987 protein-coding genes, 24 tRNA genes, 3 rRNA genes, 1 other RNA gene, 7 pseudogenes, 7 riboswitches and 10 other annotated features (2 of these 1039 cut by a window edge) are annotated in these 922,746 nt (G+C 41.5%); of the genes and pseudogenes, 801 read left to right on the top strand and 221 right to left on the bottom strand.

Annotated elements, in window-relative coordinates:
• The 3 genes in view from MHH65_RS15580 to pdxA are tightly spaced (at most 25 nt apart) and all read left to right on the top strand, a layout consistent with a single transcriptional unit that may run on beyond the window.
• Positions 1–178, top strand: partial view of a sigma-54-dependent transcriptional regulator gene (locus MHH65_RS15580; protein WP_254001439.1) — the 3' end only. The gene continues 1,604 nt to the left of window position 1, outside the view; the window shows 178 of its 1,782 coding nt (coding positions 1,605–1,782); its start codon lies beyond the left edge, outside the window; it ends in the stop codon at positions 176–178.
• A gap of 25 nt (positions 179–203) precedes the next feature.
• Entirely contained in the window at positions 204–1,547 is a 1,344-nt protein-coding gene (locus MHH65_RS15575) for a four-carbon acid sugar kinase family protein (protein ID WP_254001438.1), read from the top strand.
• The gene (gene pdxA / locus MHH65_RS15570) at positions 1,523–2,548 is read left to right on the top strand and encodes a 4-hydroxythreonine-4-phosphate dehydrogenase PdxA (protein WP_268412643.1); all 1,026 of its coding nucleotides are present in this window, start codon (positions 1,523–1,525) and stop codon (positions 2,546–2,548) included. The genes MHH65_RS15575 and pdxA overlap by 25 nt, the downstream gene beginning before the upstream one ends.
• A 17-nt stretch (positions 2,549–2,565) precedes the next feature.
• Here pdxA and MHH65_RS15565 read toward each other — a convergent pair whose 3' ends face one another.
• The gene (locus MHH65_RS15565; RefSeq protein ID WP_254001437.1) at positions 2,566–3,312 is read right to left on the bottom strand and encodes a 3-oxoacyl-ACP reductase family protein; all 747 of its coding nucleotides are present in this window, start codon (positions 3,310–3,312) and stop codon (positions 2,566–2,568) included.
• Between the two features lie 187 nt (positions 3,313–3,499).
• Here MHH65_RS15565 and MHH65_RS15560 point away from each other — a divergent pair, with 187 nt between their 5' ends.
• From MHH65_RS15560 to MHH65_RS15530, 7 genes are all read left to right on the top strand, one after another.
• Complete coding sequence (locus MHH65_RS15560; protein WP_254001436.1) at positions 3,500–4,069, top strand: cob(I)yrinic acid a,c-diamide adenosyltransferase; 570 nt, start codon at positions 3,500–3,502, stop codon at positions 4,067–4,069.
• 162 nt (positions 4,070–4,231) lie between these two features.
• Positions 4,232–4,624 (top strand): membrane protein, encoded by a 393-nt coding sequence (locus MHH65_RS15555; protein WP_041115718.1) that lies wholly within the window; start codon positions 4,232–4,234, stop codon positions 4,622–4,624.
• 15 nt (positions 4,625–4,639) lie between these two features.
• Entirely contained in the window at positions 4,640–5,308 is a 669-nt protein-coding gene (locus MHH65_RS15550; protein WP_024423427.1) for a PspA/IM30 family protein, read from the top strand.
• Positions 5,309–5,412: 104 nt separating this feature from the next.
• The gene (locus MHH65_RS15545; protein ID WP_268412644.1) at positions 5,413–6,282 is read left to right on the top strand and encodes a DUF4097 domain-containing protein; all 870 of its coding nucleotides are present in this window, start codon (positions 5,413–5,415) and stop codon (positions 6,280–6,282) included.
• Positions 6,283–6,312: 30 nt separating this feature from the next.
• Entirely contained in the window at positions 6,313–7,077 is a 765-nt protein-coding gene (gene liaF / locus MHH65_RS15540) for a cell wall-active antibiotics response protein LiaF (protein ID WP_034281438.1), read from the top strand.
• The gene (liaS, locus tag MHH65_RS15535) at positions 7,074–8,138 is read left to right on the top strand and encodes a two-component system sensor histidine kinase LiaS (RefSeq protein ID WP_034280874.1); all 1,065 of its coding nucleotides are present in this window, start codon (positions 7,074–7,076) and stop codon (positions 8,136–8,138) included. The genes liaF and liaS overlap by 4 nt, the downstream gene beginning before the upstream one ends.
• Positions 8,135–8,770, top strand: coding sequence for a response regulator transcription factor (locus tag MHH65_RS15530; protein ID WP_024423423.1), 636 nt, complete (start codon positions 8,135–8,137; stop codon positions 8,768–8,770). Before liaS ends, MHH65_RS15530 begins: the two co-directional genes overlap by 4 nt.
• A gap of 42 nt (positions 8,771–8,812) precedes the next feature.
• On the opposite strand, the gene MHH65_RS15525 is transcribed toward MHH65_RS15530, so the two are convergent.
• From MHH65_RS15525 to MHH65_RS15510, 4 genes are read right to left on the bottom strand one after another with little or no spacing between them, the layout of a single operon-like run.
• On the bottom strand, positions 8,813–9,181 hold the full coding sequence (locus MHH65_RS15525) for a hypothetical protein (protein ID WP_024423422.1): 369 nt from the start codon (positions 9,179–9,181) through the stop codon (positions 8,813–8,815).
• A gap of 37 nt (positions 9,182–9,218) precedes the next feature.
• Positions 9,219–10,340 (bottom strand): Ger(x)C family spore germination protein, encoded by a 1,122-nt coding sequence (locus tag MHH65_RS15520; protein WP_268412645.1) that lies wholly within the window; start codon positions 10,338–10,340, stop codon positions 9,219–9,221.
• Positions 10,337–11,431 (bottom strand): endospore germination permease, encoded by a 1,095-nt coding sequence (locus MHH65_RS15515; RefSeq protein WP_098677572.1) that lies wholly within the window; start codon positions 11,429–11,431, stop codon positions 10,337–10,339. Before MHH65_RS15515 ends, MHH65_RS15520 begins: the two co-directional genes overlap by 4 nt.
• Positions 11,418–12,842 carry a spore germination protein gene (locus MHH65_RS15510; protein ID WP_268412647.1) on the bottom strand — a complete coding sequence of 475 codons (1,425 nt, stop codon included), beginning with the start codon at positions 12,840–12,842 and terminating at the stop codon, positions 11,418–11,420. The genes MHH65_RS15515 and MHH65_RS15510 overlap by 14 nt, the downstream gene beginning before the upstream one ends.
• 112 nt (positions 12,843–12,954) lie before the next feature.
• Here MHH65_RS15510 and MHH65_RS15505 point away from each other — a divergent pair, with 112 nt between their 5' ends.
• The 3 genes from MHH65_RS15505 to MHH65_RS15495 all read left to right on the top strand — a co-directional run bounded on the left by MHH65_RS15505 (position 12,955) and on the right by MHH65_RS15495 (position 15,068).
• Positions 12,955–13,122 (top strand): YvzF family protein, encoded by a 168-nt coding sequence (locus MHH65_RS15505; protein WP_003213147.1) that lies wholly within the window; start codon positions 12,955–12,957, stop codon positions 13,120–13,122.
• An 89-nt stretch (positions 13,123–13,211) separates the two neighbouring features.
• On the top strand, positions 13,212–14,606 hold the full coding sequence (gene fumC, locus MHH65_RS15500; RefSeq protein ID WP_024423418.1) for a class II fumarate hydratase: 1,395 nt from the start codon (positions 13,212–13,214) through the stop codon (positions 14,604–14,606).
• A gap of 156 nt (positions 14,607–14,762) precedes the next feature.
• Entirely contained in the window at positions 14,763–15,068 is a 306-nt protein-coding gene (locus MHH65_RS15495) for a hypothetical protein (RefSeq protein WP_254001435.1), read from the top strand.
• A 21-nt stretch (positions 15,069–15,089) separates the two neighbouring features.
• Here the strand turns inward: MHH65_RS15495 and MHH65_RS15490 are convergent, their stop codons facing one another.
• Entirely contained in the window at positions 15,090–15,968 is an 879-nt protein-coding gene (locus tag MHH65_RS15490; protein ID WP_024423417.1) for a TetR/AcrR family transcriptional regulator, read from the bottom strand.
• A gap of 192 nt (positions 15,969–16,160) precedes the next feature.
• Here MHH65_RS15490 and spxO point away from each other — a divergent pair, with 192 nt between their 5' ends.
• Positions 16,161–16,325 carry an anti-adapter protein SpxO gene (spxO, locus tag MHH65_RS15485; protein ID WP_003212782.1) on the top strand — a complete coding sequence of 55 codons (165 nt, stop codon included), beginning with the start codon at positions 16,161–16,163 and terminating at the stop codon, positions 16,323–16,325.
• Positions 16,326–16,345: 20 nt separating this feature from the next.
• Here the strand turns inward: spxO and MHH65_RS15480 are convergent, their stop codons facing one another.
• The gene (locus tag MHH65_RS15480) at positions 16,346–17,677 is read right to left on the bottom strand and encodes a HAMP domain-containing sensor histidine kinase (protein ID WP_149126300.1); all 1,332 of its coding nucleotides are present in this window, start codon (positions 17,675–17,677) and stop codon (positions 16,346–16,348) included.
• Positions 17,674–18,351 carry a response regulator transcription factor gene (locus MHH65_RS15475; RefSeq protein WP_024423415.1) on the bottom strand — a complete coding sequence of 226 codons (678 nt, stop codon included), beginning with the start codon at positions 18,349–18,351 and terminating at the stop codon, positions 17,674–17,676. The genes MHH65_RS15480 and MHH65_RS15475 overlap by 4 nt, the downstream gene beginning before the upstream one ends.
• Positions 18,352–18,677: 326 nt before the next feature.
• On the opposite strand from MHH65_RS15475, the gene MHH65_RS15470 reads away from it, so the two are divergent.
• On the top strand, positions 18,678–20,078 hold the full coding sequence (locus tag MHH65_RS15470) for a trypsin-like peptidase domain-containing protein (RefSeq protein WP_024423414.1): 1,401 nt from the start codon (positions 18,678–18,680) through the stop codon (positions 20,076–20,078).
• A gap of 46 nt (positions 20,079–20,124) precedes the next feature.
• Here the strand turns inward: MHH65_RS15470 and MHH65_RS15465 are convergent, their stop codons facing one another.
• Entirely contained in the window at positions 20,125–20,964 is an 840-nt protein-coding gene (locus tag MHH65_RS15465; protein WP_268412649.1) for an oxidoreductase, read from the bottom strand.
• A 113-nt stretch (positions 20,965–21,077) separates the two neighbouring features.
• On the opposite strand from MHH65_RS15465, the gene MHH65_RS15460 reads away from it, so the two are divergent.
• From MHH65_RS15460 to MHH65_RS15450, 3 genes are all read left to right on the top strand, one after another.
• Positions 21,078–21,524, top strand: coding sequence for a YusW family protein (locus tag MHH65_RS15460; protein ID WP_176544474.1), 447 nt, complete (start codon positions 21,078–21,080; stop codon positions 21,522–21,524).
• A gap of 146 nt (positions 21,525–21,670) precedes the next feature.
• Positions 21,671–22,501, top strand: coding sequence for an ABC transporter ATP-binding protein (locus MHH65_RS15455; RefSeq protein ID WP_008347057.1), 831 nt, complete (start codon positions 21,671–21,673; stop codon positions 22,499–22,501).
• Positions 22,502–22,572: 71 nt separating this feature from the next.
• Complete coding sequence (locus MHH65_RS15450) at positions 22,573–22,824, top strand: YusU family protein (RefSeq protein WP_024423411.1); 252 nt, start codon at positions 22,573–22,575, stop codon at positions 22,822–22,824.
• Between the two features lie 33 nt (positions 22,825–22,857).
• On the opposite strand, the gene MHH65_RS15445 is transcribed toward MHH65_RS15450, so the two are convergent.
• From MHH65_RS15445 to MHH65_RS15435, 3 genes are read right to left on the bottom strand one after another with little or no spacing between them, the layout of a single operon-like run.
• Complete coding sequence (locus tag MHH65_RS15445) at positions 22,858–23,205, bottom strand: spore coat protein (protein ID WP_041088340.1); 348 nt, start codon at positions 23,203–23,205, stop codon at positions 22,858–22,860.
• Between the two features lie 11 nt (positions 23,206–23,216).
• The gene (locus MHH65_RS15440; RefSeq protein ID WP_048237393.1) at positions 23,217–23,468 is read right to left on the bottom strand and encodes a hypothetical protein; all 252 of its coding nucleotides are present in this window, start codon (positions 23,466–23,468) and stop codon (positions 23,217–23,219) included.
• Between the two features lie 26 nt (positions 23,469–23,494).
• Positions 23,495–23,632: a YuzL family protein gene (locus MHH65_RS15435; protein ID WP_003212904.1), complete on the bottom strand. Its 138-nt coding sequence runs from the start codon at positions 23,630–23,632 to the stop codon at positions 23,495–23,497.
• Positions 23,633–23,831: 199 nt separating this feature from the next.
• Between MHH65_RS15435 and MHH65_RS15430 the strand changes: the two genes are divergently transcribed.
• The 21 genes from MHH65_RS15430 (at position 23,832) to MHH65_RS15330 (ending at position 43,765) form a co-directional block, all read left to right on the top strand.
• Positions 23,832–26,219 (top strand): 3-hydroxyacyl-CoA dehydrogenase/enoyl-CoA hydratase family protein, encoded by a 2,388-nt coding sequence (locus MHH65_RS15430; RefSeq protein ID WP_268412651.1) that lies wholly within the window; start codon positions 23,832–23,834, stop codon positions 26,217–26,219.
• A 12-nt stretch (positions 26,220–26,231) separates the two neighbouring features.
• Positions 26,232–27,407: an acetyl-CoA C-acetyltransferase gene (locus MHH65_RS15425; RefSeq protein WP_268412652.1), complete on the top strand. Its 1,176-nt coding sequence runs from the start codon at positions 26,232–26,234 to the stop codon at positions 27,405–27,407.
• A gap of 14 nt (positions 27,408–27,421) precedes the next feature.
• Positions 27,422–29,203 (top strand): acyl-CoA dehydrogenase family protein, encoded by a 1,782-nt coding sequence (locus MHH65_RS15420; RefSeq protein ID WP_025094137.1) that lies wholly within the window; start codon positions 27,422–27,424, stop codon positions 29,201–29,203.
• Positions 29,204–29,314: 111 nt separating this feature from the next.
• Positions 29,315–29,671, top strand: coding sequence for an arsenate reductase family protein (locus tag MHH65_RS15415; RefSeq protein WP_024423406.1), 357 nt, complete (start codon positions 29,315–29,317; stop codon positions 29,669–29,671).
• Between the two features lie 66 nt (positions 29,672–29,737).
• Positions 29,738–30,121 carry a glycine cleavage system protein GcvH gene (gcvH, locus tag MHH65_RS15410; protein ID WP_008347039.1) on the top strand — a complete coding sequence of 128 codons (384 nt, stop codon included), beginning with the start codon at positions 29,738–29,740 and terminating at the stop codon, positions 30,119–30,121.
• A gap of 44 nt (positions 30,122–30,165) precedes the next feature.
• Entirely contained in the window at positions 30,166–30,402 is a 237-nt protein-coding gene (locus tag MHH65_RS15405; RefSeq protein WP_024423405.1) for a YusG family protein, read from the top strand.
• Between the two features lie 131 nt (positions 30,403–30,533).
• A complete protein-coding gene (locus MHH65_RS15400; RefSeq protein ID WP_024423404.1) occupies positions 30,534–30,878 on the top strand; it encodes a toprim domain-containing protein in 345 nt (114 codons plus the stop codon).
• A gap of 12 nt (positions 30,879–30,890) precedes the next feature.
• Positions 30,891–31,193 (top strand): thioredoxin family protein, encoded by a 303-nt coding sequence (locus MHH65_RS15395; RefSeq protein WP_024426005.1) that lies wholly within the window; start codon positions 30,891–30,893, stop codon positions 31,191–31,193.
• Positions 31,194–31,313: 120 nt separating this feature from the next.
• A complete protein-coding gene (locus tag MHH65_RS15390; protein WP_024423403.1) occupies positions 31,314–31,655 on the top strand; it encodes an SCP2 sterol-binding domain-containing protein in 342 nt (113 codons plus the stop codon).
• Positions 31,656–31,757: 102 nt separating this feature from the next.
• A riboswitch (SAM riboswitch) is annotated at positions 31,758–31,866 on the top strand.
• A 153-nt stretch (positions 31,867–32,019) separates the two neighbouring features.
• Positions 32,020–33,045, top strand: a complete 1,026-nt coding sequence (locus MHH65_RS15385; RefSeq protein WP_024423402.1) for a methionine ABC transporter ATP-binding protein — start codon at positions 32,020–32,022, stop codon at positions 33,043–33,045.
• A complete protein-coding gene (locus MHH65_RS15380) occupies positions 33,038–33,706 on the top strand; it encodes a methionine ABC transporter permease (RefSeq protein ID WP_024423401.1) in 669 nt (222 codons plus the stop codon). Before MHH65_RS15385 ends, MHH65_RS15380 begins: the two co-directional genes overlap by 8 nt.
• Positions 33,707–33,720: 14 nt before the next feature.
• Positions 33,721–34,542 carry a methionine ABC transporter substrate-binding lipoprotein MetQ gene (metQ, locus tag MHH65_RS15375; RefSeq protein ID WP_024423400.1) on the top strand — a complete coding sequence of 274 codons (822 nt, stop codon included), beginning with the start codon at positions 33,721–33,723 and terminating at the stop codon, positions 34,540–34,542.
• Between the two features lie 296 nt (positions 34,543–34,838).
• A complete protein-coding gene (locus tag MHH65_RS15370; protein WP_003212803.1) occupies positions 34,839–35,207 on the top strand; it encodes a carboxymuconolactone decarboxylase family protein in 369 nt (122 codons plus the stop codon).
• Between the two features lie 215 nt (positions 35,208–35,422).
• Positions 35,423–35,557 (top strand): hypothetical protein, encoded by a 135-nt coding sequence (locus tag MHH65_RS15365; RefSeq protein ID WP_254965641.1) that lies wholly within the window; start codon positions 35,423–35,425, stop codon positions 35,555–35,557.
• A 213-nt stretch (positions 35,558–35,770) separates the two neighbouring features.
• Positions 35,771–36,556 carry a Fe-S cluster assembly ATPase SufC gene (gene sufC, locus MHH65_RS15360; protein WP_007500355.1) on the top strand — a complete coding sequence of 262 codons (786 nt, stop codon included), beginning with the start codon at positions 35,771–35,773 and terminating at the stop codon, positions 36,554–36,556.
• A gap of 18 nt (positions 36,557–36,574) precedes the next feature.
• Entirely contained in the window at positions 36,575–37,888 is a 1,314-nt protein-coding gene (gene sufD / locus MHH65_RS15355) for a Fe-S cluster assembly protein SufD (RefSeq protein WP_034280840.1), read from the top strand.
• Positions 37,888–39,108, top strand: coding sequence for a cysteine desulfurase (locus MHH65_RS15350; RefSeq protein ID WP_046313268.1), 1,221 nt, complete (start codon positions 37,888–37,890; stop codon positions 39,106–39,108). The genes sufD and MHH65_RS15350 overlap by 1 nt, the downstream gene beginning before the upstream one ends.
• Positions 39,098–39,544: a Fe-S cluster assembly sulfur transfer protein SufU gene (gene sufU / locus MHH65_RS15345; protein WP_041115744.1), complete on the top strand. Its 447-nt coding sequence runs from the start codon at positions 39,098–39,100 to the stop codon at positions 39,542–39,544. Before MHH65_RS15350 ends, sufU begins: the two co-directional genes overlap by 11 nt.
• Positions 39,545–39,561: 17 nt before the next feature.
• Positions 39,562–40,959 carry a Fe-S cluster assembly protein SufB gene (sufB, locus tag MHH65_RS15340; protein ID WP_007500362.1) on the top strand — a complete coding sequence of 466 codons (1,398 nt, stop codon included), beginning with the start codon at positions 39,562–39,564 and terminating at the stop codon, positions 40,957–40,959.
• A 326-nt stretch (positions 40,960–41,285) separates the two neighbouring features.
• Positions 41,286–41,852 (top strand): TetR/AcrR family transcriptional regulator, encoded by a 567-nt coding sequence (locus MHH65_RS15335; protein WP_268412698.1) that lies wholly within the window; start codon positions 41,286–41,288, stop codon positions 41,850–41,852.
• Between the two features lie 56 nt (positions 41,853–41,908).
• Entirely contained in the window at positions 41,909–43,765 is a 1,857-nt protein-coding gene (locus tag MHH65_RS15330) for an alpha/beta fold hydrolase (protein ID WP_268412699.1), read from the top strand.
• A gap of 167 nt (positions 43,766–43,932) precedes the next feature.
• Here MHH65_RS15330 and MHH65_RS15325 read toward each other — a convergent pair whose 3' ends face one another.
• The gene (locus tag MHH65_RS15325; RefSeq protein ID WP_025094143.1) at positions 43,933–44,574 is read right to left on the bottom strand and encodes an NAD(P)H-dependent oxidoreductase; all 642 of its coding nucleotides are present in this window, start codon (positions 44,572–44,574) and stop codon (positions 43,933–43,935) included.
• 82 nt (positions 44,575–44,656) lie between these two features.
• Between MHH65_RS15325 and MHH65_RS15320 the strand changes: the two genes are divergently transcribed.
• Positions 44,657–45,589, top strand: a complete 933-nt coding sequence (locus tag MHH65_RS15320; RefSeq protein WP_268412700.1) for a WYL domain-containing protein — start codon at positions 44,657–44,659, stop codon at positions 45,587–45,589.
• A gap of 83 nt (positions 45,590–45,672) precedes the next feature.
• Here MHH65_RS15320 and MHH65_RS15315 read toward each other — a convergent pair whose 3' ends face one another.
• On the bottom strand, positions 45,673–46,878 hold the full coding sequence (locus MHH65_RS15315; protein ID WP_268412701.1) for a DUF418 domain-containing protein: 1,206 nt from the start codon (positions 46,876–46,878) through the stop codon (positions 45,673–45,675).
• Between the two features lie 249 nt (positions 46,879–47,127).
• Between MHH65_RS15315 and MHH65_RS15310 the strand changes: the two genes are divergently transcribed.
• The 9 genes from MHH65_RS15310 to MHH65_RS15270 all read left to right on the top strand — a co-directional run bounded on the left by MHH65_RS15310 (position 47,128) and on the right by MHH65_RS15270 (position 55,959).
• Positions 47,128–47,829 carry a response regulator transcription factor gene (locus MHH65_RS15310; RefSeq protein WP_133744601.1) on the top strand — a complete coding sequence of 234 codons (702 nt, stop codon included), beginning with the start codon at positions 47,128–47,130 and terminating at the stop codon, positions 47,827–47,829.
• Positions 47,810–49,123, top strand: a complete 1,314-nt coding sequence (locus MHH65_RS15305) for a HAMP domain-containing sensor histidine kinase (RefSeq protein ID WP_268412703.1) — start codon at positions 47,810–47,812, stop codon at positions 49,121–49,123. The genes MHH65_RS15310 and MHH65_RS15305 overlap by 20 nt, the downstream gene beginning before the upstream one ends.
• Positions 49,124–49,160: 37 nt before the next feature.
• A complete protein-coding gene (gene psiE / locus MHH65_RS15300) occupies positions 49,161–49,589 on the top strand; it encodes a phosphate-starvation-inducible protein PsiE (RefSeq protein WP_024423385.1) in 429 nt (142 codons plus the stop codon).
• Between the two features lie 191 nt (positions 49,590–49,780).
• Positions 49,781–50,581 (top strand): HAD family hydrolase, encoded by an 801-nt coding sequence (locus MHH65_RS15295; protein ID WP_034623831.1) that lies wholly within the window; start codon positions 49,781–49,783, stop codon positions 50,579–50,581.
• A 318-nt stretch (positions 50,582–50,899) separates the two neighbouring features.
• Positions 50,900–51,811, top strand: a complete 912-nt coding sequence (locus MHH65_RS15290) for an alpha/beta hydrolase (protein ID WP_034623830.1) — start codon at positions 50,900–50,902, stop codon at positions 51,809–51,811.
• Between the two features lie 309 nt (positions 51,812–52,120).
• Entirely contained in the window at positions 52,121–53,074 is a 954-nt protein-coding gene (locus MHH65_RS15285) for an iron-siderophore ABC transporter substrate-binding protein (RefSeq protein WP_268412707.1), read from the top strand.
• A 73-nt stretch (positions 53,075–53,147) separates the two neighbouring features.
• Complete coding sequence (locus MHH65_RS15280; RefSeq protein ID WP_024423381.1) at positions 53,148–54,164, top strand: iron ABC transporter permease; 1,017 nt, start codon at positions 53,148–53,150, stop codon at positions 54,162–54,164.
• Positions 54,157–55,194 (top strand): iron ABC transporter permease, encoded by a 1,038-nt coding sequence (locus tag MHH65_RS15275; protein WP_024425988.1) that lies wholly within the window; start codon positions 54,157–54,159, stop codon positions 55,192–55,194. Before MHH65_RS15280 ends, MHH65_RS15275 begins: the two co-directional genes overlap by 8 nt.
• 21 nt (positions 55,195–55,215) lie before the next feature.
• Positions 55,216–55,959, top strand: coding sequence for an IucA/IucC family C-terminal-domain containing protein (locus tag MHH65_RS15270; protein WP_098677588.1), 744 nt, complete (start codon positions 55,216–55,218; stop codon positions 55,957–55,959).
• A 13-nt stretch (positions 55,960–55,972) separates the two neighbouring features.
• On the opposite strand, the gene MHH65_RS15265 is transcribed toward MHH65_RS15270, so the two are convergent.
• Positions 55,973–56,851 (bottom strand): endonuclease, encoded by an 879-nt coding sequence (locus MHH65_RS15265; protein ID WP_098677589.1) that lies wholly within the window; start codon positions 56,849–56,851, stop codon positions 55,973–55,975.
• A 171-nt stretch (positions 56,852–57,022) separates the two neighbouring features.
• On the opposite strand from MHH65_RS15265, the gene MHH65_RS15260 reads away from it, so the two are divergent.
• The 3 genes from MHH65_RS15260 to MHH65_RS15250 all read left to right on the top strand — a co-directional run bounded on the left by MHH65_RS15260 (position 57,023) and on the right by MHH65_RS15250 (position 60,602).
• Positions 57,023–58,249, top strand: a complete 1,227-nt coding sequence (locus MHH65_RS15260; protein ID WP_098677590.1) for an alanine--glyoxylate aminotransferase family protein — start codon at positions 57,023–57,025, stop codon at positions 58,247–58,249.
• A 167-nt stretch (positions 58,250–58,416) separates the two neighbouring features.
• Positions 58,417–59,616 (top strand): MFS transporter, encoded by a 1,200-nt coding sequence (locus MHH65_RS15255; protein ID WP_098677591.1) that lies wholly within the window; start codon positions 58,417–58,419, stop codon positions 59,614–59,616.
• A gap of 257 nt (positions 59,617–59,873) precedes the next feature.
• Positions 59,874–60,602, top strand: a complete 729-nt coding sequence (locus tag MHH65_RS15250) for an NPP1 family protein (RefSeq protein WP_098677592.1) — start codon at positions 59,874–59,876, stop codon at positions 60,600–60,602.
• Positions 60,603–60,666: 64 nt separating this feature from the next.
• Here MHH65_RS15250 and MHH65_RS15245 read toward each other — a convergent pair whose 3' ends face one another.
• On the bottom strand, positions 60,667–61,824 hold the full coding sequence (locus MHH65_RS15245) for an oxalate decarboxylase family bicupin (protein WP_268412709.1): 1,158 nt from the start codon (positions 61,822–61,824) through the stop codon (positions 60,667–60,669).
• Positions 61,825–61,888: 64 nt separating this feature from the next.
• Positions 61,889–63,058 (bottom strand): helix-turn-helix domain-containing protein, encoded by a 1,170-nt coding sequence (locus tag MHH65_RS15240; RefSeq protein ID WP_268412711.1) that lies wholly within the window; start codon positions 63,056–63,058, stop codon positions 61,889–61,891.
• Positions 63,059–63,362: 304 nt separating this feature from the next.
• Here MHH65_RS15240 and MHH65_RS15235 point away from each other — a divergent pair, with 304 nt between their 5' ends.
• The 4 genes from MHH65_RS15235 (at position 63,363) to yunB (ending at position 66,867) form a co-directional block, all read left to right on the top strand.
• Positions 63,363–64,214: a DUF72 domain-containing protein gene (locus MHH65_RS15235; protein ID WP_073207291.1), complete on the top strand. Its 852-nt coding sequence runs from the start codon at positions 63,363–63,365 to the stop codon at positions 64,212–64,214.
• Between the two features lie 66 nt (positions 64,215–64,280).
• Positions 64,281–65,654 (top strand): bifunctional UDP-sugar hydrolase/5'-nucleotidase, encoded by a 1,374-nt coding sequence (locus MHH65_RS15230; RefSeq protein ID WP_024423373.1) that lies wholly within the window; start codon positions 64,281–64,283, stop codon positions 65,652–65,654.
• A gap of 67 nt (positions 65,655–65,721) precedes the next feature.
• Positions 65,722–66,027 carry a DUF1805 domain-containing protein gene (locus MHH65_RS15225; RefSeq protein ID WP_024425980.1) on the top strand — a complete coding sequence of 102 codons (306 nt, stop codon included), beginning with the start codon at positions 65,722–65,724 and terminating at the stop codon, positions 66,025–66,027.
• Positions 66,028–66,096: 69 nt separating this feature from the next.
• The gene (yunB, locus tag MHH65_RS15220) at positions 66,097–66,867 is read left to right on the top strand and encodes a sporulation protein YunB (protein ID WP_024423371.1); all 771 of its coding nucleotides are present in this window, start codon (positions 66,097–66,099) and stop codon (positions 66,865–66,867) included.
• Positions 66,868–66,893: 26 nt separating this feature from the next.
• Here yunB and MHH65_RS15215 read toward each other — a convergent pair whose 3' ends face one another.
• A complete protein-coding gene (locus MHH65_RS15215) occupies positions 66,894–67,838 on the bottom strand; it encodes a M23 family metallopeptidase (RefSeq protein WP_224426661.1) in 945 nt (314 codons plus the stop codon).
• Between the two features lie 326 nt (positions 67,839–68,164).
• On the opposite strand from MHH65_RS15215, the gene lipA reads away from it, so the two are divergent.
• Entirely contained in the window at positions 68,165–69,061 is an 897-nt protein-coding gene (gene lipA, locus MHH65_RS15210) for a lipoyl synthase (RefSeq protein WP_008360456.1), read from the top strand.
• Between the two features lie 39 nt (positions 69,062–69,100).
• On the opposite strand, the gene MHH65_RS15205 is transcribed toward lipA, so the two are convergent.
• Positions 69,101–69,736 carry a YhcN/YlaJ family sporulation lipoprotein gene (locus MHH65_RS15205; protein ID WP_098677595.1) on the bottom strand — a complete coding sequence of 212 codons (636 nt, stop codon included), beginning with the start codon at positions 69,734–69,736 and terminating at the stop codon, positions 69,101–69,103.
• Positions 69,737–69,856: 120 nt separating this feature from the next.
• Between MHH65_RS15205 and MHH65_RS15200 the strand changes: the two genes are divergently transcribed.
• The 3 genes from MHH65_RS15200 to MHH65_RS15190 are packed head-to-tail and all read left to right on the top strand — an operon-like array spanning position 69,857 to position 71,378.
• Positions 69,857–70,132: a YutD family protein gene (locus MHH65_RS15200; RefSeq protein WP_024423368.1), complete on the top strand. Its 276-nt coding sequence runs from the start codon at positions 69,857–69,859 to the stop codon at positions 70,130–70,132.
• A 19-nt stretch (positions 70,133–70,151) separates the two neighbouring features.
• A complete protein-coding gene (locus MHH65_RS15195) occupies positions 70,152–70,586 on the top strand; it encodes a DUF86 domain-containing protein (RefSeq protein ID WP_024425977.1) in 435 nt (144 codons plus the stop codon).
• An 18-nt stretch (positions 70,587–70,604) separates the two neighbouring features.
• The gene (locus tag MHH65_RS15190; RefSeq protein WP_098677645.1) at positions 70,605–71,378 is read left to right on the top strand and encodes a TIGR01457 family HAD-type hydrolase; all 774 of its coding nucleotides are present in this window, start codon (positions 70,605–70,607) and stop codon (positions 71,376–71,378) included.
• Between the two features lie 40 nt (positions 71,379–71,418).
• Here MHH65_RS15190 and MHH65_RS15185 read toward each other — a convergent pair whose 3' ends face one another.
• The gene (locus MHH65_RS15185; RefSeq protein WP_025094161.1) at positions 71,419–71,919 is read right to left on the bottom strand and encodes a phosphatidylglycerophosphatase A; all 501 of its coding nucleotides are present in this window, start codon (positions 71,917–71,919) and stop codon (positions 71,419–71,421) included.
• Positions 71,920–72,051: 132 nt separating this feature from the next.
• Here MHH65_RS15185 and yutH point away from each other — a divergent pair, with 132 nt between their 5' ends.
• From yutH to MHH65_RS15155, 6 genes are all read left to right on the top strand, one after another.
• Positions 72,052–73,074: a spore coat putative kinase YutH gene (gene yutH / locus MHH65_RS15180; RefSeq protein ID WP_024425974.1), complete on the top strand. Its 1,023-nt coding sequence runs from the start codon at positions 72,052–72,054 to the stop codon at positions 73,072–73,074.
• A 74-nt stretch (positions 73,075–73,148) separates the two neighbouring features.
• Positions 73,149–74,117 (top strand): D-glycerate dehydrogenase, encoded by a 969-nt coding sequence (locus tag MHH65_RS15175; RefSeq protein WP_024425973.1) that lies wholly within the window; start codon positions 73,149–73,151, stop codon positions 74,115–74,117.
• A 223-nt stretch (positions 74,118–74,340) separates the two neighbouring features.
• A complete protein-coding gene (locus MHH65_RS15170; RefSeq protein ID WP_024423362.1) occupies positions 74,341–75,642 on the top strand; it encodes a homoserine dehydrogenase in 1,302 nt (433 codons plus the stop codon).
• The gene (thrC, locus tag MHH65_RS15165; protein WP_024423361.1) at positions 75,642–76,703 is read left to right on the top strand and encodes a threonine synthase; all 1,062 of its coding nucleotides are present in this window, start codon (positions 75,642–75,644) and stop codon (positions 76,701–76,703) included. Before MHH65_RS15170 ends, thrC begins: the two co-directional genes overlap by 1 nt.
• Entirely contained in the window at positions 76,700–77,632 is a 933-nt protein-coding gene (gene thrB, locus MHH65_RS15160; protein ID WP_024423360.1) for a homoserine kinase, read from the top strand. Before thrC ends, thrB begins: the two co-directional genes overlap by 4 nt.
• Positions 77,633–77,733: 101 nt before the next feature.
• Positions 77,734–79,704 (top strand): S9 family peptidase, encoded by a 1,971-nt coding sequence (locus MHH65_RS15155; RefSeq protein ID WP_262089596.1) that lies wholly within the window; start codon positions 77,734–77,736, stop codon positions 79,702–79,704.
• A 229-nt stretch (positions 79,705–79,933) separates the two neighbouring features.
• On the opposite strand, the pseudogene MHH65_RS15150 reads toward MHH65_RS15155, so the two are convergent.
• A pseudogene (locus tag MHH65_RS15150) lies at positions 79,934–80,233 on the bottom strand (NifU family protein).
• 121 nt (positions 80,234–80,354) lie between these two features.
• On the opposite strand from MHH65_RS15150, the gene MHH65_RS15145 reads away from it, so the two are divergent.
• Positions 80,355–80,684 carry a YuzD family protein gene (locus tag MHH65_RS15145; RefSeq protein WP_034282615.1) on the top strand — a complete coding sequence of 110 codons (330 nt, stop codon included), beginning with the start codon at positions 80,355–80,357 and terminating at the stop codon, positions 80,682–80,684.
• Between the two features lie 100 nt (positions 80,685–80,784).
• Positions 80,785–81,015, top strand: a complete 231-nt coding sequence (locus MHH65_RS15140) for a hypothetical protein (protein ID WP_041107660.1) — start codon at positions 80,785–80,787, stop codon at positions 81,013–81,015.
• 50 nt (positions 81,016–81,065) lie between these two features.
• Here the strand turns inward: MHH65_RS15140 and MHH65_RS15135 are convergent, their stop codons facing one another.
• Entirely contained in the window at positions 81,066–82,133 is a 1,068-nt protein-coding gene (locus MHH65_RS15135; RefSeq protein WP_268412713.1) for an NAD(P)/FAD-dependent oxidoreductase, read from the bottom strand.
• A 255-nt stretch (positions 82,134–82,388) separates the two neighbouring features.
• Between MHH65_RS15135 and MHH65_RS15130 the strand changes: the two genes are divergently transcribed.
• The 6 genes and pseudogenes from MHH65_RS15130 to MHH65_RS15105 form a co-directional block, all read left to right on the top strand.
• The gene (locus MHH65_RS15130; RefSeq protein WP_342497876.1) at positions 82,389–82,625 is read left to right on the top strand and encodes a YuzB family protein; all 237 of its coding nucleotides are present in this window, start codon (positions 82,389–82,391) and stop codon (positions 82,623–82,625) included.
• A gap of 270 nt (positions 82,626–82,895) precedes the next feature.
• Positions 82,896–83,750 carry a diaminopimelate epimerase gene (dapF, locus tag MHH65_RS15125; RefSeq protein WP_268412714.1) on the top strand — a complete coding sequence of 285 codons (855 nt, stop codon included), beginning with the start codon at positions 82,896–82,898 and terminating at the stop codon, positions 83,748–83,750.
• 73 nt (positions 83,751–83,823) lie between these two features.
• Positions 83,824–84,186, top strand: a complete 363-nt coding sequence (locus tag MHH65_RS15120; protein ID WP_025094167.1) for an iron-sulfur cluster assembly accessory protein — start codon at positions 83,824–83,826, stop codon at positions 84,184–84,186.
• A gap of 457 nt (positions 84,187–84,643) precedes the next feature.
• The gene (locus tag MHH65_RS15115) at positions 84,644–85,762 is read left to right on the top strand and encodes a DUF262 domain-containing protein (protein WP_268412717.1); all 1,119 of its coding nucleotides are present in this window, start codon (positions 84,644–84,646) and stop codon (positions 85,760–85,762) included.
• Entirely contained in the window at positions 85,749–86,765 is a 1,017-nt protein-coding gene (locus MHH65_RS15110; RefSeq protein WP_339240228.1) for an MAE_28990/MAE_18760 family HEPN-like nuclease, read from the top strand. Before MHH65_RS15115 ends, MHH65_RS15110 begins: the two co-directional genes overlap by 14 nt.
• A 179-nt stretch (positions 86,766–86,944) precedes the next feature.
• Positions 86,945–87,061: pseudogene (locus tag MHH65_RS15105) on the top strand (iron-sulfur cluster assembly accessory protein); the annotation flags it as partial.
• Positions 87,062–87,358: 297 nt separating this feature from the next.
• Here the strand turns inward: MHH65_RS15105 and MHH65_RS15100 are convergent.
• A complete protein-coding gene (locus MHH65_RS15100; RefSeq protein WP_200874129.1) occupies positions 87,359–88,126 on the bottom strand; it encodes a MerR family transcriptional regulator in 768 nt (255 codons plus the stop codon).
• Positions 88,127–88,365: 239 nt separating this feature from the next.
• On the opposite strand from MHH65_RS15100, the gene MHH65_RS15095 reads away from it, so the two are divergent.
• Positions 88,366–88,572 (top strand): hypothetical protein, encoded by a 207-nt coding sequence (locus MHH65_RS15095; protein WP_024425965.1) that lies wholly within the window; start codon positions 88,366–88,368, stop codon positions 88,570–88,572.
• A gap of 46 nt (positions 88,573–88,618) precedes the next feature.
• Here MHH65_RS15095 and yumC read toward each other — a convergent pair whose 3' ends face one another.
• Positions 88,619–89,617 carry a ferredoxin--NADP reductase 2 gene (gene yumC, locus MHH65_RS15090; protein WP_024423351.1) on the bottom strand — a complete coding sequence of 333 codons (999 nt, stop codon included), beginning with the start codon at positions 89,615–89,617 and terminating at the stop codon, positions 88,619–88,621.
• A gap of 391 nt (positions 89,618–90,008) precedes the next feature.
• Here yumC and MHH65_RS15085 point away from each other — a divergent pair, with 391 nt between their 5' ends.
• The 4 genes from MHH65_RS15085 to MHH65_RS15070 all read left to right on the top strand — a co-directional run bounded on the left by MHH65_RS15085 (position 90,009) and on the right by MHH65_RS15070 (position 92,633).
• On the top strand, positions 90,009–91,226 hold the full coding sequence (locus tag MHH65_RS15085) for an NAD(P)/FAD-dependent oxidoreductase (protein ID WP_024423350.1): 1,218 nt from the start codon (positions 90,009–90,011) through the stop codon (positions 91,224–91,226).
• A 135-nt stretch (positions 91,227–91,361) separates the two neighbouring features.
• Positions 91,362–91,487: a YuiA family protein gene (locus MHH65_RS15080; RefSeq protein WP_157834354.1), complete on the top strand. Its 126-nt coding sequence runs from the start codon at positions 91,362–91,364 to the stop codon at positions 91,485–91,487.
• An 81-nt stretch (positions 91,488–91,568) separates the two neighbouring features.
• Positions 91,569–91,889 carry a YuiB family protein gene (locus tag MHH65_RS15075; protein ID WP_024423349.1) on the top strand — a complete coding sequence of 107 codons (321 nt, stop codon included), beginning with the start codon at positions 91,569–91,571 and terminating at the stop codon, positions 91,887–91,889.
• A gap of 99 nt (positions 91,890–91,988) precedes the next feature.
• A complete protein-coding gene (locus MHH65_RS15070; RefSeq protein ID WP_024423348.1) occupies positions 91,989–92,633 on the top strand; it encodes a 3D domain-containing protein in 645 nt (214 codons plus the stop codon).
• Positions 92,634–92,673: 40 nt separating this feature from the next.
• On the opposite strand, the gene MHH65_RS15065 is transcribed toward MHH65_RS15070, so the two are convergent.
• Positions 92,674–93,150: a divergent PAP2 family protein gene (locus MHH65_RS15065; RefSeq protein WP_024423347.1), complete on the bottom strand. Its 477-nt coding sequence runs from the start codon at positions 93,148–93,150 to the stop codon at positions 92,674–92,676.
• Between the two features lie 316 nt (positions 93,151–93,466).
• Here MHH65_RS15065 and MHH65_RS15060 point away from each other — a divergent pair, with 316 nt between their 5' ends.
• The gene (locus MHH65_RS15060; protein ID WP_161781913.1) at positions 93,467–93,622 is read left to right on the top strand and encodes a hypothetical protein; all 156 of its coding nucleotides are present in this window, start codon (positions 93,467–93,469) and stop codon (positions 93,620–93,622) included.
• Between the two features lie 304 nt (positions 93,623–93,926).
• Here MHH65_RS15060 and MHH65_RS15055 read toward each other — a convergent pair whose 3' ends face one another.
• The 4 genes from MHH65_RS15055 to MHH65_RS15040 all read right to left on the bottom strand — a co-directional run bounded on the left by MHH65_RS15055 (position 93,927) and on the right by MHH65_RS15040 (position 97,011).
• Positions 93,927–94,241, bottom strand: a complete 315-nt coding sequence (locus tag MHH65_RS15055) for a hypothetical protein (RefSeq protein WP_034623814.1) — start codon at positions 94,239–94,241, stop codon at positions 93,927–93,929.
• Between the two features lie 675 nt (positions 94,242–94,916).
• A complete protein-coding gene (locus MHH65_RS15050; RefSeq protein WP_034623811.1) occupies positions 94,917–95,519 on the bottom strand; it encodes a hypothetical protein in 603 nt (200 codons plus the stop codon).
• Between the two features lie 189 nt (positions 95,520–95,708).
• Positions 95,709–95,858: a hypothetical protein gene (locus MHH65_RS15045; RefSeq protein WP_161781912.1), complete on the bottom strand. Its 150-nt coding sequence runs from the start codon at positions 95,856–95,858 to the stop codon at positions 95,709–95,711.
• On the bottom strand, positions 95,845–97,011 hold the full coding sequence (locus MHH65_RS15040; RefSeq protein WP_034623810.1) for a Rap family tetratricopeptide repeat protein: 1,167 nt from the start codon (positions 97,009–97,011) through the stop codon (positions 95,845–95,847). Before MHH65_RS15040 ends, MHH65_RS15045 begins: the two co-directional genes overlap by 14 nt.
• A gap of 431 nt (positions 97,012–97,442) precedes the next feature.
• On the opposite strand from MHH65_RS15040, the gene MHH65_RS15035 reads away from it, so the two are divergent.
• Positions 97,443–97,646, top strand: coding sequence for a hypothetical protein (locus MHH65_RS15035; protein WP_268412723.1), 204 nt, complete (start codon positions 97,443–97,445; stop codon positions 97,644–97,646).
• A gap of 466 nt (positions 97,647–98,112) precedes the next feature.
• On the opposite strand, the pseudogene MHH65_RS15030 reads toward MHH65_RS15035, so the two are convergent.
• Positions 98,113–98,409: pseudogene (locus MHH65_RS15030) on the bottom strand (YolD-like family protein); the annotation flags it as partial.
• 327 nt (positions 98,410–98,736) lie between these two features.
• Between MHH65_RS15030 and MHH65_RS15025 the strand changes: the two are divergent.
• Positions 98,737–99,417, top strand: a complete 681-nt coding sequence (locus tag MHH65_RS15025; RefSeq protein ID WP_034622149.1) for a hypothetical protein — start codon at positions 98,737–98,739, stop codon at positions 99,415–99,417.
• 272 nt (positions 99,418–99,689) lie between these two features.
• Here MHH65_RS15025 and MHH65_RS15020 read toward each other — a convergent pair whose 3' ends face one another.
• On the bottom strand, positions 99,690–99,845 hold the full coding sequence (locus MHH65_RS15020; protein WP_268412882.1) for an AbrB/MazE/SpoVT family DNA-binding domain-containing protein: 156 nt from the start codon (positions 99,843–99,845) through the stop codon (positions 99,690–99,692).
• 319 nt (positions 99,846–100,164) lie between these two features.
• On the opposite strand from MHH65_RS15020, the gene MHH65_RS15015 reads away from it, so the two are divergent.
• The 3 genes from MHH65_RS15015 to MHH65_RS15005 all read left to right on the top strand — a co-directional run bounded on the left by MHH65_RS15015 (position 100,165) and on the right by MHH65_RS15005 (position 104,261).
• A complete protein-coding gene (locus tag MHH65_RS15015; RefSeq protein WP_024423346.1) occupies positions 100,165–101,655 on the top strand; it encodes a leucyl aminopeptidase in 1,491 nt (496 codons plus the stop codon).
• Positions 101,656–101,996: 341 nt separating this feature from the next.
• On the top strand, positions 101,997–103,325 hold the full coding sequence (locus MHH65_RS15010) for a Na+/H+ antiporter family protein (protein ID WP_024425962.1): 1,329 nt from the start codon (positions 101,997–101,999) through the stop codon (positions 103,323–103,325).
• A 159-nt stretch (positions 103,326–103,484) separates the two neighbouring features.
• Positions 103,485–104,261, top strand: coding sequence for a sporulation protein (locus MHH65_RS15005; RefSeq protein WP_268412726.1), 777 nt, complete (start codon positions 103,485–103,487; stop codon positions 104,259–104,261).
• A 38-nt stretch (positions 104,262–104,299) separates the two neighbouring features.
• Here MHH65_RS15005 and MHH65_RS15000 read toward each other — a convergent pair whose 3' ends face one another.
• From MHH65_RS15000 to MHH65_RS14990, 3 genes are all read right to left on the bottom strand, one after another.
• Complete coding sequence (locus tag MHH65_RS15000; RefSeq protein WP_034282595.1) at positions 104,300–104,896, bottom strand: biotin transporter BioY; 597 nt, start codon at positions 104,894–104,896, stop codon at positions 104,300–104,302.
• Between the two features lie 116 nt (positions 104,897–105,012).
• Positions 105,013–106,149, bottom strand: a complete 1,137-nt coding sequence (ald, locus tag MHH65_RS14995) for an alanine dehydrogenase (RefSeq protein ID WP_034282594.1) — start codon at positions 106,147–106,149, stop codon at positions 105,013–105,015.
• A 110-nt stretch (positions 106,150–106,259) separates the two neighbouring features.
• Positions 106,260–107,489: a PucR family transcriptional regulator gene (locus tag MHH65_RS14990; RefSeq protein ID WP_024423341.1), complete on the bottom strand. Its 1,230-nt coding sequence runs from the start codon at positions 107,487–107,489 to the stop codon at positions 106,260–106,262.
• Between the two features lie 406 nt (positions 107,490–107,895).
• Between MHH65_RS14990 and MHH65_RS14985 the strand changes: the two genes are divergently transcribed.
• The 8 genes from MHH65_RS14985 to MHH65_RS14950 all read left to right on the top strand — a co-directional run bounded on the left by MHH65_RS14985 (position 107,896) and on the right by MHH65_RS14950 (position 119,421).
• A complete protein-coding gene (locus MHH65_RS14985; protein ID WP_003213769.1) occupies positions 107,896–108,189 on the top strand; it encodes a WXG100 family type VII secretion target in 294 nt (97 codons plus the stop codon).
• 95 nt (positions 108,190–108,284) lie between these two features.
• Complete coding sequence (locus MHH65_RS14980) at positions 108,285–108,524, top strand: EsaB/YukD family protein (RefSeq protein ID WP_003213579.1); 240 nt, start codon at positions 108,285–108,287, stop codon at positions 108,522–108,524.
• Between the two features lie 14 nt (positions 108,525–108,538).
• Positions 108,539–109,852: a type VII secretion protein EssB gene (gene essB / locus MHH65_RS14975; RefSeq protein WP_268412727.1), complete on the top strand. Its 1,314-nt coding sequence runs from the start codon at positions 108,539–108,541 to the stop codon at positions 109,850–109,852.
• Between the two features lie 51 nt (positions 109,853–109,903).
• Positions 109,904–114,379 carry a type VII secretion protein EssC gene (essC, locus tag MHH65_RS14970; protein WP_268412729.1) on the top strand — a complete coding sequence of 1,492 codons (4,476 nt, stop codon included), beginning with the start codon at positions 109,904–109,906 and terminating at the stop codon, positions 114,377–114,379.
• The gene (esaA, locus tag MHH65_RS14965) at positions 114,376–117,270 is read left to right on the top strand and encodes a type VII secretion protein EsaA (protein WP_268412730.1); all 2,895 of its coding nucleotides are present in this window, start codon (positions 114,376–114,378) and stop codon (positions 117,268–117,270) included. Before essC ends, esaA begins: the two co-directional genes overlap by 4 nt.
• Positions 117,260–117,745, top strand: coding sequence for a type VII secretion protein EssA (essA, locus tag MHH65_RS14960; protein ID WP_251232461.1), 486 nt, complete (start codon positions 117,260–117,262; stop codon positions 117,743–117,745). The genes esaA and essA overlap by 11 nt, the downstream gene beginning before the upstream one ends.
• A 99-nt stretch (positions 117,746–117,844) precedes the next feature.
• Entirely contained in the window at positions 117,845–118,588 is a 744-nt protein-coding gene (locus MHH65_RS14955) for a (S)-benzoin forming benzil reductase (RefSeq protein WP_268412884.1), read from the top strand.
• A 299-nt stretch (positions 118,589–118,887) separates the two neighbouring features.
• Entirely contained in the window at positions 118,888–119,421 is a 534-nt protein-coding gene (locus MHH65_RS14950) for an HD domain-containing protein (protein WP_024423336.1), read from the top strand.
• Here MHH65_RS14950 and MHH65_RS14945 read toward each other — a convergent pair.
• Positions 119,418–120,905 (bottom strand): alpha/beta hydrolase, encoded by a 1,488-nt coding sequence (locus tag MHH65_RS14945; protein WP_255290996.1) that lies wholly within the window; start codon positions 120,903–120,905, stop codon positions 119,418–119,420. The two genes, MHH65_RS14950 and MHH65_RS14945, sit on opposite strands and share 4 nt — an antisense overlap.
• Before the next feature lie 176 nt (positions 120,906–121,081).
• Here MHH65_RS14945 and MHH65_RS14940 point away from each other — a divergent pair, with 176 nt between their 5' ends.
• From MHH65_RS14940 to MHH65_RS14900, 9 genes are all read left to right on the top strand, one after another.
• Positions 121,082–121,318, top strand: a complete 237-nt coding sequence (locus MHH65_RS14940) for a YuzF family protein (RefSeq protein ID WP_034282580.1) — start codon at positions 121,082–121,084, stop codon at positions 121,316–121,318.
• A gap of 183 nt (positions 121,319–121,501) precedes the next feature.
• On the top strand, positions 121,502–122,605 hold the full coding sequence (locus MHH65_RS14935; RefSeq protein ID WP_024423333.1) for an AI-2E family transporter: 1,104 nt from the start codon (positions 121,502–121,504) through the stop codon (positions 122,603–122,605).
• 66 nt (positions 122,606–122,671) lie between these two features.
• Positions 122,672–122,893, top strand: coding sequence for a spore germination protein (locus tag MHH65_RS14930; protein WP_003213446.1), 222 nt, complete (start codon positions 122,672–122,674; stop codon positions 122,891–122,893).
• A 98-nt stretch (positions 122,894–122,991) separates the two neighbouring features.
• Positions 122,992–123,213 carry a spore germination protein gene (locus tag MHH65_RS14925; RefSeq protein ID WP_024425952.1) on the top strand — a complete coding sequence of 74 codons (222 nt, stop codon included), beginning with the start codon at positions 122,992–122,994 and terminating at the stop codon, positions 123,211–123,213.
• A gap of 96 nt (positions 123,214–123,309) precedes the next feature.
• Complete coding sequence (locus MHH65_RS14920; protein ID WP_024423330.1) at positions 123,310–123,558, top strand: YueH family protein; 249 nt, start codon at positions 123,310–123,312, stop codon at positions 123,556–123,558.
• A 27-nt stretch (positions 123,559–123,585) separates the two neighbouring features.
• The gene (locus MHH65_RS14915; RefSeq protein ID WP_034282575.1) at positions 123,586–123,993 is read left to right on the top strand and encodes a YueI family protein; all 408 of its coding nucleotides are present in this window, start codon (positions 123,586–123,588) and stop codon (positions 123,991–123,993) included.
• 60 nt (positions 123,994–124,053) lie between these two features.
• Complete coding sequence (locus tag MHH65_RS14910; protein WP_065215227.1) at positions 124,054–124,605, top strand: isochorismatase family cysteine hydrolase; 552 nt, start codon at positions 124,054–124,056, stop codon at positions 124,603–124,605.
• 17 nt (positions 124,606–124,622) lie between these two features.
• Positions 124,623–126,095 (top strand): nicotinate phosphoribosyltransferase, encoded by a 1,473-nt coding sequence (locus MHH65_RS14905; RefSeq protein ID WP_041115814.1) that lies wholly within the window; start codon positions 124,623–124,625, stop codon positions 126,093–126,095.
• A gap of 137 nt (positions 126,096–126,232) precedes the next feature.
• Positions 126,233–127,459: an HDOD domain-containing protein gene (locus MHH65_RS14900; protein WP_024423326.1), complete on the top strand. Its 1,227-nt coding sequence runs from the start codon at positions 126,233–126,235 to the stop codon at positions 127,457–127,459.
• Between the two features lie 35 nt (positions 127,460–127,494).
• Here the strand turns inward: MHH65_RS14900 and MHH65_RS14895 are convergent, their stop codons facing one another.
• Complete coding sequence (locus MHH65_RS14895) at positions 127,495–127,851, bottom strand: hypothetical protein (RefSeq protein WP_041115816.1); 357 nt, start codon at positions 127,849–127,851, stop codon at positions 127,495–127,497.
• A gap of 505 nt (positions 127,852–128,356) precedes the next feature.
• Here MHH65_RS14895 and degQ point away from each other — a divergent pair.
• From degQ to MHH65_RS14865, 6 genes are all read left to right on the top strand, one after another.
• On the top strand, positions 128,357–128,497 hold the full coding sequence (gene degQ / locus MHH65_RS14890) for a degradation enzyme regulation protein DegQ (RefSeq protein WP_003213123.1): 141 nt from the start codon (positions 128,357–128,359) through the stop codon (positions 128,495–128,497).
• Between the two features lie 151 nt (positions 128,498–128,648).
• Entirely contained in the window at positions 128,649–129,563 is a 915-nt protein-coding gene (locus MHH65_RS14885) for a polyprenyl synthetase family protein (protein ID WP_176967247.1), read from the top strand.
• Positions 129,560–129,730, top strand: coding sequence for a competence pheromone ComX (gene comX / locus MHH65_RS14880; protein WP_073207246.1), 171 nt, complete (start codon positions 129,560–129,562; stop codon positions 129,728–129,730). The genes MHH65_RS14885 and comX overlap by 4 nt, the downstream gene beginning before the upstream one ends.
• Positions 129,731–129,783: 53 nt before the next feature.
• Positions 129,784–132,096, top strand: a complete 2,313-nt coding sequence (locus MHH65_RS14875) for an ATP-binding protein (RefSeq protein WP_034282568.1) — start codon at positions 129,784–129,786, stop codon at positions 132,094–132,096.
• An 80-nt stretch (positions 132,097–132,176) separates the two neighbouring features.
• On the top strand, positions 132,177–132,818 hold the full coding sequence (locus tag MHH65_RS14870; protein WP_034282566.1) for a response regulator transcription factor: 642 nt from the start codon (positions 132,177–132,179) through the stop codon (positions 132,816–132,818).
• A 23-nt stretch (positions 132,819–132,841) separates the two neighbouring features.
• The gene (locus tag MHH65_RS14865) at positions 132,842–133,231 is read left to right on the top strand and encodes a hotdog fold thioesterase (protein WP_024423321.1); all 390 of its coding nucleotides are present in this window, start codon (positions 132,842–132,844) and stop codon (positions 133,229–133,231) included.
• Between the two features lie 92 nt (positions 133,232–133,323).
• Here the strand turns inward: MHH65_RS14865 and mnhG are convergent, their stop codons facing one another.
• The 7 genes from mnhG to MHH65_RS14830 are packed head-to-tail and all read right to left on the bottom strand — an operon-like array spanning position 133,324 to position 139,094.
• Complete coding sequence (gene mnhG / locus MHH65_RS14860; RefSeq protein WP_024423320.1) at positions 133,324–133,698, bottom strand: monovalent cation/H(+) antiporter subunit G; 375 nt, start codon at positions 133,696–133,698, stop codon at positions 133,324–133,326.
• Positions 133,682–133,963, bottom strand: coding sequence for a Na(+)/H(+) antiporter subunit F1 (locus MHH65_RS14855; RefSeq protein ID WP_024425942.1), 282 nt, complete (start codon positions 133,961–133,963; stop codon positions 133,682–133,684). The genes mnhG and MHH65_RS14855 overlap by 17 nt, the downstream gene beginning before the upstream one ends.
• Positions 133,963–134,442: a Na+/H+ antiporter subunit E gene (locus MHH65_RS14850; RefSeq protein ID WP_024425941.1), complete on the bottom strand. Its 480-nt coding sequence runs from the start codon at positions 134,440–134,442 to the stop codon at positions 133,963–133,965. Before MHH65_RS14850 ends, MHH65_RS14855 begins: the two co-directional genes overlap by 1 nt.
• A gap of 6 nt (positions 134,443–134,448) precedes the next feature.
• Positions 134,449–135,927: a Na+/H+ antiporter subunit D gene (locus MHH65_RS14845; protein ID WP_070325967.1), complete on the bottom strand. Its 1,479-nt coding sequence runs from the start codon at positions 135,925–135,927 to the stop codon at positions 134,449–134,451.
• A complete protein-coding gene (locus MHH65_RS14840) occupies positions 135,920–136,261 on the bottom strand; it encodes a Na(+)/H(+) antiporter subunit C (protein WP_024423316.1) in 342 nt (113 codons plus the stop codon). The genes MHH65_RS14845 and MHH65_RS14840 overlap by 8 nt, the downstream gene beginning before the upstream one ends.
• Positions 136,261–136,692 carry a Na(+)/H(+) antiporter subunit B gene (locus MHH65_RS14835; RefSeq protein WP_024423315.1) on the bottom strand — a complete coding sequence of 144 codons (432 nt, stop codon included), beginning with the start codon at positions 136,690–136,692 and terminating at the stop codon, positions 136,261–136,263. Before MHH65_RS14835 ends, MHH65_RS14840 begins: the two co-directional genes overlap by 1 nt.
• Entirely contained in the window at positions 136,689–139,094 is a 2,406-nt protein-coding gene (locus MHH65_RS14830; protein ID WP_268412735.1) for a Na+/H+ antiporter subunit A, read from the bottom strand. The genes MHH65_RS14835 and MHH65_RS14830 overlap by 4 nt, the downstream gene beginning before the upstream one ends.
• Before the next feature lie 219 nt (positions 139,095–139,313).
• Between MHH65_RS14830 and MHH65_RS14825 the strand changes: the two genes are divergently transcribed.
• Positions 139,314–139,523: a hypothetical protein gene (locus tag MHH65_RS14825; protein ID WP_024425938.1), complete on the top strand. Its 210-nt coding sequence runs from the start codon at positions 139,314–139,316 to the stop codon at positions 139,521–139,523.
• Between the two features lie 74 nt (positions 139,524–139,597).
• Here the strand turns inward: MHH65_RS14825 and MHH65_RS14820 are convergent, their stop codons facing one another.
• The 7 genes from MHH65_RS14820 to malK all read right to left on the bottom strand — a co-directional run bounded on the left by MHH65_RS14820 (position 139,598) and on the right by malK (position 148,580).
• A complete protein-coding gene (locus tag MHH65_RS14820; RefSeq protein WP_024425937.1) occupies positions 139,598–140,935 on the bottom strand; it encodes a 2-hydroxycarboxylate transporter family protein in 1,338 nt (445 codons plus the stop codon).
• 176 nt (positions 140,936–141,111) lie between these two features.
• Positions 141,112–142,071, bottom strand: coding sequence for an ABC transporter permease (locus MHH65_RS14815; protein ID WP_024423311.1), 960 nt, complete (start codon positions 142,069–142,071; stop codon positions 141,112–141,114).
• The gene (locus MHH65_RS14810) at positions 142,072–143,118 is read right to left on the bottom strand and encodes an ABC transporter permease (RefSeq protein ID WP_024423310.1); all 1,047 of its coding nucleotides are present in this window, start codon (positions 143,116–143,118) and stop codon (positions 142,072–142,074) included.
• Positions 143,111–144,646: an ABC transporter ATP-binding protein gene (locus MHH65_RS14805; protein ID WP_024425936.1), complete on the bottom strand. Its 1,536-nt coding sequence runs from the start codon at positions 144,644–144,646 to the stop codon at positions 143,111–143,113. Before MHH65_RS14805 ends, MHH65_RS14810 begins: the two co-directional genes overlap by 8 nt.
• A 158-nt stretch (positions 144,647–144,804) precedes the next feature.
• Positions 144,805–145,887, bottom strand: a complete 1,083-nt coding sequence (locus MHH65_RS14800) for a BMP family protein (protein WP_024425935.1) — start codon at positions 145,885–145,887, stop codon at positions 144,805–144,807.
• Positions 145,888–146,281: 394 nt separating this feature from the next.
• Positions 146,282–146,989, bottom strand: a complete 708-nt coding sequence (locus MHH65_RS14795) for a response regulator (RefSeq protein WP_024423307.1) — start codon at positions 146,987–146,989, stop codon at positions 146,282–146,284.
• Positions 146,982–148,580 carry a malate sensor histidine kinase MalK gene (gene malK / locus MHH65_RS14790; RefSeq protein ID WP_024425933.1) on the bottom strand — a complete coding sequence of 533 codons (1,599 nt, stop codon included), beginning with the start codon at positions 148,578–148,580 and terminating at the stop codon, positions 146,982–146,984. Before malK ends, MHH65_RS14795 begins: the two co-directional genes overlap by 8 nt.
• Before the next feature lie 186 nt (positions 148,581–148,766).
• On the opposite strand from malK, the gene MHH65_RS14785 reads away from it, so the two are divergent.
• Entirely contained in the window at positions 148,767–149,324 is a 558-nt protein-coding gene (locus MHH65_RS14785; protein WP_024423305.1) for a YufK family protein, read from the top strand.
• A gap of 41 nt (positions 149,325–149,365) precedes the next feature.
• Here MHH65_RS14785 and MHH65_RS14780 read toward each other — a convergent pair whose 3' ends face one another.
• From MHH65_RS14780 to MHH65_RS14770, 3 genes are all read right to left on the bottom strand, one after another.
• The gene (locus tag MHH65_RS14780; RefSeq protein WP_024425932.1) at positions 149,366–149,776 is read right to left on the bottom strand and encodes a thiol-disulfide oxidoreductase DCC family protein; all 411 of its coding nucleotides are present in this window, start codon (positions 149,774–149,776) and stop codon (positions 149,366–149,368) included.
• Positions 149,777–149,794: 18 nt separating this feature from the next.
• Positions 149,795–151,696 carry a transglycosylase domain-containing protein gene (locus MHH65_RS14775; RefSeq protein ID WP_268412738.1) on the bottom strand — a complete coding sequence of 634 codons (1,902 nt, stop codon included), beginning with the start codon at positions 151,694–151,696 and terminating at the stop codon, positions 149,795–149,797.
• Positions 151,697–151,803: 107 nt separating this feature from the next.
• The gene (locus tag MHH65_RS14770; RefSeq protein WP_029707381.1) at positions 151,804–152,982 is read right to left on the bottom strand and encodes an MFS transporter; all 1,179 of its coding nucleotides are present in this window, start codon (positions 152,980–152,982) and stop codon (positions 151,804–151,806) included.
• 218 nt (positions 152,983–153,200) lie between these two features.
• Here MHH65_RS14770 and kapD point away from each other — a divergent pair, with 218 nt between their 5' ends.
• Positions 153,201–153,818, top strand: a complete 618-nt coding sequence (kapD, locus tag MHH65_RS14765; protein WP_101676433.1) for a 3'-5' exonuclease KapD — start codon at positions 153,201–153,203, stop codon at positions 153,816–153,818.
• Here the strand turns inward: kapD and MHH65_RS14760 are convergent.
• The gene (locus MHH65_RS14760) at positions 153,815–154,207 is read right to left on the bottom strand and encodes a kinase-associated lipoprotein B (RefSeq protein WP_101676432.1); all 393 of its coding nucleotides are present in this window, start codon (positions 154,205–154,207) and stop codon (positions 153,815–153,817) included. The genes kapD and MHH65_RS14760 overlap by 4 nt on opposite strands.
• Before the next feature lie 92 nt (positions 154,208–154,299).
• On the opposite strand from MHH65_RS14760, the gene MHH65_RS14755 reads away from it, so the two are divergent.
• The gene (locus MHH65_RS14755; RefSeq protein WP_034282549.1) at positions 154,300–154,479 is read left to right on the top strand and encodes a hypothetical protein; all 180 of its coding nucleotides are present in this window, start codon (positions 154,300–154,302) and stop codon (positions 154,477–154,479) included.
• Here MHH65_RS14755 and MHH65_RS14750 read toward each other — a convergent pair whose 3' ends face one another.
• Together MHH65_RS14750 and MHH65_RS14745 are read right to left on the bottom strand one after the other, a co-directional pair.
• Entirely contained in the window at positions 154,480–155,772 is a 1,293-nt protein-coding gene (locus MHH65_RS14750; RefSeq protein ID WP_034282546.1) for a HAMP domain-containing sensor histidine kinase, read from the bottom strand.
• Between the two features lie 330 nt (positions 155,773–156,102).
• Positions 156,103–157,278: a MalY/PatB family protein gene (locus MHH65_RS14745; RefSeq protein ID WP_268412742.1), complete on the bottom strand. Its 1,176-nt coding sequence runs from the start codon at positions 157,276–157,278 to the stop codon at positions 156,103–156,105.
• 83 nt (positions 157,279–157,361) lie between these two features.
• On the opposite strand from MHH65_RS14745, the gene MHH65_RS14740 reads away from it, so the two are divergent.
• The gene (locus tag MHH65_RS14740; protein WP_024423298.1) at positions 157,362–157,622 is read left to right on the top strand and encodes a YugE family protein; all 261 of its coding nucleotides are present in this window, start codon (positions 157,362–157,364) and stop codon (positions 157,620–157,622) included.
• On the opposite strand, the gene MHH65_RS14735 is transcribed toward MHH65_RS14740, so the two are convergent.
• Positions 157,619–158,443 carry an alpha/beta hydrolase gene (locus MHH65_RS14735; protein WP_024425926.1) on the bottom strand — a complete coding sequence of 275 codons (825 nt, stop codon included), beginning with the start codon at positions 158,441–158,443 and terminating at the stop codon, positions 157,619–157,621. The genes MHH65_RS14740 and MHH65_RS14735 overlap by 4 nt on opposite strands.
• Before the next feature lie 175 nt (positions 158,444–158,618).
• On the opposite strand from MHH65_RS14735, the gene MHH65_RS14730 reads away from it, so the two are divergent.
• The 3 genes from MHH65_RS14730 (at position 158,619) to yugI (ending at position 160,904) form a co-directional block, all read left to right on the top strand.
• Positions 158,619–159,119, top strand: a complete 501-nt coding sequence (locus MHH65_RS14730) for an Lrp/AsnC family transcriptional regulator (protein WP_003213765.1) — start codon at positions 158,619–158,621, stop codon at positions 159,117–159,119.
• Positions 159,120–160,313 (top strand): aminotransferase, encoded by a 1,194-nt coding sequence (locus MHH65_RS14725; protein WP_024423296.1) that lies wholly within the window; start codon positions 159,120–159,122, stop codon positions 160,311–160,313.
• Between the two features lie 198 nt (positions 160,314–160,511).
• Positions 160,512–160,904: a S1 domain-containing post-transcriptional regulator GSP13 gene (gene yugI, locus MHH65_RS14720; protein WP_008345795.1), complete on the top strand. Its 393-nt coding sequence runs from the start codon at positions 160,512–160,514 to the stop codon at positions 160,902–160,904.
• A 245-nt stretch (positions 160,905–161,149) separates the two neighbouring features.
• Here yugI and MHH65_RS14715 read toward each other — a convergent pair whose 3' ends face one another.
• The gene (locus tag MHH65_RS14715; RefSeq protein ID WP_003212952.1) at positions 161,150–161,386 is read right to left on the bottom strand and encodes a DUF378 domain-containing protein; all 237 of its coding nucleotides are present in this window, start codon (positions 161,384–161,386) and stop codon (positions 161,150–161,152) included.
• A 144-nt stretch (positions 161,387–161,530) separates the two neighbouring features.
• Here MHH65_RS14715 and MHH65_RS14710 point away from each other — a divergent pair, with 144 nt between their 5' ends.
• The 5 genes from MHH65_RS14710 (at position 161,531) to MHH65_RS14690 (ending at position 166,231) form a co-directional block, all read left to right on the top strand.
• A complete protein-coding gene (locus MHH65_RS14710) occupies positions 161,531–162,694 on the top strand; it encodes an iron-containing alcohol dehydrogenase (protein ID WP_034282535.1) in 1,164 nt (387 codons plus the stop codon).
• A 121-nt stretch (positions 162,695–162,815) separates the two neighbouring features.
• Positions 162,816–163,988: an iron-containing alcohol dehydrogenase gene (locus MHH65_RS14705; protein ID WP_065215235.1), complete on the top strand. Its 1,173-nt coding sequence runs from the start codon at positions 162,816–162,818 to the stop codon at positions 163,986–163,988.
• Positions 163,989–164,114: 126 nt separating this feature from the next.
• Complete coding sequence (locus tag MHH65_RS14700) at positions 164,115–165,470, top strand: glucose-6-phosphate isomerase (protein WP_041107612.1); 1,356 nt, start codon at positions 164,115–164,117, stop codon at positions 165,468–165,470.
• Between the two features lie 111 nt (positions 165,471–165,581).
• Positions 165,582–165,800, top strand: a complete 219-nt coding sequence (locus MHH65_RS14695) for a spore germination protein (protein WP_046313371.1) — start codon at positions 165,582–165,584, stop codon at positions 165,798–165,800.
• 29 nt (positions 165,801–165,829) lie between these two features.
• Positions 165,830–166,231 (top strand): YugN-like family protein, encoded by a 402-nt coding sequence (locus MHH65_RS14690; RefSeq protein ID WP_024423291.1) that lies wholly within the window; start codon positions 165,830–165,832, stop codon positions 166,229–166,231.
• Here MHH65_RS14690 and MHH65_RS14685 read toward each other — a convergent pair.
• Positions 166,228–167,214 (bottom strand): potassium channel family protein, encoded by a 987-nt coding sequence (locus MHH65_RS14685; protein WP_034282528.1) that lies wholly within the window; start codon positions 167,212–167,214, stop codon positions 166,228–166,230. The genes MHH65_RS14690 and MHH65_RS14685 overlap by 4 nt on opposite strands.
• Before the next feature lie 126 nt (positions 167,215–167,340).
• Here MHH65_RS14685 and MHH65_RS14680 point away from each other — a divergent pair, with 126 nt between their 5' ends.
• The 6 genes from MHH65_RS14680 to MHH65_RS14655 all read left to right on the top strand — a co-directional run bounded on the left by MHH65_RS14680 (position 167,341) and on the right by MHH65_RS14655 (position 171,497).
• Positions 167,341–167,565 carry a hypothetical protein gene (locus MHH65_RS14680; RefSeq protein ID WP_070325959.1) on the top strand — a complete coding sequence of 75 codons (225 nt, stop codon included), beginning with the start codon at positions 167,341–167,343 and terminating at the stop codon, positions 167,563–167,565.
• 80 nt (positions 167,566–167,645) lie between these two features.
• The gene (locus MHH65_RS14675) at positions 167,646–168,320 is read left to right on the top strand and encodes a zinc metallopeptidase (RefSeq protein WP_342497908.1); all 675 of its coding nucleotides are present in this window, start codon (positions 167,646–167,648) and stop codon (positions 168,318–168,320) included.
• Positions 168,321–168,368: 48 nt separating this feature from the next.
• Positions 168,369–169,661: a hemolysin family protein gene (locus MHH65_RS14670; RefSeq protein WP_024423287.1), complete on the top strand. Its 1,293-nt coding sequence runs from the start codon at positions 168,369–168,371 to the stop codon at positions 169,659–169,661.
• Positions 169,662–169,774: 113 nt separating this feature from the next.
• The gene (locus MHH65_RS14665; RefSeq protein ID WP_034282527.1) at positions 169,775–170,176 is read left to right on the top strand and encodes a secondary thiamine-phosphate synthase enzyme YjbQ; all 402 of its coding nucleotides are present in this window, start codon (positions 169,775–169,777) and stop codon (positions 170,174–170,176) included.
• 16 nt (positions 170,177–170,192) lie between these two features.
• The gene (locus MHH65_RS14660) at positions 170,193–171,224 is read left to right on the top strand and encodes a nitronate monooxygenase (RefSeq protein WP_254001422.1); all 1,032 of its coding nucleotides are present in this window, start codon (positions 170,193–170,195) and stop codon (positions 171,222–171,224) included.
• A gap of 24 nt (positions 171,225–171,248) precedes the next feature.
• Complete coding sequence (locus MHH65_RS14655; RefSeq protein WP_034282525.1) at positions 171,249–171,497, top strand: hypothetical protein; 249 nt, start codon at positions 171,249–171,251, stop codon at positions 171,495–171,497.
• 21 nt (positions 171,498–171,518) lie between these two features.
• On the opposite strand, the gene MHH65_RS14650 is transcribed toward MHH65_RS14655, so the two are convergent.
• Complete coding sequence (locus tag MHH65_RS14650; RefSeq protein ID WP_041115839.1) at positions 171,519–172,259, bottom strand: protein-glutamine gamma-glutamyltransferase; 741 nt, start codon at positions 172,257–172,259, stop codon at positions 171,519–171,521.
• Between the two features lie 156 nt (positions 172,260–172,415).
• Here MHH65_RS14650 and MHH65_RS14645 point away from each other — a divergent pair, with 156 nt between their 5' ends.
• The 5 genes from MHH65_RS14645 (at position 172,416) to MHH65_RS14625 (ending at position 181,643) form a co-directional block, all read left to right on the top strand.
• Positions 172,416–174,407: a methyl-accepting chemotaxis protein gene (locus MHH65_RS14645; RefSeq protein WP_268412744.1), complete on the top strand. Its 1,992-nt coding sequence runs from the start codon at positions 172,416–172,418 to the stop codon at positions 174,405–174,407.
• A gap of 125 nt (positions 174,408–174,532) precedes the next feature.
• A complete protein-coding gene (locus MHH65_RS14640) occupies positions 174,533–176,524 on the top strand; it encodes a methyl-accepting chemotaxis protein (protein WP_041115843.1) in 1,992 nt (663 codons plus the stop codon).
• Positions 176,525–176,697: 173 nt separating this feature from the next.
• Positions 176,698–178,674, top strand: coding sequence for a methyl-accepting chemotaxis protein (locus tag MHH65_RS14635; protein ID WP_268412746.1), 1,977 nt, complete (start codon positions 176,698–176,700; stop codon positions 178,672–178,674).
• Between the two features lie 365 nt (positions 178,675–179,039).
• Positions 179,040–181,028: a methyl-accepting chemotaxis protein gene (locus tag MHH65_RS14630; RefSeq protein WP_046313385.1), complete on the top strand. Its 1,989-nt coding sequence runs from the start codon at positions 179,040–179,042 to the stop codon at positions 181,026–181,028.
• A gap of 90 nt (positions 181,029–181,118) precedes the next feature.
• On the top strand, positions 181,119–181,643 hold the full coding sequence (locus tag MHH65_RS14625; RefSeq protein ID WP_073979098.1) for a type 1 glutamine amidotransferase domain-containing protein: 525 nt from the start codon (positions 181,119–181,121) through the stop codon (positions 181,641–181,643).
• A gap of 72 nt (positions 181,644–181,715) precedes the next feature.
• On the opposite strand, the gene MHH65_RS14620 is transcribed toward MHH65_RS14625, so the two are convergent.
• On the bottom strand, positions 181,716–182,708 hold the full coding sequence (locus tag MHH65_RS14620) for a Gfo/Idh/MocA family oxidoreductase (RefSeq protein ID WP_268412750.1): 993 nt from the start codon (positions 182,706–182,708) through the stop codon (positions 181,716–181,718).
• A gap of 197 nt (positions 182,709–182,905) precedes the next feature.
• Here MHH65_RS14620 and MHH65_RS14615 point away from each other — a divergent pair, with 197 nt between their 5' ends.
• From MHH65_RS14615 to MHH65_RS14600, 4 genes are all read left to right on the top strand, one after another.
• Complete coding sequence (locus MHH65_RS14615; protein ID WP_034282508.1) at positions 182,906–183,298, top strand: DoxX family protein; 393 nt, start codon at positions 182,906–182,908, stop codon at positions 183,296–183,298.
• A gap of 66 nt (positions 183,299–183,364) precedes the next feature.
• Positions 183,365–184,507: an AI-2E family transporter gene (locus MHH65_RS14610; RefSeq protein ID WP_024423275.1), complete on the top strand. Its 1,143-nt coding sequence runs from the start codon at positions 183,365–183,367 to the stop codon at positions 184,505–184,507.
• Between the two features lie 127 nt (positions 184,508–184,634).
• Positions 184,635–185,468, top strand: a complete 834-nt coding sequence (locus MHH65_RS14605; protein ID WP_025094210.1) for an undecaprenyl-diphosphate phosphatase — start codon at positions 184,635–184,637, stop codon at positions 185,466–185,468.
• A gap of 170 nt (positions 185,469–185,638) precedes the next feature.
• Complete coding sequence (locus MHH65_RS14600) at positions 185,639–186,112, top strand: hypothetical protein (protein WP_024423274.1); 474 nt, start codon at positions 185,639–185,641, stop codon at positions 186,110–186,112.
• Between the two features lie 35 nt (positions 186,113–186,147).
• On the opposite strand, the gene bioB is transcribed toward MHH65_RS14600, so the two are convergent.
• The 3 genes from bioB to MHH65_RS14585 all read right to left on the bottom strand — a co-directional run bounded on the left by bioB (position 186,148) and on the right by MHH65_RS14585 (position 188,242).
• Complete coding sequence (gene bioB / locus MHH65_RS14595) at positions 186,148–187,143, bottom strand: biotin synthase BioB (RefSeq protein ID WP_098677624.1); 996 nt, start codon at positions 187,141–187,143, stop codon at positions 186,148–186,150.
• Positions 187,144–187,294: 151 nt separating this feature from the next.
• Positions 187,295–187,645: a hypothetical protein gene (locus MHH65_RS14590; RefSeq protein ID WP_024425911.1), complete on the bottom strand. Its 351-nt coding sequence runs from the start codon at positions 187,643–187,645 to the stop codon at positions 187,295–187,297.
• 219 nt (positions 187,646–187,864) lie between these two features.
• Complete coding sequence (locus tag MHH65_RS14585) at positions 187,865–188,242, bottom strand: helix-turn-helix transcriptional regulator (RefSeq protein ID WP_070325952.1); 378 nt, start codon at positions 188,240–188,242, stop codon at positions 187,865–187,867.
• 159 nt (positions 188,243–188,401) lie between these two features.
• Here MHH65_RS14585 and MHH65_RS14580 point away from each other — a divergent pair, with 159 nt between their 5' ends.
• The 36 genes and pseudogenes from MHH65_RS14580 to MHH65_RS14405 all read left to right on the top strand — a co-directional run bounded on the left by MHH65_RS14580 (position 188,402) and on the right by MHH65_RS14405 (position 214,468).
• Positions 188,402–188,665 (top strand): helix-turn-helix transcriptional regulator, encoded by a 264-nt coding sequence (locus tag MHH65_RS14580; RefSeq protein ID WP_098677625.1) that lies wholly within the window; start codon positions 188,402–188,404, stop codon positions 188,663–188,665.
• Entirely contained in the window at positions 188,662–188,814 is a 153-nt protein-coding gene (locus tag MHH65_RS14575) for a hypothetical protein (protein WP_268412755.1), read from the top strand. Before MHH65_RS14580 ends, MHH65_RS14575 begins: the two co-directional genes overlap by 4 nt.
• Positions 188,792–189,034: a hypothetical protein gene (locus MHH65_RS14570; RefSeq protein WP_080701215.1), complete on the top strand. Its 243-nt coding sequence runs from the start codon at positions 188,792–188,794 to the stop codon at positions 189,032–189,034. Before MHH65_RS14575 ends, MHH65_RS14570 begins: the two co-directional genes overlap by 23 nt.
• A 50-nt stretch (positions 189,035–189,084) precedes the next feature.
• A complete protein-coding gene (locus MHH65_RS14565; protein WP_034282500.1) occupies positions 189,085–189,486 on the top strand; it encodes a hypothetical protein in 402 nt (133 codons plus the stop codon).
• Positions 189,483–189,689 carry an XtrA/YqaO family protein gene (locus MHH65_RS14560; RefSeq protein ID WP_024423268.1) on the top strand — a complete coding sequence of 69 codons (207 nt, stop codon included), beginning with the start codon at positions 189,483–189,485 and terminating at the stop codon, positions 189,687–189,689. The genes MHH65_RS14565 and MHH65_RS14560 overlap by 4 nt, the downstream gene beginning before the upstream one ends.
• A 127-nt stretch (positions 189,690–189,816) precedes the next feature.
• The gene (locus MHH65_RS14555; protein WP_034282498.1) at positions 189,817–190,335 is read left to right on the top strand and encodes a sigma-70 family RNA polymerase sigma factor; all 519 of its coding nucleotides are present in this window, start codon (positions 189,817–189,819) and stop codon (positions 190,333–190,335) included.
• A 152-nt stretch (positions 190,336–190,487) separates the two neighbouring features.
• On the top strand, positions 190,488–191,132 hold the full coding sequence (gene terS, locus MHH65_RS14550; protein WP_098677627.1) for a phage terminase small subunit: 645 nt from the start codon (positions 190,488–190,490) through the stop codon (positions 191,130–191,132).
• Positions 191,133–191,140: 8 nt separating this feature from the next.
• The gene (locus MHH65_RS14545; RefSeq protein WP_176544479.1) at positions 191,141–192,442 is read left to right on the top strand and encodes a PBSX family phage terminase large subunit; all 1,302 of its coding nucleotides are present in this window, start codon (positions 191,141–191,143) and stop codon (positions 192,440–192,442) included.
• Positions 192,439–193,896, top strand: a complete 1,458-nt coding sequence (locus tag MHH65_RS14540) for a phage portal protein (RefSeq protein ID WP_024425905.1) — start codon at positions 192,439–192,441, stop codon at positions 193,894–193,896. The genes MHH65_RS14545 and MHH65_RS14540 overlap by 4 nt, the downstream gene beginning before the upstream one ends.
• Positions 193,897–193,934: 38 nt before the next feature.
• Positions 193,935–195,023: an XkdF-like putative serine protease domain-containing protein gene (locus tag MHH65_RS14535; RefSeq protein ID WP_098677629.1), complete on the top strand. Its 1,089-nt coding sequence runs from the start codon at positions 193,935–193,937 to the stop codon at positions 195,021–195,023.
• Between the two features lie 22 nt (positions 195,024–195,045).
• Positions 195,046–195,969, top strand: a complete 924-nt coding sequence (locus MHH65_RS14530; RefSeq protein ID WP_340719335.1) for a phage major capsid protein — start codon at positions 195,046–195,048, stop codon at positions 195,967–195,969.
• A gap of 13 nt (positions 195,970–195,982) precedes the next feature.
• Entirely contained in the window at positions 195,983–196,366 is a 384-nt protein-coding gene (locus MHH65_RS14525) for a DUF3199 family protein (RefSeq protein ID WP_024423261.1), read from the top strand.
• The gene (locus MHH65_RS14520) at positions 196,363–196,719 is read left to right on the top strand and encodes a YqbH/XkdH family protein (protein ID WP_268412767.1); all 357 of its coding nucleotides are present in this window, start codon (positions 196,363–196,365) and stop codon (positions 196,717–196,719) included. The genes MHH65_RS14525 and MHH65_RS14520 overlap by 4 nt, the downstream gene beginning before the upstream one ends.
• Complete coding sequence (locus MHH65_RS14515; protein ID WP_070325947.1) at positions 196,716–197,213, top strand: HK97 gp10 family phage protein; 498 nt, start codon at positions 196,716–196,718, stop codon at positions 197,211–197,213. The genes MHH65_RS14520 and MHH65_RS14515 overlap by 4 nt, the downstream gene beginning before the upstream one ends.
• 4 nt (positions 197,214–197,217) lie before the next feature.
• Positions 197,218–197,673 (top strand): phage portal protein, encoded by a 456-nt coding sequence (locus MHH65_RS14510; protein ID WP_268412768.1) that lies wholly within the window; start codon positions 197,218–197,220, stop codon positions 197,671–197,673.
• Positions 197,660–197,872 (top strand): hypothetical protein, encoded by a 213-nt coding sequence (locus MHH65_RS14505; RefSeq protein WP_034282476.1) that lies wholly within the window; start codon positions 197,660–197,662, stop codon positions 197,870–197,872. The genes MHH65_RS14510 and MHH65_RS14505 overlap by 14 nt, the downstream gene beginning before the upstream one ends.
• Before the next feature lie 3 nt (positions 197,873–197,875).
• Complete coding sequence (locus MHH65_RS14500; RefSeq protein WP_034282473.1) at positions 197,876–199,222, top strand: phage tail sheath family protein; 1,347 nt, start codon at positions 197,876–197,878, stop codon at positions 199,220–199,222.
• Position 199,223: 1 nt separating this feature from the next.
• Positions 199,224–199,667 carry a phage tail tube protein gene (locus MHH65_RS14495; RefSeq protein ID WP_024423257.1) on the top strand — a complete coding sequence of 148 codons (444 nt, stop codon included), beginning with the start codon at positions 199,224–199,226 and terminating at the stop codon, positions 199,665–199,667.
• Between the two features lie 525 nt (positions 199,668–200,192).
• Positions 200,193–200,633 (top strand): phage portal protein, encoded by a 441-nt coding sequence (locus MHH65_RS14490; RefSeq protein WP_012011040.1) that lies wholly within the window; start codon positions 200,193–200,195, stop codon positions 200,631–200,633.
• Between the two features lie 41 nt (positions 200,634–200,674).
• Positions 200,675–200,812: a hypothetical protein gene (locus tag MHH65_RS14485; protein ID WP_095357030.1), complete on the top strand. Its 138-nt coding sequence runs from the start codon at positions 200,675–200,677 to the stop codon at positions 200,810–200,812.
• Complete coding sequence (locus MHH65_RS14480) at positions 200,813–205,081, top strand: transglycosylase SLT domain-containing protein (protein ID WP_260983457.1); 4,269 nt, start codon at positions 200,813–200,815, stop codon at positions 205,079–205,081.
• Positions 205,074–205,742, top strand: a complete 669-nt coding sequence (locus tag MHH65_RS14475; protein ID WP_034282467.1) for a LysM peptidoglycan-binding domain-containing protein — start codon at positions 205,074–205,076, stop codon at positions 205,740–205,742. Before MHH65_RS14480 ends, MHH65_RS14475 begins: the two co-directional genes overlap by 8 nt.
• Positions 205,743–205,753: 11 nt before the next feature.
• Entirely contained in the window at positions 205,754–206,764 is a 1,011-nt protein-coding gene (locus MHH65_RS14470) for a phage portal protein (protein ID WP_101676420.1), read from the top strand.
• The gene (locus MHH65_RS14465; protein ID WP_024423253.1) at positions 206,761–207,027 is read left to right on the top strand and encodes a DUF2577 family protein; all 267 of its coding nucleotides are present in this window, start codon (positions 206,761–206,763) and stop codon (positions 207,025–207,027) included. The genes MHH65_RS14470 and MHH65_RS14465 overlap by 4 nt, the downstream gene beginning before the upstream one ends.
• A gap of 14 nt (positions 207,028–207,041) precedes the next feature.
• On the top strand, positions 207,042–207,464 hold the full coding sequence (locus tag MHH65_RS14460) for a DUF2634 domain-containing protein (RefSeq protein ID WP_041115871.1): 423 nt from the start codon (positions 207,042–207,044) through the stop codon (positions 207,462–207,464).
• Entirely contained in the window at positions 207,457–208,506 is a 1,050-nt protein-coding gene (locus tag MHH65_RS14455; RefSeq protein WP_268412771.1) for a baseplate J/gp47 family protein, read from the top strand. Before MHH65_RS14460 ends, MHH65_RS14455 begins: the two co-directional genes overlap by 8 nt.
• The gene (locus MHH65_RS14450; RefSeq protein WP_268412772.1) at positions 208,490–209,413 is read left to right on the top strand and encodes a YmfQ family protein; all 924 of its coding nucleotides are present in this window, start codon (positions 208,490–208,492) and stop codon (positions 209,411–209,413) included. The genes MHH65_RS14455 and MHH65_RS14450 overlap by 17 nt, the downstream gene beginning before the upstream one ends.
• An 11-nt stretch (positions 209,414–209,424) precedes the next feature.
• Positions 209,425–209,808: a phage tail protein gene (locus tag MHH65_RS14445; RefSeq protein ID WP_024423249.1), complete on the top strand. Its 384-nt coding sequence runs from the start codon at positions 209,425–209,427 to the stop codon at positions 209,806–209,808.
• A 13-nt stretch (positions 209,809–209,821) separates the two neighbouring features.
• Entirely contained in the window at positions 209,822–211,033 is a 1,212-nt protein-coding gene (locus MHH65_RS14440) for a hypothetical protein (RefSeq protein ID WP_144496346.1), read from the top strand.
• A 22-nt stretch (positions 211,034–211,055) separates the two neighbouring features.
• A pseudogene (locus tag MHH65_RS14435) lies at positions 211,056–211,166 on the top strand (BhlA/UviB family holin-like peptide); the annotation flags it as partial.
• A gap of 123 nt (positions 211,167–211,289) precedes the next feature.
• A complete protein-coding gene (locus MHH65_RS14430; RefSeq protein WP_252049752.1) occupies positions 211,290–212,606 on the top strand; it encodes a hypothetical protein in 1,317 nt (438 codons plus the stop codon).
• A 15-nt stretch (positions 212,607–212,621) separates the two neighbouring features.
• Complete coding sequence (locus tag MHH65_RS14425; protein ID WP_101676415.1) at positions 212,622–212,942, top strand: hypothetical protein; 321 nt, start codon at positions 212,622–212,624, stop codon at positions 212,940–212,942.
• Complete coding sequence (locus MHH65_RS14420) at positions 212,939–213,082, top strand: XkdX family protein (protein WP_180951396.1); 144 nt, start codon at positions 212,939–212,941, stop codon at positions 213,080–213,082. Before MHH65_RS14425 ends, MHH65_RS14420 begins: the two co-directional genes overlap by 4 nt.
• A 36-nt stretch (positions 213,083–213,118) precedes the next feature.
• The gene (locus MHH65_RS14415) at positions 213,119–213,331 is read left to right on the top strand and encodes a BhlA/UviB family holin-like peptide (RefSeq protein ID WP_034317366.1); all 213 of its coding nucleotides are present in this window, start codon (positions 213,119–213,121) and stop codon (positions 213,329–213,331) included.
• Positions 213,332–213,343: 12 nt separating this feature from the next.
• A complete protein-coding gene (locus MHH65_RS14410) occupies positions 213,344–213,607 on the top strand; it encodes a phage holin (RefSeq protein ID WP_101676414.1) in 264 nt (87 codons plus the stop codon).
• A 54-nt stretch (positions 213,608–213,661) separates the two neighbouring features.
• Positions 213,662–214,468 (top strand): N-acetylmuramoyl-L-alanine amidase, encoded by an 807-nt coding sequence (locus MHH65_RS14405; protein WP_101676413.1) that lies wholly within the window; start codon positions 213,662–213,664, stop codon positions 214,466–214,468.
• A 39-nt stretch (positions 214,469–214,507) separates the two neighbouring features.
• Here MHH65_RS14405 and MHH65_RS14400 read toward each other — a convergent pair whose 3' ends face one another.
• Positions 214,508–214,966, bottom strand: coding sequence for a GNAT family N-acetyltransferase (locus MHH65_RS14400; RefSeq protein WP_098676710.1), 459 nt, complete (start codon positions 214,964–214,966; stop codon positions 214,508–214,510).
• Between the two features lie 118 nt (positions 214,967–215,084).
• On the opposite strand from MHH65_RS14400, the gene MHH65_RS14395 reads away from it, so the two are divergent.
• Positions 215,085–215,906, top strand: a complete 822-nt coding sequence (locus tag MHH65_RS14395; protein ID WP_098676709.1) for a GyrI-like domain-containing protein — start codon at positions 215,085–215,087, stop codon at positions 215,904–215,906.
• Between the two features lie 232 nt (positions 215,907–216,138).
• Positions 216,139–216,603 (top strand): hypothetical protein, encoded by a 465-nt coding sequence (locus tag MHH65_RS14390; protein ID WP_101676411.1) that lies wholly within the window; start codon positions 216,139–216,141, stop codon positions 216,601–216,603.
• 171 nt (positions 216,604–216,774) lie between these two features.
• On the opposite strand, the gene MHH65_RS14385 is transcribed toward MHH65_RS14390, so the two are convergent.
• From MHH65_RS14385 to MHH65_RS14375, 3 genes are all read right to left on the bottom strand, one after another.
• Positions 216,775–217,110, bottom strand: coding sequence for a YolD-like family protein (locus tag MHH65_RS14385; RefSeq protein ID WP_101676410.1), 336 nt, complete (start codon positions 217,108–217,110; stop codon positions 216,775–216,777).
• A gap of 292 nt (positions 217,111–217,402) precedes the next feature.
• Positions 217,403–217,475: transfer RNA gene (locus MHH65_RS14380), tRNA-Ala, on the bottom strand.
• 72 nt (positions 217,476–217,547) lie between these two features.
• Positions 217,548–218,105, bottom strand: a complete 558-nt coding sequence (locus MHH65_RS14375; protein ID WP_034284303.1) for a GbsR/MarR family transcriptional regulator — start codon at positions 218,103–218,105, stop codon at positions 217,548–217,550.
• A 206-nt stretch (positions 218,106–218,311) separates the two neighbouring features.
• Here MHH65_RS14375 and betB point away from each other — a divergent pair, with 206 nt between their 5' ends.
• Together betB and MHH65_RS14365 are read left to right on the top strand one after the other, a co-directional pair.
• On the top strand, positions 218,312–219,781 hold the full coding sequence (gene betB / locus MHH65_RS14370; RefSeq protein WP_144496345.1) for a betaine-aldehyde dehydrogenase: 1,470 nt from the start codon (positions 218,312–218,314) through the stop codon (positions 219,779–219,781).
• 27 nt (positions 219,782–219,808) lie between these two features.
• On the top strand, positions 219,809–221,017 hold the full coding sequence (locus MHH65_RS14365) for an iron-containing alcohol dehydrogenase (RefSeq protein ID WP_025094230.1): 1,209 nt from the start codon (positions 219,809–219,811) through the stop codon (positions 221,015–221,017).
• 39 nt (positions 221,018–221,056) lie between these two features.
• On the opposite strand, the gene MHH65_RS14360 is transcribed toward MHH65_RS14365, so the two are convergent.
• Positions 221,057–221,536, bottom strand: coding sequence for a DinB family protein (locus MHH65_RS14360; RefSeq protein ID WP_024425883.1), 480 nt, complete (start codon positions 221,534–221,536; stop codon positions 221,057–221,059).
• 206 nt (positions 221,537–221,742) lie between these two features.
• Here MHH65_RS14360 and MHH65_RS14355 point away from each other — a divergent pair, with 206 nt between their 5' ends.
• The 3 genes from MHH65_RS14355 (at position 221,743) to MHH65_RS14345 (ending at position 224,529) form a co-directional block, all read left to right on the top strand.
• Complete coding sequence (locus tag MHH65_RS14355; RefSeq protein WP_024423235.1) at positions 221,743–222,273, top strand: hypothetical protein; 531 nt, start codon at positions 221,743–221,745, stop codon at positions 222,271–222,273.
• A gap of 11 nt (positions 222,274–222,284) precedes the next feature.
• Positions 222,285–223,832: a flotillin family protein gene (locus MHH65_RS14350; protein ID WP_034284308.1), complete on the top strand. Its 1,548-nt coding sequence runs from the start codon at positions 222,285–222,287 to the stop codon at positions 223,830–223,832.
• 142 nt (positions 223,833–223,974) lie between these two features.
• Positions 223,975–224,529 (top strand): GNAT family N-acetyltransferase, encoded by a 555-nt coding sequence (locus MHH65_RS14345; RefSeq protein ID WP_098677640.1) that lies wholly within the window; start codon positions 223,975–223,977, stop codon positions 224,527–224,529.
• Here the strand turns inward: MHH65_RS14345 and MHH65_RS14340 are convergent.
• Both MHH65_RS14340 and thiT read right to left on the bottom strand, forming a co-directional pair.
• Positions 224,489–224,677, bottom strand: a complete 189-nt coding sequence (locus MHH65_RS14340; RefSeq protein ID WP_024423229.1) for a hypothetical protein — start codon at positions 224,675–224,677, stop codon at positions 224,489–224,491. The two genes, MHH65_RS14345 and MHH65_RS14340, sit on opposite strands and share 41 nt — an antisense overlap.
• A 92-nt stretch (positions 224,678–224,769) precedes the next feature.
• On the bottom strand, positions 224,770–225,345 hold the full coding sequence (gene thiT / locus MHH65_RS14335) for an energy-coupled thiamine transporter ThiT (protein ID WP_098677641.1): 576 nt from the start codon (positions 225,343–225,345) through the stop codon (positions 224,770–224,772).
• A gap of 98 nt (positions 225,346–225,443) precedes the next feature.
• Positions 225,444–225,545, bottom strand: a riboswitch (TPP riboswitch).
• 433 nt (positions 225,546–225,978) lie between these two features.
• On the opposite strand from thiT, the gene MHH65_RS14330 reads away from it, so the two are divergent.
• From MHH65_RS14330 to MHH65_RS14215, 24 genes are all read left to right on the top strand, one after another.
• Positions 225,979–227,527: ribosomal RNA gene (locus tag MHH65_RS14330) — 16S ribosomal RNA — on the top strand.
• Between the two features lie 182 nt (positions 227,528–227,709).
• A 23S ribosomal RNA gene (locus MHH65_RS14325) occupies positions 227,710–230,640 on the top strand.
• Between the two features lie 61 nt (positions 230,641–230,701).
• A 5S ribosomal RNA gene (gene rrf / locus MHH65_RS14320) occupies positions 230,702–230,817 on the top strand.
• The 16S, 23S and 5S rRNA genes sit together here, the layout of an rRNA operon.
• Positions 230,818–231,335: 518 nt before the next feature.
• Positions 231,336–231,411, top strand: a tRNA-Val gene (locus MHH65_RS14315).
• Between the two features lie 33 nt (positions 231,412–231,444).
• Positions 231,445–231,520 (top strand) — tRNA-Thr (locus MHH65_RS14310).
• A gap of 37 nt (positions 231,521–231,557) precedes the next feature.
• A tRNA-Lys gene (locus MHH65_RS14305) sits at positions 231,558–231,633 on the top strand.
• 8 nt (positions 231,634–231,641) lie between these two features.
• Positions 231,642–231,724 (top strand) — tRNA-Leu (locus MHH65_RS14300).
• 30 nt (positions 231,725–231,754) lie between these two features.
• Positions 231,755–231,826: transfer RNA gene (locus MHH65_RS14295), tRNA-Gly, on the top strand.
• Between the two features lie 12 nt (positions 231,827–231,838).
• Positions 231,839–231,924, top strand: a tRNA-Leu gene (locus MHH65_RS14290).
• A 10-nt stretch (positions 231,925–231,934) separates the two neighbouring features.
• Positions 231,935–232,011 (top strand) — tRNA-Arg (locus MHH65_RS14285).
• A gap of 7 nt (positions 232,012–232,018) precedes the next feature.
• Positions 232,019–232,095 (top strand) — tRNA-Pro (locus tag MHH65_RS14280).
• Positions 232,096–232,103: 8 nt separating this feature from the next.
• Positions 232,104–232,176: transfer RNA gene (locus tag MHH65_RS14275), tRNA-Ala, on the top strand.
• 25 nt (positions 232,177–232,201) lie between these two features.
• Positions 232,202–232,275 (top strand) — tRNA-Met (locus MHH65_RS14270).
• Between the two features lie 4 nt (positions 232,276–232,279).
• Positions 232,280–232,356: transfer RNA gene (locus MHH65_RS14265), tRNA-Ile, on the top strand.
• 7 nt (positions 232,357–232,363) lie between these two features.
• Positions 232,364–232,456: transfer RNA gene (locus MHH65_RS14260), tRNA-Ser, on the top strand.
• Positions 232,457–232,478: 22 nt separating this feature from the next.
• A tRNA-Met gene (locus tag MHH65_RS14255) sits at positions 232,479–232,555 on the top strand.
• 4 nt (positions 232,556–232,559) lie between these two features.
• Positions 232,560–232,636 (top strand) — tRNA-Asp (locus tag MHH65_RS14250).
• 18 nt (positions 232,637–232,654) lie between these two features.
• Positions 232,655–232,727, top strand: a tRNA-Phe gene (locus MHH65_RS14245).
• A gap of 25 nt (positions 232,728–232,752) precedes the next feature.
• Positions 232,753–232,828: transfer RNA gene (locus tag MHH65_RS14240), tRNA-His, on the top strand.
• Between the two features lie 11 nt (positions 232,829–232,839).
• Positions 232,840–232,913: transfer RNA gene (locus MHH65_RS14235), tRNA-Gly, on the top strand.
• A 17-nt stretch (positions 232,914–232,930) separates the two neighbouring features.
• Positions 232,931–233,007: transfer RNA gene (locus MHH65_RS14230), tRNA-Ile, on the top strand.
• 6 nt (positions 233,008–233,013) lie between these two features.
• Positions 233,014–233,088, top strand: a tRNA-Asn gene (locus MHH65_RS14225).
• A gap of 3 nt (positions 233,089–233,091) precedes the next feature.
• Positions 233,092–233,182: transfer RNA gene (locus MHH65_RS14220), tRNA-Ser, on the top strand.
• Between the two features lie 7 nt (positions 233,183–233,189).
• Positions 233,190–233,261, top strand: a tRNA-Glu gene (locus tag MHH65_RS14215).
• A gap of 76 nt (positions 233,262–233,337) precedes the next feature.
• Here the strand turns inward: MHH65_RS14215 and MHH65_RS14210 are convergent.
• From MHH65_RS14210 to MHH65_RS14200, 3 genes are all read right to left on the bottom strand, one after another.
• Positions 233,338–233,814, bottom strand: a complete 477-nt coding sequence (locus MHH65_RS14210; RefSeq protein ID WP_081124711.1) for a tryptophan-rich sensory protein — start codon at positions 233,812–233,814, stop codon at positions 233,338–233,340.
• An 86-nt stretch (positions 233,815–233,900) separates the two neighbouring features.
• Positions 233,901–234,635, bottom strand: a complete 735-nt coding sequence (locus tag MHH65_RS14205) for a TraR/DksA C4-type zinc finger protein (protein ID WP_098677203.1) — start codon at positions 234,633–234,635, stop codon at positions 233,901–233,903.
• A 118-nt stretch (positions 234,636–234,753) separates the two neighbouring features.
• The gene (locus MHH65_RS14200; RefSeq protein ID WP_041117205.1) at positions 234,754–235,692 is read right to left on the bottom strand and encodes a 1,4-dihydroxy-2-naphthoate polyprenyltransferase; all 939 of its coding nucleotides are present in this window, start codon (positions 235,690–235,692) and stop codon (positions 234,754–234,756) included.
• Positions 235,693–236,075: 383 nt separating this feature from the next.
• Between MHH65_RS14200 and MHH65_RS14195 the strand changes: the two genes are divergently transcribed.
• From MHH65_RS14195 to menC, 6 genes are all read left to right on the top strand, one after another.
• Positions 236,076–237,494, top strand: a complete 1,419-nt coding sequence (locus MHH65_RS14195) for an isochorismate synthase (RefSeq protein ID WP_098677204.1) — start codon at positions 236,076–236,078, stop codon at positions 237,492–237,494.
• Positions 237,487–239,232 (top strand): 2-succinyl-5-enolpyruvyl-6-hydroxy-3-cyclohexene-1-carboxylic-acid synthase, encoded by a 1,746-nt coding sequence (gene menD, locus MHH65_RS14190; RefSeq protein ID WP_098677205.1) that lies wholly within the window; start codon positions 237,487–237,489, stop codon positions 239,230–239,232. The genes MHH65_RS14195 and menD overlap by 8 nt, the downstream gene beginning before the upstream one ends.
• On the top strand, positions 239,214–240,041 hold the full coding sequence (gene menH, locus MHH65_RS14185) for a 2-succinyl-6-hydroxy-2,4-cyclohexadiene-1-carboxylate synthase (RefSeq protein ID WP_034279373.1): 828 nt from the start codon (positions 239,214–239,216) through the stop codon (positions 240,039–240,041). Before menD ends, menH begins: the two co-directional genes overlap by 19 nt.
• 14 nt (positions 240,042–240,055) lie before the next feature.
• Positions 240,056–240,874 (top strand): 1,4-dihydroxy-2-naphthoyl-CoA synthase, encoded by an 819-nt coding sequence (menB, locus tag MHH65_RS14180; RefSeq protein WP_024424937.1) that lies wholly within the window; start codon positions 240,056–240,058, stop codon positions 240,872–240,874.
• Positions 240,875–240,945: 71 nt separating this feature from the next.
• Positions 240,946–242,406, top strand: coding sequence for an o-succinylbenzoate--CoA ligase (locus MHH65_RS14175; RefSeq protein WP_268414276.1), 1,461 nt, complete (start codon positions 240,946–240,948; stop codon positions 242,404–242,406).
• Complete coding sequence (gene menC / locus MHH65_RS14170; RefSeq protein WP_058838180.1) at positions 242,393–243,517, top strand: o-succinylbenzoate synthase; 1,125 nt, start codon at positions 242,393–242,395, stop codon at positions 243,515–243,517. The genes MHH65_RS14175 and menC overlap by 14 nt, the downstream gene beginning before the upstream one ends.
• Before the next feature lie 106 nt (positions 243,518–243,623).
• On the opposite strand, the gene MHH65_RS14165 is transcribed toward menC, so the two are convergent.
• The 4 genes from MHH65_RS14165 to MHH65_RS14150 form a co-directional block, all read right to left on the bottom strand.
• Positions 243,624–243,815 (bottom strand): hypothetical protein, encoded by a 192-nt coding sequence (locus MHH65_RS14165; protein ID WP_034279382.1) that lies wholly within the window; start codon positions 243,813–243,815, stop codon positions 243,624–243,626.
• A 25-nt stretch (positions 243,816–243,840) separates the two neighbouring features.
• A complete protein-coding gene (locus MHH65_RS14160; protein ID WP_008360682.1) occupies positions 243,841–243,999 on the bottom strand; it encodes a DUF1540 domain-containing protein in 159 nt (52 codons plus the stop codon).
• Between the two features lie 68 nt (positions 244,000–244,067).
• A complete protein-coding gene (locus MHH65_RS14155) occupies positions 244,068–245,114 on the bottom strand; it encodes a cytochrome d ubiquinol oxidase subunit II (protein WP_170825870.1) in 1,047 nt (348 codons plus the stop codon).
• Positions 245,115–245,136: 22 nt separating this feature from the next.
• Entirely contained in the window at positions 245,137–246,468 is a 1,332-nt protein-coding gene (locus tag MHH65_RS14150; RefSeq protein ID WP_041116879.1) for a cytochrome ubiquinol oxidase subunit I, read from the bottom strand.
• Between the two features lie 176 nt (positions 246,469–246,644).
• Here MHH65_RS14150 and MHH65_RS14145 point away from each other — a divergent pair, with 176 nt between their 5' ends.
• A complete protein-coding gene (locus MHH65_RS14145; RefSeq protein WP_024424931.1) occupies positions 246,645–246,887 on the top strand; it encodes a type B 50S ribosomal protein L31 in 243 nt (80 codons plus the stop codon).
• A 77-nt stretch (positions 246,888–246,964) separates the two neighbouring features.
• Here MHH65_RS14145 and MHH65_RS14140 read toward each other — a convergent pair whose 3' ends face one another.
• A complete protein-coding gene (locus MHH65_RS14140) occupies positions 246,965–247,948 on the bottom strand; it encodes a zinc ABC transporter substrate-binding protein (RefSeq protein WP_081124706.1) in 984 nt (327 codons plus the stop codon).
• A gap of 215 nt (positions 247,949–248,163) precedes the next feature.
• Here MHH65_RS14140 and MHH65_RS14135 point away from each other — a divergent pair, with 215 nt between their 5' ends.
• The gene (locus MHH65_RS14135) at positions 248,164–248,730 is read left to right on the top strand and encodes a carbonic anhydrase (protein ID WP_024424929.1); all 567 of its coding nucleotides are present in this window, start codon (positions 248,164–248,166) and stop codon (positions 248,728–248,730) included.
• Between the two features lies 1 nt (position 248,731).
• On the opposite strand, the gene yidD is transcribed toward MHH65_RS14135, so the two are convergent.
• Complete coding sequence (gene yidD, locus MHH65_RS14130) at positions 248,732–248,956, bottom strand: membrane protein insertion efficiency factor YidD (protein ID WP_024425785.1); 225 nt, start codon at positions 248,954–248,956, stop codon at positions 248,732–248,734.
• A gap of 126 nt (positions 248,957–249,082) precedes the next feature.
• On the opposite strand from yidD, the gene MHH65_RS14125 reads away from it, so the two are divergent.
• Both MHH65_RS14125 and MHH65_RS14120 read left to right on the top strand, forming a co-directional pair.
• The gene (locus MHH65_RS14125; RefSeq protein WP_003217624.1) at positions 249,083–249,556 is read left to right on the top strand and encodes an S-ribosylhomocysteine lyase; all 474 of its coding nucleotides are present in this window, start codon (positions 249,083–249,085) and stop codon (positions 249,554–249,556) included.
• Positions 249,557–249,674: 118 nt separating this feature from the next.
• Positions 249,675–250,112 (top strand): FixH family protein, encoded by a 438-nt coding sequence (locus MHH65_RS14120; RefSeq protein WP_034279393.1) that lies wholly within the window; start codon positions 249,675–249,677, stop codon positions 250,110–250,112.
• An 8-nt stretch (positions 250,113–250,120) separates the two neighbouring features.
• Here the strand turns inward: MHH65_RS14120 and ytzI are convergent, their stop codons facing one another.
• A complete protein-coding gene (gene ytzI / locus MHH65_RS14115; RefSeq protein WP_003217544.1) occupies positions 250,121–250,267 on the bottom strand; it encodes a YtzI protein in 147 nt (48 codons plus the stop codon).
• 131 nt (positions 250,268–250,398) lie between these two features.
• Between ytzI and MHH65_RS14110 the strand changes: the two genes are divergently transcribed.
• The 4 genes from MHH65_RS14110 to MHH65_RS14095 all read left to right on the top strand — a co-directional run bounded on the left by MHH65_RS14110 (position 250,399) and on the right by MHH65_RS14095 (position 252,066).
• Positions 250,399–250,836: a Dps family protein gene (locus MHH65_RS14110; protein WP_024424926.1), complete on the top strand. Its 438-nt coding sequence runs from the start codon at positions 250,399–250,401 to the stop codon at positions 250,834–250,836.
• 126 nt (positions 250,837–250,962) lie between these two features.
• Entirely contained in the window at positions 250,963–251,154 is a 192-nt protein-coding gene (locus MHH65_RS14105; RefSeq protein ID WP_024424925.1) for a hypothetical protein, read from the top strand.
• A 155-nt stretch (positions 251,155–251,309) separates the two neighbouring features.
• Positions 251,310–251,714: a phage holin family protein gene (locus tag MHH65_RS14100; RefSeq protein WP_034279395.1), complete on the top strand. Its 405-nt coding sequence runs from the start codon at positions 251,310–251,312 to the stop codon at positions 251,712–251,714.
• Positions 251,715–251,757: 43 nt separating this feature from the next.
• A complete protein-coding gene (locus MHH65_RS14095; protein WP_024425787.1) occupies positions 251,758–252,066 on the top strand; it encodes a hypothetical protein in 309 nt (102 codons plus the stop codon).
• 28 nt (positions 252,067–252,094) lie between these two features.
• Here the strand turns inward: MHH65_RS14095 and MHH65_RS14090 are convergent, their stop codons facing one another.
• Both MHH65_RS14090 and MHH65_RS14085 read right to left on the bottom strand, forming a co-directional pair.
• Complete coding sequence (locus tag MHH65_RS14090) at positions 252,095–252,880, bottom strand: AIM24 family protein (RefSeq protein WP_024424922.1); 786 nt, start codon at positions 252,878–252,880, stop codon at positions 252,095–252,097.
• Between the two features lie 22 nt (positions 252,881–252,902).
• Positions 252,903–253,514, bottom strand: coding sequence for a TerD family protein (locus MHH65_RS14085; protein ID WP_268414269.1), 612 nt, complete (start codon positions 253,512–253,514; stop codon positions 252,903–252,905).
• 248 nt (positions 253,515–253,762) lie between these two features.
• On the opposite strand from MHH65_RS14085, the gene ytkD reads away from it, so the two are divergent.
• On the top strand, positions 253,763–254,239 hold the full coding sequence (ytkD, locus tag MHH65_RS14080; protein WP_025093666.1) for an RNA deprotection pyrophosphohydrolase: 477 nt from the start codon (positions 253,763–253,765) through the stop codon (positions 254,237–254,239).
• A 31-nt stretch (positions 254,240–254,270) separates the two neighbouring features.
• Here the strand turns inward: ytkD and MHH65_RS14075 are convergent, their stop codons facing one another.
• Genes MHH65_RS14075 through MHH65_RS14065 form a run of 3 tightly spaced genes read right to left on the bottom strand, consistent with a single transcriptional unit; the run spans position 254,271 to position 256,839 of the window.
• Positions 254,271–255,065, bottom strand: a complete 795-nt coding sequence (locus tag MHH65_RS14075) for an ABC transporter permease (RefSeq protein WP_039180873.1) — start codon at positions 255,063–255,065, stop codon at positions 254,271–254,273.
• Positions 255,052–255,822 (bottom strand): ABC transporter ATP-binding protein, encoded by a 771-nt coding sequence (locus MHH65_RS14070; protein WP_046312169.1) that lies wholly within the window; start codon positions 255,820–255,822, stop codon positions 255,052–255,054. The genes MHH65_RS14075 and MHH65_RS14070 overlap by 14 nt, the downstream gene beginning before the upstream one ends.
• A gap of 15 nt (positions 255,823–255,837) precedes the next feature.
• Entirely contained in the window at positions 255,838–256,839 is a 1,002-nt protein-coding gene (locus tag MHH65_RS14065; protein WP_251231931.1) for an ABC transporter substrate-binding protein, read from the bottom strand.
• 174 nt (positions 256,840–257,013) lie between these two features.
• Here MHH65_RS14065 and MHH65_RS14060 point away from each other — a divergent pair, with 174 nt between their 5' ends.
• The 6 genes from MHH65_RS14060 to MHH65_RS14035 are packed head-to-tail and all read left to right on the top strand — an operon-like array spanning position 257,014 to position 262,150.
• A complete protein-coding gene (locus MHH65_RS14060; protein ID WP_065214486.1) occupies positions 257,014–257,742 on the top strand; it encodes a carotenoid biosynthesis protein in 729 nt (242 codons plus the stop codon).
• Positions 257,711–258,457, top strand: a complete 747-nt coding sequence (locus MHH65_RS14055; protein ID WP_065214487.1) for a lysophospholipid acyltransferase family protein — start codon at positions 257,711–257,713, stop codon at positions 258,455–258,457. The genes MHH65_RS14060 and MHH65_RS14055 overlap by 32 nt, the downstream gene beginning before the upstream one ends.
• On the top strand, positions 258,442–259,569 hold the full coding sequence (locus MHH65_RS14050) for a glycosyltransferase (protein WP_268414264.1): 1,128 nt from the start codon (positions 258,442–258,444) through the stop codon (positions 259,567–259,569). Before MHH65_RS14055 ends, MHH65_RS14050 begins: the two co-directional genes overlap by 16 nt.
• Positions 259,566–261,047 carry a phytoene desaturase family protein gene (crtI, locus tag MHH65_RS14045; protein ID WP_098677211.1) on the top strand — a complete coding sequence of 494 codons (1,482 nt, stop codon included), beginning with the start codon at positions 259,566–259,568 and terminating at the stop codon, positions 261,045–261,047. Before MHH65_RS14050 ends, crtI begins: the two co-directional genes overlap by 4 nt.
• A 26-nt stretch (positions 261,048–261,073) precedes the next feature.
• A complete protein-coding gene (locus MHH65_RS14040) occupies positions 261,074–261,868 on the top strand; it encodes a prolyl oligopeptidase family serine peptidase (RefSeq protein ID WP_041107366.1) in 795 nt (264 codons plus the stop codon).
• 39 nt (positions 261,869–261,907) lie between these two features.
• On the top strand, positions 261,908–262,150 hold the full coding sequence (locus MHH65_RS14035) for a DUF2584 domain-containing protein (protein ID WP_025092385.1): 243 nt from the start codon (positions 261,908–261,910) through the stop codon (positions 262,148–262,150).
• Between the two features lie 42 nt (positions 262,151–262,192).
• On the opposite strand, the gene pckA is transcribed toward MHH65_RS14035, so the two are convergent.
• The gene (gene pckA, locus MHH65_RS14030) at positions 262,193–263,779 is read right to left on the bottom strand and encodes a phosphoenolpyruvate carboxykinase (ATP) (protein WP_024424910.1); all 1,587 of its coding nucleotides are present in this window, start codon (positions 263,777–263,779) and stop codon (positions 262,193–262,195) included.
• A 226-nt stretch (positions 263,780–264,005) separates the two neighbouring features.
• Positions 264,006–264,140: riboswitch (SAM riboswitch) on the top strand.
• A gap of 195 nt (positions 264,141–264,335) precedes the next feature.
• Here pckA and metK point away from each other — a divergent pair.
• The gene (metK, locus tag MHH65_RS14025) at positions 264,336–265,538 is read left to right on the top strand and encodes a methionine adenosyltransferase (RefSeq protein WP_034279424.1); all 1,203 of its coding nucleotides are present in this window, start codon (positions 264,336–264,338) and stop codon (positions 265,536–265,538) included.
• A gap of 148 nt (positions 265,539–265,686) precedes the next feature.
• Positions 265,687–267,585: an asparagine synthase (glutamine-hydrolyzing) gene (asnB, locus tag MHH65_RS14020; protein WP_046312154.1), complete on the top strand. Its 1,899-nt coding sequence runs from the start codon at positions 265,687–265,689 to the stop codon at positions 267,583–267,585.
• A gap of 142 nt (positions 267,586–267,727) precedes the next feature.
• Here the strand turns inward: asnB and MHH65_RS14015 are convergent, their stop codons facing one another.
• A complete protein-coding gene (locus MHH65_RS14015; RefSeq protein ID WP_024426216.1) occupies positions 267,728–268,243 on the bottom strand; it encodes a gamma carbonic anhydrase family protein in 516 nt (171 codons plus the stop codon).
• 45 nt (positions 268,244–268,288) lie between these two features.
• Between MHH65_RS14015 and MHH65_RS14010 the strand changes: the two genes are divergently transcribed.
• Both MHH65_RS14010 and MHH65_RS14005 read left to right on the top strand, forming a co-directional pair.
• Positions 268,289–269,068, top strand: coding sequence for an alpha/beta hydrolase (locus tag MHH65_RS14010; RefSeq protein ID WP_024424906.1), 780 nt, complete (start codon positions 268,289–268,291; stop codon positions 269,066–269,068).
• A 30-nt stretch (positions 269,069–269,098) separates the two neighbouring features.
• The gene (locus MHH65_RS14005) at positions 269,099–270,178 is read left to right on the top strand and encodes a tetraprenyl-beta-curcumene synthase family protein (protein WP_024424905.1); all 1,080 of its coding nucleotides are present in this window, start codon (positions 269,099–269,101) and stop codon (positions 270,176–270,178) included.
• A gap of 178 nt (positions 270,179–270,356) precedes the next feature.
• On the opposite strand, the gene MHH65_RS14000 is transcribed toward MHH65_RS14005, so the two are convergent.
• Positions 270,357–270,929, bottom strand: a complete 573-nt coding sequence (locus MHH65_RS14000) for a class I SAM-dependent methyltransferase (RefSeq protein WP_024426215.1) — start codon at positions 270,927–270,929, stop codon at positions 270,357–270,359.
• The gene (locus tag MHH65_RS13995) at positions 270,926–271,891 is read right to left on the bottom strand and encodes a TIGR01212 family radical SAM protein (RefSeq protein WP_017358356.1); all 966 of its coding nucleotides are present in this window, start codon (positions 271,889–271,891) and stop codon (positions 270,926–270,928) included. Before MHH65_RS13995 ends, MHH65_RS14000 begins: the two co-directional genes overlap by 4 nt.
• Positions 271,892–272,043: 152 nt before the next feature.
• On the opposite strand from MHH65_RS13995, the gene MHH65_RS13990 reads away from it, so the two are divergent.
• From MHH65_RS13990 to MHH65_RS13960, 7 genes are all read left to right on the top strand, one after another.
• On the top strand, positions 272,044–272,319 hold the full coding sequence (locus tag MHH65_RS13990; RefSeq protein WP_024426214.1) for a YtzC family protein: 276 nt from the start codon (positions 272,044–272,046) through the stop codon (positions 272,317–272,319).
• Positions 272,320–272,460: 141 nt separating this feature from the next.
• Positions 272,461–272,640: a hypothetical protein gene (locus MHH65_RS13985; RefSeq protein WP_024426213.1), complete on the top strand. Its 180-nt coding sequence runs from the start codon at positions 272,461–272,463 to the stop codon at positions 272,638–272,640.
• 17 nt (positions 272,641–272,657) lie between these two features.
• A complete protein-coding gene (locus MHH65_RS13980) occupies positions 272,658–273,050 on the top strand; it encodes a GntR family transcriptional regulator (protein ID WP_024426212.1) in 393 nt (130 codons plus the stop codon).
• The gene (locus MHH65_RS13975; RefSeq protein WP_024426211.1) at positions 273,043–273,921 is read left to right on the top strand and encodes an ABC transporter ATP-binding protein; all 879 of its coding nucleotides are present in this window, start codon (positions 273,043–273,045) and stop codon (positions 273,919–273,921) included. Before MHH65_RS13980 ends, MHH65_RS13975 begins: the two co-directional genes overlap by 8 nt.
• Positions 273,915–274,901 carry an ABC transporter permease subunit gene (locus MHH65_RS13970; protein WP_024426210.1) on the top strand — a complete coding sequence of 329 codons (987 nt, stop codon included), beginning with the start codon at positions 273,915–273,917 and terminating at the stop codon, positions 274,899–274,901. Before MHH65_RS13975 ends, MHH65_RS13970 begins: the two co-directional genes overlap by 7 nt.
• A 21-nt stretch (positions 274,902–274,922) precedes the next feature.
• Complete coding sequence (locus tag MHH65_RS13965) at positions 274,923–275,621, top strand: ABC transporter ATP-binding protein (RefSeq protein WP_024424897.1); 699 nt, start codon at positions 274,923–274,925, stop codon at positions 275,619–275,621.
• Positions 275,611–276,921 carry an FtsX-like permease family protein gene (locus MHH65_RS13960; protein WP_335350898.1) on the top strand — a complete coding sequence of 437 codons (1,311 nt, stop codon included), beginning with the start codon at positions 275,611–275,613 and terminating at the stop codon, positions 276,919–276,921. The genes MHH65_RS13965 and MHH65_RS13960 overlap by 11 nt, the downstream gene beginning before the upstream one ends.
• Before the next feature lie 65 nt (positions 276,922–276,986).
• Here MHH65_RS13960 and MHH65_RS13955 read toward each other — a convergent pair whose 3' ends face one another.
• Complete coding sequence (locus MHH65_RS13955) at positions 276,987–277,685, bottom strand: hypothetical protein (protein ID WP_024426209.1); 699 nt, start codon at positions 277,683–277,685, stop codon at positions 276,987–276,989.
• Between the two features lie 288 nt (positions 277,686–277,973).
• Positions 277,974–278,777 (bottom strand): STAS domain-containing protein, encoded by an 804-nt coding sequence (locus MHH65_RS13950; protein WP_024426208.1) that lies wholly within the window; start codon positions 278,775–278,777, stop codon positions 277,974–277,976.
• Positions 278,778–279,199: 422 nt separating this feature from the next.
• Between MHH65_RS13950 and MHH65_RS13945 the strand changes: the two genes are divergently transcribed.
• The 6 genes from MHH65_RS13945 (at position 279,200) to MHH65_RS13920 (ending at position 286,803) form a co-directional block, all read left to right on the top strand.
• On the top strand, positions 279,200–279,529 hold the full coding sequence (locus MHH65_RS13945; RefSeq protein WP_008343006.1) for a DUF4257 domain-containing protein: 330 nt from the start codon (positions 279,200–279,202) through the stop codon (positions 279,527–279,529).
• A 103-nt stretch (positions 279,530–279,632) separates the two neighbouring features.
• Positions 279,633–279,854, top strand: a binding site (T-box leader).
• A gap of 97 nt (positions 279,855–279,951) precedes the next feature.
• Positions 279,952–282,366 (top strand): leucine--tRNA ligase, encoded by a 2,415-nt coding sequence (leuS, locus tag MHH65_RS13940; RefSeq protein WP_268414249.1) that lies wholly within the window; start codon positions 279,952–279,954, stop codon positions 282,364–282,366.
• A gap of 130 nt (positions 282,367–282,496) precedes the next feature.
• On the top strand, positions 282,497–283,399 hold the full coding sequence (locus MHH65_RS13935; RefSeq protein ID WP_268414246.1) for a dienelactone hydrolase family protein: 903 nt from the start codon (positions 282,497–282,499) through the stop codon (positions 283,397–283,399).
• Between the two features lie 46 nt (positions 283,400–283,445).
• Entirely contained in the window at positions 283,446–284,198 is a 753-nt protein-coding gene (locus MHH65_RS13930) for an NAD(P)-dependent oxidoreductase (protein ID WP_268414244.1), read from the top strand.
• 219 nt (positions 284,199–284,417) lie between these two features.
• Positions 284,418–285,278: a carbohydrate ABC transporter permease gene (locus MHH65_RS13925; protein ID WP_087976618.1), complete on the top strand. Its 861-nt coding sequence runs from the start codon at positions 284,418–284,420 to the stop codon at positions 285,276–285,278.
• A 25-nt stretch (positions 285,279–285,303) separates the two neighbouring features.
• Positions 285,304–286,803, top strand: a complete 1,500-nt coding sequence (locus MHH65_RS13920) for an extracellular solute-binding protein (RefSeq protein ID WP_041114932.1) — start codon at positions 285,304–285,306, stop codon at positions 286,801–286,803.
• Positions 286,804–286,848: 45 nt separating this feature from the next.
• On the opposite strand, the gene MHH65_RS13915 is transcribed toward MHH65_RS13920, so the two are convergent.
• Entirely contained in the window at positions 286,849–287,691 is an 843-nt protein-coding gene (locus tag MHH65_RS13915) for an aldo/keto reductase (RefSeq protein ID WP_034279459.1), read from the bottom strand.
• Positions 287,692–287,701: 10 nt separating this feature from the next.
• Positions 287,702–288,889 (bottom strand): MFS transporter, encoded by a 1,188-nt coding sequence (locus MHH65_RS13910; protein WP_046312130.1) that lies wholly within the window; start codon positions 288,887–288,889, stop codon positions 287,702–287,704.
• Positions 288,890–289,044: 155 nt separating this feature from the next.
• Between MHH65_RS13910 and MHH65_RS13905 the strand changes: the two genes are divergently transcribed.
• Entirely contained in the window at positions 289,045–289,416 is a 372-nt protein-coding gene (locus MHH65_RS13905; protein ID WP_003217763.1) for a winged helix-turn-helix transcriptional regulator, read from the top strand.
• A gap of 38 nt (positions 289,417–289,454) precedes the next feature.
• On the opposite strand, the gene MHH65_RS13900 is transcribed toward MHH65_RS13905, so the two are convergent.
• Complete coding sequence (locus MHH65_RS13900; protein ID WP_034280716.1) at positions 289,455–291,755, bottom strand: helix-turn-helix domain-containing protein; 2,301 nt, start codon at positions 291,753–291,755, stop codon at positions 289,455–289,457.
• A 231-nt stretch (positions 291,756–291,986) separates the two neighbouring features.
• On the opposite strand from MHH65_RS13900, the gene MHH65_RS13895 reads away from it, so the two are divergent.
• From MHH65_RS13895 to MHH65_RS13865, 7 genes are all read left to right on the top strand, one after another.
• On the top strand, positions 291,987–292,952 hold the full coding sequence (locus MHH65_RS13895) for a sugar ABC transporter permease (RefSeq protein WP_024424886.1): 966 nt from the start codon (positions 291,987–291,989) through the stop codon (positions 292,950–292,952).
• An 18-nt stretch (positions 292,953–292,970) separates the two neighbouring features.
• The gene (locus tag MHH65_RS13890; protein ID WP_268414239.1) at positions 292,971–294,083 is read left to right on the top strand and encodes a glycoside hydrolase family 105 protein; all 1,113 of its coding nucleotides are present in this window, start codon (positions 292,971–292,973) and stop codon (positions 294,081–294,083) included.
• Entirely contained in the window at positions 294,080–294,604 is a 525-nt protein-coding gene (locus MHH65_RS13885; protein ID WP_024426200.1) for a hypothetical protein, read from the top strand. Before MHH65_RS13890 ends, MHH65_RS13885 begins: the two co-directional genes overlap by 4 nt.
• 17 nt (positions 294,605–294,621) lie before the next feature.
• The gene (locus MHH65_RS13880; RefSeq protein WP_268414238.1) at positions 294,622–295,911 is read left to right on the top strand and encodes a Gfo/Idh/MocA family oxidoreductase; all 1,290 of its coding nucleotides are present in this window, start codon (positions 294,622–294,624) and stop codon (positions 295,909–295,911) included.
• A gap of 24 nt (positions 295,912–295,935) precedes the next feature.
• Positions 295,936–296,619 (top strand): YesL family protein, encoded by a 684-nt coding sequence (locus tag MHH65_RS13875; protein ID WP_061109497.1) that lies wholly within the window; start codon positions 295,936–295,938, stop codon positions 296,617–296,619.
• Between the two features lie 54 nt (positions 296,620–296,673).
• Complete coding sequence (locus MHH65_RS13870) at positions 296,674–296,985, top strand: rhodanese-like domain-containing protein (protein ID WP_061109496.1); 312 nt, start codon at positions 296,674–296,676, stop codon at positions 296,983–296,985.
• A 100-nt stretch (positions 296,986–297,085) separates the two neighbouring features.
• Positions 297,086–297,268: a sporulation protein Cse60 gene (locus tag MHH65_RS13865; protein ID WP_024424881.1), complete on the top strand. Its 183-nt coding sequence runs from the start codon at positions 297,086–297,088 to the stop codon at positions 297,266–297,268.
• Between the two features lie 44 nt (positions 297,269–297,312).
• Here MHH65_RS13865 and MHH65_RS13860 read toward each other — a convergent pair whose 3' ends face one another.
• The 4 genes from MHH65_RS13860 to MHH65_RS13845 form a co-directional block, all read right to left on the bottom strand.
• Positions 297,313–297,420: a CbrC family protein gene (locus tag MHH65_RS13860; protein ID WP_242025934.1), complete on the bottom strand. Its 108-nt coding sequence runs from the start codon at positions 297,418–297,420 to the stop codon at positions 297,313–297,315.
• Between the two features lie 130 nt (positions 297,421–297,550).
• On the bottom strand, positions 297,551–299,083 hold the full coding sequence (locus tag MHH65_RS13855; RefSeq protein WP_034279475.1) for a BCCT family transporter: 1,533 nt from the start codon (positions 299,081–299,083) through the stop codon (positions 297,551–297,553).
• A gap of 140 nt (positions 299,084–299,223) precedes the next feature.
• The gene (locus tag MHH65_RS13850; protein ID WP_024424878.1) at positions 299,224–299,421 is read right to left on the bottom strand and encodes a hypothetical protein; all 198 of its coding nucleotides are present in this window, start codon (positions 299,419–299,421) and stop codon (positions 299,224–299,226) included.
• On the bottom strand, positions 299,418–300,689 hold the full coding sequence (locus MHH65_RS13845; protein ID WP_024426195.1) for an NAD(P)/FAD-dependent oxidoreductase: 1,272 nt from the start codon (positions 300,687–300,689) through the stop codon (positions 299,418–299,420). Before MHH65_RS13845 ends, MHH65_RS13850 begins: the two co-directional genes overlap by 4 nt.
• A 175-nt stretch (positions 300,690–300,864) precedes the next feature.
• On the opposite strand from MHH65_RS13845, the gene MHH65_RS13840 reads away from it, so the two are divergent.
• Both MHH65_RS13840 and MHH65_RS13835 read left to right on the top strand, forming a co-directional pair.
• Positions 300,865–302,487 carry a polysaccharide biosynthesis protein gene (locus tag MHH65_RS13840; protein WP_176966865.1) on the top strand — a complete coding sequence of 541 codons (1,623 nt, stop codon included), beginning with the start codon at positions 300,865–300,867 and terminating at the stop codon, positions 302,485–302,487.
• Between the two features lie 16 nt (positions 302,488–302,503).
• Entirely contained in the window at positions 302,504–303,220 is a 717-nt protein-coding gene (locus MHH65_RS13835; protein WP_046312109.1) for a pseudouridine synthase, read from the top strand.
• A gap of 277 nt (positions 303,221–303,497) precedes the next feature.
• On the opposite strand, the gene MHH65_RS13830 is transcribed toward MHH65_RS13835, so the two are convergent.
• Together MHH65_RS13830 and MHH65_RS13825 are read right to left on the bottom strand one after the other, a co-directional pair.
• A complete protein-coding gene (locus tag MHH65_RS13830; RefSeq protein ID WP_008356419.1) occupies positions 303,498–303,719 on the bottom strand; it encodes a DeoR family transcriptional regulator in 222 nt (73 codons plus the stop codon).
• A gap of 372 nt (positions 303,720–304,091) precedes the next feature.
• Positions 304,092–305,390 (bottom strand): NCS2 family permease, encoded by a 1,299-nt coding sequence (locus tag MHH65_RS13825; protein ID WP_034279487.1) that lies wholly within the window; start codon positions 305,388–305,390, stop codon positions 304,092–304,094.
• A gap of 94 nt (positions 305,391–305,484) precedes the next feature.
• Between MHH65_RS13825 and pepV the strand changes: the two genes are divergently transcribed.
• Positions 305,485–306,885, top strand: coding sequence for a dipeptidase PepV (pepV, locus tag MHH65_RS13820; protein WP_268414234.1), 1,401 nt, complete (start codon positions 305,485–305,487; stop codon positions 306,883–306,885).
• A 28-nt stretch (positions 306,886–306,913) separates the two neighbouring features.
• Positions 306,914–307,540, top strand: a complete 627-nt coding sequence (locus MHH65_RS13815; protein WP_098677221.1) for a Type 1 glutamine amidotransferase-like domain-containing protein — start codon at positions 306,914–306,916, stop codon at positions 307,538–307,540.
• 48 nt (positions 307,541–307,588) lie between these two features.
• Here the strand turns inward: MHH65_RS13815 and cysK are convergent, their stop codons facing one another.
• Positions 307,589–308,521 (bottom strand): cysteine synthase A, encoded by a 933-nt coding sequence (gene cysK / locus MHH65_RS13810; RefSeq protein ID WP_183002042.1) that lies wholly within the window; start codon positions 308,519–308,521, stop codon positions 307,589–307,591.
• A 91-nt stretch (positions 308,522–308,612) separates the two neighbouring features.
• Here cysK and thpR point away from each other — a divergent pair, with 91 nt between their 5' ends.
• From thpR to MHH65_RS13790, 4 genes are all read left to right on the top strand, one after another.
• Positions 308,613–309,164 carry an RNA 2',3'-cyclic phosphodiesterase gene (thpR, locus tag MHH65_RS13805; protein ID WP_268414231.1) on the top strand — a complete coding sequence of 184 codons (552 nt, stop codon included), beginning with the start codon at positions 308,613–308,615 and terminating at the stop codon, positions 309,162–309,164.
• A 25-nt stretch (positions 309,165–309,189) separates the two neighbouring features.
• The gene (locus MHH65_RS13800) at positions 309,190–310,125 is read left to right on the top strand and encodes a hypothetical protein (protein WP_024424870.1); all 936 of its coding nucleotides are present in this window, start codon (positions 309,190–309,192) and stop codon (positions 310,123–310,125) included.
• Between the two features lie 48 nt (positions 310,126–310,173).
• Positions 310,174–311,103, top strand: a complete 930-nt coding sequence (locus tag MHH65_RS13795; RefSeq protein WP_034279500.1) for a YegS/Rv2252/BmrU family lipid kinase — start codon at positions 310,174–310,176, stop codon at positions 311,101–311,103.
• A 284-nt stretch (positions 311,104–311,387) separates the two neighbouring features.
• Positions 311,388–312,188 (top strand): phosphotransferase family protein, encoded by an 801-nt coding sequence (locus tag MHH65_RS13790; RefSeq protein WP_024424868.1) that lies wholly within the window; start codon positions 311,388–311,390, stop codon positions 312,186–312,188.
• Here the strand turns inward: MHH65_RS13790 and MHH65_RS13785 are convergent.
• Entirely contained in the window at positions 312,185–312,460 is a 276-nt protein-coding gene (locus MHH65_RS13785) for a YtzH-like family protein (RefSeq protein ID WP_024424867.1), read from the bottom strand. The genes MHH65_RS13790 and MHH65_RS13785 overlap by 4 nt on opposite strands.
• 188 nt (positions 312,461–312,648) lie before the next feature.
• Between MHH65_RS13785 and trmB the strand changes: the two genes are divergently transcribed.
• The 3 genes from trmB to MHH65_RS13770 all read left to right on the top strand — a co-directional run bounded on the left by trmB (position 312,649) and on the right by MHH65_RS13770 (position 316,028).
• Positions 312,649–313,290, top strand: a complete 642-nt coding sequence (gene trmB / locus MHH65_RS13780) for a tRNA (guanosine(46)-N7)-methyltransferase TrmB (protein ID WP_268414229.1) — start codon at positions 312,649–312,651, stop codon at positions 313,288–313,290.
• 117 nt (positions 313,291–313,407) lie between these two features.
• Positions 313,408–314,256 (top strand): MBL fold metallo-hydrolase, encoded by an 849-nt coding sequence (locus tag MHH65_RS13775; RefSeq protein WP_024426185.1) that lies wholly within the window; start codon positions 313,408–313,410, stop codon positions 314,254–314,256.
• Positions 314,257–314,330: 74 nt separating this feature from the next.
• Positions 314,331–316,028 carry an NAD-dependent malic enzyme gene (locus tag MHH65_RS13770; protein ID WP_034279508.1) on the top strand — a complete coding sequence of 566 codons (1,698 nt, stop codon included), beginning with the start codon at positions 314,331–314,333 and terminating at the stop codon, positions 316,026–316,028.
• A 41-nt stretch (positions 316,029–316,069) separates the two neighbouring features.
• Here MHH65_RS13770 and MHH65_RS13765 read toward each other — a convergent pair whose 3' ends face one another.
• Positions 316,070–316,384, bottom strand: coding sequence for a PepSY domain-containing protein (locus MHH65_RS13765; protein WP_003217759.1), 315 nt, complete (start codon positions 316,382–316,384; stop codon positions 316,070–316,072).
• A 199-nt stretch (positions 316,385–316,583) separates the two neighbouring features.
• On the opposite strand from MHH65_RS13765, the gene MHH65_RS13760 reads away from it, so the two are divergent.
• Complete coding sequence (locus MHH65_RS13760; protein WP_034279511.1) at positions 316,584–317,657, top strand: M42 family metallopeptidase; 1,074 nt, start codon at positions 316,584–316,586, stop codon at positions 317,655–317,657.
• Positions 317,658–317,703: 46 nt separating this feature from the next.
• On the opposite strand, the gene MHH65_RS13755 is transcribed toward MHH65_RS13760, so the two are convergent.
• Positions 317,704–318,150, bottom strand: coding sequence for a YtoQ family protein (locus MHH65_RS13755; protein WP_024426182.1), 447 nt, complete (start codon positions 318,148–318,150; stop codon positions 317,704–317,706).
• 200 nt (positions 318,151–318,350) lie between these two features.
• Here MHH65_RS13755 and MHH65_RS13750 point away from each other — a divergent pair, with 200 nt between their 5' ends.
• The 11 genes from MHH65_RS13750 (at position 318,351) to ccpA (ending at position 329,917) form a co-directional block, all read left to right on the top strand.
• Positions 318,351–319,379, top strand: coding sequence for a PTS sugar transporter subunit IIC (locus MHH65_RS13750; protein ID WP_268414226.1), 1,029 nt, complete (start codon positions 318,351–318,353; stop codon positions 319,377–319,379).
• Entirely contained in the window at positions 319,366–319,686 is a 321-nt protein-coding gene (locus MHH65_RS13745; RefSeq protein WP_024424860.1) for a thioredoxin family protein, read from the top strand. The genes MHH65_RS13750 and MHH65_RS13745 overlap by 14 nt, the downstream gene beginning before the upstream one ends.
• Before the next feature lie 20 nt (positions 319,687–319,706).
• A complete protein-coding gene (locus MHH65_RS13740) occupies positions 319,707–320,519 on the top strand; it encodes a DUF1444 domain-containing protein (RefSeq protein WP_034279516.1) in 813 nt (270 codons plus the stop codon).
• Positions 320,520–320,535: 16 nt separating this feature from the next.
• Positions 320,536–321,141, top strand: a complete 606-nt coding sequence (ytpR, locus tag MHH65_RS13735; RefSeq protein ID WP_024424858.1) for a YtpR family tRNA-binding protein — start codon at positions 320,536–320,538, stop codon at positions 321,139–321,141.
• A 195-nt stretch (positions 321,142–321,336) separates the two neighbouring features.
• Complete coding sequence (locus MHH65_RS13730) at positions 321,337–324,069, top strand: DNA translocase FtsK (RefSeq protein WP_326848844.1); 2,733 nt, start codon at positions 321,337–321,339, stop codon at positions 324,067–324,069.
• A gap of 301 nt (positions 324,070–324,370) precedes the next feature.
• The gene (murC, locus tag MHH65_RS13725) at positions 324,371–325,669 is read left to right on the top strand and encodes a UDP-N-acetylmuramate--L-alanine ligase (RefSeq protein ID WP_025092288.1); all 1,299 of its coding nucleotides are present in this window, start codon (positions 324,371–324,373) and stop codon (positions 325,667–325,669) included.
• Between the two features lie 223 nt (positions 325,670–325,892).
• Positions 325,893–326,312 carry a DUF948 domain-containing protein gene (locus MHH65_RS13720; protein ID WP_024424855.1) on the top strand — a complete coding sequence of 140 codons (420 nt, stop codon included), beginning with the start codon at positions 325,893–325,895 and terminating at the stop codon, positions 326,310–326,312.
• A 26-nt stretch (positions 326,313–326,338) separates the two neighbouring features.
• Positions 326,339–326,809 carry a YtxH domain-containing protein gene (locus tag MHH65_RS13715; RefSeq protein WP_034279523.1) on the top strand — a complete coding sequence of 157 codons (471 nt, stop codon included), beginning with the start codon at positions 326,339–326,341 and terminating at the stop codon, positions 326,807–326,809.
• Positions 326,810–326,842: 33 nt separating this feature from the next.
• Positions 326,843–327,166 (top strand): bacillithiol system redox-active protein YtxJ, encoded by a 324-nt coding sequence (ytxJ, locus tag MHH65_RS13710; RefSeq protein ID WP_268414223.1) that lies wholly within the window; start codon positions 326,843–326,845, stop codon positions 327,164–327,166.
• A 221-nt stretch (positions 327,167–327,387) separates the two neighbouring features.
• Positions 327,388–328,464 (top strand): bifunctional 3-deoxy-7-phosphoheptulonate synthase/chorismate mutase, encoded by a 1,077-nt coding sequence (locus MHH65_RS13705; RefSeq protein ID WP_034279528.1) that lies wholly within the window; start codon positions 327,388–327,390, stop codon positions 328,462–328,464.
• Positions 328,465–328,915: 451 nt separating this feature from the next.
• Positions 328,916–329,917, top strand: coding sequence for a catabolite control protein A (gene ccpA / locus MHH65_RS13700; RefSeq protein ID WP_034279529.1), 1,002 nt, complete (start codon positions 328,916–328,918; stop codon positions 329,915–329,917).
• Between the two features lie 44 nt (positions 329,918–329,961).
• Here ccpA and MHH65_RS13695 read toward each other — a convergent pair whose 3' ends face one another.
• Genes MHH65_RS13695 through MHH65_RS13685 form a run of 3 tightly spaced genes read right to left on the bottom strand, consistent with a single transcriptional unit; the run spans position 329,962 to position 332,432 of the window.
• Positions 329,962–331,122, bottom strand: coding sequence for an acetoin utilization protein AcuC (locus MHH65_RS13695; RefSeq protein WP_024424850.1), 1,161 nt, complete (start codon positions 331,120–331,122; stop codon positions 329,962–329,964).
• A complete protein-coding gene (locus tag MHH65_RS13690) occupies positions 331,119–331,760 on the bottom strand; it encodes a CBS and ACT domain-containing protein (RefSeq protein ID WP_034279532.1) in 642 nt (213 codons plus the stop codon). Before MHH65_RS13690 ends, MHH65_RS13695 begins: the two co-directional genes overlap by 4 nt.
• Positions 331,761–331,799: 39 nt before the next feature.
• Entirely contained in the window at positions 331,800–332,432 is a 633-nt protein-coding gene (locus MHH65_RS13685; protein WP_034279534.1) for a GNAT family N-acetyltransferase, read from the bottom strand.
• 155 nt (positions 332,433–332,587) lie between these two features.
• Between MHH65_RS13685 and acsA the strand changes: the two genes are divergently transcribed.
• Complete coding sequence (gene acsA, locus MHH65_RS13680; protein ID WP_034279536.1) at positions 332,588–334,312, top strand: acetate--CoA ligase; 1,725 nt, start codon at positions 332,588–332,590, stop codon at positions 334,310–334,312.
• A 59-nt stretch (positions 334,313–334,371) separates the two neighbouring features.
• Positions 334,372–334,603, top strand: a binding site (T-box leader).
• A 52-nt stretch (positions 334,604–334,655) separates the two neighbouring features.
• Positions 334,656–335,924 (top strand): tyrosine--tRNA ligase, encoded by a 1,269-nt coding sequence (gene tyrS / locus MHH65_RS13675; protein ID WP_268414222.1) that lies wholly within the window; start codon positions 334,656–334,658, stop codon positions 335,922–335,924.
• 83 nt (positions 335,925–336,007) lie between these two features.
• Here the strand turns inward: tyrS and MHH65_RS13670 are convergent, their stop codons facing one another.
• A complete protein-coding gene (locus MHH65_RS13670) occupies positions 336,008–336,361 on the bottom strand; it encodes an antibiotic biosynthesis monooxygenase (RefSeq protein WP_268414220.1) in 354 nt (117 codons plus the stop codon).
• 207 nt (positions 336,362–336,568) lie between these two features.
• Between MHH65_RS13670 and MHH65_RS13665 the strand changes: the two genes are divergently transcribed.
• Both MHH65_RS13665 and MHH65_RS13660 read left to right on the top strand, forming a co-directional pair.
• Positions 336,569–337,210, top strand: coding sequence for a triacylglycerol lipase (locus MHH65_RS13665; protein ID WP_152031913.1), 642 nt, complete (start codon positions 336,569–336,571; stop codon positions 337,208–337,210).
• A gap of 196 nt (positions 337,211–337,406) precedes the next feature.
• On the top strand, positions 337,407–337,973 hold the full coding sequence (locus tag MHH65_RS13660; RefSeq protein WP_335350897.1) for a cysteine hydrolase family protein: 567 nt from the start codon (positions 337,407–337,409) through the stop codon (positions 337,971–337,973).
• 44 nt (positions 337,974–338,017) lie between these two features.
• Here MHH65_RS13660 and MHH65_RS13655 read toward each other — a convergent pair whose 3' ends face one another.
• From MHH65_RS13655 to MHH65_RS13645, 3 genes are all read right to left on the bottom strand, one after another.
• Positions 338,018–338,572 (bottom strand): hypothetical protein, encoded by a 555-nt coding sequence (locus tag MHH65_RS13655; protein WP_034279547.1) that lies wholly within the window; start codon positions 338,570–338,572, stop codon positions 338,018–338,020.
• 296 nt (positions 338,573–338,868) lie between these two features.
• Positions 338,869–339,471 carry a 30S ribosomal protein S4 gene (gene rpsD / locus MHH65_RS13650; RefSeq protein WP_024424838.1) on the bottom strand — a complete coding sequence of 201 codons (603 nt, stop codon included), beginning with the start codon at positions 339,469–339,471 and terminating at the stop codon, positions 338,869–338,871.
• 303 nt (positions 339,472–339,774) lie between these two features.
• Positions 339,775–340,272 carry a GAF domain-containing protein gene (locus MHH65_RS13645; RefSeq protein WP_061109481.1) on the bottom strand — a complete coding sequence of 166 codons (498 nt, stop codon included), beginning with the start codon at positions 340,270–340,272 and terminating at the stop codon, positions 339,775–339,777.
• 126 nt (positions 340,273–340,398) lie between these two features.
• Between MHH65_RS13645 and refZ the strand changes: the two genes are divergently transcribed.
• Positions 340,399–341,064, top strand: coding sequence for a forespore capture DNA-binding protein RefZ (gene refZ / locus MHH65_RS13640; protein WP_024426169.1), 666 nt, complete (start codon positions 340,399–340,401; stop codon positions 341,062–341,064).
• On the opposite strand, the gene hisJ is transcribed toward refZ, so the two are convergent.
• Positions 341,034–341,849 (bottom strand): histidinol-phosphatase HisJ, encoded by an 816-nt coding sequence (gene hisJ / locus MHH65_RS13635; protein ID WP_111926307.1) that lies wholly within the window; start codon positions 341,847–341,849, stop codon positions 341,034–341,036. The two genes, refZ and hisJ, sit on opposite strands and share 31 nt — an antisense overlap.
• A gap of 341 nt (positions 341,850–342,190) precedes the next feature.
• Here hisJ and ezrA point away from each other — a divergent pair, with 341 nt between their 5' ends.
• Positions 342,191–343,894 (top strand): septation ring formation regulator EzrA, encoded by a 1,704-nt coding sequence (ezrA, locus tag MHH65_RS13630; RefSeq protein ID WP_268414217.1) that lies wholly within the window; start codon positions 342,191–342,193, stop codon positions 343,892–343,894.
• Positions 343,895–343,935: 41 nt separating this feature from the next.
• Here ezrA and brnQ (MHH65_RS13625) read toward each other — a convergent pair whose 3' ends face one another.
• Together brnQ (MHH65_RS13625) and brnQ (MHH65_RS13620) are read right to left on the bottom strand one after the other, a co-directional pair.
• On the bottom strand, positions 343,936–345,279 hold the full coding sequence (gene brnQ / locus MHH65_RS13625; RefSeq protein ID WP_268414216.1) for a branched-chain amino acid transport system II carrier protein: 1,344 nt from the start codon (positions 345,277–345,279) through the stop codon (positions 343,936–343,938).
• A gap of 215 nt (positions 345,280–345,494) precedes the next feature.
• Positions 345,495–346,835, bottom strand: coding sequence for a branched-chain amino acid transport system II carrier protein (gene brnQ / locus MHH65_RS13620; protein ID WP_268414215.1), 1,341 nt, complete (start codon positions 346,833–346,835; stop codon positions 345,495–345,497).
• Positions 346,836–347,021: 186 nt separating this feature from the next.
• Between brnQ (MHH65_RS13620) and MHH65_RS13615 the strand changes: the two genes are divergently transcribed.
• The 6 genes from MHH65_RS13615 to MHH65_RS13590 all read left to right on the top strand — a co-directional run bounded on the left by MHH65_RS13615 (position 347,022) and on the right by MHH65_RS13590 (position 353,845).
• Entirely contained in the window at positions 347,022–348,164 is a 1,143-nt protein-coding gene (locus MHH65_RS13615; protein ID WP_268414214.1) for a cysteine desulfurase family protein, read from the top strand.
• Positions 348,165–348,168: 4 nt separating this feature from the next.
• Positions 348,169–349,374 (top strand): tRNA uracil 4-sulfurtransferase ThiI, encoded by a 1,206-nt coding sequence (thiI, locus tag MHH65_RS13610; RefSeq protein WP_061109476.1) that lies wholly within the window; start codon positions 348,169–348,171, stop codon positions 349,372–349,374.
• 89 nt (positions 349,375–349,463) lie between these two features.
• Positions 349,464–349,676, top strand: coding sequence for an alpha/beta-type small acid-soluble spore protein (locus MHH65_RS13605; protein WP_024424829.1), 213 nt, complete (start codon positions 349,464–349,466; stop codon positions 349,674–349,676).
• A gap of 226 nt (positions 349,677–349,902) precedes the next feature.
• A complete protein-coding gene (locus MHH65_RS13600; RefSeq protein ID WP_211043089.1) occupies positions 349,903–351,486 on the top strand; it encodes an acyl--CoA ligase in 1,584 nt (527 codons plus the stop codon).
• A gap of 128 nt (positions 351,487–351,614) precedes the next feature.
• Positions 351,615–352,229, top strand: a complete 615-nt coding sequence (locus MHH65_RS13595; protein ID WP_252049705.1) for a LysE/ArgO family amino acid transporter — start codon at positions 351,615–351,617, stop codon at positions 352,227–352,229.
• Positions 352,230–352,492: 263 nt separating this feature from the next.
• Positions 352,493–353,845 carry an amidohydrolase family protein gene (locus MHH65_RS13590; protein WP_041114996.1) on the top strand — a complete coding sequence of 451 codons (1,353 nt, stop codon included), beginning with the start codon at positions 352,493–352,495 and terminating at the stop codon, positions 353,843–353,845.
• A 38-nt stretch (positions 353,846–353,883) separates the two neighbouring features.
• Here MHH65_RS13590 and MHH65_RS13585 read toward each other — a convergent pair whose 3' ends face one another.
• The 10 genes from MHH65_RS13585 to MHH65_RS13540 all read right to left on the bottom strand — a co-directional run bounded on the left by MHH65_RS13585 (position 353,884) and on the right by MHH65_RS13540 (position 365,052).
• Positions 353,884–355,821 (bottom strand): ABC transporter permease, encoded by a 1,938-nt coding sequence (locus MHH65_RS13585; RefSeq protein ID WP_268414208.1) that lies wholly within the window; start codon positions 355,819–355,821, stop codon positions 353,884–353,886.
• Positions 355,811–356,572, bottom strand: coding sequence for an ABC transporter ATP-binding protein (locus MHH65_RS13580; protein WP_024426158.1), 762 nt, complete (start codon positions 356,570–356,572; stop codon positions 355,811–355,813). The genes MHH65_RS13585 and MHH65_RS13580 overlap by 11 nt, the downstream gene beginning before the upstream one ends.
• 105 nt (positions 356,573–356,677) lie before the next feature.
• Entirely contained in the window at positions 356,678–357,682 is a 1,005-nt protein-coding gene (locus tag MHH65_RS13575) for a sensor histidine kinase (RefSeq protein ID WP_081124664.1), read from the bottom strand.
• Positions 357,682–358,371 carry a response regulator transcription factor gene (locus MHH65_RS13570; RefSeq protein ID WP_111926327.1) on the bottom strand — a complete coding sequence of 230 codons (690 nt, stop codon included), beginning with the start codon at positions 358,369–358,371 and terminating at the stop codon, positions 357,682–357,684. The genes MHH65_RS13575 and MHH65_RS13570 overlap by 1 nt, the downstream gene beginning before the upstream one ends.
• A 109-nt stretch (positions 358,372–358,480) precedes the next feature.
• On the bottom strand, positions 358,481–359,401 hold the full coding sequence (locus MHH65_RS13565) for an iron-hydroxamate ABC transporter substrate-binding protein (RefSeq protein WP_034279589.1): 921 nt from the start codon (positions 359,399–359,401) through the stop codon (positions 358,481–358,483).
• A 197-nt stretch (positions 359,402–359,598) separates the two neighbouring features.
• Positions 359,599–360,198 carry a response regulator transcription factor gene (locus MHH65_RS13560; protein WP_041115006.1) on the bottom strand — a complete coding sequence of 200 codons (600 nt, stop codon included), beginning with the start codon at positions 360,196–360,198 and terminating at the stop codon, positions 359,599–359,601.
• A complete protein-coding gene (locus MHH65_RS13555) occupies positions 360,195–361,331 on the bottom strand; it encodes a sensor histidine kinase (protein ID WP_034279595.1) in 1,137 nt (378 codons plus the stop codon). The genes MHH65_RS13560 and MHH65_RS13555 overlap by 4 nt, the downstream gene beginning before the upstream one ends.
• Positions 361,332–361,447: 116 nt before the next feature.
• Positions 361,448–362,503: a fatty acid desaturase gene (locus MHH65_RS13550; RefSeq protein ID WP_098677038.1), complete on the bottom strand. Its 1,056-nt coding sequence runs from the start codon at positions 362,501–362,503 to the stop codon at positions 361,448–361,450.
• Between the two features lie 189 nt (positions 362,504–362,692).
• Positions 362,693–364,135 carry a DEAD/DEAH box helicase gene (locus MHH65_RS13545; protein WP_224426968.1) on the bottom strand — a complete coding sequence of 481 codons (1,443 nt, stop codon included), beginning with the start codon at positions 364,133–364,135 and terminating at the stop codon, positions 362,693–362,695.
• 113 nt (positions 364,136–364,248) lie between these two features.
• On the bottom strand, positions 364,249–365,052 hold the full coding sequence (locus MHH65_RS13540; RefSeq protein WP_025092268.1) for an NAD kinase: 804 nt from the start codon (positions 365,050–365,052) through the stop codon (positions 364,249–364,251).
• 445 nt (positions 365,053–365,497) lie between these two features.
• Here MHH65_RS13540 and sppA point away from each other — a divergent pair, with 445 nt between their 5' ends.
• The 15 genes from sppA (at position 365,498) to MHH65_RS13465 (ending at position 378,866) form a co-directional block, all read left to right on the top strand.
• The gene (sppA, locus tag MHH65_RS13535) at positions 365,498–366,499 is read left to right on the top strand and encodes a signal peptide peptidase SppA (RefSeq protein ID WP_024424813.1); all 1,002 of its coding nucleotides are present in this window, start codon (positions 365,498–365,500) and stop codon (positions 366,497–366,499) included.
• A 14-nt stretch (positions 366,500–366,513) separates the two neighbouring features.
• Entirely contained in the window at positions 366,514–367,038 is a 525-nt protein-coding gene (locus MHH65_RS13530) for an RDD family protein (RefSeq protein WP_024424812.1), read from the top strand.
• Positions 367,039–367,135: 97 nt separating this feature from the next.
• Entirely contained in the window at positions 367,136–367,843 is a 708-nt protein-coding gene (locus tag MHH65_RS13525; protein ID WP_041115010.1) for a DUF2953 domain-containing protein, read from the top strand.
• A 14-nt stretch (positions 367,844–367,857) separates the two neighbouring features.
• The gene (gene ytfJ, locus MHH65_RS13520) at positions 367,858–368,310 is read left to right on the top strand and encodes a GerW family sporulation protein (RefSeq protein WP_007501733.1); all 453 of its coding nucleotides are present in this window, start codon (positions 367,858–367,860) and stop codon (positions 368,308–368,310) included.
• 112 nt (positions 368,311–368,422) lie between these two features.
• Positions 368,423–368,923: a thiol peroxidase gene (tpx, locus tag MHH65_RS13515; protein WP_024424810.1), complete on the top strand. Its 501-nt coding sequence runs from the start codon at positions 368,423–368,425 to the stop codon at positions 368,921–368,923.
• 88 nt (positions 368,924–369,011) lie between these two features.
• Positions 369,012–369,986: a class I SAM-dependent methyltransferase gene (locus MHH65_RS13510; protein WP_034279615.1), complete on the top strand. Its 975-nt coding sequence runs from the start codon at positions 369,012–369,014 to the stop codon at positions 369,984–369,986.
• A 229-nt stretch (positions 369,987–370,215) separates the two neighbouring features.
• The gene (locus MHH65_RS13505; RefSeq protein ID WP_024424808.1) at positions 370,216–371,400 is read left to right on the top strand and encodes an acetate kinase; all 1,185 of its coding nucleotides are present in this window, start codon (positions 370,216–370,218) and stop codon (positions 371,398–371,400) included.
• A gap of 105 nt (positions 371,401–371,505) precedes the next feature.
• Complete coding sequence (locus tag MHH65_RS13500; RefSeq protein ID WP_024426150.1) at positions 371,506–372,021, top strand: MogA/MoaB family molybdenum cofactor biosynthesis protein; 516 nt, start codon at positions 371,506–371,508, stop codon at positions 372,019–372,021.
• A gap of 172 nt (positions 372,022–372,193) precedes the next feature.
• On the top strand, positions 372,194–373,405 hold the full coding sequence (locus MHH65_RS13495) for an argininosuccinate synthase (protein WP_024424806.1): 1,212 nt from the start codon (positions 372,194–372,196) through the stop codon (positions 373,403–373,405).
• On the top strand, positions 373,402–374,775 hold the full coding sequence (gene argH / locus MHH65_RS13490; RefSeq protein ID WP_024424805.1) for an argininosuccinate lyase: 1,374 nt from the start codon (positions 373,402–373,404) through the stop codon (positions 374,773–374,775). Before MHH65_RS13495 ends, argH begins: the two co-directional genes overlap by 4 nt.
• A gap of 118 nt (positions 374,776–374,893) precedes the next feature.
• Positions 374,894–375,310, top strand: coding sequence for a phosphotransferase (locus tag MHH65_RS13485; RefSeq protein WP_251231959.1), 417 nt, complete (start codon positions 374,894–374,896; stop codon positions 375,308–375,310).
• Positions 375,311–375,347: 37 nt separating this feature from the next.
• Positions 375,348–375,794, top strand: coding sequence for a hypothetical protein (locus tag MHH65_RS13480; protein ID WP_251231960.1), 447 nt, complete (start codon positions 375,348–375,350; stop codon positions 375,792–375,794).
• Between the two features lie 95 nt (positions 375,795–375,889).
• Positions 375,890–376,645, top strand: coding sequence for an SDR family oxidoreductase (locus MHH65_RS13475; RefSeq protein ID WP_034279624.1), 756 nt, complete (start codon positions 375,890–375,892; stop codon positions 376,643–376,645).
• A gap of 67 nt (positions 376,646–376,712) precedes the next feature.
• On the top strand, positions 376,713–377,396 hold the full coding sequence (locus MHH65_RS13470; protein WP_251231961.1) for a metal-dependent hydrolase: 684 nt from the start codon (positions 376,713–376,715) through the stop codon (positions 377,394–377,396).
• A 147-nt stretch (positions 377,397–377,543) separates the two neighbouring features.
• Positions 377,544–378,866 carry a CBS domain-containing protein gene (locus MHH65_RS13465; RefSeq protein ID WP_024424801.1) on the top strand — a complete coding sequence of 441 codons (1,323 nt, stop codon included), beginning with the start codon at positions 377,544–377,546 and terminating at the stop codon, positions 378,864–378,866.
• Positions 378,867–378,903: 37 nt separating this feature from the next.
• Here MHH65_RS13465 and MHH65_RS13460 read toward each other — a convergent pair whose 3' ends face one another.
• The gene (locus MHH65_RS13460) at positions 378,904–379,206 is read right to left on the bottom strand and encodes a YtpI family protein (RefSeq protein ID WP_003216665.1); all 303 of its coding nucleotides are present in this window, start codon (positions 379,204–379,206) and stop codon (positions 378,904–378,906) included.
• A gap of 147 nt (positions 379,207–379,353) precedes the next feature.
• On the opposite strand from MHH65_RS13460, the gene MHH65_RS13455 reads away from it, so the two are divergent.
• Positions 379,354–380,295, top strand: coding sequence for a bifunctional oligoribonuclease/PAP phosphatase NrnA (locus MHH65_RS13455; RefSeq protein WP_024424800.1), 942 nt, complete (start codon positions 379,354–379,356; stop codon positions 380,293–380,295).
• Between the two features lie 52 nt (positions 380,296–380,347).
• On the opposite strand, the gene MHH65_RS13450 is transcribed toward MHH65_RS13455, so the two are convergent.
• From MHH65_RS13450 to MHH65_RS13440, 3 genes are all read right to left on the bottom strand, one after another.
• On the bottom strand, positions 380,348–380,533 hold the full coding sequence (locus tag MHH65_RS13450; protein WP_003216400.1) for a hypothetical protein: 186 nt from the start codon (positions 380,531–380,533) through the stop codon (positions 380,348–380,350).
• A 108-nt stretch (positions 380,534–380,641) separates the two neighbouring features.
• Positions 380,642–381,145, bottom strand: coding sequence for a sporulation membrane protein YtrI (ytrI, locus tag MHH65_RS13445; protein ID WP_003216226.1), 504 nt, complete (start codon positions 381,143–381,145; stop codon positions 380,642–380,644).
• Positions 381,142–381,483: a YtrH family sporulation protein gene (locus tag MHH65_RS13440; protein WP_024424798.1), complete on the bottom strand. Its 342-nt coding sequence runs from the start codon at positions 381,481–381,483 to the stop codon at positions 381,142–381,144. The genes ytrI and MHH65_RS13440 overlap by 4 nt, the downstream gene beginning before the upstream one ends.
• Positions 381,484–381,620: 137 nt before the next feature.
• Here MHH65_RS13440 and dnaE point away from each other — a divergent pair, with 137 nt between their 5' ends.
• The 7 genes from dnaE to MHH65_RS13405 all read left to right on the top strand — a co-directional run bounded on the left by dnaE (position 381,621) and on the right by MHH65_RS13405 (position 392,050).
• Entirely contained in the window at positions 381,621–384,956 is a 3,336-nt protein-coding gene (gene dnaE / locus MHH65_RS13435; RefSeq protein ID WP_268414179.1) for a DNA polymerase III subunit alpha, read from the top strand.
• Positions 384,957–385,097: 141 nt separating this feature from the next.
• Positions 385,098–386,330: a malic enzyme-like NAD(P)-binding protein gene (locus MHH65_RS13430; protein WP_025092260.1), complete on the top strand. Its 1,233-nt coding sequence runs from the start codon at positions 385,098–385,100 to the stop codon at positions 386,328–386,330.
• Between the two features lie 304 nt (positions 386,331–386,634).
• Positions 386,635–387,510 (top strand): acetyl-CoA carboxylase, carboxyltransferase subunit beta, encoded by an 876-nt coding sequence (accD, locus tag MHH65_RS13425; protein ID WP_034279640.1) that lies wholly within the window; start codon positions 386,635–386,637, stop codon positions 387,508–387,510.
• A complete protein-coding gene (gene accA / locus MHH65_RS13420; RefSeq protein ID WP_024424795.1) occupies positions 387,495–388,472 on the top strand; it encodes an acetyl-CoA carboxylase carboxyl transferase subunit alpha in 978 nt (325 codons plus the stop codon). The genes accD and accA overlap by 16 nt, the downstream gene beginning before the upstream one ends.
• Positions 388,473–388,813: 341 nt before the next feature.
• Complete coding sequence (pfkA, locus tag MHH65_RS13415; RefSeq protein ID WP_024424794.1) at positions 388,814–389,773, top strand: 6-phosphofructokinase; 960 nt, start codon at positions 388,814–388,816, stop codon at positions 389,771–389,773.
• Positions 389,774–389,800: 27 nt separating this feature from the next.
• A complete protein-coding gene (pyk, locus tag MHH65_RS13410; RefSeq protein WP_024426143.1) occupies positions 389,801–391,561 on the top strand; it encodes a pyruvate kinase in 1,761 nt (586 codons plus the stop codon).
• 99 nt (positions 391,562–391,660) lie between these two features.
• Entirely contained in the window at positions 391,661–392,050 is a 390-nt protein-coding gene (locus tag MHH65_RS13405) for an FxsA family protein (RefSeq protein ID WP_024424793.1), read from the top strand.
• Between the two features lie 25 nt (positions 392,051–392,075).
• Here MHH65_RS13405 and ytvI read toward each other — a convergent pair whose 3' ends face one another.
• The gene (ytvI, locus tag MHH65_RS13400) at positions 392,076–393,194 is read right to left on the bottom strand and encodes a sporulation integral membrane protein YtvI (RefSeq protein WP_034279643.1); all 1,119 of its coding nucleotides are present in this window, start codon (positions 393,192–393,194) and stop codon (positions 392,076–392,078) included.
• 100 nt (positions 393,195–393,294) lie between these two features.
• Between ytvI and MHH65_RS13395 the strand changes: the two genes are divergently transcribed.
• The 20 genes from MHH65_RS13395 (at position 393,295) to MHH65_RS13300 (ending at position 415,749) form a co-directional block, all read left to right on the top strand.
• Complete coding sequence (locus tag MHH65_RS13395) at positions 393,295–393,759, top strand: DUF441 domain-containing protein (RefSeq protein WP_024424791.1); 465 nt, start codon at positions 393,295–393,297, stop codon at positions 393,757–393,759.
• Between the two features lie 376 nt (positions 393,760–394,135).
• Positions 394,136–395,254 carry a citrate synthase gene (gene citZ / locus MHH65_RS13390; protein ID WP_065214539.1) on the top strand — a complete coding sequence of 373 codons (1,119 nt, stop codon included), beginning with the start codon at positions 394,136–394,138 and terminating at the stop codon, positions 395,252–395,254.
• Positions 395,255–395,402: 148 nt separating this feature from the next.
• Complete coding sequence (gene icd / locus MHH65_RS13385; RefSeq protein ID WP_024424789.1) at positions 395,403–396,674, top strand: NADP-dependent isocitrate dehydrogenase; 1,272 nt, start codon at positions 395,403–395,405, stop codon at positions 396,672–396,674.
• Between the two features lie 34 nt (positions 396,675–396,708).
• Positions 396,709–397,647, top strand: a complete 939-nt coding sequence (gene mdh / locus MHH65_RS13380) for a malate dehydrogenase (RefSeq protein WP_008356047.1) — start codon at positions 396,709–396,711, stop codon at positions 397,645–397,647.
• Between the two features lie 185 nt (positions 397,648–397,832).
• Positions 397,833–398,561 carry a response regulator transcription factor gene (locus tag MHH65_RS13375; protein ID WP_268414170.1) on the top strand — a complete coding sequence of 243 codons (729 nt, stop codon included), beginning with the start codon at positions 397,833–397,835 and terminating at the stop codon, positions 398,559–398,561.
• Positions 398,554–400,296: an ATP-binding protein gene (locus MHH65_RS13370; protein ID WP_065214541.1), complete on the top strand. Its 1,743-nt coding sequence runs from the start codon at positions 398,554–398,556 to the stop codon at positions 400,294–400,296. Before MHH65_RS13375 ends, MHH65_RS13370 begins: the two co-directional genes overlap by 8 nt.
• Positions 400,297–400,551: 255 nt before the next feature.
• Positions 400,552–403,191, top strand: a complete 2,640-nt coding sequence (polA, locus tag MHH65_RS13365; RefSeq protein ID WP_046312038.1) for a DNA polymerase I — start codon at positions 400,552–400,554, stop codon at positions 403,189–403,191.
• A 26-nt stretch (positions 403,192–403,217) separates the two neighbouring features.
• Positions 403,218–404,051 (top strand): DNA-formamidopyrimidine glycosylase, encoded by an 834-nt coding sequence (gene mutM / locus MHH65_RS13360; RefSeq protein WP_065214542.1) that lies wholly within the window; start codon positions 403,218–403,220, stop codon positions 404,049–404,051.
• Between the two features lie 174 nt (positions 404,052–404,225).
• The gene (gene ytaF, locus MHH65_RS13355; RefSeq protein WP_268414167.1) at positions 404,226–404,858 is read left to right on the top strand and encodes a sporulation membrane protein YtaF; all 633 of its coding nucleotides are present in this window, start codon (positions 404,226–404,228) and stop codon (positions 404,856–404,858) included.
• Between the two features lie 13 nt (positions 404,859–404,871).
• Positions 404,872–405,477, top strand: coding sequence for a dephospho-CoA kinase (coaE, locus tag MHH65_RS13350; RefSeq protein WP_034279663.1), 606 nt, complete (start codon positions 404,872–404,874; stop codon positions 405,475–405,477).
• A 172-nt stretch (positions 405,478–405,649) separates the two neighbouring features.
• Positions 405,650–406,672 (top strand): glyceraldehyde-3-phosphate dehydrogenase, encoded by a 1,023-nt coding sequence (locus MHH65_RS13345; protein ID WP_024425707.1) that lies wholly within the window; start codon positions 405,650–405,652, stop codon positions 406,670–406,672.
• A 235-nt stretch (positions 406,673–406,907) separates the two neighbouring features.
• The gene (gene speD / locus MHH65_RS13340; protein WP_003216492.1) at positions 406,908–407,288 is read left to right on the top strand and encodes an adenosylmethionine decarboxylase; all 381 of its coding nucleotides are present in this window, start codon (positions 406,908–406,910) and stop codon (positions 407,286–407,288) included.
• Positions 407,289–407,471: 183 nt separating this feature from the next.
• Positions 407,472–407,858, top strand: coding sequence for a hypothetical protein (locus MHH65_RS13335; protein ID WP_061109456.1), 387 nt, complete (start codon positions 407,472–407,474; stop codon positions 407,856–407,858).
• Between the two features lie 4 nt (positions 407,859–407,862).
• Complete coding sequence (nrdR, locus tag MHH65_RS13330; protein WP_003216720.1) at positions 407,863–408,321, top strand: transcriptional regulator NrdR; 459 nt, start codon at positions 407,863–407,865, stop codon at positions 408,319–408,321.
• A 101-nt stretch (positions 408,322–408,422) separates the two neighbouring features.
• Entirely contained in the window at positions 408,423–409,847 is a 1,425-nt protein-coding gene (locus MHH65_RS13325; protein WP_268414283.1) for a replication initiation and membrane attachment family protein, read from the top strand.
• A 16-nt stretch (positions 409,848–409,863) separates the two neighbouring features.
• Positions 409,864–410,793: a primosomal protein DnaI gene (gene dnaI, locus MHH65_RS13320; protein ID WP_024425710.1), complete on the top strand. Its 930-nt coding sequence runs from the start codon at positions 409,864–409,866 to the stop codon at positions 410,791–410,793.
• 33 nt (positions 410,794–410,826) lie between these two features.
• Positions 410,827–411,465: a TVP38/TMEM64 family protein gene (locus tag MHH65_RS13315; RefSeq protein WP_025092250.1), complete on the top strand. Its 639-nt coding sequence runs from the start codon at positions 410,827–410,829 to the stop codon at positions 411,463–411,465.
• A 60-nt stretch (positions 411,466–411,525) separates the two neighbouring features.
• Positions 411,526–412,395 (top strand): putative sporulation protein YtxC, encoded by an 870-nt coding sequence (gene ytxC, locus MHH65_RS13310; protein ID WP_268414163.1) that lies wholly within the window; start codon positions 411,526–411,528, stop codon positions 412,393–412,395.
• 43 nt (positions 412,396–412,438) lie between these two features.
• Positions 412,439–412,685 (top strand) — a binding site (T-box leader).
• A 46-nt stretch (positions 412,686–412,731) separates the two neighbouring features.
• Entirely contained in the window at positions 412,732–414,672 is a 1,941-nt protein-coding gene (gene thrS / locus MHH65_RS13305) for a threonine--tRNA ligase (protein WP_024426134.1), read from the top strand.
• Between the two features lie 156 nt (positions 414,673–414,828).
• On the top strand, positions 414,829–415,749 hold the full coding sequence (locus MHH65_RS13300) for a methyl-accepting chemotaxis protein (RefSeq protein ID WP_342497875.1): 921 nt from the start codon (positions 414,829–414,831) through the stop codon (positions 415,747–415,749).
• Positions 415,750–415,802: 53 nt separating this feature from the next.
• Here MHH65_RS13300 and MHH65_RS13295 read toward each other — a convergent pair whose 3' ends face one another.
• Entirely contained in the window at positions 415,803–416,582 is a 780-nt protein-coding gene (locus MHH65_RS13295) for an HAD family hydrolase (RefSeq protein WP_024426132.1), read from the bottom strand.
• A 176-nt stretch (positions 416,583–416,758) separates the two neighbouring features.
• Here MHH65_RS13295 and MHH65_RS13290 point away from each other — a divergent pair, with 176 nt between their 5' ends.
• The 8 genes from MHH65_RS13290 to MHH65_RS13255 all read left to right on the top strand — a co-directional run bounded on the left by MHH65_RS13290 (position 416,759) and on the right by MHH65_RS13255 (position 422,333).
• Entirely contained in the window at positions 416,759–418,516 is a 1,758-nt protein-coding gene (locus MHH65_RS13290) for a sensor histidine kinase (RefSeq protein WP_342497874.1), read from the top strand.
• Entirely contained in the window at positions 418,513–419,250 is a 738-nt protein-coding gene (locus MHH65_RS13285; RefSeq protein WP_268414155.1) for a LytTR family transcriptional regulator DNA-binding domain-containing protein, read from the top strand. Before MHH65_RS13290 ends, MHH65_RS13285 begins: the two co-directional genes overlap by 4 nt.
• A 137-nt stretch (positions 419,251–419,387) precedes the next feature.
• A complete protein-coding gene (lrgA, locus tag MHH65_RS13280) occupies positions 419,388–419,831 on the top strand; it encodes an antiholin-like murein hydrolase modulator LrgA (RefSeq protein ID WP_024425718.1) in 444 nt (147 codons plus the stop codon).
• A gap of 14 nt (positions 419,832–419,845) precedes the next feature.
• Complete coding sequence (gene lrgB, locus MHH65_RS13275) at positions 419,846–420,541, top strand: antiholin-like protein LrgB (protein WP_024425719.1); 696 nt, start codon at positions 419,846–419,848, stop codon at positions 420,539–420,541.
• 128 nt (positions 420,542–420,669) lie between these two features.
• Positions 420,670–420,801, top strand: a sequence feature (ribosomal protein L20 leader region).
• A gap of 70 nt (positions 420,802–420,871) precedes the next feature.
• Positions 420,872–421,387 carry a translation initiation factor IF-3 gene (gene infC / locus MHH65_RS13270; RefSeq protein WP_024718649.1) on the top strand — a complete coding sequence of 172 codons (516 nt, stop codon included), beginning with the start codon at positions 420,872–420,874 and terminating at the stop codon, positions 421,385–421,387.
• 24 nt (positions 421,388–421,411) lie between these two features.
• The gene (gene rpmI / locus MHH65_RS13265; RefSeq protein ID WP_003216324.1) at positions 421,412–421,612 is read left to right on the top strand and encodes a 50S ribosomal protein L35; all 201 of its coding nucleotides are present in this window, start codon (positions 421,412–421,414) and stop codon (positions 421,610–421,612) included.
• Positions 421,613–421,643: 31 nt separating this feature from the next.
• Positions 421,644–422,003, top strand: coding sequence for a 50S ribosomal protein L20 (rplT, locus tag MHH65_RS13260; protein ID WP_007501659.1), 360 nt, complete (start codon positions 421,644–421,646; stop codon positions 422,001–422,003).
• A 63-nt stretch (positions 422,004–422,066) separates the two neighbouring features.
• Positions 422,067–422,333 (top strand): DUF1294 domain-containing protein, encoded by a 267-nt coding sequence (locus MHH65_RS13255; protein ID WP_024426128.1) that lies wholly within the window; start codon positions 422,067–422,069, stop codon positions 422,331–422,333.
• Positions 422,334–422,350: 17 nt separating this feature from the next.
• Here the strand turns inward: MHH65_RS13255 and MHH65_RS13250 are convergent, their stop codons facing one another.
• On the bottom strand, positions 422,351–422,755 hold the full coding sequence (locus MHH65_RS13250) for a hypothetical protein (protein WP_024426127.1): 405 nt from the start codon (positions 422,753–422,755) through the stop codon (positions 422,351–422,353).
• Positions 422,756–422,933: 178 nt separating this feature from the next.
• On the opposite strand from MHH65_RS13250, the gene MHH65_RS13245 reads away from it, so the two are divergent.
• A complete protein-coding gene (locus MHH65_RS13245; RefSeq protein WP_024425723.1) occupies positions 422,934–424,022 on the top strand; it encodes a M42 family metallopeptidase in 1,089 nt (362 codons plus the stop codon).
• A gap of 345 nt (positions 424,023–424,367) precedes the next feature.
• Positions 424,368–426,164, top strand: a complete 1,797-nt coding sequence (cstA, locus tag MHH65_RS13240) for a carbon starvation protein CstA (protein WP_046312019.1) — start codon at positions 424,368–424,370, stop codon at positions 426,162–426,164.
• 42 nt (positions 426,165–426,206) lie between these two features.
• Here cstA and sspI read toward each other — a convergent pair whose 3' ends face one another.
• A complete protein-coding gene (gene sspI, locus MHH65_RS13235; RefSeq protein WP_024425725.1) occupies positions 426,207–426,428 on the bottom strand; it encodes a small acid-soluble spore protein SspI in 222 nt (73 codons plus the stop codon).
• Between the two features lie 113 nt (positions 426,429–426,541).
• Here sspI and MHH65_RS13230 point away from each other — a divergent pair, with 113 nt between their 5' ends.
• The 3 genes from MHH65_RS13230 (at position 426,542) to pheT (ending at position 431,125) form a co-directional block, all read left to right on the top strand.
• Positions 426,542–427,285 (top strand): RNA methyltransferase, encoded by a 744-nt coding sequence (locus tag MHH65_RS13230; RefSeq protein WP_046312017.1) that lies wholly within the window; start codon positions 426,542–426,544, stop codon positions 427,283–427,285.
• A 375-nt stretch (positions 427,286–427,660) separates the two neighbouring features.
• Positions 427,661–428,695: a phenylalanine--tRNA ligase subunit alpha gene (gene pheS, locus MHH65_RS13225; protein ID WP_034624184.1), complete on the top strand. Its 1,035-nt coding sequence runs from the start codon at positions 427,661–427,663 to the stop codon at positions 428,693–428,695.
• A gap of 15 nt (positions 428,696–428,710) precedes the next feature.
• On the top strand, positions 428,711–431,125 hold the full coding sequence (gene pheT, locus MHH65_RS13220) for a phenylalanine--tRNA ligase subunit beta (RefSeq protein WP_268414147.1): 2,415 nt from the start codon (positions 428,711–428,713) through the stop codon (positions 431,123–431,125).
• Between the two features lie 36 nt (positions 431,126–431,161).
• Here pheT and rnhC read toward each other — a convergent pair whose 3' ends face one another.
• A complete protein-coding gene (gene rnhC, locus MHH65_RS13215; protein WP_101676782.1) occupies positions 431,162–432,085 on the bottom strand; it encodes a ribonuclease HIII in 924 nt (307 codons plus the stop codon).
• A gap of 134 nt (positions 432,086–432,219) precedes the next feature.
• Between rnhC and zapA the strand changes: the two genes are divergently transcribed.
• From zapA to MHH65_RS13140, 15 genes are all read left to right on the top strand, one after another.
• The gene (zapA, locus tag MHH65_RS13210) at positions 432,220–432,477 is read left to right on the top strand and encodes a cell division protein ZapA (protein WP_012010831.1); all 258 of its coding nucleotides are present in this window, start codon (positions 432,220–432,222) and stop codon (positions 432,475–432,477) included.
• Between the two features lie 7 nt (positions 432,478–432,484).
• Positions 432,485–433,018, top strand: coding sequence for a CvpA family protein (locus MHH65_RS13205; protein WP_046312011.1), 534 nt, complete (start codon positions 432,485–432,487; stop codon positions 433,016–433,018).
• Between the two features lie 114 nt (positions 433,019–433,132).
• Positions 433,133–434,845, top strand: coding sequence for a DNA polymerase/3'-5' exonuclease PolX (gene polX / locus MHH65_RS13200; protein ID WP_268414145.1), 1,713 nt, complete (start codon positions 433,133–433,135; stop codon positions 434,843–434,845).
• A gap of 21 nt (positions 434,846–434,866) precedes the next feature.
• Positions 434,867–437,224 carry an endonuclease MutS2 gene (locus MHH65_RS13195; protein WP_061109532.1) on the top strand — a complete coding sequence of 786 codons (2,358 nt, stop codon included), beginning with the start codon at positions 434,867–434,869 and terminating at the stop codon, positions 437,222–437,224.
• Between the two features lie 14 nt (positions 437,225–437,238).
• A complete protein-coding gene (locus MHH65_RS13190) occupies positions 437,239–437,643 on the top strand; it encodes a DUF350 domain-containing protein (RefSeq protein ID WP_008345990.1) in 405 nt (134 codons plus the stop codon).
• A 162-nt stretch (positions 437,644–437,805) separates the two neighbouring features.
• Positions 437,806–438,261 (top strand): immunity 63 family protein, encoded by a 456-nt coding sequence (locus MHH65_RS13185; RefSeq protein WP_034280732.1) that lies wholly within the window; start codon positions 437,806–437,808, stop codon positions 438,259–438,261.
• A 99-nt stretch (positions 438,262–438,360) separates the two neighbouring features.
• Positions 438,361–440,079 (top strand): AMP-binding protein, encoded by a 1,719-nt coding sequence (locus MHH65_RS13180; RefSeq protein WP_268414143.1) that lies wholly within the window; start codon positions 438,361–438,363, stop codon positions 440,077–440,079.
• Between the two features lie 168 nt (positions 440,080–440,247).
• Positions 440,248–440,832, top strand: a complete 585-nt coding sequence (locus MHH65_RS13175) for a TetR/AcrR family transcriptional regulator (protein WP_024423221.1) — start codon at positions 440,248–440,250, stop codon at positions 440,830–440,832.
• 26 nt (positions 440,833–440,858) lie between these two features.
• Complete coding sequence (locus MHH65_RS13170; RefSeq protein WP_039180497.1) at positions 440,859–441,638, top strand: enoyl-CoA hydratase; 780 nt, start codon at positions 440,859–440,861, stop codon at positions 441,636–441,638.
• Between the two features lie 35 nt (positions 441,639–441,673).
• Positions 441,674–442,447 carry an electron transfer flavoprotein subunit beta/FixA family protein gene (locus tag MHH65_RS13165; protein WP_048239049.1) on the top strand — a complete coding sequence of 258 codons (774 nt, stop codon included), beginning with the start codon at positions 441,674–441,676 and terminating at the stop codon, positions 442,445–442,447.
• Positions 442,448–442,490: 43 nt separating this feature from the next.
• Entirely contained in the window at positions 442,491–443,468 is a 978-nt protein-coding gene (locus tag MHH65_RS13160; RefSeq protein WP_024427172.1) for an electron transfer flavoprotein subunit alpha/FixB family protein, read from the top strand.
• Positions 443,469–443,543: 75 nt separating this feature from the next.
• Positions 443,544–445,022: an alpha-N-arabinofuranosidase gene (locus MHH65_RS13155; RefSeq protein ID WP_197198338.1), complete on the top strand. Its 1,479-nt coding sequence runs from the start codon at positions 443,544–443,546 to the stop codon at positions 445,020–445,022.
• Positions 445,023–445,268: 246 nt separating this feature from the next.
• A complete protein-coding gene (gene trxA, locus MHH65_RS13150; protein WP_007501629.1) occupies positions 445,269–445,583 on the top strand; it encodes a thioredoxin in 315 nt (104 codons plus the stop codon).
• 139 nt (positions 445,584–445,722) lie between these two features.
• Positions 445,723–447,495, top strand: coding sequence for an excinuclease ABC subunit UvrC (gene uvrC, locus MHH65_RS13145; protein WP_098677025.1), 1,773 nt, complete (start codon positions 445,723–445,725; stop codon positions 447,493–447,495).
• Positions 447,496–447,556: 61 nt separating this feature from the next.
• Positions 447,557–447,734: riboswitch (Lysine riboswitch) on the top strand.
• 133 nt (positions 447,735–447,867) lie between these two features.
• Positions 447,868–449,103 carry an aspartate kinase gene (locus MHH65_RS13140; RefSeq protein ID WP_268414140.1) on the top strand — a complete coding sequence of 412 codons (1,236 nt, stop codon included), beginning with the start codon at positions 447,868–447,870 and terminating at the stop codon, positions 449,101–449,103.
• A gap of 154 nt (positions 449,104–449,257) precedes the next feature.
• Here the strand turns inward: MHH65_RS13140 and MHH65_RS13135 are convergent, their stop codons facing one another.
• Positions 449,258–449,701, bottom strand: a complete 444-nt coding sequence (locus tag MHH65_RS13135) for a YslB family protein (RefSeq protein ID WP_024423214.1) — start codon at positions 449,699–449,701, stop codon at positions 449,258–449,260.
• Positions 449,702–449,984: 283 nt separating this feature from the next.
• Here MHH65_RS13135 and MHH65_RS13130 point away from each other — a divergent pair, with 283 nt between their 5' ends.
• The 5 genes from MHH65_RS13130 (at position 449,985) to MHH65_RS13110 (ending at position 454,537) form a co-directional block, all read left to right on the top strand.
• On the top strand, positions 449,985–450,593 hold the full coding sequence (locus MHH65_RS13130) for a succinate dehydrogenase cytochrome b558 subunit (protein ID WP_024423213.1): 609 nt from the start codon (positions 449,985–449,987) through the stop codon (positions 450,591–450,593).
• Between the two features lie 37 nt (positions 450,594–450,630).
• Positions 450,631–452,391 (top strand): succinate dehydrogenase flavoprotein subunit, encoded by a 1,761-nt coding sequence (gene sdhA / locus MHH65_RS13125; protein ID WP_024423212.1) that lies wholly within the window; start codon positions 450,631–450,633, stop codon positions 452,389–452,391.
• Between the two features lies 1 nt (position 452,392).
• Positions 452,393–453,157, top strand: a complete 765-nt coding sequence (gene sdhB / locus MHH65_RS13120) for a succinate dehydrogenase iron-sulfur subunit (RefSeq protein WP_060596956.1) — start codon at positions 452,393–452,395, stop codon at positions 453,155–453,157.
• A gap of 121 nt (positions 453,158–453,278) precedes the next feature.
• Positions 453,279–453,740 carry a thioesterase family protein gene (locus MHH65_RS13115; RefSeq protein ID WP_024423210.1) on the top strand — a complete coding sequence of 154 codons (462 nt, stop codon included), beginning with the start codon at positions 453,279–453,281 and terminating at the stop codon, positions 453,738–453,740.
• Between the two features lie 77 nt (positions 453,741–453,817).
• On the top strand, positions 453,818–454,537 hold the full coding sequence (locus tag MHH65_RS13110; protein ID WP_268414137.1) for a biotin--[acetyl-CoA-carboxylase] ligase: 720 nt from the start codon (positions 453,818–453,820) through the stop codon (positions 454,535–454,537).
• 27 nt (positions 454,538–454,564) lie between these two features.
• Here MHH65_RS13110 and MHH65_RS13105 read toward each other — a convergent pair whose 3' ends face one another.
• Entirely contained in the window at positions 454,565–455,695 is a 1,131-nt protein-coding gene (locus MHH65_RS13105) for a PrpF domain-containing protein (RefSeq protein WP_024427166.1), read from the bottom strand.
• A gap of 135 nt (positions 455,696–455,830) precedes the next feature.
• Here MHH65_RS13105 and MHH65_RS13100 point away from each other — a divergent pair, with 135 nt between their 5' ends.
• The 10 genes from MHH65_RS13100 (at position 455,831) to MHH65_RS13055 (ending at position 463,397) form a co-directional block, all read left to right on the top strand.
• Positions 455,831–456,691 carry a LysR family transcriptional regulator gene (locus MHH65_RS13100; protein ID WP_024423208.1) on the top strand — a complete coding sequence of 287 codons (861 nt, stop codon included), beginning with the start codon at positions 455,831–455,833 and terminating at the stop codon, positions 456,689–456,691.
• A 153-nt stretch (positions 456,692–456,844) separates the two neighbouring features.
• Positions 456,845–458,161 carry a citrate:proton symporter gene (locus MHH65_RS13095; RefSeq protein ID WP_024423207.1) on the top strand — a complete coding sequence of 439 codons (1,317 nt, stop codon included), beginning with the start codon at positions 456,845–456,847 and terminating at the stop codon, positions 458,159–458,161.
• A gap of 205 nt (positions 458,162–458,366) precedes the next feature.
• Positions 458,367–458,591, top strand: a complete 225-nt coding sequence (gene gerE / locus MHH65_RS13090) for a spore germination transcription factor GerE (protein WP_003184172.1) — start codon at positions 458,367–458,369, stop codon at positions 458,589–458,591.
• Between the two features lie 149 nt (positions 458,592–458,740).
• The gene (locus MHH65_RS13085; RefSeq protein ID WP_024423206.1) at positions 458,741–459,181 is read left to right on the top strand and encodes a MarR family transcriptional regulator; all 441 of its coding nucleotides are present in this window, start codon (positions 458,741–458,743) and stop codon (positions 459,179–459,181) included.
• A gap of 10 nt (positions 459,182–459,191) precedes the next feature.
• Positions 459,192–460,007, top strand: coding sequence for a glutamate racemase (gene racE, locus MHH65_RS13080; RefSeq protein ID WP_326355684.1), 816 nt, complete (start codon positions 459,192–459,194; stop codon positions 460,005–460,007).
• Positions 460,008–460,109: 102 nt separating this feature from the next.
• Positions 460,110–461,171, top strand: a complete 1,062-nt coding sequence (locus tag MHH65_RS13075) for a GerMN domain-containing protein (protein ID WP_268414135.1) — start codon at positions 460,110–460,112, stop codon at positions 461,169–461,171.
• Positions 461,172–461,322: 151 nt separating this feature from the next.
• Positions 461,323–462,051 (top strand): ribonuclease PH, encoded by a 729-nt coding sequence (gene rph, locus MHH65_RS13070; RefSeq protein WP_065214560.1) that lies wholly within the window; start codon positions 461,323–461,325, stop codon positions 462,049–462,051.
• A gap of 10 nt (positions 462,052–462,061) precedes the next feature.
• Complete coding sequence (locus MHH65_RS13065) at positions 462,062–462,664, top strand: XTP/dITP diphosphatase (RefSeq protein ID WP_155889690.1); 603 nt, start codon at positions 462,062–462,064, stop codon at positions 462,662–462,664.
• A gap of 14 nt (positions 462,665–462,678) precedes the next feature.
• Complete coding sequence (locus MHH65_RS13060; protein WP_024427164.1) at positions 462,679–463,203, top strand: metallophosphoesterase; 525 nt, start codon at positions 462,679–462,681, stop codon at positions 463,201–463,203.
• A gap of 120 nt (positions 463,204–463,323) precedes the next feature.
• Positions 463,324–463,397, top strand: a tRNA-Arg gene (locus tag MHH65_RS13055).
• A gap of 326 nt (positions 463,398–463,723) precedes the next feature.
• On the opposite strand, the gene MHH65_RS13050 is transcribed toward MHH65_RS13055, so the two are convergent.
• The 3 genes and pseudogenes from MHH65_RS13050 to MHH65_RS13040 all read right to left on the bottom strand — a co-directional run bounded on the left by MHH65_RS13050 (position 463,724) and on the right by MHH65_RS13040 (position 464,853).
• Positions 463,724–464,062 (bottom strand): hypothetical protein, encoded by a 339-nt coding sequence (locus tag MHH65_RS13050; protein WP_268414133.1) that lies wholly within the window; start codon positions 464,060–464,062, stop codon positions 463,724–463,726.
• 21 nt (positions 464,063–464,083) lie between these two features.
• Positions 464,084–464,773 (bottom strand): annotated as a pseudogene (locus MHH65_RS13045) (polymorphic toxin type 50 domain-containing protein); the annotation flags it as partial.
• A complete protein-coding gene (locus tag MHH65_RS13040; RefSeq protein ID WP_080769767.1) occupies positions 464,713–464,853 on the bottom strand; it encodes a hypothetical protein in 141 nt (46 codons plus the stop codon). The gene MHH65_RS13040 and the pseudogene MHH65_RS13045, both read right to left, overlap by 61 nt.
• Before the next feature lie 225 nt (positions 464,854–465,078).
• Between MHH65_RS13040 and MHH65_RS13035 the strand changes: the two genes are divergently transcribed.
• The 7 genes from MHH65_RS13035 to MHH65_RS13005 all read left to right on the top strand — a co-directional run bounded on the left by MHH65_RS13035 (position 465,079) and on the right by MHH65_RS13005 (position 471,344).
• On the top strand, positions 465,079–466,302 hold the full coding sequence (locus MHH65_RS13035) for a DUF1668 domain-containing protein (RefSeq protein WP_268414130.1): 1,224 nt from the start codon (positions 465,079–465,081) through the stop codon (positions 466,300–466,302).
• 252 nt (positions 466,303–466,554) lie between these two features.
• Positions 466,555–466,704, top strand: coding sequence for a teichoic acid D-Ala incorporation-associated protein DltX (locus MHH65_RS13030; RefSeq protein WP_024427820.1), 150 nt, complete (start codon positions 466,555–466,557; stop codon positions 466,702–466,704).
• A gap of 14 nt (positions 466,705–466,718) precedes the next feature.
• Positions 466,719–468,224: a D-alanine--poly(phosphoribitol) ligase subunit DltA gene (gene dltA, locus MHH65_RS13025; protein ID WP_268414129.1), complete on the top strand. Its 1,506-nt coding sequence runs from the start codon at positions 466,719–466,721 to the stop codon at positions 468,222–468,224.
• Positions 468,221–469,405 (top strand): D-alanyl-lipoteichoic acid biosynthesis protein DltB, encoded by a 1,185-nt coding sequence (dltB, locus tag MHH65_RS13020; protein ID WP_046311973.1) that lies wholly within the window; start codon positions 468,221–468,223, stop codon positions 469,403–469,405. Before dltA ends, dltB begins: the two co-directional genes overlap by 4 nt.
• Positions 469,406–469,426: 21 nt before the next feature.
• A complete protein-coding gene (gene dltC / locus MHH65_RS13015; protein WP_024423191.1) occupies positions 469,427–469,663 on the top strand; it encodes a D-alanine--poly(phosphoribitol) ligase subunit 2 in 237 nt (78 codons plus the stop codon).
• Positions 469,663–470,829 (top strand): D-alanyl-lipoteichoic acid biosynthesis protein DltD, encoded by a 1,167-nt coding sequence (dltD, locus tag MHH65_RS13010; RefSeq protein ID WP_268414128.1) that lies wholly within the window; start codon positions 469,663–469,665, stop codon positions 470,827–470,829. Before dltC ends, dltD begins: the two co-directional genes overlap by 1 nt.
• A gap of 95 nt (positions 470,830–470,924) precedes the next feature.
• A complete protein-coding gene (locus MHH65_RS13005) occupies positions 470,925–471,344 on the top strand; it encodes a YkvA family protein (RefSeq protein ID WP_024423190.1) in 420 nt (139 codons plus the stop codon).
• Positions 471,345–471,572: 228 nt separating this feature from the next.
• Here MHH65_RS13005 and MHH65_RS13000 read toward each other — a convergent pair whose 3' ends face one another.
• Complete coding sequence (locus MHH65_RS13000) at positions 471,573–472,616, bottom strand: lactonase family protein (protein WP_268414572.1); 1,044 nt, start codon at positions 472,614–472,616, stop codon at positions 471,573–471,575.
• Between the two features lie 433 nt (positions 472,617–473,049).
• On the opposite strand from MHH65_RS13000, the gene ilvE reads away from it, so the two are divergent.
• The 14 genes from ilvE to yihA all read left to right on the top strand — a co-directional run bounded on the left by ilvE (position 473,050) and on the right by yihA (position 491,396).
• A complete protein-coding gene (ilvE, locus tag MHH65_RS12995; RefSeq protein WP_024427825.1) occupies positions 473,050–473,964 on the top strand; it encodes a branched-chain-amino-acid transaminase in 915 nt (304 codons plus the stop codon).
• 8 nt (positions 473,965–473,972) lie between these two features.
• Positions 473,973–474,219: a binding site (T-box leader), on the top strand.
• A gap of 122 nt (positions 474,220–474,341) precedes the next feature.
• A complete protein-coding gene (ilvB, locus tag MHH65_RS12990; protein ID WP_268414571.1) occupies positions 474,342–476,066 on the top strand; it encodes an acetolactate synthase large subunit in 1,725 nt (574 codons plus the stop codon).
• The gene (gene ilvN / locus MHH65_RS12985) at positions 476,063–476,581 is read left to right on the top strand and encodes an acetolactate synthase small subunit (RefSeq protein WP_007501584.1); all 519 of its coding nucleotides are present in this window, start codon (positions 476,063–476,065) and stop codon (positions 476,579–476,581) included. Before ilvB ends, ilvN begins: the two co-directional genes overlap by 4 nt.
• Positions 476,582–476,599: 18 nt before the next feature.
• The gene (gene ilvC / locus MHH65_RS12980) at positions 476,600–477,628 is read left to right on the top strand and encodes a ketol-acid reductoisomerase (protein WP_024423187.1); all 1,029 of its coding nucleotides are present in this window, start codon (positions 476,600–476,602) and stop codon (positions 477,626–477,628) included.
• Positions 477,615–479,168, top strand: a complete 1,554-nt coding sequence (locus MHH65_RS12975) for a 2-isopropylmalate synthase (protein WP_070326431.1) — start codon at positions 477,615–477,617, stop codon at positions 479,166–479,168. Before ilvC ends, MHH65_RS12975 begins: the two co-directional genes overlap by 14 nt.
• An 18-nt stretch (positions 479,169–479,186) precedes the next feature.
• On the top strand, positions 479,187–480,284 hold the full coding sequence (gene leuB / locus MHH65_RS12970; RefSeq protein ID WP_268414570.1) for a 3-isopropylmalate dehydrogenase: 1,098 nt from the start codon (positions 479,187–479,189) through the stop codon (positions 480,282–480,284).
• A gap of 40 nt (positions 480,285–480,324) precedes the next feature.
• Positions 480,325–481,740: a 3-isopropylmalate dehydratase large subunit gene (gene leuC, locus MHH65_RS12965; RefSeq protein ID WP_024423184.1), complete on the top strand. Its 1,416-nt coding sequence runs from the start codon at positions 480,325–480,327 to the stop codon at positions 481,738–481,740.
• Positions 481,741–481,753: 13 nt separating this feature from the next.
• The gene (gene leuD / locus MHH65_RS12960; protein WP_024423183.1) at positions 481,754–482,353 is read left to right on the top strand and encodes a 3-isopropylmalate dehydratase small subunit; all 600 of its coding nucleotides are present in this window, start codon (positions 481,754–481,756) and stop codon (positions 482,351–482,353) included.
• 125 nt (positions 482,354–482,478) lie between these two features.
• A complete protein-coding gene (gene ddcA, locus MHH65_RS12955) occupies positions 482,479–483,486 on the top strand; it encodes a DNA damage checkpoint antagonist DdcA (RefSeq protein WP_024423182.1) in 1,008 nt (335 codons plus the stop codon).
• A 240-nt stretch (positions 483,487–483,726) separates the two neighbouring features.
• Complete coding sequence (tig, locus tag MHH65_RS12950) at positions 483,727–485,001, top strand: trigger factor (RefSeq protein ID WP_034279803.1); 1,275 nt, start codon at positions 483,727–483,729, stop codon at positions 484,999–485,001.
• Between the two features lie 251 nt (positions 485,002–485,252).
• The gene (gene clpX, locus MHH65_RS12945) at positions 485,253–486,518 is read left to right on the top strand and encodes an ATP-dependent protease ATP-binding subunit ClpX (RefSeq protein WP_024423180.1); all 1,266 of its coding nucleotides are present in this window, start codon (positions 485,253–485,255) and stop codon (positions 486,516–486,518) included.
• Between the two features lie 136 nt (positions 486,519–486,654).
• Positions 486,655–488,316 (top strand): ATP-dependent protease LonB, encoded by a 1,662-nt coding sequence (gene lonB / locus MHH65_RS12940; protein WP_061109431.1) that lies wholly within the window; start codon positions 486,655–486,657, stop codon positions 488,314–488,316.
• A 171-nt stretch (positions 488,317–488,487) separates the two neighbouring features.
• Positions 488,488–490,812: an endopeptidase La gene (gene lon, locus MHH65_RS12935; protein WP_024423178.1), complete on the top strand. Its 2,325-nt coding sequence runs from the start codon at positions 488,488–488,490 to the stop codon at positions 490,810–490,812.
• A complete protein-coding gene (gene yihA, locus MHH65_RS12930; RefSeq protein ID WP_024423177.1) occupies positions 490,809–491,396 on the top strand; it encodes a ribosome biogenesis GTP-binding protein YihA/YsxC in 588 nt (195 codons plus the stop codon). Before lon ends, yihA begins: the two co-directional genes overlap by 4 nt.
• A gap of 212 nt (positions 491,397–491,608) precedes the next feature.
• Here yihA and MHH65_RS12925 read toward each other — a convergent pair whose 3' ends face one another.
• Positions 491,609–492,094 (bottom strand): hypothetical protein, encoded by a 486-nt coding sequence (locus MHH65_RS12925; RefSeq protein ID WP_024423176.1) that lies wholly within the window; start codon positions 492,092–492,094, stop codon positions 491,609–491,611.
• Between the two features lie 242 nt (positions 492,095–492,336).
• Between MHH65_RS12925 and hemA the strand changes: the two genes are divergently transcribed.
• The 8 genes from hemA (at position 492,337) to ysxE (ending at position 501,117) form a co-directional block, all read left to right on the top strand.
• Positions 492,337–493,704, top strand: a complete 1,368-nt coding sequence (hemA, locus tag MHH65_RS12920) for a glutamyl-tRNA reductase (protein WP_034621145.1) — start codon at positions 492,337–492,339, stop codon at positions 493,702–493,704.
• A 7-nt stretch (positions 493,705–493,711) separates the two neighbouring features.
• On the top strand, positions 493,712–494,542 hold the full coding sequence (locus tag MHH65_RS12915; RefSeq protein WP_025092450.1) for a cytochrome c biogenesis protein: 831 nt from the start codon (positions 493,712–493,714) through the stop codon (positions 494,540–494,542).
• 37 nt (positions 494,543–494,579) lie between these two features.
• On the top strand, positions 494,580–495,512 hold the full coding sequence (gene hemC / locus MHH65_RS12910; protein WP_268414569.1) for a hydroxymethylbilane synthase: 933 nt from the start codon (positions 494,580–494,582) through the stop codon (positions 495,510–495,512).
• Complete coding sequence (locus MHH65_RS12905; RefSeq protein ID WP_268414567.1) at positions 495,509–496,300, top strand: uroporphyrinogen-III synthase; 792 nt, start codon at positions 495,509–495,511, stop codon at positions 496,298–496,300. Before hemC ends, MHH65_RS12905 begins: the two co-directional genes overlap by 4 nt.
• Positions 496,300–497,268, top strand: coding sequence for a porphobilinogen synthase (gene hemB, locus MHH65_RS12900; protein ID WP_029706177.1), 969 nt, complete (start codon positions 496,300–496,302; stop codon positions 497,266–497,268). Before MHH65_RS12905 ends, hemB begins: the two co-directional genes overlap by 1 nt.
• Positions 497,269–497,295: 27 nt before the next feature.
• Positions 497,296–498,588, top strand: a complete 1,293-nt coding sequence (gene hemL / locus MHH65_RS12895; RefSeq protein ID WP_024427834.1) for a glutamate-1-semialdehyde 2,1-aminomutase — start codon at positions 497,296–497,298, stop codon at positions 498,586–498,588.
• A 137-nt stretch (positions 498,589–498,725) separates the two neighbouring features.
• Entirely contained in the window at positions 498,726–500,048 is a 1,323-nt protein-coding gene (locus MHH65_RS12890) for a LysM peptidoglycan-binding domain-containing protein (RefSeq protein WP_025092447.1), read from the top strand.
• Positions 500,049–500,085: 37 nt separating this feature from the next.
• Positions 500,086–501,117: a spore coat protein YsxE gene (gene ysxE, locus MHH65_RS12885; protein ID WP_034621137.1), complete on the top strand. Its 1,032-nt coding sequence runs from the start codon at positions 500,086–500,088 to the stop codon at positions 501,115–501,117.
• Between the two features lie 51 nt (positions 501,118–501,168).
• Here ysxE and MHH65_RS12880 read toward each other — a convergent pair whose 3' ends face one another.
• Complete coding sequence (locus MHH65_RS12880) at positions 501,169–501,357, bottom strand: hypothetical protein (RefSeq protein ID WP_003216497.1); 189 nt, start codon at positions 501,355–501,357, stop codon at positions 501,169–501,171.
• Positions 501,358–501,525: 168 nt separating this feature from the next.
• Positions 501,526–501,755: a binding site (T-box leader), on the top strand.
• 59 nt (positions 501,756–501,814) lie between these two features.
• Between MHH65_RS12880 and MHH65_RS12875 the strand changes: the two genes are divergently transcribed.
• The 20 genes from MHH65_RS12875 (at position 501,815) to pheA (ending at position 519,980) form a co-directional block, all read left to right on the top strand.
• On the top strand, positions 501,815–504,457 hold the full coding sequence (locus tag MHH65_RS12875) for a valine--tRNA ligase (protein WP_025092445.1): 2,643 nt from the start codon (positions 501,815–501,817) through the stop codon (positions 504,455–504,457).
• Positions 504,458–504,522: 65 nt separating this feature from the next.
• Entirely contained in the window at positions 504,523–505,827 is a 1,305-nt protein-coding gene (locus tag MHH65_RS12870; RefSeq protein WP_268414565.1) for a folylpolyglutamate synthase/dihydrofolate synthase family protein, read from the top strand.
• Between the two features lie 147 nt (positions 505,828–505,974).
• Positions 505,975–506,706 carry an A24 family peptidase gene (locus tag MHH65_RS12865; RefSeq protein WP_098677007.1) on the top strand — a complete coding sequence of 244 codons (732 nt, stop codon included), beginning with the start codon at positions 505,975–505,977 and terminating at the stop codon, positions 506,704–506,706.
• A gap of 157 nt (positions 506,707–506,863) precedes the next feature.
• Positions 506,864–507,880: an SPOR domain-containing protein gene (locus MHH65_RS12860; protein ID WP_255290963.1), complete on the top strand. Its 1,017-nt coding sequence runs from the start codon at positions 506,864–506,866 to the stop codon at positions 507,878–507,880.
• A 177-nt stretch (positions 507,881–508,057) separates the two neighbouring features.
• On the top strand, positions 508,058–508,627 hold the full coding sequence (locus tag MHH65_RS12855; protein WP_024423165.1) for a Maf family protein: 570 nt from the start codon (positions 508,058–508,060) through the stop codon (positions 508,625–508,627).
• Between the two features lie 47 nt (positions 508,628–508,674).
• Positions 508,675–509,349: a DNA repair protein RadC gene (radC, locus tag MHH65_RS12850; protein WP_335351051.1), complete on the top strand. Its 675-nt coding sequence runs from the start codon at positions 508,675–508,677 to the stop codon at positions 509,347–509,349.
• Between the two features lie 89 nt (positions 509,350–509,438).
• Entirely contained in the window at positions 509,439–510,458 is a 1,020-nt protein-coding gene (locus MHH65_RS12845) for a rod shape-determining protein (protein ID WP_007501538.1), read from the top strand.
• 27 nt (positions 510,459–510,485) lie between these two features.
• Positions 510,486–511,385, top strand: coding sequence for a rod shape-determining protein MreC (mreC, locus tag MHH65_RS12840; protein WP_048239013.1), 900 nt, complete (start codon positions 510,486–510,488; stop codon positions 511,383–511,385).
• Entirely contained in the window at positions 511,382–511,900 is a 519-nt protein-coding gene (mreD, locus tag MHH65_RS12835) for a rod shape-determining protein MreD (RefSeq protein ID WP_061109422.1), read from the top strand. Before mreC ends, mreD begins: the two co-directional genes overlap by 4 nt.
• 54 nt (positions 511,901–511,954) lie before the next feature.
• Entirely contained in the window at positions 511,955–512,638 is a 684-nt protein-coding gene (gene minC / locus MHH65_RS12830) for a septum site-determining protein MinC (protein ID WP_046311942.1), read from the top strand.
• A 2-nt stretch (positions 512,639–512,640) separates the two neighbouring features.
• Positions 512,641–513,444, top strand: a complete 804-nt coding sequence (gene minD, locus MHH65_RS12825; RefSeq protein ID WP_017358134.1) for a septum site-determining protein MinD — start codon at positions 512,641–512,643, stop codon at positions 513,442–513,444.
• A gap of 217 nt (positions 513,445–513,661) precedes the next feature.
• A complete protein-coding gene (locus MHH65_RS12820; protein WP_046311940.1) occupies positions 513,662–514,453 on the top strand; it encodes a M23 family metallopeptidase in 792 nt (263 codons plus the stop codon).
• Positions 514,446–515,315 (top strand): M50 family metallopeptidase, encoded by an 870-nt coding sequence (locus MHH65_RS12815; RefSeq protein WP_046311937.1) that lies wholly within the window; start codon positions 514,446–514,448, stop codon positions 515,313–515,315. Before MHH65_RS12820 ends, MHH65_RS12815 begins: the two co-directional genes overlap by 8 nt.
• A gap of 66 nt (positions 515,316–515,381) precedes the next feature.
• Positions 515,382–515,454, top strand: a sequence feature (ribosomal protein L21 leader region).
• Between the two features lie 12 nt (positions 515,455–515,466).
• On the top strand, positions 515,467–515,775 hold the full coding sequence (gene rplU, locus MHH65_RS12810; RefSeq protein WP_003216781.1) for a 50S ribosomal protein L21: 309 nt from the start codon (positions 515,467–515,469) through the stop codon (positions 515,773–515,775).
• A gap of 14 nt (positions 515,776–515,789) precedes the next feature.
• Positions 515,790–516,128: a ribosomal-processing cysteine protease Prp gene (locus tag MHH65_RS12805; RefSeq protein ID WP_034279847.1), complete on the top strand. Its 339-nt coding sequence runs from the start codon at positions 515,790–515,792 to the stop codon at positions 516,126–516,128.
• Positions 516,129–516,140: 12 nt separating this feature from the next.
• Positions 516,141–516,425 carry a 50S ribosomal protein L27 gene (rpmA, locus tag MHH65_RS12800; protein WP_003216586.1) on the top strand — a complete coding sequence of 95 codons (285 nt, stop codon included), beginning with the start codon at positions 516,141–516,143 and terminating at the stop codon, positions 516,423–516,425.
• Positions 516,426–516,682: 257 nt separating this feature from the next.
• Entirely contained in the window at positions 516,683–517,276 is a 594-nt protein-coding gene (locus MHH65_RS12795) for a sporulation initiation phosphotransferase B (protein WP_034279849.1), read from the top strand.
• A 21-nt stretch (positions 517,277–517,297) separates the two neighbouring features.
• Positions 517,298–518,584 carry a GTPase ObgE gene (obgE, locus tag MHH65_RS12790; protein ID WP_024423156.1) on the top strand — a complete coding sequence of 429 codons (1,287 nt, stop codon included), beginning with the start codon at positions 517,298–517,300 and terminating at the stop codon, positions 518,582–518,584.
• Positions 518,585–518,639: 55 nt separating this feature from the next.
• Positions 518,640–519,083: an ACT domain-containing protein gene (locus MHH65_RS12785; protein WP_008342790.1), complete on the top strand. Its 444-nt coding sequence runs from the start codon at positions 518,640–518,642 to the stop codon at positions 519,081–519,083.
• A gap of 18 nt (positions 519,084–519,101) precedes the next feature.
• On the top strand, positions 519,102–519,980 hold the full coding sequence (gene pheA / locus MHH65_RS12780; RefSeq protein WP_268414561.1) for a prephenate dehydratase: 879 nt from the start codon (positions 519,102–519,104) through the stop codon (positions 519,978–519,980).
• A gap of 24 nt (positions 519,981–520,004) precedes the next feature.
• Here the strand turns inward: pheA and MHH65_RS12775 are convergent, their stop codons facing one another.
• Both MHH65_RS12775 and MHH65_RS12770 read right to left on the bottom strand, forming a co-directional pair.
• Positions 520,005–520,547: a transcription repressor NadR gene (locus tag MHH65_RS12775; protein ID WP_024423154.1), complete on the bottom strand. Its 543-nt coding sequence runs from the start codon at positions 520,545–520,547 to the stop codon at positions 520,005–520,007.
• A gap of 3 nt (positions 520,548–520,550) precedes the next feature.
• The gene (locus MHH65_RS12770; RefSeq protein WP_120208298.1) at positions 520,551–521,702 is read right to left on the bottom strand and encodes an IscS subfamily cysteine desulfurase; all 1,152 of its coding nucleotides are present in this window, start codon (positions 521,700–521,702) and stop codon (positions 520,551–520,553) included.
• A gap of 85 nt (positions 521,703–521,787) precedes the next feature.
• On the opposite strand from MHH65_RS12770, the gene nadB reads away from it, so the two are divergent.
• From nadB to MHH65_RS12745, 5 genes are all read left to right on the top strand, one after another.
• Entirely contained in the window at positions 521,788–523,362 is a 1,575-nt protein-coding gene (gene nadB / locus MHH65_RS12765; protein ID WP_212051560.1) for an L-aspartate oxidase, read from the top strand.
• On the top strand, positions 523,344–524,207 hold the full coding sequence (nadC, locus tag MHH65_RS12760; RefSeq protein ID WP_125586684.1) for a carboxylating nicotinate-nucleotide diphosphorylase: 864 nt from the start codon (positions 523,344–523,346) through the stop codon (positions 524,205–524,207). The genes nadB and nadC overlap by 19 nt, the downstream gene beginning before the upstream one ends.
• Positions 524,194–525,303: a quinolinate synthase NadA gene (gene nadA, locus MHH65_RS12755; protein ID WP_268414556.1), complete on the top strand. Its 1,110-nt coding sequence runs from the start codon at positions 524,194–524,196 to the stop codon at positions 525,301–525,303. Before nadC ends, nadA begins: the two co-directional genes overlap by 14 nt.
• 131 nt (positions 525,304–525,434) lie before the next feature.
• On the top strand, positions 525,435–526,706 hold the full coding sequence (gene safA, locus MHH65_RS12750; protein WP_185853728.1) for a SafA/ExsA family spore coat assembly protein: 1,272 nt from the start codon (positions 525,435–525,437) through the stop codon (positions 526,704–526,706).
• Positions 526,707–527,039: 333 nt separating this feature from the next.
• On the top strand, positions 527,040–527,657 hold the full coding sequence (locus MHH65_RS12745; RefSeq protein WP_267587206.1) for a YhcN/YlaJ family sporulation lipoprotein: 618 nt from the start codon (positions 527,040–527,042) through the stop codon (positions 527,655–527,657).
• 45 nt (positions 527,658–527,702) lie between these two features.
• Here the strand turns inward: MHH65_RS12745 and MHH65_RS12740 are convergent, their stop codons facing one another.
• Positions 527,703–528,335, bottom strand: coding sequence for a LysE family transporter (locus MHH65_RS12740; RefSeq protein WP_024423148.1), 633 nt, complete (start codon positions 528,333–528,335; stop codon positions 527,703–527,705).
• A gap of 226 nt (positions 528,336–528,561) precedes the next feature.
• Positions 528,562–528,670: riboswitch (TPP riboswitch) on the top strand.
• A gap of 125 nt (positions 528,671–528,795) precedes the next feature.
• Between MHH65_RS12740 and thiC the strand changes: the two genes are divergently transcribed.
• A complete protein-coding gene (thiC, locus tag MHH65_RS12735; protein ID WP_224426930.1) occupies positions 528,796–530,556 on the top strand; it encodes a phosphomethylpyrimidine synthase ThiC in 1,761 nt (586 codons plus the stop codon).
• A 35-nt stretch (positions 530,557–530,591) separates the two neighbouring features.
• Here thiC and MHH65_RS12730 read toward each other — a convergent pair whose 3' ends face one another.
• Positions 530,592–530,738, bottom strand: coding sequence for a hypothetical protein (locus tag MHH65_RS12730; RefSeq protein WP_172643422.1), 147 nt, complete (start codon positions 530,736–530,738; stop codon positions 530,592–530,594).
• 190 nt (positions 530,739–530,928) lie between these two features.
• Here MHH65_RS12730 and MHH65_RS12725 point away from each other — a divergent pair, with 190 nt between their 5' ends.
• Positions 530,929–531,111: a hypothetical protein gene (locus MHH65_RS12725; protein ID WP_008342761.1), complete on the top strand. Its 183-nt coding sequence runs from the start codon at positions 530,929–530,931 to the stop codon at positions 531,109–531,111.
• A gap of 32 nt (positions 531,112–531,143) precedes the next feature.
• Here MHH65_RS12725 and MHH65_RS12720 read toward each other — a convergent pair whose 3' ends face one another.
• Complete coding sequence (locus MHH65_RS12720) at positions 531,144–531,788, bottom strand: serine/threonine protein kinase (RefSeq protein ID WP_024427853.1); 645 nt, start codon at positions 531,786–531,788, stop codon at positions 531,144–531,146.
• 239 nt (positions 531,789–532,027) lie between these two features.
• On the opposite strand from MHH65_RS12720, the gene MHH65_RS12715 reads away from it, so the two are divergent.
• From MHH65_RS12715 to yajC, 7 genes are all read left to right on the top strand, one after another.
• Positions 532,028–532,528 (top strand): intercompartmental signaling factor BofC, encoded by a 501-nt coding sequence (locus MHH65_RS12715; RefSeq protein WP_073979823.1) that lies wholly within the window; start codon positions 532,028–532,030, stop codon positions 532,526–532,528.
• Between the two features lie 148 nt (positions 532,529–532,676).
• The gene (ruvA, locus tag MHH65_RS12710) at positions 532,677–533,282 is read left to right on the top strand and encodes a Holliday junction branch migration protein RuvA (RefSeq protein WP_024423144.1); all 606 of its coding nucleotides are present in this window, start codon (positions 532,677–532,679) and stop codon (positions 533,280–533,282) included.
• A gap of 11 nt (positions 533,283–533,293) precedes the next feature.
• On the top strand, positions 533,294–534,298 hold the full coding sequence (gene ruvB / locus MHH65_RS12705) for a Holliday junction branch migration DNA helicase RuvB (RefSeq protein ID WP_024423143.1): 1,005 nt from the start codon (positions 533,294–533,296) through the stop codon (positions 534,296–534,298).
• Entirely contained in the window at positions 534,291–534,491 is a 201-nt protein-coding gene (locus MHH65_RS12700; RefSeq protein WP_012010741.1) for a DUF2905 domain-containing protein, read from the top strand. Before ruvB ends, MHH65_RS12700 begins: the two co-directional genes overlap by 8 nt.
• A gap of 34 nt (positions 534,492–534,525) precedes the next feature.
• Entirely contained in the window at positions 534,526–535,554 is a 1,029-nt protein-coding gene (gene queA, locus MHH65_RS12695; protein ID WP_098676996.1) for a tRNA preQ1(34) S-adenosylmethionine ribosyltransferase-isomerase QueA, read from the top strand.
• Positions 535,555–535,585: 31 nt separating this feature from the next.
• Positions 535,586–536,731 (top strand): tRNA guanosine(34) transglycosylase Tgt, encoded by a 1,146-nt coding sequence (gene tgt / locus MHH65_RS12690; protein ID WP_342497873.1) that lies wholly within the window; start codon positions 535,586–535,588, stop codon positions 536,729–536,731.
• A gap of 47 nt (positions 536,732–536,778) precedes the next feature.
• Positions 536,779–537,045 (top strand): preprotein translocase subunit YajC, encoded by a 267-nt coding sequence (gene yajC / locus MHH65_RS12685; RefSeq protein WP_008360993.1) that lies wholly within the window; start codon positions 536,779–536,781, stop codon positions 537,043–537,045.
• Between the two features lie 48 nt (positions 537,046–537,093).
• Here the strand turns inward: yajC and MHH65_RS12680 are convergent, their stop codons facing one another.
• Complete coding sequence (locus tag MHH65_RS12680) at positions 537,094–537,471, bottom strand: TIGR04086 family membrane protein (protein WP_024423140.1); 378 nt, start codon at positions 537,469–537,471, stop codon at positions 537,094–537,096.
• A gap of 152 nt (positions 537,472–537,623) precedes the next feature.
• Between MHH65_RS12680 and MHH65_RS12675 the strand changes: the two genes are divergently transcribed.
• Entirely contained in the window at positions 537,624–538,286 is a 663-nt protein-coding gene (locus MHH65_RS12675; protein ID WP_024423139.1) for a DUF421 domain-containing protein, read from the top strand.
• Between the two features lies 1 nt (position 538,287).
• Here MHH65_RS12675 and spoVB read toward each other — a convergent pair whose 3' ends face one another.
• Positions 538,288–539,838: a stage V sporulation protein B gene (spoVB, locus tag MHH65_RS12670; protein WP_268414553.1), complete on the bottom strand. Its 1,551-nt coding sequence runs from the start codon at positions 539,836–539,838 to the stop codon at positions 538,288–538,290.
• A gap of 116 nt (positions 539,839–539,954) precedes the next feature.
• Between spoVB and MHH65_RS12665 the strand changes: the two genes are divergently transcribed.
• From MHH65_RS12665 to dtd, 8 genes are all read left to right on the top strand, one after another.
• The gene (locus MHH65_RS12665; RefSeq protein WP_003216788.1) at positions 539,955–540,251 is read left to right on the top strand and encodes a post-transcriptional regulator; all 297 of its coding nucleotides are present in this window, start codon (positions 539,955–539,957) and stop codon (positions 540,249–540,251) included.
• A gap of 41 nt (positions 540,252–540,292) precedes the next feature.
• A complete protein-coding gene (secDF, locus tag MHH65_RS12660; protein ID WP_268414552.1) occupies positions 540,293–542,521 on the top strand; it encodes a protein translocase subunit SecDF in 2,229 nt (742 codons plus the stop codon).
• 186 nt (positions 542,522–542,707) lie between these two features.
• Positions 542,708–543,196: a cation:proton antiporter regulatory subunit gene (locus MHH65_RS12655; RefSeq protein WP_034279894.1), complete on the top strand. Its 489-nt coding sequence runs from the start codon at positions 542,708–542,710 to the stop codon at positions 543,194–543,196.
• Positions 543,197–543,297: 101 nt separating this feature from the next.
• Positions 543,298–543,648 carry a lipopolysaccharide assembly protein LapA domain-containing protein gene (locus tag MHH65_RS12650; protein WP_024423135.1) on the top strand — a complete coding sequence of 117 codons (351 nt, stop codon included), beginning with the start codon at positions 543,298–543,300 and terminating at the stop codon, positions 543,646–543,648.
• A gap of 81 nt (positions 543,649–543,729) precedes the next feature.
• Positions 543,730–546,054, top strand: coding sequence for a single-stranded-DNA-specific exonuclease RecJ (gene recJ, locus MHH65_RS12645; RefSeq protein WP_268414551.1), 2,325 nt, complete (start codon positions 543,730–543,732; stop codon positions 546,052–546,054).
• Positions 546,055–546,077: 23 nt separating this feature from the next.
• Positions 546,078–546,590 carry an adenine phosphoribosyltransferase gene (locus MHH65_RS12640; protein WP_267587217.1) on the top strand — a complete coding sequence of 171 codons (513 nt, stop codon included), beginning with the start codon at positions 546,078–546,080 and terminating at the stop codon, positions 546,588–546,590.
• Between the two features lie 141 nt (positions 546,591–546,731).
• Positions 546,732–548,942, top strand: a complete 2,211-nt coding sequence (locus MHH65_RS12635; RefSeq protein ID WP_034279902.1) for a bifunctional (p)ppGpp synthetase/guanosine-3',5'-bis(diphosphate) 3'-pyrophosphohydrolase — start codon at positions 546,732–546,734, stop codon at positions 548,940–548,942.
• 18 nt (positions 548,943–548,960) lie between these two features.
• Positions 548,961–549,404, top strand: a complete 444-nt coding sequence (gene dtd, locus MHH65_RS12630; RefSeq protein WP_098676994.1) for a D-aminoacyl-tRNA deacylase — start codon at positions 548,961–548,963, stop codon at positions 549,402–549,404.
• A 97-nt stretch (positions 549,405–549,501) separates the two neighbouring features.
• On the opposite strand, the gene MHH65_RS12625 is transcribed toward dtd, so the two are convergent.
• The gene (locus MHH65_RS12625; RefSeq protein WP_268414550.1) at positions 549,502–551,082 is read right to left on the bottom strand and encodes an SH3 domain-containing protein; all 1,581 of its coding nucleotides are present in this window, start codon (positions 551,080–551,082) and stop codon (positions 549,502–549,504) included.
• Positions 551,083–551,219: 137 nt separating this feature from the next.
• Between MHH65_RS12625 and MHH65_RS12620 the strand changes: the two genes are divergently transcribed.
• The 5 genes from MHH65_RS12620 to MHH65_RS12600 all read left to right on the top strand — a co-directional run bounded on the left by MHH65_RS12620 (position 551,220) and on the right by MHH65_RS12600 (position 555,947).
• Positions 551,220–551,390 (top strand): YrzK family protein, encoded by a 171-nt coding sequence (locus tag MHH65_RS12620; protein ID WP_003216250.1) that lies wholly within the window; start codon positions 551,220–551,222, stop codon positions 551,388–551,390.
• A 58-nt stretch (positions 551,391–551,448) separates the two neighbouring features.
• Positions 551,449–551,688: a binding site (T-box leader), on the top strand.
• A gap of 73 nt (positions 551,689–551,761) precedes the next feature.
• The gene (hisS, locus tag MHH65_RS12615; protein ID WP_268414549.1) at positions 551,762–553,036 is read left to right on the top strand and encodes a histidine--tRNA ligase; all 1,275 of its coding nucleotides are present in this window, start codon (positions 551,762–551,764) and stop codon (positions 553,034–553,036) included.
• A gap of 18 nt (positions 553,037–553,054) precedes the next feature.
• Positions 553,055–554,833: an aspartate--tRNA ligase gene (aspS, locus tag MHH65_RS12610; RefSeq protein WP_098677049.1), complete on the top strand. Its 1,779-nt coding sequence runs from the start codon at positions 553,055–553,057 to the stop codon at positions 554,831–554,833.
• 76 nt (positions 554,834–554,909) lie between these two features.
• Positions 554,910–555,090, top strand: a non-coding RNA gene (ssrS, locus tag MHH65_RS12605) — 6S RNA.
• A gap of 92 nt (positions 555,091–555,182) precedes the next feature.
• Positions 555,183–555,947 carry a tRNA threonylcarbamoyladenosine dehydratase gene (locus MHH65_RS12600; protein WP_046311906.1) on the top strand — a complete coding sequence of 255 codons (765 nt, stop codon included), beginning with the start codon at positions 555,183–555,185 and terminating at the stop codon, positions 555,945–555,947.
• Between the two features lie 33 nt (positions 555,948–555,980).
• Here the strand turns inward: MHH65_RS12600 and MHH65_RS12595 are convergent, their stop codons facing one another.
• Complete coding sequence (locus tag MHH65_RS12595; RefSeq protein WP_024427862.1) at positions 555,981–557,246, bottom strand: replication-associated recombination protein A; 1,266 nt, start codon at positions 557,244–557,246, stop codon at positions 555,981–555,983.
• 208 nt (positions 557,247–557,454) lie between these two features.
• Here MHH65_RS12595 and MHH65_RS12590 point away from each other — a divergent pair, with 208 nt between their 5' ends.
• From MHH65_RS12590 to MHH65_RS12555, 8 genes are all read left to right on the top strand, one after another.
• Complete coding sequence (locus MHH65_RS12590; RefSeq protein WP_024423125.1) at positions 557,455–557,874, top strand: Rrf2 family transcriptional regulator; 420 nt, start codon at positions 557,455–557,457, stop codon at positions 557,872–557,874.
• 18 nt (positions 557,875–557,892) lie between these two features.
• Complete coding sequence (locus tag MHH65_RS12585; RefSeq protein ID WP_098676991.1) at positions 557,893–559,035, top strand: cysteine desulfurase family protein; 1,143 nt, start codon at positions 557,893–557,895, stop codon at positions 559,033–559,035.
• 94 nt (positions 559,036–559,129) lie between these two features.
• The gene (gene mnmA, locus MHH65_RS12580) at positions 559,130–560,248 is read left to right on the top strand and encodes a tRNA 2-thiouridine(34) synthase MnmA (protein WP_024423123.1); all 1,119 of its coding nucleotides are present in this window, start codon (positions 559,130–559,132) and stop codon (positions 560,246–560,248) included.
• A 59-nt stretch (positions 560,249–560,307) separates the two neighbouring features.
• Positions 560,308–560,961 carry a tetratricopeptide repeat protein gene (locus MHH65_RS12575; RefSeq protein ID WP_025092425.1) on the top strand — a complete coding sequence of 218 codons (654 nt, stop codon included), beginning with the start codon at positions 560,308–560,310 and terminating at the stop codon, positions 560,959–560,961.
• A gap of 19 nt (positions 560,962–560,980) precedes the next feature.
• On the top strand, positions 560,981–563,365 hold the full coding sequence (locus MHH65_RS12570) for an ATP-dependent RecD-like DNA helicase (RefSeq protein WP_024423121.1): 2,385 nt from the start codon (positions 560,981–560,983) through the stop codon (positions 563,363–563,365).
• A gap of 111 nt (positions 563,366–563,476) precedes the next feature.
• Positions 563,477–563,995: a PRC-barrel domain-containing protein gene (locus MHH65_RS12565; protein ID WP_051582016.1), complete on the top strand. Its 519-nt coding sequence runs from the start codon at positions 563,477–563,479 to the stop codon at positions 563,993–563,995.
• Between the two features lie 13 nt (positions 563,996–564,008).
• Complete coding sequence (locus MHH65_RS12560) at positions 564,009–564,200, top strand: hypothetical protein (protein ID WP_003216308.1); 192 nt, start codon at positions 564,009–564,011, stop codon at positions 564,198–564,200.
• Between the two features lie 20 nt (positions 564,201–564,220).
• Complete coding sequence (locus MHH65_RS12555; RefSeq protein WP_003216198.1) at positions 564,221–564,352, top strand: YrzQ family protein; 132 nt, start codon at positions 564,221–564,223, stop codon at positions 564,350–564,352.
• 102 nt (positions 564,353–564,454) lie between these two features.
• On the opposite strand, the gene MHH65_RS12550 is transcribed toward MHH65_RS12555, so the two are convergent.
• From MHH65_RS12550 to MHH65_RS12535, 4 genes are all read right to left on the bottom strand, one after another.
• The gene (locus MHH65_RS12550; protein ID WP_024427867.1) at positions 564,455–565,105 is read right to left on the bottom strand and encodes an amino acid ABC transporter permease; all 651 of its coding nucleotides are present in this window, start codon (positions 565,103–565,105) and stop codon (positions 564,455–564,457) included.
• 15 nt (positions 565,106–565,120) lie between these two features.
• Positions 565,121–565,774, bottom strand: a complete 654-nt coding sequence (locus MHH65_RS12545; protein WP_268414539.1) for an amino acid ABC transporter permease — start codon at positions 565,772–565,774, stop codon at positions 565,121–565,123.
• Positions 565,775–565,851: 77 nt separating this feature from the next.
• Positions 565,852–566,661 carry a transporter substrate-binding domain-containing protein gene (locus tag MHH65_RS12540; protein ID WP_025092422.1) on the bottom strand — a complete coding sequence of 270 codons (810 nt, stop codon included), beginning with the start codon at positions 566,659–566,661 and terminating at the stop codon, positions 565,852–565,854.
• Between the two features lie 13 nt (positions 566,662–566,674).
• Positions 566,675–567,403, bottom strand: coding sequence for an amino acid ABC transporter ATP-binding protein (locus MHH65_RS12535; RefSeq protein ID WP_024423116.1), 729 nt, complete (start codon positions 567,401–567,403; stop codon positions 566,675–566,677).
• A 230-nt stretch (positions 567,404–567,633) separates the two neighbouring features.
• Between MHH65_RS12535 and MHH65_RS12530 the strand changes: the two genes are divergently transcribed.
• The 13 genes from MHH65_RS12530 (at position 567,634) to udk (ending at position 580,885) form a co-directional block, all read left to right on the top strand.
• The gene (locus MHH65_RS12530; protein WP_034622424.1) at positions 567,634–568,698 is read left to right on the top strand and encodes an AI-2E family transporter; all 1,065 of its coding nucleotides are present in this window, start codon (positions 567,634–567,636) and stop codon (positions 568,696–568,698) included.
• Positions 568,699–568,742: 44 nt separating this feature from the next.
• Positions 568,743–568,950 (top strand) — a binding site (T-box leader).
• 80 nt (positions 568,951–569,030) lie between these two features.
• Positions 569,031–571,667, top strand: a complete 2,637-nt coding sequence (alaS, locus tag MHH65_RS12525; RefSeq protein ID WP_268416843.1) for an alanine--tRNA ligase — start codon at positions 569,031–569,033, stop codon at positions 571,665–571,667.
• Between the two features lie 89 nt (positions 571,668–571,756).
• Positions 571,757–572,023: an IreB family regulatory phosphoprotein gene (locus MHH65_RS12520; RefSeq protein ID WP_008358522.1), complete on the top strand. Its 267-nt coding sequence runs from the start codon at positions 571,757–571,759 to the stop codon at positions 572,021–572,023.
• Positions 572,024–572,026: 3 nt separating this feature from the next.
• On the top strand, positions 572,027–572,443 hold the full coding sequence (gene ruvX, locus MHH65_RS12515; RefSeq protein ID WP_024423113.1) for a Holliday junction resolvase RuvX: 417 nt from the start codon (positions 572,027–572,029) through the stop codon (positions 572,441–572,443).
• A gap of 15 nt (positions 572,444–572,458) precedes the next feature.
• Entirely contained in the window at positions 572,459–572,740 is a 282-nt protein-coding gene (locus tag MHH65_RS12510; protein ID WP_024423112.1) for a DUF1292 domain-containing protein, read from the top strand.
• Positions 572,741–572,894: 154 nt separating this feature from the next.
• Positions 572,895–573,461: a biotin transporter BioY gene (locus MHH65_RS12505; RefSeq protein ID WP_041107025.1), complete on the top strand. Its 567-nt coding sequence runs from the start codon at positions 572,895–572,897 to the stop codon at positions 573,459–573,461.
• Complete coding sequence (locus MHH65_RS12500) at positions 573,458–574,921, top strand: acyl-CoA synthetase (protein WP_268416841.1); 1,464 nt, start codon at positions 573,458–573,460, stop codon at positions 574,919–574,921. The genes MHH65_RS12505 and MHH65_RS12500 overlap by 4 nt, the downstream gene beginning before the upstream one ends.
• On the top strand, positions 574,909–575,997 hold the full coding sequence (locus tag MHH65_RS12495; protein ID WP_268416839.1) for an acetyl-CoA C-acyltransferase: 1,089 nt from the start codon (positions 574,909–574,911) through the stop codon (positions 575,995–575,997). The genes MHH65_RS12500 and MHH65_RS12495 overlap by 13 nt, the downstream gene beginning before the upstream one ends.
• Positions 575,998–576,070: 73 nt before the next feature.
• Positions 576,071–577,153, top strand: a complete 1,083-nt coding sequence (gene mltG, locus MHH65_RS12490; protein WP_268416837.1) for an endolytic transglycosylase MltG — start codon at positions 576,071–576,073, stop codon at positions 577,151–577,153.
• Between the two features lie 211 nt (positions 577,154–577,364).
• Positions 577,365–578,030, top strand: coding sequence for an O-methyltransferase (locus MHH65_RS12485; RefSeq protein ID WP_039180249.1), 666 nt, complete (start codon positions 577,365–577,367; stop codon positions 578,028–578,030).
• Positions 578,027–578,956, top strand: a complete 930-nt coding sequence (locus MHH65_RS12480; protein WP_041118091.1) for a peptidase U32 family protein — start codon at positions 578,027–578,029, stop codon at positions 578,954–578,956. The genes MHH65_RS12485 and MHH65_RS12480 overlap by 4 nt, the downstream gene beginning before the upstream one ends.
• Before the next feature lie 20 nt (positions 578,957–578,976).
• Entirely contained in the window at positions 578,977–580,245 is a 1,269-nt protein-coding gene (locus MHH65_RS12475; RefSeq protein ID WP_098676983.1) for a U32 family peptidase, read from the top strand.
• Between the two features lie 7 nt (positions 580,246–580,252).
• The gene (gene udk / locus MHH65_RS12470) at positions 580,253–580,885 is read left to right on the top strand and encodes a uridine kinase (protein ID WP_024423106.1); all 633 of its coding nucleotides are present in this window, start codon (positions 580,253–580,255) and stop codon (positions 580,883–580,885) included.
• A 52-nt stretch (positions 580,886–580,937) separates the two neighbouring features.
• On the opposite strand, the gene MHH65_RS12465 is transcribed toward udk, so the two are convergent.
• A complete protein-coding gene (locus tag MHH65_RS12465) occupies positions 580,938–581,120 on the bottom strand; it encodes an Ig-like domain-containing protein (RefSeq protein ID WP_255290962.1) in 183 nt (60 codons plus the stop codon).
• Positions 581,121–581,908: 788 nt separating this feature from the next.
• On the opposite strand from MHH65_RS12465, the gene greA reads away from it, so the two are divergent.
• The 3 genes from greA to MHH65_RS12450 all read left to right on the top strand — a co-directional run bounded on the left by greA (position 581,909) and on the right by MHH65_RS12450 (position 584,908).
• Positions 581,909–582,382 carry a transcription elongation factor GreA gene (gene greA, locus MHH65_RS12460; protein WP_008358505.1) on the top strand — a complete coding sequence of 158 codons (474 nt, stop codon included), beginning with the start codon at positions 581,909–581,911 and terminating at the stop codon, positions 582,380–582,382.
• Positions 582,383–582,432: 50 nt separating this feature from the next.
• Complete coding sequence (locus MHH65_RS12455) at positions 582,433–584,175, top strand: penicillin-binding protein 2 (protein WP_268416835.1); 1,743 nt, start codon at positions 582,433–582,435, stop codon at positions 584,173–584,175.
• Positions 584,176–584,242: 67 nt separating this feature from the next.
• Complete coding sequence (locus MHH65_RS12450; protein WP_268416834.1) at positions 584,243–584,908, top strand: YrrS family protein; 666 nt, start codon at positions 584,243–584,245, stop codon at positions 584,906–584,908.
• 218 nt (positions 584,909–585,126) lie between these two features.
• Here the strand turns inward: MHH65_RS12450 and MHH65_RS12445 are convergent, their stop codons facing one another.
• Positions 585,127–585,330 carry a YrzA family protein gene (locus MHH65_RS12445; protein ID WP_024423103.1) on the bottom strand — a complete coding sequence of 68 codons (204 nt, stop codon included), beginning with the start codon at positions 585,328–585,330 and terminating at the stop codon, positions 585,127–585,129.
• A 186-nt stretch (positions 585,331–585,516) separates the two neighbouring features.
• Between MHH65_RS12445 and MHH65_RS12440 the strand changes: the two genes are divergently transcribed.
• The 7 genes from MHH65_RS12440 (at position 585,517) to MHH65_RS12410 (ending at position 590,197) form a co-directional block, all read left to right on the top strand.
• Positions 585,517–586,158, top strand: a complete 642-nt coding sequence (locus tag MHH65_RS12440; protein WP_268416832.1) for a class I SAM-dependent methyltransferase — start codon at positions 585,517–585,519, stop codon at positions 586,156–586,158.
• A gap of 15 nt (positions 586,159–586,173) precedes the next feature.
• The gene (mtnN, locus tag MHH65_RS12435) at positions 586,174–586,869 is read left to right on the top strand and encodes a 5'-methylthioadenosine/S-adenosylhomocysteine nucleosidase (protein WP_024423101.1); all 696 of its coding nucleotides are present in this window, start codon (positions 586,174–586,176) and stop codon (positions 586,867–586,869) included.
• Positions 586,870–586,915: 46 nt separating this feature from the next.
• Complete coding sequence (locus MHH65_RS12430; protein ID WP_098676980.1) at positions 586,916–587,839, top strand: cysteine synthase family protein; 924 nt, start codon at positions 586,916–586,918, stop codon at positions 587,837–587,839.
• A 1-nt stretch (position 587,840) separates the two neighbouring features.
• Positions 587,841–588,989 carry a bifunctional cystathionine gamma-lyase/homocysteine desulfhydrase gene (locus tag MHH65_RS12425; RefSeq protein WP_098676979.1) on the top strand — a complete coding sequence of 383 codons (1,149 nt, stop codon included), beginning with the start codon at positions 587,841–587,843 and terminating at the stop codon, positions 588,987–588,989.
• 72 nt (positions 588,990–589,061) lie between these two features.
• Entirely contained in the window at positions 589,062–589,292 is a 231-nt protein-coding gene (locus MHH65_RS12420) for a YrhC family protein (protein WP_058839017.1), read from the top strand.
• 449 nt (positions 589,293–589,741) lie between these two features.
• Positions 589,742–589,876, top strand: coding sequence for a YrzI family small protein (locus MHH65_RS12415; protein WP_065214597.1), 135 nt, complete (start codon positions 589,742–589,744; stop codon positions 589,874–589,876).
• Positions 589,877–590,041: 165 nt separating this feature from the next.
• A complete protein-coding gene (locus tag MHH65_RS12410; protein WP_223251019.1) occupies positions 590,042–590,197 on the top strand; it encodes a hypothetical protein in 156 nt (51 codons plus the stop codon).
• A gap of 43 nt (positions 590,198–590,240) precedes the next feature.
• Here MHH65_RS12410 and MHH65_RS12405 read toward each other — a convergent pair.
• A pseudogene (locus MHH65_RS12405) lies at positions 590,241–590,315 on the bottom strand (YjcZ family sporulation protein); the annotation flags it as partial.
• Positions 590,316–590,634: 319 nt separating this feature from the next.
• Here MHH65_RS12405 and MHH65_RS12400 point away from each other — a divergent pair.
• The 7 genes from MHH65_RS12400 to MHH65_RS12370 all read left to right on the top strand — a co-directional run bounded on the left by MHH65_RS12400 (position 590,635) and on the right by MHH65_RS12370 (position 598,165).
• Complete coding sequence (locus MHH65_RS12400) at positions 590,635–591,237, top strand: methyltransferase domain-containing protein (RefSeq protein ID WP_024427897.1); 603 nt, start codon at positions 590,635–590,637, stop codon at positions 591,235–591,237.
• Between the two features lie 401 nt (positions 591,238–591,638).
• Entirely contained in the window at positions 591,639–592,853 is a 1,215-nt protein-coding gene (fdhA, locus tag MHH65_RS12395; protein WP_081124612.1) for a formaldehyde dehydrogenase, glutathione-independent, read from the top strand.
• Positions 592,854–592,938: 85 nt separating this feature from the next.
• Positions 592,939–593,712, top strand: coding sequence for a class I SAM-dependent methyltransferase (locus MHH65_RS12390; RefSeq protein WP_098677048.1), 774 nt, complete (start codon positions 592,939–592,941; stop codon positions 593,710–593,712).
• A gap of 41 nt (positions 593,713–593,753) precedes the next feature.
• A complete protein-coding gene (locus tag MHH65_RS12385; RefSeq protein WP_061109396.1) occupies positions 593,754–594,506 on the top strand; it encodes a glucose 1-dehydrogenase in 753 nt (250 codons plus the stop codon).
• 371 nt (positions 594,507–594,877) lie between these two features.
• Positions 594,878–596,098, top strand: a complete 1,221-nt coding sequence (locus MHH65_RS12380) for an MFS transporter (RefSeq protein WP_024427902.1) — start codon at positions 594,878–594,880, stop codon at positions 596,096–596,098.
• A 70-nt stretch (positions 596,099–596,168) separates the two neighbouring features.
• Entirely contained in the window at positions 596,169–597,209 is a 1,041-nt protein-coding gene (locus MHH65_RS12375; protein WP_024427903.1) for a 2,3-butanediol dehydrogenase, read from the top strand.
• A 125-nt stretch (positions 597,210–597,334) separates the two neighbouring features.
• Positions 597,335–598,165 (top strand): manganese catalase family protein, encoded by an 831-nt coding sequence (locus tag MHH65_RS12370; RefSeq protein WP_024427904.1) that lies wholly within the window; start codon positions 597,335–597,337, stop codon positions 598,163–598,165.
• Positions 598,166–598,200: 35 nt separating this feature from the next.
• On the opposite strand, the gene MHH65_RS12365 is transcribed toward MHH65_RS12370, so the two are convergent.
• The 4 genes from MHH65_RS12365 to MHH65_RS12350 are packed head-to-tail and all read right to left on the bottom strand — an operon-like array spanning position 598,201 to position 601,243.
• On the bottom strand, positions 598,201–598,914 hold the full coding sequence (locus MHH65_RS12365; protein ID WP_024427905.1) for an amino acid ABC transporter permease: 714 nt from the start codon (positions 598,912–598,914) through the stop codon (positions 598,201–598,203).
• Positions 598,915–598,926: 12 nt separating this feature from the next.
• Positions 598,927–599,625: an amino acid ABC transporter permease gene (locus MHH65_RS12360; protein ID WP_024427906.1), complete on the bottom strand. Its 699-nt coding sequence runs from the start codon at positions 599,623–599,625 to the stop codon at positions 598,927–598,929.
• Positions 599,622–600,482 carry an amino acid ABC transporter substrate-binding protein gene (locus MHH65_RS12355; protein WP_024427907.1) on the bottom strand — a complete coding sequence of 287 codons (861 nt, stop codon included), beginning with the start codon at positions 600,480–600,482 and terminating at the stop codon, positions 599,622–599,624. Before MHH65_RS12355 ends, MHH65_RS12360 begins: the two co-directional genes overlap by 4 nt.
• The gene (locus MHH65_RS12350; RefSeq protein ID WP_024427908.1) at positions 600,479–601,243 is read right to left on the bottom strand and encodes an amino acid ABC transporter ATP-binding protein; all 765 of its coding nucleotides are present in this window, start codon (positions 601,241–601,243) and stop codon (positions 600,479–600,481) included. Before MHH65_RS12350 ends, MHH65_RS12355 begins: the two co-directional genes overlap by 4 nt.
• A gap of 144 nt (positions 601,244–601,387) precedes the next feature.
• On the opposite strand from MHH65_RS12350, the gene MHH65_RS12345 reads away from it, so the two are divergent.
• The 22 genes from MHH65_RS12345 to MHH65_RS12240 all read left to right on the top strand — a co-directional run bounded on the left by MHH65_RS12345 (position 601,388) and on the right by MHH65_RS12240 (position 622,822).
• On the top strand, positions 601,388–602,551 hold the full coding sequence (locus MHH65_RS12345) for an acyl-CoA dehydrogenase family protein (RefSeq protein ID WP_034280002.1): 1,164 nt from the start codon (positions 601,388–601,390) through the stop codon (positions 602,549–602,551).
• A 125-nt stretch (positions 602,552–602,676) separates the two neighbouring features.
• Positions 602,677–603,465 (top strand): BPU family class D beta-lactamase, encoded by a 789-nt coding sequence (gene blaBPU / locus MHH65_RS12340; RefSeq protein ID WP_098677047.1) that lies wholly within the window; start codon positions 602,677–602,679, stop codon positions 603,463–603,465.
• 167 nt (positions 603,466–603,632) lie between these two features.
• Positions 603,633–610,637, top strand: a complete 7,005-nt coding sequence (locus MHH65_RS12335) for a DNRLRE domain-containing protein (RefSeq protein WP_098676978.1) — start codon at positions 603,633–603,635, stop codon at positions 610,635–610,637.
• A gap of 12 nt (positions 610,638–610,649) precedes the next feature.
• A complete protein-coding gene (locus MHH65_RS12330) occupies positions 610,650–611,498 on the top strand; it encodes a hypothetical protein (RefSeq protein WP_098676977.1) in 849 nt (282 codons plus the stop codon).
• An 84-nt stretch (positions 611,499–611,582) separates the two neighbouring features.
• Complete coding sequence (locus tag MHH65_RS12325) at positions 611,583–612,026, top strand: hypothetical protein (protein ID WP_255290961.1); 444 nt, start codon at positions 611,583–611,585, stop codon at positions 612,024–612,026.
• Between the two features lie 162 nt (positions 612,027–612,188).
• The gene (locus MHH65_RS12320) at positions 612,189–612,848 is read left to right on the top strand and encodes a hypothetical protein (protein WP_098676976.1); all 660 of its coding nucleotides are present in this window, start codon (positions 612,189–612,191) and stop codon (positions 612,846–612,848) included.
• Between the two features lie 69 nt (positions 612,849–612,917).
• Positions 612,918–613,274, top strand: coding sequence for a hypothetical protein (locus MHH65_RS12315; protein ID WP_255290960.1), 357 nt, complete (start codon positions 612,918–612,920; stop codon positions 613,272–613,274).
• Positions 613,267–613,677, top strand: coding sequence for a hypothetical protein (locus MHH65_RS12310; RefSeq protein WP_255290959.1), 411 nt, complete (start codon positions 613,267–613,269; stop codon positions 613,675–613,677). Before MHH65_RS12315 ends, MHH65_RS12310 begins: the two co-directional genes overlap by 8 nt.
• 57 nt (positions 613,678–613,734) lie before the next feature.
• A complete protein-coding gene (locus MHH65_RS12305; protein ID WP_255290958.1) occupies positions 613,735–613,911 on the top strand; it encodes a DNA-binding protein in 177 nt (58 codons plus the stop codon).
• Positions 613,912–614,267: 356 nt separating this feature from the next.
• On the top strand, positions 614,268–614,726 hold the full coding sequence (locus MHH65_RS12300; protein WP_098676975.1) for a hypothetical protein: 459 nt from the start codon (positions 614,268–614,270) through the stop codon (positions 614,724–614,726).
• A 35-nt stretch (positions 614,727–614,761) separates the two neighbouring features.
• Complete coding sequence (locus tag MHH65_RS12295; RefSeq protein ID WP_098676974.1) at positions 614,762–615,391, top strand: hypothetical protein; 630 nt, start codon at positions 614,762–614,764, stop codon at positions 615,389–615,391.
• Between the two features lie 43 nt (positions 615,392–615,434).
• Positions 615,435–616,040, top strand: a complete 606-nt coding sequence (locus tag MHH65_RS12290; RefSeq protein WP_098676973.1) for a hypothetical protein — start codon at positions 615,435–615,437, stop codon at positions 616,038–616,040.
• A gap of 162 nt (positions 616,041–616,202) precedes the next feature.
• The gene (locus MHH65_RS12285; protein ID WP_098676972.1) at positions 616,203–616,679 is read left to right on the top strand and encodes a hypothetical protein; all 477 of its coding nucleotides are present in this window, start codon (positions 616,203–616,205) and stop codon (positions 616,677–616,679) included.
• A gap of 191 nt (positions 616,680–616,870) precedes the next feature.
• Positions 616,871–617,218 (top strand): YxiJ family protein, encoded by a 348-nt coding sequence (locus MHH65_RS12280; RefSeq protein WP_098676971.1) that lies wholly within the window; start codon positions 616,871–616,873, stop codon positions 617,216–617,218.
• 18 nt (positions 617,219–617,236) lie between these two features.
• Positions 617,237–617,611 (top strand): hypothetical protein, encoded by a 375-nt coding sequence (locus tag MHH65_RS12275; RefSeq protein WP_098676970.1) that lies wholly within the window; start codon positions 617,237–617,239, stop codon positions 617,609–617,611.
• A gap of 55 nt (positions 617,612–617,666) precedes the next feature.
• The gene (locus MHH65_RS12270; protein ID WP_098676969.1) at positions 617,667–618,536 is read left to right on the top strand and encodes an alpha/beta hydrolase; all 870 of its coding nucleotides are present in this window, start codon (positions 617,667–617,669) and stop codon (positions 618,534–618,536) included.
• Positions 618,537–618,612: 76 nt separating this feature from the next.
• Positions 618,613–618,969 carry a winged helix-turn-helix transcriptional regulator gene (locus MHH65_RS12265; RefSeq protein ID WP_029708013.1) on the top strand — a complete coding sequence of 119 codons (357 nt, stop codon included), beginning with the start codon at positions 618,613–618,615 and terminating at the stop codon, positions 618,967–618,969.
• 238 nt (positions 618,970–619,207) lie between these two features.
• A complete protein-coding gene (gene hxlA, locus MHH65_RS12260) occupies positions 619,208–619,840 on the top strand; it encodes a 3-hexulose-6-phosphate synthase (protein WP_098676968.1) in 633 nt (210 codons plus the stop codon).
• Positions 619,837–620,394, top strand: a complete 558-nt coding sequence (gene hxlB, locus MHH65_RS12255; RefSeq protein ID WP_098676967.1) for a 6-phospho-3-hexuloisomerase — start codon at positions 619,837–619,839, stop codon at positions 620,392–620,394. The genes hxlA and hxlB overlap by 4 nt, the downstream gene beginning before the upstream one ends.
• A gap of 140 nt (positions 620,395–620,534) precedes the next feature.
• Positions 620,535–621,260 (top strand): DsbA family oxidoreductase, encoded by a 726-nt coding sequence (locus tag MHH65_RS12250; RefSeq protein ID WP_081124601.1) that lies wholly within the window; start codon positions 620,535–620,537, stop codon positions 621,258–621,260.
• A gap of 99 nt (positions 621,261–621,359) precedes the next feature.
• Positions 621,360–621,809: a MarR family transcriptional regulator gene (locus MHH65_RS12245; RefSeq protein ID WP_052470354.1), complete on the top strand. Its 450-nt coding sequence runs from the start codon at positions 621,360–621,362 to the stop codon at positions 621,807–621,809.
• 2 nt (positions 621,810–621,811) lie between these two features.
• Positions 621,812–622,822: a serine hydrolase gene (locus tag MHH65_RS12240; protein ID WP_268414508.1), complete on the top strand. Its 1,011-nt coding sequence runs from the start codon at positions 621,812–621,814 to the stop codon at positions 622,820–622,822.
• Between the two features lie 18 nt (positions 622,823–622,840).
• Here the strand turns inward: MHH65_RS12240 and MHH65_RS12235 are convergent, their stop codons facing one another.
• The gene (locus tag MHH65_RS12235) at positions 622,841–623,929 is read right to left on the bottom strand and encodes a GntR family transcriptional regulator (protein ID WP_025092855.1); all 1,089 of its coding nucleotides are present in this window, start codon (positions 623,927–623,929) and stop codon (positions 622,841–622,843) included.
• 273 nt (positions 623,930–624,202) lie between these two features.
• Between MHH65_RS12235 and MHH65_RS12230 the strand changes: the two genes are divergently transcribed.
• From MHH65_RS12230 to MHH65_RS12215, 4 genes are all read left to right on the top strand, one after another.
• Positions 624,203–625,828 (top strand): FGGY-family carbohydrate kinase, encoded by a 1,626-nt coding sequence (locus MHH65_RS12230; protein WP_098676965.1) that lies wholly within the window; start codon positions 624,203–624,205, stop codon positions 625,826–625,828.
• Positions 625,822–626,526 carry an L-ribulose-5-phosphate 4-epimerase gene (locus tag MHH65_RS12225; RefSeq protein ID WP_034280028.1) on the top strand — a complete coding sequence of 235 codons (705 nt, stop codon included), beginning with the start codon at positions 625,822–625,824 and terminating at the stop codon, positions 626,524–626,526. The genes MHH65_RS12230 and MHH65_RS12225 overlap by 7 nt, the downstream gene beginning before the upstream one ends.
• Positions 626,527–626,543: 17 nt before the next feature.
• The gene (araA, locus tag MHH65_RS12220) at positions 626,544–627,965 is read left to right on the top strand and encodes an L-arabinose isomerase (RefSeq protein WP_098676964.1); all 1,422 of its coding nucleotides are present in this window, start codon (positions 626,544–626,546) and stop codon (positions 627,963–627,965) included.
• 82 nt (positions 627,966–628,047) lie between these two features.
• Positions 628,048–629,388 (top strand): sugar porter family MFS transporter, encoded by a 1,341-nt coding sequence (locus MHH65_RS12215; protein ID WP_034280034.1) that lies wholly within the window; start codon positions 628,048–628,050, stop codon positions 629,386–629,388.
• Positions 629,389–629,428: 40 nt separating this feature from the next.
• Here MHH65_RS12215 and MHH65_RS12210 read toward each other — a convergent pair whose 3' ends face one another.
• Positions 629,429–629,641, bottom strand: a complete 213-nt coding sequence (locus tag MHH65_RS12210; RefSeq protein WP_098676963.1) for a hypothetical protein — start codon at positions 629,639–629,641, stop codon at positions 629,429–629,431.
• Positions 629,642–629,891: 250 nt separating this feature from the next.
• On the opposite strand from MHH65_RS12210, the gene MHH65_RS12205 reads away from it, so the two are divergent.
• From MHH65_RS12205 to MHH65_RS12185, 5 genes are all read left to right on the top strand, one after another.
• Positions 629,892–630,185, top strand: coding sequence for a spore coat protein (locus tag MHH65_RS12205; protein ID WP_024423071.1), 294 nt, complete (start codon positions 629,892–629,894; stop codon positions 630,183–630,185).
• A gap of 18 nt (positions 630,186–630,203) precedes the next feature.
• Positions 630,204–630,803: a GNAT family N-acetyltransferase gene (locus tag MHH65_RS12200; protein WP_098676962.1), complete on the top strand. Its 600-nt coding sequence runs from the start codon at positions 630,204–630,206 to the stop codon at positions 630,801–630,803.
• 16 nt (positions 630,804–630,819) lie between these two features.
• Entirely contained in the window at positions 630,820–631,374 is a 555-nt protein-coding gene (locus MHH65_RS12195; RefSeq protein ID WP_034280049.1) for a hypothetical protein, read from the top strand.
• A gap of 159 nt (positions 631,375–631,533) precedes the next feature.
• On the top strand, positions 631,534–632,937 hold the full coding sequence (locus MHH65_RS12190; protein WP_141545651.1) for a polysaccharide deacetylase family protein: 1,404 nt from the start codon (positions 631,534–631,536) through the stop codon (positions 632,935–632,937).
• Between the two features lie 107 nt (positions 632,938–633,044).
• Positions 633,045–633,236, top strand: a complete 192-nt coding sequence (locus MHH65_RS12185; RefSeq protein WP_098676961.1) for a hypothetical protein — start codon at positions 633,045–633,047, stop codon at positions 633,234–633,236.
• A gap of 44 nt (positions 633,237–633,280) precedes the next feature.
• On the opposite strand, the gene MHH65_RS12180 is transcribed toward MHH65_RS12185, so the two are convergent.
• Positions 633,281–633,412, bottom strand: a complete 132-nt coding sequence (locus MHH65_RS12180) for a hypothetical protein (RefSeq protein ID WP_255290957.1) — start codon at positions 633,410–633,412, stop codon at positions 633,281–633,283.
• A 110-nt stretch (positions 633,413–633,522) separates the two neighbouring features.
• Here MHH65_RS12180 and MHH65_RS12175 point away from each other — a divergent pair, with 110 nt between their 5' ends.
• Positions 633,523–633,948 (top strand): NUDIX hydrolase, encoded by a 426-nt coding sequence (locus MHH65_RS12175; protein WP_098676960.1) that lies wholly within the window; start codon positions 633,523–633,525, stop codon positions 633,946–633,948.
• Between the two features lie 35 nt (positions 633,949–633,983).
• The gene (locus tag MHH65_RS12170) at positions 633,984–634,400 is read left to right on the top strand and encodes a hypothetical protein (RefSeq protein ID WP_098676959.1); all 417 of its coding nucleotides are present in this window, start codon (positions 633,984–633,986) and stop codon (positions 634,398–634,400) included.
• Positions 634,401–634,690: 290 nt separating this feature from the next.
• On the opposite strand, the gene MHH65_RS12165 is transcribed toward MHH65_RS12170, so the two are convergent.
• The 5 genes and pseudogenes from MHH65_RS12165 to MHH65_RS12145 all read right to left on the bottom strand — a co-directional run bounded on the left by MHH65_RS12165 (position 634,691) and on the right by MHH65_RS12145 (position 638,028).
• Positions 634,691–635,173 (bottom strand): DinB family protein, encoded by a 483-nt coding sequence (locus MHH65_RS12165; RefSeq protein ID WP_098676958.1) that lies wholly within the window; start codon positions 635,171–635,173, stop codon positions 634,691–634,693.
• 663 nt (positions 635,174–635,836) lie between these two features.
• Positions 635,837–636,229: pseudogene (locus tag MHH65_RS12160) on the bottom strand (sigma-70 family RNA polymerase sigma factor); the annotation flags it as partial.
• Between the two features lie 99 nt (positions 636,230–636,328).
• Entirely contained in the window at positions 636,329–636,955 is a 627-nt protein-coding gene (locus tag MHH65_RS12155; RefSeq protein ID WP_282833842.1) for a DUF4352 domain-containing protein, read from the bottom strand.
• Positions 636,956–637,113: 158 nt separating this feature from the next.
• Positions 637,114–637,584: an ImmA/IrrE family metallo-endopeptidase gene (locus MHH65_RS12150; protein ID WP_282833843.1), complete on the bottom strand. Its 471-nt coding sequence runs from the start codon at positions 637,582–637,584 to the stop codon at positions 637,114–637,116.
• Positions 637,585–637,680: 96 nt separating this feature from the next.
• Positions 637,681–638,028: a helix-turn-helix transcriptional regulator gene (locus MHH65_RS12145; protein WP_047947373.1), complete on the bottom strand. Its 348-nt coding sequence runs from the start codon at positions 638,026–638,028 to the stop codon at positions 637,681–637,683.
• A gap of 173 nt (positions 638,029–638,201) precedes the next feature.
• Between MHH65_RS12145 and MHH65_RS12140 the strand changes: the two genes are divergently transcribed.
• The 56 genes from MHH65_RS12140 (at position 638,202) to MHH65_RS11865 (ending at position 679,160) form a co-directional block, all read left to right on the top strand.
• Positions 638,202–638,420 carry a helix-turn-helix transcriptional regulator gene (locus MHH65_RS12140; RefSeq protein WP_041506867.1) on the top strand — a complete coding sequence of 73 codons (219 nt, stop codon included), beginning with the start codon at positions 638,202–638,204 and terminating at the stop codon, positions 638,418–638,420.
• A gap of 13 nt (positions 638,421–638,433) precedes the next feature.
• Positions 638,434–638,583 carry a hypothetical protein gene (locus tag MHH65_RS12135; protein WP_342497872.1) on the top strand — a complete coding sequence of 50 codons (150 nt, stop codon included), beginning with the start codon at positions 638,434–638,436 and terminating at the stop codon, positions 638,581–638,583.
• A 63-nt stretch (positions 638,584–638,646) separates the two neighbouring features.
• Positions 638,647–638,913 (top strand): helix-turn-helix transcriptional regulator, encoded by a 267-nt coding sequence (locus MHH65_RS12130; protein ID WP_223254150.1) that lies wholly within the window; start codon positions 638,647–638,649, stop codon positions 638,911–638,913.
• Between the two features lie 2 nt (positions 638,914–638,915).
• Positions 638,916–639,185 (top strand): hypothetical protein, encoded by a 270-nt coding sequence (locus MHH65_RS12125; protein WP_326241655.1) that lies wholly within the window; start codon positions 638,916–638,918, stop codon positions 639,183–639,185.
• Positions 639,186–639,233: 48 nt separating this feature from the next.
• Positions 639,234–639,356 carry a hypothetical protein gene (locus tag MHH65_RS12120; RefSeq protein ID WP_257787570.1) on the top strand — a complete coding sequence of 41 codons (123 nt, stop codon included), beginning with the start codon at positions 639,234–639,236 and terminating at the stop codon, positions 639,354–639,356.
• Positions 639,357–639,545: 189 nt separating this feature from the next.
• On the top strand, positions 639,546–639,737 hold the full coding sequence (locus MHH65_RS12115) for a hypothetical protein (protein ID WP_025092874.1): 192 nt from the start codon (positions 639,546–639,548) through the stop codon (positions 639,735–639,737).
• 32 nt (positions 639,738–639,769) lie between these two features.
• The gene (locus MHH65_RS12110; protein ID WP_342497871.1) at positions 639,770–639,991 is read left to right on the top strand and encodes a hypothetical protein; all 222 of its coding nucleotides are present in this window, start codon (positions 639,770–639,772) and stop codon (positions 639,989–639,991) included.
• 110 nt (positions 639,992–640,101) lie between these two features.
• The gene (locus MHH65_RS12105) at positions 640,102–641,013 is read left to right on the top strand and encodes a hypothetical protein (RefSeq protein ID WP_342497870.1); all 912 of its coding nucleotides are present in this window, start codon (positions 640,102–640,104) and stop codon (positions 641,011–641,013) included.
• Positions 640,973–641,773: a PD-(D/E)XK nuclease-like domain-containing protein gene (locus tag MHH65_RS12100; protein ID WP_326847825.1), complete on the top strand. Its 801-nt coding sequence runs from the start codon at positions 640,973–640,975 to the stop codon at positions 641,771–641,773. Before MHH65_RS12105 ends, MHH65_RS12100 begins: the two co-directional genes overlap by 41 nt.
• A gap of 213 nt (positions 641,774–641,986) precedes the next feature.
• A complete protein-coding gene (locus MHH65_RS12095; protein WP_342497869.1) occupies positions 641,987–642,847 on the top strand; it encodes a hypothetical protein in 861 nt (286 codons plus the stop codon).
• Between the two features lie 5 nt (positions 642,848–642,852).
• On the top strand, positions 642,853–643,140 hold the full coding sequence (locus MHH65_RS12090; protein ID WP_025092879.1) for a replicative helicase loader/inhibitor: 288 nt from the start codon (positions 642,853–642,855) through the stop codon (positions 643,138–643,140).
• A complete protein-coding gene (gene dnaB, locus MHH65_RS12085) occupies positions 643,112–644,404 on the top strand; it encodes a replicative DNA helicase (RefSeq protein WP_025092880.1) in 1,293 nt (430 codons plus the stop codon). The genes MHH65_RS12090 and dnaB overlap by 29 nt, the downstream gene beginning before the upstream one ends.
• A gap of 14 nt (positions 644,405–644,418) precedes the next feature.
• Positions 644,419–644,613, top strand: coding sequence for a hypothetical protein (locus tag MHH65_RS12080; RefSeq protein WP_034667616.1), 195 nt, complete (start codon positions 644,419–644,421; stop codon positions 644,611–644,613).
• A complete protein-coding gene (locus MHH65_RS12075) occupies positions 644,610–645,059 on the top strand; it encodes a RusA family crossover junction endodeoxyribonuclease (RefSeq protein WP_342497868.1) in 450 nt (149 codons plus the stop codon). Before MHH65_RS12080 ends, MHH65_RS12075 begins: the two co-directional genes overlap by 4 nt.
• Positions 645,047–645,736 carry a hypothetical protein gene (locus tag MHH65_RS12070; protein ID WP_342497867.1) on the top strand — a complete coding sequence of 230 codons (690 nt, stop codon included), beginning with the start codon at positions 645,047–645,049 and terminating at the stop codon, positions 645,734–645,736. Before MHH65_RS12075 ends, MHH65_RS12070 begins: the two co-directional genes overlap by 13 nt.
• A gap of 134 nt (positions 645,737–645,870) precedes the next feature.
• Positions 645,871–646,155: a hypothetical protein gene (locus MHH65_RS12065; protein WP_342497866.1), complete on the top strand. Its 285-nt coding sequence runs from the start codon at positions 645,871–645,873 to the stop codon at positions 646,153–646,155.
• 71 nt (positions 646,156–646,226) lie between these two features.
• Positions 646,227–646,424 carry an XtrA/YqaO family protein gene (locus MHH65_RS12060; RefSeq protein WP_342497865.1) on the top strand — a complete coding sequence of 66 codons (198 nt, stop codon included), beginning with the start codon at positions 646,227–646,229 and terminating at the stop codon, positions 646,422–646,424.
• A 65-nt stretch (positions 646,425–646,489) separates the two neighbouring features.
• Entirely contained in the window at positions 646,490–647,707 is a 1,218-nt protein-coding gene (locus MHH65_RS12055) for a putative phage abortive infection protein (RefSeq protein ID WP_342497864.1), read from the top strand.
• Between the two features lie 46 nt (positions 647,708–647,753).
• Complete coding sequence (locus tag MHH65_RS12050; RefSeq protein WP_342497863.1) at positions 647,754–648,137, top strand: ArpU family phage packaging/lysis transcriptional regulator; 384 nt, start codon at positions 647,754–647,756, stop codon at positions 648,135–648,137.
• A gap of 87 nt (positions 648,138–648,224) precedes the next feature.
• The gene (locus MHH65_RS12045) at positions 648,225–649,862 is read left to right on the top strand and encodes a T7SS effector LXG polymorphic toxin (RefSeq protein WP_342497907.1); all 1,638 of its coding nucleotides are present in this window, start codon (positions 648,225–648,227) and stop codon (positions 649,860–649,862) included.
• 21 nt (positions 649,863–649,883) lie between these two features.
• Positions 649,884–650,345, top strand: coding sequence for an Imm30 family immunity protein (locus MHH65_RS12040; protein WP_342497862.1), 462 nt, complete (start codon positions 649,884–649,886; stop codon positions 650,343–650,345).
• 491 nt (positions 650,346–650,836) lie between these two features.
• The gene (locus MHH65_RS12035; RefSeq protein WP_342497861.1) at positions 650,837–651,016 is read left to right on the top strand and encodes a hypothetical protein; all 180 of its coding nucleotides are present in this window, start codon (positions 650,837–650,839) and stop codon (positions 651,014–651,016) included.
• Between the two features lie 111 nt (positions 651,017–651,127).
• Positions 651,128–651,493 carry a hypothetical protein gene (locus MHH65_RS12030; RefSeq protein ID WP_342497860.1) on the top strand — a complete coding sequence of 122 codons (366 nt, stop codon included), beginning with the start codon at positions 651,128–651,130 and terminating at the stop codon, positions 651,491–651,493.
• Positions 651,494–651,567: 74 nt separating this feature from the next.
• Entirely contained in the window at positions 651,568–652,065 is a 498-nt protein-coding gene (locus tag MHH65_RS12025; RefSeq protein ID WP_342497859.1) for a hypothetical protein, read from the top strand.
• A gap of 148 nt (positions 652,066–652,213) precedes the next feature.
• Complete coding sequence (locus tag MHH65_RS12020; RefSeq protein ID WP_342497858.1) at positions 652,214–652,543, top strand: hypothetical protein; 330 nt, start codon at positions 652,214–652,216, stop codon at positions 652,541–652,543.
• Positions 652,544–652,617: 74 nt separating this feature from the next.
• Positions 652,618–653,712, top strand: coding sequence for a hypothetical protein (locus MHH65_RS12015; RefSeq protein ID WP_342497857.1), 1,095 nt, complete (start codon positions 652,618–652,620; stop codon positions 653,710–653,712).
• Between the two features lie 116 nt (positions 653,713–653,828).
• A complete protein-coding gene (gene terS / locus MHH65_RS12010; RefSeq protein ID WP_342497856.1) occupies positions 653,829–654,704 on the top strand; it encodes a phage terminase small subunit in 876 nt (291 codons plus the stop codon).
• An 8-nt stretch (positions 654,705–654,712) separates the two neighbouring features.
• A complete protein-coding gene (locus tag MHH65_RS12005; RefSeq protein ID WP_342497906.1) occupies positions 654,713–656,008 on the top strand; it encodes a PBSX family phage terminase large subunit in 1,296 nt (431 codons plus the stop codon).
• Positions 656,008–657,528 carry a phage portal protein gene (locus tag MHH65_RS12000; protein WP_342497855.1) on the top strand — a complete coding sequence of 507 codons (1,521 nt, stop codon included), beginning with the start codon at positions 656,008–656,010 and terminating at the stop codon, positions 657,526–657,528. Before MHH65_RS12005 ends, MHH65_RS12000 begins: the two co-directional genes overlap by 1 nt.
• Positions 657,525–658,442 carry a phage minor head protein gene (locus MHH65_RS11995; protein ID WP_342497854.1) on the top strand — a complete coding sequence of 306 codons (918 nt, stop codon included), beginning with the start codon at positions 657,525–657,527 and terminating at the stop codon, positions 658,440–658,442. Before MHH65_RS12000 ends, MHH65_RS11995 begins: the two co-directional genes overlap by 4 nt.
• Before the next feature lie 42 nt (positions 658,443–658,484).
• Complete coding sequence (locus tag MHH65_RS11990) at positions 658,485–659,069, top strand: hypothetical protein (RefSeq protein ID WP_342497853.1); 585 nt, start codon at positions 658,485–658,487, stop codon at positions 659,067–659,069.
• A gap of 47 nt (positions 659,070–659,116) precedes the next feature.
• Positions 659,117–660,280: an XkdF-like putative serine protease domain-containing protein gene (locus tag MHH65_RS11985; RefSeq protein ID WP_342497852.1), complete on the top strand. Its 1,164-nt coding sequence runs from the start codon at positions 659,117–659,119 to the stop codon at positions 660,278–660,280.
• Between the two features lie 23 nt (positions 660,281–660,303).
• Positions 660,304–661,227 carry a phage major capsid protein gene (locus tag MHH65_RS11980; RefSeq protein ID WP_342497851.1) on the top strand — a complete coding sequence of 308 codons (924 nt, stop codon included), beginning with the start codon at positions 660,304–660,306 and terminating at the stop codon, positions 661,225–661,227.
• A 5-nt stretch (positions 661,228–661,232) separates the two neighbouring features.
• The gene (locus MHH65_RS11975) at positions 661,233–661,628 is read left to right on the top strand and encodes a YqbF domain-containing protein (protein ID WP_342497850.1); all 396 of its coding nucleotides are present in this window, start codon (positions 661,233–661,235) and stop codon (positions 661,626–661,628) included.
• A gap of 5 nt (positions 661,629–661,633) precedes the next feature.
• Complete coding sequence (locus tag MHH65_RS11970; protein WP_342497849.1) at positions 661,634–662,026, top strand: DUF3199 family protein; 393 nt, start codon at positions 661,634–661,636, stop codon at positions 662,024–662,026.
• Complete coding sequence (locus tag MHH65_RS11965; RefSeq protein WP_342497848.1) at positions 662,023–662,379, top strand: DUF3599 family protein; 357 nt, start codon at positions 662,023–662,025, stop codon at positions 662,377–662,379. Before MHH65_RS11970 ends, MHH65_RS11965 begins: the two co-directional genes overlap by 4 nt.
• A complete protein-coding gene (locus MHH65_RS11960) occupies positions 662,376–662,882 on the top strand; it encodes an HK97 gp10 family phage protein (protein WP_342497847.1) in 507 nt (168 codons plus the stop codon). Before MHH65_RS11965 ends, MHH65_RS11960 begins: the two co-directional genes overlap by 4 nt.
• A gap of 4 nt (positions 662,883–662,886) precedes the next feature.
• Positions 662,887–663,342, top strand: coding sequence for a DUF6838 family protein (locus MHH65_RS11955; RefSeq protein WP_342497846.1), 456 nt, complete (start codon positions 662,887–662,889; stop codon positions 663,340–663,342).
• Between the two features lie 13 nt (positions 663,343–663,355).
• The gene (locus MHH65_RS11950; RefSeq protein WP_342497905.1) at positions 663,356–663,553 is read left to right on the top strand and encodes a hypothetical protein; all 198 of its coding nucleotides are present in this window, start codon (positions 663,356–663,358) and stop codon (positions 663,551–663,553) included.
• A gap of 2 nt (positions 663,554–663,555) precedes the next feature.
• Positions 663,556–664,902 (top strand): phage tail sheath family protein, encoded by a 1,347-nt coding sequence (locus tag MHH65_RS11945; protein WP_342497845.1) that lies wholly within the window; start codon positions 663,556–663,558, stop codon positions 664,900–664,902.
• Between the two features lies 1 nt (position 664,903).
• A complete protein-coding gene (locus MHH65_RS11940) occupies positions 664,904–665,347 on the top strand; it encodes a phage tail tube protein (RefSeq protein ID WP_044139480.1) in 444 nt (147 codons plus the stop codon).
• A gap of 552 nt (positions 665,348–665,899) precedes the next feature.
• Positions 665,900–666,349 carry a phage portal protein gene (locus tag MHH65_RS11935; protein WP_342497844.1) on the top strand — a complete coding sequence of 150 codons (450 nt, stop codon included), beginning with the start codon at positions 665,900–665,902 and terminating at the stop codon, positions 666,347–666,349.
• A 179-nt stretch (positions 666,350–666,528) separates the two neighbouring features.
• Complete coding sequence (locus tag MHH65_RS11930; RefSeq protein WP_342497843.1) at positions 666,529–671,493, top strand: transglycosylase SLT domain-containing protein; 4,965 nt, start codon at positions 666,529–666,531, stop codon at positions 671,491–671,493.
• Positions 671,486–672,148, top strand: coding sequence for a LysM peptidoglycan-binding domain-containing protein (locus tag MHH65_RS11925; RefSeq protein ID WP_340959376.1), 663 nt, complete (start codon positions 671,486–671,488; stop codon positions 672,146–672,148). The genes MHH65_RS11930 and MHH65_RS11925 overlap by 8 nt, the downstream gene beginning before the upstream one ends.
• Positions 672,149–672,159: 11 nt before the next feature.
• Entirely contained in the window at positions 672,160–673,257 is a 1,098-nt protein-coding gene (locus tag MHH65_RS11920; RefSeq protein ID WP_342497842.1) for a phage portal protein, read from the top strand.
• On the top strand, positions 673,254–673,535 hold the full coding sequence (locus MHH65_RS11915; protein ID WP_203144010.1) for a DUF2577 family protein: 282 nt from the start codon (positions 673,254–673,256) through the stop codon (positions 673,533–673,535). Before MHH65_RS11920 ends, MHH65_RS11915 begins: the two co-directional genes overlap by 4 nt.
• A complete protein-coding gene (locus MHH65_RS11910; RefSeq protein WP_041506904.1) occupies positions 673,535–673,963 on the top strand; it encodes a DUF2634 domain-containing protein in 429 nt (142 codons plus the stop codon). Before MHH65_RS11915 ends, MHH65_RS11910 begins: the two co-directional genes overlap by 1 nt.
• On the top strand, positions 673,956–675,002 hold the full coding sequence (locus MHH65_RS11905; protein WP_340959382.1) for a baseplate J/gp47 family protein: 1,047 nt from the start codon (positions 673,956–673,958) through the stop codon (positions 675,000–675,002). The genes MHH65_RS11910 and MHH65_RS11905 overlap by 8 nt, the downstream gene beginning before the upstream one ends.
• A complete protein-coding gene (locus tag MHH65_RS11900) occupies positions 674,989–675,912 on the top strand; it encodes a YmfQ family protein (protein ID WP_340959383.1) in 924 nt (307 codons plus the stop codon). The genes MHH65_RS11905 and MHH65_RS11900 overlap by 14 nt, the downstream gene beginning before the upstream one ends.
• Before the next feature lie 12 nt (positions 675,913–675,924).
• A complete protein-coding gene (locus tag MHH65_RS11895) occupies positions 675,925–676,308 on the top strand; it encodes a phage tail protein (RefSeq protein ID WP_008361274.1) in 384 nt (127 codons plus the stop codon).
• Between the two features lie 17 nt (positions 676,309–676,325).
• The gene (locus MHH65_RS11890) at positions 676,326–677,210 is read left to right on the top strand and encodes a hypothetical protein (protein ID WP_340959385.1); all 885 of its coding nucleotides are present in this window, start codon (positions 676,326–676,328) and stop codon (positions 677,208–677,210) included.
• A gap of 10 nt (positions 677,211–677,220) precedes the next feature.
• Positions 677,221–677,568: an XkdW family protein gene (locus MHH65_RS11885; protein ID WP_340959386.1), complete on the top strand. Its 348-nt coding sequence runs from the start codon at positions 677,221–677,223 to the stop codon at positions 677,566–677,568.
• The gene (locus tag MHH65_RS11880; RefSeq protein ID WP_191098110.1) at positions 677,558–677,746 is read left to right on the top strand and encodes an XkdX family protein; all 189 of its coding nucleotides are present in this window, start codon (positions 677,558–677,560) and stop codon (positions 677,744–677,746) included. Before MHH65_RS11885 ends, MHH65_RS11880 begins: the two co-directional genes overlap by 11 nt.
• 61 nt (positions 677,747–677,807) lie before the next feature.
• Positions 677,808–678,020 carry a BhlA/UviB family holin-like peptide gene (locus MHH65_RS11875; RefSeq protein WP_034620157.1) on the top strand — a complete coding sequence of 71 codons (213 nt, stop codon included), beginning with the start codon at positions 677,808–677,810 and terminating at the stop codon, positions 678,018–678,020.
• A gap of 11 nt (positions 678,021–678,031) precedes the next feature.
• Positions 678,032–678,295, top strand: coding sequence for a phage holin (locus MHH65_RS11870; RefSeq protein WP_340959387.1), 264 nt, complete (start codon positions 678,032–678,034; stop codon positions 678,293–678,295).
• A gap of 52 nt (positions 678,296–678,347) precedes the next feature.
• Entirely contained in the window at positions 678,348–679,160 is an 813-nt protein-coding gene (locus MHH65_RS11865; protein ID WP_340959389.1) for an N-acetylmuramoyl-L-alanine amidase, read from the top strand.
• 39 nt (positions 679,161–679,199) lie between these two features.
• Here the strand turns inward: MHH65_RS11865 and MHH65_RS11860 are convergent, their stop codons facing one another.
• The 3 genes from MHH65_RS11860 to MHH65_RS11850 all read right to left on the bottom strand — a co-directional run bounded on the left by MHH65_RS11860 (position 679,200) and on the right by MHH65_RS11850 (position 681,963).
• A complete protein-coding gene (locus MHH65_RS11860) occupies positions 679,200–679,448 on the bottom strand; it encodes a hypothetical protein (RefSeq protein WP_342497841.1) in 249 nt (82 codons plus the stop codon).
• A gap of 268 nt (positions 679,449–679,716) precedes the next feature.
• Positions 679,717–681,093 carry a M6 family metalloprotease domain-containing protein gene (locus MHH65_RS11855; protein WP_180309164.1) on the bottom strand — a complete coding sequence of 459 codons (1,377 nt, stop codon included), beginning with the start codon at positions 681,091–681,093 and terminating at the stop codon, positions 679,717–679,719.
• Positions 681,094–681,258: 165 nt separating this feature from the next.
• The gene (locus MHH65_RS11850; protein WP_342497840.1) at positions 681,259–681,963 is read right to left on the bottom strand and encodes an endonuclease; all 705 of its coding nucleotides are present in this window, start codon (positions 681,961–681,963) and stop codon (positions 681,259–681,261) included.
• 494 nt (positions 681,964–682,457) lie between these two features.
• On the opposite strand from MHH65_RS11850, the gene MHH65_RS11845 reads away from it, so the two are divergent.
• The 3 genes from MHH65_RS11845 (at position 682,458) to MHH65_RS11835 (ending at position 684,171) form a co-directional block, all read left to right on the top strand.
• Positions 682,458–683,048 carry a hypothetical protein gene (locus MHH65_RS11845; protein ID WP_342497839.1) on the top strand — a complete coding sequence of 197 codons (591 nt, stop codon included), beginning with the start codon at positions 682,458–682,460 and terminating at the stop codon, positions 683,046–683,048.
• 54 nt (positions 683,049–683,102) lie between these two features.
• On the top strand, positions 683,103–683,297 hold the full coding sequence (locus MHH65_RS11840; protein ID WP_135009268.1) for a hypothetical protein: 195 nt from the start codon (positions 683,103–683,105) through the stop codon (positions 683,295–683,297).
• A 187-nt stretch (positions 683,298–683,484) separates the two neighbouring features.
• A complete protein-coding gene (locus MHH65_RS11835; RefSeq protein ID WP_106071846.1) occupies positions 683,485–684,171 on the top strand; it encodes a hypothetical protein in 687 nt (228 codons plus the stop codon).
• A gap of 507 nt (positions 684,172–684,678) precedes the next feature.
• On the opposite strand, the gene MHH65_RS11830 is transcribed toward MHH65_RS11835, so the two are convergent.
• Positions 684,679–685,269, bottom strand: coding sequence for a hypothetical protein (locus tag MHH65_RS11830; protein ID WP_340959396.1), 591 nt, complete (start codon positions 685,267–685,269; stop codon positions 684,679–684,681).
• 252 nt (positions 685,270–685,521) lie between these two features.
• On the opposite strand from MHH65_RS11830, the gene MHH65_RS11825 reads away from it, so the two are divergent.
• Together MHH65_RS11825 and MHH65_RS11820 are read left to right on the top strand one after the other, a co-directional pair.
• Positions 685,522–685,689, top strand: coding sequence for a hypothetical protein (locus MHH65_RS11825; protein ID WP_186319931.1), 168 nt, complete (start codon positions 685,522–685,524; stop codon positions 685,687–685,689).
• Positions 685,616–687,118 (top strand): recombinase family protein, encoded by a 1,503-nt coding sequence (locus MHH65_RS11820; protein WP_342497838.1) that lies wholly within the window; start codon positions 685,616–685,618, stop codon positions 687,116–687,118. The genes MHH65_RS11825 and MHH65_RS11820 overlap by 74 nt, the downstream gene beginning before the upstream one ends.
• 37 nt (positions 687,119–687,155) lie before the next feature.
• Here the strand turns inward: MHH65_RS11820 and MHH65_RS11815 are convergent, their stop codons facing one another.
• Positions 687,156–688,658, bottom strand: coding sequence for a reverse transcriptase domain-containing protein (locus MHH65_RS11815; protein ID WP_025092932.1), 1,503 nt, complete (start codon positions 688,656–688,658; stop codon positions 687,156–687,158).
• A 145-nt stretch (positions 688,659–688,803) separates the two neighbouring features.
• The gene (locus MHH65_RS11810; protein WP_342497837.1) at positions 688,804–689,250 is read right to left on the bottom strand and encodes a sigma-70 family RNA polymerase sigma factor; all 447 of its coding nucleotides are present in this window, start codon (positions 689,248–689,250) and stop codon (positions 688,804–688,806) included.
• Between the two features lie 224 nt (positions 689,251–689,474).
• On the opposite strand from MHH65_RS11810, the gene MHH65_RS11805 reads away from it, so the two are divergent.
• The 4 genes from MHH65_RS11805 (at position 689,475) to MHH65_RS11790 (ending at position 692,534) form a co-directional block, all read left to right on the top strand.
• The gene (locus MHH65_RS11805) at positions 689,475–690,596 is read left to right on the top strand and encodes a tetratricopeptide repeat protein (RefSeq protein ID WP_024427938.1); all 1,122 of its coding nucleotides are present in this window, start codon (positions 689,475–689,477) and stop codon (positions 690,594–690,596) included.
• Between the two features lie 156 nt (positions 690,597–690,752).
• Positions 690,753–691,493: a polysaccharide deacetylase family protein gene (locus MHH65_RS11800; RefSeq protein ID WP_070326483.1), complete on the top strand. Its 741-nt coding sequence runs from the start codon at positions 690,753–690,755 to the stop codon at positions 691,491–691,493.
• Between the two features lie 84 nt (positions 691,494–691,577).
• Positions 691,578–692,306: a GDSL-type esterase/lipase family protein gene (locus MHH65_RS11795; protein ID WP_240491071.1), complete on the top strand. Its 729-nt coding sequence runs from the start codon at positions 691,578–691,580 to the stop codon at positions 692,304–692,306.
• Positions 692,307–692,384: 78 nt separating this feature from the next.
• Positions 692,385–692,534 (top strand): hypothetical protein, encoded by a 150-nt coding sequence (locus MHH65_RS11790; protein WP_162842499.1) that lies wholly within the window; start codon positions 692,385–692,387, stop codon positions 692,532–692,534.
• Between the two features lie 135 nt (positions 692,535–692,669).
• On the opposite strand, the gene MHH65_RS11785 is transcribed toward MHH65_RS11790, so the two are convergent.
• The gene (locus MHH65_RS11785; protein WP_003217327.1) at positions 692,670–692,810 is read right to left on the bottom strand and encodes a sporulation histidine kinase inhibitor Sda; all 141 of its coding nucleotides are present in this window, start codon (positions 692,808–692,810) and stop codon (positions 692,670–692,672) included.
• 361 nt (positions 692,811–693,171) lie between these two features.
• On the opposite strand from MHH65_RS11785, the gene MHH65_RS11780 reads away from it, so the two are divergent.
• The 8 genes from MHH65_RS11780 to MHH65_RS11745 are packed head-to-tail and all read left to right on the top strand — an operon-like array spanning position 693,172 to position 698,190.
• On the top strand, positions 693,172–693,693 hold the full coding sequence (locus MHH65_RS11780; RefSeq protein ID WP_008356191.1) for a YqeG family HAD IIIA-type phosphatase: 522 nt from the start codon (positions 693,172–693,174) through the stop codon (positions 693,691–693,693).
• Between the two features lie 2 nt (positions 693,694–693,695).
• On the top strand, positions 693,696–694,796 hold the full coding sequence (yqeH, locus tag MHH65_RS11775) for a ribosome biogenesis GTPase YqeH (protein ID WP_034661381.1): 1,101 nt from the start codon (positions 693,696–693,698) through the stop codon (positions 694,794–694,796).
• 21 nt (positions 694,797–694,817) lie between these two features.
• A complete protein-coding gene (aroE, locus tag MHH65_RS11770) occupies positions 694,818–695,660 on the top strand; it encodes a shikimate dehydrogenase (RefSeq protein ID WP_046311834.1) in 843 nt (280 codons plus the stop codon).
• Positions 695,654–695,944 carry a ribosome assembly RNA-binding protein YhbY gene (yhbY, locus tag MHH65_RS11765; RefSeq protein WP_008342507.1) on the top strand — a complete coding sequence of 97 codons (291 nt, stop codon included), beginning with the start codon at positions 695,654–695,656 and terminating at the stop codon, positions 695,942–695,944. Before aroE ends, yhbY begins: the two co-directional genes overlap by 7 nt.
• A 13-nt stretch (positions 695,945–695,957) precedes the next feature.
• Positions 695,958–696,527 (top strand): nicotinate-nucleotide adenylyltransferase, encoded by a 570-nt coding sequence (locus tag MHH65_RS11760; RefSeq protein WP_098676957.1) that lies wholly within the window; start codon positions 695,958–695,960, stop codon positions 696,525–696,527.
• Complete coding sequence (gene yqeK / locus MHH65_RS11755; protein WP_034280084.1) at positions 696,517–697,080, top strand: bis(5'-nucleosyl)-tetraphosphatase (symmetrical) YqeK; 564 nt, start codon at positions 696,517–696,519, stop codon at positions 697,078–697,080. The genes MHH65_RS11760 and yqeK overlap by 11 nt, the downstream gene beginning before the upstream one ends.
• A gap of 13 nt (positions 697,081–697,093) precedes the next feature.
• Positions 697,094–697,450 carry a ribosome silencing factor gene (gene rsfS / locus MHH65_RS11750; RefSeq protein ID WP_003217467.1) on the top strand — a complete coding sequence of 119 codons (357 nt, stop codon included), beginning with the start codon at positions 697,094–697,096 and terminating at the stop codon, positions 697,448–697,450.
• Positions 697,447–698,190, top strand: coding sequence for a class I SAM-dependent methyltransferase (locus tag MHH65_RS11745; protein WP_098676956.1), 744 nt, complete (start codon positions 697,447–697,449; stop codon positions 698,188–698,190). The genes rsfS and MHH65_RS11745 overlap by 4 nt, the downstream gene beginning before the upstream one ends.
• 48 nt (positions 698,191–698,238) lie before the next feature.
• On the opposite strand, the gene comER is transcribed toward MHH65_RS11745, so the two are convergent.
• The gene (gene comER / locus MHH65_RS11740) at positions 698,239–699,087 is read right to left on the bottom strand and encodes a late competence protein ComER (RefSeq protein WP_024423047.1); all 849 of its coding nucleotides are present in this window, start codon (positions 699,085–699,087) and stop codon (positions 698,239–698,241) included.
• A 90-nt stretch (positions 699,088–699,177) separates the two neighbouring features.
• Here comER and MHH65_RS11735 point away from each other — a divergent pair, with 90 nt between their 5' ends.
• The 3 genes from MHH65_RS11735 (at position 699,178) to MHH65_RS11725 (ending at position 702,762) form a co-directional block, all read left to right on the top strand.
• Positions 699,178–699,807, top strand: coding sequence for a helix-hairpin-helix domain-containing protein (locus tag MHH65_RS11735; protein ID WP_061109375.1), 630 nt, complete (start codon positions 699,178–699,180; stop codon positions 699,805–699,807).
• 65 nt (positions 699,808–699,872) lie between these two features.
• Positions 699,873–700,442, top strand: a complete 570-nt coding sequence (locus MHH65_RS11730; RefSeq protein WP_061109374.1) for a ComE operon protein 2 — start codon at positions 699,873–699,875, stop codon at positions 700,440–700,442.
• Positions 700,435–702,762: a DNA internalization-related competence protein ComEC/Rec2 gene (locus tag MHH65_RS11725; RefSeq protein ID WP_335351028.1), complete on the top strand. Its 2,328-nt coding sequence runs from the start codon at positions 700,435–700,437 to the stop codon at positions 702,760–702,762. Before MHH65_RS11730 ends, MHH65_RS11725 begins: the two co-directional genes overlap by 8 nt.
• A gap of 39 nt (positions 702,763–702,801) precedes the next feature.
• Here MHH65_RS11725 and MHH65_RS11720 read toward each other — a convergent pair whose 3' ends face one another.
• Positions 702,802–702,936: a YqzM family protein gene (locus tag MHH65_RS11720; protein ID WP_012010638.1), complete on the bottom strand. Its 135-nt coding sequence runs from the start codon at positions 702,934–702,936 to the stop codon at positions 702,802–702,804.
• Positions 702,937–703,172: 236 nt separating this feature from the next.
• Here MHH65_RS11720 and holA point away from each other — a divergent pair, with 236 nt between their 5' ends.
• Positions 703,173–704,192, top strand: a complete 1,020-nt coding sequence (holA, locus tag MHH65_RS11715; protein WP_335351027.1) for a DNA polymerase III subunit delta — start codon at positions 703,173–703,175, stop codon at positions 704,190–704,192.
• A 134-nt stretch (positions 704,193–704,326) separates the two neighbouring features.
• On the opposite strand, the gene rpsT is transcribed toward holA, so the two are convergent.
• Positions 704,327–704,593 carry a 30S ribosomal protein S20 gene (gene rpsT, locus MHH65_RS11710; protein ID WP_024423042.1) on the bottom strand — a complete coding sequence of 89 codons (267 nt, stop codon included), beginning with the start codon at positions 704,591–704,593 and terminating at the stop codon, positions 704,327–704,329.
• A 198-nt stretch (positions 704,594–704,791) separates the two neighbouring features.
• Between rpsT and gpr the strand changes: the two genes are divergently transcribed.
• The 12 genes from gpr (at position 704,792) to mtaB (ending at position 718,768) form a co-directional block, all read left to right on the top strand.
• A complete protein-coding gene (gene gpr, locus MHH65_RS11705) occupies positions 704,792–705,907 on the top strand; it encodes a GPR endopeptidase (RefSeq protein WP_024423041.1) in 1,116 nt (371 codons plus the stop codon).
• Between the two features lie 66 nt (positions 705,908–705,973).
• Entirely contained in the window at positions 705,974–707,182 is a 1,209-nt protein-coding gene (locus MHH65_RS11700; RefSeq protein ID WP_025092944.1) for a stage II sporulation protein P, read from the top strand.
• A gap of 13 nt (positions 707,183–707,195) precedes the next feature.
• The gene (locus MHH65_RS11695) at positions 707,196–707,528 is read left to right on the top strand and encodes a YqxA family protein (RefSeq protein ID WP_024427951.1); all 333 of its coding nucleotides are present in this window, start codon (positions 707,196–707,198) and stop codon (positions 707,526–707,528) included.
• Positions 707,529–707,669: 141 nt separating this feature from the next.
• Positions 707,670–709,508, top strand: a complete 1,839-nt coding sequence (gene lepA, locus MHH65_RS11690; RefSeq protein WP_024423038.1) for a translation elongation factor 4 — start codon at positions 707,670–707,672, stop codon at positions 709,506–709,508.
• Positions 709,509–709,622: 114 nt separating this feature from the next.
• A complete protein-coding gene (hemW, locus tag MHH65_RS11685; protein ID WP_098676954.1) occupies positions 709,623–710,762 on the top strand; it encodes a radical SAM family heme chaperone HemW in 1,140 nt (379 codons plus the stop codon).
• Between the two features lie 81 nt (positions 710,763–710,843).
• Entirely contained in the window at positions 710,844–711,875 is a 1,032-nt protein-coding gene (gene hrcA, locus MHH65_RS11680; RefSeq protein ID WP_003217350.1) for a heat-inducible transcriptional repressor HrcA, read from the top strand.
• Between the two features lie 63 nt (positions 711,876–711,938).
• Positions 711,939–712,496 carry a nucleotide exchange factor GrpE gene (gene grpE, locus MHH65_RS11675; protein ID WP_024423035.1) on the top strand — a complete coding sequence of 186 codons (558 nt, stop codon included), beginning with the start codon at positions 711,939–711,941 and terminating at the stop codon, positions 712,494–712,496.
• A 24-nt stretch (positions 712,497–712,520) separates the two neighbouring features.
• Complete coding sequence (dnaK, locus tag MHH65_RS11670; RefSeq protein ID WP_024423034.1) at positions 712,521–714,359, top strand: molecular chaperone DnaK; 1,839 nt, start codon at positions 712,521–712,523, stop codon at positions 714,357–714,359.
• Positions 714,360–714,524: 165 nt separating this feature from the next.
• Positions 714,525–715,658, top strand: coding sequence for a molecular chaperone DnaJ (gene dnaJ / locus MHH65_RS11665; protein ID WP_024427952.1), 1,134 nt, complete (start codon positions 714,525–714,527; stop codon positions 715,656–715,658).
• Between the two features lie 22 nt (positions 715,659–715,680).
• Positions 715,681–716,616 (top strand): 50S ribosomal protein L11 methyltransferase, encoded by a 936-nt coding sequence (gene prmA, locus MHH65_RS11660; RefSeq protein ID WP_024423032.1) that lies wholly within the window; start codon positions 715,681–715,683, stop codon positions 716,614–716,616.
• A 23-nt stretch (positions 716,617–716,639) separates the two neighbouring features.
• Complete coding sequence (locus tag MHH65_RS11655; protein WP_024427953.1) at positions 716,640–717,410, top strand: 16S rRNA (uracil(1498)-N(3))-methyltransferase; 771 nt, start codon at positions 716,640–716,642, stop codon at positions 717,408–717,410.
• Positions 717,410–718,768 carry a tRNA (N(6)-L-threonylcarbamoyladenosine(37)-C(2))-methylthiotransferase MtaB gene (gene mtaB, locus MHH65_RS11650; protein WP_073206350.1) on the top strand — a complete coding sequence of 453 codons (1,359 nt, stop codon included), beginning with the start codon at positions 717,410–717,412 and terminating at the stop codon, positions 718,766–718,768. Before MHH65_RS11655 ends, mtaB begins: the two co-directional genes overlap by 1 nt.
• A gap of 42 nt (positions 718,769–718,810) precedes the next feature.
• On the opposite strand, the gene MHH65_RS11645 is transcribed toward mtaB, so the two are convergent.
• Positions 718,811–719,740: a Na/Pi symporter gene (locus tag MHH65_RS11645; RefSeq protein ID WP_076840451.1), complete on the bottom strand. Its 930-nt coding sequence runs from the start codon at positions 719,738–719,740 to the stop codon at positions 718,811–718,813.
• 182 nt (positions 719,741–719,922) lie between these two features.
• Here MHH65_RS11645 and rpsU point away from each other — a divergent pair, with 182 nt between their 5' ends.
• The 25 genes from rpsU to MHH65_RS11520 all read left to right on the top strand — a co-directional run bounded on the left by rpsU (position 719,923) and on the right by MHH65_RS11520 (position 743,273).
• The gene (rpsU, locus tag MHH65_RS11640; protein ID WP_003152957.1) at positions 719,923–720,096 is read left to right on the top strand and encodes a 30S ribosomal protein S21; all 174 of its coding nucleotides are present in this window, start codon (positions 719,923–719,925) and stop codon (positions 720,094–720,096) included.
• Between the two features lie 14 nt (positions 720,097–720,110).
• Positions 720,111–720,560: a GatB/YqeY domain-containing protein gene (locus MHH65_RS11635; RefSeq protein ID WP_034280115.1), complete on the top strand. Its 450-nt coding sequence runs from the start codon at positions 720,111–720,113 to the stop codon at positions 720,558–720,560.
• Positions 720,561–720,701: 141 nt separating this feature from the next.
• Positions 720,702–722,015: a nodulation protein NfeD gene (locus MHH65_RS11630; RefSeq protein WP_070326492.1), complete on the top strand. Its 1,314-nt coding sequence runs from the start codon at positions 720,702–720,704 to the stop codon at positions 722,013–722,015.
• A gap of 27 nt (positions 722,016–722,042) precedes the next feature.
• Positions 722,043–723,035, top strand: a complete 993-nt coding sequence (gene floA, locus MHH65_RS11625) for a flotillin-like protein FloA (protein ID WP_024423026.1) — start codon at positions 722,043–722,045, stop codon at positions 723,033–723,035.
• A 31-nt stretch (positions 723,036–723,066) separates the two neighbouring features.
• Positions 723,067–723,564 carry a hypothetical protein gene (locus MHH65_RS11620; RefSeq protein WP_070326493.1) on the top strand — a complete coding sequence of 166 codons (498 nt, stop codon included), beginning with the start codon at positions 723,067–723,069 and terminating at the stop codon, positions 723,562–723,564.
• Between the two features lie 206 nt (positions 723,565–723,770).
• The gene (gene yqfC / locus MHH65_RS11615; RefSeq protein WP_012010618.1) at positions 723,771–724,052 is read left to right on the top strand and encodes a sporulation protein YqfC; all 282 of its coding nucleotides are present in this window, start codon (positions 723,771–723,773) and stop codon (positions 724,050–724,052) included.
• An 18-nt stretch (positions 724,053–724,070) separates the two neighbouring features.
• Entirely contained in the window at positions 724,071–725,261 is a 1,191-nt protein-coding gene (gene yqfD, locus MHH65_RS11610; RefSeq protein WP_041118008.1) for a sporulation protein YqfD, read from the top strand.
• A 3-nt stretch (positions 725,262–725,264) separates the two neighbouring features.
• Positions 725,265–726,224 (top strand): PhoH family protein, encoded by a 960-nt coding sequence (locus tag MHH65_RS11605; RefSeq protein ID WP_034280122.1) that lies wholly within the window; start codon positions 725,265–725,267, stop codon positions 726,222–726,224.
• A 138-nt stretch (positions 726,225–726,362) separates the two neighbouring features.
• The gene (locus MHH65_RS11600) at positions 726,363–728,450 is read left to right on the top strand and encodes an HD family phosphohydrolase (RefSeq protein WP_193510700.1); all 2,088 of its coding nucleotides are present in this window, start codon (positions 726,363–726,365) and stop codon (positions 728,448–728,450) included.
• Positions 728,451–728,930 carry an rRNA maturation RNase YbeY gene (gene ybeY / locus MHH65_RS11595; protein WP_024423021.1) on the top strand — a complete coding sequence of 160 codons (480 nt, stop codon included), beginning with the start codon at positions 728,451–728,453 and terminating at the stop codon, positions 728,928–728,930.
• Entirely contained in the window at positions 728,908–729,294 is a 387-nt protein-coding gene (locus MHH65_RS11590) for a diacylglycerol kinase family protein (protein ID WP_034280126.1), read from the top strand. The genes ybeY and MHH65_RS11590 overlap by 23 nt, the downstream gene beginning before the upstream one ends.
• 113 nt (positions 729,295–729,407) lie before the next feature.
• The gene (locus MHH65_RS11585) at positions 729,408–729,806 is read left to right on the top strand and encodes a cytidine deaminase (RefSeq protein WP_008356263.1); all 399 of its coding nucleotides are present in this window, start codon (positions 729,408–729,410) and stop codon (positions 729,804–729,806) included.
• On the top strand, positions 729,799–730,704 hold the full coding sequence (era, locus tag MHH65_RS11580; RefSeq protein ID WP_007501305.1) for a GTPase Era: 906 nt from the start codon (positions 729,799–729,801) through the stop codon (positions 730,702–730,704). The genes MHH65_RS11585 and era overlap by 8 nt, the downstream gene beginning before the upstream one ends.
• A 148-nt stretch (positions 730,705–730,852) precedes the next feature.
• A complete protein-coding gene (locus MHH65_RS11575; protein WP_003217288.1) occupies positions 730,853–730,996 on the top strand; it encodes a YqzL family protein in 144 nt (47 codons plus the stop codon).
• A gap of 34 nt (positions 730,997–731,030) precedes the next feature.
• Positions 731,031–731,801, top strand: coding sequence for a DNA repair protein RecO (gene recO / locus MHH65_RS11570; protein WP_268413827.1), 771 nt, complete (start codon positions 731,031–731,033; stop codon positions 731,799–731,801).
• Between the two features lie 328 nt (positions 731,802–732,129).
• Positions 732,130–733,017: a glycine--tRNA ligase subunit alpha gene (glyQ, locus tag MHH65_RS11565; RefSeq protein ID WP_012010611.1), complete on the top strand. Its 888-nt coding sequence runs from the start codon at positions 732,130–732,132 to the stop codon at positions 733,015–733,017.
• Complete coding sequence (gene glyS, locus MHH65_RS11560; RefSeq protein ID WP_120208221.1) at positions 733,010–735,055, top strand: glycine--tRNA ligase subunit beta; 2,046 nt, start codon at positions 733,010–733,012, stop codon at positions 735,053–735,055. The genes glyQ and glyS overlap by 8 nt, the downstream gene beginning before the upstream one ends.
• Before the next feature lie 167 nt (positions 735,056–735,222).
• The gene (locus MHH65_RS11555) at positions 735,223–735,861 is read left to right on the top strand and encodes a helix-turn-helix transcriptional regulator (protein ID WP_024423017.1); all 639 of its coding nucleotides are present in this window, start codon (positions 735,223–735,225) and stop codon (positions 735,859–735,861) included.
• Positions 735,862–735,886: 25 nt separating this feature from the next.
• Complete coding sequence (locus tag MHH65_RS11550) at positions 735,887–736,708, top strand: pyruvate, water dikinase regulatory protein (protein ID WP_008342399.1); 822 nt, start codon at positions 735,887–735,889, stop codon at positions 736,706–736,708.
• 261 nt (positions 736,709–736,969) lie between these two features.
• Positions 736,970–737,470, top strand: coding sequence for a YaiI/YqxD family protein (locus tag MHH65_RS11545; RefSeq protein ID WP_024423016.1), 501 nt, complete (start codon positions 736,970–736,972; stop codon positions 737,468–737,470).
• 33 nt (positions 737,471–737,503) lie between these two features.
• Entirely contained in the window at positions 737,504–739,333 is a 1,830-nt protein-coding gene (gene dnaG / locus MHH65_RS11540) for a DNA primase (protein ID WP_024423015.1), read from the top strand.
• A 206-nt stretch (positions 739,334–739,539) separates the two neighbouring features.
• Positions 739,540–740,661, top strand: a complete 1,122-nt coding sequence (gene rpoD, locus MHH65_RS11535; RefSeq protein WP_008342392.1) for an RNA polymerase sigma factor RpoD — start codon at positions 739,540–739,542, stop codon at positions 740,659–740,661.
• A 301-nt stretch (positions 740,662–740,962) separates the two neighbouring features.
• Positions 740,963–741,322, top strand: coding sequence for a cytochrome c550 (gene cccA / locus MHH65_RS11530; RefSeq protein ID WP_034280134.1), 360 nt, complete (start codon positions 740,963–740,965; stop codon positions 741,320–741,322).
• A gap of 120 nt (positions 741,323–741,442) precedes the next feature.
• Positions 741,443–742,159 carry a tRNA (adenine(22)-N(1))-methyltransferase TrmK gene (locus tag MHH65_RS11525; RefSeq protein ID WP_268413833.1) on the top strand — a complete coding sequence of 239 codons (717 nt, stop codon included), beginning with the start codon at positions 741,443–741,445 and terminating at the stop codon, positions 742,157–742,159.
• On the top strand, positions 742,152–743,273 hold the full coding sequence (locus MHH65_RS11520) for a Nif3-like dinuclear metal center hexameric protein (protein WP_041117999.1): 1,122 nt from the start codon (positions 742,152–742,154) through the stop codon (positions 743,271–743,273). Before MHH65_RS11525 ends, MHH65_RS11520 begins: the two co-directional genes overlap by 8 nt.
• A 37-nt stretch (positions 743,274–743,310) precedes the next feature.
• Here the strand turns inward: MHH65_RS11520 and MHH65_RS11515 are convergent, their stop codons facing one another.
• Positions 743,311–744,255 carry a 4-hydroxy-3-methylbut-2-enyl diphosphate reductase gene (locus MHH65_RS11515; protein WP_034280141.1) on the bottom strand — a complete coding sequence of 315 codons (945 nt, stop codon included), beginning with the start codon at positions 744,253–744,255 and terminating at the stop codon, positions 743,311–743,313.
• 157 nt (positions 744,256–744,412) lie between these two features.
• On the bottom strand, positions 744,413–745,117 hold the full coding sequence (gene vrrA, locus MHH65_RS11510; protein ID WP_041117998.1) for a VrrA/YqfQ family protein: 705 nt from the start codon (positions 745,115–745,117) through the stop codon (positions 744,413–744,415).
• Between the two features lie 155 nt (positions 745,118–745,272).
• On the opposite strand from vrrA, the gene MHH65_RS11505 reads away from it, so the two are divergent.
• Entirely contained in the window at positions 745,273–746,592 is a 1,320-nt protein-coding gene (locus tag MHH65_RS11505; protein WP_024423009.1) for a DEAD/DEAH box helicase, read from the top strand.
• A 9-nt stretch (positions 746,593–746,601) separates the two neighbouring features.
• Positions 746,602–747,495, top strand: coding sequence for a deoxyribonuclease IV (locus MHH65_RS11500; protein ID WP_041117997.1), 894 nt, complete (start codon positions 746,602–746,604; stop codon positions 747,493–747,495).
• A 48-nt stretch (positions 747,496–747,543) separates the two neighbouring features.
• Here MHH65_RS11500 and MHH65_RS11495 read toward each other — a convergent pair whose 3' ends face one another.
• On the bottom strand, positions 747,544–747,798 hold the full coding sequence (locus MHH65_RS11495) for a DUF2624 domain-containing protein (protein ID WP_024423008.1): 255 nt from the start codon (positions 747,796–747,798) through the stop codon (positions 747,544–747,546).
• 140 nt (positions 747,799–747,938) lie between these two features.
• On the opposite strand from MHH65_RS11495, the gene MHH65_RS11490 reads away from it, so the two are divergent.
• The 5 genes from MHH65_RS11490 to MHH65_RS11470 all read left to right on the top strand — a co-directional run bounded on the left by MHH65_RS11490 (position 747,939) and on the right by MHH65_RS11470 (position 752,035).
• Positions 747,939–748,820 carry a YitT family protein gene (locus MHH65_RS11490; protein ID WP_024427967.1) on the top strand — a complete coding sequence of 294 codons (882 nt, stop codon included), beginning with the start codon at positions 747,939–747,941 and terminating at the stop codon, positions 748,818–748,820.
• A 135-nt stretch (positions 748,821–748,955) separates the two neighbouring features.
• A complete protein-coding gene (locus tag MHH65_RS11485) occupies positions 748,956–749,732 on the top strand; it encodes a metal ABC transporter ATP-binding protein (protein WP_024423006.1) in 777 nt (258 codons plus the stop codon).
• Positions 749,732–750,592, top strand: coding sequence for a metal ABC transporter permease (locus MHH65_RS11480; protein ID WP_034280150.1), 861 nt, complete (start codon positions 749,732–749,734; stop codon positions 750,590–750,592). Before MHH65_RS11485 ends, MHH65_RS11480 begins: the two co-directional genes overlap by 1 nt.
• Complete coding sequence (locus tag MHH65_RS11475; protein WP_003217433.1) at positions 750,570–750,998, top strand: Fur family transcriptional regulator; 429 nt, start codon at positions 750,570–750,572, stop codon at positions 750,996–750,998. The genes MHH65_RS11480 and MHH65_RS11475 overlap by 23 nt, the downstream gene beginning before the upstream one ends.
• Before the next feature lie 119 nt (positions 750,999–751,117).
• Positions 751,118–752,035: an ROK family protein gene (locus tag MHH65_RS11470; RefSeq protein ID WP_098676952.1), complete on the top strand. Its 918-nt coding sequence runs from the start codon at positions 751,118–751,120 to the stop codon at positions 752,033–752,035.
• A 66-nt stretch (positions 752,036–752,101) separates the two neighbouring features.
• Here MHH65_RS11470 and MHH65_RS11465 read toward each other — a convergent pair whose 3' ends face one another.
• Complete coding sequence (locus tag MHH65_RS11465; protein ID WP_034280154.1) at positions 752,102–752,680, bottom strand: nucleotidase; 579 nt, start codon at positions 752,678–752,680, stop codon at positions 752,102–752,104.
• Positions 752,681–752,819: 139 nt separating this feature from the next.
• On the opposite strand from MHH65_RS11465, the gene MHH65_RS11460 reads away from it, so the two are divergent.
• Entirely contained in the window at positions 752,820–753,182 is a 363-nt protein-coding gene (locus MHH65_RS11460; protein WP_024423002.1) for a DUF308 domain-containing protein, read from the top strand.
• Between the two features lie 43 nt (positions 753,183–753,225).
• Here MHH65_RS11460 and ispG read toward each other — a convergent pair whose 3' ends face one another.
• Together ispG and MHH65_RS11450 are read right to left on the bottom strand one after the other, a co-directional pair.
• A complete protein-coding gene (gene ispG / locus MHH65_RS11455; RefSeq protein ID WP_024423001.1) occupies positions 753,226–754,341 on the bottom strand; it encodes a flavodoxin-dependent (E)-4-hydroxy-3-methylbut-2-enyl-diphosphate synthase in 1,116 nt (371 codons plus the stop codon).
• Between the two features lie 105 nt (positions 754,342–754,446).
• On the bottom strand, positions 754,447–754,749 hold the full coding sequence (locus tag MHH65_RS11450) for a hypothetical protein (RefSeq protein WP_039180007.1): 303 nt from the start codon (positions 754,747–754,749) through the stop codon (positions 754,447–754,449).
• 200 nt (positions 754,750–754,949) lie between these two features.
• On the opposite strand from MHH65_RS11450, the gene MHH65_RS11445 reads away from it, so the two are divergent.
• Positions 754,950–755,495: a GNAT family protein gene (locus MHH65_RS11445; RefSeq protein ID WP_098677416.1), complete on the top strand. Its 546-nt coding sequence runs from the start codon at positions 754,950–754,952 to the stop codon at positions 755,493–755,495.
• Between the two features lie 72 nt (positions 755,496–755,567).
• Here MHH65_RS11445 and MHH65_RS11440 read toward each other — a convergent pair whose 3' ends face one another.
• Positions 755,568–756,326, bottom strand: a complete 759-nt coding sequence (locus MHH65_RS11440; RefSeq protein ID WP_041117993.1) for a DUF1189 domain-containing protein — start codon at positions 756,324–756,326, stop codon at positions 755,568–755,570.
• Positions 756,327–756,470: 144 nt separating this feature from the next.
• Between MHH65_RS11440 and MHH65_RS11435 the strand changes: the two genes are divergently transcribed.
• The 9 genes from MHH65_RS11435 to pstB (MHH65_RS11395) all read left to right on the top strand — a co-directional run bounded on the left by MHH65_RS11435 (position 756,471) and on the right by pstB (MHH65_RS11395) (position 766,070).
• Positions 756,471–756,956 carry a DUF456 domain-containing protein gene (locus tag MHH65_RS11435; protein ID WP_024427974.1) on the top strand — a complete coding sequence of 162 codons (486 nt, stop codon included), beginning with the start codon at positions 756,471–756,473 and terminating at the stop codon, positions 756,954–756,956.
• A 182-nt stretch (positions 756,957–757,138) separates the two neighbouring features.
• The gene (sodA, locus tag MHH65_RS11430) at positions 757,139–757,747 is read left to right on the top strand and encodes a superoxide dismutase SodA (protein WP_098677417.1); all 609 of its coding nucleotides are present in this window, start codon (positions 757,139–757,141) and stop codon (positions 757,745–757,747) included.
• A 122-nt stretch (positions 757,748–757,869) separates the two neighbouring features.
• Entirely contained in the window at positions 757,870–759,156 is a 1,287-nt protein-coding gene (locus tag MHH65_RS11425) for an MFS transporter (RefSeq protein WP_034280166.1), read from the top strand.
• 122 nt (positions 759,157–759,278) lie between these two features.
• Entirely contained in the window at positions 759,279–761,414 is a 2,136-nt protein-coding gene (locus tag MHH65_RS11420) for a penicillin-binding protein 2 (RefSeq protein ID WP_081124582.1), read from the top strand.
• Between the two features lie 214 nt (positions 761,415–761,628).
• On the top strand, positions 761,629–762,546 hold the full coding sequence (locus MHH65_RS11415) for a phosphate ABC transporter substrate-binding protein (protein ID WP_075623509.1): 918 nt from the start codon (positions 761,629–761,631) through the stop codon (positions 762,544–762,546).
• A gap of 79 nt (positions 762,547–762,625) precedes the next feature.
• On the top strand, positions 762,626–763,552 hold the full coding sequence (pstC, locus tag MHH65_RS11410) for a phosphate ABC transporter permease subunit PstC (protein WP_024422994.1): 927 nt from the start codon (positions 762,626–762,628) through the stop codon (positions 763,550–763,552).
• A complete protein-coding gene (pstA, locus tag MHH65_RS11405; protein WP_025092964.1) occupies positions 763,552–764,436 on the top strand; it encodes a phosphate ABC transporter permease PstA in 885 nt (294 codons plus the stop codon). The genes pstC and pstA overlap by 1 nt, the downstream gene beginning before the upstream one ends.
• A 32-nt stretch (positions 764,437–764,468) precedes the next feature.
• A complete protein-coding gene (gene pstB, locus MHH65_RS11400; protein ID WP_169510668.1) occupies positions 764,469–765,272 on the top strand; it encodes a phosphate ABC transporter ATP-binding protein PstB in 804 nt (267 codons plus the stop codon).
• Positions 765,273–765,287: 15 nt separating this feature from the next.
• Positions 765,288–766,070 (top strand): phosphate ABC transporter ATP-binding protein PstB, encoded by a 783-nt coding sequence (gene pstB, locus MHH65_RS11395; RefSeq protein ID WP_034280173.1) that lies wholly within the window; start codon positions 765,288–765,290, stop codon positions 766,068–766,070.
• Positions 766,071–766,113: 43 nt separating this feature from the next.
• Here pstB (MHH65_RS11395) and MHH65_RS11390 read toward each other — a convergent pair whose 3' ends face one another.
• Both MHH65_RS11390 and MHH65_RS11385 read right to left on the bottom strand, forming a co-directional pair.
• Entirely contained in the window at positions 766,114–766,614 is a 501-nt protein-coding gene (locus MHH65_RS11390) for an endolytic transglycosylase MltG (RefSeq protein WP_268413857.1), read from the bottom strand.
• Positions 766,611–766,958 carry a hypothetical protein gene (locus MHH65_RS11385; protein ID WP_024422989.1) on the bottom strand — a complete coding sequence of 116 codons (348 nt, stop codon included), beginning with the start codon at positions 766,956–766,958 and terminating at the stop codon, positions 766,611–766,613. The genes MHH65_RS11390 and MHH65_RS11385 overlap by 4 nt, the downstream gene beginning before the upstream one ends.
• A 413-nt stretch (positions 766,959–767,371) precedes the next feature.
• Between MHH65_RS11385 and rpmG the strand changes: the two genes are divergently transcribed.
• The 11 genes from rpmG (at position 767,372) to MHH65_RS11330 (ending at position 776,978) form a co-directional block, all read left to right on the top strand.
• On the top strand, positions 767,372–767,521 hold the full coding sequence (rpmG, locus tag MHH65_RS11380; protein WP_008360061.1) for a 50S ribosomal protein L33: 150 nt from the start codon (positions 767,372–767,374) through the stop codon (positions 767,519–767,521).
• 48 nt (positions 767,522–767,569) lie between these two features.
• Positions 767,570–768,130, top strand: coding sequence for a 5-formyltetrahydrofolate cyclo-ligase (locus tag MHH65_RS11375; RefSeq protein WP_034280180.1), 561 nt, complete (start codon positions 767,570–767,572; stop codon positions 768,128–768,130).
• 57 nt (positions 768,131–768,187) lie between these two features.
• Positions 768,188–768,505 (top strand): hypothetical protein, encoded by a 318-nt coding sequence (locus MHH65_RS11370; RefSeq protein ID WP_268413860.1) that lies wholly within the window; start codon positions 768,188–768,190, stop codon positions 768,503–768,505.
• A gap of 291 nt (positions 768,506–768,796) precedes the next feature.
• Positions 768,797–768,970, top strand: coding sequence for a hypothetical protein (locus MHH65_RS11365; RefSeq protein ID WP_162176177.1), 174 nt, complete (start codon positions 768,797–768,799; stop codon positions 768,968–768,970).
• 86 nt (positions 768,971–769,056) lie between these two features.
• Positions 769,057–770,595: a rhomboid family intramembrane serine protease gene (locus MHH65_RS11360; RefSeq protein WP_120208217.1), complete on the top strand. Its 1,539-nt coding sequence runs from the start codon at positions 769,057–769,059 to the stop codon at positions 770,593–770,595.
• A gap of 70 nt (positions 770,596–770,665) precedes the next feature.
• On the top strand, positions 770,666–770,869 hold the full coding sequence (locus tag MHH65_RS11355) for a YqgQ family protein (protein ID WP_008342322.1): 204 nt from the start codon (positions 770,666–770,668) through the stop codon (positions 770,867–770,869).
• Between the two features lie 13 nt (positions 770,870–770,882).
• Positions 770,883–771,836, top strand: a complete 954-nt coding sequence (locus MHH65_RS11350; RefSeq protein WP_025092968.1) for an ROK family glucokinase — start codon at positions 770,883–770,885, stop codon at positions 771,834–771,836.
• Positions 771,837–772,049: 213 nt separating this feature from the next.
• Positions 772,050–773,969, top strand: a complete 1,920-nt coding sequence (locus MHH65_RS11345; protein WP_025092969.1) for an LTA synthase family protein — start codon at positions 772,050–772,052, stop codon at positions 773,967–773,969.
• A gap of 85 nt (positions 773,970–774,054) precedes the next feature.
• Complete coding sequence (locus tag MHH65_RS11340; protein ID WP_120208215.1) at positions 774,055–775,179, top strand: M14 family metallocarboxypeptidase; 1,125 nt, start codon at positions 774,055–774,057, stop codon at positions 775,177–775,179.
• A gap of 154 nt (positions 775,180–775,333) precedes the next feature.
• Positions 775,334–776,587 carry an MFS transporter gene (locus MHH65_RS11335; protein WP_056767338.1) on the top strand — a complete coding sequence of 418 codons (1,254 nt, stop codon included), beginning with the start codon at positions 775,334–775,336 and terminating at the stop codon, positions 776,585–776,587.
• A gap of 76 nt (positions 776,588–776,663) precedes the next feature.
• Positions 776,664–776,978: an MTH1187 family thiamine-binding protein gene (locus MHH65_RS11330; protein WP_024427984.1), complete on the top strand. Its 315-nt coding sequence runs from the start codon at positions 776,664–776,666 to the stop codon at positions 776,976–776,978.
• A 224-nt stretch (positions 776,979–777,202) separates the two neighbouring features.
• Here MHH65_RS11330 and MHH65_RS11325 read toward each other — a convergent pair whose 3' ends face one another.
• Positions 777,203–777,376 carry a DUF2759 domain-containing protein gene (locus tag MHH65_RS11325; RefSeq protein ID WP_003217333.1) on the bottom strand — a complete coding sequence of 58 codons (174 nt, stop codon included), beginning with the start codon at positions 777,374–777,376 and terminating at the stop codon, positions 777,203–777,205.
• 157 nt (positions 777,377–777,533) lie between these two features.
• Here MHH65_RS11325 and MHH65_RS11320 point away from each other — a divergent pair, with 157 nt between their 5' ends.
• Entirely contained in the window at positions 777,534–778,172 is a 639-nt protein-coding gene (locus tag MHH65_RS11320; protein WP_034280195.1) for an MBL fold metallo-hydrolase, read from the top strand.
• Between the two features lie 45 nt (positions 778,173–778,217).
• On the opposite strand, the gene MHH65_RS11315 is transcribed toward MHH65_RS11320, so the two are convergent.
• Positions 778,218–778,460, bottom strand: a complete 243-nt coding sequence (locus MHH65_RS11315; protein ID WP_003217440.1) for a DUF2626 domain-containing protein — start codon at positions 778,458–778,460, stop codon at positions 778,218–778,220.
• A gap of 212 nt (positions 778,461–778,672) precedes the next feature.
• Here MHH65_RS11315 and MHH65_RS11310 point away from each other — a divergent pair, with 212 nt between their 5' ends.
• Positions 778,673–779,053 (top strand): Spx/MgsR family RNA polymerase-binding regulatory protein, encoded by a 381-nt coding sequence (locus MHH65_RS11310; RefSeq protein WP_007501232.1) that lies wholly within the window; start codon positions 778,673–778,675, stop codon positions 779,051–779,053.
• Between the two features lie 55 nt (positions 779,054–779,108).
• On the opposite strand, the gene MHH65_RS11305 is transcribed toward MHH65_RS11310, so the two are convergent.
• Positions 779,109–779,179: transfer RNA gene (locus MHH65_RS11305), tRNA-Gln, on the bottom strand.
• A gap of 97 nt (positions 779,180–779,276) precedes the next feature.
• Here MHH65_RS11305 and MHH65_RS11300 point away from each other — a divergent pair.
• From MHH65_RS11300 to MHH65_RS11260, 9 genes are all read left to right on the top strand, one after another.
• Positions 779,277–780,152 (top strand): STAS domain-containing protein, encoded by an 876-nt coding sequence (locus MHH65_RS11300; RefSeq protein WP_024422979.1) that lies wholly within the window; start codon positions 779,277–779,279, stop codon positions 780,150–780,152.
• Positions 780,153–780,332: 180 nt separating this feature from the next.
• A complete protein-coding gene (gene comGA / locus MHH65_RS11295; RefSeq protein ID WP_041117979.1) occupies positions 780,333–781,403 on the top strand; it encodes a competence type IV pilus ATPase ComGA in 1,071 nt (356 codons plus the stop codon).
• Entirely contained in the window at positions 781,384–782,424 is a 1,041-nt protein-coding gene (gene comGB, locus MHH65_RS11290; protein WP_024422978.1) for a competence type IV pilus assembly protein ComGB, read from the top strand. The genes comGA and comGB overlap by 20 nt, the downstream gene beginning before the upstream one ends.
• A 16-nt stretch (positions 782,425–782,440) precedes the next feature.
• The gene (gene comGC / locus MHH65_RS11285; protein WP_024422977.1) at positions 782,441–782,734 is read left to right on the top strand and encodes a competence type IV pilus major pilin ComGC; all 294 of its coding nucleotides are present in this window, start codon (positions 782,441–782,443) and stop codon (positions 782,732–782,734) included.
• Positions 782,727–783,173: a competence type IV pilus minor pilin ComGD gene (gene comGD / locus MHH65_RS11280; RefSeq protein ID WP_034621605.1), complete on the top strand. Its 447-nt coding sequence runs from the start codon at positions 782,727–782,729 to the stop codon at positions 783,171–783,173. Before comGC ends, comGD begins: the two co-directional genes overlap by 8 nt.
• Positions 783,157–783,471, top strand: coding sequence for a competence type IV pilus minor pilin ComGE (gene comGE, locus MHH65_RS11275; protein ID WP_264315972.1), 315 nt, complete (start codon positions 783,157–783,159; stop codon positions 783,469–783,471). Before comGD ends, comGE begins: the two co-directional genes overlap by 17 nt.
• Positions 783,383–783,910 carry a competence type IV pilus minor pilin ComGF gene (gene comGF / locus MHH65_RS11270; protein ID WP_264315971.1) on the top strand — a complete coding sequence of 176 codons (528 nt, stop codon included), beginning with the start codon at positions 783,383–783,385 and terminating at the stop codon, positions 783,908–783,910. Before comGE ends, comGF begins: the two co-directional genes overlap by 89 nt.
• Complete coding sequence (gene comGG / locus MHH65_RS11265) at positions 783,907–784,290, top strand: competence type IV pilus minor pilin ComGG (RefSeq protein WP_041117969.1); 384 nt, start codon at positions 783,907–783,909, stop codon at positions 784,288–784,290. The genes comGF and comGG overlap by 4 nt, the downstream gene beginning before the upstream one ends.
• Positions 784,291–784,349: 59 nt before the next feature.
• Positions 784,350–784,544, top strand: a complete 195-nt coding sequence (locus MHH65_RS11260) for a YqzE family protein (protein WP_024422974.1) — start codon at positions 784,350–784,352, stop codon at positions 784,542–784,544.
• A 34-nt stretch (positions 784,545–784,578) separates the two neighbouring features.
• Here MHH65_RS11260 and MHH65_RS11255 read toward each other — a convergent pair whose 3' ends face one another.
• On the bottom strand, positions 784,579–784,857 hold the full coding sequence (locus tag MHH65_RS11255) for a DUF3889 domain-containing protein (RefSeq protein WP_061109527.1): 279 nt from the start codon (positions 784,855–784,857) through the stop codon (positions 784,579–784,581).
• Positions 784,858–785,156: 299 nt separating this feature from the next.
• Between MHH65_RS11255 and tapA the strand changes: the two genes are divergently transcribed.
• The 3 genes from tapA to MHH65_RS11240 are packed head-to-tail and all read left to right on the top strand — an operon-like array spanning position 785,157 to position 787,167.
• Positions 785,157–785,684 (top strand): amyloid fiber anchoring/assembly protein TapA, encoded by a 528-nt coding sequence (tapA, locus tag MHH65_RS11250; RefSeq protein ID WP_041117967.1) that lies wholly within the window; start codon positions 785,157–785,159, stop codon positions 785,682–785,684.
• A gap of 52 nt (positions 785,685–785,736) precedes the next feature.
• Positions 785,737–786,309: a signal peptidase I gene (locus MHH65_RS11245; protein ID WP_034280218.1), complete on the top strand. Its 573-nt coding sequence runs from the start codon at positions 785,737–785,739 to the stop codon at positions 786,307–786,309.
• A gap of 57 nt (positions 786,310–786,366) precedes the next feature.
• A complete protein-coding gene (locus MHH65_RS11240) occupies positions 786,367–787,167 on the top strand; it encodes a TasA family protein (RefSeq protein WP_176966992.1) in 801 nt (266 codons plus the stop codon).
• Positions 787,168–787,234: 67 nt separating this feature from the next.
• Here MHH65_RS11240 and sinR read toward each other — a convergent pair whose 3' ends face one another.
• The 4 genes from sinR to MHH65_RS11220 form a co-directional block, all read right to left on the bottom strand.
• A complete protein-coding gene (gene sinR, locus MHH65_RS11235) occupies positions 787,235–787,570 on the bottom strand; it encodes a transcriptional regulator SinR (RefSeq protein WP_024422969.1) in 336 nt (111 codons plus the stop codon).
• A 33-nt stretch (positions 787,571–787,603) separates the two neighbouring features.
• Positions 787,604–787,768, bottom strand: coding sequence for an anti-repressor SinI family protein (locus tag MHH65_RS11230; protein WP_075623492.1), 165 nt, complete (start codon positions 787,766–787,768; stop codon positions 787,604–787,606).
• 183 nt (positions 787,769–787,951) lie between these two features.
• Positions 787,952–788,749, bottom strand: coding sequence for a YqhG family protein (locus MHH65_RS11225; protein WP_268418254.1), 798 nt, complete (start codon positions 788,747–788,749; stop codon positions 787,952–787,954).
• A 14-nt stretch (positions 788,750–788,763) separates the two neighbouring features.
• Positions 788,764–790,434 carry an SNF2-related protein gene (locus MHH65_RS11220; RefSeq protein ID WP_034280230.1) on the bottom strand — a complete coding sequence of 557 codons (1,671 nt, stop codon included), beginning with the start codon at positions 790,432–790,434 and terminating at the stop codon, positions 788,764–788,766.
• A 253-nt stretch (positions 790,435–790,687) separates the two neighbouring features.
• Positions 790,688–790,794: riboswitch (glycine riboswitch) on the top strand.
• Between the two features lie 201 nt (positions 790,795–790,995).
• Here MHH65_RS11220 and gcvT point away from each other — a divergent pair.
• From gcvT to gcvPB, 3 genes are read left to right on the top strand one after another with little or no spacing between them, the layout of a single operon-like run.
• Complete coding sequence (gene gcvT / locus MHH65_RS11215; RefSeq protein WP_024427995.1) at positions 790,996–792,093, top strand: glycine cleavage system aminomethyltransferase GcvT; 1,098 nt, start codon at positions 790,996–790,998, stop codon at positions 792,091–792,093.
• 16 nt (positions 792,094–792,109) lie between these two features.
• Positions 792,110–793,456: an aminomethyl-transferring glycine dehydrogenase subunit GcvPA gene (gene gcvPA / locus MHH65_RS11210; protein ID WP_268413886.1), complete on the top strand. Its 1,347-nt coding sequence runs from the start codon at positions 792,110–792,112 to the stop codon at positions 793,454–793,456.
• On the top strand, positions 793,449–794,909 hold the full coding sequence (gene gcvPB / locus MHH65_RS11205; RefSeq protein ID WP_335350900.1) for an aminomethyl-transferring glycine dehydrogenase subunit GcvPB: 1,461 nt from the start codon (positions 793,449–793,451) through the stop codon (positions 794,907–794,909). The genes gcvPA and gcvPB overlap by 8 nt, the downstream gene beginning before the upstream one ends.
• Positions 794,910–794,953: 44 nt before the next feature.
• Here gcvPB and MHH65_RS11200 read toward each other — a convergent pair whose 3' ends face one another.
• Entirely contained in the window at positions 794,954–795,334 is a 381-nt protein-coding gene (locus MHH65_RS11200) for a rhodanese-like domain-containing protein (protein WP_087978357.1), read from the bottom strand.
• A gap of 219 nt (positions 795,335–795,553) precedes the next feature.
• On the opposite strand from MHH65_RS11200, the gene MHH65_RS11195 reads away from it, so the two are divergent.
• The 3 genes from MHH65_RS11195 (at position 795,554) to MHH65_RS11185 (ending at position 797,890) form a co-directional block, all read left to right on the top strand.
• Complete coding sequence (locus tag MHH65_RS11195) at positions 795,554–796,390, top strand: biotin/lipoate A/B protein ligase family protein (RefSeq protein ID WP_024422962.1); 837 nt, start codon at positions 795,554–795,556, stop codon at positions 796,388–796,390.
• Positions 796,391–796,475: 85 nt separating this feature from the next.
• The gene (mntR, locus tag MHH65_RS11190; RefSeq protein WP_024422961.1) at positions 796,476–796,910 is read left to right on the top strand and encodes a transcriptional regulator MntR; all 435 of its coding nucleotides are present in this window, start codon (positions 796,476–796,478) and stop codon (positions 796,908–796,910) included.
• 104 nt (positions 796,911–797,014) lie between these two features.
• Positions 797,015–797,890 (top strand): patatin-like phospholipase family protein, encoded by an 876-nt coding sequence (locus MHH65_RS11185; RefSeq protein ID WP_024422960.1) that lies wholly within the window; start codon positions 797,015–797,017, stop codon positions 797,888–797,890.
• Here MHH65_RS11185 and MHH65_RS11180 read toward each other — a convergent pair.
• Positions 797,887–798,282, bottom strand: coding sequence for an SA1362 family protein (locus MHH65_RS11180; RefSeq protein ID WP_034280242.1), 396 nt, complete (start codon positions 798,280–798,282; stop codon positions 797,887–797,889). The two genes, MHH65_RS11185 and MHH65_RS11180, sit on opposite strands and share 4 nt — an antisense overlap.
• A 38-nt stretch (positions 798,283–798,320) precedes the next feature.
• Positions 798,321–799,277 (bottom strand): DUF1385 domain-containing protein, encoded by a 957-nt coding sequence (locus MHH65_RS11175; RefSeq protein ID WP_335350901.1) that lies wholly within the window; start codon positions 799,275–799,277, stop codon positions 798,321–798,323.
• 224 nt (positions 799,278–799,501) lie between these two features.
• On the opposite strand from MHH65_RS11175, the gene MHH65_RS11170 reads away from it, so the two are divergent.
• From MHH65_RS11170 to MHH65_RS11025, 30 genes are all read left to right on the top strand, one after another.
• On the top strand, positions 799,502–800,029 hold the full coding sequence (locus MHH65_RS11170; RefSeq protein WP_268413892.1) for a YqhR family membrane protein: 528 nt from the start codon (positions 799,502–799,504) through the stop codon (positions 800,027–800,029).
• A 108-nt stretch (positions 800,030–800,137) separates the two neighbouring features.
• Positions 800,138–800,581 carry a type II 3-dehydroquinate dehydratase gene (aroQ, locus tag MHH65_RS11165; protein ID WP_034621618.1) on the top strand — a complete coding sequence of 148 codons (444 nt, stop codon included), beginning with the start codon at positions 800,138–800,140 and terminating at the stop codon, positions 800,579–800,581.
• Positions 800,578–801,639, top strand: a complete 1,062-nt coding sequence (locus MHH65_RS11160; RefSeq protein ID WP_024428001.1) for a Xaa-Pro peptidase family protein — start codon at positions 800,578–800,580, stop codon at positions 801,637–801,639. The genes aroQ and MHH65_RS11160 overlap by 4 nt, the downstream gene beginning before the upstream one ends.
• A gap of 25 nt (positions 801,640–801,664) precedes the next feature.
• Positions 801,665–802,222, top strand: a complete 558-nt coding sequence (efp, locus tag MHH65_RS11155; RefSeq protein WP_007501192.1) for an elongation factor P — start codon at positions 801,665–801,667, stop codon at positions 802,220–802,222.
• 170 nt (positions 802,223–802,392) lie between these two features.
• Positions 802,393–802,674, top strand: coding sequence for a YqhV family protein (locus tag MHH65_RS11150; protein ID WP_024422953.1), 282 nt, complete (start codon positions 802,393–802,395; stop codon positions 802,672–802,674).
• Between the two features lie 66 nt (positions 802,675–802,740).
• Positions 802,741–803,664, top strand: coding sequence for a stage III sporulation protein AA (gene spoIIIAA, locus MHH65_RS11145; RefSeq protein WP_268413897.1), 924 nt, complete (start codon positions 802,741–802,743; stop codon positions 803,662–803,664).
• Positions 803,658–804,173 (top strand): stage III sporulation protein SpoIIIAB, encoded by a 516-nt coding sequence (spoIIIAB, locus tag MHH65_RS11140; RefSeq protein WP_024428003.1) that lies wholly within the window; start codon positions 803,658–803,660, stop codon positions 804,171–804,173. The genes spoIIIAA and spoIIIAB overlap by 7 nt, the downstream gene beginning before the upstream one ends.
• 19 nt (positions 804,174–804,192) lie before the next feature.
• Positions 804,193–804,399 (top strand): stage III sporulation protein AC, encoded by a 207-nt coding sequence (spoIIIAC, locus tag MHH65_RS11135; protein ID WP_003153142.1) that lies wholly within the window; start codon positions 804,193–804,195, stop codon positions 804,397–804,399.
• Positions 804,396–804,809: a stage III sporulation protein AD gene (spoIIIAD, locus tag MHH65_RS11130; protein WP_087978339.1), complete on the top strand. Its 414-nt coding sequence runs from the start codon at positions 804,396–804,398 to the stop codon at positions 804,807–804,809. Before spoIIIAC ends, spoIIIAD begins: the two co-directional genes overlap by 4 nt.
• A 19-nt stretch (positions 804,810–804,828) precedes the next feature.
• A complete protein-coding gene (gene spoIIIAE / locus MHH65_RS11125; RefSeq protein ID WP_268413901.1) occupies positions 804,829–806,022 on the top strand; it encodes a stage III sporulation protein AE in 1,194 nt (397 codons plus the stop codon).
• A 14-nt stretch (positions 806,023–806,036) separates the two neighbouring features.
• Positions 806,037–806,669, top strand: coding sequence for a stage III sporulation protein AF (gene spoIIIAF, locus MHH65_RS11120; protein WP_024422949.1), 633 nt, complete (start codon positions 806,037–806,039; stop codon positions 806,667–806,669).
• Positions 806,662–807,333, top strand: a complete 672-nt coding sequence (gene spoIIIAG / locus MHH65_RS11115) for a stage III sporulation protein AG (RefSeq protein ID WP_024428005.1) — start codon at positions 806,662–806,664, stop codon at positions 807,331–807,333. The genes spoIIIAF and spoIIIAG overlap by 8 nt, the downstream gene beginning before the upstream one ends.
• Positions 807,333–807,953, top strand: a complete 621-nt coding sequence (locus MHH65_RS11110) for a SpoIIIAH-like family protein (protein ID WP_268414028.1) — start codon at positions 807,333–807,335, stop codon at positions 807,951–807,953. The genes spoIIIAG and MHH65_RS11110 overlap by 1 nt, the downstream gene beginning before the upstream one ends.
• 194 nt (positions 807,954–808,147) lie before the next feature.
• Positions 808,148–808,630, top strand: coding sequence for an acetyl-CoA carboxylase biotin carboxyl carrier protein (gene accB / locus MHH65_RS11105; RefSeq protein WP_024428007.1), 483 nt, complete (start codon positions 808,148–808,150; stop codon positions 808,628–808,630).
• A gap of 11 nt (positions 808,631–808,641) precedes the next feature.
• On the top strand, positions 808,642–809,991 hold the full coding sequence (gene accC / locus MHH65_RS11100; RefSeq protein ID WP_024422945.1) for an acetyl-CoA carboxylase biotin carboxylase subunit: 1,350 nt from the start codon (positions 808,642–808,644) through the stop codon (positions 809,989–809,991).
• Positions 809,992–810,016: 25 nt separating this feature from the next.
• Positions 810,017–810,424, top strand: a complete 408-nt coding sequence (locus MHH65_RS11095; RefSeq protein ID WP_024422944.1) for an Asp23/Gls24 family envelope stress response protein — start codon at positions 810,017–810,019, stop codon at positions 810,422–810,424.
• 210 nt (positions 810,425–810,634) lie between these two features.
• Positions 810,635–811,030 (top strand): transcription antitermination factor NusB, encoded by a 396-nt coding sequence (nusB, locus tag MHH65_RS11090; RefSeq protein ID WP_012010530.1) that lies wholly within the window; start codon positions 810,635–810,637, stop codon positions 811,028–811,030.
• Between the two features lie 11 nt (positions 811,031–811,041).
• The gene (gene folD, locus MHH65_RS11085; RefSeq protein WP_024422943.1) at positions 811,042–811,893 is read left to right on the top strand and encodes a bifunctional methylenetetrahydrofolate dehydrogenase/methenyltetrahydrofolate cyclohydrolase FolD; all 852 of its coding nucleotides are present in this window, start codon (positions 811,042–811,044) and stop codon (positions 811,891–811,893) included.
• A gap of 70 nt (positions 811,894–811,963) precedes the next feature.
• Positions 811,964–813,310 (top strand): exodeoxyribonuclease VII large subunit, encoded by a 1,347-nt coding sequence (gene xseA / locus MHH65_RS11080; RefSeq protein WP_061109342.1) that lies wholly within the window; start codon positions 811,964–811,966, stop codon positions 813,308–813,310.
• Positions 813,307–813,567, top strand: coding sequence for an exodeoxyribonuclease VII small subunit (locus tag MHH65_RS11075; RefSeq protein ID WP_003215880.1), 261 nt, complete (start codon positions 813,307–813,309; stop codon positions 813,565–813,567). The genes xseA and MHH65_RS11075 overlap by 4 nt, the downstream gene beginning before the upstream one ends.
• A complete protein-coding gene (locus MHH65_RS11070) occupies positions 813,557–814,447 on the top strand; it encodes a polyprenyl synthetase family protein (protein ID WP_061109341.1) in 891 nt (296 codons plus the stop codon). Before MHH65_RS11075 ends, MHH65_RS11070 begins: the two co-directional genes overlap by 11 nt.
• 150 nt (positions 814,448–814,597) lie before the next feature.
• On the top strand, positions 814,598–816,499 hold the full coding sequence (dxs, locus tag MHH65_RS11065) for a 1-deoxy-D-xylulose-5-phosphate synthase (RefSeq protein ID WP_335350902.1): 1,902 nt from the start codon (positions 814,598–814,600) through the stop codon (positions 816,497–816,499).
• Positions 816,496–817,350, top strand: a complete 855-nt coding sequence (locus MHH65_RS11060) for a TlyA family RNA methyltransferase (protein ID WP_252049573.1) — start codon at positions 816,496–816,498, stop codon at positions 817,348–817,350. The genes dxs and MHH65_RS11060 overlap by 4 nt, the downstream gene beginning before the upstream one ends.
• Positions 817,351–817,513: 163 nt before the next feature.
• Positions 817,514–817,963 carry a transcriptional regulator ArgR gene (gene argR, locus MHH65_RS11055; RefSeq protein WP_024422938.1) on the top strand — a complete coding sequence of 150 codons (450 nt, stop codon included), beginning with the start codon at positions 817,514–817,516 and terminating at the stop codon, positions 817,961–817,963.
• Positions 817,964–817,996: 33 nt separating this feature from the next.
• Positions 817,997–819,730 (top strand): DNA repair protein RecN, encoded by a 1,734-nt coding sequence (recN, locus tag MHH65_RS11050; RefSeq protein ID WP_024428012.1) that lies wholly within the window; start codon positions 817,997–817,999, stop codon positions 819,728–819,730.
• Between the two features lie 200 nt (positions 819,731–819,930).
• Positions 819,931–821,208: a SpoIVB peptidase gene (spoIVB, locus tag MHH65_RS11045; RefSeq protein ID WP_268413912.1), complete on the top strand. Its 1,278-nt coding sequence runs from the start codon at positions 819,931–819,933 to the stop codon at positions 821,206–821,208.
• A 285-nt stretch (positions 821,209–821,493) separates the two neighbouring features.
• Positions 821,494–822,297 (top strand): sporulation transcription factor Spo0A, encoded by an 804-nt coding sequence (gene spo0A / locus MHH65_RS11040; RefSeq protein ID WP_024422935.1) that lies wholly within the window; start codon positions 821,494–821,496, stop codon positions 822,295–822,297.
• 271 nt (positions 822,298–822,568) lie between these two features.
• Positions 822,569–822,766: a hypothetical protein gene (locus MHH65_RS11035; protein WP_024422934.1), complete on the top strand. Its 198-nt coding sequence runs from the start codon at positions 822,569–822,571 to the stop codon at positions 822,764–822,766.
• A complete protein-coding gene (locus tag MHH65_RS11030) occupies positions 822,754–823,854 on the top strand; it encodes a Rap family tetratricopeptide repeat protein (RefSeq protein ID WP_024422933.1) in 1,101 nt (366 codons plus the stop codon). The genes MHH65_RS11035 and MHH65_RS11030 overlap by 13 nt, the downstream gene beginning before the upstream one ends.
• 227 nt (positions 823,855–824,081) lie before the next feature.
• The gene (locus MHH65_RS11025; protein WP_041117937.1) at positions 824,082–824,819 is read left to right on the top strand and encodes a glycerophosphodiester phosphodiesterase; all 738 of its coding nucleotides are present in this window, start codon (positions 824,082–824,084) and stop codon (positions 824,817–824,819) included.
• A gap of 36 nt (positions 824,820–824,855) precedes the next feature.
• Here MHH65_RS11025 and MHH65_RS11020 read toward each other — a convergent pair whose 3' ends face one another.
• Positions 824,856–825,092: a DUF2627 domain-containing protein gene (locus tag MHH65_RS11020; RefSeq protein WP_024422931.1), complete on the bottom strand. Its 237-nt coding sequence runs from the start codon at positions 825,090–825,092 to the stop codon at positions 824,856–824,858.
• 149 nt (positions 825,093–825,241) lie between these two features.
• Between MHH65_RS11020 and MHH65_RS11015 the strand changes: the two genes are divergently transcribed.
• The 9 genes from MHH65_RS11015 to MHH65_RS10975 all read left to right on the top strand — a co-directional run bounded on the left by MHH65_RS11015 (position 825,242) and on the right by MHH65_RS10975 (position 835,664).
• Positions 825,242–827,314, top strand: a complete 2,073-nt coding sequence (locus tag MHH65_RS11015) for a sigma-54-dependent Fis family transcriptional regulator (protein WP_268413918.1) — start codon at positions 825,242–825,244, stop codon at positions 827,312–827,314.
• Positions 827,315–827,438: 124 nt separating this feature from the next.
• Positions 827,439–828,332: a phosphate butyryltransferase gene (gene yqiS, locus MHH65_RS11010; protein ID WP_268413920.1), complete on the top strand. Its 894-nt coding sequence runs from the start codon at positions 827,439–827,441 to the stop codon at positions 828,330–828,332.
• Between the two features lie 26 nt (positions 828,333–828,358).
• Positions 828,359–829,453, top strand: a complete 1,095-nt coding sequence (gene bcd / locus MHH65_RS11005) for a branched-chain amino acid dehydrogenase (RefSeq protein WP_003215658.1) — start codon at positions 828,359–828,361, stop codon at positions 829,451–829,453.
• A 27-nt stretch (positions 829,454–829,480) separates the two neighbouring features.
• Positions 829,481–830,608, top strand: a complete 1,128-nt coding sequence (buk, locus tag MHH65_RS11000) for a butyrate kinase (RefSeq protein WP_029708028.1) — start codon at positions 829,481–829,483, stop codon at positions 830,606–830,608.
• Complete coding sequence (gene lpdA / locus MHH65_RS10995) at positions 830,598–832,022, top strand: dihydrolipoyl dehydrogenase (RefSeq protein WP_041117933.1); 1,425 nt, start codon at positions 830,598–830,600, stop codon at positions 832,020–832,022. The genes buk and lpdA overlap by 11 nt, the downstream gene beginning before the upstream one ends.
• A gap of 17 nt (positions 832,023–832,039) precedes the next feature.
• Positions 832,040–833,032, top strand: coding sequence for a thiamine pyrophosphate-dependent dehydrogenase E1 component subunit alpha (locus MHH65_RS10990; RefSeq protein ID WP_208946651.1), 993 nt, complete (start codon positions 832,040–832,042; stop codon positions 833,030–833,032).
• Between the two features lie 12 nt (positions 833,033–833,044).
• Complete coding sequence (locus MHH65_RS10985) at positions 833,045–834,028, top strand: alpha-ketoacid dehydrogenase subunit beta (protein ID WP_024422925.1); 984 nt, start codon at positions 833,045–833,047, stop codon at positions 834,026–834,028.
• 19 nt (positions 834,029–834,047) lie between these two features.
• Positions 834,048–835,304, top strand: coding sequence for a dihydrolipoamide acetyltransferase family protein (locus tag MHH65_RS10980; RefSeq protein WP_025093000.1), 1,257 nt, complete (start codon positions 834,048–834,050; stop codon positions 835,302–835,304).
• 66 nt (positions 835,305–835,370) lie between these two features.
• Complete coding sequence (locus MHH65_RS10975) at positions 835,371–835,664, top strand: YesK-like family protein (protein WP_024428019.1); 294 nt, start codon at positions 835,371–835,373, stop codon at positions 835,662–835,664.
• A 14-nt stretch (positions 835,665–835,678) separates the two neighbouring features.
• On the opposite strand, the gene MHH65_RS10970 is transcribed toward MHH65_RS10975, so the two are convergent.
• The gene (locus tag MHH65_RS10970; RefSeq protein WP_268413929.1) at positions 835,679–836,572 is read right to left on the bottom strand and encodes a YegS/Rv2252/BmrU family lipid kinase; all 894 of its coding nucleotides are present in this window, start codon (positions 836,570–836,572) and stop codon (positions 835,679–835,681) included.
• Between the two features lie 169 nt (positions 836,573–836,741).
• Between MHH65_RS10970 and MHH65_RS10965 the strand changes: the two genes are divergently transcribed.
• The 6 genes from MHH65_RS10965 (at position 836,742) to MHH65_RS10940 (ending at position 841,261) form a co-directional block, all read left to right on the top strand.
• Positions 836,742–837,179, top strand: coding sequence for a BrxA/BrxB family bacilliredoxin (locus MHH65_RS10965; protein ID WP_024428021.1), 438 nt, complete (start codon positions 836,742–836,744; stop codon positions 837,177–837,179).
• A 195-nt stretch (positions 837,180–837,374) separates the two neighbouring features.
• Positions 837,375–838,139: a transporter substrate-binding domain-containing protein gene (locus MHH65_RS10960; protein WP_024422920.1), complete on the top strand. Its 765-nt coding sequence runs from the start codon at positions 837,375–837,377 to the stop codon at positions 838,137–838,139.
• A gap of 114 nt (positions 838,140–838,253) precedes the next feature.
• Positions 838,254–838,910, top strand: coding sequence for an amino acid ABC transporter permease (locus tag MHH65_RS10955; RefSeq protein ID WP_024422919.1), 657 nt, complete (start codon positions 838,254–838,256; stop codon positions 838,908–838,910).
• On the top strand, positions 838,903–839,625 hold the full coding sequence (locus tag MHH65_RS10950; protein WP_024428022.1) for an amino acid ABC transporter ATP-binding protein: 723 nt from the start codon (positions 838,903–838,905) through the stop codon (positions 839,623–839,625). The genes MHH65_RS10955 and MHH65_RS10950 overlap by 8 nt, the downstream gene beginning before the upstream one ends.
• Positions 839,626–839,745: 120 nt before the next feature.
• Positions 839,746–840,699 (top strand): aromatic acid exporter family protein, encoded by a 954-nt coding sequence (locus tag MHH65_RS10945; RefSeq protein WP_075623462.1) that lies wholly within the window; start codon positions 839,746–839,748, stop codon positions 840,697–840,699.
• Between the two features lie 52 nt (positions 840,700–840,751).
• Entirely contained in the window at positions 840,752–841,261 is a 510-nt protein-coding gene (locus MHH65_RS10940) for a L,D-transpeptidase (RefSeq protein ID WP_268413934.1), read from the top strand.
• A gap of 38 nt (positions 841,262–841,299) precedes the next feature.
• Here MHH65_RS10940 and prli42 read toward each other — a convergent pair whose 3' ends face one another.
• Positions 841,300–841,392 carry a stressosome-associated protein Prli42 gene (prli42, locus tag MHH65_RS10935; RefSeq protein WP_149126490.1) on the bottom strand — a complete coding sequence of 31 codons (93 nt, stop codon included), beginning with the start codon at positions 841,390–841,392 and terminating at the stop codon, positions 841,300–841,302.
• 101 nt (positions 841,393–841,493) lie between these two features.
• On the opposite strand from prli42, the gene mce reads away from it, so the two are divergent.
• Genes mce through MHH65_RS10915 form a run of 4 tightly spaced genes read left to right on the top strand, consistent with a single transcriptional unit; the run spans position 841,494 to position 844,989 of the window.
• Entirely contained in the window at positions 841,494–841,916 is a 423-nt protein-coding gene (gene mce / locus MHH65_RS10930) for a methylmalonyl-CoA epimerase (protein ID WP_098677440.1), read from the top strand.
• A complete protein-coding gene (locus MHH65_RS10925) occupies positions 841,909–843,372 on the top strand; it encodes an acyl-CoA carboxylase subunit beta (RefSeq protein ID WP_268413941.1) in 1,464 nt (487 codons plus the stop codon). Before mce ends, MHH65_RS10925 begins: the two co-directional genes overlap by 8 nt.
• Positions 843,373–843,388: 16 nt before the next feature.
• Positions 843,389–844,510: a tripeptidase T gene (locus MHH65_RS10920; RefSeq protein WP_268413943.1), complete on the top strand. Its 1,122-nt coding sequence runs from the start codon at positions 843,389–843,391 to the stop codon at positions 844,508–844,510.
• A 14-nt stretch (positions 844,511–844,524) separates the two neighbouring features.
• Positions 844,525–844,989, top strand: coding sequence for a chemotaxis protein CheW (locus MHH65_RS10915; RefSeq protein ID WP_024422912.1), 465 nt, complete (start codon positions 844,525–844,527; stop codon positions 844,987–844,989).
• Positions 844,990–845,025: 36 nt separating this feature from the next.
• Here the strand turns inward: MHH65_RS10915 and MHH65_RS10910 are convergent, their stop codons facing one another.
• The gene (locus MHH65_RS10910) at positions 845,026–845,805 is read right to left on the bottom strand and encodes a membrane protein insertase YidC (RefSeq protein WP_046312291.1); all 780 of its coding nucleotides are present in this window, start codon (positions 845,803–845,805) and stop codon (positions 845,026–845,028) included.
• A 67-nt stretch (positions 845,806–845,872) separates the two neighbouring features.
• A complete protein-coding gene (locus MHH65_RS10905; RefSeq protein WP_024422910.1) occupies positions 845,873–846,154 on the bottom strand; it encodes a hypothetical protein in 282 nt (93 codons plus the stop codon).
• A gap of 162 nt (positions 846,155–846,316) precedes the next feature.
• On the opposite strand from MHH65_RS10905, the gene MHH65_RS10900 reads away from it, so the two are divergent.
• The 10 genes from MHH65_RS10900 (at position 846,317) to MHH65_RS10855 (ending at position 856,415) form a co-directional block, all read left to right on the top strand.
• Positions 846,317–847,324: a carbon-nitrogen hydrolase family protein gene (locus MHH65_RS10900; protein WP_029706059.1), complete on the top strand. Its 1,008-nt coding sequence runs from the start codon at positions 846,317–846,319 to the stop codon at positions 847,322–847,324.
• 114 nt (positions 847,325–847,438) lie between these two features.
• Positions 847,439–848,683 carry a DNA polymerase IV gene (locus MHH65_RS10895; protein ID WP_024422908.1) on the top strand — a complete coding sequence of 415 codons (1,245 nt, stop codon included), beginning with the start codon at positions 847,439–847,441 and terminating at the stop codon, positions 848,681–848,683.
• Between the two features lie 98 nt (positions 848,684–848,781).
• Complete coding sequence (gene gndA / locus MHH65_RS10890) at positions 848,782–850,191, top strand: NADP-dependent phosphogluconate dehydrogenase (RefSeq protein WP_024428028.1); 1,410 nt, start codon at positions 848,782–848,784, stop codon at positions 850,189–850,191.
• Positions 850,192–850,306: 115 nt separating this feature from the next.
• A complete protein-coding gene (locus MHH65_RS10885) occupies positions 850,307–851,155 on the top strand; it encodes a GRP family sugar transporter (protein ID WP_025093008.1) in 849 nt (282 codons plus the stop codon).
• A gap of 12 nt (positions 851,156–851,167) precedes the next feature.
• Positions 851,168–851,953, top strand: coding sequence for an SDR family oxidoreductase (locus MHH65_RS10880; protein ID WP_034622353.1), 786 nt, complete (start codon positions 851,168–851,170; stop codon positions 851,951–851,953).
• Between the two features lie 140 nt (positions 851,954–852,093).
• Positions 852,094–852,405, top strand: coding sequence for a PTS sugar transporter subunit IIB (locus MHH65_RS10875; RefSeq protein WP_024422905.1), 312 nt, complete (start codon positions 852,094–852,096; stop codon positions 852,403–852,405).
• Positions 852,406–852,408: 3 nt separating this feature from the next.
• Entirely contained in the window at positions 852,409–852,741 is a 333-nt protein-coding gene (locus MHH65_RS10870; RefSeq protein WP_024422904.1) for a PTS lactose/cellobiose transporter subunit IIA, read from the top strand.
• A 25-nt stretch (positions 852,742–852,766) separates the two neighbouring features.
• On the top strand, positions 852,767–854,113 hold the full coding sequence (gene celB, locus MHH65_RS10865) for a PTS cellobiose transporter subunit IIC (protein WP_034622356.1): 1,347 nt from the start codon (positions 852,767–852,769) through the stop codon (positions 854,111–854,113).
• Positions 854,097–855,503, top strand: a complete 1,407-nt coding sequence (locus MHH65_RS10860) for a glycoside hydrolase family 1 protein (protein ID WP_029706057.1) — start codon at positions 854,097–854,099, stop codon at positions 855,501–855,503. The genes celB and MHH65_RS10860 overlap by 17 nt, the downstream gene beginning before the upstream one ends.
• A 189-nt stretch (positions 855,504–855,692) precedes the next feature.
• Positions 855,693–856,415: a GntR family transcriptional regulator gene (locus MHH65_RS10855; protein ID WP_024428032.1), complete on the top strand. Its 723-nt coding sequence runs from the start codon at positions 855,693–855,695 to the stop codon at positions 856,413–856,415.
• Between the two features lie 47 nt (positions 856,416–856,462).
• On the opposite strand, the gene zwf is transcribed toward MHH65_RS10855, so the two are convergent.
• Entirely contained in the window at positions 856,463–857,938 is a 1,476-nt protein-coding gene (zwf, locus tag MHH65_RS10850) for a glucose-6-phosphate dehydrogenase (protein WP_268413949.1), read from the bottom strand.
• Positions 857,939–858,159: 221 nt separating this feature from the next.
• Here zwf and rnz point away from each other — a divergent pair, with 221 nt between their 5' ends.
• The gene (rnz, locus tag MHH65_RS10845; protein WP_034280306.1) at positions 858,160–859,089 is read left to right on the top strand and encodes a ribonuclease Z; all 930 of its coding nucleotides are present in this window, start codon (positions 858,160–858,162) and stop codon (positions 859,087–859,089) included.
• 139 nt (positions 859,090–859,228) lie between these two features.
• Entirely contained in the window at positions 859,229–860,536 is a 1,308-nt protein-coding gene (locus MHH65_RS10840; RefSeq protein WP_098677445.1) for an aminotransferase class I/II-fold pyridoxal phosphate-dependent enzyme, read from the top strand.
• 46 nt (positions 860,537–860,582) lie between these two features.
• Here the strand turns inward: MHH65_RS10840 and MHH65_RS10835 are convergent, their stop codons facing one another.
• Both MHH65_RS10835 and namA read right to left on the bottom strand, forming a co-directional pair.
• Positions 860,583–861,347 carry an alpha/beta hydrolase gene (locus MHH65_RS10835; protein WP_061109326.1) on the bottom strand — a complete coding sequence of 255 codons (765 nt, stop codon included), beginning with the start codon at positions 861,345–861,347 and terminating at the stop codon, positions 860,583–860,585.
• A gap of 121 nt (positions 861,348–861,468) precedes the next feature.
• Positions 861,469–862,485, bottom strand: a complete 1,017-nt coding sequence (gene namA / locus MHH65_RS10830; RefSeq protein WP_081124558.1) for an NADPH dehydrogenase NamA — start codon at positions 862,483–862,485, stop codon at positions 861,469–861,471.
• Between the two features lie 140 nt (positions 862,486–862,625).
• Between namA and MHH65_RS10825 the strand changes: the two genes are divergently transcribed.
• The 5 genes from MHH65_RS10825 to MHH65_RS10805 all read left to right on the top strand — a co-directional run bounded on the left by MHH65_RS10825 (position 862,626) and on the right by MHH65_RS10805 (position 867,876).
• The gene (locus MHH65_RS10825) at positions 862,626–864,242 is read left to right on the top strand and encodes a M20/M25/M40 family metallo-hydrolase (protein WP_098677446.1); all 1,617 of its coding nucleotides are present in this window, start codon (positions 862,626–862,628) and stop codon (positions 864,240–864,242) included.
• Between the two features lie 364 nt (positions 864,243–864,606).
• On the top strand, positions 864,607–865,956 hold the full coding sequence (locus tag MHH65_RS10820; RefSeq protein ID WP_098677447.1) for a radical SAM protein: 1,350 nt from the start codon (positions 864,607–864,609) through the stop codon (positions 865,954–865,956).
• The gene (locus MHH65_RS10815; protein ID WP_065214655.1) at positions 865,956–867,212 is read left to right on the top strand and encodes an MFS transporter; all 1,257 of its coding nucleotides are present in this window, start codon (positions 865,956–865,958) and stop codon (positions 867,210–867,212) included. The genes MHH65_RS10820 and MHH65_RS10815 overlap by 1 nt, the downstream gene beginning before the upstream one ends.
• A gap of 19 nt (positions 867,213–867,231) precedes the next feature.
• The gene (locus MHH65_RS10810) at positions 867,232–867,720 is read left to right on the top strand and encodes a DinB family protein (RefSeq protein WP_098677448.1); all 489 of its coding nucleotides are present in this window, start codon (positions 867,232–867,234) and stop codon (positions 867,718–867,720) included.
• 12 nt (positions 867,721–867,732) lie between these two features.
• The gene (locus tag MHH65_RS10805) at positions 867,733–867,876 is read left to right on the top strand and encodes a hypothetical protein (protein WP_176544468.1); all 144 of its coding nucleotides are present in this window, start codon (positions 867,733–867,735) and stop codon (positions 867,874–867,876) included.
• Positions 867,877–867,926: 50 nt separating this feature from the next.
• On the opposite strand, the gene proC is transcribed toward MHH65_RS10805, so the two are convergent.
• Positions 867,927–868,754 (bottom strand): pyrroline-5-carboxylate reductase, encoded by an 828-nt coding sequence (proC, locus tag MHH65_RS10800; RefSeq protein WP_098677449.1) that lies wholly within the window; start codon positions 868,752–868,754, stop codon positions 867,927–867,929.
• A gap of 41 nt (positions 868,755–868,795) precedes the next feature.
• Positions 868,796–869,007: a binding site (T-box leader), on the bottom strand.
• 168 nt (positions 869,008–869,175) lie between these two features.
• On the opposite strand from proC, the gene MHH65_RS10795 reads away from it, so the two are divergent.
• Both MHH65_RS10795 and MHH65_RS10790 read left to right on the top strand, forming a co-directional pair.
• Positions 869,176–870,126, top strand: coding sequence for an MBL fold metallo-hydrolase (locus MHH65_RS10795; protein ID WP_098677450.1), 951 nt, complete (start codon positions 869,176–869,178; stop codon positions 870,124–870,126).
• A gap of 12 nt (positions 870,127–870,138) precedes the next feature.
• Positions 870,139–870,915 carry an SDR family oxidoreductase gene (locus tag MHH65_RS10790; protein ID WP_034280324.1) on the top strand — a complete coding sequence of 259 codons (777 nt, stop codon included), beginning with the start codon at positions 870,139–870,141 and terminating at the stop codon, positions 870,913–870,915.
• Positions 870,916–870,978: 63 nt separating this feature from the next.
• Here the strand turns inward: MHH65_RS10790 and MHH65_RS10785 are convergent, their stop codons facing one another.
• Positions 870,979–872,307, bottom strand: coding sequence for a CoA-disulfide reductase (locus tag MHH65_RS10785; protein WP_098677451.1), 1,329 nt, complete (start codon positions 872,305–872,307; stop codon positions 870,979–870,981).
• Positions 872,308–872,495: 188 nt separating this feature from the next.
• Between MHH65_RS10785 and coaA the strand changes: the two genes are divergently transcribed.
• Positions 872,496–873,455, top strand: coding sequence for a type I pantothenate kinase (coaA, locus tag MHH65_RS10780; protein ID WP_024428044.1), 960 nt, complete (start codon positions 872,496–872,498; stop codon positions 873,453–873,455).
• A gap of 33 nt (positions 873,456–873,488) precedes the next feature.
• On the opposite strand, the gene MHH65_RS10775 is transcribed toward coaA, so the two are convergent.
• The 4 genes from MHH65_RS10775 to MHH65_RS10760 form a co-directional block, all read right to left on the bottom strand.
• On the bottom strand, positions 873,489–874,724 hold the full coding sequence (locus MHH65_RS10775; RefSeq protein ID WP_024428045.1) for an MFS transporter: 1,236 nt from the start codon (positions 874,722–874,724) through the stop codon (positions 873,489–873,491).
• 199 nt (positions 874,725–874,923) lie between these two features.
• On the bottom strand, positions 874,924–875,268 hold the full coding sequence (locus tag MHH65_RS10770; protein WP_034280328.1) for a YolD-like family protein: 345 nt from the start codon (positions 875,266–875,268) through the stop codon (positions 874,924–874,926).
• A gap of 15 nt (positions 875,269–875,283) precedes the next feature.
• Positions 875,284–876,516, bottom strand: a complete 1,233-nt coding sequence (locus MHH65_RS10765; protein WP_034280330.1) for a DNA polymerase IV — start codon at positions 876,514–876,516, stop codon at positions 875,284–875,286.
• A 155-nt stretch (positions 876,517–876,671) separates the two neighbouring features.
• Positions 876,672–877,121 (bottom strand): YfmQ family protein, encoded by a 450-nt coding sequence (locus tag MHH65_RS10760; RefSeq protein ID WP_024422888.1) that lies wholly within the window; start codon positions 877,119–877,121, stop codon positions 876,672–876,674.
• 279 nt (positions 877,122–877,400) lie between these two features.
• Between MHH65_RS10760 and MHH65_RS10755 the strand changes: the two genes are divergently transcribed.
• The 5 genes from MHH65_RS10755 to MHH65_RS10735 all read left to right on the top strand — a co-directional run bounded on the left by MHH65_RS10755 (position 877,401) and on the right by MHH65_RS10735 (position 881,074).
• A complete protein-coding gene (locus MHH65_RS10755) occupies positions 877,401–877,880 on the top strand; it encodes a GNAT family N-acetyltransferase (protein ID WP_024428048.1) in 480 nt (159 codons plus the stop codon).
• Entirely contained in the window at positions 877,877–878,851 is a 975-nt protein-coding gene (locus tag MHH65_RS10750) for a GNAT family N-acetyltransferase (protein ID WP_034280332.1), read from the top strand. The genes MHH65_RS10755 and MHH65_RS10750 overlap by 4 nt, the downstream gene beginning before the upstream one ends.
• Before the next feature lie 79 nt (positions 878,852–878,930).
• Complete coding sequence (locus tag MHH65_RS10745; protein ID WP_024428050.1) at positions 878,931–879,257, top strand: iron-sulfur cluster biosynthesis family protein; 327 nt, start codon at positions 878,931–878,933, stop codon at positions 879,255–879,257.
• Between the two features lie 12 nt (positions 879,258–879,269).
• Positions 879,270–879,509 (top strand): YqkC family protein, encoded by a 240-nt coding sequence (locus MHH65_RS10740; protein WP_061109315.1) that lies wholly within the window; start codon positions 879,270–879,272, stop codon positions 879,507–879,509.
• Positions 879,510–879,811: 302 nt separating this feature from the next.
• Positions 879,812–881,074, top strand: coding sequence for a tetratricopeptide repeat protein (locus tag MHH65_RS10735; protein ID WP_046311682.1), 1,263 nt, complete (start codon positions 879,812–879,814; stop codon positions 881,072–881,074).
• Between the two features lie 26 nt (positions 881,075–881,100).
• Here the strand turns inward: MHH65_RS10735 and MHH65_RS10730 are convergent, their stop codons facing one another.
• Positions 881,101–882,027, bottom strand: a complete 927-nt coding sequence (locus MHH65_RS10730) for an alpha/beta hydrolase (protein WP_098677453.1) — start codon at positions 882,025–882,027, stop codon at positions 881,101–881,103.
• A gap of 123 nt (positions 882,028–882,150) precedes the next feature.
• Between MHH65_RS10730 and MHH65_RS10725 the strand changes: the two genes are divergently transcribed.
• Together MHH65_RS10725 and MHH65_RS10720 are read left to right on the top strand one after the other, a co-directional pair.
• Positions 882,151–882,375 carry a YqkE family protein gene (locus MHH65_RS10725; protein ID WP_024422881.1) on the top strand — a complete coding sequence of 75 codons (225 nt, stop codon included), beginning with the start codon at positions 882,151–882,153 and terminating at the stop codon, positions 882,373–882,375.
• Between the two features lie 184 nt (positions 882,376–882,559).
• Positions 882,560–882,964, top strand: a complete 405-nt coding sequence (locus tag MHH65_RS10720) for an antimicrobial peptide LCI (RefSeq protein ID WP_224426704.1) — start codon at positions 882,560–882,562, stop codon at positions 882,962–882,964.
• Positions 882,965–883,099: 135 nt separating this feature from the next.
• Here the strand turns inward: MHH65_RS10720 and MHH65_RS10715 are convergent, their stop codons facing one another.
• The gene (locus tag MHH65_RS10715) at positions 883,100–884,023 is read right to left on the bottom strand and encodes an aldo/keto reductase (RefSeq protein ID WP_024422879.1); all 924 of its coding nucleotides are present in this window, start codon (positions 884,021–884,023) and stop codon (positions 883,100–883,102) included.
• Positions 884,024–884,191: 168 nt separating this feature from the next.
• Here MHH65_RS10715 and MHH65_RS10710 point away from each other — a divergent pair, with 168 nt between their 5' ends.
• From MHH65_RS10710 to lysA, 23 genes are all read left to right on the top strand, one after another.
• Positions 884,192–884,749 (top strand): NUDIX hydrolase, encoded by a 558-nt coding sequence (locus MHH65_RS10710; RefSeq protein WP_024422878.1) that lies wholly within the window; start codon positions 884,192–884,194, stop codon positions 884,747–884,749.
• Complete coding sequence (locus MHH65_RS10705; RefSeq protein WP_041117879.1) at positions 884,746–885,927, top strand: TIGR00375 family protein; 1,182 nt, start codon at positions 884,746–884,748, stop codon at positions 885,925–885,927. Before MHH65_RS10710 ends, MHH65_RS10705 begins: the two co-directional genes overlap by 4 nt.
• The gene (locus MHH65_RS10700; RefSeq protein ID WP_024428055.1) at positions 885,914–886,366 is read left to right on the top strand and encodes a GNAT family N-acetyltransferase; all 453 of its coding nucleotides are present in this window, start codon (positions 885,914–885,916) and stop codon (positions 886,364–886,366) included. Before MHH65_RS10705 ends, MHH65_RS10700 begins: the two co-directional genes overlap by 14 nt.
• 68 nt (positions 886,367–886,434) lie before the next feature.
• The gene (locus tag MHH65_RS10695; RefSeq protein ID WP_024428056.1) at positions 886,435–886,656 is read left to right on the top strand and encodes a hypothetical protein; all 222 of its coding nucleotides are present in this window, start codon (positions 886,435–886,437) and stop codon (positions 886,654–886,656) included.
• 111 nt (positions 886,657–886,767) lie between these two features.
• Complete coding sequence (locus MHH65_RS10690; RefSeq protein WP_080708052.1) at positions 886,768–887,898, top strand: S8 family peptidase; 1,131 nt, start codon at positions 886,768–886,770, stop codon at positions 887,896–887,898.
• Positions 887,899–888,014: 116 nt separating this feature from the next.
• Positions 888,015–888,659, top strand: coding sequence for a stage II sporulation protein M (spoIIM, locus tag MHH65_RS10685; RefSeq protein WP_024422873.1), 645 nt, complete (start codon positions 888,015–888,017; stop codon positions 888,657–888,659).
• Positions 888,660–888,769: 110 nt separating this feature from the next.
• Complete coding sequence (gene fur, locus MHH65_RS10680; protein WP_003215577.1) at positions 888,770–889,222, top strand: ferric iron uptake transcriptional regulator; 453 nt, start codon at positions 888,770–888,772, stop codon at positions 889,220–889,222.
• 117 nt (positions 889,223–889,339) lie between these two features.
• Positions 889,340–889,567, top strand: coding sequence for a YqzK family protein (locus tag MHH65_RS10675; protein ID WP_024428058.1), 228 nt, complete (start codon positions 889,340–889,342; stop codon positions 889,565–889,567).
• A gap of 6 nt (positions 889,568–889,573) precedes the next feature.
• A complete protein-coding gene (gene xerD, locus MHH65_RS10670; protein ID WP_098677454.1) occupies positions 889,574–890,464 on the top strand; it encodes a site-specific tyrosine recombinase XerD in 891 nt (296 codons plus the stop codon).
• A gap of 153 nt (positions 890,465–890,617) precedes the next feature.
• Entirely contained in the window at positions 890,618–891,802 is a 1,185-nt protein-coding gene (gene deoB, locus MHH65_RS10665; protein ID WP_024422869.1) for a phosphopentomutase, read from the top strand.
• Positions 891,803–891,813: 11 nt separating this feature from the next.
• On the top strand, positions 891,814–892,626 hold the full coding sequence (locus MHH65_RS10660; protein ID WP_024428059.1) for a purine-nucleoside phosphorylase: 813 nt from the start codon (positions 891,814–891,816) through the stop codon (positions 892,624–892,626).
• 125 nt (positions 892,627–892,751) lie between these two features.
• Positions 892,752–893,939: a D-alanyl-D-alanine carboxypeptidase family protein gene (locus MHH65_RS10655; protein WP_335350904.1), complete on the top strand. Its 1,188-nt coding sequence runs from the start codon at positions 892,752–892,754 to the stop codon at positions 893,937–893,939.
• 161 nt (positions 893,940–894,100) lie between these two features.
• The gene (gene spoIIAA / locus MHH65_RS10650; protein WP_024422866.1) at positions 894,101–894,454 is read left to right on the top strand and encodes an anti-sigma F factor antagonist; all 354 of its coding nucleotides are present in this window, start codon (positions 894,101–894,103) and stop codon (positions 894,452–894,454) included.
• Positions 894,451–894,891 (top strand): anti-sigma F factor, encoded by a 441-nt coding sequence (spoIIAB, locus tag MHH65_RS10645; RefSeq protein ID WP_024422865.1) that lies wholly within the window; start codon positions 894,451–894,453, stop codon positions 894,889–894,891. The genes spoIIAA and spoIIAB overlap by 4 nt, the downstream gene beginning before the upstream one ends.
• A 13-nt stretch (positions 894,892–894,904) precedes the next feature.
• Positions 894,905–895,672 (top strand): RNA polymerase sporulation sigma factor SigF, encoded by a 768-nt coding sequence (sigF, locus tag MHH65_RS10640; RefSeq protein ID WP_024422864.1) that lies wholly within the window; start codon positions 894,905–894,907, stop codon positions 895,670–895,672.
• A gap of 114 nt (positions 895,673–895,786) precedes the next feature.
• Complete coding sequence (locus MHH65_RS10635) at positions 895,787–896,407, top strand: stage V sporulation protein AA (RefSeq protein WP_024422863.1); 621 nt, start codon at positions 895,787–895,789, stop codon at positions 896,405–896,407.
• A complete protein-coding gene (locus MHH65_RS10630; RefSeq protein WP_024422862.1) occupies positions 896,397–896,813 on the top strand; it encodes a stage V sporulation protein AB in 417 nt (138 codons plus the stop codon). The genes MHH65_RS10635 and MHH65_RS10630 overlap by 11 nt, the downstream gene beginning before the upstream one ends.
• Before the next feature lie 20 nt (positions 896,814–896,833).
• Positions 896,834–897,286, top strand: coding sequence for a stage V sporulation protein AC (gene spoVAC / locus MHH65_RS10625; RefSeq protein WP_024422861.1), 453 nt, complete (start codon positions 896,834–896,836; stop codon positions 897,284–897,286).
• A 12-nt stretch (positions 897,287–897,298) separates the two neighbouring features.
• The gene (spoVAD, locus tag MHH65_RS10620) at positions 897,299–898,315 is read left to right on the top strand and encodes a stage V sporulation protein AD (protein WP_024428061.1); all 1,017 of its coding nucleotides are present in this window, start codon (positions 897,299–897,301) and stop codon (positions 898,313–898,315) included.
• Positions 898,315–898,665: a stage V sporulation protein AE gene (gene spoVAE, locus MHH65_RS10615; RefSeq protein ID WP_007501045.1), complete on the top strand. Its 351-nt coding sequence runs from the start codon at positions 898,315–898,317 to the stop codon at positions 898,663–898,665. The genes spoVAD and spoVAE overlap by 1 nt, the downstream gene beginning before the upstream one ends.
• 6 nt (positions 898,666–898,671) lie before the next feature.
• The gene (locus MHH65_RS10610; protein WP_024422859.1) at positions 898,672–899,280 is read left to right on the top strand and encodes a stage V sporulation protein AE; all 609 of its coding nucleotides are present in this window, start codon (positions 898,672–898,674) and stop codon (positions 899,278–899,280) included.
• Complete coding sequence (locus MHH65_RS10605; protein WP_024428063.1) at positions 899,225–900,706, top strand: spore germination protein; 1,482 nt, start codon at positions 899,225–899,227, stop codon at positions 900,704–900,706. The genes MHH65_RS10610 and MHH65_RS10605 overlap by 56 nt, the downstream gene beginning before the upstream one ends.
• 115 nt (positions 900,707–900,821) lie before the next feature.
• Complete coding sequence (lysA, locus tag MHH65_RS10600; protein ID WP_024428064.1) at positions 900,822–902,147, top strand: diaminopimelate decarboxylase; 1,326 nt, start codon at positions 900,822–900,824, stop codon at positions 902,145–902,147.
• A gap of 38 nt (positions 902,148–902,185) precedes the next feature.
• Here lysA and MHH65_RS10595 read toward each other — a convergent pair whose 3' ends face one another.
• Positions 902,186–903,070, bottom strand: coding sequence for a DUF1002 domain-containing protein (locus tag MHH65_RS10595; protein ID WP_024428065.1), 885 nt, complete (start codon positions 903,068–903,070; stop codon positions 902,186–902,188).
• Between the two features lie 322 nt (positions 903,071–903,392).
• Between MHH65_RS10595 and MHH65_RS10590 the strand changes: the two genes are divergently transcribed.
• Positions 903,393–903,830 carry a peptidylprolyl isomerase gene (locus MHH65_RS10590; protein WP_008359679.1) on the top strand — a complete coding sequence of 146 codons (438 nt, stop codon included), beginning with the start codon at positions 903,393–903,395 and terminating at the stop codon, positions 903,828–903,830.
• A gap of 229 nt (positions 903,831–904,059) precedes the next feature.
• On the opposite strand, the gene MHH65_RS10585 is transcribed toward MHH65_RS10590, so the two are convergent.
• Complete coding sequence (locus MHH65_RS10585) at positions 904,060–905,283, bottom strand: MFS transporter (protein ID WP_255290991.1); 1,224 nt, start codon at positions 905,281–905,283, stop codon at positions 904,060–904,062.
• Between the two features lie 276 nt (positions 905,284–905,559).
• Here MHH65_RS10585 and MHH65_RS10580 point away from each other — a divergent pair, with 276 nt between their 5' ends.
• The 7 genes from MHH65_RS10580 to MHH65_RS10550 all read left to right on the top strand — a co-directional run bounded on the left by MHH65_RS10580 (position 905,560) and on the right by MHH65_RS10550 (position 909,913).
• Positions 905,560–906,141 (top strand): TetR/AcrR family transcriptional regulator, encoded by a 582-nt coding sequence (locus MHH65_RS10580; protein ID WP_034280371.1) that lies wholly within the window; start codon positions 905,560–905,562, stop codon positions 906,139–906,141.
• Between the two features lie 212 nt (positions 906,142–906,353).
• Positions 906,354–906,590, top strand: a complete 237-nt coding sequence (locus MHH65_RS10575; protein ID WP_024422853.1) for a DUF2164 domain-containing protein — start codon at positions 906,354–906,356, stop codon at positions 906,588–906,590.
• Between the two features lie 229 nt (positions 906,591–906,819).
• On the top strand, positions 906,820–907,164 hold the full coding sequence (locus MHH65_RS10570; RefSeq protein ID WP_008344451.1) for a hypothetical protein: 345 nt from the start codon (positions 906,820–906,822) through the stop codon (positions 907,162–907,164).
• A gap of 107 nt (positions 907,165–907,271) precedes the next feature.
• Positions 907,272–907,413: riboswitch (FMN riboswitch) on the top strand.
• Between the two features lie 253 nt (positions 907,414–907,666).
• On the top strand, positions 907,667–908,317 hold the full coding sequence (gene ribE / locus MHH65_RS10565; RefSeq protein WP_098677459.1) for a riboflavin synthase: 651 nt from the start codon (positions 907,667–907,669) through the stop codon (positions 908,315–908,317).
• Positions 908,318–908,328: 11 nt separating this feature from the next.
• A complete protein-coding gene (gene ribB, locus MHH65_RS10560; protein WP_080652974.1) occupies positions 908,329–908,955 on the top strand; it encodes a 3,4-dihydroxy-2-butanone-4-phosphate synthase in 627 nt (208 codons plus the stop codon).
• A 26-nt stretch (positions 908,956–908,981) separates the two neighbouring features.
• A complete protein-coding gene (gene ribE, locus MHH65_RS10555; protein WP_029706184.1) occupies positions 908,982–909,446 on the top strand; it encodes a 6,7-dimethyl-8-ribityllumazine synthase in 465 nt (154 codons plus the stop codon).
• A gap of 113 nt (positions 909,447–909,559) precedes the next feature.
• Positions 909,560–909,913: a GNAT family N-acetyltransferase gene (locus MHH65_RS10550; protein WP_024422850.1), complete on the top strand. Its 354-nt coding sequence runs from the start codon at positions 909,560–909,562 to the stop codon at positions 909,911–909,913.
• A 24-nt stretch (positions 909,914–909,937) separates the two neighbouring features.
• Here the strand turns inward: MHH65_RS10550 and MHH65_RS10545 are convergent, their stop codons facing one another.
• Positions 909,938–910,462, bottom strand: a complete 525-nt coding sequence (locus MHH65_RS10545; protein WP_024422849.1) for a DUF309 domain-containing protein — start codon at positions 910,460–910,462, stop codon at positions 909,938–909,940.
• 90 nt (positions 910,463–910,552) lie between these two features.
• Positions 910,553–910,645, bottom strand: coding sequence for a YjcZ family sporulation protein (locus MHH65_RS10540; RefSeq protein ID WP_012010430.1), 93 nt, complete (start codon positions 910,643–910,645; stop codon positions 910,553–910,555).
• Positions 910,646–910,854: 209 nt separating this feature from the next.
• Between MHH65_RS10540 and MHH65_RS10535 the strand changes: the two genes are divergently transcribed.
• The 13 genes from MHH65_RS10535 to sigX all read left to right on the top strand — a co-directional run.
• On the top strand, positions 910,855–911,613 hold the full coding sequence (locus MHH65_RS10535; protein WP_024422848.1) for a segregation/condensation protein A: 759 nt from the start codon (positions 910,855–910,857) through the stop codon (positions 911,611–911,613).
• A complete protein-coding gene (gene scpB, locus MHH65_RS10530; protein ID WP_024422847.1) occupies positions 911,603–912,196 on the top strand; it encodes an SMC-Scp complex subunit ScpB in 594 nt (197 codons plus the stop codon). Before MHH65_RS10535 ends, scpB begins: the two co-directional genes overlap by 11 nt.
• Positions 912,197–912,309: 113 nt before the next feature.
• Positions 912,310–912,789 (top strand): YpuI family protein, encoded by a 480-nt coding sequence (locus tag MHH65_RS10525; RefSeq protein ID WP_024422846.1) that lies wholly within the window; start codon positions 912,310–912,312, stop codon positions 912,787–912,789.
• A 113-nt stretch (positions 912,790–912,902) separates the two neighbouring features.
• Positions 912,903–914,054: a D-alanyl-D-alanine carboxypeptidase family protein gene (locus MHH65_RS10520; protein WP_024428069.1), complete on the top strand. Its 1,152-nt coding sequence runs from the start codon at positions 912,903–912,905 to the stop codon at positions 914,052–914,054.
• Entirely contained in the window at positions 914,042–914,629 is a 588-nt protein-coding gene (locus tag MHH65_RS10515) for a nucleoside recognition domain-containing protein (protein ID WP_024428070.1), read from the top strand. The genes MHH65_RS10520 and MHH65_RS10515 overlap by 13 nt, the downstream gene beginning before the upstream one ends.
• Positions 914,630–914,633: 4 nt before the next feature.
• Positions 914,634–915,170, top strand: coding sequence for a spore maturation protein (locus MHH65_RS10510; protein ID WP_024422843.1), 537 nt, complete (start codon positions 914,634–914,636; stop codon positions 915,168–915,170).
• Between the two features lie 135 nt (positions 915,171–915,305).
• A complete protein-coding gene (gene rluB, locus MHH65_RS10505) occupies positions 915,306–916,040 on the top strand; it encodes a 23S rRNA pseudouridine(2605) synthase RluB (RefSeq protein WP_024422842.1) in 735 nt (244 codons plus the stop codon).
• 90 nt (positions 916,041–916,130) lie between these two features.
• The gene (locus MHH65_RS10500) at positions 916,131–916,661 is read left to right on the top strand and encodes a thiol-disulfide oxidoreductase ResA (RefSeq protein ID WP_024422841.1); all 531 of its coding nucleotides are present in this window, start codon (positions 916,131–916,133) and stop codon (positions 916,659–916,661) included.
• Position 916,662: 1 nt separating this feature from the next.
• The gene (locus MHH65_RS10495; RefSeq protein ID WP_024422840.1) at positions 916,663–918,342 is read left to right on the top strand and encodes a cytochrome c biogenesis protein ResB; all 1,680 of its coding nucleotides are present in this window, start codon (positions 916,663–916,665) and stop codon (positions 918,340–918,342) included.
• Entirely contained in the window at positions 918,326–919,501 is a 1,176-nt protein-coding gene (gene ccsB / locus MHH65_RS10490; RefSeq protein ID WP_044332831.1) for a c-type cytochrome biogenesis protein CcsB, read from the top strand. The genes MHH65_RS10495 and ccsB overlap by 17 nt, the downstream gene beginning before the upstream one ends.
• Positions 919,502–919,586: 85 nt before the next feature.
• Entirely contained in the window at positions 919,587–920,309 is a 723-nt protein-coding gene (locus tag MHH65_RS10485) for a response regulator transcription factor (protein WP_003215596.1), read from the top strand.
• Entirely contained in the window at positions 920,306–922,087 is a 1,782-nt protein-coding gene (locus tag MHH65_RS10480) for an ATP-binding protein (protein ID WP_335350943.1), read from the top strand. The genes MHH65_RS10485 and MHH65_RS10480 overlap by 4 nt, the downstream gene beginning before the upstream one ends.
• Positions 922,088–922,290: 203 nt before the next feature.
• A protein-coding gene (sigX, locus tag MHH65_RS10475; RefSeq protein WP_024422837.1) for an RNA polymerase sigma factor SigX crosses the window boundary here: on the top strand, positions 922,291–922,746 show its 5' portion. Its footprint extends 153 nt past the window's final position; 456 of the gene's 609 nt are visible here — the first part of the coding sequence; its start codon is at positions 922,291–922,293; its stop codon lies beyond the right edge, outside the window.

Genomic DNA, 922,746 nt, shown 5'->3' with positions numbered 1-922,746 from the left:
TCAGCTTGCCTTTGAAAATGAAGAAAAACAGCTGTCCAGCTATTTGAATGGAACGCTTGATGAGATTGAAAGACGGATTATCAAAACGGTGCTGGAAGAAGAAAATATGAATCAATCAAAGGCGGCAAAGCGGTTGAATATCAACCGTACGACGCTATGGAGAAAGCTAAAGGAATAATATGTAATGAGGCCGAGGTGTCTAAATGACAAACGATCTATTAAAAAAAGGAGCGAAATTAGAGCAAAAGGTAATCATTGTGGCGGATGATTTGACAGGTGCCAACGATACAGGTGTTCAATTTGTCAAAGCGGGCTTAACAGCCTCTGTTCTGTTTCAGCCGTCATTTGAAGGCATTGACAGGTATAAAGAGGATGTGCTGATTGTGGATACCGATTCACGAAGTATGTCTTCAGTGAACGCCTACCATGAGGTCAGCCAAATGGTGCAGCCATTTCTCCAAGATGAATCGCACCTTTTCTTAAAAAAAATAGATTCAACGTTAAGAGGCAATATAGGAATTGAACTGCAAGCACTAATGGATATTGGCCCATTTGATGCGGCGGTTATCGCACCTGCCTACCCAGATGCACAAAGAGCAACCAATAATGGCATACATTATGTGGAAGGAGTGCCTGTTCATCTGTCAGAGGCAGCAAAGGATCCGAAAACACCAGTTTTGACATCCAGCATATCAGGTTTAATTGAGGAGCAGACGAACGTCAGACCAAAAAACCTTTCTCAACAAACAATCGGCGAAGAGCTCAAAGGAATGAATGATGAGGTATCATCGTTATTGAAGCATGGTCATCAATGGTTTGTGTGTGATGCAGAAACAAGTGATGATTTAGGGCGGATTGTGGAAGTGTTTATGAAGATGGATAAAAGAATACTATGGGTCGGTTCAGCGGGACTAGCTGGTGCATTATCTGCATATGTCGCTAAAAATAGAAATACTTCTCGTCTTAAAAAACAGAGACCTGTCCTCATCGTATCTGGAAGTGCCTCTCAAAAAACAAATGAGCAGTTTGCTTATTTAAGAGAAACTCACGATTGTTTTGAGATAAAAGTGAACCCGCTGAATGTATTAAACGGCCGTGAAGCATGGGAACGAAAATCAGTTCTCGATCAACTGCGTAAGCGTCAGAACGAAGATATTCTCCTTTACACAGATGCACGGCCAGAGATGGTTGAAAAGATGCTGATTTACGGAGAAAAGAAAGGGCTGTCAAGACAAGAGGTTGGAAGTGCTTTGTCCGTCTTTCTTGGAATGATCACAAAAGACATTGTCACATTATCAGGAATGAGACGACTTTTCCTAACTGGCGGAGATACAGCGCGGGCGATTTGCCAGGAGCTTGGAGCAGGAGGTATTCGGCTGCTGAAAGAAATTGAACCTGGCATCCCGCTCGGCCAGCTCGTTGATACGAATTTATATGCGGTTACGAAAGCAGGAGCTTACGGTCAAAAAAATTCAGTACTCCACGCGGTAGAAGTGCTGAAAAAGATAGAGGGGGAAGTCGAATGTCAAAACCAATCATTGCTGTAACGATGGGAGATGCGGCTGGCGTTGGTCCTGAAATTATTTTAAAAGCTTTTCAGCAAACGCGTTTACATGAAGAAGCCGTTCTATTTGTGATCGGAGACACCAGTATATTAAATAAGGCGAAAGACTTTGTGAATACAGATGTGGAGATTGTAAGTATCATAGAACCAGAGGAAGCGGAGCAGGTTAAAGCCGGAGCTGTTCCCTGCTTAGACCTCAAGCTCTTAACGAACGAGATGCCGATTGGGGACATATCAAAAGAAGCAGGAAATGCTGCTTTCCGATATCTTGAAAAAGCCATTAGTCTTGCAAATGACCGTAGAATTGACGGCATTTGCACAGCGCCGCTAAACAAAGAGGCACTTCATAAGGCAGGTCATATGTATCCAGGACATACAGAAATTTTAGCTGACCTGACGGGTACAGAAGATTATGCGATGATGCTGGCGGCCCCTAACTTAAAGGTAGTTCATGTCACCACACATATTGGATTAATGGATGCCATTTTAAAAATTAATCCCGAGCGTGTATACACGACGATTAAGCTGGCACATGATACACTCGTCCGTTCTGGAATCTCTGCCCCTAAAATTGCTGTATGCGGGATTAACCCGCATGCTGGGGAGAATGGGTTGTTTGGGAACGGAGAAGAAGAGGAGAAGATCATCCCAGCGGTTGAACTAGCGCAGGAAGAAGGGATTCAAGTATTTGGGCCGCTGCCTGCTGATACCTTGTTCTTTAGGGCAGCAAGAGGTGACTTTGATATCGTTGTGGCGATGTATCATGATCAAGGGCACGGACCGATTAAGGTGCTTGGCTTAGAATCGGGTGTAAACATTACAGTTGGGCTGCCGATTATTCGTACAAGTGTCGATCATGGGACGGCATTTGATATCGCAGGAACAGGAAAAGCCGATTCTGCGAGCATGGAAGAAGCTATTAGACAGGCCATCATGCTTTCTGGTACGAGAGAAAATCAATATGAGAAGAAAAAGAGCCTTTAAGAAGAGGCTCTTTTTTTCTAGTTCATATACGTTCCGCCATTCATATTGATGGTTTCTCCTGTGATAAAATCCGACTGGTCAGAAGCTAAAAATGTCACAACATTTGCGACTTGTTCTGGTGTTCCAATCGTTTTCAAAGGAATTCTATCTAAAACCGAACGCCGGTATTCATCGCTCCACTGTTTGCTCATGTCTGTTTCAATTGGACCAGGGCAGACAGCATTCACATGAATGTGGTGCTCTGCTAATTCTTTGGCAAGATGCATGGTTAAATAATTGATGCCTGCCTTTGATGCACCGTATGCAGGTGATGCATTGTGGTGAGGGGTTTTGCCAGTTGTAGAACTCATATTGATAATCTTTCCGCCTTGTTGTTTGATCATGTCAGGAATGACCGCTTGGCACATGAGGAATGTGCCGGTCAAATTAATATCAATCAATCGTTTCCACTCATCAAGGGATGTCTCGACTGTGGATTTTCGTAAATTGATCCCAGCATTGTTGACCAGCAGATCAATCTGTCCAAAATGTGTTTTCGCTTGCTCCACGAGTGAAGAGGCTGTCTCTGGTAAACTAGCATCACCAGCAACATAAACGGCTCGTTTCTCTTTTTTATTCAGTGAGGAGCAAACCTCTTGCAGCAGCATGTCGTTCGTTCCATTGAGAACGACGTGCGCTCCTTCGCAGACAAGTGCCTCCGCAATGGCGCGGCCAATCCCTCTGCTTGCACCTGTAATGATCGCTACTTTATTTTGTAAACTCACGTACATCCCACCCATCTCTCATTTTAAAAAGCGCTTTCATTCATTATAAAACGGTATGTTTCATCATTCAACATATATAAGGGGATTAGGGTAATTTTCAGTTAATGTGTTTCATAATTAAACAAATACTTCCTTTCAACTTCAGGTTATACTAAAAGGACAAAGCAGTAGAAAAGGGGGCAAACCGTTGAAACTTTATACGAAAACCGGGGATCAGGGTCAAACAGGTTTGATCGGCGGAAGAGCTGATAAAGATGATGTGAGAGTAGAGGCGTATGGAACGCTAGATGAGGCGAATAGCTTTATTGGACTCGCGCATGCAAATTTACGGCAGCATGGCGAATTGTTTCAGGATCTTTTGTCAGAGCTGATTGTTATTCAGCACGAGCTGTTTGACTGCGGCGGTGATTTGGCAGCAGTCAAACCACGTAAAGAAGGCAAATTAACAGAAGCCTCTGTGACAGCCCTTGAGAAAAGGATGGATGTCTATGTAGAAGAGGCCGCGCCGCTCACCAAGTTTATTTTACCAGGCGGTCAGGAAGGCGCTGCTCTCTTACATGTGGCGCGGACAGTCGTCAGAAGAGCCGAGAGGCATATTGTGACGCTTGCAAAACAGGAGGAGATTCCCGCCGTTGCGCTCTCATACGTAAACCGTCTATCCGATTATTTATTTGCAGCCGCTCGAATCGTGAATTATCGGCTTGGTGAAGCTGATGTTGAATATGAACGAAGTGCCGATGTGTTTCGTTCTAAATAAGGAAAGCACTCTTCATAGAAGAGTGCTTTTTTATTAGGTTCTGCCGCTCAGTCTGAGCATTGTTACGACTCTAGTCGCAATCAAAGATCAATCTGTGACACGTTTTGCCGGCTTTCTTTTTTGACTATAGTTAAAGCAAGGAGCAAGAAAGGAGGCATGAAGATGAAAATAACAAGTAAAACCATTATCGGTTCAATTTTATTGTTTGTCGGTTTATCCATCTTCTTTGGTGGTTCATTTGGTGGACTGATCCCGGTTTTGATTGGGGCAGGCCTCATCTATGTAGGTGTTAAAAAATACGAAAAAGGCAGTAAAACCTTAGGTGTCATTCTAGCAGTCATTGGTGTATTGATCGTCGTGCAATTTTTGCCGTTTATACTTGGCATCGCATTTGCAGGGGTACTTCTTTATTTTGGCTGGTCGATGATCAATGGTGAATCTACCAAAAAATCATCAAGCAGAGCATATATGGAGCCAAACACGGCACCTAATACGGAAGAACCGCTTCACACGTCTTTTGATCAAGAATGGGAAGACTTTTTAAAGAAAAAATAAAAGGAGGAACATCAAATGGTATTAAGAAGAGTAAGAGATATGTTTGTTGCAACTGTCAATGAAGGCTTAGATAAATTGGAGAATCCGCGTGTCATGCTGAATCAATACGTTCGTGATATGGAGGATGATGTTGCGAAAGCGAAACATGCCATCATCAAACAGCAAACGATTCAGCAAGGCTTCCTGCGCAAAGCAGAAGAGACGGAAGCATTTGCTGAAAAGCGAAAGAAGCAGGCCGAGCTGGCATATCATGCGGGAGAAGAGGAGCTTGCACGAAAAGCGCTCACAGAAATGAAGTATTTTGAAGAAAAGCACAACGAATATCAGGAAGCCTACCAGCAATCTGTGAAACAATTGAAAGAGCTGAAAGAGCAATTGCAGCACTTAGAAACGAAGCTGCGTGATATAAAAGACAAGAAGCAGGCACTGATTGCAAGAGCCAATGCCGCACAGGCAAAGCAGCATATGAATGATTCCATCAATAAAGTAGACAGTGAAAGTGCATATAAAGAGTTTCTCCGAATGGAGAACCGTATTGAAGAAATGGAAACAAAAGCAGGCAGCTATGCACAATTTGCGGATCAAGGTGCATATGCTCATTTAGATTATGCCGACGAGGTTGAAAAAGAATGGCAGAAGCTGAAGCTCGAGAAAAAGCCTGAACAACAGCAAGCAAACGTATAGAGGTCAAATCGGAAGAAAAGCAGGCTTTTTCTTCCGATATTTGATTTCTTTCTGTTTCGCTTTTCCTTATAATGAAAAGGTCAGAAGATAAAGGGATGGTATAAATGAAGCGATTAATCGGTCTAATTTGTATACTTGTAGGTATCTTTTTAATGATTGGCATGCTTTTCAAAAATGAAAATCTCTTTCATTTAAGTTTTTCCCGTGAAAAACCAGTGACAAAAGCTTCAGCGAAAAAAGAGGAGATTGATCAATTAGATATTTCTCTTTCTGGGTTTCGCGTGAAGGTAAAACCTGAAAATCGTTCCGATATTTCCGTGACTGCTCTCAATGGAAAAGGGAAAATGTATGCGGAGCAAACAGGCGGTACCTTTAAAATTCGCGCTGAAAATAAAAGCTTCTTGTTTTTCACTCAATTTGAAAAAGGAGAGCTTTTAGTTAAAATTCCAACAGATTATCATAAAAATGTGAAGATTACGGGTGGAAGCGGAGTCAGCGAGATGAACGGAGAAGGAAAGCTGTCCCTTCAAGATGTGATACTCAAATCAACGAGCGGAAACCTCACAGCTCAGAATTTCTCAGCCAAAAATGTGGAAATCAAAGCAACCTCTGGCAGGCTGGCAGTGTCGCACATCGATGCGAAGGATAGTGATATTGGGGCAACTTCAGGGCGTGCTGATATTAATGATGTCAAAGGCGAGCTGCAATTGGGCATGACAAGCGGCCGATTGACAGCAAGTTTTGATACAATTGAGTCACCTGTCTCCTTTCATATGACATCAGGGAGCGCGAAATTTAATTTGCCAGATGACGGAGATTTCAACGTTCAGGTGAAAAAAACAAGTGGAAGCGTCGATCACTCGTATGACTTTGATCAAGTGGATAGTGAAGGTCGAGGCTTTACAGGTACGCGGGGGAAAGGGACACATTTAGTCGATATTGAAATGACAAGTGGTAACCTCAAGCTGCGGTAATGATTGAAAGAAAGGAAGGAGGCGAGTCAACTGCGTTTTACAAGGAATCAAATTTTAGGCATCATTGTCGTGATATTTGGTATTAATTTATTTCTCAAAATTATTGGGATCGGAGCAGATTTGTTTTGGCCTGTGTTTTTTGCGCTGGCGGGTTATTGGCTGCACTCACGATCCAAACGTTGGCTCGGTTCAGTTTCCTATATTTTTGCCGGCTTTCTCTTCTTAAAATTTCTGCTCAATATTACATTTAGTTTAACAGGTTACTTATTTGCGGCCTTTTTGATTTATGCCGGCTATCGCTTATTGAAAAATAAACCTGTTTTTGATGTCGATAAAAAGGAAACATCAGACGACGGGAAGCCTTCACTGAAAGTCAATCTTGAAAAAAAGGACGATCAGAAGAAAACAAAAAGCCAGACAAAGCCGCGCAAAGAGCATGACTTTTTTATCGGTGAAGTCAGGCTGATGAAAAAGCCGTTTCAATTAAGTGATTTGACGATTTCAGGTTTTATTGGCGATGTGAAAATCGATTTATCAAAGGCGATCATCGCAGAAGAAGAGAGTACGATCGTGATTAGCGGGCTGATCGGAGATGTGGATATTTACGTACCGCAGGATATTGAAGTATGTGTGAGTGCTTCCGCCGCGATTGGTGATATGAAAATCATAGATGAAAAAAGGAGCGGGTTCGGCAGTAAAGTGTACGTGATGACCAACGATTACGATGAGAGCAAACGAAAAGTGAAAATCTCCATCTCTCTATTGATCGGAGATGTGGATGTGAGATACTTATGAGGAAATTCCATTTAGGCCTCCAGTGGCAATCTGTTCGTCTTGGCGTCGGTATCTCGCTCGGTGTTGTGACGATGACGACACTGCCGATGTTTTTTTATTATCAGCTTGATCCGATGATCCTGCTTTCTACCCGCTGGTTTGGCATACCGTTTTTTTGTATTTTACTCATCGTTAGTCTTGCGATTGGGATTTCTGCCGGGAGTGTATTTGGCTATCAGCATAAGAAGCGCCTCGATCAGCTTGTAGAGTCGATTTTGAAATTTGAAAATGGAAACTTTGCATACAGACTGCCGTCTCTTGGCGACGATGAAATTGGCTTAGCCGCCGATCAATTAAATGAAATGGCGAAGCGGGTGGAAGGGCAAGTAGCCTCTTTGCAAAAGCTTTCAAATGAACGGGCTGAATGGCAGGTTCAAATGAAGAAATCGGTCGTCTCAGAAGAGCGGCAGCGGCTTGCACGAGAGCTCCATGATGCGGTCAGCCAGCAGTTATTTGCGATTTCGATGATGACTTCAGCTATTCTTGAAGGCATGAAGGAAAAGGACGAAAAGATATTAAAGCAAATGCAGCTTGTCGAACGAATGGCTGGCGATGCACAAAATGAGATGCGTGCTCTTCTGCTTCACCTAAGACCGATCACGCTAGAAGGAAAAGACCTGAAAAAAGGCTTAATTGAGCTGCTAAATGAATTTCAAGCAAAGCAGCCGATTGATATTGATTGGGAAATCGAAGATGACGTTCCGTTATCTAAAGGAGTAGAGGACCACCTCTTCCGAATTGTGCAAGAAGCCCTGTCTAATGTATTTAGGCATGCAAAGGCGACAAAGGTAACTGTGCGCCTGCTCATAAGAAACCGGCAAGTGCAGCTAAAGATTATTGATAATGGTATCGGCTTTCAAACAGACCATGTGAAGACAGCCTCCTACGGACTTGAATCGATTCGAGAGAGAACAAGTGAAGTAGGCGGTGTCGCAGAGATTATGTCATTTGAGGGAAAAGGCACACAAATTGATGTGAAGGTTCCCATTTTTGATGAAGGAAAAGGAGAGAACGTTCGATGATTCGAGTGCTTTTAATCGACGATCACGAAATGGTGAGAATGGGTCTTGCGGCCTTTTTAGAGGCGCAGGCTGATATTGAAGTCATTGGTGAAGCGTCAGATGGACAAAAAGGTGTAGAGCTAGCCGTTGAATTAAAGCCAGATGTGATTTTAATGGATCTTGTCATGGAGGGGATGGATGGCATCGAAGCAACGAAAAGAATTTGTCAGGAAATTGAAGATGCCAAGATTATCGTTCTGACGAGCTTTATTGACGATGATAAAGTCTATCCAGTGATTGAGGCGGGTGCTTTAAGCTATTTATTAAAAACATCCAAGGCAGGAGAAATTGCTGATGCCATCAGATCTGCAAGTATCGGCGAACCAAGACTTGAATCAAAAGTGGCTGGAAAGGTCATGAATAAGCTCCGTCATTCATCAAATGGGTCCATCCTTCACGATTCATTAACGGCAAGAGAAATGGAGATCTTGAAGCTGATTGCGGATGGGAAATCGAATAAGGTCATTGCCGAGGAATTATTTATTACAATTAAAACGGTGAAGACCCATATTACCAACATTCTTTCCAAACTTGATGTGGAAGATCGAACGCAGGCGGCTGTGTATGCGCACCGTCATAAGCTGATTCAATAAAAAAACAGCTTTCAAGTGAAAGCTGCTAGAACATGCGTAAAATTAGTCCTTCTGTCCTGTGATCGGACGTTCGGATAGTTGATGGAGCTCAGGAACTGGAAAAGCCTCCTGCTCCTTGGCCGATTTTTCTTCCAGGGTTTTCTTCATTTCGGATAAAAGCTTTACGCTCTCCGTTGCTGCTGCCGCTTTTTTTTCCTGCAAATCAATGATCTGTGAAAGTCCGACGAATAATCCGCCTCCCAACAGAAGGAGCGCAGGGGTTTGTCCATAATAAACCACGATCAAAAATGTGCTTGAAAAGCTGTCGGCTTCAATGAAGAAATCTTCTTTTGATTGCGTGAATACAACGATTAACAGAAGTATCCCTAGAATCAAAAATAGAATGCCGGCCGAAAGTAAAGCTCGTTTCATGATTGACACCCTTTTTTTCTTACCATTTTAACATACTCTATAAAGATTGTGTTGCGCCCTTAGTCCCGAAGTCACGGATTTTCACATTTGCCTTGTAACGAATGTCCGATTCACTAAAAATTTCATCCCAATGCTTCGCTTCTTTTCGAAAGTCCTTCGGATACGCAATACTCGCTTTTTGAGAAAACCCGCAAATATCTGCTTTGATCTCATGCTGTAATTCCCCAATGAAATCTTTTACGTTTTTCTCTAATCGACGCTCCACAACACCTTCAATCTCTTGGAGATACTTTTCATTAAATGCATTTTCCCGCTCATTCCAATCCTCAGATAATCTTCCTTCAAGCGCCACTGACACATTAAATTGATATTTTCCGCTGGCTGTTTTATTCGTTTCAATGTTGTGTTTCAGTTTAAAAATCTCAAAAGAATAGATGCTGTGATCATATTCAAATTCAATGACTCCGCCTTCTCCGTCTCCGGTCAACAGGTTATACGACTGCACGGCTAACGGAGAGATGTTGGTGAGAAATCGTCTGTTCTTTATAATAGAGGCTCCGTCCAGCATTAATTTCCCTTGATCCACACCGACTTTCGGAACAGCAAAAGATACGTTGTTTTGCATAGCAGAAGAAATATCTCCTAATGAAGCGGGCTTGAGCATACGTATAGTCGATTTAGTATTCCTAGAAATATCATATAATGTAGAAGAAGCTGGCTGTCCATCGTCATTGATTTTCAGCAAGTCCCCAGGCTTCTCAGAAGTCATAAAGACAAGGCTTCCTCTCCGTGTTTCATTGTCGCGAATAAATTGATTAATGACGAGGTCGAAATTATTCTCATTGATGAGCTCCTCAGAAAATAAATACACCCTCAGCTGCTGGGCGAAAATCCGGTGACTCTTGAGCGTTGTTGTTCGGAATATTTGATGTACGGAATCACCACTAGTTTCAATAATCTTTGTTGGGTCTTTTACGCTGGATTCTTGCTCAATTTTTTGAGGAACAAGGACTTGCATAGATATTTTAAGCTTATGACCGTCATCTCCTTTATCTAAGCCAAAACCAATCGCCATGTTGAGCTCCTCAATATTGGTACTATCCCAGCATCCACTTAATAGAACAAGGGCCAGGTATGCAAAGGCCGCCTTTTTTTTCATGCTGCTTTCCGCCTCCTTTTAAAAAACACGATGATAAATAAGAGAAACGGGAGGATGCCGAATAAAAGGAAAAATAAATGGTTCACATAGGTTAAATAATCGCGCACTGTATCAACATCCTTTGGGAAAACGGCGGCAAAGTAGATGACAATTCCCATCAACGCGAGCACGATCTTTTTTGGTAATTTTGTTAGTTTGGATACCCCCATTGCAGCAAAAAACGTATATCCTACAAAGCTCGTATAAAGCTGAACAAGCCAAACGATAAGCAAAAAAGATTCAATTCGCTCAATAAAAATCCCCTGTATATCGAACGATTGAAATAAAGCAATCGTCGGCCAAGTCAACGTCGCAGTTTCTTTCACGGTGAACGCACCAACGACAAGAATATAGGTGAAAATATAGATGATCGCAGGAATCAAAAAGCCGATTGCGCCATAAGCAAAGGTGTGTTTTTGCGTGTTCATATAGACAGGCATAAACAGCATCATTTCAATGCCGACAAACGAAATGGCTGATGCGTTAAGGGATTTGAAGACAGGGGAGAATCCCTCTCCTAAAACAGGCCGGAGGTTATCTAACTTAAATTCTTGAACACTGAGTCCATATGCAACAAATAAGATAATCAAGGTCACAATGAGGAAAAAAGGGCAGAGTCTGGCAAAATCACCAATCCCGCCGACTACGAGATAAAGACCAACCAAAATAAAGCTGATCATTGTCACCGCTACAGGTGTGTTTTGAAGCAGAAAGAACTTCACCATTTCTGACATAGCCCGTACTTCATAGCTGGCAACGCCAAGAAAATAAACAATAATGAGCAGGTTAGCAAGAGCACCAATCCACTTTCCAAGCCCCTCATTTGTATAATCATAGTAAGAGGAGAAGGGGACTTTTTTCATCATAAGGACATTCACAAAAATAAATACAATGTAAATGACGCTCATGAGTAAGAGTGCAATCCAGCCATCAGGTGTAGTTGCAGCCTGTGCCATTGCTCTGGGCAGAATCATCATACTTGCACCTAATGTTGTATTGGCAATAATGGCACTTGCCTGATAGCTGGAAATCGACTCTTTATGATTGACCATATCGTTCTCCTTTCTTTTGATTTTTCAAAGGCAATCGAATGATGGAATTGTCTTCATTTTTATAGCTGAACACAAAGTCTGGCGAAAAATAAGGCGTACCAAAACTTTTTTGCCGTGTTAAATGGGTAAGGAGAACGAGCATGAACAGCACAATCCCATATAAACCCAAAGTAGCTGCCGTAAACATGGACACAAAGCGGAGCACGCGGAACGACATGCCCATCCCGTATTGAGGCACAGTAAAGGAAGCAAGGGCAATCACACTGACGATAATCACCATAATCGAGCTCACAATATGAGCCTGAACGGCCGCCTGCCCAATGACGACTCCGCCTACAAGTCCAATCGTTTGACCGAGCGGATTTGGCAGCCTTAAACCAGCTTCCCGCAGCAGCTCAATCGTTATCTCCATGATGAGTGCCTCCACAATAGGCGGAAAGGGGACATTTTCTCTTGTACTTGAGATCGAAATAGCCAGTGTTGTTGGTAAAAGTCCTTGATGGAAGGACACAAGCGCAATATAAATGGCTGATAAAAATAATGTCAGAAAGATAGAGGTAAACCGCAGCATACGAATGAGAGAGGCGGCGATCCACCTTTCATAATAATCATCAGGTGATTGCATAATCGTCGCGAGAGAAGCAGGTACAATTAACACAAAAGGTGAATGATCAACAAAAATGGCGACACGTCCATTATTTAAAGCAGAGGCCACTTTATCCGGCCGTTCTGTGTTTTGGATTTGCGGGAAAGGCGAGTACACATTGTCCTCAATCAGTTCCTCAAGAACACCGGAGTCTTGTATATCATCAATCGTGACTTGTTTGAGCCTTTTTTTCACTTCTTTTAAAACAGACGATTGAGCCATACCGTCAATGTACATGATGGTCACTTGGGTGTACTTTTTTTGACCAATTTTCATGTCGACGGTTTTAAGATTGGGGTTTTTCAAGCGCTGCCTCACAAGAGCTAAGTTCGTATCTAAGTCTTCAATAAAGCCAATTTTCGGGCCTCTCACAATTGTTTCAGAGGTAGCATCACCTATACTGCGTTTCTTCGTTCCATGCGTTTCTAAAATATACGCATGCTGAAATCCGTTAATCAGAACAACACAATGCCCATCAAAAATCGCATCGACCAATTCTTCGGTGGTCTTCACCGAACGGGTGGTCATCATCGATAAATTGGATTCCAGCTTCTCTTTTGTGAGTGACGTATGATCTTGGAGAAGCAGCTTTAAAAAGGTTTGAATCTCCATCTTTTCGTTCATTTCTTTTATGTATAAATAGTAAACCACCTGTCCGTGAGGCAGCGTTTTTTTCTCATGGACCAAATCGTCCATTTCCTTTAATTGTGGAAGGAGGACGGAGAGATTATCGTATAAGTGCTCTTTTAATGGAGTTTGATTCATTCGGATCACCCGCCTCAAATCTTTTTCTTAGCATTACCTGCTTGAAAAAACAATATTCTGTGTTACATTATTTTGTGGTAAAAGAAAGAATGAGGGTTTTGGAGGAAACAAGATGGCACAGATTCGTTTAGCAGGAACAAAAGAGGAGATCGACCGTATTCTACAGTCGTTTGACAAGCATTATGAGGTGACATATACATCAAAGGATTACGGAAAAACGAACCCAAAATACAAATATTCGAAGGATGTTCGCGTTTATATTGAACTAAAATTAAAATAAAGATAAAATTTTAATTGAAAACGCTTAAAGGATTTTCGTTTTTTGTATAGAATAGAGTTGAGTGATGAGAAGCTATGGAGGGATACATAATGACGGAATTTAGAATCGAAAAAGACACAATGGGCGAAATCAAAGTGCCGAAGGACAAGTTCTGGGGTGCACAAACACAACGAAGCAAAGAAAATTTCAAAATCGGTTCTGAGAAAATGCCAAAGGAAGTTGTGAATGCGTTTGCAATTTTGAAACGTAGCACAGCGATTGCGAACGAACGTCTTGGCAACCTTGAAAGCGAAAAAGCAGAAGCTATTGCTGCTGTATGTGATGACATCATCAGCGGAAAGTATGACGAGCATTTCCCGCTTGTTGTTTGGCAGACAGGCAGTGGAACACAAAGTAACATGAACATGAACGAAGTCGTTGCAAACAGAGCAACTGCTTACTTGAAAGATAAAAATAGCGAGTTCAGCATTCACCCGAATGATGACGTTAACCGCAGCCAAAGCTCAAATGATACATTCCCAACGGCTATGCACGTGGCAGCTGTTTTAGCTGTGTACAAAAAATTGCTGCCTGCTATTGACCAGTTAAGAACAACTCTTGATGAGAAAGCAAAAGCGTATCAAGAGATTGTGAAAATCGGCCGTACGCACTTGCAGGATGCAACACCGCTGACAGTTGGTCAAGAGATTAGCGGCTGGGTATACATGCTGGATCGTTCAAAAGAAATGATTCTAGAATCAACTGAAAAAATGAGAGAATTAGCCATTGGCGGAACTGCTGTTGGTACAGGAATTAACGCACATCCTGAGTTCGGTCAATATGTTGCTGAGGAAATCAGCCAGCTGACAGGTCAAACTTTCAATTCTTCACCAAACAAATTCCATGCGCTGACAAGCCATGATGAAATTACGTATGCACACGGTGCCTTAAAAGCACTTGCAGCTGATTTAATGAAAATTGCCAATGATGTAAGATGGCTTGCAAGTGGTCCTCGCTGCGGAATTGGCGAATTGATCATTCCTGAAAATGAGCCGGGAAGCTCCATTATGCCAGGAAAAGTTAACCCAACCCAAAGTGAAGCATTAACTATGATTGCAGCGCAAATCATGGGTAATGATGCCACAATCGGTTTTGCGGCAAGCCAAGGAAACTTTGAGCTGAACGTATTTAAGCCAGTCATCATTTATAACTTCCTGCAATCAGTTGAACTACTTGCTGACGGCATGAACTCATTCCATGACAAGTGTGCAGTTGGAATCGAACCAAACCTTGAAACGATTGAGAAAAACTTGAACAATTCATTGATGCTTGTGACGGCACTAAACCCGCACATCGGATATGAAAATGCAGCGAAAATTGCGAAGCTTGCGCACAAAGAAGGATTAACACTAAAAGAAGCAGCACTTCAATTAGAGCTGTTAACTGAAGAGCAGTTCGAGCAATTTGTGAAACCAGAGGAAATGGTGACACCGAAAGCAAAATAAAAAACCAGGGGCAGCTGCCCCTGGTTTTTATGTGGGAAGATATATTTGAGGTAAATAGTTGTGAGAACAATAAAGACAAGATTTATTAGATGGCTGCGGACACGTGATGTTGAATTCTTTCAAGTAATGTCCCCAGATACGGAGGAGTCAGCTTTTTTGTTATATATTGATCAAAGACGGCCCGAGGGTGGGAATCATATTGATATATTTTTGATCTCTCATTTTGAGCTGTCAGAAGAGTCGTATGAAGATGTTCTAAGTTTCAATAACGATATGCTAGGCTTTAAACCAACCTGTTCGTATTGTATGGACACACTGTCGATAGAGGAAGAATTTGAATTTGATTTTCCTTGTGACATGCTTGCTGTTCAAAAATATGTAGATGACTTACTAAATAGAGTTCAAGCCAGCAAACTTCCTGAACTGACACATAAGGATTTTGATTTTTTATCACAACAATAAACCCAGGGCATCCCCTGGGTTTTACAAATGATCCTCTTTCAAAATGCGCAAAAGAGATTCGGAGTTGGTTTGAAGCGGTGCGTATAATTTCAATTGGTACAGCATGCCTTTCACGATGACTTGTCTTGGTTTTTGTTTGTTTAATTCATTTTCTAGGATGCCAAGCGCTTCAAATAATTCAGGCTCGTCTTTCACTTCATAGTGTGCTTCAGCCATCTCTCTTAATTCCTGTAAAAGAGATTCTGTGAGCGGATCGAATGACCGTTCATAAATCGGACCAAACCAATCGCTCGCTTGATCTACAGAAATGAGAGGAAGATCATTTCGCTTCATCATACCGCCCATCAAATCATCGATTCGGTGAATCATGGTTGTGGCAAGCTCTTCTGCTTCCAGCTGAAAATCATATAAAATCGCAAGCTCGAAATAAACGTGGCTCATGCCCTCAATCGTCAAACATAAATCAGCCATATAAGGAATGGCAGCGTCTCCATACACTTGTTTAATATTATCGATATGAAGCTGAATCGTCGCAAGCCTAATTTGTTTTGCGAGCTGCTGCGTTTCTTGAGTCATAGGAAGCGCTCGATCGCTCAGCTGCATTTTAATAAAATCCTTTTGCTGCAAAATATTATCGTAATAGACAGTGAGCTGTTTGCGGTAGGCTTCTTTTGGTGTGCCGCCCTCTGTTTGAACCTCATGAATCCGGGTAAATACCTTATCGTAATAGTAATGAAGGATCGAAATGAGCAATGCTTCCTTTGATTTAAAATAAAGATAAAAAGCACCCTTTGACATGTGGCATTCATCCGCAATTTCCTGAACAGACGTTGTGTTGTAGCCTTTGCTGGCAAATAATTTCATGCCAGCCTCAATGATCATTTTTTCTTTCTTTTTCAATATGAATGTCATCCTTTCTTACCAAGAGACAAATGTCTTAGGAAACGTGCGCAAAGAGATGTGACTTATTGGTCATAAACGACGAAAGTTTTCAAAAATTAATCAGATTGTAACTTGTTTTTTACAGTGTAATTCTTTATATTATAAAGTAAGGTGACCAACTGGTCAAAATATGTGAAAGGATGATGTTCCATGAGAGAAATCGATGATATGATTAGACGCTTGCGAACAAAAGGGATTCAAGTAGAAAAAGTCAAAATGCCGAAAGAGACAACCATTGAAAAGAAATGGATGTATCAAGCTGGCAAAAAGATCAAAGCCACATACCGTGATTTCAATGGGTATTCATTCATTTAAAAAAGACTGCGGTCAAAAACCTACAGTCTCTTCTTAGGAACCATGATTGTATAACGTACACCTAGATCATCATTTTCAATAGATATGGACGCTTGATGCATTGAAAGAATTCTTTTGACAATGCTTAATCCAATACCGAATTCGCCCTTTTTTCCCTTACTAAAAGGTTCGTATAGGTTGGACAGCATATGTTCTTCAATTGGAGGACCGTCATTACGAATGATAATGCGGATTTGATCCTCTTCTTGTTTCATCTGAATATCAATCTTACTTTTTGCGTAGCGAAGTTGATTTTCTAGTACATTCTCAAATAATTTGCTCCATTGTTCTGGATCGCCTTCAAGAGCAGCCTCATCATCTAAGTCCACGTTCCACTGCAATTCATTTTTCGACCAGCGTATTCGGTCGACCACTTCCAGCATCGTATTACTGAGTAGGAAGGAAGAATGTGCGGGATGTTGTTTAGATAAATAATCAAGCTTTGTTAAGTACAGCAGATCCTTGATTTTCTTCTCAAGCTTTTCCGCTTCACCTTCAATGACTTCCACCGTTTGTTCAAGATCTCCTTTAGGAAAAATACCATCTTTAATGGACTGCGTGTAGCCGCGGATGACCATGACAGGTGTTTTTAAGTCATGTGAAATATTCTGCAAAAGTGTCCGTTCTGTTTCATCTTTTTGAATGAGTTTTTTTCTCATTTCTTCAATGGTATGACCAAGTTTGCCAATTTCATCTTGCCGGTCAACGATGACAGGATCGTCCCAGTCCTCTTGTGCAATGCGTTTGACGTGCTTTTCAAACGCAACGATTGGTCGGGATAGATAGCGGGCAAGCCAAATCGATGGAATCCAGCTTAGTAAAATAACAGTGCCTAAGATAAAGATCAGCTGTTTAAACAGCGTAAAGGACAGGTCATCTCGATAAGAGTCTGGTGCATAGGACAGAAGAATATATTGTGTATTGCCTGATGATACTTTTTTGATGACAAAAAAGATATGCTGGCCGTTCACCTCTTCAGAATACCGTTTCGTTGCGCTTTTTTGTTTTTTCACAAACGATTGGATTTTCTCAATAAAAGCATGCGGAAAAAACTGCGCCATTTGATCTAATTCATCTGACGGGATCAAAATGTGCTGCACGGAGCGGTTTTCCGGTGTCGACTTTGGCGAGCCGTCTCGGTTCAATGGATATTCTGTCAGCACTTGCTGTTCATTTTCGATATTTTTATAAATTTCATTTGTAAAGAAGTCACGTAATGTATTGGAAAATAGAATAATCAGGACAATGGAAATGGTGAGCAAAATGCCAGAGATCACAGCCCAAATTTGAAAAGCGAGCGGTTTGTTCTTCATCCTTTCAGCATCCTATAGCCAAATCCATAGATGGTCTCGACCTTTAAGTCGGGCATTTTTTTACGCAGCCGTCTAACAAGGTCATCCACCACACGATCTGTCCCGAAGTAATCGTGTCCCCAAATCTTGACGAGGATATCTTCACGAGAAAAAGCATGTCCCTGGTGATGTGTAAATAAAAGCAGCAAGTCAAATTCCTTAGAAGTTAAGTTAATGAGCTGCCCCTCTTCATAGACCTCTCTTACATCCTCATGAATGACATAAGAAGAAACTGAAGTGACGCTTTGCTGCTGCGGGGTATCGCTGTTTTTATACACAAGCTCCAGCAGCTTTTGAACCCGAATGATCAGCTCACGAGGAAGAAACGGCTTCGCAATATAATCACTGCTTCCCAGCTCTAAACCGAGGACACGGTCGATATCTGCATCACGTGCTGAAATGAAAATGACCGGTACGTCAGGTGATGCGGCTTTAATTTCTTTTATGAGGGTATAGCCGTCTGTATCAGGCAGCATGATATCTAAAATCCATAGATGCGGCGGCTTGTTTATGGCCTCGCGTGCCGCTTCTCCGGTTAAAAAAGAGGAGACATTCCAATCTTCACTCTCTAAATATTTGGTTAACAGTTCATTTAAATTTTGTTCATCTTCAACTAAATAAATGGTGTACGACAAAGTCTTCCACATCCTCTCAACGTCATTATAACGGGATACGAAGGCGGCATGTCAACAATCACACGCTTTTTTCACAATTTCACATATTCTTCTCATCATTATCCCATAATGTTTGATTATGATAAGGTCAAGGGAAAAAAGGGCATAGACAAAAGGCGGATGAATAGGTGCTTTTCATCAATGTGCGCACCTTGCTTTTTTTCTATGAATAAGTATTATATAATTTGACATATTGCCATAAAGTATTTTTCAATGATCTTTCCATTAAGAGGACCTGAGTCCTATCTAGACATATGAATGAAACATGATGTAAAGGAGTGCAAGCGATGGATTTCCGAAGAGAAGATGAAGAGAATAAGATGAATCATCCAGAAAATCAAGACAATGAAATGAATCATCAAAAAGATACCCAACAAGAGAATGAGAAACAAATAGACGCACCAGAAAAAGAGAAGGAACTCGTTTTTCACCAGCATGAAAACGAAGCATCTGCCTCGCAGGAGAGTGTGACAAAGCATTCTCCTCAAATGGTGGATGACCGTGCGTCGAAAAAAGAGAAAAAGCGGAAGGCGGCATGGCTCAGTCCAATTCTTGGAGGGATTATTGGCGGGGGTCTTGTACTTGGCATTACACCGCTTTTGCCGCAGTCACAGGATACAGCTGCCAACACGCAAACGCAGACCGCATCAAGCGAGCCGGCAGCCTCAGATAATTTCTCGACAAAACAAATCACCAATGCCACAAATGTGGCTGATATGGTAGAAGATTTAGAGCCCACTATTGTAGGGGTCTCAAACTATCAATCTACACAAAATTCGTTTGGCTTGAGCGGTGATCAAACAGAAGCTGAAGCTGGAACAGGCTCTGGTGTCATCTTCAAAAAAGATGGCAAAAAAGCGTACATTATTACAAATAACCACGTTGTCGAAGGGGCCAATAAAATCAAGGTCACCCTTTATGATGGAAAAACAAAAGACGCAAAGCTTGTCGGCAGTGATGTCATGACCGACTTGGCCGTTGTTGAAATGAACGCAGACGGCATTGATAAAGTGGCAAGCTTTGGTGATTCTTCTAAGCTTCGTGCTGGAGATAAAGTCATTGCCATTGGGAATCCGCTCGGTGCACAGTTCTCAGGTACTGTGACAGAAGGAATCATTAGTGGTCTTGATCGTACCGTAGAAGCAAATACGTCATCTGGTACGGTGGAGATGAATGTACTGCAAACAGATGCAGCCATTAACCCAGGAAACAGCGGGGGGCCACTGATCAATACAGATGGTCAAGTCATTGGCATTAACAGCTTGAAAATCAGCGAAAGCGGTGTGGAATCACTCGGATTTGCGATCCCAAGTAACGATGTCAAACCGATTGTAGATGAGCTGTTGAAAAATGGAAAAGTCGAACGTCCATACCTTGGCGTACAAATGATTGACCTTGAGCAAGTGCCTGAGACGTATCAGGAAAATACGCTCGGCTTATTTGATAAACAAATCGGCAAAGGCATTTATGTAAAGGATGTTTCAAAAGGTTCACCTGCTCAAAAAGCAGGCTTGAAATCTGGAGATGTCATCATTAAGTTCAAAGGAAAAGACGTAGTGAACAGCTCTCAGCTGAAAGAAATTCTTTACAAAGAAACAAAAGTCGGCGATAAAACCACAATGACTGTCATCCGTGAAGGAAAGAATAAAAATCTAGATATTACCCTTGGACAGTCAGATAGCGAATAAATGAAAAAACAGGTGGATGTCAACATGTCCGCCTGTTTTTTTGTGCTTATTTTTTTGAAAGTGTACGTAGTATGATCTGTTCCCACATGTTCCACGGCAGAAGCTGCTTTGCTGTGAATGAAAGTCGTACACCTTTTCCAACAAGATATCTCAGCCGTTTCAGCCGTCTCTTTTCTGCTAAACGTACAACAAGCTCTGCTACTTCACGAGGATCTCCATAGTTGGATTTCTGGGCATCAATATGGGCCATCATCTTTTGATAGAGTTTTGTGTATTTCGATCCTTCTGCTGGCTGAATCATTTGTTCGTTCATGGAAGTGTTCCAAATATTCGTCTGGAAAGAGCCCGGCTCGATCAAGGCCGCCTGTATACCGAACGAAGCCAGTTCAATCCGCAAGCTTTCTGTATAGCCTTCCAACGCAAACTTAGATGATACATATGGAGAAAGTGCAGGCATTCCCATTAATCCGCTGATACTGCTCATATTGAAAATCTTTGCACCACTCGTCATAAACGGCAGCACGGCTTGGGTCATTTCCATCACACCGAAGACATTCACTTCAAATTGCTGGCGGTATGTATCGACAGGAACCTCCTCCGCAAAACCAGCAAAGGCTGTTCCCGCATTGTTCACAAGCAGTGTAATGGGTGCATAAGCATGAAGCTTCTTCTGAAATGCTTGAATCGACTGCGTATCGGTCACATCTAACGCTTCAATATGTATCATGCCAGATAAAGAGTCTTGATCAATTTCTTCAGCGAGCTTTTTGGCATTGGTTTCCTGTCTGACGCCGGCAATCACTGTATAGCCCCGCTTGGCGAGACGCATCGTGATGAGCTTGCCAAAGCCGCTATTGGCACCAGTTACAATGGCTGTTCTTTTCATCATCCCATTCTCCTTTTTGTTTCAATTTATCATAGTGCGATGTTTTATTGAATAACGAAAAGGAGCTTGGAGAAGAATAAAAAGCGATGCTGTGAAATAGGAGGAAACACATGATGTGTTGGAAGAAGGCGGGACGAATAGGAGTGCTGCTCTTTATGCTGTCCGGCTGTCAATCAGTTGAACCGTTACAACAAACACATGAAGCAGAAGCAGAAAGTCTGTCAGCTGTTCAAATGAAGGAACTGCCATTTCAGCATGTGCATCTGCATGTACAATATGGACAGAAAAACGAATTATACGAAGCGACTTATCGTCAGGCAAGAGGCAAAGAGGAAGCGATCATCCGTGATCATATGAATGGGGTCCGCTATGAAGGAGAAGAAGCCTTGCGCGAAATGAAGATGAAGCTGAATGATATGTCGATTCCTAGTGAAAAGATCAATGAAGTGTATGTAAAGGAACTATTAGCTGCTTTTAATTTAGATGATGATTATCAGCGGATACAGATCGATCTGAAGCTAGAAGATGGGACCAAACGTACATTCCAAAGGAAGAAATAAACGAGAGTTTCTCATTTTTTAATTGAAAATGATTTTCAAGATCACTTAAATCTGATACACTAAATTGAGATAAGTGATCTTTTACGTCTGTACATAGACGATATTTCATATAAAAATTTGGATGAGAAAAGGAGCGTTTGAGCGGAATGAGTGCCATTTCTACTGAAGGTTTAAGCTTAGGCTACGGAGAAACAATGATCATCGATGAACTAAATGTATCAATCCCTAAGGGTGAAATCACAGTATTTATTGGCAGTAATGGATGCGGTAAATCCACGCTACTTCGCTCTTTGGCCCGTCTCATGAAGCCAATGGGTGGTTCTGTCCTGCTTGAAGGTCATTCCATTGCAAAATTACCTACAAAAGAAGTAGCAAAACAACTCGCCATTCTTCCACAAGGACCAGAAGCGCCAGAAGGATTAACCGTGCATCAGTTAGTGAAGCAAGGCAGATATCCTTATCAAAATTGGCTGAAGCAGTGGTCGAAGCAAGATGAAGAAGCAGTGAACCGCGCATTAAAGTCAACAAAGATGGAAGACCTTGCTGATCGGACCGTTGATTCATTATCAGGTGGACAAAGGCAGCGTGCATGGATTGCGATGACGCTGGCCCAAGAGACCGATATTATTTTGTTAGATGAGCCGACGACATATTTAGACATGACACATCAAATCGAAATTTTGGACCTTCTGTTTGATTTAAATGAGAAAGAGCAGCGCACAATTGTGATGGTTCTTCATGACCTCAATCTTGCATGCAGATATGCTCATCATCTTGTGGCGATTAAAGACAAGTCAATCTATGCAGAAGGCAGACCAGAAACAGTGATTAATTGTGATCTCGTGAAAAATGTCTTTGATATGAATTGCCAAGTGACAACAGATCCTTTATTTGGAACACCATTATGTATTCCGCACGGTAGAGGACGCTGTATTGTGCAGCAAGCGCAAGCTGAAACATTTCTTGCTGCAAGATAATCGTATGTCAAAAGCCTGACATCTGTATCTCACAGAGTCAGGCTTTTTTCTGAAAAAGGAGCGGAATATCAATGGGAAATGAATTAGATGAAAAGCTGGAAGGCTTGCTTGATAAATATACAGAGCTGCTGCTCGGTGAATCAACAGACGAGCTGAAACAAGATGTGAAACAGTGGGTGATCTACTCTCATATTGCAAAAAGCATGCCGCCGCTAGCAAAGCATTTCAATGAAACGTATCCAGAAGCAAAAGAAGAAATCAAACACACGATTCAACGGATCAAACAGTTGAACGAAGCTCATCGCGCCAATAAAGACCGTTAAAAAACTGCCAGCACTAGACTGGCAGTTTTTTTCTTATGACATTTGTGATGAACCGTACGGCGATTGATCTGTCAGTGTTTGCTGGAATTTCTGGTGTGCCTGCTGGAGCTTTTGCTGATCAGCGGCTTCAACAGAATACCAGCCATATCGGAACATGACATCATATAAATGTCTTTGTGTTTTCTGTGTTTCCAGTGCAATTCGCTGAATATCCTGATAAAGAGATTCATGACTGAATTCATTGAGCGCTGTGTTGTATCCGTTTGTCATATATTTTTCAGTCGACAAGAGATCTGTGACAAAATCACGATCGTTCATGTTGGTTGTTGTGGGAACCGGAGTTTGTGGATTCCCGATTTTTTGTTGGTTTTGCTGTTCCATGTTTTTTCCTCCTATTGCATAAAGCCAGTAGACTGGCCTTGCCCTGAGCTGCCTAAATGCTGAAGAATTTGTGTGTAATGCTGATGATGCATTTGGCCAACTTGATTTAATTCTTGTTTCAATGTTTGGTCCTGGCAATGCTCGGCCATAAAATGAGCCTTTTTCATGGCGATCAAGTTCCAGTTGAGCATATCCTCTAAGTACAAGGAATCCTTCACTGAAATGACTTCTGGGGGCATATTCATTTGCTGATTATTCAACATGTGTTCCTCCTTACGAATTTGTTTCCTTACTGATTCTTTTTATATTGCTGATTTTGACTGGTTTTTTTCCCGCCAAGGTCTGCTTCCTGTGATGGACCTGCGTTTCCTTTTACACTTGCAGCACTTACGCCTGCTTTCGATGGGTTTTTCTTCAAACGAGACATGTGGACATCACCTCCATTCTTACAATTCCCTCTCATCTGTAATTCATACGCCGCAAACGGAGGCACACGAGAATGTGTAAATTTTTGAAATCTGCTATTGAACTGTTTCGGAAAATCTTTTAAGATAAAGAAAGAGGCATTGCTTTTTTTTGGACAAAAAATGAATGACTGTTCATTCAAAATGTTTAGGGGGATATTTATGGGCAAACATATTCGCAAGGCGGCTGTCATTGGTTCAGGTGTCATGGGCTCAGGCATTGCTGCACATTTAGCCAATATTGGGATACCAGTTACACTGCTAGATATTGTGCCAAATGAACTGACAAAGGAAGAAACGGCGAAAAAGCGGACGCTTGATCACCCTAGTGTTCGGAATCGATTAAGTCAAGAAGCGATGAAAAAATTATTAAAGCAAAAGCCAGCACCTCTTACTTCAGCAAAAAACCTATCATACATCACACCGGGAAATCTCACAGACCACCTTTCCTTATTACACGATGCTGACTGGATCATTGAAGTCGTCACTGAAAAGCTCAGCATCAAACAACACGTATTCTCTCTCATCGACGAACACCGCAAAGAAGGAAGCATCGTATCAAGCAATACATCCGGTATTTCAGTTGAAAAAATGGCAGAAGGCCGATCAGATGATTTTAAACGCCATTTTTTAGGCACACATTTTTTTAACCCAGCTCGTTATTTAAAGCTCTTAGAAATCATTCCTATTCAAGAAACCGATCCAGAAGTACTGTCATTTATGAAAACATTTGGCGAGGATGTACTCGGCAAAGGTGTGGTTGAAGCAAAGGACACACCGAACTTTATTGCAAACCGCATTGGCACTTATGGACTTCTTGTCACAGTGCGTGAAATGCTTGAGAACAAATACACCATCGGAGAAGTGGATTCTGTCACAGGACCTCTCATTGGAAGACCGAAAAGTGCGACCTTCCGTACACTGGATGTAGTGGGACTCGACACGTTTTCTCATGTGGCACGAAACGTATATGAACAGGTAGAAGGAAAGGAAAAAGAGATTTTTCAGCTGCCTGAGTTTATTGAAAGAATGCTCGAAAAAGGATGGATTGGCAGCAAGGCAGGCCAAGGTTTTTATCAAAAAAATGGGAAGGTCATTTTAGAGCTTGACCCAGTGACGCTCACATATGGTGAACGCACAAAGCTAAAAGATCCAGGCATTGAAATGGCGAAACAGCAAAAGGGTGCAAAAGCAAAGTTGAAAGCGCTTATTTATCAGGATGGCCGTGCAGGGCAACTACTTTGGAATATGACAGCGCCCGTACTTCTTTATTCAGCTCATCTAAAAGGTGAAATTGCGGATGATATTCAGTCTATCGATAACGCCATGAAATGGGGATTCGGCTGGCAGCATGGCCCATTTGAGCTGTGGGATGCAATAGGTGTCAAAAAAGCTGCCGAACGCATGGAAGCAGAAGGCCACAGTATTCCAGCATGGGTGCAAGACATGCTGTCAAAAGGACACGAGACATTCTATCAAGAGAATGCTGATGGAGAGCGTGCGTTTTATCATAACGGGGCTTATGAACAGGAAAAAGGAAACGACAAACATATATCTTTAGCTAGATTGAAAAAGAAACACGACGTCATCTTCAAAAATTCTGGTGCGAGCCTGATCGATATTGGTGATGATGTCGCCTTGCTCGAATTTCATTCTAAAAGTAATGCCATTGGACTAGATGTCATTGATATGATCAATCGCGCTGTTGATGAGACGGAAAAGAATTATAAAGGGCTTGTCATCGGAAACCAAGGGAAGAACTTCTGTGTTGGCGCAAACCTTGCCCTGATTTTAATGGAAGCACAGGACGACAATTTCTTTGAAATTGACTTTGTGATCAGACGCTTCCAGCAGGCAATGATGAAGGTGAAATATAGCAATCGCCCAGTCGTAGCCGCCCCATTTGGGATGACATTAGGAGGCGGAACAGAAGTTTGTCTGCCGGCAGCAGCTATTCAGGCGTCCAGCGAAACTTACATGGGGCTTGTGGAAGCGGGAGTTGGACTGATTCCAGGAGGCGGCGGAAACAAAGAGTTATATCTTCGTCACCTGCAAGGATCAGCGAAGCCGTCGCAGACGGCTATACAGGATGCCACGCTGAAAACATTTGAAACAATTGCAATGGCAAAAGTATCGACTTCAGCTGAGGATGCGCGGGATATGAACATGCTCCGCGTGAGTGACCGGATCAGTATGAACGGGGATCACCTGATCTATGATGCAAAACAACTGGTGCTCTCTCTTGATGAAGCCGGTTATCGTGCGCCGCTCAAGCAAAAGGTGCCGGTCATGGGAGAAACAGGCTATGCAGCGATGATTTTGGCTGCTGAAAATATGAGACTGTCAGGATACATTTCAGAGCATGACATGACCATTGTAAAAAAATTAGCTCATGTCATTTCCGGCGGGAAACTGCCATTTGGAACCGAGGTAGAGGAGCAATACTTATTAGAGCTTGAAAGAGAAGCCTTTTTAAGTCTTGTAGGAGAAGTGAAATCACAGGCACGTATGCAGCACATGCTCGTCAAAGGAAAACCTTTACGTAACTAAGGGGGAGTCAAAATGAGAGAAGCAGTCATTGTCGCTGGCGCAAGAACACCAGTAGGGAAGGCGAAAAAAGGATCGTTAAAACATGTCCGGCCTGATGATATGGGCGCATTATGTGTAAAAGAAACGTTAAAGCGTGCCGGTGAATACGACGGTCAAATAGATGATTTGATCATTGGCTGTGCAACGCCGGAAGCAGAGCAGGGGTTAAATGTGGCCCGGAATATTGGAGCATTAGCGGGACTGCCTTATGCAGTACCTGCCATCACCATAAACCGTTACTGCTCGTCTGGTCTTCAATCTATCGCTTATGCGGGTGAACGTATTATGCTCGGGCAGGCAGACACGATTTTAGCCGGAGGAGTCGAATCGATGTCGCAGGTGCCGATGATGGGGCATTCCATTCGTCCAAATGCTCTCTTGGCAGAGCAAGCACCTGAATACTACATGAGCATGGGGCACACGGCAGAGCAAGTGGCGCAAAAGTATCAGGTCACACGTCAAGATCAAGACGCCTTTGCGGTGAGGAGTCATCAAAAGGCAGCAAAGGCACTTCAAGAAGGGAAATTTTCAGATGAAATTGTGCCTGTTGATGTAACAGAGCGACGGGTAGGAGAGCAATATCAATTAGAAGAGCATCAATTCACGTTCTCACAGGATGAAGGTGTGAGAGCAGGCACAACGGAGGAGATTCTTTCCACATTGCGTCCAGCCTTCTCAACAAAAGGCACGGTGACCGCAGGGAACTCGTCTCAAACAAGTGACGGGGCTGCATGTGTGATGATGATGGACCGCGAGAAAGCATCCTCACTTTCTCTTCAGCCGCTCGCTAAATTCAGAGCATTTGCTGTTGGCGGTGTACCGCCTGAAGTGATGGGGATCGGTCCGGTTGAAGCCATTCCGCGTGCGCTGAAAATCGCTGGACTTGAGCTGAAGGATATTGGCCTGTTTGAATTGAATGAAGCGTTTGCTTCTCAGGCAATTCAAGTCATTCGTCATTTAGGAATTGATGAGGAAAAGGTGAATGTCAATGGCGGGGCAATTGCGCTCGGACATCCGCTCGGCTGTACAGGAACGAAACTAACGCTGTCACTGATTCATGAAATGAAACGGCGAAACGAGCAATTTGGCATTGTCACAATGTGTATCGGCGGGGGCATGGGAGCAGCAGGCATTTTTGAATTGATCTAAAGGGGGAAATCAGGATGAAAGCATTGGAAGATGTAAAAAAGGGTGGAAGCTTTTTAATTGATGAGACGAATTATGAGCATATTTTTACACCGGAGGATTTCTCTGATGAACATCAAATGATTGGAAAAACAACAGAGGATTATATTTTACAAGATGTGGTTCCGCATATTGATCAAATTGAAAACCATGAGTTCGAGCATTCGGTCAGGCTTCTCAAAAAAGCTGGTGAGCTTGGGCTGCTTGGAGCTGATGTGCCTGAGGAATTCGGCGGGCTTGGATTAGATAAAATCAGTTCAGCTATCATTACTGAAAAATTCGCTAGAGCAGGAAGTTTCTCACTTTCCTATGGTGCTCATGTCGGTATTGGTTCTCTGCCGATCGTGCTCTTCGGGAATCAAGCGCAAAAGGAAGCGTACCTGCCTGGACTCGCCTCTGGTGAAACCATTGCAGCGTACGCACTCACTGAGCCGGGATCAGGTTCTGACGCTCTTGGAGCAAAAACAACGGCAGTTCTGAATGAAGCAGGTACCCATTATGTCCTCAATGGAGAAAAGCAGTGGATCACAAACTCCGCATTTGCCGATGTCTTTGTTGTGTATGCGAAGATTGATGGTGAACACTTCTCTGCTTTTATCGTCGAAAAGGATTTTCCAGGTGTCAAAACGGGGCCTGAAGAGAAAAAGATGGGTATTAAAGGATCATCGACAAGAACATTGATTCTTGAAGATGCCCAAGTACCGAAGGAGAATTTGCTCGGTGAAGCTGGCAGAGGTCATGTGATTGCGTTTAACATTTTGAATATTGGGCGCTATAAGCTGGCAGTCGGCACAATCGGTGCATCAAAGCGCGTCATTCAATTGTCGGCAGAATATGCGAACCAGCGTAAGCAGTTCAAAACACCAATTTCTCGATTCAGCTTAATTGGTGAAAAAGCAGCCAATATGTCAGCAAAGCTCTATGCGATGGAAAGTGCTGTTTACCGTACGGTTGGATTATTTGAACAGCGGATGGGGCTCTTAAGTGATGAAGAGCAAAAAGACGGCAAACAAATTGCCCAATCCATTGCGGAATATGCGATTGAATGTTCTCTCTGTAAAGTGCTTGGCTCTGAAACGTTAGATTATATTGTGGATGAAGGCGTGCAGATTCACGGCGGATATGGATTCATGCAAGAATACGAGGTCGAAAGAGCCTATCGCGACTCGCGGATTAACCGGATTTTTGAAGGGACAAACGAAATCAACCGTTTGCTTGTACCAGGTACATTCTTGAAGAAAGCGATGAAAGGAGAGCTTCCGCTACTTCAAAAAGCGCAAACCTTACAGGAAGAGCTAATGATGATGATGCCGGAAGAGCCAGGCGATCAGCCGCTCGATCAAGAAAAATATTTGCTCGCCCATGCGAAAAAGATCGCCTTAATGGTGGCTGGTATGGCAGCGATGAAATACGGGAAAGCCTTAGACAAAGAGCAAGAAATTCTTGTGAACATAGCCGATATCGTCAATGAAATTTTTGCTGCTGAATCAGCGATTCTGCGTACAGAAAAGGCAATCGCTGCAACAGGGGCAGAAAAGAATGAACAAAAGCTTGCTTACACACAAATTTTCACGCAGGAAGCTTTCTTAAAGATTGAAGCCCATGCAAAAGAATCCTTGATTGCGATGGAGGAAGGAGATTCACTCCGTATGAGCCTGTCAGCCCTTCGCAAGCTGACACGATTTACGCCGATCAATGTCATCGCCAAAAAGCGCGAAGTGGCAAAACGAATCTTTGAAGCAGAGAAATATATCGTATAAGGACGGCTTAAAAGGTGCGGATACTACTCCGCACCTTTTTGTAAGCATACATTTAGGTTTTTAAAATATTTTGTGATAAAATGTTGTCACAATTTGCAGGAGGTGAAAATGGTGGCTTTAGATTTTTACGAATACCCATCTTGCGGTACATGCCGAAAAGCAAAAAAGTGGCTGGAAGCACACAATAAAGACATCAACAGCATACATATCGTCGAAGAGACGCCTGATAAAGAAACATTAAAAGCCCTTTACGAAAAAAGCGGTTTAGAGCTGAAGAAATTCTTTAATACAAGCGGACAAAAATACCGGGAGCTGCAGCTAAAAGATCAACTTCCTGCAATGTCAGAGGACGAGCAGCTAGAATTACTCGCGTCTAACGGAATGCTGATTAAGCGCCCGATTACAACAGACGGAAAACGAGTCACGGTAGGATTTAATGAAGATACATTTAAAAGCGTCTGGAAATGATGTAACTTTCATTCAGATTGTGGTATCTTCAATATAGATTGTAAGAAAAGACTGGAGGGGTATTGAATGAGCACACCAAAAGATTTACGTTATTCAGAAGAACATGAATGGGTCAAAGTAGAAGGAGATAAGGTGCGTATCGGTATTACGCATTTTGCTCAATCTGAGCTGGGCGATATCGTGTTCGTTGAGCTTCCTGAAGTAGGAGACAAAATCACAGCGGACGAGCCTTTCGGAAGTGTAGAATCAGTGAAAACCGTTTCTGAACTTTATGCACCGATCAATGGCACAATCGTTGAAGTGAACGATGAGCTGGATGACAGCCCAGAATTCGTCAACGACTCTCCATACGAAAAAGCATGGATGATCGTTGTAGAACCAGCTGATGCTTCTGAAATTGAGAACTTAATGACGGCTGAGCAATATGAAGAAATGACAAAAGAAGACTAATTCATGAGAAATTGGACACTCTACCTTTATGGGGGGTGTCCAATTTGTCTTTTCAAAAAGAACACGTGGATATAACAGAGCATGTCACTGGACGATTCAAAGAAAGCGGCATGGTGCTTTATCATCAAAATGAAGAGATTGGCACGATGATTAGTGAAAACCAATATGAGCTGAAATCGGGATATTCCTATGATCAAAATCGTTTTTATCGTTTAACGGACACATTAACCGATGGGACAGAAAAATATGTTGACTGTGACGATGAAAATGGCTGGTGCTAATCACAGATGAGACTGCAGTGAACAGAAGCTGCAGTCTTTTTGATGACGAGGCGCTCAATCTTTACAACCTGAATGAAAGATTGTAATCTAAGGAAGAAGTGAATCAACGTCAAAAGGGCCGGGTGATCGTGATGAATGTCGAGATAGAAAAGGTCATCATTGTAGAAGGTAAAACAGACAAACAAAAGCTAAAAGAAGTCATAAGTGAACCTGTTACCATCATTTGCACCAATGGCACGATCAGTACATCGAAGCTGGATCAGCTTGTGGACGATTTAGTGGGGAAAGACGTTTACATATTAGCTGACAGTGACGATGCAGGCGACAAACTGCGGAAGCAATTTCGAAAAGAATTCCCTGAAGCACTTCATCTTTTTGTCGACAGAACGTACCGCGAAGTGGCCGCTTCACCGTCAGCCCACATTGCATCTATCCTATTAGCTGCAAACATTGATGTTCATTCGAAATATTTATGAGGGTGGACGTATATGAAAGAGATTGAAGAACACGAATTCAAGGAGATAGAGGACGATTTATTTCTTTTATACTTATATACACCGTTTTGCGGAACATGCCAGCTGGCTAAGAAAATGCTGGCAGTTGTAGACGCCATGCAGCCGGATGTACCATTTTACGAAAACAATTTAAACTATTCACCAGGCTTTGCGAAAGCATTTGAAATTGAGAGTGTTCCTTGCTTTCTCCTGTTTAAAAAAGGTGAATTGGTGCAAAAAGGCTATGCCTTTCACTCAGTTCCATATCTTCATGAAATGATCGAAACCGCTAAATAAAGCGGTTTTTTGTCATATTTCAAGAAATTCATTTGAAAATTTGTCGAGTTATTTATAAAGGACAAGCCGATGTTTGTAGAGAAATGTTATGTATAACCAAATGACAGGGAGGTTATACATGTGGAAAATGTGAAAGCCCATGGTAACACAGGGCAGCGTTTATTATTAAAGCCGCTGCTCTCATCATCATCCTTGAAGATTACATTTGAGGCGGAAACTGACTCTTGTACATTGATTGTGGATGAACGTGGTGAAGTGAAGAAACTACCTGCAATTGAGTTATCGGATCTCATCTTTTATGGTGAGAGGAAAGAAATTCTTCAATTATTAGATGGAGATATGTCCTTACAGCAGTTAATCAGCAGAGGACAAGTCAAAGTGAAAGGGTCATTCCGTGCGCTCCTTAGACTAGAGGCAGTGCTTTGGCTGACGAACGGTTTTTTTCGAAAAATGATAACGTAGTTGTTTACTTGGAAATTAGCGATTTACAGCGTTGACATATCTCGGGTAGCATGATATTCTACGTTAGTAAAAACATGAACATCACATAAAACAACATATTTTCTCTTATTAAGAGAGGTGGAGGGACGTGCCCTATGAAACCCGGCAACCGTCAGCATAGCTGAAATTGGTGCCAATTCACTCAAAGCCGCAGCGCTTTGAAAGATGAGAGAAAGGCGTAATTGACATAAAAGGCCTTTCTGCTTGCGTTGCAGTTAGGTCTTTTTTACTGACCTGGCGCCAGGCTAGAGTCATGACAGAAAGAAGAATAAATAACGTATGTGATGGAAACCTATAGTTCAGCAAGAAAGCAGGTGATCAGACTGTGATCCATTTACAGAATGTATCAAAAACGTACCATTCAAAAAGCGGAAATGTTGATGCCGTGAAAGACGTCAACTTGGATATTGATAAAGGTGAAATATTCGGAATTATCGGGTATAGCGGTGCAGGGAAAAGCTCGCTTATTCGCCTATTAAACGGTCTGGAGCTGCCAACAGAAGGAATTGTTGAAGTGGCAGGCAACCGGATCAATGAAGTATCAAATGCGAAACTTCGGAAAGCAAGACAAGAAATCAGCATGATCTTCCAGCACTTTAACTTGCTTTGGTCAAGAACGGTGAGACAAAACATTATGTTCCCGCTTGAGATCGCAGGTGTACCGACATCGAAACGGAGAGAGCGTGCGAATGAACTGATTAAATTGGTCGGTTTAGAAGGAAAAGAAAATGCATACCCGTCTCAGCTGAGCGGCGGGCAAAAACAGCGTGTCGGCATTGCGAGAGCATTAGCGAATGATCCAAAGGTTCTTCTATGTGACGAAGCGACATCTGCGCTAGATCCGCAAACGACTGATTCGATCCTTGAGCTTTTGGCGGATATCAATAAACGGTTAGGGCTCACGATTGTGCTCATTACACATGAAATGCACGTCATTCGCAAAATTTGTCATCGCGTCGCGGTCATGGAAAATGGACGCATTGTCGAAGAAGGCGAAGTATTACGCGTCTTCAGACAGCCAAAGGAAGAAATGACGAAACGATTTGTGAAACAGCTTGCAGAACCAGAGGAAGCAAAAGAAACAATCGAGCACGTCTTAGAACGTGTAAAAGAAGGTCAGGTCGTACGGTTGTCCTTTATTGGAGACTCTGCCGAGCAGCCGCTGATCACTGAAATCATTCGATCCTTCAATGTCGATGTGAATATCCTTCAAGGGAAGATTTCTCAAACGCAGGAAGGCGCGTTTGGAACACTCTTTATCCACATTAATGGAGAAGAGACTGAGGTAGAAAAAGCCATCGCCTATATCCAAAGCAAACAGGTTGAAATCGAGGTGATGACACATGTTTGAGAAATGGTTTCCGAACGTTGATTTAGACGTCATCTGGAGTGCAACAGGTGAAACGGTGTATATGACACTGATTTCATTGGCATTTGCCTTTGCAATCGGGATTATCTTAGGGCTCCTGCTCTTCCTTACAGGAAAAGGCGGTCTTTGGGAAAATAAACCGATAAATGCTGTCATCGGCGCTGTCGTCAATATTTTCAGATCGATTCCTTTTATCATTTTAATTATTTTATTACTAGGGTTTACGAAATTCTTAATGCATACGATTCTTGGCCCAAATGCAGCACTCCCTGCCCTTGTCATAGGGTCAGCTCCATTCTATGCACGTCTTGTCGAAATTGCACTGCGTGAGGTAGACAAAGGAGTCATTGAAGCAGCACGATCAATGGGAGCAAAAACGTCGACAATCATTTTCAAAGTATTGCTGCCAGAATCATTGCCAGCCCTTATTTCAGGTATTACCGTAACAGCGATTGCTCTAATTGGCTCTACTGCGATTGCAGGTGCAATTGGAGCAGGCGGACTTGGTGACCTCGCCTATGTGGAAGGATACCAATCTGGTAATACAGATGTCACACTTGTAGCTACTGTGTTTATTCTGATCATCGTCTTTATTATTCAAATAATCGGTGATTTGATTACAAATAAAATTGATAAACGTTAAGGGAGGATTTATTGATGAAGAAATTGATTTTAAGTGCACTCTTTCTAGCATTTGCAGGTATTTTAGCTGCGTGCGGTTCATCTAATAACGCAAGTGAAAGCAAAACCATTACGGTTGCCGCTTCAAAAACGCCGCATGCCGAAATTCTTGAAGAAGCAAAACCACTTCTAAAAGAAAAAGGCTACGATTTAAAAGTGAAAGTGCTTAGCGATTATAAAATGTACAACAAAGCGTTAGCTGAAAAAGAAGTGGATGCGAACTTTTTCCAACATATCCCTTACTTAAACGAAGAAAATAAATCAAACAAAGATTATAACCTAGTGAGTGCTGGTGCGGTTCACCTTGAGCCTTTCGGTATCTACTCTAAGAAATACAAATCAGTAAAAGATATTCCAAACGGCGGCACAATCATCATGACAAACAACGTAGCTGAACAAGGCCGTATGCTTGCCCTGCTGCAAAATGCTGGTGTCATCAAGCTTGATCCGAAGGTTGATACAATTAACGCAACAGTAAAGAACATTAAAGAAAACCCAAAGAACCTAAAATTCAAAAAAATCGCGCCTGAATTAACTGCGAAAGCTTATGAAAACAGTGAAGGCGATGCTGTATTTATCAACGTCAACTATGCGATCCAAAATAAATTGAATCCTAAAAAAGATTCAATTGAACTTGAGCAAACAAAGAACAACCCATATGCAAACATCGTTGCGGTTCGCAAAGGTGACGAAAAATCAGATAAGATCAAGGCATTAATGGAAGTTCTTCACTCTGATAAAATCAAAGAATTCATCGACAAAAAATATGACGGTGCAGTATTGCCTGTATCTGAGTAACAACATTTCAACCTCGCTTTCATCAAAGCGAGGTTTCAGCATGTAGACAAACCCTCGCATTCTTTGTCAGTTCTGCGCTCCGGTGCTCACGAATGTCAAATTCGCTCCGCTCCGGCCTAGGGCTGCAAAGGTTTTCTATCACGCTGAAAGGAAGATGAAGGGCTAAAATAAAGATCATTTTAGCCCTTAATCAACAATCTGCAACCTCGCTTCTATCAAAGCGAGGTTTTTTGTGTATTTTTTCAAATCTCGCTCATAATAAAAACGTACAAAAGACCTGAAGGGATGGAATCAAGATGAATGAACAGCATATGAGCGGATCCATGCAGCAATCACTGACTGATTATAAAACCGCAATGGGTGAATTCCAGAAGAAAATGCCGGTGTTTGGAAAGAAATTCAATGAATTTACGGAGCAGTGCTTCCAAAGCGATTCATTAACGCAAAAGGAAAAACAAATGATTGCCCTCGGTATCAGTATTCATGCGCAGGATGAATACTGCATGATTTATCATACAAAAGGAGCGCTCGATCAAGGGGCGACAGAAGAGAATTTGCTGGAGGTTGTCAGCGTGGCGGCAGCTTTTGGCGGCGGGGCAGCACTAAGCCAAGGAATCACTGTCGTTCAGCAATGTATTGATGAATTTGGAGGACAGACGCATTAAGGGAAGCAAAACACGGTATTTTTCCATCTCAGGGAGTTGAACGCTTCTCATCCGATTGTGTGAGAAAATATGCCAGCATAAGGTGTCATATCCCTTTTGAGTGAAGCCGCATACGTTTGCTACAATAAAGCTACACTCAAGGAAGGGAATGGTTTATTATTTGTTCGGACCATAGTACACTGGGATTGGATTATACCGCCGAGATGGAAAAGGCCATGCATCAAGCTCATGGCATGAGCTATGCAGAGTACGAAAGAGACCATGACTTAAGGATGAAAGTGGAATATAAACGAGAGCAGTCCTATCGAGATGAGAAAAGACAGCTCGCAAAAATGAATATACGAGGCTAATAATAGCTGAGGGGCGGGGAGAACAGTTTCCCGCCCCTTCTTTATGAAAACAGTCTTTTCGACATAAATCCTTTTATCTACCTGCTTTTTTTGTTAGAATTTTGAGAGCATCCTCTCACGCTTATCGTGAATGTGTTGTATTCAGTTTTAATTTGTTATAAAATTAGAATGAGAATAAATTGAGAATAATGATTATTTTGGAGGTATCGATATATGACTGCTTCGACATTAACAATTAAGGACTTGCACGTTGAGATTGAAGGGAAAGAAATCTTAAAGGGTGTAAACCTCGAGATAAAAGGTGGAGAATTCCACGCAGTAATGGGACCAAACGGAACAGGTAAATCTACTTTATCTGCTGCCATTATGGGTCACCCTAAATATGAAGTAACAAAAGGCAGCATCTTGCTTGATGGCGAAGATGTCCTTGAAATGGAAGTAGATGAGCGCGCTCAAGCTGGTCTTTTCCTTGCGATGCAATACCCATCTGAAATCAGCGGTGTTACAAATGCTGACTTCCTTCGTTCTGCAATTAACGCACGCAGAGAAGAAGGCGATGAAATCTCTCTTATGAAATTCATCCGCAAAATGGACGAAAACATGGAGTTCCTTGAAATGGACCCAGATATGGCACAGCGCTACCTAAACGAAGGTTTCTCAGGCGGGGAGAAAAAACGCAACGAAATTCTTCAATTAATGATGATTGAACCAAAGATCGCCATCCTTGACGAAATCGATTCTGGTCTTGATATCGATGCCTTGAAAGTTGTTTCTAAAGGAATTAACAAAATGCGCGGCGAAAGCTTCGGCTGCTTAATGATCACTCACTATCAGCGTCTGCTGAACTACATCACACCAGATCACGTTCATGTCATGATGCAAGGCCGTATCGTGAAATCTGGCGGACCAGAACTCGCGCAGCGTCTAGAAGCAGAAGGCTATGACTGGATTAAAAAAGAGTTAGGAATTGAAGACGAAACTGTTGGTCAAGAAGCGTAAGCGTTAGGAGGATTATTGATGACATTAGAAACGAAATTATCAGTAGATCAAGATTATGTCAAAAGCTTCTCCGAGAAGCATCAGGAACCGGCATGGATGAGCTCCCTTCGCTTACAGGCTCTTGAAAAAGCAGAAGACCTCCCAATGCCAAAGCCTGACAAAACGAATATTTCAAAATGGAATTTAACGAATTTCAAACAGCATACAGTCGAAAGTGCGCCATTTGGATCATTAGAAGAGCTTCCAGAAGAAGTGAAATCTCTGATTGATTTAGAGGACACAGATAAGACAGTTTACATTCAGCGTGATCAAACGCCGGCCTATTTGTCTCTTTCAGCTGAAGCAAAAGACAAAGGTGTGATCTTCACTGATCTTCATACAGCGATTCGTGAGCATGGAGATTTAGTGAAACAATACTTCATGACAGATGCAGTGAAAGTGGATGAGCATAAACTAACAGCTTTACATGCTGCTTTAGTGAATGGCGGAGCTTTCCTCTATGTACCGAAAAACGTAGAGCTTGAAGCACCAATTCAAGCTGTTTATCTTCATGAAAATGACGAAACGACTTTGTTCAACCATGTCATCGTTGTAGCAGACGATCATAGTGCTGTGACATATGTAGAAAACTACATCAGTACAGCAAAACCGGAAGAAGCGATCTTCAATATCGTTTCTGAAGTGTTCACAGGCGCTAACGCCCGCGTCACATACGGTGCTGTAGATAACCTTGCAGAAGGAGTCACAGTATATGTAAACAGACGCGGTATGGCAAATGGCCGTGACAGTAAAATCGAATGGGCGCTTGGCCTGATGAATGATGGAGACGTCGTATCTGAAAACATCACAAAACTGATGGGCGACGGTACATTCGGTGATACGAAATCAGTTGTTGTCGGCCGAGGAAACCAAACAGAAAACTTCACAACAAGCATCATTCACTTCGGTAAAAATTCTGAAGGATATATCTTGAAGCATGGTGTGATGAAGGATCAAGCATCCTCTATCTTTAACGGAATTGGCAAAATCGAGCATGGCGCAACGAAGTCAAATGCAGAGCAGGAATCACGTGTCCTCATGCTGAGTGAGAAAGCACGCGGTGACGCAAACCCAATTCTTTTAATTGATGAAGATGATGTGACAGCAGGGCACGCCGCTTCTGTTGGACGTGTCGATCCAATTCAATTGTACTACCTCATGAGCCGCGGGATTTCCAAAGAAGATGCAGAAAGACTTGTGATTTACGGCTTCTTAAATCCAGTTGTAAAAGAACTGCCGATTGAAGGAGTTAAAAAGCAGCTTGTTTCTGTGATTGAAAGGAAAGTAAAATAATGAATATCAAAGACGTTCGTGAGCAATTTCCAATCCTTCATCAGCAAGTGAACGGACATGATTTGGTGTATTTGGACAGTGCAGCGACTTCTCAAAAACCAAGAGTGGTCATTGATGCAATGAATGAGTATTACCGGTCTTACAACTCGAACGTCCACAGGGGTGTTCATACCCTTGGCACAAGAGCAACGGACGCATACGAGGGTGCGAGAGAGAAAGTTCGTGCATTCATCCGTGCTTCATCTGTTCAGGAGATTATTTTTACTAGAGGTACAACAACTGCGCTAAACACAGTGGCGATCAGCTATGCTAGAGCCAACCTCAAAGAAGGCGATGAGATTGTCATTACGCATATGGAGCATCATGCGAATATCATCCCTTGGCAGCAAGCAGCAAAAGCAACTGGCGCCACATTGAAATACATTCCGTTACAGGAAGACGGCACGCTATCGCTTGAAGATGTGAAGCAAACGATCACACATCAAACGAAAATCGTCGCTGTCACACATGTCTCAAACGTATTAGGAACCATCAACCCGATTAAAGAAATCGCCAAAATCGCCCACGATCATGGGGCAATCATTGTCGTCGACGGTGCGCAAAGCACTCCGCACATGCAAATTGATGTTCAGGATCTAGATTGTGACTTTTTCGCATTCTCTGGGCATAAAATGTGTGGACCGACTGGCATCGGTGTGCTTTACGGGAAGAAGGACCTTTTGAATAATATGGAGCCTGCTGAGTTTGGCGGTGAAATGATCGACTTTGTGGATCTATATGATTCTACATGGAAAGAGCTGCCGTGGAAATTTGAAGCGGGAACACCGATTATTGCTGGAGCAGTTGGACTAGGAAAAGCAATTGACTTCTTGAATGACATTGGTATGGAGGAAGTCAGCCGTTACGAGCATCAGCTTGCGACTTACGCGCTTGAGCGCTTTAAGGAGCTTGACGGTGCGACTGTTTATGGACCGCAGCACCGAGCTGGGCTTGTGACGTTTAACTTAGACGATGTCCATCCGCATGATGCATCAACTGTTCTGGATACGGAAGGTGTCGCCATTCGTGCTGGACACCACTGTGCACAGCCGCTCATGAAATGGCTTGGTGTATCAGCGACTGCAAGAGCAAGCTTTTATCTGTATAATACAGAAGAAGAGATTGACCGGCTCATTGCAGCGCTCCGTAAGACAAAGGAGTATTTTACGAATGTCTTTTAATGTAAACTTAGACACACTGTACAGACAAGTGATTATGGATCATTATAAAAATCCGAGAAACAAAGGTGTGCTAAACGACAGCATTGTCGTCGATATGAACAACCCAACGTGTGGTGACCGCATTCGTCTTACGATGAAAATCGAAGACGATAAAGTCACGGATGCGAAATTTGAAGGAGAAGGATGCTCGATTTCGATGGCATCTGCCTCGATGATGACGCAGGCGATTAAAGGGAAAGATATTGAAACAGCTTTGAAAATGTCTCAGATTTTCTCCGATATGATGCTAGGAAAAGAATACGACGATTCCATTGATCTTGGTGACATTGAGGCGCTACAGGGAGTGGCAAAATTCCCTGCCCGCATCAAATGTGCAACATTATCATGGAAGGCGCTTGAAAAAGGCGCATCTGCCGAAGATAACGGCAAATCATAAGATTGGAGTGAAAATGGATGGCTAAAAAAATGCCAGATGTTGGTGAATATAAATACGGCTTTTCTGATAAAGACGTTTCCATTTTCCGTTCAGAGCGCGGACTGACAAAAGAGATCGTTGAAGAAATTTCTCGTATGAAAGAAGAGCCTCAGTGGATGCTCGACTTCCGTTTGAAATCTCTTGAGCACTTTTACAACATGCCGATGCCACAATGGGGCGGAGATTTAAATGCATTAAACTTTGATGAAATTACGTACTACGTAAAGCCATCAGAGCGCTCTGAGCGTTCTTGGGATGAAGTACCAGAAGAAATCAAACAAACCTTTGATAAGCTTGGTATCCCAGAAGCAGAGCAAAAATATTTAGCTGGTGTATCTGCTCAGTATGAATCTGAAGTTGTGTATCACAACATGAAGCAGGATCTTGAAGATCTAGGAATTGTGTTTAAAGATACAGACAGCGCATTAAAAGAGAACGAAGACATCTTCCGTGAGCACTGGGCAAAAGTCATTCCTCCGACTGACAACAAATTTGCTGCGCTTAACTCGGCTGTATGGTCTGGTGGTTCATTTATCTACGTACCAAAAGGCGTAAAAGTAGATACTCCACTTCAAGCATACTTCCGTATCAACTCTGAAAACATGGGTCAGTTCGAGCGTACACTGATCATCGTTGATGAAGGCGCACATGTGCATTACGTAGAAGGCTGTACAGCTCCAGTTTACACAACAAACTCACTTCACAGTGCGGTTGTTGAAATCATCGTCAAAAAAGGCGGCTACTGCCGTTATACAACGATTCAAAACTGGGCAAACAACGTCTTCAACCTTGTGACAAAACGTACAGTATGTGAAGAGAATGCAACAATGGAATGGATTGATGGAAACATCGGTTCTAAGCTGACAATGAAATACCCAGCAGTCATCCTAAAAGGTGAAGGCGCTCGTGGTATGACATTAAGTATTGCTCTAGCAGGTAAAGGTCAGCACCAAGATGCAGGTGCGAAGATGATTCACCTTGCACCAAACACATCTTCAACAATCGTATCGAAATCGATTTCCAAACAAGGCGGTAAAGTCACATACCGCGGAATCGTTCACTTCGGACGCAAAGCAGAGGGTGCACGCTCAAACATCGAGTGTGATACACTTATCATGGATAACAAATCAACATCTGATACGATCCCTTACAATGAAATCTTAAACGACAACATTTCATTAGAGCACGAAGCAAAAGTATCAAAAGTATCAGAAGAACAGCTCTTCTACTTGATGAGCCGCGGAATTTCTGAAGAAGAAGCAACAGAAATGATCGTCATGGGCTTCATCGAGCCATTCACAAAAGAACTGCCAATGGAATACGCCGTTGAAATGAACCGCTTGATTAAATTCGAGATGGAAGGTTCTATTGGTTAATAAAAAACATTGATACACAACGCTTTTTGAAGGCATTTAATTTCGAGTGATACCACTTGTTAATTAAGCCTTCATGGCGTTGTGTTTTTTTATGTGAATGTGGAGAAGTATACAGTGTTCATCATCCTCAACAAATAGCTCTTACTCACATTCATGATGAAACGACAGATGTATTTAATTCGTGAAGCCAGGTCCACCCCTCCAATATCATCATCATTAAAGCCATCATATTTTTCTGTGGAATTAACTTTTCTCTAAAAGAACATAAATACTTGCAACATTAAAATTAGTACTGTATAGTTCTAATTATGACAAAGGCAAAATTAATGAATCAAAAACGTGTACTTGAAGTAGCTGCAACATTATTTTTGGAAAAAGGGTTTGCTTATACAAGTATGGATGAATTGGTACGTGTAAGCAAAGTATCAAAGTCGAATGTGTATTATCACTTTTCTAATAAGGAGGAATTATTAGAAGGGGTCGTTGATTATTGGATTGATATGTATCAAGCTGCAATAGACGACGTAATGTCTCAGACCCAATTTTCAGTTGAAGATCGTATCCAAATGTTTTTAAAGCAATTATCACAAGGCGTTCAGTCGAGAGAGTATCAGGGAGGCTGTCCATTTATTACTCTTTATATTCAAAGTCCTGCACAGGCCACGCAAATAAAAGAAAAAATAGGTCTTTTTTTTACAGGATTACAAAAGAAAGTTTCTCTATTACTGAAACAAGGTGTAGAGAACGGGGAATTCAGAAATACGATTCAGATTGATGAGGTGGCATCACTTTTTATTACAAATCTTGAAGGAGCGTTATTTATTTCAGAAACATTGAAGGATGCCACTGTCATCACAAAAACAGCAGATCATTTATTTAACTTGCTTCGATAAAGAAGCAATTTTTTTACATTAAATTAGTACTGAATAGTACTAAAAGGAGATTTTATATGAAAACAGTATTTTTAACAGGTGGAACAGGCTTTATTGGAAAGCAATTAGTCGAAGAATTAGCCAAAGAGGATGTGAACATTCTTCTTTTAGTGAGGTCGAAAAGTAAAGCGACACGCATTTTTCAAGAAAGAGGTATTTTAAAAGAGTCAGTGATGCACTTTGTTGAAGGTGATTTGACGAAAATAGATTTAGGTCTAAGTCCTGAAGATAAAGAGAGCGTATTGAAGACGGATGTGATGATTCACGCAGGAGGCCCTATGGATATTCAAGCGACAAGTAAAGAGGCAGCTTCCGTCTTTTTAAATGGCGCCAAATATATTGGTGAATTAGCTAAAAATATTCATCAATTGAAGGGCTTGCAGCATTTTATTCATGTTGTCGGTTATATGAGCCCCTTTGATGATCAAAATAGCAAGATTGCAATTGATGTGTTTAAAGAAGGAAATGATTACCTGAAAATAAAGAATCCTTATGAGAGAACAAAATTTTTAGCAGATCTTTATATCCGTCAACAAGCATCAGCTGTCGGTTATCCGCTGTCTGTCATTAATCCGCCAACTGTGGTCGGCAGTAGTAAAACAGGGAGTACAGAGCAGTTAGCAGGATTAGGATTGCTTGTGACAAGTATGCGAAGAGGGCTTATGCCAGTGATTCCTGGAGGTAAAGGATATAGGCTGCCACTGATTTCAAACGATGAGTTTGCGAAGTTTATTGTGCAGGTTTTCAGGATGGAGCAGCCGGCTATTCAAACATATACACTTGTTGAAGACAAAGAGCATGATCAGAACATTGCTGAATTATTAAGTGTGATGTCGGAAAGTATGAATATGAGGGCACCAAAAATCTCTGTCCCAATGCCGTTTATGAAAGCAATAATGAAAAGTGGAGTAAGTAAAATAACAAACATTCCTTCTGATGGACTCAATTTTATGACAAAACGAACATTTTCAAATGCTTCAGTGAAAAACATAATGGGAGGGGATTGGTTTAAGAAGACGAGTGTCATGAACTTTTTCCCTGCTGTAGTAGCTGATCTGGATTATCGCATGATGGATCAACATGGTGAGCATTATCATGTATTTGAGCGAACATTATGTGATAACAACAGCCTTTACCAATTACAAGGAGAAGGGAAACCGTTTATTTTATTACATGGTTTATTGAGTGATGGAAAGGATTTATTTCCTTTAGCACAAGAGCTTCATGAAAAAACGGGTCAGCCTGTATGGATCTTGGATCTTCCAGGTTTGGGGCGTTCCCCATTTAAACGAGAGAAACATCTTCTAGATATCTATTTGAATGTAGTGAAAAAGGTATTGGAGAAAGCGGCTCATGGTGCACATCTAATTGGCCATTCATTCGGTGCGTTTATTCTATTGAAAGCATTGGGACAAGGGTACATAGATAAGAAGTATTCAATCACTTTACTTCAGCCGCCTGTTGCTAAAAAAAATGCTAAATCGCTAAATGTTCCTCAATGGATGAACAAATGGTCTTTAAAATTAGCAACTCCTAAAATGATAAAGCGTTATTTATTAAGTAATGGTTTGTTTGAAAGGGCGGAGAGCATCCCTGAACATTATATTGAAAAAACCAGAAACAGTTTTACGTCTCCTAGAATTTTAAATACGACGGTTCAGCTTAATCATTTACTACTGAAAACCGATCAAGGTGAATTCAATGAATTAACAAAGGATAATCCTCATATTATCTGGGGGGAGTATGACAAAGGCTATTCTGCTCCGTTGCATCTTGGAAATGTTGATGTTGTTCCATACGGCCATCATTTTCCTCTTAGCCATCCGAGTGAAACGGCAGCATTGGTTATAAAAAATAGTCTTACTAGCAGTTGAGAATGTGGGATAAATAAAGAATGTCGTAATTGAAATGAAATCGCAGTGCTTGTGATCCCGCCGATGCACACCAACTGAAAGATTTTATAGCACCCTAAAACGAAAAAGGTGATTTTTATTAAAAAAAGCACGATTTTTCGTTTTGGGTCTTTTTGATTAAATAGAGATTAATTCGGTTCATAAAACTCCTCTAAGGTTTTCGTCATATCATCAGATGCAGATTGTAAGATCGCATCTTGTTCTAAAATCGCTGTTCCTTGTGCTCGGACAATATGAAATTGATGAAATCCCATCAAGTTTTGGAATATTTCTTTTAGGTAATGATGTGAGAATTCCAGAGGTGTGTAGCGATCGTTATTTGTGAAAATTGAGCCGCTTGCTTGAAGCAAAAGTACACGATAATCATCAGTCATCAGACCAACAGAACCATTTTCTGTATATTTGAACGTTTCTCTCGCAATAAAGATATTATCTATATAATCTTTCATTCGTGAAGTCACATTGAAATTATGAACAGGTGACACGATCACAATTCGATGATGTGCTTTGAATTGAGCCAATAAAGCAGATGAAGCAGCGGCGATTTTTTCCTCGGCAGCCGTTAATGCTTGTTTGGATGCTTGCTTATCCCAAATTCCTAGCAGCTGTTCTTTTTCGATACGAGGAATTTCAGTTCCATATAAATGTAAAATGGTTGGTTCCTCATGAGGAAACCTTTCTTTAAATTGTGTTAAAAATAGTGTTTGCAGTTTGTTTGAATAACTTTCTCGAGTGAAATCTGGGTGCGCGTTAATGATTAATGTTTGCATGTACATGCTCCTTTTCTTTTGATAAGCTGAGTATAAATGATAAAGGTGACAAAAGAAGGCACCTTTTTAAGAGGGAAAACAAATGAAAAAATCAGAACGATTAAACCAAGAACTTATTTTTTTAAGCGATAAACACTCTTTTCAGTTAAAGGACTTACAATCCGAATTTGACATTTCTAAAAGGACGGCTTTAAGAGATATAGAAGAGCTAGAGTCCATGGGCTTAGCTTTTTACGTTGAACCTGGCAGACACGGAGGATATCGACTGGTGAAACAATCTCCATTGGTTCCTATTTATTTCAATATAGAAGAAGTCCAAGCTATTTTTTTTGCTCTTAAAGCGCTAGACCTGGTGTCAGCAACACCATTTAAAAAATCTTACTCACAAATTCGGCAAAAGTTGTTTGCCACAATGTCTGATGAGAAAAAGCAAATGATTACGGAGACTTTGGATGTGATTCATTACTATAATGTCGCACCAGTTAGTGAACAAAATCATTTGGAATTGATTTTACAGGCAATGATGAAAGATCAAATCGTGAAGATGACGTACACTCAATATGAAAATAAATGGATCAGGCTGCAATTTCTTGAGTTGTTTTATCGAAATGGCATTTGGTTTTCTCAAGCATATGATGTTCAAAATAAAAAGTGGGGCATCTATAGATGTGACTTTATGAAGGACATGGTGATTGAAGAAGAAATCAGAGACACATTTACAAAGGAAGAATTAAAAGAACTGCAGCTCGAATACGAAAAAACTTATCATGATATCTCATTTAAATGTCGATTAACGGAACAAGGAAAAGAAAAGTTTTTAAAGCATCATTACCCAAATATGAGATTGGAGATCATTGATCAGATCCCTTATATTGTGGGTGGATACAACCAAGAAGAATTATCGTATATGACTCATTATTTGATGTCATTTGGGAAACATGTGAAAATTGAATACCCAGATGAATTGAAAGAAAGTTATTTGAATCAATTACGAGAAGTGATTGACAAGTATTGAATCAAAAAAAATGAATATACTACAGAAAAGGCGAACCACTAAAGTTCGCCTTTTCCCACTCTTTTTAACTACTATTATTTCAGTTACTTCGCCATATCCATTGTATTTGTTTTCGGTTGATCATCAACCTTCCCATATGTCAGCTGACGCCAAATAAACTCCATCGGGCCATATTTGAACCGCTTTAACCATAATGTACTAAAGAGCACGAGGAAGACATAAACCCCGAGTCCAATCATGAACGTGCCAGCAGGCTGAAGATAATCAGCAAGTCCGGCTCCGTATTTCAGAAATAGCATTGTGCCAATGATGGAGTGAAGCAAATAGCAGGTCAGTGACATGCGTCCGACTTTGGTAAAGACCATCAAAGCACCTCGCAGCTGAGGGACGTGAAGAAACAGCATCGCAAGTGTACTCATATAAAACATACTGCCAGTTAATCCCCCGTTTTGTTCCAGAGCAGTGGCAATGTTCATCCAGAGTGTATTTTCAAAAGGATTGACCGCTGCTATGATCGTACTGCCTTGGGTGATGAGAAAAGCGATGGCAAAAATGATCCAAATGCGATTCCAAATCGTTTTTTTCGTCTCCATGTTTTTGAAAAACTCCATTTTCACAAAATACACGCCAAGTAAAAACATGAAGAACATGGAGTAGACAGTAGAAAAAGAGCCGGAAGCCATTGTCACCATATCTGTCCACCGATCACCAATAGATGCTAAATAAGTCAGACTGTTGTGGCTGATTAATTCAAAATCAGCAAAGTCCGGCTTGCCTGATGATCCTGAACTGAAGGTATTGAGCAGCATCGTGAAAAAAGGCGTGAGCAATTGAATCACAAAAAGTGTGATGAGCCAGTATCCGATGGTTTTGGCTGTGCGTTTGTAAAAGAAAAGCAATAAAAAGCCAGCGACTGCATAATAGGCCAAAATGTCACCAATCCAAACAAAAGTTAAATGCAGAAGGCCAAATCCTAAGAGAATGGTTAATCTGCGGGTAAACAGCTTGTTCGGACTGTCCACCTTCTGAGCAGCTCGATCCATAAAAATCATAAAACCAACCCCGAATAGAAAGGAGAACAACGTAATGAATTTCCCTGAGGCAAACCAATTCACCACATTGTGAAAGACATCATTTGACTCCATGTCAAATCCCTTGGCCGAATCCACGATCAAAAAGTAATTGACTAGAATAATCCCCATTAAGGCGAACCCTCGTACAATGTCCAAGAAATGAACCCGTTCCCGCAGACTCATCGGTTGTCCGTGTGCTACTTTGTTTGCATTCATATCCATGCTCCTTTTCTTGTTATGATAATGTGATTCGGATCAATTCATCGATCCTTACAATGAATCAATATACGGCCCAATTCTTAACAATTTATGAAGATCCATTTTTTTGAAAATAAATGTGACAAATTGATGGCAGATGGTCAAATTCATAAACTGTTAAGGTTTATGCTGTATCTTTTCACATAACTAGATGATATATAGTAAAGACATAAAAGAAAGAGCAACACATTACATGAGGTGAGAGGCATGACCCATCGAATATTAGTCGTAGAAGATGATCAGGATATTGGGGACCTTCTGCAGGAATCCCTTTCACGTGCAGGATATGAGGTGCTAAAAGCGATGAATGGCGAGCAAGCATTGAAGTTTGTGGACGATTCGCTCGATTTGGTGATTTTGGATGTGATGATGCCGGGGCTCTCAGGCATCGAAACGTGCCAGCAGATAAGAGCCTCTTCCAATGTCCCGATTCTATTTCTAACAGCCAAATCAAGTACATTCGATAAAACCGAAGGCTTACTTGCCGGCGGGGATGATTATATGACAAAACCTTTTTCACAAGAGGAGCTTCATGCTAGAGTGATTGCACAATTACGCAGGTATACTGTCTATCAGGAAAAGAAGGAACAGGAAGAGACCTTTCTTGTTGGGGGCAAACTGAAGGTAAGTGAAGAATTTAATGAAGTATGGAAAGAAAACCAGCAAATTAAGCTGTCTGATCTAGAATATCGGATGTTAAAACTGCTTATGAGCAGGCGAAACAAAATCTTTTCAGCCCAAAATATTTATGAAAGCGTGTGGGGACAGCCTTATTTCTATTGTTCCAACAATACGGTGATGGTGCATATTCGAAAGCTGCGTGCCAAAATTGAGGATGATCCGGCGCGTCCTGTATATATCAAAACTGAATGGGGAAGAGGATATCGATTTGGCACATCCACATCGTAAATATACACTGGCCAAAAAGCTTGCACTGCTGATTTTGGCGGCTGCAATTGTGAGTGGTCTTGTCTTTTTGACGCTGCAAAAGATCACCAATGATTTGATCGATGGATATTTGAGTTCGGACGAGTATTACGATCAGGAGTCAGCCAAGTACATTCAAAAATTCAGCCGCTATGTGTCTGAGAATGAGCTGTCTTCAACGGATCGAAAAGCGTTTGGCGAGTGGGTGAAAAAAGAGAATTACATTAATTTGACTATCTTCAAGGATGAGGTGCTGCAATATGACTCCATCTATTCGGCTGCGGATGAATCGGCGTACGGAAAAGAAAGGATGACTCAGTACGCTGAGCAACATTCGTATCCGGTTCAGTTTAGCGACGGTAAAGGCCGCGTCATGGTGGACGGGTTCTATTCATCTCGCTACCACGATCTTGCCTTTACACTCGAGCTGCTCGGAGCAACGCTTATTTTTCTCCTCATGGTTCTTCTCGGGATTCGCAAAAGTCTGCGCTACCTGCAAACGATTCACCAAGAGATACATATTCTTGAAGGCGGAGAGCTGGACTATGAGATGACGGTGAAAGGGCATGACGAATTAGCGATGATTGCCAAAAGTATTGAGGATCTTCGTAAAGCTTTTTTGGACAAGCTTCAAGCCATTGATGAGCTGCAAGAAGAGAGCCGCAGCTTGGTCACCGAAATGTCCCATGATATGAGGACACCGCTGACATCGCTGATGATGAATTTGGAGTTTGCGAAAAAAGAGGAGGCTGGAGCGGATACCCGTAAGGATCAATATATAGCAAGTGCTTATGAAAAAGCACTGCAATTGAAAAATCTATCTGATAATCTGTTCGCCTATTTTCTACTTGATAAAGAACATGAACCTGAGCTTGAGACAGTTGCAGTCAAAGAGGTCATTTACGATCTCTTATCAGATCAGGTGGCGATTTTGCAGCAAGAGACATTTAAGGTTCATCTTTTAGGAGAGCTGCCAGACAGCTATATCAATGTGAATGTCGAGGAGCTTGGCCGAGTGTTTGATAATCTGATGTCGAACATACTGAAATACGCTGACCCGAAAAAAGATATCAATCTCACGTTTCTATCCGACCAAGAAATCTTTGAGATCCATATCAGCAATGCGATAAACGAGACAAATGACACCCAGGAAAGCACTGGACTTGGTGAACGAAGCATAAAACGAATGATGTCCCGCATGCACGGGCAGTTTGAAAGGATGGAAAAGAACGGCGTTTACTACATCGTGCTGCGATTCTGGCACATCAAAATATAGGTAGCAAATGAATAACATGGAATGGAGAGACAATCTAATGAAACGATTCAACAACTTCCAAAAGGTACCGGATCTCTTGCAAGGCCTTCTGAATATTTGTTTATTCTTTCTGGCCATTGCTTTAAGCGTCCTCTTAATTAGTGAAACTTGGTATATTGTCCAATTCGTTTACAAGAATTTGCTCAGCAAAGAAGACAGTTATTATGAAATGCTTGGTGAGTTGCTGATCTTCTTTATGTACTTTGAGTTTATTGCCTTAATTATTAAGTACTTTAAATCAAACTTTCATTTTCCGCTTCGCTATTTTATTTATATTGGCATCACGGCCGTCATCCGTTTGATTATTATCGATCATAAGGAGGCTGTATCGACGTTCTGGTGGGCGTTGACTATCTTAGCCATGACGGTTGCACTCTTTATCGCTAGTAAACGACATGCGGTTCAGGAGCATGAAGAAGTGAAGTGAGGGAAGAAGACGAACGATGACCGTTCGTCTATTTTTTTATATGTTGATTCATGAAACGCCTTGTGACGTACCTGTAACAAGTGCCTTTATGTGTGATGACAAACAACATGTTCCTGGCTTATTTACTTTCTGGCATTTACACATATACAATTTTCATAGTGTTTGTTCAGCTAAGGAATTGGAGGAAGAACATGATTAAATTAATTATTACGGATTTAGACGGCACTTTTTTAAATCGCCAAGGATCATTTGATCAAGCTTTATTTCAGAAAATAAAAGCATTAATGGAAGAGAAAAATGTAGCGTTCGCTCCTTGTACGGGAAAGCAGTGTGAACGAGTGGAGGCATTGTTTGGTGAGCATGCAAAGGATTTTTGGATTTTAGGGGATAGCGCAACGCGGATTAAAAAGAATGGACAATTTGTTTATGAATCTTTAATAAAAAATGATCTGGGTTTATCGATCATCCATAAGCTGGAGGAGATAAGTAAAGTGCAGACGATCATTGCATGTACGAAAGATGGTGCAGTGGTCAATGAGCATTTATCTGAGAGTGAAATGAGATTTGTGACGGGCTCTTATACAAATGTCCTCAAGGTTTCAAACTTTGCTGACATACAAGATGACTTTGTGAAAATCACCGTTCATGATCCTGAGGCAAATTGCGTACAGACGAGAGAAATGTTAAGTGAATTCTTTGAACAAGTATATGTTGTCGCTTCAGAAGATACGTGGATTGATATTTCCAATATTGGTGTTCATAAAGGAACCACCGTGAAGCAGCTGCAGAACATTTTGGGGGTAACAGAAGAGGAAACGATGGTATTTGGTGATGGACGTAATGATCTAGAACTGATGGAATCCGCTCAGTACAGCTTTGCTGTAAGAAATGCCGTCCAAGAGGTAAAAGATGCTGCGCATTTTATTACGCTCTCAAATGAAGAGAGCGGGGTCATGCATACGATTCAAAAAATCCTAAGCTTGCAGCCTTAATCGTAATCAATCAAAAAGACGAACTTGTCCAGTTCGTCTTTTTTCATGTCTGGACATTGACGAGATGAACACTTAGTCGATATCTGTCTATTAATGAACGGTTAGGGTCAGATTGACAATTGATTGTCATGCATCTAAAAAGTAGAATATGAGTAACAGTAAATAAACAGTTGTTCATTAATGGATAGGTGTTTGTTGTGGTGAGTGATCAGCTGGATAAAAAGGTTTTTTCCTGATGTACGTCTTCATATGGTATGCTTTAGAAGCCTTATCTTTCCATCGAAATCGATCATGATTCTATGAGTAGGGGTTGATCATATGCGAAGTATTCAAAGTTTTTTAGTAGAACAGCTACTTGCTTTGACGAAAAAGAAACTCAATGTAAATGATTATCTAGAAGAACGAAGAAAGGCAAATCAACTACCTTATGAATTACCTGAAAAAATCAAGAATAAGTACAAAATTACTAAAAATGACTCGTTTCCAGTCGATACGTATATGCTGAAATCAAATGACCAGCCAGATGACCATCAGGTGTTGTTTATACCAGGTGGTGGCTATATCGAACAGCCTTTAACTTGGCATTGGCGTTTTTTAGATCGATTGACGAAGCAATTAAATAGTACGGTGTATGTGCCGGTGTATCCAAAAGCACCGAACCATCAGTATATGGATGCGATCGAGAGTGTCCTCCCTGTGTACCAAGGTCTTTTAGAGAAAGGAACACCTGAAAATATCGTCATCATGGGCGATTCTGCTGGCGGCGGTTTATCGTTAGCTTTTGCTCAATACTTGGCAGAAAAGGGCTTGCCGCAGCCAGGAAATATCATTCTTTTATCACCATGGCTAGATGTCACATTAAGCAACCCAGATATCGCTGCTATGGTTCCAAAAGAGCCAATGCTCAATCTAGCCTTATTAATTGAATCAGGAAAAAGATATGCGGGTGAAATGGATGAAACACACCACTTAGTCAGTCCAATTTATGGAGAGATCAAATCATTGGGACGAATTTCTGTTTTTATAGGCACTCACGAATTCTTTCTCCCAGATGCTCGTAAATTCAAAGAGATGGCAGATAAGCAGGGGGTTCCAATAAACTATATAGAATATCCTAAAATGAATCACGTGTTTCCTGTCTTCCCTATACCAGAAGCAAAAAAAGCGTTAAATCAAATTGTCGCGATTATTGAAAGTAATACCTTCCCTTTGAAAGAATTCAATGAATAAGATATAAGAATGAGGATGACTAGCGCGGCTGGCCATTCTCGTTTCTGTTTGAAGGAGCAAAAAAACAATCAGTCTATCAAGTGCTTGAAGGACATACCCATTTGTCAGTTTTACTAGAAGCAGGAAAACAGATTGGCAGGACCATCCAGATGTGGAATCCTTCTATTTAGTATGAATAACTAGTCAATACTCTCCCATTTTCTTAAAAATTTACATTGACACCATCCTTTTCTATGATAAAATCATAGTGTGATAATGAGAATCGTTATCAAACGATATGACTACATATAGAATGGATAGGTGAGGTACATGTTCAAGAAATCTTTTTGGTCGCTATTAGTTGTGCTCTCCATCGTTTTACTTGCAGCTTGCGGCAGCAATAGCAGTAACGGCAAGTCAGATAGTAAAGAGAAAACAAGAAACGTTGAAAGCGCTATCGGTTCAACTGAAATTAAAGGATCGCCTAAACGTGTGGTGACACTGTACCAAGGAGCAACGGATGCAGCAGTCGCTATGGGCATTAAACCAGTAGGTGTTGTTGAATCATGGCTTGAAGCACCTACGTATAAATATTTAAGCAACGACTTAAAGGATGTTAAAATTGTTGGGCAGGAAACACAGCCAAACTTAGAGGAAATTGAAAAGCTCAAGCCTGATTTGATCATTGCATCGAAAATCCGTCACGAGCAAATTTTTGATCAGCTGAAAGAAATCGCTCCAACTGTTGCAACTGAAACTGTGTTCACATTTAAAGATACAGTGAAGTTGATGGGTGAAGCGTTAAACCAGGAAGACAAATCAAAAGAATTGCTGACAAAGTGGGATGACCGCGTCGCTGATTTCAAAGAAAAAGCGAAAAAAGACATCAAAAACTGGCCAATGAGTGTATCTGTGGTGAACTTCCGTGCAGATCATGCTAGAATCTATCAAACTGGTTTCGCAGGGTCCATTTTAACAGAGCTGGGCTTTGAAGGACCTAAGAATGTCAAAGATAAAAAGCAAGACATCATTACACTGACAGACAAAGAGAGCATTCCGCAAATGGATGCAGATGTGATCTATTACTTTATGGATGAAAAGGATAAAGCGGTTGAAAAAGCATATAAAGAGTGGACAAGTCATCCTTTATGGAAGCAGCTTGACGCAGTGAAAGCGAAACAGGTGCATAAAGTAGATGAAATCACTTGGAACATGGGCGGCGGTATTATCGCTGCAAACATGATGCTTGATGATATTTACGATCGTTTAGGAATTGATAAATAAGTCGTAACAGAGGAGAAAATGTGAATATACCATTTTCTCCTTTTTTCCATAACAGATTGAAAGCGGGAATCAGATGAGAAGTTTAATAAAAAAGGATTCAAGCAAGGCACTGCTTTTTGCTGGATTCATTGTGTTGATGTTGGTCTTTTTTATGCTCAGTATTTCCCTTGGGCAAACCTCCATTTCCCTCAAAGCCACCATCCATGCTTTTCTTCAATTTGATGAATCGGATCCAAACAGTGTCATTGTCATGACATCCAGATTATCAAGAGCTTTAATTGCAACGGTCGTTGGCTCAAGCCTGGCGATTTCAGGTGCACTCATGCAGGCATTGACGAGAAATCCGCTTGCGGCGCCTGATTTATTAGGAATTAATGCAGGTGGACTATTTTTTATCGTGATTTCGATTGTTTTCTTTTCAACAGAGTCGTTAACAAGCTATATGTGGACAGCCTTTCTAGGCGCAGCGATTGCAGGGATGCTCGTTTTTCTATTAGGTTCTATTGGAAGAGATGGATTGACGCCGGTCAAAATAGTCCTTGCAGGTGCGGCGATATCTGCACTGTTTGCGTCTTTTACACAAGGTCTTTTAATCGTGAATGAACAGTCGATTCAAAGCATTTTGTTCTGGATGGCTGGGTCAGTGTCTGGAAGAAGCATTGATATGTTAATCCCTGTTTTGCCTTATATTTTAGGTGCGACTGTAGTGGCGCTGCTTCTTGGACGTTCTATTAATGTTCTTTTGTCGGGAGATGATATTGCCAAAGGACTTGGCCAGCGTACACTGCTGCTGAAAATCACGATGGGTGTCCTCGTTGTCTTTTTAGCAGGTGGTTCCGTCGCTGTTGCTGGTTCAATTGGTTTTGTTGGTTTTCTTGTGCCGCATATTGTGAAAAAGCTCGTCGGGCCTGACCACCGCTGGGTACTGCCGTATTGTGCCGTTGTGGGGGCGTCGCTTTTACTTGCCGCGGATCTGGCGGCTCGTTTTCTGATCATGCCGCAGGAAGTGCCGATTGGTGTCATGACGGCGGTAGCAGGAGCGCCTCTATTTGTTTATCTCGTGCGCAAGGGGTTGAAGACAGGTGGCTAAAACATATACAGTGCGTTCTAAAGGCGGGCGCATTTCATTTCAATTTTCAAAGCGGACGTTTTTGATTTTACTTTTATTGACGGCCATTGCCTTTGGCTTATTTATTCTCAGTCTCAGTATGGGAAGCCGGTTCATTCAGCCGGTCGATGTGCTGCTTCATTTAATCGGTCAGGGAGAGGGGAATTCCTTTGTGTTAAATACACTGAGGATTCCACGAACGCTGCTGGCTGTTTTAGTTGGATCTGCACTTGCGGTATCAGGGCTTATTTTGCAAGGGTTGATCCGCAACCCGCTGGCATCACCTGATATCATTGGAATTACAAGTGGTGCTTCGTTTGGTGCGATTATGTTTATCGTCTTTTGGATGGGCACTGTGCCTATTGCTTATCAATCCTTATGGGCGATTGCAGGTGCTTTTGCGGTATCGAGTCTGATCTATTTGCTTTCATGGAAAAAAGGGGTCAAGCCGATCACACTTGTTCTAATGGGAATTGGGATTTCTGCCATTATGAAGGCATGTGTGACGTTTACGCTTGTTCTTAGTGATACGATGACAACGACCAAGTCTTACATCTGGCTGACGGGGAGCTTATATGGTTCTACGATGAAAGACGTCACTGCGATGCTTCCTTGGGTGATGATCATTTTACCGATTGTCATGGTGTTAGCAAGAACGATGAATGTAAAAGAACTTGGCGATGATCTTGCAACAGGTCTCGGGGTAAAAGTGCAGGCGAAACGATTATTCTTTCTCCTGATGAGTGTGACATTGGCTGGTGTTGCAGTCGCATTTGCAGGCGGCATTGAATTTGTTGGACTCATGGCGCCGCACGTTGCGCGGATGATCATTGGACGTTCATTCATAGCGCTTGTCCCAGCATCTGCGCTAGTTGGAAGTATTCTCGTGATGCTTGCTGATCTTGTGGCTAGAACCGCATTTCTACCGTTAGATGTTCCAGCAGGTGTATTTACGGCAGCTATTGGTGCACCGTTCTTTATTTATTTGTTATATCAACAGCGTAATCGATAAACAGAAGATGGGGGTTTTGATATGAGGCCGGAGTGGGTTGAGAGAGAATTACTTGATTTCGGGGTACACATCACAAATGGACCTATGACATCTGATCGCACACTTGCTGCGCTTTTTTCAGAAGCAGCCGTCATACGTTTATTAGAAGCTGAAAAGGAAGCGATGCATGCACCGAATCTTGCGGTAGCAGCCTCTATGTTTTCAAAGCGGTACGGCTACTTAGCTGTCAGTTCCTCTTTATACTTGATGACGCTGTATGAGGGTGTCTATCAGTTTCCACCAGCAGCATGTGCATTTAGAGAGGATCGAAAAATTGAAATAGATGAGGCGTCGTGTTCGTTTGTTCCACTAGAAGGAGACAGGCATGAATGGAGAGAGAAGGTCGTGCGTGAATTGTTTACGGAGTGTGTCACGCCTCTTTTAGACGTGCTGAACCGCACATCAAAACTCTCTTATCGTATTTTATGGGAAAATGTAGCGGTTCGAATTAACTCTCTTTATCGAAGCATGATGCGGGAAGCGGAAGAGCCTGCGGTGAAGCAGCGCATGCGGGGGGATTATCTGTATCTGAAGCAGGCGGCTGGAGATGTTTTTGGAGCTCAGCAAAATCCATTTCAGCACAGCCTAAACCTAGACGACAGTTTACTTGAAACATCCAACCGGAAAACCTGCTGTATGTATTATAAGCTTGAGAAAAAATCGGAGAGTCTCGATTATTGTCTTGTTTGTCCTCTTGAAAAAAAGAAAGGCACTGCTTGCTCGTAGCAGTGCCCTTTTTTTATTCCCAAATCTCACTTGCCCATTCAGGGTGATCAATAAAAGGGTTGCGGTTGTGCTGATACGTTTGATATATGATCTCATTGCGGTTCCGTTCGATTTGATCGACTGGGTCTTGCTTGTGCCATTTGAGAAGTACAGACATTTTTCCGTGAAGAGGGGAGCTTCCATTATTTACTTTGTCGTTTAATTCTAAATCTGGAAAGCGGTCATCACCCTCGTAGCGAACCGCCATATAAAAGAGCATTCTCGCAACATCTCCTTTGACCCGGCTGTGAGGTTCGAATGAGTCGCTGTCGTAGAAATTGCCCGGCGCCCCTTTGTATTCATTACCGCCTGTATCAAAATCTAAATTTCCGCGTGTGCTGTTCGTTTGCACATCTGTCGCACGAAGGTGGTGGAGATCTGTCCCAGGCCCCTGGCTTGTCCCAAAATTGCCATGAGACTTGGCCCAGACATGCTCTCTGTTCCACTGGCCCACATTCCCGCCATTCGCTTGCTTTGAACGGGAGGCACCACTATAAAGCAGCAGCACATTGTTTGGGTTATTGGGGTCTTCATCTGTTTTCTTTAATGCATCCCACACCTGGCTGTAGGATAGCTGCGTATGATCATCAATGATATCGTGTAAAGCCTTTTTAAGAGCGGGTCCTGATTTGCCAGCAGCAGATTGGTAATAGGAATCGATTTGACTTGTGGCGGCAGTTTGCGTTTGTTGTGCAGATGTTTCGTTTTGAAGCTGTAACGGGGAAAAGGTGATCGTTTGACTAGGTTCACTCAGATTGAAACCTTGAGCATTTGCAGCTGGAGGCAGCGGGGCGGCGAATGTGCCGAATATCATGATTCCGGCGGCCACAGTTCCAAATAAAGTTCTTTTCATTCGATTTCCTCCTTGATAGGGAATGTATTCTCTTTATTTCTATCATATTGCCATGGAGAAATAAATGGATTTCTCGTAAATTTTATGTAATAAGTTCATAGGAAAAGAGATTGCTATTTTAGGCGCATTCCTGTATAAGTGGGCTTATAAGGATGGACAGCAAGGGAGAGGATGGATCACGTGAAAGAACTGCAAACACCTTCAAGAACGATTATGACACCGGGACCCGTTGAAGTAGATCCGAGAGTGCTCCGTGTGATGAGCACGCCAATTCTCGGTCAATTTGATCCAGCATTTACACACATTATGAATGAAACAATGACCTTATTGCGGTCACTTTTTCAAACAGAAAACAGATGGGCTTATCCAATTGACGGTACGTCCCGTTCAGGGCTTGAAGCTGTGCTCGCCAGTGTGATTGAGCCGGGAGATTCAATGCTTGTGCCTGTCTTTGGCCGCTTCGGTCACCTGCTCATTGAAATAGGACAGCGCTACGGTGCTGAGGTACATACAATGGAGTGTGAATGGGGGACGGTTTTTGATCCTGACGACATCATCAAAGAAATAAAGCAGGTCAAGCCTAAAATCGTTGCCATGGTTCATGGTGAAACATCCACCGGACGATTACAGCCGCTCAAGCAAATCGGGCAAGCATGCCGGGCTCTTGATGCGCTGTTTATTGTAGACGCTGTGGCAACCATTGGCGGTGTCGAGGTAAAAGTGGACGAATGGAAAATAGATGCGGCGATTGGCGGCACGCAGAAATGTTTATCTGTTCCATCAGGTATGTCACCTATTACGTATAATGACCGAGTCGCAGCTGTCATTGAATCGAGAAAGAAAGTAGAAAAAGGCATTGCGACACAGGATGAATTACAAAAACAAATTGACATTTCTCCAATCAAAAGCAATTATTTTGATTTAAGCCAGCTTCAGGATTATTGGAGCCCAAGACGATTAAATCATCATACAGAAGCGACAACGATGCTTTATGCACTGCGAGAAGGGGTTCGTCTTGTGCTGGAAGAAGGGTTGTCTGAACGTTTTCAAAGGCACTCATATCATGAGAAAGCCTTGATGAAAGGTCTTGAAGCAATGGGGCTTGAATTGTTTGGTGATCCAGATTGTAAAATGCCGGTTGTGACCTGTATTGTCATTCCAAGTGGTATTGACGGAGAAGCGGTCCGTGCCGACCTGCTTCATCATTTTGGGATTGAGATTGCAAGCTCCTTTGGACCGCTTGCCGGCCGTATTTGGAGAATTGGGACAATGGGCTACAGCTGCCGAAAGGAAAATGTGCTGTTTGTGTTAGCAGGGCTGGAAGCGATTCTCATCAAACACGGTGCGTCTATCCATTGCGGAGCAGGACTTCAGGCGGCTCTTTCTATCTATGAATAAGCTGAATAACGAGCTCCAACATACTCGCCATTGGCGGGTATTTTTTATTTGGAAAAGAACGCTAATTTTTGAAAAACTAGACTTATAGACGAGGTTATCGCTATACTGGAGAGGTTCTCATCATTTTTTGTCATCATTTTCATTTATATGCAGAAAGAGGTTTTTATATGAAGAAGATGGGCAGATTATACATTTTGATGCTCAATATTTTTATTGCCATGCTTGGTTTTGGCCTCATTGTACCTGTTATGCCGAGTTATATTGAAGCCTTTGGTGCAACAGGAAAAACACTCGGTTTTCTTGTCGCTGCAACAGGTTTTACACAATTTGCGTTATCGCCGGTTGCCGGGGCACTGACCGATCGATTTGGACGAAGAAAATTGATCATTGCCGGGATTGCCGGCTTTACGATTGCTCAGTTTATTTTTGCTTTTGCTGATCAGCTTTGGATGCTATTTGTGTCACGGTTTTTAGGCGGTGCTGCCGGGGCTTTGCTTATGCCGGCCATGTTTGCATACATCGCTGATATTACAAGTGAAAAGGACCGAGGGAAAGGAATGGGTCTATTCAGTGCAGCGATGACACTAGGTTTTGTCATCGGGCCGGGCGTAGGCGGCTATTTGGTTGAGTACGGGATCGCATTTCCATTTCTTATGGCCGGTTCCTTTGCTGCTCTTTCTACTTTGTTATCCATCCTCTTCTTACCTGAAACATTAACAAAGGAAAAACAGGAAGAGGCACGGCTCAACAAGGATATTCATTTCAATCCTTTTGTACAAATGATCAAGGCTCTAAAGACATCGTACGGCTTTTTGTTTATATTGGCCTTTGTCCTCAATTTCGGAATCATTCATTTTGAATCGATTTTCGGCTTATATGTAGACCAAAAACACGGATTTTCACCGAAGGATATTGCGTTTGTGATTACGGTTGCGGGTCTTGCCGGGGTGCTTGTTCAAGGGGCGTTAGTGAATGCCTGCGTGAAACGATTTGGAGAGATGAGGGTCGTCCGTTATGCGCTGTTAGGTGCGGCTTTCATGCTGATCGCCTGCCGTTATGCGCCGTCCTTTTGGTTAATTTTTACGGGTTCGATTTTATTTTTATCGGCTACGTCATTTGTCCGACCAGCCCTCAATACATTGCTGTCCAAGATGGCAGGCAATCAGCAAGGGGTAGCAGGCGGTCTCAATACATCCTTTATGAGCCTTGCCAATATCGTCGGACCGAGTCTTGCGGGTATATTATTTGATGTGAATATTGAGTTTCCTTTTATGTTTGGAACACTAGTGCTTTGCGTAAGCTTCGCTGCATCCATCGTGTGGGGGAAAAAAGTGCAGCATGCTCATGCAGCGCAAGGAAGATTGTAGTTGATCTACAGTCTTTTTTTATTGAATGAAATGTATTTAGAAAAATTTCAATTAGAAATAGTCTATGTTTTATATTTTATCTAAATGAATAGTAGAGTTTATCAATATTTAAATCTTTTTCTGAGAGGGAATCCATTAATAAAATACTAAATTATACATTTTATGTAAAAAGTGATTGATTGGTTTTTTCCGCAATGGTAACATCAATCTCGACAGCATGAGGTAACTGAGATAATCAAGAGAAAAGGGGATAGAAAATGAAGAAGTTTATTTTTGCCATTCTATTTTTTATCGTCACCATGTTTAGTACAGCAGTGCCTTCAGCAGTTCATGCGGCAGAAATTGATCATGACAAGGTAGTTGGTTTTAGAGAAGTCAACCCAACAACTGTTACACAAAAAGCGGCGAAAAAATTTCAGCCTTATTTGAAAGTATGGCATGGATGTGTACCATTCCCAGCTGTAGATGCTGCTGGAAACACAAGCAGAGGGTTAAAAACGAGCGGTTCACATAATGGTGGATGCAGCAGTAATATCGGTCAAGTATATTCACGTTCAGATTGGTACAATGGCAGCTGGGCGATTATGTATGCTTGGTATTTCCCAAAAGATAATCCTTCACCAGGCTTAGGTCATCGTCATGATTGGGAATCCATTGTCGTTTGGATTGACAATCCAGCTGTAGTCAATCCGCGTGTTCAATCGATTGCTTACTCAGGTCATGGACAATATAAGAAAGTAGCACCGAGTGCAGCAAGTATTTTAGGGACAAATCCTTTAGTAGGTTATGATAGCAACTGGCCATTAAATCATGAGTTGAATGTAAGCGGCAATGTGAGCGGAAAAGGAATGCAGCCTTTAATTGGCTGGGATGATCTAACGCCGGCTGCAAGACATGCACTGAATACAACAGACTTTGGTAGTGCAAACGTACCTTTCAAAGATAGTAACTTTAAAAACAATTTAGCAAAAGCGTGGTATCGATAAGGGTTAACCATGATTAAAAACCGATCATCTAAAAATGATCGGTTTTTTTATAAACAAAATCGCATCATCTCTCATATTTCACGACAGGTGACTTTTCTTTATGAAGCGCACGAATCATCGCTTCATCTACGTGTAAATGCTCTTTCACTAATTGAGGCGGGGTTAAGGCCATCCACTGATTCAACGAAATATCTGCAAACCGGTCACTTTTAAAAATCTCTAAAAACCAAAGGCTCGTTTGGCCGATATTTTGGATGTAATGCCCCATGCCAAAAGGAACATATCCAACATCACCTGCTCTGTAATTAAAGGTGCGGGCAGTACCCCCTGCTCCAAAGACCGTCATTTTAGCTGTACCTGTTAAATAGTATTGCCACTCATCATTATTAGGGTGCCAGTGCATTTCTCTCATGCCGCCAGGTTTTACTTCAACAAGTGCAGCCGCAATAGTTTTTGAAATCGGGAAATTCCGTGAATCGACAATTCGGACGGTTCCGCCAGAGGTCGTTATCGGTTTTTGACGAAGAAGCTGGTGCGTAAATGGCGGCTTAATGCTGCCGTATGGGTCAGATACCATTTGGCTTTCTAAGGATGACGGCGGCGAGCCTAGAAACATATAGCGCTGCTTTTTCGGAATATGGTCAAACAATTTCTTAGGAACACCAAAATTGGCGGAGAGAATCTCTTTCGGTGTATGGGCAAACCAGTCTGTGATCGTGAATGTATCAAATTCAGAAAAATCGCCATCATCAAATACAAGAAGGAACTCACAACCATCCTCAAGTCCTTGAATAGAGTGCGGGATACCAGGTGGAAAATACCACAAATCACCTTCTTCTATATCAGCGATCATATTTCGCCCTTCTGCATCTACAGATGTGATGCGGGCTTTGCCTAAAATCATATACGCCCATTCCGCCTGCTTATGCCAATGAAGCTCACGAACACCTCCGCGTGTGAGCCGCATGTTGACACCTGCAATCGTTGTTGAAACCGGCAGCTCCCGCTTTGTAATTTCCCTCGACCAGCCGCCGTGATTCAAATGCATGTGTGTATCAGAAAATGAAAATTTTAAATTGGGGATTGTTCCGGCATCGGTTTTAGGGGGAACGAGCATATCTGGGTTCTCAATATCTCGAAGGACATCGCGCGGGCCTAAGTCGGTGGCACCCGCGCCATCCTTTCGAATGGGCTGCGGGATGTGACGGAGCTCATCATCCATTTATCATCCCTCCTTGAGTCTCATTTTTCTCCTCCAAACTATATGAAGTTTCAGAAGAAAAAATTCAATCAGGATGGGATGAGAGAAACATTTGAATACGGAATGCTAAGCGCAGCCGCAATGTTGCGTCAGAATCTTTTAAGCTGATTCGAAGCAATTCTTCACACTTCTCGAGGCGATAAATGACCGTGTTGCGATGAATGGACAATCGTTTGGCTGTTTCTGAAATGTGGCAATGGGTTTCTAAATAGACAGATAAGGTGTGAAGAAGGCTTTGATCGACTTGTGATGGTTCAGATAACGGGTGAAGGTGCAGCTGGTGAAACGTGATCATATCCTTTCTTGGAATGAGCCTTAGTAAATCTGGCACATCCTTCGCTTGATAAAATTGAATATATTCAGTACGCGATGAGAGATATCCTGTTTGAAGAGCCTCTAATGCTTCATTGTAGCCTTCAGACAGATGGGAGATGAGGCAGCCCGTCAAGCTCACCCCAAAAGAAATAGTATGATTCACTTGCAGTTTAACAAGCATCTGCAACTGTTTTAAAAAAGAGCTGAGCCTGCCGCTAACCTCTGGCCAACTGCCAGTCTCCTCCATCAATACAACACCCATATCACCTTTGACAAACAGAAAGGCAGGAAATGGGCAGCTTGGAAGTGCACTTTCGAGCAGATCAGCCACTTGATCCAAAACCATTTGCTGCTTCATAAAACATGTGGTATCACTGCGCTCGTCAAGCTGACAGATCATACATAGATAGAGGCATTCGGCGTTTAATCCAAACGCCTGAGCGAAATGTAAGGAATCTTGCTGGGAAGACGATGCCCTCTCTATCCATTTGCGAAAGCCCTCATTTCTAGCACGCTTGGCCGTTTGCAGGGCGGCATATTGTCTCATGCGTGCAATCGACATTTCGTTTACTGCTTTTGCAATGATCCCATGCAAAGTTTTATTCTGCGGGTGAATGAAAGCAAGGATGACCAGATAATCACATGTTTGTTCGTTTAGATCAATTGGAAAGATGGAAAAGGTTTGTTTTGCATGTATCATTGAAAAAGAATGAGTTGTCCTGCTTTGAAAAAAGGGGAGAATGTGTATCCATTCTGAGCTTGTGATCATGGGGTGCGAGGTAAAGAGAATACGTCCATGCTGGTTAAACAAATAGATGGGCTTGTGAATCTTTTTGGCCATTTTTTGTAAAATTTCAAACTGGTTATCGTCTATGTTCATATCCACTGGGTCTCCTTTATTGGTGAAGATGAATAAAAAAATGGACAATCACTGTCAGCATCTCTGATATGCATTTTATGTTATCAGCTAAAATCATTTTAGATAGAAAGTTGTCAATTAATATAACAAACAAACAGAGCGCCAGGACAAAATCACGTGCCGCCAGTCATCTTCATTCAGAATTACGAGCAAATATGATATGTTGTAGACAGAAGAATTTCTTTCAGAAAATATGGTATCACAAGAAACAAAGGCTTCGAATGAGGAAGCCGTCTATACATGAGAGTGGCAAGAGGTGAGAAACATGATTTATATCGGATTAACTGGCTGGGGAGATCATGACAGTCTTTATCCGCCGAGAATCGGCAGCGCGCAAAAGCTGTTTCACTACGCGTCAACGTTTCCGATTGTGGAACTGGATGCCAGCTTTTATGCGGTTCAGCCTGAGCGTAATCATGAAAAGTGGATAAAGGATACGCCAGATGACTTTCAATTTGTTGTGAAAGCATACCAAGGAATGACTGGACATCAAAGGGGCGAGATTCCGTTTGCTTCAAAGGAAGAAATGTTTGATGCATTTATTCTTTCGCTGACTCCGCTTATTCGTGAAGGGAAACTAGCCATGGTGCTCTTTCAATTTCCACCTTGGTTTGATTGCAAAAAAGAGCACGTCCACTATTTAAGATGGTGTAAGGAGAAGATGGGGGACATTCCATGTGCCCTCGAATTCCGAAACCGTACATGGTTTTCAGATGAATTTTATGAGCAGACTTTGTCCTTTATGGAAAAGGAAGGATGGATTCATTCCGTCTGTGATGAACCGCAAGTCGGAGAAGGCTCCATTCCGCCGGTCATACAAGCTACAAACCGTGATAAAACATTGGTACGATTTCATGGAAGGAATAAACAGGGCTGGCTTCACCCGGCAGACCATGAGAATTGGCGTGAAGTGAGATACTTATATTTATATAATGAAGCTGAATTAAAAGAGTGGAAAAAGAATCTCGACATCCTGCATCAGCAATCGAAAGATGTCTATGTCGTGTTTAATAATAACTCCGGCGGAGATGCAGCAGCAAATGGCCAGCAGATGATTGATTTGCTGGATATCACCTATTCAAACCTGTCTCCGAAGCAGTTAGATTTATTTAGTTAACCGAGAGCTGACTGAAGCTTTCAACCTGAATGAGACGGTCAGTGACAACTTGAGGGAGAGATCAACATGCTGCAGAAGCTATGGTTATATCATACAAACGACTTGCACAGCCACTTTGAGAACTGGCCAAAAATTGCAGCTTATATTGAAGAAAAGCGTCAAGTTCACGATCAGATGCTCTTGTTTGATATTGGCGACCATATGGATCGAGTGAATCTCGTATCCGAAGCGGATTATGGAAAGGTAAACGTCAAGCTCCTCAATCAGCTTGGCTATGATGGAGTCACAATCGGGAATAATGAAGGCATTACGCTGCCCCATGATCAGCTGGATCACTTGTATGAGAATGCACAATTTCCAGTGGTGCTGTCTAATTTATTTGAGAAAGGCAAAAGGCCTTCGTGGGCAAAGCCCTATCATATGATCACAATGGAAAACGGACTGAAGCTCTGTCTCTTAGGTGTGACCATTGCGTATACACCCGTATATGAAAAGCTGGGCTGGAACATTACTGATCCGTTTGACAGCATACGGGACATGCTGCAGGAAGTGAAGGGACAGGCAGATGTCATTGTGCTTTTATCCCATCTCGGAATCATCCATGATCGAGAGGTCGCCCGTGATTTCCCTGAAATTGACATCATCCTAGGTTCACACACGCATCATCTGTTAGAAGAAGGTGAAATGGACAATGGTGTGCTGCTTGCATGCGCTGAAAAGTACGGGCATTATATTGGCTGCGTTGAGCTGACGATCGATACAGCGCGCAAAGAGCTGATAGAGAAAAAAGCGACAGTACAGTCAGTGGATCAGCTCATTAGTGAATCAGATGAAGCCATCACCACCTTGCAGCAGGCAGAAAGAAGAGCGAAAGCACTCATGCAGGAAAAAGTGACAACGATTGAGTCGAAGCTAGAAACGAAGTGGTTCGACGATTCTCCGCTTCCGCAGCTCTTAACAGATGCCATTAAAGATTGGTGCGGAGCAGATATTGGCATGATGAATGCAGGTATGGTGCTTGATTCATTAGAGGCAGGGATCGTCACAAGAGAAGAAATCCACCGGATATGTCCGCATCCCATTAATCCTATTCGGGTGACGCTTACCGGTCAACAGCTCATCGAAACAGTTCAGCGAGGCTGTGAAGAAAAAATGGAACAGCTGCGCATTAAAGGCTTCGGCTTTAGAGGTGAGCTGATGGGGAAAATGCTATATAGCGGCCTCAGCTATACATTAGAAGAAGGCGAGGCAAAACGGGTGAAGGATGTCTTTGTACATGGTCAATTGATCAAAAAAGACGCCTCCTATACTGTTGGCACAGTCGATATGTATACATTAGGCTCTCTTTTTCCTCATATCCGTGATCACGAACACATTGAATATTTTATGCCTGAATTTTTACGTGATGTTTTGACATGGCGCTTGAAGGAAGCAACATGAAATCCGCTTCAGCCTAACAACACGCGCCCTCTTTTCACATAGATTGTGATGAGAGGAGTGAAGGGATTTGGTGAATTTAACACCTATTACAATTGATGGCCATTCCTTTACAGCGGTCACCGTCAAGCTGCCGAAGACAAATTTCATGGCAGTAACAAATGAACACGGGTATATCATGTGCGGTGCACTGGATGTCGGGCTCTTGAATGAAAAGCTTGCAGATAGAGGAATTATTGCAGGAAGAGCAGTTGGTGTAAGAACCATTGAGCAATTGCTCGATGCTCCTTTAGAATCTGTGACATACGCCGCAGAAGCGCTGGGCATCTCAGCTGGAACAATTGGAAGAGATGCATTATTAAAAATGGTGAAATAAAATAGAGAGTTGATTCCTATCCCCCCGCCTGTCTGCATACACATGTAATGGAGAAGGGGGGATTTTTTATTGAGAATGAACCGCCGTTATCGCCCCTACAAGAAGGGCCCTTTGCCATTTCGTTACGTTATGCTGCTTGCGATTTTATTCTTTGTGCTCTCAACCGTAATTAGTTTATTTTTTATCAACCGATCCATTAAACCAACCCTTATTCACATTGCTGAACTAGAAACAGAGCGCATCGCCAATCACCTCATACAATATTCAGTTCAAGACTTTGCAGATGATCAGGAGAATATGAAGGATATGGTGGTCATGAATACAAGTGAGAACGGAAAAGTGACGACCATCGATTTTAATGCGCAAGCAACATCGAAAGCAATGGCTGACCTCTCGCGTCATCTTCAAAAAAATTTAGAGGACATTGAAAAGGGGAACTTTCAAAAAGAGGCAAAAGAAGCATTAAAGGATCAAACAGATGGACATGACGGCATTATATATAACATTCCGCTTGGGCAAGCATCCGGAAATGCACTCATTGCCAACCTCGGACCCAAAGTGCCTGTACGTTTTAGTGTGATTGGTGATCCGCATACGGACGTTGAAAAAAATATTAAGCCTTATGGCATCAACAATGCCTTGATTGATATTAGTGTTCTGATCGAGGTCAAGGTAAGAGTCATTATCCCATTTGCTTCTGAAACAATCGTAGTGAAAAACTCTGTTCCTGTCTCCATACAAGCCGTTCAAGGAGACGTGCCAGATTATTATAATGGCAGCGGAACAAACTCAGGTGCTCCATCAATTGTTCTTCCAGAAAAAAAGAAGAAAAAGGAATAACAGCCCAACAATGATTGGGCTGTTCTTTACTTTCGTTTCCGTTCAGCTCTTTCCCACGCCCTCAAATGAGGATATGGATCAAATGACCATTCCGTTCTGCCGTTGTCTTTGTACATGCCATAGTGAAGATGCGGCGGAAACTTTCCTGCGGTGCCTGGAGGACCGTAACCGGAGCTTCCGACAGATCCAATCACCTGGCCAGGTTCAACAATTTGACCTGTCTTGAGTCCTTTCGCAAAGCCATTTAAGTGAGCAAAGTAATGATAATGATTATGAATATCTCGAATGCCTATCCGCCAGCCGCCAAAGCGGTTCCAGCCTTTCATTTCAATCACGCCATACGATGTCGCACGAACGGGAAGTCCATAATGGGCAAATAAATCGGTTCCCTCATGAATTCTCCTTCCTCCAAACCCTCTCGCATCTCCCCATGTACTTCGGTAGCTGTAGTCAGCTCCAACCGGAAGAGGAAAAGCATGCTTTCCAAGATCAAGATGGCCGTAGTGCTTATATAGCTTCATAAAAGATGAAATGATTCCAACGGTTTGATCACGTCCATAATAGTCCCATAAGCCAATTTTTAATTGATCAATATTGCTGCCGTAGTGAAGCAAGTATTGTGCAAAAGTGAATAATACATCCTCATCGTCATCGCTGCTTGCTTTGCCATCCCCATTCCCATCAAGACCAATTCCATCAAACACTTTAATGCTTAAAGGAGAGGTATCCTGTTTATTCGGGTTTTCTGGTCCAATCCACATTTCCCGGGGAATGTAGATGCCAATGACGCCTTTTTGTTTCGGTAAATCTCTTCTGCTTTTTCGAATATTGTGTTCATACTGATCAACTGCAGCAAGTACATACCATGGAACTTGAGTTGTGATGGAGACTTTTTCATATAGGGCCATTCTTTGCTTCAATTCATCTGGCTGCTTGCCCGTCCCTTTTGCATGAACAGGTAAAGGGAGCATTGAAAGAGCAATCATGATGGCTAAAACCACTTTCACAAACGTCCATCTCCTTTCATCGAGCATCATCTTCTACCGTTTAGTGTGGTTAGAACACTCTATTTCATAAGAAGAAAATGTTAGTAATTTTCTTCTGTTTTTTTAGGAGGCTTTTGGGTATTTTTGCAGCTCATTCCCTTGTTGTTCAATCTGTACTATGTTAAAGTGTCTAAAGAAAAGGCTTTAGGCCGAAGATTCAATTTTTTGCAGCTTCTTGGCTGCATCCATCGTATATAGCAGGAAGATTTTTGTAGATGCACCTTTAACGAATTCATATGGAGATGATGGAATTGGCAAAGAAGGAAGAGCACGTAAGAAAACCGGACTGGCTTAAAATTAAGCTGAATACGAATGAAAACTATACCGGTTTAAAGAAAATGATGCGGGAAAACAACCTGCATACCGTTTGTGAGGAAGCAAAATGTCCGAATATTCATGAATGCTGGGCAGTGAGAAGAACCGCTACATTTATGATCCTTGGATCTGTTTGTACGCGCGCATGCCGTTTCTGTGCGGTGAAAACTGGACTTCCAACTGAGCTTGATCTGCAAGAGCCAGAACGCGTGGCAGATTCAGTAGCCTTAATGAACTTAAAGCACGCTGTTATAACAGCGGTTGCAAGGGATGATCAAAAGGATGGCGGCGCAGGTGTGTTCGCTGAAACCGTTCGTGCGATTAGAAGAAAAAGCCCATTCACGACCATTGAAGTTCTCCCTTCAGACATGGGCGGCAATTATGATAACTTGAAGACGTTAATGGACACTCGTCCTGACATTTTAAATCACAACATTGAAACAGTTCGCAGATTAACGCCAAGAGTTCGTGCGCGTGCTACATATGATCGTTCATTAGAATTCTTGCGTCGTGCAAAAGAAATGCAGCCCGATATTCCAACAAAATCAAGCATTATGATTGGACTTGGTGAAACGAAGGAAGAAATCATTGAAGTCATGGATGATCTTCTTGCCAATAACGTGGATATTATGGCGATTGGCCAGTACTTACAGCCTTCGAAAAAGCATTTGAAAGTTCAAAAATACTACCATCCGGATGAGTTTGCAGAGCTGAAGGAAATTGCGATGTCAAAAGGCTTTAGCCACTGTGAAGCTGGGCCGCTTGTGCGCTCTTCCTACCATGCAGATGAACAAGTAAACGAAGCGTCTAAAAAGCGTCAGGCGCAAGCGTAACAAAGAAAACGCCAGAGCTCTCTGGCGTTTTTTCTCGTATTAATTTTGGCCGTAAGGGGCGTTTCTTCTCATTGTACGGTCTGAATTCGTCATCCCATTTGCATCTTCTTGATTCGATATGTTCCCGCCTTGAGGGGAATACTTCATTTGCTGAATCGTTTTGGTTAAAATTTGGTCAAAATCACGTGAATTGGTTTGAAGACGTGAAAAATTGGCAATGGATTGAAAGTGCTCTGGATTATCAGAGACGTATACATGATAATAACGAGGGAGAACAGAAACTGCCGTTTTCTTTACTTGATCGGCAGATTCATCACGGTTTTTGTTTCCTGTTCGATACACGATGAGTGCATCCTCATCTGTCACAAGTGTGGCTGCATCTTTGATGTTTGGCAGCTGCACCGTTAGACTTGTAATCACGTGGGCAAGATGCTCACGATTTAAAGCAGGGGTTCTTTCTTTCTGATCCGTTACTTGCTGGCGCTGATAACGAACATATCCTGCTCTGTTTGTATCTGCTTCTGGCATATTGGAATTATTTCCTTCATGACGATCCGACAGACGGATGGTTTTACTTGAAGAATCTTCATCCACTTGCCGGTTCATACCTGATTGAAAGCCGCACCCGCCTAAAAGCATGCTGAGGAGAATCGCGGCTGTCAGTTTTTTCTTCATAAATGTGACCTCCTTTTTCCTTTAGCTTCGGCTAAATCGGAAAAAACATGCTTTAGCAATTGATGGAGTTCTTCCAATGAATTATCATTAAAGATGGATCGTTTAAAAAGAGGTGAGAAGATGATCGTCGTTCAGAATGCTACCTTTGATCTTGTAAGAGATATCAAAGACGGCTTTAATGAAGAAGCGTTTAAAGCAAGGTACTCAGATATTTTAAATAAGTATGATTATATTGTGGGGGACTGGGGCTATAATCAGCTCAGGCTGAAAGGGTTCTTTGATGACCAAAACCAAAAGGCCACATTTGATACTAAAATCAGCACACTCGATGAATACATTTATGAATACTGTAATTTTGGCTGTGCCTATTTTGTCTTAAAGCGAATTAGAAAATAACGCAAAGGGGAGCGTCATAATGTATTTCGTAGACAGAAAAAAGATTGAAGAGACATTACGTTTTTTCGAGGAGCAATATGAGTTGATGCAGAGTCATCAAACATGGACAAGTCCTCTAGAGAAAAAAGCGCTGGAACGAATTGTTCATTTGCTCGTCGAATGTATTCTTGATACCGGAAATGACATGATTGATGGCTTTATTATGCGTGACCCAGGAAGCTATGATGACATCATGGATATACTTGTTGATGAAAAGGTTGTACCAGAAGGAGAAGGGAGTCAGCTGAAAAAGCTTGTCTCATCCCGCAAAACACTTGTGCAGCAATATCAGGAAGTAAATCATCATGACTTATTGCAGGTGATCAGCGAAGTAGAGCAGGCGCTAGAGGTCTTTCCAAGCCGCATCCGTACCTACTTGGAACAGGAGCTTGGCCCAGTATCAGCGTTTAAATAAACCATTGGAGTTGTGAGCATCATGAAATACAAAGGCTATTTAATTGATTTAGACGGGACAATGTATAAAGGAACAGAAAAGATCGAAGAAGCAGGTCAATTTGTTCAAAAGTTAAATGAGTTGGACATCCCTTACTTGTTTGTCACGAATAACTCATCACGTACGCCAAAGCAGGTAGCGGAAAAACTCGTTTCATTTGATATCCCAGCAACAGAAGAACAAGTTTTTACAACAAGTATGGCGACGGCCAATTATATTGCTGAGCAAAAGAAAGATGCGTCAGTTTACGTGATCGGTGAAGAAGGAATCAAGCAGGCCATTGAAGAAAAAGGGCTGACGTTTGGTCAGGAAGACGCTGATTTCGTTGTTGTTGGAATTGATCGGGGCATTACATATGAAAAATTAGCAGTAGGTGCGATTGCCATCCGTCAAGGCGCACAATTTGTCTCAACAAATGGAGATATTGCCATTCCAACAGAAAGAGGGCTTTTGCCAGGGAACGGCTCGTTAACATCTGTACTGACCGTGACGACAACGGTTCAGCCGACATTTATCGGAAAGCCGGAATCCATTATTATGGAACAAGCGATGCGTGTACTTGGGACAGATGTGTCTGAGACGCTCATGGTGGGGGATAACTATGATACGGATATTATGGCAGGAATGAATGCAGGAATGGACACATTACTCGTCCATACAGGTGTGACAACAAAAGAGCTGCTTCAGAAGTACGAAAAGCAGCCAACCTATGTCATTGATTCATTATCCGAGTGGATTGAGCAATTATCATAAAAAAAAGAGGACAAGCGTTACGCGCGCGTCCTCTTTTTCTTTATTCCGCATTTCTTGCACTATGTGCCAGCCTGCTTGATGCGGCGGCAGCAATAGCGCCGACAATGTCATCTAAAAAGGTGTGGCATTCGCCCGTGGATTTATCGTTGAGTTTCCCGAGAATTCCTGGTTTTTCTTTATCGATATATCCGTAATTCGTAAAGCCGATCGAACCATAAATATTGACGATTGCAAAGGATAAAATTTCATCAACGCCATACAGGCTCTCGTCCGTTTCAAGTATTGATTGAAGCGGCTCAGTCAGCTTCTTTTGCTCGGCGAGTACGTCTAATTCGACGCCCGTTAAAATCGCATTTTGGACTTCACGTTTTGCGATGACACGCTCCACATTGTGGATGCACTCTGTCATGTCTAAGCCAGGATGATATTTTTCCTGTAAAAAGTAGACAAGGTCTGCTATATCTTGAATGGTTACGCCTCGTTCTTGTAAACGGCGTCTTGCTGTTTTTTCTACTTCGTTCATCTCATGATGATGCGGCATGTATTCCTCACCCAATCCTCGTAATTTGTCCACGACGTGTAAAAAGCTTCGGATAGTAAATAGTATTCATAAATCCCTCAACCTGCGACTACGATATGATAAGAGATTGATCATAGGAACGCAGGTGAAAACATGAAAGAAACCATTTATCACACATTTGGTATTGATGTTCGTCAATTTACGCCATATGGCAGTTATCAGAGCTTTCAAACGGCGGAGGCTCTCTTCCTCATTGTTCCTGTGTCTCATTTGCGAGAAGAAGAACTCTCGGAGTTGTATCATATCAGTCAGTATTTACTGAATGCTGGAGACCCATACGTCGCTGTGTTTGAATTAACAAATGAAGAGAAACCCACCTTTACTCATGGGAAGGAGCAGTATGCTTTATTAAAAGCAGCGCCTCCGCTCTCAAGCCGCTCGTTTCAGCAAGCGTCAGAGCTGGCATCCTTCCATGTCAGGGGAAGAGGATTTCCATATGAAGTATCCGAAACAAAACGTGTCGGTGCCTGGAAGGAATTATGGGCAAAACGATTAGATCAGCTCGAAGGCTTTTGGATGCAGCAAATGCATCAAAAACCGCTGGAACGGTTTGAACAAAAATTCATTGAATCGTTTCCGTATTATCTTGGATTAACGGAGAATGCCATTCAATATTTAGTCGATACTGAACTTGATGATGAACCGAAAGAAGGTGACTCAGGCACTGTCTGTCATCAGCGCTTTTCACGTATGACATGGCCGCATGAGCAGCCGCTGCGTTTACCTGTGGATTGGGTCTTTGATCATCCAACCCGTGATATTGCCGAATACTTAAGAGAGACCTTTGTACAGCATAAGGAAGATTTAATTGAAGAGGGCTTTTCCTTTCTTCAGCAATATGAACAGGTGACACCTCTTTCCTCCTTTTCAAAGCGTTTGTTATACAGCCGCCTGCTGTTCCCGCTTCATTATTTTGAAATTGTGGAAGGCTACTACATGTCGGGAGAAAATGAAAAAGCATATTATGAAGAGCGGTTAGATTACGTCTTAAATGATGCCAATCGTTATGAATACTTTCTGAAGGTCTTTCAAGAAATGAGTGCCATGCGAAGCGGCGGGAGCCCCATTCCGGCTGTTGGCTGGCTTCAGCCTGTAGCTGATTTGAAGTTTCAGTGAACAGACGAAACGTCTCTTTTCTCTTGAGACGTTTTTCGTTATGCTTAAAGAAATCGATAAAAGGAGTGTTCTTCTTGACGAAACCTTACGTCTATATCACAAGAAAACTGGATGAAGCATCACTTACACCATTAAAAGAAGTCGCTCATGTTGAGATGTGGCCAAGAGAGGATGAGCCGTGTCCAAGAGAAGAGTTAGAAACACAAGCTGCTAAAGCGGATGCGCTTCTCACCATGCTGTCAGATCAAATAGATGAGCCGCTTTTATCAAAGGCTCCGAATATCAAGGTGGTTGCAAACCTTGCTGTTGGCTATGACAATATTGATCTTGAAGCAGCCAAAAAGCACGGAATCACCGTATGTCATACACCAGACGTCTTAACAGAATCGACGGCGGATTTAGCCTTTGCTCTTCTGATGGCGTCAGCTAGACGCATTGTCGAGGCGAGTGATTGGATTAAGGATGGAAACTGGACAGGCTGGGGGCCGCTTCTTCTTGCCGGTGCTGATGTTCATCACAAAACACTCGGGATTGTCGGAATGGGCAGCATTGGAACAGCACTAGCCAAGCGGGCCAAAGGCTTTAATATGAATGTCCTTTATCATAATCGTTCAAGAAAACCCGAAGCAGAAGCGCAGCTTGGCGTGACCTATGCGGCTTTTGAGGAACTGCTTAAGCAGTCTGATTTCATCGTCTGTTTGACGCCGTTAACCCCGGAAACGAAAGACATGTTTAATGAAAAAGCATTTGATCTGATGAAGAACTCTGCTTATTTCATTAACGTATCAAGAGGACAGACTGTGGATGAGGATGCTTTATACGAAGCTGTCACAACAGGAAAAATTGCCGGCGCTGGTCTGGATGTATTTAGACAGGAACCTGTCAGCCCGTCTCATCCGTTAACGACATTACCTAATGTCACAGTCCTTCCTCATATTGGAAGTGCTAGTGTTGAAACGAGAAAAACGATGATGCGTTTATGTGCTGAAAATATTGCGCTTGTCTTACAAGACGAGCCAGCCAAAACGCCGGTTCGTTTATAATATAAGGCTTCCCGGTGTTCGGGAGCTTTTCTGACAAAAATATTTTGAAAATATAGAATCTTGATATAAATAGCTGTTAAGCGGTTTCATTCTGACAATCTCTTATTTTATTACCTTGTCAAAATGAGGATACCCCTTTATAATGTGTGTACATTGAATGTCTGTGTAAGGTTAACAAATGTCTTTTTAGAGAGGACATTTACGGAGAAAGGTGGAATTTCAGGTGAAGGCAATTCGAGTTGGGCTATTAGGATTAGGAACAGTGGGAAGCGGTGTCGTAAAAATTATCCAAGACCATCAGGATAAATTAATGCACCAAATCGGCTGTCCGGTATTAATACAAAAAGTGCTTGTGAGCAATCCCGATAAAAAAAGAGATGTGGATGTCGCAAGAGAGGTCTTCACAACTGAAGTATACGATGTGATTAGAGATCCAGAGGTCGATGTTATCATTGAAGTGATGGGCGGCATTGAAGAGACAAAACAATATTTAATAGATGCGTTAAATGAGAAGAAGCATGTCATTACAGCCAATAAAGATTTAATGGCGCTTTACGGTACGGAGCTTTTACATGTAGCGAAAGAAAATAGCTGTGATCTTTATTATGAAGCAAGTGTCGCCGGAGGAATTCCGATTCTGCGCACACTGGAGGAAGGCCTGGCCTCTGACCGAATCACTAAGATGATGGGGATTGTGAACGGTACAACGAATTTTATTTTAACGAAAATGAATGTCGATAAAAGCGCATATGAGGATGTCTTAAAAGAAGCACAGGATCTAGGCTTTGCAGAAGCAGACCCGACAGCCGATGTAGAAGGACTGGATGCAGCAAGGAAAATGGCGATTCTTGCAAGACTCGGCTTTTCTATGAATGTAGATTTAGAGGACGTCAAGGTGAAAGGTATTTCTGATATCTCTGATGAGGATATTAATTTCAGTAAGCGGTTTGGCTATACAATGAAGCTGATTGGAATTGCTCAGAGGGACGGAGAGAAAGTAGAGGTCAGCGTTCAGCCAACTTTACTTCCTGATCATCATCCATTATCATCCGTCAACAATGAATTTAATGCGGTGTATGTCTACGGAAGTGCTGTAGGAGAAACGATGTTTTACGGACCTGGAGCAGGAAGTCTGCCGACAGCAACAGCTGTTGTATCAGACTTAGTGGCAGTAATGAAAAACATGCGCCTTGGCGTGAACGGAAGCGGATTTATCGCACCGCAGTTTGAGAAGAAGATCAAATCCTCATCAGAAATATTTGCTCAGCAATTTTTAAGAATTCATGTTAGAGATCAAGTCGGGGCATTCTCCCGCATTACATCTATTTTTTCTGAAAGAGGCATCAGCTTTGAAAAGATCCTTCAGCTTCCTGTGAAAGGACATGATGAGCTGGCTGAAATTGTGATTATTACACATCAGACCTCAGAAGAAGATTTCTCAAATATCCTGCAAAAATTAAACGACCTCGACGTGGTGGTTCAAGTGAAGAGCACGTACCGAGTAGAAGGGAACGGTTTAAGCTGATGAAATGGAATGGACTCATTGAAGAATTTCAAGAATTCTTACCAGTAAACGAATCTACACCTAAACTAACATTAAATGAAGGGAATACACCGCTGATCCATCTCGCCAAGCTTTCAGAAAAGCTGGGAATCGAGCTTCATGTGAAAACAGAAGGCGTTAATCCAACAGGTTCTTTCAAGGATCGAGGAATGGTCATGGCTGTTGCAAAGGCTAAAGAAGAAGGCAACGATACAATTATGTGCGCTTCAACAGGGAATACCTCTGCAGCAGCAGCGGCTTATGCAGCCCGTGCGGATATGAAATGTATTGTCATCATTCCAGACGGGAAAATTGCCTTCGGTAAGCTTGCACAGGCGGTCATGTACGGAGCAGAGATCATTGCCATTGACGGCAACTTTGATGATGCACTGAAAATCGTCCGCAGCATCTGTGAAAAAGCACCGATTGCCCTTGTTAACTCTGTCAATCCTTATCGAATTGAAGGACAAAAGACAGCAGCATTTGAAATCTGTGAGCAGCTAGGCTCTGCCCCGGACGTACTGGCGATTCCTGTTGGTAATGCCGGGAACATCACGGCCTACTGGAAAGGCTTCAAGGAATATCACGAGAAAAAAGGAACTGGACTGCCTGTCATGCGTGGTTTTGAAGCAGAAGGTGCAGCGGCAATCGTTCGAAATGAAGTGATTGAGCAGCCAGAAACAGTGGCAACGGCTATCCGTATCGGAAATCCAGCGAGCTGGAAACAAGCTGTGGCAGCCGCAGATGAATCAAACGGTAAGATTGATGAAGTAACTGATGAAGAAATTCTTCATGCATATCAATTGATTGCACGTGAGGAAGGTGTGTTTGCAGAGCCGGGGTCATGTGCGTCGATTGCAGGCGTTTTAAAGCAGGTGAAATCTGGAGAAATCAAGCCAGGCAGTAAAGTTGTTGCAGTACTAACAGGCAACGGACTGAAAGATCCAAATACGGCTATCGATATTTCACAAATCAAGCCGGTTACACTTGATGCAGATGAAGATCAAATTCTTGAACACTTAGAAAAGGCCGCACGCGTATGAGTGAAGCCTCCATGCTTTTTTCAATCACAGTACCGGGAAGCACTGCCAATTTAGGACCAGGCTTTGATTCAGTTGGAATGGCGCTCAGCCGCTATTTAAAGCTATCGGTCTATGACCATGATAGCTGGTTGTTTGAAGCAGAAACAGATGTTGTGTCTGGAATTCCATCAGGCACCGACAACCTGATTTATCAAACAGCCAAAAAGGTCGCAGATGACTTTGGAAAAACACTCCCGCCTGTTCATGTCAAAGTGTGGAGTGATATTCCATTGGCACGGGGGCTTGGCAGCAGTGCTGCTGCCATCGTAGCCGCCATTGAACTCGCCAATCAGCTTCTTGAATTAAACATGACAGATGATCAGAAGCTCTTTTATGCAAGTGAGGTAGAAGGTCATCCAGATAATGCGGGAGCCTCTTTATTTGGTGGTTTACTGATTGGTCTCCATGAAGAAGACAAAACACATGCCGTTAAAGTGCAGCATGTGGATGTAGATGTCGTCGTGGTGATTCCTTTTTATGAAGTGCTCACAAAGGATGCCCGTGATGTCCTGCCAGAGGATTTCTCTTATAAACATGCCGTCAGTGCGAGTGCTGTGAGCAACGTCCTAGTTGCCGCCTTAATGACGCAAAACTGGCCGCTTGTTGGAGAAATGATGAATAAGGATTTATTTCATCAGCCTTACCGCACAATGCTCGTGCCAGAGCTGTCGAAGGTAGAGCATGTCGCTTCGCTCAAAGGAGCGTATGGAACGGCTTTGAGCGGTGCTGGGCCGACGATCCTTACCTTAGTGGAAAAAGGGAAGGGAGAAGCGCTGAAAGAGCAGCTAGCCCAAAATTTCCCGCATTGCGAAGTTGATTTGCTGACGGTGCCAGTAGAAGGTGTTGTCGTGCAGCATCATCCTGTTAATCAAGTAAAGAACGTGCTGTGAATCTGCACGTTCTTTTTTAAGCTTGTTTTTATGGGAAGAAGCAGGGATTATTATTTAGAGGATCGAACTATTTTTTAAGCATAAAAGGGGGAGGTACGTTCATGAAGAAATTGATGACGGCAGAAGATTTAACGAAGATTGTTTCTGTTTCTCATCCGGTTTATTCACCAGATGGAAAAAAGGCAGTCTTTACAAAAGTCTCTGTGAATGAGAAAAAGGACGATTACAACATCCATTTATGGGTTCGAGATGAAGAGACAGAGGAGCTGGCACAATGGACATTTGAGGATGGAAAGCATCATCAGCCAGTTTGGTCAAAAGATGGCAGGCAGCTTGCTTTTATTTTACAAAAGCCAAAGGAAGTCCCTCAGCTGGCGCTCATGAAGAGCGAAGGAGGCGGCGTGCGAACCTTAACGACGATTCCTTACGGAGTATCTCATCCTGTTTTTTCCCCAGATGGCGCTTTTCTTTATACGGCTGTGTCATTGAAACAATCAGAATCTGTTCATGATGAAAAAAAGGAAGAGCAAGATGACTTTTCTCCAGCGGTATATGATGATTTGACCTATAAAGCAGATGGAAGAGGCTTTTTAGATGGACGTGTCACGCAGATTGTGAAGGTGGATATCGATTCAGGAAAGATAGAGCCTGTCACGAGCGAGCAGGTTCATCATATGAATCATACGGTTTCTCCTTGCGGCAAATGGCTTGCCTTTATTCAATTAAATCCGCAGATACCTTACATAAGTGACGTGTGTCTTCTGTCATTAGAAGATGGTCAGACAAAAAAGATCACACAAGCAAACGGCGCTTATTCGACCGTATCTTTTTCTCCAAATGGAGAGAGTCTTTTGTATATTGGACATGAGTACGAATTTCAAAATGCCACCTTCCCATCAATATGGCTGTATGATCTGAAGGAAGAAAAGGCGGTTCAACTGTCAGAAATGCTCGATATGTATGTTGGGAACTGTATGGCAGGAGATAGCGTGATGGGAGAGGTCTATCAGCTTCCGCAGTGGACAAAGGATAGCCAAGGGTTTTATGCGCTTGTTTCTGATCAAGGCAGTACAGGGATTTATTATTTCTCTATTGAAGGTTTAGCCTATCCTGTTCGACTAGAGGCGGAACATATCACCAATTTCAGCCTTCATCCAGATGAATCCAAACTGCTGCTCAGCCGGCTTACACCTGTTTCACCAAGCGAGCTGTATGAGATGACATTAGGGGAGACAGAACTAAAGCAAATCACGTTTGAGCATCATGATTTTCTAAAGGAGCATATCGTATCCGAACCTGAACCATTTTCTTTTCAGTCAAAAGATGGCGACGAAGTGCATGGCTGGTTTATGAAGCCTTCCAAGATGGAAGAGGGGAAAAAATATCCGCTCATTCTAGAGGTTCATGGCGGACCGCATGCGATGTATGGTCATACGTATTTTCATGAATTTCAAATGCTCGCTTCTGAAGGCTATGCCATCGTGTATATCAACCCGCATGGCAGTCATGGATATGGACAGATGTTTACTGACCGTGTGAGAGGAAACTATGGTGACGTTGATTATGACGATGTCATGCAGGCTGTTGATCATGTGCTCAAAGCCTATGATTTCCTTGATGAAACAAGACTTGGCGTGACAGGCGGCAGCTATGGGGGTTTTATGACCAACTGGATTGTCGGTCAGACCGACCGCTTTCGCGCAGCTGTCACACAGCGCTCCATTTCAAACTGGATTAGCTTTTATGGCATCAGTGATATCGGTTATTTCTTTACAAGGTGGCAGATTGATGGGGATATTTATGACTCTGTCGATAAGCTATGGGATCGCTCTCCGCTAAAATATGTGAAGCAGATGAACACACCGCTTCTCATCTTGCACAGCGATGAAGATTATCGCTGCCCAGTTGATCAAGCAGAGCAGCTTTTTGTGGCATTGAAGGAGCTTGGGAAAGACACAAGATTGGTCAAATTCCCGAAGGCATCTCATGATTTATCCAGAAGCGGCCACCCGGGACAGCGTATTCAAAGACTGACTTTTATAAAGGAATGGTTTAGAGAAAAGCTAGCCTAATAAAAAGCGACCCAAATCGGGCCGATTCAGCGTGCTGACAAACCCCTCGCATTCGGTGTCAGTCCTGCGTGCTGGTGCTCACGAATAGAAAATTCGCTCCGCGCCAGTACTCGTCCTTCCTAGACTTCAAGGGTTTTCATATCACGCAGAAAAGAAGACAAAGGGCTAAAGCCTTTGTCAATCATGAAAAAAACGACCCTAATCGGGTCGTTTTCATGTCATATATGAATTAGAAAACCTGTTCAACTTCTACAACGCCAGGCACTTCTTCTAATAATGCGCGCTCAATACCGGCTTTCAATGTAATGGTTGAACTTGGGCAGCTGCCGCATGCACCAAGAAGACGTAATTTTACAATGCCATCTTCAATGTCTACAAGCTCACAGTCTCCACCATCACGTAATAGAAATGGACGAAGTTTGTCCAGTACTTCCTGTACTTGGTCTTTCATTTCGACTTCAGTCATTAGATATAATCGCTCCTTTCACAACATATCACCATTATATTCATCTGGACGATAAAAATCTATTGATTGGTTTCAAAGTTTCCTTCTCATTATAGCACAATCTCATCTTGAAACAAAAAGTGATTTTGACTTTTTTCATCCATAAAATTCAGCTAAAATGAAGAAAGAATAGGGGGCTTGTCAAATGAACAAAACCGTCGATCTTTATGTATATGGAAGAGATGTCTTGTGCGCTAGCTGCGTGAATCTGCCTTCTTCAAAAGATACGTTTGAATGGTTAGATGCAGCATTAAAACGAAAATATCCGAATCAGCCATTTCGCATCACATATATTGATATTGAGCACCCGCCAGAAAATGAACAACAAAAGGAATTGTCTGAACGAATTCTTGATGATGAATTCTTTTATCCGCTTGTTTTAGTAGAGGATCAAATCGTTGGAGAGGGCAATCCGAAATTAAAAGACATTTATCAAGAAATGGAGAAGTACGGGTACAAGGAGAGCAGTGAATAAGCTGTTCTTTTTTTGAGAAATATAAACGAACAAGTGTTCCTTTTCGGGTTGAAAAAGAACGTTTGTTCGTTTATAATGAAATGAAAGGAGTGTGAGCATCATGAATTATTTACTAAAACAATCTCTTCATCAGCAAATACCGATTGAGATGATTTATATGAAGAAAAATGGAGACTGCACAAAGAGAAAAATCATTGTACACCGTCAAACGGATCAGCTTATCCAAGCGTATTGTTTATCGAAGAAAACGATGAGAACCTTTCGTAAAGACTGCATTCTTGCTCTTGCTCCGATCAAATGGACCAACTCATCGGCACATGCCGTTTCATAGAAAAAAGCTCCCTCGTCACGAAGGAGCTTTGAGAAAAAATTCACATGATTTTAGCCATTGTGATGCTTGTACATCCAAAGGAGTCCAGATTTCAGGAGTCTTGGCACCCGTCCAACAAGTGGACGATCAGCCACTAAGCCAAAGCCGGCTTTTTTCCCTAAAGAACCTAAAACACCTTTTAGCTTAAACTGTGGATAAGCCTCAGGAAGCGGCTCATTTTTCCAGCGTTTTTGCAGAGATTGGACAATTTGTTCTGCCTGCGCTTCGGCAAGCTGTGCACTTGGGGCATGCGGCAGACTTGCGCAGTCACCTACAACATATACATGCTCATCCCCTGGGAGATTGTGATGAGGAGTTAATATGACGCGGCCTTGTGCGTCTTTTTCAACATCCATTTCTCGTACCACTTTGCTTGGCTGTATTCCTGCTGTCCACACGATGACATCAGCTTCAATTGCGTCCTCATGGTTATAAACAAGACCTTCTTCAACCTTTGTAATATTGGCACAGTTAATGATCTTTACGTCATTTTCTTCAAACCACTTTTGCACATACAAACTTAATCTTTTAGGGAAGCTTGATAGAATCAGCTCTCCGCGGTCAAAAAGAATAATGTTTAAATCAGCACGGCTTTCTCTTAGTTCACTGGCCAGCTCTACCCCGCTAAGTCCAGCACCGACGATGCCAACCGTTGCACCTGCGCTCAAATTGTTTAATTTGTTATACGCATGTCTTGACTGATCAATGGTTTGAATGCTGTATGTATGTTCTTTCGCACCAGGGACATTATGATACTTGTCCTCGCAGCCGAGTCCAATTACCGTATCATCATACGGAATCGGTTCACGGTCGCTGAATAAGATCTGTTTGTTTTCAATATCAATTTTTTCTACTTCCCCGTATTGAATATCCAGCTTCGGATGCTCTGGAAAAGATACTCGAATGTGATGATCAGAGATCGTTCCAGCAGCAAGTGCATAATATTCTGTTTTTAAACAGTGGTAAGGATTTCGATCAATTAATGTGATAGTGACATCATCAGGTAATTGATTTGGCAATAAGCGGTGGAGAACCCGCATATTCCCGTAACCTCCGCCGATCAAGACTAAATTTTTCATGACGATTCTCCTTTTCCCCGTAGACATTGAAAAACACTTATACTAAAAAACTTTAAGTTAAAATACCAAATAAAATTATATCGAATTTACTGTGAAACCACAATAATTGTTTCAAAATAACCTACATATTCATCAGTTAGTCCTAAATAGTAAAACATTTTACGAGGAATAGGCGTAACGATACAGGCGAAGCTCATATTTTGACTAATACAAGGAATTTCGGTAGGATGGTAAGGCAATGTGAGGTGAAGCACAGTGTATCCACTGATCGAATTTTGTGTAAGTAATCTTGCACAAGGGTCTCAAGAAGCAAAAGAGAAGCTTGAAAAAGACCCAAACCTAGACGTAATGGAATACGGCTGTTTAAGCTATTGCGGCAAATGTATGGACTCCCCATTTGCGCTTGTGAATGGAGAATTTGTTTCAGGAGAAAATGCAGAGCAGCTAGTCGAGCGTATTTATGCATTTATAGAGGAAAACGACATGTTTTAAATGCACCACATGGGTCATGAGGTGCATTTTTTTCACATTTTCAGCTTCCATTTTTAAGGAGAATCAATAGAAAGCGCATCCAATATGTTATGCTAATAAAATATCATCAATATGAAGCATCACACGAGAGAAAAAGAGGCATATGCATAATAAAAGCCCTTTGCCATGGCAGCAAAGAGCTTCTATGTATGAAAAACGGGGGATGATAAGATTGTCTCCTGAATCGACTCCTTTTATACTATAAAGAAACAACATTTTTGGAGGAAGCTCATGACATCATTTCAATTCACGAAAATGCACGGATTAGGAAATAATTATATTTACGTCAATCAGATGAAGGAACAGCTTCCGGAAGAGCAGCTATCAGAGATAGCGATTCGCGTTTCTTCTGTTTATACAGGAATCGGTTCTGACGGGATGATCCTGATTTGCCCATCAGATGTTGCAGCTGTGAAGATGCGCATTTTCAACAATGATGGATCAGAGGGCAAAAACTGCGGGAATGGGCTGCGCTGCGTTGCAAAGTATGTGTATGAGCATCAAATTGTGACGGACACAACGTTCCAGATTGAGACATTGTCAGGACTCGTTGAAGCGACCGTTCACGCTCAGGATGGTCACGTTCAGCTAGTCACAGTAGATATGGGAAAACCACGTTTTGAAAAAGAAGCAATGCCGATGCTTGGTGAACCGGCTAGCACAACGGTTAATGAGCCACTTGATTTTGGCACTGCGAAATTAAATGGAACGGCCGTTTCGATGGGAAACCCGCACATCGTTTTTTATTTAGAGGACATTGAAAAAGCACCGCTTCATACACTTGGACCAATCATCGAAAAACACGACATGTTCCCAGAAGGCGTCAATGTAGAATTTGTTGAAGTTGTCAGTGAAACAGAACTGCATTTTCGCGTGTGGGAAAGAGGTTCAGGGATTACTCAGGCTTGCGGAACTGGGGCCTGTGCTGCGGCTGTATCCACAATTATGAATGGTCAGGCAAAAAAAGAAACAGACATGACCGTTCATTTAGCAGGCGGAGACCTCATCATTCGCTGGAAAGACAATGACCACGTGCTTATGACAGGACCTGCTGAAACGATTTGTGACGGCACATTTTATCTCTAAACCATTTATTTGAGAAAAGGCATCATCACGTTTATAATTGAAAAGAAACATCCAGTCAAAAGGAGGGATGATCATGAGTACACCAGTAACCATTACAGAAGCTGCTGCACTGCAGATTAAAGATATGATGAAAGAGCATGAAGAAGAAAATGCGTTCCTTCGAGTGGGCGTAAAAGGCGGCGGCTGCAGCGGTCTCTCATACGGCATGGGCTTTGACCATGAAGTCTCAGAGAAAGACACGCAGTTCGAACAGCACGGCATCAATGTCCTTGTCGATTCCGAAAGCCTTGATATCATGAACGGAACCATCATTGATTTCAAACAATCACTCATGGGCGGCGGTTTCACGATTGACAATCCAAACGCCATCGCGTCATGCGGGTGCGGTTCTTCTTTCAGAACAGCGAAAGTGGCTGGAACACCTGAGGAGTGTTAAGGGTGTAAAAGAAATGTTAAGGGTTATGAATTACAGTGCAATTTTGAGTGTACACAAGCATGAAAATGTATAATAACAAACCTAAAAGAGTCAAATCAGGGTTGTTAATTACATGCCTTTTCGATAGTTAATGTTGAAAAACAAAAACTATTTGAGGAGGCTTTTTTATGTCTTTGAACAAGCGAATTAGGGAAAATCCAGTTGGGAAAATGTCAAATCAAAAGAAATATCCAAAATTAACAAAGGAACGTACTGAGGCTCTTTTTTGATTCTGGTGATAATATAAAGAAATTCTGGAAAGGATAGAGGAGTGATGAGGAAGAAAAGAGAATAATGTTAGTAGATATAATAATTATTATCCTTTATATTCACTTAAATATGATAAATTAGGTTTAGCTATATAATAAACTAATTAAAGTATTCTAACACTATACCTTGAATAGGAAAGAGGATTAATATGAGTGAATTGAAAGTCTCGTTAAGTGAATTACAGCAGATTGCTAAAGAAAGAACTGTGAAAACACAGAATATTGAATATGATTTAGAAACCCTAGTGAAGAAAATTGATAAAAAAGTGATAAAGCTAGATCCAGAATATCAAAGAAAACACCGTTGGTCTGATGAGATGTCATCTAAATTAATAGAAAGCTTAATATTAAATATTCCTGTTCCTACAGTTTATCTTTCTCAAGATTTAGATGTGGATGAAGATGACTATGATGGTGTATCACGCTACTCAGTTATTGATGGACAACAGCGTTTAACAGCAATCTATAATTTTATGAGAAATAATTTGGCTTTAGAAGAGATGGATGTCTTAAATCATCTAAATGGTTGTTATTATCGAGATTTGCCTCCTTTCTTAACTAGAAGATTGGAAGAAAGAACCATTAAGTGCTTGAGAATAGATTCAACTTTAGATCCTCAAGTAAAATATGATATTTTCGAAAGGTTGAATTCTGGTGCAGTTCGTTTAGAAGCTCAAGAGCTTAGAAATGCTATTTATAGAGGACCTTTTAATGATCTGATTAAGATATTGGCAAAGAATCATAGTTTTATGATTCTAAATCAAATTGATCCACTAAAAGTTAAACATAATAAGAAAGTACAGAAGATGGAAGATATAGAGTTGGTTTTGCGTTTTTTTGCATTGCAGAATAATTCTTATAAAAAACTAAAAAAAGGTTTTAAACACTTTTTATCTGAAAGAATGGATGAATTGAATGGAAGTACAATAGAAGAGCTTGAAAACTACGAATACAAGTTTAAAAAAATAATGGCATTAATTATTGAAAATTTTGGTGATGAGGCATTCGCAAAATATAAACCAAATAATCAAACGCTTATTCGCATGTCCAAATTTAATGCTGCAGTCTACGATGCTTTATCTATTGCACTTGCGGATGAACTTAATTTTAATGATCCTAAGTTGCCTACAGATTTTAAAGAAAAGTTTTTATCTCTGTTTCATGATAGTGATTTTTTTGATGCAATTTCAGGTAGTGTTAATGATAGAAAGAAGGTTATCTATAGAATTGATGCTGTTAAGGGGCTGCTTCACAATGAATCGAAATAAGCTTTTGAAATCTATAGAAAATGAAAATGATGAGTTTGAATCAAAATCACATTTTAAAAATTTGACTGAAGCTAAAGTAATAGAGGAAGAGATAAATGAACAAGGCTATGAGGAAGAAGAAGAAGAAGAAGAAGAAGAAGAAGAAGAAGAAGAAGAAGAAGAAGAAGAAGAAGAGGAAGAAGAAGAGGAAGAGGAAATTGAGTCAGCTGCTTTAGAATTCTTAAATCTGTCTGAAGAACGCTGGAACGAAATTGATTTATTAATAGGGCAAATAATAATAAATAAAGAAAATGAGGAAATTTACAATGTGTTATGTAGATCTACTGTTGTTCTCTTAGTAGCTCACCTTGAAGGATATATTAAGGAGGCTGCTTCAGCATTAATAGATGATTTAAATTACAATGTTCATTTTGAAGATTTACCTACCTCCATAAAGAAAACCTATGTATCTTCCTTTCTTAATACTGATGGACTATCTAAATCAGCTCAAAATAATAAAATAAAAAAATTGATGGATGAGTTTGAAAAACTGGATGCTGAAATTACTGTTAATCCTTTTTTATTTGATCAGAATAAGAATCCGTCTCCAAATATAGTAGAAAAGATTATGGTGAATTTTGGAGTTAATAACTTCTTTGGAAACATTCATGAATCTAGGTTAGATGATGTATTTAAGAATGACTTAAGTGAAACAACAAAATTGATTGATGAGTTAAGGGAATATACTTTGAATGTAGTTAAATATTATCCATATACTACTAATCTTGAATTGTTTAAAATTCGTGATAGAAGAGAAAAGTTAAAGAAGAATGATTCTATGTGGATTACCTTTTTAGATGAGCTATTACAAAAAAGACACAGTATTGCTCATGGTTCTATTTTTACAAATGAATTAAGTGATGTTTTGTTAGGTGATTTTAGGAATAAGGCACAAATTTTAAGGTATGCTATTGCGTTAGTGCTTTTTGACTCAGGTATAAAAAAAGATAAAGAACAGTCATGATAATGGCTGTTTTTATATACAGTAACAACGTAAATTAATCTTATTAAAAAAGATGAATCTTCGTTTCAAAAGGTAATATAGTGAAGAATCATAAACAGATACATTTTAATCTCAAACTATACTCATTATGCCATTAGTGAGAGTCCATGATACTAGTCCCTTGATATACCAACATTCTTAAACAATCACTCATGGGCGGCGGTTTCACCATCGACAATCCAAACGCCATCGCGTCATGCGGGTGCGGTTCTTCTTTCAGAACAGCAACGAATACCGGTACGCCGGAAGAGTGTTAAGGGTTAAAACGATTCATTCTGTAAAACCATTTGTATAATGAAGACCTCCTCATATTAATCATTTTCTTGAGGAGGTTTTTTGTGTTGTTTTTAAAGATGCAAAAAAAAGGACATGACTTCAACACTCAGCACGTCCTCTTTATAAAGATATTTAATTAGAAAAAAGCTCGCAGTTTCTTAGTATTTCCTCTGTTCTTCTTCCACATCTTTTCAAAAGGTTTCATCATGGTGTGTCGGGAAAAATGTTCTTTGTTGTGTTTCGTTGAGAATAACGTTTCGTATTAATCGATTGTATTCTCAATCATCATTTTCAAAGCTGTTCCCTCTTTTATGAAGAGTAGTAAAGACTTTCATCGCTTCGCTCATAAATGATGCCAAGCCCTCACCATAACGATCTATATTCTTTGTGAAACGTTCATCTTGAATATAGAGTTGGCCTAAACCGTAAAAAGCATCAAGAGAGTAATAACGAAAGTTTTCGTTTAAAAAGTCGTACCATTGTTTGATGACGATTTGCACCTCTTTGGATTTAGGGGATTGGCTGCGAAGAGAGGCTAGTTTATTCAATATGCTATCCCAGCTATCAGATAATTCAATTTGTTCATCTTTAGACAAATGATTTAGTTTTGAGCTGACTTCATCAACAGCTTGATTTCCCCAACGGTGACGAGCTTCTTCTTCATATTGGCTAAAATTCATATTCATATTCTCAAACCTTTCTTTATAGGTGTATTGAGTTTCTCCCGTTAAATGCTGTAGCGTCTTATCAATATTTCCGATCATTTTATCGAGATTATTTCGTTTCTCTATTAACATTTTTCTTTGTAGCATAAATGCTTCTTTCTTATTAAATGAAGGATTGTGCATCATCTTTTGGATTTCCTTCAATGGAAATCCAAGTTCCCTGAAAAATAATATTTGCTGCAATGTTTCAAGGTTTTCTTCTGAATAGAGCCGATAACGATTATCTGTGACTTCACTTGGGGTCAATAAACCAATCTTGTCGTAATGATGAAGTGTACGAATGCTAATACCAAATAATTCAGCCACTTCTTTTACTTTCATTTCAATTCACCTCTCTTGATATCCACTATAAAATATGACGTTGCGTTAGGGTCAATCATCTTTTTAAAAATTTATATCATTGTTGATCTTGTTTGAAGCAGCGGATTCAAGGAGCTATGTTTTTTTTCGCAAATCGCTCAATTTTGTTACAGCTGGTCCGAACAACTGGCTATTTCCACTCGAAAAGAGTATCATGAGAACCAAACATAAACTGTAGTGAGAAAAGAGGTTGCTGAGGTTTGAGTGAACAAATCAATTGCAGGAACTGTCATGAACTGATTCCGTATCGTTCCAAAACGTGTCCATCTTGCGGGATTGAGAAGCCGCTTCCGAAAAAGGAACGTGTGAAGGATCGGGTGATTTTGGTTGTGGCAGGGATTGTTGTGGTGCTGCTTGCTGCAATGGTACTTGGGATGGCAAATGCCTATATTGGGATTTTTAAATAAACGAAAAAGGAGTTCCGCAAGTGGGAACTCCTTTTTTGATCCGATCTTATTTGTTTTCAAATAAGCTTGTGGAATGGAGAGGCTGTACACGGGCTTTCGGGTCCATGTAAGCTTTCGCATTGTTGACAGCAGTTGGTGCTTCACCAAATCCGCTTGCAATCAATTTGACTTTTCCTTCATACGTACAGATGTCTCCTGCCGCATAGAAGCCTTCAATGTTTGTTTCCATTGTAGATTTCACCACGATGGAGTTCTTTTCGATTTCAAGGCCCCATTGTTTGATTGGTCCAAGGGAGGAAACAAAACCGAAGTTGACGATCACGTCGTCCACATCAAGCACTTGTTTTTTGTCGCCTTTGACTTCTTCGAGCACGATTTGTTCAATGCGGTCTTCACCAATGAGCTCAGTTGGTACAAATGGTGTCAGTACATTGACTTTCGAGTTGTGCAGGTTTTCTACACTGTGCTCATGTGCGCGGAATTTATCGCGGCGGTGAATAATGGATACTTCTTTTGCGATTGGTTCAAGCATAAGTGCCCAGTCCACTGCAGAGTCCCCGCCCCCAAGAACGGCAACACGTCTGCCGGCAAATTGGTTCAAGTCATTAATGAAGTAATGCAAGTTGCTTCCTTCAAATGATTCTGCTGAATCAAGTTCAAGCTTTCTCGGTTGGAATGCACCGTTACCAGCTGTGATGATGATTGTTTTAGAATAATGAATCTCTTGATTTGTCACAAGTTTAAAGATCCCATCTGCTTGCTTCTCAACCGTTTCAACTGCCTGCTCTAAGCAAATGGTTTGATCAAATTTATCCATTTGTTCCTTTAAGTTATCAACTAATTCTTGTGCGCGGATTTTTGGAAATCCAGCCACATCATAAATATATTTTTCAGGGTAAAGAGCGGATAGTTGACCGCCGAGCTGAGGAAGGCTTTCAATGATTTTCACACTTGCCTGTCTCATGCCTCCGTAAAACGCAGTAAACAATCCAACTGGGCCGCCCCCGATAACGGTAATGTCATATACCTTAGAATCTTCTTGCATTCCTTTAATCCTCCCAAATGAAAATTGTTATCACTATATCATATCATACCACATATCGTCGTTTGACTTGTTTTGAAAAACTTGTCGTTTTTTGATGCCGAAGCTTTGAAAAGGAGGAAAAAGTGAGAAAGACCGTTTATCATAAGGATTTTCAGTTTAAAGCCTTGAAAATTGGAGCAGAACTCGCTATTATTGTTAAGGGAACTAAATATTAATTTTTTATGAATTTTTGTCGGATACGGTCAAATGCTTTCGTTTTATGTAGGTGAAAGTTCAGATTTTCACATACTTATTTTTTTGTTTAAATTTCATAAAATGCCGCAAAGCGGTTGAGAATAACGATATGTAATTCTTTATCCGTTTTACAGCAAATTTAAAAAAGGTGGATGTGATTCCAGTGAATAAACCGAAAATCGTTGTATTAGGTGCAGGTTATGGCGGATTAATGACTGTAACAAGATTAACAAAACAGCTTGGCACAAATGATGCGGACATTACTCTTGTGAACAAGCATAATTATCATTACGAAACAACATGGCTTCATGAAGCAAGTGCAGGTACTCTTCATCATGACCGCTGTCGTTATCAAATCAAAGATGTGATTAACAGTTCCCGTGTCAACTTTGTACAAGCAACAGTTGAAAGCATTGATAAGGAAGCGAAGAAAGTTGTGACATCAGATGGCGAACTTTCTTATGACTACCTTGTTGTTGCACTTGGTGCTGTTCCTGAAACATTTGGTATTGCAGGACTGAAAGAATACGCATTCTCAATCTCTAACATCAACTCTGCTCGTCAGCTTCGTGAGCACATTGAGCTTCAATTTGCGACGTATAATACGGATGCTGAAAAACGTCCAGAGCGTTTGACAATCGTTGTCGGCGGCGCAGGATTCACAGGTATTGAGTTCCTTGGTGAGCTTGGAAACCGTGTGCCTGAGCTTTGCAAAGAGTATGACATTGATCAAAAAGACGTGCGTATCATCTGTGTAGAAGCTGCGCCAACAGCTCTTCCTGGATTCGATCCAGAATTGATCGACTATGCGATGAACTACCTTCAAGGTAAAGGTGTTGAGTTCAAAATCGGTACAGCGATCAAAGAATGTACACCTGAGGGGATCATTGTTGGAAAAGACGATGATACAGAAGAAATCAAAGCTGCAACTGTTGTTTGGGCAGCAGGTGTACGCGGTAACCCAATCGTTGAAGAAGCTGGTTTTGAAAACATGCGCGGCCGCGTAAAAGTTTCTCCAGATCTTCGTGTACCAGAAAATGATGATGTCTTCATCATTGGTGACTGTTCATTGATTATCAATGAAGAAATCAACCGTCCATACCCACCAACTGCACAAATCGCTATGCAGCAAGGTGAAACAGTAGCGAAAAACCTTGCAGCACTAGTAAAAGGCGGTTCTCTTGAAAGCTTTAAGCCAGACATCAAAGGAACAGTTGCTTCTCTTGGTGAACACGACGCTGTAGGTGTTGCGTTTGGTAAAAAACTTCAAGGAACAAAAGCTTCTGCAATGAAGAAAATCATCGACAACCGTTCTTTATTCATGGTTGGCGGACCAGGACTTGTTCTGAAAAAAGGAAAATTCAAGTTCTTCTAAACCATCATAGACAAAAACGTGTATCCTCGTGATACACGTTTTTTTATAAGTTGTGGTATATTTTCTCACTTGGTCATTGACGGCAAAATATGTTATGATAAATTATCAGAAAATTTAGATTAAGGAGTGAGCAATATGAATGCACAAACAAAGGAAAAAACATCAATCTGTCAATATTGTTCAGGAAAAGGGTATTTTCAGCTATTGCTCGGCGGATCTGAAACGTGTGAGGAATGTAAAGGGACAGGAAAGAAGCGTTAATCGATCTGCTTTTTCCATTGATTGACTTCATCTCTATTTCCAAGTTAAACTAATGATGGGATATTTGGGGGTGGAGATGAAGTGATCAGTTTACCAGTCGTTATCATTTCAGTTATTTTATTTTTCGTGTTATTCTTCGGCATTGGCTTTTTGCTCAATATGCTACTGAGAATGTCATGGATTATGGCTATTTTATATCCAATTGTATGCCTTTTCATTATTAACAATCAAAAGATGATCGCTTATGTAAGAGAGCCTGGCACTGCTTTTTCAGGAATAGGAGACCGGATCGTCTCACTCGCTGCGGCAGATATCATCATCTTATTAAGCGGCCTGATCGGTGCAATCACATCAGGTTTTGTCATTAATGCACTTCGAAAAAGAGGGTATCAAATGTTTTAACTCACTTGTGGACACGCAAGTGGGTTTTTTTGTTTCTCCTTTGCATAGTTTCCATTTTGTTTGGAAACAAATAGATGGGTAGAGGAGTGACAAATAGAGATGAAAACATGGATGAAACGATTGTTCATGACCGCCCTATTCATGCTTGCACTTTTGACAAGCTTTACGGGCATATCTGGAGTCGAACCAAGTGATTTAGCTGTATGGGTGAAAAAAACCGATGCGGGCAAGCAAGTATCTTCTTTTTTTCAGCAGCAAAAAAGGGAAACGATCGCACTCAAAAGTGAAGATTCGCGGGCTGTTTCTCTCGAAGAAGCCTTTAATTGGAACGATTACCCGAAACAGAAAGTTGTTGCAACCGGCTATACAGCAGGTGTGGAATCAACAGGCAAAACGAAGGAACATCATGCATATGGCATTACATATTCAGGCGTCAAAGTGAAACGTGATTTATACTCAACAGTGGCAGCCGACCCATCTGTTTTTCCGATTGGAACGGTGCTGTTTATCCCAAACTATGGCTACGGTGTGGTTGCAGATACCGGGAAAGCCATTAAAGGTCATAAGCTTGATTTATACTATGAAACCGTTGATGATGTGTATAGAGAATGGGGTAAAAAAGTGCTCGATGTGTATATCATCAAAAAGGGTGAAGGGACGTTAACGGAAAAAGACTTAAATCAGCTTAATGAAGCAGAATCGATGCAAGTATTCCGTCAGCAGTTTCAAGCCAATAAAGAATAAAAAAGCTTTGGGCCGTTTAAGGTCCAAAGCTTTTTCGCTTCTACATGAAGTAATAATCTAAGATGAGTGTCAGCAAGATCCCTGTTAAGCCGCCGAAGAAGACTTCAATCGGCTTATGACCAAGAAGCTCTTTTAATTTCTTTTGCTTTTCTTTTTCTTCCGCATTCGGGAAATTCTTTGCTTCGGAAACAAATCGGTTAAAATCTGTTACGAGCTTGTTGAGAACAGTCGCCTGTTCTCCTGCCTGTCTGCGAACGCCTGTCGCATCAAACATCGTAATAATGGCAAAGATGGCGGAAATGGCAAAGATAGATGTATCTAGCCCGTGCTCTAAAGCCACTGCTGTTGAGAGTGCTGTTACTGCTGCGGAGTGTGAACTTGGCATTCCGCCTGTGCTTGTAATGAGCGACCAATCTAGTCGTCTAGAAATGATAAATTGAATCGGTACTTTTACAAATTGAGCAAAAAAGATGGCTGCAAGGCTGGCAAGCAGCGGAAAATTCGTCAGTACGCTCATGAACAAGAAACATCCTCTCTTTAAGAAAAAATATCGTGCGAAATGGTGGACTAAAAATCCTAGTATGATGAAAAAATGATAGCAGTAAAAAATGCTGCCAAGTCCATGTTCATTATAACATTAAAGAAAGTAGATGTGGAACGAGGAGAACAAGGACAGGCTGCTCTTACAATTGTGGGGAATGTGGTAGTTTTAAAAAAAGAGGGCGGGAATGTTTAGGCTATAGGTGCAGTAGTCGGTATTATGTTTTGTCTAATCTAATCTAATTATTCCCTTCTATGGGTAGGATAAGGGGGGAGTGTGGTGTTAGAGATCAATGAGATTGACGGTAAAACTTGCGGGTATTTTCAAACTTAACTTGGATATACAAAACGAAGAGACGGAAACCGCAGAAGGAATTGGTATCACTCTCAATCCAGGCGTGGAAGCGACAATAGGTATGTATCTTCAAATGATGTATGAGCCCGCGTAAAATATGAGTCAAGCGAGATTTGAAGAGATCAGCAAATATCTAGAAGAATGGGCTTTCCTGAAAAGAATAGGTTGCTGTAGCTACCCTCTAAGTATAAGGTTTAATGTTAATTAAAGCCAATGAGGAACGAAAACGAAAAAGAAGGAGCTAGGCTGCTTTTTCTATTAAATATTTACAAATTATGTTTATCATGGTCAGAAAAAATCCCTTTCCAATTGGATAGGGATTTTTTTGTGAGATTATCTTTAGATTATGTGTTATTTTATTTCCGCAAAAAACAAACCCTAAAGGTCTGTTTGATTCATCAAGTAGATAACCTAGAATCACGTGTTCCAAAACGAATGGCACTTACAGAATCATCAAAAGTCATCGCCCTTGAATCAGTAACATTAAATTCATCGTTGGAAGTTAAGAGAGGAAAATCCTGATTTGATAAAGTGATAAGACGGAAATCATAAGTTGTAAAACTATTCCCTGTAGCATTCCTTACAGTCAGATCAGTGGATTCTGGAGAAGTAGCATTTCTTGAATTCACATCAAAATCGACAGATGATAATGAGATCACACCTAGCAATGCTGAAGCACTCAAAAAGCCAGTAAGAACCGTTTTAAAATTCATATGAACAGTCGCCCCTTTGGATTTGTTTTCGGACGTACATCACTTTTTCATACATTTTTACAGATTCATCCATACGCCCATTCTCATTATAGTACCGAGCCGCTTCGAGCGCTAGGTCTTCCATGTATGGATAACCCCTCTCATTCTCTAATTTTTCCAACGAGCTCAAGACCTCACTTAGGTTTGCTGTTTTTAAAAATTGGAAAAGCATTTAAATCCCGTATAAGTGTTTTTGAGGCAATCCCCTATGAGAGAAACACACGAACATAAATAAAAGTACTCTGAGTCGAATCTGAACGCTCTAGATAGCATTTTGAAATAGACGCCATGTTTTTTATACGTGAAATTAAGAAATAAAAAACAGGCTCTTTAGCCTGTTCATTGTTTCAATATTTTGTTGATGTCCTTGATTTAAAACCACTTCAACACTAAAGTTATTACAACACTTTGAATTACTACTAACAGCGCTAACAATTTCCATTCCTTTTTATTGATGTTTCTTTTTGATAGATATGTCCAAGATATAAGATTAATAATTAATACTATTATTAATACTATAAAAAAAGTAAAAATAAAGGGTGATGTTACTACTACCATATATTCTCCTCCAATTAAAAATTTTAGGTTTTTAAACAAGGAGGTTGAGCATAAAATGCTCAACCTCAACCTTCTTCTTTAGAAACCTATAGTTGCTCTTTCTATTCTGTAATCCCCGCTGCCTAATAATTTAACAGTTAGATAAGTATTGTATTCAAAAAGAAATTTAAAAGCTCTAAATGTACCATGACTTTGTACAACCCAAACACTAGGATCAAGTTTATCTATCCAAGTATTGTGAGATTCACTATACATAGCTCCTGTCAAATTAACATCTTTTGTTGCTCCAGTTACTTTTCCGCCTTTAAATTGAAATTCACCAGCTAGTCTGTGTTGAAAATGAAATCCAGCAGTATTTTTTACATACGCTTTATAAATTTTTTTACCTGAAGGATACTTACTTTTACTTGAAGATGCATCATAAACATTTTCACTTTTGAAAAACAATGATACTGTTTCATTAGTTTTACCAATTTCTTTTTTAAGAGAAATTTCAGTTTGGCCAGTTTCGAGTTTTTTATTTGCTTCAACGACCAATTCATCAAGGGCTTCATTTATTTCTGCAATTTTTTTAGCAGTAGGATATCCCTTTTCTTGGTCTACAGATGACGTTGATTTTGCTGAAGCAAAACTTGGAATTAACAAAAAACACATCAAAGATAAAATCAGAATTTTTTTCAACTGTTCATTCCCCTTTATAGTTTTTTTCAAAGCAGCTTGTAAGAATCTTACCCTTATATCATAAAGGAATTTTTGGTATTTTTGTATATAATCAGGTAATTTTAAGAGGATTTTAAGGAGAAGAACAAGTTGCTAAATCGAATCCAAAGACTATGTGATACCCATTTTCACATAGTCTTTTCATTGATCTTATATTTGATTTCCAGCTTTTTTACCACCTACACTTGATGTAATCACTTTGTCAGCCATTTCATGTGAGACGGTAGCAGAATGAAAAATTGGTAATGCTAATGCTACAGTTACAAGCATGATGGGAACAAAAATTTTACTCTTCAACATATAACAATTCCCCTCCTTGAATTAATGACTTTGCTTCAAGTGCTCTTTCATAAAAAACGACAGCAATTTCCAACTGCCCACTTTTATTATAGTATCGCGCAGCTTCAAAAGCTAGTTGGTACACATCTTCGTAAAGATTTTTGCTTTGTAGATTGTCAAGACAACGTTTTAACTCTGTGACTGTATTTGGTGTCTTAGATTGAAAATAAAGGCAATGTAAAAATTTCATTTCTTCTTCATAAATTTTGTCATTCAGTTGTTGGGCCGCCGAGACACCTTTCTCAAATGTTTCAGCTGCTGGAACAACCTGTCCTAACTTCAAGAGAGTGTATAGCTTGTTAAAATAGGATTTTGGAGCATGTGATGTTTCATTCTTTTCAAAAAGTTCACAAGAAGTATCAAAATGGGACAAGGCTTCTGTATATTTTTCTAAGTGGAAATAGCACTTGCCTAAGTTAAAGATCGTAGAGGATATAAGATATTCGTTTTTCGTCTGCTGTGCAAAAGAATGAGATTTTTCAAAGTAAGTAAGTGCATCAGCGTATTGTAGTTTAGACAGATAATTTCCAGCGATGACTGAATAACACCAGGCTATTTTTTCTTGCATTAATGGTTGCTCTGTAAATAGACTCAATGCTTTATGTGCATACATTACAGAAATTTGATACTGATCTATGTGGTAGTACACTTCTGATAACTTGTAGTAAAATTCAGCCTTTTCAGTAGGGTCTTCAATATCCAGGAGAACTTTTTCAGCAGATTTATAAGAACTGATCGCCTCGTCAAATTGCTTTTTCCTAAATTCGTGCATTCCTTTAAAAAACCAAAAATAAAAATCTAACATCTTTTCAATTTGATCTTTGTCTTCATGAAGCGATTGATCAATCTTATGTTTCTGCTCATTGATCTGAACCATATATTCATCTAACTCTCGGCTAGATAACTTAGGTTTGAGGTAACTTAGCATTAAGTCATGTCGAAAATCCAGCAGACTAAAATATAATAATACGGTTTGATTTTCTTCCATACTGTCAAAGAGTCGTTTAACATCTGCTTTTAAAAATTCTGCATCAGTTATTTGATCTTTTTTGATGGCTGAATACCATTCATTCAGTTTGATCGCCACTTCGTCGTAAGTGATAGAAGCACCCATATATAATCCTCCTTCAAATTCCTATAAAACCATTTTATACAATATTTTAACATGTCTAACTATTCTAAAATCGAACAGATGCGCTCTATATGTAAATTTTCGGTATACCGCAAAATTAAGCCTACTTTAAGAGGAAAATGAGCGATTATTATCACATAAGACATGCTACATATTACTTATTTTTACATAAATGTTGGAAAATGAATTTGCCGTCTGCGATAATAAGTCTAAATTGTGGTGAATAGAAGAGGGGGGGAATTGATGAATCACTTTAAAGTTATGATATTGAGCCTTACTTTATTAATGGGTATCACAACCGTAGTACATATATATTCCTTTCAAACCGCAGAAAACGGATAATTTGGGTAATGTTAAAAAAGTAGACTCTCTACAAGTCTACTTTTTTATTTTCTATAGTGAGGTGAACTATAATGAATGGTATAGATATATTAGAGAACGCTTCAAGACTTGGTCAATTAATTCTTTTCTTCTCTGGATACGCTCTTTATTGGAAACTAGTCAAAACAAAAAAAGAGCGCCCTCTCACAAAGTACGAGAAATTCCTTAAATTTTTTGTAATGTTGGGCATGTTAATTTATTTTCTCTCGTTTTTATCTTTAAACTTGTGGGCGTAATATGTCGATTTATGTCTGATGGGATTAACCTTCTTTTAAAAGTCTTTGTTTTACATAAATGTATGATAAAGTAATTTTTGAATTTGGAAACAGGGGAGTTATTATGAAAAGATTGTTTTTTTAATGTTGCATTAGTTTTAGCTGTGACTGACTTTTCTCCAGCTGCTGCTGCAAAGACGCAAAGCACAAAGGGATTAGAAGGTTTGACAGAAAAGCAAATCGAGAAGTCTTTAAAAGAAGTTGAATATATCTTCACAAAGATTATTGTTTCTGATAAAAAAGCTTCGTCATTAATGAGGAAAGTTTGCAATATCTCCTTATTCGGCTGAGGTGAAAGATGGAATGGTCGCTTTTGCAAAAAAAATGAATCAAGAAGTGGTCACTCAAAGCAACACTGTCACGCGCTGTATTGAAGATGCAGTTGGTATCACTAGAGTGCTTTAAAACATCTGCAAAACGCAATAGATCAGTGAGATTGGATGACAGTGTTAGTATATCTAGGCGGGGCTGGCTTAGCAATTAAGCCTTCCACTTTATTCATATTCATGCTGTTTTGACGTTTAATATAATCCATAAATCGAATGTAATTGGTATCGCCACGATCATCCTTAATCCTGAATTCTTTTCTTAAATGATCCACGTATACAAACTTTCCATTGATCTCACTAGTTAACCCTTGATCAAACAGCTCGAAATGAAACGACAAGTCCTCACTCGTTGCGGTTGCAATGATATATTCAAACTCTTCAAATTGTTCCTGGCTTAATGTAGGTCGTTATATTTTGTGCTTGTTCAGGTGCAACTGTCTTAATGCCTCGTTATGTTCAGGCAAGATAAATTTCATCTGCCATCTATTCTGATCTTTTCTTTCATCCCACACATTATCACCTCAATTTAGATTATATTACTTGTTCGATGTCTAAGTGATAATAATTCCTTGATTCAAAATTTAGTTGATCAGTTGATTAGTTGTCCAGTTGAATAATAAAATGTAATTACCAAGAATATGAAAGATTGTTTTGTTTAATAACTAATGTTACTTCAATTGGTTGATCGTGAGAGTTACTATATCGGGGCAGGAGGAAATTTTATGGCTAGGTTTGCTTTACACCCTAAAACAAATGAAAAAATATCTATTGGGGATTGGGAGTTATATCATAAAGAAGAGACACCTATATGCATTATTTGTGAACACAATTTATATATTAGAGCAAACAGTTCTCCTGGTTCTTCAGCTCACTTTGCTCACTATCCTGGATCTAATTGTCCATCAATTCAATACAATCGAGAAAAATATGATGGTCTCCAGCCGGTTGAAAAAGACTATCAGAATGCTGAAAAGTTAAAAAAGCATTTGATCAATAACATGTGGCAGATATATCAAAAATGCAAGAGCATATTTGGTGAAGGGTTTAGACAAAAAGATTTTAAAAAAATGATTTTCAAAGCATCTGAAAGAAATGTTTGGTTCTATAAAGGTATGACACTAAAATATTTACCGTATGTTCTGTTAGTAAACTATGGTGTTTTTCAAAAAGAGGAACATCGAAAAAATAAAGTCTATTTTGTATTTGATTCTAAACTATCAAACTATGAAGATTTGTGGATTAAGCCTAAAATAAAACAAAAAATGTGGAAGGTATACCCAGATGAAGGTCAAATTCAGGAAGTCGAGATTGATTTTGATACTTCTTCTTTGTCACCTGATTATTTTATTTTTTGGGCCACAGGTTTACAAGGAAAAAAAGAAAATGAATTTTTAGATTGGTAGTTAGATTGAACTAATTGCAGCTTCATTATATGATTCTCTGTTGCTGGTCTTATTTTTGCCAACTATTATCGAGGACTATTGTCCATTTTTGCAAAGGGTGCCTATTTAATAGTAAAATGCAATAATGCTGGTAGTGGTTCCAGAGGTGAAATATATTGAATGAATGACACTTCATGTTCATTAAGATTAAATCAAAAGACCGTTACAATATAACGAAATGAAATATTGCAGGTAGGAAAATAAAAAGAGCGCCCAAAAGTAAACGAACATTCTCACAGAATAAATAAAAAAATGCACGCTTCAGCCTTCTTAAACTGCTGCAAAATAATATTTTCTTGGTTAACGAAAATCTTCATAGGGTCTGACTCGTGAATGTTTAAGTTATCTCTTAATTCTTTAGGAAGAACAACACTTCCAAGCTGACCAATGAGCTTGAAAGTGCATACTCAAATTCTTGGTTTCCGATAATCAACATATAAATAGGGCTGTACCTTTCAAGATTTAGAGCCGTTGGGTGAGCAAATTCGCATACTAACGTCTCTTTTTTGTTGCCGAAATGGAAGTGCAAGCCATGATTGCTGATAGATTGCGGTTTTCGCCGCTTTTTCATGATGCCCTTCCGCATGTGAAAATATAAATGTTCATCAAGTAAAGACAGACTGGCAATGATCGTATAGGCACGCAAATTTTGATATAATAGAAGTTCCAATGTGAAAAATGGAGTTCATTAAGGAGCGTGTGATAAATATGTTTTTCTCGACAAATGAATTGCAGCATAAAGATACACTGGCGATCGGACTTTTTCAAAAGAGCCAATTATCAGGAAAAGCAAAAGAAATGGATGAATTACTTGAAGGAAGAATCACTGAATTATTAAAAGAAGGCGACATTTCATCCAAACGAAATCAGCTTTCGAAATTTTTCCCATCCCCTGAAACAGGCATCAAACGCATTTATTTTGTCGGGCTTGGGAAGGAATCAGATTACACGTTTGAAGAGGCAAAAGAAGTGTTTGCCCATTTATTCAAAAAGCTTCATCAAGATAAAAAGCAAGCGGTTTCTGTCTTGCTGGATACGTTTATTGGAAAGGATCTGCCTGCTCAAGATGCAGCCCATGCCCTTTCTGAAAGCTGCCTTTTAGCTACATATGAATTACAGGATTTTAAACATAAAACAAATGAACCGGATCGTTTTATCGAGTTTGTTTATGCAACGACAGAGCATGATCAAGCTGAAATTCAGGCGAGTTTGAAAGTCGGCGAAGTGTACGGACAGTCAGTTAATTCGGCTCGTACCCTTGTGAATATGCCGCCAAACATGCTCACATCCTCTGATCTGGCTTCGTATGCGGCAGAGCTTGCATATAAATATGAATTTGAGATTGAAATTTTAGATAAAGAACAAATGGAAGAGCTCGGAATGGGCGGTATTTTAGCCGTCAATAGAGGCTCAACAGAACCGCCAAAACTCATCGTATTGAAATATCAAGGCAAGGAAGAATGGACAGACGTCATCGGCCTTGTCGGTAAAGGCATCACGTATGATACTGGCGGCTATTCTTTAAAGCCAAGAGCGAGTATGGTTGGCATGAAAACAGATATGGGCGGCTCAGCCTCTGTTCTAGGCGCAATGGAAATCATCGGCGAACTTCGCCCAGAGCAAAATGTCATTGCGGTCATCGCCTCAACCGATAATATGATCTCGGCAGACGCTATGAAGCCGGACGACGTGATTGTGTCACTAAGCGGTAAAACAATCGAAGTGCTCAATACGGATGCAGAAGGCCGTCTTGTTTTAGCAGATGGGGTGACATATGCGAAGCAGCATGGTGCCTCTGTCCTTGTAGATGTGGCCACATTAACAGGCGGTGTCATTGTGGCGCTTGGAAATGAGACAACAGGCGCGATGACCAATAACGATGAGCTGTACGCTCAGTTTAAAGAAGCATCAGAAGAATGCGGTGAAATGATCTGGCAGCTGCCAATCACGGAAAAAGATAAGAAACGAGTACGAAACAGCAAAATGGCGGATCTCAATAACTCACCAGGCCGTGATGGTCATGCGATCATGGCAGGTGCTTTCATTGGCGAATTCGCAGAGGAGACGCCTTGGGTTCACTTAGATATTGCAGGAACTGCAACAACAGAAAAACCTTCATGCTTTGGACCAACAGGGGCAACAGGTGTGATGGTGAGATCACTCGCAACATTTGTGGAACGATTTGAAGGAACAAAATAAAGGAGAAGGCTCTGCCGAGTGGCAGGGCTTCAGATTGTTGACAAAGAGCTAAAATGAACTTTATTTTAGCTCTTTGTCTTTTTCTTTTCAGCGTGATAGAAAACCTTTGAAGTCTAGGAAGGACGAGTACTGGAGCGGAGCGAATTTGACATTCGTGAGCACCAGCACGCAGGACTGACAAAGAATGCGAGGGTTTGTCTACACGCTGGGCTCTGCCAAGTGGCAGAGCTTTTTTATGTAGGACATACGCCATTTGACGAAGTTTTTTTTCTATGGTAACATACGTTGGTACTTTAATTATCTACTACATTAGTAAACTAAAGGATTTCGGGGGTTTCACCATGAATGCAGTTGTTTTAGCGGTTGTTTTAATGTTGATATTAAGCTTGCTGCGGGTCAATGTCGTGATTGCGCTGGCAATAGGCGCTTTAGCTGGCGGACTTGCAGGTGGATTAGGCTTGGGAGGAACAGTGGACGCCTTTACGGACGGACTCGGAGGAAATGCAACAGTGGCGATTAGTTATGCGTTATTAGGAGCATTTGCTGCGGCACTGACGAAAACAGGTCTGCCAGATGCTATGGTTGAAGGAGCAGTGAAGCTTCTAGGAAAAGAAGGCGATTCAAGACGGAAAACACTATCAAAAGTGCTCATCGTTCTTGTCATTTTGATCGTGTCCTGTTTTTCACAGAACGTCGTTCCTGTTCACATTGCCTTTATCCCAGTCCTCATTCCGCCGTTATTAAAGGTGTTTAACGAGCTTCAGATTGACCGCAGACTGCTAGCGTGTGTCATTACCTTCGGACTCACTGCACCATATATATTACTTCCAGTCGGTTTTGGACAGATTTTCCACGGAATGCTTCGTGACAATATGAAGGAAGCGGGTCTGACTGTAAACTTAGCAGATATTCCATATGCCATGCTGATTCCTGTAGCAGGCATGGTTCTTGGCTTGATCGTTTCCATTTTTGTATATCGAAAGCCGAAGGTATATGAGAATCGTGAAATTACAGATGTAGAGAAATCGGCTTATACGAAAAAAAGCTTATTCTTTGCCGGTCTTGCTATTCTCGTTTCGTTGATTGTCCAGCTTTATCTATCACAAAGCCTTGGTGTGGAAGGAATGATCTTCGGTGCACTCGCAGGACTGCTTGTCTTGTTTGTGACTGGAATGATGAAACGGGATGAAGCAGATGAACTGATTACATCTGGAATGAATATGATGGCATTTATCGGTTTTGTCATGCTTGTTGCGGCTGGGTTTGCCAACGTTTTAACAAAAACAGGAGACATTGAATCTCTTGTCAAAGCATCTTCCCAATTTATCGGAAACAGCCAGAGTCTTGCGGCGATTTTAATGCTGCTCGTTGGTCTGCTTGTGACAATGGGAATCGGATCATCATTTGCAACGATTCCGATTATTACAACCATCTTTGTTCCACTTTGCTTACACTTAGGTTTTAGTCCAATGGCTACCATTGCCATTATTGGCTCTGCTGCGGCTGTTGGAGATGCAGGTTCACCTGCAAGTGACAGTACGCTTGGACCAACATCTGGATTGAATATGGATGGACAGCATCACCACATTTGGGGAACTTGTGTCCCGACTTTTATCTATTATAATATTCCGCTTGTTCTGTTCGGCTGGCTGGCGGCGATTATTCTGTAAAATGAAAAGCTTGTAGAGAAAACGATGATGTTTTTTCTATAAGCTTTTTTGTTGTTCGCAGATGAAAAAATAATTAGGACAAAAGTATGATTTAAATGAATCTTTCTTTCTCTATCTTACGTATATATGCTGATAAAAATGAAAAGGGGAAGATGGGACATGTCATTTTTTAAAAAGCTAGCGGCAAGTGCAGGAATTGGTGCGGCAAAAGTAGATACCATTTTAGAGAAAAACGCTTATTATCCAGGACAAGAAGTAACGGGAACTGTCCATGTAAAGGGCGGAAAAATTGCTCAGGAAATCCGCCATATCAATGTTAAAATTGAAACACAGTATGTGATTGTAAAAGATGATGAAGAGCGTAGAAAATATGCAAACATCCATTCTGTACGGGTGGCGGATTCTTTTACCATCCAGCCTGGAGAAAAGCATGAATTTCCGTTTTCTTTTATTCTTCCTATCGATACCCCGATGACGATCGGAAAAGTTGAAATTGCAGTGGAGACAGACCTTGATATCCAAGGCGGAATCGATAAAACTGACTATGACCGCATTTTCGTTGAAGCGCATCCTTGGGTGAAAAATGTGCTGGAGGTCACTAGAAATCTAGGCTTCCACCTAAATGAAGCAGACTGTGAGCAAGCACCTTACTTTCAGCGGCGCCTGCCATTCGTCCAAGAATTCGAGTTCATTCCGACATCAGACTACTATCGCTATATGCTTGATGAGTTAGAGCTGATTTTTCTGATAGATGAAGGCGGATTAGACATTGTTTTCGAAGTCGACCGTAGAGCAAGAGGCCTGAGAGGCTGGCTTGAGGAGATGTATAATGATGGGGAACAGCTTGTGCGCTACCGCTTCAGTCCATCAGATCTTGAAAATGTAGAAGTGCTTGAAGGAATGCTGGAAGAAATCATAGATCAATACGCTGAGTAATGATGAAAAAGAGCCTGAATGAAGACAGGCTCTTTTTTCTATGATACAGCTTCTTGTTTTCGAAAGGATGTGGCTTTGGATACAGAGCGATAAATTTTAGGTGCCAGCATCGCAAGTAGTATAGTCAATGCGTAGTCTTTTACCATAAACCAGATCATAAAGAACCATGTGGTTTGATAGGAAATCGGTGCATTGAGCCATACATTTAATGCGAGGTATGTATAGGTCGTTCCGATCACATACATCACGGTCGTACCAGCAATGGCTGCAAGCAAAAAGCGCCCAAAACCAGGGTTTTTTCTTTTTTCTAGAATGAATCCGGCAAGCCAGGCAGCAGGGATGTATGATAATACAAAGCCGCCGCTTTTGCCTAAAATGACCCCAAAGCCCGCAGAGAACTGGGCGAATACAGGTGCACCAGCAATTCCAACCAAGGCATAGACAATCATAGCTAATGCGCCAAGCCGTCTGCCGAGTAAGAGACCAGCAAGCACACAAAAAAATGGCTGCATCGTAAGTGGAATTCCGCCAACCTGTAAAAATGGCACAATGGATGTGATATTGGCTCCGATAGCCATGAGTGCAGCAAACATTCCCACTAGAACAAAGTCAGCAGTTCTTGTCTTCTTTTGCATGATGTTTCCCCCTGTCTTATCTGTACAAATAGATTAAGGGGAAGAAGGATTTTTGTCAACTTGTTTTTATTTTAGGTTAACAATAAAACCCGCCCATCAATAGGGCGGGTAGCTGATTAAGCTTCGGTCATAAAAGTGGCATCGATGGCTTTGCTGACAGGTACGTAATCATAGCCGAGATCACGAGCGACCGCTTCGTACGTGATATGTCCGTTCATCACATTGACACCTTCTGCGATGGCATTGTTTTCTCTAATAGCTTTTGCAGCGCCTTTATTCGCAATTTGCAGCGCATATGGAACAGTGACATTCGTTAGAGCAACAGTTGATGTCCGCGGAACCGCGCCTGGCATATTAGCGACAGCATAATGTAAAATGCCGTGTTTTTCATAAGTAGGCTGATCATGGGTTGTGATGTGATCAATGGTTTCGACAATGCCGCCTTGATCAATCGCTACATCCACAATGACAGAACCAGGCTTCATTTGTTTCACCATTTCTTCTGTCACAAGCGTCGGTGCTTTGGCACCAGGAATCAGCACCGCACAAATGAGAAGGTCTGCCTCACTGACTGAATCTGCAATGTTGACAGGATTGGACATTAACGTTTTCATTTGATGGCCAAATTGGTCGTCCAGCTGACGCAGGCGTTCTGCGTTTACATCAATCAGGGTGACATCTGCGCCAAGTCCGATCGCCATTTTCGCTGCGTTTGTTCCAACCACACCGCCCCCAATAATGGTGACCTTTCCTCTTGATACCCCTGGTACACCTGCAAGTAAAATACCCTTTCCGCCTTTTGGCTTTTCTAAAAATTGAGCCCCAATTTGAGCGGCCATTCTGCCTGCTACTTCAGACATTGGTGTGAGAAGAGGGAGTGATTTTCCGTCCGTTACTGTTTCGTAAGCAATGGCTGTAACGCCTTTTTGTTTTAATGCTTCAGCCAAGGAGGGCTCTGCGGCTAGATGCAGGTACGTAAATAAGATGAGTCCTTCTCTGAAATAAGGATATTCCTCAGGTAATGGTTCTTTTACTTTCATGATCATATCAGAAGATGCCCATACATCTTTCGCCTGATCAAGAATCTCTGCACCAACAGATACATAATCGTCATCAGTGAATCCGCTTCCAAAACCAGCGTTTGTTTCAATTAAAATCTGATGTCCAGCTGAAAGCAATTGAGAAGCTGCTCCTGGTGTTAAAGCCACTCGGTTTTCATTGTTCTTAATTTCTTTCGGAATGCCGATGATCATGTTTATTCCTCCTATGCTTATCTATTGATATTGTATGTCTAGTGTATCCGGAAAGTTTAGAAAATTCTTCGGTTGAAATAAAAAATAAAAAAACGCCTCTTTGTGAAATTTCACAAATGGACGTTTTTTAGCTTCATATCAAGGTAGATGGTCATTTTCTCATTCATGTTTTTTAAATCAATTTCTGCGATGTCTGTAATCCGTTTTAATCGATAATTTAAGGTATTGATGTGGATGTTTAATTGCTTTGCGGCAATATTGGCATTGCTGTCACAGTCAATAAACCGCTCAAGGGTTTCGACAAGGTTGGAATGATGCCTCAGGTCGTAATCCTCCAGCTTTGATAAAGAGTAACTGGAGTAAGAAGAGCCCTTTCGCTTCTCAGCAAGCACATCAAGATATTGATAAATGCCTAGTTCAGAAAAGCTGTTTAAACGTTCAGTTTCAACTGGAAAGCGTTCTTTCGTCTTTAATACAGCCAGTGCTTCTTTATAGGAAGGCTGAATTTGAGAGATGTTATCGTAAATTCCTCCAATTGCTGCCTGAACATGCTGAATATGATACCGGTCCGCAAGCTGCTGCAGCATGCCGCTTGTGAATTGCTTAATATCTTGAAGCGGATGTTCTGTTTTTGGTGAGACGAGAATAATGAATTCGTGAAAATCAACAGTCGTTAACAGTACCTGTACTTGCTGTGTTGTTTCAAGCAGATAGGACAGCTTTTTTTCTGTCTCCTCTGTGAGTTCGTCACGAAGACGGAAGATGATGATGGCATATGTGTCTGGACATCTGATGCCAAGCCTTAAAAATAGGTCAAGCATCTCATCCTTTTCATGAATATGACCTGTGAGCATCTTCCAGAAAAGCTCCTGATTACGTTCTTCTGTTTTCGTTTTTCGAATTTGTAAATTGAGTAATTTGTTTTTCACGGCATGCGCTGCCATTTTGAGAAGGTCCATTTCTTCTTCTGAAAAAGGCTGTGCGGATTCAATCGCCCAAATAAATCCGAGCACTTCTTTGTCCTTCCAGATCGAAATGGCGACCCTACTAGATAAACCCACCTCTGCAATTTGAGGGACACGAAGCGGTTCGTCTGTTTTAAGGAGTGTAGGAATGATGCCGTCCTTCCAAAGCCGATTAATGACTTTTTCCGGTACCCGGCGGGAGATAATGGTTGAAGTTCTGGCGGGATCAGTAAAATCATTGTGTGTGCTATATGCCAATAATCGATGATGAGTATCTTCTATAGTAATAGGGCAATTGAGCACATCACTAATTTGGTCTGCCACATCCTCTAAACGATCAAGACTATACTTAAACGGATCTGTCTTTTTTGTCATAAAAAACCCCTGCTTTTTCGAATATTTCACGTACTTACATTATGAAGAGAATGAGGTACGTAAATCAACAAAAAACTGCCATAAACTTAAAAAAACAAAAAGTGTGAGAAGCAAGTAAATGCATGTTGAAGCACGCTGAAAAAGAAATAGTACAATAATAACGTAGTAAAAAATCAATAGGCGGAAAGATCCACCGAAGCAGGTGGATACTTATTATGAATATATGACCAAAAAACTGTTAAATACTAGATAAAAAGCGAAAAAACAGTAATTCTATAGACTCATTTTGTAAAATAAAAACAGATTTGTTTGACTGTGTATCATTTCTGTTTTTATAATAATAACGTCAAAAAATAAGTGGATTAGCCCATTATATGGCGGCTATGCACGGGAGGTAATGAGGAATATGTCAGGAATTATTCGCGTAACCCCAGAAGAACTAAGAGCGACCGCTAAGCAATATGGTGTTGAAAGTCAAGAAGTGTTAAATCAAGTTGATCGTCTAAATAGAATGATCTCTGATTTAAAAGGAATGTGGGAAGGTGCTTCTAGTGAAGCATTTGCTGATCAATACGAACAGCTTAAGCCTTCATTTATCAAAATGTCTGATCTATTAACAGATGTCAGCAATCAGCTTGATCAAACGGCAAATACACTTGAAAGCACTGACCAAGACATCGCAAGCCAAATCCGCGGCTAATCAAAGGGATTTCCTTTCTAAGTGTGAAAAGCAGAAACAGCGCCGAGTCTGTCAATGGATGCCGGCGCTCTTTCTATTTTGTGAGGTGGAAATTTGTGTATATCGATATTACCATCGACTTAAAAAATTATGATGGCAGTGTGTTTGATTTGAGACTATCAAATTATTTACATATTAAACAAGTCATCCATATCGCCTGGCAGGCAAAACAAATCTCACTTCCAAAGCGAGAAGGCGGATGGGTGCGGGTAGTCAATAAGAAAGCTGTGTTTTCAGGCGAATATAAGCTGTCAGACTGTGGAATTACCACAGGAGACAGGCTGGAAATACTATGAAAGGACTTTTGTAAATGGCAGATAAAAAGAGTTCCTATTTAGAAGAACAATTAGAAGCAGTCATGAAAAAAGAGGGAGGCACCTATACCTTTATTTTTCAAAAAGAGACGATTAAACTCTTAGACGGTTTAGAAGCGGCACCGATCAAAGACATCAATCCTTCATTTCAGAAAGAGATTCAATTAACTGAAGATGAGGTCATCATTTCTATACAACCGCCTCCTGCCTATCAGGAATTTCGTTTCATCCATGCAAAGGATGAAAAAAGCAAATGGATTTTTTCATACCAGCTTGTCGATGCAGTTCTTAAACACGACGTGAAGCGGCTGCATCCTATTGTTTCTCCTGAAAACATTGTTTTTCATCAAGGCTTAGCTCCTGCATTTTTGCATTATGGAGTCAAAGAAAGCATCCCGCCATATGAAACCGATGAGCATCGCCTGTTAAAAGAGGTCAAGGCTGTCGTTCTTCGAGTGGTTGACCATGAATATCAATTTCAAGAATATGTGGCTTACAATGAAACGTTGAAATTATCGGAGCTGGCAAAAGAAATTAGTGAAACGAAGTCGCTGGAAGAATTGTTAGCTTTGATTGAGCAAAAGATCAAAGCAATCGATGCAAAAGAAAAAACGCTCTTAACCATTCCTAAAAAGAAATGGAAGATCGAGCGATACATCGGATTAGGTCTGCTTGTCCTGTTAATCCCTGCATTGGTGTACACCATTTACACCTTCTTTTTTGCCATGCCAAAACAAGAAGCGTACGTCGAGGCAAACAAATATTATCTCAACAAACAGTACAGTCAAGTGGTGGATACGTTAGAGAAATATCCAGCCAATCAAATGCCAGTCTCTCTACAATATGAACTGGCCATTTCGTATGTACAAACGAACCAAGGCAGTTTGTTGCTTGATCAGCATAAAAAAGAAATCACAGAAACGTACACATTGCAGACAGATCCGCAATACTTCCTATTCTGGATTCATATTGGACAAGGCAATAGCAAGGAAGCACTTGATATTGCACGGGTGCTTGGAGACGACAGGTACATATTTACGGCACTCGTCGCCTATCGCAATGAAATTCAAAACGATGACAGCCTTTCTGCTGAAGAAAAACAAAAACAGCTAGATCCGATCATTAAGGAAATGGCGAAATATGAAGAAAAAGAAACAACCGAGACAAGCACAGGTGACTCCTCAGACGCAAGCCAAACAGATGAAACAGCTGAACAAAAAGAGCAGTCAAAAGCCGATCAAGAGAAAAAAGAGAAAGAATCTGAAGCGAAAAAGAAAGCCTCTCAGACAAAAAAAGATGAGAAAAAATAATTCTTTCGATACAACTGACAGTTGGTGCTGTCCCATGAGGAGGTGGAGCGTTTGAGTCTTCTTTGGGTTTTTTATGAGGAGGATTATCAAACTGTCCGTTTAGATGAGCAGTTCAATCGAGAAGCTCTGATTGGACCTGAAATAGAGCATACAGTGACAATCCCTTCACTTTCGTTTGATGAAGGGGTCATTCGTTTATCTCCTGATGAACCGAATGATGGTTTTACTATTTATCAGGGAGATGAGAAGAAAGGCAAATTACTTCCACATGAACCATATCAGCTTGGTTCACTCACACTTATTTTAATGGATGCACATCATGATCAACATATTTATTACCTAGGAAATAGAGTGGAGCTGTCTTTTTCACGTGAAGAGAAAGATGAGATTGATGTGTGGAAAGAACAAGCTCATTCCATGTTTCAAGATGCCAGCCAGTTCACTTTAGAGAAAATCGAAGGAACATGGTATGTCATGCCTCAGGACGAGATGATTTACGTGAACGGAAAGAAAATCCATGGTCCAGAGAAGATTTATGCAGGAGATGAGCTGTTCTGGAACTTTCTGACGGTGACATTTAAAGATGATGATCTATTACAGGTGACAGCTTACGAACCCTTTCATACACGTTTGGAAAAAACAAGACCGCCAAGTACAGAAACAAAACAAAAATACCCTTCATACAGACGTACACCGCGTTTGATTTATGATTTGCCAGATGACCGGGTATCCTTTAGCTTTCCTTCGCAGGAGAGTGAAAATAACAGCAGAGGGCTTTGGCTTGTTGTCCTTCCGCCGCTTGTGATGCTCCTTGTGATGGGGATTGTTGCCCTTATCCAGCCGCGTGGAATCTTTATTATCGTGTCAATGGCGATGTTTATCATGACGTTAATTACATCGTCCGTTCAATACTTTAAGGAAAAATCACAGCGCAAAAGACGAGAAGAGAAGCGGCAGCGTGTCTATTCTCTTTATTTAGAAAATAAGCGGAAAGAGCTGCAGGAGCTGTATGACCGCCAGCAATATATTTTAACGTATCATTATCCGTCATTTGAAAAAATGAAGTATTTAACATCAGAAATCAGCGGACGCATTTGGGAAAAGACGCTTGTGAGTGACGATTTCTTGCACCTGCGTCTTGGAACAGGCGCAGTCCCATCAAGCTATGAATTATCGATGAGCGGCGGCGATATGGCCAATCGGGATGTTGATGACTTAATGGAACAAACGCAGCACATGCAAAAAGTATATCGTGAAGTGAAGAATGTCCCGATTACATTCGGTCTTGCGGATGGTCCAACAGGATTAATAGGGAAGCCTGCGATTGTGAAAAATGAGCTTCATCAGCTAGTTGGACAGCTTGCTTTCTCTCACAGCTATCACGATTTGAGATTTGTCTTTATCTTTCATGAGCAGGAGTATGAGAATTGGGAATGGATGAAATGGCTTCCGCACTTCCAGCTGCCTCATACATATGGCAAAGGGTTTATTTACAACGAACAAACACGCGATCAGCTATTGTCCTCTATTTATGAAATTTTACGCGAGCGTGATTTAGAAGAAGAAAAAGAGAAGAAAATCTTTACGCCTCATTTTGTGTTCATCGTGACAAATCATGAGCTCATTGCCGAGCATGTGATTTTAGAATACCTAGAAGGCAGCCGGACAGATCTTGGTATCTCCATCATCTTTGCAGCAGAAACAAAGGAAAGCTTAGCTGAAAATATTTCGACGCTTGTCCGTTATATTAACGAAGAAGAAGGAGATATTCTCATTCAGCACAAGAAGGCAGTACGAATTCCGTTTCAGCTTGATACACATCAGCGCGGGGACAATGAACTGTTTGCCAGAACACTGAGAACATTAGATCATCAAGTCGGTATGACCAATTCGATTCCTGAGACGGTCTCATTCCTTGATCTTTTCCATGCCAAACAGGTAGATGACATTGGCATTCGTGAAAAATGGCTGACTTCAGAAACGGCCAAATCATTATCAGTTCCAATTGGTTATAAAGGGAAAAACGACATTGTCGATCTGAACCTGCATGAAAAAGCACATGGCCCGCACGGACTGTTGGCGGGAACAACGGGATCAGGGAAAAGTGAATTTTTACAGACGTATATTTTATCGCTCGCTGTACATTTTCACCCGCATGAAGTTGCTTTTCTGTTGATTGACTATAAAGGCGGCGGAATGGCGCAGCCGTTTCGAAATATTCCTCATTTACTTGGAACGATCACCAATATTGAAGGCAGCAAGAACTTTAGTGAAAGAGCGCTTGCCTCAATTAAAAGTGAATTGAAGAAAAGGCAGCGGCTGTTTGATCAGTATCATGTGAATCACATCAATGATTATACGAAGCTCTACAAGGAGAAAAAGGCTGAGCAGGCAATGCCTCACTTGTTCTTAATCTCTGATGAGTTTGCTGAATTAAAAAGTGAAGAGCCAGACTTTATTAGGGAGCTTGTCAGCGCTGCACGTATTGGCCGAAGCCTTGGGGTCCATCTCATTTTGGCTACCCAAAAGCCAGGCGGGGTCATTGATGATCAGATTTGGAGTAACTCCCGTTTTAAGGTCGCACTAAAAGTACAAGATGCGTCAGACAGTAAGGAAATTTTGAAAAATAGTGATGCAGCGTCCATTACCGTCACAGGCCGCGGTTATTTACAAGTGGGCAACAATGAAATTTATGAATTGTTCCAATCGGCTTGGAGCGGTGCACCATATATGGAAGATGGCTACGGCTCAGAAGATGACATTGCCATTGTGACAGATACTGGTCTTATTCCGTTATCAGGGGTAAGCACAGAGCCAGCAGTGAAAAAAGAGACAGTGACGGAGATTTCCGCTGTTGTGGATGAAATTGAACGTATGCAGCAAGAGCTTGGAATTGAGAAGCTGCCAAGTCCATGGCTTCCACCGCTTGAGGAACGTATTCCAAAAACACGTTATGCGTCGAGTGAAGAGCATGTCTTCCATTTTGCGCTTGTCGATGAACCAGATCAGCAAAGCCAGCATCCACTTTCTTATCAAATGATGGAAGATGGGAACATTGGCATCTTCGGTTCCTCCGGCTACGGCAAATCACTTGCTGCCACAACACTGCTGATGAGCTTTGCGGAGAGGTATTCACCTGAAGAATGGCACGCATATATTTATGATTTCGGAAACGGAACATTGCTTCCGTTAGCTAAACTGCCGCATACGGCGGATTATTTCTTAATGGATCAGATGAGAAAGATTCAAAAATCAATGAAGCGTCTGCGGGAAGAGGTTGAATATCGCAAGCGCTTATTCAGACAGCAAGAAATGAGTCATATCAAAATGTACAACGCCTTAAATGAGAAAAAGCTTCCATTCATTTTTATCGTGATTGACAACTTTGACATTGTCAAAGACGAAATGCATGAGCTCGAATCTGAATTTATTCAGCTGAGCCGTGACGGACAATCACTAGGTATATACTTCTTGATTACAGCAACCCGGGTAAATGCAGTGCGTCAATCGCTGATGAACAATCTGAAAACAAAGATTGTCCATTACTTAATGGATCAAGGAGAGGCGTACTCGATTATTGGCAGACCGAAATTCAGCTTAGAGCCGATCCCAGGCCGAGTTATTATCAACAAAGAAGAGCTTTATTTTGCTCAAATGTTTCTGCCAGTTGAAGGAGAGAACGATCTCGAATTGTTTGAGCATTTGAAACAAGAGATACAACTTCTTCATGACCGCTTTGAAGCATCCGAAAAACCAAAGCCTGTGCCAATGCTTCCTGATAAGCTGACAGTTTGGGAGCTTGAGAGTCGTTTAGATGAACAAAAACTGACTTATGACATTCCAGTCGGATTAGATGAGGAATCTGTGGCACCTGTTTATTTTGACTTGAAAAAGAATAAACATTGCCTCATTATCGGTCAAACGCAGCGCGGGAAAACAAATGTGACAAAACTGATGCTCGATCAGCTTTTAGTGGCAAAGCCTGAAAAGCTGGCTGTCTTTGATTCAATTGATCGAGGTCTATCCCATTATGCAAAAGAAGAGAACATTGCTTACCTTGAAACAAAAGATGATATCACCGAATGGGCAGAAGAAATGGACCGCATATTTAAGGTGCGGGAAGAAATGTATGTCGAAGCTGTGCGCCAAGGGGAGACCGATCAGTTGTCATTTCCTCAAATTGTGCTTGTGATTGATGGCATTACGCGTTTTCAGCAGACGATCGATCCGCGTCTTCAAGATCAATTGGCTGATTTCATGAAGTCATATGCACACTTAGGCTTCAGCCTGATTGCATCAGGGAATCATACCGAGTTCAGTAAGGGCTATGATGCACTCACAAACGAAATCAAACAAGTTCGTCATGCTATGTTACTCATGAAAAAATCAGAGCAAAACATCATACCGCTTCCGTATGCAAGACAAGAACCAGAGATTCAGCCAGGCTTCGGGTATTTGGTTGAAAACGGAAAAGAGAAGAAAATCCAGGTTCCTTTATGTGCGGTAGAAAGGAAGAGTGTTCAATGACAGAGCAGCAAAAAAGCTCCATCAAAATCGTATCCACCATGATATTGATTCTTGTGCTGCCGGTTTTATTTTTCCACCTGATTGGAGATGACCCGGCAAAACAGAAGAAGAATGCGACACGAAATATTGCGGTGGTCAATGAGGATATGGGAGCGAGCGAGAGTGAAAACACGGCTCGTTTCGGACAGGATGTTGTGGCAGCATTGTCAGAACGTCCTGATTATACATGGACTGTAGTGAATCGCAGTGCGGCGGAAAATGGACTGAAAAACAGAAAATATGACGCTGTCCTTTATATTCCGTCTGATTTCTCTAAAAATGTGCTGAGCTATGATAAAGACCATCCTGAAAAGGCGTCCATTCAATTTTCGATTCAAGACCAGCTCAATGCAGTCAATAAAGAGAAAGTGCAGAGAGAGCTGGAAAATGCACAAAAGAAAATGAATGAACAGATGTCGACGTTATACTGGAGTTTTGTATCACAGGAAATTGGCAATGTGAGAGAAGAATTTGAGCATATTGTCGGCAAAGAAGTCGAATTCCAAAACACGATGTACAACTTCTATAAACCGAACTCAAACAAACTATCAGATGCCGTCCAGCAGCAGAAGAAACAAATAGAAGAATTAAAAAATGCGATGGCCGATTCACAGAAACAATATAAAGACGGCTTGAGTACAACAGAAGAAGCAAAGAACCAATTAAAGGACTTTGTGAAAGCAGTCGATCAATACCAGCAGTATCAAGATAAACAAAAGGATCTCTTGATCAAAGCGCAATCAGCAAGCCAAAAGCAAATCCAGCAAGGGCTCAAACAACTCGCTGACATTCAAAACCAAAATGCCCGCAGTTTTAGTGATCAAATGGGCGGACTCAAAACAGACATCAACGGGGTACAAAGTCAGCTGAAAACAACGGACAGCGCCATCCAATCTGTTCAAAAGTCGAGAGAAGACGTTATTCCTAAGCAATCAACGGGATTAAAGGAACTTGTGATAGCGTCTCAGAAGGAACTGATTAAAAACTATGAAGATCGTTACTTAGAAGATTATCGAAATAAAATATCAGACTTGCAGACAAAGCTATTGGCAAAAAGGCAAGAGTTAATGGACGAGCCTGAACCGCCAGCTGACTCTGATGAAGACGATTCATCAGATCAAGATAATGAAAACCCAGAAGAGATTGGGATTAACCTAGAGGAAGAAACTAATGAGCTCTCACAAATTTCAACAGAAATGAATGATCTTGCGGATCAATTAGCAGATCAGGAGACACCGCCTACTGGAGATAGCAATGATGATAAAACCGGTGATGATCCTGCTCAGCCAGATACCGGCAGCACGAATTCATCGAAGGATGATCTAAAAGCACTCGCTACTCGTCTAGATGAAGTGAAAAAGAAAATTCAAGAAAAAGCGGCCGCTCATAATGACGAATTGAAAGATAAAGTGAGTCAAATGAGTAAAGAGCTTGAGACCCTTACGAAAAAAGTAGATAAACTTGAAAAGATGATTCTACGGTTACAAGATCGATATAACGTCATTCCGAATGAAATCAAAAATCAAGAATCATCCATTGTAAGCAAAGTAAAAGAGCTGAAGCGCAGGAACTCACCGATTAGTAATGCCTTTAGCGATCATCTTTTTGAGAAAAAGTTCGAAACAAAATCAACAAGAACTAAAAAATTAATGGACTATTCAAATCAACTCTCTCAGCTAGAGCTGATGATCGCAAATGTCTATCAACCATCTAATAACTCTTCTCTATATGACGCAAAAGAAGAGAATATCCAATCCATCCTCTCCATCAAAAAAGAAGAAACAGAAAACTGGGATAAGCTCAAAAACCAGATGCTGACATCAAATGATGATGTGTCTACTTTTATTGATGAGATGCAGAAGTTTTCAGATGGTTATGCGGAGTACATTACGACTCAGCAGGCAAGCATGGAACAGGAATTACAGACAATTTCTGAAAGTGCGGACAATGTAGCTGAGCAAATGGCTGATCAAGGAGATGCGGTGTATACAGCAGACCTTGCAGGCAGTTCAATTGTTGTCAGTGCACAGGATTCAATTGGTCAGGAAGTGCTTCGTCTTTCTGAAAATATGAGTTCGTTAACCGACCGCCAAAAAGGGGTGGCGGATTATACGAATAACATTGAAGAGAGTGTCACAACAGTTCAAGAAAAAGCAGATACGCTGAATGAAAACTGGAGCAAGAATGTCGACTCTACAAAGCTTGTTCAGCAAGATTTAAAGGGTATTTTAGGAAATACATTAAGTGATCAAGGCAACAGTAACTATGTGTATAACCATTTAGCCAATCCGCTGAAAATCAGCGGCGATGTGCCGGAAGAAAAAACGCAGACCGTACCGCCGGTCGTCATTTTGGTCATTGTGATGATCAGCAGTTTGTTAATTGGCTTTTTCAGCTCGTATTATGCGTCAGCTCCGATGCTGGTCAAAGGTGCGCTGTTTGGCATCTTGAATCTATTAGTCGGACTCATGATCAGCTTGTTTGGACTGAACATTTACAAACTTGCAGATGATCAAGCCATTCAATGGTCGATCTTCACCATTTTGTTATTAGTGGCGTGCTCTGCCTTTATTCGCACGGCCTTCCTATTCGGTTCTATTGCCGGATGGATGGCAGCAACAGCGCTGATTTTCTTCTTTGTCGCACCGTTAATTGATTTGGTGATGCCGAATTTCCACTTTACCAATCCAGTGACAGACGTGTACCTGTCGATTCAATATGGAAATGGAGACACCTTTGGAATGGGCGTCACAGGGTTAGTGATTTTAACTGTTCTTTTCATGGTCGTACCGCTTGTGAAAAAGCTATGGAAAGATAAAACAGAGGAACGTGATGTGACTCATGAAGCTTAATCTATTCGTGAAAGGGACGGCACTCGCTGCCGTTTCCCTTTTTCTCCTCATCCCTGCTGCTTTCGCTGCTGGTGAAGATACGGATACGAATGTCAAGCCGAATGAATATCAGGAAAAGGAACTCAATATTAACTCGAGTATATTGAGGGATCAAACGAAATACGAACAAAGCAAAACGACATCAAAAATCAAAACAGACATTCATTTTGCTAAACCGCCTAAAGCCCGGGGGGGATCTCTTTCTCCGCAGTTATTTAGTGATTTAAAGGAGAACCCGCCCAAAACACCAGCTCGTATGATGAAAGAGATGAATATCTCTTTTAGTGATTCGGCTGTATCAGCACCTTCTGAGGATGAACATGAGAAGCAGACATCGGCACTGCTTCCGATTATCTTTGGTTTCTTGATAGCCCTTGGTCTCGTTGTGATGATCATCCTGATTCCAAAGGTGAATGTGAAGGCTGAAAAGAAATAGTCTGTCTCTTTTAATAGAGGCAGGCTTTTCTTTATGCAGATTGCTTGCTGTCATACCGTTTCACTACGTAAAATAGTGTTATCAAGGGAGGAGATTGTCATTCGAATTTCAATCGTTACAGGCGGATCAAAAGGTTTTGGCTTAGCACTTGTGAACAGGCTGCTTTCACGCGGGGATCATGTGTACACGGCAGCAAGAAGTGCATCGCCGATATCCCATCCGAAGCTCACACATACCCAGGTTGATCTGACAGATGAAGAAGCAGCGGCCAAATGGCTTCAACATAGTCTCACGCCGCAAACTCTGGCAGATGCTGATGACATCTTACTTGTCAACAATGCAGGAATGGTCACACCTATCAAGCGCGTTGGACAAGGCGGACAGGATACACTTCATCAGCATTACAAGCTGAATCTTGTCATTCCTGTTTTGCTGAGCCATGTGTTTGCCAAGCAGACTCAATCATTTAACGGAAAGAAAACGATCGTTCATCTCTCTTCTGGAGCGGCGAAAAACCCATACAAAGGCTGGAGTGCGTATTGCAGTTCAAAGGCAGGACTCGATATGTTTATGAGGACTTTTCATGAGGAACAACAGGACGAGGCGCATCCGATCAACACGTTTTCCTTTTCACCCGGCACGATCGATACAGATATGCAGGGGGAAATTCGGAAATCATCAAAACAAGACTTTGAACAAATAGACCGTTTTCAGCAATTATATGAAACAGGCACGTTAAAGAGCCCAGATGAAGTCGCACGTATTTTGCTCGATCTTTTAGCGGGTGATCCAGCTGGCGGATGTGTCTACGATGCACGTGAGTATGTGAAAAAGCAGTCATAACGACTGCTGCAGCGTGAAGAAAAACCCTCGCATTCTGTGTCAGGCCTCGGTGCCGGTGCTCACGAATCTCAAATTCGCTCCGCGCCAGTACTCGGTCTTCCTAGACTTCAAGGGTTTTCATATCACGCTAAAAAGGAGAAAAAAAGCAGTCATAGTGACTGCTTTTTTCGTATTGTACAAGCAAAAACAGCTCATTTGACATAAGCTGTTCTTGAGACTCATAGAAAATATAACAGAACATTTGAGTTTCTTTTCAGAATATGTTAGGATGCTAAAAATATAGATAAGGAGGGGTTTCCATGAGAAAGGTTACATTAATGGATGTTTACACCCATCCAGTCGCTCAAAAATATTTAAATCGTTCAGGAAAAGCCCATGCGATTGCTTGTGCTTATCACGCATTCAAACTGGCGGTGCAGGCTGGGATTAATCCAGATCTCGCTGTGAAAGCAGCCCTCTTGCATGACATCGGCCACTATGAATGGTATACAGCTGGCGGAGAATGGGATTACGAGACATATAGACGGAATGATATTCATGCCATTAAAGGCGCAGAGCGGGCTCACAAACTGCTCATACGCCTCGGTGAGGAACCAAAGGCAGCCAAAGATATTGCGCTTGCGATTCTGCTTCATACAGATTCATATTTGCCAGAGGGCGACCTTCATAAGGACACACTTCAGCAAATCGTCAAGAAGGCAGATGAAATGGATGAAGAGCCTGGCGGACATCACCATTACAGACAAATAGACGAATCACTTGCAATGAAAAAAATCACGGAATTGGATCAGAAAGTGCAGCAGGCACTTCAGCCCATGAAACGCTCTGTTTAGTATGGAATGTCTCCATGAATATTTCCATGCTGATCGACATACAATGTGCGAATAACGGTACGGTTAAATGCTGATGTACCTGATGCAGTGAGTCCGGTGTAATGAACCGTGACAGAATAAGCACCTTCTTTTTTCAATTGAACAGCGGATGAAGCAGTTGTTTTGAGTGGATGATCTTTTTGGGCATCCTTAAAGTAAAAGGTTTCGACTTTCTTGCTTAATCGTTTAATCAGACCGCTTGAATGGGTCGATGCATCATCCCCTGATTTCGCTGCCTCTGCTTTGATTTCGTCATTTAATGGTGAATCAAAGGATACGAGCAGCAAATAAGGAGCCTTTTTTCCTGAATTTGATCGAATCGTCCATTTTCCAGGAACGGGTTTATTGATTTGCACATGGTGCGAAAATGCGCCTTCATATGGGAAAGATGCTTCCGATGTCTTCAGATTTGTTAAGACGTCTCCATTTGGGGCGATGATTTCTGGCCGCGCCTCATGCCTTTCATTTAACCACTGAATCGATAAGCCATTCGTTCCTTCCTCTACATAGAACGCTTCTGTTTTATCCTTTTCACTTTCCCCGCCTTTCACATAAACATCTGTATTCAGCTCAGTAGAGTTCGGGCTCTCTATATTTTCTTTTTCAGCGCTTGCGGCATTTGCCAGTAGCTGATGCTGAAACACAGGGAACATGCTTGTGCCGTTTTTAATGGAGTTGTGATCCCATTTCCCTGTTAAAATATTGTTTGCATATGATAGTCTTGTGCTGCTTACCGTGACGGCGCCATCATTTGCACCAAAGCTCTTTAAATACATGCCGCCTAAATACAGCATCCCGCCAAATGTTCCCCATTCCGATCCCGAATACGTGATGTATTTTTGAGGAAACTTCTCCAGCTTGTCGGTTTCACTTCGAAAAGCCGCCATGAGCCCCGTTTGCAAAGAATAGAGCGCGTCGCTTTTTTGTCCAAGAATTTCTGCGAGCCAGCTTCCGCCCTTGCTATACGCTAAATCTGCCAGCGGCGTCCCGTAATGAGGGGAGCCGAGTGTGATGACCTTCTCTACATATGGATGGGCATCGTGATACACGAGTGCGGACTGTGTATCCACCCCGCCTTTACTATGACCAATCACAATAAGTTTTCGACCGAACACATCATAGATTTCTTTTAACTTTTCTGCTAATAGTTTGCCATTCTTTTTCGTATCCTGATCTGGATACAAATCTATGAATGCGCTTTCGTATCCGTTCAGAACAGCTTGCTTTGCCATGTCGTTTCGGTCGAACCATGTGGAGGAGGAGCTGTTAATGCCGTGAACAAAAACAAGTGGTGGTTTTGACTCGTCTTTTTGAACCGGCTCTTCTCCTTTAAACCACTTTCCTGGTGTCCCAGGTTCATCTCCAATTGATCCTGCATACGCATAACTTGCAAAGGAAAAAAAGAGCATGACAGCAGCGAGACAGATGAGTTTTTTCAAGATCATTCACCTCTTCAAATGATTTAAGTTGTTGGCAGCACCAATCTATTATACTTCCAAAAGACGTAAGATTAAATAAAATGTTAAAATATGGTATTTGAGTTGTAGGTTTGCCCTGAGTGACATTCACATGGGTCATTGCATACGATGTGGGTAAATACACAAGTAAAGGGGCAGGTAGGATGGCACAACAAGGAAGTCCGCAGCTTGTTTCATTAGTTGATCCATATGTTTATCAAACATTGCAGAAAGTGATCGGTATGAGATTGATTGTTCAAACAGTGAAAGATACAGTGCGCGGAAAATTGAAGGAAGTCATGCCGGATCATATTGTCATTGAGGCGGGGACAAAATCAGTTTTTTATGTGCGGATCCAGCAAATTGTATCGGTGATGCCTGATCACAGTGAAAGAGTGTAACAAGCAGACGCAAAGGTGTCTGCTTTTTTCACGCTTATAGAATGTATATCTGGAAAAAGTGCATGATATACCAATTGTTCTTTTTTTTACAAAAAATAAGGTTCTAAAACAAGAAGCAGTTGACAGAAGGTGGGTGGAATAGTAGTTTTTTAATAAGATCAATACGTAACAGGAGGAGCATCTTTGTTAAAATCTAAAGTTCATTTTTGGACATTCCAAATATTACTTGTTTTACTCATTGTTTATGTATCAACAAAGGTTTCGTTTTTATTTCAGCCGATTATTTTATTTGCATCCACCTTGTTTGTTCCCATCTTGCTGGCTGGAATTCTCTTTTTCATCTTTAATCCAATTGTTCGATTTTTGTCCAAGAAAATTCCTAGGACACTTGCTATCCTGATCATTTATCTTTTGTTCATCGGACTCATCACGTTCATTGTGAATGCTGCGGGACCGGTTATTGTCACGCAGGTCGGTGGACTTGTCAAAAGCTTCCCTGGTTATGTGACGGATATGCAGAAATTTATCAACGACTTCTCGCATTCTAAAACATTCACTTGGATGATGAACCAAGATTATGTCTCCGTCTCGAAGTTTGAACAGACAATTGTTTCAACATTAAAAGGTTTGCCGGAAAATATTGCTTCAAGTATGTCTGCTGTGTTTGGTGTGATTGCCAATATTGCTTTAGCTGTGATCACAGTTCCGTTCATTTTGTTTTATATGTTGAAAGACGGACATAAGTTTCCGGACAAGCTCGTTCAATTTTTGCCAATGCCTTACCGTAAGGAAGGATTGAAAATCTTTAAAGAATTAAACGATACGCTTGCAGCTTACATACAAGGGCAGATTGTTGTCTGTTTATTTGTTGGAGTGGCTTGTTTTATCGGATACTTATTAATCGGTGTGAAATATGCGCTCATTCTCGGCATTATCATTGCGGTCACAAATGTGATTCCGTACCTTGGGCCATATCTTGGCGCGGCACCAGCTGTGCTTATTGCGTTTCTTGATTCGCCTGGAAAAGCGGTGGTGACAGTCATTGTCATTCTTGTCGTTCAGCAAATTGACGGAAATGTCATTTCTCCATTGATCATTGGGAAACGCCTCAACACACATCCTTTGACCATCATCCTGCTATTAATTGGGGCAGGAAGCTTTGGCGGAATCCTTGGCATGATTTTTGCGGTCCCTGTCTATGCACTGCTCAAAGCCATCACCTTGAATATTGTCAGATTGGTGCAGCTGCGTCAGCGATCTCGCAAAGAACAGCATTTAAACGTCTAGGACAGATGCACACTTTTTCCCTTCTTGCATAAGATGATTGAGATAAGCAGATAGGGGGAGATTCTGATGCCTGCAATCGTTGGACCTATTCATATCGAGTCGTTAGGAGGAAACGGTGCAGCTACTTTCGGTGATGTCCTGGCCATTGCCCCTTTGGCTGTAGACCACTCTACTGGCGGTGCGGGAGCCTTTAATTCAGGTGATTATATGTCACTTACAAGTGATCCGAATGCCACGATGCTTTGGGACTTTACATTGTTTGGCCAGCCTCAATCATTTAACGCATAGAAAGGCAGCTGATGGTCACAGATCAGCTGTCTTTTTTATTTTTCATACACGTATTTTTGAGCTGGGCATATGATGTGGGGAGAAAAGGTGGTGGAAAGATGCCAGCGATTGTTGGGCCTATTCATATTGACCGTGTGATTGGAAATGGTTCTGCACATTTCGGTGATGTTTTTGCCATTTCGCCAAAAAGTGTCGATCACTCCGCCGGTGGATCAGGTACCTATAATGCAGGGGACTTTGTCCAATTTTTTAGCAGTCCAAACGTTACGTTTATGTGGGATATAGACCTGATCAGCCAGCAAAAGAGCTTTAATGCATAGCCAGCTTTGAAAGGGAATTCCTTTTCAGAAGCTGTCTTTTTTTATGGTACAATGGTTATTGATGTAAGAAGAAAAAAGAGGTGTGAACTGAGTCAAATGAAAATTAGAAAAGCACACATCACAAGCGGACAACCAAAGACCTACAATGTATATTTACATGAAAATAAAAAAGAATATAAAACGCTTGTAGCCGTACCTGACATTGAATGGAGTATTTCCATTGCGTATGAGGACGAAAAGGAGCAGCTCATCCATACGCTCGAACAATCCTTAATGGAAAGAGTAGAAACAGACGAAGCCCGTGACCTCGCACTCAAGATTGTGCACTGGGTCACAGAAATGTAAATTTAGAAACCAGGAGTGAACACAGCGATGAAAGAAGAATCCGTAGACTTTTATTTGCAGCAAGGGATATTTGGACATGCTGAAACAAAACCCGATGAACGAAGAATGTTTCTTGGCTCATTAAGGGAACGAGCGCTTCTCGCCCTGACAAAGGGACAGGTATCAAGAAATAAACCGTATCAAGAAGTCGAACAAATATTGAAGGCCAATCGCCAGGCCACAGTTCTATTAAATGGTGAACTTTCCTATGCTTCTTATTCTCAATATGTCAAAATGGCAAATGCCGCTGGATGTTCCTTTAAAGTGGTGAATCATCACGAAGCGCACTCTCCTTTTGGTCTTGTCATAGAGATGCCTGATGCGGTCAATCAGGAGCATATCTATATAGAGGATGAGCTGTTTCAAAAAGCTTTTTCTCATGAATCTGTTGAATAGGTTTCCCTAGTGAAATGAATAAGCTATAATGATTCAAAAGAGCATATGGGAGAGATGCGGATGGGCAAAGCATTGATTTGTATAGATTATACAGTTGATTTTGTTGCAGACGATGGAAAACTGACATGCGGAAAGCCTGGGCAGGCGATTGAGTCTAAGATCACAGAAATCACTTCTTCATTTATTGATGAAGGCCACTTTGTCGTCTTTGCTGTCGATCATCATGAAGAAGAGGACCCTTATCATCCAGAAACAAAGTTATTTCCGCCCCATAATATTCGCGGAACAGAGGGTATTGAACTTTATGGACAACTAAGTTCACTATTTCACACGTCAAAACATTTAAAACATGTCTACTATATGGAAAAAACAAGATACTCTGCTTTTGCAGGCACTCAATTAGAAATGAAACTGCGCGAGCGCGGCATCAAGGAACTTCACTTAGCCGGCGTATGTACCGATATTTGTGTACTTCATACAGCTGTTGATGCGTACAATAAAGGCTTCGAACTTGTGATTCACCAAAATGCTGTGGCGAGTTTTAATGAAGCGGGGCACGAGTGGGCACTTTCTCACTTTGAGCAGTCGCTTGGTGCGAAAGTGGTTAAGTAAGGGAAGGAGAATGGAAGTTGGAGCATCGGTTTAATGACGACAGTTTATCACTACATACAGATCTTTATCAAATTAACATGGCAGAAACGTATTGGAGAGACGGCATTCATGAGAAGAAGGCAGTCTTTGAACTCTTCTTTAGAAAGCTTCCATTTGACAATGGCTTCGCTGTATTTGCTGGCTTAGAGAAAGCGATTGAATATTTATCGGACTTTTCCTTCACCGAAAGCGATCTGGCGTATTTAAAAGATGAACTCGGTTATAAAAGCGATTTCATTGACTATTTAAGCGGATTGTCCTTTACAGGTACACTTCATTCAATGCGAGAAGGGGAAATTGTCTTTGCGAATGAACCGATTATGCGCATCGAAGCAACGCTTGTTGAAGCTCAGTTAATCGAAACGGCATTGCTCAATATCGTGAATTTCCAGACGCTGATTGCAACAAAAGCGGCCCGGATTAAAGGAATCATAGAAGATGAGACAGCATTAGAATTCGGAACAAGACGTGCGCATGAAATGGATGCAGCGATGTGGGGAGCAAGAGCGGCACTCATCGGCGGCTTTCAGGCGACAAGTAATGTTCGTGCTGGGAAACGCTTCAACATACCAGTATCAGGAACACATGCCCACGCACTTGTACAAGCATACCGCGATGAATATACGGCATTTAAAAAATATGCTGAAACACATACAGACTGCGTCTTTTTAGTCGATACGTATGATACCGTCAGATCAGGTATTCCGAATGCGATTAAGGTAGCGAAAGAATTTGGAGATAAAATCAACTTCATTGGTGTCAGACTTGATAGCGGAGACCTTGCATACTTGTCTAAAAAAGCTAGAACAATGCTTGATGAAGCAGGTTTCCATGATGCTAAAGTCATTGCATCAAGCGATCTTGATGAACACACCATTATGAATTTAAAGGCACAGGGCGCCAAAATTGATGTGTGGGGTGTTGGGACAAAACTGATCACAGCATTCGATCAGCCAGCCCTCGGTGCAGTATATAAGCTGGTGTCCATTGAAGAAAACGGCAAAATGAATGATACCATCAAAATTTCATCCAACCCAGAGAAAGTGACAACACCAGGCCGTAAACGTGTGTACCGGATTATCAATCAATTGAATCATCATTCTGAGGGCGACTACATTGCACTTGAAGAGGAAGATGTTCATAGTGAGGACAAACTAAAAATGTTCCATCCTGTGCATACGTTTATTAGTAAATTCGTGACAAACTTTGTGGCGAAAGATCTTCACGTCCCGATTTTTGATCAAGGAAAACTTGTCTATGACAATCCAGATATTCAAACGATTCAAGCCTACGTGCAGGACAGTCTTGGACTCTTCTGGGAGGAATACAAACGAATCAGCAAACCAGAAGAATATCCAGTCGATTTGAGTCAAAAATGCTGGGATAATAAAATGCAGTTTATCCATGATGTGAAAAATAAAATCAAAAAAGAGCTTTATGAAAGCGAATGATTTAAAGAAAGGGAGACCATCAAGCCAGGTGGTCTCTTTTTTTTATTTTGACCGATTGAAATTGAACTAAAAGTGCAATCATTTGGTATACTGAAAGCACATCTTGTTTGTCATGGCATAAAGGAGGATTGGAGCAGTTGAGGGTGTTTGTTGCGAGACAGCCTATTTTTAACAGAAAAGAACAAGTCGTATCATATGAGCTGCTTTATAGAGATAGTGAAACCAATACATATAGCGCTGAAGACGGTGATCAAGCGACAACGGACCTCATTATCAACAGTTTTCTAAATATCGGCATCGAAACACTGACAGAAGGAAAACGATGCTACATTAATTTCACCGAAAGCTTGCTTTCATCTGATCTGCTCACCTATTTTGATCCGCATCAGCTTGTGATCGAGATATTAGAAAATGTACCGATTACCCCGGCACTTATTATGAGATGTAAGCAGTTAAAGAAATGGGGATATACGATTGCACTCGATGATTTCTTCCTAAACGGAACACATTATAGTGACAAGCTGCTTGAGGAACTCCTCTACTGCATAGATATTTTAAAAATTGACTTTCTGAAAACCACAACGCAAGAACGAAGAGATATTCTGCATTCGTATAAAAAGTATCGCCTTCGATTCCTAGCAGAAAAGGTAGAAACGAGAAGAGAATATGAAGAGGCGCTTGAAGCGGGCTTCCACTTGTTTCAAGGGTATTTCTTTAGTGAGCCGCATGTGATATCGGGACGAGCATTATCGACCAGCTTCCATGCGTACCATCAGCTTTTAAATGAGTTAAGCAAGGACCAGCCGAATATCCAGACCGTGACCCATTTTATTGAAAGTGACCTTTCGCTATCATATCAATTATTAAAAATGCTGAATTCAGGCGGCATGAGACGTCTTTATCAAATTAAAAGTATCCGGCAGGCGATTATCCTGCTTGGGTTTAATGAAATTCGGCGCTGGATCTTTATCCTTTCATTTAAAGAACTGAATGTCCAAGCTAATTCAAGCCAAAAAGAAATCATCAAAATGTCATTCATTCGTGCCAAAACGTGTGAACTGATTGCTTCTCGTACTGAACGAGAGCACCCCGCCTCTTATATGCTGACAGGTATGTTTTCTCTGATTGATACGCTTGTCAGGGCAGATATCACAGAACTTGTGAAGGAACTGCCGCTTTCTGATGAAGTTGGTGAGGCACTGCTTGGCTATGAAAATGATTATTCTTTTGTACTAGGTGTGGCCAAACGTATTGAACGAAATGAATGGGATGATGAGATGTTAGATGGAAATCTCCCGAAACAGGAAGCCTATGGCTGTTATATAGAAGCCATTGAATGGTGCCATAAAATGTTTGAATCTTAAGAAAAGCCGCTCGCGTGAGAGCGGCTTTTTCTTTGTCATGCCCACTTTAAAAGAAGGAAAAGTCTGCTGGAGGCAAGAGACAAGTAGATTCGAATCCCTTCTGGACTAAAGCGGATATCAATGCCGCTTTTCACACCGATTTGCTTCAGCATTCGGATGACACTTGTTGAATCAGAGCGCTCAGCAGCCTCCATGATGCGCTGCGCAAACGGAAGGGAGCTGGAAATTTGCTGTGTGATGAGTGAAGCATCAGCAACGAGGCGGGCTGATTCTTTTGCGGCTCGTTGAAATGAGTGGGCATCTACTGGAGGAAAAGTCATTGGCGTGCGCGGCGGGTATGCGCGGCTCATTGCGGGAACCTGCAAAGCAGGATAAGGAACATAGTAAAACACATGGTCACCTCTTCTCTCATTGACGTGAAATTGGACGGATATCTGTTCTAAATGTATGTAGAAAATCAGAATAAAGAATCAAAATGATCTTTCTATCTTTGTAATTCCAGCATAAAAATAGGTACTTTTGCGGTCAATTTCGGTGAATGTCGCCAAAAAATTGCGGTGTCCACAATAGCATCTGTCGTCTGACCTATGACACGCAAAACCGAAGATACAGAGGGGATCGTACGTTCTACCGGGAGAGAAGTGTGACGAATGATGCCTATTCCTGTCGCAAAAATGACGCAATTCCTTTGAAATTGAGATAAAAGTATGATTTGAAAAGTCAGAAAATGATGAAAAAAGACCTATTGAATTTTGCGGTATCGCGCACACGTTTTGTGCATACTTTTCGGTGAAAAAATACTCAATTACATTTACACTGTTAGTAACAGATCAAATACTTATGACCCAATCACCATACACAAATACATTGATCTTCCAAAAAAGGAGAGTGGAATCGATGGAAAAGTATGAAATCGAAGAACTTAAACAATTATTATGGAAACTTGAAAACGAAATCAGAGAAACAACGGCTTCTCTTCATAACATTAACAAAAGCATTGATCAATACGACAAATATGAATATGTGAAAATTTCTTAAAGACTTGATAATCATCAAGTCTTTTTTTTATCCAAATACATACAAAAAAAGGATATATTATTATATAATTGTTAAATAGTGATGTCAGTGGACATTTGCTCATGTCTTTTTAGTAAAATAAAAGGCGGAAGGGTGAGGTACAAGATCGAGTATGCTAAACTATCTAGAGAATACAAAAATCAAGCAGAATATGTCTGATTTTATTCAACATGCAGTCAGGCAGAATGATTTACAAAAGCTGCTTTTGAAATTTACAGATAGAAAAAAAGAATTTCCTCTTGGTCAATTAGCTTATCAGCATTATGAGGCATTTGACGGACAAGACAAGCAAGCGATTACAAAACTGGCAGCAGGGATTGAACTTCTCATCTTATCTGCCGATATATTAGATGATATTGAAGATCAGGACAATGATTCGTATCCTTGGATGAACGTCGACCAAGGAGTGGCCATCAATGCTTCTACGTATTTGTATACGGTGAGTATTCAATTCATCACGTCAATATGTGAAAATAATTCTCAACTAGTAGAGAAACTGTTCCATTTCATCAAAATGTCAATGGAAGGTCAGCACGAGGATTTGCGACATTTGCATGGAACAGAAGAAGAGTGTGTAGAGGTTTTAAGGAAAAAATCAGGATCTTTAACAGCTCTTTCTAGCGTACTGGGTGTTTATTTAGCGACAGGAAAAATAAACGCTACTGTGGAATCTTATTCGATATATTATGGTGTTGCTGAACAGATCAGTAACGATTTTTTTGCGTTATTTTCAAAATCAAACGGAGATTTTCAAAAAAAACAAACACTGGCATTCAGTTATTTACAAAGACGTTTTAACGATGCCAGTCAAGAGCTTCTTTCCTTCTTTTCTAACCGGCTGGAAGAGTCAGAGCAAAAGCCGTTTCAATTGAAGCAGAAGTTACTTGAAGCTGGTTTGACTCAGTACATGGTATCGATGAGAGAGATTATGCTGTTAAAAATGAAGCGTGGAATGGAACAACTTGATTTACCTGGGAAGAAGAAGGAACAATTATGTGCATTTATGACAAAGGAGGGCAATGATTGAACATTCAAAATGTTATTGCATATTTAGTCAAAAATCCTGGTGTTGTGAATGAATTGGACTTAGGGAATGCAAGTTTAATTCACACAGATGAGCAAACCATGCAAGCAATCATTCAGGGGATTAAAAAAGGGCAAATGTCTGCAGATTATATATGGTACTATAAATGATACTATTCATTTAAAAATGATTTAAAAGTTCTCCAGTTAAGGATGTTTTATACATGAAGATAACTTATACGAAACTATCTGCTTTTTTGGTTTTTCTGTCTTTTTTATTTGTGATCTATGTTTCATATATTTATGTATTTGATATTTTTAATGGAGCACGTGTAGCGGAGAACAAGAACGGTCAAGCAGAAGTTGTCAAAGTTGAATATCTTTCTTTAGCCTACACATCAGGATTAGAAGAAGGAGATATTATACTTAAAATCAATGGGGAACCTGCTAACAACAAAGATCATTTGATCAATGGTGAGCTTAGGAATGTGCAAAGAATTGATATTCAAAGAGGCAACCAAATGATCACCCTAAAAAATAAGACATTGATTGGTCAAGAGAGTTTATTTGTCTATATAATTCCTCTCATCCTGTATTCAATTTGTTTATTTTGTATCTTCTTTATCATTCGAATTAACAAAGAGGCTCAACGAAAATCAGCATTTCTTTTAGTTGTATTTTTATTAACGATTTGTATCGGATATCTTAGTGCAGGTACTTCAGGTATTGGTGAGAGATTTAGCCATTATGTGATCGTATTTTGTTTATCAAGTGTATTTATCTTTTATATTCACTTCATTTATCAATATTTCAAAGAGTTTGACCTGCATATTACGACTCAAAAAACGATTCGCTTTTTATATAGTCTTCCTATAATTAATCTAGTAATAGAGTTATTTGTTCCAATTGATTCGGCGTTAGCCAGATACATGCCAAGTTTAAATCTTTTATTCTTTTTCGCTTCTATTATCATGTCATTCAAAGTGATTATCAATGGAATGCGGAAATATAAAGAGACAGAGCAGGGGTCTGTTTTAAAGTTTTTTGTCATGATAAACATCATAGCATTTTGTCCATTTATCTTTTTGTTTGCAATTCCATATGTTTTGTTTCGTATTTATGTGGTAGATCCCTTTTTCTTAACTTCTTTTGTCTTGCTCATTCCTTTTTCACTCGTGTATCAATTTATGACGAACAAGCTTTACAATATGGATTTTTTGATAAGCAGACTGAAATACTATGGGTTTCTTGCCATTACACCGACCGTTTTTGTTGTTGTCACGTTTTACATTCTGCAAAAGCCAGAAGATTTGAAGTACACACTGAAACTCGCATTAATCACCTATACACTCATGCTGGCTGTATTCTATTTCAAAGAAATTCTAGATTTCCGCTTCCGTCTGAAGCGTTTTTCAGAAAAGTATAATTACCAAGACAGCGTGTTTAAATTTACACAGCTTATTCGTGAGGCGTCATCACTTCATCAAGTGCTGTATCATTTGAAATACACCATTTTAGAAGTGCTAGTTGTGAATAAAGCCTTTGTGCTTGAGGTGAAGGCTGATGGACAAATTATTGAAATTGATGAGTCAACAAATGATAGTAAGCTATGGAAAGAATACGTGGATCAATTTCAAGATATTTTAGGTGAAGTTGGTAAAATCATCGAGCTTGATAAAGGGTTTATGATGAAAATTGGCGAGCGGGGCGGTCACTCGTTTATGATTTGCTGCTTATCCAATATACAGACACCGAAATTGACCCGCGATGAAATCTCATGGCTGAAAACATTGGCCTTTTATACAAGTGTCAGTTTAGAAAATGTCGTCAAGATCGAAGAATTGATGGAGCATCTTGACGATTTGAAACAGCGCGAGGCCAATCCTGCCTGGCTGAAGAAAATCATGTTTGCTATGGAAGAAAAGCAGCGCTCAGATTTAGCGAGGGATCTTCATGATTCCGTACTGCAGGACTTGATATCACTAAAAAGGCAGTCGGAGATGTTTTTAACGAATTTCCAAAACAACCAATGCCCGACATCTATTGAAAATTCGCTTATCTCATGGAATGATCAAATGTCCAAAGTGATTCAAACGACGAGAGAAACGTGTCATGAGCTTCGGCCGCAGCTGCTGTATGATTTAGGGTTAGTAAAGGCGATATCGAAGCTGACTTCTCAAATTCAGGAGGAAGCGCCGTTTCATATTAGGCTGAATACGACACGCTTTGATAAAGAATTGGACATTGATATTGATTCACAGCTGAATATTTACCGAATTGTTCAGGAACTGTTATCCAATGCCCTGAAGCATTCAAAAGCCACTCAAGTGTTAGTGATGCTGATTTGTATTAAAGATCAGGTTGTTCTTCACTATGAGGATGATGGAGTCGGTTTTGATGCAAGTCATCTTGATCAGCACACAATGAGCATGGGGCTATCGGGAATTAGAGAACGAGTGAAAGCGTTAAATGGAAAGCTTCAAATTCACACAGCCCCGGAAAAAGGGCTTAAGGTGAAAATTGAAATGGAATTGTAACGATTTATTAAGGATTAAGACTTGGCATCAGCCAAGTCTTTTATATAAAATGGAAGTGAGTGATTTAAAGGGAGGAAGACATGAAGAAGATATTGGTCATTGATGATCATCCGGCTGTCATGGAAGGGACAAAAAGCATATTAGAATCAGACCAGCAGCTATCAGTCGATTGTTTAAGTCCTGATGCAGAAGCCGCCTTTTTAAAGACGCATGACTTTTCCATCTATGATGTGATTTTAATGGATTTAAATCTCGGGGATATCAATGGAATGGACATTGCGAAACAAATTTTAGAAACCAACCATCAAGTGAAAATTATCATTTATACAGGGTATGAAGTAGATGATTATTTTGAAGAGGCTATTCGGGCTGGATTACACGGTGCAATTAGCAAAACAGAGACGAAAGACAAAATTATTGAGTACATACACCGGACATTGCAAGGGGAAGTTGTCATTCAGCTGTCCTATTTAAAGAAATTAATTTCACAGCAGCAAGAAAAGCCAGAACAGGCGCAGCAGACTGATCACGAGCTCTTAACCGAACGGGAGTGTTTGATTCTTAGAGAAGTGGAAAAAGGATACACGAACCAGGAGATTGCCGATGTGCTTCATTTGAGCAAACGGTCAATTGAGTACAGTTTGACATCCATCTTTAATAAACTGAATGTTGGATCTCGTACAGAAGCGGTGTTAATTGCCAAGTCTGAAAGTGTGCTGTAAACGTGTGAAGGGAGAGGGCCTTAATGGATGTGAGCGGATCAAATACACTGCTTGAGGCACTAGGCATTGAGATTGTAGAGTGCAATAAATCACGATGCGTTGCAACAATGCCAGTCGATCACAGAACAAAACAGCCATTTGGACTGCTGCACGGAGGAGCATCTGCTGCTCTAGCAGAAACAGTGGCGAGCATGGGGGCTGCTGCTCATTTGGACTTAACGCAGCAAGTTTGCTCAGGTATTGAAATCAATGCCAATCATTTAAAATCTGTACGCGATGGAGTGGTGACAGCGACAGCTGTTCCAGTACATGTAGGACGGCGTACAATGGTATTTCAAATCGATATAAAAGATGATCGAGACCGGCACATCTGTACGTCAAGATGCACACTTGCTGTCATTGATCGCATATAAAAAAGCTCCCGGTGCAGCGGAAGCTTTTTTTGTATGCTGTTGCGCGATAAAAAAAGAATGGCCCAACATGGCAGGCCATTCTTTTTTGCTTTTTATAAATAAGAATCTTCTTTTCGCTTAATCACAAAGTTACGGAAACCGCCATAATCATCTTGGACACTGCGCTTGTCGAGCTTAACACCAGTATTGTACGCGGCTCTTCCGATCAAGTGCGCGCCGACTGGTGCTGTCAGGAAGATGAATACGATCCCGAGAAGGATTTTTGCAGAAATAACGCCTGCAAGAAACCATTCGTGAAAAAACACACCTACTAAAATCAGAACAACGCCAAGGGTCGATGCTTTTGATGCAGCATGCATACGTGTGTAAACATCCGGCAGGCGAAGGACACCAATGGCTGAAATTAAACAGAGGATAGCGCCTAGCAGGATAAAGAAAATCACGATGGCTTTAGCGATGACGATCATTTTCAATCACTTCCCCTTTCTCAAGGAATTTGGAAAAAGCGACAGTACCGATAAAGGCAAGGATGCCGAGCAGTAAAATAATCTCAAAGAATGCAGTGGTTTTCAGTAAAATTGAAACGATGGCTGTCATCCCAATTAAATTGATTCCTATCGCATCAAGTGCACTCACGCGATCAGGAATAGAGGGACCTTTGATCACTCGTATCACAAAAAGCAAAGTAGACAGCGCAAGAATGCCAAGTGACATTTGCAAAATGAGTTCCATTACTTACCGCTCACCTCCTGAATCGCTTTTTCAAATGAAACCCGGATATCGTGAATGGCTTTTTCAGCATCTTCAATATCCATCGCATGAATGTATAAAATGGACCGATCATCGGAAATATCAATCACTAGTGTACCTGGTGTCAATGTAATCATATTTGCCAGTATGGTGATTTCCCAATCTGTTTTCAAGTCCGTACGAAAGGCGAAAATACCGGGCTTAATCGTGAGCTTTGGAGATAATACGGTCTTTAATACACTTAAATTGGCAAGAAGCAGCTCGCGAATAAAAATGATGATCAGCTTGAAAATCGCATAAAGGGCATAGCCGTAAAAACGCTGCGGGAAAAATCGACGCAGCATAAAAATGGCGATCATCCCTAATGCAAAACCTGATACAAAGTCTGCGGCTCTGTATGTATCATTCATAAACATCCATGTAAAGGCGAGGAGTGCGTTTAGTAATATTTGAAAGGCCATGTTCATCTACTCCTTCAGCACAGCTTGAATATATTTTTCTGGTGTAGAGAGCATTTCCGCTGCTTGATTGATATAAGGGGCAATGAACTCTGTCCCTAACCCAATGGCAAGCGATAAGACGACAAGCAGTACGCCAGGGTACACCATTCCTTTAATTGACGGCTTTCTTCTTCGCATATCCTGTTCCTCGCCCCAAAATGCGGACATGAAAATCTTCATAATAGAGTAGAGGACAAGAAGACTGGACAGTAAGATCAGGATAGAAAACGTCATGTGTCCAGCAGAAAATCCACCTTCCACAATTTTTAGTTTTCCAACAAAGCCACTCAGCGGCGGAATTCCTGCAAGCGATAAAGCCGATATGAAGAACATCCATCCTAATAGAGGCTGGGATTGAATCAGTCCGCCCATTTTTTTCAGTTGATTTGTACCAGCATACACAAAGAGGGCACCTGCCAGCATAAATAAAGCCCCTTTGATCACCATGTCGTGAATGAGATAATAAATGGCACCTTGGAGTGATGCAGGTGTGTTGGCTGCAAATCCAAACAAAATGACCCCAACAGCTGTGACAATGTTATAAATCACGATCTTCTGCACATCAGAATAGGCGATCGAGCCTATCACACCGAATATCACCGTCAGTGCGGCAAGCCACGCCATGAGTGTATGGGTGAAGCCTGTATCGTGTATAAAAATTAATGTAAAGACTCTGGCAATCGCATATAAGCCAACCTTTGTCAGCAAAGCCCCAAATAGAGCTGAAATCGCTGCTGGCGGCGCGTGATACGACCCTGGCAGCCAGAAATAAAGCGGGAAGATCCCAGCTTTTAAGCCGAATACAATGAGGAACAGGATGGAAATAACAGTGATTAGCCCTGTTTGCCCTGATTCAGCTATTTTCACACTTAAATCAGCCATATTGAGCGTACCCGTCACTGCATATAAACAGGCGACTCCGACAATAAATAATGCCGACGAGATGATATTAAACACAATATATTTGAGTGATTCACGAAGCTGAGGCTTTGATCCGCCTAATACAATAAGCATATAAGATGCCATCAGCAGTAATTCAAAGAATACAAACAGGTTGAAAATATCTCCCGTTAAAAAGGCTCCGCTCACGCCAGCTAACAAAAACTGCACGCCAGAATAATAGAAGAGACGCTCTCTTTCTTTCCCAATCGTTTGAAAGGAGAAGAGGACTGTCACAAGCCCGACAACGGAAGCGGTCAGTACAAGGAGTGCAGCAAATTGATCGGCCACAAGGGCAATCCCAAATGGCGCTTTCCAGCCGCCCAAATAAAGGGTTTGTATCCCATTTGTGAAAATCGTTTGAACCAAATATGCATTACATATAATGGCTGAAAGAGATGCCAAAACACTAAAGACTCTTGACAGCATGATGTTTTTATTCATAAAGATCAACAGTGTAGCAGCTAGTAATGGAATTAAAATAGGCAGGATCACGAGATTATTCATGCTGATCATTTCCTCTCATTTGATCCATGTCATCTGTTCGCAGCTCTTGGAAGGCACGGAAGGCCATGACAAGTAATAAGGATGTCACACCAAAAGCAATGACAATGGCTGTTAAAATTAATGCTTGTGGTAATGGATCTACATAGGATGTGAGCCCCTCTTTTAGAACGGGAGGCGCTCCTTTTTTTAAACCGCCCATTGTTAAAAGAAGCAAGTGGACGCCGTGACTCAAAACAGCAGTACCGACGATGACCCGCAGAAGGCTCTTTGACAGCATCAAATAGGTCGCCGCCATAAAAATAATTCCGACGATAATAGACATTAGAAATTCCATTATTCCTTCTCTCCAATCATTTGAATAATGGTCATGGTGACACCGACAACAACCAAATACACACCGATATCAAACAGGACGGCTGTCGCCAGTTCTGTTTTTCCTAAAAACGGTAATTGGAAATAATCAAATGCATGGGATAGAAAAGGTGCACCGAATAGAAAGGATCCCATACCTGTCAGGATCGCAACGAGCAAACCGGCTCCAGTTACATAAATAAAGTCAAATGGCAAAATGCGTCTTACTGTTTTCAGATCATAGGCTAAAAGCAGAAGAACGACAGCCGCAGCACTCATCAGGCCGCCAATGAATCCGCCGCCAGGATTGTTATGTCCTGCAAGAAATAGGTGAAGGGAGAAAAGCAAGATGATGAATGCTGTGATTTTTGTTGTGACTTGCAAAAGCATATCATTCGTATCAATCTTTCTCATCGCCGCACACCTCTCTTCCGTTTTACTTGTGTTTTTAATAACCCATAAATACCAAGTGCCGCAATGGCGAGCACGGTAATTTCAAAAAGGGTATCAAAGCCCCTGAAATCTACAAGAATGACATTGACAATATTGTCACCGCCAGCAAGTTTGTAGCTGTTTTCAATAAAGTAAGTTGAGATGGTGTCAAGTGACTGCTGACTTGTGGAAGCGAAGGCTAGACAAGTGACAACAACCCCAACACCTAAAGAAATGATGAAATTGGTCATTTTGAATCTTCTCGTTTTTTGCTTTAAGCTCAGCTTCGGCAAATGATAGAAGCAAAGCAAAAACAGTGCGACTGAAATCGTTTCAATAATTAACTGCGTCAGCGCAAGGTCAGGTGCTCTGAAAATCACGAAGAATAGTGACAGCGTGTAGCCCATGACACCTAGAGCAATAATAGCTGTTAATCGTGAGCTTGCGAATACTGTGGCAATCGTCGCCGCCACCATCACAAGTGAAAGAATCACCTCATACGTGCCAATTGAGGCAGCCTGATCTGTTTGAAATGAAAAGGCCTGCTGATAAAACATCACGCCGCCAATGACGATAATCATGAACCCAAACACATAGACAAGATAGTCACGAAGAAAACCAGTCATATAACTGTTTGTCAGGCGGTATGAACCTTTTTCCAAACCGATAAGAGAGCGGTCGTATAAAGCGTTAAATGACCATTTTTCCTTAAAGATGTTGTATATTGGACGCCATTTTGAAAGCGTCAAGTAGCCGATTGTGCCGAGTACAACAACACCTATTGTCATATAGAGTTCTGGCTGGAAGCCATGCCATGCTTCAATTTTCACAGAAAACCGGCTTCCTGTTTCAATCGCTTCAGGAATGATCGCCGCAATTGCGGGTTCAATGACAGAATAGGCAAGAATATTAGGGAAAAAGAAGAAGGTGACCACAAGTGCAGCTAGAATGATGGGCGGAATGAGCATGCCGATCGGTGCTTCATGCGGTTTTTTCTCCAATTGGTCTATATTCAGACGGCCTCTAAAAGTTTTAAAGAGGAGCATCATACTATAAATGAACGTAAAGACACTAGCGAGCCAAGCGAGTGCTGGGAAGATGGCACCCCATGTTGAAACGTCCGTAAAGCTGATATCGGAAATCCGTATCATACTTGTGAAAAATAGCTCTTTACTTAAGAAACCGTTAAATGGCGGTAATCCGGCCATTGAAAATGTACCGATTAACGTAATGGTGAAGGTAATCGGCATGATCGTCATTAATCCGCCTAATTTCCGAATGTCACGAGTTCCTGTTTCATGATCGATAATACCAGCTGCCATAAAGAGACTGCCTTTAAACGTAGCATGGTTAATGAGGTGAAAAATAGCTGCAAGAACGGCTGCGCCAAAAAAGGCAGGATTGTTTTCATGAATCGCAGCTGCGCCGACGCCAAGCATGAGCATAATCATGCCGAGCTGACTCACTGTCGAATAGGCCAGAATGGCTTTCAAATCGTTTTGCCGGACGGCGTGGAATGATCCCCAGAATAATGTGACAAGTCCCACGATGGAAATGGTCCAGAACCATACCTCTGATATAGCAAAGATTGGACTGAAGCGGGCAACAAGATAAATACCGGCTTTCACCATCGTAGCAGAATGCAGATAACTGCTCACAGGGGTCGGTGCTTCCATTGCATCAGGCAGCCAGATATAGAATGGGAACTGCGCTGATTTCGTAAAGGCACCTAGTAAGATTAGGATCATGGCAGGGATAAAATAAGGTGATGCCATAATGAGCTGAAGCTGATTCACTGCTTCACGAATACTGAATGAATCAGTAATCAGGTAAATGAGGATGAAGCCACCAAGCATAGCTAATCCGCCAAAAACAGTAATAAGCAGTGATTTAGTTGCTCCATATCTAGAGCGCTCCCGCTTATACCAATACCCAATTAAGAGGAAGGAAGAGATACTCGTTAACTCCCAAAACAAGTATAAAACCACCATGTTGTCAGAAAGAACGACACCCAGCATTGCGGTCATAAACATGAGCAAATACGTGTAGAAAGAGCCAAGCTGTTCTTTTTCCTTTGATAAGTAGAAAATACTGTACAGCACCACTAGTGAGCCGATACCTGTAATTAATAAAGCAAATAACAGGCTGAGACCATCGACATACACAGTGAAATTCATCCCTAAAGATGGAATCCATTCAGCCTGTGAGAAAAGCGTTCGTCCATTCGAAGTGATGTGTAACATTTGGATGAAATAGGTAAATAAAAGAATCGGCAAGATGAGAACAAACCATCCTGTATGTATACGCCTCACATATTTGTAAAGGAAAGGTACAACAAAAGCGAGTAAAAAAGGTGATAGGATGGCGAAGTGAATAAGCTGCAAGAAAATGAACCTCCTTTGATCAATATAAATTCACGTTCTAAAGAACTGGTAATTAAAATTATAGCGTAAATACAGCCATAGTGCATTGGTTTGAAACGATTTCAAGCAAACTGTATTTGTTTTAGGTTCTTTTGACCACAAAAATAATTTTATCAAAAATGATACTCATTGTATATTGTTTTGTTTTTCGTACATGCTTTTCTTAAAGGAGCTGATCAAATGAAACGAAAGATCGTCATCAGCTTAAGCCTATTCTGCACGATTTTGGGAGGAGCATTCTTGATTGACCGAAATGATCAAAAAAGGTGGCAGGCCGGGAGTGAATGGCCGCTGTTTTCTGAGCATCTTCTTCACATGAGCTATCAAGAAACCAAGCTGTATCCTTTTCAGCCCAGGGAATATTTACGAATTGTATTAGCTGATGAATAAGATCCTATAGGAGAAAAGAAATATAAAAAAAGCATGGGCCCATGTGAGAGCCCATGCTTTTTATGTGTGGTAGTTTAACTAAACACTCTGAGTAAGATCGTTGCACAGATAACAGTTGCTGCTCCGCCAAGTCGTGTAGATACTTGTGCGAAAGGCATAAGACCCATTCTTCCAGAAGCTGAAAGAATCGCAACGTCGCCAGTACCGCCAAGTCCGCTGTGACAGCCAGTGACAATAGCAGATTCTACTGGATACATGTTCATTAGTTTTCCAACGAAGTAACCAGAACCAACCATTGCGAGTACAACAGCGATACATACGCATACGAATGGAATGGAGATGACAGTTGCTACATCATCAAGTGGAATGTATAGAATACCAAGACCAACCATTAGCGGCCATGTAAAGCTTTTAGATACAAACTTGTAGAACTGCTGTGAGCCGTTTTGAAGATGCTGAGGCATCACGTTTAAGTATTTGATTAAAGCGGCAAGAACAATCATTAAAATTGGACCTGGAATATGAACAAAGCTTTCTAACAAACCACCAAAGATGAAGGTTGTACAAGCAACGAGTACACCAGCACCCATTAACCCGAAGTCAACTTTTGCATCCAAATCTGGCTGCTCGAAAATTTCGTTTGCTTCTTTAGATTTCACAAGACGGCCATTTCCGTTTAGTTCTGGACGTTTCTCACCAAGCTTCTTCAATGCGCCAGCACAGATAATGGCAATGACGTTCCCGATGACAGCCGCAGGAATTAATTGAGAAATTAATGACTCTGCTGATACATCAAGAATTTGTGAATAAGCGATAGATAATGGCAGAATCCCTTCTCCAACACCACCGGCAATAATCGGTACAATAATAAAGAAGAATGAATGATGCGGTGTGAAGCCAACTAAAAGGCCAACAAGGATACCAGCACTCACAGCTGCAATTGTACCTGCAACGAGAGGAACAAACATACGAATAAGGCCTTGTACTAAAACAGTTCGCTGCATCCCAAGAATACTACCTACTACAAGAGCAGAGATATAGAAGTAAAGGAAGTTCGACGTTTTCATAAGAGACGTAACCGCTTCCAATGAGTTCGGATTCAGAACATTAAAAAAGACCAGGAACGATGGTACGAATAAAGAAAGAATCGCCGGTCCACCAATATCTTTTAAGATTGGAATACGTTGTCCTACATCTCCAAGGAAAATCCCCAAAATCATAATAACAGCGAAACCACCAAGCATATTTGCTGGAATTTTATTAAAATAAGCGGCAGTTAAAATAATCGCTGCAAGTACTAAATACACAGGTAGATCAATAACACCAATTTTCCAAGACATGATCTTACGGAAAACGCTTTTATTATTGTCAGAATCGTCTGTAATCGATTTCAATTGTTGTGCATTAGCCACATAAACACCCCCAAATGCTATTTGTCTCAATTGTAGAAGATTCTGTGACACTCATCTATTTATTAAACTAAAATAAGTGTAATAAAAGTAAAATAAACAGGAGTTTTTGAGTTTTTTATCATACAAAAATCCCCTGAAAGTAGTTTGTCCTTCAGGGGATTGATCATACATCGTATTTATCGTTTTCCTTTTAGATAAGGCGTACCAAGTGCTTTCGGTGCATCGGCACGTCCGATGAAGCCAGTAAGTGCTAAAATGGTGAGCACATATGGTGCTATGAGCATATACACATTCGGTATATCTTGGAACAGCGGCAGGAGAGAGCCAATGATGCTTAAACTTTGAGCAAATCCAAAGAATAAAGCAGCGCCCATTGCGCCAAATGGATGCCATTTACCGAATACAAGCGCAGCTAGTGCGATGAAGCCTTGTCCAGTAATGGTGGCATGTGAGAAATCAAGCGCGATCGTTGAGGCATAAACAGCTCCGCCAAGACCGCCAAACAGTCCACTAATGAAAACAGCAATGTAACGCATCCGGTACACTTTGATACCCATTGTATCAGCTGCCATTGGATGCTCTCCGACTGCACGAAGACGAAGACCAAACGGCATTTTAAATAAAACAAACCAAGCAACAACCGCAAGAGCTAAGGCGAGTATAGACGTATAATAAACATCTTTAAAGAAAATATCACCAATGATCGGAATGTCACTTAAAAGGGGGATATCTCCTTTATAGAAAGGCTCTGTAATTTTATCAGTTTGTGCTTTCCCATAAATCAGTTTGACGACAAACAATGTAGCGCCAAGTGCCAGCATGTTAATCGCCACACCACTGACCGTTTGATCAGCTCGGAAGGTAATGGTCGCCACTGCATGAATCAGTGAGAACAATCCGCCAACGGCCATTCCGACGAGAAGCCCAAGCCACGGGGTCAAGGCTCCAAACGTATCAGCAAAAAATAAGTTAAAGATAATACTGGAAAATGCTCCGACGACCATCAACCCTTCAAGACCGATATTGACAACACCTGATCTTTCTGAAAAGACGCCTCCAAGAGCGGTTAAAATAAGTGGTGCAGCATAAACAAGTGTAGCTGGGACGATGATTTCAAGTATTTGCAGAAATCCCACTTATTTTCCCCCCTTTTTCTTCATTTGTTGAATCACAAGACGGATAATATAGCTTGAGGCGACGAAAAGAATGATGATCGCAATGACAATATCAACAACCTCAGTCGGTACGCCTGATTCAAGCGGCATATTTAATGCACCGACCTTCAATCCACCAAGCAATAATGCAGCAAGGACAACACCAACAGCCGTATTTCCACCTAATAAAGCGACGGCAATTCCATCAAAACCTACGCCTGTAAACGAGCCTTTAATAGAGGCATATTCAAATGTACCAAGACCTTCCATAGCGCCTGCAAGACCTGCAAAAGCACCTGAAATAAGCATCGCATAAATGATATTGCGGCGAACGTTCATACCAGCATAATGTGATGCCTGCTGGTTCATTCCAACTGCTCGTAATTCAAACCCTTTAGACGTTTTTTGAATAATGATCCACATCACGACCGCAGCAATAATGGCAACAAAAATACCGTTATGCATTCGGGAAAAATCAGTGATCTGTTCAAAAAATCCAGAGCGGAGCGAGGCAGTGGCATCGATTTTATCTGTTTTATCTTTATTATCTGTTAAGACATTTGAGATTAAATAGTTTGTGACATGAAGGGCAATGTAGTTCATCATGATAGTAACGATGACCTCATGCACATAAAAACGAGCTTTTAAAAAACCAGGAATAAAGCCCCATAAAGCACCTGCAGCAGCTGCGGTGATGAGTGCAAGCGGCAGATGAATATACATAGGAGCATGGACAGTTGTTCCAATCCATACAGCAGCTACCCAGCCAACAAGCATTTGACCTTCTACACCGATATTAAACAGGCCTGTCCGAAATGCAAAGGCAACAGCAAGACCTGATAATATATAAGGCGTCACTTGCCTGATGGTTTCTCCCATATAATAAGTTTCACCGAAAACGCCATTCCAAAGGGCGCTATAGCCTTCGATGACACTATAACCGCTTGCCAGCATAATAATGGCCCCAACCAAAAGACCAAGTACAATGGCTATAAGCGGAATCAGCAGATTTGTTAAGCGATTAGACATTTGCTTCTTTCCCCACTTCCTGTTGCGTACTTCCAGCCATTAATAGACCAAGCTCTTGCTCTGTTGTTTCTTTTGGATCAACAATGGCGACAATGCTGCCTTCGAAAATAACAGCGATCTTATCACTGACATTGATAATTTCATCAAGCTCAAAGGAGATGAGCAAAACGGCTTTGCCTGCGTCTCTTTGCTCGATTAGACGTTTATGAACAAATTCAATCGCACCAACATCAAGTCCTCGTGTCGGCTGAGCGGCAATTAATAAATCAGGATTGCGGTCAACTTCACGGCCGATAATGGCTTTTTGCTGGTTACCGCCTGACAGAGCGCGCGCTTCTGTATATTCACTCGGTGTTCTGACGTCATATTCCGCAATGATTCGTTTTGCTTTTTGATAAATATTTTTCATATTCAATAAGCCGAATTTTGAATAAGGACGCTGATAATACGTTTGTAAGGAAATGTTTTCTCCAATTGAAAAATCGAGTACAAGTCCATGTTTATGACGATCCTGAGGAATATGTCCAATCCCAGATTCGGTCACTTTACGAGGCGGGAGATTTTGAATGGCTTTCCCGTTTAGCATGATTGTGCCAGATTCTGATTTCTTTAGACCGGTAATGGCTTCAATTAATTCAGACTGGCCATTGCCATCTACCCCAGCAATTCCGACAATTTCGCCAGCCTTCACTGAGAGGTTCAACTGTTTGACCGCTTCAATTCCTCTGGCGTCTTTTACTGTGAGGTCTTGAATTTGAAGAACTTCCTCAGCTGGAGAAGCAGCTTTTTTATCTGTTTTAAATGACACTTCACGACCAACCATGAGGCTTGCAAGTTCATCTTTATTTGTGCTTGCCACATCAAGTGTACGAATGCCTTGGCCTTTTCGGATAATGGTCACGCGATGACAGGCATCCATAATTTCTTTCAGCTTATGGGTGATTAAAATAATGGATTTTCCTTCATTGATTAAGTTTTTCATAATTTGTATGAGTTCTTTGATTTCTTGAGGTGTTAAAACGGCCGTTGGTTCGTCGAAGATCAAAATGTCAGCGCCGCGGTAAAGTGTTTTTAAGATTTCTGCACGCTGCTGCATGCCGACAGAGATGTCAGATACTTTTGCGGCAGGATCTATTTTCAAACCATAGCGGTCAGAAAGCTCTTGTACTTGCTGTATGGCTTGTTCTTTGTCAATCTTTCCAAACTTCTTGGGCTCTTTACCTAAAATGATGTTTTCAGCGACAGTGAAGGTATCGACCAGCATAAAGTGCTGATGCACCATTCCGATGCCTAAATCACTAGCATCATTTGGACTAGAGATGGTCACAGGTTTTCCGTGTACCTTGATTTCACCTTTTTCAGGCTGGTACAGTCCGAAAAGCACGTTCATGAGCGTTGATTTTCCAGCGCCGTTTTCACCAAGCAGCGCATGAATTTCGCCCTTTTTTAGCTGCAGCGTAATGTTGTCGTTTGCTACAATGCCAGGGAATTCTTTGCGTATATTCAACATTTCAATGACATAATCCACAGGTTTAACCGCTCCTTTTTTAGGGTGCTGATGAAGATAAAAACTAGCAAAAGAAAAGCTGCAAAACGAGGCTGCAGCTTTTCTTTTACCACCTTTTACGAATAAAGAGGAGGTAAAGGAGAGGCAGGGGATAAGGCGCGCTTATCCCGCTGCTCAAATTAAGCTTTAAAATCTTTTAGTTCATCACGTGTTGCAGGGATTTTCACTTCACCCTTGATGATTTTTTGTTTCCATTCTTCAACTTTCTTTAATACATCTTTATCAAGGTTTTCCTTAGATGGAGAGATGTCAAGAGCGCCTTCTTTCAGACCGTATGTGATCACTTCGCCGCCAGGGAACTTACCTTCTTTTGCTTTCGTTGTTAAGTCTTGTACCGCTGTGTCTACTTTCTTAACCATAGAAGTGAGGGTGACACTTTGTTTTGTTCCTGGTACTTTTCCTTCGTCATACTGGTCTTTATCTACACCGATAACCCAAACTTTACGGTTAGGATCTGCTTTTTTCAGGTTTTTCGCTTCTGTGAAGACACCAGTTCCAGTGCCGCCAGCAGCATGATAGATGATGTCGACGCCAGATTTGTACATGCTTTCAGCTGTTGCTTTCCCGATGTCAGCCTTATCGAATGCACCGGCATATTTCACTTCAACTTTTGCTTTCGGGTTAGCTGCTTCAACACCTGCGCGGAAGCCAACTTCGAATTTTCTGACTAATTCAGAATCAACGCCGCCGACGAATCCAATTTTGTTTGATTTTGTAGAAAGAGCAGCCGCAACACCCACAAGGAATGATCCTTCGTTTTCGTTAAACACAATGCTGGCCACGTTGTCTTTTTTCACGACTGCATCAACGATCGCAAAGTGGTTTTTCTTACGTTGATCCGCAATTTCAGAAATAGCATCTTCCATTAAGAAACCAATTCCGTAAATCAAGTCGAATTTCTCACGAGCAAGTGTGTTTAAGTTTGTTGTATAGTCAGCATCTGATTTAGATTGTAAGTAATCAAAGCCGTTTTTACCTTTTTTTAGATTGTTGTCTTTCCCAAATGCTTGTAAACCTTCCCAAGCTGATTGGTTAAACGATTTGTCATCGACACCACCGACATCAGTTACCATTGCAACAGTGAATTGATCTTTATCTTTTTTGCTTTCACCGCTGTTTGAGCCAGAGTTGCCGCATGCTCCAAGGATGGTTCCTGCTGCTACGACTAAGGACAATGCTAGTCCAATTTTGCGCTTCTTCAAAACATAACCCCCTATAAAATTTAAAAGTTTCAGAAAAGTCTCGCGAAAAAAGACCGTTCTATCTCTTCTCACCCTTCTGAAGAGGGTATTTTATCCTGCTTTCTCATGAAACTTATGGAGGGCAGGAGAGAAGATGTAAGACATCAGACTTATATCTCGTTGAACTAATCAATCATAATTTATCATTTCCGATCGAATAAATAAATAGAAATTTGTTTTATTTTTAAAAAAATGTTAAATGGCTTTATTTGATGTCTTTTTATCTGCTGAAATATGATATAATGCCGCTTTTGTGATGTGCTCCGCTACAGCAGAACTACTGATATCAAGGGGTTTGTTACATCGTATGCCATAAAAAAACATCTGGCCTTTGTGAAAGGTCAGATGTAGTATTTTAAAGATATTGCTGAATCAAATTCATATTGCTCGTGTTCAGTTTATATTGGAAAACAGGACGTCCAATTGTCCCATATGCCATTTCAACATCCACCACTTCGATATCCTCAAGGAACTTCAAGTATTTTCTAATGGAGACTTGAGAGATTTCTGTATGATTGGCTAGGTCTTCAGTTGTGAAAGCCTGCTGGCCAAATGATTGAATGCTTGTCCAGATGAGTTTAAGTGTGCTTTTGGTCAGTCCTTTTGGCAAGAGGACTTTTTCCGCCTCTGCTTTTTTATGAAAAAGCTTCGCATCTAAATCATTTTGCGAAATGCTGTTCATGGATTGATACAGGGCGTGTTTCCGTTTGTACTCTGCCAGTGCTGATTGGAATCGTTCGAACTCAAAAGGCTTAATTAAATAATCAACTGCTCCGTTTCGCATCGTTTGCTGTACAACATCGACTTCATTTGCAGCCGAAATGACAATGACATCAACGGCATGATTTTGCTGGCGAATTTCTGTTAGTAATGCCAGTCCATTTTGACCAGGCATATAAATATCGAGCAGGACGAGGTGTATGACTTCTGTTTTTAACACTTCAAGTGCCTGCTGAAAGGAGGTGGCAATCCCCTTTAACTCAAAACCGTCGATTTGGGTCAGGTAGCGTTTGTTCAGCTCCCCAACCATTGGATCATCTTCTACTATTAACACATTAATCATGTGAATCCTCCTTTTGTTTATATGGAATGCGGAGACTAAAGGTCGTTCCTTCTCCTTTTTCACTCGTGACAATCATATGTCCGTTCAATTTCTTGATACTTTGGTCAACGAAGTAGAGTCCGAACCCTCGGTCTTCTCCTTTAGTTGAAAAGCCTTGATCAAACATGATGTCTTGTTCTTCTTTCGTGAGACCAACACCTGTGTCCGTGATTTCAATGTGAAGCTGCTCATGGACATATCTGAAGGAGATCGAGATGTTTTTCGTGTCAGTATGTGAAACAGCATCGAGTGCGTTATTTAACAAGTTGCCAATCACGGTAATGAGATCATGCGTCACTGCCGGGTCCTCTGTATTTGGCACTTGTGTGCTGCAAATAACCTCCAAGGCAGCGCCTTGTTCCCTGATATAGCTTTGTTTTCCTAGTAAAAATCCTGCTAAAACAGAGTTTTTCACATGGTTGATGATTTCATTTGTTTCCGTTTGCTGATAGATCGCAATATCTTTGATATAGGTGCCAAGATCATCGTAGTTTTTGAGCTGAACCAATCCTAAAATGACATGCAGCTTGTTCATAAATTCATGTGACTGGGCACGGAGCGCATTCGCATACATTTTGACCCCGCTAAGCTGTTCAGCCAGATGTTTCACTTCTGTTTTGTCACGGAAGGTGGCGATGGCTCCGACAATTTCACCTTTTACCGTAATTGGCACTTCATTAAAGACGAGCTCCAGTCCATTCATTCTCACGTCACGATCAAGCAGCGGCTTGCGTGTTTCAATGACCTGTTTTAAGCCGCTTGAAGGGAGGAGAGTTTGAACATCTTGTTCTCTAGGATCAACCATAATGCCCATATTATGAAAGAGCCGTTTTGCCTCTGCATTGGCCAGTTTGATTTTACCGTGCTGATCGACGGCAAGAATCCCTTCTTTTGTTGATTCTAGCATGGCGCTTCGTTCTTTTAACAATGTGGCGATCTCATCCGGCTCAAGTCCAAACATAATCTTCTTCACTTTTCTTGCCACAATGAGTGCCCCGATGATGCCAGATAGAAGGCTGAGTGATGTGACGAAGTAGAGTGGAAGTAAGCTTTGATGAATAATCAAGTCAATTTCCTTTAACGTAATCCCGACGGCCACAGCCCCAAGCTGCTTTCCATTTTGATCATAAACAGGAACAAAAGCACGCATGGATCTGCCGAGTGTTCCAGAAGCCGTACTAATATGTTCTTTTCCCTGTAATGCTGCTTTTTCATCACCGCCGGCAAACCGCTTTCCAATCTTCTGCGGATTCGGGTGTGTTTTGCGGATACCGTTCATATCCATGACGACAACGAATTCGGTTTTGGTGATTTGCTGAACACTTGTTGTATATTTTCGTAATGCGGAATATGAATGATTTTCTAATGATTGTGCGGTGATCGGTGCCTCTGCGACCATTTTGGCAGTAGAGAGAGCAATGTCACGTTCCTGCTGATGGATGTTCTTGGCTGTTTCCGACCATATCGTAAAGAATGTGATACAAAGGGAGATCAGGACAACGATGCACACAAAGATCGTCAGCCGTGTTTGCAGTCTTAAAGTTTTTTTCACGAGTATACCCCTAACGCACGATTTTTTTCGTAACAGTAATACTTTAACGGGAAAATGTAAGTTTGTGAAGGAATGTACGTGCAAAATCATAAATTTGATTTTGCTGTCAGTTTACTTTGAAAGCATCTTGTCAATCCGTTTTAAGTGAGCCATAATAAATGTGAGCTTATGAGAAAGGATCTATTTATGAAAAATACATATTTGACTGGATATTTTCCGCTGATTTCAATTTTACTATTCAGCTCTGCTTTTTCGATTTTCACAGTAGGTATCACGACTGATTTCTTGACTCAAGCAGGCATTTTAAAAGGAATGCTGGAATTTTTCTCTGAACAGGGCATTCGTCTTGCTCTCTTTGCTGCTTTTGCACTTGTTTATTTTATGATCTTATCTGCCTTAAAACTGATTGCAGATACGGTATTAGAGCTGGCGCTGCTTTTTTTCGCTAAGGACCCTGAAGGGGAGAACTTAAAGAAAATTCGGATTGCATCCGTTGTTTATTTATTTGCCAGCTTGCTAGCATTTCTGTTGACGCAGCAGCTCATTCTGCTTGTTGGACTTTTTGCATTAGCAAGTCTTGTCTATTTTATCTGGGTTGTGGTTCGCATTTATCAATCGCTTTCTATGCTGAATTTGATTGGATTTATGATGTTTATTCTGCTGTTTTGGGCGACGTTTTTGATCGGTATTTTGTACTTATTTATTAAGCTTTATAACAGTGTGATGGCAAGTCTGCCTTCATAACCAGACAAAGAAAGCATCCTCCAATGATGGAGGATGCTTTTTTATGAAAGAAACCGCTTTTGAATATCGGGTGTAGGCATCATACAAGATGTTTTTTGACCAAACCATTTATAGCGATTTTTTGCCATCAGCTGATAAAACCAATCACGGATTGGGCGAGGTATGGCAAGGAGTAAAAAGCTCCATCTGTAGATTCCTTTTAAATGCCGCGCGGCTTTTAAGATGCCTGTCGATTTCGTATAAAGGGTCCCTTTTTCGATATAAATGAATGAATTGAACTCATCTAAAGGCAAACCGTTTTCCTTTAAAATACGCTGCCCTGTATCTGATTGTAATGAAGCGAACATCATCCGTTCATTCGGATCGCGCTTAATCACAAACTGAACAGCGCCGCTGCACACGTTGCAGACACCGTCAAATAAAATTAAATGGGGTGGATGTGTTGAATGCATCGCAATCAAACCTCCTGTTTATCTGGCGTATTGCATCGTATTTTTCCAAATACGTAAGTGCGGGCTTGAATTGTAAATCGATTCGACCGTTCCTCTATCTCTTCCGACCCAGACACCCATTGTGTACTGATCTGTCAGTCCCACAAACCAAATATCTTTGTAGTCATTGGATGTCCCTGTTTTACCACCGATGTAAGGGGAATTGAAATTCGCTTTTTTCCCTGTCCCACTTTTCACAACGGAGGTAAGCAGCTTACGCATCGTTTCATTTGTACGCTGAGAATATACTTGCTTTGGCGACTCTTTCCACTTGTAAAGGGTCTTACCGTTTAAGTCTGTCACTTTTGTGATCGAATGACTTTGTGTGTAGGCTCCTTGGTTGCCAAAGACGGTATATGCATCTGTTATTTCTAGCGGTGAGAAGCCTTTCGTAAATCCGCCAAGTGCAGAAGGAAGGCGGTAATCATCCGCTACAATATGCTCAAATGAGAACTTCTCTAAATAGCTGAAGCCTTTTTTGACACCTACTGTATCCAGCATTCGGATCGCAGGGGTATTGTAAGAATGTTTAAAGGCTGTTTCAAGTGTAACTGTTCCATACGTTTTATGATTATAGTTCTGCGGACAGTATCCGCTGCTGCAAAACTTGCCGGCACTGATGGTGCTTGAAGCCGTTGCGCCGGTTTGATCAATATAAGGTGCATAGTCTAAAAGCGGTTTAATTGCAGAACCAGGCTGTCTTTGCGCTTGATAAGCGTAGTTAAAATCAAATTTCTTATAGTTTTTCCCGCCAGCAAGTGCAACAATTTGATGCGTTTCATGATTAATGACGGCTGATCCGCCTTCCACACCTTGGTAAGGCAATTGAGCATTGAGCTGATAGACGGCTCTTTGCTGTAAGGAAGGATCAAGCGCCGTATAAATTTTCACACCATCCTGGAGCAGGGCACTGACCTTTTCAGATAATTCTTTTTGAATCGCCTTTTTCGCTTCAGTTGTTTTGGCTTTCTTCAATCGTTTTGTAAAGCCCTCCTGATCAGACACAAGATCGGTAAACTCTTCATTGGCATATGTCACATAATCAGGGTATAGGTTTTTCTTTTCACTTAAAGAAAGGCTGATTTTTTCTTTGACGGCTTTTTTGTATTGCTTTTTGGTGATGACGCCATCTTTCTTCAAAATACCAAGCAGTCGTTCTTGGCGTTTCTTTGTGTGCTTGAACTGCTTTAATGGGTCATACAGTGTTGGGTTGTTTGGAATAGCAGAGATAAATGCCATTTGTGCAAGTGTTAAAGAACTAAGCGGCTTATCAAAATAGTAATTAGCCGCAGAACCGACACCGTAAACACCATTACTGAAATAAATCGTATTTAAATAGCTTTCGAGAATTTCATCCTTCGAGAATTTCCGCTCAAGTTCATAGGAATAGAGCAGCTCTGTAAACTTTCGGCTGAATGAACGTTCATGGCTTAAATATAAGTTGCGGGACAGCTGCTGTGTGATCGTACTCGCTCCTTGGCTGATGCCATGGTTTTTGACATTTGCAGCAAGGGCACGAACAACCCCCATAAAGTCAATTCCCTTATGGTCATAAAAGTTGCGGTCCTCTGAACGAAGGAACAGCTCCTTCACAGGTTCAGGGATTTTATCGTATTTCACGAACACCCGGTTCTCATCATTTGAGACGATCTCGGAGATAAGAGAACCATCCCGGTCATACATATAACTGTTTTGGGAAAAATCTATCTTTTCCAGCTTGATTTTTTGATCAAGCACTTCGTTAACAGGCTTTACACTTGCAGCTTCTTCCTTTGATAGATAAAAAGTCAGAACAAATAATGGGATGAGGGCAGCAAGTAATAACCAACCAATAATTGCACGAAACATGAGGTCACTCACTTTCTTCAATTTTCTAGCCATATCGTACCATTCTTTTGCGAATACGAGAAGGTTATTTTTAGAAAAGAATGGGCGTGAAGTCTAGTGAATAAGGCTTTTACGCAAGAAAAAAGAGTATCTGAAGATGATCAGACACTCCTTTCATTCGTCTTCGCATGCGAGCGGACCGCCCATAAAAATAACGCACCAAACAGAAAAATGCCGGCAGTGACATAAAAGACAGCTGGAATCCCGTAATGACTCGCCACAATGCCGCCGATCACCGGACCGACGACATTCCCAAGAAAACGGAAGCTGACATTGTATCCGAGCACTTCTCCTTGCATAGAAGCAGGTGCTTTGATCCGGATATACGCCGTCGTACACGGAATAATTCCGCCAAGTGCCATCCCGTATAGGAAACGGAAAATGACTAACATGACGTATGAATCCGCCATCGCTTGCGGGATGAATAAAATAGAGGAGAGGATGAGAAGGGCAAGCAGCACCTTGTCGTGACCAATTCGATCTCCGAGATCCCCCCATTTTCGCGTGAACAGCAAATTGCCAAGTCCAGTTGCAGAAAAAGCAAGCCCCGCATAAAAAGCGAGATTGACAGGACCATGTAAATCATGAATGTATAAAGCCAAAAGCGGCTGTATGCTAAAGTTCCCTACCTGCGTAATAAACGTTAAAAGCATCGTGACCACAAGCAAAGGCTGTTTGAAAATGTGAATGAGTACATCCTTCCGTGAGTAAGAAACTCGCTTTGCTTCTTTTGACCGGATCGGCTGTTCCTTTACTCCGAAGATAATCACAATAGCTGACACATAAATGACAGCCGCTGTGAGGAAAAACGTATAAATAAATCCGACGCTGTCTGCCATGAATCCGCCCATTAACGGACCAAACAATCCTCCGGCGACATTACTCATCTGCATCGTTCCAAGGGTTTTACCAGCAGTTGCCTTTTCAGTCTGTGCAGAAATCAGTGCCATTGAAGTCGAGATAAAGCCTGTGACAAGCCCCATGAAGAGCCTTAGTGCAAATAGCTGATACACGGTGTGCACAAGCCCCATTAATAGAATACTTGTGGCGATGCCAATACCGTTAATTAATAATATCTTTTTATAGCCATGCCGGTCGCCAATCCGCCCCCAAATCGGAGAAATCAGGAAGGCTGTTAAAAACGTGACCCCAAAGACATATCCGCTCCATCTTTGAACAAATTCATTTGAATAGCTGCTATCAAGAGATTCTATGTAAAGTGATAAAAAAGGGACGATCATTGTAATACTCGCAGATACAAAAAAGTTCACAAACCACATGATGTACAAGTTTTTCTTCCTGTTTGTGATAGAGACCACCTTCTTTATTTATTTCGTGTTCCTTAATAATTATAAAGGAAAATAAACGATCTTTCATCAGATGAATAGGTTGGGCATAGTGAATCTGCATTATTTTCACGAAAATGAAGTGATTTCAAGGTCCGTCTTAATATAATGGTATGAGAATGAAAAGCTGACGAAAAAGTGAGGTGAAACTGGTGGAACAGAAGACGGTGCTTGTGGTCGATTTTGAATTTACGATGCCTGATGGAAAATATCATCCACAAAACTTTTTTCCTGAAATTATTGAAGCTGGGGCAGTGAAAGCAGCAGATGAAACGATCATAGACACATTCTCTAGCTACGTCAAACCGAAAAAGTTCCCGAAGCTGACGAAGCGCTGTAAATCTTTCCTCGGAATTACGCAGGAGGATGTAGAGAGCGGGATTTCATTTGAGGCGTTTATCGAGAAGCTCGCGTCACTTGATGGGGGAGAGAATTGTGAGATTATTACGTGGGGCAACATGGACATGAAGGTACTGAAGCAAAATTGTATGCTCAATCATATTACCTTTCCTTTTAAGGGGAAGCTGAGGGATCTGGCTTTTGAATATAAAACCTTTTTTGGTGACCGCACACTGACAGGGCTTCGAAAAGCGGCAAAGGAATACGGCAGTGAAGGAGCTGGTAAGCATCATAAAGCACTCGATGATGCCATGACGACTTATCAGCTGTTCACCCTTTTTGAAAAAGACAGAGCCTATGTGGAAAATCCGCAAACAACCAAAATTGGTGAGCTGATCGATTTCTCACATTTTTTTGATTCGGCTGATTAGCGGACGTCTTCGGGAAAATAATCTTTTTCAAGAGAAGATAGGCACGCACTTGATTTTTCAGCCCATTTAGAATCATCCGCACGGAGTGCTTGTTTCAATTTATCTACAGCTTCTTTCAGTGACTCTTCATAATCAGGTATATCGCCATCATAAGGCTTCACCATATGATGAGGAATATTTGTTTGTTCTCTATAGGCCAAAGCCCGCCTCTCTTGAAAAAAAGGCACGTCTGCTTCTTTCGGATGATGCAGGTCGCCTTGAGTGGGATGTGTCAGAACGGCTTTTACTTGAACGAGAAAGGTCGATGGTTTCACTGCTGTCACTTCCCCAACGTATACACCTGTTTTATAAAAACCTTTCACAACTTGTCCAATTTGAATGTCTGTCATGTGAAATTCCTCCATTTCCTTCTCATCGGAAGGTATTTCATTTCTTTTAGCCAATATAGTGAAGTAAACGAGCAAAAGGGGGGGAATGGCGAATGATGTCGTTCATCGTACTTTTTCTACTGTATTTTCCTGAAGATAAAAGGGAGTACATCCCAGCGGCTATCACCACGGTGATTTTCTTTATTGCTGCGTTTATTTGTTTTCGGCTCATCGTTCGTGCATCTAAGAAGCAGGAGCGCATAGATGAAAAAAGAACAAAAAAAATGGATTAATCATTTTCTTCTTGTATCTTCAGGAAATTTCACGGTGACGGTTGTTCCAGATTGCAGCGAGCTTTTGAAACGAATGGTTCCATGGTGATTTTCAATAATAGAAAAAGTCACTGTCAGCCCAAGCCCAGTCCCTTTATTTTTCAAGGTGTAATAGGGTTCGCCAAGCTTTTTCATTTGGCTTTCTGTCATACCTACGCCGTTATCAACGAAATAAAGGCAGATCTTATGATTTTCTTTTGAAGCAAAAAGTTCTATTTTCCCTTCATGTTCAGGAGCCGCTTCTATCGCATTTTTGATTAAATTAATCATGACTTGCTTGATCTTCGTTACATCCCCTTGAATGTATAAGTCAGGTTCAATGGATTGATGAATTGTGACCGATTTAAAATTCGCATAGGATGTCATCAGTGATGCACATTCCTCAAGTAATTTAGAGAGATTAAGAGATTCAATTTGATAATAGTTTTGTTTTGCAATGTCAAGATAGCTCGTGATAATGTCCTGCGCACGGTCTAACTCGGACAGAACGAGATTCTTATAATCTTTATTGGCAGGTGGTTCTTTTGTATTATCACTCGAAAAGAGCAATTGAATAAAGCCTCTCACAACTGTCAGCGGATTGCGTACTTCATGGGCAACGCTTGCAGCAAGTTCACTTACAATGGTCAGTTTTTCTGACTGGACAAGCTGTGATCTCATTTCCGCATTTTCTTTCACGAATTCAATGGAATAGATACTGAGCACAAGAAAGAATATGTAGTAAAGAGTTGAGAAAAATAACTCAAGGAGCTTTTGCTGCATAATAAAAGCTGGGCTGTATGCCATTAAGCTGACCGCAAGCAGGCCAATGTAAATAAAGAATCCTTTGGATAAACCGATAAGCACTCCGTAAAACAGCTTATTTGGCTTCGAATATTGATGCCATTTTCGGTAGAACAGGAATGGGATGAAAAAGTAAATTGGGACAACGATGAGCCCAATCCATAAGAAAGAGCCGTACATCACGAATTTGACTATGATGCTTATCAAGATGGCAACGATCCCCGCCATGTATCCTCCGTATAAAATAGCAAGCACAAGGGGAATGGATTGAAGCCCAGTCTGCAAATCTAAAATCGAACCAACTGGATACATAATACATAGTGCTGAAGAGATGGATGCGAATACTGTGATGAGCAGTTTATTCGTTTTTGGGAAATGAGCAGGGGTCCGGCTTAGCCATAGCGCATGATATAAAAAGATTGGAAATAGAATAAAAGATACATGGAGCAGAAAATCCTTGAACATTTCCATTTAAATGCTCTCCTCGTAAATAATTGTAATTCCTCTCATTATATCATTTCATGTACAAAGTAGATATGATAAAAGGAGGGTTTTTTTCTTTAAAAAGAACACCCGTTAGGATGTTCTCAGATTGCTGACAAAGGTCTAAAATGATCTTGATTTTAGCCCTTTGTCTTCTTTTCAGCGTGATAGAAAACCTTTGAAGTCTAGGAAGGACGAGTACTGGCGCGGAGCGAATTTGACATTCGTGAGCATCAGCACGCAGGACTGACAAAGAATGCGAGGGTTTGTCTACACGCTGAGAACACCCGTTAGGATGTTCTTTCTATCGTATAGGTCTTATTCAGCTGATAGCGTGAACGCTTGGTGGAGACGTTTCAGTCCTTCTCTGACTGTTTCAGCAGGACAGCCGAGATTCATCCGAATAAAGCCGTCTCCTTCGTGTCCGTACACGTGGCCAAGCTCTAGGATCACTTTCCCTTTTTTCAGCAGATTCCGTTTCAATTCCGCTTGACTGAATTGATAATCCCGAATGTCCAGCCATAATAAATAAGAAGCATCTGGTTTCATATAACGCATATTTGGAAGATTTTCGTCGATATAGTCCATCGCCGTCTTCATATTGCCTTCGAGATAAAGAACAAGGGCATCAAGCCACTCATCCCCGTGTCGGTATGCTGCTTCCATCGCTGGAATCGCAAAGGCATTCAGTTTGGACAGTCCGTTTCTTTGCACTTCATTGTTGAAAAGGGTTCTTTTTTCTTTATCTGAAATGATAATAGCAGATGCCTGGAGCCCTGCTAGATTAAAGGTTTTACTCGGCGCAATACACGTTACCGTGATATGTGCAATGTCGTCAGAAAGGCTGGCGAAGGGCACATGCTGCTTCCCGTAAAGCATCAAATCCGAGTGAATCTCATCTGAAACGACTGTGACTCCATGCTTTACACATAGGTCTCCGACTCGCTTTAATTCCTCTTTTGACCATGCTCTTCCGGACGGATTATGCGGATGGCAAAGGAACATGAGCTTTGCTTGTGGTCTGCTCAGTTTTTTCTCTAAATCATCAAAATCCATCATATAGCGGTTGTTTTCTATTTTTAAAGGATTGGTTGAGACTGTACGTCCATTTCGCTCAATCATTTGATAAAAAGGTGTATACACTGGTGACTGTATAACTACTTCGTCGTGCGGTGCTGTAAAGGCTTGAACAGCAAAACTAAGTGCCGTTACGATTCCTGGTGTGAAGGTGACGGCATCTGTCTGGATTGTCCATCCATGTCTTCTTTTGAGCCAGCCAGCGACTGCCTGCTGCGTATCCTGATCCTGAAATGCATAGCCAAATACACCGTGATCTAATCGCTCTTTCAATGCATCAAGGACGACCTGCGGTGCTTTAAAATCCATATCGGCCACCCACATCGGAAGGGCATCTGTTGTCAGGAACAAAGACTCTGCCTGATCCCATTTCACTGATTTTGAACCTTTACGTATGATCTGTTCGTCGAAATTCATGAAACCCACCTCTAGCTGTTTTTCAACCATTCTTGGTTGTGCTAAAATAAACATCACAAAATTTATTATAAGCGGTGATACCGATGAAAGATAGTCAAGCTGTAGAAGAGATGATTCAATTCATTAAGGCATGGGACCCTTTTCATTATGGAGAGGATTTTTATGAAACGGAGCCTGCTGACGTCATCAGTGCATTATACGACGCAGAAGACCCGTTATCTTTAGCAAAAGAGATTCAAGCCATCTACCATCACTCATTTGAACAGCTTCTTCCGATAGAGAGCTGTCAGCATATAGCGAATCAGCTTTTTGTCATACGAGACAGCAGCTCCTGTTCACGCTAAGACAGGCTGAAATGTCCGATTTGATCAGACACAAAGACCGGATTTTCCTCAGGGATGAGGTGCCCGGTTTTTTTTAATGCATGTAAGGTCGAATTCGGCAGATCTTTGTGCAGTCTTTCGCCTATTTGAATGGGAACGATTCGATCTTCCTCGCCCCAAATGAGCAGCACGGGTGTTTCCATTTTCTTTAAAACGTCCGAGGTTAAATCTCCTTCCCGGTGCCGAATCAAACGAAATATCCCCCGAAAGATTTGATCATCTGAAAATGGCTTTAAATATCCGTCGACCATCTCTTGATCAATGATGGAATGATCATGTACAACAGCCGTTAAATTTTTCATAATGCCCTGCTTTAAAAGTTTTCTTTTTAGATACAGATAAAAATAAGGAATATAAGTGCTGTAAACAAGTGATCTTTTTGACTTATTCAAATAGCCTGAACTGCACAATAGAACCGCCTTTTCAAATAGATCCGGCCTTTCAGTAGCAGCGTATAAGGCGATTTGTCCGCCCATTGAATGGCCCACTAGAATTGCATGCTGAATCTGTAAATAACCAGCTAGCTCTATAATAATTTTTCCCATGTTGCGATAGCTGTAAATAAACGTATTCGACTTCTCGGACTGTCCAAATGGCGGTAGATCAATCGCAATTAAATTGAAGTCCTGTTTCAGAAGCGGGATGAGCTTTCGATAGCTGAAGGTAGAAGAGAAGAGACCGTGAATTAAGATCAATGTCTTCTTGCCTTCATTTGGATAGTGCTCGTAATAGATATCTAAACCGAATGTACTTTTCATATAAGCTGGCTGAACAATGTCCACATTCTTCACTCCGATACTTGATACTCTCTCTGTTAGGTGACTGTATTGTACCCTAAAAAGTGGATTTTAAGCTATCATTAGAATCTTTTCCCTGCTTAGCATAATGGGAAAAACGTGCTATAATGTTCAGAAGATTTTTTAAAACTAGCTTTTATAATCTGAGGTGTGAAATCAAATGAAACTAACAGAAAAAGAAACTGAAATATTAGAGATTTTAGATGAAAACAGCCGCGCCGATTTAAATACAATTGCAAAAATGGCAGGCGTGACAACAGAAGAAGCCGAAGCCATCATTCAAAAACTTGAAGATCAAAAAGTTATTATTGATTATTCAACCATGATTGACTGGCGAAAAGTGGATGGTCATGAAGGCGTTACAGCAATGATTGATGTAAAAGTGACACCAAAAAGAGGCGTCGGATTTGATGAAATTGCTGAACGGATTTATCGGTTTCAGGAAGTGGAGTCTGTCTATCTCATGTCAGGTGTTTACGATCTTTCCGTTGTGATCCGCGGAAGATCAATGTCTGATATTGCCCGCTTCGTATCTGAAAAATTATCGACACTTGATTCCGTTGTTTCAACAACTACCCACTTTATTTTGAAAAGATATAAACATGATGGGAAAGTGTTTGAAACAGGAGACGATGACAAAAGAATCGTGGTGTCTCCTTAAATGAAAAAGTCTTATTTATCTGAAACGGTACAAAGCATTCAGCCGTCAGGTATTCGGAAATTTTTTGATTTGGCAGCCACAATGGAAGGGGTTATCTCCCTTGGTGTCGGTGAGCCGGATTTCGTGACAGCTTGGAATGTCAGAGAAGCAAGTATTATGTCATTAGAACAGGGACTGACCTCTTATACGGCGAATGCCGGTTTAATTTCTTTGCGAAAAGAACTGAGCCACTATTTATATAAGCGGTTTCACATTGATTACAGTCCAGAAGAAGAACTCATTATCACAGTTGGCGGAAGCCAGGCACTTGATTTGGCCTTTCGTGCGATTTTAAACAGCGGGGATGAAGTAATCATTCCAGAGCCTTGTTTCGTAGCATACGGGGCACTTACGACACTAGCAGGCGGAGTGCCTGTCTATTTAAGTACAACCGCTGAAAAAGATTTCAAAGCAGATTCTGCTGATCTTCGCACAAAGCTGACGCCGAAGACAAAAGCCATTTTGCTTTGCTCGCCATCAAATCCGACTGGGTCTGTTTATTCAAAGGAAGAGCTTGAAGATATTGCTCAATTTGCGAAAGAGCATGACCTGCTCATTATTACGGATGAGATTTATGCAGAGCTGACGTACGATGAAGCTTTTACAAGCGTCGCGGCTATTCAAGATATGAAGGAAAGAACGATCTTGATTTCAGGCTTTTCTAAAGGGTTTGCCATGACGGGCTGGCGTTTAGGATATGTGGCAGCACCACCTGTACTGCGGGATGCCATGCTGAAAATACATCAATATTCTATGATGTGTGCACCGGCGATGGCACAATATGCGGCAGAAGAAGCATTAAAAAATGGGCTTGAAGATGTAGAGAAAATGAAGAAAAGCTACAGAAGACGCCGTAATTTGTTTGTCGGCTCCTTAAACGAACTAGGACTGACATGCCATCAGCCAAACGGAGCGTTTTACGCGTTCCCATCGATTAAAAGCACAGGCATGACTTCAGAACAATTTGCTGAGGAGCTGCTCCTAAGTGAAAAAGTCGCTGTTGTTCCTGGGAATGTATTCGGACCGAGCGGTGAAGGTCATATCCGCTGTTCATATGCTTCGTCACTTGATCATCTTCAGGAATCACTTTCAAGAATTCAGCGCTTTTTGCAGGCTCGACAAGTGAAGGAAGAAGCATCAGCCATTTTAAAATAAAAAAAGGCATCAATCCAAACGGACTCATGCCTCACAAATTAGGGGGGAATACTAGAAAGCATTCTTGTTTTCAGGTATTCCCCCTTTTGTTCTCATCTAAACCCATTTAAAAAATATTTTGCGTAACTGCCCGTTCTGTGATATAGTTTTTAATTGCGTATAAACGAATATTAAAACATTTATTTAGGAGTTGTTATCATGGCGACAAAGTTTGAAGTAGGCAGTGTTTACACTGGTAAAGTAACAGGATTACAAGCGTATGGTGCGTTTGTTGCATTAGATGAAGAAACTCAAGGACTTGTGCATATTTCTGAAGTAACACATGGCTTTGTAAAAGACATCAACGAGCACCTTTCAATTGGTGACGAAGTACAAGTAAAAGTTCTTTCTGTTGATGAAAATGCAGGTAAAATCAGCCTTTCTATCCGTGCGACACAAGAAGCACCTGAAAGAAAAGAAAGCAAACCAAAGAAACAAAGACCACAGCAAGTGAAAGAAGAAGCTGCTGCACCACAAGGTTTCAATACGCTTAAAGATAAACTTGAAGAGTGGATTGAGCAATCAAACCGTAAAGACCTTATCAAGAAATAATAAAAAAGCACCGCTTCAAACGGTGCCTTAGATTGTAGACAAAGGGCTAAAATGATCTTGATTTTAGCCCTTTGTCTTTTTTTTTTCAGCGTGATAGAAAACCTTTGAAGTCAAGGAAGAGCGGCTACTTTTGCGGACGAATTTAGAATTCGTGAGCACCAGCGCGCAGACCTGACAAAGAATGCGAGGGTTTGTCTACATGCTGAGGCTGCCTCATGTAGGCAGCCTTTTTTATGTCTTTTTATTTAACGAACTTCTGGGTTCGGCTCGTCACGGCGAACAGCTTCTTCGCTTGGTTTGAACAACAGACCAAGGTTGACAAGACCTGCAATTCCAACAAGACCATAAATAATACGTGATAATGCAGAACCTTGTCCGCCAAAGATCGCTGCTACTAAGTCAAATTGAAAAAAGCCGATTAGTCCCCAGTTAATAGCACCGATAATCGTGAGCACGAGGGCAATACGCTGAATAGCACTCATCGTGATTCCTCCTTTCGCTACAGCATCAATACATTTATATTTTGCAGATTTTTAGCCAAACTATGCGTAAGAAAATGGATGAAAGCAAATTACTTTACTTTTGGAATGAATGAGGCGCATAATGTAGCGCGAGGAGGAGATCACATGGATCGATTTACTTATTGGAACCCAACGAAATTAATTTTTGGAAAGGGAGAAGTATCAGCCCTTTCAGATGAACTCAAACACTACGGAAAAAACGTATTACTTGTATATGGTGGAGGCAGTATTAAACGAAACGGCCTTTATGACCAAGTTGTCAGCATCCTAAAAGAATCAGGAGCTGCAATCACTGAACTTGCTGGTGTGGAGCCTAACCCGCGCTTAACAACAGTAAGAAAAGGGGTCGAACTTTGCAAAGAGAACGACATTGATTTTATTTTGGCAGTTGGCGGCGGCAGTGTCATTGATGCGACGAAAGCAATCGCAGCTGGTGCGAAGTACGATGGAGATGCTTGGGATATCGTGACACGCAAGCACGTCCCAATGGAAGCTATTCCGTTCGGTACTGTGTTAACACTTGCCGCAACAGGCTCTGAAATGAACTCTGGATCAGTCATCACAAACTGGGAAACAAATGAGAAGTATGGCTGGGGAAGTCCAGCAGTTTTCCCGAAATTCTCTATTCTTGATCCAGTCAACACATTCACTGTGCCTAAAAATCATACGATTTATGGCATGGTTGACATGATGTCACATGTGTTCGAACAATATTTCCATCACACAGAAAATACACCTTACCAAGATCGTATGTGTGAAGGACTTCTTCGCACTGTCATTGAAACGGCACCGAAGTTGATCAACGATCTAGAGAACTATGAGCTCCGTGAAACGATTTTATTCACTGGCACAATTGCGCTTAATGGCATGCTTTCAATGGGGGCACGTGGTGACTGGGCTTCTCATAACATTGAGCATGCAGTATCAGCTGTTTATGATATCCCCCATGCAGGCGGTCTTGCAATCTTGTTCCCGAACTGGATGAAACATGTGATTCAAGAAAACCCAGGCCGTTTTAAACAATTAGCGGTCCGTGTATTCGATGTAGATCCTGCGGGCAAAACAGATGAAGAAGTCGGCTTAGAAGGAATTGACAAGCTGTCAGCTTTCTGGACAAGTCTTGGTGCACCAAGTCGTTTAGCGGATTATGACATCAACGATGAGAAAATTGATTTAATTGCAGACCGTGCAATGGCACGCGGTGAATTTGGTCAATTTAAAAAGCTGAACAAAGAAGATGTTTTAGCCATTTTGAACGCTTCTTTATAATTGAACAATAAAGGGATAGCTGCTTGCGGGCAGTTATCTTTTTTTGAGTTCATCGTGTACATATGTTACAGTAGTCTTTCATGTTTTTGGATATATTCGTTGTAAGGAGATGTTTCAACAGATGGAGAATTTTATTTACTATAATCCAACAAAATTGATGTTTGGAAAAGGACAGCTAGAAGGACTCAAAAGCGAACTCGCTCGTTATGGAAAACGAGTGTTACTTGTATATGGCGGAGGGAGCATTAAGAAAAATGGTCTTTATGACAATGTCATCAGAGCGTTAAATGAAGCAGATGCAGAAGTGTTTGAGCTGTCTGGCGTTGAACCAAACCCGCGCCTCACAACAGTGAAAAAGGGAATCGATATCTGCCAAAAGGAGAACATTGATTTCTTATTAGCCGTTGGCGGCGGAAGTGTGATCGACTGTACAAAAGCAATTGCAGCCGGAGCAGAGTATGACGGTGATGTGTGGGATATTATTTCAAAGAAAACAACCGCTCAAAAAGCACTGCCGTTTGGCACAGTGCTGACACTTGCAGCAACTGGTTCAGAAATGAATCCAGACTCTGTCATCACAAACTGGGAAACGAATGAAAAATATGTGTGGGGCAGCTCTGTCACTCACCCTGCTTTTTCAATTCTAGACCCTGAGCATACGTATTCTGTGCCAGAAAACCAGACGGTGTATGGTATGGTCGATATGATGAGCCACGTTTTTGAGCAATACTTCCATAATGTGAAAAACACGCCTTTACAGGACCGGATGTGTTTTGCTGTTCTTCAAACAGTCATCGAGACAGCACCAAAACTGCTGGAAGACTTACAAAACTATGAGCATCGTGAAACGATTCTATATGCAGGAACGATTGCTTTAAATGGCACGCTGCAAATGGGTTACTTTGGCGACTGGGCGTCCCATACGATTGAGCATGCTGTATCGGCTGTCTATGACATTCCGCATGCAGGCGGGCTTGCTATCCTCTTCCCAAACTGGATGCGCCACACGCTCGATCATAATGTAGAACGTTTTAAAAACCTTATGCTGAACATGTTTGACATCGAAACAGACGGAAAGTCAGATCGTGACATCGCATTAGAAGGGATCGACAAACTGTCAGCGTTCTGGACAAGTCTCGGTGCACCAAGCCGTTTAGCGGATTATGATATTGGTGAAGATCAGCTGGACAAAATTGCCGACATTGCAGCAAAAGAAATGGAATACGGTGGTTTTGGTAACTTTATGAAACTTAACCGTGATGATATTCTATCCATTTTGAAAGCTTCTTTATAATTCAGATTGCCGCTTCTCATCAAGAGAAGCGGCTTTTTGCCATGCCAGTGACGATCACTTGATTTCAAAAGCTAGTTCCGCTAAAGTGAAAGGGACAGAACTAACGTAATGGAGGGCTTACAAGCGATGACACATATTCAATTTGACTACTCGAAAGCGTTACCTTTCTTTCAAGAACATGAGCTTACATATTTAAAAGATTTTGTGAAGGTAGCCCATCATAATATTCATGAACAAACGGGTGCAGGCAGTGACTATTTAGGCTGGGTGGACTTGCCGAAGCAATATGACCGCGAAGAATTTGCCCGCATTAAAAAAAGTGCAGACAAAATTAAATCTGACTCTGACGTCCTGCTCGTTGTCGGAATCGGCGGGTCATATCTAGGGGCACGTGCCGCGATTGAATTTTTGAACCATTCTTTCTATAACACTTTGCCAAAAGGCAAGCGCAAGACACCGCAAATCATTTTTATTGGAAACAACATCAGTTCTTCTTATTTAACAGATGTAATGGATCTATTGGAAGATGCAGATTTCTCCATTAACGTGATTTCAAAATCTGGTACAACAACAGAGCCAGCCATTGCGTTCCGCATCTTTAAAAAGCTCCTCATTGAAAAATACGGTGCTGAAGAAGCGAAAAAACGTATTTATGCGACAACTGACAAGGCACGCGGTGCACTTAAAACATTAGCAACTGAAGAAGGCTACGAATCATTTATCATCCCGGATGATGTTGGTGGACGCTATTCAGTATTAACAGCAGTCGGTCTTTTGCCAATCGCTGTGAGCGGTGCAGATATTGATCAGATGATGGAAGGTGCAGCAAAAGCAAGCGAAGACTTCGCTTCATCGGAGCTTTCTGAAAATGCGGCTTACCAATATGCTGTCGTCCGCAATGTCCTTTACAATAAAGGCAGAACGATTGAAATGCTGATTAACTATGAGCCAGGTCTGCAATATTTCGCAGAATGGTGGAAGCAATTATTCGGTGAAAGTGAAGGGAAAGATGAAAAAGGAATCTATCCTTCATCTGCTAACTTCTCAACAGATCTTCATTCACTTGGTCAATATGTTCAAGAAGGAAGAAGAGACTTGTTTGAAACAATCGTGAGTGTAGACAAGCCTCGACATGAGCTTGTAATTGAAGCAGAAGAACAAGACCTTGATGGCTTGAACTATCTGGCAGGAAAAACGGTTGATTTCGTCAATAAAAAAGCATTTGAAGGAACGATGCTTGCCCATACAGATGGAAAAGTACCGAACCTTATCGTGACAATTCCTGAGATGGATGCTTATACATTCGGATACCTCGTGTACTTCTTTGAGAAAGCATGTGCGATGTCAGGATATTTACTAGGCGTCAATCCATTTGATCAGCCTGGAGTAGAAGCTTATAAAGTGAATATGTTTGCTTTACTAGGAAAACCAGGCTTCGAAGAGAAAAAAGCTGAGCTTGAAAGCCGTTTAAAACAATCATAAGAACAAAAAGCACACCTTTTCATAAAGGTGTGCCTTTTTTGTTTTCTTCAGGTTCCTGTGCAAGCTTTCCTGTGTGCTGTACATAGAATAATGAATGGAGGAGGGTGAAAAATGAGGACGAATCATATATATATTCATGATATTTCTGGGCAGGCGATCGTTAACTTTGGCAATGTCGGACGCATTTGTTCTAAGAGTGCTACGAAGGAAACAGCGGGTTCCGGCAGTGATAACGAGACGAATCAATCATCCAATCAAAGCCTGTTTGATGCCGCGTTTACAAACAATGTACAAATCACGAGGGGGAAATGTATGAATTCCTCTCTTTAACGAACCCTATACAAAAAGGAGGGTTTCGTATGATTCATGTACCATCCAGGCTGCCTGGTGAAAGCTTTTCACTTTACCATTTAGAAGAAACGATGAAGCCGCTCGGTTATGTCATTAATGGCAACTGGGATTATGATCACGGGTATTTTGATTATAAAATTGATAACCGTGATGGCTATACCTTTCTCAGAGTTCCTTTTACAGCCGAGAAAGGCCAGCTCGATCAGCCAGGTGTTGTGGTGAAAATGGGACATCCATTTCTCTTAAAGCATGTCTATCAAGATAAGTTAGATGATCATGCGATGGTTGGAAATGTGGGTGCATCCTTTAATCAATTCCAAGAACCAAAAGAGAAAGATGGGGATGTATCAAAGGCTTATGCTGAGATTGGCTTTTCGCTCGTCAAGGAATTAGAAGACGCACTGCTTTAAAGGCTGATCAATTCATCCTCTGGATGAAGCTCATAGCCAAAGGGAGGATTCATCATGGGTCCTTCTTTTTTTTGTACGCCAACGATAATTACATGATGCTCTAGAAAGTGATGGAGCGCCGTTAAGAATGTTTCTCCAGCCAATGAAGCCGGTACAGGTATGATGGTGACGTGTTTATGCAGCGTCATATGTCGTTTTTTCTTAAACGCCGTAAGCTGTTCCTTTATCAGAAAATGTTCAACCATTAAATGATTGACAGCATCAGAGGTATGAATGACTTGGTTGGCGCCAGCACGCTCGGCATTCTTCACGTAACGATCTGTTAAGATTTCAATTAAACAATATAGAGAAGGGTTTAATCCTTTTGCTGCAAGTAAGGTTAAAACACTCTGCATATCGGCTGTCACTTCATTTTCATGCTGATCCGCGGTAATCATGATTGCATCTGCACCGGTAATGTTGGCTTTACGAAGTGTGACATCTTCGGTCCCATGTCCTTTAATAAAATGAACATTTTCCAAAAGAGGCCCTTCTTTCAAGGAGTCATCAATCAGCACAATCGGCATGGCTGGATCAATCGTTTGAAACGACTGAAGCAGTTTGTTTGTCTTCTCATTCCAGCCGACGATAATGAGGTGTCCATTCCCCTTAAAGGCTACCTTGCCCTCAACATAATGGTGCTGCTTGCTGAATACAGCGGCGGCAAGTGTGGCGAAATAAGCGGTGACAAAGCTGGCTCCGATAAAAATGAGCGCCATACCTGCCACCTGCCCTGGCATGGTTTGCGGCACAAAATCACCGTAACCAACCGTAGAGACTGTAATAAGCGCCCACCAGATCCCATCAAAGATCGTATGATATTGCTTCGGTTCAAGTAAAACGATTAATTGTCCAAAAAAGAGAAGCAAGAAACAGATGATAATGGCAATTCGAAGATAAAGTGGCCACCTTAGCCAAGCGATAAAGATACGGTTTGATTTCATCGGACTCTTCCTTTCAGGAGGCTGCTAATGTCAGTATGCCCGATTGAGGAAACATTTTTTCATCTTCGTCATGTATTGAAATAGAACCCATATCTTAAAATAAGGGAGAAGAAGGAGGGAATTCGAATGTCGTTTGTTCAAAAGACCGTACTTCTTTTTATTGGTGTGCACTTTTTATCATCAGCTGTCATCTTACTCGTGTTTGATTTAAATGCTGTGAATCATTTTATGAATGATTTTTCATGGCTGCACTTTTTTCAAGACCTTTATGGTACGGGAACCTTTTATACAGCTTGCTTAGGTGTGTTCTTCTTTTTCGTTGGTGCGGTTATCCCCCTGAAAAAGACCTAGTGCTTTTTGCTGTACATGGTACATAAAAGTCATTAAAATTGTAAATAAATATATAAAATAAAAGGAAGCTGATGAGCATGCTGTTTTTTTATTTTTTAACATTTTCCGCATTGGGATTATCATTTTGGGCACAATTTAAAGTGAAGAATAATTTTGAAAAGTATTCAAAGGTGGAAGCATCCAGTATGAAAACAGGTGCTGAAACCGCTCGATATATTTTAGATCGCAACGGGTTATATGACGTGCCCGTTGAACCGGTAAGAGGAACTTTGACTGATCATTACGACCCGACGCAGCGTGTGGTTCGTTTATCTGAACCTGTGTACTACGGCCACTCCATTTCGGCCATTTCAGTCGCATCACACGAGGTTGGACATGCCTTGCAGCATCAGGAATCCTATGGTGCGCTTGTTTTGAGACATAAGATCTTTCCTGTCGTGAACTTTGCATCTGGTGTTGCTCCGCTTCTTTTCCTTGGTGGAATTTTGCTCAGCAGCCTTAACTTAATCGGGCTTGGGATCATTTTGTTCTCAGCAGCTGTATTCTTTCAGCTTGTGACATTGCCTGTCGAGTTTAATGCAAGTTCTCGTGCAAAAGATATCATTGTTTCAGAAGGAATCATTAGAAGCAGTGAAGAAAGAGGCGTGAACAAGGTGTTAAATGCTGCAGCTCTGACATACGTAGCAGCGGCCCTTGTCTCCCTGTTTGAATTGCTCCGTTTTGTAATGATCTTCCTAAATGGCCGTAATGATTAATTGATGCCAGAGGAGGTGAGCCCTTACCATTGTTAGGTAAGGGTTTTTTTGTACATTTTAAACGTATTTTTAGTCATATTACTCATTGCTGCGACAGCATTTTTTGTTGTCACTGAATTTGCGATTGTGAAAATTAGAGGCTCTAAAATCAACCAGCTGATCGAAAGCGGGGATAAGAGAGCCATTCATGTTCAAAAGCTGATATCAAATCTTGACGAGTATTTATCCGCCTGCCAACTTGGCATTACCATCACGGCTTTAGGTCTAGGGTGGCTGGGTGAGCCGACGGTGGAGCATTTTCTGCATCCGCTGTTTGAAAAAATCGGGCTTCATTCTGCATTGACTGACATCCTTTCGTTTATCATCGCATTTGTGATCATTACATTTTTACATGTCGTTGTGGGAGAACTCGCGCCTAAAACAATTGCCATTCAAAAGGCAGAGGCGGTCAGCCTTGTGACAGCAAAACCACTCATCTTTTTCTATAAAGTCATGTACCCGTTTATTAAGGCATTAAATGGGGCTGCACGAAGCATCGTGAAATTATTTGGTTATCATTCTGTCAAAGAACATGAAGTGGCGATCAGTGAGGAAGAATTGCGTCTCATTTTATCTGAAAGCTATGAGAAGGGTGAGATTAACCAATCTGAGTACAAATATGTGAATAAAATCTTTGAATTTGATAACCGAGTGGCAAGAGAGATCATGATTCCGCGTACAGAAATTTCAGCTATAGAGATTGAACAGACATTAGAAGACGTGACCCATTATATGCTGAACGAAAGGTACACACGCTACCCTGTTATTAAAGAAGACAAAGATCATGTGATTGGTGTTATTAACAGCAAAGATGTATTTAAGGCCAGCTTTCTAAATCAAGATGTATCGATTGAAGACTTAATGCGTCCGGTGATCCGAGTGATTGAAAGCACCCCTGTTCAAGAATTGCTCATTTTGATGCAAAAGGAACGGATTCATATGTCAGTGCTCGTAGACGAATACGGAGGTACAGCGGGACTTGTCACAGTGGAGGACATATTAGAGGAAATTGTCGGAGAGATTCGAGATGAATATGATCAGGATGAAACACCTCACATCGTTAAAAAAGGTGATTTTCATTATGTGATGGATGGGAAAGCATTGATTGATGAAGTAAATGATTTATTGGATTTAGCCATTGAGAATGATGATGTTGATACAATTGCTGGCTGGATGATGACGCATAAATTTGATTTTGACATTGGGGATACGATTGAAGCAGAAGGCTGTGAATTTACGATCATTGATGCTGAAGACCACCATATTCGAACCATTGAAGTCAAAAAGGTTCACTTTTCTTAAAAACCTCGCATTGCTTGACGAGGTTTTTTTGCTTGGTAAACTTTAGATAAGAAGATTTGTTTCACATAAAAAGGGTAAGGTTTTTATAGAAACGTGAAAAAGGAGCAGCTCATATGAAAAAAATCAATCTACAAACAGACAGACGCGATGATATGATCGACGTCACACATGAGGTTCTCCAATATGTCAGGGAAACAGGCATACAAAACGGAACTGTCATCGTCTATTGTCCACATACGACAGCAGGGATCACCATTAATGAAAATGCGGATCCAGATGTGAAACGAGATATGCTTCGCCGGCTTGATGAAGTTTTTCCGTGGGAACATCCAAAGGATCGCCATATGGAAGGAAATACGGCTGCACATATGAAAGCGAGTTATATGGGGGCGTCTCAGCATGTTCTCATTCATGATGGAGATCTTGTGCTTGGCACGTGGCAGGGAATCTATTTCTGTGAGTTTGACGGGCCGAGGCATCGTCATTTTTATGTACAAGTGTCGTCAAACGAGTAAGAGATGGGGGAAATAAATGGGGGACATCAAAAAGTTACTGCAAATCGAACATGGAATCATCCAAGCACCAATGGCAGGAGGAGCTGTGACACCGCAGCTGGCAGCCGCTGTTTCAAATTACGGAGGGCTTGGCAGCTTGGCAAGTGGATATGTGCAGCCTGACGATTTGAGACAGCAGATTAGACAGGTCAAACAGCTGACATCTCGCCTGTTTCAGGTCAATGTGTTTGTACCAGAGCCAATTCCAGATGTGAAAAAAGAGGATGTGGCGTTTTGGGAGAAGAGACTGCCTGTATGGCCCGAAGCTCATAGGATGCCAAGCGAAGAAGAGTTGTGGGATGATTTTGAACGGAAAATCAACATTCTTCTGGAAGAAGACGTTCCGATCGTTTCCTTTACATTCGCCTGTCCAAATGAACAAACGATTCACCACCTAAAACAAAAGGGAATCTTTTTAATCGGAACGGCGACAACAAAAGAGGAAGCACTGCTTCTAGAGGAAAAAGGAATGGATGCCATTGTGCTGCAAGGAAGTGAAGCAGGGGGACATCGCGGCACATTTTTACATGCAAAAGGAGACGCCTTGGTGGGGCTGATCAGTCTGATCTCTGACGTCAAACCGCTCTGCCGTGTGCCTTTGATAGCAGCAGGAGGCATCACGGACCGATTAGGTATGAAAGCAGCGCTAGCGCTTGGAGCGGATGCGGTTCAAATCGGCACACGATTTTTAGCCAGCCAGGAAAGTGCTGCGGCAGAGGTATACAAGAAAGCCATTTTACAGGCAGAAGGCAGTGAAACGAGGGTGACAAGGCTTTTTTCTGGGAAAAGAGCGAGAGGTATTGTGAATCAGTGGATGGAGGATGAAAGTCTGCATGAAGATAGGGTTCTTCCTTACCCAGTTCAGCATGTATGCACAACACCGATGCGAAAAGCAGCTGCTGCCGGAGGTAACCCTGATCAAATGGCTCTGTGGGCAGGACAGGGCGTTGGACGTATTCACTCGATTTTAAGCGTTGAAGACATCATGCACGAACTGACGCAGACATAAAATCATGATGGGTGGTGTGACAGGATGGACATCTTAAAACATTCCTACCGAAAAAAAGGCCAGATTGAATTTTGGTTTGATGATTTCCCTCATTCTCCTGCTGTCCTTACGCCCATTCGTCATTACTATTTTGTTCGATACGTGAAATGGAGCCGGCACGACTCGCCGGTCACAAGAAAAGATTTAGAAGAAATGGAGGTCCTTGCGAACACGATGCTTGGCACACTCCAAAATTATCGTAAACGCAAGGCATACAGAAGCCCCTTGTCATAACCAATAGACAAGAGGCTTTTTTTAGCTGCCAAACATTTGCCTGAGATAAATTACATCCATCCGGGTAGTCTGCGGTAATAAATAAGCGGATTGAACCGCACCTGGCCGTCTTCTCTTATTCAGTTTGTCGATAATTTCTGCTGCTGTTAAAATTCCAAGTCCATGACCGTAATATTGATCTTCTCCTAAGTAAATCACATTTTCCCCGCGCCATTGCGACTGCTGATAGCTAAACTCTGGATTTTCGAAATATAAACAATCCCCATAGATAAAATCATTCCCGCGCTCTGTATAAATCGACAAAGTATCATAGTGCCAGTCATACAGTGTTAAACTGCGAAGTCTTCGATTAAACTTCTCCTCTCCTACTGTTTGCAAAACTCCCATATAAAACACAATGACAATCGCTGTTGCGCATTCAAATGCATATTTTGAACCATTTTCAAAAATGTCTTGAATGCCTCTTGATGGCTCCACTTGATAGCGCAGCTCTAGTGCTCCTGCTTCCGACACACGCCAAAACGCATCATTTGCACGCGACCTTTGAAAGATGGCGAATGAGGCACCGCTTTTATTCAAATCTCTTGCAGCATTCATAATGTTCGATCTTAAAGTGACCTCAAATAACAAATCAGATGCTTGCCTATAGCGGAACGTATCATTCGAGGCCTGTAACTGCATCAAAATGATCCGCTTTTGTCCCTCTAGCTGAAACGATGCCAGCTGCTCATTTGTCACTGGCTGTCCTGAAAGGATAATCATATGAAAAGCGCCCCCTTTTGTATTAGCGTATGCAGGGTGCTTGGGCAAGGAATCAATTTGTGAAAATAAACAAAATAGCATCCTTTTTATTTGAAAAACATGAAAATACTATGAAGATGTCCGATATAAAACATATCGTTTAAAAGGAGGAAAAACATGAAAAGTGCAATAAAATGGTTGAAAAAACCATCGATTTCCAAAAGACTGATTATTTCATTCACACTTGTTCTCATCTTGCCAATCATTACACTCAGTACGATTTCATATCAGATTGCCAAAGAAGAATTAGATCATGAAATCATGTACGGAGCAAAAGCAAGAGTCAATGATATGAATGACATGATCGAGCAAAAGCTTTTGAATAAAGAAAACGCGGTGAAACTTTTTACTCAAACAACTACTGCTGCAGACTTTAAAAAGAAAAACCAGGACGAACTGTATGAGCATTTTGAAATATACAGCAAAATCAACGAAGATGATGTAGTTGGATTTTATGCAGCAAGTAAAAATCGTGATTTCATTCAGTTTCCTAAAGTAGACATGCCAAAAGGCTATGACCCAACAACACGCGATTGGTATCAGCAAGCGATGCAGGATGAAAAAGGTGAGCCAGTTGTCACCAATCCATACATTTCTGCTACAACAAACGGCATGGTGGTCACGATTGCCCAGCGCCTGAAGGACGGGTCGGGAGCGATCGGAATCGACATTGATGTGCAAGACATTGTTGATAAAATCAAAGAAATTAAAATTGGACGAGAAGGATATCCAATTATTGCAAATAAAGACAAACAAATTGTAGCCCATCCAGAAGAAAAGTCAGGATCTGAGGTCACAGGAAATATTTCATCAATCCTTTACAGCGGCAAAGAAGGAACATCAACTTATGAGAATAAAGGAGAACAAAAACGTATCGTTTTTGTCACAAATGATTTAACAGGTTGGAAAATTGCTGGAACGATGTTTGTATCAGAAACAGAAGAAGCAGCACAGCCAGTTTGGAATTCTGCCATTATTCTTTTAATTTCTTCATTTATCCTTGGCGGTGTCGCTATCTTCTTCATTGTTCGCTCGATTACCATTGGACTGAGAAGGCTTGTTGATTTCTCAGAAAAGGTGAGTGAAGGGGATTTAACAGAAACCCTCGAAACCAAATCGAAGGATGAAATAGGAGATCTCACAAGAAGCTTCAGCAAGATGAGTGAATCTCTTCGTGACGTCATTCGCGCTGTACAGCAATCTGTCGACAACGTGGCTTCGGCTTCAGAGGAGCTGACGGCAAGTGCCAGCCAAACGAGTCAAGCAACAGAGCATATCACGATGTCAATTGAACAATTTTCAAATGGAAATGAAGCACAAAACGAGAAAGTCGAATCTAGTACGAATCAGCTTGTGGCAATGAACGAAGGATTACAAGATATGTCACAAACCTCATCTGAAGTGGCTGCTGTCTCTATTCAATCAACAGAAGCTGCTAGTCAAGGCGGCCGAATTGTTGAAAGCACAGCAAGCCAAATGAAACATATTGATACATCTGTACAAGAAGCAGAGCAGGTCATGAAAGAATTAGAATACAAGTCTAAAGATATTACGAGTATTTTAAATGTCATTAATGGCATCGCGGATCAAACGAATTTACTTGCGCTTAATGCAGCAATTGAAGCAGCAAGAGCAGGTGAATCAGGACGCGGATTCTCCGTCGTTGCAGAAGAAGTGAGAAAACTAGCAGTCCAATCCGCAGATTCAGCGAAAGAAATTGAGAAGCTCATCCAAGAAATTGTGCTAGAAATTGCTAAATCTCAAGATATGTTCAAAGCAGTCAATCGAGAAGTAAACGCAGGACTCGGTATGACAGAGGAAGCAAAAGAAAGTTTCCGGCACATTTATGAGGCGGCAGAAGGAATGTCGAAAAAACTGACGCAATTAAACGATACAGCCATTGACCTATCGAGCGGTTCAAAGCTTGTTTCACAAGCGATGCAGGAGATGCGCCAAGTCTCTAGAGAAAGCGCAGCAAACATTCAGGACATTGCGGCTTCCGCAGAAGAGCAGCTAGCATCTATGGAAGAAATCACATCTTCATCTGTGACACTTGCCAACATGGCAGAGGAACTAAAAGAGCTCACAAGTCAATTTAAAATTAATTAAATGATGATGAAAAGATATCCAGAATTGTCTGGATATTTTTTTTATTTTTAAACCTCCCTTCCAGCCTCTAAAAATACACCTTTCATCCGATAATAACTTTAGAGAAGTAAAGGGGGAAAGTTAAAATGGGAAAAATGATCCAATGGTTCAAAAAACCATCCATTTCAAAGAAATTAATCATTGCCTTTTTGGTAGTCCTTATTCTGCCAACTGTGGCACTGACAATTAGTGCGTTTTTTACATCAAAGACAGAGCTAGACAAACAGATTATGGGCAGTGCGATGAGTCAGGTTAATGCATTTGATACCTTAATCAATGAGAATATTGGCAACAAATCAGATGCTGTGACACTGTTTTCAGACTCGCTCAAAGCGTCTAATCTTCAAGAAAAAAATAGAAATGCGACCATTAAAGAATTACAGCAATTTGGAAAAATTAATGAAAAAGATGTATCCGCAATCTATGCAGGCTCTGAAAAGGGATTGTTTATGCAATATCCAGTTCAAAAGATGCCAGATGGCTACGATCCAAGAGAACGTCCATGGTATCAAGAGGCATTGAAAGCAGAAAACGGCAAACAAGTCATCACAAAACCATATGTAGCAGCATCCACAGGCAAAATGGTTATCACAATTGCCCAAAAAATGAAAGATGGTTCAGGTGTCATTGGTCTTGATATGGAAATTGACAGCCTGCTCCAAAAACTAAAAGAAATCAAAATTGGGCAAAAAGGCTATGCTTTCATCATGGAGAAAGATAAAACAGTTTTAGCAGATCCAACCCAAAAGCCAGGAAGTCAAGTCAATGAAAATCTAGCCAGTATTATTTTTAAAAATAAAGAAGGAAGCGGCAGCTATACCCTCAAAGGAACAGATAAAAAGGTTGCATATGTCACCAATGAATTAACTGGCTGGAAAATTGGTGGAACGATGCTCGTATCTGAAGTAGAAGAAGCGGCAAAGCCCGTTTTCAATACAGCCATTATCGTATTCAGTGTCACACTCATTGTTGCAGGAACCCTCATTTTCTTTATCGTCCGCTCTATTTCAAAAAGATTATCCAATCTTGCCCGCTTCTCGAAAAAAGTCAGCGAAGGTGATTTACGCGATAAGCTTCAGATCCAGTCAGATGACGAAATTGGACAAGTTGGTAAAGGCTTTAATACGATGATTGACTCATTGCGATCTCTCATTGGAGCCGTTCAAACTTCAGTCGAGAATGTCGCATCTTCATCAGAAGAACTGACTGCCAGCGCAGGACAAACAAGTAAAGCAACAGAGCATATTACACTAGCCATTGAACAATTCTCCAGCGGAAATGAAAGCCAAAATGATAAAGTCGAATTGAGCTCAGAAGAGTTAGAGGAAATGAACCGCGGTCTTCAGAATATGAATGAATCGGCTGAATCCATTACTGCTTCATCGATCAAATCAACAGATATCGCAGGGGAAGGCGGCCAGCTTGTTGAAAAAACCGCTTCTCAAATGAATGTCATTGATCAGTCCGTGAAAAAAGCAGAAAATGTCATCAGTGCACTTGAAAGTAAATCGAAAGACATTACCCAAATTCTGGGTGTCATCAATGGAATTGCCGATCAAACGAATTTACTTGCGCTAAATGCAGCGATTGAGGCAGCAAGAGCTGGTGAATCTGGCAGAGGCTTCTCCGTTGTAGCAGAAGAAGTAAGAAAACTGGCGGTTCAATCTGCCAACTCGGCAAAAGAAATTGAGAATTTGATTAAAGAAATCGTGCAAGACATCGACGTATCACAGGAAGTATTCACTGCGGTGAATCGAGAAGTTCAATCAGGCCTAAGCTTCACTGAACAAACGAAAGTAAGCTTCCACAATATTTTCGAAATGACAAAAGAAATTTCTGACCAGCTTCAAACAATGAATCAAACCGTTGTTCAGCTTTCAAAAGGCTCGGCACATGTGTCAGAGGCTGTTCGTGAGATCGCAGACGTATCACGTGAAAGCTCGGCAAATATTCAAGACATTGCTGCTTCAGCAGAAGAACAGCTGGCATCAATGGAAGAAATCAGCTCGTCCTCTGCCACACTCTCTTCTATGGCAGAAGAATTACGCGATTTAATTAGCAAATTTAAGGTTGAATAGACAGGAAGAAAAGAGCCTCCAGATAGAGGCTCTTTTTCATTGAGTAAATCAAAAGAAATGGGTAATTATACTTATTTTTTGGATTTTTTGAACATTATTCCTTGAAAAATAATTCATATTACCTAAGAATAGAAGAGGAAGACCACAAATCATAAATCAAAAGGAGTAGAGTCATGAAAAAAATCAACTTTTTTAAGCACTTTACGATGTCGAAGAAATTAATTACTGCATTCTTAGCGATTCTCCTAGTGCCAATTCTCGTATTGGCTGCATTTTCTTATGAAGTGGCATCAAAGTCTCTTAATGATGAGATTATGTCTAGTGCTGCAAATGGTGTTCAACAATTAAACGAACTCATTAATAAAGATATACAGCCTAAAATTGACATGGTTTCATACTTATCTAAATCGATCAAAAAGGGTGAATTGACTGCTAAAAACAAAGATTTACTCAAAGTGAAATTAGAGCAATTATCGGAAACAGATGACGATGTAGTAGAAGTATTTGTTGCAGATCAAAATGGTAAACTAACTGAATATTCGGAGATTCACAAAGGTAATGCAAAGAGCGCAAAAAATGAAACTTGGTTTCAGAAATCGATGGAAGAGAAGAAACTCATCATTTCAGATCCTTTTGCCGATAAGTCATCAGATGACCTGCTCATCACAATATCAGAACAGCTAGCAGATGGATCTGGTGTGATCGGGGTGAATGTACGCTTAAATACGGTTGTAAAAGATACAAACAGCATCAAAATTGGCCAAGAAGGCTATGCGTTTATCGCCACATCAGATCAGCGTTATGTGGCCCATAAAACCGATAAGGCGGGGACAAAGCTGACTGGTGACTTCATCTCAAAACTATATGATAAAAAAGAAGGCAGCTTTGAATATGAATACAATGGCCAGCCGAAGCAAATGTTTTTTGCCACAAATGAAGCAACCGGCTGGAAGCTAGCTGGAACGATGTATGTGAATGAAGTAAAAGAAGCCGCACAGCCAGTGCTCGACTTAACAATGATTATCCTTGCGGCTGCGATTGCCATTGGCGGAATCGCGATTTATTTTATTATTAAATCGATTCGAAAGCCACTGATAGAGCTCTCTGAATCGGCTGAGAAAATCAGTCAAGGTGATTTGACCCAGCATATTGAAGTTCGTACGCACGATGAAATTGGTAAGCTAGCGCAGAGCTTTAACGACATGTCAGCAAAGCTGAAGCAAGTCATTCAAGCTGTCCAAAATTCCATTGAAAATGTGGCTGCTTCGTCTGAAGAGTTAACGGCAAGTGCAGGACAGACAGCTCAAGCGACTGAGCATATCACATCATCTATTGAACAGTTCTCAAACAGCACTGAACATCAAAATGATATGATCGAAAAAAGCTCAGTCCAGTTAAACGAAATGGATCGGAGCTTATCGCATATGGTCGACACAACCTCTCATATGATGGAATCGTCGATCGAATCGAGCAGAACCGCTCAGGCTGGAGGAGAACTCGTTCAAAAAACAGCAGGTCAAATGCAAACCATAGAGCAGGCAGTAAAAGAAGCAGAGCTTGTCATTGCAGGCTTGGAGCAGAAATCAAAGGATATTACAAACATTCTTGGGGTCATCAACGGTATTGCGGATCAAACGAATCTCCTTGCTTTAAACGCTGCGATCGAAGCCGCACGAGCAGGTGAAGCAGGCAGAGGTTTCTCTGTTGTCGCAGAAGAAGTCCGCAAATTGGCAGAGCAGTCAGGAAGCTCTTCAAAAGAAATTGAAAGCCTGACGAACGAAATTGTGGAGGAAATAGAAAAATCGCAGAAAATGTTTAAACAAGTAGCAGGTGAAGTACAATCTGGATTAAACATTACAGATGAAACGAAAGTGAGTTTTGAGAAAATCACTGATAAAACATCAGAAATGACAGAACAAATGAAACAAATGAACAGATCAGCCGAAGAGCTATCGCATGGCTCAAATGATATTTCTCATGCGGTGAATCAAATCAAAGAGCTCTCAAGAGAAAGCTCAGCAGGCTTCCAAGATATCGCGGCATCAGCAGAAGAACAGCTTGCATCTATGGAAGAGATCAGCTCATCCTCTGCCACTTTATCTCAGATGGCAGAAGAACTAAGGGAGCTTATTAAACAATTTAAAATGTAAGAGAGTAGCGAAACACCTGACGGCAAAACGTCAGGTGTTTCAGCGTGTAGACAAACCTTCAAATTTGGTGTCAGGTCTGCGCGCCGGTGCTCACGAATCTTTTATTCGCTCTGGTACTCGTTCTTCCTAGACTGCAAAGGTTTTCTATCACACTGAAAAAGAAGACAAAGGGCTAAAATCAAGAACATTTTAGCCCTTTGTCAACAATCTTAAGCACCTGACGCCAAAACGTCAGGTGTTTTTCCATTCGATGCATATAAATTGGGTAATTTGGACTTATTTAGACTTTAATAAGTTAAAAAAGTAAAGAACCTAGTAGTACTTCCGATATATATACTATCTTACTAAAAGGAGTTTTCTTTTTTATGAAATTCATACAGTATTTCAGAAAGCCATCTATTTCAAAAAAGCTCGTATTCTCTTTCTTATTTATTCTTTTATGTCCAATCATTGTATTGGCATTCTCTTCATACCATACGGCAAGCACCTCTTTAAATGATCAAATTATGCAAAGTGCAAAGGAAAACGTAGAGCAGCTAGATAAAAATATTACGAAGGTTGTCAAAGTGAAAACAGACGCAGCCGATTTCTTTAGCAAATGGATCACGGAGAAAAAGCTCAAGCAAAAAGGAACGACCGATATTCAAGGACGCTTTGAGCAGTTCATGAGTATGAATGATGACACAGAAGGCATTTTTGTCGCTTCAAGTGACGGCAAAGTGTTTTCAAGATATCCTAATCAAAAAATGCCTGCAGGTTATGTCGCAACTGAGCGGGATTGGTACAAAGACGGCTGGGCGAAAAACGGTGAGCTGTCTGTTTCAGCCCCATATGCAACGGCTTCAACCGGTACACTTGTGGTAACCATTTCTAAAAAACTAGAGGATGGATCAGGCGTCATCGCGATGAACCTAGACATTGCGAATCTAGTTAAAGAGTCCAATAGCATTAACATTGGGAAACAAGGCTATGCCTTTATTGGAAGTCCAGACCGTACATATGTGGCACATCCAACGAAAAAAGCAGGAACAAAATTATCTGGTGAATGGTTAGAAAAAATGTATTCACAAGATAACGGATCTATGAGCTATATGTTTGAAGGAAAAGAAAAGCAAATGGAGTTCACCACAAACAAGGCGACTGGCTGGAAAATTGTCGGGACGATGTTTGTCAGTGAAGTAGAAGAAGCTGCACAGCCAGTCTTTAACATGGCCGCCATCATTTTAGCCGGCGCGCTTATCATTGGCGGGATTCTGATCTTCTTTATCATCCGTTCCATTACAAAACCACTTTCCACTCTTGTCTCTTCTTCGAAGAAGATCAGTCAGGGAGATTTAACAGAAAAAATTGATGTCCGCTCAAAAGATGAAATTGGACAGCTTGGCACAAGCTTTAATGAAATGAGTGAGTCCCTAAGAGATGTCATTCAAGCAGTACAAACATCTGTTGAGAATGTTGCTTCATCATCTGAAGAACTGACGGCAAGCGCAGGTCAAACAACTAAAGCAACCGAACATATCACATCATCTATTGAAACATTCTCAAACGGCAACGAAAATCAAAGCGAAATGGTGGAACAAAGCGCGGTTCATTTAAAACAAATGAATGAAGGACTGAACGAAGTTGCCGAAACGTCTGATGTCATCACAGCGTCATCTGTTCAATCAAAAACAGTCGCAGAAACAGGCGGACAGCTTGTGGAGCAGACTGTTGGCCAAATGAAGACGATTGACCATTCAGTGAAAGAAGCTGAAGGCGTGATCAACGGGCTAGAGCATAAATCAAAAGATATCACAAACATCCTCGGCGTGATTAACGGCATTGCGGATCAAACGAATTTACTTGCACTAAATGCTGCCATAGAAGCAGCACGTGCAGGTGAATCAGGCAGAGGCTTCTCTGTTGTTGCGGAAGAAGTGCGTAAACTAGCGGTTCAATCATCGGATTCAGCAAAAGAGATTGAAAAGCTTGTGAATGAAATCGTTACTGAAATCGAAACATCTCAAAATATGTTCAAAGCAGTGAATGAAGAAGTGAAAAATGGTCTTACTATTACAGATCAAACGAAAGAAAGCTTCTCACAAATAAATGAGCAAACAGCGGAAATCGCAGCAAGAATGAATGAAATGAATACAACGGTGCGCGAGCTGTCGAAAGGATCTGAGCAAATTTCTAAAGCAGTAAATGAAATTGCAGATGTATCAAGAGAGAGTTCAGCAAGCATCCAAGATATCGCAGCATCTGCTGAAGAGCAGCTTGCTTCTATGGAAGAGATTAGTTCTTCATCCACAACTCTTTCCCAAATGGCGGAAGAATTACGTGATTTAATTAAAAAATTCAAGATCAGCGAATAAGGTCAAGTGGTTCTCCTCAAGGGGAACCGCTTTTCTTTTTAACAGGACATCTCGTACAATAGAGGAAATCGAAAGAAGAGGAGAGATAGTATGCGTTTATCAGATAAGAAGGTCATTGCGTTTGTCAGCGATGATTTTGAAGATTTAGAGCTATGGTATCCGGTTCTGCGTTTAAGAGAAGAAGGGGCGACTGTCCATCTTGTAGGTGAAAAAGCAAATCATGAGTACATCGGGAAGTATGGTGTGCCGGCGGTATCTGATGCAGATTTTTATTCCATTCAAGCTGATGATTATGATGCTGTGCTAGTCCCTGGCGGATGGGCGCCTGATAAACTGCGCCGTTATCCAGAAGTATTAGACATCGTCCGTACATTTGATGCGAAGTCAAAACCAATCGGTCAGATTTGTCATGCCGGCTGGGTGCTGATATCAGCAGGAATCCTGAAAGGCAGACAAGTGACAAGTACACCAGGTATTAAAGACGATATGACAAATGCTGGTGCGGATTGGTTCGATGAGGCAGTCGTCACAGATGGCCACCTCATCTCCAGCAGACGCCCGCCGGACCTTCCGCCGTATGTGAAAGCATTTGCGGATGTGTTAGCGGCAAAATAAATGACTGACACGAAACATAAAAAACAAAGGGCGAACAAATCAATCATTCGCCCTTTGTTCACATTTCATGCCCTATACATTTTGTCTGTCGGCAGGATACATCACGCCCATTTGTCTTCTCGCTTCGTCCATGACGGACATGGTTTGAACAGATAGGGCAAATGTATTAACGGGAGACTGCCCCATTCCCTGCTGAATACACTCAATAAAATGATTGATTTCATAAGACATAGCTGGCTGATCATCTTTGAGAGAGATGTCAGTTTGATGTCCGTCACGGTCGTGTATCGTGATTCGTGAAGGACGGTGGAATTGATCAATCACCATGGTGGCATCCTCGCCTTGAATTTCAGCCGATAAATGAGACGTTGAAATTTTAGAATGAAAAAGAAGTGCTTGATGCCCGTCATACTGTAAAAGGACTGAACCGTTCCCATCCACACCAGAAGAAAGCTTATAGCCTCTTGCGGTGATTTGATTCGGCAAACCAAATAAGTATATGACTGGGTAAACGAGGTACACCCCGATATCCATTAAAGAACCGTTGGATAGCTCAGGCTTAAAGGCATTTGGAAGCTCGCCGCTTCGATAGGCATCGTATCTTGAAGAATATTTACAGTAATGCGCGACCACTTGCCTGATAGGTCCAAGCTGATCAAGATGCTGTTTGATTTGAAGGAAATTAGGCAGAAATGTCGTTTTCATCGCTTCCATCAAACACACTTGATGTTTTTTCGCTGCGGCAATCATTTCTTCCACTTCTTTTCGATGAGAGGCGAATGGTTTTTCGCATAAAACATGCTTTTGATGCCCCATCATCAACATGGCTTGCTCTTTATGAAGGGCATTTGGACTCGCAATATACACGGCATCAAACGTATCACTTTCCGCCATTTGTTGTAAGTTCGTAAAAAACGTATCAATCCCATATTTTTCGGCAAAGGCCTGTCCTTTTTCAGCGGACCGTGAATAGACGGCTGTACATGTAAAATCAGCTAGTTCTTCACCAGCTTGTAAGAACCGATCTGTAATCCAGTTCGTTCCGATGACAGCAAATCGAATCATGTGATTCCCTCCTTCTGCTTTTCTCTGATTATACATGCTTTGAAAGCGTTTGTATGAAAGAATATTCTTTTTATTGCAAAGCGGATGAAACCTTTATATAGGCTGATGCGTCTTACATAAAGGATATAAATGTACGAAAAGTGGGTAGTTTCTTCCTTCTTCGGGTAATACTCAGGATAGAAGGGAGAGGAGGAAACATGAAGCGCGTCCTGCATATAGGAAGTACATACATCTTTGCGCTTTTATTCATAGCGGCTGGTATTTTTCATGTGATAGAGCCGAGCGGCTTTGCCCGCATGATGCCAGGCTGGCCATTTCCATATGTAATGGTCTATGCGACTGCATGTCTTGAATGGCTGCTGGCCGTGCTGCTGCTTTTGCCAAATGTCAGGATTGCAGCGGCAAAATCCATTGCTGTTTATCTTGTACTCATTTTCCCTGCAAACTTATTTGCTGCTCGTGAGGGAATACCATTTCCAGGTCAAGAAAATACAGAACAAGCCTTGCTATGGATAAGGCTTATTGGACAGCCGATTCTCATTGTATGGGCAATGTCCATTGCAAAATGGGAAAAAAAGCTCAAACAATGACGACCATAATCATGATCAAGTAGTGTACAATTTACTCATAAAATAGCCCGTGTTTGGAGGAACAATATGAATTCTATGCAAATGTGGAGCAGTCGATTTAGAAAATTTTTTCTTGATAACAAGTTTGTTCTCTTTTTACTCGTCCTGTTATTAATTGGATTGAATATCCTTGTTTTCATGAAAACATCATTTATTTTCACACCGCTCATTGTACTCGTCAAAACCATTGCCTTACCGATTATTTTAACGGGAGTCGTGTATTATTTATTAAATCCAATTGTTAACTTGTTAGAGAAAGCAAGAATCAAGCGGATCTATTCCATTTTGCTTTTATATATTGTCATTATTGGGATTATTACAGTGACCATCGTGTCCATTATTCCTTTTTTACAAGCTCAAACCATGAGTCTATTTCATAATCTTCCGAAATACGTCGATACGGTAGAAGATCAAATTAGACAATTAACAGGAAGTAACTTTATTAATCAAGTGCAAAACTCGATGAACTTTAACGTGTCTGAATTGGTAAGTAAAGCATCCAGTCAAGCGACGAAGATTTTGGAAAGCACCTTTACCGGTGTAGGAACATTCTTAGGGGCACTCACAGAAGTCATCATCTCGATCGTGACTGTGCCGTTTATTCTGTTTTATCTATTAAAAGACGGCAAAAAGCTGCCTGACTATCTATTGAAATTTTTCCCAAGTAAAATGAGGGAACATACACATATCATGCTTCACGAAATGAACCACCGTCTAAGCTCGTATATTCGCGGACAGATCATTGTCAGCTTCTGTATCGGTGTTCTTCTGTTAATCGGTTATATGATTATTGGACTTGACTATGCGCTGCTGCTCGCTATCATTGCAGCATGTACAAGCATAGTGCCTTACCTTGGTCCAACAATTGCGATTACACCAGCGATTGTGATTGCACTTGTGACGTCACCAGTAATGCTGCTAAAACTCATTATAGTCTGGACAGTGGTTCAGCTCGTTGAAGGGAAATTCATTTCTCCTCAGGTGATGGGGAAAAACCTTCATATTCATCCCATTACGATTATTTTTGTTATATTAACAGCTGGTAAATTGTTCAACGTGGTCGGCATCATTGTCGCTATTCCGACGTATGCCGTTCTGAAGGTCATCACGACTCACTTATTTGATTGGTTCAAAATGCGGTCTAATTTGTATAAAGAAGAAAAGGTTTGATGTCATAATCTTTTTTTGAAAAAAATATAGTATCATAAAGACGAGCTTTCGATGAAGGAAGCTTGTCTTTATGTGGACATAGATGTTTGGCGTGTTCAAAAGATCAGAATTGAAAGGAAAGAAAATCATGAATCTATGGGATTTATTCGTGGCACTGGTTTTAGGAATTGTCGAAGGATTAACAGAGTACGCACCTGTTTCATCTACAGGTCACATGATCATTGTCGATGATCTTTGGTTAAAATCAAAGGAAATTATTACGCCAGAAGCGGCCAACACATTTAAAGTCGTGATTCAGTTAGGCTCAATTTTAGCTGTCATGATCGTGTTTAAAGATCGTATTTTAAACTTATTGGGCTTAAAGAAAAATATCACCGAAGAGCAAAAGCGCAGCGGGCATAAACTGACCATCGCCCAAATTGCAGTTGGACTTGTTCCAGCCGTCATTTTAGGATTTCTATTTGAAGATTATATTGATAAATACTTATTTGACGTCAGAACAGTCGCTGTCGGTTTGATTTTAGGGGCAGTTCTGATGCTTGTCGCTGACTGGATCAATAAACGGAAAACAGAAACAAGCTCTGTCGATAACATGACTTACAGACAGGCGCTTTATATTGGACTGTTTCAATGTTTAGCATTATGGCCAGGATTTTCGCGCTCAGGTTCGACGATCGCAGGCGGGGTTATTCTTGGTTTGAATCACCGTGCTGCGGCAGACTTTACATTTATCATGGCGATGCCGATTATGGCAGGAGCAAGCTTGTTAACCCTTGTGAAAAATGCCGAATATTTAACACCGGATATGCTGCCATTCTTTATCGTCGGCTTTGTGAGTGCGTTTGTTGTGGCTCTCTTTGTTGTTCGATTCTTCCTAAAACTGATCAATAAAATCAAACTGGTGCCTTTTGCGATATACCGAATTATCCTAGGTGTGATTTTATTTATCCTGTTCATGTAATACTGTAAACTACTCTTTTATAAGAGTAGTTTTTTTGTTATTCCGCCTAATTAAACAGTAAAAATACCCTCTTAATTGGTAGAATAAGAATTTTTTTCATAAATTAGTGTTTAAGAGACAGATGAAGGGGTAGTACATAAACATACCAATTAAAGGAGGAGTTAGAAATAATGAGAAAAACAAGCAAAATGTTTGTTGGTTCTGTCATCGCTACGTCAATGATTGCTGCCCCTCTATCTCTTACGACTTTTGGTCAAACGGCTGAAGCTGCTACAACAACAGGTGTTGATGGAAGTGTCTCAATTGATCCAGTAGCCATTGCCGATAAAATTGAACAAGCAGTAAAATCATCTCAAAATCGTGATGGATTCGTAAAAAATGCGGCATACAGTGCGTTCTATGAAGCAGGTCAAAACTACAACGTAGTTGTCCAAAACTTAAGCCAAGACCACGACTTTAGCGGTCTGAACAATGTTGTCTACTATGATAGTGTTGAATATGACGGTATTACGTTTGGTATTTGGGTATTTGAAGATGGTACGTTTGTCAACAATGGTGACGGTGGATATATTAACTGGACGTTTGTTGGCAGCTTTGACCGAGAAGATGGAAGCGGAACTGTCGATTTTCATAAAAGATTCTAATCTTAAAAGTCTGCCGGTGAATCGGCAGACTTTTTTTATAACGCACATTCTTCTATTTCAAACCCTAAATCCTCAATGATGTGATGATCCGTTTGGACTTGCTGGCCTTTTGTTGTTAAATAATCACCAACAAAAATGGAATTTGCGGCATACAGTGCGAGCGGCTGGAGTGTCCGTAAATTAAACTCTCTGCCTCCGGATACCCGAATTTCCTTTGTCGGGTTGACAAATCTCATCATTGCCAGCACTTTCAATGCTTTGATCGGGTGTGTTCGTTTTTGATGCTCAAGCGGTGTTCCTTCGATGGCATGAAGAAAGTTGACTGGAATTGAATCCGCATCAAGTGCTCTGAGCGCAAAAGCCATTTCAACAATTTGCTGATTGGTTTCACCCATTCCAATAATGACCCCTGAGCAAGGTGACATGCCAGATTGTTTGACCTGCTCAATGGTCGACACGCGGTCATCGTATGTATGAGTTGTCGTAATGTGAGCATGGTGATCATGATGTGTATTGATATTGTGATTATACCGATGAACACCCGCTTCCTTCAGCCGCTTCGCTTTTTCTTCATTTAATAACCCAAGACAGGCACACACTTTCAAAGGCATCGTTTCAGTGATTTCCTTGACTGCTGCTGTGACTTCATCTAATTCCCTATGAGAAGGCGCTCTCCCGCTTGCCACAATACAATAAGTCCCGGCTTTTCTTTTGAGAGCCTCACGCGCACCAGCTACAATGGTCTTTTGATTCAGCATTGTATATCTTTCAACTGGTGCTTTTGAAATCATCGACTGTGAACAATATCCACAGTTCTCAGGGCAATATCCACTTTTTGCGTTAAAAATCATATTTAATTTCACCTTTTTTTGAAAAAAATGAAATCGCACTTGATAGGCTGCATGCATAATAGGTAACAATTCTCTATCGTCAGCTTCAAGAATGTCTAGACCCTCTTGCACCGTGATCGGTTCATTTTTCATCGCCTTCTCCGCTATTGCTTCCCAAGACAAAGACAGCTGCTCTCTCATCATTAATGCCTCCTTAATATGTTAACTTATTTTTATTAAAAGTTAACATATTGTACGGATGTTGGCAATCATGATTCAGATGAAACCAACACTAAACACCAAAAGGCGATGACTTCATGTCATCGCCTTTAGATATGTAAAGCTAGATTGCTTATCGAACAGTAATATAGTTAATCACAAGCTCGCCTAGTGAATTATAGTAGGAAACTGTCACAGAACCGCGTTGTACAGCGCGAATCCAAGTAAAGTTTGGAGCTGTTTGATCTAATTGAATCGCATACGTTGCACCCGACACAGAAATTTGGCTTGCTGGAAGAGAGACGGCGATTGAAGAACCTACAGAAAGCGTACGGTTCACCGTAATTACTTTATTCATAATAGGAGCTTTTGCTATGACTGGTTCTTTTGGCTGTGCAGCTGCATGAGCACCTTCAGTTTGAGAGAATGTAAGAGCACCTACAGCAGCTAAAGACAATGTACAGATTTTCATGAATTTTTTCATCGGTAACACTCCTTTTTTTGGTATATACATATATTAATAATAATAGAATTATTTGTCAATTAAAATATATGAAAAAAAGAGTAATCATGGCGAAAATTGTCACATATTATGTTGGAAAAGACATGATTTTTTATTCATATGCTATTTCTTTTTTAAGGGAAAAAGAGGTATAAAAAAAAGCTGGGTTCGTCCCAGCGTAAAGCAGATGAAAAGAGATGATCAATGTTCGTCTCGCTTTTTTGGCTGACGACCTTTTTGCTTCTCTTTCTCTCTAATGTAGTTAATAAAATCGATGGTTTGTCTTCGTGCTTCTTCGGAAAAATCTGATGCTGCTTTAAACGCAATTTGCAAATCAGGATCGTCTGCAAGATCGTCATCGGGCCTGCCTTTGTCCTTACCTGTGAGAAGATAATCGGTTGAGACCCCATATAACTCGGCAATTTTCACAATCATTTCACCGTCGGGTTTTCTCAAGCCGTATTCCCAGTTTGCATAAGTGGACATCGCCTTTAATCCGAGTTTTTTAGCAACTGTTGACTTGCTCCATCCATGCTTCTCTCTTAATTCAGTTAGAATCTTCCCAGTCAAATTATCCATCAGAAACACCTTTTTTCATGTTATGAGTAAATTTTATCATGAATTACACGGAAAAGATAAATAAATACACAAAAAGAATAAAAATGTGATTGACTTACTCGTTTTGTGTATATTATCATAATGAATATAACTTACACATATTGAGTAAGAGGTGGGAAGATGAAACTTGAAAATTTACGAGAAGAGCGCATATTGCAAGGAAAAACACAAACCTATATGGCGAAAAAATTGGGATATAAGTACACAAGCGGCTATGCGAATATCGAAATGGGCAGAACGAAGCCTAGCTTAGAAATAGCAAAGCATATTGCAGATCTGCTGAATACCGGGGTTCAAGAGCTTTTTTTTGGCCAAAAGTTACACGAAAAGAGTAATTGTTTAAGAGAAGATCGGTTCTTAGAAAAGGGGAGACGAACAGAATGAATATTGAACATCCAATGGTGACTCAGATGAGTGACTTTGGTTATCCAAAAGGTTATTGGTTATATGACATGAAACGATATGGATACCAAACAGAAATTGAGGACAGCTTGGAGGGAGCTGAAGAAGATGAGACATCAGCTGACGTTTGATGCTAGAAAAGAAGCGCAGCTTTGTTTAGACCAAGCTGGCGGCTGGATCGCCTTTCATCATCAGACACCGATGTTTGTTTTTGCCACATCAGAAGAGAAAGAGACATATATGACCCTCCTGGAAGCTAAGGTTGATGATACAAAAAAGGAGGAATCAGGTCAACGTGAAACGATGGAAGCAAATCATGACATTTTTGAAATGCTTGCTCAAAGCGAGTAAAAACGAACAAGACATCCGCCAGTGGGCAAAGGATGACGGGAGATCATAACATGGTCATCCATTTAATCATTGAACATGAGCATTTGTTAACAAAAGAGACATTGATGAAAAGAATACGATCAGCTGCAAAAGGGCAATGCCCGCAAAAATTAAAAGGCGCATTATCACTTGAAATTCGTTTATTTGATCACATGCCGTTTGATATAGCTGACTGCCAAAAAAAGCGTACATACGCAGAAAAAGGGTTGATACGCCCAGTACACGTCAGCATCTTTCAGCCGAATCTACAGCATATTCAAGAAGCACTTCATTCTATAGCCGATGAAGTCCCTCTGCAGATGGTCGATTTAAGAGTTTCTCAGTTTTATAGTATGTGTCCAAGAGTTGAAATCATTATCAATACGGTAGGTGGTGGCACGAGGCCAACACCAAAAAAGGAGACAAGCAGATGAACGAGCCAAAACAACTATTCATTCAAGAAAACCAAACATTTGTCGGTGAGATGGAAAAAGGAAAAATTCAAGTCATCGTGTTAGATGGGAATGTAGGAACGGCTTATAAAATGGATGTACCTGAACATGGAAAAACCATTATTCAAACGGCAAAAGGTCATTTTGCAAGAGTAGATCACGAGATTGGTTTTAAAATCAGCTAACTGACTGAACACATCAAAGCACAATATGTCCAAGACGGAAAGCCTGCGGACACTGATCAAGACCCTGCTAAAAGGGGACTTGATTGGTGTCCGTTTTTTATTTTCTTAAAAAAGGGAGAGAGCCAATATGCAAGATTTACTCATTGAATATAAAAGAGCTTTAAAGAATGCTAGAAAACAATATGAACCATTTAAAGAAAAAGAAGAACATCAGCTGTCCGTTCAAGACAAGCATGATAAAAAAATGATTGCCAGTATGGTAAGCGATCTGGAATACGTAGTAGAATGGCTTCAAATCGGAAGAGAGCCAGGCGCGCGCAGAGGATTAGACAGACGTTCAGTCTATCAGCGTACCATTCTCGCAAATCCAGAAGTGTTAGAGGCTTTATCACATGAATATACCCTTATTCAAGAGAAAGAAAGAGAAGTCAGTGAGAGAGACAAAAAAAGAATTGATGACGCTTTGTCTGTTTTAACAGATCGAGAAAAGGACGTATTCTTTATGCACACAACACAAGGGTTATCGTTTAGCGAGATTGCGGACATGCTGGATGTCAAAAAAGGAACTGTGCAAAAACATATGGAAAGAGCGCGGACGAAAATGTCCAAAAAAGTACAAGAACGCCTATTCAGAGCTGCTGAATAGGTGTTTTTTCTGTTCAAAAATAAATCAGCTAAAGCTTGTCTTACAGTTGCCACCTATAGTTAGAAAGACCAAACGAATGTTTGCTAGCCCTACACAAATGATTCCTTCAGAGGGAATCTTTCGAATTAAAAGGAGGCGGCAGGTGAATGTAAATGAAAGATAAACGGATAGAGGCCAAGCAGGATTATATGAAGGGGATGACGTACCAGCAAATTGCTGATCATTACAATGTCTCGATCCATACCGTCAAATCGTGGAAAAGACGATACGGATGGCAAAGACAAAAAACTTCGTCAAAGCAAGCACACTCGATTTTCAATCAATTTCTTTCAGATGAAACGATTGAAATCATGGAGAAATTGGATGGACGCACATCGCTTGATTTAATCTGGGACCAAATTCAAATTCAATATGCAGCCATTATTCGGGCGCAGCGAATCATGTATGTAGCAGATCAAGAGGACATGATCAAAGAGCTGAAAAAGGCGGCATACTTGCCTTCTTCATTAGAAGAAACAGGCGAAGGCATTCAGCCAGAACTAGACATCACCTCAGAAGAATACTCGTTTCAGTTTTCATGGGATCGGCATGCCACGTTTTTAAATGCACAATCCCGTGCAATGGGTGAACTCAGGCGTCTAATAAAACAGTTTGAAGAGCTCGCACATGCAAAGGATGAACGAAGATTAAGGCTGAAGCAAATTGAACTGACGATCGAAAAAACAAAAAAGGCAGTGCGTGAAGAAAAAGAGGAAGATCTTCAAATCATGATCAAGCGAAAAGAGGAAGACTCATGACGCCATTGATTGAAAAAGAAGTCAATCCTCACTTTGAACACTTTCTATTCGATTGGAATCAAAAGTTTCAATTTTTAGTAGGAGGCTATGGCTCCTCCAAAAGCTATCACATTGCTTTAAAGCTTGTCTTAAAACTGCTGGAAGAAAAGCGGACAGCACTTGTCATTCGAGAGGTGTATGATACGCACCGCGAATCAACCTTTTCTTTATTACAAGAAATCGTTAGCGACCTCGGCATCGACCACGTGGTGAAGTGCCGAAGTTCGCCGCTTGCACTAACGTTTCGAAACGGCAGCAGCATCTTATTTAAAGGACTGGACAAGCCTGAAAAATTGAAATCGATCAACAACATCTCGATCATTTGGATTGAGGAATGTTCAGAGGTTTCTTATGAAGGTTTTAAAGAGCTGCTTGGAAGGCTGAGGCATCCATCCTTACCGCTTTATATGATGTTATCGACGAATCCCGTTGGTCAGGATAATTGGACGTACAGACATTTTTTTCGAGATGAACAGCTGAAGCGATTTGTTTTAGATGACGAAACATTATACAAAAAGCGAACCGTTGTCATCAAGGATACGTATTACCATCACTCCACGGCGGAAGATAACCTATTCCTTCCTAAAAGCTACGTGAAGCAGCTGGATGAGCTGAAAGAGTATGACCCAGATCTCTATCGTATTGCGAGGAAGGGGTATTTCGGCATTAATGGCACAAAGGTTTTTCCTCAATTTGAGGTGAGAAGCCATTCTGATGTATTAGAAGCCATTCAGCAGATTGACAGACCGCTGAAACGAGCAGGCATGGATTTTGGATTTGTTGAATCATACAATGCGCTCATTCGGTTAGCTGTCGATCATGAAAAAAAGTACTTATATATTTATTGGGAATATTACGACCGCGGGAAAACAGATGATGAAACAGCCACTGACTTGAAAGAGTTCATTGAATCACAGGAACTGATTAAAGCCGATGCAGCCGAACCTAAAACCATTCACTATTTTCGGCAGCGCGGCTTTCAAATGGTAGCGGCACATAAGTTCCAAGGCTCACGTTTGCAGTATACAAAAAAAATCAAACGGTTTAAGAAAATTATTTGTTCTGATGCTTGTCCATATACCATCTATGAACTTCAATCACTAACCTATAAGGCAGATAAGGATGGACGTCTAGAGGAAGATGAATTTCAAATCGATCCGCACACTTTATCAGCCATCTGGTATGCGCTGGATGATTATGAAGTGACAGATTTGAAACAGACCGCCTTAGGGCGTGTCCGTCCAAACAGAGAGAGGAGGTCCATACAATGAAACAATTGAAAGCAACCATTATGAAGGCAAACATGTCTGATCATACAAAACAAATGTATGCAGATGAATTTTCCTACGAAAAAGATGACATTGTTCCCCCGCCTTACAATATCAATGAATTAAAAAGCATGGCAGAATATTCAACCATTCTTCAGCAATGTATTGATGCGTATAAGACCAATATTTTAGGCTTTGGTTTTGGTGTAGAATATGCCTTTGACTTTAATGCAGAAGGTGTGAAACCGGCAAAAAAGAAAGCAGCAGAGAAGGAATGGACAAGACTTGAAGAGTTTACGAAATACATGAACTATGATGAGTCTGCTGATGTGGTGCTTGGCTATGTCATCGAAGACCGGGAGAAAACGGGAAATGGTTTTTTAGAGGTTCTCCGAGATGGTCAGGGAAAGCCGGCAGGAATCGAGTATTTAGATGCGCTCCATATCCGTATTTGCAAGCTTAGTGAGCCAGTTGATGTTGAATTCCGGTATACAGAAAACGGCGAATTGAAAACAATGAATCGAAAGAAACGATTCCGTAAATATGTGCAGGTGATCAATGAAAAGAAAGTCTTCTTCAAGGAGTATGGTGATCCGCGCATTTTACATTGTGAAACAGGCAAATACGATGACACCACCCCAGAACCGCTGCGCGCAACAGAAGTGATTCATTTTAAAATCGGCAGTGGAACGTATGGGATTCCCCGCTGGATTGGCAACATCGTCAATATGTATGGGGCACGCAAGGCAGAAGAGTTGAACTATCTTTATTTTAAACAAGGGCGGCATGTACCTGGTGCCATCATTGTCGAAAATGGAATGCTGTCTGAGTCTTCCTATCAGCAGCTTCAGGATTATATGGACGATATCGAAGGCTCTGATCATGCACATAAATTTCTATTGCTTGAAGTCGAGGGTCTCCCGACGGAAAAAGGATTAACTGGAGAAGAAGATGTCTCAAATGTCAAAGTGAACTTCAAATCTCTAGCAGAGATCTTGCAAGAAGATGCACTCTTTTTAGAATACGATGAAAAAACAAGAAACAAAATCCGCTCTGCTTTTCGCCTGCCGCCTATTTACACAGGTGAGTCTCAAGACTATAACAAAGCGACAGCCGATACGGCGCGAAAAACAACAGAAGAACAGGTATTTCAGCCTGAACGGCATCTCATCACAGGAAAGCTCAATACCCTTTTCTTGCCGGATCTTGATATTTGGCATGTTCGTTTCCTATTAAATGGTCCTGACTTTAGAGATCCATTAGAGATTGCCAAGGTTCTGACACCGTTTATTCAGGCTGGGGCAGTGTCACCAAACGATTTGCGAGATCTAGCAGGACGTATCCTTGGGAAAACGTTAGAGGAATGGCCGGAGGATCTCTATCACAGACCTTTAGAAAGCCGCATGACATCAGCCGAACAAGAGCCTCAACGAGAGGCGAATCAGCTGAAGAAATAAACCGAAGCGCATGCGCTTTTTTGAAAGGGGGTGAACATATGCCAAGAGAATTAAAAAACGCAAAAATTACGCATGTTTCCTATGTGGACAGAGCCGCAAACAAAAAGAAATTCTTTTTGATGAAGGCAAAGAAAAGCCAGCCTGACTTTCAAAAGGAGGTTAGTGTGCTGACAAAGGCAGAAGATGCTCATCGTCTTGTGTATGGTGTCGTGTATGAACCGAATACACCTGATGCACACCAAGACTTTATGTCTGCCAAAGAAATTGAAAGAGCGGCACATGGTTTTATGAAGGATGCCCGCCACATTGACAAGCAGCATGATTTTCAACATGGTGTGGGCGAGGTTGTTGAATCATACATTGCCCCCGCTGATTTTGAGGTAGGCGGTGAGCTGATTCGAAAAGGATCTTGGGTACTTGTAACAAAGGCTTCCCAAGAGATTTGGGATCAAATTCAGAAAGGCCACATTACAGGGTATTCAATGGCTGGAACGGCGGACATCGTAGCAATAGAAGAACAAGATCAGCTCCTATCTCAAAGCACAAATGAGAGAGGGCTTTTTTCTTTGCTGAAAAATTTCTTTTTGAAAGAGGAAGGTGCAAACATGTCACAACAATTTTGGAGCGTTTTAGACCATCTGCTGGAAGCCTTACAGTCAAGTGATGGTGATGAGGCGGGTGTAAGATCAGCGCTTGAGCAATTGCTGCCAATCGTGCAGGACATTTTGAAGACAGAGGATGTGCTTCAAACGATTGGTGAAAGGCCAGCCTCCGTACAAAAACAAGATGCCGCTCTGACAACGGAGCAAGTACAAGAGCTTGAAAAAGCAAAAATGGCCATTGAAAACGTCTTACAGCAGGCAGAACAGCTAGAAACAGATCAAACAGAGGAAGAACCTGTCCAAAAGGTGCTTGAGCAAGTCGTTGCACCGATTCGTCATCAGCTTTCTTCCTTAGAGAAATCAGCCAGCAGAGAAAAAGCAGCGCTTGAGCAAGTGCTTCAGCAGCAGCTTTTGCCTATTTCAGAGCGGATTCACATGCTTGAAAAAGCGCGCGGTATGTCAAAACAAACAATCCACGATACACAAAACGACAGTACAAAGCCCATATGGGATGGCTTACTATAAGCCTAAATAAGGAGGAACCAGTGTGAGAAATCAAGAGTTGATTCGCAAGGCCGAAATGACACTTGCCAGCTTAAAAACCGGCGGTCTCATGAACGCAACCCAATCCAACACATTCATTAGAATGATGCAAAATACACCAACCGTTTTAAATGATGCACGTATCATTCCAATGGAAAGTGATTCACAAAAAATCGAAAAAATCGGCTTTGGCCAGCGTATTTTGCGCCCAGCAGAAGAAGGCAAAGCACTTGATGCGAAAGACCGTGTTGTCCCAGCGACAAGCACTGTCCAGCTAAATGCGAAAGAGGTCATCGCAGAGATTCATATGACCTATGACAGCATTGAAAACAATATTGAGAAAGACGGCATTCAGCAGACGATTATGCAAATGCTAGCTGAACGAGCAGCCGTTGACATTGAAGAGCTCATCGTCAATGGCGATACGACTTCAGCAGATCCATTTTTAGCTCAAATGGATGGCGTGAGAAAACAAGCAGTTTCTCATATCGTAGATGCAAACGGAGCGGAAATCAGCCGCCAAATGTTTAAGCAAGCCTATAAAGCGATGCCGTCAAAATATTTACGTGTACCTCAGGATTTCCGTTTCTACACATCCCCAAGCTTAGAGGTTGAGTGGAAGGATCAAGTAGCAAACCGTCAGACAGGCCTTGGAGATGCGGCCATTCAAGGCGGACTTTCTTCTGCATTTGGTGTGCCGGTCAAAGGTCTTGCCAATATGCAGGCATATGACGAAGCGGGAACAGACGTATCAGATATTTTGCTGACACACCCTAAAAATATTATCGTAGGTTTCTCTCGTAATATTCGAATTGAAGTAGAAAAAGATATTCGCAGCCGTAAATTTATTATTGTCCTCACAGCGAAGCTAGACAGCAAATTTGAGGAAGAGGATGCTGTAGCAAAAGTGATGAAAGTGAAAGAGTAGGTGACGGCAGGCCATGATCATTTCTGCTGAAGAACTGCAAGCCTATTCTGTCTTTGATCGTGTGAAAAATCGATCTGTGGAAAGACTGACAGCAGATATTATCGAAGCAGAAGCTGCGGTATTTCAGATCGTAGGTCACGATTTCTCAAGCGAAAAATATCAGCCCCTCCCTGAAAAAGCAAGAATCGCATTATTAAAAATGGCCCAATATTTTGCCATGCTGAATGATGACGAATCTATGATGAAAGGCTTTACGTCAGAGAAAATGGGCGATTATTCATATGCGAAGGCAGCTGATCAAGTGAAAGGCAGACCCTATGTATATGCCCTGCTTGTAGATTACATTGAACCAACATTGACCGGCGGTAGTGCCAAGTTAAAGGTGAGGTCATTATGAGCTATCAATCTCTATTAACAGATCGCTGTGATCTTTTTCACCTTGAGCATAAGGAGTCTGCCCGCGGGAAATTTGGAATTCCAGCTGATGATTTACAAATAACACTTTCCTATCCCGATGCTCCCAGCCTGACCGATCTTGCTTGTTATGTCATAGAAAAAAACCAGTCACTTGTGCAAGAAGAGCCGAATACAGTCATTTATCAATCCTATCTTGTCCATTTTCCTTTAGCAACTGATATTCGTTTGCATGACAAAATGGTGTGGAATGGCGTGTCACTCAAATTACAGCAGCCTAAAAAAGTGAAAAATCATCACATCGAAGTGATGGCAGTCAGGAAGGAAAATCTATGAAAATTGATGGACTTGACCGGCTGATTTCACAGCTGCAGACAGCGGGTGATGGCGGCTTAAAGGCAGAATATCAAGATTGGCTGAAGGACATGGGCCTGCAGTTTTTAGACATCATTCAGGATGAATTAATCAAGGAGAATGCTGTTGATACAGGCCGGCTTCTTAGATCCTTTACACAAGGCGATAAGGAGAATCATTTTCTCATTTCAAAAGGCGGCCTCACACTTGAAGTGGGAACGCAGCTTGAATATGCCTCCTATGTCAATGACGGACATGCCACTTCTTCAAGTGGAGAGCGAAGATGGGTGCCTGGCAGATGGACTGGCAGCCGCTTTGAATATGATCCGAATGCAAGTACAGGAATGATGCTTGCCTCTCAATGGATTGATGGCAATGGCTACTGGGATCATGCTGTCATGCTCTATGAGCAAATGTTTGACCAGTCGCTGGATCGAAAGCTGCAAAGCTGGTTCGATCGACATTTTGGGAGGTGATGGAATGAATCAAGAAGTCGGGGCAATCATGCATTATATCTACACACACTTTCCTGTGAGAATGTATGATCGTCTTTTGCCAGAACGCTTTCAAGTGCCATCCGTTTACGTGCCGCCTGTGACAGTGATCAGTGGTCCAGATACGGTCTCTACCTTTATGAAATCTTATTCGCTGCAAGTGAAAGTCTTTCATATTGATACAGAAAAAGCACATGATGCGGCAGAATCAATCGTTGATGCATTGCTTGCTGATCGTCAAATCATTCAGATGATGAGTGAAGACGGAGAGGTGCTTGATGATTATGTCCGCATAAAAAGAGTGGAAACAAGAATGATAGATCAAGGCGTAGCAGCGATTGTCCTGACGTGGGATAGCAGCTATTGGTATAACCGTGACAAACAGGCAAGCCTTGAAGATATCAACTTTTCAGATGGGGTGATCAAACGTGAGCAAGACTAAACATGCTCAGCCCGCTCAAACAGCCGGCGAAGAAAAAGAATTTGGCTTTTCATTTGAAGCCTTAAAGGAGCACAGTAAGGATCTTTTTGGGGTCAAACCAGAAATCCTTGAAGGGGCTCTTTTTTATATCAAACATCAACCAATTACAAAAACAGAAGCGAAAAAGCACATTGATGCTTTTTTGTCCAAGGAGGTTTAAAGGATGAACGGAGGCACTTTTACACCAGGTACAGAGAAAAAGCGTCCTGGTATTTACTTTAATTTTAAAACAACAGCAGAGCAGCGAATTACTTTAGGCGATCGAGGTACAGTGGCACTTCCCCTTGTGATGAGCTGGGGAGAACCCAAAACCTTTATTTCCGTTTCAAACATGGAAGATTTAAATAAAAAGGTTGGACTCAACATTGATGATAAGTCACTTCTTCTTTTCCGTGAAGCAAAGAAAAAAGCCCAAACGGTCTTGCTTTACCGCCTAAATGAAGGAGAGCCGGCCAAAGCCGAAATTGCTGAAAATTTTGTCGTCACAGCAAATTATGGCGGCCTAAAAGGAAATGAGATCACAGTACAAGTCGCAGAAAATGTACTTGATAGCACAAAACGCGATGTGATCACTTATCTTGGAACAGATATTGTGGATAAACAGGTCGTCACTGATGTCAAAGACCTTGTGAAAAACAAATACGTTCAATTTTCTGGTGAAGGTGAAGCCGTCATCACAGCAGGTGTGGCACTAAGCGGCGGGAAAAACGGCGTGGCAAGTGTCGCAGATTATACAGCTTTCCTAGAAGCAGCAGAAACAGAATACTTCGATGTCATTGCCCTTCCAGTCGATAATAGTGAGCAATTAAAAGCAACCTTCGCTTCATTTATCGAGCGTCTACGTGATAAGCAAGGACGTAAGGTGCAAGGGGTTGTGGCGAATTATGCAGCGGACCAAGAAGGAATCATCAATGTGACAAGCGGCGTTGTCCTCGAAGATGGAACAGAACTAACACCTGCCCAAACAACAGCATGGGTCGCAGGTGCAAGTGCCGGAGCAAATTTCAATCAGTCATTGACCTTTGTTGAATACGAAGGAGCAGTCGATACATTAGAACGCCTTGACAATGATCAAGTAGAATACCGATTATCACAAGGGGAGTTCCTTTTCACCTTTGATGCGAGAGATCGTACCGTGAGTGTTGAAAAAGATATTAACTCCTTGACTAGCTTTACAGCTGAAAAGAACCAGCAATTGGCGAAAAATAAAATCATTCGTGTGCTTGATGCGATCAACAATGATTTAACATTCGAATTAAAAAATCTGATTAAATTACGTAAAGCCAATGGCAATGACATTCCAGCATCAGATGATGGTGTGCAGCTTGTGAAAACACTGATTACTCAGTATCTTACACAGCTTCAAGATGGCAGCGGCATTACAGGCTTTAATTCAGAAACAGATATCGTGATCGGTCTCAATGAAGATCGTGATGGATTTATCATCGATTTAGCGGTTCAACCAGTAGATGCAGCAGAAAAATTCTATTTCAATGTGGAGGTGAAGTAAGATGGCTTTTAAAGCGCAAAATACAATTTCAGGTAAAGAAGGTCGTCTTTTCTTAGAAGGTGAGGAGCTTGCATTTATCAAAACCTTCGAAGCAAACGTGGAGAAAAACAAATCAGAAGTCAACGTCATGGGCCGCCGAATGACTGGACATAAAACAACTGGAGCAAACGGAACAGGAACGGCAACATTCTATAAAGTTACGTCCCGTTTCGTTCAATTAATGCTCAATTATGTGAAAAAAGGAGAAGATCCATATTTCACTCTTCAAGCTGTCATTGACGATAAATCATCAGGCCGTGGCACTGAGCGTGTGACATTATTTGATGTCAACTTTGATTCTGCTAAAATCGCTGGATTGGATGTTGATTCAGAGGCGCTTGAAGAAGAAGTTCCTTTCACATTCGAGGACTTTGATCTGCCTGAAAAGCTGAAGAATACATTCTAAGAAAAGTGGAGGAAATTAGCTAATTAATTAGCAAAATAATAACTGAATATGCTATAATGCAGTTGTAATACAACCGTCTTGAAGCCGTCTTCATTTCTTCTGGTGACGTCTTGTATTCGATTCATTAAAATATGTTTACATGCAAAGCGATTTGCATAAAATAAAAAGAAGCCAGGATGCTCTAACATCCCGGCAATGTACAATGAGGCCCTTCAAGGGGCTGGCTTTTCGAATAGGTTCTTTAGGTAGACTTCCCTTTAACCTTCCACAGCTCAAGGGGAGTCTATTTTTTGTCTATATACGTCAACAAAGTAAAGATAAACATCCCGAATAAAAGCATAAGGGAAATCGCTTCAAATGTTGACATATGCATCACCCCCTTCCTATCGGGGATGAGCCAGACGCCCTTGAGCAAGCCGTTCAATTGTACAATTTAAATTATACATGAAAAGATTGGAAAGCACATTCAAAAAATGGATGTGCTTTTTTGCATTCAAAAAAACATAACAAAGGGAGTTTTTAAACATGAGTGAAAAACAAACATTTGATCTTTCATTTTTTATGCCAGGACAAACAGTAGAAGCGGAAGAAGTCAAAGTACCGATTTCTAAGCGTTTTGTTGATAAAAAAGGGAATGTCATTCCTTTTGTCTTTAAAGCCATTACAACTGAACGTATTGATGAATTGGAAAAAGAAAACACAACCTTCAAAAATGTCAAAGGCAGAGGACGTGTGAAAGACTTAGACAGCCAGCGCTTCTACGCACGTATTGCGATTGAATCGACGATTTACCCAGATTTCCGCTCAAAGGAATTAAGAGAAGCCTACAGCACACAAGATCCAGTTGAAGTAGCAAAACGGGTCCTGTCAGTCGGCGGTGAATATGCGAACTGGTTAAACAAAGCGATCGAAATCAACGGATTCGAAGATGAAATTGAAGATTTAGAAGAAGCAGCAAAAAACTAATAAAAGATGGGGATAAAGAAGCGGTGTTTTTATATTACGCAATGCACGAGCTTCACTACTCCCCATCTGAACTCCTGGAATTATACGAATCCCCAAGACCGTTCAAAGCATTCCTTTTCGGACTCATCAGCTACAAGCTAGACATGCTAGAAAAAGAAGCAAAGAAAGGAGGTAAATAATTGGCGAAACTTACAGCACGATTTGAATTAGAAGACCGGGTGTCGAAGAAGTTATTACGCATTCAAAAACGATTTCAAACGTTTGAGAAGCAGCTCAAACCATTTAGAAAACCAGTGAAAATAAGTCTGGAAATGGATGAAAAGAAATTAAGAAACCTCACTTTATCGCTGCGGAAAGTTTCAGTATTTTCTATGAGGCTGGATCAAGGAATCTATCGGGATCTAAAAGCATTGAACAATCAGTTAAATATGATTCCAAATCATCTGGTCATATCCTTTCAAGCGAAGGGGCTGAATGTCATTAAATCCAACATAGATCGTTTGAAACAAATGGGGACAAGTTCCATTATGCTGACGTTTAAACTAAACGATCAATTGTCAGCGAAAATGTCATCGATCAAAAAATCAATCCTTCAGCTCATCAACAGAACGTACTATATGAGATTAAACATGGTTGACCAAGCCACGGCTGCAATTCAACGAATCAAAAAGACACTCAAAAGCTTGACGATGTCCAAACACGAAATCAGAGTGTCTGTTCAAGACAATGCAAAAAGTAAGCTGAAAAAACGAGATCAGGCAGAGTCTGTTGTGAAAGAAAAGAAAGTAAAAAAGCAACCTAATGCAACTGCTGCTACAAAAACGAATGAAAACAAACAGAGCTGGTTGGGTAATTTGGGAAATAAGGCACTAAAAGAAATTGAAAAATATGCAGGTGACGTTACCGATAAGCTGAAGGAAAAATTGAGTCCTAGAAAATTTTGGGATGAGAAGGCGCTACCTTGGATTGAAACAAAAATCGACGAATACAAGCAAGAAGTGATCGGACGAATTAGTGAGAAGATTAAAATCAATCCTGAGGATTATTTAGATAAATGGGTTAACAAAGGATTAGATTGGATCCTTGGTCCGAAAAATCAAACGAATGACTCGGGTGGATCTAATAATAATGCTTCATCAGGGCAACCGGGTAACCAGAACTCAGACCAAACGCAAAATGAAAAAGGTTTATTTAGAGTAAGCTGCTGTTCTTGTTGTGCAAAAGGTTTAAATCCAACGGGAACTGCCCGAACAGATAATAGAAATGGACCCAAAAACCAACCGAATAATCCAACGGGAACTTCAAGGGTGGAAAAGAATAGAAAGCTCCCAACTAAATTAGGTGGTCTAACCAAAAAAATACCAGGTGTTATGGCTATCGCAGGGCTCGCTGGGATGCTCAAAGATACCGATAAGCTAAAAGGCTTAGGAGATACATTTAAAAATTTAGGTAAAGGAGCAGGTAAGCTATTAAAAAAGGTACCAATTCTTGGGCCCTTGCTTAGTGCAACAGAATTAATCGGCACAACAAAAGAAAATGTAGGCGAAAAAGTAGGAGGATTCGGCGGGGGCGTCGCTGGTGGTATGGGTGGTGCCGCGATAGGAACAATGATTGCACCAGGTATTGGCACAGCAATTGGCGGAATCTTAGGTAGTATTTTAGGCGAAAGCTTAGGAAAATGGATCGGTAAAATGTTTGATGATGGAACCTTGAAGAAAAAATGGGATGACATTGTCAAAGGTGCTGAAAATGCAGTTAAGTGGATTAAAGAAATCTGGAACAAAGTTTCGAGCTGGATCAATAATAATGTTTTAATTCCTATTACAACGTTCTTCGGTGAGACATGGAATTGGATCACTGAAAAATGGGGACAGCTTTCTTCTTGGTTCATGGAAAAAGTTTGGCTGCCTATTTATAATTTTTCAGTCCCGATTATCAATTTTGTAGTTGGTGTATTTGATGTTGCTTGGACAATTATCAAAAATATTTGGGCAGTAGCATCTAAATGGTTCATGGATTATGTTTGGGAACCATTTGGCCAATATGCGATAGAAGCAATTGGCTGGGTATGGAATAAACTTGTTGACACATGGAATTGGATTCAGGAAACATGGGGTGTATTCTCTGAATGGTTTTTAACAAATGTTTGGGACCCATTTGGTCAATATGCGATAGAAGCAATTGGCTGGGTATGGAATAAACTTGTTGAAACGTGGAACTGGATTCAGGAGACATGGAGTGTATTCGCTGAATGGTTTAATGAATACGTTTGGACGCCTTTTAAAACATATGCAATACCTGCAATTATGTTTATATGGAATCTGTTTCAAAATACATGGAACTGGATTCAAGAAAAATGGGGTGCATTCTCTGAGTGGTTTAATGAATACGTTTGGACACCGTTTAAAACTTATGCCCTGCCAGCCATTACTTTTGTGTGGAATTTGTTTCAAAATACATGGAGCTGGATTAAAACTACCTGGGAGAAAGTTTCAACTTGGTTTGATGAAAATGTATGGCAACCCTATCAAAAATATGCCAAGCCAGCAATTGAATTCGTGTGGGAAAAATTTAATGAAGCATGGGAAACGATCAAGGGTATCTGGAAAAAAGTGAGTTCATGGTTCGAAGAGAAAGTATTTAATCCTTTGAAAGAGCATGCTGAAACTTTAAAGAAAACATGGGAAGGTATCTTTGGCGTTGTAGGAAATGTATTTGATACGGCTAAAAAAATTGGTGGGAAATTTCTTAATATCTTTATTAAAAAAGGTGAAGAAAAAACAGGTTTGAAACCGTCTGAGAAAGCAGCAAATAACGCCACAGGCGGCTATATCACCCAGCCAACCTTATCATGGGTCGGTGAAGCTGGTAACGAATTTGTCATTCCAACTCAAAATAACCGAGGGCGCGGTAAGATGCTGCTTGCACAGGCTGCTTCTCAACTTGGAATGTCTGTTGTCCCGAGCGGAGCGGCAGGAAATCCAGTGTCAAGCTCCCCAGCACCTACAACTCTAACATCTTCTGTAGGTTCAATGAGCGGAGGCGGATCAGTCTCGATGAATGCGAACATTCAAGCCTCTAGCATTGGCGAGCAATTTAATAACGATTTTGAACAAGGGTTAAACCGTAAAGTCATCTCTCTTGATCAATGGAAACAAAAGAATATTCAGCAGCCTTTTGGTCAATTGACATCAGACTCAGGTAAGTATGGTCAGCAAACGGTTTCTGCCTTTGCAAATGGTCAGCAGATGACACCAACAGGAACAGATAGCTTCTTGCAAAGTCGTGTAAAAGCACCATACCAACAAGTGATGACGGCATCACCAACTTGGGGTTCTGGAACGGTTAGTGGTTTTGCGGCAGGGCAAAATGCCACATCAGTTGGTACTAGCCAATACGTAGATCAGCACATCAAACAACCATTCCTGCAAGCAAAACAAGAATCACCAGGCTGGGGTTCTGGAATGATTGACGCCTTTAACAGCGGCATTCGTTCCAAAGGAAGCGAAGTCACGCAAGCAGCCAAAGAAATGGCGAAGAAAGTAGAGCAGGCGTTTAGAGAGGAATTAGACATTCATTCCCCTTCACGCGTCATGATGAGTCTTGGGAAATTTGCGTCAATCGGTGTTGTCAAAGGGCTTGACTCAGTTGATGTGAAAAAATTTGCTGAAAATCAGGCTGGTTCATTAATCGGTGCCTTCAGCGGTATGGGAGCTTCAGGGCTTAATATTAAACAATGGCTCATGGCGGCTATCATGGCAACTGGTACATCAATGAGCTGGCTTCCAGGTCTGATGACCATCGCGCAGCATGAGTCACGTGGAAATCCGAGAGCGATCAACTTATGGGATTCCAACGCCAAAAAGGGAACCCCTTCTAAAGGCTTAATGCAAACCATTGGAACGACGTTTAACGCCAATAAAGGCAAAGGCATGAATGACATTTGGAACCCAATTCATAATGCCGTAGCAGCTATTAACTACATTAAGGGAAGATATGGAACAGTCTTCAACACGCCGGGATTACGAAGTATGAGAAGAGGCGGACCTTATAAAGGCTATGCAAATGGCGGATTGATTACTCAAGAGCAGGTGGCTAGAGTCGGTGAAGGAAATAAACGCGAATGGATCATTCCAGAGGAAAGAGGCATTCGCGGAAGGTATTTATTGACGCAGGCAGCCAAGGCACTTGGGATGCAAGTATATGATCCATCAAATGCATCTGCTCCTTTACCGGAAGCACAGATGCAGCAAGTTACCTCAGCTCAGTCTACTGGCAGTACAACTTCGCCAGGTAATAAACAGATTACGATTCAATTCAATGGAGATCAGCATTTCCATAATGGACAAGATCAGCAATCGCTAGTCGAAAAAATTAAACAAATGCTTGTAGATGAACTAGAAGTAGAGATTCATACAGGAACGAAGGGGGTCGTAATTGATGGGTAAATCAGTGTATCAATTGTGGATTTCCCAAGGAAAGGACAAGTTGCGATTCCCTGTCCTTCCATCCGAACTCGAAATCACAAATAACGTACAAAATGAAACGGTAAAGGTCGCCTCTTTTGGAGAACTGACCTTTATTGACGTACCATCGGCTAAACAAGTATCATTCACCTCATTATTTCCTAAGAAATATTCGCCGATTGCTGAATATAAAAGCATTCCATCACCAGAGAATGCTATCGCGAAAATTGAACGAATGATGCGTTCAAAGAAATCCGTGCGGTTGATTGTAACTGGAACAAAAATCAATATGACGTGCAGCATTGAAAGCTTCACCCACAAGGAAGGGTCATATGATATTGGAGATCGTGAATTTACGATCGAGTTAAAGGAATACAAAACTGCATCTCCTAGGAAAATAAAACGTAAGAAAAAAGCAAAACAAACGAAAAAGAAACGACCTTCAAAAACACCACCAAAAATGTACACCGTCAAAAAAGGGGATACGCTATGGGCCATTTCTGGCAGGTTTTATGGCGACAGTACAAAATGGCGGCGTATTTGGAATGCCAATAAATTAGCGATGATTAAACGTAGCAGACGCAATATTAAGCAGCCGGGGCATTGGATTTTCCCTGGACAAAGGTTGAAAATACCACAATAGGGGGGCTGGCATTGATCGAGCTTTTTGCCATCAGAAGCGGCACCATGTATGAGCTTGTCACAGAGAGTGTGACACTTCAGGGGCAAAGGTATCAAGCCCCTCGCTCAATTCAGGCAAATATTATCACAAAACAAGGCAGTCAAACATATTACCGTGTCTCGGAAGGGGACACGGTTCTTTTTAAATGGAAAGGAAAAGAGCTGTTTAGAGGCATTGTTTTTTCGCGGACGCCGGTTGAAGGAAAGCTGACGTTTACTGCATACGATATGCTCCAATATTTGGTGAAAAACCAAGATGTCTATGTTTTTTCAAATCAAAGAGCAGATCAAATCTTAAGGCGGATTGGAGCCGACTTTCAAATTCCAATGACTTCTATCTCCAATACAGGACATGTCATAAAATCACTAGTCTTTAAAAATGACACGAGCCTGTATGACATGATATTGAAAGCATTGAAAGAAACGAAGCGGCAAACAGGAAGAAACTATCAAATCTTTTCTGCTAAAGGCAAGATGGGGCTGAGAGCCTGGCCTGATCCAGAGGACGTCTGGGTCATTGAATCAGGCGTCAATCTCATCAGTTATCAATACAGCACCTCGATTGAAGAGACAGCCACTCGAGTCAAGATGCGTACGTCTGCTGATGAACAGGGGAAGAATAAGAAAAAAGGCAGTAAATCCGAGATTGTGGTGATTGAACAGGATAAAGCCGGTCAGAATAAATACGGTATTTTACAGCATGTTGAGACAGTCACAGGGCAAATCAACCAGCCGCAGCTGCAAAAAAGAGCCAAAGTACGGCTGGCAGAGAAAAAAGGCGTCAAACAAGAAGTCAAAAGCATACAAGCGTTAGGAATTCCAGAGCTGCAAAGCGGTCTCCCAATCTATTTGAAAATTCCTGAAATCAACGTGAAAAAAACTTACTGGATCGATCAAGACAAACATGAATTCAGTGGGGTGAAACACACCATGACCATTGATGTTGTTGAGAAAAATTCCATGCCAAAGGGTGATCAAGCGTGAGATTAAGTGAAGCGATTAAACGATTGGCAGTGAATGCAGTAGACGCAGAATCTCCAATTGATCTTGTCATCGGAGAAGTCACGGCAGTTTCCCCTCTGAGCATCCGATTAAATGAAAATCATAAGCTGATCATTCCAGAAGAATTACTGATTTGGCCGAAGCGCTTAAATAAGGGTGAGGATGATGAGCTGAAAAGGGGAGACAGTATTATGGTGCTTGCAATGGCAGGAGGCCAGTCCTTTTACATCATCGACAAATTGTAAGGGAGGTGATGAACGTGGCACTTTCACCAGAGGAAGAAATCGAGGAAACAGAAGAAGATGAAGAAGTCGAAACCTCGACGACGTATCGAATAGATTTTGAAACTGGCAGGCTGACAGGCGAAACCATTTCAGGCATCGAGGCAATTCGGCAATTCGTTTATATGACACTTAGGACAGAGCGGTATGCACATCCTATCTACAGCCACGACATTGGTACTGAAATTCAGGAGCTGTTGACGGATACAGAAGCCACGGATGAATACAAAGAAATGGAAATTCCAAGGCTGCTAGAGGAAGCACTGCTCGTTGACGAGCGGATTGACCATATTGAAGAGTTAGAGGTCACAAAGCAAAATGACTCATTTCATGTCAAACTAGCAATTGTCACAGATGAGGGCACATTAGAAATAGAGGAGGTGATGGAGGGCGATGTTTGAGGAACAAACGTACGAAGCATTAATGGAAAGAATGCTGGATAGACTGCCAGATGATATAGATAAAAGAGAAAACAGCGTCATTTGGAATGCCTTGGCACCTGCTGCCGCTGAATTGGCCCAGTCCTATATTTGGCTTGATCAAGTGTTTGAGCTGGTCTTTGCAGATACAGCACAAGGAGAGTTTCTAGATCGGCGGGCTGCTGAAGTAGGAATTGAAAGAAAACCAGCCACTAAAGCAGTTTGGTCAGCGGCCATTCAGCCAGAAAATATCAACATTCCAGCTGGTTCACGTTTTTTTATTGAAGACGTTTATTTCCAGTATTCGAAGGATGGCACGCTAGAATGCGAGACACCTGGTAAAGCCGGCAATGTTCAGTTAACAGATCAGCCGCTGCTGTCACTTGATACAATTCCAGGACTTGAATCGATTAAGATGAAAGAACTGGTGATACCAGGTCAAGAGGAGGAAGATGACGCTTCTTTATATGATCGATATTTAATACGTGCGAGGCGGGAGGCTGTCAGTGCCAACAGGGCGCATTATAAAAAATGGGCTGAAGAAGTGCCCGGTGTTGGCAGAGCGAAAGTGTTCCCGCTTTGGAACGGAGAAGGGACGGTCAAAATTGTCATCACAGATGGCAATCTAGATGTTGCATCAGACCTTCTTGTCAAAAGAGTACAGGAATATATCGACCCAGTGCCGGGTGAAGGAGAAGGACAAGCGCCTATAGGCTCAAAAGCAATCGTTGAAAGCGCCAAATGGCTGGATATCGACATAGAAGTGACTGTCGAACTTCAAATGGACTGGACCCTTGAAGGAGCTCAGAAAGAAATAGAAGAAAAGGTCAAGACGCTGTTAAAATCAATCGCATTTGAAAAGAGTACCATTCGAATGTCTGCCTTAAATGATATTCTGTACCATTCAGAAAGTGTGTCAGATTATGCAGATGTGTTATTGAATGGGGAGTCGAAAAACTTAGTATTACAGGACATTGAGATTCCGCGTCTTAGGCAGGTGAAGGTTATTGAGCAAACAGGATGAAATGAAAAACTACTTGCCGCCATATTTTACAAAGATTTATGAAGTGGATCACCTGCTCAAGACAGAGGCACCGGAATTTGAGCAATTGGACGAATCCATTTTCGACTTAACGGATCAGTTCTTTCCTTTAACTGCGACATGGGGATTAAACAGATGGGAAAGAATGCTGAAGGTGCAGCGGGAATCAGATGATTCAATTGAACTGCGAAGGGCACGCTTACTCAATATGATGTCAAATATTCCGCCAATCACGTATCTTTCATTAGAGAAATCAGTCAATCGCTTTCTCAAGAATCCAAGTGCTGTCATCCGTCTCACAACCAATCGGTATCATTTCGCCTTACGTGTGAACTTAGATGATCTGCAAAACACGAGATATATTGTAGAAATACTTGAAACGTTAAAACCTGCACACTTGGCTTATACGTTCACAGCTTTTCATCATACCGACGTACATGAAAAAAATGATCATCACGGGAGGCTCACACTGCGCAGCAGAGTGGGTTTTTTCGATCATATCCCGATTTTACTCAATGGTGAATTTGTCTTAAATGGTACGTTTTATCTCAGCGGAACACGAGGTACAACGGATGTGCCTGCTCGTTTTCGGCATTCATTAAACATGAGAATGCGGCTTCAACATCAGTCAGAAACAGCATATCGCATGAACTATGTCATGACTGGAGCGGTACATGAAACGAAGCAAGGAGCGGCATTGACTTTACGCACAAAAAATCAGCTCCAGCATCAAACCAAGAAGAAGATGACGTTCCGTCTGCCAGTACATGTCCAAACTGAGCAGGGTGGAAGCTTACTGATCAAAGATCATTACTGGATTCTCGATGGATCTGTTCCGCTGGATGGATCAAAAATGCTAGCAGCAACTTCTAAAAAAATAGATTTATAAGGAGGATCACAATGGCTGATCAATTAACCGTAACAACACTGTATGCACGTCAACAAATGGCAAAGGCAAGAGCTGAAGGAACAAAACTCACAAAAGTCGTCAAAATGGCCTTTGGAAATGGGGGAACGAAGGATGGAAAACCGATCTCACTAGACGGCACTGAACAAAAACTCAAAAAAGAACTAGTCCAAAAAAATATTGATTCGTTTACCTTCATGGAACCAGCAAAAATCCGCTACACCTGCACGATCGCCGAAGGAGAACTGGCAGGAGAAGTGATCAACGAACTAGCACTTGTCGACGAAGACGGCAAATTCACCGCCATTCGCACCATGACAGACAAACAAAAAGACGGCGACATCGAATTTGTTTTTGAGATTGATGATATTTATTAATGGAGGGATTTAAATGGAAATAAATTCACCAAAAACATTTGAAACTAGTGACAAAGCTCATGCTGATTTATTCAATGAAATGGTCCAAACCTTGCTTGAAAACGACAATGGACTGTTAGAACAGCTTACGAGTCACACTCAGGATATGAACCTCCATGCATCTGAAGAAGAAAAGAAAAAATGGAATGACTCACAAATTTATAAAATAACTGCAGACAACGGTATGCAGCTTATCAATGTCTCAGCAGATTCAAAAATATTTGATGCGATTAAGGATAAAGGAACATGTACATTTTACGCAGCTCCTGGAGTAGAAGATTCTCCATCATCGTCAAATATATCACTGAGAGGCATGCAAATAGTAGGCCAAAATAACATAGGGGCAGGCTTTGCGGTAGATATAGCAGGGAAGGCATACAGCTTTTATTACAATCATGGGCATACGACTATTACTTGGACACCTCTTCCGAGTATAAACGATTTAAATAAATGGAATGAAGGGCAACTATCTAAGATAACTGCGGATAATGGAGGGGTGATTCTATCTGTTTCTGATGGTGAAGATTTACTCGAAAAGGTAGTTTCTTTAGGTCCAAGGCATGGAACATTTTATGTTACAGGTAAAGCATTAAACAGCCCAACAACAAGATCGTGTCGTGGTATGTATCATTTTACTTCTCAAGATAGTAATGGAAAAGGTACATTTGGATGGGTCATAGCAATAGATTATAACAATTACATGTATACAAACTATCTTGATTTAAATTTGGGGTGGCAAGGCTGGAAACGTGTTTTAACAAAGGAGGATATGGATAATACTTCTTTTATTGATACGTATGATCTCGATAATTCTTCTGTATCAGCCGTTGAAAACGTTCCAACAAAACTGAATTTTGGTGATACAAGATCAGACGATCTAGGAGAGTATAATCGTTCGCGCGCTGAAATTACACTGAAAAACAATGGTCTGTATTTAATTAGGCTTTATCTTAATAGCAATAACATTCCTGTTGGATCAGATAGTATTTTGTCATGTTATGTGAATGGTACAGAATTTCAACGATTAGGTAACTGGAATCCTGTGGTCTCATCAAGTGTATGTGTATTATACCTTCAACAAAAGTTTAAAGCAGGAGACAAATTAACATTTTATATTACACCCAAAAACACTGGGAGAACCATTACGGTAAATAGAGCTTATGTTACCTTGTCACAGCTAAGATAGGATTATTTGAAAAAGAAAGTGTGTGAACAAATCGGAGGTAGCTGTCGTTCAAGATTTAGTGACACAAGGCCTATTTGCCGTTCACTTTTGCTGGATTCTGTTTTATGTGCTTAATACAACAAAGGAACGAGAACATAAGTTCAATGCATAACATCGCCTAATAATAATGGTTTTTTGAAAGGAGAAAAAGATCATAAAAACACCTCAACCTTTTAGTACGAGCGATAAGGCTCATGCAGATCTTTTTAACAATCTAGTGAAGATTTTGATTGAAAATGACCAAGAACTATTAGAACAATTCAATCTTCATACAGGAGATACAAATCCTCACGTCTCTGATTCAGAAAAGAAGAAATGGAATAAATCGCAGCTATATAAAATGACAAATGATAACGGGTCCCAATTGATTAATATCCCTGCTGGTGGCAGTATCTATGAGGAAATTAAAGCGCTAGGTGCCTGCTCATTCTATGCCCCAGGAGGTTCTGGAGTAGTTGATTCTCCTGCTGTTGGAAATGCTGCATTAAGAGGCTTTCAATTTGTAGGACAAAATAATATTGGAGTAGGAATTGCAATTGACACATCAGGCAATTCATTTTGTTTTTCTTATCATGTGAAAGACATTGGAATTAACTGGGTGCAGATGCCGACTCAAAATGAAAAAAACAAATGGGATGCAGGACAATTATCTAAAATCACTGCTGATGATGGAAAAGCTTTTGAAAGAATTAATGCAGATGATCCTAGCATTTTAGATAAGCTGTTAAAATTGCCGGGAGTTCACTCATGGTACATCCATGAAGCACATCCAGATCTTCCGACAAGAAGTTCCATGAGGGCTTTGTCTGTTTTTAGTGAAAATACCTACGGCTGGGTCATCGGTGCAAACAATACAGGAGATGTCTATATTAACCGTTCAACAACTGATGTAACAGGCACCCAACAAGAGTGGAGCGGTTGGAAGCGTCTCAATGACCATCACCTATTAAACTCAAAGGGATTAAGACTTTCAATGCCAATAGGTACTGATATCTTAACGCTACCATCCGGATTTTACTTTGCTGTTGGATCTAATGTTTTAAATATGCCTGTCGATAATGATTCTTCTTGGTTTAATATCGATATCTTAGAAACTGTAAATGGTAGAAAGACCATTCATGTCATCAGAAGTTTCGACAACACTCATTGGTTCGGGACTGTTCATACTGATGGAGTCTTTAAAGGATGGAAAAAATTAGTCACTGATGCTGATTTTGAAAATGTTAAGTGGCTAAATGTTACCTTAGGCAGCGGTTCTTCTATTGGAGATAGACCAGTTGAATATACTAGATGGGGAAATTTATTATTGTTGAGAGGTCACCTAAAAGCAAATAGAGAAGTTATCTGTGGAAGTATTCCAAGTACGGGCTTACCAGAGAAAGGTCTTGTGGTGTCAGTTCCCGTATCAGGTACAACGGGTCATAGTAAATTACTTATATATAAGACAGGAGAGCTAAAGCTAACTGGTTTACTGGCAGCGAATGAAAGTGCAGTAACTGGCTACTATTTAGACACGGTCGTCCCATTAAATTAAGGAAGAAGTGATAGTATGATACAAGTTTATGAGTACAACCATCAAAATGAATTGGTCAGACCTATCGAAGTGTTTGAGAGGGATGATGAAGGAAATTATATCATTCCAGATCAATGCACAACAATTGCTCCACCCAATAATCCTTCTTTTTATAAAGCAGCTTTTGATGTGGAAAAACAACAATGGTATGAATCAGCGACACAGGAATATATAGATAGCTTAAAACCAGCCCCACTCCCGCCAAGTGTTATAGATATTTTAAAGAAACAAAATGCCTTGTTATCTAAACAATTAACGCAGTTATTGGCTATGCAAGAAGGGGGGACTTCAAAATGATGTTTCCAACTGTAGCAGATATCAAACAATTTTGGGATTGGCAGTGTTACGGCCCAGAGGACATTGCATTTTATGTAAGCATCGGCTGGATCTCGGCAGATGACTATCGAGACATAACAGGAGACAAATACGAAGCCTAATGGCTTTATTTTTTTGTCGGAAAGAAGGTGATTCCAATGGAAGTAGATGTTGTTCAAAACTTAATGACACAAGGCCCATTTGCCGTTCTTTTTTGCTGGATTCTGTTCTATGTTCTCAACACAACAAAGGAAAGAGAAAACAAGCTCAATGAACAAATCGAAGCGCAAAATGAAGTGTTAGCAAAGTTTAGTGAAAAGTATGATGTCGTGATCGACAAGCTCGATAAAATTGAACGGAATTTAAAATAGGAGGGAACATTTATGAAAAACTTCGACAAAGGCACGGTGATCCGCACGGTGCTTCTATTTATGGCATTGATCAACCAAGCGTTAATTCTATTTGGCAAGCCAATATTGCCGATCAGTGAGGATCAAGTCACTTCATTGGCTGAGACATTGTATCTTGCTTTCTCAATGATCTTCACAATCGTAACAACCCTTGTTGCATGGTTCAAAAACAACTATGTGACTGACAAAGGCAAGTTACAAAAAGAAGTCCTGAAACAAAAAGGATTAACAAAATAAAAGCTGCCTTCGGGTGGCTTTTTAAATTCCATTAAACGAATGGGGAGAACACAAATGAATTTTAGACAATTAAGCAAGCTTGTTGATCTTCGAGGAAAAACAAAAAGAAACGGGAGCTATTCAAATGTGGGTGTCAATGCAAAAACGGACATCGCGGTACATCATAGCTTAACAACATCGGGAAACAGCGCAGCTTTTGCAAACTATCATGTAAGCACTAATGGTTGGCCGGGTGTAGCTTATCATTTTGTCATTCTCAAAGACGGTACAATTGAATGGAATCATGATCTAGGAATCAAATCTTATCATGTAGGTAACTCAAACCGCTTTGCTATCGGCATTTGTCTTGTGGGCGATTTCAGAAGTGAAAAGCCGACAGCAGCACAGGAAACGAGTTTCCGAGCTTTAGTAACGGCATTGAAGAAAGATATGCCGAACTACAAAAGAACAAGAGGTCATAATGAGTTTCCGGGCTATTCTTGGAAAGCGTGTCCTGTCTTTGATTATAAGGCAGTTTTAGCTGGTACAGTAAAGCAAACAATTACAAAACCAACGAAGGCATCACCAGCACCATCCAAAAAACCAGCTTCCAAGCCTTCTAAAAAGACATACAACCTGCCTTCTGGCATTTTAAAAGTGACAAAGCCTCTTACAAAGGGATCAGCAGTAAAAGCCGTACAGCAAGCCCTAGCGGCGGTTTACTACTACCCGGACAAAGGAGCGAAAAACAACGGTGTTGATGGCTATTACGGACCGAAAACAGCGGATGCGGTCAAACGGTTCCAATTGATGCATGGACTTGCTGCCGATGGCATCTATGGTCCAAAGACTAAAGCGAAGCTCGAAAAGTTATTAAAATAAAAAGGGCAGGCGGTTATGCCTGCTCATTTCCAAAAAGTTTTATATCTTTTTTACCATTACTTTCTCGCCGTTAAAGTCCAGTTCACCATTAAATTGAAATCCGAATTTTAAATATAGATTTTTAGCAGGTTTATTTTCTTCATATATACTTAAGTAAATTTTATTGCATTTATAAATTTTAGTAAGGTGTCGAATCAGGGCATCAAGCATTTTCTTACCCAAACCTCTTCCTTGAAAACGTTCATCAATAAAGAACCGATCAAGCCAAACTCTCCCATCTTCGTTTGTTTTTGAATCCCCTGGAAATAAACCATACATCGCAAAACCGATTAGATCACCTTGATAGTAAAGTGCTGCTGGTTGATAATATTCACATTTTACAGCATCTTCTAAACAAACTTTTGATGACTCGACATAAGATTTTTGTTGTTCACTTACTTTTAAATCCAATACTGCCGCACGATTATGATCAGTTACTGGCTTTATTTCTATATTCATTACATATTCCTCCAATGTTGTTGTGTTTAGTATCGACTAGCGACTCTTAAAATTTTCTTATCCAAGTACATAAATCATAAAGTATACTGTTACCATATAGTCAAGGAGGGTGTTATTTTTGAATAAAGATTTTAAGAAGTATTTCACAACAGGAGAGTTTTCAAAGCTTTGCGGCATAAAAAAGCAAACTCTTTTTCATTATGATGAGATAGGCTTATTCTCACCAGAAATTAAAAGGGAAAACGGTTACAGATATTATTCATATCATCAATTTGAAATTTTTCAAGTCATTAGTCTATTCAAAGAACTTGGTGTTCCATTAAAAGAAATAAAACGATTAATAAAGCAAAGAACACCAGCTAAGATATTGGAAGTTCTTAAAGAAAAGTCTCTTGATATTGAAAAGAAAATTCATAAATTTAATCAGTTGCAAAAAATTCTAAAAACTAAAATGCAATTAATTGAACAGGCACTTGAAACTGATTTTTCATCGATTTCTTTAAAATTTTTACCCGAAGAAGAATTTATGTTAAGTAGAAAAACATTAAATTTATCTGAAAGAAAATACGTGGCAGCAATTTCAGAGCTCATCCATCTTGCTCAACACTATGAGTTAGATGAAGGATATCCGATAGGAGGTATCCTTTCGCAAGATCAAATTCTAGGACAAGACTTTTATAATTACAGCCATTTCTATATGAAAATAAAGGGTGATTCAGAGAAAATAAATTATTTTATACGCCCAAAAGGTATGTATGCTGTAGGTTATGAGATTGGTGGTGAAATTGAAGATGCGTACCGTAGAATAATGGAATTCGTTGAAAATAAGGGATTAAAGATCGGTAAGAATGCATATGAAGAATATATGTTAGATGAGATGACAGTAGATGGTTACGAAAATACTTATGTTAAAATTCTTCTTCAAATTGAAGAGAGATAAACAAATGCAATTCAAACTCAATACGTCAAACAGATTAATAAATAAGAATTATGCAATGTGAAGTGCATGAAAATATTAAACCCCTTTCCTTAGTGGATTGGGGCTTTTTTATTTGTCTTAAATTACATACTTTACTACTAATACACCATTTGACATTCGGTCATTTGTAACTATGGAAATTACTGTATATTTTAAGTTATGCTTGATGGGATTAAAAAGGGGAGGGTTTGATTTGAATAAAAAATGGATAACAAGAGTTTCATTATCCATTGTAGCTGCGTTGGGTATCTCCTGTACGCTTGGAGAGTTTGCAGATGCAAAAGCTAATCAGCCACAATATGAACAAAAAACACCGTCTGAATCATTTACAAAAAACGATGCTGAATTATATCAAGGCGCGTTAGATCTTGGTCTAACTGACAATGACATCTTCAAAATCGACAGTCTTTTCGACAAAGAAGATAAAGCCACAGTACATAATCCTATACTTGTTGTGATCGGTATAATTACTGGGATGACCGCAATTGTGGGGAGTGGATATGCTGCCGGTCGCTATATCGCCAATCAACTTTATAAGCGCAAGCAGTTAACGAAATCAACTTACAAAAAACACAGATGGGGTTTCAGAGCTGCATTAGTACCGGCAATAGGTATTGCTGCGACATTTGGCTTTGATGACTACTATATGGATATTTAACATGTTTGAGTATATTTTGATTTTACTTATAGTTGCAACTTTGTTATTTACAGTCGTTGAGGTTTCAAAAATAAAGAAAGAAAATAAAATCCTCAAAAATGAAATTGAGGATTTAAAGAAAAACATTAACAAATGAAATTTATTGGCCGCCTAGAAGGACGGCCTTTTTATTTAAAGTATTTTTACATTAAGTATATCTGCAAATTTTATTAAATTTGTATCAGAACGGCTATCTTTTACATGAAACAGTTTCTTTATGTGGTCCACGTATACAACCCGCCCCGATACCTCTCGAACAAACCCATCATCAAATAGCTCGAAATTCAGAGCCAAATCTTCGCTCATAGCAGTCGCTATTGTATACTCTAATTCTTCAATTTGTTCCGGGCTTAAGGCTGGCCGCTCGATCTTATGTTTTGCAAGATGAAGTTGCCTTAATGCTTCGTTGTGCTCAGGCAAGATGAATTTCATCTTCCATCGATTTTGATCTTTTTCCTCATTCCACATTTCATACACCTCATTAGAGATTATAACCGAATATTTGTTCGGTGTCTAAATGTGATGTATAATTAGAGTATACGGTTTTACCCGCGGAAACGGGATTATAAAAATTCGTATATTTCAATGATTAACTTCTTCTTATATTACTCACACTTTTGCTGTCCTTTACGGACAGTTTTTTATTTTGTTTGAGTGTTTTTAATCAAATGGCCCCAAGATGGCCCCAACTTGAAAAAAAGACGCAAAATAAAAATGTTGAAAATAAGAAAAACCCTTACAGCAGTAAGGGTTTTGTGTATGGAGCATAGCGGGATCGAACCGCTGACCTCTACGCTGCCAGCGTAGCGCTCTCCCAGCTGAGCTAATGCCCCGAGGTATGACGACATAATTTATTATAATCAATCCTCCTCTGAAATTCAAGCTGTAAAACGTAAACACATCGTCTATTTTTCCTTCTGCTCAATCGGAATATAGTCAAAAATTTCGCCAGAATGAACAGAATGCGCTAATCGTCTCAGCCAGTCATAATAGGCCTTTGAGCTTTCAAGCTGCTCAATGAGCTGCTGCGCTTCTTCTCTTACATGTTCCTCCAGCTGATCATCACGCGACACCTCTTGAAGCCGCTCTTGCGCTTCTTCAATTGCCGCTAAATTGACCTCGACCTCACGTTCCCATTTTTGCGGAAAGAAGTTCGTGAAAAACTTAAAAAAGTCTTTTTCCGCAACAAAGCTGTGTTTTCTTCGGCCACGGTGAAACGTCTTTTTGACAATATTCATGTCTTGCAGCTTTTTCACACCCGTGCTCATACTCGGTTTACTCATTTGCAGCTCTTCACGCATTTCATCCAGTGTCATTTCCTCATTTAAATACATCGTTCCATATAGAATACCTGCACTTCGTGTAATGCCATAGAGATCCATCGTTTCAGCTATGGAATCAATGACTAGATCTTTAGCAGCTAAAATACGATCTTCTGCTTGCGGTTTTTCCTGCTTTTTCATTTTGTCCCTGCTTTCTATTAAGAAAATTCAATCCGTTCAAAAAAATCTTTATGGACTATATGTTAACGAAAGAATACAAAATGTCAAAATAAATGAAGCATATCTCCCTTTGACAGAAAAATTTGAACATGATAAGTTAATTATGTTCAAAATGTTAAATTTTTATTTAACAAACTTACCAAAGAGAATCAGAGGAGGTCCCTTCTATGAGTCAAACACTATTTATAGACGGACAATGGGTTGGCGCTAAAAGTAGCGACACACGGGATATCATCAATCCGTTCAATCAAGAAGTGATCGCGACAGTCAGCGAAGGATCTAGAAATGACGCGCAGCTAGCCATTAAAGCAGCGAGAAAAGCCTTCGATCAAGGGGACTGGGCAAACCTGCCTGGACTTGAAAGAGGAAATATTGTGTTTAAGATAGCTGAATTGATTAGACGTGATCTTGATGAACTAGCCAAATTGGAATCGCTTGATACAGGCAAAACATTAGAGGAAAGCAAAGCAGATATGGACGATATTGCGAATGTGTTCCAATATTACGCAGGTCTGGCTGATAAAGATGGCGGGGAAATCATTGCATCGCCAATTCCAAACTCGAAAAGTGAATTAGTCAGAGAGCCTGTCGGTGTATGCGGACAAATCACTCCTTGGAACTATCCATTGCTTCAAGCAAGCTGGAAAATCGCACCTGCTCTTGCAGCGGGAAATACAATTGTTCTAAAGCCAAGTGAAATCACACCACTCACCACAATAAAAGTATTTAAACTCATGGAAGAAGCGGGCGTTCCAGCAGGCGTTGCAAACCTAGTGCTTGGACCTGGGGCAACCGTTGGGGATGAGCTTGCTGTAAATGATCAAGTAGATCTGATTTCATTTACAGGCGGTATTGAAACAGGGAAGAAAATTATGCAGGGAGCCAGCGGGAATGTGAAAAAAATAGCCCTTGAGCTTGGCGGAAAGAATCCGAATATTGTGTTTCAAGATGCTGATTTAGACGTAGCGGTTGACCAGGCAATGAATGCTGTGTTTTTCCATGCAGGGCAAGTGTGTTCAGCAGGTTCACGTTTGCTGGTGGAAGAATCCATTCATGATGAATTTTTAGAAGAACTGGTGAAGCGTACGAAAAAAATCAAGCTAGGCAACGGCTTTGATGAAGATACCCAGAGCGGGCCGCTCATCTCAGCTGAGCATCGAGAAAAAGTAGAAAAATACGTCAGCATCGGTTTAGAAGAAGGCGCTAAGTTAGAGACAGGCGGAAAAAGACCTGACGCAGAGGCGCTGCAAAATGGGTTCTTCTACTTGCCGACCATTTTCTCAGGCTGCACGTCAGATATGCGGATTGTACAGGAAGAAGTCTTTGGACCTGTCCTGACAGTCGAATCCTTCCGTACAGAGGAAGAAGTCATCAAGCTGGCAAATGATACGATTTATGGATTAGCAGGAGCTGTGTGGTCTTCTGATATCAGCAAGGCCGAAAGAGTGGCTCGACAATTAAGATTGGGCACGGTTTGGATCAATGACTTCCATCCTTATTTCGCTCAAGCACCTTGGGGTGGCTACAAGCAATCAGGCATTGGGCGCGAATTAGGACGCACGGGGCTTGAAGAATATACCGAACTGAAGCATTTATATCGAAATACAAAACCTGAAGCGGTTCATTGGTTTAAATAAAAATTAAGCATTTGGAGGAGATTCTTTATGACACTAAATATGAAAATTGAAAGCATGCAGAAATTCCACACATTTGAAATTCCAACTGTTATCAAACACGGCATTGGTGCAGTGAAACATGTTGGGGAAGAAGTAAAAGCATACGGCGTTTCAAAGGTATTGCTTGTAACAGACCCTGGTATTTATCAAGCCGGCGTGGTGGACCCAGTAATTGCTTCATTAAAAGAAGCACAAATCGATGTCGTTCTATTTGATAAAGTAGAGCCAAATCCGCCAGTCCGTCTAGTGAACGAAGGATCTGCTTTATATGAAAAAGAAGGCTGTAATGGATTAGTCGCAGTAGGCGGCGGCAGTTCAATGGATACAGCAAAGGCAATCGGAGTAGAGGCGACTCATGAAGGCTCAGTCCTTGATTACGAAGCGGCAGAGGGAAAAAAACCGCTAGAAAACAGAATCCCTCCTTTAACCACTATTCCGACAACAGCTGGTACAGGTTCAGAGGTAACGCAGTGGGCGGTCATTACTGATGAAGAAAGAGAATTCAAATTCAATACTGGTGGACCTCTCATTGCAGCTCATCTAACAGTAATTGATCCAGAGCTTCATGTGTCCATGCCGCCTCATGTGACAGCAATGACTGGAATTGACGCGCTTGCTCACGCGATTGAATGCTATACGATGAAATTTGCTCAGCCGATTACAGATGCGGTAGCGCTCATGGCAATTGAATATGCAGCTCATTATATTCGCCGTGCCTTTGCTGATGGCGAGGACTTAGAAGCCAGATATGGAATGGCACAAGCTGCGATGCTTGCCGGGCTTTCTTATGGAAGTGAATCAGCTGGAGCTGCACATGCGATGAGTCAAACACTCGGAGGTATTATTCCTGTCGCTCACGGTCAGTGTGTTGCAGCGATGATGGGACCAGTGATGGAGTATAACTGGAAAGGGTATCCGGAAAAATTCGCTCGAATTGCGCAAGCGTTTGGGATTGATACAAGCAGAATGACAACAGAGGAAGCAGCCAAAGCAGCTGTGAACTGGATGTATGATTTAGTAGAGGATTTAGAAGTTCCTTCATTAGAAGAACAAGGTGTATCAAAAGATATGATTGATCGTTTATCTAAAGAAGCAATGAAAGATCCGCAAACAGTTGGAAACCCAAGAGATTTAAACGAAAAAGCGTACAAATGGATTTATGCTCGCTGCTTTGAGTTAACACCTAAAACGGTGTAGCAATGAAAAAAGGCTCCCAAAAGGGAGTCTTTTTTATGCCTATAGTTGTTCTTTAATTTCTTTGATTTGATGAATATGGCGTTTTTCGTGTGCGCCGATAAAATCAAGGTATTGCTTAAGGGATAGCTCTTTAAACACAGGGTGTGCAATGACGCGTTTGAAATCTTCCTCAGTAAATGTTGATAAAATTTGATTGAGCTGCTCACGTGCAGTATCGAGCTCATCCTTTAAATGTGTAGGTGTTACATGCTTGCGTTCAGGCTCAACAATACTAGGCGCAGTGGCTTTTTTCGAACGGTCCTCTGCCATTTCTACCGGCTTTGGTTCATATTCTTTAATCGGTGCTTTTTTACCCTCAGCAGCTAGATGTTTTGCTGCAACTAAGTCCATTTTCTTTAAATGATCTGCTACCTCTTGAATACTCCAAGTATCATCAGATAATTTTTGGTTCAATTGCTCTTCGCTCAAACCTTGCAGCTCGTGCCACAATTCTTGTCTCGCTTCATGTAATATACTCATTTTCTCATCACCTCAAGATCAAATTTTAACATAATGGTACATGACAATCATTCTTGAGCTATCCGAAAATCCCTTTGAAGAATTGTGATGAAATATGAAACCTTTACAAAAGTGGTTCGTATTACCTGTTAGAAGGAATACATTGGAGGTGGGTGTGGTCTAAATGAAACAAAAGATGTTCATTTCATGAAGAAAGGATGAGGAAGATGGATGTGTTCGGGCTGCCTCTTCAGACGCTGTATTTATACATATTAATGATATCAGGAATCCTGACACTTGTTTTCGTCTTTTTCGGCGATGTATTTGATGGATTATTTGAAGCGATCCCTGTTCCATTCCTTCAACCAACATTGATCCTCGCATTTCTTACCTTTTTCTCGGCTGGAGGGTTTATCTCTGAAAAAACAGCAATTGTAGGAAGTGGACTTGGCGCAGGATTATCTGCCATCCTCGCAGTGATCCTTGTGACCTGTTTGAATGTATTTGTATTAGTCCCGCTTTCCTCTGCTGAAGAATCTCTCTCTTATACGGAAGCCGATTTAAAAGGAAGAACTGGGGAGATCATTGTATCTGTTCCAAAAGACGGATTTGGAGAAGTGCTGTTAATCAGTAATAGTGGGAAAATCTCAAAGCCAGCTGTCAGTTTCGACCAAGAGGAGATTCCATATGGAACCCGTGTGCTAGTTGTCGAAGTGAACAAAGGCGTCTTATCTGTTATACCAAATGAAGAAATCTAGGAGGGAATGCTATGCCAGGAACAACTATTTTAGTGATCATTGGAATTGTGCTTGTGATTCTTATTGCACTTATTGGTGTATTTGTTTCTAAATACCGGACAGCAGGTCCAGATGAAGCATTAATCGTTACAGGAAGTTACCTAGGAAGTAAAAATGTCCACGTGGATGAAGGTGGAAACAAGATTAAGATTGTAAGAGGCGGCGGTACCTTTGTACTTCCAGTCTTTCAACAAGCAGAGCCGCTCAGCTTACTATCTAGCAAGCTAGACGTTTCAACACCTGAAGTCTATACCGAACAAGGTGTACCAGTCATGGCCGATGGAACGGCCATCATTAAAATTGGCGGATCGATTGAAGAAATCGCGACTGCTGCAGAGCAATTTTTAGGGAAAACAAAAGAAGACCGCGAAAACGAAGCAAGAGAAGTATTAGAAGGCCATCTTCGTTCCATCTTAGGATCAATGACAGTTGAAGAGATTTATAAAAACAGAGAGAAATTCTCTCAAGAAGTACAACGTGTCGCTTCTCAAGATTTAGCGAAAATGGGTCTTGTCATTGTATCGTTTACGATTAAAGATGTTCGTGATAAAAATGGCTATTTAGAATCTCTAGGTAAACCAAGAATTGCCCAAGTAAAACGCGATGCAGATATTGCAACAGCTGAAGCAGATAAAGAAACACGTATCAAACGTGCCGAAGCAGATAAAGATGCGAAGAAATCTGAGCTTGAGCGTGCTACTGAAATCGCTGAAGCAGAAAAGATCAATGAGCTGAAAAGAGCAGAATTTAGACGTGAACAGGATACGGCGAAAGCAAGTGCTGACCAAGCGTACGATCTAGAAACAGCTCGTAACCGTCAGCACGTAACTGAACAAGAAATGCAAGTCAAAATCATTGAGCGTCAGAAACAAATTGAATTAGAAGAAAAAGAGATTCAGCGTCGTGAACGTCAATACGATTCTGAAGTGAAAAAGAAAGCAGATGCGGACCGTTATGCTGTTGAGCAGTCGGCTGCGGCGGAAAAAGCGAAACGCCTTGCTGAAGCAGATGCGAAGAAATACAGCATTGAAGCAATGGCCAAAGCAGAAGCTGAGAAAGTTCGTATTGACGGACTTGCCAAAGCGGAAGCGGATCGTGCAAAAGGGGAAACAGAAGCGGAAGTCATTAGACTAAAAGGACTTGCAGAAGCGGAAGCGAAAGAGAAAATCGCTGAAGCATTCGAACAGTATGGTCAGGCAGCGATCCTTGATATGATTGTGAAAATGCTACCTGAATATGCGAAGCAAGTATCTGCACCACTTTCTAACATTGATAAAATTACTGTTGTGGATACGGGCGGTAACGGGGAAGGCAGCGGTGCCAATAAAGTTACAGGCTATGCCACAAACCTCATGTCCAGTCTGCAAGAAAGCCTGAAAGCATCCTCTGGAATAGATGTGAAAGAAATAATTGAGAACTTTTCCGGCAAAGGAAATGTGAAGCAAAGCATTCAAGAGCTGACAAACGAAATCAAACAGCCAAGAAAAAAAGAGATCGCTGATACTCAAATAGAAGAATAAAATCAATAGACACCTTCCAGCAGAAGGTGTCTATTTTTTATAGAAGAAGTTTTAACCATTGAAATACAGACCATTGAATTCTACGTAATAGGAATTTATGATAATGAAGATAGGGTGTAAAAAACTAAAAGGAGTGGTGCGGATGAAGGTGAGACATGCTGTACATCAAGATATTCCTAAAATCGCCGAAATACATGTGAAGAGCTGGCAAACGACTTATCAAGGCATTATTAATCAGGATTATTTGGATGGTTTAAATATAAAAGGTCGGAAAGAGAGCTGGAGAAAAAGATCGCTTGAAGGCACGTTTGTCGCAGAAGATGCGGATGGCGTATTTGGTTTTGCTTCTTTCGGAAAACAACGTGACGAACGTTATTCTACATATGATGGAGAGCTGTATGCCATCTATTTATTACAACAGAAACAGAAATCAGGTGCGGGTATTGCTTTAATTGCTAAAGGTGTCGATTATTTAATAGAAAAAGGGTATCAGAGGTTGATGCTATGGGTGTTTGAACAAAATTCGGCAAAACAATTTTATCAAAAACTTCAACCTAGTTTTGTCGTTACCAGCCAGTTCGAGCTGGCTGGCGAGAACCATAATGAAATAGGGTATGGATGGGAGCTGTCTATATTGAATAACCGTGTACAGCGGATTAAATCGTCAGCTTCCAGTAATAATGAGAGAAAAAAGTGAAGAGCACAGCAAGCAGCATGTAAGAAATAAACGGTGAAGCTTCTACTTTTCCTTTTACGCCTGCTATTTTTAAAGCTTCATAGAAACCTGCCAAAAAATAAGCAAGACTGAGAATATAGCAGCACAGCATAATGGAGTAAGGGCTCATTGTCGTACCTCCAGCATGAAATCTTCTATTATTAATAGATTCCATAGAGCAGCAAATTATGCATAAAAAAATAACCAGCTGAAATCAGCCGGTTATTTTTGACGAGGGAAAACCAAACGAGATGCACTTGGGATGAGTATACAAAGAACGATACTGCAAATAATAAATGAAGGAACCATATATGTGCTGTTATAAATTAAAGAGTAGACCCATCCTGGTGTTCCTTTCGGTGCATATTGAGAGAAGAAAACGACGCCAGAAATAAAGAACGTCAGCAGCCTGAATAAACTAGCAACAAAAACAGCTAAGGTAATATAGAAGAATTGCTGTTTTCGCTTTTGATCCTGAATGGCTTTTTTGATCAGTCCAGAAAACAGGCCGCTTAAAGAAATGACAACAGATGCAACGAAGTAATCGAGGAATCCTTGAACAGGTGTAGCGATGATCGGGCTATTCATCAGCTGAAGACCTGCGATTAACACACCGATGATAAATCCGGTAGATATCCCCCATCTAATAGACATGAGAATAACGGGAATCATAATCAGCGCAAGAGAACCGCCATTGGGCATTCTTAAAAAGAGACCTGATAAGTAATCTAATACAAGAGCAAGTGAAGTCATAATCGCGATTTCCATCAGTCGTACCAATTGATTTGATTGCTGCATAAAAAAATCTCCTTTTTCATGAATTGAGCAAGGAGAGACCGTGTAAGGATGAGTATGTTATTCATAGAAAAACATATCGATTTGAATACACCGTATGTATTCAAGTGATGCCACATTCCTACTTCAGTATTAACTGACAGGTTCAAAGGGTCAGAACAACGAATGTTCACTCTCAGCACAAAGCTCCCCCTGCGGTTATTTAGTTTCAATCTATTATAAATATACTAAAGACCTGCAGGATCAACAATAGACAATTCCCGAGATAAGCAGCATTTGTATCAATATATAGGAAGAGATAAGGAAAAATAAATTATTTAGAAAAAATACTTGTTTCTTCTTTCAAAAGGTGTTATATTTGTATTCGCCGCTGAAACAGCGCGGTTGATAAATAACATTAAGAAAAAAGTTGTTGACTTTATCTTGATAGAATGTTATATTAATAAAGTCGCCTCTGAGAGACGACGAAGATGATCTTTGAAAACTAAACAAGACAAAACGTACCTGTTAATTCGAGTTTTAAAAAAAATCCTATGATACTTCATAGGTAGTCAGTCAAACTGGCGAGGCAGGAAATGATCACATGCTAAGTTCGCTACATCGTGTAGCAACGCATGTGTGATATGCATCCTGCATACCTCGGAGAGTTTGATCCTGGCTCAGGACGAACGCTGGCGGCGTGCCTAATACATGCAAGTCGAGCGGACAGAAGGGAGCTTGCTCCCGGATGTTAGCGGCGGACGGGTGAGTAACACGTGGGTAACCTGCCTGTAAGACTGGGATAACTCCGGGAAACCGGAGCTAATACCGGATAGTTCCTTGAACCGCATGGTTCAAGGATGAAAGACGGTTTCGGCTGTCACTTACAGATGGACCCGCGGCGCATTAGCTAGTTGGTGGGGTAATGGCTCACCAAGGCGACGATGCGTAGCCGACCTGAGAGGGTGATCGGCCACACTGGGACTGAGACACGGCCCAGACTCCTACGGGAGGCAGCAGTAGGGAATCTTCCGCAATGGACGAAAGTCTGACGGAGCAACGCCGCGTGAGTGATGAAGGTTTTCGGATCGTAAAGCTCTGTTGTTAGGGAAGAACAAGTGCGAGAGTAACTGCTCGCACCTTGACGGTACCTAACCAGAAAGCCACGGCTAACTACGTGCCAGCAGCCGCGGTAATACGTAGGTGGCAAGCGTTGTCCGGAATTATTGGGCGTAAAGGGCTCGCAGGCGGTTTCTTAAGTCTGATGTGAAAGCCCCCGGCTCAACCGGGGAGGGTCATTGGAAACTGGGAAACTTGAGTGCAGAAGAGGAGAGTGGAATTCCACGTGTAGCGGTGAAATGCGTAGAGATGTGGAGGAACACCAGTGGCGAAGGCGACTCTCTGGTCTGTAACTGACGCTGAGGAGCGAAAGCGTGGGGAGCGAACAGGATTAGATACCCTGGTAGTCCACGCCGTAAACGATGAGTGCTAAGTGTTAGGGGGTTTCCGCCCCTTAGTGCTGCAGCTAACGCATTAAGCACTCCGCCTGGGGAGTACGGTCGCAAGACTGAAACTCAAAGGAATTGACGGGGGCCCGCACAAGCGGTGGAGCATGTGGTTTAATTCGAAGCAACGCGAAGAACCTTACCAGGTCTTGACATCCTCTGACAACCCTAGAGATAGGGCTTTCCCTTCGGGGACAGAGTGACAGGTGGTGCATGGTTGTCGTCAGCTCGTGTCGTGAGATGTTGGGTTAAGTCCCGCAACGAGCGCAACCCTTGATCTTAGTTGCCAGCATTCAGTTGGGCACTCTAAGGTGACTGCCGGTGACAAACCGGAGGAAGGTGGGGATGACGTCAAATCATCATGCCCCTTATGACCTGGGCTACACACGTGCTACAATGGACAGAACAAAGGGCTGCAAGACCGCAAGGTTTAGCCAATCCCATAAATCTGTTCTCAGTTCGGATCGCAGTCTGCAACTCGACTGCGTGAAGCTGGAATCGCTAGTAATCGCGGATCAGCATGCCGCGGTGAATACGTTCCCGGGCCTTGTACACACCGCCCGTCACACCACGAGAGTTTGCAACACCCGAAGTCGGTGAGGTAACCTTTATGGAGCCAGCCGCCGAAGGTGGGGCAGATGATTGGGGTGAAGTCGTAACAAGGTAGCCGTATCGGAAGGTGCGGCTGGATCACCTCCTTTCTAAGGATATATGGAGCAGCGTACGTTTTCGTCTTGTTTAGTTTTGAAGGATCATTCCTTCAAAACATGTCTCTAGCGAGACAGGATTGTTCTTTGAAAACTAGATAACAATAAGTAATACATTCACATTGAATGCAATGCAAAGTTCATCACACATAGTGATTCTTTCTAAAGTAAGAAATGGTTAAGTTAGAAAGGGCGCACGGTGGATGCCTTGGCACTAGGAGCCGATGAAGGACGGGACGAACACCGATATGCTTCGGGGAGCTGTAAGCAAGCTTTGATCCGGAGATTTCCGAATGGGGAAACCCACTGCTCGTAATGGAGTAGTATCCATACTTGAATACATAGAGTATGAGAAGGCATACCCGGGGAACTGAAACATCTAAGTACCCGGAGGAAGAGAAAGCAAATGCGATTCCCTGAGTAGCGGCGAGCGAAACGGGAACAGCCCAAACCAAGAGGCTTGCCTCTTGGGGTTGTAGGACACTCTATACGGAGTTACAAAGGAATGATATAAGCGAAGAGGTCTGGAAAGGCCCGCCAAAGAAGGTAACAGCCCTGTAACTGAAATGTTGTTCTCTCCAGAGTGGATCCTGAGTACGGCGGAACACGTGAAATTCCGTCGGAATCCGGGAGGACCATCTCCCAAGGCTAAATACTCCCTAGTGACCGATAGTGAACCAGTACCGTGAGGGAAAGGTGAAAAGCACCCCGGAAGGGGAGTGAAATAGATCCTGAAACCGTGTGCCTACAAGTAGTCAGAGCCCGTTAACGGGTGATGGCGTGCCTTTTGTAGAATGAACCGGCGAGTTACGATCCCGTGCAAGGTTAAGCAGAAGATGCGGAGCCGCAGCGAAAGCGAGTCTGAATAGGGCGCATGAGTACGTGGTCGTAGACCCGAAACCAGGTGATCTACCCATGTCCAGGGTGAAGTTCAGGTAACACTGAATGGAGGCCCGAACCCACGCACGTTGAAAAGTGCGGGGATGAGGTGTGGGTAGGGGTGAAATGCCAATCGAACCTGGAGATAGCTGGTTCTCTCCGAAATAGCTTTAGGGCTAGCCTCAAGGTAAGAGTCTCGGAGGTAGAGCACTGATTGGACTAGGGGCCCCTACCGGGTTACCGAATTCAGTCAAACTCCGAATGCCGATGACTTATCCTTGGGAGTCAGACTGCGAGTGATAAGATCCGTAGTCGAAAGGGAAACAGCCCAGACCGCCAGCTAAGGTCCCAAAGTATACGTTAAGTGGAAAAGGATGTGGAGTTGCTTAGACAACCAGGATGTTGGCTTAGAAGCAGCCACCATTTAAAGAGTGCGTAATAGCTCACTGGTCGAGTGACTCTGCGCCGAAAATGTACCGGGGCTAAACGTATCACCGAAGCTGCGGACTGTTCTTACGAACAGTGGTAGGAGAGCGTTCTAAGGGCTGTGAAGCCAGACCGGAAGGACTGGTGGAGCGCTTAGAAGTGAGAATGCCGGTATGAGTAGCGAAAGACGGGTGAGAATCCCGTCCACCGAATGCCTAAGGTTTCCTGAGGAAGGCTCGTCCGCTCAGGGTTAGTCGGGACCTAAGCCGAGGCCGAAAGGCGTAGGCGATGGACAACAGGTTGATATTCCTGTACCACCTCCTCACCATTTGAGCAATGGGGGGACGCAGGAGGATAGGGTAAGCGCGGTATTGGATATCCGCGTCCAAGCAGTTAGGCTGGGAAATAGGCAAATCCGTTTCCCGTAAAGGCTGAGCTGTGATGGCGAGCGAAATTTAGTAGCGAAGTTCCTGATTCCACACTGCCAAGAAAAGCCTCTAGCGAGGTGAGAGGTGCCCGTACCGCAAACCGACACAGGTAGGCGAGGAGAGAATCCTAAGGTGATCGAGAGAACTCTCGTTAAGGAACTCGGCAAAATGACCCCGTAACTTCGGGAGAAGGGGTGCTTCTTAGGGTGTTAAAGCCCCGAGAAGCCGCAGTGAATAGGCCCAGGCGACTGTTTAGCAAAAACACAGGTCTCTGCGAAGCCGTAAGGCGAAGTATAGGGGCTGACGCCTGCCCGGTGCTGGAAGGTTAAGAGGAGCGCTTAGCGTAAGCGAAGGTGCGAATTGAAGCCCCAGTAAACGGCGGCCGTAACTATAACGGTCCTAAGGTAGCGAAATTCCTTGTCGGGTAAGTTCCGACCCGCACGAAAGGCGCAACGATCTGGGCACTGTCTCAACGAGAGACTCGGTGAAATTATAGTACCTGTGAAGATGCAGGTTACCCGCGACAGGACGGAAAGACCCCGTGGAGCTTTACTGCAGCCTGATATTGAATGTTGGTACAGCTTGTACAGGATAGGTAGGAGCCTTGGAAACCGGAGCGCTAGCTTCGGTGGAGGCATCGGTGGGATACTACCCTGGCTGTATTGACCTTCTAACCCGCTGCCCTTATCGGGCAGGGAGACAGTGTCAGGTGGGCAGTTTGACTGGGGCGGTCGCCTCCTAAAATGTAACGGAGGCGCCCAAAGGTTCCCTCAGAATGGTTGGAAATCATTCGCAGAGTGTAAAGGCACAAGGGAGCTTGACTGCGAGACCTACAAGTCGAGCAGGGACGAAAGTCGGGCTTAGTGATCCGGTGGTTCCGCATGGAAGGGCCATCGCTCAACGGATAAAAGCTACCCCGGGGATAACAGGCTTATCTCCCCCAAGAGTCCACATCGACGGGGAGGTTTGGCACCTCGATGTCGGCTCATCGCATCCTGGGGCTGTAGTCGGTCCCAAGGGTTGGGCTGTTCGCCCATTAAAGCGGTACGCGAGCTGGGTTCAGAACGTCGTGAGACAGTTCGGTCCCTATCCGTCGCGGGCGCAGGAAATTTGAGAGGAGCTGTCCTTAGTACGAGAGGACCGGGATGGACGCACCGCTGGTGTACCAGTTGTTCTGCCAAGGGCATCGCTGGGTAGCTATGTGCGGACGGGATAAGTGCTGAAAGCATCTAAGCATGAAGCCCCCCTCAAGATGAGATTTCCCATTCCGCAAGGAAGTAAGATCCCTGAAAGATGATCAGGTTGATAGGTCTGAGGTGGAAGCGTGGTGACACGTGGAGCTGACAGATACTAATAGATCGAGGACTTAACCTATATTCTAATGTGAAGCATGAACATTGTTATCTAGTTTTGAGAGAACATTCTCTCCATCAGGTTTGGTGGCGATAGCGAAGAGGTCACACCCGTTCCCATACCGAACACGGAAGTTAAGCTCTTCAGCGCCGATGGTAGTTGGGGGTTTCCCCCTGTGAGAGTAGGACGCCGCCAAGCTTCTATTAGGATCAGTTCCAGTCGGAACTGGTCTTTTTTGTGCAAGTTGAGGGTACATACATTCACTTGTTTGATAAAAGATCATGGCTTCATTTTATGTCCACAAGCAGCGTGTAAAATACTTGGATATAAAGAGAAAATGAGCCTATCGCATAAAACATATCTATAAAAAACAATAGAGAGACAGAGTATCAGCTTATATAGGGAAATTAAAGATGTGTAAGCCACTATGATTTTTATAAATGCTTACGGCTAAAGAGATACATATATCATTAAAGTATAAAAATGAGGGACTGCTAATATTTCTGAAGGAATCGAACGTTTTAAAAGAGAATATAGAAGAGAGAAGTTCAGCTGCTGAACGTGGAACAGCAGCTGTTTGAATAGGAGAAATGACGATCATTTGTTAAAAGAAATACGCAATGAAAATTGAAATAAAATTTTTTTAATATAGCCTTTACAAATGATTAAAACCTGTATATAATAATCTTTGTCGGATCGAGAGATTCCTACATAGTGGAGGATTAGCTCAGCTGGGAGAGCATCTGCCTTACAAGCAGAGGGTCGGCGGTTCGAGCCCGTCATCCTCCACCATATTTATTCTTACATAATGTTAGGATAGATAAAGCCGGTGTAGCTCAACTGGTAGAGCAACTGACTTGTAATCAGTAGGTTGGGGGTTCAAGTCCTCTTGCCGGCACCACTTTCATATGGTAAGATAGACAAGTCGCTTTTAAAGCGAGCCATTAGCTCAGTTGGTAGAGCATCTGACTTTTAATCAGAGGGTCGAAGGTTCGAGTCCTTCATGGCTCACCATGTTTCATGCGGGTGTGGCGGAATTGGCAGACGCGCTAGACTTAGGATCTAGTGTCTTTATGACGTGGGGGTTCAAGTCCCTTCACCCGCATTGCCAAATAAAATAAAGAAATCCTGTAATGCGGAAGTAGTTCAGTGGTAGAACACCACCTTGCCAAGGTGGGGGTCGCGGGTTCGAATCCCGTCTTCCGCTTATACCATCCACGCCGGGGTGGTGGAATTGGCAGACACACAGGACTTAAAATCCTGCGGTAGGTGACTACCGTGCCGGTTCAAGTCCGGCCCTCGGCATTATAAATAAGCGCCCGTAGCTCAATTGGATAGAGCGTTTGACTACGGATCAAAAGGTTAGGGGTTCGACTCCTCTCGGGCGCGCCATTAAGATCGGGAAGTAGCTCAGCTTGGTAGAGCACTTGGTTTGGGACCAAGGGGTCGCAGGTTCGAATCCTGTCTTCCCGACCATCTTTTATGGGGCCTTAGCTCAGCTGGGAGAGCGCCTGCCTTGCACGCAGGAGGTCAGCGGTTCGATCCCGCTAGGCTCCACTTTTTAAAAGATTATTTTGATCATGGCGGTGTAGCTCAGCTGGCTAGAGCGTACGGTTCATACCCGTGAGGTCGGGGGTTCGATCCCCTCCGCCGCTATAAAGGACCTTTAGCTCAGTTGGTTAGAGCAGACGGCTCATAACCGTCCGGTCGTAGGTTCGAGTCCTACAAGGTCCACCATCTATACGGAGGAATACCCAAGTCCGGCTGAAGGGATCGGTCTTGAAAACCGACAGGGGTGTCAAAGCCCGCGGGGGTTCGAATCCCTCTTCCTCCGCCATATTTTTTAAAACCCATATCATCGCGGGGTGGAGCAGTTCGGTAGCTCGTCGGGCTCATAACCCGAAGGTCGCAGGTTCAAATCCTGCCCCCGCAACCAAAATGGTCCGGTAGTTCAGTTGGTTAGAATGCCTGCCTGTCACGCAGGAGGTCGCGGGTTCGAGTCCCGTCCGGACCGCCATTTTTCAAAAGAATACTTGGCTCGGTAGCTCAGTTGGTAGAGCAACGGACTGAAAATCCGTGTGTCGGCGGTTCGATTCCGTCCCGAGCCACTTTTATCAAAATATTCATAGTATGGCGGTTGTGGCGAAGTGGTTAACGCACCAGATTGTGGCTCTGGCACTCGTGGGTTCGATTCCCATCAATCGCCCCATACATATTTTTGCGGGTGTAGTTTAGTGGTAAAACCTCAGCCTTCCAAGCTGATGTCGTGGGTTCGATTCCCATCACCCGCTCCATTTGTATATCTGTTCATGGGCCTGTAGCTCAGCTGGTTAGAGCGCACGCCTGATAAGCGTGAGGTCGGTGGTTCGAGTCCACTCAGGCCCACCATGATCTTCCGCAGTAGCTCAGTGGTAGAGCTATCGGCTGTTAACCGATCGGTCGTAGGTTCGAATCCTACCTGCGGAGCCAAATGGAGAAGTACTCAAGTGGCTGAAGAGGCGCCCCTGCTAAGGGTGTAGGTCGCGTAAGCGGCGCGAGGGTTCAAATCCCTCCTTCTCCGCCATTGATCTGGCCCGTTGGTCAAGCGGTTAAGACACCGCCCTTTCACGGCGGTAACACGGGTTCGAATCCCGTACGGGTCATTTTTAAAAGAGATCTTGTCAAAGATCTCTTTTTTATTTTCTCCAAAACGAAAGACCGCATCATGGCGGTCTTTTTTTACATATTCATGGAATAGATCGTATAAGACAAGTATGTGGCAAAGAAGCCCCATAAGACATAAGGAATCAGTAAAATTGGAATGACTTTGCTTAGTTTACGTGAGACGATGACAAGTGCAAGTGCTGTCAGTGCGACGAGCAGGCAGTCGATTGTAGCTGCAAACAAATCCTTTTGTGTAAATTGAAAAAAGCTAAAGGCTTGATTGAAAACATAATTTAAAAGGAAAAGAATCCAAAATGGTAAAGTGATTTTTTGGAACCCATATTTTCCATAAATGATCGCTGCGGACAATGAGATGAGTGCAAATAAGACAGCCCACACAGCAGCAATGACACCGCCACCAGGCGTCCATTCTGGTTTATTCAATGCGTCATACCATTCTCTGTCGATCGGGAACAAGAATCCGGCAATAGAGAATAGTGCGTATGTAATAAAGAAGACGACAATCGCCCAAATGATACTTTTTCTAGCCATCAAGAATCTCCTCCAATCAAATTCACTCTTAAAATGATTTCCCAATAATTACATGATATAAACATAAAGCCCCCAATATGAGGGGACTAATGATTTTCTTCTGTATAAGGTTCTTCCTCGTACGGTTTCAAGTCACCAAATACCGTCATGACACCTTCTTCGTCTAATGCTTCTTCATAGGCCTCGTGTGCTTTGTTCGGATACACCTTGCTGGCTTTTCCTTCAATATCAGCAGCTGCGAATCCTTCGTAGTCCTCCACATAATCTTCATCTTCTGATTGTGTATACACATCATCGTATGTTAGAGGAGGGAATTCCATATCAGACGGGGTCTCAGAGTTTCCGTAGCGTTCTACGTCTTGGTAGGCATCCTCTCCATCGTACGCAGCACTTTCTTCATTTTCAAATTGTCCCGCGGGAGGACTTAATAAATCCTCTTCAATCGGACGGTTTTGTGAAACGGTCTGTCCTTTTGAATGCTCTGTGCATGTGACGGCAGTAGGCAGGGCTTCTAAGCGTTCCTTTGGAATAGGGGCTTTACAGACCTTGCACAGACCATAAGAGCCGTCTGCAATGGCTTGGAGTGCTTCATTGATGTCTAACATATGTTCATGTTCCAAGCTGTTTAAAGCAATATCTTTCCCCCGCTCGAACAGCTCTGTCCCTTGATCACCCGGGTGGTTATCATAGGCAGACAATTCACCGATCGAATCGTAAGGAAAGGATACTTTCTGTTCATCGTCATGGCTTTTGGCTTCAAGTTCTTTCTTTTCATCGAGAAGGCGCTGCTTCAAATGATGTAATTCGTCTTTAGACAACAAAGCGATCATCCTTTCATATCAAACATATTGTTAGTATGAGCAATTTTGTATGTAAGACTAGTTCCAATTTGAAGCAATTCCTTATTAAAAAAACGCCTGCGGCTGCAGGCGTTCTTTGTTACGCGATATAGTATTGTAAGATCAAAGCGATCGTCAGCAGAAAACCAAAAAATGTATTGGTTTGAGCTGTAGATTTCATGGCATTCATTAATTCAATCGGTTTTTCTTTTTGTTTAAACTCTTTAATGGCTGTATAGGCTTTTGGCACACTGAGTAAAACAAGAAGACTCCAAAGGCCGACGATATCTGTGAAGATATAAACAAAAATGAGTACATATGATACCAAAAACATGGAAAGTAAAATGTTCACTGCAGCTTTGCGTCCAGCAAGAATGGCAAGTGTTCTTCGTCCATTTTCCTTGTCCCCGTCTAAATCACGGATATTGTTCGACAGTAAGATGGCACCAACTAAAATAGAAATTGGTAGTGAGACGAGAACAGCTTTAGACGTCAGTGTGCCTGTTTGGATATAGAAACTAATCAGGATGATTCCTAATCCCATAAAAGCACCTGAAACAAGTTCTCCAAACGGTGTATATGCAATTGGTACAGGGCCGCCAGTATAGAAATAGCCTGCTGCCATACAAATAAGACCTATTAGTGCAATCCACCAGCTAGACATCATGCAAATATATACCCCAAGTAATAAAGAAACCGCAAATAGTGCATAAGCGAGGGTGAGGACTGTCTTTGGCTTCACACCGTTTCTTACAATGGCTCCGCCGATGCCGACAGATTTCTCGTTGTCCAGCCCGCGAACATAATCAAAGTACTCATTAAACATGTTTGTTGCGATTTGGATAAACATAGATGCAAACAGCATGGCTAAAAATAGCCCAACATGTATTTGACCACTTGGAAGTGCTAAAACAGTTCCTAAAGTAACGGGAATAAATGCCGCTGTTAGTGTATGCGGTCGTAGTAAATTCCACCAAATTCGCCAGTTTTTATCAGGCTTTATTGGTGAAAGCTGATCTGATATCGATTGATGCTGCATAAAATATACTCCTTTAAATAAAAAAATACGTACACGTCCAAATTCCAGTTTAGCAAAGTTCAAAAAGGTGTCAATATATTGATGCGATGAATCGGGAAAAAGATGTTTGCTAATCGTTGCCATATCGAAGGAAAGCTTGATTTTAGAAACAGGTCCTGCCATTTTACCTTAGATGCTCTCGTTTCAATAAGCAGGAGCGAAAAAATCTTGAAAGCGTGATATAATAAGGATTCGAGGTTTTAAAAGCTGTTTTCTTTACTAAGTTCATCTGTTAAGGTTTATAATAGAAAAGCAGGTCATTCGACATATTCGAATGTTCATGTATTTTTTCATTATGGGTTTTATTTTTTTATGTTATTTCATGGATTTTGGAGGAATGTATCATGGTGACAACAGTGCAAAGTACTTTCCGGCAGGAAGCGCTCGCGACATTAGAAGAAGCGAATAACGTCAACCATGCTGTTTTGATAAGCTACTCCAGAAGAGTTGACGATCTGGATCCTCTTGCCTTTTTCCAAAGCGGCGAAGCGGATTTTTTAGGCGAGCGGTTTTTTTGGTCTGATCCAGAAAGCCAAATGATATTTTCTGGACTTGGCAGAGCGGCCGTCATTAAATCATCTGAGCAAGACAAGGAACGATTCGATATAGTCCATCAAGAATGGGAACAGCTAAAGCAGCACATGTTCCATTTTCATGATGAGAAGGAGTTAAAGCAAGCGGCTGTTGGTCCGCTTTTATTTGGAGGATTCTCGTTTGATCCGCACGAAGAGAAGGCGCGTCATTGGGAAGCATTTGGCGAGGCTCATTTTTTTGTGCCATCGATCATGCTGACTGTTTCAAAAGAAGGCAGCTTTCTTACGATCAATGAGTGGAAGCAGGTGGACGGGAATGTTCATCAGCTTATTCAAGAATTAGAACAAAAGGCCTCTCGTTTCGAGACATTACCAGTACGGACTGGTGGACAAGCTGAACTTGTTCATATGGAAGAGCTGGATGTGAACGAATGGATGAAGGCGATCCAAGAAGCGACAGACCACATTCGTGCAAACGAATATGAAAAGGTTGTTTTAGCAAGAGAAGTCTTGCTTCACTATAAAAATCAAATTGAACTTGCTCCACTATTAGCAGAATTATTAAAGCATCAAACAACAAGTTATGTATTTGCGGTTGAACAGGGAAGACAAGCATTTGTCGGAGCAACGCCGGAACGCTTAGTGAAAAAAAGCGGCGGAGAGGTCTTTTCATCCTGTTTAGCAGGTTCCATTGTTCGCGGAAAAGATGAAGCGGAGGATCACGCATTAGGCGAGGAACTGCTGCATGATGAGAAGAATTTGATTGAACATCAAATTGTCGTCAATATGATTGAGCAAGCATTTAAAGCGAATTGCCTTCATGTGCATAAACCAAATCAACCAATTCTTTATAAAACAAAAAACATTCAGCATTTGTTTACACCGATTGTGGGAGAAATTAAAAGCAGCTGTTCCCTTTTTTCATTAATTGAGCAGCTTCATCCGACGCCGGCACTAGGCGGATATCCGAAGGAAAAGGCTATAGAAGTGATTCGTGAAATCGAACCGCTTAAGCGCGGCTGGTATGCAGCGCCGGTAGGCTGGATTGATTCTCAGGATAATGGAGAATTTGCTGTAGCCATTCGGTCAGGTCTTATTGAGGAAGATCATGTTCGTTTATTCGCTGGCTGCGGAATTGTAGAGGATTCCCTTGCAAAGCAGGAGTATGAGGAAACACAAGTGAAGTTAAGACCAATGCTGTCTGCTCTTGGAGGTCATCCTATTGAATAATCACATCATGACAACATATATAGGCAGATTGATGGATGAATTCGTCCAAGGTGGTGTGAAAGAGGCAGTTGTCTGTCCAGGTTCTCGTTCAACTCCGCTTGCGATGCTGGCTCTTGCTCATCAAGACATCCATGTCCATGTTTTAGTGGACGAACGGTCTGCTGCTTTTTATGCGCTTGGTCTTGCAAAAGCAAGTCAATCACCAGTGCTGCTTATTTGTACATCAGGTACAGCAGCTGCTAATTTTTATCCAGCCATTGTAGAGGCGCATTATTCTCGTGTACCTCTTATTGTTTTAACTGCTGATCGGCCGCACGAATTGAGGGAAGTTGGAGCACCTCAAGCGATTGATCAGCAATTCTTATTCGGTAAGTTTGTTAAATGGTTCACAGACTTAGCTCTGCCAGAGGAAAGTCAAACAATGCTGCGATATGTTCAGACAGCAGCTGCGAGAGCAAATCACATGTCGATGCAGGAACCAAAGGGGCCTGTACAGATTAATGTACCTCTGAGAGAACCATTGCTTCCTGATCTGTCTATTGATCCTTTCGCGAGAGAAGAATCAGACACGAAAAAGGTATTAGCATCAGGTCAGACTTTCCCAAATGATCGAGTGATGTCTGAAATCGTAACCGTCATGAACCATTCCAAAAAGGGACTGATTGTGGCTGGTGAACTTCATACACAGGAAGAAAAAGAGGCAGTTTTACGCCTTTCGAAAGCTCTGCATTTACCTATTTTAGCTGACCCGCTGTCTCTTTTGCGCAACGGACATGAAAATGAAGATCTGATTATCGATGCGTATGATTCTTTATTAAAAGATGAAGCATTACAGCAGCACCTCTTGCCGGATATGGTCATTCGCTTTGGACCGATGCCTGTATCTAAGCCCTTATTCAAGTGGCTGGAAAACCATGCGGAAGTGAAGCAGATTGTTGTAGATGCAGCCGGAGGTTTTCGTGATCCTGGGTTAAGTGCTTCATACGTCATTGAAAGTACTGTGTCTGCTTTTGTAGAAGCAGCATTAAATCAAGCAGTACAACGTAAAGAGACAAGCTTCTTAAACTGCTGGCAGAATGCTAATTCTTCATTCAGAACGCATGCAGCCCGCTATTCAGATGAGGATTTGTCCTTTGAAGGGAATGTGTACCGTCAGCTTCAGCACCTCTTGCCAAAGGAGAGTGTCCTTTTTATCGGAAATAGTATGCCGATTCGTGATGTAGATACATTTTTTGAAACTCAGTCCAAGCCTTTTCGAATGATGGCCAATCGCGGAGCAAATGGCATTGACGGCGTTGTGTCCACAGCACTTGGCACGTATGCAGCATTGAAGCAGCCAGTCACTTTAGTCATTGGAGATTTATCATTTTACCATGATATGAACGGTCTGCTTGCAGCTAAGCTGATGGACATTCCGCTGACAGTTGTTTTGATAAACAATGATGGGGGAGGTATCTTTTCTTTCCTTCCGCAGGCGTCTGATGAACCGTATTATGAAAAGCTCTTCGGTACGCCGACAGGACTGAATTTTGAGTATGCATCGAAGTTATATGGGGGAACCTATTCGAAACCGGCAACGAAACAAGAGTTACATGATGTGTACAAGGCGCATATCGATGAACCTGGTCTTCATTTAATTGAAATTGAAACAGATCGTCATTCCCGTGTAGACAAGCATCGTCAAATGATGGATGACATATTGGAAGAAGTGAAAAAAGAATGCCTTCTCTCATCATAAGAATGCGTGATGGGGTAGCGTACGAAGTGGTGGACCAGAACCCTTCGGCAGCAAATGCTACACTATGCTTACACGGATTCACTGGAAGTGCAGCGTCTTGGACGTTCTTGAATGCTTATTTGGAGAATACAAGACTGATTCAGGTCAGCTTGCTCGGACATGGGCGTACGGACTCGCCAGAAAGTGTGAGAAGATATGCAATGTCTCAGCAGCTGGCAGATCTTGTAGAGATTTTAAACCAATTAAAGCTTCACAAAGTGAATATTCTCGGATATTCTATGGGAGGACGTATTGCTTTATCATTTGCCGCTCGTTATCCAGATCGTGTCAATAAATTGATCCTTGAGAGTACGTCTCCTGGGCTTCGCACTTTTAAAGAGCGGATGGCAAGACTAAAGCATGATCATCAGCTTGCTCAAAAGATTAGACATGAAGGCTTAGTGAAGTTTGTGGATTTTTGGGAAAGCATTCCTTTGTTTGCGTCTCAGAAAACTTTATCAGCTGAAAGGCAGACTGAGCTGAGAGAGGGAAGACTCAAAGCCAATCCTCTTGGACTGGCTCGCAGCTTAGAAGGAATTGGAACAGGTTCACAGCCGTCTGTTTGGAAGGCGTTAAAGCATATTCATTTGCCTGCTTTGTTCATTTGCGGAACGCTTGATGAAAAGTTCTGCCATATCGGCAAACGTATGCAGCAGGAGCTGAAAGGAAGTCAATTCATTTTGGCTGAGCATGCCGGGCATACAGTTCATGTGGAACAACCACATTTTTTTGGTAAAATAGTAAGTGAGTTTATTTTAGAGCAAGATTAGAGGAGGAAATATTGATGGCTATTGAATGGCAAACAGAGCGTCAGTATGACGAAATTTTATATGAAACGTACAATGGGATCGCAAAGATTACGATTAATCGTCCACACGTACATAACGCGTTTACCCCAAAGACTGTTAGTGAATTAATTGATGCATTTTCACGGGCTCGTGATAATTCAGAAGTTGGTGTAATTGTTCTTGCAGGTGCTGGCGGAAAAGCATTCTGTTCTGGTGGAGACCAAAAAGTTCGCGGCCATGGCGGTTATGTAGGAGACGATCAAATTCCACGTCTAAATGTATTAGACTTGCAGCGTTTGATTCGTGTCATTCCAAAACCAGTTATCGCAATGGTAGCAGGTTACGCGATTGGCGGAGGACACGTTCTTCACGTTGTGTGTGACCTGACGATTGCAGCAGATAATGCGATTTTTGGACAAACAGGTCCAAAAGTAGGCAGCTTTGATGCTGGTTATGGTTCAGGCTACCTTGCACGTATTGTTGGTCATAAGAAAGCAAGAGAAATCTGGTACTTATGCCGTCAATACAATGCACAAGAAGCGCTTGATATGGGACTTGTTAACACAGTTGTCCCATTAGATCAGCTTGAAGAGGAAACGGTGAAGTGGTGTGAGGAGATGCTAGAAAAGAGCCCGACTGCTCTACGATTCTTGAAGGCTGCATTTAACGCAGATACGGATGGATTAGCTGGAATTCAACAATTTGCAGGAGATGCGACACTTCTTTATTACACAACAGATGAAGCAAAAGAAGGACGCGATTCCTTTAAGGAAAAACGCAAGCCGGACTTCGGCCAGTTCCCGCGTTTCCCTTGATTCAATGATATCAATGAACAACAGCTTAGTGCATCAGACTAAGCTGTTTTCTTTTACAAAAAGGAGGTGTCATGATGAAGCAACCTAATTGGCTGCTGCACCGTGCCTATTTAACGCCAGATCGAGTCGCACTCATTTATCAAGAGAAAGAGTGGACATTTCACGAATTAGCTCAAGAAGCGGAAGTGCTTTCAAATAGACTTGCTCAGGCATCATTGAAAAAAGGGGAAACGGTTGCGCTTTTGATGAACAATCATCCTCATATGGTGATGCTTGTACATGCCTGTTTTTTATTAGGGTTAAAAATTGTGCTATTAAATAATAAGCTGACAAAAGCTGAAAGGCGCTATCAGCTAGAAGATGCAAAAGCCGCGGCGTTATTAACAGAATCTAGTTATGCAAGCGATCATGAGGGTGATTTACCCGTTTATACAATGGAAACTTTACCTGAACCAGGGCAAGGCCATATCAACAAGATCGAGAGTGAATTTGATTTGAATGAAACAGCGACCATCATGTATACATCTGGGACAACAGGACGTCCAAAAGGGGTAGAGCAAACGTATGGCAATCATTTTCATAGTGCTGTTTCCTCTGCACTGAATCTGGGTCTCAGAGAGGATGACCGCTGGCTCATTGCCCTGCCTCTTTTTCATATTAGCGGCTTATCTGCTTTATTTAAGTCTGTGATATATGGAATGACAGTCGTGCTTCATCAGAAGTTTGACGTCGATGAAGTAAAGGATTCTATTGAAAGGCATCGTGTGACGATGATTTCCGTTGTGCAGACGATGTTATCTCGTTTATTAAGCAGATTGGCAGAATGTCCATCTTCTTTGCGCTGTCTTTTATTAGGAGGAGGACCTGCGCCATATGCGATGCTCCAAGAAAGCAAAGCGAAGGGCTTTCCTGTCTTTCAATCGTACGGGATGACGGAAACCTGTTCACAAATTGTGACGCTTGCACCTGAATTTAGTGTAGAGAAGCTTGGGTCAGCGGGAAAACCTCTTTTTGGGTGTGAGCTGAAAATTCAAGATGATGATCGCATTTGCCGTCCTTTTGAGCATGGCGAAATTATGGTGAAAGGTGCAAATGTGATGAAAGGATACCTTTACCGTGAAGAAGCGACCGCGGCTGCCTTTCATGAGGGCTGGCTGAAGACGGGTGATATTGGCTATGTGGATGAGGAAGGGTTCTTATTTGTGCTTGACCGCCGTTCAGATTTGATTATTTCTGGCGGAGAAAATATTTATCCTGCGGAAATTGAAGCGGTGCTGCTAACACATCCGCATGTAAAGGAAGCCGGAGTAACGGGTATGTATGATGATAGATGGGGAGAGGTACCGGCTGCTTTCCTTGTAACAGATGATAAGATACCGGAGAATGAGCTCTATGCTTTATGTGAGTCGCATTTAGCCAAATATAAATGGCCCGCCGCTTTTCACTTTGTGAACGAGCTGCCAAGAAATGCGTCGAATAAATTGCAAAGGCACAGACTCAGATCAAAGGGGTTTTCAAATGATTCAAATTGAACGAGTAATTTTATATCATGTCACGATGAAGCTTAAACAACCATTCACAACAAGTCTTGGAACCATTTCAGAGCGTGAGTTTATTATTGTTGAAGTAAAAGACCAAACAGGACTAACTGGATGGGGAGAGGTATCTGCTTTTTCTTCTCCGTGGTATACAGAAGAAACAATTGAGACTTGCTATCATATGCTGAGGGCTTTCTTTATCCCGAACGTGCTGACACGCACCTTTACACATCCTTCAGAAATACCTGACAGTCTGTATCAATTTAAAGGCAATAGGATGGCCAAAGCAGGCATTGAAGCGGCTGTTTGGGATATTTATGCGAAGCGTGAGAATAAGTCTTTACGCGATGTATTAGGCGGCACAAAAGATAGAATACCATCTGGTGTTGTGGCGGGGTTAGGCCCTATTGACGATATGCTTGAGCAAATTCAGCAATTTGTTGATCAAGGCTATCAGCGGGTGAAGGTAAAAATTAAACCAGGACAAGATATTGGACTTCTTCAAAAGATAAGAGAGTCTTTTCCTGAGCTGCCATTAATGGCAGATGCAAACTCTGCTTATGAATTAAAAGATATTAGCAAGCTTAAGCAGCTCGACGATATTCGTTTATTAATGATTGAACAGCCTTTAGCTGCAGATGATATTGTGGACCATCGCCATTTGCAAAAGCATTTAAAAACGCCGATTTGTTTAGATGAAAGTATTTGTTCTTTAGATGATGCCAGAAAAGCTGTAGAGCTTGGCAGCTGTCAAATTATTAATGTGAAGCCTTCACGAGTTGGCGGACTGACAGAGGCGCTTAAAATTCATACGTTCAGTAAGGAGCATCAAATTCCGTTATGGTGCGGGGGGATGATTGAAACAGGTATTTCCCGCGCGCAGAACGTGGCACTTGCTTCACTTCCTCAATTTACAATTCCCGGTGATATTTCAGCTTCGTCAAAATTTTGGGAGCAGGATATCATTTTTCCTGAAATTAAGGTTGAAAATGGATTTATTGAGGTGCCTCGCTCGCCAGGAATGGGCGTGGAAGTTGATTACCAAGCGCTCCGTTCGTTTTCAGATAAAATCGACGTGTTTACAAAACATGATTTTGTGAGATAAAAACGAAGGAATCACCTTTTGCATCCACAATAGAATCTAGGTATAGTGAGAGAAAGTTTTTCCTTCCTGTCTGAACAAAAAAGAAAGAGCGGTGATCCGCTCTTTCTTACTCTTCAACCAGCTCGCTGTCATAAGCAAGCTGTCCGATATACTGATGAATTTCATTTGGCATGTTTGATGCATGTCCATATTCATAATCCCAAAGATTTAAAAAGGAGTGAGCGGCTTGGTGGAATGCGTCTTCATCCGCGTCATGAATTTCGTCAAAAAACGTTTGAAGCAGCCGATCATGTTTCAAAATGAAGCGCCTCCTTTAATGAGACTTAAAGGTCTTGTGGTTTAAACGTTTTACAATCCGTTTCTTCGCTTTTCTCAGCCGTATTTCCTGTGTGGCTGACGACATAGATTGCATCTGCACCACAGCGGTTTCCAGCATTCCAATAGGAACAGTTATTGACTTCACAAAGGATTTTTTGACTCATACAGATGACCTCCTTTTGAGTATGTCTTTCATCTATAATGTAACCGAAATGAAGCTCGTCCATTCATGTTAATCTTCCTGACGAATATAGCGCTTATCCTTCATAAATAATTTCCAGAAGAAATAAAATCCGGGAAACAAGATGATAAAACCTACAATATAGGTGATAAATAATGCCCTAAATGTGACAGGGTCTGTAAATCCAGACATGATTGTAATATCTGGATAAGCCATGTAAGGCAAATGGGCACGTCCATACACATAGCTTGCTAAGAAATATTGAATGGTAATCGCAATGACGGCAAGGCGTGGTCTTCCTTTCCGGTGCTTAAACCGGCTGTTTGGTAAAAATAGAGCCAGTCCTGCGAGCAGAAACATTAGGAGAGATACAAGAAGAATAGGGATGTTCTGCATCATTTTTGTGAACAGCCAATTGGCCTCGCTTCGTAATGTCAGCATGATAAAAAAGGCCATCATAAGTGAAAGTGGACCCGTAATGAGCGCTCCTCTTCTATAAATGCTGTAAGCTTCATCTTCATCAGCTACATTAGAGAAATCAGCTAAAAGCAAGGACGAAAGGAAAAGGGTGCTGAAAATGGCAAAGCCGACAAAAGAATAGACATTTGCACTTGTAAAGACCAGTCCAAGATCTAATGAGTAGGCGTTGTTCTCCTGAAAGATAAAGCCACCATGGGTGATTGGGAGAACCATGATCAGGATGGACGGAATGATAAAGCCGCTGATCCCTGAAATATACGTCACCGCTTTTCGGTATTTCTTAGGCAGTGAATGAGAAAACACGAGAAACCCGCTTCGCAGTGCAAGAAGTAATAATATGATGCTGCCGGGTATTAATAAAACGGTGCCAAGTACAAAGGTCGCACCTGGAAACAGGCTGAACAATGCGACAACGATGGCGACAATAAAGACGTTTGTCACTTCCCATGTTGGAGAAAGGTACTTATTTGCGATATTAGCGGCTTTTGTTTGTTCTCTATTCATATAAATCATCGACCAAAATCCTGCTCCGAAATCCATTGATGCCATCACTGCATAGATAAAAACGAATCCCCATAAGATGGTGATTGCAATGAGCGCATCAGTTGTAACATCCATTTGCATCAAGATCGCTCCTTTTTTAAGATTCTGTTAACCGTAGGTCTTCTTCAATCGTATTTTTTCTAAAGTAGTACGTCAGCACAATAACGGTTGCTATGCCTAAGATGAGATAGACAATGGCAAAAAGGATAAAAAGTGTTCCGATCGAGCCAGATGATGTGACAACCTCGGAGGTTTTGAGCATTCGATAAATGACCCATGGCTGGCGGCCTGTACAAGCAAAGATCCAGCCAAATTCAATAGCCAAAAGACTAAGAGGCCCGCCGAATAAGTAAAGAAAAAGAAGCCACTTCGGAAATTTGTCCCGTTTTAAAATTTTACGGTAAAGCAGGGCTAATACCGCAAATAGAATGAGCACCGATCCAATAATGACCATGCCGTTAAATAATGTGTGTATAAATAAAGGCGGCCACTCGTCACGAGGAAAATCATTTAAGCCTTTGACCACTGTATCAAAGCTATTTCCTGCCAGAAAACTGAGCGCCCAAGGAATTTCGATCGCACCTTTAATTTCCTGCGAATCAGCATCCGTAAAACCACCTATTGCAAGAGGCGCATGTGATTGCGTTTCAAATAAACCTTCAGCTCCAGCCAGCTTTTCAGGCTGATATTCATACAGAAGCTGAGCGGATTCGTGGCCATTTAAGGCTGTTAGAAAGGAGAAAAGTCCTCCTACAATGAGTCCAAGAAAAAGGGCTTTTCGATGAAATGTATAGAGCTTCTCATTTTTTCTCGTTTTGAGCATTTTAAAAGCTGCAACTGAAGCAATCACAAAAGCACCTGTTGTAAAAGCAGACAGCACAACATGTGTAGCAGTTACAGCAAAGCTTGGATTGAAAAAGGCCTTCCAAGGCTCGATATTTGTGATTTCTCCATTCACCATCTGAAAGCCAGCAGGTGTCCCTTCAAAAGCATGTACGTTTGTAATTAGAATCGCTGATGCAGCTGCACCAATGACGATAAAAATAACGGTAATGATGCGCATTGCATTTGATAGGCGATCCGCTGCGTACACATAAATAGACATAAATAATGCTTCTATAAAGAACGCATAAATTTCAATCTGGAATGGCAGTGACATGACCTTTCCGATAACCTCCATAAAACCTGGCCATAAAAGGGCAAGCTGCGTACCAGCAATTGTACCTGTTGGAATGGCGACCCCTAACAGAACAGCCTGTGCTTTTGTCCACCGCTTGGCCATGATGGCATAATGAGGGTCCTTCGTTTTTTGAAAGATGAGTTCAGCTAACAAAATCATTAGCGGGATGCCAACGCCAAGCGAGGCATAAATAATATGAAAGCCCATGGTTGTGCCGAACAGGCTTCTAGCTAAAACGAGATCAGTCAATTTTTTCTCCGCCTTTCTTATCGCTTCTCTTTTTCATGATGCTTATTATTCTCCACCATTTTTAGATTATTCTTCCTGACTAAGAAAGCTTGTTTTTTGACAAGTTGTAAAAGAGGGAGTAGAATATAAATATAAAACGTAACCATTACGTTTTATTAACGAAAGGAGTTTTGACATTGAAAAGAGATATTCATCCAACCTCACATGAAGTTGTATTTATGGACGTAAACAGCGGTTACCGCTTCTTGAGTAGATCAACAAAGACATCAAACGAGACAGTAGAGTGGGAAGATGGGAAAACGTATCCTGTCATTAAAGTAGAAACAAGCTCTGATACGCATCCTTTTTATACAGGGCGCCAAAAATTCGGAGAAAAAGGTGGAAGAGCCGAGCAGTTTAAGAAAAAATATCAAATGTAATCAAAAAAGCACGCCTGATAACGGTGTGCTTTTTTTGACAGTAAAAAACCCCGGGTGATCAGCCGGGGTTCAAAGCATTAATCATTTAAAGCGGTGTTTAAGGTCTTTAAGTTTTGTTTCATTAAGCTGACGTAGCTTTCGCCGTTTTTGGCATCATCTTCAGTAATGGATTCTAGATTTTTAAGGGTCAAGCTTTTTGCCCCAATTTCACTGCGGATTGTATCTGATACTTTGCTGCTGACGTTGTTTTCAAAAATAACGTATTGAATGTGATGCTTTTCCGCTTTTTGTACAATGTTTTCGAGCTGTTTTTGTGATGGCTCTTCAGAAGCGGATAACCCTAAAACACTGATTTGCTCAATGCCATAGCGCTTTTCCCAATAACCATAAGCTGCGTGAGAAACTAGGATTTCTTTATGTTTCGCTTTAGATAACGTTGTTTTGAATTCTTGATCTAATGATTGTAAATCTTTTTTTAGATGTTCATAGTTTTTTGTGTATTCATCTTTATGATCTGGATCTAATGAGACGAGTGTGTCTTTAATGTTTTTCGCCATTTGCTGCGCATAAACCGGGTCTAACCATGCATGAGGGTCCTTATCTCCGTGATCGTGCCCGTCATGATCATGGTCTTCAGCTTCATGGTCATGATCTTCGCCTTCTTCATGTGCATGTTCTTCATTTGTCGATAACAATTTGATACCTTCGGCTGCTTTGACTGTTTTCACACCTTGGTCTTTTAAAGTGGCAGCAGTTTTGTCTGCGAATGCTTCAGCCCCTGTGCCGCTGTAGATAAAGGCATCACCTTCAGCCATTTCAACCATTGTTTTTGAACTTGGTTCAAAGCTGTGAGCATCTGCATTTGCAGGATACACGCTTTGAGCATGAACGTGAGAGCCGCCAATTTTTTCAGTAAAATCTTGGATTGGGAAGATCGTGGTGTAAATGATTAGTTTCCCGTCTGCCTTACCTTTTGAAGCATTCGTGCCCGCACTGCTTGAGCAAGCGGCAAGACCGATCGCGAATAAAGCAGCTGTTAAAATAAAAAAGATTTTTTTCATGTAGAAAATGTCTCCTCTCAATCTAATAGATAGAAATGATTACGATTTAATGTCCTGAGTTATTGTATCGTAATAATTACGATTTGAAAAGAGGAAAATAAAAAATTTTCGTCAGCAGATGTTTCCTCTAAAAAAAATAAGCTGCAAAACGTGACGAAATTTCTTACATTGTGCTATATTTATTTTTAAAAAAAGATAAAGGAATGGACAAACGTATGAAACTTTTAGATGAAATCATCGAATATAATCAACAATTTATTGAAGAAAAGAAATACGAAGAATTTACAACAACAAAGTTTCCACAGAAAAAAGCTGTCATTCTATCGTGTATGGATACAAGACTTGTTGAACTGCTTCCGCGTGCCATGAACATGAAAAATGGTGATATTAAGATTGTCAAAAGTGCTGGGGCGCTTGTTTCTCATCCATTTGGAAGTATTATGCGAAGCATTTTAGTTGCTGTTTACGAATTAAATGCTGACGAGGTATATGTCATTGGGCATCATGATTGCGGGATGAGTAAAATAGACAGCCAGACACTTTTAAATAAAGCCGTTGAGCGCGGTATTCCAGAAAAACGTATTGAAGTACTGGAATACTCAGGAATTGATTTTAAACAGTGGCTCAAAAGCTTTAGTTCAGTCGAAGAGAGCGTGAAGGACAGTGTGTCTGTAGTGAAAAATCACCCGCTTCTTCCATCAGATGTACCTGTACACGGGCTTGTCATTGATCCTGGAACAGGGAAGCTTGACTTAGTTGTCAACGGATATGAAGAAAAGTAAGTTATTTTTCCTTTTTAGGCGGAACAGGATCGATGCCGCCAGGATGAAGCGGATGACATTTCAAAATCCGTTTTATGGTGAGCCAGCCGCCCTTGACCGCGCCATGCGTTTTGATCGCCTCTAGTCCATAGTTTGAGCATGTTGGATAAAACCGGCAGCTTGGCGGTGTAAGAGGGGAAATACATTTTTGATAAAAGCGTATTATGCCGATAAAAATTTGTTTCATAGAGGTTCCTCCTTGTCTGTCTTCCACAGTATAAGAAAAAAGAACAAGGAAGGAAAGTTTTATAAACTAAACTGGTCGGAGAAATATGTTATAATATAGGAAATTGCAATTATAGGAGTGGTGATTATGCCTTCAGTCGAAAGCTTTGAACTTGATCATAATGCTGTAAAAGCGCCATATGTTCGTCATTGCGGCGTTCATAAAGTGGGATCAGATGGGGAAGTAAATAAATTCGATATTCGTTTTTGTCAGCCCAACAAGCAGGCGATGAAACCTGATACGATTCATACATTAGAGCATTTGCTTGCGTTTAATATTAGAACACACTCAGAGAAATATGATCATTTTGATATCATTGATATTTCTCCAATGGGCTGCCAGACAGGCTACTATTTAGTTGTCAGTGGTGCACCAACTCCAAAAGAGATCGTTGAACTTCTTGATGCAACATTCAAGGATGCGGTTGAAGTAACAGAAATTCCTGCTGCAAACGAAGAGCAATGCGGACAAGCGAAGCTTCATGATCTTGAAGGGGCAAAACGTTTAATGCGTTTCTGGCTTTCTCAGGATCAAGAAGAGCTTTTAAAAGTATTTGGTTAATAGAATGATGAACCGGACATTTAGATGTCCGGTTTTTTATTTGAATTTAAACAGAGATGTCAAAATAGGGGATATTTGTTAAAATGGACATGTCAGTAAAAGAAGGGGGAAACGCAGGATGCGAAAAATGTTGGGAATGATTCTGATGCTCACGTTATTGAGTGCATGTGGAAACTCTGCAGCAAATAGCGGCAAAGGGGAAGTGCCTGAGCTATTAGAAGTAAAGCTCACAGGACCTGAGCAAGTGGAGAAAAATGAAAGCGTTATAGTAAAAGCAGCTGTCACATATGGTGATACGCCTGTTGATGATGCAGATGATGTTCAATTTGAAGTGTGGAAAGATGGCGACAAGGATAACAGCAAGATGATTCAGCCAAAGAAAGAAAACAAGGGTGTATACGAATTGCACACAGCCTTCAAAAAAGATGGCCTTTATATCATACAAGTCCATGTGACAGCTAAACAGCAGCATAATATGCCGAAAACGAACATCCACGTAGGTGAGGTGAAAAAAGAGAGTTCATCTACTGAAGAAGAAGAAACCTCACATCATTAAAAGCGGATTTATTTTGGATTAGGACGTTGATTTGGTTCTGCATCCTGTGGTGAATCGACTTTATGCTTATATTCATAAGCCTTCGATGTCGTCCACAATGATAAAAAGACAACGATTGAGATAATGATAAAGCTGATAATCCCAAGTAACAGCATCTAACTCCCTCCTTATTTCCATATTAACATATATTTCATGCAGTCAAAATAGAAGAAATTGACGGCAGGTTTCAGTATAATAAGAAAAGGGTATTCTCATACTAAACGCAATTACATAAGGAGGAATAAATATGTCTGAACAATTATTAAACGTCGTCAATAAACAAGTAGCTGATTGGACTGTGCTTTACGTGAAATTACATAACTATCATTGGTATGTAAAGGGGAAAGATTTCTTTACACTCCATGAGAAATTTGAGGAACTATATACAGAAACAGCTACATATATTGATGATTTGGCTGAGCGTATGCTTGCTTTAAATGGACAGCCTGTTGCGACAATGAAAGAGTGCTTAGAAATTTCCAGCATTCAAGAAGCAGAGGGCAAAGAATCAGCGGAGCAAATGGTGAAAAATCTATATGATGATTTCTCCAATATCGCTGAGGAATTAAAGCAAGGAATGGAGCTGGCTGCAGAGGTTGGCGATGAAACTACAGGTGATATGCTGCTTGCGATTCATCAATCCATTGAAAAACACAACTGGATGCTTAAAGCATATTTAGGATAATACACGTATGTGAAAAGAATGTCGGTCATAAATAGACCGACATTCTTTTTTATTGGAATCGGGACAGACAGCCCATTGAAATCATAGGGCTTTCAGCCGAAGAGAAAAGAGAAGGGAGGGAAGAAGATGTCTTCTATTGCAGGAATGATGAGTCAGCAAGTAGCGAGCATTCAAAAGACACTCAATATTAGTTTGTTGAATTCACAGCTTGCTACGAATACAGCACAAGCTATGGTGATGCTGGATCAAGTGCAGCAGCAGCCTCAAGCTGTTCAGCCAAAGGATTCAGATGCTTCATTTATTGATGTCAGAGTCTAAAAAGAGAAGCCGCCTCATGGGGCGGCTTTTTTTGGTTTCATTCGTCTCCCTGAGGACATAACAGCGCCTTTATTTTTTGTCGTCCAAGCTATTGCGAGAATTCGGCATATACTATTGAGGTAAGGAGTTCCACTTTGAAAGGATGTTGATGCCAAGTGAGCAAGGATTTAGGCATCTTTTCGTTGGTTACAGTGAGTTTGTCGGCGATGGGCTTTCTGTTTGGTGGAGCAGGATATTTACTGATGATTTTAGTGACGTTGATGGCTATTGAATTAATTTGTTCAAGCCTAAGAGAATCTTTGACTGGGCAGCTCACAATGAAGCGGTTTTTTACGCGGCTTGTTCGAAAGATCGTGACAGTTTCCTTAATATCGATGGCGCATTTCTTCGATGTCATGCTGAAGACAAATGGGACGATTAAGGATTTAGCGATCATCTTTTATATTATTTATGAATCTTACCAAATCGTCTCGACAGCCAGAGCCCTTGGAGTTCCCATTCCACAGTTGTTTATTGATGTATTGGACATGTTGAAAAATAAATTGCGCAAAAAGCCGTAATTTCCTCATATCTGGTCATACTAAAGGAAAAAGGATGATTCAGATGGCGAGACACACGTACTATGTATCCGTACAAGATGGATCGATATCGCAGCATAGAGATGCAGCGGCTTGGCAATTTCAAATAGAAGCAGATGATGATCAAATTTTGCAGCTGAGAGACTATTTCGATGAACAGTATATGACAGATTGGAAAGGCTTCTTTCGGGCGCATGTTCCGTTTCTTGAATATCATTATGATAGTCCAAATGATGAAATGGATAGAAAAAGAAAAGAGATTTACACAATGATTTATGAGCTCGGCAATGAAGAGACAAGGAGCTTTATTGAGACAAATGGTTTGATGAATTGAAAAAGCATGTAGAGAATCTCTACATGCTTTATTTTCGCGGTTGTAAAATGCCTCCGATCAAATCGCTGATCCCGCCGCCTCTATTTTCCTGCTGTGAATTGGTGAACTCATGAGAGGAGCTCTGGCTCTGAGGTTTGTAGCGATTATCATCTAAGCCCACCCGTAACCCAGATGTGCGCTCAGATGGCTGGATAATGACGATTTGATCTTGTTCCTGGAACTCAAATAAGTAGGATTCGCCAGATGTTTGTCCAATGAAAGTCTTCCAGTTCACATCTAGTTTGACCTTCGGTGCTTTGCCTGTCCAAGCAACAATTGCGTCAGGGTCTACACGGCAGGGGGCTTTTAAAATGAGCGGATTTCCATTCGTTTTAATGGCGACCTGCGCTCCGTGCCCTTGATAAGAGAGTTTTGATGTAAACAGTCCTTTCTGTGATAAAATACCAACGCCTACTGGTGTGACGCCGTAATGGCATTCCTCAGTAAAGGCAAGTAAATCTTCACTTTCTACACTTACATGCTGCCAAGGACCGCTTGGCTCAAGGTTAATCACTGTTACATGCTCGCTTGCATCCGCCAAGTAGCAAGTACCTTGTCCACTCACTTCCATCATCTCAAGGTTTTCACCTGTGAATTTCCTGCTGATATGGTTAAATACTTGGCTGACCATATTTCCTTTATTCGTTCCAAGTAATCGCTTGCGGTATTGGAAACTTCCTTGATCCGCAATCATGGCGCCTTTTTTGGCAAAAAAGATTCCGCTGCCTTCTGCTTGTAAGGTAAGTTCTTCTATTGTGTTGAAATGAAATCCCATAGGTGCCGGCTCCTTTCCTGCGTCAAGATGTAAATTTGTAGATGCGGCATAAATCATTTAAATCTAGAGTAGTCCCTTGCCCGGTCGCGGTGATTTTCCATTCCTCCTGATCTCTCGTGAGTTCAGCGCATATAATGGATGTACAATACGAATAATCCTCTGTTAACTGAAAGGTACAAATTTCTTGCTGCGAGATTTGATCCGTAAGTCGCACGTAGGCATTGGTGACTTGTCCAAAATGATGCTGGCGTTCGTGTGCATCATGTATCGTGGCTGTGACGACAATTTTATGAATGTCAGGTGAGACTCTGCTTAATTGCATAATAATCATTTCATTGTCTCGATACCCTCCGCCAAATTGATGATCACCAAGATGACGCACAGCTCCATCTAAGCTTTGCTGCTGGTGATAATAGATCAGATGCTTAGGAGACAACAGCTTGTCCTCTTCATTTAAAAGAAACACTTGCGTATCTAAATCAATTGGCTGACCAGCCAGGTCCCAGCCAAGCCCGATATGAATTTGGTCGACCGCTGGATTGTCTTTTGTTAAATCTAACTTTTGCCCTTTCACGAGGTGTTTCTTGATCACCTCATGGGGTGCGTTTTGTTTTGACCCATTTTTTATACTCATGCTGATTTCCTCCTCGTTGTCATAGGACAAACACTGATTCATTTACGTCATATAGGGATAAAAGGTTTCATGATTAAAATTGGGTGAAGTTGGAGATGATAAAAAGGTTTTAGAAACAATACCTCATTTTAGATAAAGACGAGTTGGAACCACTCGTTTGTTTCACTTTTGATAAAAATTCTTCAGATAAATGTGATCTGTGGTATGATGTTTTACAAGAAGCAAGGACAGGATATGAGGGATTTCACATGCATGTATTTAAAGACTATTATCATAATACGGTCAAGCTCTCTTTTGAGGAGAAGCCTTTTTCAAGTCATCCTAAGCATGTTTGGGCCATCTGCCGCTACCAAGGGAAATGGCTGCTCACTGAACATGAGGATCGGGGCTATGAGTTTCCAGGGGGGAAAGTTGAGCCGGATGAAGAAGCAGATCAAGCCGCTATACGGGAGATTCAAGAAGAGACGGGTGCTGTTGTTCGTGAATTAACGTATATTGGTCAATATCAGGTGCTGGGCAGAGAAAAGGTCATTGTCAAGAATATTTATTTCGCTGATATTGAAAAGCTAGTGAAGCAAGACACGTATTTTGAAACGAAAGGACCCGTTCTTTTCGCAGACTTGCCAAGATCCATCGCAAAAAATAAGAATTTCAGTTTTATTATGAAAGATGATGTGTTAAGACAAAGTCTTGCTTATTTAGAAAAGAACGGTTTGATTCGTTAAAAAAAGCGCAGGGTGACAATCCCTGTGCTTTTTATTTTTGAAGAAAACGGCGTTCGAGCCATTCCACAAGCTGGTACATGATGGTCGCAAATACGGCAATAATGAAAAGACTTAAGAACACGAGTGTAAAGTTGAAGACTTGAAAACCGTAAATGATCATGTAGCCGAGCCCTTTTGAGGAAACAAGAAATTCCCCTACAATAACCCCAACCCAAGAAAGGCCGACATTGACTTTGATCGCAGAAATCATCGTTGGAATACTAGCTGGCAAAATGACCTCGCGAAAGACGACGCTTTTTTTCGCACCAAAGGTTTTCATCACCTTTAAATAATTCTCATCGACCTCTTGAAAGGCTGTATAAATGACGATTGTCGTAATGATCACACTAATGATTGCGCCCATGGCAACGATGCTGATCATGCCAGGCCCAAGGGCAACAATTAAAATCGGGGCGAGGGCAACTTTTGGCATGGCATTTAAAATGACTAAATAAGGATCAAGAACGTTTGCCAGGCGGGTGGACCACCATAAGGCGGCAGCAAGCAAAATGCCGCAAAAGGTACCAAGTAGAAATCCGAGCACCGTTTCAAATAATGTAATACTCATATGATTCACTAAAGACCCATCGGATATTTTTTGTACAAACAATTGGCAGACTGCTGATGGTGAACTAAATATCAGTGGATCGATAAGGCGAAAATGACTGGCAAGCTCCCAAAGCGAAAAGAAGCTGGCGAAAATAATGAACTGATAGATTCGGGTCATGCGTTTTTCCATTCGGTATTTTTTGCGATAGGCTTCATGTAAAAGGTCACTGTGTTTCAACTGTTTTCAGCTCCTTCCAAATCGTTTGAAAGAGCTCTTGGAAACTCTGGGTCTGTCTCGCTTTGAAAGGAGAAAGAGTCTTCAGATCATTTGGAACGGTAAAGATTCGCTGTATCGAGCCAGGATGCTTTGAGAATAAGAAAATGCGATCACTCATCGCAATGGCTTCGCCGATGTCATGTGTCACAAGAACCGCTGTTTTTTGATAGTTTTTGAGTGTATGAAAGACGAGATCCTCTAAAGTGAGTTTGGTTTGGTAGTCTAGAGCTGAAAAGGGCTCATCTAGTAAAAGCAGACCGGGATTCACTGCAAGCGTTCGGGCGAGAGCCGCACGCTGCCTCATACCGCCTGACAGCTCCTTCGGGTATTTTTCCTCTACATCATGAAGGCCAAGCTTAGGCAGTAAGCCAAGAGCGGCGGAGGTGGCTTCATGTGAATCTTGCTTAGTAATTTTTAACCCGAGAATGATATTTTCCTTGATGGTTTTCCAAGGGAACAAATAATCTTGCTGGAGCATGTAGCCGATTTGATGCTCCTTTTGATTCGGCTCTTTTCCTTCGATTAAAATTCGGCCTTCAGAGGGCGGCGTTATTCCTGCAATGATAGACAGCAGGGTGGTTTTTCCGCAGCCGCTGGGACCAATAAATGAGATAAATTCTCCTTGGTCTATCTCCATATTGATATGCTGTATGGCCGTTGTTTTTTCTTTTAAAGAGAAGTACGTGTGGGTCACATGGTCAATTTGAAGGAAAGACATGTGCTACCTCCTATTCTATTTGTGTTCTGTGACCTTCTTTGCAATGGATGAATCGACAAGTTGTTTGTACGGGATAAATTTCGGCAATTCATCGCTCTCCTTCATGATTTCCTGCAATTTGTTCCATTCCTCTTCATTCAGAAGGGGATCTGCTGCATAGGAGTCCTGCTGTTTGTAGCGTTTAATGGCAGTTGATAAAACATCAAGTTCTGTGTCAGGAAAATGAGATTGAATGGTTTTGGCAATCTCCTCAGGCTGCTTGGATTCTACCCATTTCTGCGCTTTGTAAATGGCGCGAGTGAAGGCTTCAGCTGTCTCTTTGTTTTCCTCTAAGTAACTCTTCTTTGCCATGAAGGTGGTATACGGCACCTTTCCGGAAGCCTCTCCAAAGGAGGCGGTAATGTACCCTTTGCCTTCTTTTTCAATTAAGGATGCTGTCGGTTCGAATAACTGCACAAAATCGCCAGTTCCAGAGGAGAAAGCACCTGAAATGTTGGCAAAATCAATATTTTGAATCATGCGGAGATCCTTTTTTACATCAATGCCTTCCTTTTTCAGGACATATTCACCGACCATTTGCGGCATGCCGCCTTTCCGCTGTCCAAGAAAGTCTTTTCCTTTTAATTGATCCCAAGAGAATTCGCTCACTTTCTCCCTTGAAATAAGAAATGTACCGTCTGTTTGTGTCAGCTGTGCAAAGTTGATGACAGAGTCTTTTGTGTCTTGAGCCTCTACATAGATAGAGGATTCAGATCCGGTCAGGGCGATATCTGCACCGCCGGATAAGAGAGCTGTCATCGTTTTATCGCCGCCCCAGGTCGTTTTTAATTCAACCTCTAGCCCTTCTTCTTTGAAGAAATCCTCAGATAAGGCAACATAGAGCGGAGCATAAAAAACCGAATGGGTCACCTCGGCTACTTGTACGGTCTGCTCTTGTTCTTTTTTACAGGCGACAAATGGAATAAAGAGCAGGACAACGACGATGAATGCCAGTCTGACTTTGATGGAACGATTCAAGAGTAATTCGCCTCCTTTGTTCTAGATCACTAATTAAAGTATGTCAAAAGGGATTTTTGGTGAGTGCCTAGATGAAAATAAGAAGCGCATTGTTTATTTATAGAACGTGTCTTTTTTTCTATACTAGAAGCATGAATACTTTCTTGAATTTGGAAGAAATAAAGGGGCGGTTTCGTGTATAGAGTGAGTTGGGTATTTCTTGGATGGTATTTAGTAGGGCTCATATTAATGGTCTCTTTTGAAGTGCCAGCATGGCTTCAGTTTGCAAATGGCATTTTCCTTGTGCTGTATGCCTGCTGTGTGATAGAGATTGGGCGAAATATTTATGGGGCATGGGTTGGTGTGATCAAAAGGGCAGCCATTGTCGGTGTGCTGACATTTACGGTTGAATGGATAGGGATCACAACTGGTTTTCCTTTCGGGGCCTATGACTATTATCCGACGTTAGGTTTTCTAGTGGCAGGAGTGCCTTTAACCATTGCTTTTGCATGGGTTGGTGTGTTTTTAAACAGCCTTTTTTTATCCACTCAGCAGTCGAAATGGAAACGAGCTGTCGAAACGGGGATATGGATTGTCTTGCTTGACCTCATATTAGACCCAGTAGCGGCTGAACGGAAATTTTGGGTGTGGTATGACGGCGGTGGTTTTTATGGTATTCCTTTTGAGAATTTTGTGAGCTGGGGTATGATTGGAGCAGGACTTTCCTTTCTCTTCCCGCTTGTTCATGTTGGTCAAAAGGCCCTCAGCTGGACGAGCCGTATTTATCAGGCAATGGTGTTCTTTTTTGGTGTGCTGGCATTAAAGGGCGGGCTCGATGTCATTTTTTATTTAGCGCTAATCATTGTTATTTTATGTGAAGGAAGGGTTCAATTTGAAAGAAAGCGACAAAAGCCGATCGTTTAGACGTATATTTTCTCTTTATCTTGAGCGGTATTTACTTCATAAACATTTCCGCTGCGTGATGATGAAAGGCGCTGTGGACCCAAACGAGAAGCTGCCTGTTCTTTATCTCGCTAATCATAGCTCCTGGTGGGATGGACTGATCATCTTTCTTTTAACAGAAAAAGCGTCCGAACTCGATCACTATATGATGATGGAGGAGAAACAGCTGAAGCAATATGCCTTTTTCCGAAAGCTTGGTGCCTTTCCGGTTCAGAAAGAGAATCTGAAAAGTGTGAAGCAAGCATTAATGATGGCAAAAGAGAACATGCAGGCTGGCAGGGCTGTATGGCTTTTTCCACAGGGGAAAATCATGCATCAGGATGTGCGGCCGCTTGAATTGGAGGGCGGGGCTTCTTTTTTAGTGAGACAATTTGAGCAAGTCGTGGTGAAGCCTGTGACCTTGCATTATACATTTAATCAATTTCAAAAGCCGACAGTATCTGCTGTGTTTGGTGAAGATACCTTTGTATCTGGCGGAGAACTTCGAAGCAAGGACGTGACGCATCTGCTTAGGGATCTCCTTGAAACGCAGTTAAACGCACATCAAGCACAGGTCATCGCTGACCCTGATTTTTCAACCAATCAAGAATTTAGACAGATGACAAGGACAAGTCAATCAACAAGTGATGCGTTTGATTCCTTTAAAAAGTGGGTGAAAACATGGCGGTCTTCTTAATCGTGATCAGTGTACTCTTGCTCTGTCAGTTTATTTTCACCATATGGAATATGAGGCAGCTTCCTGTTTTAAAGCCAGCATCCTTTTCGCCGGGTGAACCTATTTCGTTATCGATTCTGATTCCAGCGAGAAATGAGGAAAAAAGGATAAAAGCCTGTCTTCAGTCGATCGTTGATCAACGTCTTTACCCGAAAGAGCTTATCGTACTTGATGACCATTCGACAGATCAGACAAGAGCGATGGTGGAGCGGTTCGCAGAAACATATCCGTGGATCCGTGTCCAGTCAGGTCAGCCATTACAGCGGGGCTGGCTTGGTAAATCATATGCCTGCTCTCAGCTCGCAGAGGCAGCAGCTTCTGACTGGCTGCTATTTTTAGATGCGGATGTCCGGTTAAAAAAAGGGGCAGTTGAATCAGTATACAAGCAGTTATGTATGCAAAAAACGGGCCTGCTGTCAGGTTTTCCAGAACAAAAAACAGGCACATTGTTTGAGCATCTTGTGGTTCCTATGATGATGTTTACCATTGGCTGTCATCTGCCAGTGAAATGGATAAGAAAATCTAAGAACCCCGCTTTTGCCGCAGCACATGGCGGTTTTATTGCCATTGAAAAGAATTGTTATCACGACATTGGCGGGCATAAAGCGATCAAGGATTCACTCGTTGATGATATGGCTTTGGCTAAACGGGTGAAGGAAAAAGGTTTTCCGTTCACACTTGCAAGCATTCATCCATTTGTGTATATGAGAATGTATGAAAGTGGACAAGAGGTTTGGGAAGGTTACCGGAAAAATTTGTTCCCGGGTGTGAATCGAAGCATTCCTCTGTTAAGCACTGTCTTTTGTTTATACACCCTCCTTTATTTGGTTCCTGTCATTTGTTTCATGATCGCATTGTTTCAGCTGGATGTTTTGAGCATATGCTTAGCCATTCTTTGCTATGGGCTGGGTGTGTCGATTAAAGCGGCAATTGATATTGAAAACGGGCGGACATCTGCGATGGCTTTTTTATTGCCGGTCAGTATTTTAAGTCTGATCGCCATTGGCTTTGCTTCTATGAAAATCGGGCTGAAAAAAGAAGGGTATGAATGGAAAGGGAGAAGGTACGAATGAAAAAAGTGATCATCATCGGCGGCGGATTTGGCGGATTATCAGCCGCGATCCGTCTACAGTCACGCGGGGTTCAGGTCACCATTTTAGAAAAAGAAGCGACTTTAGGCGGGAAATTGCAGCGCCATCACGGAGCAGGCTACTCTTTTGATTTAGGACCGAGTACCATTACAATGAAGACATATTTTGAAGAAGTGTTTACAGCCTGTCATAGACGGATGGAGGATTATGTGACCTTTTATCCGATTTCTCCGCTTACCAAAAATTTTTTTCCAGATGGACATACGGTCGAGTTTACGCCGAATATGGAGCAAATGGAATCACAAATTGCTGCATTCAGTCCTGAAGATGCGAAGCAATACCGTGCATTTTTGCAGGAATCAAAGGCGCTTTTTCAAAAGGCAGAGGAGCAGTTTTTAAATCGTCTGTTATTGAGCTGGAAGGATAAGGCGGATTTAAAGCTGATGAAAGCACTTCTCGCTGTCAAACCGTTCACATCCGTTCAGCGCCTGCTGCGTCAATATTTCCGTCACCCCCATACATTGGCGATGTTTGGACGGTATGCTACTTATATTGGCTCCTCTCCCTACGAGGCACCGGCTATTTTTAATATGATGGCGTATTTAGAAGGGGAGAAAGGGATTTATGGAATACAGGGCGGTACATATCGTTTAGTTGAGGCATTTGAGATACTGGCAAAAGAATTAGGTGTTCAGATTCACCTCAATGAACAAGTGAACAAGATTCATGTGAAGGATCGGCAGGTCAAAGGAGTGGAAACGGATCAGCAGATGTATGAGGCAGATCAAGTCATTGCAGGAGCAGATGCGCTGACTGTATACCGTCATCTCATAGATGAAAAAAACCGTCCTCGTTATTTAAATCAAAAACTGTCTGGCATTGAACCGTCGTTGTCGGGCTTTGTTCTCTTATTAGGTGTACCTAAAGTCTATGAACAGCTGGCCCATCACAATGTGTTTTTCCCTGAGGATTATGAGCAAGAATTCAAGGATATTTTTCAGAAAAAACAGCTGCCTCAAGACCCAGCGCTTTACATATGCTATTCAGGTTATTCAGAACCAGCTTTAAGCGGAGGACCGGGAAGAAGCAACCTGTTTGTACTGGCCAATGCACCTTATATGACAAAAGAGCAAGATTGGGACATGCTAAAGGAGACATATCGTCAGCATGTAAAAAACAAATTAATGGAAAAAGGTCTTTTTGATTTGGATGAGCTTATCGAATATGAAGCGGTTCAAACCCCGCTCGATCTGCAGCAGAAAACGGGGGCATATCGTGGAGCCATTTATGGCATGTCTTCAAACTCGTTCAAACAGGCGTTCTTTCGCATCAATAATCAGTCAAAGGATATTGAAGGACTTTGGTTTGTTGGGGGAACAAGTCATCCTGGCGGCGGCACGCCGATGGTGACAAAATCAGGCCAGCTTGTCGCAGAAGCGATGCTGAAGCAATGGACGTAATCAAAGATGAAAAGGAGAGAAATCGAGTGATTGTGGAAAAAAGAAGGTTTCCGTCGCCCCATCCGCATATTCACTTATATACAGTGACCTATGAGGCAGATGGACTTCGGATGAAAGGGCTGCTCGCTGAACCGGCCGGAGAAGGTTTCTACGACGGCTTTTTGTATTTACGAGGCGGCATTAAAAATGTGGGGATGGTCAGACCAGGCCGGATTGTGCAATTTGCCGCGCAGGGCTTTGTCGTCTTTGCTCCCTTTTACCGGGGAAACCAAGGAGGCGAAGGGAACGAAGATTTTGCCGGAGAAGATCGAAAAGATGCGTTCGCTGCCTTTCAGCTTTTAAAACAGCACAAAAAAGTGAAGAAGGACCGCATTCATATCTTTGGTTTTTCGCGAGGCGGTATTATGGGCATCTGGACCGCTGTTGAAATGAAACAAGAGGCAGCTTCCTTTGTCACATGGGGAGGCGTCAGTGATATGAAACTGACTTATGAAGAGCGTGTGGATATGAGACGGATGATGAAGCGTGTGATTGGCGGCCCGCCGCATAAGGTGCCAGAGGCATATGAGAACAGAACCCCTTTAAATGATGTGGACAAAATTGAAGCACCTGTCCTTATCATCCACGGAGAAGAGGATCAAAATGTATCGATTGAGCATGCGTATTTGTTAGAAGATGCGCTGCGCCAGCACGGGAAATCCGTGGAAACATGGTATTTCCACGGATACAACCACTATTTCCCGCCGCAGCATAATCGAGAAATTGTGAGAAGGCTGACCACATGGATGCACAGCCGAAAAAGCGGAAATGTGGTAAAATAAGCAGTATAACGAAATATAGAAAGTAGGGGGATTTTCATTATGGGAATGCCTGTTGAATTTAATACAATGATTGTCACAAAGGGAAAAGAGACAAGAATTGAAGAAAATGTATTTGAACTCATGAAGGATGGATACCGCATTTATCCATTAAATATTCCACTTGAGGTGCGCAAAACGAAAGACGGAGAAAAAACAGGGACTGCACATGTTGAAAAGCTGGAGCTGACAGACAATGTCACGAAGGTGACGTACCGTCTTGTGTCCCTGCATTCAACAAACTAAAAAAGCTGAGGGATTTTATTCTCCTCAGCTTTTTTCATTTGGTTATACGAGTGGACCGCCTTTGGCTTCAATGTCACTTGCCGCGTGGCTGAATTTTTGGAAGTTCTTTTTAAATTCATTGGCAAGGAAGTGTGCTTTTTCTTGATAAGCCTCTTGGTCATCCCATGTTTTAGCAGGTTGAAGCACTTCATCTGGTACACCAGGAATATGAAGCGGGATGTGTAAGCCAAAGATGTCATCAGTAATCATCTCGGCATTGTCAAGGTCACCTTCGATTGCTGCCTGCACCATTGCTCTTGTATGAGCGAGATTCATTCGTTTGCCTGTACCGTAGCCTCCGCCAGTCCAGCCTGTATTCACAAGGAATACTTTTGCACCGTGCTCATCAATCTTTTTGCCAAGCATTTCAGCATAGACGTGAGCTGGAAGCGGAAGGAATGGTGAACCGAAGCAAGTAGAGAATGTCGTTTCTGGTGATGTGACACCGCGCTCAGTTCCAGCTAATTTACTTGTGTACCCGCTCAAGAAATGGTACATTGCCTGCTCTTTTGTTAAACGGCTGATTGGAGGTAAGACGCCAAACGCATCCGCTGTTAAAAAGACAATGGCAGATGGATGTCCTGCGATACTTGGTTTCACGATGTTATCAATCATTTCGATTGGGTAAGCAGCGCGTGTATTTTCAGTAAAGAAAGTATCATCATAATCCGCTTCACGTGTTTCTTCATCAAGCACAACGTTCTCAAGAACTGATCCGAAGCTGATCGCTTTGTAGATCTGAGGTTCTTTTTCTTCACTTAAGTTCACACATTTCGCATAGCATCCGCCCTCGATATTGAAGACCCCTGTGCCAGACCAGCCGTGTTCATCGTCTCCGATCAGCTTGCGGCTTGCGCTTGCAGAAAGCGTCGTTTTCCCCGTACCTGAAAGTCCGAAGAATAGGGCCACATCGCCTTCTTGACCTACGTTTGCTGAGCAGTGCATGGATAAAATATCTTGCTCAGGAAGCAGGTAGTTCATCACAGAGAAAATGGACTTTTTCATTTCTCCTGCATATTCTGTTCCACCGATAAGAATCGTGCGTTTTTCAAAAGAAACGATGATAAACGTTTCAGAGTTTGTGCCATCTGTTGCAGGATCTGCTTTAAAGTGCGGTGCAGATAAGATGGTGAAAGGTTTTTCGTTTGAAGAAGGTGTTGACCCGTCAGGTCTGATAAATAGCTGCTTGGCAAAAAGATTGTGCCATGCGAATTCGTTTACAACTGTAATCGGCATACGATATCTTTCGTCAGCGCCTGCAAACCCTTCAAAGACGAATAGTTCATCACGTTCTTTTAAGTATGACACAACCTTTGTATATAAACGGTCAAATGCTTCTTTGGAGATCGGCTGGTTTACTTGACCCCAATCGATTTTATGTTCAGAGCTTTCTTCTTTGACGATAAATTTATCTTTAGGCGAACGTCCTGTGTAGGCTCCAGTTGTAGCGCGGACAGCTCCAGTTGATGTTAAAACGCCTTCATTACGTGCCAAAATCTTTTCAACAAGTTTCGGAACAGATAAATTTTGGTGCGTATTTTCTAATGAGAGCAATGACTGCAAATCTTCTTTTAAATCCACTGAGTTCATAAAAAAACCCTTCCTTTACCGTTGAATTTGTTTGTTTCGATTAGTATAACACATTAATAATAATAGTCTATACTATTTAAAAATTTTTGTGTGTGTTTTTTCATTTCTGCTATGAAAATATGCTTTTTGGTGATGCTAATGGTGAGGAGAAAAAAGAGGGAGATAATTCTTATGAAGCATTGACATGACGCAAGGGTTTAAGATAAGATATCTTATTGAACGGATACTCTTATCCCGAGTTGGTGGAGGGACAGGCCCGATGAAGCCCAGCAACCGGTTTCTTATTTAAAAGGCATGAAAATGCTGAGAAACCAAGGTGCTAACCTGATGCAAGGTACAAGAACACCTTGAGCGATAAGAGTGAAAGGCATGCGATCTCAGACCCTTTCCTCGCAATGAAGGAAATGGTTTTTTTATTTTTGGGATATCATATGAACAAATTGCCAATAACATCTCTAATATAAACGTTTTCAAATATAAGAGGGAACGAGTTCCGTATCATATTGGAGGCCTCATCTTGGGATGATGTGGTCTTGTACAGGAGGAAATAGCCATTATGAGTCAAAATCGTCGTTTATTTACTTCAGAATCAGTGACAGAAGGACATCCGGATAAAATCTGTGATCAAATTTCAGACAGCATTTTGGATGAAATTTTAAAGAAAGATCCAAATGCACGTGTTGCCTGTGAAACTTCTGTTACAACCGGTCTCGTATTAGTAAGCGGTGAAATTACAACGTCTACTTATGTCGATATTCCAAAGACGGTGCGTGACACAATTAAGGAAATTGGCTACACACGTGCGAAATATGGTTTTGATGCGGAAACATGTGCTGTACTTACATCAATTGATGAACAGTCTGCTGATATTGCGCAAGGTGTAGACAAAGCGCTTGAAGCACGTGAAGGAACAATGACGGAAGAAGAAATTGATGCGATTGGTGCAGGTGACCAAGGATTGATGTTTGGTTTTGCCAACAACGAAACCGAAGAGCTCATGCCGCTGCCGATTTCACTAGCGCATAAATTATCTCGCCGTTTAACAGAAGTACGTAAAGATGAAACACTTGCATACCTTCGTCCAGACGGAAAAACACAAGTCACAGTTGAATATGATGAGCAAAACAAACCAGTTCGTATTGACACAGTGGTTATTTCTACGCAGCATGCACCAGAAGTGACGCTTGAACAAATTCAAAGTGACTTAAAAGAGCATGTCATCAGTCCTGTCGTTCCAAGTGAACTGATTGATGAACAGACAAAATACTTCATTAACCCAACTGGCCGTTTCGTGATCGGAGGACCTCAAGGGGATGCTGGTTTAACTGGACGTAAAATCATCGTTGATACGTATGGCGGATACGCTCGTCATGGAGGCGGTGCTTTCTCAGGTAAGGATGCAACGAAGGTTGACCGTTCTGCGGCATACGCTGCTCGTTACGTAGCGAAAAACATCGTAGCTGCCGGCCTTGCAGATTCTTGTGAAGTACAGCTTGCTTATGCAATTGGGGTTGCACAGCCTGTATCGATTTCAATTGATACATTCGGGACAGGAAAAGCTTCAGAAGAAAAATTAATTGAAGTGGTTCGTGCAAACTTTGATCTTCGTCCAGCTGGCATTATTAAAATGCTAGACCTGCGCCGTCCGATCTACAAACAAACAGCTGCATACGGACATTTCGGCCGTCACGACTTAGATCTTCCGTGGGAAAAAACGGATAAAGCCGATACACTTCGCAAAGAAGCATTGGGACAATAACAACATAAAAAACCGCTTATTTTAAGCGGTTTTCCTTTTGATTAAAAAAAAATCTTCAAAAAGCGAAAAAATGTGAAACAAAATCGGACAAAATACTGTCTAATTATAGGTCTACTTTTAAGAAATAACATAACGTGGAGGCAATAATATGTGTGGGTTTGTTGGTGTATTTAATCACCGTCCATTGTCCGAAACTACTGAACAGGAAGAGCTAATTAAACAAATGAATCGTCTCATCGTTCATCGTGGTCCGGATGATGAGGGTTACTTTCATGATGAGCATGTAGGATTTGGATTTAGACGTTTAAGTATTATAGATGTTGAGCACGGAAAGCAGCCGCTTTCTTATGAAGATGAAAAGTATTGGATTATTTTCAACGGAGAAATTTATAACTATGTGGAGCTGAAGGAAGAGCTTGTGAAAAAAGGCTATACGTTCAGCACAGATTCTGATACGGAAGTACTTCTTGCTACATACCGTCATTATAAAGAAGAAGCGGCTTCTAAGCTTCGCGGCATGTTTGCATTTTTAATTTGGGATAAAGAAGCGCAATTATTATATGGCGCAAGAGATCCTTTCGGCATCAAACCGCTTTATTTTACACAAATGGATGAGCAAGTGTACTTTGCATCTGAACGCAAAAGCTTGATGGCAGTGAACGAGAACATTTTATTTGATGAGACTGCTTTGCAGCAATACATGTCATTCCAGTTCGTACCTGAGCCAAATACACTTGATCAAAAGGTGCACAAAGTAGAGCCAGGTCATCAGTTTACTTTACGCCCAGGACAGGAGATTGAATTTAAGACTTACTGGAAAGTTCAATTCAAGCCTGAGCAAACACAAGAACAAAAGCTGATTGAAGAAGTCCGCGATGCAATCTATGATTCTGTGAAAGTTCATATGAGAAGTGATGTTCCTGTTGGTTCATTCCTATCAGGTGGTATCGATTCTTCTTTCATCGTATCTGTCGCAAAGGAATTTCATCCTGAGCTGAAGACGTTTTCTGTTGGTTTCCAGCAGGATGGCTTTAGTGAAGTTGATGTAGCGAAGGAAACGGCTGATAAGCTGGGCTTACAAAACTTCAGCGCGGTAATTTCTCCTGAAGAATATATGAATGAGCTTCCGAAAATTGTTTGGCATTTAGATGATCCTTTAGCTGATCCGGCGGCGATTCCATTGTATTTCGTGGCAAAGGAAGCGAAGAAACAAGTGACGGTCGTTCTTTCTGGTGAGGGAGCAGACGAGCTGTTCGGTGGATATAATATTTACCGTGAGCCGCTTTCTCTTAAACCATTTGAATCTGTTCCATCTATGCTGAAAAAGCTTCTTCTTCGTCTGGCGCGCTTAATGCCAGAAGGAATGAAAGGAAAAAGCTTTATCGTCCGCGGCTGTACACCATTAGAGGAACGTTATATCGGTAATGCGAAAATCTTTGAAGAGCCAGTAAAGAAAAACCTCTTAAAGCAGTATGATCCGAACATTACGTATCGTGATGTGACGAAGACATACTTCGAGGAAAGTGCAGGCTACAGTGATATTAACAAAATGCAATATGTTGATATTCATACGTGGATGCGCGGGGACATCTTACTGAAAGCAGATAAGATGACAATGGCGAATTCTCTTGAGCTTCGCGTTCCTTTCCTTGATAAGGTCGTATTTGAAGCGGCTTCTAAAATTCCAGAAGAGCTGAAAACAAAAGATGGCACAACGAAATATTTATTGCGTAAAGCAGCAGAAGGCATTGTGCCTGATCATGTGTTAAACCGCAAGAAGCTTGGCTTCCCTGTTCCAATTCGTCATTGGCTGAAAAATGAGATGAACGCTTGGGCGAAAGACATCATTAAAAACAGTCAAACTGACGAATATATTAACAAAGCGTATGTGCTTGATTTATTAAATGAACATTGTGCTGGTAAAGCAGATCATAGCCGTAAGATTTGGACCGTCCTGATTTTTATGATTTGGCACAGCATTTATGTCGAGCGCAGTATTGATCCAGAGCAATTGAATCATCAACCGAAAGAAGTCATCTTCAGTTAATGAAAAAAGGTTTTCAGCTTTGTGCTGAAAACCTTTTTTGTCATGATAGAAAGTGGCGGAAAAGGGTAAAATAACAAGCGGTTCATAGTTATTGCTTAATATCCTGAAAAAAACATGATAAAGTGAAGATACACGTATGATGTTAACGAGATAAAAGGGAACGATAGTATTGTCCTTTTTCTACATATTCTCTGCGGATTCGGTCCATGTCTTGGATATCTTCATCTGTTAACAGCCGAACGACTTTGGCTGGACGGCCAAAAGCGAGTGATCCTTTTGGGATGACCTTTCCTTGAGGGACAAGACTTCCTGCACCGATAAAGGCGCCTTCGCCAATCTCCGCACCATCGAGAATGATAGACCCCATGCCAATGAGGGCATTTTTTCGAATGATTGAGCTATGTAATGTGACTTGGTGTCCAATGGTAGCACCATCTTCAATAAGAAGTGTTTTTCCAGGACTTTGATGCAGGCACGATAAATCTTGAATGTTGACGTTCTTTCCAATTCTCACAGGTGCAACATCGCCTCTGATGACGGTTTGGAACCACACGCTCGAATATTCTCCAATTGTGACATCACCGGTAATGGTGGCGTTATCTGCGACAAAGACCGATTCATGAATCTCAGGTGTAAACTGATGATATGGATAAATCACTTTTTCGACTTCCTTTCTTAATACAACATTTGTGAGGTGTTTACTTTGTGGACTTGGCATGCTGAAAGACCAGTTGGTACAATTGTCATTGTACATGGTGCGAGTGAATATCACGGCCGATATAAATGGCTGATTGAAATGTGGCGGAATGCAGGCTATCACGTCGTTATGGGTGATTTGCCTGGGCAAGGCACATCGACACGTGCGCGAGGCCACATTCGTTCGTTTCAAGAATACATTGATACAGTCGATGAATGGATCGAGCATGCGAAATCATTCAGGCTTCCTACTTTTTTACTTGGACACAGTATGGGTGGACTCATTTCAATTGAGTGGATGAAGCAGTATACCCATACGAAGTTGAATGGCCTTATTTTATCATCACCTTGTTTAGGTCTGCAATTTAAACCGAAGAAGCTGATGGATTTTGCGTCAAAAGGTCTAAATGTGCTGGCACCGTCTTTTAAAGTGGAGTCAGGGCTGTCGATTGAACTAGCCACACGAAATCAGGCGGTCATTGAGGCAGATTCAAATGATTCTCTTTACGTGACAAAGGTGTCGGTTCGCTGGTATCGAGAGCTGATCAAAAATATCGATGCGGCGATGCAGCCGACGAATGTCTTTAAATCGATCCCGCTCCTTTTAATGCAGGCGGGAGATGATAAGATCGTCGATAAAACGAGGGTGATTAAATGGTTCAATGGCATAGAATCAACCAATAAATCATACCGTGAATGGGAAGAGCTGTATCACGAAATTTTTAATGAACCAGAAAGAGAAGATGTGTTTAAGGCGGCAAGAGCCTTTACAGATCAATATATTTGATTGTGAGCTTTAAGTTGGGGGTGGAGTGATTTGTCAGTACCAGAGCGTCCTTTTGCACTGATGACAAAAGTGTATAAAGATATTTTTCCGCTTGTTCATCAGGAGCTGAAAAAGTGGCGGGCTCATGCCGAAATGATTGAAAATGAAGAACTGAGAACGCAGGCACTAGCGAGCATATCGAGTAAAACGTTTCACTGTGAAGGCGGAGGTATTTTATCTCTTCTGGCAGGTGAAGAGAAAGAAACGTGCATTGAATTCATTGTGGCGTATCAAACCATCAGTGATTACTTAGATAACCTTTGTGACCGCAGCACGTCGCTTGATCCAAAGGATTTCCATATGCTGCATCAAGCGATGAGAGATGCGCTTGATATTCATGCTGAGCTCAAGCCATACTATCAATTCCGTGATGATCAAGAGGATCATGGATATTTACATGCGCTTGTCCGCACATGTCAAGACGTGCTTACACGCGTTCGGCATTATCCGATCATTCAGCCATATTTACACACGCTGTGTGATTACTATAGTGACCTGCAAGTACATAAGCACGTTGTTCCCCATGAGCGTGTACCACGGCTAGAGTCATGGTTCCGCCAGTATGAAAAAGATTTGCCGAAGATGGAATGGTATGAGTTTTCAGCTTGTGCGGGATCAACGTTAGGGATATTCTGTCTTGTGGCGTATGCGCTGCAGCCTGATTTTACAGAAAAGCAGGCGAAGCAAATTTACGAAAGCTATTTCCCTTATATTCAAGGTCTGCACATTTTACTCGATTATTTAATAGACCAAGAAGAGGACAGGCTTGGGGGAGATCTGAACTTTTGCTCATACTATGATTCTCATCATGAGATGATGGATAGACTTCAGCATTTTATTGAAAAAGCGGATGAGCAGCTGAAAGGCATTCCGCATGAAAACTTTCACAAATTGATTAACAGAGGATTACTGGCGGTCTATTTGTCCGATGAAAAAGTGACAGCCCAAAAAGAGATGAACAAGCTGGCAAAAAGGCTGATCAAATCAAGCGGGAAAACATCGTTCTTTTTCTATATTAACGGAAGAGCCTATCGGACTTATCAGAAAATGCCTTGGATGAAATCATCATAAAAAAGCTCAAATCCATTAGGATTTGAGCTTCAGCGTGTAGACAAACCCTCGCATTCGGTGTCAGGTCTGCGCGCCGGTACTCACGAATGTCGAATTCGCTCCGTTCCGGTGCTCGCCCGTTCCTAGACTGCAAAGGTTTTCTATCACGCTGAAAAGAAGAAAAAAGCTAAAATGCACATCATTTTAGCTTTTTTTCAATGGCGACCACAAAAGGCGGGTCGTTTTGAATATTCATGTATTGATATGATAAAACTTGTACCTCTTCATGAGGGAGTGATCTGCAATAGTCGAGAAGCACTTCTTTTTCTCTTTTACCTTCGGGATGTCCATGGTAGATCACAAGGACGATCAGTCCTCCGGGTTTGAGCCATTCGAGGAGCTGCTTGATGGCTTCAATGGTTGTATGAGCCTGAGTGGTGACGGCTTTATCGCCTCCTGGCAGATACCCAAGGTTAAACACTGCACCAGATATATGTCCATAAACATCCTTCGGAAGATGATCCGCCAGTTTTTCATGTCCATCATGGATCAGGTGAACGTAAGGATATTGACCGCCAAGCCTTTTGCTTGTCTGCTGCAAGGCTTCCTCTTGCACGTCGAATGCAAACACTTGTCCTTCAGTTCCTACAAGGTCCGCTAAATAGAGTGTATCATGGCCGTTTCCCATTGTTGCATCTATGACGATGTCGCCTTTTTGACAAGCGCGTTCTAACAGCTCTTTACTAAAAGGAAGCATGCGTTTCAAAATCATTTAGCTGCTTCTTCCAATCTGACGAAACGTTTCCCTTGGTAGCTGTTACGTCTTTCGAGCTCAGCATTAATGGCATTGAGCACTTCCCACTTGTTAACACTCCACATTGGACCAACCATTAATTCAATTGGGCCGTCCCCTGTAATACGGTGAATAATCATTTCTGGCGGCAGAATCTCCAGCTGATCACAAACAAGCTGAACATATTCCTCCTGGCTTAAAAACTCAAGCTTTCCTTTTTCATATTGCTTGACCATTGGAGTCCCTTTTAAAAGGTGAAGCAAATGAATTTTAATTCCCTGCACATCTAAATCCGCAACAGCTTTTGCTGTTTCCATCATCATGTCTCGGTTTTCAAGAGGCAATCCATTGATGATATGTGAGCAGACACGAATTCCGTGTTTTCTCAGTTTTTCTACACCTTCAACGTAGCATTCATAATCATGAGCACGGTTAATGAGCATAGCTGTCCGTTCGTGTACCGTTTGAAGACCAAGCTCTACCCATAGGTAAGTGCGTTCGTTTAATTCGGCTAAATACTCCACTACGTCATCCGGCAGACAGTCAGGTCTTGTTGCAATGGATAGACCTACGACACCATCCAGATTCATGACGGTTTCATATTTTTCTTTTAGGACAGGAAGCGGCGCGTGTGTGTTTGTATACGCCTGGAAATACGCCATGTATTTTCCGTCTTTCCATTTTGTATGCATCCGGTCTTTGATTTCGTTAAATTGAGTGATGAGATCATCAGCCCGGTTTCCTGCAAAATCACCAGATCCAGCGGCACTGCAAAATGTACAGCCGCCGTGGGCTACAGTACCATCACGGTTTGGGCAGTCAAAGCCGCCGTCTAAGGCTACTTTAAATACTTTATGACCAAAGTGTTCACGCAAATGGTAGTTCCATGTGTGATAACGTTTTTCGCTGTTTGAATATAAAAAAGGGTTATGCTGATCCAAGTCAGTAACCTCCTTGCATAATAATAGGCATCCTTAAAGTTTAACAAAAATCACGAAGGAGGACAATTGAATCTGTCCAACATTTTCTTTAGTGAAAAAGCTTTACATGGGCAAAATAGGCGGGAGCGATGATGAAATGGAGGGAATGTAAGATGGCAACAAGGCAGTCGATCGATGAATTTATTCAAAAAAGTACGGAAACCCTTGAGTTTGCAAGTGAACAATTTGATTTGAGCTCACGTCAGGAACATTATAATGAGGAAGAGTTTTCTAAAGCACAGCTCATGCTTGAGAATACGGTCAACGAATTAGAAAAATTAAAAGATGTCGCCAATGACCAGCAAAGAGAACGATTAGACAGGGCGCGTGTTCAAATTCAGAGCTTACAAAATCAAATGATTTTAGGGATTTCCTACGATAATGAATGATGAACAGATCCTTCTTTTAAGGGTCTGTTTTTTATTTTCTTAATTAGTTATTGACTTTTATGCTGGGTGTCTATATTGTATTAAGTGTACTATATCAACTAATACACTATAGACACTTAAAGTGAAGAAAGGTGTTCAACCATGAAAAAAGAAAAAAACCCAATTAATTTGAAGTGGATGGTGCTGGCTGTTGCGTTAGCATGTACATTTTTTTTCGTTCTTGTTTTCATTGGTTTTGAAGTTCAAAAAGATTTGATACCCAATTCAGTTCCTTTAATGCAAGGACATGAACAAGCGATAGGACTGCAAAAGCATGAATGAGGAAAGAGGGAGTCATCATGATTCAAATAGATCCAAGAAGCGCTGCGCCAATATATGAACAAATCATTGAGCAGCTCAAAATTTTATGTTTAAAAGGCGTGATGAAGCCAGGTGACAAACTGCCCTCTGTCAGAGAGCTCGCCACCATTATCATTGCCAACCCAAACACCGTCAGTAAAGCGTATAAAGAGCTAGAGCGGGAAGGGATTATTGAAACTCTGCGGGGCCGCGGTACGTATGTAACAGAAGGTGCTCAGTTAAAGCTGAATGAAGGGAAGGTGCTCCAGATGAAAGAACAGTTAAGACAACTCATCATAGAAGCTCATCATGCTGGTATTGATATTCATCAGCTCAAGGAATGGCTGGAAGAGATCGGCTCAAGTCTAAAAGGAGGAAAACAAGTTGATTGAGGTTAGAAATGTATCAAAGAAATTAAATGGACGCGAAGTACTCAGCGACGTTTCCTTCAAAATAGGCGAAGGTGAGATCTTCGGTCTGCTTGGCCGGAATGGCTCTGGGAAAACAACACTTCTCAGGTTGATTCAGCAAATTCTTCTTCCAGATGAAGGAGAGATTTATTTTAAAGACGTACTGGTGAAAGACCACCCTTTAGTAAAGCAAAATATTGTATTCATGCCGGTCGTGAATCCCTACTTTGACAGATACAATTACGGACAGCTTGTCCAGCTGTTAAAGCATATATATCCAAAGTTTGATGTGACCTATGCCAATGAGCTTGTGAACCGCTATGAAATTCCGGAAAAAGTAAAGTATCGTGAATTGTCGACAGGGTTAAAGAAACAGCTGTCATTAATTTTAAGCTTTGCCATCAAACCAGCTGTCATTTTATTAGATGAGCCGACTGATGGAATTGATGCCGTCACAAGAAATGACGTTCTTCAGCTGATGATTGACGAGGTGGCAGAACGACAAACAACGATTTTAATTACATCTCACCGCTTAGAGGACATTGAACGCATGTGTAATCGAATTGGATTTTTAGAAGGAAATCAGCTCACAAGTGTCATGGATTTAGATGAATTAAAGAATGACTATGTCAAAATCCAAATGGCCTTTGAAGAAGATATGAACTTAAGTATTCGAAAAAATGGCGTGGCGATTTTGGATCAAGCGGGCGTTTTCTATACAGCGCTTGTTCTAAAAACCGACGAAGAAGCTAAAGAGTACTTGAAGTCACTGAAGCCAAAAGTATGGCATGAACTGCCTGTGAATTTAGAAGAAGTATTCATTGCAAAGTTTGGAGGGAAACGCAGATGGTAAAGCGGCAATTATTATATAAGGAGTGGAAGCAATCTGAGCTGACATTCATTTTAGTGATGCTTGTTGCTGCGCTTGCGACGCCCTTCGCATTCTTAATGGAATATTCGTCTTTTCAAACGTGCCTAAACGATACAGAGTGTATTACGGATGCACCACGTTTTTCTTATATCTTTAAGACGGATCCATTCCTCTCTCTTTCATGGCTAATGGGAATTTTCTTTGCTGTCATGCAGCTTGGATTTGAGAGAAATAAAGGGCAGATGGATTTTACCTTATCCTTACCATTTAGCAGGAGTACAATCTATCACACAAAGTTTTTCTTAGGTGCTGGAATCATTGCAGTCGCTCATGCCGTTTCTTATGTTCTTACTTATTTACTTATTTTAGGACTTAACCCACTAGAGACACCTGGCTTTCATAGCGTTTATATCATTTCGCTTGTGTCCTCCTTGATGTTTTATAGTTTATTTTTTGCAGCGGGTACTTTAACCGGAAGTTCCATTGCGCAAGCAATCGTTGGGTTCAGCACAGCTATTTTACCCTTTTTAGTGATCGGATTACCGCTTGTTCATGTAGATTTTATCATCAAGACAAGTGGGAGTTGGTTAGATAAGAGCTTCGCTTATTTGATATCGCCTATATCTCCAATCAACTATATTATAGATGAACCTTTCCGATCTGATTATCCTCTTTGGTTCTCAGGCGAAAAAATCATTATACCTATTGTCATGGTGGTTCTGTTTTATCTAATTGGCTTAATTAGCTTTATAAAACATCCAATTGAAAGAAATGGCCGCTTCTTCCTTTACTCAAGTATGGATAGACCTATTCAGATTATGGTCATTGTCTTCGGTGTTCTAGGGTTTGGATGGTTTGGTTTTTCTTCAGATAATTCCATATTTGGTTATATCGTTGGCATGCTCATCGGTGGAGTCGTAGGCGCCTTAACGAGTTATTTCTTAATCTATAGAAAAAGATAAACAGAGAGCAGGGGAGTAGAGATGATTCAGATTCAAGCATTAGATCATGTATTTAAAATTGGTAAAAAGGGCAGGGAAAATGAAATTCCTGTGCTGAAAGGGATTGACCTGTCCATCAAAAGAGGCGATATTGCTTGTATTGTTGGACGAAGTGGTTCGGGGAAATCGACTTTATTGAACTTAATATCAGGCTATATTACGCCAACGAGCGGAAAAATTGTCATTGATGGCACCGATGTGACCGGCTTTAATGAAAAAGAATGGGCAGACTTTCGCTTAGATCACTTTGGCTTTATCTTTCAAAGCTTTCAGTTGATCGGGAGCTTAACAACGTATGAGAATGTTGAACTTCCGCTTACTTTAAAAGGGGTGAAGCCGTCTGAACGAAAGGCGAAAGTAAAAGAAATGCTGAAGCGAGTAGGACTCGAACATCATGCAGGACATTACCCAAATGAGCTGTCAGGCGGACAGCAGCAGCGTGTGAGTATTGCAAGAGCCTTGATTTTAAATCCATCTATTATTTTAGCGGATGAACCAACAGGTAGTCTGGATTCAGAAACTGAAGGAGAAATTTTAGCCTTTATCCAGCAGCTCAATCGCGAAAAAGGAATTACATTTGTCATCATTACACATGACGATGAAGTCGCTTCAATCGCAGACACAACGTTCCAGCTTCACGATGGTGTATTAAAGAAAGGGGAACAATCCATTGAAATTTAGAGATCAGGTCAAATTCATTAGAAGAAATATGAAGAAAAATAGATTGCGTGTGTTTATGACCATTCTTGCGACGACAATGGCATGCTCTTTCTTAATCGTTCTAGCGTCTGTCGGTTTTGGTTTGCAAAAATCAGCTCAAGATGAAATTATGAAACAGCAAATCATCACAGAAATTAAAGTGTTAGGAAAAGAAAAAGGAGACGTTAAGATTGATGATTTAAAGAAATATGATCATGTGAAATCTGTCGTCTCAAGAACGGCGATCAATCCATCGGTTAACGTCGAGCTCGATAACCGTTCAAGTGAAACGCAGGCTGCTTTGACTGATATGAAAGAAGAAAAAGAAGCAGGACTTGAGCTAGACCGAGGAAAAGTCCCAACATCAGCGAACGAAATTGTGGTTGGGTATCATATGGCGCAGCAACTGTGGACAAAAAAAGAACGCGAAGACTATGAAAAAGAATTAAACCAGACGTCAAATGGGGAAGAAACACCGAAGGAGCCAAAAGGCTACACGAAGGATATTTTAAATAAAGTGATTCAAATCAAAGTGCCAAAACTAAATGAAGAAGGGGAAGTCGTTAAAGAAAAAACATTTGATTTCCGTGTAGTAGGTGTTTTGAAAAAGCCGAATTTAGAGTGGCAGGAGGATCATAAAATTCTGATACCGAATGCTTATGAAAAAGAATTTGGTCAAATACTCGACCTGTCTCCTGAAGCAGGAAATGTCGAGAAAATGACTTCTGTTTATGCAGATAAATTCGACAATGTCGGTACGCTCACGAATAAACTGACAGATGAGGGCTATCAAGTCATCTCTGTAACGAACCAGCTTGAAGGAATGGATATGTTCTTTACGGTCTTCAAAATTGGACTCATTTTTGTCGGATGTATTGCAGTCATTATTTCTGCCATCGGAATTTTCAATACGATGACCATGGCGGTAACAGAGCGAACACAAGAGATTGGGATTATGAAAGCCATTGGCGCGAATCCATCCATTATCAAGCGGATGTTCCTAATGGAAAGTGCTTATATTGGAGTCATCGGATCAATCATCGGTATTATCATCTCATATTTGATTAGTTTCGCCGTTAATTTAATCATCCCAGCCATTTTGTCGTCCATGTCTGAGGGAGGATCAAGCGATCAATTCTCGATTACTTTTTCCTATATTCCACTCAGCCTTGTCATTACAGCGACTGTGATCAGCGCAGGGGTAGCGATCATTTCAGGGCTTAACCCGGCACGTAAGGCAACAAAAACGAATGTATTAGCAGCTTTAAGAAGAGAAATCTAAAAAAGAACCTCCTGTAAACCCGATTGGGCGCTCAGGAGGTTCTTTTTTATCTTAATTAAACATCGCTATTGCTTAGGTGCCCTGTATCCGGCACGCTCTGCTTCTTCTACTGAGCAGAACATTTTGGTTACATTCTTTGTTCTAGAGTAGTATCTGCTGCTTGGTGTGTGGTAAATACCATTGACACTCCCTTTAATGTTACAGGCAGCCGATTCTTTTTTTGTTTCCTTTTGTGATTCATGACCGCCTGTGCTTTTTCCTTCATCTTTAGGTGCGGAGCGCTGGACGGTGGAAGACTTCGTATCGCTGCTGCTATTCTTGATTTCTTGTTTGAGTGTTTCATTGCTGGAGGTGAGCTTGTCTATTTTCTCTTCAAGCGATTGAATGGTCTTCTCTTGCTGCTTGACCGTTTCTTTTTCTGAGGTGATGGTTTCTAGCTTCTTTTCCAGCTTTTCTTTTTCCTTCTCCGCATCTTCTAAAGAGGAGGTAAGCGACTCTTTATCAGCTTTTAAGCGCGAAATGTCAGATGAGAGTTCCTTTTGATCCTTTAACAGCTGTTCGGAAGATGGATCGGCTTGTGCCTTTGGCGCATTTCCAGCAGTAAGCGGTAATGACATAATGGAAAAGAAGAGACCAATGATCAAAAATGGATAAAAAAGTTTCTTTGAAAAAATCAGCTCGTTCTTGCGTTTGAGTAAGAAGAAATTGACAGCATACCCGATGGCAAAACAAACACATAAAAGACCTAATATGAGTAAAAACATATCTAACAGCCCCCCCTAAATTGCTATTTACACCTATCATACCTCATTTTTCCATTTTGGGGAGCGGTTCAATTAAAAAAAACCTGTTTACACAGGGTTTTCCAGCGTGTAGACAAACCCTCGCATTGGTTGTCAGGTCTGCGCTCCGGTGCTCACGAATGTCGAATTCGCTCCGCTCCGGTGCTCGCCCTTCCTAGACTGCAAAGGTTTTCTATCACGCTGAATAGAAGACAAAGGGCTAAAATAAAGATCATTTTAGCCCTTTGTCAACCATCTGAAAAACCCTGTTTACACAGGGTTTTCAGCTAATGGTAATCCTTTTATGGCTTCTTTTACTGTCAAATAAGTGATTGTATTCTGGAAATCTGTATCGAGGTCTTTCATTTTCAGCGCAAGCTGCGGCTTAATCCCAGTGATGATCAGTTCGGTTCCAGTTAGATTGAGAAGATGATGCAGTTTGAAAATACGTGCTGCGACGGAATCATCGACCTCGATTAAACCAGAAAGGTCGACAATTAAATAATCATCCTTTGAATCATCTAATATACAGGTTAACTTAGCGACAATGGCATCAAAGCGTTCTTCAGATAATTTTCCGATAAGCGGAAGAGCAGATACACCATTTTTGATTGGGACGATTGGCGTCGAAAGAGAGGTGACTTCCTGTAAGGAATCTTCTAGGAGCTGTTCATATTCTTTCTGTTTCGTAATATCCTTTTGAAAACCAATGAAAAATGTTTTGTCATCTTGTTCAATGTATAGAGGATCTATATTGAGTTCATTCCAAAAAAAAGTGCCGTCTTTTTTATAATTTTTTAGCTGTGTGGTAATAGGTGTTTTGTTTTGAATTCCATGACGAATTAAAGCTAGCTGCTTTTGATCCGTGTCTTTTCCTTGAAGGAATCGACAATTACGACCAAGAATCTCATCTGGTTTGTATCCAGTCATTTGTGTAAAGCCGTGATTCACATAAACGATAGGGTTATCCTCTAAGGAAGGGTCTGTAATGACAACACCGATCCGCGCATGATCCAGCGCTTTTTTGATGAGTTCAAGCTGTTTTTGCAAGCCGAAAATGTTCGAGCTGACCATATTACCCTCCTTTGCTGCTATAAGACATATCAAATGGTTGTCTTTTCAACCAAATGAATCCTTTTAAACGTAACATAACATATGTTCTGTTTCAACGATTGCAAACGCTTTGTTAAATTTGTCATCATAGTTTGTCCTCCATTAGAATAGAGTAAGTAAGGAGACTTTTCATTAGAAAAAGAAGGAATCAATTACTCATCATTCATAAAATGACAAAAATAGTTAATATGGATTAGGTAAAAATGATTCCAATGCATCAAGATTGTTTTTGGGTCATTCACATATAATGGAAGAAACAAGCTTTTTTTCTTCGTTAGAGAGAATAGACCTTTTACATGGATTATGACGGAACAGCAGAATGGCATTACAGGGGGCTGGACAGCCTGAAGTCGCTTTACTATTCTAAGGGCTTTAGGAAGGTGATGAAAATGCTGCAACAAGTCATTATTGCTTGCGCCATTGGAGGGGTCATGGGCATTCTCGGTCACGTAAAGAAAAAAGGCAGGCTAGAGAAGCCCAGAATGACAAAAAAGTTTATTTACTTAGGGTTTATTGAAGATTGGCTCGTTGGGATGATTGCCGCTACACTGCTTGTCTTATCCTCAAATCCCGAATCTAGTCTGCACTTGATCATCTTATCCATTATTTCAGGTTACGGAGGAGAAGCAGTTCTGCGAAGCTTCGATTTTGTGAGAGAAGAACGTTCACAGGATGCAGGCTCCAACCGTCATAACCGATCTCCACACGAATAATATCCTCTACTTTACCCTAGTCTAGGGTACATTCCCATTGTATACAAACCTGCTTGCACTTATGATCATAATTCTATAAAATACTACTTAGATGACGGTTACGATAAGAACAGTGAAGAGGAGTAGTAGGAAAGCAGTATTTGTCTTTAGAGAATTGACGGCTGGTGAAAGTCAATCAAATCTGCTTCTGAACTCGCCTCAGAGTTGCAGTTGCGTTAAAGCTTCTGTCGCATGTCTGCGTTAAAGATATTAAGTGAGCGTACGAACAGCATGTTACGCTAACAAGGGTGGTACCGCGGGAACCAAAAAATCTCTCGTCCCTTTCCAGGGATGAGGGTTTTTTGTTGATTTTAGAAAAATCTGAATTCTTGCAGTGGTCATCTAAGCAGATAAAGCCGTACATATTAAAGGAGGTTTTCACATTGAGTTTTCAGCATCGGGAAATTGAAAAGAAGTGGCAGGATTATTGGCTGACACATAAAACATTCGCCACATCTGACTCGGAAGATAAACCGAAGTTTTATGCACTTGATATGTTTCCATATCCATCAGGAGCAGGGCTTCATGTCGGGCACCCTGAGGGCTATACAGCAACGGATATTCTATCACGCATGAAACGTATGCAGGGATATGATGTTCTTCATCCAATGGGGTGGGACGCATTTGGGCTCCCGGCAGAACAGTATGCACTTGATACAGGAAATGATCCGGCGGCCTTTACAGAAGAGAACATCAATAACTTCCGCCGCCAAATTCAATCACTAGGGTTCTCGTATGATTGGGATCGAGAAATCAACACGACAGATCCGAATTACTACAAATGGACACAATGGATTTTCTTAAAATTGTACGAAAAAGGATTGGCCTATATCGATGAAGTACCAGTGAACTGGTGCCCAGCGCTTGGCACAGTGCTTGCAAATGAAGAAGTCATTGATGGAAAAAGTGAACGCGGAGGCCATCCTGTTGAAAGACGTCCTATGAAGCAGTGGATGCTAAAGATTACAGCATATGCGGACAGGCTGTTAGAAGATTTAGAGGACATTGATTGGCCTGAAAGCATCAAAGATATGCAGCGTAACTGGATCGGACGCTCTGAAGGAGCGCACGTTCATTTTGAAGTAGAAGGACATGACGAACAGTTTACGGTTTTCACAACGCGTCCTGATACACTATTTGGCGCAACATATGCAGTGCTTGCACCAGAGCATGCACTTGTTGAAAAAATTACATCAGATGCTCAAAAAGAAGTTGTTAAAGCGTATATCAAAGAGATTCAATCAAAGAGTGACTTAGAGCGGACAGATCTTGCTAAAACGAAGACAGGTATTTTCACAGGAGCGTATGCCATCAATCCTTTAAATGGTGAAAAGATGCCGATCTGGATTGCCGATTACGTGCTGGCGACTTATGGAACTGGAGCCATTATGGCAGTTCCTGCCCATGATGAACGTGACTATGAATTCGCCAAAACCTTTGATCTTCCAATTAAAGAAGTTGTAGAAGGCGGAGACATTGAAAAAGAAGCCTACACAGGTGATGGAAAGCACATTAACTCTGATTTCCTAAATGGGTTAGGAAAAGAAGAAGCGATTGAAAAAGCGATTGCATGGCTTGAAGAACATCAAAAAGGTGAAAAGAAAGTCACATATCGTTTAAGAGACTGGCTGTTCAGCCGTCAGCGCTACTGGGGTGAGCCGATTCCAATCATTCATTGGGAGGACGGAACATCTTCAGCTGTTTCAGAAGAAGAGCTTCCACTGATCTTGCCTAAGACGACAGAGATTAAGCCAAGTGGTACAGGTGAATCACCATTAGCCAATATTAAAGACTGGGTTGAGGTTGTAGATCCTGTTACAGGTAAAAAAGGCCGCCGCGAAACGAATACAATGCCGCAATGGGCAGGCAGCTGCTGGTATTTCTTACGTTATATTGATCCTCATAACACAGAAGAGCTTGCCTCTCCTGAAAAGCTGAAGAAATGGCTTCCAGTTGATGTGTATATCGGCGGAGCAGAACACGCTGTACTGCATCTTCTATATGCACGCTTCTGGCATAAATTCTTGTATGATATCGGTGTTGTTCCAACAAAAGAACCTTTCATGAAATTGTTCAACCAAGGTATGATTCTTGGGGAAAACAATGAAAAAATGAGTAAGTCAAAAGGAAATGTGGTCAACCCAGATGATATCGTAGAATCTCATGGTGCGGATACATTACGACTTTATGAAATGTTCATGGGACCTTTAGATGCATCAATTGCTTGGTCTGAAACAGGACTTGATGGCGCTCGTCGTTTCCTTGATCGTGTATGGCGTCTCTTTACAAATGAAGATGGTTCACTCAGTGATAAAGTGACAGAGCAATCTGGCGGCGCATTAGAACGCAGCTATCATGAAACAGTTATGAAGGTAACGGATCATTATGAAGGCTTGCGTTTCAATACAGGAATTTCACAATTAATGGTGTTTATCAACGATGCCTATAAGGCGGATACACTGCCGAAAGAATATGCAGAAGGCTTTGTAAAGCTTCTTTCTCCAATTGCACCGCATTTAGCAGAAGAGCTTTGGAATAAACTTGGTCATGAAGGATCTATTTCTTATGAAGCATGGCCTCAATATGATGAGTCAAAGCTTGTCGACGATGAAGTAGAAATTGTTGTACAGCTTAACGGTAAAGTAAAAGCAAAATTAACCGTTCCTGCTGATGCAACAAGGGAGCAGTTAGAAGAGCTTGCGAAAAATGATGCACGTGTAAAAGAACAGCTTGAAGGGAAAACCATTCGTAAAGTGATTGCAGTTCCTGGGAAGCTTGTCAATATTGTTGCGAACTAATGATGACACCCATCGGTATGAACCGGTGGGTGTTCTTTATTTCCCGGGACATAATTTTGTCGAAAACAAGGTGATTCCCGCATTGGTCTCGTATTTTAACAGGTGATCAAGAAAATGAGGAGTGACGTCAATGGAAAAGGAAAGCAAACGTGAACAACTGCTCAGTCTGTTAGGAGAAATGCCAGAACGTCATCGCGTGGAGGCTTATACGTTAAAAATGGAAGAACGTGAATCATATGTAGTGGAAACTCTCATTCTCTCTATGAATGGTGTAGAGGAAGTCCCTGCTTATTTTGTGAAACCGAAAGATACGGTGAAAAAAAGACCCGTTGTGCTGTTCCAGCATTCACATGGCGGGAATTACGTGAATGGGAAGGAAGAGCTGTTAAAAGGTGCTCATTATTTGCAAACGCCTTCATATGCAAAAGAGTTTACGTCTAAAGGATATAGTGTACTGGCCATTGATCATGCAGGGTTTGGTGAGAGAAGAGGAAGAACAGAAAGTGAAATTTTTAAGGAAATGCTTTTAACAGGAAAAGTGATGTGGGGCATGATGCTGTATGAAAGTATGTGTGCGATTGATTATTTGCTGTCTCGATCTGATGTGCTGGCGGACAGGTTAGCTGTCTTTGGGATGTCAATGGGCGGTCTTCTTTCCTGGTGGACGGCTGCACTTGATGAGAGGGTCAGTGTGTGTATTGATCTTTGTGCACAGGTGGACCATCATACATTAATTGAAACGAACAATTTGGACAGACATGGCTTTTATTACTATGTACCGAGCTTGGCGAAGCATTTTACAGCAGCGGACATTCAAGAAATGATTTTTCCAAGACCGCATTTAAGCTTAGTTGGAAAACTTGATCAGCTCACGCCTGCTGAAGGCGTTGGAAGGATTCAAAAGGTATTGAGTCAAACCTATGAAGCTGCTTCATTGAAAGAACGATATCAGCTTACCCGTCTTCATGCAGGTCATTTTGAAACAGCCACTATGCGTCACGAGGCGACACGATTTTTGAAAAAGTGGCTGTAATCAAGAAACGCTTGGACATACTACGTCAAAAGAAAGGAGGAGACAGATGAAAAAAATCACCATCATTGGCGGATGCGGTGTGATTGGACGTCTTTTAACAAAAGCGCTCTCTGATGAGTACAGCGTCACGATTATTGATCTAACAAGCTGTGTAGAAGGAGTCATTTTAGCCGATGCAGCGAATGAACAGAATGTATATGAGGCAATTCCGCGGGATACAGATGTCATCTTGCATCTTCTAAACATGGACATGACGCATGATGTGATGGATCATGAAGAATTTGCAAAAATGACTGATATTTTTTGGAGGAGTACCTATTATATGTTTCGTTCAGCCGCGCGGCTTGGAATTCGAAAAGTCATTTTTGCAAGCAGCAACCATGTGACAGATCGTTATGAAGAGGATGGACGCTCCTTACTTGGGCGGCAGATTACAACTGACGATGTGCCTGCGACTAAAAATGTCTATGGCATTTTAAAATTTGCTTCCGAACAGCTAGGGCGTTTGTTCCACGATCAAACGGGAATGTCTGTCATCAATTTAAGAATTGGAACAGTGGTGACAGATGAGATGACGGCATTACACAAAAAACAAAGAACAAAAAGAACACTGCTGTCACATGAAGATCTTGCAGGTATGATAAAGGCAGCGATTGAAACGAATATCTCCTTTGGGACCTATTATGCTGTATCAGAGAATGAAGAAAAGCCGTGGTCTATTGAGAAAACGAAGCAGGAGTTAGGCTATGAACCAGATGTCAATACGACGGAAATCCTCGAAGAAAATGATCGAGCATAAGGCATAATCATGTCATGAGCTAATGATCTTATTCTTTTGTTTCATGAGCATAAAAGCACGGCTGATATGATCTATCCAGTTGGTCTGTCAAAATGATTATAGACGCTTTCTTACCCCGTTTGTTACATTTTAATCACGATATCGTCACAGGCTGCAGCTTACTTTCAGATGAAATGATAACGCTTTCAAAGAAAGGGCGTGATGAACATAGATCGTTCTATTAAAGGCCGATTGTTCAATTTATTTAATTACTCTTTTCTACTCATGTTCGCATTAATATGTGTGCTTCCGTTCATCCATGTCATTGCCGCCTCTTTTGCAACAGTAGAAGAGGTCATCACCAAGAAGTTTATCTTGTTCCCGACGACGTTTTCTCTAGAGGCATATCGATATATTTTTTCTACAGATATTGTGTATCGCAGCCTCATTGTGTCCATTCTTGTGACGCTCGTTGGAACAGCTGTCAGTATGTTTTTGTCCTCGCTTATGGCATACGGGCTGTCTCGTCAGGAGCTAAAAGGCCGGAGAACACTGATGTTTCTCGTTGTTTTCACGATGCTGTTTAGCGGAGGGATGATTCCGACGTTTATTGTGGTGAAAACACTTGGTCTGCTTGATACGTATTGGTCACTTATTCTACCGGTTGCAATCAATGCGTTCAATTTAATCATTTTGAAAAACTTTTTTCAAAACATACCGGCAAGTCTTGAGGAATCAGCGAAGATGGACGGCTGTAACGATTTAGGGATTTTCTTTAAAATTGTGCTGCCACTTTCTTTGCCAGCCATTGCAACCATTTCACTTTTTTATGCCGTGACGTATTGGAATACGTATATGACTGCCATTCTGTATTTAAATGATTCAGTGAAGTGGCCGATTCAGGTGCTGCTGAGACAGATTGTCATTGTCTCAAGCGGAATGCAGGGAGATATGTCGGATATGGGCTCATCCACACCACCGCCAGACCAGACGATTAAAATGGCTGTGATCGTTGTGGCAACCATTCCGGTTCTGCTTGTCTATCCATTTATTCAAAAGCATTTCAACAAAGGGGCATTACTAGGTTCTGTAAAGGGTTAAAAAGATGGAACAACGGAGGGATTTTATGGGGAGAAAGAAATTATGGCTGCTTGCGTTTGTCCTGTTATTTGCAGCAAGCGGTATTCTGTCAGCGTGTTCAAGTAAAGGGGCAAACTCATCAGATGAGAAGGTTGATTTAGACAAAAAGGTAAAGCTGACATGGATGGCGATTTTATATCATCAGCAGCCGCCGAAGGATTCCGTTTTAAAAGAGATTGAGAAGCTCACAAATACAGAGCTTGATATTACATGGGTGCCTGATGCTGTGAAGGAAGATCGTTTAAATTCCGCACTTGCAGCAGGGAATTTGCCGCAAATTGTGACGATTCAAGACATTAAAAATTCGTCTGCGATTAATGCGTTCAGATCAGGCATGTTTTGGGAAGTCGGTCCGTATTTAAAGGATTATCCAAATTTAAGTAAGATGAACGAACTGATTAATAAAAACGCTTCTATAGACGGCAAGCTTTATGGCATCTATAGAGAAAGACCACTTTCAAGACAAGGGATTGTCATTCGAAAGGATTGGCTTGAAAATTTAAATTTGGATACACCAAAAACATTGGATGATCTATATGAAGTAGCCAAAGCCTTTACTGAAAAAGACCCGAATCAAAATGGAAAAGCGGATACAATTGGCTTTACGGATCGGAACGATTTAATTTATGGCGCATTTAAAACACTTGGTTCATATGAAGGAATGCCCACAGACTGGAAAGAAGAAAACGGGAAATTCACGCCAGACTTTATGACAGATGAGTACATGAATACAATGAAATACATGAAAAAGCTGCGCGACAATGGCTATATTAACAAAGACTTCCCAGTGACAAGCAAAACACAGCAGCAGGAATTATTCTCACAAGGAAAAGCAGGCATCTATGTTGGAAATATGGTAGATGCCGTGAACCTGAGAGATGATGCGACAGATAAAAACATGAAAGTAGATATTATCAACCGAATCAAAGGCCCAGATGGCAAAGAACGTGTGTGGGCATCAGGGGGGCATAATGGCATCTTCGCATTCCCTAAAACAAGCGTGAAATCAGAGGCAGAATTAAAGCGGATTTTGGCCTTCTTTGACCGCATTGCCGAAGAAGATGTATATGGTCTCATGACGTACGGTATAGATGGCCAGCATTATAAGAAAGAAGAAGGAAATACATTTGTCAGGGAAGAAAGCCAAGTGAAAAGCTGGCAGACAGATGTACAGCCGCTTGTCAGTCTTGTAGGAATTGATAAACGTTACTTGAAAAATAAAGGGGATGCAGTTCGTTCTAAATATGAAGAGCTAGAAGAAGACAATCAAAACATCATCGTTGCCAATCCTGCTGAAAGCCTGTATTCAGAAACAGCATCAGAGCGTGGAAACGAATTGAAGAAAATCATCGATGATGCGACGTATAAGTTCATTCTTGGAGATATCAGTGAAGATCAATTTCAGAAGGATGTAGAGAAGTGGAAATCCAATGGTGGGAATAAAATCATAGAAGAATATGAAGCTTCCTTTAAAAAATCAAAATGACCAATAGGAACACCCCCGCAAAGCAAAAAAGCGGGGGTGTTTTCATTAAAAGTCGAAGTTATCTGGATCTGGACCTATACGTTTGTTTTCATTTAAGTCAGAAAGACGTTTCATATCTTCATCAGATAAGACAAAATCAAATATATCAGCGTTTTCCTTTAAACGATGTGCTTTCGTTGATTTTGGGATGGTGATGACACCTTTTTGTACATCCCAGCGCAAAATAATTTGAGCAGGTGTTTTACCGTATGTGTCTGCGAGCTCTGTGATCAGCGGGTGATGCAGCAGTTCACCCTGCATCAGCGGTGACCAAGCTTCCATTTGAATGCCATGAGAGTTCAAATACGTAGAGAGTGTTTCCTGCGTTAGTTTTGGATGAAATTCTACTTGGTTGATCGCTGGTTTGATGTCTGCATCTTTTAATAGTTCGTCTAGGTGATGCGGCTGGAAGTTGCTCACTCCGATGGCTCTGACCTTTCCTTCACGATACAAGGTTTCCAGTGCACGCCAAGCTTCTTTGTATTTTCCTTCAACCGGCCAATGGATTAAATACAGATCAAGGTAGTCAAGCTGAAGCTTTTTTAAGCTTTCTTCGTATGCATTTAGGGTAGATTCATATCCTAAATCGGCATTCCACACTTTTGATGTGACAAAGATATCCTCGCGGCGCAGTCCTGTTTCTGCTAAACCAAGCTGTATGCCTCGTCCAACACCTTCTTCATTTCCATAAATAGCCGCTGTATCAATACTGCGATAGCCTAATTGAATGGCTGTTTTGACAGCATCAACTAATTCTGCTCCATCTTCCACCTTGAATACACCAAGGCCAAAGCCTGGCATGAGGACCCCATTGTTTAATGTTTTTGTACTTTGTAAATGTTCCATCATAAAAACTCCTTTAAATGGTTTGTGTTTGTTCTTTTTGTTCCATTTGATAACTGATCATCGTAAGAATGGCTGCGATGAGGACCATGATGCCGCCGACCCAGCCTGTATGCACAAGACCAAGTGTATCTGTCACGATGCCTCCTAAAAATGAGCCGATGGCAATACCGGCATTAAAGGCAGCGATATTCATAGCAGATGCGACGTCGACCGCTCCGGGTGTGTATCTTTCTGCAAAGTCAACGACGGCTACTTGCAGCCCAGGTACATTCATGAAAGCAAACAGTCCCATCAGAATGACGGTTCCAATGCCTAACACTGTGAATCCAGCAGTGAAGCTAAGGATAAACAAGATAATGCTTTGGATGATAAACATATAGATCAGTGCTTTCATTGGCTGTTCATTAGCAGCTTTTCCGCCAATGACATTTCCGGCTGCGATCGTGATTCCGTATAAAAGCAGGATTAAGGCCACAGCCCCAGGCGCAAGACCTGTCACATGCTGCAAGAGAGGAGATAAATACGTGAAGACGACAAAGGTTCCTCCATACCCTGTGGCTGTAATGACGAATAAAAGCAAAATTCTTTTTGTTTTTAATAGGACAGCTTGATCTTTAAAAGATGTTTTCACCCCCTGCTTTAATTGAGACGGCACAAGAAAATAGTTGGATATCAGTGCGATCAGACCAATGATCACAATCACACCAAATGATGTCCGCCAGCCGAGCTCATGACCAAGAAATGTCCCGAATGGCACACCTGTCACAGTCGCTACTGTTAAACCAGTGAACATAAAGGCAATGGCGCTTGCCCGTTTTTCTTTAACGACAAGGCTTGCAGCAATCGTAGAGCCGATGGACATGAAGATTCCATGGGACAAGGCTGAAATCACCCGGCCGATTAACAGCACTGAAAAAGTCGGGGCAATGGTGGCAAGTGTATTACCAATCAAAAAGACGAGCATAATGAGCAAAAGCAATGTCTTTCTTTTCATCGTGGAAGTAAGGGAAGTCAATATAGGCGCGCCAAATGTCACACCAAGTGCATATAAAGAGACAGTCCAGCCTGCCTGACTGACGCTCACTCCAAAGTCCTCTGAGATCATTGGCAAAAGACCGACACTAATGAACTCAGTTGTTCCTATAGCAAAAGCACTAATCGCTAGTGCGAGAAGAGCAAAATGGTTTTGCTTTTTCTTCATAAGTAAGTTCACATCCTTCTGTGATGACATTTTGATAGACGAAGCCGATCGGCAAGAGTTATTATCTAACATAGATGACGAAAAAAAAAGTACGTACTTTTTTGTAATATAGGTACTAAAAAGTGCCTGTTCGTACAAAGAGGAGTGAACATTCGATGGAAAAGAAAAAATATAATATCTCTGTAGAAGCAACGCTTGAGGTCATAGGCGGAAAGTGGAAGTGTGTGATTTTATGTCATTTGACACACGGGAAAAAACGGACGAGCGAATTGAAGCGGCTCATGCCAAACATCACACAAAAAATGCTCACGCAGCAGCTGAGAGAGCTTGAAAGTGATGGGGTCATTAACCGGATCGTCTATGAACAGGTGCCGCCTAAAGTGGAATATGAATTAAGTGAATACGGACAGTCGCTCGAAAGAATTCTCAATGCGCTATGCGATTGGGGAGCAGCTCATATTGAACGTGTGTATGGAGAGCCGCTTTCCGTGCTGGAAGACAGCATCTTAAATGAACAGTTTAAATAAAAGAGTCCCGCTTTCTTGTGAGAGCGGGACTCTTTGTCTTACATGCCTTTTTTCTGGTCGCGGTATTTCCCAGGAGTTGTACCTTCCAGCTTTTTAAAGGATCGGATGAAATTTTGCGGGTTTTTATATTTCAGTTTTTCCGAAATTTCTTTGACGGACATATCGGTTTCTACAAGCCAGTTTTTAGCGACATGGTGTCTGTAGGAAGAGAGATATTCACTAAAGGAGATATCCATTTCCTTTCTGAAAATGCTGCTTAAATAATTGGGATTGTAATGCAGGCGTGTGGCGATTTCATCCAATGTGAGATCTGAGTCGAATTCTTGATGAATGATATGAATGATTTTTTCTGAGATGTTTTTGTATTGTGAGTCTTCACGTGCAGCAAGCTGGTCAATAATTGGCCGAATGATTTCATGTTTCAGCCATGCTTCCGTATCTTCAAAGGTTTTAAATTCAAAAATCGTATCATAGAGCATTTTGTTATCTTCAACCTCAAATAATTCAATGCCCAGCAAATGCATCAGCTCAATTAAATTGTTTAAGAAACGAGCGAGGGCGATATGGTATTCGTGCGGTCCTGCATTTTTAGAAAAAATGGATTGCAGGAGCACATGTAAATAGTGATCCGCTTTGCCTTGATCGCCAGCTTTCATCGCATCAAATAAATCATGCTGCAGCTGCTTTGGAAAATGGGTTTTGAACGTCTTTCCTTGCTGGATATGCTCATATAAGATAATGGACTTTTTCTCTGCTTTGAGTCTGTATTTTAAGGCTTCTTTTCCTTCAATGTAAGCATGTTTTGCCATCGTGAGTTCCTTAAACTGGCGGCTGATCCCAATGCTGATCGATAAACCGAGCTCTTCTTCAATACGCTGCTGTATGCTTTCTGCTAATTGATTTAAATATTCAGTAAACTCTTCATCTGACTTTGAGTGGTTGAGGATAATCGTTGTTTGATGCTGATTGACAACGGTTGGCTGAAGGTGCTCCTCTTGCGGAATAATCTGCTCGATCAGTCCATTGATCGCAAATAAAAGCAAGTCAGCATCTTTTTTTTCATAAGGTGTTCCTTTTAACGTATCGATTTGGGTCACAAGCATAGACAAATGAGACCAGCCCTGAGGAAAGCCTAAGCTTTGGAACCGGTTGTTAACTTCTTCATCTGTCAGCTTTCCAAGCAGCAGCCGTACCATAAAGTATTGCTGTAAGTGTGTCACTTGCTGCTCAATCCGTTCCTCTAAATCATTGTTTTGATCCTTCATTTGTTTAATACTCGATTCAATCAACTCAAATTCATTTTGAAAAGGCTGTTTTTGCAAAAATGATTCATTACGTGCAAATGACTCGTATAATAAGCGGATTGGTTTATAAAAGTGTCTGGAACCAAACCATGAAAATAGTAATGAAAGCGCTAACAAAATGGTGCAGATAATAAAGGTAATCCACCCAATTGATTTCGTTTGCTGTTTAAGCTCTGGAATAGAAACGAAGGATAGGTACGTCCATTCATTATAATCTGATTTTTGAAATGTGATTTGATAGTTGAGTTCGTCGATCTTCATATCAAATTGCCCTGATCGTTTTTCAAGTGAGAGCACATGCTTGACGAAATCCTGATGTTTCAGCGATTCACCAATTTGTTCTTTGCGATTATGTAGCAGCACTTTTCCGTTTGTATCGATCACAAACATACTATCCGATTGAGAGAAGTCAGGCATGTTATCAGCAATGACGCAGCTTGGAATGCTGGCGACAGCGATTCCCTTTTTTTGAACGCTGTTCATAGGCAGTTGTTTGATTAAATTCACATTGTACTTACAAAAGGATGCTTTTCCTTCTTTTGTCGCAACAAGTGGATTATTCTCTTCAAGTGCCCAGCTTGAGTGACTTGGTATATTGAGGTAAGAGGTCAGCGCTTTTTCTTGGTCTTCGCTTGTGACATGATAAAGCCCCGAATTGTTCATGTACCAGTCTTCCATTTTACTGACGAGTGTAATATTGGAAAGATCGGTGTCAAAGGTTTGCAGGTAGTTCAGTTCCTGCTGTACTTGATTATAAAGCTGGAATTGGTCTGGATTTAAAGGTTCTGCCAGTGTTTGAAGGAGAGGCGGCGAACTGACATAGTGAGTGAGAGAATGATCAACAGTTTTTAAAATATGCTCAATATTGGATTGCGTTTGTTTAACGCTGTCGAGCTTTTCATTTGAGATATTTTCAAGTGCTGTTTTTTGTGAATGCTGATAAGAAAAAATGCCGACAATGATAACAGGAATCGTACTAAGTATGAAAAAAAACGTCACTAGCTTGTAATAAAATTTGTACTGCCTTCTTTTCATAAAACCCCCCATTTCAAACAAAACAATCTTTTCCCCTTAATTTATTAATCCAAAAATCTGGTAGGTTTGTCAATAATCATTTTCTGAGATTAGGATCATTTTCTTATGTTTTATGTAACGTTTTGAGTAGCATCACCTATGAAAATATGATCTGTTGATATGATTGTAGACGGATTTTTCATCCTTAAGATACAGTTAACACATGCATTAGCATGAGGGGAGGCTTTATCAATGAAAACAGAGGATGTCACTGCCAAGGGTGTGCCTGCGGCAGCTTTGAAAAGCGAAAAAAGAAAGCGCTTACTTAATCAATTGCTTAGTCAAAAGTTTTTGTATTTAATGATTTTGCCGGGGCTCATTTATTTTATTGTTTTTAAATATGTGCCAATGTGGGGGCTCATCATTGCCTTTCAAGATTACCAGCCGTTTCTCGGCATTCTTGGCAGTGAATGGGTTGGATTCAAACACTTTATTCGATTGTTTACAGAACCAACATTTTTCATCTTATTAAAAAATACACTGATTTTATTTGCCATGAATGTCGTGATTTTCTTTCCAATTCCGATCTTATTAGCCCTTCTTTTAAATGAAGTGAGATTGGCATTGTTTAAGAAATTTGTACAGACGATGATTTATATCCCTCACTTCATGTCATGGGTGATTGTCGTGTCCTTATCTTTTGTTTTGTTAACAGTAGATGGCGGGTTAATGAATGAATTGATTGCTTTCTTTGGAGGAGAAAAGATTAACTTCCTTCTTAGTCAGGAATGGTTTAGACCGATGTACATTTTACAGGTCATCTGGCGGGAAGCAGGATGGTCAACAATCATTTACCTTGCGGCGATTACAGCGGTAGATCCGCAGCTATATGAAGCAGCAAAAATGGATGGGGCCGGGAGACTGAGACAAATGTGGCACATCACACTCCCTGCCATTAAAAGTGTTATTGTGGTTCTGCTTATTTTAAAAATCGGTGATACGCTTGAGCTTGGCTTTGAGCATGTCTATCTATTACTGAACGCAACGAACCGGGAAGTAGCAGAGATTTTTGATACGTACGTTTATACAGCAGGTCTTAAGCAAGGACAATTCAGCTATAGTACCGCTGTTGGTTTATTTAAAGCAGCCGTTGGACTTATTTTGGTCATGCTGGCAAACCGTTTAGCGAAGAAATTCGGGGAAGAAGGTATTTATTAAAAAGGGAGATGAGGAAGAATGACTTTATCGATTGAAAAGGGATCACCGCTTGAGCATGCAGAGAAATTAGCACAAACCATTATGAGAGCGTATACACCGATTGAGCTGCCTCCAGCTGGAAGATGGCATTATCATCAAGGGGTTTTCCTTTGCGGCGTCATGAAGCTATATGAGGCAACTGGGAACGAGGCGTATTTCGATTATGTGAAAAACTATGCGGACTCACTCATTGATGAGTACGGAAATTTATTATTTCGCAGGGATGAGCTTGATGCCATTCAAGCAGGACTCATTTTATTCCCTCTTTATGAACGAACGAAAGAGAAGCGGTATGTGCTGGCGGCGGAGAAGCTGCGCGGACTTTATCGTACGCTAAACCGCACGTCTGAGGGCGGATTTTGGCATAAAGACAATTATGCTTATCAAATGTGGCTCGATGGTCTCTACATGGGCGGTCCTTTTGCCTTAAAATATGCTCAGCTTAAAGGTGAAGAGTCACTAGTGGATATGGTCATCCATCAAGAGCATCTCATGAGAAAGCATACGAAAGATGAACAAACAGGTCTGTATTATCACGCGTGGGATGAACGGAAAACGATGCCATGGGCTGATCAAAAGACCGGCTGTTCCCCAGAATTTTGGGCAAGATCGTTTGGCTGGTATGTCCTTGCATTAGCAGATATGATCGAGGATCTGCCCAAGCATCATGAAAGGCGGAAGGTGTGGAAGGAAACGCTGACAGACATGCTGGAAAGTGTGGCAAAGTACCAGGATCAAAAGACAGGTCTCTGGCATCAAATCATTGATAAAGGAAATCACAGTGACAATTGGCTTGAAAGCTCAGGGTCGTGTTTATTCATGTACGCCATGGCAAAGGCCATGAATGAAGGGTATGTAGGTCTCAGTTATATTGATCATGTGGTCAGAGCATATCAAGGCTTGATTCAGCATAAGACGGCTGAGAAAGAAAATGGTGATTTTACCATCAATGATATTTGTATCGGAACATCTGCGGGATTTTATGATTACTACGTTGGAAGAGAGCGGAGCACAAATGACTTGCACGGGGCAGGCGCTTTTATTATGGCGTTAACTGAGCTAGAAAAGCTGTCTGTTTTTCAAAAGGCATGAGGAGGCGAAAAAGAGCCGCTGTATGGCTCATCAGTTTTATCGCTGCCATTTGTTTATCTGCCTGTCAGGGGAAAACAAACGGGATCGATGTCCTGATTTTTTCTGATATGTCAAAGGGAATGAAGGATCAACTAGTGGAGAAGGCTTTTCAGCCGGAACAAGAGACTTATAGCGTCCACATCTTTCCGGCGATTCCTGAAAAGCTTCTTGTTGAAATTACCTCAAAAGAGGGGGACGTGATGCTTGTTCCAGAAGAAATGTTTAGAACGTATGATGATCCTGAAAGCTTTCAGCTGCTGGAAGAGATGAAAATAGGCGATCAAGCAGCAGGACCATATACGGTCGAGGACAAAAAGACAGGGAAAACGGTCGATTATGCGGTTCAAATTAATAAAGGAAAGAAAAAACTCAACGGCTATACCTTTCAATTACACCGAGATATGGTCGCCTTCATTCCCGTGTATGCTGATAAGTCGGAAGAGGCGCTGTCTCTTATGAAACAGCTTCGTGAAAACCAATAGAAAATGGGGTGGGGAATGTGAAACGGGTCGTGATTTGCGGGCTGAGCCATCGTGCGTTCAATATGTTTATTAAACCACTCACAGAGGATTTCAATGAGCATTATCGGATTACAGGGCTCCTCGATATAGATCATCAGCGGTATATACTTTGTCAGGAGCGTTTTCCGTCACTCCGGGGCGTTTCGTTTTTTCATGAAGATGCATTTGATCAGATGGTCAAAGAAACAAAACCAGATATCGTCATTGTGGCAGGCAGGGATGACACACATGTCACATATATCATGCAGGCACTTGACCATGATCTAGATGTCATCACCGAAAAGCCGATGGTGACAACAGCAAAAGACGCCAAAAAAGTGATGGAAAAAGAGGCGGAAAGTAAAGGGAAGGTCACGGTCACCTTTAATTATCGCTACAATCCTTTCCATCGAAAGGTAAAAGAACTGATTCTAGACGGGAAAATTGGAAGGGTCACTTCTGTTGAACTGAGCTGGCTTATTGATACGTATCATGGTGCTAGTTATTTCAAAAGGTGGAACCGTACACGTCAATTTTCTGGCGGACTGTCCATTCATAAGTCGACACATCATTTTGATCTGGTCAACTGGTGGATTGATCAAAAGCCGAAGCAAGTATTTGCCTACGGGGCGCTGAACTATTACGGCAGCAAAAGCCCTTGGAATCCCTTGCAGGGGGAGGAAAATAGATTTTGCGGAACATGTCATGTGAAGGATATATGTCACTATGAAGCAAGGTGGAATCCGCGGGTTGAGCGCTCGAAGGTGGAGGACGACCATATTGAATCCGGTCAGGAGCAAACGCAGCAGTACTCAAACTATCGCCCGGATGCGTGCATTTTTGATCAGGAAATTGATATTGAGGATACATATGTGGCGTCAGTCGCTTATGATCAAGGGGCTCTGCTTAGTTATTCGATTCAATTCTCAGCCCCATATGAAGGCTATCGTCTGGCTATTAATGGGACGAAGGGGCGTATTGAAACAAATGAGTTTCATGTGCCATCAAGAATTCCATTTCAATTTCCAGAACAAACAATTTCTTATTACCCGATGTTTGGATCAAAGGAGACGATTGAAGTCGTAAAGCAGCCAGGCGGACATGGCGGAGGAGATCCTCTGCTTTTGGCTGATTTATTTATAGGAAAAGATCCCTTGATTCACTATGACATCTTAGCAGGAGCAGAGGCTGGTGCTTATTCGATTGCTCTTGGGGAAGGCATGTGGCGCTCTGTCGCAGAAAAGCGCCCAATTGAAATCGATGAATTGTTTCATAAAGAGACGGTGTAAAGAGAAAGAGAGGAGGGGAAAGAGATGGATCATGATGGTTCAATGAGCAGAATGCTGAGGATGTGTGAGTGGGTGATGAGGCTCGCCTATACGAATTTGTTATGGCTTTTGTTCACCATCCTGGGGCTTGGCGTATTTGGCTTGATGCCTGCGACCACTGCGTTATTTTCCGTGATGAGAAAGTGGATTCAAGGGCATGAGCAGGTCAATGTATTCCGCACTTTTTGGAAGGTATTCAGGGAGGAGTTTATACGCTCTAACATCATTGGAGTGGTGCTATGCATCATTGGAACGATTATTTATGTCGACCTTGCTTATATCTATCCGGCGAGCTGGCTCTTACATGTGCTTCGCTTTGCTATATATATTTTCGGTTTTCTGTTTATTGTGAGCTTATTTTATATTTTTCCGCTGCTTGCGCATTACGATTGGAAAAAACGTCTCTATCTGAAATTCTCTCTTCTGCTTGGTATCTCATATTTGCAATATACACTCTCTATGCTTGTTTTCTCGGCTGTGCTGTTTGTTCTGTTTGCTTATTTACCGGGAATCGTGCCGTTTTTTAGTGTGAGCATAATCGCCTATGGTCATATGTGGCTGGCCTATCAAGTCTTTAAAAAGGTAGAGTTTGAAATTGAGTACGAGACAGCCGAAGTAAAGAAGCGGCTGCCGTCTTTCCTTCAATCAAAGCGGGTGAATACGCAGTGAAGTGAATCATTTGCTATAATGGTGTCACCGTAATGAAAAGGAGAGATGAGAGTCGTGTCAGTGAAAGAAATTTCAATAGAAGAATTAAAACAAAAGCTGGAGCAGGAAGACGCCATTCAGCTTATCGATGTACGTGAGGATGAAGAGGTAGCAGAAGGGATGATCCCGGAAGCCATCCACATTCGAATGGGCGATATCCCTGAGAAGCTGGATGCATTCAATCAAACGCAGGAATATTATATTATTTGCCGTTCTGGTAAACGTAGTGAAAATGTCTGCTATTACCTAGAAGATCAAGGCTACCAAGCGACAAATGTCGTTGGCGGGATGCTTGCTTGGACAGGAGAAACAAAACCGAAGCTGTAAATAGAAGGCCTTTCATCTTAACGATGAAAGGTTTTTTTGTTCATATGCCTCTTTCTATTTGCATAAAGATAGAGTAGCGAGAGAAGGGAGAGTGGCATAGGTGCTAAAGGTAGCTGTATTTGATGAAGAGCATGAGAAAGATTTGCAGAGTGAAATCAATCATTTTTTAAAAGGAATGGATGACGACCAAATCATTGACATCAAGTACAATGTAGCGGTGATCTGTGAGCAGGGAGGGGAACAGCTCTACTGTTTTTCTGCACTCATTTTATATAAAAAATAGACGGCTTCAAAAAAGGACCTGCTTGAAGGGTCCTTTTTCTTTGGTTAGCTGGCGTCTCTTTCTTTCTCACAAACAGGACATGTTGTATGCTCTTTTTTGATCACGTTTAACGAAACTGGATCTGGGTTGTACTTGAACGTAGGTAACGTCATATAAACCTCCATTATGTAGAAAGTGATGATTCATCACTATTTTAAAGGAAGCCTCAAGCTCGCGACAATCTTAAATTGTATATATAGAAAAAAGCCGTTCGGATAAGGAACGGCTTTTTCTCGCTTGCGATTATGCTTTTTTTACTCTTGGACTTCTTGGTTTATTGACTTGATTGGTTTGTTTGATGATTCTTCGTTCATCATTTAGTGATTTATACAGCGAGACAATCATCAATATGATGACAACGGAGAACGGCAAGGCTGCGAGCTTGGCTGTATTTTGCAGGGCTTCAAGTCCCCCTGAAAATAAAAGCACAGCAGCAACAGCCGATTGGATAATGCCCCAGCTGACTTTGACACTGCCAGAAGGGTTCAATGATCCGTAGGTTGTCTGCATTCCAAGCACAAATGTAGCTGAATCAGCCGATGTAATAAAGAATACGGCGATTAAAATGAGTGCCAGTATCGATGTAATCATCGCCAGCGGATATTCATTCAGTACACCGAAGAGCATCGTTTCAGTTGAAAGACCTGCAACATCGACAATATTCTTTTGCTGTAAGTCCATTGCAGATACACCGAAAATCGAGAACCATAGGAAGACTAGGATGGAAGGTGCGACTAAGACACCCACTAAAAATTCGCGAATTGTTCGCCCGCGTGACACTCTAGCGATAAAGATCCCGACAAATGGAGCCCAAGAAATCCACCATGCCCAATAAAAGATTGTCCATCCATTAATCCATTCTCTCTTTTCAGGATCATTTGGAGATAGACGGAAGCTCATTTGAACGATATTTGATAAGTATTGTCCAATCGAGTCAGTAAATGAATTTAAGATAAAAACAGTTGGACCTACCAAAAGTAAGAAAAACATCAGAACAGCTGCTAATACCATATTGATATTACTTAAGTATTTAATGCCTTTTCCAATCCCGCTTAAAGCAGATGCAAGGAAAAGCACCGTCACAATGATAATAATGATCAATTGTGTGCTAAAGGCAATTGGAATATGAAAAAGATAATTCAATCCACCATTTATTTGTGCCGCACCTAATCCTAGGCTTGTTGCAACACCAACCACAGTTGCAAATACCGCAATACAATCGATGGTTTTACCGATCCATCCGTGAATTTTATTTCCTAAAACGGGCTGGAGTGTTGCACTGATTAAACCAGGTGCATCTTTTCTAAATTTAAAGTAAGCAATGCAAAGTGCAACAATGGCATAAATAGCCCATGCATGAAGCCCCCAGTGGAAAAAAGTATAGCGAAGGGAATCGCGGAAGGCCTGCGCAGTTTCAGTCTCCCCTGTTGGTGACTGAATAGCATAGTGGCTGATCGGTTCAGCTGCTCCGTAAAAAACAAGACCAATTCCCATACCGGCACTAAATAGCATAGCAAACCAAGAAAATAAACCAAATTCAGGCTCTTCCCCGGGTTTTCCTAGCGTAATCTTACCGATTGGGCTAAAGATAAAGAATAGACAAAAGCCGACAAGCAGTGATACCACTAACAAGTAATACCAGCCAAAGTCATTTGTAATGTATGTTTGAATTTGATCTGTGACATTTTGCAATGTGTCTGGAGAAAACGCTCCCCACATCACGGCAACAAATGTGATCGCAATCACAATCCAAAATACACTTGATACGTTTTTCACACCATCTCACTCTCCTGTTGTTCTACACGTTTAAGCAGAGGACTTCGCTTAATATCCCCTAACTCAACTTATTTCAAACAAAAAGAGGCGAGCTTCTCACTCGACCTCTACTTTACCGTAACATGTTTTGCTTTCATTTATCAACTATCGATATGGGAAGACGATTTTTCCTCAATTCGTTTACGAAGACGGTAGACATATTCTTTTAAACATACTGCGAAAATGGTAAACGCCAAAACAATGGCGACTTTTAACGGGGTAATGGACAGCTTCAAGAAAACAGCAGCTGTCAAACTGATAACGACCGCAAGAACAATCGGTAATGCACGTCTGATCATTGATCTCTCTCCTTTGCTTCTAGTGCAGCATTCATGCCGGCAAGCCTGCCTGTCACAAGTGCTGATGTGATATTGTAGCCGCCTGTGTAGCCATGGATGTCTAAAATTTCTCCGCAGAAATAAAGACCGGGCATTTTTTTAGACGCCATTTTCTTCGGTTCAATTTCCTTCACAGAAACGCCGCCTCCTGTCACAAACGCTTTGTCCAAGGATAGCGTACCATTTGCATGCACAATAAAATGTTTACAATCATGGGCAAATGCACGCAGTTTATCCTTGGCTAGACCAGAGAATGTGTCTTGTGGATCAATCCCGTTCCGTTCTAACAGAAACAATAAATAGCGTTCTTGCATCCAAGACTTGAGGACATTTTTAATGGCTTTCTTCGGTTCATCTTTAAGGTCACGATGAAGCTTCTGGAACAGCTCCTCGTCATTCAGCTTCGGATATAAGTCTATTTGCAGGCGGACTGTCGGTTGTTTTTTCAATTCCTTCACAACAAATCCGCTGCATCTAAGAACAGCTGGACCTGATAAACCAAAGTGAGTAAAAATCATATCCATGACATGTGTGACGACGGGTTTTCCTTTTTTATTTAAAACACTGACAGCCACACTTCTTAAAGAAAGACCTTGAAGCACTTTTTCTTTAATAAATCGTTCATCGGATGTGACCGGTACCTCTGTTGGGAAGAGCTCTGTAATGGTATGACCGGCTGCTTCTGCCCATGCATAGCCGTCACCAGTAGAGCCGGTATGCGGCACACTTTTTCCGCCGACAGCAATGACGACAGACTTACTTGAAATTTTTTCATCATTATTTGTAACAATTCCAGCTGCTTGTCCGTCTTGATACAGAACTGTTTTAATTTTTTCGTTCGTTCGAATGGTGACATTGAGGGCTCGGAGCCTGTCTAGAAGGGCATCCACAACAGATTGTGCTTTGTTTGAGACAGGGAACATACGTCCATGGTCTTCTTCTTTTAGTTCAATGCCAAGGTTTTCAAAAAACGAAATAATATCCTCGTTGTTGAACTCAGAAAATGCACTATATAGAAAACGGCCGTTTCCGGGAATATGTTTGATGATTTCTTCTACTGGAAGGCGATTGGTGACGTTACAGCGTCCGCCGCCAGAAATGGCCAGCTTTCTGCCAAGTTTGTTTCCTTTGTCAATTAACAGAACAGTCGCACCGTGCTCTGCTGATGCAATCGCGGCCATCAGCCCAGAAGGTCCGCCGCCAATGACAATGACATCATAATGTTTCATGTTACATTCCTCTTTCTACTTTCAGTCATTTTTCTATTATAACGAAGATTAGGGAAGGCTGAAATATGAATTGATTGGTTTTGTGACTTCCGTATTGGATTTGTTACCTGTGTATTGAATTGATGTGGTAAAATAGTTAAGTTGAATATTCATTAGAAAAATGGTGGTTAAGCGCATGTCTAATAAACTGCTTCGTGGTACGTTGGTTTTAACGATAGGGACGTATCTCTCTCGTATTCTTGGTATGATTTATTTAATTCCATTTAGCGCAATGGTTGGAGCTACTGGTGGTGCGCTATTCCAATATGGATACAATCAGTATACGATCTTTTTAAGTATCGCTACGCTTGGTTTTCCAACAGCGGTATCAAAATTTGTTTCCAAATATAATGCGATCGGCGATTATGAGACAACAAGAAAAATGTTCAGGGCGGGTATGTCGGTCATGCTTGTCACCGGGATGATCGCCTTTTCTATTTTATATTTGTCCGCACCGATTTTTGCCAAGATTCAGCTTGGCGGATCAAATGAAACAGGCGGTTTGACTGTCGATCAAGTAGTATATGTGATTCGAATGGTCAGCTTAGGTCTTTTGGTTGTACCGATCATGAGTCTTGTACGCGGGTTCTTCCAAGGACACTCCATGATGGGACCGACAGCTGTTTCCCAAGTGATTGAACAGCTTGTCAGAATCATCTTCCTATTAACGGCGACGTTTATTATTTTAAAGGTGCTTGACGGCGGGCTTGTCATTGCTGTCGGATATGCAACATTTGCGGCTCTGATCGGTGCATTTGGCGGTTTATTCACGCTTTATTTATATTGGCTGAAGCGGAAGGACAGGCTCTTAGCCATGCAGCCGAATACAGGCGCTCACTCTGATTTATCTTATAAGCAAATGTTTACAGAGCTGTTTAGCTATGCGGCGCCGTATGTGTTTGTTGGACTTGCGATTCCAATTTATTCTTATATCGATACAAACACAATTAACAGAGCCATGATTGCATCCGGACATCAGGATATTAGTACAGCGGTATTGTCCATTGTGACGTTATATTTACCGAAGGTCGTGATGATTCCTGTGTCACTTGCCACAGCGTTTGGCTTAACATTGATTCCGACGATTACAGAATTATTTACAGCACGTAATTACAAGCTGCTCAATAGACAAATTGATCAGACGATGCAAGTCATTTTATTTTTCGTGCTGCCTGCTTCATTTGGTATCTCGGCATTGGCTGGACCGGCTTATTGGTTTTTCTATCCGTCTGTTCATCCTGAGATTGGGATTTCCATTTTGTTCTGGTATGCACCTGTTGCATTATTGTTTTCTTTATTCACCATTAATGCAGCGATTCTGCAAGGGATCAACAAACAAAAATTTGCGATCGTCAGTCTTTTGTTAGGGATCATTATTAAAACGGTTCTGAACATCCCGCTAATCAGCTGGCTGCAAGGAAATGGTTCTGTATTGGCAACAGCATTAGGCTACAGTGCGTCCATCTTGTATATGTTTATCATGATTAAACGCCATGCCGGCTATTCGTTCCGCAGAATTTTCAAACGTTTTATTCTCATTGGTATTTTAACGGCGATCATGGCTGTCGTGGCATATTTGACAAGTCAGCTTGTGAGCCAAGTGATTTCTTATGAAGGCGGAATTGTACAAGCGGGTATCGTCATTTTGATTTCCATGATCACTGGCGGCGGTGTGTATATGTTCTTGTCTTATAAGGTGGGATTACTAGAGCGTGTACTTGGCAGCCGTATGCCGAAATTTTTAAGAAAAAAGAGTTAAGAAGAGGTAGATATTCATGAGGCTTGATAAATTACTTGCTAACAGCGGCTTTGGTTCAAGAAAAGATGTGAAAAAGCTTGTCAAGGCCCGGGCGGTCACAGTGAATGGAGAAGTGGCAAAGCAGGTGAAAGATCATGTTGATCCATCAAATGATGAAGTGCTCGTACACGGAGAGCGTGTAGAATATAAAGAATTCATTTACTTAATGATGAACAAGCCAGACGGGGTGATCTCAGCAACTGAAGATCTGCGGGATGAAACGGTTGTCGATTTACTTGAGCCGGAGGATATCGCAAGGGAGCCATTCCCTGTGGGGAGACTGGATAAGGATACGGTCGGTCTCCTTCTCCTCACAAATGATGGACAGCTTGCTCATCAATTACTTTCTCCAAAAAAGCATGTGCCAAAAACGTATGAGGTTCATTTGAAATATCCTTTAGGAGATCAAGACATTAAGCGTCTTGAAGAGGGCGTTGTCATCTTAGATGATTATCACACGAAGCCGGCGAAGGTGGAAGTAGATGCGAATGAAGACGAAGATACACGCATCCGTTTAACGATTACTGAAGGGAAGTACCATCAAGTGAAGCTGATGGCGCAAGCGGTGGGAAATGAAGTGATCTTTTTAAAAAGGCTCTCGATGGGGGCTGTCTCTTTAGATGAAGATCTAGCACCTGGAGAGTACCGTGAATTGACGGATGAAGAATTAGACAGCTTAATGAATCGCGAATAACATAAGAACAAAAGAAAAGAACCGGCATATCGCCGGTTCTTCAGCGTGTAGACAAACCCTCGCATTCTTTGTCAGTCCTGCGCGCTGGTGCTCACGAATGTTAAATTCGCTCCGCGCCAGTGCTCGTTCTTCCTAGACTTCAAAGGTTTTCTATCACGCTGTAAAGAAGACAAAGGGCTAAAATAAAAATCATTTTAGCCCTTCGTCAACAATTTGTAAAAGAAAAGAACCGGCATATCGCCGGTTCTTTTTGTTATATGGACAATTCATTATACGCTTAAGATGATATTTTTACTTTTTTTCTCGTTGTTTCCCATTTGCCTCTGCTTGGACTATGAACAAGATCGTTATAGGCAAGCACGTTTAAGTCTCTTTGAATGGTTCTAGGTGTGATCCCGAATTCATCAACCAGCTCTTGTGTCGTCACAAGACCTTTCTCTTGAATGAACATATAGACTGATTTGATTCGAGTCATCATACGGTTTGTTGAAGGTTTCAAAAAACCACTCCCTATCAATAAGATCGGATGGACTTGACTAACCACAACTTACTACACTAAAACTGCGAAATAAGGACATGCAACAATGGTAAATGTTCGTGTTTGTTAATGTTTTATTCTATTATACACGTTATTATGCATCTAGTTCCACCAAAAAGTCAACTTTACGTGTTTTTAAACTTGTCTTCATGAAATGAAATATGGTATATATCATGATTTGAATCCGGTTACAACCCAATAATGATAAGGGATGCGATTGGAGCTGACATTTTCAAATGTCCAAAAAATAAACACAGAAAATTTACAAAATAAAAAATTCAGTGAAAAGCAAAAAGACACATTCCATGTGAGGATGTGCCTTTTTTGTTTCTGTTATCCTTCTAAGAAAAAGAGCTGAATGAAAAATAAGACCGCAAAGATGAGAACAAGCACATGTACTTCTCTCCATTTCCCTTTCGCCAATTTCACAAGCGGATATGAAATAAATCCAAGTGAAATCCCTGTAGAAATACTAGAAGTCAGCGGCATCGAAAGAATGACAAGAAAAGCAGGGAATGCTTCGTCTAGTTCGTTCCAGCGAATGCGTGACACTGAGTTCATCATCAAACAGCCAACAATGATTAAAACAGGTGATGTGATGGATGGTAAAGAAGAAATCGCTTGAACGAGCGGGCCAAAAAATAATGCCACAATAAACAGTGCAGCGACCGTTAGAGACGTCAGCCCAGTTCTTCCGCCAGCAGCAACACCTGATGATGATTCAATATAAGCAGTGGTTGGGCTTGTACCAAACATAGAACCAACCGTCGTTGCAGCCGAGTCAGCGAGCAGGGCTCTGCGCACTTTTGGCAGCTGGCCATTTTTCATTAATCCGGCTTGTTCTGCAACGCCGATCATCGTGCCTGTTGTATCAAAAATCGTCACCAGTAAGAAGGAGAAGACGACGGCATACAAATGATGAGAGAACACGTCACCAAAGGCAGAGATTGGATTTGTAATCAGCATGCCTTCAGGCAGTGCAGGGATGTCCATCAGTGTTTTAGGGAAATGAAGCTGGCCAGTTGCGAGCGCAATCAATGTGGTCGCTAACATACCGATAAACAGTGCACCATTTATTTGCAGAACCATTAAAATAACCGAAATCATTAAGCCGACAAGCGTTAAAATGACAACAGGCGAGCTTAAATTGCCAAGCTTCACAAGGTTTTCTGGATCAGCAGCGATGATCCCAGACTGACGGAGGCCGATGAATGCAATGAAAAGCCCAATTCCTGCTGTAATGCCGTACTTTAAATTGTCTGGAATGGCTTGAATCAGTTGTTTTCTAAGGGATGTTAACGATAAAATAATAAAGAGTATACCAGCAACAAATACCGCACTAAACGCTGTTTGATAGCTGATGCCGCCACCGCCGACAACGGTAAAGGTGAAATAGACATTCAGTCCCATGCCTGGTGCAATGGCAATCGGATAGTTTGCAAATAGTGCCATCCAGAGCGTACCGACAACAGCAGCGATGATTGTTGCAGTAAAGACTTGGTCAAAAGGAATACCTGCTTTTGAAAGAATTCCCGGGTTGACGGCAACAATATAGACCATAGTAAAGAATGTCGTCATACCAGCGATTATTTCTTTCTTTATGTTGGTTTGATTTTCTTTTAACTGAAACATAAAATCCTCCATTTACGAACATTATTACAAAACAATTAATATAATATTCGTTTTAAGGGTGGATTGCAACCTTTTTTCAAGGAGGAATGGAAAAATGAATTGGGAAGCTGAAGTAATACGAAAAAAAGACGATTTGATCAAGGACACACAATCTTTTTTACAAATTGAAAGTGTCCTTGATGAAGAAGGCGGCAAAGAAGGAAAGCCATTTGGTGAAAAAGTCGATGATGCCCTGCAGTATATGCTGAAAAAAGGGGAAAACGAAGGTTTCACAGTCAAGAATGTCGACGGCTATGCGGGTCATATTGAATATGGGGAAGGCGATGACATTGTAGGTGTGCTTTGCCATGTGGACGTGGTGCCTGCTGGTGACGGCTGGACAACCCCGCCATTTTCAGCTGACATCAGAGAAAATAAAATCTTTGCACGCGGGGCTATTGATGACAAAGGCCCAACCATGGCGGCATTTTATGCGCTGAAGATCTTAAAAGATTCTGGTCTGCAGCTGTCGAAAAAAATCCGCATGATCATTGGAACAGATGAAGAAAGTGATTGGCGCTGTGTGGATCATTATTTCAAGCATGAGCCAATGCCGCAAATTGGATTTGCACCAGATGCCGATTTTCCGATTATTCATGCGGAAAAAGGGATCATTGATGCGGTTGTGTCATTTACATATCAACAAACAGCGAATCATCAGCGCTATACGCTGAAGCAATTTACATCGGGTATGAGGCTCAATATGGTACCGGATGAGGCAGCTGCTACTGTGACTGCTGCACAGGAACACGATGCTGAATCATTAAAAACAGCCTTCGAAGCCTATCTTGCTGATCATCAATTATCTGGCGAGGTAAAAAGCGCAGCAGATGGACTGCATTTTACATTAAAAGGGGTGTCCGTTCATGCCATGGAGCCGGCGCATGGGACAAATGCGGGCATTTATATGGCGAATTTCTTATGCGGACACGATTTAGATGAGCAGGGACTTGCCTTTACTTCCCAAATCAACGCTTTATTTGATCAAGATACAAGAGGACAAAAGCTGGGAATTGCTTGCAAAGATGAGATTAGTGGAGATTTGACGTTGAATGTTGGGACAATCCGCTTTAAACAGAATGAGGAAGCAAAGCTAGGGTTAAATGTCCGCTATCCAGTAACAGCAGACGGCAAGGACGTCAAAAAAGGAATTGAAAGCATCAAAGGGGCAGCCCTGCTAAAATTCGAAGACAGCCCTCCGCATCACGTCTCAAAAGATCATCCGCTTGTGAAAACCTTGCAGCGGGTATATGAGGAACAAACGGGAGATCCTGCAACCCTTATTGCCATTGGGGGAGGAACGTATGCGAGATCTTTAGAAGCAGGCGTTGCCTTTGGACCTTTATTTCCTGGCAGACCAGACTGCGCCCATCAAAAGGATGAATATATTGAAATTGATGACTTACTGAGAGCAGCTGCTCTTTACGCACAAGCTATGTATGAATTAGCAAAATAGAAATGGAAAAGAGAAGAGGGGATTCATAGTGAAAAAAATGTTCTTATGCTCTTCATTCAAAGACAGCTATTCTCTCTTATCTGACTTTGCGGGGGAATCATTAAAAGGAAAGCACGTGACTTTCTTTCCAACGGCAAGTGCTGTAGAAGAAGTCACGCACTATGTAGAGGCAGCGAAGGAAGCCTTTCAGCGATTAGGGATGCAGCTTGAGACTGTGCAGATAGATGAACAGTCCGCTGAAGAGATCTCGCAGATGATCAAACAAAATGATGTGATCTACGTGTCAGGAGGCAACACGTTTTATTTATTGCAGGAGTTAAGAAAGCATCGTCTCGATGACGTGTTGAAAGAAGAAATCAACAACGGCAAGCTGTACATCGGAGAATCTGCGGGGAGTATCATCATGGCGCCAAGCATTGAATATATCTCTCTGATGGATGATCAAAAGAAGGCGCCGGAGCTTTCATCATATCAAGGTGTCAATGAAATAAGCTGCTATCCAGTACCTCATATGCATAATGCCTATTTAGGCGAGGCTGCGCAGCAAATCACAGAGAAGCATCAGCAGACGCTTGATTTATGTCCGCTTACTGATGAACAGGCTTTACTTATCAGAGGGGAACAGGCTGAAGTAAAATCTGTCAAAACATCTTAACCGTGAAATGAAGAAAAAGGAACAGGGATTCATCGCCCTGTTCCTTTTTTAATCTTGAAAAACATCACTTGATAAGTATCGTTCGCCCGTATCTGCTGTCATACAGATCACAATTTGATCTGCCGGCAATTGCTTGGCTGTTTCAATGGCTGCATAGCAAGCCGCCCCAGAGGATGGGCCCACTAAAATTCCTTCAAGCTGAGCGAGCTGCCGTGTGATGTGATAAGCATCTTCGTCACTTACCTGAACGATGTCATCATAGACGTGCTCGTTTAAAATATGGGGGATAAATCCTGGGCTTGTGCCAACGAGTTTATGCTTCCCAGGTTTCCCGCCAGATAAGACAGGGGAACCCTTAGGCTCTGCCACACGGATGGTTAAATGAGGGAATGCCTTTTTTAATTCCTCTCCAGTTCCTGTAATAGTACCGCCAGTTCCAGCTGTTGCGACAAAGGCTCCAAGTGGCTGTCCAAGTTGTTTCACAGCTTCCATAATTTCGACTGCTGTTGTGCCTCTATGTGCATCTGGGTTCGCTCTGTTGTCAAATTGCATGGGAATAAAGCTGTGAGGAATTTGAGCAGCCAGTTCCTCAGCCTTGCGGATGCAGCCTGGCATTTTTTCTTCTCCTGGGGTTAAGACGACCTGCGCCCCGTATGCCTTCAAAATATTGATTCTTTCCTTTGTCATCGTATCAGGCATGACAAGGATGGCTTTGTAGCCTCTTGCGGCGGCATTCATGGCTAAACCAATCCCTGTATTCCCGCTCGTAGGCTCAATAATGGTTGCTCCTTTTGTGAGCTTCCCTTGTTTTTCTGCCTCGACGATCATATTGTAAGCCGCGCGGTCTTTTACACTTCCGCTCGGATTAAATGATTCCAGCTTTAAGTAAACAGCCGCCGCATTTTCTGGCTGGAGCCGCTGTAATTTGACAAGTGGTGTATCGCCAATCAGCTCAGCTATATTTTGTGCAACTTTCATCAGATGACACCCTTTCTTCTCATTCCGCATTTCTTTAGTTATACTATCATCAATGGGGATTCGTAAAGTTTGTTAAAAAAGGACAGGTGATATTGTGTCAGAAAGCCGTCATTATTTTATAGGGATTCACATCCCTGAACAACTTGCGCATCAAATCAAACAAGACATTGATCAAAGGAGCGGACTGTTCTTTCAAAAATGGACAGCACCACATGATTATCATGTGACCCTTATCTTTTTAGGCGCCATTCCAGAAGAGCGTTTAAAAAAGATCATCCAGCTGCTTGACATCCTTTCAAATGAAGCGTCTGCATTTCCACTAGAGCTGAATGAGGTAGGGCAGTTTGGTACGAAGGAACGCCCAAGAGTCTTTTTTGCAAAGCCTCATGAAAGTGAGCCGCTCATGCACTTAAGAGAAAAGGTAAAGGAGGCTGTCTTGTCAGCAGGACACCCTGTTGAAAAGAGACCGTTTCATCCGCATATGACGATTGCACGCAAATGGAATGCGGATGACCTTTATGAAGAACAAGCGCCTTTACGCAAAGAGCCATATGTGATGGAGGTTTCGCGTATCACTTTATTTGAAATACGTCCGAAGGAAACCCCTCGTTATCACGCAATCAAACAATTTACATTACATAAATGATTCTAGAAGTTGGAGTGAGCAGCAGATGGCGCAAATTATCAAAATTCAAGATTATATATCACGATATGAACAAGACCCGCATCACTACATCAATCAATTCAATCGGTTGAAAAAACAAAGATGGGACGAGTTGAAAAAGGCTTCAAAAGAGGAGGCGCAGCAACCATTTGACCAAATTCCTCAACAAGCGCCAGAACAAGAGGAAGAAAAGAGAAAGAAATTCTCCTTAAAGAGAAAGCAAAAAGAAGCCGATATGAAAAAGGAACGGGACCTGAGTCTTTTTAACGAGCCGACAGATATAGAGCAAGGGGTTTTCAGAAACGTTCCTACCGATGAAACGAAGCTGATTCACTTTTTTAAGGATCATCTCTTTGAAGTGCAATTAAAATGGGCGAGTTCGACGATTTCCCATATTTCAACCGTTTCCCATCATATTCGGTATGATGAAAAGCTGCGGATGCTTGCAAGGCAGCTTCCGGATTCTTATTTTGTGATGTACAAGCCGGTGCTGCTCATTCAAAAAGCTGAGATGGAATTATGTCCGATACTCATCACGCCGCTCGAAGTGATCTGTTTATCTTTCTTAGAGGCTGAGCCAGACAGCGTCTATATCGGAACGAAGGAACGTTTTTGGGAAAAACGGGCGACTGGGAAAGCTGTTCAGTCCGTCTTGAATCCTTGTGCAAGCCTTTTGCGATCTGGCACCGTCGTGTCAAAGATCTTACAGCAAAGTGGTGTAGACCTTCCTGTGAAAAAAATCCTCATCAGCCGAACCTCTTATATTGATTTACCTGAAGTTCCATATGGGATGGAGGTTATCGATAAGAAGAAGGCAGAAGAGTGGTTTGAAAAGCAGCGGAAAAATACGGCGCCGACAAAGCATCAGCAATTTAAGGCGACAAAGGCATTGCTTGCTTATGGTGAATCAGACAGCAAAAGAAGACAGGAATGGCTCGATTAAAGGCATGATGGAAGGTCACGAAAAATGAGACCTGAGTGGAGCTAATATATGAATGAATGGTACTTTATCGTTAATCCAGAAGCAGGACATGGAAAAGGACTCCGCACATGGAGGAGCATAGAGAAAGAATTACAAAAGGTGGAGGTCTCTTATCGATCATTTCTCACCCAGCATGAAGGCCATGCAGAAGTTTTGGCAAGACAAATCAGTGCCATGCAGGATGACAGGCTGAAGCGCTTGATTGTTATTGGCGGTGACGGCACCATTCATGAAGTACTGAATGGCTTAAAGGAAATCGATCATGTGCAGCTTAGTTTTGTCCCTGCTGGTCATTGGAATGATGCTGCGAAGGGTCTCGGTATCCATCGTCATGATGTCCTAAAAGAAGTGAGAAAGCAAAAGAGAATGCTCACCAAAACATTTTCTCTCGGCTCCTTTCAAGATCATGCCGAAAGTCCGCAATCTGTTCTCTTTCTCAATCATATCGGTGCGGGGTTTGACGCACATGTACTGAGGAAAACGGTGCATTTTAGAGGGAAAAAGTGGCTGAAACGGCTGGGGCTTGGCTTTATCATCTACCCTCTGTCATTTCTCCATTCTTTATGGTCGTTTAAGCCGTTTGATCTTGCGTTATTTATTGAAAATGAGAAGAAAGTCTTTCGCCAAGTGTGGTTTGTGATCGTCTGCAATCACCCGTATTACGGGGGAGGGCTGGAAGCGGCACCGGAAGTGAGTGCGAGGCAGCCAGGTTTTCAAACGTTGGTTGTCACAGATTTGAATCCATTCAAAGTCCTCTTGTTTCTAAGCGCGATGGTGTTCCGAAAGCACCTTGGGATGAAGGGGGTTACCCTGTTTCAGCATGAGGAAGCGTTTTTAGAAGCAGATGAAAAAATCTTATTTCACGCAGATGGAGAAGTGATCGGCGCAACGCCTGTCTTTGTAAAGGCAAGTGAACGATCCTTAAAATTACGTGCTTAAATAACTTGCGGTATATCCTTAGTCAAAGAACCATGAAAAAAGCCTTCTTTTTCGTAAGGTTCTTGTCCTGATTTTTTAGTTTTGCTTGACGAGTATAAGAAGGTAACGATAAAATCTATAGGACGGCTATTGTTTAGCATCTCATTCTCAATAGCTGTCCTTTTTGTTTTTATGATCATATAAATAAAAAAAGAAACAGCCAATTGATCCTCAATCGGCTGAATTTTGTCGACTAAAAAAGCAAGATTTAAAATATTTTAAGAAATGATGGGTTGAAAATTGATATGAACTGGTTGGGACAAATATTAGGTAGCGAATGGCACATCTCTCCGGCTGGAGGCGCTACGGGAGATGCGTACTTCGCAACACACAATGACCAAAAGCTATTTTTAAAACGCAATACGTCACCGTTTCTTGCGGTTTTGTCAGCTGAAGGCATTGTGCCGAAGCTTGTCTGGACAAAACGGATGGAAAATGGAGATGTGATTACTGCACAGCACTGGCTGAGCGGCAGAGAGCTGAAGCCAAAGGACATGAATGATCGTCCTGTAGCAGAGCAGCTAAGAAAAATTCATACATCAAAAGAATTGCTCGATATGCTGAAACGATTAGAGAAGCACTCTCTAGACCCAGAATCCATTCTGATGCATCTGAAACAGTCCATATTAAACGAGCAAATTGATTCACAAGACATTTCGCGTGCCATCCAGTATTTAGAGAAGCATGTGGAGGCTGTCCATTTTGAGGACAAGGTCGTCTGTCATTGCGATCTCAATCATAATAATTGGCTGCTGACAGATGAAAACCAGCTCTATTTGATCGATTGGGATGGGGCGATGATTGCAGACCCAGCGATTGATCTTGGACCGCTTTTATACCATTATGTTGAGGAAGAGAACTGGGAAAGCTGGCTCTCTATGTACGGCGCCCCGCTGACGGACAATTTGCGAAAGCGCATGGCGTGGTACGTGCTCGCTGAAACCGTATCGTTTGTCGTTTGGCATAAACGAAAAGGGAATGAAAAGGCGCAAAAAGAAGTGCAAGCGGAGCTAAATGCACTCTTAAAACGGTTAAACATCCATTAAGACAGTGGAATGTTCTCGACCCACTCAGACAGATGTGATTGATGCTCCTCAATATGTGCATCAATTGAACTGACAGAGGTGCCCTTTTGGCTGTAATCATAAATATCTGTTAACAGCTGACGAATGTCGGCATCCAGATCTTCTTTTGCCAGCATTAATTGAATCACGCGTCCCACCTGTTCATATTCTGCAACAGTCCCGCAGCAATCCAGCTGGTGATCGGTTAAAATATCTTTGATTAATTGAAGCTGATGTTGACGGTTTAAACCCATACAAATGCTCCTTTCCTGCGTGTCATTTATGAGGTTAAACTGTGCATTCAGCGTCCAATTTATACATGCGGCAGACCAGCTCAAGCGAAGGGCTGGTCTTTTTATATGGACATAGAAGATGCTGTCTTGCGGGTCTTTATGTTTCATGGTATCTTGATAAAATGTAAAGAAAATAGAGGTGTATCAAATTGAGAATGCGACATAAACCATGGGCGGATGATTACTTAGCTGAGAATGCTCATATTGCTTTAGCAAGTCCCGAGCAATATAAAGGGAAATGGCATGAGCTGTTTGGAAATGATCATCCAATCCATATTGAAGTTGGGACAGGAAAAGGGAGCTTTATTGCTGGAATGGGCAAGCTTCATCCTGATATCAACTATATTGGCATTGAATTATTTAAAAGTGTTATTGTGACGGCAGTAGATAAAATCAAAGAGACAGATGTTGAAAATGTAAAGCTTTTGAACTTCAATGCTGAGACGCTGACAGATGTGTTTGCGGAAAATGAGATTGACCGGGTGTATTTGAATTTCTCTGATCCGTGGCCAAAAGCAAGACACGAAAAGCGCAGATTGACGTTTAAAACCTTTTTAGAGCGATATGAACATATACTCCGTCCAGGCGGTGAGTTACATTTCAAAACAGATAACCGCGGGTTATTTGAATATTCCTTAAAAAGTTTTTCTGCATATGGCCTTCTTTTAACGTATGTCAGCCTAGATTTACATGAGGACGGCTTAGAAGGAAACGTGATGACTGAATATGAAGAGAAATTCTCGTCTATGGGACAACCGATCTATCGATCAGAAGTCAAATTCCCAGAATAACAAGTGATATCAAGCTGGCTGCAATAGAAAAATGGCAGTCAGCTTTTTTTATGAAAAGATTGGTGCATGCGATTTTTGGCTGTATTTGCTACGATAGAAAAAGGAGGGATGACAGCAATGGAGACAATGAAAATAGGTGAAATGGAACTGTTTTGGTTAAACGGGGGAGATACGCACATGGACGGCGGAGCGATGTTTGGTGTCGTGCCAAAGCCATTATGGTCAAAAAAATACCCGGTAAATGACCGCAATCAAATTGAATTACGATGTGATCCAATTCTCATTCGGTGGAAGGGTCTTCACCTGTTAGTGGATTCCGGCATCGGATCAGGGAAGCTGACAGATAAACAAAAACGCAATTACGGCGTGACAGAGGAAACCAAATTGGAAGAATCTCTAGCGGCGCTTGGCCTGCGCCCATCAGATATTGATTACGTATTGATGACACATCTGCACTTTGATCATGCCAGCGGATTAACAAAACGTGAAGGCGATAAGCTCGTGTCTGTTTTTCAGCAGGCAAAAATCATCACATCGAAAATCGAATGGGATGAAATGAGAGCGCCAAACATTCGCTCAAGAAATACATATTGGAAAGAAAACTGGGAGCCTGTGGCAGATCAAGTCGTCACATTTGAAGAAAGCATCGAAGTGACAGAAGGAATCGAGCTGCATCATACAGGCGGCCATAGCAATGGTCATAGCATTTTAACGCTCACAAGTGAGGGCGAAACAGCGATTCATTTAGCTGATATCATGCCAACACATGCTCATAAAAATCCACTTTGGGTTTTGGCATATGATGATTACCCAATGACCTCGATTCCAGCCAAGCAAAAGTGGCAGGCATTTGCAGAAGAAAAAAATGCGTGGTACTTGTTTTATCATGATGCCATTTATCGTGCTGTAAAATGGGACGAAGACGGGCAGATCACACACGAAATCAAAAGAGAAACAGGAAGATAAAAGATCATCTGTATGTTTTTTTCGCCTTTCACACAAAATAACGACAAAATGAACTTGTGAAAGGAAGAGTGCAGGTGAACCAATTTTATCGTGTGCATGGTGATGTGATCGAAACACCATTAAGAGGAATGGAAGTCATGTCAGTCCCTTATTTAAACAAAGGGGTTGCATTTACAAAGGAAGAGCGGGAGGAGCTCGGTTTAAAGGGATTCCTTCCGCCTAAGGTCTTAACCTTAGAGGATCAGGCAAAGCGTGCATATGAACAGTTTAAGGCACAGCCTGATGAACTGGGGAAAAATGTGTATTTAACAGCGCTTCATGACAGAAATGAAGTGCTTTTTTACAAACTGCTAAATGAGCACTTGGCGGAAATGCTTCCGATTGTCTACACGCCGACTGTAGGAACGGCTATTCAGCGTTATAGCCATGAGTATCGAAAGCCGAGAGGGCTGTATTTATCGATTGATGATCTGGAAGGCATGGAAGAGATTTTTGCCTCTTATGGTGTCGATGAATCAATCGACTTAATCGTTGCAACGGATGCAGAAGGCATTTTAGGCATTGGAGACTGGGGCGTTGGCGGGATTGCCATTTCAGTTGGAAAACTTGCTGTTTATACAGCTGCAGCAGGCATTGATCCCAGCCGCGTGCTGGCAGTAGTGCTTGATGCCGGAACGAACCAAGAAAGTCTCTTGAATGATCCGCTTTATGTTGGAAACCAGCACTCCCGCGTTCGAGGAGAGCGCTATGATCAGTTCATTGATCAATATGTCGAGCTTGCCCGCGCTACTTTCCCAAATGCACTCCTTCACTGGGAAGACTTTGGGACAAAGAATGCCCGTGCGATATTGGAAAAATATAAGGACCGTATTTGTACATTTAACGATGACATTCAAGGGACTGGCGCCGTTTCACTTGCTGCAGTTCTGGCATGTGCAAAAGCTTCGAAGGTTCCGCTGAAAGATCACCGTATTGTCATTTTTGGAGCGGGTACGGCAGGTATTGGCATAGCCGAGCAAATCCGTGATGCCATTGTCAGAGATGGAGTCAAAGAAGAGGAGTCCTATGATCATTTCTGGTGTATTGATAAAACGGGGCTGCTCACAGATGATTCACCTGACATTCAGCCATTTCAAAAGCCGTATGCAAGGCGCTCTGACGAAGTAAAGAATTATGCCCGTAATGGTCCAAAGCATTCGATTGATCTATTAGAGGTCGTCAAGCAGGCGAAACCAACAATCTTAATTGGCACTTCGACGGTCGGAGGAGCATTTACAGAGGAAATTGTAAAAGAAATGGCGTCACACGTGGAGCGTCCTGCGATTTTACCGATGTCGAATCCGACACCTCTTTCAGAAGCAAAGCCGCAAGATCTGATCGAGTGGACTGAAGGACGTGCCCTTGTGACAACGGGAAGTCCATTTGATCCTGTCGAATATGGCGGCGTCACATATGAAATTGGACAAGCGAATAATGCCCTTGTCTTCCCAGGCCTTGGTCTAGGCACAATTGTGTCAAAAGCACGCCTCATGACAGATAGTATGTTTGTTGCGAGTGCTGAAGCCATTGCAAGCATGGTCAATGTTGGGAAGCCGGGTGCAGCGATGCTGCCAAGTGTCGATCAGCTTCGAACCGTTTCAGCGACAGTAGCCGTCCGTGTGGCGCAGGCAGCAATTGATGAAGGAATTGCAGAAGAAACGCCTGATGATCTCATTCAGGCTGTGCAGGACGCTATGTGGCATCCTGTCTACAAAAAAATCAAAGCCATATAAAAAAAGCTTCGCAAGGACATGTCTTTGCGAAGCTTTCTTGATCAAGCAACAGAATCAATTACATCCACGATCATGCCAGTTTTGGCATCAATCATCACTTCATACTGTTCAAGCTCACCAAATGCAGAGCGGGTAATGCCAGATTTGTATACATCAATCGTTTCGCCATTTACGGTATACGGTTCTGGTACAGTATAAATCCAAGAGCCATCAATCGGGCCGCGCTGTTTAAAAGCAGATTTCACAATTTTTAATGCTTTTTCAGATGAGATATACGTAGGGAAAAATACTTTCTTTGCAACAATTGCAGCGGCTACGCCAATACTCGCACCAATCAGAACATGTTTTAACTTCAACGTGCTGCACCTCCGTATTGCTGTTTTTTCCATTATACAAAACTTGTCCAACGATGTTAAGGAATCCGAGTACTTGAAAGCATATTCAAAATTTCTGGAGAGATACTTGGAAAACCGAAAGAATTCTTATAGTATAAAGTGAGTGTTATTTTTATAGGAATATATATGGTCATTACATAGAAACGAGGTAAACTGTAGAATGAACGAAGAAACATTGTCGCTTTTCCGAAATTTAACAGAATTACAGGGAACTCCAGGAAATGAGCACCATGTGCGTGCTTTTATGAAAAAGGAACTTGAGAAATATTCTGATGAACTCATTCAAGACCGTCTTGGCGGAGTGTTTGGCGTACGCAAGGGACCGGAAAACGCACCGAAAATTATGGTAGCGGGTCATATGGATGAAGTCGGATTCATGGTCTCATCGATTACGAAAAACGGGATGATTCGTTTTCAAACACTTGGCGGCTGGTGGAGTCAAGTCATGCTGGCGCAGCGTGTGGACGTCCATACCGATCACGGGCCAATTCCTGGTGTCGTCTCTAGTACACCTCCTCACCTTCTTACGCCAGAACAAAAAAGCAAACCTGTGAAGCCGTCAGATATGCTTATTGATATTGGTGCAGACAGTGAAGAAGAGGCAAAAGAGCTTGGCGTTCGTCCAGGACAGCAAATCGTTCCTGCAACGGTTTTTACCCCAATGGCGAATCCAAAAAAGATTTTAGCGAAGGCTTGGGATAACCGCTATGGCTGTGGCCTTGCAATTGAATTATTAAAAGAATTAAAAGACGAATCACTTTCATGTCAGCTGTACTCAGGAGCAACTGTTCAAGAGGAAGTTGGGCTTAGAGGAGCTGAGGTAGCTGCGAATATGATTCAGCCAGATCTTTTCTTCGCTTTAGATGCGAGTCCTGCAAACGATGTGACAGGTGACAAAACACAGTTCGGCCAGCTTGGAAAAGGTGCACTTCTGCGTATTTTTGATCGGACAATGATTACGCACCGCGGAATGAGAGACTTTGTGCTTGATACTGCTGAGACAAACAACATTCCATATCAATATTTCGTATCACCGGGTGGTACGGACGCTGGACGTGTTCATATTTCAAACCAAGGTGTGCCTTCTGCTGTGATTGGAGTTTGTGCACGCTACATTCATACAAGTCATTCTGTTTTGCATGTGGACGATTACGCAGCGGCAAAAGAGTTAATTGTCCGCCTTGTCAAAAATTGTGATCAAAGTACAGTTGATTCTATTTACCAACAAGTATAAATAGAATAGAAAAAGGCTGCTTCTTCAATGAGAGCAGCCTTTTTTCTTATTGCTGTTCAAACACATAAGATAACGCCTTGATCGCTTGGTTTACGGTTTCCACAGTGATATTCGCTTTGTTTGATAGTTCCTTTAACGGATGGTGCAGCTCTTTTGGACGGATTAAAATAAGAGGTTTACCTTTTGCAATCGCAGCAGATGCATCCATGGCTGTGTTCCACTGCTTATATTTCTCACCAAAGCGCGCAATGACGACATCTGCTTTGTTTAATAAAATTTCAGTGCGGAAATTGTTCAAATCAGAAGCAGCATCATCTTTGAAAATGGCATTCGGCTGCTCACCTAAAATATCCTCACCGATGTTATCTGAGCGGTCATGATTTTCCATTGGACCGACAAATGTCACCGGCAGCTTCAAAGATTGGCTTTTCTCCTTGATTTCATCACGCCACTGACTATGAATTTCTCCAGCTAAATAGACAGTTAATTGCATAACGATCTCCTCCTTTTGTACAAACTTAGTAAAGGTTTGTCCTGTTTCACTTCATGTTACACAAGAAGTGCTTGATAAAGCAAAAAAAATATGATTATGATATTCATGGTAGAGACTATTTTTCATCGCAAGAATACTACATATAATGGGAAGGACAGGCCTCTTCGTCTTTCCTATGAGAAAGCAGGAAGACGACGTTGATGACTTATTTAAAAAGAAAGGGGATCTCCCTTTCGCCAAAGGTGTATTTCATTGATGCACTTTCTTATATGGCTTTAGGTCTATTTGCTACATTAGTGGTAGGACTGATTTTAAAAACAGCAGGCGGTCTGTTATCACTTCCACTCATCATTAAAATGGGAACCCTTTCCATGGGGCTCATGGGACCGGCGATCGGCGTAGCGGTTGCGTACCGTTTACATGCATCTCCTTTGATCATTTTTGCAAGTGTTGTCTCAGGCGCTGCAGGAGCAGAGCTTGGGGGGCCTGCTGGAAGCTTTGCCGCAGCATTAATTGGTGTGGAACTAGGCAAGCTGGTCAGTGGTGAGACAAAAATTGATATTATTTTAACGCCGCTTGTCACCATTATCACTGGCTTTTTCACCGCTGCCCTAATCGGACCTGGAATTGAAGCCATGATGACAGGGCTCGGCAGGCTCATCATGTGGGGGACAGATCAAAGCCCGCTGCTCATGGGCATGCTGGTAGCGACCATTGTTGGACTTGCTCTCAGTTCTCCGATCTCAAGTGCTGCACTTGCGCTCATGCTTGACTTAAGCGGGACAGCTGCTGGTGCTGCAACGATTGGCTGCTGTGCTCAAATGGTCGGCTTTGCTGCTGCAGGCTTTAGAGAAAATCGCTTTGGCGGTCTTGCGGCTGTCGGCATTGGAACGTCAAAGTTGCAGCTTTCGAACATTGTGAAAAACCCCCTCATCCTGATTCCGCCGACGATTGCTGGTCTGATTCTCGCGCCAATTGGTATTATTGGCTTTGGGATGGTCAATAATGCGGCAGGAGCGGGAATGGGAACGAGCGGCCTTGTTGGACAGCTCATGACCCTGACCGTCATGGGATTTCATCCATCTGTATTTCTGGCGATCGCTCTCTTGCATATCGTTGGCCCGGCAGTGATTAGTTTGGTAGTATCAGAATGGATGAGAAAGAAAGGCTATATACAATTCGGAGATTTAACCATACAAACTGGAGGAATGAAACATGAAAAAAATTGAATCAAACGAAGAATTACAAAAAGTGATTCAAGAAGACTTAACGGTATTGCTATTTTCAGCTGACTGGTGCCCGGACTGCACATTTATTGAGCCATTCTTGCCAGAGCTTGAAGCAAACTACCCAGAATTTGAGTACTTCTATGTCGATAGAGACAAGTTCATTGACACTTGTGCAGAGTGGGAAATTTACGGTATTCCAAGCTTTTTAGTCTTTAAAAACGGACAAGAGATTAACCGCTTTGTCAGCAAAGATCGTAAGACAAAGGAAGAGATTGAAGCATTTTTAACAGATTCTCTTTCTAAATAACGAAAGGAGAGTCTAAAACGATGGCAAAAATGACATCAAGACAGCTTGCGAATGAACTCAAAAGCCGTCTGACGAACGACAGCTGGTCACACGAGTTTGACCGGGAAAAAGATACGCTTCGTATTGAAGATAAACAAACAGGCAAAGGCATCACACTAGAGCTCCCGCCAATTATTGCAAAGTGGGAAGTAAAGCCTGATGAAACCATCGATGAGATCGTCTATTATGTGAAAGAAGCGCTGAGTGCCATGAAAGGCGAAGCGCAGCACATCTCAGGAAAAGAAAAGCAGATCTATCCGGTCATTCGTTCCACTTCCTTTCCTGAGGCATCAAGTGATGGGATTCCGCTTGTGTTTGATGAGCATACAGCAGAAACGAGAATCTACTATGCGCTTGACCTTGGAAGCACCTACCGATTAATTGATGAAAAGATGCTCCAAAAGGAAAACTGGACAAAAGAGCGAATCAGAGAAACTGCAAGCTTCAACGTCCGTTCTCTAGAAACAGTAGTGAAAATGGATGAAGTGGCAGGCAACCGGTTTTATTTCTTCCGTGCAAATGACGGGTATGACGCCAGCAGACTTTTAAATGAATCGTTATTACAAGAATACGCGCAAAAAATAGAAGGGCAGATGGCAATTTCTGTTCCCCATCAAGATGTATTCATCATTGCTGATGTTCGCAATGATTCAGGCTATGATATTTTAGGACAGATGTCGATGAGCTTCTTCGCCAGCGGCACGGTTCCGATTACCGCATTGTCATTTTTATATGACGAGGGTAAGCTTGAACCGATCTTTATACTTGCAAAAAGCAGACCAAAACAGCAGTAGAAGGGAATTTTGAAGAATGAACGTTTTTTATAATGCAGAAGGTGTAGGCGACACACTCCTTATTTCATTGAAAGATGTGACGAGAGAAGAAGTAGGTCATGAGACGTTTGGAGATGTTGTACGAATCTTCAATCAAGAAACAAAAGAAACAACAGGCTTTAATATCTTCAATGCATCCACTTACATGAAAATTGAAGAAAACGGATCTGTTCCGCTTTCTGAAACCATTGTTCAAGATATCAATGAAATTTTAAACCGTAACGGTGTCAGTGAAACGTTGACTGTGGATCTATCACCAAAATTTGTTGTCGGCTATGTAAAGGAAAAAGAAAAGCATCCGAATGCAGATAAATTAAACATTTGCCAAGTTGATGTGGGCGATGAAACCTTACAAATCGTGTGCGGTGCACCAAACGTTGACCAAGGTCAATATGTTGTGGTGGCGAAGGTCGGTGCAGTGATGCCAAGCGGTATGGTCATCAAAGATGCTGAGCTAAGAGGCGTTCCATCAAGCGGTATGATTTGTTCTGCAAAAGAGTTAGATCTTCCAGACGCACCTGCTGAAAAAGGGATTCTTGTTTTAGATGGAAGCCATCAAGCTGGCGAACCCTTTAAAGCGTAACCTCCCATAAACGGGCACATAGGAGCGAAGAATGTGTTATACCAAAAGTCACTAAGTACGTACTTAGTGACTTTTTTTCATCTACAACAGCATGAACAGCATAAAGCGGCACTTTTCTCGCTTTTCTGCATGAAAAAGCAATGGTATACTAAAAATCGCCCAAGAAAACGTAAGGGGAGTTAAAGTGAGTGATAAATGATGAGTTGGTTAGATAAATTTTTCAGTGTATTTTTAGGAGAAGAAAAGAAAGAAGAAAAAGCTGCAAGACCTGAAGAAGATCTAGCTGCACCAAAGCAGCCAGCTTTTGAACCGCATAAAGAATATAAAAAAATCGAAGATACGAAAGTGTATTATGAATATCCAAAAGGGAACTTTCGCTTTCCGCTCGTTCCAGATGAACCCCAGCGTGATGGAGTGAAGCAGGAGAGAAGACGCGTGAAACCAAGCCAGCCAAAGGCAAAGCAGAAAACCTATCAGCCTAAACAAACGCTTCAGCCTGATATAAATAAAAAGCCATTCAAGCCAGAGCAAATTCCATCACCGATCTATGGCTATCATCAGGATATGCGTCCAAAACGGGCAGATGCAAAAGAAGGAACAGCTTCAGTTCAAAGGAAATCAGCAGAAGAAACGGCGCAGCGTGTCACACTGTTATCAGAAGAGGCAGAGCGTGAACGGAATGTCAGACAGCAAATGAACATCCCGTCTATACAGAAAGAAAAACGTATCGAGGAAATGGCTTCAGCGTCAGCAGAAGAGAGAACGGACAAAGAGCCAGCAGTAACCCCGCATACATTGCAAGAAGAACTCGCTTATCAAGATCATGTTCAAACGACGATGGAACGTTTAACTGACGAGCCGTTCGTCCAGCAAGAAGAAAACGAGCCAGAAGATCATCATGAAGCTGATGTACATAAGCAGCAAGCAGAAGTCTATCAGAAGCAGCCCGTTGAGTCTGAGCCGGAACAGACTGTCTCCGGTGATGAAGAAGAAATAAAGGACGAGCCTGTCCATCAGTTTGAAGATCATACTGAGGAAATAGACATGTTGACCTTCGAAACACCGGAACCTTCGCAGCCAGCGATTGAAATGGAAGTAGACATGCCATCAGAAGAAGCGGCGTTAACAGAAAACATTTCAGCAGAACCGGTGGAAGAACTAGCGGCTGATCCAATAGAAGACAAACAAGAAGAAGCGCCTGCGGCAGCATTTGAAGAAGCTGAGCCAGTCAAACATGACCTGCAGGAAGATCAGCTGGTCCAAGAAGCTGAAATTGAAGAAGATCAAGTGATGCCAGTAGAACAAGTAACAGAGGAACAAACTGCATCTGAAGCGGCAGAAACGGTTATAGAGCAGACAGAGCAGCAAGAACAAACGCATGAAGTCAAGAAAGAAGAACCAAAACAGACATCCCCGCAGCCACAACGCACAAGCGGGCAAACCTCTACGGTTCCGTTTAATGTCATGATGTTAAAAAGCGATCAGCGCGTGCAAGGACAAAAGAAAGCAGCCGATACACAAGGGTATGTTTTTCCAAGTCTCGCCCTTTTAGACGTACCGCCAGCTCAAAAAGAAGAGGACGGCACATGGGTGAAAGAGCGGGCTGAGCTGCTCAATGCGACACTTAAAAATTTCAACGTAAGAGCTAGTGTTGTTCACGTCACACAGGGACCTTCTGTGACAAGGTTTGAAGTACATCCAGAACCAGGTGTCAAAGTGAACAAAATCACGAACCTGTCAGATGATATTAAACTTAGTTTGTCCGCAAAGGATATTCGAATTGAAGCCCCGATTCCAGGGAAAAACACGATCGGGATCGAAGTGCCAAATCTGCATAGTAAAATGGTGTTCTTAAGAGAAATGATCAGAAGCAGTGCGTTTAGAGACAATCCATCTCCTTTAACAGCGGCACTCGGATTAGATATTTCAGGCCAGCCTGTCGTGGTTGATCTGCAAAAAATGCCGCATGGCTTAATTGCCGGAGCCACTGGTTCAGGAAAAAGCGTCTGCATTAATACGATTTTAGTGAGCCTCATGTTTAAAGCATCACCAGATGAAGTGAAAATGCTCTTAATTGATCCTAAAATGGTTGAATTAGCGCCGTATAACCACATTCCGCATCTTGTGAGTCCAGTCATCACCGATGCCAAGACAGCAACTGCTGCTCTGAAATGGGTAGTGGATGAAATGGAAAGACGCTATGAACTATTTGCACACTCTGGCGTGAGAGAAATTAAACGATTCAATGAGCTTGTGAAAGAAAAACAAATGGGAGAAAAACTGCCTTATCTCGTCGTGGTGATCGATGAGCTGGCTGATTTAATGATGGTCGCACCAAATGAAGTCGAAGAAAGCATCTGCCGAATTGCACAGAAAGCAAGAGCATGCGGCATTCACTTATTGATTGCGACACAAAGACCTTCTGTTGATGTCATTACAGGTCTCATTAAAGCTAATATTCCAACAAGAATTGCGTTTTCTGTTTCAAGTCAGGTGGATTCAAGAACGATCATTGACATGGCAGGTGCAGAAAAGCTTCTCGGAAAAGGAGACATGCTCTTCTTAGAAAATGGCTCCGGCAAACCGACAAGGCTGCAAGGGAACTTTGTATCAGACCGTGAGATTGATCAAGTGGTGGCACATGTGAGAAAGCAGCGCAAGCCAGTGTTCCTTTTTGAACAGGAGGAACTCATGCTGCAGGGCTCTGCGATTACAGACGAAGATGAATTGTTTATGGATGCCTGCCGTTTTGCCATCGAGCAGAATAGCGCTAGTACATCAAGTTTGCAGCGAAGATTTAGAATTGGCTACAACCGTGCAGCCAGGTTGATTGACATGATGGAGCGCGAGGGGATGATCTCTGGTGCGAAAGGCAGTAAGCCAAGAGAAGTGCTCATGACACTGAGTGACTTAGAACAGTTGATCTAAACAAACCACTTCATTTTTTTCATAAACATGGTATGATAGCACATAGGTGCAATTTTGTAATTGGACGCTTTTCGCATGTCTGTCAGAGCGCTTTTTTATGTAAAATAAGCGGAAACAGGTGTTAGAAATGGGAAAGTTGTCGGATACTAATCATAGTTAATATTGATTAGAATAGGAAGATCGGAAAAAATCTTTATTTGGAGCTGCGATCTGTGATCAGCTAGAGGCAAAATCACAAGTTGCAAATTGAAATGAGCGTCATATACTGTAAGTCAGATAGACGTTTGTTGGAGGTACAATTATGACTGTTTATCATTTTGTTGGAATAAAAGGGACAGGTATGAGTCCACTGGCCCAAATTCTTCATGATACTGGGTATACTGTCCAAGGATCGGATATCGAAAAACATATCTTTACACAAAAAGCATTAGAAGAACGAAATATTAAAATTCTACCATTTGACCCAGATAATATTCAGCCAGGGATGACGGTCATCGCAGGAAATGCATTCCCTGATACACACCCTGAGATTGAACGCGCCCTTTCTGAAGGGATTCCTGTCATTCGTTACCATAAATTCCTTGGAGAATACATGGATTCATTCACAAACGTTGCGATTACTGGTGCTCATGGCAAAACATCGACAACAGGACTGCTTGCTCACGTCATGCAGGCAGCCAAACCTACTTCGTACTTAATCGGTGATGGATCTGGAATGGGGAAAGAAAACAGCGAGTATTTTGTTTTTGAAGCATGCGAATACCGCAGACACTTCCTCAGCTATCATCCAGATTATGCGATCATGACCAATATTGATTTTGATCATCCTGATTATTTCTCGGATATTGATGACGTGTTTGATGCGTTTCAAAACATGGCGCTTCAAGTGAAAAAAGCCATTATTGCCTGCGGTGATGATGAGCATCTGCCAAAGATTCAAGCGAAGGTACCTGTTGTGTACTACGGTTTCAACGAAGAAAATGATTTCCAAGCACGCAATGTTGTGAAAAATACGGAAGGTACCACATTTGATGTATTTGTACGCAATACGTTTTATGATACCTTCTACATTCCTGCCTACGGAAATCATAATGTCCTCAACTCGTTAGCTGTCATTGCATTATGTCACTATGAGTCCATTGATGTAGAGCTTATCAAAGGCGCATTAACGACATTTGGCGGTGTGAAACGACGCTTTAATGAAAAAGTGGTCGGTGAGCAGGTCTTAATTGACGATTATGCACATCATCCAACTGAAATTGAAGTCACGATTGAAGCAGCTCGCCAAAAATATCCGGACCGTGATATTGTGGCTGTCTTCCAGCCGCATACGTTCACACGTACACAGCAATTCTTAAGTGAATTTGCTGACAGTCTAAAGAAAGCCGACTATGTCTACCTTTGTGATATTTTCGGTTCAGCCCGCGAAAACATTGGGAAGCTGAGCATTGAAGATTTACGAGAAAAAATCCCGCAGGCCCAATTAATTGAGGAAGAAGATACATCTGTGCTGAAAACGCACGAAGATGCGATTCTGATCTTTATGGGAGCAGGAGACATTCAGAAGTATTTGCGTGCTTATGAAAAAGTCGCTGTATAAATGCTTTAAAAAAGTGCCGTTTCACACGGCACTTTTTTTATTTTGAATAAAATGTGACAAAAGGGCTAAATGTGTCAACATGCGGCGCTTTTTTTCGTTCGCTGTGGACAGGAATTAGCGAATAAGTGTAGAATTATTATTCAATCGGTCATTCTAGGCGATGTTTGAATGATACAACGAGAGGGTAATGAATTGAATATGCCCGCAGCAAAGGAGGTATCAGATGATTATTATTCTATATCTAAGCGTTGCACTGATCGCAATTGCTTTCCTCATTCTTGTCATCTATTTGTCCAAAACATTAAAATCCTTACAGCTGACATTAAAGAATGTTGCATCAACTTTAGAAGGTCTTGAAGGTCAGATGCAAGGCATCACCACAGAGACAGCACAGTTGCTACATAAGACGAATCAGCTTGCTGAAGATATTCAAGACAAATCAGCAAAACTTAACACAGTTGTGGATGCGGTGCAGGGAATTGGCGGCTCGATCAACCAATTTAATACAAGCATAAAGCAGGCAGCTGGTGCGGTTTCTTCATCCGTTGAAAGAAATCAAGAAAAAGTGACGGATGTGGTAAGCTGGAGTAACGCAGCACTTGAAATTTATAAAAAATGGAAACAGCGTAAACATCAAAAATAAACCATATTCGCATAGGAGGAATAATCATGAGCAAAGACGGAATCAATAGCAAAGACTTTTTGATCGGAACACTTATTGGTGGAATTGTTGGTGCAACAACAGCATTATTTTTAGCACCGAAGTCAGGGAAAGAGCTTCGCGATGATTTGAACACCCAAGCGAATGCGTTAAAAGAAAAAACAGACCGGCTCACAACAGATGCAAAAGAAAAAGGCACTGAATATGTGACGATTGCAAAAGATAAAACGTCTGAATTGTCTCAGCTTGTAGCAGAGCAGTCAAACCAGATTTTAGACAAAGTGAAAGACATAAAAGAGCGTGCGGCTGGAAAAGCTAATCATGTGAAAAATGAAGCAGAAGATGCGGCAGCGGATTTGGCAAGCGAAGCATCTGATGTAGCAGATGAAGCAAAAGTAAGAGCACAAGAAGCAAAATCAGAAATTGAAGACGGCATCAAAGATGTCAAAGAAAAAGTAGAACAATCTACTAAAGGCTAACTCTCACTGCTCGAAGTGAAGAAGGAGAACATCATGTCAAAACAACTCATTGAAACAGAAGAACAGTTTGATCAACTAACGAATCAAGATGGGACCTTTGTCTTTTTTAAGCACAGTTTGACATGTCCAATCAGCCAAGCGGCTTTTCAAGAGTTTGAAGCATTTGCGTCTGAACATGAAGACGTGCCAACGTATTTCTTGCAAATTCAAAACACGAGAGAGCTTTCATCCTACGTGGCTGAAAAATCAGGTGTAAAGCACGAAAGTCCGCAGGCACTCGTCTTTAGCGGTGGAAAAGTAAAATGGCATGCTTCTCACTCAAGTATTACAAAAGAAGCGCTTGAACATAATCTGTAAAAGAAAGAAACGTCAGCAGCGGCTGACGTTTTTTTTATAAAAAAGGTTTACTTGAACGAAAAGTATGCTATAATCTTACATACAATACTTTATCGCTTAAAAGCGTTTGGGTAATAAAGAAAATTTTCGTGACAATTCCGAAATCTTTGTTTATAATAAACCCTATCATGCAAGAATGAAAAAATAAAAAGCGAGAGCAGGCAGAGGAAAGGATGACAAAAATGAGCAACAATGAACTAGAAAAATTGAGGCAGCAAGCAGATGAACTAAATCTTCAAATTCTAAAACTGATCAATGAAAGAGGAAACATTGTCAAAGAAATTGGAAAAGCAAAAGAAGCGCAAGGTGTCAACCGTTATGATCCTGTCAGAGAGCGCACAATGCTGAACCAAATTCTTGAAGAAAATGATGGGCCATTTGAAAACTCAACGATTCAGCATATTTTCAAAGAGATTTTCAAAGCAGGTCTAGAGCTTCAAGAAGATGACCACAGCAAAGCACTTCTTGTTTCTCGTAAGAAAAAGCCAGAAAACACAATCGTGAATATCAATGGGGAAGCGATCGGTGATGGAAAGCAGCGTTTCATCGTAGGACCATGTGCCGTTGAAAGCTACGAGCAAGTCGCAGAAGTAGCGGCAGCAGCGAAACAGCAGGGATTAAAACTACTTCGAGGTGGCGCATTTAAACCTCGCACAAGTCCATACGATTTCCAAGGACTTGGTGTAGACGGTCTAAAGATTCTAAAGCGTGTAGCGGATGAATACGGTCTTGCTGTCATTAGTGAAATTGTCAATCCTGCTCATATTGAAGAAGCGATTGAGCATATCGATGTCATCCAAATTGGGGCACGTAACATGCAAAACTTCGAGCTATTAAAAGAAGCCGGTTCCGTGAAGAAACCAGTTCTTTTAAAACGCGGTCTTGCAGCGACCATTTCAGAATTCATCAATGCAGCTGAATACATCATCGCCCAAGGAAATGATCAAATCATCCTTTGCGAGCGCGGTATCCGCACATACGAAACAGCGACAAGAAATACACTAGATATCTCGGCAGTGCCAATCTTAAAACAAGAGACACATTTACCAGTCTTCGTTGATGTGACGCACTCAACTGGACGTAGAGATCTTCTCCTTCCAACAGCAAAAGCAGCTCTTGCGATTGGAGCAGACGGTGTCATGGCAGAAGTACATCCAGATCCATCTGTTGCACTGTCTGACTCAGCGCAGCAAATGGACATTCCACAATTCGAAAAATGGTTAGATGCGTTAAGACCACTTGTGAATATTCACGCGTAATCATAGATAGAAATAGCCGCCGGATAACTGCCCGGCGGTTTTTTGATGGAGAAATACCATGAAGTTTGGGAATGAAAGGAAGAAAGCACATTGCAACCCTAAAAAGTGCTTGTTCACAATGTTTTCATTTTTAAAATTCGATAGAATCTGCTAAGATCATTGTCATAGCTGGCGTTCTCAATGTTTTTTTATGAAATATGATTCAATTTACAGGTAACAAGCTGATTAAAGTTTGTTTAATTTAGTTATAAAAAGAAAGGGAACGTTTTCATATGACAAAAAAACGTGTATAATTTCATAAAAGAATGTCATTTTGATGTAGATTGAAAAATTATGTGTCTCTTTTCATCGTTTTAATGACAAATAGGATATTATTTTCCTCGTATCTGACATGTCTCTATCCAATTGGTGAATGCTATAGATATGAAGTGTATTTGAAGGAGTGATTTATGTGAATAATGTTACAATATATGATGTAGCAAGAGAAGCAAATGTAAGTATGGCAACGGTATCACGCGTAGTTAATGGTAATCCAAACGTAAAACCAACAACAAGAAAAAAGGTGCTTGAAGCGATTGACCGCCTTGGCTATCGTCCGAATGCAGTGGCTCGAGGCCTAGCAAGTAAAAAAACAACGACAGTCGGGGTCATCATCCCTGATATTTCTAGTATCTTCTATTCGGAATTAGCACGCGGTATTGAAGACATCGCTACGATGTATAAATACAACATTATTTTGAGCAACTCAGACCAAAATACAGATAAAGAGCTTCATTTGTTAAATACGATGCTCGGCAAACAAGTAGACGGAATTGTCTTTATGGGCGGAAATATCACAGATGTGCATGTGGAAGAATTTAAGCGCTCTCCTGTACCGATTGTTCTTGCAGCATCTGTTGAAGAGCAGGCTCAAACACCATCCGTCAACATCAACTATGAGCAGGCCATTTATGACTCAGTTCAGCTGTTAGTTGAAAAAGGGCATAAACGAATTGCATTTGTTTCTGGTCCAATGTCAGAACCAATTAATTCCGTGAGAAAGCTTGCAGGTTATAAGCGAGCACTTGAAGAAGCGGGCATAGCGTTTGACGATACGCTCGTTGCTGAAGGCGATTACTCGTATGATTCTGGAATTGAAGCACTTGCTCATCTGCTTGAGCAGTCTGACAAGCCGACAGCTGTTATCGCAGCTACAGATGAAATGGCTCTAGGTGTCATTCATGGAGCACAAGACAGAGGGGTATCTATTCCTGAAGACTTAGAAGTGATTGGCTTTGATAACACAAGACTTTCTCTCATGGTGCGTCCTCAGCTGACAACAGTTGTACAGCCGACATATGATATTGGTGCTGTTGCGATGAGATTGCTCACAAAGCTGATGAACAAAGAACAAGTGGACGATCAAATTGTTGAGCTTCCGCACAGAATTGAAGAAAGACAATCAACAAAATAAAACAAAAAAAGCAGGCTTACCTCATGAGGGAAAGCCTGCTTTTCTTATGCCTTTTTCTTTTCTCTTCTAACAGGCATGAGTGCTTTTTCTACTGTTTGAGCATTCTTTTCTGTGATTTCTGCTTTTCTTGGGATCGGTGGATATAAATCGTCAGGATCTTTCCATGTAGGTGGAAGGGTAACAGGCGATTGCTTATTCCATGCCTGAATCCAGTCCTGAGGGAGCTCATCTGGCGGTGTAATGCCTTTCATCTCAAGCCAAATGCGGCTCCACGCTCTTGGAACGACGCGCCAAATATCATATCCCCCTCCGCCAACAGCGATCCACTTGCCGTCACAATATTGATGTGCAAGCTCATGAGCAAGTCTAGGAATTTCTTCATATATTTTCATGGTGGCAGATAAATGAGTTAACGGGTCATAGTAATGTGCATCTGCCCCGTTTTGCGTCAAAATCACATCTGGTTTAAAAAAAGCAGCAATCTCAGTCACTGCTGTTCGGTATGCTTCGAGAAACGATTCATCTTCCGTAAATGCATCTAGTGGAATATTATAAGCATAGCCATAGCCTTTATCGTGGCCTCTTTCCTGTACTTGTCCGGTTCCAGGGAATAAGTAGCGTCCCGTTTCATGAATGGACACCGTACATACCTCTGGGTCGTCATAGAAGCTGAACTGGACACCATCGCCGTGATGAGCATCCGTATCAATATATAAAATTCTAGCGCCATATGTCTTTTGAATATATTGAATCGCCACAGAGCTGTCATTATAAATACAAAAGCCAGATGCACGCCCTTTGAATCCGTGGTGAAGCCCGCCGCCGAGATTGAGGGCATGCTGCGAATGACCGAGCATCACTTGGTCAACCGCTGTTAATGTTCCGCCAACAAGGAGAGATGCCGCCTCATGCATGCCTGCGAACATCGGTGTATCTTCAGTGCCAAGACCGTACCGTTCACCCTCTGCCGTAGACAGCTTTCCTTCACTTGCCCGCTGCACAGCCTGGATATAATCTGCTGTATGGACGAGCTTTAATTCCTCCAGAGTAGCCATACGCGGTGCAACGATTTCATCCTCTGTTAACGCCTTCATTTTTTGAAGTAGATCATAAGTTAAGTAGACACGAAGCTGATTGAAGGGATGATCTTGGTTAAATTGGTACGTTTGAAAAGATGGTGAAAAAACAAAGGTCGCTTCCTTCATTTGATCGTCTGCTCCATAGGCCAGAGCACTTTATAGCCTTTTGCGCGAATCAGCTTCGTCACATGATCTGCATGAATGGTTTGAAGGCGGAATACGAGCACTTTAGATGCCTCATTGGCATGCGGGTACACGAGCACACTCAGCATTTGAATATGCTGCTCCTTTAAAATGGCTGTAATATCTGCGAGGCTTTCTGTCATCTGCTCCACTTCAACCTCTAAGTGCGACCCAGGCTGATCTGCACCTGTCAGTCTTACAAACGTACGAAGCAGATCTGTTTTTGTGATAATGCCTACAAGCTTGCCGCGTCTCACCACTGGAAGACAGCCAATTCCGTGCTCAAAAAAGACACTTGATATCTCCTCAACGAAATCAAGCGGGTGAGCAGTGATCGTCTCTAATACCATGATCTCTTCTACTGGCCGCTGAATAAAGAGCTTCCTTTTCTCTGTTTCAAAAATACTTGGACTGGCATTTTTAATATCCCGATCTGTCACCATCCCAATGACAGACCCTTGATCAGATACGATCGGGATATGCCGGATGTGGTGTGCACTCATTTTTTGAATGGCTTCTTCAATCGTATCGGTTTTTCGCAGCGTGATCACATCACGCTCCATAATTTGTTCAATCATCATTGTTTACCAATCCCCTTTGCCAAAAAAACGAATTGAACGTTAATACATAAAACGCTGATGGAAGCGAAGACGATCGAAACGCTCGATCGAATCAGGACTCACATGTTTCCCAATTCTGGCCATTAAACAATTGGCTGGATGTGAGCTGATTTCTGGCTCGTCTGTTGCAAACCAGACAAGACCGCCTGCGTTCATCATTTTCTCCATCATTTTGCGGTACTCCCAAACGTTTTTCTTTGTCCCCTTTAAATCCCAATGCCAGTAATATTCAGTTGTAATGATTATGTAATTCTCCATTTGCTCATCCATCATGCTCACATCAAGCAAATGCTTGCCAAGTGAGCATCCTCTAAATGGAGGAGCGACCTCAATCGCGCCAAGCTCAATTAAATTGTCCATTTTGCCCTCTGACCAGCGCTCAAGTGGATCAGGATACAAATACGTGACATAGCCTACGACAAGCTCATTCGCTCTTGCAATGATAATACGTCCTTCTGGAAGATCTGCTATTTCAACAAGTGCTTGTTTCTGTTCCTCAGGCGTGCGAAATGCCGTTAGTCCTTCATGAAACGTATAGTTCGCAAGCTCTGATGCAGGTACCGGTCCTTCAACCAGGATGGAACCTGTTTCGCGCTCAATGGTTTTTGAATAATAAGTTTTAGGATGCTCCACGTATCCACCGCCCCTAATTCTAGTGAGTCGTCTCTATTCTATCTTAAAACTTGCAATAATTAAAACGGTTTCATCAGAAGTTTTTTAAAAATTGAGAAAAAAAGTCATCTATACTATAATGGTCATTGTAAACGTATGCAAAGGGGGACTGTTTGATGAAATTGGAAACGCTACCATCAGTAAAAGGGGATTATCATTTAAATGATTATGAGCAGGCATACAAAGATTTTTCATGGGAGGAAGCTAGAAAAAACTTCTCCTGGTATGAAACAGGAAAAATAAATGCAGCCTATGAAGCGATTGACAGACATGCGGACTCGTTTCGTCACAACAAGGTGGCGCTTCACTACAAAGATTCACAGCGGGATGAAAAGTATACGTTCAGGGATATGAAAATCAACACAAACAAAGCGGGGAATCTATTCAGAGAAAAGGCACATGTAGAAAAAGGGGATCGCGTGTTTATCTTTATGCCAAGATCACCTGAGCTCTATTTTCTTTTGCTTGGTGCAGTTAAAATTGGAGCGATCGTTGGCCCATTATTTGAGGCATTTATGGAAGGTGCCGTCAAAGACCGTTTAGAAAATAGTGAGGCAAAGGTGATCGTGACAACACCAGATTTGCTTGAGCGAATTCCATTTGCAGAGCTTCCGAAGCTTGAATCTGTCATCATTGTCGGCGGTGAAAACGAAGACGTCGATGGCGTGCGGACAATTCACTATGAAAAGGCGTTTGAGGAGGCAGCAAAGGAGCTTGAGATTGAATGGATGGATGAAAAAGACGGCTTCCTGCTTCATTACACATCAGGATCTACTGGGACGCCAAAAGGTGTGCTTCATGTCCATGGTGCAATGGTCCAGCAAGGCCAGACTGGTAAATGGGTGCTTGACTTGAAAGAGGATGACGTTTACTGGTGTACAGCTGATCCAGGCTGGGTTACAGGCACAGTGTACGGTATTTTTTCACCGTGGTTAAATGGGGCGACGAATGTGATTTTAGGCGGCCGGTTTAATCCTGATACGTGGTATGAAACCATTGAATCACTCGGTGTAACCGTTTGGTACAGTGCCCCGACCGCCTTTAGAATGCTCATGGGGGCAGGGGATGATCTCATTCAAAAATATGACCTCAGCTCGCTCCGCCATGTCTTAAGTGTGGGAGAGCCGCTTAATCCAGAAGTCATCCGCTGGGGAGATGCTGTTTTTGGCAAGCGAATTCACGACACTTGGTGGATGACAGAAACGGGTGCACAGCTGATTTGTAATTATCCATGCATGGACATCAAGCCAGGTTCGATGGGAAAACCGATTCCAGGCGTAGAAGCAGCGATTGTTGATAATGCAGGAAATGAACTTCCGCCATACCGGATGGGCAACCTTGCGATTAAAAAAGGCTGGCCTTCTATGATGCATACGATCTGGAACAATCCTGAAAAATATGAATCTTACTTTATGCCGGGAGATTGGTATGTTTCAGGAGATTCAGCTTATATGGACGAAGACGGATACTTTTGGTTCCAGGGACGTGTCGATGATGTCATCATGACGTCAGGAGAGCGGGTCGGTCCATTTGAGGTGGAAAGTAAACTGGTCGAACATCCAGCTATTGCGGAGGCTGGTGTCATTGGAAAGCCAGATCCGGTCCGCGGTGAAATTATTAAAGCATTTATAGCGCTTAGAAGCGGATATGAACCGACAGATGAGCTGAAAGAAGAGATTCGTACATTTGTGAAAAAAGGACTCGCAGCACATGCGGCACCGCGAGAAATTGAGTTCAAAGACAAACTGCCGAAAACGAGAAGCGGAAAAATTATGAGACGTGTGCTAAAGGCGTGGGAGCTGAATTTACCTGCTGGCGACCTTTCGACAATGGAAGATTAAATTTTTTCATCAGTTGACTTGATATCAAAAGTGTGTTAAAAATGACATTAGTTGAATATGAAAAGGTTTTGACTGAGATTCAGTAGAATGATCTTTCCCTGTTGAAGAGAGCTGACGGCTGGTGCGAGTCAGTACAAAGAGATATTCGAATTACCCTCACGAACCGCTTTTACGAAAAGGAGCATGCCCTGATTAGTGAAAGAACGGATCTGTCCGTTATCAGTGTAAGTGAAAAGACGAGATTTTTTGTCTTTTAAGCAGGGTGGTACCGCGATATATATCGTCCCTTCGTTCATTCGAAGGGGCGTTTTTTTGTTGAATTGTAAAAAAAGGAGATTTGGAAATGAGTCAATTGATGGAAGAGCTATCGTTCAGAGGATTAATCCAGCAGCAAACAGATGAAGAAGGTTTAACAAAATTATTAGCAGAAGAAAAAATCAAACTATACTCCGGCTTTGATCCGACAGCTGACAGCTTACACATTGGTCATCTATTGCCAATTTTAACATTACGCAGATTCCAAGAAGCAGGTCATCATCCGATTGCTCTTGTTGGCGGCGCAACTGGACTAATCGGCGACCCTAGCTTCAAAAAAGCGGAACGTTCACTAAATCCAGCAGAAATCGTCGAACAGTGGTCAGAAAAAATCAAAGGACAGCTGTCTCAATTTCTTGATTTTGAAGCAGGCGAGAATCCAGCCGTCATCGTGAATAACTACGACTGGATCAGCCAAATGAATGTCATCACGTTCCTTCGTGATATTGGAAAGAACTTCGGTGTAAACTTCATGCTGGCAAAAGATATCGTGAGCTCACGTATCGAAACAGGGATTTCTTACACAGAATTCAGCTACGTAATCCTGCAGTCTTTAGACTTCTTAAACCTTTACAGAAATGAAAATTGTAAGCTGCAAATCGGCGGAAGTGACCAGTGGGGAAATATCACATCTGGACTTGAGCTGATCCGTAAGTCTGAAGCAGAAGGGGCAAAAGCATTTGGTCTGACGATGCCGCTTGTCACAAAAGCAGACGGCACAAAGTTTGGTAAAACAGAAGGCGGCGCCATCTGGTTAGATAAAGAAAAAACGTCTCCATATGAGTTCTACCAATTCTGGATCAACACAGATGACCGTGATGTCGTGAAATACTTAAAATACTTTACGTTCTTATCAAAAGAAGAGATCGCATCGTACGAAGAAAAAGTGAAAACAGCACCTGAAAAGCGTGAAGCGCAGCGCCGTCTAGCAGAGGAAGTGACAACACTTGTACATGGCCGTGAATCACTAGAACAGGCTGTTAACATCTCAAATGCACTATTCAAAGGTGAGATCAAATCTCTTACAGCTGAAGAAGTGAAAGTAGGCTTTAAGGATGTTCCATCAATGGAGACAAGCAGCACAGAAGAATTAACACTAGTCGATATCCTTGTGGAATCAAAGCTGTCTCCATCAAAGCGTCAAGCACGTGAAGATATCACAAATGGTGCTGTCTCCATCAACGGAGAGAGACAAACAGATAAAGATTATGTTCTTTCCGCTGACGACCGAATTGAAAACCAATTTACCGTTTTAAGAAGAGGGAAAAAGAAATACTTCCTCGTGACGTATAAATAAAGTATGAAACAGTAAGCATCATGGAAAAGCACCTCAAATGTTCGTATACATTGAAGTGCTTTTCTTTTTTATGTAGAAGTAGCTCATTCGTCTGCTTCTTGTTCAAGGAGAGAATCTTTGTTTGTATAAGCATGTTCTACCTTACAAATTCGGGTTGTATAGGATTCATACCAATCTTTTTTCCCCTTTTTTTGAACACGCTGATGTGCTGTATGTGCTTTCCATTCTTTGATGGCTTCTAATGAATCCCAGTAAGAGACAGTGATTCCAACACCATATTCATCTCGTACACTTTCCATTCCAAGAAACCCATCTAGATCTTTCGCTAATTCTTCCATTTTTTGAGCAGCAGCGTATTCTTTCTGCTCGACATTTGTTCGTTTTGATGTAAAAATCGCGGCATAGTAGGGTGGTGCAGGTGTTTGAGTAAATAGCATCTAGTAGAACCTCCTTAGTCTATTGATATTATATATGAAAGAAAGAAGGTCTCGTAGTCTTTTTGTTTTAATTTAAAAAAGTCCAAGGTGCTTTTTGATTATTTATATTTTTGTAAAATCATCTCATAAACATTACCTTGTTCACTTTTCTGACATATTTTTCTTGTATAAAATAGAGTCGTATAAGATGAATAAGGGGGAATGAAAGTGATTTTTGTTAAGAAAAGGAGTTTGCAAATTCTCATTGCGCTTGCATTGGTGATTGGTTCAATGGCGTTTATCCAGCCGAAAGAGGCGAAGGCGGCTGAGCATAATCCGGTTGTGATGGTGCACGGCATTGGCGGTGCCTCTTATAACTTTTTTTCTATTAAAAGTTATTTGGCCACACAAGGCTGGGATCGAAACCAATTATATGCTATTGATTTCATAGACAAAACAGGAAATAACCGCAACAATGGTCCGCGTCTATCGAGATTCGTCAAAGATGTGTTAGACAAAACGGGTGCCAAAAAAGTAGATATTGTGGCTCATAGTATGGGCGGAGCGAACACGCTATACTATATCAAGAATCTAGATGGCGGCGATAAAATTGAGAACGTTGTCACAATTGGTGGAGCAAACGGACTCGTTTCAAGCAGAGCATTACCAGGCACAGATCCAAATCAAAAAATTCTTTACACATCCGTCTACAGCTCAGCAGATCTTATTGTCGTCAACAGCCTCTCTCGTTTAATTGGCGCAAGAAACATCCTGATCCATGGCGTTGGTCATATCGGTCTATTAACCTCAAGCCAAGTGAAAGGGTATATTAAAGAAGGACTGAACGGCGGAGGACAAAATACGAATTAAAAAACGAAAAAAGACAGCGGCATATGCTGTCTTTTTTGATGTCAGCTGGCATATGGCAGCTAGAGATATTGAAAAGGGTGGCAAAATGATGATACAGAAACAGACCATCGTACATAGCTGAATAAAAACATGTACAAAACGATCGCCATTCCTTACACTACATGTAGTGAATGTGAATATTCGGAGGTGGGCGTTTGTGAAAACGAATCAAAAGGCTTTCATCATTGTAGATGTACAAAAAGCGTTCGAGCATGAAAAATGGGGAGAACGCAATAACCTAGAGGCAGAGGTGAATATTAGCCGGCTATTAACGTTTTGGCGAGAGAAAGGCTGGAAAGTGATTCATATTCAGCATACATCCAACAATCCGGACTCTGTATTTCATCCAGCAAATGAAGGGCACCTTTTCAAAGATTTGGCTAAACCGCTAGAGGAAGAAATGGTGATACAAAAGAAAGTCAACAGCAGCTTTATTGGTACTAACTTAGAGGAACATCTAAGATCAAACCAGGTTGACACGGTCGTGATCGCAGGATTAACAACCCCTCACTGCGTATCAACAACCACAAGAATGAGCGGAAATCTTGGCTTTGATACGTATCTGATCTCAGATGCAACAGCCGCCTTTGGACTAACAGATCAAAATGGTACATATTTTGACCCAGAAACGATCCACCGGCTCTCACTTGCAACCCTGCATGATGAATTTGCGACTGTCATGACAACAGAGCAGCTCATCGCAAAATGGACAAGTCAAGAATAAAAGTTTGAAAGCTCCTAGAAAGAGATCTAGGAGCTTTTTTCATGCTAATGATATGTGTCCAGCGATTGTTTTCGTTGTTTCTTACGTGAGTAAACGAGATCAATCTCAATAATTAAAAAACTGACAAAGAATGATAAAATCAATACGCCGGAATCCCCTATCGATACATTCATTAAATTTAAGTAAAGGACATACTTGATAGAGAGATGTAAAACGATCCAAGAACTCACCCATTCCAAAGTATAAGTGAGCCATACAGGAAGCTTAAGGAGATAAGCCAGTCCTTTTCCTATGAATAGAAGGACAGGTGACCAAAAAACGACGATAACACTTACTAACAAAGAGAAAGAGATCAAAGAAAAAAACGAATCATACGTGATGGTTTCTCCAAAAAGAAAATTCACGCCTAGAACAGTGATGTATAGCAATAGACTTGGAACCGCGATCACAAAGCAGATAGAAAAAAAGAGCAGAAAGATAAACAGACTTGCAGCAAATCTATTGGGCGGCTCATCGATAATCTGTTTTTTTCTTAGAAGAGAATAGGCAATCATTGCCAAGATTAAAAGTAAGAATAGAATGATTGTAATACTATACATGGAACTCCTCCATCTGCGTACTATAGAAGACCAAACGACTGATATGTCATCTATCATGATTGTACCAATAGATAAAAGGCACTTCAATGAAATGTTTCCTATATTTGTATATAAAAATAGAGACAGGTTTGATTGAAGTAAGAATGGAGCAGGCAGCCGGGGAAAATAAGTATTGAAAATGGAAGATGACTTCAAATGATTTCATGTATAATTGAGAACATACAAAAAACCCTAGAAATCCTTGAACAATCAAGGGATCTAGGGTTTGTTTGCTCTCTCTTAGAGAAGTAATGAAATTAACGAGAGTAGAACTCAACGATTAGTTGTTCGCTGATTTCAGGCGCTAATTCAGAACGCTCTGGAAGACGAGTGAAAGTTCCTTCAAGCTTTTCAGCATCGAAAGAAAGGTATTCAGGAACGAAGTTGTTTACTTCAACTGATTCTTTCACTACTGCAAGGTTTTGAGATTTCTCACGAAGAGCAATCGTTTGACCTGGTTTCACAGAGAAAGATGGGATGTCTACACGGCTTCCATCAACAAGGATGTGACCATGGTTTACTAGCTGACGAGCTTGGCGGCGAGTACGAGCAAGGCCAAGACGGTATACTAGGTTGTCAAGGCGAGTTTCAAGAAGGATCATGAAGTTTTCACCTTGTTTACCAGGAAGTTTAGCAGCTTTGTCATATAGTGTACGGAATTGACGTTCGTTGACACCGTACATGTGACGAAGCTTTTGCTTCTCTTGTAATTGTAAACCGTATTCAGATAGTTTTTTGCGTTGTCCTGGACCATGTGGGCCTGGAGCGTAAGGGCGTTTTTCAAGTTCCTTACCTGTTCCGCTTAATGAAATGCCTAAACGGCGGGAAATCTTCCAACTTGGACCTGTATAGCGAGCCATAATGTGACTCCTCCTTATTGTTTTTATTTGTGAAAAATAAAAACCGTCTGTTCTTCCTCTTTTTCGTCATTATGTTTTCATGCATCCTCGCTCCAGCAGCAGGGAGTTACAAGATGCACCTTCATAATATAGAAGGAACAAAATGATACAAAAAAGCCGAACAAAAAGGCTGCCATATTTCACACAAACTCTATTATATGACGCTGGATAGGAGAAGTCAACCTATTTAGAGGCAGAGGTGACGTTCTCCATTATATAAAGAAACATAAAAAAGCAGACAATGTGCCTGCTTTTTCTGCATGATTACGCATCCGTAGAGACGGATAACGCCTGTTGGAGAATTTCTGTAAATTGAATAAGGTAGGACTCATCTACTTCACTGAAGCGGTCTTTCACAGGGCTGTCAATATCGAGGACCCCAATGATCTGTCCATTGACCTTGAGCGGAATGACTATTTCAGATTGCGATGCGGCATCACAGGCAATATGTCCAGGGAATGCATGGACATCAGCGATACGCTGCACTTCACCTGTCGCAAACGCTGTACCGCAAACGCCTTTTCCAGAAGGGATGCGCACACATGCAGGCAGTCCGTTAAACGGTCCAAGCACAAGCTCGCCGCCCTTTGCTAAATAAAACCCGGCCCAATTGACTTCAGGAAGTGAGTGATAGAGCAGCGCAGCTGCATTTGCCAAGTTGGCAATCAGATCAGGTTCACCATCTGTAATGGCTTCTACCTGTTTGACAAGCAATTGATAGTCTTTTGAAGGATCGCCAGACTGTTTTTCGACATGAAACATGAAAATCTCCTACTTTCTATCTTAAAAATACATAACTTGCGTCTCGCATGTGGGATTTGTCGAGCAATTGTAAAAGGAACTTCCGCCTTCATCTTGAAGTATGTACACATGAAGAGGGGTGAGCGGATGAAAACATCAACAACCGTGCAAACAAAAGACCGTATTATGGATGCTGCCATCAGACTTTTTAACCAAAAAGGATTTTCTGGAACCTCTGTCCGTGAGATTGCGAAGGAAGCAAACGTCAACGTTGCCCACATTTCTTATTACTTTCAAGGAAAAGGAGGGCTGCTTGAGCAGCTCGTATCCGATTTTTATGAAGGTTACATTCACATGATTGAATCACATCTCCATCACATGGAAACCCGTCATGCAAAAGAATGCTTACTACATGTGGTTTTTGATATTTTATCTTATCAGCACAAGCACCGTCAATTAACCCGTTTCGTTTATCGGGAGGTGACGATTGATTCGACACTCATCAGAGAAATCATGTCGACATATTTAACAAAAGAAAAATATTTGTTTCAGCTCATCATTGAAAAAGGAAAAAGCACCCATGTTATTTGTGAGCAGCTTTCACTCGCATCCTTTATGATTCAGCTTAAATCACTTCTCATGATGCCATATTTACAGCCGCAATATTTAACAGAGGTGCTTTATTTGAACCCAAGTGAGCCGTATTTCTATCAAATGTACTTTAAGGAGCTGAGCCGCTCGCTTCATTATTTGTTAGAACCAAAAGAGCCGGCACTAGATTCTCATCTGAACCTCATGATGTCCTCGAATTGATCATACGCATATCCGAGATCTTCCGCTTGATGGGCATCAGAGCCGAATATGAGCGGAATTTTTTTCTTTTTTGCAAGGTCTATCATCCATTGATCTAAATAGATACTTCTGGCATATGTTTTACGAAGACCTGATGTATTAAAATCTAAGGACATGCCTTTTTTTGCCGTTTCTTCAAGGCAAAGGGTGACCTTTTGACAAAGTTCAGGTGACATTTCATATGGAAAAAGCTGTTTGAATTTCTGGACAAGGGTGATATGACCGATTCTCTTTGGCTTATATTGGCCTAAAGATGATAGAATAGAAGAATGAATTTGGTCATAGTAGCTTTGATAGACCTGTTCGATGCTGCCATAGATGCTTATTAGCTGCTGGAAGGCATGCTCGTCAAAATCAAGGCAAATATAATCATCGCCAGCAGGAAGAAAGTGAACAGATAAAATGGCGTCGTCTAGTTCTGGACCGTAGCAGTCTAAAAAGGTTCTTGTTTCCTCTTCATACGCTTTGATAAAGTCAACCTCAAGCCCAGTTTTTACTATTAATTGTCCTTTGTATTCTTGTTTCAGCTGAGCCAGTTTCGTTATATACGCTTCAAGGTCTTGGAGCTTCATGGCACTATCCTGCTCAGGTGTTGGATCTTGAAACGATGGAGGCAGCGGGGCATGCTCGGTAAAGGTTATGGAATCAAATCCCTTTTTAATGGCTTTTTCAATATAAGAATGAAAAGAATCAAGCGAACCGTGCGGGCAAAACGGTGTATGTAGATGTGCATCTTGTTTCAGCATGTCGTCACCTCTTGTCGATATTTTGAAAAACGTGATGTTTATCAGCGAAAATAATGAAAAATCATGACCAAAAATGCTGGTTACATGGTATCATAATAACAATGAAAACGACAGCTTCCGCATACATAAAAGCAGGTCACATTGATACGTGTGATCAAATGATAGAAAGCGCACAAATACTTTCTTGAAAAAACATACATAAAACCGTGAATGGATGGTATTGGAAAACATACGATCCTGCTTATAAAAAAACAAATGCAAAGCGGACACGAAAGGGTTCTCAGGTCTACTCGGGACACTTTTACCCTGACATCACTTAGATCACAACAAGGGGGCTCATTATGGAGTTAATCATCGGTTTAATTGTCATTTTGCTTGCTTTGTTTTCAGTCGGTTATTTCCTGCGAAAAAATATATATAAAGAGATTGACCGATTGGAAGCATGGAAAATTGAAATTTTAAACAGATCAATTGTAGAAGAAATTTCAAAGATCAAACATTTAAAAATGACCGGAGAAACAGAGCAATTTTTTGAAAGATGGCGTGCAGAGTGGGACGATATCGTCACAGCCCATCTTCCAAAGGTAGAGGAGCTATTATATGATGCAGAAGAGTATTCTGATAAATATCGATTCTCCAAAGCCAAGCAGGTTCTTACGCACATTGAGGACTTGCTGAGTGCTGCTGATTCGAACATTGAAGACATTTTAAATGAAATTGCAGACCTTGTCACAAGCGAGGAGCAAAATCGCAAGGACATTGAAAAGGTCAAAGAACAATATCAAACAGTTCGAAAAAATCTGCTTGCGTACAGCCATTTATACGGCACCCTTTATGACAAAATGGAGCAGGACTTAGATGAAGCCTGGGAAGGGATCAAGCAGTACGAAGAAGAGACAGAAAACGGCAACTATATGAAAGCAAGAAAGATTTTGCTTGAGCAAGACCGCAGACTCGATCAGCTTCAGCTGTATATCAATGATGTACCGAAGCTCATTGCAGACTGTAAACAAACCGTACCAGGCCAGCTGACGAAGCTGAAAGACGGATATAAAGAAATGACAGACAAAGGCTACAAGCTCGAGCACATCCAGATCACTAAAGAGCTTGAGAACTTAAACAAACAGCTGACCCGTGCGGAAAAACTACTGATTGATGAACTCAATCTGGAAGAAGCATCAAGCATTTTGCAAATGATTGATGATGCCATTCAGACGCTGTATGATCAGCTGGAAGCGGAAGTAGAAGCAGGTCAGGAAATCAAAAGTAAAATGCCTGAGCTGACGGAAGCATTTGAAAAGCTCGAGCAGGATCACACCCAAACCAAGGCAGAAACAGCTCTTGTAAAAGAAAGCTACAAACTGACAGCCGGAGAGCTTGATCAACAGAAGGCGTTCGAAAAACGCTTAGAAGAAATTGAAAAGCTCATGAAACAAATTCGCGAGAAGCTTGATCGTGATCATGTCGCATATTCACTATTAATGGATGAAATCAATCAGCTTGAGACCTTTATCGATGATGCAAAAGCATTGCACGATGCGTTTAAAGATCATCTTCAATCATTAAGAAAAGAAGAGCTGCAAGCGAGAGAAACGCTGGCTGAGCTCAAAACGATGCTGACAGATACAGTGCGTCAGCTGCAAAAAAGCAATATTCCAGGTATACCTGCTGACATGAAAGAGCAGGCTGAAAAAGCGCAGGAGATGATTCAGCAAGTGCACGAACAGCTGGAGAACCTGCCGCTCAACATGCCAGCTGTGAATGAGCAATTAAAAGAAGCCTCTGACACAGTGAGACATGCTGTGAATGAGACGGAAGAAATGCTCACTAAAGTGGATCAAATTGAACGAATCATTCAATATGGCAATCGTTTTAGAAGCCAAAATCATATTCTTTCAGAACAACTAAAAGAGGCAGAGCGAAGATTTTATGCGTACGATTATAATGGTTCATTTGATGTAGCAGCATCAGCTGTTGAAAAAGCATCACCTGGAGCCGTTCAGAAGCTATTAGCTCAGCACGAAAAAGAATATCAGCATCAATAAAAAAGCTGAAGTCCATTGATAGGACTTCAGCTTTTTTTGTATTATGATGCCTGTTTCTGGCGTTCTGCTGAAGCAGAAGAAGTGAAAAGTGAGATCACGAACCCAATGGCGACCCCAAGTATCGCAGGGACAAGCCAGCCAATGCCAAGGTCATAAAAAGGCAGCACTGTTTGGAAAATGTCTTTTACTGGACCGATTGGAAGCTTTGCTGCTGCTAAGCCGTCAAATAAGCTGACGCACCCTGTTAAAATTAACGAGAGGACATACACAGGTCTTCTATGTCCAAGCCATTTATCAGCAAGTGATAGAACGATGATCACAATCGCCAGCGGATAAATCGCTGTTAAGACTGGAACAGAGAAAGCAACAATATGAGCAAGTCCAAAGTTAGAAATAATGAAACTAAATAATGTAACAAGTGTCACGACCATTTTATAAGAAAGCTTAGGAAGTAACTTTGAGAAATACTCTCCGCATGATGTGACAAGACCGATACTTGTTGTTAAACAAGCCACTGTGATAGCAGCACCTAACACAATATTTCCTAGACTGCCGAAAAGGAACTGAGAAGACTGAGCTAAGATTTTGCTTCCATCTCCAACGAATCCAATGGCATGTGTACTAGAAGCACCTAGATACGCAAGTGACAGGTAAACGAAGGTTAATCCAGCAGCTGCAATCAAACCCGCTTTGATACAAGCAGAAGCCAGTGCCTTTTTACTTGTCACACCGCGTCCTTTAATCGCGTTGATGACAACAATTCCAAATACAATAGAAGCAAGAGCATCCATCGTTTTATAGCCCTCTAAAAATCCTTTGAAAAACGATCCGTTGCTATAAGATACATCTGGTGTACCAATCACGCCCATCGGCGTCAAAATGGCTTTGACAATGATAATAAAAATAATCGTAAATTTAATCGGTGTTAATATTTTACCTACACGATCCACGATTTTCGTTGGATTTAAAGCAAGGTAATACGTAATACCGAAAAAGACGAGTGTAAATAAAAGAAGGGACAGCCAAGCTGGTACGCTTGATAAAAATGGTAATGCGCCAATCTCATACGAAACCGTTCCTGTACGCGGAATAGCGAAAAGCGGCCCAATGGATAAATATAAAATAACGGTAAATGCTGTTCCAAACACTGGGTGAGCCTTATCTGCAAGTCCTTTTGCATCACGCCCTGTTAAAGCAATTGCAATAATCCCGAGTAGAGGTAAACCGACACCTGTTAATAAAAATCCGCCCATTGCTTTCCATACATTTGTTCCGGCATATTGCCCAAGCTCTGGTGGATAAATCATATTTCCGGCGCCGAAGAATAAAGCAAATAACATAAAACCTATAATAATCGTATCTTTCGTCGACAATGTTGCCTTCATTGAATATAAAGCCTCCAATATTATGTTGAAATATTCTGTTAATTAGCTGCTAAAACGGTTCTTCATTAACATTCACTAATTATAAAGGATGTACGCCTGATGTCAACATGTGTTTTCATACAAAAGTCATGAATTTTTCTATTTTAGTATATGAAGAACATAAAAAAACATCCCCTTCTCTTATGGAAAGGGATGTTTTCTGTTTTGATGCTAGATTAAGCAAGCTGTTTAGGTGGACTCGTAAATAAAGAAATAAGAAGTCCAATAATAGCTCCAAGAACGGCAGGGATGGCCCAGCCGATCCCAAGTTTGTATAAAGGAACAACAGCTTCTAAAAATTCAGGTAATCCGCCAAGAGGGATTTCCGCTGCAACTAACCCATCAATCACAGCAAAGACACCTGTGAAAAGGAGTGAAGCGATATAAATAATCCGTCTTCCGTTGATATAGCGATCAAGAAAAGATAAGAGAATGATCACGATGGCTAACGGATAAATCGCAACAAGAACCGGAACAGAGAGCGAAATAATTTGTGCCAGTCCAAGGTTTGCTACAAATGTACTGAATAAAGATACAACTAAAACTACTGTGCGATAAGAAAAGCGTGGAAATAGCGAAGAAAAATATTCCCCACAGGATGAAACAAGTCCAATACTTGTGGTCAAACATGCAAATAAAATCGCAGCTCCTAACACAATATTTCCAGCAGAACCAAATAAAAAGTTTGCCGCAAGCGAAAGGAGTTTCCCTCCGTCATTTGCCCCGACCATGCCTGTAGCCTCAGGACTTGACGCCCCGACATAAGCGAGTGATATGTACACAAGAGCTAGTCCAGCAGCTGCGACAAGCCCTGCTTTAATACAGGCTGCTGCAATCGATTTTCGTTCTGTAATACCGCGTTCTTTCACAGCCGTGACAACGACAATTCCGAAAACGATTGAAGCAAGAGCATCCATCGTTTTGTAGCCTTCTAAAAACCCGGTAAAGAGCGGGCTTCCTTCATAGGTTGGATGCGGACTGCCAATTCCACCCATTGGTGTCGCAATCGCTTTGATCACAATTAAAGCAATGACAGCGAGTAAAATTGGTGTTAAAATTTTACCGATTCGGTCAACGAGTTTCGATGGATTTAAAGCAAGAGCATAAGTAATGCCGAAAAAAGCAATCGAAAACAAGAATAATGGAATCCATGATTCAGACTGCGCTTCAGTCAGAAACGGCGCCAGCCCAATTTCATAAGAAACCGTTCCAGTACGAGGGATCGCAAAGAAAGGCCCAATGGATAAATATAAAATGACGGTGAAAATGGTACCGAATGTAGGATGAGCTTTGTCAGCAAGCCCTTTTGCTCCAGTTCCTGTCAGGGCAACGGCGATGACACCTAAGAGCGGAAGTCCAACTCCTGTCAGTAAAAATCCACCGATCGCAAGCCATACGTTTTCACCTGCGTACTGTCCAAGTACAGGAGGGAATATCATATTGCCTGCGCCGAAAAAGAGTGCAAACAACATTAAGCCGATGGCTAATGTGTCTGTTTGACTTAACTTATTATTCATAAGGTTATCCCCCTATTATTTTATTTTTCCGCCATGTTTAAATATTCTGTCAATTTAGAAAAAAATATGACAATGGCACTATGCATGATATAGTGAATTGATGAGGTTGTCAATATACCGCTTTATATTGAAATAAAAGGAATTCGGATCATATTAGTTAAACGCAAGAGGATAAGGAGTTTCGCCATGATGTATCTTGATAATAGTGCAACCACAAAACCGTACCCTGAGGTTTTACAAGTATATCAGCAAGTGAGTGAACGTTATTTTGGAAATCCATCTTCGCTTCATCAGCTCGGAATTGATGCAAGCCGGCTGTTAAATGAAACGAGAAAACAAATGCTTCACTACACGGGCTTGAAACAATATAAGATTATTTTTACTTCTGGTGCAACAGAAGCGAATAACATTGCCATTAAAGGGGCAGCACTTGCCAAAATGAACCGGGGCAAGCATATTGTGACCACAGAAATAGAGCATCCTTCTGTTATTGAATCGTTTGAACAGCTGAAGGCGTTATTTGGCTTTGACATCTCCTATATTCAAGTAAATGAGCATGGCCATGCAGATATGACTCATTTAAAAGAAGTGCTTCGCCCTGATACAGTGCTTGTCAGCATGATGCACGTCAATAACGAAACCGGTGCCATCCAGCCAATTGAAGAAGCTGCTGGCATTATTCGCGAGCATGCCGAAAACGCACTTTTTCATGTCGACGGGGTGCAGGGAATGTGCAAGGTAGCACTCAATAAACAGCTGGATGTAGACCTTTTGACGATGTCAGGCCATAAAATTCATGGTTTAAAAGGCACTGGAGCACTCTTTTTAAAGAAAGATGTCACTCTCGCCCCTTTCATTACTGGGGGAGAGCAGGAATTAGGGCTTCGTTCAGGTACTGAAAACCCTGCTGGAGCTGTCAGCTTAGCAAAAGCCATGAAACAATCATTTGAACAGCTTGACAAGTATCATGATGAGATGCTGAACTTAAAAACGCAGCTGCAAAAACAGCTTGGAGACATAGAAGGTATTGTGATGAACACACCGCAGGCGCTAAGTGCGCCGCACATTGTGAATTTTTCAGTGCCGGGTATTCAAATTGAGGTCCTCCTCCATATGCTTGAAAAAGAAGGCATATATGTTTCTACAACCTCTGCCTGCTCAGCTAAGAAAAAAGAGCCAAGCCGTGTCCTGCTGGCAATGGGAAAACCAGAGGAAGTAGCCAAAAGCAGTATGAGAATCAGCTTAACGTATGGACAAGGACCAGAGCTAACGCCGCAAATCATCACATCGATCGCACAAAGTGTGAAAAAATTAAAAGGAATGAGATAACAGCATGAAATATGATCATATTTTAGTCCGTTTTGGTGAGATCTCAACAAAAGGGAAGAATAGAAAGAAATTTATTGAAAAACTAAGACAGCACATTCGATTCGTCTTAAAGGATTTTGGAGCATTAAAGGTTGCATCTGATAGAGACCGCATCACGATTATGCTGAACGGAGAAGACCCTGAACCAATTTCAGAACAGCTCAAAAGTGTATTTGGCATTCAGAGTTTTAGTCTTGCGGTTAAATGTGAGACGAATCTAGATGCGATTAAAGAAGCGGCACTAACAGCGGTACAGGAAGTGTATGAACAAGGAAATACATTTAAAGTCTCAACGAAACGCTCTTATAAACAATTTGAACTTGATTCAAATGAAATGAACCGTGAAATTGGCGGACATGTTCTAAGGAATACGGAAAACTTAACGGTCAATGTGAAACAGCCGGATGTGCATTTACGCATAGAAATCAGAGAGAACGCAACGTACATTACATTTAAAGATGTTAAAGGTGCAGGCGGCCTGCCGGTCGGTTCTAGCGGAAGAGCGATGCTCATGCTTTCCGGCGGCTTTGACAGCCCGGTTGCCGGCTATCAAGCAATGAAACGCGGAATTGAAATTGAAGCTGTGCATTTCTTTAGTCCGCCGTATACAAGTGAACGTGCCAAACAAAAGGTCATTGATCTTGCAGAATGCCTGGCAGCATATGGAGGCGAAGTGAAGCTTCACATCGTACCTTTTACAAAAATTCAAGAGCTGATTCACAAACAAGTACCTGAAAACTATACGATGACATCAACAAGAAGAATGATGCTGAAAATAGCTGACAAAATAAGAGAAAAGCGCGATGCCCTTGCGATTATTACCGGAGAAAGCCTTGGTCAAGTGGCAAGTCAGACACTTGAAAGCATGTATGCCATTAACCATGTGACCAATACACCAATCATCCGCCCGCTCATTGCTGTCGATAAAAATGACATTATTGATGAAGCGAGAAGAATTGGCACATACGATACAAGCATTCAGCCTTTCGAGGATTGCTGTACGATCTTTACGCCGCCGTCCCCTAAAACAAAACCAAAGCTTGAGAAGGTAGAACGCTACGAAAGCTTTGCTGATTTCGAGCCGATGCTGGACGAGGCAGTAGAGCAAATTGAAACAATTATTGTGACAAATGAAAAGAAAGCGGCAGACGAATTCGCTGATTTATTCTAAAACGAAAATTTCATAATAATTACCATAAAATCAATCGCATGAAGTCATGTGTTTCTACACATTCTATATTCACAAGGAGGTGAGAACACATGGCTCAACAAAACAGACAAAGCAGTTCTAACCAATTACTAGTACCAGGCGCTGCACAAGCTATCGACCAAATGAAGTACGAAATCGCTTCTGAATTTGGTGTAAACCTTGGTGCAGAAACTACATCTCGCGCTAACGGATCAGTTGGTGGAGAAATCACTAAGCGTCTTGTATCTTACGCTCAACAACATATGGGTGGCGGATCTTTCTAAGACACACAATTTAAAAGCTATGGCTTATGAGCGGGATCCTTCCCGCTCTTTTCTTTTTGTACATATAAATAGTTAGAATATTTTTAAAAAAGGAGACGGATGAAAAAAATTATGGCATAATACTAGGAGTAGGTCCTAATTCAAGCATTTTTCAGTTATGAGTGTTAAAATAGGTAAATTGAAACATGTTTCGTTTCATAAGAAAGAGGCTAAAAGGAGCTGTACCATGAAAAGAGAAGACTTAATTGCACCAGAACAATATAACTTAGTCAGCGAGATTGAAGCGTTCAGTCATGACAAGGAGAAAATGGCCCTGCACTGGCAGGACGGCAATGGCCACGAAGCACATGTGACGTATGCAGCATTAGTGGAAGAGGCAAATAAAATTGGACATGTTTTATTAAAAGCAGGCTTCAAAAAAGGCGATAAAATCATTGTGATGGTGCCGCGCATGCTCGAGGCATACAGCATTTATTTAGCGATTTTGAAAACAGGAATGGTCGTGATTCCTTGTTCAGAAATGCTGCGTGCAAAAGATATAGATTATCGAATTGAACATGCAGAAGCAAAGGGAGCGATCGTTTACTCTTCATTCATTCAATCGTTCGACGGAACCAAACAGCCAAACGATTTTAAAACATTCTCAATCGGTGAAAACGATCATGGCTGGAGAAACATTCTAGCGCAAAAAGAAGAGCAATCAAACGAACTTGAATTGGCAGATACAAAGCGCACAGACATGGCGTTTTTATCCTACACATCAGGTACAACAGGGAACCCAAAAGGGGTTGTTCATACACACGGATGGGCGTATGCACATTTACGCACAGCTGCCAAAGCATGGCTCTCCATTAGTGAAGGAGATAAAGTATGGGCAACAGCAGGACCAGGCTGGCAAAAATGGGTGTGGAGCCCCCTCTTATCTGTGTTAGGAAGTGGAGCAGAAGGCTTTGTGTATGGAGGGAAATTCAATCCAAATACATACTTAGAGCTGCTTCAAAAAAATGAAATCAATGTCCTATGCTGTACACCGACAGAATATCGCTTTATGGCAAAAGTAGATGATTTAAGTCAGTACGAGCTGCCGAAGCTGCATAGTGCTGTTTCTGCGGGAGAGCCGCTGAACCGTGAAGTCATTGATACATTCAAAAAGCATTTCGATATAGAAGTACGAGACGGCTATGGCCAAACTGAAAGCACACTGCTCGTAGGGGTGCTAAAAGGAATGGACATCAAGCCAGGCAGTATGGGAAAACCAACCCCTGGCAACGAAGTAGATATCATTGATGAGGATGGAAACGTCTGCGCACCTGGAGAAATTGGTGACATTGCGGTCCATCTTGAAACGCCGGCTTTATTTAAGGAATACTATAAAGACGAAGAGCGTACAAAGGCGCAGCGCCGCGGCAATTACTTTATTACGGGTGACCGCGCGAAAAAAGACGAAGATGGGTACTTCTGGTTTGAAAGCCGCAGAGATGACATCATTGTCAGCTCAGGCTATACGATTGGACCGTTTGAAGTAGAGGATGCGCTGATCAAGCATCCAGCAGTGAAGGAATGTGCAGTTGTGGCAAGCCCGGATGAAATCAGAGGATCAATCGTGAAAGCATACGTCGTCCTTCGTGATGGAACTGTGCAAAGTGATGAATTGATCAAAGAGCTGCAAACACATGTGAAAAACACAACAGCACCATACAAATACCCAAGAGAAATCGAATTCATTGACGAACTGCCAAAAACACCGTCAGCGAAAATTCGCCGTGTAGAGCTGAGAGAAAGAGAGCTTGCACGAAAAGGTCAATCATAAAGAAGTGAGAAGCGTATGGATGGAAGCATCCAGCGCTTTTTTGTATGGAAAATCAAATTCGTTGAAAGTGAGCATAATGTTTTATGTTAAAATGTGTAGGAATTGCTGAAAAAGGAGAATGTTAGTAGATGTCCATTGCGATCATTCATGGAATTGTACTTGCCTTTGGTCTCATTTTACCTTTGGGCGCACAAAATGTATTTGTATTTCAACAAGGAGCGCTGCAGCCTCGATTATATCGAGCATTGCCTGTCGTCATCACGGCTGCTCTTTGTGACACACTTTTAATTGCTTTAGCTGTCATAGGTGTTTCTGTTGTGGTGTTTACCATTCCAGTGCTGCAAATCGGTCTTTATATCATTGGTTTTTGTTTTTTAGTTTATATGGGATGGACCGTATGGAACACAAGCTCATCATCAGGTGATCAAGAGAAGCAGAAATTAATGCCTGCAAGAAAACAAATCGTATTCGCCTGTTCAGTTTCTCTTTTAAATCCCCATGCGATTCTCGATACAATTGGTGTCATTGGTACGAATTCGCTGCAATATAGCGGCGCAGAAAAGCTGGCGTTTACACTTGCCTGTATCATCGTGTCCTGGTTATGGTTTATTGGACTCGCCCTTCTAGGGAAGATGTTAGGAAAGTTAGATACAAACGGCAAATGGATGAACCGTATTAATAAGGCTTCGGCGGTCATGATCTGGCTGGTTGCGTTATACATTGCGTATCAATTGATTGTGTAAGGTACATAGAGAATCAAACAAAGAAGCGTTTGGACGTAATGATCCTGCGCTTTTTTTATGTTGGAAGTGTAGCAGCCTTACAATATATCGGAATAAAACCTATGAAATTCTTTGAGTTTGGGATGATCGAAAGAACTATTTCAGAAACGTCTGCTTTTCATATATTGGGATAAGTCACTTTTCTTCTATTTTGATCCTGTTCTGTTTTAAAATGACATTGAGGCGGGGTCACTCATCCTCGTCATTTGAAAAGGGGGATATGGATGAAGAAAACATTGTTTAAAGATGCAGCTCTTTTAACACTGGATCCATCTTTAGGTTTTCTTGAAAAGGGAGATTTATTAATTGAAGGGAAACATATTTTAGAAGTTGGACCTTCAATTGAAGTAAGTGATGCTGACATTGTTGATGCATCTGATATGGTCATCATGCCAGGTCTTGTAGATACACATCGGCATGTGTGGCAGTCTGTCATCCGGGGCATAGGAACAGATTGGTCTTTGCAGACATATTTGAGCAAAATCTATTATGGCAACTATGGATCGATGAGACGCCCATCCGACGATCGAATCGCCAATTATTTAGGGGCATTAGAGGCTTTAGATGCAGGTGTGACCACGTTTTTAGACTGGACGATGATCAATTCAATGGATCATACAGAAGAGCTCATTGAAGGATTAAAAGATGCGGGCATACGAGCTGTTTTTGCTTTTGGGTCCTCTGGAGATGCTGAATATTGGGATAGAGAGAGTACGCTCACCAATATGGAGGACGCAGCACGTGTGAAAAAAGCGCATTTTCAATCATCAGATCAGCTTTTAACAATGGGACTTGCGATTCGTGGACCAGAGTTTTCTTCATGGGAGACGTCGGTATTTGAAATTGAAACAGCCCGGTCTCTAGATGCTCTATGCAGTATGCACATCGGCTTTGGGAATTGGGGAGCGGAGGATCGATCGATTGAGCGGCTTCATAAAGCAGGGTTACTCGGACCGGATTTGAACATGGTGCATATTAATGCAATTGATGCGGATCAAATGAAGATGCTGGCAGACAGCGGAAGCTCCATATCCATTACCCCTGAAATTGAAATGATGATGGGTCACGGTTATCCTGTCACAGGACTTGCGATTGCACAAGGTGTTCTTCCAACGCTCGGTGTAGACGTAGTGACAGCGACAGGAGGAGATTTGTTTGCCCAAATGAAATTCGGACTTCAAGCAGAGCGCGCGATCCAAAATCAATCGTTGTTAATGGATGGGATCATGCCGGGGCCTGAACTTGGGCTGTCTGCTCATCAAATGCTTGAGGCTGCGACGATCAATGGCGCTCGTGCATTACAGCTCGATCATAAAATTGGGTCGCTTACACCTGGGAAAGAAGCTGATTTCATCCTAATCGACCGGACAAGCATGAATCTTCTGCCGATGACAGATCCGGCTGGCGCGGTTGTCCAAACGGCACACCCTTCAAATGTTGATTCTGTTTATGTGGCTGGAAAAGCCGTGAAACAAAACGGAAAGCTTGTCGGTGTGAATCTAGAAGAGGTCAAACGAAAAGCTTATGCAGCAAGAGACCATATTTTATCACACAAGTTTGAATCAACACCTTCGTAAATAAAATAACCCCATAGGCGATGCCTATGGGGAATTGATTACAAGGATTCTTTAATGACCTTTTTATAATATTGGACAGACAGGAATCCGAAGACAGAATAGAGGGCAGTGTAAATCGACATGACGATAAGCATTGGAGTCCACAATTCTCCGCCGAACAAAAACCAGCCTGATTGTACAGCAAAGTAGCTGTGCAGCAATCCGATGATGAGCGGAATCCCAAAGTTAAACAGCTGTTTAAGCCGGATGCCTTTTAATAGATCCTTCTCAGTAAAACCAAGCTTACGCAAGATCGTGTAGGAGCTTTGTTCCTCTTCACTTTCATTCATTTGTTTAAAGTATAAAATGCAGCCTGATGTGACAAGGAAGCTGAGACCTAAAAATCCGACCACAAACATCATTAGTCCTATTGTTTGTTTTTGCTGCTGAGCTGAAGCTAATTGAGACATGCTTTTGTCACTTAGTTTTAAAGATGTAAACACGCTATTTGCTTGTTCAAGATTTTTATCATCTTTTATATTAACTGCGTTATATTGGCTATTCTCAAGCTGCAGCTTTGGATCTTTCTGCTTGTCGAGCTCCTCAAAAACATTTTGACTCACGACGGCAACAGGCAGACCGCCAAAAGTGAAGTTGTAAGAAATGAGATAATCTTTCTTCATATCCATGACTTTCAAATCAACAGGCTCCTTGATGAGAAGCTTCACATCGCCTGAGCTTTGAATCGGCATGAATTTCTTTAATAGATCACTGTAGCCGCTTAAGATCACTTCGTTGTTCTCCACATGAATATTTGGTGCGTTTTTCTCACTGATCACAGGCAGTGTCAATACGCCTGGATCATTATTCATATTTTTCAACTCTGAATCCATGATTTTTTTCGCATCAAATTTTGCTTGAATCACTTTGACCTGCTTTTGATCATAAGCAATATGTTTGTCAGAAAGTGCACGAGTGAAAGTTGCTGCTTCTTTTTCTGAGCCCATGACGAAATGAGCTGGAATTTGCTGCTCAGCGGTTTTTTCTGCTGAGTAATAGGAAATGTAGCTTAGAGCCAGCAAACCGATGGCAAGTGCAGATACGGTTGTAATAATCGTTAAAAGCAGTGCATTTGATTTTAGCCGGAACATAATGGATGACAAAGATAACACTTCGTGAATGGCGAGATAGCCATTTTTTCTTTTGCGTACGATATTGGCAATGAAAGAAACAGAGCCTTTGTAAAAAAGAAAGGTACCGATGATGACAGAGGCTAAAATATAAATCATAGCTAAAAGTAACTCAAGCATCGACGTATATGACCCGGTAAAAAGCTTAGAAGAAATATAATAGCCTGAGCTGATCAAGACAATACCGAAAACCCCAATGATGATTTCAAACACAGAGATCTTTTTCACACGCTGTTCTGTCGAAGATGTTGTTCTAAACAAAGATAAAATGGTCTGTCTATTAATAAACCATCTATTTCTTAACATGATTAATCCATAGATGATGAAAAAGACGATAAGTGTCTGTAAAAGGGCCATGCCTGAAAAGTGCAGGTTGGCGATGGCGCTGACGCCGGTTACTTTAAATAGCACCATCAGCATGAGTTTTGAACCGATAAATCCAGCTATGATGCCAACACCCATGGAGAATGCGTATAGAATAAAATTTTCTGCATTAAGCAGTTTAGCAATTTTTTGTTTCGTCATGCCGATGAGCTGAAGGAGGCCTATTTCTCTCCCTCTGCGTTTAATAAAAATGCTGTTCGCATATAACAGGAAGATCCCAACAATGGCAATGAGTAGTACAGAAGCGGCTTTGATCGCCGCACCGCCCTTAATGGAGCCTTTTACATCATCAAGTGCTGGTGAGTACTGCAAGGTGACAAAGGAAAAATAGAGCGCGACACTAAACACGAGAGCAAACACATACAAATAGTAATTCTTCAAATTTTTCTTCAGGTTACGGAAGATGAGCTGATTAATGTTCATGCTTCACACCGCCTAAGACACCTTGCGTTTTCATAATATCCTCGAAAAACATTTTTCTTTCTAAAGCGCCTTTATTCAACTGTGTATAAATCTGTCCATCCTTGATAAAAATGACGCGGCTTGAATAGCTGGCTGCGACAGGATCATGTGTCACCATCACAATGGTCGCTTTTCGTTTACGATTGAAATCTTGCAGCTTGTTGAGCAGGTCAGATGCAGATTTGGAATCAAGTGCCCCTGTAGGTTCATCAGCGAAAATAAGACTTGGTTCATGAATGAAGGCACGAACCGCCGATGTCCGCTGCTTTTGTCCGCCAGAGAGTTCATTCGGGTATTTGTCTCTTAGTTCATAAATCCCCATGTCTTCCGCGAGCTGCTGAAAACGTTCAAAAGCTTCTTTTTTTGGTGTTTTGGAGATGGATAAAGGCAAAAGAATATTTTCTTTGACCGTGAGTGTATCAAGTAAATTATAATCTTGAAAAACAAAGCCAAGCTGCTTTTTTCTAAATTCCGCAAGCTGCTGATCCTTCATTTGCGTCATCTCAGCATCTGCAATACGAATGGATCCGCTGGACACATGATCGATTGATGACAATACGTTCAGAAGGGTTGTTTTCCCCGAGCCTGATGGCCCCATAATACTGACAAATTCCCCGGCTTCAATGGTCAAATCAATGCCGCTCAGCACCTCTTGTTTGTTGAATTTATTTCCATAGCTTTTATAAATTTTGCGAGCTTCTAAAATGTTCATTTGCTGAACCCCTTTTTCTTTTAATTGATATCTCTAGTATAAAAAGAAGCCTGCTAGACGTCCTTCGATTTGGCGAACAAAATAGACGAGCATGTGACATTGTTGTCACATGCTTGCAATATAAACAAAATCATTCTTTTTCGGAAAGATGAAGGTGAAGGTTGTACCTTCATCTATCGTGGAGTTAACCTCGATCGTGATATGAAGAGCGTCTGCTCCTTTTTTCGTTAAATAGAGCCCCATTCCCGTTGAGGCGGTGTCATTGTGATGTCTTGTTGAGGTAAAGCCTTTTTCAAAAATACGAGAGATGTCTCTTGGATCAATTCCTCTGCCTTGATCTGTGATCGTCAGCATGACTTTTTCATCTATTTGCTTGCTTTCAATGACAATATCGGAAGAATGGCTGTATTTGACTGCATTTGTGAGTACCTGTCTGATCATAAAGGATAACCATTTTATATCACTTAATACGGTACGTTCCTCCAGCGTCAGCTCAAAGCCGATTCCTTTTTGCATACACCAGGATTGGAGCGCTTTGATTTCTTTCGCTATGATGCTTTGCAGGTCCAGCTTTTCAATGAATAAATCATTTTCGATATGACGTACTCTGCTTTGGTGCAGCTGGGCATCAAGTAATAAATGGATTCTGAGCCACTCATACGTCATATTTGATTTCAGCTGCTGATCTGTTAAGCGGTCAATCATTAAGCGCATCGCTGTAAGCGGTGTTTTGACCTCATGTATCCAAGAGAGCAATTCATCTTTTTCTTCTTCAAGAGCGATTTTCTGCTCTGCTGCCATCCGCCGGTAGCGTGCAATTTGCTCTGACGTCGCATCATGGATGAGCTGCTCAAATGGGGAAGAGGGGATTAACCGCATTTGATGTTCAATGTCATCATCCCATTCTTTGAGCCTCTCATAATAAGCCGTTTCTTTTCGATATCGAAAAAAGAGAAAGACAATCATGAGAAATGTAGACAATAGCACAATATAAAAAAGAGAAGCGATTGGAATGGTCGTATCCAAATAAGCAACAAACAGAATGAGGAGCTGCAAACTAAGAAAGAAAAGAATCCAGCTTCTTCGTTCTTTTAAAAATGCTTGCAGCATCATTGATCATCCTTTTCCTTTGCAAGATAGCCTTGACCCACTTTTGTCTCAATGAAGGCGCCAAGGGAGATCTCGTCTAGTTTTTTTCTGAGGCGGTTGACGTTTACAGTCAGTGTATTATCACTGACAAACCGTTCATCCTCCCACAATGCTTGAATGAGTGATTCACGGCTGACGATATGATTTTTATGCTGAATCAATTCCTTGAGAATAAATAACTCATTTTTCGTTAATTCAACCTCACCGTGATCATTTGTTACGGTGTTTTTTTTTAGGTCAATCGTAGCGCCGCACCATACCTTTAGGCTGGCCGGTTCTGCATTATAATCATGCACACGGCGAAGAACAGCACTAATTTTGGCAATGAGTACGTCAAAGTGGAAGGGCTTTTGCACAAAATCATCGGCTCCGAGCTGCATCGACATGACCATATCAGCAGGGTGGTCTCTTGAGGAGAGGAAGATAATCGGAACATTTGAATGATGCCGAATCATCCGGCACCAGTGAAAGCCATCGTATTTTGGCAGCTGTATATCAATAATGACGAGATCAGGCTGGACAGACGTGAATTCCTGCAGCACCTGATGAAAATCTTGAATCCCATAGACATCATAGGACCAGTTGACTAGACGTTCTTTGATTTCTTGGAAGAGGGTTGTATCATCTTCAATCAGTAGAATCTTAAACAAAATCAGCACCACACTTTTTGTATTCGCTTGTTGTCATTGTAGCGGAAAAAAGTCCCTGCCGCTAGAAGCAGACAAGAAAAAAGCAAGGGAAGAGGTCCCTTGCTTCAGCTTATTTACCTAAAAAGTGCTTTTTAAAGAATGATAGTTGGAATTCAAGTGTGAGTGGGTCATTAAAATAGAATTCCTCTGCATTGGCTTCATACACACGATGTTTTTTGACAGCCGGGATGGACTTGTAAATTTCACTGTTTTGATAGGAATTGTCCATTTCGCTGTTTTTACTAATGATCATATAGTCTCCTGCAAATTCAGGGATGACCTCCTGTGAAACTGCGTAGTAGCCGGCTTTTAATGCTTTTTCTTTCACTTTCTCAGGCATTTTCAGTTTCATGGCTTGATAGAGAATTTCTGTTCCGCGGCCCCATGCATCTCCAAAGACGTAAAGATCTTTTGTGCCACTTTCAAAGACAGAAACGGTTGCATCTTCGCCGATTTTTGCTTTGATTTCTTTTCCAGCTTCAGCTGCGCGTTTTTTGAAATCTTTTACCCAAGCTTTTGCTTCTTTTTCTTTGTTTAAAACTTTTCCAATTTCAATGTGCTGCTGAAGGTAATCAACTTTGTTATACGTAAATAAAACGGTTGGTGCGATTTTTTTGAGCTTTTCTACATTTTTAGTATTGCTTAAGCCAATGATGACATCAGGCTTTAGCTTCATGATTTTCTCTACATTTGCATCAGATACTTCTTCCACATTTTTTAATTTCTTTTGGAAACGCGGATTCTTTTTGGACCAAGAGTCAACGCCGACAAGGTTCACACCAAGTGACATGACATTCCCTGTGTAAGAACCGAGCACAACAACACGTTTTGGATGCGCTGGCAGCTTCACAGGCCCATTTTCAGATTGATATGTAATTTTGTCTGATGATGTGGATTGATTTCCTTTATTTGAGGAAGAGCTGCTGCTATTGCCACATGCGCTCAATGCAAGTACAAAGATGAGCATCAGAGGGAACAATATTTTCTTCATGAATGTAGACTCCTTTGAAATCGGCACATAAGCCGGATATTGGTTGTATTAGTGATAATGATAATTATTATCACTTGGATATCATATCATAGAACTGTGGGCTGTTGTCAATGACATTTTGATAGCTGGTGATAAAAAATAAAGAGGGGATTTTCGATAAAAAAAAGATCAAGGCAGCATGTGTCCTGATCTTTTTTCTATTTAAACCAGCCTTTTTCTTTTGATCGTGTAATGGCTTCGATGCGGTTTTTCACTTCCAGCTTATCTAAAATAATGGAAATGTAGTTCCGGACAGTGCCGCTTTTAATGCTGAGTTCTTTTGCAATTTCTTTTGTGTTTTTACCATCTGCGACGAGTTCAAGAACCGATTTCTCTCGCTCCGTTAAAGGGTTTTCGTCACTATATAAGTCTTCCATCAATTCAGGTGCGTACACCTTTTTCCCTTTCATCACACTGCGAATGGCACTTGCCAGCTCCTCGCTTGGGCTGTCTTTCAGCATGTAGCCGCTGACGCCAGCTTTTAGCGCCCTTTGGAAATAACCGGAGCGGGCAAAGGTCGTTAAAATGATGATTTTCACATCTGATCCTTTAAGCTCTTCCGCTGCATCAAGCCCGGTTTTTCCCGGCATTTCAATATCCATTAAGCAAATATCAACAGGGTGTGTTTTGGCAAAATCGATGGCATCTTGGCCGTTCGTACCTTTCCCAACAACCGTCATATCGTCTTCTAAATCGAGAAGTGAACCGAGTGCACCAAGCAGCATTTGCTGATCTTCTGCGATAAAGATGTTGATCATTTCATCCCCTCCTTTTCTTTTGCTGCTGAATCATTTGGAATGCTCATAATGAGCTTTGTCCCGTCTTTTGTTTCAATACGCAGGCGGCCATTTGCAAATTCCAATCTTTCTCTTATTCCTAAAAGGCCGTGACCCTTCGTTTGAGAGGGCGGATAGTCGCCTTTAAATGTTCCGTCGTCCTCAACGGTGATGATGGCTTCCTTTGATTTTTGGTGAATGGTGATTTTACAAACAGTCGCGTCACTATGTTTGACGACATTTGTCACCGCCTCTTTGATGCACATGCTCACAATGTTTTCGTTCAGAAGTGAGATGTGTTTCGGTGCTTCCTTTTCATCATAGATCAATTCAATTCCGGCTGCATCGAGAATTTGCTCGATGTTCGACATTTCCTCTTTGATTCGGATCCCCTTCATGGAGGAAACAATCTTCCGTACTTCATTGAGAGACGTTCTGGCGGTCTGCTGGACGCTTTTGAGTTCGGCACGGGCCTGTTCAGGGTCTTTATACACGAGTTTACGGGCAAGATCACTTTTTAACCCGATCAAAGAAAGCTTTTGTCCAAGGGTGTCATGCAGGTCGCGTGCAATGCGCTGCCTTTCTTCAAGCTTCACAAGATCAGCAATCCGTTCATTGGCATATTCTAATTTCTCCTCAAGCCGTTCACGTTCCTTCCTGCTCCGAATGCTGAGAGGAAGAAGAATGGCACTAATCAGGGTGATCACGACAAAAGGAATTTGTGTGAGAAACCAGCCCTTTTTTAAGATCAAACTAAAGTTCACCGCTATAGCAGCGCTCCCTAGATGAATATAGTATAAGATATAAAAAGGTACTTTTCTTTTAATATGCCCATTGAAATAGGCGATGCAAAAAGCGAAATAAATATAGCTGTAGAGCATCACATAACCAGTTGAAATACCGATCAATAAAAGACCGAAGACATATAAAGACCAGCCTTTTGCGACAAAGGCAAAACGATACACAGCGAAAAAGACGACGTTCAAAATAATGCCGATCACAATACCTAAAGTCGAAGGTGTCTTAAAGATAAAATAGAAGGGCAGGATGAAAAAAATGGCCCATATATAGGGAGAAATCCCATGCAACTTTTGAATTTTAAACTGTTTTTTCATCCGTGTGCCACCTTTTCCGTTTTCGTTCTTTTTCCTTACTTTATCAAATTCAACTTATGGTTGCATCCTGTAAATGACAACAAGCTCCTTCTAGTGTAAGAAAGAGCTTGCACCAATTATGCATTTTTCTTTAGAATGTCTCCTTTAATGACAGGTGCGGGCATCTTCTTAGATTGCCGTGCTTCTTTAAAGGTAACGAATGCTTTCGTTTCTTCATCCCAAAGTCTAAATTTCATTGATTCAATACTTGTTTTTAAAGTGATGGTTGGAACATTTTGAAGCGGCTCACTATGATCATGTGCATGCTCCAAGTGATAATTCGGTACCCTCGGACTTAAATGATGGACATGGTGATAACCGATATTGCCTGTTAACCACTGAAGAAGCTTTGGCAATTTGTAAAAAGAACTGCCTTCTACCGCTGCCTGCACATAATTCCAATGTTCATCTGCTTCAAAGTAAGAATCCTCAAACGTATGCTGTACATAAAACAACCATACACCGATAGATCCTGAGATCAGGAAGATTGGACCTTGAACAAGCAGGAATTCCTGCCAGCCAAAAAGGAGACATGTTGCGGCTGCTAACGCAATGATGCTCACGTTTGTGAAATACGTGTTCCAACGCTCTTTTTTACGAGCATTTTTGACGTTGAAACGGTTTTTTAAGAGAAAAACAAAGATCGGTCCTAAAATAAACATCACAAAAGGGTTACGATAAAATCTGTAGCGAAATTTCGTCCATGCTGATGCTTCTTGATATTCTTTGACTGTTAGGAGCCAAATGTCGCCAGTACCTCGTTTGTCTAAATTACTGCTAGTGGCATGGTGAATTGAATGATCTCGTTGCCATTGAAGATAAGGGAAAAGGGTGAGTACGCCCGTTAAAAAACCGAACAGGTGATTTAGCGGCTTCTGTTTAAAAAAGGATTGATGGCAGCAGTCGTGAAAAATAATAAAGACACGCACTAAAAAACCAGCTGCAATAACCGCAAAAAAGAGGGTTAAAAGGTAGGAGATATTCAGGCTATAATAGGCAAGAAACCAAAGCCCTAAAAATGGAATGAATGTATTAAAGAGTTGAATGATACTTTTTTTCGAATCAGCACCAGAGAATTGCCCCACTTGTTTTCTTAAAGTAGCTTGCTGCTGTGTGTTTGTTGAAGTCGTCATGAACGTTCAAGTCCTTTCCGTTTCTTTCTACTTCAAAGTATAGAAGGAAAGGTGTCATGCTCATAGTAGCACCCATCATGTATTCAATATGACATTTGTCATGTTTGTCATCAAAAAGGCTGATGGGATACGGTTTTGAGCTTATTTCAATATAAATAAAAAAAAGTAAAGGCGCTGGGCCCTCACTTTTTATGAACGTGCTTCATGTACTTTTAACTGCTTGCCTTTAATGGTTGTGTGGCGCATGGCATTCAGCACAAGAGGGCCTTTGCCGTTTAAAATATCTACATATGTTTTTGTGTCTTGGATCGTAATAATCCCAATGTCATCGAATGCAACGCCTTCTATTTTGGCAATGGTCCCAACGAAATCAACAGCCCGCAGCTTCTTTTTCTTTCCGCCGTTAAAATAAAGCTTCATAATATCCTTCTCAACGCCTGCCTGTTTATTTTCCTTTTGAATAGGCGTTTCAATCTTTTCTTCAAAGCTTTCTACATGCTTTTCTGCTTCTTCCTTTGTCGGATAAGGCTGAGTTTGAAAGTCTATGCCGGCATCCTGCTTTAATTCATCAATGAGCGGTTTTGCATTCTTTGTCATAAACGCAATCGTTTTCCCGCTTTTTCCCGCTCTGCCTGTTCTGCCAGTCCGGTGAATATAGCGCTCTTTTTCATAAGGAAGATCATAATGAATGACATGTGTCATATCACTGACATCAATTCCCCGGGCTGCTATATCTGTTGCGATCAGGTAACGGAATTCACCTTTTTTAAATTCATCCATCACATCAAAGCGGTCTTCCTGTCTCATACCGCCATGAATTTTGTCACAGGGCACATCCCATTCGTCCAGCTTCAGCGTGAGTTCATTCACCCTGTCTTGTGTATTACAGAAAATAATGCAGCTATCTGGATTTTCAATGACGATCGTACGCTGAAGAAGGGAGAATTTCGATTCTTCTTCCGTTTCAATGACGGTGTGGGTGATTTGCTGTACAGACGTTTCTTCACGTGCAATCTCAATGACTTTGGGAGATTGTAAAAACTGTTCGCTCAATTTCTTCATGTCATCAGACATTGTCGCTGAAAACAGCATCGACATGCGCTTTGGCGGCAGATACTGAATAATAGAAGACACTTGATCGATAAATCCCATGTTCAGCATCTCATCCGCTTCATCTAACACGAAAAATTTGAGATTTTCTAAAGAAAGGGTGCCTTTCTCAAGGTGATCCAAAATGCGGCCTGGTGTTCCGCACACAATATGGTTTTTCTGTGAAAGCTCTACTTTCTGCGCTTGAAAAGAGGCTTTTCCATAAATGGCTGCGGCTTTGATTCGTTTGAATCGCCCAAGGCTTGTGAGGTCTTGTTTGACCTGCATGGCGAGTTCTCGTGTCGGAACGAGGATGAGGGCTTGAGGTTTATTTTCAGCCCAATCAACCATTTCACAAATCGGCAGACCATAGGCTGCAGTCTTGCCGCTGCCAGTCTGAGATTTGACGATTAAATCCTGCTTTGAAAAAGCAACGGATAATGTCTCGTGCTGAACGGGTGTAGGTGTATGGAAGTGAAGCGCTTCTAACGCTTGTTTCAATTCATCACTTAATGGATATTGATCAAAATGTTGTAATGTCATCGTGTTCTCCTTTTCGTACATACATACTTGTGACATCATACCATAACCAGGACTGTGAATGAAAAGACATAAAAAAAGCCCCGTAAAGGAGCTTTCAGCGTGCGGACAAATTCTCAAAGGAATCTGCGTTTTACTTTTTCCCAGTAAGAGTTGTCTTTTAATTTCACCGTTTTAATGACTTTTCCTGAAAGGCCAATGTCAATTTGTTTGACGTGTTTTGTGCCGAGCGCTTCGTTATCAAGCCCGATAATTGGATGATCATTTCCATCCTGCACTACCTTCAGCGTCAGCTTGCGGTCACTGCTCAAGAGGAAAGGAGCGCCTAATGTACGGTACGAGTTGTTATTCAGCGATGCAAGCTCTGTGACTTGCATACAAGGAAGCATCGGATCAACCACGGCGCCGCTCACGGATTTATTGTAAGCCGTTGAACCAGTCGGAGTGGAAATAATCATGCCGTCGCCTCTAAAAGTTTCAAAGTGGAAATCATCTATATACACATCGATCACAAATGTTTTAATAATGCTGGAGCGGATCGACAGTTCATTTAAGCAATGGAACTGGTTTGTGCTGTCAACGCTTACATCGATGATCGGGTATTTTCTCACTTCAAGCTGTTCAGTGTTCATGGCATCAATCATTTTATCAAAATGCTCTAATGAGAAATCGCAGTATAAGTGCGTATTTTCTGATTTTGATACCCCTACATACAAGCAGTCATCCCGGAAGTTTGTTTTACGTACTGCTTGAAGAAATGTGCCATCCCCGCCAATTGAAGCAATAATATGGGCATCCTCTGCACGCTTGACGACGTGAAAGCCCTGATCGGTAGCGAGCTTCTCGAGAGAAGAAATGTGTCCATCCAATTCATGATCTTTTTTGTAAAAGAAAAATACATTGCGACGATTGTCTGTCATTGACGTTCTCCCCTTTGCTGTCAAAAATAATTTTCAATGATAAAGGGCTTACATGAAAACCCTTGCTCACATTTTACACTTTTTTCATATGAAAGTAAAAACTTTAGAAAGAACCGTCTGATGACCGGAATGCTTTATGAGAAATGAGTCGATGTGAGTGATTTGAAATGACTGAATACTGAGCATAATTGAATAGTCGTTTTCTCATGAAAGAATGGTTTAGGTGTTTCGTTGCGGTGAAGATATAGCCTATTAGGTGCAGGGAGAGGATAAAAAAGCCAATTTTTCGTCATGCGCATGTCTAAGTAGACGATGTAAAGTTGATCGTTATTTAAGAGAGGTGCTATCATATGCCTACATGAAATGTAAAAAAACCACAATTCCTGTGAAACATTTCTTGTGGGCATTCGTATGAATGAAGTGAGATAAAAAGGAGGAGAAAAAGATGAATGCGAAAAGATGGGTAGCGCTAATTATTGCACTTGGTGTTTTCGGATTTTCAATTGTGATTAGTGTCACGATGGCCTTGTTCGATAGCTTCAATGACAATAAAATGAGCTATCAATTCGGGGATGAAATAGAAGAGAAGGTACTAGAGAATGGCAGCGGTGCAGGCAAGATTGCTGTTCTTGAGATTAATGGAACCATTCAAGATAATGGCGGCGCATCGAGCCTATTAGGCGGAGAAGGTTATGATCATCGTGCATTCCTCAAGGAACTAGATAAGGCGAAAGAGGATGCTTCTGTAAAAGGTGTACTTCTGCGCGTAAACTCTCCTGGCGGCGGTGTCTATGAAAGTGCTGAAATACATAAAAAATTAGAAGAAGTGAAAAAAGCGAAGAAGCCGATTTACGTATCTATGGGATCCATGGCAGCTTCAGGCGGCTACTACGTGTCAACTCCAGCGAAGAAAATCTTTGCTTCACCTGAAACATTAACAGGATCGTTAGGTGTCATCATGCAAAGCTTGAATTATTCAAAGCTCGCAGATAATCTGGGTATTAAATATGAAACGATTAAGAGCGGGAAATTCAAAGATATCATGTCTCCAAACCGTGATATGACAAAAGATGAGCGCAACATCATGCAAAGCATGGTCGACAACTCTTATGAAGGATTTGTCAAAGTGATCTCTGAAGGACGCGGCATGTCAAAACAGGAAGTCAAGAAAATTGCTGACGGCCGGGTATATGACGGGACACAGGCAAAATCGAACGGATTAGTCGATGAGCTTGGGTATTATGAAGATGCATTAAAAGCGATGAAGAAAAATGAAAAAGGCTTAAAAGGAGCAACAGTGGTCAGCTATTCTCAAAGCTTTGGCTGGAACTCTCTTTTCAACATGAGTGCAAGCAAGCTCTTTAAAAGCGAAATTGATTTTCTGAATTTAAAAGAAACACTGGCTGGCTCAAATGGGTCTAAACCGATGTATCTCTATTCAAAATAAAGGAGGGATCATAGATGGATTCTACATTCGATGAAGTAAGCGAAAGCCGCAGCCAAGAGGAAGAATCGAAGCCGGCCTTTGTGAAGCGCGCTTCAATTGAAGCACAGGCGTTTGCAGGTTTTTGGATTAGATTTTGGGCATTTATTCTTGATTGGCTCGTCGTCTGGGGTGTAAACCATTTGACGGTTTCTCCAATCTTTAGTCTGTTTGGCTGGTCCAAAGGAGGGGGATGGTTTTCTCCATTTTCCGTCACAACGACGATTGTATTCCTCCTTTATTTCGCCATCATGACGAAAATCTTTCAACAAACACTTGGCAAGATGGTGTTTGGGATTAAAGTGGTCTCACTTCAGCCTGAGAAGAAGCTGGCATGGGATGTTATTTTCTTTAGAGAGATTGTGGGACGCTACATTAATACGATCTTTATTCTCTATGCTATCGTTGGGTTCTCACCGAAAAAGCAAGGGGTTCATGATTACTTTGCCGATACGGTGGTCGTCCATGAACATTTATATGAAAAAACAGAATCAAACGTATAATCAGAGGGAGTTTGGCCGTAACGGTCAAACTCTTTTTTGTTGATTGGGTATAAAATCCAGAATGAGAGCCATAATCGTAGGGGAAGCATCATTTGTTATGGAGGAAGTGAGCACAGTGCTTTACGTTTGGATCGCAGCGTTTTTGTTTCTTGTGATCTTGTTAATTTTCATGAAAGTAACCATTTCGCTGGACTATTCGCATACAAACGACAATGACCACATTGCACTGAAGGTCATCACCTTATATGGATTGGTCAGACTCAAAAAAGAGATTCCGATGGTGAGGATCAATCCAGAAGACCAAACGATTGATATTCGTGAGAAGAAAATGAAGAGCGCCAAAACGCCTGATCACGAAAAAGAATCGATGCATAAAAAAGTAGGAAAACGTGATATGAAGCAGATCCTTCATCAAATGGAGCGCATCACAAAAGAGATTGTCGATTTAAACCGGATCATGCGCAAGTTCTTCATCCACGTAAAGATTGTCTCGTTTCACTGGTCGACATGGATCGGCTTTCAAGACGCCGCTTTAACAGGTGTAGCAGCCGGCGGTGTGTGGTCAGTTAAAGGAGCACTGCTTGCCTTTATGCAGGAGCATCTCACCTTTAAGCATAAACCGATATATGAAGTCATTCCGGCCTTTCAGCACAATGTGTCACAGACTCAGTTTGCATGTATAGCTTATTTCCGTATTGGACATGCTATGCTTGCAGCCATTCGTTTACTTGTCCATTGGTTAAAAGGAAGAAAGGCGAGAAAAAGTGCCTCTCTTCAAGCAACGAAGAATGAATCATCTGTTTAAGGAGGAACCCGAAAATGGCAGATCATCCAATCCAAGGTCTCATGAAGACAGCGATGGAAAACTTAAAAGAAATGATAGATGTGAATACAATCATCGGCGATCCAGTCGAAACCCCTGACGGCAGTGTCATTCTCACTGTGTCAAAGGTTGGTTTTGGATTTGCAGCCGGCGGCAGTGAATTTAACGGGAACCAAAAGAAAGAAAAGCGTTCTGATGAACAGGAACGAAAAGAGCCGAGACTCCCATTTGGCGGCGGAAGCGGCGGCGGGGTGTCGATTACACCAATCGCCTTCTTAATTGTAGGAACAAACGGAGTTCGAATGCTTCATTTGGATGAACACACCCATCTGCTCGATAAAATATTGGATTCTGCTCCTCAAGCAATTGAACGTCTTCAGCACATGTTTAAGAAGGATGAGCGGGAGCACCGTCACAAAGAACGAAAACTAGATGACATAGACCTTTAAAAAGTTAGCTGCGCTGCAGTTAACTTTTTTTGCAAAATGGACGATTAGGCTTTGCAGTTTTTTGCTTTCTCTACTATGATAGAACCATACATTTGAAAAGGGAGGAATTGTTTTGGCATCGATCACATTTAAAGGAAGTCCTGTCACGCTTGTAGGAAATGAAGTAAAAGTAGGCGAGCAGGCTCCTGATTTTACGGTATTAACGAACTCACTTGGAGAAGTTTCACTTTCTGATTTAGCAGGAAAAGTGACGATCATCTCAGTGATTCCTTCTATTGATACAGGTGTGTGTGACGCACAAACAAGACGTTTCAATGAAGAGGCAGCGGGTTTAGGTCCTGTCAATATTTATACGATTAGTGCAGACCTTCCATTTGCACAAGCACGCTGGTGCGGAGCAAACGGAATTGAAAATGTCGAAACATTATCTGATCACAGAGATATGTCATTTGGTGAAGCATTCGGAGTGTATATGAAAGAATTGCGTTTATTGGCGCGCGCAGTCTTCGTATTAGACCCTAACGGAAAAGTGGTTTACACTGAATACGTAAGTGAAGCAACGAATCACCCAAATTATGAAAAAGCCATTGAAGCTGCAAAATCACTGTTATAAAAGCAGCATCGACAAGAGCTCCGGCTTCATCCTGGGGCTCTTTTCAATGAGAACATATAGCTTTTAACAAAGCGAGGAGAGAAAAGCATTGCAGAAAGATCAAGTAAGTACGATTTTTGAACTGCTCGATACAGCTTCTATTCGATTAAAAAAGGAACAGAGCATTTCTTATATTGAAGCATTGGCAGAAGCAGGAGAAGCCTTTTTCCAAGCAAATGATCGAAACGGTTTATTAAAGGATTTAATAGAGAAAGCAGATTTTGCTTCTTATGATCATGAGCAGATTCGTAAAGCGTTTCAGCTCGCCGTATTGAAAGGTCAAAAGGATATTTCTCATCCAAATCGCCAGATGACACCAGATACGATTGGACTGTTTGTCAGCTATTTGGTGAACAAATTTTTAGATGGTCAAAAAGAGCTTGTAGTCTTTGATCCAGCAGCGGGAACAGGAAACTTACTTCTTGCAGTTTTAAATAATCTCACTGCAGAAACAAAACGCGGCTTTGCATCTGAAATTGATGATGTGCTCATTAAAATTGCTTGGGCGCAGGCGAATTTAGAGGAGAAAGAAGTTGAGCTTTTCCACCAGGACAGTCTTGAGCCGCTTCTGATCTCACCGGCAGATGTCACTGTATGCAGTCTCCCAGTGGGCTATTATCCAAATGATGAGCGTGCAGCAGACTTTGAATTAAAGGCAAAAGAAGGACATGCCTTTGCCCATTATTTATTCATTGAACAAAGCCTGCGATACACAAAAGAAGGCGGCTTCTTATTCTTCATCATTCCAAATGATTTGTTTGAAGGAAAAGAGAGCGTACAATTAAAGGATTTCATCAAAGATCATGCGTATATGAATGCGTTAATTCAACTGCCAGTGTCCATGTTTAAGGATAAAAAACACGCCAAAAGCTTATTTGTGATGCAAAAGAAAAAAGAAGGGCTGGAAGCACCAAAACGAATGCTGTTTGCCAATCTTCCATCTTTCTCACAGAAGGAAGCAATGGTCGGTGTGATGAGAAAACTAGACCAGTGGTTTATAGAAGAAAAAGAAACGAAAGAATAGCCAGAGTGATTTCTGGCTATTTTACTATTCAGAAAATAACGACTTATTGATGTAAGCGATAACAGTTTGAAGGTGCACTTGAAATGCAAAGTTTTCAATGTTTAAATGAAAAAGTCAGATATTTTTCGGACTTATCGTTAAACTATAAAAGACCCGTCAAACAGGTTGAATATAGCACCGGAAAAAACGTGAAACCTTATATAACAACTGAGTAAAAGGAGCGACAGTAATGTCCAAAATTATTGCAATCAACGCAGGAAGCTCATCTCTTAAATTCCAATTGTTCGACATGCCAGAAGAAACCGTTTTAACAAAAGGGCTTGTTGAAAGAATCGGAATGGACAACAGTATCTTCACGATTTCTGTAGATGGAGAAAAGAAAACAGAAGTGACAGATATTCCAGATCACGCAGTAGCGGTCAAAATGCTGCTTGAAAAACTAACTGAATTTCACATCATCAAAGACTTTAATGAAATTGATGGCGTAGGACACCGCGTTGTTCACGGCGGAGAGAAATTCAGCGATTCTGTTCTTTTAACTGATGAAGTGATCAATGACATTGATCAGCTTTCAGAGCTTGCACCACTTCACAACCCTGCAAACGTTGTAGGAATCAAAGCATTCAAACAAATTCTGCCTGACGTACCAGCGGTTGCTGTGTTCGATACAGCATTCCACCAAACTATGCCAGAGCAGTCTTACCTATACAGCCTTCCGTACGACTACTACAAAAACTTTGGTATTCGTAAATACGGATTCCACGGGACAAGCCACAAGTTCGTTACAGAGCGTGCAGCAGAGCTATTAGGCCGTCCACTAGAAGAGCTTCGTCTGATTTCTTGCCACCTTGGAAATGGTGCGAGTATCGCAGCAGTTGAAGGCGGAAAATCAATCGATACATCTATGGGCTTTACACCACTTGCTGGTGTTGCAATGGGTACACGTTCTGGTAACATTGACCCTGCCCTTATTCCATTTATTATGGAAAAAACAGGACATACTGCTGAAGAAGTGCTTTCTACTTTGAATAAGAAGAGTGGTCTTTTAGGTGTGTCTGGTCTGTCAAGTGACCTTCGTGATATCGAAGAAGCAACAGAAGAAGGAAACGACCGTGCAGAAGTTGCTCTTGATATTTTTGCGAGCCGTATTCATAAATACATCGGCTCTTATGCAGCTAGAATGAATGGCGTAGATGCGATCATCTTCACAGCTGGAATCGGTGAAAACAGTTCAGAAGTAAGAGCACGTGTACTTCGTGGTCTAGAATTCATGGGCGTTTACTGGGATCCATCCCTAAACAACATGAGAGGCGAAGAAGCATTCATCAGCTACCCGCACTCACCTGTAAAAGTAATCGTCATCCCAACAAACGAAGAAGTAATGATTGCAAGAGACGTTATGCGTTTAGCGTAATCAAGTTTGAGAAGCTCTTTTCCAATAAGGAAAAGAGCTTTTTTCTGTTAAAAGCAGCATGCTATAATGTTGTCCAATACGAAGCAAAAGGGAGCGGTGCGAAAGATGAGCGTGACAGAACATAAACGTGAGGCGAAAGAAAGGCTTTATGTAAAAGTCATTACGGTCAGTGATACAAGAACGAAAGATACAGATAAAAGCGGCCGTCTGATGATTGATTTGCTCAAAGAACAGGGACATCTTGTTCTTGCATACGATATTGTAAAAGATGATATAGGATCGATTCAAGACGCTGTGCTGGAGGGAACAAGCGAACCGAAAATAGATGCCGTCTTGTTAAATGGCGGCACAGGAATTGCTGCAAGGGATGTGACCATTGAAGCGATCACCCCTCTTTTTTCCAAGGAACTGCCTGGCTTTGGGGAAATCTTCCGCATGCTCAGTTATACAGAAGACATAGGTTCAGCTGCTATTTTATCCAGGGCAACGGCAGGGGTCGTCAATCAAAAGGCTGTCTTTGCCACGCCGGGATCTACCGGAGCCGTTCGTTTAGCCATGACCAAACTCGTGATTCCAGAGCTTCCTCATGTCTTACGAGAGCTTGAAAAGGATCAAAAATAGCCCAAAATGACTCTGCCAAGAAAATTTGGCAGAGTTTTTTTCATAAAGGGGTTGAAAAAACAATTTTTCCTTGTTAAAGTGTATACATACTAAATGCATGTTTATAAATTAAAACTTATTTTTATGCAAAAACATTCACAGAATCAAAACAAGCGAGAGGAGCTTTTCAATCATGTCACAAAATAAAAAAGTCGTATTAGCATATTCCGGAGGTCTTGATACCTCTGTTGCAGTTAAATGGTTACAAGAGCAAGGATACGAAGTCGTTGCTTGCTGCCTGGACGTAGGTGAAGGAAAAGATTTAGCATTCGTTCAACAAAAAGCACTTCAAGTCGGAGCTGTTCAATCATACATGATTGACGCAAAAGAAGAATTTGCTGAAGAGTTTGCGCTCACTGCATTACAAGCACACACAATGTATGAAGGGAAATATCCACTAGTATCTGCACTATCCCGCCCGCTTATTGCAAAAAAATTAGTGGAAGTGGCAGAAAAAGAAAATGCAGTAGCAGTTGCTCATGGATGTACTGGAAAAGGGAACGACCAAGTTCGTTTCGAAGTATCCATTAAAGCATTGAACCCAGACCTAGAAGTTCTTGCACCAGTGCGTGAATGGAAATGGTCTCGTGATGAAGAAATCGATTATGCACAAAAACACGGTATTCCAATCCCGATTAACTTAGACAGCCCATATTCAATCGACCAAAACCTTTGGGGCAGAAGTAACGAATGTGGCATTTTAGAAGATCCTTGGGCTGCGCCGCCAGAGGGTGCATACGATCTGACAAATCCACTTGAAAAAACGCCTGACACACCTGAAATCATTGAGATCACGTTTGAAAAAGGAAAACCGACAGCGATTGATGGCATCCAATATTCATTATCTGATCTCATCCTTCATTTAAATGAAGTCGCTGGTCAGCATGGTGTAGGCAGAATCGATCACGTTGAAAACCGTCTTGTTGGCATCAAATCTCGTGAAGTGTACGAATGCCCAGGTGCTGTCACACTTCTAAAAGCGCATAAAGAGCTTGAAGACTTAACGCTAGTCAAAGAAGTCGCTCACTTTAAACCAATCGTTGAACAAAAAATGGCTGAATTAATATACAACGGCTTATGGTTCTCACCGCTTAAAGAAGCACTAGATGCATTCTTACAAGAAACACAGCAGAACGTAACAGGTGTTGTACGTGTGAAACTATTTAAAGGTCATGCCATTGTAGAAGGACGTAAATCACCATATTCACTTTATGATGAAAATCTAGCAACATATACAAAAGCAGACGAATTCGATCATGATGCAGCTGTAGGATTTATTAATCTTTGGGGCTTACCGACAAAAGTAAACAGCATCGTGAATAAAAAGGAGCAGGTTAAAGCATGAAAAAGCTTTGGGGAGGCCGATTTCAAAAAACACCAGAAAAATGGGTCGATGAGTTTGGCGCGTCCATTCATTTCGACAAACAATTAGTCAAAGAAGATTTGACCGGCTCCCTTGCTCATGCAAGTATGCTGAATAAATGTGGTATCCTCGGCGATGAGGAGGCCGCTGCCATCAAAGACGGACTAAATACGCTCATGAAAAAGGCAGAGGCGGATGAACTGGAATTCTCAGTAGATTATGAAGACATTCATTTAAACCTTGAAAAAATGCTCATTGATGAGATTGGTCCGCTTGGCGGCAAATTGCACACAGCGAGAAGCCGGAATGATCAGGTTGCAACCGATATGCACTTATATTTGAATAACCAAGTCGAGCATATTATTGAGCTGATCTCTTCCTTTCAAACGGTGCTTGTAGAAAAGGCAGAACAGCACGTTGAAACGATTTTTCCAGGATATACGCACCTGCAGCGTGCACAGCCTATTTCGTTTGCCCATCATATGCTCGCCTATTTTTGGATGCTTGAGCGTGACAAAGCGCGCTTTCAAGATTCATTGAAGCGAATTAACGTGTCTCCACTTGGATGCGGAGCGTTAGCAGGAACGACATTCCCGATTGATCGTGAATATACAGCAGAGCAGCTTGGCTTTGACCACATTTACGAAAACAGCCTCGATGGTGTGAGTGACCGGGACTTCATTTTAGAGTTTTTATCTAATAGCAGCCTTGTGATGATGCATCTCTCACGTTTTTGTGAGGAAATCATTTTATGGTGCTCGCAAGAATTTAAATTCATTGAACTTGATGACACGTATGCAACAGGCAGCAGCATGATGCCGCAGAAGAAAAACCCGGATATGGCTGAATTAATCCGCGGGAAAACAGGCCGCGTGTATGGCAACCTGATGGGGCTTCTCACGATTATGAAAGGCTTGCCGCTTACGTATAACAAAGACCTGCAAGAAGATAAAGAAGGCATGTTTGATACAGTGAAAACCATCGCTGGCAGCCTGCAAATTTTCACAGGCATGATTCAAACGATGACAGTGAACGAAGATGTCATGAAAAAGGCAACAAAAGAAGATTTCTCAAACGCGACAGAAGTGGCAGACTACCTTGCGAAAAAAGGCATGCCATTCCGTGAAGCACACGAAATCGTTGGCAAGCTTGTGTATACATGTATTCAAAAAGGCATCTATCTAAGTGATCTTCCTTTTGAAACATTTACAGAAGCAAGCGAACTTTTTGAACAAGACATTTACACAGTTCTTGACCCATATGTTGCTGTTGAAAAAAGAACAAGTGCAGGCGGAACTGGATTCAAACAAATTCAGCTCGCTTTAGAAAAAGCAAAAGCCTGCCTGGCATAACTTATCAAAACCATTCGTTTATACGGATGGTTTTTTTGTCATGGAAAAAGGAGATTGATGATCATTGGAGAAATGAAAGCATACCTGCGTCAAGCAGAAGAGGGAGTGACAGCAGATCATGAAGAAAATGCTTGAGGCTTTGTTTCATCAACCAATCGTATCAGTGAAAACGTTAGGAGAACAATATGGCGGACGGGTTAATGATGTGTGGCTGATCTCCTTACAAGATAAAACGGAATATGTAGTCAAATCTCCTAAAACTGCAAGAGAAAAAAGTGAATTTGTATTTGGGATCAAGATGATCTATGGAGTAGATTACCTTACTGTACAAGAGCATATCGATCAAATCAATCAAAAGCTGTCTCATATGAATTCCTTTCATATTCCAGAAGTTGTTCGTAAAGTGAAGAAGGCAGGGAGACATTTTTATGTAATGGAAAAAGTAGAAGGAACAACTTGTACATCTTTTGAGGGACGTTCATCAGACTTTTATAAGGATTATGGGAGGAAACTAGCACAACTTCATTCATACTGACTTTTTTGGTGCAGTCTACGGAGCTGAAAAGAAGCATTTGAGAGAATTCCATGCTGTATTAAAAAAGGCTGTATCCAAACTCATAGACCGCTATTACGCTGATCAGCCTGAATTTCACTGTTATGCAGAAATTGTGCTGCAAAAGATCGAAAAGCTAAGGACGCCTGATTCAGCCAGTCTTATTTTAATTGATTTAGATCCGTCTCAATATATTGAAAATGATGATCAAGTGACGAGTTTAGTTGATACAGAATATGTCGTATATGGACCAGCTGCGTTTGATTTTATTGCATTGGAATACCTTTTGACGAAAGAAGCTGCCCGCAATGTTCAATTGGGTTATGAAGAGATTTGCCCGCTTCCTCGTGATCTTCATGAGGTGAGAGAGTGCTATCGTTTTGTTTCTCTGCTTCTCGATATCCATGGCTCATGGGATTTGAAAAAGTGGATGAATCACCCTATACTGTTTGACTCATATCGATAAAGGGTTCATAAGTGCGCCAGATGCCGGTTTATAGTAAAGTAAAGATAACAAAAGAAACACGTGAACTTGCAACCTTTGCTTTAGGAGGAGATTGTGTGCGACACGCATTAATAACAGCGGGTTCTAAAGGACTTGGCCGGAAAGTCACCGAGTCTTTACTGAATATGGGGTATTCTGTGACAGTGAATTATCGAAGTGATGATGAAGCTGTCCGGCAGATGAAAGAAGAATTACAGCAGTACGAAGATAAGCTTCAATTTGTCCAAGGTGATGTGACAAAAAAAGAAGATTTAAAAAACATGGTAGAGCTGGCAGCAGAGCGATTTGGGCGGATTGATGCCCTGATTAACAATGCTGGCCCTTATATTTTTGAACGAAAAAAACTGGCGGATTATTCTGAGGATGAATGGTATCAAATGATGGAAGGCAACCTATCAGCAGTATTCCATTTGTTCCGAATGGTCATCCCAATGATGAGAAAACAAGGCTTTGGCCGCATTATCACTTATGGCTTCCAAGGTGCAGACCATGCGCCAGGCTGGATGCACAGATCAGCCTTTGGAGCGGCAAAAGTGGGTCTTGCGTCATTGACGAAAACCATTGCGATTGAAGAAGCCGAAAATGGCATCACGGCCAATATGGTGTGTCCAGGCAAAATCGTTGGAGACATGAAAGAATCAACAATAGAGGAAGCCCGTCAAATCAAAGACGATGAAACGCCGATAGGCAGGTCTGGCACTGGAGAGGATATAGGACGTATCATCTCATTTCTATGCGATGACCGTTCAGATCTTATTACAGGGACCGTCATTGAAGCAACAGGTGGTCTTAACGTGATTCACAGGCATTAAGTTTTTCAGCTTTTTATAGAGGGAATAAATGATATGAGATCAAAAATTGAAAGGTGGATATACTCACATGAAAGCTACATATCATGGACATTCAGTTGTACACATTGAAACAAACGGATACCATATTTGGATTGATCCATTTTTAAATGGAAATAAGCACACAGATATCAAACCGCAAGATGTGAAAGCGGATGTCATTTTACTGACACATGGGCATGGAGATCACATCGGCGACACCATTGAAATGGCTAAAAACAATGATGCACTTGTTGTCGCGCCTTTCGAACTTGCCACGTATTTAAGCTGGCAAGGGGTGAAAACGCACCCGCTTTCTATTGGAGGCGGCCGTGAGTTTGAATTTGGTAAAGTGAAGCTCACGCAAGCGTTCCATGGTTCAGCTGTCATTGATGAAGAGGCACAGACAATTACGTATACAGGGATGCCATCAGGTATTTTATTTACCGCAGAGGGTAAAACAATTTATCATGCAGGAGACACTGCACTCTTTTCAGATATGAAACTGATCGGTGAACTGAATCATATTGAGCTCGCATTCCTTCCAATTGGTGATAACTTCACGATGGGACCGGAAGATGCAAGAATCGCAGCAGAATGGCTGCGGGCAAAACAGGTCGTTCCGATTCACTACAGCACATTCCCGCCAATTGAACAGGATCCGCATGCATTTGCAGACAGCCTGCATGGCGGCGTCGGTCATGTGTTAAACAGCGGGGAATCAATCGACATTTAATCCTCATATGAAAAAAGCTGGCACACAAATGCCGGCTTTTTTATTTGCCTTCATCTGCCGAAAGAAAAGACAAATTGCTATTAAAAGCCTCCTGCCCTTATAATGAAACATAGATGAAAACGCTGAAAACAAAAAGGGTGAACGGGATTGGCGACAAAGCATGAGCAAATTTTATCGTATATTGATTCATTAGATGTCGGGGAGAAAATCTCTGTCCGGCGCATAGCGAAAGAAATGAAAGTGAGTGAAGGCACCGCTTACCGGGCCATCAAAGATGCTGAAAATAAAGGATTCGTCAGTACCATTGAACGAGTCGGCACCATTCGAATTGAACAAAAGAAAAAAGAAAATATTGAAAAACTCACATATGCAGAAGTAGTCAATGTTATTGATGGTCAGGTCCTTGGAGGACGCGCCGGCTTACATAAAACGTTAAATAAATTTGTTATCGGAGCGATGGAGCTGGACGCAATGATGCGCTATACGGCTGCTGGCAACCTGCTCATCGTCGGAAACCGGATCAATGCCCATAGGCAGGCATTAGAGGCAGGGGCGGCTGTGCTGGTCACAGGCGGATTCTCAACAGATGATGAAATCATTCAGCTCGCAGATGAGCTGGAGCTGCCGATTTTATCGACAAGCTACGATACATTTACCGTCGCGGCTCTCATTAACAGAGCCATTTATGACCAATTAATTAAAAAAGAAATTGTGCTTGTAGAAGATATTTTAACGCCGATTGAACGCACCGTGTATTTATCACCAGAGGATAAGCTTGAAAAATGGTATGAAAAGAATTATGAAACTGGCCACGGCCGTTTCCCGGTCGCAGATGATCAAATGAAGATTCACGGAATCCTCACCTCAAAGGATATTGCGGGGCATGATCGCTCCACACCGATTGAAAAAGTGATGACGAAAAATCCGCTGACGGTCATTGGCAAGACATCTGTCGCCTCAGCTGCACAAATGATGGTGTGGGAAGGCATTGAGGTGCTGCCAGTTGTGGATGATCATGCGAAGTTGATCGGTATGATCAGCCGTCAGGATGTGCTCAAGGCGCTCCAAATGATTCAAAAGCAGCCGCAGGTCGGAGAAAAGCTGGATGATGTTGTCTCAAGAGGATTTAAAGAAGCCGATACAGAGAAACCAAAAGCGGATGCGGTTTATCAATACGAGGTTACCCCGCAAATGACGAACCAGCTTGGAAACATTTCATATGGGGTGTTCACACAAATTTTAATCGAATCTGCCAACCGCTTCTTAAAATCTCATAAAAAGGGCGAACTGATCGTCGAGAGTCTCTCTGTCTATTTCTTAAAACCGGTCCAAATGGAATCCACAATCCAGATTAAGCCGAATATTTTAGAAGTAGGACGCAAGTTTGGAAAGCTGGAAGTGGAGGTTTATCACCAATCGAATATCGTAGGCAAAGCGATGCTGATGGTGCAGCTGATGGAAAGAGGATAATGATAAAAAGGGCGAACTCATGTCGCCCCTTTCCTTATTACGCGTGATCTTTTTCGCCTTCCTTTAAAAAGAGCGGAAGGTAATGCTTGTAGGCTTTATACCCAGCCCATGTACTGCCGATACCAACAGCAACAAAAATAAATCCGATGACAAATGCGAGTGACGAGCGGTTTAAAAATAATTGATTCACACCGAAGAGCAGGACAAAGCAGCCAAGGGCCATACTAGATTTCGCCGACCAGAATTTTTTCTCGACTGGCCGGTTCGTACGGACATTTTTTGCTTTGTAGTATAAATAAAACATGGCAGAACAAATAATAAACACAATCAAAACAAGCATGTGCCAAGCCTCCATTGTAAGTGGTTACAACCCTATTTTAAACGTAAATAGGCTTGCTTACTAGAATAAATTGTCTATTCCTCACTTTTCCGTCACGATAGATTATGATTTAATAATAAAAAGAGTATCGCATGAGAAGGAGTTTTTATGAAAAAAGAACTGATTAGAACCATATCATTATATGACACCATCATCATCCATAGACATGTAAGACCAGATCCTGATGCGTATGGATCGCAGTGCGGCCTTACGGAAATCTTGCGTGCCACCTATCCAGAAAAAAATATTTATGCGACAGGAACGCCTGAGCCATCCCTTTCATTTTTATATGAACTCGATGAGGTACCAGATGACGTGTATAAAGGGGCCCTTGTCATTGTCTGTGATACGGCCAATCAAGCAAGAATTGATGATCAGCGCTATTTAATGGGCGATAAGCTGATGAAAATCGACCATCACCCGAATGAAGATCCTTATGGTGATTTGCTTTGGGTGGATACAGAGGCAAGCTCTGTGAGCGAGATGATTTATGAATTGTACTTAGAGGGGAAAGAAGAAGGATATCAGCTGAATACAAAGGCGGCTGAATTGATCTATGCCGGCATTGTAGGAGACACAGGCCGCTTCCTTTTCCCAAACACAACGAAAAAGACACTCAAATATGCAGGTGAACTCATCGAATATCCATTTTCATCTTCAGATCTTTTCAATCAATTGTATGAGACAGATTTGAATGTCGTGAAATTAAATGGTTATATTTTTCAACATATTTCTTTGTCAGAGAACGGGGTTGCATCTGTTTTCATTAAGCGTGAAATTTTGGAATCGTTCCAAACAACAGCGCAGCAAGCCTCACAGCTTGTTGGGACACTAGGAAATATTGCAGGCATTAAGGCATGGGTCTTTTTTGTGGAAGAAAACGATCAGATTCGTGTTAGATTCCGCTCTAAAGGCGTCGTCATTAACACCATTGCGAAAAAATATCATGGCGGCGGCCACCCGCTTGCAGCCGGTGCGTCCATTTATGATTGGGCAGTAGCAGATGAGATTTTGCGTGATTTAGAGGAAGTATGTAAATCATCATCATAAGAGAGGAGGGATACTTAAGTCCCTTCTCTCTTTTTTGTCATGGAGAAAAGGGTTACTTGCATACAGGGATAAACCAGCAGCCGATGTCTGTTGAATCTTCATAGGCTTGGAGATTTTGATGCTTTAATTCTTTTTTAATTAAATGAGCCATCATTTCTGTCTCAGCATAGGCGCACATGCCGTCTTTGATCCGGCTTGCTTTGTCTCGTGCCATTTGACGATAGCTGTAAACCTCCATTGTCCTCACCTCTTTCTATTTAAGATTTCGTTCTACTTTTAGTGTATAAAAATGAAGCATGAAAAGCGATCTTTGAGGGCAGAAATTCATAAAAATTCCACAACCTCCTTATTCAGCAAATGAAATACGTACTTCAAGTGAAAGCTTCGTATAAATTGTCAGCTCTGTCACTTTCGCGCGATATGCCTTTTCCCGAATGGTATATTCTTTATTTTCCACTGTCCGTTTTAGTAATTCCTTTGTTTTATAGACACTTTCAATATCCTTTGTAATGACTTCTGAGATATCCTCCTTGACCTGATCTTCAAACTTTAGCGTATCTGGCTCTGGGATTTTATACTGCTCACGATTCACGAGATGAACATCTACGCTTTGAATCAGCAGCCGCTTCTTATTATCCTCATTTAACTTATGCAAATCTTCCCGATAGAGTGTGATTTGTTCTTTCAGACTGTCCATATGATGCTGCTGGCTTCTCAGCAGTGTCACTTGCTTTTCCTGAAAGGTTCCGTATGTAAAGAGAAAAATGAGCCAGCTTACAATCGCACCAAACATCATTCCTGCAAAAAAACGCTGCCAGCCTGGGCGTTTATACAGCTCCGGCACCCTCATGATGACACATGCTCCTGGGTGAGCCACGTAATAATGAGATACCCCGTTTGTGCACCGCCCATGGCAGAGATAATTAATAAAATCTGCTTGAAAATATCACGCGTGTTTCCTTCGAAAATGCCTCGTTCAAAGCTATAAACAGCATCAAATGTTCCACCGATAGCGGCGACAAGCGCCCAAATCTTTAAACGGTTGGCAAGACTAGTAATAATGGATAAAGGCGGCTGACCAGATAAATACGCACCAACACCGCCTATGATAGCACCACCCAAAATGACCCCAAGGGCGATAAAATAACAGCTGATAAAATTCGGAATAAAAGCTTCCTTCACATCCATTTTGTCCACCTCACTCTATTCAATATATGGCGTGTGCTGGACAAGTATGAACGGTCAGAAAAGAAAGAACATTTGTTTCTCATCGCATCGCGTTTTATAATGAAAGAATGACTTTAGACGAAAGGAGTGGATTAAGCATGTCTTATGTTCATCTTCAGGTCCACAGTGGATACAGCTTGTTAAGCAGTGCAGCTAAAGTAAAGGAGCTTGTGCTGAAAGCAAAAGAACTTGGCTGCAAGGCGCTTGCTCTTACCGATGACCATGTGATGTATGGCACGGTTGAATTTTATAAGGAATGTAAAAAACATGGCATCAAGCCGGTTATCGGTTTAACAGCTTCTGTCTTCATAGATGAACAAGAGACAGAGGCTTATCCCTTGGTACTCCTTGCAAAAAACAATGAAGGCTATCAAAACCTGATCAAAATCAGCAGTGTGCTGAAATCAAAATCAAAAGCCGGATTGAAAGAAAAATGGCTCAAAAGCTATCACCGCGGGCTCATTGCCATCACACCAGGCGCATCTGGGTATATTGAAACGCTTTTGCAGCATGATCAGTTAGAAGAAGCGCGTGAAGCCGCCAAACAATTGAAGCATATATTCGGCGAGGGACATGTGTATATCGCACTTCAGCCATTTCAGCAGGACGAATCGCTCGCCGGCAAACTGCGGGACGTCTCACAAAGTGCAGACATTCCTCTTGTTGCGACGGGTGATGTTCACTATATCAATCGAGAAGACAAAATGGCTTATACGTGCTTAAAGGCGATTAAAGCAGGTAAGCAGCTTTCAGAGATAGAGGAAGACCGAGGAGAAAAGCATTTCAAATCCTTTGAAGAAATGTTGGAATGGTATAGAGATGATCGAGAGCTGCTGACAAGAACGGTGGAGATTGCAGACCGCTGTGAAGTCGATTTAAATCTTGGGCAGACAAAACTTCCATCCTATCCAACTCCTGATCAATCAACAGCAGATCAGTTTTTACGCAGAGTGTGCGCAGAAGGGATGAAGCAAAGAAAGATTGCTTCAAATGACATGTATGTTAAAAGGCTTGAATATGAGCTGAGCATTATCCAAAAAATGAATTTCAGTGATTATTTTCTCATTGTGTGGGATTTTATGAAGTATGCGCATGACAAAGGGATTGTCACAGGCCCTGGACGGGGATCAGCAGCGGGTTCACTTGTTGCGTATGTTCTGTTTATAACGGATGTCGATCCGATCCGTCACGGTCTTTTATTTGAGCGTTTCTTAAATCCAGAGCGGATCAGTATGCCAGATATAGATATTGATTTCCCCGATACGAGAAGAGATGAAATCATTTCTTATGTAAAAGACAAATACGGAGACATGCATGTGGCGCAAATTGTCACGTTTGGAACACTTGCAGCAAAAGCTGCTTTAAGGGATGTTGGACGTGTGATGGGAATTGATTCAAAAGCAGCGGACCGTCTTGCCAAGCTGATTCCATCAAAGCCAGGAACGACGCTGAAAGAAGCGGTGACTGCATCTTCTGAATTAAAAACGATGCTTCAGCAATCCGAAGAGCTTCGAAAGGTCTTCCAAACTGCTTTAAAAGTAGAAGGCTTGCCAAGACACACCTCGACACATGCAGCTGGCGTTGTGCTGAGCGAAGAGCCGCTGACAGAGGTCGTTCCGATTCAAGACGGCCATGAAGGTGTGTATTTAACGCAGTACGCCATGAATTATTTAGAAGACCTTGGACTTTTAAAGATGGATTTCTTAGGGCTCAGAAACTTAACATTAATTGAATCCATTAAAAACCAGATTGAAAGACAGGAAAACGTCCACATTAACTTTAGTGAGATTTCATACGAGGATCAGAAAACGTTTGAATTGTTATCCGCCGGAGATACAACTGGAATATTCCAGCTTGAATCACAGGGAATGCGACAGGTGCTGAGACGCCTGAAGCCGTCTAGTTTAGAAGATATCGTGGCGGTCAATGCCCTCTATCGTCCAGGTCCAATGGAAAATATCCCGCTTTTTATCGACCGAAAGCATGGCAGAGTCAAGGTCTCCTATCCTCATCCTGATTTGTATGACATATTAAAGGATACATATGGGGTCATCGTCTATCAGGAGCAAATCATGCTGATTGCAGCGAAGATGGCTGGTTTTCAGCTGGGCGAGGCAGATCTATTAAGAAGAGCTGTTTCGAAGAAGGATAAAAAGGTCCTTGATGAAGAGCGAAGCCATTTTGTTGAAGGATGCCTAAAAAAGGAGTATCCTGTTAACATTGCAAATGACGTTTATGACTTAATCGTCAAATTTGCAAACTATGGTTTTAATAGAAGCCATGCTGTTGCATATAGCATGATTGGCTTTCAGCTTGCTTATTTAAAAGCGCATTATCCGTTATATTTTATGTGCGGTCTTTTAACGAGTGTAATTGGAAATGAAGACAAAGTTGCTCAATATTTCTATGAGGCGAAGGAAAAAGGGATATCTGTGTTGAAGCCTTCTATTAATAAGAGTGAGTTTCCATTTACGGTTGAAAAAGGGGAGATCCGCTACAGCTTAAGAGCGATCAAAAATGTCGGAGTGTCAGCTGTAAAGGATATATACAGAGCAAGACAGGAAAAGCCGTTTGAAGATTTATTTGATTTTTGCGCAAGAGTATCACCAAAGAGTGTCAACCGAAAAACGATTGAAGCGCTCATTTTTTCAGGGGCGATGGATGAATTTTATCCCAATCGTGCTTCGTTATTAGCATCGATAGATATTGCGTTAGACCACGTGTCATTTTTAAATCCAGAGGATCAGCTGGACTTTCTTGGGGATACAACCTTCTCCATTAAGCCAAAATATGCGGAGATAGAAGAAATGCCGCTTGTTGACCTCCTGCAATTTGAAAAAGAGGCACTCGGGTTATATTTATCAAATCATCCAGTACAAGCGTACCGAGACCGCTTAAGAGAGAATGGTGCAGTGGAAATCATCAGACTTTCTTCCTATATAAAGCGTAAAATCTCAATGGGTGGTCTTTTGACAAAAGTGAAATCGATTCGGACAAAAAATGGACAATCGATGGCATTTGTTACATTTGGGGATGAAACGGGAGAAATGGAAGGCGTCGTCTTTCCAGAGCAATTTAGAAAGCTGTCCCCCTTACTTGAGGAGGGCACCATGCTTTATGTTGAAGGCAGAGTAGAGGTCAGAAATGACAGCAGTCAAATCATCGTGCAAGAAGCTGCTTTGCTGGAAGAGATGGACGCAAAAAGAAAAGAGTCTGTCTACATTCGGGTCAAAGAAGAGAATCATACGCAGGAGCTGCTAAAGCAAGTAAAACGAGTCCTCTCGATGCACAGCGGAGAAGCAGATGTCTATTTGTATTATGAGAAGCAAAAAAAGACGATGAGACTTCCAGATGCATACAAAGTTCATGCAAATCATGCTGTGATTTTCCAGTTAAAAGAGCTGCTCGGTGAACAAAACGTTGTGATTAAATGATGACAAATCGCCTGAATATGTTTTACAAATTCACCTATTGTGTTATCATTTTAAAGATTCTGTGTATTTAAAACTGCCAGTATGTGCTTATCAACTTAGCAAATCATTAAATCATTTTCCACTTGAAGGAGTGTTCATCACATGTCATTAAGAGAAGAAGCATTACATATGCACAAAGAGAATCAAGGCAAACTCGAATCAAAATCAAAAGTACAAGTGAAAAATGCGAAAGACTTGAGCTTGGCTTATTCACCTGGTGTTGCAGAACCATGTAAAGATATTTATGACGACACAAGCAAAGTGTATGATTATACAATGAAAGGCAATATGGTCGCTGTTGTCACAGACGGAAGCGCTGTTTTAGGGCTTGGAAATATTGGCGCAGAAGCATCTCTTCCAGTAATGGAAGGGAAAGCTGTATTATTCAAAAGTTTTGCAGGCGTAGATGCTTTCCCAATCGCGCTTGCAACGAATGATGTTGACAAAATCGTTGAAACAGTGAAGCTTCTTGAGCCGACTTTTGGCGGTGTGAACCTTGAAGATATTGCAGCACCTAACTGCTTTATCATCGAAGAGCGCTTGAAAAAAGAGACAAACATTCCAGTTTTCCACGATGATCAGCACGGAACAGCCATTGTGACAGTAGCAGGACTTGTGAATGCACTGAAGCTATCTGGAAAATCCATGTCTTCAATCAAAGTAGTGGCAAACGGCGCTGGGGCAGCAGGAATTGCGATTATCAAGCTTCTTTATCATTTCGGTGTACGTGATATCATTATGTGTGATACGAAAGGTGCTATTTACGAAGGCCGCCCGAACGGTATGAATGCAGTGAAAAACGAAGTAGCTAAATTCACGAACCAAGACCGCAAAGAAGGTTCATTAGAAGAAGTCATTGAAGGTGCAGACGTCTTTATCGGGGTTTCTGTAGCAGGCGCTTTAACAAAAGAAATGGTTGGAAAAATGGCAAAAGATCCTGTCATCTTTGCTATGGCTAATCCAAATCCAGAGATCATGCCAGAAGATGCACATGCAGCAGGTGCAAGTGTTGTAGGAACTGGCCGTTCTGACTTCCCGAACCAAGTGAACAACGTACTGGCATTCCCAGGAATTTTCCGCGGAGCATTAGATGTACGTGCAACTCACATTAACGAAGAAATGAAAATCGCAGCTGTTGAAGCGATTGCGTCTCTTGTCTCAGATGAAGAATTGTCAGCTGAATATGTCATCCCTGCACCATTTGATGCACGCGTAGCACCAGCGGTAGCAAAAGCGGTGGCAAAAGCAGCAATGGAAACTGGCGTTGCAAGAATCAAGGTCGACCCAGAAGCTGTCGCTGAAAAAACAAGAAAATTAACGATTATCGGCGAATAATCAACTGGAAAAGTGTGCACGTTCTTTCTGAAACTGGAGGAAAAACGTGCACCATTTCCTCTCTTATGCGAAAAATTTTTCATCCGGAATGAGATTTTTTTGTAGACGTTCACAATTCAAACATATCAACTGCTCAGCGCCCCAAACACATACTCATTTCTCATCAATTCCCCACTGAAAAAATTGAATGAAGGATGACAGCGTTTGACAAAAAAAGTACAATAGTTTCGGTACAGTTATGACATGTCCTATAATAGTGGATGTGCGTGTAAAGAAAAAACCCTTCAAAAAGGGAGGTAGTCATTTGTCAATCAAGAATATTTTCAGTAAAAAGAAAAAATATGCATCTGTACCCTCTGAACAGGCAAGTCAAGATGTGCCTGAAGGCATCATGACCAAATGTCCGCAATGTAAAAAAATAATGCTCACCAAAGAACTAGATAAAAATTTACGTGTTTGTATGAATTGCGGCAGACATTTGCAAATGAATGCAAAACAGCGTATTGAAAGCCTTGTAGATGAAGGCACATTTGAAGAATTTAACGGGCACCTCATTTCAGCAAACCCGCTCGGTTTCCCAGGCTACGAAGAAAAGCTTGAGAAAGACAGAGAAAAGACATCTTTGAATGAAGCCATTGTCACAGGTAAAGGTGAAATTGAAGGCCAAAGTGCTGTGATTGCTGTCATGGATGCCACGTTCCGTATGGGCAGTATGGGATCCGTTGTTGGTGAAAAGATCACGCTGGCGATCGAGAAAGCAAAAGCGGACAAGGTGCCATTTATTATCTTTACTGCTTCTGGCGGAGCGAGAATGCAAGAGGGAATTCTTAGTCTCATGCAGATGGCAAAAACAAGTTCAGCATTAAAACTGTTCAGCGAGGATCAAGGTTTGATTATCTCTGTGATGACGAACCCAACAACTGGCGGTGTATCAGCTAGTTTTGCGTCTCTCGGTGATTACAATTTTGCAGAACCTGGTGCTTTAATTGGTTTTGCAGGACGAAGAATCATTGAACAAACGATTCGTGAAGACCTACCAGAGGACTTCCAGACGGCTGAGTTTTTAATGAAGCATGGACAGCTTGATGCTGTCATCCATCGTGCAGAAATGAAAGAAACACTAGGCCGAATCTTAGCACTACACAGCACAGGAGGTGAACGAGAGTGGCTGGAGAACTAGAATTTGAAAAACCTGTCATTGAACTTCGAGCGAAAATTGATGAACTGAAAAAGTTCACACAAAACTCAGAAATGGATTTAAGTGCAGAAATTGAGCGCCTTGAAACACGTCTGAGCAAGCTTGAAGCAGACATTTATACAAATTTAAAGCCGTGGGACAGAGTGCAGATTGCTCGGCATGCGATGCGCCCAACAACTCTCGATTACATTCAAGAGCTGTTTGACAACTTTTTCGAATGTCACGGTGACCGTTTTTATGGTGATGATGAAGCGATCGTTGGAGGAATTGCCACGTTTAAAGGGCTTCCTGTCACTGTTATTGGCCATCAGCGCGGTAAAGATACAAAAGAAAACTTGCGCCGTAATTTCGGAATGCCTCATCCAGAAGGCTATCGTAAAGCGCTGCGCTTGATGAAACAAGCAGATAAATTTAATCGCCCGATCATTTGCTTTATTGATACAAAAGGAGCTTATCCTGGTAAAGCAGCTGAAGAGCGCGGACAAAGTGAAGCAATTGCGAAAAACCTATTCGAAATGGCAGGACTTCGTGTACCAGTTGTCTGTATTGTCATTGGAGAAGGCGGAAGCGGCGGCGCACTAGGCTTAGGCGTAGGAAACCACCTATTCATGCTAGAAAACTCAACGTATTCAGTGATTTCACCTGAAGGTGCAGCAGCGCTGCTCTGGAAGGACTCATCACTTGCGAAAAAAGCTGCAGAATCAATGAAAATTACCGCTCCAGACCTAAAAGAATTAGATATTATAGATGATGTTATTAAAGAAGTGCAAGGTGGAGCACATCGAGACGTGAAACAACAAGCAGCTTACATGGAAAAAACATTAAAACAGTCACTTACATCTTTGCTCAAACTAACACCTGAAGAACTAGTCGAACAAAGATATGAAAAATATAAAGCAATCGGGAAAGTATCGATTGAAAATCAATATATTGGGGTAAACTAAATAAACGTACAGCCATTTTGGCTGGCGTTTATTTTTTTCATCTTTTTTCATGAAAACCGACTTCATGTAAGCGCTATTTGAAAATAATTTTCTTTTGTTTTCATAAAATTTGAAACGTCTGAAAACCTTGATATGATAAGGTTTATAGCACCTCCCTTCACAGATTTCAGAGAGATTTGCTTTCATGACGTTCTTAACTTTTGTTTAAAAACGGTTTATTTAATTGTATAATAAGTACGGTTTTAGAAATTCGTATTGAAAACATCCAAATTTGCTCATGATTGTTTTCAAGCAGTGGAAATGGTATGTTTAATTCATATATGGTCTCTGAGGTGAAAAAGATGAAGCGTATAGGAGTTTTAACAAGCGGTGGGGATTCCCCAGGAATGAATGCAGCTGTGCGCGCAGTTGTAAGGAAAGCAATTTACCATAATGTTGAAGTTTACGGTATTTATAATGGATACTCAGGTCTAATTAACGGTAAAATTGAGAAACTCGAAATAGGTTCAGTAGGCGATATCATTCATCGTGGAGGAACAAAACTTTACACGGCAAGATGTCCTGAATTCAAGACAGTTGAAGGTCGTGAAAAAGGAATTGAAAACTTAAAAAAATTCGGTATTGAAGGACTTGTAGTCATTGGTGGAGACGGGTCATTTATGGGAGCGAAGAAATTAACAGAGCTCGGTTTTCCATGTGTAGGTGTTCCAGGCACGATTGACAACGATATTCCAGGTACTGATTTCACTATTGGCTTTGATACAGCACTGAATACTGTCATTGATGCCATTGATAAAATTCGTGATACAGCCACATCTCATGAACGTACATACGTAGTGGAAGTAATGGGAAGACATGCTGGTGATATTGCTCTTTGGTCAGGTCTTGCGGGCGGAGCCGAATCTATTTTGATTCCTGAAGCAGACTATGACATGGACGAAATTATTGCTAGGTTAAGAAGAGGTCACGAACGCGGCAAGAAGCATAGTATCATCATCGTTGCAGAAGGCGTAGGCAGCGGTGTTGAATTTGGTAAGCGGATTGAAGAGGAGACAAGCCTTGAAACACGTGTATCTGTCTTAGGGCATATTCAGCGCGGAGGTTCTCCGAGTGCGTTTGACCGTGTACTGGCAAGCCGTTTAGGAGCATATGCAGTCGAGCTTCTTCTCGAAGGACAAGGCGGACGCTGTGTAGGCATTCAAAGCAATGAACTCGTTCATCACGATATTTTAGAAATCTTAGATAAAAAACATACAGTCGATAAAAATATGTACCGACTTTCACAAGAGCTCTCTATATAAAACGAGAAGACCTTAGGAGGAACAGTAATGAGAAAGACAAAAATCGTTTGTACAATCGGTCCAGCAAGTGAAAGCATTGAAAAGCTGACTGAATTGATTGAAGCAGGAATGAATGTAGCCAGACTCAACTTCTCCCATGGAGATTTTGAAGAGCATGGTGCACGCATTGAAAACATACGTAAAGCAGGTAAAACATTAGGCAAGGACATTGCGATCCTTCTAGATACAAAAGGTCCAGAGATCCGTACACGTACAGTTGAAAACGGCTCAATTGAGCTAGTCGCTGGTGCTGATCTTATCGTGAGTATGGAAGACATTGTTGGAAATACGGAAAAAATTAGTGTGACATACGAAGATTTAATTCATGATGTAGAAGTAGGCTCAACGATTCTATTAGATGATGGTCTGATTGGTTTAGAAGTAAAAGAAATTAACAAGGACCGCAAAGAAATCGTCACTAAAGTCATGAACACAGGCACGCTCAAAAACAAAAAAGGCGTCAACATACCTGGCGTCAGTGTGAACCTGCCAGGTATTACAGAAAAGGATGCCAATGATATCCTGTTTGGAATTGAACAAGGCGTCGATTTCATCGCAGCTTCTTTTGTGAGACGAGCTTCTGATGTTCTTGAAATTCGTGAGCTTCTTGAAAAGAACAATGCGACTGATATTCAAATCATCCCTAAGATTGAAAACCAAGAGGGTGTTGATAACATCGACGAGATCCTTGAGGTATCTGACGGTTTAATGGTTGCGCGTGGAGATCTTGGTGTAGAGATCCCGGCAGAAGAAGTACCGCTTGTTCAAAAAATGCTGATCAAAAAATGCAATCGTTTAGGCAAGCCTGTCATCACAGCGACTCAAATGCTGGACAGCATGCAGCGTAACCCACGTCCTACCCGTGCGGAAGCAAGTGACGTGGCAAATGCTATTTTTGACGGCACAGATGCGATTATGCTTTCTGGTGAAACAGCAGCAGGAACATATCCAGTAGAAGCCGTACAAACAATGCATAACATTGCATCACGTTCAGAAGAAGCACTAAACTATAAAGCCATTCTTTCTCGCAGAAGCGAAGAAGTAGAAGTCAGCATTACAGACGCGATTGGTCAATCTGTTGCACATACAGCAATGAAGCTTGATGTAGCAGCCATTGTGACACCGACAGAAAGCGGACACACAGCAAGAATGATTTCAAAATATAGACCAAAAGCACCAATCGTAGCAGTTACTGCAAACGAATCAGTGGCGAGAAAGCTTTCACTCGTATTCGGTGTATTTGCAAAGAGCGGATCAAAAACGACGTCTACTGATGAAATGCTTGAGAATGCAGTAGAAAAGTCAATTGAAACAGGCTATGTAAGACACGGCGATTTAATCGTGATTACAGCTGGTGTGCCAGTTGGTGAAACAGGTACGACGAACTTAATGAAAGTATATGTTGTCGGTGACATCATTGCGAAAGGTCAAGGTATTGGCCGTAAATCTGCATTTGGACCGGTTGTCATTGCACAAAGCGGAAAAGAAGCAGAAGAAAAAATGTACGATGGTGCGATCCTGGTTGCAAACTGCACAGATCGTGATATGATGGGAGCTTTAGAAAAAGCATCTGCCCTTATCACAGAAGAAGGCGGTTTAACAAGCCATGCAGCAGTTGTTGGACTAAGCCTCGGCATTCCAGTGATTGTTGGTCTTGACAGCGCAACGACACTATTAAAAGAAGGCGAAGAGATTACAGTAGATCCAGCACGCGGAGCGATCTACAAAGGCCGTGCGAGCGTTCTTTAAATCATCCAAGAGGGGAGTTGTCTGACTCCTCTCTTTTTTTATGTTACACTAAAAAAAGTAAACAGCTTTCGATGAAAGATACCCCATGAGGTGATATGGTTGAAGAAATATTTTCTACTATTATTAATTCTGTTCCCTGCGGTGGAAATTAGTTTATTTTTAATCTCAAGTAAAATCATTGGCATTTTGCCAACCATGCTGCTCATCGTGCTGACAAGTGCCTTAGGTGCTTATTTTGCAAGAAAACAAGGTATAGAAGCCTTCCAAAAAGTGCAGCGAGATTTACAATATGGCAAGATGCCAGGGGGAGCGATTGTCGATGGTTTTTGTATTCTAATTGGCGGTCTGCTGCTGCTCATTCCAGGCTTCTTATCGGATCTCATTGGGGCTTTGCTGCTCATTCCGGTGACGAGAAAGGGAATCAAGCCGCTCTTTGAACGCTGGCTTAGAAACATGTCTAATCGCAACCGCTACACGATCATTCGTTAAAGAGACCTTCAGCTGAAGGTCTCTTTTATTTTTGCATGCCATACCGAATGTACTCATAAATATCTCTGAAAACTCCTGCATTACGGAATGCCTGCCACACGACAAGGGAAGCAGGGCCAATCACAAGTCCTAGAAAACCAAACCATTTTAACCCTACAAATAGCGCCACAAGCGTTGCTAAAGGATTAAGTCCGATGGATTTGCTTAAGACTTTTGGCTCTGATATTTGTCTTTGAATGAGGACGACAATATACAAAATGCCCAGTCCAATGGCGAGGGAAAGATTTCCTGTCATAGCAGAATAAATGATCCACGGTAGAAAAACAGTGCCGCTCCCGATATATGGAAGTAAATCGACGAGCCCGATACATAGAGCGATGACGAAGGCATGCTTGACCTTTAAAATGATGAGTCCAATCAATACAATACCAATCGTCATGGCAACAAGCAGAAGCTGAGCCTTCATAAAGCCGGTAATGGCTTTTTTGATTTCAGATAAAATAGCGCGTGTATGCTGCATCCATTTTGCGGGAAAGATACGTGAGCCATATGTTTTTAACGTAAACCAATCTTTCGTGATAAAAAAAGTCGCCAGAGCAGAAAATAACAGTGTGGCTGCTGCATCAGGCAAAAGACCTAAAAAAGCCGGAATAAGCTCGAATGTTTTTGAAAGAAAAGACCCGATTTTTGCGGCCGCTTCATCACCAAGTGCTTGAATTTGTCCCAAAATCGATTCCTTTTGACCTGCTTGAAGCGTATTAAATTGGGCCGTCACATCATGATATAAAGGCAGAATCTTGTCTGTGAAAAATTGCTCTACAATCCCAATCATTTGATCAAGATGACGGGGCAGCACCTTTGCCAAATAAGCACTTCCTGAAATGATTTCCGCAACTAGAAGCGTCATTAAGCCGGCGGCTGCGACTAAAAAGAGCAAGAGCACAATGACCACAACAAATCCTCTTGGCATCCCGGTGATCTCTTCGATTTTGCAGACGGCAGGATGAATTAAACAAGACACGATAAGGGCGATCCAAAAAGGATATAAAAACGGAAAAGACTGATATAAAAAGACAACCGCAAAAACAGCAATGCTGATCATCATCAAACTTCGAAGAAAAATGGCCACATAGGCGTGATTCACACAATCCCCTCCAAAAAACAAGCATGTCCGATACTTCATTTTATTCAAAAAGATTAGTAATATGAAAAGGTCGCAATAAAAAGAAAGAAAGGAGCGGCGTATGTTTACTCAAGCAAATTTGTTTTTGGTTCTTTTACTCGTTATTGCACTTATTGCAAAAAACAATTCGTTAATTGTAGCAGTCTCTGTGCTGATCGCGATTAAGCTGATTGGCCTGGATCAAAAAATTTTCCCGGTTCTCCAATCTAAAGGCATTAATTGGGGGGTCACCGTTATTACCATTGCAGTTCTGGTCCCGATTGCAACAGGTGACATTGGATTTAAGCAGCTTGGAGAAGCGATGAAATCTTCCTATGCTTGGATAGCTCTTGGAGCGGGTATATTAGTAGCATTAATTGCAAAAAACGGGATTGTGCTACTCGAAAATGATCCGCATATTACGGCAGCGCTTGTGTTCGGTACCATTTTGGCAGTCAGCTTATTTAAAGGTGTGGCAGTTGGACCGCTTATCGGGGCTGGAATTGCTTATTTGGCGATGCAGGCTGTGAAATTTTTCAGCGGGTGAAAAGAGAGTGGTTCCTGCCACTTTCTTTTTTAAATTTTTTCTTGCGTGAGCTTTTGCAAAAAAACATAATTAAATATATTAAAAGAAGCAAAATCCCTTTATTCCATGCCTGATATGGGAGACTGGAAAAAAAAATATCAAAAAAAATTATAGTTAAACATTTAACAAATGTCTGATTATTGTTTATAATGGGAATAGGCTTAATTTTGAACTCATTGATCACACAAGAGATATGAGGCTAAAAGCGCTCTAACCGTATAGGTAAATGTAAGCATTTTCTTTTCTGAGCCTGCTATCTTATCCGGATTGGATAGCGCTTTCAAAAAGTGAGAATTCTGCAACGAAGGGGAATCTTTTTAAAAAGGGGAGATTGAACATGACAGCAACAAGAGGTCTTGAAGGTATCGTGGCAACAACTTCATCCGTAAGCTCAATTATTGATGATACTCTTACTTATGTAGGGTACAATATCGATGATTTAACTGAAAAAGCTACATTCGAAGAAATTGTCTACCTGTTATGGCACTTAAAGCTGCCGAATGAGCAGGAGCTGAGTGATTTAAAACAGCAGCTCAATGAAAATGCTCAGATTCCGCAAGAAATCATTGAGCATTTTAAATCTTATTCGCTTGATGGGGTTCATCCAATGTCTGCGATTCGTACAGCAGTATCTTTACTAGGTTTACTTGATGACGAATCAGAGATTATGGACAAAGAAGCGAATTACAGAAAGGCGATTCGCTTACAGGCGAAAATTTCTGGACTAGTCGCTGCGTTTTCACGCATCCGCAAAGGGCTTGAGCCTGTACAGCCAAAAGAAGAATACAGCTATGCTGCAAACTTCTTGTATATGCTAAATGGCGAAGAGCCGTCACCAGTAGAAATTGAAGCCATTGATAAGGCACTTATTCTCCATGCGGATCATGAATTAAACGCATCGACATTTACAGCACGTGTATGTGTTGCTACACTATCAGATATCTACTCTGGTGTGACAGCGGCTATCGGTGCGCTGAAGGGACCGCTTCATGGCGGCGCTAATGAAGGCGTGATGAAGATGCTTTCAGAAATTGGCGAAGTTGAAAACGTAGATTCCTATATTCATGGTAAGCTAGAGAAGAAAGAAAAAATTATGGGCTTTGGCCACCGTGTATACCGTCAAGGTGACCCGCGTGCAAAGCATCTAAAAGAAATGAGCCAGCGTTTAACAAACCTCACTGGCGAGCCGAAATGGTATGAAATGTCTGTTCGCGCAGAGGAAATCGTGACATCAGAGAAAAATCTTCCACCAAATGTTGATTTTTATTCTGCATCTGTATATCACAGTCTTGGGATTGATCATGACTTGTTTACACCAATTTTCGTGATCAGCCGATTCTCTGGATGGATTGCTCACATTCTAGAGCAATATGACAACAACCGTCTTATCCGTCCAAGAGCTGACTACATTGGACCTGATCTTCAAACCTTTGTTCCGATCAGTGAAAGAGACTAATGTTTATAGAATAAGCGGGGGCTGATTTCAAAAGGCCAATCAGCCTCCATATCAACAAAAAAACGAATCACGTGAAAAACTTCTTTGTTTGCAGACATCAAGCCAAGAAGTTTCAAATATTCACTACATAACCTGGGAGGTAATATCATTGTCACAAGGCGAAAAAATTACAGTTACTGGCGGCGTATTGAATGTACCAAATAATCCAATTATCCCGTTTATTGAAGGGGACGGAATCGGTCCTGACATTTGGAAAGCAGCATCAAGAGTACTTGAAGCAGCTGTAGAAAAAGCATATAAGGGTGAAAAGCAAATCACTTGGAAAGAAGTATATGCAGGTGAGAAAGCTTACAATAAAACTGGAGAGTGGCTTCCTGAGCAAACGCTTGAAGACATTCGCGAATACTTAATTGCGATTAAAGGGCCACTAACAACACCAATTGGCGGAGGAATCCGTTCATTAAACGTGGCACTTAGACAAGAGCTTGATTTATTCACATGCTTACGTCCTGTTCGCTGGTTCAAAGGGGTACCTTCTCCTGTGAAACGTCCAGAAGACACAGATATGGTGATCTTCCGTGAGAACACAGAAGATATCTATGCTGGTATCGAGTATGCAAAAGGTTCAGACGAAGTGAAGAAATTAATTGACTTCTTGAAAAACGAATTAGGTGTTAATAAAATCCGTTTCCCAGAAACGTCAGGTATCGGAATCAAGCCAGTTTCTGAAGAGGGAACATCCCGTCTTGTCAGAGCGGCTATCCAATATGCAATTGACCAAGGCCGTAAATCTGTGACGCTTGTTCACAAAGGAAACATCATGAAATTTACAGAAGGTGCCTTCAAAAACTGGGGCTACGAAGTGGCTGAAAAAGAGTTTGGCGACAAAGTCTTTACATGGGCACAATATGATCGTATTGTAGAACAAGATGGAAAAGATGCGGCAAACAAAGCGCAGAGTGAAGCAGAAGCTGCTGGCAAAATCATTGTCAAAGACAGCATTGCAGATATTTTCCTTCAACAAATCCTAACTCGTCCAGCTGAGTTCGATGTTGTGGCTACAATGAACTTAAATGGAGATTACATCTCTGATGCACTTGCAGCACAAGTTGGTGGAATTGGTATCGCACCAGGTGCAAACATCAACTACGAAACAGGACACGCTATTTTTGAAGCGACTCACGGAACAGCACCAAAATATGCTGGTCTTGATAAAGTGAATCCATCTTCTGTTCTTCTATCAGGCGTGCTTTTACTTGAGCACCTTGGCTGGCAGGAAGCAGCTGATCTAGTGATTCAATCTGTTGAAAAAACAATTGCATCTAAAGTCGTCACATACGATTTTGCTAGATTAATGGATGGCGCAACAGAAGTGAAATGTTCTGAGTTTGCTGACGAGCTCATCAAAAACTTGTCTTGATTCTTAAACTTTAAAGTTAAAGGGGAAAAAGGAAATGGCAAACAAGCGTAAAAAAGTATCTGTCATCGGAGCAGGTTTTACAGGAGCAACTACAGCATTTCTAACGGCTCAAAAAGAATTAGCGGATGTCGTATTAGTTGATATCCCGCAGCTTGAGAACCCAACAAAAGGGAAAGCTCTTGATATGCTGGAAGCAAGCCCTGTTCAAGGCTTCGATGCGAACATTACAGGCACTTCTAACTACGAAGATACAGCCGGTTCTGATGTCGTGGTCATTACGGCAGGAATTGCAAGAAAGCCGGGAATGAGCCGTGACGATCTCGTGTCAACAAATGAAAAAATCATGCGCAGCGTGACACGCGAAATCGTTAAATATTCTCCAGAAGCCATTATTGTTGTGTTAACAAACCCTGTTGATGCAATGACATATGCCGTTTATAAAGAATCAGGATTACCAAAAGAAAAAGTCATTGGACAATCGGGCATTCTTGATACCGCACGCTTCCGTACGTTTGTTGCTCAAGAATTAAACCTATCTGTCAAAGATGTGACGGGCTTTGTGCTTGGTGGACATGGCGATGACATGGTTCCGCTTGTTCGTTACTCTTACGCAGGCGGTATCCCGCTAGAAACATTGATTCCAAAAGATCGTATTGATGCGATTGTTGAAAGAACAAGAAAAGGCGGCGGCGAAATCGTAAACCTATTAGGTAACGGTAGTGCCTATTATGCACCTGCTGCTTCACTAGTAGAAATGGTTGAGGCGATTCTAAAAGATCAGCGCCGCGTGATTCCAACGATTGCATACCTTGAAGGTGAATATGGCTACGAAGGCATTTACCTTGGTGTACCAACAATCGTAGGTGGAAACGGCCTTGAGCAGATCATTGAGCTTGAGCTGACAGAAGAAGAAAGAAGTCAGCTTGACCGTTCTGTTGAATCTGTTAAGAACGTCATGAAAGTATTGTCTTAATATGAAAAAAAGAAGGCTTCTCTTATGAGGGGCCTTCTTTTTGTTTACAAAACCAATCTTGTCGAAATTTTAAATTGTCCTCTTGTTAAGCTTTCGTTAAAATGAAAGAGAAAGCATGACTTCTCGCTTTTCACATAAGATACAAAAAAACGGATGCAGGGGAAATCACTAATTGGAGGCACAACATGAATAAAAAAATATTAGTTGTGGATGATGAAGAATCGATTGTAACACTTCTAAGCTATAACCTTGAAAGGGCGGGCTATGATGTCGTCACAGCAAGAGATGGGGAAGAAGCGCTTGAAAAAGCAGCAAGTGAACAGCCTGATCTCATTGTATTAGATTTAATGCTTCCGAAAATGGACGGTATTGAAGTGTGCAAACAACTGAGAATTCAAAAAATGATGTTCCCTATTTTAATGCTGACAGCAAAGGACGATGAATTTGATAAGGTGCTCGGTCTTGAACTTGGAGCCGATGATTACATGACAAAGCCATTCAGTCCTAGAGAAGTGGGTGCTCGGGTAAAAGCCATCTTGAGAAGAGCGCAGCAATCTCAGCCTGTCCCCGCGCAAGAGGAGAAGGAAGAGGTCATTGCAGACCAAATCAAAATTGGTGAACTGCGCATTTTACCAGAACACTATGAAGTCTACTTCCAAGAAGAACGCCTAGAGCTTACGCCGAAGGAATTTGAACTGCTGCTTTATTTGGCCAAGCATAAAGGACGTGTCCTCACACGTGATCTGCTGCTAAGTGCCGTTTGGAATTATGACTTTGCGGGTGATACTCGTATTGTGGATGTACATATCAGCCACTTGCGGGACAAAATTGAAAAGAATACGAAAAAACCAACATACATTATAACCATTCGCGGCTTAGGCTACAAATTGGAGGAGCCAAAGCCAAATGAGTAAAATTCGAACCCGTCTGTTTTCGGGCCTTATTTTTCTCCTTTTTATTGTGTTTGTTGCACTTGGCCTTTTTTTGGATCACATGTTCCATGTTTTTTATGAAACAAAATTAACGGAACGAATGGAAAATGAATCGAGCTTTCTCCTTTCTTCCATGGATGGTGATGATCTGCAGGCGAAGCAAAACAAGGAGATCCTCAATCAGGCAAAGCAGCATCTCGATATGAATGCGTCAATTGTGGACCTGAAGGGGAATATCATACATACAACAGGTCAAGCGGAGCAAAGGGGCATCATTCAAAACACACTGAACAATGAACGCCTTCAAACAAAAGGAGTCGTCATTGAGGATGAAAAGGATGCGCTGTTTCATTACGCAGTCCCTATCCTGAAACAAAATGAACCGGCAGGCTATTTATTTCTCCATGCGTCATTCCAGCCTTTAAATGAAATTGACGGCCAGCTTTGGCTCGCATTAGCGGTTTGTCTTGGCTCGGCGATTATTATTATCGTTTTCTTTGGATACCGCATGTCGATGAAATATGTAAAACCGATAGATTATGCCACAAAGGTAGCCAAACAGCTGGAACGCGGGAACTATGATACCAATCATTATGAAGAGCTCATCATTGAAACAAGTGAGCTTAATACATCAATGAAGCGCCTGGCAGAAAGCCTTCAAGAAATGACAAGCACTGGGGAGATGCAGCGAGACCGTCTGCAAACAGTCATTGAAAACATCGGAGCAGGGATTATTTTGATTGATAAGATGGGGTATATTAACCTAGTCAATCGAACTTTCCGCAAGCAGTTTAAGGTGCAAAAGCACATTTACATGCACAAGCTGTATCATGAAGCATTTACACATGAAGAAATTATTGAGCTGATTGACGAAATTTTCATGACAGAAACGAAGGTGCGGAAGTTTTTACGCCTGGCCGTTGACATTGAACGGCGCTACTTCCAGGTGGATGGTGTTCCCATTTTAAGTACAGACGATGAATGGAAAGGAATAGTCCTTGTGTTTCATGACGTGACAGAAACAAAGCAGCTGGAGCAGATGCGAAAAGATTTTGTCGCCAATGTGTCTCACGAGTTAAAGACACCGATTACGTCGATTAAAGGATTCTCCGAAACTCTTCTTGATGGAGCGATTGATGACAAAGAAGCGCTGACACAATTCCTTTCCATCATTCTAAAAGAGAGTGTCCGTCTCGAAACACTCATTCAAGATTTACTCGATCTTTCCAAAATCGAGCAGCAGCATTTCAAACTGAATATTCAAGACGCCAATGCGACAGAAATCATTCAAGAGATTGAAGTCCTTTTAAAACAAAAGGCCGCAGAAAAAGGCATTCAATTACAAGTGCGAATCCCGAAAGAGCCTGTCTATGTGATGGCAGATCCTCTGAGGTTAAAGCAAATCTTCCTCAATCTCGTGAACAATGCCCTTACCTATACACCAGAGGGAGGGAGTGTCACCATTTCGGCAAGACCGCGGAAAGGCGCCTATGAATTTGATGTAGCAGATACAGGAATCGGCATGAAGAAAAGCGAGATTCCAAGAATATTTGAGAGATTTTATCGAATTGATAAAGATAGAAGTAGAAATTCAGGCGGTACAGGACTTGGTCTTGCCATCGTCAAACACCTTGTGGAGGCGCATGAAGGGACGATTTCGGTCCATAGCAAACAAGGTAAAGGAACGACTTTTACAGTGAGCCTGAAATCAAAATAGGGAAAAAAGGAAAGTCGCGTTAAAATTTACATGATCTTTACAATGGATTCATGTTTAGTTAAACAATCATTGGTAGGATGAATAGGAACCCCTTCATCCAAGGAGCCAATTTTGTAAGGACGAAAACACTTGTTGTTTTCGTCCCTTTTTTTATGCAGGTTCGACTATTTTCTTTTCAAAATAAACTTTGATAAAATGATGATACAATGTGTGAAAGAGACGGCTGAAATGGCTCAGCTGATGGAGGATTAAAACATGACAGACAAAAAGAAATTAGTACTAGTGGATGGAAACAGTCTCGCTTATCGAGCCTTTTTTGCTTTGCCGCTATTATCAAATGATAAAGGCGTCCACACAAATGCCATTTACGGCTTTGCGATGATCTTAATGAAGATGCTCGAGGACGAGAAGCCAACCCATATGCTTGTCGCATTTGATGCGGGAAAAACAACGTTCCGCCACGAGACATTTAAAGAATATAAAGGCGGAAGACAAAAAACGCCGCCAGAGCTATCAGAACAAATGCCGTTCATCCGTGAACTATTAGATGCCTATCAGGTGAAAAGGTACGAGCTTCCTCAATACGAGGCAGACGATATTATCGGGACATTGGCTGTGGAGGCAGAAAAAGACGGCTTTGAAGTCAAAATTTTCTCAGGAGATAAGGACTTAACGCAGCTCTCAACAGACCATACGACGGTAGCAATTACGAAAAAAGGCATTACAGAAGTAGAATATTACACACCGGCTCATATTGAAGAGAAATATGGCCTGCGCCCAGATCAAATCATCGATATGAAAGGTTTGATGGGAGATTCCTCAGATAATATCCCAGGGGTGCCAGGTGTAGGTGAAAAAACAGCGATTAAATTGTTAAAGCAGTTTGAAACGGTTGAAAACCTGCTTGAACATATTGACGAAGTCAGCGGTAAAAAACTCAAAGAAAAGCTTGAAGAATATAAAGAGCAGGCGGTGATGAGTAAAAAACTCGCAACGATTCTTGTAGAAGCGCCAATTGATGTATCAAGCAAGGATCTCGCATATGAAGGTCCTCATATGGATCAAGTGATCTCTCTTTATAAAGAACTAGGCTTTCAAACGCTGCTAGAGCGTCTAGGAGAAGCACCAGAAACAGGTGAACAGGTCGAAGTAGAAGCATTAGAAGTGAAAAAAATGACCGAAGTAACGGATGAGATGCTGACAGATCAAGCTGCTCTTGTGGTAGAGCAGCTTGGAGATAATTATCATGAAGCAGATTTGATTGGTTTTGCGATCCATAATGAAAATGGTGCGTTTTTTATCACGAAAGAAGATGCGCTTCAATCAGACGCATTTAAACAATGGGTACAGGATGAAACGAAGAAGAAATGGGTCTTTGATTCAAAAAGAGCAGTTGTCGCCCTCAGATGGCATGATGTCGATCTAAAAGGTGTCGATAACGATGTCCTGCTCGCTTCCTATGTCGTCAACCCTCAGAAATCGTATGAGGACGTCGCAAGTGTGGCGAAGGAATATGGTCTTAACATCGCTCTTTCTGATGAAAAAGTGTACGGAAAAGGAGCAAAGCAGGCGATTCCACCTGAAGATGAACTGAAGGAACATCTTGGACGAAAAGCAGCGGCGATCTCTGCTCTGCATGATTTAACACTTGAAGCGTTAGAAAAAAATGATCAGCATGAACTATATGAAGACTTAGAGCTGCCGCTTGCCCTCATCCTAGGTGAAATGGAATCCCTTGGGGTAAAGGTAGATATTGAGCGCCTAGAGAAGATGGGTGAAGAGTTAACGAAAAAGCTGAAAGAATATGAAGAAACCATTCACCGCTTAGCAGGTGAAACATTTAACATCAATTCTCCTAAACAGCTTGGCGTGATTCTTTTTGAAAAATTAGGACTGCCGATTATTAAAAAGACAAAGACGGGCTACTCGACATCTGCGGATGTTCTTGAAAAGCTTGAAGATAAGCACGAGATCATTCGGTCCATTCTGCATTACCGCCAAATTGGAAAGCTCCAATCGACCTATGTGGAAGGCTTAATGAAAGTAACGCGCAAGGATACCCATAAAGTGCATACACGATTTAATCAAGCGCTCACGCAAACAGGAAGACTAAGCTCAACAGACCCAAACCTGCAAAACATCCCAATTCGTTTAGAAGAAGGACGAAAGATTCGACAAGCATTCGTTCCATCAAAAGAAGGCTGGCTCATGTTTGCTGCTGACTATTCACAAATTGAGCTGCGTGTACTCGCTCATATTTCTCAGGATGAGAATTTGATCGAAGCGTTTACGCAAGATATGGATATTCACACGAAGACAGCGATGGACGTGTTCCATGTCTCAGAAGAAGAAGTGACTTCCTCTATGAGAAGACAAGCCAAGGCTGTCAACTTCGGTATTGTATATGGGATCAGTGATTATGGGTTATCTCAAAACCTTGGGATCACAAGAAAAGAAGCAGCTGCCTTTATCGAACGCTATTTAACAAGCTTTAAAGGCGTGAAAACCTATATGGAAGAGATCGTGCAGGAAGCGAAACAAAAAGGATATGTCACGACGCTTCTCAAACGCAGACGGTATATCCCGGATATCACAAGCCGTAATTTTAATATCAAAAGCTTTGCCGAACGAACAGCCATGAACACACCGATCCAAGGAAGTGCAGCTGATATTATTAAAAAGGCCATGATTGATATGGCGCGTAAATTAAAAGAAGAAAACTTGCAGGCAAATCTTTTATTACAGGTGCACGATGAATTGATTTTCGAAGCGCCGAAAGAAGAAATTGCCATACTCGAAAAAATTGTTCCTGAAGTCATGGAAAATGCACTTCAGCTAGATGTGCCGCTAAAAGTTGATTTTGCTTCAGGGCCATCTTGGTACGACGCAAAATAATAGAGAGAGAAAAAGGAGCGAGGAGCATGCCGGAATTACCAGAAGTTGAAACCGTCCGGCGCACACTCAAGCGGTTAGTCGAAGGAAAGACGATTGAAACGGTCAATATCAAATGGCCAAATATCATCAAACGTCCTGGGGAGCCGGAAGAGTTCGCAAGAAGGATGGTAGGAGAAACGATACAAACCATTGAAAGAAGAGGAAAGTTCCTGCTCTTTCATTTAGACCACTACGTAATGGTCTCCCATTTAAGGATGGAAGGGAAATACCGTGTACATGAAGCGCATGAGCCATACGATAAACATGTACACGTCGTCTTTACGTTTACAGACGGTACTGAGCTTCGGTATCATGATGTGCGTAAATTTGGCACGATGCATTTATTTCATCCGGGTGAAGAAGAAAAGGAACTCCCGCTCTCGCAGTTGGGGTATGAGCCTTTTGATGATCAATTCACTCCGGAATATTTATGGGAGCAATTGAAAAAAACTTCCCGTGTGGTCAAAACAGCGCTGCTTGATCAAAAGATTGTCGTGGGACTAGGTAATATTTATGTAGATGAGGTTTTGTTTAAAGCAGGCATTCATCCAGAAACAAAAGCGAATCAGCTCAGCCTTGATTCGTGCAAAGTGCTTCACAGGCATATTATCGATACACTTCAAGTAGCGGTAGATGCAGGAGGAAGCACGATTCGCTCATATATCAATTCACAAGGTGATATTGGCACATTTCAGCTGCAGCTTCTTGTGTATGACCGGCGGGGAGAGCCTTGTCAAACATGCGGAAGCATCATTGAGAAAACAGTAGTCGGAGGGCGCGGCACTCATTTTTGTGTGACCTGCCAAAAGCGTCCTCAATAAAAATCAGCCATCAGCATGCTTCCTTTTTGCTGTGCATACGATAAAAAACATTCATTTTTCAGCAAGGTGTAGACTGACACACAGCCCACCTGCTCTTCATATAGTGAAGAAGAGTCTAAGGACGCCTAGAGACTCTTGATCATCGTTGCATGAACAGAAAGGAAGAGTTCAGGTATGATTTCGATTTCGCTCCTGTTTTTAGCTATTGCAGTCAGCATTGACAGCTTTTCTGTAGGATTTACGTATGGACTTCGTAAAATGAAGATTCCATTTAAAGCGATTGTCATTATTGCGTGCTGTTCAGGGATTGTGCTGCTCATTTCCATGCTGATTGGCAGCCTGCTGACGACATTCCTCCCTGTCTCAGTGACAGATAAACTTGGTGGAGGCATTTTAATCGCCATTGGACTTTGGGTCCTTTATCAATTTTACAAACCAGCGAAAGAGCGTGATTTGCTCCTTCATGAAAAGACATTGCTCAATGTGGAAGTGCAATCGCTTGGTCTTGTCATTCAAATTTTGCGAAAGCCGACAAGTGCAGATATTGACCGTTCTGGGACGATCAATGGAATAGAAGCGGTGCTTCTTGGGATTGCTTTATCCATTGATGCATTTGGCGCAGGGATTGGCGCTGCGATTCTAGGCTTTTCTCCAATTGTCATGAGTATCACTGTGGCCGTGATGAGCTCACTTTTTGTGTGTATCGGGCTCCGTTCCGGTCATTACTTGGCCAATTGGCGCTGGCTCGATAAACTTGCATGCTTACCAGGGCTTCTGCTCATTTTAATTGGGGTGTGGAAGCTGTAAAGGAGGAAATCAATTGACGCTTGTCATTGGATTAACAGGCGGGATTGCTAGTGGAAAAAGCACCGTCTCGCAAATGATAAAAGAGCAGGGCATCCGGGTCGTGGACGCAGATGTCATTGCAAAAGAAGCAGTTGCCAAAGGAACACCAGCTCTTCAACAAATCGTTCAAACCTTTGGTGAGGATGTTCTCCTGCCAAATGGGGAGCTGAACCGGCAGCAGCTTGGAGCCGTCATTTTTTCTGATGAAGAGAAAAGAAAGCAGCTGAATGCCATTGTTCATCCTGAAGTGAGAAAAGAAATGCTCAAACAGAGAGATGAAGGGGTTAGTCAGAAGGAAACCTTCGTTGTCCTCGATATCCCGCTTTTATTTGAAAGTCAGCTTGAAAGTCTCGTCGACCGCATCATTGTGGTGTATACAACGCCCGAATTGCAGCTGTCGCGGCTCATGAATCGAAATGACCTCAGCGAGGAAGAAGCGCTGAATCGTATTCACTCTCAGCAGCCTCTTGAGGAGAAATGTAAAAAAGCAGACCGCGTGATAGAGAACACACAAGATCTCGCGTTTATTAGAAAGCAATTGCAGAACATATTAAATGAATGGGAACATACAGATAAGTAAGAGTACATACACGTACTCTTCTTTTTTTATGCTTTATTCTGATTTCCTTTGAAAAGAACAGCCCTTTTTAGAAAATATACGTTTATATACTGGCAATTACATTCTAATGTGATATACTAATTTCATAAATAAATTTATTGAGTATAACACATAATAGAGGAGTGACCTGTTCATGAAGGTAAAAGCAGCGATCAATGGGTTTGGCAGAATTGGACGCATGGTCTTCAGAAAAGCAATGCTTGATGATCAAATTCAAATTGTAGCGGTGAACGCAAGCTATCCTGCCGAAACGCTAGCACATTTAATTAAATATGACACAAATCATGGACGTTACGAATGTGATGTGACAGCAGAAGATGACGCCTTGATTGTGAATGGCAAAAGAGTTCTTTTGCTTAATAATAGAGACCCGAAGCAGCTTCCATGGGGAGAGCTTGGGATTGATATCGTCATTGAAGCAACAGGTAAATTTAATTCAAAAGATCAAGCGATGGGCCATATAGATGCCGGAGCGAAAAAAGTCGTTCTAACAGCTCCAGGTAAAAATGAAGACATTACGATTGTGATGGGTGTCAATGAGGATGATCTTGATCCTGAAAAGCACGTCATTATTTCAAACGCATCTTGTACAACAAACTGTTTAGCACCAGTTGTGAAACTGTTAGATGATGAATTTGGCATCGACAATGGTTTAATGACAACGGTTCATGCTTATACAAATGATCAAAAAAATATCGATAACCCGCATAAGGATCTGCGCCGGGCAAGAGCATGTGCTCAGTCCATTATTCCAACTACGACGGGTGCCGCTAAAGCGCTTTCTTTAGTGCTTCCGCACATGAAAGGGAAATTACACGGACTTGCACTCCGCGTACCAGTTTCCAATGTGTCGATGGTTGATCTTGTCGTTGACTTGAAAAAAGATGTCACAGCAGAAGAAGTCAATGCAGCCTTCTCGAATGCATCTAAAACATCTCTTGCCGGTATTTTAGATTACACAGATGAGCCGCTTGTCTCTACGGACTTTAACACAAACCCTTATTCAGCAGTCGTTGATGGACTGACAACGATGGTAATGGAAGGGAGAAAAGTGAAAGTTCTTGCATGGTATGACAATGAATGGGGTTATTCATGCCGAGTGGTTGACCTTGTAAAGTTTGTCGGCGCACAGATGAAAGAGCTGTCTGCTGTTTGAAATGAAGAAGACGATCGTCCCTTTTCAAGAAATGAGAGAAAATCCCACTAAAAACACAGCTTGCAAAATGGGTCTAAACAAAGTATACTATTTTTCGTGAACTTCTTGTTCGCAGACTCATTCGGGTATACTTAAAGGGTTAGGACCTCTTAGGACTAACTTTCCCCCGTGGTATATGTCCGGTCCGGCTGCTTAGAACTTCACTCTTTCATTCTTGTTTAAAGGGGGGTCCATGATGGAAACAATCGGACGTCACGTTATCTCCGAGCTATGGGGATGCGACTGTGATAAACTGAACGACATGGATTTTATTGAAAAAACGTTTGTAAATGCAGCTTTGAAATCAGGAGCTGAGGTAAGAGAGGTTGCTTTTCACAAATTTGCACCTCAAGGAGTAAGTGGAGTTGTCATTATTTCTGAATCTCATCTGACAATTCACAGCTTTCCTGAACATGGTTATGCGAGCATAGATGTTTATACTTGCGGTGACCTAGATCCGAATATTGCAGCAGATCATATCGGAGATGAATTAGGTGCTGAAACAAGAGAAAACATCGAAATTCCTCGAGGCATGGGACCTGTACAAGTAAAACAGGCACAAGCCAAAGCACTGTAAACATAAAAAAGATTGCAATGGGAGCTGGCCAAAAGCATTGAATGCCTTTGTGTTATGCTCCTTTTTATATTTTTTTGATAAAAAATCCAACATTCCCCAGCTTGTCTATACTTTTGTTCTAGGAAAACAAAGGTTTTTTTTATAAAATAAAGAAAGAGGCATTATGGCAAAGGGGATACGTGTATGACTTTAAGACAAAAGTTTAAACGGTTCATGTCAAACCATACAGAAACATCTGACGAGCATCCAGTGTCAGAACTGAAAAGCCATTACTACAAATCGACGAATGCACAAGTTTTTCAAGCGGTGGAAACCATTCTTTCCCAAAGCGATTCCTATCAAGTGACATCTGTTTCAGCAGAACGAGGTGAAATCAGCGCAAACATACGATTGCCGAAAAAAGCCTTTCTCGTGGCGACTGTCATTTCAATTCGTCCTTTTGAAACAGCTGTCGATTTTAATGTAACAACAGAAACGGCCCTGCCAACAGATTTCGGCTATAGTCAAAAGACCGTTCTGTCCCTTTATGATGAACTAGACAAACAACTTCCAAGAATAGATCGGAGCTGATGAAATGAAATGTCCCACATGTCAGCACCTTGGCACAAGGGTGCTTGATTCAAGACCAGTAGATGAAGGGAAATCCATCCGTCGTAGAAGAGAGTGCGAAAGCTGCCAATATCGCTTTACGACGTTTGAAAAATTAGAAGAATTACCGCTGATTGTGGTGAAAAAAGAAGGGATTCGAGAAGAATTCAGCCGCGAAAAAATGCTGAGAGGACTCATCAAAGCGTGTGAAAAGCGTCCTGTCGCTTTAAAGCAGCTGGAGGATGTCTGCTTTAATATTGAAAAAGAACTGCGCAATCAAGGCATGTCAGAAGTGAAAAGCGAGCTTGTAGGTGAAATGGTCATGGACGAGCTGGCGAAAATTGATGAAGTGTCTTACGTCAGGTTTGCCTCGGTTTACCGGCAGTTTAAAGACATTAATGTCTTTATTGATGAATTAAAAGACCTATTAAAGAAAGAACGCTAAAAAGAGCTGGAGATTCTTCATGCTCTTTTTCCTGCGTAAAGCGTAAAACGCAAAAAGAGTGTACAATGGAAACAATCGCAATTCATGGGGAGGATCAGCATATGACAGAGCATTGGAAGGAAGTGCTAGCCGTCGATCCGTATGTCGTCAAAAGCGCTTCATTGCTCGGTGACATCGATAGACAGCTCATCACTCTTTTATATCAGCCGCTTATTGGCATGTCCGCTTTCAGCTTATACATGACGCTGTGGGGAGAGCTGGAACAAAATCGTATGTGGGGGAAACCTGCACCTCATCGGCAGCTCATGGTCATGCTGCAAACGAATTTAAATGATATTTTTGAGGAACGTTTAAAGCTTGAAGCGATCGGCTTACTCCGCACATATGAACAGGAAACGGAAGAAGGCAGACTGTTTACATATGAGCTTGTACCGCCGCTAAGACCAGATGAATTTTTCCAAGATGGTATGCTGAATGTCCTGCTGTACCATCGTGTAGAGAAAGCAAAATATATGCAGCTGCGTAATTATTTCTCTTATCCGGGTGTTCCTGCAGAAGCAAAGAATATTTCACGGTCGTTTGAAGAAGTGTTTCACGTATTGCAGCCAGGCGAGCGCAAGATGACAGAAGAAATTCATCAGGCGTCATCGCTAGATGAAGGCTATGAATATGTGACCGTTGGATCGAGTCAGCCGGCACCGCTCTCGGACGAATCCTTTGATTTCGATCTATTATTAGCGGGTATGTCTGACATGATGATTCCAAGAAAGGCTTTGACAAAGCAGGTAAAAGAAACAATTAAGAAGTTAGCTGTTGTATACGGCATCACCCCGCTTCAAATGCAAAATATTGTAGCAGGTGCATGCGGTTCGGATCAAATGATCTCAACAGAAGAGCTGAGAAAAGCAGCAAGAGACTGGTACCAAATTGAATACAGAGGCGAACAGCCAAAGCTGATTGATCAAAAACAGCCAAGACACTTGCGCCAAGATGCTTCAAAGACGCAGGCGGCAGATACTCCAGATGCAAAATTGATTGAAAAGCTGGATCATATTTCGCCTAGGGAGCTGCTAAAAGACATGGCAGATGGTATTGAGCCAACGTATGCCGACTTAAGAATTGTCGAAGATATCATGCTCGAGCAGCAGCTAGAGCCAGGTGTCATGAATGTTCTCATCTACTATACATTACTCAAAACAGATATGAAGCTGTCAAAAACATATATGCAAAAAATCGCCGCTCATTGGGTGAGAAAGAAAATCAAAACCGTAGCAGCGGCCATGAAAATTGCCAAAGAAGAGAACAGACAAATGACAGAGTGGGCGCAGCAGAAAAAGCAGCGCAGCCCATATGGTACAGGAAAAGTTGTCCGGGAAGAGAAACTGCCTGACTGGATGAAAGAAACCGAAACAAAAGAACAGCCGGCAAAAGAGCAAACGGACAATCTGTCTACAGAAGACCTCGAACGAGAAAAAGAAAAACTGTTAGATCAGTTTAAAAATATGAAAAAGTACAATGCACATTAAGGTGAGGTGAGATGGGATGAAACCGATCGGTCGTTCATTTGAACAGCTAAAAGGACGAGTAGATTTTCGCGTGAGATACAATCAGATTAAAGAAAGTGTGTTATCTGATGAAGATGTGAAGGCTTTTTTACAGAAGCATCAAGAAGAGATACATGAAGACATGATCAATCGCAGCTTGAACCGGCTCTTTGAATATGTGCAGCAGTCGAAGGGCTGCTCTTACTGCTTAGATGACGAAAACGTTAATGCGATTTTAGATGGGTATCACCCGAAGCTTGTGATCAAAGGTCAGAGTATTGATATTGAATATTCTCCTTGCCCAGTCAAGCTGCGGCTCGATAGACAGAAGAAACAGCAAGAGCTGATGAAAAGCATGTATATTCCGCAAAATGTCCTTCAAGCGACGTTCGCTGATCTGAACGTTGTGGGGAGACAAGAGGTCATTCAAAAAGTAGGTCAATTCCTCCAAAGCTATGATGAGACTGGAAAAGGAAAAGGCTTGTATTTACACGGAAAGTTTGGAGTAGGAAAAACGTATATACTGGCAGCTATTGCGCAGCAGCTAGCGGAGAAAGAATACCCATCTCTCCTTGTTTACGTGCCTGAATTTGTAAGAGAGTTAAAAAATTCATTAGCCGATCATACGCTAGAAGAAAAGCTGAATATGGTCAAGTCCACTCCTATTTTAATGCTTGATGATATTGGGGCAGAATCGATGACAAGCTGGGTGCGGGATGAACTGCTCGGTACGATCTTACAATACCGTATGGCAGAGCAGCTGCCGACATTTTTCTCTTCTAATTTCTCACCAAACGAGCTGAAGCATCACTTTACGTACTCACAGCGGGGAGAAAAAGAAGAGGTCAAAGCCGCTCGTTTAATGGAACGGATTCTCTATTTAGCAGAGCCAGTGTTGCTCGAAGGAGAAAACCGCCGTCATTTATAAAAGCGTATGTCACCTGAAGGAGGAGCAAATGAAATGAACAAAAGAAAATGGCTGCTTTTTCTTGGGATTGGCATTCTTGCTGCTGCGCTGTGGTGGCTGAATAAACAGCATCTTCAGCTGGCGCCGAAAGATGTGAAGAATTGGGTGCTTCAATTTGGGATGCTGGCTCCCTTTGTTTTTCTTTTCTTATCTCTTTTCCGCCCGTTTGTTCTCGTCCCAATTACGGTCTTTTCTTTGGCGGCAGGTTTGGCATTCGGCAGTGTCCTTGGGACGATTTATGCCCTCATTGGAGCGACAGCCGGGGCAACAGGCTCTTTCATGATTGCTTCAACCTTTCGTGCGAAAAAGAAGGAAACGGAATCAAACAGCCGAAAGCTGAAAGCGGTGACGTCCCGCATTCAGGAGCATGGATTTCTTTATATTTTGTTATTGCGTATTGCACCTATTCACTTTGATTTTGTCAGCTATGCGGCAGCTGCTTCACGTGCAAATTATCGTGCATTTGTGACAGCCACCTTTTTAGGCTTAATACCGGGTACAATTGCGTTAAATGTTCTCGGCTCAAGCTTTGTCAGCGGCAATTATGCCGCCTTAGTGGTTGTTTGTTTGATTTATTTGATCTTTATCTCTGTTCCACTCATTTTAAAAAGAAAGATGCCTGATTTATTTTAGGCGTCTATTTTTTATGTTCCCCCCATATATATGTAACAGATGTCGTTAGGGGGGACAAACATGCTTGAAATAATCTTTGAAGATGAATATGATACCGCCGCTTTTTTACATCTTGCTGAACACTTAGACAGTCGGCATCACATGTCAATTCAACAAGGGAAAGACCGGCTTCTCATAGAGGCGAAGGAATCCGAAGAAGCACTTGAGCACATTGTGCGGCCATTATTGGTTCACTTTTTTTTGGAATGCAAAGAAAATGAGCGCATGCGCAGCATCCTTGAAAACACCTATTTGTTTAAAGATCCTGAAGAGCAGCACCAAATTCTTTCCATCGCTCACAGTATCATGAACGGGGATTTAGATGATATTCCCGGCATTCAGCGAGACCCGTCAAGAGAAGCCCTTTTAAAAAAGGAGCTTGAAGCGATTTCTTTACAGCAAGGCGTTTTTTCAATTGGTTCATTTATGACATTTAGGTTGTCAGAGTATGACCGAAGGCTGAAGAACTATGTTGAAGTGTCCATTGAAGAATACAAAATGGAGCAGGAGTATCAAAATTTCATTCAATCGCTTCGAGACTATGTGATGGCAAGAGAGCCTAGGCTCGAAAAAGTACATGTTGTGCATCAGGACCGCCTGGTGATTTGGGAATTTCGCTACGCTTCTGAGCGTGATCAAAAACAATACATAGACAGACAATTTGTAAGAGAGCATCCAATGTATATTGATTCGCAGCTGATTGCACCGCTTGTCTCCATTGCACCGCAAAAAATTGACCTATTTACAAATGATACAGGTCACTCGATGGTGCAAACCATTCAAAATATTTTTCAAGAAAGGGTCGAGGTGTTCCCGTCTCATTCATTCCAAGAGCAGAATGTTCAATTTGTACATGCTCATTTCAACAAGAAAAGTGAAAAGCTTTCTTGATTTTCACGAAAAAACGTTTTATAATACGGTGTAACTTCATACAGAGACCGTATTGATAAGGACATGAACAAATGAACACCCGCTTAAAGAGAGGGAAGCCGCGGCTGAAAGCTTCCTAGCAGAGGACCATTTGCTTTACCACCTTTGAACATCAGCTGTGAAATTTTAGTAATGGCTGACGGGAATTCCCGTTATCGAACCGCAAGCCGTATTTGCTTATGAAAAAGCAAGCTGCAAATACGGGAAAAAGGGTGGAACCACGATTCCGTTTATTCAACCTCGTCCCTTTCCAGGGGGGCGGGGTTTTTATATTGCCAAAAAAAGGAGTGACCAGAGATGTCAGAACAAATTCAACTTACATTTCCAGATGGAGCAGTCAAGGAGTTTGACAAAACAGCTACAACAGAAGACATCGCGGCATCAATTAGCCCGGGCCTAAAGAAAAAAGCACTTGCCGGTAAATTGAACGGTAAAGAAATAGATCTGCGTACGCCGCTATTAGAAAGTGGAACAATCGAGATCATCACAGATAAAAGTGAAGAAGCACTCGACATTATGCGCCACAGCACAGCTCATTTGCTAGCGCAGGCGATCAAACGTCTGTATGGAAAAGAGCATCACGTTCAGTTTGGCGTAGGTCCTGTCATCGAAAATGGCTTCTACTACGATGTAGACATCGATGTTGCCATCACACCTGAAGACTTACCAAAGATTGAAAAAGAAATGAAGAAAATCATTAACAGCAATTTGCCAATTGAGCGAATTGAAGTATCAAGAGAAGAAGCGAAAAAGCGCTTTGAAGCGATTGGTGATGAATTGAAGCTTGAGCTGTTAGAGGCGATTCCAGAAGGTGAAGCTGTGACGATTTATGAGCAGGGTGAATTCTTTGACCTCTGCCGCGGGATTCACTTGCCGTCTACAGGGAAAATCAAAGAATTTAAACTGTTAAGCCTTGCCGGTGCATACTGGAGAGGTGACAGTAACAACCAAATGCTTCAGCGTATTTACGGAACAGCTTTCTTCAGCAAAGAAGATTTAAATGAACACTTACGTCTGCTGGAAGAAGCGAAAGAACGCGATCACCGTAAGCTTGGAAAAGAGCTGAAACTGTTTGCGAATTCCCAAAAGGTTGGTCAAGGACTTCCGCTTTGGCTGCCAAAAGGCGCTACAATCCGCCGCGTCATTGAGCGTTACATTGTCGATAAAGAAGTGCGTCTTGGCTATGAACATGTGTACACACCAGTTCTTGCAAGTGTTGAATTGTATAAAACATCAGGACACTGGGCGCATTATCAAGAAGACATGTTCCCGGTAATGGAAATGGACAACGAAGATCTTGTTCTTCGTCCGATGAACTGTCCGCACCATATGATGATTTACAAAAACGAGCCGCACAGCTATCGCGAATTGCCAATTCGTATTGCAGAGCTTGGTACAATGCACCGCTATGAAATGTCAGGTGCCTTATCCGGCCTTCAGCGTGTTCGCGGTATGACATTAAACGATGCACACATCTTTGTTCGTCCAGATCAAATCAAAGACGAGTTCATCCGTACAGTTCGTTTAATTGAAGAAGTGTATCAAGACTTTGGCTTGAATGACTACACATTCCGCTTGTCTTATCGTGATCCAGAAGATACTGAGAAGTATTTCGATGACGATGCGATGTGGAATAAAGCACAATCGATGCTGAAAGATGCAATGGACGAGCTTGGTCACGACTACTATGAAGCAGAAGGCGAAGCGGCATTTTATGGGCCGAAGCTTGATGTACAAGTGAAGACAGCTCTTGGAAAAGAAGAGACATTATCCACTGTACAGCTTGATTTCTTACTTCCAGAACGCTTTGATCTCACATATATCGGAGAAGATGGAAAGCACCATCGTCCAGTCGTGATTCATAGAGGCGTTGTTTCTACAATGGAACGCTTCGTTGCCTTCTTAATTGAAGAATACAAAGGAGCCCTTCCAACATGGCTGGCACCTGTACAATTCCAAGTCATCCCAGTTTCACCGTCTGTTCATTTAGACTATGCGAAAAAAGTACAAGAACGTTTGCAGCTTGAAGGTCTTCGTGTAGAGCTTGACAGCCGCGATGAAAAAATTGGTTACAAAATTAGAGAAGCGCAAATGCAAAAGATTCCGTACATGCTTGTCGTCGGAGATCAAGAAGCAGAAAATGGCGCTGTCAATGTAAGAAAATACGGGGAACAAGATTCAGAAACAATGGATCTTGAAGCCTTTGTGAAACATGCAGTAGCAGAAGCAAAGAAATAATAAGCACAGCCAGTGATTCTCTTTAGATCACTGGCTTTTTCTTTTTGGAGAACACCTCCACTAGTGATCCAATTCCTAAAAAGAGACGTTTAGATAGTACAAAAGTAAGGGTAAGTATGTACTATTGGTTCGAGACAAATTGGGGGAATGAAAGCGATGATGCAAACAACAAACAATTTATCGTCACATGTATTGGAGCAATCAGCTGTTCTTCGTGCATTAGAGCACTCGCTGGCAATGATTGAATTTAATGTGACAGGTGAAGTTCTATGGGTGAACGATATTTTTGCAAAAGCCATGGGATATTCTAAAGAAGAGATGATCGGTCTTAAACATAGACAGTTCGGTCCTCCACATATTATAGAACACACGAGCTATCACATGTTTTGGAAGCGTTTGAGAGAAGGTCAAGTCTTTCAGGAAAAAGTGCAGCGGATCACAAAAAACGGCAGCAGCTTATGGCTTGAAGCGACATATTCACCTGTTCAAGATGAAGAAGGAACTGTAGTGGGTATTGTGAAAGTGGCAACAGATATTACGGAGAGAGAACATACAATGAAGCAAGTCGTAGAAGACCTAAAGGAGATGTCTGCGAAATTAATGGAACGAGCAGAAATTGGCATTCAGCATAGTCAAAGTGTCAATGCCTCCTTTGATCATATAGCAAACGAAACCGATCAAAATATGAGCTTGTTAAAAGGATTAACGGAGCAGGTAGAGTCCATCAGCTCCATTGCGGCAACCATCAACAGCATTTCTTCACAAACCCAGCTGCTCGCCTTAAATGCAGCAATAGAAGCGGCACATGCGGGTTCCTATGGAAATGGCTTTAGTGTAGTGGCAGCAGAGATTCGAAAGCTTGCGACAAATTCAAAAGAAGCGATCGTCAAGGTAGATCAATATGTGAAGGCGATCCATTCAGAAGTAGAGAAAGTCAGCAGCGGAACAAGCCGGGCAAAGACAACCGTGTTTACAAACCGGGATCTTGTAAAGCAGGCAAGTGAGGAATTCATCGTTGTAGGAGAAGCAGCACGCGGCTTAGACCGGCAAGCGCAAAGTCTAGCGGCAATCATATAGCTCTAAAAATACAAAAACACCCAATCTCGTCAGGAGAAGGGTGTTTTTTTGTTCTATTTTAATATATCAAACAATTCATGTAAGTCTTTGATTTCATAATCAGGCGTCACATCTGTTTCATTTTTCTTGCCATGGCGATTGATCCAAACGGTTTGGATGCCAACGCGAGATGCGCCGAGAATATCTGTTTTCGGATTATCTCCAACCATGATCACTTCGTCTTTTGTTAAGTTTAACAGCTGAAGGCAGTGCTCAAAGATACCCGGGTCAGGTTTGCCTTTCCCGTAATCTCCTGAAATCACGATTTCGTTAAAATAAGGTGCAAGCTCAGGAACACCTGCCAGTTTCTCCTTTTGAAGGCTAGGATCTCCGTTTGTTAAAAGGAGCAATTCGTAGCTGCCTTTCAGGCGGTTTAAAACAGGGTATGTTTCTTCATAGACATATGGGCGTTTTCTGCGTTCTGCTGCAAAGAAATCAGCCAAATATTGTCCAAATGCCTCATCGTCAATTCCCGCTGTCTTTAAGCCGTTGGTCCAAGCGTTTTTACGATACTCTGGTGCAATGGCGTTCAGCTTTTGAAAGCCTTCGCTAATCGGTTCACTAAAATTGGACCACAGTCCTTCGAAAGGATTAATGCCGATCATGACAGTATAATCATATGTTTCATAGGAAGAGTACAGCTTTCTTGCTTCTTCACGTACAATCTGTTCAAACGATTCTGGATCAAGTCCATATTTCTTTTCCGCTTCCCGGCAAGTTTCTTGAAAAGTTGTATGAATGCTTTTTTCGTCCCAAAGCAAAGTATCATCTAAATCGAAAAATACGGCTTTCATGATCTTCTCCCTTGTTATGTATGTGTTACCTTCAACTGCAAGTGACAGGCTCAAGTTCATTTTACAATAGAAGAAGGGGCCAATAAAGAAAAGATTTGAGAGATCTTTGATCATTGACCGCACATGATAGAATAGAAAGACAGTAGATATGACATACATCATTTGAGGTGGCCGGTTTGCTTCATTTAATTATCATGATGATCGAGCGTGTGGGGATCATCGTTATTTTAGGATTTGTGCTTGCCCATGTGAAGGGCTTTCGCAATCTATTGCTACATAATCAAGGATTTAGGAAAAAGGCAATCCTAGTCTTCATTTTTGCTTCTTTTAGTATTATCAGCAATTACACAGGAATTGAAATCCAGCAGCAAATTGTCATGAATCATGAGTTTTCTTATCATCTTGGCTCGTCCAGCTCTATCGCCAATACGAGAATTATGGGGATCGAAATGGGTGGCTTGATCGGGGGGCCGTTTGTAGGGATTGGTGCAGGGCTTTTAGCTGGAATCCATCGCTATACCCTAGGAGGAAGCACCGCGCTCAGCTGTGCGATTTCTTCCATTTTAGCGGGTGTCATTGCAGGCTATGTCGGCAGCAGATTTAAGCGGAGAAATCGAATGGTCACACCTCGCCAAGCAGCTCTTTTTGGTGTAGCGATGGAATCATTACAGATGATCATTATCCTTCTGTTTGCAAGGCCATTTGCGGATGCATGGGGGCTTGTCAGTATCATCGCTTTGCCGATGATCTTCGTAAATGGAATCGGCAGCTTTATCTTTTTATCTATTTTACAGTCAGTCATTCGGCAAGAAGAGCAGGCAAAAGCGATGCAGACACATCGAGTATTTTCGATCGCCGATCAAACACTGCCTTTTTTCCGCCAAGGGTTAAATGAACAGTCATGTAAAAGTGTGGCGGAGATCATTCATCGGTTGACTGAAACAGATGCAGTCTCCTTAACAGACACAGAAAAGATTTTAGCGCATGTCGGAGATGGAAAAGATCATCATATTCCATCTAAGAGCCTGATTACAGGGCTGTCCAAACAAGTCTTGATGAGCGGCAAAATTATGAAGGCACATTCGAAGGGCGAGATCAATTGTTCAGTTGCCCATTGCCCTCTTGAAGCGGCAATCGTGCTGCCGCTCACTTCTAACGGTCAAACGATTGGAACGTTAAAAATGTATTTCAATTCTCCGGTCGGATTAAGCAGGGTGGAAGAGGAGCTTGCAGAAGGTTTGGCGATGCTGTTTTCCACACAGCTTGAGCTGGGGGAGGCGGAAACTCAAAGCCGCCTCTTAAAAGATGCAGAGATCAAAGCACTTCAAGCACAAGTGAACCCGCACTTTTTATTTAACGCTATTAATACCATCTCTGTTTTATGCAGAACCAATGTGGAGATGGCAAGGAAGCTGCTGCTTCAGCTAAGTATTTATTTCCGTTCAAATATGCAAGGCGCCCGCCAGCTGCTGATTCCAATGCAGAAGGAGATTCAGCATGTGGAGGCATATTTATCACTCGAACAAGCAAGGTTTCCAAATAGATACCATGTGACCTTTCAAATCGAAAAGGAGCTGGAGCAGGTGATGATTCCGCCCTTTGTGCTTCAGGTGCTTGTTGAAAACGCAGTGAGACATGCTTTTCCTAAACATCAAAAGAATTGTGAAGTCATCGTATCTGCTTTGATGAAAGATGGGCATGTTTATATGAAAGTGACAGATAATGGACAAGGGATCGATGATGACAAGATGGCTCAGCTATTAAAAGCGCCTGTCGAATCACTAGAAGGAACAGGGACAGCCCTTTTTAATTTAGATCAGCGGTTAAGAGGGATTTTTGGCAGACAAGCCGCTTTATCCATTCATAGTGACAAAGGCACTGACATCTCATTTCGCATTCCGATGGACTATGTAAAAAAGGATGATTCTCGTTGATGAAAGTATTAATCGTAGATGATGAAGTGTTAGCAAGAGATGAATTAAAATACTTATTACGAAGAACGAAAGAGGATGTTCAAATACAGGAAGCAGAAAATATAGAATCTGCTTTTGACCGGATGGTCGATCATAAGCCGGATCTGCTCTTTTTAGACATTGATTTATCTGGTGAGAACGGATTTGATATTGCCAAAAGGCTCAACCGGATGTCTGATCCGCCAGCGGTTGTATTTGCGACAGCCTTTGATCAATATGCGCTGAAGGCGTTTGAGGTAAGTGCCCTTGATTACTTAACAAAACCATTTGATGAAGAGCGGCTGCTCCAGACCATTCAAAAGTTTAAAAAGTGGAAATCTGTTGAGACGCAAGAGCACCAGCTGTCAGATGAGAAAGCGCCCCGCCAGCAAAAATTAGCCATCTCAGTCGATGACTCAATTGTGATCCTGCAAGTTGAAGAGATCATGTATGTTGGACTCAGCGAGGGGAAAAAGGTCGTGAAAACAAAGGATCACATGTATGAGGTCACAGAACCGCTTGTGGTCATAGAAAAGAAACTTCCTGAGGCTTACTTTATGAGGGTTCATCGCAGCTATATCGTGAATATCTCTCATATGAAAGAAGTACAGCCGTGGTTTAATTCGACGTATAATCTGCATATGACAGACGGGTCTATCATTCCTGTCAGCCGCACATATGCCAAAGAATTAAAGAAGTCACTCCTGCTAGAGTAGGAGGGCTTTTTTTGTTTGTATTTCAATACTCGTTTTTTGCATTTCAGTCATTGAATCCAGCGAGTTTTATTGTAAACGCTTCATTCGTTTATTTCATGCCTTATACTGAGGGCAGTCGAAGAAAGAGGTGAAGCGGCATGAGTGCCACGAAAGTATATGGATTTCTATCTCAAGCATTTATTTTTGCAACCGTAATGTTTGTTTCTAATCTCATTTCAATGTATTTACCGATTCCGATGCCCGCATCCGTCATTGGTTTGGTTCTATTATTTGTTTTGTTAACAACGAAAATCGTTAAACTGGAGCAGGTGGAGCAATTAGGAACATCATTGACAGGACTCATTAGCTTTCTATTTGTTCCCTCTGGAATCTCAGTCATTCAATCACTAGGTGTCATGCAAGAAGTAGGTGTGCAAGTAGTCGGCGTCATTATCATTGCAACCATTATGTTACTTGCAGCGACAGGGCTGTTTTCGCAGCTTCTCATGCAATTATCAGAAAGACCGCAGAAACGTAAAGAGACAAAGGAGAGTAAATCTGCTCCTTCTCATTCAAATAAACCAGCTTCAAGTACGCATTAAAGGAGAGATGCAAAATGGGTACAAGTACAATGAGTCCTTATTTTGGCATTGTCGTCTCATTAGTCGCCTTTGGGATAGGGACATTCTTATTTAAAAAATCAAAAGGTTTCTTCTTGTTCACCCCGCTGTTTGTGGCGATGGTACTGGGCATTTTATTTTTGAAAGTTGGCGGTTTTTCCTACGCAGATTATAATGAGGGCGGCAAGATTATCAAATTTTTCTTAGAGCCTGCCACGATTGCTTTCGCTATCCCGCTTTATAAGCAGAGAGCCTTGCTTAAAAAATATTGGTGGCAAATTTTATCCGCTATTTTTGTAGGTTCACTTTGTTCCATTACGATCGTATATCTCGTAGCGAAAGGGATTCATTTAGATGCGGCTGTGATGAAAAGCATGCTTCCACAAGCAGCGACAACAGCGATTGCTCTTCCGATTGCAAAGGATATTGGCGGAATCGCAGATATCACAGCCTTTGCGGTCATATTTAACGCAGTCATTGTCTATGCACTAGGTGCCTTCTTCTTAAAATTATTTCGCATTAAAAACCCAGTGGCAAAAGGTCTTGCACTTGGTACATCAGGACATGCGCTTGGGGTTTCTGTTGGAATTGAGATGGGAGAAGTAGAAGCAGCGATGGCAAGTATCGCCGTTGTGGTCGTAGGAGTTGTGACCGTTATCGTCATCCCAATCTTTATGCAGTTGATTCTTTGATGGCGTCATTGTGTGAAAAAGTCTTGCCCAATTCGTCTCATCATGTTAAACTGAAAAAGTTGTTTCAAGAGTTCGGTTACTTGACGGACGAATGAAAATTGTGTAGAATAATTAACGAATTGAATAGATATCACAAGCAGAAGCACCCGCTTCTCACCTGATTGACACATGTTTGTAGTTGACAGGTTGACCGTACATTTATTTTTTCATGCAAATGTTCGCAGTGTGGGTGTTTTATATGCCCACACTTTTTGTTTGCCTGTAAAACATACAACGAAATGGTCAAATGAATTGTGAACTCAATTCAAAATCTCATGGAGGTGGCTCACTATTAGCAAAGATCAATTAGTTAATGAAGGTATTCGTGCGCGTGAAGTTCGTTTGATCGGACAAAATGGCGATCAGCTTGGGATTAAAACCCGCCAGGAAGCTCTGGAAATTGCTACGAAAGCCAATCTTGACCTTGTGTTAGTTGCTGCAAATGCAAAACCACCTGTTTGCCGAATCATGGACTATGGTAAGTTCCGATTCGAACAGCAGAAGAAGGAAAAAGAGGCACGTAAGAATCAAAAAATCATTAGCTTAAAAGAAGTTCGGTTGAGCCCGACAATCGATGAACATGATTTTAACACGAAGCTCCGTAATGCTATCAAATTCCTTGAAAAGGGAGATAAAGTGAAAGCTTCTATCCGCTTTAAAGGCCGTGCGATTACGCATAAAGAAATCGGACAGCGCGTGTTAGACCGTTTCTCTGAAGCTTGCGCTGAAGTAGCAACAGTAGAAACAAAACCTAAGATGGACGGACGCAGCATGTTCCTCATGCTTGCACCAAAAGTCGAAAAGTAAAGTAACAGAGGGAGGAAACATCCAATGCCAAAAATGAAAACTCACCGCGGATCTGCTAAACGTTTCAAAAAAACAGGTTCTGGTAAACTTAAACGTTCTCATGCGTACACAAGTCACTTGTTCGCTAACAAATCTACAAAGCAAAAACGTAAATTGCGTAAGAGTGCAATCGTAAGTGCTGGAGATTTCAAACGTATCAAACAACAACTTGCAAACATTAAGTAATTTGGAATAGGAATCATAGGAGGGAATTACAATGCCAAGAGTAAAAGGCGGAACTGTGTCGCGTCAGCGTCGTAAAAAGGTTCTTAAATTAGCAAAAGGTTATTTCGGTTCAAAACATAGATTATACAAAGTAGCAAACCAACAGGTGATGAAATCTGGAAACTACGCTTTCCGTGACCGTCGTCAGAAAAAACGTGACTTCCGTAAACTATGGATCACTCGTATCAACGCTGCAGCTCGTATGAACGGTCTTTCTTACAGCCGTTTAATGCATGGCTTAAAGCTTTCTGGTATCGAAGTAAACCGCAAAATGCTTGCTGACCTTGCTGTGAATGACCTAAATGCATTCAATCAGCTTGCTGATGCTGCAAAAGCACAACTAGACAAGTAAGTTTTATAAAAGATCATTCCTTCGAGGGGTGATCTTTTTTTCTCATCATGTGAGGTGAAATGAATGAATATGGCTTTGATCCTGCTGCTTATTTTAGTGAATGGCTACGGCTTTTTTCTCATGGGTGAGGACAAACGCCGGGCCAAAGCACATAAATGGAGAATTTCAGAGGCGCATTTATGGAGTGCTGCGGTTCTTTTTGGCGCTGCCGGATCGTATCTAGGAATGCAGTATTTCCGGCATAAAACAAAGCATCCCGCCTTTCAAATCGGCATGCCTGTATTAATTATTTTGCAGTTGATTCTATTGGGATATATCCAAGTTATTTGAAAAAGGAGCAGACGCCATTAGGACGGCGTGTCTGCTCCTTTTTTTTGTTTGATTTTTTTAATAGGCTGATCCCAATCAATTTTTGTTTGAGGATAACGCTCGATTATGTTTTCCTCCAGTTTTTCAAAGTCTTCTAATGTAAATTCACTCAGCTTCTCAGGTGACTCCGTCCAAACGTAAATGGAGTGGACAAACAGAGGATGATCCTTAGAAGGAACATGCTTCTCCCCTTCAAACAAGACACCTTTATAGACGAAATTAAAATTTTTGCGCGCATTTTGCTGTTCGTCCATAAAATAAAAGCCTTCTTTTAATTGTGCTTGTTTCAGCTTTCTTCTCGGATTTGAGAAGAATTTTACCGCCATGTAGAAGATGTAGACAAGCAGTGCAACAAGAGCTAGTCTCATGAGGATTACAAACATGACAGGATGCACCTCCAATACCGTTATCTGATGTACTACGAATGAAAACGCCAAAAGGTTTCAACTTTTTTAAAAAAATATTTCGTAAAACGAAAAAATATTCATAAAAAGATCGTATTGAACGAAAGAGGTTTTGTATAATAAGAATGCACCATGAAGATAAAGGAGGATAAATGGAATGACAAAGCTCGATCAAACATTAACTATGCTCAAAGACCTAACGGATGCAAAAGGGATTCCAGGAAATGAACGTGATGTCAAAAAAGTCATGCAGACATACATAGAATCATATGCAGATGAAGTCTCTACAGACCGCCTTGGCAGCTTGATCGCTAAAAAGGAAGGAAACGCTAACGGACCTAAAATTATGCTCGCTGGTCACCTAGATGAAGTAGGATTCATGGTGACAAAAATTGATGACAAAGGCTACATTCGTTTTCAAACAGTCGGCGGCTGGTGGTCACAAGTCATGCTCGCCCAGCGTGTCACCATTGTGACGAAAAAGGGAGAGATCACAGGGGTAATTGGTTCAAAGCCACCACACGTCTTGTCACCTGAAGCTCGTAAAAAGTCAATTGAGATTACGGATATGTTTATTGATATTGGGGCGTCAAGCAAAGAACAGGCAATGGAGTGGGGCGTGCTGCCTGGAGATCAAATCGTTCCTTACTTTGAGTTTACAGTCATGAATGATGAAAAAATGCTCCTTGCAAAAGCATGGGACAACCGCATTGGCTGTGCAGTCGCCATTGATGTCATGAAAAATTTGCACAATGCTCAGCATGAGAATATTGCTTACAGCGTCGCAACTGTCCAAGAGGAAGTAGGCCTGCGCGGAGCTAAAACAGCAGCGGCTACGATTCAGCCTGATATTGGATTTGCCATTGATGTAGGTGTAGCAGGAGATACACCGGGCATCACTGAGAAAGAAGCAACTAGCAAACTTGGCAAAGGCCCAACGATTGTTGTATTTGATGCTTCAATGGTCTCTCATAAAGGACTTCGTGATTTTGTTGTCCAAACAGCTGATGAACTGAACATTCCTTATCAATATGACTCAATGCCTGGCGGCGGGACAGATGCTGGCGGTATTCATTTAACAGGCCATGGTGTTCCATCACTATCTATCGGAATTCCGAGCAGATATATTCATACCCATGCCGCAATGATTCACCGAGATGATTATGAAAATGCAGTGAAGCTTTTAACAGAAGTGATCAAAAGACTTGATCAAAAAACCGTTGAACAGATTACGTACGGTTCTTAAGTAAGAAAGCCTTTCCTCAGTACAGGGGAAAGGCTTTTTTATTGAATTTCCCAGGAAATGAACGGTGTGTTCAAAGTGAGTCAAAAGAACTATTTTCAGTAAAAAAGGAGAATATTTCCTAGTGAATAAGGCACATGTGATCGAGCGTTTATTTTTGTAAGATGAAAGCAATAAAAAGGACAGAGCCATAGAATGCCCTGTCAAAAGAGAGTTTATGGAAGTAGGTGAAGCTACCTTAAGAATAAACATATTATTCTTATTTGTCAACTTGGTTTTAAAAGAAAGAAAAATCAATCAATTTATGTTATATTTGTAACAAATTGTTTATACAAAGGGGATGGTTAAATGAATGCGGTTACAATTGTAATAGGATCTATGTGTATTTTAGCGATTGCCTATCGTCTTTATGGCACATTTATGATGGTCAAGGTATTAAAGGTCACAGATGATCATCCTACACCGGCTCACACGCTAGAGGACGGGAAAGATTATGTGCCGACAAATAAATGGGTCACATTTGGGCATCACTTTGCTGCCATTGCAGCTGCTGGTCCGTTAGTGGGTCCGATTTTAGCCGCTCAATTTGGGTATTTACCTGGTCTCCTTTGGCTTTTAATTGGAGCAGTCATAGGCGGAGCTGTACATGATCTAGTCGTCTTATTTGCATCGATGCGAAAAAAGGGGAAATCATTATCAGAGGTAGCGAAGGAAGAGCTGGGACCTGTTGCCGGGTTTTGTACAGGGCTTGCGATGCTGTTTATTATTACAATCACAATGGCAGGTTTGTCTATGGTTGTGCTTCATGCTTTAGAACGTAACCCTTGGGGGACATTTGCAGTTGGAATCACGATTCCGATTGCGATGGGGGTTGGTCTGTATTATAAAAAAACAGGCAATTTAAAGCTGGCGACATCTGCGGGATTTATTTTGCTGATGTTTGGGGTATTCCTTGGTCCAAATATTCAAGGAACGGCACTAGGTGATTTTTTAACACTTGATACAAAAACGCTTGCTCTTGCCCTGCCGATCTATGCCTTTTTTGCTGCGGCTCTGCCAGTTTGGCTGCTGCTTGCACCGAGGGACTATTTAAGTAGTTTTATGAAAATTGGTGTATTCATTGCGCTGATTGCTGGTATCTTTGTCGTGAATCCGTCCATTCAATTCCCCGCGTTTACAGAGTTTGTGAATGGAGGAGGACCTGTATTAGCTGGTCCTGTCTGGCCATTTATTTCGATTACCATTGCTTGCGGTGCCATTTCTGGTTTCCACGCATTTGTTGGTTCAGGGACAACACCTAAGATGCTGGACCGATGGAGTGATATGAAGCCTGTTGCGTTTGGCGCAATGCTTGTGGAATGCTTAGTTGGGATTATGGCTTTAATTGCAGCTACTGCTCTGCATCCAGGAGATTATTTTGCGATAAACAGTACACCCGAAGTGTTCCGTACACTCGGTATGAGTGTCGAAAACCTTCCGCAGCTGAGTAAGGAAATCGGCCTTGACTTAGAAGGAAGAACGGGTGGTGCCGTAACATTAGCGGTAGGGATGGCGTATATCTTTACGGGGATTCCGTTCTTTAGTCATTTGGCTTCTTACTTCTTCCAGTTCGTCATTATGTTTGAGGCTGTCTTTATTTTAACTGCTATTGATGCGGGGACACGTGTGGCACGCTATTTGATTCAAGACTTCTTAGGTGAAGCATATAAACCGCTTAAACGAACTGACTGGATACCTGGTTCGGTGTTTGCAAGTGCGCTTGCTTGTTTTATGTGGGGATACTTACTTTACTCAGGGGACATCGGGTCTATTTGGGCGCTGTTTGGGGTTTCAAATCAGTTAATGGCCTCGGTTGGGTTGATCATCGGGGCAACCGTTGTATTAAAAATTGCAGATAAAAGACGATATATGCTGACTTGTTTAATTCCGCTTGCTTACTTATATGTGACGGTGAATTATGCAGGCTATTGGATGGTAGCAAATGTATATCTCAATCCTGAAGCATCCGGTTACAGCGTGCTGAATGCGGTGCTGTCGATCATCATGCTGATCTTAGGTTTTGTGATTATTGTGTTTGCGATAAAAAAATGGGTCGAAATCTGGCGTGATCCAGCGCTTCGAATGGAAACGCCTATCACTGGCTAAATGAAAAAGGCCGGCTTGCTTTTATAAGCAAACCGGCTTTTTTTATTGCTGCTGTTGAGGCTTTAAGCCTTGCTCTAATGTTTCAAGGATCTCATTTTTCTCGTTTTCTGATGCTTCTTGCCAAAGCACCTCGAACAACACGCCAAGGCCTGGCAGCATTTTTTCCTCGCCGCTTTGAATCGCATCTAAAATCGTATGTTCAAGCTGTTCTTGATTATGGCCAGTAATGTTTTGAATGACTGCGCCTCTTAAATTAAAATCCATTGCCCACACTCCTTTTTTGATGGTAATAGCCCTATTCTGTCTCAAAGACAGGTTTATTATGTAGTGTGCATGAGATATAATAAATTCATGATAATTAAAGGAGTTAACGTCGCTTGAAATATATAGAATCAGCTAAAAACACAAACATTAAACAGTGGAAGAAGCTCCATACGAAAAAAGAACGAACGAAAACGGGGCTATTTCTCGTTGAGGGAATACATTTAGTCGAAGAAGCATTAAAGAGCGGGATCGTGAAGGAATTAATGGTCACCTCGCCCGATATGCTTCCTTCTCATATCCAGCCTGACATTGAGCTTTATGAACTGAGCGAAGAGGCCTTTTCTGCCATGACAGAAACAGAAACGCCTCAGCACATTGCCGCAGTCTGTACAGTTCCTGTTTTTGAAGAAAAGAAGGTTGAACGAATTCTTCTATTAGACGCAGTGCAGGACCCGGGGAATTTAGGCACACTCATTCGAACAGCAGATGCCGCTGGTCTTGATGCTGTGATCTTAGGAGAAGGAACAGTTGATGCGTTTAACGGAAAAACGCTCCGTTCGGCACAAGGGTCTCATTTTCACCTGCCTATCTTAAAGCAAACCCTTCAACAGGCGATCACCGAACTGAAAGAACGAGGCATACCTGTATACGGGAGTGCCTTAAAAGATGCGAAAGAGTATAGAAGCGTAACGGCAGAAGGTCCGTTTGCATTAATTGTTGGAAATGAGGGAGCAGGTATTGATCCAGCGATTCTGCAAATGACAGATCAAAATTTATATGTGCCAATGTATGGGCAGGCAGAATCATTAAATGTCGCTGTTGCAGCAGCTGTTCTAGTCTATCATTTGCGCGGATAGTGTTGCATCAAGTGCTCATTTTCACTATAATGAAACTAATATTTAAAAACCATGATAGAGGAAGATTGTTTCAAGAAGCGGCCTTTTAGGGAGAATGCATCGTAGACTGAAAGTGCATTTAAGGAATGCTGAAACAAGAATTCACCTCTGGAGTTGTCACCGGGACCGCAGGTTTTGCGTAAAGGTGAACCGGATTCGTTTGATTCCGTTATGTCAATGAAGCTTATTCGCACATGCATTTGTGCTTAACAAGGGTGGTACCGCGACCACAACTCGTCCCTTCTTTTATGGAGGAACGAGTTTTTTTATTGTCTTCAAACGATCAAACAGCCGTTTATCCGAGCGGTTTTGTATATCAAAAGGAGGATCACACTCATGCAAGAAACGTTAAAACAGCTTGAAACAGAGGCGATAGCAAAGGTTGAAGCAGCCAGCTCGCTCAAAGAGGTTAATGACATTCGTGTTCAATACTTAGGGAAAAAAGGGCCGATTACAGAAGTACTTCGCGGAATGGGCAAGCTTTCCGCAGAAGAAAGACCGAAAATGGGGGCACTCGCAAACGAAGTAAGAGAGCAGATTGCTAGTGCCATTGCTGAAAAAAATGAACAGCTCGAAGCAGAAGAAGTGAAGAAAAAACTTGCCTCTCAAACGATCGATGTTACTTTGCCGGCAAGTCCAATCAAAATGGGAGCAAGACATCCATTAACGATAGTTGTCGAAGACATTGAAGATTTATTTATCGGAATGGGCTATACCGTTGAGGAAGGTCCTGAAGTGGAAACGGATTATTATAACTTTGAAGCGCTGAATCTTCCAAAGGAGCATCCGGCACGTGATATGCAGGACAGTTTCTATATTACCGAAGATACACTGATGAGAACACAAACATCACCAGTACAAGCACGTACACTTGAGAAATATAAAGGACAAGGTCCTGTGAAGATCATCTGTCCTGGGAAAGTATATAGACGTGACAGTGATGACGCGACTCATTCACATCAATTTATGCAAATTGAAGGGCTTGTCGTCGATCACAATATTAGCATGAGTGATCTAAAAGGAACGCTGGAGACAGTCGCAAGAAAAATGTTTGGGGAAGATCGTGAAATTAGACTACGTCCAAGCTTTTTCCCATTCACAGAACCATCTGTCGAAGTCGATGTGTCTTGCTTTAAATGCGGCGGGAAGGGCTGCTCTGTATGTAAAGGAACAGGCTGGATTGAGATTTTAGGTGCAGGAATGGTTCATCCGAATGTCCTGAAAATGAGCGGATTTGATCCAGAAACTTATCAAGGCTTTGCTTTTGGAATGGGTGTGGAACGGATTGCAATGCTGAAATACGGCATTGATGATATTCGCCATTTCTACACAAATGACATTAGATTCACAAAGCAATTCAAGCAGGACTAAGAGGAGGAAATCAACATGTTTGTTTCATATAAATGGTTAGAAGACTATGTCGATTTAGAAGGCATCAAGCCGGCTGAATTAGCAGAAAAAATCACAAGAAGCGGCATTGAAGTGGAAGCCGTTGAATATAAAGGCGAAGGCATCAAAGGAGTTGTCGTTGGACACGTTATTGAGCGTGAACAGCATCCGAATGCGGATAAATTAAACAAATGTCTTGTTGATATCGGCGAAGACGCACCGGTGCAAATTATTTGCGGGGCGCCGAATGTGGAGAAAGGACAGTATGTGGCCGTTGCAACGGTTGGCGCAGTCCTTCCTGGCAACTTTAAAATTAAAAAAGCAAAACTGCGCGGTGAAGAGTCTCATGGCATGATTTGTTCTCTGCAAGAATTAGGCGTAGAGAGCAAGCTCGTACCAAAGGAATATGCAGAAGGGATTTTTGTTTTCCCGAATGACGTGAAACCAGGGGATGATGCCCTCCAAGCACTTCAATTAGATGATGCGGTGCTTGAGCTTGGCTTAACACCAAACCGTGCCGATGCCCTGAATATGCTGGGTGTCGCTTATGAGGTTGCCGCCATTTTAGGAAGAGACATCAAGCTTCCTGATACAGCACATGACACTTCTTCCGAAAAAGCAGCAGACTATATTTCTGTTAAAATTGAGGATCAAGAAGCGAATCCACTTTATGCAGCGAAGATCATTAAAAATGTAAAGATTGGACCAGCACCGCTTTGGATGCAAACAAGATTGATGAATGCAGGCATCCGTCCAATTAACAACGTCGTGGATATTACAAACTTTGTACTGCTTGAATACGGCCAGCCGCTTCATGCCTTTGATTATGACCGCTTTGGTTCAAAGCAGGTGGTTGTACGTAAAGCGTCTGACAGCGAAATCATTCAAACACTCGATGAGCAAGAGCGTACATTATCATCAAAGCATCTTGTCATCACGAATGGAACGAAAGCGCACGCGGTAGCTGGCGTCATGGGCGGCTTTGAATCAGAGGTGCGTGATGAGACAACGACGATTCTTTTAGAAGCGGCATATTTCAACGGTCAAACAGTCCGTCAAGCATCTAGAGACTTAGGGCTTCGCAGTGAATCAAGCACACGATTTGAAAAAGGCCTCGATCCGCAGCGTACGAAGCCGGCAGCAGAAAGAGCAGCTCAATTGATCAGCTTGTATGCAGGCGGTGAAGTACTAAGCGGTACAGTTGAGGAAAATCACCTTGAAGCAAGTATGAATGTCATCCACGTATCAACTGAGCGTGTGAACAAGGTGCTTGGAATGAGCATTTCAAAAGAAGATATGATTCAGATTTTCAACAAACTAGGCTTCACAGTGGGCGAATCAAATGATGTTCTTGTCGTAACGGTTCCTTCCCGCAGAATGGATATTACGATTGAAGAAGACCTCATTGAAGAAGTCGCAAGATTATATGGCTACGATAATATTCCATCTACACTGCCTGCGACAGCTGGTACCGTTGGTGGTCTCACGCCATACCAAGTGAAGCGCAGAAAGGTAAGACGTTTCTTAGAGGGTGCAGGACTTTCTCAAGCGATTACGTATTCATTGACGAATGAGCATAAGTCCACAGCTTTTGCACTGCATCCAGCTTATAAAACGAGGCTTTCTCTACCAATGAGTGAGGAACGCAGTGTGCTAAGACAAAGTCTTCTGCCAAACTTACTTGATTCTGTAGCATATAACTTGGCAAGACAAGCTGATTCATTTGGATTTTATGAAACGGGCTCTGTTTTCTTAGCAGAAGCTGAAGGGGCAAAACCAGTCGAAAAAGAACATGTCGCTGGTGCGCTGACAGGCTTATGGCATAAAAATCTTTGGCAGGGCGAGAAAAAAGCCGTCGATTTTTATGTAGCGAAAGGAATTGCTGAAGGATTGTTCGAAAAGCTTGGTGTGTCAGACCAAATCACATATGTTCAAGCAGAGCGTGAGGGCCTTCACCCAGGGCGAACAGCAGATGTTCACTTAAATGGTCAAGTCATTGGCTTTGTTGCCGCACTGCATCCAGTCGTTGAAAAAGAATTGGATTTAAAAGAAACGTATGTGTTCGAGTTTGATTTAACAGATGTGATGACATCTGAAACGAAGGATATGAAATATACAGCGATTCCGAGATTCCCTGCTGTGACAAGAGATATCGCACTTGTTGTCGATCAGCATATCTCAAGCGGACAGCTGGAGCGTGTGATCTATGAAGCAGGCGGTCAATTACTCACAGACCTATCTGTATTTGATGTATACGAAGGGGAACATATGGAAGAAGGCAAAAAATCTGTTGCATTCTCACTTCAATATTTAAACCCTGAACAAACATTGACCGAGGAAGAAGTCACAGCTGTTCATACAAAAGTATTGAAAGCACTAGAAGATACGTATCAAGCCGTCTTACGCGGTTAAAGAAAAAAAGCTAAGGCCTCATGGCCCTAGCTTTTTTTATAGCATTTTTTTCGCTTTTTGTGTGTTGGCAAAATGCAGCTTTGTAAATTGACGTAAAGCATCTTCACCGTGCAGCTTGATGAGCTTGGCGGCGGCCTTGTCTACATGAGGACCGGCTCCTTTTGGGATGTCAAAGCCTGCAGCCTGTGATAATTTGTCCATTTCAATTAAAAAGGCGTACCTTGCGATAATGGAAGCTGCAGCGACTGACAAATGGATGCCTTCTGCTTTTGTACTAAAATACGTCCGCTCCCGGATGATTTTTTTCCCGGCAAGATGCTTGAAATAAATCCCTGGTTCTGCAAATTGGTCAATCAAAATGGCTTCAGGCTGCTGTCCGTCCAGTTTTTCTAGCACAGAGGTGATGACTTGGTTATGAAGCAGTGCCTTCATTTTTCCTTGACTCATGCCCTTTTCCTGCATCGTATTGTACTTTTCATTTCGGAGAACGAGAAGGCTGAACGGAATGGTTTTGATGAGATCCTTGGCAATGTTGAGAATTTGCGGGTCCTTTAGCCCTTTTGAGTCTTTTACGCCAAGCTCTTTCATTAAAGCAAGCTGGCTAGCATCAACATAGGCCGCACAGACTGTGATCGGTCCGAAATAATCACCTGTACCTACTTCATCTGAACCGATGACCGACATGGAAGCAATGCCGGGCGGCGGACTGTATTTTGTAACAGCAGGTGATTTTTGACTTTTCGTATCAGCTGCTTGCAAGTGGCTGAATTGACTGGCTTCAGCTTCTGCCTTTTGTCCTTGAAACAATACTTTTCCAGATCGATAGGCTGTAATCGTACAGCCAGGGACTTTTGCTTGAAAGAGGGCGCCTGGCGGCAAATTGTCTGTTAAATGGTGCGCATACGCGCTCTTCATCTTTTTGAGGTCTTCTGATGTTGCTTTTAAAACGGATTGGGGCACAGTGGATAACTCCTTTTTACCTTGATATCATTGATTTCTAAAGTGTACCATAACAGGGAAGGGCTCGTCTTTCCATTCAATGTCTAAACATGTTATGATAGAGACTAGGATTCTCGTGGAATGGAGGAGAAACGTTGTCTGACGGCGGTAAAACGAAAACAACAGTTGAGATTTACGGACAGTCCTATACGATCATCGGACAAGAAACGAAGATGCATATGCGACATGTTGCGTCAATTGTTGATGATAAAATGAGAGAAATAAATGAAAAAAATCCATATCTTGATATAAACAAATTAGCTGTACTGACAGCAGTCAATGTCGTCCACGACTACTTGAAATTAAAAGAGCAATACGAAAAATTAGAGATTCAGCTAAAAGAAAAGGAATGAAATTACCGTGATCGATATCATCATTTTGTTTTTGCTTCTTATGGGAACGCTTGTCGGTCTAAAACGCGGGTTTATTCTTCAATTTATTAAATTGATCAGCTTTGTTGTTTCTATCTTAGTGGCTTCCATGTTTTATCAGTCACTTGCACCACAGCTTACGTGGATTCCGTCACCTAATTTTAGCGGCGGTCAACCGCAGCTCGCTTTCTTTAGCGGGAATCTAGAAACAGCTTATTATAATACCATTGCGTTTATCATTCTGTTTATCTTGACCAAAATCCTGCTCGCCATCATTGGCGGATTGCTCACAACCATTGCAAGTATACCTGTGATTAAACAGGTGAACAAACTGCTTGGCGGTGTTTTAGGATTTCTTGAAACCTATTTATTTGTGTTTATTCTATTGTTTGTCGCTGCATTACTTCCAGTAGATGCGCTCCAAACAATGATGAGCAAATCAATGTTAGCAGATGTGATCGTAAACAACACCCCTTACCTGTCCGGTCTTGTCAAAGACCTATGGTCGACGTATGGAGTTTAAAAACTTCTCCTTTTCTGGAGAAGTTTTTTCTCATTCCATGACAGAAAGTTGTAGGATGAAGGGAAAGTTTGTATATTTATATAGGAAGATGCGAAAGCGGCTGGAGGATGAGAGATGAATAAAAAAGATATTATCAAACTTCTTGAAACAATTGCAGTATATATGGAACTAAAAGGAGATAATCCTTTTAAAATTTCTGCCTTTCGTAAAGCAGCAGCGGCACTGGAACAAGACGACCGCAGCCTTTCTCAAATAGATGATCTATTAGCATTACCCGGCATTGGAAAAGGAACCTTTGCTGTGATCACAGAGTATATCGAAAAAGGAAAATCAGAAACACTCGAACAATTAAAAAAGGAAGTGCCTGAAGGACTTGTCCCGCTCTTGAAATTGCAAGGGCTTGGCGGGAAGAAGATTGCGAAGCTTTACCAAGAGCTTGGTGTCCATGATGCCCAGTCATTAAAAGAAGCATGTGAAGCGGAAAAAGTACAAGCGCTTGCAGGCTTCGGTAAAAAAACAGAAGAGAAGATTCTCGCTGCTCTTGAGGAGGCCGGAAAGCAGCCAGAACGACTGCCAATTGGCTTTGCATTAGATGTGGCAGAGCGGATTGATCATGCGCTAGAACAGATGAAGGGGATTATTCGTTTTTCTAGAGCTGGCAGTCTAAGACGTGCACGAGAAACTGTCAAAGATTTAGATTATATCATTGCGACCAGCGATCCTGAACAAGTCAGAGAGCAGCTCGTTGCACTTGATGATGTCAAAGACGTCATTGCAAGCGGTGATACGAAGGTATCTGTCATTCTTGCCCTTGATTTTGAGATCAGTGTAGACTTCCGGCTTGTGACAACAGATCAATTTGCAACAACGCTGCACCATTTCACTGGCTCAAAAGATCACAATATTCGCATGCGTCAGCTGGCGAAGGAACGCGGAGAGCGTATTAGTGAATATGGTGTGGAAACAATTGAAACTGGAGAAGTCAAAACGTTTGAAGACGAGGCCGCTTTTTATGCGCATTTTCAACTTCCGCTCATTCCGCCAGAAATTCGTGAAACCGGAGCGGAGATTGATACGTATAAAGAAAGTATGCAATTTGTAGAGTTAAAAGATATCAAAGGCGACCTTCATATGCACTCAACATGGAGTGACGGCGCATTTTCTATTCGCGAAATGGCAGAGGCATGTATCGCAAAAGGCTATGAATACATGGCGATTACAGACCACTCGCAATATTTAAAAGTAGCAAACGGTTTAACAAAAGAACGTTTACGTCTGCAAGCAAAAGAAATTGACAAGCTGAATCAAGAATTCGAGCATTTTCACATTTTCAAAGGGGTCGAAATGGATATTCTCCCGGATGGATCATTAGATTATGATGATGACTTTTTAGCAGACATGGATTTTGTCATTGCGTCTATCCACTCGAGCTTTTCTCAGCCGGAAGAAGTCATTATGGAGCGCCTTGAAAATGCCCTGCGGAATCAGCATGTGGATTTAATTGCACATCCAACAGGCCGTTTGATCGGCAGACGGGACGGCTATGCCTTAAATATAGATCAGCTCATAGAGCTTGCGAAGAAAACGGGAACTGCACTAGAGCTCAACAGCAACCCGTCAAGACTGGATTTAAAAACAGAGCATTTAATGAAAGCAAACGAAGCAGGTGTGAACATCATGATCAATACAGATGCGCACAATATCGCCATGCTGGATCATATGGAAGTTGGTGTAACAGCTGCAAGAAAAGGCTGGACACCAAAAGCAAATGTCGTGAATACTTTTTCTCTAAGCGAGATCAAAAAGTTTTTAACGCGTGACAGGTAGTCGTTAGGAGGCTGGACCATGCTGCAACAAAAAGTGTTAGCATCATTAGAATTTCATAAAGTAAAAGAAAAAGTCATGTCCTATACCGCATCCTCATTAGGAAAAGAAAGAGCGCAGGATTTAACGCCGCTGACGGATATAGAAACCATTCAGCATTTGCTGGAAGAGGTAGCAGAAGCACAGGATGTCATCCGCTTAAAGGGATCGGCGCCATTTGGCGGGCTGACGGATATTAGACGCGGGGTCAAACGGGCAGAAATCGGCAGTACATTAAGCCCATCTGAGCTCATGGAAATTGCAGCGCTGTTATACACTGCGAAAAATATGAAGCACTTTCTCACGTCCCTGTATGAAGATGGTGTAGACATACCTCGCCTTCATACATATGCAGAGACGCTGATATTACTGCCTGAAGTCAGAAAAGAAATCGAAAGCTGTATTGGTGATAATGGAGAAGTGCTTGATCACGCAACTCCGGCGCTACGAACAATACGTACGCAATTACGTTCATTAGAATCAAAAGTTCGAGATAAATTAGAATCCATGATTCGCTCACAATCTGCTTCAAAAATGCTGTCAGACACGATTGTCACCATTCGTAATGATCGGTTTGTGATTCCGGTAAAGCAGGAGTACCGCTCGAATTACGGCGGAATTGTTCACGATCAATCATCATCTGGGGCAACCCTTTTTATTGAGCCGCAAGTGGTCGTGGATTTAAATAACACCTTGCAGCAAACCCGTTTAAAAGAAAAACAAGAGGTCGAAAAGATCCTGCAAATGCTGACAGCGAGCGTGTCAGAACACATTGAGAAACTGCTTCACAATGTAAAAGAGCTTCAGACGTTAGATTTTATTTTTGCTAAAGCCAAATATGCAAAGGCAGAAAAAGCCACAAAGCCTGCTGTGAATGATCAAGGGGAGATTTATTTAAAGCGGGCAAGACATCCTCTATTGCCTAGGGATCAGGTTGTGGCAAATGACATTGAGCTCGGCAAAGATTTTTCAACCATTGTTATTACTGGCCCAAATACAGGGGGTAAGACAGTTACCTTGAAAACGCTTGGTCTTCTTACGCTGATGACGCAGGCAGGCCTTCATATTCCAGTTGAAGAAGGCTCGGAAGTGGCTGTATTCGACCAAGTCTTTGCTGATATTGGAGATGAACAGTCTATTGAGCAAAGCTTGAGTACGTTCTCATCTCATATGGTCAATATTGTAGATATCTTAAAGAATTTGACATCTAACTCACTCGTGTTATTTGATGAATTAGGGGCAGGAACAGACCCTGCAGAAGGTGCCGCGCTGGCCATGAGTATCTTAGATGAAGTGCATCAAACAAATGCACGCGTCATCGCAACGACCCATTATCCTGAGCTGAAGGCTTACGGATATAACCGGGAAGGTGTCACAAATGCGAGCGTGGAGTTTGACATTGAAACCTTATCACCAACGTACCGCTTGCTCATCGGTGTGCCCGGACGAAGTAATGCATTTGAAATTTCTAAACGTCTTGGGTTGCCAGATCACCTCATTGACCGTGCAAAAGCGGATATGCATGCCGAGCATAATGAAGTAGACCAAATGATTGCTTCATTAGAAGACAGCAAGAAACAAGCAGAAGAAGAGCTGCATGAGACAGAAGTCTATAGAAAAGAAGCAGAAAAGCTTCATAAAGAATTGCAGAGACAAATTCTTGAATGGAATGAGCAAAAGGACAAACTGCTTGAAGAAGCTGAAAAAAAAGCGGCAGAAAAAATTGAACAAGCCTCAAAAGAAGCAGAAGACATCATTCAAGAGCTTCGTTCGATAAAAAATGAGCATCGATCATTTAAAGAACATGAACTCATCGATGCGAGAAAGCGTCTTGAAGAAGCAGTCCCTGAGTTTGACCGGAAGAAAAAGCCAGAGCCGGTGAAAAAAGCAGCAAGACAGCTAAAATCAGGCGACGAAGTGAAAGTGCTCACCTTCGGGCAAAAAGGAACGCTGCTTGAACAAACAGGTGACAAAGAATGGAGTGTCCAAATGGGCATTCTGAAAATGAAAGTAAAAGAAAAAGACATGGAATTTATCAAATCAGCACCTGAATTTAAGCAGGAGAAAGCCATTACGGCAGTCAAAGGAAAAGACTATCATGTATCGCTTGAGCTTGACTTAAGGGGAGAGCGTTATGAAAATGCTTTAAGCAGAGTCGAGAAATATTTAGATGATGCTGTCTTAGCTGGTTATCCGCGTGTGTCAATCATTCACGGAAAAGGAACTGGCGCCCTTAGAAAAGGGGTTCAGGAATTACTGAAACAGCACCGAAGTGTGAAAAATGCTCGTTTTGGGGAACAAGGCGAGGGAGGATCAGGCGTTACCATCGTCGAATTAAAGTAAAAAGGAGAAAACGCATGAAAGCCTTTTGGGAAAATGAACTTGTGGAAATTGCCGCCTATTACAGCGTGGCCGTCCTATGTCTTGTCTTATTTCTAACCATTTTTGAACTCGTTACCTCCTATAAAAACTGGGAAGAGATCCAGCGGGGGAACTTAGCTGTTGCCATGGCAACAGGCGGAAAGATTTTTGGGATTGCGAATGTGTTTCAGCATTCTATCGCACAGCACAATTCCCTTCTGCAAATGATTGGATGGGGCGTATACGGCTTTGTGATGCTGCTTGTCAGCTATTTCATTTTTGAATTTTTAACACCACGATTTAAAGTAGACAAAGAAATTGAGAATGATAATAGAGCGGTCGGGTTTATTTCACTCATTATTTCAGTTGGGCTGTCTTATGTAGTAGCAGCCGGCATTTAAGGAGACGACATGGAAAAGCTAGCAAAAGTATTAATCGTAGTTGCCTGCACTTTTGCGGTCATTGGTGCCGTTTACATGTTCCTGTGAAATGAAGAAGACAAAGTGAGAAAGCTGTCAGGGATTCCTTGGCAGCTTTTATCTCACCAGAAGGCGGTGAATCACATGAAGCAAATTCTGCAAAAAGACGAACTCATAAAGCGAATTGATACTTGTCTCCAAATGACTTCCCTGCCAAGAGACATATACGAACCGTATATTGCACGTCCATTTCAAACGACTGGATTTTTTGATGATTTGAGCCCTTATATTCAAATCGATCCGAGTGGCTATATTCTTATTCAATATGAACGAGGAATCCAAATGCTGCATAAAAGAACAAAAGCGGCGGATGAAGTCATTTACTGGATTTTAGAAGACACAATCTTTCTTACAGTCTACATAGATATGATGAGGCAGTATCAAGTCGACAACATCCAGACGCATTTACCTAATGACCCGAGTATCCATCAACAGATCGTGGAGAGAGTAAATGAGTCATTTCGTGCAATCGGTGGATTATATGAACAGTGGCATCATGAAGGAAAAAGAGCATCGATCGAAACACCGGCAAAGAAGTAAAGATGCCATGGAACCAAGCTCTATTTGAAAAAAGAAAACTGCCTTAAGGAAAAGTTTGCTATAATAAAATAGTACGAAAGTTCAGGAAGGAGGGTTTTTATGCAGTCAGATAAACGTTGGCTTCTGCATTACCCGAATCAAATTCCCCACGAACTCACCATTCCAAATGAGACGTTACAATCTTACTTATTCAGCTCCGCAGAGGCTGCACCTGAGCATACAGCCATTCATTTTCTAGGAAAAAACATCACCTATGAACAGCTCCAGGAAGAAGCATTGAAACTAGCTGGTTACCTGATGAAAATTGGCGTGAAAAAAGGCGACAGAGTAGCAATCATGCTGCCAAATTGTCCTCAATCTGTCATTTCTTATTATGCTGTTTTAATTGCAGGCGGCATCGTTGTTCAAACGAACCCGCTTTATACGGAGAAAGAACTGGCATATCAAATGGAGGACAGCGGCTCAAAAGTGCTGATTACACTGGATTTATTGTATCCAAAGGCCTATAAAATGAAAGCGCTGACAAGTATGGAGCACTTGATCATCACCAAACTGCAGGATTATTTACCATTTCCGAAAAACATTCTGTTTCCTATCGTCCAAAAAAGAAAAAATAAAATGGTCATCCAAGTAGAGAAAAGCGAGACCATTCATCACTTCTCACAAATTATGAAAGAATCGTCAGAAGAACAGATTCCGGCGCTTGCCTTTGAACCGAAAGAGGATGTCGCTGTTTTGCAATATACAGGCGGAACGACTGGTTTACCAAAAGGGGTCATGCTGACGCATGAAAATATTTTAGCGAATACTGAAATGTGCGCTTCTTGGATGTATAAAACGACAAGAGGAAAAGAACGAATCCTTGGCATCATTCCGTTTTTTCATGTATACGGAATGACGACCGTATTAAACCTTGCTGTGAAAGAAGGGCATTCAATGATTCTCCTTCCGCGATTTGACGCAGCTGATACCCTCAAAACGATTGAAAAACAGAAACCGACACTCTTTCCAGGTGCACCCACCATGTATATTGCCTTGCTGCATCATCCGAACATTGAAAAGTATGATCTGTCGTCCATCACTGCATGTTTAAGCGGCTCGGCGGCTCTTCCTGTTGAAGTCAAACAGAGCTTTGAGAAATTAACAGGAGGGCGTTTAGTTGAGGGGTATGGTCTTTCAGAAACTTCGCCAGTGACCCATTCTAACTTTTTATGGGGAGCGAACAAAACAGGCAGCATTGGCTGTCCGTGGCCTGGGACAGACGCAGGCATTTATTGCGAGGAAACGGGTGGCCTTAAAGAGCCGTATGAGCACGGAGAAATTATCGTCAAAGGGCCGCAAATTATGAAAGGCTATTGGAATCAGCCAGAGGAGACAGCAGCTGTATTAAGGGACGGATGGTTTTTCACTGGAGATATTGGGTATATGGATGAGGACGGTTTTTTCTATATCGTTGACCGGAAAAAAGATGTCATTATTGCGAGCGGTTATAATATTTACCCAAGAGAGGTCGAAGAAGCCCTTTACGAGCATGAGCTTGTACAAGAAGTCGTTGTCGCAGGCATACCAGATCCTTATAGAGGAGAGACAGTAAAAGCGTTTGTTGTGCCGAAAAAGGATGCTTATATAACAGAGGATGAACTCGATCGCTTTGTGAGAACGAGAATTGCTTCATTTAAAGTACCGCGCGTGTATGAATTTAAAGAATCACTGCCTAAAACGGCCGTCGGAAAAATTTTGCGCAGAGTATTAATTGAAGAAGAAAAAAGAAAGCACGCTTCATCATCTGAGACACCTGTCGATCAATCGAAGAACTAACGACCTTCATCATCCGGTCAAGCGGCCGGATGATTTGAATGATGACTGTCTGCTCTGGTATGATAAAGGTTGAAAAGAAAGAAGAAGAGCTCTTGACAAATCACCCGTTTCTTTTTAACATAAAGTTATGAATGAATGCTCATTCAATTTAGAAAGGGACGAAGCACATTGAAGCAGAAAAGACCGAAGTACATGCAAATTATTGATGCAGCAGTTGTGGTGATTGCAGAGAACGGCTATCATCAATCACAAGTTTCAAAGATTGCGAAACAAGCAGGGGTTGCAGACGGAACCATTTATCTCTACTTCAAAAACAAAGAGGATATTCTCATCTCATTGTTCAAAGAAAAAATGGGACAATTCATCGAACGGATGGAGACAGATATTCAAAAGAAGCCGTCTGCCAAAGAAAAGCTTCTACTGTTGATTGAGGAGCATTTTCGCATGCTGGCGCAAAATCATCATTTGGCTCTTGTGACACAGCTTGAACTCAGGCAGTCAAACCTTGAGCTGCGGCAAAAAATCAATGAGGTGCTAAAAGGGTATTTAAATATGCTCGAGTCGATTTTAACAGAAGGAAAGAAAACAGGAGAATTTAGACAAAATTTAGATGTCCGCTTAGCGAGACAAATGGTATTTGGGACGATTGATGAAACCGCAACAACATGGGTCATGAATGATCAAAAGTATGATCTGCCTGCACTCGCAGAAAATGTACATGATCTACTGTTAAACGGAATACATCAATCCTAAAGACAATGTGAAAAAGGATGATTGACATGGAAAAAATACTCAGCTTACATCATGAAGGACAGACAGCGCTCATCACGATTCAGAACCCACCTGCAAATGCCTTATCCTCTCAGCTGCTCACAGAGCTTAATGACATGTTCGATGAGCTCGAACAGAATGAAGAAGTAAGAGCGATTGTGATCCACGGAGAAGGCAGATTCTTCTCAGCAGGTGCTGATATTAAAGAATTTACGACTTTACAGGAAGAGTCTGATTATGCAAGCCTCGCTGATAGAGGACAGCAAGTCTTTGAACGGATTGAACAGTGTCCAAAGCCAGTCATTGCCTCGATTCACGGAGCAGCATTAGGCGGAGGCCTTGAGCTTGCCATGTCTTGTGATATCCGAATCGCAACAAAAGATGCGAAGCTTGGACTGCCAGAACTAAACCTTGGCATTATTCCAGGATTCGGCGGCACGCAGCGCCTACCGCGCTACGTTGGTTCTGCTAAAGCGCTTGAAATGATGGGAACAGCTGAACCGATTACAGGTGAAGAAGCATTTGCCTGTGGACTTGTTACAAAGCTGGCAGAAACAGAGGAAGAAGCGCTCGAAGCGGCTAAAACACTTGCAGGGAAATTTGCAGCGAAAAGCCCAAAATCACTTGAATATGTGCTTGATTTATTGAACGCAACAAAATTGTATTCATATGACGGCGGAATGAAGCTGGAAGCCAAGAAATTTGGTGAGGTTTTCCAATCAAATGACGCCAAAGAAGGCATCCAGGCCTTTATCGAAAAGCGCAAACCGAACTTTAAAGGGGAATAAATAAGGGATAAGTACGACACAAGGGGGAGAAATAGATGAATATATTTGTTTTGATGAAGCGTACGTTTGACACGGAAGAGAAAATTTCTATTCAGTCTGGTGCAATTCAAGAAGATGGAGCAGAGTTCATTATTAATCCTTATGACGAGTATGCCATTGAAGAAGCCATTCAGCTTCGCGATGAGCACGGGGGAGAAGTGACCGTTGTGACAGTTGGCGGTGAGGATGCTGAGAAACAGCTGAGAACAGCACTTGCTATGGGCTGTGACAGGGCCGTCTTATTAAACGTCGAAGATGACTTAGAAGAGTGGGACCAATATTCAGCTTCTACCATTCTTTATCACTATTTAAAAGACAAAGAGGCTTCCTTAATCTTAGCAGGGAATGTAGCAATTGACGGCGGCTCTGGACAGGTAGCCCCGCGTCTTGCTGAATTACTTGGCTTTTCATATGTAACAACCATAACAAGTATTCAAATTGACGGCAGCTCTGCGTCGATTGAACGAGATGCAGAGGGTGATGTGGAAGTCATTTCTGCCGAACTCCCGCTTGTCGTCACAGCGCAGCAAGGACTCAATGAGCCTCGCTATCCATCATTACCAGGCATTATGAAGGCAAAGAAAAAGCCTTTAGAAGAATTGGAACTTGATGATTTAGATCTAGATGAAGACGATGTACCATATAAAATCAAAACAATTGAACGTTTCTTACCGGAGAAAAAAGAGGGTGGCAAGGTGCTGAGCGGCGAGCTTCAGGATCAAGTCAAAGAACTGACAGATCTACTCAGAAATGAAGCAAAAGTCATCTAAACATCCACTTTACGATATCACGAGAACAAGGGGGAGCTTGAAGATGAGTAAAAAAGTTGTTGTACTTGGAGAAAGTCGTGACGGTAAATTAAGAAATGTGACATTTGAAGCCATTGCTGCCGCTCACAAAGTGGCAGATGGCGGTGAGGTCATTGGCGTGTTAATAGGGGATGACGTCAAAGGCCTAGCGGATGAACTGCTTTACTATGGAGCAGATCATGTGATGATTGTGGAGCATCCACACCTTTCATATTATACGTCAGATGGTTTTGCGCAGGCGCTTCAAGCCATATTAGATCAGGTTGATCCCGATGCTGTGCTATTTGGCCATACATCGATCGGAAAAGACTTGTCGCCGAAAATAGCCGCACGTCTCCAGACTGGCTTGATCTCAGATGCGATCGATGTAAGCGTTACCGGCGAACATCTTGTTTTCACTAGACCAATTTACTCTGGAAAAGCCTTTGAAAAAGTCATTTCGACAGACCGTCTGCTTCTAGCGACCATCCGGCCAAACAACGTGGCACCACTTGAACGGGATGCGTCACGAGGCGGAGAAGTCACACCGGTTTCTGTCGATATTCAGAACTTGCGTACAATCGTGAAGGAAGTCATTAAAAAAACGTCAGAAGGTGTAGATTTATCTGAAGCAAAGGTCATTGTTGCTGGAGGGCGCGGGGTTAAGAGCAAGGAAGGCTTTGAACCGCTGAATGAACTCGCTGAGACGCTGGGGGCAGCAGTCGGAGCCTCGCGCGGAGCCTGTGATGCTGACTACTGTGATTATGCCCTGCAAATTGGTCAAACGGGAAAAGTCGTCACACCTGATCTTTATATTGCATGCGGAATATCAGGAGCGATTCAGCATTTAGCGGGAATGTCTAACAGTAAAGTCATTGTCGCAATCAACAAGGACCCAGAAGCGGAAATCTTCAAAATCGCCGATTACGGAATCGTTGGGGACTTGTTTGAGGTGGTACCGCTTTTGAATGAAGAGTTAAAAAAGATGAATATCCACTCGTAACGCTCATACACTCAGAATGCCTAGGTATTCTGGGTTTTTTTGTATGTGATCAAGAAGAAAAGGAGCGGTTGACAAGTGAAGGGGACAGTAAAAGTCAATGACGTGATCGGACGCATTTCTAAACACATTTATGGGCACTTTCAGGAGCATTTAGGGAGAGGGATTTATGACGGGATTTGGGTAGGAAAAGACTCAGAGATTGATCATATTGAAGGGATTCGTACCGATGTGCTGAAGGCTCTTCAAGCATTACATATTCCGGTGCTGAGGTGGCCGGGGGGCTGCTTCGCAGACGAGTATCACTGGGCAAATGGTGTAGGTGATTTGAGTGAACGAAAGCCGATGGTAAACACCCATTGGGGTGGTACGGTTGAATCCAATGCATTTGGTACGCATGAATTTATGGCATTGTGTGAGCTGCTTGAATGTGAGCCTTACATTTGCGGCAATGTGGGAAGCGGGTCTGTTCAAGAATTAGCCGATTGGGTCGAATACATGACATTTCCAAAAGGGACACCTATGTCAGACTGGCGCATTAAAAACGGAAAACAAGAACCTTGGAAGCTGACCTATGTTGGTGTAGGCAATGAAAGCTGGGGCTGCGGCGGGAATATGACGCCTGAATACTATGCAGATTTATATAAACGCTATCAAACATACGTAAGAGAGTTTGCAGGGCAGCGTATTTACAAAATCGCCTGCGGCGCGAACTCTAATGATGTGAATTGGACGAAAGTATTGATGGAGCGGGCTGCACCGTGGATGGATGGGCTCAGTTTACATTATTACACCGTACCTGGTACATGGGAGAAGAAAGGATCAGCGACTGAATTCGATGAGGATGAATGGTTTATCACGCTGAAAAAGGCCTATGAGATGGAACGGCTTGTCGAAGACCATGGAGAAATCATGGATCGTTATGACCCAGACAAGCGAATCGGGATGATTATTGATGAATGGGGGACATGGTATGATCCAGAGCCTGGTACAAATCCTGGGTTTTTGTACCAGCAAAACACATTAAGAGATGCCCTTGTGTCCGCCCTCCATTTTCATATTTTTCATCGCCATTGCGAGCGGATTCACATGGCAAATATCGCTCAGACAGTCAATGTGTTGCAAGCGATGGTACTAACAAAGGACGAAAAGATGCTTCTGACGCCTACGTATCATGTATTTCACATGTTTCAAGTGCATCAAGAGGAAGAAGCGCTTGAAGTGGAGTTCGTTTCACCGCCGTATGAACGAAGAGGTGAAAAAATTCCTCAGGTTAGTGTGTCAGCCTCGCGTTCATCAGATAAGATGCATATCAGCTACTGTCATCTGAATCCGCATGAACAAAGAGAGATATCCCTTGCCATTGAAGGGATTGATGAACAAACGAAAGTCACTGGACGTGTGCTGACGGCTGATCGCATGAATGCGCATAATACATTCGATGATCCTCATTCTGTTCAGCCAAAAGACTTTCAGCAAATGACTGTAAAGCCCGGCGAATTAACGGTAGAGCTGCCGCCAATGTCAGTGGTCATGATAACTGTCGACCTCGCTTAATTGCATATTTCGATGTTTGATGAGAAGAATGTTGGGGCATCATACATTGTAAATGAAGCGGAAAGGGTGTCATGTCATATGCTTAGAACCATTCTAATGATCATCGGTGCGATTGTTGTTATTGGTGCGATTATACGGTTTGTTTTTTAATTCATTTCCTAAAAAATGATTCGTAAGCATTTCATTCGCAAGTCACATTGGTAGATGCTATACTAAAAAGCATAATTTACATTGGAGGAATGAATAATGGCAATCGTAAAAGCTACTGACGCAACATTTTCACAAGAAACTGCAGAGGGTGTTGTTCTTGCAGACTTTTGGGCACCATGGTGTGGACCTTGTAAAATGATTGCTCCAGTTCTTGAAGAACTTGATCAAGAAATGGGCGACAAAATGAAAATTGTAAAAATTGATGTAGACGATAACCAAGAAACTGCTGGTAAATACGGCGTTATGAGTATCCCAACACTTCTTGTTTTAAAAGACGGTGAAGTTGTAGAAACTTCTGTTGGTTTCAAACCAAAAGAAGCACTTGCTGAACTTGTCAACAAACATCTATAAATCCATCCATGCCCAAGCGGCATAATCATTGAAGCGGTTCTCGTAAAGACGAGAGCCGCTTTTCTTTCAACATGGTATAAAACAAATGTTCGTGATACACTAGAAGGAGTGAAAGAGGAAAACAAGGACGGATGAAAATATGAACAAATTAATTAAAGAAAAGCTGTCAGTCCTGCCGGATCAACCAGGCTGTTACTTAATGAAAGATAGACAAAATACGATCATTTATGTAGGTAAGGCAAAGGTTTTAAAAAACAGGGTGCGCTCTTATTTCACTGGATCACATGACGCCAAAACGCAGCGGCTTGTCAGTGAAATTGAAGACTTTGAATACATTGTCACCTCTTCTAATATCGAGGCGCTCATTTTAGAGCTGAATTTAATCAAAAAATATGACCCAAAATACAATGTCATGCTCAAGGATGACAAGACGTATCCTTTTATAAAAATTACGAATGAACGCCATCCTAAGCTGATCGTCACCCGCAATGTAAAAAAGGACAAAGGAAAATATTTCGGTCCATATCCAAACGTACAAGCGGCTCGAGAAACGAAAAAGCTGCTCGACCGCTTATATCCACTGAGAAAATGCGCCACCCTGCCTGACCGCGTCTGTCTTTATTATCATCTTGGACAATGTCTTGCGCCATGTGTGTATGATATTTCCGAGGAAACGAATAAGCAGCTCGTGGACGAAATCACAAGGTTTCTAAACGGAGGACATCAGCAAATCAAAAAAGAACTCACCGAAAAGATGCAGGAATCTGCTGAGAATTTAGAGTTTGAACGGGCAAAAGAACTGAGAGACCAAATCGCTTATATCGACTCAACGATGGAAAAACAGAAAATGACGATGAGTGATTTATCAGATCGAGATGTCTTTGCCTATGCCTATGATAAAGGCTGGATGTGTGTTCAAGTTTTCTTTATCAGACAGGGGAAATTGATTGAACGTGATGTCAGCCTGTTCCCAATGTATCAGGACCCTGAGGAAGAGTTCCTCACGTTTATGGGGCAATTTTATGAAAAGAACAACCATTTTCTGCCGAAGGAAATTTTGGTGCCGGACAGTGTCGATCAAGAGATGATTGAGCAATTGCTTGAGACGAACGTTCACCAGCCGAAAAAAGGAAAGAAAAAGGATTTACTTTTACTTGCCCATCAAAATGCCAAAATCGCCTTAAAAGAAAAATTTTCGCTCATTGAGCGTGATGAAGAGCGGACAATTGGTGCGGTGAAACAGCTCGGGGATGCGCTTAATATTTATATGCCATACAGAATCGAGGCATTTGATAACTCAAATATTCAAGGGGCAGACCCGGTTTCTGCCATGGTCGTCTTTCAGGACGGGAAGCCCTATAAAAAGGAGTACCGAAAATACAAAATTAAAACCGTCTCAGGGCCAGATGACTATGCATCCATGCGTGAAGTCATTAGAAGACGATATACCCGCGTGTTAAAGGATGAACTGCCGCTGCCAGATTTAATTTTAATTGACGGAGGAAAAGGACAGATCAACGCAGCCATCGATGTGCTTGAAAATGAATTGAATCTGTCTGTCCCAGTCGCAGGTCTTGTAAAAGATGAAAAACACCGGACATCGAATCTCATGATGGGAGATACACTTGAAATTGTTGCGCTGGAGCGGAATAGCCAGGCCTTTTACTTATTGCAGCGCATTCAAGATGAAGTGCACCGGTTCGCCATTAGCTTTCACCGGCAGCTGCGCGGGAAAAATGCATTCCAGTCTATTTTAGACGATGTACCTGGTATCGGAGAGAAGCGTAAAAAGCAGCTCCTCAAACATTTTGGCTCTGTGAAAAAGATGAAAGAAGCCTCTATCCAAGACTTTCAGGAGGCTGGCATTCCGAAACAGACGGCTGAACTTTTAATGGAAGCATTAAAAAAATAGATTGTACTTTTATTAAAAGTCTGTTAAGATGTGACTAATTTAATAAATGAACGTGTTGTTTGTTGAAGATAGAGGTGCGAACTTCAAGAGTAAGCCTTCGGAGATCGATGGGATCTAAGAAGAGGGCTGAAAGGGGAGCGTCGCCGAAGTGAATAAAATCCACTCATTTTATTCGCTGGCTGTACATTGAAGAAATGTAGGGCTGTCAAGAATTCATTTCTTGGAGGGCTATCTCATTGTTTGCATCGTTTAATGATGATTTTAAAGCAATGGGAGATTTGTTCTCTCATTGCTTTTTTATTTGCAGTGAGCGGACAGTCTCCAAAGCTGCCTCTTCTCTCACACGTGAACTTTTGAAAAAGGGTGGTAGACATGGGACTAATTGTACAAAAATTTGGCGGAACTTCCGTTGGGTCGACAGAAAAAATTCGCAATGCCGCAGAGAGAGTGATCGATGAACGCGAGGCAGGACATGATGTGGTTGTGGTTGTATCAGCGATGGGCAAATCAACGGATGTTCTAGTAGACCTAGCGAAAGAACTCACAGACGATCCAAGCAAAAGAGAAATGGATATGCTGCTCGCAACTGGTGAGCAGGTGACCATTTCATTATTATCGATGGCGCTACAAGCAAGAGGTTATGATGCCATTTCCTTTACAGGCTGGCAGGCTGGTATGAAAACAGAGCATGTACACGGAAATGCAAGAATTGTGGACATTGATGAATCAAGAATAAAAGAGGAATTAAGTGCGGGGAAAGTCGTTGTTGTGGCAGGCTTCCAAGGAATTGCAGATGACTTACATATCACAACTCTTGGCCGCGGCGGATCAGATACAACAGCTGTGGCACTGGCTGCCGCACTAAAAGCTGATAAATGTGATATATACACAGATGTACCAGGAGTGTTTACGACAGATCCGCGTTATGTATCATCTGCGCGGAAACTTGCAGGCATTTCATACGATGAGATGCTTGAGCTGGCTAATTTAGGAGCTGGGGTTCTGCATCCAAGAGCTGTTGAATTTGCGAAAAATTATCAAGTCCCGCTAGAAGTCCGTTCTAGTATTGAAAATGAATCGGGTACGTTAATTGAGGAGGAATCATCCATGGAACAAAACTTAGTCGTCAGAGGCATCGCATTTGAAGATCAGATTACACGTGTGACAGTGTGCGGGCTTTCAAGCGGTTTAACAACATTATCGACCATTTTTACGACGCTTGCGAAACAGAATATCAATGTCGATATCATCATTCAGTCTGCCACAAGCACCAATCAGACGTCGATCTCTTTCTCTGTCAAAACGGATGATTTGTCCAAAACAGTTGAAGTATTAGAAGAATATAAAGGGGCGCTTGGCTACGAACAGATTGAGACAGAAAGCAAATTAGCAAAAGTATCCATCGTGGGATCTGGAATGGTCTCAAATCCAGGGGTAGCTGCTGAAATGTTTGCTGTGTTAGCGCAAAAAGACATTCAAGTGAAAATGGTCAGTACGTCTGAAATCAAAGTCTCAACGGTCGTTGGCCGTGATGATATGGTCAAAGCGGTTGAAGCGCTGCATGACGCGTTTGATTTATCAAAGGTGAGCGCCGCTGCTCACTCTTAAAAAGGTAAAGAGGTGATCTCACGAAAGAGGGTCGCCTCTTTTTTCTATATGGAAACGGCTGAAACGGGCGTAAACCCATTCATTAAGTATGCTATGATAGATGTAGACATATAAAAAAGGCGTGACCTGAAGTCCGCGCCTTTTATCAAGAGTATTAGCTAGGGTCTCTTAAATCCCATTTAACGGTTAAAATGACTTTCTCAGCACGCTTTTTCACTTGTTCGTAGGATTCAGCCACGTGCTCATTTAGAAGCTGAATTTGTTCAGCAATAAAACCCGCTTCCATCTGAAAGCATGGCTCCTTTTGATAGGTGAGTCGATTTGATACTAGTGGACCTTCGAGCTCAAACTCAATTTCCTGTTTTTTCGAATGGACCATTGTGAGAGTCCCCCATCCGGCATCATGGAAAAATTCGGGGATCTTCTCCCATGACTCTTGAGGAAATTTACGAGCAAGCAGTTTACCCGCAAAATACATCATAGATGAATGGTCCTGACCAAGAATATCAGGCAGCAGAACTTCGCGTATCAGCTCGTAGGCAAATCCATTGACTTCAATTTCTTTTAGCTGTTCTAAGTTAGATTCGAATTTATTCATTGTACGGCTCCCCTCTTTCAACAATTTATTATAGCTTATGTGGGCATATGATGACAGAGTTTTCCCTGAAGTCTAAGAAATTCTTATTGTAGTAAAACGAATTTTGATTTAAAACTTTTAAATTTCGGAAAATTTTAATTTATGTACGCGGTTTCTTGACGCTTTTTTGACATAGGAGTAAAATGAAATTGTCAATAAATTTGAATAAAGTGCTTACAATTGAAAGAAGCGGGGGTAAGACAATTTTCAAGCAATTGCACTTTTTTTACTAGGGGGTAAAGTAATGTCGGGGAACAAAGAATTTTTTTATCGGAGATTGCATTCTTTGCTTGGCGTCATTCCGGTCGGTCTATTTTTAATACAGCACTTAGTGGTTAACCACTTTGCGACAAATGGACCAGAGGCGTTTAACAAAGCTGCACACTTTATGGAACAGCTTCCTTTCAGATATGCACTTGAGCTGTTCGTGATTTTCTTACCACTGATCTATCATGCTGTTTATGGGGTGTACATAGCCTTTACGGCACAAAACAACACGTCTCGCTTCAGTTACTTAAGAAACTGGCTGTTCAGATTGCAAAGAATTTCAGGTATTATCACATTGATTTTTGTCTCTTGGCACGTATGGGAAACACGAATTCAAGCTCAGCTTGGAGCTGAAGTCAACTATGACATGATGGCGAATATTTTAAGCTCTCCATTTATGCTAGGCTTCTATATTGTCGGCGTTTTATCTACTATTTTCCACTTTGCTAATGGCTTGTGGTCATTTGCTGTCAGCTGGGGAATTACTGTTTCACCACGCTCACAACGAATCTCCACATATGTGACATTAGGTATATTTATAGCGCTTTCATATGTAGGGCTAAGAGCAATTTTCGCTTTTGTTTAAGAGGAAATAGATTAGTAGAAGAGGGAGAGGGGCTACAATGAGTAATTCTAGCATCATCGTTGTCGGAGGCGGCTTAGCTGGTCTCATGGCAACTATTAAAGCAGCAGAAGCGGGAACAGCTGTTCAACTATTTTCAATCGTACCTGTGAAACGTTCGCATTCTGTATGTGCACAGGGCGGAATCAACGGAGCGGTCAATACAAAAGGTGAAGGGGATTCACCTTATGAGCATTTTGATGACACGGTATACGGCGGAGATTTCTTAGCCAACCAGCCGCCAGTAAAGGCAATGTGTGAAGCAGCGCCGTCCATTATCCACTTACTTGATCGTATGGGTGTTATGTTTAATAGAACACCAGAGGGATTATTGGACTTCCGCCGCTTCGGGGGAACACAGCACCACCGTACCGCGTTTGCTGGAGCTACAACAGGCCAGCAGCTATTATACGCACTGGATGAGCAGGTTCGCCGCTATGAAGTAGCAGGACTTGTCACGAAATATGAAGGCTGGGAATTCCTTGGCGCTGTTTTAGATGACGAGGAAGTATGCCGCGGGATTGTCGCGCAAAACTTGACGACAATGGAAATTGAATCCTTCCGATCAGATGCAGTTATCATGGCAACAGGCGGTCCTGGAATCGTGTTCGGTAAATCAACAAACTCTATGATTAACACTGGATCTGCAGCATCTATCGTCTATCAGCAAGGTGCGCATTATGCAAATGGAGAATTTATTCAAATTCACCCGACAGCGATCCCAGGAGATGACAAGCTTCGTCTTATGAGTGAATCAGCTCGTGGTGAGGGCGGACGTGTTTGGACATATAAAGACGGGAAGCCTTGGTACTTCCTTGAAGAAAAATACCCAGCATACGGGAACCTTGTACCACGTGACATTGCAACGCGTGAAATCTTTGACGTATGTGTCGAGCAAAAGCTTGGCATCAACGGAGAGAACATGGTATATCTTGATCTTTCTCACAAAGATCCAAAAGAGCTTGATATTAAGCTTGGCGGAATCATTGAAATCTATGAAAAATTCATGGGTGACGACCCGCGTAAGCTGCCGATGAAAATCTTCCCGGCTGTTCATTACTCTATGGGCGGATTATGGGTCGATTATGATCAAATGACGAATATCAAAGGTCTATTCGCTGCCGGAGAATGTGATTACTCAATGCACGGCGGAAACAGACTTGGTGCAAACTCACTTCTTTCTGCGATTTACGGCGGAATGGTCGCTGGACCAAATGCGGTGAAGTACATTAACGGTCTTGAAAAATCTGCGGAAGACCTTTCTTCTGCACTATTTGACAGCGCCGTGAAGAAAGAGCAGGAGAAATGGGACAACATCCTCAGCATGGATGGTACTGAAAATGCGTACGTGCTTCATAAAGAGCTTGGAGAATGGATGACGGATAACGTTACAGTGGTTCGTTACAATGACAAACTCTTAAAAACAGATCAGAAGATCGAAGAACTAATGGAACGCTACAAGAAGATCAACATCAATGATACCGCATCATGGAGCAACCAAGGCGCTGCCTTCACGCGTCAGCTTGACAATATGCTTCAGCTGGCAAGAGTCATTACGATCGGGGCATATAACCGGAATGAAAGCCGAGGCGCACACTATAAACCGGAATTCCCAGAAAGAAACGATGAAGAATTCCTTAAAACAACGATGGCTACGTTCAAAGGGAAAAATCAAAAGCCTGCATTCCACTATGAGGACGTCGATGTATCGTTAATTGCACCTCGTAAACGAGATTACTCGAAGAAAAAGGTGGAGAAATAAGATGAGTGAAAAAAACACAATTCAATTCATTATCACACGTCAAGATACAGCAGATGGAAAGCCTTATGATGAGGAATTCGAAATCCCTTACCGTCCGAATATGAACGTCATTTCTGCACTCATGGAAATTAGACGTAACCCGGTCAATAAACAAGGTGAAAAAACAACAGCGATCAACTGGGACATGAACTGTCTTGAAGAGGTGTGCGGAGCTTGTTCCATGGTTATTAATGGAACACCGCGCCAGTCATGTACAGCACTAATTGATCAATTAGATCAGCCGATTCGTCTCCAGCCGATGAAGACATTCCCGGTCGTGAGAGACTTGCAGGTTGATAGAAGCCGCATGTTCAACTCCTTGAAAAAAGTAAAAGCATGGGTGCCGATCGATGGCACATATGATCTTGGACCTGGACCAAGAATGCCTGAGAAAAAACGTCAATGGGCGTATGAGCTTTCTAAATGTATGACATGTGGTGTCTGCCTTGAAGCTTGTCCAAACGTAAATGATAAGTCTTCCTTTATGGGCCCTGCTCCGCTTTCGCAAGTTCGTCTATTTAACGCACATCCGACAGGTGCGATGAATAAGTCTGACCGTCTAGAAGAAATTATGGGAGACGGCGGTCTTGCGAACTGCGGGAACTCTCAAAACTGTGTGCAGGCTTGTCCGAAAGGAATCCCGCTGACAACGTCAATTGCAGCACTTAACCGAGATACAACATTACAAGCTTTCCGTAACTTCTTCGGAAGCGATCACGCAGAATAACATCACATTCAGTCCTCTTTGCCAATCATGATGAGTGTTTACAAGAGGCTGGATGGAACACAAAATAAACGCCTCTTCCAATATGGGAGAGGCGTTTATTGATGAATAAGGAGATGATGAAGTGAGACTTCCATCATATATTGAGGAACCATTTGAAGAATGGAGAGCATCCTTTCGATTTTATGTCGAAACGACTGTCCGTTTTTCAGAAACGGATATGTTCGGCCATATGAACAATGTCACCCCTTTTGTGTATTTTGAAGAAGCACGGATTGCCTTTTTTCAAAAAACAGGAATTGTGGATAAACGAATGAAACGTGTGAAAGAGACGATTACAGTCGTGGCAAACCTGCAATGTGATTACATCAAACAGGTGGAGATTGGGGAGCGGCTTCGTGTGTATGTAAAGCCGGAAAAAGTCGGATCAAGCTCACTTATCCTTCATTATTTAGGAGAAAACGAGCAGCAGGAACCATGCTTTACAGGCTCAGTCACCATGGTGCAAATTAATAAAGAAACAGGCGCATCTGTCCCATTTACAGAGGAAGAAAAAGAGACATTTCAAGCTCAGCGAAATGGGTAGCATGCAGCCTCAGCAACGTGTAAGCTTCATTTTGTTATAATAAAAAGACCATATTAAGAAGAACAAAAGGAGAACACATGAAGATTTTTCAATATGACACCATTGATAGTACAAATAATGAAGCGAAAAGGCTCATTCAGCAAGGAGTAAAACCTTCATTTGCTGTCTATGCACATCAGCAGACAGAAGGGAGAGGCAGGCTAGGCAGACCGTGGGAAACGCCAGCAGGGAATGTCGCTTTGACCATGACGGTTTTGCCGCCAGAAGAACTCTCCACCCAGTCAACGATTGCTCCGCTGACGGCACTAGCAATCTACGATGTACTCAAACCTCTCATAAGGGCTGAGGATCAGCTGGCGATCAAATGGCCAAATGATATTCTCATCAATGAAGCAAAGGTATCAGGCACATTGATTGAAGCGGACCGTAACGCCATTTATATCGGAGTTGGCATCAATGTGAAGACAAAGCCGGAGCACGTTCCGTACAAAACCATTTGTCTATCAGAGCTTACAGAGGTAAAAGCCGATCAGCTTGTGAAGGAACTTGCCGCCGCTTTTGAAAAATATCATACACGCTGGAAGAATGAAGGGTTTGAAGCACTCACTTCCCTCTATAACAAACGGTTATATCGTCTTCATAAACCGCTGCGGATCTCGTTAGACCGTGAAAAACAAACATGGGAAGAGGGCATTTGCTGCGGAGTCAACCGCTACGGTCATCTCCAGCTCAAAGATGAGAAAGGGCAAATAAAAGCTCATTCTGCCGGAGATATCGATGCACCGCTTCAGCATTAAAAAAAGCAGACGAGAACATCGTCTGCTTTAAGCTTCTCTTTTAATATGAGGCTGAATCACATAGTCTTGTTTTGTGAAAACAACTCCGTCTAGAATTTCTCTTGCAGTTCGAATGACTTTGACTCTGTTTTGAGAGATGTCAATTTCCGTTTGCATAATCCCGGCAGGATGCCCAATACGAAGGGTGTCATCTTGACCTTGGAACAGCTGAGAAGGAAGCGTTTCATCCAAGAAACAGCTGGCCGTTACACAGACAGAACCAGTAATGGCAAGTGCTTGGTGTGGCCTTTGCATCGATAGCATACGAACGATGATGTCCATATCTTCTGCTCGTCTCAAGATTCCATTTGTATCTACATAATCAGCAGGCTCGCTGATGAGCGCAAGCTTTGGAACAGCTGGAGACTGTAATGTGGCCATTTCTTTTGGTGCAAAGTGACACATTTCAGCAGCGAGAGAACGAATTTCTTCTAAATCATCCAGTAATTCGTCTGTAAACTCTTCAGGTAATTCAGTTCCTTTTAATTGAATATCTTTCGCGCGAATAAAGGCAATTGGATTTGCAATGTCAACGATCGAGATTGGAATCTCCCCAAACTTTGTTTGAATCGTATCAATTTTGTTTCCAGTCGGATAGGTTTTACCTGTGACAGCTCCTTCAGGTTTCTCAAAGGATAAATAAATGGGAGAACCAGTTCCTTTTACGCCTGGAATTTCTGCCTGTCCTTCAAATTTTACTTCCCCATTTTCAACTTCGACCTCTGCCGTAATGACTTTATTTGTATTGGTATTGAGGATACGTACAGTCGTAATGGGCTCAACTGCTTGAACAAGTCCTTTAATGATCGCATATGGTCCAACGGCTGATGAGATGTTCCCGCAGTTTCCTTTAAAGTCGACATATCTCTCATTAATACTGACCTGTGCAAATGTATAGTTCACATCCACATCCGGGCGTGTGGCTTTATCGATAATGGCCACTTTACTTGTTAAAGAATTACCGCCGCCGATCCCATCGACCTGCAGCCGGTCAGGACTGCCCATAATGTCTAATAGAAATGCCTCGAGCTCATCGTGTTCATATGGTGCATTGTCAGCGTGAATGAATACTCCTTTGCTTGTACCGCCTCGCATGATTGTGATTGGAACTTTTCTCATGACTCTCACCCTCAATTTTTAATTAACTGTTTATCTAACCAAAATGGTAAAGTATAATAAGAAATAAGTTAAATACATTATTTTAAGAGAAATCAATAAAAATATTTTATAATTAGTAAAAAAGGAGGGCATACAATGGATGAAAAAGATTGGCGGTTTTTAAAGGTACTTTATGAAGAAAAGAACATCACAAAAGCGGCAGAAAAATTATTTGTCTCTCAGCCTGCCTTAAGCTATCGATTGAAACAGCTTGAAGAGGAGTTTGATATGAAACTTTTCTTTAAAAGAAAACGAGGAATTGAATTTACATCAGAGGGCGAATACTTGGCTAAATACGCAAATGACATGCTCAAACAGCTGCAGCAAACGAAAGATGGCATGCTCAATATGCAAAAAAAGGTCAAAGGAACGATCCGGTTAGGGGTCTCAAGTAACTTTGCCCAGTATAAACTGCCAGAAATATTAAAAGAATTTTCTAAGCAGTATCCACATGTTCAATTTATGGTCAACACAGGCTGGAGCACAAAGGTAATGGATTTATTAGGAACATCAAGTGTGCATTTAGGAATTTTAAGAGGTGATTATGACTGGAATGGAGAGCGTTTTTTGCTCGATAAAGAGCGTCTTTGCATTATTTCAAAATCAGAAATTCAGCTAAAGGATCTCCCGAATCTGCCGCTCATTGACTATCATACAGACAGTTCATTAAAACGGCTGATTAACAGATGGTGGCAGGAAACATTCACAATGCCTCCGCTTGTCACGATGGAGACAGACCGTCAGGATACATCAAAAGAGATGGTGAAGCATGGTTTAGGCTATGCCATTGTCCCAGAAATTTGCCTCAGACCAAGTGATGAGTTATTTGTAAAAGGACTTTCGTATAAAGATGGACAGCCTGTTTTAAGAGATACATGGCTCATGTACCAGCCAGACTCACTTCATTTGTCTGTGGTGAAAGCGTTCATTGAGTTTTTAAGAAATCAGCAAGGTTGATTATAAAAGAAATTTATTGAATATACGAAAAAATCAATATTTTCATTATAAAAAAAGCTATTATATCCTTGAAATAGAAAGCGCTAACATATAGATCGCAAGTGCAAGGGGGCGCTTGCAGATCATGTAAAGAAGAGGATGGAGGGATATAAAGTGCTAGCTATTTTAGGGATCTTGATGGTCTTGACATTTACATTTCTCATTATGACAAAACGTATGCATCCGGTGGTGGCTCTAACCGTTGTACCTATCATATTTGCATTGATCGGCGGCTTTAACAAAGGGTTAGGGGACATGATGCTTGATGGACTGAAAACTGTTGCACCATCAGCTGCTTTATTGTTATTTGCGATTTTATTCTTCGGTGTCATGCTGGATGCTGGATTGTTTGATCCTCTGATTAAACTCATTCTACGTATTGTAAAAGGTGATCCTGTCAAAATTGCTTTTGGGGTAGCGATTTTGTCTATGCTTGTTGCATTAGATGGTGATGGAACAACAACGTACATGATTACCGTATCAGCTATGCTGCCACTTTTCTTAAGAATTGGGATGAACCCATTAATTTTAGGAACAATTTCATTATTATCATTAGGAATTATGAGCGGAATGACGCCATGGGGCGGTCCAGCTACTCGTGCAATCGCGGCGCTTGGATTAGATGCAGGCGAATTTTTCATTCCATTACTCCCAACGATGGTTGGAGGCGGTCTTTTTATACTTTTTACTGCTTATGTACTTGGGAAAAAAGAAAGAAAACGGATTGGGATTGCAGAGATTCAGTACAAAGAAGAGCCGTCTATTTCTCCTGAATTGGCTGCGTCAATTGAAGATGGAGTAGCCGATATCAAGAGACCGAATCTGATTTGGATTAACTTCTTCCTTACAGTTGCTGTCATGGTCACACTCGTCATGGATATCATCCCAATTCCTGTACTCTTCTTAATTGGATTTGTCATCGCTCTGATGATCAACTATCCAAAGGTTGAAGATCAGCGCGAGCGAATTTTATCTCATGCAGGAAACGCATTAACGGTTATCACACTTGTATTTGCCGCAGGGATTTTCACAGGGATTTTTTCTGGAACAAAAATGGTTGAGTCCATTGCCAATTTGGTCATTTACATGATTCCGGATTCCTACAGCTCATTTTTCCCGCTGATTGTTGCTTTGACGAGTATGCCATTTACATTTGTGCTCTCAAACGATGCTTACTATTTCGGAGTGCTGCCAATCCTGGCTGAAGCCGGCGCAGCTTATGGGATTGATCCGGTGGAAATTGCACGTGCCTCTATCATAGGGCAGCCTGTTCACTTACTGAGTCCGCTTGTAGCTTCAACACTGCTGCTTGTCAGTATGCTGAACAAAGATATTGGTGATTTGCAAAAATATGCACTGCTATGGACCGTGTTAACTGCCCTTTTTACAACACTTATTGCATTGTTAACAGGCGCCATTTCAATCTTTTAAATACCACGCAAAAAAGGACGATGTCTCGGGGAGGAGACTCGTCCTTTTTTGCGTGGATGAAAGCGCAGAATTTGGACGCTGATATGCGGGATTTCTTGATTTTAACGTCACCTACCTCAGGCACCCGGCATATGATATCTCGACTATACAGAATCCCATTCTATAGAGACTAGAGCTCTCACCTTAGCAAGGAGGGTTACAATACTTGAAGGAGAAAGAGTTTCAATCCAAGCCGCTATTAACCAAAAGAGAAAGAGAAGTATTCGAATTGCTCGTCCAAGATAAAACAACAAAAGAAATTGCAAGCGAGCTTTTTATTAGCGAAAAGACTGTTCGAAATCATATTTCGAATGCCATGCAAAAGCTAGGAGTCAAAGGCCGTTCACAGGCCGTAGTCGAGCTTCTGCGTATGGGTGAGCTAGAGCTCTAAAGTCAGCCGGTTTTCCTTCCATATTGGGGAGGAACCGGTTATTTCTATATGGTTTCCATGAGTCTCTTCTTGCATTTTCTTTAAAAAACGAGGAAAATAGACATATACGTTTTAATCAAAGTGAGATGCTATAGTGAGGTATCAATAAAATGGAAACGAATGAATCAGGCCATGTTGCAGAGATTGAAAAATCATTACGCCACATTGCCGCAATTATTAAGCAAAAAGGCAGAGAAATCCTCAATCAATATACGATTACACCTCCACAATTCATCGGGCTTCAGTGGCTTTATGAATTCGGAGATATGACAATAGGTGAGCTGTCACAAAAGATGTACTTGGCTTGCAGCACAACCACTGATTTAATTGATAGAATGGAAAAAAGTGAACTTGTCGAACGGGTGAAAGATCCATCTGACCGCCGCGTGGTTCGCATTCATTTATTGCCTGAAGGCGAGCGGATCATTCAAGAAGTGATTGCTAAACGCCAAGAATACGTCAGTGAACTTCTAGGGGCTTTCTCAGAAGAAGAAGCCATCGTTTTCAACCAATCCTTAACGAAACTACAGCAGCAAATGAAAAGAAAATGAGGCGATTTTGTTGGATCAACCAATCGGCGTCATTGATTCCGGCGTCGGCGGTTTAACCGTTGCAAAGGAAATCATGAGACAACTGCCAAAAGAAAAAATCATTTATGTAGGCGATACAAAACGATGTCCATATGGCCCGCGGAAAGAAGAAGAAGTTCTTCAATATACGTGGGAAATGGCACACTACTTACTAAAACACCACCATATTAAAATGCTCGTCATTGCATGCAACACAGCAACGGCGATCGCACTGGATGAAATTAAAGCAACGCTTGATATTCCGGTTATTGGCGTCATTCAGCCTGGTGCCCGTACAGCGATCAAGGTGACAAACAACCAGCATATTGGCGTTATTGGCACTATCAATACGATCAAAAGCGAGGCATACAAAGAAGCGCTGCTGTCACTAAAAGCAGGTCTAACGGTTCAAAGTTTGGCGTGTCCGCTCCTTGTCCCATTTGTGGAAAGCGGTACGTTTTTAGATCAGACAGCAGAGGCAGTGGTGAAAGATTCCCTTGAACCGATGAAGGAAACAGGAATTGATACACTTATACTTGGCTGTACACACTATCCGATTTTAAAAGAGCCGATTCAGCGCTTTATGGGCAGTGATGTCAGCATCATTTCATCAGGGGATGAGACAGCGAGAGAAGCGAGTACGATTCTTTCATATAAAGGGCTGTTAAATACCTCTAAAGAAGCACCTGTCCATACATTTTACACAACAGGGCAGAAGCAAAATTTTCAAAACATCGCTCGTGACTGGTTTGGCTACCTGCCAGGGAAGGTCGAAACTGTGTCACTTGAACACATCTACCAGCAATAACCCCCTTCTATTTTGAAGTGGGTTATTTTTTTATGAAAAGGGTCTAATCCTCTGGGGGAGCTCGTATACATAGTAGTACAAACTACTAGAGGAGGGTGAAGTATGCTGAAAAAAGGATCTACAGCAGCTGTTACGTGTATCGCGTCAGCCATGCTTTTGTCAGGATGCGGATTGTTTCAAACAGACCAAGCGAAAACAGAGATTGACCCACCACAAAACGTCACATATGTGAAAGAAAATAAAGAAGATAAACAAACAGCCAAAGAAGGAAAAGAAGAGAAGCAGGCAGATACGGTCATGAGAGAATTATATTTAATAGATAAAAACGGGTATGTCGTATCTCAATCCATTCCATTGCCGAAAAATGAAGGGAGTGCCAAACAAACCCTTGAATATCTCGTGGATGGGGGACCTATTTCGAACTTAATGCCGAATGGATTCAGAGCAGTTTTGCCAGCGGATACGAGCGTATCTGTTGATATTAAAGACGGAACGGCGGTTGTCGATTTTTCAAATGAATTTAAAAACTATAAAAAAGAAGACGAGCAGCGCATTTTGCAATCTGTTACTTGGACGTTAACACAGTTTGATTCCATAGCCAAAGTCAAATTGAAGATGAATGGACATGAACTAAAAGAAATGCCTGTGAACGGTACACCTATCTCAGATGATTTAAGCAGAGAAGACGGTATTAATATCCAGCACGAGGCTGCTGCTGATATGACAGCGACAAAGCCAGTGACGGTTTACTATTTAGCTGAATCTGATGAACAGACGTACTATGTTCCGGTGACCAAAAGAGCGCCAAAAGACGAGGATGATCCGATTACAGCAGCGATTGATGAGCTCGTCTCTGGACCAAGCAAAAAAAGCCATCTACTTACAGACTTCGATCAAGATGTGAAGCTGAATGATGTACCAAAAGTAAAAGATGGCCATGTGACACTTGATTTCAACGAATCCATTTTTGGCAGTGCAGATGAAAAGAAAAAGGTCATTTCACAAAAAGTTCTTGATAGCATTGTGCTCACATTAACCGAGCTGCCGGACGTCAAAAGCGTATCTGTCAAGGTGAACGGCAAGGCTGAGCTTGGGAACGAAAAAGGAGCAGAGCTCACAAAGCCGGTTTCACGACCAGAACAAGTGAATACAGGTAGTTTTTAACGTCACACATTGATATAATGGAGAAAAAGAGGCATGCATATTCGCTGCCTCTTTTTTATTCCAAGCGATTAGAACGAGCTGAGGTTGTCAAAGTTAGTAGGAGAACCCCGCTGGCACTCGCGAGGAATGTATATCGTAACGGAGGTAAAACATGAGATTAGATGAAAGACAATATGACGAATTGAGAAAAATTGAAATAGAGGCAGGCTACATCACGCACCCAGAAGGCTCTGTCTTAATCTCAGCGGGAAATACGAAGGTGATTTGTAACGCATCGATCGAAGACCGCGTACCTCCTTTTTTAAGAGGAGAAGGAAAAGGCTGGATCACAGCAGAATATAGCATGCTTCCAAGAGCAACTGCACAAAGAACGATAAGAGAATCATCTAAAGGAAAAGTCACAGGACGCACTATGGAGATTCAGCGTTTAATTGGACGAGCACTCCGCGCAGTCGTTGACTTAGAAAAGCTTGGCGAACGCACCATTTGGATTGATTGTGATGTCATTCAAGCAGACGGCGGCACACGGACAGCGTCGATCACAGGTGCTTTTGTTGCCATGACACTTGCGATTCAAAAGCTACGAGCTGAAAGAGTTATCAAAGAAAACCCGATTACTGATTATTTAGCGGCGATATCCGTCGGAATTGATTCCCAGCAAGGACTTCTGTTAGATTTAAACTATGAAGAAGATTCGTCTGCTGAAGTAGATATGAATGTCATCATGACAGGCGCTGGTCGCTTTGTTGAACTTCAAGGAACAGGCGAAGAAGCGACATTCTCAAGAGAACAGCTAAACGGACTGCTTGATTTAGCCGAAAAGGGCATCAAAGAATTAATCGAAAAGCAAAAAGCAGTAACAGGAGAAGTCATCGAATAAAGAGAAGGGTTTGATCAGGATGAAAACAGCCATCATTGCAACGCACAATGCGGGCAAAGCGAAAGAATTCAAAGCCATTCTTGAGCCAAAAGGATTCACGGTCAAAACACTAGCAGACATTGGCTTTACTGAAGAAATTGAAGAAACAGGACAAACCTTCGAAGAAAATGCCATCATCAAAGCGGAGGCCATTCAAGCCAAAGCAGGTGAAATGGTCATTGCAGACGATTCCGGTCTGTCGATTGATTATCTGGGCGGAAAACCTGGCGTGTATTCAGCGAGATACGCAGGTGAGCATAAAGACGATGCGGAGAATGTGGAAAAAGTGCTGAGCGAACTTCAAGGCATTGAAAAAGAAGACCGCACAGCCAGATTCAGATGTGCCCTTGCTGTCAGCATACCGGGAAAAGAAACAAAGACGGTAGAAGGATCAGTAGAAGGCTTCATCGCTGAAAAACCTATCGGCGAACATGGCTTCGGATACGACCCAATTTTCATCGTTAAAGACAAAGACCAGACGATGGCCGAGTTAACACCAGAGGAGAAAAACAAGATCAGCCATCGAGCGGTCGCGCTTCAAAAGCTTTCATCACTGCTAGACGCAAATGAATAAGGGGGAATGAAGCCATGAAGATACTCATCATTAGTGACAGTCATGGACTCACAGACGAACTTCAAACCATTGCCAAACGGCATGCGGCTGAAGTTGACATGATGATTCACTGCGGAGATTCAGAACTCGAAACAAACCACCCAGCACTCGAAGGATACAAAGTCGTCAAAGGAAATTGTGACTTTATGGGCGATTTTGAAGAAGAGCTCCTGCTCCCACTTGATGGAGGCGGAAAACTATTTCTCACTCACGGACATCTGCATGGCATCAAACAATCCTTGCTTCAAGTCTACTACCGTGCAGAAGAGCTGGGCGCAGACATTATCTGCTTTGGCCACTCGCACATCCCAGGCAGTGAACTGCTCAGAGGAAAACTGCTCATTAACCCAGGCAGCGTGCACCTGCCAAGAGTGCGAAAAGAGCGCAGCTATGCTATACTGACACTAGATGGAAGCGAAGCAAACGTACAGTTTTTCACGGACGAAGGTCAGGTCATACAAGACCTCGAAAACACTGTCACATTGGAAGGTATTTCATAAGGGTGCAGCATTTGCCCCTTATGAAAAAACTTTCGAAAAACCGTTGACTTTAAAGAACAATAGTAATATAATAAATCTTGTCGCTGAGGTAATACACCACAGCACACTACATAACAACATGTCCCAGTAGCTCAGCAGGATAGAGCAACGGCCTTCTAAGCCGTCGGTCGGGAGTTCGAATCTCTCCTGGGACGTACTAAATTAAAAGCCTGAAACCCTTTATTATCAAGGATTTCAGGCTTTTTTGTTTTTTAGAACATAAGTTCGTAACTCACTTCAAAATAGGGTTTTGGGAGCGGATTTATTTTTAGGTATTTCTGTTCTCTGTTTTTGTATCAAAGAAGCTATCAAAATGGGTGACTGATTTCTGATCAGCTTCTTCAATGACTATGAACGTAAATGGATCAAAATCAAAAATGTATAAATTGAAAAATAGAATTATATTTGAAGGTTAGCGACTAGATATATTTAAAACAGAAATAAATGAAAAGCCCTTCTAATTTGAAGGGGCTTTTCTTAGTTATTCATCACTGTCCAATTCCCATATTTTTGGGCCATCTGCTATATAAACTGCACTTGGTGTATCTTCATAAAGAGAAATCTCAAACAAAGTGTTTCCCTCAATTAACCAAGTATATAAACTGTCTTTTTCATGATTAAGGGGAGGAGATAAAATCTTATTTACTTGAAAGACTGTAGCGTAATAATCTTTATAATTGATGTCATTATCTTCTAGACCGTTATCAGTTTCAAAAAATGTATCAGTTCTCCCGATTAGCCTTAATCCATTTTCATATTCCAATTTAAGGTCTCTATTTTTGTATTTTGATAATGTTTTAAATAAAGAATCAGGTTCCATGTCAATCCTCTTTTCTCATATTTAGGATGGTTGTGAAGGCACGATGTGAGCGCCGTTTTTACTATAATGTATAATGCCCCTTGTAGTCTCTTCATACTTATTGGTCTCTGTATTGTAATGCTTTCCTATGACTTGACCAAAATCCACTCTTTCTTTATTTTTTGTTTTTAACATATCACCAGTACCTGCATGTTTATCAAGCAATTTTTGTGCTTTTTTATTATCTCCAAAGAAGATACTCTTTGTTTTACCATTAGCTATCTCCTGTTTATAGTTAGGTGCATCAGGAATATGTTTCTCTTGAGCACCTGGTTTTACTTTTGCCGGGAAACCATTTACTTCACGATACGGACCTTTTGGTACGGAATGTTTGCCGAAGGAAGGTGTTTTGACAATCTTCTTGGCTGCTTTATCTCCTTTCATTATTTTAAATGCGTATTTTCCAACTTTAGCGATTTTAGCTCCTGGTATCATGTACAAGCTTGATACTAGACGGTCCATGTCAGCAACTTTGTCACCTGTGACAGGGTCTCTCCCTGTGATGACTCGAATGGCATCATTTATTCCTGTAAATTCAACCGCTGTATTTAAGATGTTTGAGGTTTGTTCACCCGTTTTCACATCAGAAATTTTTGTGATGCTTTCAATATTCACTTTGTTTTGATCCGATATTCGTAACCGATATAGCATTCCATCTCGAATAACTTCAACTGTTTTGTCTTTTTTAGCGCACTGCTGTACTCTTCAATGACAATCTGAAAGAATTGCAAAAAGGGAATGTGACACTCCATATAAAAATCTTTTATCGCAAAGCCATGGGTTTTTTAAAATTGTTCTCTGATTATAGTCTCAGGCAGTTTCTGATTGAACTTGCTATTTTAAGAGGCTCTCTTTAGTAAGGCCCTTTCTAATGCTTTTTTACTATTAATTTCTCCTTAAAAAGATCAATTATTCTATAAAAATTTAAAAACACTCCGATAATGAAGAAGTAAGATAATGAAAAGGGAGTGTTATTTTTGAAAAAATGGATCGTCATGATGTTACTAGTAATTCTTTCATTCACGCAGTCAATTCAAATGGTACATGCGGCTAAGGATGAGTGGAATCAATTAGCTGATTTGCCAACAGCAAGAGTGGGAGCTGTAGCTAATGCTGTAGATGGGAAAATTTATGTAATTGGTGGGTTTAATGCGGACAAAGAAACGTTAGAATATGATCCATCTATAAATAAATGGACTAAAAAAAATAATATACCAACTGGAAGAGGGGGAGCAGCATCAGTAGTAGTAGGTTCAAAAATTTATGTCCTTGCTGGAAAACATACGGGTTTTACTTATAATAAGTTCGAAGTGTATGATACAAAAAAAGATGAATGGGAAAAACTACCTGATATTCCCTTTATCAGCAAATCAAAAGGCTCTTATAACGTTCAAGCGGGTGTTATTGGAAATAAAATTTATGTACTAGGCGGTAAAGAATTTTTTAGTTATGATCTAACCAGTCAAACATGGAAAGAGGAAGCTCCTCTAAATGTAAAAACAGAGGGTGCAACAGGTTTAGTTTTAAAAGAGAAGTTTTATATCATTGGACAGAACGATAATCGCCAAGTTTTTGAGTATGACACAAACAAAGGAGTTTGGTCATTTAAGAAAAAAAATCTTTCAGGTTATTTAACTGGCGTTACTTATAAAGGAAATATGATATTTCCTGCCTCTTCAACTAGAAAATTAAATATTTATGATGCTAATAAAGAAGAAATTATAGGTGTTGATGTACCTTATCACAATCCTCGTATAGGTGCTTCCTCTGTTATTATTGACGATACTTTATACGTTATTGGCGGTCGAGATTATAATGTGAATTATACAGAGATTGCAGATCAAAACTACAAATCCGTCATCTCTTTATCTTTAAAAGACCTGCAATTCCCAAACAACACAGAAACACCTGGTGACAAAGATCCAGAACCAACCACACCGCCTAAAGACGATGCAACAAATGAAGACGGCGATGCCCTTCTCATCATCACCATGGTCAATGGCTTACAGAAAGAGTATGACCTTTCCATGAAAGAAGTCAACGCCTTCCTATCCTGGTACAAAAAGCGTGATGCCGGAGAAGGACCAGGTTTTTATGAAATTGACGAGCATGACAATAACAAAGGTCCTTTTGAAAGTAAAAAGGATTATGTTGTGTTCAAAAACATTCTCATGTACGAAGTCAATAAATATAAGAAGTAATTAAAATCAAAGCCATCTAGTCCAACTAGGTGGCTTTTGCGTTAGTTCGACAGCTTTCAGCAATTTTAAGGCAAATTTAAGATCGAATTTCATTTCAAATACATTAAATCTTTGTTACAATAAGACAGCTTTGCTCAAAAGAGACGTTCCAAGGTTCGACATTTTTTTAGTATTTCTTAAAAATTTTATGGTTTGATATGAAACTCTTTGAATGAGTCATGCGTCTCTATAAGTGTCAAAAGAAAAGAGGTTATTAATATGCTATTCAAAAAGCTATCAGAAAATAAGTCTGTAAAATGGATAGGATATACAAGCTTTTACTTACTTATTTTGCTATTATTGTTCTTTATTTACGGATTCCACACAGCAAATACGGGATCATTCATTTACAACGATTTTTAATTGGAGATTAAATTATGAAACTATTACAAACGATTCATGAATACCAGCAAACGAAACCAACACAGCCAGCATTTGTTTCTCAACATGCATCGATCACATATGATGAGCTTTGGCATTTATCAGACCAAATGGCTGGTGCGATCGATGCAGTCGCAGCTGGCAGTGAACCTGTCATTGTATACGGTCATATGGAGCCAGAGATGCTGATTTCTTTCTTAGGTAGTGTGAAATCAGGCAGACCATATATTCCGGTCGACATCTCAATACCTGTCGAGCGCATCGTCTCAATTATTGAAAGCTCAAAAGCCAGTCTATTGATTTGTGCAAATGAGCAGAATGTATTAGATGTAGAAGAACACATTGAAGTGAAGAGTGCGGCATCGCTTTTAGCACTTGAAAAAGAAGCACCGCCATCCACGCAGTGGGTTCAACAAGATGATGTTTTCTACATTATTTATACCTCTGGCAGTACAGGAAAACCGAAAGGCGTTCAGGTAACTGCCAATAATTTAGAAAGCTTTACAGATTGGATGTGCCGTGACTTCCCAATTGGTGAGGGACGCACATTCTTAAATCAAGCACCATTTTCTTTTGACTTATCAGTGATGGATCTCTATCCAGCGCTTCAATCAGGCGGCACGCTTTACTGTTTAGTAAAAGATCTCGTCAATAAGCCAAAGGATATGTTTGCAGCACTTGGTCAATCTGACGTTGAAGTGTGGACATCAACACCTTCTTTTGTGCAAATGTGCTTAATGGACCCTTCCTTTACAGGGGAGCTTTTACCTGAGCTAAAAGTTTTCTTGTTCTGCGGTGAGGCGCTTCCTGTAGCTGTAGCAAGTGCACTTCTGGAGCGTTTTCCAAAGGCGCAGGTCTTTAATACGTATGGTCCAACTGAAGCAACTGTTGCGATCACATCGATTGAAGTGACGCAGGCGATTCTTGATCAGCACGATTCTTTACCAGTAGGCTATGCCAAACAGGATACAGACATCGTCATTTTAGATGAAGAAGGCAAGACACTTCCTGATGGTGAAAAAGGCGAAATTGTCATTGTGGGGCCAAGCGTCACAAAAGGCTACTTAGGTGAACAAGCCTTGACAGATAAAGTGTTCTTTGAATACGAAGGACGTCCTGCTTACCGTACAGGTGACGCAGGTGTGGCGCAGGATGGATTAATTACGTGCCATGGCCGTCTCGACTATCAAATTAAACTTCATGGATATCGGATGGAGCTTGAAGAAATTGAGTATCATGTGAGCGAGACAACCTATGTCAATGCTTGTGTGATTGTGCCATTCCAGCCAAACGGTCATGTCGAGTACTTGATTGCAGCGATTGTTCCAGCAGCTCATTCATTTGAAAAAGAGTATCAGCTGACAAGTGCGATTAAGAAGGAAATGGCGGATTCACTTCCAGCGTACATGATTCCAAGAAAATTTGTTTATCTTGAGCAGCTGTACATGACGCCAAACGGGAAGGTTGACCGTAAGAGAATCGCGAAAGAGGTTCTTCTATGATTCCGTTTAGTTCATTCTTTTTCTTCATTCTAATTGGTATTCTTCTTTTGCCGACGATCATTCTTGGTCTTCGCGGCAAAAGAATGCAGGGCTACAACATGTTTGCAACGGTGGTGGCGCTGGCACTTATTTTCTCAAAGGATGCTCATGGCGCGTTGCTGCTCTTCTTGTTCACGGTGTGGCAAGTCTTCATCATCCGCCTGTACCTTGCATATCGGTTAAAGGCGAATCAGGCATCTGTTTTCTATGCAGCAGTGGTGGCATCTATTTTGCCGCTTGTGCTGTCAAAGATTTTACCGTTCTTTTTAACTCATCAGCCGCACCAGCCGGCGCCAATGAACTGGCTGAGCTTTTTGGGGATCTCATACTTAACATTTAAAGGTGTTCAGTTAATTATTGAGACAAGAGACGGCTTGATTAAGAAGAAAATTCCGATTCACCGTTTGGTCTATTTCATTGTCTTTTTCCCGACGATTTCATCAGGTCCGATTGACCGTTACCGCCGATTTGAAAAGGATATGGATACGCCGCCTGAAAAGGAAGCATACAGTGATCTTCTATATGCCGGTATTCATAAAATTTTTATTGGCTTCTTATATAAGTTCATTATTGGCTATCTGATTCACACATATATTCTGATGAATATCCATCACATTAGCAGCAGTCACTTTGTTCAGCAGTTAACATATATGTATGCTTACAGCATGTATTTGTTCTTTGACTTTGCTGGATATACAGCATTTGCTGTAGGTGTGAGTTATATAATGGGCATTAAATCACCAGAGAACTTTAATAAACCGTTTATCAGCCGAAACATTAAAGACTTCTGGAATCGCTGGCACATGTCCCTGTCCTTCTGGTTCAGAGACTACGTGTTTATGAGATTTGTGTTCTTTATGACTAAAAAGAAGTGGATCAAGAACCGAATGGCTGTATCAAATATTGGGTACTTTGTCCTCTTTCTATTGATGGGTGCTTGGCATGGTCTTGCCCTTCAATATATTATTTACGGACTATATCATGCAGTTGTCATGTCCGGTTACAATTTATTTGAGAAATGGAATAAAAAGCACAAGTGGTGGCCGGATAATAAGGTCACAATGGTTGTGTCGATCATTATTACATTCCATGTGATTTGTTTCGGATTTTATATTTTTTCAGGAAAACCATTTCATCATTAATGATTAAGGGAGTAGAAAATTATGGAATTTAAAAATCAAGTATACGGTATTATTGCAGAGGTTTGTCAGGATGACGTTGTGAAAGAAAATCCAGAGATTGCGATTTTTGAAGAAGGTCTTCTTGATTCATTTGGTACAGTAGAACTGCTTATGGCAATTGAAAGTCAACTCGGAATCACTGTTCCGATTACAGAATTCGATCGTGATGTGTGGGATACGCCGAATCATATTGCTGAGCAGCTGGCAGAGATGAAGTAATGAAAAAGCGTTTTTTTGGGCCGCTTATTTTAGCGGCTGTTCTATTCATTGGTGTTCTTCTTGTACCAAATGCATGGCTCTCACACCTGATCCCAAAAGACAAATTACCAAAGTCAGCCACAGAATTAGATCCAGGGATGTTTCAAGGGCTCTATTTACAAGATGAAATGCTAAAAGATCCAACTTATTTGCCGATCTATGGATCTTCTGAACTATCACGTTTTGATCCATATCACCCTTCGAATTTCTTTCATGAGAATCCTCAAGGGTTTACACCTTATCTTATTGGAAAAGGTGGATCGCAATCATTAATTCATGCGATGAACTTCGCAGCGCATATGGATGAATTAAAAGGGAAGAAGCTTGTATTTATCGTGTCTCCGCAGTGGTTTGTGAAATGGGGATCTGACGAGAATCACTTTGCACCTAACTATTCAGCGCTTCAAGCGCTTAATCTCGCCTATAATAAAGAAATTGATCCAACTGTGAAAAAAGAACTGATTAAAAGAATCATGAAGTTTAAAGCAGTCAAAAACGACATGGTGATTACAGAGCTTTTTAAAGCAGAGCTATCTGGGAACAAGTTCGCTTATGGCGCGATTTCTCCTATTGCGAAAATGTATTATGGTATGCTTCAAAAGAAAGACATGTACTATACGATTGGATCGGGGCATGAGCGCAAGCTTCAACCGTCTCCTTCAGTCAAAGGAAAAACATGGGCTGAGCTTGAAAAAGAAGCGAGCATTTTTGGTGCGAAAAGAGCAGGGGACAACCCGTTTTATATTAACCAAAAACTGTTTGACCACAAGCTGAAACCGATCATGAAAAAGATGAAGGATTCTCGTGAAGGTCATTCTTATGCCGAATCACCAGAATACAAAGATTTTCAAATCATGCTGGATATTTTAAAACAGGCAGGGGCGAAGCCTTTGTTTGTGACGATTCCTGTCAACGGAAAGTGGTATGATTACACCGGTTTTCCGAAAGAAGGCCGTACAGGTTATTATGAAAAAATCAATCGTCAAATTCGAGATAATGGGTATGAAGTCGCGGATTTGACTAAGCATGAGTACGATCCATATTTCTTTAAAGATACGATTCATGTGTCTTATAAAGGATGGGTGTACATCGATAAGGCAATTGAAAAGTTTTACAAAGAGCAGTAGAATGCAGCAGCTTTCTGCTGCTTTTTGTTTGTCGAATCAGCGGATATCTTGTATAACTGAGGGAAAAGGGCTATGCTGTAGATGGAGGCGATATGATGAATCGTTCTGAGAAAAAAGAACTATTAAAGCGTTCAAAGAAGCATTTTAATGATCATGCCTTTTGGGAAAAGTTAAAAAAGACGGCACAAAAAGCTGGTGTCTCTCTTGTCTATGCTGTGCTATTACTTTACTATACATTGCAAAAACCCGAAGTGCCGGTCAAAGCAAAGACCTTGATTATTGGAGCACTCGGCTATTTTATCCTTCCGCTTGATCTCATTCCGGATACATTGATTGGTGTCGGCTACACAGATGATTTAGGAGCCATCACATTTGCTCTGCTTCAAGTAGCAATGTACATTGATGATGATGTGAAAGGGAAAGCAAAAGACAGGCTGTCAAAATGGTTCGGTGAAAAAACGGATACGTCTCTGATTGATCAAAAGCTTGAGGATGGCGGTATGCCGTCTGTATAAAGAAAAGCCTCCGTTATTGGAGGCTTTAGCGTGTAGACAAACCCTCGCATTCGTTGTCAGGTCTGCGCTCCAGTGCTCACGAATGTTTCAATTCGCTCCGCTCCGGTGCTCGTCCTTCCTAGACTGCAAAGGTTTTCTATCACGCTGAAAAGAAGACAAAGGGCTAAAATGTTTTTCATTTTAGCCCTTTGTCAACAATCTGAAGCCTCCGTTATTGGAGGCTTTTCTTTACCCTAAAAATTTCACGCAAACTGGATGAGGGACGGTAATGTCTGATTGTAAGACAGTGAGTCGTCCTGTTTCTTTGTCGCGTTTGTATAACACAAGATTGCTAGATTCTTGGTTTGAACCGACGAGGAATTCTTCTGTTGGATCAAGCACAAAATCTCTAGGCCAGTTTCCTTCAGAAGAAGCAATCTCGACAAGGCTTAATTGGCCGTCAGCGTCTGTTTTAAAAATCGCAATGCTGTCATGACCGCGATTTCCTGCATAAACAAATTGTCCGTCTGAAGAGACATGAATGGCACTGCCTTGATTGTTCTCTGTAAAATCGCTTGGAATGGTCGCGATTGTTTGGATCTCTTCAAAATGACCATCTTCAAAGTAACGAAGCACAATGACCTCGGAGCTTAGCTCTGTCATTACATATGCCACAGGTTTCGTTGGGTGGAATGTGATATGACGAGGTCCGCTGCCTGGCTTTGTTTCAAATGTATGAGCAAGCTCAAGTTTGCGGTCTTCTTTCTTATACGTATAAATTCCATCTGTTCCAAGGTCAACAGCCACTGCAAATTGTTCATCTGGCGTGAGACCCATAAAGTGAGTGTGCGGTTTTTCCTGACGATCTTCGTTAGGGCCAGTTCCTTCATGCTGCGCCTGTGAGAGCGTGCGGATCACTGAGCCAGTTTCAGCATCGATTTCATACATCTCTGCTGTCCCTTTATGATAATTCGCTGTATACGCCGTTTTCGTTTGACTGTCCACGCTGACGTGGCAAGGAGAAGCTCCATCGGCAAGCTCTTGGTTGATGAAGTGAAGTCTGCCTGTCGTTGAATCAATTTGATACGCAGCAAGGCCGCCCTGTGAGCCCTTTTTCACAACAGCATAAACAAACTTTTGATCCTCTGACACGGTTAAATATGTAGGATTTTCAAGTTCAGCAGCGACTTCTACTTGCTCAATCTGCTGCTTGTCCGTATTTAATGTAAACGTATAAACACCTTTACTGTCTCCCTTTGTATACGTACCAATATAACCTCTGATGTTAGCCATGTATTGCCCTCCTTCTATTAGATGCTCTCATTCTATCATAAATTCATAGGAAAACGCTTTAGAAAGGCATGTCAAAAGAAAAAACGAAGTCATTGAAATCTCACAATATTCATCAAAAATCATGTGAAAAAATATCACAAAAGTTTTCTCAAAAGAAAAGCGTTCATGTAAAGTAAATAAATTGAAGAAAAAATACAAAAAATTTTAAGTTTTTTCATTCCTTGTCTAGCAAAGGTGTAAGCGTATACATTTAATTTTGATTAGTCTAAATTGTCTAATAATTTTAAAAATGCTGTTGACACTGTATGGAAAGCGGCGTAAGATGGGTTCAACAAAAGCTAAACAAACACGCAGTGCAAGCGAGAGACACTTCAATATAAAGTGTCTGAAAATTCAACTACTTTTTGTTTGAAAGAGAGGGTGCTCACTGAAAATGGAAGACCAAAAGGAACAGTGGATCTTTTTAAACGATGAACTCGTGAAAAAAGAGGATGCGAAAATTTCAGTTTACGATCATGGCTTCTTATATGGCGACGGTGTTTTCGAAGGGATTCGCGTGTATAACGGAAATATCTTTCGAATGAAAGAACATTTAGACCGCCTGTATGATTCCGCTAGATCCATTATGCTGAACATTCCATATTCACTTGAGGAACTCACGGAAAAAATGATTCATACAGTTGAAAGGAACGGCTTAAAGGATGCCTATATCCGCCTTGTCGTCTCAAGAGGAGCAGGTGATCTTGGATTAGATCCTAACAACTGCGGGAGAGCCAATACAGTGATCATTGTAGAGCCGCTGGCCATTTTTCCAAAGCACCTATATGAAACGGGTATTGATATTGTGACGGTTCCAACAAGACGAAATCGTCCAGATGTCCTTAGCCCAAAAGTGAAATCATTAAATTATTTGAATAACATTCTTGTCCGAATCGAAGCCCATATGGCCGGTGTGAGTGAAGCGCTGATGCTCAACGATCAAGGGTACGTGGCGGAAGGTTCTGCAGACAACGTGTTTATTTATAAAAAAGGCAAGCTTTATACACCGCCAGGTTATATCGGCGCACTTGAAGGCATCACAAGAAATGCCATCATGGAGATTGCAGAAGACTTAGGCTACGAAGTGAAAGAAGAACCATTCACAAGACATGATGTGTATACAGCTGAAGAAGTATTTCTAACAGGAACCGCAGCCGAAGTCATCGCCGTTGTAAAAGTTGACGGCCGTACAATCGGTGAAGGAAAACCTGGGTTCCACACAAACAAACTTCTTGAACAATTCCGTAAGCGAGTAGTTGAAGAGGGAGAAAAAGTCGTTTTTGCAGATGAAAACATTCATGCAAGTTAAATAGATATCGATAAACGTTGAAGAGGACTAGTAGCTTTAGAGTCAGTATCTACAGAGAGCCGGTGCTAGCTGGAAACCGGTGTTACTTTCTAAAGTGAACTCACCTCTGAGTGTCTGCTTGAAATGATAGTAGGGCAGGCCGAGTGACATTGCTCACTCGTTACCAAAATGGACGAAAGATGTCCATGAGACGGCAGCAGGGTTTGCCGTGAACAAGGGTGGTACCGCGAAAAACAAAGCTTTTTCGCCCCTTTGACCTAGTGAAAAGTAGTGTCATTGTGGGGTGAGAAGGCTTTTTTATATGGTCTCATATCTCTATCTTGAATGGAAAAGGGTGAAAGGACTTGACTGAAGCAAGACAAAGAGGAGGAAATCAAATGGGGACAAATGTACAAATGGAGACGGAAAAATCAAAAGCACCACAAACGATGAACGGTGCACTCATGTTAATTGAAGCACTCAAAAGAGAAAAAGTAGAAGTCATTTTCGGCTATCCGGGCGGAGCAGTTTTGCCAATCTACGATAAAATTTACGATTCTGGTTTATTTCATGTCCTGCCAAGACATGAGCAGGGAGCGATTCACGCAGCAGAAGGCTACGCAAGAGTATCTGGTAAACCGGGTGTGGTCATTGCCACATCAGGGCCGGGAGCGACAAACCTTGTGACAGGAATTGCAGATGCGATGATTGATTCACTTCCCCTTGTTGTATTCACAGGGCAGGTGGCAACGTCAGTCATTGGATCGGATGCATTCCAAGAAGCAGATGTACTCGGCATCACAATGCCAATTACAAAGCACAGCTACCAGGTAAGGAATCCAGAGGAATTACCGGGTGTCATTAAAGAGGCATTCCATATCGCAACAACAGGCAGACCTGGTCCAGTCTTAATTGATATTCCAAAAGATGTCGCAGGCATTGAAGGAACCTTTGAATATGATCAGCCAATTGATTTACCTGGTTATCAGCCAAAAGTAGAGCCGAACTATTTGCAAATTCGCAAATTAGTAGAAGCTGTCAGCAGAGCGAAAAAACCAGTCATTCTAGCAGGAGCCGGCGTACTTCATGGCAAAGCATCTGAAGAATTAAGACAGTATGTAGAGCAGCAGCAAATCCCAGTCGCACATACACTGCTTGGACTTGGCGGATTCCCGGCAAAGCATCCTCTTTTCCTAGGGATGGCTGGTATGCATGGCACATATGCAGCGAACATGGCTCTTCATCAATGTGATCTGCTCATTTCAATCGGAGCAAGATTTGATGACAGGGTAACAGGCAACCTCAATCATTTTGCGAAACATGCGAAGGTGGCTCATATTGACATCGACCCAGCGGAAATCGGCAAGAACATTCATACCCATATCCCGGTTGTTGGAGACAGTAAGCTCGTTCTTGAAGAACTGATCAAGCAAGACGGGAAGCAAGGGGAATCAGACGAATGGAAAAATCAATTAGATCAGTGGAAGGAAGAATATCCACTCTGGTACGTTGAAAACGAAGCAGAAGGCTTTAAGCCTCAAAAGCTGATTGAATACATTCATCAATTCACAAAAGGTGAAGCCATTGTCGCAACTGATGTCGGACAGCATCAAATGTGGGCTGCGCAGTTCTATCCATTTGAAAAAGCAGATAAGTGGGTCACATCTGGAGGTCTTGGCACAATGGGCTTCGGATTACCAGCAGCCATCGGCGCTCAGCTGGCTGATCAAGAGGCAACTGTTGTGGCAATTTTAGGAGACGGAGGTTTCCAAATGACCCTGCAAGAACTTGCCGTTATCCGTGAGCTGAACCTTCCAGTCAAAGTGATTGTACTCAATAATCACAGCCTTGGAATGGTAAGACAATGGCAAGAAATTTTCTACGAAGAACGCTACTCACATTCTAAATTTTCAGAGCAGCCAGACTTCGTCAAATTATCTGAAGCTTATGGCATTAAAGGAATCAGAATCTCATCAGACGAAGAGGCGAAAGAAAAGCTTGAAGAAGCCTTAACCTCTAGAGAGCCTGTTTTCATCGATGTCAATGTAGCGAGAGATGAAAAAGTATTCCCGATGGTAGCACCGGGGAAAGGACTTCATGAGATGGTGGGGGTGAAACCTTGAAAAGAATTATTGTGTTGACTGTATTAAATCGATCAGGCGTACTGAACAGAATCACAGGCCTCTTTACTAAAAGACACTACAACATTGAAAGCATTACGGTCGGCCATTCTGAGATTCAAGATGTATCACGCATCACGTTCGTCGTCCATGTAGACCAGGAGAAAGACATCGAACAGCTGACAAAACAGCTGAACAAACAAATCGATGTTCTGAAAGTAACAGACATTACAAACCAATCAATCGTTCAGCGAGAGCTGGCTTTGATAAAAGTCGTATCTGCACCAGCATCAAGAATGGAGATCACAGGGGTCATTGAACCTTTTAGAGCTTCTATTGTAGATGTAAGCAGAGAGAGTGTCGTCATTCAGGTGACAGGTGAGTCTTCAAAAATTGAAGCACTCATTGAATTACTTAAGCCATACGGCATTAAAGAAGTCGCCAGAACTGGCACCACGGCCTTTGCGAGAGATAATCAGCAAAAGCCGCAAACAAATAAAACAATTTCAATTGTCTAAACAAAAGGAGAGAGTCAAATGGTAAAAGTATATTATAACGGTGATATTCAAGAAAACGTATTAAATGGTCAAAAGGTAGCAATCATTGGTTACGGTTCACAAGGTCATGCACATGCGTTGAACTTAAAAGAAAGTGGCGTAGATGTTATTGTCGGCGTGAGAAAAGGCGGATCTTATACAAAAGCACAAGAAGACGGCCATCAAGTGTTCACAGTAAAAGAAGCAGCAGCACAAGCAGACGTAGTCATGGTACTACTTCCAGATGAGCAGCAAAAGAAAGTATATGATGAAGAAATCAAAGATCAATTAGAAGCTGGCAACTCACTTGTATTCGCACACGGATTCAACGTTCACTTCCATCAAATTGTTCCTCCAAGTGACGTAGACGTGTATCTTGTAGCTCCAAAAGGTCCAGGACATCTTGTGAGAAGAACATATGAGCAAGGCGCTGGTGTACCTGCCCTATTTGCTATCTATCAAGATGTATCTGGCCAAGCGAAAGACAAAGCACTTGCTTATGCAAAAGCGATCGGCGGAGCAAGAGCGGGCGTTCTTGAAACAACATTTAAAGAAGAAACAGAAACGGATCTATTCGGTGAGCAGGCAGTTCTTTGTGGAGGTCTTACTTCACTAGTAAAAGCAGGATTCGAAACGTTAACAGAAGCTGGTTATCAGCCAGAGCTTGCATACTTCGAGTGTCTGCATGAACTGAAATTAATCGTTGACCTTATGTATGAAGAAGGATTAGAAGGCATGAGATATTCAATCTCTGATACAGCACAATGGGGTGACTTCGTATCAGGACCTCGTGTTGTGGATGCAAAAGTAAAAGAATCAATGAAAGCTGTTTTGACTGATATCCAAAACGGAACATTTGCAAAAGAATGGATTGTTGAAAACCAAGTGAATCGTCCGCGTTTCAATGCAATCAATGCAAATGAAAATGAGCACCAAATTGAAATCGTTGGTAGAAAGCTTCGTGAAATGATGCCTTTCGTTAAACAAGGAAAGAAAAAGGAAGCGGTGAGCGTCGGTGCGGAAAATTAATTTTTTTGACACAACACTTCGAGATGGAGAGCAATCTCCAGGAGTGAACTTAAATGCACAAGAAAAGCTAATCATTGCAAAGCAGCTTGAGCGCCTTGGGGTTAATATCATTGAAGCGGGTTTTCCCGCTTCATCCCGAGGGGATTTCTTAGGCGTACAAGAAATAGCAAGAACGATTAAAAGCTGTTCTGTAGCTGGTCTTGCACGATGTGTGAAAGGTGACATTGATGCTGCATGGGAAGCATTAAAAGATGGAGTGGAGCCAAGGCTTCATGTCTTTATTGCCACTTCTGACATTCACCTGAAGCATAAACTCAAGAAAACACGTGAAGAAGTCGTAGAACAGGCAGTCGCAATGGTGAAATATGCGAAAGAACGTTTTCCAGTTGTCCAATGGTCAGCAGAAGATGCGTGCCGTACAGATCTTGCTTTCTTGGCAGAAATTGTAGAAAAGGTGATTGACGCTGGGGCGAGTGTCATTAACTTGCCAGATACAGTTGGATACCTAGCGCCAAAAGAGTACGGAAACATCTTTAAATATATGAAGGAACACGTTCCAAATATCGACCGCGTCAACTTGTCCGCTCACTGTCACGATGATTTAGGAATGGCTGTAGCAAACTCACTTGCTGCCATTGAAAATGGAGCAGATCAAATTGAAACGGCTGTCAACGGAATTGGCGAGCGCGCTGGAAATGCCGCGTTAGAAGAAATTGCAGTAGCTCTTCATATTCGAAAAGACTTTTACCAGGTCGAATCAACGATTCAATTGAATGAAATTAAGCGTACAAGTGATGTAGTGAGCAAATACTCAGGAATGATTGTGCCGCGTAATAAAGCAGTCGTTGGAAACAACGCATTTGCACATGAATCAGGTATTCACCAAGATGGTTTCCTCAAAGAAAAAACAACCTATGAAATTATTTCTCCAGAGCTTGTCGGCGTGACAACAGATGTGCTTGTCCTTGGAAAACACTCCGGAAGACACGCGTTTAAAGACCGTATGAAAACACTAGGCTTTAAACTAACGGAAGACGAAATCAATAAATTCTTTGAGACTTTCAAGAACTTGACAGAGAAGAAGAAAGAAATTACAGATGATGACTTGATCTCTATTATATTAGAAGAAAAAGTAGCAGACCGAAAAATCGGCTACGAATTTGAAAGTCTGCAAGTGCACTATGGAACAGAACAAATGCCAACAGCAACAGTTTCTCTGAAAAATCAAGAAACGCAGGAAGTCATTCAAGAAGCAGCTACAGGTGCAGGCAGTGTAGAAGCTGTGTACAACACGCTTGAGCGCTGTATGGAAGAAAGAATTCATTTGCTGGACTACCGCATTCAATCAAATGGAAAAGGCAGAGATGCACTAGCTGAAGTATATGTCACTGTTTCAATAGAAGGAAAAGAAACAGCAGGACGCGGTGTAGCGCAAGATGTACTTGAAGCATCAGCAAAAGCTTACGTCAATGCAGTGAACAGACATTTAATCTTCAAATCAAATCTGATTGAAATTGAGAAACATCACGCGATCTCATAGGAAAGGAGGAAGGTTCTCATGAAAAAGAAAATTGCACTTTTGCCCGGCGATGGAATCGGACCGGAAGTCGTGACATCTGCGGTCGCTGTCCTTCAAGAGACGGCGGCGCAATTTAAGCACGAATTTGAATTCGAAACTGCGCTCATTGGCGGTATCGCAATAGATGAAAAAAACAACCCGCTTCCAAAGGAAACAGTAGATGTATGCAAAAACGCTGATGCGATTTTATTAGGAGCAGTCGGCGGACCAAAGTGGGATCAAAACCCGCCAGAGCTCCGTCCAGAAAAAGGCCTGCTCGCCATTCGTAAACAGCTGGACTTATTTGCCAACATCCGCCCTGTAAAGGTGTTCGATAGCTTAAGCGAGGCATCTCCGTTAAAACAAGATCATATTAACGGAGTTGATTTCGTCATCGTTCGTGAATTAACAGGCGGTCTCTATTTTGGTGAACCAAGCGAACGCTATACGGATAATGAAGGAAAAGAAGCTGCCGTTGATACGCTCCTTTATACAAAGGAAGAAATTGTCCGCGTATTAAAAGAAGCATTCGACATGGCCTTAACAAGACGGAAAAAAGTGACGTCTGTGGATAAAGCGAATGTCCTTGCTTCTAGTAAACTATGGCGGGATGCAGTAGAAGAAGTTGCTGCTCAATATCCAGACGTTGAATTTGAGCATATGCTCGTCGATAATGCTGCCATGCAGCTGATTTACAAGCCCGCTCAATTTGATGTTATTGTGACAGAGAATATGTTCGGTGACATTTTAAGCGATGAAGCTTCGATGATTACTGGATCACTCGGCATGCTGCCATCTGCTAGTTTATCAAGCACAGGCCTTCATTTATATGAGCCAATTCATGGTTCAGCACCCGATATTGCGGGGCAAAACGTTGCAAACCCTCTGGCAACTATTTTATCAGCAGCAAGCTTGCTTAGAACATCCTTTTCATTAGAAGAAGAAGCGGCTGCAATAGAAGAAGCTGTCGAAGCTGTTCTTGCCTCTGGCAAACGAACAAAAGATTTAGCAGCAAAAGAGGGAACTTATCAAACGACTGAAGAAATCACTAATGCGGTTGTAGACGCACTCAAGCAGCGCGTGCAAACCATTGTGTAAATAGAATCTTGTGGAATTAGGTAGAGGGAGGAAAAGGGTTATGCCTCGAACAATCATCGAAAAAATATGGGATCAGCATGTAGTCAAAAGCGGCGAGGGAAAACCAGACCTTTTATATATTGATCTGCACTTGGTGCATGAAGTGACATCACCTCAAGCATTTGAAGGATTAAGACAAAAAGGGCGCAAGGTGAGAAGACCTCAAAACACGTTTGCGACGATGGATCACAACATCCCAACTGTGAATCGATTTGTGATCAAAGATGAGATTGCTAAAAAGCAAGTAAGTGCCTTAGAGCGCAACTGTGCGGAATTTGGCGTTCGTCTTGCTGACCTTCACAGTGTTGACCAAGGAATCGTCCATGTCGTTGGACCTGAGCTTGGATTGACACTTCCGGGGAAAACAATCGTTTGTGGAGATAGTCATACATCAACTCACGGCGCGTTTGGTGCACTTGCCTTTGGGATCGGTACTAGTGAGGTTGAACATGTACTTTCTACACAAACACTTTGGCAGCAGCGTCCGAAAACGCTAGAAATTAGAGTAGACGGAAAGCTTCAAAAAGGGGTAACCGCCAAAGATGTCATTTTAGCCGTCATTGGTGCGCACGGCGTGAAGTTCGGCTCAGGTTATGTCATTGAATACACTGGGGAAGTATTCAGAAACATGACGATGGATGAGCGGATGACCGTTTGTAATATGTCAATTGAAGCAGGCGCAAGAGCAGGATTGATTGCACCTGATGAAGTCACCTTCGAATACTGCCGCGGCCGCAAATATGCACCGCAGGGTGAAGACTTCGAAGCAGCTATTAAAGAATGGGAAGAACTTAGAACAGATCCAGGTGCAACCTACGATAAAACCATTGTGTTAGATGGAAATGAGATTTCACCAATGGTTACGTGGGGAATTAACCCAGGAATGGTACTGCCTGTGGATGCATCAATCCCAGGACCTGAGGACTTTGCACAAGAAGATGATCAAAAAGAAGCAATTCGTGCTTACGAATACATGGGTGTCCACCCGCATCAGCGTATAGAAGATATTACGATTGAGCATGTCTTTATCGGCTCATGTACGAACTCAAGAATGACTGATTTACGTCAAGCTGCTTCTATGATTGAAGGACAAAAAGTAGCAGATCATGTCAGAGCGATTGTGGTGCCTGGCTCACAAAGTGTCAAATTGCAAGCAGAAAAAGAAGGTCTTCATGAAATCTTCCTTGAAGCAGGATTTGAATGGAGAGAATCAGGCTGCAGTATGTGCCTTAGTATGAATAACGATGTGGTACCGGAGGGCGAACGCTGCGCGTCCACATCAAACCGTAACTTTGAAGGGCGTCAAGGGAAGGGTGCGAGAACGCATCTTGTCAGCCCTGCAATGGCTGCAATGGCTGCGATACATGGCCGCTTTGTCGATGTCAGGAAGTTTAATCAAGAGAAAACAGTCGTGTAAGGAGTTGTCATAGATGGAGCCTTTAGTCACTCATAAAGGAAAAGCCGCTGTGCTTAACCGTATCAATGTAGATACAGATCAAATTATTCCAAAGCAATTTTTAAAAAGAATCGAACGAACAGGATATGGCCGCTTTGCCTTTTTCGACTGGCGTTATTTAGCCGATGGCAGCCCAAATCCAGATTTCGAACTGAATCAGCCGATCTATGAAGGAGCATCCATTTTGATCGCAGGGGAGAACTTTGGCTGCGGATCATCTAGGGAGCATGCTCCTTGGGCGCTTGATGATTATGGCTTTAAAATTGTCATCGCACCATCATTCGCAGATATATTTCATCAAAACTGCTTTAAAAATGGGATGCTTCCGATTCGCCTTGATTATGATGTGTGGAAAACCTTCGCTGCGTCATATGAGAACAAAGGGTATGAGATGACGGTTGATCTTGAAAAACAGCAGATAGAAGATCATGAAGGGAATATCACCCCTTTTCAAGTCGACCCTCACTGGAGAGAAATGCTCCTAAATGGTTATGATGAGATTTCATTAACATTACTTCTAGAAGATGACATTCAAGCATTTGAAGAAAAGCGCAGCAGCTGGCTGCGCGCTTAAGCAACGAGAAGCTGTCCGCCCGAGGTGTGACGGCTTCTTTTTTGCATGAAAACCTCTCGTTACTTGTGTTTACTAATCTTCGTTGGTAAACTGATAAAAAATATGCGCCCGAAAGGAACGTAAGCATGAAGCATGACAAGAAGAAAGATAATGTCATTTTGTTTCCTGGTCTGAAAGAAAGACTGATTGAAAAAGGAATGGCAGCATTAAAAGATAAACAGTATCAAGAGGCGCTTCACTTGTTTTCAGAAGCTAAATCGTACGATGACGATGAAGAATCCGATATTCACCTTGGAATGGCCATTTGTTTTCTGGAGCTGGGTGAGCTACAGGATGCAAAGCGTGTTTGTGAAAAAATGCTGCATGAAGGATATGGCCACTATTTCACTGTGCTCCAAGTGTATATGACGATCCTCATTCAGCTGAAAGAATATGAAGAAGTCAAACAGACAATTGAGGCTGTGCTCGAGGAAAACCATCTTCCGGCAGAAAGTGCGGAGCATTTTTACAAGCTGCTCGAATTTAGCAGAAAAATGATCGAATCACCTGAAGAGATTTTAGATGAAGATGAGGACGCCGGAAGTGAGGTCAACATAGATGATATGCTGAAGCGTCCGGAAGAACAGGTCCAGTTCATTCATTCATTGAAAGACCGGAATATTACACCGCATATGGGTCTATTAAATACCATCTTACAAAATCCTGATGGGAACCCTTTGGTCAAATCAATGATCCTGCAGCTTCTGGCAGAGCATGATGTGGCAAAACCGGTTCATGTGACAAAATTCGGTGATTCTTTAACCCTTATTCCTTCTGAGGCTGTAAAGCCAGAGCAGATGCCGCTTCTTCAGCAAGTCCTTCGTATGCTTGATGACACGCTTGGCAATGAGAATCCGACCCTTTACCAAGCCGTGGAAGAGTTATGGCGCCGGCACTTATTTGTGCTGTATCCATTTCTTCCTAAATACACAGATCCGAGTCTTTGGGCAGCGGCACTTCATAAAGTCGGCTATGAAATGCATGGGATTGAGATTGAACTCGAAGAATTGCATCTATTGTATGAATTTAACGAACGAGAGCTGAGAGAAGCTTGCACAATGCTGAAAGATATTGAAGAAATTTCTTATTTGTAATTTGTCGATTTAGTTGAAAGACGGACTTGTTATGTTATAATATAATGGTTGTATTTGTGCATATATAGTGCAGTTGTCAGATTCCAACGGTTGAAAGACGATATGTATAATCAAGTCAAATGTTGTATACATAATGCAAGCTTCTTAGCGGAGTGCGTGGTTTTTGATTGGACGAAGTCTTTATGATGCTTTAGAATGGAGCAACGCACAATCTGAATAGATTTTTGGAGGGAAACACACATGTCAGTAAAATGGGAAAAACAAGAAGGTAACGAAGGCGTACTAACTGTAGAAGTTGACGCTGAAACATTTAACAAAGCACTTGATGATGCATTTAAGAAAGTGGTTAAGCAAGTATCGATCCCTGGATTCCGTAAAGGGAAAGTACCACGTGGTCTTTTCGAGCAGCGTTTTGGTGTAGAATCTCTTTATCAAGATGCATTAGATATTCTTCTTCCGGTTGAATATCCAAAAGCAATCGACGAAGCTGGTATCGAGCCAGTTGACCGCCCTGAAATCGATGTTGAGAAAATCGAAAAAGGCGAAAGCTTAATCTTCACTGCAAAAGTAACAGTGAAGCCTGAAGTAAAACTTGGTGACTACAAAGGTCTTAACGTAGAAAAAGACGACACAGCTGTTACTGATGAAGATGTACAAGAAGAGCTTAAAGGCATGCAAAACCGTCAAGCTGAGCTTGTTGTCAAAGAAGAAGGCGCAATCGAAAACGGCGATACAGTTGTTCTTGATTTCGAAGGATTCGTTGATGGAGAAGCATTCGAAGGCGGAAAAGCTGAGAACTACTCTCTTGAAGTAGGTTCTGGTTCATTCATCCCTGGTTTCGAAGAGCAATTAGTTGGTCTTGAAGCTGGCGCTGAAAAAGACGTAGAAGTTACATTCCCAGAAGAATACCATGCTGAAGACCTTGCAGGTAAACCAGCTGTATTCAAAGTGAAAATTCATGAAATCAAAGCAAAAGAACTTCCAGCACTTGACGATGAGTTCGCTAAAGATGTTGATGAAGAAGTAGAAACGCTTGCTGAGTTAACTGAAAAAACGAAGAAACGTCTTGAAGAAGCAAAAGAAAACGAAGCAGAAGGAAAACTTCGTGAAGAGCTAGTTGCGAAAGCTTCTGAAAATGCGGAAGTTGACATCCCACAAGCGATGGTTGACACTGAGCTAGACCGCATGATGAAAGAATTCGAACAACGTCTTCAAATGCAAGGAATGAACCTTGAGCTTTACTTCCAATTCTCTGGACAAGATGAAGATGCGCTGAAAGAGCAAATGAAAGAAGATGCTGCTAAACGCGTAAAATCTAACCTAACACTTGAAGCAATTGCTGCTGCAGAAAACTTACAAGTGTCTGACGAAGAAGTGGAAGAAGAACTTTCAAAAATGGCTGAAGCATACAACATGCCAATTGAAAATATCAAACAAGCGATCGGATCTACTGAAGCAATGAAAGAAGATCTAAAAGTTCGTAAAGCAATTGATTTTCTTGTAGAAAACCGTTAATATGGTGCATAATAATAAAACAGGGCGCGAGTGACTCGTGCCTTGTTTTGTACAATTTTTGACTTATCATCGCTTCTTTTGGAAACGATAGTGTAAGTCGCATCTTTCTGTCATACATATCTCAATGTGCAGTGTTAGAAACACATCGTTACCGTCTTTTAGGAAAGTATGGTAAAATGCATACATACTGGACCCAGAAAGGTAGCTGACTGTTAGCTACAGGCAAGTGAAGAAGAATAAGGGGTGAAAGAATGTTTAAATTCAACGAGGAAAAAGGTCAATTAAAATGCTCGTTTTGCGGAAAAACGCAAGATCAAGTGCGTAAACTGGTCGCAGGACCTGGCGTATATATATGTGATGAATGTATCGAGCTTTGCACGGAAATAGTTGAAGAAGAGCTCGGCACAGAGGAAGAAGTTGAATTCAAGGATGTTCCGAAGCCTCATGAAATTCGGGAGATTCTTGATGAATATGTCATCGGACAAGACAATGCGAAAAAATCCTTAGCTGTAGCGGTGTATAACCACTACAAACGGATCAATTCCAACAGCAAGATTGATGATGTTGAGCTTTCGAAAAGTAATATTTCTATGATTGGACCAACAGGAAGCGGTAAAACATTACTTGCTCAAACACTTGCACGTATTTTAAATGTGCCATTTGCGATCGCAGATGCAACATCATTAACTGAAGCGGGTTATGTTGGTGAAGACGTAGAGAATATTTTACTAAAGCTGATCCAGGCAGCGGATTATGATGTAGAAAAAGCGGAAAAAGGCATTATCTACATCGATGAGATCGATAAAGTAGCAAGAAAATCAGAAAACCCTTCTATCACTCGCGATGTATCTGGGGAAGGCGTCCAGCAAGCCCTTTTGAAAATTCTTGAAGGAACAGTCGCTAGTGTACCGCCTCAAGGTGGACGTAAGCATCCGCATCAAGAATTCATTCAAATTGATACGACGAACATCCTCTTCATTTGTGGAGGAGCCTTTGACGGGATAGAGCAAATCATCAAACGCCGCTTAGGTCAAAAAGTAATTGGATTCGGTGCGGAAAATAAAGTCGAAGATCTTGAAAAAGAAGTCCTTCTATCAAAAGTACTGCCAGAAGACTTGCTTCGCTTCGGTTTAATTCCAGAATTCATCGGTCGTCTGCCGGTTATTGCAAGCCTAGAGCCGTTAGATGAAAAAGCACTTGTAGAAATCTTGACGAAGCCTAAAAATGCGCTTGTTAAGCAATATACAAAAATGCTTGAGCTTGACGATGTAGAGCTTGAATTTGAAGAAGATGCTCTTAGCGAAATTGCGAAAAAGGCAATTGAGCGTAAAACAGGAGCTCGTGGTCTTCGCTCGATCATTGAAGGCATCATGCTTGATGTCATGTTTGACCTTCCATCTCGTGATGATATTGAAAAATGTGTCATCACTGGTGCAACGGTTGCTGATGGTGAGCCGCCGCGTCTTGTGTTAAAGGATGGCACAGTCGTCAACAAAGATACTAAAACATCTGCATAAGAGAAGTCTCGCTCCTGAATCATTTTGATTCAGGAGTTTTTTATTTATCGTCGAAGACGTGTTTATTCCGTCCAGCTCTAGGAAATACTAGCAGACAGAAACCAATACATACGATAGATGAAGGAGGGAGCACCGATTGAGCTGGACAGGAATCGTATTATTTATACAGCTGTTCTTTGGTATCGTCATCGGGCTGTACTTTTGGAACTTACTGCGAAATCAGCGCACACAAAAGGTGACGATAGACAAAGAATCAAAAAAAGAAATGGAAGCACTCAGAAAGATGCGGTCAATCAAGCTGAGTGAGCCTTTATCAGAGAGAGTCCGGCCAAAGGGGTTTCAAGATATTGTAGGGCAGGAAGACGGCATTCGTGCTCTAAAAGCAGCGCTGTGCGGACCGAATCCTCAGCATGTCATTGTCTATGGACCACCGGGGGTTGGAAAAACAGCCGCTGCCCGTCTTGTCATGGAAGAAGCGAAACGTCATGCTGATTCACCGTTTAAGAAAGATGCGGTATTTGTGGAGCTCGATGCCACAACCGCAAGATTCGATGAACGGGGCATCGCAGACCCGCTCATTGGTTCTGTGCATGACCCGATTTACCAAGGGGCGGGAGCGATGGGACAGGCAGGCATTCCGCAGCCAAAACAAGGAGCCGTTACGCATGCGCATGGCGGGGTTCTGTTTATCGATGAAATTGGGGAACTGCATCCGATTCAAATGAACAAAATGCTGAAAGTCCTTGAAGATCGGAAAGTATTTTTAGATAGCGCCTACTACAGTGAGGAGAACACTCAAATTCCGAATCACATTCATGACATTTTTCAAAATGGACTTCCGGCTGATTTTCGATTGATAGGCGCCACGACAAGAACACCTGAAGAAATTCCCCCAGCGATTCGATCGAGGTGTTTGGAAATTTTCTTTAAGGACCTTGACCAGCATGAACTGAAAATTGTCGCTGCTAAGGCTGTCCAGAAAATCCAAAAGGAATTATGTGATGAAGGGCTGAACCTGTTAACCTCTTATGTGAAAAATGGCCGTGAAGCAGTCAATATGGTGCAGATCGCCGCTGGAATGGCCGTCACGGAAAACAGAAAAGACATCACGATCGCCGATGTCGAGTGGGTCATTCACTCAAGCCAGCTGACACCAAGATATGAACAAAAAGTACCGGAAAAGCCAAAAGTCGGTGTAGTGAATGGTCTGGCAGTCTACGGACCAAACAGCGGTGCCTTGCTCGAGATTGAAGTGAATATATGTAAGGCACTCGAAAAAGGAAGTATCAACATTACAGGCATTGCAGAAGAAGAAAGCATTGGCAGTCAGTCTAAATCTATTCGACGAAAAAGTATGGCAAAAGGATCTGTTGAAAATGTATTAACAGTGCTGAGAAACTTAGGGATACGGACAAATGAATATGACATCCATATTAATTTTCCAGGCGGTGCCCCTATTGATGGACCGTCTGCTGGGATTGCCATGGCGGCGGCGATTTTCTCTGCCATTCATCAAATCCCGATTGATCATCTGACAGCAATGACGGGTGAAATCGGATTGCAGGGTCAGGTGAAGCCGATCGGCGGTGTGATACCGAAGATTAAGGCGGCGAAACAAGCTGGTGCCACAACCGTGATTATTCCTTATGAAAACCAGCAGTCGATCTTAAAAGAGATTGAAGGCGTCACTATTGTGCCTGTGAAGCACTTCCAAGAGGTGCTGGATCACTGTTTGGTCAACCCGCCAGATGAGAAGAAAGATGGACTAGAAGAGGAAATGAAAAGAAAATCTGTTTAATCCCCATCACATATGGGGATTTTTTAGTGAAATAGATCTTTTTTTCTTTTTCAAGATAAAAAGAAAGGGTATACTACGGTAAGATCATCATTTCTCAAGTCTTTTACATTGTACAAGACTGAAACAGGTATATTATAATGATTCATACTAGTGACGGAGGTGTCAATCAACATGGCAGATGAAATCAAAAAGAATGTTCCGCTCCTCCCATTGCGAGGCTTGCTTGTTTATCCAACAATGGTCTTGCATTTGGACGTTGGACGCGAGAAGTCTGTTCAAGCATTAGAACAGGCGATGATGAACGATCATATGATTTTTCTAGCAACACAGCGGGAAATTTCAATAGATGAACCAGGTGAAGAGGAAATTTTCAAAGTCGGCACCTACACAAAAATCAAACAAATGCTGAAGCTGCCGAATGGAACGATTCGTGTACTCGTTGAAGGCTTAAATCGAGCGCAGATCGAGTCATATGTGGAGCTTGAGGACTATACGTCCGTCGATATTAAAGAATTGGCAGAAGAAGAGTTAAAGGACGCAGAAGCAGAAGCACTCATGCGCACTTTGTTAGATCACTTTGATCAGTACATAAAAATTTCAAAAAAAATCTCAGCTGAAACATATGCAACGGTGACGGATATTGAGGAACCGGGGAGAATGGCAGATATCGTTGCTTCTCACCTGCCGCTCAAATTAAAGGACAAACAAGAAGTACTGGAAACAGTGGATGTCAAAAAACGTCTGAATCGTGTCATCAGCTTAATCCACAATGAAAAAGAAGTGCTGGAAATTGAAAAGAAAATTGGCCAGCGCGTCAAACGTTCAATGGAACGAACGCAAAAAGAATATTATTTGCGTGAACAAATGAAAGCCATTCAAAAGGAGCTTGGAGACAAGGAAGGAAAAACAGGCGAAGTCAGTTCATTAATGTCTAAAATCGAAGAGTCCAGCATGCCTGAGTCTGTTCGTGAAACGGCGTTAAAAGAATTGAACCGTTATGAAAAAATTCCTTCAAGCTCTGCGGAGAGCTCTGTCATTCGAAATTATATTGATTGGCTGATCAATCTTCCATGGGGCATCTATACAGAAGATCGTCTAGATTTAAAGCTTGCAAGTGAAATTTTAGATGATGAGCATCATGGGCTGGAAAAAGTCAAGGAACGTGTGCTTGAATACCTTGCTGTACAGAAGCTGACCAATTCATTAAAAGGACCGATTCTTTGCTTAGCAGGACCTCCTGGGGTAGGGAAAACGTCACTTGCTAAATCGATTGCTAAATCACTTGATCGAAAGTTTATCCGTATCTCTCTTGGCGGGGTGCGTGATGAATCTGAAATTCGCGGACATAGAAGAACGTATGTAGGGGCGATGCCAGGCCGTATCATTCGCGGGATGAGTAAGGCAGGCACAATGAATCCAGTGTTTCTTTTAGATGAAATCGATAAGATGTCCTCTGATTTTAGAGGTGATCCGTCTTCTGCGATGCTTGAAGTGCTGGATCCAGAGCAAAATCACAACTTTAGCGATCACTATATTGAAGAGACATTTGATTTATCGCAGGTGTTATTTATTGCCACTGCCAACAATTTAGCAACCATTCCAGGTCCACTTCGTGATAGAATGGAGATTATCACGATTGCAGGGTATACAGAGGTTGAAAAAGCAGAGATTGTGAAAGATCATCTTCTGCCGAAGCAGCTAAAGGAGCACGGATTAAAGAAAGGGAACTTGCAGCTTCGTGAAGCAGCGATTTATGATATGATTCGCTATTACACAAGAGAAGCAGGAGTTCGTGGATTAGAGCGTCAGCTTGCGGCCATTTGCCGAAAAGCGGCAAGAGCGATTGTGGCTGAAGACCGCAAGCGCATCACAGTGACGGAAAAGAACTTATCTGAATTTCTCGGAAAAAGACTTTACCGTTATGGTCAGGCTGAAACGACAGACCAAGTCGGGGTTGTCACAGGACTTGCGTATACGACAGTTGGAGGAGACACCTTATCAATTGAGGTATCACTTTCTCCTGGTAAAGGCAAGCTCTTGTTAACAGGTAAGCTTGGTGATGTCATGAGAGAATCTGCACAGGCGGCATTCAGTTATATTCGATCCAAAGCAGATGAACTGAACATTGATCCTAATTTTAATGAAAAGCACGATATTCATATCCATGTTCCAGAGGGTGCGGTTCCAAAGGACGGGCCATCAGCTGGTATCACCATTGCGACGGCTCTTGTATCAGCACTCACAGGACGTCCTGTGTCAAAAGAGGTTGGTATGACAGGAGAGATAACGTTAAGAGGAAGAGTGCTTCCGATTGGCGGACTAAAAGAAAAAGCATTAGGCGCACATCGTGCAGGATTGAAAACCATTATTCTTCCAAAGGACAATGAGAAGGATATTGATGATATTCCTGAAAGTGTGAGAGAAGGACTAACCTTTATTCCGGTCTCACATTTAGATGAGGTGCTTGAGAAAGCATTGGTAGGAGAGGGAAGATGAAAGTAACAAAATCAGATATCGTCATTAGTGCGGTGAAACCAGAGCAGTACCCGAGCGGCGGACTGCCTGAAATCGCACTTGCTGGACGATCAAATGTTGGAAAGTCCTCGTTCATCAACTCATTGATTAATCGTAAAAATTTAGCGCGTACGTCTTCTAAACCAGGTAAGACCCAGACGCTTAATTTCTACATTATTAATGATATGCTCCATTTTGTGGACGTTCCGGGCTACGGCTTTGCCAAAGTTTCAAAAACAGAGCGTGAAGCCTGGGGTAGAATGATCGAAACGTATATTACAATGCGTGAAGAATTAAAAGCAGTCGTCCAAATTGTGGATCTGCGCCATAAGCCATCAGTAGATGATGTGAACATGTATGAGTTCCTTAAATATTACGGAGTTCCCGTGATCGTCATCGCAACAAAAGCGGATAAAATTCCAAAAGGCAAATGGGAAAAACATGCGAAAGTCGTCAAACAGACGCTCGACATTGACCCTTCAGATGAACTCATCCTATTCTCTTCTGAAACAAAAAAGGGGAAAGATGAAGCCTGGAATGCGATTCTTGCGAAGGTAAACGGCTAAAAAAAGCATCTGCGATGAGCAGGTGCTTTTTTTATTCTTTGTCTTCTTTTCAGCGTGATAAGAAAACCCTTGAAGTCTAGAAAGGACGAGTACTGGCGCGGAGCGAATTTGCTATTCGTGAGCACCAGCACGCAGGACTGACACCGAATGGGAGGGTTTGTCTTTACGCTGAAGGCATCTGCCATGAGCAGATGCCTTTTTTATTGTATAAGTTATTTCCTTTTTAAAAATAATAAGAGGAGACTGACAGCAATCAGTACATAAGGCCAGTACAATTCAAAGCCGGAAACAGGGATCGAAAGGGAACTTAGCTGTTTTGTAATTTGCTGAAAGAAATAAAGGAACAAACCGAGTGCGATCAGCACAACACTTTCAATTCGATATTCTTTTTTCTGAGATGATTTCACAAAGAGTGCAAGTCCTACGATGAACACAATCATTGTAAATGTGTCAGGCCAGTGGTCCAATTTAGGCTGTAGAATAAAGTGTAGCGAAAGGCCTGTCATGAGCATACCGATAAACACATGAGCGCTTTCTTGCTCCTTTTTTCCTTGATATAAGAACGCGAGGCCAAAAAGCAGTACAAGTGTATACCATTTCTCTTGATCCTTCCAAATGTCAAATTGACCTCCTGAGAGAATGGCATATAGCGCTACAGCCAATAAAGTGAGCGGCAGCAAAATGGATTTCTTCTTCAAAGATGTCACCTTCTTTTAAGCAGATCATTTGTCCGCACGCGCCAAATCTGGTAAATTGCTTGAAGTGATGATATGGCATAATTGGTGTCGAACATTTTTCTACTATATCACAACATTTTTGAAATCTGTTCACAATTTTTATCCAGTTAAAAATGAATATATGTTATAATCATTATAAATAATAAATTCTATATTGTAATTATTATAAATTAGACAGGGCGTTGGGGGTGCAAGCTGAAGTTATGCATATTCTTGTTGTGGGTTTAGATTATAAAACAGCCCCTGTTGAGATACGGGAACAGCTGAGCTTTGAACCGAGTGAGCTCGGAACAGCGATGTCCAAGCTTAAAGAAGAAAAAAGCATTCTAGAGAATATCGTCATCTCAACATGTAATCGAACAGAGATCTACGCAGTAGTAGATCAGCTTCATACTGGACGGTTTTATATAAAAAGATTTTTAGCCGATTGGTTCGGTTTAGAAAAGGAAGATGTCTCTCCATATTTGAAGTTTTATGAAAACGATGGAGCGGTTGAGCATTTATTCCGTGTGGCTTGTGGACTTGATTCCATGGTCATTGGTGAAACGCAAATACTCGGTCAAGTGCGTTCCAGCTTTAAAGTAGCTCAAGAGGAGAAGACCATTGGTACCGTTTTCAATTATTTATTTAAACAGGCGGTAACCGTTGCAAAGCGCTCTCATGCGGAAACGGATATTGCGTCTAATGCCGTATCTGTCAGCTATGCAGCTGTTGAGCTTGCCAAAAAAATCTTTGGACGTCTTTCTGATAAGCATGTCCTGATTCTTGGTGCGGGCAAAATGGGCGAACTGGCAGCTCAAAACCTTCAAGGTCAAGGAATTGGCCAAGTAACGGTCATCAACCGAACGTTTGAGAAGGCAAAGGAATTGGCGGGTCGTTTTTCAGGAGAGCCTAAGAGCTTAAACCAATTAGAAAAAACATTATCCGAAGCGGACATTTTAATCAGCTCAACGGGAGCGAAACAATTTGTCATTACAAAAGAAATGGTCGAAAGTGCGAATAAAAAGCGGAAGGGCAGACCTCTATTTATGGTGGATATTGCTGTACCCCGTGATTTAGATCCAGCTATTTCTGAAGTAGAAGGAGCTTTTTTGTATGACATTGATGACCTTGAAGGCATCGTGGCTGCCAACTTAAAAGAACGCCGTGCAGTGGCTGAGCAGGTTGAGCTTCTGATTGAAGCAGAAATTGTGGAATTTAAGCAATGGCTGAATACGTTAGGTGTTGTTCCGGTCATTTCTGCACTTAGAGAAAAAGCACTCACGATTCAAGCCGATACGATGCAGAGTATTGAGCGGAAGCTTCCAAACCTCACAAACCGTGAAATGAAGCTGTTAAATAAACATACGAAAAGCATCATCAACCAAATGCTGAAAGATCCTATCTTAAAGGCAAAAGAAATTGCCGCGGAGCCGGATGCAGAAGAAAAGCTTTTACTCTTTAAAGAAATCTTTGATTTACAGGTTGAAGATGAAGAGCAAAAGGTCGAGCCGATGCAGGTGGAGCAAGGATCATTTCAGCTGTTCAAACCAAATATGGCGCAAGGCTTTGCTACAGTTGCCAGTGAGTGATTAAGCGATGATGGAATCCATTGTAGCGAGACTCAATGAAGCAACGATCTTAATCTATGCACTAAGTGTCTTGTTCTATTTCATAGATTTTCTTCAACACAACCGGAAGGCTGGAAAAATGGCTTTCTGGTTGCTTTCTATTGTCTGGCTGCTGCAAACAGTCTACATGTTCTATATTATGATGGAAACAGACCGATTCCCTGTGTTGAATGTAGCAGAGGGGTTATATTTTTATACGTGGGTGCTTGTGACACTGTCTCTTGTGCTCACAAAGGTATTGCGCGTTGAATTTATTGTCTTTTTTACAAATGTGATCGGTTTTTCCATGATGGCGATTCACACCTTTACACCATCTGATCTCCATTCAGCAGAACTAACGGGGAAGCTGACGAGTGAACTGCTCGTGATTCATATTACGATGGCGATTTTATCCTACGGTGCCTTTTCACTTTCATTTGCGTTTTCACTGCTTTATCTCTTTCAATATCGTTTGCTGAAAAAGAAAAAATGGGGAAAATGGCTTCTGAGAATTGAAGACTTATCAAAGCTGGATCATATGGCGTACGTATTAAACATTATTGGTGTGCCTATGCTCTTGCTTAGTTTAATTCTTGGCATCATATGGGCATATATTTCGTATGATACGTTGTACTGGACAGATGCAAAGGTGCTTGGTTCGTTTATTATGCTGTTTTTATATGGCTTTTACTTATATATCAGATTGGTGAGAAATATGCAGGGCAAAATCGTGGCATTTTGGAATGTCGCTTCATTTCTTGTGCTGATGATCAATTATTTTCTGCTTGGTAGCTTATCAACCTTTCATTGGTTTCAATAATGATGAGTCTTAAAGGCATTGTCGGGAGGAAGACGTATTGCGTACAATTAAAGTAGGTTCTAGACGAAGTAAGCTGGCAATTACACAAACAAAATGGGTCATTCAAAAGCTGTCTGAACTAAACCCTTCTTATTCTTTTGAAATAAAAGAAATTGTGACAAAGGGTGATCAAATTTTAGATGTGACTTTATCTAAGGTTGGCGGAAAAGGACTGTTTGTTAAAGAGATCGAGCAGGCGATGCTGAATCATGATATCGATATGGCGGTGCACAGCATGAAGGATATGCCGGCTGCTCTTCCAGAAGGTTTAGTTATTGGCTGTATTCCTGAGCGTGAAGATGTGCGGGATGCACTTATTTCGAAGGATCATCTAAGTCTCAGCGAACTGCCTAAGGGCGCAATTGTAGGAACAAGCAGCTTACGGCGCAGCGCCCAGCTTCTTCAGGAAAGACCAGATCTTGAGATTAAATGGATTCGAGGAAACATTGATACGAGATTGGAAAAGCTGAAAAATGAAGAGTATGATGCCATTATTCTAGCGGCTGCCGGTCTGTCCAGAATGGGATGGAGCAAAGAGGTCGTGTCGGAATTTTTATCTCCTGAGACTTGCCTTCCTGCCGTTGGACAAGGCGCGCTATCGATTGAGTGCCGCGGGGATGATGAAGAACTGCTTAAGCTTCTTGCTCAATTTACGAATGAATATACGAAGAAAACGGTCCTTGCAGAAAGAGCCTTCCTCAAACAAATGGATGGAAGCTGTCAGGTGCCGATCGCTGGCTATGCAACGATGAATGAGCAGCATGAAATTGAACTAACAGGTCTTGTTGCATCTGCTGATGGCCACACGATTATTCGAGAAACCGTCACAGGCACTGACCCTGAAGCCATTGGAACAGCGTGTGCGAAGCAGATGGCCGATAAGGGAGCAAAGGATTTGATCGACAAGGTGAAAAAGGATCTGTCTCAATGAGCATAGGCAAATCGCTTCACGGACAGACGGTGCTTGTCACTCGAAATGAACGTCAAGCGGGCGTGTTTCAGCAAAAGATCGAAGCGCTGAACGGCCATGCGGTTTTAACCTCTCTTATTCGGTTTGAGGCTACGCTCACAAAAGAAAAATTGCAGGCCTTTTTAAAGGACTTACAAAATAGCCAATGGCTTGTTTTTACGAGTGTGAATGGTGCGTCTTTTTTTCTGAATTACATAAAAGACCATCATTTACATAAGAGCTTAACCCATTTGAAAGTGGCTGCTGTAGGAGAGAAAACCTCTGCCTATCTTGAGCAGCACGGCTTGAAGGTGGATGTGGTGCCAGAACGATTTATAGCGGAGGAACTGGCAGATGCATTACTTGACCATGTACGCCCAGGAGAGCGTGTGTTTGTAGCAAAAGGGCATCTGTCACGAGATGTGGTGAAAGAGACCCTCATTCCGCTCGGCATAGAGGTAAAAGAATGGATTTTATATGAAACAGTCAAGGATGAGGAAGGAATTGCTGCTCTTAAAACGGCAATGACGAAGCAATCATTTGATTTTATTACATTTACTAGCTCATCCACTGTTCATTCTTTTATGCATGTGATGGAACAAGACGCAGCGAAGCTTGCTGCATCTGACACCTGTTTTGTGACGATCGGTCCTCTGACAAAAGAGGCACTGCTTCAATACGGGATTTCTTCTGAAACCCCAGATACTTATACGATAGACGGAATGCTTGATTTAATGTGCCGTTTATCTGAAAGGAAGTTGAACCATTGATGAAATTTAACAGACACCGCAGATTGCGGACAAGCGCAGGAATGAGAGAATTAGTCAGAGAAACCTTTTTAAGACCATCTGATTTCATTTACCCGATCTTCTTTGTAGAGGGAGAAAATGTCCGAAAAGAAGTCTCTTCAATGCCTGGTGTATATCACATTTCTGTAGACCTCGTGAAAGAAGAAGTCCAAGAGCTTGTTGATCTTGGCATCAAATCGATCATTGTTTTTGGTGTGCCGGATCATAAAGATCATGTAGGCAGTGAGGCGTATCACGATCATGGCATTGTTCAAAGAGCAACGCTTGAAATCAAAAAGCATTTCCCAGAGCTCGTGGTCATTGCAGACACTTGCTTATGCCAATATACAGATCACGGACACTGCGGAATCGTTGAAGATGGAGAAATTTTAAATGATGAATCTCTTCAGCTATTAGCGAAAACTGCTGTCAGCCAAGCGCGTGCAGGTGCAGATATCATCGCGCCTTCAAATATGATGGACGGATTTGTTGTTGCCATTCGTGAGGCACTTGATGAAGCAGGCTTTATTCATGTACCTGTCATGTCATATGCGGTGAAATATGCAAGTGCTTTTTACGGTCCGTTTCGTGATGCGGCACATAGTACACCGCAGTTTGGAGATCGTAAAACATATCAAATGGACCCTGCAAACCGTTTAGAGGCTCTGAGAGAAGCGCAATCTGATGTAGAAGAGGGAGCTGACTTCTTGATTGTCAAACCATCTCTTTCTTACTTAGACATTATGCGTGATGTGAAAAATGAATTTACACTCCCTGTTGTTGCTTATAATGTGAGCGGAGAGTATGCGATGGTGAAAGCCGCCGCTCAAAATGGCTGGATTTCTGAAAAAGAGCTTGTTCTTGAAATGCTGACAAGCATGAAACGTGCAGGAGCAGAACTCATCATTACGTATCATGCAAAAGATGCAGCAAAATGGCTCTCAGAATAAAGAACGGATAGACAGGAGGACGTTGAAATGGGACGTAGCTATGAAAAATCAAAGCAAGCATTTGAAGAAGCACAGCAATTAATGCCTGGTGGTGTCAACAGCCCTGTGCGTGCATTTAAATCAGTCAACACAGACCCGATTTTTATGGAGCGAGGCAAAGGCGCCAAGATCTATGATATTGATGGAAATGAATACATCGATTATGTTTTATCATGGGGACCGCTTATTTTAGGACATACGAATGACCGTGTCGTTGAAAGCATTCAGCGAGTAGCGGAAAATGGGACAAGCTTCGGTGCTTCTACGTTAGTTGAAAATGAATTAGCTAAACTTGTATCAGAACGGGTTCCTTCCATCGAAGTTATTCGCATGGTCAGCTCTGGTACAGAGGCGACGATGAGTGCACTTCGTCTAGCTCGTGGTTTTACAGGCAGAAATAAAATTGTGAAATTTGAAGGCTGCTATCATGGCCACGGTGATTCTTTGCTCATTAAAGCGGGTTCTGGAGTAGCAACGCTTGGACTGCCGGATAGTCCTGGTGTTCCTGAAGGGACTGCAAGTAACACAATCACAGTACCGTACAATGATTTAGAAAGTATTCAAGTTGCTTTTCAAGAATTCGGAGATGATATCGCTGGTGTTATTGTAGAGCCGGTCGCAGGAAATATGGGGGTTGTCCCTCCGCAAGAAGGTTTCTTGCAAGGACTAAGAGACATCACGGAGCAATACGGATCATTGCTTATTTTTGATGAGGTCATGACAGGCTTCCGTGTGGATTATCACTGCGCGCAAGGCTATTTTGGCATCACACCTGATCTGACGTGCCTTGGTAAAGTGATTGGAGGCGGTCTTCCAGTCGGTGCTTATGGCGGAAGAGCGGATATTATGAGACAAATTGCGCCAAGCGGTCCAATTTATCAAGCAGGAACGTTATCTGGTAACCCTCTTGCGATGACAGCAGGCTTAGAAACCCTAAAACAGCTGACACCTGAGTCTTATGAAGAATTTAAACGAAAAGGTGATCGTTTAGAAGAAGGCATTTCGAAAGCGGCAAAAGCATACGGAATTCCATTAACGTTTAACCGTGCGGGCTCCATGATCGGATTCTTCTTTACAAATGAAGAAGTGATCAATTATGACAAAGCGAAAACAGCTGATCTTGCTTTATTCGCTGAATTTTACAAGGAAATGGCCGATCACGGCATCTTCCTCCCGCCTTCTCAATTTGAAGGACTATTCCTGTCAACAGCTCATACAGACGAAGACATCGAATATACGATTGAGACAGTGGAAAAGGTTTTTCAAAAACTACGTCGATAAAACAAAAGGCCGATATGGAGACATATCGGCCTTTTTTGCATTAGAGAAAACCAATCATATTTTCACTTCCTCCCTCATACAACTGTATTGACATCTAATTTTATTTTTTAAGGATTAGATGAAAGGAGGACACCGACTTGTCTCAAAACAATCGATTACAGTTTTCAGTAGAAGAATCCATTTATTTTAAAAGCGGACAGGAAGTCAGTGAGCTGCTGTCAATTTCTCTCGACCCTGACATTCTCGTTCAAGAAGTGAATGATTATGTTTCTATTAGAGGTTCACTCGAGCTAACAGGAGAATACAACATAAATCAAGAGGAGCTATTGGGTGAATTGAGTTCCTTTCCAACATACAGGGAAGCAGATGAGGTAAAGGTCAGAGAAGACGGAACGGCGGAGCTTTTGCATCAATTTCCAGTCGATATCACCATTCCGAAGAACAAAATTAGTCATTTAAATGATGTGTTTGTGTTTATTGATGCGTTTGATTACCAGCTGACAGAGAATCGTTTGCTCACCATTCAGGCTGATTTAGCCATTGAGGGCTTATTAGACGAGGAAACGCCTCCGGCGCCTGTAGAGGAGCCGTATGAATTTGTCCATCGTCCTGAAGTGGATTATGGCGATATGGCCTACGATTATCAGTTGCAGCCAGAACAAGAAGAACAAGAAGAGCTGCAAGGCGAAGAACGTGAGCATGATGAGAATCAGCCTGTATTCCAACATGATACGCGCGCGGAGCAAGAGGAACAGGAAGTGCAGGAAGTACAAGAAGAAGAGGAAGAAGAAATTGAGATAGAATTGGTGAACAGGGAAGTAGAGGAAGCGTCCGACGAACCTGAAGAATTAGAAGAACCTGAAGAGCCAGAACAGCCAGAACAGCCGAATAATCAAGAAGAAGCTGTGGCGCTTGGTTATCGATCCATCCCTGAAGCTCAGGTGCAGGAACCGCCATTTTTTGAACCGCCAAAGCTATTAGAAGAAGAGGAGCGGGAAGAGCCGTTCTTTGAAGTGGAAGTAAGAAAGGATCCGGAAGCTGCTGAAGAGCAGGAAGAAACGGTACAGTCGTATCCGGCTTTTGAATCACCTGCTGATCAAGTGGAGCCTGAGCATGAGGCGCACGATGATGAATATCAGCTCGGGCGGTTATATGAACGGGAAGCACCTAAAATATATGAGTCAGCTCAAGAAGAAGAGGAGCTTGAAGAAGACGTGAGAGAAACGTCTGGCAGTGAGAATTCTCTTTATTTAACAAAGCTGTTCGCTAAGCAGGAGGAGGAAGATTTTTCCCGCATGAAAATATGTATAGTTCAGCAAGAAGATACGGTCGATCGTATTTGTGAGAGATATCAGTTGAATGTGCAGCAGCTTCTTCGCACAAACTCATTATCGATTGATGCGGAGCTTGAGGAAGGGCAGATTCTTTATATTCCTGAATATCAAAAAAGCAATGCATAGCAAGCGATGACTGACCGAGAAAATGTGGTGAGTGAACGTGGATGAAATCCAATCTGTCTTATACGAATACGGACTTGAGGCTGAATATATTGAACCTGTCAGTCCTGCTGTCATTAAGGTATATACAAAGCAGGGTGTATTTGCTCTAAAGCGAGTAAAAGCCAGCCGGCATATGCAATTTACAGAACAAATGCTTGAACTGGAATCAAAGGGCTATCGCTCCTTTGTGCCGATTTATCGGACGACGAGCGGTTCCTTTTTCTCAAGTCATCGGGAAAGCCAGTATGCATACTATCTGATGCCGTGGCTGACGAATGAAAAGAGAGAAGAGCAGGACGATAAGCACGAATATTTATTTCAAGAGATTGCAAGACTTCATAAGCGGACTGAAGTCATGATGGATATCACAGAGCAAGAGATAGAAGCACATTACACACAAATCAAGACCAAATGGGAAACAGAGAAAGACATGTATGAACGATTCATAGAGCGGGCAGAACAAACGTGGTATATGTCGCCATTTGAGCTGGCCGCTGCTATGTATTTTTCAGAGGCGATGTCTGCCAGTGAATTTGCGCTTGAACGTTTAGAAGATTGGCATGAAGAAATGAAAGACAAAGAGACAACGCGTGTTGTGCTAAATCATGGGCAGCTATCGATCCATCACTTTTTGTATAATGATGTAGGGACAGGACATTTCACCAATTTCGAGCGGTCTAAAAAAGCCTCCCCCATTTATGATCTTCTGACCTTTTACTTTCGGACTTTCAAAACCTATCCTACGTCTTGTCCTGAATGCACTTCTTTGTTTTATACGTATCAAAAAGGAAACCCTCTTCGGGAGGAAGAACTGCATTTGTTCCTAAGCTACCTCGCTTATCCGCAAGGGCTGTTTGATACAGTAAAAGCCTATGAAGCAGGCGGGCAGGATGAAATGGAAAGCTGCCAGCAGCTGTTAAGAGCGTATTGGCAGATGAAAAATTCTGAGCCGACCGTCATGAAAATTCACGAAATTGAGCAGGCTAGACGGCTTGAAGAAGAACAAAGTGCCTCGTCATCGGCGGAATGACGAGGTTATACTGCGTTGGCTTTATATGGGCAGGTACATAATGATGAGTTTTTAAAACCAATCAAGATGAAAGGCACAGGCGAGAAAAATAAGAATACCTAGAATGAGGACGTCAAATGTCGTAGGGAAAATGATCGTACGAAATCCTTGAAATATAGCAATCGGGAGAACGACTTGGGAAGCAACTGCCCGAATTTGTCTCAGCCAGGGGGGAAGTGTGTAAGGATTGATCTTCTTCAAATCAAACGCCCTCCTTCTTCATTTTGTTATTATCATATGGGCAAAAGGGCGAAGGGTGCCTGCCCAATTTGTATAAAGAAGAAGAAAAGCGGAAAAGATGATTGACGAAAACAAAAGGCATTTAGTAATATTAATAAAAGATGAGTATGTGCTGATGAACGTGATATATCGTAAGCGTGGATCAGGAAGAGTACGAGCAAGACCCTAAAGAGAGGGAAGCCAAGAGCTGAAAGGTTTCCTAGGATGTACTTGTTTGGAAGGTCGCCTGTGAGCTTAATTTCTTGAATGAACAAGTAGAGAAATTCGGGAGAACCCCGTTATCCTTTAGAGTGTATGGGACACGTGTATGTGTCTCGTGAAAAAAGGTGGTACCGCGAAAAAGCTTTTTCGTCCTTTTATAAGGATGGAAAGGCTTTTTTTATGTTTCATCAGCCGAAAAAATGTGGAGGTTACACAAATGGGAACAAATAATCAAGAAATGCCAACAAAGTACGATCCAAATGCGATTGAAAAAGACCGCTATACGTACTGGCTTGAAGGGAAATTCTTCGAAGCACAAAATGACAAAACGAAAGATCCATATACAGTCGTCATTCCTCCACCAAACGTGACAGGAAAACTGCACCTTGGGCATGCATGGGATTCTACACTCCAAGACATCGTGACACGTATGAAACGGATGCAGGGCTATGACGTTCTTTGGCTTCCAGGTATGGACCATGCCGGTATTGCGACTCAAGCAAAAGTCGAGGCAAAGCTTCGCGAAGAAGGCGTAAGCCGGTATGACCTTGGCCGGGAGAAATTTGTGGAAGAAACGTGGAAGTGGAAAGAAGAATATGCAGATTTTATTCGCAGCCAGTGGGCGAAAATGGGTCTTGGCCTCGATTACTCCCGTGAACGTTTTACTTTAGATGAAGGTCTGAATAAAGCCGTTCGCCAAGTGTTTGTTCAATTGTATGAAAAAGGGCTTATTTATCGCGGAGAGTACATCATTAACTGGGATCCAGCAACGAAAACGGCACTTTCTGATATTGAAGTGATTTATAAGGATGTTCAAGGTGCGTTTTATCACTTGAGATATCCGCTTTCAGATGGAACAGGTTCAATTGAAATTGCGACAACAAGACCTGAAACTATGCTGGGAGATACAGCCGTAGCCGTACACCCTGATGACGAACGCTATCAGCATTTGATTGGAAAAACAGTGGTTTTACCAATCACAGGCCGTGAAATCCCAATCGTCGGTGATGATTATGTCGATATGGAGTTTGGCTCAGGTGCTGTGAAAATTACCCCTGCTCATGATCCGAATGACTTTGAGCTTGGAAACCGCCACGGGCTAGAGCGTATTCTTGTCATGAATGAAGATGGCACAATGAATGCGAATGCCCTGCAATACAAAGGAATGGACCGTTTCGAATGCCGCAAACAGCTTGTGAAGGATTTACAAGAGGAAGGCATTTTGTTCAAAATTGAAGACCACATGCATTCAGTTGGTCATAGTGAGCGAAGTGGAGCTGTCGTTGAACCGTATTTATCGACACAATGGTTTGTGAAAATGCAGCCGCTGGCAGACGAAGCCATTCATCTGCAAAAAGGGGACGACCAAGTTCAATTTGTTCCAGACCGATTTGAAAAGACATATTTACATTGGATGGAAAATATCCGTGATTGGTGTATTTCTCGTCAGCTATGGTGGGGACACCGCATTCCGGCTTGGTATCATAAAGAAACGAAAGAAGTATACGTTGGACTTGAAGCGCCAGAAGATATTGAGAACTGGGAACAGGATAACGATGTACTTGATACATGGTTTAGTTCAGCGCTGTGGCCGTTTTCTACAATGGGCTGGCCGGATGCAGACAGTGAAGACTTCAAGCGCTACTATCCAACCAATCTGCTTGTAACAGGCTATGACATCATTTTCTTCTGGGTATCCCGCATGATCTTCCAAGGTCTTGAATTCACAGGAGAAAAACCGTTTAAAGATGTCCTCATTCATGGGCTCATCCGCGACGAACAAGGACGTAAAATGAGTAAGTCGCTTGGCAACGGAATTGATCCAATGGAGGTCATCGACAAATACGGTGCGGATTCATTAAGATATTTCTTAGCGACTGGAAGCTCACCAGGCCAGGATCTTCGTTTTAGCTTTGAAAAGGTTGAATCCACTTGGAACTTTGCGAACAAAATTTGGAACGCATCCCGTTTTGCTTTAATGAATATGGATGGTTTAACGTATGATGAGCTTGATTTATCAGGAGAAAAATCAGTTGCTGATCAATGGATTTTAACACGCTTAAATGAAACAATTGAAAGTGTCACACAGCTTGCTGACAAGTATGAATTCGGTGAAGTGGGCAGACATTTATACAACTTCATTTGGGATGATTTCTGTGATTGGTACATTGAAATGGCGAAGCTTCCGCTTTATGGTGAAGACGAAGCAGCAAAGAAAACGACTCGTTCGATCCTTGCGTATGTATTAGATCAAACAATGAGACTTTTACATCCGTTTATGCCGTTCTTAACAGAAGAAATCTGGCAGCATCTACCGCATGAAGGTGAGTCTATTACTGTAGCGGCATGGCCTGAAGTGAAGCCGGAGCTTTCCAACGAACAAGCTTCTGCTGATATGAAGCTGCTTGTTGAACTCATTCGTTCTGTTCGTAACATTCGCAGTGAAGTGAACACGCCAATGAGCAAACAAGTTGAGCTTTACATTAAAGCATCTACGTCTGATGTTCAGGAACGTTTAGAGAAAAATCGTTCATATATTGAGCGCTTCACGAACCCAAGTGTTCTTGAAATTGGCACAGATGTCCCAGCTAGTGATAAAGCGATGACGGCTGTTATTTCTGGAGCAGAACTCATTCTGCCGCTTGAAGGCTTAATCAACTTAGATGAAGAAATTGCTCGTCTGCAAAAAGAGCTTGATAAACTGACAAAAGAAGTGGAACGAGTTCAGAAAAAGCTTGGCAATGAAGGCTTTATGAAAAAAGCGCCTGAAAGTGTCGTAGAAGAAGAGCGTGCGAAAGAACGTGATTATGTCGCAAAACGCGAAGCTGTTCAAAAGCGTATTGAAGAGCTGAAAGCATAAGAGTGAAAAGACGGCTCCTAATGAAATGGAGTCGTCTTTTTTGAAAATTTCGTATGAAATGAGAGATGACATTGTTTACAAACTACCATGAAGCAATTGAGTGGATTCACAGCAGACTGGCCTTTGGCGTAAAACCGGGTCTTGAACGAATGAAATGGCTGATGAACAGACTAGGAAATCCGGAACAAAGCATAAAAGCAGTACATGTTGCAGGTACAAATGGCAAAGGATCAACCATTGCGTTTACACGTTCTGTTTTACAGGGAGCCGGCTATTCAGTCGGAACCTTCACCTCTCCGTTTATACTAACGTTCAATGAAAGAATCAGCGTGAACGGAGCGCCTATAGAGGATGAAGAATGGCTGATTCTGGTGAATGAAATCAAGCCTCTTGTTGATGAATTAGATCAAACAGAGCTTGGCGCAGCAACAGAATTTGAAATCATTACAGCATGTGCATTTGCTTATTTTGCTCATGTGCATCAAGTAGACTTTGTCCTCTTGGAAACAGGGCTTGGCGGAAGGCTTGATTCTACAAATATTGCTATGCCAATCTTAACAGCGATTACGTCGATTGGTCATGATCATATGGCCATTTTAGGTGACACACTTGAACAAATTGCAGCTGAAAAAGCGGGCATTATCAAAGAGGGTATTCCGATGATCACGGCAGTTCACCAGCCTGAAGCTCTTTCTGTCATTCAAAACACAGCCAAAGAAAAGAATGCCGAATGTATTTCATTACATGATACTTGTAGTTTTGATGAGCAGCAGCCGACAGAAACAGGTGAACGATTCACGTTACGCACATCAAAAAGGCAGTATCCTCAGCTTGAAACAGGATTAATTGGAACGCATCAAAGGCAAAATGCTTCCCTTGCTGTTTTACTCATTGAATGGCTGGAGCAAGAAGGCTATATTAGCGTGACAGAAGAGCAAATATATGAAGGCATTCGGCAGGCAGTTTGGGCTGGAAGGTTTGAAAAAGTCAAAGATCATCCTCCAGTGTATTTAGACGGTGCTCATAATGAAGAAGGGATCGACCGTTTAATTGAAACTGTGCAAGCTCATTTTTCTACTAAACAGGTGCATATATGTTTTAGTGCTTTAAAAGATAAGCCGTACAAGCAAATGATTCAAAAGCTTGAAGCCGTTAGTTCTTCTATCCATTTTGTTTCATTTGATTTTCCAAGAGCCGAATCAGCTGAAAAGCTTTATGTATGCAGTCAGTTAGACGCAAAGTCTTATGATGATGACCCTCGTACAGTGCTTGAGTTCATTCAGAAAAAAAGTGATGATCCTTCAGCGGTGATTCTTGTGACAGGCTCTCTTTATTTTATTTCAGATATACGAAATCGTATGATCGGGTAACAAAAAAACGCAAGTGGCTTCAATGCCTCTTGCGTTTTTTTCTTTTGATACGCAGAAGGGAAGTAAAATCATATTTTCGCTATGTGCTCAATGAATACGGTCGTGGTAAAATCCGGTCTATCTTATTCTCGGAAGGGGTCACGATATATGATAGGCATTTTTGTGTTTCTTGCAGGCATCACCATGGGGTCGTTCTTTCATCTAGTTGGTGAAAGGCTGCCACTGAAGCGGTCTATTCTTTTTCCTCGTTCTCACTGCACAGCCTGTAAACAGCCGCTTTCCTTGCGCGAGATGATTCCGCTAGTTTCGTATGCATTATTGAGGGGGACTTGTAAATATTGCGGCACTCGGCTGTCTTTGCTATATCCACTGATTGAGCTGCTGTCAGGCAGTCTTTTTTTGCTCATGTATAGAATCGCTGGTATTTCGTTTGAAGGTCTTTTTCTTGTGATTCTTTGTAGTTTATTTGTGATTGCTGTCGTGAGCGATCTCCTTTATATGAGGGTGCCAAACGAGCTGTTTCTCTTCTTTTTCCCTCTTTTCGTCATATACCGCACGCTTGAACCTCTTCTTATTTGGTGGGAAGGAGCGGCTTCGCTTCTTTTTTGCTTTCTCTTGTTTTATAGTTTAGATCGTCTCAAGCCAAATAGCATGGGCGGAGCTGATGTCAAGCTGTTCGGAGTAATTGCATTTTGCTTAGGATTCAAGCCATTCCTTCTCATTCTTTTCCTCTCGTGTATCGCTGGAATCGTCTATGCGAAGGTTTTTTCCTTTCGATTAGATGAGCCATTTCCCTTTGTTCCTGCGATCTCTTTTTCTTTTTGGCTGTATCTCTATGGAGCTCATGTCATGCTCCCATTCACCGGGTCGACCGGTTGAAAAAATTGGCGAACACTTTTTTTCCCTGCCGACAAAAGTCTTGTTCTTTTTTTTATCCGCTATGTTAAAGTGTGAAACAGAAAGAAGGACGGGTTACATTCGCGCTGATTCATTGGACAAAAAGGTCTTTCTTACAAACAATGTCAGAAAGCGGGGAATGACAGTGAAAAAAAGGCAGGCAAAAAAACAAGGGTTAAAAGTCAATATTAATGGCAAAGAAGAAATGCTTCATGAAGATGACCATCAGCCGCCAAAACAACAAGAGGATGATCAAGTGACGTTTTCGAATTGGGAGGAAAAAAGGCATTCAGAACTGGAGACAGCTGCTTCCGAGGAAGAACCGGCTAAACCGAAAGAAGAAGATTTTCAGTGGGATGATGCAGCTGATCATATTTATCATTCTGATCCAAAGGTCGTCACACCTTATCAAAAGAAAAAAGGCTCCTTTGATCAGAAGTTCGGTAAAAACCGCGGCCCGTTTAAGAGAGTGATGACAACGATTGTGTTTGCAGTGGTTCTTGGGACAGGCCTAGGTGTGTTTGCACTTAGCCTAAGTCAAGATGGTACTCAGAATCCATCAGGGGGAGATATCAGCGTTTCAGCATCCGGAAATCAATCATCGATGAAAGCGGGCGGGGATGCGCCGCCAGCAGATACTGCTGATGAATCAAAAGAGAATAAAGATGAAAAAAGCGCCTCTGGCAGCTTTTCAACATATGTTGTACAGGCTGGAAAGTTTTCCTCTGAAAAAGGAGCAGATGAATTAGTTGGCAGTTTAAAAGAAGCAGGATACGCGGGGAAAAAGGTCTCAATGGATGATGGCTATTATGTTATTGCCGGGCTTGCGACAGAACAGGGCATGACAAGCGCTGTTGGGAAGAAGCTGATTGATCAGCACTTTGAGGCGTGGGGAGGCAAGGAGCTCTCATTTCAAGTACCGGAGGAACTGACTAGTTTAATAGAAAAGGCATCTGTTTTATCCTCTAAGGTCATTGCAGGGGATGATGTGGATCAAAAGGACGTTGCGCAGCTGATCTCTGAGCTTGAAAGTGCCAAAACAACGGACGCACCAGCTAAAAGCAGTTTGCTGAAAGCGGTGCAGCTGTTAAATGAACCTACTGCTGAAAACGGGTGGAAATCTCAGCAGGCACTGCTTGATCAATTAAATACGTAAAATCATATTTTAAGAAACCAAACTAGTCAAAAAATGACTAGTTTTTTTCTTTTGCATCCAACATAATGATGAAGGAACATGAAAAATGAATTTTCGTAAATTGTCGGTAAGATGTACATTTGATAGGATGAATGGGTATCTTACTTCTTAGGCTAAACCCTGAAAGGATGAACAAACATGAACCAATTGATTCTCGCATCTCAATCCCCTAGAAGAAAAGAATTGCTTGATCTAGCAGGGTTTTCTTATGACATTCAAGCAAGTCAATTAAAAGAAGAAATAAATCGAAACTTTTCTCCTGCAGAGAACGTCCAATGGTTGGCAGAACAAAAAGCAAGTGATATTCAAAGATTATATCCCGAAGCTGTGATTATTGGTGCAGATACGATTGTTGCAATTGACGGCAAATGTCTTGGGAAACCAAAAGACAAGGAAGAAGCGGCCTCAATGCTTCAATTATTGTCAGGAAAGACACATCAAGTCTTGACGGGTGTCACGATTCAGTCAGAGAATAGAAAAGAAACATTTTATGAACAGACAGAAGTGACGTTTTGGACACTTACGCAAAATGAAATAGACCGCTATATCGAAACGGGAGAACCGCTTGATAAAGCGGGAAGCTATGGCATTCAAGGAAAAGGCGCACTGTTTGTTCAAAAAATAGATGGTGATTATTTTTCCGTTGTAGGTCTCCCTATTGCCAAAACAGTTAGAGTGCTCGAAACATTTGGAATCACCCCTTTTTGATGACAGGAAGGAATCTAAAAGGAGTGGGCATCATGAACGATTTCCCTATGTTGCTTAAGCATTTTCCTCAAGATGAAAAGCCGAGAGAACGATTGATCAAATATGGTCCCGGCAGTCTGTCAAACCATGAACTTGTTGCGATTCTTTTAAGGACAGGCACAAAAAAGGAATCAGTTCTCCAAATTTCTGCAAGACTTCTGCAAACATTTGGCGGTCTTCGCTCTGTAAGAGAAGCCTCAATTGAAGAAATGTCGAAGATTCGAGGAGTTGGAAAGGCGAAGGCGGTCTCTCTATTAGCTGCTTTAGAACTCGGCACTAGATTACACCATCAAACGACGGACAACCGCTATGTGATCCGCACACCAGAGGATGGGGCAAAATATGTGATGGAAGATATGAGGTTTTTACAACAGGAGAATTTCGTTTGTCTTTATCTCAATTCAAAAAATCAAGTTCTTCATAAACATACTGTGTTTATTGGAAGTTTGAACTCATCCATCGTTCACCCGCGTGAAATTTTCAAAGAGGCGTTTAAACGTTCGGCTGCTTCATTTATATGTGTGCACAACCATCCATCTGGAGACCCGACGCCGAGCAGGGAAGATATTGAAGTCACACAGCGACTTTTTGAATGTGGAAAGCTGATTGGAATACAGCTGCTTGATCATCTTGTCATAGGTGATCAAAAATTTGTGAGTTTGAAGGAAAAAGGGTATTTGTAACACTTTTTTTTTCAATGTTTTACGATATAATAGAGTTTATGAGTTTTTCCCTAAGGGAATTTTGGTTTAAGAAAGGAAGATACATACATATGTTTGGAATTGGTACAAAAGACCTTGGAATAGATCTTGGAACAGCGAATACGCTTGTTTTTATTAAAGGAAAAGGCATTGTTGTGAGAGAACCTTCGGTCGTAGCCTTGGAAACTGATACGAAGTCTATAGTGGCAGTCGGAAATGATGCTAGAAACATGATTGGCCGTACACCTGGTAATGTTGTGGCATTACGCCCAATGAAAGACGGAGTCATTGCAGATTACGAGACGACAGCAACAATGATGAAATATTACATTAATCAAGCATTAAAAGGCAAAGGGCTTTTTGCTCGTAAACCTTACGTCATGGTATGTGTACCATCTGGTATTACAGCTGTAGAAGAGCGTGCAGTCATTGATGCAACAAGACAAGCTGGTGCACGTGACGCATACCCGATTGAAGAGCCATTTGCTGCGGCAATTGGTGCTAACCTGCCTGTATGGGAGCCAACAGGAAGTATGGTTGTGGACATTGGCGGCGGTACAACAGAGGTAGCGATTATTTCTCTTGGCGGCATTGTGACATCACAATCAATCCGCGTGGCAGGAGATGAAATGGATGATGCGATTAGCAGCTACATCCGTAAAACGTATAACCTAATGATCGGTGATCGTACGTCAGAAGCGATTAAAATGGAAATCGGTTCTGCGCAGCCTGATGTACATGATGAGATGGACATTCGCGGCCGTGACCTTTTAACAGGTCTGCCAAAAACAATCTCTATTACGGCAGAAGAGATTGCAAAAGCGCTTCGCGATACGGTGGAAACAATTGTCGATGCAGTGAAAATGACTCTTGAAAAAACCCCGCCTGAGCTGGCAGCAGATATTATGGACCGCGGAATTGTTTTAACAGGAGGCGGTGCATTGCTTCGTAATCTTGACAAAGTCATTAGTGATGAAACGAAAATGCCAGTCATTATTGCAGAAGACCCGCTTGACTGTGTGGCAATCGGAACAGGGAAAGCACTAGAACATATTCACTTGTTCAAAGGAAAATCAAAAGATAATCGATAATCGGTCGTAATTAAAGAGGTGTAAGACATGCCGCAGTTTTTTATGAATAAAAGATTAATGTTGCTCCTTGTCTGTGTCATCGTACTGGTGGCCATGATTGGTTTTTCAGTGAAAAGCGGCAGAGGTGCTTCATGGCCGGAAAAATTAGTGGGGGATACGACAGGCTTTTTTCAAGGTGTCTTTCATAAACCATCACAATTTATTGCCGGTATTTATGGGAACGTACAAGATTTAAAGAACACATATGATGAAAACGAGCGTCTTCGAAAAAAACTTGATGGACAAACCCAATATGAGGCGAAACTTCAAGAACTAGAAGATGAGAACAAAAAGCTTCGCAAACAGCTTGGCTATGTGAACTCTATTCGTGACTACACGCCAATTCTCTCAACTGTTATCGCAAGAAACCCATCTCTTTGGGATAGCTTTGTGATGATTGATAAAGGGAAAAAACAAGGCGTGGACAAAGATATGGCGGTCACAAATGAGAGTGGTGCGTTAATTGGAAAAATTGAAAGTGATAAGCTCAACAATTTTACTTCGACTGTAAGGTTGCTAAGCTCTACTGACCAAAATAATAGAATTTCAACGAAAATTTTTGCGAAAAAGGGCAAAGAAGAACTCAATGGAATCATTAACGGTTATGACAGCAAGAAAAAAATGCTGACTATGAATATTCTGAAATCCGATGCAGATGGGGATGTCAAAAAAGGAGATCTTGTTGAAACATCTGGAGCAGGGGGCGTATTCCCGCAAGGCTTAACGATTGGTAAGGTGAGTGAAATTGAGCCAGACCATTACGGCCTGACAAAGATCATTTACGTAGAACCAGCGGCTGAACTCAACAATTTAGACCGCGTGATTGTGGTGAATCGCAGCACAAGTACAGCAGATGCATCTGAATTGACGAAGGAGGAAGGCTCGTGAAACGTGTCCTTCTTGCTTTCGTCATGTTGTTTATCTTCGTATTTGACAGCATTTTTGTTGATTTAGTGAAGCTCCCATTTGTTTCAGAGAATCAAATTTTAGCTCCTCATTTCATTTTACTCGCACTTGTATTTATGACTGCTTTTGTGAATCAAAAATATGGTGTGATTTACGGGTTTATCTTTGGACTTTTATATGATATTTCATATACAGGTATACTTGGTGTTCATATGTTTGGCTTTGGGGCGCTTTGCTATTTGTTAGCAAAAGCCTTTAAAGTTCTGCAAACGAATATGTTAGTTGTCGTCTTTCTGTCGATTATTGCTGTTTCCGTGATGGAGTTTTATGTATACGGCGTTCAAGCGACAATTCAACCAGGGATTATGCCGTTTAATACGTATGTCATCGAACGTTTTATTCCAACGATTCTTTTAAATACTGCTGCGTCTCTCATACTTGTTGTGCCGCTAAGGCTCTTTTTCACCCATGTGAAACAAGAACTGATCGACGAATAAAAGCAGGAGTTTGTCCAATTACGGCGAAATGAGTATGTTGTTGAGGTGAGCATCTTGAAAACTCAAAAACAGCAATATGTGACGATAAAAGGCACAAAAAACGGATTAACATTACAGTTAAATGATGACTGTTCGTTTGATGACCTTCTTTCTGGCTTGCGAGAGGTTCTGTTACTTGAGCAATATACAGATGGAAGAGAAGGACATAAAGTCAATGTGCATATTAAGCTTGGTTTTCGTTATTTAACAGAGGATCAGGAGACACGTTTGACCGAAGCGGTGTCTGAAAATGAACATCTCGTTATCCACTCAATTGAAAGTGACGTCATGTCAACTGAAGAGGCGAGACGATTAAAAGCAGAGGCTGAAATTACTTCTGTAGCAAAAATTGTACGCTCTGGACAGGTGCTGTATGTCGAAGGAGATCTTTTATTAATAGGAGATGTCAATCCTGGCGGAACGATTCGCGCAGGGGGAAATATTTTTGTGCTTGGCGCATTAAAAGGTGTGGCGCATGCTGGATGTAATGGCAACAAACAGGCTGTTATTGCGGCATCACATATGATTCCAACACAGCTTCGCATCGCACAAGTTATTAACCGTGCACCAGACCAAAAAGAAGATGGAAATGAAATGGAATGTGCTTATTTAGATATAGATGGCAATATGATCATTGAACGCCTGCAGCAATTGGCTCATATAAGACCTAATCTGACAAGGCTTGAGGGAGGAATGTGAAATTGGGCGAGGCTATTGTGATTACCTCAGGAAAAGGCGGCGTTGGCAAAACAACAACATCTGCAAACTTAGGCACAGCACTAGCAATTCAAGGGAAAAAAGTGTGTCTAGTTGATACCGATATCGGCCTTCGGAATCTGGATGTCGTGATGGGGCTAGAAAACCGCATTATTTATGATCTAGTCGATGTAGTAGAAGGAAGATGCAAAATTCACCAAGCGCTTGTAAAAGATAAGCGTTTCGAGGATCTTTTGTATCTTTTACCTGCTGCTCAAACAAGCGATAAAACGGCTGTAGAGCCGGAACAGATCAAAGAATTAATTCAATCATTGAAACAAGACTTTGATTATGTTGTCATTGACTGCCCTGCTGGAATTGAGCAAGGCTTTAAAAATGCTGTATCCGGTGCAGACAAGGCTATTGTCGTGACGACGCCTGAAATCTCAGCTGTGAGAGATGCGGACCGAATCATCGGTTTGTTAGAACAAGAAGATATCGAACCGCCTCGTTTGATTGTCAACCGTATTCGTACACACATGGCGAAAAATGGCGATTCAATGGATGTAGATGAAGTGGTACATCACTTATCGATTGATCTACTTGGCATCGTAGCAGATGATGATGATGTGATTAAGGCTTCAAACAATGGTGAACCGATTGTCATGGATGCTAAAAACAAAGTATCGATTGCCTATCGCAATATTGCCCGCCGCGTACTAGGCGAATCAGTACCGCTTCAATCTTTTGAAGAAGAAAACAAGGGAATGTTTGCAAAGCTGAAAGCATTCTTTGGTGTAAGAGCATAATCACTGAACCGTGATAGAAAACCTTTGCAGTCAGGAAAGGCGGCTGCCTTTGCGAAGCGAATTTGACATTCGTGAGTACCGGAGCGCAGACCGACAATGAATGCGAGGGTTTCTCTGCACGCTGAGACCGATTCGATGAGAATCGGTCTTTTTGTTGCATATCAGATGGGGTTGTCACATAAAATGTACAAACTGTTTGTATGTAAAGGGTGATCTCATGAAAAGAGTGGACGAGTACCGAAAGAAAATCGCGCAGCGCCGCAAAACGATGCAGCCAGCTGCTCTCCCTAAGAAGACGGCTTTCAAGAAAAAAGAAGATATCCCGCCATGGGTTATGCTGACAGAGGAAGAAAAGCATTCTGGCTCGACCTCCTATGAACCGGCGTCCCATCAGCCAAAGAAATATCGTCATCCCTTATTTAACCCGAATACCTTTGTGCTTAAATGTTTATTATCAGCGTCCCTTGTGTTGATTGCAGCCATTTCATTTAAAGGTCAGACAGGTCCGTTTCAGCAGCTGAAGCCGATGATTACTCAGACCTTTGAGCAAGATTTTCAATTTGCTGCTGCTAACCGCTGGTTTGAAAAAACAGTTGGACATCCGCTGGCCTTTTTAACAGAGAAAAAAGATGGCCAAAAGGACGTACAAGCGAATCAAGAACTGGCTGTTCCTGCCTCTGGTAAAGTGCAGGAATCCTTTACGCAAAATGGAGCAGGTGTCAAAGTGGAGACATCCGCTGAAGCCATAGATAGTATGAAGGAAGGCTATGTGGTTGAGGTGAAAAAGAAAAGCGATACAGGGCTTACCGTGGTGGTGCAGCATGCAGATAACAGCTATAGCTGGTACGGTCAATTAAAGAAAGCGGATGTGGCCTTATACGATTTTGTCGATAAGGGTGAAAAAATTGGCCAGATTTCGCTTGATGATCAAGGGAAGGGCACGTATTACTTTGCCATTAAGCAAAATGAACAATTTATCGATCCTATTCAGGTGATGACCTTTGAATAGATGGCTGCTCATGCTGACGAAAATTCATATCCATCCGCTGCTGTGGATTGTGATGGCGTTTGCGGTTCTGTCAGGCCAAATTAAGCCGCTGCTTTGTCTGCTTATCATCGTCTGTGTCCATGAACTTGGACATGCAGCGGCTGCCTGCTATTATCATTGGCGCATTCGGCGGATTTTTTTACTGCCATTTGGCGGAACGGTGGAAGTAGAGGAACATGGGAACCGTCCGTTAAAAGAAGAGCTGGCGGTCATTTTGTGCGGGCCGCTTCAGCATGTACCGCTCCAGCTCATGGCATGGCTTTTCATGGAGGCTTCTCTTATCTCGCATGACGTCTTTACGATGTTTACCTTTTATAATATGGCGATTTTTCTTGTGAATCTTTTGCCCGTTTGGCCGCTTGATGGCGGAAAATTATTCTTTTTGCTCTTATCCGTTTTTTACCCTTTCCAACGTGCACATGCCCTAGCAATAAAAGGCTCACTTGTCTTTTTCGGTCTATTGACAGGAGGGTTACTTTTGTTTGCACCGCTGCAATTCAATGGCTGGGTGCTGCTCACTTTTTTAGCTTATTCACTCGTGATGGAGCACAGGCAGCGGCATTACGTCAGGGTTCGCTTTTTACTAGAACGGTATTACGGTAAAAAAGAGCAAAAGGTAGTAAAACTGATTCCGCTGAGAGCAAGTGCAGAGGAAAAAGTATACGAAGTGATGGCACGATTTCAAAGGGGCTGCAAACATCCGATTATTATTGAAAGAGATGGCGTGAAGATGAGCCAGCTTGATGAAAATGAACTGCTCCATGCGTATTTTTCAGATCGCAGAACCACCTCCTCAATGGAAGAGCTTCTTTTACCGTACTAATGGTGAAAATACATTGACATTCTGCGTCTAGTTTGATATATTTTTTAATGTTATGGATATGTAGCACCCGTGCTACAACCGCGCGGAGCAGGTGTAAAGTGCCTATGGCCCCCTGTATTCGGCGAGTCTGAGTTTATTAGGAGGTGCAGAGATGTACGCAATTATCGAAACTGGTGGTAAACAAGTAAAAGTTGAAGAAGGTCAAACTGTTTATGTTGAAAAACTAGCTGCTGAAGCAGGTGAAACAGTAACTTTCGAAAACGTATTGTTTGTCGGCGGAGACACTGTCAAAGTGGGTAACCCTTCAGTTGCTGGAGCAACAGTAACGGCTAAAGTTGAAAAACAAGGTCGCGGTAAGAAAATTACTGTGTTCAAGTACAAACCGAAGAAAAACAACCACAAGAAACAAGGTCATCGTCAACCTTACACTAAAGTTGTTATCGAAAAAATCAACGCTTAAGGCGTGTGAGTGATATGATCAAAGCAACCATTACTCGGTCTTCAGCAGATGAAAGCATTACGTCTTTTCAGATGACTGGACATGCCGAGTTTGCTGAAAAAGGTCAGGATCTCGTTTGTGCAGGTGTATCTGCTGTTGTTTTCGGCTCAGTCAATTCAATTATTGCACTGACAGGATTGGACCCACTGCTTGATATTGGTGAAGAAGGCGGCTACTTCTCTTTTGAACTGCCGGCTGATACAGATCCAGTATCCTTTGAAAAAGCCCAGCTGCTTTTAGAAGGCATGGTCGTTTCCTTGGAGACAATTGAACGAGATTATCACGATTATGTGAGAATATCAACAAAAAAATAGGAGGTGAACTTCATGCTTAGATTAGATCTTCAATTTTTCGCATCTAAAAAAGGGGTAGGTTCTACAAAGAACGGACGTGACTCTGAGTCTAAACGTTTAGGCGCTAAACGTGCTGATGGTCAATTCGTAACTGGTGGTTCTATCCTTTATCGTCAACGTGGAACGAAAATCTATCCAGGTGAAAACGTTGGACGCGGAGGCGACGACACTCTTTTCGCTAAAATCGACGGAACAGTTAAATTCGAACGTTTCGGTCGTGACCGTAAAAAAGTGAGCGTATATCCTGCGGCACAATAATTGCTAAAAACTCCGGTCATTGACTGGAGTTTTTTTCACTTTTTACAAGCAGTACCGAAGATGATAAAAGAAGATGCACTCCATAAATATCAAAGAACGTTTGCTGACTTTGCCTCATTTTCTCCTATACAATCAGAAAAAACAACCTTTCCTCACATAACTAGTGTTTTTCTATGCTGTCTTCTCTGTTATAATTCAGGGAGACATATTGATGATAAGACTCCTAAAAGAGAGACCAAACGATTGGGAGTGCGATAATGGAAGAGATACCAAGTAAAGAAAATGAAAAATTAACTCACGTTGCATTAACAAATGAATTGATTGATCTGCTCAGTCGTTCAAGACACGACTGGATGAATAAATTACAGCTGATCAAAGGCAACTTGACATTAGAAAAATATGACCGCGTGTTTGAAATTATAGAAGAAATGGTCATTGAAGCACAGCATGAATCCAAACTCTCAAATTTAAAAATTCCCCAATTGGCCTATTACTTTCTAACATTTAATTGGGAGTCGCATTTTATCACCTTAGAATATGAAGTGCTTGGTGAAACCCGAGACTTATCAGCATATGAATCGCAGCTGCTAACGGTATCACAGGAGTTGTTTTCGATATTCGATCAATCAGTTTGCCAAAAAACTGAAAATCATTTAACGGTCACTTTCCAAACAGATCATGAAGAAAATGATGTGATCTTATATTTTGATTTCAAAGGAAAATTAACAAGTTTGGATGCGTTAAATGCGTTTCATGACGCAAACTATCCATGTATGAGTATAACGCAATTTCATGTGACGCCTCATGAGTCCATGATTGAGCTTTGTTTGAGGCAAGAACGAGATATGTGATGCAGAGAAACGGAGGAAGTTATGTTTGTAGATCAGGTTAAAGTGTATGTTAAAGGCGGTGACGGCGGAAACGGTATGGTGGCGTTCCGTCGTGAAAAATATGTACCAAAGGGCGGCCCAGCAGGCGGCGATGGCGGAAATGGTGCAGATGTTGTATTTGAAGTAGACGAAGGACTTAGAACGTTAATGGACTTTCGTTATAAGCGCCATTTCAAGGCTGACCGCGGCGAGCACGGAATGAGTAAAAACCAGCATGGCCGAAATGCGGAAGAAATGATTGTCAAAGTTCCGCCGGGTACGGTTGTGACAGATGCAGAGACGGAACAAGTACTAGCTGACTTGACAGAGCATGGGCAGCGGGCTGTAATTGCCAAAGGCGGACGTGGCGGACGTGGGAATTCACGCTTCGCAACACCAGCAAACCCTGCACCACAGCTGTCTGAAAACGGTGAGCCAGGTAAAGAACGTGACGTCATCTTAGAATTAAAAGTACTTGCAGATGTTGGACTTGTTGGTTTCCCAAGTGTCGGGAAGTCAACGCTGCTCTCGATTGTCTCTTCTGCGAAACCAAAAATTGCGGATTATCATTTTACAACGCTTGTACCGAACCTCGGGGTTGTTGAAACAGACGATAACCGAAGCTTTGTTATGGCGGATCTGCCAGGACTGATCGAAGGAGCGCACGAAGGCGTTGGCTTAGGTCATCAATTTTTACGTCATATTGAGCGTACACGTGTCATTGTCCATGTCATTGATATGTCTGGACTTGAAGGGCGTGACCCATACGAAGACTACGTGACGATTAATGAAGAGCTTGAGCAGTACAATATGAGATTGACAGAGCGTCCGCAAATCATTGTTGCAAACAAAATGGACATGCCAGATGCAGCTGACAATCTAGAGGCATTTAAAGAAAAATTAACGGATGACTATAAAGTGTTCCCGATTAGTGCGATCACAAGAGAAGGGCTTCGTGAGCTCTTATTTGAAATCGCCAATCAGCTTGAAACAACACCGGAATTCCCGCTCTATAATGAAGAGGAGCTGTCGGATAACCGCGTGATGTACAGGTTTGATGAAGGCGATGCACCATTTGAGATCTCTAGAGATCCTGATGGCACATTTGTCTTAACGGGTAAAGCACTTGAGCGTCTGTTTAAGATGACAGACTTCTCAAGAGATGAATCTGTTAAACGATTCTCTAGACAGCTGCGCGGAATGGGTGTCGATGATGCCTTGCGTGAGCGCGGAGCAAAAGATGGCGACATCATTCGTCTGCTTGAATTTGAATTCGAATTTATTGATTGATCAAAAGGAGGGTCCAGACCATGGGCTCTCCCGTTTTTAAAAGGGGAGAAAACAGGTGAAAGAAGAAACGTTCTATTTAGTAAGAGAGGATGTACTTCCAGATGCGATGCGAAAAACGCTTGAAGTCAAAAAGCTTCTCGATCGCAAAAAAGCGGATTCAGTTGCCGATGCTGTTCAAAAAGCGGATTTAAGCCGCAGTGCTTTTTATAAATACCGAGATGCTGTTTTTCCATTTTATACAATGGTGAAAGAGCAGATCATCACATTGTTTTTCCACCTTGAGGATCGGTCTGGGGCTTTATCAAGACTGCTTCAAATTGTGGCTGACTCTGGCTGTAATGTGTTATCCATTCACCAAACGATTCCGCTGCAAGGAAGAGCGAATGTCACCTTATCAATTAGTACAGCTGGTATGGCAGATGATATCAACACCGTCATGAATCAATTAAGAAAGCTTGAATTTGTCGAAAAAGTCGAAATTCTCGGTTCTGGGGCGTAAAAGGAGAGATCATAGCAGATGAAGCAATTAACTGTAGGTTATTTTGGACCAGAGGCAACATTTACTCATTTGGCCGTATGCTCTTGTTTTCCAAAAGATGCGGTGCAGCGTGCCTATGCAACGATTCCGCAATGTATGGATGCTGTGTCAAAAGGCGAAGTCGATTTGGCGGTCGTTCCACTTGAAAATGCACTCGAAGGCTCTGTGAACTTAACGATTGATTATTTAATTCATGAAGAAGCGCTGTCCATTGTGGGGGAGATGACAGCACCAATTCGGCAGCATTTGCTTGTCCACCCAGCAAGAGCGGAGAGCTGGGAGACGTTAGATGTCATTCAATCGCATCCTCACGCGATTGCCCAGTGTCATCAATTTCTGAAAAAGCAGTACCCTCATATTCCTCATCGGCCAGTGGAGTCAACTGGCTATGCAGCAAAATACATCAGTGAGCATCCAGATGAAGCTGTCGGGGCTATTGCCAATGAAATTGCCGCAAAAACGTATGGTTTGGCGATTGCAAAAAAAGACATTCATGATTATCCGCACAACCATACACGCTTTGTGATTTTACATAAAGATCCTAACGCATCGTTCCCAATGAATTCTGGTTTCTCATCAAAGCCAAAAACGACCATTGTGGTCAGTCTGCCTAAGGATGACCAATCAGGCGCATTGCACCGCGTGCTGTCTGCTTTTTCTTGGCGGAATCTTAACTTGTCAAAAATTGAATCTCGTCCGACAAAAACAGGTCTTGGACATTATTTATTTATTATTGACATTGAAAAAGAATTGGATGATGTCCTCGTCCCTGGTGCGATTCAAGAATTAGAAGCGATTGGCTGTGAGGTCAAGCTGCTTGGCAGCTATCAAACATATGAATTAACGAATGAAAAATAGTGTCCCGTGCAGGACACTATTTTTTTAGTCTTTTATTAAAAATCCAGCATCATCCAGCGCTTGAATGGCTTGGTCAAGCTGCTTTTGGCTGTAAGAAGTGAGAGTATGCAGATGCACGCCGTCTGTTAGTTCTGACAAGTAGGACGCGCCGGTGTTAGAAATATGATGGACAAAATCAGCGACTTGTTTCCGTGTGCTGACGCGAATAGAGGCCGTTAGTTCACCATAAACAGGGTGCTCAATGATCACATCTTTCACCGTCACTCCAAAGTCTACAATCAAGGTCAGTTCCTCTTCTGTACGAGCAGGATCATGTTTGCAGGCGATGATTTGTTCAATTTCTCTTTCTGGCGCATGCTGCGCTGCCATATACACATAGCCTTGGCTTGTGGCAATAATGGGTTCGTTTTTTGCTTTTAATAATGAAATATCTTGTACAATGACTTGCCGAGAGACAGCCGCCTTTTTAGCTAAAAAGCTTCCAGTAAGCGGTGTGTCTGTTTCTTTCAGCCACTCTAAAATGGCGTTTCTTCTTTCTTCGCCAATGAGTTTCCTCTCTTGCTCCACGTCCTAAGCTCCCTTCTTCTCCTTTTGCAAATGCTCAAATGTATGCAAAAGCTGATCGATGTCATCTTTTGATGACTGATATCCAAATGATAGTCGAATAAATTGTAGGGCATCACGATCTGATACACGCAATGCCTTCACAGCAGGGGAAGGATGGTGATAACCGGAAGCACATGCGCTTCCAGTAGATAGACAAATCCCATGCCGGTTACATGCTAACATTACATATTGTCCTTCAAACCCTTCAAAAAAACAACCAATAATATGAGGAAGCGTGCGGCGATTGTCATTGTCCTGAAATGTATGAACTGGCAGCTGTCTTATTTTTAACTGCTGAAGAAAATAATCACGCAGCTGCTTATCTAATTTTTGCTGTTCATCCAGCCTAAGCATCGCTTGTTCACTTGCGGCAGCAAAAGCACCGATACATGGAACGTTTACTGTCCCTGGACGTAAGCCATTTTCCTGAACTGCTCCTGTATATAAAGGTTTCCAAGGAACATGAGCGCCCATATAAACGGCACCAGCGCCTTTAGGAGCATACACTTTATGACTTGAGATGGACACAGCATCGACTCCAAGTTCTTTGATGGACACACGAATCTTTCCAAATGTTTGCACAGCATCTGTATGAAAAAGAATGTTCCTTTCTTTTAAAAGAGGCGCTAATTCAGCAAGCGGCTGGATAATTCCTGTTTCTGAATTAGCATGCTGAATAGATACTAGTCCTGTTTCAGGCAATAATGCTTTTTTGAGAATGTCCTTTGTTATGATTCCATCCTGATTCGGTTCAATGATCGTGACTTTTACGCCAAAACGCTCTAAGCTGCTAACTGCATAATGAACAGAAGGATGCTCAACTGAAGTTGTGATGACATGCTGTTGATGTGCTGGCAGTCCATTGATGATCGATTGAATCGCAAGGAGATTGGATTCAGTTCCACCGCTTGTAAAATAGATCCCATCCGGTTCACCCTCGATCATGGCAGCGAGTGATTGTCTGCTGTAAGTCAATATGTCATTTGCTTTTCCCCCAGCATCATGAAGGCTGCTTGCATTTCCGTAAAAATTTTTGCTTAGCTGCTCAAAAACATGCAGCGCTTCCTCTGAAACAGGTGTAGAAGCTGCGTAATCTAAATAAACCAACCCATCCATCTCCCGTGTGAAAATTTTTTCTTGTATTTATTTTAGTGTTGTGTAATGATATGTGTCAAGACAGGTGTAAATGACAGGAGGGGCAATGGTGTCATCAATCAAAAAAGTCATTGTGGTGGGATCAGGCATTGCAGCGCTTTCCTTTGCAAAAACCATTTCGAAAAGCTGCCAGGTCATCATGATGACAAAAAAACAATGTTCATCTAGTAATTCCATGCTGGCTCAAGGAGGAATCGCTGCTGCCTTTTCAGCACATGACTCAGCTGAGCAGCATGTGCAAGATACACTAGCTGCCGGCTGTGATCACAATGATGAAAGAACCGTACAAGAAATCGTGAGACTTGGAAAACACCTTGTGGAGCAGCTCGTAGCAGAAGGCTGTCCATTTGATCAAGATGAGGCAGGAGAGCCGCAATTAGGCAAAGAGGGAGCACATACCACTCATCGCATCTTGCATGCAGGAGGAGATCAATCAGGTAAAACCCTTGTACAGTTTCTGAAAAGTCAGCTCGGCTCACATATTCATTTATACGAATATCATCATGTCATTGATCTATTGATTCATGAAGGGACATGTACGGGTGTTGTATGGAAAGACGAGACAGGACACGTACATACGATGACCGCAGATGCCGTTGTATTATCAACTGGCGGCTGCGGCTCCCTATATGAGACAAACACAAATGATCCTTCTATAACAGGAGACGGACTGATGATGGCCTATCGAGCCGGGGCACAATTAGTGGATCTCGAATTTGTTCAATTCCATCCAACTCTTTTAACAATCGCTGGAAAAGCAGTTGGCCTCATTTCAGAGGCAGTACGGGGAGAGGGAGCTTATTTAGAAGATGAAACAGGCAGGCGGATCATGAAAGGTATTCACCCACAAGCTGATTTAGCACCTAGAGATGTGGTCGCTAGAACTATTTTTCATGAGCAGCAATTAGGTCATCAATTGTATCTTAACATCCATGATATCCCGCATTTTTCAGCTCGTTTTCCGGCCATAGCTCAGATGTGCCAGCGTGCAGGCGTTGATATGGAAAGCGGCAGGCTGCCAATTTCCCCCGGTATGCACTTTTTAATGGGCGGCATCAGCGTCAATGAATATGGAGAAACGACTGTTCCAGCGCTATTTGCCATTGGAGAAGCGGCCTGTACTGGCTTACACGGTGCGAATCGATTGGCGAGTAATTCTCTTCTGGAAGGTCTCGTGTTAGGCAGCAAAGCGGCACAGAGAATTGAACAACTGCCTAAACAGAAAGAAACAAGTCCACCTTTTTCCATTCAAGAAATATGGATGGTCCCAATGATTTCAACAACTCAGCTGAGACAATGGATGACTACATTTGCGGCCATTGTGAGAGATGAAAAAGGCTTGCAGACCTTGCTTCATTCGTTACAGCATGTCAATTTTCAGCAAATTAATGTGAAGGATATCACAAATGAACAGATCGAATTAAGCAATCAATGGGCATTAGCGGTTTGCCTTGCCAAATCTGCATTACTCCGTACAGAAAGCAGAGGCGGCCATTATCGAATGGATTATCCAGAGCGGAGCGATGCGTTGTGGCGGGGCAGGCAGATTGTTCATGAAAAAGGTCACATTCATATCATGAAAAATGAAAGGATCGGTGCCAAATGGAACGTTTACAGTTAAAACAAATGCTCACTCATTTTTTCACAGAAGATATTGGCTTTGGAGATGTATCAGCAGATGCCATCTTTGGGGACAAGAAGGGAACAGCTTTTATCATTGCGAAACAATCTGGTGTATTGGCAGGATCACAAGTGATTGATCTAGGGTACCGCCTGTTGAATGAACAGATTCAAACGGAGCTGTATTTTCAAGAAGGTGATTGGATTCATTCAGGCGCTGTACTGGCGAAAATAAAGGGCCCAGTCAACGACTTATTAAAGGGAGAGAGGGTCATTTTAAATCTTTTGCAGCGAATGACAGGTATCGCCACCTTAACACATGAGGCGGTGCAGCGATTAGGCGACCCGTCTATTACGATTTGTGATACGAGAAAAACGACACCCGGCCTGCGTATGTTAGAGAAATACGCAGTGAAGACAGGCGGTGGAAAGAATCATCGCTTTGGCTTATCGGATGGGGTGATGATTAAAGATAATCATATTGCCGCATGCGGTTCTATTCGTGAAGCTGTAGAGAAAGCAAGAGCATATGCCGGTCATATGGTGAAAATTGAAGTGGAAATTGAATCAGAAACGCAGCTTATAGAAGCCATTGATGCAAAAGCGGATGTCATCATGTTTGATAACTGCTCTCCGGACGAGGTAAAACGTTTTAAACAAATGACGCCAGAGTCCATTCTGACAGAGGCTTCAGGGGGCATCACGCTAGAGACATTGCCAAGCTACAGGGGGACAGGAGTCGACCTTATTTCACTTGGTTTTCTGACTCATTCTGCTCCAGCATTTGATTTTAGTATGAATATGGAATTCAGTCATAAAGGGGGAACAACTCATGTCCATGCTTAATGTATTAGCCAATCAACATGCAGTCATGATGCCAGATGAATATAAACACCGCTCTGATGATGAGATGAAGCAGCGAGTGTTAGACATTAAGCGGGCTTTTGGCTCAAAGCTTTTTATACCAGGCCACCATTATCAAAAGGATGAAGTCATTGAATTTGCAGATGCAACAGGAGATTCATTGCAGCTGGCACAAATAGCGGCTGACAATCATGAGGCTGAATACATTGTATTCTGCGGTGTTCATTTTATGGCAGAAACGGCAGATATGCTGTCAAACAAGAATCAGAGCGTTGTATTGCCAGATATGAGGGCAGGCTGTTCCATGGCAGATATGGCAAATATGAAACAAACAGACAGAGCATGGGAGCAGCTCACTAATTTGTTTGGGGATACAATACTTCCGCTTACGTATGTCAATTCAACAGCAGACATTAAAGCATTTGTTGGCAAACATGGCGGGGCAACAGTGACTTCATCAAATGCTAAAAAAGTACTCGAGTGGGCGCTGACACAAAAAGAGCGGATTCTGTTTCTCCCTGATCAGCACCTAGGACGTAATACAGCATTTGATTTAGGTATTTCTCTAGAAGAAATGGCTGTCTGGGATCAGATAGAAGAAAAGCTTATCACCGATCAGCCGCTTTCCCGGATCAAGATGATTTTATGGAAAGGCCATTGCTCTGTACATGAGAAGTTTACCGTTCGGAATATAGAAGAAATGAGAAAAAAAGATCGTGACATTCAAATTCTTGTTCATCCTGAATGCACGCATGAGGTCGTAAGGGCTTCTGACCTAGCAGGTTCAACGAAATTTATTATTGATACGATCAAACAGGCGCCAGCAGGAAGCAAATGGGCGATTGGAACAGAGATGAATTTAGTCAAACGGATCATAGCGCAGCACCCAGATAAACAAATTGAATCCCTTAACCCAGATATGTGTCCATGTTTGACTATGAACCGGATTGATCTGCCTCATTTGCTATGGTCACTGGAAAGCATTGAGAAGGGTCAGCCGGCCGGGTTGATACAGGTCAATGAAGACATCACGAAAGACGCTTTGCTTGCACTTGAGAAAATGCTCGCCATTAAATAATGAATCAGCCCCTCCTATCAGAAAACAAGTTTTTATCATATCGGCTTGTAAATAGGCATAAATTTATGTTGAAACATATTGTACTTCTGACATAACCGTTACGTTCACGTTTTGCATAGGAGGGGAAAACGTTGAAAATTCATATTGTGCAAAAAGGAGACTCCCTTTGGAAAATTTCAAAGAAATACGGAGTCGACTTTCAAGAATTGAAAAAACTAAATTCACAGCTCAGTAATCCTGATTTAATCATGCCGGGTATGAAGATTAAAATTCCATCTAGTGGTGTTCCTGTAAAAACAGATCATCACAAAGCAAAAGAAATGCCAAAAACGAAAGAACATCCGTATGTGAAAGAAAAGCCAAAAGATGTCGTGCAAGTGCAAGATACGAAACCGAAGGAAAAGCCAAATGAACCGGTACCATATGTACCGCCAGTGCCAAAAATCGAGCAGCCAGTTTTTCCGCAAGTGGATGTGAACTATTATCAGACCAATCTCTACCAGCCATTCACACCTCCTCCCAAAAAAGATCATCATGAAAAAAAAGATCACGTTCATGAGAAGAAAGATCATGTTCATGACAAAAAGGATCACAAGGATCATTTTCATCATGAAAATAAAGACCACAAAGATAACAAGGGTCATGTCCATCATGAAAATAAGGAACATAAAGATCACAAGGACCATTTTCATCATGAAAATAAAGGTCATCTAAAAGATGAAGTGGCAAAGGGGTATGATCCGTTTATTCATATTCCGCATCAAAAAGAGGAGGGAAAAGACATGGAGCATGGCAATTATCCGAACCTTCCTAACTTCCCGCAAATGCCAAATGTGGGAGGGGCAGCGGTAGGGGGAATGGCTGAAAATAACGAGCATCATCACCAACATCATCATCATGAACCATATGATCCTTATTTTGGTTATGGTCATGGTCATTATATGCCGGCGATGTATCCATATCCGCAGCAAATGGTGCCGGCATCGCCAATTTTACCGGGATCAGGCTTATGTTATCCTATCCATCCATATTATCACCATCATATGATGCCATATCCATACCCGGCTCATCCTTATTATCCTGCGTATCAAGCGCCTGCTTACTACGGAGAAAATCATGAGCACCATGCAAACGACGGACATCACTGGCATCACCATACGCATCCAAACGCCAATGCAAATGCCAACGCAAATCAAGGCTTTTTTCCAAACGTTTCAAATGCAGCATATGGCAAGGAAGATTGCGGATGCGATGATGGCATGAAGCATCATCAGCCTTGGCCGGGACATTATCCGAATCCTGTTCCTTATGGCCAAATGGGGGCTTATCCAGCTCAGCCTTACATGCAGCCATATCCAGGTCAATCCGTTTTTGCAAGGCCGGAGGAAGAAGAAGAAGATTAATGACAGAAGGAACGATCTCAATCGTTCCTTTCAGCGTGTAGACAAACCCTCGCATTCGGTGTCAGGCCTGCGCGCCGGTACTCACGAATGTCAAATTCGCTCCGTTCCGGTGCTCGCCCTTCCTAGACTGCAAAGGTTTTCTATTACGCTGAAAAGAAGACAAATGGCTAAAATCAAAAACATTTTAGCCATTTGTCACCAATCAGAAGGAACGATCTCAATCGTTCCTTTTTTTGTTTATAACTGACAGCTTGATTTTTTTCCTAACTGTACATGCTAAAACAGAGCCTGTTTCGCGCTCATGAGATTGAATTTGTACAGGGGGTTTTTCGTTTGAGACAAAAATGGCAAAAAACAATCGCATTAGTGCTTCTTCCTATTGGTTTAACGGCATGTGGTGCAAATAATAACGCAGGTGTCGATACACGTCATAATCAATCAGGCCAGCCGGTTGGTTATCATTCGAATCAACGAGCGGAAGACAACAACCAAGATCATCAAGGACCAGTTTCTGAACTCATGGAGGGAATGAACGGGAGAAATACAACAAATGTTGATTACCGTACACGTCCTCAAGCTGATGATCGAATGCCTCTCACAGGTGGAGATGGACGCTACAGTCATGGAGATATGAATTATCATAACCAAATGTCGTTCTCAGGCTATGATAAACAAGAGAACATTCAGCGTTCAAGAAAAATTGCCAACCGCGTCAATAAAATGAATCACGTGGCAGACTCTCAAGTCATGGTGACGGATGAGAATGTGTATATTGCCATTAAATCAGATGGCCGCCTGACGTCAGAAGGCGTATCACAAGTAGAAGAAGCAGCGACTCGTTATGCGGATGGAAGAGCAGTCCAAGTCATAAAAGATGAAGGTGCATTCACACGCTTTAGAGACATGAGAAGAACGCAATTTGAAACAGGCCAAACAGGCATGACCCGATAGTTTGACACAAAAAGGCTAAAGTTCATTACGAACTTTAGCCTTTTCTTAAAAATAAACCTTGATGCCTATATAAAATTCGTAAAAGAAATAACAGCCAAACCCTAGTAATAAAATACCAGCAATAATGGATGTCCACTTGATCATCGTTCGATTCATCACTTTTCTTGTTAAGGATACAAGTGTGAGAAGACCGATGTCATGAAGGAGAATCCCTGCCAAAATACCGCCGGCAGCCAGCATAAATTCAGATGAATCTGTTTTTGTATACGCATCCGCAAGTACAGCACCAAAAACAGAAACCCAGAACACAAGATTTCCAGGAGATACCGCCACGAGCAAGCCGTTTCGATATGTTTTTGCGAATGATTTATTGACCTTTTCTCCTGCTAAATGGATATCTTGATCCGCATTTTTAATGGAATCGTATGCGAGAATCATTAAAAATACAGCTCCGATCAGCCAGAGCGGGATTTGAACAAACGGCAAAGATAAAAACTGAGCAAATCCAGCATATAAAGCCAAAATAAGTAATAAGTCTATGGTCATACCGCCTGCTCCGACAGTTAAACCATGAAAGAATCCGTTTTTGAGTCCCTGTTTTGTCATTTCAACCGTGATTGCTCCAACAGGCAGAGCAATTGAGAATCCTACGACGATAAATGTGAGAAATGTTTGCAATCGACTAGAACTTCCTTTGATTAAATTGTATGAAAATTCTCCGTTTAGATTAATTATACATAATAGGAGAAAAGGATCAACGATTATTTCAGATTTAATTGAAATGAGAGAGACAGATTATGTATAGAAGTCTGTATATCATTATGATCCATAGGGGAAAGGAACTATTTTCCTGAATTCTCTTTTTTTCATGATGTCTCTATGCTACACTGATGTGGAAATCAATAAAAGTGACTAGGGGTGCCCGTAAATGGGCTGAGAGAGTAGCATAAGCTTCTTAACCCTTTGGACCTGATCTGGCTCGTACCAGCGTGGGGAAGTTGAAGATGATGCATGTATCCAATCAATGATATGCATGTTTATTTCTGACGACGAACCAGGTTCTTTAAATAGAGCCTGGTTTTTTGCTGGTGCTGATTCCATCCTGTCCGGTGACAAGAAGAAAAGGAGAGAACAGCAAATGAAGGAAAAGAAAAGTGTCCCATCCAACCAATCATTATTATCCAGTTTTGATGGCAGCCGAAAGGTGTATGAGAAAGGATCAAGGCCCGATATCTTAGTGCCGAAAAGAGAGATTGCGCTCTCACATACTGTGACAGAGGCGGGCGACATAAAAAATGAACCAGTCCGTGTATACGATACGAGTGGACCGTACACTGATGAGAACGTTCATATTGACGTCACAAAAGGATTAAAGCGTCTTAGGGCAGCATGGATTGAAGAAAGAGGAGATACAGAAAGCTATGAAGGGCGTCATGTAAAACCGGAAGATAACGGATATCGTTCAAGGGAGAAGGAGTCCTTCCATTCTGTCCAAACTGATTTTCATCATAAGCCGCTCCGCGCGAAACAAGGAGCGCGCGTGACGCAAATGCATTATGCCAAAAAAGGCATCATTACGCCTGAAATGGAGTTTATCGCAATAAGAGAAGAGCTAAGCCCTGAGTTTGTTAGAGAGGAAGTAGCGAGCGGAAGAGCCGTTATTCCTTCGAATATTAACCATCCAGAAAGTGAACCAATGATTATCGGAAGGAATTTTCATGTCAAAATCAATGCGAATATTGGCAATTCAGCTGTCACGTCATCCATTAATGAAGAGGTAGAAAAGATGACATGGGCGATCAGATGGGGGGCAGACACAATGATGGATCTGTCTACTGGAAAGGATATTCATACAACGAGAGAATGGATCATTCGGAATTGCCCAGTTCCAGTAGGAACCGTTCCTATTTATCAGGCCCTTGAAAAAGTGAATGGAGTCGCAGAAGATTTGACGTGGGACGTGTACAGGGACACATTAATTGAACAAGCAGAACAAGGTGTAGATTATTTTACAATTCATGCGGGCGTGCTGTTAAGATATATTCCGCTCACAGTTGATCGGGTGACCGGAATTGTTTCAAGAGGCGGGGCGATTATGGCAAGATGGTGTCTTGCTCATCATCAAGAGAATTTCCTCTACACGCACTTTGAAGATATTTGTGAAATTATGAAAACGTATGATATCGCCTTTTCACTTGGAGATGGACTTAGACCAGGTTCGATTGCTGATGCCAATGATGAGGCGCAGTTTGCAGAGCTGGAAACGTTAGGTGAGTTAACAGAGATCGCTTGGAAACATGATGTGCAGGTGATGATTGAAGGGCCCGGCCATGTCCCAATGGATAAAATTAAAGAGAATGTGGACAAGCAAATGGACATTTGCAAGGAAGCCCCATTTTATACGTTAGGGCCTCTTACAACAGATATTGCGCCGGGGTATGATCACATTACATCCGCCATCGGTGCGGCCATGATCGGCTGGTACGGCACAGCCATGCTATGTTATGTAACGCCAAAAGAGCATTTAGGTCTGCCGAATAAAGAAGATGTGAGAGAAGGCGTAATCGCCTATAAAATTGCCGCACATGCGGCTGATCTAGCAAAAGGACATCCTGCGGCTCAAAAGCGCGATGATGCTTTATCGAAAGCGAGATTTGAATTTAGGTGGCGGGACCAATTTAACCTGTCACTTGATCCAGAAAGAGCCTTGGCGTTCCATGATGAAACATTGCCTGCCGAAGGTGCTAAGACCGCTCACTTTTGCTCGATGTGCGGACCGAAGTTTTGCAGTATGAAAATTTCTCATGATATCCGCAATCAATCTGAAGAAGTGAAAAGAGAGATGGAAAAGAAGGCGAAGGAGTTTGTCAGCCAGGGAAGTCAAATTTATCAGCCCTAAAAAAAGAACCTCGCACGATGCTGTGCGGGGTTTTATCAAACAACTGAGAAGGCTTTTCTTAAAAGGTGAAAAAATGCCTTTACTGCATATGCCATCATGTCCACACTCGGAATGAGGGCATCTATTAAATGAAAAAAGACTGTTTTTCTTTCTGGAGATGTTCGTTTCTTTTTCTGCTTCATCAAGGGCAGCCTCCTTTTTAACTAATATACTTCTTTGCAGATTTGAGAGATAGATGTTTGTGCGAATTTAAACAAAATTTAAACTTCTTGGGTTTGAATGGAAACAAGGAGGGGAAACGAGTTCAATAGAGAATGAATGAAAAGAGCTGATCTATTTGACCAGCGAACAAGAAGAGTGGAAGGTGATCTTATGATGAAAGTATTTAAGGTAACATTTCATATGAACAATGGGGAAGTGCTTGATTTCGAGCTCAAACGTCCAGCTACCTATGATGTGTATAAAAAAATTGAAGAAGCCAATCATTGGTTTAAGCTGAATAATGAAATCATTAACCTATTAAACGTCAATAGTATCCATGTAGAAACAGAATAACGCAGAAAGCCGCTCGTAGAGAGCGGCTTTCATTATGCAGAAAAATCATTTCGATTATTAAGCTGCCCGCGGGACAGCCAGTTCTTTTTATACAAATAAGCAATAACTTCAAGCCACAGACGCGGTGCTTTTTTAGGGAAAAAAGGTTTTTGGTAATAGGCATAAGCGGCTTTTAAATCATCCCATTGATGACATGCTTTCGTTTGCGTGAACCTGGCAACGTCAATGACCCTGATCCGCCCTTCTTTTGTTAAGATCAGATTGCGCAGATGAATATCAGAAGGATTCAATCCTTTCTCGCGTGCTTCCTCCAGCGCATCATCGACTTGTTCAATCATTTGTTTTTTAATAGGAATTCCTTTTGTAAGGCATTCATAGAATGTGTAGCCTTTAATATATTCCATTAAAATATACTGATCCCCAGACTCATAAATCTCAGGGTAGTAAGACGAACCAGAAAGTTTTTCGTAAATGGCAGCCTCTTTGCGGGCAATATGCTGATAAGAAGGGAAAAAGACTTTTAGTGCCATTTTCTTGCCGTCTTTTTTGTATAAAAAGACATAGGCACTTCTTCCTTTGCCGCACAGTTCAAGCTCTGCCGGTTTATAGGCAAGCTTATGAAAACGTTTCTCTTCATGATACTGAATCGATTCGGCTAATCTTTTGACCTCTGACATTGACTTCACCTTCTTTGGTTTCAGTTTATGCGGCTGAAAAACGAATGATGAAAAAACCGTGTCATTCGATAAAGCAATGGATTGTATAAAACATAACATTTACGAATGAAGGATACAACGAAAGACTCTTAACATACATTTGAATCATCGATTTGGTTAATGTTTAGAAAAATGGGTCAAACTACATATGTCATGCATCGATCTCATGTTCTAAAGAGGTGTAAATAGTGAAAGTGAAGATGAAATGTTTCGTTACAGGACTTATCATGACAAGTGTGCTTTTTTTCGCTGCGGATATGGAAGGAAAAGAACACTTGCAAAAGCAGTCAAACTCTATTACCGTCCAGCTTGAAAAAGTCTATCTAGACGGCGATGTGAGTATTGAAAGGCACCGGGCATCATTAGAAGACAAAGACACATTCTGGGCGCAGTATAAAGGCTGGACGCTGGTAGAACAAAAAGAGGATTTTGCCCTTTTTAGAAAGCAAATTGATGATATCTCTCCATTAAGTAAAGCAAATGGATATATCGGATTATCAGAGGACGGTGTGATTTCTACGTTTCATGGAAGGCCTGACGGCTGGGCGGAGCCTATTCATCTCTTTTTTCAAATTGATACGTCCCGTTTAGAAAGTCACGTGGAGAAGCAGCTTGAGCAAGGTATTCCTTTTCGAACAAAGGATGAATTTGAGCATGTGCTTGAAGTCATGAAGCCTTACCGAAATGAAATATCGTTTTAAAGCGTGTAACAGCTTGCTGGTGTGAAGGCCGCAAGCTGTTTTTCGTGGTTTCATCATAAAAATGTACTGAGCGAACGTATGTTAACTTTTATTGCGGTTTTCTCTTCGATTTATGTTACAATGAAGAACAGTCAAAGAGGTGAAAACGGTGATAGAGTTTGTAAAAGGGACCATTGATTATGTGTGCCCGCAATATGTTGTCATTGAAAACGGCGGAGTGGGATATCAAGTCTATACCCCAAACCCGTTTATCTATCGAGTAAATAAACAAGAAACGATTTATACGTATCATTACATAAAGGAAGACGCATTTTCGTTATACGGTTTTCAAACACGAGAAGAAAAAGCGCTGTTCACAAAACTGTTAAATGTCACAGGAATTGGGCCAAAGGGTGCACTCGCCATTCTTGCTTCCGGTGATCCTGGCGCTGTCATTTCAGCAATAGAACGTGAAGATGAAGCGTTCCTGATTAAATTCCCTGGTGTGGGCAAAAAAACAGCACGTCAAATCATTCTGGATCTAAAAGGCAAACTTGCAGATGTGGTGCCAGAAATGATTGGCAACTTATTTAATCACGAGGACCACATTCAGGTCGAAACGCAGCAAACTGCATTAGATGAAGCGCTTGAAGCCTTAAGTGTCCTTGGATACGGTGATCGTGAAATCAAAAAGGTTCTTCCATTATTAAAAGAAGAAAAGAATCTCACAACCGATCAATATGTGAAAAAAGCTTTACAAAAAATGTTGAAATAGGGTGATGTCTCATGGATGAACGGCTCGTCTCAACTGAAGCAGACAACCATGAATCAGCCATTGAGCAAAGTCTGCGGCCACAGACACTTAGCCAATATATCGGTCAGCAAAAAGTAAAGGATAATCTCAGCGTTTTTATTGAAGCTGCCCGCATGAGGCAGGAAACGCTTGATCACGTCCTTTTATATGGACCTCCTGGACTTGGGAAAACAACGCTTGCGTCGATCATTGCCAATGAAATGAATGTTCAGCTGCGTACAACGTCAGGACCAGCAATTGAGCGTCCTGGTGATTTGGCGGCCATCTTAACATCTCTTGAGCCAGGTGATGTATTGTTTATTGATGAAATTCATCGCTTGCAGCGCTCAATTGAAGAAGTGCTGTACCCAGCAATGGAGGATTTTTGTTTAGATATTGTCATTGGAAAAGGAGATACAGCACGCTCTGTACGGCTTGATTTACCGCCATTTACGCTTGTAGGTGCAACGACCCGTGTCGGGCTGTTAACAGCGCCGCTTCGTGATAGGTTTGGAGTACATGCAAGATTGGAATACTATGAGCAAAGAGATTTGGCTCACATTGTGGCAAGAACAGCCGAGCTGTTTGAGATTGGGATCGATATTCGCTCTGCCGAAGAGATTGCGAGACGTTCCCGAGGAACACCAAGGGTAGCCAATCGTTTGCTCAGAAGAGTAAGAGATTTTGCGCAGGTGCTTGGGAATCATGCCATTACACAGGACATTGCGGAAGATGCCCTTGAGCGTCTTCAAGTCGACAGGCTTGGTCTCGATCATATAGACCATAAGCTGCTTTTAAGCATGATCGAAAAATTTAGAGGCGGTCCTGTTGGGCTTGATACGATCTCAGCGACAATTGGAGAAGAATCACATACGATTGAAGATGTGTACGAACCGTACTTACTGCAAATTGGTTTCCTGCAAAGAACACCAAGAGGGCGGGTCGTCACAAGAGAAGCGTATGAACATTTTCAAATGGAGGTTCCGATTCGTGACTGAATTCCCTAAAATATTAATGATTTTAGGTGGTGTCCTTTTTGCCGCAGGATTAGTGTTTCAATTGGTTGGTAAGCTTCCAGGTGATATTTTTGTGAAAAAAGGAAATGTAACATTCTTTTTTCCTGTCATTACATGCATTGTCATTAGCATCGTACTAACCATATTACTTAATATCTTTGGACGGATGAAATAACGTTAACTAGTTAACTACAGAATAGGTGAAGGAAATGAAGCTAGAACTATTTGATTTTGATTTACCAGAAAGATTAATTGCACAAGTGCCGCTTGAACAACGAGATGCATCAAGACTGATGGTCTTAAACAAACAAACGGGTGCGATTACACATGATACATTCTCGCAAATCATCGATTATTTTCAAACGGGTGATTGTCTCGTTCTAAACAATACTCGCGTTCTGCCTGCACGTCTGTTTGGGATGAAAGAGGATACAGGTGCCAAAGTTGAGCTGCTTCTATTGAAACAAGAAGAAGGAGACCACTGGGAAACACTTGTCAAACCAGCCAAACGGGTGAAAAAAGGGACGGTTATCACGTTTGGTGATGGACGGCTCAAAGCAGTATGCACAGAGGAAATGGAACATGGCGGAAGAAAAGTCGAGTTTCAATATACAGGCATTTTTTATGAAGTGCTTGAATCCCTTGGTGAAATGCCGCTGCCTCCATATATTAAAGAGCAGCTTGACGACCGTGAACGCTATCAAACCGTTTATTCAAAAGAGGTTGGCTCCGCTGCTGCGCCAACTGCCGGTCTCCACTTTACAACCGAGCTGCTGGATGCGCTGAAAGCGAAAGGTGTACACATTGCTTTCATTACGCTGCACGTAGGGCTTGGCACATTTCGTCCGGTAAGTGCAGAACGTATTGAAGAACACGAAATGCACGCAGAGTTTTATGAAATGAATGAAGAAACAGCTGATGAGCTTAACCGCATTCGCAAGGAAGGCGGGCGGATTATTTCAGTCGGCACAACGTCAACAAGAACGCTTGAAACCATTGCAAGTGCACATGATGGTGAGTTCAAAGCCTCAAGCGGCTGGACGTCGATCTTTATTTACCCTGGCTACACATTCAAGGCAATTGACGGCATGATCACGAATTTCCATCTGCCAAAATCCTCGTTAATTATGCTTGTCAGCGCATTAGCTGGACGAGAGCACGTACTTAAAGCGTACAATGAGGCTGTTAAAGAGGAATACCGATTCTTCAGCTTTGGCGATGCCATGCTGATTCAATAACATTATACAACAAAGACAGGAGGGCTCATTTTTGTCGCAATTACCGATACGTTATGAGTTCATTAAATCATGTAAACAGACAGGTGCACGTCTTGGCCGCGTTCATACACCGCACGGCTCCTTTGAAACACCTATATTTATGCCAGTAGGTACACTGGCTACAGTCAAAACAATGGCGCCTGAAGAATTAAAGGCTATGGATGCAGGCATCATCTTAAGCAATACGTACCACCTATGGCTCCGTCCAGGTCACGATATCGTAAAGGAAGCAGGCGGTCTGCACAAATTTATGAACTGGGATCGAGCAATCCTAACAGATTCAGGCGGATTCCAAGTTTTTTCATTGAGTGAATTTAGAAAAATTGAAGAAGAAGGCGTTCACTTCCGTAATCATTTAAACGGAGACAAGCTGTTCCTATCTCCTGAAAAAGCCATGGACATCCAAAATGCACTTGGCTCTGATATTATGATGGCATTTGATGAATGCCCGCCGTATCCTGCAGAGTACGATTATATGAAACGTTCTGTGGAGCGGACAAGCAGATGGGCAGAGCGATGTCTAACAGCGCACCAGCGTCCTGAAGATCAAGGGCTGTTTGGGATTGTCCAAGGCGGAGAATACGAAGAGCTTCGAAAACAAAGTGCAAAAGACCTTGTTTCACTTGATTTCCCAGGTTACGCCATCGGAGGCTTATCTGTAGGGGAACCAAAAGATGTGATGAATCGTGTACTAGAGTTCACAACACCATTTTTACCGGCAGACAAGCCGAGGTACCTAATGGGTGTCGGCTCACCAGACTCCTTAATTGACGGCGCCATTCGCGGTGTAGATATGTTTGACTGCGTACTGCCGACGCGAATTGCAAGAAACGGCACCTTGATGACAAGTGAAGGCCGTCTTGTTGTGAAAAATGCAAAATATGAGCGTGACTTTAGACCAATCGATGAAAACTGTGACTGCTATACATGTAAAAACTATACACGTGCCTATATTAGACATCTCATCAGAACAAATGAAACGTTCGGAATTCGATTAACAACTTATCATAATCTTCATTTTCTGTTAAAATTAATGGAGCAAGTGAGAGAAGCTATCCGTGAGGATCGTTTAGGTGATTTTAAAGAAGAGTTTTTTGAGCGTTACGGCTTTAACAAACCGAATGCGAAAAACTTTTAACGCATAAACGAAAGGCTTTACAATGCTTTAGAAAGGGGTGAAATAGAATGGATGGTGGTATGGGTTCAATCATTATGATTGTTGTCATGTTTGCTGTGCTTTACTTCTTGTTAATCCGTCCACAGCAAAAGCAACAGAAAGCTGTGCGTCAGATGCAGCAATCTTTATCAAAAGGCGATAAAATCGTCACAATCGGTGGTTTACACGGTGAAATCGACTCAATTGATGAATCAAAAGTGGTCATCAAAACAAGCGAAAACAACCGTTTAACTTTCGATCGTCGTGCTATTAGAGAATTAGCTGACAAAGGCTAATCCTCTGATACATAGCCATAAAAAAAGAGCGATATGACCGCTCTTTTTTTATTTGCCTCGAAGATTGACGCCAATCATTCCCCCCAGCATACAAATGCCTAAAAATGCTCCATGATAGATAAACTGCTCTGGTGAAAACGTTTTTCCAAACCCCAAATATTGAAATAAAAAGACAGTGAGAGAAAAAATGATAGATGTGACCGCACCAATCAGCCAGCCGCGCTCCTTTGCTTTCCCGCCAGAAATGATGCCTCCTAATAAAAGGGCAGCAAAGGACAAAATCATAATCATCCATTTAAATGATGATTCCTGCATACTTGTGAATGTAAGCATGAGCGACACAAGTAAACTTGTGACAACCATCACGATAAAAATGGCAATTAAGCCGGATAAAATGCCTTTTCCAATTTGTTTCGTTTCCTGCATGTAGATTCGTCTCCTCTCCAATTGAACGAAGCTTGTCTTTTACTAAAATGTATTCACAGTGAAGAAAAAATAGACATGTTTCAGACGTTTCTTTTCTACATAAATAAAGTGTTTTGACACAAGCTATGTTGGAGAAGGAGGGTTTACATCACATGCAGGACATCTTGATCATTTCCATGAGAACCATCATCTTATATTTTCTTATTTGGTTTATATTTCGCTTAATGGGCAAAAGGGAAATTGGCGAGCTGAGCATTTTAGATCTAGTCATTTTTATGATGATCGCAGAAATTGCGGTTCTCGCCATAGAAGAAGTAGAGGATAACATGTTACATACGGTATGGCCAATCCTGCTGTTAACCTTCATTCAAATCACACTTGCCTACCTCTCATTAAAATTTCAAGGTGTCCGGCGCTTTCTTGACGGAAAACCGGCCCTGCTTATCATCAATGGGAAAATAGACGAAGGTGCAATGAGAAAACAGCGATACAATTTTGATGATCTGCTCATTCAATTAAGAGAAAATAACATCGACAGCATTCAGGATGTCTCTTACGCCATTTTAGAGCCGTCTGGAAAGCTCGCTGTCGTCGAAAAAGAAAACAAGCGCAAACATGCAGCGCTTGAGCTTCCACTTGTTGCGGATGGTGTGGTGCAGCATGACCACCTAAAGCAAATCAATCAAAATGAACAGTGGCTGAAAGATGAGCTTGCTAAAAGAGGCTATCATGATATCGAACAAATCTCTTACTGCAGCTTTAATCAAAAAACATTTTATATTGATTTGAAAGATGAAGTGATCAAAAAGAGATGAGCTAAAACAGCTTCCCGACGAACGGGATGCGGCGCAGCTCTTCTCGTTTCACTAGACCTAGGCAGATTAATAGAATGACATACAGCGTGCACGTAACAAAAATGAGCGTCACAAGTTCAATAGGAGCAGAAAAGAGTCCGTTTACTTGAGATTTCAGCCAAAGGCTGACAGCCCCCGTACCGATAATCACAAGGACGCATAGTCCATATTCCTTTAATGGTAAATGAATAGGCAGCACCTTTCCAACAGTTGCCGCATGGAGCAGTGTGACAAGGATGATACCGATTAATATCGCAAGTGCAGCGCCCATAATGCCAAAGCCTGGCTGTGAAGCAAGAACAAAAATCATCCCTGTTTTTACAATAGCGCCAATCAGGCTGTTGGTCATCGCCGCACCAGCTAAATTGAGTGCTTGAAGCACGGCTTGAAGGGGCCCCTGAAAATAATATAGAAGGAAAAATGGCGCCATGAATTTCACATAAATGGCCGCGTGCGATGAACCATACATAAAGAGCGTTAAATCTTCTGCGTAAACGAAAAGAATAATACATGAAATGCCTCCGCTGAGTAAACATAGGCGCATCGCCTGCTTCAGCCGGTATTCGACCGTTTTACGTTTGTTCTGCTCCATTCCTTCACTGATCGCCGGAACTAATGCAGTGGAGAGTGAATACGTAATAAAACTAGGCAGTGTCAAAAGGGTCAGTGCAAGACCAGTCAACTCCCCGTACTGTCTTGTCGCCTCTACAGCCGCATATCCAGCAATGGCAAGACTTTGCGCGACAACAATCGGCTCTAAAAACCACGAAATATTCCCGATAAAACGGCTGCCTGTTGTTGGCAGGGCAATGCTCATCAGCTGCTTAAACGTGTCCTTCCCGTCATGAAGCGCCTTAAAAAATCGTTTTCGAATACGAATGGTCTTTTTATAGCGAAAAGCGATCAGTAAGTAACCAAGTGAAATCATCTCACCAATCACAGATGAAATCATCGCACCTGCGGCTGCAAATTCAATCCCGTAAGGAAGGAAAGCCGTTGTACATACCGCCACTAGTGAAATTCTTGCGACCTGTTCTAGAACTTGAGACATCGCAAGCGGGCTCATCTGCTGTCTGCCTTGGAAATAGCCTCTTAACACACTGGAAATGGCGATGACTGGTACGACGGGTGTAATGGCAAGCAGTGGATAGACCGTTCGAGGATCAGTCAGCATATTTTCTGCCATGATGGGCGCAAACCATAAAAAAATCGGCGTGAATATCAGGCTGAGTGTTCCTGTTATCGCAAGGGACATGACCAGAATACGTTTTGTTTTCTGTTTGTCACCCCGGGCTTCTGCTTCTGCGACAAGCTTACTAATGGCGACAGGCAGTCCGAATTGTGTGAGCGTTACGGCGAGAAAAAAGGTAGGTGCAGCCATCATATAAAGCCCGACCCCTTCTTCGCCAATGAACCTCGCAATGACAATTCGATTGACAAAACCCAATATTCTCGTGATAAAACCTGCTAAAATTAAAATAATGGTCCCCTTTAAAAACGTTTGCTTCGTCAAATCACAGATCACCTGCCTTCTCAAACGACATAGAATCATATACAATAAGATATGCGTGTATATCGTCCAAGCATGACAAGTCTCTCGATAAAAAACTGAAAAGGGGGAGCTACGCAATGACACAACACCCAGCTGCTATATACAAAGACCATTTAAAGCCTTTTCTGTTCAGTAAGCTTGAAGAATTCATCGTTTTGGGCTATAAAGATGTAGATTTAGAGGAATTATGGTCATACTTAGAGAATAAGAAGTGGAAGAAAAAACAAGAGTATCCGATTCATGAAATGGTTGCAGATATTTTATCTGTGAAAATAGGCGAATTTATGAACTATGCAACCGTTCAGTCGTTTAAAACGTCTGCTTTTTTGGACAGTGAAGATGGCAAGAATATGCTTGATGAACTGTTGAAATAAGCCATCTTAATGGATTCAGGTGTTTAAGGAGGAAATACATAATGAAAAAAGGGCGCATTCTTGCGTTTTTCTTAGTGGTTCTGTTAATCGGAACTGGCGTGGGCTTACTGACAAAGCCTGTTGCGAAAGATATGACGCTAGGGCTGGATTTACAGGGTGGATTTGAAGTTCTGTATGATGTACATCCAGTGAAAAAAGAGGACAAGATCACAAATAGTGTTCTCGTTAGTACAGTGGAAGCTCTTAACCGAAGAGCCAATGTGCTAGGTGTAAGTGAGCCGAACATCTCGATTGAAGGCAATAATCGTATCCGTGTGCAGCTTGCAGGGGTAAAAGATCAAAACAGAGCTAGGGAGATTCTTTCCACTGAAGCACAGCTATCCTTCAGAGATACGAATGATAAAGAACTTCTTAACGGGGCTGACCTAGTCGAAAACAGTGCAAAACAAACATTCAGTCAAACGAATGAGCCAATTGTGACGGTTAAACTAAAGGATGCGAAAAAATTTGGTGACGTCACAAGAAAAGTAGCGGCGATGGCGCCGAATAACCAGCTTGTCATTTGGCTTGATTATCACAAAGGAGATTCATTCAAAAAAGAAGTCTCAAAATCAAACCACAAGTATGTATCTGCACCAAATGTGAATCAAGAGATTAACAGCAGTGACGTACAAATTGAAGGGAAATTTACTGTCCAAGAGGCAAAAGACCTCGCAAGTATTTTAAATGCCGGGGCATTGCCAGTAAAATTAACAGAAAAATATTCCACATCTGTGAGTGCACAGTTTGGTGAACAAGCACTGAACGAAACAGTGTTCGCAGGAATTGTAGGAATCGCATTTATCTTCTTATTCATGCTGCTTTATTACCGATTACCTGGTCTTATAGCTGTCATCACACTCTCAGCCTATATCTACATTACGCTGCAAGTGTTTGACTGGATGGGCGCGGTCATGACACTGCCTGGAATTGCCGCACTTATTCTAGGGGTAGGGATGGCTGTTGATGCCAACATTATTACTTATGAGCGGATCAAAGAAGAGCTGAAGCTCGGCAAATCTGTCCGTTCTGCTTTCAGGTCAGGGAACCGCAGATCATTTGCGACCATCTTTGATGCAAACTTAACAAGTATTATTGCCGGCGGAGTGCTGTTCTTCTTCGGGACAAGCTCTGTAAAAGGATTTGCAACAATGCTCATCCTCTCGATTTTAACAAGCTTTATCACGGCTGTATTCCTATCAAGATTCCTTCTTGGACTGCTTGTAGAGAGCCGTGCGCTCGACCGCAAAAAAGGCTGGTTTGGTGTCCGCAAAAAAGACATCATGAGTATCCACGAAACAACAGAAAATACCGAACCGAAAACGCCATTTGATAAATGGGATTTCGTCAGCAAACGTAAAGGCTTTATGATTTTCTCCATAGCTGTTACTATTGCGGGAATCATCGTCCTTTCGATCTTCAAGCTCAATGCTGGTATTGACTTTGCTAGTGGAACGAGAATTGATGTTCAAAGCGATCACAAGCTGAAAACTGCACAAGTAGAGCAAGACTTTAAAAAGCTTGGTCTTGAAGCAGACAGTGTTGTGCTGTCGGGGCAAAAAGAAAATCAGGCAGCTGCTCGATTTGTCGGGGTGCCGAACAAAGAAAAAATCGCTGAAGTGAAGGATTACTTCAAAGATAAATACGGCACTGAGCCGAATGTAAGTACAGTATCACCGACTGTCGGAAAAGAACTTGCCCGTAATGCGCTATATGCCGTCATCATTGCTTCCATTGGGATCATTTTATATGTATCCGTCCGTTTTGAGTATAAGATGGCGATTGCGGCGATTATCTCACTGCTGTACGATGCATTCTTTATTGTCGCCTTCTTTAGTATCACGCGCTTAGAGGTGGATGTCACCTTCATTGCCGCGATCCTCACGGTCATTGGGTACTCGATCAACGACACGATCGTTACCTTCGACAGGGTTCGTGAGCAAATGAAGAAACGTAAACCGAAAACCATTGAAGATCTATCGTACATTGTGAACTTAAGCTTACAGCAAACCTTTACGCGATCTGTCAACACGGTGCTGACTGTACTTGTCGTTGTTGTCGCACTGCTTATCTTCGGATCAGCGTCGATTACAAACTTCTCCATCGCCTTACTTGTCGGCTTATTAACAGGGGTGTACTCATCCCTTTATATCGCGGCACAAATTTGGCTGATGTGGAAAGGCCGTGAGCTGAAAAAACCAGCTAAGATTGATACAGATCAAGATATTTAATCTAGAAAGACTGCCTTTTTCGGCAGTCTTTTTCTATCGATTTTTCTGAAAATAAGATGATTCGAAAAAACATTTCGGGTTTCATTGATCTTAAAATGGTCTTTTGCTATAATGACTTACGTTTAGACCAGTATAGAAAGCAAGTGTCTGTTTAGGCATTTGGCTTTATTCATTGGAGGGGCTGTTATGAAGGTTCGGGAAACTGAACTGCCAGGTATCGGTCATAAAGCCGAAATGATCACAAGAAATAATGAGAAGCTTGCCATCATTACACATGATGACGGCAGAAGAGAAATGTATCATTTTCATGAGGACGACCATGAAGAAACGATTTCTGGCATCCTGCTAAACGATGAAGAAGCAAGACAAATTGCGGCTATTTTAGGCGGCATGGTCTATAAGCCGAAAGCGCTTGAAACCGTAGAGGTAGCCATTGATGAACTGGTGATTGAATGGTTTAAAATTGAAAAGAATGCACCAGCTGTTCAAAGAAGCATCGGTGACCTCAATGTTCGCCAAAACTATCAAGTAACAGTCATCGCCATTGTGAGAAAATCACATGAGAAGATTTTAAATCCAGGACCAGATACCATCATCGAAGAAGGGGATACCCTTGTCATTTCTGGAGAAAGAAAAGAATTAAAGAATCTGATTAAAGAAAAACTCAGCAGCTGATGATGCCCATGCTGATAGGTTTTCTTCCACTGCTTTCTTTCGGTGTTTAAAAAAGGCAGCGAAAAGGGAAGAATAAAAGAAAAAGCTTGGGGGATATGTAGATGAACAAACAACAATGGACCATCATACTCGCATTTATTTTCGTATTAATTGTCTCAGTATTTGCCGTGATTAATGTACGGCCTGTCGAGGTACACTACTTATTTGGAACGGCTGAATGGCCGCTGATCCTTGTCATTATCGGTTCAGTTTTAATGGGCGGGCTGATTGTGGCATTTGCAGGAATCTTCCAAATTGTGAAACTGAAACGTGAACTAAAAGCATTAAAAGCTGAGCGTGCAGCCGCTGCACCTGCTGCTTCGACGAAAAAGGCAGACAAAGATCTTCAAAAAAAATCTCATGTCACGCCTTTAAAAGAACAGCCAGCATCATTTGACCGGAAGGAAAAATAATCTTCCAGCACAATTTCATAAAATAAAAATTGAAACCCCTCAGGCCACTCTAGTATAATAGTGTGGTTGAGGGGTGAATTTATGTTATTATCCAAAATGCGCTGGGAATATGAACATCCAAGCGAAGAAAAAGTGAAATCACTCTCTGAAAATCTGAATATTTCAGCGCTGACTGCATCGCTTCTCGTAAAAAGAGGACTTGAAGAAGTAGAAGAGGCGAGGTCTTTTTTATTTGATCAAAAAGCCGAATTTCATGATCCATTTCTATTAAAAGGAATGAAAGAAGCAGTAGAGCGCATCAACAAAGCGATCGAAGAGCAGGAATCGATTGTGATCTTCGGAGACTATGATGCAGATGGTGTGACAAGTACGTCTGTACTTTTACATACATTAAAAGAGCGGTCTGCGATAGTAGACTTTTATATTCCAGATCGATTTAAAGAAGGCTATGGGCCTAATGAACAGGCATTTCGATATATCAAGGAGCAAGGAGCATCGCTTGTCATCACGGTCGATACAGGCATTGCTGCTGTAAATGAAGCACGTATTGCAAAAGAAATAGGGTTAGACCTGATCATTACAGATCACCATGAACCAAGTGAGGAGCTGCCTGAGGCACTTGCCATTGTCCATCCTAAGCAGCCTGGCTGTGAGTATCCCTTTAAAGAACTTGCTGGTGTAGGCGTAGCGTTTAAAGTGGCGCATGCACTGCTTGGGAAGCTGCCAGTACAGCTGTTAGATCTTGCAGCAATCGGGACAATCGCGGATCTTGTACCGCTTCATGATGAGAATAGGTGGCTCGCCAAAAAAGGCCTTGTACAGCTTCGGCAGTCGAATAGACCGGGGCTGAAAGCGTTATTGAAAGAAGCGGGAGCCACTCTAGAAGAAGCCAATGAGGAAACGGTCGGCTTTCAAATTGCGCCAAGGCTGAATGCTGTTGGGCGAATTGAACAGGCAGATCCAGCCGTTCATCTTCTGATGACTGAGGATAAGGATGAAGCAGAAGAGCTCGCTCGTTTTGTACAGGAACTGAATAAAGAACGACAAAAGATTGTCAGTACGATCACAGAAGAAGCCATTCAAATGGTGGAAGAGGCAGGTGATGACCAGTCTGCGATTGTTGTAGCGAAAGCTGGCTGGAATCCGGGCGTTGTCGGAATTGTTGCCTCTAAATTGACGGATACTTTTTCTCGTCCGGCGATTGTGCTTGGAATAGATGAAGAGACGCAAATGGCAAAAGGATCAGCCCGGAGTATTCCTGGTTTCGATCTATTTTTCCATCTAAGCAAATGCCGCGACATCCTGCCGCATTTCGGCGGGCATCCGATGGCAGCAGGGATGACACTTCGAGCGGATGATGTATCTTTACTAAGGGAAAGATTAAATCAATATGCAAATGAAACATTGACGGAAGAAGATTTTATTCCAATTCAGCGGGTCGATGCCGTGTGCAAGGTAGACGAATTGACGGTTCAAGCGATTGAAGAAGCGGGGATGCTGTCACCGTTTGGTATGTCAAACCCAAAACCGTTCATTATGATTGAAGATGCGAAGCTTGAAGATATCCGAACGATTGGGGCAAATCACAACCATATTAAAATGTCTCTGAAAGACGAAGACACACTGCTTGACTGTGTCGGCTTTCATCAAGGGAAATTAAAAGAGGAAATTGTTCCAGGAAGCCGCATTTCTGTGATTGGAGAAATGTCTGTCAATGAATGGAATAACCGGAAGAAGCCACAGCTGATGTTAAAAGATGCACGAGTTGATGAATGGCAGCTGTTTGATCTGCGCGGGAAAAAGGATTGGGAGAAGAAAGTTTCGACACTTGATTCAGAAAAATCATTGGTTGTCTGTTTTGATGAAGCAACAAAACAGGACGTCGATCTCCCCATTCATCATGTTCATGCAGAAAATGTATCCACATTTGATGTACAAGGAAAGTATGTGGTCTTTGCGGATGTTCCCGCAGATGAGCAATTGCTGAAGCAGCTTTTAGAAAATCAAAAGCCTGCGAGAATTTATACGGTTTTTCAAAGAAAAGAAGATCATTTTATGTCCTCTTTCCCAAGCCGTGACCAATTCAAATGGTTTTATGGGTTCTTGTTTAAACGGGGAAGTTTTCCTATCAAAGAACAAGGAATGGAGCTTGCCAAACATAGAGGCTGGACAAAAGATACAATCATTTTTATGACAAAGGTGTTTTTTGAACTCGGTTTTGTTAAAATAGAGAATGGTGTGCTGTCAATAGTACTTGATGCCCCTAAAAAAGATTTAACGGCGTCAGCGTCCTATACAGCAAAACAACGATTGATGGAACTCGATCAAACACTAACATATTCCTCAGCTAAAGAGCTGAAGGAATGGCTGAATAGCATGATGAGCGAAGTCTCACCTGTGCTTTGACGTACGAGGAGGAAAAGGAAAAGATGGATTTAAAACAATATGTGACAGTTGTACCTGACTACCCAAAGGAAGGTGTACAATTTAAAGATATTACAACGTTAATGGATAAAGGCGAAGTGTACCGTTATGCAACGGATCAAATCGTTGAATACGCGAAGGAAAGAGACATTGATCTCATTGTTGGACCTGAAGCGCGTGGATTCATTATTGGCTGCCCTGTAGCATACGCACTTGGTGTAGGTTTTGCACCGGTTCGTAAAGAAGGAAAGCTTCCTCGTGAAGTCGTTAAAGTCGATTACGGCTTGGAATATGGTAAAGATGTATTAACGATTCATAAAGATGCGATTCGTCCTGGTCAGCGTGTCCTGATTACTGATGACTTACTTGCGACTGGTGGAACAATTGAAGCATCCATTAAGCTTGTAGAGGAATTAGGCGGCGTTGTGGCAGGGATTGCATTTTTGATTGAACTGACGTATCTGGACGGCAGAAAGAAGCTTGACGGCTACGACATCATGACGTTAATGCAATACTAATGGAGTTTTCGTAAAAAGCACTCAGTAAGAAGGGTGCTTTTTTCCTATCAAAAATCTTTTAGCGGACTTCTTCTCTTTACATCTATCGAATTTTTCTTGATAATAAACTACAATACAGTTTTCATTTAAAAAGGTGATTCCATGGCGAACGAACAAGTTTTAACGGCGCAGCAGGTCATTGACAAGGCAAGAGAATACCTGTCCGCTGAACATATTCAATTTATAGAGCGAGCATATGAATATGCTGAAAATGCACACAAGGAGCAATACCGGAAATCTGGTGAGCCCTATATTATCCATCCAATTCAAGTGGCGGGTATTCTTGTTGATCTTGAAATGGACCCATCAACCATTGCAGGCGGTTTCCTGCACGATGTAGTTGAGGATACAGATGTGACATTACAGGATTTAAAAGAGCATTTTAACGAGGAAGTAGCAATGCTTGTTGATGGTGTCACAAAGCTCGGGAAGATTAAATATAAATCACAAGAAGAACAGCAGGCCGAAAACCATCGAAAAATGTTTGTTGCAATGGCGCAGGATATCCGCGTGATCTTGATTAAGCTGGCAGACCGTCTTCATAATATGAGAACGCTCAAGCATCTTCCGCAGGAAAAGCAGCGGAGAATTTCAAATGAAACACTTGAAATCTTTGCACCGCTTGCGCACAGATTAGGGATTTCAAAGATTAAGTGGGAGCTTGAAGATACAGCACTCCGCTATTTAAATCCGCAGCAATATTACCGGATTGTGAATCTGATGAAGCGCAAACGAGCGGAACGTGAGGAATACTTGGACGAGGTTGTCAATGAAGTGAAAGACCGCGTGTCTGAGGTAAACATCAAGGCTGAATTTTCCGGCAGACCAAAACATATTTATAGCATTTATCGCAAAATGGTCTTGCAAAATAAGCAGTTTAATGAAATTTATGATCTGCTTGCCGTTCGTATTTTGGTTGACAGCATTAAAGACTGTTATGCTGTGCTCGGGATTATTCATACATGCTGGAAGCCGATGCCAGGCAGGTTTAAGGATTATATCGCGATGCCAAAGCCGAACATGTACCAGTCTCTTCATACAACGGTGATTGGACCAAAAGGCGATCCGCTTGAAGTTCAGATCCGTACAGTGGAAATGCATGAAATTGCAGAATACGGGATTGCGGCACACTGGGCATACAAAGAAGGCAAAGAGTCAGCAGAATCAACAGAAGAAGCAGTCTTCCAGAAGAAGCTCTCTTGGTTTAGAGAAATTCTTGAATTTCAAAACGAATCCACAGATGCAGAAGAATTTATGGAGTCGTTAAAGATTGATCTTTTCTCTGATATGGTGTTTGTGTTTACTCCAAAAGGAGACGTCATTGAACTGCCGTCGGGCTCAGTTCCAATTGATTTCTCTTACCGGATTCACTCGGAAATTGGGAATAAAACGATCGGTGCCAAGGTCAATGGCAAGATGGTCACACTCGATCACAAACTAAAAACAGGTGACATTATTGAAATTCTGACATCAAAGCACAGCTACGGGCCAAGTCAGGATTGGGTCAAGCTTGCCCAAACCTCCCAAGCGAAGCACAAGATCAGACAGTTTTTCAAAAAACAGCGCCGTGAAGAAAATGTCGAAAAAGGCCGAGAGCTCGTGGAGAAAGAGATCAAAAACCTTGAGTTTGATGTCAAAGACATTCTGACCGCTGAAAACCTGCAAAAAGTGGCTGACAAATTTAATTTTTCAAACGAAGAGGACATGTATGCAGCAGTCGGATATAACGGCATTACTGCACTGCAGGTCGCCAATCGTTTAACGGAAAAAGAAAGAAAACAAAGAGATCAAGAAGAGCAAGAGAAAACCGTTCAAGAAGTGACGGTGGAACCGAAGACGTATCACGGGAAAAAACGGGAAGCTGGCGTAAGGGTCAAAGGAATTGATAACCTGCTTGTCCGCTTATCTAAGTGCTGTAATCCTGTTCCTGGCGATAGCATTGTCGGTTTTATTACGAAGGGCCGAGGCGTATCTGTTCACCGCGACGACTGTCCGAACGTGAAGACAGGAGAAGCGCAGGAGCGGTTAATTCCCGTCGAGTGGGAGCATGAGCAGCCTGCTCAAAACCGTAAAGAATACAATGTGGAAATTGAAATATTAGGATATGATAGACGCGGCTTACTTAACGAGGTGCTTCAAGCAGTCAACGAAACCAAAACGAACATCTCCTCTGTTTCTGGGAAGTCTGATCGTAACAAAGTGGCGACGATCCATATGGCGATCTTTATCCAAAATATTAATCACTTGCACAAAGTGGTCGAACGCATTAAACAAATCAAAGACATTTACTCTGTTCGACGATTCATGAATTAGAAAGGAAGTATATCGTCTATGAGGCTTGTTGTGCAGCGTGTGACAAATGCATCTGTGAAGGTAGAAGAAGAGATCACAGGTGCCATCAACGAAGGATATATGGTGCTTGTTGGTGTCACACACGAAGATACAGAAGAAGATGTGCTTTACTTAGCTGAAAAGCTTACACATTTACGTATTTTTGAAGATGAAAATGGGAAAATGAATCGTTCATTATTGGACATAAAAGGAAGCGTTCTGTCTGTATCACAATTTACCCTATATGGTGATACGAGAAAGGGCAGACGACCGAATTTTATGAAAGCCGCCAAGCCGGATGCAGCTAACTCGCTTTATGAATGTTTCAATAAAACCCTTAGAGAAAAAGGCATCCATGTGGAAACTGGCCGTTTTGGTGCGATGATGGACGTGACATTGACCAATTCAGGACCAGTCACGATCTTGATGGACAGCAAAGAATAGATTCTCTTTAGACTGTAGATGAACTCGTGCGGGAGTTTGTTTAGAGTCTTTTTCTTTTGCGGATAAACAAAAAAGAGGCGCAGTGGCCTCTTTCTTTTTAACGGAAATATTGTTTTAATCCTTCAGTCATTCCTTCTGTGACTCGTTCTTGGTAAGAGGCGCTATAAATGATCGCTTCCTCCTGAGGATTGCTTAAATACCCGAGTTCATATAAAAGGGAAGGGCGTTTGTTTTCTCTTAAAACAAAGTAATCTCCGAATTTGACACCCTTATCAGGGATTTGAGAGCGTTTTGCAACTTCTGAATGAACGCTTGACGCTAATTGCTGATCTTTTGCTGCTTGATAATAATACGCTGTACTTCCTCTAACACTTTGATCCATAAAACTATCGTAATGAAGACTAATAAATGCATCTGCATTTCGGTAATGAGATGTTGCCACCCTTGATTGAAGGCTGATAAAGGTATCATCACTTCTTGTTAAATATACATTTGCACCAGAAGCCCTTAATTTGCCTGCCAGTAAATTGGCGGTTTTGATGGTGATGTTCTTTTCAAAAGCACCATCTGCGCCGATTGTGCCGCTGTCTTTTCCGCCATGACCAGGATCAAGAACAATCGTTTTCCCTTTTAAAGAACCAGTTCCAGACGATGAATCCTGCTGAGGTCTTGGCGCGTCGCTGCTATTTTTCTTCGTTTGAACGACCCAGCTCGCCACATAGCCAGTTCCGCCGTTTGATAGTGTCACCTCGTACCAGTCACCTTGCGTCCGAACGATTTGATAGGCAGCTCCTTTTGTTGCTCTTTCTGCAATCCCAGCAGAGGTAGAAGCGCTTTTTCGAATATTGGTGCCATCATAGACAATGTACGCTTTTTGTTCAGAAGCCGAAGAGGATGAACTCTTTTCAGGTGCAGAGCCTGCTCCTTTGCCTGTGACAATGTAATAGCTTGCAACCCAGCCTTTTACGCCTTTCCCCTCAATTTCATACCAGCCGTTCTGCTCTCGCAAAATGGTGATCTGTGTGTTGCGGGCAAGTGAAGCGACGACTTGTGCATTTGGTGCGGCCGATTGCCTTACATTCAAGCTCGATACGCCAACTGTGCCTGTCTGGTTAGAGCGAGAGGACTCGCCGGAGCTTGATTGAGAAGTTTTCTGCCCCCCTGAAACATAATCAGAGTGAACCCAGCCTTCTGCTTGTTTATACGAAATTTTCGTCCATTCGCCGCTTGTCTCGAGCTTTTTAGCGGTAGCACCTTGCGGGAAAGTACCAATCACTTGATAGGAAGTCCCAGGGCCTGTCCGGATGCGAAGATCGGAAGCTGTCGATGTAATTGTACTGCCTCCAGCCGTGCTTTGACCTTGCGCCTTTGGCTTCGCGGATTTTTGAGCGCCGGATGATGTGGTAATCAGCCATGAGACGACCCAGCCTTTTTGTCCGTTTGATAATTGGATCTGCACCCATTCTCCTTGTTCAGTGAGAATGGGATAACTTTCGCCGCGTTTTACAACAGCTGCAATTCCATAGCTTAAACCAGGGCCCGTTCTCACATTGATTTTATCTGTTGCGACAACAGCTTGATCTGTTTGTGCTGTAGCATGTGTCATAGGCAAAGAACTCGCGATGAGAACAAAACAAGTAAGCAGCATCATCATTTGATTGTGTTTTTTCAGATTCAAAACGGTGTTTTCCCCTCCCTTGTAAAACCGATGAATGTTAATTCGTTATGTAGTGGATGAATTCCTTGCAGTTTCCCTAATAAAAATGAATCAATCTGTTTATACTAAATAAAAATGTGATAAAAGGATGTACAAACATGAGATTAAGCAGAAAATTAGGACGAGTGCAATATAATGGACATCGTGATATCGACCGCTGGCAGCACGACGAAATGGATCAGCCAGGCTTCCTTGAAGAGACCGCATCTGAATACGGATGTACGTCAAAAGAAGAGCTGGAAAAGAAAAAGAGGCACGGCAAGGGTTGACAGAGTGGCAGCACCGACCTTATTATAATATAAATCAACACACTTGAAAATTTAAAATGTGGAACTGATGATAGAGAATAGTAGGGTAAATTGCGTGAGCAGAGAGGAATCGCCTTAGGCTGAAAGCGAATCCGCATGGCATTTATCACGAAAGAACACTCTGTAGGTTTCCTGCTGAACGCTCTAAAAATGAGTCAATAGGCGGAGAACGTGAATCTGCGTTAAGGATTTGAGCGGGAACATGGCTGGATCATGTTCCAACTAGGGTGGCACCACGGGTATAACTCTCGTCCCTACTATACACATAGTAGAGGCGGGGGTTTTTTATATGTCCACATAAAAAATGAATGATGGTCGTAGGAGGACGAAAAATGAGTTTTAATATTCCAAGAGGCACACAGGATATTTTACCTGGAGAGTCAGAACGCTGGCAGTATGTTGAACAAATTGCGAGAGATACATGTGCAGCCTTTCAATACAAAGAAATCCGCACACCGATTTTTGAGCATACTGAGCTGTTTGCACGGGGAGTAGGCGAATCAACTGATATCGTTCAAAAAGAGATGTACACATTTGAAGATAAAAAAGGACGCAGCATCACACTTCGTCCAGAGGGAACAGCTTCAACCGTCCGTTCTTATGTTGAAAATAAATTGTTTGCACAGCCTGCTCAGCCAACAAAGCTGTATTACATCGGACCAATGTTCCGCTATGAACGTCCGCAAACAGGAAGATATCGTCAATTTTATCAATTTGGGATAGAAGCGATTGGTTCCAAAGATCCTGCCATTGATGCTGAGGTCATTTCGCTTGCGATGAGTGTGTATGAGAAAGCAGGTCTTTCCAACTTAAAGCTCGTCATTAACAGCCTTGGTGACAAAGAGAGCCGTGCAGACTACCGCAAAGCACTGGTCGAGCACTTTGAGCCAAGAATTGAGGAATTCTGTCACGACTGTCAAACGCGTTTACATCAAAATCCGCTTCGTATTCTTGATTGTAAAAAGGATCGTGATCATGAATTGATGGCAACAGCTCCATCCATTCAAGATTTCTTAAATGAAGAATCGCGGACTTATTTTGAAAAGGTTAAACAATACTTATCGGATATAGGCATTGAGTATGTCGTTGATCCAAATTTAGTACGCGGTCTTGATTACTACAATCACACAGCATTTGAGATCATGAGTAATGCAGAAGGCTTTGGTGCGATTACAACATTAGCCGGCGGCGGCCGTTATGATGGGCTCGTTGAAGGAATTGGCGGTCCTGAATCACCAGGGATCGGATTTGCGATGAGTATTGAGCGTTTCTTATCTGCGATCGATGCTGAAGGAATTGAGCTTCCTCTGCAAGATGGTATTGATCTATACATTGCTGCTCTCGGAGATGAAGCGAAGGATTATTCTGTTTCATTATTAAACCGTCTGAGAAAAGAAGGTATCTCAAGTGAAATGGACTATACAGGGAAGAAACTAAAAGGACAATTTAAAGCGGCTGATCGATTAAAAGCCAAATTTATTGCAGTTCTTGGTGAAGATGAGCTTGCGCAGCAAATTGTGAATGTGAAAGATACGGCAACGGGTGAACAAATTGAAGTGAAGCTTGATGAGCTGATTCAAATGTTGAAGGCCCACCAGAAAGCGTAAAGAAGGAGTGGAATGTTTGTGTTTGGTAGAACTTTTTATTGTGGAGAAGTAACAGAAGACCAAATTGGTCAGTCAGTTGTATTAAAAGGATGGGTTCAAAAAAGGCGTGACCTAGGCGGAGTAATCTTTATTGATTTGCGCGACCGTACAGGGATTGTACAAGTTGTCTTCAATCCAGACTTATCAAAAGAGGCGCTTGAGACAGCAGAATCAATTCGTAATGAATATGTCCTTGATATTAAAGGAACGGTTGTTGCAAGAGAAGAAGCAACGATCAACCCAAATTTAAAAACGGGCAAAATTGAAATTCAAGTCGAAACGGTCACCGTTTTAAATGAAGCGAAGACTCCTCCTTTTGTGATTTCAGATCAAGCAGATGAGGTATCAGAAGATGTTCGTTTAAAATATCGTTACCTGGATCTTCGCCGCCCTGCAATGTTTGAAACAATGAAAATGCGACATGAAGTTACAAAAGCATTCCGCCATTTCTTGGACGACAACGGCTTTCTAGACATTGAAACACCAATTTTAACGAAAAGTACCCCAGAAGGTGCGCGTGACTATCTTGTTCCAAGCCGTGTACACGAGGGAGAATTTTATGCACTGCCTCAATCTCCGCAATTATTTAAACAATTGCTGATGGTTTCTGGAATGGACCGTTATTATCAAATTGCCCGCTGTTTTAGAGATGAAGACTTGCGTGCTGACCGTCAGCCGGAATTTACACAAGTCGATATTGAAATGTCCTTTATGAGTCAAGAGGACATCATGACGCTTGCTGAAGAGATGATGGCGAAGGTGATGAAAGATGTCAAAGGTGTAGACCTTACATTGCCATTACCTCGTATGACATACGATGAAGCGATGAATTCTTATGGATCTGATAAGCCGGATACACGCTTTGAGATGAAGCTAGTGAACATTTCAGACACGGTAAAAGACTCCGATTTCAAAGTGTTTAGCGGAGCTGTGAAAAATGGTGGGTCTGTGAAAGCCATCAATGTAAAAGGGGCTGCAGCGAACTACTCAAGAAAAGACATTGATGCACTTGGTGCATTTGCAGCGAACTACGGTGCAAAAGGTCTAGCTTGGCTAAAAGCAGAAGGGACTGAATTAAAAGGGCCGATCGCTAAATTCTTTGATGAAGCAAAGCAAGCTGAATTAAAAGAACAGCTGCAAGTTGAAGAAGGCGACCTTTTACTTTTTGTTGCAGATAAGACGTCTGTTGTCCATGATGCGCTTGGTGCACTTCGCTTAAAACTTGGTAAAGAGCTTGGACTGATCGATGAGTCTGTATTCAATTTCTTATGGGTTGTCGATTGGCCGCTGCTTGAAAAAGATGAAGAAGAAGGCCGCTTCTATGCTGCCCATCATCCATTCACAATGCCAGTTCGCGAGGATCTTGAATTAATTGAAACAAGCCCGGAAGACATGAAGGCACAGGCTTACGATCTTGTGCTGAATGGCTACGAGCTTGGCGGAGGTTCTATTCGTATTTTCGAAAAGGACATTCAAGAAAAAATGTTTGGCTTACTTGGTTTTTCAAAAGAAGAAGCTTACGAACAATTTGGCTTCCTGCTGGATGCGTTTGAGCATGGTGTTCCTCCGCATGGCGGAATCGCGCTGGGTCTTGACCGTTTAGTGATGCTGCTTGCAGGCCGCTCTAACTTAAGAGATACGATTGCATTCCCAAAAACGGCAAGTGCGAGCTGCGTTCTTACAGATGCCCCTGGCCATGTAAGCGAGGCGCAGCTTGATGAGCTGAGTTTAGCGATTAAAACAAAAGTAAAACAGTAAAATAGGCGCATGTTTATAGGTATGTAAACGCTTGAAAAAGAAATATGCCTATGATATGCTTTCATCAATAATAAATAAAGTCCTGATACGTACGGTGGTTACCTAGTTTTGACCGAACATTTTTTTATACGGGAGCTTGCCTTTCCTTTCTGCATAAATGCCTCTTTAGAGGACTTATAAAGTCAGGAAGAAAGCACCCACCTGCATGGTGCGGGGTTCAAAACGAAGGAAATGCTGGCGGCGTCATCGGGACTTTTTTGTGTTTTTTTCTTTTAGAGAAGGATGACGGAGAAGTCTGAATATGATATGATTCTTTCGATTCATTTTAAATAAAGGTGGAGTGAGGCACTTGTTACATCAGTTTTCAAGAAACGAGCTTGCCATTGGCAAGGAAGGCTTAAATATACTAAAAAACAGTACAGTTGCAGTGCTTGGTGTGGGCGGCGTTGGTTCATTCGCAGTAGAGGCACTCGCTCGTTCAGGCGTTGGCCGTATTGTTCTTGTTGATAAAGATGATATTGATATTACAAATGTAAATCGTCAGCTTCCAGCATTGCTATCAACAGTTGGCCAGCCAAAGGTTGACTTAATGCAGGCGAGAATCGCTGATATTAATCCAGAATGTGAAGTTGTTGCGCTGAAGATGTTTTATACAGAGGAAACATACGAGCAATTTTTTGAGCATCCGCTTGATTACGTCATTGATGCCTCAGATACCATTCACTATAAAATTCATTTAATGAAAGAGTGTCTGAAACGAGGTGTGAACATCATTTCAAGTATGGGAGCTGCGAACAAAACAGATCCGACACGCTTCAAAATTGATGATATTTCAAAAACACATACCGACCCTATTGCAAAAGTTGTGAGAACACGTCTGCGTAAGGAAGGGATTCGTAAAGGAATTGAAGTCATTTTCTCTGATGAAAGTCCGATTGTTATTCGTGAAGATGTCAGAAAAGAAGTTGGAAATGATGAAGCGAAGATTCGCAAGGCACAAATGCCGCCATCATCCAATGCATTCGTTCCGTCTGTTGCCGGACTTATCATGGGTGGTCATGTCATTATGAAGCTTTTAAAAGATATTCCAATTACACGTGTGAAGGATAAATAAACAGCCCGCCTGCTGAAATGCAGGGGGCTTTTTTTATTTCTGGCGTTTTAAATTTTCATAGACCTGTTTCAATGCACCTTCAAATTTTCCGGTTTGTTTCGGTACATAGTATTGCTTGTTTTTCAGCGGATCAGGTAAATATTGCTGCTTCACCCAGCCGTTTTCGTAATCATGCGGGTATAAGTAATCGACGCCTCTTCCGAGTGCTGTGGCGCCTTTGTAGTGAGCATCCTTTAAATGAACTGGAACTTCTCCAATTTTCCCTGTACGAATGTCACCAAGTGCCGCATCAATCGCCTTATATGCCGAATTAGACTTAGGAGAAAGACACAGCTCAATCACTGCGTTCGCCAGTGGAATCCGTGCTTCTGGGAAGCCGACTCTTTCTGCTGTTTGTACTGCGCTTAACACGCGGGGGCCTGCCTGCGGACTGGCTAAGCCAATGTCCTCGTAAGCCATCACGAGTAATCTCCTTGTAATGCTTTCAAGGTCTCCTGCTTCGATCAGTCTGGCAAGGTAATGCAGCGCCGCATCTGTATCAGATCCCCTAATGGATTTTTGAAAAGCCGAGAGGACATCATAATGAGCATCACCATTCTTGTCATGTGAGAAGCTCTTTTTTTGTAAACATTCTTCTGCTGCGGCAAGAGTGATTGTGATATGCCCTGTCTCATCAGCTTTTGTCGATAAGACAGCGAGCTCGAGTGCATTTAAAGCAGAACGCACGTCTCCTCCGCATCCATTGGCAAAATGATTCATCGCTTCATCGTCCACTGTCACCTCATAGCCGCCAAGCCCTCGATGCTCATCCTGTAAGGCTCTTGTTAACGCAGCTTTGATTTGCTCTGTTTCAAGCGGCTTCAGCTCAAATATTTGTGTCCGGCTTCGAATGGCAGGATTGATCGCATGGTAAGGGTTAGCCGTCGTTGCCCCAATTAAAATGATCATGCCATTTTCTAAATAAGGAAGAAGAAAATCCTGCTTTCCTTTATCAAGCCGGTGGACTTCGTCTAAAATAAGGATCACCTGGCCGCTCATTTTCGCTTCAGCGGCAACAGCTTCCATATCCTTTTTGTTATGAATGACCGCATTCAGCGTTCGAAAAGCAATGCTTGTACTGCCAGCAATCGCGGTTGCAATCGATGTTTTGCCGATGCCCGGCGGTCCATATAAAATCATCGAGGATAAATGTTTTGCCTCGACCATTCGCCTAATAATTTGACCTTCTCCAACAAGATGCTCCTGCCCAATAATGTCTTCAATATGACTTGGGCGCATCCGGTACGCTAAAGGTTTCATAATTATCTCTCCTATAGCAATGTCTTGTTTGTATAGAGTACCGAAATTTCTTCAAATAGAAAAGGGATTCGTCCTTCTATCATGCTCAGAACCCGTAAATGAAAGTTGGCTGAAAGTATGATATAATTGCTTCTGGTCTATTTATCGGCGTATATGAAATCAGAAAAATAATTGATGACATAGAATAGAAAACGCAGAGGTGTTTAACTTGAAAATATCAACTAAAGGCAGATATGGTCTGACGATCATGATCGAATTAGCCAAAAAACATGGCGAAGGCCCTACATCATTAAAATCAATCGCTCAAAACAATGATTTGTCTGAGCATTATTTAGAGCAGCTTGTATCACCACTCCGCAATGCCCGTCTTGTTAAAAGTATCCGCGGAGCGTATGGTGGCTATGTTCTTGCACATGAACCAAACGAGATCACAGCAGGTGATATTATTCGTGTATTAGAAGGACCCATTAGTCCTGTTGAAGTCATCGAAAACGAAGAACCAGCAAAGCGTGAACTATGGATTCGTATTCGTGATGCAGTAAAAGACGTACTAGACAATACAACTCTTGAAGACTTGGCAAGCTACACAGATGACGGGGATCAAGACTCGTATATGTTCTATATTTAGATCAGAGGTGTACCGGAAATGGAACGAATCTATTTAGATCATGCGGCCACAACGCCGATGGATCAGCGTATTGTGGACAAGATGATGCCGTACTTTACAGAGATATTTGGCAATCCCTCTAGTATTCATTCATATGGGCGCGAGGCAAGAAAGTGGCTCGATGAAGCAAGAGAAGTCATTGCAGGAGAATTACACTGTAAACCGCAGGAGATCATCCTCACAAGCGGTGGAACCGAGGCGGACAACCTGGCAATTACAGGTGTTGCCATGGCAAGACAGCATGAAGGAAAACATATCATCACAGTGAAAACAGAGCATCATGCGGTGCTGCATACATGTGAGCGCCTAGAAAAACTAGGATTTGAAGTGACATATTTAGATGTGGACGAAACAGGATTGATTCATCTTGATCAATTAAATCAAGCATTGAGAGATGATACGATTCTTGTGACCGTCATGTACGGCAATAATGAAACAGGTGTGATTCAGCCAATCAAAGCCATTGGCGAACTTCTGCGTGATCACACTGCTCATTTTCATACAGACGCAGTGCAGGCGTTTGGCACAGTGCCCATTGATGCAGCAGATCTCCATGTTGATCTTTTATCTGCTTCTGGCCATAAGCTGAATGGTCCGATGGGAACAGGTTTTTTATATGTAAACGAAGGCGTGAAACTTTCTCCGCAAATATTCGGAGGCGAACAAGAAAGAAAGCGCCGTGCCGGCACTGAAAATGTGGCAGGAATTGTTGGGCTGGCAGAAGCTGTTCAATTAACGAAGCAAAATAGAAGAGAAAAAGCGATGCATTATGGTAAGCTCAAAGAAACCATGCTGCAAGTATTCGAAGAGGAATCTCTCAATTTCTCTATCAATGGACATCCGAAAGAGACATTGCCGCACATTTTAAATGTTCATTTCCCGGGCGTCTCCATTGAATCGCTGCTTGTGAATTTAGATATGGAAGGAATTGCTGTTTCAAGCGGATCGGCATGTACGGCTGGATCTGTCCTTCCTTCGCACGTGTTAAGCGCCATGTATGGCGAAGAAGCAAAAGAGCTGACATCCTCAGTCAGAATAAGCTTCGGTCTTGGGAATGAAGAGGATCATGTGAAGCAGGCGGCACATAAGATAGCGGCTGTTGTCAAACGCCTAGCCAAATAAATGCTTCCTTTTGTTCGTGTGTGAAAAATGAAACAGCGAAGCACCTGAAGAACGAAACGCGCATGTTGTTTCATTGAAATTGGAGTTGATGAAGATGACAAAAAGACCAGAAGATACAAGAGTTGTGGTCGGTATGTCCGGAGGAGTCGATTCATCAGTTGCCGCTCTTATGTTAAAGGAGCAAGGCTATGATGTCATCGGCATATTTATGAAAAACTGGGATGACACCGATGAAAATGGTGTTTGCACAGCAACGGAAGACTATGAGGATGTCATCCGCGTATGTAACCAAATTGGAATCCCTTATTATGCAGTGAATTTCGAGAAGCAATATTGGGACAAAGTGTTTCAATATTTTCTTGATGAATATAAAGCGGGCAGAACGCCAAACCCAGATGTCATGTGTAACAAAGAAATTAAGTTCAAGGCATTCCTTGAGCATGCACTTTCACTTGGAGCGGATTACTTGGCAACAGGACACTATGCCCGTGTTGACAGAACAGGCGATGAAGTCAAAATGCTGCGAGGTCTTGATGCAAACAAAGACCAAACGTATTTCTTAAATCAGCTGACTCAGGAACAACTTGATAAAGTCATGTTCCCAATCGGTGATTTAGAGAAAAAAAGGGTTCGTGAATTAGCTAAAGAAGCAGAGCTCGCAACAGCAGCGAAAAAAGATTCAACTGGTATCTGCTTTATCGGAGAAAGAAACTTTAAAACGTTCCTTAGTCAATATTTGCCTGCACAGCCTGGTGTGATGCAGACAATGGACGGAGAAGTAAAAGGGGAGCACGATGGACTGATGTATTACACGATCGGTCAGCGCCAAGGACTTGGCATTGGCGGCAGCGGTGATCCTTGGTTTGTCGTTGGAAAAGACTTGGAGAAAAACATCTTGTTTGTTGAACAAGGCTTCCACAATCCACTTTTATACTCTGAAAGCATTTCAGCCGTTAATATCAGCTGGACTCGTCCTCATATTGTCGGAGAAAACGGTGAATTAACCTGCACAGCAAAATTCAGATACCGTCAAGAAGATCACCATGTGAAGGTCAAAATGACAGGTGAGCAAGAAGCGATGGTTATCTTTGATGAACCTGTTCGTGCTGTTACCCCGGGACAAGCGGTTGTTTTTTATGATGGCGACGAATGTCTTGGCGGCGGTACAATTGACGATGTCTTCAAAGATGGTCAAAAGCTGTCGTATGTGTAGCATGTTTCAAAACCTCAACGTCGCTGTTGAGGTTTTTTAATGAAAGGATGAGAGAGCGAATGAATCATAACGAAATCGGCATAGAAGCCTTGAATCAAGGGAATATCGAAAAAGCAGCTGAAGCTTTTACAAAAGCGATCGAAGAAAGCCCGAAGGACCCGGTTCCATATATTAACTTTGCGAACTTACTTTCAAGTATCAATGAATTTGAACGTGCTTTAAACTTTTTTCAAAAAGCAATTGAACTTGATCATACCGCAGCTGCAGCCTATTACGGGGCAGGAAATGTATATACGTTAAAAGAAGACTTTATGAAAGCGAAAGACTACTTTGAACAAGCACTAAAAGCCGGCATGGAAAATAGTGATTTGTTTTATATGCTCGGGCAGACGCTCATCAAATTAGAGCAGCCAAAGCTTGCGATGCCATATCTTCAGCGTGCCGTTGAACTAAACGAAGAGGATAATGAAGCAAGGTTTCAATTTGGCATGTGTTTAGCCAATGAACACATGCTGGAAGAAGCGGTGACAACTTTTACTGAAGTCATCACGCGTGATCCGCAGCATGCAGATGCCTTTTATAATTTAGGGGTTGCGTATGCGTACTTAGAGAAAAAAGACGAAGCACTTGAGATGCTGGGTAAAGCCATTGACGTGCAGCCTGACCATATGCTGGCACTACATGCGCAAAAGCTGATTCAAGAGGCAGAATAGATGGAAGGAGGGAAGACCTGTGCAGGAACATCCAGATCAAATGAAGCTTGAGGACGAACCGTTTTTAAAGGGGACCATTCAAGCCGTTATTTTCCATAATGAAAGTAATTTATACTCGGTGTTAAAGGTGAAAGTCATTGAAACATCGGAAAACTTAGAGGAAAAAACAGCATCTGTCACAGGCTACTTCCCCGCACTTCATGAGGAGGAAACCTACACCTTTTATGGCAAAGTCACAAGCCATCCGAAATTTGGTGAACAGTTTCAGGCCACTCATTTTCAAAAGGAAGTACCGACAACGAAGCAAGGCATCATACATTATCTCTCAAGTGATTTATTTGAGGGGATAGGAAAAAAGACGGCGGAAGAAATTGTGGGACAGCTTGGCAATCAGACGCTTCATAAGATTATGCGTGACCCAGCTGTTTTGTATGATGTACCGCGCTTATCAAAAAAGAAGGCGGATAAGCTTGCCGCAGCGCTTCAGGAGCATCAAGGGCTGGAACAAATCATGATCAGCCTGAATCAGTATGGCTTTGGTCCGCAGCTCAGCATGAAGATTTACCAAGTATACGAGAGTGAAACGCTGCAGAAAATCGAGGAAAATCCCTATCAGCTCGTTAAGGATGTTGAGGGAATCGGATTTATTAAGGCGGATGAGCTTGGGGCTAGAACAGGCATCTCAGGAAATGACCCAGAACGGATTCGCGCCGCCTTGCTATATACAGTGGAGACAGCCAGTCTACAGGACGGTCATACGTACATACAAACGAAAGATTTGATCGTCGAAACCCGCAAGCTACTCAACCAAACCGGCAATGATTACAAAGTGACTGAAATGGATGTTGCCAATCAGATCATTGCACTTGGCGAAGGAAAAGAAATGATCATTGAAGATGACCGCTGCTATCATCCATCCTTATTTTATGCGGAGCAAAGTGTCGCCAAACGCATTCAAAAAATCGTCTCCCAAACAGAATATGCAGATCAATTTCCTGAATCAGAATTCCTGCTAGCACTTGGCGAGCTGGAGGAGCGGTTAGGCGTCCAATATGCACCGACACAAAAGGAAGCGATTCAAAAGGCACTCATGTCCCCGATGCTGCTTTTAACAGGCGGGCCTGGAACAGGGAAGACGACGGTCATTAAAGGAATTGTCGAGCTTTACAGTGATCTTCACGGTGTTTCTCTTGATCCGAGTGATTATAAAAAAGATGAATCCTTCCCATTTGTGCTTGCGGCACCAACTGGACGGGCGGCTAAACGGATGACAGAATCAACAGGGCTTCCAGCTGTCACCATTCACCGGCTGCTAGGCTGGAATGGTTCGGAGGGCTTCTCTCATGATGAGGAACAGCCGATTGAAGGCAAGCTTGTCATTATTGATGAATCAAGTATGCTGGATATTTGGCTTGCGAATCATTTGTTTAAAGCGATTCCTGATCATATCCAAGTGATTATGGTAGGGGATGAACATCAGCTGCCATCTGTCGGACCAGGCCAAGTTTTACGGGATTTGCTTGCCTCAAAAGCCGTGCCAGCTGTTACCCTGACAGATATTTACCGGCAGGCAGACGGCTCAACCATTGTTGAACTTGCACATGATATGAAAAATGGTGTGCTGCCAAAGGATATCACTGCACGCTCAAAGGATCGGTCCTTCATTCAGTGTTCAGCTGATCAAATGAAAGAAGTCATTGAGAAAGTTGTCAGCAATGCTGCTCAAAAAGGGTTTTCGGCAAAGGATATTCAAGTGCTGGCACCGATGTATAAAGGAAAAGCAGGCATCAATGAGCTCAACAAAATGCTGCAGCACATTTTGAATCCTAAAAAACCAAAGGGCAGGGAAATCCCGTTTGGTGATGTGGTGTACCGGACAGGTGATAAGGTGCTTCAGCTTGTGAATCAGCCGGAGAACAACATTTTTAACGGCGATATCGGTGAAATTGTCTCGATTTTTTATGCAAAAGAAAATACAGAAAAAGAAGACATGGCTGTGATCTCCTTTGATGGAAATGAAATCACCTTTACAAAAAAAGATTTTCATCAATTTACACATGCTTATTGCTGCTCCATTCACAAATCACAAGGAAGTGAATTCCCGATTGTTGTGCTGCCAGTCGTCAGGAGCTACTACCGAATGCTTCGGCGGAATCTGCTGTACACAGCCATTACACGCAGTAAAAAGTTTTTAATACTGTGCGGCGAGGAATCAGCGCTGGAGTGGGGCGTGAAAAACAATGAGGATTCCCTCAGACAAACGTCCTTAACGATGCGGCTAGTGCAAACCGAACAAATCATGGATGCAGAACTTGAAGCGCTCCAAAAAGAGCTTCCATTTAGCGTACATGACGCAAATATTGGCATGGAGGGAATCACTCCATTTGATTTTATGCATGAGTAGAAGGTTCAGATTGTTGACAAAGGGCTAAAATGATTTTTATTTTAGCCCTTTGTCTTCTTTTCAGCGTGAAAAGAATTTCACTCATTCCGTTCATGGAAGCCATTTCTTCGTATGAGTCATGAAGCAAACGCACACGATAAGACTGTTCCGCAAAAGGTGGTTGAGCACATTTTGAGAACATGCCGAGAACTTGAAGGAATGACGATCTATACAGATGAGCTGTCCCAATCGCTTGGTTCCATAAAAGATATTTGCTTTTTAGCCGGAGGCAGCTGCGGAGGATATGTGTTAGAGGGGAAAAAGAAAGACTGTGCACTCGTTCCATTTTCTGCTTTTGATCAGCTGACAGACAAAGGTTTGTATGTGAGCTGCCAGGAGGGAGTGGGCATGGATTCCTCTGCTCCATTCTTGTTATTTTCGAAATTAAAGAAGAAAATGATGCAGTCGCCTGATGGTGAAAATTTAGGCATTTTGGAAGATGTATACTTTTGCTCAAATTCGGGCACAATCGTAGCATATGAACTCTCGGACGGCTTCTTTACAGAGCTATCAGGGATTCGGAAACAGCTGCAGGCTGCCGGAACCTTGATGAACGTTCAAAAGGAAGCACTGGTTCTAAACCGAACGTAAAGAGGTGCTGATTATGCTCATTTGCCCAAATTGCAAATGTAAAGACATCGGAAAAATTGGGGTCAATCAATATTATTGCTGGGGCTGTTTTATTGAATTGACGCTGTCAAAAGGCAAAATATCTACACACCAAGTGGAGGAAGACGGGACACTAAGCAGCTTAGATGATCTGTTTAGTGACGATGAACGTTCAATTCAACTATAAGTGTTAAGGGGGAATTTCGAATGGGCAAAATGACTTCTTCACTATTAACGCTTGGTGCAGGTGCACTCGCATATCACTTTGCAAGCCGATATGATATGCCATCAAAGCGGGATATGAAAAAGCTAAGAAAACGTGTTATGAGAATGATGTAAACAAAAAGGGCTAAAATGATCTTCATTTTAGCCCTTTGTTTTTTTCAGCGTTTAGCCAACCGGGCTATACGCTGAGGCATCCGCCAAGAGCGGATGTTCTTTTTATGCCTGCCTGTATTCTAATCGTCTTGCAAGAATGGATAAGCTGAAATTGACGACAAAATACATCATAGCTGCCAATAAGAAAATCGGCAGTAAATAGGATTGGCTTTGACCGTTTAATATTTGAGCGTGATGTAATAATTCTGGAAGCGCAATGACAACTGCAAGCGACGTATCTTTCAAAAGAGATATGAACTGACTGACAATTGGCGGCACCATTCGGCGCAGAGCCTGCGGCATAATAATCATTTTCAGTGTTTGAATATAGGTTAAACCAGAAGATCTGGCTGCTTCAATCTGGCCCTTATCAATTGATTTAAGGCCGCTCCGAATAATTTCTGACAGCATCGCGGATTCAAACACGGTTAAAGCTGCAATGGCAGAAGCTGTGATGCTTAGCTTGATGCCGATTTCAGGCAATGCAAAATACGTGAAAAAGATGATCAGCAAAAGCGGCAGGTTTCGAATGGTCTCTACAACTACCGCAAGCACCTTCGATAAAACCGGTATTTGAGCGAACCGTAATGTGCCAACGACTAATCCAATGATAAAGCTCAAAATGATGGAGATAAAAGCCACTTTTAAGGTGACAGCAAATCCTTCAAGTAAAAAGGCGAGATGATCAGGCTGGTAGGCACCTATAAAATCCATGATGTTTCCTCCTTTCTAGTGGCTTCTTGCTAATCTTCTTTCTAAATAACCGACGCCTAGACTGAGCGGAATGGTTAATAGTAGATAGAACATCGCAACAAAGATGTAGACATCAAACGTCACAAATGTTCTAGACGCAATAAGGTCTCCTTGATACATGAGATCAAACCCTGCAATGACACCTAAAATAGAGGAGTTTTTAACAAGGTTAATAAATTGATTTCCAAGAGGGGGAATCACGATTTTAATCGCCTGCGGCAAAATGATATACCGCATCGTCCCGCCATATGACAGACCTGAGGCGCGGGCTGCTTCCATTTGTCCAAGCGGTACAGCTTGTATCCCTGCACGAATGGCTTCAGCAATAAAGGCAGACGTATAAATGGCAAGAGCAATCGTACCAGCAGTAAAGCCATCTGCTACAATACCCAGCGCCGGTAAACCAAAGAAGAAAACAAAGGTGATCAATAATAACGGAATATTCCGAATAAATTCAACATAAGCCGTCCCGAACCAGTTGAGCGGCCTAAATGGCGCAATTCTCATAATGGCAATGAGTGTACCGATCAAAAAGCTTCCAATCAGAGCAATGACACTTGCACCAATGGTATATTTAAAGCCTTCTAAATAAAGATGAACATTTTCAGTGAGAATGGAAAACCGCAGCAATCAGTTCACTTCCTTCCTGATCAACAGGGGAGCCTTTGAGAGGCTCACCTGAGGCATTGATCTTGACGAATCAAATGCTATTCTTTGATCCATTTTTTAAGAATCTTGTCATACTCTCCATTGTCTTTTAACGTTTTTAAGGCTTTATTGATCGCATCTGTTAATTCTTGATCTCCTTTTTTCACAGCAATGCCATAAGGCTCATCTGTAAAGGTGCCGCCGACCACTTCATAATTTGAATCTTCATCTGCCATACCAAATAAGATCGCATTATCAGTTGTCAGCACTTGCCCTTGGTTTGATTTTAATGCTGTAAAAGCCTCCTGATAGTTCTCAAATTCTAATACGGATGCTTCAGGTGCTTTCTCGCGGATATTTTGAGAAGAAGTAGATCCTTTCACGGCCAGCACCTTCGTTCCTTTTTTAAGATCATCAATGGATTGAATGTCGCTTCCTTTTTTCACAAGCAGTGATTGTCCTGCTTCAAAGTAAACATCTGAGAAATTGACTTCTTTTTTACGCTCTTCTGTGATTGTCATGGTCGCAACAATTGCATGGATATCCCCTTTTTGAAGCAAAGGAATTCTTGTTTTAGATGTCACTTCCTTAAATTCTGCTTTTCCTTCATCGCCGAGTATTTCCTTTGTGATGGCTTTTGCAATGTCAATATCAAATCCTTCAATATCACCGCTGCTCGGATTTTTTAGACCGAATAAACGTGTGTCATTTTTTACACCGAAAATGATTTTTTTGTCTTTCTTAATGGCTTCTAAAGAACTTCCTTGTTTTGCATCAGTTGACCCTTTTTCAGTAGATCCACAAGCAGCCAAAGCGGCGATGCAGCAAGTCATAAAGAGCAGCAGGCCAAAGCGTTTCATTTTTTTCATCAAACCATTCCCCCTAGTGATTTAATATACGGCTTAAAAATAATTGAGCACGTTTCTCTTGCGGTTTTTCATAAAATGCAGCCGGTGTTGATTCTTCAAGAATTCTGCCTTCATCAATAAAGACAATACGGTCAGCCACTTCGCGGGCAAAGCCCATCTCATGTGTGACGACAACCATGGTCATGCCTTCACGAGCCAGCTGCTTCATCACATCTAATACCTCGCCGATCATCTCTGGATCAAGTGCAGATGTCGGTTCGTCGAAAAGCATCACCTCCGGCTTCATCGCAAGCCCCCTTGCAATGGCAACGCGCTGCTGCTGTCCGCCCGAGAGTCGTGAAGGGTAGGTGTCTGCCTTTTCAGGAATGCCGACTTTATTTAAATAAAATTCAGCTGTTTCCTTTGCTTCTTCCTTGCTCACTTTTTTGACCTTCATCGGCGCAAGCATAATGTTTTCAAGCACCGTCTTATGCGGATAGAGGTGAAAATGCTGAAAGACCATTCCGATATTTTGCCTGACAAGATTGATGTTGGTCTTCGGATGCTGAACAGACACTTGGTTGACGAGAACTTTTCCCGCATCAATGCTTTCAAGACGATTGATACACCTGAGCATCGTGCTTTTACCAGACCCTGAAGGACCGATGATCACAACAACCTCCCCTTTTTGAATATGTAGGTTAATGTCCTTAAGTACATGGAACTGGCCATAATGCTTGTTGACTTCTTCGAATGTGATCATGAAGAACCTCCTCTTGTGTTTCATTGGCTAAAGCTAAAGTGGATTCTAGCACAACTTGTGTAAAAAGAAGTAAATGATGGAATATTTTCTGACGAGATTTTACAGCAAACAGTGACTTTGGATGGAGCTGTATGTTTCATGTGTATTCATTTTTAACAAAGTTAGGACAAATTTTATTTACGTGGATAATTGCAGAAGATGGTTAAACAATAAGAAAAGAGGTGAAAAAGGTGAAGAAACGTCCGATCCAATTTCTAATATATGCTGCAGGGGTCCTGCTTGTCCTTGCATCCTTGCTCATTTTACTGCAGCTCGACGAGTTATGGATGCCTGTTTTTTTATTGCTGAAGGCGGTTCTCATTCCGCTTCTCATCGCTATTTTTATTTCTTATCTGCTTTATCCGATTGTGGAAAGACTGCATGCACGAGGGCTGCCGAGAACAGTCAGTCTCTTACTCATCTATGTTCTGTTTTTTGGCGGGATTGGTTTTGCGGTATATAAAGGAGCGCCTGTTATGATCGCACAGTTAAATGAGCTGTCAGAACAAATTCCTGTCATCGCTGAAACGTATAATGGCGCTTTATCACATATTCATCATCATACGAGCCACTGGCCTGACGGACTTCATGACCGCTTGGACCGCTTGATTGTTCAATCGGAGACATATGCAGCCAATAGCGCTGAGCGGATGATTCTTAGCTGTAAAGTTTTATTTGATTACGCATTAGTTGCAGCACTCATCCCTTTTCTTGTTTTTTATATGGTAAAAGACATGAATACGATGAAACGGGCGGCATGGTATTTAACGCCGCCGTCATTTAGGAAGAGGGGGCATGCCTTTGTGAAAGCAGTGGATGAATCGCTTGGTGATTATATTCGAGGGCAGCTGCTTGTCTGTTCTTTAATCGGGGGTGCAGCAGCCATTGTGCTTTGGCTTTTTCATATCCCGTATCCGCTCGTTCTTGGCATGCTGATAGGAGCAACGAACGTGATTCCGTATTTTGGACCGATAATTGGCGCAGTGCCTGCCATCTTTATTGCGTTTACCATTTCGGTGAAATCGGTCATCATCGTATTGATCACAGTAGCGGTGCTGCAATTTTTAGAGAGCAATGTCCTCAGCCCGATCATTGTAGGACGAAGTCTTCATATGCATCCTGTCGTCATTATGCTTGTCTTGCTTGCAGGAGGGGAGCTGTTTGGCTTAATTGGGATGATTTTAGCTGTACCAGCAGCTGCGATTATCAGGGTGATCATTGTGCAATATATCCTGATGAGACGAAGCGTTCATTGACAAGACGAGCCGAGTTGTCTATAATAATTTCGATTCATACATATTGAAATTCAATGACGGACCCGAGTACGTTAAAAAGCTGTTGCAGAGAGAGGCTTTATTTGCTGAGAAAAGCCTTATCAGACCTTTAACGGAAGCTAGTCCCGAGTGCAGATAAACACTGCCGCTCTCTTCCGGCGTTATCGGATGTGAAGGTGATAGACGAATTTGTCTATAATCAGGGTGGTACCGCGAGAACATCTCGTCCCTGTGTAAGTCGTTTTGTGCTTGCATAGGGCGGGATGTTTTTTCGTTTGTGTGGAGATTGATGAATGATAAGGGAGGATTTTTGAATGAAAACTTTAACTTCAGCTCAAGTACGTCAAATGTTTTTAGACTTTTTTAAAGAAAAAGGACATGCTGTAGAACCGAGTGCGTCACTTGTACCGCATGACGATCCGACACTTTTATGGATCAACAGTGGGGTGGCAACATTAAAAAAATACTTTGATGGCCGCGTCGTACCTGACAATCCGCGTATTTGCAACGCGCAGAAATCGATTCGTACGAATGATATTGAAAATGTAGGGAAGACAGCACGTCATCACACGTTCTTTGAAATGCTTGGCAACTTCTCTATTGGTGATTATTTTAAAGAAGAGGCCATTGAATGGGCGTGGGAATTCCTCACAAGTGAAGAGTGGATTGGCTTTGATCCGAATTTGTTATCTGTGACAGTCCATCCAGAGGACGAAGAAGCATATATCCTTTGGAGAGATAAAATTGGTGTGCCTGAAGAACGTATTATCCGTCTTGAAGGCAACTTCTGGGATATTGGCGAGGGCCCAAGCGGACCGAATACAGAAATTTTCTATGACCGCGGTGAATCATACGGTGACGATATGAACGATCCAGAATTATATCCAGGCGGAGAAAACGAGCGTTATCTAGAAGTATGGAATCTCGTGTTCTCTGAATTCAACCATAATCCAGATGGATCATACACCCCACTGCCGAAGAAAAACATTGATACAGGGATGGGCCTTGAACGAATGGTATCTGTCATTCAAAATGTGCCAACGAACTTCGATACAGACCTATTTATGCCAATTATTCGTGCAGTTGAGACCATTTCTGGAGAAAGCTATGGCGAAACAAAGGAAAAGGATACAGCATTCAAAGTCATTGCTGACCACATCCGGACAGTTGCCTTTGCTGTAAGTGACGGAGCACTTCCTTCCAATGAAGGCCGCGGATATGTATTAAGACGTTTGCTGCGCCGAGCTGTGCGTTATGCAAAAACGATCCATATCCACCGTCCGTTTATGTATGATCTAGTGCCAGTTGTTGCTGAGATCATGAAGGATTTCTACCCAGATGTACAAGCAAAAGAAGAATTTATTGCGAAAGTCATCAAAAACGAAGAAGAACGTTTCCACGAAACACTGAACGAAGGGTTAGCTATTTTGTCAGAAGTGATCAAAAAAGAAAGAGACAAAGGCAGCTCACAGATTTCAGGTGAAGATGTATTTAAGCTGTATGACACGTATGGATTCCCTGTCGAACTGACAGAAGAATACGCAGAAGATGAAAACATGACAGTTGATCGAGAAGGCTTCCAAGCGGAAATGGAGAAGCAGCGTGAACGGGCAAGAAATGCGAGACAAGATGTCGGCAGTATGCAGGTTCAAGGCGGCGCTTTAGGCGATATTAAAGTGGAAAGTACCTTTGTTGGCTACGAAAATTTAACTGCGGAAACTCGCATTATCGAATTGCTTCAAAATGGTGAACTTGTCTCTGAAGCACATGAAGGAGACACGGTGCAAATCTTGTTAGATGAAACGCCTTTCTATGCGGAAAGCGGCGGACAAGTAGCGGATAAAGGAACACTAAAAAGTGCAGAAGCCATCATTGAGATCAAAGATGTGAAAAAAGCGCCAAACGGTCAGCATGTCCATGAAGGAATCGTCGTAAGCGGTACGGCTCAAAAAGGTCTCGAGGTCACTGCACAAGTGGAATCAGCTCTTCGAAAAGGGATTGTCAAAAACCATACAGCGACACACCTTCTGCATCAGGCGCTCAAAGATGTATTAGGAAGCCACGTAAACCAAGCAGGTTCATTGGTAAATGAAAACAGACTTCGCTTTGATTTCTCTCACTTTGGACAAGTGACGAAAGAAGAATTGTCTCAAATTGAAAAAATCGTCAACGAAAAAATTTGGGAAGGCATCTCTGTTGCCATTGACCTGAAACCAATTGCTGAAGCAAAAGAAATGGGTGCAATGGCGCTCTTTGGCGAGAAGTATGGCGATATTGTCCGTGTTGTCCAAGTGGGCGATTACAGCATCGAGCTATGCGGCGGCTGTCACGTGCAAAACACTGCGGAAATCGGTTTGTTTAAAATTGCATCTGAGTCGGGTATTGGTGCTGGAACACGCCGTATTGAAGCTGTGACTGGTAAAGGCGCTTATGAAGAATTAAATGACCAGCTGGCGATTTTAGAACAGGCAGCAAGTGAGCTGAAGTCAAATACGAAGGATGTACCAAAACGGATTGCTTCATTACAAGCAGATTTAAAAGAGGCTCAAAGAGAAAACGAATCTCTCCTTGCGAAATTAAGCCAAGCAGAAGCTGGCTCTATTTTAGAGAAAGTGACAGAAGTTGGCGGAGTGAAAGTATTAACTGAAAAAGTAAATGCTAAAGACATGAACCATTTAAGAACAATGGTTGATGACTTAAAAGCTAAATTAGGATCAGCTGTCATCGTCCTGGGAGCCGTTCAAAACGGAAAAGTAAACATTTCAGCAGGAGTAACAAAAGACGTGATCGAAAAAGGTCTGCATGCAGGGAAGCTTGTGAAGCAGGCAGCTGAAATCTGCGGCGGAGGCGGAGGCGGACGTCCAGACATGGCACAAGCAGGCGGAAAACAACCAGAAAAGCTTGAAGAAGCACTGGCAACTGTCGAAGAATCTGTCAAATCCGTTTTATAATCAGGCAATGTAGTGTAGAATAATGGTATTAGATGAGCGGTTAGAAAAAAGCTTGCTAGTAGAATGTTGGAAGAGAGGTGCAAGAAGCAGTGAGTTCATTTGATAAGACAATGAAGTTTAACTTCTCTGATGATTCAGCTGAAACCAATGTGAATGAAGTGCTCATTACAGTTCATGACGCACTCCAAGAAAAAGGATACAACCCGATCAATCAAATTGTCGGATACTTGCTGTCAGGCGACCCTGCTTATATTCCAAGACATCAGGATGCACGCAACCTAATTCGTAAACTAGAACGAGACGAATTAATTGAGGAATTGGTTAAATCGTACTTAGAGACACATAAAGAGGCGTAAAACATGAGAATTTTGGGCTTAGATTTAGGCACGAAAACCCTTGGTGTTGCGATCAGTGATGAAATGGGATGGACAGCGCAAGGGATTGAAACAATTAAAATTGATGAAGCAGGCGGAGACTTTGGTCTCAGCCGCCTGTCTGAGATCATAGCGGAATACGGAGCGGATAAAATTGTACTTGGCTTTCCAAAAAATATGAACGGTACGGTCGGTCCTAGAGGCGAAGCCAGCCAATCATTTGCGAAAGTGCTAGAAAACACGTACAATGTTCCTGTTGTGCTTTGGGACGAGCGTCTGTCAACAATGGCAGCGGAAAAAATGCTCATCTCTGCAGATGTGAGCAGACAAAAGCGTAAAAAAGTCATTGATAAAATGGCGGCTGTCATGATCCTGCAAGGATATTTAGACAGCTTAAATTAAAATGAGGTGAATCAAATGGAACACGGAGAAAAGCAAATTACAATCGTTGATGATAATGGAAATGAACAGCTTTGCGAAGTACTATTTACTTTTGAAAGCGACCATTTTAACAAATCATATGTTCTTTACTACCCAATTTCTGAACAAGACAACGAGGAAATTGAAATTCATGCATCAAGCTTCACACCGAATGAAGACGGTGAAGATGGCGAGCTAGAGCCGATTGAAACGGATGAAGAATGGGACATGATTGAAGAAACGTTAAATACGTTCTTAGATCAAGAAGACGAAGAATAGAACAAATAAAAGGCCTGTGAACAGATCTTCTTGATCTTTCTTCACAGGTCTTTTTTTACGATCAATATGTTAACTTGATTTTATTTTATGTTGACATAATGAATTGTACCTTTTACTCTGTTTTTAACAATAAATTGAGTGAGGGGCATGGAGATTGAAAATACAAGATATGATGCAAATAGCGTTAATGACAGCGGTCATCGGGATGTTAGGCTTGATCCCGCCGATTTTACTTACATTTACACCTGTACCGATTACATTGCAAACCGCAGGTCTTTTGCTTGCTGGGGGGCTGTTAAAGCCAAAACAAGCACTGATCAGTTTATGTCTTTTTCTTTTGGTTGTGGCAGCAGGCGCACCTCTTTTGTCAGGCGGGAGAGGCGGGATAGGGGTCTTCTTTGGTCCAAGCGGTGGTTTTCTTCTTGCTTATCCTGTTGCTGCCTTCATGATCAGCTTATGGGTGAACCGGCTGAAAAAAGTAACTGCACTGCGTCTTTTTGTGATCTATGCGGTTTGCAGTATTGTGATTTTGTATATGTGCGGCATCCCCTTTCAAGCCATGATGATGCATATTAAGGTGTCGCAGGCGGCTTTCCTTAGTTTGATTTATCTTCCAGGTGATCTCATCAAAGCGGGAATGTGTGCTGTCTTTACGGTCAAAATCATACAGGCCATGTCATATCGAAAAAGGGATCTGCATAAAGGGAGGCGTGCAGTTTGAACAGAATAACGGAAAGCTATGCAGTACATGCAGAAATGAAACCAGATCAGATTGCCATCATAGATGAGCAAGAAAGCATTACATATCAAGATTGGTATGAACGTGTGCAGAGATCAGCACAGTGGTTACAAGGAACGGCTCATCAGCAAAAAAGAATCGCTTTTTTATTATCAAATGGTGCTTCTTTTTTGCAAATATTTGCGGGCGCTGCTTATGCAGGATGGACAGCCGTTCCGCTTGATCCGAGATGGAGTCATGAAGAATGTGTCGAAAAGCTCCTGTTAAGTGAGGCGGATCTCGCCATTATAGAGGATCGATTGATAAAGAGATTTGAACAGGGAAGCGTGGACATGCCGCTTCTTTCTTTATCTGAATGGAAGGAAAGAATGAGCCTTCTCACAGACAGTCCATATAACAGCTGCGATACCGAGAAGGATCCTGTCTTTTATATGGGGTTTACGTCAGGATCAACGGGCTCACCGAAAGCCTTTATTAGGCGTCAGCAGTCTTGGATCGAGAGCTTTCGAATGACCACTGCTTCATTTGGAATCACTCATCAAGATCATGCTCTTATATTAGGTACACTCTTATCCTCTCACTTTTTATATGGTGCCATCAGTACATTATATTTTGGCGGCACAGTGACGCTTTTAGAAAAATTTGTGCCAGTAAAAGCGAAGAAAGCCTTAGAGACAGGTGATATCACCGTGATGTATACTGTCCCAACAATGACAGAAACGTTACTGCAAATCGAAGCTTTTAGAGAAGACAATCCGCTTCTTGTTATGTCATCGGGAGCAGATTGGAGCATCTCTTCAAAAGAACAGCTCGTGACCAACTATCCACATGTCACTTTTTTTGATTTTTATGGCACATCAGAGTTAAGTTTTGTCTCTTATTTGTCTTCAAATGACTTTATGCAAAAACCTTCTTCTGTTGGACGGCCTTTCTCCTCCATTCAAGTAGAAGTAAGGCGGCCCGATCAATCTGTCTGTCAGCCAAATGAAACAGGGAGAATTTATGTAAAGAGCCCAATGACGTTTTCAGGATACTTGCATGAGCAGAAACCGCCGGAGGAGTGGCTGACAGTTTACGATATGGGATGGCTGGATGAAGACGGTTATCTGTATATGAGCGGTCGTGAGAATGGCATGATTGTCTATGGAGGACTGAATATTTTCCCAGAGGAAATTGAGCGTGTGCTAAATGATCAGCCAGAGGTAAAACGGTCGATTGTGGTTGGCGTTCCTGACCCATATTGGGGTGAAATCCCTGTTGCCATACTGGAGCAAGTGCCGCAAATAAAGGCGGTTCGACAAGCTGTTAAAGAAAAGCTGGCGGCCTACAAGGTACCAAAAAAATGGCTTGTGATTGATCAAATGATTGAAACATCCGGCGGAAAAATAGCCCGCGCGAGCATGAAAAAGTGGGTGGAGGAGCAATTGTCATGCAAGCAGTGATCGTAGAAGCAAAACGAACACCCTTCGGTGACAAAAATGGGATGCTGAAAAATTATCGCCCAGAGCAATTAGCCGCACCCCTTATTCGGCATTTGTCTCAGATGAGGACACCGGATGACGTCATATTAGGCAATGTCGTCGGAGGCGGTGGAAATATGGCCCGTCTGTCCTCATTAGAAGCAGGTCTTCCTTTACACGTTCCCGGTATGACAATTGACCGGCAGTGTGCCTCGGGTCTTGAAGCGATCCGAACAGCTTGCGTCATGATTCAATCGGGGGAGGGCACGATGTATATCGCTGGCGGGACTGAGAGCATTTCCAGATCACCAATGAAAGAAAGAGCCCGCTTTTCACCGGAGTGGATAGGAGATCCGCATATGGGAGAAGCAGCTGAGCTGACCGCGTCAACATTTTCTGTCACAAGAAAAGAACAAGATGACTATGCCCTTTTAAGCTGGGAAAGAAGTTTAGCGGCATTCAAACATGGTACATATTCAGAAGAAATCGTTTCGATAGACGGGATGAACATAGATGAAGCGGCTGCTAAAATAAGACCGATGACAAAGCTGATCAAGCGGGCAAAGCCTGTATTTTTACCGGGAAAAGGAACTGTGACCGCCGCCAATAGCTGTAAGGAAGCAGACGGAGCAGCCGCCGTCGCTGTGATGGAAAGATCGCTAGCGGAAGCAAGTGGATATAAGGTGATGCTACGGTATGCCGGAAGTGCTGTGACAGCGATACATCCTCATTTTCCAGCTGCTTCACCAATTGATGCGATCAAGAAGCTTTTACATCAAGAGAACATCAAGGCAGAGGAAGTGGCGCTATTTGAAATCAATGAAGCGTTTGCGCTGAAAGCTGCACTTATTGCCCGGACGCTGGGGATACCATATGACCGAATCAATAGAAGAGGCGGTGCACTTTGCCTTGGGCATCCTTACAGCGCGTCAGGAGCTGCTATGATGGTGAGATTATTTTATGAAGGGCGCGCCTTACCGAATGGAAGCTATGTCATGGCTGCTATTGGAAGCGGTGGCGGCATTGGTTTAGCCGTGTTATGTCAAGTTCTGTCATGACATGCATAAGCAAGGAATTGCCGAACTCCGTCGAATCATGTACTATAAAAGCTAGATGTGAGGAGGGCCATGCATGTTTTCAGAACAAAAGAAACGACCATTCTTCAAAAGAAAAATGGGGATCGTCCTGTTATCTGTCCTTGCTGTCATCATCATTGCAGCATTATCAGGCTTTTTATATGTTAAATCAGCACTCGGACCGGTCGATCAAAAAAGTAAACAAACCATTAATATTCATATTCCAAATGGGACATCTGTCCGCGAAATTGCGGGCATTTTAAAAAAAAATGGGCTCATTTCGAATGACGCGATTTTTACTTATTATGCAAAATACAAAAAGGCGTCCGGCTTTAAAGCGGGATATTTTCATTTAAAACAAACAATGGACGCAGACACGCTGATCAAAAAGCTGACATCTGGCGGGACAGATTACGCCTTTCAGCTTGTGATTCCAGAGGGAAGACAGCTGTCTGATATTGCAGCCATTATTGCAAATCAGACGAATTTTTCAGCGAAGGAAGTTGAAGCGAAGCTGGATGATCCTGATTTTATTCAAACACTAATGAAAAAATATCCGAAAACCGTGACATCACAGGTGAATGGAAAACAGGTGAAACATCCGTTGGAGGGTTATTTATTCCCTGCTACGTACCCATTCTATCGTGAGGATGAATCGCTCGAAACGATCATTGAAACGATGATTAAACAAACAGATCAATACGTGAAAACGTATGAAAAAGACATGAAAAAGAGAAACATGTCCATACATGATGTGTTAACGATGGCATCACTGATTGAAATGGAAGCAACAGAAAAGACAGATCGGGCAAAAATCTCAAGTGTATTCTATAACCGGTTGAAAAAGGACATGCCGCTTCAAACTGATCCAACCGTTCTTTATGCACTAGGAGAGCATAAATCCCGCGTTTATTACAAAGACCTAAAAGTGAAATCTCCATATAACACGTATAACAACAAAGGGCTGCCGCCTGGACCTATTGCAAATGCTGGTGAATCCTCTTGGAAAGCCGCTTTGCATCCAGAGAAAACGGATTACGTTTACTTCCTTGCGAAGAAAAATGGAGAGGTCGTATTTACGAAAACGTTAAATGAGCATAATAAAGCAAAAGCGAAATACATCACAGGCAGCAATTAATGTACAAGTGAATCGAAAAAGACTGTAGACAATACGAGATTGCCTGCAGTTTTTTTCGTTGGAATCTCCATTTTATAGGTTCGCAATTGCCACTTCTTTGTGGTAAAATATATCGGGTTGTTTTTACTTAGATGAACGAAAGATTGACGAGAAAGAGAGCTGCAATAGGCAGGACTCTTCTTTTTCAGGTCATGAAGGAGCTAGACAGATAATGACTATCGAAGATGATCGAATAAATGATTATATTGAACATTTAATTCACCCAAGTCCTGATGCAATCGCTCAATTAGAGATCTATGCCAAAGAGCATCATGTGCCAATTATGGAAAAGGTGAGCATTGAGCTTTTACTGCAGCTGCTTTCGATGAAAAAGCCGAAAAAAATTCTTGAGGTTGGGACAGCGATTGGCTATTCCGCCATTCGAATGGCAACAGCTCTGCCAGATGCTGAGATTTATACGATTGAGCGCAATGCAAAGCGCTATGAAGAAGCAACACGGAATATTGAGGAATTAAAGTTAAAAGAAAGAATACACGTGTTTTTTGGTGATGCGATGGAATCGGCTAAAACGGTTCAAACGATGGCGCCCTATGATGTGATCTTTATTGATGCCGCAAAAGGGCAGTACAAGCGTTTTTTTGAATTGTTTGAACCGATGCTCGCTCATGACGGAATGATTATTACAGACAATGTCTTATTTAAAGGCTTAGTGGCAACGAATTATGAAGAAGAAATTGAAGATAAACGAAAAAAACAATTAATTGGAAAAATTGATCGATACAATCAATGGCTCATGTCAAACCCTGATTTCCAAACGTGCATTATTCCAGTTGGAGACGGGATCGCCATTAGTACAAAAAGAGGTGACCAATCATGAAGAAACCAGAATTGCTTGTGACGCCAAGCAGCGTGTCAGACGTACTGCCATTAATTGAGGCAGGAGCTGATGCATTCTTAATAGGCGAACAAACATACGGTATTCGTCTTGCAGGTGAGTTTTCAAGAGAAGATGTGAAACAAACGGTAGAGCTTGCACATGCCCATCACAAAAAAGTGTATGTGGCGATGAATGCGATTTTTCATAATGACCGCGTGCAGCTGCTTGGAGATTATTTAACCTTTCTCGATTCATTAAGCGTGGACGGCGTCGTTTTTGGAGACCCAGCCGTGATCATGGCCGCAAAGGAAACAGGAGTGAACCTGAATCTTCACTGGAGTACAGAAACGACTGGAACCAACTATTACACTTGTAACTATTGGGGCAGAAAAGGCGCATCGCGTGCTGTTCTTGCTAAAGAGCTGAACATGGACAGTGTGATCGACATCAAAGAAAATGCTGAGGTGGAGATTGAAATTCAAGTTCATGGCATGACATGTATGTTTCAATCAAAACGTACGCTCATCGGCAACTACTTTGAATACCAGGGCAAACAAATGGACGTCGTAGGCAGAAATATGGAGGAAGGGCTATTCCTGCATGACCAAGAGCGTCAAAACAAATACCCTATTTTCGAGGATGCAAACGGGACACATATTATGAGTCCAAATGATGTGTGTATGATTGACGAATTAGAAGAGTTTGTTGACGCAGGCATTGACTCATTTAAAATTGACGGAATTTTAAAGTCACTTTCTTATATGACAGAGGTGACATCACTTTATAGAAAAGCAATTGATTTACTAACGACTGACAAAGACGCGTATGAAGATCAGAAAGAAGACTGGGTGAAGCGGATTGAAGAGATTCAGCCAGTGAATCGTTCGATTGATACAGGGTTCTTCTTTAAAGAAACGGTTTATTAAGATAAGAGGAGGCAGAGGAAATGGCATTATTGAAAGATGGTATTTCTGAAATGATTGATGGGAAACGTGTCATTACAAAAAAACCAGAACTGCTTGCACCCGCAGGAAACTTGGAAAAGCTGAAAATTGCTGTACATTACGGAGCTGACGCTGTTTTTATTGGCGGGAAAGAATTTGGACTTCGCTCAAATGCAGATAACTTTTCAATTGAAGAAATGGCAGAAGGTGTCGCATTTGCAAACAAATATGGTGCACGCATTTATGTGACAACAAATATCTTCGCTCACAATGAAAATATGGACGGGCTGGAGGAATACCTTCAAGGGATCGAAGGCGCTGGAGTAGCAGGCATTATTGTAGCTGATCCACTGATCATTGAAACATGTAAACGTGTTGCACCGAAGCTTGAAGTCCATTTAAGCACACAGCAATCTCTTTCAAATTGGAAAGCTGTTCAGTTTTGGAAGGAAGAAGGGCTTGAGCGTGTGGTGCTCGCACGTGAAACTAGTGCGCTAGAAATTAGAGAAATGAAAGAAAAGGTCGATATTGAAATCGAAACATTCATTCACGGTGCGATGTGTATCGCATACTCTGGCCGCTGCGTGCTCAGTAACCATATGACGGCAAGAGATTCTAACCGCGGAGGCTGCTGCCAGTCCTGCCGCTGGGATTATGATCTTTATAAACTAGAAGGTTCTGAGGAAGCGCCTTTATTTGGTGAGGAAGATGCGCCATTTGCAATGAGTCCAAAAGATTTGAAGCTTGTTGAATCCATTCCTCAAATGATCGAAATGGGAATTGACAGCTTAAAAATCGAAGGACGGATGAAATCCATTCATTATGTTGCCACTGTTGTAAGTGTATACCGCAAAGTCATTGATGCGTATTGTGCTGACCCAGACAATTTTGTCATTCAGCAGGAATGGTTAGATGAATTAGATAAATGCGCAAACCGTGACACAGCACCAGCCTTTTTCGAAGGCGTACCAGGAACGGATGAACAAATGTTTGGCATTCATGGAAAGAAAACGACATTTGATTTCGCAGGTCTTGTTCTTCATTATGATGAAAAAGAACAAATCGTGACATTGCAGCAGCGTAACTTCTTTAAGCAAGGCGACGAAGTCGAATTCTTCGGACCAGAAATTGAGAATTTCACATGCAAAATTGAAACAATTTGGGATGATAAAGGAAATGAACTAGATGCTGCTCGTCATCCGCTGCAAATCGTCAAATTCAAGCTTGATCAAAAAGTATACCCTAGCAACATGATGAGAAAGGGGAAATAACAGCCACATGAGGAGTAAACCAGTTGTCATTGGTATTGCTGGCGGCTCAGGTTCAGGTAAAACGAGCGTCACCAATTCAATCTATGAAAAATTTAAAGGACATTCCATCCTCATGCTTCAGCAAGACTTATATTACAAAAATCAAAGTCATATGCCATTTGAAGAGCGCCTGCTCACGAACTATGATCATCCGCTTGCATTCGACAATGACCTGATGTTTGAGCATTTGGAACAGCTCCTAAGATACGAATCCATTGAAAAACCAATATACGATTTTAAACTAAACACACGTTCAGAAGAGACGGTTCATGTTGAGCCGAAGGATGTCATTATCGTTGAAGGTATCTTTGCGCTCGAAGACGAACGTTTGAGAGACTTAATGGATATTAAACTGTATGTTGATACAGATGCAGACCTTCGCATCATCCGCCGCATTTTACGCGATACGAAGGAAAGAGGCCGGTCGATCGATTCTGTCATTGAACAATATGTATCTGTTGTCAGACCGATGCATAATCAATTCATTGAACCGACGAAACGATACGCCGATATCATCATCCCAGAAGGCGGCCAAAACCATGTGGCGATCGACTTAATGGTGACAAAAATTCAAACGATTCTTCAAAACCGAGCAGAGTAAATGGTGGAGAAGAAAAAGACCTTTACAGTGTAAAGGTCTTTTCAGCATCATCTTACCAAACTCTCACAAAAACTTGTCCTAAGACAGACGTTCCTTTATAAAGAGTGATAGTGGCATCGCCACGTGAATGAGCGGTCACTAGCCCACTAGAGCTTACAGAAGCAACACTCTGGTTATCGGTCCAATAACGTGTTGCTGCAGCATTATAGACTGAGCATTGCTCACCAACTCTCATAGGTAAATCGTAATTTTGAATCGAAATTTACATCTAATGTTTTAAATCCCGAGGAGCAGCTATTGACTGTGAAATCCGCTGTTTCTTTGGCTGAAGCCATGCCCATTAGTGAAAAAGATAAGGTAGAGATGGATAGAACAGAAACAATTGTTTTCTTCATGTTCATTTAAAACACTCCCTAGCATGTATTTGGTCTTGCATTGATAAAATCCAACAAAAACCAAATATTCCCTTGTTAATATTTGTTAATTGTGTGTGAACATTTATTAAAGCAGCATTCTCGGGAAAAACTTAAGGGTTTGATATGATAAGAAAACAATGAAGAAAAGAAGAGATGGAGAAATCACTACCACATAGCGAAAGAATGAAGTTGAAAAAGTATATTAAAAAAACGACAAACAAATCATCACAAATTTTCAAACAATTCTTGATCAAAATGCAATTTTGTAATAATATAGCATAGACATATCGTACACTGACCATATTATGTATTGGAAGATGGAGAATGGATAAGCTATTCTTCTACATATGATCGAAATGGCCGAACGAGGTACAGGAGCTTCCTGTGCCTTTCCACAGTTTGTGCGATTTTAGACCGCTGCGAGTGGTCCTGTCTAATTAAAGGCATAATAGTTGCATCTAAAAGGGACGCCATGTAAGATGGACTTTTACGAATATGGTACAGAAGGAATGAGGGCCTGAACATGTCCTCATTCTTGTATATTTCAGTCGTCACTCACGTGCAGAAAGTTTGTATGATGAGGATTAATAGAAGGAGTGAATGATTCATGGCACAAGAGAAAGTATTTCCAATGACAGAAGAAGGAAAACGTAAATTAGAAGAAGAGCTTGAATATTTGAAAACGGTTAAACGTAAAGAGGTTGTAGAGCGTATTAAAATCGCTAGAAGTTTTGGAGACCTCTCTGAAAACTCGGAATATGATTCTGCTAAAGAAGAGCAGGCGTTTGTAGAAGGCCGTATTACAACGCTTGATAATATGATTCGTAATGCTAAAATTATCGAAGATGAAGGAAACTCAAATGTGGTTTCACTTGGTAAAACGGTGACATTCGTTGAATTACCAGACGGGGAAGAAGAGTCTTACACAATTGTTGGAAGTGCAGAAGCTGATCCGTTCGAAGGCAAGATTTCAAACGATTCACCTATTGCAAAAAGCCTTTTAGGTAAACAAGTAGACGACAAAGTAACCGTTCAAACACCTGGCGGAGAAATGTTCGTCCAAATTGTAAAAATTTCATAATCACGTTTATCAGGTAAACACCTCGTCCACAATAGGGACGAGGTGTTTTTATGCGCAAAAAAAGAAGAATTCAATGGACAGGTGCGATTATTTTTATACTATTGCTCGGTCTTCTGATGAGACTGGCAGAAATTCAGCTGTTCTTCACAGAATCGTTTTCAAAGCTTGATATCAATTTAATACAAGAAAGTGTCAAACAGCGAACAGAAGAAGTCGTTATTTCAGACGGGCGCGGTGAGTTTTTAGATCGAAACGGCCAAGCACTTCTTACAAAAGAACAGCCTGCGGTTATCTTATTTCCTTTCCTGCAATATGATCTTCCACGCTTGCAGCAAACCGCCTCTATTCTTGAGATGGAAGAGGATGAACTCAAAAAACAGTTAACAGAAACGAAAAAACCTCTCATTTTAAAAGATGACATCACGAAAAAAAAACTGAAAGACATCAATGATATGAAATATTCAGGTGTGTACGGCGTATATATGAAAGAGAAGGACAAAAAAAGACTTGCCCTCCACACATTAGGTTTCACAAGCGAAAATCCAGAACTACTCAGAAAGCGTTATCCTGACAAAAAAGAGCTTTCCATACGTACTGAAATCGGCACATTTGGGCTGGAAAGCACCTTTGACGAATTTCTATTACCCGAGCAAGACACAAAATTGTTATATCATGTGGACGGAAGGGGAAACCCTTTGTTCGGTATGGACGTCAAATATACAGCAGAAGCTCATTCCTTTTATCCACTTCAGGTACAGACAACGATAGATGAAGACATGCAGGCTGAAATGGAGAAGGTGCTCAAAGACCAAGGCGTTGAAAAAGGCGGTGCCGTTCTGCTCGACATTGAAAGCAGCAGTGTACTGGCAATGGCAAGTACCCCAAATGTCACAAGCAAAAATCGGCATGAGGCAAGAAATTACATGCTGACAGCGATTGCTCCAGGCTCTGTCTTTAAAACGGCAGTGCTTGCCGCAGCAATCGAAAAAAACCTTGACCAGCCACAAACCATGTATGACTGTCGAAAGAATTTATATGGAGAGCCTGAAGGAAAACAGGAAGTGCTGAATCTGACGGACAGTTTCTCGCAGAGCTGCAATTATACCTTTGCGGCACTTGCTGAAAAGCTCATTCAAACAGATGATCAAATCATCGAAAAGACGGCTGCAAAGCTTGGACTCATAGATCGAACTGGCTGGGAAGGGGATGTCTATCATAAGCAGCACTTCAAACAGTTTGATCGTGAAGAAACAGGCAGTGTGTGGGGAGATAAAAGAGACAAGCATGTCAAAAAAGCCATTGCACAAACCGCAATAGGACAAAAAAATGTGAAAACGACACCTCTGCAAATCGCGAATATGATGGCTGCGATTGCAAGAGGAGGAGAACGAAAAGAAGTGAAAATCGCAGAAAAAGTGCTGTATCAAAACGGAACAACGATGCTGTCCTTTCAAAACAAACGGCCTGAAGGGGGCAGCATTGACCGCTATACAGCTCAAAAGCTGCAAAAATTCTTAAGGCAGGTGGTGACCTCTGACAAGGGAACCGGAAGAAGGTTTCAAGATTTGCCATACGATGTAGCGGGAAAATCAGGTACTGCCCAAACCGGCAGTCAAGACAAAAAGGGGAATCCGCTTTATCATAAGTGGTTTGCTGGATACTTTCCGGTAGAAAAACCAAAATACGCCCTTGTCGTTGTTCACCTTGATGAGACAAGTGGCCGGGCTAAGACAAATGATGCGTTTTATGATATTGTAAAAAAGGTCAATGAAATTGAAAAGAAACAGACATAGAACATCCCTTCATGACATGTTAGAATAGTAACGACTTAGGGAACAGAGGCAAAGGAGTGCAGAGATTTTGAGTAGAAATTCTCGATTTGAACATCGTGATAAGCGCAGAAAGGCAAATATGGTGCTTAACATATTAATTGGTATCGTTGTGGTGCTTATTTTGGTTGTCGCATCGAGTTTGTTAATTTTTAATAAGCCGAAAGATCCAGATGTAGCGGATGCGCCATCAAAAACGGCACCTGCAACAAGTGAAAATAAACAAAACTCACAAGAAGATGTGAAAGATCCAAAGAAAGACACATCCAATGATTCAGATGCAAAAAAAGATGATTCATCTGATCAAGACGACGAAACGAAGAAGACAGATGATGAAGAAAAGCCTAATAAAGATGCGTTAAAAGACGCCAAAGAAACAGATGGCGGCAAAACAAGTGACGTAGACAAAACATACGAAAACGATGACTGGGAGCCTGTAGGAACAGAGCAATCCGGTTCACATACAGCAACCTATGATTCCAGCTCAAAAGACTGGAAAGAAATGATCAAAGCTATGTCCTATGCGACAGGAATTTCAGAAGATCAAATGACTGTTCTTTGGTTAGGAAATAACGGAGGTCCTCAAGATGCAAAAGGAACCATCCGTGATAAAACAACAGGTGAACGCTACCGCGTGGAAATTACGTGGGTAGATGAAAAAGGCTGGAAACCTGTGAAGGTTGAAAAATTAAGATAAACACGAAAAAAGATAGCAGATTGTTGACAAAGGGCTAAAATGATGTTTATTTTAGCCCTTTGTCTTCTTTTCAGCGTGATAGAAAACCTTTGCAGTCTAGGAAGGACGAGTACTGGAGCGGAGCGAATTTGACATTCGTGAGCACCGGCACGCAGAACTGACAACGAATGCGAGGGTTTGTCTACACGCTGAGATAGCAGATATGCTATCTTTTTTGTTTAGACATTCGCTTTAAAATGAACAACTGCTGTATACAAAATCCGCTCATCGATCACAGTCGTTTGATGACTGACAGAATGAACGGTCAGCAGAATCGCCTGATTATGTTCAATTTGTTTTTGGATCTTTTGTTCAAGTTCTTTTAAAGATGTTGCTTCAAAAAATTCTATTTTATCCTTTAAAAAATCCAGCTGAAAATCCATTTGATTCACCTCTCTATACTCTTCATTCATCTTAATCTCTCTCCTTCAGAAGGGCAAATGTTTTTCTGTCTCTCCCAGTATTTTTTAGTAGGAAAGAAACAGAAGTTGTGGTAGGATAGGAACTGTTCGACGGAATAAAACATACTATACGCATAGGAATAAATAGATAAAGTGGAGGGAAAGAAAATGGGACGCGAATTTCTTTCTTTATTTGATCATTGGGCCGACTCTTATGACGACACGGTAAGTGGTCATGACGAGCAGTATAGAGAAGTGTTTCGCCGGTATCCGGCTATTTTAAAAGAAATTGCCCGCCGTTCAGGCCAAGATGTTCTTGAGTTTGGAAGCGGTACGGGGAATCTAACAGCGCTGCTCCTTGCAGCTGATAAAAACGTGTTTGGTGTTGAACCATCAGATGCCATGAAGAAAGCGGCTCTTCAAAAAGGACTGCCAGATCTATTTCATGATGGGGATTTTTTATCATTTCCAGCGCCGCCTTTTGAGCCAGATACGATCGTCAGCTCATATGCATTCCACCATTTAACGGATGATGAAAAAAAACAAGCCATTCACACCTATAGCAACATCCTTCACTCAGATGGTAAAATAGTTTTTGCTGATACAATGTTTCAAAATCAAGCAGCACATCAAGCTCAGATCGACAAAGCGAGAGACGCAGGGTTCGATCAGCTTGCAGAGGATTTAGAAACGGAATATTATCCATCCATTGATGTGCTAAAGCAAATCTTTGAAGAAGAAGGTTTTAGCACGTCCTTTCATCAAATGAATGATTTTGTTTGGATCGTAGAAGCGAAGAAAAGGGAATGAAAGGATGTTTTTGATTTGAAAATCGCAGTTATAGGTGCAATGGAAGAAGAAGTGACGATTTTAAGAGATCAACTAAAAAATGCTACACAAGAAAACATCGCTGGGTGTGAATTTACAACAGGTGTTTATGAAGATAAAGAAGTGATTTTATTAAAATCAGGAATTGGAAAAGTAAATGCAGCGGTCAGCACAACATTACTGCTTGACCGCTTTCAGCCAGATTATGTGATCAATACAGGATCTGCTGGCGGTTTCCATCACTCATTAAATGTAGGTGATATTGTCATCTCTACTGATGTGAGACATCATGATGTAGATGTGACCATCTTTGATTACGAATATGGACAAGTGCCGGGACTTCCAGCTGCTTTCATTGCAGATGAAAAGCTTGTGAAGCTGGCAGAAGAATCTGCTTTAGAAATTGATCATATTCAAGTGGCAAAAGGAACGATTGCAACAGGAGATTCGTTTATGAATGATCCGGATCGTGTAGCGTTTGTGAGAGAGAAGTTTCCAGAGCTATATGCGGTGGAAATGGAAGCCGCAGCCGTTGCACAAGTCTGCCAGCTCTTTGGTACGCCATTTGTTGTCGTTCGAGCGCTATCAGATATTGCAGGGAAAGAATCCAATATCTCCTTTGATCAATTCCTTGAGCAAGCAGCGATTCACTCAACCGACCTTGTCTTGCGTATGATAAAGCAAACACAATAAAAGAAGGGGTTCCCCCCTTCTTTTCCATACAAAGGAAGGGAATCATATGGCTGTCATAAAGGATATTACTGAATTAATTGGCCGCACACCGCTTTTAAAGCTGTCAGGGATTGGCGTCCCAGAAGGCGTTGAGGTGTATGCAAAGCTTGAGATGATGAATCCAGGTGGAAGTATTAAGGATCGTTTAGGTGACATGCTCATCAGAGAAGCATTAGCATCTGGCAAACTGCGTCCAGGCGGAACTATTATTGAAGCAACTGCTGGAAACACAGGAATTGGGCTTGCCCTAAGTGCAAGAAAGCAGCAATTGCAGACCATTTTTTGTGTACCAGAACATTTTAGTCAAGAAAAACAACAACTGATGAAGGCGCTCGGTGCAGAGATTATTCATACGCCGAGAAAAGAAGGCATGAAGGGTGCGATTGATCGAGCCCTTGAATTAGAGGCAAGCCTTGACAATGCCTATTGTGTTTTACAATTTAAAAACCAAGTAAATCCATTGACTTACTACAAAACGCTCGGTCCCGAATTATGGTCCGACTTAAAAGGGAAGATCGATGTATTCGTGGCGGGAGCAGGATCTGGCGGAACTTTTCAAGGTTGTGCCGCCTATTTAAAAGAGCAGAATCAGGCGTTAAAAACAGTGGTTGTGGAGCCTGAAGGATCAATTTTAAATGGAGGGGACCCGGGTCCGCATAGAACGGAAGGAATTGGCCTTGAATTTATCCCAGATTATATGGAGCAGGCTTTATTTGATGAGATTTACACTGTCAGTGATGATGATGCGTTTCGAATGGTGAAAGAAGCAGCTGAAAAAGAAGGTGTTCTCATCGGCAGCTCTTCTGGTTCCGCTTTATATGCCGCTTTAGAGGAAGCAAAGAAAGCAGCACCTGGGACAGTCATTGTCACCATTTTTCCTGACAGCAGTGAGCGATATTTAAGTAAAGGAATTTATGAGGGAGGAAAATAGCATGAAACCAAAAACAATGATGATTCACAGCGGAACAACGGGTGATGAAAGAACAGGCGCCGTGTCTGTGCCGATTTACCAAGTAAGTACTTATAAGCAGCCGAAAGCAGGCGAACATACGGGGTATGAATACTCCAGAACAGCAAATCCAACAAGAACTGCCCTGGAAACAGTCATTCGTGATCTTGAAGGAGGAGCAAGCGGCTACGCATTTGGTTCAGGGATGGCAGCCATTACGGCTGTGATGATGCTGTTTAACAGCGGAGATCATATTGTGCTGACAGATGACGTGTACGGCGGAACCTACCGCGTCATCACAAAGGTGCTAAACCGTATTGGCATTACTGCAACCTTTGTTGACACAAGTGATCCTGAAGCAGTGAAAAAAGCCATTTTACCTGAAACAAAAGCCGTTTACATTGAATCGCCAACCAATCCTTTACTCAAAATGACGGATCTAAAAGCCATCAGCGAATTGACAAAAGAAGCCAACATCTTGCTGATTGTCGACAATACATTTTTCACACCGTATTTCCAAAAGCCGATTGAATATGGCGCAGACATTGTCTTGCACAGTGCGACTAAATATTTAGGCGGCCATAGTGATGTTGTAGGCGGGCTTGTCGTCACAGCGACAAAAGAGCTTGGAGAAGAACTGCACTTTGTTCAAAACTCGACAGGCGGAATTCTTGGACCGCAGGATTCATGGCTTCTCATGAGAGGGATGAAAACGCTTGGACTAAGAATGGAAGCACATCAACAAAATGCACAGAAAATCGCTGAGTTTTTAAAGCAACATGCAGCCGTCACACGTGTTTATTATCCAGGTCTCGATACTCACCCTGGACATGAACTTGCGAAAACACAAGCATCCGGCTTCGGCGGCATGATCTCTTTTGATATTGGAAAAGAAGAACATGTCGATGTATTTTTAAGCCAGCTTAAGCTGTTTACAATCGCAGAAAGCCTTGGAGCGGTAGAAAGTTTAATTTCTGTCCCAGCCCGGATGACCCATGCGTCCATTCCAAAAGACCGCCGGGATGAGCTTGGCATCACAGATGGTTTAATTCGAATTTCCGTCGGAATTGAAGATGTGGATGATTTACTCCATGATATCAAGCAAGGACTAAGCGCACTGGCGAATGGATAGATTTACATGCTCCTCGCTTTCTCTCACTATGTTAAGCTATGAATAGACATTGATAACTGGAAGGTGAAACAAGTGAAGAAAAAGTGGAGTGATTTAGTGACAGATTACAAGCAGTACGCTTTTATTTTGCTTGCTGTCAGCACCTTTATATATATTGGTACGATCTTACCGAACCAGCACATCGAAGCATCTCCAAAAATGCTGATGATGGGAATAGATTGTGTTTTCTTATTAGCAGCTTTTGTTTGTGTTAAACGCGCGATTTTCTTTCAAAAGAAACTGCAAGAATTAGATGAAGATTAATTCGAAAGCCTCCTCATTTGCCTGAGGAGGCTTTTTTTATTGTATTGGATAATCGGACAAGAATAACTGTAGAAATTTAGTCAAAAACACAAAATTCATCTATATGACTAAAAACAGGTTTACAAAATGGTGCTTGCTGGATATACTTACAAAGTAATTAAAAAAAACGTAAAGGAGGCTGAAGAATATGTTATTCGTATCTACTTGTGATCAATTCAACCAACAATTTCATCATGTCATCAGCCTGTGGAAGAGTTCGTGTCCTTCCTTTGCCTTATACGGTGCACGCTTCAAAACTGTTTAAGTAAACGAGGATTTCACACGTATCATCCATTGCAGGTTGGAAGACACTGTCTTTTGATCTGCATTTTTGTGTGCCCGCAGGTCAACTGATAAAGAAGATCTGCGGGCTATTTCGCGTGCTGCGAACTGAAGGGAGGTGAGCGTATATGACAATCCATTTATTTTTTATTACTTTGACGATTAAGCGGAAATACAAGGACATTGAGACCGTTCTTTACGAACAAGAAGTCGAAACAATTTATGAAGAAATGAAACAGAAACAACTAAAGTATATGAACTAAAACAGGAAATGAAAAATGTGAAAAGGAGGAGATTGACATGTTTATGATGCTTGCCATGCTTGATTGTTATACGATGGAGAAGGACCAGGTTTAGACACGCTCCACATTGATCACCTGCACATATGATACCGTAAAAGGTGATTGTGAGGTGATCAATGAATGTCGATGTCACCATATATGAGATTTCCGTCTGTGGGGCACGGGTATGCATCTATTCCGCATTCCTTAAAGCACGGATACGGCAATCCATACCGCATGCAAAGAGAGCAAGAGGAAATGCTCAGACGTTATATGTATCAGTACCGGACTTATTGGTATTAAAGAAAAGGAGCAGGAAACCATGACGTTTCCTGCTCCTTTTACGTTAGCAAATCCAGCTTGCACCAATGATGATCAACAAAATGAACAGTACAACAAGCAATGCGAATCCGCCTGCAAAACCGCCACCGTAGCCACCGCAGTAGCCTCCAGAATAACCGCCAAAGCCCATAATCTAGCACCACCTTTATCTAATCAAGATACATTTATAAATTATGCAGCTCATGCAGAAAACGAAATCAATCTGAGCACAAATAATGAAAACGCCTATTCGGGTTAAAAAAATTTTCACTTTCTGCGAAACATTTTCTGAAAAGGAGCGTCTTATAAAAGACAAATAAATTAGGACTAGGTCTTAATTTTTGTTAGGTGAGAGCCGATATGAAAAGTAAGAAAATTTGTAAATAGTTTTATTTACTGGTGAAAAGCAGGTGTTAACATTGATTCAAAGCTGGATTGGAAAACAAATGAGGGAACCAAAAGGCTTGTTCTCAAAATGGGTTGCCCGCTATATGGAAAAAAATCATCATAATATCAATGAATGGACGATTCAACTCTTAAATATACAAGAAAATGACCGAATTTTAGAAATTGGGACTGGAAGAGGCATCACCTTATCAAAGGTAGCTGAAAAACTTGACCGCGGAAAAGTATATGGAGTGGATGCCTCTCGTCATATGATTAAATATGCAAAAAGAAAACATAAGAAGCTTGCGGAACAGGACAAAGCCGTCATTACGCTTGGTAAGGCTGAGCAATTACCTTTTGAAGACAGATCATTCAATAAATTATTTACGGTGCAGACGATCTATTACTTGAAGGATATTGAACAAGTCATGAAGGAAGTGTACCGCGTACTTCAAGTGGATGGAGAAGTATTTTTATCCTTCCAAAAGCAGGAGCTGATCAACGAACAAAAACGGTCAACATCTTTTTCATCGTACAGTGAAGAAGAGATCAGCCGCCTGTTTTCAGCATATCACTTTAGAGAGGTCTCGGTTTATCACTATGATACATACATCTGTATCAAAGCCTTAAAATGATGAAAATATTTCCCAGGTAATGAACAAGCACTCAAAAAAGAGGCTCTTCGTCAGAGGAGCCTCTTTGCCTGCAATAAAAAAAGGCTCTTCATCAGAAGAGCCTTTTGTATGTAATGTAGGCGCCAGCCAGGTGTGTAAGGAATGATAGTATATATAAGGAATTTGTTTGTCGATTAAGGATACCTGTCTGGCTTATTTCTTATATCGACACCGTTCTGCAAAAGTTTAGCTTTTTTTTCAATTTTTTCTTTTTTATTTCACTGGAAGACACATTTTTCTTTCTCACATAGACATGTGCCTCCTTCTTTTTCACATAATGTGCTGTTTGAAGAAGGAAATTGCTTAAGAAATAGAGAAAATTGTAGAGACTTCATTTTTAAACAAAAGGGAGGAATGAAATCATGTCGGGAAACAAAGGTGTCGTTTATAAAGGAGCAGGAAAAGTAGCAGTTGAGGATATTGGATACCCTGATTTGGTCTTAAAAGACGGCCCGGGTGTACCTAAAGCCAATGTGGGACGCAAATGTGAGCATGGCGTCATTTTAAAAGTAGTGACGACGAATATTTGCGGAAGTGATCAGCACATGGTGAGAGGGCGTACGACTGCACCTGAGGGGCTTGTCCTTGGTCATGAAATTACAGGTGAAGTCGTTGAAGTTGGACGAGATGTAGAGTTTATTCAAAAAGGGGACCTCGTGTCCGTTCCGTTTAATATTGCATGCGGACGCTGCGTCATGTGTAAAGAACAAAAAACCCATGTGTGCTTAAATGTAAACCCGGACCGTCCAGGCTCTGCCTATGGATATGTAGATATGGGCGGATGGGTTGGCGGCCAATCCGAGTACGTCATGGTTCCATATGCAGATTTTCAGCTGCTCAAATTTCCAGACAAAGATCAAGCGATGGAAAAAATACTTGATCTCACGATGCTTTCCGATATTTTCCCGACAGGTTTTCATGGTGCTTATACGGCTGGGGTAAAGCCTGGTTCAACCGTTTATATTGCAGGTGCTGGGCCAGTAGGTCTTGCAGCAGCACATTCGGCTCAGCTGCTTGGCGCATCTGCTGTGATAGTTGGAGACCTGAATGAGCAAAGACTGGAGCAGGCAAGAAGCTTTGGCTGCGAGACGATCAATTTACGAAAACACGATCGAATCGGCGAGCAAATCACACATATTTTAGGAGAGCCAGAAGTTGATTGTGCCGTCGATTGTGTCGGCTTTGAAGCTTCGGGTCATGGAGATCAGGGAGAAGCACCAGCAACCGTTTTAAATACAATTATGGATATTACCAAAGTTGGCGGCAAACTTGGAATTCCAGGGCTTTACGTCACAGAAGATCCAGGAGCAGTGGATGCCGATGCAAAAGTCGGTTCTCTGAAAGTACGAATTGGACTTGGCTGGGCGAAGGCTCATACCTTTGTGACAGGCCAAACCCCTGTTATGCAATATCATCGCAGTCTAATGAAATCCATTTTAAGCGGAAGAGCACAGATCGCCAAAGCCGTCAATGCAACCGTCATCGACCTTGATCAAGCCCCTAAAGGATATAGTGACTTTGATTCGGGTGTGGCGAAGAAATTTGTGATTGACCCGCACGGAATGCTACCTCGATAAATTTTTAACATGAAAGGAGCCGCTCAATAAAATGGGACGGCTCTTTATTGTGGAAAATCCAATCTATTTCAAAGGGGAGGATCAGATGAATTCAGATCAGGCCAAAAAAAGAGTGGTAGAACAATTTGGGAGAAATGCAGAAAAGTATGTGACGAGTCAAACTCATGCAAAGGGAGCAGACCTGGATCTAATTGTTGAATGGGCAGCCCCAGAAGAAAGCTGGGTCGTACTCGATATAGCAACTGGTGGCGGGCATACCGCAAAAGCACTGGCTCCATATGTGAATCAAGTGTTTGCGACGGATTTAACAAAAGAGATGCTTTCTAATACATCACTTCATTTAAAAGCGTATCCACAAATTTTTTATGTAGTAGCGGATGCGGAAAACCTTCCTTTTTTAGATGGCACATTTGATATGGTCACATGCCGAATTGCAGCACACCATTTCCCGAACCCTGAACAGTTTGCCAAAGAGGCATCTCGTGTATTAAAGTCAAATGGTCTGTTTTTCTTTATTGATAATGTTTCGCCAAATGATGAAGAGCTTGCACTATTTATCAATGAGCTGGAAAGATTGAGAGACCCAAGTCATGTGTCCTGTCTATCTACAGAACAATGGCGGGAATTGTTTTATAAAGAGGGAATAAAAGAAGTAAGATCAATGGAACGAAAAAAACGTTACCCTTTTCAAGAATGGGTCAAGCGAACAACGAAAACTTTAAAGGAAGAAGAGATCGTTACAAAATACATGTTAGATGCTAACGAGAAAATAAAGCAATATTATAGATTGAACATGACAGAGGATCAGATAGAATCAATAGAGGTGGATGACTGGATTGCTCTTTTCAGGAAAGAATAAAAATAAATTATTCATACCAGTCATAGAAAGGAATCAATCATATGCTACATTTTCAAGGAAAAACCGTCATCATCACAGGCGCAGCCAATGGTATTGGTGAAGCGATCGCCTGCGGTTATGCAAAAGAAGGGGCGCGTGTGGTGCTTGCGGATATAGATGAAGAGAAGGGGAAGCGTTTGGAGGAGCAGCTGAGAAAGGAGTCCTATGAAGTTTATTTCATTAAAACGGATGTGAAACGGGAGAAGGATATTCAGCGCTTAATGTCGTTTGCTGCGGAGCACTGCAAAACGATTGATATTCTCATCAACAATGCTGGCGTCATGTGCACAGTATCGCCTTATGAGTTAACGGTCGATGAGTGGGATCATGTGCTGCATACAAATGTAAGAGGGGCTTTTTTATGCGCTAGAGAAGCAGCACGTTATATCAAAGAGAATCCAAACGGCGGTTCCATTGTGAACATTTCCTCTACCCGTGCGGCCATGTCAGAGCCTCATACGGAAGCATATGCTGCATCAAAAGGCGGGATTTCCGCGCTTACTCATGCCTTGGCGGTTTCTTTTAGTCAGGATCACATTACGGTGAATAGCATTTCCCCTGGATGGATTGAAACGAAAGATGAGAAAAGTCTTCGAGAAATTGACCATCAGCAGCATCTTTCCAATCGAGTGGGTACGCCAAAGGATATTGTGAAAGCCTGTTTTTATTTAACTGATGAAGACAATCAATTTGTGACCGGCACAGATTTGGTTGTTGATGGCGGCATGACTAGAAAAATGATTTATGCGGATTAACATGAAAAAAATATTGACGCTTTGATCGAGGCGCAGTACAATATGTAACAATTCAGCTGAAGATCGTGATGAAAAAAAGACACAGCGCAAATAGAGAAGAGTACATCATAGCTGCCCCACACAGAGAACTCCGTCAAGCTGAGAAGGAGCTGGGAAGCATGATGGAACCAAGCCTCTTAGCTCTGCACCGGATTCCCTCGGATGGTGGTGCAGCGAACTTCTCCCGTTACAGAGAAGGGTGAATGATCACCCGCTAAGGTTCATCTGGCAACAGATGAATGAACTGAGGTGGCAACGCGGAGTAAATCCCGTCCTCAAGACAGACATGTCTTGGGGGCGGGATTTTTTTATGACAAATAGGGGGGATCATGATGAAAAAACATTGGCGGGATATGAGTATTTTACTTGGAGCCATCGGGATTGCGAACATAGGAGAATGGATTTATATGATTGCCCTCCATTTGCTTATTTTTCAAGAAACGGGCTCTGTACTTGCTGTAACAGCAGTTTATTTGCTAAGACCGGCTGCTGCTCTTTTGACCAATAGCTGGTCCGGCAGTTTGATTGACAGGCTGAATCAGCGGAATGTGATGATCAGTTTAGATATTACCCGTGCTCTGCTCATTGCATGCATCCCTTTTGCCTTATTTTCAGGACATCTGATCATCCTGTATGTCATGGTGTTTTTCATACAGATGGCACAAGCGATGTTTCATCCAGCGTCGATGGTGTATATGACAGGACTAATCCCGGCGGATAACCGAAAACGGTTTAATGCCATTCGCTCTTTATTACAATCCGGTGGATTTTTACTTGGGCCCGCAGCAGCAGGTCTGCTCTTTCTCATCGGGACTCCTGTGCTTTCAATTTATGTAAATGCGATCTGCCTGTTGATATCTGCTTTGTTAACGATGTGTTTACCGAATTTGGTCAAAACAGATGCTGCCCAAAAGCGGTTTTCCCTTTCAATGTTAAAAGAGGATGCAAAGCTTGTTCTGCGTTTTAGTCTGACGTCACGCCAGATCATGACGGTATATTTATTATTTAGTGCCGCAATATCGGTCCTTCCTACGGCCATAGACTCACTTGAAACAGCCTTTGCAAAAGAAGTATTGATGCTGACTGATACACAATATGGCCTTCTTGTCAGTATAGCTGGAGCGGGTATTATCGCAGGGGCAAGTCTTAATTCGGTCATTGTCGAAAGGCTGTCAGTTTCGCTGATGCTTGGAATCGGCAGTTTGTTTGTGGCGTTTGGCTATCTTATTTATGCATTTTCCAGCAGTCTAGTTGCAGCCGCCGGTGGATTTTTTATATTAGCCTTCTTTTTAGCATTTGCGAATACAGGTTTTATGACGTTCTATCAAACAAATATCCCCGTAGAGGTGATGGGGAGGGTAGCCAGCTTTTATGCTTTGGTTGAAGCCATTCTGACGATGACCATGACAGGAATATTCGGCGGACTCGCTCATATTCTATCGATCAGAATTTCCGTCATCATCGGGTGTCTATGTATGCTTCTTATCTGTCTATTGCTATGTTTTGTCATCTTTCGTCCATTGACTGCCAAAAAAATAGTGCATCCTACTTAGAAAATTAAAAAAATTATGTTATCATTATTTAAGTAAGTTAATTAAATTGATGAGAAAAGGAGTCTTACAAATGAAAGCACTACGCTGGCACGATCAAAAGGACATTCGACTAGAGGAAATTGATGAACCAACAGTTGCTCCAGGAAAAGTGAAACTGAAAGTAAAATGGTGCGGCATTTGCGGTAGTGATTTACATGAATATTTAGGCGGACCGATCTTCATTCCTGTGAATGAACCTCATCCACTTACAAAAGAAAAAGCACCCGTTACACTGGGACACGAGTTCTCTGGTGAAGTTGTTGAAGTAGGAGAAGGCGTGAGCAATTACAAAGTAGGCGACCGAGTGGTTGTTGAACCTATTTTTGCAACTCACGGACATCAAGGTGCATATAACTTAGATGAAAACATGGGCTTTTTAGGGCTTGCCGGAGGCGGCGGTGGATTCTCTGAATATGTATCAGTCGATGAAGAATTACTTCATTTATTACCAGACGAAATCTCATATGAGCAAGGCGCGCTTGTCGAGCCTTCTGCAGTTGCTTTATATGCGGTTCGTTCTAGTAAAGTACAAGCTGGGGATACAGCGGCTGTGTTTGGCTGCGGACCAATCGGTTTACTTGTCATTGAAGCATTAAAAGCAGCTGGTGCTACTGATATTTATGCAGTTGAATTATCAAAAGAGCGCCAAGTGAAAGCAAAAGAGCTTGGAGCGATCATTGTTGATCCATCTCAGTATGAAGATGTTGTTCAAGAAATTGCTCGCCGTACAAACGGTGGCGTCGATGTTTCTTTTGAAGTGACAGGTGTACCTGTTGTATTGAAGCAAGCAATCCAATCAACTAGAATTTCAGGCGAAACAGTGATTGTAAGCATTTGGGAAAAAGGCGCGGAAATTATGCCGAATGACATTGTCATTAAAGAACGTACAGTAAAAGGAATTATCGGCTACAGAGACGTATTCCCATCTGTATTAAACTTAATGAGAAAAGGCTATTTCTCTGCAGACACACTCGTCACGAAAAAAATCAAGCTGGACGATGTGATCGAGGATGGCTTCCATGCATTAATCAATGAAAAAGATCAAGTGAAAATTTTAGTCAGTGCTGAATAAGTAAGATAACAAAGAGGATGGCATAAGCCATTCTCTTTTTTATGTATTCATATCATTTTCATAAAGAGAGCTGCGGTTGAATAGTGATAATTGAAAAGATGTTTAATGATAAGGGAGATGACATCATGTTTTATCACATCAAAGAATTGCAATATGAAGCAAAGCCCTCAAAGCCTGATCCGGTGTATGCAAAGAAATTACAAGAAGTATTAGGCGGTCAATATGGTGAAATCAGCGTGATGATGCAATATTTATTTCAAGGCTTTAATTGCCGGGCAGATCAAAAATATAGGGATTTATTATTTGACGTGGGAACAGAGGAAATTGGTCATGTCGAAATGCTGGCAACGATGATTGCGCGTTTACTTGATAATGCACCAGTTAAGGAACAAGAAGAGGCGTACCAAAGTGATCCTGCACTTGCAGCTGTCATGGGCGGAATGAACCCGCAGCATGCGATTGTTGCAGGTTTAGGGGCAATGGCAGCGGATAGTCAAGGATACCCGTGGAATGCCAAATACATCATTTCAAGCGGAAATTTAATGGCGGATTTCAGAGCCAATTTAAATGCAGAGGCCCAGGGCCGCCTTCAGGTCACAAGACTTTACGAAATGACAGATGACCGCGGCGTCAAAGATATGCTCTCCTTCCTCATTGCTCGTGATACATACCATCAAAATATGTGGCTTGCCGCAATTAAAGAATTAGAAGAGCGAGAAGGGGATGTCGTCGTACCAACCACCTTCCCTCGTTCACTAGAAAAACAGCAAGTATCCTATGACTTGTTTAACTTCTCAAGAGGGGAAGAAAGTAAGCAAGGCAGATGGGCACATGGCCGCAGCATGGATGGAAAAGGAGAGTTCAGATATATTTCTGCACCTGTCGTATTCGGCTCTGCACCAAAGCTCAAACCCGCACCAAAAGAACTATTTAACACACCAAAAAAGGGTGAATAAAAAAGTCGATCAGGTTTTTGGGCCTGATCGACTTTTTAACGTCCGAGAGTTCTTCCGTATACACTGACACGTTTCTCTAATAATGCAAAGGCTAATTCAAAGACAATGCTCAGCAGCCAATAGATCAAAGCAGAGACGAGATAAGTTTCTAAAAACTGATAGCCGTCATTTGCAATGATCCGGGAAATACCCATGATTTCGAGTACCCCAATTGTAAACGCAAGAGATGTCGCTTTTAATAACTGAACGAGCTGATTGCCTAGGTTTGGTAAGGCCACAACAAATGCCTGCGGCAAAATAATGCGTATCATCGCCTGACGTGTGGTCATGCCTACAATTTTTGCCGCTTCAAGCTGCCCTTTGTCTACTGCCAGAAGTGCACTTCGGACCACCTCTGTTAAATGAGCGGCTGAATGCAGGCTGAAGGTAATAAGAGCCACAGCTAAAGGGGAGACCATATCCGGATGAAAGGTCAGTCCGAATGTGCCGCTCATACTGGTTAGAAGAAAAGGGAGCCCATAAAAGAAAGCGAACAGTTGAACAATAAGCGGCGTTCCTCTAAAAAAGGAGACGTATAGCGTAACGAGCTGTCTGAGTACAGGGATGCGAAAGAGGCGAATGAAAGCAAAAACAGATCCGATCACAAGACTCACAGCCATGGAAACAAGAGCAATTAATAAGGTGAGAGGAACACCTTTTAGAATATGTGGTACTTGGTCAATCGCAAATGGAATATCAATGGTTTGCATCAAATCGCCTCCTTAACGTGACAGGCTGGTACGGCCTTTTACAAATTTCTTTTCAAGCAGCATGGTGATTAGTTCAATGCTCATACAAATGAGCCAGTACACAATCGCAATGATCACATACACTTCAAACATGCCGATTCCATAGTTATTTCCTAAGATGATCTTCACCTGTCCCATAATATCGATGAGTCCGATCGTAAAGGCAATCGCCGTGTCTTTCACAAGATCAATGGTGTAATTTCCGAGGTTTGGCAGGGCAATGAGAAAGGCCTGCGGGATAATGATCCTGATCAAGGCCTGTGTATCTGTCATCCCCACAATGTAGGCGGCTTCCAGCTGATCCTTCCCAACAGACGAATACGCACTGCGAAAAACTTCAGATAAATAAGCCCCCGTATGTAAAGAGAACGTCATCATCACAAATAACACACGATCCCAATGATTGATTTGAATTCCTGCCACAAGTAAAAGCTGAGGAAGTCCAAAATAAATTAAGAATAACTGAACAATTAATGGCGTACTTCGTGTAAAAGATAAATAGATAACAGCCAATTGCTTCAGCACTGGGATTTGTTTTATACGAATGCATGCAAATAAGAGCCCTATTATGATGGCGAAAAACAATGACACCGCAATAATGAGAAAAGTGAGTGGCAGGCGTTCAAGCACCTGTAAAAAAATTCGCAGCCAATCTCCAGCTGTAAACGTCATGACGCTTCCTTCCTTTCTTCATATTGATAGCCTTGCTCTGAGATGTAGTCAATATCTTGAAAGAAATCAACCCCAAACCACTTTTTCGCAAGCTTAGGTAGTGTTCCATCATCAATCATCTCTTGTGTGACCCGGTCCAAATCTGCTGCAAGCTGCTTCTCACTCGGCTGTAAGACAAGATAAATCGGCTCCTTTGACACAATGCCGCCAACTTTGACCTTTAGGTTGAGATGCTTTTGTATGGTATCGAAGGTCGAAATATTCATAAAAGCCGCATCAGACCGTCCGCTTTCAACGCGCTTTAAGTTGAGTTCATTTGAAGGGCTTTCAATGGTTGTCAGCGGAATATCTGGATCATGTTCTTCATTATATTGATTTAATATGGAACGCAATCCGCCGCTGGGACTGACAGGAGCGAGCTTTTTTGATGTCATATCATCAAGCGATTGAATATCCCGGTTTGATTCATTCACAATTAATCCTGTCATCGAATAGCCGTACGGAACTTGAGGGTAAAGAAACCGTTTTTCGCGTTCAGGGTTACTGAAAAACCAATTAGCTGCCATTTCAAACTTCCCTGCGCCAACACCAATTAAATTGGATTCTTCCTCGCCAAAGATGTAATCAAAATGTATGTGTGGAAGTCTCTTTTCCACTTCATTTAAATAATCAATGTTATAGCCAATCGGTTCGTTTCGGTCATTTGTGGCTAAAAAAGGTGGATTGACCTCTGCACTCAGTGCGACTTTCACAATTTGTTTTCCATCATCTGTTGTTGTTTTCACACTGCTGCAGCCAATCAGGGAGAGGAGAATCAGAAGGACACCAGCTGTCATGAATGCTGTCTTTTGCTTCATATGTCTTCCTCCGATCCTTGCCACATTCCGCGATGAATCCTAGATAAAAATTGTTTCGTTCGTTCATGCTGAGGCTTCATCAGGACGTCTTCTGGGGAGCCTTTTTCAACGATTTCCCCATCTGCCATAAAGATCACGGTATCCGCTACGTCCTTTGCAAACGAAATTTCATGCGTCACAATGACCATCGTCATCCCTTGGCTCGCAATATCTTTGATCATTTCAAGGATTTCTCCGACCATCTCTGGGTCCAGTGCGGACGTTGGTTCATCAAACAAAAGCACCGCAGGATTCATCGCAAGAGCGCGGGCAATTCCAATCCGCTGCTGCTGACCGCCAGATAATTCACTCGGAAATGCATCCTTTTTATGAAGCAGTCCAATCCGCGCTAAAAATTGCTCTCCAACCTTTTCAGCTTCTTTTTTAGACATGTTTTGGGACACAATCAATCCCTCTGTAATATTTTCAAGTGCTCGTTTATTTTGAAACAAGTGATAATGCTGAAATACCATGGAAGATTGCTGCCTTAGTTTTAAAAGATCTTTTTTATGATATCGTTCAAATTGAATCGTGGCTTCTCCAACAGTCAGCTCTCCTTTGTCTGGAATGTCGAGGCTGTTTAAACTGCGGAGAAGTGTTGTTTTTCCTGATCCGCTCGGTCCAATAATTGCGACCACTTCACCTTCTTGTACGGTGAAATCAATGCCTTTTAACACATGGGTCTGCCCATAAGATTTATGTAGATTAGTAGCTGAGATCATAAAAGCATCACGTTCCTTTGACAGATGTACTTAATATTGATAAAATTTAACACATTAAATCCTATAAGTAAAGTGTGTTTTATTCATTCCGATTGGAAAAATGAGATATCATAGATTGTGAGAAACAGAGGAGTTGGATACGTTTTGTCTAAAGCATTATTTGTCGATACCGATTTTCAAAAAACATGGCTTAATCAGCTGGAATCTCTTCGTGAAACGATTGAACAAAACGCAAAAAAACATGATGAAGGCGCTTATTTTCCTAAACAGAATATCGAATCATTAGTAAACATGGGATATACAGCCCTGTCTCTTCCCGCTGAATATGGAGGCGGGGGTCAATCTGTAACAGATATGGTTCTATTTCAAGAAACGCTTGGCAGCATGGACGGAGCGACTGCCTTATCGATTGGCTGGCACCAAGGAGTTGTTGGTGAAATTTATGAAAAGAAACTATGGAATGAGAAGCAGCTGCAATTTTTTGCGGAAGAAGTGAAGAAGGGGGCCCTTGTCAACCGCGCTGTGAGTGAGGCGCAGACAGGCAGCCCAACAAGAGGCGGCAAGCCTGGGACAACAGCGATGAAATCAGGTGATCGCTGGGTGATCAATGGACGTAAAATTTTCACAACAATGTCACCAGCTCTCACATACTTTTTAGTCGGCGTATGGATCGAAGAAAAAGAGGCGATGGGATTCTTCTTAATTCACCGTGACACAGAAGGTGTTTCTATAGAAGAAACATGGGATGTTGTCGGCATGAGAGGAACAGAAAGCCATGATTTAATCTTAGATCAAGTTGTGGTATCAGATGATATGCTTGTTGAAGTGCAAAAAGGACCTCGGGGCGGTACGTTAAACCCTTGGATCGCCCATATTCCTTCCTGCTATTTAGGAATTGCACAAGCGGCAAGAGACTATGCTGTACAGTATGCCATCACACATTCACCGAACAGTATCAGCGGAACGATTAGTGACCTGCCGAATGTCCAAACACTGATTGGCGAAATTGATTTACTACTAAAGCAAGCACGCCACGTCATCTATTCAACGACAACATTGTATGAAAAGCCTGAGAAAAGAGAGCTGTTAATCAATGAATTCGGTGCTGTGAAGCATACAGTCGTTAATCATAGTCTGCAAGTGGTCGATAAAGCCATGCGTTTAGTCGGTGCAAAAAGCTTAAGCCTCGGCTGTCCGCTTCAGCGTTACTATCGAGATATCCGGGCTGGGCTCCATAACCCGCCAATGGATGATATGACGATTTCAAAAATTGCGAAGCAGGCCATTGAAGAGAAAAAAGAAAGCTAATATGATCAAAAAGCCGGATGAAACCGGCTTTTTTTATTTGGCAGAAAAGAGGACAAGCGTACCTTATGTCTCATCACTCAGGCATGCTACAATCGATACAAATCATAGGAAAAGGAGCGATTTTTTTGAAGAAAAAGCATATGAAATGGCTGTTTTGCACCATCATGCTGATGGCATTTTGTATCGGCCAGCCTTCATCAAGTGAGGGAACATCTCCAGCGTGGTCAGTAGATGAATTCATGAAAGACCGGGAAGGCACATTTGTGATTCAAGAAGTAAAAGAAAAATCGCCATGGGTGTATAACAAAAAAAGAGCGAACAAGCGCTTTGCCCCACAATCGACATTTAAAGTGGCAAATGCCCTCATCGGACTCCAAACAGGCGCAGTGAGAGATGAATACGACATTAAATATTGGGACGGAGTGAAAAGAGAGATTGATAACTGGAATAAGGATCATACACTGGGCTCTGGTATGAGAGATTCAGTCGTCTGGTACTATCAAGCCATGGCGCGTGACATCGGAGAAGAACGCATGAGTCATTGGGTGAAAGCCATTCATTATGGGAACGAAGACATATCAGGCGGAATCGATCAATTTTGGTTAAGCAGTTCGTTGAAAATTTCTCCAGTAGAACAAGTCCATTTTCTCAAACAGCTATATGAAGAAAGTCTTCCATTTGACCTGTCTGTCATGAGAACCGTCAAACGAATGATGATACAAGAAGAAGAGAAACATGCCACCCTATACGGAAAAACAGGCTCCGGTTCAGGCATCGGCTGGTACGCAGGCTTCATCAAACATGAAAACAAAACCTACATTTTCGTCACAAATATCGAAGGCACCGGGCTAGAAGCAAAAGAAATTACCTATCGTATTTTGAAAAAATATCATTTGATTGAAGCATCCGTTTAGGGTGCTTTTTTTATATGAAAAAGGGGATATATTGATAAGTTGATGATATATGGGTTAGTTTGAAAGAATGATATATTTATAGAAATATATTGAAGTATCATTTCAAATGCATTATTATATATGGCGTAATGTTACAAATGTTACAAATATATGATAAGGAGATTAATATGAATCTAAAAAGAAAAGTAAAATGGAAAAGGAATATCGCGGCACTATTAGCCTTTGTGATGCTTTTATCAATGTTTCCTTCTGATATTTTTGCAGAAGAACATGACGAAAATACAAAATCAAGTCATAATCGCTTAGAAGAATTAGATGATTCAAAAGCCCTAGAAATGGCAGGCATTGACGAAGATGAAATTGGAAAAGACGGAGAAGTTCTTTCAGAAAGAACAGAAAACAGTAAGCTTTTTTATGAAGGAGAGGGTGTATTTACACAAGAGGTATATCCTGACCCTATTCATATAAAAGATGCATCAGACGCTGAGTGGGAGGATATCTCTCCTGAATTAAAGACGATCTCGAAAAAAGAAATAGAGACAGAAAATGCAAGATTAGAATCAACTTTTCAAAAGCAAATGAAACAAGGACTATATGCTACATTTGAACACAAGAAGCATCAAATTGAATTTTCAATTTTAAAAGCTTCAGGGAAAAACAAATCAGAAATCAATTCCAAGGATACCTCAGCACAATTTAAAGAGAACACCAATGAGCTTACATATGAAGAGGTATTTCCAAATATAGATTTACGATCATTTACCTTTAATGAAAACATCAAAGAAGATATTGTACTCAATCGATATGATGGCTACAATTCTTTTACATTTAAAATAAAAACAGATCTAACTGGGGAAATTGAGGAAGACGGTTCTATTACATTTTATGATCAGAAAAAGCGGACCATTTTTCAAGTCCCAAAACCATTTATGACCGATTCCAATTTAGATGAAAAGTCAGGTGAAGTGGCTCGCTCAGAAGATGTGAGTTTTAAACTAGAAAAAGAAGACGATGGTTATTTACTTCGTGTGACAGCAGATGAAAAATGGCTCAAAGATCCTGAACGAGTTTATCCTGTGTCTATCGATCCTTCGACTTCTTTGTCTGTGTCAGCAGACACATTTATCATGAGTGCATACCCAACAACAAATTATTCATCCTCTACGCAAAAATGGGATGCTAAACTTAAAAGTTATGTACTGAAAACAGGTTATTATGATAAAACAACTGGGACTAACTATGCGTTTATGAAGTTTAATTCATTCAAGCCAATTCAAAATATGAATGTAACGAAAGCAACGCTCAAAACGTATGTTGCTCATTCATATTACGGGACGAAAGTTACTGGTCTCTGGCTGGATACAGTCAATGCTAACTATGATCATACAAAGCTAACATGGAACAATAAACCAAGCTCAAAAAACATCGGTAAAGCCAATGTATATAAAGGACAATGGGCGACCTATGATGTGACATCGACCATCAAAGCTTGGAATAGTGGAACAGCTAACTATGGATTTAAATTACATGCAAATGGAAATGGGCAAGACCATTGGAAAAAAATAATCTCATCAACAAACTCAACTAATAAACCAGTCATTGAAGTAACATATACAATTCCACAGGCAAATGCACCGACTGTAAAAGGTTTTAGTAATGGGAATGGTACAGGTTACTTAAATTTAAGTTGGGAAAAGGTGTCTGGCGCAAAAGGCTACAAAGTGTGGCTATACAACGGAAAAGAGTATGAAGCCATTTCAGTTGGAAATGTAGCATCATGGAGTACAAAAGGAAAGAATATATGGCCAACAGCGAGTGAGATAGCAGCAAAAAAATATAAACTCCATTTAGATGGGAAAGGTGGCACTGAATTAGCAGTTGATCCTTCTCCAGTTTACAAAAATTCAGGCGGCAATTATGCGACAAGTAAAAATTATTGGGTAGCTGTAAGTGCGATTTTTGACCAAGGTGAAGGCGCAATGTCAGCAAAAGTAAAACCTGTCGTGCCGAATGTTGCTAGAGCAAAAGCACCTAGTACAAAAGGATTCAATAATAATAACGCAACTGGTTACTTTGATCTTTCTTGGAATTCGGTTTCCGGTGCAACCGGTTATAAAATACAAATGTTTAATGGGAAAAGCTATGAGACATTGGATCTTGGGAATCAAACATCATGGTCAACAAAAGGGAAAAAAGTATGGCCGACAGCTGCTGAGATCAAAGCAGGTAAATATGCATTGCACCTCCAAGATGGAAAAGGTGCGGAGCTTCCAATTCATCCAGGTGCGACTTACAAAAATGCTGGAGGAGATGCGGCTCAAAAACACTATTCCTTCAGAGTGATTGCCTACAATAAAGATGGAGAAGCCATTGCTTCACCGCCAGCTGGACCAACTTTACCTGATTTATCTAGACCGAAAGCTTTATCTGGATATGCTTATACCAATACAAAAGAGAGCCAAACAGGTTATATCAATTTACATTGGGACAAAGTGAAAAATGCAAAAGGGTATAAAATTAACATTTATAATGGTAAGGCATATCAATCATTTGATGTGGGTGATGTCGATCATTGGACAACACAAAACAAGAATATTTGGCCAACTCCTGATGAAATTAAAAGTGGGAAATATGTGCTTCATACAGATAGTAAGGGCGGGGAATTAGCGCTAGACCCATCACCAGTATATGAAAATGCGAATGGAAATTATAAAGGACGTAAGAACTACTCCTTTACCCTTTCCGCCTATGATGCAAATGGAGAAACCATTCCGACACCAGCCTTTAACCCGACATTCCATGAAGGGGCCGAATTCCTTGGAACAGAGGATTACTGGTCGATTATTGATATACCAGACGGTCAGCTTAATGGTGCAACTGGGAATGTCATTGTCAGCGAAGAAGAAATGTCAATTGATGGAAGAGGGCCAGGACTTGGAATTGGTCGCACGTACAACAGTCTAGATGCAGCTGACCATTTGTTTGGTCAAGGGTGGTACGCAGATGTAGAAACTAGTATTACGCCAACAAAAGAAGGTGCCATCTATATTGATGAGGATGCCACAACTCATGTTTTTACAAAAAAAGCAGATGGTACGTACCAACCACCAACAGGTATTTTCCTTGAATTAACGGAATCAAATGATGAATACATGTTAAAAACGAAGGATCAAACCTTTGCGCACTTTAGTAAAAACGGTGGGAAGATCACTAAGGTTGTAGATGGACATAAAAATACAACGACATATAAATATAACGAAAACAATCAGCTCACATCAATGGAAGATGCGTCTGGCCGAAAAATAACAATGGAATATGATGAAGATGGTCATATCATCTCCGTTCAAGGACCAAAAGGGAAAAAGCTTTCATATGAGTATGATGCAGGCTTACTAGTGAAAGTCATTGACCCAGATGGAACGAGCATCTCATATGAATACGATAAAGAAGGCAGATTGATTAAACAATTCTCTCAAAACAGCACAGAAGATCAGCCTGTTTTTACAGAATACCAATATGAAAATCACCGTTTAGTTAAGGCAATCAATGCCAAAAAAGAAACCTTTGAGTATGCATATGATATGTCTAAAAAGACACTCATGATGACGCAGCCAAACGGTCGAAAAATACAGTATACGTATAACGAAGCAGCCAATCCAATTCAAGTTGTAGATGATGCGGAAGGTTTGAAGATTACGACCAAAACCAAATATGAAGGAAATCAAATTGTTGAAGAAGCTGACCCGAATGATGTAGAAAAAGGGAAAGCTACAGAAAGCTATTCTTATGATAAGAATGGTAATGTTATTCAAGCAAAAGATGCTTATGGTACAGAAACCTATGAGTATAACAAAAACAATGATGTCACTAAAGTGAAAGATACAGAAGGAGATATCACAGATATCGCCTATGATGGATTAGATGCTGTATCTGAAACGGATCAAAGTGGAAATATGTCTTCAGCAAGTATTTATGATTCTTACGGGAATTTGATACAAACGAGTAAAGAACTTGCTGCAGGCGCGAGTATTTTGAAAAATGGCAGTTTTGAAGATACGCTAACTGGCTGGAAGCTTACAGCATCTAAGGATGACGGGAAATTAGCGCAAATAGCTGGGAAAAGTGGTGCGTTATCGGGAGGCCGAGTATTAGAGATCAGTTCACAATCGACAACTGAAGGAACAGAACTTGGCTATTCTTCTGCTACTCAAGAAGTGACACTAGATCCAAATACGACGTATACACTGAGTGGGAAAATAAAGACAGATCTAACGAAAGCAAGAGCATTTTTTAACATCGATTTAAGAGATACAAACAACAAGCGAATTCAATGGATCAGCAACGGCTACAGCACATTATCAGGCAAAAACGATTGGACAAAACGCCAAGTCACGTTTACGACGCCATCCCATGCAGGCAAAGCTGTGATCTATATGGAAGTGGATCATCGAGATAAGGCTGGAAAAGGAAAAGCCTGGTTCGATGAAATTCAGCTAGAAAAAGGCGAAGTTTCATCAAGTTATAATCCAGTCAAAAATAATTCTTTTACGGATAAAACAACAAGCTGGAGCGGAACAGGTGGTTCATTAGATAATGAAGAAGGCTTTAACGATGACGTTTCGTTAAAAATGACCAGAACATCTTCATCTCAAGCGAATGCCATCTATAAACAATCTGTCCCGATTGAACAAAGTGCAAATGATCAATCTGTGTATGTCACATTGACTGGGATGTCTAAGGCTGAAAATGTCAAAGCTTCAAATGAAAATGACTACTCACTTCAAGCGTCCGTTACGTATACAGATGGCACAACAGGAACGTTTAATGCGAAATTCCCAACCGGTACACAGGAGTGGAACCGAGCGGCGGTTGTCATACCAAAAACAAAACCATTGAAAAAAGTCGATGTACAGATCGTTTTCCAAAAAAGCGCGACTGGAACGGTTTGGTTTGACGATATCCGTCTAGTAGAAGGTAGTCTTTTAACGAGAACGACTTACGACGGAAAAGGGAACTATGCAGTTAAAGAAGAGGATGAGCTTGGTTACTCATCTCAATCTGCCTACGACGAAACAGGCAATAAGCTTTCTGAAACAGATGCGAAAGACGAAAAAACAACATTCGAATACGACCAGGCCGATCAGCTGAAGAAGATCACTTTATCTAACGGTACATCCATTGTGAGAACCTATGATAAAGAGGGCAATGAACGGTCGAAAACCATTCGTGCTGATTCAGATCAGACGTATCAATTTGAATACGACCTGATGGGCAAATTGACAAAAACCATTGATCCATTAGGAAATGTGTTGAAAAGTGAATATGATGCAAATAGCAACTTAATCAAAACCATTTCTGCAAATGGACATGAAGTGTCTCTCACGTATGATGGAACAGACCGAGTGAAATCCAAGTCATACAATGGGACAGAAAAATATAACTTTAGCTATGATAAAAACGGAAACGAAACAACGGTTGTCAACAAAGAACAAAACACAACCAAAAATCGAACGTTTGACCAACAAAACCGCATCACAAAGTTAACAGAGCGTGGCAGCAGCCAAACTTGGACGTATCCAACCGATTCAGATAAACTGAAATCCTTTGAATGGACACACGGAAATCAAAAAGGGACGAACCAATTCAGTTATAATAAGCTTGATCAAATGACGCAGATGAAGGATTCGAGTTCTACGTATTCGTTTGATTATGATGAAAACGGAAATGTCCAGTCCTTTATTACAGGTAACGGCAGTGGTGCTAGCTTTGCTTATGATGAGCGCAATTTAATCAATGATTTGCATATTGGAACAAACCAAGGCACAACGATCTTAAACGAAGCTTATGAATATGATCAAAATGGAAACAGAATAACGGTTGATCAAGGAAGCAACGGGAAGATTCGTTATGAGTATGGAAAATTAGATCAATTGATCAAAGAAACTCATCCAGATGGCACGGTCATTGAGTACACATATGATGGGTTTGGAAACAGAAAAACCGTCACGACTGACAAAAATGGCACTAAAAAAACAATCAACGCATCATTCAACATCATGAACCAACTGACAAAGGTAAATGATGAGACTTTAACTTATGACAAAAATGGCAACCGAACGTCTGACGGGCAATTCCTTTATGAATGGGATGCAGAAGATAACATAACGGCTATCACAAAAAAAGGGGAAGACAAGCCATTTGTCACTTACAAATATGATGAGCGTGGATATAGAATTCAAAAAACAGTGAATGGAAAAGTCACCAATTACTTTTATGACGGCGACAGCCTGAATGTTTTATACGAAACAGATGGAGACAACGAAGTCACAAAAGCATACACATACGGTGAGAGTGGACAACTCCTTGCATTCACGCAAAATGGAAACAAATATTTCTATCACTACAATGCACACGGTGATGTCATAGCCATCACAAATAGTGCAGGAAAAATCGTTGCTGAGTACGAATACGATACATGGGGCGTTCCAACTAAAGTAAAAGAAGATGAAGAAGTAAAAGGAAACCCATATCGCTATGCAGGTTACCGCTTTGACGAAGAAACAGGATTGTACTATTTAATCGCACGCTACTATGAACCAAGAAACGGCGTATTCCTATCACTTGACCCAGACCCAGGAAGCGATGGAGAAGCACTAGATCAAAACGGATATACCTATGGAAACAACAACCCAGTCATGAATGTGGACCCAGACGGCCATTGGGTATGGTTTGTTGTCAATGCAGGATTTGCGGTATATGATGGATACAAAGCACATAAATCAGGAAAAGATTGGAAAGGTGTGGCAGTTGCAACCGTATCAGGATTTTTGGGTGGTGGAAAGTTAAAGGGAGCGAAAAGAGCTTATAATTTTGCGAAAAGTAGCGGGAAACGAAAAGTAAAAAGTGTTGATTGGGATCATATTAAATCAGGTCATTCTGCAAAATCTAAAAAGAAAAATAAGGGAAAATTTAGAAGTAATAAAACATTAAAAAGAACTACACGGGATACCTTGAGGACTGGAAAGCCTAGAGCTGGGAATAAACCTGGATCAATAGTTTATGAGAAAACTTATAAAAAACATGTTGGTGTCAATGGGAAAGGAAAAAAAACAAAGAGAGTTAGAGTGGTAGTCCAAAAAGATGGTACTCTAAGAACAAGCTTTCCATATTAGGAGTTGAGATTATTGATAAGTAAAATAACTACAGAAAAAGTAATTGATTTTCCAAAAGAAGATTTAATTTATTTTAATGTTGGAAGAGATGAGAAAATATATATGGTATTTCTTATTGATGATCAACTAATACTTCAAGTAGTCAAGGATCATAGTATTATAATGAATAAATCATTAAATGAACTTGATTCTGATAGCTATATTTATTTAATACAAGAAATAAACGATACCATTGTCATTGTGTTTGAACAAGAATATATATGTAAAATAAATTTTTTAGATTTAAAACAAAATAATATGGTAGAAATATGTTCTTTTTTACTAAGTGTTAATACACTTCATCTGGATGAAAACGGATTATTATGGATTGGTATGTCAGAAGAGGGGATATTTGATGAATTAAATCCTAAGGGTAAAGGAATTTACTGTATTAACTTAATTATAGGAGAAATGTTATTTGAGGAAGAATTTAAAGGGATAATGTATGAATGTTCTTCAATACAAACTCTAGGTTCAGAACTATACACTAGCTATGAAGAAGAGCAAACAATTGTTATTTCAACTTTTTCTTACGATTTAAACCCTGAAAATCAGTCATGTCAAAAAAAGAAAATGTACCACCTAGATAGAAAAGATTACAGGTACTGTGACCAACTATATGTTTCTGAGAGTCAAATCTTGTTATTTAATAATATGGAAAATAAACAGTATGCTTTTAAAATAGTTGACGATGAAACGTTTATAATGAAATTATTTTTAGATGGGATTGATCCTTCACAGTGTGATCCTACTTACAAAGTAGTTGGAGAATATCTTTATATTTTGGTAGAAAATAAGCTATATAGAAGTAAATTATTGTAGTAGTAAGAATGTCATGAATTACTTTTAGTATTAGATATAAAACCCTCTCTAGGAATTAGGGAGGGTTTTATACTGGAGGAAAAGTTGAAGAAAGTTAAATTAAACACGATGACCAAAGGATCTATCGCAAATATCGAAAAAGAAATAACAAATACCGCACTGAATCTAGTGAATGAAAAACAAGCAAAATTTAAAGATTTAGTTTTAACGATCAAAGCTGAATTTGGACGATTCGTATATGGGAAAAAATCTAGAGGGAGAGAAATTCAAGTCTCAGATTGTTTTACAGCAGGTTATTATTCATCCATATATTTTTCAGTAAATTATCTAAATGGCGAAGAGTTTCATGATGGTGAAGAAGGGGATCAAGGTTATTTTATAGATCATCTCGATATATGGATTTGTGTATCGAATAATCTCGTGAGCAAAAAAGGATATTTAATAGCATTTGAAAATGAATCAGATTTGCGGAGAATGTTTATACCATTAATTGATGAATTGAAGCAACAGAAATTCTTCAAATCCTAGGGAGCTAGAATTTTTTTCAACCGGTCATATCAATTAAATATAAAGAGAGAAAGGGTGTTTCGATGGGAACGAGATAGAATTTTTGTGTTTAAGAAAGCAAAAAAGGAAAAAGAATGAGCAAATATGGATCAACAGGTCATTTAATAAGGAGGAAAATAAGAGGTGTATTTAAAGTATATACAATTAATGTCAGATGAAGGTAGAGGAATATTAGCTAGCCAATCCCTTTGTATAACTGAAATGTTTTTATGGGAATTAGGGAAAAGAATTCAAACAAAGGATTGTGAGGCTATTGTTTTTATATGTGGATCTTTTAAAGACTACAAATTAATTAGTACCTCAAAAGAAGAACCTAACATGTTATTTTTAAAAAATACGTATGAGCTAGAAGTACCCTTTTGTTACAGTGAATTTGAACATGCAATAAATAAGAAAAAGATCTTAGCTGATACTTTAGAAAAAGCGATGCTCTATCTGTGTGAATTAAAAAGCTGGGACAGTCAGCTAGTCAAAGTGGCATTTCAAAAAATGAAAGAAAAGGAATATAAAGCGGAAATAAAAGGAAAACAAACAAAATTAAGTCCTGATAAAACAAAGAAAGCATATCCTCTGATTGAATTAGATTTAAAGCAGTTTACTCTTTATCTTGTAGTTGAAGACAATAAAAGAAATATCTTAGATAAAAAATTAATTGCTGAAACCGATACCTACTTAGAAGACATTTCGTATCACATGAGAGAGCTTAAATGGTTAACGGATAATGAAGTGGCACTTTTCAAACGTGCAAATAAAACAGTTTACACAAGTATACGGTTATCATAATAAAGCAAAATGAGACTAGCATATTACTTGTCGAAATCTAGAAAACATAAATAAGGAGTGTGCTTTCAAATGGGTTTTTGGGAAGAAGAACATAAGAAAAAGAATATCATGATTGGTGATGATGGATTAGATATTTTTGAAGAAGCGATCGAACAATTTTATGAAATGACTGAGGAACATTTGGAAAGAAAGCCAACGATTGATGAGATGCTTTTGACAATCATGACAGTCCTAAACAATGGAGGCAGTCACTATTTTGATGATTTAAATGAGAAAGAAGTAACGGATATTAAAGTAACAACTAAAAAAGCAAAAACTTTAGGTAAAATAGAACCGGGAGCTATTATTGAACTCCCATTAAAAGAAGTTGGAAAATTGAGCTATGCTTTGATCATTTCAGGTGAGGGAAGAAATCAATATGAATGAAATTTTAATCCAATACTATGATTTGTTTGTTGATGAAAGAATTGAAAAAAGAGAGTTAAAACAATTGATGAAAAAAGAGAATGGGCTATTTGTTGCAAGTACAGGTTTGACAGGCTTTTTAAGTGGTTCATGGAAAGTCATCACAAAAATAAATAAAGATTTTATAAAAGAAGAGGATCTTCAAAATCTGAAATTCGTGACATATAGAGATGAAAATTATTACGTAAGCGAGGGAAAAGAAGGTTCCATTGCACCTGTTATGGACTTAGAGGTTGCTGACCCAAAAACGGCTAAAATGATATTTAACCCGATTGGTATACTTGGTGAATACACTATTTTAAGCATTCTTTCTTTATATTTTAAAGGGATGTCAATGGAGGATATTATCAAATATAAAATATAAGCAGTTTACAGCGTGAAGTAAGTTTTGAGAAAAACTTATATAGGAATGGTGTAATTAATGGACGAACCAAAAATGCTAGACTGTTTACATAAAATACGAAAAGTCTTAAAGGGGATGATCACCAGAGAACAAGTTTCTGATTGGGCTGAAAATTACGTTTCTGCAGACGATCCAGAAATAGATGATGATCAAGTTTGGGATATGTTGGTTCTTTTGAGTGGAATTGATTTGTAAGATTCATCTAATTCTTACTTACATTCTGTAGATGATTTGAATGACTGGTTAGAAAAATACAAATAGTTCCTATAGATCACCTTGTTATTTTCTTATGGTTGAGCCTCAATCTAAATAAAAGGAGTGAATTTTATGCCTGAAACAGTAATCGCAATTCCATGATTTTGGTCACATCATTTAAAAGAACTTGAAGAATTGAATGATTATATATTTGTTAAATCGAATCATACATAAACTAACTGGAACTTATTACGACCTTGAAGTAGTTGATCATATTGATCAGTTAAGCGAGACTTTCCTTCCAAAAGAACTTCAATTTAGAAAAACTTAAACAAATAAATAAGCATCAAACATGCTTGTATATCATTGGGATGACTGAATCCTTAGAAGAAATAAACGCTCTTGTACAATTTACTACGGATTTACTAAAGATTGATGGCATTGCAATAAAAGTTGAATCATCAGGTCGTTCTTTTATGAAGAAGTCATGGCTAAGTTTAATTGAAGAGTTCAACACTTATCAATATATGACTTCTATTGTTCAAGAAAGTGATGTTGTGTATGTCACCAGTGGTTTTCAACAATTTGGAGAGCCTGAAATGATGTTTGAAGGGTTTCATGCTGACGAAATAGAGCTGCACTTTTTAAATTGGATAAACAAATCTATTCAAGAAAAAAGAGAAACTTTAGAAGAAAAGGTTATCTATGATGAAGGCCAGCAATTAAAGTTAGATCTTATTGAATATGATTTTTATCCTGAATATGATTTGTTTTACAATCCATATGGAGTCGTCGTATTCAAGAGGAAGAATTAAAAAACTATTAGTTCAACAAGAGTGGAGGTAGTTGTTTGAAACGGCTTGAAGACTTATTTATTCGTTCAGAAAAAGAATTCAAATCCTATCATAATTTAGTGGACAATGTGTTTGACCAAAATAAAACGCTGCCACAACAAGTCTTCTGTAAGAATTTTGATTGTTTTTTGTTTCAAGAGTTTGATTGGGCATTGAGTGATGATATTTTACCAACAATAAAAGAGTTATCAAATGTTACACTAGATAGAGAATTTTTGACTGCAGTCCTTCAACCAGATCCAACCGAATACTATTTGAAGGAATTTGGTTATTATAATTGGCTGAAAACGAGTGTGAACATTTCAAATGAGGACTATGTAAATGCACTATGGACGCACCCAAAAGGTTCCATAGCGGATGATATAATCACGAATTCGAACATAGTGGTCTGGTTATCTCATTCTTTACAGTGGGCGATTTGGGGAGATAGAGATATGGAAATTTGTATCATAGGTATGGTGTCAACAAAAGATTCTGTGAAAAATAGGTTATTAAAAGAAGAGTGGAAGCCACTAAACCACCCTGTTTTAGCAAATTGGCTAGAACTAATATTGAAGGATCAAAAAACATTTAATGACTATTTCACTCAAATGCTATCTCATTATGCGTCATGTTACAAGCAATGATGACTGATGATAGACTCACCCAAAGATATGAAAGGAGCATAAAGTGAAAAATTTGTTTATATCCGATCCAAAAGAATTTGAACATGTTCAATCGTTTATACATACGCTCGTTCACAGTACAAAGACATTCCCTGATCAAGTGTTGAAAACAAAAACACCTTATTACTTATTCGAAGAGTTTCATTGGTTGTTATCAGACGATAGCTGGGAGACACTAAGAGATTTAGCTTTGAGCCACAGAGATAAATATATACTAATGGCAGTATTAGATGAGCAGAAGACGATGGATGATTATTATCATGATTTTGGTTATTATCCTTGGGTGAAAATCCCGTTAAACCTCACACCAAGTGATTACCTTGATCTCTTAACGGATTATCCGATAGAGAGTGTAAATGATAGCATGATGGATATTGCTTCACGTGTGGTATGGTTTTCCCCTTCTGCGAAATGGATCATTTATGGCGAAAGAGGTTATGAAATAGGAGTATTAGCGATTCATCAATTAGAACATATGAATAAACAATTGTTAAAAACGTGGAGAACTTTAGATGAGGTTGTATTAGGTTGGATTTCAGTTGTATTTCCGAATCAAAAACTTCCTGATGATTTTAAAAAAGAACTGATTCGAAATTATAAAACTAAATAATAAATTTTACATATATCTACATGTTCTGTGTATTTCAAGATAAGGTTATTCATTGTAAATATAAACACAAATACTGACTGGAAATTATGGTCAGACTTTGATACTGTAGAATATTTTTAAATTAGTAGTCTAATGTTTTAAATTGATGAGGTGGAGCAAGTAATGAGAATCGTATTAGCAAAAGAAATAGATTTATTCGAAGCAAATGAGTTAATAAAGAAAATCAATTTAAACGTAGAAGACTACAACTGGGTCATAAGCGATGTGACACTCACAATGCTTCATGATCGTAAAAATCAATTCCATTCAGAAGTAATGCCAGATTATACGGATTTTTTATTTCTGAAAGGTGAACATTTCAAAAAATTCTTAAATGACTATTCTTATTCATTTATATTCGCTGTTTTGACCGCATTGCCTCGTCATGTAGATCATTTGAATATCAGTTCAATACCTCAAATTGAAGATAATGAACGATATTGGAACATGAATTATACACCCGTTATTCCTCAAGCTGTGTTTGAAATCGGTTTTTTTGATTCGACAGATGTTATTTTTACAGGAGATCAGAAAATCTTAAGCGTATTTCGAAAAAAAGCGGACTTTATATCATTTGAAGAATATATACAAACTCCGTGACATGATTCGTTAGGAGAATGAATGTGATGTTTAGTAGTTTAGAAAGATGAATCTAATGCAGTTACCATCCTCATGGGATATGGCATTTGAACAATGAAATACTTGAAGAATCTGATGCAAATGCAAATTTTCTATTTAACATAAAAGTCTAAATGAGAATTGAGAAACAATGAGAGAAAGGGGAAAGGTCCATGAAGTTCAGCCAAGATAAACAAGGCTTAATCAATGATTTGAAGCAGCGCTATCAATACTTGTTAGATTCCACTTATCCAGATGATATCGTCTCTTTTGAAGAAGAAACTGGTATGCCCTCAGATGATTTTTATTTATTTTTTTCACTTGTTGCAGGCAGTTTGAGTTATGTGGTTGTTCATAAACGAATACCGAAAAAACAGTTAAACGTGTTACGTCAGTCATTTGGAGAGCAATCCCCTCAAATCAAATCGTTTCAACATATCCTTGAATCGTATCCTTTATTGCATTCCTACGTTCAATACCATGAAGAAACAAGAAAACGAATCATTGCATTTATACAATAACGTCTTGGAGGACAAACAATGACATGGTTTCTTGATGGAAAAATCCAGAAGCAAATCCCTGATTTCGATATCAGTCATCTAAAGCAAATCAATGAATTCCACTACTTTAAAGAGTATAATGAACATTACGACTTGATCAATTGTATTGTTCTGCACATCCCATATGAATCCCCGAATCTACAAGCAGACATTCATCTGAAATTCACCAATGTCTCTTCTGTTCAAATCAAAGATTTGGAGTTAACAAACGATGACTATCTTTTCTTGGACATTCAGCTTTTAGATAGGGGATGGGAAAATTTGAATTACTTTGTCGAAGACTTTGAAGAACAATATTTTTCTTTTTATTGTGAAACGGTTCAAGTCATACAAGTAATATCAAATGAATCGTGATAGTCTGCCAACATATGCCCAAATATACTTCCCCATCCCAACATAGAAAGGTGCAATGACATTGAATCGAATCATGAAATGGCTCTCATTTGCGGCGGTCATCGCTGGTTTATTGGTATGCGCATTCTTTGTGTTCCGTTTCAACCAGCCTAAGCCGACAACCAATATCCATTATGCAGACACACAAAACAAACAGCAAACACTCGATATGTATATGCCAAAGGGCAAAGATGAAGACAAAAAGAAGAAGCATCCTGTGATGATCTATCTCCATGGCGGCGGCTGGACAGGTGGCGATAAGAATAGAGTCGCTTCAAAGGCTGATTATTTTACTGGTCAAGGGTATGTGTTTGTTTCAATGAATTACAGGCTTCACCCTGATGCCAACTATGAGCAGATGGCAGATGATACAGCAAACGCCATTAAATGGGTCAAGGATCATGCGGATGAATATCAAATCGATTCATCAAAAATCAACGTCATGGGTCACTCAGCGGGCGGTCATTTGACGGCGCTGGTTGCTACAGATTCGACTTACTTAAAACGTGTGGGGCTGTCGCCAAAATCGATCAATTCCATTGTTGTTCTAGACGGACCGTTAAACCTCAATCAATTTATACAAGCCATCCCATCGTATAAAAAAGTCTTTGGCAAACAAGAGAAAAATTGGACAAAGGCATCACCTGTCACTTATATGAATCAAGCGAATGTACCTCCTGTCTATTTGGTCACGGGCTGGGAAAATCCTGAGGTGTACCGATTTGCAGAAAAACTGAACCATGATAAAGGCTCTCGGTTTGTTTTTCGGGTTCATACGTTAAGCCATAGTGATCTGAACAAATGGTTTGGATCAGACAGAGCGCCAAAAGAAGCACAAAAAATGACAGAGGCTGTGATGGCTTTTGTCAAAAAACAAAATCAATAACGAAGACCGTATGCTTGGCTATTCATTTTGCCGCAGTATATGATAAAGCGTAAATGGTTTGAAATTAAAGGAGTGTATGTTGTTGTCATCACGAATGGAAAATAAAGTGTTCAATTGCGAAAAAGAGCTGACGCTGAATATTATCGGCGGTAAGTGGAAAATGCTGATTTTATGGCACCTTGGCAGAGAAGGGACAAAACGTTTTGGTGAGTTAAAGTCGTTAATGCCTGGGATTACGCAAAGAATGCTTGTCAATCAGCTAAGAGAATTAGAGGAAGATCACATTGTGCACCGGGAGGTTTATCCTGTCGTCCCGCCAAAGGTTGAGTATTCTCTCACAGAACTAGGAGAAAGCTTAATGCCGATTTTAGAGGCGATGTATGATTGGGGAAAACAATATCTCGACAGCAATTTTTTAAAGGATGATAAATAAAGATGACCGATTGTAGGCAAAGGGCTAAAATAACTTTATTTTAGCTCTTTGTCTTTACGCTGAGATACTGGCCAAAAGACAGTATCTTTTTTGTAACCATATGCGGAAAAGTATAGTATGTAAAAAAAAAGTGCGTACTTGGATTGCGTCCATCCTGTTGTTATACTCATTTCATCGTTCAAGAAGCCCTATCCACGGAGCTCTTGAAGATGAGATGAAAAAACGGGAGTGAACGTTCATGAAATTACAATTAGCATTAGATTTAGTGAATATACCAGAGGCAATTGAGCTGATCAAAGAAGTAGAAGCATCCATTGATGTGGTCGAAATTGGGACACCTGTTGTGATTAACGAAGGGCTTCGTGCTGTAAAAGAAGTCAAGAAGGCTTTTCCGAATTTACGTGTACTCGCTGATCTGAAGATTATGGATGCTGCCGGCTATGAAGTGCAGCAGGCATCCGAAGCAGGAGCAGATATCGTCACCATTCTTGCAGCGGCAGAAGATATGTCCATTCAAGGAGCGGTGAAAGAAGCGAAAGCAAGAGGAAAACAAATTTTAGTTGATATGATTGGCATCAAAGATATCGCAGGCCGGGCAAAAGAGCTGGATGCGCTTGGAGTCGATTATATTTGTGTGCATACAGGCTATGACCTGCAAGCGGTTGGTCAAAACTCATTTGCTGACCTTATGACAATTAAACAAGTCGTCAAGCAGGCAAAAACAGCGATTGCAGGCGGAATTAAGCTTGATACGTTACCTGAAGTCGTGAAATTAAACCCGGATTTAATCATTGTCGGCGGCGGTATCGCAAGCCAGGACAATAAAGCAGAAGTAGCGGCACAAATGAAGCAGATGATCGCACAATCATGAAGACCAGCGACTATGTGAAGGCCATTTTAAATGAGCTTTCTGAGCATTCGCCAGCCATTCAAGACGAACAAGCAGAGCGCCTGGTCACAAGTATTTTATCTGCACAAAAAGTCTTTGTGGCAGGTGCAGGCAGGTCTGGTTTGATGGGAAAATCGTTTGCGATGAGACTTACGCATATTGGCGTCAAGGCTTATGTCATTGGAGAAACGAATACGCCTTCTTTTACCAAAAAGGATCTCTTGATTGTGGGGAGCGGCTCTGGTCGCACAGAGTCTTTGCTTGTCCTTGCAAAAAAGGCAAAAGCAATTGGCGGAAAAGTGGCAGCTTTCACGCTTTCAACTGAGTCACCAATAGCTGATCTAGCAGATGAAGTCCTCTTACTGTCGGGTGCACCGAAGGATCAACAGGAAGGAAGCCATCATACCATTCAGCCAATGGGTTCACTATTTGAGCAGCTGCTTCTTTTGACTTACGATGGGGTCATTTTGCGGTTAATGGAAATGAAAGAGCTCGATACACATACAATGTACGGTCACCATGCAAATTTAGAATAGTCATTTTCAACGCCTTTCCTTTCTTAGAAGGAGAGGCTTTTTCATTTCAATCAAGCCCAGAATCTTGACATAACCGATTTGATGTAACTATAATTGTTACATCGTTAAAGAAAAAGCGTAAACACGGAAGGAAGATGAACATGAAAGTACAAATTTGGTCAGATATCGCCTGTCCTTTTTGTTATATAGGAAAAAAACAGCTGGAAACAGCGCTAGAACAATTCCCAGAGAAGGACCAGGTAGAGATAGAGTTTAAAAGCTTTGAGCTTGATCCACATGCACCTGCTCAAGTCGATTATGACGTTCATGATATGCTCGTCAAAAAATACGGCATGAGCCGCAGCCAGGCCATGGCGATGAATGAGCAGGTGAAGCAGGCCGGCAAAGAGAAAGGAATCGATTTTCAATTTGATCCGCTCGTGTTGACCAACACCTTTGATGCTCATCGATTGGCGCAATATGCTGGTCAAATGGGGAAAGGCGATTTTGTCATGGGAGAACTGTTTCAAGCATATTTTACAGATGGAAAGCATGTTGGTGACCGTCAAACTCTTTTAGACATTGCAGAAAAAGCTGGTCTTGATGAGAAGGAAGTACAGCAAGTTTTAGGCAGCGAAGCATTTACCGATCATGTCCGAAAAGATGAACAAGAAGCGAGACAGCTTGGTATCAATGCTGTTCCGTTTTTCTTGATCAATGACAAGTATTCAGTTGCAGGTGCGCAGCCGGCCGATACGTTCCTGCGCGCACTTGAAACAGCTTGGACAGAGGAAGCAGCTCAAGCAGAAAAAGCGTCTGCCAATTCTTTTGAAGCGGCATGTGCAGATGGCGTATGCGCGGTGCCTACTCCTAAAGAAGAAGCGTAATAGCAAGTTCCCTATCTTTCTAAAAGATGGGGATTTTTTCTTGTTTTAATATAAAGGTTGCTTTATACTTAAGTTATCTTAATTATGAAGGTGATAAAAGTGACATCCAAAACAGCTATGATTCAAGAGCTAAACAATATCGAAGCCCGCATCCATCAAAAGCTCCGATTAGAGTTTGAAGAATTATTTGTAGATGAGTTAACCGATAAGCAGCATATTGTACTGAATTTTATTGAGCAGAAAGGGGGAAGTTCTCCTATTCAAATTGCCCAGCAATTAGGCATCACTCAAAGTGCAGTGAGTCAATTGTTAAACACGCTTGAAAAAAAAGAATGGATTCGCCGCAGCATTAACCCGAATAACCGGAGGGAATTGCATGTTGAACTTTCTGAGAAGGCAAAAACGTACCTTGAGAATATGCGAAAGGTAGAGCTTGCGATTATTGAAAAATATTATTCAGCATTATCCTTCGATGAGATCTCCACATTGACATCGATTTATGAAAAGCTTGATCAATTGATCCCACATCAAAACGAAGAGAAAGGATGAGAATGAATGACGCTCAAACAAGAAGTACAGAGAATTCCTCTTATACAGAGAAAAAGAAGGAGGCGCTGCTTGTGATCGGACTGATTCATCAAGGGGAAACGCATGTCTTTCATTTCGGGGATCACCCTATACAAAAGCGAGTGCAGCCAGAGGATGTCATTTTTGAGATTGGCTCGATTTCAAAAGTCTTTACGACAAGTATATTGGCAAGCATGATGCAAAAAGGGCAGATGAAACTCGATAATTCGATTTCTCTGTATTGTCCTCACATTCGAAAGAATCACCCCATTCAAATAGAGCAGCTGGCAACCCATACGTCTGGTCTTCCTCCGCATCGTCTTCTTAGAGATTTGCAGCTATGCTTCCTTCCTAAAGTGAGAAGAGATATGTTCTGTCAGTATTCACTCGATGAATTAATGAAACTGTTAAATTCGAAAAAGTGGAATCAGCCAAAAAGCTTTCCATCTCGTTATTCCAATGTGGGTATGGGTCTGCTTGGTTTAATCATGGGCTGGTCTCGTCACAAAACATATGAACAGCTATTGATGGAATATATCGTGGATGAGCTTCATCTATCAAGTACCTTTATTACGATTAAGGATAATGTAGAAGCAAAGATGTTCTTAGGGCATCGGGAAAATGGAAAAGAGGTTCCGCCGCTTCATATGCTTGACTATCAAGGAGCTGGCGCTATTCGCTCGACCATCACAGATTTATTGTCATTTCTCTCTAGCCATCTACACGCAGATGCGGATTCTTTTTGGAAAATCACGCATGAACCAAGACGGGATATGGGCAGGAACATGTCAATGGGACTCGGCTGGGTCATCGATGACACAGGACTCATTTGCCATAATGGGGCGACGTCTGGATTCTCCAGTTTCATGGGCTTCCGCCCGCATTCAAAAACAGGCGTGGTCGTTTTATCCAACTACCGTAATCGAATCACGCAAGACTCTCCCGATCGTATAGCGTATGATCTGCTGGATATGCTGGAATCTAAAATAAAATGAGCCACTTGGAGTAGGGGCTCATTTTATTCGTTTGATCGTTTCACCTGGAACCAATTCAGGCTCGTAAAACGTTTGATCAGGGAGATTCTTTTTCCCTTGAACTTTTTTAATCATCCAGTCAGCTGCATCCCGGCCCATTTGCTCCTGAGGATGGGTCAGTGTTGTCAGCTTCACATGGGCATTTTTCTGGGCGATATATGAATTATCCTGTCCAATAATCGAGAGATCATCTGGAATGGACAGCCCGATTTCGCTGCATACATTGGCTACTTCTAAACCTACCTCATCGTTATAGCAAACAAGGGCAGTCAGCTCATGTCTGTGCGCCATCAGGAATGTGGAAATTTGCTCCCCTAAATGCTGCTTCGATTCTGTATCGAAAAAAAGCACATGCTCAGGCAGGAAATTAAGCTTCGCTTCACCTAGCGCCTGAATATAGCCCTTCATCCGATATTTTCCCTGTAAATCATCTGTTTTTGAAATAAGCCCAATTTGCTGATGTCCAGAGGTGATCAGCTCTTTTGTGGCTAAATAGCTGGACTTCACATCATCCAAACAGAGAAAAGGAACCTCTAACTGCTCATAATAGGCATTGATCATAATGAGCGGTACATCCTGTTCTTTAAAGGATAAATAGTACGAGATGTTTGGGTTATATAAATTGCTTTTCGTCGGTTCGACAATAAGTCCGTCCACACCAAACGACAGCATCATTTCCAGCGCTTTTTTCTCCTGCTCAACATCGTTATTTGTGCTTGCCAGTAATAAAGAATAGTTCTCTTCGTTTAAACGGCTTTCAATGCCTCGAATGATAGAAGGAAAAATGTAATCGGATATGTATGTTGTAATGACACCAATTGTTTTCATATGTGCATGTCCCGCAGGCTTTGTTTGATATTGATTGGTCACAAATGTGCCCGAACCTTTTTCGCTGCGCAAAAATCCTTCGCTGGACAATTCCAAAATGGCTTTTCGAACTGTATGTCTGCTCACTTGATACATGTCTTGCAGGCTTGATTCGGTTGGAATACGCTCCCCGATCCGATAATCCCCTGTGAGTATTTTGCTTTTTATATCATCAATAATGATCTGGTACTTCTTTTTCATCGTTTCACTTCTTTCTCAGTTGATCATCTACTCGGATTGAGAAGAAATTGTATGGACATATTTTAACATGGTTGTCGGATCAAAAACAGGCGCTTCCCTTTTCTGTTATGACCCCTTCAGAAAAAATGAAAGTTTTTGTCGCATTATGTATGTACAACTATATTTAATATTGACATATGTACGTACAAATATTATATTGTGATTGTACCAGAGAATCAATGAATCTAGAAAAAGAAAATTGAAACCGCTATCAAAAATGGGGGTGGACGTAGAGTGGATCACAAAGAGACGGCCAAAGCCTTGAAAGAAGGACGGACATCTTTAGGCATTGAATTTGGTTCAACACGAATTAAAGCGATTTTAATAGATGAGGAATTTCAGCCAATTGCACAAGGTGCATATGAATGGGAAAGTTTTCTCGAGGATGGAATATGGACGTACAACTTAATTGATATCATTACAGGTCTGCAAGTGGCGTATCGAGAGATGAAAGAACAGGCTGAGCAAAAGTATGGTGTGACCATTCAAACCATTGGCTCAATCGGGGTATCAGCGATGATGCATGGCTATGTGGCATGTGATCATACAGGAGAGGTTCTCGTTCCGTTCCGAACATGGCGGAACGGAGCGACCACCGAGGCGAGTCAAAAGCTGACAGACGTATTTCAATTTCATATTCCAGAAAGATGGAGCATAGCCCATTTGTATCAAGCGGTATTAGAAGAGGAAAAACATCTATCCCGATTAGAATATATGACCACTTTGTCAGGATATATTCACTGGCTGTTAACCGGAAAGCAGGCCATTGGCATTGGGGATGCGTCAGGTATGTTCCCAATTGACGAACAAACGAAGGACTACAATGAAGAAATGCTCCAGCAATTTGAAGCATTGATTGCAGAAAAAGGCTATCCGTGGAAGCTCCGGCACCTTCTGCCGCGTGTTTATTTAGCAGGCGAAGAGGCAGGCATGTTAACGGCAGCAGGAGCAGCCATTTTGGATCAAGGAAAACATTTGCAGCCAGGCATTCCATTTTGCCCGCCAGAAGGTGACGCTGGAACGGGAATGGTGGCGACAAACAGTGTAGAAAGACGGACCGGGAATATTTCTGTTGGGACGTCGGTTTTTGCCATGATTGTGCTGGAGCAGGATCTAAAAGGTGTGTATCCAGAAGTGGATCTTGTCACGACGCCGGATGGACTGCCAGTTGCCATGGTTCATGCGAATAACTGTACAAGTGACTTAAACGCTTGGATGAATATATTCAGAGAGGCATTTGAAGCACTTGGCCTGCAAGTGGAGTCAGAAAGGTTATACGAATCCTTATTGCAGCAAGCTTTAAAAGCAGATCGAGATGGCGGCGGACTCTTAAGCTATGGCTATTACTCTGGTGAAAATATTACGAGACTGCCAGAAGGAAGACCTCTTTTTGTCAGGTCTCCTGAAAGCCGCTTTAACCTTGCTAATTTCATGCGAACCCATTTGTTCTCTGCTTTTGGTGCTATGAAAATAGGTATGGACCGGTTAAAGGAACAGGAACATGTAGTGATCGACCGCTTACTAGGGCATGGGGGATTATTTAAAACACCGCTCGTTGGACAAAAAATGGTTGCCGCAGCACTGAATACACCTGTATCAGTCGTTTCAACAGCCGGAGAAGGCGGTGCGTTTGGGATGGCTGTCCTTGCTTCGTATATGGTCCATCAGCAGCAGCAAACATTGGCTGAATTTCTCACCCACCGCGTATTTGCCCATACATCAGAAGAACTCATGGAGCCCGATCCACTCGATGTCAAAGGCTTTAACGAATTTTTAAAGCGCTATCAAAATGGTCTTGCGATTGAAGAAGCAGCGGTAGCGCATCTCATGCCAAAGAAAGGAGTGACGACGGTATGCTAGATCGCTTAAAAGAAGAAGTGTATCAAGCAAATTTAGATTTGCCAAAATACGGACTTGTGAAATTTACATGGGGTAATGTCAGTGCATGTGATCGTGACAGTGGTTTGTTTGTGATTAAGCCGAGCGGCATAGCGTATGACCAACTATCAGCAAAAGATATGGTCGTGGTGAACTTTGATGGTGAAGTGGTGGAAGGAGAATTGAGTCCTTCGTCAGATACAGCTACACATGCAGTTCTTTACAAACACTTTGAGGAAATTGGCGGCATTTCACATAGCCATTCCATGTGGGCAACCGTTTGGGCGCAGGCAGGACTTGATTTACCAGCAATGGGCACAACACATGCCGATACATTTTACGGCGCCGTTCCGTGCGCTCGTTTTCTAACAGAAGAAGAAGTCAATCGGGGTTATGAGGTAGAAACGGGCAAGCTGATTATCGAAACGTTTGAGAAAAGAAACCTAGATGTGATGGCGGTGCCGGGTGTATTGCTTCAAGGGCATGGTCCATTTACATGGGGGAAGGATGCTAAAAGTGCGGTCACAAACAGTGTGATTTTAGATGAAGTCGCCAAGATGAATCTTTTTGCCAAGCAATTGAACGAATTTGCTGAGCCATTGCCGCAGCGAATTTTAGATAAACATTACTTAAGAAAACATGGAAAGCATGCGTATTACGGACAAAAACCTTCAAGATAAAGAAAAGAGGGATATTTATGTTAACAAGTCTGAAAAAAGAGTTTTGGTTTATCGTTGGGTCACAGCATTTATATGGTGATGAAGCACTGCAAAAAGTAAAAGCAGATGCACAAAAGATGACGGATGCTTTAAATGAGAGCGGTTTACTTCCTTATCCAGTGATCTTGCAGGACCTGGCTGTCAGTGCCGATCAAATCACAAAGCTTATGAAAGAGGTCAATTATCGTGATGAAGTTGTCGGTGTGATGACGTGGATGCATACATTTTCTCCAGCAAAAATGTGGATACGCGGCACCAGTCTTTTGCAAAAGCCTCTTTTGCATCTTGCTACACAATATTATGAAAAGATTCCATGGGACACGATCGACATGGACTATATGAATCTCCATCAATCCGCACATGGAGACAGAGAATATGGCTATATCAATGCACGTTTAAATAAACAAAACCAAATTGTGACCGGTCATTGGTCTAAGCCGGAAGTGCAGCAGCAAATTGCGGATTGGATGGACGTTGCGGCTGCCTATCATGAGAGCTTTCACATCAAAGTAGCCCGGTTTGGTGACAACATGCGGCATGTGGCTGTGACAGAAGGCGATAAAATCGAAGCGCAGATTCAATTAGGATGGACCGTTGACTACTTTGGAATAGGCGATCTCGTCGAATATGTAAATGCAGTAGAAGACGAAGAGGTAGATGCATTATTTGCTGAGTATTTAACGCAATATGATGTGAATTATGGAACGTATTCAGTTGAAGAGTGGGAAAAAAGTGTCAAGGTGCAGGCGCGATATGAGATCGCCATCAAACGTTTCTTAGATGAAGGCGGCTATAATGCCTTTACAACAAACTTTGAAGACTTACATGGGATGAAGCAGCTGCCTGGACTTGCGGTACAGCGGCTGATGGCAAAGGGATACGGCTTTGCCGGGGAAGGTGATTGGAAAACGGCCGCACTTGACCGCTTATTAAAGGTGATGAGCCATCATCAATCCACTGGATTTATGGAGGACTACACGTATGAAATGACATCTGGGCAGGAAGCAGTACTGCAATCTCATATGCTGGAAGTAGATCCAGCGCTTGCCCATACAAAACCTGTCATTGTCGTATCTCCACTTGGAATCGGAAACCGGGAGGATCCAGCACGTCTTGTGTTTGATGGAAAAGCAGGCGAGGGTGTCGTTGTCTCTATAGCGGATTTTGGAACACATTTCAAATGGCTGATACAAGAAGTCGAAGCCTTTGAGCCGGAGGAAGCAGCACCTCATTTACCAGTTGCGCGTGTATTGTGGAAAATCAAACCGAATTTTCAGGATGGCGTCAAAGCATGGATTAAAGAAGGCGGGGGCCATCATACAGTCGTGTCTCTCAATTTAACGGTTGATCAAATTGTTCACTTTGCAAAGCTAGTCAATGCAGAATATGTGGTTTTATAGAAGGGGGAAAGGTCTTCTACTGGTTACAGTAGAAGCACCGGGATGAAATGAAAGCGGTTAATTAAGTGAGGGGGTCATCCACTTGGAGAAAAAAGTATCAAGCAAATTTATCTTCTTTTTCGGGTCCTTTGCAGGCATCTTATTTGGATATGATATTGGTATTATTGCAGGGGCAGAGGGACATATTCAGGAAGAATTTCAGCTCAGCCCATTATGGCTTGGAATCGTTGTCTCTTCATTAATGGGCGGGGCCATCATTGGCTCCATCTTAAGCGGTCTCTTAGGGGATAAATTTGGCCGCAGAAAACTCATTTTGGTCTCATCCGTGATCTTTTTTGTCGGGGCGATCGGATCAGCTGTCGCACCAGAAGAGATTTCACTCACCATCGCTCGAATCTTTTTAGGGACAGCAGTAGGAACAGCTTCATCTTTGGTTCCTGCTTACATGTCTGAAATCGCTCCTGCTAAAATCCGCGGGAAATTATCTGGGCTCAATCAGCTTATGATTGTAACTGGACTATTACTCAGCTATATTGTTGCGTTTGTGTTTGAGCCCATCCCGGACAGCTGGCGCTGGATGCTGGGAAGTGCCGCTTTATTTGCGATCGTGCTTTATATTGGCATGCTGAAGCTTCCTGAATCTCCGAGATATTTGATTAAACACGGAATGGCTCATAAAGCACGGGAAGTATTAGGATCACTGCGTTCTTCCCGTGAAGAAATCGAATCAGAAATGCAGGAAATTTTAGAAGTCGCCAAAGAAGAACGCTCGGGGATTCGTGAATTGTTTCAAAAGAAATTCCGAATGGCTCTTTTCATTGGGGTTGGAATGGCAACCCTTCAGCAAATTCAAGGCGCGAACTCCATTGTCTATTATGCAACGAGTATCGCTCGGAATGTAGGTCTTGCGCCGCAGGTCGCCGCAGGTTTTACAGTCATTGTCGGTGTCATTTTCGTCGTCACGACCGTGATCTTTTTACAATTTGTTGACCGCTTCGACCGCCGAACGATTCTCACCGTAGGGGGATCGGGCATGGCCCTTTCTTTCTTTGCTCCAGCCGCATTAGGGGCACTTGGTGTTAGTGAAGGAATTTTAAACTGGGTGACATTGATTTCACTTTGCTGCTTTATTTTGTGCTATGCCTTCTCGTGGGCACCGATCACTTGGATCATCATCGGCGAAATCTTCCCGCTTTCTGTCAGAGGCATCGGAGCAGGTATCTCTTCTGCTTTTAACTGGACCGGATCATTAGCAGTTGGACTTGTTTTCCCTATTCTGGCTGATCAATTCAGCTTTGGGGTCATTTTCTCCTCATTCGGAGTCATCTGCTTAATCGGGCTGTTATTCACCCGATTTGTGCTAGTCGAGACAAAGGGAAGAAGCTTAGAGCAAATCGAAACCGATATGGCTGCACGTGTATAAATTTAAGAAAACCATCTATCCCATGTGGGTAGATGGTTTTTTACTCAAGCGTCTGTTTGAGCTCATTTGGCAGTAAATCAATCAATTGATCATAGGAAGACAAATCCAGCACTTCAAGCAGTGCGTAATATTTCGCGTAAATTTCACTCAGCTGATCAGGATGGTTTATTTGATATTGATTCAGATGTAATTGAGTTAGTTCAAGTGCAATGTCTAGCTTGTTTCGTTCGAATGGCTGTGTCGTGTTGATCATATCGTTCACCTCTTATTTGATAATGAGTGGAAAAAATGCATTGAATAAAAAGAGCTGATGTTTTGTTTTCATGGATGACCTGTCTTCGTAAGATATCACTTGTATAATATGTTAAAATTGTCCTTTTGTAAAGATAGAGAAAACGAGGTCGATAGTGGATTTTTTTTAAAATAGACAAGCATCTAATCACGAAAGGTGCCTCTGACATACGATAGAGTGTAAGTGAAAGACAACTTGAAGGGGTGTTGAGATGAGCCGAAATCGATTAGATGATTTCTTCTTTGGACCTCGCAGAGGAAACCAAGGAGGAGACGAAACGGTTGTTTTCCCCACACGTCAAATTGTCAACACAAGAACGAATGAACAAACGATCAGAAAAATTCATCCAACGCATATCACAAACGTCAATAAAAACATCAAAAGAATCGAAAACTACTATCCGGTCACTGAATCGACTCACAACGAGTATATTGTAGAAGAATACGATTGCGGCAGTGATATCAAAAACCCTTGCTGCCGTCCGGTGAAGCGCTGTAAGTGGTAATGAAGGGGGCATCCTTTTATGGGATGCCTTTTTATATTCAGAAATAAAATTTTGATCAAAATCTTCTTTCAAGATAAAATTGGAAGTATCCATCATTCTTTTGGAGGCGGTTTTCTGAATATTCGATTGTTAACACCAGATGATGCTGAAGAATATGCAGCACTCAGACTAGAAGCCCTGCGATTAAATCCAGAGGGTTTTGCAATGAGCTATGAGGAAGAGCAAATCAATACAAAGGACAAATATAAAGCGCGTTTTGCTTCGGCCCAATCTATGTGGACTTTTGGCGCTTTTCATCAAGGGCAGCTTGTGGGGGCAGTCACGCTCATCCAAGAAACCTTGCAGAAGTTAAAGCACCGAGCGAATCTGACAGCGATGTATGTAACACCTAGTGCCCGCGGAGAAGGAGCAGGCCAGGCCTTGATGACAAAAGCTCTTTCCTTTGCGCGAGAACGGCAGGATATCGAGCAAATGTATTTATCAGTGGTGACAACTAATCACTCAGCCAAGCGCCTCTATCGCTCCGTTGGATTTGAGTCGTACGCTGTCGAAGAAAAAGCGCTAAAATGGGCTGATACATATGCAGATGAGGAAAAAATGGTTTTATTTTTATCATAGTCTGGAGGAGATAGAAGTGGATCAACAGGCCATGCGTATCATATTAGCAGCAGGACCCAATAGTGAGCTGGAATCTTTTGCCCTGCGTGCAGCACTTGAAAACTTCGGCGTGAAAGTCGATATGCATTGGATCGGAAGACCGAATGATCTGATTCATGTGTTATCTGGTAGAGCTAGAGGTGAAATAGATTACCTTCTTTTATCGTTTCACGGTGAAGAAGGAGCATTTATCATGCCTGAATTAGGGGAAGATGTTTACGAAGATGAGGAGCCTAGAGATACTGCCTTTGGAGTGGATGAAATCAAGCGGTATGCCTCCTTAAAAGGAGTTCATGTCATCTCTACAGGCTGCACACTAGGAGAGAAAAATTTAGCAGATGCTTTCTTAGAGTCAGGAGCTACATCTTATACGGCACCGGACGATTACATCGATGGGAATGCAGCATTTATTTTTGTGCTGACCATGCTGTACGAGCTCATGAACAATACAAAGACGGTCAGAGCGGCATTTGATCGAGCGCGTTCCATTGATGAAGAAACGAAATTATTTCAACTATATATGCAAAAGTAATCAAAGGACTGAGAAATCAAGTCCTTTTTTTATTCCTCTCTAAAAATGTGTCGAAAATGTGACAGTTATGTGATTTGCAAACTAAAAAGGGTGCATGCAAAGTCTATCCTACAAACACACGTCATTCAGGCGTGACGGCATCACGAGAGGAGAATCATTGTGTCAATGAAATGGAAAGTCAGTCTCGTCCTATGCGGACTTGCGATGATCATCGGAATCGCTGCGTTTTATCATAATCAGCAGGCAAGCGGGACAGAGAAGAAGAAGGTAGAACCAGATGCGAGCTATAAAGAAGTTGAAATTGTGACCCTCGTGAATGACGGGAGATACTTGAGATATGCTGTGAACTATCCTGTGTTTCATCAAAAAAAGCTAGATCAAGAGATGAAAAGATTTGCAGAAACAGAGCTGGACAAATTCAAAACATCGTTTAGTGAAGCAAGTGATGTCGATGAAGATCATCGATACGAATTAAACATAGATTACGAGATTACTCATTATGCCAAACAAACTGCTGCGCTCAAATTCCATACATATGAATGGAAAGGCGGAGTAAAAGGCGCACATGAAACGAAGATATTCAATTTTGATTTCAAGAAACAGCAGTTTTTATCAATTGATGATCTATTTTTATCAAAGAAAAAAAGTCTGCAAAAACTGTCTCAAATGACATTTGAGGAGTTGAAAAAAGATCGCTCTCTTACTGAAAACGAGCATTTGCTCAAACAAGGAACGTCTCCTAAGGCAGAGCATTATCAGTATTTTGCCATCAAAGATCGTTTTATTGAATTTTACTTTCCAGCAGGGCAAATTGCACCAGGCAAACAAGGCCCTCAAGTGCTGGCGATTAAGAAAACACTGCTTAAAGGCATGTTAAAGCCAGAATACATCAATAAAGAAAAGAACAAAAACGAGAAAAAAGAACCGATCGCAAAAAGAAAGATCGTAAAACTGCCAAAACAGGGAGTATTCAACCCAAATCAAAAAGCCATTGCCCTTACATTTGATGATGGACCAAATCCATCAACGACCTCAAAAATCTTAACAGCTTTAAAAGAAAACAAAGGACACGCGACATTTTTTGTATTAGGAAGCAGGGTTCAATATTATCCCGATATGCTGGGTGAAATCAGAAAAGGCGGAAATGAAATCGGAAATCATTCCTATAGTCATCCTTTACTCACAAGACTGCCATTAAAACAAGCCATCAAGCAAGTAGAAGATACACAGCAAATCATTGAAAAAGCAGGCGGGTTCACACCGACTCACTTTAGACCGCCATATGGTGGAACAAACAGGCAGATCAACGCGGCTGTCAACATGAAAGTTACGCTTTGGGATGTAGATCCTGAAGACTGGAAATATCGCAACAGCCAATACGTCGCCAACTACATTCTCACACATGCGTCTAGCGGAGAAACCGTCTTAATGCACGACATCTATGACACCTCTGCAAACGCAGCTGTCACGATCATCAAGGAATTGACCAAACAAGGATATCAATTACTAACCGTATCGGAGCTTGAGCAGTGGAAGGAAATACGGGCGAAAAAGGTGAATTGAATACGTAAAAAAGATGCGAGTCTTAGAGGATTCGCATCTTTTTTAAAGCCAATTATGAACATGGAGGAAAAATATGTTAAAGTGGTTGTAGAAAGGGAGGGCTTCGAATGATGTTGATGAGGTTGATCAGCATATATATGCTGACAGCGTTTAGTTTGGGATTTGTCGTAAACTATGTACCTGGTTTGATGCTGCCCGTCTATATACTTGCGATGATTGGGCTCATTTTATGTCTCGCACATATTGCGCTCCATTATATTCGGCGAATTAGATATATGTTGTTTGATGAAAAACGATAAGATTTCTCCTAGTGCAAAAACCTCCTGCTAGATGCGTGAGGTTTTTATTTTTTCGGTTTTTGATGTTCTAACAGTTGGATGATTTTCTCGTTTGACGCTTTGAGTTGTCTCAAAAGAGAAACGATATTTCTTGTAAATCTTGTGAGTACAATAAGTAAAATGTTGATCATCCACATGCTCTGGCCTCCAATCGCTGACTACTAATACAGTATAATAAGAATGTATAAAATGAACAGTTCGTGCCATATATTCGGCATTTGAATGGAGAATGTTGAGGGGGATTTATTTGAAACGAGTAGACGTGGTTTCAGCTATTATTTATGACGAGGAAGAAAATCTATTAACGGTCAAGAATGTAAAGGGATATTGGGAACTTCCGGGCGGTGCTGTAGAGAAAGGTGAACACCTGCAGCAGGCTGTCATCCGCGAAGTGAAAGAAGAGACAGGATATGTTGTCAAAGTAAATGAACTTCATTCGGTTCGAGAAGCATTTTTTCAAGATAAAAAACATCACGCACTTATCATTACGTTCTTTGCGGAAATCATCGGGGGAGAGATGAACATTCTAGATCCGGATCATGATATTGAAGAAGTAAAATGGGTCAGCACTCAAACCTTTCAAAAGCTAAACCTAAAGTTATATCACATGCTAAAGTTAAACCAACAAACACAAGCTTTTTATGATTTTGAGGGAAATAGAACAATTGGTTGAATCCAAATTGATAGAGGCATGAAGGAGCGATATTGATGTTTTTATACTATGGGCCTACAGAAGCTCCGATAGAAAATCCCGGACAAGAATTCATGAAAAGAATCTTCTTTCAGGAGGGTGAAGAGTATTGGAAACAAGGTAACGGGGAATCTTCCATTGAGATAGAGGAAGATTGGGAATGCGAGACTCTAGTTTTCTTTTATACTGAGCCGTATGGATTCTTTATCATCAGATATCCAGATTGTTTAGTCCCTTTTCAAAAGGTAGAAAAGATCGAAACGATCGAGCATTTCATAGCAGGATCACCATTGCATGTGCCATCGTGCAGCTATGTCGACCGCAATCAGGCTTATCAAATCGTCCAATACTTTTTGACGACAAAAAAGGTACCTGACTTTGTTGAATGGGTCGAGTTGAGGAATATTGATTTTCAGCATGATATGAAAAGTTAAGGGAGCAAGATAAAAGTGTGTACAGATGAAAGAATACATAGGTTAGATGAGCGTATGCATGTACATGTAGGATATTATGAACAAGGTTGTGATTATGAAGGCGTGTTTTTTAAGAGTTTAGAAACAGGAAAATCTCTTAAAGAGTTATGAGGAATACAATCATTTAGGCTTATTCATTGGGGAATATCCCATTGAAGATGATCAAATTGAAGAGAAAGGTCAGCAATTATTTGAGTGCTTTTTAAAAGAAAATGGCATTGTGGAATAAATGAATGGATCTTTAACTGACCTTACTTTTCATAAGAATGTACTGATTTTAACTTTCTACCGATAAAATTAGCAGATACAGGTGTTAATTCTTTTTCTCTTGCCCAAACAGAAAGTTGACCGATATGGTGAATTTCGTGGGCAATTATATGATGTAATATTTCATTTTTAGTGTATTCATCTTCATCCCAAGGAACTGTTACTATTCGATCTTGTTTTTCATCTAAATGAAACTTTAAAATTTCAACGATTTCATGTCGTAAAGTAGATGAGAGAGTTTTTACCTTCGTCAGAGACTTGTAATCATCAAAATTCAATACCACGTCTTCTTTACCCTGAATACCACGGAGCCAACTATATTCAACATCGATAATGTGAAAAAGAGTGTATAAAATACTCCCCACTCCACCTATGCGGTCTTGTAACAACTCTTCTGTTGTTAGTTGATGACACCAGTTAATCCATTCGTCTCTAACCTGCCAGTTGTACTCAAAAAACTTAATCATTATGATCACTCCAAAGTTAAATTGTTTGTTTAAGTACTGCTATTTCTTAAAGATATTCTTGTAGAATTAAACGACACAATGTACATGATCTGGTGTCAGTTTAGAACCAATCATACTATCAACCTTGTTTTCATAACATGACCCTTGGAAACTGTTACGTTTATAGGGTCTCTTGCAGCAAGTTGTTCTTTTGGGTAAGCGGTAGTTTATCAATGTGTTTTAACAAATTACTAAACGCCTTCCTCATACTTCTAATATCCCGAATGTTTGTTCTTGTATTGATTATACTAAGCTTTCTGACAGGTATCAAATATCAACATTTACTTTTAACAGAGCCTTTTTCTCTTCAAAAAAATTGATTAGCAAGAATACACGAAGCATCATATTTTATTTTTTCGTATTTAAATTTTTTAAGCATTAATGCAGAATACAATACTTATATGCAAATCGCTTTGCCATCATTTCCTGCAGTACTCTAAATAGTGGAGCATGATGAATTGATTTCCTTCATGCCTTAGTTCATGACCAAAATCTTGCCATTGTTCTTGAGGGCTAAGGCGGCAGCTATTATCAAAAGAAATGCAGAGTGACAGTAGCTTAGTGCCGAAATCAAAAACAGACCTCGCGAGGTCTGTTTTTGTTAGAAGTTAGGGAAATCCATTTTCACTTCCCCTTCTCCCGCTTCCGTTTCTCCTTTTCCGCCCGGTAAAACTCATGAAACATTTTCATCAGCGCGCGCTTCTCAATACGGGATACATAGCTCCGCGATATCCCAAGCTCCTTGGCTATTTCCCGCTGCGTTTTTTCTTTCTTTAAATCAAGGCCGAACCTGCCGACGATGACTTCTTTTTCTCGGCCGTCGAGAATGTCGATATACTCTTTTACTTTTTCTAGCTCCATGTTGAGCTGAATGGTATCAATCACATCTTCATTTTCAGATTTTAAGACATCGATTAATGAAATTTCGTTGCCTTCTTTATCCTGACCGATGGGATCATGCAAGGAGACATCTTTTTTCGTTTTTTTGAGCGCGCGTAAATGCATGAGAATTTCATTATTAAAGTCAAGAGGGGGGTGCTTTTATATATGAAGTTTCATTGGAAAACATAAGTTCTGTTTTATTTAGAAAAAGAAAAGCCCGAAAAGGGCCTTCAACTATTTTGTTTTAAAGAATAGTTTGCCTGAAGTAGACATACTTTTATAAGCTATTAAAAAATCATCGTCTTTTTTTACCTGATTCACTATATAACCTTCAAGTGAACCACCTTTATATACTTCCCCTTCAAATTTTTTGGTCACAACAATACCAAGTTCCTGGGAATAAGGAGAACCATCACTACTAAAAAAGTCAAAGTTAAGAATTGGGCTGAATAGTATAGGCTCATCATCTGTTTCAGAATCTGTCATCTTCACGTTAACTTTTACAAGTGCATATTCATACCCTTTATTAGGCTTAGAATTACTGCTATTCGTTTTATATAAGATATCAAATGCTTTATCGCCTCGAATAACTTCTTTTACAATCATCTCTAATGTAGCTGTATATTCTTTATTCTGTGTCATTATATAATCTTCAAACATTAATGGTTCTTTTAGAGGAATAGGTGCTGATCTTGTTCCATCGGCTTTTTTCTTACTTTCCTGTTTTGAAGACGATTCACTTGAAGCGTTGGTATCTTGTTTTCCCTTTTCTTCTTCTTTGGTGTTAGAGCTTTGTGCATTACAAGCTGATAAAGCTACTGTTAACAAAAGAACTACAAATAAAGTTAATTTTCTTTTCAAGATTTTTTCTCCTTTTATTCTTTTTAGTTGTGGTTATTTATTGAATCTGTTGGAATGGGATTGATACATCATCCTATATACATAATTTAGAAACACAGACAATATTATAAAGGAAAAAATTTTTAATTGTTGATTTTCGACAAAAATAGACAAAATCATTATGACATATGGCATGGTTTTAAAGTCACGAAACGTTCGATAGCGAATTCATATGTAACATTGAAAAGAGATGCTATTTCATTTGTGAAATTATTATACGGTTGAATAGCTTTTATTTTTCTAAGCATAAATGTCGGAATACAAAACTTATATGCAAAACGCTTCGCCTGCATTTCCTGCAGCTCTCTAAACAGTGGGGGCATGATTAATTGATTTCCTTCATGTCTAAGCGCATGACAAAGTTCATGACCAAAATCTTGCCATTGTTCTTGAGGGCTGAGGCGATTATCAATGATAATAGTTCCAGCATAGTACCGGCTGCTGATGTTTAAGAATTCGACTTTTAAATTGGAGCGGTAGGCAATGTCTAATAGATCAAGTTCTGATGGATTTTTAATGTTGATTTGATGATAGAATGCTTCGATCCAGTCATCTAAGTGTGTTGTGTTTTTTGGCAAAATACGTTCCAATTTAAGCAACTCCTTATAAAAATTTTAGAACTAATGTTCTGTTTTAGGTTAATAAAAAAAGCCTTTATGCAGGCTTCTATAAAAGTGTTTAATGTATTATTTTTTGTTTTTAATGAACTCCCAAAACTGAATTAATTCCTCAATCTTATCATCGGGTGCATCTTTAAGATCTTTAAAGAAAAGTTGTGTTTTTGGGTTTAAGAGCTCTTTCCACATCTCCTCATCTGATGCCTCAAATTCTCTCCCTGTTATTAAGAAATCTATACTCACATTGTAGAACTGAGCTATTTTTTCTAATGTATCATAATCAGGTTCATTATCTCCCGTTTCATATCTTGCATAAGTTGCTCTATTGATACCTAATCTTTCCGAAAGAGCTTGTTGAGAGAGCTTAGGTCTATGATTATTTCTTAGTTTTTTTAACCGCTCACTTAATCCAGTCATATTAAAACCCCTGACATAAAAATCTTAGTTTATATGTAATTTGTTGTTTAGTTCATTATAAGTGATAATAGGTCACAATTAAATTTTTGTGATAAAAAAACACAAAAAGGGTTGATTGTGACGATATAACACATTATAATTGTGATGAAAGATCACAATGTGGAGGTGATTTAGTGAAGTCCAATCAATGGTTAAAAGATTTCAGAGCGAATAAAAGTCTCAAACAGTATGAAGTGGCAAGGGAAGCAGGTATTGATAGGTCTTATTATACCAAGATTGAGAATGGTCAAACCCCAAGTGTTAGAGTTGCCAAGGTTTTAGGCAATATTCTAGATTTTGAATGGACAAAATTTTTTAATCATAATTGTGATGATACATCACAAAATGAATAGGAGATGTAGCCAATTGAAAATAACCGTCACAAAAGGCCCTCTATTTCATCAAGCAGAAGCCAGGGCTTACAAGTACCTAAGAGGCATCTTAATTAAACGAATGAAAGAGCATCAAGAAAAAATTGAAAGAGAAAAGAAAGAATTAGTCGCTTCTTCATCATGATACCCATTTAAATATTTTCTAGCTGTTCTAACTTGGAAAAAGTTCTTAACCAGAACAAAGGGGGTGAGGAAGTTGAGGTTGGGGGTAGTGCTCCGACAAGCAAGGAAAAGAGCTGGGATGTCCCAAGAGAAGTTGGCTGAATTGTTAAGTCGCTCAAGGAGCTGCATATCAAAATTTGAGAACGATCAAAAGATGCTTGATGTTCCTACATATGTACGGTGGATGGAAGCGACAAATGCAAAAGAAGCCATGATCGCAACCTTATGTGGTGTCGATCCACTTGCAGTCACGCAGCAAATTACAGCTATCATGGCTTTGTTTGGAGGATGAAGATGAGAAAAGTGATTTTCAAGAGCATTGATCATGAAGGGATAACAGCTGAAATGATCTGTATTGAACAACTGCAAAAAAGATTAATGAAAGCATTAGAAAGTGCGGATATAGATATGGCATTAGCAGCTCACAAAGATATTGCAAAATCATTAAACCAAATTCAGCGTTACGAAAGCCAAGCTAAGGTCCATTTATTAAAACAGGCTGCGAGTATTACAAAAATCAAATATCCAAAATCACTAAAAAATAGATTGAGAGGATTGATCTAGGTGAAGTATTTGTTCACTGCAAGTCGCTTAATGAAGGCGAGAGATATCGTGAAACAATGTCAGATGCGTCATACAGAGGAAGGGCTCATTTTATTAGCCGCTCTGGAATTACAGATCAGAACGGAAATAGAAAACAGAAAAAAGCAGCAAGCTCCGACACTTACTGCTTAAATCATTTCAAACCATGAATAACAAAATGATCGATCTCATTATAGCGTTATTTAGAGATCACGACAAGGCTTATTCTTGTCGTCCGGCTTGCGGATGGGACAATGCACACCTACCCCCTCAAATCATGCTCCATCCGCGGTCGGACGATGCGAATAAGCATCAAATAATGTGTTAGGGAGGAAAGAAGTCTTGAGAACTAAACCAGTTATTAAACCTTTCAGTGAGAGACAGTCTGATCAGTTCTATTTATCACAAGTGAATGGATCAATTGTGATGACTAACAAAGGTAAGCCAATGTTCCAATTTCCTGATAAACAAGCTTTTGAGAAATTTCAACAACTAAAGGCAGATGCGATCCGCTCAAAATTAGAGATTTCTTGATGCTTACACCAAACAGAAGAGGAGGGAAGAAGATGACTATTGAGCATCCGGTCATCACAGAGATTAATAGATATGGATATCCAAAAGATATGATGAGGCAAGAGGAACACTTTGGAATCGATTTTTATGGGTCAGAAATTTTGTTAGAAGATGACTATGTTGAGGATAAAAATTCGGGTGAACTGATCTTGCGAGAAAATCTAGAACGATATCTTGCAGAGGAGCTTGATTTTGAGTTTAAAACAGCAAAATAAAAGAGTTCACTTGTTGGGAGTGAACTCTCATCTAAATAACCAGACACAGAATATGGTGTCAACCACTATTATAAGCAGGTTGGCACCTAAATTCAATGGGGGTTTCTTATATGAATGGATTGTCAAATGTTGATTACTCAAACTATATGGCAGCTTCACAGCCATCAGCAGGAACTTCAGTAACAACAGAAGCTATGGTTAGTCGGCAGGCACAAGAAGTACAGGCAGCTATGGTCATAGCAAAGAAGTTTCCGCGAGACGTTTATGCTGCCTTTGAACGAATCAAGAAAGCATGTGAGCGTAGGCTATTAGCTGAGAATGCTGTCTACGAATATCCACGAGGTGGCACAAAGGTGTCAGGTCCTTCAATTCGACTAGCTGAAGCTTTGGCACAGAATTGGGGGAACATTGATTACGGAATCATGGAACTCGAACAAAAAGCTGGTGAATCTTCTGTTATGGCTTATGCATGGGATCTTGAAACCAATACTCGTCAGACCAAAATATTTACGGTAAAGCATGAACGAAAAGCAAAAGGAGCCATTACAAAGCTCAACGATCCTAGAGATATTTATGAACTGGTTGCAAACCAAGGAGCACGTCGGGTTCGTGCGTGCATTCTCGGAGTGATACCAGGAGACATTGTTGATGCTGCAGTTGATATGTGTCAAAGAACGCTGATTAGTGGTCATAAAGAGCCTTTAGAAGACCGTTTAAGAAAAGCATTAACAACATTTAAAACTGATTTTGGTGTTACGAAGGAAATGGTCGAGGAATATGTCGGTAGCAAATTAGATGCCTTTACTGAGCAAGATTATCTCAAAATAGGACGCATCTACACTTCTCTTCGTGATGGTATGGCAAAGAAAGAGGATTATTTCAATGTCAAAGTTTCAGGTGCTACAAAATCCAAAATCGAAGAAGAGTTTCTAAAGCAGCAGGAACAAAAAGAGAGTGATGTAAAGGCTGGTGAGCCTGCAAATGATGATGCCGACAATCAACAAGGAGAATTACTACTCTAACGAAATCGACCAAGCTTATATGTCAAATTCTCAATATAAGAGTTTCTTAGAGTGTGAGGCGGCTACAATGGCAAAACTGAACGGTGAATGGCATCCACCGTCCTCTGAGGCTCTTTTATTCGGACAATACGTCCATGCATGGCTTGAAGGAGATCAGGCCTTTGATGAATTCAAGAGAAACACACCTGCTCTATTTACACAAAAGGGCCAGCTTTATAAACAATATCAATTGGCTGATCTCATGATTGAAGCTATACAGAATGACGATTTGTGCATGTTTGTTCTTCAAGGAGATAAAGAAGTGATCATCACAGCTAAATTGTTCGGAGTGCCTTGGAAAGGAAAACTCGATGTGTACAACCCAGCAGGTGGGCGTTTTGCTGATCTTAAAACCACTCGCTCTCTTAGGGAAAGGATATGGGATCAAGAGCTTGGCTATTGTTCATTTGTAGAAGCCTATGGATATATTGCTCAAATGGCTCTCTATGCAGAATTAGAAAGACAGGAAGCAGGACGTAGTGAATGGTTAGAGCCTTTGATTGTGGCCATATCAAAAGAAGATCCACCAGATAAAGCAGTTATCAATATTGATGAGTCAAGGATGGAAATTGAGTTAGAAGATATAGAAAAAAACATGGAGCGGATCGTTCAGGTTAAGCATGGCGGAGAAAGACCTAGAAGATGTGAAAAGTGTAAGTATTGTCGATCTACAAACCGTCTTAACCGGATCATCCATTTTTCTGAGCTGGTGAACAGCTAATGAGAGAGAAGCTAATCATTAAAGTTCCTATTCCGTTTGTGTATCTGTCTTTATCTAAATCAAGTCGTAATCAAGCTGCTTTATTTAGAGCATATGTAAAGGGTTATATCCAAAGAAATGAGCCGGGTTTTACTTTTATTAGGATCAGTGGAATGTACGCTCTATGTGAGATTAAAAGGCCTTAATTGATGATGTTGGAGAGGAGGAAGTTATTTGTCTACTGGATGGGTAAAACTGCATCGGAAAATATTAGAACATGAATTATGGAATGACGTGACTACCTTTAGACTGTTCACTTTATTAGTTATGAGAGCAAGTCATCAAGATGGCTTCAAAATGAATGGAGTTGTATTAAATAAGGGCCAGTACATAAGATCGTACTCAAAACTATGTGAGGACCTCGCTTATAAAGAAGGAAGAGGGCTAAAAAAGCTGTCTAAAAGTACAATTATGCGTTCAATTAAGAAACTTGTTACGAACAACATCATCACTGTTAGCGAAACGGAACTAGGAACACTATTCACCATTGTGAAATACGAGTCATATCAAGAGTTTTCGAGTGATCACGAAACAGAACCCAGAACGGAAGAAGAACCTATCGCAGAACGAAGACGGAACGAAAGCGGTACGAAGTCGGAACTATATCAAGAATTAAAGAATTTAAGAATTAAAGAAGAAGAGGAAGAAGAAAAGAGAGCCTCAGTAGAACATGATCTAACTCCTTTCCAGCAAATCGAAGAAAAGTACTTATCACGAAAAGGTGGGTTGATGTTAACGCCAAAAGATTCAGCTGCCATTGAAAGGATTCTCAAGGAGCGAATCCCACTTGAAAACATATTGGTGTGGATCGACGAGGTATTTGATCAATATCAACCCAAGCATAGAGCAGACAGTATTAAATCATTTGCATACCTGGAATCAGCGATTCTTGATCGTTGGCATGCACAGTTGCACCAACCTCAGCCTCTTAAAAACAATGTTTCTGAATTTAAACCAAAGCAGCATAGACAAAGTAATTTAGACGCACTGGCTCAATACGCAAAAGAAAATGGGATTAAATTTGGAGGAGGTTGATGTACATGAATCAAGAGCAAGCAATGTCTATCCTAACAAGGATTGCAGCTGCCTATCCAAGGTTTGAACTCACTACAGACGCGATTGGAAAAGAAAGAATTAAACTTTGGCTTGATCACCTAAAGGATCAACCCTATGAACAGGTTTTGAAAAAGATCGATCAGCACATTGCTGAAAAGAGGTTCCCACCTGCTATCGCAGAAATCAAAATCAAACAACCAGAGCAGAATGAATTCTTAGCGAAACAGAAAGCGTGGGAACAAAATGCAAAATTTGCGAAACGTAGAGGCTGAACAGTTTTTATTAGGTTGTATCATCCTTGAGGGTGATCTGATTAAGGAAACGGCACTAGAGTCCAGACATTTTGCTGATGAACGGCATAAGCGGATTTTCGAAGCGATGAGGGAAGTGGACAAGCTAGGTAAGCCTGTTGAATTGGCCAATATCGCTGCATCTATGGGAGACCTTTTAAATTCAATTGGAGGCTTTGAATACTTAACCAATCTTGCAAGTACTGTTCCCTCAAAACATGCTTTCGAGACCTATGAAACATTAATTTATGAGGCTTTTAGACTCAGAGATTTACAAAGTGCTGCTTTAGCTTTTGCTAATGCCCCATGCGATGAGGGGATCACTGAGCTTTATCAAAAGACCATTGAAGTGCAAGAAGTGGGAGTTAAAGCTACTCGGACAAAAATGGATGTTTTGACGGAGATATTCATGAGCATGGAAGAAGATCAAGGAGATCTTACAGGAGTCGACACTGGTCTTGCGGATCTGAATGCTATGACAGGTGGTTGGCAAAAAAGCGATTTGATTATCGTAGCTGCTCGTCCATCGATGGGAAAGACTGCTTTTGCTCTTAACTTAGGTTGTAATAACGCGCTAAAGGGTGGAGTAACTGATATTTTCTCGCTTGAAATGTCAGATACACAGTTAACTCATCGAATGTTAAGCAGCCTTGGTAGAATTGAAGGCACGAAGTGGAGGAATCCAAAAAAGTACTTTAGCGATCAAGATTATGACAGAGCCAACAAAGCTATGGGTGAATACGAAAAATTAGATATCTACATCCATGATCAGCCTACCCAAACAGTCGCAGATATCCGGTCCCAAATCCGTAAAACTAAAAAGGATCACCCTGATCAAAATCATTTAGTGGTCATTGACTACCTTCAGCTCATTACCCCAATCGGTAAGTTTGAGAGTAAAAACTATGAGGTTGGTGCCATCACCAAAGAGCTGAAGAATATGGCGAGAAGCTTTAATGTCCCAATCATTTTGCTATCACAGCTCTCACGTGGAGTTGAACAGAGGCAAGATAAACGTCCAATGATGTCTGATCTTCGTGATTCAGGAAGCATTGAACAAGACGCTGATATTGTTACATTCCTCTATCGTGATGATTATTACAACAAAGATAGTGAACAGAAAAATATAGTCGAAATCATCTTTGCTAAACAGCGAAATGGTGAAGTTGGGACAATAAATGCTGCTTTTATGAAAGAGTACGGAAGGTTTGTAAACTTATCGCGGCAAATGGAAGCCGCTTTATGATACGGAGGATGAACATGTCAAATATTAATAGCAAACAGCGTCGTGAGTACCTTTTAAGCGAATTAACTCGTATTGGATATTTAGCTAGTTTGGACAAGAACCCCGAAAATTTATCACTCTATGAACTTGAAATGCTTGTCATTTCTCTCAAGAGTCAACGTGGCAGCAGGGTGTTAACATATAACGCTAAGATGGAGGCATCTGAATGAAGATAGCATTCACCGTCTACGGAGAGCCAGTTGCACAAGGGCGTCCAAGAGCTACCCATATGAATGGAATGACAAGGTTATACGACCCCAAGAAGTCACGAGACTTCAAGCAATACGTTAAGTTGGCTGCGAGCGATCACCGTCCTGATCAACTTCTTACTGGTCCCCTGGAGTTGAGGGTTAAAGTTTACAAATCCACCCTAAAAAGTTTCAGCAAGAAAAAAGCAGTAGCAGCCGAAAGAGGCGAGCTGCGACCAGCTAAGAAGCCAGATGTTGATAATTACATCAAAGGAATAAAAGACGGCTTAAATAAAGTCATTTGGCAGGATGATAGCCAGATAGTCGATCTACATGTAAGTAAATTTTATAGTAGTTCACCGAGAATCGAAGTTGAAGTCTCTACTCTCACACCAACCCATGAGGAGGAACAAATATGTCTTTTGTAAATTTTGATGGTTCAGTCAAGAAAGTAAATCATAAGCCTAAAGGTGTTACAGAATTGGTCCTTGAAATCTCAACGAAGGATCTAGGAAACAGCATTCAAAATCTTGCTGAAATGATTGATAAAGATGTGCGTGTTGAAATTGAGAGCGATGTTGTCCGCTATAACGTGCCGATTAATGCTCACACTGAGCGACCTATCGTAAATTATCAAGTAGATCAGAGCGGTGTTGTCCACATTGCTGAGCCTGAGCCAGAACAGTTAGAGGCTGAATTGGGCTTACCTGCAGAAAAACCACAAATTGAAGAAAAGCCTATGGAAATTAAACGCGAAGTGGTGGATCAATTCATCCAAGAAGGTATGGCACCAGAGCAAGAAGGTTTCCCAGAGAATATGGCTGACATTGTGAAACGGCGCATTGAGGGTGAATCATACGGCAAATTGGCTTCAGAGCTTGAGATGTCATCCGGTGCTATCGTTGATCTAATCAATGATTACCGAGCTGCAGTGGCTCCACTCGCTGAAAAATGGTGGGATTGGAAAGAGGAGCAAGCCAACGAAGCTGCGCCGATGCAAAAAGATGAAGAAGTAGCTGATGGCGGTGATTTAGATTCCTCCCAAAGTGTGAAAGACGATTCTGGCGGGAATGATCAAAAAGAAGAGGAAGACGGTGCTGCCTAAGATGGCACACAAACGCTCAAACGGTGGTTCTTGCTTTATCATCGCAAAGAGGATGGACAGCGCGTCCGCCTCTATGAACCACTTAAACAATATGAACTAGTCAGTAGGATTAAAAAAGGATGGAGGATTATCAGATGAAAAACAAATTCTTAGAAGGAGACTGGATCAAAGCATCTAGGAAAGGTAAAAGAGAATCCCTTAATAAAGCAGGTTATGTACTTAAAGTATCCGAAGATGACATTTTAGTAAGGTTCCTTAGTGGTAATACCTTGGTTGTTCCAAAGTCTTGGGCTGAAAACTTGGATGATGTTCTGACTGAAGTCGATCTGAAAGCTTTGATTGACTTGTCATTAGATTTAAGGGACGAACACCTCTTTAGAATGTGTGTACGTGATTTGCAAGCTCTTCAGAGAAAGTAGAAAGAACCGAAGCACAAGGCCCCAGTTCTATTGAATCTGCACAATTTATTATAACATGGGAGGCCTTGTGCATGAACTTACCTATTGAAATTATAACTACAAAGAAAATTGAAGAGCATATTGAGTTTGGCAGAGTAAAGCTACTCATCCTAGACGGAGTTAACCACAAAGCCTATTTATCAGATATTCCTGATTACGGAAAGACTAGTATTCATTCAAAAAATGGAGCTCCTATAAGGATACATTATGATTATGGATATAAAATGTGATCATTGTTATATTATGGATTACATGTTACGATTTATAGGATTTTTGGATGATGGGAGATAATTTAATGAAAGAATGGTTTAAAGAAAACAAGTGGATATTTGTTGGGGGAATTGTGATTGTTGCAGCGATATCAACTCCTCTTGTATTATTCATTGTGAGAAATCATTTAGATGAAGATACATTTGCAGCATTAGGACCAGTAGGAGATTTCTTTGGTGGAACAACAGTTGGACTCTTAACGTTGGCAAGTATGTTATTTGTTATTGCCAGTATTTCAATGCAAAGAAAGCAACTCGATATGCAACAAGATGAATTAAAGATGCAGAGAGAAGAGCTTGCTAAAACTAGAGAAGAGTTTGAACTTACAAACAAGACATTAACTAAACAGCAATTTGAGAGTACTTTTTTTAATATGATTAATCTACATCATAATTTATTGGAAGGTTTACATGGAGGTCGTCAATACTTAGAACAAATTCATGATAACCTTGCTATTAATTATAATTTTGTTGTTAACAACTATTGGGAGAACGAACTCCATTCTCTTAGAATAAATGATCCGAATAGATTTTTTGATTTCCTTCAATCAATATTTTTGCTTAAAAAAAATATTGACCGTATAGAAAATAATAAAATAATAAAATTAGGTTTGAATAGTGGAAATTCTCCATTGGAACTAATAAAAATAGATACTTTTGATACAGAAGATGAGTGTAATGTCTTAATAGAGGAATTTAATACATTTAATAGTGATCAACTAATTGAAAAGTATGCTAAAAACAGATTTATCTATCAATATTTGAAAAATAATCGTGAAAATTCAAATGTAGTTTTAAACACATACATTATTAATACCGAAGATATGTTTAACAATTTAGAAAATAAACAGTTACTTTATTTTTTAAAAAAAGTTAAAGAACAAACATTGATTAAACCATTAAGTTCGATCAAAAGAAAAGCTTATGAAAAAATGTACAAAGAAAAAGAAGAGGAAATAGGACACTATTATAGAAATCTTTATCGGATTGTAAAATTTATACAAGATGAAAATTTCAGCAATGATGAAGAGGATAATAAAAAAGAGCAAAAGAAATATATAGGTATACTAAGAGCACAGCTTTCTTCAATGGAATTACTAATGTTGTTTTATAATGTAGTTTATTCAAAAAAAGGAGAGAAATTCAAAGACCTTTTAGAAGGGACTAATTTTTTCGATGACCACTTAATTGAATCTAAATTTCTATGGGCAAATGATAAAGATGAGTTAGCTGCTTTAAAATAGATAATAGATGCTTTATTTATTGCAATATGTGAGGTGTGAATGAACTATGTCGGTTGAAGCACTTCATCCTTTAACAGAGATAAATGAAAAGCAGGTCCGTCAGACATTAATAAATGAATTGAAGCTTTATAAAGCATTAAAAATTAAACAAGAGAACTTAGATGAGCAAAAAGCAAATGGCATCTTAACTTTGTTTCCAAGATTAATAGATCAAAATGTTTGTTCGGAACTAAAGGTACGGCAAATAGAAAGAGCACTAGAGTACAGCTTGGATGAAATTGAACAAGACATCATTCGCATGAAGTACCTTACTTCACGAATGGTTAAAGATCTTGAGGTATGCGAAGAGCTAGGATTAAAGAAAGATCGATATTACAAATTGAAAAAGCAAGCTACGTTTAAACTTTCGACAGCACTTGGAATCATCTGAGTGCTGTTTTTGTATCTTTATTCCTATTTAATGACAAGTTTTGTGTTGGTAAAATTGACCTTGTCAATGAATAGGAGGGAGTGACTTCTGCTGGGTAAGATACTAGATGCAAAAGCACTTACAAGTGCCATGGACGCAAGAGCTAAGCATTATCAGGAACTCCGCGAACAAATGGTAGATTTAAAAAAGGCACTACAAGGCGTGGCAAACCTCGGTGATGATTTTACTGGGAAAGGTGCCGATAACATTAAAAATTTCTACAAGGAGCTCGCCGGAAATGTGGACATGTTTATTAGCTTCATAGATAAACAAAAAGCGTTCCATGAAGGTGTTTCTGGGACACTTGATGATACAAACTTTGGCGGGGACACCTTTGTAGAAGAACACTTTTTAGACAACGCTGTACATATGGGAATCAAAAATTCCAAAAGCATTGTGAAGGATCAAAAAAATGCGCTTAAAACAATTTTTGAAGATATCGATGACCTCATTTCACTGGAGGTATTTGATAGTAAAACCTTTGACGAAAAGATTGCAGATGCGGAAGATGAACGGAAGAAAACGGTTCAAGATTTAATAGAACTTGATCAAAATCTAAAAGATGAATATGCTTTGTCAGAGACTGAGGAGAAGGCTACAATGGCATTGTACGCAGAAATGATCAATGCCACAAATGACGGAAAATCCATTTCGCCTATGAATTTTGACAAGAAAGCGTATCAAGATAGTGAAATCTACAAGGCAAAAAGCGATATTGAGAAGCAAACTTCTGAATATCTAAAAATCAAAAAAGATCAAGAAGAAGCCCGCAAGATTGCAAAGGAACAAGAAGCACTAGCCAACCGTCCTTGGTATGAAAAAGCTCTTGATTATGGGGGAAACATTGTCAATGAACTAACCGGTGTGAATGATGCAAAACGTGCCGCAACAGGTGTCGATCCGATCACAGGTGAAGAACTTACCGCAGGCCAGCGAGTCGCCGCAGGCGGCATGGCAGCAGCAGGATACATCCCGATTGTCGGCTGGGCAGGACGTATTTTCAAAGGCGGAAAAGCCGTCTATAAAACGACTCAAGCCACGTCCGCCGCAGTCAGAGCGGTCGACATTTACAAGACATCACAGAAGTCTTTCGATGCGTTGAAAACATCACAAAAAGGCTTATATGGCCTCACCGCAACAAACGGCTTCAGCGAAGCGATTACGGGTCGAGATATGTTTGGAAATAAAGTCTCGAAAGAACAGCAGGAAGCGAGTATGAATGCGGCGCTGGGGATGCTTTTACCGTTTGGAACAAAAGGATTTCATGGTAAGATGGGGGTTAAGGATACTGGGAAAACTCTGCTTCCTAACGAAGGGAAAGTTGGAACGTATAAAGAACTAATTAAGCAAGGAACCGCTTTTGATAATATTACTCCTCATCACATGCCGGCCGATGCAAAAATGAAACAGTCGGGTATAAAAAGGAACAATGGTATCAGTATGAATATGGAACAACCACATCCTGGTACTGGTGGTAGACACCGTGAGACATATACATATGGTTTATCCGGGCAAAAACTGAAGGATTACCTAGAACTCAATTATCGCGATGCATTAGCTCATGATATTTTGGATGCCCGGAAAATATATATAAAAGATGGTTTATACAATTCTGAGATAAGACAAGGTTTAAAAACCGTAATGAATAAAAATAGAGAACAGTATCCTGATTTGTTCAATAAGTAAATATGGAAGGGTTGAATTCCTTTGGATATTAAGCAAGAATTAAAAAGCTTATATGATAATCGACTTTTAGAAAACGAAAATAACATTCAAGAGTTTGAAGAGTCTTTAGCAAAAGTACTTGATTATGGAAGTGTTTCGGATATTCCGGATTTATGTTTGGTTTTTGATGACGATACTGAACAATTTGAAGTTATGTTTGGTTTAGTTCATGGAATAGAAAGGTTATATAAAAATAATACAGAAGAAGGGCTCAGTTACTTTGCTAAGGCTATTCCCCAGATCCTTAACCAAGCTGCAGAATGGGTTGAAATTCTACATTACAGGATTCTTAACCATCCTGAAGTGAGATTAGTTTATCGCAATGTACTATCAAAACAAGATCCATTCATAGTAGATAATATTAAAGATCTATTAATTGAAATAAAGAATGAAGACCCTGATATGTTTAGTAAATCTGTAGATGAAGTAATAAATAATATCTAGAAAATATTTCAAACCTTGATTGGCCCTTGGCTTTCAAGGTTTTTTTGTGTTTATTTTTTTGGCTTTAAGCCGAGAAAACCCCGACAAAAAGGGGGATAAAATGGGGACCTTTTTTCCTAAGTGGATCATCGTATGATTAAGACAAGCAAAACGAACGTGAATATTTTGTCCAGAAGGAAGAACCTGCGGACGCTGATCATTGAGCACTTTACGTGCCTTGATTGGTGTCCGCTTTTTTTATTGGGAGACTCGCCTTTCCCTTATCAATGGCGTACTGGATACGGAACAAAGGTGTTGAGGAATGTGGCCATACGAGAGGGACATTCTGAGCCTGGATAGCAGCTGGTCTGCGGCGGCCGTATCGAGGACAGTTTTTCATTTTATTTGATGATTGGCTGTACTTGGCATCCTCTCGGAGTGTAGTCATCATTGCAAAATCTATTTAAGCGAATAGCGTAAGGTGGTGCTTATTCGGCAAGGAGACTATGAACATGAAGATCAGGGATTCTGTTTCTAAAGAGACATTAAAGCAATTTAAAAGCATTGCTCCTGGTTCTAATAGAAAGAAGAGCGATGCTGATCCGATAACGACGCGCGATTGGGAAGAAATAATGGGCACGAGACGCGAAACGTACCAACGACAAGGCGGCCGTATCCGGAGTAAACGATAATCTAATGAGAACAGTCGTCTTTTGGATGTCTGTCTTAATCTACAAGCTAGGAATTGTCATTTGTGATACAGTCTATTTGAGAAGTCTATCATAAATGAAATGGTGATGAAAATGAGTACTAATGATAAATCTTTTGATCGAGAAACTGAATTTAGAAATGCGTTTTATTTTATAAAGCGATGGGTAAAACAACCTTTCACGATAACGCATGGAAGAAATTATAGTCAGCTAGATAAAACCTTCGCAAAAAATGTTTATGAGTTTATTGAATCAATACAAAATGTAAGGGAGTCTAGCTTTGAAGAGAAACTCAACAAATTAGAGAGTTTTGTTGAAAAGGAAAATAGTCATGAAATAAGAGAGTCTCTTAAAAGAGAATCCTTTTCCTCACCGTATCTAAGGATCATACTCTCTTACATAAAAAGGTCAAAAGAAGATATTGAAAATGAAAGACCTGTTCAAAAGCGTAGAAGATAAAATGCTCGACAAATTTCTCGAATAGTTCCATATGTTCGCTTTCTGCCGATATATAAAGGTAGGAGGTGATTTTTTTGAACAAAACTAACGAAACCAGAGAAATCAAGCCATTTGGACAGGTTAGAGACGTTTTAATATATTTGTCGCGCTTTGGGAAGAATATGTATAAAGCAAATATTGATCAACAAACAGAATTCAAAGAAAAAGTTAAGCAGCTTCACGATGTTAAAAAAATTAAGATACTTTTGAAAAGACTTGAAGAGGGGATCGATAACCAAAAATCATCAAGTCATTTTACTGCAGCATTTTTTGTAATCTTATCTTTTACTTTAGGGAATATGTTAAATTATTTTCTTGGTTGGGTAGATATATTGGAAGATGCTACAGTCTTAATCATAATGGTTTTTTATGTTGCTCTAGCAATTTGGGGTTATTTATCTTGGTCTCATTCAAACACACTAAAGAAATCTAACAGATATATAACATTGTTACAAGAATGTGTAGATGAGATATCTGAAAAGAAAAGCAAAAGACGTTTCTTAAAATTAACAAACAAGTATCGAACACCTTAGGAGATAAGGTGTTTTTTGACGTAAAATTGGAATATTATTTTGTTTGAGAGCGGCTTCTATTGTGAAGCTCGCTTTTTCGTTCGACAAATTTTGCGAATAGTTTTTATTTGACTCTGTCTAACCGATATAAAGATTGGAGGTGAATGAATTGGATGCTTTAATATATGAAAATTTTGTAAGAGGTGCATTTGGTTATGTATTAAATGAAGATAAAAAAATGTTAGATCGCTCAGGTGATCCAGCTCGTTTAGCTGATGCGGGTTATTTTAGAACAGCTAAGCTGAATGAATTAAAGGCGGCTGTAACTTATTCAATGTCTATTTATAATTTTCAAATTCGTGAATATCATGAACCGACAGAAGATGATTATGGGCTAACAAGTTATTTTGTGCAAGCTGTTAATGATGCTGTAAATCCCTCTGAAATTTTAGATTTAATTAACCGATATAAGCAGGAGCTTAAAGTGAAATACTTGTAAATAGACATCCTTTTTGGGTGTTTATTTATTTAAAGGAGGGGGATAAGATAGTTAAAAGTATTGACTTATTTAAATTGGAACTTGCTGAAGATGATCTACATCCTAATTTTTTGGAAATATCTAGAGAGAAGTTACCTTATCTAAGAGAAGTAATTAATACGTGGGCTATTGAATTTGAAGATAGAGATGGGAAATTTGTTAAAGAATTTCAAAGTACTTTTAATTCGAGTTTTTGGGAATTGTATATCTTTGCTGTACTTAAAAAGTTGAAACATAGAGTTGATTTCTTGAAAAACCGTCCGGATTTTGTTATAAAAGATTCCAATTTTGTAATAGAAGCAACAACAGCTAACCATGCTCATAATATGCAGCCAGAATGGGAAAGAACTTATTCTCCAAAAGAAATTGGAGAATGGTCGAAGGAGGAAACGGTCAATAATTCGACTATTAGGATAGCAAATTCATTTGTATCTAAGTCCAAATGGTATTTGAATAACATTGAAAAACTTAATTACATGAACGATAAAGCTTTTGTTTTAGCAATTGCTCCATTTGATTCGCCTTATTTTTTTATACAAGGTCATCAGGCTATTAGAAGAGTTTTATATGGTTTTGATAGATATATTGCAGTTGATATTGATGACAATAAAAGAGAGATTATAGATACTGTATTAATGGATGAAATACAAAAGAAAAATTCGAAAATTCCGTTAGGTTATTTTACAGACGAAAAACATTCACATATAAGCGCTGTAATATTTAGTAGCTTAGCTACAATTGGAAAAGTTAGATTATTAAGCGATGACCCAAGATTAACTTTAGCTAGTTATAGAAAATACAATTCAAATGGTACTCAGCCATTCATTGGTGTTCATGAAAAATCAGAAATGAAGGAAAATTTATTAGATGGATTAGTCGTTTTTCACAATCCTTATGCTCAAAAACCACTTGATCTTAAGATGTTTGAACACCCTTTAATTGCTCAAGTTACAGGAATAGATGATGAGCATATTAAAATTCCGCATAATTTGTTGTTTCAAAGAGAAGTTGTAACTATAAATAACTCACACGGTTGGACTAAAAAGAAAAAAGCTGAGATGGCATTAGAATTAAAGAGTGAACTATTTAAAGTAGAGGCATCAAAACAATTCCCAATAATTCATAATTAACATAATTAGTCTATATTTCTAAGTTAGCAATGAAGGATAATACTTTCATCATTTTGATTCAAAAAAATAAAACAAACTCAAACTTAATTCAACAGCTCGGAGGTGGGTGATATGTAATGGCTAGACCGCGTGACCCAAGAAGAGATGAAGCTTTTCGTCTTTGGAAAGAGAGCGATGGAGCCCGCTTGCTTAAAGACATTGCAGATGAGTTGGGTGTGACAAGCAGCACAGTCCGTAAATGGAAAGCGAACGATAAATGGGAAGACAAATTCAAAGGGAGCGCTCCTAAATTAAATAGGAGCGCTCCTTTACGTTCCGGCGCACCTAAAGGGAACAAAAACGCCAAAGGAAACAAAGGTGGTAAAGCGCCAACTGGTAACCAAAATGCAAAAGGAAATAGAGGCGGTGCAGCTCCTAAAGGAAACAGAAACTCTGTGAGGACAGGTGAATATGAATCTATCATGTTCGATTATATGGACGACACAGAAAAGGAGCTCTTTGAACAGATTGAGACCGATCCGCTCTATCAGATTGAATTGACCATACGTGAGCTTAGTATTCGAGAGCGGCGTATGATGCATAGGATCATGAAGTATGAAAATGGTTTAACTGATAATCAGCGACGTGTTCTTCAGCAACTTAGAAAAACAAAAGATGTCGCACCTTCGACAAGTGAGAATGGTGTTGTCAAATACGTTCCAATTATCAATGAACGTCTTGTAGTCACTGAGGTGGAAGAAACTCAATTACCTGTGATTGACCGCATCCTTGAAATAGAGGAAGCATTGACGCGAGTAACAGACAAGCGTCTTAAAGCCATTAGGCAGAAACACGACATAATGAAAACTATGTCGGAGCATGAATTGAGGCTGCGTGGTCTCGATCTTGCAAACCGAACGAGAGAAGCAGAGCTGGAGCGGATCACCGCTCGACCTGTTGATGACTCTGTACAAATTACAATTAAGAGAGCAAAGAAAAAAGGTGATGGCTGATGCATCTGATGGAAAAAGAGGTCAATCCACACTTTGAGGACTTTCTTTTTGACTGGAACCAGAAGTTTCAGTTATTGGTCGGTGGTTACGGTTCATCTAAGAGCTATCATATTGCCCTGAAGCTCATTCTGAAGCTGTTAGATGAAAAGAGAACAGCCCTTGTGATTCGTGAAGTCTATGACACACACAGGGATTCAACCTTTTCGCTGTTTGAAGAGATCGTGAATGATCTTGGACTTGATCATGTCATTCAATGCCGGACTTCACCGCTCATGCTTAAATTCCATAACGGGAGCCGGATCATTTTCAAAGGTCTTGACAAGCCAACCAAATTGAAGTCGATCAACAACATCTCGATCATCTGGATTGAGGAATGTTCAGAAGTGAAGTATGAAGGATTCAAGGAGCTGCTTGGTCGTTTGCGTCACCCAACTTTGGATTTGCACATGATCCTATCAACTAACCCTGTCGGTCAGGATAATTGGACGTACAGACATTTCTTTAAGGATGATCAAAACAACCGATTTATCCTGGATGATGAAAGGTTATATAAAGAGCGAACGATCGCTATCAACGATACGTACTATCATCATTCTACAGCTGAAGATAACTTGTTCCTTCCGGTCAGTTACATCAAGCAGCTGGACGAACTAAAGGAATACGATCCAGACCTTTACCGAATAGCTCGCAAAGGTCATTTTGGCATAAACGGAATTCGTGTTCTCCCTCAATTCGAGGTGCAGCCGCATGAAGATGTGATGCTGGCCATCTCAAATATCAATCGACCTTTGCTTAGAGCGGGCATGGACTTTGGTTTCGTTGATTCATATAACGCTGTTGTTAGGTTGGCTGTTGATCACGAGAAGAAGTATCTATATATCTATTGGGAGTATTACGATCGTGGCAAGACTGATGATGTCACGGTTGAGGATTTGAAAGAGTTCGTCGAAACAAAAGAGCTGATTAAGGCTGATAATGAGCAGAAGACAATCGCATATTTTCGCAAGATGGGATACAACATGGTGGCCGCTCATAAGTTCCAAGGCTCACGCTTGCAGTACACCAAGAAGATCAAGCGGTTTAAGAAAATCATTTGTTCCGACTCATGCACAAACACAATCTATGAGCTTCAGCCGCTCACGTACAAGACGGACAAGAATGGCAATATCATAGAGGACGAGTTTAAAATTGATCCTCATACCTTTTCAGCCATCTGGTATGCGCTTGATGACTATGAGGTAACGGACCTGAAAGAGAAACCAAAAGAGCGGACACGCCCGAACAGAGAAAGGAGGTCACGCTGATGAATAAAGTGAAAGCGACTGTGATTAAATCAACTGTTTCTGAAACGACCAAACAAATTCATGAGGATGGCTTTAATTATAAGACTGATGGCGTTATTGAGCCGCCATACAATATCAAGGAGCTCAAACAAATAGCCGAGTATTCTACCATTCTTCAACAATGCATCGATGCGTATAAAACAAACATTCTAGGTTTTGGCTTGGGAGTTGAATATACTTTCGACTTTAACGCTGAGAACGCAACAGAGGGAAAGAAAAAGGCAGCTGAGAAAGAATGGACAAGGCTTGAAGAGTTCGCCAGATATATGAACTATGATGAGTCAGCCGAAGTGGTCCTTGGTTATGTGATAGAAGACCGAGAGAAAACAGGTAATGGATTTGTCGAAGTGCTGCGAGAAGGTACAGGGAAGCCTGCAGGTATTGAATATCTGGATGCACAATATATTCGTGTTTGTAAGTTAGGCGATTCCGTTGAGATCGACTTTAAGTATACAGATCATGGTGAAGTTAAGACCATGAAAAGAATGAAACGGTTCAGAAAGTATGTGCAGCAAGTCAACACTAAAAAAGTATTCTTCAAGGAGTACGGCGATCCAAGAACATTGAACGCTGCTACGGGAGAATACAGCGAAGACACTCCTTCTAATCTTGTAGCAAGCGAAGTCATTCACTTCAAGATCGGCAGCGGTACATATGGTGTTCCTCGTTGGATTGGTAACATCGTCAATATGTATGGAGCGCGCAAAGCTGAAGAGCTGAACTATCTGTACTTTAAACAAGGTCGTCATGTGCCAGCTGCAATTACTGTAGAGAATGGAATGCTATCTGAAGCATCATATGAACAGCTGCAAGAGTACATGAATGGCATCGAGGGATCAGACAATGCACATAAGTTTCTTTTGTTGGAAGTCGAAGGTATTCCCAAAAAGGATGAACTATCGAACGATGAAGAGCCGGCGAATGTAAAGGTGGATATAAAATCCCTGGCCGAGATTCTTCAGGAGGATGCGCTGTTCCTTGAATACGACGAGAAGACGAGAAACAAGATACGCTCTTCTTTCCGTCTGCCGCCGATCTACACAGGTGAATCACAGGATTATAACAAGGCGACAGCTGACACCGCTCGTAAGACAACTGAGGAACAGGTATTTCAGCCAGAGAGAATGATCATCACTGGCAAGCTCAATACACTCTTTCTTCCTGATCTCGATCTCTGGCATGTGCGCCTTATATTAAATGGTCCTGACTTTCGTGATCCGCTCGAAATTGCAAAGGTCCTTACGCCGTTTATTCAAGCAGGAGCGGTTTCACCGAATGACCTGCGTGATCTGGCTGGCCGTATTCTTGGTAAGACACTTGAAGAATGGCCAGAGGAAGAATATCACCGACCAATTGAGGCGAAGCCAAAGGCATCAACTAGCTTACTTGATACGGTTTTTCAAAAGTCTGCGGGCACTAACAATGAATTGGTATCTATCCTCAAAGACCTTAGGGATGAACTAGAGGAGATCCGCAAATGAGCAAGATCGATCAGCTGATAAAAAACATCAATACCTTTGTGCAAAAAGCGGAGGAAGATGAGGTCAAGGAACTTGAAGCAGCTGTAGCAGATTTCCCTGAACTGGAGGATATCCCTTCTTTGGTGGAAGAGTACGAGAAAACCGCCGCAAAACTTCTCAGATTGCAACGCAGGACGTTTTTAAATGCTTTGAATGGTTTTATATCCAAGGATGATTCGGAGACGTTAGAATCAATTCTAGCGTTCTTCCAAAATGACTTGTTCGCAGTTGATGAATTTGCGGAGTTGTTCGGAAAAGAAACTGCTGTCTTTCTAACGCTTACCGTCACGCAGCTGGCTGAGAAGATCATGCATTCCATCGATGCAGATATTCCATTCAAGGTGCTTTCTGAGAAAACTGAACAGTGGATTGAATCATGGTCACAGAAGTTGGCGCAGCTTATGAAACTGAATACTCATACAGCCATTGAGCAAACGCTGAAAGAGGGTATAAAAGAAGGCCGCTCTATCCAAGAGATTGAATTGGAGCTGAAGGACCTTCCTGAATTCAGCCGGAAACGCGCACGTGTAACAGCCATTACAGAGGTGTTGACTGCTTCTTCCGTCGCTCAACATGAATCCTACGTCCAATCCCCGGCAGTAACGAGGAAGAAGTGGAAGCACAGCGGCGGGAAAAAGAATCAGTCCAGAGAAAGTCACGTGCAGCTAGACGGCACTATCATTCCTCTCGATGAAGAATTTGAGATACCAGGCAGCGGAGAGCGGTGCATGTTTCCGAGAGATACCAAGCTTTCTCCTAAAGAGCGTGTGAACTGTCATTGTGCGGTGGGTCCTGTGGTTGATCCTGTTATTCTAGGATTGTCAGCTGAGGAAAAAGAAGAGATTAGAAGGAGAGTCTTACAAAACATGGAATGAAATAGTATAATATCCTCATTACTTTGAGAATGAGGGGAAATTATGAATGTTTATGAATTAATATCTTCTATTGTTACAGCAATGATATGGCCGATTCTAATAATTATTGTTATTGCCATGCTAAAGAAACCTATTACTAATCTTATTCAAGATATAGCAACCATAAAATATGGAGGATTTGAACTGAATTTCATTAGGCACAAGTTAGAGGAAATTCAAGAGGAATTAAAATTGGAGAATGATTCAAATTTAGAAAATGACGAAGATAAAGATGTTAAAAACATTAAGATGGAATCGTCAGAAAAGGAAATTGTAAAAAATAGCAGTATTTATGAAAGTTTAAATGCACTTGATATGAAAATTTATGAATTGTACTTTGCTGTTGATCGGAAAGCTTACAAAAAACAATTTAAGGATATGGATATACCTTCTGTTATTACTTATTTACAAGAACGTAAAGTTATTAATAGTAAAATAGCTGAAATTATTACGGATACACGAAAGCTCCCTGATTATTTTTCCAAACCGCTGACAAAAGATGTTGAACTGAAATTCACTAAAACATGTGAAGATTTAGTTAGATATCTTAATTCTGTATATATGCTAAAAAGTAAAAGATATAAGTGAAGTCTTCTAAGAAAGAAGGCTTTTTCTATTGAAAGGAGGTGAATGAATTGCCACGCGAATTGATAAACGCAAAAATCACACACGTTTCATATGTAGACAAGGCTGCTAATCAAAAGCAGTTCTTTTTTATGAAGTCAGAAAAGCAGCCAGACTTCCAAAAAGAGATCAAGGTCATTGCCAAAGCTGATGATGCACAGCGTCTTGTTTACGGTATTGTATACGAACCAAACGTAGCTGATGCACATGGGGATTACATGACGCCGGCAGAAATCGAAAAAGCCGCTCATGGGTTCCTGAAGGATGCACGTGAGATCGACAAGCAGCATGATTTCCAAGGCGGTGTCGGGGAAGTCGTTGAATCGTACATTGCTCCGTCTGATTTTGAAATGGGCGGGGAGCTGATTCAAAAAGGATCTTGGGTACTTGTGACAAAAGCATCTGATGAAATTTGGGAACAGATTCAAAAGGGTGAGATCACCGGATATTCAATGGCCGGAACAGCAGACATAGGAAAACAAGAGGATCACAAGCCAGCTTCTGATGAGAAGGGGCTTTTTTCTTTGCTCAAAAACTTCTTTTTATCAAAAGGAGAAGTAAAGAACAGATACGACAAAGGCCGCATGCGTCGTGAGTTTTGGGCGGCACAAGATGCGCTGAATTCCGTTCTGTATAAATGGGATTCTTACAACGATGAAGACTTGGAGACTGATCCTGAAAAGGTAAGGGCAGCACTGCAAGATTTTGTTGAAATTACACAAGAGATTTTGCTTACTGATGACTTAGCGGGGATCCAAACTGATCCACCTGAAGAAGTTGCAAAAGCAGGTAAAAAGTTTTCAGCTGCTAACTTAACTGAATTGAAAAATGCCAGAGCCGCTATCGACAATCTGTTGAGTCAAGCGGAAGAGAAGGAGGAAGAAGAAGTGAACAAAGAAGATCTGCAAAAAATGCTAGATGACACAATTGCACCGGTTGTAAAGCGTCTGGATGACCTTGAAAAAGGCGAAGGCGAGCAGCAACCTGATCCGCAAGAAAAACAAATTGATGAAGAGGTCGCAAAAGAAATGGCCGCAGCTGTAGAAAAGGCACTGGCTCCAGTTGTTGAAAGAGTCGAAGCCCTTGAAAAAGCACGTCCGCAAGGTAATGGCGTAGAGGATGCACAACAACAAGACTTACAAAAATCTGAAACGGTATGGGGCGGCTTGCTTTAAGCCGAGAAAAAGGAGGAACTAGAGTGAGAAATCAAGAGGTAATTAACAAAGCGGAAGTCACGCTTGGGACTTTAAAAACAGGCGGTCTCATGAATCCAACGCAAGCATCTACATTTATTCGTATGGTGCAAAACACACCGACCCTGCTGCAAGATGCACGTGTCATTCCAATGGAAAGTGATTCGCAAAAGATTGAAAAAATCGGTTTTGGGCAGCGTATCTTGCGTGCTGGAGAAGAAGGCAAAGCGCTTGAGGCAAAAGATCGTGTTGCGCCAACAACAAGCACTGTTCAGCTAACTGCAAAAGAAGTCATCGCTGAAGTAAACATCACATATGACACGCTTGAAAATAACATCGAGGGTGATAATTTGCAAAACACTATCATGCAGATGTTGGCTGAGCGTGCAGCCGTTGATATTGAAGAGTTGATCCTAAACGGTGATACAAAATCTGAGGATACTTACCTTGCTCAACTTGATGGTATCCGCAAACAAGCGGAATCTCATATCGTAGATGTAGCTGGCGAACCACTTACACGCCAAGTATTCAAACAAGGATACAAAGCTGTTCCATCTAAATATTTGCGTATTCCACAAGAGTTCCGTTTTTACACGTCTCCAGGACAAGAAGTCGAGTGGAAAGACAAAGTGGCGGATCGTCAAACGAATCTAGGGGATGCAGCTGTACAAGGTGGACTTTCTTCTGCATTTGGTGTGCCGGTCAAAGGTATTGCAAATATGCAGCCGTATGATGTGGACGGTACAGGTGTTTCAGACATCTTACTTACTCATCCGAAAAACATCATCTTGGGCTTCTCTCGTAACATTCGCATTGAAGTTGATAAAGACATCCGTAGACGTAAATTCATCATTGTGTTGACTGCGAAGCTCGACAGCAAATTTGAGGAAGAGGATGCTGTTGCTAAGATCATTAAGGTCAAGGAGTGATCAACATGTATACAGCGGTTTTGATCAAGGGAAAGACATACTCTGTGATGGGGCATGTCTTTCATTTAAACCAGGAGAAAGAGATTGAGAAAAAGGTTTATCAATATCTCGATGGCAATGAGTTTTTTGATTGTAAGCAGCTTGATGTTCCTGCTGATGTTCCTAAAACAGATCAACCAAAAGAAAAGCCGTCCGAAGAGGAAGAAGATCCAAGAGAGGAAGAAGAACCGCAACAAGAACAAAAAATCTACACTGAAACTGAATTGAAGGATATGAAAAAAGATGGACAAGAAGCCGTTATTGTTGATCTTGGCGGCGATCCGTCTGAGTTCAAGAATGAAAGTGAAAGAATTGCCTTCATCCTTGAAAATCAACAGCAACAAGAAAAAGCAGGAGAGTAAGGCTGATGCTGATCTCTCCTGAAGAAGTTAGGGAGTATAGCGTATTCGAGAGCGTGAAAAACCGCTCGGAGGAACTCTTAATCAGTGACATCATTGAGGCTGAAGCTGAGGTATTTAAGATCGTAGGTCATGATTTCACAAGTGAAAAATATCAGCCACTTCCTGAAAAGGCGAAGATTGCATTGATTAAAATGGCGCAGTTCTTCGCGTTGATCAACGGTGATGAATCAATCATCAAAGGGTATAAGTCAGAAAAGATTGGCGACTATTCATACACGTTGGCAGACGGGAACGCCGTTTCAAAGCCAGATGTGTATAACCTGTTGATAGATTTCATTGAGCCAGGAGAACCGCCAGAAGATCCAGGCAGCATCAAATTAAGGTTGAGATCGCTATGAGCTATCAATCATTATTAACTGATCGATGCGATATTTTCCACCTTCAGAATAAACAGCTGTCAAAAGATCGCTATGGAATACCTGTCCAAGATGCGCAGCCGGTCTTTTCATATCCTGATGAGCCTGATCAAGTTGATCAAGCATGTTACTTTACTGAAAAGAATCAATCCATTACACAGCAGGAGCCAAACGCAACCATTCATCAATCGTACCTTGTTCATTTTCCTATTACTGCTGATGTCCGACTAAATGACAAAGTAGTATGGGAAGGCATTACTTTGAAACTGCAAAAGCCTAGGAAGATCAAAAACCATCATATCGAGGTGGTGGCCATGAGGAGTGAAAGCCTATGAGGATTGACGGTCTTGATCAATTTATCGAGGAATTGGATGCAGCTATCAATGGCGACTTGAGAGCGGAATATGAGGAATGGCTGGAAGCGATGGGGTATCAGTTTCTCGATATTGTTCAGGATGAAATTATTCGCACAAAAACGGTTGATGCTCGGCGTCTTCTGAATTCATTTCAAAAAGGTGATCGAGAGAACGTCTTTTCTATGGATAGTGGCGGTCTTACACTAGATGTCGGTACGAATTTAGAGTATGCGTCATACACGAACGACGGACACTTTACCATTGATCCATCAAAGAATCAGGACAGGCGATGGGTTCCAGGACGTTGGGTAGGAGATCGCTTTGAATATGATCCGAACGCAGAAACAGGGATGCTCCTTAAATTCCAATGGGTCGAGGGTACAGGCTATTGGGATAATGCTCTAACGATATTTGAACGAATGTTTGAAAGAGCTCTGGCCAACAAGCTCCAACGGTGGATCAATCAGCAGTTTGGGCGGTGATTAGATGAATCAAGAAGTCGGCGCCATCATGAATTATTGTTATAGGAATTTTCCTGTGAAGGTCTACGAAAAGAAAATTCCTGAACAGTTTCAGGTCCCATCGATGTACTTTCCGGCAGCTTGGGTCAATACAAGAAACGATACTGTTTCAACGTTTCTTAAAACCTACACGCTGCATATTAAAGTGTTTCACAAGGACTCTGAGCAGGCTCATGATGCAGCTGAATCGATTGTAGATGCCTTGTCAGCGGATCGGAATATCATTCAGATGGTTGCTGAAGACGGTGAACCGCTCGATCAATATGTGCGAATCAAGAGGGCGGAAACTAGGAATGGTGATCAAAGCGTGGCAACGATCGTCCTCACATGGGATAGTGCCTATTGGTACAACCGAGACGAGCAACCGAGCCTAGACAACATAAATTTTTCAGACGGGGTGATAAAAAGTGGCCAAGAATAAAAATGAATCACAGGTGAAAGAAGAGAAAGCCGCTCCGGTTCTTCCTAAAGAAGCAGCATTTTCATTTGAAGCCTTGAAAGAGCACAGCAAGGAATTGTTTGGCGTGAAGCCTGAAATCCTTGAAGGTGCTCTTTTTTATATCAAAGATAAACCAATTACAAAAACAGAAGCAAAGAAGCAGATTGATGCTTTTTTGTCTAAGGAGGTTTAAGCATGAATGGAGGTACTTTCACACCAGGTACAGAAAAGAAGCGTCCTGGTATCTACTTCAATTTCAAGACCACAGCACAACAGCGTATTACGTTAGGTGATCGAGGTACTGTTGCACTTCCGATTACGATGAGCTGGGGAGAGCCTAAGACGTTCATCTCTATCTCAGGCATCGAGGACTTAAATAAAAAAGTCGGATTAAACATCGATGACAGTTCACTTCTTCTTTTCCGAGAGGCAAAGAAAAAAGCACAAACAGTTCTTTTGTATCGCTTAAATGAAGGAGAACCTGCAAAGGCTCAGATCAGCGAGAATTTCAACGTGCTTGCTAATTATGGCGGACAGAAAGGTAATGAGGTGACGATCCAAGTCACTGAAAACGTATTGGATAGCTCCAAGCGTGATGTTGTGACTTATGTGGGTACAGACATTGTTGATAAGCAGGTTGTCACTGATGTCAAAGAGTTGAAGCAGAATAAATATGTTTCGTTCTCTGGTGAAGGTGAAGTGACGATTACCGCTGGTGTCACACTGAGCGGTGGGAAAAACGGTGTGCCAAGTGTGGCAGATTACACAGCATTTCTTGAAGCAGCTGAAACAGAATACTTTGACGTGATCGCGCTGCCTAATAACACTAGCGAACAGTTAAAAGCGACATTTGTGGCTTTCGTCAAGCGTTTGCGTGATGATCAAGGTCGGAAGATACAAGGCGTATTGCCAAACTACGCAGCTAATCACGAAGGAATTATCAATGTCACAAGCGGTGTGCTGCTAGAAGACGGTACAGAGATCACGCCAGCCAAAGCAACTGCATGGGTGGCCGGTGCATCTGCAGGAGCCAACTTCAATCAGTCACTGACATTTGTTGAATATGAAGGTGCTGTGGATACATTAGAGCGTCTTGATAATGATCAAGTTGAATACCGCTTGTCACAAGGCGAATTCTTGTTCACGTTTGATGCGCGTGATCGGACAGTGAGCGTCGAGAAAGATATCAACTCTCTGACAAGCTACACAACCGAGAAGAACAAGACATTCGGGAAAAACAAGATCGTCCGAGTGCTCGATGCGATCAACAACGATCTCACTCGTGAATTGAAGAATCTGATTAAATTACGCAAAGCCAACGGGAATGACATTCCGGCGTCTGACGATGGTTTGCAGCTGGTGAAAACACTCATCACGCAATATCTCACGCAGCTCCAAGACGGATCTGGAATCACTGGCTTTGACTCTGAAACTGATATTACGATCGCTTTGAATGAAGATCGTGACGGTTTCTTGATTGATCTAGCTGTTCAACCTGTTGATGCAGCTGAAAAATTCTATTTCAATGTAGAGGTGAAATAAGATGGCTTTTAAAGCGCAGAATACCATTTCAGGTAAGGAAGGGCGTCTTTTTCTCGATGGTGAGGAAATGGCCTTCATCAAAACGTTTGAAGCAAACGTGGAGAAGAATAAATCAGAGGTCAATGTCATGGGCCGTCGTATGACCGGTCACAAGACAACCGGTGCGAATGGTACTGGCACAGCGACTTTCTATAAAGTCACATCACGTTTCGTTCAGTTGATGCTGAACTATGTAAAGAAAGGACAAGATCCGTACTTTACGATTCAAGCTGTACTGGATGACAAATCATCCGGCCGCGGCACAGAGCGTGTCACATTGTTTGATGTGAACTTTGATTCTGCAAAGATCGCAGGGCTTGATGTGGATTCAGAAGCACTGGAAGAAGAGGTTCCTTTCACGTTTGAGGACTTTGATCTTCCTGAGAAGCTGAAGGATTCTTTTTAATTCAAAAAAGGCATTACGAATGACTAAAATATATGTTATTTTTAATTTTATCCTCGATATGGTATACTTTTGTTAAATGATTGGGATAAATGGGATACAGTTAACCAATTTACCTTTCAAGAAAAAATTCGTTTACATGCAAAGCAATTTGCATAAAATAAAAAGAAGCCAGGATGCGCTAACATCCCGGCAATGTACAATGAGGCCCTTTAAGAGGGCTGGCTTATCTCTAGATGCTTTTTAAGAATAGACTTACCCTTTTACTTTTGCAGAGGTCAAGGGAGGTCTATTTTTTCTTTTTAAATATTGTCAACAATGACACGACTAAAGTCAAAATGCTTAGGGTATAAATCCCAAAAGCAATCATTAAACTAATCGCTTCATAGGTTGACATAAGCATCACCCCCTTTCTATATGGGGATGAGCCAGACCGCCCTTGTAAGCCGTTCAATTGTACGATCTCTATTATACATGAAAAGATTGGAAAGCACATTCAAAAAATGGATGTGCTTTTTTGCATTCAAAAAAACAAATCAAAGGGAGTTTTTAAACATGAGCGAAAAACAAGCAAACAACGTATATGATCTTTCATTCTTTATGCCAGGACAAACAACAGAAGCGGAAGAGGTCAAATCCATTATCTCAAAGCGTTTCGTTGATAAAGAAGGTAAAGTGATTCCATTCGTATTCAAAGCGATCACAACAGAGCGCATCGATGAACTGGAGAAAGAAAACACGACTTTCAAAAATGTTAAAGGTCGTGGACGTGTGAAAGACTTAGATTCTCAACGTTTTTACGCACGTATTGCGGTTGAATCAACTATTTATCCTGACTTTAAGTCAAAAGAATTGCGCGAAGCATACAACACCCAAGATCCAGTCGAAGTGGCAAAACGTGTCCTGTCTGTCGGCGGTGAATATGCGAACTGGTTAAACAAAGCTATTGAGGTCAACGGTTTTGAAGACGAGATTGAGGACCTTGAAACAGAAGCAAAAAACTAATAAAGGACGGGAATAAAGAGGCGGTGTATCTGTATTACTGCATGCATGAGCTTCATTACTCCCCGTCTGAACTCTTAGAGGTCTACGAAGCACCAAGGCCATTCAAGGCCTTTTTATTTGGGTTGATAGCCCACAAACTCGAAGTATTAGAAAAAGAATCAAAGAAAGGAGGATAAGACATGGCTCGTTTAACAGCGCGGTTTGATTTACAAGACCGGATCACGCGTAAATTGCGTTTGATCAGGGGAGATATGGAACGCCTTGATAGATTGCGCCGCAGATCAGAGCGGCCAATCACTTTAAGAATAAGGGACAATGCGACAATTGCATTAAAACGTGTTCAGCGTTTCATATTGCGTGACCTTGCTCGAACTTATCAGCTGACGCTTGATGTAAATGATCTGGCCACAAAAGCATTGAGAAAGTTCAACGGTTTTATACAACGTAAGATGCCGCGTACTCATAGCGTGTTGATGCGTATTAAAGATCAGGCAACACCAGGTCTTGTTCGGCTGCGTCGTTACATCGATCGGAAATTTGGCAAAGTAGAACGGTTTGCCATAACGGTCCATGATCGGGCAACCGCAGGAATCAGACGTATTGCTTCATATGCAGCACGTCAGCTTGGTCGGGGCTACAGCTATACCATTAGAGCCGTTGATATGGTCCGGCGCACGGTAAGCCGTATAGCGTCTTATACTCGGAATACCCTCGGTACTGAATACAGGGTAGCGATCAATGCGATCGATCGTTTTACGGCTCCAGTACGTGGAGCTGTCTCATTTGCGAATACCCATTTGGGGCGGACTTACACAACCACAATTAAGGTTCTTGATCTTATCACAAAACCATTGAGAGGGATCGTTTCTGCTGTCACCAGTACACTTGGTTTGCTTGGAGTCGGTGCCGGTGCAACAGGCGGTATTGTTGTGCCGCTCAAAATGGTTGCGGATCGACAAAACATGACCACAGCTTTTGAAACACTGCTCGGCAGCAGAGGAAAAGCAGATGCACGTCTGGACGAGCTGACGGCCTTTGCTGGTCAAACGCCATTTACTCGTGATGAGATTTTCGAGTCAAGTCGTGTCCTTCAAGTATTTACAGGCAATGCTCTTTCTACGACTGAAGGCATGAAGCTAGTCGGGGATGTTGCTGCAGGTGTTCAGCGGCCGTTCTCAGAAGTTGCGCTATGGATGGGGCGTTTATATGACGGCATTAAATCGGGGCGTCCTATCGGTGACGCAACGGCAGCTTTGCAAGAAATGGGGGCGATCTCTGGTGATGCCAGGGGTAAGCTTGAAAAACTTGCAAAGAGCGGAAAAGATATAAATAAAACGTGGCCGGAAGTAACAAAAGAGTTTGGCAAATACAACGACATGATGATCAAAATGTCGGACAACCTTGCCAACTTGTTCTTAGGTGTTAAATCATTCATCAATAACAGCATCCTTATGCCTTGGGGTAAAGGACTTGCAGCTGCGTTCCAACCCGCTCTTGAAGCATTTAGAACGTGGCGTGGGGAATATTCTTTTGTACTCACTGACCTATCAAACAAAGCTGAAAAGGCAGGCAAGAAATTTGCTAACAGCTTCCTGAATCCGACAAAGAGTGTTTTCGGATTTATTGGTGATCAGTTCAAAATTTTGTTCCCTGGAGAAAAACTCTCCAAGAAGCAAATGAAAGAGCTCAAAGTGAAATTTAAGGATAACCCCAAATTGCAGAAACACTTTGAACAGCTAGAAAAATACAGAAAAATGGACTTTGAAACTCGGTGGAAGCTCGTCTTGGATAATACCAAAGACGTATTCGGCGAATGGTGGGAGAAGACTGGGAAACCAGGTCTTTTTAAGATGGCCGAGAATGTCGGGAAGACATATGGTGGCATCATAAACGGTGTGATCAATGGTCTACTTGGTATTGATGACAAATCATCCGAAGATAGTTTTACCGATGCAGGAGCCAAAGCAGGAAGGATATTCATAGAATCATTTTTAGAAGCTCTTGATCCAGCGCAATTGGGAATTCGTATCACCAAGAAGATCGGTGAGATCAACTTGAATGCTCTTACTGGAGAAGGATCAATTGCTGGTGCTTTGATTGCCAATGCGTTTGCGCTTGCATTCCTGGGGAAAGTGGCCACGTTGTTAAAGCCGCTCAAATCCATTCTTTCTGGAGCCTTTGCTGTCTATAAATGGGGCAAAGGTTTAAGAGGCGGGATGGGAGCAGGAACGAGCGGTGGTGTAATCGGTGGAGCTGGAGGAGCAGGGCGACCGCCGAGGAACCCACGAACTCCTGAATATCGTCAGCCTTGGATCAATAGAGGTGAGCCGGTACGACCAACAACGCCAAACCAAGGGCGTGGCGGTGGATTGTTAGGTAAAGTCGGTAAAGGTGCAAAGAGCATCGGAAAACGTATCCCTATTCTCGGTACAGCAATAGCAGGTACAGAACTGCTAGGCATGAATAATGACAATAAAGGCGAGAAGATCGGTGGATTTGTCGGGAATCTAGGTGGCGGTATCGGTGGAGCTGCACTAGGTACATTGATCGCGCCTGGAATTGGAACAGCGATCGGTGGAGTATTAGGCAGCATCTTTGGCGGTGATCTCGGCAATTGGATAGGAAAGATGTTCGATAACGGAACCATCCAAAAGAAATGGGATGAGATTGTCAAAGGTGCAGAAAATGCAGTCCAATGGATTAAAGAAACATGGAGCACTGTTTCCGGTTGGTTCAATGATAATGTTCTAACACCTATTACAACGTTCTTCAGTGACACATGGACATGGATCACTGAGAAATGGGGTCAGCTTTCCTCTTGGTTTATGAATAACGTGTGGCTCCCTATTTATAACTTTGCAGTACCAATCATCAACTTTGTAGTTGGTGTTTTTGTCGTTGCGTGGGAAGTGATTAGTTCCGTATGGGGAGCTGCATCAACATGGTTCATGGACAATGTATGGACTCCGTATGGACAAGTTGCGGTTGCTGCGATCACTCTTGTCTGGAACAAGATCACCGAATTATGGGAATGGATACAAATCACCTGGTCCGTTTTCTCGGCATGGTTCATGACTTACGTCTGGGAACCATTTGGATCAGTGGCAATTGAAGCCATTGGGTGGGTGTGGACTAAGTTGACCGAATTCTGGAATTGGATTCAGTTTGTCTGGGGCACATTTGCGGTATGGTTTGATACCTTCGTATGGCAGCCTTTCATCAATGTTGGATTGCCAGCTATCATGTTTATTTGGAACCTGTTTAAAAGCACGTGGAATTGGATTAAAACATCGTGGGTGGTGCTCGCAACTTGGTTTGATGAGTATGTGTGGCAACCATATAAAAAGTATGCGGAGCCAGCGATTACCTTCGTGTGGGAAAAATTTGATGAAGCATGGAAAACGATCAAGGGTATATGGGAAACAGTAAGTGGATGGTTTGAAAAATATGTTTTCAACCCGTTAAAAGATCATGCAGAAAAGTTAACAAGCACATGGAAAGGCTTATTTGACATTGTTGGAAATGTTGTCGGTAAAGTTAAAGAATTTAGTGGGAAGGCATTTCATATCTTTGAGAAAAAAGGAGAAGAAAAAACAGGACTGAAAAAGAAAGAGAAAGCAGCAAATAACGCCACTGGTGGATATATCACAAAACCAACACTTTCATGGATCGGAGAAGCGGGAAAAGAGTTTGTCATCCCGACTGAAAACAACAAAGGGCGAGGGAAGATGCTACTTGCTCAGGCTGCTTCTCACCTTGGAATGTCTGTTATGCCAAGCGGTGCATCACCAACCTCTCCAGCAAGCTCATCGTCTCCAATGAGACCGGCTGCTGCTTCATCAGTTTCCACTTCTGCAAGTGGATCGATATCAATTGGAGACGCGGCCAACGCATCAAAATACGGGGAACAGTTTAGCACTGACTTTGAAAAAGGGTTAAACAGCAAAGTCGTTTCACTTGAACAGTGGAAACAAGCTAATATCAAGCAGCCATTTACTCAAATTCAGGCAGCGACTCCGCAGTATGGGGCACAAACTGTCACCGGCTTTGCCTCAGGTCAAAACATGACTCCAACTGGCACGGGTCAATTCTTAGATCAAAATGTAAGACAACCTTTCTTATCCGCTCGCCAAGAGTCTCCTACCTGGGGAGCTGGACTAATTGACGCATTTAACAGCGGTATGAGGTCAAAAGGAAGTGAAGTCACACAAGCAGCCAAGGACATGGCCAAGAAGGTAGAACAGGCGTTTAGGGAAGAGCTAGACATTCATTCTCCTTCACGTGTCATGATGAGTCTAGGGAAATTCGCATCGATCGGAGTCGTCAAAGGTCTTGATTCAGTTGACGTGAAGAAATTCGCAGAGAATCAAGCTGGTTCCTTAATCGCTGCATTTAGTGGTATGGGTGCATCTAACCTGAGTGTTCAACAGTGGCTGATGGCTGCTTTAATGGCAACCGGCACATCGATGAGCTGGCTACCTGGTTTGATGACGATCGCGCAGAATGAGTCACGTGGAAACCCGAAAGCGATCAACCTATGGGATTCAAACGCCAAGAGAGGAACGCCGTCTAAAGGATTAATGCAGACCATTGATCCGACCTTTAACTCTAATAAAGTCAACGGCATGAACGACATCTGGAACCCAATCCATAATGCTGCAGCTGCTATCAACTACATCAAAGGCAGATATGGGAATGTGTACAATACTCCTGGATTGAGAAGTATCAGAAACGGTGGACCATATAAGGGGTATGCAAACGGTGGATTGATTACTCAGGAACAGATAGCTAGAGTCGGTGAAGGAAACAAGCGTGAATGGATTATTCCTGAAGAGCGTGGGATTCGTGGCCGCTACTTGTTGGCGCAAGCTGCACAGGCACTTGGAATGGATGTTTATGATCCGGCCACCGCTACACCATCTGAACTTTCACAAGGTCAGGTGCAAACAGTAACAGCTGGCACAGCAAATGCACCGTCTGCTTCTGGTGGATCAAAACAGATCATCATTAATTTTAATGGTGAGCAGCATTATCATAATGGCCAAGACGCAGAAGGCCTTGCAGAGAAGATCAAACAGATGCTCATTGATGAGTTAGAGAATGAAATCAACACAGGAACGAAGGGAGTCGTGATCGATGGCTAAATCAAAATATCAAATGTGGATTTCGCAAGGGAAGGACAAATTACGATTCCCTGTTCTTCCTGAGAAATTAGAACTGAATAACAACGTACAAAATGAATCTATCAAAGTATCAAAATTTGGTGAGCTCACATTCTTGGATGTACCAGGGGCTCGCCAAATTTCATTTACAGCCTTTTTTCCCAAGAAGTATACACCGATCGCTGAATATAAAAGTATTCCATCACCAGAGAATGCGATTGCCAAAATAGAGCGATTCATGAAGTCAAAAAAGCCTGTACGCTTTATTGTCACAGGAACCAAAATCAATATCCAATGCAGCATAGAAAGCTTTAACCACAATGAAGGTACTTATGATGTTGGTGATCGAGAGTTTACTTTGCAACTCAAAGAATACAAAACCGCATCACCTAGAAAAATCAAACGGAAAGCCAAAAAGAGCAGCAAAAAACGCAGCTCAAAAGGTGCACCAAAAGTGTACACCGTTAAAAAGGGTGATACCTTGTGGGATATTTCTGGTCGTTTCTATGGTGACAGCACAAAGTGGCGCCGCATTTGGAATGCGAATAAAGCTGCGATGATCAAGCGGAGTAGACGCAATATTAGACAACCAGGGCATTGGATTTTCCCTGGTCAAAAATTAAAAATACCACAATAGGGGTGATCCGATTGATAGAACTCTTTGCAGTGCGGAGCGGGACCATGTATGAGCTTGTGACAGAGAGCGTCACGCTTCGTGGTCAAAGGTATCAAGCTCCCCGATCTATACAAGCAACTATCGTGACTAAACAGGGTTCACAAAAATATTACAGCATCAAAGAGGGTGACACGGTTCTTTTCAAGTGGAAAGGAAAAGAACTCTTTCGAGGTACAGTCTTTGCAAGAACGCCGAAGAATGAAAAGCTCACTTTTACTGCTTACGACATGCTTCAGTATTTGGTGAAGAACCAGGATGTCTATGTCTTTTCCAATAAGAGAGCTGATCAGATAATGAAACGGCTTGGTCAAGATTTTCAGATCCCGATGACGTCGATCGCTAACACTGGCCATGTCATTAAATCACTTGTATTCAAAAACGATACAAGCCTATATGACATTATCTTGCAGGCACTCAGGGAAACAAAAAAGCAAACAGGACGTAACTATCAAATCTATTCTGCTAAAGGAAAGATGGGGCTTAGAGCATGGCCTGATCCGTCCGAAGTATGGGTCATTGAATCAGGCGTGAATCTCATTGATTATCAGTACAGCACCTCGATTGAGGAAACGGCCACACGTGTGAAGATGAGAGCGACACATGTGGAAAAAATTAAAGTTTTAAAGAAGGAAAAAAAGAAATCGAAGTCAACTGATAAGGACAAAGAGAAAGATAAAAAAACGACTAAAACCACGAAGCCGAAAACTGTCACTCAAAAGAAAGAGATTGAGATGCTGGCTGTGGCGAATGATAGTTCTGCAAGAAGCAAATATGGAATTCTTCAGCACGTGGAAAGAGTGTCAGGAGAGATCAACAAAGCACAGCTGCAAAAGAGGGCTGATGTTCGTCTCTCACAGAAAAAGGGCGTGAAAAAAGAACTCAAAAGTATTCAAGCTCTAGGTATTCCTGGATTACAAAGCGGTATGCCAGTACGCATCATCATCCCTGATATCGGCATCAAAAAAACGTACTGGATCGATCAAGACAGTCATGAATTTAAAGGAACCAAACACACCATGACGATCGATGTCGTTGAAAAGAACACAATTCCAACGGAGAATCAGTCATGAAACTAAGTGATGCAATTAAGCGATTGGCCGTCGATGCTGTTGATGCACAATCGCCAATGGAATTGATACTCGGTGATGTTGTATCTGTTTCTCCTCTTAGTGTTAGGCTCAACGAAAATGACAAACTCATCATTCCTGAAGAACTTCTTATCTGGCCAGCTCGATTGGACGAAGGGGAAGATGATGCACTCGAAGAAGGCGATAGTGTCATGGTCCTTGCGATGACAGGCGGTCAGATGTTTTACATCTTAGATAAAGTAGTAGGAGGTGGTTCATGATGGCACTCTCTCCAGAAGAAGAAATTGAAGATTTCGAGGAGGATGAAGAGGATATTGTTGAACCTTCGACCACCTACCGAATCGACTTTGAGTCTGGCCGTTTAACCAATGAAAAGATTAATGGTCTCGATGCCATTCGCCAATTTGTCTATATGGCTTTGCGAACGGAACGATATTCACATGCCGTTTATAGCCATGATGTAGGATGTGAGGTTCAAGAAGCTGTGTCTGATGAAGAATCAACGGACGAATACAAGGAGATGGAGATCCCGCGGCTCATTGAAGAAGCACTTCTTGTTGATGAGAGAATCGAAAGTGTTCAAGATTTTGAGATCACTAAAGAGGGGGCAGCCTTTAAGGTGATATTTGAAGTGGTGACAGATGAGGGAACCTTGGAGATCGAGGAGGTGATTGGCGAAGATGTTTGAAGAACAATCGTATGAAGCCATCATGGAACGCATGTTGGAACGTATACCCGATGATATTGATAAACGTGAAAACAGCGTTATATGGAATGCGCTGGCTCCTGCAGCTGCGGAACTTGCTCAATCTTATATATGGCTTGATCAGGTATTCGATCTTGTCTTTGCGGATACAGCGCAGGGAGAATTTTTAGATAGACGAGCTGCTGAAGTGGGGATCACTCGTAAAGCGGCCACAAGTGCTGTATGGTCCGTTGAAGTCGCACCTGAAGGTATCAGAATACCAATTGGCTCAAGGTTCTACATTGACAGTCTATATTTTCAATATCAATCTGACGGCACGCTGAAGTGTGAAACCACTGGTGCTGTAGGCAATGGTAATTTTGCAGAGCTGCCGCTCCTATCGCTCGATAACATACCAGGATTAGAGTCTGTCATTTTTGGAGAATTGAAGATACCGGGGCAAGAGGAAGAAGATGATGAAGCTCTTTATGAGCGGTACTTGATGAGGGCAAGGCGGGAAGCTGTCAGCGCCAACAAAGCGCACTATAAAAAATGGGCTGAAGAAGTAGAAGGAGTCGGCAGGGCAAAGGTATTTCCTCTTTGGAATGGTGAAGGCACAGTAAAAGTTGTCATCACTGACGGGAATTTTGATGTGTCGACGGATCTGCTTGTCAATAAGGTGCAGGAGTACATTGATCCAGTTCCGGGCGAAGGGGAAGGCCAAGCACCGATTGGAGCTACCGCAACCATCGAGAGTGCCAAATGGAAAGATGTAGAGGTGTCCGTATCTGTGGAGCTTAAAATGGATTACTCCATTGAAGATGCACAAGAGGAGATTGAAGAGAAGGTCAAAGCGCTTCTTAAATCACTTGCTTTTGAAGAAAATGTGATCAGAATGTCAGCGATCAACGACATTTTGTATCATGCTGATAGTGTGTCTGATTATGCGGATGTATTGATTAACGGTGAGGCAAAAAACTTACCACTTCAAGACATTGAGATTCCGCGTTTAGGGCAGGTGATCGTCAATGAGCAAGTATGATGATATGAAAGCCTATTTACCTTCCTATCTAACGGAGATCACAGATTTTGATGAGCTCATGAAATCCGAAGCTCCTGAGATGGAAATGCTAGACGATTCTATTTTTGATATGACTGATCAACTGTTTCCGCTCACTGCCACGTGGGGGCTGAATCGATGGGAAAGGATGCTGAAGGTGCAGCGTGAATCAGGTGATTCTATTGAGCTGCGCAGGGCACGTATATTGAATCTCATGTCCAACATTCCACCGATCACTTATGCTTCTTTAGAGAGGGCAGTCAACCGGTTCTTGAAGAACCCTAGCGCAGTGGTTCGTCTAACGACAGGCCGCTATCATTTCTCTTTACGGGTGAATCTGGATGATCTGCAAAACACAAGATACATCGTTGAAACGCTGGAAAATCTCAAACCGGCTCATTTGGCTTACAAATTCACAAGCGTTCATCATACAGATGTAAAAGAAATTAAAGACTATCATAACAGGCTCACACTGCGCAGCAGAGTGGGCTTTTTTGATCACATCCCAATCCTGCTTAATGGGGAGTTTTTACTTAATGGCACTTTTTATTTAAGCGGATCGCGCAATTCAACAGATATTCCAGTACGCTTCAGGCAATCTTTAAAGCTGGCGATGAAGCTCAAAAAAGAAATGAAAGTTCTTGGACGGACAAGATATGTCATGGTTGGAGCCAAACACGAAACGAATCAACAAGCGGCTCTTACACTTCGATCAAGTTTCAAAAATGTACTGAAAGAAAAAAAGAAAATGACATTCCGCATGGCTGCTCATGTATCAAATGATCAGAGCGGAAGTGTAATCATTAAGCAGAAATATTGGACGCTTGATGGATCGGTACCGCTAGACGGTTCAAAATATCTAGCTGCCACGTCCAAACTAATAGATTTATAAAGGAGGATCATAATGGCTGATCAATTAACCGTTACAACGCTTTATGCTCGCCAACAAATGGCGAAGGCTAGAGCAGAAGGAACAAAGCTCACAAAAGTGGTTAAGATGGCTTTTGGGAATGGTGGAACTAAGGACGGAAAGCCAATCTCTCTGGATGGAACAGAACAAGAATTAAAGAGTGAGCTTGTTCAAAAAGAAATTGATTCATATGAATTCATGGAGCCGGCGAAGATCCGGTACACGTGCACCATCGCTGAAGGGGAGCTTGCTGGAGAAGTCATCAACGAATTAGCTCTTGTTGATGAAGATGGAAAGTTTACGGCCATCCGTACCATGACAGACAAGCAAAAAGACGGTGACATTGAATTCATCTTTGAGATTGATGATATTTACTAGGAAAGGAGTGCTCATCGATGGATATTAAATCTCCTAAAGTGTTTGAAACAAGTGACAAGGCTCATGCGGATCTGTTCAATGACATGGTTAATGTGTTGCTTGAAAATGACTCTGGACTCTTAGATCAGATCATAGAACATATTGGCGATACTCAGCCGCATGCATCTGCAGCAGAGAAGAAGAAATGGAATGAATCGCAGCTTTATAAGATCACAGCTGATGACGGCAAATACTTGATATCTGTTCCAGCTGACAAAAATATTTATGATGCAATAAAAGACAAAGGGACCTGTACTTTCATTGCATCCCCTGGTGTAGAAGATTCCCCAGCACCCAGCAATGCCTATTTGAGAGGAATACAGACTGTTGGCCAAAACAATATCGGAACTGGTTTTGCGGTAGATACGTCAGGTAATGCGTATTACTTCTACTATAATTCTAGCCATATATCTATCACATGGAAACAAGTTTTAACAGTTGAGGATATGGTAAAGAGCACTTTTGTTGATACTTATGATCAAGATAATTCATCTGTTTCAGCCGCTGAAAATGTCGCAACAAAGCTTGTTTTTGGGGCGACACGAGCGGACGACCTAGCCGAGTACAATCGAACACGTTCTGAGATTACTTTAAAAAATAACGGACTATATCTAATCAGGCTTTATGTCACTAGCAATAATATTACAGTCGGATCAGATAATATCTTAGCTTGTTATGTCAATGGAAGTGAATACCAGAGGTTTGGAAACTGGAATCCTACAACAGCTTCAAGTACGTGCGTGCTTTATTTATTACAAAAATTTAAAGCTGGCGATAAGGTAACTTTCTACATCACACCTAGAGGGACAAACAAAAAAATATCAATAAACACTGCTTATGTAACGATGTCTCAATTGAGATAGGAGGGATATGATGAATAAGGCACTAGCAATCAAATATTTATACCCGAATGCGGAACTAGGTAAGGATTATTCGGTTCGGGATGATGGAGAGGGACAATTCATAGATACATGGCTCTTAGAAGAACCTGAGCCTTCGGCTGAAGAGTTGGATGCTGCTTGGCAAAAGTATCTGAAATTAGATAATGAACAACCTATGACCCAAGTCGAAAAGCAATTACTTCTTATTGGTGAACAGTTAGCGAAAGAAAAAATCGCTCGTCAACAGGCAGAAAGAGTAAATGCAATGTTAGGGCAGCAGCTTGCAGAAATGCGAATAGACATCCTTAAATTGAAGGGAGGGTTTACAGATGAATCTTAATTTTTGGGTGTTAGCTTTATTTTATAAATGGGCCACAACTGCAATGGTTAAACAAGCAATGTCGTTCAAGGATTGTTCAATTGAAGATCTAGAAGAGGGCGTTCAGGAGGAATATGTTACACATGATCAATACAAAGAAATAACTGGTGAAGTATATAAAGAAACGTCAGAAGCCTAGTAGAAAGGCTTTTTATTTTGCCTTCTTTAAGGGGGTGGACAAAGTGAGGTAGGTGAGTATGGTGGAAATGGATTTGGCTCAATATTTGATGACACAAGGACCATTTGCGGTGTTGTTTTGCTGGGTACTGTTTTATGTCCTCAATACAACTAAAGAGCGTGAAAACAAGCTCAATGAACAAATCGAAGCGCAAAATGATGTGTTAGCAAAGTTTAGTGAGAAATATGACGTTGTGATCGACAAGCTCGATAAAATTGAACGAAATTTAAAATAGGAGGAATTATCATGAAAACATTCGACAAAGGCACTGTCATTCGCACAGTGCTTCTTTTTATGGCATTGATCAACCAAACTTTAATTCTTTTTGGTAAACCAGTTTTACCGATTGAAGAAGATCAAATCACATCATTATCTGAAACATTGTACCTTGCCTTCTCAATGATCTTTACTTTAGTGACAACCCTTGTCGCATGGTTCAAAAACAACTATGTGACCGATAAAGGAAAGTTACAGAAAGAAGTCCTAAAACAAAAAGGATTAGCGAAGTAAGGAGCTGCCATGAGGTGGCTCTTTTTAATATACCGAAAAGGAGACGATGAACGTGGTAAAAATCATTAAAGATTTTATTCCAAAGGGTAACCGCAACAGACCAGGCAACTATATGAAGCCTTTGTATATTACGGTTCATAACACCGCTAATACTAAAAAAGGAGCAGATGCAGCTAATCACGCTAGTTTTGTTAAACGATCTAGTACAGCGGTGAGCTGGCACTTTACTGTGGATGATAAAGTCATTTATCAACATCTGCCGTTAAAAGAAAACGGATGGCATGCAGGAGATGGACGAGGAACCGGAAACATGAAGTCAATTGGAATTGAGATTTGTGAAAACGCAGACGGCAATTTTGAAAAAGCGGTTGAAAATGCTCAATGGCTCATTCGGAAGCTGATGACAGAACAAGGCATTCCATTGGCAAACGTTGTGCCTCATAAGAGATGGAGCGGAAAAAATTGTCCTCGCAAGTTGTTGAATCGTTGGGACAGCTTCCAAGCCGGTATTGCGATTGCTCACACAGGAAAAAAGGCAACAGCAAAGCCGACGAAAGCGACACCTGTCAAAAATACGTCATCCAAGCCAAAGAAAAGCACGTCTAAAAAGTCGTTTAACTTACCATCTGGCATTATCAAAGTAACCAAACCTTTGACAAAGGGTGCGGGAGTAAAAGCATTGCAAGAAGCTCTGGCTGCTGTATATTACTACCCCGACAAAGGCGCAAAAAACAACGGGGTTGATGGCTATTACGGACCAAAAACGGCAGATGCGGTCAAGCGGTTCCAGCTCATGCACGGGCTTTCTGCTGATGGCATTTACGGGCCGAAGACAAAAGCGAAACTTGAGGCAGTAATAAATTAAAAAAGGGGGGCTGAAATAATCCGCCCTCCTTTTTTAAACCTATCGAATAATATATCCTGTTATTTTAACTTCTACGGTTTCTGAGTTATAAAATTTAAGTTTGAGTGTCTGTGTTCCTGATAAATCTTGGCCTAAGAAAAATACTTTCTTATTGGCAGGAATATCAAAACCCCAAAACCAAAAAGGTGTTCTGTCGCCGTCTTGTGGAGCTTGAATCGTAAGATAATCAGTAGCACCAGCAGGAAGTATTAGAGGATCCGCTGTAATCAAAGTGTGTGTGGTAGACAATCTCATCCCTCCTTTCTCAAACATAGTATTTATCTCAATTTTTTAAATAAACACGAAAAAAATACCGAATTTACAGACTGAAATCCAACAAAACTATAGGATTATGTATAAAGAAAATGAAAGCACATGAACAAACCCCTGTCCTTAATGGATAGGGGCTTTTTTGTTTATGTTTTATATTTACTAAAAGGAGTAAAGATTTAAAATAGTTTCCATAAAGAGTAAATCATCATGATTTCTGTTAACAAAATAATGGGGGGATCTTATATTATTTAATAATCACATCAAGCTTTATCTGTTTAGTCTCTCGATTAAACAAAATGTTCTTTAATGATACTCCAGATGGTATATCAGAAAAAGAAGTTGATATATTTCCAGTATCTGAAATTGATGAGATGTTACTTGATCCAGGAAATGGATCGCTGGCATCACCGCTATTTCCATCTCGAGGATTGCTTAGATTGTTATTCCCATCTGCTTGAATTAAAAGCATTCCTGGGGAAGCGCTTTTTTCATTCCCGAATGCTTCATCAATTCTCCACACCAATAAGCCTTCCCCTGGTATATAACTGTCGAAATTCTCCTTGATTCTATTTTCAAGTAGTAAGTATTGATCCTTGGTATAGCCAGGACCTTTAATTTTCAATATCTCACCACCTGATCGAGTAATTGGTTCTAGAGTTAATCCTTCTTCACTTTTATTAATTTCTTTTACTTTAACCCATCCATGCTGTAATTTATGAAGTCCAGCTGGATGAACAGGACATAATTCTCTCCCTGCATAAGAACCACTCGCCATTAAGTCCCAAATACCATTACCGTCCCAATAATCTCCATCCGAATCATAATTAGGGTCATAAAAATCATCCCATTGAAAAGCTAAATGACCTAATTCGTGTGCGCATACGCCTAATAAGGCATCCTGAGGTACCATTAAATATGTGACTGCAGTAAGCCCCGGTGCCACTAACTGAGGATTTTTCATTTGCCATTTGTGTGACCAAATATGGTTACCACTAATGTTAGGATTTAATTTTTCAGCACCTTGGCCTGCATGAACAATAAATAATGCAGTTATAGTACCATCCTTAAAATTGTCAAGTTTTGAATTGAAGCTAGTCCCATGTTCAAGAGCAGTTTTTACAGCATCTTCTGCTAATTTTCTTGCATCTCGAGGGTAATTTTCATATAGTCCAGATTTACCATTAGTATAGTATGAATACTTTTCAGGCATTCTAAACCATCCATGAACTTCCCCCTTAACAGTAACCTTTTCTTTGCTAACTTCATTGTAATAGTCGGACATGCTTCCGGTAGGATAGGAACCTTTTGAGAATAGTAGATCTTCATAATGCCCCTTTGGTAATTTGCCTTCTAAGTCTGGGAAATCAACTAATAAGACAAAAACGTTCAAATCTCCAGTTATCGGTACCCGTGGAATAGATATTCTTTGAAAATCGTGTTTATGAATAGAGCCTAAAGTATGATCATCCATGCCAATAATATTGTGTGCTGGATTGGAGTAACCACGTGAAGCAAGAAATTGCCGATAGGTAAAACCTAATCCTTTCCATTTTTTATTGTACTCATTTGTTAAATATGTGATTACTTCCGGAGCTGGGGGGACAGTGCGGAAATTCTTCATATTTTTCCTCCTAACATTACATTACCCTTTAAAACTCCATAATTATCTGCAGGCATAAAAAATTCCTCCTTGAAATTTTATCTTCTAAATTGTTCTACTGCTTTTAGAATTTTATTCACTTAGTTTATCCAGAGAAACCCCTACATTATTGAGAAGGGACGTTTTTTAATTAGTTATCCTGTTTTCAAACAAAAGGTTTTGAAAAAGCTCTGCATCGTCTAATAATTTGACCATTTCCGTTGAATCATCACAAAATGGATTTTTAATTTTGTGTTTTTCATATGCCCATTGGTTAAATTCAATTTCCCAGTGTGTTAATGGGTCGCTCTTTGCCCAATAGATGTAAGTGTTTAAGTGCTCTTGAAAAAGGTCGCGAACCTTGTATGTTAAAGACATATACAACATTGTTCGAGCAACATTTCCTCTACTAATTGTGGGTACTATCCATTCATTTTCATGATCTCTTCCCCAATCAGTATAGTAAGCTGGAGGAGTTAACCTAATTTGTCTAATAATTTTATCGTTTTCTATTTCAAAGGGTAAGTGTCCTCTTTCTTTATTTACCTCTCTATGTTCTGCTGCAAAGTTAAGAGGATTGGTAGTTGCCCCTTTAATAATGTCTTCTTTTTCATTTCTTAGTTTTAAATAATTTTTTAGTGTGCCCTTTGGAAAAATATGTTCTATGCTATGTAATTTCATTTGTCTTAAAGAATTTATGTCCAAGCCACTATAGATTGCTTTTACATATTTATAATCACTTTCAAAGAATGCCCAAAAATTTTCGTATTTGTCTTTTTTACCCCAAGCATCATAGTACTCATTATTTTTGAAAGTTCCTCCAGCTATTTCAATAAACTCTTCTTGTTTCATCGATTTACCTCCTTATTTAATTTGAACACCACCCCTATTAATTTCCAAATAATTGGAAAATAAACATAGAAATAGCCGTTATTTTTATCTTATTAAAAGGATTAATTGTGATGTGGAGAGAAAAGCGATTATGAAAGAAAACGAAAAAATTTAGTTTATAACGACAGCAGAAGTCGAAGAGATACTTGGTATAACACAACAATGCTTAAGTGCGCTTGTGAGTTTTGGGAAGCTCAAATCCGTTAAAAAGATTAGAGCAGTGTTACAACATGTACAAGCTGTTGAAAAAGAACTAAAAGAAGGGTGGAATTATATCATCAACACCAGAAAGATTTCAACAGAATGTTTGTTTTTATTTGGATGGAGATTTGCATTTCTTATTCTTGCTTTCTAACTGTAGAGAAAGATTTAGGAAGTGCATTTATAATTAATAGTTAAAATAAACCTTTTGTGTTAATATTATCCTTGTAAAATAGAAAAAAGGATGGGTGGAAGTGGGTCTGGAAAATTTATTATTTATTGGAGATGAAGATCTAGAAAAGCTACTAGTCTCTTTAATTTGTAGTTTAATAGGTTCCCTAATAGGACATTTTAAACTAAACGGGGTAATTTCATTGCCAGTAGTGTACTTTTTTTACGAGTGTAATCTAAAGTATGAAAATGGGGAATGGAAAAAGAATCTAATTAAACTTCCCTTGATTATAATTGATTTTCTTTTGTTTTTAATTGGGTTACGTCTCAAGAATAATTTAAGGCAGGGTGCAATTACTTTAGAACTTGGGTTTCTTGGAGACATGCTCGTTGGAGTTGGTACTGGAATAATTGCATATTCAGCTGTCATGGCTTCAGGAACAACTAGTATGCCTGCACTTATGACGTCATCTTTATTAGCAGGTTATGGAGGATTTACATATCTTCAAAAAATGCAAGGTAAATCTGAACGAGAGCAAAATAAGAATGATGTCATTGAGTTCAAAGAAATAGAGGAAACAGATTTTAGTGAACCTGAAGAGCAGAAGACAGCAGTTATAAAAGAGCTTAGAGAAAGTAAACAGGTAAGTTCGAGTAGAGAAACTCCTAGCTAAAAATGAGTATATTTGGTAAAATTGATATGTGCATTGATAAGGAGGGGGAGACTTATGAAGGTTCTTGTTACGAAAGAAGAGCGGAGATTGTTGGAAACGTGGTTAAATGAAATGTGCAACGAAAATTTGACTATTTCACAACGCCGTGTAGCAAGGATAAGATACCACCATTTGCTGAATGTTGGAAAACAGAGGGCTCTTGATACACAAGAACTCGATGAAAGAAAAACAGATTTAGCGATGGTTTAATCTCTCTAGTTGTGTACCTCACTTCGTGTGAGGTTTTTTATATGAACTCATTTAATATTATATACCTTCTGTAATAAGTCGCTTGGATTGTTAAAGGAAGGATTACTAAGTAAAAATGTATATTGATCAACAAAAAAGTAGTGTCTAAGTTTTAATCAGAAGTGGGATTGAGGGATAAGGAGGACACATGGAGAACTTTGTAGCGGTATTAATCTTCACTTTACCAGGTTTGTTAAGTTATTTTTGGATACAGTTATTTGGTCTAAATCCAACAAGTAAGCATTCAAACTTTGAAATTGCAGCAATTAGTGCTATTTTGTGGTTTCCTGTCGGTATGATCGTTCTTGGGATTTATCAGTTTACAGCAACATTTGTAAACCACCAAATTGCAGATAACTCTTGGCTATCTATTCGTACTTTAAGTGATGTTCTTGAATTATCAAATAATCTAGCGTTTCTTGTTTATTTTGTTTCATTTAGTGTTATTTTCAGTTTCCTATTCTCTTGGGCTGTTTCGGAGTTTGTCTATAAGTGGATGATTAAATTAGTTAACGTGGTTAGAAATAGAAGTGGAACAGCTGGGCTTTCTAGAACCAGTTCAGTATGGAATGAGACTTTTTTGAACAATGATCCTCAAGTTATATCAATTGGAAAAATTGATAATCCAGAAGTAATAATATATGGGGAAATAGAAAAAGTCTCCAGACCTGTTGAATTAGAGAGGAATCTGCTGCTTCGCAATACACAATATTATACTAAACTTTTAAAAGATAACGAAGATGTTAAAATATCAAATGTTTTCGTTGATACTAAGACAGGCTATGTTGTAACTATATATAATAATGATGATGTTGCGGAGGCTGTAAACCATTAATGCTTGAAAAAAGTGAAACCAAAGAAGATTAGTTCTTCTTTGGTTTCGGTGGCTTCATTGTTAGAGACGGTTTATCAGCTGAATTTTGTTCGTGTCTTGGTATGTTCATTGCATTCTCAGCGGGTCTCATATCTGGTCGGATTTCCATTTGCCTGTTAGTTGGTCTTTTCTCCATAAAAATTCCTCCTCATTTAATTAATAGATATTCTATAAGTACCCTTGATTTTAGACTGGCCTTTACTATAGAAAACAAAAGGTGCTATATATGAAAATAATGAATAACCCTCTAAACCAAGTATGATAATACTATATCAAAACTTAGAGATCTTGAATATGCAAAAAAGGGAGAATTTTGGAAAAAAATTTGAATATCCCCTTGTACAAAAATCAGTTATTTAAAGGAGCCTTAGGGTGCATTTAAAGATATAGTCAAGAAAGAGAAGTTAGAGCAAACTTGAAGATAAGTTAAAAAAGCATGAACTCTATTTTTGTTAATAGCGTTAGTGTTTAATCATTATCTGATTTTTTTTCTCCTAATAACATTACAAAAGCTGTTACAAATTCTTGAAAGTTAATATTTAAGTTATCCTTAACTACTGGCATAGAATAAAGAAAAATGAGAATTATAAAATTCACCCATGCATTTACATAGCTTTGAGCATTTTCACTTAGAGTTTCTGCTTCATCTATTACTGTGTTTAGATCATCCGTTGAAATTTCATCATTTTCAAAATGTAATTCTTCTAAAAATCCATCTATTTCTGATTCCTCTTGAGTTGTTAAAATTATAGGGTTTGAGTTGAAGTTTCTTAAGTTAGATTGAATTTTTTCATTTAGTTCTGCAAGATTTATATCTCTTATCGTTATGTAATTTGTCCAATTCAGCATTGATTGTTTTATCTTTTCGTGTTGATCAATTATAGGCTTCAATCTTGCGAAATCCTCCATTGATTTTTTGGTTATTTTAATTTGGTGTTCATATCTTTTATAATCATCAATTGCAGATTGGACCATTTGCTGCTGCTGCATTATTTTATTTGTATTTTCTATAAATTTTCTATGTGGTTTTAAAATGTCATTGTAAGGATTGTTTTTCATACTCTAGCCCCCGTTAAGTTGTTAGTAGTGTAAATACGGATTAAAACTTTAGTTGGTTTCATTTATTTTTAAAAAAATGGGAACAAACGTTTGATTAACGGTGTCAATTTCATTATAATAAGAATAAGATTGACCCCTTCATGAACCTGGCTGACATTCAGTCAGGTCTTTTTTATATCTACTGGTAAACTCATTTTCTTTATGAAATAGGGACAATCCATGTCGGCATAACCTGTCATGAGGTGATCTAAGATGAAGGTCAAAATCATTGAAGGACAGAATGTTGACGCACGTATTAATGATTGTTATCACTATTTGATTAAGTGGTGGAGGAAGGAGATTAATCGTGAAAGCAATTTACGTGAGGGTATCGACCGAGGAGCAAGCGATAAAAGGGTCGAGCATAGACAGCCAGATTGAAGCATGTGTGAAGAAAGCAGGAACCACAAATGTCCTGAAATATGCAGATGAAGGCTTCTCAGGTGAATTATTAGAAAGGCCAGCTTTAAACCGTCTGAGAGAAGATGCGCGCAAAGGATTAATTACTGAATTGATTTGTTATGATCCTGATCGTTTGTCGCGGAAACTAATGAATCAATTAATTATAGATGATGAATTACGGAAAAAAGGAATAGTCTTAACCTTCGTAAATGGGGATTATGCAGATTCACCTGAAGGGCAGCTGTTCTTTTCAATGAGAGGAGCCATTTCTGAATTTGAAAAGGCCAAAATTAAAGAGAGAACTTCTACAGGTAGACTTCAAAAAATTAAAAAAGGGATAATAATTAAGGATCCTAGTTTATTAGGATACAGAATGAATAAAGAGAAAAGAACGCTTGAGATAATAGAAGAAGAAGCAAAAGTTGTAAGAATGATTTTTGATTTGTTTACGGATCATTCAAGTCACTTCTTCAACCGAGTAAATGGAATTGCGTTGCATTTAACAAAACTAGGCATCCCAACGAAAAGAGGAGCAAAAGTCTGGCATAGACAAGTAGTGCGGCAGATCCTTATGAATCCATCTTATAAAGGGAAGTATGAGCAATATAAGTATGATACAGAAGGCAGTTATGTATCAAAGCAGGCTGGTGGTCCCGCAATAATGAAACTGAGGCCTGAAGAGGAACGCTATGTTACTGAAATTCCTTCGGTTGTTTCTGACGAACAATGGGAATATGCTCAAGAGTTACTTGGTAAAAGCAGAAGGAAGCAATTGCAATATGGCACTCATCCATATTTGCTTTCTGGTCTAGTGCGCTGTGGAAAATGTGGAAATACGATGACCGGAAAAAAGAGAAAATCACATGGAGAAGATTTCTATGTGTATGAATGTAGGAAGAATTATGCTGGAGCCAAAAATAGAGGTTGCGGTAAATCTATGTCAGAAAATAAACTGAACAGAATCGTATGGGATGAAATCTATAAATTCATCACCAATCCAGAGAAGTATAGAGTCTATAAAGAAGAGGAAAAAGCCACTCATAAAGCAGATGAGCTTGAGTTGATTCAAAAAGAAATTGAGAAGGCGAAAAAAGGCCGTCAGCGTTTAATTACTTTAATTAGTCTTAGTGAAGAAGACGACTTGGATATTGAAGAAGTGAAAACGCAGATTGTTGAGCTACAGAAGAAACAAAATAACCTTATGATCCAACATGATACAATTGAAAAAGAGATTAAGGAATCAGAAGGATCGGCTGCAGGAGAAAATGCTATGAAAAGGGCACTTGATTATTTAAGTTCAGTCAATGCGGATAATTTGAAACTGGAAGATAAAAAAGCCATTATTAACTTTATTGTTGAAGAAGTATTGATTGTTGATTCAGAGACTATTCATATAATTACTTTTTGAATTTGGAGGGCAAAATTTCTTAAGCCCTCCAAAAATATTAATAATTATAAATATTAGATTTAGGATGCATTGTTTCTTCTATACCTTTTGTCAAAACATTATTTTTAACAGCTAAATATATTCTTCTAAAACTTGGTATCTCAACAAGTCCTGATTTTTTTCCGATTTTCTGTTCCTTACAAATTAATATGATATTTTTATTGGTTAGATTAAAAGGAAATAGGTTATCCATTAAGAATCCTCGTGATTCTAACAATTGTTTTCTTTTGCGTAGTGTACTTAGAATTGTTGAAACAAGCCATTTGTCTAAATGTTTAATTTGCTCTTCATCATCTATTAGTGGATAGAAGCTCATTAGACCTTTAAAATTTAATTTTTTATACGATCCGTTCAGATAATTTTTAAGAATATTCTCACTTAGTCTACCATAAAGATATCTTCGTATTTGCATTATAGCAGTAACGAAATGAGGATCCTCACCATTACTAGGGATTCTAATAGCCCTGAGTTTTTCTTGGTTCAATGGTTGAATTAAATTTTTATACAGAAGATAACTTATATGTTTCTTAATTTTCTCTATAGCAACATCGTTAATACTAATACATTCACTTGATAATTTATATCCTAAAAAATTAATTGAATTTTTAAATTGGTCAAATTCTGATGGGATTCCTTTTTTAGATAGCAAACTTATACCTTCAGATTTTTCAAAATTAATCTCTACTTCAGCGATATTTGAGAATTCTTGCATTATTTCAAATGCTTCACATATTTTTTGATAGCTTTCAGACCAAATAACTGTGTCATCAGCATATCGTGCAAATCTCAATCCCTTTATTTCTAATTTTTTATCAAGGCGCCAGCAAACAAGGTTTGCTAAAAATAAAGATAATGAGGTTCCTTGGGGAATACCTCCATCAGGGAAATGCTCTAGAAAAGATTTAATTATGTCCTTTTCGAAATCACTTATAAGAAAGCCGTTTTGATCGAATTGCTTATAGATATATTCGTGCTTTATTGACCCGAAGAAATCTCGGAAATCAAATTCAGCTATAAACATTCTTGGATTATTTTTAATATCTAATGCAATATCTTGAATAGCATAATGTACATTTCTATCGTTTCTATAAGCATAGGAGAATGAACTGAATCTATGTTTGTTTTTTCCGAGTAAACGTCTATAAAAATGATAAGATATTGCTTCATCAGGAATCTCAAAAACATGTATTAATCTAGTTTTTGAACTGTTTTTTTTCTTTATTTTTTTTAGAAATGGTTTATTAGGTTTGTAAGTTCCGTTTATAATTTTCTTGAAAATAGATTTAGCGATCTTATCTTTATGCTTTAATACATAGAAAGGATTATGTTTTTGGTCATGTTTCCATTCATCAGGAATTTTCACTTGTTTTTTTTGGGGGTTAGAAATACGTTTTTTGTCTCGCTGATAAACTAACTCTAAATTATTATGATAATTATGGTATTCCTGTGCCTTTCTTTTAGCGATTTGTTCAATATCCTTTTTAATTTCTTCTAAAAGCATTTTTTCGCCTCCTAAACAAAAAGCCCTGTTCAATATCGAACAAGACTTTCCACGGATACTATAATTAAAAGTAAGTCCTCACTTAGAACCTTGGTACGAGTGAATACCTTGTTCTCCAATAAGTAAAGCATATAGCACCCGTTCGTCACCTTATGACATAAATTAAATATAGAATATTATGGTTTATATGTAAATGGTTTCTGGAGAAAATATTTGAACATAGAGTTTTGCACCCCCCTTTTGTCATTAATATCTCATTTTCAATACACCGCGCCGCATACGTTGCCAGCTTTGTTCCTTTTCCAGAGGAATAGCTTTCGATGGCTTTAATGAGTCCGATCGTCCCGATGGAGATGAGGTCTTCAGCGTCTTCCCCGGTATTTTCAAATTTCTTTACAATATGGGCGACGAGCCGAAGGTTATGTTCAATCAGCATGTTTCTTGCATGTTCATCGCCCTGTGCCATGAGGGCTAAGTATTTTTTTTCATCATCTCCCGAAAGGGGCTGTGGAAAGGCATTGTTTTTGACATAGGACACTAAAAACACCAATTCTTTGACCATCAATCCCATCGCTGTAAATACTCCTGCCACGATTTTCACCTCCACCATGTTTAGGCCGCTGCCTATATCCTCAAATGTATGTGAAGGGGGGATTGTCTGTGTCTGTACGATGAAAAAATCATGTTTTTCGAAAAATGTTCGTCTCTTTTTACAGCTCCTCTCATATGTTTGCGGTTTCTTTGCGGTGCTTGGCGGTCAAGAAGCGTGCTAAAATATGTAATATTAGACCGAAAAGGAAGGGGTTTTTTCGGAACATGGGGAAGGTTCTATCTTCACATGTAGGTATGAAAATTAATGAATGGTATCGAATGATACGGCAGTTCAGTGTTCCAGATGCGGAAATCTTGAAAGCGGAAGTTGAAGCGGAAATTGAACAGATGGAAGAGGACCAGCATTTACTGATTTATTATCAGCTCATGTGTTTTCGGCACCAAATCATGCTTGACTATATACACCCTTCAAAATATCAACCTTTCTCAGTATCTAATCTAGTCGATAAAATCGAAAACTCCAATCATGAGTTATCTGATATGCTGCATTATTACCATGCATTTTTTCGTGGCATGCATGAATTTAGTCAAAAAGAATATTTAGAAGCCGTCAAATATTATCGAGTCGCAGAAAAGCAGCTGTCCATGGTATTTGATGATATTGAGCAGGCAGAGTTTCATTTTAAAGTGGCAGAAGCCTACTATATCATGAAACAAACACATGTCTCCATGCACCATATTTTAAAGGCGCTGGAAATATACGATCAGCATGATGCGTATACCATTCGCATCATTCAATGTCTCTTTGTCATCTCAGGAAATTATCAAGATTTAAAACGAAAAGACCGGGCACTGCCTCATTTAAAAAAGGCAAAACAGCTCGCATCTCAAATTGATCACCCGCGCATATACAGTTCAGCGCTCTATAATTTAGGAAAATGTTATGGTGAGCTTGGCTATAGAGAGGAAGCGGAACGATATTTAACGGAATCTGCTGATCTTGCCCGCAAAGAGCTGCTTCCAACGCTTCCGCATACGCTCTATACGCTGGCGAAGCTGCTTTTTAGACAGAATGAACAAGCGGATGCCCTGCGCATATTAGAAGATGGGAAATTGGCTGCAAAGAAGCATGAAGACCAGCTGTTCTGTCATATGTTTGAGTACCTGGATGCTTTATATGTTCAGGAAATCAATGAAGACCAACTGCAAAAAACCATTGATTATTTGGAAAAACTTAGCCTATACTCTTATATAGAGGATATCTCACTAGAAATTGCGACAGCCTTAGAAGCCTCTCAACAATACAAGAAGTCCAACCAGTATTATCAGAAATTATTATGGGCTCAAAATCAAATCCAAGAAGGAGAGTGTCTGTATGAATTCTAAGCAACGTTCGACAGTTGAAGAGAGAAACCAAACGTGAAACAAAGAGCGGGCCAATATGGCCGGCTTTTTTTATTTGAAAAAAAGCGGATATTAGCATGAATTGATGAGAAAGCGGGCAATTTATCGGTAATGATGTTCGGTGGAGGAGGCGGTCGAATGAGAGGGCTGCATATCTTGATGTGTATATGGCTGCTATGTGCTTTTATGCCTAATAAAATAGAGGCACGTACATTAAAACGAGTCGATCTTGAAAAAACGGGACGTGCCTTTTGGGACATGAGAGCGGAACGGAAAAAGATTGCGATCACCTTTGATGATGGACCTCATCCAGTGTATACAAATCAAATATTGGATGTGCTGAAGGACCATCAAGTGAATGCAAGCTTTTTTGTGATAGGGAGCCGAATTCATACATATCCAATGATCGCAGAACGGATTGTGGACGAGGGGAATGAACTCGGCAATCATACGATGAATCATACGTATTTTGACCTTTTGTCGTCAAAGGAGATCAAGCGGGAATTAAAAGAATCAGCGGCTCATATCGCTTCACTCCAGCCTGGGGGTCCCTTATTATTTCGCCCTCCTGGTGGACGCTTAACAATGAAATCATTCCGCATTCTATCAAAGCAAGGGTACGATGTGGTCATGTGGTCCTTTACGCAAGATCCGAAGGACTGGTCAAGACCAGGTGCACGTAAAATTGCAAGCCGAATCATTGATCATATTCAAGGCGGCGATATCATCCTTTTACATGATGGCGGAGGAAATCGCAAGCAAACGGTAGAAGCATTGAAACAAGTGATTCCTGAGTTGAAGAAGAGGGGCTATGAATTTGTAAAAGTAAGTGAACTGCTGCACCATGACAAAGCATATATGCCTGTTCAGCTGCAATAGGCAGCATTCGTCAAAAACATTCATTCATTGAAACCAAAAGTCTTGTCGTTTACTATATGAAGAGGGCTTTTGGAGGTGAATGTTGTGAAGAAATATGTTTTCCTTTTTATCCTACTATGTGTTGCTGCTGGGTGCTCAAAGCCAGTACAAGAAAGCGTCATCGCATTTGGTGACAGCAATACAAGAGGATCAAACTGGGACTTTCGAGATTATCCAACATCTGAAAAATGGGTGAATCTCATGAAAAACGTCGAGCGCGGCCAAATTCAAGTGAAGAATGCAGGCATTGGCGGGCAGACGACTGAAGACGCGAAACTTCGCTTTGAGCAGGATATTTTAAAACAGAAACCAACTTACGTCCTCATCATGTTCGGCACGAATGATGCGGCGATTTTAGACGGAAAACATCCCCGAGTGACGAAAAAACGGTTTAAAGAAAATTTAATCTACTTTGTTTCTGAAAGTAGAAAAGAAGGCATAACCCCGATTCTCATGACCTGTGTGCCTGTTGTAGAAGGCGGGAAAAAGGGCTTGTATTATTACTCTAGATATAAGTCATCTTATTTTGCCGGGAGAGGCGGGGCAAGAGCCTGGCAAAACTCTTATAATGATATCACCAGAGAAGTAGCGAAGGATGAGCAGGTGCCGCTTGTCGACAACTGGAAAGCTTTCATCCGAGAAGCTGGAGAAGATAGTGATCATGCCCTGATTCAGTCAGGTTTGATCGACCCTTCTGGCAATCATATGACACCAAAAGGGGCGAGAATTATTTATAACGAAATCAAAGAGCGTGATGTCATCAAACATTTTTAAATGATGGCCATCTGCCTAAACAAGACCATCCATCCAGCATAGTCTAACAGTATATCTTCCTAGAAGGAGGTAACTGATATGTGGGGATGTCCTTATCCTTACCCTGCGTGTTCGCCTTATCCAGCACAAGGAGCAGGAATCGGTTACGCTTTTCTTGTTGTGTTCCTTGTGGTCATTTTAGTCGTAGGCGGAGGGTTATGGTTTTGGAATGAACAGCCTTGCAATTAAGACACCTCTTCTTTCATCAGAAGGGGTGTTTTTTACGGAAAATAGTAGTAAGCCTATAGCGCAAGTGATATAATATCAGTCACCTGAGTTTAAAAAAGGAGAGTGCTCGGGAGGCATGATTCCTGTGATATGGAATTAAGAGGAAACAGAGAGCATATGCCCGAGCGAACGTCTTTTCATTTCTGTCTCAATTAATTCAATGAAGTCGCGATTTAAGTTCATTTCATTTGCTTTATAATACGATTCTATAAGTAAATCATCTGACAGCTTTTTCATACTAGAAACCCATATGATGGGAAAAACACCTCCCCTGAAAAAGTTGGCATAAAATTTGAGGAAAAGACATATCATCATAGGTTGATCGACTGTCTTTGAAGTACCTTTAATCTACCATGAATGGGAAACAAGAACAATCGTTCTGTTATCCACATGGTTAAGTGGATAACTTGTGGGTAGAGTGTTTATAATTGAATGAAAGCGTGATGGAATATAGGTGGATAATGTGTGTAAAATTATCCACACCTGTTGAAGGTCCTCATCATATGTCGAAAACTTTTTCATTGTATTCGATAGACAGACAAATTGTGATTTGATTCGACACAATCGCTGAAAACCAATGGAAGAAAGGGTGCAAATTGTGCTAAAGAAGTATTTCTTACCGGATGAATTTGTGAAAAGTATTTTCCACATTTCACCGCAAAAATTAAAAGAACGAAATGTAAAAGGAATTATTACCGATCTAGATAACACACTAGTAGAATGGGACCGTCCAAGTGCGACACCGCGCTTAATTGAATGGTTTCAAGAAATGAAAGATCACGGGATACAAGTGACGATTGTATCGAACAATAATGAAAAAAGGGTCAAGCTTTTTTCTGAACCGGTTCATATTCCGTTTATTTATAAAGCGAGAAAGCCTATGGGAAGAGCCTTTAATAAGGCAGTCGCTGATATGCAGTTGAAAAAAGAAGATGTGGTTGTCATTGGAGATCAGCTCATGACAGATGTTCTTGGCGGGAATCGTCATGGCTTCCATACGATTTTGGTCGTTCCTGTTGCTGCCTCGGACGGATTTTTCACAAAGTTTAACAGGCAGATTGAACGCAGAATTTTAGGAGCCTTAAAGCGTAAGGGCCACATTCAGTGGGAGGAAGAGTAATAATGGAAAAGGTTGTTTGTATTGGCTGCGGTGTAGCCATTCAGACGGAAGATAAAGATCAATTAGGATATGCGCCGGCAGCATCTCTATTGAAAGAAGATGTGATCTGTCAGCGCTGTTTTAGGTTAAAGAACTACAATGAGATTCAAGATGTTTCTTTAACAGAAGACGACTTTTTAAATATATTGCACAGCATTGGAGAGACAGATTCTCTCATTGTGAAGGTCGTTGATATTTTTGACTTTAACGGAAGCTGGATCAATGGACTGAGCCGTATTGTCGGCGGTAATCCGATTTTACTTGTCGGCAACAAAGTGGATATTTTACCGAAATCCGTGAAAAAAGATCGTCTGATTCATTGGATGAAACGGGAAGCAAAGGAAAACGGATTAAATCCTATCGATGTTTTCTTGATCAGTGCAAGCAGAGGCCAGGGTGTGCCTGAGGTGATGGAAGCGATCGATCATTACCGCGAGGGAAGAAATGTCTATGTTGTCGGCTGTACGAATGTTGGAAAATCAACATTTATCAATCGAATCATCAAAGAAGTATCTGGCGAAGAGAACGTTATTACTACATCCCAATATCCAGGTACTACACTTGATGCGATTGAAATTCCGCTTGATGACGGGTCTGCTTTATTTGATACGCCGGGCATCATCAACCGCCATCAAATGGCGCACTATGTCAGCAAAAATGACTTGAAGATTTTAACGCCGAAAAAAGAATTGAAACCGAGAACGTTCCAATTAAATGAAGCACAAACGCTTTATTTTGGCGGACTGGCTCGATTTGATTACGTAAAAGGCGGCAGAACATCATTTGTCTGCTATATGCCAAATGAGCTGAACATTCACCGTACAAAGCTGGAGAACGCAGATGATTTATATGAAAAACATGCAGGGGAACTCTTGTCACCGCCATCAAAAGAGGGAATGGAAGATTTCCCGCCGCTCGTTCCGCATACCTTTACCATTGATCAGCCAAAAATGGACATCGTCTTTTCAGGTTTAGGCTGGGTCACTGCAAATGATGCGGGCAAGCAAATCAAAGTTTATGCGCCAAAAGGCGTTCATGTGTTTATGAGACGTTCGTTAATTTAAATGTTCAAAGGGGGAGAGACCTTGAAACCTTTATACGGAGTAATCGGTAACCCTGTTGGCCACTCAATGTCTCCGGATATTCATAATGCAGCATTAAAGGATGCTGGAATTGATGGACATTATCATGGCTTTCAAGTAGAAAGTGATGACCTGAAAGATGCGATTAGCGGCATGAAAGCCTTAGGAATCAGCGGCATTAACGTCACTGTTCCTCACAAGGTAGAAATCATGCAGTACCTCGACAAAATTGATGTGACAGCTGAACGCCTCGGTGCCGTCAATACGGTGAGGCTCGAAGGGGGTCAGCTCGTTGGGTACAATACAGATGGAGAAGGCTTCCTTCATTCATTGCTTGAAGCCTTGGATCAGCCGCTATCAGAGCTGTCATTTCTCTTGATTGGTGCTGGCGGAGCGGCAAGAGCGATTTATACGACAATTGCTCAGTATGCACCGAAGAGCTTTGATATTACGAACCGCACCATTGAAAAAGCTGAAGCTTTAATTGAAAGTGCAGAGGGGAAAATCACATCTCAAGCAATCACATTAAATGCAGCGGAAGAGCGGCTTGGGGAATATGATGTCATCATCCATACGACCTCGATCGGCATGTATCCGAATGTTGAAGAAACCCCGATTTCTTTAGCGAACGCAAAAAAAACAGCGGTCGTTTGTGATATTGTGTATAATCCAATAGAAACAAAACTACTCAGTGAAGCAGCAGGTTTAGGCTTGAAAACAGTGGATGGGGTTGGCATGTTTGTTGGACAAGCAGTAAGAGCCTTTGAACTGTGGACAGGCATTACGCCTGACGCCGGAAAAATGAAGTCAATTGTTATAGAGAAATTAGGAGGAACACCATGTTAAAAGGTAAGCAAAAACGTTTTTTACGTGCACAAGCACATCATTTATCACCTATTTTTCAAGTTGGAAAAGGCGGGGTAAATGACAATATGGTCAAGCAAATTTCCGAGGCGCTTGAAGCAAGAGAACTGTTAAAGGTCAGCGTATTGCAAAATTGCGACGAGGACAAAACGGAAGTTGCGAAAGCACTTGTAAAAGGTGCAAAGGCTGAGCTCGTTCAAACGATCGGAAATGTGATTGTCCTTTACAAAGAATCTAAGGAAAATAAACAAATTAAGCTGCCGTAAAGGTGGATGCGATATGAAAAAAATAGGGTTGTTCGGCGGTACGTTTGATCCTCCCCATAACGGGCATTTGCTGATGGCAAGTGAGGTGCGGATTCAAGTGGGGCTTGATGAAATTTGGTTTATCCCAAACCATATGCCTCCTCATAAAACTGGACGGAAACGAGCAGATAGTCATCACCGGATAAAAATGGTGGAGGCGGCGATTCAGTCAAATCCATATTTTCGGCTCGAGCTCATTGAAATGGAGCGGGAGGGCCCGTCTTATACGGTAGATACAGTCGATCTGTTAAAGAAGCGTCACCCAGAAGATCAGTTTTTTTTTATGATAGGAGCGGACATGGTCGAGTATTTGCCAAAATGGCATCGGATCGATGATTTGCTTCAAATGATCACCTTTATTGGGATGAAAAGGCCGGGTTACGTTGGAAGTACGGCATATCCTGTTTTATTTGCAGATGTTCCAGCTTTTGATGTATCATCGACATTGATTAGGCAGCGAATAGAGCAGGGGAACCCTGTCGATTATTTGATTCCGAAAGCTGTTGAGCGTTATATAAAGGAGCATCATTTATATGAATCGTGAAGAAGCATTGAACTGTGTCAAAGAGCAGTTAACAGAGCATAGATATACACATACACTCGGAGTCATGGAGACAGCCATTTCATTAGCGGAACGGTTCGGTGCAGATGTGAAAAAAGCAGAGATCGCCGCTATTTTTCATGATTATGCGAAATTTAGACCAAAAGAAGAAATGAAGGGGATTATCCAAAAAGAACAGATGAACCCTTTATTGCTTGAATATTCGCCCGAGCTTTGGCACGCCCCGGTTGGTGCCTATTTGGTCAAAAAAGAAGCTGGAATTGATGATCAAGATGTGTTAACAGCTATTGAATTTCATACTTCCGGCAGACCAGACATGACCTTACTTGAAAAAGTCATTTATGTCGCAGATTATATTGAACCAGGACGTCATTTCCCTGGTGTCGAAGAAGTAAGGGAATTAGCAGAACATGATCTAGATCGTGCACTGATCCAATCATTAAAAAACACCATCAGTTTTCTAATGAAAAAGAATCAGCCAGTCTTTCCAGATACGCTTGCTACTTACAACTCGCTTGTGCATAAGAACAACTAAGGAGGAATTTTGGATGGATTCATCATCAATTTTAAACGTCGCAGCAGGAGCATGCGATGATAAACGGGCTGAGGATATTATTGCCCTTAATATGCAAGGAATCTCACTTGTTGCAGATTATTTTCTCATTTGTCACGGGAATTCTGATAAACAAGTGCAAGCCATTGCAAGAGAAGTAAAACATCTTGCTGAGGAAAGCGGAATCGAAGTGAAGAAGATGGAAGGCTTTGATGAAGCAAGATGGGTATTGATTGACCTAGGTGATGTCATTGCCCATGTGTTCCACAAAGAAGAAAGAGGATACTACAATCTAGAAAAGCTATGGGGAGATGCGCCAAGAGAAACCCTTTCACTTGGCATTAACTCATGATTTATCAAGGGTTTGCAGGTGTGTATGACGAGCTCATGACACATGCACCTTATGATGAATGGGTTCAGTGGATCCAGCAGTATATGAAGCCGAATGCTGCCATCATCGATGTAGGCTGTGGAACTGGAGAGATTTCTCTTCGGTTAGCTGAAAAGGGCCACAAGGTCACAGGAATTGACCTCAGTGAAGAAATGCTGGTCTTCGCGCAGCAAAAAGCGCAGGCGAAAAAGCAGTCGATTCAATTTTTACATCAAGATATGAGAGAGGTTACGGGCTTTGAGCAAGCCTTCCAGGCAGCCGTTATTTGCTGTGATTCCTTGAATTACTTAAAAAACGAAAATGACGTCAAAAAAACCTTTAAAAACATGTTTCAGCTTTTAGAGGCAGATGGGGTTTTACTTTTTGATGTTCATACGCCTTATAAAATGGAAGAGGTATTCCCGGGTTCGACTTATGCAGATCAAGATGAAGAGATCAGCTATATTTGGCAGAGTGATAAAGGGGATGACATGTATTCGGTCATTCATGATTTAAGCTTTTTTGTAAAAGACGGAGACATGTATCAGCGTTATGATGAGACACATGAACAGCGCACATTTCCATTTGAAACATATGCAGCGTTCCTTGAGTCCGCTGGCTTTGAACAAATAGAAGTGACTGCTGATTTTACAAATGAAGCCCCCGGTGAATTCGCCGAAAGATATTTCATCTCAGCTAAGAAACCAAAAACCATCGTTTAATAGAACGATGGTTTTTTAAAACCCTTTTTTCGCTTGTTGCAAAGATGATTAATTTCTGCGATCATCAGTGAACACGCTTGGCGGATATTGATGCGCAACCGCCTCTAGATCTTCATCGAATTTTTCATGGGTGTTTTGAAAGAGACGGTGAAACATATCTTGCACACCTGCTTCAAGTGCTTTAATGCCTTCACCAGTGACGCCGCCTTTCACACATACTTTGTCTTGCAGTGTCGGAAGGGTATAGACTCTTTTTTCAATCAAACGGCCAAGACCAACAAGCATATCCTCTGATAAGGTGGTGGCTTCTTCTTTAGAAATATCCGTTTCTTCTACGGCTGCTTCAATCATTTTCTGAACGAGAAAACTGATAAAAGCAGGTCCGCAGCTGACAATATCGGAAGCCGCTCTTGTAATTGAATGATGGATCTCGATAGGTGTTGAAATGCACGAAGCTAACTGTCTTAACGCAGTTTTCGTCGCGGCATTGCATGATGAACCAAAAGTTAAAAGTGATGCGCCTGATAAAGCGCGGTTTGTAATGCTTGGAATCAGCCTGGCTGTTTGACAAGGAACGATATCCTGAAGCTGTTCAGGATGAACCGGACTTGTAATGATGACAATGGTTTGCTGCTCCGTTAAAAGAGGGCTCAGCTCTTTTAAAAGTGGATAAATATCAAGTGGTTTGACACAAACAAAAATGAAATCTTTATTCGTGACAGCCCCTGAAAGCTGTTTCGTTACTTCAAGCTCTGGATGGTTCTTTTTTATATTGAACGCTTTTTCAATGGTTCGGTTTGTAATAGTAATCGATGAGGGATTGACTGCCTTTGATTCAATAAATGCCTCAGTAAGTATGGTACCCATGTTTCCTGTACCGATTAACCCTATATTCAAACGTTCTCCCTCCTTAGACGCATTGGATCTGTTATCTTCTAAACAGTATGTTGAGCAGTAGAAAAATATGATTGAAAGAAGCGTGAGTAAGTGAAACGACTCATTTCATTAAAAAAATACAGTCTTTATATCGCCGCTGGACTCATAGTCGTGATCATCTTCAGTTTCTTCTTTTTCACTGGAAAAGGAGAGGGCAACAGAGAGCCAAGTGTATTGAAGGAAAATAAAGACATACAAGTCACATTAGAAGACAAACAAGAAAAGACAGAAAAAGAGCCATCGACGATTTTTGTAGAGGTCAAAGGAGCTGTAAGGAAGCCAGGTGTTTATACGTTTCAATCTGAAGCTCGGGTAGAGGAAGCGATTCAAAGGGCAGGAGGCTTTACCAGCAAAGCAGACTCGATTGAAATCAACCAAGCAGCTAAATTAGAGGATAGTATGATGATTTATGTTCGTAAGCAGGGGGAAGCGGAAAGAGAGGCGCAAACAGCATCAGCTGACGCATCAACGGGCGTTGAAAAGAGTGAAGGTGTGAATGTCAATCAGGCCGATGCAGCCGAATTGCAAACCATTAACGGCATAGGACCAGCTAAAGCCGAAGCTATCATTACGTATAGAGAGGAACACGGAGAATTTCAACAAATTGAAGACTTGCGGAACATTTCAGGTTTTGGGGAAAAGACGATTGAACGGCTGAAAAGTCAATTGACCGTGAAGTAGAATTGACGTTAGAGAAGAAAGGCATGTACACTTAATATCAACCATCATTCTGGAGGGATCAGCTCGTGGAAAGAATTTCATGGAATCAATATTTTATGGCACAAAGCCATTTGCTTGCTTTACGAAGCACCTGTGAGCGGTTAGCTGTTGGGGCGACCATCGTAAGGGACAAGCGCATCATTGCAGGGGGGTATAATGGCTCCATTGCCGGTGATGTTCATTGTGCGGATGTAGGGTGCTATGTCATTGATCATCACTGTGTTCGCACCATCCATGCGGAAATGAATGCTATTTTACAATGTGCCAAATTTGGTGCACCTACAGCTGATGCTGAAATATATGTCACACATTTTCCTTGTTTACATTGCTGTAAAGCCATCATTCAAGCGGGCATACGAACAGTGTACTATGCAAAGGATTATAAAAATCATCCATATGCGATTGATTTATTCGAGCAGGCGGGTGTTCAAACAGAGCAAGTTGAATTAGATGAAATGATCATCGACTTAAAAAATCAAGAAAAATTGGCCTTTGTTGCAGATTTAATTGGGAAGCTGAGTGAATCAGGACTTAGCGAAACAGAAATTCGCGATATGCATGAGAAGGCGAATCAATTATTTACTTCCTATGTTTAAATATTTGCCGTTTGGGGCAATTTCAGCAGCTGTTGGAATTGCTCTGGCTGCATATCATCTTCATATGTATTTCCTTCTCTTTCTTCTCATCATATTACTTCTCAGTCTACTGAAAAAAATGCCTCAGCTCTTTTTAATGGTCAGCCTATGCGGGGCTGTCTATATACTCATTTTTATGATTCATGAGTCTCTTGAAACGGATCAACCCGTACTAGAAAAATTCCTATCTGGTTCCGTTGTGATTGAAAGTATTCCGAAAACAGATGGCAATCGTTTTTCAGCGACTGTTTCAACAGACCATGAACAACTAGCCACTTTTTATACAATTCAAACAGAGCGTGAAAAAGAGGCATTAAAAGAGGTAGAACCTGGTATGAGCTGTCACATGACAGGTGATGTTCGTCCAGCAAAGCACGCAACCATTCCTAACGGGTTTCAATACGATCAATTTTTAAAATCAAAAGGAATTGACGCCATTTTTCTGCCACAGTCGATCAAAAACTGTACAAAAAAAGACAGTTCTTCCTATTATCTTCAAGTGATAAGGCAAAAGGGTTTGAAATTTTTAGAAGATCATGTGCCTAAACACTCTGTTTGCATTGTACAGGCACTTATTTTTGGCGATCGTGAGTTGATAGAACCTGACACATTAAGAGATTATCAAATGCTCGGCATTATTCATTTACTAGCAATCTCAGGACTGCATGTGCAAACGCTTCTTGCATGTTTATTTTGGTGTCTCCTTCGTGCGGGCGTGACAAGAGAGACAGCACGTATTCTTCTCTTATGTTTTCTTCCTATTTATGCTTGTTTGACAGGTGCTGCACCATCTGTTTTAAGAGCTTGCCTCATGGCAGGAATCTATTTAGTGATGACTAGTCTGCCAAAAGAAATGAAACAGCCTTCTGCTGTGGTATTAAGTGCAACATTTTTACTCTTATTAGCGATTCATCCTCTTTATTTATTTGATATCGGATTTCAGCTTTCATTCGCGGTCACGTTTTTTATTTTGTTATCGACTAGGATTTTATCAAAAGCAAAAAGTTCAGTCATGCAATTATTCCTGATTTCCTTTATTGCACAGCTTGCTTCACTTCCTGTTCTTTTATATCATTTTCATCAATTCTCTTTACTGAGTGTACCTTTGAACATGATATTTGTTCCTTTTTATACGACGGTCGTTATGCCGCTGTCCTTACTCTTTTTTATTCTCACTATGATTTATCTTCCGCTTGGACAAACATTGTTTCAGCTGCTTGATTCGGTGATTCAGCTTAGTCATCAATTGTCAGCCAATATGGCTGTTTTTGATGAATTCAACTTGATTTTTATGAAGTCTGCTTGGTGGCATATTCTGCTTGAGGTGAGCGCCTTAATTGTTCTGTTATTTGTGATGGAGAGCAAAACTTCTGTGAAATCCTATGCACTGCCGATCCTTTTTCTTATTGGTGTCTTGAGTGCACACTATTTCACCCCGAATTTTCTCGAAAAAGGGGAAGTGACAATGCTGGATGTAGGACAGGGGGATAGTTTGTTTATTCAGCTGCCCTATCGAAAGGGGCACCTGCTTGTGGATACAGGAGGCAGACTTTCTTTTGAAGAAGAACCGTGGAAAAAAAGACGTAAGGTGTCTACGATCGGTGATCAAACACTGATCCCGTTTCTGCATTCTAAAGGGATAGCAAAACTTGATGTTCTTATTCTCACACATGCGGATCAAGACCATATGGGAGAAGCAGCTCGTTTAATCAAGCGAAATAAAGTAAAGCGGCTGGCTATTCCAAAAGGCTTTGCACGGAGTCCAGAGGATGCGGAGCTGTTAAAAGAAGCAGCTGATCAAGGGATCATGATTGATGAATTAGAGAGAGGAGATCAGCTTCAGATTGGAGAGCAAATATTTCAGGTCCTTCATCCATCGCGTGATCGGGTAACAACTAAGAATAATGATTCACTCGTTTTGACATTTACTCTAGGCGGGAAGCGGTTTATGCTCACTGGAGATCTTGAACAAGAAGGGGAGCGAGACATGATAGAAGCCTTTCCTCATCTGCGGGCAGATATCTTAAAGGTTGGACATCACGGGAGTAAAGGGTCAACAAGCGAAGAATGGCTTCAGCATCTCAAGCCCTCACATGCACTCATTTCAGCAGGTGAACGCAATCGTTATCAGCATCCACATCAGGAAGTATTGAAAAAATTAAAGGATCAACAAATGAAAGTGTATCGGACAGATATCGATGGGAGCGTGACGTATGAATTTCTCGATGAGCAAGGAACGTTTTACACTCATCCTCCATATGATATCTTACAAAATCAATAAAAAAACTGCCAAAACGGCAGTCATGTAACCTTCATGAAGTTAAGATCCAACGAGGTGTATAATGGTTGCCAAAATAAACATTGAGGCGAAAAATCCGAATGTGACGATAAAACCAACGGCTGAGTCGGTCACATCATTCCGCTTGCTTTGAACATTTTTTTCAAATTCATTCATTTTCATCCCTCCTGGCTAATTTTAGTATACTTGAACTCATTTGGAATTGCTAGAAGGTAAAGTAACCGTTTTCCATTTTATGATCATTTTATGAATATCGTCTGACAGCAGGCTGACCCGGGAGCTTGCGCCGGACGTTTACTATAAATGAGGAGGCGGCACTTTCAGCTTCCTCTTTACTAATGTCTTCACACACTTTAGGATAGAGGAGGAAGTGAAAGAGAGGGAGTCAATTGATGGTCTTTGATGTATGGAATAATTTAAAACGAGGGGATATCCATCCCGTTTATTGCTTATATGGGAAAGAAACATATTTACTGCAAGAAACCGCTGCTAAATTGAGACAAGCTGTAGTAGAGGAAGAAACGAAGGATTTTAATTACTCCGTCTTCGATATGGAAGAAGTGCCGCTTGAACAGGCTGTGACGGATGCAGAAACATTTCCGTTTATGGGAGAAAGACGTCTCGTCGTGATCAAGAATCCTTATTTTCTTACTGCTGAAAAGAAAAAGGAAAAGATTGAGCATGAGCTTTCTGTATTAGAAGCTTATTTAGAAAAGCCAGCGCCCTATACCATTCTCGTGTTATTGGCACCATATGAAAAGCTGGATGAGCGTAAGAAAATCACCAAATTGCTAAAAAAGAAAGCTGCTGTCGTTGAGGCGAAAGAGTTAAACCCAAAAGAAACAACTGATTTCACCATCACACTGGTGAAGACAGAAGGAAAGACGATTACATCCGAAGCGGCTGAGCAGCTTGTGATGCTATGCGGCGGAAGTCTCTCCTCTATATTCCAAGAGGTTCGAAAGCTAAGTACATATATTGGAGAGCGGGAAGAAATTGAGTTAGCAGATGTCAATCAGCTCGTTGCAAGAAGCTTAGAGCAAAATATTTTCGAGCTGATTAATCAAATCGTAAACAGACGCCGCTCTGAGGCCATGCAGATGTTTTATGACCTGCTGAAGCAAAATGAGGAACCCATTAAAATATTAGCACTCATTTCAACTCAATTTCGATTGATTTTGCAGACGAAGTACTTCGCTCAGCAAGGATATGGACAAAAACAAATTGCTTCAAATCTAAAAGTCCATCCGTTTCGGGTCAAACTTGCGATGGATCAGGCAAGACTGTTTTCAGAAGAAGAGCTCAAGCAGATCGTCAAAGAGCTTTCAACGATTGATTATGAAATGAAAACCGGTAAAAAGGACAAGCAGCTGCTGTTAGAATTGTTCCTGCTTCGTTTGTTAGGCGCTTGAACATAAAAAAACGACCTTCTAAAAAGAGGGTCGTTTTTGTTTAGATGTATAATTGCCAGTCTGTCCTTAAGGCTCGGCCGGTCAGGACGGACGTACAGTTAAACAGGTGCCTCATCACTGAGGCGTTGCAAGCATTATGCAGAAAGTCCGTTTACTTGTTTAGCAAGTCTTGATTTGTAACGCGCAGCTGCGTTTTTGTGTACAAGACCAGTTTTAACGGCTTTGTCAATGCGTTTTGCAGCAGAAGCAAGAGCAGCTTTTGCTTGCTCAGCATCGTTGTTAGCTACAGAAACTTCAACTTGTTTAATCGCAGTACGCATCGCAGACTTGATTGTTACGTTATGTGCACGGCGTTCGTTATTCGTTTTTGTACGTTTGATCGCTGATTTAATATTTGGCATGTGTTTCACCTCCTAAGATACAACCTAAACACAATTGTCTTAAGGTTAAATCTTCACAATAGAACAAATTGTATTCTATCAAACACACCTTTAGAATGCAATATAAATGTAAAGTATTTTTCATTGATGACGTACTCGAATGTTTCTTTCAAGAGATGGAAAGACTACTGTTAATTACTTGGTGGAAGGAGTCTTTTTATGGAGAAACAGAAACTTGATTTAAGCGTTTATCAAATCCGGACAGACCTCGCTGTTGAAACAAAAGAGATACTAGAACAAGAGAACGATCCGAATGTCGTCAAAAAGGACGGGATCCAAGGGATTGTCGAAAAGGAAAAAGAAGAGCAAGGCATCCGCATACGTACTGTGGAAATCACGAAAGAAGGGGAGGAGCTGACCGGCAAAAAGGCAGGGACATACTTGACGTTTGAGGCACAAGGCATTCGGGAGAAAGACTCTGAGATGCAAGAAAAAGTCGTTGAAGTCTTTGCCCATCATTTTGCTCAGTTTTTAAAAGACCGAGGCATTCAGGCTGATGCAAGCTGCCTTGTAGTAGGGCTGGGAAACTGGAATGTTACGCCAGATGCACTAGGTCCTCTCACAGTTGAAAACCTGCTTGTAACCCGCCATCTCTTTGAATTGCAGCCGGAAAATGTTCAGGAAGGCTATCGCCCGGTTTCTTCTTTGTCACCTGGTGTGATGGGACTGACCGGTATTGAAACAAGTGACATTATCCAAGGCGTGATCGAGCGGTCTAAGCCTGATTTTGTCATCGCGGTCGATGCCCTTGCTGCTCGTGCGGTGGAACGAGTGAATACAACCATTCAAATTTCTGATACAGGTATCCATCCCGGCTCTGGTGTAGGGAATAAGCGAAAAGAATTAAGCAAAGAAACATTGGGAATTCCAGTGATTGCGATTGGCGTTCCGACAGTGGTGGATGCAGTAACCATTGCAAGTGACACAATTGATTATGTCTTAAAGCATTTTGGTAGAGAACTAAAAGATGATAGACCATCCCGCTCTCTTGTGCCGGCTGGTTTGACATTCGGGAAGAAAAAAGTACTTAACGAAGAAGACTTGCCAGATGAAGAAACGCGTCAGTCATTCTTAGGCATCGTAGGCACCCTTCCTGAAGAAGAAAAAAGGCAGCTGATCCACGAAGTGCTTGCGCCCCTGGGACAAAATTTAATGGTCACGCCTAAGGAAGTCGATACATTCATTGATGATATGGCAAACGTACTTGCCAACGGATTAAACACAGCGCTTCATCAAAAAATCACTCAAGATAATATGGGTTCATATAATCATTAATCGGTTCTACTTTCTCTAGCTCGCTCATAGTGTAATTACTAGAAAGCGTGCTGGAGGGAGTAAATCATGAAAAAAAGACCCCGCCGTCCTCGACAGTTGGTCGTTGCGATTAATGGAACGAAAGTAGTAAAAAGCATCTTCTTATTTATTGCCTCTCTTGTTGTGGTGTTTGTGATGTCAGGGGCTTTGACCTCTTTAAAACCCGAGCTGAGGCCACAAGCCTCGTTATATGGTGTAGCAGATGAGCTCTCTGGCGCATTTTTTGCCACATTAATGGGCATGGAAAACCAATATTTCGCCTCAGCAGTTCCAGAAGATCAAAAAGGATTTCATTTCTCTGGGCTGTCACTGAAGCTTGCAACCAGTATTAATTTAGAAGACCCGCGCAGTTTCCTAGGAAGAGAGCTCCCAGGCTTTGAACATTTTGATACAAAAATCATCTTAGCGGGTGAAGGAACAGACTATACCAATATGCCAATGGAATCGCCGCCGCCTAGTGAAGTGATCCAAGATGAAAAAGAAGCAAATTTGGCTGAGCTGGACAAGCTCGATGATGATACGCCGAAAAAGCCTGCCAAAGAACCGGACCGGTCAACAGGAAAACGAAAAGCTGTGTACATTTACCACACACATAATACGGAATCATATTTACCATTTTTAAAAGGAGAAACGAATCCAAATAATGCACGGCACTCAAAAGTGAATGTCACCCTTGTTGGCGACATGTTTGGAAAGGCGCTTGATCAGCAAGGAATCGGCAATACAGTCGACAAAACGGAAATTGAGAAAAGACTCGTGAAAAAAGGATTAAAATATCCGCAGTCTTATAATGAATCAAGATTGGTCGTGAAAGAAGCCTTAGCGAAAAATGATGACCTCGATTATTTAATTGATATTCACCGGGACTCAAGAAGAAAGAAAGATACGACTGTCGAAATCAAAGGGAAAAAATATGCGAGAATTGCGTTTGTTGTTGGGAAGAAGAATCAAAGCTATGAGAAAAACTTAAAGCTTGCGACAGAGTTCCACCATTTGATGGAGAAAAAATATAAAGGTCTTAGTGTCGGTGTGTTTGCCAAAGGAGAAATTGGCGATAATGGAATCTATAATCAAGATTTATCCGACAAAGCCCTTCTTTTAGAATTTGGCGGAGTAGATAATAATATGGAAGAATTAAGAAATGCATCCAATGCGGCAGCTGATGTATTCAGCGACATTTTCTGGGACGCGGAAAAGGTGGACGGCAAAGCAAAGGATGAGAAAAAACGCTCTTAAGGTGGTGACGGGGATGGGCTCATTTATTGGAAAAACCATTATTTTAGGATTGGTCTTGCTGTTTGGTGTCTTTTTAGGAATGCAGCAAGCGAATAATGGCATGCTGCAAATGAAGGGCTACCATGATCCGCAATTAAAAGGAGCTTTCTCCATTCAAATGAACGACGATGAAGAAAAGGAAGCTTCTATCTTAGGAACTGCTGTTACAGAAAAGGATCTTGCCGAAAAACAAAAACAGCTGGAGGAAATAGAGGGCTTTAATGCCTTTTCCAAAGCAGGAAAAGCCCTGTCTGATGGCATGACACATGCAGCCCGTTCTCTTTATGATTGGGTGAATGGGAAATAAACGAATTTCATGAGATATCACCCTTTTAATCAAAGCCGCTGACTGATAAGCGGCTTTTCTTGATTTCGATTGAATCTTTACAGCCCTATTGATATAATCTAACCTAGCGCAACCCGCGTTTTATAGTAGGAGTGATAGATTGTGACAGATAAAGAAAAACGATTAGAGCGGCAATCAAGAATTCGAAATTTCTCCATTATCGCCCATATTGACCATGGGAAATCCACATTGGCAGACCGTATTTTGGAAAAAACAGCGGCGATTACTCAACGGGAAATGAAAGAACAATTGCTTGATTCCATGGATTTAGAGCGTGAACGCGGCATAACGATTAAATTAAACTCTGTCCAGCTGAAGTATAAGGCGAAGGATGGGGAAGAATATATCATGCACCTGATTGATACTCCAGGGCATGTCGACTTCACCTATGAGGTATCTCGAAGCCTAGCTGCCTGTGAGGGTGCGATTCTTGTAGTAGATGCAGCACAAGGAATTGAAGCACAGACACTTGCGAACGTTTATTTAGCTCTTGATAACAACTTAGAAATTCTTCCGATTATCAACAAAATCGATCTGCCAAGTGCAGAGCCTGAGCGTGTAAGAGAAGAAATTGAAGATGTCATCGGGTTGGATGCGTCTGAAGCTGTTCTCACCTCTGCTAAGGCGGGTATTGGAATCGAGGATATTTTAGAACAAATCGTTGAAAAGGTGCCGGCTCCCGCTGGAGATCCAGAAGCACCACTTCAAGCCCTTATTTTTGATTCTCTTTACGATGCGTATCGCGGCGTTATTGCGTACATACGAATTGTCGAAGGAACCGTCAGACCTGGTCAGAAAATTAAAATGATGGCGACGGGGAAAGAATTTGAAGTACTTGAAGTTGGCGTTTTCACACCAAAAGCCATGCCAACAGACGAACTCACCGTTGGAGATGTTGGCTACTTAACCGCTGCGATTAAAAATGTCGGTGATACACGTGTAGGGGATACGATCACAAGCGCGGAAAACCCTGCGAAAGAAGCACTTCCAGGATACAGAAAGCTAAACCCAATGGTATACTGCGGACTTTATCCAATTGATACAGCGAAATACAACGACTTACGTGAAGCGTTAGAAAAGCTTGAATTAAATGATTCTTCACTTCAATATGAGGCAGAGACATCCCAAGCACTTGGCTTCGGTTTCCGCTGCGGCTTCCTTGGAATGCTTCATATGGAAATCATCCAGGAACGGATTGAACGTGAATTTAAAATTGATCTGATTACGACAGCGCCAAGTGTTATTTATGATGTATATATGACAGATGGAGAAAAAATTGTCGTAGATAACCCGTCCAATCTGCCTGATCCGCAAAAGATTGAGCGAATTGAAGAACCGTATGTAAAAGCAACAATGATGGTGCCGAATGACTATGTAGGCTCTGTGATGGAGCTTTGCCAAGGAAAGCGCGGGAATTTCATTGATATGCAGTATCTTGATGCGAACCGCGTGAGCATTGTGTACGAAATTCCTTTGGCAGAGATCGTATACGAATTCTTTGATCAGCTAAAGTCCAACACAAAAGGCTATGCGTCCTTTGATTATGAGCTGATTGGCTATCGTCCGTCGACGCTGGTGAAGATGGATATCATGCTGAATGGCGAAAAAATCGATGCCCTTTCCTTTATTGTTCACCGCGATTATGCATATGAACGAGGCAAGATCATCGTAGAAAAGCTAAAAGAACTGATTCCACGCCAGCACTTTGAAGTGCCGGTTCAAGCAGCAATCGGTCAAAAAATCGTTGCACGTTCCACCATTAAAGCGATGCGTAAAAACGTACTTGCTAAATGTTATGGTGGAGACATTTCCCGGAAAAGAAAGCTTCTTGAGAAGCAAAAAGAAGGGAAAAAGCGCATGAAGCAAGTGGGCTCTGTTGAAGTCCCACAAGAAGCATTTATGGCTGTGCTGAAGATGGACGACAGCACACCAAAAAAATAACATCCTCAAGGCTACCTGCTTTACAATGTCTGCCTTGACGTTTATAGTCGATAACAAACAAAGACGCCGCAGCGATAAACTGCGGCTCTTTACCTGTAAAGAAGGTGTCATCTAATGAAAGCAGCATACATTCACATTCCATTTTGTGAGCATATTTGCCACTATTGTGATTTCAATAAATTTTTCATCAAAACGCAGCCAGTCGACGAATACTTAGCGGCTCTTGAGAAAGAGATGCAGCACACGATCGAGCAAAAAGGCGAACAGGAACTAAAGACAATTTTTATTGGCGGGGGAACCCCGACATCACTGACTGTCAGTCAGCTAGACAAGCTCATGAACAGCATTCACAGCGTATTAAAGCCGACAAAAAAACTGATTGAATTTGCAGTAGAAGCAAACCCAGATGAATTATCGCTTGAGAAACTGCATGTGCTTAAAGCAGCCGGCGTGAATCGGCTGAGCTTTGGCGTTCAAACCTTTGAAGACGATTTGCTCAAGAAAATTGGACGAGTTCATCAAAAGAAGGATGTCCTTACATCCTTTGAGCGAGCTAGAGCGGTTGGATTTGACAATATTAGCCTCGATCTTATGTTTGGCTTGCCGCATCAAGAAAAGCATCATGTGATGAATTCACTTGAGACGGCTTTCTCGCTGGGGGCAGAGCATTATTCGGTTTACTCACTCATCGTCGAGCCGAAAACCGTTTTTTATAACTTAATGCAAAAAGGAAAACTTCATTTACCGCCGCAAGAACGTGAGGCTGAAATGTATGAGCTTGTGATGGATGAAATGGAGCGCCATGGATTAAAGCAGTACGAAATTAGCAATTACGCCAAACCTGGCTTTGAAAGCCAGCATAACCTGACCTATTGGAGCAATGAAGATTACTTCGGTTTTGGTGCAGGCGCACACGGGTATGTAGATGGCATCCGAAATGTGAACGCAGGGCCGGTGAAACATTATTTGGAGCTGATTGACCAAACAGGGTTCCCGTATAAGGAAACACATCAGGTCACAAAAGCAGAGCAAATAGAAGAAGAAATGTTTTTAGGTCTTCGAAAAATCGAAGGGGTGAAAAGCGCTGATTTCCAAGCAAAATATGGTGCTGCACCAGAAGCACTTTTTTCCACTGTTCTTGAAGATTTAGAAGAAAAAGGCCTCATTGTAAAAGATGACAAGGGGATACGTTTAACAAGAAAAGGAAAATTGTTAGGCAATGAAGTATTTCAAGCGTTTCTCGGTGAGTTATAATTGACATTTTAATTTGAGTTTGGTAATTTTGTTTATACAATTAGCACTCGTTGAAAGAGAGTGCTAACAGGGGTGATGATGATGTTAACAAATCGTCAGCTTTTGATTCTGCAAGTCATCATTAATGACTTTATTCGTTCGGCGCAGCCAGTTGGATCAAGGACTCTTTCTAAAAAAGAAGACATTACATTCAGCTCTGCGACGATTAGAAACGAAATGGCTGATTTGGAGGAACTTGGTTTTATTGAAAAGACCCATTCTTCATCAGGAAGAATTCCTTCCGAAAAAGGATATCGTTATTATGTAGATCATTTGCTCTCTCCGCGAAAACTGTCGTCTAAAGAGCTTGTGCTCATCCAGTCGGCCTTTCAGGAGAAAATTTTTGAGCTGGAAAAGACAGTTCAAAAATCGGCGGAAATTTTATCAGATCTCACAAACTATACATCGATTGTGCTTGGTCCAAAGCTAAGTGAAAATCGATTAAAGCAAATTCAGCTTGTCCCTGTTCAGCCAAACAAAGCAGTGGCGATCATGATTACAGACAGCGGACATGTTGAAAACAAAACCATTACCTTCTCTGAGCATCTCGATGTCTCCGATATTGAGAAGCTGATGAATATTTTAAACAGCCGCCTAGCCGGAGTCCCGATGGATCAGCTGAAGGACAGAATGTATAAAGAAGTTGTGATGCTTCTTCGTACGCATTTAAAAGATTATGATCATATTTTAGATGCCCTCGGCAATACATTTACATCGACTCAAAATGAATCAAAACTTTTCTTTGGCGGGAAGATTAATATGTTGAATCAGCCGGAGTTTCATGACATTGACCGCATCCGTTCACTCATGATGCTTATTGAGCAAAAGAATGATGTCATGCAGCTGTTTCATCCAAATCAGCAAGGAATCACCATTAAAATCGGTTCAGAAAACAATTTGGAAGCGATGGAGAACTGCAGCTTAATCACAGCTACTTATTCGATTGATCAAAAATCACTCGGCTCCATTGCCGTCATTGGTCCAACCCGTATGGATTATGGCAGGGTTGTCAGTCTCTTGCATCATGTATCAAAAGACTTGTCAAACGCACTTTCCAATTTGTATGATGAGTAGGGTGATAAAAGATAGGGGCACAGCCCCTTCGTATTTTTGAATCTTTTGAGGGAGGTGAACACAATGTCAGAAGAAAAACAGACACCTGAGCAAGAAGCAGAGGTTGAAGCACAAGAAGAAGCAGTTCAAGCAGATACTGAGGAAGTAACAAATGATGAACAGTCTGCCTTCCAAGAAAAAATCGATGAATTGCAGCAGCTTCTAGATGAAAAAGAAAACAAAATTCTGCGTGTTCAAGCAGATTTTGAAAACTATAAACGCCGTGCTCGAACTGAAGTGGAGACCGTGCAAAAATATCGTTCTCAACATGTTGTCAGTGATCTTCTCCCAGCTCTTGATAACTTTGAAAGAGCGCTTGGAATTGATCCAGACAATGAGCAGACGAAAAGTTTGTTAGAAGGAATGCAAATGGTTTACCGCCAGCTGGTAGAAGCGTTGAAAAATGAAGGCGTTGAACCAATTGAAGCTGTCGGCAAAGAGTTCGATCCAAACCTTCATCAAGCCGTCATGCAAGTTGAAGATGAAAACTACGATTCAAATATCGTTGTAGAAGAATTGCAAAAGGGCTATAAACTCAAAGACCGAGTTATTCGTCCATCAATGGTAAAAGTAAATCAATAACTACATAATGGGAGGTCATCGAATATGAGTAAAATCATTGGGATTGACTTAGGAACAACAAACTCATGTGTTGCAGTACTTGAAGGCGGCGAGCCAAAAGTCATTGCTAACGCTGAAGGAGCACGTACAACACCATCTGTTGTCGCTTTTAAAAACGGAGAGCGCCAAGTGGGTGAAGTAGCAAAACGTCAATCAATTACAAACCCGAACACGATCATGTCTGTTAAAAGACATATGGGTACTGATTATAAAGTAGAAGTTGAAGGTAAGAACTATACACCGCAGGAAATCTCTGCAATTATTCTTCAGCACCTTAAATCTTACGCTGAAGGCTATCTTGGCGAAGAAGTAACAAAAGCTGTTATCACAGTTCCTGCTTACTTCAACGATGCAGAACGTCAAGCAACGAAAGATGCTGGTAAAATTGCTGGTCTTGAAGTAGAACGTATCATCAACGAACCAACAGCAGCTGCACTTGCGTATGGTTTAGATAAAACAGAAGAAGATCAAACGATTCTTGTATACGACCTTGGCGGCGGTACATTTGACGTATCGATCCTTGAGCTTGGAGACGGCGTCTTTGAAGTGCGCTCAACTGCTGGGGACAACCGTCTAGGTGGAGACGATTTTGACCAAGTTATCATTGATCACCTAGTGGCTGAATTCAAAAAAGAAAATGGCATTGACCTTTCTAAAGATAAAATGGCGCTTCAGCGTTTAAAAGATGCTGCTGAAAAAGCGAAAAAAGATCTTTCTGGTGTATCTTCTACACAAATCTCACTGCCATTTATCACAGCTGGAGAAGCAGGACCTCTTCACCTTGAATTAACGTTAACACGTGCTAAATTCGAAGAGCTTTCTGCAGATCTTGTAGAGCGTACAATGACACCTGTACGTCAAGCACTGAAAGATGCTGGTTTATCTGCTAGCGAGATTGATAAAGTCATCCTTGTTGGTGGATCAACTCGTATTCCTGCAGTACAAGAAGCAATCAAAAAAGAAACAGGCAAAGAGCCTCATAAAGGTGTAAACCCTGATGAAGTAGTTGCACTTGGTGCAGCGATCCAAGGTGGAGTGATCACAGGGGATGTCAAAGACGTTGTTCTTCTTGACGTAACACCACTTTCTTTAGGAATTGAAACAATGGGCGGCGTATTCACGAAGCTGATTGAACGCAATACAACAATTCCAACAAGTAAATCTCAAGTATTCTCAACAGCTGCTGACAACCAAACAGCTGTAGATATCCATGTCCTGCAAGGTGAGCGCCCAATGGCTGCAGATAACAAAACATTAGGCCGCTTCCAATTGACTGATATCCCGCCGGCACCACGCGGCGTACCGCAAATCGAAGTATCTTTTGATATCGATAAAAACGGTATTGTCAACGTACGTGCGAAAGATATGGGTACAGGCAAAGAGCAAAACATCACAATCAAATCTTCTTCAGGTCTTTCTGATGATGAGATCGAAAAAATGGTCAAAGAAGCAGAAGAAAATGCTGAAGCAGATGCGAAGAAAAAAGAAGAAATCGAAGTGCGCAACGAAGCAGATCAATTAGTGTTCACAACTGAAAAAACATTAAAAGATCTAGAAGGCAAAATCGATGAAGAGCAAGTGAAAAAAGCAAATGACGCGAAAGATGCGCTAAAAGCTGCGATCGAAAAAGGCGAGTTTGAAGACATCAAAGCGAAAAAAGATGAGCTGCAAACAATCGTTCAAGAATTAACGACAAAGCTCTATGAAGAAGCTGCAAAACAAGCACAAGCTCAGCAAGAAGGCGCTGAAGGTGCTCAAAAAGCAGATGACAATGTAGTGGATGCAGAATACGAAGAAGTAAACGACGATCAAGAGAAAAAATAATCACCTTTACTTTTGAAAAGGACTGCTGAAACGTACTCGTCAGAAAGTCAAAGTCAGGATCTCTTGGCTTTGACTTTTTTTCTTTTCAACGATGAAAGGAATTGAAAAAGGTTAAATCAAAATGATACAATCGTATTTATGTGAGAAAATCGGGAGTGTGAAGAGATGAGTAAGCGTGATTACTATGAAGTGCTTGGCGTAAGTAAGAGCGCCTCAAAGGACGAAATCAAAAAGGCATACCGCAAGCTTTCAAAAAAGTATCACCCTGATATTAATAAAGAAGCTGGCTCAGATGAGAAATTCAAAGAAGTAAAAGAAGCCTATGAAACCCTTTCTGATGATCAAAAACGTTCGCATTATGACCAGTTCGGTCATACCGATCCAAACCAAGGCTTTGGCGGCGGCGGTTTTGGCGGAGGAGGAGACTTTGGCGGCTTCGGCGGCTTTGATGACATCTTCTCTAGTATTTTTGGCGGCGGAGCCAGAAGAAGAGATCCAAATGCACCGCGCCAAGGAGCGGACCTGCAATATACAATGACGCTTTCGTTTGAAGAAGCGGCATTTGGAAAAGAAGCAACCATTGAAATCCCTCGTGAAGAATCTTGCGAGACATGTCATGGATCAGGTGCAAAGCCTGGTACGCAGGCAAAAACCTGTTCACATTGCGGCGGTTCTGGTCAATTAAATGTTGAGCAATCCACTCCGTTTGGTAAAGTGGTCAACCGCAGAGTATGTAACTACTGCAGCGGAACAGGGAAACAAATTGATCATAAATGTTCAACATGCGGCGGCTCTGGCAAAGTGCGTAAGCGTAAGAAAATTAACGTGACGATCCCTGCAGGTGTTGATGATGGCCAGCAGCTCAGAGTGTCTGGGCAAGGTGAACCAGGCGTAAATGGAGGACCTCCAGGCGATCTATTCGTTGTATTCCATGTGCGTGCGCATGAATTCTTCGAACGTGATGGAGATGACATTTACTGCGAGATGCCGCTTACCTTTGCGCAGGCTGCATTAGGTGACGAAATTGAAGTGCCGACATTACACGGAAAAGTAAAATTAAAAGTTCCTGCTGGCACTCAAACTGGCACGAAGTTTAGACTCAAAGGAAAAGGTGTGAAAAATGTACGCGGCTACGGCCAAGGCGATCAGCATATCGTTGTACGTGTCGTCACACCGACAAATTTAACAGACAATCAAAAAGATATCATTAGAAAATTTGCTGAAGTGAGCGGAAATAAACCAGACGAACAAGAAATGAGCTTTTTCGATAAGGTAAAACGCGCATTTAAAGGCGAGTAAGACGGATAAGGAGTTGGTAGTATTGAAGTGGTCAGAAATTAGCGTCCATACAACAAATGAAGCGGTGGAACCGATCACCAATATTTTGCATGAAGCAGGTGCAAGTGGTGTCGTGATTGAGGACCCGCTTGATTTAGTCAAGGAACGTGAAAATGTATACGGTGAGATCTACCAGCTCGATCCGAATGACTATCCAGATGAAGGTGTCATTGTGAAAGCCTATCTTCCAATGAACAGCTTTTTGATGGAAACGGTAGATGAGATCAAAGAAGCCATCAACAACCTTCTTCTATACGATATTGACCTTGGGCGCAATACACTGTCAATTTGTGAAGTAAATGAAGAAGAATGGGCCACCGCATGGAAGAAATACTATCATCCTGTGAAAATCTCTGAAAAATTCACCATCGTTCCAACGTGGGAAGAATATACACCAGTTCATTCTGATGAACTGATTATTGAAATGGACCCTGGAATGGCATTTGGAACAGGTACGCATCCAACAACCGTCCTTTGCATTCAGGCGCTTGAGCGCTACGTGAAGGAAAACGATACGGTGATTGATGTTGGAACAGGCTCTGGAATTTTAAGTGTGGCAGCAGCAATGCTTGGTGCAAAGGACATTCAAGCCTTTGATCTCGACACCGTTGCGGTAGAAAGTGCGAAGCAAAACATCGAACTAAATGGTGTAAGTGACCAAGTGACGGTCAAACAAAACAATTTGCTTGATGGAATTTCAGGTGAGCGTGATGTGATTGTCGCCAACATTCTGGCAGAAGTGATTTTGCGCTTTACAGATCAAGCCTATGACCTATTGAAGAAAGATGGCTATTTCATTACATCAGGCATCATTGGACAAAAGAAATTACAGGTCAAAACAGCATTAGAAGAAGCAGGTTTTGACATTGTTGAAGTGCTGTCAATGGAAGATTGGGTCAGCATTATAGCGAAAAAATAAAGCGAGTAGGTGTCAGGACACGTATGCAACGATATTTTATCGACCTCACGAAAGAAGAAGTGACGTTAAAGGGAGCCATCGTTATAAAAGGTGAAGATGTACATCATCTTTCCAATGTCATGCGGATGAAAGCAGGGCAGGAAATCCTTTGTTTAACGACAGACGGCTTTGAAGCGCTCAGTAAAATTGATACAATAACAAAGGAAGAAGTGATTTGTCACCTTGAAAGCTGGACAAATCAGGACAGAGAACTTCCGATTAGGGTGACGATTGCAAGCGGTCTTCCAAAAGGAGATAAGCTTGAGCTCATTATCCAAAAAGGCACAGAGCTTGGCGCAAGTGCTTTTATCCCGTTTCAAGCGGCTCGTTCTATTACAAAGCTTGACCAAAAAAAGTCACATAAAAAACGAGAGCGCTGGGAGAAAATCGCGAAAGAAGCAGCCGAGCAGTCCTACCGGAATATCATTCCCCGTGTTTATTCAGTATCAACGTTTAAAGAGCTGACGCAATTAGCTGGTGAATTCGATAAATGTGTCGTTGCATACGAAGAATCATCGAAAGAAGGAGAGCAAAGCCGTTTTCAAACTGTGCTTCAACAGATGAAAGGCGGACAAACCTTGCTAGTGGTTTTTGGCCCTGAAGGCGGTTTGGCAGAAAAGGAGATTGAAGAGCTTGAAACGCTTGGTGCAGTCATTTGCGGGCTTGGACCACGCATTTTAAGAACAGAAACTGCTCCTTTATATGCGCTTTCTGCTATATCTTATCAAACAGAGTTATTAAGAGGTGAATCATGATGGGAACAGTAGCGTTCCATACACTTGGCTGTAAGGTCAACCACTATGAAACAGAGGCGATCTGGCAGCTGTTTAAAGAAGCTGGCTATGAAAGAAAAGAGTATGAATCAAAAGCAGACGTATATGTCATTAATACATGTACGGTCACGAATACAGGCGATAAGAAAAGCCGCCAAGTCATTAGAAGAGCCATTCGCCATAACCCGGATGGTGTCATTTGTGTAACAGGCTGCTATGCGCAAACATCACCAGCAGAAATCATGGCGATTCCTGGTGTTGATATTGTGGTTGGAACACAGGACCGACATAAATTACTAGGCTATATTGAAGAATACCGCAGAGAAAGACAGCCGATCAACGGGGTTGGCAATATCATGAAAGCACGTGTATTTGAAGAACTTGATGTTCCTGCCTTTACAGACAGAACGCGCGCTTCATTAAAAATCCAAGAAGGCTGTAACAATTTCTGTACCTTCTGCATTATTCCTTGGGCGCGCGGCCTTCTTCGTTCTCGTGATCCAGAAGAGGTCATCAATCAAGCGCAGCAGCTTGTTGATGCGGGCTATAAAGAAATTGTGCTTACAGGTATTCACACAGGCGGATATGGAGAAGACTTAAAGGATTATAACTTTGCAAAGCTTCTAAAAGAACTAGATAAACGTGTTATTGGTTTAAAACGAATCCGTATTTCATCTATTGAAGCAAGTCAAATTACAGATGAAGTGATTGAAGTGCTTGATCAGTCAGATAAAATTGTCAGACACTTACACATCCCGCTTCAATCTGGCTCAAATACTGTGCTAAAAAGAATGCGCCGTAAATATACGATGGAATTCTTTGCAGAGCGTTTAACAAAGCTGAAAAAAGCATTGCCAGGACTTGCTGTCACCTCTGACGTGATCGTTGGATTCCCTGGGGAAACAGAAGAAGAGTTCTTGGAAACGTACAATTTTGTCAAAGATCATCAATTCTCTGAGCTGCACGTCTTCCCTTACAGCAAACGTACAGGTACCCCGGCTGCAAGAATGGAAGATCAAGTGGATGAGAATGTGAAAAACGAACGTGTCCACCGTTTGATCGCTCTTTCTGACCAGCTTGCGAAAGAGTACGCATCAGCCTACGAAGGTGATGTGCTAGAGATTATTCCGGAAGAATCCTTCAAAGAACAAGAAGGAAACCACAATCTTTATGTTGGTTATACCGATAACTACATGAAGGTTGTTTTTGAAGGGACAGAGGACATGATCGGCCGTCTGGTCAAAGTGAAAATTACGAAAGCGGGCTATCCTTATAACGAAGGACAATTCGTTCGCATCAGCGATGATGTGCAGCCAGACAAAGTGAGAATGACCTCATAATAGATAAAAAAACCGGCAGCCAAAAGGGCAAGCCGGTTTCTTTTATTTTGACTGATTCGGCATGAGACACAAGATCAATGCGTGAAAAGGGCGAATGAACGGAAAGAAGAGGAGAGAGCTTGCCACATTAAACAGCAGGCTGAAATGCGCAATCTGCTGGGCAGGAGAGCTTGCGAGAAGGGCGACAACCTCTGTGATCAGGGCGAGAAACGGCAGGCATAAAAGAACCCCAAGCACATTAAACACGACGTGTGCATAAGCCGTTTGACGTGCTGCGTAGCCGCCGGATATCGCAGCCATCACAGCCGTAATACATGTCCCAATATTGGACCCCAACACAAAGCTGATGCCTTCCTGAAGTGCCACAGTTCCTTCATTCATAAATCCCATTAAAATACCGATGCAGACTGAGCTCGAATGAACAATTGCTGTGAAAATGGTACCCGAAAGCAGCGCTGTCCAGTCTGAATGCTGCATCATTTCAAGAAAACGCAATGTCTCAGGCTGGCTTGTCATCATCCCTGCAATTTTTGAAAAGCCTTGTATGCAAAAAAAGATCATCCCGAGCCCAAATAAACTTTTTCCTGCATGTCTAAAAGATGTCCTGCCAAAAAGGATAAATACAAGACCGGCTATGATCAAAACCCACATGAATACGTCCATTTTAATGGCGATAAATTCTGTCGTAAACGTTGAGCCGATATTGGTTCCAAGAATCATTGGGATCGATTTTTTAAAAGAGAGAATGCCAGTACTGACAAAGCCAATGACGATGACCATAAAAGCAGAACTGCTTTGTAGAACCCCTGTAAACACAATGCTGACCAAGAATGCTTTGACCGGGTGATCTGTAAAGAGAAGAAGTGATTTCTCAATACGAGACGACGCAAGCGCCATTAATCCTTTTCTCAGCAAACCCATTGACCATAAAAAAATGAAAATAAGTGCACAAAAATAAATGATCGCCATCATAGAAAAGTCCTCCTCTTACCAATGAATATATGGACTTGTCTACCTGCTCATGACGAAAATATATTTCCAAATCACTTAGTTGACCTCACACTGGGCTTATATTATAATGTCTAGGTACATGTTTTGCATGTATATCTTTTTTTAATGCAGTCGATTGGTGTATTCGGAGGGAGGGAAAGAGAATGTCAAAAACGGTCGTTAGAAAAAACGAATCGCTTGAAGATGCTCTTCGTCGCTTTAAACGCAGTGTATCCAAAACTGGAACATTGCAAGAAGCAAGAAAGCGTGAATTTTATGAAAAGCCTAGCGTAAAGCGTAAGAAAAAGTCTGAAGCTGCTAGAAAACGTAAATTCTAAAGAGGGTGGATTTTATGAGTCTTCTTGAGCAATTAAATTCTGATATGAAGCTTATGATGAAAAACCGTGAGAAAGACAAGCTTGTTGTCATTCGTATGGTAAAGGCTTCGCTGCAAAATGAAGCAATTAAGCTTAAGAAAGACAGTTTGACCGGCGATGAGGAACTAACCGTCCTTTCCCGCGAGATTAAGCAACGTAAAGACTCCCTCCGTGAATTTTCGAAAGCTAATCGCTTAGATTTAGTAGATAAAGTTCAAAAAGAGATTGACATATTAGACGTTTATTTACCAGAACAGCTTTCTGAAGAAGAACTGCAAACGATCGTGAAAGAAACGGTCGCTGAAACAGGTGCTTCCTCGAAGGCTGACATGGGTAAAGTCATGAGCGCTATTATGCCAAAAGTAAAAGGTAAAGCTGATGGAGCTGTCATTAACAGACTTGTCAGCGAGCAGCTGTCTCAATAAAAAAGTATCCTTCTATTGTTAGAAGGGTACTTTTTTTATGTCCTCGTGATTCTGTCATATAAAAATGAAACCTATGATACATTTGTAACGTATGTAAAGGAACGGTAAAATGGAAGAAAGAGAGGAGGGATCACCAAATAGATGAAAAAAATAAAAATTTCTATTGCTCTCTTCAGTTGTTTTATAATATGCTTGTTATTAGGGGTTCAATTGACCGCGAAATCAGCAGATCAGAAAGTTCATGTTATCCCAATTGAAGATACAGTAGAAAAAGGACTTTCTAAATTCATTGAACGATCGTTTGAGCAGGCAAAGTCGGAACGGGCGAAGCATATTATTCTCGACATCAATACACCGGGTGGTGCAGTTGATGCAGCGCTTAAAATCGCAGATACGATTCGTGCTTCCGATATCCCAGTGACAGCGTTTGTCAATCATAGAGCGCTTTCAGCGGGGGCATTCCTTGCATTAAATGCCGATCAAATTTATATGACCCCGAATGGAAAAATGGGGGCTGCTGCGATCATTGATGGAGAAGGCAATGCTGCCGATCAAAAATCTGAATCTCTATGGCTTGCTGAAATGAGTGATGCTGCCGAAAAGCAGGGGCGTGATCCAAAGTATGCTCTTGCCATGGCAGATGTAGATATAGACGCAAAAGAAGCCGGTGCACCAAAAGGAGAATTGCTCACCTTCAATACAGACCGTGCGCTTCAATTCGGGTATGCAGAAGGGGAAGCAAAAAATATGGATGACTTGCTTCAGAAGCTGAAATTACAAGACGCTTCTGTTCAATACGATGAAGTGAGCTTTGCTGAAAAGGTTGCGCGTTTTCTTACGCACCCAATTGTCATTCCAATCCTTTTATCCATTGCAAGCTTAGGGTTAGTTGTTGAGCTCTATTCTCCTGGCTTTGGGGTCCCGGGCACCATGGGAGTGACAGCGCTTCTTCTATTCTTTTATGGTCATCTCGTGGCAGGTTTTGCAGGATATGAGACGTTGTTCCTGTTTTTAGCAGGGATTGCACTCATCATTCTGGAATTGTTTTTGCCAGGGGGAATCGTAGGTGTCATTGGACTGATCTGTGTCGTTGTCAGCTTATTTTTAGCAGCTGGAAGCTTTACAGAAATGGCGATTTCCATCTTGATTGCCACTGCTGTTTCAACCATAGCAGTTATTTTATTGACAAAGGTGTTGGGGAAACGTATGAAATTCTTTAAAAAGTTCATTTTAACCGATTCAACCAATAAGGAAAGCGGTTATGTCTCAAATGAAACAAGAGAGGATCTTGTTGGACAAATCGCAGTGACAGCCACTGCACTTCGTCCATCTGGTACGATCGTACTTGGAGATGAGCGCATTGATGTTGTGTCAGAAGGTGCATTTATCGATAAAGATGAACAAGTAAAAATTGTGAAAGCGGAAGGCTCACGCATTGTCGTGAGGAAAGTATAGATATACTGATTTTAGAGGAGGAATAAAATGGATCCATCTACTTTACTATTATTTGTGATTATCGCAGCAGGTTTGATTGTTCTATCGATCTTTTTCACTTTTGTACCGGTGATGCTGTGGATTTCTGCCCTAGCGGCTGGCGTAAAAGTGAGCATTTTTACACTTGTAGGAATGAGACTGCGCCGAGTGATTCCAAACCGAGTGGTCAACCCGCTCATCAAAGCACATAAAGCAGGTCTTGATGTGACGATTAACCAGCTGGAGAGCCACTATCTTGCAGGTGGTAACGTGGACCGAGTTGTGAACGCATTAATTGCAGCTCAACGCGCGAATATCGAATTGAACTTTGCCCGCTGTGCAGCCATCGACCTAGCAGGCCGTGATGTACTTGAAGCAGTTCAAATGAGTGTAAACCCTAAAGTCATTGAAACACCATTTATTTCTGGTGTTGCGATGGACGGGATTGAAGTCAAAGCAAAAGCACGTATTACAGTTCGTGCAAACATCGACCGACTTGTCGGTGGTGCAGGGGAAGAAACAATTATTGCCCGTGTAGGTGAAGGGATTGTCTCTACAATCGGTTCATCAGATAATCATAAAAAGGTTCTTGAGAACCCTGATATGATTTCTCAAACGGTTCTTGGTAAAGGATTAGATTCAGGTACTGCATTTGAAATTCTCTCGATTGATATCGCAGATGTTGATATCGGTAAGAACATCGGGGCAATTCTGCAAACAGACCAAGCAGAAGCAGACAAAAACATTGCACAGGCGAAAGCAGAAGAACGCCGCGCAATGGCTGTTGCACAAGAACAAGAGATGCGTGCGAAAGTTGAAGAAATGCGCGCGAAAGTCGTAGAAGCAGAGGCTGAAGTACCACTTGCAATGGCTGAAGCATTACGTGAAGGCAATATTGGTGTCATGGACTACATGAACATTAAGAATATCGATGCTGATACGGATATGAGAGATTCATTTGGCAAAATGACAAAAGGTCCATCTGATAATGAAAACAAATAAGCATCCTCTCACGCTTTAAGGAGGGAGCCCATTGGACATTCTATTTGAAAATCCGCTACTAATTGCGATTATCATCGGTATCATCTCTGCCGTCTTTGGGAAGATCGGCAAACAAGAGGAGAACGAAGAGCAGAATCAGCAAAAGAAGCCCGCTCCTCAGCGTAAGCAGGTGCCCCAAAAGCAAACAAAGCAAACAAGTCCAGATCCAGTCGTGACCGATCAGCTGGACGATTTCGGCGATGTACATGATCATGGCGGGATGAAGAAAAAAACTTCTCCGTCCTTACAAGATCGCTATACGGCTACACTTGCCGAAATGGAAGAAAGAAAAAACGAGCTGAACAAAGAGTTCCAATCGCTTGAAAGAGAGCTGACAAGGCCAAAGGCTGCATCTGCTGAAATGAGGCCAAAATTCATTGAGAAGCTGAACCAAGATACAATTGTTCAAGGAATGATCCTTGGAGAAGTATTTGGAGAGCCGCGCGCGAAAAAGCCGCACAGAACGATGAAACGGCCATATAAAAGATAAAGAAGAAAGCCCCCTTTTTCATAAAGGGGGGCTTTTTTTGCCTGATGACGATTTTTCTTAAAGAAAATGCTGAAAGGGCTATTTTACGGGATTCATTAGCATGATATGAACCCCTGAGGAATAGGATGATATAGAGGCTTTCTCATCAGTCTCACCATCTTTCAGTTTGATCTCATACACATGAGGTGGGAAGGGGTTCTTATTGAATGGGAAAAAGAAAAAATCGACTTAAAGCATGGCTGACAAGAACACTTGAAATCCCTCCAGACGTGATGATGGATCTTCCCCGTATTACGATGGTTGGCAGACTCCACATTTACATAGAGAACCATAAAGGGCTTTTGCTTTTCAGTGATCAAGAGGTAAGGCTGATGCTCAAACAGGGACAATGCATTATTTCAGGGAAAGATTTTGTGATTAAAACGATTTTGCCAGAAGAGATTTTATTGGAAGGGAAAATCGATGAGGTCCGTTATATTGATTCTTAACTGACGGAGGGGAGAAGCGTGAAGAATAAATGGTTCGCCTATTTTATTGGCAGAGTGGAAGTGGAGATCAAAGGAAATGGCATTGAGCGGCTTATCAATGAGTGCACGAGGCAGGGGATCACAATGTTTCAAGTGAGCCGCCGTCAAGACAGCGTGCGCTTATTTATTCGCTTATCAGATGTACATGCCTTCAGAAAGGTACGCAGACATCATGACGTGACATGTTCATTTCATCAAAAAAAGGGCTTTCCATTTCTACTCCTATGGTCAAGGAAGAATATCGGATTTACCCTTGGGATTGTATGCTTTCTAGTGACGATATTGGCGCTTTCAAACATGGTATGGAAAATCGATATTAAAGGAGCCAATCCAGAAACTGAACATCAAATGAGAAAGCATTTAGACGACATTGGGGTGCAAAAAGGACGTTTTCAGTTTCTAATGGGAACACCTGAAAAAATTCAAAAATCCCTGACAACCAATATTCAAAGCATCACATGGGTCGGCGTAGAACTAAACGGAACAACCTTTCAAATGAAAGTTGTGGAAAAAAATGAACCTGAAAAAGAAAAATACACGAGTCCTCAGCATATCGTCGCCAAGAAAAAGGCTGTCATCACGAGAATGTATGTAGAAAAAGGGGAGCCGCTTGCCGCGGTTGATGAACATGTAAAGAAAGGACAGATGCTTGTCTCTGGACTCATTGGCAGCGAAGATCAGCAAAAAACGGTAGGAGCCAAAGCGAAAATCTATGGTGAAACGTGGTATCGTTCAGAAGTTTCTGTCCCTCTTCGAACATCTTTTGACGTTTTTACGGGTAAAATGAAGACAAAGCACAAGCTCTCCGCATTTGGAGGCTCACTGCCATTTTGGGGCTTTTCTTTTAAAAAGGATGATTTTAAGCAGCCAAAAACAGAAACAGAAGTTCATCCGCTTCATTTCTTAAACATGCAGCTCCCATTCTCTTATGAAAAGGAAATTACACGCGAAAGTGAGAAAATAAATCGCGAATACACAAATAAAGAAGCGGTTCAAGCAGGGATTAAAATGGGTAAAAAAGAATTAGAAGAGAAGCTAGGTCAAACAGGAGAGGTGAAAAGTGAAAAAGTTTTGCACGAGACAACAGGGAATGGTAAAGTTAAGTTAATCATCCTTTACCAAGTAATAGAAGATATTGTTCAACCAACACCTATTGTTCAGGGAGACTAGAGAATGACAGAACATTTACTTGAGATTCAACAAAAATTGGATAGCCCAAACGAAGCGATTGCTTTATTTGGCAATCAAGATGCTTATCTGAAACTAATGGAAAACGAGCTGAACGTCTCCATTATTACGCGTGGAGAAAAAGTGTATGTTTCTGGTGAGGAAGCATCGAGAGATACAGTAAGCCGTTTGATCACATCTCTTTTACATCTCATCCGTAAAGGAATTGAGATATCTGAACGGGATGTCGTCTATGCCATTAAAATGGCGCAAAAAAACAAGCTGAATTATTTTGAAAATATGTATGAAGATGAAATTACGAAAAATGCCAAAGGAAAGTCGATCAGGGTGAAAACAATCGGCCAGCGTGAATATGCTGCGGCGATGAAAAAAGATGACCTGGTCTTTGGAATTGGACCCGCTGGTACAGGGAAGACGTATTTGGCAGTCGTCCATGCGGTCCATTCGCTGAAAAATGGACATGTGAAACGGATAATCCTGACAAGACCAGCTGTTGAAGCAGGAGAGAGTCTTGGCTTTTTACCAGGCGATCTAAAGGAAAAAGTAGATCCTTATTTAAGACCACTATATGATGCCCTGCATGATGTGCTTGGCAGTGATCATACGGAACGACTAATCGAGCGCGGCGTGATTGAAATAGCGCCCCTTGCCTATATGAGAGGCCGGACGCTTGATGATGCATTTGTGATATTAGATGAAGCGCAGAATACAACACCTGCCCAAATGAAAATGTTTTTGACGAGACTTGGGTTTGGCTCTAAAATGGTCATTACAGGAGATATTACACAGATTGATCTGCCAAAGGGCATGCAGTCAGGTCTTGCAGCTGCAAAGGACATGCTTGCAGAGATCAGGGGCATCTCATTTATTGAATTAGACCAGACAGATGTGGTCAGACACCCGCTTGTGGCGAAGATCATTGGCGCATACGAAAAGCAAAAATGAACTGAGTGACCCGATCGTCTTCATCGGGTCATTTTGTTTCGATCGTGGTTTAAAGTAAAAAAGGAGGTACTTTCCTTGAGAAAGAATCAAAAAGGCAGTAAGCGCAAAAGACTGCTGTCTAAAAAAGAACCTCAGAAAATGGAGCGCTCACGTTATTTAAATGTTTTGCTGTACGCTGGTTTAGCAGCCATTTTATTCGTGGTGCTCTTCTTCCATGTAAAGCCTGAATCGCTCGACTTAGATTTATTTTCAGTGAGCGAACAGACCATCTATTCTCCGTCAACCGTTGATGATCAAGAAGCGACAGAAGAAAAGAAACAAGAAGCAACAGATCAGGTAGAAGATCAATATACGCTCAAAAAAGCGTATTCTGATAATCGCGTAGACCTCATCTCATCCCTCTTTGAAGCCATTAAAGAAGAGAAGAAAGCAGCTGATGATAAAGAGAACGCGCCATCAGATCAAGAAATGGTCAAGCGTGTCAAAGAAAAGCTCACAACAGATATGCAGGAAGCTGTTTCGGATCAATCCATCAAAGCACTGCTCCAAGCAAGTGATGAAAATCTCTCATTTACTAAGGATTCCATCATCACAGTGGTGAATTCACTGATGAGTAAAGAAATCACAGCAGCGAAATTACAAGATGAGAAAAAACAAGTCAAAACAGAGCTTAAAAACAATTCGATTCCATCAAAATACTTAAATGCGGCGAAAGAAATCGGTGAATTTGCGATCATTCCAAACTATGTATTTGACCCAGTGGCAACAGAGAAGAAAAGACAGGAAGCGGCTGACAATATTCAGCCTGTGCAAATTAAGCAGGGGCAAATCTTAGTTGAAGAAGGAGAGCTCATTGACCGGGAAGTTTATCGCAAATTAGAACTCACGGGTCTGTTAAACAGCTCAAATTTATTTAAGCCTGTAAGTGGTCTTCTCATATTAATTGGACTTTTCTTAGCAGCGATTGTTCATTCCCTTGAATCGAGGAAAAAATCGCTTGTCCATAAGAATAAGTCGTTACTGCTTTACTCGCTTATTTTCACGATTATATTAATTATCATGGAAGTGTTCAGCCTCTTCCAGGAAACGAAGTATACGACGATAGGCTATGTCGTGCCAGTGGCACTTGGCACGATGCTGATCAAGCTGCTTATTAATGAGCGGCTGGCGATCTTCTCCGGTCTTGTATTTGCTCTTTGCGGCAGTATGATGTTTAATCAAGGAGTAACCGGCGTCTTTAACTATGTGATCTGCGCTTATTATCTGATGAGCGGGATGGCGGGTATTTTATTTTTAAGAAAACATAATGCAAGATCAAAAATATTGCAGGCGGGGCTTTTGGTTGCTTTGGTGAATGTACTTGTGGTTTTATCCATTACACTCATCCAAAATTCTTCACCATCAGGGCTTGAAATCGGTGTGAACCTCATGATGGCGATTGTGTCAGGGTTTGCATCATCTATCTTGGTCATTGGGTTAATGCCTGTTTTTGAGAGCATGTTTGGTATTCTTTCCACAATGAAACTGATTGAATTATCCAATCCAAATCATCCGCTGCTCAAAAAGATTTTAACCGAGACACCAGGTACATATCATCATAGTGTCATGGTGGCGAATTTAGCGGATGCTGCATGTGAAGCAGTCGGCGCAAATGGTCTTTTAGCAAGGGTCGGTGCTTATTATCATGACATTGGGAAAACGAAAAGACCGCAGTACTTTATCGAAAACCAAATGAACATTGATAATCCGCATGACAAGCTTTCTCCTCAGCTGAGTAAAAATATTATTATTGCCCATACGACAGATGGCGCTGATATGCTGAGAGAAAAGAAGTTTCCTGAAGAACTTGTCGACATTGCCGAACAGCATCACGGGAAGTCTCTTTTAAAGTTCTTTTACTATAAGGCGAAAGAGCGTGATGATCAGGTGACAGAAGATGAATTCCGTTACCCTGGTCCAAAGCCGCAATCAAAAGAAGCAGCGATTATTTCTGTGGCTGACAGCGTTGAAGCGGCGGTTCGTTCGATGCATAATCCAAATCCAGAGCGGATTGAAAAGCTTGTCAAAGGCATTATTTCAGATAAAATGCAGGACGGGCAATTTAGTGAATGTGACCTCACATTTAAAGAATTAAATATTATCAGCCAAACGATTTGTACAACATTAAAGGGGATTTTCCATTCTCGGATTGAATATCCAGATGCCCCGAAGCAGAAGGTGAAGTAAATGACATTGTTAATCGATTTAATAGATGAAACAGGACAAGTATCAAAAGAGCAGCTTGAAGAAGTGGAAAAGCTTCTTCAGTTTGCTGCAGACGAACTTGAGGTCAAGGATCAAGCGGAAGTATCAGTGACGATCGTTTCGAATGAAGAGATTCATCAAATCAATAAAGAATACCGCGGAAAAGACGCACCAACAGATGTGATCTCCTTTGCACTTGAGGAAGAAGGAGAAGGGGAAATTGAAATCATTGGAGCAGATGATATCCCGCCTGTACTCGGTGACATTATTATTAGTGTAGATCGAACGAAAGAGCAGGCAGAGGAATATGGACATTCCTTTATGAGAGAGCTTGGATTCTTAACGATTCATGGCTTCCTCCATTTGCTCGGGTACGATCATATGACAGAGGAAGATGAAAAAGAAATGTTCGCCAAACAGACAAAGATCCTGGATGATTATGGTCTTTCGAGATCATCGTAAGAAAAGAAGGCCGCTCGCCCGTTTTTTTCGGAGTTTTTACTATGCATTTAGAGGAATATGGCGAACTTTCTTGAATGAACGGAATTTTCGATTTCACACAGTCGCAGCCATCATCGTGGTGATCTGCGGCTTTTGGTTCCGCATTGACCCATTTGAATGGCTGATCGTTCTTCTTCTTTGCGGGGGGATGTTTGCGCTTGAGCTTGTCAATACAGCCATTGAACATACAGTGGATCTGATGACAGAAGAAAGGCACCCGCTTGCAGAGAGAGCGAAGGACGCTGCGGCAGGCGCTGTTTGCGTTTACGCCGCGATTTCGGTTATGATTGGGTTGATCATCTTCTTACCGAAGATCATGCAATAGAACAATATTACTATTTATTAACATTTTTAGAAATGGGCGTGAAAATGTCACGTGAATTATGTAAAATATAAATGTGACAGTGGTACCATTTCTTCTGAAAGTGGGAACTAGGAATGAACAAACAAGAGTTGATTTCAGAAGCAATCAAAGCAAGAGATTTTGCATATGTACCCTATTCTAAATTCAAAGTCGGTGCAGCATTACTGTCGAATGATGGAAAAGTGTATGGCGGCTGCAACATTGAAAATGCAGCATATGGTATGTGTAATTGTGCGGAAAGAACAGCACTTTTTAAAGCCTATTCAGAAGGCATTACATCTTTTCAAATGTTAGCAGTGGTGGCTGATACAGACCGTCCTGTTTCGCCGTGCGGCGCATGCAGACAGGTCATTTCAGAGCTATGTGCACCTGATATGCCAGTGATTCTAACGAACTTAAAAGGACATATATACGAAACAACAGTAAACGAACTATTGCCAGGCGCATTTTCACCGGAGGATTTAAATGACTAACGAAAGCTTCAAATCAGGATTTGTATCAATTATTGGAAGACCAAATGTAGGGAAATCAACCTTTCTTAATCGTGTCATTGGACAAAAGATCGCCATCATGAGCGATAAGCCCCAAACGACGCGAAACAAAGTGCAAGGTGTTCTGACAACAAACACATCACAAACGATCTTTATCGATACACCGGGGATTCATAAACCTAAGCATAAGCTTGGTGATTTTATGATGAGGGTGGCTCAAAATACACTGAAGGAAGTCGACCTGATCTTGTTTATGATTAACGCACAGGAAGGCTATGGCAAAGGTGATGAATTCATCATTGAACGACTAAAGCAAACATCTACACCGGTGTTCCTAGTCGTTAATAAAATTGACCAAATTCATCCAGATGAACTGTTCCTTTTAATTGATGAATACCGCACACGTTACCCATTCAAGGAAATTGTGCCAATTTCAGCTCTTGAAGGAAACAATATCGACACGCTTCTTCAGCAGATTGAAGGTTATCTTCCAGAGGGCCCTCAATTTTATCCGGCAGATCAAGTAACAGATCATCCAGAACGGTTTATTATTTCTGAATTAATTCGTGAAAAAGTGCTGCATTTAACGAGAGAAGAGATTCCGCACAGTATTGCGGTTGCGATTGAATCGATTAAGCCAGATGAAAATGGCAAGATCCATGTCGCGGCGACCATTGTCGTAGAACGTGATTCGCAAAAAGGGATCGTCATTGGTAAACGAGGCAGCTTGTTAAAAGAAGTGGGACAAAAAGCGCGCAGAGATATTGAAGCACTTCTAGGCTCAAAAGTGTATTTAGAGCTTTGGGTCAAAGTTCAGAAGGACTGGCGTAATAAATCCACTCACCTGCGTGATTTTGGATTTAGAGAAGACGAATATTAAAAAATCGCTGCATTTGTCAGCAAATCTGACAATGGTGCGGTTCGATTAGTAAAAATTGTTTATCATGAAATGGAGGTAGCCTGGTCAAGATAAAATTAATATGTTGGATGTAGCGTTGCTGCTTCTAATAAAGAAAGGTGGGGTTTTTATGTTGAATTTTACATGGAACGTATTTTCACAAACAGGAAGCGTTGACACGTATCTGCTTTTCAAAGAGTTAGAAAAGGAGAACCTGGAAAGACCCGATGTACTTGAAGAAGAAATAGCACGATTTGATTTTCCAATCTTATAATTCTTGACCCCTCCAATGCTCGGAGTGTAGACAAATGCTCATTAAAAGTGAAGGAATCGTCCTTAGAACAACAGATTATGGCGAAACAAACAAAATTGTCACGCTGCTCACTAGAGAACATGGAAAAATTGGCGTGATGGCAAGAGGCGCTAAAAAATCAAACAGCCGCCTGTCAGCTATAAGCCAGCCGTTTTTATACGGCACCTTTCTCATCCAATCATCAACAGGACTTGGAACGCTCCAGCAAGGCGAAATGATTGAAAGTATGCGGGCCATTCGGGAAGACTTATTTCTGACCGCATATGCCGCATATATGACGGAATTGATGGATAAAGGGACAGAAGAAAAAAAGCCAAACCCTTATTTGTTTGAGCTTCTGCTTCAATCTCTGCGTCATCTCAACGAAGGTACAGATGCTGATATTATTTTATTTATCTTAGAGGTCAAAATGTTATCAGTGATGGGGATGAAGCCTGAACTTGATCAATGTGTGCACTGTGGTCAAAAAGAAGGGCAGTTCCATTTCTCAATAAGAGATAACGGCTTCATTTGCCAAAATTGTTTTTCGAAAGATCCATATAAACTGCCCTTATCCCCCGCAGCTGCAAGGCTGCTCCGTTTGTTTCATTATTTTGATTTATCAAGGCTTGGTCAGGTTGATGTGAAACAGCAGACGAAACAAGAAATTCGTCAAGTGCTTGATCACTACTATGACGAATATTCCGGCCTCTATTTAAAATCAAAAAAATTCATGAATCAGATGGAATCCATGAAAAAGCTAATGGGCGGGGAAAACAAAAGTTGACATCTCCCATGACTTTTTGTAAGATCATCTAAGATAAAATATGTTGCATTGACAGAAAGAAGTACTTACGTAAAATCCATAAAAGCGACCTTAGGGCGGTGTGAGCTAAGGATGGAGGCGTAACGAAAGGCATTCTTGAGCAACGTAAAACAAAGCGGCTGGGTGCTACTACACCAGCAAATAGGGTGGAACCGCGGGAAAAACTCTCGTCCCTATGTTTGCAAGAACCTTGCGAGCATAGAGACGGGAGTTTTTGTGTTCTCTTACAAGGTTCTCATCCCACCCGCCATACATAGCGGTTGGTCTAGAAAAGATGGAGGTGCGATCATTGAATATTCAAGACATGATTTTGACGTTGCAAAAGCATTGGTCAAATGAAGGCTGCGTATTAATGCAGGCGTATGACACAGAAAAAGGTGCCGGAACGATGAGTCCATACACGTTCCTCAGAAGCATCGGCCCAGAGCCGTGGAAGGTAGCTTATGTAGAGCCTTCAAGACGCCCGGCTGATGGCAGATATGGAGAAAACCCAAATAGATTGTATCAGCATCACCAATTTCAAGTGATCATTAAGCCATCACCTGACAATATTCAAGAGCTATATCTTGAATCATTGAAGGCACTTGGCATTGACCCGCTGAAACATGATATTCGTTTTGTGGAAGATAACTGGGAAAATCCATCTCTTGGCTGTGCAGGACTTGGCTGGGAAGTATGGCTTGATGGGATGGAAATTACGCAGTTCACGTATTTCCAACAAGTCGGCGGCTTAGAATGTAAGCCCGTTTCTGTTGAAATCACATACGGTATTGAACGTCTTGCTTCTTACATCCAGGACAAAGAAAATGTCTTCGATCTTGAATGGACAGACGGATTTACGGTCAGAGATTTATTCTTAATGGCTGAATACGAGCACTCTGTTTATACATTTGAAACATCTAATACTGACATGCTGTTCGAGCTATTTACAACCTATGAGAAAGAAGCACATAGCCAAATGGACAAAGGGCTTGTTCACCCGGCATACGATTATGTCCTCAAATGCTCTCATACGTTTAACCTGCTCGATGCAAAGGGTGCTATTTCTGTGACTGAGCGAACTGGTTATATCGGAAGAGTGCGTCAGTTAGCAAGAAAAGTAGCCAAAACCTATTATGAAGAACGCGAAAAACTGGGATTCCCTATGCTAAAAGAGGAGGCGGCTTCTCATGAATAAACAAGATGTATTACTTGAAATCGGCTTAGAAGAGATGCCGGCTCGTTTCATGCCAGAGAGCACAAAGCAGCTGGGTGAGAAAGTAAAAGCATGGTTTGAAACGCAAAATATTTCATTCGAAGAGACTGCTTTATTTAACTCACCTAGACGTCTTGCTGTACTTGTGAAAGGTGTCGCAGAAAAACAAGAAGACATTAAGGAAGAAGCAAAAGGCCCGGCTAAAAAAATTGCCCAAGATGCTGAAGGCAATTGGACAAAAGCAGCTGAAGGCTTTGCAAGAGGACAAGGTGCTTCAACAGATGATCTCTATTTCAAAGAGATCAAAGGAGTAGATTATGTCCATGTCCAAAAGTTTCAAGAAGGAAAGCAAGTCAAAGACCTTCTGCCAGCGTTAGGTGAAATCGCCGCTTCATTAAGTTTTCCAAAGAACATGAGATGGGGAAGCGAGGATTTACGCTATATCCGTCCGATTAAATGGATTGTTTGTTTATTTGGAAAAGAGATTGTACCTGTTGAAATTGCTGGGGTGAAAAGCGGCCGGGAGACTAGAGGACACCGTTTCCTTGGAACGACAGCCAGCATTGACACACCTGCTTCCTATGAACAAACTTTGCGCGATCAATTTGTGATTGCAGACTCAGAGAAAAGAAAACAATTCATTACTGAACAGCTAGATGCGCTATCTTTAGAAAAAGGCTGGGTCATTCCTGTTGATCCTGAACTTTTAGAAGAAGTGAACGACCTTGTAGAATATCCAACTGTGCTGTCTGGTTCCTTTGAAGAAGAGTTTCTTGCATTGCCGGAAGAAGTATTGGTGACGACAATGAAAGAGCATCAGCGCTACTTCCCTGTGAAAAATGAGCAAGGGGAATTATTGCCGCACTTTATTACAGTCAGAAATGGAAACAGTGAGGCGCTCGAAAATGTCGCAAGAGGGAATGAAAAAGTACTTCGTGCGCGTTTATCAGATGCTGCATTCTTCTATAAAGAAGACGAAAAACTAGTGATTGAAGACAATATTAAAAAGCTTGATAAAGTGGTATTCCATGAGAAACTTGGAACAATCGGCGACAAGCTGAAGAGAGTGACAGACATTGCAACCCGTCTAGCGGCGCATGTCGGAGCAGATGACGAAACCACTAAACGTGTGGCGAGAGCAGCAAGTATTTCGAAGTTTGACCTTGTGACTCAAATGGTCTATGAATTCCCAGAATTACAAGGAATCATGGGTGAGAAATATGCAAGAGCTCTTGGTGAACATGAAGAAGTAGCAAGAAGCATCAACGAGCACTATATGCCGCGCTTTGCTGGTGACGAGGCGCCGTCCACTTTGATTGGTGCGATTGTGGCAGTAGCAGATAAGCTTGATTCTATTTGTTCATTCTTCTCAATTGATGTGATCCCAACGGGTTCTCAAGACCCTTATGGACTTAGAAGACAAGCGAGCGGTATCGTTCAAATCCTGCTCGACCGTCATTGGAATATTTCATTTAAAGAGCTGCTAGCACTTGCACAAGTAAAGGCAGAACATGAAGCTGCTCTAATTGAATTTTTAACACATCGTTTAAAATATGTTCTTCAAGCAGAGCATATCCGCCATGATGTTGTTGATGCAGTGCTGGATGTTGAAAATATTGAGCCATATGCAGTCGTCAAAAAAGCAGCTGTTCTTGAAGAGAGTGTGAAACAAGAAAGCTTCAAAGAAACGGCTGAAGCATTGGGACGCGTCATTTCAATCAGTAAAAAAGGGGAAGATGCAGAGATTCAGCCTGAACTGTTTGAAAATGAACATGAGCAAAAGCTGTTTGAGGCGTATCAGCAAGTAGAGAAAGCTGTAAAGGAACATGTAGCAGCAGGACAATACAGCTTGGCACTTGAGGCGCTGGATACGTTAAAAACACCGATTGTTCATTATTTCGATCATACAATGGTTCATGCGGATGATGAAAAACTGAAGCGAAATCGTTTAGCACAAATGGTCAAACTAGCCAAAGTCATTCAATCATTTGCGAATATGAACAATTTAATTGTAAAATAAATACCTAAGAACGGTTGCCTTTTCCGAAGGGCAATCGTTTTTTACTCATTTAATTCAAGGTTTTTGAGTGGATTTTTGTTTCATTCGGACAAAGATGCGCTATAATATGATGAGTTATGAAAATGATATACATAAAATAAAGATTTCGCTCTCTCTATTTAAAGGTGGTGAGTACAATCGAGTTAAATAAACGGCAAGAGCAGATTTTACAGATTGTCAAAGAGAATGGTCCGATCACTGGAGAGCATATCGCCGATCGGCTGAACTTAACAAGGGCGACCCTCAGACCGGATTTAGCCATTTTAACAATGTCAGGCTTTTTAGAAGCAAGACCAAGGGTCGGCTACTTTTTCACAGGAAAAACAGGCACGCAGCTTCTCGCAGATAAGCTGAAAAAACTTCAAGTGAAAGACTTTCAATCCATTCCAGTGGTAATACATGAGAATGTTTCGGTTTATGATGCGATTTGTACGATGTTTTTAGAGGATGTGGGCACATTATTCGTTGTGGACGATCACTCTATTTTAACAGGCGTGTTATCAAGAAAAGACCTCCTCCGCGCAAGTATAGGGAAACAGGAGCTTCCATCTATCCCTGTCCATATTATTATGACAAGAATGCCGAACATCACCGTTTGCCGCAAGGAAGATTTCATTATGGATGTGGCGAAGCACTTGATTGAAAAGCAAATAGATGCACTTCCTGTGATAAAAGATACGGATAAAGGCTTTGAAGTGGTCGGAAGAATTACGAAAACAAATATGACGAAAATACTTGTCAGCTTATCGGAGAACGAAATAATCTAATGACAGAAGACTGCGAGGGGATGTTATGAGTAATCGCGTAATTTTTGTGGTATCAGATTCAGTTGGAGAAACGGCAGAGCTCGTGGTCAAAGCGGCACTTAGCCAATTTGATGGCGGCTCATCAGACCATTCAAATATTAGAAGAATCCCGTATGTAGAAGATGTTGGTACGATTAAAGAAGTCATTTCACTGGCGAAAGCAGATAATGGGATCGTCTGCTTTACTCTTGTTGTGCCAGAAATGCGCCAATTCTTAATCGAGGAAGCAGAAGCAAACGGTGTCGTTTATTATGACATCATCGGTCCGCTCATTGATAAAATGGAAACGGCATATGGAAATGAAGCGAAACATGAGCCGGGTCGTGTACGTCAATTAGATGAGGACTATTTTAAAAAGGTAGAAGCCATCGAGTTCGCTGTGAAATACGATGACGGCAGAGACCCAAGAGGTATTCTAAAGGCTGATATTGTGCTCATTGGTGTATCACGCACGTCCAAGACACCATTATCTCAATATTTGGCACATAAGCGGCTGAAGGTAGCGAACGTTCCAATTGTACCTGAAGTTGATCCGCCAGAAGAGTTATTTTCAGTTGATCCGAAGAAATGTATCGGTTTAAAAATTAGTCCAGACAAACTAAATCATATTCGCAAAGAGCGTTTAAAATCTCTTGGTTTAAATGATCGCGCTATTTATGCGAACATTGAGCGGATTAAAGAGGAACTAGAGTATTTTGAAAAAGTGGTTGACCGCATTAACTGTCAAGTCGTTGATGTATCGAATAAAGCAGTTGAGGAAACGGCAAATGTCATTCATCAAATGCTGACCAAAAGAGGTTCCGAATAAACTCAGGATGCTCCTCCTGGGTTTTTCCTATGGTGGGAAACGGGTAAACAAAAACAATGGCATATTTGCTGCATTTGTATTATAATAAAAAATTGTGATAAAATGATTGATTTTAGGTTTAAGTTAAGTCAAGAACGAATAAACTAATATTGGCAGAAGTCAAGTGATTCCGAACATAACTTTTCGACAAAATGAGTTTTACTGTTGATTGCTTTATGGGGGAAAAGTATGGTCTTTTTGCTTCTCTAAAGCAGGAATAAGGTGGAGGGATGGAGAATTAGTCACCTGAATGAACGTAAAAAAGAGAGGACGATTTATGTCGATGCAGATGCTTGTCCTGTAAAAGACGAAATCCTTTCTGTCGCATCTCAATTTCAAGTACCAGTGACATTCATTGCTTCATATGAGCATTTTCAAACCAAAAGATCTCCACTTGAAGATTGGCGGTTTGTAGATACACATAAGGAAGCAGCGGATTTAGTCATTGCAAACTCAGCTGCCGCACATGATATTGTCGTCACCCAAGATATTGGTCTTGCCTCCTTACTGCTTCCGAGACAGGTCATTGTTCTGTCTGAAAGAGGACGAATGTACACAAACGAAACAATTGATTTTGATTTGGAACGCAGGCATGTTTCTAGCAAACAGCGAAGAAAAGGTGTATACGGAAAAGGTCCCAAAAAGCTTTTAGAAGAGGATAAGAAGCGATTTATGGCGCAACTACAAAAAATCCTGTCGAATCATGAAGGATTTTTAAATTAAAAGGCGAATAATGTACGACGGAGTGTTATTAGGATGAGCAAACGTATACCAGATGAACTTTTGGAGCAGATCCAAAAAAACGCAGACATTGTCGAAGTGATTGGAGAATACGTACAGCTTAGAAAGCAAGGTCGAAATTACTTCGGTCTTTGTCCATTCCATGGTGAAAATACTCCTTCATTCTCTGTTTCAGCAGATAAGCAAATCTTCCATTGTTTCGGCTGTGGTGCAGGAGGCAATGTGTTTTCTTTCCTCAGACAAATGGAAGGCTACTCATTTATTGAAGCCGTTTCACATGTGGCTGATAAGTACCATATTGATCTGCCTGATCAGGTAGCGAATGCTCAGATGAGTTCCTCTCAGCAAGAGGACACTGCAGATCATAAAATGATTGAGGCCCATGAGCTTCTTAAGAAATTTTACCACCATTTGCTGGTAAATACAAAGGAAGGTCAAAACGCACTCGATTATTTACGGTCCAGAGGCTTTACGGATGAAACAATTGCCAAGTTTGAGATCGGGTATGCTCTTGATTCTTGGGATTTCGTGACCAAGTTTTTAGAAAAACGAGGATTTGATCCTGTGATGATGGAGAAGGCTGGTCTTTTGATTCAACGTGAAAACGGCACAGGCTTTTTTGACCGCTTTAGAGATCGTGTCATGTTTCCCATTCATGATCATCATGGAACGGTCATCGCTTTTTCCGGAAGATCGCTTGGTGATCAGCAGCCTAAATATATGAATAGTCCTGAAACGCCGCTTTTTCATAAAAGTAAGCTGCTTTATCACTTTCATGACGCACGTATGCATATTCGCAAACGCGAACGGGCGGTTCTTTTTGAAGGATTTGCAGACGTCATCTCAGCTGTTACATCAGGTGTCGGTGAAAGTGTTGCAACAATGGGTACGTCTCTTACAGAAGAGCACGTAAAGCTTCTCAGGCGGAACGTAGAAGAGATCATCCTTTGCTATGACTCTGATACGGCCGGATACGAAGCGACCATGAAAGCATCAGATTTGCTTGGAAAAAGAGGATGTAAAGTTCGCGTTGCCATGATACCAGATGGACTTGATCCAGATGATTACATTCGTAAATATGGCGGCGAGAAATTTAGGAATGACATCATAGATGCAAGTGTGACATTAATGACGTTTAAGATGAATTTTTTCCGAAGAGGAAAAAACTTATCAGACGAAGGAGACCGTCTTACTTATATGAAGCAGGTTCTCCGAGAAATCAGCCGGTTAAACGGCTCTTTGGAGCAAGAGATTTACATGAAACAGCTTGCTGGGGAGTTTTCCATCTCACTTGACTCATTAAAAGAACAACTGGAGCTGTTTGAAAAACAGCAGCGGCAAGAAACCAAAAGCACGCAGGAAGAAAACGGGCTTGAAAAACGGCGTGCACATCTGTCAACACAAGTGAGAAGAAAGCGTCTGCGGCCGGCATATGAAAATGCAGAGCGAATGCTGCTTGCTCATATGTTAAAAAGCGATGACGTGATCCGCAAAGTACTTGACAGAATCGGGATTGAATTTAATATAGATTCGCACAGGGCGCTGGCAACGTACATTTATGCCTTGTATGAAGAAGGCAAAGAACCAACGCCGCAGCACCTGATGAACCGTATAGAAGATGATGTCATGAATCAGCTGTTGACGGATATATTGATGATTCAAGTCGGAGACGAACTAAGTGAAGCTGAATTAAGTGATTATGTAAAAAAAGTGTTGAATCATCGGAATTTGTCAATGATAAAGGAAAAAGAACTAGAACGTGCAGAAGCGGAGAGGCAAAAAGATTTCTTCAAAGCGGCAACACTTGCAAAAGAAATTATTCAGTTGAACCGTTCGCTGAAGTAATACGTCTATTATTAATGACAGGACTTACGGCTGGCAATGAATCCTTTACGGGAGGAGCATAAGACCGCAAGCATCTTGCCTTCATCATTATTTATTTTATTTCCTATTTGCTTCGTCATCTGTTTGATAGAGAGAGAAAAGCAGGGCGGAAGTAAATCGCAAGTTACTTTAGAATTCGTTGCAAGCTTTGGAAGGAGGGATCCATAATGGCTGATAAACAAGCCCACGAAACCGAAACTGAATTAACCTTTGAACAGGTGAGAGATAAGCTCACTGAAACGGGTAAAAAACGGGGCGTTTTAACATACGAAGAAATTGCAGAGCGTATGTCTAGCTTTGAAATTGAATCAGACCAAATGGATGAATACTATGAATACTTAGGCGAACAGGGTGTAGAGCTCATTAGTGAAAACGAAGAGACAGAAGACCCAAATGTTCAGCAGCTGGCTAAAGCAGAAGAAGAATTTGACCTGAATGATTTAAGCGTACCACCAGGTGTCAAAATCAATGATCCTGTTCGTATGTACTTAAAAGAAATCGGACGCGTCAATTTGTTATCTGCTAAAGAAGAAATTACGTATGCTCAAAAGATCGAAGAGGGCGATGAGGAATCAAAAAGAAGATTAGCGGAAGCGAACCTTCGTCTCGTTGTCAGCATTGCGAAACGCTATGTCGGTCGTGGTATGCTGTTCCTTGACTTGATTCAAGAAGGAAACATGGGTCTGATGAAGGCGGTTGAGAAGTTTGATTACCGCAAAGGATATAAATTCTCAACATATGCGACTTGGTGGATTAGACAGGCGATCACACGTGCGATTGCCGATCAGGCGAGAACAATCCGGATTCCGGTTCATATGGTGGAAACGATTAATAAATTGATCCGTGTTCAAAGACAGCTTCTGCAAGACCTAGGCAGAGAACCAACGCCTGAGGAAATTGCTGAAGACATGGATTTAACTCCAGAAAAGGTAAGAGAGATTCTTAAAATTGCGCAAGAGCCTGTATCTTTAGAAACACCTATTGGTGAAGAAGATGACTCGCATCTTGGTGATTTTATCGAAGACCAAGAGGCGACATCTCCATCTGACCACGCTGCGTATGAACTCTTAAAAGAGCAGCTTGAAGATGTATTAGACACGCTGACGGACCGTGAAGAAAATGTGCTAAGACTACGTTTCGGACTAGACGACGGAAGAACTCGCACGTTAGAAGAGGTTGGAAAGGTGTTCGGCGTAACAAGAGAGCGTATCAGACAAATTGAAGCGAAAGCTCTTCGTAAATTAAGACACCCAAGCAGAAGTAAACGATTAAAAGACTTCTTAGAGTAGAAACCGGACGGATCTTAAAAGAGATCCGTTCTTTCTTATCAAAAATGAAAACGCTTTTTTCAATCTGATTATATTTTACTGAATAACAAATGAATTTGCAACGTTCTTAGAGAAAAGATGTATAAAAAATACATCTAAATGTGCTGAAGGCTTCATTTCTCATCTTGAATCATTTTTGTCTAATCTGTGAACTTGACCAAAGTTTTGTATCATAATACGTTTACTTTTTGTAAAATTAAAGTAGAATTAGAATTGTTTGCATAGTCTCAAAGGGGTTTTCACAAAGGGGAGGATGAAAGAAATGAAACGGAATCCACTTATACCATTTTTATTGATTGCCATTTTAGGTATTGGACTCACTTTTTTCTTATCAATGAAGGGGCTGAAAGATGAAGAAAAAATTGCCTCTGGGGGCAAAGAGCAAAAGCAAGAAGAGACAGCAAATGCAACGCCGGAAGAATTGTATAAGCAGAACTGTCTAAGCTGTCACGGGGAAAACTATGAAGGCGGCGCAGGTCCTGCATTAAAAGGTGTTGGAGACAAGCTTGAAGTAGCTGACATCAAGAAGAAAATCCAAGAAGGCGGCAACGGGATGCCAGGCGGGCTGATTCCAAATGAAAAGCTCGATGAAATGGCGGAATGGGTGTCTAAAATTAAATAATCTTACACAAAAAGCTCTTTTTCAAAAGAAGAGCTTTTTTCATTTGAAAACGACTTTTAAAAAGTCCATAATTTATATAAGATAGACAAGTATGAACATTAAAGAAAAGTAGTGATACGTATGAATGAAATGAATTTATCGAGACGATTAAAAAAAGTCGCAGACTTTTTACCAGATGAGGCAGTCTTCGCTGATATCGGCTCAGATCATGCCTATTTGCCATGCTATGCGATCCTGCATCAAAAAGCAGTGAAAGCCATTGCTGGTGAAATTACCGATGGACCGCTTCAATCGGCGCAGCAGCAAGTACATAGACTTGAATTAGATGAAGAAATTTCGGTCAGAAAAGGAAATGGCCTTGAAGTCATTGAAAAAGGCGAAGTGAATGCAGTGACGATTGCAGGTATGGGCGGGGCACTCATCGCAAGCATTCTAAATGAAGGAAGGCATAAGCTCGCAGGCCATGAGAGGCTCATTCTTCAGCCGAATATCCATGCCCATCATATTCGTTTATGGCTTTATCAAGAGGGGTATGAATTGATAGATGAAGTCATTTTAGAAGAGGACGGCAAAATATACGAAATCATCATTGCAGAAAAAGGCGATAAAGATAAAGCCTATGAAGGAATGTCACTTGAAGCAGGCATGCTGGTTGGACCGTTTCTTGCGAAAGAGCAAAATGACGTCTTCCGGCGCAAGTGGATGCAAGAGCTTCAGCATATGGAGAAGATAGAAAGTCAAATTCAGCAGGCGGCGCGGACAGAAGAAAATAAAGAACGCCTTGAAGAGCTGAATGCGAAAATAAAGATGCTAAAGGAGGTTTTGACTGTTGGCTAAAACAGTAAACGGGCATGAAATCATCCAATTGTTTGAACAATTTTCACCAAAGGCATACGCCATGGAAGGGGATAAAATTGGTCTTCAGATTGGGACTTTAAATAAAAAAGTAACCAATGTGATGATTACCTTGGATGTATTAGAGAATGTAGTAGATGAGGCGATCGAGCGAAAAGTGGATCTTATTATTGCCCACCATCCGCCGATTTTCCGTCCATTAAAACATGTAGCGACGGATCAGCCGGCTGGACGTATCATTGAAAAATGCATCAAACATGATATTGCGGTATATGTGGCACATACGAATTTAGACGTAGCTGATGGCGGAGTCAATGACCTGCTTGCTGAGGCCTTAGAGCTTGAAGAAACAAGAGTGTTAGTGCCGACATACGAAGATCCAATCAAACAGCTTGCTCTGTATGTCCCAGTGGAATTTGAAGAGGCCATCCGGACAGCTTTAGGAAATGCGGGCGCCGGCCATATCGGCAACTACAGCCATTGTGCGTTTTCAAATGAAGGGACAGGCAGCTTTCTGCCATCAGAAGAAGCTGAGCCGTTTATTGGTGAGTCGGGTCAATTAGAATTTGTGAAAGAAGTGCGGATTGAAACCATTTTCCCAGCAAGTATAGAAAAACAAGTGATTCGCGAAATGATCAAAGCACATCCTTATGAAGAAGTCGCCTATAGTGTACACACGACAGACCTTCCTCCTATTCAAAAAGGTCTTGGCCGTATTGGAGAGCTAAATGAGCCAATGACACTGAGAGATTTCACACAATTTGTGAAAACGAAGCTGGATGTGAATGGTGCTCGTTTTGTAGGAGACCAAAACGCTGTTGTGAAAAAAGTGGCGGTGCTTGGCGGAGACGGAAATAAATACATCCATCAAGCGAAAAGAATGGGTGCAGATGTGTATGTGACAGGAGACCTTTATTTCCATGTTGCGCACGATGCCATGATGCTAGGGCTGAACGTTGTGGACCCGGGGCATTATGCTGAAAAAATTATGAAAGAGGGCGTAAAGGCGAAGCTTCAATCGCTGTGTGCGGATAAAAAATATAACGTACAGCTCTTTGTTTCTGAATCAAACACAAACCCATTTCAATTTATGTAAACAAAAAACGTCAGAGCGGATATGCTCTGACGTTTTCTTATTTCTTTGTTTTGACGCGAGGTAAAATTTTAGAAAGGGGAACAGTCCGTTCAATCTTCCAGGTCGTTTCATCATCTGGTTCATAGTTTTCTAAGAAACGAATGACTTCCTTTGTAATAGGTGTTGGTGTTGAAGCACCAGCAGTAACGGCAACGGTTTTGACGCCCTGCAGCCACTCCAGCTTGAGTTCACTTAAGTCGCCAATACGGTAAGCCTGCGTTCCGGCAATCTCCATTGACACTTGTGCGAGACGGTTAGAGTTATTACTTTTTGGATCGCCGACAACAATGGTTAAATCGGCTTGGCCAGCTTGCTGCGATACAGCTTCCTGACGCACCTGTGTCGCAAGGCAAATTTCTTGATGATACTCGACGTGAGGGTATTTCTCTTTAATCAGCTCCATCAAGTCGTGGACATCCCATTGCGACATCGTCGTTTGGTTCGTGATAAGCAGTTTTTCTGATGTTAAATCGAGTGCCTCAATGTCGGCTTCTGTTTCGACAAGGTGTACCTTGTCAGGGGCTACTCCGACAGCTCCTTCTGGCTCAGGATGACCCTTTTTCCCAATATAAATAATGTCATAGCCATCGGCTGTTTTCTCTGAAATGAGTTCGTGAGTTTTCGTTACATCTGGACAGGTCGCATCAATGGTGACAAGGCCTTTTTCTTCTGCGATTTGACGAACCTCAGGAGAAACGCCGTGAGCCGTGAAAATGACTGTTCCGCTTTCAACCTGCTTTAAAATGTCTAAGCGGTTTGGTCCGTCCAGTGTGTAAATACCATCTTCCTCGAAGGCATCAGTGACATGTTTGTTGTGCACAATCATACCTAATATATAAATTGGGCGTGGCAAGTTCTTATCAAGTGCGGCATTTTTAGCAATGACCATTGCATCCACAACGCCATAGCAATAGCCACGCGGCGATATTTTAATTACATTCATTTATTCGTCCTCCTGTAGGGAAGTGCTGCTAGAGAAGAACAATATAAAAAGCCGTAAAAAACGGCTTTTTATCATTCTCTTGCTTCCATTATAGCCAAAGTAAGCGTATATATCAAAGATTGTTATACGCAGTGAACACTTCGCCGTTAAAAGATCACTAGACATATAGTTTTGGAACAGAGCTGCCAGATCTTTTTTTCGGTTTTGCTTGAGGAGCAGGTGATGTGTGAGGTGCTGTTTTTTTGACGAGGATGTCTTCTGGTTCTTTATTTTTTTCTATTTCGTCAGTTTGTGCTTCTTCCTCGGGCACTTCTGTTTCTGCGCTGGTCTCCGCTGATTCTGCATCAGCATCATTTGCACTTTCTTCATCATCATCCGCACTGCCAAGCTGGCTGTACAGTTTAATCATCGCCGGCAAATTTCTCACTAAAGGACCGTATTGCTGAATCATTGGCGTAAATTGCTGCGCCATCCCGAGCACTTTTTGAACATTTCCTAACATGCTTGAGAGGGTTGCAGGATTTGTGAAGCTCTGGATTCCTTGTAATCCCGCACCACCTCCAGAGACTCCAGCTCCTCCTGCGCCAGGAAGAAATTTAGAGAGCATGCCTTTAATTCCTGCTCCGCCGCCTAGTGCACGGCTCTCACCTCCTGGAATACCGCCCATCCCGGGTAAACCGCCTCCCTGTACAGACGGGGAGCGAGGCATCATTTGCTGAAATGGATTGCCCTGCCCTTGAAAAGGCTGCTGGATAGGAGGCTGCTGCCCTCTTTGAAACATTCCGGGCTGTCCGCCATTTCCAAGGTGCCGGCGTGAGGGACGGCGCGGCTGAAAATCGCCCATAGGCCTTTGCCCTAACATACTTGTACCTCCCTTACTGCATTCTCTTTCTCTTCATAGGTTATGCAAGGAAGCACTAATTGGTTTCCTGTAGGAAAAGCGGACATGGTTTTTTTACTGAAAATCAGCTATAATGAGGAGATGAGCAAAAAGGCATTGCCTTAAGGAGTGAAAACATGAAAGAAACGAAATTTACGACATATGAATTAAAGCCTTTTATTATAGATGCTATTCATGAACTAGGCTTTTATGAGCCGACTGATATTCAAAAAAGAATCATCCCTGCTGTTTTAAAAGGAGAAAGCGTGATTGGCCAGTCACAAACCGGAACAGGAAAAACTCATGCCTACTTACTGCCGCTGATTCATTCAATTGATCCAAGCAAAGAACAGGTACAAGTAGTGATTACTGCACCTACAAGAGAATTAGCCAATCAAATTTTCAAAGAAGCTCAAACGATTTTAAAGAATGCTTCTCCAGAAGAAGAGATCAAAGCAAAGCTTTACATTGGCGGAACGGACAAGCAGAAATCAATTCAAAAGCTAAAAAACCAGCCGCATTTGGTTGTCGGTACACCTGGACGTATTGCTGACCTCATTCATGAGCAGGCGCTGAATGTTTATAAAGCGACCTCTCTTGTTATTGATGAAGCTGATTTAATGCTGGATATGGGATTTTTAGAAGATGTGGACCGTATTGGTGCACAAATGCCAGAACAGCTGCAAATGCTTGTGTTCTCTGCAACCATTCCAGAAAAACTAAAGCCTTTCTTGAAGAAATATATGGACAATCCAAAGTATGCGCATGTTGAACCAAGACGGATTACAGCAGAAAACATTCAGCATATTTTAGTTCCGTCTAAACAGCGTGATAAATTAAAATTGCTCCATGAAATGGTGACGAATGTACAGCCTTATTTAGGAATCATTTTTGCCAATACAAAAACAACTGTTGATGAAATCGCATCGTTCCTACAAGAAAAAGGAATGAAAATCGGTGTGCTTCATGGCGGATTAACGCCGCGCGAACGTAAAAAAGTTATGAAACAAATTGAAGATTTGGAGTTCACTTATATTGTGGCATCTGATCTTGCAGCACGCGGGATTGACATCAAAGGCGTCAGCCACGTGATTAACTATGAACTTCCATCTGATCTTGATTTTTATGTGCACCGAGTTGGAAGAACAGCTCGTGCTGGTTCTTCTGGAATTGCCATGACCATTTATGAGCTGGCTGATGAGGATGCACTCATTCAAATTGAGAAAATGGGCGTTGTATTTGAAAACAAAACCATTGTTCATGGCGAATGGCGAGATGCAGATGACCGTCTAAAGCGTCAAAGACGTAAAAAAGCCCCGAATGAAATTGAAGAAAAAGCAAAACGTCTTGTGAGAAAACCGAAAGCCGTCAAACCTGGATACAAAAAGAAAATGACACGTGAGATGGATAAAATCAAAAGACAGGAACGTAGAAAGTCAAAGCGTAATGGAAAGTAGGGGGAAACATTGTTAAAGATTGGTTCACATGTATCCATGAGCGGAAAACATATGCTTCTTGCAGCGAGTGAGGAAGCTGCCTCTTATGGTTCGAATACGTTTATGATTTATACAGGTGCACCGCAAAATACGCGCCGCAAAAAAATTGAAGACCTGAATATTGAAGCTGGACAAGCGCATATGAAAGAGCATGGCATGACGGATATCGTCGTGCATGCTCCGTATATTATCAATATTGGAAATACAGTGAATCCAGCGACATTTGAGCTTGGTGTAGACTTTCTTCGATCTGAGATTGAGCGTACAAAAGCGCTGGGAGCAAGACAAATTGTTCTCCACCCGGGTGCGCATGTCGGAGCAGGGGCAGAAGCAGGGATTCAAAAAATCATTGAAGGTTTAAACGAAGTCATTGTAAAAGGTCAAGAGGTTCAAATTGCACTTGAAACAATGGCAGGAAAAGGATCAGAGTGCGGAAGAAGCTTTGAAGAGCTTGCCCAAATTATCGACGGAGTGACACATAACGAAGCTCTTTCTGTCTGCTTTGATACGTGTCACACGCATGATGCTGGTTACCCGATTGTGAGTGACTTTGATGGTGTATTAGAAGAATTTGACCGAATCGTCGGTATTGACCGAATCAAAGTTCTTCATATTAATGACAGTAAAAACGTACAAGGCGCAAGAAAAGACCGACATGAAAATATCGGTTTTGGTGAAATTGGTTTCGATGCACTGAGCTATATTGTGCATCATCCGCAGCTTCAAGATGTGCCGAAAATTCTAGAAACGCCTTATGTAGGTGAAGATAAAAAGAACAAAAAACCACCTTACAAATTCGAAATTGCGATGCTGAAAGAAAAGCAATTTGATGAAGGCTTACTAGATAAAATTACGGGTCAGTAAAAAAGGATGCAACATGTTGAGGTGCCGCTAAATGCGGCCCTTTTTTGCTTAACTTGTAAACTGGTTAAACAAATCATTCACAGTCTGTGCTGTCTGTTTAGAAGTAATCGCTTCCACTTGCTTAAGAAGCCGGTTACGCTCTGAGTCATTAAAAATATTGATGTTTTTCCCGTTCATGAGTTTGGCAACCTCAGCAGCTTGATGAGACGTTAAACTGACGCCGTACTGTTTCGCATACCTTAACAGATCGTTTGCTGTGATCTGATTGAGCCGCTGCAGGACAATTTTTTGAATTAAAATCAATTCCATTCCTCCCCTCTGTAACAATGTATGGGCGAAAACGGAAAATGTGCAAAAAATTTTATTTTATTCTGTGAAATGATAAAATAGTAAAGTGAATAAAATGTTCATTGAAAATTTAACATGTGTAGAAGGGAGAACGTATGGCAAATAGTAAACAGCATAGAAAGGAATCAGTGCCTCATTTTATTTTGAGAATTTTTCTGATTCTAGTAGGAGCTGCATGTGCAGCAGTCAGCATTGAATTATTTTTAGTGCCAAACAATATTATTGATGGAGGCATCATCGGCATTTCGCTTATTTTGGATTATCTCTTTACAGATAACCCGTTTATAAATTTTGCGACGATTGTTGTCATTTTAAATATTCCATTTATGATATCAGGATACAAGCATATTGGGAAAACCTTTCTGATTTCCACTGTGATTGGGATTGTCAGCTTAGCCGTGATTGAATCTTCACTTCATCATGTGGAGGCATTTACAACACAGCCGATCTTAGCCACTGTATTTGGAGGGCTATTACTTGGATTTGGTGTTGGACTTGTCATCCGTAATGGAGGTTCAATGGATGGAACAGAGATCTTGGGAATTCTTCTGACGAAAAAAATTCCTTTCTCCGTCGGTGAGTTTGTCATGATCGTCAATGTGTTCATTTTCATTTGGGCAGGCTTTGTATTCGGACCAGAGCAGGCTATGTATTCTGTCATGACATATTATTTGGCAATGAAAACAATTGATGCTGTTATTCAAGGGCTTGATGAAACAAAAGCTGTGATTATCGTATCAGACTATTATGATGAAATTTCAGATGCGATTCTGCATCGACTCGGCAGGGGAACGACAAAGCTGAGAGGAAAAGGCGGCTATACAGATGAAGAAAAAGATGTCATCTACGCCGTTGTCACAAGGCTTGAAATTACAAAGCTGAAATCCATTGTATTTGAAATTGATGATCAAGCATTTATCACGATTATGGATACGCATGAAACAAAAGGCGGTAAGTTCAAAACAGCCATTCATTAGCTTTTATTTTACTTTTTTATCTTTCTTTTATATAATGAAATGTATGTATGGACAGAGAAAATGGCAAAAGCCATTTTCTTTTTGTTGTATAAATCGTAATCATTCTTTTTATATTGATTAAAGGTGGAAAGATTCATGGCAAAGCCAATTATTGAAATGAAGGACATTTCGTACTCGTATGGACAGCGAAATGTCATTGATCACATTCATTTAACAGTAGAGGAAGGAAACTTTCTAGCACTTGTTGGACCGAATGGTTCTGGTAAAACAACCTTATTAAAATGCCTGCTTGGGCTCATTAAACCGCAGCAAGGTGAATTAAAGCTATTTGGCACGCCTGTTTCAAAATTTAGAGACTGGGATCAAATTGGATTTGTTTCTCAAAAGGCGAATAGCTTTAATACGGGTTTCCCTGCTTCTGTATATGAGGTCGTCGCAAGCGGACTGACCGCGAAAATTGGTTTGTTTAAACGAATGAGCAAGCAGGATAAATGGCAAGTAGAAGATGCCATTCGCTCAGTTGGCATACAAGATTTAAAGCATCAAAACATCGGTGAGCTTTCTGGCGGACAGCAGCAGCGTGCATTTATTGCCCGTGCGCTTGTCAGCCAGCCGAAGCTGCTCATTTTGGATGAGCCCACGGTTGGAGTAGACCAGCGGACAGTAGAAGGCTTTTATCAGCTGCTCGAAACATTAAACAAAGAAAAAGGAATGTCTTTAATTCTCGTCACACACGACGTTGGCACCGTTTCTGATAAAGTCACCCATGTGGCTTGTTTAAATCAGACACTGCATTTCCACGGGGATGCAGAAGCGTTTGATTCAATGGATGATCAGGCGCTATCGCAATTTTACGGGCATGACATTCAAGTGATTCATCACGACCATCACCATCATGGGGGACATGAATAATGCTATTTCCATTTTTTCATTATGAATTTTTACAAAATGCGTTTATCGCAGGTATACTGATTGGTTTTATTGCGCCCTTACTTGGTGTATTTATTGTCGTAAGAAGGCTCTCGCTTATTGCAGATGCCCTCAGTCACGTATCACTTGCCGGTATTGCCGCAAGTCTATTTCTTGATAAAAAGTTTGGCCTTTTGACAGGGGTAAGCCCGCTCTACTTAGGGATGGCTTTTTCTGTTGCGGGTTCATTGTTTATTGAACGCCTGCGCTCAGTGTATAAGCATTATCAGGAGCTTGCCATTCCTATTATTTTATCAGGGGGTATTGGGATCTCCGTCATCTTCATTTCACTAGCGAATGGCTTTAATACAGATTTGTTTAGTTATTTATTCGGAAGTGTCAGTGCGGTTTCAAGACTTGATCTTTGGATTATTGTAGGGATCTCACTCGTTGTTGTGTTAGTTGTTGTGCTTTTATATAAAGAATTGTTTCTGCTTTCTTTTGATGAAGAGCATGCAAAGGCTTCTGGTATTTCAGCAAAATGGATTCATTTTATTTTTATCTTAGTCGTTGCACTTGTCATTGCGGCATCGATGCGTATCGTCGGTACACTGCTTGTGTCGGCGCTCATGACGCTTCCTGTTGCGGCAAGTATCCGCATTGCCAAAGGATTCAAACAGGCAATTTTCCTTTCGATCTTATTTGGTGAATTGTCTGTATTGGCCGGATTGATTTTAAGCTATTATCTTGATTTAGCGCCAGGCGGAACCATTGTGATGCTGTCTATCTTGATTTTAATCGGGTGTATTAGTATTGGGAAATTCAGAAGGGGGAATCAACATGAACGTACAAGAAGCGCTTGATTTATTAAAGGAAAAAGGCTACAAATATACAAGCAAACGTGAAGACATGCTTCAATTGTTTTCTGATTCTGATAAATACTTGACGGCTAAAAATGTGCTGACGGCACTAAGTGAAGACTACCCTGGTCTCAGCTTTGATACGATTTATCGAAACTTGTCACTATATGAAGACCTTGGAATATTAGAAACAACAGAATTGTCAGGGGAGAAACTATTCCGTTTTAAATGTTCATTTTCCCATCATCACCATCACTTTATTTGTCTTACATGCGGGAAAACAAAAGAGATCGATGCCTGCCCTATGGACAAGCTCGACGCCGATTTAGAGGATTATCATATTAGTGGACATAAATTTGAAATATATGGAACATGTCCTTCCTGCGAACCGAAGGAAGTTCACTCATGAGAAAGCCAGCCCTGGAGCTGGCTTTTTTGTTTTCTCTTTTGAAAACGTTTTACAAAGGGAGGCTGTTTCATTAAAATGAGATCAAGGTACTACATTTTGAAGTAAAGGGAGGGGTAAAAGTGGCCTATTATGTCGTGTTTGATGTAGGCGGGACCAGAACGAAACATGGATTAATGGACCAGGATGGAAAGCTGGTCTCTAGCGGTGACTATCAGACGAACTGCCGACAGCTTGAACCGTTTTTAGAAGCCATGGCAGATGTGGTCAAGGAATATCAAAGGATGACGAATGTCAGCGGTATCGCCATCAGTCTACCAGGCTTTGTGGACAGTGAATCAGGTTATACAGAATTTGCAGGCGCCATCATCGCCTTAAATGGTCAAAATGTAAAAGCACTTTTAGAAGAGAAAACGTCTCTTCGTGTAGAAGTGGAAAATGATGCGAACTGTGCAGCTCTCGCAGAAAAATACAGCGGTCATGCGAAAGATTGTGACAGCTTTATTTGTATGACAATTGGCACGGGTGTCGGCGGGGGTATTTTTGCTAATGGTCAGCTTGTCCGCGGTGCATCCTTCCGCGGTGGTGAATTTGGCATGATGCTGACAGAGACGGAAAATGGCCAGTTTACAACTCTTAACAGCAGCGCTTCAACGGCTGGATTAATTCGGAGCTATAAAGAAAAGCAAGGAATACCGCAAAGTACTCAAATAGACGGTCAAGAAATTTTTGAAAAGGCGAAGCATGATCCGGCCATTGAGAAGCTGTTGGATCAATGGTACAAGCGAATAGCCATAGGCGTTTACAATGTAGCGACTGTTCTTAACCCAGAGAAAATCCTCATTGGCGGAGGCGTAAGTGCAAGACCAGATTTATTACAAAACATTGAAAAACATTTACATACACTGCATGCATGGAAGAACATTCAGGTGAAGCTGGAAACTTGCTGCTACTTAAATCAGGCAGGCATGAAGGGGGCACTTTACCATTTCCTCATGAAAGAAGGGCAGCTTGCTCCATTAAAAAAGCCGATACATTAAATGTATCGGCTTCAGCGTGTAGACAAATCCTCGTGTTTGTTCCGCTTCGGTGCTCGCTCAGTTACATTAATAAGCAGTTTGCAGACGCTGCTCGTATTGTTTGATCCACTTAGATGCTTCCTGCCAGTTGTTTACGCGTATAATTCTATCGTCGATCGGCATCTGGTTATAAGGGGAGTTAAAAAGGATAACCGGGATGTCAGCCTCTTTTGCAATCATTGTGGCATTGCCATGATGGTCTTCAAAAAATACATCAATTTTGTGCTTTTGCACGGCTTCCAGCTTATGATGACCGCCAACCAGCTCAATAGCATCATAGTGTACGTCATGTTCTTGAAACCACTTGTAGGTGATATCCGAATGCTGCTGCCTTCTTGCGGTAATATAAATCAGTCTGTGCTGCAGCTTCATTTCGTCGAGGATCTCTTTTGCACCCTCAGCAGGCTCTGCCTGTTTATAAATAAGAGGCTCGTGCTGATCCATCCAGCCCCAAAATTCTTCTTGAGAAATCTTTAAAAGCTTCGTCAAATCATACTCTGTCATATCTTCTAGTGTCATGGCACATTGGAACGACTCATTTAAGTAGGGAACAAAGGTGTCCTGCGCCGTCACTGTACCATCAATATCAATTCCTAAACGTAACATGCCCACACTCCTCATTTTTATACTCTTAAAGTGTAACATAATCAATTCACAATTCCAGCAAGTTTTAGCAATCATGAAACAGACATTTTTGCTCATACTAAAAAAGCTCCTTTCTATTAACCAAAAGGGGGAATTGATCATGGAAAGAGACGAGGATTTCAGAAGAAATGATCGTGAAATCGACACACACTTTAGTAATGATGATGGCTATTTAGAGGAAACAGCTGCTGAAATTGCAGAGCCATATCAAGCTTCAAGAGATCGAGAAGATAGACGAGGACGTGACCAAGCAGGTGACGATTCAGGCAGTAAAGGGATAGGCTATACAGCACTCGCGATTGCGATTATCTCATTATTTGTCTTGCCGGTGCTATTAGGGGTAGCGGCAATCGTCGTTGGTTATATTGCACGAAGAAAAGGAGCACATGCGCTTGGCGCGTGGTCAATTGGGATCGGAATTGTTTCCGTCATCCTAGGCATATTTATCACCCCGTTCTTTTAACAAGAACAGAAAAACGCCTGACTATGACGTCAGGCGTTTTTTGTTAGGCATTCGCTTGTTTTTCTTTTTCAGCTTCCATTTTCGCATAATGTTCTTCAGCGATTTTATCAATTTCTTTTTTCAGTTCTTCGACCATTGTTTCTTCCGGTACTTTACGAACAATTTCACCTTTACGGAACAATAAGCCTTCGCCTCTAGCGCCTGCGATTCCGATGTCCGCTTCACGCGCTTCACCTGGACCGTTAACAGCGCAGCCGAGAACAGCTACTTTAATCGGTGCTTTAATTTTAGAAATATATTCTTCGACTTCATTTGCAATGCTGATGAGGTCAATTTCAATTCGTCCACAAGTTGGGCAGGAGATCAGTGTTGCTGCATTTGATGCAAGACCAAATGATTTCAACAATTCACGTGCTACTTTTACTTCTTCAACTGGGTCAGCACTTAATGAAATGCGGAGTGTGTTCCCAATTCCCATATTCAAAATAGCGCCAAGTCCAGCTGCACTTTTGACTGTACCTGCAAATAACGTACCTGATTCTGTAATCCCAAGGTGAAGAGGATAATCAAAGGCTTTAGCCGCTTTTTCGTATGCTTCAATTGCAAGGTTTACATCAGATGCTTTCATACTGACGATGATGTCATGAAAGTCTAGGTCTTCTAAAATTTTAATGTGATGCAGTGCACTTTCGACCATACCATCTGCTGTTGGGTAGCCGTATTTATCAAGAATTTTTTTCTCTAATGAACCAGCGTTTACGCCAATACGGATTGGAATGCCTTTTTCTTTTGCTGCTTTGACAACCGCTTCGACTTTTTCTCTTCTTCCGATGTTTCCTGGATTGATTCGGATTTTGTCTGCGCCTGCTTCAATCGCTTTCAGGGCAAGCTTATAGTCAAAATGAATATCCACAACAAGCGGGATGTTAATTTGCTTTTTAATGTCCGCAATTGCATTTGCTGCACGCTCATCTGGACATGCGACACGCACGATTTGACAGCCTGCCTCTTCTAAACGTTTAATTTCAGCGACTGTCGCTTCGACATCATGTGTTTTGGTTGTTGCCATACTTTGAATGACAACCTCATTATTTCCACCTATAGTTAAAGGTCCCACTTTGACGGGACGCGTTTTAGTACGATGTGTGACTTCACTCACTTGTCAATCGCTCCTTAGTGTACAAGCAATCCTTTGCCGTGTACGTCGTGTTTTACAGTTCATATTGTAACAGTCTCTTTGTATGAATGACAAGGAATTAACGTTTTATCTCTTGTAGACAGGAAACTTATATGTGCTGCCTGCTCTGATTTCGTTCGCTTTAACACCTTGATTCAGCTCCTCGAAATCTTTAATGACGTCATCAAGCGGCTTGCTTGTATGTACGATGGAGAGGACCGTTTCACCTTGTTTTACAGTGACGTTCTTATATGTCTTTTTCTCAGCTGTTTGAAGGGCACTTGCTGGGACAGCTGGGTTTTCCTCAACAGGAATGGTTCCATTTTTTAAATCAAAAAAGATAATAAAGAGGACAAACAAACTGATTAGTAAAAAAAGAATTCGCCGCATTTTACTCACCGCTTTTAAGAGTTTACTTCAGTCTATGCATGTCCTGAAATGATAGAACCAAAAAGAGGAGAAAAGCTGGAAAGGATGGTTCTAGTTAGTCCTAGTATGTCTTGTAATAAAAACTTCTTGGGTCGTTGGTGTAGTAAATAGGAGAGCAACCTCATATGGCCAGTATGATAAAATAATAATGGGGGGATTTTATGAAGAAGGTTAGTCAGCATATATATGTGAGAACACTAACAGAAAATGATGCAGAATCACTGTTAACATTAGAGCTTGAGAACCGCTCATATTTTCAGGAATTTACACCTTTGGTCAAAGATGATTTCTTCACGTTAACTCGCCAAATTGAGCGAATTCAGCGGAGTAGGCAAAAAAGTGCACAAGATGAATCTAACATGCACGGTATTTTCTTAAATGAAACCGATGCCTTAATTGGGACGATCTCATTAAGTTCTGTCGTAAGAGGTCCGATAGAAGGAGCTTGGCTCGGGTATGTACTCGATCAAAGGCAGGGCGGAAATGGATATATGACAGAAGCCATTCGTTTAATCATTGACTATGCCTTTTTTGAGTTGAATCTCCATCGTATTGAGGCTGGAGTAAAGCCGAGTAATAAGGGTTCCATTCGTGTACTTGAAAAGACAGGTTTTGAAAATGAGGGACTAAATCGTAAAAAAGTAAAGATTAATGGAGTGTGGGAGGATCACTATTTATTTGCGATCATCCATCCAGATGAGTCCTAGCATGAACATACATAAAAAGCTCCTCCGAGCCGGGGGAGCTTTCATTGTGTAGACAAATCCTTGTTGGATGGATCATTTACTTTTTTTTGCAGGTATTTCTTTCACAACAAGATATAAGAAGATAAAGTTAATGACCCAATTTAATAAAAATGAGTTTGCAACAGGCGTGTTTAATGCACTCATAATGGCGAAAAAGACCGTTGTTAAAGTGAGTGAATAAGCGGAGAGCTTCCAAAGCATTTGGAAAGACAGCTCTTTTTGCTGCATTCGTTTAATAAATGTACCAAGCATCGCAAGGAATGTTGCGCTGATAAACATGAGAGCCGCAGTTGATAAATATAGTAGTACACAGATGACAGGGATGATAATCGCTTGGTTCTGATTTGTGACCCGTGCGAGTTCATCTTTTGTCAGCGTTCCACCAAGGAGCTGATATGGAATATCTGTCATTTGCCCATCAATGGCAATCACTGCTTTTTCCTTTAATAAAGCGATGGCCGTTTGCTTTGATTCTAGCTCACTTGCTTTTATTTTTTCAGCAGGATCAAAGATGATCGTGATGCCGTTTTCTTCTTTTTCTATTGGTGCACTTTGATCCGCTTGAAGTTTTCCTTTTTCGATTGAAAAGTCGGGTAAATCTTTTTTGATCACATGCTGAAATCCTGACATCGCATTCGAGATCTCTTGGCTCATATGATACCCCTGAGGAACTGCTGCGATGATTGAAAGGATAAAAATGAATAAAATTGCTTTACCGATCCCTGTAAAGCGTGCTTTAGCAATATCTTTTGGTGAATAAATTCCTTTTAACAATAGATTAAATACGTTCAATACCCATTCACTTCCTACATTCTTTTCTATTTCTCATATTGTATCAATGTCTATCCATCAAGTACAAGTATGGCCTTCATCACTGGTTAAGATAGAAGGAATGAGGCATAATGTATACAGCATATAAAAGGAGGCGGCAGGGTCTTGGACATTTTGTATTGGATACTGATTGGCTGTGCATTTATCATTGCGTTTGTTGGACTGGTTTATCCAATTATCCCGAGTGTAGTCTTTATGGTTCTCGGATTTATTCTATATGGTTTCTTCTTTAGCTTCGAGCCGCTTACACTGACGTTCTGGCTTATTCAAGCCATGTTTACTGCCGTCTTATTTGCGGCAGATTATGTCTCAAACCTGATTGGGGTAAAGCGCTTTGGCGGCAGCAAGGCAGCTATTTGGGGAAGCACCATTGGGTTATTAGCTGGTCCTTTTGTGATACCAATTGCAGGAATTATTATTGGTCCATTTCTCGGGAGTGTCATTGCAGAGCTCCTTGTTCATCAAAAAGATCTGAAGACGAGTGTGAAAGTCGGATTAGGCTCATTAATTGGATTTGTATCAGGTGTTTTTGCAAAAGGATTGATTCAAGCGCTGATGCTTGGCATCTTTTTATTTTATGTCCTTCGCTAAGTTGAAAAAGGGTGTTTAAAACTTTTTCAAAAGGGCTAAATACAAAATAAACACTGAAATGTTTCAGAACATGAGCAATAACGTTGAAACAAGCTGTTTCTTTTGATACTCTTTGAGTAGGGTGAATTGCTGACTTACAAAGGAAGCATTTCAGTACATACATTTTAAGGAGGAATTTAACCATGGCTTTTAAACTTCCAGAATTACCATATGCTTACGATGCATTAGAACCACATATCGACAAGGAAACAATGACGATTCACCACACTAAACACCACAACACATATGTAACAAATTTAAACAAAGCAATCGAAGGTGTATCAGCTCTTGAAGATCAATCAATTGAAGAGCTAGTGGCTAACTTAAACTCAGTGCCTGAAAACATTCGTACTGCTGTACGTAACAATGGCGGAGGACATGCGAACCACTCATTATTCTGGACGCTTCTTTCACCAAACGGTGGCGGCGCACCAACTGGTGAACTTGCAGATGCGATCGAAAAAGAACTAGGTGGATTTGAAAAATTCAAATCTGATTTCGCTGCAGCAGCTGCAGGACGCTTTGGTTCTGGTTGGGCATGGCTTGTTGTGAACAATGGAAAACTTGAAATCACAAGCACGCCAAACCAAGATTCTCCTTTAACTGTAGGAAAAACGCCAATTCTAGGACTAGACGTTTGGGAGCATGCTTACTACCTAAACTACCAAAACCGTCGTCCTGATTACATTTCAGCATTCTGGAATGTTGTGAACTGGGATGAAGTAGCTCGCCTTTACAGCGAAGCTAAATAAATCATTTGATTTGAAAAGACCTGCTCTTTAGAGAAGCAGGTCTTTTTATATTTTCCCTCCTTTTTTTACATATCTGCCTTTTGATGAGACAGACTATTGTGTAGAAAAGGAGAATGAATGGTATGAGCAGATTAAAGAAAATGTTCGGGGACATGGATGTTACAAAAGATTTATTGCTCCTCCTCACGATTGGCGGGTTATACGCACTTGCCATTGCGCTTTCGAATACGTTTGTAAATGTGTACTTATGGAAACAGTCCGGGAAATTCACAGATCTTGCGATTTATAATTTGGCCATTGTTGTGCTTCAGCCCATTACATTTTTATTCGCTGGCCGGCTCGCAAAAAAAATAGACCGGGCGTTTGTCCTTCGTTTCGGTGTCATCTTTTTAGCCGCTTTTTATTTAATTGTCTTAATGGCAGGAGAACAAGCGGCCGCACGGCTAGTTTTATTGGGAAGTGTCCTTGGGATCGGCTATGGTTTTTACTGGCTTGCTTTTAACGTACTCACCTTTGAGATCACTGAGCCTGAAACAAGAGATTTCTTTAATGGATTTCTTGGGGTGCTTTCCTCAACTGCCGGCATGATTGGTCCGCTCATTGCGGGAATTGTCATTTCTCAGTTAACGGATGATACAGGCTACACCGTCATTTTCACATTATCGCTCTTTTTGTTTTCACTAGCGGTTGTGATGAGCTTTTTCCTCAAAAGAAGGCAGTCAAAAGGCAAATTTATGATCAAACAAATTTGGAAAGAACGTCATGCAGATGAGAATTGGCGTAGGATTACAACAGCTCACTTTTTTCAAGGGCTTCGTGAAGGGGTCTTTGTCTTCTTAATCAGTGTCTTTGTGTTTATTGCAACAAACAGTGAGCTTGCTCTCGGGACGTTTGGTTTAGTGAATTCAGGTGTTGCCTTTTTTACTTATTTCTTCGCTACACGTTTGATTAAGAAAAAGTGGCGAAAGAAGGCCATCATGCTTGGCGGGCTGATTTTATACGGCGCCTTGTTTTTAATCGTTTTCCACTTGTCCTATGTATCACTTCTGATGTATGCGGTAGCCATTGCAATAGGATATCCGCTCCTGCTTGTTCCTTATGTATCCTTAACATATGATGTCATCGGCCATGCAAGGTACGCCAGAAAGGCCCGAATTGAATATATTGTGGTCAGAGAGCTATTTTTAAATGCCGGCCGTATTTGTTCGATTGTTTTGTTCCTGCTGTCTGTCACCTTACTAGGTGATGAGCTCGGAATCCCTGCATCACTTGTTGTGCTCGGAGCGGGGCACACCCTCATTTATTACTTTGTAAAAGATATTCATTTGAAAGAAAAAACAGCTGATATGAAAGAGGCTGACGGTCAAAAGCCAGTTTCTCAAACGAACCTTATTAAGGGAGAAAGGTAAAATTTCTTACCAATGGAACATCAAATTTCTAGATAAATGATAGAAAAACCGCTAAAATGATGATGGCACCTTTTATACACAAAAAGGGGTGCCATTTCTTTCTTGATAGAAAAGGTGATGTGATGAGAAACAAGAAAAACAAAAAAGACGCGAAGGAAGGGCGCAAAACACTTCCGATCCGGCTGAATTTATTATTTTTAGCTGCCTTTATTATTTTTACCGGCGTTGTCGTTAGACTCGGGTTTGTGCAAATTGTCAATGGAGAAGATTATAAAAAGCAGGCAGAAAAACAAGAGGATGTGAATGTCAGCTCATCTGCTCCGCGCGGAAAAATTTATGATCGAAACTACAATACGATTGTCAGCAATAAAGCGCTGAATGCCATTACATATACGAGAACCTCGACGACTTCACAAGAAGAGCGGCTCAAAGTGGCATCAAAATTAGCGGATATGATTCATGTGAGTACGAAAAAAATCACAGATCGTGACAAAAAAGATTTCTGGATCTTAACGCATCCGAATGAAGCGAAAAAGCTTGTTCAAAAAGAATCAGAATTAAAGGGTGACGATAAGGTCTCTGATGATAAACTATATGAGCTTCAGCTAAAACGCATCACAGACAAGGAATTAAATCAACTGACGAAAAAAGATTTACAAGTGCTTGCCATTAAAAGGCAGATGGATGGAGGCTATGCACTTACGCCTCAATTTATTAAAAATGAAGATGTAAAGCCAAGCGAAATTGCTTACGTCTCTGAGCATTTGGACGAGCTGCCAGGTGTTGATGTGACGACAGACTGGTCACGCAGCTACCCGTATAAAGGACTGCTCCGCAGTATGCTCGGCAGTGTGTCTTCGAGTGATGAAGGTCTTCCGCAGTCACTTCTTGAGCATTATCTATCACTCGGCTACAGCCGAAATGACCGTGTAGGAAAAAGCTATCTCGAATATCAATATGAAGATGTCCTGCAGGGCCAAAAGGAAAAAGAACAGAGTACAACTGATAAACAGGGCAATGTCACAAGCTCTAAAGTGTTAACAGAAGGTAAGAGCGGGAAAGACCTTGTGCTTACAATTGATATTCAGCTGCAAAAAGCAGTTGAAAAAATTATTGAAAAGAACTTGAGAAGTGCGAAACAAAGAGGGGGAACTGAGCTTCTTGATCGCGCATTTGTTGTCATGATGGACCCGAGAAATGGAGAGGTTCTCTCTGTTGCGGGTAAGCAGATTTCTAACAAAAACGGAAAATACAAATTCGATGACTACTCATTAGGAACGATGACATCCTCATATGCGATGGGATCAGCCGTAAAAGGGGCCACTGTACTGACTGGATATAAAACAGGCGCTATTCATATTGGAAGTACCCAATACGATGAACCTCTCTATATCGCCCAGTCACCGCCAAAGAAATCCTATCAAAATATGGGACTCATTAATGATTTAACAGCACTAGAGCGTTCATCAAACGTGTATATGTTCAAAACAGCGATCGCCATTGGGAAAAGCGAATATCGTAAGAATCAGCCGCTCCCAATTGATCCGAAAGCATTTGATACGTTCCGCTACAATTTTAGTAAATTTGGCCTTGGCGTCAAAACAGGTATTGACCTGCCAAACGAAGCAACGGGCTACAGAGGAACGTCTACACAATCGGGGCTCTTACTTGACTATGCGATTGGACAGTATGATACGTTTACACCGCTGCAAATGGCGCAATACGTTTCAACCATTGCAAATGGCGGGTATCGTTTACGTCCGCAGCTTGTCAAAGAAGTGAGAGAGCCAGACCCGCAGCGCGGCATTGGAGCTGTGACGGAATCCGTCAAACCAGATGTACTGAATAAGCTAGACATGACAAGTGATGAAATCAAGCGTGTCCAGCAAGGCTTCAAGCTTGTAATGCAGAACCCAAGAGGGACAGCCTATTCAAACTTTGGGAACAAAAAGTATAATCCAGCTGGCAAAACAGGAACCGCTCAATCATTCTATGACGGCCCAATTAAAAGTAAGCGCGGTACACCGACGTATAACACAACTCTTGTAGCGTATGCGCCTGCTGATAATCCAGAAGTAGCCATTTCCGTTGTCGTGCCATGGGTGTATCAAGACTACAACCAGCGCTATCCAATTACAAATGATATTGGTGAACAAGTATTAGATAAGTACTTTGAACTGAAATCAAAACAGGAAAGCAATGATACACAGGCGAAAAACAAAAACAAAATTGAAAATGAAGCAGAAACAAATAACTAGACCTTTCATAGGTAAAAACGCTCACTTTTTGTGGGCGTTTTTTTACGTTTTCTTCAAAAATTTCGATATAAATTGACAAAATTCATAAAAAACGCCGCAATTTCTCTACAAAACTTCGACATTTACAAAACCTTAACATTCCATTTAAACGAAATTAATAAAGAACCTTTAATGTATTACTCGTAGGACAAATTATTCAGGGGGTATTCTTGAAATGAAAAAGAACAAATTATGGCTGCTTACTTTCCTTACTATCGCATTGTTAGCATTCGTCACAGCATGCGGAAACAGCAGCTCAAGCGGAGATTCAAAAGACAGTAAAGGAAATGCTTCAAACAAAGATGAGGCATCAGGTTCCATTACCATCTCAGGATCATCTGCAATGCAGCCTTTAGTTCTTGCGGCAGCAGAAAAATTCATGGATAAACATCCAAAAGCCGATATTCAAGTACAAGCCGGCGGTTCAGGAACAGGACTTTCTCAAGTTTCAGAAGGATCTGTACAAATTGGGAACTCAGATGTATTCGCTGAAGAGAAAGACGGAATCGACGCAAAAGCTTTAAAAGACCACAAAGTAGCAGTTGTTGGAATGGCCGCAGCTGTAAACCCTGAAGTGGGTGTCAAAGACATCACAAAGGACGAATTGAAAAAAATCTTCACTGGTAAAATCAAAAACTGGAAAGAGCTTGGCGGGAAAGACCAAAAAATCACGCTTGTCAACAGACCTGATTCTTCAGGAACTCGTGCCACATTTGTGAAATATGCACTTGACGGCGCAACACCTGCAGAAGGAATCACAGAAGATTCTTCAAACACAGTGAAAAAGCTGATTGCAGAAACACCAGGTGCGATTGGATACCTAGCATTCTCTTATTTAACAGATGACAAAATTACACCGCTTAGCATTGATGGTGTGAAACCAGAAGAAAGCAATGTAGAAAGCGGTAAATATACAATTTGGGCATACGAGCACTCTTATACAAAAGGTGAGCCGGAAGGTCTAGCAAAACAATTCTTAGATTACCTTATGAGTGACGAAGTACAAAAAGAAATCGTCAAAGACCAAGGCTACATCTCAGTCTCTAATATGAAAGTAGAAAGAGACGCAACAGGCAAACAATCGGATAAGTAAGAGGTCTTGAATTGCTGATGAAGGAAAAGTGGAGCATTTCACTTTTCCTTTTATGACATTCATAGGAGTGTAGAAAAAGATGAAGCAGATAGAACATACAGAAGCGAGCGATCGGCTGATCAGCTCGAAGAAAAATAGGCAAATGGATGAAGTAAGAGGAAGTATTTTGGTGAAATTCTGCGCATTCTTAATGATTGCAGTATCCATCGCCATCACAATATTCCTTGGCATTAAGGGTTTACAATCTTTCATCGTAAATGGTGTAAGCCCAATTGAGTTCTTAACCAGTATCAATTGGAACCCAACAGCAGAAAACCCGGAGTACGGCGCATTTCCTTTTATATTTGGATCGATCGCCGTCACGCTTCTATCGGCACTTATTGCAGCGCCGCTAGGCATCGCAGGAGCGATCTTTATGACAGAAATTGCACCTGCATGGGGCCGGAAAATTCTCCAGCCAGTCATTGAATTGCTTGTAGGGATTCCATCCGTTGTTTACGGATTCATAGGTCTTACAGTATTGGTGCCGTTTATCGGACATTTCAAGTCAAGCGGCTCAGGGCATAGCGTGTTAGCAGGAACGATTGTCCTGTCTATTATGATTCTGCCAACCGTTACATCTATTGCAACTGATGCAATGGCTTCACTTCCAAAAAGCTTACGTGAGGGATCCTATGCACTTGGCGCTACAAGATGGCAAACGATTAGACGTGTGCTTGTACCGGCAGCTCTTCCAACATTAATGACAGCAGTCGTTCTTGGAATGGCAAGAGCATTTGGTGAAGCCCTTGCTGTACAGATGGTCATTGGAAACACGCGTAATTTACCAGAGAGCATTATGGATACAGCTGGTACATTAACAACCATTATTACGTTAAACATGGGTCACACAACGTATGGAAGTGTTGAAAACAATACACTTTGGTCAATGGGTCTTGTCCTTCTAGTTGTATCGTTTATGTTCATACTCATTATCAGATACTTGTCGTCTAGGAGGAAGATTTAATGAATAGCAAAATGACCGATCGTTTTGCCACGTTTGTTTTTGGATTATGTGCCGCCATTATTACGGCGATCCTAGTTGGTTTGTTTTCTTATATCATCTTCAACGGTGCAAAAGAATTAAATTTTGACTTTTTGACAACCCGCTCAAGTGCAATTGGCTCTGGCGGCGGTATTAGGGATCAGCTGTTTAACTCGTTTTACATTTTGTTTATAACAATGCTGATCACAGTACCACTTGGTGTCGGCGGTGGAGTGTACATGGCTGAATATGCGCCTCAAAACAAAGTCACTGATTTTATTCGCACATGTATTGAAGTGTTGTCTTCACTTCCTTCTATTGTCATTGGTATGTTTGGTTTACTCATGTTTGTCAATTTAACAGGCTGGGGCTATACGATCATCGGAGGAGCTCTTGCGCTCACGGTGTTTAACTTGCCAGTGATGGTCAGGGTGACAGAAGACGCGCTTCGCTCTGTACCGAAGGATCAAAAGGAAGCATCACTTGCGCTTGGTGTGACGAAATGGCATACAGTGAAGACAGTCCTGATTCCAGGTGCGATTCCTTCTATTATTACCGGTGCGATTTTAGCATCAGGAAGAGTCTTTGGGGAGGCAGCAGCGCTTCTTTTCACAGCAGGTCTCACCACACCGCGTCTTGATTTTACAAACTGGAGTCCATTTTCTGATACGTCACCGCTGAATATTTTTAGACCGGCAGAAACATTAGCCGTTCATATATGGAACGTCAATACACAAGGAATCATTCCAGATGCAGAGGCCATTGCAAATGGTGCATCAGCCGTACTTGTGCTTTCAGTTTTAGTATTTAACTTAGCAGCTAGATGGCTTGGTTCATTTATTCATAAAAAGCTTACGTCAAAATAATGTGAGAGAGGTGTGAAGGGGATATGGTTCAAATGCTAGCAGAAAAAAAAGAGATTGCAGCAAAAAAGGCTCCACTTCAAGCGGAACAGATTTTACAGGTGCAGGATTTAAGCATTTATTATGGTGAAAAAAGAGCGGTCAATCACATTTCATTTGAAATTGAGAAGAACGCAATTACCGCATTAATCGGCCCATCGGGCTGCGGGAAATCAACCTTTTTACGCAGCATTAACCGCATGAACGACTTGATCCCAGGTGCGAGAAGTGAAGGTGCGATCATGTACGAAGGACTCAATATTTTGGATGACCGCATTAATGTGGTGAATTTAAGAAGAGAAATCGGCATGGTTTTCCAAAAACCAAACCCATTTCCTAAATCGATCTACAATAACATTACCCATGCGTTAAAGTATGCGGGTGAAAAAAGAAAATCAGTACTTGATGATGCAGTAGAGGAAAGCTTAACAAAAGCAGCGCTGTGGGATGAAGTCAAAGATCGTCTGCACCGCTCGGCTTTGTCATTATCCGGCGGTCAGCAGCAGCGCCTTTGTATTGCGCGTACACTTGCGATGAAGCCCAGCGTTCTTTTGTTAGATGAACCCGCTTCTGCCCTAGACCCAATCTCAAATGCAAAAATTGAAGAGCTATTATCAGATTTGAAAAATGATTATTCGATCGTCATTGTGACACACAACATGCAGCAAGCGTTACGTGTATCTGATCATACAGCCTTTTTCCTGAACGGTGATCTAGTAGAATATGATGCCACTGAACGTATCTTTACACGTCCTGCGCAGCAAAAAACAGAAGACTATATCAATGGTCGATTTGGATAAGGCGGGTGGATTTTGATGAATGCAATAGCTACTGAAACAGCCAAAAAAGAAGTGTTTCGTGTGAATGATATGAACCTTTGGTACGGACAGCATCACGCACTGAAGCATATTGATTTAGACATTAGAGAGCATGAAGTCACAGCAATTATCGGTCCGTCCGGCTGCGGGAAGTCAACGTTTATCAAGACCTTAAATCTTATGGTCAAAACAGTGCCAGGTGTGAAAATCACTGGAGATATGATGTATAACGGCGACAATATTTTAAAAGGCCGCGTTGATCTAGTGGAACTGCGTAAAAACGTCGGGATGGTCTTTCAAAAAGGGAACCCATTCCCTCAGTCAATCTTTGATAATGTCGTCTACGGACCAAGAATTCATGGCGTGAAGAGCAAGCAGCAATTGAAAGAAATCGCTGAAAAAGCGCTTCGTGATGTTGCCCTTTGGGATGAAGTGAAAGATCGTTTAAGTGCGCCTGCATTAGGTCTTTCCGGCGGTCAGCAGCAGCGTCTTTGTATCGCAAGAGCTATTGCCACAAGCCCAGACATTTTACTAATGGATGAACCAACATCAGCGCTTGATCCTGTCTCAACATTAAAGATTGAAGAATTGATTATGAAATTAAAAGAGAAATACACGATTGCCATTGTGACGCATAACATGCAGCAAGCGGCGAGGGTATCAGATAGAACAGCCTTCTTTTTAATGGGAGAGCTTGTTGAGGTCAATGATACGAATGTGATGTTCTCTGAGCCAAATGATCAAAGAACAAATGATTATATATCTGGTCGATTTGGATAACAAAAACCCCCTGGAGGTCAGCGCCGCCAGGGGGTTTTTGTTGTTATTTTGTTAAGGCTTTGACGATTTGTTTAAACGTCATCCCTGTTTTTAAATTGAACTTGCCTGCACGAATTTCTTTATGGTAGCCGGCGTCAATCACATAATCATTAAAATCTTTAGACGAATTGATGATTCCGTCCTTTTCAAGCATGTCTGAAACATCACTTGTGCTCATCCCGTTTTTAATAACAAATTTGACCGATTTGCCTTTAGGCTTGTCTGATGTTTCTTTATCATTTTTAGAATCGCCGTCTTCATTTGCCTTCAGTGCTTTTTCTTTATAATTAAGAAGCTGCTGATATGTTTCACGGCTGACGGAGACTTCTTTTTTAGAGTCTAAATAGTTTTTCACATCAGTGTCTGTTACTTTCGCTGCGAGCGTTTCTTTTGTGGTTGTATCAGCCGCCGCTTCATCTTTTCCAGTGAGGAAAAAAACGATCGCCAGAACACCAGTTGCAAGAATCATACCTGCCGCAAACGTTTGGATGCTTTTTTTCGTCATACAAGCACCTTCTCGTTGTCTTTAATGATCATGTTGACCTCATCTACAGATACATGCTCAGCGCGCGCAATGGCCTCAGGAGACATGCCATTTTGATGCTTTGAAATGATTTGTCTTGCGATAGATGGATCAATTTCTGAATGTTTGCGGACGACAATGTTTGTTTCAAGCAATTCTTCTTCAAGAACCTTCATTTTCTTTTTCAGTTTATAGATTTCTTGCATTGCAGATAGTTGAAGTGTTTCAAGTTCCTGCTCGACTTCTTTAATCGGCTCTCTTTGAAAATATGAGAATGCGATCAGTACGATACTGACAACAAGCAATCCGATAATTGCAATTTCCATGTTTCATCACCTTTTATTCATATTTTAATGCTGAAAGCCATAAAAGGCTTTCATGATTGTTTCAGACAGTTTTCGACCCTTCTTTTTTATACCATAAAAAAGCTAGTTTCAAAAGGAATTGCTGAAAAAATCACCTTTTTTTCACCTTTTTTCTTTTTATATGAAAAACGAGTATGAAAATCTTGCTCGCTGTCAAAATAAAAGAGGGTTCCTCATGTATACAGTACGACAAAGATTGAGGTTTTATAGGGGAGCAGGCCATTTTTCATGAAATGACCGTGTGATATGGATCAGAACGCGGACGGGATTGACTGAAATTCAAATTGGTGAAAAAACATTCTAGCATTCCTAAGCTAGAAGTGGTATTATAGTTAGGTCTGAATGTGAATTGATTTTAGTTTGGAGGGAAAAACATGCGCGTAAATATTACTCTAGCTTGCACTGAATGCGGTGAGCGTAACTATATTACTAAAAAGAATAAGCGAAACAATCCAGATCGCGTTGAATTCAAAAAGTATTGCTCACGTGATAAAAAACAAACTTTACATCGTGAAACAAAGTAAGCAGCAGGGAATTTTCCTGCTGTTTTTTTATGATGGGAGATGATCTGTGTGAAAAAAGAGCTTCGTCTTCAAACATTAGCCAAGCTGGACCAGATGAGTGCCGAGGAATTCAAGCGAAGCACCGCTTTACTTCATGAGCACTTGTTTCAACTGTCAGCATGGAAACAAGCGGATACGATTGCACTCACCATGTCTAGAGGAAAAGAGGTACCAACAATGCCTCTAATTGAAAAAGCATGGCAGGAGGGGAAAACAGTATGTGTACCCACCTGTTTTCCGGAAACAAAAGAGATGACGTTTTATGAATATACACCGGAAACGAAAATGATATCCCGCTACTTTGGGCTAATAGAGCCAGACCCTCTGGCGTCGGCTGCTGCATCTAAAGAATCAATCGATTTGATCATTGTGCCTGGTGTGTGCTTCGATCGACAAGGCTACCGTATCGGATATGGGGGCGGCTATTATGACCGCTACTTAGCTGACTATCACGGCGAAACGCTTGCCCTTTGCTTGACAGTACAGCAAACTGAGCATATTCCGGCTGAAACGCACGACATCCCGGTCTCAATCATGGTCAGTGAGAAAGGTACCATATATCCAAAATAAAAGTCCGCTGCTTATACGTAAGAACGGGCTTTTTGTGTTGAGCGAAGGTGCTTGCTTATGATCAAAAGTCACATACACGATAGCGATCAACATTCTTCATTAAAAGGCATTTTAGCTGACGGGGGATATGTTTTGAAAAAATTTCGCGGAAAGAAAAGATACTTCCGTCATATGTGGGAGGAAGTAAATACTTGTGACTTAAAACTTGATCGTGATTCATGGTTTTATTTTTGGCATACGCACCTTGATTTTTTTGGAGTCGGGGGAAATAGCTTAAAAATAAGAAGAGAGCATATCAAAGCTCATATCGCTTTATATCATAGGCGGCTAAAACAGCTTGAAAGCTTTGAAAAGCCATACCTGACCCTGGTTTAGACGCTGTATATGTTTATACACCAAATCCATATGACAGTTATTTTCCGCACAAGGTGGAGGAGTTAGAGCAGAATTGTAAGCTGCCTCATACTTTCATGGATTTAATCGACCTTCATCAATTTGACGTTTCTTATGATCAATCAGAGTGCGGAGAGGTCATTCAGTCAGAAGAGCAAGGGATTAGATTGTGAAGGCCTGCTTATGAAAGGGACCTTTTAAGCGATAAAAACGATAGTTCATGCATAAACAAATACTATTTAAGCCACGATACGAACATAGGAGGGAATATGGATGAATAAAATGATTTGGAGCATTGTGTTCACACTATTTGCATTCGTTCTCGTGCAAAATCGTTATCGGCTCATGAATTTGGTTTTAGGCCAAAATCAAGTCCGACACTTTTTGATTAAATGGCTGATGAAAATCCCATATTTTCGGACGAAATTTATTCGCCAAGCATTCTAATCCCGCAAAAGCCGGGATTTTTTTGTTTAGAAATGCGGATAAGAACGATTCTTGCTATAATAATGTAAAAAATGGAGCGCGAATGTATGAATGTCATAGATAGTTTATTTTGGCGAGTTGTTGATGAACTAAGACAAAAAGGATACGAGATGATTCAAAGTCCGTACCCAGAAGATGAAATATTTTTTGAAGCACCACGAAACTCAGGTTATGATCTCATCCGTCTATATAGAAAAGATGTGAATTTCAAGCAGGAGATCGTTCGAGATATCGAGGAGCAAACATATCGGATCAATCAGCTGAGAGAAGCTATGCGTAAACGATCTCTTCATCTCCTGCAGCTGCAATTTACAACTGATGTTCCAGTAGATGATTGGGAAGACCTAAACGGTCAGCCGCAAAAAGAGAATAAGGTGACAGTTACTCCTGTATTACTCAATGCAGACACGCTTCAAAACGATGTAAACGAACTGCAAAAATGGCTGAATACATCGCTTGCAGTAGATGTAGAAGAAGCGAAGGAAGATACAGCTGAGGATGCAATGCAGCTGAAAAGGAACGTGCTTCAGGCATTTGATGATCAGGAAAAGCAGCGAGAACGAGAACGGGCCGTGTTTCAAAATGGGAGACCCATTTTTACCTACTTGCTGATTGCTGTCCAAGTGGTGATGTTTCTTTTACTTGAGCTGTCAGGCGGAAGTACCAATACCGCAACTTTAACAGCATTTGGTGCTAAAAATAATGTGCTGATTTTAGAGGGTGAATGGTGGCGCCTGATGACACCAATGTTTTTACATATTGGCTTGACGCACTTACTCTTTAATACTTTTGCTCTTTGGTCCGTTGGAGCGGCTGTTGAGAGAATTTATGGGTCGGGAAGATTTTTGCTCATCTATTTGATTTCCGGCATTTTTGGCTCTATAGCGAGCTTTGTGTTTAATACGGCAATTGCAGCAGGCGCATCTGGCGCGATCTTTGGCTGCTTAGGCGCACTGTTATATTTAGCCATCTCAAACCGAAAGCTTTTCTTTCGGACGATGGGGACAAATATTATTGTCATTATCCTCATCAACCTAGGAATAGGCTTCACTGTATCAGGTATTGATAATGCAGGGCATCTTGGCGGCTTGGTTGGCGGTTTTTTCACCGCATTAGCTGTCCGTCTGCCTAAACAGATCCAGCCTGTTAAAATGCTACTTGCGAGTGCTGCTTTGCTCTTTATTGGCGGTTTTGGATTGTATACAGGATTTCATTCTGACGATCAAAAGCAAGCAGCGGCAACAAGTGAGGCAGCAAGTTTATTTGATGAGAAAAAGTATAGCGAAGCAAGTGAACGACTAGAGGAATATGTGCACGATAAAGATGCATCAGCTGAGGCACTTCATATCTATGCACTATCGGAAGCGCAGCAGGGCCAACTTGATAAGGCTATTCAATTTTTACAAAAGTCGCTTGAAAAAGATCCAGATGATCCAAATAAACTGTATCATTTATCGCTTTTATACGTAGAAAAAGGAGAGACAGCGAAAGCAGAGGATCTATTAGCGAAAGCGTTAAAACAAGATCCTCAAAATGATCAATTTTTAAAGCTGAAACAATATATCGAAAATAGTCAAACACGTTGAATGACTTGACTGAAAGCGCATTTATGAATACGCTTATCCTATCTGTTGATGAAAAGAAATGGTGGAAACAATGAAAACGTTATATGATGTACAGCAGCTGCTCATGAGATTTGGAAATTATGTGTATTTCGGAGATCGTGAAGTAGAATTAGAATTTATGGCAGACGAATTGAAGGAAATGTATACATCGGGCATCATTGACCGGACCGAATGGTCAAACGCAATGACGATTCTTCAAATGGAGCTAGCCAAATTAAATCGAAAAACAATGTGAAGGTGGAGGGCATATGACAGGGGATTGGTTTGTAGGTATTGATCTTGGCGGTACGACAATTAAGCTTGCGTTCATTAATCTATATGGTGAAATTCAGCATAAGTGGGAGATTCCTACGGATAAATCCGGGCAGACGATTACAGTCGATATTGCCAAATCAATTGACCATAAACTGGTTGAGATCAGTATGCCGAAATCAGCACTTATTGGGATCGGAATGGGTGCACCTGGACCTGTAGATAAAGTATCTGGCATCGTCTATAAAACAACGAATCTGGGCTGGACAAACTACCCCTTGAAAGATCACCTAGAGGCAGAGACGGGACTTCCATCTGTCATTGAAAATGATGCGAATATTGCTGCACTCGGTGAAATGTGGAAGGGTGCAGGCGATGGCGCAAAAAATATCCTGATGGTCACACTTGGAACAGGGGTTGGCGGCGGCATCATCGTCAACGGTGAAGTTGTTCAAGGGGAGACAGGTGCTGGCGGAGAAATTGGCCATATTTGTGCCGTTCCATTTCAAGGAGCACCGTGTAACTGCGGAAGAACAGGCTGTATTGAAACGATCGCATCTGCAACTGGCATCGTCCGGATTGCAAAGGATAAATTAGAAACCGAGCAGCATACATCTTCACTTGGCAAGCTCGCTTCGTTATCGGCAAAGAATGTATTTGAAGCGGCAGAAAACGGAGATGATCTTGCAATGCGTGTCGTAGAAGAAGTGACGACACATCTTGGACTTGTCCTAGCGAATCTTGCTAGTGCTTTAAACCCAACAAAAATTGTAATTGGCGGCGGTGTTTCAAAAGCAGGTGAGCTTCTTCGCAGTAAAGTAGAGCGCATTGTGAAACAACATGCTTTCCCGCCTTGCGCTGACGATGTTGAAGTGGTAATTGCATCACTCGGAAACGATGCGGGTGTTATTGGCGGTGCATGGATGGCAAAAACCAAATGGCTGTCTTGAACAAAAAAGTCATAATGATGTCATTTTTATTAAAAAAAGCGATAGATAGGCATGAAATTGGATGTTTAGCATATTCATAAGTTTGTCATGAGGAAAAAGACATTGATTTTCCATCATATACAGGATAAGATATACTTTAGTTATTTTTCTAGAAGCACCAATAATTAGGGTATATCTAGAGCCTGGGTGCGCGCTTAGCATAAGGAGGTTACAATGCGAAAGAATAGATTAAAGGCGATTTCATTTTTACTGATTGCGACATTGCTGATGTGGGTTAAAACCTATGTTATCTATAAATCTAGCTTCAATATTAAAATTGAAAATTTCATGCAGGAGTTTATCCTGTTTATTAATCCGCTTAGCTTTCTCTTGTTTATCTTCGGTATCGGTTTATTTTTCAAAGAAAAAAATCGCAATCGATATATCATCGTGACAAGCTTTATCCTAACATTCGTTTTGTTAGCCAACATTGTGTTTTATCGCTTCTATAGTGATTTTCTAACCATCCCCGTCCTATTTCAAACAAACAATATGGGTGACCTCGGGTCCAGTATTACCTCTTTAATTGAACCAGTCGATTTACTGATGTTTGTTGATATCATCATTTTAATTTGGCTCTATAAAAAACAGCCTTCCTTTAGAACAGATGTCACCGTTTCACGAAAAGAACGAGCAGCATATTACTTATTTGTGGCAGCTACATTTTTCTTTAATCTTGGTTTAGCTGAAACAGAAAGACCAGAACTGCTTACTCGCTCATTTGACCGTGAGATGCTGGTGAAAAATATCAGCTTATATAACTTCCATATTTATGATGGGGTATTGCAATCGAAGCAGTCCGCCCAACGAGCTCTTGCTGACAGCAATAGCTTAACTGAAATTGAAAACTATGTAAGTGCAAATCAAACGGACCGTAATGAAAAGACATTTGGTCAAGCAAAAGGACGAAATGTCATTCTTATATCACTTGAATCTACACAGAGTTTCGTGATCAATGAAAAATTAAACGGGAAAGAAATTACTCCGTTTTTAAACAAATTGATCAAGAAGAGCTATAACTTTACTAATTTTTATCACCAAACAGGTCAAGGGAAAACATCTGATTCAGAGTTTATTGTAGATAATTCTCTTTATCCACTTGGAAGAGGGGCTGTGTTCTTCACAAATCCAAGTAATGAGTTTACAGCGACACCTGAGCTGTTAAAGGATGAGGGCTACCACTCTTCTGTTATTCATGCGAATAACAAAAGCTTCTGGAACCGTGACCTTATCTACGATAGCTTTGGCTACGATAAGTTCTTTGATATTAAATCATTTGATGTGAATGAAGAAAACTCAGTTGGCTGGGGACTGAAAGATGGTCCGTTCTTTGAGCAGTCCGCTGAATTAATGAAATCGATCCCGCAGCCTTTCTATACGAGATTGATTACATTAACGAACCATTTCCCTTTTGATTTAGATGAGGAAGATAAGCTCATTGATGAATATGATTCAAAGAGCAAAACACTGAACAAGTACTTCCCTACAGTGCGTTATCAAGATGAAGCCCTTAAGCTTTTCTTTAAAAAGATGAAGGAAGCTGGGTTATACGATAACTCCATTTTTGTTTTGTATGGGGATCACTACGGAATTTCTGAAAACCATAACGAAGCCATGGGACAATTCTTAAATAAAGAGATTACGCCATTTGAAGAAGTGCAGCTTCAAAAAGTCCCGTTTGTTGTACACATTCCAGGGGTAACGGATCAACATCCAAAAGAAATTGATACGGTAGGCGGTCAGGTCGATATCCGTCCAACTGTACTCAATCTTCTAGGGATTGATACAAGTAAACAAATTCAATTTGGTCATGACCTTTTATCAAAAGATACGAATGACTTTACAGTACTCCGTGATGGAAGCTTTATTACGAAGGACAGCATTTTTACAGATGGTGTTTGCTACAATAAAGAGACAGGCGAGCCAGCAGATGATAAAAATGTGTGTCAGTCTTATGAAGAGAAAGCGAAGCAGGAGCTTCAATTCTCTGATCAAATCATCTACGGAGATCTCCTTAGATTTTATGATCGAAACAGCCCGGACCATTCACCATCCAAAAAAGAAGGTGAAACGGAGCTGAAAAAGGCGTCCTAATAGATGAAAAAACCTCTGCTATTTTAGAAGCAGAGGTTTTCTTTTTTTGTCTGACGGCTCATATAGTATGAGAGGAGGGATGTAAATGAAGACAACGTCGTTTGGAAAAATTGAATGGCAGCTGGATGAAGCAGGGAGGGATGCTGTGGCAAAGCAGCTTGGTATTGGCAAAGCTGCTTTTCATTTATCTAATCAATCAAGCACTGATAACCTTCTTTTACCGGGATATAGACTTCCAGAAGGAGTCCATGTATTTGATTCGATAGGTGATGTGCAGAGATTTATTGCACCTTACAGACTGCAGCAATCAGATGATTGGATTAATGGAACATTTGAATATGATAGCGCTCGATTAGAAGAAGAGCTGAGCCGCTTGAAAGCCGTATTTCCTTTTCTTCATATTAGCGTTATTGGCCATTCAGTGCTTGATACACCTATTTATGAGATCCGAACAGAGCCTGTTCAGCATTTACATTCTATTCATCTCAATGCCTCATTTCATGCAAATGAATGGATCACGACGTCTGTTTTATTAAAATGGTTGAAATCGCTTTGCTTAGCAGCGTCAGATCCGGTTCAGGCAAGACATTATGAAGCGGTTCATATCCTGCAGACCACCGCTTTATCCATCGTGCCAATGGTCAATCCAGATGGAGTGGATTTGGTTCGTAATGGACCGGAGTCAATAGGTCTTCATCGTGAAGAATTCACACTGCTAAACAAGGGATATTCCGATTACCGGGAATGGAAAGCAAATATTCGAGGGGTGGATTTAAACAATCAATTCCCTGCTTATTGGGAGATCGAGTACTATCGTCATCAGTCGAAGGCACCGTCCTACCGGGATTATCCTGGGCGCGAGCCATTAACAGAACCAGAAGCGAAAGCGATGGCCAATCTTGCGTTGCGAAAACGATTTGACCGGCTGATCGCCCTTCATACACAAGGAGAAGAGATCTATTGGGGGTTTCTTGGCCATGAGCCAGCCATCTCAAAAGAAACGGTCAAACGATTCGAACTAGTGAGCGGCTACAAACCGATCCAATATCTCGACAGCTATGCAGGCTATCGCGATTGGTTTATTTATCAATTTCATAGTGAGGGCTATACAGTCGAGCTTGGTCTAGGGAAAAATCCTCTTTCCATGGATCAATTTGATTCGATCTATGAAAAAACAAAGCGGCTTTTGTGGGAAGCGTGTAAATGTTAAAAGCACCTGTCTGGTGCTTTTTCATATTTTGAGAAAATCAATTGCTTATGGTCAATAAAAACAATGTTGAAGCAATTGACGAAGGCTTCCTAGTAAGCTATTGTGAAAGATATGGATGTAAAAAAAAGGATATGATTTAGGGAGATGTCGACTATTGAGTGCTCAAAGCCTGTGGAAAAGAAATTTTACTTATTTATTTGTTTCTAAAATGTGCAAAATTACGGCTGATAGTTTATCTTTCAACACCATCTTGTGGCTTTTAGTACTAGGAGGGAAAGGGGCCATAGGGACAGCTTTTTTTATTGCAGTCAGCTTTGTTCCTCAAGCGATTGTTGGACCATTTATTACGCCTATGATGAAGCCGCATCAATTGAAATTTTGGATGTGTTTTGCTGATTTAACACGAGGGGCGATTATCCTTGTGATCGTGGTTAGTTACTTTTATGGTTTCACACCATTAGTCCTCATCATTGGCTGTATGCTGCTGCATTCGGCGACAGGAGGCTCCTATGAACCGGCATCTGTATCGATTATCCCAAAGCTTGTTCATGAGGATCTCATACAAAAAGCGAATGCAACGATCCAATCAGCAAGTCATGTAGTAAGACTTGTGACGGTCACGATTTGTGGTGTCATGATTGCGTTTGTAGGCGTAGGTTATACAATGCTTGTGATCATTCCTCTTTACCTTTTGTCCGCTTTATTGGTGTTCATGATTTCATATCAAACAGAAGTCATCATCGATAAAGCCAAAAAAGGGTTATCTTACGGCAAAAGATTAATTCGAGGTTTTTCACTTGTGAGAAGCCATCATATTTTGTTTCCATTAGCGATTTTTTGTGTCTGCTCAAACTTTGCTGCGGCACCATGGGAAGCATTGTCTGTTATTTATTTAACGGAAGACTTACATAGTGGACCGGTCGTCTATTCATTCATCAAAGTCACAACCGCACTAGGCGCATTTTTGATGGGGTTTGTTTTGACAAAGATAAAAGTGAATCGGTATGGATTGCTGTTTATAGGTGCTGGGATTGTTGATGGAATCGCCTTCTTCATCACAGGTATGAACGCATTGTTACCACTTGTGTTTATATCAGCTTTTGCTTTAGGAGCAGCCATTAGTGCAGTTAACGTACCCGAACATACGATGATTCAATTGTCAGTAAAGGCAGAGGATCAGCCGCAAGTGTATGCGATCATTAACATGATTTCCTACTTGATGATTCCGTTAGGCGCCCTCATTGGCGGTTATATGGCAACCCTGTTTGGATCTGGGTATGTCATTGCGGCTGGCGGCATCATTGAAGCTGTTTCAGGTATATGCCTGCTTCTGTTTACAAAGATCGGGAAGGTAGAGAGAGCGGAGTTGACGATAGAACGAGACAAACCTGCCGTAAACGCAACGTAAGCATGGCATGATTGAATGAGGATAGGTTACAATGAGGACGAGAAAACATGAGAATTTAATGGAAAGGGGAAAAATTATGGCTATAGCAGACGTCACCATCATTCCAATAGGTACTGAAACACCAAGTGTCAGTGCTTACGTAGCAGATGTACAAAGAATTTTAGAAGGCTTTCAACAAGAAGGAAAAATCAAATATCAATTAACACCGATGAATACGTTAATTGAAGGCGAATTATCCGTTTTATTTGAGGTCATTCAGCGTATTCATGAAGCCCCTTTTGAAAAGGGATTGCACCGAGTAGCGACCAATATTCGCATCGATGACAGACGGGATCAAACCACAACACTTACAAGCAAATTAGAAAGCGTGAATAAGCATTTAAATCAATAAAAAAAGCCTGCTAAATGCAGGCTTTCAGCGTGTAGACAAACCCTCGCATTCTTTGTCAGTCCTGCGTTCCGGTGCTCACGAATGTCATATTCGCTCCGCTCCGTTACTCGTTTTTCCTAGGGCTGCAAGGGCTTTCTATCACGCTGAAAAGAAGACAAAGGGCTAAAATAAAAATCATTTTAGCCCTTTGTAGGAAATCTGAAAGCCTGCTATATGCAGGCTTTTTAATGTGCAGTTGGATAACCGCTATAGATGATGGTCATGACAGTGAACCATCCAAAAACCAAAAATGTAGCGCCTGCAAAAGCGATGGCAAGTACGTTCACTTTTTTTAGTGAGCGATAGATGCCGAGCGCAGCTAAAATCGTGACTAGACCAAAAATAATGACGAGCATCATGTGAAAGTCCCCCTTTGTCATCAATCCCCTTGATTTCCTTTCTTTTCATTTTAACCGTTTTCATAAAGCTTGTCGAGTAGATTCCAGTTGACGATTGTTTGAATTTTTATTGAATAGCCTTCATAATAAAAAAGAATGAATAAAGTAGGTGATGAAAATGAATTGGAGAAGAATGCCACTAGGCTATGTACAAGCGAACGCATATATTTGGAAAAACGAGCAGGGAGAGTGCTTAATTTTTGATCCAGGCGGTGAAGCGCAAAAGCTGATTTCCTATGTAAAAGAAAAACAGCTTACACCACTTGCTGTCTTATTGACACATGCTCACTTTGATCATATTGGCGCGGCAGATGAGGTGCGCGAAGAGTGGGGAGTGCCGCTGTATGTACACGAAAATGAAAAAGAATGGCTCACGAACGCTGAATTAAACGGTTCAGCTCGATTGATTGGGAATGGAATTACGGTCAAAGAAGCTGAAAAATTGATTACGTCAGAAGGAACGCTTCAAATTGGATCGTTTACATTAGAAATGTTCCATACACCAGGGCATTCACCAGGCAGTGTGTCTTACTATTCGGCGGAAGAGGGCTTTGTTATTTCTGGTGACACGCTATTTGAAGGCGGCATCGGGAGAACAGATTTAGTAGGCGGCAGTCAGGAAGTGCTGCTACAATCAATCCATCATAAATTATTGTCATTGCCAGAATCAACTCTTGTTTTAAGCGGACATGGCGGAGAAACCACTGTGCTGACGGAGCAGGAGCAAAATCCGTTTATTAATGGATTTTCTCTTTAAACGTATGAAAAAAAGCATCTCTTTTTATAGAGATGCTTTTTTCAATTAATGTCCGGTACCGGGAACCATGATGAAAATCGAATAATATGTAAATCCGGCAAAGAAAATCGTCAAGTACGCTCCGAAAATGTAAATATACATTCTTTCGGATAAATTCAAGTAGGATAAAAATACAAAAAGAACGGTTTGACCGAAGAATAGCAGCGATGCATCTTTCATATGTCCTAAATAGAACATGACAGCAAAAATACCCGTCCAAAAGCCAAGAACGCGGAACATGCGATTCATTTCTTTCCCTCCCCTTAAAAACCCCTTTGATTCATATTATAGCTGATCATCACTTGTTATGTAAACATTTACATTTTTGACATCATGTGAACAATTTATTTTGAATGTAGAAAAAATTTTTTTGAAAAAATGATGAAAAAGTGTTTATGCCGAAAAACATGAGGGTACTTACTCCATAAGAGAAAAGGTTAACGACCTAAGGAGGAAGACTAATGAGTGACATTACTTTTTATTCATACCCGAGCTGCACGTCTTGCCGCAAAACAAAACATTGGTTAAAGGCGAATCAAATTGATTTTAAAGAGCGTCACCTTTTCAGAGAAACGCCAACACTAGATGAATTAAAAAAGATTCTTTCTTTAACAACAGAAGGAATGGATGAAATTTTAGCCACACGAAGTCAGGCTTTTAAAAGCTTAAATTTAAATATTAATGACTTAAAAGTAAACGAGGTCTTACAGCTTCTCATTGAAAAACCAAAGCTGCTCCGGAGACCAATCATCATTGATGGGAATAAATTAGTGGTCGGCTATAATCCCGGAGAACTCATGAAAATATCAAAGAAGAAAGCGATTCATCAATCGGTATCCTAATAAAAAACGAAGATCAGCTGAAACAAGCTTCAGCCGTCTTCGTTTTTGTGCTGAACTGGGCTAGCTGGGTTCGAACCAACGATCACGGAGTCAAAGTCCATTGCCTTACCACTTGGCTATAGCCCAATATCAAACGTGTAATGTTATTGTTCACCATCTGCGGTCATTTATACATAAAAGTTGTATGTCACGAGTTTTAGTGAAAAAGGAGCGAAAGAAATAAATGAAAAATGAAAAATCAAAGCAATTATACGAATTTATCCTAAAAGAAGCCCCTGTCATGACCGAAGAATGGCTAAAAACAAGAACAGAAGAAGGCTCATTATATTCTAAACATGCTTCAGAGGAAACGGAAAAGAAGCTGAAGGAACAGAACACAGCGTTTATTCAAACCATTGCAGCCACGCTTGTGACACTGTCTGACAAAGTAGAAAACCATTTGAAAAAGTGGTCTGTTGATATTGCACGTGATCGAGCAGTGCACGAGGTGCCGTTATATGAAATCATTGGACAGTTTAAGATTTTCCGCCACATTTTCTGTTCGAGAATTGAGACATTCACCCAAGAAACAGAGCTTGAAGTGACGCTGCAAGATGTGTGTCAGTGGAATCAGCACTTTCACGCCACATTTGATGACATGATTGAGCGTTTATCAGAAGAATATGACCGCGTGACACTTAGTCAGCTGAATGCACAAAGAGAGATGATTCAAGAGCTAAGTGCCCCAGTTATTCCAGTATCAAAGGAAATTGGGATTTTGCCGCTGATTGGAGAGATCGATACGTACCGGGCCAAAATCATTCTGGAATCCGTACTAGAACAGGCTTCAAGACTGCGTCTAACGCATTTATTTATTGATATTTCTGGTGTTCCCGTTGTTGATACGATGGTGGCCTATCAGCTGTTTAAAGTGGTCGATAGTGCGAAGCTGCTAGGGATTGAGACGATTATTTCAGGCATCCGCCCAGAGATTGCTCAAACTGTAGTGAAACTCGGCATTGATTTCTCAAAAGTAAATACTGAGCATAGCCTTGCAAAAGCTTTAGAAAAAAGAGGATTTCGTATCTTTGAAGAGCAGCCGCAAGAAGCCACATCATGACCAAAAAACCTGTACTTGTAAAAGTCAGGTTTTTTTATATGCTCTTTTCTAAAAAATGATGTAATGCATCGTGAGTTGAGGGTTTTCATCATTTATTAGTCATGAAAATCATAAATTGCTCTTTTGTCATTCACGTTCCGCCATTCTACAATGTGATCACAGAAAGGAGTAGTGATCCACTTGTATGGGATTGAATATTTAAGGCAAGAGCTGCTAGAAGAAGCATGCCGCATGAGGGCTTCTGATGTGCATATTGTGCCAAAAGAAAAGGAAGCTTCGGTCTCATTTCGTGTTGACTCAGATTTAATCCAGCAGCGAACGATTGATAAAAAAAGCGGAGAGCGGCTTATTGCACATTTTAAGTTTTTATCTTCTATGGATATCGGGGAAAAAAGGAGGCCGCAAAATGGCTCACTAGCTGTGATGCTAAGAAACGGTCAAGTGTTTATTCGGATGTCTACCTTGCCGACAGTGAATGATGAGAGTTTAGTGATTAGAATTTTACCGCAGGATCATGTTCCGAAAATTAAACATCTATCATTATTTCCGAAAGCCTCAGCCAGATTATTATCCTTTTTAAACCACTCGCATGGACTCATTTTATTTACTGGGCCAACCAATTCGGGGAAAACAACAACCCTCTATTCACTGATCCAGTTTGCAAAAAAGAATTTTAACCGAAATATTATTACCCTTGAAGATCCTGTCGAAACAAGGAATGAAGAAGTATTACAGGTTCAAGTAAATGAAAAAGCCGGCATTACGTATGCCGCAGGATTACGCGCTATTTTAAGACATGATCCAGATGTGATTGTGCTAGGAGAAATAAGAGATGCTGAAACGGCCAGAACGGCGATTAGAGCAGCGCTGACAGGCCATTTAGTATTGAGTACGCTCCATGCAAAAAATGCAAAAGGAGCCCTTTATCGTATGCTTGAATTTGGTGTCACGATGAATGAACTTGAGCAAACGATGGTTGCGATTGCTGCGCAGCGATTAATCGAGCTCACCTGTCCTTTTTGCGGAGAAAGATGTCAGCTTTACTGTAAATTAAATCGACCGATCAGACGAACAAATGTATTTGAACTGCTGTTCGGAAAAGAGCTTGGTGAGTGTATCAAGGAGGCTAAAGGAGAATATGCTCACTCGTCATATGAAACACTGCAAAGATTAATTCGTAAAGGAGTGGCACTCGGCTATTTATCAAAAAACACTTACCATCGCTGGGTTTATGAAGAAGCGAGTCTCTAAAGTATGGTCTAAAAAGAACCAAGCTGAATGCCTATCAAAACTAGCTCAATTAATTCAGGCTGGATATACATTGATTGAGGCATTAGTGATGGTGAATATCCAGTTATCAAAACAACAGCGGCAGCAATTAAAACTAGGTATTCAGTGGCTTCACGAAGGCGAGCCTTTTTATGTAGTGCTGGAGAGACTCCATTTTCAGCGGGAAGTCATCGCTATACTATGTTTTTCTGAGAAGCATGGCAGTCTAGCCCGTGCTTTAGAACAAAGCGCCCGTTTTTTAGAGAAAAAAATCAAACAGTTAGACACGTTTAAACGTATGTTACGTTACCCGCTTTTCCTTATCTTCACGGTTTTGGTCGTGCTGGTACTCGTTCAGCAAATGATCATTCCTCAATTTTCTGTTTTGTACTCATCGATGGATACCCGCATGTCTTGGCTGATTCAAGGGATGTTTGGACTATTTCAATTCCTTCATGCTTTTCTGCTCATCACTAGTTGTCTGTGTATCTGTCTTATTGGATATTATGCTGTTTTTTTTAGGAAAAAGTCGACCCTTGAGAAATTGAGGGTGATGAGTAAGCTGCCTTTTTTATATAAAGGGATGCAGCTGATGCATACGTACCTTTTTTCTCTTCAGCTCAGCGGACTGCTTCAAGCTGGATTATCGATGTACGAAGGTTTGCAAGCTTTTAAACAGCAAAGCTACCTGCCTTTTCTTCAAGAAATAGGTGAACAAATGATGGAAGAGTTAAGAAAAGGAGAAAGCATGGCCCATCAAGTAAGCGTGTCTCCTTTTTTCGAAAAACATTTTGCAGCCATTATCAAGCATGGTGAAGCCAGCGGAATGCTTGCGAGAGAAATGTACACGTACAGCCAATTTCTATTAGAGAATGCAGAGCTAAAAATTGAAAAATGGATTTCTTGGCTGCAGCCAGTTATTTATGGGGTAACAGCACTTCTTATACTCATCGTGTATTTATCTATTCTTTTACCAATGTATCAACTAATGGAGCAAGTGTAAGAAGGAGGACAGAGACATGAATGATAAAGGATTTACCCTGTTAGAAATGTTAATAGTCATGCTCGTAATATCCATTCTTTTACTCATTACCATACCGAATATCACACGTCATCACCAAGCGATTCAGGCAAAGGGCTGTGAAGGGCTTAAATCAATGGTCAGCACACAAGTGATGGCATATGAATTGGAGCATGATGGGAAGACGCCATCTTTAGCTGAATTAGAAAAAGAAGGTTATGTCAAAAAGGGATTAACTTGTCCTAATGGAAAAGCGATTGTCATTCAAAACGGCAACGTGAAGCATGAATAAATTATTTTTACATGAGAAGGGTTTTACCCTGATTGAACAGCTGTTGATTTTACTTGTTTTATCGATTTTATTGTCGATCATGGGAGGGAAAATCCCAAATATAATAGAGAGCGCTGAAGCCAAAAGACAAGTAAACATCATGAAACAAGATCTTCAATTGGCATCATATACTGCATTTATCAAAAAAACACGTGTACATGTTGGGATCCATCCGCCGCATGTATCTTATCAGGTAATAGATCAAAAGAGTAACGAAGTCATTGCTTCATATCAACATAAAAAGGGCAGCATCAAAACTTCTACATTCTCGCAAGGTATCTATTTTAATGCAAGCGGACATCCAAGTAGCGGTGGATCTTTCATTGTCGAATTTGGCAGTCAATCGTATAAACTGACGATTTATTTAGGAAGCGGGCGAATTCATGTTCAAAAACAATAGAGGATTTAGTACGTTTGAGACGCTGTTTGCCTGTCATCTCTTTCTATTTGCTGCCCTAGTGCTCATGCCAGCCTATGAAAAACTCATGATGGGGAAAAAGGAAGTGAGAGCCAAGCTTGATGCATATCAGGTTTTACATGAACAGATGAATGAAGCGTTCATAAATGGGACAACATCTTCCATCAAAAAGAAGAGAGGCGAGATCATATATGTTTTCAATTGGCGTAAACAGAAGGGATGTGTTTCATACAAAGTACAAAAAAAAGAGACCATATGCTTTCGGCATGTGGAGCGATGACAAAGCTTTTACCCTTTTACAAGCTTTGTGGCAGCTGCAGCTATTTCTATTTCTTTCTTTTGGCTGTGGGCTGATCTTTTCAGCAGCTGAGAAAGCTCGTCCATTTGAAGACATCAATCGATTTTCCCAAATGGAATGGAAACAGACTGTCCTGCAATTAGATGAGGAATTAAGTCGTGCCGATGCTGTGAAATCAGTGAAAGGAGGAAAAGTGTTAGAGTATATTTCCGATCAAGGGCGAGTGGTAACGATTGAGCCATACCAAGAGATGCTTCGAAAACGAACGGATCAGGCTGGACATCTTCCTTTATTGCATAAGGTGAAACAATTTCACGTGAGAACGAGTCAGCATAGAGCGATTCTAAAAGTCACAGATGGATCTGGTAAAGTGTATGAAGCCGTTTTTTTCACATATAAAGGAGTGGTTCGTAAATCGTGAAAAGGGAGGAAGGGTTTATCTATCCGCATGTACTTGCGGCGATTTTATTTTTTCTCTTGATCCTAGGGGCGATAACGATGGGGTTTCAAAAAGAACTGAAAAGTGCAGAGCTGACGATTTCTTTTTATAAAAAACAGCAGCTTTTTAGGGTGGGTGTGAGTGAAGCTGCCAGCACAGTAGAACGTATTTGTGCGGAACAGAAAACCCATATTGATACTGAAGAAGGCCGTGTGACACTGAAGCGGATGAAATGCGATCTAAAGAAAAAGCTTGTCCTTGTTTTGGTGAAGGTGAAAACAAAAGATGGTTTATCCGATGAGCGTGAACTGATGCTGGATTGGAAGACCGGTGAAATCATGAGATGGGCAAATCCTGATTAGCCAGTGTATAAAATCATCCTCTTCCTGGTAAGACTTGAAGGAAGAAGAGGTGAAAGTGCTTGAAAACAAATGACTATGTAAAATATATGACGCAGGAAATCATTAAATATATGAATACACCACGTGACGAACGGAAGGAACACAAACAAGAAAAAATAGAAACGAAACCGCCGTTTTCACAGCGTTTATTTGGGGTTCTGCCGTTTGGCTTATCCATGATGCTTAAAAAACGCCAGCGCCATCGACGAAAGTAAAAAGCCGCCCAGCAGGCGGTTTTTCTATGCCGTTTTAGCTGTATTCCTCCACAACAATCACTTTATTCACCTTATTTGAGTAAGGATTATAGGAAATGGTGACAAACACCCCAAATTCCTTTGTATGGTCTTTTAACGTAATATGATACTGTTTCACAGATTCCTTATCGCGGTGGCGGTCCCATACTTTTTGTTTAAATAATACTTGCGTTAGCGGGTATCTTTTTTTTGCTTCTTTAACTGCCCGCGTTTCCCATTGATCTGCGGCGGCAGTCAAACCTCTCGCATCAACGGGTTTGAACTCTAGCATCATAGGACTCAGCAGTAAACTGAGCATGATTATGATTTTTCCATATTGCACTTAACATCACCTCACCTCTTCATATCCTGACCAAATCCTACATTTTTATGTAAGTTTTAAGAAGTACAAATGTCACACAAAAAAATATTGAATATGGTGAAAAAATGAGAAAATGGGAGAATTTTCTCGTAATGGTTCTTGTTTAAGAACAAAATGGACTAATTTGACGTTTTGGGTTTTATAGGTATTTCCTTATACTGTATATAATCGTTCTTTTTAAAGAACAAAAGTTCAAGGAGTTGAAGGAATGAATGAAACAGTCGCTCTTTGTACTCTTTTGTGCCATTTGTTTGATTTTGACGTCTTCCATCATGACACCAACGAATGCTTCTTTTAACGATGTCGAGCACAAAAACTTTGTCATGAAAACATGTGAAAATTTTGAACAGACAGATCAGCATTGTCAGCCTAAAAAATGGGATCAAAGTCAATTGGAGCTTATTGATCAAACGATGATCGAAGGAACAGTCTGCGCACCTCAAAAACTGAGCATGACACTAAAAAATAGTGGACAGCCTATTGCGCACTCTGAATGGAAGTGGGAATTACATAAAATAGGAAATGATCAAAAGCCATTACAAGATGGTCATATTCTTGAAAAGGGGTCCATAAAGTCCCTGTTGTCGCAAGAAACAGCGACTGTCACGACAGAAAAAGCAAAAACAAATGGAAGCTATGCATTTAAAATCTATTATCCTAAAGGGTTTGGCGCATCTGATCAGGCGTACTTTTGGTCTAAACCGATGGTGCTCTCAAAGTGTCAAGAAAAGGCGTCCTGAATGGAGCTGACTTTTAAAGTGAAAAAATGATAGGCGAAGGGGAGAAGGGGTTATGAAAAAATGGATGAAGATGTCTGGGAGTATTCTTTATGTGATGGTGTTCACGGTGATGATAGCCTCTATTATTGTCGTGTTGTCATCAAGAACAACAGGAGGAGAACCTCAGATCTTCGGTTATCAATTGAAGCAAGTATTATCAGGTTCGATGGAACCAGAATTTTCAGCTGGGTCACTGATTGTCGTAAAACAGGTCGCCTCACCTGAGACGCTCAAAAAAGGAGATATTATTACGTTTCAAACAAAGCAGGATCAGTCCTTTGTGACCCACCGCATTGTTGGGGTGAAGGGAAAGGGTGCATATAAAGCGTTTGAGACGAAGGGTGACAACAATATGTATCAGGACGGCACGCTGGTAAAAGCGGATCAGGTAACTGCGCAGTATATGGGAGTGAACATTCCTTATGCGGGTAAGCTTCTTTCGTATGCAGGGACATCTGCTGGAACTGCTTTACTCCTTATCATACCAGGTGTCATGCTGCTCGTTTATTCAACCATTCATTTTGTGGGCGCAGCGAAACATCGTAGACACACGGCTGATGTACATATGAAAGAGGAACAAGCTTAAATCGTTTGTAACCTAATCAGGTTTCAATAAAACAATAAATTAGGGGGTTTATTATTCATGGCAATGAAGAAATCAATTCGTTTAGGTGTATTATCAGGGGCTTTAGGTCTTGCATTAATTGGCGGGGGAACATGGGCGGCGTTTAATGATATTGAAAAGGCAAACGCGGTCTACTCGACAGGAGAGCTGGATTTATCTGCTAAAGAGAACTCCGGCGCCATCAACCTTGCGAACTTAAAACCTGGTGATCGGATCAAGAAAGAATTTCATTTTGATAATAAGGGATCATTAGCGATAAACCAAGTGCTGATGAGTCTTGATTATAGCCAGTTTAAAGATGGATCTTCCGCGAAGAATGGCGGTAAAAATACAGCTGAAGAATTTCTCAGCCAGTTTCAGGTGAGTGTTCTTACGGTTGGAGCCGAAGGTGGAAATGGTTATCCGAAAAATATTATTTTAGACCATGCAAACCTGCTTGACTTGCATCAATTAACGTCAAAACAGGATCAGACCGCATTTGAAAAGCTTCGTCATGCCGTCGATGAGAAGTTTTTACATGAAAGTGGGAAAATTAATGTAGCAACTGTTGATGGAACAGTGGCTCCAGAGTATGACGGCATTCCAAAGAATCCGTTTGATTACGATAAAGTGGAAATGATCATTGAATTTATCAATGACCAGACGAAGGATAAAGCTGGTCACTATATCCAAAATAAATACCAAGGCGATGCGATTCAAATTGATCTTTCCTTCGAAGCGACTCAGTGGAATGGTTTAACGATCAATCCAAAAAAGCATACGGATGAAAAAGGCTACGTGAAAGAAAACGAAAAAGCACACAGCGAAGATAAAAAATAAAGCCAGTCTTTAGGCTGATATCAAGGTCTGCATAGCAATTGGAGGAGTATGCGCTAAAACGTGCGCTTTACTCCTCTTCTTGCTTTTTTCTCCAGATTTGATAATCTAAAAATTCACGAAATTGCTTTTTCGAAACCCCTGATGTCATTGCATCTCGAACTAGTTTTTCCCATTCACTATCTAATTGACCATCGTATTCGGTTTCATCTTTTTCGTTTAAAAGTGTATGAACCGAGACGTCCAGAACAGCGGAGACTTTTTCAAGAAATTGAATGGAGGGGTTTGTTTGCAAGTTTCTTTCTATTGAGCTTAAATAAGACTTCGCTACCCCAGCCTTTTCGGCCAGTTCTGATAGTGAGTAGCCTTTTTCATTGCGGTATTGTTTAATACGCTGGCCAATCAATGTCATCACCTTCCTTTCGATATTATAGCACATTCAGAAAGGTTTGATAGAATGACTTCTTACCAGAGGGGGAGACTCAGAGGACTTTTCATTTGATTTGAGGAAATGACGGACTTCTTCAACTGTTAGTCCTGCCTTGCGAGCTTCGCGTAATAATTGAATCCATTCACTGTCTAATTTGTTCGTTTTCTTTTCCATACAAATACCCTCCTAAAATACTGAATCATGTATTTCAGGCACTTAACGCATGAAATGGAAAGACATAGGTGGTAAGACCTCATAGATTGCTTGCGTCATGTTTCCGCCCAATACAAACAGACAAACTTAGCTTTAGACTGATCGAAAATTGTATGTCACATAAAAGGGGAGGGGGACCATGAGTCAACCTCCTCTTTTTTGCTGTAAGTAAAAAAGTCCGCCATTTTCAATCGTAAGACTGATTTTTGGTTCATATAAAGTTTTAAGTGCTTGTCTTTCTATTTCATATTCTACAGATGTGTCTGAAGTCCCTTCATAAAATTGGTTTAAAAGTTCGGAGTCTTCCTTCCATTTTTGAACGGCTCGCACTGCCCAGTCATCTGGCTCTTCATGGGCATAACGCTCCATGAGGCTGTAGAGCCGTTTGATTCCGCTTTCTGGCTTAATCATTGTACTCATCGTAAAGCAATAATCGGGAATTTGAGATGACAGCTCACGAGCTTCCAGCTTCTCTTGAAATTGTTCAATGATTTCTCCGCGAATGAGATGAAGGCCTAATGATAAAAGCTTATCCTTCTTCCGGTCTGCCAGATAAGAGATTTTTACATTGAGACCAAGCCATGGCTCAAGGGCGATCTGGTTGTTCGTGAGCGGGCTGACTCGTTCATAAAGCCGGATAAAACGGCCCTGCTCTTTGACCGCCTCAAATATTTGAAATAACCGTGGGGAGCCGAAATGGATAAATTCACCACTGGTCGTATCACCCGCTTTTTTTTGATCTGTGATGAATGTCAATTGCCGCGGTTCAGGTACACCGCCAGTTTTTTCAAGCCAGTGCCAATAAAAAGGACGGTTCATAATTAATTTATCCATTTCGATTGTCAGCTGTACGGTCATATGTCCTGCACTTTCTTCTAATATGCTGCATTGATTCGCCTTGAAAAAACGGAGAAGAAAGGTGTGAATGTCATGCTGCTCCATTGATCAACTCTCCTTTATGAGCCCTGCTGTCTTTTTTCTAAAAGTGGTGTTTGTGCTTCAGTTAAATAAGAAGCAAACTGGGTTAATTTCTTTTTCATGTCTCCGCCTGATTCATGCTGGAAGAGGATTTGATGCAACTTTGTTTCGACATCTTCAATATCAATTCTCGTTAAAATATCATCTAAATCGCCTATGACGTTTTCAAACAGCTGAATTTTCTCATATAAAAGCTTTAAAATATGCTCTTCAACTGTTCCGTTTGTTGACATATTGTAAATGTGCACATCCCGCTCTTGGCCAAGGCGGTGGATACGTCCAATTCTCTGTTCTAAACGCATCGGGTTCCACGGGAGGTCGTAGTTGATGATTTGGTTACAAAACTGAAGGTTGATCCCTTCGCCGCCAGCTTCTGTCGCAATTAACACTTGCGCCCGTTCTCTGAATAAATCTTTCATCCAATCTTTTTTGCCCCGCTTAAAGCCGCCCCGAAATGGCACAGAGCTGATGCCATTTTGCTGTAGAAACCATTGTAAATAAATTTGTGTGGCGCGGTATTCGGTGAAAATAATGACCTTCTCATTTAACTGCTGAATGAGTTTGACCACTTCAAGCGCCTTTGAGTTTTGCTCCACTTGATTGATTTTCTCCATGATTTGCGTTATAGCAGAAGATCCGAGAATATGCTTTTCTTCTTCCTGCATTTTTTTAATCGTCATATAAACTGCTTCACGGCTTGAGCAGCATTCTCGTTCCAAGGTCATAATGGAAAACATATGCTTTGTATAAGACGGATTCTCTTTCAGCTTGCAGATTTCATCATACAATGCTTGTTCTGTCGGAGAGAAATCAATGGAAATCGTTTTGACATGCCGTTTTGTCCACTCGATGCCTGTGTCTTGTCTTCGGTTTCGAATCATCACTTTATTGACGAGCTGTTTTAATCGGTCATGGTCTTCAAGCTGCAAGTCCTTTTTGGCAAAGAGATCTTTAAATTGATGTTCATTTCCTAGGTGGCCTGGCTTCAGAAGGGAAACGAGATTAAATATTTCTCCGATCCGGTTTTGAATAGGTGTCGCTGTCAGCAGCAGGCAGAACTTCTTATTCAGGTTTCTCACAAATTCATAGTTTTTCGTTTTATTGTTTTTCAGTTTGTGTGCTTCATCGATAATGACCATATCGTAGGCAATCGATAAAATTGTGTCTCGATGCGGCTGTCTTTTGGCGGTGTCAATGGAGGAAACGACAACGTCACACTGCTCCCACACATAGCTCTTTTTTTGTTCAACAGCATCAATATAAAATTTCGTCCGCAGCTCCTGTACCCACTGAGACACAAGGGAGGCGGGGACGAGAATGAGAATCTTTTTGGCAAGTCCACGAATCATGTATTCTTTGATAATGAGTCCTGCTTCTACGGTTTTTCCAAGTCCCACTTCATCTGCTAGAATGGCTTTCCCATTCATTTCTTCTACGACTCTTCTGGCTACTTCGAGCTGGTGCTTTAAAGGTGTGAATGCAGGCAGGTGCGCGGGAGCTTGCAGCCCCTCGAATGAATCAATGGCTGTGACTTTTTGAACCTGCGTCGCTAAACGATACATATCCCAGTTCGCCCAGGGGCCGTCTGCTGAAAGCCGCTGCTGAAATTCATTTGCCCATTCCTGATCAAAAATCGTTTGAATATTCAATGTGGTCGCCTGCCTTTCTTTCTAGTAGGGTCTGATAAAATTGTTCTGTTTTTAAACGCTTCATTTTTTAAGAGGTCTCTAAAAGACTAGATATATGAATAAAAGCGAACGATATCGAAAGGTTGTTTTAAAAATGTTAATGATTTTTCTGTTGCTCTTCATCCATTTCTAATGGTAGGATGTTGATAAGTGATCTAGAAAATAAGTCACCCATTTTGATAGTATGTCCAATAAATGTGAAAAATATGAGCGGATGATGGTATGGGGAGAGACTTGGCGGTTATTTTGCACTGGCAGGCGCCGAAGGAGCAAGCTGAATGATTCAGTGAATCTCTCAGGCAAAAGTACTCTTACCGGACGCAACTCTGGAGAGTGTTTGCTTAAGGGTTTTAGCAAACCACCAAAGGGGAAAACGCACAAGGATATTGTGCTGTAAACTTTCAGGTGCAAGGACAGAGACTTCTTTTTGATAAAAGGGAGCGCTCTGTCCTTTTTTGCTGTGATTTTTTTCTGAAAATTCAGCTTGCATTTGCACTGTAAGAAAAAAGGGGGAAACAATTGATGTTGAAACGAACACCGCTTTTTCATGCGTATGAAACGTTTGGCGCAAAAACCATTGACTTCGGGGGCTGGGAATTACCTGTCCAATTTTCTTCCATTAAAGAAGAACATGAAGCTGTTCGAACAAAAGCAGGGCTTTTTGATGTGTCTCACATGGGTGAGGTGGACGTCAAAGGTCAAGATGCCCTTCCATTTTTACAAAGGTTATTAACCAATGATGTGTCTAAGCTGACAGACGGTAAGGCACTATATACAGCCATGTGTTATGAAGATGGCGGAACGGTAGATGACCTGCTCGTCTACCAAAAAGAAAAGAATCACTATTTGCTTGTCATCAATGCATCAAATATCGATAAAGACGTGGATTGGCTTTTGAAGCACCAAGAGAAGGATGATGTATTGATCAAAAATATGTCTGATCAAACCGCCTTGCTAGCGCTTCAAGGACCTCTTGCAGCTGACATCATCAAAGAGGTGGCGGGTGAAGAGGTGACATCGCTTAAACCATTTACGTTTTTATCAAAAGCTGAGGTCGCAAATAAAGAAGTGCTCGTTTCCAGAACAGGCTACACAGGGGAAGATGGCTTTGAAATCTACTGCCAGTCAGAAGATGCGGTTCACCTTTGGTCAGCTTTATTAGAAGCGGGGCAGCCAAAAGGACTCATTCCATGCGGACTCGGTGCACGTGACACCTTGAGATTTGAAGCAAGACTTCCGCTTTATGGCCAGGAGCTGACAAAGGATATCTCTCCATTAGAAGGCGGCATTGGTTTTGCTGTCAAAACGGATAAAGAAGCTGATTTTATCGGAAAAGCTGCACTTAAAAAACAAAAAGAAGAGGGACTGAAGCGAAAGCTTGTCGGCATTGAAATGATTGATAAAGGGATTCCGCGTACAGATTATCCAGTCTTTTCAGGAGAAAAGCAGGTTGGGATTGTCACAACGGGCACTCAATCCCCAACATTAAAGAAAAATGTCGGGCTTGCTTTGATCGAAACCTCAGAGGCGGAGCTTGGATCAGAGGTGGAAGTACAAGTTCGCAAAAAACGTCTAAAAGCCAAAATCGTCGCAACACCATTTTATAAAAGAGCCAAATAACGAGGGGGAATAGAGGATGAAGCACAGGTATTTGCCGCAAACAGAGCAAGATCAAAAAGAAATGCTGGATGTCATCGGCGTTCAGTCGATTGATGAGCTTTTTTCAGATATCCCAGAGAAAGTTAGATTCAAAGGAGCATACAACATCAAAGAAGCCGCATCTGAAACAGCGCTTGTCAGGGAATTATCCCGACTAGCTGCAAAGAATAAGGATACAGTTTCCTATGCATCGTTTCTTGGTGCAGGTGTATATGATCATTACCAGCCTGTCATTGTCGATCATGTGATCTCACGCTCTGAATTTTATACAGCGTATACACCTTATCAGCCGGAGATTTCGCAAGGTGAATTGCAAGCGATCTTTGAATTTCAAACAATGATTGCTGAGCTGACTGGTATGGATCTTGCCAACTCCTCGATGTATGATGGCGGGACGGCACTGGCTGAAGCGGCAATGCTCGCTGCGGGACACTCAAAGAAGAAAAAAGTGGTTGTTTCTGAAACAGTTCACCCAGAATCAAGAGCGGTTCTGAAAACATACGCCAAAGGACAAAACATTGAAGTTGTTGAAGTGCCTGCGAAAAAAGGGCAGACAGATCTAGCTGCATTGGAAAAAGCGGTCTGCGATGATACAGCAGCAGTTCTCGTGCAATATCCAAACTTTTTTGGTGTAGTCGAGCCGTTAAAAGACATTGAACCCATTGCACATAAAGGAAAAAGCCTATTCATTGTCTCTAGCAATCCCCTCGCACTCGGACTATTGACGCCGCCTGGAAAACTCGGGGCAGATATTGTCGTTGGTGATGCGCAGCCGTTCGGCATCCCGGCTGCATTTGGCGGACCTCACTGCGGATATTTTGCTGTGACGAAAAAGTTGATGAGAAAAGTGCCAGGTCGTTTAGTCGGGCAGACAGAAGATGAAAATGGTGTTCGTGGATTTGTTCTGACCCTTCAAGCGCGTGAGCAGCACATTCGAAGAGATAAAGCGACGTCAAATATTTGCTCAAACCAAGCATTAAATGCATTAGCTGCTTCTGTTGCCATGACGGCACTAGGGAAAACAGGCATAAAAGATATCGCCTATCAAAACGTGCAAAAAGCCCACTATGCCAAAAAACAGGCAGAAAAATATGGACTGCAGGCGGATGTAGAAGGGGCTCATTTTAATGAATTTGTGATCAAGTTACAGGAGCCTGTGAAAGAAGCCAATAAACGATTGCTTGAAAAAGGAATCATCGGCGGCTACGACTTGGGGCTAGACTACCCAGAGCTTCAGCAGCACATGCTTGTAGCCGTGACAGAGCTTAGAACAAAAGAAGAAATTGATACGTTTATCAAGGAATTGGGGGATCGCCATGAATAAACAAGATCAGCCGCTTATTTTTGAATTATCTAAAGAAGGAAGAATAGGGTACAGCCTGCCTGATTTAGATGTACGTGAACAGGAGATCCCGTCTTTATTTGATGAGACGTACATCCGGGATGAGGATGCTGAGCTTCCTGAAGTATCTGAGCTTGATATTATGCGTCATTATACAGCATTATCAAGACGCAATCATGGGGTTGATTCCGGATTTTATCCTCTTGGCTCATGCACGATGAAATATAATCCAAAGATTAATGAAAAGGTTGCACGCCTTGCAGGGTTCTCGCAGGTTCATCCGCTACAAGAGGCAGACACTGTGCAAGGTGCATTAGAATTACTATACGATCTAGGTGAACATCTTGAAGAAATTACGGGAATGGACGCTGTGACATTACAGCCGGCGGCAGGAGCACATGGCGAGTGGACGGGACTCATGATGATCCGTGCGTATCATGAAGCAAGGGGAGATCATCAGCGTACAAAAGTCATTGTGCCTGATTCTGCTCATGGAACGAACCCGGCATCTGCGACAGTCGCTGGATTTGAAACCATTACCGTCGCATCTGACGAAAACGGGCTTGTTGATTTAGAAGATTTACGCCGCGTTGTTAATGAAGAAACAGCTGCTTTAATGCTTACAAACCCGAATACACTAGGCCTCTTTGAAGAAAATATTTTAGAAATGGCTGAAATCGTTCATGAAGCTGGCGGTAAGCTTTATTATGACGGAGCCAACTTGAACGCTGTTTTAAGCAGAGCAAGACCAGGAGATATGGGATTTGACGTTGTCCACTTAAATCTTCACAAAACCTTTACAGGCCCGCACGGAGGCGGAGGTCCTGGCTCAGGTCCTGTTGGCGTTAAAAAGGAATTAATTCCTTATTTGCCAAAGCCGTTGCTTGTGAAGAAGGAAGGCCGTTTTTACTTTGATCATGACCGTCCAGAATCAATTGGGCGCGTGAAGCCATTCTATGGCAACTTTGGCATTAACGTCAGAGCTTATGCGTACATCCGCTCTATGGGGCCAGACGGCTTAAAGGCTGTAACCGATAATGCCGTGTTAAATGCGAACTATATGATGCGCCGCTTAAGTGCTCATTATGATTTGCCGTTTGATCGTCACTGTAAGCATGAATTTGTCCTTTCAGGTAAACGTCAGAAAAAATTAGGTGTGCGGACACTGGATATTGCCAAACGATTACTTGATTTCGGCTACCATCCGCCAACGATCTACTTCCCGCTCAATGTAGAGGAATGTATCATGATTGAACCGACTGAAACAGAATCAAAAGAAACACTTGATGCATTCATCGAAGCAATGATTCAGATAGCGAAAGAAGCAGAAGAGAATCCTGAAGTGGTGCAGGAAGCGCCGCATACAACGGTTGTCAAACGTATGGATGAAACAAAGGCCGCACGGAATCCAGTTCTCGTTTTTGAAAGAAAATAAAGAAAAAAGACTCAGGGGGAATCATGCTCCCAGAGTCTTTTTAGTTAGTTCTTCGTTTTAATGCGGCCGCCCCATTTTTTAAAGCCGCCTTTTAAATTATAAATCTCACGGCAGCCGTTTTTACGTAAAGTTTGGGCTGCTTTTCCGCTTCTAAAATTATTTTGACAATAGAGATAAACAGGCTTGTCAGGACGTATTTCATTTTTGCGCTGCTTTAGTTGGGAAAGGGGGATATTTCTTGCCCCTAAAATATGTCCGCCTTCAAACTCATTTGGCTCTCTCACATCAATGAGCTGGGCTTTGCGGTAACCTTTAATAAATTCTTCTTCCGTCAGCGTTTTCATAATGCGCTGCTGATAAATGTAGCTGCCGATGGAATAAAGAACGAAAAGTCCACAAAGTGCGAGGACGATATAGTTGAATATTGACAATACAACTCGACTCCTTCTTGAGCATCAGCACAGTAGCCTGTCTGATGGTACGTTTTAGACAAATACTATTATAGTAAAGCATAAGAAACTTGTCATCATAAATGGTAAGAATTATTTTCAATTCCGTCCCTATTTGATAGACTGATGAAGAGAGAAAACCGGTGGTCACCACCATCATCTAACATTGACTACGTAAAAGAGAAGGGATTTTATATGCAAAAAGAGAAATGGTGTTTCATTGATTCAGGAAACCAAGACCCTGCCTTTAACATGGCAATGGACGAAGCCTTGCTTTATTGGCATAGCGAGAAGCTCATTCCGCCTGTTATCCGCTTTTATGGATGGAATCCGGCGACATTATCTGTTGGGTATTTTCAGAACGTTGAAAAAGAAATCAACCTAGAAGCCGTCAAGCGATATGGTCTTGGATTTGTCCGCAGACCAACCGGAGGACGGGGAGTACTTCATGACCAGGAGCTGACCTACAGCGTGATTGTGTCAGAGGAACATCCAGAAATGCCAGCGACGGTGACAGAGGCGTACCGCGTTATTTCAGAAGGCATTTTAGAGGGCTTTAAAGAGCTGGGACTCGATGCGTATTTTGCCATTCCTCGTACAGATAAAGAAAAGGAAAGCTTAAAGAACCCAAGATCATCTGTATGCTTTGATGCCCCTTCTTGGTACGAGCTTGTTGTAGAAGGCAGAAAGGTAGCGGGCAGTGCTCAGACGAGACAAAAAGGTGTCATTCTCCAGCATGGATCTATTTTAATTGACCTTGATGAGGACAAATTGTTCGATTTGTTCCTTTATCCAAACGACCGGGTGAGAGAGCGGATGCAGCGAAGCTTTAAAAACAAAGCGGTTGCCATCAATGAAATCTCAGACCGAACATGTACAATAGACGATGCGCGTGCTGCGTTTAAAAGAGGGTTTGAAAAAGGATTAAATATTGAGCTTGAACCTTATGAGCTGACAGATGAAGAATTAGCGTTTGTCCATCATCTCGCAAAAACGAAATATGCCTCAGATGATTGGAATTACAAGCGTTAAGCCGAAGGACACTCCTTGTTTTTTAATGAACGATGGTGTAGAATTGGGTTGATTATTAAGTAAAGGTGCATTATGGAGGGGTTTTATGACTACACCTAGTATGGAAGATTACATTGAACAAATTTATATGCTGATAGAAGATAAAGGATATGCCAGAGTCTCTGATATTGCAGAAGCACTCGCTGTCCATCCCTCCTCTGTAACAAAAATGGTTCAGAAGCTAGATAAAGATGAATACCTCATTTATGAGAAGTATCGTGGTCTAATTTTAACCCCGAAGGGCAAAAAAATTGGAAAACGTCTCGTATACAGACATGAACTGCTAGAGCAATTTTTAAGAATCATTGGTGTAGATGAAGAGAAAATTTATGATGATGTAGAAGGCATTGAACATCATCTCAGCTGGAACAGTATTGACCGCATCGGCGATCTCGTTCAATTTTTTGAAGAAAACGATGAGCGATCTGTTCAGCTGAAAGCGATTCAAAAGAAAAACGAACAAACAAATCAAGAATCTTAATCAAAAAGGACACCCTCAGCATGGGTGTCCTTTTTGATTAAAGTTCTAATTGAAAGCAAAAGCCCCTACACTATTATTAGCGTGAAATCAAAGGGGGCTCCTTGATGAAGATAGATGGTGTGTTCTCAGGTGGAGGCATTAAGGGGGCAGCGCTTGCAGGTGCCTATGAAGCGCTTGAAGCGAGAGGATTTCAATTTGTCCGTCTTGCTGGTACAAGTGCTGGAGCAATCATTGCTTCACTCATCGCAGCAGGTTTTACAAGCCAGGAAATTCGAACGCTTTTAGATGAAATGGATGAGCATCAATTGCTTGATAGGAGATGTCAATTCATCCCGTTTAAAATGCTCAGGTGGGTATCCATTTACTGGCGTCTCGGTCTTTATAAAGGAGACCGTCTGGAAAAATGGCTGACCGATGTGCTAAAACGAAAGGGGGTCACCGTGTTTGGAGACCTCAAAAAAGATTCACTGAAAATCGTTGCGTCCGATTTAACGAATGGAAAAATCCTTGTTCTGCCAGACGACCTTCCTTCATATGGCTTAAATCCAGAGCGGTTTTCCGTGGCGAGGGCCATTCGAATGAGCTGCAGCCTGCCGTATTTTTTCGAACCTGTCAAACTGAAGTCATCAAAAGGCATTTGTACCATTGTAGATGGAGGAGTGCTGAGCAATTTTCCAATTTGGCTGTTTGCTGAAGAGAAAAAAAGACCGTTCGTCGGTGTTACATTAACGCCAAACGAAAAAGAACGCCCTCAACACTCCATCCGCAATGCGTTTGAACTGTTTGGCGCTCTTTTTGAAACGATGCGTGGTGCTCATGACGAAAGACATATCGCCACAAAACACGAACGTCATATTATTTTTATTCCTGTAGAACACGTCATTGCCACTGATTTTCAACTCATGACAGAAAAGAAAAAGGCGCTCGTCGATCTAGGCAGACAGAAGGCCGAGCAATTTTTAAAAAGCTGGACATTTTAAAATAAGGCGCGATTCTTCTTTTTGTTTTTCTTGCCTTCAATCACAGTCAAATGTGTTTGGCTTTTCTTTTTGAGAAGGACGGGCTTAGACTTGTGGTCAGTCGGCACGCTTCGCAGATGAGTGACCCGATTTTTCATCTGGCTTTTCGTTTTTGGTTTAGGCTGCTGGTAGCGACGTTTTGATTGTTTGACTGCTTTACGATAAAGATTTCCCTCTGTTCCAGTTCTTCGATTCATCAGCCATCTAAATAGGAAAAATAGAGCCGCTCCAACGATCACAACAGACAGCAGCATGGTAAAAAGTCTGCCTGGGTTCGTTGTGAGTAAGTACACAAACCCCAAAACACCTAAAGCGAAAATAATGGTAAAAGCAGGATGTACTCGGCGATTCATAACTGTCCACCTCCGAAGGAATTTACCGGATTTATAAGTTAGATCACTTGATGAGCAGAATCTGACGCTTGTTTCAGTGACGCTTCCTCTAAACGAAGAAGTTCATTAAAACTTGCAATGGCTACCTCGACTTGATCGTCAGAAGGTTCTTTTGTTGTGAGCAATTGCAGCCAAAGGCCAGGATAGCCAAGCGCTTTAAGCACAGGCACTTCTCGGAGTTTGTTCGTGAGCTGAAGCACTTCAAATGAAATGCCGAGAACAACCGGAATAAGTGCCAAGCGGTTCAGAACTCTCACCCATAAAGGATCTGTCGGTACGAGTAAATAGACGAACATCCCGACAATGACAGTGAATAAAATAAAGCTGCTGCCGCATCGATAATGCAGGCGGGACTGCTTTTGGACATTTTCCACTGTGATGTCAAGGTTCTGTTCATAGCAGTTTATGACTTTATGTTCTGCCCCATGATATTGAAATACTCTTTTAATTAAAGGGGTCATGGAAATAAAGTAAATATAGCCTAATAAAAGGACCAATTTGAAGAATGTTTCCACTGCGATTTGTGCGAAATTCCCTGAAAAGATGGGGCGCACAAGCTCTGCTAAAAAGACAGGTACCAGGGTAAAGACAAATTTACTAAAGAGTAGAGAGAGAACTCCGATCACAGCAATGCCGAAGATCATGGATAATTTCGAGCCTTTTTGTTCTTTTTCAAGAGTATGATCTTCAGAAGGATCTAAGTCATATCGCTCACTGGAGAAGTTTAAGTGCTTACTGCCGTTTGCGCTTGCTTCAACAAGTGCAGCAACACCCCTGACAAAGGGGATTTTCTTGAGAAAGGCGGTTCGTTTATTGGAGGTCCGGGGAAGCTTCAAAAACTCAATGGACTGGTCCTTTCGCCGAATCGCTGTCACATAGTTCTTCTTACCACCGAACATGACACCTTCGACAACTGCCTGCCCTCCATAAGCTGGAGGTTTTGTTTGATTGGACATATTTCATCAACCTGCCTGTTTCCTGTAATTTACATGCATTTCCTTATACCTTTATTGTACAGGAAATGAGGGGAAATCACTAGCTCACAGGTCGATTATCTACTAGAATTCTATCTACCTCTTTTTAGCCAGTATACCCTGTTTTAAAAATTTTACACTCACGCATGGAAATCCTTTTTTTTTCATGACATTTTGGACATACTACTTGCTGGAGGTGTTCACAAATGAAACGTGATGAAAAGAAAAACCAAGAAGAAAAAAATCAGTCCGTGCAAACGACATCACTTGTGGCAAGAGCGGCTGCTACAGGCTTCGTCGGCGGTGTTTTTTGGGGCTTTATCGGGTTTCTGACCCATGTGTTTCATTTTTCAGAGGTGAGTCCCAATATGCTGCTTCAGCCATTTGTACTTGGAGAATGGAAAAAGGGAGGACTTGGTACTTTTATCAGTATTGTGCTGTTAGGAATTTTATCGATTGGAGCCGCCTTTATTTATTATGGGCTTTTAAAAAGGATCAAAGGCTTTTGGGTGGGTTTAGTATATGGCGGGCTTTTATGGCTGCTCGTTTTTTATGTATTTAATCCCATTTTCCCAGATGTAAAGCAAGTACAAGAGTTGCAGCAAAGCACCATTGTCACGACATTTTGCCTATATATTTTATATGGCATGTTTGTCGGGTACAGCATTTCGTTTGAATATAATGAATTGACGAGTCAAAAGCTTGCGAGGGCACTCGGGAAAAAGACAGAATAAAGTGTAAATCACCTATTCATATGATAAAATATTTTTGGAAACGAAAGGTTTCTAAGGAAAAAGAAACAGATCTCGATATAGATTGAATTAGGGTGAAGGAGTGGTCATATGCCTCATTTTCTTGTACTGAATGGACCCAATTTAAATAGGCTTGGCAAAAGAGAGCCTGCTGTTTATGGAAGTAAGACGCTGACAGATTTAGAGACGGATTTGTTCCAGTTCGCAGAACGAGCAAACATCCAATTAACGTTCTTTCAATCAAATCACGAAGGGGATTTGATTGATGCGCTCCATGAAGCAGAAGATCAATACGATGGTGTCGTGTTTAACCCGGGTGCATTTACCCACTACAGCTATGCGCTGAGAGATGCCATTGCAAGTATTTCTTTATCAGTCATTGAAGTACATATCACAAATGTTCATAAGAGAGAGGAATTCCGCCATCATTCTGTACTTGCTCCAGTATGCCAAGGACAAATCGTTGGGCTTGGCTTAGAAGGGTATAAATTGGCGATTCGTTATTTAGTCAGTGAAGGGGGATCAGTATCATGAAACTTGAAAAACTAAGAGCACTTTTAAGTGAATTAGAGATCGATGGCCTTGTCATTACGAGCAGTTTTAATTTACAGTATATGACCAGCTTTACCGGATCAGCCGGTCTTGCTGTCGTATCAAAGGACCGAGCAGCTTTTATCACGGACTTCCGCTATACAGAGCAAGCGAAGGATCAAGTCAAAGGCTATGACATCATTGAACATAAAGGAAACATTGTGGAAACGGCTGCTCAAACGGCAAAGGAATTTGGAGTGAAACGCCTTGGGTTCGAACAAAACCATATGACATTTGCCACGTATCAGCAGTACGCAGCCAAAGCAGGCGGTATAGAGCTTGTTCCAGTCTCTGAATCAGTTGAAAAGTTGCGCTTGATTAAGTCTAGTGAAGAGATTAAGATATTAGAGGAAGCTGCGAAGATTGCAGATCACGCCTTTGATCATATTCTCACTTACATCAAGCCGGGCCTGACGGAAATTGCTGTCATGAACGAGCTTGAATTTTTCATGAGAAAAGAAGGTGCTGAAGGATCTTCATTCGATATGATAGTTGCCTCAGGTGTTCGTTCAAGCCTGCCTCACGGAAGAGCGAGTGAAAAGGTGATTGAATCTGGTGATTTAGTGACACTCGATTTTGGTGCTTACTATAAAGGCTATTGTTCTGATATGACAAGAACGATTGCTGTCGGAACACCAAGCGACAAGCTAAAGGAAATTTATCATATCGTATTAGAAGCAGAAAACGCTGGTGTGGATAGAATCAAGCCAGGCTTAACAGGAAAAGAAGCTGATCGCATCACACGAGACATCATTGAAAAGTATGGCTATGGTCAATACTTCGGGCATTCAACCGGGCACGGGCTAGGTATGGAAGTACATGAAGCGCCAGGCCTTTCCTCACGATCAGAGGTCGTCTTAGAAGAGGGAATGGTCGTCACAGTTGAGCCGGGGATTTACTTGCCAGATGTCGGCGGCGTGAGAATTGAGGATGATATTGTCCTGACAGCTGACGGCAATAAACGATTGACCCACTCACCGAAAGAACTTATCATATTATGATGGTGAAATGTAGGAGGATGACAAAATGATTTCAGTAAACGATTTTCGTACTGGCCTGACAATTGAAGTGGACGGCGGTATTTGGCGAGTAGTGGATTTTCAGCACGTAAAACCAGGGAAAGGCGCAGCGTTTGTTCGTTCGAAACTGCGTAACCTGCGTACTGGTGCCATTCAAGAAAAAACATTCCGCGCAGGCGAAAAAGTAGCGAAAGCACAAATCGAAACAAAAACAATGCAATACTTGTATGCAAATGGCGATCAGCATGTTTTCATGGATACAAGTTCTTATGAGCAGCTTGAACTAAGTGAAGCACAAATTAAAGATGAGCTGAAATATTTGCTTGAAAATATGTCTGTTCAAATCGTGATGTACGGTGATGAAACACTTGGAGTAGAACTTCCAAACACAGTAGAACTAGAAGTAGTAGAAACAGAGCCTGGTATTAAAGGTGACACAACATCAGGCGGCTCAAAACCTGCAAAAACTGAAACTGGTTTAATCGTCAACGTTCCTTTCTTTGTGAACCAAGGAGATAAACTAGTGATTAATACATCTGACGGCTCATACGTTTCAAGAGCGTAATGAACGAAAAAAGACTGTAAACCTCGTGTTTACAGTCTTTTTTTATTGGAAAAATGATTCCTCAAGGCAGGCCTTCTCTCAATTCTCTCATTCATCTCTCTTCCTTCCTGAAAAACAAGACTACTTCCAGCTGGTCAAGCATATAGTGTAAAAAAAGCTGGAGGTTCTATATGAAACAATTTCTCCCAGGTCTACACCCGTCAGTCGCTGCAATGGCAGGCATGAGATTCTTATCCGCCGCCATTGAACTGACGGCAGCCATCCTTATTTTAATCACCAATGATGTACGGAAAGCGGTAGTCATCAATAGTATATTGGCAATCATCGGGCCGCTCATTTTTATTATCACGATGACGATTGGAATCTATCAAATTGCCGGGCAGCTATCCTATGCAAAGCTCGTGTTCATTTTCATTGGTGTCGTGTTTATTCTTGTTGGGATCTATAAGTGAAACGGCTTGGCATAATTAACGGCTCACATCATACATTTTAGAGAAGAAAAAAAGGAGGGGAATTCGTTGCGGAGTTTGTTGGATATTCTCCCGCACTCGATTGGACAAGAACTCAGGCTGCTGAAAGAGGCAGAATGGGCGCAAATAGAAGAAATCCGCATTCGCACGGATCGTCCTATTGAATTAATGCAGGGAGGAAAACCACGTTTCCTTTCTTATCACACCACCTGGGAAGATGCGTCTCAGCTATTAGGCAGGCTGAGCAATTACAGCATGTACACACTTGAGGAAGAGCTAAAACAGGGCTATATCACGATATCTGGCGGACACCGGGTAGGACTTGCTGGAAAGGTGATCGTTGAAAACGGATTTGTCAAAGGGTTAAGAGATATCTCTTCATTTAATATCCGCATTGCCAAAGAAAAAATCGGGATTGCGCTTCCTTTTCTTCCTTATTTATATGAAGAGCACTGGCACAATACACTCATCATCGGCCCCCCGCAAACGGGGAAAACCACATTGCTCCGGGATATAGCACGTCTTGCTAGTACAGGCACAAAAACCATTCCTCCTAGAAAAACAGGCATTATTGATGAGCGTTCTGAAATCGCCGGATGTATTAGAGGAGTGCCGCAGCACCATTTTGGCCACCGGATTGATGTACTCGATGCGTGTCCAAAGGCTGAAGGATTGATGATGATGATTCGGTCTATGAGCCCAGAGGTCATGATTGTCGATGAAATCGGAAAAAGTGAGGATGTAGAGGCACTTTTAGAAGCGATTCATGCCGGAGTCAACATCATCGTCTCAGCTCATGGATATTCACTTGAAGATGTATATAAACGGCCTTCTTTTAAACCGTTATGGGAGCTTCGTGTGTTTGAACGATATGTTGAATTAAATCGAAACAATGGGCCTGGCACGATCGGGCGAATGTACGGCGGGGACGGCCAAGAGATGAAATGGGGGCGGGGAGTGGACGTATGTTAAAGCTCATTGGCGCTATTTTCATTGTCGCGGCCACGACTTGGGGAGGCTTCGAGTTTGCCAAACGATATAGCGACAGACCTAAACAAATTCGGCAGCTGCGGTTTGCTCTCCAGTCTCTTGAAGCTGAAATTATGTATGGTCAAACCCCTTTAGCACGGGCGGCAGAGCAAATTGCAGCGCAGGTAGGTCCACCTGTGAATCAGCTGTTTGAACAATTTGCAGAAAAGCTGAAAGTGGGGACCTTTTCTGCACGCCATGCATGGAACGAAAGTCTTGAAGATGTTTGGAAAAAAACCGTATTGAAAAAAGGCGAATATGAGGCGTTGAAACACTTTGGAGAAACACTTGGCCAGCATGATGTCACTTCTCAGCAAAAGTATATCAAGCTTGCTTTAGGCCATTTGGAATCAGAGGAGAAAGAAGCTGAAATCGCCCAAGCGAAAAATGAAAAAATGGTCAGAAGCCTCGGATTTTTAAGCGGATTACTACTGATTCTTTTATTGATGTGAGAGGAAGGGAGTCGAGAGCATGGGCGTTGATGTAAACGTCATTTTTCAAATTGCCGGAGTAGGCATCGTCGTGGCCTTTCTCCATACGATTTTAGACCAAATGGGGAAGAAAGAGTACGCTCAGTGGGTGACGCTGCTTGGGTTTATCTACATTTTGTTTATGGTGGCAACCATTGTAGACGATTTGTTTAAAAAGATTAAAGCCGTATTTCTATTTCAAGGATAGGGGAGGGCTTACAAATCGAAATCATACAAATTGTTGGACTTGGTTTAATCGCTACTTTTTTAGCATTAATCGTCAAAGAACAAAAGCCAACCTTCGCCTTTATGCTTGTTGTTTTTACCGGATGTGTCATTTTTCTTTATTTAATTGATCAAATCTATGCCATTATCTCGATGATTGAAAAAATTGCAGCAAGTGCCGGCGTCAATATGAAGTATGTTGAAACCATATTGAAGATCATTGGCATTGCCTATATTGCGGAATTTGGCGCTCAGCTGACGAAGGATGCTGGACAAGGCGCCATTGCATCCAAAATAGAGCTAGGCGGCAAGATTCTCATCTTGGTGATGGCAGTCCCGATTTTAACAGTCATCATTGAGACGATCTTAGGAATGATCCCGTCCATGACGTAAATGAAAAGAGGTGATGATAATGAAACGGGTGACCGCTGTAATGGGATTGATGCTTTTCTTTTGGGTGATTGCTCCGCATGCAGGGGCAGAAGAAAAAGAACCTTTATCTAATAAACAGCCAGCAGCACAGGAAGTGGCGAATGGACAGGCTGATGCACTTGAGCTTCATTCCATCAGTGACTTTTGGGAAACCATTTTGGACGAGTATGGCGGCTTTTTGCCAGAAAGCCAAAAGGGCACAGTGAAGGAAATGATTGACGGCGATAAAGAGCTGTCTCCCCAAACATGGCTGAAAGCCTTTGTACATTATCTGTTTCACGAGGTCATTGCAAACGGAAAGCTTCTAGGTACTCTGATTTTACTCACCATCTTTTGTTCGCTTTTGCAGCTTTTACAAAATGCCTTTGAACAAAGCACCGTCAGCAAAGTCGCATATGCTCTTGTTTATATGGTGCTGATTATTATTGCACTTAACAGCTTTCATGTGGCGATTTCCTATGCTACAGAAGCCATTCAAACGATGACCAGTTTTATTCTTGCTCTTATTCCTCTTTTACTAGCGCTTATTGCTTCATCAGGCGGGCTTGTCTCAGCCGGATTCTTTCATCCCGTTATTATATTTTTAATGAACACGAGCGGTGTTTTCATTCAGTATGTCGTTCTCCCGCTCATCTTTTTATCTGCAATATTGAGCATTATCAGTACGCTGACCGAACAATACAAGGTCACCCAGCTTGCCCAGCTGTTAAGAAATGTGGCAATTGGCGGGCTTGCCGTTTTTTTAACCGTTTTTCTCGGTGTCATTTCCGTTCAGGGTGCATCTGCGGCCGTTACGGATGGAATCGCTCTTCGTACAGCCAAATTCATTACCGGAAACTTCATCCCTGTCCTAGGCAGAATGTTTACAGATGCGACCGATACCGTGATCAGCGCCTCTGTTTTACTCAAAAATACAGTCGGACTAGTTGGGGTCGCCATTTTGATTTCAATTGCCGCTTTCCCGGCGATTAAAGTGCTTTCGTTAGCCCTTATCTATAAGCTTGCTGCTGCCATCCTTCAGCCGTTAGGGGGCGGACCCATCATCAGCTGTCTTGATGTCATTTCAAAAAGTGTGCTGTATATATTTGCCGCACTTGCTGTAGTGTCGCTCATGTTCTTTTTAAGCATTACCGTCATCATCACTGCGGGTAACCTGACCATGATGATGAAGTAAGGAGGGGACACCTTTTGAGTTTTCTCACGGAATGGATCACAAGTATTATTCTTTTTATCTTATTTGCGATTGTTATTGATCTTCTGCTTCCCAATTCGAGCATGCAAAAGTATGCAAAAATGGTCGTCAGCCTGCTGCTCATCGTGGTGATGCTCAATCCGATTTTTGCTTTATTTCGAGCAGATCCTGATCAAATTTTTTCAGAATTGATGAAAGGGAAGGAAGAAGCGCAGTCAGAAGAAATAAAAAATCAGATGAATTTAGAAAAAAAAGAAATACAAGCCTCTCAGCGTGCATATATTTTAAAGCAAATGGCTGTCCAACTAGAAAAAAGCGCAAAGGAGCCACTGGAGAAGGAGAGCTATGTAATGAAACACGTAGAAGTGCTGGCTGATGAGGAGCATCTGGATCAGAATATGGAGGCGGATCAATTTCGCATTAAAGCAGTTCTTTCCCCGCTCACAGGTGATGCTGTAGAAACGGTGGCAAAGGTGGACATTGATCTCTCCAAGCAAAAGGAGGAAAGCGCTGGATCTTCTAGCAAAGAGATCACGAGGGTGAAAGAGACACTTGCTGATGTTTGGAATACGAGTCCTGAGCACATCGCGCTGAACATTGAGGGAGGTGACGCAGCAGATCATGAATAACAAGGACTGGAAACAAAAGCTGAAATCATTCTTCCAGCCGCCTGAAAAAGGTGAAGGGAAACCCAAATTAACGAAGCACCATTACTTGCTGCTTGTATTCATTATCGGCGTATCTTTCATGTTAGTCAGTCAGATCTTGTCACCGCCTTCAAGCAAACAACAAGCTGCTGTTCCTGCATCTAAAAAAACATCCTCAGAAGAGCAGGAGGTATTCAAACCGGCATCCTCAGGTAAACCAAAAAATTCAATTGAGGACGTGGAGCAAGAATACGAAAATCAGCTGAAAGAAATTTTAGAGACCATCATCGGCGTTGAGGATGTATCCATTGTGGTCAATGTAGATGCAACGTCTTTAAAAGTGTTTGAAAAAAACAAATCCAATAAAAGTACAACGACCGAGGAAACAGATAAAGAAGGCGGCGTGCGAAGTGTCACCGATCAAACAAAAGAAGAAGAAGTCGTCATCATCAAAAATGGCAATGAAGAAACACCAGTCGTTGTTCAAACGAAAAAACCAGAAATCCGAGGTGTCCTCGTTGTTGCTCAAGGAGTAGACAACGTTCAAATAAAGAAAACCATCATTGAAGCGGTTACACGAGTGCTTGATGTACCGAGCCATAGAGTGGCTGTTGCCCCTAAAAAAATCAAGGAGGATTCGGAATGATGTTAAAAAAACAAACGGTTTGGCTATTAACGATGCTAAGTTTAGTTGTCGTCTTAAGTGTGTACTATATCATGTCTCCACAGGGTGAAAATGCAGTGACAGTAGAAGATACGAAATCAAAAGGCACTGAAGAGAAAAAAGTTGAAACAGAAAAAGGGACGGACAAAGGCGCTGATAAGAAATCCACTGACAAAGAAACAAACGGCAAACAAGAGGATATCGAAACAAGCGGTGAAGAAGGAAAGGCTGTGTCAGAGCAAACAGACGATGAGCTTTTTACAACATACAGACTAGAGCTTGAAGATAAACGAAGCAAGCAGCGCGAAGAATACAACGAAATTGTCTCCAGTGACGATGCAACAGCACAAGAAAAAAGTGAAGCATACGATCAAATGACAGCGCTCAGTGAAGCAGAAGGAACTGAGCGTCAGCTTGAGACATTGATCAAAACAAAAGGCTATAAAGATGCGCTCGTAAGTGCTGAAGGGGATAAAGTGAGCATCACGGTTCGTTCTGATAAAAAATCAAAATCTCAAGCGGCCGATATTATTGATATGGTCACAAAAGAAATGAGAGGTCTTGATAACGTAGCTGTCACTTTTGAGCCCACTAATCAATAAAAATGAACTGGCGCCCTTTGCGGAAAAGGGCGTTTTTTGATGCGGCTTGACGCCCTCTCCAAGGTGCTTACGCGAGGCGCTTCACCACAATAGTAGTTGAATTCATCGAAATCCTCCTGTAAGATGGTTATAGTATGTACTTTTAGTACTAGCCTATAATAAAAAGATAAATCCATACATAGGGGTGCAAATCCATGTTAAAAATCGAAGAAATTCATGAACTGATTAAATTAATTGACGACTCTACTATCGATGAGTTTACGTACGAAAACGAAGGTGCAAAAATCAAACTGAAGAAAAATAAAGAAGTCGTTCAGCAAGTTGCGGCACAAGCACCAGTGGCTCCTGTCCAAGCAGCTCCAGCTCAACAAGCTCCTAAAGCACAAGCTCCAGCTCAGACCGAAGCCCCTGCACAAGAGGCAGCTGCGTCTGAAAATCTGCATAAAATCACATCCCCAATGGTTGGCACATTTTATGCTTCCTCTTCACCAGAAGCAGATCCATACGTGACAACAGGTTCCAAGGTGAAGGAAAACACTGTTGTATGTATCGTGGAAGCGATGAAACTGTTTAATGAAATCGAAGCAGAAGTAAAAGGTGAAATCGTCGAAGTATTAGCTGAAAACGGTCAGCTTGTAGAATTCGGACAACCCCTCTTTCTAGTGAAAGCAGAGTAAGGAGTACGATCATGATTAAAAAGCTATTAATTGCAAACAGAGGAGAAATCGCAGTTAGAATTATCCGCGCTTGTAAAGAGCTTGGAATTGAAACTGTTGCGGTATTTTCTGAAGCGGATCGCGATGCGCTGCATGTACAAATGGCTGATGAAGCATATTGCATCGGACCGACTGCTTCTAAAGATAGTTATTTAAATGTCACGAATATTGTCAGCGTAGCAAAATTAACAGGGACAGATGCCATCCATCCAGGATACGGCTTTTTAGCAGAAAATGCAGACTTTGCAGAGCTTTGCGAGGAATGTAATGTAATCTTTGTTGGACCAACTGCGTCAGCGATTTCCAAAATGGGAACGAAAGATGTCGCGCGAGAAACAATGAAGAATGCAGGCGTTCCGATCGTCCCTGGTTCTCAAGGAATTGTAAAAGATCTTGATGATGCTGTTTCAACAGCAGCTAGTATTGGGTATCCTGTGATTATTAAAGCAACTGCAGGCGGAGGCGGTAAAGGGATCCGTGTGGCTCGTACAGAAGAAGAGCTTATTAACGGAGTCACCATCACGCAGCAGGAAGCGGCGCAAAACTTTGGGAACCCTGGTGTCTATTTAGAAAAGTTCATTGAAGACTTTAGACATGTGGAAATCCAAGTGCTTGCAGATCAGCATGGCAATACGATTCATTTAGGAGAGCGTGATTGCTCGATCCAAAGAAGAATGCAAAAGCTTCTTGAAGAAACGCCATCACCAGCACTAAATGCAGACATTCGTGAGCAAATGGGTGAAGCAGCTGTAAAAGCAGCAGAAGCTGTTGAATACACAGGTGCTGGAACAGTCGAATTCATTTATGATTATAATGAAGAGAAGTTCTACTTCATGGAAATGAATACTCGTATTCAAGTAGAGCATCCTGTGACAGAAATGGTCACAGGTGTAGACTTGATCAAAGAACAGATCAAGGTTGCATCAGGTGAGAAGCTTTCTCTTACACAAGAGGATGTCGTATATGAAGGCTGGGCGATCGAATGCCGCATCAATGCAGAGAACCCAGAGAAAAACTTCATGCCTTCAGCCGGTGAAATTAAAATGTATCTTCCGCCAGGCGGTTTAGGTGTACGTGTTGATTCTGCCGCTTATCCGGGCTATGTGATTCCGCCATATTATGACAGCATGATTGCAAAAGTGATCACATATGGTAAGACAAGAGAAGAAGCGATTGCGAAAATGAAACGTGCGCTTCAAGAATTCGTCATTGAAGGAGTCTACACAACGATTCCATTCCACCTTAGATTGCTCGAGCATGAAACATTTGTGAGCGGTAACTTTAATACGAAGTTTTTAGAAACATACCAAATCATGAAATAATCACAGCTTTCGGAGGTGAATGATCGTGTCAGAAAACAATTTGCTTGAAATGAACCTTGATGAGGATCAATTGGGAAAAGTGCAAATTGCACCAGAAGTGATTGAAGTCATTGCTGGGATCGCCGCTTCAGAAGTCGAAGGCATTGCCGAAATGCGCGGCAATTTCGCTGCTGATGTAGCAGAACGCTTTGGTAAGAAAAATCACCGTAAAGGTGTAAAAGTAGATGTCTCTGATGAAGGCATCACAATCGATGTGTATTGTGTGGTTGAATTTGGACTATCCATTCCAAAGGTATCCACTGCTGTACAAGAAAATATCCGTCAAACCCTTTTGAACATGACTGCCTTAACGATTAATGAAATTAACATTCATGTCGTTGGCATTCAATTTGAAACAAAAGCACCTGAGGCTGAAGTAGATCAAGAAATGTAAAATAGGGTTCAAGTGAAACCAAGGAGGCATTGCCTCTTTGGTTTTTTAAAGCCCATTTTTGAGTAATTTCCGAATATTGATAACGTGACGCGTGGATTGATTCGTTTTTCGTCACAGCTCGCATGGATCTTGGTGCGACCACGGTCAAAATATGTTATGATCTCTGTATGGCTTAACGACAAGCGGATAAAGTGGTTAAAGGAGTAAATAATGAAAAGAAGAACTGCAAGAGAAAAGGCGCTACAAACATTATTTCAAATTGATGTGAGCAATATTGATCCGAAAGAGGCCATTACACATGCGCTGGATGAACAAGAATCAGATCCTTTTTTCGAGGAACTGGTTTTCGGTGTGCTTGAACAAAAGGACAAGCTTGATGATATGATCTCGCAGCATCTAGTGAATTGGAAACTCGATCGTATTGCAAACGTAGACAGAGCCATTTTAAGGCTGTCTGTGTACGAGATGGTGTATCAAGAAGACATCCCAGTTAGTGTCTCAATGAATGAAGCGATTGAACTCGCCAAATTATTCGGCGATGATAAAGCACCGAAATTTGTAAATGGTGTACTTTCGAACATTAAAAACGACCTAAAGCAGCAATAGGAGGATTCGACATGACAGCAACAATCATCGATGGGAAAGAAACAGCAAAAGAAAAACGTGAACAATTAGCAAAAGAAGTAGAAGAGCTAAAACAAAAAGGAGTCACACCTGGTCTTGCCGTTATTCTAATCGGTGATGATCCGGCTTCACTTTCTTACGTACGCGGGAAGAAAAAAGCAGCAGAAGCAATGGGCATGCACTTTCAGCTTGATCATTTAGATGCTTCTTTAACAGAAGAAGAATTGCTTCAGCTGATTGATCAGTACAATGCGAACGATCAATTCCACGGGATTCTTGTTCAACTTCCACTGCCAAAACATATTTCTGAAAAAGCCGTCATTGAACGTATTTCACCTGAGAAAGATGTAGATGGTTTCCATCCATTAAATATCGGGAAAATGCTGCTTGGAGAAGATACATTCCTACCTTGTACACCAGCAGGCATTGTTGAATTACTGAACAAAACGGGTGTCAGTCTTTCTGGAAAAGAAGTGGTTGTTGTAGGGCGCAGCAATATTGTCGGCAAACCAGTTGGACAATTGCTGTTAAACGAAAATGCAACGGTTACTTACTGCCATTCAAGAACGGCGAATATTTCAGAACATACGTTAAAAGCGGACATTTTAGTTGTTGCCGTCGGTCGAGCAAACTTTATTAAAGCTGACCAAATCAAAGAAGGCGCAATTGTCATCGATGTAGGAGTCAATCGTTTAGATACTGGGAAGCTTGTTGGGGATGTTGATTTTGAAGAAGCGAAAGAAAAAGCTTCTTATATCACACCAGTCCCTGGCGGAGTCGGTCCAATGACGATTACCATGCTTGCACACAATACGGTTAAATCAGCAAAACGTACATTAGCATAAGCTTTATCCATTCATCCACCTGCATGCTGCCGGTGGATGAATGTGCGTTTTTGAAGAGGAGGAATACGTCATGAGTGAAAAAGCCTTTGTGACGGTCACAGCCCTTACAAAATACATAAAAAGAAAATTTGATGTTGATCCGCATTTAGAAGATATTTGGATCAAAGGTGAGTTATCCAATGTGAAGATTCATTCAAGAGGTCATGTGTACTTCACCTTAAAAGACGAAAACGCACGCATGCAAGCCGTCATGTTCCAGCGTTCCGCAGCAAAGCTGCCTTTTTCACCAAAAAGCGGAATGAAAGTGTTTGTACGCGGCGGGATTCAAGTATATGAACCAAGCGGCAACTATCAATTATATGCAAAAGAAATGCAGCCTGATGGTGTTGGTGCTCTTCATCTCGCTTATGAAGAGCTGAAGAAAAAGCTGGCAAGTGAAGGCTTATTTGATGCGCGCTATAAAAAAACAATTCCTGAATATCCAGAGGTTGTTGGTGTCATTACATCCCCAACTGGAGCGGCTGTTCGAGATGTCATCACAACGATTAACCGGCGTTATCAGCAGGCGAAAATCATTGTGCTTCCGGCGCTTGTCCAAGGTGAAAATGCCATCCGTTCAATTGTAGAGCGGATCAAAGAAGCAAATGAAAAACAGATCTGTGATGTCTTGATTGTCGGAAGAGGAGGCGGTTCGATCGAAGAACTTTGGGCCTTTAATGAAGAAGCTGTCGCAAGAGCGATCTTCGCATCAGACATTCCAATCATTTCTGCAGTTGGGCATGAAACGGACTTTACGATCAGTGATTTCACTGCAGACATGAGAGCACCCACACCAACAGGAGCAGCTGAGCTCGCTGTTCCAAGCACAGCCGATTTAATAGAACGAATCAAATCCATCGACATTCGGCTTACAAGGGCCGTGAAGAATCGAACATCACAAGCGAAAGACCGTCTTGTGGCGCTGCAATCCTCATATGCCTTCCGTTTTCCAAAACGATTGCAGGAGCAAAAAGAGCAACAATTCGATTTGGTATTTGACCGTTTTCAAAAACAGCTGACGAGACAAATTGAACAAAAACGCAGTCAACTAGACCGCCAGACATACAGGCTGAAGCCGCTTCATCCAAAAGAGCAGCTGCTTCAGGCGAAAAAACGCCATGCCAATGAAACAGAACAGCTCATCCGCAGCATGAATGTGCAAATGAAAACAATTCATTCGCAGTTCCAATCTGTTCTTGGTAAACTAAATGCATTAAATCCACTTCAAGTGATGGAAAGAGGCTACAGTTTAGCCTATAAAGACGATGAACTGATTAAAAGTGTGAACCAAGTCGATACGAAGGATCAATTGGCTATCACCATGAAGGATGGACGTCTGATTTGTGAGGTTATTGAGAAGGAGGGGCAATCATCATGACAGAATCAAATAAACAAAAAGAAGAACAAATGACATTTGAAGAAGCGATGAAAGGTCTTGAGGAGATCGTTGGGAAGCTCGAAGAAGGAGATGTACCACTTGAGCAAGCCATTCATTATTTCCAAGAAGGCATGACACTTTCAAAGCTTTGTCATGAAAAATTACAGCACGTTGAAAAGCAGATGGATTTCATTTTAAAAGAGGACGGTGAACTGGCTCCTTTCTCGGTGAAGGAGGCAGATGCTGGTGACAAGTAATTTGCAGGATTTTTTAACAACACGAAAACAGGCCATTGAAGAGTATTTATTTACATATGTTCAGGAATTGAAGATTCCAGAAGAACTAAAATCTTCGATGCTTTACTCTCTTGAAGCTGGAGGGAAAAGACTTCGCCCTGTTCTCGTTCTTGCTTTATTACATGCTTACGGAAAAAACGAAGAAGATGGCATACCGGTTGGCTGTGCTGTAGAAATGATTCATACGTATTCATTGATACATGACGACCTGCCTTGCATGGACGATGATGACCTTCGCAGAGGAAAGCCGACCAACCATAAAGTATACGGGGAAGCAACCGCGGTTCTCGCTGGTGATGCACTTTTAACGGAAAGCTTCCGCCTGATTACATCGCAGCTATCTAGCAGCGTCTCTCCTGACCAAAAGCTCAGAATCGTAGATGAGCTTGTGCGGTCAGCAGGTGCACTAGGAATGGTAGGCGGTCAATTTGATGACATGGAAGCAGAGCAAAAACAAGTCCCGCTTGCTGAACTAGAATCCATTCATGCCCGGAAAACAGGAAAGCTTCTCACATTCAGCGTCACAGCAGGTGCAATGCTGGCAGGAGCATCAGATGACGATATCGAAAAACTAAGAGAGTTCAGCTATCATATTGGCATTGCTTTTCAAATCCGTGATGACATTTTAGACCTCGAAGGTAGCGAAGAAAAAATAGGAAAACGGGTCGGCTCTGATACAGCGAATGAAAAGTCGACATATCCTTCTTTATTAACGCTTTCAGGAGCAAAAGAAAAGCTGCACGAGCACATCACACGTGCAAAAGAAATTGTCTCAAATCTTGAATTAGAGCAGCAATTGCTGCATGAGTTATGTGATCTGATCGCCTCAAGAGATCATTAAAAACAGCCTAGATTTGAGGGTCTTCGAGCAATTGTGGTAAACTGTAAACAGTTTATCATGATGAGACAACTCTTATTCCCGCTTGGTTTTCATAGGAATAAGGCATTATATATGTAGATAGAAATTTTGTTGAAAGCGAGTTGATCCTGATTGGATCTTTTATCAATAAAAAATCCAACGTTTCTAAAAGGAATGTCAAATGCAGAATTAGAGGAGCTTAGTGCTGACATTCGCATGTTTTTAATTGAGTCCTTGGCTAACTCTGGCGGGCATATCGGTCCGAACCTGGGTGTCGTTGAACTCACGGTTGCCCTTCATAAAGTATTTGACAGCCCGAAAGACAAATTACTTTGGGATGTTGGACATCAGTCTTATGTTCACAAGCTGTTAACTGGAAGAGGGGCGGAGTTTGATACACTTCGTCAATATAAAGGACTTTGCGGTTTTCCTAAACGAAATGAAAGTGAGCATGATGTTTGGGAAACAGGCCACAGCTCAACCTCATTATCTGGCGCGATGGGAATGGCGGCCGCGCGGGATATTAAAGGGACAGATGAATATATCCTGCCGATTATCGGAGACGGTGCATTAACCGGAGGTATGGCGCTTGAAGCTCTGAATCATATCGGTGATGAAAAGAAAGATATGATCGTCATCTTAAACGATAATGAAATGAGTATTGCACCAAACGTCGGTGCAATTCACACCATGCTTGGCAGACTGCGCACAGCAGGCAAGTACCAATGGGTAAAGGACGAGCTCGAATATTTATTCAAGCGGATACCAGCTGTAGGCGGAAAGCTTGCTGCCACAGCAGAGCGTATTAAAGACAGCCTCAAGTATTTACTAGTGTCTGGCATGTTCTTTGAGGAAATGGGATTCACTTACTTAGGTCCTGTTGATGGACATTCTTATGAAGATCTTTTTGAAAACCTTGAATATGCAAAGAAAACAAAAGGTCCTGTCCTGCTGCATGTCATCACGAAAAAAGGAAAAGGCTATCAGCCGGCAGAATCCGATAAAATCGGGACTTGGCACGGCACAGGTCCATACAAAATTGATACAGGTGATTTTGTAAAACCAGCAGCTGCTGCACCGTCATGGAGTGGTCTTGTCAGTGAAACAGTCAGAAAGCTTGCGCGGAAAGATGAGCGAATTGTGGCCATCACGCCTGCGATGCCTGTTGGCTCAAAACTTGAAGGCTTTGCAAAGGAATTTCCAGAGCGAATGTTTGATGTAGGAATTGCTGAGCAGCATGCAGCCACAATGGCAGCTGGGCTTGCGACGCAGGATATGAAGCCATTTTTAGCGATCTATTCAACATTCCTGCAAAGAGCTTATGATCAAGTGCTGCATGATATTTGCCGCCAAAACCTCAATGTATTTATCGGAATTGACCGTGCGGGTCTTGTCGGTGCAGATGGAGAAACGCATCAAGGTGTGTTTGATATTGCCTTCATGCGTCATATGCCGAATATGGTGCTCATGATGCCGAAGGATGAAAATGAAGGCCAGCACATGGTCAATACAGCCATTCAGTATGATGACGGTCCTATTGCCATGCGTTTCCCACGCGGAAATGGTCTTGGCGTGAAAATGGATGAACAGCTGAAAACCATTCCGATTGGGTCCTGGGAGGTTCTTCGTCCAGGGAAGGATGCCGTCATTTTAACATTCGGAACGACGATTAAAATGGCGCTGCAAGCAGCTGAGGAGCTTCAAAAAGAAGGGAAATCAATTCGTGTCGTCAACGCTCGGTTTATTAAGCCGCTTGATGAAGCGATGCTACATGACATTCTTTCTGAAGGGATTCCGATTTTAACGATTGAAGAAGCTGTGCTTCAAGGCGGGTTTGGCAGCAGCGTATTAGAATATTTACACGACAAGAAAGCATCACATATCAAAGTAGAACGTATGGGTATCCCAGATCAATTTATTGAGCATGGAAGTGTTGATGCCCTGCTTGAAGAAATTGGACTGACGAAAGCACAGGTTGCTGAGACTTTACGTGCCCTGCTTCCAGCAGCACCAAGAAAAGGAATTGGATCATGACATCAAAGAAAGAACGACTTGACGTTTTATTAGTCGAACAAGGACTAATGGAAACAAGAGAGAAAGCAAAGCGTGCCATCATGGCAGGGATCGTTTACTCAAATGAAACCCGTTTGGATAAACCAGGCGAGAAAATTGCTCGTGATACGCCGCTTACAGTGAAGGGGAACCCTCTCAAATACGTAAGCCGCGGCGGGTTAAAGCTTGAAAAAGCGCTTAAAGAATTTGATCTGACAGTTGAAGGGAAATTGCTGATTGATATTGGCTCATCAACAGGCGGATTTACAGATTGTGCTCTTCAAAATGGAGCAGTCAAATCATATGCTGTAGACGTTGGCTACAATCAGCTTGCGTGGAAATTAAGGCAGGATGACAGGGTCATCGTCATGGAGCGCACCAATTTCCGCCATTCCGTTCCAGCTGATTTTACTGAAGGATTGCCAGAAGTGGCATCGATTGATGTATCTTTTATCTCACTCAAACTCATTCTGCCGGCTTTAAAGCATATTCTTGTACCGGGTGGTGACTGTATTGCGCTCGTCAAGCCTCAATTTGAAGCAGGCAGAGAGCTTGTTGGGAAAAAAGGCATCGTGCGTGAGCCGTCTGTCCACCTTGGTGTACTAGAAGAGATGAATCAATTTGCTGCAAAAGAAGGCTATGATGTAAAGGATGTATCATTTTCGCCTATCACTGGTGGAGATGGAAATATTGAATTTCTGCTTCATTTAGTGCTTCATCCTGATCAAGAAGAAAATGCGGCACTTCCTGCTTCACAACTTGAGAAGGTCGTGAAGGAAGCCCATTCTGTATTGAAAGAAAAGAAAAACAGCCCTGAGCCGGCTGACACATGAAATCATTGAAACAAAAGGAATAATAGCTCGCTATTATTCCTTTTTACATGGTCAAAAGACAAGAATTGGCCGTATCTCACGTAATGCTTGTTTTTTGAACTGTGCATCATATAACATAGAACGTAAAGACAAACTGAGAATGAAACGCCTAGGGGGGTCAAATATGAATAAAGGTCAAAGGCATATTAAAATTAGAGAAATCATTGCGAGCCAAGAAATCGAAACACAAGATGAATTGGTCGATATTTTGAAAGCCGATGGATATAACATCACACAAGCGACCGTTTCTAGAGATATTAAAGAATTACATTTAGTGAAAGTTCCGACGAACAATGGAACATATAAATACAGTCTTCCTGCGGATCAGCGGTTTAATCCGCTGTCAAAGCTGAAGCGGTCCCTAATGGATGCATTTATTAAAATGGATGCTGCCAGTCATTTAATTGTTCTGAAAACAATGCCGGGTAATGCTCAGGCGATTGGTGCTTTAATGGATAATTTAGATTGGGAAGAAATTATGGGAACGATTTGCGGGGATGATACGATTTTAATCATTTGCCGCACCCCAGATGATACAGAGACAGTTTCGAGCAAAATTTTAGAGCTTCTATAAAGAATCAGGTTTACTAAAAGAGGTGTCAAATGAGTGTTAGCAGAACTAACCATTAAAAACTTTGCAATCATTGAAGAGTTAACGGTTTCATTTGAAAAAGGACTCACGGTTCTAACGGGGGAAACAGGTGCCGGAAAATCCATCATGATTGACGCTGTCTCACTTCTCGTGGGAGGAAGAGGATCCTCTGAATTTGTCCGCTACGGTGAAAAAAAGGCAGAGCTGGAAGGGCTTTTTCTTGTACCAGCCGATCACCCTGTATTTGCTCTATGCGAAGAGCAGGGAATTGACGCATCAGATGAAATGATGATCCTCCGCCGTGATATTAACAACAGCGGGAAAAGCATTTGCCGGATTAATGGAAAGCTTGTCACCATCTCACTTTTACGGGAAGTAGGACGGCTTTTGCTTGATATACATGGACAGCACGATAACCAGCTGCTCATGGAAGATGAAAATCATCTGCATTTGCTCGATCAATTTGGAGCAGAAGACATTGCACCGGCTCTCTTGCAGTATCAAGAAGCATATGATCAATATATGAAGACGGCTCAAAAGCTAAGGCAGCTGTCTGAGAATGAGCAGGAAATGGTGCACCGGTTAGATTTACTGCAATTTCAGCTAGAGGAGATTGAGGCGGCACAATTAGAGCCGGGAGAAGATGAGAAGCTTCAGGAAGAACGTCATCAAATCAGCAACTACGAAAAAATCTATTCCTCACTCCAAAACGCATATAACGCCTTGCGTAATGAGCAAGGAGGGCTAGATTGGGTTGGTATGTCTTCAAGCGAGCTTGATCAGGTGTCTGAGATCAACGATGATTTGAAAAAGCTATCTGAACAAGTGTCGAACTCCTACTACTTATTAGAGGATTCAACTTTCCAAATGCGAAGCATGCTGGATCAATTAGAATTCGATCCGGCTCGTCTTGATTTTATTGAATCCAGGCTGAATGAAATGAAGCAGCTAAAACGAAAATACGGCACAACCGTTGAGGAAATTTTGGAGTATGCGGCGAAGATTGAAGAAGAAATAGATCAAATCCAAAATCGAGACAGCCATCTGCAGACGCTCAAAAATAAATTAGATGCGATGAGCCGTGATGCCCTGCTGGAAGCACTTAACGTTTCGGAACTGCGTAAAAAATGGGCCAAAAAGCTAGCAAAGCAAATTCAAACAGAGCTCAAGGATTTGTATATGGAGAAGTCATCATTTGACACAGCTTTTTCTGTTCGATATGCGCCATTTGGCAGCACCGATTGTCCGCTATTAGACGGAAAACCTGTGCAGCTCGGGAAAAATGGAATCGACCAAGCACAATTTGTCATTTCTACAAATACAGGCGAACCGATGAAATCTTTATCGAAAGTAGCCTCAGGTGGAGAAATTTCACGTGTCATGCTCGCTGTGAAGAGTATTTTCTCAGCTAAACAAGACGTCACATCCATTATTTTCGATGAAGTTGATACAGGCGTCAGCGGCAGAGTGGCACAAGCCATTGCTGAGAAAATTTACAAAGTTGCGTCTGGATCACAAGTGCTCTGCATTACACACCTGCCTCAAGTAGCCGCAATGGCTGACACACATCTCTTCATTTCTAAACGCTCGAAAGCGGGCAGAACACTGACGAGTGTTAAACCATTAAGTCATGAAGAAAAAGTGAGTGAAATTGGCCGGATGATTGCTGGTGTGGAAGTGACTGAGCTGACAAAACAGCACGCAAAAGAACTATTGCACCAAGCAAATGATGTCAAAACAACAGGGTAGCTGAATCATCAGCTGCCTTTTTTATATGTTGTGTAAAAGCCGGCGTATATACCCATAAAATCGTCTTTTTCTTTTATCAATTTATCCAATCATTTTCTAAAGCTGCCGGTTATAAATCCTCTCGAAGAAGGCAAAAGTAAAGATGTAGCCAAAACATGAGTGTTCTGGTGTGGGTAAGGAGCGAGGAGAGTGAAAAATGAATGCCCGAAAAGATGAGAAAAGCCATTGGTGTGATTCTCCTTGTTTCTTTAATAAGTACAGGGTTTATGAGCATAGTGAAGGAGTACATCAGCATTCCAACAAATGTTGCTGTATTTGAAAAACAAAAGCACTCAATTGACACATCGATTGAAGCGTCAGCCAATGCTTCTTCACCAGCCTTTAGCCTTTCAGAGAAAAAGAATCAGCTGGATATTACAGGACAAAAGGCGGGAAAAGCCGAAATTGTTTATGATTTTAAAGGATTTCCTATTAAGAAAACAAAAGTTGACGTTCTCCCTGAATTAAAAGTCATTCCTGGAGGACAATCCATTGGCGTCAAGCTCCACTCTGTAGGAGTTCTCGTTGTAGGTTTTCATCAAATCACAACAGCAGACGGCAAAAAATCACCAGGTGAAGCCGCAGGCATTCAATCAGGGGATATGATCATTGAAATCAATGGTCAAAAAATGGAGAAAATGAATGACCTCACCCCATTTATTCAGAAAGCAGGGAAAACGGGTGAAACGCTTCGTTTGCTCATAAAGAGAGATCATAAAACCTTTCAAACAACATTAACACCCGCAAAAGATGCAAGTGAAGGCATCTATCGAATTGGTCTTTACATTCGTGATTCTGCAGCAGGAATCGGCACGATGACCTTTTTTGAACCTTCATCTAAAAAATATGGTGCCCTTGGGCATGTGATTTCTGACATGGATACAAAAAAACCAATTGTTGTCGACAATGGTGAAATTGTTAGATCAACCGTGACATCGATTGAAAAAGGCACAGGAGGAAATCCTGGAGAAAAATTGGCGAGATTCTCTTCCGAAAGAAAAACAATAGGAGATATCTCCCGCAACAGCCCTTTTGGTATCTTTGGTACGTTAACCGAAAAGCTTGAAAATCATGTAGCAGATAAACCACTTCCAGTCGCTTTATCTAATGAAGTAAAAGAAGGCCCAGCAGAAATTTTAACCGTTGTGGATCATGATAAAGTGGAGAAGTTTAATATTAAAATTATCAGCACAACACCGCAGAAATTCCCAGCAACTAAAGGAATGGTATTAAAGGTAACAGATGAGCGGCTCTTAAGCAAAACGGGCGGAATCGTCCAAGGAATGAGCGGAAGCCCCATCATCCAAAATGGCAAAGTCATTGGAGCTGTCACACACGTATTCGTCAATGATCCGACTAGCGGGTACGGCGTACACATTGAATGGATGCTGTCAGAAGCAGGAATCGACCTTTATCAAAAAAACAAAAAAGCAAGCTGATCATCAAACTGCCGCGAATTTTCCGGCAGTTTTTTTCTACCCTTTCTTTCTCTTCCATCATGTTATAAAATAAGGAAAAAGAGATTTTTCGACAAAATGGAAAAAAGCTTGTTGTCAAATTGCAATAATCGTCGATTCGTTAAGAAAAACGTAGAAAAAGCTAGATAATGCTCTATTATTCGGAAAATTAAAGTTTTTTAAAGGTGATAGCATGGTTTTGTCGAATTGAACACTCAGAAGAGAAATGCAAAAGACTAAAGGAATCGACATTGGGGAGGAAAGAACGTGGAGAAAATTAAAGTGTGTGTAGCTGATGACAATCGAGAGCTTGTTGGCCTTTTGACAGAGTACATTGAGGGACAGGAAGATATGGAAGTACTTGGCGTGGCGTATAATGGTCAGGAATGCCTGACATTATTTAAAGATAAAGAGCCCGACGTTCTCCTCTTAGACATTATTATGCCTCATTTAGACGGTCTTGCTGTACTAGAACGCCTCCGTGAAAACAATGAAATGACAAAACAGCCAAGTGTGATTATGCTAACGGCATTTGGACAAGAAGATGTCACGAAAAAAGCAGTTGATTTGGGCGCATCTTATTTCATTTTAAAGCCATTTGATATGGAAAACCTAGTAGGTCATATTCGTCAAGTCAGTGGAAACGGCACACAAGTTACCCATCGCTCTTCATCAATCCAAAACAGTGTTCTTCGTAACAAACCTGAACCGAAACGTAAAAACTTAGATGCGAGCATTACGACCATTATTCATGAGATTGGCGTGCCCGCTCATATTAAAGGCTATTTATACTTAAGAGAAGCGATTTCTATGGTGTACAATGACATTGAGCTTCTCGGAAGCATTACTAAAGTGTTGTACCCAGACATTGCAAAGAAATTTAACACGACTGCCAGCAGGGTAGAACGAGCGATTCGTCATGCCATTGAGGTCGCTTGGAGCAGAGGAAACATTGATTCCATTTCCTCACTCTTTGGTTATACTGTCAGCATGTCAAAAGCGAAACCAACCAATTCAGAATTTATTGCCATGGTAGCTGATCGTCTGCGTTTAGAGCATAGAGCAAGCTAGTATCTTTTTCATGAAAAAACGTTTCTTCATTGAGACGTTTTTTTATTTTGAAAGATGTTGTCAAAAATTGGTTAGGTTGATAAAATCATCTTAATGTTTAAATTGGACAAACGGGCTGCTTTATTTTCAGAATAAAATGAAAAATAAAGCATGAAAAAAATAAAAAAGACATAAAGTAGTGGTAATCAGCTGCGCCAATCGATCATGAAGTCTTCAAAATAGAAGAAGAAAACGCTCATTCGTAAGAAAAAGGATGAGAGGAAAAGGTCTCATGGATTTGGTAATTAAAGCAAACGAGATCGAAAGTTCTATTTCTATTGACCTGATTGGTTGGCGTTTTAAAGTCACTGGCTTCTTAGAGATTGTGCCATTTGAACTGAATATTCCCATTGTCGAATTTAATAATTTTCACATTCTTTTACTATGCTATAATAATGAAAAGAAGAGGGTGAGGTTATGGGAAAGCTGAAAATCCACTCTGCTGAGGTAGCGAACGAAATTAGCAAGTGGACGAGGGTCATTTCTCAGAATGACTTAGAAAAATCTGCTGTCTATAAAGAGAAAATTCAGAATTTGCTAAAAAATACAGATGAAGACCGTGAAGTTCTCCTTTATTATCAGCTTGTTGACGGCAGACATGAAATGTTACTTGGAAATATTGAAAAAGCCAATCAAATTATGAAAAGTGTCGGAACGCTCGATGAGAAGGCAGATGACATTATTAATTTTTATTTTTACTTTTACAAAGGCCAATATGCTGCATATGTGAAAAAGTATGATGAAGCCATTAGCTTTTACAAAATTGCAGAACAGCGGCTAAAACGTGTGAATGAAGACCTGGAAGTAGGAACTTTTCACCATAAGGTTGCTTCGATCTATTACGAACTGAAACAAAATTTCATATCCATTAATCATATTAAAAAAGCCATCGATACATTCAAAGCGCATGAAGAGTACACAGCGCAGGCGATTGACAGCTTAATTTTACATGCAAGTAATTGTATTGATTTGTTCCAATTCGATGAAGCAGAGAAAAAGTATAAAGAAGCACTTGAGAAAAGTAAGCGCATTAACAATGAAGTGCTCATTGGGAAATGCTATCACAATTTAGCGGTTCTTTATTATGCAAAGCATGATTATGAAAAAAGTGCACATTATGCCAAAAAAGGGATGGGCATTCAAATTCACCGTGACAATAGCCATTATTACATCCAATCTTTATATGTTCTGGCAAATGCCTTGGTTCATTTAGGAGATCAAGAGGCGAGGGAATATATTAAAGAGGGTATTTTGTATAGTTGTGATATCCAAAATAATGAATATATAGTAAAATTTGAAATTTTGGATTTGATGTGCGAGAATAGTGGGGCAGCAGACGTATTCTCAGAAAAATTAGACTACATAGAAAAAAATAGATTATATGTGGAGCTTGAGGATTTGTCTGAACAAATATCGAAATACTTCAAGGAACGAAATGATTATCAAAATGCCATTCGTTTTCTTGAAAAGAAATTCGATGCACAAATACTTCAAAAGAAAGTGGAGGTTATCTTATGAAAAAGTTGTTGTTAGGTGTAACCGTTGTTACAGCAGTCGCAGTTGTTTCTTCCCTTTTTGCTCTTGACGCAGAGACGACAGAGCAAGCCATCAGAGCGATTACGTGATCGAATTTATCTGTCAACCTCTTCGTATGAATCGGAAGAGGTTTTTTTATGCGCTCAAAACTGGAAAAACGAAAAAAGACACGTCATAATGAAAGGAAGCATCATATTTAGAGGTGACCTATGACGAAAATTTTTGCACACAGAGGCTTTAAAGGCATTTATCCTGAAAACACCATGATAGCTTTCGAGCATGCACTTCTTTCGGGAGCTGACGGAATTGAGCTGGATGTTCAGCTGACGAAAGACGGAAGACTTGCTGTCATTCACGATGAGAAACTGAACAGAACAACGAACATGAAAGGTTTAGTAAAAGACCATACATATGAAGAATTAAAAGCAGGAGATGCGAGTCATTCTTTCTACGAAGAAACCGGTGCTGTATCCATTCCTCTTTTAGAGGAAGTATTAGAGCTAGTGACGCAGCAATCATCACTCATCATCAATATTGAACTGAAAAACTCCATTTATCGATATCCGGGTATCGAAGAGAAAGTAAAAAAGCAAATCGAGCATTTTCAAATAGAAGATCGTGTACTTGTTTCATCGTTTCATCACGGCAGTTTAGCTCTTTTTCACAAACTGATGCCGCATGTTGAACTAGCTGTTCTTACAATGGATGTGATCCATCAGCCGGAGATGTATATAAAAACAGTACCAGCAAGAGGCTACCATCCGAATATAAAGGGTGCCGGCGTGACCAAAGAGGTGGTGTCAGCACTCCATGCCGCTCAGCAAGTGATCAGGCCGTTTACAGTAAATAGTGAAAAGCAAATGAAAAACATGTTTTCCTTAGGTGTCGATGGCATCTTCACTGATTTTCCTGATCGAGCCGTGAAAATAAGAGAAGAAATGAAATAAAGACCTGCTCTAAATCAGCGGGTCTTTTTTCACGTTTTATCTCTGCTTAAAGCGAGCAGTCACTTTATTTCGTTTACGGTCTCTATATAAAATAAAGCCAGCCACTACATAAAGACCACCCCCTAAAAATAACAACCCTGCAATTCCTTGCAGCCATAAATATGGAAATGGTGCAATGATGATGCCGAAAACAGTGTCACGCAGCAGCTTAATCCCAAGTGCTGCAAGCGCGCCAGGTATTAAAATAATCACTAGTGCAAGTATTCTCCCCATCAAATGTCCCCTTAAACGTCATTTACTTCCATTGTCTAATTCAAAAAATATTTTGTCAAGAAAGGAAAACGTGGTAATATAAGAGTTGTGCAATTTTTTGCAACGGAAAAATATGGTGTGCAAATTTTTTCATATAAAGGGGTAACGGGATGCAGAGAGTCTTGATTGTCGGTGCAGGACAAGGTGGATCAGCATTGCTTGAAACATTGCTGAAAACAAATACGATTCAAATCATTGCGATCGCCGACCTTGATCTTGAGGCACCGGGGATGGTAGAAGCGAAAAAGAATGGAATTGAGACGACAACGGATTGGAAAGAATACATAAAAGATGACATTGATATCATCATTGAAACAACAGGCAGTTCAGCAGTGCTGAAAGAACTGATTGAAAAAAAGCCAGAGCACGCAGTTATTGTGCCAAGTTCAATGGCTTACGTCATATCAGAATTAATGTCAGAAAAACAGCAGCTGATTCAAATATTAAAGGAACAAACCTATAAGCATGACCGCATTTTTAATGCAACGAATGACGGGATGATTTTTATAAACATGGATGAAGAAGTCGTCCTGTTTAATCGATCAGCGGCCAAAATGGTTGGATGCTCGCAAAAAGATGCGATTGGCCGTCATATACGAGAAGTGATCCCAAATACAAAGCTTCCCGACATTTTAAGATCGAGAGAGCCAGAATTTAATCAAAAACAATTTTTGAATCAGCAAATACAAATTGTTACAACGCGTTTGCCGATTATTGATGACGCGGGGAGAATGCTAGGTGCTTTATCCATCTTTAAAGATATTACAGATGCCGTTGAGCTTGCGGAGGAAGTAACCAATCTTAAAGAAGTGCGAACGATGCTGGAGGCGATCATTCAATCGTCGGATGAAGCCATATCAGTTGTGGATGAGCAGGGAAAAGGGATCTTAATCAACCGGGCTTATACGAAAATGACTGGATTAACAGATAAAGAAGTTGTGGGGAAACCAGCAGGTGCAGATATTTCTGAAGGAGAAAGCATGCATTTGAAGGTACTTGAAACAAGAAGACCCGTTCGAGGCGTCAGAATGAAAGTCGGACCGAATAAAAAAGATGTGATTGTCAACGTAGCGCCAGTCATTGTTGATGGCATTTTAAAAGGCAGTGTCGGTGTCATTCATGACGTATCAGAAATTCAATCACTCACGAATGAATTAAATAAAGCAAGACAGCTCATCCGCACACTTGAAGCAAAGTACACTTTTGAAGACATCATTGGAGAAAGTGAACAAATGCTTGTGGCACTTGAGCAGGCAAAGCTAGGCGCGAAAACACCAGCCACGATATTACTCCGGGGAGAATCAGGTACTGGAAAAGAGCTGTTTGCGCACGCCATCCACAATGAAAGTGACCGGAAATATAATCGCTTTGTACGGGTCAACTGTGCGGCCTTATCAGAGACCCTTTTGGAGTCAGAGCTTTTTGGCTATGAAGAAGGAGCATTTTCTGGTGCAAGGCGAGGCGGGAAAAAAGGGCTGTTTGAAGAGGCGAATCAAGGCAGCATTTTTTTAGATGAAATTGGCGAAATGACGCCAAGTACACAGGCGAAGCTGCTTCGTGTGATGCAGGAGAAAGAAATAGTAAGGGTAGGCGGAACAAAGGCTATACCGGTCGATGTTCGTGTGATCACGGCGACAAATGTCAATATTGAAAAAGCGATGGCGGAAGGAAAGTTCAGAGAAGATTTATATTATCGAATGAACAGATACCCGATCTCCATCCCGCCGCTAAGGCAGCGCCTTGAGGATATTGACTCGTTAAGCAAACGTCTCATCCAAAAGATCAATTTAGACTATGGACGGAATGTGAGCGGGTTAACGGAACAGGCACTTAATAGACTGCGGTCATATAAGTGGCCAGGAAACGTAAGAGAGCTTGAAAATGTACTTGGACGAGCCATGATCTTTTTGAAACCGCAAGAAGAATGGATTGATGAAGGGCATATTTCTTTCATGGAGTCAGAAGATCAGGAAGAAAAAGAGCAGCAGGAACTGACTGTCAGTCAATTTGAGGGAGAGACGCTTTCGGATGCTGTTGAGGCATTTGAAGCGCAGCTGATTAAACAAACCCTTGAAAAGCATCAATTCAATCGCACGAAAACAGCGAAAACGTTAGGGATCAGCATTCGGAACCTTTACTATAAAATGGACAAATATCAACTTGCAAAAGATAGCATGCAATAAAATGCATGTAATCTGCAAAAGATTGCACGAATGTCATGCGAATTGCCTCATATTCACTGCATTTCAAACTGGCACGGAACTTGCATATAAAACATGAACCGAGCACAAGGAAAGGTGGGCATATATGAAGCTTGACGATCTGATTATGAAAGCCGCCCAGCTGCAGAATAAAACGGCGGCTGTGGCTCATGCAGAAGACGAAGAAGTGCTTCATGCCATCAAGATGGCAATTAAGCGAAAGGTCGCTCGCTTTCTCCTGGTTGGGAACAAACGCAACCTGAAGGAGCTAGTGAAGCAGCATGAAATCAATGAGGACTGGATAGATATTATTCATTCAGATTCTCCCGAAGAATCTGCCAAAATTGCCGTTCAGGCAGTGAGCGAGAAGCATGCAGATATTTTGATGAAGGGGCATGTCCCGACAGCCGTTCTTTTAAAAGCGGTACTGAATAAAGAATATGGGCTCAGGACGACAAGTGTCCTATCACATGTTGCGGCATTTGAAGTACCGGGCTTTGACCGCTTTATTTATGTCACGGATTCTGCGATGAACATCTCGCCCGATTTAAATATGCTGAAAGAGATTACGATCAACTCTGTTCAAGTAGCACAAGCTGTCGGAAACGACATGCCAAAGGTTGCAGTGCTCTCTGCGGTGGAGGTCGTGAATCCGGCAATGGATTCAACTTTAACTGCGGCAAGTCTTGCGCAAATGAACCGGCGGGGGCAAATTTCTGGCTGCCTGATTGATGGGCCACTTGCTTTAGATAATGCCATTTCTCAAACGGCAGCTTCTCATAAAAATATTACAAGTGAAGTAGCCGGCCATGCAGATATTTTGCTTGTGCCAACAATTGAGGCAGGAAACATTCTTTATAAATCTCTCATCTACTTTGCACATGCGAAGGTGGGAGCTGTAGTGGCAGGAGCGAAGGCACCGATTGCTTTAACAAGCCGGTCTGATTCAGCCGAAAGTAAGCTTTATTCAATTGCGCTTGCCATCTGTACATCAAATTAAGCGGAAGTAATAGGAGGAATAACACGATGGAACTTTTTAAATATATGGAACGATACGATTATGAACAGCTTGTATTTTGTCAGGATGAGCAGTCTGGCTTAAAAGCGATTATTGCGATTCATGATACAACACTTGGGCCGGCACTAGGCGGAACGAGAATGTGGACGTATGAAAACGAAGAAGCAGCCATTGAGGATGCACTGCGTCTAGCGAGAGGAATGACTTATAAAAACGCGGCAGCAGGACTTAATCTTGGCGGCGGAAAAACGGTCATCATCGGTGATCCGAGAAAAGACAAAAATGAAGAAATGTTCCGTGCATTTGGACGTTATATTCAAGGGCTGAATGGCCGCTATATTACAGCAGAAGATGTCGGTACAACGGTAGAAGACATGGATCTCATTCATGAAGAAACCGATTTTGTCACAGGGATCTCTCCTGCATTTGGTTCTTCTGGAAATCCGTCTCCCGTCACAGCTTACGGTGTATACAAAGGAATGAAAGCCGCTGCCAAAGCTGCATTTGGGACCGATTCATTAGAAGGAAAAACAATTGCCGTTCAAGGCGTAGGAAATGTCGCTTACAACTTGTGTAAACATCTGCATGAAGAAGGCGCGCAGCTCATTGTCACAGATATCAACAAAGACTCTGTCAAACGTGCTGTTGAAGACTTTGGCGCAAAAGCAGTCGACCCTGACGATATTTACGATCAAGCATGTGATATTTATGCACCGTGCGCACTTGGTGCAACCATTAACGATGTGACCATTCCTAAGTTAAAAGCAAAGGTGATTGCAGGTGCTGCAAATAACCAGCTAAGAGAAACGCATCACGGAGACCTTATCCATGAGATGGGAATTGTATATGCTCCTGACTATGTGATCAATGCAGGCGGGGTGATTAACGTGGCTGATGAGCTTTATGGCTATAATGCAGATCGTGCGATGAAAAAAGTCGAAGGCATTTATCAAAATATTGAACGTGTAATTGAAATTTCAAACCGTGATGCCATTCCAACTTATAAAGCGGCAGACCGATTGGCTGAAGAGCGAATTGAAAGAATGCGCAAATCAAGAAGTCAATTCTTGCAAAATGGTCAACATATTTTAAGCCGTCGCTAATTTGAAGAATGAGTTGAAACGGAGGTTTTGTTTTTGCTGACTAAAGAATGGCGTATTCTCACGATTAATCCTGGCTCTACTTCAACAAAAATTGGTGTGTTTCATAATGAACGTTCTATTTTTGAAACGACACTTAGACATACAGATGAGGAATTAAAGCAGTTTCCTCATATCATTGATCAATTTTCATTCCGTAAAGAAACCATATTGAAAACACTGCATGAACAGGGGATGAACATCTCAAAGTTTGATGCAGTTTGCGCACGCGGCGGTCTCCTTCGTCCGATTGAAGGAGGCACATATGAAGTCAATGAGCAAATGGTGGAAGACCTAAAAGAAGGATATGCGGGCCAGCACGCATCCAATCTCGGTGGAATCATCGCGAGAGAAATTGCACTTGGCCTGAATATCCCAGCTTTTATTGTCGATCCAGTTGTAGTGGATGAACTAAAACCAATTGCTCGTATTTCAGGGCTGCCAACGATCGAAAGAAAAAGCATTTTTCATGCATTAAATCAAAAAGCAGTCGCAAGAAAAACAGCGGCTTCTTTTGGAAAAAGTTACGAAGATTTGAACATGATTATTACTCATATGGGCGGCGGTATCACCATTGGTGTTCATGAAAAAGGAAAAGTCATCGATGTCAATAACGGTCTGCATGGCGAAGGTCCTTTCAGCCCAGAGCGTGCGGGAACCCTGCCGACAGGTGATCTTGTGAATCTTTGTTTTTCGGGGGAGTATACCCAAGAAGAAATGCTCAAACGCATTATTGGTGAAGGCGGGCTTGCGGGCTATCTTGGCACGACAGACGCTGTGAAAGTGGAACGCATGATTGAAGCGGGTGATGAGCGGGCGGCGCTCATTTATGAAGCGATGTGCTATCAGATTGCCAAGGAAATTGGTGCGGCTAGCGCTGTCTTAAAAGGAGCAGTTGACGTCATTGTATTAACAGGCGGACTTGCATACAGCAAACAAATTACGTCAAGTATTCGCGGCTATATTGACTGGATTTCAGATGTTGTCGTGTTTCCAGGTGAAAATGAGCTGCAATCGTTAGCAGAAGGTGCCCTTCGTATTTTAAAAGAAGAAGAATCACCGAAAGAATACCCAAATGATCAACAGGAAAAGAAAGGAGTGACAAGTCATGGCAACTGAATATGACCTCGTCATTCTTGGTGGAGGCACAGGCGGCTATGTAGCGGCCATCCGTGCCTCACAGCTTGGATTGAAAACAGCAGTTGTAGAAAAAGAAAAGCTCGGCGGAACATGTCTTCATAAAGGCTGCATCCCGTCTAAAGCGCTGCTCAGAAGCGCAGAAGTTTATCAAACCGTCAAACGCGCAGCTGATTTTGGTGTTGAGGCAGGAGGCGTTGCCTTGCAATTTGCCAATGTGCAGAAAAGAAAAACAGAGATCGTCGAAAAACTAGCAGGCGGCGTCAAACATTTAATGAAACAAGGAAAAATTGATGTATATGAAGGGATCGGCCGTATTCTTGGCCCATCTATCTTTTCGCCAATGCCAGGAACGATCTCCGTAGAAATGGCAAATGGAGAGGAAAATGAAATGCTCATTCCAAAGCAGGTCATCATCGCGACAGGATCAAGACCGCGTGTGCTGCCAGGGCTTGAAGCAGATGGAACACACATCCTCACTTCAGATGATGCACTTGAACTGCCAGAGCTTCCGCAGTCAATGCTAATTGTGGGGGGCGGAGTGATCGGAATCGAGTGGGCTTCCATGCTCAATGATTTTGGTGTGAACGTCACTGTGCTTGAGTTTGCAGACCGCATTTTGCCAACAGAGGATCATGACATTTCTAAAGAAATGGAAAAGCTATTATCTAAAAAAGGCATCACTTTTGTGACTAATGCGAAGGTACTGCCAGATAGCGTAGAAAAGCAGGAAAATCTCGTGACAATTCAAGCGGAAAAGAATGGAGACATTCAGACGTTTGAAGCGGAAAAACTCCTTCTTTCAGTCGGCAGAGTACCTAATATCGAAGGCATAGGTCTTGAAAACACGGACATCCAAACCGAAAAACAAGGCATTGTCGTGAATGAACATTATCAAACGAAAGAATCGCATATTTACGCAATAGGAGATGTCATTGGCGGGCTTCAGCTGGCACATGTTGCTTCTCACGAAGGGATGATTGCTGTAGAACATATGGCTGGGAAAGATCCAAAGCCGCTCGATGAAACGCTCGTATCTAAATGTGTTTACTCTCACCCAGAAACTGCTAGTGTGGGACTCACTGAACAGGCGGCAAAAGAGCAGGGCTTTGAAGTCAAAATAGGGAAATTTCCATTTATGGCGATTGGAAAAGCACTTGTGTACGGGGAGTCTGATGGATTCGTCAAAATCATTGCCGATCAAAAGACAGATGATATTTTAGGAATTCATATGATTGGTCCTCATGTAACAGATATGATATCTGAAGCTGGATTAGCCAAAGTACTTGATGCAACCCCGTGGGAAGTGGGGCAGACGATACACCCGCATCCGACCTTATCAGAGGCGATTGGCGAGGCAGCCCTTGCTGTTGACGGGAAGGCGATCCATTTTTAATCAAGGAGGGAAACATGATGAGTAACATGCGTCATCAGGAATTAGGATTATCAGATGAACAAGCAATTGAGATATACAGAACAATGCTTCTAGCAAGAAAAATCGATGAACGGATGTGGCTTTTAAACCGTTCCGGGAAAATTCCATTCGTTATTTCTTGTCAAGGGCAGGAAGCGCAGCAAGTCGGCGCTGCATTTGCTCTTAATAGAGAAGAAGATTACGTCTTACCTTACTATCGTGATATGGGGGTTGTCCTTGCTTTTGGGATGACAGCAAAAGATTTAATGATGTCTGGTTTCGCAAAACAAGACGATCCAAACTCAGGCGGAAGACAAATGCCGGGGCATTTTGGGCAAAGAGCAAATCGAATTGTGACTGGGTCGTCACCTGTAACAACGCAGGTTCCTCACGCGGTAGGAATTGCCCTTGCTGGACGATTAGAGCAGAAAAACTTTGTCAGCTTTGTCACGTTCGGTGAAGGCTCATCAAACCAAGGTGATTTCCACGAAGGCGCAAACTTTGCTGCTGTTCATAAACTGCCTGTTATTTTCATGTGTGAAAACAATAAGTATGCGATTTCCGTGCCATATGACAAACAAGTAGCCTGTGAACGCATTTCAGATCGTGCGGTTGGATATGGGATGCCTGGTGTCACTGTAGATGGAAATGATCCGCTTGAAGTATATGCCGCTGTCAAAGAAGCAAGAGACCGTGCGGCTAGAGGCGAAGGCCCGACATTGATTGAAACAATCTCTTACCGTTTAACTGCGCATTCAAGTGATGACGATGATTCAAGCTATCGAGAAAAAGAAGAAGTGCTCGAAGCAAGAAAGAAAGATCCGCTCATCCAATATGAAACGTATTTAACCGAAGGAAACGTCATGACTTCTGAAATGAAAGAAGAGATGACAAAAGAAATCATGCAAATCGTAAACGAAGCTACTGATGAAGCGGAAAACGCAGCTTATGCTGAGGCAGAAAGCGCACTTCGTTACGTGTATGCGGAGTAAGGGGGAAGAAAAATGCCTGTTATGTCATATATAGACGCTATTACACTGGCGATGAAAGAAGAAATGGAACGAGATCCGAAAGTGTTTGTGCTCGGAGAGGATGTCGGGAAAAAAGGCGGCGTATTTAAAGCGACAGCGGGTCTTTACGAGCAATTTGGAGAAGCGCGCGTCATGGATACACCTCTTGCAGAATCAGCCATTGCGGGTGTAGGTATTGGGGCAGCGATGTATGGAATGCGCCCAATTGCAGAAATGCAATTTGCGGATTTCATTATGCCTGCAATCAACCAAATCATTTCAGAGGCTGCAAAAATTAGATACCGTTCAAATAATGATTGGAGCTGTCCAATGGTCATCCGCGCACCTTATGGGGGCGGAGTACACGGGGCACTTTATCATTCACAATCGGTCGAAGCTATTTTTGCTAACCAGCCTGGTTTGAAGATTGTGATGCCTTCTACACCTTATGATGTCAAAGGTCTTTTAAAGGCTGCAGTGCGTGATCCAGATCCTGTATTGTTCTTTGAACATAAACGTGCATACCGCCTGATTAAAGGAGAAGTGCCTGAAGAGGATTACACTCTTCCGATTGGAAAAGCAGATGTGAAGCGTGAAGGCGATGATATCACGGTCATTACATATGGCCTTTGTGTCCATTTTGCGCTGCAAGCAGCAGACCGCCTTGCAAAAGACGGCATTTCCGCTCATATTCTCGATTTGAGAACAGTGTACCCGCTTGATCAGGAAGCGATTATAGAAGCGGCTTCTAAAACAGGGAAAGTGCTTCTCTTAACGGAAGATACAAAAGAAGGCAGCATCATGAGTGAGGTTGCAGCGATCATTTCTGAGCATTGCTTATTTGATTTAGACGCACCAATCAAACGTCTTGCTGGACCAGATATTCCGGCAATGCCTTATGCGCCGACAATGGAGAAATTCTTCATGGTCAATCCGGATAAGGTAGAAGCTGAAATGAGAGAGCTGGCGGCGTTTTAAGAAAGAGGAGGGTTTCAAAGTGGCAATTGAACAAATGAAAATGCCTCAGCTAGGTGAAAGTGTAACAGAAGGAACCATTAGCAAATGGCTCGTTTCACCTGGCGATCATGTGAATAAATACGATCCGATTGCGGAAGTCATGACAGATAAAGTGAATGCAGAAGTTCCGTCATCTTTTACAGGAACGATTACAAAGCTATCGGCTGAGGAAGGCGAAACGCTGCAAGTAGGAGAAGTGTTCTGTGAAATTGAGATAGAAGGAAGCGAGCAGCAGAGCGAGAAAGAAGAAGCAGCACCTGAGCAAAGCGAAGCGCCTGAAGCAGATCAAACAAATGAGAATCAAAGTCAAAAGAAACGTTATTCTCCAGCCGTTCTTCGTTTAGCAGATGAGCATAGCATTGATTTAGCCGCTGTTCAAGGTACAGGAGCAGGCGGCCGAATCACTAGAAAAGATTTGCTGCAGCTCATTGAAAACGGCGGCGTTAAAGAGAAGACAGCACCTGTCAATGAACGTGCCGTTCAACCGGAGCCTGCGCAGCCATCTCAAGCAAAAGCGGCACCTGCCGTCCCTTCTATGCCTGGTGATGTTGAGCTGCCAGTCACGCCGATCCGTCAGGCAATTGCGGCCAATATGCTGAGAAGCAAACATGAAATTCCGCATGCATGGACGATGATGGAAGTCGATGTGACAAATCTAGTGACAAGAAGAAATCAGCTGAAGGATCAGTTTAAAGCAAAAGAAGGCTTTAACTTGACGTTCTTTGCATTCTTTGTCAAAGCAGTGGCTCAGGCCTTAAAGGAATTCCCTGAAATGAACAGCATGTGGGCCGGAGATAAAATTGTGCAAAAGAAAGCAATCAATGTTTCGATTGCTGTCGCTACAGATGACGCGCTTTTTGTTCCAGTCATTAAGGATGCGGATGAAAAGACCATTAAGGGCATTGCCAAAGAAATTCATGAGCTGGCGTCTAAGGTGAGACAAGGGACGCTCAAGCAAAGTGATATGGAAGGCGGTACCTTCACTGTCAACAACACGGGATCATTTGGTTCGGTACAATCAATGGGAATCATTAATTATCCGCAAGCGGCGATTTTACAAGTAGAATCGATCGTGAAGCGTCCAATGATCGTAAACGGAATGATTGCGGCAAGAGACATGGTCAATCTTTGTCTTTCATTAGATCACAGAGTACTAGATGGGCTTGTATGCGGCAGATTCCTTCAGCGAATTAAACAAATCCTTGAAGGCATTGACGAGCAGACATCTGTTTATTAAAACAACAATTTTCCCCCTCCCGGCATGAGAGGGGGATTTCCACATCTAGGAGAAAGGAGCGATGATATGTCTGGACTAGATTTTTTTGCTTTTCTAACGATTGGTCTCATGTTTATCACAGCGATTGCATTCGCTTTTCTGCGGTATATTTCTAAATCACGCAATCATCCTGAACGATTACTGCTTATCATATCGATCGTTTCAATCATTCAAATCGTGTACTGTCTGCTGATTGTCGGCGGATTTAAAGGAGCAGCCAATAGCTTTTTAGGAATATCACTTCTCGCCGGGACGCTTCTCGGATATGCACTTGAATATTTATACAGACGCTATATCAAAAAAACGCCCGAATCAAAATGATGTCGGGCATTTTTTTATTCTTCTGGAACAATAAAGGTCAAATGCTGTTTTAACACTTCTAAAGAAGAGGGGGCTGTCATATAAACCTCACCATCTGTATCAGCATCCATTTCCTCTTTTGTGTGGATATGAATACTGGACGCTTGAATGAGAGACAGATCGCCGGTGAAATCCTCCAGCTCCTCCCGGTTCATTGAGAAGATTTCTTTTAAAGCAGAGAAACTCGTATTTCTGCAAATTAAGATTTCTGCTTTTCCATCATCAATGGCTGCATGAGGCAAATCAATTCTATTTGTACCGATAAAATGTCCATTCATGACAAGAACGATGACAGCTTCCTCATCCCAGCTTTCCTCTTCTGTCTCAATACGTACGTGAAAAGGATCTGTTTGCTGCAAGGTGCGCAGCGCACTTGTGAAGTAGCTGATTTTGCCGAGTACGGCTTTTTCCTTGTCGTTAATATTGTTGGACGTGTCTGCGATCAGCCCAATTCCCCAAAAGTTTAACACGTATCGATCTTCTGCTTTGATTAAGTCAACCTTTTTTTCTACGCCGTCTACAATCATTTGGGCGGCTTTCTGCATTTGTTGAGGAATACCTAGTGTTCTAGAAAAATCATTGCATGTCCCGCCTGGTAATATCGCTACAGCGGGTCTTTTTTCTAAGCTGCCAATGCCGTTCATGCATTCATGCACGGTACCGTCTCCGCCTAATATGATGAGCAATTCCACCGTTTCATCAATATAACGGCAGAAATCATAAGCATCATTTGGCTGCTTTGTTGGTTTCAAAATGAGTTCATCAATATGTAGAGAAAGAAGAGGCACTGTTTGACCGAGTGTTTTTTCCATGTTTTTTTGTCCAGCATTTCCATTATAAATGAGCATCGCTTTTTTGAATTGTGCCATCACGCAGTTCTCCCTTTCATCTCTTTAACATCACTTTTCCCCAATTTGACAGCTCATAAACGATGTTAGGAAAAAGAGGCGATGGATAAGACAACACATTTGCCCGCAGGCGTTTTCCTTGATATGATGGAGTTAAAATGGTTTTGGTACGCAAAAGGAGTGGACGGACATGAATATTGATTTTAATTTATTTATGAATGATATTGTGAAACAAGCGAGAGAAGAAATTAAGCAGGCAGGCTACACTGAGCTCACATCAGCTGAAGAAGTAGACGAAGCACTGACTAAAAAAGGAACCGCACTTGTCATGGTGAATTCAGTATGCGGCTGTGCAGGCGGTATTGCAAGACCAGCTGCCGGTTATTCTGTTCATTATGATAAGCGTCCAGATCAATTGCTGACAGTGTTTGCTGGGCAGGACAAAGAAGCAACAGCAAGAGCGCGTGAATACTTTGAAGGCTTCCCGCCATCTTCACCATCTTTCGCCTTATTAAAAGATGGAAAAATCATCAAAATGGTCGAGCGTCATGAAATTGAAGGGCACGAGCCAATGGAAGTCGTTTCAAAACTACAAGCCGCTTTTGATGAGCATTGCGAAGAAATCTAATATATGACTTTTGAATGAATAAATATAAAGCAGTCCGGTCTTTAGATCGGTCTGCTTTTTGTTTTATAAGACAATAGAATCAAAATAATTTTAGCAAAATACTATTGCATCTTAAAAAGAAAGTGTTTAAAATACATTATAGTGAATAAATATTCAAATCAATACATGATTTTAAATACTGGGAGGCATCATCATATGAAAAAGTGGTTATTATTACTTATGACAGCTGGTCTTGCAGCTGCACTCGCAGCATGCGGAACTTCTTCTAATAATTCAAACGCATCAGGAGATGACAAGACACTCGTTATGGCGACATCAGCAGATTATCCGCCATTTGAATCAAAAGACGGAGATAAAATTGTCGGTTTTGATGTAGATCTTGCAACAGCACTAGCGAAAAAGAACGGCTACAAGCTAGAAATTCAAGATATGGACTTTGCTAGCCTTGTATCAGCTCTTAAAACAAACAAAGCTGATATTGTCCTTGCAGGAATGACACCTACAGAAAAACGTAAAAAGCAAGTTGATTTTTCTGATGTTTATTACAATGCTAAAAACTTGGTTGTATCAAAGAAATCTAGCGGTATTAAGGCAGAGAAAGATTTAAAAGACAAAACAGTCGGCGTTCAATTAGGTTCTATTCAACAGGATGAAGCGAATGGACTGCAAAAGAAATATAACCTAACAGTTGAAGACCGTAATAAAATTTCTGATATCATTCAAGAGATTAAAGCAGGCCGTTTTGATGCAGCAATTATTGAAGATAAAGTAGCTGCTGGTTACTTGAAAAAGGAAAAAGACTTCCAAGCATTTGGGTTGAACAGCTCAAACGAAGGTTCAGCCATTGCATTCAAGAAAAACAGCGACTTAACAGCGAAATTTAATAAATCATTAAAAGAAATGAAAGATAATGGCGAACTTGATAAATTAATTAAAAAATGGTTTGCCGATGAAAAGTAAGTCAGGAAAAGGATCAGCGTCATTCCAGAAAATCAAGTAGAAAAGCGCTGAAAAGTTCAACTCATGTTGAACTTTTTTCCTGTTTTGTATGAAGGCAGAAAAAAGGAGAATGTCATGTTTGATTTTAAAGATGTAATACCTCAGATGCCCTTTATTCTAGAAGGACTTAAGGTCACGCTTTCTATAGTAGTGGTATCCCTTTTACTTGGATTTATCTTAGGGATTTTATTAACGCTTTGTAAAATTAGTGTGTTTAAACCGCTCATTTGGCTTGCAGATTTTTATACGTCAATTTTCCGAGGCACACCGCTTGTGCTTCAATTGCTCATTATTTATTTTGGTCTGCCTCAGCTTCTTGGGTTTCAAATCGACCAATACTGGGCTGCTGTAGCGGCATTTTCACTCAACTCGGCGGCATACGTATCTGAAATTATTCGTGCGGGTATTAATGCCATTGATAAAGGTCAAAAAGAAGCAGCCGTTGCTTTAGGCATCCCTTATGCTAAAATGATGAAGGACTTATTGCTTCCGCAGGCGTTTAAAAATATTTCACCTGCACTTGTGAATGAGACGATTACACTGACAAAAGAATCAGCGATTGTAACAGTCATCGGACTGGGTGATGTCATGAGACGAGCCTATCAAGCAGGGGCCGTCACGTATAATTATCTTGAACCGCTTATTTTTGCGGGTCTTATCTATTATGTCATCGTGCTTGTTCTCACCTTTGTCGGCAAATCGGTGGAAAGGAAGTTAAAATCAAATGATTAAAATAGAGAAACTCACAAAATCTTTTGGTAAAAACGAAGTTTTAAAGGGGATCGACACCACCATTAAAGAAGGGGAAGTTGTTGCGGTTATTGGACCATCTGGTTCAGGAAAATCGACGTTCCTCCGCTGCATGAATTTACTTGAAAAGCCGACTTCTGGTGTCATTACGATTAAGGACACCGAAATCACCAATCCAAAAACGAATGCACTAAAAGTGCGTGAGAACATCGGAATGGTGTTTCAGCATTTCCATCTCTTCCCGCATAAAACGGTGCTGGAAAATATCACGTATGCGCCAATGAATGTGAAGAATCAATCGAAGGAAGACAGCATCAAACAAGCTGAAGAGCTGCTCAAAAAGGTAGGGCTTTTAGAGAAAAAAGATGATTTCCCTAACCGTCTGTCAGGCGGTCAAAAGCAGCGTGTAGCGATTGCGCGTGCGCTTGCGATGACACCAGACATTATGCTGTTTGACGAACCAACGTCTGCTCTAGATCCAGAAATGGTCAAGGAAGTATTAGAAGTCATGAAAGAGCTGGCTCAATCTGGAATGACACTTGTCATCGTCACACATGAAATGGGTTTTGCAAAAGAAGTGGCTGACCGCGTGATCTTTATGGATGATGGGAAAATTGTAGAGGATGCAAACCCTGTACAATTTTTTGAATCACCGTCTTCACAGCGCGCAAAAGACTTTTTACAAAAAATATTATAAAGAAATAAGAGAAGGAGACTTAACATCTCCTTCTTTTTTTGATTATAATGGGGAAAGTAAAAAAAGTTCATCATTTCACAAAAGTGAATGGAAACAAGACAGAAAAGAGTGAATCACATCATGTTTAAAATCGGCTACCGAACGCTGAAAACAGCATTAGGAACAGCGATCGCTATTTATATTGCACAATTGCTTGGCTTGCAAAATTATTCAGCTGCCGGGATTATTACGATCCTGTGTATTCAGGTGACAAAGAAAAGATCCCTCTTAGCATCGGGAGCCCGCTTTGCAGCATGCAGTCTTGCTATTTTATTTTCTTATTTATTTTTCGATCTGATTGGGTATCATCCTTTCGTGATCGGTTTGATGCTGCTTGTCTTTATTCCGACAACGGTTTTGCTTCGAATTAAAGAAGGGATTGTCACAAGTTCAGTCATCATTCTCCATTTATACATGTCTGGCGGGATTACCCTGCACCTCATCTGGAATGAACTGCTGCTGATTACCATTGGTGTTGGGGTAGCGCTGATTATGAACCTCTATATGCCAAGTGTTGATAAAAAACTTAAACGCTACAGCGAACAGATTGAAGCCAACTTTGCTAAAATCTTTGAGGAAATCGAGCAATACTTAATGACAGGGAAACAAGACTGGACAGGAAAAGAAATACCAGAGACACATCAATTGATCAAAGAAGCGAAAGCTCTTGCATATCGTGATGTTGAAAACCATGTATTAAGACATGAAAACCTATATTACCATTATTTCAACATGAGACAAAAGCAATTTGAAATCATTGAGCGTGTGCTGCCCAAAATTACGTCGATTTCCGTCACAACGGAGCATGGACAAATCATTGCAGAATACATTAGAGACTTACGCGAACATATTCACCCAGGGAACACAGCGCATAAGTTTTTAAGACGTCTCATTGATATGAAAGAAGAGTTCGAGGCACTTCCGCTCCCGCAAACAAGAGAAGAATTTGAGGCAAGAGCGGCACTCTTTCATTTCCTTGGTGAAATGGAACAATATTTAGTACTGAAAAGCTATTTTAAAGGGATGAAAGAATAGAGACGCATGAGTTCCTCCTTCATTGGTCAATCTAATGAAAAAGGAGGAGCCTATGCGTCTTTTATTTTATACCGTACTGACCATGTCCCTTTCACCTATCTGGCCGCTTGGACAAAACCCGCTTCCAGGTGACCCGTTTGTCATTATTAATAAACAAACGAATGAACTTGCCTTTATTGATCAAGGGAAAATTCAAAAAGTATATCCTGCTTCAACAGGAAAAACAACCGATTTAACGCCAGAAGGTGAATTTACGATTATGATCAAAGCGAAAGATCCCTATTATAGAAGAAAGAATATTGAAGGCGGTGCGAAGAATAATCCTCTAGGGCGAAGATGGATTGGATTTGATGCACGAGGAACAGATGGCAGAACCTACGGAATTCACGGAACGAGTGACGAAACTTCGATTGGGAAATTTATCACAGCAGGCTGTGTAAGGCTTCATAATCAAGATGTAGAGCGATTGTTTGATCAGCTTCCAATTGGTACAAAGGTATGGATTACAACCTCAAACGATTCCTTTGAAAAACTTGCCAAAGACAAACAGGCCATTCGTTGATATCGCGAATCACCTGCTTGTCTGCTTTTATTCAAACCTTATAAAAAGGCTGCTGCTCCTGCTAAAAGTGAAGAAACTAACAGCAGGCTAATCATAAGCAATACCATAAATTTCATGAATTTTTGAGACATATCGCACCCCTATAACCGAAGATTTTTGCGACAAGCGCACTTGTCTTTATTTTATCTGGTTTTTTCATATGCGACAAGTGATCAGCAAAGGAAGTGAACGGATGAACCAAATCGATCATATTGCCATTGCCGTCTTTTCTATTAAAGAAACATCTCAAACGCTTCATCAGCTATTTAACTGGCATTTTTCAGACATACAAGAGATTCCTGAGCAGGAGATTAAAGCGTCCTTCGCTTTACTTGATGATCTGCACATTGAATTAATTGAGCCCATCTCAGCCCGCAGTAAACTACATACCTTTTTAACAAAAAGAGGAGAGGGGCTCCATCATATTGCGTTAAAGTCAGATGACATTCAAATGGATCTTAGCCGTCTCGATCACCTTGGCGTGGAGCTTCTCCAAAAAACAGCACAGATGGGCGCCGGCGGAAAGCAGATTGCATTTATTTCACCTAAAGAAACGTCAGGTGTGTTATTTGAATTGTGCGGGTCCTTGAAAGGAGAGAAACATTGCGATGAATGAATCGTTCAATGACTTGACTGAATGGCGGAATAAAGCGTTAATGGGCGGCGGCGAAAAACGAGCAGCGGCTCACAGAAGCAAAGGAAAGCTGACGGTTCGAGAGCGGCTGCATGAACTTCTTGACGAGGGCAGCTTGATGGAAATTCAGTCATTTGCAACAGGAGGTCTGTCAGAGCATGTTGGTGACGGCGTCGTCATTGGAACGGGACTCATTCACGGTAAGCCTGTCTGTGTTTATGCACAAGATGCAACTGTATATGGGGGCTCATTAGGCGAAATGCATGCGAAAAAAATTGCCTCTTTAATGGATCTGGCAGCTAAAAATCAGATGCCGGTCATCGGTCTAAAAGACTCAGGTGGTGCGAGAATTCAAGAGGGTGTGGTATCATTAGAAGGATACGGACAGATTTTTAAACGGAATGTGCTGTACTCTGGTCGAATCCCGCAAATATCAGTTATTTTAGGTTCATGTGCTGGAGGTGCAGTTTATTCTCCTGCATTGACTGATTTTGTCTTCATGACAGAGCAAACAGCTCATATGTTTTTAACTGGTCCGAAAGTAATAGAAAAGGCAACAGGAGAAACGGTCTGTCCTGACCGTCTTGGCGGTGCAAGTGTTCAGCATCAGACGAGCGGGAATGTGCACTATACTGGGAAAGATGAGAAGGACGTGTTAGAAGCGGTTCGAACTCTTTTAACGTACATACAAACGAAACAGCAGGCTGTCACACGCGCTGGGACGCGAAAGCATGATACCGCCGATCCAGGCAGCATCTTGCCAAAGGATCCCTCACGAACTTATGATGTCAAACAAGTGGTGACAGTGATAACCGATCCAGACTCATTCTTTGAAACGCAGCCTTGTTTCTCAAAAAATATTGTCACAGGTTTTGCCAGATTACAAGGAGCCTCCATTGGTGTTGTTGCCAATCAGCCAAAGGTGCTGGCAGGCAGCCTTGATCTTGACGCTGCCGATAAAGCGGCCAGGTTTATTCGATGTTGCGATGCGTTTCATATTCCGATCTTAACCCTTGTGGACGTTCCTGGTTTTTTACCAGGAGAAAAAGCCGAGCATGCGGGAATTATCCGCCATGGGGCAAAGCTTTTATATGCGTACGCTGAAGCAACCGTTCCAAAAATCACTGTGATTTTAAGAAAAGCGTTTGGCGGTGCATATGTCGCGATGAATAGCAAGGGCTTAGGCGCTGACTTTGTTTATGCATGGCCAGAAGCCGAAATTGATGTTATGGGGAAAACGTTCGCAGACGAAATCGTTCATCCTGCTTCGCGCAAGTCTGAAAACAAACCAAGTGTATGGAAAGCGGCTCAGGCAGGTCTGATAGACGATATTTTTATGCCAGCTGAAACGAGAGAGCGATTGATCCGCTCATTTGATGTGCTTCGCAGTAAGGAAGAAGATAGACCGTTAAAAAAGCATGGCAACATACCGCTATAAGAGGAGGAGCATCATCATGATCAATGAAAAACGCCTACTAGACGAATTTTTAGAATTAGTTCAGATTGATTCAGAAACCAAACACGAAGAGAAAATTGTTGAAGTATTAAAAGAAAAATTTTCGCAGCTTGGTCTAAAAGTGCTTGAAGACGATTCAAAAGCGGTAACAGGCCACGGCGCAGGCAACCTTGTCTGCACATTAGAAGGAAATCAAGAGGCAGATACAATTTATTTCACTTCTCATATGGATACAGTTGTACCAGGGAATGGCGTAAAACCAGTCATTGAGGACGGCTATGTGAAAACAGATGGAACAACGATTCTTGGTGCTGACGATAAAACAGGGCTTGCTGCTATGTTTGAGGCGATCCGCGTGCTGAAAGAGAAAAATTTACCGCATGGAACAATTGAATTTGTGATCACAGCAGGTGAGGAATCAGGACTTGTTGGAGCAAAAGCGTTAGATCCGAATTTGATGACAGCGAAATACGGCTATGCCCTTGATTCAGATGGCAAGGTTGGTACGATTATTGTAGCTGCACCAACACAGGCAAAAGTACGCGCAACGATTTACGGAAAAACCGCTCACGCAGGTGTCGCGCCAGAAAAAGGTGTGTCTGCGATTACCATTGCATCAAAAGCAATTGCCAGCATGCCGCTTGGCCGGATTGATGAAGAAACAACGGCGAATATCGGCCGTTTTGAAGGCGGAACACAAACGAATATTGTGTGCGATCAAGTCGATATTTTGGCGGAAGCACGCTCTTTAGAACCAGCAAAAATGGAAGCTCAAGTAGCGAAGATGAAAGAAGCCTTTGAAAAAACCGCTAAAGAAATGGGCGGAAGTGCCGATGTACAAATTGACATCATGTATCCAGGCTTCAAATTCTCACACGGCGATCAAGTCGTAGAAGTGGCGAAAAAAGCGGCAGCAAAAATTGGCCGTCCTTCAGAACTGCAGACGAGCGGCGGAGGCAGTGATGCAAACGTCATTGCAGGCAACGGCGTTCCAACTGTCAACCTAGCTGTTGGATATGAAGATATTCATACGAAAAATGAGAAAATGCCGATTGAAGAATTAGTCAAAACAGCTGAAATGGTTCTCGCCATTATCGAAGAAACGACAAATCCATCGTAAAGGCAGGAGACTCTGTGAGCACGCAAAAGATTATTATTTTTCAGGTGGGGCAAGAGGAGTTTGGCATCAGTGTAGAGCATATTCGTTCGATTGAGAAGGTCCCTTACTTACAAGAAGTATCGAACCTACCAAAAGAAATTAAAGGGCTGATGTCATTAAGAGGAGAGGTCATTCCTGTCAGTGATACAGGCGTGATGCTTCACGGAAAGCCTCTTGATGTGAACGAGCAGTCCAAGGTGCTGCTATTTGAAGTAAACGATCAAATGATTGGCTGTCTTGTCTCAGATGCAAAAGATATCATCGATATCGAGCAAAGTGAGATCAAGCCATTTCATATGAACACGAAGGCCTCTGAATATTTCTTCGGCGTTGTGGAGAGAGAAAACAAAATGATTTTACAAGTGGACCCAAATAAGTTCCTTGGGAAAATTGAGGACCTTGATCAATTGCCAGACCGGTTGAAAGAAGAATTGGCATAATGAAAAGCCCCTTATCTAAAGATAAGGGGTTTATTTTTATTCAGCAGCTGGTTTGGCTTGTTCGTTAGCCGCAGCTTTCGTTTTTGATTTTTGGTACATGACATTTAAAATAATCGTTTGAATCGTGAGTAATAGTCCGCTTGTCATCCAGTATAAAGGAAGAGCAGCGGGTGCATTGATTGAAAGAAACAGCATCATGATTGGGAAAATCATGCCCATTACTTTCGCTTGCTTCAGCGCAGCCTCTGTCTGAGTGCCCGATTGCTTCGCATATTTTTGTGTGACATAAAATTGCAAGAAATACATAGCCCCTGCAAAGACTGCCACCAATAAATCGGTTTGTCCCAAGTTAAACCATAAGAACGTATGAGTTGCGATCTCAGGTGTTGAGCGGATGGCTGAGTAAAAGCCAAGAACAATTGGAATTTGAATCAGCATAGGCAGACAGCCCATTGCCAGCGGGTTCACATTGTTCTCTTTATATACTTTCATCATTTCCATTTGCAGTTCTTTTTGTTTTTCAGGATCTTTTGTCTTCTTCAGTTTGCTTTGTATTTGGTCAATCTGAGGTTTCACCAGTGCCATTTTTTCCTGCATGACTCGTTGCTTCTTAAATTGGTTCGCAAAAAGCGGGAAAATCAGCAGGCGGACAATCAAGGTGACAAACATAATGGATAAACCATAATCATCATGGAAAAAGTTCGCAAGCCAAATGATCAGCTCAGAAAAAGGCTGAACAAAATAATGATGGAAAAACCCATCAGAGCTCGTATTCGTTTGCGCACTCGCTGCAAATGCAGGTGACGCAATCATCATCAAACATAAAGTCGTAAAAACAGTCAATAAACGTTTCAATTCGTTTCCTCCTCATGATTAAAAAAATTTAATTAGTGAGAGGAAGCGAATGGTCTTCATCATCATTTGATGATCTTTTCATTCGAATGACTTTACTAATCCAAGTTGTAATGCGATCGTATATGATAAACAGAAAGTCTGTTCGATTCAAGCAAGATGCGTCCAACTCTTCCAAACGATGTCCACCAAGGTGTTCGTTCATACGGCAGTCTTTTAGTAAAAACGCAATACCGATGGCCGTCAGCGCTGGAAGAATAATCGTAAAGAATTCAACAAGGAAAAAGACTTCATTGAATGTATCAATAATCATGATTATCACATCCATTTCATTACTCACAGTGTACTATACACATGGTTAAATGTCTAACAGAACCGTGTGTATTCTCCATTAAAAAATTCCTTATTTTGTATAAAATAGTAAATGTCATCCAAACTTCATATTTCCTATCCTATAATGAGGGGGATAAAAGAAATGGAGGTTTTGAATATGACAAGTATTTATCCAAAGTTTCGAGCAGCTGCCGTGCAAGCAGCACCTGTCTACTTAAATTTGGAAGCAACCGTTGAGAAATCATGTGAACTGATCGACGAGGCAGCTTCAAATGGTGCAAAGCTTGTGGCATTCCCAGAAGCATTTTTACCTGGTTATCCTTGGTTTGCTTTTATTGGTCATCCAGAATATACGAGAAAGTTCTATCATGAATTATATAAAAATGCCGTTGAAATCCCTAGCTTAGCCATTCAAAAAATCAGTGAGGCAGCAAAAAGAAATGAAACGTACGTTTGTATATCATGCAGTGAAAAAGATGGCGGCTCTCTCTATTTAGCTCAGCTTTGGTTTAATCCAAATGGGGATTTAATAGGAAAACACCGGAAAATGAGAGCTTCTGTAGCAGAAAGACTCATTTGGGGGGATGGAAGTGGAAGTATGATGCCAGTCTTTCAAACTGACATTGGAAACCTTGGCGGATTGATGTGCTGGGAGCATCAAGTCCCGCTTGATCTTATGGCGATGAATGCTCAAAATGAGCAGGTACATGTAGCCTCTTGGCCAGGTTATTTTGACGATGAAATTTCAAGCAGATATTATGCCATCGCAACACAGACATTTGTGCTGATGACATCATCTATATATACGGAAGAAATGAAAGAAATGATTTGTTTAACGCAGGAGCAAAGAGATTACTTTGAAACATTTAAGAGCGGGCATACGTGTATTTACGGGCCGGACGGGGAACCGATCAGTGATATGGTACCTGCTGAAACGGAAGGAATTGCTTACGCTGAAATTGATGTAGAAAGAGTCATTGATTACAAGTATTATATTGATCCGGCTGGACACTACTCCAATCAAAGTTTGAGTATGAATTTTCATCAACAGCCCAATCCGGTGGTAAAACATTTACATCATCAAAAAAATGAAGTATTCACATATGAGGACATTCAATATCAACATGGTATACTTGAAGAAAAAGTGTAAATGAACGTGAAACCTTCTCTTTTTTAGAGAAGGTTTTTTTGAGGAAAGATGAAATAAATCAATGTATAATCAAAAATAGCTGATCAAAATTTAGGTAGACAAGAAAATGGGGTTATGCCAATGTCAAATATTATTTTTCATATAGACATGAATGCTTTTTATGCCAATGTAGAAATGGCGTATGATCCTTCTTTGCGAGGGAAACCTTTAGCCATCAGCGGAAATGCAAAAGAGCGTAAAGGGATTGTTGTGACGTGCAGCTACGAGGCAAGAGCACTAGGTGTGAAGCCCCCGATGCCTTTGTGGGAGGCGAAGCGGCTATGTCCGGGACTCATTGTCCGCACACCGAACTTTGACCGGTACCGCAGCTCCTCACAAGAGATGTTTACAATACTAAGAGAATACAGTGATTTAGTCGAACCTGTATCGATTGATGAGGGCTATATTGATTTAACACATACGCCATATGCCGAGCATGCGGTAAAAACGGCTCATGATATTCAAACAAGGCTTGTAGAGGAACTGATGCTTCCTTCAAGTATCGGCATTGCACCGAATAAATTTTTAGCGAAAATGGCGTCTAATTGGAAAAAGCCAATGGGCATCACCATATTGCGTAAACGAGATGTTCCGAACATGCTCTGGCCGCTCCCTGCTGGTGATATGCACGGGGTTGGACAAAAAACGGCAGAGAAATTAAAAAAAATCGGAATTCATACCATTGAAGACTTAGCGAAAGCGAATGAGTATACGCTAAAAGAATTGCTTGGCATTAATGGACCGAGATTAAAGCAAAAGGCGAATGGTGAACATGACGGCATCGTAGACCCAGAAAGAATATACGAATTTAAATCCGTCGGCAATTCATCTACTCTGCCTCATGATTCGGATGATTCAGATGAACTTGTCACGTTAATTGATAAGCTGTCACAATCTGTGAGTGCAAGGTTAAGGAGAAAAGAAGTGATGGCGAACCGGCTGCTCATCATGATTCGGTATGCAAGCTGGAAAAATATCACGCGAAGTGTCATGCTCACAAATCCAACGGATCGAAAGGAAGACATATTTGAAGCGGCAAAGCAGTTATTCCTTAAACATTGGAATGACCAGCCAGTGAGGCTCTTAGGTGTGACGGGGACAGACCTTGTCGAACGAAAAGCAGCTGTTAAACAGCTTGATTTATTTTCATATACAGAAGATGCAAAAGAAGAGCCTCTCCAAACCATTTTAGATGGACTGAAAGAAAAATATGGAAAGTCATTGGTGCAAAGAGGGATCACCATTAAGGAAAAAGAGAGCAAAACAAGCGGGACAAGTTTTAATAAAGATTTTTTTCAGGACGAAAGAGGAAATGACTAGCCTGAAAACTTGATAAAAGAGGTGATGTTGTGGTAATTTCAAAGGGTACATCATTTCAGCAGTAATCAATATAGTGTGTTAGAAGGGACGTCAGAATTATGTCAAAACAACAAATCGGTGTGGTTGGACTAGCCGTTATGGGGAAAAACCTTGCCCTCAATATTGAAAGCCGCGGTTTCTCCGTATCCGTTTATAACAGATCTAGCAGCAAAACAGAAGAGTTTCTTCAAGAAGCAGAAGGAAAAAACGTTGTTGGCACATACAGCATCGAAGAATTTGTTCAGTCGCTTGAAACACCGCGTAAAATTCTTTTAATGGTAAAAGCTGGTGCAGCAACAGATGCAACCATTCAATCATTACTTCCTCACCTAGAGAAAGGTGACATTTTAATTGATGGTGGAAATACATATTACAAGGATACACAAAGACGTAACCAAGAGCTTGCAGAAAGTGGCATTCACTTTATTGGTACAGGTGTTTCCGGCGGTGAAGAAGGCGCGCTAAAAGGTCCTTCCATCATGCCAGGCGGTCAAAAAGAAGCACATGAGCTAGTGAAACCAATTTTAGAAGCGATCTCTGCGAAAGTAGATGGCGAGCCTTGTACAACGTATATCGGCCCAGATGGAGCAGGACATTATGTCAAAATGGTTCATAACGGTATCGAGTACGGAGATATGCAATTGATCTCTGAATCATACTTTATCTTGAAGCATGTTGCTGGATTATCAGCAGGGGAGCTTCATGAAGTATTCTCAGAGTGGAATAAAGGCGAGCTTGACAGCTATTTAATCGAAATTACAGCTGACATTTTCACAAAAGTGGATGAGGAAACAAACCAGCCGCTTGTGGATGTGATCTTAGATAAAGCTGGTCAAAAAGGAACTGGAAAATGGACAAGCAAAAGCTCACTTGATCTAGGTGTCCCGCTTCCAATCATTACTGAGTCTGTTTTTGCGCGCTACATTTCAGCAATGAAAGATGAGCGTGTGGAAGCAAGTCAATTGATCGAAGGTCCAGAGCCAGCACAATCAGCTGAGAATAAACAAGAGCTGATCGAAGCAGTTAGAAAAGCCCTATTCATGAGTAAAATCTGCTCTTACGCACAAGGCTTTGCGCAAATGAAAGCAGCGTCTGATGAATATAACTGGGATTTGAAATACGGTGAAATTGCGATGATCTTCCGCGGTGGATGTATTATTCGTGCAGCCTTCTTACAACAAATTAAAGAAGCGTATGACCGTAATCCTGAACTGAAAAACCTATTGCTTGATCCATACTTTAAGGATATTGCTCAAAACTATCAATCATCACTTCGTAAAGTCATTTCACTTGCAGTGGAACAAGGAGTGCCTGTTCCTTCATTCTCAAGTGCACTTGCTTACTTTGATAGCTATCGCACAGCTGTCCTTCCAGCGAATTTAATTCAAGCACAGCGTGACTATTTCGGTGCACATACGTATGAGCGTACAGATAAAGAAGGCGTATTCCATACTGAATGGATGAAATAAATAGAGAACGACTGAAAACCTTACCTTTGGTAAGGTTTTTTTGTTTGCATCTTTTCGGCTAAAAATGTGAAAAAGAGGGATGCTATGTAAAAAAGACAAGAAAGTAGGGATAGAAGTGGGCATCTTATATGCACTTCTCCCAGCGATATTTTGGGGAAGTATTGTTCTCATCAGTGTCAAACTAGGCGGGAATGCGTATCAGCAAACCCTTGGCATTACGCTCGGCGCGTTTTTATTTTCGATTGCAGCCTTTTTCATCAAAATGCCAGAGCTGACACCGCTTATTTTTGCGGTTTCCGTCATTTCAGGCATCTTCTGGAGTATTGGACAAATGAATCAGCTTTCAAGTGTTGCTTTTCTCGGAGTGTCTAAAGCGGTTCCTTTATCAACGGGCATGCAGCTAGTGAGCACAACGCTATTTGGCGTCATGGTCTTCAAAGAATGGCAGACGATGACGGTCATACTCATTGGTTCTTGCGCCATTTTACTGATCATTGCAGGTGTTGTGATGACATCGCTCGGCCAAAAAAAGAATGGCGGCGGGAATGGCAGAGGCAATTTTAAAAAAGGGATCATTATTCTGCTCATCTCAACCGTTGGCTATGTCGGATATGTCGTCATTTTAAGATGGTTTGATATTGATGGCTGGTCTGCACTTGTCCCGCAATCCGTCGGTATGCTGCTTTCATCCTTAGCGATTAGTTTAAAGCAGGACCCATTTAGTAAATATACGTTTAGAAATATCATTGCCGGTCTTGTTTGGTCAACAGGAAATCTTGGTCTGCTTTTGGCCATTCCATTAATCGGCGTAGCCGTAAGCTTTTCGATGTCACAAACAGGGATTGTCATCTCAACACTAGGCGGCATTTATTTATTAAAAGAGAAAGCATCTAGAACAAGCTTTGTCATTGCAGGCTGCTTGATGATTATTGCAGGCGGTGTGCTGCTAGGCTTTACAAAATAGGAGGTTACACGAATGTATCCAGATTTAGAAGGAAAAACAGTTCTGATTACAGGTGCAGGTACAGGGATTGGCCAAGCGATGGCCCGCCGATTTGGACAAGAAAAAGCCAATGTGGTGATTAATTACTTCTCTGATAAAGAAAATCCGGATGATACCATTGCAGAAATTCAAAAACATGGCGGACAGGCTGTGAAAATCAAAGGAGACGTATCAAAGGAAGAGGATATGCAGGCGATGATTGATAAAGCCGTTGATACATTCGGCAGTCTTGATGTGATGATCAATAACGCAGGCATTGAAAATGAAGTACCCTCTACAGAAATGACGCTGGATAATTGGAACAAAGTAATGTCTACCAATTTAACAGGCATGTTTCTAGGGTGCCGTGATGCACTGAAGTATATGACAGATCATGGGATAGAAGGTTCGATCATTAATATGTCGTCGGTTCATCAGCAAATTCCTTGGCCTCATTTTGTCCATTATGCAGCCAGTAAAGGAGGCGCCAAGCTTTTGACAGAAACATTGGCGCTTGAATATGCCCCTAAAAAAATCCGTGTAAACAGTATTGCACCAGGCGCCATTGATACCCCGATTAATGCGGAGAAATTCGATGATCCAGCATTGAAAAAAGGCGTGATTGAGCTGATTCCAATCGGTTATATTGGAAAGCCAGAAGAAGTGGCAGCATGTGCTGTCTGGCTGGCATCAAAAGAAGCAAGCTATGTTACCGGCTTGACGTTATATGTAGACGGCGGCATGACAAAGTATCCTGGGTTCCAGGCAGGAAAAGGATAAGATAATTAAGAAAAAGAGCGTATTGTACGCTCTTTTTTATATTAAATACATACAAATGAAATTAAATGTCTAGACATTTAAAAATAAAAATATATAATATTAATTGGAAGCGCTTTTATTACAACAATGGGGTGAGAGAAATGAAACGTATTTTATTAGCATGCAGTTCGGGAATGTCTACGAGTTTACTAGTGACAAAGATGAAAGCACATGCCGATTCAATTGGGGACGAAGCAGAAATTTGGGCAGTTGGTCAAGATCAAGCAAAAAAAGAAATGGCGAATGCAGATGTTGTGTTAATCGGACCGCAAATGAGCTTTTTAAAAGGAGACCTTCAAAAAGAAGCAACAAAATACGGGATTGAGGTAGAGGTCATTGATATGCAGGCATACGGGCTTGCCGATGGACAAAAAGCATATGAACAGGCACTTACATTGATGGGGGAATCTTAAAGGATGGAAAAGAAAACACTGGAAGGGCTCACGGAGGAACAAGTGAGCTTTCAATTGATCTTACACAGCGGGAATGCACGCAGCAAATTGCTTCAGGCTCTGAAACAATATCGAGAAGGTCTAGAAGAAGAAGCTTTTAGTCATATGAAAGAAGCGGAAGAAGATTTACGGCTTGCACATGACATCCATTTTCAACTCGTGCAGAAAGAGGCAGGCGGAGAAACAACATCCTTTTCCTTATTGCTCATGCACGCTGAAGATCATTTAATGTCGACCATTACCATCAAGGAGCTTGTGGGAGAGCTTCTGCCGATATTCCAATCGCTTAAACAATAAAGGGTGTAAACAAGGGGGGAAACCAATGTTTGATAAAATAAGTGCCATTTTGGTTCCGATTGCTGGGAGATTGAACAACAACCGCTATTTAGGCGTATTACGTGATGCCTTTATGCTTGCGTTCCCGCTGACCATCTTTGGTTCCATTATGGTTGTGCTGATGAATTTGCCATTTTTAGATAAAATCATGAGTAAAACCGTACTGGAGGGCGTCCAGTCTGCACTGAATATCGCACCGAGTGCGACCATCAGCATTATGAGTGTGTTTGTTGTATTTGGGATTGGCTACTATTTATCAAAAAGCTATGATGTAGAAGCTGTCTTTGGCGGCGTGATTGCTTTAGCCTCTTTCTTGCTTCTAACTCCGTTTTTACTAGAACAAGAAGGCGGTGCAACGATTGCAGGCGTTATCCCAGTTGATCGTTTAGGTGCAAAGGGGATGTTCCTAGGAATGATCACAGGCTTTTTGTCTGCTGAAATTTATCGTTATTTTGTCCAAAAGAAATTTGTGATCAATATGCCGCAAGGGGTTCCACCAGCTGTTTCCAAGTCTTTTGCTGCACTGATCCCGGCTACTTTGACACTTACAACCTTTTTGCTCATTAATATCATCATTACACAAGGCTTCAAAACAAATATGCATGATTTGATTTATCATGCCATTCAGGCGCCGCTTGTCGGTCTTGGAAGCGGTATTATTCCGACGTTGATCGCTGTTTTCTTTATACAAATTCTTTGGTTCTTTGGGCTTCATGGCCAAATTATTATCAACTCTGTCATGGATCCGATTTGGAATACATTGTCCATTCAAAACCTAGAGAGCTACACAAAAACAGGTGAGGTTCCTAATATCATCAGCAAGCAGTTTATTGAAATCTATACGGTTGGAATGGGTGGAACCGGTATGACGCTTGCTGTTGTGTTTACGATTTTAATTTTCCTGAAAAGTAAGCAATTAAAACAAGTAGCCAAGCTTGGCTTAGGACCAGGATTATTTAACGTCAATGAACCGATTATCTTTGGTTTACCGATTGTCATGAATCCGCTTATTCTCATTCCGTGGATTTTGGCGCCAATGGTCATTACATGTATTACTTATTTTGCGATGGCATCAGGGATTGTACCGCCGCCGACAGGCGTGAATATCCCATGGACAGTGCCGATCTTTATTAGCGGAATGATGGCAACAAATTCACTAGCGGGCGGACTGCTTCAGTTGTTTAACCTGATGATTGTGTTTGTCATTTGGTTCCCGTTCCTGAAATTTATTGACCGTATGAATGTGAAAAATGAAAAAATAACGACAACAGAAAAAACGAAGGCAGCAAACATCAAAGGTGAAGGAGACTCAATACATGTCGATGGAAACTAACAAGCAATCATATACATTTCCAGAAGGTTTCTGGTGGGGATCTTCTGCTTCTGCGACGCAAACAGAAGGGAGCGTCCCCGGCGATGGAAAGGGACCGAACATTTGGGATCATTGGTTTGAACAAGAGCCAACTCGTTTTTTTGATGGCGTAGGACCGGACGTGACATCTCAATTTTATCGAAAATATAAAGAGGATATCCGTCTCATGAAAGAAATTGGCCACAATTCATTTCGGCTGTCGATTTCATGGTCACGCCTTTTACCAGAAGGAACAGGTGCTGTGAATGAAGAAGCGGTGTCTTTTTATAATGATGTGATCAATGAACTGATTGCACATGATATCGAGCCATTTGTGAACCTGTACCATTTCGATATGCCAATGGCGCTGCAGGAGAAAGGCGGCTGGGTGAACAGACAGGTGGTCGATGATTATGTGAGCTATGCAACATTATGCTTCCAATTATTTGGCGACCGGGTGAAAAAATGGTTTACCCATAACGAACCGATTGTGCCTGTAGAAGGCGGATATATGTATAGCTTTCATTATCCAAACGAAGTTGATTTCCAAAAGGCTGTACAGGTCGGTTTTCATGAACTTTTATCAAATGCGAAGGCGATTGCGGCTTATAAAAAGCTGCAGCAAGGCGGTAAGATTGGCATCATCCTAAACCTGACTCCTTCGTACCCGCGAAGCCAGCATCCGCGCGATGTAGAAGCAGCAGAGATGGCCGATGCTTTCTTTAACCGTTCCTTCTTAGATCCTGCGGTGAAGGGGCATTTCCCGGAAAAGCTAGTAGAAGTCTTAAAGAAAGAAGGCTTTATGCCAAGTATGGAAGAAGGGGACCTTGAGCTCATTCGAGAGAATACGATTGATCTTCTAGGCATCAACTATTATCAGCCAAGAAGAGTGAAAGCGAAAGAGCATATGCCGCATCCTCAAGCACCATTTATGCCAAACCATTATTTTGATTCTTTTGAGATGCCGGGAAGAAAAATGAATGTGTACCGAGGCTGGGAAATCTATGAAAAGGGCATTTACGACATATTGAAAAAAGTCCAAACAGACTATGATAATATTGAATGCTTTATATCTGAAAATGGAATGGGCGTCGAAGGAGAAGAGCGGTTTAAGGATGAAGAAGGAATGATTCATGACGATTACCGCATTGACTTTATTTCTGAGCATCTCAAATGGGTGCATCAAGCCATTCAAGAAGGAAGCAATGTGAAAGGCTATCATCTATGGACCTTTATGGACAACTGGTCCTGGTCGAATGCATATAAAAATCGTTATGGATTTGTCTCAGTTGATCTTCAAAAAGACGGGAAACGAACGATTAAGAAAAGCGGATACTGGTTTCAATCCGTTTCAAAGAATAACGGTTTTTAATCAAAATACTTGCTCTTTCCTTGAAAAGAGCAAGTATTTTTCTTATGTGACGGTAAGTGGATGAAACAAAAATGGCTGGCACCTTTTAAGCTCACATCCCTTAGTGTAAAATGAGAGGAAGGCTAAAAAACGCCATATTTCCTTCTAGAATAAAGCGCTATGAAAAAACAAGTCAGTTGGTGGTGTGAGATGAAGAAGTACGAACTCATTTCAGAAGAAATCAGAAAACGAATAGGAACAGCCTATTATCCAGAAGATCAACCCATTCCAGATGAAAACTCGCTTGCCGCCGAATTTCAATGCAGCAGAATGACAATGAAACGTGCGCTTGATCTTCTCGTTGCAGAAGGTCTGCTCTTTAGAAAAAGAGGCCACGGTACATTTATTGTAAAGGCAGCGCTCAATCAAGGAGCAATCAATGTATCAGGCCATGAAAATAAAGGGTTCACAAAGGTCATGGCGGATAAAAACGTCACGACTCAAATCATTCATTTTGATGTCCATTTTCCAAGCGAAGAGGTGGCAGCCCATCTATCTATTGACTCAACCACACCTGTTTATGATATCATCCGGCTCCGTCTTGTGGATGAAGAGCCTTACGTATTAGAAAAAACGTTTATGCCTGTCAATCTCATTAAGGGCATAGATGAAGAAGTTCTACTGGGTTCTATCTATGGCTACATTTCAAATGAGCTTCATTTAAAAATAGCAGGTGCGCACAAGAAAATTAGGGCGGCTAAATCAGATCAGCTGGATCAGCAGTATTTAGGGTGTGACCCAACAGATCCTGTGCTTGAAGTCGAGCAGGTTGCTTATTTAAACGCAGGGCAGCCGTTTGAATACTCATTTAGCCATCATCGCTATGATAAATTTGACTTTTCAACGGTTGAAATCACGAAAACAGGACGTTAAAAAAAGAGCAGAACCCCCAAGGGAGACTGCTCTTTTTTCATATGATTTTATATATTCCACCAATGGTATCCATCTTTTTCTAGAAGCTCATCAGCTTCTTTCGGTCCCATAGAACCAGCAGGATAGTTTGGTTTTAATGTTTTGCTTTCTGCCCATTTCTCAGAAATCGGATCAACGAAGTTCCAAGAAAGTGCCACTTCGTCCCAGTGAGCAAAGTTTGTTGCATCGCCTAGCAAGCAGTCATGAATCAGCTTTTCATATGCTTCAGGTGTATTCATGATGTCGTTATAGTTTGTTTGGTAGTCGAGCTTAATCGGTTTCGCATACGTGCCGCCATCGAGCTTTCGAGCATTCAGGTGAAGGGTGATGCCTTCATCTGGCTGAATATGAATGACGAGTAAGTTTGGATGCATGGCATTTCCGTTTCCATAGTACAGGTTCATTGGAATGTCTTTAAATTGAACTACGATTTGAGTAGATTTCTTTTCTAACCGTTTTCCTGTCCGAATGTAAAATGGCACCCCGGCCCATCTAAAGTTATCAATCAGCAGTTTCCCTGCCACAAATGTTTCTGTGTTTGAGTTCGGGTCAACATTTTGCTCTTTCAGATAAGAAGGAACCTCGCTGCCATCAATCGTACCAGTATCATACTGTCCGCGGACAAAGAATTGATCGACCTCATCTTTAGAAAAAGGACGAAGAGCGCGCAATACTTTCCGTTTTTCGCTGCGGATTTCCTCTGTATTGAGTTTAATTGGCGGCTCCATTGCTAAAAGGGCAACCATTTGAAGCATATGGTTTTGGACCATATCTCTTAGTGCACCAGAATTTTCGTAATATCGAGCCCGGTCTTCAACCCCTAATGATTCACTGGATGTAATCTGAATGTTTGAGATATAGCGGTTTGTCCAAAGCGGTTCAAAGATGGCATTCGCAAAGCGGATGACCTCAATGTTTTGAACCATTTGTTTACCAAGGTAGTGGTCAATACGATAAATTTGATCTTCTGTGAATGCATCACGAATTTCTTCATTTAATGTTTTGGCACTTGGCAGATCGTGCCCAAATGGCTTTTCAATGACAAGTCGTGACCAGCCGGTTGTTTCTGATACGCCCTCACTCTTTAGGAACTTCGCAATCGTTCCGAAAAATTCCGGTGCCATAGCTAAATAGAACATGCGGTTATTTTGGATACTGTACGTATCTTCAAGGCCTGTTAAAAGCGTGTTTAGCGATTGATAGGAAGCAGGGCTTGATACGTCAAAATCGTGATAATAGAAATGTGAAATGAATTCCTCTGTTTTCGCTTCTGCATCATCAGAAGAAACAGATTCCTTTACCACAGCTCTGAGGTCATCATGAGACCACGGGCGGCGTCCAACTCCGACAACAGCGAATTGATCACCTAGCTTTCCGCTATGGTAAAGTCTATGTATAGAAGGGTAGAGCTTGCGTTTGGCAAGGTCTCCTGTTGCGCCAAAAATGACAATGACTGCTTTAGGGTTGTTAGTTTCTGTATTCACGAGAAGTACCTCACTTTATTCGTAGCATTGTTGTAAAAACCGAGAATGTATGTACATTTTCTTTATTTTAAAGCTTCATTGTTCGTAAAGCAAACATTTGATTCGACTTTTTCTGCTCTCGTTTCACTTTTTTCAATAATTCCGTTGAATTCACATTTACCTTGTCTTCATGTATTCTATATGAATGAAGATATTGTATACCGGCTTTAGGAGGAAAAGTAATGGAACTGCTCTTTTTAGGAACAGGTGCAGGCATACCTGCAAAAACAAGAAACGTCACTTGCACAGCGCTAAAGCTTTTAGAAGAAAGAAATGCAGTGTGGCTTTTTGATTGTGGAGAAGCAACGCAGCATCAAATCTTACATACAACGATTAAACCGAGAAAGATCGAGAAAATATTTATCACACATATGCACGGTGATCATGTATATGGTCTTCCGGGACTCCTTGGCAGCAGATCCTTTCAAGGCGGGGAGGATGAATTGACGATCTATGGACCAAAGGGCATCAAGGCCTTTGTGAATGCAGCACTTTCAGCTACACAAACGCATTTGACATATCCGCTGCATATCATAGAAATAGATGAAGGGATCGTCTTTGAAGATGATACCTTTCAAGTAGAAGCAAGAAGAGTCTCTCACGGGATTCCAGCTTACGGCTATCGGGTTGTGGAAAAAGATATGCCTGGTTCATTAAAAGCCGAAGACCTAAAAGAAATCGGTGTAAAACCTGGACCTTTGTATCAAAAGTTGAAAAATGGGGAAACCGTGACACTCGAAGATGGAAGAACCATTGATGGAACCGATTATTTGGAACCCCCTAAAAAAGGGAGAATCGTTGCATTTTCAGGAGATACCCGTTTGTGCGAGAATATAACAAGGCTTGCCAAAAATGCGGATGTGTTAGTCCATGAAGCAACATTCGGTAAAGAAGATGCAGATTTAGCCTACAATTATTATCACAGTACAACAGAACAAGCAGCGAAAACAGCACAGGAAGCAGGCGCAAAAAGGCTCATTTTGACCCATATAAGTGCACGTTACCAAGGAGAAGAGGCACTGAAACAACTGTTGAAAGAAGCCCGCGATATATTCCCGCTGACAGAAGCTGCACATGATTTCTCTTCTTTCCCCATTGAACGCACCCTGTAAAAATTGGATGAATCGTCAAAAAAAGTTGTGTGATTTTTTTGATATTTATGATGACGCTCTTTTTCAGGTAGTGGTAAAATGGTGAAGAAAAAACAAATGACGAATTAAACTATGAAGAATACGGGAGGCACAATCAAAGATGAGCGGTTTTACAGCATTAAGTGAAGCAGAATTGAATGACCTATATGTGGCACTACAAAATGAGTATGAAACTTACAAAAGTAAAAACTTGCACTTAGACATGTCTAGAGGGAAGCCTTCACCAAAACAGCTCGATTTGTCTATGGGCATGCTCGATGTTGTGACATCAAAGGATGCAATGATAGCTGAAGATGGCACAGATGTGCGAAACTATGGCGGCTTGACAGGCCTTCCTGAAACGAAGACATTTTTTGCAGAAGTACTCAATTTAAAGCCAGAACAAATCATCATCGGCGGTAATTCTAGCCTGAATATGATGCATGATACCATTGCACGTGCGATGACTCACGGCGTATGTGACAGCAAAACACCTTGGGGAGAGCTGCCAAAGGTAAAATTCCTTGCACCAAGCCCAGGGTATGACCGTCATTTTGCCATTTGTGAGCTATTTAACATAGAGATGATCACGGTCGATATGAAGGCTGATGGACCTGATATGGATCAGGTAGAAAAATTGGTCGCAGAAGATGAAGCGATTAAAGGCATTTGGTGTGTACCGAAATATAGCAATCCAGACGGCATTACGTATTCAGATGAAGTCGTTGACCGCCTAGCTTCAATGAAAACAAAAGCAGACGACTTCCGCATTTTTTGGGATGATGCATATGCAGTCCACCATCTAACGGATACACCTGATACGTTAAAAGATATTTTTCAAGCAATTGAAGAGGCAGGATACCCGAACCGTGTGTTTATGTTTGCGTCTACGTCTAAAATTACATTCCCAGGCTCAGGTGTTGCACTGATGGCGTCTAGCCCTGACAATGTGAGCTTCACTCAAAAGCAATTATCGATTCAAACGATCGGACCAGACAAAATCAATCAACTAAGACATCTTCGTTTCTTCCAAAATCCAGAAGGTTTGAAGGAACATATGAAAAAGCATGCGGCGATCATTAAGCCAAAATTTGACCTCGTTCTTTCCATTCTTGACGAAAAACTTGGCGGGAAAGACATCGCTGAATGGCACAAGCCAAATGGCGGATATTTCATTAGTTTAAATACACTTGATCATTGTGCAAAAGCTGTTGTGCAAAAAGCAAAAGAAGCAGGTGTCACAATGACAGGTGCAGGTGCAACATATCCATATGGAAAAGATCCGCTTGATCGCAACATTCGCATTGCACCAACATTCCCGGCTCTTGAAGAACTAGAGCAAGCGATTGACATCTTTACATTATGTGTTCAGCTTGTCAGCATTGAAAAGCTGCTTTCTGAAAAAAGTCAATCTGCTCCAACGGCATAAATAGAAGAAACTCCTTGACTCATAACGGGTCAAGGAGTTTTTTATTTTAATTAGCAGTTTGATAATAGGAGACAGGTTGTTTGGCTGCGCACCATACATCATAGATAGCAAGCTGTACAATATGCGGTTCATCATGATGAATATAGTGCGAGCTGTTTTGCGCCTGAATCCATCCGCTTTGGGATGACAAAGACAGCATGCGTTTATGAAGTCTGAGCCAAGCTTCATGAGCTGGGTGAAACAACCGGCTCTTACCTGATGAAATGACAAGAAGCGGCATCATTCCATAATGAGTTTGCTCCTCTTTCATTGTGCTTAGCATTTGCTGAAAGTCCTCATGCGTACATTCTGCTGTAAACTGCGCCATATATGAAGTGCGTTCTTCCTTTGATAAAAGCGGCAGGATCATCTGCTCTTGCTCCTCGCTTGCTGGGTCTAACAGCACCATGCCAATGACATCATCTCCTCTGCGGCTTGCCCATAACCGGCTGACAAGAGAGCCAAATGAGTGAGCGACAATAAGAAATGGCGGCTGAATATTGGCTTCTTTCAGCAGCGCATCTAAATCATCAGCGAGGTCATGCAAGGTTCTTCCTTCACCACTCTCACTGCTCTTTCCATTTCCTAAACGGTCGTATAAGAAAACCCCAAGCTCTGGGTCAATATCACGTGCCATATTCGACCACGTATCACTAGAAATGCCGTAGCCTGCTTCAAAGATAATCGTGGCTTGCCTTTTGCCTTGACGATGTTTTGTATAAAAGTGGTGTCCATCTATATGATACATTTTTTCAATCATTACCGAATTCATTCTTCCATCTCCTCTAAGCAGTTCTTTAGCTAAAAGACGGCACAAAAGGCAGATATGTTTCTCTTAAAAACAAAAAAGATGCCTATTTCGAAAAATAGACACCTTTTTTCCTAAAGAGCTTTTACCAAGCGCGATCATATTGACGCGGGCTTTCGATGGATGTACGGAGCTCTTGAGCAGCTGTTTTTGGGAAGTATGGATCCCGTAAAAACTCTCTGCCAATAAAGATCAAATCCGCACGCTGATTTTGTAAAATCTCCTCTGCCTGTACACCAGATGTGATGAGACCGACAGCAGCTGTTTGAATGCCGGCACCTTCTTTTATTTTCTCTGCGAATGTGACTTGGTAGCCGGGGAATGTATTGATTTTCGCCTGTACGACAGCACCTGAGCTGACATCGATTAAGTCGACACCTTGCTCTTTGAGCCAAGTGGCAATCCCAATATAATCTGCAATATCAAGTCCTTTTGTCGTGTAATCAGAAGCCGACACACGGACAAATAAAGGTCCGTCCCATACGGTATTGACTGCATCTACGACTTCTCTTAAGAAACGATAACGGTTCTCTGGTGAACCGCCATAGTCGTCTGTTCGGTGGTTCGCCAGCGGTGAAAGAAATTCATTGATCAAATAGCCATGTGCACCATGAATTTCAATGATGTCAAAACCCGCTTTTTTTGCCCGTACAGCTGCATCCTGAAACGCCTGAACGGTATCTTTGATTTGGTCAACAGACATCTCGACAGGGGTTTTAGATGTTTCATCAAATGGGATGCTTGATGGTGCAAGAATGTCTCCATCAAGTTCAGCCTTACGTCCTGCATGGGCTAGCTGGATGGCTGTCTTCGTTCCGTATGCTTTGATTTGTTCGTTTAATGAAGCGAAACCTTCAATGTGCTCATCGCTCCAAATCCCGAGGTCTTGATCACTAATTCTTCCCTCGGGAGATACAGCACTGGCTTCCACCATGATGAGACCAGCCTGACCTTGTGCACGGGAAATATAATGTGTGAAGTGGAAAGGCTGTAATTTCCCATCACGGTCATAGGATGAATACATACACATCGGGGACATCACGATGCGGTTTTTCAGTGTAACACCTTTTAATGTCCAAGGTGAAAAGAGTTTTGTTTCCAAATACCTTCGCCTCCTCATGGAATTGTATAGCCGATTATAACAGCCATTCAAACTTTCGTCATAAAAGGTGCTCAAAGAATATAGCTTTTATACACGTTTTTGTATAATGGAGAGATAGAGACATTAAAGGGGGAGAACGGATGAAATGGCAAACAGAGAGTGAACGAAAGGAGCTCCTGACAGCTCTTATGCAGTATGAAAGTATATCAGGTACAACAGGAGAAGTCGCGTTAGCGGAATATTTATATTATTTGCTAAGGGAGCGGCCTTATTTTGAGCAGAACCCTGATCATTTGGCTTTGCATCCGATGAAAGATGGCCGGTATTATTTAACGGCCCTTGTGAAGCGAAGTACGCTGCAGCGTACCGTGCTGCTTCTTAGTCACTTTGATGTAGTCGATACAGAAGATTACGGCGAATTTCAAAACATGGCATGCAAGCCTGAAGAGTTAATGACTTCCTTTTCGCAAAAAAGTGAGCTTCTTCCAAAGAGGGCAAGAGAGGACCTTGCTTCAGGCGACTGGCTGTTTGGAAGAGGGGCCATGGATATGAAAGCAGGTCTCACCGTACAGCTTTCTATGCTGGAAAGAGCGATGACAGGAACATTTGATGGAAATGTCCTGCTCGTCACAGTTCCTGATGAGGAAGTAAATTCACAAGGAATGCTTGAGGCTGTGCCGAAGCTAAAAGAGCTTAAAGAAAAGCATGACCTTGACTATACTGCGTGTTTAAACAGTGAGCCCATGTTTGAAAAGTATCCAGGGGATGAACATCATTATATGTATACAGGCAGTATAGGAAAGGTATTAGCCGGATTTTTCTGTAAAGGGATCGAAACGCATGTAGGAGAGCCTTTCTCAGGCTTAAATGCGAATTTTATGGTATCTGAACTAAACCGGCTGTTAGAGCTCAATAGTGACTATTGTGAGGAAGTAGATGGTGAAGTAACGCCGCCTCCAACGAACTTAATGCAAAAGGACTTGAAAGAAGCCTATTCCGTTCAAACACCTCACACTGCCGTATCTTTATTTAATGTGCTCATGATGAAACGTTCAAGTGAAGAACTGCACGGACTTCTCTATGAAACTGCGAAACAAGCAGCAGACCAAATCGAGGCAAATCTTCGGCAGAAAACAGCTGACTTTCAGCGCTTTAAACACTTTACACCAATAGACACTCAGGTGACGGTTCTCACATATCACGAGCTGTATCAAAAAGCCGCAGATCGCTCTGGTGAACAGGAAGTCGAGCGCATTGTCAACTATGCATTCGCCAACCGAGGTGAACTTGGAGATCGTGATTTTTCAACGAAAATTGTCTCGGAGCTGACGACACTATGTAAGGAAGAAGGACCGCTGATTGTTCTATTTTATAGTCCGCCATTTTACCCTTCGGTGTCCTCAACAGAAGATACGCATATTCAGAAGACATTCAAGAAGATTCAAAAAGAGGCAAAAGAGGTATATGGACTTGAAGTAGAGGAAGTGAAATATTTCCCGGGATTGTCTGATTTAAGTTACTTACAGCTCGAAAAGCAGGAAGTAGGTCATTATACAACCAATATGCCGCTTTACCAAAAAGGCTATTCTTTACCGCAAGGAGAAAAGGAAGCCCTTTACGTTCCAGTCATCAACGTAGGTCCACTAGGAAAGGACCCGCACAAATGGACAGAGCGGCTACACGTCCCGTTCTCTTTTGGCATTTTGCCAGAATTATTAGAATCAACGATTCATGCTTTATTAGAGAAAAGTAAGTAGATGTAATGAAGAGCCCTATCTTAATGATAGGGCTTTTGGTTGTGAATGTTCAGTCTATATTTTCATGGTTATACCAAAAGTTTCATACGTAAATTGTATATAAAACAATAGTCCTTACAAAAAATAGTGAAAATGATTGAAATATTCAGAAAAGTCTATTATAATCAATTATGTAATTAAGTTACAATTTATCTAATTAAAAGGAGGTGATGAAAATGAAGCGTAACGAGTGGATTGCAATCTAATGAATGGAATCAATACTTACTGAAAAGAGTGTTTCGCAGAGAAGTGATTTTCTTAGCTTCTCTGTGAATTTGTATGTGGGATAAAAATAGACGAGAGTTGGGTGAGAGAATTGTCAAATATGAAAAGTTATTATGATGAGCATCCGTCTTTATGGAATTTTCTTTATCCTTTTTTTGGCCAAGCGAGCCAAGAAGGAGCACAATCTCGTGTGACAGAATTCATTCAGAAAGAACGAACATTTCAAAAAGGGAAAAACGCTTTATATTTACATATCCCTTTCTGCGATACGATCTGTTCGTTTTGTCCTTTTATTAAAACTACGAAATATGAGCCCATTATCGGAAAGTATATAGATGCTTTAATCAATGAGATGCGTATCTTATCCCAATCCCCTAATATCCAAAAAATGACGTTTGATGTGGTGTTCGTTGGTGGAGGTACTCCTTCCATAATGCCCCCAGAACTAATCTATCGACTTTCGACCGCTATAAAAGAAAATTTCTCATTATCTGCTGATTATGAATGGACATTTGAATGTGAAGCAAAAACAGCTACACCAGAAAGAGTGGCTGCTATGGCTGAAGGTGGAGCCAACAGAGGGAGCTTTGGTGTCCAAACATTAAATGAACACTATCGGAAAATGTTCAACTTAACGGCTAGTTTTGATCAAATCTCTCAGACTGTAGGCTTAATGAAACGTCATTTCCAATCTTATAACATTGATTTGCTTTATCAGCTGCCTGGACAAACGAAAGAAGAGATGATAGAGGACATAAATGGAGTGATGTCATTAGGAAGCACAAGTATTGATACGTATCCACTAGAATATATTGCTTGTTCGAAGGGATGGTTATCAAAAATTAACAAAGGCAAGGTGCCAATGCCGCCAAATCCTAAAGAAAAATTTGAGTTTAGTGATACATTATATCGTCATTTAAAAAAGAATGGCTGGCATCAAAATTATGTGTATACGTTTATGGCTCCAGAGCATCAGAATAAACGTTTTCAATATGGCGAAGTGATTTACGGGGGATATGAAGATCAATATATTGGTTTGGGAACAGGAGCGATCTCCTACATGCAAGGCATGATATGGTCAAATGAAGGAAATACGCAAAAGTATATCGAAAGCCTGACGAATCAAGAATTACCTATTGTTAAATCTAGAGAATATCATGCTTTTGATAGAAGACTCGTCTTCTTCCCTAAAACAATGAAAATAGAAAAAACGCATCTCAATCGAATGCCAAAGCGTGAGGAAATCTATCGTAAACTACAACTGCTCATAATGAAAGGAGTAGTTGAAGAAGCGGAGCAATATTTTGTAATCAAAGAAGAAGCGAAGCCATGGTATCCGGCGATCTTAGTTGATCTTATACCAGAAAAAGAGAGAGAAAATTATGATCAAGCCGTGGAGTTTATGCAAAAAGAGTTAGGCTGGTACGAGTCGACTGAGGTGCTCCTCTAATGGTTTCAAAGAAAGAAACGACATCTCTTTTCAAAGATCAAAATTTTGTCTGTTTCTTTATTGGGCAAAACTTATCTGCTTTTGGAGATTGGTTTAGAACGATAGCGACGATTGGTTTAATTTATGAGCTTACTGGGAAAGCGACCCATCTAAGCATTCTATTTATTTGTTCCATGCTCCCTCTCATTTTAACATCTATGCTTTTGAGCCCAATTATAGATAAGTTTTCTTACAAAAAAGTTGTGATATTCGCAGATGTGGCACGTTTTATCATTGGACTGGGGTTTGTTTTAGTTGTCACAATGAATGTTACACCGTTTATCCTTTATTTATTATTAGCGTTAAATGGTGCTTTCTCTGGTATATATCTGCCTGCTCGTTCATCTATGATACCTGAAATCCTTGATAAGGAGCAGCTTTCTAAGGGGAATAGTATACTGGCCACATCTTTTAGCGCATCGATGCTCATTGCGACAGGATTAGGCGGGTTGGTGACAGAAATTTGGTCAATTTCCACAATTTATTTAGTAGATGCGCTGACATTTTTATTATCAGCTATGCTGTTAATTCCAATTAAAGCGAAAGAAGCATCTGAAAAAAAAGAGTATGTGTCATATGTTCAAAGTTTTAAAGAAGGAATTAAAGAAATCAAGGGATCACCCAAAATTCAAAGCGCCATATGGATATTGATGTCAAGAGAGTTTGCTTTAAGCATCGTTTATGTTTTATTTAGTCTGTATATTTTAGAAGTGGCAAGAGAAGGGAATTTTGGCTTGGGGCTTGGTCATACAATTAGTGGACTAGGGCAAATTATCGGTGGATTTACACTTGCAGCGTACTTCAAAAAAGTGAAATTCTCCTTTCAATTTTATAAAAGGTGGTCTACATTAGCGGTTATATTGCTTGCGATATTACATGCATTGTCGTATCAACAAACGACTTTTATTGGATTTTTGATTGTTGTTTTATTAGCCAATCTATTATATAGCCCAATCGAAGTTTTGTATTCTACTAATATTATGACATATGCAAGCAGTCATTTAAGAGCCCGTGTGTTTTCAGCAGGTCTTGCATTATCACGCATATTTTATATTAGTGGGTTTATCCTCATGGCATTTATCGGAGATTTGATTCCTATACATGTCATCGCTATAGGGATGGCAGGGCTTGTGATAGTAGCAGGTTTGATGAACAGCTTACTGCTACTAAAAGGAAAGCATCAAGATAAATCAAAAGTAGAAATGCATTCACTGTAAAGGAGACGTTGATTGCGTAATGGAAACTGGGAAATTAACAAAAACAGACATCATCACATCGCTTCAGGAAAGTATGAGTGAACTAGAGAAGATAGTGAAGGCTTGTGATGATTACACACTGGATCAATCTTTGGGGGAGGGGAAGTGGTCAATTAAGCAGCTCGCCGGGCATTTGTATGACACAGAAGAAGTCTGGTCAGAGCGGATAGAGCAAGCGATATCAGATGATCACACGCCCTTTCAATCGTATGATCCTGAAATATACGTGAAAGAAAGAGCGTATGAATGGTATAACGCTGACGATATCAAAGCATTGATCAAACGGATGAAAGAGAGAAGAAACAACACGCTTTGGCTATTAGAAAAAGATATTTGGGAACAATCAGGCCTGCATCCGGAAGAAGGAGTGATGACCGTTCAAATATTAGCTGAAACCATCGCTTTACATGAACAACATCATCTGGATCAAATCAAAGCCATCATGTCAATGAGTGAATCATCTACATGAGGAGGTGCTAAAGTGAAGCATCAAGAATTATTAGTTGATGTGAATTTTTATCAGGCATGTGATTCTTTATTAGAACAAGCCATTTCTAGTAAAGAACAGAAAGAACCGAAGTGTGAATCACGCAATTCACACCCAGTGGCCAGCGAGAAAAAATAGAGGGTCATATGTGAAAAAGCACCTGTCATCAAAACAGGTGCTTTTCAATTTCATTTATACGTGCTTGCTGAAAACATTTCGTTTAATTCTGCTGCGCGTTTAGTGGCTGTTTTGACACAATCGACAACGGCTTCTTCAAATTGATAGGCAGCCAGTGTGTTCAGGCCGGCTTCTGTTGTACCGCCTTCACTTGTAATTTCTTTGCGCAGTTGGGCAGGCTCTTTTCCGCTGTCTTGAAGCATATTGGCGGCGCCTGCAATCATTTGGCAAATGAGTAATTTCGCAGTTGCTTGGTCCATTCCAAGTTCCGAAGCTCCTCGCTCCATTCCTTCAATCAAATGATAAATGAAGGCTGGGCCGCTGCCTGCGATGGCTGTCACAGCATTTAGCTGCGATTCATCTAATACTGTGACATGCCCGATTGTTTCAAACAGCTCGACGGCTTTTTTCTTTTGCCCCTCTGTCACTTCATGACTTACGGCAATACCTGTTGCTGACTGCTGAATCGCCGCTGATGTATTTGGCATCGCACGAACGACTGCTGTCTTTCCGCCAGCATAGTGTTGAATCGTTTCAATGGAAATACCAGCTAAAATAGAAATGATCAGCTGTCCATGTAAATGAGGCTGAACTTCAGAAATTCCGCTTTCTGCATCCTTCGGTTTTAAGGCAAAAACGAGAATATCCGCTTCTTCATAAATAAAGGACCGAGCGAAATCCGTTTTGACCCCATAACGTACCTGTAATTCTTCTAATCGTTTTTCATTCGTTTTGTTTGTAACAATGATATCTTCATTCGACATCATTCCGCTTTTTAATAAACCTTTGATCATAGACTCTGCCATTGAGCCTGCACCGATAAATCCAATTTTACTCATAAGCTGCTCCTCCTTGTAGAAAATAAAAAAACCTCTCGCCTGAAAAGGACGAAAGGTTTTTCGCGGTACCACCCTCAATTAGCATGCAAACCTGCATACTCAGCTCTAGTCCCTTAACGCGGGAAACGTTTAGGTTTGCCTAACAGCTCAAAGGGCAGGTTCAGCAAATAAGAGGATGGTGAAGTCTTTCAGCCGGCGGACCTCACTCTCTTGCATCGTTATTTTGCTTACTAATCCTTATCATCGCGCATCATATATTTGTTGTTCATTATGCAACGATGGACAAGTTTATGTCAATAGGGCAGTTTAAAAAATTGCCCATCTAAACCGCATGACAGTCTGCCTTTTGCAAGATACAATGAAGTATGAAGGCTTAAGTACCCACAATCATGAGTCAAAAAGCAGGAGATGACGTATAAAAGTGAAAGAAAACATCATTCAATTATCCATCCCGACGCCGTTTGCCGTTGGGGATGTGCATGCATATGTATTAAAAGGAGAGGCCGTCACCTTAGTAGATTGCGGGCCGATGACAGAAGAGGCAGAGCATGCTTTTGTCACGCAATTAAAGGAACATCGTTTATCGATAGACGATATTGATCAAGTGGTGCTGACCCATCATCATGCAGATCATGTCGGTCTGTTAAATCTGATGAAACCTCATGTCCGTGTGATCGGACACCAGCTAAATGAGCCGTATATTAGTCAGGATCCAGTCTTTAAGCAGCGCCAAGTGGACTTTATGATTCCTTTTTTTCAGCAGTTAGGTGTCCCGCTTCGGCAAAATGAGTGTGAAAAAATGGTGAAGCAATCTTATACATATTCTTGTACTTCACATGTAGATGAGATCATAAAAGAAGGTGATCGTTTAAGCGGGCATGAACACTTCTTTGTGATGGAAACACCCGGACACGCACAATCTCATCTTTCTTTTTTAGATGAAAGAACGGGGAATTTTATTGGCGGCGACCTGCTTTTGACGACCATTTCTTCAAATCCGTTAATGGAAGCACCGTATGAAGGCGAGGAACGTCAAAAATCACTGCTTCAATATAAAGCATCACTCAATCGGTTATTGCGTCTGCCAATCAAGACGATTTATCCAGGACACGGTCAGCTCATCACGTCCCACCATGAATTGATTGAAGAAAGATTTAAGAAACAAGAGAAACGAGCAAATACAATGTATCAGCTGCTTAAACAAAAAGAAATGACGGCCTTTCATCTTTGCCGCAAGCTATTTCCTGTGATGTATGAAGAGGCCTTGTTTTTAACGATGTCTGAGACAGTCGGTCAGCTGGATGTGCTCTTAGAGGCTGGGCAAATTGGAGAAATGCAAAAAGACGGAATCGTCTATTACAGAGCAAACTAAGGAGTGAAACGCATGGGGCGATTGACAGGAAAAAGGGTTTGGATTACTGGCGCATCTGGGGGCATTGGTGAAAAAATGGCGTACTTGGCAGCAGAAGAAGGCGCAGAGATCATTATTTCAGCAAGACGAGTGGAAAAGCTTACTAGTGTGAAAGAAAAAATTATGAGTGCTGGCGGGGTGTGTCACATCGCTCAGCTTGATGTCAGCCAGCTTGAGGACATTGATCGCGCGTATGAAGAAGTGGGGCCGGTCGATATTTTGGTCAACAATGCCGGCTTTGGCGTATTCGATCTCGTCGAAGATGCCTCCATAGAGGAAATGGTGTCGATGTTTGAGGTGAATGTGTTTGGCTTAATCGCCTGCACGAAAAAGGTCATCCCTGAGATGAAACAAAGAGGGCAGGGACATATTATCAATATCGCATCCCAGGCAGGAAAGATTGCAACTCCCAAATCAGCTATTTATTCCGCATCAAAGCATGCCGTTCTTGGATTTTCAAACAGCCTCAGAATGGAGCTGGCAGACTCAGGCATTCACGTGACGACAGTCAACCCAGGACCAATTGCCACAGACTTCTTTACCATCGCTGACCGCAGCGGTGAATATGTGAAGAACGTTGATTTTATGATGCTGAGTGCGGACAAGGTGGCAGGGAAGGTCGTATCTGCCATGATGACGAAAAAGAGAGAGATTAATCTGCCCGGCTGGATGAACGCTGGCAGCAAATTGTATCAGTTATTCCCATTTTTATTTGAAAAAGCAGCAAGAAAAGCGATGATGAAAAAGTAACAAAAAAGAAACCGGTTTTGAACTGGTTTCTTTTTTTGAGGTAAGGCTTCATTGTGACACTTTCTATATCCGTCTTGCCGCTTGCTGAAGCGGGTCCCATACACTGTTAAAAGGCGGTGCATAGCTAATATCTAAATCTTCAAGATCTGTTATGGTCAGCTCTTGGTAAAGGGCAGCCGCCACGATATCGATCCGTTTATCTACACCGTTTCTGCCGATGATTTGGGCACCAAGCAAGGTATGGTCATCGCTTCTGTAAATCAGTTTCACTTTCATTTTCTGCGCTTCTGGGTAATACTTCGCGTGATCTGTACTATCAATGGTGATGACGGAGAAAGGAATGTCTGCCTCTTTTGCTTCTTTTTCTGATAAGCCTGTTCGTCCCGCTGTCACGTCCATAAATTTCATGACGGCTGTTCCAGTCACGCCTTGAAATGCCCGGTTTGTTCCTGTCATATGAAATCCTGCGATTCTCCCTTGTTTATTCGCAGTTGTGCCAAGCGGAATATAATCCAGTGATTTTTTGATGCGGTGATAGGTTGCTGCACAATCACCGGCAGCATAAATGTCTTTTATATTGGTTTGCATGTATTGATTTACTGCAATAGCGCCATTTTGAAGGCGCTTGATTCCGGTATGATGTAAAAAGGAGGTTTGTGGAGTGACGCCGATGGCCATGATGACCATATCTGTTTGAATGGTTTGTTTGTCTGTGATAACAGCTGTGACATGTGACTTGCCTTCTAATTGCTGTACCGTTTCTCCGAGCGATACGTGAATGCCCTTGGCGTCAGCCTCTTCTTTAAGGTGTTTTGCCATATCGGAGTCAAAGCCCGGGCCGAGTGCTGCTCCCCGCTGAATGATATGTACGTTCTTTCCGAGCGCTTTTAAATTTTCAGCCATTTCAAGGCCGATATATCCACCGCCAATGATCGTGACATGTGTGACGTCCTTTTTTAAATGGTCTAAAATGGACAGCGCATGCGGGATGGTTTTTAATACGTGTACGCCTTCTAATGGCTGGCTGTCTAAATCCAGTGTGACAGGGCTTGCTCCTGTCGCAATTAAGAGGCGGTCATAGCTTTCTGTAAAGGGTTCTTTTGTTTTCGTATGATGACCCGAGACTGTTTTTTGCTCTGGGTCAATAGAGGTCACTTCGTGTAAGCATCTGGCGTCAATTCCATATTTCTCGCGAAAGGTTTCGGCACTGCGTGCGATCAGCTTTCTGTGATGATCAATGAGACCGCCGATCAAATAGGGGAGTCCGCACTGTCCATATGAGAAAATCTCTCCTTTTTCAAAAGCAACAATGTGTGCATCTGGATCCTCTCTATATATTTGCATAGCGCAGCTCATTCCTGCTGCGTCTCCGCCAATCATCACATATTTCATTTGGTTTGCTCCCTTCTATCTATCGTACTGAATACTCTTATTTACCCTCATATTCCTTTTTTTAATGCTTTTTTTTGCAAAAGAAGTAAACTTTCGTTGAAAAATAAAGACAGCGCCTTCATTTTAAGCTACAATCGGATTATCGTCTTTTTGGGTTACGAGTTTAGTGAAGATTGGTGGGAAAGACTTTGAGTGACACGAGACTAGATTTTAATACGCTATACACGCGCCATACGAGAGAGGCTTGGGCAGCTCTTGGAGAATATATGCCGGTATCTGTTTCAGAAGAGGAAGCGAGAGCGCTGCAAGGGTTAAATGACTATTTATCGCTGGAAGAAGTTCGAGATATTTACATACCGCTTATTCGTTTTTTGACATTACATGTCTTTGCAGAAAAACAAAAAAACCAGCATGTGAATGCCTTTTTAAACTACCCGCACCATGCCAAAATTCCCTTTTTAATTGGGATTGCTGGAAGTGTAGCTGTCGGGAAAAGCACAACGGCTCGTATCATTGAAACGCTTTTATCGAGGCTTGGAGATGGGCTGAAGGTGAGTCTTGTGACAACAGATGGCTTTTTATATCCTCAAAAAGAATTAAAGGATCGAGGGCTGATGGAAAAGAAGGGCTTCCCGGAAAGCTATGATGTCAAAGCCCTGCTGTCTTTTTTGAATGAATTAAAATCAGGTAAACAAACTGTGCATGCCCCGGTATATTCGCATCTGACCTATGACCGGCTAGAAGGGGTGTATGAAACAGTAGAGGATGCGGATATTGTCATTATTGAAGGAATCAATGTGCTCCAATCACCAGCGCTGGATGATCTGAAGGATGAACCGCGTGTGTTTGTATCAGATTTCTTTGATTTTTCGATTTATGTAGACGCCGCTGAAACGCAAATTCAATCATGGTATAAAGAACGATTTCGTTTGCTAAGGGAAACAGCCTTCCAAGACCCTGAATCCTTCTTTCATCAATATAAAGATTTGACGGATGAAGAGGCAGATCAAATGGCAAGCACGATTTGGAATACCGTGAACCGCCCAAATTTATATCAAAATATTTTACCGACAAAATATCGGGCTGATCTCATTTTGAAAAAAGGGGATCAGCACAAGGTGGAAGAGATCGCCATCCGCCGGGTATAAAGAAAAAACCGCTCAAACGAAAGAGCGGTTTTTTTAATGATCTCCACTTACTTTAACAGCTATGGCTGCTGCCGATCGCTTTTTTAGACGGTAATATCCAATGAGTAAAAATGGAACGCCTGCGATGGTGATCATTGACAAGACCGTAAAAATGGAGAGGGGATGGGCTGCGCCAAAATAGTCAATACACAGTCCGCCGACAAATGGTCCGATGACGCTGCCGAGCTGAGAAAATCCCATCGCCCCAAAGTACGATCCCTTCACTTCAGGCTTTGCAATATTGTCTACAAAAAGATCCATCATCGCAAACAGCAGAACCTCCCCAATCGTAAACACGACAATGATGAAAGCAAGCATGCCGAGACTCTGTGAAAAAGCAATGGCAAACAAACTGCCGGCAAGAAGAATATTCCCGGTGGTCAGCGACAAAATGGTGGAGTAGCGCTTCGCAATCATGATGAGCGGATATTGTACAACAATGACAACCACTGCATTTAAAGATAAAAGATATCCAAACAGTTTAGGACCATCCTCAATCATAGGTGACGCTGATAAGTATTGAGGCAGCGTTGAGCTTAAATGCGAATACCCGAACGAACATAAGGTAACGCCGATGAGGATGATGCTAAAGACCGTATCTTTTTGGATAATGGAAAGGGCTTTTTTGACGCTGATTTGTTTCGTACTTTCTGGAGCAGCAACTGGATGCTTCTGAAATTGCCAGGCCAGTGTTAATCCATATAACAAATAAATGAAGGCAGCGACAAGAAATGGAAATGTTGTTTTCGATGATCCTAGATATAAGCCAAGCAGCGGGCCGAAGATCACCCCGATATTAATGGCCGTATACCGTAAATTAAAAACAAACAACCGAATACTTGATGGGGTGACATCGGATAAGAGTGCCTTAGACGTCGGTTCAAACAGTGCCCGGCACAGTCCATTTAAAGCGTTCATGAGAAAGAAGACCCAAATGGCATCTGCAAACGCAAAGCCAACAAAGACAAGTGTCCAGCCGAAGATGGATAGAAGCATGACCTTTTTCCTGCCGATTCGGTCAGAAACATAGCCGCCGTAAAAACTCGCCACGATCCCAATAAGGGAGCTGACGGCAATGATTAACCCAGCTGAAGAAGCTGAAGCCCCTTTGACTTGTGTCAAATAAACGGCTAAAAAAGGAATGCTCATGGACGTCGCCATTCGGCCGAATATGGTGCCGATGATGATCGTCCAACTAAGTGGATGTAAAGTACGTAAGTTATTTTTCATGATGTTTCTCCCCTGAGTGTTAAGATGTTCCAATCATACATGAAAAATTGTGCAAATTAAATACACAATTTGATGGAGGAGACATCCGCCATAGGACAGAGGAGCCTTTAATGGCCCCGCAAATTCGAAGTCTTGTTTTTTTCTCCCGGTGCTTCTATGTCTTTTAGTATGCTGATTCGTACGATCACTTAAAGACAATTTAATCAAGATCAATCGCGACAATTTGCTGCAAGGACAGGTGGAGAACATCTTCATCATTGACGATTTTTATGCGCCGGGTTTCATAATGAATGGCTTTCACCCAGCCCCAAAACTGCTGTTTCATACCTGCTGCAGCATATGTCACGCAAATCGCTTGATCCTCTGTAATCGACTGTGTGATCAAAAAATTCATTTCCTCTAGCTGATCAGTGCTCAGCGGAGGAGGCGTGTATTCTTTTTTCTTCCGTTTTTGAGCAAGCAGCTGTTCACGGTGCTCTGGGAGCATCATTCGGCTTGATTCCCACATGATGTTGTATCCAGGTGTTAATTTATTGGGATTCATGGCTTTTCGCCTCCGTTATTTGTAATGTCCACCAATTTTTTCGGCGCGGTGATACGCCTGCCCTGCGCTTGTTAGTGACGAAGCGTGCAAGAGTGCAGCAGGTCCATACTTCATATGGATCGCATCAAATACTTTGCTGAGTCTGTCTTTTTTTAAATGGTGATCAAATAAACTCAGCTGATATTGGCTGTCAGGCTGCAGCTGCGAGAGAGTAATACCTACACTGCGAATGGGCTGGCCGTCCCAGTGCTGCTGACATAGCTGAATAGCTGCTTCTGCAATATCTGTCCCATACTGTGTGGGTGAATGGAGCTTGATTTGTCTATGAAATCCAGTCGGATGAGAAAAATCAGCACCTCTTACGCCAACAGACACCGTTTGCCCAACATAATGCTTAAAGCGCGCACGTCTTGCCACTTCTTCACTCAATTCAAGAAGGGCGACTTTGATGTCCCCAAAGGACGCATAATCATGGGGAAGGGTCATATGATGCCCAACCGCTTTTTGCTGATCATGTGTGTGAAGAGTGACCGGGGAAGGGTCGTGTCCTAAAGCAGTTCGTTGCAGAAGCTCCCCGTTGATTCCCCAGCGTTTTTTTAGCCGGTCTAACGGATAAGCAGCAAGTGTCCCGATGGTACTGATGCCCATTCGTTTTAAGTGGTGCTCCATCCGTTTGCCGACACCAAATAATTTTCCAATCGGAAGCGGCCATAAATCAGCCGCAACCCGGTCTGCACGAAGTTCATAGATGCCAGATTTGTTTTTTTTAGCAAAATGGTCACAGGCCATTTTAGCGAGCACTTTATTAGGACCAATACCAACACGTGCGTAAATGCCCGTCTGGTTCATAATGGTCGTTTGTATATTTTGAGCGATCTCGCGGGGTGAACCGAGTAGTGTCACACTCCCTGTAATATCGAGAAACTGTTCATCAATTGAATAGGGTTCGACAAGATCTGTGTATTGTTCAAGCAGTTCTGTCATCATGACAGAGACATCAAGGTAGCGCTGCATACGTGGACGTACAACGACGGCTTCAGGGCATTTCTCCTTTGCTTCCCATAATCTTGATGCATTTTGTACGCCCCGTTTTTTAGCGAGCGGGCAGGCCGCAAGTACGACCCCGCTCCGCCGCTCGGGATCTCCTGAAACGATGAGCGGCACATCCTTCAAATGGGGAGCCTCCACTTTTTCGACTGACGCATAAAACGACTGCATATCCACAAGCAGAATGGCTCGTTCATTCATGATTTTCACCTCTTAGAACGTATGTTCTGTATACATTTTAACCGTCAGAAGGTGAAATTGATACTGGTAAATCATTCAAAGAGAAGAGTGTAAATCATCCATACAAAAAAGACGAAGTGTCTCCACTTCGTCTCATCTGTGTAAAATGAGTCATTTTAAGCATGTGCCAAGTTGTTGGATGTTTGGAGCGGCTCAGAACGCAAACGATAGGCCGTTAGTTTTTTCTTAGGCTTATGGGTAAACTGCCGCACCACATCCACGTGGTCATCGTAATGATACAGATAAAGGGTTACATCATGCTTGCCAAGCTTTGTTTGCATGGTAAGCGGCGCCGGTCCTTCCTGTGGATGAAGAAAACGCTCTTCATCACCAGGGTAAATATAGTAGCGTTCAATAAAGATCGCATCATTAAAATGTTGAATAATTTCAGATGTTTGCTGATCATCGAGTGGACGTCCTTGAAACGTCATCGTTGTTTGATCACTTGTTACTTTTGCATGCACCGCATAACGACTAAAAAGGCGTTCAACAACACCCGAAGGCAGCGAAGTGACAAGCAGCTTTAAAAGACTAAACACAACAAGTGAAGTAACAATCCAAACCAATATCATCATCTCCAATAAACGTTTGTTCCATTTCCTATATGATCCATCTTAACATAACAAAAGAATAAAACTTTCGCACAAAAAGTGAACTTTTTGAAATAAGTGTGAAGATTTAAAAGGAGATGACAGCGAAAGAACGAAGAACCAACAAAGCTGAAAGGAAAAAAGGCTGATACATCACCTTTACAAACAATTGATCAGACAGGTAGACTATTGAAACAGTTGATTTTTTGTGAAAAAAGAGCGGTACAGCTAAAAACGAAAAGGGGCGAGGTCATCATGATACGTCAAGTAAAACCGTCAGATTTTTATGCGGTCACATCCGTCATTCAAAGCTGGTGGGGAGGCAGAGATTTGCGCGCAAAATTGCCAAAGCTATTTTTCGAACATTTTCAGCAAACAAGTTTTGTTGTTGTTGAAAAAGGTGAACTGATCGGCTTTTTAGTCGGTTTTTTATCGCAATCACATTCAGATGAAGCGTATATTCACTTTGTCGGGGTACATCCAGACCACCGGAAATTAAAGATTGGTAAAATTCTCTATCAAGCGTTTTATGAAGCGGCTGAAAAGGAAGGAAGAACGACGATTAAGGCCATCACAGCTCCTGTCAATAAAGTCTCGATTGCTTACCATACAAAGCTCGGTTTTCAGATAGAAAAGGGAGATAAAACAGTGGATGGCATTTCAGTTTTTTCAGATTACGACGGCATTCATGAAGACCGGGTGCTATTTGTGAAAAAGCTGGAGGCGAAAGCATGATCATCAGACTGGATCAAAAAAATAAAGAAATAGCAAAAGAGCTGTTACATATACAATTAGCCGCATATCAGCGGGAGGCAGAACAAATTGGCTATCAAGATTTACCGCCCTTAAAAGAAACGGTTAAAGACATAATAGAAACAGATGAGATTTTCATAGGATTTGAAAAAGAGGGGCATTTGTTAGGGATCGCTTCATATGAACTACATGACGATCGGATCATCCTCAGCCGGTTAGCTGTGCACCCACATCATGTCAATCAAGGAATCGGGACAGCGCTCCTGCAATCCATTATCCAGCATCAAAAAACAATCGAGCTCACAACAGCAGAGGCAAATACACCAGCAATCAAGCTTTATGAAAAATTAGGGTTTAAACAGAAGGCCCGTTTGCAGGTGGAAAACAATCTGATGTTAACAAAGATGGAACGTTTGATGCTTCGAAAGGTGGAAGTGATTGAATACCAATCGAGCTGGCCAAAACAATTTCAAGATGAGCATGACAAGCTGAAAAAGATAGTTGGCGACAACTGGGTATATGGCCACCATATTGGCAGTACGTCAGTCATAGGAATGGCGGCTAAGCCAATTATTGATATCTTGCTAGAGGTGAAGCATATCAGCAGCTTAGATGAGTGTAACCATCTGTTTCGCCAGCTTGGATATGAACCGCTCGGAGAAAATGGACTCAAGGGAAGACGTTTTTTTAGAAAAGGCGGCTTGAACCGAACACATCACGTTCACGCCTATGAAGCCGGACATGATGATGTAAAAAGACATTTGGTGTTCCGAGATTATTTAAAAGCTGCACCTGATCGTGCCAAAGTCTATGCAGATAAAAAGCGTCAATTGGCAAAAGCCTATCCTGAAGATATGGCAAGTTATATCAAAGGAAAAGATGAGCTCATTAAAGAAATTGAACAAGAAGCGTACAATTGGTCAGACCAGTTAAAGACAAATGATCAGACATAAGAGCTGACAGGGCGTGAACATGTTTAATTGATGACTGATATGTTACAATGTAACAATCAACGAAAAAAGGATGTTCGGCATGTATATTCATATAACAGAACCAGCAGCAGCGTTCCTTACAAAACAACAAGCAGGGCATGAAACAAAAGAACTGCTCCTTCGATATGATTCAGATGGGTGCGGCTGTGCGGTAAGCGGTGTCCCAATGATTTGGCTCACAGGCGAAAGAACAGGCGAATGGGAAGAACTCAAGCATAATCAGCTCTTTAAGCTGTACATACACACAGCACAAAAGGTCTTTTTTGACGAGGAAATGACGATTGATTTTAACGAAAAAGCCAACACACTCATGTTGAAAAGTCCTCAACAAATACTCAGCCCGAGAATGGGTATACTTGTAAAGTAAGGTGGAAATGTAGTGGATCAAAAGCTAAAAGCAATACAAAATACGGCACAAAATAAAACATGGGTGTCGTTTTTAAATAACAATCATCCCTATAGCCTTTTGCACTGGTCAATAGGTGGAATGGATTCGGTGAAAAAGGACGTTTGGCTTCTTCAAGATGAAGTCACATTTGAAACAGAAGAATTTCCAACGCTCGATTTAGCTGTCAATTGGATCAAAGAGAATATGGACCAAGTAACAGATGTATTATAAAAGCCCTTTTTCGAAAGGGTTTTTTTCGTGCGTTTATCATCTCATCACACCGCATGGCTGTCTAATCCGGAAAATGAGCTTTTGGGAACGGAAAAAGCCGTTTTTTAACAAACAATTCGACAAAATGAGCAAGCTGGAAATAAAAAAATAATGGCTGTAAATGCCGAAAAATAGGCATTTGCAGCGTTAATTGCGGGATACCGAAAACTTTGCGAAAAATGACATTTCATATTTCTTCCATTCGAGGAAATGTGATAGAATACAACATGTATCGTATATGAGAAGGGAGGTGCTAAAGTGAATTGAAGCTCAAGCTGTCATCGCCTCAGGTTGGAATCAAAATAAACGAATGGTATAGGCAGATTTGCGGATTTCATGTGATGAAAGCAGAGAAGCTGAAGGCGGAGATCGAGCAGGAAATCCTGGAGATGGAGCAGGATCAAAACTTGTTATTGTTTTACCAGCTGATGGATTTTCGCCACAAGGTGATGCTTGAATATTTTGAACCGGCAAAGAAAGCCTCGAATGATGAAGAGATTAAGAATTTGCTAGAAACGATTGAACATTCACAAACGAAATTAACGGATATGCTTGAATACTATGTTCATTTTTTCACAGGAATGTTTGAATTTGAACAGAGAAACTATTTAAGTGCCATTGCTTATTACCGCTCAGCAGAAAAAAAGCTCAATCTCATATCAGATGATATAGAAAGAGCAGAATTTTACTTTAAATTAGCAGAAATTTACTACCACATGAAACAAACCCACTTTTCGATGCACTATGCCTTGCAAGCGTTAGATACGTATTCTGCCTACAGAACGTACACGCTGAGAATCATCCACTGTGAATTTGTCATTGGTGCAAACTATGATGATTTGAAATGCTATGAACATGCATTGCCCTACTTTAAAAATGCTCTAAAGCGAGCACGCTCAATTGGAAACCCTCGAGTCATAGGTTCGGCCCTTTTCAACTTAGGTAACTGTTATTATCAAATGAACGATCTTGCGGAAGCAAGGCGTTATCTGAAAGACTCTATTGAAGTGTTTGAAAAGGAGAATTTAACCCATCTTAATCGCTCTCTAGACCCACTATTTATGCTGACACAAATCCTGTTTAAACAAAAACAAATAGAAGAGTCATTAACCCTCTATCAACAAGGTATTATGAAGGCCTGTGAATTAGAAGATGAAATTTACATCTGCAAATTTCAATTCTTAAAAGCATTGTACGTTGATGCAGACATAACAATCATAGACGATACATTAGACCTGCTCGAGGACAAGCGCTTATACCCAGATATTGAGGAATTGGCACTTGATGCGGCTCATTATTACAATGAGCTTGGACTGTTTGAAGTATCTACCCGGTTTTACGAAAGGAAAATTCAAGCCATATCAAAAATCCAAAATGGGGGTCATTTATATGAAAACGAGTTTGATAGTTCTTTTATTGGCAGCAACTGCAGGATTATCGGTCATGAGTCAGCAGCAATCGGAAGAGAGCCATATGGAGCTTGCGGGCAGACACCATACAACAGTGGTGACTATCGCATAAGTTAGCTCAAAAAGAGGGGACGAACTGCTGTTCATTCTCCTCTTTTATTTTCATTCAATTCAAATCTTTGAAGAAATACTTGAATTTCTTGCTCATAAGCTTCCTTATTTTCGCTAAAAGACATTGCATGCGCACCGTGTGGCGCAATAAATAACTGTTTGTCACCCTTTTTTCGTGTATATAACTGCTGACTTTGCTCACAGGGGATATAGTCGTCATGGCGGCTATGAATAAAAAGTACAGGTTCTTTCACCTGATCGATCACATCAAGAGGGGAAACTTGCCGGATGCGGTATCCGTCCCGCCATTTTAACACTTGATCACTTAGTGGAAGAATCCATTTTCCTGAAAGGCGAAAATCTGTTTTTAATCGATACAGAAGCTGGTCCTCAAAAGAAGCAAAAGGGCAGTCTGCTATGTAAAAATTGGCGTTTGCTTCCGGCTTTGCGGCATATAACAAGGTCGTGACTGCGCCCATTGATTCTCCGTGTATCCCAATGATGGCACTTTCTCCGAGTTTTTGTCTGAGCCACTTTACGATCTTTGCTAGATCTTCTTTTTCATAATATCCATAACTTGTGGTTTTCCCGCCGCTCATTCCATGTCTTCTATGATCATAAAGCATCACATTCCATCCGAGCTTTTGGAATAATTTCATATACTTAACGGAGTTAATCAAACTGACTGTAACACCGTGGCAAAGGACGATTGTGCGTGTTGTATGGGGATACGGCACAAAATAGCCATGGAGATCATAACCAAATGCTGAAGGAATACACACTTTCTCTTTTTTGAGCTGTTGAAATTCCTCGTGGTGATAATGGCCTCCATCTGATTCTCGTTTGATGAGCTCTTCATCCGTTAATTTTCGAATATACATCATTTTATTGGTGAAAAAAATGCCAATTGCAGCGAGTGGACATAATATGAAGGCAAATATAGCGATCCATTTCTTCATCTAGCCGATTCTTCCTTTCCGGGGTTTTTTCTATGACGATCATACCACATCTTGGGAGATTGGCGTGCCTCTTGCTCAGAAAATAAAACGGATGATACACTAAATCAAAAGGAGAGAGGCACAATGAAAAAGACCAAACAAGATCAAGCGAAATTAAAGGATGGCATAAACGATGATGTCAAACAGCAGCTTCTTCAAATGAAGCAGAACCTTGCCGTCGAGACAGAAAAAAGAGAAGAACAAAAACGACAAGACCTCCTTCGGCAGCAGAAAGAAAAAGAAAAAAACAAAAGTTTTTCAGAGCTGCTAGATGAAAGCCATTTAGACTGGAGAAAGTATAAAAGCTAAAAAAGAGGGCGATGATGCTCTCTTTTTTTCTTAAGATAGATCCACAGCAGAAACATAGAAGTGTATAAAGAGAAAAGCACTTCTTCCCCCTTCACATCACTTCATTTCAGAATCGTGACAGTATGATATTTACAGTCAAACGAAACGAAATCCCATAACTTAAGTTTAAGATAGAAGTAAAAAGGTGAGTATTGAATTATTTAAATTCCTTTTTATTGAAAATATGGTTATTAAGACCCTTTTGATAGAGGATCATTCTCCTTATAATGAAGGTGTATTACAAAATTTGGGAATGGAGATGATTCACATGAAATTGAGAAAAACAATGGCTGGAGTCGCTTTATCTTTAGGATTGCTTTTACCTGTTTCTGGACAAGCTCTTGCTACAAATGATTTAACGAATGCTGATTTGAGTACAAAGGCTACTTCAATTGTAGATTGTTCTGTAACCCCTTTTAAAGGCGCAAGTAATCGACTATGTATGTATTCAGATAATGGTTCTTTTGCAAATAGTTTCAGTCGCTTTGGTACTACATTTTATCTTAAAGGCAAATCTGGAAATTATGCATATTATGAAAGTGCAAGATAAGGACAACGGGGCTTTTAGCCCCTCCTCATTTTTAATAGAGAAACACTAGTATCATACATACGCTAAAATAAAAAGATTGTAGAAAAACATGAGTTTTTCTACAATCTGAGAGATCACATCATATGATCTTTTTTGTTATTTGAACCGGTGCGTTTCATACACAGATGGTTTTGTATAGTAAGTTAATGCTTTGACTTCTTGGTCACTTAATGAACGTGCATTTGCTGCTGCTATATTTTCTTTTAACTGATCCACTGAGCTTGCACCAAATACAACGGAACTGACCGCAGAATGTTTCAGTATATACTGAATGGACAGTTCAGTGAGTGATAGGTCATAAGCGACTTTCTTTAAAGAAGGAATGATCTGCTGAAGCTCTTCAAATGAATATTGAAGATAGCCGTTTTTTTGAATCGCTGCACTTGCTTGAGAAAGTGGCTTTTCAGTTAATAATCCTTTCGCTAAAGGGCCTCTTGCGACGACACTAATGCTTTGTTCTTCAAGTAGAGAGAACCATTCTTCTGGGCGGCGGTCGAGTAAACTATATTGCATCATCACGCTTACGATATTGGACTTTTTGGCATATTCTTTAATGACATTTGGACGGATAGATGAAATGCCATAATAGCGAATTACGCCTTCCTCTACTAACTCTTCAAAAGCCTCAATCGTTTCATCAATGGGGTCATCAATCGTGCCTCCGTGCAATTGATATAAATCAATATAATCTGTTTGAAGCCGCTTGAGGCTTTGTTTTACTGCTTCCTTTATGTACGCTTTTGAAGGATCCCAGTCCCAGCCTGGTTTGCCTTTTTCAAAGCGGTTGCCGCCTTTTGTCGCCAAAATCAAATCCTGCCGTCTGTTTTTAATGGCTTCCCCGACAATTTCCTCATTTGTCCCAAAATCATATAAATCGGCTGTATCCAAATAGTTAATTCCGAGATCAATGGCCTCATCTAATAAAGAGAGCGCTTTTTCTTTTTCCGTCCCAAGAGACATGCATCCTAGTGCCGCCTCGCTCACTAAGAGATCTGAGGTGCCAATTCGTCTTTTTTTCAATTCCATCACACTCCTATCCTTTCACATTAAGTGAAAAAAATCAGGAATTCAAGCTAGGTGATTTCAAATGGCGCATTGAAGCAAGCGTTTCGCTTTTCGCTTCTCTTAAATCATCTATGTTAAAATAAATGAAGTAAAAAGTGAAAGTAGAACGAGGAGCTGACAAAATTGAAGGACTTTGAAGAAAAAACATTATCGTCTAAAGAATTATACAACGGAAAAATCATTGATTTGGTTCTTGAAGATGTAGAATTGCCTAATGGAAAACAAGGCAAACGCGAAATCATTAAACATCCTGGTGCAGTAGCCGTCATTGCACGTACAGACGAAAATAAAATCATCTTGGTCAAACAATACCGTAAAGCACTAGAGAGAGCCATCGTTGAAATTCCGGCCGGAAAACTAGAAAAAGGGGAAGAGCCGGCACATACAGCATTAAGAGAATTAGAAGAAGAAACAGGATATACAACTCAGCAGCTTCAAAAGCTGACGGCCTTTTATACATCACCTGGTTTTGCAGATGAAATTGTTCACATCTATCTAGCAGATCAGCTAGTTCCGCTTGAAGAAAAAAGAGAGCTGGATGAAGATGAATTTGTCGAAGTAATGGAAGTTTCATTAGAAGAAGCCTTGCACCTCATTGAAGAGCAGCATATTTATGATGCAAAAACAGCCTATGCCATTCAGTACTTACAACTGCAAGAGGTACTTGAGTCAACAAAATGAAGGAATTTTTTGCAGACATCCATATCCATATTGGCAGAACAAGAACAGGCAGAGCTGTCAAAATTACAGGTGCAAGGTCACTGACAATTGATCAAATTCTTATTGAAGCAGCAGAAAGTAAAGGGATGGGGATGATTGGTGTGATTGATGCACAATCTCCAGAAGTCCTAGAAGAATTAATAGAAGGTGTAGAGGAAGGCAGGTACACTGAACTAAATGACGGCGGTCTATCATTTGGAGAGACAGTGCTGCTTTTAGGCAGTGAATTAGAAATCAATGATGACCATTCAAAGGGACCGATTCATGTGCTGGCATTTATGCCCACACTACACAAAATGTCTGAGTTTTCCGCATGGCTTTCGCTTCATATGAAAAATGTGCATTTGAGTTCACAGCGCCTCTATGTTGATGGGAAAACACTTCAGCGTAAGGTTAAGGAGCTGGGAGGTTTGTTTATTCCTGCTCATATTTTTACGCCGCATAAAAGTCTATACGGCAAAGGGGTCAACACTTCTTTAACGGAAGTATTTGATCCTGACCTTATTGATGCTGTTGAGCTTGGTCTTAGCTGTGATACGTCAATGGCGTCCCAGTTGAGTGAGCTGAACCGGTATCCCTTTTTAACGAATTCAGATGCTCATTCTTTAGGGAAAATCGCGCGGGAATATACAAAAATCAAAATGGATCATGCCTCTTTTGCCGAATTCAAGCTAGCCCTTGAAGAAAAAGATGGCAGAGCTGTCACAGGAAATTATGGACTTGCTCCGCGGCTTGGGAAGTATTATCATACGACCTGCGAGAAATGCGGGGTTAGACCTCACGCACCAGATCAAAAAGAGTGCCATGTATGCGGACATACACGGATGACAAAAGGAGTAAGTGAACGTTTAGAAGAGCTTGCTGACCAAGAAAGTGAAAAAAGAATGAGACCTCCTTATGTTCATCAGCTTCCGCTTCAGTTTATTCCGGGAGTTGGACCTAAAACACTGGAGAAGCTAAAAGCCGTGTTTCACACAGAGATGAATATTTTACATCAAGCAACAGAACAAGAACTAAAAGCCGTTCTGCCAGAAAAGACAGCGGGCTACATCATCAAAGCAAGGAAGGGCGAAGTCGGACTCATCGCTGGTGGAGGCGGAGTGTACGGTAAGGTGGATATCAATCATGAGTCACATTAAATGGACATGTCACACATTTGAACAATTGTCAAAAGAGGATCTTTACTTAATTCTCATGGAAAGAGTCAACGTGTTTGTTGTAGAACAAACATGCCCTTACCCTGAAATTGATCACAGGGACCAAGAAGCGCTTCATCTCATCGCAAAAGAGAACGGCGTCATTGTGGCGTATTGCCGAATTTTCCAAAACGGGATCATGTACAAAGAGGCGTCCATCGGCCGCGTTCTTGTGACGCAGGCGGGCCGGAAAAAAGGCTATGGAAAGCTGCTGCTCATCAAGGCTTTAGAAAAGCTTAGTGAATTAGGTGAAACAACTGTCAAAATACAGGCGCAAGCCTACCTGAAGTCATTTTACGAATCATTTGGTTTCAAGGCCGTCTCAGATGTTTATGATGAAGATGGGATTCCGCATCTTGATATGGTGAAAACAGAAAGATAGACGTGTATACGTCTATCTTTTTTATGAAACATCGTGTATCATAACGTCAACGAAAGGGGTTTTGCCAAATGGGAAAAAGCAAAGCAAAGAAAAAACGAGAGCATATCCAAAGGCAGCACAGCCGAAATCCAGAACTGTCGAGAGGAAACATGCCGCATTTTAGCACACACGAAAGGAAGACAAAAACAAAACAAGAAGCCTTGCAGCATATGATGAAAAAACATAAAGGACGAAATGCTTATGATCACTATCAAGAGGATCATAAGCATTTTTATTTTGCTTTTTTGTGACAACTAGATCAAATAAATGGAAAAATTTTAAAAAATAGGACAAACGGTCGTTTCTTTTTGTCTAAAAATGTAGTTAAATGACAAAAAGAAACGAAAGGGAGAGTGAGTATCGTGAACGTCAAGTCATTTGGAGCAGGGCTTTGTATGGCAAGTGTGCTTGTGGCATCGGTCATGTTTGGCGCGTCAGATATTTCTGCAAAGGAGCAAGCAAAAAAAGAGTACATGATCGGCTTTTCTTCTTCCGTTCAAGACAAAACCCAAAAACAGCTTGTAGAAGAAGCTGGCGGGCATGTGAAAGAATCCATAGAGCAAATAGATATGATGAAAGTGTCATTGAATGAGACTTCGAAAAAGAAACTGAATGAAGCAAAAGAAGTGACCTTCATCGAGGAAGACCAAAAAGCAAAAACTAGCGGTCAAACTGTTCCATACGGCATCAAAAGCATCAAAGCACAAAAGGTACATAAACAAGGATACGCTGGACAGAATGTCAAAGTAGCCGTTCTTGACAGCGGCATCGACGGTAAACATGAGGATTTACATGTCACTGGCGGGGTGAGCTTTGTACCGGCAGAGTCTGATCCGCTTGTTGATCCGCATGAACATGGAACGCATGTGGCAGGCACAATTGCCGCATTAGATAATAAGGTAGGTGTCGTTGGTGTTGCGCCAAAAGCTTCTATCTATGCTGTCAAGGTGGCAGATGAAAATGGTGACGGCTACTATAGCTGGATCATAAAAGGGATTGAATGGGCCATTGAGAATGACATGGATGTCATCAATATTAGTATGGGGGGAGCAAGTGAATCTGAGGCGCTGAAAGAAGCGGTAGATCGAGCGTATGATAAAGGGATTCTCATTGTGGCTTCTGCAGGGAATGAAGGAAGCTATGGCTCTCTCAATACGATTGACTATCCGGCTAAATACAGCTCAGTGATGGCGGTTGCCTCTGTTGACCAAAAAAAGCAAAGAGCCTTTGATTCATCTGTTGGCGAGGAAATCGAAGTCTCAGCACCAGGCGTTTCAACGCTGAGCACCATTCCTCATAACGAATACGGCTACATGAGCGGAACGTCAATGGCATCACCGCATGTAGCGGGCGCTGCGGCTGTCATTCTATCAAAACATCCGAATCTGACAAACGATGAAGTACGCGAGAGATTGTCAAAAACGGCGACAAAGCTTGGAGAACCTTTTTATTATGGTGCCGGGCTTGTGAATGTACAAAAAGCCGCTCGATAAAGGAAAAAGAGAAAGCAGTGAGCAGGCTGCTTTCTCTTTTTTCTTTCGATAAAACTGTCATGTTTCGTAATCTCTCTCATAGAATCTAGTAACCTTACTATTTGGGAGGAAGACACATGCGGAAAAAGTCTTGGAAGGAGCATCTTCTTCAGCACGTAAAAGATCATCTCTCGATTTATTTATTTGTCTCTGTACTCTTTTTAATGGGTGTGATCTTCGGGGCCATCATTGTCAATAGCATGACATTCAGCCAGAAAGAGGATTTATTCTATTATTTAAATCAATTTTTTGGTCAGCTGACAAATGAGAAAGCAGCAGAATCAAAAGAAATGTTTTTACAAAGCTTCCTGCATCATATGAAATATTTAGGCCTTATGTGGATTCTGGGAATCTCCATCGTTGGTCTGCCGCTTATCTTTCTTATGATCTTTTTAAAAGGAATTGTTGTTGGGTTTACTGTTGGTTTTCTCGTGAATCAAATGGGGCTGAGTGGATTTTTTCTCTCGTTCGTATCGGTGCTTCCGCAAAACATTTTGCTCATTCCAGCCTATTTAGTAATTGGCACTTGTGCGATTGCGTTTTCCATCCGTCTCATTGGACAGCTCTTCATGAAAAAAACCATCAGTCAAGCACCCGTCCAGTGGTTTGGCCGGTATGCATCTGTTCTGCTGATGATTTTAGCGCTTGCTGCACTTTCGTCTTTTTTTGAATCGTACATATCATTCATGCTGATGAAAAAGCTGGCAGGTGTTCTTTTATAATTGTTATTAATTAATAATCAATTTATTTATCAATTTAAAATGATTATAGTTGGCTCTCAGCACATCATTTGATATAATGATCAAGTAATGTGGCGTAGGAGGGAAAGTCAATGGAAAATAGGATTGATCGAATTAAGAAACAGCTTCATTCTTCCAGCTACAAGCTCACGCCACAGCGTGAAGCCACAGTAAGAGTACTGCTTGAGAATGAAGAAGACCATTTAAGTGCAGAAGATGTATACCTCCTCGTAAAAGAGAAGTCTCCTGAAATTGGTCTTGCTACTGTTTATCGGACGTTAGAATTGCTCACTGAACTGAAAGTTGTTGATAAAATTAACTTTGGAGACGGCGTTTCGCGATATGATCTTCGCAAAGAAGGAGCCGCTCACTTCCATCATCATCTTGTCTGCATGGAATGCGGAACAGTCGATGAGATAGAAGATGATTTATTAGAAGATGTCGAAGAGATTATTGAACGTGACTGGAAATTTAAAATTAAGGATCATAGATTGACATTCCATGGTATTTGCCACCGGTGTCATGATGATGAATCCGGCAAATAATCCGAATTGGAACCTTTTCATTTAAGATGAAGAGGTTTTTTGCATTTTCGCTGTATATTCCTTGTCCCACCTGGCATATGCTGAAGTAATGAGAAGGTGAGAAAGGACTTGAAGATCATGCGAAAATGGCTCAAAACAACAGGTGAAGTGATCAAAGTATTTATCTTGTTCACTGGTTTTACCGTCCTGTTCTATTATGCTATGATATGGATAAATTCAGAATATGAAAGCTACCATCGTTATGATAAACCAGAGGGTGCAGCAATTAAAGTGATGGAAATGGATCAGCCGAATCAAGACAATTGGCAAGATCGATTGATTTATTTTTATCAAAACGGGGAGTAGAAATCATTGAACGATCAATTATCCGACTTTATTCATTTTATGACCGTAGAGAGAGGACTCTCTGAAAATACCATTGTTTCTTATAAAAGAGATTTACAAAACTACTTGTCTTTTTTAATGACACATGAACAGCTGACGGATATTAGCGATGTCACGCGTCTGCATATCATTCATTATTTAAAGCAGCTAAAAGATGAAGGGAAATCGAGTAAAACGTCTGTACGGCATCTATCATCGATTCGTTCCTTTCATCAATTTCTGCTTCGGGAAAAAGTGACAACGGATGACCCGTCATGGAACATTGAAACGCAAAAAACAGAGCGGACTTTACCGAAAGTTCTATCATTAGGAGAGGTCGAAAAGCTGCTTGATACACCAAATCAGCACACTCCCTTTGACTACCGAGACAAAGCGATGCTTGAGCTCTTATATGCAACAGGCATTCGCGTCAGTGAAATGCTGGATCTGACCCTTGCCGATGTACACCTCACAATGGGCTTTGTCCGTTGTTTTGGAAAAGGAAGAAAAGAGCGTATTGTGCCAATCGGTGAAGCTGCTGCAAGCGCGATTGAAGAATATCTCGAAAAGGGAAGAAGCAAGCTGTTAAAAAAACAGCCGTCCGATGCCCTATTTCTCAATCATCACGGGAAAAAAATGTCGCGCCAGGGCTTCTGGAAGAACTTAAAAAAACGAGCCATCGAAGCAGGGATTCAAAAGGAACTGACACCTCATACGCTCAGACATTCATTTGCTACACACCTGCTTGAAAACGGTGCGGACTTAAGAGCCGTACAAGAGATGCTCGGACATGCCGATATCTCAACAACACAAATTTACACACATGTGACGAAAACAAGACTGAAAGATGTGTATCACAAATTCCATCCAAGGGCATAAGTAAAGCATGACACAGTGAACGGGTGTCATGCTTTTTCATGTTTACACCGTTTATGGTTGTCAACTGGCTTGTAAACGGTTTATACTTGAGATGTCTGACCTCTCACTGTTTGTAAGGTCAAAAGACAAGAATATTGAAGGAGGCGCTTTTTAATGCCTGATTATCAGTATAAACGTATTTTCCTCGTCGTCATGGATTCAGTAGGAATTGGGGAAGCACCAGATGCTGCTGATTTTAATGATGTAGGTGCAGATACACTTGGACATATTGCTGAAAAAATGAACGGGCTTCATATGCCGAATATGGCGAAGCTTGGGCTGAGTCATATTAAAGAAATCAAAGGAATTCCAGCGGATGAAAAACCGCTTGCGTACTATGGAAAAATGCAAGAAGCATCAAACGGTAAAGACACAATGACAGGACACTGGGAAATCATGGGTCTTTACATAGACACACCGTTCAAAGTCTTTCCAGAAGGATTCCCAGATGAACTATTAAATGAACTAAAAGAAAAAACTGGCCGAGGTATTATTGGAAATAAACCTGCGTCTGGTACGGAAATTTTAGATGAGCTTGGCGAAGAGCATATGAAAACAGGCGATTTAATCGTTTATACATCTGCGGATTCTGTGCTGCAAATTGCTGCGCACGAAGAAGTTGTGCCATTAGATGAGCTTTACCGTATTTGTGAAATTGCCCGTGAACTTACATTAGATGAAAAATATATGGTTGGACGGATTATCGCTCGTCCGTTTGTCGGAGAGCCTGGCGCATTTGTTAGAACGCCAAACCGTCATGACTATGCGTTAAAACCATTTGACCGTACAGTCATGAATGAACTGAAAGATGATGGACTCGATGTCATTGCGATCGGAAAAATCTCTGATATTTATGACGGTGAGGGGATCACATCATCTCTTAGAACAAAATCAAACATGGATGGAATGGACAAGCTGGTCGATACACTTAAAACAGACTTTACAGGACTCAGCTTTTTAAACCTTGTTGATTTTGACGCTCTTTACGGACATAGAAGAGATCCAGAGGGTTATGGAAAAGCATTAGAGGAATTTGACGCACGTCTTCCTGAAGTATTTGACCTGTTAAAAGAGGATGATCTTCTTGTGATCACAGCAGATCATGGTAATGACCCGGTTCATCACGGAACAGATCATACAAGAGAATATGTTCCGCTCATTGCTTACAGCAAAAAGCATCAGGAAGCAAATGAACTGCCAACAGCAAAAACGTTTGCTGATCTTGGGGCAACCGTTGCAGATAATTTCAAGATAGCGATGCCAAAATATGGAACAAGTTTTTTATCTAAACTTAAATAGGGGGAAATCTCGTGGGAGCACAGTTTTCAGAAGCGGCGGCATACATTAAACAAGCATCGACATATGTACCAACAGTTGGATTGATTTTAGGATCAGGGCTTGGCATTTTAGCAGAAGAGATTGAAAATCCAATCAAAATAAAATATGAAGATATTCCTGGATTCCCTGTTTCAACAGTAGAGGGACATGCAGGGCAGCTCGTGATCGGAACGCTGAAAGGCACTGTCGTTTGCGCGATGCAAGGACGTTTTCATTTCTATGAAGGATATGATATGAAGCAAGTGACGTTTCCTGTCCGTGTGATGAAAGAAATTGGCATTGACACATGCATTGTCACAAATGCAGCCGGCGGTGTGAATACGTCATTCCGTCCAGGAGATCTCATGCTGATCACAGATCATATCAATATGATGGGAACCAATCCATTAATTGGTCCAAATGATAGTCAAGGCGTTCGTTTCCCTGATATGTCTGCACCGTACGATAAAGAATTGCTGGCACTTGCAGAAGAAACAGCCCAGCGTTTAGGCATATCTGTACAGCAAGGGGTTTATGCAGGGATGACAGGCCCTTCATATGAAACACCTGCTGAAGTTCGTTTCTTAAGAACACTTGGAGCAGATGCTGTTGGCATGTCGACAGTTCCAGAAGTTATTGTTGCGCGTCATGCAGGAATGAAAGTGCTTGGCATTTCATGCATTTCCAATGCGGCATCTGGTATTTTGGATCAGCCGCTGTCTCATGATGAAGTGATCGAAGTAACGGAAAAAGTGAAAGCGAGTTTTCTTGATTTAGTAAAAGACATTGTCAAACAACTTTCATAGCATGTGTCCAGAAGCCTTCTGCTACCCAAGCAGAAGGCTTTTTTATTTGTAATCATACGATCTCTGAATAAAACAGCCTGTATGAGGAAAAAATAGAAAGGATTACGATAATGGAGGTCTGCCACTTGAAACGTCATATATGTGCATTGTTTATTTTAATGATCCTTATCTCAATGGTTTCACCATCAGCGACAGCAAAAGAAAAGATTGAAAAACCAGGAGAAAAACAAACATCAGAATTGGCACACGAAGCCAAATCAGCGATCTTAATAGAACGAGACACGGGAAAGGTGCTTTACAACAAAAACAGCGATGAAAAGCTTGCACCCGCAAGTATGACCAAAATCATGACGATGCTTCTGATCATGGAAGCCATTGATCAGGGTAAACTAAAAATGACAGACAAGGTCAGAACGAGCGACTATGCAGCGTCCATGGGAGGCTCACAAATCTTCCTTGAACCAGGAGAAGAAATGACCGTGAAAGAAATGCTGAAAGGCATTGCGATTGCGTCAGGAAATGATGCTTCAGTTGCCATGGCAGAGCATATTGCAGGATCTGAAGAACAGTTCGTTGAGCAGATGAACAAAAGGGCGAAAGAGCTTGGCCTCAACTCAACAGTCTTTCAAAACCCAACAGGACTTCCTGAAAAAGACCATTACAGCACAGCTCACGATATGGCAATAATGGCAAAAGAGCTGTTGAAATATGAACAAATCACCAAATTCACAGGTGTCTACGAAGACTATCTACGGCAAAACACAGATAAAAAATTCTGGCTTGTCAACACAAACCGTCTGATTAAATTTTATCCAGGTGTCGATGGGGTAAAAACCGGTTTTACAGGTGAAGCGAAATACTGTTTAACTGCATCTGCTAAAAAAGGCAACATGCGCGTCATTGCGGTTGTCTTCGGCGCAAGCACTCCGAAAGACAGAAACGCTCAGGTAGTCAAAATGTTAGATTACGCATTTAGTCAATATACGACTCATCCGCTTTACAAAAGAGGGCAAGATGTGGCGGAGATCAAAGTGAGCAAAGGGAAAAAGAAAAACATTCAGCTCGTTACTTCTGAACCGATCTCCCTTTTAACGAAAAAAGGCGAAAATGTGGATCAGATCAAAAAAGAAATCAAATTGTCTCATGATGTCAAGGCTCCATTTTCAAAAGGAACGGAACTTGGTACGATCGTCTTGAAAAAAGACGGAAAAGTGCTTCATGAAAGTCCTGTAGAAGCAAAAGAAGGAATGGAAAAGGCAGGCGTTTGGACTTTCTTCAAACGGGCGATGGCTGATTTTGTAAAATGGAAATAAAAGGCGAAAGGCTGCTGTAATTGGCAGTCTTTTTGCTATGAGGAAAAAGAAAAGAACATCTAAATGTGACGAATGGTCACTAGTTTTGTCATGGTGAAGGATTTATTTCATAAAAAAGAGAAACACTCTTTATCCGAAATTAGAGCAAGGAGGAATAAAAAATGAGCCTTGGTATTGATTTTCAAGTAAAAGAGAGCGTACTTTGCATTCGGTTAACAGGAGAGCTCGATCATCACTCCGCAGAAACATTGAGACAAAAGGTGACGAATTATTTGGAAACAGAGGACATTCGCCACATTGTGCTGAATCTGGCTGATTTATCGTTTATGGACAGCTCTGGACTCGGAGTGATTTTAGGAAGATATAAGGAAATTAAGCAGCTTGGCGGGGAAATGGTCGTCTGTGCCATCTCGCCAGCGGTGAACCGGTTATTTGATATGTCTGGCTTGTTTAAAATCATTCGAATGGAGCCTTCAGAGCAAACGGCTTTGCAAACATTGGGGGTGGCATCATGAGAAATGAAATGAACCTGACTTTTTCGGCATTAAGCCAAAATGAATCGTTTGCGAGGGTGACAGTCGCGGCATTTATCGCTCAGCTTGATCCGACTTTAGATGAATTAACAGAAATCAAGACCGTCGTATCTGAGGCAGTGACAAACTCCATCATCCATGGCTATGATGGGAATCCAGATGGCAAGGTGCATATCCATGTCACATTAGATGATCATGTCGTTTACCTCACCATCCGTGATGAAGGTATGGGTATTACAGATCTTGAGGAAGCAAGACAGCCGCTTTTCACCACAAAACCAGACTTAGAGCGCTCTGGCATGGGCTTTACCATCATGGAGAATTTTATGGATGATGTCATGGTGGACTCATCTCCAGAAATGGGCACGACCATCCGTTTAACAAAGCATCTATCAAAAAGCAAAGCGCTTTGTAATTAAAGGAGCTGCTCATATGGATGTGGAGGTAAAAAAGCAAGCTAAAAAAGCCCAGCTGTCAAATGATGAAGTCAAAGAGCTCATCAAAAAAAGCCAAGACGGTGATCAGCAAGCAAGAGACCTCCTCGTAGAAAAAAACATGCGTCTTGTTTGGTCCGTTGTTCAGCGCTTTTTAAATAGGGGATATGAACCAGATGATCTATTTCAGATTGGCTGTATTGGACTGCTGAAATCTGTTGATAAATTTGATTTGTCATATGATGTAAAGTTTTCAACGTACGCCGTCCCCATGATCATTGGAGAAATTCAGCGATTCATTCGGGATGATGGAACGGTCAAAGTCAGCCGTTCATTAAAGGAACTCGGAAATAAAATTCGTCGGGCAAGGGATGAATTGTCTAAGTCTCATGGAAGAATGCCGACCGTTCAGGAAATTGCCGAATACCTTGATATCACACCAGAGGATGTTGTTCTCGCCCAAGAAGCAGTGCGCTCGCCATCATCCATTCATGAAACGGTGTATGAAAATGATGGGGATCCGATTACATTGCTTGATCAAATTGCCGATCATTCTGAGGAAAGATGGTTTGACAAAATCGCACTGAAAGAAGCGATTAAGGAATTAGAAGAACGGGAAAAACTTATTGTGTATTTAAGGTATTATAAAGACCAGACACAATCTGAGGTTGCAGAGAGACTTGGCATTTCACAAGTACAAGTCTCACGGCTTGAAAAGAAAATTTTAAAACAAATCCAAATGCAAATGGATCAAAAAGACAGCTAGCCGATTAGGCTGGCTTTTTTTGTGTGGTAATTACCGGTAAATCAAGTTCTATCAGTATGAGAACCATTTTTCACCACATACTATTTTTAACCCATCGTATAGGAAGTGACTTGGATGGACGGACAAATCTTTATTCGGCTGCGCCATCGAATCAAGACCGGTATTGATCAGCTCATTTATTTAGAGGATATCGCCCAAATCACTGGTGATGAGTTTGCTGTGCAAAAGCTTAGTAAAATGCCGGTGTATCATGTCAGCAAAAAGGATCGTCACATCGCCGTTCTTGATATCATGCATGTCGTCAAAACGATCAAAAAAACGTGGCCAGATATCGACATTCAAACCGTTGGCGGCTCTGAGGCCATTGTTGAAATTGATACAGGCAAACGCCAGCTTTCTCCCGTTTTATTTGTGTTTGTATGGCTCCTATTATTTGTTGGAGCGGCGCTTGCCATTATGAATTTCCACGAGGATGTCAGTATGCGGCTCGTTCATATCCGCCTATATGAAATGATCACAGGGAAAACGGTTGAGCATCCGTATTTATTACAAATTCCATATAGCTTTGGACTCGGTTTTGGCATGATTTTGTTTTTCAATCATGTATTTAAAAAGCGTTTAAATGAAGAACCAAGTCCGCTCGAAGTGGAAATGTTTAAATATCAGCTCGATCTCGATCATTATGTCGCACTCAATGAAAATAAAGAAACATTGAAGGATATCCATGATCGGTAAGTGGCTTTTTGTCGTACTCGTTGGACTTGGCGGCGGTTTAACGGTCGGAGCAGGATTTGTGGCTTTTCTTACAGTGCTTGGCATCATTCCCCGCTTAATGCAATTAACCAAAACGCAGCGCTTCATACAAGGGTACGAGGCGGCTGTTATTAGCGGGGCGGTTGTTGGCGGCTGGGCCACCTTAAGTCAAATACATCTTCATTTAACCAAATGGCTGGCGATGCCGGTCGGTCTTTTATCAGGCATCTTCGTCGGCATGCTTGCAGCTGCACTCACTGAAGTATTAAATGTACTTCCTATATTAACGAAAAGAATTGGAATGGACGGGAAAATTGTTTTGCTGCTCATGGCCATCGTCTTAGGAAAGGTATTTGGTTCACTATTTCATTGGCTTATTTATATTTAATCAATTGGAGGGAACAACACGTGTCGAGTTTAAAAGAGAACTATCCATCTAAGGTGAAAACATATCAGCCCAAACCTCCTTATGTCCTCAACTGCATTAAGGCGTTTTTAGTTGGCGGTTTAATCTGTCTGATAGGTGAGGGGCTGCAACATTTCTATATCCACTTTTTTGATTTTAACGAAAAGACAGCAGGGAACCCGACAGTGGCGACCCTCATTTTAATTTCTTCTCTATTAACGGGTATCGGTATTTACGATAGAATCGGCCAGTTTGCTGGAGCCGGATCAGCTGTCCCGGTGACAGGCTTTGCTAACAGTATGACAAGTGCTGCCCTTGAGCATAAAAGTGAAGGGCTTGTTTTAGGTGTTGCCACAAATATGTTTAAACTCGCTGGGAACGTCATTGTATTTGGTGTCGTTTCGGCATATGTCGTAGGGATCATTCGATACGTCTTGGAAAAGATGTTTTCGTAGGAGGAATGAAAGGTGAAACTAACAGGTAAACAATCTTGGGTATTTGAGCACAAGCTTTATGTCAATGCAGAAGGAACTGCTGCAGGCCCAAAAGAAAAAGAAGGCCCGATTGGTCATTTAATTGATAAAACGTACGATGAAATGCACTGTGATCAAAAGAACTGGGAAATGGCTGAAAGGAAGCTCATGGATGATGCGATATCAACCGCTTTATCAAAAGCAAATTTGCAAAAAAGCGATATTGATCTTTTGCTGGCTGGAGATTTACTCAACCAGAACGTCACAGCAAACTATGTGGCAAGAGAGCTGAAGATCCCGTTTCTCTGCTTGTTTGGGGCATGCTCGACTTCAATGGAATCGGTCGCCATTGCGTCAGCACTCATTGATGGCGGCTTTGCAAATAGAGCCATCGCAGCAACAAGCAGTCACAATGCGACTGCAGAACGCCAATTTCGTAATCCGACAGAATACGGGGGACAAAAGCCAGATACAGCAACAAGTACAGTAACTGGTGGCGGAGCCGTTATTATCAGCCAAGAACCCTCTCAAATTCAAATTACGAGCGCAACGGTAGGCAGGGTCATGGATCTTGGCATTACAGATCCATTTGATATGGGATCGGCCATGGCACCAGCAGCGGCAGACACCATCAAGCAGCATTTAGAAGACTTAGGCAGAACAGTAGATGATTACGATTTGATTTTAACTGGAGATTTATCAGGCATTGGTTCACCGATCTTAAAGGATCTCTTGAAAGAAGAAGGCATTCAGCTTGGGCGAAAGCACGATGATTGCGGTTTAATCATCTATACACCCGACCAAAACGTATTCGCTGGAGGCAGCGGCTGTGCTTGTTCAGCGGTTGTGACATTTAGTCATATTTTTCAAGAAATGAAAGCAGGGAATCTGCAAAGAGTACTCGTTGTGGCAACCGGGGCGTTACTCAGCCCAATGATGGTTCAGCAAAAAGAGACCATTCCAACCATTGCGCACGGTGTCGTATTTGAGCGTGCAGGAGGAGAGAGCTAATGGATTATCTTATCGCTTTTGTGGCAGGCGGACTTATTTGCGTCATTGGCCAGCTTTTGCTAGATGTACTCAAACTCACGCCTGCACATGTCATGACTACTTTTGTTGTGGCAGGTACCATTTTAGACGGATTCGGTATTTATGATAAATTTATTGAATTTGCAGGCGCGGGCGCAACTGTACCAATTGTCAGCTTTGGTCATAGCTTGCTTCATGGGGCCATGCATCAGGCAGATGTGCACGGATTCATCGGCATCGGTATCGGTATCTTTGAATTAACCTCTGCTGGAATATCAGCTGCGATTTTATTTTCATTTATTATCGCACTTATCTTTAAACCGAAAGGATAACCGAATATGGGGCAAAGACGGAAAGTCATTTTAGTGACAGACGGAGATATATATGCTGCCAAAACCATTGAGCTTGCCGCTAAAAACGTTGGCGGACGATGTATTTCCAGCTCAAAAGGAAATCCAAGCAAACGGACAGGACCTGAACTTGTTCAGATGATTTTAAAAACGCCGTATGATCCAGTCTTTGTGATGTTCGATGATTCTGGACTGACAGGTGAAGGAACAGGCGAGACAGCGATGAAACATGTGGCGCGCCACCCTGAAATCGAAGTCATTGGAGCGATTGCAGTTGCATCCAAAACGCACCAAGCCGAATGGACAAAGGTCCATGTCTCCATTGACAGGGAAGGTGAACTGACAGAATACGGTGTCGACAAACACGGTCTTCCCGAAATGGAGCCCCATAAAATGAGCGGTGATACAGTGTATTGTCTTGACTCCCTCAATCTTCCGTTAGTTGTCGGTATTGGAGATATTGGCAAGATGGGACGGAAAGATGATCTGAGCAAGGGATCTCCAATCACGATGAAAGCAGTGGAATTAATATTAGAAAGGAGTGGTTTCCATGAAGAAAGACAAGGTAAACGTGTACCGAGACCCGAAGAAAAATGAAGATTACTTCAAGGAAAATGTCGGAATGGGTCTCAGCTTTGACCTTGGTGTTCGGAAAATTTATATACACGATCAGGAAATCCAGCTTTACTATGTAAACGGATTGTGTGATACACAGTATATTATCTACTTATTAAAAGAGCTAATCGAAATCAATGACAACGAACCTGAATCCGATGATCTTGCACATGTAGTCGAGAACCGCCTCGTCAATCAGCAGGTCTCCAAGGTAGAAACGCTGGATGAAGCAGTGGATCAAGTACTGTCTGGGCTTGTAGCAGTCGTTGTAGAAGGTGAAAATTACGCCTTTATCATTGATGTTAGAAGCTATCCTGGCAGAATGCCTGAGGAGCCGGATACAGAAAAGGTGGTCAGGGGAGCAAGGGACGGCTTTGTTGAGAATATTATTGTGAATACAGCGCTTATTCGAAGAAGAGTGCGGGATGAAAAGCTGAGATACAAAATGCTCAAAGTAGGCGAACGTTCAAAAGCGGATGTTTGTGTTTGCTATATTGAAGATATTGCAGACCCTGACTTAGTAGATATTATAGAAAAAGAAGTATCAGGAATCAAAGTCGATGGGCTGACGATGTCTGATAAAACGATTGAAGAATTTATAATTAAGCAAGGATATAATCCCTTTCCGCTAGTGCGTTATACCGAGCGTCCGGATGTTGCCGCTAACCACATATTAGAAGGGCATGTCATCATCATTACGGATACATCCCCTAGTGTCATCATTACACCAACCACTATTTTTCACCACGTTCAGCATGCAGAAGAATACCGCCAGGCGCCTGCCGTTGGTACGTTCCTAAGATGGGTACGCTTTTTAGGCATATTATGTTCTACCTTTCTTTTGCCGATTTGGTTTCTTTTTATTCTCGAACCAAATCTCCTGCCTGACAATTTAAGCTATATTGGGTTTAATAAACCTTCTCATATCCCTGTGATTCTCCAAGTATTTCTTGCTGATTTCGGGGTGGAGTTTTTAAGGATGGCAGCCATTCATACGCCAACCGCATTGTCAACCGCCATGGGGTTGATCGCGGCTGTTTTAATTGGACAAATCGCCATTGATGTCGGTTTATTTACACCAGAGGTCATCTTATACGTCTCGCTGGCAGCGATCGGTACCTTTACAACGCCAAGCTATGAGCTGAGTGTCGCCAATAAGATTGTAAGGCTCATCATTCTAGCACTAGTGGCAATTTTTAAGCTGAATGGACTCATCATTGGTTTTACGTTGTTAATCATTTATTTAACATCCATTCGTTCATTGCAGACACCTTATATGTGGCCGTTCATTCCTTTCAATGGAAAGGCTTTATGGCAAGTGCTGATTCGGACGTCTGTTCCTGGCTCAAAAGTAAGGCCGAGCATCGTTCACCCTCAAAACAGATCAAAAATTCCGCCAAATTCTTAACGCTCATTGAAAGTGGCTGAAGATTGTGATATTGTATTTTTAACTTTGAGACACGGCAAAAGGCAGCTCACGCAGCTGCCTTTTTTCAGCCGAAGTGGAGAAAGAGGGAATGACATTGTATTTACACGGCACTTGCAGACAAAATGAACTCGGTCATTTAGAAATTGGTGGTGTTGATGCTGTTTCTTTAGCTGAAACGTATGGGACACCACTTTATGTATATGATGTGGCTTTAATACGGGAGCGCGCAAAAAGCTTTCAAAAAGCATTTATAGAAGAAGAATTAACGGCACAGGTAGCATATGCGAGTAAAGCATTTTCCTCCATCGCCATGTTTCAGCTTGCCAAAGAAGAAGGATTATCTCTTGATGTCGTATCAGGCGGTGAGCTTCACACAGCCATTTGCGCTGGATTCCCAGTAGAAAAAATTCATTTCCATGGCAATAATAAAAGCAGAGAAGAATTAAAAATGGCTTTAGAGCATGGGATCGGCTGTATTGTTGTGGATAATTTCTATGAAATGAAGCTCATTGAACAGCTTGGTCAAGAGCTGTCAAAAAAAGTGAAAGTATTGCTCCGCATCACGCCTGGTGTCGAAGCGCATACGCATGATTACATTACGACAGGTCAAGAGGATTCAAAATTTGGCTTTGATCTTCACAATGGACAAGCAGATGAAGCGGTGAAACAAGTGCTTGGGTCAGAAGTGATCGAGCTTTTAGGTGTTCATTGTCATATCGGTTCACAAATTTTTGATACGGCTGGTTTTGTCCTTGCAGCCGATAAAATCTTTTTGAAGCTGGATGAATGGAGAGAATCATTTGGTTTTATTTCTACAGTATTAAACTTAGGCGGCGGCTTTGGGATTCGTTATACAGAAGAGGATGAACCACTTCCTGCGACAGAATATGTCGAAAAAATTATCCAAGCTGTGAAAGAGAACGTGGCCCGCTACCAGTTCGATATGCCAGAGATTTGGATAGAACCAGGCCGTTCTCTTGTTGGAGATGCAGGGACGACTCTTTATACGATCGGATCATCAAAACATGTACCTGGCATCCGTGATTATGTAGCGATAGATGGCGGAATGAGTGATAACATTCGTCCAGCTTTATATCAAGCGAAATATGAAGCCGCAAGTGCCAACAAAATGAGCCAAACGCATGATCAAACGGTTTCAATTGCCGGGAAATGCTGTGAAAGCGGAGATATGCTCATTTGGGATATCGATCTGCCAGAATTATCACAAGGGGATTTATTAGCTGTCTTTTGTACCGGAGCATACGGCTATAGTATGTCAAACAACTATAACCGTATCCCGCGCCCAGCTGTTGTGTTTGTAGAAGACGGGGAAGCGCAGCTAGTGGTTGAGCGTGAAACATATGAGGACATTGTCAAACTTGATTTACCATATCAATCAAAAGTGAAATCATCTACTTAAAAAAAGCCGCCTGGTGTTCAGGCAGCTTTTTTCATGAATTATTTTCCTCCAGTGAATACAGAAACGATCGCGTTCCAAATGGAGACAAAGAAATCCCAAATCTTTTGAAGAAGGTTTTTCCCTTCATCCGATTCTATGAATTTAGTAATCTTGTCTTTTGCTTTATCAATTTGAGATCCTACTTGATTCCAATCGATATTGATGTTTTTCATTTTATCAAATAGCGAGACAAGCTGATCTTTTTGATCCTGCGTCAGATTTAAGTTCAAATCAGAAGCAGCCTGATCCACTTTTTCTTCTACTTCTTTCGTGGTTTTAGGAACACCATTTTTTGCAATGTCATCTTTGATTTTTGCAATAAGGGCAGAAGCATTATCTTTCCCGATAGAGTCACCCAATTTAGAAGTTGTCACAAGCTCTTCGTTTGCCACCTGCTTCACATCTTCTGGAATGGCTTTGTCGCTTGACACCTCATACGCTTTTAGTAAGCCCGTCAGTGCCGCTGTACCAGATACTTCAAATGGAGCAGTCACGACAACCTTGGCATCTTTGACACCTGCTGTCATTAAAGCATTTAAATACATCTCATCTGTAATGGTCTTGATGTTGTGTGTATCCACAGTCAGACCAGTACCTGATTTTTCAATGGTGATCGATGAAGATGATAATGCTCTCGTCCCGATTTGAGAACGAGGGATATACTTTCCTAAATATTCGTGCTCTTCTTTATTGGTTACTTCAATTTTTGTCGCATTTTCAGGTGGGTTCAACTCGTCAAGCACCTTCTGGCGATCAGCCGGTGTTAGGTCTTGCCCGAGTGTGACGATGACATCGCCGACAGCTGCATCCGCTAAGCTGACTTTTGGCGCACCAATTAGGAAAAGGAGCGCTGCCATCATACCAAGCATCATTTTTTTAAACATGTTGACCTCCTTCAAGTCGAAAGCGTTCCTCTTTCAAGAGAAACTTTAGCTTTTGAGTACACGTAAAGTAGTGCACTCCATCATATAGACGTAACAAATTGGCTTGACGTTTCAATTTTCTTTTTAAGATGTGTTCCTGTTCCGATAAATGAAGACATGTCATTTAGTCAAATATCATTTTATTAGGAAAAAAGAATCAAGCAACCCTATTTTATCAATCATCAGTTAAGAGGTAAATGACAATCGAAGAGCAGGGGATGTTTAACATCACCGAAAATGTGCTATAATGAGCGTTGTTTAACCTGAAAGGAGAATGTGAAAAATGGCAAAAAAAGGATACATACAATTAACGAATGGAAAGAAAATTGAGTTTGAACTTTACCCAGAGGCTGCTCCAGGTACAGTAGCAAACTTTGAAAAATTAGCGAATGAAGGCTTCTACGATGGATTAAAATTCCACCGCGTGATCCCAGGCTTCGTCAGCCAAGGCGGCGACCCAAACGGTAATGGAACGGGTGGTCCTGGTTACACAATTAAATGTGAAACAGAAGGAAATCCACATCAGCACGAAAGAGGTTCATTATCAATGGCACATGCTGGTAAAGACACAGGCGGCAGCCAATTCTTTATCGTACATGACCCGCAGCCGCACTTAAACGGTGTTCACACTGTTTTTGGCAAGGTAACATCTGGTATCGAGGCTGTACTTGATATGGAGCAAGGGCAAGGCATGGAAAAAGTTGAAGTTGTAGATGCTTAATCTAAAACACCGCTTAATCGCGGTGTTTCAGCGTGTAGACAAACCCTTGCATTCGGTGTCAGGTCTGCGCTCCGGTACTCACGAATGTTAAATTCGCTCCGTTCCAGTGCTCGCCCTTCCTAGACTTCAAAGGTTTTCAAACACGCTGAAAAGAAGACAAAGGGCTAAAATCAAGTTCATTTTAGCCCTTTGTCAACAATAAAAGACACCGCTTAATCGCGGTGTTTTTTTATTTTGTTTCTGATTCTACCGTGATTTGTTTCGTTATGCGGTAGGTGATGAGCCAATACAAAATGGCTAAAGCGCTGATAGAGGCACCAAAAAGACATACTCCGCTCCAGCCATAGGCTGCGTATATGCTGGTTGAAACAATTGAACCGGTCGCACTTCCGATGGAGTAAAAAATCATGTAAGCGGCAGTAAGCCGGCTTCTCGCCTCAGGCCGTACTGTAAAAATCATACTCTGATTGGTCACATGTACTGCCTGCACAGATAGGTCAAGAATAATAATGCCAATGACTAATGAAATAAGTGAATATTCAGTCAAACTGATGAAAAACCATGAAATGAATAAGAGGACAAGGGCTATACCGGTTGTGAACTGTCCAAAACCTCGATCAGCAAGGCTGCCAGCCCGAGCAGCTCCTAACGCTCCGGCTGCCCCAGCAAGACCAAATGCGCCAATAGCAGTATGTGAAAGAGAGTATGGCGCTGTACTGAGAGGCAGCACGAGTGAAGTCCATAACGTACCGAAGACAATAAAAATCAGAAGAGCCAGAATCCCACGGATGCGGAGAATTCGTTCTTGTATAAACAATGTAAACATTGAACGAAGCAGATCAGCATAGGATAATGATTCTCTTTTGCTGTCATCATGCGGGAGCACTCGGAACAATACGCCAGTCAGGATAAGCATGATGACGGCAGAAACAAGGTAAACAAACCTCCAGCCAGCAAAATCGGTTAATACACCGGCAAATGTCCGGGCGAGAAGAATACCGATTACAATTCCACTTTGCACCAAGCCGACTATACGGCCGCGCTCTTCTGGAGCAGCCCAACTTGCTGCAAACGCAACGAGTACCTGAGTGACTACAGCGAGCAGTCCGACCACTGCTAATCCTAGAAATAGGACGGCGATGATAGGAGCAATGCCGACTAGAATGAGGGCAAGCACAGATAAAAGCATCTGACCAATGATGAGCCGGCGTCGATTCAACAGATCACCAAGTGGTACTATCAGTAGCAGCCCCGCTGCATAACAAAGCTGAGTAATCGTAATGACAATACCGATGGATGAATACGTGATACCGAACTCGTCTGCCAGTGAATCTAGTAACGGTTGTGCGAAGTATATGTTTGCAACAGCCATCCCGCACGATGCTGCAAAAAGTAGTGCCATATAGTGAGTCATTTTTGATCCAGGCTTTATTCGAAAATGAGCCGTTTTCATATCAGGATGATCTCTTGGAGTCATTTTAGCTTTAACCATTCATTACATCCCTTCTTTTTTGTACTAAAAAGTATAATATACTAATCGGTATAAAATGATTCCTGTTAAGGATAACCAACAAAATGTTTTAAAGTCAAGATTTATTCCAGTTATTCTATGTTAATCTTGAAAGCAGAAAGGTAGTTTGACAATTTTACGTGAATAAAATAAAATTATAATGTACTGATTGGTAATGTTATCATGAAATGATTTTATTGTTGAAAAGAGGAATTGATGATGGTTCGACAGCGTGAGTTTGATGAGGAAAAAGCGTTGGATGATGCAATGGTGCTTTTTTGGGAAAAGGGATATAGAGCTACAACGTTAAGTGATTTGACTGCAAAAATGGGAATACAGCGGCCAAGCTTATACTCAGCCTTTGGAGATAAAGAGGAGTTATTTGAGGCTGCCTTACGCAAATATACAAAGCAGCATGCAGCCCGTATTCGAACAAAACTTCAAAACAATCAATCTGTAAAGGAAGCATTTCATACATTATTTACAGATGTAGTGGAAGAGGAATACAGGGATGGCCCGAGTAAAGGCTGTTTTTGCATTAATACGATAGTGGAGCTTGCTCCACACGAAGAGAAATTTGAAATTCTGACAAGAGAGCATCAGATGTATCTTTCGGTCATATTTGAAGAAAAGATTGTGCAAGGTATTCGCTCGGGTGAGCTTGAAAGCAGCTTGAATGCTAAAGCCTTAGCACAGACACTGGTCGTTTCTTTCATCGGGCTTACCGTCCTCATGAAGTCACGTCCAGAGCGTTCATTTGTAGATCATTCTGTAGCGACGATCCTATCCATTTTAAAATAAAATGGACAACACGCTATGACAGCTTCCATGAAAAAATCATACAGCATAGTGAAAGCGTATTTGATCCATTACATCAAAATACGCTTTTTCTTATAGGGCAGTCATGCGCAGAATGTATTTTTATGATATGATAGGAGAACAAACATTCGTATTTGCGGGGTGCCAGCACATCAGATGCAAATGAAGAAATCGGAAAGAAAGAAGGGGATACTTTGAAACCACTCACAAAAGAAGAGAAAAATCAAATGACGATGGCCATTCAGCGTTATTTTGCCGAAGAACGAGAAGAAGAGATTGGTGAATTAGCAGCCATTAATATACTAGAATTTATCACAAAAAACCTTGGAAGCTACTACTATAATCAAGGGGTTCGCGACAGCCGCAGCATCGCTGTTCAGCGGTCACAATTGTTAGAGGAAGACTTATTTGCACTCGAAAAAAGAATATAATGAAAAGCTTACAGTATGGTGTGTTACGAACTAATAAACAGGAGAAAGACCCCCTTAATAAAGAACGCATATTCGTATCATATGTAATGATTAAGAGGTGGAACCAAAGGGCCATCTGAATCGTTATATAAGTAACCATTAATGAAAATCAGCTTTTTTGGTTTTATTTCAATAAAAGAAGGAATAAAACATACAAATAGGCGAAGTGCAGATGATGGAGGTTCTAAATATGGGGAAAATTAAATTAAAAATTGCGATCTTATTTGTTTTACTGCTTTGTTTAGGCGCAGGTTATTTATACATGAATGGCATGAAAATTGAAGATGTGCCAACAGCCATTGGCGAAAGCTTAACAAATAATGATAAAGATTACACCATCTATGAATATACCATTACGAAAATTGATGGAGATGAATATTACGGTCAAGCGAAGAATGGCACAAAAATCATTTTTAATGGTAAGAAATTTGAAGATGATGTGGCCGATCTGAAAAAAGGCGATCGTATTAAAGCCTACTTTAGTAATGAAAAAAGAATAGATGGACTGATAAAAGTAGTAAAAGTCGTAAATTAACATGTCTCCTTTCCTATAAGGAGGCTTTTTTGTGTGAAGAAATCTTGATTGTTGCATTTGACAACAAGGATCGCTATAATAGCCCCTAAGGACAGCTAAATATCGATTGTATCCTTCGGGGCAGGGTGAAAATCCCGACCGACGGTAATAAAGCAAATGCTTTACAGCCCGTGACCCGTTAATTTATTAACGGTTGATTCAGTGAAAAGCTGAAGCCGACAGTGAAAGTCTGGATGGGAGAAGGATAAAGAAAGCTATGAACGAAAAATATTTGTTGATCATAGTCTTATTTCTGATGCAAAAAAAACAAAGCCCCGGAATTTTTTCCGGGGCTTTCTGTATGATTTTGTCGTTAATAGACTGCATGCAGTGTTTATTAGGTGATCCCTCATCTACCTTGTATGGACCATAAAAAGCGACGAAGGTGCTCAATCGATCACATGTCCCTAACATCGCTTTTTTTAAAAGTGAGAAATACAAATGAAACGAAAGGGAGGATCACATGTTTACGGGGATAATTGAAGAAGTTGGCACCGTTCAGTCATTAAGTAAAAAGTCAGCAGATGCCATGGAAATTGTCATTACATGCAGCCGTGTGCTGGAAGATGTTCACCTCGGAGACAGTATTGCCATTAATGGAGTATGTCTCACAGTCACTAGCTTCACAAAAGAACAGTTCGCGGCAGATGTGATGCCAGAGACGGTCAAAGCGACATCGCTGGATCAGCTGACACTAGGCAGTCCAGTGAATTTAGAGCGAGCCATGTCCTCAAATGGACGATTTGGCGGCCATTTTGTCTCAGGCCATGTTGATGGAACGGCTGTCATTACCCGGATAGAAAAGAAGAGTAATGCCATTTACTATGATTTAAAGATGAACAAGACCCTCACAGATATGCTCACCCAAAAGGGTTCGATCGCAATAGATGGTGTCAGCTTGACCATTTTCGATTTGCGAGATTCACATGTCACAGTCTCTATTATTCCTCACACGCTTGAAGGAACTATTTTCCCGACTAAATCTATGGGGGATATCGTGAATATAGAGTGTGACATGATCGGTAAATACATTTATCGCTTTTTAACAAAAGAGCAGAGCGAAAAACAGCCATCTCGATTGACCCCATCATTTCTAAAAGAGCACGGATTCTAGGAGGCGATTGTATGTATCATTCCGTTGATGAGGCAGTAAATGCCCTTAAACAAGGAGAAATCATTATCGTAGTGGATGATGAAGACAGAGAAAATGAAGGAGACTTTGTGGCACTCGCTGAGCATGCCACACCTGAGGTGATTAACTTCATGGCATTACATGGAAGAGGCCTCATTTGTACGCCAGTCCATGCGTCGATCGCCAAACACCTGAATCTGCATCCAATGGTTGAACATAATACGGATGCACACCATACAGCATTTACAGTAAGCATCGACCATGTGACAACGACGACTGGTATTAGTGCTTTTGAGCGCTCGACGACCATGCTGGCCATGTTAAATAAAGACGCAAAACCAGAAGAGTTTGCCCGACCAGGACATGTTTTTCCGCTTATTGCAAAAGAGGGCGGCGTACTAGAAAGACCAGGTCATACAGAGGCGGCGGTTGATCTTGCTAAACTGGCAGGCTCAGAGCCAGCGGGTGTCATATGTGAAATTATGAATGCAGATGGATCAATGGCGCGCGTCCCTGAACTAAAGGAGATCCAAAAACAGCATGATTTAAAGATGCTGACAATCGAAGCATTACAGACATATTTAAACAACAATCGAACAGCCGCTATTGAAACAAAATAAAAATCACAAAAAAGGATGATCAACATATGAATACAATACAAGGCCATGTAGTAGCAGAAGGACTAAAATTTGCAATCGTTGTAGCGAGATTCAATGATTTTATTACAAGTAAACTGTTAGATGGAGCAGAAGATACATTACTCAGACACGGAGCAAATGGTGATGATATCGATGTTGTGTGGGTACCAGGCGCTTTTGAAATCCCGTACATGGCAAAAAAATTAGCAGAAACCAAAAAATATGATGCAGTCATCACACTTGGAACCGTGATCAGAGGGGCAACGACTCACTATGATTACGTTTGTAATGAAGCTGCTAAAGGAATTGCTCAGAGTGCTATGTCAACAGGGGTACCGATTATCTTTGGTGTACTCACAACAGAATCTATTGAACAAGCCATTGAAAGAGCTGGTACAAAAGCAGGAAATAAAGGCAGCGAATCGGCTGCAGCTGCTATTGAAATGGCGAATCTCAATCGAACGTTCTCTTAATTTAGTGAAAAAGAGTTTAAAAACGGTATAAAAATGTTTATAATGTGTGATGAGCAAATGAATCATAAGACATTTGCTGGAAATTAGGATAATTTGAATATTGAGGGGTATATATGTTAATTCGTTACAAGAGGTCTTTTGAAAAAATTGCCATGGGACTTCTGTCCTTTATGCCGGGTGAGAAAGACGTCAAACAGCTTCAGCAGACGATGAAGTCATATGAAATGGATGAAGATCGGCAGCTGTTCCTATGGAAAGATGGCGAGGATATTGTAGGTGCTATTGGTGTGTTGAAAACAGACGACCAAGTACAAATTGAGCATATTAGTGTGAATCCATCCCATCGTGATCAAGGAATCGGCAAGGAAATGGTTTTAGCCGTGGAAGAAATATTTAAAACCAAAACACTCATTCCAAATGAATTAACGCAAGGCTTCTTTCATAAGTGTCACAGCGAATCAAATTAAATATCACACATGTAAAAGCAGAGGCTACAGTCCTCTGCTTTTTTTACGTTCAATCTGCTTTTTTCGTTCCAGCAAAACTTCTGTCCGGTCACGGAGTCTATGTTTTTCGATTAAAAATGTATGGGATAAGTTGCTTTCCTGTCCAAAGAGCAGTCCTTCTTTTTGGGCCATTTCTTGGCATAAAGAAAGAAGTGCTTCATCTTTGATTGGCAGCATCACACTTTCATAGGGCATATCTTCATCCATTTTCTTTTTCAGCGTTCTCAGAAGCATCAGAAATGCCTCATCATCCAGACCGAGATTCGATAATACTGAACGGTTTGCTTCTAACAAATGAAGACTGTTAGAAATGAGCCGTTTTGCTCCTTTTCCATTTCCCCGCCTTTGATGATACAAGGCAACAGCGAGCTGGATGAGCCCGACCCAATATTCTTTGCGCTGCTCAGGGGGATCTTCTTTCCAATATTCCTCTAAAATTTCATGACACTCAAAATAATCTCTTGTCGTATGAAATTCGTGTAAAAAAGCCACGTACGCTTCAGGATACACAGCGGTCATCTCCTTTTCCACTCTCAGTCTAACATATCGAAAAGAAAAGAAGAAAGAGCGTCCCTTTAGTGAAAAGGACGCTCTGTTTCTTTAATAAACCCAAGCCGCGCCAACGATGATCAGCAAGATGAAAAGCACGACAATTAGCGCGAATCCTCCGCCGAAGTTATAGCCATCTCCCATAATGATACGGCCTCCTTTTTCATCAGTTCTGATTACAATGGTATTCTATGTATAAATGCCCTTATTGGTATGGGCGGATCCACAGTTTTTCTCGATTTGCCTAAGGCATCATGGCCGAAATTATATTGGACGAGAGCTTTATCCTGTCTTATACTAAAGGTTAGCCGGTGAAACGGTACTTAGAAGACAGTAGAAATGGTGAGAAAAAGATGCTGGAATATCAGGTGAAAATAGATTCGTTCGAGGGTCCTTTGGACTTGCTTTTACATTTAATTAACCGGTTGGAAATTGATATTTATGATATTCCCGTCGCTAAAATTACGGAGCAGTATTTATTATATGTCCACACGATGAGGGAGCTTGAGCTCGATGTTGCGAGTGAATATTTGGTCATGGCTGCAACCCTCCTGAGTATTAAAAGCAGAATGCTTCTTCCGAAACAAGAGGAAGAGCTGTTTGATGAAGACCTGCTCGAAGAGGAAGAAGACCCTCGAGAAGAGCTGATTGGCAAATTGATTGAATACCGCAAGTATAAAAATGCAGCACAAGAACTAAAGGAACGCGAAGAAGAAAGGCAAAATGCCTTTACAAAACCACCGAGTGATTTAAGCGAATTTGCAAAAGAATCAGAAGCGAAGGACACAAATTTACACGTAACGGTGTATGATATGTTAGGTGCGTTCCAAAAGGTATTAAATCGAAAGAAAATAACGAAACCAGCACCATCAAAGATTACAAGACAAGAAATCCCGATTGAAGACAAAATGAATGAGATTATGAACCATTTAAGAAAAACAAAAAAGCGGACCAATTTCATGACTCTATTTCAACATGATCAAAAGGAACACCTTGTCGTGACGTTTCTTGCTGTTCTCGAATTGATGAAAAGTCATCAAATCATGCTAGAGCAGGAAGGGAACTTTGAAGACATTTATATCATAGGGAGTGAAACGATTCATGACGCTTGATATCGTGAATTGGAAAGCCATCTTAGAAGCGCTGCTGTATGCAGCAGGTGACGAAGGCTTAACAAGAAAACAGCTCATGTCTGTTCTTGAAGTAGATGAGTCGGTATTACTCGACATTATGTCTTCCGTAAAGGAAGAATATCAAAAACAAGAACGAGGGATTGAGCTCATTGAATATGCAGATTCATATATGCTGCTGACGAAAAAAGAATACAGCATGTATTTAAAAAAATTAGTCGAGACACCATCCAAGGGTTTGTCGCAGGCAGCGCTGGAGGTGCTTGCCATTGTTTCTTATAAACAGCCGATTACACGCAGTGAGGTAGAGGAGATCAGAGGAGTCAAATCAGAGCGGGTACTTCATAGCTTAGTAGCCAAAGCACTGCTCTGTGAAGTAGGACGTGCCGATGGTCCGGGACGAGCGATTCTGTATGGGACAACCCCTACCTTTTTAGAGCAATTTGGCTTAAAGGCTTTAGATGAATTACCGCCGCTTCCAGAGAATGTAGAAGCAGATGGAGTACAAGAAGAGGCCGATCTATTTTTTGAAAACTTCAATCAAACATTTGAAGACATAAAATAGTTCAAAAGAATGAAAAATGTATGATAAAATATAAAAAAGATTTTAGGTCTAAAATCTTTTGATGACAGATAAAATGGTGACAAAGCCATGAGGGGAAGGTAAACACGAAACAAATGGCACATATGAATGTAAAGGCTCAAGTTGATCAAGCAGGCGTCTTTTTATCAAAGGTTGCAATTGAAATGAATGGTTTTCTGAACGAAACCACCTTATCAAGCTTGAAACGATTAAACCCCGAAGCGGAAGCCTATTATTGTGACATATTGAGTACATTACGGAAGCTTGCAGTGTACAGCGAGGATGCAGCAGCAGTTTGCAGGAAAATGGGCCAGCAGCAGACATTCCCGCAGCAAGCCGCACAGCAGATGCTCCACCGTATTTATCATCAATGTATTGAAGAATTTTTCACGCCTAAAAAGGATACATGGTATGAAGACAGCCGTTCGGCCTATACAGGAAAAAGCAGCATTGTTTTTCACCATGAAGTATCCGCTGATATGAAACAATTATTTTCTTCATTAGAAAAAGACTTTTTAGCGATGAGAGAAGAGCTGGAATATACGACTTCTCATCAGCAAGTGAAAATGGTATAAGCAATTTGAAGAAGCGCCTCTATATGTAGAGGCGCTTTTTTTTATGGACGAGGCATCATAACTTTTTCAGCAGAGCATACACTTGTACAAAACGGACAAGGACGTGAATGAACATGCCCTATTTAAAAATTGGAACAGCAGTCCTTCTTCTATTTACACTCTTACTGCCTTTTTCCTCACATGCCAAAGCAGACATTTCATTATCAGTGAGTGCAAGAAGCGCCATTTTAATAGATGGACAGTCAGGCAGAGTCCTATTTGGAAAGGACGAGCACGAAAAAAGAAGAATCGCCAGTATTACAAAAATCATGACGGCTGTATTAGCCATTGAATCAGGAAAAATGAAAGATACCGTCAAAGTATCAAAACGTGCGATTCAGGCGGAGGGGTCATCCATTTATTTAAAGGAAGGGCAGAAGGTGAGCTTAGAAGATTTGACATACGGGCTCATGCTGCGTTCTGGAAATGATGCAGCTGTTGCCATTGCAGAGCATGTTGGCGGCAGCTTAGAAGGATTTATCTTTATGATGAATCAAAAGGCGGCTGAACTAGGAATGGAGAATACGAATTTTCAAAATCCGCACGGACTCGATGATCATAAAAATCATTATTCATCAGCCTATGACATGGCGATCCTAACAAAATACGCGATGAAACATAAACAATATCAAAAAATTGCCGGTACAACTTTCTATAAAGCGAAGACAATGGAAGGCTATTGGAAAAATAAAAACAAGCTGCTTACCGGTTTATACGAATATTCCACTGGAGGGAAAACAGGATATACAAAGCTTGCAAAACGAACACTTGTCTCCACCGCTGCAAAGGGTGATGCTCAGCTGATCGCTGTGACCATTAATGCACCTGACGACTGGAAGGATCATATTTCTATGTTTGAATATGCATTTGATCACTATAAAACGTATGTGCTTGCTGAAAAAGGAAGGCTTGCTTCGTTAAAAGGGACCTTTTACGAAAAAAAAGCGTTTATCAAGCGTGATGTGGACTATTTTTTAAATGAAGATGAGAAAAAACTTGTCAAAATTGAAACGGAAATGCTCACCCCTGAAAAGAAGTGGAAAAAAAACGCCGAAGCCATCCCAGATGTTGTAGGAAAAATGACGATTTTGTTAGATGGACAGGTGATCGAGCAATTACCGATTTTTTATGAAAATAAACGAAACCGCATGCCTCAAAAAAGCTTTCAAGAAATGTTTAAGTCTGTCTTTCAGACATCTATAGGCGGATCTTCATGGTCAATCTAATTTGGGTATTTCTCACTGTCATCGGTCTTGTCTATGCGATGTTTAATGGAACGATGCAGGAAGTAAACGAGGCTGTATTTAAAGGCTCAAAAGAAGCGGTTACTATTTCAATTGGTTTGATTAGTGTCCTCGTTTTTTGGCTCGGGCTCATGAAGATTGCCGAAGAGGCAGGGCTGTTAAAATTCTTTAGTAAATTGTGCCGGCCTTTTATTTCAAAGCTATTCCCAGATATTCCGCCTAATCATCCTGCAATGGGGTATATTTTGTCCAATCTCATGGCGAATTTCTTTGGTCTCGGGAATGCCGCTACACCGCTGGGGATTAAGGCGATGGAGCAGATGAAAGCATTAAACGGCGGAAAAAATGAGGCAAGCCGTTCTATGATTACATTTCTAGCGGTCAACACATCCTCTATCACACTTGTGCCAACAACCGTCATTGCAATAAGAATGACCTATGGGGCAGATCAGCCAACAGATATTGTAGGGCCAACCATTTTAGCAACACTCATTTCAGGAATCGGTGCAATTATCATCGATCGTTATTTCCACTATCGCAGAAGCAGGCGGGGGTGATCTTGTGGCATTTATTAACTGGCTGTCACTTGCTTTGATTCCACTGATCATCGCAGGAATTTTGATTGCTGGAACCATTAAAAAGGTACCAACCTATGAAACATTTGTGGAGGGAGGAAAAGAGGGCATTCAAATTGCCTTTTCAATCATTCCCTATTTAGTCGGTATGCTTGTAGCCATTACGATATTCCGTGCATCAGGTGCGCTTGATTTTGTTATGGGACTATTAAAACCAGTCTTTACAGCGATTGGTTTCCCGCCAGAAGTCGTGCCGCTTGCGTTTATTCGCCCGATATCAGGAACGGCTGCACTTGGAATGACATCAGACTTAATAGCGACGTATGGCCCAGATTCTTTTATTGGCCAGCTTGCAGCTGTCATGCAAGGGTCAACAGACACCACCCTTTACATTTTAACGGTCTATTTTGGAGCAGTTGGGATTAAAAAAATGGGAGATGCGCTGAAAGTAGGTTTGCTAGCAGATCTCATTGGTGTCATTGCCTCTGTGATTATCGTCAGTTTGTTATTTAGCGGCGCCTAATCAGGCGCTTTTTTGTATTTCATGGATGGAAAATCGCTTTTTAGCTGAAATTAGACAGACGAAACGCTTATTTTTCCACGAATGCTTGTTTGTTTTAAGTCAAGCAAGTAAGATAGTACATGAGGTGAAAGACAAATGGAACGTTTACAGAAAGTAATTGCACATGCCGGCGTCGCTTCAAGACGAAAGGCTGAAGAATTAATTAAAGAAGGACGAGTTACCGTTAATGGTCAAACAGTGACAGAGCTCGGAGTGAAGGTGGGCTCTTCAGATAAAATTGAAGTCAATGGATTAAAGCTTGAAAGAGAAGAACCGGTTTACTTTATGCTTTATAAACCGCGCGGCGTCATTTCGGCTGCCGAGGATGATAAAGGACGCAAGGTCGTCACAGATTTCTTTGATGATGTCCCGCAGCGCCTTTATCCAATCGGCCGGTTAGATTATGATACGAGCGGTTTGATTTTGATTACAAATGATGGGGAATTTGCTCATAAGCTCATGCACCCGAAATACGAAATTGATAAAACGTATGCAGCGAAGCTAAAAGGCATTCCATCAAAGGAACTGCTTAGAAAGCTAGAAAAAGGGATCATGTTAGATCATAAAAAAACAGCACCTGCTCGTGCGAAAATGCTTTCTATTGATAAACGAAAGCAAACTTGTATTGTTCAATTAACCATTCACGAAGGCAGAAACAGACAGGTGCGCCGCATGTTTGAAGCGATTGGACATGATGTGTTAAAGCTAAAAAGGGAGCAATATTCGTTCCTTCATATTGAAGGTATGAGACCAGGAGACCGCAGAGAATTGTCTCCGCATGAAGTAAAGCGCCTGAGAGCAATTGCCGATCATGGGAAAAGCGCTTTTTAATTTTCACATAAACTTCAAAAAATGAAGAAGCATCAAAAGAAGGAGAATGCTATAATTTACCTGAATGTCTATGGGGAAGGGGTACTTCAGATGAAAAAAAGACGGTTTTTCATACGGACGGGCATTCTCCTCGTGATGCTTGCTGCACTATGTTATACAATGTATAACTCAGTATTTGCCAAACAGGATCGAGTCAAAGAAGGATCTATTGCGCCAAACTTTGTCCTTCAATCTGTCGATGGGGATCGGATTGAGTTAAAGGACTTAAAAGGCAAAGGTGTCTTTCTTAATTTTTGGGGTACATGGTGTGGTCCGTGTAAACAGGAATTTCCTTATATGGCGAATCAATATGAAGTGTTCAAGGATCGCGGTGTGGAAATTGTTGCAGTCAATGTTGCGGAATCCAAGATTGCCGTGAAAAATTTTATGGAGTCCTATGGCGTGAATTTTCCTGTTGCCATGGACAAAGATCGCCAAGTGACAGAGGCATATGATATTACGCCGCTGCCAACCACATTTTTAATCAGTCCTGAAGGCAAGGTAATCAAAGTCATAAAGGGAACGATGACAGAACGTAATGTCTATGAATATATGAATTTGATTAAACCAAAGGGGTCATAGAATGAAAGAGGTAAAGTGCGAGTGTGGACATATTAATCCAATCGGTACTGTTCTATGTGAATCATGCGGGAATCCCATTGCGGCTAAAGAGAAAAACTCTTCAAAGCTGCTTGATATGAGATATGACGGCAGTGCAAGACGCTCGCAAACATACAACAAAACGATTGTTGATAAAGTATGGAACTTTTTTTCTTCCGTTAAAGTGGGTGTGTGGCTGATTGTCATTACACTGCTCGCTTCTTCGCTTGGAACGATTTTTCCGCAGGAGCGATTTATTCCGCCAGGTGCATCTGCTTCCACGTATTATGAAGAGCAATATGGATCGTTTGGCAAGCTGTATTACACACTAGGATTCCATGATCTTTATAATTCTTGGTGGTTTTTAGCCCTTGTCGCATCAATCGGAATCTCCCTTGTCATTTGCAGTCTCGACCGCGTTATTCCTCTTTATCGAGCACTCAAAAACCAAGGGGTTATCAAAAAAGAAGGCTTTATGAGAAGACAGCGTCTGTTTAGCGAGACAGACAAAACATTAGATCAGCATACATATGAAGGCATCATAAGAGCAATGAAACAAAAGCGTTACCGCGTGCGAGAAGAAAATGGGCATATTTTAGCCGAAAAAGGACGTTTTTCACGCTGGGGACCTTACGTCAATCACATTGGACTAATCATCTTTCTCATTGGAGCGATGCTCCGGTTTGTCCCGGGCATGTACGTGGATGAAACGCTTTGGGTCAGAGAAGGGGAAACTGCACCAATTCCAGGTACGGATGGTCAATACTTCTTGAAAAATAATGCGTTTTCAATTGATCGCTATGAAACTGGAAATGAAAAAGAAGTGTTTGAGAATGCCATTGAAAAAGCTGGCGACGGTCAAGTGGTGAAAAGCTATAAAACGGATGCTATTTTATACAAACGTGAAGGAGAAGTTGTATTTGGTGAAAAGCCCAAGCTGAAGCAGGTAACAGAACACGATATCAAAGTGAATGAACCGCTCAAGTTTGACAATTTCTCATTATATCAAGTAGATTTTAAGCAAAATGAACTCGATCAAATGGTCTTTCAGCTGATTCGTAAAGATACAGAAAAATCTTTCGGTACAGTGAAGATTAATCTGCTGGAGCCTAAGTCAGAATATGATCTTGGTAGCGGTTACAAAGTCAAGGTGATGAGCTATCTGCCTGATTTTTATTTTGACGATGATGGAACGCCGAGTACGAAAACAAGGAATCCGAATAATCCTGCTTTCGTGTTTGAAATGATTTCTCCTGAAAAACCTAAAGGTGAAAAAAGCTTTGTCGCCATTCAAGAGACAGTAGAGGGTTCTGATAACAATCTATATAAAATGAAGTTTGATCGGGTTGAAACGAAAAACGTTACAGGGTTAACAGTTAGAAAGGATTTAACACTTGGCGTGCTCATAGTAGGCGGAATCATCTTCATGATTGGTGTCGTGCAGGGGATGTATTGGCAGCATAGAAGAATCTGGCTGTCGGCAAAGGATGGAAAAGTATTGGTGGCAGGACATACAAACAAAAACTGGTTCGGGTTAAAGTCCGATATTGGAGTGTTACTGAACGGCAGTGGCATCAAACAGCCAGTTGATCAAAAAGAACTGCCTGATACAACAAGTATCAGCAAAAGCAAGGGGGAAGGATTAGATGGCGGCAGTCAGTGAAAATCTGTTATTTGCAGCTTTTCTATTTTATTTAGCGGCAGTTCCTTTTTTTGGTGGTGCCATTAAGGGAAAAAAAGAAGAAGGACCGCGCAGGAATAAGGCGGCACTCATTGGCATTACGCTTACCATCATCGGTTTTTTGAGCCAGTTGGGCTATTTTATTTCAAGATGGATCGCATCTGGCCATGCACCAGTCAGTAATTTGTTTGAGTTCACAACGGCTTTTGGCATGATGCTGGTGCTTGCATTCATCATTTTATATTTTGTGTATCAAGTGTCTGTACTTGGTTTATTCACACTTCCAATCGCTTTATTAATTATTGCCTATGCAAGTATGTTCCCATCAGATATTTCACCGCTGATTCCTTCACTTCAAAGTAATTGGCTTTATATTCACGTGACAACAGCAGCACTTGGCCAAGCCATTTTAGCCATCAGCTTTGTGGCAGGTGTCATCTTTCTATTAAAGCATGTGGATCAAACAAAGCCAGGGAAGAAGACGTTTGGTTTAGAGCTTGTCATGTTTATGATTGTGGTCACACTTGCATTTATCGCTGTTACGTCTATCTTTAGAATGACAGGATATGAAGCGACATTTAATTGGATCGATAAAAATAAAGAAAAAAGTGAGATGGTCTATGAGCTGCCAGCTCTTGTCGGACCTCATAAAGGGGAGCTTGTGACGGAAGATCGTTTGGAACCGTTTGTTGAGCTGCCGCCTGTTTTTTCAGGTAGAAAGGTCAATACGGTGTTATGGTCATTTGGCGTAGGGCTGATCATATACGGACTCATTCGATTGATCATTCGCAAACGGCTGAGCGCACTGCTTCAACCGCTAGTGAAACAGGTGAATCTAGATTTAGTTGATGAAATTGGGTATAGGGCGGTTTCGATTGGTTTCCCTGTATTTGCGTTAGGCGGGCTGATCTTTGCCATGATCTGGGCGCAAATTGCATGGACTAGGTTTTGGGGCTGGGACCCGAAGGAAGTATGGGCATTGATTACGTTTCTCTTTTATGCTGCCTATCTTCATCTTCGCTTGTCGCGGGGCTGGCATGGTGAAAAGTCCGCATGGCTTGCTGTGATCGGCTTCGCCATTATTATGTTTAATCTCATCTTTGTCAACCTTGTCATTGCGGGGCTTCATTCTTACGCATAATCACAAGGAAAAGCCAACTTTTATGATTCAATTCGGCTTTTTGTTAAAATGAATGTAACAACGGAGAAAGCAGGAGGACTGTCTAATGGAACACACAACTCAAACGAAAATATTAGTCGTAGATGATGAGGCAAGAATTCGCCGCCTTTTAAAAATGTATTTAGAACGTGAAAATTATGAAATCGATGAAGCGGAAAATGGAGATGAGGCGATTCAAAAAGGGCTTCAAACCGATTACGACCTCATTTTGCTCGATTTAATGATGCCTGGTACAGATGGAATCGAAGTGTGTAATCAAATTCGAGACAAAAAAGCGACTCCAATCATTATGCTGACGGCAAAAGGAGAAGAAGCCAACCGCGTTCAAGGATTTGAGGCAGGAACGGATGACTACATCGTCAAACCTTTCAGCCCGCGTGAAGTGGTTTTACGTGTAAAGGCATTGCTCAGAAGATCGTCTCAAACGTCTTATTTGAATACTGGGACAACAACAAAGGATGTTCTTGTGTTTTCTCATCTTTCTATTGACCATGATGCACATAGAGTGACGGCTGATGGCAAAGAAGTCAGCCTCACGCCGAAGGAATATGAGCTTTTATATTTCCTTGCAAAAACACCAGATAAGGTCTATGACAGAGAAAAGCTGCTAAAAGAAGTATGGCAATATGAATTCTTTGGAGACTTACGAACAGTTGATACGCATGTCAAACGACTTCGTGAAAAACTGAATAAAGTGTCACCAGAAGCAGCGAAAAAAATCGTAACTGTATGGGGTGTCGGGTACAAATTTGAGGTCGGCGCTGAATGAAACTGTGGAAAAGTGTTGTAGGAAAGCTATGGTTAACCATTCTTTTCCTCGTCCTGATCGTTTTATCTATTTTAACTGTGCTTCTTTTAGAGTTCATTGAGAATTATCATGTAGAAGAAGCAAAATCTGATTTAACACAAATGGCAAACAAAGTAGCGGTCATTTTAGAAAGCCATGAGGATCAATCGCTTGCAAGGTCGATTACATCAGAGCTCGCTGACAAATTGACGAGTATTGCGATCATCCAAGAGGACGGGCTAGAGTGGTATTCGTCTGAAAAAGACGGGAAGCTTCCTGCGATTACAAAGAAACAAATTGAAGCAGACAGCGATTTAAATCAAGCACTGAAAGATCGTAAAAAAATCAGTAAACGTGCAGAACCTGATGCAGGCAATCAAAAAGATGAACGGATTGTAGTCGGTGTTCCATATGAGGCGAACGGAAAAAAAGGCATGGTCTTTCTTTCTCAGTCACTCCTCGCTGTAGAACAAACAACGAAACATACGACACGCTACATCTTTTTAGCCGCCGGAATTGCGATTGTACTGACCACTATATTCGCTTTCTTCTTGTCAACACGTGTCACCTATCCTCTCAGAAAGATGAGAGAGGGTGCACAAGATTTGGCGAAAGGGAAATTTGATACAAAGATTCCTATTTTAACGCAAGATGAAATTGGAGAACTGGCGATCGCCTTTAATCAAATGGGGAAGCAGCTTAAATTCCATATCACAGCCTTAAATCAAGAAAAAGAACATTTATCTAATATTTTAAGCAGTATGGCTGATGGCGTCATCACCATCAATATTGATGGAACGATCTTGATGACAAATCCTCCAGCAGAACGATTTTTACAGGCATGGTATTACGAGCAAAATATGAAGATCAAAGATGGAGATGAACTGCCTCCAGAAGCGCGCGAGCTATTTCATACAGCTGTCAGTACAGAAAAAGAGCAAATGATCGAAGTTACGCTGCAAGGGCGTACCTGGGTTCTTCTCATGTCTCCTCTGTATAATCAGCAGGATGTCAGAGGAGCAGTTGCAGTCCTTCGTGATATGACGGAGGAACGAAGACTTGATAAGCTGAGAAAAGATTTCATTGCCAATGTCAGTCATGAGCTTCGTACGCCAATTGCCATGCTGCAAGGGTACAGCGAGGCAATTGTAGATGATATTGCAGGATCAGAAGAAGAAAAGAAAGAGATTGCGCAAATTATCTATGATGAATCACTGCGAATGGGACGACTTGTGAATGATCTTCTAGATCTAGCGAGAATGGAAGCAGGTCACATTACACTGAATCTTGAATCAACAGATACGGAAGAGCTGACTGAGAAGATCTACCGCAAGTTTCTCGGGATTGCGAAAGAAAAACAAATCGACCTTACGTATGATATTCAAGTCGATGAACCGAACTTTGTATTCGATCCAGATAAGATTGAGCAAGTGTTTACGAATCTCATTGATAATGCCATTCGTCATACACCAGAGGGCGGCGAGGTTCACTTCTCGGTTCAATCGGTGGAAAACGGACTGAAAATGGATGTAAAAGATTCGGGGAGCGGAATTCCCGAAGAGGATCTGCCCTTTATTTTCGAACGCTTCTATAAAGCCGATAAAGCAAGGACAAGAGGACGTTCTGGTACTGGACTTGGCCTTGCGATTGTGAAGAACATCGTCGAGGCACATCAAGGCTCTATACATGCTCATAGCAAAGCGGGTACAGGTACACACTTCACATTTTATATTCCGAGAAAAAAGCAGGAACTCGTCTAATCTTGACGAAGAATCTTGTTACATGAGAAACACTTCTTTTCGTAAAGAAAATGAAGTGTTTTTTCTATTTTCAAATTTTTAAGGAGAAGTTAAACAAAAAGCCCTTTCCAAACTGTCGAACTTGTAATATATTTGTCATAAAGTTGTAATGTAACGTTTTATAAGAGTCACTCGACAAAAATAAGTGAACGGAGGGGTTTCCTATGCATGAAACCTTTCAAAAAATATATGATTCGTACCATCAAGATTTGTACCAGTTTTTATTTTACATGGTTAAAGATAAAAATCAGGCAGAGGATCTCGTACAGGAGGTTTACATTCGGGTACTTCACTCATATAAAACTTTTGAAGGAAGAAGCAGCGAGAAAACATGGCTGTTTTCAATTGCAAGGCATGTGGCGATTGACTGGTTTCGCAAGCAGCAAACCATTAGACAACGGGTACTCGGCACGTTTGATTGGGATAAGCAGGATGTAAAAGACCCAGACTTGCTCCCAGACGAACTGGCTGTACAGGATGAAAATACTAAAGAAATTTATGCCGCGCTTGATCACTGCACGATTGATCAAAGAGCTGTCATCATTTTAAGGTTTATCCAGGGCTACTCAATCATGGAGACGGCAAAGGCGCTAAAGTTCTCGGAAAGCAAAGTCAAAACA

Source organism: Bacillus sp. FSL L8-0654, from assembly GCF_038629965.1.
GTDB classification, from domain to species: Bacteria; Bacillota; Bacilli; order Bacillales; family Bacillaceae; genus Bacillus; species Bacillus safensis.
Note: the sequence above shows the minus strand (reverse complement) of the source record. Positions and strands in the feature narration are given on the sequence as shown.

What these genes read in the sequence shown, in the direction of transcription:
- MHH65_RS15575 (WP_254001438.1), top strand. Translation starts at nt 204, where the DNA reads ATGACAAACGATCTATTAAAAAAAGGAGCGAAATTAGAGCAAAAGGTA.
- pdxA (WP_268412643.1), top strand. Translation starts at nt 1,523, where the DNA reads ATGTCAAAACCAATCATTGCTGTAACGATGGGAGATGCGGCTGGCGTT.
- MHH65_RS15555 (WP_041115718.1), top strand. Translation starts at nt 4,232, where the DNA reads ATGAAAATAACAAGTAAAACCATTATCGGTTCAATTTTATTGTTTGTC.
- MHH65_RS15550 (WP_024423427.1), top strand. Translation starts at nt 4,640, where the DNA reads ATGGTATTAAGAAGAGTAAGAGATATGTTTGTTGCAACTGTCAATGAA.
- MHH65_RS15545 (WP_268412644.1), top strand. Translation starts at nt 5,413, where the DNA reads ATGAAGCGATTAATCGGTCTAATTTGTATACTTGTAGGTATCTTTTTA.
- liaS (WP_034280874.1), top strand. Translation starts at nt 7,074, where the DNA reads ATGAGGAAATTCCATTTAGGCCTCCAGTGGCAATCTGTTCGTCTTGGC.
- MHH65_RS15530 (WP_024423423.1), top strand. Translation starts at nt 8,135, where the DNA reads ATGATTCGAGTGCTTTTAATCGACGATCACGAAATGGTGAGAATGGGT.
- MHH65_RS15525 (WP_024423422.1), bottom strand. Translation starts at nt 9,181, where the DNA reads ATGAAACGAGCTTTACTTTCGGCCGGCATTCTATTTTTGATTCTAGGG.
- MHH65_RS15520 (WP_268412645.1), bottom strand. Translation starts at nt 10,340, where the DNA reads ATGAAAAAAAAGGCGGCCTTTGCATACCTGGCCCTTGTTCTATTAAGT.
- MHH65_RS15515 (WP_098677572.1), bottom strand. Translation starts at nt 11,431, where the DNA reads ATGGTCAATCATAAAGAGTCGATTTCCAGCTATCAGGCAAGTGCCATT.
- MHH65_RS15510 (WP_268412647.1), bottom strand. Translation starts at nt 12,842, where the DNA reads ATGAATCAAACTCCATTAAAAGAGCACTTATACGATAATCTCTCCGTC.
- MHH65_RS15505 (WP_003213147.1), top strand. Translation starts at nt 12,955, where the DNA reads ATGGCACAGATTCGTTTAGCAGGAACAAAAGAGGAGATCGACCGTATT.
- fumC (WP_024423418.1), top strand. Translation starts at nt 13,212, where the DNA reads ATGACGGAATTTAGAATCGAAAAAGACACAATGGGCGAAATCAAAGTG.
- spxO (WP_003212782.1), top strand. Translation starts at nt 16,161, where the DNA reads ATGAGAGAAATCGATGATATGATTAGACGCTTGCGAACAAAAGGGATT.
- MHH65_RS15480 (WP_149126300.1), bottom strand. Translation starts at nt 17,677, where the DNA reads ATGAAGAACAAACCGCTCGCTTTTCAAATTTGGGCTGTGATCTCTGGC.
- MHH65_RS15470 (WP_024423414.1), top strand. Translation starts at nt 18,678, where the DNA reads ATGGATTTCCGAAGAGAAGATGAAGAGAATAAGATGAATCATCCAGAA.
- MHH65_RS15465 (WP_268412649.1), bottom strand. Translation starts at nt 20,964, where the DNA reads ATGAAAAGAACAGCCATTGTAACTGGTGCCAATAGCGGCTTTGGCAAG.
- MHH65_RS15460 (WP_176544474.1), top strand. Translation starts at nt 21,078, where the DNA reads ATGTGTTGGAAGAAGGCGGGACGAATAGGAGTGCTGCTCTTTATGCTG.
- MHH65_RS15455 (WP_008347057.1), top strand. Translation starts at nt 21,671, where the DNA reads ATGAGTGCCATTTCTACTGAAGGTTTAAGCTTAGGCTACGGAGAAACA.
- MHH65_RS15450 (WP_024423411.1), top strand. Translation starts at nt 22,573, where the DNA reads ATGGGAAATGAATTAGATGAAAAGCTGGAAGGCTTGCTTGATAAATAT.
- MHH65_RS15445 (WP_041088340.1), bottom strand. Translation starts at nt 23,205, where the DNA reads ATGGAACAGCAAAACCAACAAAAAATCGGGAATCCACAAACTCCGGTT.
- MHH65_RS15440 (WP_048237393.1), bottom strand. Translation starts at nt 23,468, where the DNA reads ATGTTGAATAATCAGCAAATGAATATGCCCCCAGAAGTCATTTCAGTG.
- MHH65_RS15435 (WP_003212904.1), bottom strand. Translation starts at nt 23,632, where the DNA reads ATGTCTCGTTTGAAGAAAAACCCATCGAAAGCAGGCGTAAGTGCTGCA.
- MHH65_RS15430 (WP_268412651.1), top strand. Translation starts at nt 23,832, where the DNA reads ATGGGCAAACATATTCGCAAGGCGGCTGTCATTGGTTCAGGTGTCATG.
- MHH65_RS15425 (WP_268412652.1), top strand. Translation starts at nt 26,232, where the DNA reads ATGAGAGAAGCAGTCATTGTCGCTGGCGCAAGAACACCAGTAGGGAAG.
- MHH65_RS15420 (WP_025094137.1), top strand. Translation starts at nt 27,422, where the DNA reads ATGAAAGCATTGGAAGATGTAAAAAAGGGTGGAAGCTTTTTAATTGAT.
- gcvH (WP_008347039.1), top strand. Translation starts at nt 29,738, where the DNA reads ATGAGCACACCAAAAGATTTACGTTATTCAGAAGAACATGAATGGGTC.
- MHH65_RS15400 (WP_024423404.1), top strand. Translation starts at nt 30,534, where the DNA reads ATGAATGTCGAGATAGAAAAGGTCATCATTGTAGAAGGTAAAACAGAC.
- MHH65_RS15395 (WP_024426005.1), top strand. Translation starts at nt 30,891, where the DNA reads ATGAAAGAGATTGAAGAACACGAATTCAAGGAGATAGAGGACGATTTA.
- MHH65_RS15380 (WP_024423401.1), top strand. Translation starts at nt 33,038, where the DNA reads ATGTTTGAGAAATGGTTTCCGAACGTTGATTTAGACGTCATCTGGAGT.
- metQ (WP_024423400.1), top strand. Translation starts at nt 33,721, where the DNA reads ATGAAGAAATTGATTTTAAGTGCACTCTTTCTAGCATTTGCAGGTATT.
- MHH65_RS15370 (WP_003212803.1), top strand. Translation starts at nt 34,839, where the DNA reads ATGAATGAACAGCATATGAGCGGATCCATGCAGCAATCACTGACTGAT.
- MHH65_RS15365 (WP_254965641.1), top strand. Translation starts at nt 35,423, where the DNA reads ATGCATCAAGCTCATGGCATGAGCTATGCAGAGTACGAAAGAGACCAT.
- sufC (WP_007500355.1), top strand. Translation starts at nt 35,771, where the DNA reads ATGACTGCTTCGACATTAACAATTAAGGACTTGCACGTTGAGATTGAA.
- sufD (WP_034280840.1), top strand. Translation starts at nt 36,575, where the DNA reads ATGACATTAGAAACGAAATTATCAGTAGATCAAGATTATGTCAAAAGC.
- MHH65_RS15350 (WP_046313268.1), top strand. Translation starts at nt 37,888, where the DNA reads ATGAATATCAAAGACGTTCGTGAGCAATTTCCAATCCTTCATCAGCAA.
- sufU (WP_041115744.1), top strand. Translation starts at nt 39,098, where the DNA reads ATGTCTTTTAATGTAAACTTAGACACACTGTACAGACAAGTGATTATG.
- sufB (WP_007500362.1), top strand. Translation starts at nt 39,562, where the DNA reads ATGGCTAAAAAAATGCCAGATGTTGGTGAATATAAATACGGCTTTTCT.
- MHH65_RS15335 (WP_268412698.1), top strand. Translation starts at nt 41,286, where the DNA reads ATGAATCAAAAACGTGTACTTGAAGTAGCTGCAACATTATTTTTGGAA.
- MHH65_RS15330 (WP_268412699.1), top strand. Translation starts at nt 41,909, where the DNA reads ATGAAAACAGTATTTTTAACAGGTGGAACAGGCTTTATTGGAAAGCAA.
- MHH65_RS15325 (WP_025094143.1), bottom strand. Translation starts at nt 44,574, where the DNA reads ATGCAAACATTAATCATTAACGCGCACCCAGATTTCACTCGAGAAAGT.
- MHH65_RS15320 (WP_268412700.1), top strand. Translation starts at nt 44,657, where the DNA reads ATGAAAAAATCAGAACGATTAAACCAAGAACTTATTTTTTTAAGCGAT.
- MHH65_RS15315 (WP_268412701.1), bottom strand. Translation starts at nt 46,878, where the DNA reads ATGAATGCAAACAAAGTAGCACACGGACAACCGATGAGTCTGCGGGAA.
- MHH65_RS15310 (WP_133744601.1), top strand. Translation starts at nt 47,128, where the DNA reads ATGACCCATCGAATATTAGTCGTAGAAGATGATCAGGATATTGGGGAC.
- psiE (WP_024423385.1), top strand. Translation starts at nt 49,161, where the DNA reads ATGAAACGATTCAACAACTTCCAAAAGGTACCGGATCTCTTGCAAGGC.
- MHH65_RS15295 (WP_034623831.1), top strand. Translation starts at nt 49,781, where the DNA reads ATGATTAAATTAATTATTACGGATTTAGACGGCACTTTTTTAAATCGC.
- MHH65_RS15290 (WP_034623830.1), top strand. Translation starts at nt 50,900, where the DNA reads ATGCGAAGTATTCAAAGTTTTTTAGTAGAACAGCTACTTGCTTTGACG.
- MHH65_RS15285 (WP_268412707.1), top strand. Translation starts at nt 52,121, where the DNA reads ATGTTCAAGAAATCTTTTTGGTCGCTATTAGTTGTGCTCTCCATCGTT.
- MHH65_RS15280 (WP_024423381.1), top strand. Translation starts at nt 53,148, where the DNA reads ATGAGAAGTTTAATAAAAAAGGATTCAAGCAAGGCACTGCTTTTTGCT.
- MHH65_RS15270 (WP_098677588.1), top strand. Translation starts at nt 55,216, where the DNA reads ATGAGGCCGGAGTGGGTTGAGAGAGAATTACTTGATTTCGGGGTACAC.
- MHH65_RS15265 (WP_098677589.1), bottom strand. Translation starts at nt 56,851, where the DNA reads ATGAAAAGAACTTTATTTGGAACTGTGGCCGCCGGAATCATGATATTC.
- MHH65_RS15260 (WP_098677590.1), top strand. Translation starts at nt 57,023, where the DNA reads ATGGATCACGTGAAAGAACTGCAAACACCTTCAAGAACGATTATGACA.
- MHH65_RS15255 (WP_098677591.1), top strand. Translation starts at nt 58,417, where the DNA reads ATGAAGAAGATGGGCAGATTATACATTTTGATGCTCAATATTTTTATT.
- MHH65_RS15250 (WP_098677592.1), top strand. Translation starts at nt 59,874, where the DNA reads ATGAAGAAGTTTATTTTTGCCATTCTATTTTTTATCGTCACCATGTTT.
- MHH65_RS15245 (WP_268412709.1), bottom strand. Translation starts at nt 61,824, where the DNA reads ATGGATGATGAGCTCCGTCACATCCCGCAGCCCATTCGAAAGGATGGC.
- MHH65_RS15240 (WP_268412711.1), bottom strand. Translation starts at nt 63,058, where the DNA reads ATGAACATAGACGATAACCAGTTTGAAATTTTACAAAAAATGGCCAAA.
- MHH65_RS15235 (WP_073207291.1), top strand. Translation starts at nt 63,363, where the DNA reads ATGATTTATATCGGATTAACTGGCTGGGGAGATCATGACAGTCTTTAT.
- MHH65_RS15230 (WP_024423373.1), top strand. Translation starts at nt 64,281, where the DNA reads ATGCTGCAGAAGCTATGGTTATATCATACAAACGACTTGCACAGCCAC.
- MHH65_RS15215 (WP_224426661.1), bottom strand. Translation starts at nt 67,838, where the DNA reads ATGCTCCCTTTACCTGTTCATGCAAAAGGGACGGGCAAGCAGCCAGAT.
- MHH65_RS15205 (WP_098677595.1), bottom strand. Translation starts at nt 69,736, where the DNA reads ATGAAGAAAAAACTGACAGCCGCGATTCTCCTCAGCATGCTTTTAGGC.
- MHH65_RS15200 (WP_024423368.1), top strand. Translation starts at nt 69,857, where the DNA reads ATGATCGTCGTTCAGAATGCTACCTTTGATCTTGTAAGAGATATCAAA.
- MHH65_RS15195 (WP_024425977.1), top strand. Translation starts at nt 70,152, where the DNA reads ATGTATTTCGTAGACAGAAAAAAGATTGAAGAGACATTACGTTTTTTC.
- MHH65_RS15185 (WP_025094161.1), bottom strand. Translation starts at nt 71,919, where the DNA reads ATGCCGCATCATCATGAGATGAACGAAGTAGAAAAAACAGCAAGACGC.
- yutH (WP_024425974.1), top strand. Translation starts at nt 72,052, where the DNA reads ATGAAAGAAACCATTTATCACACATTTGGTATTGATGTTCGTCAATTT.
- thrC (WP_024423361.1), top strand. Translation starts at nt 75,642, where the DNA reads ATGAAATGGAATGGACTCATTGAAGAATTTCAAGAATTCTTACCAGTA.
- thrB (WP_024423360.1), top strand. Translation starts at nt 76,700, where the DNA reads ATGAGTGAAGCCTCCATGCTTTTTTCAATCACAGTACCGGGAAGCACT.
- MHH65_RS15155 (WP_262089596.1), top strand. Translation starts at nt 77,734, where the DNA reads ATGAAGAAATTGATGACGGCAGAAGATTTAACGAAGATTGTTTCTGTT.
- MHH65_RS15145 (WP_034282615.1), top strand. Translation starts at nt 80,355, where the DNA reads ATGAACAAAACCGTCGATCTTTATGTATATGGAAGAGATGTCTTGTGC.
- MHH65_RS15140 (WP_041107660.1), top strand. Translation starts at nt 80,785, where the DNA reads ATGAATTATTTACTAAAACAATCTCTTCATCAGCAAATACCGATTGAG.
- MHH65_RS15135 (WP_268412713.1), bottom strand. Translation starts at nt 82,133, where the DNA reads ATGAAAAATTTAGTCTTGATCGGCGGAGGTTACGGGAATATGCGGGTT.
- dapF (WP_268412714.1), top strand. Translation starts at nt 82,896, where the DNA reads ATGACATCATTTCAATTCACGAAAATGCACGGATTAGGAAATAATTAT.
- MHH65_RS15120 (WP_025094167.1), top strand. Translation starts at nt 83,824, where the DNA reads ATGAGTACACCAGTAACCATTACAGAAGCTGCTGCACTGCAGATTAAA.
- MHH65_RS15115 (WP_268412717.1), top strand. Translation starts at nt 84,644, where the DNA reads ATGAGTGAATTGAAAGTCTCGTTAAGTGAATTACAGCAGATTGCTAAA.
- MHH65_RS15110 (WP_339240228.1), top strand. Translation starts at nt 85,749, where the DNA reads ATGAATCGAAATAAGCTTTTGAAATCTATAGAAAATGAAAATGATGAG.
- MHH65_RS15100 (WP_200874129.1), bottom strand. Translation starts at nt 88,126, where the DNA reads ATGAAAGTAAAAGAAGTGGCTGAATTATTTGGTATTAGCATTCGTACA.
- yumC (WP_024423351.1), bottom strand. Translation starts at nt 89,617, where the DNA reads ATGCAAGAAGATTCTAAGGTATATGACATTACCGTTATCGGGGGCGGC.
- MHH65_RS15080 (WP_157834354.1), top strand. Translation starts at nt 91,362, where the DNA reads ATGAATGCACAAACAAAGGAAAAAACATCAATCTGTCAATATTGTTCA.
- MHH65_RS15070 (WP_024423348.1), top strand. Translation starts at nt 91,989, where the DNA reads ATGAAAACATGGATGAAACGATTGTTCATGACCGCCCTATTCATGCTT.
- MHH65_RS15065 (WP_024423347.1), bottom strand. Translation starts at nt 93,150, where the DNA reads ATGAGCGTACTGACGAATTTTCCGCTGCTTGCCAGCCTTGCAGCCATC.
- MHH65_RS15060 (WP_161781913.1), top strand. Translation starts at nt 93,467, where the DNA reads ATGAGATTGACGGTAAAACTTGCGGGTATTTTCAAACTTAACTTGGAT.
- MHH65_RS15055 (WP_034623814.1), bottom strand. Translation starts at nt 94,241, where the DNA reads ATGAATTTTAAAACGGTTCTTACTGGCTTTTTGAGTGCTTCAGCATTG.
- MHH65_RS15045 (WP_161781912.1), bottom strand. Translation starts at nt 95,858, where the DNA reads ATGTTGAAGAGTAAAATTTTTGTTCCCATCATGCTTGTAACTGTAGCA.
- MHH65_RS15040 (WP_034623810.1), bottom strand. Translation starts at nt 97,011, where the DNA reads ATGGGTGCTTCTATCACTTACGACGAAGTGGCGATCAAACTGAATGAA.
- MHH65_RS15035 (WP_268412723.1), top strand. Translation starts at nt 97,443, where the DNA reads ATGAATGGTATAGATATATTAGAGAACGCTTCAAGACTTGGTCAATTA.
- MHH65_RS15025 (WP_034622149.1), top strand. Translation starts at nt 98,737, where the DNA reads ATGGCTAGGTTTGCTTTACACCCTAAAACAAATGAAAAAATATCTATT.
- MHH65_RS15015 (WP_024423346.1), top strand. Translation starts at nt 100,165, where the DNA reads ATGTTTTTCTCGACAAATGAATTGCAGCATAAAGATACACTGGCGATC.
- MHH65_RS15010 (WP_024425962.1), top strand. Translation starts at nt 101,997, where the DNA reads ATGAATGCAGTTGTTTTAGCGGTTGTTTTAATGTTGATATTAAGCTTG.
- MHH65_RS15005 (WP_268412726.1), top strand. Translation starts at nt 103,485, where the DNA reads ATGTCATTTTTTAAAAAGCTAGCGGCAAGTGCAGGAATTGGTGCGGCA.
- MHH65_RS15000 (WP_034282595.1), bottom strand. Translation starts at nt 104,896, where the DNA reads ATGCAAAAGAAGACAAGAACTGCTGACTTTGTTCTAGTGGGAATGTTT.
- ald (WP_034282594.1), bottom strand. Translation starts at nt 106,149, where the DNA reads ATGATCATCGGCATTCCGAAAGAAATTAAGAACAATGAAAACCGAGTG.
- MHH65_RS14990 (WP_024423341.1), bottom strand. Translation starts at nt 107,489, where the DNA reads ATGACAAAAAAGACAGATCCGTTTAAGTATAGTCTTGATCGTTTAGAG.
- MHH65_RS14985 (WP_003213769.1), top strand. Translation starts at nt 107,896, where the DNA reads ATGTCAGGAATTATTCGCGTAACCCCAGAAGAACTAAGAGCGACCGCT.
- essB (WP_268412727.1), top strand. Translation starts at nt 108,539, where the DNA reads ATGGCAGATAAAAAGAGTTCCTATTTAGAAGAACAATTAGAAGCAGTC.
- esaA (WP_268412730.1), top strand. Translation starts at nt 114,376, where the DNA reads ATGACAGAGCAGCAAAAAAGCTCCATCAAAATCGTATCCACCATGATA.
- essA (WP_251232461.1), top strand. Translation starts at nt 117,260, where the DNA reads ATGAAGCTTAATCTATTCGTGAAAGGGACGGCACTCGCTGCCGTTTCC.
- MHH65_RS14950 (WP_024423336.1), top strand. Translation starts at nt 118,888, where the DNA reads ATGAGAAAGGTTACATTAATGGATGTTTACACCCATCCAGTCGCTCAA.
- MHH65_RS14945 (WP_255290996.1), bottom strand. Translation starts at nt 120,905, where the DNA reads ATGATCTTGAAAAAACTCATCTGTCTCGCTGCTGTCATGCTCTTTTTT.
- MHH65_RS14940 (WP_034282580.1), top strand. Translation starts at nt 121,082, where the DNA reads ATGGCACAACAAGGAAGTCCGCAGCTTGTTTCATTAGTTGATCCATAT.
- MHH65_RS14930 (WP_003213446.1), top strand. Translation starts at nt 122,672, where the DNA reads ATGCCTGCAATCGTTGGACCTATTCATATCGAGTCGTTAGGAGGAAAC.
- MHH65_RS14925 (WP_024425952.1), top strand. Translation starts at nt 122,992, where the DNA reads ATGCCAGCGATTGTTGGGCCTATTCATATTGACCGTGTGATTGGAAAT.
- MHH65_RS14920 (WP_024423330.1), top strand. Translation starts at nt 123,310, where the DNA reads ATGAAAATTAGAAAAGCACACATCACAAGCGGACAACCAAAGACCTAC.
- MHH65_RS14915 (WP_034282575.1), top strand. Translation starts at nt 123,586, where the DNA reads ATGAAAGAAGAATCCGTAGACTTTTATTTGCAGCAAGGGATATTTGGA.
- MHH65_RS14910 (WP_065215227.1), top strand. Translation starts at nt 124,054, where the DNA reads ATGGGCAAAGCATTGATTTGTATAGATTATACAGTTGATTTTGTTGCA.
- degQ (WP_003213123.1), top strand. Translation starts at nt 128,357, where the DNA reads ATGGAAAAGTATGAAATCGAAGAACTTAAACAATTATTATGGAAACTT.
- MHH65_RS14885 (WP_176967247.1), top strand. Translation starts at nt 128,649, where the DNA reads ATGCTAAACTATCTAGAGAATACAAAAATCAAGCAGAATATGTCTGAT.
- MHH65_RS14875 (WP_034282568.1), top strand. Translation starts at nt 129,784, where the DNA reads ATGAAGATAACTTATACGAAACTATCTGCTTTTTTGGTTTTTCTGTCT.
- MHH65_RS14870 (WP_034282566.1), top strand. Translation starts at nt 132,177, where the DNA reads ATGAAGAAGATATTGGTCATTGATGATCATCCGGCTGTCATGGAAGGG.
- MHH65_RS14865 (WP_024423321.1), top strand. Translation starts at nt 132,842, where the DNA reads ATGGATGTGAGCGGATCAAATACACTGCTTGAGGCACTAGGCATTGAG.
- mnhG (WP_024423320.1), bottom strand. Translation starts at nt 133,698, where the DNA reads ATGATCGTCATCGCTAAAGCCATCGTGATTTTCTTTATCCTGCTAGGC.
- MHH65_RS14855 (WP_024425942.1), bottom strand. Translation starts at nt 133,963, where the DNA reads ATGGAACTCATTTTGCAAATGTCACTTGGCATTCTTGCGCTGTCTACT.
- MHH65_RS14850 (WP_024425941.1), bottom strand. Translation starts at nt 134,442, where the DNA reads ATGGCCTTTCAAATATTACTAAACGCACTCCTCGCCTTTACATGGATG.
- MHH65_RS14845 (WP_070325967.1), bottom strand. Translation starts at nt 135,927, where the DNA reads ATGAATAATCTCGTGATCCTGCCTATTTTAATTCCATTACTAGCTGCT.
- MHH65_RS14840 (WP_024423316.1), bottom strand. Translation starts at nt 136,261, where the DNA reads ATGGAATTTCTAATGTCTATTATCGTCGGAATTATTTTTATGGCGGCG.
- MHH65_RS14835 (WP_024423315.1), bottom strand. Translation starts at nt 136,692, where the DNA reads ATGAGAAAGATTGATACGAATGATATGCTTTTGCAAGTCACAACAAAA.
- MHH65_RS14825 (WP_024425938.1), top strand. Translation starts at nt 139,314, where the DNA reads ATGAAACGAAAGATCGTCATCAGCTTAAGCCTATTCTGCACGATTTTG.
- MHH65_RS14810 (WP_024423310.1), bottom strand. Translation starts at nt 143,118, where the DNA reads ATGTCTAATCGCTTAACAAATCTGCTGATTCCGCTTATAGCCATTGTA.
- MHH65_RS14795 (WP_024423307.1), bottom strand. Translation starts at nt 146,989, where the DNA reads ATGATTAATGTGTTAATAGTAGAAGATGATCCAATGGTTGGGGAGCTG.
- MHH65_RS14785 (WP_024423305.1), top strand. Translation starts at nt 148,767, where the DNA reads ATGAAAAATACATATTTGACTGGATATTTTCCGCTGATTTCAATTTTA.
- MHH65_RS14780 (WP_024425932.1), bottom strand. Translation starts at nt 149,776, where the DNA reads ATGCATTCAACACATCCACCCCATTTAATTTTATTTGACGGTGTCTGC.
- MHH65_RS14775 (WP_268412738.1), bottom strand. Translation starts at nt 151,696, where the DNA reads ATGGCTAGAAAATTGAAGAAAGTGAGTGACCTCATGTTTCGTGCAATT.
- MHH65_RS14770 (WP_029707381.1), bottom strand. Translation starts at nt 152,982, where the DNA reads ATGTGGTTTGTGAACTTTTTTGTATCTGCGAGTATTACAATGATCGTC.
- MHH65_RS14760 (WP_101676432.1), bottom strand. Translation starts at nt 154,207, where the DNA reads ATGACAGACATTCAAATTGGACAAGTTGTGAAAGGTTTTTATAAAACA.
- MHH65_RS14755 (WP_034282549.1), top strand. Translation starts at nt 154,300, where the DNA reads ATGATGTCGTTCATCGTACTTTTTCTACTGTATTTTCCTGAAGATAAA.
- MHH65_RS14750 (WP_034282546.1), bottom strand. Translation starts at nt 155,772, where the DNA reads ATGGAAATGTTCAAGGATTTTCTGCTCCATGTATCTTTTATTCTATTT.
- MHH65_RS14745 (WP_268412742.1), bottom strand. Translation starts at nt 157,278, where the DNA reads ATGAATTTCGACGAACAGATCATACGTAAAGGTTCAAAATCAGTGAAA.
- MHH65_RS14740 (WP_024423298.1), top strand. Translation starts at nt 157,362, where the DNA reads ATGAAAGATAGTCAAGCTGTAGAAGAGATGATTCAATTCATTAAGGCA.
- MHH65_RS14730 (WP_003213765.1), top strand. Translation starts at nt 158,619, where the DNA reads ATGAAACTAACAGAAAAAGAAACTGAAATATTAGAGATTTTAGATGAA.
- MHH65_RS14725 (WP_024423296.1), top strand. Translation starts at nt 159,120, where the DNA reads ATGAAAAAGTCTTATTTATCTGAAACGGTACAAAGCATTCAGCCGTCA.
- yugI (WP_008345795.1), top strand. Translation starts at nt 160,512, where the DNA reads ATGGCGACAAAGTTTGAAGTAGGCAGTGTTTACACTGGTAAAGTAACA.
- MHH65_RS14715 (WP_003212952.1), bottom strand. Translation starts at nt 161,386, where the DNA reads ATGAGTGCTATTCAGCGTATTGCCCTCGTGCTCACGATTATCGGTGCT.
- MHH65_RS14710 (WP_034282535.1), top strand. Translation starts at nt 161,531, where the DNA reads ATGGATCGATTTACTTATTGGAACCCAACGAAATTAATTTTTGGAAAG.
- MHH65_RS14705 (WP_065215235.1), top strand. Translation starts at nt 162,816, where the DNA reads ATGGAGAATTTTATTTACTATAATCCAACAAAATTGATGTTTGGAAAA.
- MHH65_RS14700 (WP_041107612.1), top strand. Translation starts at nt 164,115, where the DNA reads ATGACACATATTCAATTTGACTACTCGAAAGCGTTACCTTTCTTTCAA.
- MHH65_RS14695 (WP_046313371.1), top strand. Translation starts at nt 165,582, where the DNA reads ATGAGGACGAATCATATATATATTCATGATATTTCTGGGCAGGCGATC.
- MHH65_RS14690 (WP_024423291.1), top strand. Translation starts at nt 165,830, where the DNA reads ATGATTCATGTACCATCCAGGCTGCCTGGTGAAAGCTTTTCACTTTAC.
- MHH65_RS14685 (WP_034282528.1), bottom strand. Translation starts at nt 167,214, where the DNA reads ATGAAATCAAACCGTATCTTTATCGCTTGGCTAAGGTGGCCACTTTAT.
- MHH65_RS14680 (WP_070325959.1), top strand. Translation starts at nt 167,341, where the DNA reads ATGTCGTTTGTTCAAAAGACCGTACTTCTTTTTATTGGTGTGCACTTT.
- MHH65_RS14665 (WP_034282527.1), top strand. Translation starts at nt 169,775, where the DNA reads ATGAAAAAAATCAATCTACAAACAGACAGACGCGATGATATGATCGAC.
- MHH65_RS14660 (WP_254001422.1), top strand. Translation starts at nt 170,193, where the DNA reads ATGGGGGACATCAAAAAGTTACTGCAAATCGAACATGGAATCATCCAA.
- MHH65_RS14655 (WP_034282525.1), top strand. Translation starts at nt 171,249, where the DNA reads ATGGACATCTTAAAACATTCCTACCGAAAAAAAGGCCAGATTGAATTT.
- MHH65_RS14650 (WP_041115839.1), bottom strand. Translation starts at nt 172,259, where the DNA reads ATGATTATCCTTTCAGGACAGCCAGTGACAAATGAGCAGCTGGCATCG.
- MHH65_RS14645 (WP_268412744.1), top strand. Translation starts at nt 172,416, where the DNA reads ATGAAAAGTGCAATAAAATGGTTGAAAAAACCATCGATTTCCAAAAGA.
- MHH65_RS14640 (WP_041115843.1), top strand. Translation starts at nt 174,533, where the DNA reads ATGGGAAAAATGATCCAATGGTTCAAAAAACCATCCATTTCAAAGAAA.
- MHH65_RS14635 (WP_268412746.1), top strand. Translation starts at nt 176,698, where the DNA reads ATGAAAAAAATCAACTTTTTTAAGCACTTTACGATGTCGAAGAAATTA.
- MHH65_RS14630 (WP_046313385.1), top strand. Translation starts at nt 179,040, where the DNA reads ATGAAATTCATACAGTATTTCAGAAAGCCATCTATTTCAAAAAAGCTC.
- MHH65_RS14625 (WP_073979098.1), top strand. Translation starts at nt 181,119, where the DNA reads ATGCGTTTATCAGATAAGAAGGTCATTGCGTTTGTCAGCGATGATTTT.
- MHH65_RS14620 (WP_268412750.1), bottom strand. Translation starts at nt 182,708, where the DNA reads ATGATTCGATTTGCTGTCATCGGAACGAACTGGATTACAGATCGGTTC.
- MHH65_RS14615 (WP_034282508.1), top strand. Translation starts at nt 182,906, where the DNA reads ATGAAGCGCGTCCTGCATATAGGAAGTACATACATCTTTGCGCTTTTA.
- MHH65_RS14610 (WP_024423275.1), top strand. Translation starts at nt 183,365, where the DNA reads ATGAATTCTATGCAAATGTGGAGCAGTCGATTTAGAAAATTTTTTCTT.
- MHH65_RS14605 (WP_025094210.1), top strand. Translation starts at nt 184,635, where the DNA reads ATGAATCTATGGGATTTATTCGTGGCACTGGTTTTAGGAATTGTCGAA.
- MHH65_RS14600 (WP_024423274.1), top strand. Translation starts at nt 185,639, where the DNA reads ATGAGAAAAACAAGCAAAATGTTTGTTGGTTCTGTCATCGCTACGTCA.
- bioB (WP_098677624.1), bottom strand. Translation starts at nt 187,143, where the DNA reads ATGAGAGAGCAGCTGTCTTTGTCTTGGGAAGCAATAGCGGAGAAGGCG.
- MHH65_RS14590 (WP_024425911.1), bottom strand. Translation starts at nt 187,645, where the DNA reads ATGAAAAAATTCATGAAAATCTGTACATTGTCTTTAGCTGCTGTAGGT.
- MHH65_RS14585 (WP_070325952.1), bottom strand. Translation starts at nt 188,242, where the DNA reads ATGGATAATTTGACTGGGAAGATTCTAACTGAATTAAGAGAGAAGCAT.
- MHH65_RS14580 (WP_098677625.1), top strand. Translation starts at nt 188,402, where the DNA reads ATGAAACTTGAAAATTTACGAGAAGAGCGCATATTGCAAGGAAAAACA.
- MHH65_RS14575 (WP_268412755.1), top strand. Translation starts at nt 188,662, where the DNA reads ATGAATATTGAACATCCAATGGTGACTCAGATGAGTGACTTTGGTTAT.
- MHH65_RS14570 (WP_080701215.1), top strand. Translation starts at nt 188,792, where the DNA reads ATGAGACATCAGCTGACGTTTGATGCTAGAAAAGAAGCGCAGCTTTGT.
- MHH65_RS14565 (WP_034282500.1), top strand. Translation starts at nt 189,085, where the DNA reads ATGGTCATCCATTTAATCATTGAACATGAGCATTTGTTAACAAAAGAG.
- MHH65_RS14560 (WP_024423268.1), top strand. Translation starts at nt 189,483, where the DNA reads ATGAACGAGCCAAAACAACTATTCATTCAAGAAAACCAAACATTTGTC.
- MHH65_RS14555 (WP_034282498.1), top strand. Translation starts at nt 189,817, where the DNA reads ATGCAAGATTTACTCATTGAATATAAAAGAGCTTTAAAGAATGCTAGA.
- terS (WP_098677627.1), top strand. Translation starts at nt 190,488, where the DNA reads ATGAAAGATAAACGGATAGAGGCCAAGCAGGATTATATGAAGGGGATG.
- MHH65_RS14540 (WP_024425905.1), top strand. Translation starts at nt 192,439, where the DNA reads ATGAAACAATTGAAAGCAACCATTATGAAGGCAAACATGTCTGATCAT.
- MHH65_RS14535 (WP_098677629.1), top strand. Translation starts at nt 193,935, where the DNA reads ATGCCAAGAGAATTAAAAAACGCAAAAATTACGCATGTTTCCTATGTG.
- MHH65_RS14525 (WP_024423261.1), top strand. Translation starts at nt 195,983, where the DNA reads ATGATCATTTCTGCTGAAGAACTGCAAGCCTATTCTGTCTTTGATCGT.
- MHH65_RS14520 (WP_268412767.1), top strand. Translation starts at nt 196,363, where the DNA reads ATGAGCTATCAATCTCTATTAACAGATCGCTGTGATCTTTTTCACCTT.
- MHH65_RS14515 (WP_070325947.1), top strand. Translation starts at nt 196,716, where the DNA reads ATGAAAATTGATGGACTTGACCGGCTGATTTCACAGCTGCAGACAGCG.
- MHH65_RS14510 (WP_268412768.1), top strand. Translation starts at nt 197,218, where the DNA reads ATGAATCAAGAAGTCGGGGCAATCATGCATTATATCTACACACACTTT.
- MHH65_RS14500 (WP_034282473.1), top strand. Translation starts at nt 197,876, where the DNA reads ATGAACGGAGGCACTTTTACACCAGGTACAGAGAAAAAGCGTCCTGGT.
- MHH65_RS14495 (WP_024423257.1), top strand. Translation starts at nt 199,224, where the DNA reads ATGGCTTTTAAAGCGCAAAATACAATTTCAGGTAAAGAAGGTCGTCTT.
- MHH65_RS14490 (WP_012011040.1), top strand. Translation starts at nt 200,193, where the DNA reads ATGAGTGAAAAACAAACATTTGATCTTTCATTTTTTATGCCAGGACAA.
- MHH65_RS14485 (WP_095357030.1), top strand. Translation starts at nt 200,675, where the DNA reads ATGCACGAGCTTCACTACTCCCCATCTGAACTCCTGGAATTATACGAA.
- MHH65_RS14475 (WP_034282467.1), top strand. Translation starts at nt 205,074, where the DNA reads ATGGGTAAATCAGTGTATCAATTGTGGATTTCCCAAGGAAAGGACAAG.
- MHH65_RS14455 (WP_268412771.1), top strand. Translation starts at nt 207,457, where the DNA reads ATGTTTGAGGAACAAACGTACGAAGCATTAATGGAAAGAATGCTGGAT.
- MHH65_RS14445 (WP_024423249.1), top strand. Translation starts at nt 209,425, where the DNA reads ATGGCTGATCAATTAACCGTAACAACACTGTATGCACGTCAACAAATG.
- MHH65_RS14440 (WP_144496346.1), top strand. Translation starts at nt 209,822, where the DNA reads ATGGAAATAAATTCACCAAAAACATTTGAAACTAGTGACAAAGCTCAT.
- MHH65_RS14425 (WP_101676415.1), top strand. Translation starts at nt 212,622, where the DNA reads ATGATACAAGTTTATGAGTACAACCATCAAAATGAATTGGTCAGACCT.
- MHH65_RS14420 (WP_180951396.1), top strand. Translation starts at nt 212,939, where the DNA reads ATGATGTTTCCAACTGTAGCAGATATCAAACAATTTTGGGATTGGCAG.
- MHH65_RS14415 (WP_034317366.1), top strand. Translation starts at nt 213,119, where the DNA reads ATGGAAGTAGATGTTGTTCAAAACTTAATGACACAAGGCCCATTTGCC.
- MHH65_RS14410 (WP_101676414.1), top strand. Translation starts at nt 213,344, where the DNA reads ATGAAAAACTTCGACAAAGGCACGGTGATCCGCACGGTGCTTCTATTT.
- MHH65_RS14405 (WP_101676413.1), top strand. Translation starts at nt 213,662, where the DNA reads ATGAATTTTAGACAATTAAGCAAGCTTGTTGATCTTCGAGGAAAAACA.
- MHH65_RS14400 (WP_098676710.1), bottom strand. Translation starts at nt 214,966, where the DNA reads ATGAATATAGAAATAAAGCCAGTAACTGATCATAATCGTGCGGCAGTA.
- MHH65_RS14385 (WP_101676410.1), bottom strand. Translation starts at nt 217,110, where the DNA reads ATGTGGAATGAGGAAAAAGATCAAAATCGATGGAAGATGAAATTCATC.
- MHH65_RS14375 (WP_034284303.1), bottom strand. Translation starts at nt 218,105, where the DNA reads ATGAAAAAGCAGGAAAAACCGCAAGCAGAAGATCGTATTTTAGCTGCT.
- betB (WP_144496345.1), top strand. Translation starts at nt 218,312, where the DNA reads ATGAGTCAAACACTATTTATAGACGGACAATGGGTTGGCGCTAAAAGT.
- MHH65_RS14365 (WP_025094230.1), top strand. Translation starts at nt 219,809, where the DNA reads ATGACACTAAATATGAAAATTGAAAGCATGCAGAAATTCCACACATTT.
- MHH65_RS14360 (WP_024425883.1), bottom strand. Translation starts at nt 221,536, where the DNA reads ATGAGTATATTACATGAAGCGAGACAAGAATTGTGGCACGAGCTGCAA.
- MHH65_RS14355 (WP_024423235.1), top strand. Translation starts at nt 221,743, where the DNA reads ATGGATGTGTTCGGGCTGCCTCTTCAGACGCTGTATTTATACATATTA.
- MHH65_RS14350 (WP_034284308.1), top strand. Translation starts at nt 222,285, where the DNA reads ATGCCAGGAACAACTATTTTAGTGATCATTGGAATTGTGCTTGTGATT.
- MHH65_RS14345 (WP_098677640.1), top strand. Translation starts at nt 223,975, where the DNA reads ATGAAGGTGAGACATGCTGTACATCAAGATATTCCTAAAATCGCCGAA.
- MHH65_RS14340 (WP_024423229.1), bottom strand. Translation starts at nt 224,677, where the DNA reads ATGAGCCCTTACTCCATTATGCTGTGCTGCTATATTCTCAGTCTTGCT.
- thiT (WP_098677641.1), bottom strand. Translation starts at nt 225,345, where the DNA reads ATGCAGCAATCAAATCAATTGGTACGACTGATGGAAATCGCGATTATG.
- MHH65_RS14210 (WP_081124711.1), bottom strand. Translation starts at nt 233,814, where the DNA reads ATGGCTAGAAAAAGTATCATTTGGGCGATTGTCGTCTTCTTTATTACA.
- MHH65_RS14200 (WP_041117205.1), bottom strand. Translation starts at nt 235,692, where the DNA reads ATGCAGCATCAATCGATATCAGATCAGCTTTCACCAATAAAGCCTGAT.
- MHH65_RS14195 (WP_098677204.1), top strand. Translation starts at nt 236,076, where the DNA reads ATGGTGACAACAGTGCAAAGTACTTTCCGGCAGGAAGCGCTCGCGACA.
- menH (WP_034279373.1), top strand. Translation starts at nt 239,214, where the DNA reads ATGCCTTCTCTCATCATAAGAATGCGTGATGGGGTAGCGTACGAAGTG.
- menB (WP_024424937.1), top strand. Translation starts at nt 240,056, where the DNA reads ATGGCTATTGAATGGCAAACAGAGCGTCAGTATGACGAAATTTTATAT.
- MHH65_RS14175 (WP_268414276.1), top strand. Translation starts at nt 240,946, where the DNA reads ATGATGAAGCAACCTAATTGGCTGCTGCACCGTGCCTATTTAACGCCA.
- menC (WP_058838180.1), top strand. Translation starts at nt 242,393, where the DNA reads ATGATTCAAATTGAACGAGTAATTTTATATCATGTCACGATGAAGCTT.
- MHH65_RS14160 (WP_008360682.1), bottom strand. Translation starts at nt 243,999, where the DNA reads ATGAGTCAAAAAATCCTTTGTGAAGTCAATAACTGTTCCTATTGGAAT.
- MHH65_RS14155 (WP_170825870.1), bottom strand. Translation starts at nt 245,114, where the DNA reads ATGGATGTTACAACTGATGCGCTCATTGCAATCACCATCTTATGGGGA.
- MHH65_RS14140 (WP_081124706.1), bottom strand. Translation starts at nt 247,948, where the DNA reads ATGAAAAAAATCTTTTTTATTTTAACAGCTGCTTTATTCGCGATCGGT.
- MHH65_RS14135 (WP_024424929.1), top strand. Translation starts at nt 248,164, where the DNA reads ATGAAACTTTTAGATGAAATCATCGAATATAATCAACAATTTATTGAA.
- yidD (WP_024425785.1), bottom strand. Translation starts at nt 248,956, where the DNA reads ATGAAACAAATTTTTATCGGCATAATACGCTTTTATCAAAAATGTATT.
- MHH65_RS14125 (WP_003217624.1), top strand. Translation starts at nt 249,083, where the DNA reads ATGCCTTCAGTCGAAAGCTTTGAACTTGATCATAATGCTGTAAAAGCG.
- MHH65_RS14120 (WP_034279393.1), top strand. Translation starts at nt 249,675, where the DNA reads ATGCGAAAAATGTTGGGAATGATTCTGATGCTCACGTTATTGAGTGCA.
- ytzI (WP_003217544.1), bottom strand. Translation starts at nt 250,267, where the DNA reads ATGCTGTTACTTGGGATTATCAGCTTTATCATTATCTCAATCGTTGTC.
- MHH65_RS14110 (WP_024424926.1), top strand. Translation starts at nt 250,399, where the DNA reads ATGTCTGAACAATTATTAAACGTCGTCAATAAACAAGTAGCTGATTGG.
- MHH65_RS14105 (WP_024424925.1), top strand. Translation starts at nt 250,963, where the DNA reads ATGTCTTCTATTGCAGGAATGATGAGTCAGCAAGTAGCGAGCATTCAA.
- MHH65_RS14095 (WP_024425787.1), top strand. Translation starts at nt 251,758, where the DNA reads ATGGCGAGACACACGTACTATGTATCCGTACAAGATGGATCGATATCG.
- MHH65_RS14090 (WP_024424922.1), bottom strand. Translation starts at nt 252,880, where the DNA reads ATGGGATTTCATTTCAACACAATAGAAGAACTTACCTTACAAGCAGAA.
- MHH65_RS14085 (WP_268414269.1), bottom strand. Translation starts at nt 253,514, where the DNA reads ATGAGTATAAAAAATGGGTCAAAACAAAACGCACCCCATGAGGTGATC.
- ytkD (WP_025093666.1), top strand. Translation starts at nt 253,763, where the DNA reads ATGCATGTATTTAAAGACTATTATCATAATACGGTCAAGCTCTCTTTT.
- MHH65_RS14070 (WP_046312169.1), bottom strand. Translation starts at nt 255,822, where the DNA reads ATGTCTTTCCTTCAAATTGACCATGTGACCCACACGTACTTCTCTTTA.
- MHH65_RS14050 (WP_268414264.1), top strand. Translation starts at nt 258,442, where the DNA reads ATGGCGGTCTTCTTAATCGTGATCAGTGTACTCTTGCTCTGTCAGTTT.
- crtI (WP_098677211.1), top strand. Translation starts at nt 259,566, where the DNA reads ATGAAAAAAGTGATCATCATCGGCGGCGGATTTGGCGGATTATCAGCC.
- MHH65_RS14035 (WP_025092385.1), top strand. Translation starts at nt 261,908, where the DNA reads ATGGGAATGCCTGTTGAATTTAATACAATGATTGTCACAAAGGGAAAA.
- pckA (WP_024424910.1), bottom strand. Translation starts at nt 263,779, where the DNA reads ATGAACTCAGTGGATTTAAAAGAAGATTTGCAGTCATTGCTCTCATTA.
- metK (WP_034279424.1), top strand. Translation starts at nt 264,336, where the DNA reads ATGAGTCAAAATCGTCGTTTATTTACTTCAGAATCAGTGACAGAAGGA.
- asnB (WP_046312154.1), top strand. Translation starts at nt 265,687, where the DNA reads ATGTGTGGGTTTGTTGGTGTATTTAATCACCGTCCATTGTCCGAAACT.
- MHH65_RS14000 (WP_024426215.1), bottom strand. Translation starts at nt 270,929, where the DNA reads ATGATTTTGAAACGCATGCTTCCTTTTAGTAAAGAGCTGTTAGAACGC.
- MHH65_RS13990 (WP_024426214.1), top strand. Translation starts at nt 272,044, where the DNA reads ATGGCAACAAGGCAGTCGATCGATGAATTTATTCAAAAAAGTACGGAA.
- MHH65_RS13985 (WP_024426213.1), top strand. Translation starts at nt 272,461, where the DNA reads ATGAAAAAAGAAAAAAACCCAATTAATTTGAAGTGGATGGTGCTGGCT.
- MHH65_RS13980 (WP_024426212.1), top strand. Translation starts at nt 272,658, where the DNA reads ATGATTCAAATAGATCCAAGAAGCGCTGCGCCAATATATGAACAAATC.
- MHH65_RS13970 (WP_024426210.1), top strand. Translation starts at nt 273,915, where the DNA reads ATGGTAAAGCGGCAATTATTATATAAGGAGTGGAAGCAATCTGAGCTG.
- MHH65_RS13965 (WP_024424897.1), top strand. Translation starts at nt 274,923, where the DNA reads ATGATTCAGATTCAAGCATTAGATCATGTATTTAAAATTGGTAAAAAG.
- MHH65_RS13955 (WP_024426209.1), bottom strand. Translation starts at nt 277,685, where the DNA reads ATGTTTTTACTCATATTAGGTCTTTTATGTGTTTGTTTTGCCATCGGG.
- MHH65_RS13950 (WP_024426208.1), bottom strand. Translation starts at nt 278,777, where the DNA reads ATGGTCAGCTCGAACATTTTCGGCTTGCAAAAACAGCTTGAACTCATC.
- MHH65_RS13945 (WP_008343006.1), top strand. Translation starts at nt 279,200, where the DNA reads ATGAAAATGCTGCAACAAGTCATTATTGCTTGCGCCATTGGAGGGGTC.
- MHH65_RS13935 (WP_268414246.1), top strand. Translation starts at nt 282,497, where the DNA reads ATGGAAAAGGAAAGCAAACGTGAACAACTGCTCAGTCTGTTAGGAGAA.
- MHH65_RS13930 (WP_268414244.1), top strand. Translation starts at nt 283,446, where the DNA reads ATGAAAAAAATCACCATCATTGGCGGATGCGGTGTGATTGGACGTCTT.
- MHH65_RS13920 (WP_041114932.1), top strand. Translation starts at nt 285,304, where the DNA reads ATGGGGAGAAAGAAATTATGGCTGCTTGCGTTTGTCCTGTTATTTGCA.
- MHH65_RS13915 (WP_034279459.1), bottom strand. Translation starts at nt 287,691, where the DNA reads ATGATGGAACATTTACAAAGTACAAAAACATTAAACAATGGGGTCCTC.
- MHH65_RS13910 (WP_046312130.1), bottom strand. Translation starts at nt 288,889, where the DNA reads ATGAAGAAAAAGCAAAACCATTTTGCTCTTCTCGCACTAGCGATTAGT.
- MHH65_RS13905 (WP_003217763.1), top strand. Translation starts at nt 289,045, where the DNA reads ATGGAAAAGAAAAAATATAATATCTCTGTAGAAGCAACGCTTGAGGTC.
- MHH65_RS13900 (WP_034280716.1), bottom strand. Translation starts at nt 291,755, where the DNA reads ATGAAAAGAAGGCAGTACAAATTTTATTACAAGCTAGTGACGTTTTTT.
- MHH65_RS13895 (WP_024424886.1), top strand. Translation starts at nt 291,987, where the DNA reads ATGAAAACAGAGGATGTCACTGCCAAGGGTGTGCCTGCGGCAGCTTTG.
- MHH65_RS13890 (WP_268414239.1), top strand. Translation starts at nt 292,971, where the DNA reads ATGACTTTATCGATTGAAAAGGGATCACCGCTTGAGCATGCAGAGAAA.
- MHH65_RS13885 (WP_024426200.1), top strand. Translation starts at nt 294,080, where the DNA reads ATGAGGAGGCGAAAAAGAGCCGCTGTATGGCTCATCAGTTTTATCGCT.
- MHH65_RS13875 (WP_061109497.1), top strand. Translation starts at nt 295,936, where the DNA reads ATGGATCATGATGGTTCAATGAGCAGAATGCTGAGGATGTGTGAGTGG.
- MHH65_RS13860 (WP_242025934.1), bottom strand. Translation starts at nt 297,420, where the DNA reads ATGACGTTACCTACGTTCAAGTACAACCCAGATCCAGTTTCGTTAAAC.
- MHH65_RS13850 (WP_024424878.1), bottom strand. Translation starts at nt 299,421, where the DNA reads ATGATCAGACGTGCATTACCGATTGTTCTTGCGGTCGTTATCAGTTTG.
- MHH65_RS13845 (WP_024426195.1), bottom strand. Translation starts at nt 300,689, where the DNA reads ATGAAACATTATGATGTCATTGTCATTGGCGGCGGACCTTCTGGGCTG.
- MHH65_RS13840 (WP_176966865.1), top strand. Translation starts at nt 300,865, where the DNA reads ATGTCTAATAAACTGCTTCGTGGTACGTTGGTTTTAACGATAGGGACG.
- MHH65_RS13835 (WP_046312109.1), top strand. Translation starts at nt 302,504, where the DNA reads ATGAGGCTTGATAAATTACTTGCTAACAGCGGCTTTGGTTCAAGAAAA.
- MHH65_RS13825 (WP_034279487.1), bottom strand. Translation starts at nt 305,390, where the DNA reads ATGTTTCAGTTAAAAGAAAATCAAACCAACATAAAGAAAGAAATAATC.
- pepV (WP_268414234.1), top strand. Translation starts at nt 305,485, where the DNA reads ATGAATTGGGAAGCTGAAGTAATACGAAAAAAAGACGATTTGATCAAG.
- MHH65_RS13800 (WP_024424870.1), top strand. Translation starts at nt 309,190, where the DNA reads ATGGCGCAAATTATCAAAATTCAAGATTATATATCACGATATGAACAA.
- MHH65_RS13795 (WP_034279500.1), top strand. Translation starts at nt 310,174, where the DNA reads ATGAATGAATGGTACTTTATCGTTAATCCAGAAGCAGGACATGGAAAA.
- MHH65_RS13790 (WP_024424868.1), top strand. Translation starts at nt 311,388, where the DNA reads ATGAACTGGTTGGGACAAATATTAGGTAGCGAATGGCACATCTCTCCG.
- MHH65_RS13785 (WP_024424867.1), bottom strand. Translation starts at nt 312,460, where the DNA reads ATGGGTTTAAACCGTCAACATCAGCTTCAATTAATCAAAGATATTTTA.
- MHH65_RS13775 (WP_024426185.1), top strand. Translation starts at nt 313,408, where the DNA reads ATGGAGACAATGAAAATAGGTGAAATGGAACTGTTTTGGTTAAACGGG.
- MHH65_RS13760 (WP_034279511.1), top strand. Translation starts at nt 316,584, where the DNA reads ATGAACGAAGAAACATTGTCGCTTTTCCGAAATTTAACAGAATTACAG.
- MHH65_RS13755 (WP_024426182.1), bottom strand. Translation starts at nt 318,150, where the DNA reads ATGCAATTAACTGTCTATTTAGCTGGAGAAATTCATAGTCAGTGGCGT.
- MHH65_RS13750 (WP_268414226.1), top strand. Translation starts at nt 318,351, where the DNA reads ATGACTTATTTAAAAAGAAAGGGGATCTCCCTTTCGCCAAAGGTGTAT.
- MHH65_RS13745 (WP_024424860.1), top strand. Translation starts at nt 319,366, where the DNA reads ATGAAAAAAATTGAATCAAACGAAGAATTACAAAAAGTGATTCAAGAA.
- MHH65_RS13740 (WP_034279516.1), top strand. Translation starts at nt 319,707, where the DNA reads ATGGCAAAAATGACATCAAGACAGCTTGCGAATGAACTCAAAAGCCGT.
- ytpR (WP_024424858.1), top strand. Translation starts at nt 320,536, where the DNA reads ATGAACGTTTTTTATAATGCAGAAGGTGTAGGCGACACACTCCTTATT.
- MHH65_RS13730 (WP_326848844.1), top strand. Translation starts at nt 321,337, where the DNA reads ATGATGAGTTGGTTAGATAAATTTTTCAGTGTATTTTTAGGAGAAGAA.
- murC (WP_025092288.1), top strand. Translation starts at nt 324,371, where the DNA reads ATGACTGTTTATCATTTTGTTGGAATAAAAGGGACAGGTATGAGTCCA.
- MHH65_RS13720 (WP_024424855.1), top strand. Translation starts at nt 325,893, where the DNA reads ATGATTATTATTCTATATCTAAGCGTTGCACTGATCGCAATTGCTTTC.
- MHH65_RS13715 (WP_034279523.1), top strand. Translation starts at nt 326,339, where the DNA reads ATGAGCAAAGACGGAATCAATAGCAAAGACTTTTTGATCGGAACACTT.
- ytxJ (WP_268414223.1), top strand. Translation starts at nt 326,843, where the DNA reads ATGTCAAAACAACTCATTGAAACAGAAGAACAGTTTGATCAACTAACG.
- MHH65_RS13705 (WP_034279528.1), top strand. Translation starts at nt 327,388, where the DNA reads ATGAGCAACAATGAACTAGAAAAATTGAGGCAGCAAGCAGATGAACTA.
- MHH65_RS13695 (WP_024424850.1), bottom strand. Translation starts at nt 331,122, where the DNA reads ATGAAGGAAGCGACCTTTGTTTTTTCACCATCTTTTCAAACGTACCAA.
- MHH65_RS13690 (WP_034279532.1), bottom strand. Translation starts at nt 331,760, where the DNA reads ATGATGATTGAACAAATTATGGAGCGTGATGTGATCACGCTGCGAAAA.
- acsA (WP_034279536.1), top strand. Translation starts at nt 332,588, where the DNA reads ATGAAATTGGAAACGCTACCATCAGTAAAAGGGGATTATCATTTAAAT.
- tyrS (WP_268414222.1), top strand. Translation starts at nt 334,656, where the DNA reads ATGAGTCAATTGATGGAAGAGCTATCGTTCAGAGGATTAATCCAGCAG.
- MHH65_RS13670 (WP_268414220.1), bottom strand. Translation starts at nt 336,361, where the DNA reads ATGCTATTTACTCAAACACCTGCACCACCCTACTATGCCGCGATTTTT.
- MHH65_RS13655 (WP_034279547.1), bottom strand. Translation starts at nt 338,572, where the DNA reads ATGTATAGTATTACAATCATTCTATTCTTACTTTTAATCTTGGCAATG.
- rpsD (WP_024424838.1), bottom strand. Translation starts at nt 339,471, where the DNA reads ATGGCTCGCTATACAGGTCCAAGTTGGAAGATTTCCCGCCGTTTAGGC.
- MHH65_RS13645 (WP_061109481.1), bottom strand. Translation starts at nt 340,272, where the DNA reads ATGTTTCATGTCGAAAAACAGTCTGGCGATCCTTCAAAAGACTATCAA.
- refZ (WP_024426169.1), top strand. Translation starts at nt 340,399, where the DNA reads ATGAAAACATCAACAACCGTGCAAACAAAAGACCGTATTATGGATGCT.
- hisJ (WP_111926307.1), bottom strand. Translation starts at nt 341,849, where the DNA reads ATGCTGAAACAAGATGCACATCTACATACACCGTTTTGCCCGCACGGT.
- ezrA (WP_268414217.1), top strand. Translation starts at nt 342,191, where the DNA reads ATGGAGTTAATCATCGGTTTAATTGTCATTTTGCTTGCTTTGTTTTCA.
- brnQ (WP_268414216.1), bottom strand. Translation starts at nt 345,279, where the DNA reads ATGAAGGCAACATTGTCGACGAAAGATACGATTATTATAGGTTTTATG.
- brnQ (WP_268414215.1), bottom strand. Translation starts at nt 346,835, where the DNA reads ATGAATAATAAGTTAAGTCAAACAGACACATTAGCCATCGGCTTAATG.
- MHH65_RS13615 (WP_268414214.1), top strand. Translation starts at nt 347,022, where the DNA reads ATGATGTATCTTGATAATAGTGCAACCACAAAACCGTACCCTGAGGTT.
- thiI (WP_061109476.1), top strand. Translation starts at nt 348,169, where the DNA reads ATGAAATATGATCATATTTTAGTCCGTTTTGGTGAGATCTCAACAAAA.
- MHH65_RS13605 (WP_024424829.1), top strand. Translation starts at nt 349,464, where the DNA reads ATGGCTCAACAAAACAGACAAAGCAGTTCTAACCAATTACTAGTACCA.
- MHH65_RS13600 (WP_211043089.1), top strand. Translation starts at nt 349,903, where the DNA reads ATGAAAAGAGAAGACTTAATTGCACCAGAACAATATAACTTAGTCAGC.
- MHH65_RS13595 (WP_252049705.1), top strand. Translation starts at nt 351,615, where the DNA reads ATGTCCATTGCGATCATTCATGGAATTGTACTTGCCTTTGGTCTCATT.
- MHH65_RS13590 (WP_041114996.1), top strand. Translation starts at nt 352,493, where the DNA reads ATGAAGAAAACATTGTTTAAAGATGCAGCTCTTTTAACACTGGATCCA.
- MHH65_RS13585 (WP_268414208.1), bottom strand. Translation starts at nt 355,821, where the DNA reads ATGAACATTAATCAGCTCATCTTCCGTAACCTGAAGAAAAATTTGAAG.
- MHH65_RS13580 (WP_024426158.1), bottom strand. Translation starts at nt 356,572, where the DNA reads ATGAACATTTTAGAAGCTCGCAAAATTTATAAAAGCTATGGAAATAAA.
- MHH65_RS13575 (WP_081124664.1), bottom strand. Translation starts at nt 357,682, where the DNA reads ATGCTGCAAGCATTTTTAAAAGAACGAAGAAGCTGGATTCTTTTCTTT.
- MHH65_RS13565 (WP_034279589.1), bottom strand. Translation starts at nt 359,401, where the DNA reads ATGAAGAAAATATTGTTCCCTCTGATGCTCATCTTTGTACTTGCATTG.
- MHH65_RS13560 (WP_041115006.1), bottom strand. Translation starts at nt 360,198, where the DNA reads ATGATCAACATCTTTATCGCAGAAGATCAGCAAATGCTGCTTGGTGCA.
- MHH65_RS13555 (WP_034279595.1), bottom strand. Translation starts at nt 361,331, where the DNA reads ATGAAAAAACAGTTTAAAATTCAAAAGTTGCATGGGATTTCTCCCTAT.
- MHH65_RS13550 (WP_098677038.1), bottom strand. Translation starts at nt 362,503, where the DNA reads ATGACGACTTCAACAAACACACAGCAGCAAGCTACTTTAAGAAAACAA.
- MHH65_RS13545 (WP_224426968.1), bottom strand. Translation starts at nt 364,135, where the DNA reads ATGACATTACAACATTTTGATCAATATCCATTAAGTGATGAATTGAAA.
- MHH65_RS13540 (WP_025092268.1), bottom strand. Translation starts at nt 365,052, where the DNA reads ATGACAGACAATCGTCGCAATGTATTTTTCTTTTACAAAAAAGATCAT.
- sppA (WP_024424813.1), top strand. Translation starts at nt 365,498, where the DNA reads ATGAATGCGAAAAGATGGGTAGCGCTAATTATTGCACTTGGTGTTTTC.
- MHH65_RS13530 (WP_024424812.1), top strand. Translation starts at nt 366,514, where the DNA reads ATGGATTCTACATTCGATGAAGTAAGCGAAAGCCGCAGCCAAGAGGAA.
- MHH65_RS13525 (WP_041115010.1), top strand. Translation starts at nt 367,136, where the DNA reads ATGGAGGAAGTGAGCACAGTGCTTTACGTTTGGATCGCAGCGTTTTTG.
- ytfJ (WP_007501733.1), top strand. Translation starts at nt 367,858, where the DNA reads ATGGCAGATCATCCAATCCAAGGTCTCATGAAGACAGCGATGGAAAAC.
- MHH65_RS13505 (WP_024424808.1), top strand. Translation starts at nt 370,216, where the DNA reads ATGTCCAAAATTATTGCAATCAACGCAGGAAGCTCATCTCTTAAATTC.
- MHH65_RS13500 (WP_024426150.1), top strand. Translation starts at nt 371,506, where the DNA reads ATGAGCGTGACAGAACATAAACGTGAGGCGAAAGAAAGGCTTTATGTA.
- MHH65_RS13495 (WP_024424806.1), top strand. Translation starts at nt 372,194, where the DNA reads ATGTCACAAAATAAAAAAGTCGTATTAGCATATTCCGGAGGTCTTGAT.
- argH (WP_024424805.1), top strand. Translation starts at nt 373,402, where the DNA reads ATGAAAAAGCTTTGGGGAGGCCGATTTCAAAAAACACCAGAAAAATGG.
- MHH65_RS13485 (WP_251231959.1), top strand. Translation starts at nt 374,894, where the DNA reads ATGAAGAAAATGCTTGAGGCTTTGTTTCATCAACCAATCGTATCAGTG.
- MHH65_RS13470 (WP_251231961.1), top strand. Translation starts at nt 376,713, where the DNA reads ATGAAAGCTACATATCATGGACATTCAGTTGTACACATTGAAACAAAC.
- MHH65_RS13460 (WP_003216665.1), bottom strand. Translation starts at nt 379,206, where the DNA reads ATGCTTGTTTTGATTGTGTTTATTATTTGTTCTGCCATGTTTTATTTA.
- MHH65_RS13455 (WP_024424800.1), top strand. Translation starts at nt 379,354, where the DNA reads ATGAAAAAAGAACTGATTAGAACCATATCATTATATGACACCATCATC.
- MHH65_RS13450 (WP_003216400.1), bottom strand. Translation starts at nt 380,533, where the DNA reads ATGGAGGTTTACAGCTATCGTCAAATGGCACGAGACAAAGCAAGCCGG.
- ytrI (WP_003216226.1), bottom strand. Translation starts at nt 381,145, where the DNA reads ATGAGGGTGCCGGAGCTGTATAAACGCCCAGGCTGGCAGCGTTTTTTT.
- MHH65_RS13440 (WP_024424798.1), bottom strand. Translation starts at nt 381,483, where the DNA reads ATGGATGTGAAGGAAGCTTTTATTCCGAATTTTATCAGCTGTTATTTT.
- dnaE (WP_268414179.1), top strand. Translation starts at nt 381,621, where the DNA reads ATGTCTTATGTTCATCTTCAGGTCCACAGTGGATACAGCTTGTTAAGC.
- MHH65_RS13430 (WP_025092260.1), top strand. Translation starts at nt 385,098, where the DNA reads ATGTCATTAAGAGAAGAAGCATTACATATGCACAAAGAGAATCAAGGC.
- pfkA (WP_024424794.1), top strand. Translation starts at nt 388,814, where the DNA reads ATGAAGCGTATAGGAGTTTTAACAAGCGGTGGGGATTCCCCAGGAATG.
- pyk (WP_024426143.1), top strand. Translation starts at nt 389,801, where the DNA reads ATGAGAAAGACAAAAATCGTTTGTACAATCGGTCCAGCAAGTGAAAGC.
- MHH65_RS13395 (WP_024424791.1), top strand. Translation starts at nt 393,295, where the DNA reads ATGTTTACTCAAGCAAATTTGTTTTTGGTTCTTTTACTCGTTATTGCA.
- citZ (WP_065214539.1), top strand. Translation starts at nt 394,136, where the DNA reads ATGACAGCAACAAGAGGTCTTGAAGGTATCGTGGCAACAACTTCATCC.
- mdh (WP_008356047.1), top strand. Translation starts at nt 396,709, where the DNA reads ATGGCAAACAAGCGTAAAAAAGTATCTGTCATCGGAGCAGGTTTTACA.
- MHH65_RS13375 (WP_268414170.1), top strand. Translation starts at nt 397,833, where the DNA reads ATGAATAAAAAAATATTAGTTGTGGATGATGAAGAATCGATTGTAACA.
- MHH65_RS13370 (WP_065214541.1), top strand. Translation starts at nt 398,554, where the DNA reads ATGAGTAAAATTCGAACCCGTCTGTTTTCGGGCCTTATTTTTCTCCTT.
- polA (WP_046312038.1), top strand. Translation starts at nt 400,552, where the DNA reads ATGACAGACAAAAAGAAATTAGTACTAGTGGATGGAAACAGTCTCGCT.
- mutM (WP_065214542.1), top strand. Translation starts at nt 403,218, where the DNA reads ATGCCGGAATTACCAGAAGTTGAAACCGTCCGGCGCACACTCAAGCGG.
- ytaF (WP_268414167.1), top strand. Translation starts at nt 404,226, where the DNA reads ATGATTTCGATTTCGCTCCTGTTTTTAGCTATTGCAGTCAGCATTGAC.
- MHH65_RS13345 (WP_024425707.1), top strand. Translation starts at nt 405,650, where the DNA reads ATGAAGGTAAAAGCAGCGATCAATGGGTTTGGCAGAATTGGACGCATG.
- speD (WP_003216492.1), top strand. Translation starts at nt 406,908, where the DNA reads ATGGAAACAATCGGACGTCACGTTATCTCCGAGCTATGGGGATGCGAC.
- MHH65_RS13335 (WP_061109456.1), top strand. Translation starts at nt 407,472, where the DNA reads ATGACTTTAAGACAAAAGTTTAAACGGTTCATGTCAAACCATACAGAA.
- nrdR (WP_003216720.1), top strand. Translation starts at nt 407,863, where the DNA reads ATGAAATGTCCCACATGTCAGCACCTTGGCACAAGGGTGCTTGATTCA.
- MHH65_RS13325 (WP_268414283.1), top strand. Translation starts at nt 408,423, where the DNA reads ATGACAGAGCATTGGAAGGAAGTGCTAGCCGTCGATCCGTATGTCGTC.
- dnaI (WP_024425710.1), top strand. Translation starts at nt 409,864, where the DNA reads ATGAAACCGATCGGTCGTTCATTTGAACAGCTAAAAGGACGAGTAGAT.
- MHH65_RS13315 (WP_025092250.1), top strand. Translation starts at nt 410,827, where the DNA reads ATGAACAAAAGAAAATGGCTGCTTTTTCTTGGGATTGGCATTCTTGCT.
- ytxC (WP_268414163.1), top strand. Translation starts at nt 411,526, where the DNA reads ATGCTTGAAATAATCTTTGAAGATGAATATGATACCGCCGCTTTTTTA.
- thrS (WP_024426134.1), top strand. Translation starts at nt 412,732, where the DNA reads ATGTCAGAACAAATTCAACTTACATTTCCAGATGGAGCAGTCAAGGAG.
- MHH65_RS13300 (WP_342497875.1), top strand. Translation starts at nt 414,829, where the DNA reads ATGATGCAAACAACAAACAATTTATCGTCACATGTATTGGAGCAATCA.
- MHH65_RS13295 (WP_024426132.1), bottom strand. Translation starts at nt 416,582, where the DNA reads ATGAAAGCCGTATTTTTCGATTTAGATGATACTTTGCTTTGGGACGAA.
- lrgA (WP_024425718.1), top strand. Translation starts at nt 419,388, where the DNA reads ATGAGTGCCACGAAAGTATATGGATTTCTATCTCAAGCATTTATTTTT.
- lrgB (WP_024425719.1), top strand. Translation starts at nt 419,846, where the DNA reads ATGGGTACAAGTACAATGAGTCCTTATTTTGGCATTGTCGTCTCATTA.
- rpmI (WP_003216324.1), top strand. Translation starts at nt 421,412, where the DNA reads ATGCCAAAAATGAAAACTCACCGCGGATCTGCTAAACGTTTCAAAAAA.
- rplT (WP_007501659.1), top strand. Translation starts at nt 421,644, where the DNA reads ATGCCAAGAGTAAAAGGCGGAACTGTGTCGCGTCAGCGTCGTAAAAAG.
- MHH65_RS13255 (WP_024426128.1), top strand. Translation starts at nt 422,067, where the DNA reads ATGAATATGGCTTTGATCCTGCTGCTTATTTTAGTGAATGGCTACGGC.
- MHH65_RS13250 (WP_024426127.1), bottom strand. Translation starts at nt 422,755, where the DNA reads ATGTTTGTAATCCTCATGAGACTAGCTCTTGTTGCACTGCTTGTCTAC.
- MHH65_RS13245 (WP_024425723.1), top strand. Translation starts at nt 422,934, where the DNA reads ATGACAAAGCTCGATCAAACATTAACTATGCTCAAAGACCTAACGGAT.
- cstA (WP_046312019.1), top strand. Translation starts at nt 424,368, where the DNA reads ATGAATGCGGTTACAATTGTAATAGGATCTATGTGTATTTTAGCGATT.
- sspI (WP_024425725.1), bottom strand. Translation starts at nt 426,428, where the DNA reads ATGGATTTTAATTTAAGAGGCGCAGTCATTCAAAACATTACTGGCCAT.
- pheS (WP_034624184.1), top strand. Translation starts at nt 427,661, where the DNA reads ATGCAAGAAACGTTAAAACAGCTTGAAACAGAGGCGATAGCAAAGGTT.
- pheT (WP_268414147.1), top strand. Translation starts at nt 428,711, where the DNA reads ATGTTTGTTTCATATAAATGGTTAGAAGACTATGTCGATTTAGAAGGC.
- polX (WP_268414145.1), top strand. Translation starts at nt 433,133, where the DNA reads ATGAATAAAAAAGATATTATCAAACTTCTTGAAACAATTGCAGTATAT.
- MHH65_RS13190 (WP_008345990.1), top strand. Translation starts at nt 437,239, where the DNA reads ATGAAAGCCTTTTGGGAAAATGAACTTGTGGAAATTGCCGCCTATTAC.
- MHH65_RS13185 (WP_034280732.1), top strand. Translation starts at nt 437,806, where the DNA reads ATGAAGCAAATTCTGCAAAAAGACGAACTCATAAAGCGAATTGATACT.
- MHH65_RS13180 (WP_268414143.1), top strand. Translation starts at nt 438,361, where the DNA reads ATGCAGTCAGATAAACGTTGGCTTCTGCATTACCCGAATCAAATTCCC.
- MHH65_RS13170 (WP_039180497.1), top strand. Translation starts at nt 440,859, where the DNA reads ATGGAAAAAATACTCAGCTTACATCATGAAGGACAGACAGCGCTCATC.
- MHH65_RS13165 (WP_048239049.1), top strand. Translation starts at nt 441,674, where the DNA reads ATGAATATATTTGTTTTGATGAAGCGTACGTTTGACACGGAAGAGAAA.
- MHH65_RS13160 (WP_024427172.1), top strand. Translation starts at nt 442,491, where the DNA reads ATGAGTAAAAAAGTTGTTGTACTTGGAGAAAGTCGTGACGGTAAATTA.
- trxA (WP_007501629.1), top strand. Translation starts at nt 445,269, where the DNA reads ATGGCAATCGTAAAAGCTACTGACGCAACATTTTCACAAGAAACTGCA.
- uvrC (WP_098677025.1), top strand. Translation starts at nt 445,723, where the DNA reads ATGAACAAATTAATTAAAGAAAAGCTGTCAGTCCTGCCGGATCAACCA.
- MHH65_RS13140 (WP_268414140.1), top strand. Translation starts at nt 447,868, where the DNA reads ATGGGACTAATTGTACAAAAATTTGGCGGAACTTCCGTTGGGTCGACA.
- MHH65_RS13135 (WP_024423214.1), bottom strand. Translation starts at nt 449,701, where the DNA reads ATGAATAAATTCGAATCTAACTTAGAACAGCTAAAAGAAATTGAAGTC.
- MHH65_RS13130 (WP_024423213.1), top strand. Translation starts at nt 449,985, where the DNA reads ATGTCGGGGAACAAAGAATTTTTTTATCGGAGATTGCATTCTTTGCTT.
- sdhA (WP_024423212.1), top strand. Translation starts at nt 450,631, where the DNA reads ATGAGTAATTCTAGCATCATCGTTGTCGGAGGCGGCTTAGCTGGTCTC.
- sdhB (WP_060596956.1), top strand. Translation starts at nt 452,393, where the DNA reads ATGAGTGAAAAAAACACAATTCAATTCATTATCACACGTCAAGATACA.
- MHH65_RS13110 (WP_268414137.1), top strand. Translation starts at nt 453,818, where the DNA reads ATGAAGATTTTTCAATATGACACCATTGATAGTACAAATAATGAAGCG.
- MHH65_RS13105 (WP_024427166.1), bottom strand. Translation starts at nt 455,695, where the DNA reads ATGAGAAAAGTTCCAATCACAATCATGCGAGGCGGTACAAGCAAAGGA.
- MHH65_RS13100 (WP_024423208.1), top strand. Translation starts at nt 455,831, where the DNA reads ATGGATGAAAAAGATTGGCGGTTTTTAAAGGTACTTTATGAAGAAAAG.
- MHH65_RS13085 (WP_024423206.1), top strand. Translation starts at nt 458,741, where the DNA reads ATGGAAACGAATGAATCAGGCCATGTTGCAGAGATTGAAAAATCATTA.
- MHH65_RS13075 (WP_268414135.1), top strand. Translation starts at nt 460,110, where the DNA reads ATGCTGAAAAAAGGATCTACAGCAGCTGTTACGTGTATCGCGTCAGCC.
- rph (WP_065214560.1), top strand. Translation starts at nt 461,323, where the DNA reads ATGAGATTAGATGAAAGACAATATGACGAATTGAGAAAAATTGAAATA.
- MHH65_RS13060 (WP_024427164.1), top strand. Translation starts at nt 462,679, where the DNA reads ATGAAGATACTCATCATTAGTGACAGTCATGGACTCACAGACGAACTT.
- MHH65_RS13050 (WP_268414133.1), bottom strand. Translation starts at nt 464,062, where the DNA reads ATGGAACCTGATTCTTTATTTAAAACATTATCAAAATACAAAAATAGA.
- MHH65_RS13040 (WP_080769767.1), bottom strand. Translation starts at nt 464,853, where the DNA reads ATGGAGTGTCACATTCCCTTTTTGCAATTCTTTCAGATTGTCATTGAA.
- dltA (WP_268414129.1), top strand. Translation starts at nt 466,719, where the DNA reads ATGAAACTATTACAAACGATTCATGAATACCAGCAAACGAAACCAACA.
- dltB (WP_046311973.1), top strand. Translation starts at nt 468,221, where the DNA reads ATGATTCCGTTTAGTTCATTCTTTTTCTTCATTCTAATTGGTATTCTT.
- dltC (WP_024423191.1), top strand. Translation starts at nt 469,427, where the DNA reads ATGGAATTTAAAAATCAAGTATACGGTATTATTGCAGAGGTTTGTCAG.
- dltD (WP_268414128.1), top strand. Translation starts at nt 469,663, where the DNA reads ATGAAAAAGCGTTTTTTTGGGCCGCTTATTTTAGCGGCTGTTCTATTC.
- MHH65_RS13005 (WP_024423190.1), top strand. Translation starts at nt 470,925, where the DNA reads ATGAATCGTTCTGAGAAAAAAGAACTATTAAAGCGTTCAAAGAAGCAT.
- MHH65_RS13000 (WP_268414572.1), bottom strand. Translation starts at nt 472,616, where the DNA reads ATGGCTAACATCAGAGGTTATATTGGTACGTATACAAAGGGAGACAGT.
- ilvE (WP_024427825.1), top strand. Translation starts at nt 473,050, where the DNA reads ATGGAAGACCAAAAGGAACAGTGGATCTTTTTAAACGATGAACTCGTG.
- ilvB (WP_268414571.1), top strand. Translation starts at nt 474,342, where the DNA reads ATGGGGACAAATGTACAAATGGAGACGGAAAAATCAAAAGCACCACAA.
- ilvC (WP_024423187.1), top strand. Translation starts at nt 476,600, where the DNA reads ATGGTAAAAGTATATTATAACGGTGATATTCAAGAAAACGTATTAAAT.
- leuB (WP_268414570.1), top strand. Translation starts at nt 479,187, where the DNA reads ATGAAAAAGAAAATTGCACTTTTGCCCGGCGATGGAATCGGACCGGAA.
- leuC (WP_024423184.1), top strand. Translation starts at nt 480,325, where the DNA reads ATGCCTCGAACAATCATCGAAAAAATATGGGATCAGCATGTAGTCAAA.
- leuD (WP_024423183.1), top strand. Translation starts at nt 481,754, where the DNA reads ATGGAGCCTTTAGTCACTCATAAAGGAAAAGCCGCTGTGCTTAACCGT.
- ddcA (WP_024423182.1), top strand. Translation starts at nt 482,479, where the DNA reads ATGAAGCATGACAAGAAGAAAGATAATGTCATTTTGTTTCCTGGTCTG.
- tig (WP_034279803.1), top strand. Translation starts at nt 483,727, where the DNA reads ATGTCAGTAAAATGGGAAAAACAAGAAGGTAACGAAGGCGTACTAACT.
- clpX (WP_024423180.1), top strand. Translation starts at nt 485,253, where the DNA reads ATGTTTAAATTCAACGAGGAAAAAGGTCAATTAAAATGCTCGTTTTGC.
- lon (WP_024423178.1), top strand. Translation starts at nt 488,488, where the DNA reads ATGGCAGATGAAATCAAAAAGAATGTTCCGCTCCTCCCATTGCGAGGC.
- yihA (WP_024423177.1), top strand. Translation starts at nt 490,809, where the DNA reads ATGAAAGTAACAAAATCAGATATCGTCATTAGTGCGGTGAAACCAGAG.
- hemA (WP_034621145.1), top strand. Translation starts at nt 492,337, where the DNA reads ATGCATATTCTTGTTGTGGGTTTAGATTATAAAACAGCCCCTGTTGAG.
- MHH65_RS12915 (WP_025092450.1), top strand. Translation starts at nt 493,712, where the DNA reads ATGATGGAATCCATTGTAGCGAGACTCAATGAAGCAACGATCTTAATC.
- MHH65_RS12905 (WP_268414567.1), top strand. Translation starts at nt 495,509, where the DNA reads ATGAGCATAGGCAAATCGCTTCACGGACAGACGGTGCTTGTCACTCGA.
- hemB (WP_029706177.1), top strand. Translation starts at nt 496,300, where the DNA reads ATGAAATTTAACAGACACCGCAGATTGCGGACAAGCGCAGGAATGAGA.
- hemL (WP_024427834.1), top strand. Translation starts at nt 497,296, where the DNA reads ATGGGACGTAGCTATGAAAAATCAAAGCAAGCATTTGAAGAAGCACAG.
- MHH65_RS12875 (WP_025092445.1), top strand. Translation starts at nt 501,815, where the DNA reads ATGGGAACAAATAATCAAGAAATGCCAACAAAGTACGATCCAAATGCG.
- MHH65_RS12870 (WP_268414565.1), top strand. Translation starts at nt 504,523, where the DNA reads ATGACATTGTTTACAAACTACCATGAAGCAATTGAGTGGATTCACAGC.
- MHH65_RS12865 (WP_098677007.1), top strand. Translation starts at nt 505,975, where the DNA reads ATGATAGGCATTTTTGTGTTTCTTGCAGGCATCACCATGGGGTCGTTC.
- MHH65_RS12860 (WP_255290963.1), top strand. Translation starts at nt 506,864, where the DNA reads ATGACAGTGAAAAAAAGGCAGGCAAAAAAACAAGGGTTAAAAGTCAAT.
- MHH65_RS12855 (WP_024423165.1), top strand. Translation starts at nt 508,058, where the DNA reads ATGAACCAATTGATTCTCGCATCTCAATCCCCTAGAAGAAAAGAATTG.
- radC (WP_335351051.1), top strand. Translation starts at nt 508,675, where the DNA reads ATGTTGCTTAAGCATTTTCCTCAAGATGAAAAGCCGAGAGAACGATTG.
- MHH65_RS12845 (WP_007501538.1), top strand. Translation starts at nt 509,439, where the DNA reads ATGTTTGGAATTGGTACAAAAGACCTTGGAATAGATCTTGGAACAGCG.
- mreC (WP_048239013.1), top strand. Translation starts at nt 510,486, where the DNA reads ATGCCGCAGTTTTTTATGAATAAAAGATTAATGTTGCTCCTTGTCTGT.
- MHH65_RS12820 (WP_046311940.1), top strand. Translation starts at nt 513,662, where the DNA reads ATGAAAAGAGTGGACGAGTACCGAAAGAAAATCGCGCAGCGCCGCAAA.
- rplU (WP_003216781.1), top strand. Translation starts at nt 515,467, where the DNA reads ATGTACGCAATTATCGAAACTGGTGGTAAACAAGTAAAAGTTGAAGAA.
- MHH65_RS12805 (WP_034279847.1), top strand. Translation starts at nt 515,790, where the DNA reads ATGATCAAAGCAACCATTACTCGGTCTTCAGCAGATGAAAGCATTACG.
- rpmA (WP_003216586.1), top strand. Translation starts at nt 516,141, where the DNA reads ATGCTTAGATTAGATCTTCAATTTTTCGCATCTAAAAAAGGGGTAGGT.
- MHH65_RS12795 (WP_034279849.1), top strand. Translation starts at nt 516,683, where the DNA reads ATGGAAGAGATACCAAGTAAAGAAAATGAAAAATTAACTCACGTTGCA.
- obgE (WP_024423156.1), top strand. Translation starts at nt 517,298, where the DNA reads ATGTTTGTAGATCAGGTTAAAGTGTATGTTAAAGGCGGTGACGGCGGA.
- pheA (WP_268414561.1), top strand. Translation starts at nt 519,102, where the DNA reads ATGAAGCAATTAACTGTAGGTTATTTTGGACCAGAGGCAACATTTACT.
- MHH65_RS12770 (WP_120208298.1), bottom strand. Translation starts at nt 521,702, where the DNA reads ATGGATGGGTTGGTTTATTTAGATTACGCAGCTTCTACACCTGTTTCA.
- nadB (WP_212051560.1), top strand. Translation starts at nt 521,788, where the DNA reads ATGGTGTCATCAATCAAAAAAGTCATTGTGGTGGGATCAGGCATTGCA.
- nadC (WP_125586684.1), top strand. Translation starts at nt 523,344, where the DNA reads ATGGAACGTTTACAGTTAAAACAAATGCTCACTCATTTTTTCACAGAA.
- nadA (WP_268414556.1), top strand. Translation starts at nt 524,194, where the DNA reads ATGTCCATGCTTAATGTATTAGCCAATCAACATGCAGTCATGATGCCA.
- thiC (WP_224426930.1), top strand. Translation starts at nt 528,796, where the DNA reads ATGAAGGAAAAGAAAAGTGTCCCATCCAACCAATCATTATTATCCAGT.
- MHH65_RS12730 (WP_172643422.1), bottom strand. Translation starts at nt 530,738, where the DNA reads ATGAAGCAGAAAAAGAAACGAACATCTCCAGAAAGAAAAACAGTCTTT.
- MHH65_RS12725 (WP_008342761.1), top strand. Translation starts at nt 530,929, where the DNA reads ATGATGAAAGTATTTAAGGTAACATTTCATATGAACAATGGGGAAGTG.
- MHH65_RS12720 (WP_024427853.1), bottom strand. Translation starts at nt 531,788, where the DNA reads ATGTCAGAGGTCAAAAGATTAGCCGAATCGATTCAGTATCATGAAGAG.
- MHH65_RS12715 (WP_073979823.1), top strand. Translation starts at nt 532,028, where the DNA reads ATGAAATGTTTCGTTACAGGACTTATCATGACAAGTGTGCTTTTTTTC.
- ruvB (WP_024423143.1), top strand. Translation starts at nt 533,294, where the DNA reads ATGGATGAACGGCTCGTCTCAACTGAAGCAGACAACCATGAATCAGCC.
- queA (WP_098676996.1), top strand. Translation starts at nt 534,526, where the DNA reads ATGAAGCTAGAACTATTTGATTTTGATTTACCAGAAAGATTAATTGCA.
- yajC (WP_008360993.1), top strand. Translation starts at nt 536,779, where the DNA reads ATGGATGGTGGTATGGGTTCAATCATTATGATTGTTGTCATGTTTGCT.
- MHH65_RS12680 (WP_024423140.1), bottom strand. Translation starts at nt 537,471, where the DNA reads ATGCAGGAAACGAAACAAATTGGAAAAGGCATTTTATCCGGCTTAATT.
- MHH65_RS12675 (WP_024423139.1), top strand. Translation starts at nt 537,624, where the DNA reads ATGCAGGACATCTTGATCATTTCCATGAGAACCATCATCTTATATTTT.
- MHH65_RS12665 (WP_003216788.1), top strand. Translation starts at nt 539,955, where the DNA reads ATGACACAACACCCAGCTGCTATATACAAAGACCATTTAAAGCCTTTT.
- secDF (WP_268414552.1), top strand. Translation starts at nt 540,293, where the DNA reads ATGAAAAAAGGGCGCATTCTTGCGTTTTTCTTAGTGGTTCTGTTAATC.
- MHH65_RS12655 (WP_034279894.1), top strand. Translation starts at nt 542,708, where the DNA reads ATGAAGGTTCGGGAAACTGAACTGCCAGGTATCGGTCATAAAGCCGAA.
- MHH65_RS12650 (WP_024423135.1), top strand. Translation starts at nt 543,298, where the DNA reads ATGAACAAACAACAATGGACCATCATACTCGCATTTATTTTCGTATTA.
- recJ (WP_268414551.1), top strand. Translation starts at nt 543,730, where the DNA reads ATGTTATTATCCAAAATGCGCTGGGAATATGAACATCCAAGCGAAGAA.
- MHH65_RS12640 (WP_267587217.1), top strand. Translation starts at nt 546,078, where the DNA reads ATGGATTTAAAACAATATGTGACAGTTGTACCTGACTACCCAAAGGAA.
- MHH65_RS12635 (WP_034279902.1), top strand. Translation starts at nt 546,732, where the DNA reads ATGGCGAACGAACAAGTTTTAACGGCGCAGCAGGTCATTGACAAGGCA.
- dtd (WP_098676994.1), top strand. Translation starts at nt 548,961, where the DNA reads ATGAGGCTTGTTGTGCAGCGTGTGACAAATGCATCTGTGAAGGTAGAA.
- MHH65_RS12620 (WP_003216250.1), top strand. Translation starts at nt 551,220, where the DNA reads ATGAGATTAAGCAGAAAATTAGGACGAGTGCAATATAATGGACATCGT.
- hisS (WP_268414549.1), top strand. Translation starts at nt 551,762, where the DNA reads ATGAGTTTTAATATTCCAAGAGGCACACAGGATATTTTACCTGGAGAG.
- MHH65_RS12595 (WP_024427862.1), bottom strand. Translation starts at nt 557,246, where the DNA reads ATGAAACCTTTAGCGTACCGGATGCGCCCAAGTCATATTGAAGACATT.
- MHH65_RS12585 (WP_098676991.1), top strand. Translation starts at nt 557,893, where the DNA reads ATGGAACGAATCTATTTAGATCATGCGGCCACAACGCCGATGGATCAG.
- mnmA (WP_024423123.1), top strand. Translation starts at nt 559,130, where the DNA reads ATGACAAAAAGACCAGAAGATACAAGAGTTGTGGTCGGTATGTCCGGA.
- MHH65_RS12575 (WP_025092425.1), top strand. Translation starts at nt 560,308, where the DNA reads ATGAATCATAACGAAATCGGCATAGAAGCCTTGAATCAAGGGAATATC.
- MHH65_RS12565 (WP_051582016.1), top strand. Translation starts at nt 563,477, where the DNA reads ATGAGTCATGAAGCAAACGCACACGATAAGACTGTTCCGCAAAAGGTG.
- MHH65_RS12560 (WP_003216308.1), top strand. Translation starts at nt 564,009, where the DNA reads ATGCTCATTTGCCCAAATTGCAAATGTAAAGACATCGGAAAAATTGGG.
- MHH65_RS12555 (WP_003216198.1), top strand. Translation starts at nt 564,221, where the DNA reads ATGGGCAAAATGACTTCTTCACTATTAACGCTTGGTGCAGGTGCACTC.
- MHH65_RS12550 (WP_024427867.1), bottom strand. Translation starts at nt 565,105, where the DNA reads ATGGATTTTATAGGTGCCTACCAGCCTGATCATCTCGCCTTTTTACTT.
- MHH65_RS12540 (WP_025092422.1), bottom strand. Translation starts at nt 566,661, where the DNA reads ATGAAAAAAATGAAACGCTTTGGCCTGCTGCTCTTTATGACTTGCTGC.
- MHH65_RS12535 (WP_024423116.1), bottom strand. Translation starts at nt 567,403, where the DNA reads ATGATCACATTCGAAGAAGTCAACAAGCATTATGGCCAGTTCCATGTA.
- alaS (WP_268416843.1), top strand. Translation starts at nt 569,031, where the DNA reads ATGAAAACTTTAACTTCAGCTCAAGTACGTCAAATGTTTTTAGACTTT.
- ruvX (WP_024423113.1), top strand. Translation starts at nt 572,027, where the DNA reads ATGAGAATTTTGGGCTTAGATTTAGGCACGAAAACCCTTGGTGTTGCG.
- MHH65_RS12510 (WP_024423112.1), top strand. Translation starts at nt 572,459, where the DNA reads ATGGAACACGGAGAAAAGCAAATTACAATCGTTGATGATAATGGAAAT.
- MHH65_RS12495 (WP_268416839.1), top strand. Translation starts at nt 574,909, where the DNA reads ATGCAAGCAGTGATCGTAGAAGCAAAACGAACACCCTTCGGTGACAAA.
- mltG (WP_268416837.1), top strand. Translation starts at nt 576,071, where the DNA reads ATGTTTTCAGAACAAAAGAAACGACCATTCTTCAAAAGAAAAATGGGG.
- MHH65_RS12485 (WP_039180249.1), top strand. Translation starts at nt 577,365, where the DNA reads ATGACTATCGAAGATGATCGAATAAATGATTATATTGAACATTTAATT.
- MHH65_RS12480 (WP_041118091.1), top strand. Translation starts at nt 578,027, where the DNA reads ATGAAGAAACCAGAATTGCTTGTGACGCCAAGCAGCGTGTCAGACGTA.
- MHH65_RS12475 (WP_098676983.1), top strand. Translation starts at nt 578,977, where the DNA reads ATGGCATTATTGAAAGATGGTATTTCTGAAATGATTGATGGGAAACGT.
- udk (WP_024423106.1), top strand. Translation starts at nt 580,253, where the DNA reads ATGAGGAGTAAACCAGTTGTCATTGGTATTGCTGGCGGCTCAGGTTCA.
- MHH65_RS12465 (WP_255290962.1), bottom strand. Translation starts at nt 581,120, where the DNA reads ATGAGAGTTGGTGAGCAATGCTCAGTCTATAATGCTGCAGCAACACGT.
- greA (WP_008358505.1), top strand. Translation starts at nt 581,909, where the DNA reads ATGGCACAAGAGAAAGTATTTCCAATGACAGAAGAAGGAAAACGTAAA.
- MHH65_RS12455 (WP_268416835.1), top strand. Translation starts at nt 582,433, where the DNA reads ATGCGCAAAAAAAGAAGAATTCAATGGACAGGTGCGATTATTTTTATA.
- MHH65_RS12445 (WP_024423103.1), bottom strand. Translation starts at nt 585,330, where the DNA reads ATGGATTTTCAGCTGGATTTTTTAAAGGATAAAATAGAATTTTTTGAA.
- MHH65_RS12440 (WP_268416832.1), top strand. Translation starts at nt 585,517, where the DNA reads ATGGGACGCGAATTTCTTTCTTTATTTGATCATTGGGCCGACTCTTAT.
- MHH65_RS12430 (WP_098676980.1), top strand. Translation starts at nt 586,916, where the DNA reads ATGGCTGTCATAAAGGATATTACTGAATTAATTGGCCGCACACCGCTT.
- MHH65_RS12425 (WP_098676979.1), top strand. Translation starts at nt 587,841, where the DNA reads ATGAAACCAAAAACAATGATGATTCACAGCGGAACAACGGGTGATGAA.
- MHH65_RS12415 (WP_065214597.1), top strand. Translation starts at nt 589,742, where the DNA reads ATGACAATCCATTTATTTTTTATTACTTTGACGATTAAGCGGAAATAC.
- MHH65_RS12410 (WP_223251019.1), top strand. Translation starts at nt 590,042, where the DNA reads ATGTCACCATATATGAGATTTCCGTCTGTGGGGCACGGGTATGCATCT.
- fdhA (WP_081124612.1), top strand. Translation starts at nt 591,639, where the DNA reads ATGTCGGGAAACAAAGGTGTCGTTTATAAAGGAGCAGGAAAAGTAGCA.
- MHH65_RS12390 (WP_098677048.1), top strand. Translation starts at nt 592,939, where the DNA reads ATGAATTCAGATCAGGCCAAAAAAAGAGTGGTAGAACAATTTGGGAGA.
- MHH65_RS12385 (WP_061109396.1), top strand. Translation starts at nt 593,754, where the DNA reads ATGCTACATTTTCAAGGAAAAACCGTCATCATCACAGGCGCAGCCAAT.
- MHH65_RS12380 (WP_024427902.1), top strand. Translation starts at nt 594,878, where the DNA reads ATGAAAAAACATTGGCGGGATATGAGTATTTTACTTGGAGCCATCGGG.
- MHH65_RS12375 (WP_024427903.1), top strand. Translation starts at nt 596,169, where the DNA reads ATGAAAGCACTACGCTGGCACGATCAAAAGGACATTCGACTAGAGGAA.
- MHH65_RS12370 (WP_024427904.1), top strand. Translation starts at nt 597,335, where the DNA reads ATGTTTTATCACATCAAAGAATTGCAATATGAAGCAAAGCCCTCAAAG.
- MHH65_RS12365 (WP_024427905.1), bottom strand. Translation starts at nt 598,914, where the DNA reads ATGCAAACCATTGATATTCCATTTGCGATTGACCAAGTACCACATATT.
- MHH65_RS12360 (WP_024427906.1), bottom strand. Translation starts at nt 599,625, where the DNA reads ATGACGTTTACAGCTGGAGATTGGCTGCGAATTTTTTTACAGGTGCTT.
- MHH65_RS12355 (WP_024427907.1), bottom strand. Translation starts at nt 600,482, where the DNA reads ATGAAGCAAAAGACAGCATTCATGACAGCTGGTGTCCTTCTGATTCTC.
- MHH65_RS12350 (WP_024427908.1), bottom strand. Translation starts at nt 601,243, where the DNA reads ATGATCTCAGCTACTAATCTACATAAATCTTATGGGCAGACCCATGTG.
- MHH65_RS12335 (WP_098676978.1), top strand. Translation starts at nt 603,633, where the DNA reads ATGAATCTAAAAAGAAAAGTAAAATGGAAAAGGAATATCGCGGCACTA.
- MHH65_RS12315 (WP_255290960.1), top strand. Translation starts at nt 612,918, where the DNA reads ATGGGTTTTTGGGAAGAAGAACATAAGAAAAAGAATATCATGATTGGT.
- MHH65_RS12310 (WP_255290959.1), top strand. Translation starts at nt 613,267, where the DNA reads ATGAATGAAATTTTAATCCAATACTATGATTTGTTTGTTGATGAAAGA.
- MHH65_RS12305 (WP_255290958.1), top strand. Translation starts at nt 613,735, where the DNA reads ATGGACGAACCAAAAATGCTAGACTGTTTACATAAAATACGAAAAGTC.
- MHH65_RS12285 (WP_098676972.1), top strand. Translation starts at nt 616,203, where the DNA reads ATGAGAATCGTATTAGCAAAAGAAATAGATTTATTCGAAGCAAATGAG.
- MHH65_RS12280 (WP_098676971.1), top strand. Translation starts at nt 616,871, where the DNA reads ATGAAGTTCAGCCAAGATAAACAAGGCTTAATCAATGATTTGAAGCAG.
- MHH65_RS12275 (WP_098676970.1), top strand. Translation starts at nt 617,237, where the DNA reads ATGACATGGTTTCTTGATGGAAAAATCCAGAAGCAAATCCCTGATTTC.
- MHH65_RS12270 (WP_098676969.1), top strand. Translation starts at nt 617,667, where the DNA reads ATGACATTGAATCGAATCATGAAATGGCTCTCATTTGCGGCGGTCATC.
- MHH65_RS12265 (WP_029708013.1), top strand. Translation starts at nt 618,613, where the DNA reads ATGTTGTTGTCATCACGAATGGAAAATAAAGTGTTCAATTGCGAAAAA.
- hxlA (WP_098676968.1), top strand. Translation starts at nt 619,208, where the DNA reads ATGAAATTACAATTAGCATTAGATTTAGTGAATATACCAGAGGCAATT.
- hxlB (WP_098676967.1), top strand. Translation starts at nt 619,837, where the DNA reads ATGAAGACCAGCGACTATGTGAAGGCCATTTTAAATGAGCTTTCTGAG.
- MHH65_RS12250 (WP_081124601.1), top strand. Translation starts at nt 620,535, where the DNA reads ATGAAAGTACAAATTTGGTCAGATATCGCCTGTCCTTTTTGTTATATA.
- MHH65_RS12240 (WP_268414508.1), top strand. Translation starts at nt 621,812, where the DNA reads ATGAATGACGCTCAAACAAGAAGTACAGAGAATTCCTCTTATACAGAG.
- MHH65_RS12235 (WP_025092855.1), bottom strand. Translation starts at nt 623,929, where the DNA reads ATGAAAAAGAAGTACCAGATCATTATTGATGATATAAAAAGCAAAATA.
- MHH65_RS12225 (WP_034280028.1), top strand. Translation starts at nt 625,822, where the DNA reads ATGCTAGATCGCTTAAAAGAAGAAGTGTATCAAGCAAATTTAGATTTG.
- araA (WP_098676964.1), top strand. Translation starts at nt 626,544, where the DNA reads ATGTTAACAAGTCTGAAAAAAGAGTTTTGGTTTATCGTTGGGTCACAG.
- MHH65_RS12210 (WP_098676963.1), bottom strand. Translation starts at nt 629,641, where the DNA reads ATGATCAACACGACACAGCCATTCGAACGAAACAAGCTAGACATTGCA.
- MHH65_RS12205 (WP_024423071.1), top strand. Translation starts at nt 629,892, where the DNA reads ATGAGCCGAAATCGATTAGATGATTTCTTCTTTGGACCTCGCAGAGGA.
- MHH65_RS12200 (WP_098676962.1), top strand. Translation starts at nt 630,204, where the DNA reads ATGGGATGCCTTTTTATATTCAGAAATAAAATTTTGATCAAAATCTTC.
- MHH65_RS12185 (WP_098676961.1), top strand. Translation starts at nt 633,045, where the DNA reads ATGATGTTGATGAGGTTGATCAGCATATATATGCTGACAGCGTTTAGT.
- MHH65_RS12180 (WP_255290957.1), bottom strand. Translation starts at nt 633,412, where the DNA reads ATGTGGATGATCAACATTTTACTTATTGTACTCACAAGATTTACAAGA.
- MHH65_RS12170 (WP_098676959.1), top strand. Translation starts at nt 633,984, where the DNA reads ATGTTTTTATACTATGGGCCTACAGAAGCTCCGATAGAAAATCCCGGA.
- MHH65_RS12165 (WP_098676958.1), bottom strand. Translation starts at nt 635,173, where the DNA reads ATGATTAAGTTTTTTGAGTACAACTGGCAGGTTAGAGACGAATGGATT.
- MHH65_RS12145 (WP_047947373.1), bottom strand. Translation starts at nt 638,028, where the DNA reads ATGACTGGATTAAGTGAGCGGTTAAAAAAACTAAGAAATAATCATAGA.
- MHH65_RS12125 (WP_326241655.1), top strand. Translation starts at nt 638,916, where the DNA reads ATGAGAAAAGTGATTTTCAAGAGCATTGATCATGAAGGGATAACAGCT.
- MHH65_RS12110 (WP_342497871.1), top strand. Translation starts at nt 639,770, where the DNA reads ATGACTATTGAGCATCCGGTCATCACAGAGATTAATAGATATGGATAT.
- MHH65_RS12105 (WP_342497870.1), top strand. Translation starts at nt 640,102, where the DNA reads ATGAATGGATTGTCAAATGTTGATTACTCAAACTATATGGCAGCTTCA.
- MHH65_RS12100 (WP_326847825.1), top strand. Translation starts at nt 640,973, where the DNA reads ATGATGATGCCGACAATCAACAAGGAGAATTACTACTCTAACGAAATC.
- MHH65_RS12090 (WP_025092879.1), top strand. Translation starts at nt 642,853, where the DNA reads ATGAATCAAGAGCAAGCAATGTCTATCCTAACAAGGATTGCAGCTGCC.
- dnaB (WP_025092880.1), top strand. Translation starts at nt 643,112, where the DNA reads ATGCAAAATTTGCGAAACGTAGAGGCTGAACAGTTTTTATTAGGTTGT.
- MHH65_RS12080 (WP_034667616.1), top strand. Translation starts at nt 644,419, where the DNA reads ATGTCAAATATTAATAGCAAACAGCGTCGTGAGTACCTTTTAAGCGAA.
- MHH65_RS12075 (WP_342497868.1), top strand. Translation starts at nt 644,610, where the DNA reads ATGAAGATAGCATTCACCGTCTACGGAGAGCCAGTTGCACAAGGGCGT.
- MHH65_RS12070 (WP_342497867.1), top strand. Translation starts at nt 645,047, where the DNA reads ATGTCTTTTGTAAATTTTGATGGTTCAGTCAAGAAAGTAAATCATAAG.
- MHH65_RS12065 (WP_342497866.1), top strand. Translation starts at nt 645,871, where the DNA reads ATGAAAAACAAATTCTTAGAAGGAGACTGGATCAAAGCATCTAGGAAA.
- MHH65_RS12060 (WP_342497865.1), top strand. Translation starts at nt 646,227, where the DNA reads ATGAACTTACCTATTGAAATTATAACTACAAAGAAAATTGAAGAGCAT.
- MHH65_RS12055 (WP_342497864.1), top strand. Translation starts at nt 646,490, where the DNA reads ATGAAAGAATGGTTTAAAGAAAACAAGTGGATATTTGTTGGGGGAATT.
- MHH65_RS12050 (WP_342497863.1), top strand. Translation starts at nt 647,754, where the DNA reads ATGTCGGTTGAAGCACTTCATCCTTTAACAGAGATAAATGAAAAGCAG.
- MHH65_RS12035 (WP_342497861.1), top strand. Translation starts at nt 650,837, where the DNA reads ATGAAGATCAGGGATTCTGTTTCTAAAGAGACATTAAAGCAATTTAAA.
- MHH65_RS12030 (WP_342497860.1), top strand. Translation starts at nt 651,128, where the DNA reads ATGAGTACTAATGATAAATCTTTTGATCGAGAAACTGAATTTAGAAAT.
- terS (WP_342497856.1), top strand. Translation starts at nt 653,829, where the DNA reads ATGGCTAGACCGCGTGACCCAAGAAGAGATGAAGCTTTTCGTCTTTGG.
- MHH65_RS12005 (WP_342497906.1), top strand. Translation starts at nt 654,713, where the DNA reads ATGGAAAAAGAGGTCAATCCACACTTTGAGGACTTTCTTTTTGACTGG.
- MHH65_RS12000 (WP_342497855.1), top strand. Translation starts at nt 656,008, where the DNA reads ATGAATAAAGTGAAAGCGACTGTGATTAAATCAACTGTTTCTGAAACG.
- MHH65_RS11995 (WP_342497854.1), top strand. Translation starts at nt 657,525, where the DNA reads ATGAGCAAGATCGATCAGCTGATAAAAAACATCAATACCTTTGTGCAA.
- MHH65_RS11990 (WP_342497853.1), top strand. Translation starts at nt 658,485, where the DNA reads ATGAATGTTTATGAATTAATATCTTCTATTGTTACAGCAATGATATGG.
- MHH65_RS11975 (WP_342497850.1), top strand. Translation starts at nt 661,233, where the DNA reads ATGTATACAGCGGTTTTGATCAAGGGAAAGACATACTCTGTGATGGGG.
- MHH65_RS11970 (WP_342497849.1), top strand. Translation starts at nt 661,634, where the DNA reads ATGCTGATCTCTCCTGAAGAAGTTAGGGAGTATAGCGTATTCGAGAGC.
- MHH65_RS11965 (WP_342497848.1), top strand. Translation starts at nt 662,023, where the DNA reads ATGAGCTATCAATCATTATTAACTGATCGATGCGATATTTTCCACCTT.
- MHH65_RS11960 (WP_342497847.1), top strand. Translation starts at nt 662,376, where the DNA reads ATGAGGATTGACGGTCTTGATCAATTTATCGAGGAATTGGATGCAGCT.
- MHH65_RS11955 (WP_342497846.1), top strand. Translation starts at nt 662,887, where the DNA reads ATGAATCAAGAAGTCGGCGCCATCATGAATTATTGTTATAGGAATTTT.
- MHH65_RS11945 (WP_342497845.1), top strand. Translation starts at nt 663,556, where the DNA reads ATGAATGGAGGTACTTTCACACCAGGTACAGAAAAGAAGCGTCCTGGT.
- MHH65_RS11940 (WP_044139480.1), top strand. Translation starts at nt 664,904, where the DNA reads ATGGCTTTTAAAGCGCAGAATACCATTTCAGGTAAGGAAGGGCGTCTT.
- MHH65_RS11935 (WP_342497844.1), top strand. Translation starts at nt 665,900, where the DNA reads ATGAGCGAAAAACAAGCAAACAACGTATATGATCTTTCATTCTTTATG.
- MHH65_RS11930 (WP_342497843.1), top strand. Translation starts at nt 666,529, where the DNA reads ATGGCTCGTTTAACAGCGCGGTTTGATTTACAAGACCGGATCACGCGT.
- MHH65_RS11925 (WP_340959376.1), top strand. Translation starts at nt 671,486, where the DNA reads ATGGCTAAATCAAAATATCAAATGTGGATTTCGCAAGGGAAGGACAAA.
- MHH65_RS11915 (WP_203144010.1), top strand. Translation starts at nt 673,254, where the DNA reads ATGAAACTAAGTGATGCAATTAAGCGATTGGCCGTCGATGCTGTTGAT.
- MHH65_RS11910 (WP_041506904.1), top strand. Translation starts at nt 673,535, where the DNA reads ATGGCACTCTCTCCAGAAGAAGAAATTGAAGATTTCGAGGAGGATGAA.
- MHH65_RS11905 (WP_340959382.1), top strand. Translation starts at nt 673,956, where the DNA reads ATGTTTGAAGAACAATCGTATGAAGCCATCATGGAACGCATGTTGGAA.
- MHH65_RS11900 (WP_340959383.1), top strand. Translation starts at nt 674,989, where the DNA reads ATGAGCAAGTATGATGATATGAAAGCCTATTTACCTTCCTATCTAACG.
- MHH65_RS11895 (WP_008361274.1), top strand. Translation starts at nt 675,925, where the DNA reads ATGGCTGATCAATTAACCGTTACAACGCTTTATGCTCGCCAACAAATG.
- MHH65_RS11890 (WP_340959385.1), top strand. Translation starts at nt 676,326, where the DNA reads ATGGATATTAAATCTCCTAAAGTGTTTGAAACAAGTGACAAGGCTCAT.
- MHH65_RS11885 (WP_340959386.1), top strand. Translation starts at nt 677,221, where the DNA reads ATGAATAAGGCACTAGCAATCAAATATTTATACCCGAATGCGGAACTA.
- MHH65_RS11880 (WP_191098110.1), top strand. Translation starts at nt 677,558, where the DNA reads ATGAATCTTAATTTTTGGGTGTTAGCTTTATTTTATAAATGGGCCACA.
- MHH65_RS11870 (WP_340959387.1), top strand. Translation starts at nt 678,032, where the DNA reads ATGAAAACATTCGACAAAGGCACTGTCATTCGCACAGTGCTTCTTTTT.
- MHH65_RS11855 (WP_180309164.1), bottom strand. Translation starts at nt 681,093, where the DNA reads ATGAAGAATTTCCGCACTGTCCCCCCAGCTCCGGAAGTAATCACATAT.
- MHH65_RS11850 (WP_342497840.1), bottom strand. Translation starts at nt 681,963, where the DNA reads ATGAAACAAGAAGAGTTTATTGAAATAGCTGGAGGAACTTTCAAAAAT.
- MHH65_RS11840 (WP_135009268.1), top strand. Translation starts at nt 683,103, where the DNA reads ATGAAGGTTCTTGTTACGAAAGAAGAGCGGAGATTGTTGGAAACGTGG.
- MHH65_RS11835 (WP_106071846.1), top strand. Translation starts at nt 683,485, where the DNA reads ATGGAGAACTTTGTAGCGGTATTAATCTTCACTTTACCAGGTTTGTTA.
- MHH65_RS11830 (WP_340959396.1), bottom strand. Translation starts at nt 685,269, where the DNA reads ATGAAAAACAATCCTTACAATGACATTTTAAAACCACATAGAAAATTT.
- MHH65_RS11825 (WP_186319931.1), top strand. Translation starts at nt 685,522, where the DNA reads ATGAAGGTCAAAATCATTGAAGGACAGAATGTTGACGCACGTATTAAT.
- MHH65_RS11815 (WP_025092932.1), bottom strand. Translation starts at nt 688,658, where the DNA reads ATGCTTTTAGAAGAAATTAAAAAGGATATTGAACAAATCGCTAAAAGA.
- MHH65_RS11805 (WP_024427938.1), top strand. Translation starts at nt 689,475, where the DNA reads ATGGGGAAGGTTCTATCTTCACATGTAGGTATGAAAATTAATGAATGG.
- MHH65_RS11800 (WP_070326483.1), top strand. Translation starts at nt 690,753, where the DNA reads ATGAGAGGGCTGCATATCTTGATGTGTATATGGCTGCTATGTGCTTTT.
- MHH65_RS11790 (WP_162842499.1), top strand. Translation starts at nt 692,385, where the DNA reads ATGTGGGGATGTCCTTATCCTTACCCTGCGTGTTCGCCTTATCCAGCA.
- MHH65_RS11785 (WP_003217327.1), bottom strand. Translation starts at nt 692,810, where the DNA reads ATGAAAAAGCTGTCAGATGATTTACTTATAGAATCGTATTATAAAGCA.
- yqeH (WP_034661381.1), top strand. Translation starts at nt 693,696, where the DNA reads ATGGAAAAGGTTGTTTGTATTGGCTGCGGTGTAGCCATTCAGACGGAA.
- yhbY (WP_008342507.1), top strand. Translation starts at nt 695,654, where the DNA reads ATGTTAAAAGGTAAGCAAAAACGTTTTTTACGTGCACAAGCACATCAT.
- MHH65_RS11760 (WP_098676957.1), top strand. Translation starts at nt 695,958, where the DNA reads ATGAAAAAAATAGGGTTGTTCGGCGGTACGTTTGATCCTCCCCATAAC.
- yqeK (WP_034280084.1), top strand. Translation starts at nt 696,517, where the DNA reads ATGAATCGTGAAGAAGCATTGAACTGTGTCAAAGAGCAGTTAACAGAG.
- rsfS (WP_003217467.1), top strand. Translation starts at nt 697,094, where the DNA reads ATGGATTCATCATCAATTTTAAACGTCGCAGCAGGAGCATGCGATGAT.
- MHH65_RS11745 (WP_098676956.1), top strand. Translation starts at nt 697,447, where the DNA reads ATGATTTATCAAGGGTTTGCAGGTGTGTATGACGAGCTCATGACACAT.
- MHH65_RS11725 (WP_335351028.1), top strand. Translation starts at nt 700,435, where the DNA reads ATGTTTAAATATTTGCCGTTTGGGGCAATTTCAGCAGCTGTTGGAATT.
- MHH65_RS11720 (WP_012010638.1), bottom strand. Translation starts at nt 702,936, where the DNA reads ATGAATGAATTTGAAAAAAATGTTCAAAGCAAGCGGAATGATGTGACC.
- holA (WP_335351027.1), top strand. Translation starts at nt 703,173, where the DNA reads ATGGTCTTTGATGTATGGAATAATTTAAAACGAGGGGATATCCATCCC.
- rpsT (WP_024423042.1), bottom strand. Translation starts at nt 704,593, where the DNA reads ATGCCAAATATTAAATCAGCGATCAAACGTACAAAAACGAATAACGAA.
- gpr (WP_024423041.1), top strand. Translation starts at nt 704,792, where the DNA reads ATGGAGAAACAGAAACTTGATTTAAGCGTTTATCAAATCCGGACAGAC.
- MHH65_RS11700 (WP_025092944.1), top strand. Translation starts at nt 705,974, where the DNA reads ATGAAAAAAAGACCCCGCCGTCCTCGACAGTTGGTCGTTGCGATTAAT.
- MHH65_RS11695 (WP_024427951.1), top strand. Translation starts at nt 707,196, where the DNA reads ATGGGCTCATTTATTGGAAAAACCATTATTTTAGGATTGGTCTTGCTG.
- hemW (WP_098676954.1), top strand. Translation starts at nt 709,623, where the DNA reads ATGAAAGCAGCATACATTCACATTCCATTTTGTGAGCATATTTGCCAC.
- hrcA (WP_003217350.1), top strand. Translation starts at nt 710,844, where the DNA reads ATGTTAACAAATCGTCAGCTTTTGATTCTGCAAGTCATCATTAATGAC.
- grpE (WP_024423035.1), top strand. Translation starts at nt 711,939, where the DNA reads ATGTCAGAAGAAAAACAGACACCTGAGCAAGAAGCAGAGGTTGAAGCA.
- dnaK (WP_024423034.1), top strand. Translation starts at nt 712,521, where the DNA reads ATGAGTAAAATCATTGGGATTGACTTAGGAACAACAAACTCATGTGTT.
- dnaJ (WP_024427952.1), top strand. Translation starts at nt 714,525, where the DNA reads ATGAGTAAGCGTGATTACTATGAAGTGCTTGGCGTAAGTAAGAGCGCC.
- MHH65_RS11655 (WP_024427953.1), top strand. Translation starts at nt 716,640, where the DNA reads ATGCAACGATATTTTATCGACCTCACGAAAGAAGAAGTGACGTTAAAG.
- mtaB (WP_073206350.1), top strand. Translation starts at nt 717,410, where the DNA reads ATGGGAACAGTAGCGTTCCATACACTTGGCTGTAAGGTCAACCACTAT.
- MHH65_RS11645 (WP_076840451.1), bottom strand. Translation starts at nt 719,740, where the DNA reads ATGATGGCGATCATTTATTTTTGTGCACTTATTTTCATTTTTTTATGG.
- rpsU (WP_003152957.1), top strand. Translation starts at nt 719,923, where the DNA reads ATGTCAAAAACGGTCGTTAGAAAAAACGAATCGCTTGAAGATGCTCTT.
- MHH65_RS11635 (WP_034280115.1), top strand. Translation starts at nt 720,111, where the DNA reads ATGAGTCTTCTTGAGCAATTAAATTCTGATATGAAGCTTATGATGAAA.
- MHH65_RS11630 (WP_070326492.1), top strand. Translation starts at nt 720,702, where the DNA reads ATGAAAAAAATAAAAATTTCTATTGCTCTCTTCAGTTGTTTTATAATA.
- floA (WP_024423026.1), top strand. Translation starts at nt 722,043, where the DNA reads ATGGATCCATCTACTTTACTATTATTTGTGATTATCGCAGCAGGTTTG.
- yqfC (WP_012010618.1), top strand. Translation starts at nt 723,771, where the DNA reads ATGGGAAAAAGAAAAAATCGACTTAAAGCATGGCTGACAAGAACACTT.
- MHH65_RS11605 (WP_034280122.1), top strand. Translation starts at nt 725,265, where the DNA reads ATGACAGAACATTTACTTGAGATTCAACAAAAATTGGATAGCCCAAAC.
- MHH65_RS11600 (WP_193510700.1), top strand. Translation starts at nt 726,363, where the DNA reads ATGGAGCGCTCACGTTATTTAAATGTTTTGCTGTACGCTGGTTTAGCA.
- ybeY (WP_024423021.1), top strand. Translation starts at nt 728,451, where the DNA reads ATGACATTGTTAATCGATTTAATAGATGAAACAGGACAAGTATCAAAA.
- MHH65_RS11590 (WP_034280126.1), top strand. Translation starts at nt 728,908, where the DNA reads ATGGTCTTTCGAGATCATCGTAAGAAAAGAAGGCCGCTCGCCCGTTTT.
- MHH65_RS11585 (WP_008356263.1), top strand. Translation starts at nt 729,408, where the DNA reads ATGAACAAACAAGAGTTGATTTCAGAAGCAATCAAAGCAAGAGATTTT.
- era (WP_007501305.1), top strand. Translation starts at nt 729,799, where the DNA reads ATGACTAACGAAAGCTTCAAATCAGGATTTGTATCAATTATTGGAAGA.
- MHH65_RS11575 (WP_003217288.1), top strand. Translation starts at nt 730,853, where the DNA reads ATGTTGAATTTTACATGGAACGTATTTTCACAAACAGGAAGCGTTGAC.
- recO (WP_268413827.1), top strand. Translation starts at nt 731,031, where the DNA reads ATGCTCATTAAAAGTGAAGGAATCGTCCTTAGAACAACAGATTATGGC.
- glyS (WP_120208221.1), top strand. Translation starts at nt 733,010, where the DNA reads ATGAATAAACAAGATGTATTACTTGAAATCGGCTTAGAAGAGATGCCG.
- MHH65_RS11550 (WP_008342399.1), top strand. Translation starts at nt 735,887, where the DNA reads ATGAGTAATCGCGTAATTTTTGTGGTATCAGATTCAGTTGGAGAAACG.
- dnaG (WP_024423015.1), top strand. Translation starts at nt 737,504, where the DNA reads ATGAGCAAACGTATACCAGATGAACTTTTGGAGCAGATCCAAAAAAAC.
- rpoD (WP_008342392.1), top strand. Translation starts at nt 739,540, where the DNA reads ATGGCTGATAAACAAGCCCACGAAACCGAAACTGAATTAACCTTTGAA.
- cccA (WP_034280134.1), top strand. Translation starts at nt 740,963, where the DNA reads ATGAAACGGAATCCACTTATACCATTTTTATTGATTGCCATTTTAGGT.
- MHH65_RS11525 (WP_268413833.1), top strand. Translation starts at nt 741,443, where the DNA reads ATGAATGAAATGAATTTATCGAGACGATTAAAAAAAGTCGCAGACTTT.
- MHH65_RS11515 (WP_034280141.1), bottom strand. Translation starts at nt 744,255, where the DNA reads ATGAATGTAATTAAAATATCGCCGCGTGGCTATTGCTATGGCGTTGTG.
- vrrA (WP_041117998.1), bottom strand. Translation starts at nt 745,117, where the DNA reads ATGTTAGGGCAAAGGCCTATGGGCGATTTTCAGCCGCGCCGTCCCTCA.
- MHH65_RS11505 (WP_024423009.1), top strand. Translation starts at nt 745,273, where the DNA reads ATGAAAGAAACGAAATTTACGACATATGAATTAAAGCCTTTTATTATA.
- MHH65_RS11490 (WP_024427967.1), top strand. Translation starts at nt 747,939, where the DNA reads ATGGCAAATAGTAAACAGCATAGAAAGGAATCAGTGCCTCATTTTATT.
- MHH65_RS11485 (WP_024423006.1), top strand. Translation starts at nt 748,956, where the DNA reads ATGGCAAAGCCAATTATTGAAATGAAGGACATTTCGTACTCGTATGGA.
- MHH65_RS11480 (WP_034280150.1), top strand. Translation starts at nt 749,732, where the DNA reads ATGCTATTTCCATTTTTTCATTATGAATTTTTACAAAATGCGTTTATC.
- MHH65_RS11475 (WP_003217433.1), top strand. Translation starts at nt 750,570, where the DNA reads ATGAACGTACAAGAAGCGCTTGATTTATTAAAGGAAAAAGGCTACAAA.
- MHH65_RS11465 (WP_034280154.1), bottom strand. Translation starts at nt 752,680, where the DNA reads ATGTTACGTTTAGGAATTGATATTGATGGTACAGTGACGGCGCAGGAC.
- MHH65_RS11460 (WP_024423002.1), top strand. Translation starts at nt 752,820, where the DNA reads ATGGAAAGAGACGAGGATTTCAGAAGAAATGATCGTGAAATCGACACA.
- MHH65_RS11450 (WP_039180007.1), bottom strand. Translation starts at nt 754,749, where the DNA reads ATGCGGCGAATTCTTTTTTTACTAATCAGTTTGTTTGTCCTCTTTATT.
- MHH65_RS11445 (WP_098677416.1), top strand. Translation starts at nt 754,950, where the DNA reads ATGAAGAAGGTTAGTCAGCATATATATGTGAGAACACTAACAGAAAAT.
- sodA (WP_098677417.1), top strand. Translation starts at nt 757,139, where the DNA reads ATGGCTTTTAAACTTCCAGAATTACCATATGCTTACGATGCATTAGAA.
- MHH65_RS11425 (WP_034280166.1), top strand. Translation starts at nt 757,870, where the DNA reads ATGAGCAGATTAAAGAAAATGTTCGGGGACATGGATGTTACAAAAGAT.
- MHH65_RS11420 (WP_081124582.1), top strand. Translation starts at nt 759,279, where the DNA reads ATGAGAAACAAGAAAAACAAAAAAGACGCGAAGGAAGGGCGCAAAACA.
- MHH65_RS11415 (WP_075623509.1), top strand. Translation starts at nt 761,629, where the DNA reads ATGAAAAAGAACAAATTATGGCTGCTTACTTTCCTTACTATCGCATTG.
- pstC (WP_024422994.1), top strand. Translation starts at nt 762,626, where the DNA reads ATGAAGCAGATAGAACATACAGAAGCGAGCGATCGGCTGATCAGCTCG.
- pstA (WP_025092964.1), top strand. Translation starts at nt 763,552, where the DNA reads ATGAATAGCAAAATGACCGATCGTTTTGCCACGTTTGTTTTTGGATTA.
- pstB (WP_169510668.1), top strand. Translation starts at nt 764,469, where the DNA reads ATGCTAGCAGAAAAAAAAGAGATTGCAGCAAAAAAGGCTCCACTTCAA.
- pstB (WP_034280173.1), top strand. Translation starts at nt 765,288, where the DNA reads ATGAATGCAATAGCTACTGAAACAGCCAAAAAAGAAGTGTTTCGTGTG.
- MHH65_RS11390 (WP_268413857.1), bottom strand. Translation starts at nt 766,614, where the DNA reads ATGACGAAAAAAAGCATCCAAACGTTTGCGGCAGGTATGATTCTTGCA.
- MHH65_RS11385 (WP_024422989.1), bottom strand. Translation starts at nt 766,958, where the DNA reads ATGGAAATTGCAATTATCGGATTGCTTGTTGTCAGTATCGTACTGATC.
- rpmG (WP_008360061.1), top strand. Translation starts at nt 767,372, where the DNA reads ATGCGCGTAAATATTACTCTAGCTTGCACTGAATGCGGTGAGCGTAAC.
- MHH65_RS11370 (WP_268413860.1), top strand. Translation starts at nt 768,188, where the DNA reads ATGATCAAAAGTCACATACACGATAGCGATCAACATTCTTCATTAAAA.
- MHH65_RS11365 (WP_162176177.1), top strand. Translation starts at nt 768,797, where the DNA reads ATGAATAAAATGATTTGGAGCATTGTGTTCACACTATTTGCATTCGTT.
- MHH65_RS11360 (WP_120208217.1), top strand. Translation starts at nt 769,057, where the DNA reads ATGAATGTCATAGATAGTTTATTTTGGCGAGTTGTTGATGAACTAAGA.
- MHH65_RS11355 (WP_008342322.1), top strand. Translation starts at nt 770,666, where the DNA reads ATGAAAACGTTATATGATGTACAGCAGCTGCTCATGAGATTTGGAAAT.
- MHH65_RS11350 (WP_025092968.1), top strand. Translation starts at nt 770,883, where the DNA reads ATGACAGGGGATTGGTTTGTAGGTATTGATCTTGGCGGTACGACAATT.
- MHH65_RS11345 (WP_025092969.1), top strand. Translation starts at nt 772,050, where the DNA reads ATGCGAAAGAATAGATTAAAGGCGATTTCATTTTTACTGATTGCGACA.
- MHH65_RS11340 (WP_120208215.1), top strand. Translation starts at nt 774,055, where the DNA reads ATGAAGACAACGTCGTTTGGAAAAATTGAATGGCAGCTGGATGAAGCA.
- MHH65_RS11330 (WP_024427984.1), top strand. Translation starts at nt 776,664, where the DNA reads ATGGCTATAGCAGACGTCACCATCATTCCAATAGGTACTGAAACACCA.
- MHH65_RS11325 (WP_003217333.1), bottom strand. Translation starts at nt 777,376, where the DNA reads ATGATGCTCGTCATTATTTTTGGTCTAGTCACGATTTTAGCTGCGCTC.
- MHH65_RS11320 (WP_034280195.1), top strand. Translation starts at nt 777,534, where the DNA reads ATGAATTGGAGAAGAATGCCACTAGGCTATGTACAAGCGAACGCATAT.
- MHH65_RS11315 (WP_003217440.1), bottom strand. Translation starts at nt 778,460, where the DNA reads ATGAATCGCATGTTCCGCGTTCTTGGCTTTTGGACGGGTATTTTTGCT.
- MHH65_RS11310 (WP_007501232.1), top strand. Translation starts at nt 778,673, where the DNA reads ATGAGTGACATTACTTTTTATTCATACCCGAGCTGCACGTCTTGCCGC.
- MHH65_RS11300 (WP_024422979.1), top strand. Translation starts at nt 779,277, where the DNA reads ATGAAAAATGAAAAATCAAAGCAATTATACGAATTTATCCTAAAAGAA.
- comGB (WP_024422978.1), top strand. Translation starts at nt 781,384, where the DNA reads ATGAAGAAGCGAGTCTCTAAAGTATGGTCTAAAAAGAACCAAGCTGAA.
- comGC (WP_024422977.1), top strand. Translation starts at nt 782,441, where the DNA reads ATGAATGATAAAGGATTTACCCTGTTAGAAATGTTAATAGTCATGCTC.
- comGD (WP_034621605.1), top strand. Translation starts at nt 782,727, where the DNA reads ATGAATAAATTATTTTTACATGAGAAGGGTTTTACCCTGATTGAACAG.
- comGE (WP_264315972.1), top strand. Translation starts at nt 783,157, where the DNA reads ATGTTCAAAAACAATAGAGGATTTAGTACGTTTGAGACGCTGTTTGCC.
- comGF (WP_264315971.1), top strand. Translation starts at nt 783,383, where the DNA reads ATGTTTTCAATTGGCGTAAACAGAAGGGATGTGTTTCATACAAAGTAC.
- MHH65_RS11255 (WP_061109527.1), bottom strand. Translation starts at nt 784,857, where the DNA reads ATGATGCTAGAGTTCAAACCCGTTGATGCGAGAGGTTTGACTGCCGCC.
- tapA (WP_041117967.1), top strand. Translation starts at nt 785,157, where the DNA reads ATGAAACAGTCGCTCTTTGTACTCTTTTGTGCCATTTGTTTGATTTTG.
- MHH65_RS11245 (WP_034280218.1), top strand. Translation starts at nt 785,737, where the DNA reads ATGAAAAAATGGATGAAGATGTCTGGGAGTATTCTTTATGTGATGGTG.
- MHH65_RS11240 (WP_176966992.1), top strand. Translation starts at nt 786,367, where the DNA reads ATGGCAATGAAGAAATCAATTCGTTTAGGTGTATTATCAGGGGCTTTA.
- MHH65_RS11230 (WP_075623492.1), bottom strand. Translation starts at nt 787,768, where the DNA reads ATGGAAAAGAAAACGAACAAATTAGACAGTGAATGGATTCAATTATTA.
- MHH65_RS11225 (WP_268418254.1), bottom strand. Translation starts at nt 788,749, where the DNA reads ATGGAGCAGCATGACATTCACACCTTTCTTCTCCGTTTTTTCAAGGCG.
- gcvT (WP_024427995.1), top strand. Translation starts at nt 790,996, where the DNA reads ATGTTGAAACGAACACCGCTTTTTCATGCGTATGAAACGTTTGGCGCA.
- gcvPA (WP_268413886.1), top strand. Translation starts at nt 792,110, where the DNA reads ATGAAGCACAGGTATTTGCCGCAAACAGAGCAAGATCAAAAAGAAATG.
- gcvPB (WP_335350900.1), top strand. Translation starts at nt 793,449, where the DNA reads ATGAATAAACAAGATCAGCCGCTTATTTTTGAATTATCTAAAGAAGGA.
- MHH65_RS11195 (WP_024422962.1), top strand. Translation starts at nt 795,554, where the DNA reads ATGCAAAAAGAGAAATGGTGTTTCATTGATTCAGGAAACCAAGACCCT.
- mntR (WP_024422961.1), top strand. Translation starts at nt 796,476, where the DNA reads ATGACTACACCTAGTATGGAAGATTACATTGAACAAATTTATATGCTG.
- MHH65_RS11185 (WP_024422960.1), top strand. Translation starts at nt 797,015, where the DNA reads ATGAAGATAGATGGTGTGTTCTCAGGTGGAGGCATTAAGGGGGCAGCG.
- MHH65_RS11180 (WP_034280242.1), bottom strand. Translation starts at nt 798,282, where the DNA reads ATGAATCGCCGAGTACATCCTGCTTTTACCATTATTTTCGCTTTAGGT.
- MHH65_RS11175 (WP_335350901.1), bottom strand. Translation starts at nt 799,277, where the DNA reads ATGTCCAATCAAACAAAACCTCCAGCTTATGGAGGGCAGGCAGTTGTC.
- MHH65_RS11170 (WP_268413892.1), top strand. Translation starts at nt 799,502, where the DNA reads ATGAAACGTGATGAAAAGAAAAACCAAGAAGAAAAAAATCAGTCCGTG.
- aroQ (WP_034621618.1), top strand. Translation starts at nt 800,138, where the DNA reads ATGCCTCATTTTCTTGTACTGAATGGACCCAATTTAAATAGGCTTGGC.
- MHH65_RS11160 (WP_024428001.1), top strand. Translation starts at nt 800,578, where the DNA reads ATGAAACTTGAAAAACTAAGAGCACTTTTAAGTGAATTAGAGATCGAT.
- efp (WP_007501192.1), top strand. Translation starts at nt 801,665, where the DNA reads ATGATTTCAGTAAACGATTTTCGTACTGGCCTGACAATTGAAGTGGAC.
- MHH65_RS11150 (WP_024422953.1), top strand. Translation starts at nt 802,393, where the DNA reads ATGAAACAATTTCTCCCAGGTCTACACCCGTCAGTCGCTGCAATGGCA.
- spoIIIAB (WP_024428003.1), top strand. Translation starts at nt 803,658, where the DNA reads ATGTTAAAGCTCATTGGCGCTATTTTCATTGTCGCGGCCACGACTTGG.
- spoIIIAC (WP_003153142.1), top strand. Translation starts at nt 804,193, where the DNA reads ATGGGCGTTGATGTAAACGTCATTTTTCAAATTGCCGGAGTAGGCATC.
- spoIIIAE (WP_268413901.1), top strand. Translation starts at nt 804,829, where the DNA reads ATGAAACGGGTGACCGCTGTAATGGGATTGATGCTTTTCTTTTGGGTG.
- spoIIIAG (WP_024428005.1), top strand. Translation starts at nt 806,662, where the DNA reads ATGAATAACAAGGACTGGAAACAAAAGCTGAAATCATTCTTCCAGCCG.
- MHH65_RS11110 (WP_268414028.1), top strand. Translation starts at nt 807,333, where the DNA reads ATGTTAAAAAAACAAACGGTTTGGCTATTAACGATGCTAAGTTTAGTT.
- accB (WP_024428007.1), top strand. Translation starts at nt 808,148, where the DNA reads ATGTTAAAAATCGAAGAAATTCATGAACTGATTAAATTAATTGACGAC.
- accC (WP_024422945.1), top strand. Translation starts at nt 808,642, where the DNA reads ATGATTAAAAAGCTATTAATTGCAAACAGAGGAGAAATCGCAGTTAGA.
- nusB (WP_012010530.1), top strand. Translation starts at nt 810,635, where the DNA reads ATGAAAAGAAGAACTGCAAGAGAAAAGGCGCTACAAACATTATTTCAA.
- folD (WP_024422943.1), top strand. Translation starts at nt 811,042, where the DNA reads ATGACAGCAACAATCATCGATGGGAAAGAAACAGCAAAAGAAAAACGT.
- xseA (WP_061109342.1), top strand. Translation starts at nt 811,964, where the DNA reads ATGAGTGAAAAAGCCTTTGTGACGGTCACAGCCCTTACAAAATACATA.
- MHH65_RS11075 (WP_003215880.1), top strand. Translation starts at nt 813,307, where the DNA reads ATGACAGAATCAAATAAACAAAAAGAAGAACAAATGACATTTGAAGAA.
- MHH65_RS11060 (WP_252049573.1), top strand. Translation starts at nt 816,496, where the DNA reads ATGACATCAAAGAAAGAACGACTTGACGTTTTATTAGTCGAACAAGGA.
- argR (WP_024422938.1), top strand. Translation starts at nt 817,514, where the DNA reads ATGAATAAAGGTCAAAGGCATATTAAAATTAGAGAAATCATTGCGAGC.
- spoIVB (WP_268413912.1), top strand. Translation starts at nt 819,931, where the DNA reads ATGCCCGAAAAGATGAGAAAAGCCATTGGTGTGATTCTCCTTGTTTCT.
- MHH65_RS11035 (WP_024422934.1), top strand. Translation starts at nt 822,569, where the DNA reads ATGGATTTGGTAATTAAAGCAAACGAGATCGAAAGTTCTATTTCTATT.
- MHH65_RS11030 (WP_024422933.1), top strand. Translation starts at nt 822,754, where the DNA reads ATGGGAAAGCTGAAAATCCACTCTGCTGAGGTAGCGAACGAAATTAGC.
- MHH65_RS11025 (WP_041117937.1), top strand. Translation starts at nt 824,082, where the DNA reads ATGACGAAAATTTTTGCACACAGAGGCTTTAAAGGCATTTATCCTGAA.
- MHH65_RS11020 (WP_024422931.1), bottom strand. Translation starts at nt 825,092, where the DNA reads ATGGGGAGAATACTTGCACTAGTGATTATTTTAATACCTGGCGCGCTT.
- MHH65_RS11015 (WP_268413918.1), top strand. Translation starts at nt 825,242, where the DNA reads ATGCAGAGAGTCTTGATTGTCGGTGCAGGACAAGGTGGATCAGCATTG.
- yqiS (WP_268413920.1), top strand. Translation starts at nt 827,439, where the DNA reads ATGAAGCTTGACGATCTGATTATGAAAGCCGCCCAGCTGCAGAATAAA.
- bcd (WP_003215658.1), top strand. Translation starts at nt 828,359, where the DNA reads ATGGAACTTTTTAAATATATGGAACGATACGATTATGAACAGCTTGTA.
- lpdA (WP_041117933.1), top strand. Translation starts at nt 830,598, where the DNA reads ATGGCAACTGAATATGACCTCGTCATTCTTGGTGGAGGCACAGGCGGC.
- MHH65_RS10990 (WP_208946651.1), top strand. Translation starts at nt 832,040, where the DNA reads ATGAGTAACATGCGTCATCAGGAATTAGGATTATCAGATGAACAAGCA.
- MHH65_RS10985 (WP_024422925.1), top strand. Translation starts at nt 833,045, where the DNA reads ATGCCTGTTATGTCATATATAGACGCTATTACACTGGCGATGAAAGAA.
- MHH65_RS10975 (WP_024428019.1), top strand. Translation starts at nt 835,371, where the DNA reads ATGTCTGGACTAGATTTTTTTGCTTTTCTAACGATTGGTCTCATGTTT.
- MHH65_RS10970 (WP_268413929.1), bottom strand. Translation starts at nt 836,572, where the DNA reads ATGGCACAATTCAAAAAAGCGATGCTCATTTATAATGGAAATGCTGGA.
- MHH65_RS10965 (WP_024428021.1), top strand. Translation starts at nt 836,742, where the DNA reads ATGAATATTGATTTTAATTTATTTATGAATGATATTGTGAAACAAGCG.
- MHH65_RS10960 (WP_024422920.1), top strand. Translation starts at nt 837,375, where the DNA reads ATGAAAAAGTGGTTATTATTACTTATGACAGCTGGTCTTGCAGCTGCA.
- MHH65_RS10955 (WP_024422919.1), top strand. Translation starts at nt 838,254, where the DNA reads ATGTTTGATTTTAAAGATGTAATACCTCAGATGCCCTTTATTCTAGAA.
- MHH65_RS10950 (WP_024428022.1), top strand. Translation starts at nt 838,903, where the DNA reads ATGATTAAAATAGAGAAACTCACAAAATCTTTTGGTAAAAACGAAGTT.
- MHH65_RS10945 (WP_075623462.1), top strand. Translation starts at nt 839,746, where the DNA reads ATGTTTAAAATCGGCTACCGAACGCTGAAAACAGCATTAGGAACAGCG.
- MHH65_RS10940 (WP_268413934.1), top strand. Translation starts at nt 840,752, where the DNA reads ATGCGTCTTTTATTTTATACCGTACTGACCATGTCCCTTTCACCTATC.
- prli42 (WP_149126490.1), bottom strand. Translation starts at nt 841,392, where the DNA reads ATGTCTCAAAAATTCATGAAATTTATGGTATTGCTTATGATTAGCCTG.
- mce (WP_098677440.1), top strand. Translation starts at nt 841,494, where the DNA reads ATGAACCAAATCGATCATATTGCCATTGCCGTCTTTTCTATTAAAGAA.
- MHH65_RS10925 (WP_268413941.1), top strand. Translation starts at nt 841,909, where the DNA reads ATGAATGAATCGTTCAATGACTTGACTGAATGGCGGAATAAAGCGTTA.
- MHH65_RS10920 (WP_268413943.1), top strand. Translation starts at nt 843,389, where the DNA reads ATGATCAATGAAAAACGCCTACTAGACGAATTTTTAGAATTAGTTCAG.
- MHH65_RS10910 (WP_046312291.1), bottom strand. Translation starts at nt 845,805, where the DNA reads ATGATGATTGCGTCACCTGCATTTGCAGCGAGTGCGCAAACGAATACG.
- MHH65_RS10905 (WP_024422910.1), bottom strand. Translation starts at nt 846,154, where the DNA reads ATGATTATTGATACATTCAATGAAGTCTTTTTCCTTGTTGAATTCTTT.
- MHH65_RS10900 (WP_029706059.1), top strand. Translation starts at nt 846,317, where the DNA reads ATGGAGGTTTTGAATATGACAAGTATTTATCCAAAGTTTCGAGCAGCT.
- MHH65_RS10895 (WP_024422908.1), top strand. Translation starts at nt 847,439, where the DNA reads ATGCCAATGTCAAATATTATTTTTCATATAGACATGAATGCTTTTTAT.
- gndA (WP_024428028.1), top strand. Translation starts at nt 848,782, where the DNA reads ATGTCAAAACAACAAATCGGTGTGGTTGGACTAGCCGTTATGGGGAAA.
- MHH65_RS10880 (WP_034622353.1), top strand. Translation starts at nt 851,168, where the DNA reads ATGTATCCAGATTTAGAAGGAAAAACAGTTCTGATTACAGGTGCAGGT.
- MHH65_RS10875 (WP_024422905.1), top strand. Translation starts at nt 852,094, where the DNA reads ATGAAACGTATTTTATTAGCATGCAGTTCGGGAATGTCTACGAGTTTA.
- MHH65_RS10870 (WP_024422904.1), top strand. Translation starts at nt 852,409, where the DNA reads ATGGAAAAGAAAACACTGGAAGGGCTCACGGAGGAACAAGTGAGCTTT.
- celB (WP_034622356.1), top strand. Translation starts at nt 852,767, where the DNA reads ATGTTTGATAAAATAAGTGCCATTTTGGTTCCGATTGCTGGGAGATTG.
- MHH65_RS10860 (WP_029706057.1), top strand. Translation starts at nt 854,097, where the DNA reads ATGTCGATGGAAACTAACAAGCAATCATATACATTTCCAGAAGGTTTC.
- MHH65_RS10855 (WP_024428032.1), top strand. Translation starts at nt 855,693, where the DNA reads ATGAAGAAGTACGAACTCATTTCAGAAGAAATCAGAAAACGAATAGGA.
- rnz (WP_034280306.1), top strand. Translation starts at nt 858,160, where the DNA reads ATGGAACTGCTCTTTTTAGGAACAGGTGCAGGCATACCTGCAAAAACA.
- MHH65_RS10840 (WP_098677445.1), top strand. Translation starts at nt 859,229, where the DNA reads ATGAGCGGTTTTACAGCATTAAGTGAAGCAGAATTGAATGACCTATAT.
- MHH65_RS10835 (WP_061109326.1), bottom strand. Translation starts at nt 861,347, where the DNA reads ATGAATTCGGTAATGATTGAAAAAATGTATCATATAGATGGACACCAC.
- MHH65_RS10825 (WP_098677446.1), top strand. Translation starts at nt 862,626, where the DNA reads ATGAAATGGCAAACAGAGAGTGAACGAAAGGAGCTCCTGACAGCTCTT.
- MHH65_RS10820 (WP_098677447.1), top strand. Translation starts at nt 864,607, where the DNA reads ATGAAAAGTTATTATGATGAGCATCCGTCTTTATGGAATTTTCTTTAT.
- MHH65_RS10815 (WP_065214655.1), top strand. Translation starts at nt 865,956, where the DNA reads ATGGTTTCAAAGAAAGAAACGACATCTCTTTTCAAAGATCAAAATTTT.
- MHH65_RS10810 (WP_098677448.1), top strand. Translation starts at nt 867,232, where the DNA reads ATGGAAACTGGGAAATTAACAAAAACAGACATCATCACATCGCTTCAG.
- proC (WP_098677449.1), bottom strand. Translation starts at nt 868,754, where the DNA reads ATGAGTAAAATTGGATTTATCGGTGCAGGCTCAATGGCAGAGTCTATG.
- MHH65_RS10790 (WP_034280324.1), top strand. Translation starts at nt 870,139, where the DNA reads ATGGGGCGATTGACAGGAAAAAGGGTTTGGATTACTGGCGCATCTGGG.
- MHH65_RS10785 (WP_098677451.1), bottom strand. Translation starts at nt 872,307, where the DNA reads ATGAAATATGTGATGATTGGCGGAGACGCAGCAGGAATGAGCTGCGCT.
- MHH65_RS10775 (WP_024428045.1), bottom strand. Translation starts at nt 874,724, where the DNA reads ATGAAAAATAACTTACGTACTTTACATCCACTTAGTTGGACGATCATC.
- MHH65_RS10770 (WP_034280328.1), bottom strand. Translation starts at nt 875,268, where the DNA reads ATGAATCCCAATAAATTAACACCTGGATACAACATCATGTGGGAATCA.
- MHH65_RS10765 (WP_034280330.1), bottom strand. Translation starts at nt 876,516, where the DNA reads ATGAATGAACGAGCCATTCTGCTTGTGGATATGCAGTCGTTTTATGCG.
- MHH65_RS10755 (WP_024428048.1), top strand. Translation starts at nt 877,401, where the DNA reads ATGATACGTCAAGTAAAACCGTCAGATTTTTATGCGGTCACATCCGTC.
- MHH65_RS10750 (WP_034280332.1), top strand. Translation starts at nt 877,877, where the DNA reads ATGATCATCAGACTGGATCAAAAAAATAAAGAAATAGCAAAAGAGCTG.
- MHH65_RS10745 (WP_024428050.1), top strand. Translation starts at nt 878,931, where the DNA reads ATGTATATTCATATAACAGAACCAGCAGCAGCGTTCCTTACAAAACAA.
- MHH65_RS10730 (WP_098677453.1), bottom strand. Translation starts at nt 882,027, where the DNA reads ATGAAGAAATGGATCGCTATATTTGCCTTCATATTATGTCCACTCGCT.
- MHH65_RS10725 (WP_024422881.1), top strand. Translation starts at nt 882,151, where the DNA reads ATGAAAAAGACCAAACAAGATCAAGCGAAATTAAAGGATGGCATAAAC.
- MHH65_RS10705 (WP_041117879.1), top strand. Translation starts at nt 884,746, where the DNA reads ATGAAGGAATTTTTTGCAGACATCCATATCCATATTGGCAGAACAAGA.
- MHH65_RS10700 (WP_024428055.1), top strand. Translation starts at nt 885,914, where the DNA reads ATGAGTCACATTAAATGGACATGTCACACATTTGAACAATTGTCAAAA.
- MHH65_RS10695 (WP_024428056.1), top strand. Translation starts at nt 886,435, where the DNA reads ATGGGAAAAAGCAAAGCAAAGAAAAAACGAGAGCATATCCAAAGGCAG.
- spoIIM (WP_024422873.1), top strand. Translation starts at nt 888,015, where the DNA reads ATGCGGAAAAAGTCTTGGAAGGAGCATCTTCTTCAGCACGTAAAAGAT.
- fur (WP_003215577.1), top strand. Translation starts at nt 888,770, where the DNA reads ATGGAAAATAGGATTGATCGAATTAAGAAACAGCTTCATTCTTCCAGC.
- MHH65_RS10675 (WP_024428058.1), top strand. Translation starts at nt 889,340, where the DNA reads ATGCGAAAATGGCTCAAAACAACAGGTGAAGTGATCAAAGTATTTATC.
- deoB (WP_024422869.1), top strand. Translation starts at nt 890,618, where the DNA reads ATGCCTGATTATCAGTATAAACGTATTTTCCTCGTCGTCATGGATTCA.
- spoIIAA (WP_024422866.1), top strand. Translation starts at nt 894,101, where the DNA reads ATGAGCCTTGGTATTGATTTTCAAGTAAAAGAGAGCGTACTTTGCATT.
- spoIIAB (WP_024422865.1), top strand. Translation starts at nt 894,451, where the DNA reads ATGAGAAATGAAATGAACCTGACTTTTTCGGCATTAAGCCAAAATGAA.
- sigF (WP_024422864.1), top strand. Translation starts at nt 894,905, where the DNA reads ATGGATGTGGAGGTAAAAAAGCAAGCTAAAAAAGCCCAGCTGTCAAAT.
- MHH65_RS10635 (WP_024422863.1), top strand. Translation starts at nt 895,787, where the DNA reads ATGGACGGACAAATCTTTATTCGGCTGCGCCATCGAATCAAGACCGGT.
- MHH65_RS10630 (WP_024422862.1), top strand. Translation starts at nt 896,397, where the DNA reads ATGATCGGTAAGTGGCTTTTTGTCGTACTCGTTGGACTTGGCGGCGGT.
- spoVAE (WP_007501045.1), top strand. Translation starts at nt 898,315, where the DNA reads ATGGATTATCTTATCGCTTTTGTGGCAGGCGGACTTATTTGCGTCATT.
- MHH65_RS10610 (WP_024422859.1), top strand. Translation starts at nt 898,672, where the DNA reads ATGGGGCAAAGACGGAAAGTCATTTTAGTGACAGACGGAGATATATAT.
- MHH65_RS10595 (WP_024428065.1), bottom strand. Translation starts at nt 903,070, where the DNA reads ATGTTTAAAAAAATGATGCTTGGTATGATGGCAGCGCTCCTTTTCCTA.
- MHH65_RS10590 (WP_008359679.1), top strand. Translation starts at nt 903,393, where the DNA reads ATGGCAAAAAAAGGATACATACAATTAACGAATGGAAAGAAAATTGAG.
- MHH65_RS10585 (WP_255290991.1), bottom strand. Translation starts at nt 905,283, where the DNA reads ATGAAAACGGCTCATTTTCGAATAAAGCCTGGATCAAAAATGACTCAC.
- MHH65_RS10580 (WP_034280371.1), top strand. Translation starts at nt 905,560, where the DNA reads ATGGTTCGACAGCGTGAGTTTGATGAGGAAAAAGCGTTGGATGATGCA.
- MHH65_RS10570 (WP_008344451.1), top strand. Translation starts at nt 906,820, where the DNA reads ATGGGGAAAATTAAATTAAAAATTGCGATCTTATTTGTTTTACTGCTT.
- ribE (WP_098677459.1), top strand. Translation starts at nt 907,667, where the DNA reads ATGTTTACGGGGATAATTGAAGAAGTTGGCACCGTTCAGTCATTAAGT.
- ribB (WP_080652974.1), top strand. Translation starts at nt 908,329, where the DNA reads ATGTATCATTCCGTTGATGAGGCAGTAAATGCCCTTAAACAAGGAGAA.
- ribE (WP_029706184.1), top strand. Translation starts at nt 908,982, where the DNA reads ATGAATACAATACAAGGCCATGTAGTAGCAGAAGGACTAAAATTTGCA.
- MHH65_RS10550 (WP_024422850.1), top strand. Translation starts at nt 909,560, where the DNA reads ATGTTAATTCGTTACAAGAGGTCTTTTGAAAAAATTGCCATGGGACTT.
- MHH65_RS10540 (WP_012010430.1), bottom strand. Translation starts at nt 910,645, where the DNA reads ATGGGAGATGGCTATAACTTCGGCGGAGGATTCGCGCTAATTGTCGTG.
- MHH65_RS10535 (WP_024422848.1), top strand. Translation starts at nt 910,855, where the DNA reads ATGCTGGAATATCAGGTGAAAATAGATTCGTTCGAGGGTCCTTTGGAC.
- scpB (WP_024422847.1), top strand. Translation starts at nt 911,603, where the DNA reads ATGACGCTTGATATCGTGAATTGGAAAGCCATCTTAGAAGCGCTGCTG.
- MHH65_RS10525 (WP_024422846.1), top strand. Translation starts at nt 912,310, where the DNA reads ATGGCACATATGAATGTAAAGGCTCAAGTTGATCAAGCAGGCGTCTTT.
- MHH65_RS10520 (WP_024428069.1), top strand. Translation starts at nt 912,903, where the DNA reads ATGCCCTATTTAAAAATTGGAACAGCAGTCCTTCTTCTATTTACACTC.
- MHH65_RS10515 (WP_024428070.1), top strand. Translation starts at nt 914,042, where the DNA reads ATGGTCAATCTAATTTGGGTATTTCTCACTGTCATCGGTCTTGTCTAT.
- rluB (WP_024422842.1), top strand. Translation starts at nt 915,306, where the DNA reads ATGGAACGTTTACAGAAAGTAATTGCACATGCCGGCGTCGCTTCAAGA.
- MHH65_RS10500 (WP_024422841.1), top strand. Translation starts at nt 916,131, where the DNA reads ATGAAAAAAAGACGGTTTTTCATACGGACGGGCATTCTCCTCGTGATG.
- MHH65_RS10495 (WP_024422840.1), top strand. Translation starts at nt 916,663, where the DNA reads ATGAAAGAGGTAAAGTGCGAGTGTGGACATATTAATCCAATCGGTACT.
- ccsB (WP_044332831.1), top strand. Translation starts at nt 918,326, where the DNA reads ATGGCGGCAGTCAGTGAAAATCTGTTATTTGCAGCTTTTCTATTTTAT.
- MHH65_RS10485 (WP_003215596.1), top strand. Translation starts at nt 919,587, where the DNA reads ATGGAACACACAACTCAAACGAAAATATTAGTCGTAGATGATGAGGCA.
- MHH65_RS10480 (WP_335350943.1), top strand. Translation starts at nt 920,306, where the DNA reads ATGAAACTGTGGAAAAGTGTTGTAGGAAAGCTATGGTTAACCATTCTT.